The sequence below is a fragment of the Streptomyces chrestomyceticus JCM 4735 genome, from assembly GCF_003865135.1.
Classification (GTDB): Bacteria; Actinomycetota; Actinomycetes; order Streptomycetales; family Streptomycetaceae; genus Streptomyces; species Streptomyces chrestomyceticus.
This window is the reverse complement of the sequence record NZ_BHZC01000001.1, coordinates 7713210-8635955: the sequence shown is the minus strand read 5'-3', so window position 1 is coordinate 8635955 and position 922746 is coordinate 7713210. Positions and strand designations below refer to the sequence as shown.

Annotated in this window: 652 protein-coding genes, 7 tRNA genes, 3 rRNA genes, 44 pseudogenes and 4 riboswitches (2 of these 710 running past the window's edge); of the genes and pseudogenes, 291 read left to right on the top strand and 415 right to left on the bottom strand. The window is 72.1% G+C overall.

Going from position 1 to position 922746, the window contains the following annotated elements:
• On the top strand, window positions 1-258 hold the 3' portion of the coding sequence (locus EJG53_RS37305) for an ATP-binding protein (protein ID WP_125048575.1). Its footprint begins 1470 nt before the window's first position; only the last 258 of its 1728 coding nucleotides appear in the window; its start codon lies beyond the left edge, outside the window; its stop codon occupies window positions 256-258.
• Between the two features lie 24 nt (window positions 259-282).
• Here the strand turns inward: EJG53_RS37305 and EJG53_RS37300 are convergent, their stop codons facing one another.
• Together EJG53_RS37300 and EJG53_RS37295 are read right to left on the bottom strand one after the other, a co-directional pair.
• On the bottom strand, window positions 283-927 hold the full coding sequence (locus tag EJG53_RS37300) for a DedA family protein (RefSeq protein WP_031003146.1): 645 nt from the start codon (window positions 925-927) through the stop codon (window positions 283-285).
• A gap of 307 nt (window positions 928-1234) precedes the next feature.
• Window positions 1235-1699 (bottom strand): DUF4442 domain-containing protein, encoded by a 465-nt coding sequence (locus EJG53_RS37295; RefSeq protein WP_125048574.1) that lies wholly within the window; start codon window positions 1697-1699, stop codon window positions 1235-1237.
• Window positions 1700-1875: 176 nt separating this feature from the next.
• Here EJG53_RS37295 and EJG53_RS37290 point away from each other — a divergent pair, with 176 nt between their 5' ends.
• Entirely contained in the window at window positions 1876-3273 is a 1398-nt protein-coding gene (locus tag EJG53_RS37290; RefSeq protein WP_125049840.1) for an MFS transporter, read from the top strand.
• Window positions 3274-3315: 42 nt separating this feature from the next.
• Here EJG53_RS37290 and EJG53_RS37285 read toward each other — a convergent pair whose 3' ends face one another.
• The 4 genes from EJG53_RS37285 to EJG53_RS37265 form a co-directional block, all read right to left on the bottom strand.
• Window positions 3316-4107 (bottom strand): spermidine synthase, encoded by a 792-nt coding sequence (locus EJG53_RS37285; RefSeq protein WP_167515337.1) that lies wholly within the window; start codon window positions 4105-4107, stop codon window positions 3316-3318.
• Between the two features lie 322 nt (window positions 4108-4429).
• Window positions 4430-5272: a patatin-like phospholipase family protein gene (locus EJG53_RS37275; protein WP_125048573.1), complete on the bottom strand. Its 843-nt coding sequence runs from the start codon at window positions 5270-5272 to the stop codon at window positions 4430-4432.
• A gap of 193 nt (window positions 5273-5465) precedes the next feature.
• Entirely contained in the window at window positions 5466-6641 is a 1176-nt protein-coding gene (tuf, locus tag EJG53_RS37270) for an elongation factor Tu (RefSeq protein WP_125048572.1), read from the bottom strand.
• A gap of 123 nt (window positions 6642-6764) precedes the next feature.
• Window positions 6765-6977, bottom strand: a complete 213-nt coding sequence (locus EJG53_RS37265; RefSeq protein ID WP_125048571.1) for a hypothetical protein — start codon at window positions 6975-6977, stop codon at window positions 6765-6767.
• A gap of 212 nt (window positions 6978-7189) precedes the next feature.
• On the opposite strand from EJG53_RS37265, the pseudogene EJG53_RS37260 reads away from it, so the two are divergent.
• Both EJG53_RS37260 and EJG53_RS37255 read left to right on the top strand, forming a co-directional pair.
• Window positions 7190-7890, top strand: a pseudogene (locus tag EJG53_RS37260) (TVP38/TMEM64 family protein).
• Between the two features lie 183 nt (window positions 7891-8073).
• Window positions 8074-8961, top strand: a complete 888-nt coding sequence (locus EJG53_RS37255; RefSeq protein WP_125048570.1) for an undecaprenyl-diphosphate phosphatase — start codon at window positions 8074-8076, stop codon at window positions 8959-8961.
• 211 nt (window positions 8962-9172) lie between these two features.
• Here EJG53_RS37255 and EJG53_RS37250 read toward each other — a convergent pair whose 3' ends face one another.
• Together EJG53_RS37250 and EJG53_RS37245 are read right to left on the bottom strand one after the other, a co-directional pair.
• The gene (locus tag EJG53_RS37250) at window positions 9173-9391 is read right to left on the bottom strand and encodes a hypothetical protein (protein WP_244955741.1); all 219 of its coding nucleotides are present in this window, start codon (window positions 9389-9391) and stop codon (window positions 9173-9175) included.
• 175 nt (window positions 9392-9566) lie between these two features.
• Window positions 9567-10709, bottom strand: a complete 1143-nt coding sequence (locus tag EJG53_RS37245) for an FAD-dependent monooxygenase (RefSeq protein WP_125048569.1) — start codon at window positions 10707-10709, stop codon at window positions 9567-9569.
• A gap of 167 nt (window positions 10710-10876) precedes the next feature.
• On the opposite strand from EJG53_RS37245, the gene EJG53_RS37240 reads away from it, so the two are divergent.
• Window positions 10877-11212: an ArsR/SmtB family transcription factor gene (locus EJG53_RS37240; protein ID WP_125048568.1), complete on the top strand. Its 336-nt coding sequence runs from the start codon at window positions 10877-10879 to the stop codon at window positions 11210-11212.
• A gap of 323 nt (window positions 11213-11535) precedes the next feature.
• On the opposite strand, the gene EJG53_RS37235 is transcribed toward EJG53_RS37240, so the two are convergent.
• A complete protein-coding gene (locus tag EJG53_RS37235; protein WP_125048567.1) occupies window positions 11536-12255 on the bottom strand; it encodes a TetR/AcrR family transcriptional regulator in 720 nt (239 codons plus the stop codon).
• Window positions 12256-12356: 101 nt separating this feature from the next.
• Between EJG53_RS37235 and EJG53_RS37230 the strand changes: the two genes are divergently transcribed.
• Window positions 12357-13322 (top strand): NAD(P)-dependent alcohol dehydrogenase, encoded by a 966-nt coding sequence (locus EJG53_RS37230; RefSeq protein ID WP_125048566.1) that lies wholly within the window; start codon window positions 12357-12359, stop codon window positions 13320-13322.
• A 20-nt stretch (window positions 13323-13342) separates the two neighbouring features.
• Here the strand turns inward: EJG53_RS37230 and EJG53_RS44320 are convergent.
• From EJG53_RS44320 to EJG53_RS37205, 5 genes and pseudogenes are all read right to left on the bottom strand, one after another.
• Window positions 13343-13600: pseudogene (locus EJG53_RS44320) on the bottom strand (IS5 family transposase); the annotation flags it as partial.
• Window positions 13601-13995: 395 nt separating this feature from the next.
• Window positions 13996-14376 (bottom strand): nuclear transport factor 2 family protein, encoded by a 381-nt coding sequence (locus EJG53_RS37220; RefSeq protein WP_125048565.1) that lies wholly within the window; start codon window positions 14374-14376, stop codon window positions 13996-13998.
• A 39-nt stretch (window positions 14377-14415) separates the two neighbouring features.
• Window positions 14416-15261, bottom strand: coding sequence for a DUF1684 domain-containing protein (locus EJG53_RS37215; RefSeq protein ID WP_167515226.1), 846 nt, complete (start codon window positions 15259-15261; stop codon window positions 14416-14418).
• Between the two features lie 536 nt (window positions 15262-15797).
• A pseudogene (locus EJG53_RS37210) lies at window positions 15798-16900 on the bottom strand (IS701 family transposase); the annotation flags it as partial.
• Window positions 16901-17001: 101 nt separating this feature from the next.
• Window positions 17002-17994, bottom strand: coding sequence for an aldo/keto reductase (locus EJG53_RS37205; RefSeq protein ID WP_125048563.1), 993 nt, complete (start codon window positions 17992-17994; stop codon window positions 17002-17004).
• 304 nt (window positions 17995-18298) lie between these two features.
• On the opposite strand from EJG53_RS37205, the gene EJG53_RS37200 reads away from it, so the two are divergent.
• Window positions 18299-18667 (top strand): hypothetical protein, encoded by a 369-nt coding sequence (locus EJG53_RS37200; RefSeq protein ID WP_125048562.1) that lies wholly within the window; start codon window positions 18299-18301, stop codon window positions 18665-18667.
• Between the two features lie 105 nt (window positions 18668-18772).
• Here the strand turns inward: EJG53_RS37200 and EJG53_RS37195 are convergent, their stop codons facing one another.
• A complete protein-coding gene (locus EJG53_RS37195; RefSeq protein WP_125048561.1) occupies window positions 18773-19495 on the bottom strand; it encodes a TetR/AcrR family transcriptional regulator in 723 nt (240 codons plus the stop codon).
• Between the two features lie 88 nt (window positions 19496-19583).
• On the opposite strand from EJG53_RS37195, the gene EJG53_RS37190 reads away from it, so the two are divergent.
• From EJG53_RS37190 to EJG53_RS37175, 3 genes and pseudogenes are all read left to right on the top strand, one after another.
• Window positions 19584-20444 (top strand): SDR family oxidoreductase, encoded by an 861-nt coding sequence (locus EJG53_RS37190; protein WP_125048560.1) that lies wholly within the window; start codon window positions 19584-19586, stop codon window positions 20442-20444.
• Window positions 20445-20580: 136 nt separating this feature from the next.
• Window positions 20581-20998 (top strand): annotated as a pseudogene (locus EJG53_RS37185) (integrase core domain-containing protein); the annotation flags it as partial.
• 1237 nt (window positions 20999-22235) lie between these two features.
• Window positions 22236-23129: an SDR family oxidoreductase gene (locus tag EJG53_RS37175; RefSeq protein WP_125048558.1), complete on the top strand. Its 894-nt coding sequence runs from the start codon at window positions 22236-22238 to the stop codon at window positions 23127-23129.
• A gap of 113 nt (window positions 23130-23242) precedes the next feature.
• Here the strand turns inward: EJG53_RS37175 and EJG53_RS37170 are convergent, their stop codons facing one another.
• Window positions 23243-23851, bottom strand: a complete 609-nt coding sequence (locus tag EJG53_RS37170; protein WP_003985418.1) for a TetR/AcrR family transcriptional regulator — start codon at window positions 23849-23851, stop codon at window positions 23243-23245.
• Window positions 23852-23964: 113 nt separating this feature from the next.
• On the opposite strand from EJG53_RS37170, the gene EJG53_RS37165 reads away from it, so the two are divergent.
• The 3 genes and pseudogenes from EJG53_RS37165 to EJG53_RS37155 form a co-directional block, all read left to right on the top strand.
• The gene (locus EJG53_RS37165; RefSeq protein WP_125048557.1) at window positions 23965-25476 is read left to right on the top strand and encodes an MFS transporter; all 1512 of its coding nucleotides are present in this window, start codon (window positions 23965-23967) and stop codon (window positions 25474-25476) included.
• A gap of 56 nt (window positions 25477-25532) precedes the next feature.
• Window positions 25533-26510 carry a DUF3500 domain-containing protein gene (locus tag EJG53_RS37160; RefSeq protein ID WP_244955496.1) on the top strand — a complete coding sequence of 326 codons (978 nt, stop codon included), beginning with the start codon at window positions 25533-25535 and terminating at the stop codon, window positions 26508-26510.
• Between the two features lie 102 nt (window positions 26511-26612).
• Window positions 26613-26756: pseudogene (locus EJG53_RS37155) on the top strand (IS481 family transposase); the annotation flags it as partial.
• A gap of 37 nt (window positions 26757-26793) precedes the next feature.
• Here EJG53_RS37155 and EJG53_RS37150 read toward each other — a convergent pair.
• The 6 genes from EJG53_RS37150 to EJG53_RS37125 form a co-directional block, all read right to left on the bottom strand.
• Window positions 26794-27645 carry a class II fructose-bisphosphate aldolase gene (locus EJG53_RS37150; RefSeq protein ID WP_125048556.1) on the bottom strand — a complete coding sequence of 284 codons (852 nt, stop codon included), beginning with the start codon at window positions 27643-27645 and terminating at the stop codon, window positions 26794-26796.
• Window positions 27646-27741: 96 nt separating this feature from the next.
• A complete protein-coding gene (locus EJG53_RS37145; RefSeq protein WP_125048555.1) occupies window positions 27742-28692 on the bottom strand; it encodes a DMT family transporter in 951 nt (316 codons plus the stop codon).
• Entirely contained in the window at window positions 28689-29681 is a 993-nt protein-coding gene (locus tag EJG53_RS37140) for an N-acetylglucosamine kinase (RefSeq protein WP_125048554.1), read from the bottom strand. The genes EJG53_RS37145 and EJG53_RS37140 overlap by 4 nt, the downstream gene beginning before the upstream one ends.
• 49 nt (window positions 29682-29730) lie before the next feature.
• On the bottom strand, window positions 29731-30888 hold the full coding sequence (locus tag EJG53_RS37135; RefSeq protein ID WP_125048553.1) for an SIS domain-containing protein: 1158 nt from the start codon (window positions 30886-30888) through the stop codon (window positions 29731-29733).
• Entirely contained in the window at window positions 30885-32180 is a 1296-nt protein-coding gene (locus EJG53_RS37130; RefSeq protein WP_125048552.1) for a D-tagatose-bisphosphate aldolase, class II, non-catalytic subunit, read from the bottom strand. The genes EJG53_RS37135 and EJG53_RS37130 overlap by 4 nt, the downstream gene beginning before the upstream one ends.
• A gap of 176 nt (window positions 32181-32356) precedes the next feature.
• Window positions 32357-33145 (bottom strand): GntR family transcriptional regulator, encoded by a 789-nt coding sequence (locus EJG53_RS37125; protein ID WP_167515225.1) that lies wholly within the window; start codon window positions 33143-33145, stop codon window positions 32357-32359.
• A gap of 425 nt (window positions 33146-33570) precedes the next feature.
• Here EJG53_RS37125 and EJG53_RS37120 point away from each other — a divergent pair, with 425 nt between their 5' ends.
• From EJG53_RS37120 to EJG53_RS37085, 8 genes and pseudogenes are all read left to right on the top strand, one after another.
• Window positions 33571-35646, top strand: coding sequence for a glycoside hydrolase family 36 protein (locus EJG53_RS37120; protein WP_125048551.1), 2076 nt, complete (start codon window positions 33571-33573; stop codon window positions 35644-35646).
• A 251-nt stretch (window positions 35647-35897) separates the two neighbouring features.
• Window positions 35898-36176 carry a hypothetical protein gene (locus EJG53_RS37115; protein WP_125048550.1) on the top strand — a complete coding sequence of 93 codons (279 nt, stop codon included), beginning with the start codon at window positions 35898-35900 and terminating at the stop codon, window positions 36174-36176.
• Between the two features lie 85 nt (window positions 36177-36261).
• Window positions 36262-36711, top strand: coding sequence for a hypothetical protein (locus EJG53_RS37110; protein ID WP_125048549.1), 450 nt, complete (start codon window positions 36262-36264; stop codon window positions 36709-36711).
• A gap of 541 nt (window positions 36712-37252) precedes the next feature.
• A pseudogene (locus tag EJG53_RS37105) lies at window positions 37253-37387 on the top strand (undecaprenyl-diphosphatase); the annotation flags it as partial.
• Between the two features lie 362 nt (window positions 37388-37749).
• Window positions 37750-37953, top strand: a complete 204-nt coding sequence (locus EJG53_RS37100) for a cold-shock protein (protein WP_003985808.1) — start codon at window positions 37750-37752, stop codon at window positions 37951-37953.
• A 343-nt stretch (window positions 37954-38296) separates the two neighbouring features.
• Window positions 38297-39778: a DEAD/DEAH box helicase gene (locus tag EJG53_RS37095; protein WP_125048548.1), complete on the top strand. Its 1482-nt coding sequence runs from the start codon at window positions 38297-38299 to the stop codon at window positions 39776-39778.
• Window positions 39779-39824: 46 nt separating this feature from the next.
• Window positions 39825-40228, top strand: a pseudogene (locus EJG53_RS37090) (CBS domain-containing protein).
• A 49-nt stretch (window positions 40229-40277) separates the two neighbouring features.
• Window positions 40278-40586 (top strand): SCO5918 family protein, encoded by a 309-nt coding sequence (locus EJG53_RS37085; RefSeq protein WP_125048546.1) that lies wholly within the window; start codon window positions 40278-40280, stop codon window positions 40584-40586.
• A 90-nt stretch (window positions 40587-40676) separates the two neighbouring features.
• Here EJG53_RS37085 and EJG53_RS37080 read toward each other — a convergent pair whose 3' ends face one another.
• Window positions 40677-41042, bottom strand: a complete 366-nt coding sequence (locus tag EJG53_RS37080; protein ID WP_125048545.1) for a MerR family transcriptional regulator — start codon at window positions 41040-41042, stop codon at window positions 40677-40679.
• 796 nt (window positions 41043-41838) lie between these two features.
• Between EJG53_RS37080 and EJG53_RS37075 the strand changes: the two genes are divergently transcribed.
• A complete protein-coding gene (locus tag EJG53_RS37075) occupies window positions 41839-42228 on the top strand; it encodes an ATP-binding protein (RefSeq protein ID WP_125048544.1) in 390 nt (129 codons plus the stop codon).
• Window positions 42229-42388: 160 nt separating this feature from the next.
• Here the strand turns inward: EJG53_RS37075 and EJG53_RS37070 are convergent, their stop codons facing one another.
• Complete coding sequence (locus EJG53_RS37070; RefSeq protein WP_167515224.1) at window positions 42389-43216, bottom strand: helix-turn-helix domain-containing protein; 828 nt, start codon at window positions 43214-43216, stop codon at window positions 42389-42391.
• A gap of 111 nt (window positions 43217-43327) precedes the next feature.
• Here EJG53_RS37070 and EJG53_RS37065 point away from each other — a divergent pair, with 111 nt between their 5' ends.
• Together EJG53_RS37065 and EJG53_RS37060 are read left to right on the top strand one after the other, a co-directional pair.
• On the top strand, window positions 43328-44104 hold the full coding sequence (locus EJG53_RS37065) for an alpha/beta fold hydrolase (protein ID WP_125048542.1): 777 nt from the start codon (window positions 43328-43330) through the stop codon (window positions 44102-44104).
• Window positions 44105-44205: 101 nt separating this feature from the next.
• Entirely contained in the window at window positions 44206-44505 is a 300-nt protein-coding gene (locus tag EJG53_RS37060; RefSeq protein ID WP_125048541.1) for a VOC family protein, read from the top strand.
• A gap of 975 nt (window positions 44506-45480) precedes the next feature.
• Here the strand turns inward: EJG53_RS37060 and EJG53_RS37055 are convergent.
• From EJG53_RS37055 to EJG53_RS37040, 4 genes are all read right to left on the bottom strand, one after another.
• Window positions 45481-45924, bottom strand: coding sequence for a VanZ family protein (locus EJG53_RS37055; protein ID WP_125048540.1), 444 nt, complete (start codon window positions 45922-45924; stop codon window positions 45481-45483).
• A 121-nt stretch (window positions 45925-46045) separates the two neighbouring features.
• On the bottom strand, window positions 46046-46549 hold the full coding sequence (locus tag EJG53_RS37050; protein WP_125048539.1) for a hypothetical protein: 504 nt from the start codon (window positions 46547-46549) through the stop codon (window positions 46046-46048).
• 123 nt (window positions 46550-46672) lie between these two features.
• A complete protein-coding gene (locus tag EJG53_RS37045; protein ID WP_125048538.1) occupies window positions 46673-46924 on the bottom strand; it encodes a hypothetical protein in 252 nt (83 codons plus the stop codon).
• A gap of 186 nt (window positions 46925-47110) precedes the next feature.
• Window positions 47111-47317: a hypothetical protein gene (locus tag EJG53_RS37040; RefSeq protein ID WP_125048537.1), complete on the bottom strand. Its 207-nt coding sequence runs from the start codon at window positions 47315-47317 to the stop codon at window positions 47111-47113.
• Window positions 47318-47828: 511 nt separating this feature from the next.
• Between EJG53_RS37040 and EJG53_RS37035 the strand changes: the two genes are divergently transcribed.
• From EJG53_RS37035 to EJG53_RS37020, 4 genes are all read left to right on the top strand, one after another.
• A complete protein-coding gene (locus EJG53_RS37035; RefSeq protein WP_125048536.1) occupies window positions 47829-48017 on the top strand; it encodes a hypothetical protein in 189 nt (62 codons plus the stop codon).
• A gap of 105 nt (window positions 48018-48122) precedes the next feature.
• Window positions 48123-48593: a hypothetical protein gene (locus EJG53_RS43705; RefSeq protein WP_307721710.1), complete on the top strand. Its 471-nt coding sequence runs from the start codon at window positions 48123-48125 to the stop codon at window positions 48591-48593.
• A complete protein-coding gene (locus EJG53_RS43700) occupies window positions 48590-49099 on the top strand; it encodes a GNAT family N-acetyltransferase (RefSeq protein WP_307721709.1) in 510 nt (169 codons plus the stop codon). The genes EJG53_RS43705 and EJG53_RS43700 overlap by 4 nt, the downstream gene beginning before the upstream one ends.
• Before the next feature lie 106 nt (window positions 49100-49205).
• A complete protein-coding gene (locus EJG53_RS37020; protein WP_125048534.1) occupies window positions 49206-49874 on the top strand; it encodes an alpha-ketoglutarate-dependent dioxygenase AlkB family protein in 669 nt (222 codons plus the stop codon).
• Between the two features lie 33 nt (window positions 49875-49907).
• On the opposite strand, the gene EJG53_RS37015 is transcribed toward EJG53_RS37020, so the two are convergent.
• Complete coding sequence (locus EJG53_RS37015) at window positions 49908-50486, bottom strand: pyridoxamine 5'-phosphate oxidase family protein (protein ID WP_125048533.1); 579 nt, start codon at window positions 50484-50486, stop codon at window positions 49908-49910.
• Window positions 50487-50605: 119 nt separating this feature from the next.
• On the opposite strand from EJG53_RS37015, the gene EJG53_RS37010 reads away from it, so the two are divergent.
• Window positions 50606-50905, top strand: a complete 300-nt coding sequence (locus EJG53_RS37010; RefSeq protein ID WP_244955495.1) for a DUF2277 domain-containing protein — start codon at window positions 50606-50608, stop codon at window positions 50903-50905.
• On the opposite strand, the gene EJG53_RS37005 is transcribed toward EJG53_RS37010, so the two are convergent.
• Together EJG53_RS37005 and EJG53_RS37000 are read right to left on the bottom strand one after the other, a co-directional pair.
• Window positions 50854-51843: an endonuclease/exonuclease/phosphatase family protein gene (locus tag EJG53_RS37005; RefSeq protein WP_125048532.1), complete on the bottom strand. Its 990-nt coding sequence runs from the start codon at window positions 51841-51843 to the stop codon at window positions 50854-50856. The two genes, EJG53_RS37010 and EJG53_RS37005, sit on opposite strands and share 52 nt — an antisense overlap.
• Before the next feature lie 370 nt (window positions 51844-52213).
• The gene (locus EJG53_RS37000) at window positions 52214-52831 is read right to left on the bottom strand and encodes a flavin reductase family protein (protein WP_125048531.1); all 618 of its coding nucleotides are present in this window, start codon (window positions 52829-52831) and stop codon (window positions 52214-52216) included.
• Window positions 52832-53172: 341 nt separating this feature from the next.
• Between EJG53_RS37000 and EJG53_RS36995 the strand changes: the two genes are divergently transcribed.
• The 3 genes from EJG53_RS36995 (at window position 53173) to EJG53_RS36985 (ending at window position 57101) form a co-directional block, all read left to right on the top strand.
• Window positions 53173-54327: a right-handed parallel beta-helix repeat-containing protein gene (locus tag EJG53_RS36995; protein WP_125048530.1), complete on the top strand. Its 1155-nt coding sequence runs from the start codon at window positions 53173-53175 to the stop codon at window positions 54325-54327.
• Window positions 54328-54551: 224 nt separating this feature from the next.
• On the top strand, window positions 54552-55079 hold the full coding sequence (locus EJG53_RS36990; RefSeq protein WP_125048529.1) for a DUF4232 domain-containing protein: 528 nt from the start codon (window positions 54552-54554) through the stop codon (window positions 55077-55079).
• Window positions 55080-55550: 471 nt separating this feature from the next.
• Window positions 55551-57101 carry a M4 family metallopeptidase gene (locus tag EJG53_RS36985; RefSeq protein WP_244955494.1) on the top strand — a complete coding sequence of 517 codons (1551 nt, stop codon included), beginning with the start codon at window positions 55551-55553 and terminating at the stop codon, window positions 57099-57101.
• Window positions 57102-57259: 158 nt separating this feature from the next.
• On the opposite strand, the gene EJG53_RS36980 is transcribed toward EJG53_RS36985, so the two are convergent.
• Window positions 57260-57718 (bottom strand): nuclear transport factor 2 family protein, encoded by a 459-nt coding sequence (locus EJG53_RS36980; protein ID WP_125048527.1) that lies wholly within the window; start codon window positions 57716-57718, stop codon window positions 57260-57262.
• A 100-nt stretch (window positions 57719-57818) separates the two neighbouring features.
• On the opposite strand from EJG53_RS36980, the gene EJG53_RS36975 reads away from it, so the two are divergent.
• From EJG53_RS36975 to EJG53_RS36925, 11 genes are all read left to right on the top strand, one after another.
• Complete coding sequence (locus tag EJG53_RS36975; RefSeq protein ID WP_125048526.1) at window positions 57819-58406, top strand: TetR/AcrR family transcriptional regulator; 588 nt, start codon at window positions 57819-57821, stop codon at window positions 58404-58406.
• A gap of 396 nt (window positions 58407-58802) precedes the next feature.
• A complete protein-coding gene (locus tag EJG53_RS36970; RefSeq protein WP_030021841.1) occupies window positions 58803-59051 on the top strand; it encodes a hypothetical protein in 249 nt (82 codons plus the stop codon).
• Window positions 59052-59053: 2 nt separating this feature from the next.
• The gene (locus EJG53_RS36965; RefSeq protein WP_125048525.1) at window positions 59054-59266 is read left to right on the top strand and encodes a hypothetical protein; all 213 of its coding nucleotides are present in this window, start codon (window positions 59054-59056) and stop codon (window positions 59264-59266) included.
• Between the two features lie 304 nt (window positions 59267-59570).
• Window positions 59571-60932, top strand: a complete 1362-nt coding sequence (locus tag EJG53_RS36960; protein WP_371858770.1) for an ATP-binding protein — start codon at window positions 59571-59573, stop codon at window positions 60930-60932.
• 160 nt (window positions 60933-61092) lie between these two features.
• Window positions 61093-61842 (top strand): GntR family transcriptional regulator, encoded by a 750-nt coding sequence (locus tag EJG53_RS36955; protein WP_244955493.1) that lies wholly within the window; start codon window positions 61093-61095, stop codon window positions 61840-61842.
• A 198-nt stretch (window positions 61843-62040) separates the two neighbouring features.
• Window positions 62041-64374, top strand: coding sequence for a collagenase (locus EJG53_RS36950; RefSeq protein ID WP_125048524.1), 2334 nt, complete (start codon window positions 62041-62043; stop codon window positions 64372-64374).
• Window positions 64375-64687: 313 nt separating this feature from the next.
• Window positions 64688-66328 (top strand): APC family permease, encoded by a 1641-nt coding sequence (locus tag EJG53_RS36945; protein ID WP_371858769.1) that lies wholly within the window; start codon window positions 64688-64690, stop codon window positions 66326-66328.
• A gap of 138 nt (window positions 66329-66466) precedes the next feature.
• Window positions 66467-68092, top strand: a complete 1626-nt coding sequence (locus tag EJG53_RS36940) for an alanine racemase (protein ID WP_244955492.1) — start codon at window positions 66467-66469, stop codon at window positions 68090-68092.
• The gene (locus EJG53_RS36935; protein WP_125048523.1) at window positions 68089-69441 is read left to right on the top strand and encodes a pyridoxal-phosphate dependent enzyme; all 1353 of its coding nucleotides are present in this window, start codon (window positions 68089-68091) and stop codon (window positions 69439-69441) included. Before EJG53_RS36940 ends, EJG53_RS36935 begins: the two co-directional genes overlap by 4 nt.
• A 6-nt stretch (window positions 69442-69447) precedes the next feature.
• Window positions 69448-70659, top strand: a complete 1212-nt coding sequence (locus EJG53_RS36930; RefSeq protein ID WP_125048522.1) for an aminotransferase class V-fold PLP-dependent enzyme — start codon at window positions 69448-69450, stop codon at window positions 70657-70659.
• Between the two features lie 110 nt (window positions 70660-70769).
• Window positions 70770-71528: a class I SAM-dependent methyltransferase gene (locus EJG53_RS36925; protein WP_125048521.1), complete on the top strand. Its 759-nt coding sequence runs from the start codon at window positions 70770-70772 to the stop codon at window positions 71526-71528.
• 69 nt (window positions 71529-71597) lie between these two features.
• Here the strand turns inward: EJG53_RS36925 and EJG53_RS36920 are convergent, their stop codons facing one another.
• Together EJG53_RS36920 and EJG53_RS36915 are read right to left on the bottom strand one after the other, a co-directional pair.
• Complete coding sequence (locus tag EJG53_RS36920) at window positions 71598-72431, bottom strand: VOC family protein (protein ID WP_307721708.1); 834 nt, start codon at window positions 72429-72431, stop codon at window positions 71598-71600.
• 51 nt (window positions 72432-72482) lie between these two features.
• On the bottom strand, window positions 72483-73322 hold the full coding sequence (locus EJG53_RS36915; protein ID WP_167515223.1) for a SigB/SigF/SigG family RNA polymerase sigma factor: 840 nt from the start codon (window positions 73320-73322) through the stop codon (window positions 72483-72485).
• Between the two features lie 350 nt (window positions 73323-73672).
• On the opposite strand from EJG53_RS36915, the gene EJG53_RS36910 reads away from it, so the two are divergent.
• Window positions 73673-75772, top strand: a complete 2100-nt coding sequence (locus tag EJG53_RS36910) for a catalase (protein ID WP_125048520.1) — start codon at window positions 73673-73675, stop codon at window positions 75770-75772.
• 132 nt (window positions 75773-75904) lie between these two features.
• Here EJG53_RS36910 and EJG53_RS43490 read toward each other — a convergent pair whose 3' ends face one another.
• Entirely contained in the window at window positions 75905-76024 is a 120-nt protein-coding gene (locus EJG53_RS43490; RefSeq protein ID WP_280526800.1) for an LPFR motif small protein, read from the bottom strand.
• A 306-nt stretch (window positions 76025-76330) separates the two neighbouring features.
• On the opposite strand from EJG53_RS43490, the gene EJG53_RS36905 reads away from it, so the two are divergent.
• Window positions 76331-76540, top strand: a complete 210-nt coding sequence (locus EJG53_RS36905; protein ID WP_125048519.1) for a hypothetical protein — start codon at window positions 76331-76333, stop codon at window positions 76538-76540.
• On the opposite strand, the gene EJG53_RS36900 is transcribed toward EJG53_RS36905, so the two are convergent.
• From EJG53_RS36900 to abc-f, 6 genes and pseudogenes are all read right to left on the bottom strand, one after another.
• Entirely contained in the window at window positions 76504-77730 is a 1227-nt protein-coding gene (locus EJG53_RS36900; protein ID WP_218041943.1) for an amidohydrolase, read from the bottom strand. The two genes, EJG53_RS36905 and EJG53_RS36900, sit on opposite strands and share 37 nt — an antisense overlap.
• A 491-nt stretch (window positions 77731-78221) precedes the next feature.
• Window positions 78222-79202, bottom strand: a complete 981-nt coding sequence (locus tag EJG53_RS36895) for an ABC transporter permease (RefSeq protein WP_125048518.1) — start codon at window positions 79200-79202, stop codon at window positions 78222-78224.
• Window positions 79199-79624 carry an ATP-binding cassette domain-containing protein gene (locus tag EJG53_RS43060; RefSeq protein WP_244955491.1) on the bottom strand — a complete coding sequence of 142 codons (426 nt, stop codon included), beginning with the start codon at window positions 79622-79624 and terminating at the stop codon, window positions 79199-79201. Before EJG53_RS43060 ends, EJG53_RS36895 begins: the two co-directional genes overlap by 4 nt.
• Window positions 79576-79985: pseudogene (locus tag EJG53_RS44050) on the bottom strand (ATP-binding cassette domain-containing protein). Before EJG53_RS44050 ends, EJG53_RS43060 begins: the two are co-directional and overlap by 49 nt.
• 507 nt (window positions 79986-80492) lie before the next feature.
• Window positions 80493-81635, bottom strand: coding sequence for a baeRF2 domain-containing protein (locus EJG53_RS36885; RefSeq protein ID WP_125048517.1), 1143 nt, complete (start codon window positions 81633-81635; stop codon window positions 80493-80495).
• Between the two features lie 359 nt (window positions 81636-81994).
• The gene (gene abc-f, locus EJG53_RS36880; protein ID WP_125048516.1) at window positions 81995-83653 is read right to left on the bottom strand and encodes a ribosomal protection-like ABC-F family protein; all 1659 of its coding nucleotides are present in this window, start codon (window positions 83651-83653) and stop codon (window positions 81995-81997) included.
• Between the two features lie 556 nt (window positions 83654-84209).
• Between abc-f and EJG53_RS36875 the strand changes: the two genes are divergently transcribed.
• The gene (locus EJG53_RS36875; protein WP_125049830.1) at window positions 84210-85682 is read left to right on the top strand and encodes an amino acid permease; all 1473 of its coding nucleotides are present in this window, start codon (window positions 84210-84212) and stop codon (window positions 85680-85682) included.
• Window positions 85683-85769: 87 nt separating this feature from the next.
• Here the strand turns inward: EJG53_RS36875 and EJG53_RS36870 are convergent, their stop codons facing one another.
• From EJG53_RS36870 to EJG53_RS36830, 10 genes and pseudogenes are all read right to left on the bottom strand, one after another.
• Complete coding sequence (locus EJG53_RS36870; RefSeq protein ID WP_125048515.1) at window positions 85770-86759, bottom strand: alpha/beta fold hydrolase; 990 nt, start codon at window positions 86757-86759, stop codon at window positions 85770-85772.
• A 108-nt stretch (window positions 86760-86867) separates the two neighbouring features.
• A complete protein-coding gene (locus EJG53_RS40830; protein ID WP_154806428.1) occupies window positions 86868-87395 on the bottom strand; it encodes a hypothetical protein in 528 nt (175 codons plus the stop codon).
• Between the two features lie 89 nt (window positions 87396-87484).
• Complete coding sequence (locus EJG53_RS36865) at window positions 87485-88450, bottom strand: hypothetical protein (RefSeq protein WP_125048514.1); 966 nt, start codon at window positions 88448-88450, stop codon at window positions 87485-87487.
• 6 nt (window positions 88451-88456) lie between these two features.
• Window positions 88457-88930, bottom strand: coding sequence for a hypothetical protein (locus EJG53_RS36860; RefSeq protein ID WP_125048513.1), 474 nt, complete (start codon window positions 88928-88930; stop codon window positions 88457-88459).
• A 319-nt stretch (window positions 88931-89249) separates the two neighbouring features.
• Window positions 89250-90230, bottom strand: a pseudogene (locus tag EJG53_RS36855) (RNA polymerase sigma factor); the annotation flags it as partial.
• A 149-nt stretch (window positions 90231-90379) separates the two neighbouring features.
• A complete protein-coding gene (locus tag EJG53_RS36850) occupies window positions 90380-92779 on the bottom strand; it encodes a penicillin acylase family protein (protein WP_125048511.1) in 2400 nt (799 codons plus the stop codon).
• Between the two features lie 127 nt (window positions 92780-92906).
• Window positions 92907-93719, bottom strand: coding sequence for an SDR family NAD(P)-dependent oxidoreductase (locus EJG53_RS36845; protein WP_125048510.1), 813 nt, complete (start codon window positions 93717-93719; stop codon window positions 92907-92909).
• A gap of 116 nt (window positions 93720-93835) precedes the next feature.
• Window positions 93836-95290 (bottom strand): aldehyde dehydrogenase family protein, encoded by a 1455-nt coding sequence (locus EJG53_RS36840; protein WP_244955490.1) that lies wholly within the window; start codon window positions 95288-95290, stop codon window positions 93836-93838.
• Window positions 95291-95376: 86 nt separating this feature from the next.
• Window positions 95377-96789, bottom strand: a complete 1413-nt coding sequence (locus EJG53_RS36835) for a M20 family metallopeptidase (RefSeq protein ID WP_244955489.1) — start codon at window positions 96787-96789, stop codon at window positions 95377-95379.
• A gap of 233 nt (window positions 96790-97022) precedes the next feature.
• A complete protein-coding gene (locus tag EJG53_RS36830) occupies window positions 97023-99440 on the bottom strand; it encodes an ArnT family glycosyltransferase (protein WP_176602272.1) in 2418 nt (805 codons plus the stop codon).
• Window positions 99441-100522: 1082 nt separating this feature from the next.
• On the opposite strand from EJG53_RS36830, the gene EJG53_RS36825 reads away from it, so the two are divergent.
• The 4 genes from EJG53_RS36825 to EJG53_RS36810 all read left to right on the top strand — a co-directional run bounded on the left by EJG53_RS36825 (window position 100523) and on the right by EJG53_RS36810 (window position 103342).
• On the top strand, window positions 100523-100846 hold the full coding sequence (locus EJG53_RS36825; protein WP_125048508.1) for a WXG100 family type VII secretion target: 324 nt from the start codon (window positions 100523-100525) through the stop codon (window positions 100844-100846).
• Window positions 100843-102210 carry an EndoU domain-containing protein gene (locus EJG53_RS36820; RefSeq protein WP_125048507.1) on the top strand — a complete coding sequence of 456 codons (1368 nt, stop codon included), beginning with the start codon at window positions 100843-100845 and terminating at the stop codon, window positions 102208-102210. The genes EJG53_RS36825 and EJG53_RS36820 overlap by 4 nt, the downstream gene beginning before the upstream one ends.
• 16 nt (window positions 102211-102226) lie before the next feature.
• Window positions 102227-102631, top strand: coding sequence for a hypothetical protein (locus tag EJG53_RS36815; protein ID WP_125048506.1), 405 nt, complete (start codon window positions 102227-102229; stop codon window positions 102629-102631).
• A 222-nt stretch (window positions 102632-102853) separates the two neighbouring features.
• Window positions 102854-103342 (top strand): glutathione peroxidase, encoded by a 489-nt coding sequence (locus EJG53_RS36810; protein ID WP_125048505.1) that lies wholly within the window; start codon window positions 102854-102856, stop codon window positions 103340-103342.
• A 7-nt stretch (window positions 103343-103349) separates the two neighbouring features.
• Here the strand turns inward: EJG53_RS36810 and EJG53_RS36805 are convergent, their stop codons facing one another.
• Together EJG53_RS36805 and EJG53_RS36800 are read right to left on the bottom strand one after the other, a co-directional pair.
• Window positions 103350-103811 (bottom strand): STAS domain-containing protein, encoded by a 462-nt coding sequence (locus tag EJG53_RS36805; RefSeq protein ID WP_125048504.1) that lies wholly within the window; start codon window positions 103809-103811, stop codon window positions 103350-103352.
• Window positions 103812-104396: 585 nt separating this feature from the next.
• Window positions 104397-105779, bottom strand: a complete 1383-nt coding sequence (locus EJG53_RS36800; RefSeq protein ID WP_125048503.1) for an SLC13 family permease — start codon at window positions 105777-105779, stop codon at window positions 104397-104399.
• 149 nt (window positions 105780-105928) lie between these two features.
• Between EJG53_RS36800 and EJG53_RS36795 the strand changes: the two genes are divergently transcribed.
• Window positions 105929-106474 (top strand): GNAT family N-acetyltransferase, encoded by a 546-nt coding sequence (locus EJG53_RS36795; protein ID WP_125048502.1) that lies wholly within the window; start codon window positions 105929-105931, stop codon window positions 106472-106474.
• A 180-nt stretch (window positions 106475-106654) separates the two neighbouring features.
• On the top strand, window positions 106655-108010 hold the full coding sequence (locus tag EJG53_RS36790; RefSeq protein WP_125048501.1) for an NAD(P)/FAD-dependent oxidoreductase: 1356 nt from the start codon (window positions 106655-106657) through the stop codon (window positions 108008-108010).
• Between the two features lie 103 nt (window positions 108011-108113).
• Here EJG53_RS36790 and EJG53_RS36785 read toward each other — a convergent pair whose 3' ends face one another.
• The gene (locus EJG53_RS36785; protein ID WP_244955488.1) at window positions 108114-108560 is read right to left on the bottom strand and encodes an ArsR/SmtB family transcription factor; all 447 of its coding nucleotides are present in this window, start codon (window positions 108558-108560) and stop codon (window positions 108114-108116) included.
• 99 nt (window positions 108561-108659) lie between these two features.
• On the opposite strand from EJG53_RS36785, the gene EJG53_RS36780 reads away from it, so the two are divergent.
• From EJG53_RS36780 to lnt, 4 genes are all read left to right on the top strand, one after another.
• Window positions 108660-110828 carry a heavy metal translocating P-type ATPase gene (locus EJG53_RS36780; RefSeq protein ID WP_125048500.1) on the top strand — a complete coding sequence of 723 codons (2169 nt, stop codon included), beginning with the start codon at window positions 108660-108662 and terminating at the stop codon, window positions 110826-110828.
• 336 nt (window positions 110829-111164) lie between these two features.
• Window positions 111165-113081, top strand: a complete 1917-nt coding sequence (locus EJG53_RS36775) for an ABC transporter ATP-binding protein (RefSeq protein ID WP_125048499.1) — start codon at window positions 111165-111167, stop codon at window positions 113079-113081.
• Between the two features lie 102 nt (window positions 113082-113183).
• A complete protein-coding gene (locus EJG53_RS36770; RefSeq protein WP_125048498.1) occupies window positions 113184-113702 on the top strand; it encodes a nuclear transport factor 2 family protein in 519 nt (172 codons plus the stop codon).
• 83 nt (window positions 113703-113785) lie between these two features.
• Window positions 113786-115360, top strand: a complete 1575-nt coding sequence (gene lnt / locus EJG53_RS36765; protein WP_125048497.1) for an apolipoprotein N-acyltransferase — start codon at window positions 113786-113788, stop codon at window positions 115358-115360.
• Here the strand turns inward: lnt and EJG53_RS36760 are convergent.
• Window positions 115351-116100, bottom strand: a complete 750-nt coding sequence (locus tag EJG53_RS36760) for an SDR family NAD(P)-dependent oxidoreductase (RefSeq protein ID WP_125048496.1) — start codon at window positions 116098-116100, stop codon at window positions 115351-115353. The two genes, lnt and EJG53_RS36760, sit on opposite strands and share 10 nt — an antisense overlap.
• A gap of 94 nt (window positions 116101-116194) precedes the next feature.
• On the opposite strand from EJG53_RS36760, the gene EJG53_RS36755 reads away from it, so the two are divergent.
• Entirely contained in the window at window positions 116195-116803 is a 609-nt protein-coding gene (locus tag EJG53_RS36755; protein ID WP_125048495.1) for a TetR/AcrR family transcriptional regulator, read from the top strand.
• 137 nt (window positions 116804-116940) lie between these two features.
• On the opposite strand, the gene EJG53_RS36750 is transcribed toward EJG53_RS36755, so the two are convergent.
• Window positions 116941-117846, bottom strand: a complete 906-nt coding sequence (locus tag EJG53_RS36750) for a Gfo/Idh/MocA family protein (RefSeq protein WP_174856507.1) — start codon at window positions 117844-117846, stop codon at window positions 116941-116943.
• A gap of 331 nt (window positions 117847-118177) precedes the next feature.
• On the opposite strand from EJG53_RS36750, the gene EJG53_RS36745 reads away from it, so the two are divergent.
• Entirely contained in the window at window positions 118178-118672 is a 495-nt protein-coding gene (locus EJG53_RS36745; RefSeq protein WP_125048493.1) for a hypothetical protein, read from the top strand.
• Here EJG53_RS36745 and EJG53_RS36740 read toward each other — a convergent pair.
• The 18 genes from EJG53_RS36740 to EJG53_RS36645 all read right to left on the bottom strand — a co-directional run bounded on the left by EJG53_RS36740 (window position 118660) and on the right by EJG53_RS36645 (window position 137932).
• Window positions 118660-119289: a hypothetical protein gene (locus EJG53_RS36740; protein WP_244955487.1), complete on the bottom strand. Its 630-nt coding sequence runs from the start codon at window positions 119287-119289 to the stop codon at window positions 118660-118662. The two genes, EJG53_RS36745 and EJG53_RS36740, sit on opposite strands and share 13 nt — an antisense overlap.
• Window positions 119290-119398: 109 nt before the next feature.
• Window positions 119399-120076: a uracil-DNA glycosylase gene (locus tag EJG53_RS36735; RefSeq protein ID WP_125048492.1), complete on the bottom strand. Its 678-nt coding sequence runs from the start codon at window positions 120074-120076 to the stop codon at window positions 119399-119401.
• 144 nt (window positions 120077-120220) lie between these two features.
• The gene (locus EJG53_RS36730; protein WP_125048491.1) at window positions 120221-121186 is read right to left on the bottom strand and encodes an aldo/keto reductase; all 966 of its coding nucleotides are present in this window, start codon (window positions 121184-121186) and stop codon (window positions 120221-120223) included.
• A gap of 227 nt (window positions 121187-121413) precedes the next feature.
• Window positions 121414-122184, bottom strand: coding sequence for an SDR family oxidoreductase (locus EJG53_RS36725; RefSeq protein ID WP_031006146.1), 771 nt, complete (start codon window positions 122182-122184; stop codon window positions 121414-121416).
• 17 nt (window positions 122185-122201) lie between these two features.
• On the bottom strand, window positions 122202-122963 hold the full coding sequence (gene fabG / locus EJG53_RS36720) for a 3-oxoacyl-ACP reductase FabG (RefSeq protein WP_125048490.1): 762 nt from the start codon (window positions 122961-122963) through the stop codon (window positions 122202-122204).
• 189 nt (window positions 122964-123152) lie between these two features.
• Window positions 123153-123548: a DUF3037 domain-containing protein gene (locus EJG53_RS36715; protein ID WP_125048489.1), complete on the bottom strand. Its 396-nt coding sequence runs from the start codon at window positions 123546-123548 to the stop codon at window positions 123153-123155.
• Complete coding sequence (locus EJG53_RS36710; protein ID WP_125048488.1) at window positions 123545-124369, bottom strand: HipA family kinase; 825 nt, start codon at window positions 124367-124369, stop codon at window positions 123545-123547. Before EJG53_RS36710 ends, EJG53_RS36715 begins: the two co-directional genes overlap by 4 nt.
• Window positions 124370-124535: 166 nt before the next feature.
• On the bottom strand, window positions 124536-125774 hold the full coding sequence (locus EJG53_RS36705; protein ID WP_174856506.1) for a tyrosine-type recombinase/integrase: 1239 nt from the start codon (window positions 125772-125774) through the stop codon (window positions 124536-124538).
• Window positions 125775-125814: 40 nt separating this feature from the next.
• Window positions 125815-126135, bottom strand: a complete 321-nt coding sequence (locus EJG53_RS43485; protein ID WP_267958746.1) for a helix-turn-helix transcriptional regulator — start codon at window positions 126133-126135, stop codon at window positions 125815-125817.
• Between the two features lie 986 nt (window positions 126136-127121).
• Window positions 127122-128117 carry a hypothetical protein gene (locus EJG53_RS36695; protein WP_154806427.1) on the bottom strand — a complete coding sequence of 332 codons (996 nt, stop codon included), beginning with the start codon at window positions 128115-128117 and terminating at the stop codon, window positions 127122-127124.
• Window positions 128118-128560: 443 nt separating this feature from the next.
• A complete protein-coding gene (locus EJG53_RS36685) occupies window positions 128561-129319 on the bottom strand; it encodes a site-specific integrase (RefSeq protein ID WP_244955486.1) in 759 nt (252 codons plus the stop codon).
• Window positions 129320-129530: 211 nt separating this feature from the next.
• Window positions 129531-129737: a helix-turn-helix domain-containing protein gene (locus tag EJG53_RS36680; protein WP_125048485.1), complete on the bottom strand. Its 207-nt coding sequence runs from the start codon at window positions 129735-129737 to the stop codon at window positions 129531-129533.
• Between the two features lie 235 nt (window positions 129738-129972).
• Window positions 129973-130602 carry a tyrosine-type recombinase/integrase gene (locus EJG53_RS36675; RefSeq protein ID WP_154806426.1) on the bottom strand — a complete coding sequence of 210 codons (630 nt, stop codon included), beginning with the start codon at window positions 130600-130602 and terminating at the stop codon, window positions 129973-129975.
• 1477 nt (window positions 130603-132079) lie between these two features.
• Window positions 132080-134182: an MMPL family transporter gene (locus EJG53_RS36665; RefSeq protein ID WP_125048483.1), complete on the bottom strand. Its 2103-nt coding sequence runs from the start codon at window positions 134180-134182 to the stop codon at window positions 132080-132082.
• A 149-nt stretch (window positions 134183-134331) separates the two neighbouring features.
• Complete coding sequence (locus tag EJG53_RS36660; protein ID WP_218041942.1) at window positions 134332-135438, bottom strand: type III polyketide synthase; 1107 nt, start codon at window positions 135436-135438, stop codon at window positions 134332-134334.
• A 49-nt stretch (window positions 135439-135487) separates the two neighbouring features.
• Window positions 135488-136711 carry a beta-ketoacyl-[acyl-carrier-protein] synthase family protein gene (locus EJG53_RS36655; RefSeq protein WP_125048482.1) on the bottom strand — a complete coding sequence of 408 codons (1224 nt, stop codon included), beginning with the start codon at window positions 136709-136711 and terminating at the stop codon, window positions 135488-135490.
• Window positions 136698-136964, bottom strand: a complete 267-nt coding sequence (locus EJG53_RS36650; RefSeq protein ID WP_234339443.1) for an acyl carrier protein — start codon at window positions 136962-136964, stop codon at window positions 136698-136700. The genes EJG53_RS36655 and EJG53_RS36650 overlap by 14 nt, the downstream gene beginning before the upstream one ends.
• 44 nt (window positions 136965-137008) lie before the next feature.
• Window positions 137009-137932, bottom strand: a complete 924-nt coding sequence (locus EJG53_RS36645) for an acyl-ACP desaturase (protein WP_033033232.1) — start codon at window positions 137930-137932, stop codon at window positions 137009-137011.
• A gap of 351 nt (window positions 137933-138283) precedes the next feature.
• Here EJG53_RS36645 and EJG53_RS36640 point away from each other — a divergent pair.
• A pseudogene (locus tag EJG53_RS36640) lies at window positions 138284-138785 on the top strand (isoprenylcysteine carboxyl methyltransferase family protein).
• Window positions 138786-139197: 412 nt separating this feature from the next.
• Here EJG53_RS36640 and EJG53_RS43045 read toward each other — a convergent pair.
• The 3 genes from EJG53_RS43045 to EJG53_RS36630 all read right to left on the bottom strand — a co-directional run bounded on the left by EJG53_RS43045 (window position 139198) and on the right by EJG53_RS36630 (window position 140173).
• Window positions 139198-139431 carry a hypothetical protein gene (locus EJG53_RS43045; RefSeq protein ID WP_234339447.1) on the bottom strand — a complete coding sequence of 78 codons (234 nt, stop codon included), beginning with the start codon at window positions 139429-139431 and terminating at the stop codon, window positions 139198-139200.
• A gap of 3 nt (window positions 139432-139434) precedes the next feature.
• Window positions 139435-139689: a hypothetical protein gene (locus tag EJG53_RS43040; RefSeq protein ID WP_234339449.1), complete on the bottom strand. Its 255-nt coding sequence runs from the start codon at window positions 139687-139689 to the stop codon at window positions 139435-139437.
• A 205-nt stretch (window positions 139690-139894) separates the two neighbouring features.
• Complete coding sequence (locus EJG53_RS36630; RefSeq protein ID WP_033033233.1) at window positions 139895-140173, bottom strand: DUF6211 family protein; 279 nt, start codon at window positions 140171-140173, stop codon at window positions 139895-139897.
• Window positions 140174-140615: 442 nt separating this feature from the next.
• On the opposite strand from EJG53_RS36630, the gene EJG53_RS36625 reads away from it, so the two are divergent.
• A complete protein-coding gene (locus EJG53_RS36625) occupies window positions 140616-140810 on the top strand; it encodes a hypothetical protein (protein WP_033033237.1) in 195 nt (64 codons plus the stop codon).
• Between the two features lie 87 nt (window positions 140811-140897).
• Here EJG53_RS36625 and EJG53_RS43480 read toward each other — a convergent pair whose 3' ends face one another.
• The 4 genes and pseudogenes from EJG53_RS43480 to EJG53_RS36615 form a co-directional block, all read right to left on the bottom strand.
• Window positions 140898-141026 (bottom strand): hypothetical protein, encoded by a 129-nt coding sequence (locus EJG53_RS43480; RefSeq protein WP_280526799.1) that lies wholly within the window; start codon window positions 141024-141026, stop codon window positions 140898-140900.
• 27 nt (window positions 141027-141053) lie between these two features.
• A complete protein-coding gene (locus EJG53_RS43035; RefSeq protein WP_033033238.1) occupies window positions 141054-141716 on the bottom strand; it encodes a hypothetical protein in 663 nt (220 codons plus the stop codon).
• Window positions 141715-142380, bottom strand: a pseudogene (locus EJG53_RS44045) (transposase); the annotation flags it as partial. The pseudogene EJG53_RS44045 and the gene EJG53_RS43035, both read right to left, overlap by 2 nt.
• A 139-nt stretch (window positions 142381-142519) precedes the next feature.
• Entirely contained in the window at window positions 142520-144673 is a 2154-nt protein-coding gene (locus EJG53_RS36615; protein WP_125048481.1) for an ATP-binding protein, read from the bottom strand.
• 137 nt (window positions 144674-144810) lie between these two features.
• On the opposite strand from EJG53_RS36615, the pseudogene EJG53_RS36605 reads away from it, so the two are divergent.
• Both EJG53_RS36605 and EJG53_RS36595 read left to right on the top strand, forming a co-directional pair.
• Window positions 144811-146135 (top strand): annotated as a pseudogene (locus EJG53_RS36605) (PP2C family protein-serine/threonine phosphatase).
• Between the two features lie 717 nt (window positions 146136-146852).
• Window positions 146853-147119: a MoaD/ThiS family protein gene (locus EJG53_RS36595; protein ID WP_050509122.1), complete on the top strand. Its 267-nt coding sequence runs from the start codon at window positions 146853-146855 to the stop codon at window positions 147117-147119.
• A 22-nt stretch (window positions 147120-147141) separates the two neighbouring features.
• Here the strand turns inward: EJG53_RS36595 and EJG53_RS36590 are convergent, their stop codons facing one another.
• Window positions 147142-147459, bottom strand: a complete 318-nt coding sequence (locus tag EJG53_RS36590; protein WP_033033239.1) for a S8/S53 family peptidase — start codon at window positions 147457-147459, stop codon at window positions 147142-147144.
• Between the two features lie 502 nt (window positions 147460-147961).
• On the opposite strand from EJG53_RS36590, the gene EJG53_RS36580 reads away from it, so the two are divergent.
• From EJG53_RS36580 to EJG53_RS43030, 4 genes are all read left to right on the top strand, one after another.
• On the top strand, window positions 147962-149329 hold the full coding sequence (locus EJG53_RS36580; protein WP_174856505.1) for a hypothetical protein: 1368 nt from the start codon (window positions 147962-147964) through the stop codon (window positions 149327-149329).
• A complete protein-coding gene (locus tag EJG53_RS36575) occupies window positions 149326-150015 on the top strand; it encodes a hypothetical protein (protein ID WP_125048476.1) in 690 nt (229 codons plus the stop codon). Before EJG53_RS36580 ends, EJG53_RS36575 begins: the two co-directional genes overlap by 4 nt.
• Window positions 150016-150173: 158 nt before the next feature.
• Window positions 150174-150497 carry a nuclear transport factor 2 family protein gene (locus EJG53_RS36570; RefSeq protein ID WP_125048475.1) on the top strand — a complete coding sequence of 108 codons (324 nt, stop codon included), beginning with the start codon at window positions 150174-150176 and terminating at the stop codon, window positions 150495-150497.
• Window positions 150498-150631: 134 nt separating this feature from the next.
• Complete coding sequence (locus EJG53_RS43030; protein WP_234339450.1) at window positions 150632-151087, top strand: hypothetical protein; 456 nt, start codon at window positions 150632-150634, stop codon at window positions 151085-151087.
• 155 nt (window positions 151088-151242) lie between these two features.
• Here the strand turns inward: EJG53_RS43030 and EJG53_RS36560 are convergent.
• Both EJG53_RS36560 and EJG53_RS36555 read right to left on the bottom strand, forming a co-directional pair.
• Window positions 151243-152174, bottom strand: a protein-coding gene (locus EJG53_RS36560) for an IS5 family transposase (RefSeq protein WP_371858768.1) whose coding sequence is annotated in 2 segments (ribosomal slippage) — window positions 151243-151782 and window positions 151785-152174 — 930 coding nt in all. Because the reading frame shifts where the segments join, the coding sequence is not laid out codon by codon here.
• Between the two features lie 55 nt (window positions 152175-152229).
• Window positions 152230-153321 (bottom strand): IS630 family transposase, encoded by a 1092-nt coding sequence (locus tag EJG53_RS36555; protein WP_125042755.1) that lies wholly within the window; start codon window positions 153319-153321, stop codon window positions 152230-152232.
• 633 nt (window positions 153322-153954) lie between these two features.
• Between EJG53_RS36555 and EJG53_RS36550 the strand changes: the two genes are divergently transcribed.
• Both EJG53_RS36550 and EJG53_RS36545 read left to right on the top strand, forming a co-directional pair.
• Complete coding sequence (locus EJG53_RS36550) at window positions 153955-154590, top strand: DUF4386 domain-containing protein (RefSeq protein WP_033035386.1); 636 nt, start codon at window positions 153955-153957, stop codon at window positions 154588-154590.
• Between the two features lie 64 nt (window positions 154591-154654).
• Window positions 154655-155362, top strand: coding sequence for a DUF4386 domain-containing protein (locus tag EJG53_RS36545; protein ID WP_033035385.1), 708 nt, complete (start codon window positions 154655-154657; stop codon window positions 155360-155362).
• Between the two features lie 20 nt (window positions 155363-155382).
• On the opposite strand, the gene EJG53_RS44040 is transcribed toward EJG53_RS36545, so the two are convergent.
• A complete protein-coding gene (locus EJG53_RS44040; RefSeq protein WP_324607473.1) occupies window positions 155383-155511 on the bottom strand; it encodes a hypothetical protein in 129 nt (42 codons plus the stop codon).
• A gap of 526 nt (window positions 155512-156037) precedes the next feature.
• Between EJG53_RS44040 and EJG53_RS36535 the strand changes: the two genes are divergently transcribed.
• The 6 genes from EJG53_RS36535 to EJG53_RS36510 all read left to right on the top strand — a co-directional run bounded on the left by EJG53_RS36535 (window position 156038) and on the right by EJG53_RS36510 (window position 159932).
• Window positions 156038-156604, top strand: coding sequence for a DUF5994 family protein (locus tag EJG53_RS36535; protein ID WP_033035384.1), 567 nt, complete (start codon window positions 156038-156040; stop codon window positions 156602-156604).
• A gap of 7 nt (window positions 156605-156611) precedes the next feature.
• Window positions 156612-156890, top strand: coding sequence for a hypothetical protein (locus EJG53_RS36530; RefSeq protein ID WP_033035383.1), 279 nt, complete (start codon window positions 156612-156614; stop codon window positions 156888-156890).
• Between the two features lie 312 nt (window positions 156891-157202).
• Window positions 157203-157583 carry an STAS domain-containing protein gene (locus EJG53_RS36525; protein WP_033035382.1) on the top strand — a complete coding sequence of 127 codons (381 nt, stop codon included), beginning with the start codon at window positions 157203-157205 and terminating at the stop codon, window positions 157581-157583.
• Complete coding sequence (locus EJG53_RS36520) at window positions 157580-158206, top strand: hypothetical protein (RefSeq protein ID WP_234339624.1); 627 nt, start codon at window positions 157580-157582, stop codon at window positions 158204-158206. Before EJG53_RS36525 ends, EJG53_RS36520 begins: the two co-directional genes overlap by 4 nt.
• A gap of 186 nt (window positions 158207-158392) precedes the next feature.
• Window positions 158393-159667, top strand: a complete 1275-nt coding sequence (locus EJG53_RS36515) for a PP2C family protein-serine/threonine phosphatase (protein ID WP_244955485.1) — start codon at window positions 158393-158395, stop codon at window positions 159665-159667.
• A 97-nt stretch (window positions 159668-159764) separates the two neighbouring features.
• On the top strand, window positions 159765-159932 hold the full coding sequence (locus EJG53_RS36510) for a CsbD family protein (RefSeq protein ID WP_234339623.1): 168 nt from the start codon (window positions 159765-159767) through the stop codon (window positions 159930-159932).
• A 272-nt stretch (window positions 159933-160204) separates the two neighbouring features.
• On the opposite strand, the gene EJG53_RS36505 is transcribed toward EJG53_RS36510, so the two are convergent.
• Genes EJG53_RS36505 through EJG53_RS36500 form a run of 3 tightly spaced genes read right to left on the bottom strand, consistent with a single transcriptional unit; the run spans window position 160205 to window position 162795 of the window.
• Window positions 160205-161461, bottom strand: coding sequence for a cytochrome P450 (locus EJG53_RS36505; protein ID WP_033035405.1), 1257 nt, complete (start codon window positions 161459-161461; stop codon window positions 160205-160207).
• Window positions 161462-161521: 60 nt separating this feature from the next.
• On the bottom strand, window positions 161522-161614 hold the full coding sequence (locus EJG53_RS44315) for a hyalucidin A family RiPP precursor (RefSeq protein ID WP_459178538.1): 93 nt from the start codon (window positions 161612-161614) through the stop codon (window positions 161522-161524).
• A gap of 5 nt (window positions 161615-161619) precedes the next feature.
• Complete coding sequence (locus tag EJG53_RS36500; protein ID WP_078659544.1) at window positions 161620-162795, bottom strand: cytochrome P450; 1176 nt, start codon at window positions 162793-162795, stop codon at window positions 161620-161622.
• A 537-nt stretch (window positions 162796-163332) separates the two neighbouring features.
• Here EJG53_RS36500 and EJG53_RS36495 point away from each other — a divergent pair.
• The 12 genes from EJG53_RS36495 to EJG53_RS44030 all read left to right on the top strand — a co-directional run bounded on the left by EJG53_RS36495 (window position 163333) and on the right by EJG53_RS44030 (window position 178023).
• A complete protein-coding gene (locus EJG53_RS36495; protein WP_078659543.1) occupies window positions 163333-164121 on the top strand; it encodes a cupin domain-containing protein in 789 nt (262 codons plus the stop codon).
• Between the two features lie 89 nt (window positions 164122-164210).
• The gene (locus tag EJG53_RS36490; protein ID WP_033035381.1) at window positions 164211-164762 is read left to right on the top strand and encodes a DJ-1/PfpI family protein; all 552 of its coding nucleotides are present in this window, start codon (window positions 164211-164213) and stop codon (window positions 164760-164762) included.
• On the top strand, window positions 164762-165553 hold the full coding sequence (locus tag EJG53_RS36485; protein ID WP_234339622.1) for an HAD family hydrolase: 792 nt from the start codon (window positions 164762-164764) through the stop codon (window positions 165551-165553). Before EJG53_RS36490 ends, EJG53_RS36485 begins: the two co-directional genes overlap by 1 nt.
• Before the next feature lie 258 nt (window positions 165554-165811).
• Entirely contained in the window at window positions 165812-167017 is a 1206-nt protein-coding gene (locus EJG53_RS36480; RefSeq protein ID WP_050509406.1) for an MFS transporter, read from the top strand.
• A gap of 5 nt (window positions 167018-167022) precedes the next feature.
• Window positions 167023-167790, top strand: a complete 768-nt coding sequence (locus tag EJG53_RS36475) for a type 1 glutamine amidotransferase domain-containing protein (protein WP_063749332.1) — start codon at window positions 167023-167025, stop codon at window positions 167788-167790.
• A 114-nt stretch (window positions 167791-167904) separates the two neighbouring features.
• Entirely contained in the window at window positions 167905-168582 is a 678-nt protein-coding gene (locus EJG53_RS36470) for a type 1 glutamine amidotransferase domain-containing protein (protein WP_033035380.1), read from the top strand.
• A gap of 298 nt (window positions 168583-168880) precedes the next feature.
• A complete protein-coding gene (locus EJG53_RS36465) occupies window positions 168881-169786 on the top strand; it encodes a LysR family transcriptional regulator (RefSeq protein WP_033035379.1) in 906 nt (301 codons plus the stop codon).
• Window positions 169787-170573: 787 nt separating this feature from the next.
• A complete protein-coding gene (locus EJG53_RS36460; RefSeq protein ID WP_125048474.1) occupies window positions 170574-172325 on the top strand; it encodes a CocE/NonD family hydrolase in 1752 nt (583 codons plus the stop codon).
• Between the two features lie 728 nt (window positions 172326-173053).
• On the top strand, window positions 173054-173545 hold the full coding sequence (locus EJG53_RS44035) for an STAS domain-containing protein (protein WP_359132354.1): 492 nt from the start codon (window positions 173054-173056) through the stop codon (window positions 173543-173545).
• A gap of 1477 nt (window positions 173546-175022) precedes the next feature.
• Window positions 175023-176174 carry a ferredoxin reductase gene (locus EJG53_RS36450; RefSeq protein ID WP_033035377.1) on the top strand — a complete coding sequence of 384 codons (1152 nt, stop codon included), beginning with the start codon at window positions 175023-175025 and terminating at the stop codon, window positions 176172-176174.
• A 20-nt stretch (window positions 176175-176194) separates the two neighbouring features.
• The gene (locus EJG53_RS36445; protein WP_125048473.1) at window positions 176195-177283 is read left to right on the top strand and encodes a fatty acid desaturase family protein; all 1089 of its coding nucleotides are present in this window, start codon (window positions 176195-176197) and stop codon (window positions 177281-177283) included.
• Between the two features lie 101 nt (window positions 177284-177384).
• Entirely contained in the window at window positions 177385-178023 is a 639-nt protein-coding gene (locus tag EJG53_RS44030) for a DUF5994 family protein (RefSeq protein WP_371858767.1), read from the top strand.
• A gap of 56 nt (window positions 178024-178079) precedes the next feature.
• Here EJG53_RS44030 and EJG53_RS36435 read toward each other — a convergent pair whose 3' ends face one another.
• Window positions 178080-179282 (bottom strand): IS110 family RNA-guided transposase, encoded by a 1203-nt coding sequence (locus tag EJG53_RS36435; protein WP_033035375.1) that lies wholly within the window; start codon window positions 179280-179282, stop codon window positions 178080-178082.
• A 212-nt stretch (window positions 179283-179494) separates the two neighbouring features.
• Between EJG53_RS36435 and EJG53_RS36430 the strand changes: the two genes are divergently transcribed.
• The 3 genes from EJG53_RS36430 to EJG53_RS36420 all read left to right on the top strand — a co-directional run bounded on the left by EJG53_RS36430 (window position 179495) and on the right by EJG53_RS36420 (window position 181451).
• Window positions 179495-179884: a hypothetical protein gene (locus EJG53_RS36430; RefSeq protein ID WP_078659541.1), complete on the top strand. Its 390-nt coding sequence runs from the start codon at window positions 179495-179497 to the stop codon at window positions 179882-179884.
• Window positions 179881-180348 (top strand): DUF5994 family protein, encoded by a 468-nt coding sequence (locus tag EJG53_RS36425; RefSeq protein WP_063749331.1) that lies wholly within the window; start codon window positions 179881-179883, stop codon window positions 180346-180348. The genes EJG53_RS36430 and EJG53_RS36425 overlap by 4 nt, the downstream gene beginning before the upstream one ends.
• A gap of 101 nt (window positions 180349-180449) precedes the next feature.
• Window positions 180450-181451, top strand: coding sequence for an acyl-CoA desaturase (locus EJG53_RS36420; protein WP_033035374.1), 1002 nt, complete (start codon window positions 180450-180452; stop codon window positions 181449-181451).
• 306 nt (window positions 181452-181757) lie between these two features.
• Here EJG53_RS36420 and EJG53_RS36415 read toward each other — a convergent pair whose 3' ends face one another.
• Window positions 181758-182495 (bottom strand): GAF domain-containing protein, encoded by a 738-nt coding sequence (locus EJG53_RS36415; protein ID WP_125048472.1) that lies wholly within the window; start codon window positions 182493-182495, stop codon window positions 181758-181760.
• Between the two features lie 367 nt (window positions 182496-182862).
• Here EJG53_RS36415 and EJG53_RS36410 point away from each other — a divergent pair, with 367 nt between their 5' ends.
• The 3 genes from EJG53_RS36410 to EJG53_RS36400 all read left to right on the top strand — a co-directional run bounded on the left by EJG53_RS36410 (window position 182863) and on the right by EJG53_RS36400 (window position 185134).
• Window positions 182863-183606: an ANTAR domain-containing protein gene (locus EJG53_RS36410; protein WP_158710827.1), complete on the top strand. Its 744-nt coding sequence runs from the start codon at window positions 182863-182865 to the stop codon at window positions 183604-183606.
• The gene (locus EJG53_RS36405) at window positions 183603-184343 is read left to right on the top strand and encodes a GAF and ANTAR domain-containing protein (protein ID WP_125048471.1); all 741 of its coding nucleotides are present in this window, start codon (window positions 183603-183605) and stop codon (window positions 184341-184343) included. The genes EJG53_RS36410 and EJG53_RS36405 overlap by 4 nt, the downstream gene beginning before the upstream one ends.
• Before the next feature lie 101 nt (window positions 184344-184444).
• Window positions 184445-185134 (top strand): GAF and ANTAR domain-containing protein, encoded by a 690-nt coding sequence (locus EJG53_RS36400; protein WP_033035372.1) that lies wholly within the window; start codon window positions 184445-184447, stop codon window positions 185132-185134.
• A gap of 315 nt (window positions 185135-185449) precedes the next feature.
• On the opposite strand, the gene EJG53_RS40825 is transcribed toward EJG53_RS36400, so the two are convergent.
• The 6 genes and pseudogenes from EJG53_RS40825 to EJG53_RS43470 all read right to left on the bottom strand — a co-directional run.
• On the bottom strand, window positions 185450-185611 hold the full coding sequence (locus EJG53_RS40825; RefSeq protein ID WP_154806424.1) for a hypothetical protein: 162 nt from the start codon (window positions 185609-185611) through the stop codon (window positions 185450-185452).
• Window positions 185612-185675: 64 nt separating this feature from the next.
• Window positions 185676-186488, bottom strand: coding sequence for a GAF and ANTAR domain-containing protein (locus tag EJG53_RS36395; RefSeq protein ID WP_125048470.1), 813 nt, complete (start codon window positions 186486-186488; stop codon window positions 185676-185678).
• Window positions 186489-186629: 141 nt separating this feature from the next.
• Window positions 186630-186886: pseudogene (locus EJG53_RS36390) on the bottom strand (IS110 family transposase); the annotation flags it as partial.
• Between the two features lie 21 nt (window positions 186887-186907).
• Entirely contained in the window at window positions 186908-187342 is a 435-nt protein-coding gene (locus EJG53_RS36385) for an STAS domain-containing protein (RefSeq protein WP_078659547.1), read from the bottom strand.
• 424 nt (window positions 187343-187766) lie between these two features.
• Window positions 187767-188129 (bottom strand): hypothetical protein, encoded by a 363-nt coding sequence (locus tag EJG53_RS36380; protein WP_125048469.1) that lies wholly within the window; start codon window positions 188127-188129, stop codon window positions 187767-187769.
• Between the two features lie 869 nt (window positions 188130-188998).
• Window positions 188999-189103: pseudogene (locus EJG53_RS43470) on the bottom strand (HipA family kinase); the annotation flags it as partial.
• A 653-nt stretch (window positions 189104-189756) separates the two neighbouring features.
• Here EJG53_RS43470 and EJG53_RS36375 point away from each other — a divergent pair.
• Entirely contained in the window at window positions 189757-191073 is a 1317-nt protein-coding gene (locus tag EJG53_RS36375; protein ID WP_125048468.1) for an NAD(P)/FAD-dependent oxidoreductase, read from the top strand.
• A gap of 71 nt (window positions 191074-191144) precedes the next feature.
• Here the strand turns inward: EJG53_RS36375 and EJG53_RS36370 are convergent.
• Both EJG53_RS36370 and EJG53_RS36365 read right to left on the bottom strand, forming a co-directional pair.
• Window positions 191145-191566 (bottom strand): annotated as a pseudogene (locus EJG53_RS36370) (DUF1345 domain-containing protein); the annotation flags it as partial.
• A 217-nt stretch (window positions 191567-191783) separates the two neighbouring features.
• Window positions 191784-192404 carry a TetR/AcrR family transcriptional regulator gene (locus EJG53_RS36365; RefSeq protein ID WP_244955484.1) on the bottom strand — a complete coding sequence of 207 codons (621 nt, stop codon included), beginning with the start codon at window positions 192402-192404 and terminating at the stop codon, window positions 191784-191786.
• A gap of 698 nt (window positions 192405-193102) precedes the next feature.
• Here EJG53_RS36365 and EJG53_RS36355 point away from each other — a divergent pair.
• From EJG53_RS36355 to EJG53_RS36345, 3 genes are read left to right on the top strand one after another with little or no spacing between them, the layout of a single operon-like run.
• The gene (locus EJG53_RS36355) at window positions 193103-193648 is read left to right on the top strand and encodes a TetR/AcrR family transcriptional regulator (RefSeq protein ID WP_125048466.1); all 546 of its coding nucleotides are present in this window, start codon (window positions 193103-193105) and stop codon (window positions 193646-193648) included.
• Window positions 193645-194004 (top strand): DMT family transporter, encoded by a 360-nt coding sequence (locus tag EJG53_RS36350; protein ID WP_125048465.1) that lies wholly within the window; start codon window positions 193645-193647, stop codon window positions 194002-194004. Before EJG53_RS36355 ends, EJG53_RS36350 begins: the two co-directional genes overlap by 4 nt.
• Window positions 194001-194324 (top strand): DMT family transporter, encoded by a 324-nt coding sequence (locus EJG53_RS36345; protein ID WP_125048464.1) that lies wholly within the window; start codon window positions 194001-194003, stop codon window positions 194322-194324. Before EJG53_RS36350 ends, EJG53_RS36345 begins: the two co-directional genes overlap by 4 nt.
• A gap of 92 nt (window positions 194325-194416) precedes the next feature.
• Here EJG53_RS36345 and EJG53_RS36340 read toward each other — a convergent pair whose 3' ends face one another.
• The 5 genes from EJG53_RS36340 to EJG53_RS36320 all read right to left on the bottom strand — a co-directional run bounded on the left by EJG53_RS36340 (window position 194417) and on the right by EJG53_RS36320 (window position 201130).
• Entirely contained in the window at window positions 194417-197152 is a 2736-nt protein-coding gene (locus EJG53_RS36340) for an aminotransferase class I/II-fold pyridoxal phosphate-dependent enzyme (RefSeq protein ID WP_125048463.1), read from the bottom strand.
• A 258-nt stretch (window positions 197153-197410) separates the two neighbouring features.
• Window positions 197411-198724 (bottom strand): diacylglycerol/lipid kinase family protein, encoded by a 1314-nt coding sequence (locus EJG53_RS36335; RefSeq protein ID WP_125049825.1) that lies wholly within the window; start codon window positions 198722-198724, stop codon window positions 197411-197413.
• Between the two features lie 146 nt (window positions 198725-198870).
• Complete coding sequence (locus EJG53_RS36330) at window positions 198871-199629, bottom strand: MBL fold metallo-hydrolase (RefSeq protein WP_244955721.1); 759 nt, start codon at window positions 199627-199629, stop codon at window positions 198871-198873.
• Window positions 199630-199851: 222 nt separating this feature from the next.
• Window positions 199852-200256 carry a RidA family protein gene (locus EJG53_RS36325; protein ID WP_125048462.1) on the bottom strand — a complete coding sequence of 135 codons (405 nt, stop codon included), beginning with the start codon at window positions 200254-200256 and terminating at the stop codon, window positions 199852-199854.
• A 34-nt stretch (window positions 200257-200290) separates the two neighbouring features.
• Window positions 200291-201130, bottom strand: a complete 840-nt coding sequence (locus EJG53_RS36320) for a phytanoyl-CoA dioxygenase family protein (protein ID WP_125048461.1) — start codon at window positions 201128-201130, stop codon at window positions 200291-200293.
• Between the two features lie 128 nt (window positions 201131-201258).
• On the opposite strand from EJG53_RS36320, the gene EJG53_RS36315 reads away from it, so the two are divergent.
• Window positions 201259-201912 carry a TetR/AcrR family transcriptional regulator gene (locus EJG53_RS36315; protein WP_125048460.1) on the top strand — a complete coding sequence of 218 codons (654 nt, stop codon included), beginning with the start codon at window positions 201259-201261 and terminating at the stop codon, window positions 201910-201912.
• A gap of 1341 nt (window positions 201913-203253) precedes the next feature.
• A complete protein-coding gene (locus EJG53_RS36310) occupies window positions 203254-203955 on the top strand; it encodes an ABC transporter ATP-binding protein (protein WP_125048459.1) in 702 nt (233 codons plus the stop codon).
• 250 nt (window positions 203956-204205) lie between these two features.
• Here EJG53_RS36310 and EJG53_RS36305 read toward each other — a convergent pair whose 3' ends face one another.
• A complete protein-coding gene (locus EJG53_RS36305) occupies window positions 204206-205015 on the bottom strand; it encodes a transcriptional regulator (protein WP_218041940.1) in 810 nt (269 codons plus the stop codon).
• Between the two features lie 1122 nt (window positions 205016-206137).
• The gene (locus tag EJG53_RS36300) at window positions 206138-206461 is read right to left on the bottom strand and encodes a hypothetical protein (protein ID WP_125048458.1); all 324 of its coding nucleotides are present in this window, start codon (window positions 206459-206461) and stop codon (window positions 206138-206140) included.
• 265 nt (window positions 206462-206726) lie between these two features.
• On the opposite strand from EJG53_RS36300, the gene EJG53_RS36295 reads away from it, so the two are divergent.
• A complete protein-coding gene (locus EJG53_RS36295; protein WP_125048457.1) occupies window positions 206727-207473 on the top strand; it encodes a thioesterase II family protein in 747 nt (248 codons plus the stop codon).
• Window positions 207474-207736: 263 nt separating this feature from the next.
• Here EJG53_RS36295 and EJG53_RS36290 read toward each other — a convergent pair whose 3' ends face one another.
• Complete coding sequence (locus EJG53_RS36290; RefSeq protein ID WP_125048456.1) at window positions 207737-208192, bottom strand: hypothetical protein; 456 nt, start codon at window positions 208190-208192, stop codon at window positions 207737-207739.
• Between the two features lie 318 nt (window positions 208193-208510).
• Here EJG53_RS36290 and EJG53_RS36285 point away from each other — a divergent pair, with 318 nt between their 5' ends.
• Both EJG53_RS36285 and EJG53_RS36280 read left to right on the top strand, forming a co-directional pair.
• The gene (locus tag EJG53_RS36285) at window positions 208511-209836 is read left to right on the top strand and encodes a sensor histidine kinase (protein WP_218041939.1); all 1326 of its coding nucleotides are present in this window, start codon (window positions 208511-208513) and stop codon (window positions 209834-209836) included.
• On the top strand, window positions 209821-210483 hold the full coding sequence (locus EJG53_RS36280) for a response regulator transcription factor (RefSeq protein WP_031011168.1): 663 nt from the start codon (window positions 209821-209823) through the stop codon (window positions 210481-210483). Before EJG53_RS36285 ends, EJG53_RS36280 begins: the two co-directional genes overlap by 16 nt.
• A 60-nt stretch (window positions 210484-210543) precedes the next feature.
• On the opposite strand, the gene EJG53_RS36275 is transcribed toward EJG53_RS36280, so the two are convergent.
• The 19 genes and pseudogenes from EJG53_RS36275 to EJG53_RS36195 form a co-directional block, all read right to left on the bottom strand.
• Window positions 210544-213720 carry a non-ribosomal peptide synthetase gene (locus EJG53_RS36275; protein WP_125048455.1) on the bottom strand — a complete coding sequence of 1059 codons (3177 nt, stop codon included), beginning with the start codon at window positions 213718-213720 and terminating at the stop codon, window positions 210544-210546.
• Entirely contained in the window at window positions 213717-223751 is a 10035-nt protein-coding gene (locus EJG53_RS36270; RefSeq protein WP_371858766.1) for an SDR family NAD(P)-dependent oxidoreductase, read from the bottom strand. Before EJG53_RS36270 ends, EJG53_RS36275 begins: the two co-directional genes overlap by 4 nt.
• Window positions 223682-225634: pseudogene (locus tag EJG53_RS43020) on the bottom strand (type I polyketide synthase); the annotation flags it as partial. The gene EJG53_RS36270 and the pseudogene EJG53_RS43020, both read right to left, overlap by 70 nt.
• A 78-nt stretch (window positions 225635-225712) precedes the next feature.
• Complete coding sequence (locus EJG53_RS36265; protein ID WP_244955482.1) at window positions 225713-239722, bottom strand: type I polyketide synthase; 14010 nt, start codon at window positions 239720-239722, stop codon at window positions 225713-225715.
• Between the two features lie 191 nt (window positions 239723-239913).
• The gene (locus tag EJG53_RS36260) at window positions 239914-241056 is read right to left on the bottom strand and encodes an HAD-IIIC family phosphatase (RefSeq protein WP_125048454.1); all 1143 of its coding nucleotides are present in this window, start codon (window positions 241054-241056) and stop codon (window positions 239914-239916) included.
• Window positions 241057-241150: 94 nt separating this feature from the next.
• Window positions 241151-242272 (bottom strand): acyl-CoA dehydrogenase family protein, encoded by a 1122-nt coding sequence (locus EJG53_RS36255; RefSeq protein WP_125048453.1) that lies wholly within the window; start codon window positions 242270-242272, stop codon window positions 241151-241153.
• A gap of 1 nt (window position 242273) precedes the next feature.
• Window positions 242274-242555, bottom strand: a complete 282-nt coding sequence (locus EJG53_RS36250; RefSeq protein WP_125048452.1) for an acyl carrier protein — start codon at window positions 242553-242555, stop codon at window positions 242274-242276.
• A complete protein-coding gene (locus tag EJG53_RS36245; RefSeq protein ID WP_125048451.1) occupies window positions 242552-243418 on the bottom strand; it encodes a 3-hydroxyacyl-CoA dehydrogenase family protein in 867 nt (288 codons plus the stop codon). Before EJG53_RS36245 ends, EJG53_RS36250 begins: the two co-directional genes overlap by 4 nt.
• 60 nt (window positions 243419-243478) lie before the next feature.
• Window positions 243479-246313: a condensation domain-containing protein gene (locus EJG53_RS36240; protein WP_125048450.1), complete on the bottom strand. Its 2835-nt coding sequence runs from the start codon at window positions 246311-246313 to the stop codon at window positions 243479-243481.
• Between the two features lie 5 nt (window positions 246314-246318).
• Entirely contained in the window at window positions 246319-247158 is an 840-nt protein-coding gene (locus EJG53_RS36235) for a hypothetical protein (RefSeq protein ID WP_125048449.1), read from the bottom strand.
• A gap of 112 nt (window positions 247159-247270) precedes the next feature.
• A pseudogene (locus tag EJG53_RS44310) lies at window positions 247271-248881 on the bottom strand (acyltransferase domain-containing protein); the annotation flags it as partial.
• A gap of 264 nt (window positions 248882-249145) precedes the next feature.
• A pseudogene (locus tag EJG53_RS43015) lies at window positions 249146-262342 on the bottom strand (SDR family NAD(P)-dependent oxidoreductase); the annotation flags it as partial.
• A 67-nt stretch (window positions 262343-262409) separates the two neighbouring features.
• Window positions 262410-271910 (bottom strand): annotated as a pseudogene (locus EJG53_RS43010) (SDR family NAD(P)-dependent oxidoreductase); the annotation flags it as partial.
• Window positions 271911-272224: 314 nt separating this feature from the next.
• Window positions 272225-279208 (bottom strand): annotated as a pseudogene (locus tag EJG53_RS44305) (type I polyketide synthase); the annotation flags it as partial.
• Window positions 279209-279250: 42 nt separating this feature from the next.
• Window positions 279251-303064, bottom strand: coding sequence for a type I polyketide synthase (locus EJG53_RS44300; protein WP_125048445.1), 23814 nt, complete (start codon window positions 303062-303064; stop codon window positions 279251-279253).
• A gap of 104 nt (window positions 303065-303168) precedes the next feature.
• Complete coding sequence (locus tag EJG53_RS43465; protein WP_125048444.1) at window positions 303169-323040, bottom strand: type I polyketide synthase; 19872 nt, start codon at window positions 323038-323040, stop codon at window positions 303169-303171.
• 61 nt (window positions 323041-323101) lie between these two features.
• Window positions 323102-332836, bottom strand: coding sequence for a type I polyketide synthase (locus EJG53_RS36205; RefSeq protein WP_125048443.1), 9735 nt, complete (start codon window positions 332834-332836; stop codon window positions 323102-323104).
• Window positions 332837-332875: 39 nt separating this feature from the next.
• Window positions 332876-347359, bottom strand: coding sequence for a type I polyketide synthase (locus tag EJG53_RS36200; RefSeq protein WP_125048442.1), 14484 nt, complete (start codon window positions 347357-347359; stop codon window positions 332876-332878).
• A gap of 652 nt (window positions 347360-348011) precedes the next feature.
• Complete coding sequence (locus EJG53_RS36195; RefSeq protein WP_125048441.1) at window positions 348012-348680, bottom strand: DUF1707 SHOCT-like domain-containing protein; 669 nt, start codon at window positions 348678-348680, stop codon at window positions 348012-348014.
• A gap of 447 nt (window positions 348681-349127) precedes the next feature.
• On the opposite strand from EJG53_RS36195, the gene EJG53_RS36190 reads away from it, so the two are divergent.
• From EJG53_RS36190 to EJG53_RS36130, 13 genes and pseudogenes are all read left to right on the top strand, one after another.
• Window positions 349128-350171 carry a methyltransferase gene (locus EJG53_RS36190; protein ID WP_125048440.1) on the top strand — a complete coding sequence of 348 codons (1044 nt, stop codon included), beginning with the start codon at window positions 349128-349130 and terminating at the stop codon, window positions 350169-350171.
• 282 nt (window positions 350172-350453) lie between these two features.
• Window positions 350454-352214 (top strand): non-ribosomal peptide synthetase, encoded by a 1761-nt coding sequence (locus EJG53_RS36185; protein WP_244955481.1) that lies wholly within the window; start codon window positions 350454-350456, stop codon window positions 352212-352214.
• Window positions 352215-352380: 166 nt separating this feature from the next.
• Window positions 352381-355533: a non-ribosomal peptide synthetase gene (locus tag EJG53_RS36180; RefSeq protein ID WP_125048438.1), complete on the top strand. Its 3153-nt coding sequence runs from the start codon at window positions 352381-352383 to the stop codon at window positions 355531-355533.
• Window positions 355534-355544: 11 nt separating this feature from the next.
• Window positions 355545-356348 carry a thioesterase II family protein gene (locus EJG53_RS36175; RefSeq protein ID WP_125048437.1) on the top strand — a complete coding sequence of 268 codons (804 nt, stop codon included), beginning with the start codon at window positions 355545-355547 and terminating at the stop codon, window positions 356346-356348.
• A gap of 113 nt (window positions 356349-356461) precedes the next feature.
• Window positions 356462-358363 (top strand): ABC transporter ATP-binding protein, encoded by a 1902-nt coding sequence (locus EJG53_RS36170; RefSeq protein WP_125048436.1) that lies wholly within the window; start codon window positions 356462-356464, stop codon window positions 358361-358363.
• The gene (locus EJG53_RS36165; RefSeq protein WP_125049822.1) at window positions 358296-359909 is read left to right on the top strand and encodes an ATP-binding cassette domain-containing protein; all 1614 of its coding nucleotides are present in this window, start codon (window positions 358296-358298) and stop codon (window positions 359907-359909) included. Before EJG53_RS36170 ends, EJG53_RS36165 begins: the two co-directional genes overlap by 68 nt.
• Before the next feature lie 38 nt (window positions 359910-359947).
• Entirely contained in the window at window positions 359948-360934 is a 987-nt protein-coding gene (gene sbnA / locus EJG53_RS36160; RefSeq protein ID WP_125049821.1) for a 2,3-diaminopropionate biosynthesis protein SbnA, read from the top strand.
• A gap of 40 nt (window positions 360935-360974) precedes the next feature.
• Window positions 360975-361975 (top strand): annotated as a pseudogene (sbnB, locus tag EJG53_RS36155) (2,3-diaminopropionate biosynthesis protein SbnB).
• A 67-nt stretch (window positions 361976-362042) separates the two neighbouring features.
• Window positions 362043-363542, top strand: a complete 1500-nt coding sequence (locus EJG53_RS36150) for a hypothetical protein (RefSeq protein ID WP_125048435.1) — start codon at window positions 362043-362045, stop codon at window positions 363540-363542.
• A 61-nt stretch (window positions 363543-363603) separates the two neighbouring features.
• Complete coding sequence (locus EJG53_RS36145) at window positions 363604-370014, top strand: non-ribosomal peptide synthetase (protein ID WP_125048434.1); 6411 nt, start codon at window positions 363604-363606, stop codon at window positions 370012-370014.
• Window positions 370004-377119 (top strand): non-ribosomal peptide synthetase, encoded by a 7116-nt coding sequence (locus EJG53_RS36140; RefSeq protein WP_125048433.1) that lies wholly within the window; start codon window positions 370004-370006, stop codon window positions 377117-377119. Before EJG53_RS36145 ends, EJG53_RS36140 begins: the two co-directional genes overlap by 11 nt.
• The gene (locus EJG53_RS36135; RefSeq protein WP_218041938.1) at window positions 377116-377874 is read left to right on the top strand and encodes a GNAT family N-acetyltransferase; all 759 of its coding nucleotides are present in this window, start codon (window positions 377116-377118) and stop codon (window positions 377872-377874) included. The genes EJG53_RS36140 and EJG53_RS36135 overlap by 4 nt, the downstream gene beginning before the upstream one ends.
• A 37-nt stretch (window positions 377875-377911) precedes the next feature.
• The gene (locus EJG53_RS36130; protein WP_125048432.1) at window positions 377912-379399 is read left to right on the top strand and encodes a phytoene desaturase family protein; all 1488 of its coding nucleotides are present in this window, start codon (window positions 377912-377914) and stop codon (window positions 379397-379399) included.
• A 4-nt stretch (window positions 379400-379403) separates the two neighbouring features.
• Here EJG53_RS36130 and EJG53_RS36125 read toward each other — a convergent pair whose 3' ends face one another.
• Window positions 379404-380432 carry a helix-turn-helix transcriptional regulator gene (locus EJG53_RS36125; protein WP_125048431.1) on the bottom strand — a complete coding sequence of 343 codons (1029 nt, stop codon included), beginning with the start codon at window positions 380430-380432 and terminating at the stop codon, window positions 379404-379406.
• A 247-nt stretch (window positions 380433-380679) separates the two neighbouring features.
• On the opposite strand from EJG53_RS36125, the gene EJG53_RS36120 reads away from it, so the two are divergent.
• A complete protein-coding gene (locus EJG53_RS36120; RefSeq protein WP_125048430.1) occupies window positions 380680-381837 on the top strand; it encodes a Gfo/Idh/MocA family protein in 1158 nt (385 codons plus the stop codon).
• A gap of 263 nt (window positions 381838-382100) precedes the next feature.
• Here the strand turns inward: EJG53_RS36120 and EJG53_RS36115 are convergent, their stop codons facing one another.
• From EJG53_RS36115 to EJG53_RS36100, 4 genes are read right to left on the bottom strand one after another with little or no spacing between them, the layout of a single operon-like run.
• The gene (locus EJG53_RS36115; RefSeq protein WP_125048429.1) at window positions 382101-382685 is read right to left on the bottom strand and encodes a hypothetical protein; all 585 of its coding nucleotides are present in this window, start codon (window positions 382683-382685) and stop codon (window positions 382101-382103) included.
• Window positions 382686-382743: 58 nt separating this feature from the next.
• Window positions 382744-383352 (bottom strand): D-Ala-D-Ala dipeptidase VanX, encoded by a 609-nt coding sequence (gene vanX / locus EJG53_RS36110; RefSeq protein ID WP_125048428.1) that lies wholly within the window; start codon window positions 383350-383352, stop codon window positions 382744-382746.
• Window positions 383349-384389: a D-alanine--(R)-lactate ligase gene (gene vanA / locus EJG53_RS36105; protein WP_125048427.1), complete on the bottom strand. Its 1041-nt coding sequence runs from the start codon at window positions 384387-384389 to the stop codon at window positions 383349-383351. Before vanA ends, vanX begins: the two co-directional genes overlap by 4 nt.
• Window positions 384386-385417: a D-isomer specific 2-hydroxyacid dehydrogenase family protein gene (locus EJG53_RS36100; RefSeq protein WP_125048426.1), complete on the bottom strand. Its 1032-nt coding sequence runs from the start codon at window positions 385415-385417 to the stop codon at window positions 384386-384388. The genes vanA and EJG53_RS36100 overlap by 4 nt, the downstream gene beginning before the upstream one ends.
• Window positions 385418-385666: 249 nt before the next feature.
• Between EJG53_RS36100 and EJG53_RS36095 the strand changes: the two genes are divergently transcribed.
• Both EJG53_RS36095 and EJG53_RS36090 read left to right on the top strand, forming a co-directional pair.
• The gene (locus tag EJG53_RS36095) at window positions 385667-387049 is read left to right on the top strand and encodes a UDP-N-acetylmuramoyl-tripeptide--D-alanyl-D-alanine ligase (RefSeq protein WP_125048425.1); all 1383 of its coding nucleotides are present in this window, start codon (window positions 385667-385669) and stop codon (window positions 387047-387049) included.
• Window positions 387050-387057: 8 nt separating this feature from the next.
• On the top strand, window positions 387058-388176 hold the full coding sequence (locus EJG53_RS36090; RefSeq protein WP_125048424.1) for a lipid II:glycine glycyltransferase FemX: 1119 nt from the start codon (window positions 387058-387060) through the stop codon (window positions 388174-388176).
• A gap of 48 nt (window positions 388177-388224) precedes the next feature.
• On the opposite strand, the gene EJG53_RS36085 is transcribed toward EJG53_RS36090, so the two are convergent.
• The 4 genes from EJG53_RS36085 to EJG53_RS36070 form a co-directional block, all read right to left on the bottom strand.
• A complete protein-coding gene (locus EJG53_RS36085; RefSeq protein WP_125048423.1) occupies window positions 388225-389334 on the bottom strand; it encodes a sensor histidine kinase in 1110 nt (369 codons plus the stop codon).
• Window positions 389327-390022: a response regulator transcription factor gene (locus tag EJG53_RS36080; protein WP_125048422.1), complete on the bottom strand. Its 696-nt coding sequence runs from the start codon at window positions 390020-390022 to the stop codon at window positions 389327-389329. Before EJG53_RS36080 ends, EJG53_RS36085 begins: the two co-directional genes overlap by 8 nt.
• Before the next feature lie 143 nt (window positions 390023-390165).
• Window positions 390166-390576: a nuclear transport factor 2 family protein gene (locus EJG53_RS36075; protein ID WP_125048421.1), complete on the bottom strand. Its 411-nt coding sequence runs from the start codon at window positions 390574-390576 to the stop codon at window positions 390166-390168.
• A gap of 134 nt (window positions 390577-390710) precedes the next feature.
• Window positions 390711-391514 carry an SDR family oxidoreductase gene (locus EJG53_RS36070; protein ID WP_125048420.1) on the bottom strand — a complete coding sequence of 268 codons (804 nt, stop codon included), beginning with the start codon at window positions 391512-391514 and terminating at the stop codon, window positions 390711-390713.
• 422 nt (window positions 391515-391936) lie between these two features.
• Here EJG53_RS36070 and EJG53_RS40820 point away from each other — a divergent pair, with 422 nt between their 5' ends.
• On the top strand, window positions 391937-392074 hold the full coding sequence (locus EJG53_RS40820) for a hypothetical protein (protein WP_154806423.1): 138 nt from the start codon (window positions 391937-391939) through the stop codon (window positions 392072-392074).
• Window positions 392075-392388: 314 nt separating this feature from the next.
• Here the strand turns inward: EJG53_RS40820 and EJG53_RS36065 are convergent, their stop codons facing one another.
• Complete coding sequence (locus tag EJG53_RS36065) at window positions 392389-392991, bottom strand: FG-GAP repeat domain-containing protein (protein ID WP_167515219.1); 603 nt, start codon at window positions 392989-392991, stop codon at window positions 392389-392391.
• A gap of 163 nt (window positions 392992-393154) precedes the next feature.
• On the opposite strand from EJG53_RS36065, the gene EJG53_RS43460 reads away from it, so the two are divergent.
• A complete protein-coding gene (locus EJG53_RS43460; RefSeq protein WP_280526796.1) occupies window positions 393155-393280 on the top strand; it encodes a hypothetical protein in 126 nt (41 codons plus the stop codon).
• On the top strand, window positions 393277-393744 hold the full coding sequence (locus EJG53_RS42985) for a YbaK/EbsC family protein (RefSeq protein ID WP_371858765.1): 468 nt from the start codon (window positions 393277-393279) through the stop codon (window positions 393742-393744). The genes EJG53_RS43460 and EJG53_RS42985 overlap by 4 nt, the downstream gene beginning before the upstream one ends.
• Before the next feature lie 125 nt (window positions 393745-393869).
• On the opposite strand, the gene EJG53_RS36055 is transcribed toward EJG53_RS42985, so the two are convergent.
• Window positions 393870-394442 (bottom strand): LysE family translocator, encoded by a 573-nt coding sequence (locus EJG53_RS36055; protein WP_244955480.1) that lies wholly within the window; start codon window positions 394440-394442, stop codon window positions 393870-393872.
• A gap of 566 nt (window positions 394443-395008) precedes the next feature.
• On the opposite strand from EJG53_RS36055, the pseudogene EJG53_RS36050 reads away from it, so the two are divergent.
• Window positions 395009-399585: pseudogene (locus EJG53_RS36050) on the top strand (HAMP domain-containing protein).
• A gap of 79 nt (window positions 399586-399664) precedes the next feature.
• Window positions 399665-402082, top strand: coding sequence for a SpoIIE family protein phosphatase (locus EJG53_RS36045; protein ID WP_125048417.1), 2418 nt, complete (start codon window positions 399665-399667; stop codon window positions 402080-402082).
• Between the two features lie 104 nt (window positions 402083-402186).
• Here the strand turns inward: EJG53_RS36045 and EJG53_RS36040 are convergent, their stop codons facing one another.
• The gene (locus EJG53_RS36040) at window positions 402187-403353 is read right to left on the bottom strand and encodes a serine hydrolase domain-containing protein (RefSeq protein ID WP_125048416.1); all 1167 of its coding nucleotides are present in this window, start codon (window positions 403351-403353) and stop codon (window positions 402187-402189) included.
• A 146-nt stretch (window positions 403354-403499) separates the two neighbouring features.
• Window positions 403500-406646 carry a BTAD domain-containing putative transcriptional regulator gene (locus EJG53_RS36035; protein WP_125049819.1) on the bottom strand — a complete coding sequence of 1049 codons (3147 nt, stop codon included), beginning with the start codon at window positions 406644-406646 and terminating at the stop codon, window positions 403500-403502.
• A 263-nt stretch (window positions 406647-406909) separates the two neighbouring features.
• Here EJG53_RS36035 and EJG53_RS36030 point away from each other — a divergent pair, with 263 nt between their 5' ends.
• Together EJG53_RS36030 and EJG53_RS36025 are read left to right on the top strand one after the other, a co-directional pair.
• Complete coding sequence (locus EJG53_RS36030) at window positions 406910-407410, top strand: DUF6232 family protein (protein WP_125048415.1); 501 nt, start codon at window positions 406910-406912, stop codon at window positions 407408-407410.
• Window positions 407407-407853, top strand: a complete 447-nt coding sequence (locus EJG53_RS36025) for a hypothetical protein (RefSeq protein ID WP_125048414.1) — start codon at window positions 407407-407409, stop codon at window positions 407851-407853. The genes EJG53_RS36030 and EJG53_RS36025 overlap by 4 nt, the downstream gene beginning before the upstream one ends.
• 176 nt (window positions 407854-408029) lie before the next feature.
• Here EJG53_RS36025 and EJG53_RS36020 read toward each other — a convergent pair whose 3' ends face one another.
• The 3 genes from EJG53_RS36020 to EJG53_RS36010 form a co-directional block, all read right to left on the bottom strand.
• Window positions 408030-409196 carry a cytochrome P450 gene (locus EJG53_RS36020; protein ID WP_244955479.1) on the bottom strand — a complete coding sequence of 389 codons (1167 nt, stop codon included), beginning with the start codon at window positions 409194-409196 and terminating at the stop codon, window positions 408030-408032.
• A 488-nt stretch (window positions 409197-409684) separates the two neighbouring features.
• Window positions 409685-410617, bottom strand: coding sequence for a bacteriocin fulvocin C-related protein (locus EJG53_RS36015; RefSeq protein ID WP_125048413.1), 933 nt, complete (start codon window positions 410615-410617; stop codon window positions 409685-409687).
• Window positions 410618-410714: 97 nt separating this feature from the next.
• Window positions 410715-412046, bottom strand: a complete 1332-nt coding sequence (locus EJG53_RS36010) for a cytochrome P450 (protein ID WP_125048412.1) — start codon at window positions 412044-412046, stop codon at window positions 410715-410717.
• A 515-nt stretch (window positions 412047-412561) separates the two neighbouring features.
• Window positions 412562-412786: riboswitch (cobalamin riboswitch) on the top strand.
• A gap of 219 nt (window positions 412787-413005) precedes the next feature.
• Here EJG53_RS36010 and EJG53_RS36005 point away from each other — a divergent pair.
• The 8 genes and pseudogenes from EJG53_RS36005 (at window position 413006) to EJG53_RS35970 (ending at window position 421566) form a co-directional block, all read left to right on the top strand.
• Entirely contained in the window at window positions 413006-413914 is a 909-nt protein-coding gene (locus EJG53_RS36005; RefSeq protein WP_125048411.1) for a GHMP family kinase ATP-binding protein, read from the top strand.
• Window positions 413911-414954: a cysteine synthase family protein gene (locus EJG53_RS36000; protein ID WP_244955478.1), complete on the top strand. Its 1044-nt coding sequence runs from the start codon at window positions 413911-413913 to the stop codon at window positions 414952-414954. The genes EJG53_RS36005 and EJG53_RS36000 overlap by 4 nt, the downstream gene beginning before the upstream one ends.
• Window positions 414951-416285 (top strand): ATP-grasp domain-containing protein, encoded by a 1335-nt coding sequence (locus EJG53_RS35995; protein WP_125048410.1) that lies wholly within the window; start codon window positions 414951-414953, stop codon window positions 416283-416285. The genes EJG53_RS36000 and EJG53_RS35995 overlap by 4 nt, the downstream gene beginning before the upstream one ends.
• The gene (locus EJG53_RS35990; protein WP_125048409.1) at window positions 416278-417579 is read left to right on the top strand and encodes an MFS transporter; all 1302 of its coding nucleotides are present in this window, start codon (window positions 416278-416280) and stop codon (window positions 417577-417579) included. The genes EJG53_RS35995 and EJG53_RS35990 overlap by 8 nt, the downstream gene beginning before the upstream one ends.
• Window positions 417548-418297: a class I SAM-dependent methyltransferase gene (locus EJG53_RS35985; RefSeq protein WP_125048408.1), complete on the top strand. Its 750-nt coding sequence runs from the start codon at window positions 417548-417550 to the stop codon at window positions 418295-418297. Before EJG53_RS35990 ends, EJG53_RS35985 begins: the two co-directional genes overlap by 32 nt.
• Before the next feature lie 95 nt (window positions 418298-418392).
• A riboswitch (cobalamin riboswitch) is annotated at window positions 418393-418576 on the top strand.
• Between the two features lie 110 nt (window positions 418577-418686).
• Window positions 418687-419655, top strand: coding sequence for an ABC transporter substrate-binding protein (locus tag EJG53_RS35980; protein ID WP_125048407.1), 969 nt, complete (start codon window positions 418687-418689; stop codon window positions 419653-419655).
• Window positions 419652-420751, top strand: a pseudogene (locus tag EJG53_RS35975) (FecCD family ABC transporter permease). Before EJG53_RS35980 ends, EJG53_RS35975 begins: the two are co-directional and overlap by 4 nt.
• Window positions 420748-421566 carry an ABC transporter ATP-binding protein gene (locus EJG53_RS35970; protein ID WP_125048406.1) on the top strand — a complete coding sequence of 273 codons (819 nt, stop codon included), beginning with the start codon at window positions 420748-420750 and terminating at the stop codon, window positions 421564-421566. Before EJG53_RS35975 ends, EJG53_RS35970 begins: the two are co-directional and overlap by 4 nt.
• An 88-nt stretch (window positions 421567-421654) precedes the next feature.
• Here the strand turns inward: EJG53_RS35970 and EJG53_RS35965 are convergent, their stop codons facing one another.
• From EJG53_RS35965 to EJG53_RS35955, 3 genes are all read right to left on the bottom strand, one after another.
• A complete protein-coding gene (locus EJG53_RS35965) occupies window positions 421655-422647 on the bottom strand; it encodes a ferric reductase-like transmembrane domain-containing protein (RefSeq protein ID WP_125048405.1) in 993 nt (330 codons plus the stop codon).
• A gap of 205 nt (window positions 422648-422852) precedes the next feature.
• Window positions 422853-423269 (bottom strand): VOC family protein, encoded by a 417-nt coding sequence (locus EJG53_RS35960; RefSeq protein ID WP_031005272.1) that lies wholly within the window; start codon window positions 423267-423269, stop codon window positions 422853-422855.
• Window positions 423270-423279: 10 nt separating this feature from the next.
• Window positions 423280-423699: a helix-turn-helix domain-containing protein gene (locus EJG53_RS35955; RefSeq protein WP_125048403.1), complete on the bottom strand. Its 420-nt coding sequence runs from the start codon at window positions 423697-423699 to the stop codon at window positions 423280-423282.
• A gap of 200 nt (window positions 423700-423899) precedes the next feature.
• Between EJG53_RS35955 and EJG53_RS35950 the strand changes: the two genes are divergently transcribed.
• Window positions 423900-426191 (top strand): S9 family peptidase, encoded by a 2292-nt coding sequence (locus EJG53_RS35950; protein ID WP_125048402.1) that lies wholly within the window; start codon window positions 423900-423902, stop codon window positions 426189-426191.
• A gap of 121 nt (window positions 426192-426312) precedes the next feature.
• Complete coding sequence (locus tag EJG53_RS35945; protein ID WP_125048401.1) at window positions 426313-426861, top strand: Rieske (2Fe-2S) protein; 549 nt, start codon at window positions 426313-426315, stop codon at window positions 426859-426861.
• 75 nt (window positions 426862-426936) lie between these two features.
• Here the strand turns inward: EJG53_RS35945 and EJG53_RS35940 are convergent, their stop codons facing one another.
• Window positions 426937-427605 carry a cysteine hydrolase family protein gene (locus EJG53_RS35940; RefSeq protein WP_125048400.1) on the bottom strand — a complete coding sequence of 223 codons (669 nt, stop codon included), beginning with the start codon at window positions 427603-427605 and terminating at the stop codon, window positions 426937-426939.
• A 233-nt stretch (window positions 427606-427838) separates the two neighbouring features.
• Here EJG53_RS35940 and EJG53_RS35935 point away from each other — a divergent pair, with 233 nt between their 5' ends.
• From EJG53_RS35935 to EJG53_RS35920, 4 genes are all read left to right on the top strand, one after another.
• Entirely contained in the window at window positions 427839-428303 is a 465-nt protein-coding gene (locus EJG53_RS35935; protein WP_125048399.1) for a pyridoxamine 5'-phosphate oxidase family protein, read from the top strand.
• Between the two features lie 192 nt (window positions 428304-428495).
• Window positions 428496-429950, top strand: a complete 1455-nt coding sequence (locus EJG53_RS35930) for an acyl-CoA synthetase (RefSeq protein ID WP_125048398.1) — start codon at window positions 428496-428498, stop codon at window positions 429948-429950.
• A 115-nt stretch (window positions 429951-430065) separates the two neighbouring features.
• Window positions 430066-431775, top strand: a complete 1710-nt coding sequence (locus EJG53_RS35925) for a carboxyl transferase domain-containing protein (RefSeq protein WP_371858821.1) — start codon at window positions 430066-430068, stop codon at window positions 431773-431775.
• Between the two features lie 32 nt (window positions 431776-431807).
• Window positions 431808-432344 (top strand): GNAT family N-acetyltransferase, encoded by a 537-nt coding sequence (locus tag EJG53_RS35920; protein ID WP_125048397.1) that lies wholly within the window; start codon window positions 431808-431810, stop codon window positions 432342-432344.
• Window positions 432345-432610: 266 nt separating this feature from the next.
• Here the strand turns inward: EJG53_RS35920 and EJG53_RS35910 are convergent, their stop codons facing one another.
• Window positions 432611-433519, bottom strand: a complete 909-nt coding sequence (locus tag EJG53_RS35910; protein WP_125048396.1) for a LysR family transcriptional regulator — start codon at window positions 433517-433519, stop codon at window positions 432611-432613.
• A 38-nt stretch (window positions 433520-433557) separates the two neighbouring features.
• Here EJG53_RS35910 and EJG53_RS35905 point away from each other — a divergent pair, with 38 nt between their 5' ends.
• Window positions 433558-434613 carry a DMT family transporter gene (locus EJG53_RS35905; RefSeq protein WP_371858762.1) on the top strand — a complete coding sequence of 352 codons (1056 nt, stop codon included), beginning with the start codon at window positions 433558-433560 and terminating at the stop codon, window positions 434611-434613.
• Here the strand turns inward: EJG53_RS35905 and EJG53_RS35900 are convergent.
• Together EJG53_RS35900 and EJG53_RS35895 are read right to left on the bottom strand one after the other, a co-directional pair.
• The gene (locus tag EJG53_RS35900) at window positions 434610-435173 is read right to left on the bottom strand and encodes a GNAT family N-acetyltransferase (RefSeq protein ID WP_125048394.1); all 564 of its coding nucleotides are present in this window, start codon (window positions 435171-435173) and stop codon (window positions 434610-434612) included. The two genes, EJG53_RS35905 and EJG53_RS35900, sit on opposite strands and share 4 nt — an antisense overlap.
• 253 nt (window positions 435174-435426) lie before the next feature.
• Window positions 435427-436758, bottom strand: coding sequence for an aminotransferase class I/II-fold pyridoxal phosphate-dependent enzyme (locus tag EJG53_RS35895; RefSeq protein WP_125048393.1), 1332 nt, complete (start codon window positions 436756-436758; stop codon window positions 435427-435429).
• 35 nt (window positions 436759-436793) lie between these two features.
• Here EJG53_RS35895 and EJG53_RS35890 point away from each other — a divergent pair, with 35 nt between their 5' ends.
• Both EJG53_RS35890 and EJG53_RS35885 read left to right on the top strand, forming a co-directional pair.
• A complete protein-coding gene (locus EJG53_RS35890) occupies window positions 436794-437468 on the top strand; it encodes a pyridoxamine 5'-phosphate oxidase family protein (protein WP_125048392.1) in 675 nt (224 codons plus the stop codon).
• An 11-nt stretch (window positions 437469-437479) separates the two neighbouring features.
• Window positions 437480-438121: an FMN-binding negative transcriptional regulator gene (locus tag EJG53_RS35885; RefSeq protein WP_125049815.1), complete on the top strand. Its 642-nt coding sequence runs from the start codon at window positions 437480-437482 to the stop codon at window positions 438119-438121.
• A gap of 117 nt (window positions 438122-438238) precedes the next feature.
• Here the strand turns inward: EJG53_RS35885 and EJG53_RS35880 are convergent.
• The 4 genes and pseudogenes from EJG53_RS35880 to EJG53_RS35865 all read right to left on the bottom strand — a co-directional run.
• Window positions 438239-439201 (bottom strand): annotated as a pseudogene (locus tag EJG53_RS35880) (DMT family transporter); the annotation flags it as partial.
• Between the two features lie 274 nt (window positions 439202-439475).
• The gene (locus tag EJG53_RS35875) at window positions 439476-440525 is read right to left on the bottom strand and encodes an EamA family transporter (protein WP_174856593.1); all 1050 of its coding nucleotides are present in this window, start codon (window positions 440523-440525) and stop codon (window positions 439476-439478) included.
• Window positions 440526-440793: 268 nt separating this feature from the next.
• Window positions 440794-441324, bottom strand: a complete 531-nt coding sequence (locus tag EJG53_RS35870) for a Clp protease N-terminal domain-containing protein (protein ID WP_125048390.1) — start codon at window positions 441322-441324, stop codon at window positions 440794-440796.
• 284 nt (window positions 441325-441608) lie between these two features.
• On the bottom strand, window positions 441609-442208 hold the full coding sequence (locus tag EJG53_RS35865; protein ID WP_125048389.1) for a PadR family transcriptional regulator: 600 nt from the start codon (window positions 442206-442208) through the stop codon (window positions 441609-441611).
• 220 nt (window positions 442209-442428) lie between these two features.
• On the opposite strand from EJG53_RS35865, the gene EJG53_RS35860 reads away from it, so the two are divergent.
• A complete protein-coding gene (locus EJG53_RS35860) occupies window positions 442429-442950 on the top strand; it encodes a DUF2199 domain-containing protein (RefSeq protein ID WP_125048388.1) in 522 nt (173 codons plus the stop codon).
• 41 nt (window positions 442951-442991) lie between these two features.
• On the opposite strand, the gene EJG53_RS35855 is transcribed toward EJG53_RS35860, so the two are convergent.
• Both EJG53_RS35855 and EJG53_RS35850 read right to left on the bottom strand, forming a co-directional pair.
• Window positions 442992-443183, bottom strand: a complete 192-nt coding sequence (locus EJG53_RS35855) for a hypothetical protein (RefSeq protein WP_125048387.1) — start codon at window positions 443181-443183, stop codon at window positions 442992-442994.
• A 203-nt stretch (window positions 443184-443386) separates the two neighbouring features.
• Window positions 443387-443734: a MerR family transcriptional regulator gene (locus EJG53_RS35850; RefSeq protein WP_125048386.1), complete on the bottom strand. Its 348-nt coding sequence runs from the start codon at window positions 443732-443734 to the stop codon at window positions 443387-443389.
• A 176-nt stretch (window positions 443735-443910) separates the two neighbouring features.
• On the opposite strand from EJG53_RS35850, the pseudogene EJG53_RS35845 reads away from it, so the two are divergent.
• A pseudogene (locus EJG53_RS35845) lies at window positions 443911-444713 on the top strand (aminotransferase class IV family protein).
• 198 nt (window positions 444714-444911) lie between these two features.
• On the top strand, window positions 444912-445736 hold the full coding sequence (locus EJG53_RS35840) for a PhzF family phenazine biosynthesis protein (protein ID WP_125048385.1): 825 nt from the start codon (window positions 444912-444914) through the stop codon (window positions 445734-445736).
• 112 nt (window positions 445737-445848) lie between these two features.
• Here the strand turns inward: EJG53_RS35840 and EJG53_RS35835 are convergent, their stop codons facing one another.
• Both EJG53_RS35835 and EJG53_RS35830 read right to left on the bottom strand, forming a co-directional pair.
• A complete protein-coding gene (locus EJG53_RS35835; protein WP_125049814.1) occupies window positions 445849-446640 on the bottom strand; it encodes a CPBP family intramembrane glutamic endopeptidase in 792 nt (263 codons plus the stop codon).
• Window positions 446641-446999: 359 nt separating this feature from the next.
• The gene (locus tag EJG53_RS35830) at window positions 447000-448529 is read right to left on the bottom strand and encodes a glutamate-cysteine ligase family protein (RefSeq protein WP_125048384.1); all 1530 of its coding nucleotides are present in this window, start codon (window positions 448527-448529) and stop codon (window positions 447000-447002) included.
• Between the two features lie 620 nt (window positions 448530-449149).
• On the opposite strand from EJG53_RS35830, the gene EJG53_RS35825 reads away from it, so the two are divergent.
• Entirely contained in the window at window positions 449150-449737 is a 588-nt protein-coding gene (locus EJG53_RS35825; protein ID WP_031005225.1) for a hypothetical protein, read from the top strand.
• 364 nt (window positions 449738-450101) lie between these two features.
• Window positions 450102-450308 (top strand): DUF5999 family protein, encoded by a 207-nt coding sequence (locus EJG53_RS35820; protein WP_030019934.1) that lies wholly within the window; start codon window positions 450102-450104, stop codon window positions 450306-450308.
• Between the two features lie 160 nt (window positions 450309-450468).
• On the opposite strand, the gene gcvP is transcribed toward EJG53_RS35820, so the two are convergent.
• A complete protein-coding gene (gene gcvP / locus EJG53_RS35815; RefSeq protein ID WP_125048383.1) occupies window positions 450469-453354 on the bottom strand; it encodes an aminomethyl-transferring glycine dehydrogenase in 2886 nt (961 codons plus the stop codon).
• Between the two features lie 188 nt (window positions 453355-453542).
• Window positions 453543-453640, bottom strand: a riboswitch (glycine riboswitch).
• Between the two features lie 114 nt (window positions 453641-453754).
• On the opposite strand from gcvP, the gene EJG53_RS35810 reads away from it, so the two are divergent.
• A complete protein-coding gene (locus tag EJG53_RS35810) occupies window positions 453755-454144 on the top strand; it encodes a PRC-barrel domain-containing protein (RefSeq protein ID WP_031005221.1) in 390 nt (129 codons plus the stop codon).
• Between the two features lie 103 nt (window positions 454145-454247).
• Here the strand turns inward: EJG53_RS35810 and EJG53_RS35805 are convergent.
• The 13 genes and pseudogenes from EJG53_RS35805 to EJG53_RS35745 form a co-directional block, all read right to left on the bottom strand.
• Window positions 454248-455788, bottom strand: a pseudogene (locus EJG53_RS35805) (DNA polymerase IV).
• Between the two features lie 230 nt (window positions 455789-456018).
• Window positions 456019-456621: a MerR family transcriptional regulator gene (locus EJG53_RS35800; protein ID WP_125048382.1), complete on the bottom strand. Its 603-nt coding sequence runs from the start codon at window positions 456619-456621 to the stop codon at window positions 456019-456021.
• Between the two features lie 186 nt (window positions 456622-456807).
• Window positions 456808-457281, bottom strand: a complete 474-nt coding sequence (locus EJG53_RS35795) for a bifunctional nuclease family protein (RefSeq protein ID WP_003984965.1) — start codon at window positions 457279-457281, stop codon at window positions 456808-456810.
• 53 nt (window positions 457282-457334) lie between these two features.
• Complete coding sequence (gene ftsR, locus EJG53_RS35790) at window positions 457335-458081, bottom strand: transcriptional regulator FtsR (protein ID WP_125048381.1); 747 nt, start codon at window positions 458079-458081, stop codon at window positions 457335-457337.
• Window positions 458082-458098: 17 nt separating this feature from the next.
• A complete protein-coding gene (locus tag EJG53_RS43455) occupies window positions 458099-458632 on the bottom strand; it encodes an FHA domain-containing protein (protein WP_031005213.1) in 534 nt (177 codons plus the stop codon).
• Between the two features lie 427 nt (window positions 458633-459059).
• Complete coding sequence (locus EJG53_RS35780) at window positions 459060-460031, bottom strand: DUF881 domain-containing protein (RefSeq protein ID WP_371858761.1); 972 nt, start codon at window positions 460029-460031, stop codon at window positions 459060-459062.
• Between the two features lie 5 nt (window positions 460032-460036).
• Window positions 460037-460369: a small basic family protein gene (locus EJG53_RS35775; protein ID WP_003984969.1), complete on the bottom strand. Its 333-nt coding sequence runs from the start codon at window positions 460367-460369 to the stop codon at window positions 460037-460039.
• Window positions 460366-461280 (bottom strand): DUF881 domain-containing protein, encoded by a 915-nt coding sequence (locus EJG53_RS35770; RefSeq protein ID WP_125048378.1) that lies wholly within the window; start codon window positions 461278-461280, stop codon window positions 460366-460368. The genes EJG53_RS35775 and EJG53_RS35770 overlap by 4 nt, the downstream gene beginning before the upstream one ends.
• Window positions 461281-461395: 115 nt before the next feature.
• On the bottom strand, window positions 461396-463891 hold the full coding sequence (locus EJG53_RS35765) for a mannose-1-phosphate guanyltransferase (RefSeq protein ID WP_031005207.1): 2496 nt from the start codon (window positions 463889-463891) through the stop codon (window positions 461396-461398).
• 115 nt (window positions 463892-464006) lie between these two features.
• Window positions 464007-464615 (bottom strand): CDP-alcohol phosphatidyltransferase family protein, encoded by a 609-nt coding sequence (locus tag EJG53_RS35760; RefSeq protein ID WP_031005205.1) that lies wholly within the window; start codon window positions 464613-464615, stop codon window positions 464007-464009.
• A 228-nt stretch (window positions 464616-464843) separates the two neighbouring features.
• Window positions 464844-464960: ribosomal RNA gene (rrf, locus tag EJG53_RS35755) — 5S ribosomal RNA — on the bottom strand.
• A 74-nt stretch (window positions 464961-465034) separates the two neighbouring features.
• Window positions 465035-468155: ribosomal RNA gene (locus tag EJG53_RS35750) — 23S ribosomal RNA — on the bottom strand.
• A gap of 304 nt (window positions 468156-468459) precedes the next feature.
• Window positions 468460-469988, bottom strand: a 16S ribosomal RNA gene (locus EJG53_RS35745).
• The 16S, 23S and 5S rRNA genes sit together here, the layout of an rRNA operon.
• 595 nt (window positions 469989-470583) lie before the next feature.
• Here EJG53_RS35745 and EJG53_RS35735 point away from each other — a divergent pair.
• Both EJG53_RS35735 and ptsP read left to right on the top strand, forming a co-directional pair.
• The gene (locus EJG53_RS35735; RefSeq protein WP_125048376.1) at window positions 470584-471033 is read left to right on the top strand and encodes a PTS sugar transporter subunit IIA; all 450 of its coding nucleotides are present in this window, start codon (window positions 470584-470586) and stop codon (window positions 471031-471033) included.
• Window positions 471034-471111: 78 nt separating this feature from the next.
• The gene (ptsP, locus tag EJG53_RS35730; RefSeq protein ID WP_125048375.1) at window positions 471112-472782 is read left to right on the top strand and encodes a phosphoenolpyruvate--protein phosphotransferase; all 1671 of its coding nucleotides are present in this window, start codon (window positions 471112-471114) and stop codon (window positions 472780-472782) included.
• Window positions 472783-472949: 167 nt separating this feature from the next.
• On the opposite strand, the gene EJG53_RS35725 is transcribed toward ptsP, so the two are convergent.
• Window positions 472950-473888 (bottom strand): hypothetical protein, encoded by a 939-nt coding sequence (locus EJG53_RS35725; protein ID WP_125048374.1) that lies wholly within the window; start codon window positions 473886-473888, stop codon window positions 472950-472952.
• Between the two features lie 118 nt (window positions 473889-474006).
• Window positions 474007-476028 (bottom strand): acetoacetate--CoA ligase, encoded by a 2022-nt coding sequence (locus EJG53_RS35720; RefSeq protein WP_125048373.1) that lies wholly within the window; start codon window positions 476026-476028, stop codon window positions 474007-474009.
• Between the two features lie 334 nt (window positions 476029-476362).
• Between EJG53_RS35720 and EJG53_RS35715 the strand changes: the two are divergent.
• From EJG53_RS35715 to glpK, 10 genes and pseudogenes are all read left to right on the top strand, one after another.
• Window positions 476363-478914, top strand: a pseudogene (locus EJG53_RS35715) (glycoside hydrolase family 31 protein).
• Between the two features lie 120 nt (window positions 478915-479034).
• A complete protein-coding gene (locus tag EJG53_RS35710; protein ID WP_125048372.1) occupies window positions 479035-480039 on the top strand; it encodes a methyltransferase in 1005 nt (334 codons plus the stop codon).
• A 202-nt stretch (window positions 480040-480241) separates the two neighbouring features.
• Window positions 480242-480415: a hypothetical protein gene (locus EJG53_RS40815; RefSeq protein ID WP_154806422.1), complete on the top strand. Its 174-nt coding sequence runs from the start codon at window positions 480242-480244 to the stop codon at window positions 480413-480415.
• Window positions 480416-480433: 18 nt separating this feature from the next.
• Entirely contained in the window at window positions 480434-481228 is a 795-nt protein-coding gene (locus EJG53_RS35705; protein ID WP_125048371.1) for a bacteriocin fulvocin C-related protein, read from the top strand.
• Between the two features lie 67 nt (window positions 481229-481295).
• A complete protein-coding gene (locus EJG53_RS35700; protein WP_125048370.1) occupies window positions 481296-482147 on the top strand; it encodes a M15 family metallopeptidase in 852 nt (283 codons plus the stop codon).
• A 268-nt stretch (window positions 482148-482415) separates the two neighbouring features.
• Complete coding sequence (locus tag EJG53_RS35695) at window positions 482416-482916, top strand: Zn-ribbon domain-containing OB-fold protein (RefSeq protein ID WP_167515218.1); 501 nt, start codon at window positions 482416-482418, stop codon at window positions 482914-482916.
• Entirely contained in the window at window positions 482906-484096 is a 1191-nt protein-coding gene (locus tag EJG53_RS35690; protein WP_125048369.1) for a lipid-transfer protein, read from the top strand. Before EJG53_RS35695 ends, EJG53_RS35690 begins: the two co-directional genes overlap by 11 nt.
• A gap of 196 nt (window positions 484097-484292) precedes the next feature.
• Window positions 484293-486002 carry a GGDEF domain-containing protein gene (locus EJG53_RS35685; RefSeq protein WP_125048368.1) on the top strand — a complete coding sequence of 570 codons (1710 nt, stop codon included), beginning with the start codon at window positions 484293-484295 and terminating at the stop codon, window positions 486000-486002.
• Window positions 486003-486251: 249 nt separating this feature from the next.
• Window positions 486252-487019, top strand: a complete 768-nt coding sequence (locus EJG53_RS35680) for an MIP/aquaporin family protein (protein WP_125048367.1) — start codon at window positions 486252-486254, stop codon at window positions 487017-487019.
• A 52-nt stretch (window positions 487020-487071) separates the two neighbouring features.
• The gene (gene glpK, locus EJG53_RS35675) at window positions 487072-488601 is read left to right on the top strand and encodes a glycerol kinase GlpK (RefSeq protein ID WP_031002217.1); all 1530 of its coding nucleotides are present in this window, start codon (window positions 487072-487074) and stop codon (window positions 488599-488601) included.
• Window positions 488602-488690: 89 nt separating this feature from the next.
• Here the strand turns inward: glpK and EJG53_RS35670 are convergent, their stop codons facing one another.
• The 6 genes from EJG53_RS35670 to EJG53_RS35645 form a co-directional block, all read right to left on the bottom strand.
• Window positions 488691-489302: a GTP-binding protein gene (locus tag EJG53_RS35670; RefSeq protein ID WP_031002215.1), complete on the bottom strand. Its 612-nt coding sequence runs from the start codon at window positions 489300-489302 to the stop codon at window positions 488691-488693.
• 114 nt (window positions 489303-489416) lie between these two features.
• Window positions 489417-489827, bottom strand: coding sequence for a DUF742 domain-containing protein (locus tag EJG53_RS35665; protein WP_125048366.1), 411 nt, complete (start codon window positions 489825-489827; stop codon window positions 489417-489419).
• Window positions 489828-489853: 26 nt separating this feature from the next.
• The gene (locus tag EJG53_RS35660) at window positions 489854-490294 is read right to left on the bottom strand and encodes a roadblock/LC7 domain-containing protein (protein ID WP_125048365.1); all 441 of its coding nucleotides are present in this window, start codon (window positions 490292-490294) and stop codon (window positions 489854-489856) included.
• Window positions 490291-493032, bottom strand: a complete 2742-nt coding sequence (locus EJG53_RS35655) for a sensor histidine kinase (protein WP_125048364.1) — start codon at window positions 493030-493032, stop codon at window positions 490291-490293. The genes EJG53_RS35660 and EJG53_RS35655 overlap by 4 nt, the downstream gene beginning before the upstream one ends.
• A 585-nt stretch (window positions 493033-493617) precedes the next feature.
• On the bottom strand, window positions 493618-494955 hold the full coding sequence (locus tag EJG53_RS35650) for an NAD(P)/FAD-dependent oxidoreductase (RefSeq protein ID WP_125048363.1): 1338 nt from the start codon (window positions 494953-494955) through the stop codon (window positions 493618-493620).
• Complete coding sequence (locus tag EJG53_RS35645) at window positions 494952-495296, bottom strand: bifunctional 3-phenylpropionate/cinnamic acid dioxygenase ferredoxin subunit (RefSeq protein ID WP_125048362.1); 345 nt, start codon at window positions 495294-495296, stop codon at window positions 494952-494954. Before EJG53_RS35645 ends, EJG53_RS35650 begins: the two co-directional genes overlap by 4 nt.
• A 173-nt stretch (window positions 495297-495469) precedes the next feature.
• Between EJG53_RS35645 and EJG53_RS35640 the strand changes: the two genes are divergently transcribed.
• From EJG53_RS35640 to EJG53_RS35620, 5 genes and pseudogenes are all read left to right on the top strand, one after another.
• Window positions 495470-496276 carry an IclR family transcriptional regulator gene (locus EJG53_RS35640; RefSeq protein WP_125048361.1) on the top strand — a complete coding sequence of 269 codons (807 nt, stop codon included), beginning with the start codon at window positions 495470-495472 and terminating at the stop codon, window positions 496274-496276.
• 271 nt (window positions 496277-496547) lie between these two features.
• Window positions 496548-497633, top strand: coding sequence for an S-(hydroxymethyl)mycothiol dehydrogenase (locus EJG53_RS35635; RefSeq protein WP_125048360.1), 1086 nt, complete (start codon window positions 496548-496550; stop codon window positions 497631-497633).
• Window positions 497634-497674: 41 nt separating this feature from the next.
• A pseudogene (locus EJG53_RS35630) lies at window positions 497675-500094 on the top strand (GcvT family protein).
• Window positions 500095-500174: 80 nt separating this feature from the next.
• On the top strand, window positions 500175-501368 hold the full coding sequence (gene solA, locus EJG53_RS35625; RefSeq protein ID WP_125048359.1) for an N-methyl-L-tryptophan oxidase: 1194 nt from the start codon (window positions 500175-500177) through the stop codon (window positions 501366-501368).
• Window positions 501365-502504, top strand: a pseudogene (locus tag EJG53_RS35620) (aromatic ring-hydroxylating oxygenase subunit alpha); the annotation flags it as partial. The gene solA and the pseudogene EJG53_RS35620, both read left to right, overlap by 4 nt.
• Here the strand turns inward: EJG53_RS35620 and EJG53_RS35615 are convergent.
• From EJG53_RS35615 to EJG53_RS35585, 7 genes are all read right to left on the bottom strand, one after another.
• Window positions 502482-507233: a coiled-coil domain-containing protein gene (locus EJG53_RS35615; protein WP_244955475.1), complete on the bottom strand. Its 4752-nt coding sequence runs from the start codon at window positions 507231-507233 to the stop codon at window positions 502482-502484. The pseudogene EJG53_RS35620 and the gene EJG53_RS35615 overlap by 23 nt on opposite strands.
• A gap of 88 nt (window positions 507234-507321) precedes the next feature.
• Window positions 507322-508212: a hypothetical protein gene (locus EJG53_RS35610; protein WP_125049811.1), complete on the bottom strand. Its 891-nt coding sequence runs from the start codon at window positions 508210-508212 to the stop codon at window positions 507322-507324.
• Between the two features lie 133 nt (window positions 508213-508345).
• Window positions 508346-509887, bottom strand: a complete 1542-nt coding sequence (locus EJG53_RS35605) for a hypothetical protein (RefSeq protein WP_125048357.1) — start codon at window positions 509885-509887, stop codon at window positions 508346-508348.
• Window positions 509888-509943: 56 nt separating this feature from the next.
• Window positions 509944-510597, bottom strand: coding sequence for a pyroglutamyl-peptidase I (gene pcp / locus EJG53_RS35600; RefSeq protein WP_125048356.1), 654 nt, complete (start codon window positions 510595-510597; stop codon window positions 509944-509946).
• An 89-nt stretch (window positions 510598-510686) separates the two neighbouring features.
• Window positions 510687-511655, bottom strand: a complete 969-nt coding sequence (locus EJG53_RS35595; protein WP_125048355.1) for a DUF979 domain-containing protein — start codon at window positions 511653-511655, stop codon at window positions 510687-510689.
• The gene (locus tag EJG53_RS35590) at window positions 511652-512359 is read right to left on the bottom strand and encodes a DUF969 domain-containing protein (RefSeq protein ID WP_125048354.1); all 708 of its coding nucleotides are present in this window, start codon (window positions 512357-512359) and stop codon (window positions 511652-511654) included. The genes EJG53_RS35595 and EJG53_RS35590 overlap by 4 nt, the downstream gene beginning before the upstream one ends.
• Window positions 512360-512472: 113 nt before the next feature.
• Window positions 512473-513195, bottom strand: coding sequence for a GntR family transcriptional regulator (locus EJG53_RS35585; RefSeq protein ID WP_371858760.1), 723 nt, complete (start codon window positions 513193-513195; stop codon window positions 512473-512475).
• Between the two features lie 262 nt (window positions 513196-513457).
• Between EJG53_RS35585 and EJG53_RS35580 the strand changes: the two are divergent.
• The 3 genes and pseudogenes from EJG53_RS35580 (at window position 513458) to EJG53_RS35570 (ending at window position 515797) form a co-directional block, all read left to right on the top strand.
• Window positions 513458-514233, top strand: a pseudogene (locus EJG53_RS35580) (LamB/YcsF family protein).
• Window positions 514230-514916: a 5-oxoprolinase subunit PxpB gene (gene pxpB / locus EJG53_RS35575; protein ID WP_371858759.1), complete on the top strand. Its 687-nt coding sequence runs from the start codon at window positions 514230-514232 to the stop codon at window positions 514914-514916. Before EJG53_RS35580 ends, pxpB begins: the two are co-directional and overlap by 4 nt.
• Complete coding sequence (locus EJG53_RS35570; RefSeq protein WP_125048352.1) at window positions 514916-515797, top strand: 5-oxoprolinase subunit C family protein; 882 nt, start codon at window positions 514916-514918, stop codon at window positions 515795-515797. The genes pxpB and EJG53_RS35570 overlap by 1 nt, the downstream gene beginning before the upstream one ends.
• Here EJG53_RS35570 and EJG53_RS35565 read toward each other — a convergent pair.
• Window positions 515780-519423 (bottom strand): annotated as a pseudogene (locus EJG53_RS35565) (hydantoinase B/oxoprolinase family protein). The gene EJG53_RS35570 and the pseudogene EJG53_RS35565 sit on opposite strands and share 18 nt — an antisense overlap.
• A 333-nt stretch (window positions 519424-519756) precedes the next feature.
• On the opposite strand from EJG53_RS35565, the gene EJG53_RS35560 reads away from it, so the two are divergent.
• Genes EJG53_RS35560 through EJG53_RS35550 form a run of 3 tightly spaced genes read left to right on the top strand, consistent with a single transcriptional unit; the run spans window position 519757 to window position 522121 of the window.
• On the top strand, window positions 519757-520620 hold the full coding sequence (locus tag EJG53_RS35560) for an isocitrate lyase/PEP mutase family protein (protein WP_125048351.1): 864 nt from the start codon (window positions 519757-519759) through the stop codon (window positions 520618-520620).
• Between the two features lie 15 nt (window positions 520621-520635).
• Window positions 520636-521073: a hypothetical protein gene (locus tag EJG53_RS35555; protein ID WP_125048350.1), complete on the top strand. Its 438-nt coding sequence runs from the start codon at window positions 520636-520638 to the stop codon at window positions 521071-521073.
• Window positions 521066-522121, top strand: coding sequence for a bile acid:sodium symporter family protein (locus EJG53_RS35550; RefSeq protein ID WP_125048349.1), 1056 nt, complete (start codon window positions 521066-521068; stop codon window positions 522119-522121). The genes EJG53_RS35555 and EJG53_RS35550 overlap by 8 nt, the downstream gene beginning before the upstream one ends.
• Window positions 522122-522158: 37 nt before the next feature.
• Here EJG53_RS35550 and EJG53_RS35545 read toward each other — a convergent pair whose 3' ends face one another.
• From EJG53_RS35545 to EJG53_RS35535, 3 genes are all read right to left on the bottom strand, one after another.
• Entirely contained in the window at window positions 522159-523349 is a 1191-nt protein-coding gene (locus EJG53_RS35545) for a glycosyltransferase (RefSeq protein WP_125048348.1), read from the bottom strand.
• Complete coding sequence (locus EJG53_RS35540) at window positions 523346-524473, bottom strand: glycosyltransferase family 4 protein (protein WP_125048347.1); 1128 nt, start codon at window positions 524471-524473, stop codon at window positions 523346-523348. Before EJG53_RS35540 ends, EJG53_RS35545 begins: the two co-directional genes overlap by 4 nt.
• 149 nt (window positions 524474-524622) lie before the next feature.
• Window positions 524623-526047 (bottom strand): HEAT repeat domain-containing protein, encoded by a 1425-nt coding sequence (locus EJG53_RS35535; protein WP_125048346.1) that lies wholly within the window; start codon window positions 526045-526047, stop codon window positions 524623-524625.
• A gap of 323 nt (window positions 526048-526370) precedes the next feature.
• Here EJG53_RS35535 and EJG53_RS35530 point away from each other — a divergent pair, with 323 nt between their 5' ends.
• Window positions 526371-527852: a PP2C family protein-serine/threonine phosphatase gene (locus tag EJG53_RS35530; protein ID WP_125048345.1), complete on the top strand. Its 1482-nt coding sequence runs from the start codon at window positions 526371-526373 to the stop codon at window positions 527850-527852.
• Between the two features lie 139 nt (window positions 527853-527991).
• On the opposite strand, the gene EJG53_RS35525 is transcribed toward EJG53_RS35530, so the two are convergent.
• Window positions 527992-529500 (bottom strand): DNA-binding protein NsdB, encoded by a 1509-nt coding sequence (locus tag EJG53_RS35525; protein ID WP_125048344.1) that lies wholly within the window; start codon window positions 529498-529500, stop codon window positions 527992-527994.
• 260 nt (window positions 529501-529760) lie between these two features.
• Here EJG53_RS35525 and EJG53_RS35520 point away from each other — a divergent pair, with 260 nt between their 5' ends.
• Together EJG53_RS35520 and EJG53_RS35515 are read left to right on the top strand one after the other, a co-directional pair.
• Window positions 529761-530894: an aminoglycoside phosphotransferase family protein gene (locus EJG53_RS35520; RefSeq protein ID WP_125048343.1), complete on the top strand. Its 1134-nt coding sequence runs from the start codon at window positions 529761-529763 to the stop codon at window positions 530892-530894.
• Window positions 530895-531137: 243 nt separating this feature from the next.
• Window positions 531138-533138 carry a peptidoglycan recognition protein family protein gene (locus tag EJG53_RS35515; RefSeq protein ID WP_125048342.1) on the top strand — a complete coding sequence of 667 codons (2001 nt, stop codon included), beginning with the start codon at window positions 531138-531140 and terminating at the stop codon, window positions 533136-533138.
• Between the two features lie 85 nt (window positions 533139-533223).
• On the opposite strand, the pseudogene EJG53_RS35510 reads toward EJG53_RS35515, so the two are convergent.
• The 5 genes and pseudogenes from EJG53_RS35510 to EJG53_RS35490 all read right to left on the bottom strand — a co-directional run bounded on the left by EJG53_RS35510 (window position 533224) and on the right by EJG53_RS35490 (window position 541251).
• Window positions 533224-533723, bottom strand: a pseudogene (locus EJG53_RS35510) (hypothetical protein).
• Between the two features lie 42 nt (window positions 533724-533765).
• Complete coding sequence (locus tag EJG53_RS35505) at window positions 533766-536693, bottom strand: ATP-binding protein (protein ID WP_125048341.1); 2928 nt, start codon at window positions 536691-536693, stop codon at window positions 533766-533768.
• Window positions 536694-536958: 265 nt separating this feature from the next.
• Window positions 536959-538335, bottom strand: a complete 1377-nt coding sequence (locus EJG53_RS35500) for a protoporphyrinogen/coproporphyrinogen oxidase (RefSeq protein WP_125048340.1) — start codon at window positions 538333-538335, stop codon at window positions 536959-536961.
• A 169-nt stretch (window positions 538336-538504) separates the two neighbouring features.
• Complete coding sequence (locus tag EJG53_RS35495) at window positions 538505-539674, bottom strand: terpene synthase family protein (protein WP_125048339.1); 1170 nt, start codon at window positions 539672-539674, stop codon at window positions 538505-538507.
• 14 nt (window positions 539675-539688) lie between these two features.
• Entirely contained in the window at window positions 539689-541251 is a 1563-nt protein-coding gene (locus tag EJG53_RS35490) for a cytochrome P450 (protein ID WP_125048338.1), read from the bottom strand.
• A gap of 533 nt (window positions 541252-541784) precedes the next feature.
• On the opposite strand from EJG53_RS35490, the gene EJG53_RS35485 reads away from it, so the two are divergent.
• The 4 genes from EJG53_RS35485 (at window position 541785) to EJG53_RS35470 (ending at window position 545403) form a co-directional block, all read left to right on the top strand.
• Complete coding sequence (locus EJG53_RS35485; RefSeq protein WP_125048337.1) at window positions 541785-542030, top strand: hypothetical protein; 246 nt, start codon at window positions 541785-541787, stop codon at window positions 542028-542030.
• A 65-nt stretch (window positions 542031-542095) separates the two neighbouring features.
• Entirely contained in the window at window positions 542096-542896 is an 801-nt protein-coding gene (locus EJG53_RS35480; RefSeq protein WP_125048336.1) for a DUF2637 domain-containing protein, read from the top strand.
• Between the two features lie 347 nt (window positions 542897-543243).
• Window positions 543244-543933 carry a hypothetical protein gene (locus EJG53_RS35475; RefSeq protein ID WP_125048335.1) on the top strand — a complete coding sequence of 230 codons (690 nt, stop codon included), beginning with the start codon at window positions 543244-543246 and terminating at the stop codon, window positions 543931-543933.
• A gap of 255 nt (window positions 543934-544188) precedes the next feature.
• Window positions 544189-545403 carry an RICIN domain-containing protein gene (locus tag EJG53_RS35470; protein WP_125048334.1) on the top strand — a complete coding sequence of 405 codons (1215 nt, stop codon included), beginning with the start codon at window positions 544189-544191 and terminating at the stop codon, window positions 545401-545403.
• A 66-nt stretch (window positions 545404-545469) separates the two neighbouring features.
• Here the strand turns inward: EJG53_RS35470 and EJG53_RS35465 are convergent, their stop codons facing one another.
• The 5 genes from EJG53_RS35465 to EJG53_RS35445 all read right to left on the bottom strand — a co-directional run bounded on the left by EJG53_RS35465 (window position 545470) and on the right by EJG53_RS35445 (window position 549982).
• Window positions 545470-545694 carry a DUF397 domain-containing protein gene (locus tag EJG53_RS35465; protein ID WP_032926544.1) on the bottom strand — a complete coding sequence of 75 codons (225 nt, stop codon included), beginning with the start codon at window positions 545692-545694 and terminating at the stop codon, window positions 545470-545472.
• A gap of 85 nt (window positions 545695-545779) precedes the next feature.
• Window positions 545780-546946, bottom strand: a complete 1167-nt coding sequence (locus EJG53_RS35460; RefSeq protein ID WP_125049809.1) for a thiolase domain-containing protein — start codon at window positions 546944-546946, stop codon at window positions 545780-545782.
• 41 nt (window positions 546947-546987) lie between these two features.
• Window positions 546988-548064 (bottom strand): thiolase domain-containing protein, encoded by a 1077-nt coding sequence (locus EJG53_RS35455; protein ID WP_125048333.1) that lies wholly within the window; start codon window positions 548062-548064, stop codon window positions 546988-546990.
• Window positions 548064-549056 (bottom strand): Zn-ribbon domain-containing OB-fold protein, encoded by a 993-nt coding sequence (locus tag EJG53_RS35450; RefSeq protein ID WP_125048332.1) that lies wholly within the window; start codon window positions 549054-549056, stop codon window positions 548064-548066. Before EJG53_RS35450 ends, EJG53_RS35455 begins: the two co-directional genes overlap by 1 nt.
• 125 nt (window positions 549057-549181) lie before the next feature.
• Window positions 549182-549982 carry a crotonase/enoyl-CoA hydratase family protein gene (locus tag EJG53_RS35445; protein WP_125048331.1) on the bottom strand — a complete coding sequence of 267 codons (801 nt, stop codon included), beginning with the start codon at window positions 549980-549982 and terminating at the stop codon, window positions 549182-549184.
• 212 nt (window positions 549983-550194) lie between these two features.
• Between EJG53_RS35445 and EJG53_RS35440 the strand changes: the two are divergent.
• A pseudogene (locus EJG53_RS35440) lies at window positions 550195-551828 on the top strand (acyl-CoA synthetase).
• A gap of 372 nt (window positions 551829-552200) precedes the next feature.
• On the top strand, window positions 552201-553502 hold the full coding sequence (locus EJG53_RS35435; RefSeq protein ID WP_125048330.1) for a cytochrome P450 family protein: 1302 nt from the start codon (window positions 552201-552203) through the stop codon (window positions 553500-553502).
• Between the two features lie 11 nt (window positions 553503-553513).
• Here EJG53_RS35435 and EJG53_RS35430 read toward each other — a convergent pair whose 3' ends face one another.
• From EJG53_RS35430 to EJG53_RS35405, 6 genes are all read right to left on the bottom strand, one after another.
• Window positions 553514-554170 (bottom strand): chorismate mutase, encoded by a 657-nt coding sequence (locus EJG53_RS35430; RefSeq protein ID WP_125048329.1) that lies wholly within the window; start codon window positions 554168-554170, stop codon window positions 553514-553516.
• A 124-nt stretch (window positions 554171-554294) separates the two neighbouring features.
• Window positions 554295-555917: an adenosine deaminase family protein gene (locus EJG53_RS35425; RefSeq protein ID WP_125048328.1), complete on the bottom strand. Its 1623-nt coding sequence runs from the start codon at window positions 555915-555917 to the stop codon at window positions 554295-554297.
• Between the two features lie 469 nt (window positions 555918-556386).
• The gene (locus EJG53_RS35420) at window positions 556387-556815 is read right to left on the bottom strand and encodes a hypothetical protein (RefSeq protein WP_125049808.1); all 429 of its coding nucleotides are present in this window, start codon (window positions 556813-556815) and stop codon (window positions 556387-556389) included.
• Window positions 556816-556940: 125 nt separating this feature from the next.
• Complete coding sequence (locus tag EJG53_RS35415) at window positions 556941-558041, bottom strand: RNA polymerase subunit sigma-70 (RefSeq protein WP_125048327.1); 1101 nt, start codon at window positions 558039-558041, stop codon at window positions 556941-556943.
• 194 nt (window positions 558042-558235) lie between these two features.
• Window positions 558236-558463 (bottom strand): hypothetical protein, encoded by a 228-nt coding sequence (locus EJG53_RS35410; protein WP_125048326.1) that lies wholly within the window; start codon window positions 558461-558463, stop codon window positions 558236-558238.
• Between the two features lie 178 nt (window positions 558464-558641).
• The gene (locus EJG53_RS35405) at window positions 558642-559340 is read right to left on the bottom strand and encodes an alpha/beta fold hydrolase (protein ID WP_125048325.1); all 699 of its coding nucleotides are present in this window, start codon (window positions 559338-559340) and stop codon (window positions 558642-558644) included.
• A 149-nt stretch (window positions 559341-559489) separates the two neighbouring features.
• Here EJG53_RS35405 and paaK point away from each other — a divergent pair, with 149 nt between their 5' ends.
• Window positions 559490-560812 carry a phenylacetate--CoA ligase PaaK gene (gene paaK / locus EJG53_RS35400; RefSeq protein WP_244955474.1) on the top strand — a complete coding sequence of 441 codons (1323 nt, stop codon included), beginning with the start codon at window positions 559490-559492 and terminating at the stop codon, window positions 560810-560812.
• Between the two features lie 158 nt (window positions 560813-560970).
• Entirely contained in the window at window positions 560971-561279 is a 309-nt protein-coding gene (locus EJG53_RS35395; RefSeq protein WP_244955473.1) for a DUF4240 domain-containing protein, read from the top strand.
• Between the two features lie 275 nt (window positions 561280-561554).
• Here EJG53_RS35395 and EJG53_RS35390 read toward each other — a convergent pair whose 3' ends face one another.
• The 4 genes from EJG53_RS35390 to EJG53_RS35375 all read right to left on the bottom strand — a co-directional run bounded on the left by EJG53_RS35390 (window position 561555) and on the right by EJG53_RS35375 (window position 566955).
• On the bottom strand, window positions 561555-562349 hold the full coding sequence (locus tag EJG53_RS35390; protein ID WP_125048324.1) for a VOC family protein: 795 nt from the start codon (window positions 562347-562349) through the stop codon (window positions 561555-561557).
• Window positions 562350-562527: 178 nt separating this feature from the next.
• A complete protein-coding gene (locus EJG53_RS35385) occupies window positions 562528-564087 on the bottom strand; it encodes an acyl-CoA synthetase (RefSeq protein WP_125048323.1) in 1560 nt (519 codons plus the stop codon).
• Between the two features lie 78 nt (window positions 564088-564165).
• Entirely contained in the window at window positions 564166-565719 is a 1554-nt protein-coding gene (locus EJG53_RS35380) for an acyl-CoA synthetase (protein ID WP_125049806.1), read from the bottom strand.
• A 51-nt stretch (window positions 565720-565770) separates the two neighbouring features.
• On the bottom strand, window positions 565771-566955 hold the full coding sequence (locus EJG53_RS35375) for an NAD(P)H-dependent flavin oxidoreductase (RefSeq protein WP_244955472.1): 1185 nt from the start codon (window positions 566953-566955) through the stop codon (window positions 565771-565773).
• 253 nt (window positions 566956-567208) lie between these two features.
• Between EJG53_RS35375 and EJG53_RS35370 the strand changes: the two genes are divergently transcribed.
• Both EJG53_RS35370 and EJG53_RS35365 read left to right on the top strand, forming a co-directional pair.
• A complete protein-coding gene (locus EJG53_RS35370) occupies window positions 567209-567661 on the top strand; it encodes a hypothetical protein (protein ID WP_125048322.1) in 453 nt (150 codons plus the stop codon).
• Entirely contained in the window at window positions 567601-567834 is a 234-nt protein-coding gene (locus EJG53_RS35365; RefSeq protein WP_125048321.1) for a hypothetical protein, read from the top strand. Before EJG53_RS35370 ends, EJG53_RS35365 begins: the two co-directional genes overlap by 61 nt.
• 12 nt (window positions 567835-567846) lie before the next feature.
• Here EJG53_RS35365 and EJG53_RS35360 read toward each other — a convergent pair whose 3' ends face one another.
• On the bottom strand, window positions 567847-569403 hold the full coding sequence (locus EJG53_RS35360; protein WP_125048320.1) for a phytoene desaturase family protein: 1557 nt from the start codon (window positions 569401-569403) through the stop codon (window positions 567847-567849).
• A 154-nt stretch (window positions 569404-569557) separates the two neighbouring features.
• Between EJG53_RS35360 and EJG53_RS35355 the strand changes: the two genes are divergently transcribed.
• Window positions 569558-570889 carry a glycoside hydrolase family 27 protein gene (locus EJG53_RS35355; protein ID WP_125048319.1) on the top strand — a complete coding sequence of 444 codons (1332 nt, stop codon included), beginning with the start codon at window positions 569558-569560 and terminating at the stop codon, window positions 570887-570889.
• A gap of 82 nt (window positions 570890-570971) precedes the next feature.
• Here the strand turns inward: EJG53_RS35355 and EJG53_RS35350 are convergent, their stop codons facing one another.
• From EJG53_RS35350 to EJG53_RS35280, 16 genes are all read right to left on the bottom strand, one after another.
• The gene (locus tag EJG53_RS35350; protein ID WP_125048318.1) at window positions 570972-573215 is read right to left on the bottom strand and encodes a serine/threonine-protein kinase; all 2244 of its coding nucleotides are present in this window, start codon (window positions 573213-573215) and stop codon (window positions 570972-570974) included.
• A gap of 141 nt (window positions 573216-573356) precedes the next feature.
• Window positions 573357-574568, bottom strand: coding sequence for an acyl-CoA dehydrogenase family protein (locus EJG53_RS35345; RefSeq protein ID WP_125048317.1), 1212 nt, complete (start codon window positions 574566-574568; stop codon window positions 573357-573359).
• A gap of 260 nt (window positions 574569-574828) precedes the next feature.
• On the bottom strand, window positions 574829-575272 hold the full coding sequence (locus EJG53_RS35340; RefSeq protein ID WP_125048316.1) for a hypothetical protein: 444 nt from the start codon (window positions 575270-575272) through the stop codon (window positions 574829-574831).
• 69 nt (window positions 575273-575341) lie between these two features.
• Window positions 575342-575770, bottom strand: coding sequence for a MarR family winged helix-turn-helix transcriptional regulator (locus tag EJG53_RS35335; RefSeq protein WP_125048315.1), 429 nt, complete (start codon window positions 575768-575770; stop codon window positions 575342-575344).
• A 29-nt stretch (window positions 575771-575799) separates the two neighbouring features.
• Window positions 575800-577644, bottom strand: a complete 1845-nt coding sequence (asnB, locus tag EJG53_RS35330) for an asparagine synthase (glutamine-hydrolyzing) (protein WP_125048314.1) — start codon at window positions 577642-577644, stop codon at window positions 575800-575802.
• A 463-nt stretch (window positions 577645-578107) separates the two neighbouring features.
• Window positions 578108-578503, bottom strand: a complete 396-nt coding sequence (locus tag EJG53_RS35325; protein ID WP_167515216.1) for a lasso peptide biosynthesis B2 protein — start codon at window positions 578501-578503, stop codon at window positions 578108-578110.
• A complete protein-coding gene (locus EJG53_RS35320) occupies window positions 578500-578760 on the bottom strand; it encodes a lasso peptide biosynthesis PqqD family chaperone (RefSeq protein ID WP_125048313.1) in 261 nt (86 codons plus the stop codon). Before EJG53_RS35320 ends, EJG53_RS35325 begins: the two co-directional genes overlap by 4 nt.
• Complete coding sequence (locus tag EJG53_RS35315; protein WP_280526795.1) at window positions 578738-580585, bottom strand: lasso peptide isopeptide bond-forming cyclase; 1848 nt, start codon at window positions 580583-580585, stop codon at window positions 578738-578740. Before EJG53_RS35315 ends, EJG53_RS35320 begins: the two co-directional genes overlap by 23 nt.
• Window positions 580578-580709 (bottom strand): lasso RiPP family leader peptide-containing protein, encoded by a 132-nt coding sequence (locus EJG53_RS41580; RefSeq protein ID WP_174856503.1) that lies wholly within the window; start codon window positions 580707-580709, stop codon window positions 580578-580580. The genes EJG53_RS35315 and EJG53_RS41580 overlap by 8 nt, the downstream gene beginning before the upstream one ends.
• Window positions 580710-580847: 138 nt before the next feature.
• Window positions 580848-581597, bottom strand: a complete 750-nt coding sequence (locus EJG53_RS35310) for a hypothetical protein (RefSeq protein WP_125048311.1) — start codon at window positions 581595-581597, stop codon at window positions 580848-580850.
• Window positions 581598-581845: 248 nt separating this feature from the next.
• Window positions 581846-582358, bottom strand: a complete 513-nt coding sequence (locus tag EJG53_RS35305; RefSeq protein WP_125048310.1) for a DinB family protein — start codon at window positions 582356-582358, stop codon at window positions 581846-581848.
• Window positions 582345-582779: a winged helix-turn-helix domain-containing protein gene (locus EJG53_RS35300; protein ID WP_125048309.1), complete on the bottom strand. Its 435-nt coding sequence runs from the start codon at window positions 582777-582779 to the stop codon at window positions 582345-582347. The genes EJG53_RS35305 and EJG53_RS35300 overlap by 14 nt, the downstream gene beginning before the upstream one ends.
• Window positions 582776-583195 carry a hypothetical protein gene (locus EJG53_RS35295; protein WP_125048308.1) on the bottom strand — a complete coding sequence of 140 codons (420 nt, stop codon included), beginning with the start codon at window positions 583193-583195 and terminating at the stop codon, window positions 582776-582778. The genes EJG53_RS35300 and EJG53_RS35295 overlap by 4 nt, the downstream gene beginning before the upstream one ends.
• A 130-nt stretch (window positions 583196-583325) precedes the next feature.
• Window positions 583326-585767: a SpoIIE family protein phosphatase gene (locus tag EJG53_RS35290; RefSeq protein WP_125048307.1), complete on the bottom strand. Its 2442-nt coding sequence runs from the start codon at window positions 585765-585767 to the stop codon at window positions 583326-583328.
• Between the two features lie 290 nt (window positions 585768-586057).
• Window positions 586058-586360 (bottom strand): DUF5133 domain-containing protein, encoded by a 303-nt coding sequence (locus EJG53_RS35285; protein WP_125048306.1) that lies wholly within the window; start codon window positions 586358-586360, stop codon window positions 586058-586060.
• 128 nt (window positions 586361-586488) lie between these two features.
• The gene (locus EJG53_RS35280) at window positions 586489-587346 is read right to left on the bottom strand and encodes an SMP-30/gluconolactonase/LRE family protein (protein ID WP_125048305.1); all 858 of its coding nucleotides are present in this window, start codon (window positions 587344-587346) and stop codon (window positions 586489-586491) included.
• 280 nt (window positions 587347-587626) lie between these two features.
• Between EJG53_RS35280 and EJG53_RS35275 the strand changes: the two genes are divergently transcribed.
• From EJG53_RS35275 to EJG53_RS35215, 13 genes are all read left to right on the top strand, one after another.
• On the top strand, window positions 587627-588904 hold the full coding sequence (locus EJG53_RS35275) for an NAD(P)/FAD-dependent oxidoreductase (RefSeq protein ID WP_125048304.1): 1278 nt from the start codon (window positions 587627-587629) through the stop codon (window positions 588902-588904).
• Window positions 588905-588943: 39 nt separating this feature from the next.
• Window positions 588944-590203 (top strand): cation:proton antiporter domain-containing protein, encoded by a 1260-nt coding sequence (locus EJG53_RS35270; RefSeq protein WP_125048303.1) that lies wholly within the window; start codon window positions 588944-588946, stop codon window positions 590201-590203.
• A 123-nt stretch (window positions 590204-590326) separates the two neighbouring features.
• Window positions 590327-593143 (top strand): AAA family ATPase, encoded by a 2817-nt coding sequence (locus EJG53_RS35265; RefSeq protein ID WP_125048302.1) that lies wholly within the window; start codon window positions 590327-590329, stop codon window positions 593141-593143.
• A 62-nt stretch (window positions 593144-593205) separates the two neighbouring features.
• Window positions 593206-594867: an NAD(P)/FAD-dependent oxidoreductase gene (locus tag EJG53_RS35260; RefSeq protein WP_125048301.1), complete on the top strand. Its 1662-nt coding sequence runs from the start codon at window positions 593206-593208 to the stop codon at window positions 594865-594867.
• A 188-nt stretch (window positions 594868-595055) separates the two neighbouring features.
• Window positions 595056-601511, top strand: coding sequence for a type I polyketide synthase (locus tag EJG53_RS35255; RefSeq protein WP_174856502.1), 6456 nt, complete (start codon window positions 595056-595058; stop codon window positions 601509-601511).
• 60 nt (window positions 601512-601571) lie between these two features.
• Window positions 601572-610952, top strand: coding sequence for a type I polyketide synthase (locus EJG53_RS35250; RefSeq protein ID WP_125048299.1), 9381 nt, complete (start codon window positions 601572-601574; stop codon window positions 610950-610952).
• Window positions 610897-613362 carry a type I polyketide synthase gene (locus EJG53_RS35245; RefSeq protein WP_125048298.1) on the top strand — a complete coding sequence of 822 codons (2466 nt, stop codon included), beginning with the start codon at window positions 610897-610899 and terminating at the stop codon, window positions 613360-613362. The genes EJG53_RS35250 and EJG53_RS35245 overlap by 56 nt, the downstream gene beginning before the upstream one ends.
• A complete protein-coding gene (locus tag EJG53_RS35240; RefSeq protein WP_125048297.1) occupies window positions 613359-614156 on the top strand; it encodes a thioesterase II family protein in 798 nt (265 codons plus the stop codon). The genes EJG53_RS35245 and EJG53_RS35240 overlap by 4 nt, the downstream gene beginning before the upstream one ends.
• A 1-nt stretch (window position 614157) precedes the next feature.
• Window positions 614158-614829, top strand: coding sequence for a flavin reductase family protein (locus EJG53_RS35235; protein ID WP_125048296.1), 672 nt, complete (start codon window positions 614158-614160; stop codon window positions 614827-614829).
• Window positions 614819-616072 (top strand): AMP-binding protein, encoded by a 1254-nt coding sequence (locus EJG53_RS35230; protein WP_125048295.1) that lies wholly within the window; start codon window positions 614819-614821, stop codon window positions 616070-616072. The genes EJG53_RS35235 and EJG53_RS35230 overlap by 11 nt, the downstream gene beginning before the upstream one ends.
• A gap of 70 nt (window positions 616073-616142) precedes the next feature.
• A complete protein-coding gene (locus EJG53_RS35225; RefSeq protein WP_125048294.1) occupies window positions 616143-617546 on the top strand; it encodes an NAD(P)/FAD-dependent oxidoreductase in 1404 nt (467 codons plus the stop codon).
• 55 nt (window positions 617547-617601) lie between these two features.
• Complete coding sequence (locus tag EJG53_RS35220) at window positions 617602-618552, top strand: alpha/beta fold hydrolase (protein ID WP_125048293.1); 951 nt, start codon at window positions 617602-617604, stop codon at window positions 618550-618552.
• A gap of 71 nt (window positions 618553-618623) precedes the next feature.
• Complete coding sequence (locus EJG53_RS35215; protein WP_125048292.1) at window positions 618624-619823, top strand: cytochrome P450 family protein; 1200 nt, start codon at window positions 618624-618626, stop codon at window positions 619821-619823.
• Between the two features lie 87 nt (window positions 619824-619910).
• Here EJG53_RS35215 and EJG53_RS35210 read toward each other — a convergent pair whose 3' ends face one another.
• From EJG53_RS35210 to EJG53_RS35200, 3 genes are all read right to left on the bottom strand, one after another.
• Window positions 619911-621887: an AfsR/SARP family transcriptional regulator gene (locus tag EJG53_RS35210; RefSeq protein WP_125048291.1), complete on the bottom strand. Its 1977-nt coding sequence runs from the start codon at window positions 621885-621887 to the stop codon at window positions 619911-619913.
• Window positions 621888-621940: 53 nt separating this feature from the next.
• A complete protein-coding gene (locus tag EJG53_RS35205) occupies window positions 621941-623308 on the bottom strand; it encodes a salicylate synthase (RefSeq protein WP_125048290.1) in 1368 nt (455 codons plus the stop codon).
• Between the two features lie 817 nt (window positions 623309-624125).
• Window positions 624126-625655: a DHA2 family efflux MFS transporter permease subunit gene (locus EJG53_RS35200; RefSeq protein WP_125048289.1), complete on the bottom strand. Its 1530-nt coding sequence runs from the start codon at window positions 625653-625655 to the stop codon at window positions 624126-624128.
• Between the two features lie 135 nt (window positions 625656-625790).
• Between EJG53_RS35200 and EJG53_RS35195 the strand changes: the two genes are divergently transcribed.
• On the top strand, window positions 625791-626519 hold the full coding sequence (locus EJG53_RS35195) for a TetR/AcrR family transcriptional regulator (protein WP_125048288.1): 729 nt from the start codon (window positions 625791-625793) through the stop codon (window positions 626517-626519).
• A 183-nt stretch (window positions 626520-626702) separates the two neighbouring features.
• Window positions 626703-627368, top strand: coding sequence for a TetR/AcrR family transcriptional regulator (locus EJG53_RS35190; RefSeq protein WP_031006494.1), 666 nt, complete (start codon window positions 626703-626705; stop codon window positions 627366-627368).
• 74 nt (window positions 627369-627442) lie between these two features.
• Here EJG53_RS35190 and EJG53_RS35185 read toward each other — a convergent pair whose 3' ends face one another.
• The 10 genes and pseudogenes from EJG53_RS35185 to EJG53_RS35145 all read right to left on the bottom strand — a co-directional run bounded on the left by EJG53_RS35185 (window position 627443) and on the right by EJG53_RS35145 (window position 647191).
• Window positions 627443-629038 carry a (2,3-dihydroxybenzoyl)adenylate synthase gene (locus EJG53_RS35185; protein WP_125048287.1) on the bottom strand — a complete coding sequence of 532 codons (1596 nt, stop codon included), beginning with the start codon at window positions 629036-629038 and terminating at the stop codon, window positions 627443-627445.
• A gap of 70 nt (window positions 629039-629108) precedes the next feature.
• Window positions 629109-629912: a thioesterase II family protein gene (locus EJG53_RS35180; protein ID WP_280526794.1), complete on the bottom strand. Its 804-nt coding sequence runs from the start codon at window positions 629910-629912 to the stop codon at window positions 629109-629111.
• Window positions 629909-634462, bottom strand: a complete 4554-nt coding sequence (locus tag EJG53_RS35175) for a non-ribosomal peptide synthetase (RefSeq protein WP_125048286.1) — start codon at window positions 634460-634462, stop codon at window positions 629909-629911. The genes EJG53_RS35180 and EJG53_RS35175 overlap by 4 nt, the downstream gene beginning before the upstream one ends.
• Window positions 634463-634479: 17 nt before the next feature.
• Window positions 634480-636119 (bottom strand): annotated as a pseudogene (locus EJG53_RS35170) (ABC transporter ATP-binding protein).
• A 65-nt stretch (window positions 636120-636184) separates the two neighbouring features.
• Entirely contained in the window at window positions 636185-638059 is a 1875-nt protein-coding gene (locus EJG53_RS35165; RefSeq protein ID WP_125048285.1) for an ABC transporter ATP-binding protein, read from the bottom strand.
• Between the two features lie 194 nt (window positions 638060-638253).
• Window positions 638254-639873, bottom strand: coding sequence for a B12-binding domain-containing radical SAM protein (locus tag EJG53_RS35160; protein WP_125048284.1), 1620 nt, complete (start codon window positions 639871-639873; stop codon window positions 638254-638256).
• Between the two features lie 139 nt (window positions 639874-640012).
• Window positions 640013-640405: a cupin domain-containing protein gene (locus EJG53_RS35155; protein ID WP_125048283.1), complete on the bottom strand. Its 393-nt coding sequence runs from the start codon at window positions 640403-640405 to the stop codon at window positions 640013-640015.
• A 107-nt stretch (window positions 640406-640512) separates the two neighbouring features.
• Complete coding sequence (locus EJG53_RS35150; RefSeq protein WP_125048282.1) at window positions 640513-641631, bottom strand: saccharopine dehydrogenase family protein; 1119 nt, start codon at window positions 641629-641631, stop codon at window positions 640513-640515.
• Window positions 641631-643334 carry a thioesterase domain-containing protein gene (locus tag EJG53_RS41785; protein WP_218041937.1) on the bottom strand — a complete coding sequence of 568 codons (1704 nt, stop codon included), beginning with the start codon at window positions 643332-643334 and terminating at the stop codon, window positions 641631-641633. The genes EJG53_RS35150 and EJG53_RS41785 overlap by 1 nt, the downstream gene beginning before the upstream one ends.
• Window positions 643250-647191, bottom strand: a complete 3942-nt coding sequence (locus EJG53_RS35145) for a non-ribosomal peptide synthetase (RefSeq protein ID WP_218041936.1) — start codon at window positions 647189-647191, stop codon at window positions 643250-643252. Before EJG53_RS35145 ends, EJG53_RS41785 begins: the two co-directional genes overlap by 85 nt.
• A 196-nt stretch (window positions 647192-647387) precedes the next feature.
• On the opposite strand from EJG53_RS35145, the gene EJG53_RS35140 reads away from it, so the two are divergent.
• On the top strand, window positions 647388-648299 hold the full coding sequence (locus EJG53_RS35140) for a hypothetical protein (protein ID WP_125048281.1): 912 nt from the start codon (window positions 647388-647390) through the stop codon (window positions 648297-648299).
• Between the two features lie 869 nt (window positions 648300-649168).
• On the opposite strand, the gene EJG53_RS35135 is transcribed toward EJG53_RS35140, so the two are convergent.
• The gene (locus EJG53_RS35135) at window positions 649169-650611 is read right to left on the bottom strand and encodes a glycosyltransferase (protein ID WP_244955471.1); all 1443 of its coding nucleotides are present in this window, start codon (window positions 650609-650611) and stop codon (window positions 649169-649171) included.
• Between the two features lie 931 nt (window positions 650612-651542).
• Here EJG53_RS35135 and wecB point away from each other — a divergent pair.
• From wecB to dhaM, 8 genes are all read left to right on the top strand, one after another.
• Entirely contained in the window at window positions 651543-652727 is a 1185-nt protein-coding gene (wecB, locus tag EJG53_RS35130) for a non-hydrolyzing UDP-N-acetylglucosamine 2-epimerase (protein WP_167515214.1), read from the top strand.
• The gene (locus EJG53_RS35125; RefSeq protein ID WP_244955470.1) at window positions 652727-654994 is read left to right on the top strand and encodes an NHL repeat-containing protein; all 2268 of its coding nucleotides are present in this window, start codon (window positions 652727-652729) and stop codon (window positions 654992-654994) included. Before wecB ends, EJG53_RS35125 begins: the two co-directional genes overlap by 1 nt.
• A gap of 22 nt (window positions 654995-655016) precedes the next feature.
• Entirely contained in the window at window positions 655017-657323 is a 2307-nt protein-coding gene (locus EJG53_RS35120; protein WP_125048279.1) for an NHL repeat-containing protein, read from the top strand.
• Between the two features lie 17 nt (window positions 657324-657340).
• A complete protein-coding gene (locus tag EJG53_RS35115) occupies window positions 657341-659647 on the top strand; it encodes an NHL repeat-containing protein (RefSeq protein ID WP_125048278.1) in 2307 nt (768 codons plus the stop codon).
• A gap of 111 nt (window positions 659648-659758) precedes the next feature.
• On the top strand, window positions 659759-660385 hold the full coding sequence (locus tag EJG53_RS35110; RefSeq protein ID WP_244955469.1) for a hypothetical protein: 627 nt from the start codon (window positions 659759-659761) through the stop codon (window positions 660383-660385).
• Window positions 660386-660502: 117 nt separating this feature from the next.
• A complete protein-coding gene (dhaK, locus tag EJG53_RS35105; RefSeq protein ID WP_125049802.1) occupies window positions 660503-661489 on the top strand; it encodes a dihydroxyacetone kinase subunit DhaK in 987 nt (328 codons plus the stop codon).
• 184 nt (window positions 661490-661673) lie between these two features.
• Window positions 661674-662258, top strand: coding sequence for a dihydroxyacetone kinase subunit DhaL (gene dhaL / locus EJG53_RS35100; protein ID WP_125049801.1), 585 nt, complete (start codon window positions 661674-661676; stop codon window positions 662256-662258).
• Window positions 662255-662671 (top strand): dihydroxyacetone kinase phosphoryl donor subunit DhaM, encoded by a 417-nt coding sequence (dhaM, locus tag EJG53_RS35095; RefSeq protein WP_125048276.1) that lies wholly within the window; start codon window positions 662255-662257, stop codon window positions 662669-662671. The genes dhaL and dhaM overlap by 4 nt, the downstream gene beginning before the upstream one ends.
• Window positions 662672-662713: 42 nt before the next feature.
• Here dhaM and EJG53_RS35090 read toward each other — a convergent pair whose 3' ends face one another.
• From EJG53_RS35090 to EJG53_RS35060, 7 genes are all read right to left on the bottom strand, one after another.
• Window positions 662714-664585 carry a complex I subunit 5 family protein gene (locus tag EJG53_RS35090; protein ID WP_125049800.1) on the bottom strand — a complete coding sequence of 624 codons (1872 nt, stop codon included), beginning with the start codon at window positions 664583-664585 and terminating at the stop codon, window positions 662714-662716.
• A 29-nt stretch (window positions 664586-664614) separates the two neighbouring features.
• The gene (locus EJG53_RS35085) at window positions 664615-664962 is read right to left on the bottom strand and encodes a sodium:proton antiporter (protein WP_030017529.1); all 348 of its coding nucleotides are present in this window, start codon (window positions 664960-664962) and stop codon (window positions 664615-664617) included.
• On the bottom strand, window positions 664959-665756 hold the full coding sequence (mbhE, locus tag EJG53_RS35080) for a hydrogen gas-evolving membrane-bound hydrogenase subunit E (RefSeq protein WP_174856501.1): 798 nt from the start codon (window positions 665754-665756) through the stop codon (window positions 664959-664961). The genes EJG53_RS35085 and mbhE overlap by 4 nt, the downstream gene beginning before the upstream one ends.
• Window positions 665753-666064 (bottom strand): DUF4040 domain-containing protein, encoded by a 312-nt coding sequence (locus tag EJG53_RS35075; protein ID WP_125048275.1) that lies wholly within the window; start codon window positions 666062-666064, stop codon window positions 665753-665755. The genes mbhE and EJG53_RS35075 overlap by 4 nt, the downstream gene beginning before the upstream one ends.
• Window positions 666057-666578, bottom strand: coding sequence for a monovalent cation/H+ antiporter complex subunit F (locus EJG53_RS35070; RefSeq protein ID WP_125048274.1), 522 nt, complete (start codon window positions 666576-666578; stop codon window positions 666057-666059). Before EJG53_RS35070 ends, EJG53_RS35075 begins: the two co-directional genes overlap by 8 nt.
• Complete coding sequence (locus EJG53_RS35065) at window positions 666575-666805, bottom strand: hypothetical protein (protein WP_125048273.1); 231 nt, start codon at window positions 666803-666805, stop codon at window positions 666575-666577. Before EJG53_RS35065 ends, EJG53_RS35070 begins: the two co-directional genes overlap by 4 nt.
• Window positions 666806-666923: 118 nt before the next feature.
• A complete protein-coding gene (locus EJG53_RS35060) occupies window positions 666924-667283 on the bottom strand; it encodes an ArsR/SmtB family transcription factor (RefSeq protein ID WP_125048272.1) in 360 nt (119 codons plus the stop codon).
• Between the two features lie 164 nt (window positions 667284-667447).
• Between EJG53_RS35060 and EJG53_RS35055 the strand changes: the two genes are divergently transcribed.
• On the top strand, window positions 667448-667834 hold the full coding sequence (locus EJG53_RS35055; protein ID WP_031006447.1) for a nuclear transport factor 2 family protein: 387 nt from the start codon (window positions 667448-667450) through the stop codon (window positions 667832-667834).
• On the opposite strand, the pseudogene EJG53_RS35050 reads toward EJG53_RS35055, so the two are convergent.
• Window positions 667792-669452, bottom strand: a pseudogene (locus tag EJG53_RS35050) (CocE/NonD family hydrolase). The gene EJG53_RS35055 and the pseudogene EJG53_RS35050 sit on opposite strands and share 43 nt — an antisense overlap.
• Window positions 669453-669641: 189 nt before the next feature.
• Between EJG53_RS35050 and EJG53_RS35045 the strand changes: the two are divergent.
• Both EJG53_RS35045 and EJG53_RS35040 read left to right on the top strand, forming a co-directional pair.
• A complete protein-coding gene (locus EJG53_RS35045; RefSeq protein WP_371858758.1) occupies window positions 669642-670370 on the top strand; it encodes a TetR/AcrR family transcriptional regulator in 729 nt (242 codons plus the stop codon).
• Between the two features lie 184 nt (window positions 670371-670554).
• Entirely contained in the window at window positions 670555-671142 is a 588-nt protein-coding gene (locus tag EJG53_RS35040) for an AAA family ATPase (RefSeq protein WP_125048271.1), read from the top strand.
• A 32-nt stretch (window positions 671143-671174) separates the two neighbouring features.
• Here the strand turns inward: EJG53_RS35040 and EJG53_RS35035 are convergent, their stop codons facing one another.
• A complete protein-coding gene (locus EJG53_RS35035) occupies window positions 671175-671615 on the bottom strand; it encodes a lysozyme family protein (protein ID WP_050510595.1) in 441 nt (146 codons plus the stop codon).
• Window positions 671616-671962: 347 nt separating this feature from the next.
• Between EJG53_RS35035 and EJG53_RS35030 the strand changes: the two genes are divergently transcribed.
• From EJG53_RS35030 to EJG53_RS35020, 3 genes are all read left to right on the top strand, one after another.
• Window positions 671963-672469, top strand: a complete 507-nt coding sequence (locus EJG53_RS35030) for a DUF5949 family protein (RefSeq protein ID WP_125048270.1) — start codon at window positions 671963-671965, stop codon at window positions 672467-672469.
• Window positions 672470-672592: 123 nt separating this feature from the next.
• Window positions 672593-672787, top strand: a complete 195-nt coding sequence (locus EJG53_RS35025; RefSeq protein WP_125048269.1) for an antitoxin — start codon at window positions 672593-672595, stop codon at window positions 672785-672787.
• A 229-nt stretch (window positions 672788-673016) separates the two neighbouring features.
• Window positions 673017-673370, top strand: coding sequence for an STAS domain-containing protein (locus EJG53_RS35020; protein ID WP_050510594.1), 354 nt, complete (start codon window positions 673017-673019; stop codon window positions 673368-673370).
• Window positions 673371-673434: 64 nt separating this feature from the next.
• Here the strand turns inward: EJG53_RS35020 and amaB are convergent, their stop codons facing one another.
• The 5 genes from amaB to EJG53_RS34995 form a co-directional block, all read right to left on the bottom strand.
• On the bottom strand, window positions 673435-674970 hold the full coding sequence (gene amaB / locus EJG53_RS35015; protein ID WP_125048267.1) for an L-piperidine-6-carboxylate dehydrogenase: 1536 nt from the start codon (window positions 674968-674970) through the stop codon (window positions 673435-673437).
• Window positions 674971-675054: 84 nt separating this feature from the next.
• The gene (hglS, locus tag EJG53_RS35010; RefSeq protein ID WP_125048266.1) at window positions 675055-676479 is read right to left on the bottom strand and encodes a 2-oxoadipate dioxygenase/decarboxylase; all 1425 of its coding nucleotides are present in this window, start codon (window positions 676477-676479) and stop codon (window positions 675055-675057) included.
• A gap of 27 nt (window positions 676480-676506) precedes the next feature.
• Window positions 676507-677721: an NAD(P)/FAD-dependent oxidoreductase gene (locus EJG53_RS35005; protein ID WP_125049797.1), complete on the bottom strand. Its 1215-nt coding sequence runs from the start codon at window positions 677719-677721 to the stop codon at window positions 676507-676509.
• 282 nt (window positions 677722-678003) lie between these two features.
• Window positions 678004-678720, bottom strand: a complete 717-nt coding sequence (locus EJG53_RS35000; protein WP_125048265.1) for a hypothetical protein — start codon at window positions 678718-678720, stop codon at window positions 678004-678006.
• A 3-nt stretch (window positions 678721-678723) separates the two neighbouring features.
• Complete coding sequence (locus tag EJG53_RS34995; protein WP_125048264.1) at window positions 678724-679305, bottom strand: RNA polymerase sigma factor; 582 nt, start codon at window positions 679303-679305, stop codon at window positions 678724-678726.
• Window positions 679306-679650: 345 nt separating this feature from the next.
• On the opposite strand from EJG53_RS34995, the gene EJG53_RS34985 reads away from it, so the two are divergent.
• Window positions 679651-680475: an SAM-dependent methyltransferase gene (locus EJG53_RS34985; RefSeq protein WP_125048262.1), complete on the top strand. Its 825-nt coding sequence runs from the start codon at window positions 679651-679653 to the stop codon at window positions 680473-680475.
• Window positions 680476-680567: 92 nt separating this feature from the next.
• Here EJG53_RS34985 and EJG53_RS34980 read toward each other — a convergent pair whose 3' ends face one another.
• Complete coding sequence (locus EJG53_RS34980; protein ID WP_125048261.1) at window positions 680568-680768, bottom strand: hypothetical protein; 201 nt, start codon at window positions 680766-680768, stop codon at window positions 680568-680570.
• Window positions 680769-680868: 100 nt separating this feature from the next.
• Window positions 680869-681072 (bottom strand): CsbD family protein, encoded by a 204-nt coding sequence (locus EJG53_RS34975; protein WP_125048260.1) that lies wholly within the window; start codon window positions 681070-681072, stop codon window positions 680869-680871.
• Window positions 681073-681310: 238 nt separating this feature from the next.
• Here EJG53_RS34975 and EJG53_RS34970 point away from each other — a divergent pair, with 238 nt between their 5' ends.
• The gene (locus tag EJG53_RS34970; protein WP_125048259.1) at window positions 681311-682429 is read left to right on the top strand and encodes a hypothetical protein; all 1119 of its coding nucleotides are present in this window, start codon (window positions 681311-681313) and stop codon (window positions 682427-682429) included.
• Window positions 682430-682566: 137 nt separating this feature from the next.
• Window positions 682567-683187, top strand: a complete 621-nt coding sequence (locus EJG53_RS34965; protein ID WP_125048258.1) for a hypothetical protein — start codon at window positions 682567-682569, stop codon at window positions 683185-683187.
• Between the two features lie 326 nt (window positions 683188-683513).
• On the opposite strand, the gene EJG53_RS34960 is transcribed toward EJG53_RS34965, so the two are convergent.
• The 3 genes from EJG53_RS34960 to EJG53_RS34950 all read right to left on the bottom strand — a co-directional run bounded on the left by EJG53_RS34960 (window position 683514) and on the right by EJG53_RS34950 (window position 685554).
• The gene (locus tag EJG53_RS34960; RefSeq protein ID WP_125048257.1) at window positions 683514-683996 is read right to left on the bottom strand and encodes an NUDIX hydrolase; all 483 of its coding nucleotides are present in this window, start codon (window positions 683994-683996) and stop codon (window positions 683514-683516) included.
• Window positions 683997-684079: 83 nt separating this feature from the next.
• Entirely contained in the window at window positions 684080-684694 is a 615-nt protein-coding gene (locus tag EJG53_RS34955; protein WP_031006409.1) for a hypothetical protein, read from the bottom strand.
• Window positions 684695-684753: 59 nt separating this feature from the next.
• On the bottom strand, window positions 684754-685554 hold the full coding sequence (locus tag EJG53_RS34950; protein ID WP_167515212.1) for a glutamate racemase: 801 nt from the start codon (window positions 685552-685554) through the stop codon (window positions 684754-684756).
• Window positions 685555-685674: 120 nt separating this feature from the next.
• Between EJG53_RS34950 and EJG53_RS34945 the strand changes: the two genes are divergently transcribed.
• A complete protein-coding gene (locus EJG53_RS34945) occupies window positions 685675-686838 on the top strand; it encodes a glycosyltransferase (RefSeq protein ID WP_125048256.1) in 1164 nt (387 codons plus the stop codon).
• A 25-nt stretch (window positions 686839-686863) separates the two neighbouring features.
• On the opposite strand, the gene EJG53_RS34940 is transcribed toward EJG53_RS34945, so the two are convergent.
• Window positions 686864-688204 (bottom strand): TerD family protein, encoded by a 1341-nt coding sequence (locus EJG53_RS34940; protein ID WP_125048255.1) that lies wholly within the window; start codon window positions 688202-688204, stop codon window positions 686864-686866.
• A 260-nt stretch (window positions 688205-688464) separates the two neighbouring features.
• On the opposite strand from EJG53_RS34940, the gene EJG53_RS34935 reads away from it, so the two are divergent.
• The 4 genes and pseudogenes from EJG53_RS34935 to EJG53_RS34920 all read left to right on the top strand — a co-directional run.
• The gene (locus tag EJG53_RS34935) at window positions 688465-688929 is read left to right on the top strand and encodes a DUF6643 family protein (protein ID WP_125048254.1); all 465 of its coding nucleotides are present in this window, start codon (window positions 688465-688467) and stop codon (window positions 688927-688929) included.
• A 92-nt stretch (window positions 688930-689021) separates the two neighbouring features.
• The gene (locus tag EJG53_RS34930; protein ID WP_125048253.1) at window positions 689022-689861 is read left to right on the top strand and encodes an MOSC domain-containing protein; all 840 of its coding nucleotides are present in this window, start codon (window positions 689022-689024) and stop codon (window positions 689859-689861) included.
• Window positions 689862-690085: 224 nt separating this feature from the next.
• Window positions 690086-690928: an MEDS domain-containing protein gene (locus tag EJG53_RS34925; protein ID WP_244955468.1), complete on the top strand. Its 843-nt coding sequence runs from the start codon at window positions 690086-690088 to the stop codon at window positions 690926-690928.
• Between the two features lie 38 nt (window positions 690929-690966).
• Window positions 690967-691257 (top strand): annotated as a pseudogene (locus EJG53_RS34920) (ATP-binding protein); the annotation flags it as partial.
• Between the two features lie 201 nt (window positions 691258-691458).
• Here the strand turns inward: EJG53_RS34920 and EJG53_RS34915 are convergent.
• The gene (locus EJG53_RS34915; RefSeq protein ID WP_125048252.1) at window positions 691459-692199 is read right to left on the bottom strand and encodes a CBS domain-containing protein; all 741 of its coding nucleotides are present in this window, start codon (window positions 692197-692199) and stop codon (window positions 691459-691461) included.
• Between the two features lie 252 nt (window positions 692200-692451).
• Between EJG53_RS34915 and EJG53_RS34910 the strand changes: the two genes are divergently transcribed.
• Entirely contained in the window at window positions 692452-693057 is a 606-nt protein-coding gene (locus EJG53_RS34910; RefSeq protein ID WP_244955467.1) for an Rv1733c family protein, read from the top strand.
• Window positions 693058-693314: 257 nt separating this feature from the next.
• Complete coding sequence (locus tag EJG53_RS34905) at window positions 693315-695774, top strand: right-handed parallel beta-helix repeat-containing protein (RefSeq protein ID WP_125048251.1); 2460 nt, start codon at window positions 693315-693317, stop codon at window positions 695772-695774.
• Between the two features lie 7 nt (window positions 695775-695781).
• Here EJG53_RS34905 and EJG53_RS34900 read toward each other — a convergent pair whose 3' ends face one another.
• Window positions 695782-698241, bottom strand: a complete 2460-nt coding sequence (locus EJG53_RS34900) for a hypothetical protein (protein ID WP_174856500.1) — start codon at window positions 698239-698241, stop codon at window positions 695782-695784.
• Window positions 698242-698470: 229 nt separating this feature from the next.
• On the opposite strand from EJG53_RS34900, the gene EJG53_RS34895 reads away from it, so the two are divergent.
• Window positions 698471-699316, top strand: coding sequence for a DeoR/GlpR family DNA-binding transcription regulator (locus EJG53_RS34895; protein ID WP_125048250.1), 846 nt, complete (start codon window positions 698471-698473; stop codon window positions 699314-699316).
• Between the two features lie 24 nt (window positions 699317-699340).
• Here EJG53_RS34895 and EJG53_RS34890 read toward each other — a convergent pair whose 3' ends face one another.
• Complete coding sequence (locus tag EJG53_RS34890; protein ID WP_125049792.1) at window positions 699341-700438, bottom strand: PLP-dependent cysteine synthase family protein; 1098 nt, start codon at window positions 700436-700438, stop codon at window positions 699341-699343.
• Between the two features lie 304 nt (window positions 700439-700742).
• Between EJG53_RS34890 and EJG53_RS34885 the strand changes: the two genes are divergently transcribed.
• Both EJG53_RS34885 and EJG53_RS34880 read left to right on the top strand, forming a co-directional pair.
• Window positions 700743-701033 (top strand): hypothetical protein, encoded by a 291-nt coding sequence (locus tag EJG53_RS34885; RefSeq protein WP_031006382.1) that lies wholly within the window; start codon window positions 700743-700745, stop codon window positions 701031-701033.
• Window positions 701034-701206: 173 nt separating this feature from the next.
• Window positions 701207-701755: an ATP-binding protein gene (locus EJG53_RS34880; protein WP_125048249.1), complete on the top strand. Its 549-nt coding sequence runs from the start codon at window positions 701207-701209 to the stop codon at window positions 701753-701755.
• A 76-nt stretch (window positions 701756-701831) separates the two neighbouring features.
• Here the strand turns inward: EJG53_RS34880 and EJG53_RS34875 are convergent, their stop codons facing one another.
• On the bottom strand, window positions 701832-702146 hold the full coding sequence (locus EJG53_RS34875) for an SHOCT domain-containing protein (protein WP_125048248.1): 315 nt from the start codon (window positions 702144-702146) through the stop codon (window positions 701832-701834).
• Window positions 702147-702385: 239 nt separating this feature from the next.
• On the opposite strand from EJG53_RS34875, the gene EJG53_RS34870 reads away from it, so the two are divergent.
• The 5 genes from EJG53_RS34870 (at window position 702386) to EJG53_RS34850 (ending at window position 705905) form a co-directional block, all read left to right on the top strand.
• Window positions 702386-702967, top strand: a complete 582-nt coding sequence (locus EJG53_RS34870; protein ID WP_244955466.1) for a TetR/AcrR family transcriptional regulator — start codon at window positions 702386-702388, stop codon at window positions 702965-702967.
• A gap of 50 nt (window positions 702968-703017) precedes the next feature.
• The gene (locus EJG53_RS34865; protein ID WP_125048247.1) at window positions 703018-703428 is read left to right on the top strand and encodes a (R)-mandelonitrile lyase; all 411 of its coding nucleotides are present in this window, start codon (window positions 703018-703020) and stop codon (window positions 703426-703428) included.
• 39 nt (window positions 703429-703467) lie between these two features.
• The gene (locus EJG53_RS34860; protein WP_125048246.1) at window positions 703468-704052 is read left to right on the top strand and encodes a DUF4865 family protein; all 585 of its coding nucleotides are present in this window, start codon (window positions 703468-703470) and stop codon (window positions 704050-704052) included.
• A complete protein-coding gene (locus EJG53_RS34855) occupies window positions 704046-705065 on the top strand; it encodes a phosphotriesterase family protein (protein WP_125048245.1) in 1020 nt (339 codons plus the stop codon). Before EJG53_RS34860 ends, EJG53_RS34855 begins: the two co-directional genes overlap by 7 nt.
• Before the next feature lie 99 nt (window positions 705066-705164).
• On the top strand, window positions 705165-705905 hold the full coding sequence (locus EJG53_RS34850; RefSeq protein WP_125048244.1) for an aspartate/glutamate racemase family protein: 741 nt from the start codon (window positions 705165-705167) through the stop codon (window positions 705903-705905).
• Here the strand turns inward: EJG53_RS34850 and EJG53_RS34845 are convergent.
• A pseudogene (locus EJG53_RS34845) lies at window positions 705895-707305 on the bottom strand (lamin tail domain-containing protein). The gene EJG53_RS34850 and the pseudogene EJG53_RS34845 overlap by 11 nt on opposite strands.
• A gap of 1039 nt (window positions 707306-708344) precedes the next feature.
• Window positions 708345-709589: an ROK family protein gene (locus EJG53_RS34840; RefSeq protein WP_125048243.1), complete on the bottom strand. Its 1245-nt coding sequence runs from the start codon at window positions 709587-709589 to the stop codon at window positions 708345-708347.
• Window positions 709590-710004: 415 nt separating this feature from the next.
• Between EJG53_RS34840 and EJG53_RS34835 the strand changes: the two genes are divergently transcribed.
• The 3 genes from EJG53_RS34835 (at window position 710005) to EJG53_RS34825 (ending at window position 711525) form a co-directional block, all read left to right on the top strand.
• On the top strand, window positions 710005-710388 hold the full coding sequence (locus tag EJG53_RS34835) for an SCO4225 family membrane protein (protein WP_125048242.1): 384 nt from the start codon (window positions 710005-710007) through the stop codon (window positions 710386-710388).
• Complete coding sequence (locus EJG53_RS34830) at window positions 710375-711154, top strand: maleylpyruvate isomerase family mycothiol-dependent enzyme (protein WP_125048241.1); 780 nt, start codon at window positions 710375-710377, stop codon at window positions 711152-711154. The genes EJG53_RS34835 and EJG53_RS34830 overlap by 14 nt, the downstream gene beginning before the upstream one ends.
• Before the next feature lie 107 nt (window positions 711155-711261).
• Window positions 711262-711525 (top strand): DUF6332 family protein, encoded by a 264-nt coding sequence (locus tag EJG53_RS34825; RefSeq protein WP_125048240.1) that lies wholly within the window; start codon window positions 711262-711264, stop codon window positions 711523-711525.
• A gap of 115 nt (window positions 711526-711640) precedes the next feature.
• Here the strand turns inward: EJG53_RS34825 and EJG53_RS34820 are convergent, their stop codons facing one another.
• The 3 genes from EJG53_RS34820 to EJG53_RS34810 all read right to left on the bottom strand — a co-directional run bounded on the left by EJG53_RS34820 (window position 711641) and on the right by EJG53_RS34810 (window position 714994).
• Complete coding sequence (locus EJG53_RS34820) at window positions 711641-712306, bottom strand: response regulator transcription factor (RefSeq protein WP_125048239.1); 666 nt, start codon at window positions 712304-712306, stop codon at window positions 711641-711643.
• Window positions 712303-713664, bottom strand: a complete 1362-nt coding sequence (locus EJG53_RS34815; RefSeq protein ID WP_125048238.1) for a sensor histidine kinase — start codon at window positions 713662-713664, stop codon at window positions 712303-712305. The genes EJG53_RS34820 and EJG53_RS34815 overlap by 4 nt, the downstream gene beginning before the upstream one ends.
• Window positions 713665-713791: 127 nt before the next feature.
• Complete coding sequence (locus tag EJG53_RS34810) at window positions 713792-714994, bottom strand: geranylgeranyl reductase family protein (protein WP_167515211.1); 1203 nt, start codon at window positions 714992-714994, stop codon at window positions 713792-713794.
• 191 nt (window positions 714995-715185) lie between these two features.
• Between EJG53_RS34810 and EJG53_RS34805 the strand changes: the two genes are divergently transcribed.
• Window positions 715186-716559, top strand: a complete 1374-nt coding sequence (locus tag EJG53_RS34805) for a dipeptidase (protein ID WP_125048236.1) — start codon at window positions 715186-715188, stop codon at window positions 716557-716559.
• Window positions 716560-716742: 183 nt separating this feature from the next.
• Here the strand turns inward: EJG53_RS34805 and EJG53_RS34800 are convergent, their stop codons facing one another.
• The 5 genes from EJG53_RS34800 to EJG53_RS34780 all read right to left on the bottom strand — a co-directional run bounded on the left by EJG53_RS34800 (window position 716743) and on the right by EJG53_RS34780 (window position 721453).
• Window positions 716743-717777, bottom strand: a complete 1035-nt coding sequence (locus EJG53_RS34800; protein WP_125048235.1) for an NUDIX hydrolase — start codon at window positions 717775-717777, stop codon at window positions 716743-716745.
• A gap of 73 nt (window positions 717778-717850) precedes the next feature.
• Window positions 717851-718144 (bottom strand): hypothetical protein, encoded by a 294-nt coding sequence (locus EJG53_RS34795; RefSeq protein WP_125048234.1) that lies wholly within the window; start codon window positions 718142-718144, stop codon window positions 717851-717853.
• Window positions 718145-718258: 114 nt separating this feature from the next.
• Window positions 718259-719221: a carbohydrate ABC transporter permease gene (locus EJG53_RS34790; protein ID WP_125048233.1), complete on the bottom strand. Its 963-nt coding sequence runs from the start codon at window positions 719219-719221 to the stop codon at window positions 718259-718261.
• Window positions 719218-720132, bottom strand: a complete 915-nt coding sequence (locus EJG53_RS34785) for a carbohydrate ABC transporter permease (RefSeq protein ID WP_125049791.1) — start codon at window positions 720130-720132, stop codon at window positions 719218-719220. Before EJG53_RS34785 ends, EJG53_RS34790 begins: the two co-directional genes overlap by 4 nt.
• Before the next feature lie 61 nt (window positions 720133-720193).
• On the bottom strand, window positions 720194-721453 hold the full coding sequence (locus tag EJG53_RS34780) for an ABC transporter substrate-binding protein (protein ID WP_125048232.1): 1260 nt from the start codon (window positions 721451-721453) through the stop codon (window positions 720194-720196).
• 265 nt (window positions 721454-721718) lie between these two features.
• On the opposite strand from EJG53_RS34780, the gene EJG53_RS34775 reads away from it, so the two are divergent.
• Window positions 721719-723806, top strand: a complete 2088-nt coding sequence (locus EJG53_RS34775; RefSeq protein ID WP_125048231.1) for an NPCBM/NEW2 domain-containing protein — start codon at window positions 721719-721721, stop codon at window positions 723804-723806.
• A gap of 93 nt (window positions 723807-723899) precedes the next feature.
• Here the strand turns inward: EJG53_RS34775 and EJG53_RS34770 are convergent, their stop codons facing one another.
• Entirely contained in the window at window positions 723900-725861 is a 1962-nt protein-coding gene (locus EJG53_RS34770; RefSeq protein WP_244955708.1) for a serine/threonine-protein kinase, read from the bottom strand.
• A 161-nt stretch (window positions 725862-726022) separates the two neighbouring features.
• Complete coding sequence (locus tag EJG53_RS34765; RefSeq protein ID WP_125048229.1) at window positions 726023-726979, bottom strand: ROK family protein; 957 nt, start codon at window positions 726977-726979, stop codon at window positions 726023-726025.
• A 342-nt stretch (window positions 726980-727321) separates the two neighbouring features.
• Here EJG53_RS34765 and EJG53_RS34760 point away from each other — a divergent pair, with 342 nt between their 5' ends.
• The 3 genes from EJG53_RS34760 to EJG53_RS34750 all read left to right on the top strand — a co-directional run bounded on the left by EJG53_RS34760 (window position 727322) and on the right by EJG53_RS34750 (window position 733449).
• A complete protein-coding gene (locus EJG53_RS34760; protein WP_125048228.1) occupies window positions 727322-728365 on the top strand; it encodes a LacI family DNA-binding transcriptional regulator in 1044 nt (347 codons plus the stop codon).
• 864 nt (window positions 728366-729229) lie between these two features.
• A complete protein-coding gene (locus tag EJG53_RS43450) occupies window positions 729230-733099 on the top strand; it encodes a polymorphic toxin-type HINT domain-containing protein (RefSeq protein WP_167515210.1) in 3870 nt (1289 codons plus the stop codon).
• Window positions 733096-733449, top strand: a complete 354-nt coding sequence (locus EJG53_RS34750) for a hypothetical protein (protein WP_125048226.1) — start codon at window positions 733096-733098, stop codon at window positions 733447-733449. Before EJG53_RS43450 ends, EJG53_RS34750 begins: the two co-directional genes overlap by 4 nt.
• An 84-nt stretch (window positions 733450-733533) precedes the next feature.
• Here the strand turns inward: EJG53_RS34750 and helR are convergent, their stop codons facing one another.
• Together helR and EJG53_RS34740 are read right to left on the bottom strand one after the other, a co-directional pair.
• Window positions 733534-735711 (bottom strand): RNA polymerase recycling motor ATPase HelR, encoded by a 2178-nt coding sequence (gene helR, locus EJG53_RS34745; RefSeq protein WP_125048225.1) that lies wholly within the window; start codon window positions 735709-735711, stop codon window positions 733534-733536.
• A gap of 315 nt (window positions 735712-736026) precedes the next feature.
• Complete coding sequence (locus EJG53_RS34740; RefSeq protein ID WP_125048224.1) at window positions 736027-737310, bottom strand: DUF6986 family protein; 1284 nt, start codon at window positions 737308-737310, stop codon at window positions 736027-736029.
• Window positions 737311-737630: 320 nt separating this feature from the next.
• On the opposite strand from EJG53_RS34740, the gene EJG53_RS34735 reads away from it, so the two are divergent.
• Window positions 737631-741491: an nSTAND1 domain-containing NTPase gene (locus EJG53_RS34735; protein WP_125048223.1), complete on the top strand. Its 3861-nt coding sequence runs from the start codon at window positions 737631-737633 to the stop codon at window positions 741489-741491.
• A 102-nt stretch (window positions 741492-741593) separates the two neighbouring features.
• Window positions 741594-742112 carry a DinB family protein gene (locus EJG53_RS34730; protein WP_125048222.1) on the top strand — a complete coding sequence of 173 codons (519 nt, stop codon included), beginning with the start codon at window positions 741594-741596 and terminating at the stop codon, window positions 742110-742112.
• Window positions 742113-742122: 10 nt separating this feature from the next.
• Here the strand turns inward: EJG53_RS34730 and EJG53_RS34725 are convergent, their stop codons facing one another.
• Together EJG53_RS34725 and EJG53_RS43445 are read right to left on the bottom strand one after the other, a co-directional pair.
• The gene (locus tag EJG53_RS34725) at window positions 742123-743118 is read right to left on the bottom strand and encodes a PP2C family protein-serine/threonine phosphatase (RefSeq protein ID WP_125048221.1); all 996 of its coding nucleotides are present in this window, start codon (window positions 743116-743118) and stop codon (window positions 742123-742125) included.
• Entirely contained in the window at window positions 743090-744346 is a 1257-nt protein-coding gene (locus tag EJG53_RS43445) for an FUSC family protein (protein ID WP_125048220.1), read from the bottom strand. Before EJG53_RS43445 ends, EJG53_RS34725 begins: the two co-directional genes overlap by 29 nt.
• A gap of 261 nt (window positions 744347-744607) precedes the next feature.
• Between EJG53_RS43445 and EJG53_RS34715 the strand changes: the two genes are divergently transcribed.
• Window positions 744608-744808 (top strand): DUF5133 domain-containing protein, encoded by a 201-nt coding sequence (locus EJG53_RS34715; protein WP_125048219.1) that lies wholly within the window; start codon window positions 744608-744610, stop codon window positions 744806-744808.
• A gap of 88 nt (window positions 744809-744896) precedes the next feature.
• Here the strand turns inward: EJG53_RS34715 and EJG53_RS34710 are convergent, their stop codons facing one another.
• From EJG53_RS34710 to EJG53_RS34685, 6 genes are all read right to left on the bottom strand, one after another.
• Complete coding sequence (locus EJG53_RS34710) at window positions 744897-745751, bottom strand: RNA polymerase sigma factor SigF (protein WP_125048218.1); 855 nt, start codon at window positions 745749-745751, stop codon at window positions 744897-744899.
• Window positions 745751-746230 (bottom strand): ATP-binding protein, encoded by a 480-nt coding sequence (locus EJG53_RS34705; RefSeq protein ID WP_125048217.1) that lies wholly within the window; start codon window positions 746228-746230, stop codon window positions 745751-745753. Before EJG53_RS34705 ends, EJG53_RS34710 begins: the two co-directional genes overlap by 1 nt.
• 205 nt (window positions 746231-746435) lie before the next feature.
• Entirely contained in the window at window positions 746436-747398 is a 963-nt protein-coding gene (locus EJG53_RS34700; RefSeq protein WP_125048216.1) for an electron transfer flavoprotein subunit alpha/FixB family protein, read from the bottom strand.
• 57 nt (window positions 747399-747455) lie between these two features.
• Window positions 747456-748244, bottom strand: coding sequence for an electron transfer flavoprotein subunit beta/FixA family protein (locus EJG53_RS34695; protein WP_125048215.1), 789 nt, complete (start codon window positions 748242-748244; stop codon window positions 747456-747458).
• A gap of 262 nt (window positions 748245-748506) precedes the next feature.
• Entirely contained in the window at window positions 748507-749031 is a 525-nt protein-coding gene (locus EJG53_RS34690) for a flavin reductase family protein (RefSeq protein ID WP_125048214.1), read from the bottom strand.
• A gap of 210 nt (window positions 749032-749241) precedes the next feature.
• Window positions 749242-749574: a thioredoxin family protein gene (locus tag EJG53_RS34685; RefSeq protein ID WP_030999263.1), complete on the bottom strand. Its 333-nt coding sequence runs from the start codon at window positions 749572-749574 to the stop codon at window positions 749242-749244.
• Between the two features lie 325 nt (window positions 749575-749899).
• Here EJG53_RS34685 and EJG53_RS34680 point away from each other — a divergent pair, with 325 nt between their 5' ends.
• Complete coding sequence (locus EJG53_RS34680) at window positions 749900-750613, top strand: lysophospholipid acyltransferase family protein (RefSeq protein ID WP_125048213.1); 714 nt, start codon at window positions 749900-749902, stop codon at window positions 750611-750613.
• 21 nt (window positions 750614-750634) lie between these two features.
• Here EJG53_RS34680 and EJG53_RS34675 read toward each other — a convergent pair.
• The 4 genes and pseudogenes from EJG53_RS34675 to EJG53_RS34660 all read right to left on the bottom strand — a co-directional run bounded on the left by EJG53_RS34675 (window position 750635) and on the right by EJG53_RS34660 (window position 754544).
• Window positions 750635-751239, bottom strand: a pseudogene (locus tag EJG53_RS34675) (transglutaminase domain-containing protein).
• A gap of 88 nt (window positions 751240-751327) precedes the next feature.
• Window positions 751328-752398 (bottom strand): threonine aldolase family protein, encoded by a 1071-nt coding sequence (locus EJG53_RS34670; protein WP_244955465.1) that lies wholly within the window; start codon window positions 752396-752398, stop codon window positions 751328-751330.
• Window positions 752395-753156 carry an SDR family NAD(P)-dependent oxidoreductase gene (locus tag EJG53_RS34665; RefSeq protein ID WP_030999268.1) on the bottom strand — a complete coding sequence of 254 codons (762 nt, stop codon included), beginning with the start codon at window positions 753154-753156 and terminating at the stop codon, window positions 752395-752397. The genes EJG53_RS34670 and EJG53_RS34665 overlap by 4 nt, the downstream gene beginning before the upstream one ends.
• A gap of 47 nt (window positions 753157-753203) precedes the next feature.
• Window positions 753204-754544: a DUF6421 family protein gene (locus tag EJG53_RS34660; protein ID WP_125048211.1), complete on the bottom strand. Its 1341-nt coding sequence runs from the start codon at window positions 754542-754544 to the stop codon at window positions 753204-753206.
• A 943-nt stretch (window positions 754545-755487) separates the two neighbouring features.
• On the opposite strand from EJG53_RS34660, the gene EJG53_RS34650 reads away from it, so the two are divergent.
• Window positions 755488-756171 (top strand): glycerophosphodiester phosphodiesterase, encoded by a 684-nt coding sequence (locus EJG53_RS34650; protein WP_125048209.1) that lies wholly within the window; start codon window positions 755488-755490, stop codon window positions 756169-756171.
• Between the two features lie 107 nt (window positions 756172-756278).
• Here EJG53_RS34650 and EJG53_RS34645 read toward each other — a convergent pair whose 3' ends face one another.
• Window positions 756279-756812, bottom strand: coding sequence for a GNAT family N-acetyltransferase (locus tag EJG53_RS34645; RefSeq protein WP_125048208.1), 534 nt, complete (start codon window positions 756810-756812; stop codon window positions 756279-756281).
• Between the two features lie 139 nt (window positions 756813-756951).
• On the opposite strand from EJG53_RS34645, the gene EJG53_RS34640 reads away from it, so the two are divergent.
• The 8 genes from EJG53_RS34640 (at window position 756952) to EJG53_RS34605 (ending at window position 763465) form a co-directional block, all read left to right on the top strand.
• The gene (locus EJG53_RS34640) at window positions 756952-757344 is read left to right on the top strand and encodes a VOC family protein (RefSeq protein WP_030999272.1); all 393 of its coding nucleotides are present in this window, start codon (window positions 756952-756954) and stop codon (window positions 757342-757344) included.
• Between the two features lie 195 nt (window positions 757345-757539).
• Window positions 757540-758127: a DUF5134 domain-containing protein gene (locus EJG53_RS34635; protein ID WP_125048207.1), complete on the top strand. Its 588-nt coding sequence runs from the start codon at window positions 757540-757542 to the stop codon at window positions 758125-758127.
• A 101-nt stretch (window positions 758128-758228) separates the two neighbouring features.
• Complete coding sequence (locus EJG53_RS34630; protein WP_030999274.1) at window positions 758229-759167, top strand: M56 family metallopeptidase; 939 nt, start codon at window positions 758229-758231, stop codon at window positions 759165-759167.
• A gap of 151 nt (window positions 759168-759318) precedes the next feature.
• Window positions 759319-760005: a phosphatase PAP2 family protein gene (locus EJG53_RS34625; RefSeq protein ID WP_244955464.1), complete on the top strand. Its 687-nt coding sequence runs from the start codon at window positions 759319-759321 to the stop codon at window positions 760003-760005.
• A 31-nt stretch (window positions 760006-760036) separates the two neighbouring features.
• Entirely contained in the window at window positions 760037-760732 is a 696-nt protein-coding gene (locus EJG53_RS34620; RefSeq protein WP_125048206.1) for an HAD family hydrolase, read from the top strand.
• Between the two features lie 242 nt (window positions 760733-760974).
• Complete coding sequence (locus EJG53_RS34615; RefSeq protein ID WP_125048205.1) at window positions 760975-761298, top strand: WXG100 family type VII secretion target; 324 nt, start codon at window positions 760975-760977, stop codon at window positions 761296-761298.
• Entirely contained in the window at window positions 761295-762629 is a 1335-nt protein-coding gene (locus EJG53_RS34610) for a WXG100 family type VII secretion target (RefSeq protein ID WP_125048204.1), read from the top strand. Before EJG53_RS34615 ends, EJG53_RS34610 begins: the two co-directional genes overlap by 4 nt.
• Window positions 762626-763465, top strand: coding sequence for a hypothetical protein (locus EJG53_RS34605; protein WP_125048203.1), 840 nt, complete (start codon window positions 762626-762628; stop codon window positions 763463-763465). The genes EJG53_RS34610 and EJG53_RS34605 overlap by 4 nt, the downstream gene beginning before the upstream one ends.
• Before the next feature lie 48 nt (window positions 763466-763513).
• Here EJG53_RS34605 and EJG53_RS34600 read toward each other — a convergent pair.
• The 4 genes and pseudogenes from EJG53_RS34600 to EJG53_RS34585 all read right to left on the bottom strand — a co-directional run.
• A pseudogene (locus tag EJG53_RS34600) lies at window positions 763514-763894 on the bottom strand (hypothetical protein); the annotation flags it as partial.
• A gap of 523 nt (window positions 763895-764417) precedes the next feature.
• Window positions 764418-764597, bottom strand: a complete 180-nt coding sequence (locus EJG53_RS34595; protein WP_125048202.1) for a hypothetical protein — start codon at window positions 764595-764597, stop codon at window positions 764418-764420.
• A complete protein-coding gene (locus EJG53_RS34590) occupies window positions 764594-764821 on the bottom strand; it encodes a hypothetical protein (RefSeq protein ID WP_125048201.1) in 228 nt (75 codons plus the stop codon). Before EJG53_RS34590 ends, EJG53_RS34595 begins: the two co-directional genes overlap by 4 nt.
• Window positions 764818-765039, bottom strand: coding sequence for a hypothetical protein (locus EJG53_RS34585; RefSeq protein ID WP_125048200.1), 222 nt, complete (start codon window positions 765037-765039; stop codon window positions 764818-764820). The genes EJG53_RS34590 and EJG53_RS34585 overlap by 4 nt, the downstream gene beginning before the upstream one ends.
• Before the next feature lie 172 nt (window positions 765040-765211).
• On the opposite strand from EJG53_RS34585, the pseudogene EJG53_RS34580 reads away from it, so the two are divergent.
• From EJG53_RS34580 to EJG53_RS43695, 3 genes and pseudogenes are all read left to right on the top strand, one after another.
• A pseudogene (locus EJG53_RS34580) lies at window positions 765212-765960 on the top strand (DUF6879 family protein).
• A 13-nt stretch (window positions 765961-765973) separates the two neighbouring features.
• On the top strand, window positions 765974-766822 hold the full coding sequence (locus tag EJG53_RS34575) for a helix-turn-helix domain-containing protein (RefSeq protein WP_244955463.1): 849 nt from the start codon (window positions 765974-765976) through the stop codon (window positions 766820-766822).
• A 181-nt stretch (window positions 766823-767003) separates the two neighbouring features.
• Window positions 767004-767141 (top strand): hypothetical protein, encoded by a 138-nt coding sequence (locus EJG53_RS43695; RefSeq protein ID WP_307721707.1) that lies wholly within the window; start codon window positions 767004-767006, stop codon window positions 767139-767141.
• Window positions 767142-767316: 175 nt separating this feature from the next.
• Here the strand turns inward: EJG53_RS43695 and EJG53_RS34565 are convergent, their stop codons facing one another.
• Window positions 767317-767685: an SCO4402 family protein gene (locus EJG53_RS34565; RefSeq protein ID WP_125048198.1), complete on the bottom strand. Its 369-nt coding sequence runs from the start codon at window positions 767683-767685 to the stop codon at window positions 767317-767319.
• Window positions 767682-769268 (bottom strand): pre-toxin TG domain-containing protein, encoded by a 1587-nt coding sequence (locus EJG53_RS34560; RefSeq protein WP_125048197.1) that lies wholly within the window; start codon window positions 769266-769268, stop codon window positions 767682-767684. The genes EJG53_RS34565 and EJG53_RS34560 overlap by 4 nt, the downstream gene beginning before the upstream one ends.
• Window positions 769269-769640: 372 nt before the next feature.
• Here EJG53_RS34560 and EJG53_RS34555 point away from each other — a divergent pair, with 372 nt between their 5' ends.
• A complete protein-coding gene (locus tag EJG53_RS34555) occupies window positions 769641-769826 on the top strand; it encodes a hypothetical protein (RefSeq protein ID WP_125048196.1) in 186 nt (61 codons plus the stop codon).
• Between the two features lie 61 nt (window positions 769827-769887).
• Here the strand turns inward: EJG53_RS34555 and EJG53_RS34550 are convergent, their stop codons facing one another.
• The 9 genes and pseudogenes from EJG53_RS34550 to EJG53_RS34515 all read right to left on the bottom strand — a co-directional run bounded on the left by EJG53_RS34550 (window position 769888) and on the right by EJG53_RS34515 (window position 774383).
• Window positions 769888-770247 carry a hypothetical protein gene (locus EJG53_RS34550; RefSeq protein WP_125048195.1) on the bottom strand — a complete coding sequence of 120 codons (360 nt, stop codon included), beginning with the start codon at window positions 770245-770247 and terminating at the stop codon, window positions 769888-769890.
• Window positions 770248-770411: 164 nt separating this feature from the next.
• A pseudogene (locus EJG53_RS44215) lies at window positions 770412-770705 on the bottom strand (N-acetylmuramoyl-L-alanine amidase); the annotation flags it as partial.
• A gap of 8 nt (window positions 770706-770713) precedes the next feature.
• The gene (locus EJG53_RS34540; protein ID WP_125048193.1) at window positions 770714-770962 is read right to left on the bottom strand and encodes a hypothetical protein; all 249 of its coding nucleotides are present in this window, start codon (window positions 770960-770962) and stop codon (window positions 770714-770716) included.
• Window positions 770959-771549 (bottom strand): hypothetical protein, encoded by a 591-nt coding sequence (locus EJG53_RS34535; RefSeq protein WP_125048192.1) that lies wholly within the window; start codon window positions 771547-771549, stop codon window positions 770959-770961. Before EJG53_RS34535 ends, EJG53_RS34540 begins: the two co-directional genes overlap by 4 nt.
• Window positions 771550-771631: 82 nt before the next feature.
• Window positions 771632-771979, bottom strand: coding sequence for a hypothetical protein (locus tag EJG53_RS34530; protein WP_125048191.1), 348 nt, complete (start codon window positions 771977-771979; stop codon window positions 771632-771634).
• Window positions 771980-772239: 260 nt separating this feature from the next.
• Window positions 772240-772827: a DUF6283 family protein gene (locus EJG53_RS44020; RefSeq protein ID WP_359130719.1), complete on the bottom strand. Its 588-nt coding sequence runs from the start codon at window positions 772825-772827 to the stop codon at window positions 772240-772242.
• Window positions 772820-773053 (bottom strand): hypothetical protein, encoded by a 234-nt coding sequence (locus tag EJG53_RS34525; protein WP_125048190.1) that lies wholly within the window; start codon window positions 773051-773053, stop codon window positions 772820-772822. Before EJG53_RS34525 ends, EJG53_RS44020 begins: the two co-directional genes overlap by 8 nt.
• Window positions 773054-773288: 235 nt before the next feature.
• Window positions 773289-773804 (bottom strand): hypothetical protein, encoded by a 516-nt coding sequence (locus EJG53_RS34520; protein WP_125048189.1) that lies wholly within the window; start codon window positions 773802-773804, stop codon window positions 773289-773291.
• 336 nt (window positions 773805-774140) lie between these two features.
• Entirely contained in the window at window positions 774141-774383 is a 243-nt protein-coding gene (locus tag EJG53_RS34515) for a hypothetical protein (protein ID WP_125048188.1), read from the bottom strand.
• Window positions 774384-774528: 145 nt separating this feature from the next.
• Here EJG53_RS34515 and EJG53_RS34510 point away from each other — a divergent pair, with 145 nt between their 5' ends.
• The gene (locus EJG53_RS34510) at window positions 774529-774813 is read left to right on the top strand and encodes a hypothetical protein (RefSeq protein WP_125048187.1); all 285 of its coding nucleotides are present in this window, start codon (window positions 774529-774531) and stop codon (window positions 774811-774813) included.
• Window positions 774814-775246: 433 nt separating this feature from the next.
• On the opposite strand, the gene EJG53_RS34505 is transcribed toward EJG53_RS34510, so the two are convergent.
• On the bottom strand, window positions 775247-776605 hold the full coding sequence (locus EJG53_RS34505; protein ID WP_125048186.1) for a peptidase C39 family protein: 1359 nt from the start codon (window positions 776603-776605) through the stop codon (window positions 775247-775249).
• 259 nt (window positions 776606-776864) lie between these two features.
• Between EJG53_RS34505 and EJG53_RS34500 the strand changes: the two genes are divergently transcribed.
• Together EJG53_RS34500 and EJG53_RS34495 are read left to right on the top strand one after the other, a co-directional pair.
• Window positions 776865-777473, top strand: coding sequence for a uridine kinase family protein (locus tag EJG53_RS34500; RefSeq protein WP_244955462.1), 609 nt, complete (start codon window positions 776865-776867; stop codon window positions 777471-777473).
• A gap of 463 nt (window positions 777474-777936) precedes the next feature.
• Window positions 777937-779831, top strand: a pseudogene (locus EJG53_RS34495) (AAA family ATPase).
• Window positions 779832-780016: 185 nt separating this feature from the next.
• Here EJG53_RS34495 and EJG53_RS34490 read toward each other — a convergent pair.
• The 10 genes from EJG53_RS34490 to ribD form a co-directional block, all read right to left on the bottom strand.
• The gene (locus EJG53_RS34490; RefSeq protein WP_125048185.1) at window positions 780017-781177 is read right to left on the bottom strand and encodes a hemolysin family protein; all 1161 of its coding nucleotides are present in this window, start codon (window positions 781175-781177) and stop codon (window positions 780017-780019) included.
• Window positions 781174-782520, bottom strand: a complete 1347-nt coding sequence (locus EJG53_RS34485; RefSeq protein WP_125048184.1) for a hemolysin family protein — start codon at window positions 782518-782520, stop codon at window positions 781174-781176. The genes EJG53_RS34490 and EJG53_RS34485 overlap by 4 nt, the downstream gene beginning before the upstream one ends.
• Window positions 782521-782712: 192 nt before the next feature.
• A complete protein-coding gene (locus EJG53_RS34480; RefSeq protein WP_030999302.1) occupies window positions 782713-783177 on the bottom strand; it encodes a PH domain-containing protein in 465 nt (154 codons plus the stop codon).
• A 91-nt stretch (window positions 783178-783268) separates the two neighbouring features.
• Window positions 783269-784117, bottom strand: coding sequence for an ATP phosphoribosyltransferase (gene hisG, locus EJG53_RS34475; RefSeq protein ID WP_125048183.1), 849 nt, complete (start codon window positions 784115-784117; stop codon window positions 783269-783271).
• 73 nt (window positions 784118-784190) lie between these two features.
• The gene (locus EJG53_RS34470; RefSeq protein WP_030017415.1) at window positions 784191-784463 is read right to left on the bottom strand and encodes a phosphoribosyl-ATP diphosphatase; all 273 of its coding nucleotides are present in this window, start codon (window positions 784461-784463) and stop codon (window positions 784191-784193) included.
• Window positions 784464-784498: 35 nt separating this feature from the next.
• Window positions 784499-784984 carry a 6,7-dimethyl-8-ribityllumazine synthase gene (gene ribH, locus EJG53_RS34465; protein WP_003986918.1) on the bottom strand — a complete coding sequence of 162 codons (486 nt, stop codon included), beginning with the start codon at window positions 784982-784984 and terminating at the stop codon, window positions 784499-784501.
• 69 nt (window positions 784985-785053) lie between these two features.
• The gene (locus tag EJG53_RS34460) at window positions 785054-786355 is read right to left on the bottom strand and encodes a bifunctional 3,4-dihydroxy-2-butanone-4-phosphate synthase/GTP cyclohydrolase II (RefSeq protein WP_125048182.1); all 1302 of its coding nucleotides are present in this window, start codon (window positions 786353-786355) and stop codon (window positions 785054-785056) included.
• Window positions 786352-787005, bottom strand: coding sequence for a nicotinamide mononucleotide transporter family protein (locus tag EJG53_RS34455; protein ID WP_125048181.1), 654 nt, complete (start codon window positions 787003-787005; stop codon window positions 786352-786354). The genes EJG53_RS34460 and EJG53_RS34455 overlap by 4 nt, the downstream gene beginning before the upstream one ends.
• Window positions 787002-787655, bottom strand: a complete 654-nt coding sequence (locus EJG53_RS34450) for a riboflavin synthase (RefSeq protein WP_125048180.1) — start codon at window positions 787653-787655, stop codon at window positions 787002-787004. The genes EJG53_RS34455 and EJG53_RS34450 overlap by 4 nt, the downstream gene beginning before the upstream one ends.
• 1 nt (window position 787656) lies before the next feature.
• Window positions 787657-788784, bottom strand: coding sequence for a bifunctional diaminohydroxyphosphoribosylaminopyrimidine deaminase/5-amino-6-(5-phosphoribosylamino)uracil reductase RibD (ribD, locus tag EJG53_RS34445; protein WP_244955461.1), 1128 nt, complete (start codon window positions 788782-788784; stop codon window positions 787657-787659).
• A gap of 157 nt (window positions 788785-788941) precedes the next feature.
• Window positions 788942-789072, bottom strand: a riboswitch (FMN riboswitch).
• Window positions 789073-789225: 153 nt separating this feature from the next.
• On the opposite strand from ribD, the gene EJG53_RS34440 reads away from it, so the two are divergent.
• Window positions 789226-790008 carry an SDR family oxidoreductase gene (locus EJG53_RS34440; protein WP_125048179.1) on the top strand — a complete coding sequence of 261 codons (783 nt, stop codon included), beginning with the start codon at window positions 789226-789228 and terminating at the stop codon, window positions 790006-790008.
• A 52-nt stretch (window positions 790009-790060) separates the two neighbouring features.
• Here EJG53_RS34440 and EJG53_RS34435 read toward each other — a convergent pair whose 3' ends face one another.
• Window positions 790061-791335: an ROK family transcriptional regulator gene (locus tag EJG53_RS34435; RefSeq protein ID WP_125048178.1), complete on the bottom strand. Its 1275-nt coding sequence runs from the start codon at window positions 791333-791335 to the stop codon at window positions 790061-790063.
• Between the two features lie 107 nt (window positions 791336-791442).
• Between EJG53_RS34435 and EJG53_RS34430 the strand changes: the two genes are divergently transcribed.
• Complete coding sequence (locus tag EJG53_RS34430) at window positions 791443-792696, top strand: MFS transporter (RefSeq protein ID WP_244955460.1); 1254 nt, start codon at window positions 791443-791445, stop codon at window positions 792694-792696.
• A 48-nt stretch (window positions 792697-792744) separates the two neighbouring features.
• On the opposite strand, the gene EJG53_RS34425 is transcribed toward EJG53_RS34430, so the two are convergent.
• Window positions 792745-793215: an acyl-CoA thioesterase gene (locus EJG53_RS34425; RefSeq protein ID WP_125048177.1), complete on the bottom strand. Its 471-nt coding sequence runs from the start codon at window positions 793213-793215 to the stop codon at window positions 792745-792747.
• Between the two features lie 288 nt (window positions 793216-793503).
• On the opposite strand from EJG53_RS34425, the gene EJG53_RS34420 reads away from it, so the two are divergent.
• Entirely contained in the window at window positions 793504-794934 is a 1431-nt protein-coding gene (locus tag EJG53_RS34420) for a uracil-xanthine permease family protein (RefSeq protein ID WP_125048176.1), read from the top strand.
• A 9-nt stretch (window positions 794935-794943) separates the two neighbouring features.
• Here the strand turns inward: EJG53_RS34420 and EJG53_RS34415 are convergent, their stop codons facing one another.
• Complete coding sequence (locus EJG53_RS34415; protein WP_125048175.1) at window positions 794944-795396, bottom strand: phospholipase; 453 nt, start codon at window positions 795394-795396, stop codon at window positions 794944-794946.
• 215 nt (window positions 795397-795611) lie between these two features.
• Here EJG53_RS34415 and EJG53_RS34410 point away from each other — a divergent pair, with 215 nt between their 5' ends.
• The gene (locus EJG53_RS34410; RefSeq protein ID WP_244955459.1) at window positions 795612-796370 is read left to right on the top strand and encodes a DUF5995 family protein; all 759 of its coding nucleotides are present in this window, start codon (window positions 795612-795614) and stop codon (window positions 796368-796370) included.
• A 51-nt stretch (window positions 796371-796421) separates the two neighbouring features.
• On the opposite strand, the gene EJG53_RS34405 is transcribed toward EJG53_RS34410, so the two are convergent.
• Together EJG53_RS34405 and EJG53_RS34400 are read right to left on the bottom strand one after the other, a co-directional pair.
• On the bottom strand, window positions 796422-798107 hold the full coding sequence (locus EJG53_RS34405; protein ID WP_125048174.1) for a flavin monoamine oxidase family protein: 1686 nt from the start codon (window positions 798105-798107) through the stop codon (window positions 796422-796424).
• A gap of 110 nt (window positions 798108-798217) precedes the next feature.
• Window positions 798218-799015 (bottom strand): carbon-nitrogen hydrolase family protein, encoded by a 798-nt coding sequence (locus EJG53_RS34400; protein ID WP_125048173.1) that lies wholly within the window; start codon window positions 799013-799015, stop codon window positions 798218-798220.
• Between the two features lie 402 nt (window positions 799016-799417).
• Here EJG53_RS34400 and EJG53_RS34395 point away from each other — a divergent pair, with 402 nt between their 5' ends.
• Window positions 799418-800071: a hypothetical protein gene (locus EJG53_RS34395; RefSeq protein WP_244955458.1), complete on the top strand. Its 654-nt coding sequence runs from the start codon at window positions 799418-799420 to the stop codon at window positions 800069-800071.
• Between the two features lie 81 nt (window positions 800072-800152).
• A complete protein-coding gene (locus tag EJG53_RS34390) occupies window positions 800153-801157 on the top strand; it encodes a YdcF family protein (protein ID WP_125048172.1) in 1005 nt (334 codons plus the stop codon).
• Here the strand turns inward: EJG53_RS34390 and EJG53_RS34385 are convergent.
• Entirely contained in the window at window positions 801085-801588 is a 504-nt protein-coding gene (locus EJG53_RS34385; RefSeq protein WP_244955457.1) for a hypothetical protein, read from the bottom strand. The two genes, EJG53_RS34390 and EJG53_RS34385, sit on opposite strands and share 73 nt — an antisense overlap.
• A 99-nt stretch (window positions 801589-801687) precedes the next feature.
• Here EJG53_RS34385 and EJG53_RS34380 point away from each other — a divergent pair, with 99 nt between their 5' ends.
• The gene (locus EJG53_RS34380) at window positions 801688-802263 is read left to right on the top strand and encodes an IS607 family transposase (RefSeq protein ID WP_125048171.1); all 576 of its coding nucleotides are present in this window, start codon (window positions 801688-801690) and stop codon (window positions 802261-802263) included.
• Window positions 802256-803908: an IS200/IS605 family element transposase accessory protein TnpB gene (locus EJG53_RS34375; protein WP_125048170.1), complete on the top strand. Its 1653-nt coding sequence runs from the start codon at window positions 802256-802258 to the stop codon at window positions 803906-803908. Before EJG53_RS34380 ends, EJG53_RS34375 begins: the two co-directional genes overlap by 8 nt.
• On the opposite strand, the gene EJG53_RS34370 is transcribed toward EJG53_RS34375, so the two are convergent.
• From EJG53_RS34370 to EJG53_RS34355, 4 genes are all read right to left on the bottom strand, one after another.
• On the bottom strand, window positions 803896-804447 hold the full coding sequence (locus EJG53_RS34370; RefSeq protein WP_125048169.1) for an SGNH/GDSL hydrolase family protein: 552 nt from the start codon (window positions 804445-804447) through the stop codon (window positions 803896-803898). The genes EJG53_RS34375 and EJG53_RS34370 overlap by 13 nt on opposite strands.
• A gap of 143 nt (window positions 804448-804590) precedes the next feature.
• A complete protein-coding gene (locus tag EJG53_RS34365) occupies window positions 804591-805040 on the bottom strand; it encodes an Lrp/AsnC family transcriptional regulator (protein WP_030017398.1) in 450 nt (149 codons plus the stop codon).
• A 19-nt stretch (window positions 805041-805059) separates the two neighbouring features.
• The gene (locus EJG53_RS34360; RefSeq protein ID WP_125048168.1) at window positions 805060-806535 is read right to left on the bottom strand and encodes an amino acid permease; all 1476 of its coding nucleotides are present in this window, start codon (window positions 806533-806535) and stop codon (window positions 805060-805062) included.
• A 356-nt stretch (window positions 806536-806891) separates the two neighbouring features.
• The gene (locus EJG53_RS34355) at window positions 806892-808331 is read right to left on the bottom strand and encodes a GuaB1 family IMP dehydrogenase-related protein (RefSeq protein WP_125048167.1); all 1440 of its coding nucleotides are present in this window, start codon (window positions 808329-808331) and stop codon (window positions 806892-806894) included.
• Window positions 808332-808816: 485 nt separating this feature from the next.
• On the opposite strand from EJG53_RS34355, the gene EJG53_RS34350 reads away from it, so the two are divergent.
• Window positions 808817-809959 (top strand): PP2C family protein-serine/threonine phosphatase, encoded by a 1143-nt coding sequence (locus tag EJG53_RS34350; protein ID WP_125048166.1) that lies wholly within the window; start codon window positions 808817-808819, stop codon window positions 809957-809959.
• A 146-nt stretch (window positions 809960-810105) separates the two neighbouring features.
• On the opposite strand, the gene EJG53_RS34345 is transcribed toward EJG53_RS34350, so the two are convergent.
• The 10 genes and pseudogenes from EJG53_RS34345 to fmt form a co-directional block, all read right to left on the bottom strand.
• Window positions 810106-811197, bottom strand: coding sequence for a hemolysin family protein (locus EJG53_RS34345; RefSeq protein WP_125048165.1), 1092 nt, complete (start codon window positions 811195-811197; stop codon window positions 810106-810108).
• A pseudogene (locus tag EJG53_RS34340) lies at window positions 811194-812536 on the bottom strand (hemolysin family protein). The gene EJG53_RS34345 and the pseudogene EJG53_RS34340 overlap by 4 nt, the downstream one beginning before the upstream one ends.
• A gap of 148 nt (window positions 812537-812684) precedes the next feature.
• Complete coding sequence (locus tag EJG53_RS34335) at window positions 812685-813068, bottom strand: ribosomal maturation YjgA family protein (protein WP_244955456.1); 384 nt, start codon at window positions 813066-813068, stop codon at window positions 812685-812687.
• Between the two features lie 89 nt (window positions 813069-813157).
• Window positions 813158-813607 carry a barstar family protein gene (locus EJG53_RS34330; RefSeq protein WP_125048164.1) on the bottom strand — a complete coding sequence of 150 codons (450 nt, stop codon included), beginning with the start codon at window positions 813605-813607 and terminating at the stop codon, window positions 813158-813160.
• Window positions 813604-814059: a guanyl-specific ribonuclease gene (locus tag EJG53_RS34325; RefSeq protein WP_125048163.1), complete on the bottom strand. Its 456-nt coding sequence runs from the start codon at window positions 814057-814059 to the stop codon at window positions 813604-813606. Before EJG53_RS34325 ends, EJG53_RS34330 begins: the two co-directional genes overlap by 4 nt.
• 149 nt (window positions 814060-814208) lie before the next feature.
• Window positions 814209-815198, bottom strand: a complete 990-nt coding sequence (locus tag EJG53_RS34320; RefSeq protein WP_030017389.1) for a sugar-binding transcriptional regulator — start codon at window positions 815196-815198, stop codon at window positions 814209-814211.
• Between the two features lie 242 nt (window positions 815199-815440).
• Complete coding sequence (rpe, locus tag EJG53_RS34315) at window positions 815441-816124, bottom strand: ribulose-phosphate 3-epimerase (protein WP_125048162.1); 684 nt, start codon at window positions 816122-816124, stop codon at window positions 815441-815443.
• A gap of 289 nt (window positions 816125-816413) precedes the next feature.
• A complete protein-coding gene (locus EJG53_RS34310; RefSeq protein ID WP_167515208.1) occupies window positions 816414-816863 on the bottom strand; it encodes an RICIN domain-containing protein in 450 nt (149 codons plus the stop codon).
• A 362-nt stretch (window positions 816864-817225) separates the two neighbouring features.
• Entirely contained in the window at window positions 817226-818656 is a 1431-nt protein-coding gene (locus EJG53_RS34305; protein WP_125048160.1) for an RsmB/NOP family class I SAM-dependent RNA methyltransferase, read from the bottom strand.
• 170 nt (window positions 818657-818826) lie between these two features.
• Entirely contained in the window at window positions 818827-819759 is a 933-nt protein-coding gene (fmt, locus tag EJG53_RS34300) for a methionyl-tRNA formyltransferase (RefSeq protein ID WP_125048159.1), read from the bottom strand.
• A 243-nt stretch (window positions 819760-820002) separates the two neighbouring features.
• Here fmt and EJG53_RS34295 point away from each other — a divergent pair, with 243 nt between their 5' ends.
• Window positions 820003-820545 carry a hypothetical protein gene (locus EJG53_RS34295; RefSeq protein WP_125048158.1) on the top strand — a complete coding sequence of 181 codons (543 nt, stop codon included), beginning with the start codon at window positions 820003-820005 and terminating at the stop codon, window positions 820543-820545.
• A gap of 369 nt (window positions 820546-820914) precedes the next feature.
• On the opposite strand, the pseudogene EJG53_RS34290 reads toward EJG53_RS34295, so the two are convergent.
• A pseudogene (locus EJG53_RS34290) lies at window positions 820915-823037 on the bottom strand (primosomal protein N').
• Window positions 823038-823238: 201 nt separating this feature from the next.
• On the opposite strand from EJG53_RS34290, the gene EJG53_RS34285 reads away from it, so the two are divergent.
• From EJG53_RS34285 to EJG53_RS34270, 4 genes are all read left to right on the top strand, one after another.
• A complete protein-coding gene (locus EJG53_RS34285; protein ID WP_125048157.1) occupies window positions 823239-824528 on the top strand; it encodes a helix-turn-helix domain-containing protein in 1290 nt (429 codons plus the stop codon).
• A gap of 76 nt (window positions 824529-824604) precedes the next feature.
• Entirely contained in the window at window positions 824605-825381 is a 777-nt protein-coding gene (locus EJG53_RS34280; RefSeq protein WP_125048156.1) for a toll/interleukin-1 receptor domain-containing protein, read from the top strand.
• Window positions 825378-827336, top strand: a complete 1959-nt coding sequence (locus EJG53_RS34275) for an ABC transporter substrate-binding protein (RefSeq protein ID WP_125048155.1) — start codon at window positions 825378-825380, stop codon at window positions 827334-827336. The genes EJG53_RS34280 and EJG53_RS34275 overlap by 4 nt, the downstream gene beginning before the upstream one ends.
• Before the next feature lie 19 nt (window positions 827337-827355).
• Window positions 827356-828531 carry a hypothetical protein gene (locus EJG53_RS34270; RefSeq protein WP_125048154.1) on the top strand — a complete coding sequence of 392 codons (1176 nt, stop codon included), beginning with the start codon at window positions 827356-827358 and terminating at the stop codon, window positions 828529-828531.
• 111 nt (window positions 828532-828642) lie between these two features.
• Here the strand turns inward: EJG53_RS34270 and metK are convergent, their stop codons facing one another.
• The 13 genes from metK to pyrR form a co-directional block, all read right to left on the bottom strand.
• The gene (gene metK, locus EJG53_RS34265; RefSeq protein WP_125048153.1) at window positions 828643-829851 is read right to left on the bottom strand and encodes a methionine adenosyltransferase; all 1209 of its coding nucleotides are present in this window, start codon (window positions 829849-829851) and stop codon (window positions 828643-828645) included.
• Window positions 829852-830082: 231 nt separating this feature from the next.
• Complete coding sequence (gene coaBC, locus EJG53_RS34260; protein ID WP_244955455.1) at window positions 830083-831366, bottom strand: bifunctional phosphopantothenoylcysteine decarboxylase/phosphopantothenate--cysteine ligase CoaBC; 1284 nt, start codon at window positions 831364-831366, stop codon at window positions 830083-830085.
• 163 nt (window positions 831367-831529) lie between these two features.
• A complete protein-coding gene (rpoZ, locus tag EJG53_RS34255; protein ID WP_003982715.1) occupies window positions 831530-831802 on the bottom strand; it encodes a DNA-directed RNA polymerase subunit omega in 273 nt (90 codons plus the stop codon).
• Between the two features lie 39 nt (window positions 831803-831841).
• A complete protein-coding gene (gene gmk, locus EJG53_RS34250; protein ID WP_125048152.1) occupies window positions 831842-832435 on the bottom strand; it encodes a guanylate kinase in 594 nt (197 codons plus the stop codon).
• A 38-nt stretch (window positions 832436-832473) separates the two neighbouring features.
• Window positions 832474-832797, bottom strand: a complete 324-nt coding sequence (locus tag EJG53_RS34245) for an integration host factor (protein WP_030999380.1) — start codon at window positions 832795-832797, stop codon at window positions 832474-832476.
• A 192-nt stretch (window positions 832798-832989) separates the two neighbouring features.
• Window positions 832990-833868 (bottom strand): orotidine-5'-phosphate decarboxylase, encoded by an 879-nt coding sequence (gene pyrF, locus EJG53_RS34240; protein ID WP_125048151.1) that lies wholly within the window; start codon window positions 833866-833868, stop codon window positions 832990-832992.
• Entirely contained in the window at window positions 833865-834977 is a 1113-nt protein-coding gene (locus tag EJG53_RS34235; protein ID WP_125049782.1) for a quinone-dependent dihydroorotate dehydrogenase, read from the bottom strand. The genes pyrF and EJG53_RS34235 overlap by 4 nt, the downstream gene beginning before the upstream one ends.
• A 91-nt stretch (window positions 834978-835068) precedes the next feature.
• On the bottom strand, window positions 835069-838380 hold the full coding sequence (gene carB, locus EJG53_RS34230) for a carbamoyl-phosphate synthase large subunit (protein ID WP_125048150.1): 3312 nt from the start codon (window positions 838378-838380) through the stop codon (window positions 835069-835071).
• Window positions 838373-839554, bottom strand: a complete 1182-nt coding sequence (gene carA / locus EJG53_RS34225) for a glutamine-hydrolyzing carbamoyl-phosphate synthase small subunit (RefSeq protein WP_125048149.1) — start codon at window positions 839552-839554, stop codon at window positions 838373-838375. The genes carB and carA overlap by 8 nt, the downstream gene beginning before the upstream one ends.
• Window positions 839551-840132 (bottom strand): PH-like domain-containing protein, encoded by a 582-nt coding sequence (locus EJG53_RS34220; protein WP_030999388.1) that lies wholly within the window; start codon window positions 840130-840132, stop codon window positions 839551-839553. Before EJG53_RS34220 ends, carA begins: the two co-directional genes overlap by 4 nt.
• A complete protein-coding gene (locus EJG53_RS34215) occupies window positions 840129-841418 on the bottom strand; it encodes a dihydroorotase (protein WP_125048148.1) in 1290 nt (429 codons plus the stop codon). Before EJG53_RS34215 ends, EJG53_RS34220 begins: the two co-directional genes overlap by 4 nt.
• A gap of 2 nt (window positions 841419-841420) precedes the next feature.
• Window positions 841421-842449 (bottom strand): aspartate carbamoyltransferase catalytic subunit, encoded by a 1029-nt coding sequence (locus EJG53_RS34210; protein ID WP_125048147.1) that lies wholly within the window; start codon window positions 842447-842449, stop codon window positions 841421-841423.
• Between the two features lie 94 nt (window positions 842450-842543).
• Window positions 842544-843119, bottom strand: coding sequence for a bifunctional pyr operon transcriptional regulator/uracil phosphoribosyltransferase PyrR (pyrR, locus tag EJG53_RS34205; RefSeq protein WP_030999392.1), 576 nt, complete (start codon window positions 843117-843119; stop codon window positions 842544-842546).
• A gap of 222 nt (window positions 843120-843341) precedes the next feature.
• Here pyrR and bldD point away from each other — a divergent pair, with 222 nt between their 5' ends.
• On the top strand, window positions 843342-843842 hold the full coding sequence (bldD, locus tag EJG53_RS34200) for a transcriptional regulator BldD (protein ID WP_003982726.1): 501 nt from the start codon (window positions 843342-843344) through the stop codon (window positions 843840-843842).
• Between the two features lie 153 nt (window positions 843843-843995).
• Here the strand turns inward: bldD and nusB are convergent, their stop codons facing one another.
• From nusB to EJG53_RS34125, 14 genes are all read right to left on the bottom strand, one after another.
• The gene (nusB, locus tag EJG53_RS34195; RefSeq protein WP_030999394.1) at window positions 843996-844430 is read right to left on the bottom strand and encodes a transcription antitermination factor NusB; all 435 of its coding nucleotides are present in this window, start codon (window positions 844428-844430) and stop codon (window positions 843996-843998) included.
• Between the two features lie 2 nt (window positions 844431-844432).
• Entirely contained in the window at window positions 844433-844999 is a 567-nt protein-coding gene (gene efp / locus EJG53_RS34190; RefSeq protein WP_030999396.1) for an elongation factor P, read from the bottom strand.
• Window positions 845000-845066: 67 nt separating this feature from the next.
• The gene (locus EJG53_RS34185; protein WP_125048146.1) at window positions 845067-846173 is read right to left on the bottom strand and encodes an aminopeptidase P family protein; all 1107 of its coding nucleotides are present in this window, start codon (window positions 846171-846173) and stop codon (window positions 845067-845069) included.
• Window positions 846174-847073: 900 nt separating this feature from the next.
• A complete protein-coding gene (locus tag EJG53_RS34180; protein ID WP_125048145.1) occupies window positions 847074-847925 on the bottom strand; it encodes an AAA family ATPase in 852 nt (283 codons plus the stop codon).
• 252 nt (window positions 847926-848177) lie between these two features.
• Window positions 848178-848615, bottom strand: a complete 438-nt coding sequence (gene aroQ, locus EJG53_RS34175; protein WP_125048144.1) for a type II 3-dehydroquinate dehydratase — start codon at window positions 848613-848615, stop codon at window positions 848178-848180.
• Complete coding sequence (aroB, locus tag EJG53_RS34170) at window positions 848612-849703, bottom strand: 3-dehydroquinate synthase (RefSeq protein WP_030999404.1); 1092 nt, start codon at window positions 849701-849703, stop codon at window positions 848612-848614. Before aroB ends, aroQ begins: the two co-directional genes overlap by 4 nt.
• Window positions 849700-850281 carry a shikimate kinase gene (locus EJG53_RS34165; protein ID WP_125048143.1) on the bottom strand — a complete coding sequence of 194 codons (582 nt, stop codon included), beginning with the start codon at window positions 850279-850281 and terminating at the stop codon, window positions 849700-849702. Before EJG53_RS34165 ends, aroB begins: the two co-directional genes overlap by 4 nt.
• Window positions 850278-851462, bottom strand: coding sequence for a chorismate synthase (gene aroC / locus EJG53_RS34160; RefSeq protein WP_125048142.1), 1185 nt, complete (start codon window positions 851460-851462; stop codon window positions 850278-850280). Before aroC ends, EJG53_RS34165 begins: the two co-directional genes overlap by 4 nt.
• Before the next feature lie 126 nt (window positions 851463-851588).
• Complete coding sequence (locus EJG53_RS34155; protein WP_125048141.1) at window positions 851589-852428, bottom strand: shikimate dehydrogenase; 840 nt, start codon at window positions 852426-852428, stop codon at window positions 851589-851591.
• 118 nt (window positions 852429-852546) lie between these two features.
• The gene (mltG, locus tag EJG53_RS34150; protein ID WP_125048140.1) at window positions 852547-854472 is read right to left on the bottom strand and encodes an endolytic transglycosylase MltG; all 1926 of its coding nucleotides are present in this window, start codon (window positions 854470-854472) and stop codon (window positions 852547-852549) included.
• Window positions 854473-854597: 125 nt separating this feature from the next.
• On the bottom strand, window positions 854598-855062 hold the full coding sequence (gene ruvX / locus EJG53_RS34140) for a Holliday junction resolvase RuvX (RefSeq protein WP_030023480.1): 465 nt from the start codon (window positions 855060-855062) through the stop codon (window positions 854598-854600).
• Window positions 855063-855075: 13 nt separating this feature from the next.
• Window positions 855076-857745 (bottom strand): alanine--tRNA ligase, encoded by a 2670-nt coding sequence (gene alaS, locus EJG53_RS34135; protein WP_125048139.1) that lies wholly within the window; start codon window positions 857743-857745, stop codon window positions 855076-855078.
• On the bottom strand, window positions 857745-858113 hold the full coding sequence (locus tag EJG53_RS34130; protein WP_125048138.1) for a DUF6167 family protein: 369 nt from the start codon (window positions 858111-858113) through the stop codon (window positions 857745-857747). The genes alaS and EJG53_RS34130 overlap by 1 nt, the downstream gene beginning before the upstream one ends.
• Window positions 858114-858121: 8 nt before the next feature.
• Entirely contained in the window at window positions 858122-858556 is a 435-nt protein-coding gene (locus EJG53_RS34125) for a DUF948 domain-containing protein (protein ID WP_174856498.1), read from the bottom strand.
• A 168-nt stretch (window positions 858557-858724) separates the two neighbouring features.
• Here EJG53_RS34125 and EJG53_RS34120 point away from each other — a divergent pair, with 168 nt between their 5' ends.
• On the top strand, window positions 858725-860998 hold the full coding sequence (locus tag EJG53_RS34120; RefSeq protein WP_125048137.1) for an ATP-binding protein: 2274 nt from the start codon (window positions 858725-858727) through the stop codon (window positions 860996-860998).
• Window positions 860999-861057: 59 nt separating this feature from the next.
• On the opposite strand, the gene rpsD is transcribed toward EJG53_RS34120, so the two are convergent.
• A complete protein-coding gene (rpsD, locus tag EJG53_RS34115) occupies window positions 861058-861669 on the bottom strand; it encodes a 30S ribosomal protein S4 (protein WP_030023487.1) in 612 nt (203 codons plus the stop codon).
• Between the two features lie 185 nt (window positions 861670-861854).
• On the opposite strand from rpsD, the gene EJG53_RS34110 reads away from it, so the two are divergent.
• Window positions 861855-862613, top strand: coding sequence for a DUF2470 domain-containing protein (locus tag EJG53_RS34110; RefSeq protein ID WP_125049780.1), 759 nt, complete (start codon window positions 861855-861857; stop codon window positions 862611-862613).
• A 106-nt stretch (window positions 862614-862719) separates the two neighbouring features.
• Here the strand turns inward: EJG53_RS34110 and EJG53_RS34105 are convergent, their stop codons facing one another.
• The 5 genes from EJG53_RS34105 to EJG53_RS34085 all read right to left on the bottom strand — a co-directional run bounded on the left by EJG53_RS34105 (window position 862720) and on the right by EJG53_RS34085 (window position 867716).
• On the bottom strand, window positions 862720-863235 hold the full coding sequence (locus tag EJG53_RS34105) for a 2,4'-dihydroxyacetophenone dioxygenase family protein (RefSeq protein WP_125048136.1): 516 nt from the start codon (window positions 863233-863235) through the stop codon (window positions 862720-862722).
• A gap of 190 nt (window positions 863236-863425) precedes the next feature.
• Entirely contained in the window at window positions 863426-864781 is a 1356-nt protein-coding gene (locus tag EJG53_RS34100) for a replication-associated recombination protein A (RefSeq protein WP_030023490.1), read from the bottom strand.
• An 88-nt stretch (window positions 864782-864869) separates the two neighbouring features.
• Window positions 864870-865514: a vitamin K epoxide reductase family protein gene (locus tag EJG53_RS34095; protein ID WP_125048135.1), complete on the bottom strand. Its 645-nt coding sequence runs from the start codon at window positions 865512-865514 to the stop codon at window positions 864870-864872.
• A 208-nt stretch (window positions 865515-865722) separates the two neighbouring features.
• Window positions 865723-866985, bottom strand: coding sequence for a histidine--tRNA ligase (gene hisS / locus EJG53_RS34090; protein WP_125048134.1), 1263 nt, complete (start codon window positions 866983-866985; stop codon window positions 865723-865725).
• Between the two features lie 11 nt (window positions 866986-866996).
• Window positions 866997-867716: an MBL fold metallo-hydrolase gene (locus EJG53_RS34085; RefSeq protein WP_125048133.1), complete on the bottom strand. Its 720-nt coding sequence runs from the start codon at window positions 867714-867716 to the stop codon at window positions 866997-866999.
• Window positions 867717-867871: 155 nt separating this feature from the next.
• Between EJG53_RS34085 and EJG53_RS34080 the strand changes: the two genes are divergently transcribed.
• Window positions 867872-868696, top strand: a complete 825-nt coding sequence (locus tag EJG53_RS34080; protein ID WP_125048132.1) for a peptidylprolyl isomerase — start codon at window positions 867872-867874, stop codon at window positions 868694-868696.
• 252 nt (window positions 868697-868948) lie between these two features.
• Window positions 868949-870181 carry a DUF349 domain-containing protein gene (locus tag EJG53_RS34075; protein WP_030999434.1) on the top strand — a complete coding sequence of 411 codons (1233 nt, stop codon included), beginning with the start codon at window positions 868949-868951 and terminating at the stop codon, window positions 870179-870181.
• A 130-nt stretch (window positions 870182-870311) separates the two neighbouring features.
• Here EJG53_RS34075 and EJG53_RS34070 read toward each other — a convergent pair whose 3' ends face one another.
• The 15 genes from EJG53_RS34070 to pgsA all read right to left on the bottom strand — a co-directional run bounded on the left by EJG53_RS34070 (window position 870312) and on the right by pgsA (window position 886928).
• Complete coding sequence (locus EJG53_RS34070) at window positions 870312-872837, bottom strand: RelA/SpoT family protein (protein ID WP_030999435.1); 2526 nt, start codon at window positions 872835-872837, stop codon at window positions 870312-870314.
• A 220-nt stretch (window positions 872838-873057) separates the two neighbouring features.
• On the bottom strand, window positions 873058-873606 hold the full coding sequence (locus EJG53_RS34065; protein WP_125048131.1) for an adenine phosphoribosyltransferase: 549 nt from the start codon (window positions 873604-873606) through the stop codon (window positions 873058-873060).
• On the bottom strand, window positions 873603-874745 hold the full coding sequence (gene secF / locus EJG53_RS34060; protein ID WP_125048130.1) for a protein translocase subunit SecF: 1143 nt from the start codon (window positions 874743-874745) through the stop codon (window positions 873603-873605). The genes EJG53_RS34065 and secF overlap by 4 nt, the downstream gene beginning before the upstream one ends.
• A gap of 1 nt (window position 874746) precedes the next feature.
• Complete coding sequence (gene secD / locus EJG53_RS34055; protein WP_125048129.1) at window positions 874747-876519, bottom strand: protein translocase subunit SecD; 1773 nt, start codon at window positions 876517-876519, stop codon at window positions 874747-874749.
• Window positions 876520-876669: 150 nt separating this feature from the next.
• Window positions 876670-877230, bottom strand: coding sequence for a preprotein translocase subunit YajC (gene yajC / locus EJG53_RS34050; protein ID WP_125048128.1), 561 nt, complete (start codon window positions 877228-877230; stop codon window positions 876670-876672).
• A gap of 162 nt (window positions 877231-877392) precedes the next feature.
• Window positions 877393-878493 carry a Holliday junction branch migration DNA helicase RuvB gene (ruvB, locus tag EJG53_RS34045; RefSeq protein WP_371858820.1) on the bottom strand — a complete coding sequence of 367 codons (1101 nt, stop codon included), beginning with the start codon at window positions 878491-878493 and terminating at the stop codon, window positions 877393-877395.
• A 142-nt stretch (window positions 878494-878635) separates the two neighbouring features.
• A complete protein-coding gene (ruvA, locus tag EJG53_RS34040; RefSeq protein WP_030999445.1) occupies window positions 878636-879256 on the bottom strand; it encodes a Holliday junction branch migration protein RuvA in 621 nt (206 codons plus the stop codon).
• Window positions 879253-879879, bottom strand: coding sequence for a crossover junction endodeoxyribonuclease RuvC (gene ruvC, locus EJG53_RS34035; protein WP_125048127.1), 627 nt, complete (start codon window positions 879877-879879; stop codon window positions 879253-879255). The genes ruvA and ruvC overlap by 4 nt, the downstream gene beginning before the upstream one ends.
• Window positions 879880-880029: 150 nt before the next feature.
• Window positions 880030-880782 (bottom strand): YebC/PmpR family DNA-binding transcriptional regulator, encoded by a 753-nt coding sequence (locus EJG53_RS34030; RefSeq protein ID WP_030999447.1) that lies wholly within the window; start codon window positions 880780-880782, stop codon window positions 880030-880032.
• Window positions 880783-880886: 104 nt separating this feature from the next.
• On the bottom strand, window positions 880887-881477 hold the full coding sequence (pdxT, locus tag EJG53_RS34025; protein WP_125048126.1) for a pyridoxal 5'-phosphate synthase glutaminase subunit PdxT: 591 nt from the start codon (window positions 881475-881477) through the stop codon (window positions 880887-880889).
• Window positions 881478-881532: 55 nt separating this feature from the next.
• Window positions 881533-882462 (bottom strand): pyridoxal 5'-phosphate synthase lyase subunit PdxS, encoded by a 930-nt coding sequence (gene pdxS / locus EJG53_RS34020; protein WP_125048125.1) that lies wholly within the window; start codon window positions 882460-882462, stop codon window positions 881533-881535.
• Between the two features lie 97 nt (window positions 882463-882559).
• Entirely contained in the window at window positions 882560-883105 is a 546-nt protein-coding gene (locus tag EJG53_RS34015; RefSeq protein ID WP_125048124.1) for a LemA family protein, read from the bottom strand.
• 975 nt (window positions 883106-884080) lie between these two features.
• Window positions 884081-885241, bottom strand: coding sequence for a glycosyltransferase family 4 protein (locus tag EJG53_RS34010; RefSeq protein WP_125048123.1), 1161 nt, complete (start codon window positions 885239-885241; stop codon window positions 884081-884083).
• Entirely contained in the window at window positions 885238-886218 is a 981-nt protein-coding gene (locus EJG53_RS34005; RefSeq protein ID WP_125048122.1) for a phosphatidylinositol mannoside acyltransferase, read from the bottom strand. Before EJG53_RS34005 ends, EJG53_RS34010 begins: the two co-directional genes overlap by 4 nt.
• Complete coding sequence (gene pgsA / locus EJG53_RS34000) at window positions 886215-886928, bottom strand: phosphatidylinositol phosphate synthase (RefSeq protein WP_371858757.1); 714 nt, start codon at window positions 886926-886928, stop codon at window positions 886215-886217. Before pgsA ends, EJG53_RS34005 begins: the two co-directional genes overlap by 4 nt.
• 220 nt (window positions 886929-887148) lie before the next feature.
• On the opposite strand from pgsA, the gene EJG53_RS33995 reads away from it, so the two are divergent.
• Together EJG53_RS33995 and EJG53_RS33990 are read left to right on the top strand one after the other, a co-directional pair.
• Window positions 887149-889347, top strand: a complete 2199-nt coding sequence (locus EJG53_RS33995; RefSeq protein WP_125048121.1) for an elongation factor G-like protein EF-G2 — start codon at window positions 887149-887151, stop codon at window positions 889345-889347.
• Between the two features lie 155 nt (window positions 889348-889502).
• Window positions 889503-891173 carry a hypothetical protein gene (locus EJG53_RS33990; RefSeq protein WP_125048120.1) on the top strand — a complete coding sequence of 557 codons (1671 nt, stop codon included), beginning with the start codon at window positions 889503-889505 and terminating at the stop codon, window positions 891171-891173.
• 57 nt (window positions 891174-891230) lie between these two features.
• On the opposite strand, the gene EJG53_RS33985 is transcribed toward EJG53_RS33990, so the two are convergent.
• The 6 genes from EJG53_RS33985 to EJG53_RS33960 all read right to left on the bottom strand — a co-directional run bounded on the left by EJG53_RS33985 (window position 891231) and on the right by EJG53_RS33960 (window position 897897).
• Window positions 891231-892439 carry a YVTN family beta-propeller repeat protein gene (locus EJG53_RS33985; protein WP_125048119.1) on the bottom strand — a complete coding sequence of 403 codons (1209 nt, stop codon included), beginning with the start codon at window positions 892437-892439 and terminating at the stop codon, window positions 891231-891233.
• Window positions 892439-893239 carry a polysaccharide deacetylase family protein gene (locus tag EJG53_RS33980; protein WP_125049778.1) on the bottom strand — a complete coding sequence of 267 codons (801 nt, stop codon included), beginning with the start codon at window positions 893237-893239 and terminating at the stop codon, window positions 892439-892441. Before EJG53_RS33980 ends, EJG53_RS33985 begins: the two co-directional genes overlap by 1 nt.
• A 111-nt stretch (window positions 893240-893350) precedes the next feature.
• The gene (locus tag EJG53_RS33975; RefSeq protein ID WP_030999463.1) at window positions 893351-893908 is read right to left on the bottom strand and encodes an HIT family protein; all 558 of its coding nucleotides are present in this window, start codon (window positions 893906-893908) and stop codon (window positions 893351-893353) included.
• Window positions 893909-893983: 75 nt separating this feature from the next.
• A complete protein-coding gene (gene thrS, locus EJG53_RS33970; RefSeq protein ID WP_125048118.1) occupies window positions 893984-895963 on the bottom strand; it encodes a threonine--tRNA ligase in 1980 nt (659 codons plus the stop codon).
• Between the two features lie 177 nt (window positions 895964-896140).
• Window positions 896141-897331: a hypothetical protein gene (locus EJG53_RS33965; protein ID WP_125048117.1), complete on the bottom strand. Its 1191-nt coding sequence runs from the start codon at window positions 897329-897331 to the stop codon at window positions 896141-896143.
• Window positions 897331-897897: a DUF4365 domain-containing protein gene (locus EJG53_RS33960; RefSeq protein WP_125048116.1), complete on the bottom strand. Its 567-nt coding sequence runs from the start codon at window positions 897895-897897 to the stop codon at window positions 897331-897333. The genes EJG53_RS33965 and EJG53_RS33960 overlap by 1 nt, the downstream gene beginning before the upstream one ends.
• A gap of 187 nt (window positions 897898-898084) precedes the next feature.
• On the opposite strand from EJG53_RS33960, the gene EJG53_RS33955 reads away from it, so the two are divergent.
• Window positions 898085-898810, top strand: coding sequence for an exonuclease domain-containing protein (locus EJG53_RS33955; RefSeq protein WP_125048115.1), 726 nt, complete (start codon window positions 898085-898087; stop codon window positions 898808-898810).
• A gap of 94 nt (window positions 898811-898904) precedes the next feature.
• Here the strand turns inward: EJG53_RS33955 and EJG53_RS33950 are convergent.
• The 4 genes from EJG53_RS33950 to EJG53_RS33935 all read right to left on the bottom strand — a co-directional run bounded on the left by EJG53_RS33950 (window position 898905) and on the right by EJG53_RS33935 (window position 900233).
• A tRNA-Val gene (locus EJG53_RS33950) sits at window positions 898905-898976 on the bottom strand.
• A gap of 67 nt (window positions 898977-899043) precedes the next feature.
• Window positions 899044-899526 carry an SRPBCC family protein gene (locus EJG53_RS33945; protein WP_125048114.1) on the bottom strand — a complete coding sequence of 161 codons (483 nt, stop codon included), beginning with the start codon at window positions 899524-899526 and terminating at the stop codon, window positions 899044-899046.
• A gap of 82 nt (window positions 899527-899608) precedes the next feature.
• Window positions 899609-899680: transfer RNA gene (locus EJG53_RS33940), tRNA-Val, on the bottom strand.
• An 85-nt stretch (window positions 899681-899765) separates the two neighbouring features.
• Window positions 899766-900233 carry a TIGR02611 family protein gene (locus tag EJG53_RS33935; protein ID WP_125048113.1) on the bottom strand — a complete coding sequence of 156 codons (468 nt, stop codon included), beginning with the start codon at window positions 900231-900233 and terminating at the stop codon, window positions 899766-899768.
• A gap of 190 nt (window positions 900234-900423) precedes the next feature.
• On the opposite strand from EJG53_RS33935, the gene EJG53_RS33930 reads away from it, so the two are divergent.
• The gene (locus EJG53_RS33930) at window positions 900424-900837 is read left to right on the top strand and encodes an SsgA family sporulation/cell division regulator (protein ID WP_003987206.1); all 414 of its coding nucleotides are present in this window, start codon (window positions 900424-900426) and stop codon (window positions 900835-900837) included.
• Between the two features lie 237 nt (window positions 900838-901074).
• Window positions 901075-901641: a CGNR zinc finger domain-containing protein gene (locus tag EJG53_RS33925; RefSeq protein WP_030999476.1), complete on the top strand. Its 567-nt coding sequence runs from the start codon at window positions 901075-901077 to the stop codon at window positions 901639-901641.
• A 45-nt stretch (window positions 901642-901686) separates the two neighbouring features.
• On the opposite strand, the gene EJG53_RS41280 is transcribed toward EJG53_RS33925, so the two are convergent.
• Both EJG53_RS41280 and EJG53_RS33920 read right to left on the bottom strand, forming a co-directional pair.
• A complete protein-coding gene (locus EJG53_RS41280) occupies window positions 901687-901860 on the bottom strand; it encodes a hypothetical protein (RefSeq protein WP_167515207.1) in 174 nt (57 codons plus the stop codon).
• 196 nt (window positions 901861-902056) lie between these two features.
• Complete coding sequence (locus EJG53_RS33920; RefSeq protein WP_125048112.1) at window positions 902057-902521, bottom strand: hypothetical protein; 465 nt, start codon at window positions 902519-902521, stop codon at window positions 902057-902059.
• A gap of 240 nt (window positions 902522-902761) precedes the next feature.
• Here EJG53_RS33920 and EJG53_RS33915 point away from each other — a divergent pair, with 240 nt between their 5' ends.
• Complete coding sequence (locus tag EJG53_RS33915; RefSeq protein WP_167515206.1) at window positions 902762-903286, top strand: DsbA family protein; 525 nt, start codon at window positions 902762-902764, stop codon at window positions 903284-903286.
• A 29-nt stretch (window positions 903287-903315) separates the two neighbouring features.
• Here EJG53_RS33915 and EJG53_RS33910 read toward each other — a convergent pair whose 3' ends face one another.
• From EJG53_RS33910 to EJG53_RS33900, 3 genes are read right to left on the bottom strand one after another with little or no spacing between them, the layout of a single operon-like run.
• Entirely contained in the window at window positions 903316-904146 is an 831-nt protein-coding gene (locus tag EJG53_RS33910; protein WP_125048110.1) for a GNAT family N-acetyltransferase, read from the bottom strand.
• 35 nt (window positions 904147-904181) lie between these two features.
• On the bottom strand, window positions 904182-905006 hold the full coding sequence (locus tag EJG53_RS33905) for an aminotransferase class IV (RefSeq protein WP_125048109.1): 825 nt from the start codon (window positions 905004-905006) through the stop codon (window positions 904182-904184).
• Window positions 905003-906076 carry a chorismate-binding protein gene (locus EJG53_RS33900; RefSeq protein WP_167515205.1) on the bottom strand — a complete coding sequence of 358 codons (1074 nt, stop codon included), beginning with the start codon at window positions 906074-906076 and terminating at the stop codon, window positions 905003-905005. The genes EJG53_RS33905 and EJG53_RS33900 overlap by 4 nt, the downstream gene beginning before the upstream one ends.
• A gap of 177 nt (window positions 906077-906253) precedes the next feature.
• Between EJG53_RS33900 and EJG53_RS33895 the strand changes: the two genes are divergently transcribed.
• From EJG53_RS33895 to EJG53_RS33875, 5 genes are all read left to right on the top strand, one after another.
• Window positions 906254-906326: transfer RNA gene (locus tag EJG53_RS33895), tRNA-Gly, on the top strand.
• 34 nt (window positions 906327-906360) lie between these two features.
• Window positions 906361-906434: transfer RNA gene (locus EJG53_RS33890), tRNA-Cys, on the top strand.
• A 1-nt stretch (window position 906435) separates the two neighbouring features.
• Window positions 906436-906507: transfer RNA gene (locus EJG53_RS33885), tRNA-Val, on the top strand.
• Between the two features lie 47 nt (window positions 906508-906554).
• Window positions 906555-906626 (top strand) — tRNA-Val (locus tag EJG53_RS33880).
• Window positions 906627-906660: 34 nt separating this feature from the next.
• Window positions 906661-906732, top strand: a tRNA-Val gene (locus tag EJG53_RS33875).
• 97 nt (window positions 906733-906829) lie between these two features.
• Here the strand turns inward: EJG53_RS33875 and EJG53_RS33870 are convergent.
• From EJG53_RS33870 to EJG53_RS33855, 4 genes are all read right to left on the bottom strand, one after another.
• On the bottom strand, window positions 906830-907117 hold the full coding sequence (locus tag EJG53_RS33870) for a TFIIB-type zinc ribbon-containing protein (protein ID WP_125048107.1): 288 nt from the start codon (window positions 907115-907117) through the stop codon (window positions 906830-906832).
• 64 nt (window positions 907118-907181) lie between these two features.
• Window positions 907182-908198 (bottom strand): phosphotransferase, encoded by a 1017-nt coding sequence (locus tag EJG53_RS33865; RefSeq protein ID WP_125048106.1) that lies wholly within the window; start codon window positions 908196-908198, stop codon window positions 907182-907184.
• Between the two features lie 190 nt (window positions 908199-908388).
• Window positions 908389-908595, bottom strand: a complete 207-nt coding sequence (locus tag EJG53_RS33860) for a hypothetical protein (RefSeq protein WP_125048105.1) — start codon at window positions 908593-908595, stop codon at window positions 908389-908391.
• 201 nt (window positions 908596-908796) lie between these two features.
• Window positions 908797-909057, bottom strand: a complete 261-nt coding sequence (locus EJG53_RS33855; protein ID WP_030017271.1) for a hypothetical protein — start codon at window positions 909055-909057, stop codon at window positions 908797-908799.
• A 203-nt stretch (window positions 909058-909260) separates the two neighbouring features.
• Here EJG53_RS33855 and EJG53_RS33850 point away from each other — a divergent pair, with 203 nt between their 5' ends.
• Window positions 909261-910604 (top strand): serine/threonine-protein kinase, encoded by a 1344-nt coding sequence (locus EJG53_RS33850; RefSeq protein WP_371858819.1) that lies wholly within the window; start codon window positions 909261-909263, stop codon window positions 910602-910604.
• 134 nt (window positions 910605-910738) lie between these two features.
• Here the strand turns inward: EJG53_RS33850 and EJG53_RS33845 are convergent, their stop codons facing one another.
• The 9 genes from EJG53_RS33845 to EJG53_RS33805 form a co-directional block, all read right to left on the bottom strand.
• A complete protein-coding gene (locus EJG53_RS33845; RefSeq protein ID WP_125048104.1) occupies window positions 910739-911581 on the bottom strand; it encodes a TrmH family RNA methyltransferase in 843 nt (280 codons plus the stop codon).
• A 61-nt stretch (window positions 911582-911642) separates the two neighbouring features.
• Window positions 911643-912863, bottom strand: coding sequence for a uroporphyrinogen-III C-methyltransferase (gene cobA / locus EJG53_RS33840; protein WP_125048103.1), 1221 nt, complete (start codon window positions 912861-912863; stop codon window positions 911643-911645).
• A 216-nt stretch (window positions 912864-913079) separates the two neighbouring features.
• Entirely contained in the window at window positions 913080-916952 is a 3873-nt protein-coding gene (cobT, locus tag EJG53_RS33835) for a nicotinate-nucleotide--dimethylbenzimidazole phosphoribosyltransferase (RefSeq protein ID WP_125048102.1), read from the bottom strand.
• A gap of 237 nt (window positions 916953-917189) precedes the next feature.
• Entirely contained in the window at window positions 917190-918404 is a 1215-nt protein-coding gene (cbiE, locus tag EJG53_RS33830) for a precorrin-6y C5,15-methyltransferase (decarboxylating) subunit CbiE (protein ID WP_125048101.1), read from the bottom strand.
• A gap of 275 nt (window positions 918405-918679) precedes the next feature.
• Complete coding sequence (locus EJG53_RS33825; protein ID WP_030017278.1) at window positions 918680-919315, bottom strand: GNAT family N-acetyltransferase; 636 nt, start codon at window positions 919313-919315, stop codon at window positions 918680-918682.
• Window positions 919316-919508: 193 nt separating this feature from the next.
• Window positions 919509-920372: a MetQ/NlpA family ABC transporter substrate-binding protein gene (locus EJG53_RS33820; protein ID WP_125048100.1), complete on the bottom strand. Its 864-nt coding sequence runs from the start codon at window positions 920370-920372 to the stop codon at window positions 919509-919511.
• 105 nt (window positions 920373-920477) lie between these two features.
• A complete protein-coding gene (locus EJG53_RS33815) occupies window positions 920478-921254 on the bottom strand; it encodes a methionine ABC transporter permease (RefSeq protein WP_125048099.1) in 777 nt (258 codons plus the stop codon).
• Window positions 921251-922312 carry a methionine ABC transporter ATP-binding protein gene (locus EJG53_RS33810; RefSeq protein WP_167515203.1) on the bottom strand — a complete coding sequence of 354 codons (1062 nt, stop codon included), beginning with the start codon at window positions 922310-922312 and terminating at the stop codon, window positions 921251-921253. The genes EJG53_RS33815 and EJG53_RS33810 overlap by 4 nt, the downstream gene beginning before the upstream one ends.
• Before the next feature lie 396 nt (window positions 922313-922708).
• On the bottom strand, window positions 922709-922746 hold the 3' end of the coding sequence (locus tag EJG53_RS33805) for an HAD family hydrolase (RefSeq protein WP_125048097.1). It continues 610 nt past the right edge of the window; 38 of the gene's 648 nt are visible here — the last part of the coding sequence; its start codon lies beyond the right edge, outside the window; it ends in the stop codon at window positions 922709-922711.

The following is a 922746-nucleotide window of genomic DNA, read 5'->3' as shown; positions in this document are numbered from 1 at the left end:
GCGGCGGAGCACACGTATCAGGACGCCTGGTACGGGCCCGGGCCGGCCCACAGCCAGGTTCTGCTCGCCGTCACTCTGGCCGCACAGGAGCCGACAAAGGCGTCCGCGCCCGCTCTCCCTCCCACCTTCGACCTGACATCCATTGCCGCGACGGGCGCCACCACCACAGGCCACGGCACCGTAACGCCCTCATCCGCACACGACGAAGCCCGCGGCAGCCCCTTCTCAGGGACCCGCCGCGGGCTCCACCTCAACTGACTCAAGTGACGGAACGTCCGCCCGTCACTCCGCCATCGCATCGGCCGGCCGGTCCGCGGCCACCTCGCGCCGGGCCGCCGCCTTCGCCGCGCGCCGCTTCATCACGAGGAACGAACCGACACCGAACAGCACCGCGGCCACCAGACCCACCCAGGAGAACCGCTTGAGCCAGGACTCGGCGACGACACCGACGTAGTAGATCAGCGCGGTCGTGCCGCCGGCCCAGACGACGCCACCGAGCACGTTGGCGATGAGGAACTTCCAGTACGGCATCTTCAGCACACCCGAGAGCGGGCCGGCGAAGATGCGCAGCAGGGCGATGAAGCGGCCGAAGAAGACCGCCCACATGCCCCACTTGTCGAACTTCTCCTCGGCCATCGCCACCTGGTCGGGCCCGAAGTGCTTCGGGAACTTCCGTCCGGCCCAGTTGACCAGCGGCTGTCCGCCCTTGCGGCCGATCAGATAGCCGATGGAATCCCCGATGATCGCGCCGGCCGAGGCGCAGGCACCCAGCACCAGCGGATCGATGTGGTCCGTCGTCGCGGCCAGCAGCGCCGAGCTCACCAGGACGATCTCACCGGGCAGCGGAATGCCGAGGCTCTCCAGGCCGATGACCAACCCCACCAGGAGGTACACGCTCACGGCCGGTACCGTCTCCAGCCATTCCATCTGCAACGCCGCATCCTCCACTAGGTGTAGGGCCCCCGTGGGCCGCCGCCCGGCGTCCGACGACGCCGTCGATGATCGCGATTCCTCCGCGTCCGCGCGCCACGGCGCGCCCGGGAAGCCTACTCGATCTCTTCGGGCCGCCCCGCTGTCCGGCGTCGCGGCCCCGGCCCGTCGCGGCGGGCGCGACGGGCCGGGGTGAGGCATCGGACGGCGGGCCGGTGACCGGGCCATTTCTCCGTACGAGACGCGCCTCGGGGGCGTGGAGTTGCCTCGGGCCCGGAGGAACTTGCGGCGGGACTCGCGGACCCTACGCGGCGGGAGCGTTCGGACGCAGCGTCCACACGATGGTCATCTCGCCGGTGACCGCGCCGTCCTCCCTGGTGATGGCGACGTTCACCGGGAACTCCGGCCGCTCCCCCGCGTCCAACTGGGCGACGATCTCGGCAACCGGCCGGCCGAGCTCGGCGGTGGCGGTGACCGGGCCCATCGCGAGCTTCTTGTAGCCGATCTCGGCCCGTACGGCGAGCGGCACGGCCCGGGAGAGCTGGTCGCCGAAGGCCGCGAGCACGATCGCGCCGCTGGCGGACTCGGCGAGCGTGAACATCGCGCCGGCGTGCGGGCCGCCGACGTGGTTGTGGTAATCCGCCTGGTCGGGCAGCCGGACCACGGCCCGTTCGGGGCTGGTCTCGGTGAACTCCAGGTTGAGCGTACGGGCCATCGGCACGGTGGCCGCCATCATTTCGCCGATCGACGGCTTGGTCTCGGAGGACATGGCGGCATGTTACCTACGAGTAGCTTGCTGGGGGAAGCCCCGCCCGGCGTTCCGCCCCGCCACCCCGGACGCTTATCGTGGTGGCTCATGTGGCCAGGTCAGCAGCCGCCCGGAGGCGAGCAGAACCCGAATCCCGCGCGGCACGCGGTCCCGTGGCGGACCCAGGGGCGGCCGTGCTGACCCCCCGTACGGACGGCCGCGACGGCTCGCCCCGCCGCTTCCGCCGCCCCGCCTGGGCCGGACGCAACTACACCCTGCTGACCACCGCCGCCGTGGTCGCCAACCTCGGCAGCGCCGGTTCGCTGATCGCGGCGGCGTTCGCGGTGCTCGGCACGGGCGGTTCGGCCACCGACGTCGGCCTGGTGGCCACGGCCCGTACGATTCCGCTCGTCGTCTTCCTGCTGATCGGCGGCGCGGTCGCCGACCGGCTGCCGCGGCACCGCGTCATGGTCGCCGCGAACGCGCTCAACTGCGTCTCGCAGGGCCTCTTCGCCGTCCTCGTCCTGACCGGGGAGGCAAAGCTCTGGCAGATGGCCGTGCTGGCCGCCCTCGGCGGCACCGGCCAGGCGTTCTTCGCGCCGGCCTCCGAGGGCATGGTCCTCTCCACCGTCACCGGCGAGCACGCGAGCCGGGCCTTCGCCTTCTTCCGGATGAGCATGAACGGCGCGAACATCGGCGGCGCCGCACTCGGCGGCGCCCTGGTCGCCGCCGTCGGGCCCGGCTGGGTACTGGCCGTCGACGCCGCCGCCTTCGCCGTCGCGGGGGCACTGCGCGCCTTCCTGGACGTCCACCACATCCCCGGGCGCGCGCCCACCGCCGGACTCCTCAAGGATCTGCGGGACGGCTGGCGCGAGGTGGTCTCCCGGCCCTGGCTGTGGGCCGTCATCGGCCAGTTCGCGGTCGTCAACGCCGTCGTGGTGGCGGCCGAGGCGGTGTACGGCCCGATGGTCGCCGAGGAGCACCTGGGCGGCCCCCGCCCGTGGGGCCTGGCGCTGGCCGCCTTCGGCGCGGGCACGGTCGGCGGCGCGCTGCTCATGATGCGGCTCAAGCCCCGCCGCATCCTGCTCACCGGCATCCTGTGCGTCTTCCCGCTCGCCCTCCCCTCGGCCGCGCTCGCCGTGCCGGTGCCGGTGCCCGTCCTCCTCCTGGTCATGTTCGGCACGGGGATCGCGCTCGAAGTGTTCGGCGTGATGTGGATGGTGGCGCTGCACCAGGAGATACCGGAGGAGAAGTTCTCCCGGGTCTCGTCGTACGACTGGTTCGGCTCGCTGGCGATCACTCCGGTGGCCACCGCGCTGGCCGGGCCCGTGCAGGACCTCATCGGGCGGACCGCCGCACTGTGGGGCTGCTCCGCGCTGATCGCACTGCTGACGGCGGCCGTGCTGTGCGTACCGGACGTCCGGCGGCTCAGGCGCCGCCCTGCCTCGGGCTCCCGGCTGTCCGGGGCGTCGGCCATGGCGCCGGAGGGGGCCGCCGGGTCGGCGGCGTCGGTCGGCGATGCGGATGATGCGGGCCGTGCCGGCGCTGCGGGTACGTCGGCTGCTGGGAGCGGGAGCGCCGTCTCGGCTCCGTAGCGGCACCGTGGACCGGCCGACGCCGACCCCTCTCGTATGGACTCAGCCGATACTGAAGGCGCCGTCCGGCGGGCGGGGCGACGGCACGGCCTGGGCATCGTGTACGGGCGCGGCGTCGCCGATCAGCCGCCGTAGCGCGGCGCCGTGCTCGACCCGCGCGGGGAACACGTCGGCGGCCGCACGCCGGGCCACCTGCGCGAGCGGCAGCTCGACGCGGGAAGCGGCCACCACGATGTTGCCGAAGCGGCGGCCGCGCAGCACGGCCGGTTCCGCGATCACACAGAGGTGGCCGAAGACGGACGCGTAGTTCACCAACTGGGACCGCAGGAAGTCGAAGGGCGCGCTGTCGGCGAGGTTCGCCGCGTAGATCCCGTCCGGACGCAGCACGCGGGCGGCAGCGCGCGCGTACTCGACCGAGGCCAGGTGCGCGGGCACCCGTGAGCCGCCGAAGACGTCCGCCACGATCACGTCCGCGCTGTGCTCAGGCACCGCTTCCAGTGCCGTACGGGCGTCCTCGGCCCGCACCGTGATCCCGCAGTCCGGAGGCAGCGGCAGCTCTTCGGCGACCAGCGCGAGCAGCCCCCGGTCGGCCTCGACGACGTCCTGGCGGGAGCCGGGGCGGGTCGCGGCGAGATAGCGCGGCAGGGTCAGCGCTCCGCCGCCGAGGTGCAGTACGTCGAGCGGCTCGGCCGGGGCAGCAGCCGCGTCCAGTACGGCCGCGAGCCGACGGGCGTACTCGAATTCCAGGTCGGTCGGCGCGTCGAGGTCGACGTACGACTGCGGAGCCCCGTCCACGGTCAGCAGCCAGGCACGCGGCCGGTCCACGTCCGGCATCAGCTTGGCTGTGCCGCAGTCGACGGCGCGGGTGACGGGGATGGGATCGGTACCGGCATCGGTACCGGTATCGGCGTCAGTCTCCACCGTGGACTGGTCACCGGTGCGGGGAGCGACCACCCCAGGAACCGGCCCGACCGGCCCGACCGGTTCAACCGGACCGACCTGTTCGACCGGCTCCACCGCCCCGCCCTCGACCGGCGTCCCCGCTATCTGCTCGGCTGCTTCGTCCACCGTCCCATTGTGCCGGTACGAAGGCGCGCGGCGACCCTCCTCGAACCGGCCGCCCTCCGCCTTCCCCGCCCCTTTCGCCTCCTCCCCCTCACTCCCCCCACACCGCCATCACCTCCTTCAGGTGTGCCGCTGCCTGGCGGCGTCCGGCGTGGGCCGCGGCGGCGCGTTTCGACGGGTCCAGGACGTTGCGGCCGAAGGCGGCGCGGGCCGCGCGGTCGGGCACCAGTACGCACACCCGTGCGCCCCGCCGTGCCAGCGCCGCGCCCTGCGACCGCGCGGTGGCGAGGGGCCCGCCGCCGGCCGCCACGGGTGCCAGGACGACGACCCGCCCGTATCCGGCGGCGAGGTCCGCGTTGGCGCTGGAGTGCACCCCGCCGTCGATCCACCACTTCTCGCCGATCCGCACCGGCGGCCACACCCCGGGCACGGCGCAGCTCGCGCTCACCGCGTCGACCAGGTCCACCCCGCTCGTGTCGTCGAAGGCCGTCCGCCGCCCGGTCGTCGCGTCCACCGCGGTGATCATCAGTCGGCGCGCGGGCCAGTCGTGGCTGACCAGGCGCCGGGCGACGGCGTCGCGACGGCTGGGGCCCGCGGCCGCGCGGGAGCCCAGCGCGAGGCGCCCCATCCGCGCGCCGAAGTCCACGGCGTCGCGCGAGCGCAGCGCCAGGTACGCGAAGCGCGCCAGCTCCCGCGCCCCCATGCGCGCCGCGGTCTCCCCCGTGACCGGGGCCAGTTGCCGCGTGAAGAGCTCGTCCGGTGCCGGCCGACCCGACGTGAGCTGGGCGCCCACGATCGAACCGGCCGAGGTGCCGATGACCGCATCGGCCGTCGCGAGGTCGACGCCGGCCTCGGCGAACCCCGCGAGCATGCCGATCTCCCATCCGATGCCGGTGTAGCCCCCGCCGCCCAGTACCAGCGCCGTGCCCGTCATCGCGGTCCCCTCTCCGGTTGCGTCCGGGTCGCCGCGGTACAGCGGCTTCGTACGGCAGTGTGGCAGCCGTACTGTTCCGGTACCCGGCGCACCGGCGGGCCCGGAGCGGGTACGGGCGCGACCTCCTATCGCACCCGCACCCGCACCCACATCCGCGCCCGCCTACCGCCATGTCCCGGCCAGACGGTTCCGGCTAGACCTCGACGACCGTCCGAACCGTCCCCGCCGCCACCGTCCTGCCGCCCTCACGGACGGCGAAGCCCAGTCCGGGCTCCAGCGGGGTGTCGCGCCCCAGCTCGACGGTCATCGTCACCGTCTCGCCGGGCCGGGCGACGCCGCGCTCACCGAGGTCGATGTCGCCGACCACGTCCGCCGTACGGATGTAGAACTGCGGGCGGTAGCCCGTGGACAGCGGCGTGCGGCGGCCGCCCTCCTCCGTGGACAGGACGTACACCTCGGCGGTGAAGCGCCGTCGTGGCGTCACGCTGCCCGGCGCCGCGACGACGTGGCCCCGGCGCACCTCGTCCCGGTGCAGACCGCGCAGCAGCAGCGCGACGTTGTCACCGGCCTGGGCCGACTCCATCGGTTTGCCGAAGGTCTCCACGCCGGTCACGGTCGTCTCCGTGTCGGCGCCCAGAACCGCCACCCGGTCACCGACGCGCACCGTGCCGCGCTCGACGGCGCCGGTGACGACCGTGCCGCGGCCGGTGATGGTCAGGACGTTCTCCACCGGCAGCAGGAACGGGGCGTCGAGGTACCGCTCCGGCGTCGGCACATACGTGTCCACCGCGTCGAGCAGGGCCTCGATGGCCTGGCTCCAGCGCGGGTCGCCCTCCAGGGCGCGCAGCCCGGAGACGCGTACGACGGGTACGTGGTCCCCGTCGTAACCGTGCGCCGTCAGCAACTCGCGGACCTCCAGCTCCACCAGGTCGGTCAGCTCGGGGTCGCCCGCGTCCGCCTTGTTCAGCGCGACGACGATGTACCGGACGCCGACCTGCTTGGCGAGCAGGACGTGCTCGGCGGTCTGCGGCATGATCCCGTCGAGCGCGGAGACGACGAGGATCGCGCCGTCGAGCTGCGCCGCGCCGGTGACCATGTTCTTGATGAAGTCGGCGTGGCCCGGCATGTCGACGTGGGCGTAGTGCCGGGTGTCCGTCTCGTACTCGACGTGCGAGATGTTGATGGTGATGCCGCGCGCGGCCTCCTCCGGGGCCCGGTCGATCCGGTCGAAGGGCACGAAGGTACCGCTCCCGCGCTCGCTGAGCACCTTGGTGATCGCGGCGGTCAGGGTGGTCTTGCCGTGGTCGACGTGGCCCATGGTGCCGATGTTCAGGTGCGGCTTGGTCCGCACGTATGCCGTCTTGGGCATGGCTGTTCTTCCTCGCGAAGCAATGCGGTGAATACGGCGGTGCCGGCGTGACATGCCGCCGTGGGAACCCCTGAGCCCCACCGACCCTCCCCCTGCGGGGTCCGCCGGTCGATCCGGAGAGGGTCAGCTTCGCGCGCCGCCGGAGGCAGTGGCGGCAGTGTCCGCCGCGGGTGCTGCGGGGACGGTGGCCACTGCCACAGCGGTCGCGGCGTCGGGAGACTGCACCGCGCCGGCCTCGGCCTTGAGCGCGGCGATCAGAGCCGCGAGCGAGTCGACGGCAGCCTTCGGCGCGTCCGCGACTGCGGACGTGAGCGCGAGATACGGCTGCCGGAACATGCGCCAAGGATCTCGTGCGGGGCGCGCCACGTCGAACGATTTATCAGCGCCCCGAAACCGCCTTCATCCCCCGCCCCAGCTCTCCCCCGCCCCAGCTCTCCCCCGCCCCCTACGCCCGTGGCACCCCCTCCCCACCTCCCCCTCCACCCCACTTCACCCCACAGCGATCGCGAATACACCTCCCCGCCACGCTTGTCGGTTACGCTCCCGGGATGCTCGAACCCGCCGCAACGCCCGACGGCCTCGCCGCGCGCTGCACGCGTGTGCTCTTCTCCCCTGGGCCCGCCTCGCCGTACTCCTCGTCCTGCTCGCCGGCGCCGCGGTCGCGATGATCGTCTGGCAGCCGCAGCGGCTGCTGGCGCACGGCTGGCCGCCCGAGTGGGCCGGCGGCGGCGCCGTGGTGATCTTCGGCCTCGCGTACGGGGTGTGCACCACCGCCTTCGTCCCCCGGCCGGTCCTGAACCTCGCGGCCGGCGCCATCTTCGGCAGCCTGTCCGGCTTCCTGTCGGCCCTGGCCGGTACGGTCCTCGGCGCGGGCCTGGCCTTCGCCCTGGGCCGGCTGCTGGGACAGGACGCCCTACGCCCCTTCCTGCGCGCCCGCTGGCTGGCCGCCGCCGACCGGCAGCTCAGCGAACACGGGTTCCGTTCCATGCTGGCGATCCGGCTCTTCCCCGGCCTGCCGTTCTGCGCCACGAACTACTGCGCGGCGGTCTCCCGCATGGGGTGGGGCGCGTTCCTGCTGGCCACCTTGCTCGGCAGCGTGCCGAACACGGCCGCGTACGTCATCGCCGGCGCCCAGGCCTCGACGCCCACCTCGCCCGCCTTCCTGATCTCCACGGCCTTCATCGCGGTGTCCGGTCTGGCCGCGGTGCTCGTGGCGTGGCGCAAGCGCGCGTCACTCCGGGGGCGTTGACCCGCAGGCGTCCGGAAAGGGCCCTTTGAGCACTCGGACACTTTCGGGCGCTACGCTGCCCCTCGACCGGTCACCGATCCCGCCGACCGCACGCACGCATTCCCGTCCCTTCCGTCCTCGTGTCGCCTGACCCGGGTCTCTGCTGGGTAAGCGCTTGATCACCCTCTGGATAGCGTAGCTTCGATGCATTGGTTTGAATCCTTCATCCTCGGCCTGGTCCAAGGGTTGACCGAGTTCCTGCCCATCTCCTCCAGCGCACACCTGCGGCTGACCGCGGCGTTCGCCGGCTGGCACGATCCCGGCGCCGCCTTCACCGCGATCACGCAGATCGGTACCGAGGCCGCCGTACTGATCTACTTCCGCAAGGACATCGCGCGGATCGTCTCGACCTGGGCGCGCTCCCTCGTCAACCGCGGCCTGCGACACGACCACGACGCCCAGATGGGGTGGCTGGTCATCGTCGGCTCCATCCCGATCGGCGTCCTGGGCATCACCCTCAAGGACGCCATCGAGGGCCCCTTCCGCGACCTGCGCCTGATCGCGACGACCCTCATCGTCATGGGCGTCGTCCTGGGCATCGCGGACCGCCTGGCCGCACGCGACGAGTCCGGCGGCCGGCACCGCGCCGTCAAACAGCGCAAGACCCTCACCGACCTGAACGTCAAGGACGGCCTGATCTACGGCGTCTGCCAGGCCATGGCCCTGATCCCCGGCGTCTCCCGCTCCGGCGCCACCATCAGCGGCGGCCTGCTGATGGGCTACACCCGCGAAGCGGCGGCCCGCTACTCCTTCCTCCTCGCCATCCCCGCCGTACTGGCCTCCGGCGTCTACGAACTCAAGGACGCCTTCGGCGACGAAGCCACCGCGAGCCACGTCTCCTGGGGGCCGACCATCTTCGCCACGGTCATCGCGTTCGTGGTCGGTTACGCCGTCATCGCATGGTTCATGAAGTTCATCACGACGAAGAGCTTCATGCCGTTCGTCATCTACCGCATCCTGCTCGGCATCGCCCTCTTCGCCCTGGTCAGCGCGGGCGTCCTGAGCCCCCACGCGGGCGAATCGGCGGGCTGAGGGGGCAGTTCCGGGCCCCTGGAACTACCGGTTCCTGCACGCCCCCACCCGCAGGAACCGGCAGATTCCCGCTGCTCCACGCGGGCGATGTCCATGGTCGACTCCCATTCCGCTCCCAGTCGACCTTGCCCGCCGGCGGCCCGGAACGTCTCCGGACCACTGCTCCGGGGTGACCAGTCTCCCCTGAAAGCGGCTACCCCACCTCAACGGCTCACCTGGGACTCCTGATGCCCGACGCGACGAGGGCGCCGGAAGGAGGCGGCGCATCGTTCTCGTCCAGGCCCAGCGAGTCGATCCGTCCACCGTGCACCGGCCCGGTGCCGTACTCGCTCGCCAGGAACCGCACGCCCAGCATCGTCTGCATGTTCGCCTCGGCGTTACAGCGGAGTTTCCGCGGGAGGCGCCAGCCCTTCAGGGCGGCCATGGTCACCGGCAGCACCCGTGTCGTGGCGAGCGCCGGGAACGGTGGATGAGGCGACAGCAACCGGCCTGCCGCATCGGCGACGGCCTGCCACGCCGGGCTCGTCGGACATGGCGGCACCGACCGGGTTGGGAGCTACGGGGGAGCTGCGCACCGGCCGGTGAGCGGTCGGTGCGGGCTCGGTCTACCGGTTCGCGGGTTCGCGGGAGGCGATCCGGTGCGTGCGGCCGACCGCGCGGCCCACCGTGTTGCGCACCGCGAGGCCCGGCCGGGTGCGGGGCACCATGAGCCTGGAGAGCAGGCCGACGCGTCGCTGCCGCGGGCCTACCTCGCGGCGGAGCCGCGACTCGTAGGCGGCGAAGGCGCGGGCGTGGTCACCGGGATGGGCGGCGAGCTCTTGTGCGAGGGCGTACGCGCCCACCATCGCCATGCTGGAGCCGTCACCCAGCAGGGCTGTCGCCGCCGCCGCGTCCCCGAGCAGTACGACCCGTCCGCGGGACCACGAGGGCACCCGGACGGTGGTCAGCGGGTCGAAGAACGGAGCCGGGTGGTCGAGGAACGCCGCCACGAGTTCCGGCGCCCGCCACCGCACGTCGGCGTAGGCGTCGGCGACGGTCTGCTTGTGCAGGGCGGTGTTCTTGCGGTCGTGGGGCGCCGGCGGTGCGGCCCGGAAGGTGAAGATCGCGAGCGGGGTGGTCCGCGAGGGGTGGAGGACCAGCATCCGGTTCGGCACGGTCAGCATCGTCATCTCGGTGGGGTCCTCGACGGCGTCGGGTTCCAGCGGGACGGTCGCGCCGTACAGGCCCAGGTCGCCCGCGAACTGCCGCTCGGGTCCGAAGACCAGGCGCCGTACGGTGGAGTGCATCCCGTCGGCACCGACCACCAGGTCGAAGCGCCGTGGCGCGGACCGCCGGAAGGTGACGTCGACCCCGCCGGCGTCCTGGTCGAGAGCGGTGACCGTGTCGTCGAACAAGAACTCGGCCTCGGTCTGCGCCGACCGGTGGAGCACCTCGGACAGGTCGGCTCGGGTCACTTCGACCGTCGGCGCCTGGTCCGAGGTGAGCGGGAGGTGCAGGATTCGCCTGCCGTCGGGGTCGAGCAGGGTCAGCGACCGGTTGCGGGTGGCGAGCCCGCGGAGCTGCGGGAGGATGCCCATGCGCTCGGCGACCGGGATCGCGGGCCCCTTGACGACGATCGCACTGCCGCCGGAGCGCAGCTCCCGGGCGTGTTCGACGACGGTTGGCCGGTAGCCGTTGCGGGAGAGCCAGTAGGCGAGTGCGGGCCCTGCGATTCCGGCACCGACTATCAGCACCTCGGGCTTCTTCATGACGATGACCTCTCGGAGTGTCGATGACCAGGCCCCAGGTGAATGCCGGGGACTCAGGGCGCGGCGGCACGGGGCAGCACACCCCGGGGCAAGGTACGAAAGATTTCGTACCTCAGTGGAGCACGCCCTTCAGGTACGATGCAAGTCGTACTTGAAGGAGGTGCGGCGTGGCCGGGAAGAACCTGGTCGGCCCGGAGGCCGATGCGCTCGATCTGGGTGCGGTGTTCCGCGCCCTCGCCGACGAGCACCGTCGTTCGGTGATGACGGAGCTGGCGGCCGACCGCAGCGACAGCGAGCGGGGCTGCAACTCGTTCGATCTTCCGATCTCGAAGCAGACCCAGACCCACCACTTCCGGGTCCTGCGCGAGGCAGGTCTCATCGACGAGATCGACTACGGCAACCGCAAGGGCATCCGACTGCGACGCGCGGACCTCGACAAGAGATTCCCCGGGCTGCTCGCGCTCCTGGGGGCGGAGTCCCCGGGCGGTACTGCTCCTCGCTGAGCACGGCTGAACACACCGGAAGGGGCGTCCGAGCCGGCCCTGAGCCGCGAGCTCGGCCGGATCCAGCTCGCGCCGCTCGCAGGGACCCGAGCACGACACGGGCACGAAGGGGATCGGTGTCGCTTCGACCACCGCCCCGCGCTCGTGATCGACGCCGAACTCTTCCGCACACTCCCGCACGCCCCCACCCACCAAGGTTTCCTCAACCTGCGTGCGGAGCAGGGCCACTGGGGTGAGGGCGGGACCGGGCGTGGAGACGCTCCCGGTACACGGGTGCGTGTCAAGTCCAAGCCGTCCTGCTAGAGCCTGTTGCGAAAGTGGAGTTATCGGACTGGAAGTGCCCTGCGGCAGGTACCGCTTCTTGTCAGGCTCGTGGGGCGCTGCCCCTGGGGGCCGTCAGTTGCCATCGGGAGGCTGCGCAGTGTCAGCGCAGCCGGCGGGGGCAGCGGTTTGTTGGCCGGGCCGGTGCGGAACGACTGGAGCAGATAGGCCACCAGGCGCTGGGACGCTGCACCGTCTTCCGGTAGAGCGGTCATCAGACCGCAGTGTGCCAACAGGACCACGGCGAGGTCGGAAGGGTGAAAATCGGCCCGCAGCGCGCCCGATGCCTGGGCCCTGCGTACCAGGGTCATGAAGTCCCGCTCGGCTTGCTGCCGGGACTGCGCGTGTTCCGACGCGGTTTCCGGGAAGGCCGCGACGAACGCGGCCGGGAACCCGCGTTCCTCCCGTTGCAGAGCGCAGACCGTCTCGACCAGTTGCTGGAAGCCTTGCCACGGGTCAGGGGCGGCCAGAGCCTCGGTGAGTGCCCGCGCGCAGGTCTCCATCTGCTGCGCGAACGCGCCCCTCACCAGGGCGTCCCGGGTCGGGAAATGCCGGTACAGCGTCGCCACGCCGACCCCGGCCCGTCGCGCCACGGTCGCCATCGGGGCCTCGATCCCGTGCTCCGCGAAGACCGCACGGGCGGCGACGAGGAGGCGCTCCCGGTTGCGCCGGGCATCCGCCCGCGCCCCGTCCCGGGCTGTGATCCGAGAGGATTCCGCCATCACTGTCTCTCACTTCCGGTCCAAACGGACGATCGCGTCCACTTAAGAGCCTACGGTCGATGCCAGATCCCTGTACGGCACCCGGTGGCAAAGGCAGAACGATGAACGACCGCATGATGAAGGCCGTGCTCTACGACCGCTACGGCGGCCCCGATGTGCTCTACACGGGCCGCGTGCCACGCCCCGAGCCGGCCCCCGGCGAGGTCCTGGTGAAGGTGCGCGCGTTCAGCGTCAACGGCGGCGAACTGGCAGTCCGTGCCGGCCGTCTCCGCCTGCTGAGCGGCCGGAAATTCCCCAAGCGCGCCGGCTTGGACTTCACCGGCGAGGTCGCCGCACTGGGGGCCGGAGTCACACGGTTCGCGGCCGGCGACCGCGTATGGGGGGTCTTGGGCCGCACCTCCGGGTTCGGCAGCGCCGCCGAATACGTGACCGTGCCCGCCGAGCGGGTCGGCCGGTTCCCCGACGGCCTTGACCTGGTGGACGCCGCCGCGCTGCCGGTGGCCACCACGGCCATCACCGCGCTGCGGGACAAAGCCGGGCTGCGCCCCGGCGAACGACTGCTCGTCCGGGGCGCGGCGGGCGGTGTCGGCAACGCCGCCGTCCAGCTCGGACGGGCGTACGGCGCCGAGGTCACGGCCCTGGCCCGTGCAGCCAACCTCGACTTCGTCCGCGGGCTCGGCGCGCACAAGGCCGTCGACCACCGGACCGTGCGGCCGGCGGAACTGGGCCGCTTCGACGTGGTCCTGGACACCGCGGGGACCGACCTGCGGGCCTTCCGGCGCCTGCTGAATCCCGGCGGGCGCATGGTCACCATCGCCTTCGACCTGGAACGGCCCGCGGCGTCGCTCGGCTACCTCGCGGCCAGCACGGTCCACGGACACGGCCGGGTGCGTTTCTTCAGCGGCAACCCCACGCGGGCGGACTTCGACGACCTCGCCCGCCACGTGGTCGAGGGCAAGCTGAGCCCTGCGGTGGACACGGTCTTCCCCCTGGAGGAGACAGCAGCGGCACACCGGGCACTGGAGGCGGGCGGCGTCCAGGGCAAGTACGTGGTCAGGGTCGCGTAAGACGTCTGTGGAGGTGCGCATCACAGCCACTCGTCGACGGCAGCAATGAGGACGGTCGCCTCGTAGCGGACCGCCAGCCTGTCGTACCGCGTGGCGACGGCGCGGTGCCCCTTGAGGCGGTCGATCCCGCACTTGACCGCATGCCGCCGTTTGTAGCCGTCCTCGTCGAACTTCGGCAGCCGTCCGCCACGCGATCCACGCTTGAGGCGGTTGCGCGCCTGGACGGCTTTGTCGGGGAGGGTGCAGCGGATTCCACGGCGGCGCAGGCAGGCGCGGTTTCAGCGGGCGCACTACCGCAGCAGGCGTATCCGCAAGGATGTCGCTCCCACCCATCTGGGCGGCGTCGGCCTTGACGCCGTAGGCCCCCAGGGCTCTTTGCCAGGGCGGTGTACCCAGACCTTGCCCTGGAGGGCGTAGCGGCAGGAGGTGCTCTTCTCCTCGAATCTCGCCATGTGCGAGCCCTCTTGCCTCGGGCGGTCTGCGGCGGCAGTGACCGTCTTGGTGGAGCCGGCTTCGACGCCGAGGTGGTCCAGGCGGGGGTCCTGAACGGGCTCGTCCTCTTTGAGGGCGACCCGGGGGGGGCGGTTCGGCGACCGGTACTGCATCCGGGACCCCGCCGCGGCCGACCGCTTCGCCGGAGCGGCCGCGATCAGGGCTGGCCGGCCGATCCGGGCTACGGCATGGATTCGCCGATCGGTACGACGTTGAAGTACTCCTCGATGCGGTCGATGAGGCCACCGTCGAACCGGAAGTACATCGCCGCGTGTACCTCACTGCGGGAGCCGTCGGTCATGGTCAGGTGGAGTACCTGCTGCTGGAGTACTTCGTCGCCGTCCTGGAACTGCCGCACGATGTCGTACCGGAGTGTGCCGACGTCTGCTGCGAGTCGCTTGAGCAGTTCCATGTTCTCGTCGATCGGCTGGTCGCCGCTTCCGTCGTTGTGCCACACGGTGGCGGTGCCGGTGCACAGGGATCGCATCGTGGCGTAGTCCCCCGCCTCCCACTGCCGGAGGTAGTGCACCGCTGCTGCGCGAAGGTCCTGGTCGCTTGTCAACGTCTTCTTCCTTTCGGAGTGCGCCGGTTGCGGCGGATGTCAGGCGGCGGGGCCGGCCGCGGTACCGGCGGCCGTTTCTTCGTCGAAGACGGGGGCCCGTTCCCCTGCCTCGACGCGTAGGGAGAGGTGGTTCTCCCGGGGCGGCAGCGGGCAAGGGAAGGCCGCCGAGAACATGTGGTGGGGAACAACGGCCCGGTTGAGGTCGATTCGGACCGTACCCATGCCGTCCTTGGGCCGGGTCAGGATCAGCCAACGGCCCATGCCGGGCGTGTCCGTGCCGCTGGTGCCGTCAGTGAACGTGACCAGCAGGGTGTCGCCGCCCACGCCGAACGCCCGGAGCGTGTGGCGCTCGCCTCGCAGATCGAAGACGAAGTCACCAGGGGCCGGGAGGGTGTCCCGCATCCTCGGGCTGGTCAGCCGGGTCACTTCCTGGTGACGCCCGGCATCCGCCGGACGGTATTGCGCATCGACGATCCAGGCCGGGTCCCACGGCCACGCCTCGATCCCACGCAGGCCGACGAGGGTGGGCGCGGCCGGATCCCACACGACCAGGACATGGGCTCCCCGCAGTTCCTCGATGGTGCCGCGCCGCCCGCCGGGGAGGGCCAGGCGGCTGGCGCCGTTCAGTTCCACCGTGCCGTCCACGTCCTGGCCGTCGACGGAGACACCCTCCGCAGGGGCCGCGGTCAGCGTCAGACTCCCCGCGAAGCCGGTGGACGTCCACCGACCCGGGACCCCGGGGACTTCCTGCCCCGGTTCCGTGATCAGCCGGTAAGCAATGCAGCCCGCCTTCCCGTCGGGGCCCGCCATCTCCTCCCACCGGCTTCGACGCCATCTGCCGTACCCGGCCAACGTGTTGTCGTCAGCGAAGCATTCGCTGGTCACAGCGTTCTCCTCTCCAAGGCGGCGGACACCCGCGACCGCCATCAGGACCCACCCGCCGTCAGGACTCCCCCGGCCGGAAACCCCGACCGGTTCGACGGCCGGTCGACGGCCGCCTCAGCACAGCCACGGACGACCTGCCGCCGTGCGGCGCGCGTCACCACGCCCGCCCGACCGTCACGGACCGACCGTTGGGGCCGGTGCTCTGGATGGTGCACTCAGGCCGACGCATCAGCAATGCTGATTGCCGTTACAGCAAATGCGGAAAGCGGCGACACGCTGGTTGTCGCGCTCCTGGTACTCCAGTGCGGTTTCGTCATCCATCCAGCCGGCTCGCCGGTGGCCCGTCGTCGGTAGTGGCTGCGGCGGGCTGTTGCCTGGTGGTGTCCGCGCCAGGTGGACCAGTGCAGCAACTTGGCCACTGACAGGGCCGGTTGGTGGAAGGCGACGGCAAGCAAGTGGCGGATTTCCGGGACGGTCAGCGCAATGGGGTCCCGGCTGCGGGCGGGATGGTGCGGTTTGGCAGGACGGTCGGCGGCTGCGTCGGCGGCGTGGGCGGTCAGGAAGGCCAGGGCGAGCATGGCGAGGGTGACGTGCCGGTGCCAGGAGGTCCAGTTGCGGACCTGGTAGTGGTCGAGTCCGGCCCCCTGGGCGGCCTGGAAGCATTCCTCCACGCTCCAGCGGATGCCGGCGACGCGAACCAGTTCGGCCGGGGGCACCTGGGCGGGTGACCAGCACAGGTAGAAGGCGAGTTCGCCGGTGGTCCGGTTGCGGCGGATGAGCAGGTGGCGGTGGCTGCCGGCGCCGATGTGGATCCAGGCCCAGTCGTAGTAGCGCGGGCCTTTCGCTCCGTTGCCGGCGCTGTGGCGGTGCCAGGCCGTGGCGGGCAGACGGCCAGCGATGGTGTCCGCGCGGACGGGAGTACGGCCGTGGTTGAGGCGGACCCGAATCGAGCAGGCGATGGCCATGACGTAGCCGATGCCGCGTTTTTCCAGGGTTGTTCGCAGCTACGGGTCCTGGCCGTATGCCTCGTCGCCGGTCACCCAGGAGACGGTGCTACCGCCGTCGAGCGCGGCAGCGATCATCTCACCGGCCAGGCGGGGCTTGGTGGGGAAGGCCACCTCGTCGGGTATCCCGGCGGCCCGGCGGCGCTCGGGATCGGTGCACCAGGAGTGCTCGGGCAGGTAGGGCCGGCGGTCGATCAACGCCCGTCCCCGGCGGGTGGCGTGAGCGAGGAGCACACCGACCTGGCCGTTCTCGATGCGTCCGGCGGTGCCGGTGTACTGCCGTGGCACGCCCGCCGAGGCGGACCCCTTCGTCACGAAGCCGGTCTCGTCCGCGACCAGGACACCGCCGTCGGTGCCAAGGTGTTCGGCGGCGTAGGCTCGCAGGTCGTCGCGGACGGCATCGGCGTCCCAGCGGGCGTAGCGCAGCGGGCGCTGCATCGGCCCGGGCCGGGCGTGACCGGCTTGTTCGGCCAGCTACCAGCAGTTCTTCCGCTCAACGCCCGACAGCAGCCCGAGCAGAGGGGCGCGGGCGGTCCTCCGTGGCGCAACCCGCCCGAACCGGCCCGCGATCCGGACCGTGCCCGGTCGAACCTCGCCCACCAGCGGGCAGGGTCTGCGCTGTGGCTCGCGGCCATCGCACGATCTTCAAGAGTCCACACGACCCCCGATGATCAGGCGGTGGCCGTACCCGTTCCCGGCCGGGTCCGCGACAAGATCGCGAAGTCGGACCGGCGTCCTAACCCCGGGCGACCTCAGCGGTGTGTGCGGGGGTGTAGCGCTCGCCCGTCACCTGATCGCTCAGCGGGCCCAGCGCGGCCAGTGCCTCGGCGTCCAGGGTGAGCTCCAGCGCGGCCGCGTTCTGCTCCAGCCGGGCCGGGCTGCGGGTGCCCGGAATAGTCGCCACCGCCACCCCGAGCCGCTCGGTCTGGGCGTACACCCAGGCCAGCGCCACCTGGGCGGGGGTGGCGCCCAGCCGGTCGGCCACCTCGCGCACGGTCTGCGTGATCTTCTCGTTGGCCTCGCCCGCCTCGCCGGTGAAGCGGGGGTTGGTGCGCCGGAAGTCCTTCTCGCCCAGTGTGGAGCGGTCCAGGGTGCCGGTCAGGAACCCCCGGCCCAGCGGCGAGTACGGCACCAGCCCGACCCCCAGCTCGGCCATCACCGGGGTGATGGCCTCGACGTCGCGGGTCCACAGCGAGTACTCGCTCTGCACCGCGGTGATCGGGTGCACCGCGTGCGCCCGGCGCAGCAGCTCGCCGTCGACCTCGGACAGGCCCAGATGGCGGACCTTGCCCGCCTCGACCAGCTCGGCCATTGCCCCAACGGTCTCCTCGATCTCCACGTCCTGGGGCGGACGGTGGGCGTAGTACAGGTCGATCACCTCGACGCCCAGCCGCAACAGCGAGGCGTCGCAGGAGCGCAGCACGTAGTCCCGGGCACCGCGGATGCGGCGTGCCCGGTCGCCGGCGCTGCGGTCGATGCCGAACTTGGTGGCCAGCTGCACCTGGTCTCGGCGGCCGTGGACGGCCCGGCCCACCAGCACCTCGTTGTGCCCGGTGCCGTAGGAGTCGGAGGTGTCCAGGAAGGTGATGCCCAGCTCCAGGGCCCGGTCGATGGTGGCCATGCCGCCGTCCCAGTCGGAGGCGCCGTAGCTCTCACTCATCCCCATGCACCCCAGGCCCATCGCGCTGACGGGGAGACCGGGTGAGCCGAGCGTGGTTCGGGTGATCATGCGCGGATACTCCTCCTGCCCGGCGGAGCGGGCGGTACCTCGAAGGCTGACGAACGCCTGTGACGCTAGGACTTGGAGCGCCCTCGAAGTCAAGCCGGAGGACCGGCCCCCGCCGGCGGGACAGGCGCGGCGGGAGCGGGTGAGGGTGAAGCAGTCCACCGACAGCAGGTCGCCACAGGGCCCGGACACCGCGTATTTCCCGGCCGTCTTCACCAGCGGGTGCAGCGGCCCAGCGACCGTACCCGTTCCCAGCAGGATCAGCGACAAGATCGCGAAGTCGGACTGGAGTACTCGGCTCCGAAACATGAGCACGTTCGATCAGCACCACCGGGTTCGTATGCCCGCCGCTCCTGAGCAGCCCGCCGTCATCGAGGTCGACGGCCACGATGACGCCTCGTCGGTGGAGGCATATCGGATCACCCAAATCGTGGACGAAGGGCCCGAAGTGACGCTGTACGTGGCCAAGGGCTGGAACGGCGTGCGGTTCGAGGGCCTGGCGGACGCGAGGGTCGAGCCGGCGGATGTACGGCGCGTCGTGGCCGGGTTCCTGGACGCGGTGGACTGGCGCCGGCTCGACGAAGCCGTACTCGCCCGCGGTGATCTCGACGGGGCGCCCGGCGAGCTGACGCGCGGGGTGCCGGCACAGCTTCGGGAGTGGGCGCTGAGTGCGTGATCAGCGCGGTGCGCACGGTTCGCCGAGCGACACCTGCTGCCAGGCCGAGGGCGCGCCAGGTGTATTGACCACGAGCGTTGTCGACGGTGGGCGGCGGAGAGGTGATCAAGGCGCGTCACCGTCCGCCGCCAGGCGGGTGAGCCACTCGCGCAGCAGGCGCTGCTCGGCGTCGCTCAGGACATCGGCGTTGTCGGGGAGGGCGGCGCGCAGGGCGCGGGCCGCTGCGGCGGGACCGGACTCCGCGGCGGGGAGTGTCGGTGCGGCGCGGGTGATGGCCGCGACCATGGATTCACGCAGGACGGTCAACAGTGCCGGATCGCGGCGCTCCGCGGGGGTGGAGTGCCAGGTGGTGACCGCGCCTTGGCCGGTTGCCTGGATGATCTGGGCGGCCAGCTCCTCGTCGCCCCGCAGCCACCCGCCGGCCGCCAGCCGGCGCACCCGCCCACGGAGGATCTCCAGGCCCGCGCGGTGTGCCGCGTCCGATCCCCGGCCGGTGGCCCGGTTCATCACCGCGAACAGCTCGGGGCGGGAGATGCCGAATTCCACCACCGTGTCCCAGCCGCGGCGCAGCTCCTGCACCGGGTCCTGCGGGTCGGGGTCGAGCTGGTCGCGTTTGCTCTGGAGGAACTGGGTGTAGCCGTGCTCGGCGACGGCCTCGAGGAGTCCCTCCTTGTCGCCGAAGAGGCGGTAGATCGCCGGCGGTTGCATGCCGGCCGCGGCGGCGACCGCGCGGGTGCTCACCGCGTCCGGCCCGCCCTTTTCCAGGAGGTCGACAGCCGCTTCGACGATGCGGTCGCGGGGGCTGCCGGTGGTGTCGCGCATAGCCATGAACCAATGGTATCGAAGATTTGATTCCAACGATATTTCCAGTGTTATCGTTACGGTGATTCCACTGGAAACGGCATTGGGAGGCCCCATGATCATCGTGACCGGAGCCACCGGCAGGCTCGGCCGCCGCACCGTCGAGCGCCTGCTGGAGCGCGTCCCCGCCGACCGCGTCGGCGTCAGCGTCCGCGACCCCCGCACGGCGAAGGACCTCGCCGACCGCGGCGTCCGCGTCCGCCAGGGCAGCTTCGACGACCCCGCCTCGCTCGTGCACGCCTTCGAGGGGGCCGGGCAACTGCTCCTCGTCTCGCTCGACCGCACGGGCGAGGAGTGCGTCAGCGGCCACCGCGCGGCCATCGACGCCGCCGTGCAGGCCGGCGCCGGCCGCATCCTCTACACCAGCCAGACGGGCGCCGCCCACGACTCCCGCTTCCCGCCGTGCCGCGACCACGCGGCAACCGAGGACCTGCTGCGCGCCACCGGCCTGCCCTGGACCGCGCTGCGCAACGGCTTCTACGCGGCCAGCGCCCTGCAGTTCCTCGAGTCCGCCCGGCACACCGGCGACATCGCCCTGCCCGCCGACGGCCCGGTCGCCTGGACCGGCCACGACGACCTCGCCGAGGCCGCCGCAGTGATCCTCGCCGACGAGGGCCGCTTCGAGGGGCCCACTCCGCCGCTCACCGGTCCGGCGGCACTCGACTTCGACACCGTCGCCGAACTCGCGTCCCAGGTCACCGGGCGGCCCATCACCCGCACCGTCGTCCCCGGCGACGTCTTCCGTGAGCAGGCTCTGGCGCACGGCGCCCCGGCTCCGGTCGCCGACCTGATGCTGAGCATCTTCGCCGCGGCGCGCAATGGCGAGTTCACCGCTGTCGACCCGACGATGGCCGAGCTGATCGGGCGAGAGCCCGCCGCCTTCGGCTCCCTACTGGAGCGGGCCTGGGCCGAATAGATCCAGTGGGCCCGGAGACGGCCCCGGCCTGGCCCGCCGCCCACGAAGGCTCGTCCTTTGTCGCCCGAGCCGCCTTCCACCAGATCGGCGGCCCCGGGCGCGAACCCAGGCGCCGCATCAGATTCCGCACCGCCCCAGCTCCGTCGACGATCACTCCCGCCGCGCGTACAGCGAGGTTCTGACCGACGAACGCAAAGAGACCGCGGCCTCCTTCCAACAGCGCGCGAATACCTTCTTCGAGCACGGCATCACCGTCGAGCGCGTCCTTACGGACAACGGCTCCTGCTACAGACCCCGCCTGTTCGGCCAGACTCTCAGCGCCGCCGGCATCGTCCATAAGCGCGCGCCCCTCTCGCCCGCAGACGAACGGCAAGGTCGCGTGCTTGAATCGCGCTCTGCTCGACGAATGGGCGTACGTGCGCCCGTACTCCAGCAACGCCGAACGCACCGAAGCCCTGACGGACTTCCTCCACACCCACAACTACCACCGGTGCCACACCGCACTCGACGGCCAACCACCCATCAGCCGCGTCAACAACCCAGCGGGCCAATACACGTGGTGTCCAGCTTCGTCACCTCCGGCGGCACCGCGAAGGTCACCCTGCGCTACGGCGACCTGAAGGCGAACACCACCTACGCCTTCCGCACCTCTGCCTATAACGGCAGCCTGTACGAGACGGACTGGTCGACGTGGGAAAAGTTCACAACCCGCGACCGGGCCGTGGACATCAAACTCCCGCGCCGAACAAGAGCGCCCCGGCGGCGGACCTGGACAAGTATCAGGAGCCGCAGGTCGGAACCCGTAAGCGGCCTGAGGTGGTCACCCGCGTCACGAAGGACGCCGGCAAGGGCAGCGAGCCCTGCACCGACCACGGCCAGAAGATCACCTGCATCGACCGGCGGACGCACACTTCGCCTCGGCCATCGAGATCAAGCTCGACCCGGTGTCCCGGAAGTTCACCCAGCGGCTCGCGGCGGTGCCGACGGCCCCCTTCATCGTGCAGCACGGCACCGTCGGCATGCCGGGACCATTCACCATAAATCCCACGTTCAAGTGCTCCCCGGAGTGCACCATCGCCGCCCCAGTGTGGGATGGCTCCCCCACGTGGCAGCCGAAGGGCGGCATCCACACCGCGTACGCCACCTTCAACCACGAGTGGACCAGCGGCACCGCCACCACCGCGCCGGCCGGACCAGGTGCGCCCGCCCTCGGGCAGCAGCGGGTCGTCGTTGTAGTGCCGACGGACAGATCACGGGTAAAGGTCAGGCGCCAGGCGGGGAGGATCTCCTCACCTGGCCGCGGCGGATGCACGGTCAGGGGCCGCATGTCCCGGGCCCGCTCACGCATGTCCACGTCGTACCACTCGGCTGACGGGCCCCGGGGGGGTAGTTGGGGCTGCAGCCCCACCCCTGCGGAACGCCTCAAGCAACTTCCGCTGACAAGGCTGCCCGGAGGGCGCGGCGCGGTGCGCGAGAGCGAGGTCAAGGGGACCGAGCCCAACTGCCTGACGCCCGCGCAAAGGAGCCGATGACTACGAGCCGGCCGCGTCGGCTGCCTGCTGCCGGAGGCGGCCCCGGGTATCGCGCCCGAGGGGCCGGCGGGCCGAGCGCCCGGGACGGCGAGCTGTAGAGGGGGTGCCGGCCCTCCGGGGAGGGGGGTCGGCCCGACCCCCCTCCCCCCTTTCGAGACACCGTGCACCGTTTTTATGGTACCGTTTCGGTACACGGTGAATCGAAAGTGTCCCGGGGGTCATGCGTTGCGACGTCCCCGGACGGAAATGGATGGTCATCATGCGCGTCTTCGTCACTGGTGCGACGGGCTGGATCGGGTCGGCGGCGGTCGACGAGCTGCTCGCTGCCGGTCACGGCGTCGTCGGTCTGGCCCGGTCGGACGCCTCGGCGGCGACTCTTGAGGCGAAGGGCGCGACGCCGCTGCCCGGCGGCCTCGACGACCTCGACGTGCTGCGCCGCGGCGCAGCCGAGGCGGACGCGGTCGTGCACCTCGCCAACAAGCACGACTGGGGCAACCCCGCAGAGTCCGACCGCGCCGAGCGCGCCGCGGTCGAGACCATGGCCGAGGCCCTGACAGGCACCCACAAGCCCTTCGTGGTCGCCAACGGACTCTCCGGCATCGTGGAGGGGCGCGCCGCCCTGGAGACGGACTCCTCGCCGGACGTCGGCCCCGGCGCGTCGCGCGGAGGCAGTGAGAATCTCGCGCTCGACTACATCCGCCGGGGTGTGAACAGCGTCATCGTGCGCTTCGCGCCCTCGGTGCACGGCGCGGGAGACTGGGGTTTCGTGGCCTTCCTCGCCAAGGCCGCCCGTGACAGAGGTGTGTCCGGCTACATCGGTGACGGCTCGGTGGAGTGGTCGGCGGTGCACCGCTCGGACGCCGCGCGGTTGATCCGGCTGGGCGTCGAGCGCGCCCCGGCGGGGACGCGGATGCACGCGGTGGCCGAGGAGTCGGTCACCACCCGTGCCATCGCGGAGGCGCTGGGCGAGGCGCTCGGTCTTCCCGTGGCTTCCATCGCGCCCGAGGACGCGGGCGAGCACTTCGGCTTCGTCGGCGGCTTCTTCGCCACGCCGATGGCGGCCTCCAGCGCTCGCACACGCGAACTGCTGGGCTGGAAGCCGACCGGGCCGACGCTGGTCGAGGACATCCTCGACGGTGCCTACGGCGGCTGAGGCGCCGGTCGCCGACGACGGGCCGCTGGCGGGTCGCGACAGTCCGCGGCGTCCACGGCCCGTCAGCCGACGCGGCGGGGCAGGCAGTGCCGACACCCCGGACGCCTGTGCCGTCAGTCGGCGCTGCCGCCGCCCCCGGACGTCCCGGACCGCCGCGCGAGCTGCCGGCCGCAGGTCTCGGCGAGGGCGGCCGTGTCCAAAAGTGCCGGATCGCGGCCGGTGAAGTGCCAGAAGAACACCGGCCCGATGAGGGACGCCGTCGCCTGGTCGAGCGTACGGCGGCAGGTGTCCGCGCCCAGGGCGCGGCTGAGGATGACGCGCGCACTGTCGCCGATGACGTCGTGGTCGGCCAGAAGGGCGGCGACGGCCGGGTCGTGCTGCGCCTCGCCGATCAGCGCGCGGTAGGCCGCCCCCGCGTGTGAACGTGTGAGGAAGACCGTCAACGCGTCGAGATAGGCGGCGAGTTCGGCCACGAGATCGCCCGTCGGCTCCACTGCGAGCTCCTGCCGGGCGTCGTCGGCACTGGCCTCCAGGAGGATCTCCGCCTTCGTCGACCACCATCGGTACACGGTCTGCCGGCCCACGCCCGCGCGGTCGGCGATGCCCTTCACGGTCATCGCCGCATAACCGACCTCTACGAGGAGATCGTCGGCGGCGTGGAGAACGGCGGCGCGTGCCCGCTCGCTCCGGGGCCGGCCGAGACGGGCACTCTGCTGCTCCATGCCTCGAAGCGTACCCGCGCAAACACATAGGAGACAAACTGTCTCGTATATGTGGTGTCGCGCCCCCGGAAACCGCGGGAATCCAAGATGCCCAGGAAGCTCAAGGAAGAAGAATGCTGCGCACCGACATCGACGCCTCTCCCGAGGACCGCAGGGCGGCTGCGCGCCGCGCCGTCGTCGTCCTCGCCTGCGTGAGCGCGTGCACCACGCTCGTGATCGGTTTCGTGGCCGCGATCAACCTCGCGGTCCCCCTGCTCGCGGCCGGCGACCTGCACCCCACCTCGTCCGAACTGCTCTGGATCGTGGACGGCTACGTCGTCGTCTTCGCCTGCCTCGTCATCCCCGGCGGCGCGGCCGGGGACCGTTTCGGACGCAAGGGCGCCCTGCTCACGGGGCTGTTCACGGTCGCCGCCGGAGCGGCGCTGTCGGCCCTGGCGCCGACCGTCGCGATCCTGCTCGCCGGCCGGGTGCTCACCGGGATCGGCGCCGCACTCGTACTGCCGAACTGCGTCGGCATCCTCATCCACGCCACACCGGCCGAGCGACGCGGTCGCGCACTCGCGGTGTGGGCGGGTGTGAGCGGCATCGGCGGCCTGGTCGGCAACGTCGGGGGAGGAGCGTTCCTGACCGGCGGGTCGTGGCGGACACTGTTCCTCGCCGTCGTGCTCGTCGCGCTCGCCTGCGCGCTCTGGGCGGCGGCCGCCGTGCCGCGCAGCAGCCGTCACGAGCGTGGGCTCGACCCGGTCGGCGCGCTTCTCTTCGTCGCGGCGGCCGTCGCCCTCCTCCTCGGCATCATCGAGGGCCCCGAACTCGGATGGACGAGCGCATTCGTGGTCACCGCCTTCACACTCTGCGCCGCCCTGACCGCCGTGTGGCTCGCCGTCGAACTGAGGGTGCGCCACCCCATGCTCGACCCGCGGCTCTTCCGCAACCCCCTCCTGGCCACGGCGAGCATCGGCATGGTGGTCGCGTTCTTCGCCAACTTCGGCCTGTTCTACGTCAACGCCTCGCTGCTGCAGTACGGCCGCGGCTTCAGCGTGCTCGGCGCCGGACTCGGCATCCTGCCGATGACGCTGCCCCTGCTGCTCGGCACCCGGTACGTGCGGCACCTCGTGGCCCGCGCCGGGCACGCCGTGACCCTCGCCGCCGCGTTCCTCGCCACCACGGGCGGCCTGTTCGGCCTCTCGACCGCCTCGGAACAGCCCTACGCCGTGTACGCGTGCTGGCTGGTGCTCGTCGGCATCGGCATCACCCTGGCACTGCCCTGCCTCACCCAGGAGATCACGGCGGGACTGCCGCCCCAGCAGGCGGGCGTCGCCGGCGGACTGCAGTCCGCCACCCGCGAACTCGGCAGCGCCCTCGGCGTCGCCGTCGTGGGCACGGCACTCACCGCCGGATTCACACGAAACCTGCCCGCCGCGGTGACCGGCGCGGACAGTGCACCGCGCACGGTCGCCGAGGCACTGGCCCAGGCGCCGGCCCGGCACACGCACATCGTCGCCGCCTACGTCGACGGCGCGGACGCGGCGCTCCGGGTCGCCGCCGTCAGCGCCTTCTGCGCCGGCGTCCTCGTGGTCGCCGGGGCCACTTGGGCCGCCCGCCGCACACGGCAGCACACCGCGTGAACCGTGCCGGCGCAGCCACGCCACCGACACGACTGTTCCAGCGAAAGGAAAGCACCATGACGACAATGCCGGCCTCCGACGACCCGTACCCCGAAGTCCTCGAAGCGGCCAAAAGCTTTCAAGCCTCCCTCGGCCGGACACAACGCGCCGACCTGCTGCACCCGCACACCTTCGCCAACGCGCGCCGCTGGCACACCTACCCGCAGTGGTCGCTCGGCCGCTCCGGACGGCTCGGCGTGAACCTCGCCTCCCTCTCCGGCATCCAGTGGGAGGCCCTGACGCGCCTCCTGGAAGCCGCGCTCGGCACCGGACCCGACCGGGGCGCCGACAGCGTCAGGCAGCACATCATCGCCGACGAGTATCTCCGCTCGACCGGCATGGGCGATGGCTACGGCCGGACCGGTTTCCGTATCGCCTTCCTCGGCGAGCCGACCGCTGAGGGCCGGTGGCAACTGCAGTGCGGAGGCCACCACCTCGCCGTCGCGAACACCTACGAGGGCGGCCGGCTCACCGGAGCCACCCCGTCGTTCCGCGCCGTCGAACCGTGCCGCCCCTTCTCGTACCAGGGACACACGTATGACCCGATGGGCCGCAAGCGCCAGGCCCTGCGCGCCCTGCTGGCCTCGCTCGACCCCGCGCAGCGGCGCGCGGCCGAACTGCCGGACCGCCTCGACGACCTGCTGCTCCGCCCCGGCCGTGACTGGACGTTCCCCACCCGCCAGGAAGGCACCGCCGTCGCGGACTTCTCCGCCGGCCAACGCGCCCTCGCACTCGATGCGATCCGGGCCTGGGTGGAGGACGTGGACGACACGAACGCCGCCCGTATCCTCGCTCGCTACGAAGCGGAGCTCGACGAGACGACGGTCGCCTACGCCGGCTCCGCCCGCCTCACCGGCACAGGCGACTCGGTCCGCATCGACGGACCGTCCGTCTGGATCGAACTGCGCATGGACGAGCCGTACTCCACCACCGAGCCCCACCCGCACTCCGTCTGGCGCGACCGTCATACGGACTACGGCGGCCTGCGGCCCTGAGGCCGACTCTGCCGGGGACCCCGGAGTCTCGTGGTGCGGCAGCATGGTCAACGGGCGTGCTCGGGTGGCTCCGGTGACCGATGCAACTGCCGAGGAGCCCCATACCCCCGCCCGTACTCAGGCAACGCCGAACGCACCGCAGACCTGGTCGACTTCCTGCCCACCCACGATCAACACCGGTGCCACACCGCACTCGACGGCAAGCCGCCCATCAGCCGCGTCAACAACCCTGCGGGTCAATACATCCAGGCGACATCAGATGCGGGGAAACCCTCGGCCCCGCTCAGCCGCTCACCACACCGAGCAGGACCCGGACCGTCTCCGCCATCGCCTCCCGGCCCCGGGCGACGTAGGGGCGGGGGTCGGTCAGGTCGGGGCGCTCCGTCAGCGTCCCGCGGACCGCGCCGGTGAACGCGACGTTGAGAGCGGTACCGATGTTGATCTTCACGATGCCCGCCTGAACGGCTTGTCGCAGATCGTCGTCGCCGACGCCCGACGAACCGTGCAGCACCAGAGGTACGGGCACGGCCTCCCGCAGGCGTGCGATGAGCGCGTGGTCCAGGACCGCGGAGCGTTCGGTCATCGCGTGGCTGCTGCCGACGGCGACGGCCAGGGCATCCACGCCGGTGTCCGCGACATAGCGCGCCGCCTCCTGCGGGTCGGTGCGCACCCCGGCTGCGTGGGCGCTCGCGGGAGCGTCGGGCTTGCCGCCCACATAGCCGAGTTCGGCCTCCAGCCACAGGCCCGCGCCGTGGGCCCACCGGGCCGCGGCGCGGGTGGCGGCGAGGTTCTCGGCGTACGGCTGCGCCCCGGCATCGAACATCGCGGAGGAGAACCCCGCGTCGGCCGCCGTGCGCAGCAGCCGCATGTCCGTCACGTGGTCCATGTGCAGTGCGACGTCGACGTCACAGACCTTGCCGACCTCGGCCGCGGCCCGCGCGATCGGCTCGACCCGGCCGCCGTGGAACCGTACGGCGTTCTCGCTGATCTGCAGGATCACCCCCGGGGTGCCCGCGGCGGCCGCGCCGGCGGTGATCGCCTCGGCGTGCTCCAGCGTGATCACGTTGAACGCCGCGACGGCCCGGCCTGCGGCGGCGGCCTTCGAGACGAGTTCGCGCGTGGGAACCAGGGGCATGGAGGTGTCCCCTCGCTTTCCTGTCGGTTCGGTGGGTACGGGCCGGTGTCAGCCCGTACCGCTACGTGGTTCGGCCGGGTACGGATATGTGGGCGATCAGGACTTCGGCAGGGCCGGACTCAGGTCCGCGCCCTCGTCCGCCGCGCCCGGGGCCACGGAGTTCTCGCCGCTCTTCTCGTCGCTGTAGACCATCAGGGTCGAGCCCGCGAGGGCCAGCACGATACCGAGGGTGCCCCACACGTTCGGGAGCGTCCGGTAGACCGCCAGGGACAGCACGATGGTCAGCACCGGGGCCAGCGCGTTGGTGACGGGGGCGACGACCGTGGCCTTGCCCCGGCTGAACGCCATGACCAGGAACAACGCGCCGACCGCGTTGAGGACCTGCGTCACCGCGGTGAGTGCCGGCGCCTGCCACGGAGCGCCGGACGGGAAATCGCCCATCATCACGAACGCCACCGGAACCAGCAGCAGTCCGCTGATGGTCATCCAGCCGAAGGTCGTCGCGTCGTTGACCCCGACCACCGCGGCCTTGCGCATGCAGAACGCCTGCACGCCCCAGGCGACACAGACCAGGACGGCCATCAGCAGCCACGGGCCGTGCGCGTTCGAGTCGTCCGTACCGCTGGGAATGCTGAGCAGCACGATCGCCGCCAGCGCCGCGACGACACCCACCAGGGCGAGCCGGTTGATCCGTTCCCGCAGCAGCGCCATCGCCAGGACGACGGTGACCACCGGGGAGAGCGACACCAGGGGGAAGATCAGGTACGCCGGGCCGTTGGCGAGCGCGTGGAACAGCAGGAGTTGGCCGCCGGCGCCGGTCAGTCCCGCGATCAGTCCGTACACGGCGGCGATCGGCCGGCGGTCGAAGGTGTTGCCGCGCAGCGCGAAGTACGCGGGTATGAGCATCGTGAAGGCCCAGATGATGTAGATCATCTCGTTGGGGTAGTCGTACCTGCTGTTGGGCTCGCTGGAGAAGGCGCCCCACACACCCCAGAACAGGACCAGCAGCGACGCGTACAGGATCCAGCTCTTCGTGCCTCTGTTCATCGGTCTTCCCCTCTTGAGGCAGAGATCCCGGAGGCCATGCGCAGCGCTTCGAGCGCGGGCTGGTCGAGCGGGGTTCCGGCGATTTTCGCCGCGTACAGGGCGGCACCTACGACGGGCTCGTACAGAGGTTGTCGCAGTTCGTAGTGGGTGGAACGATTCTTCAGTCCGGTGGCGAACGCCTCCAGAACCACGTCGGCGCCGAAGGTGCCGCCCGAGTAGGAGACCGGTACGGTCTCGTCCGGGCCGAACTCCAGCCGCTCGCGGGTGACGTCGACGATCAGGGCGAGTTCCCGGCCGGCCTCGGCGAGGATCGCCGAGGCGGCCTCGTCTCCCAGACCGGCCGCCTCGGCCACCGAGCGGCTGAGCGCGGCGATCCGGCTGCGGTCGCCCTGCCACTGGTTGTGGACCACGTCGATCACGTCGAGGTCGGACGCGAGATCCAGGTGGCGCCGGAACACCTGGGCCAGGGGGCCCTCGGGGAGCCGTCCGTCGCTCATCCGCGAGAAGGCGTTGAGGCCGCGGACCGCGATCCAGTGCGCCGATCCCTCATCGCCGAACATCTCGCTCCAGCCACCGACGCGCACGCCCAGGCCCAGCCGCTCGCCGTAGGTCATGGAGCCGGTGCCGCTGACGACGTTGATGCCGTCGGCCGCGCCCAGTGAACCGGCCCAGCCGCAGACCATGTCGTTGTCGCAGGCGTAGCGGTCGTGTCCGAGCACGGCTCGCGGGGTCGCGTGCAGGACGGGCAGATCGCGGGCCGCCTCTCCGTAACCGGGCAGGCCGAAAAAGGCGTACTCGATGTCGGCGGGGGTCAGCTCGGCCGCCGCACAGACGGCGTCGACGCCTTCCCCCAGCACACGCCCGACGAGTTCGATGCCGTGGGAGAAGTAGTACGAGCTTGCCGCCTGCGCTCGTGCCACGACTTGTCCGCCGCGGTCGACCAGGCAGAAGGCGGTTTTCGTACCGCCACCGTCGACACCTAGGAACATCGTTGTACCTCCGTCCGGCGCCCTGGAGCCGCGCCGTTGATGCCTTTGATCAGTTGTGCAAGGAGTGCAGGGTCACGCCCTGCACTACGCGGTTGACCTCACCCGAGGGGAACGGGTTGTCGGCCCGCAGGCCCCGGGCCTGGGAGGCGCGCAGGGCGATGAGCTGGGCGTACACCACAGCGGACAGCGCCAGGGCAACGTCCTCGACGCCGTCGAGGCCCGGCAGCGGCCAGGCGTCGTTGCCTTCCGCTTCCGCGTCGGGGCCCGCGGAGACCGTGACGACGCTGCCGGCGGGAAGATTTCCGCGCAGCTCCGCGGCGATGTCCTGGTCGTACTTGCGGGTGTAGGGGTCGTTCGACATGTACACCACGACGACCGAACGGTCGTTGAGCACCGCCTTGGGGCCGTGCCGGAATCCCAGCGAGGTCTCCGAGACGGCCATGAGCCTCCCACCGGTGAGTTCGAGCACCTTCAGCGCCGACTCCTCGGCGAGGCCCTTCAGCGGGCCGCTGCCCAGGAAGACGATGCGCTCGGGTGCGCGGGCCACGAGGGCGCCGACGGTACGGTCCACGGCGTCGCTCTCGCAGATCGACTCGACCGCCTCGGCCAGGCGTTCGGCGACCCCGTCGTAGGCGCTGCCGCCGAGAGCGAGCAGTGCCGCGAGCGTCATGCACGTGAAGCTCGACGTCATGGCGAAACCGCGGTCGTTGGACGCGGCCGGCATCAGCAGCACGTGGGACTTCGGCAGCTTCGCGTGCTCGCGGGCCAGGCGGCCCTGCTCGTTGCAGGTGACCACGAGATGGTGCACCTCGGAGAGGACCTGGTCGGCCAGGGCGGTGGCGGCCACGGACTCCGGGCTGTCGCCCGAGCGCGCGAAGGAGACCAGCAGCGTGGGAACGTCCTCGGCGAGACAGCCGCGGGGGTCGGCGACGAGGTCCGTGGTGGGGACCGCGTCGACGCGGCGTCCCAGGCGCCGGGCCAGGGCGGGCTGGAGCACCTGGCCGGCGAACGCGGAGGTCCCGGCACCGGTGAGTACGACGCGCAGGTCACCGCGGGCGACGAGCGGACGCACGAAGGCATCCAGCGACTCCCGCGAGGCCGCGACGATCCGATCGACCTCCCGCCACAGGGCGGGCTGCTGGGTGATCTCGCGGACGGTGTGGGCGGCGCCGTCGTCCAGGGACAGCGGGCCGGAAGGCGTGGTCACACGTGCTCCATCAGGCGGGGGTCGGAGGCGCGGTCGTAGCCACGCAGAACGTCGCGGACGTGGTCCACGACCAGGTCGCGCGGCCGGGCGGCGAGCTCGCCGTGGCGGACACGGGCGTACTGGAGGGGGAGGTGGGCGCTGAGCAGCGGCAGGGGGATGTCCATGGCCGAGAGGTTGTCCATCAGCCGGGCCTGGGCCTTTTCGATCTCAGGGTCGGGCCAGTAGTAGCGCATCCGGTCGCTGTAGCTGTAGCGGCGTGCGAGGCCCTGCTCGGCAGCGCTGCCCGGGTAGTAGCCCTCCCACTTGGCGGGCTCGGCGAGCATCCGCTCCTCGACGACCTCGGGAAGGCGTGACCGCGCGGCGGCCGGGACCAGCTCGTCCTCGATCGCGGCGAGGGCGAACAGCGCCTCGCGCAGGGCGAAGGTCAGCCCGGGGCCCACCTTGAGGACCGCCCAGTGGTCCTCGACCAGCGCGGTGAGCGCCTCGACGGTCTGGTAGTCGGTCGAGTGGGCCTCGTAGACCATGGTGGGCTCGTCGTCGAGGACCTTGCGCAGTTCCTCGGTCAGCTCGCGCCGGTAGTCGACGACCTGCACATGGTCGAACTCGACGGCCGGCTGGACCACGAGGGCCATGACGCGCGGCCAGACCTCGTCGATGCCGTGCTGGGCGAACGCCTTGCGGTGCTGCTCCAGAGTGGTGCGCGCCGCCTCGGGCGTGGTCGGGGCGAGCGCGTGGAGCGTCTCGTGCGCGCCGCCGGGTGTGGGCACCTCGGTACCGATCACGTACCGGATCTGCTCGGCCCGTTCGGGGCCGGCCGTCTCCTCGGCCACCCGGATCAGCCGCGCGGCGCGTTCGGCGACCACGTCGTCGGTCAGCGGTACGGGGTCACCGGCGCAGGCGAAGCTGCAGTCCAGGTGAATCTTGGTGAAGTCCGCCGCCACATAGGCGGCGACCAGGGCGTCGGCCCGCTCCATCGCCTCGTCGGGCGTCAGGGACCGCCACCGGTTCGGTCCGAGGTGGTCGCCGCCGAGAATCACGCGGTCCAGTGGCAGACCACTTTCGGCGGCGATGCCGTACACGAGGTCGCGGAAGTCCGCGGGCCGCATGCCCGTGTAACCGCCGTACTGGTCGACCTGGTTCGAGGTCGCCTCCACCAGTGCCTGACCGCCGGTCTCCCGTGCTTGTACCACGGCTGCTTCGATGACCAGCGGATGAGCCGAACACACCGAGGTGATGCCCTGCGGCTGTCCGGCCTTCTGACGCCGGACCACCTCGCTCAACGGGCTCTGCATTGCCAACCCCTTACTCGACGAGTATCTCAAGCCGATCCGTCGTCATGGCCTGCGGCTCACGCCGGACAGTACTGGTCTTATTTTGGGGTCGTCAATAGTCTTATTCTGGTATGCGACTGGTATTGCACAGCCGACGGCAGACCCGCGGCGATCGTCCAAGTCCGGTTGGTGATCGGTTAAGACTGGTTGGTGATGGAGGCCCGGAACCGGTAGCGGTCCCCCCGGTAGACCTGGACGGTCAGCTCGATCGGGCGTGATTCCTGGTTGGACGTGAGCTGGGTCGCGACGAGCATCGGCATGGTCTCCTCGATCTCGAACAGCTCGATCTCCCGTGGCGTCGGGTGGCGGGCCTCGACCGAATAGTCGGCGACGCGGGGCAGTTGCGGCGGGTCGGCGGCGCGCAGGGTGGCGTAGAGCGAGGCCGTGGTGAAGTCGGTCTCGGCCAGGGCAGGACAGGCCGCCAACGGAAGCCGGTTGTGCTCCAGCACGACGAGCAGACCGTCGAGGAAGCGGAGTCGGTGGAGGTCGAAGAGATCGGCGCCCGGAGCGATCCGGAGCTGCTCTGCCTCGGACACCGTGGCCGGGCGAACGGTGGCGGAGAGCACCTTGCCGGCCGTCGTCAAGCCGTTGGCCTGCGCGTAGTCGGCGAACCCCTGGACCTGCGGGGCCGCCGAGGCGGACGTCGGCGTCGCCTCGGGGAGCAGACCGAGCTCGGCGACGAACCACCCGCGCGACGACGACGGCCGCACGATGCCCCGCGACTCCAATTGCGCGAGGGCCGCTCGCAGCGTCACACGCGACACGGCGTACCGGTCGACCAGAGCCCGCTCGGAGGGCAGCCGGTCACCGGGGCGGGCGGCAGCGGCGCGCAGGTCGTCGAGCAACCGCGCGGCTGTGCGCTCGTACAACGGGAGGACATCGTCACCGAACAGACCTTTGGGCATCGACGTTCGCGCATCTGTCATACCAGAAGCATACCAATTTGCTCGACGACGCGAACCACCGTTCAGAAGGCACCCGTTGACATGACACTCGCATACCGCTTACGTTCCCGAAGCAGGCCACCCGATGCTGAAGAAGTCGCCGGTGAGCGACTTTCCGTTGCGCCGCGCCTCGGGCACCCGCCGGTGATCGAGGCACCGTTGTCGCAGCTCACCGAGGATGTCTGCCTGCTACTGCCGACGACGACCTCGCACTGGGGCACCCGTTCGGACGGTACGCCGTCCCCGACCCAGCCGCCCTACTGCGAAAACCGGTAGCAGACCAGATATCGACCAGCTCTACGGACGGTCGCTTCGTCGCGAACGTGCGGCTCGACGTTGACGATCCCCAACGACGGACACAAGGCGGCTGCCCCAGTCGGGCACGCACGACCGAAAGAGAGTTCGACATGACGGACATGAACCGGCGAAGCGTACTGAAGGTGGCGCTGGGAGGTGCCGGCCTGGCCGCCTTCCCCGCCGTGGTCATGGGCGTCTCACCCGCGGCCGCCGCACCGAAGTCGGAGCCTGACCTCGTCGGAGTCGGCGACACCTCCATCACCCTGGAGTTCGACGACCAACTGCGCAGCCGGGTGGCGCTCAAGGGCGTCGGCCTCACCCGCTTCGACGCCGGCGAGGCCCTGCTGGTGGGCGGTAAGGCCATCGAGGCGTTCACCTACCGAGGGCACCGGACCCGCGCCACCCGGCACCCCCGCCACGGCGCCGGTGTCCGGGTGACGATCGAGGGCACGTCCGAGGAAGGCGTACGGAAGACGGTCGTGCTGACCTCCTTCGAGCGTCTGACCGGCATGATCGTGATGCAGGTGACCTACACCAACAGGTCCTCCACGGCGCTGAAGGTGACCGGGTGGCGCAACGGAGCCCACGAACTCCTGGAGACTCCCGGCGGCTTCTACACCTTCTCCGGCACCACGTACACGGACCGCCGCGACTGGGTGATGCCGGTGAAAGACGGCTATGTCCAGGAGAACTCGTTGGGGATGGACTCCTCCGACTACGGCGGCGGCACCCCGCTGGCGACCGTCTGGCGCCGCGGCGCGGGCCTCTCCGTCGGACATGTCGAGCCCGTGGCGACGGTCCTGCGCATGCCGGTCCGCAAGACCGACGCCGGAGCGAGCATCGCCATCCAGGACGACACCGCCCGCACCCTGAGGCCGGGCCGTCGGCTCAGCACCGACACCACGTTCCTGACCGCCCTCCCGGGCGACCACTTCGTGCCGCTCCAGCGGTACCGCGACTACATGAGCGACATTGGCCGGCGCGCCCCCGAGGTCCCTGCCTCGGCCTTCGAGCCCATCTGGTGTGCCTGGGGCTACGAGCGCAACTTCGCCACCGAGCAGGTCACCAAAACGCTGCCGAAGGCGCACGAGGTCGGTCTGCGCTGGGCCGCGCTCGACGACGGCTGGCAGACCAACGAGGGCGACTGGGACATCGACACGGCGAAGTTCCCGCGCGGCGAAGCGGACATGCGGGCCTTCACCAAAGAGATACGGGACGCCGGCCTGCGGCCGCGCCTGTGGTGGGCCCCGCTGGCGGCGGACCCCGACAGCAACCTGTTCCGGGACCGGCCCGACATGCTGCTGCTGGACCGCGACGGCAACAAGCAGGACGTCACCTGGTGGGACGCCTACACCCTCTGTCCGGCCTACCAGCCGACGGTGGACTACTTCGTCGAGCAGGCGAAGAGGTTCATCGGCGACTGGGGTTACGAGGGGCTCAAGATCGACGGCCAGCACCTCAACAGCGTCGCGCCCTGCTACAACCCGAAGCACCGGCACGCCCGCCCCGAGGAATCCACCGAGGGCGTGGCCCTGTTCTGGAAGGCGATCCACGAAGCCGCGCACGAGGCGAACCCCGACGCCCTCGTCGAGCTCTGCCCCTGCGGCACCGCCTTCGCCTTCCACAACCTGCCCTACGTCGACCAGTACCCCAGCTCGGACCCGGAGTCCTCCTACCAGGTCCGCAGCAAGGGCAAGTCGATGAAGGCGCTGATGGGCGCGGGCAGCAGCTACGCCGGCGACCACGTCGAACTGAGCGACGGCGGGAACGACTTCGCGTCCTCTTACGGGGTCGGAGCCGTCCTGTCGACCAAGTTCACCCTCCCCGGAGCCGGAGCCCCGGACAAGGCGACCGACCTCACCCCGGAGAAGGAGGTCCTCTGGCGCAAGTGGGTGTCCCTGTACGAGAAGAACATGCTGCCCACCGGCGAGTACCGCGGTGAGCTGTACGACATCGGTTTCGACAAGCCCGAGGCGCATGTCGTGGCCAAGAAGCGGACCCTCCACTACGCCTTCTACGCCGACCAGTGGGACGGGACGGTCGAGCTGCGCGGTCTGGGCCGCAGGCGGTACCGCCTGACCGACCCGTTCACCGGCAAGTCACTCGGAACCGCCACTGCTCAGCACAACACCGTCAAGCTGTCCTTCGAGCGGTTCCAGCTCGTCGTGGCCGAGCCCATCGGCTGATCAGGCGGGGGCCCGGGCAGCCGGGGCAACACTCTTGATAGTGCGAGTGACGTGCCAAAGGCTTGCCGGGCCCCCGCTTCTTCACCTGGGACGTGGAGTCCCGCGCGCCCCGCCTGATACCGGACACCACACTCCGCCGCAGCGCGTCCTCGCGGCCACGCACTCGCCTACACCATGGGCTACAGCCTGGCCTCTATCTGACGGCCGGAGTGCTCCACTTCCCCGATGCGGTCCGCCTTCCGGCAGGTCAGGTGGGGCTCGGACTCGTCATGGCCGGTGTGGTCGCGCTGTCCTGGGCGTCACCGTCGGTCATCTGGCGGGCCGGCACGGCGCGCGGCGTCTGCGCGGTGGCGCTCACTGTCCAGGCGCTGGCCACCAGCGGCTTCGTACTGGCGGACGCCTTCTCGCTTTTCGTGGTCGCGGCCTGCGCGGCCGCCGGGCGAGGACGGCCGGGACAGCCGCCCGCTCCCCGCTCATCGCCCTCTTCAAGGCCGTCGACCTGGTCTACCGATGCCTCGGCCAACTGCTGACCGCCGCGTGCGTGGTAATCCTCGTCCGGCGCCGGCGCACGAGCTCGAAGGCCCGCCGTCGTGTCCACTGCCGGTCGGGATCGTCGTGGCCCTGCCCCTGGCCTTTTTCGGCTGGGACGTGCTGTACGCCCTCTTCCCGCGGCAGCCGTCACAGGGGGCCGCGACCCCGATGATGACAGTCACGCTGCTGTCCGACCTGACGGAGATCGCGCTGCTGGGGCTGTGGAACGAGCAGGTCAGCGCCTACCTCTCCCCGGGCGGCGAGTTACTGCGCCTGCCCCCCGGGACCGGGTCCGACACCACCCCCGTGGCCGAACGCAACGGCAAGCCCACCACCGTACTCGTCCACGACGTCGCACTCGACGACGACCGGGAACTGCTCGCCGCCGTGGGTGCCGCGATCCGGCTGTGCCTGGAGAACACCTGGCTGCGCGCGGAGATCACCGAGCAGGTGGCCTCAGCGCGCGCAGTCAACTCGCGCATCATCCAGGCCGCCGACCGGGCGTCCTGCTCACCCACCTCGGCGACACGCTGACCACCTGGGGGCCCACTGTCGCCATCAGCCTGGCCATCAGCGTCCTCCTCCTGTACCTCGGCCGCACGTAGCAGCAGCATCGCACCAACCGGATCCTCGCCCGAGGTGCACAGTTCATCACCGTCCTGCCGCCACCCGACGCGAGCCCAGAGGACGCCTCGGTTCTGTGGGCACACCTGGCCGGCCTGCTCCTGCCCGCCCCGCCACTACCGCCTGTTCCCCGGCCCGCACCTGTCCTGGGAATACCTCCTTGACCGCGACACCGTCCGCATCCGCCTCTGAGTTCCCGGCACCGCCCCGCCCCGGCCGGATACCGTCGCTACACCGCCGGGGGCGAGCTGCGGCCGGCCCGGCACGACGCCCTGCCGCTGCGCACCCCGGCCATGGAACGCGCCATCATGGAGTCACTCCAAGAGCGCTGGATGAGGTTCCTGGCAACGCTTGGGGCGGATTGGACGGCCGCTTCTCCCATCCCCCTCCCATTCGGTCTCGCGGAGTGGATGAATGCGCAGGTCAGGCAGGCGAAGGAGTTGTACTCGTAGCCTTGTTCATGACGTTCATCACGACGAAGAGCTTCATGCCGTTCGTCATCTACCGCATCCTCCTCGGCATCGCCCTCTTCGCCCTGGTCAGCGCGGGCGTCCCTAGCCCGCACGCGGGCGAATCCGCAGGCTGAGGGGGCGGTTCCGGACCCCTGGAACTACCCCCGCCTGCGCCTGAAGTCTTCGCTTTTTCTGGAGGCTGCACTCCGGGTCGACCAATATCTGCGCCCGCGAAGTGAGAGTTTGACGGGCCGCGTAGTGAAAGTTCTTGCCGCAGTGAGCGGAGTGGAATTAATCAAGCGGCAGGGCCCGGCGCGGCGTGCTACTGTCGATCTCAGTTGCAGTTGTGGTTCCCGAACTTCAAGTGCCCCCGCTCGGCTCCGGCCGACGGGAGCGTTTTTGTATTTCCGGTCATTTTCCGGGCGGGGTAATCATTACGGCGACACGGCGTCCGCGCAGTGCGGATGCCGATGTACTGCCCCGAAGGAGATATGGCATGGCTACTGGCACCGTGAAGTGGTTCAACTCGGAAAAGGGCTTCGGCTTCATCGAGCAGGACGGTGGCGGCCCCGACGTGTTCGCCCACTACTCGAACATCGCCGCCCAGGGCTTCCGTGAGCTGCTCGAAGGCCAGAAGGTGAACTTCGACATCGCGCAGGGCCAGAAGGGCCCGACGGCCGAGAACATCGTTCCGGCCTGACACTGACGCACATTGTGAAGCTGGGGCCCGCATCCTTCGGGGTGCGGGCCCCAGTCGCACGTTATTCCCTCAGCGGTATCACCGGCGAGGCGAGGTGACGCGGAGGAATCCGTAACCCTGCCACGCACGAGTCCCCTAGAGAGGTGCAGAGGCACCCTCAGGGACCATACCGAAGTCGGCGCCCGGTTTTTACGCATCCCGGCGCGCCACCTGTTTCAGCATCTGCGCCCGCGCGTCCCTTATCGGCCAGATGTGTTTTTTACTATCGGTCCATACTTGAAATTCCATGGCGCTCATCGCTGCGGGGATTCCTTGATATGCGCCGTATCGAGGAAGGTTCCGCATGAACCGCACACGCACGAACGACCGTTTCGACCGCACCCGCAGTGCCGGTACCGCCGCCGGAAAGGGCGCCGGCCGCTCCGGCTCGACGCCGCGCCGTTCCGGTGGGTCGAACCGTTCCGGCGGTCATGGCCGCCGCCCGGCCGCGGCGCAGGGTGAGTTCGCGCTCCCCAAGACGATCACCGCCGCACTGCCCGCCGTCGACGACTTCGCCGATCTCGGCATGCCCGAGCAGCTCCTGGCCGAACTCGGCAGGCAGGGCGTGAGCACCCCGTTCCCGATCCAGGGCGCGACGCTGCCGAACTCTCTGGCGGGCCGTGACGTCCTGGGCCGCGGGCGCACCGGTTCCGGCAAGACCCTCGCCTTCGGCCTCGCGCTGCTCGCCCGCACCGCCGGCCGGCGTGCCGAGCCCCGACAGCCGCTGGGGCTGATCCTCGTACCGACCCGCGAGCTGGCGCAGCAGGTGACGGACGCGCTCACTCCGTACGCCCGCTCCGTCCGGCTGCGGACGGCCACGGTGGTGGGCGGCATGTCGATCGGCAGGCAGGCCGGCGTGCTGCGGGACGGGGCCGAGATCGTCGTCGCGACCCCGGGCCGGCTCAAGGACCTCATCGACCGTGGCGACTGCCGGCTGGACCAGGTGGGCATCACGGTGCTGGACGAGGCCGACCAGATGGCTGACATGGGGTTCATGCCGCAGGTCACCGCGCTGCTCGACCAGGTGCGTCCGGAGGGGCAGCGGATGCTGTTCTCCGCCACCTTGGACCGTAACGTCGACCTGCTGGTGCGCCGCTATCTCACCGACCCGGTCGTGCATTCGGTCGACCCGTCGGCCGGTGCGGTCACGACGATGGAGCATCACGTCCTGCACGTCCACGGCGCCGACAAGCACGCCACCACCACGGAGATCGCCGCCCGCGACGGCCGCGTGATCATGTTCCTGGACACCAAGCACGCCGTCGACCGGCTCACCCGGGATCTGCTCCGCAGCGGGGTACGGGCCGCCGCGCTGCACGGCGGAAAGTCGCAGCCGCAGCGCACCCGCACGCTGGCGCAGTTCAAGACGGGGCACGTCAGCGTGCTGGTGGCGACCAATGTCGCGGCGCGCGGCATCCACGTCGACAACCTCGACCTCGTCGTCAATGTCGACCCGCCGACCGATCACAAGGACTACCTCCACCGCGGTGGCCGGACCGCCCGCGCCGGTGAGTCCGGCAGTGTCGTCACCCTCGTCACACCGGGCCAGCGCCGCGGCATGGTCCGGCTGATGTCGGACGCCGGGATCCAGCCGCAGACCACCCAGGTCCGCTCGGGTGAGGAGGCGTTGAGCCGGATCACCGGCGCCCAGGCCCCGTCCGGCATCCCGGTCGTCATCACCGCACCGGCGGCCGAACGTCCGCGGCGCGGCGCTTCCTCCCGGGGCCGACGCCGCTCCGACCGGCGTGCGCCCGTACGCAAGTCTGTCGTCCATGCGGCGGCCTAGAACCTTCACGTTCAGGAAGCTGACCCATAACTGCAGGAGGCACCTTTTGACGCTGGTTCAGATGCAGACCCGCCCGGCGGACGCCGACCCCGCGCACAGGACGGCGGCCGAGGCCATGGACGCGGCCGGACCGCAGGTCTGGGACGACATGAGCGTCGAGGTGGCGCTGTCCGTCATGGCCGCAGCCCGCACGGGCCGGCTGGTCGTCTGTGATCAGGACAGCCAGTGCACCGCTCGGGTCACCCATAGGGAACTCACTGCCGTCCGCAACAGCTCCGCCTACACGGACCGCATCCGCCTGCGCGACGTCCTCGGTGCCCACGCGCCGTTCGCCGCACCCTGACCACGATGGCCGAAGCCGAGCACGCGAGGTGCACCCGTCGGCCCGGTGGCCTGCCGGTGGTCGATGAGCAAGACGAAGCTCCGGGCCTCCTCGCCCCCTCCCGCTGAACGGCCTCGCCCCGGCCAGGCCGTTCTTCCCCTCTCCCTGTGAGGTCACATGCGCTGTGTCATCGCCCGCTTCCCCTTCGAGCTCACCAAGAGCGGCGTCCTGGAGTCGATGAAAGGCGTCAAGCCCGAAGCCGGCACCGGTGAATCCGTGACGATCGGCCGCCGCCGCTATCCCGTCAAGCAAGTCGGCCAGATCATCACACGCCAGGACCGCCGTGATTTCACCGCCGGCGAAGTCGTCCGGGCCATGACGCGGCTCGGCTTCACCTGCCACCCCGTCTCCGAGGCCGCACCCGTACCCGTCCTCAGCCCGCTCCAGCACGCTTCCGCGATGCTCGGCACTCCCCTGCCTGCCTGACCGGGGAAAACAGGGGCATGTCAGCCGTGGCTCAAGGCGGCTCCCGGCCCGGGCGAAGGAGCGCCGCCGGCAGCATCAGCGGCGCGGCAATCACGAACCTTCTGAAGATTCACCGGTCCCAGGCGTCGCCGGCGGGTCCGGCCGTTCGGCGGCACGGCGGTATTCGGCGTTGATCCGCTGGGCTTCTTCGAGCTGGTCTTCGAGGATGATGATGCGGCAAGCGGCCTCGATGGGGGTGCCCTGGTCGACGAGCTCGCGGGCACGCGCGGCGATGCGCAACTGGTAACGGGAGTAGCGGCGGTGGCCGCCGGCGGAACGGAGCGGAGTGACCAGGCGCGCCTCGCCGATGGCGCGGAGGAATCCCTGGGTGGTGCCGAGCATTTCGGCGGCCCGCCCTATGGTGTAGGCGGGGTAGTCCTCGTCGTCGATCCGGTCGTACGAGTCGTCTGCTGTCATTGAACCTCTCTCATGGCACGCGTCGAGGGGCCCGGATGCCGTCCTGGCACCCGGGCCCCGAAGGAACTACTACACCATCTGCCGGCCTGGATAATGCGCCGGCCTTCTGTGTCCGCCGACCCGGCCGAAAGGCTGCCGGGGCTGCGGGGATCGCGGTTGCTTGACCGGAGACCACCTCACTATCGATGTCCTGCGGTACCCGGGCCTCTCACGTGCGCCCGGGCGATCCTGATGGCGATCGCTCCTCCGTCCTTCCCTCGTGATCAACTACTCTGCTGCGTACTACTCGTGTTGCGAACTGCTCTGCGGCCTGTGACAGCGCCGCACTCCGGCAGCCGACCCCGTTGCCCGTCCTGCGGCGTGAGGCTCACTGCCGTACGTCCCGGTGCGCGCGCCTGCAGCCGACGCCTTCACCGGAGTCCTGCTCACGGCGGCCCCTGATCACTGCGGGCCACCCGGTGCGGCCGTCAGCCCCGTCGCCATCCTGCAACCGTGGCTTCGGGACTCCACCGCCGCACCGTCCTGCATGCTGCATCTGCGGGTCCTGCTGCCCAGCAGTTCGTCTCTGCCGGGCCCTGCGGTCTCTCTGGGTTACGAAAGAAACCATACCCATGCCACCACCCGATGTCTACTACGGCCGACATAGATTTTTGCGTGTCCGGCGGAAAGGTAATCGGCTTCGAACGGTGCGGGCGAGACACACCGCCCGCACCGCCGGAATACCGGGCCGCAAGCCGGGCACACGCACCACACAGGCAGGACCGGGACATCGTCGATGCAAGGACCAGGTGAGCTGATGGACACGGCGAGCGTCTGCGTCGCCCCCGCTCGCTCCGGGAGCACCGCCGCCGACGCGCGCCGGGACACTCGGGCCTTCCTGGACGGCCTTCTTCCGCCGGTCACGTCCGAGGCCGCCGGCACCGTGCTCCTGGTGGTCTCCGAACTCGTCACCAACGCCCTGCGCCACGCGGGCGGCACCTGGACTCTGGAGCTGACCGCGCACCCGGACGGCATCGAGGTGGCCGTGCACGACCCCAGCCCGCAGGCACCGCGCCTGCGCACCCCCGACCTGAGCGGCGGCACCGGAGGCTTCGGCTGGCCCCTGGTCAACCGCCTCGCCCGCACCACCGCGGTCACCCCCGAACCGTCCGGCGGCAAGAAGGTCAGCGCGCTCCTCCCCCGGTAGCGCCACCGCGGGCGGCCCCGCCGGCCCCTTGAGACCACTGAGCCGAAAGCCTGCATACCGAGGCCGACGTGGGAGACGGCCGGTCCGGTAGTGAAGGGGTGGGGCACATGGGGCTCTGACGCCACGCGCTCATAAATGTGAGTGTTCTCGTGGGCACCCCTCACTCGGCGGCCGCCGTCGCCTGCCACGCGCCCGGACGCTTGCCGGTGGCCTTGCGGAAGAACACCGAGAAGTTGGATGCGTCGGGGAAGCCGAGTACGTCGGCGCAGCGGGCGGCGGTGAGGCGGTCGTGCGCGAGGAGCCGTTTGGCTTCCAGGGTGATCCGTTCGACGATGTACGCCTTCGCGGTGCGGCCGGTGGCCTGTTGCACCGCTCGTGAGAGGGTGCGGGGCGCGTACCCCAGCGTACGGGCGTAGTAGCCGGCGTCGTGGTGTTGGCGGAAGTGTGCTTCGACGCTGGAGCGGAACAGCCGGAACGCCGGGTGGGTGGGACGTGCTTCGGCGTGCGGTGGGTGCAGTCGGGTGATCAGCGCGGAGAGCAGGATGGCGGGCAGATCCGTCCGGGAGTCGCTGGGTGGGGCGGATGCTTCAAGGAGGAGATGGCTGCGCGCCGCGTCGACGAAGGGCCAGTCGGCGTCGGGGATGCTCCAGTGCGCGGCCGGGTCCGGGAAGGCGACGAGTTCGCGGGTGGCGTGGGTGACCGGCGCGGTCGGCACGAACAGCACGAGGTGCCCTGCCACGTCGGCGATGTCGTCCCATCGGTGCACCGCGCCGGGTGGAATCCACACCGCGGACCGGTCCTGGAGCGGGTGGCGGTGGAAGTCCACCGTGACCGAGCCGGGTCCGGCGTCGATGACGGCAAGGACGTGGAAGTCGGCGCGCTGTGTGCCGCCGTCGTTCAGCTCGCGGAGGCGGCCGAACGTCATCGTCTCGACCGAGGCGGCACGGCGTCCCGCGGGCTGGTAGGTCATGTGCCGGATCACGCTCACGTGTCCAGTTTCCACCATCGGGCGACCAGTCGTACCGATGCCCTGACCGGGTGCAGAAGTTTCAATGAATACACAGGGCAACTGCCCAGAGCACCGACCGGAAGGGCCACCATGACCGCCACGCAGCAGACACTTCTGCCCACTTACGACCATCAGCCGGGGACCGGGCCGACCCTGGTGTTCCTGCACTATTGGGGCGGTTCCGCCCGCACCTGGGACCTCGTAGTCAACCGTCTGGCGGGCCGTGACATGCTCACGGTCGACTTCCGCGGATGGAGCCGGTCGAGCACCCTGCCCGGTCCCTATACGCTCGGTCAGCTCGCCGACGACACGCTCGCCGTGCTCGCGGATGCGGGGGTCACCGACTACGTCCTGGTGGGGCATTCGATGGGAGGCAAGGTCGCTCAGTTGGTCGCGGCCACCCGGCCGGCCGGCCTGCGCGGTGTCGTCCTCGTCGGCTCCGGCCCGGCGAAGCCCGCCGCACAGGTCACTCCCCAGTACCAGGAAGCCCTGTCGCACGCCTACGACTCCGCCGAGTCCGTGGCCGGGGCACGGGATCACGTCCTCACCGCTACCGATCTGCCCGCGTCGGTCAAGGCGCAGATCGTGACCGATTCGCGGACCGCCACCGACGCCGCCCGTACCGAGTGGCCGCTACGCGGCATCGCGCAGGACATCACCGAGCACACGCGCAGGGTCGACGTGCCCGCTCTCGTCGTCGCCGGAGAACACGACCAGGTGGAGCCCGTCGGCGTACTCCGCGACAACCTGGTGCCCTACCTCTCCCACGCCGAGTTCGTGGTGCTCCCCCACACCGGTCACCTGATCCCGCTGGAAGCCCCGGCCGGCCTCGTCGAGGCCATCACCGCGTTCGCGCCGGCCACCTGACCGTTCTCGCGGCCCGACGACGGGCTGCGCCCCTGATCATCCGCCCACGGAGCCGGGGCAGGCCGCTTGTGCACCGGCCACACAACGGCTGGCGCCGCATCGTGACCGACCCGAGCCGGCCACCCGGGGTTCCGGGGCAACGCCTGTTCGGACGTCTCCTCGTCCACTCCGCGGTGCGCGAGACCACCGAGCCTTTCGAGCCGGACCTCCTCATCAAGGCGAAGCTCCTGATGTGCGACGACCTCGACGCCACGGTCGCGGGCCTGGAAGCCAAGGGCGTCGAGTTCACCACGGCTATCGCCGAGCAGCGTTGGGGACGAGTCACCACCTTGGCAGTTCCAGGAGCGGGCACGATCGGGCTGTACCAGACGAAGCACGAGACCGCCTACGACCTGGACTGACCCTCTCTTCAGGCGAGAAAGCCAGTGCGTGACTCCGTCGAGGGTCTTGGGGGGCGTTGTTCGGCTCCCGCTGGTCGAGACACGCCTCCTCGGGCAGTGGTGCGGCCGCCGCGCGGTAAGCGACGCTGAGCAGTCGCAGCCGGACCAGCAGGAGGTTGAGCGGGTGGCGGTGGCACCCATTCCGTGTGGCCCTGAATGTGCGGTGCGCTGCTGTTGGTTGCGGGCATGGGCGTTCGCCTCCCGTTGCGTGGGCACGGGGAGAGGTTGGGGAGCCTAAGTTGGCTGGGTGGAATGGGGACGGTGGTCGCTTCAAGGGCGTGCCGAGTCCCGGGGAGGGCCTTGGTGGTCAGGCGCGTGATGCGTCCGGTCGTCGATACGACGATGTCGATACGCATGGGGGCCATGACGCCGTGGTCGTAGTGGCGGTAGCTGAGCAGGCGAGTGTCCGGGGCGTTTCTCGGGTGCTCGAATCTGGCGGCGGCGTCAGCCGTTTCCGTGGGGAACCAGGTGCGGGCGAATCGTTCCGCCGACTTTCGTAGCTCCGCGTCGGGGAGGGGCGCGGTGGGAAGGGGGCGCCTGCTTCGGGCTGGTGGCTGGCTGTGCTGAGTTCCATGAGCTTGCGGTCCGGCCATGTGGCCACGACGGATCCGCGGTCGGTGTCGGCTCGCAGGAGCCACTGTTGCCGGCTGTTCTCCGGTTTGTGGATCGCTGTACTGCCGTTGGCCTGCGCGCCCAGCAGTTGCGTCACGGTGCCGGCGAACCACTGCCGCATCTCGTCGGTGTTGCCGAATGCGGATCTCGAACGGTAGGTCGTCGCCTCGTAGTCCTCGATGGTGAGGGTGGCGGGAAACGCCGTCGCGACGGCGCAGGCGCTTGCGACGACCGTGCCGAGGCCCCACAGCGTGTCTCGCCGGGTGAAGGGGGATCGGCGTCGGCCGTCCCGTGGGAGGAGGTAGCGGCAGAGGCAGCCCAGGGTCAGGCCGATGATGCCGCCCAGGGCATTCGCCTTGACGTCGTCGTAGCTGCACGCGCGGCCCAGGGGCAGATGCCCTGGGCGAGTTCTATCCCGCTGGTCAATAGCACTGTCCCGGCGAGTACGAGTACCGGGCGCCGGAAGAGAAGTACCGCCAGAAAGCACAGCGGGACGAACAGCAGGACGTTCAACTGGGCTGATTCGGAGGCCAGGAAGGCAGTTCCGGGAAGACCACGGTCGCAGGCGCCGGACGCTTCGGCGCCGCGGAACCCCGGCATCAACGTCACGGTGAGTACGCCGGCCAGTGCTGTGGTGAACAGCATCGGCTGAACGACGGAATGGCCACGTGACTTGGTGACGAGTCCGACCGGAACGGCCAGTAAGAGGGTGGTGATGACGAATGCCGGAACGAGGCCGGGCACCGCACCGACCGATGCTTCAATCACCGATGACGTCTTTCGTCGAGACGAGGTGACGCTTCATCACCCCGTGAGCCTGCACCGGAATCGGTGGGAAGGGACGCCGAGTGACGTTACCGGAAGACGCTTTCGGTGGTGCGGCGAGGGATCATCGAGCCAGGAGTTGGTACAAGGCCATGGGGGTCACATAGCCCGACCAGCGGCCGTCGTCGAAGAGCCGGACTCCGGCGTTCTGGTAGCTCTGGTCGACGAGTTGGGAGCAGATCATGTGGCCGGTGGACGCGACGTAGCGCCGAAGTCCAGGGAAGGGCAGGTGCAGCCGGTGCACGGCGATGGCGAGGTAGTCGAGGAAGCTGTACGGGACACCCTCGTAACCGCGGCCCACGGCGCATATCGCGTTGCGCCGGGCGTCGGTGAGCCCTTCCGGGCGCACATAGAGGACATCCACACCGTCGTAGGCCGACAGGGAACGGATGGTCGCGCCGCCGGGTTCGGCTTCGATCAGCATTTCGCCGGGCAGTACGAGGAAGGCGTGCTGGTAATCGCCGAATCCGTTTCCGTTCAGCCACTGGCCGATACGGATCAAGCGTCCCACATCGCCGTTGATTCGGGTGAGACCTATGTCTCCGGGCATGGGCAGGTCATGCTGCATCCGCGGCTCCGAGGCACACAGTGGGGTGGGTTTTCTGTGTGATACCCATTTCGGAGCCGTTGAAAGGAGACGGGGCAGGAGAATACGTGAACCGGCGTCCGCGGAACCGGGGACGGGGTCGGTTCAGCGCAGTTCGTAGTGCCAACTGCCGTCGGAGGGTTCCTGCCGTACGTGTACGCGGGCGACGGCGCGCAGGCGGTCGCGGTCCTGCCGGGTGACGGTCACGGTGCCGCCCGCCTTGTCGAGCACGTACTTCAGCGCGGATTCGAGCTCGTCCCGCCGGTGGGCGAGTTGCGCGAGCTCGGACTGCGCGTGCTGCAGCCGCGCTTGCAGCAGCACGATCTGCTGCTCGGGAGTTTCGGCGTCATTCGCCATGGGGCCGACGTCCTCGGGATCGGACGGGCACGGGTGGGCACGAAGGGTACGGGCGGGCACAACGGCGCGCGGCCGGACACGGATCGGCGGGCGAGGCGGGAGAGGCGCCTCGCCCGGACCTTCCGCGTGCCGGCAGGCACACCCGGTGGGATGCCGGATGTGCCCGCCATCAAGGCGCTGGAGCCATCAGTCCTGGTCCAGGTCCCCGAATCGGGCTGCCGAGTTCCAGTTGCCGCTGCCCCAGTTGTGCGAGGCGAAGCTCGGCGCGTTGGTGTACTTGCTGATGTTGACGTAGTCGTCGTCGTGACCGTGGGCCTGGGCCGCAACGACGCCGGCGGCGGACAGGCCCACCACCGCGAGGCCGACGAAGAGCGGACGCATGACAGAACGCATACCAACATCCTCCTTTGAGGCGTGCTGAGAGTGACTGACGCTTCGATTCAACCCTCGGCGATCGGTCATATGAAAGGAGAAACGCGCCTTTTCTCCCGATTTACCCGGTTGGCCTAACAGAGGAAGGGAGGGGACGGGGCGGGCAGGGAAGAGAGAGGGGAGCGTGCGGAGGGGTGGTTGGGGCGGGGCAGACGGTGGCTGGGGAAAGGGTGCTGGCGGTTGATGGGGCGCCAGGGGCCGGTGGGGGCTTCGGCGGGGACGGAAAGGGACGGGAGCGAGGGGACGTTGGGGTCACCCGTTCGGCTCATGGGTGTGGCGGAACGTGGACGGAGCGTGGGCAGAGGGTGTGGGTCTGGACACATATGGAGAATCCCGCACGCCGGGCATGTAACGGTCATGGCAGGTCAGCCGCCTGCGTACGGTGCACGTGCCGTTGCCGGTGCAGCGATGCGGCGGGCGGGGGGACTTCGGGGAGGGGACGTTGTCAGTGGCCGCCCCTAGCATGTACGGCATGTCCCCAACTCCTCCCCCATGCACGGGCGCGCCCGTAGCTGCGGCCGACGCGAACGAAGCGATCCGGCGGTTCGTGCGTGCCCGCCGCGGCCGGTCGTGGACGGCCGAGGACCGTGCGGAGTATGCGCGGCTGCTGGAGATATGGACGCTGGCGGCCCGCAGAGGTGTCGTCGAGGCTGCCGTCTGAGCCGACCGCAGGCCGCCGACGCGAGGTCGGCGGAAGGGAAAGCCGCGACGGCGCGTGATCGGAAACCATTGGCGGTGCGGGGCGTACCGCTGCTTGGATGCGGGCGTGAACGCTGCCGAGATGGACGAGAACCGCGACGCCGACCTGCTGCTGGAGCAGTTGCTCGGCCGGATCGAGGAGTACTACGACGCCGTTCCGCGCAGCGCCGCCCGCGCCGAGGACTTCGGGACGCTGACCCTCTTCGTACGCGACGGCCGGGGCTGGCCGTACTACGCGCGGCCCGCTCTCGGACGCACGGGGGACGCGGTGACCACCGCCGAGGTGGAGCGGGTCCGGGACCGGCAGCGGGAGCTGGGCGTGCCGGAGAACTTCGAGTGGGTGGCCGAGAACTCGCCGCACCTGCGCGCCGCGGTGGAGGAATCGGGGCTGGTGGTGCATGAGCACCCGCTGCTCGCCCTGGATCTGAGCAGGGGCGGGCAGCGGAAGAGGAGGGGACGGGGGCGGCATCGGGGGCTGCGGGTGCAGTTGGGGCGGGAGCTGCTGGTGGGGCCGGGGAGGCGGTGTGCGTCCGGGTGATCGAGGACGGTGACCCGGCGCTGCCGTACGCCCTCGCCGTACCGTACGTCGCCTTCGCGCAGCCCGACACCCAGGTGGGCGCGGCGGGCACCCGCGAGCTGGCGGAGGCGGCCCGGCAGCTCGCCGAGGACGGGTCGGTGGACGTCGTGGCGGAGCGCATACGGGACGGGTACACCGCCGTGGCGGTGGCGGAGGAGGACGGCGTCGCCCTGTGCGCCGGCCAGCATCAGCCGGTCGGCGCGGTCAGCGAGATCGTCGGCGTGGGGACGCTTCCCAGCGCCCGCCGTCGCGGTCTGGGCCTCGCGGTGACCGCCGCGCTGGTGGCCGACGCCCGTGAGCGGGGGGTCCGTACGGTGTTCCTGGCGGCGAACAACGACGATGTGGCACGGATCTACGAGCGGCTCGGTTTCCGGCGAATCGCCACCGCGCTGATCGCGGAGCCGGTGGAGGCGGCGGGGGCTGGGGAGACCGGAGAGGCTGCAGAGGCTGTGGAGCCCGCGGAGTAGCCGATGGTGCCGGTGAGGGAAAATGGGGCGTGCGGGGCGGGGCCAGGACCAGGACCGAGGTCAGGGTCGGTACCGAGCCAGGACCGGGAGTGAGGTTGTTGTGGACATGCCCTTGCCCGGCTTCGGCGGTCCGGAACGGGTACGGTCCCGGCCCGCGCCGGGCGCGGTGCACGTGCCGGGCTGGCTGTCCCTGGAGCGCCAGCGGGAGCTGGTCGCCGCCTGCCGTGACTGGGCACGGGGGCCGGTTCCGCTCCGGCACACCCGGCTGCCGCGCGGCGGCGTCATGTCCGTACAGACGGTGTGCCTCGGCTGGCACTGGCAGCCGTACACGTACCGGCGCACCGCCGACGACGTCAACGGCGCCCGCGTCGCCGCGTTCCCGGACTGGCTGGTGGAGCTGGGGCGGGCGGCGCTGGCCGACGCGTACGAGGACACGGCCGCCGGGGACGGCTACACGCCGGACACCGCTCTGATCAACTTCTACGACGACCGGGCCACGATGGGGATGCACCAGGACAAGGACGAGCGGTCCGGCGACCCGGTCGTCTCGCTCAGCATCGGCGACACCTGCGTCTTCCGCTTCGGCAACACCGAGTCCCGCGGGCGTCCCTACACCGACATCGAGCTGGCTTCCGGCGATCTGTTCGTGTTCGGCGGACCGTCGCGGTTCGCCTACCACGGGGTGACGAAGGTACGTCCGGGGACCGGCGACCCCGCGACGGGGCTGGCGAGCGGGCGCCTCAACATCACGCTCCGGGTCACCGGGCTGGAGTAGGAGGAGAGCGTCCTCTGCCGGGCCCACCGGCCGCTACTGGGCCGTTCCGGCCAGCAGCCAGCGGTCGACCGGCACCTCGAAGAGCACCCGGCCCGAGCGTCCCGAGGCCGACGGGGGTGTGGCGGTCACGTCCCAGTCGTACTTCGCGAGGAAGGCGGTGACGACGTCGGAGGGTACGGGTACGGGCGCGGCGGGGTCGGACGGCGCGGCGGCTGTGGCGGACGGTGTGGGTGCGGCCTCGGGGGCCGGTTCGGCGTCCGGAGCGGCCGCGGCGCCTGGCGTCACGTGCCATATCCGGGCGCGCCCCTCCGCCACGACCGGGGCCTCGCCGCCCTCCAGGGCCAGCGAGATCCGCGGGTCGTTCTCGATGTTGCGCAGCTTCACCGAGGCGCGGTCCGCGCCGATCCACCACGTGCCGCGTACGAAGACGAACCAGACGGGCGTGACGTGCGGCGAACCGTTCCGGCGCAGTGTGCACAGCCAGACGATCCGCTCGGTGGCCAGGCGGCTGCGGACAGCCGGGTCGAGGTCCTGAAGATTCTGAAGGCCCGGTGAGCGCTCGGAGTCGGAGGAGGGGGCGGAGGGCAGCCGTGCGTGATCCTGATCGTTCATGTCGGCATTCCAGCAGAGGAAGGAAGGGACGAGAACGGCGGGACGCTATTTCGAGCACATGTTTGATTGAGTGGGGTGAAACGCCTGCCCCGGCCGGGCCGGGGAGGCACACTGGAGACATGTGCCGAAGCATCAAGACGCTCAGGCCCCCGGCCACGCCCGACGTCACCGAGGACGACATACGGGCCGCGGCCCTCCAGTACGTACGCAAGGTCTCCGGGTTCCGCGCGCCGGCCGCGCACAACCGGGAGGTGTTCGAGCAGGCCGTGGACGCGGTGACGGCCGCGACGCACGACCTGCTGGCCGGACTTCACATACGGGGCCGCAGCGGCGGCAACGGGAATGGCGGCGGCGGTGACGAGGCCGGTCAGCCCTTGGGGGCCTCGGGCAACTCCAGCAGCGCGCGCACCGGCAAGTGATCGCTGGGGAACTGACCGCCCTCGGAGAACGTGTCGATCACGGCGCGGTGGGTGCGGACCGACGGTGACGTGAGGATCCAGTCGATCCGTTCGCCGTCCCGTACCAGCGGCCGGTAGCCGTGGTAAGTGGCGTACAGGGTGCTGCGCGAATCGGCCGTGTCCCAGGTGTCCACGAGTGAGCCCCGGCCGAGCATCGTGTCGTACACCGGGTTGTTGTGGGCGGGGACGTTGAAGTCGCCGGTGACGATGCGCGGGATCGCCGGGTCCAGCGCGCGCAGCCGGTCGGTGATCAGGGCAGCGGAGCGCTCGCGGGAGTACTGGTTGAGGTGGTCGAGGTGGGTGTTGAGGGCGTAGAACTCACCGCCGGTACGCAGGTCCCGGAACCGCACCCAGGTCGCCATCCGGATGACTGTGTTGCCCCACGTCGCCGAACCGATCAGGTACGGGGTGTCGGAGAGCCAGAAATGGTCGTACTCGACCGGGGTCAGCCGGTGGACGTCGTAGAAGAGGGTGGCGAACTCGTCGCGGCTGCCGCCGCCCCGGCCCGTGCCCAGCCAGGCGTAGTCGTCGCCGAGGTCTTCCGCGATGTCCTGCAACTGGTGGTAGAGGCCCTCCTGCATACCGAGCAGGTGCGGCGCGACCCGGTGCAGCAACTCCCGCATGACCGGGCGGCGTTCGGGCCAGGAGTTGGGGCGCTGGTCCGAGGCGTACCGGAGATTGAACGTCATGGCGCGCAGCCGCCGGTCGCCTCGGGCGGCGTGCGCGGTGCCGCCTCCGTAGGCGAGGGCCGGCGTACCGACCGCGGTCGCCGCGACGGCGCGCAGTGCCGTACGGCGGCTGAAGGGCCCCACGGAGGCGCGAGCGGCGCCCGCGGGCTCCGGTGCCGCGTCCGTCGGGAATTCCGGCACCGCGGCGGGGCAGCCCGTCGATCTGGTCATCGCATCTCCAGTGGCCGGTGGCCCGCCACGTCTGCGGGCCGGGTCACTGAAGAGTCTCGGAGACCAGGGTGATGCGGAAGTGGACAGAAGGGGGAGGGGGTCGAAACGCGCTACTCGCAACGCGCCACTCCCCCGGCGTCTGCTGGATCCGACGGGGGCGCGGAGCCGGGCGCACGAAGCCGGGGGCCTGCACCTGTCGGGTCCGGGCGCTCGGTACTGGGCCCTCCGTGCCCGCTCCCGAGCGCCCGGTTCGAGCGTGCCTCCGGTCGCCGGTCTCCGGCCTCTGACCGCCGGTCTCCGCCCCCTGGCCTCCGGCTCCGGCCCCTGGCCTCCGGCCCCGGCTCCGGCCAGGCTCAGTCTCCCGCTCCCGTCAGGCCCCCGCTGCCGGCCCCTGCCAATCCGCGTACCGGATACGGGAGATCTCCCGTACGTCGCCGATCGTCCCCCACTCGTCCTTGCCGAGCCGGGACAGCGGCCGCATCTTCCGGACCTCCGGGTGACCGTCGGCCATGACCTCTTCCGCCACAGCGGCGTGCACCACCCGGCCGAAGACGACGGTCGAGTCACCAAGACGCAGTGTGCTGTGCAGTTCGCACTCGAAGGCCACCGGCGAGGCGGCGACCCGCGGCGGCTTGACCCGCAGACTCGGTTCGGGAGCCACCCCCACCGCGTCGAACTCGCTCACCCCGTGCGGGAAGTCGGTCGCCGTCTCGTTGATCTGACCGGCGAGTTCCTCCGGCGCGAGGTTCACGACGAACTGGCCGGTCTCCTCGATGTTGCGGAGGGAGTCCTTCCGTCCGACGGCCGAGAACTGCAGGACGGGCGGCGCCACGCAGGCGATGTTGAAGAAGGAGTGCGGGGCCAGATTGGCCACGCCCTCGCCGGAGACGGTGGACACCCAGGCGATGGGCCGCGGCACCACGGTCGCCGTGAGCAGCCGGTAGAAGCCTTGCCGGTCGAACTGTGCGGGGTCGAAGTCGATACGCATGAAGATCAGTATCCATCCCTGCCGATCCGCGGCCCAGCGCCGCCGTGCCGCCGTTCCGCCGCGAGGAAGTCCGGGTACGGGGGCGGACACGGACGCCAGGGACGGGCGACGGACACCGGCCGGCGAAGCTACGGGCCTGCACCGGCTCAATCCCACTGTCTCAAGGTGAGACGACGGCAAGCGCAAGCGCCGCACGCGTCCCATACGCGGCCCCAGCCCCGCACACGCCCCTCCCCCAAACGGCAACCTTTTCCTCCCCGGCGGCGACAAGGACATGCGCGGCCCGGGGCGACGAGCCCGGCCGGCCGCCGCTCCCGTCCCCCACGAGAGGAACAACTGCCGTGCGCAGCAACACCGGTCGCCACCGCAGGACCCGCACCCTGACCGTCGCCACCGCCGTCGCCGTGACCGCCGGTGCGGGAGGCGCCTGGCTCGCGCTCGCCCCCGGTACGGCCGGAGCGGCCCCCCAGGCCGTCGTCGTCTCGACCACCGCGGCCCTCCAGGACGCCGTCGCGCATGCCGCCGCAGGCACCACCATTCAGGTGCGCGGCGGTACGTACTACCCGACGAGCAGCCTCAAGAGCTCCGCCGACGGCACGCCCACGGCCCGTATCACCCTCGCCGCGTACGGCAGCGAGAAGGTGCGGATCGACGGGTCGAAACTGCCCGCCGGGTCCTGGCTGGCCGGGATATCCGGCGACTACTGGACCGTACGGAACCTCACCTTCCAGAAGTCGCCCGCGCACGGCTTCGTCGCCACGTCCTCCACCGGCGGCGTCTTCGAGAACCTGGTGACCGCCGACAACGGCAACTCGGGCTTCACCCTGCGCGGCGAAGGCACCAACGACAATCTCGTACAGAACCTGGACAGTCACGGCAACTACGACCGGGCCACGCACGGCCAGAACGCGGACGGCATCGCCGTGAAGTTCGGTTCGGGCCACGGCAACCGGATCACGGGGGCGCGGCTGTACGAGAACGCCGATGACGGGCTGGACCTGTGGAAGTTCGCCGGTCCGGTCACCATCGAGCACACCTGGGCCTACGGCAACGGCAAGAACCGCTGGCAGGACCCCGCCTTCGAGGGCAACGGCAACGGATTCAAGCTGGGGGGCGGCGGTACGGTCGCCGCGCACACGGTGATCAACAACGCGGCCTGGGACAACACGCTCCACGGCTTCACCGAGAACAGCAACCCCGGCGCCACCACCCTCCAGCGCAACACCGCCTACGCCAACCGGAAGGCGGGCTTCTACTTCGCCACGGGCACGGCGCGGCTGGCGAAGAACCTGGCCGCCGCCAACGGCGACCGGCCCGCCAAGGTGGGCCCCTCCGCCGTGTCGGCCGGGAACAACTGGGACCGCGGCGTGGCGACGCCCGCGTTCCGGTCCACCGACGCACGTACCGCGTACGGACCCCGCCGCGCGGACGGCTCACTCCCGGTGACCACCTTCCTGACCACCGGGAACGCTCCCATCGGGTCGACCATGAACTGATCGGGACGGCACCCGTCCGGCATTGCGAGGCTGCCCCGCGACGTTAGCCGAGTGTTAGCCGTTCATCAGCGGCCGCACGCAAGGTGGAGTGCACGGGGACAAGGAAGGCCGTACCGGCCCGCCACCTTGTCGGGGCACGTGTCGAATTGCGTGTATGGGGCAGGCGGGTGGGTGCATCACGAGCGTTTTCCCCGGAATGCCGGGGAAGAGGGAGATGATCAGACATGCGTGGTCTGCGTACCGCAGCCGCCGTTGCCGCTGCCGCCGCCCTGGCCGCCGGAGCGAGCGCGGGCGTCGCCTCCGCCGCCGGCCCGGAGGCGCCCCGCGCCGAAGCCTGCCAGCCGGGGACGCTGAAGGTCACCACGACGGACGCGGGCGGGAGCCAGGCCGGAATGAACCACGCGGGCACCTACCTGCGGATGGAGAACGTCGGCAAGAGCACCTGCACGATATCCGGCTACCCGGGTCTGGCACTGGAGGGCGCCGGACATACGGCGATCAAGACCACGGCGCGGCACGGTGACACGTACTTCGCCAAGGACCCGGGCGTGCACCCGGTCACGCTGAAGCCGGGCAAGAGCGCCTACGCCGACCTCGTGTGGACGCACACCGGCGCGAACACCGCGCACGCCAAGTACCTGCAGGTCTCGCCGCGAGGCGGAAACGGACACAGTGTGATCCCGTTCGACCAGGAAGTGGACAACGGCACGCTGTCCGTGACCGCTTGGTCGGCGAAGCTGCCCACCTCCTGAGGCAGCGTTCCGTAGCGGTACGGAGGCCCGGCGTCCGATGGCGGCGCCGGGCCTCCGGCATGCGGCAGGGCGGCGACGTACACCACGTCAGGCCGGTCGGCAGCCCCGCGGACTCACGGAGCAGCCAACCGGCAGACCCGCGGACCCGCCACCCGACAGCCCCCGACCTCCACCCCGCACGCCACGAACCGTTCACAAAAGCGGTCCGTAACCGACCAGAAATCGGTGACAAACAACCGCATTTCGGCAAACCCCCTGTGAAATCCTTGTTGAAGACCTGACAAGGACGGTCAGGTGATGGCACTCTCCTCTCGATTCACTCCTGCACCACCGGGCGGCCCGACAGGGCCCGCCCTCCCCCTCATTCGGGCCGCACCCATGCGGCTCGCGCTAGGAGACTGAGTTGAGACGCATGACCTCCACCCCCGCAAGTACACCCTCCGTGCCGCCGCGCTGGTCGCCTCCGCCGCGATGGTCGCGGTCACCGTCCAGACCGGGTCGGCGACCGCGCAGCCCGACGCCGCGACCGGCGCGTCCGCCGTCGCGCTGTCCGCCCAGCAGCGAGTGACCGCGATCAAGAGCGCGCAGGCCGAAGCCGCCGGCACCGCGCAGAAGATCGGCCTCGGCGGTCAGGAGAAGCTCGTCGCCCGCGACGTCATCAAGGACGCGGACGGCACGGTGCACACGCGCTACGAGCGCACGTACGAGGGCCTGCCGGTCCTCGGCGGGGACCTGGTCGTCCACGAGAAGAAGAACGGCACCCGCACGGTCGACAAGGCGACGCAGGCCAAGATAGCCGTGTCCACCACGGACGCCGCCCAGCCGGCCGCCAGCGCCAAGAAGAGCGCGCTGTCCGCTTCCGCCGCCGAGAAGAACACCAAGGCCGAGGCCAAGGACGCGCCGCGCAAGGTGATCTGGGCCGCCTCCGGCAAGCCCGTCCTGGCGTACGAGACCGTGGTGACCGGCGTCCAGAAGGACGGCACGCCCAGCGAGCTGCACGTCATCACCGACGCGAAGACCGGGGCCAAGCTCTTCCAGGACGAGGCGATCGAGACCGGTACGGGTACCAGCTCGTACAGCGGCACCGTTCCGCTCACCACCACCAAGAGCGGCAGCACCTACAACCTCACCGACGGCGCCCGCGGCGGCCACAAGACGTACGACCTCAAGCAGGGCACGTCCGGCACCGGCACACTCTTCACCGACGCCGACGACAAGTGGGGCGGCGGCCGCCAGACCGCGGCCGTGGACGCGCACTACGGCGCGGCGGTCACCTGGGACTTCTACAAGAACGTCCTCGGCCGCAACGGCATCCGCAACGACGGCAAGGGCGCCTACTCCCGCGTCCACTACGGCAACAGCTACGTCAACGCCTTCTGGCAGGACTCCTGCTTCTGCATGACGTACGGCGACGGCCAGAACAACGCCAACCCGCTGACCGCGCTGGACGTGGCCGCGCACGAGATGAGCCACGGCGTCACCGCCGCCACCGCCAAGCTCAACTACAGCGGCGAGTCCGGCGGCCTGAACGAGGCCACGTCCGACATCTTCGGCACGGCGACCGAGTTCTACGCCAACAACGCGGTCGACAAGGGTGACTACCTCATCGGCGAGAAGATCGACATCAACGGTGACGGCACGCCGCTGCGCTACATGGACAAGCCCTCCAAGGACGGCGCGTCCAAGGACTACTGGTCCTCGTCGCTGGGCGGCATCGACGTGCACTACTCCTCGGGTCCGGCCAACCACTTCTTCTACCTGCTGTCCGAGGGCAGCGGCACGAAGACGATCAACGGCGTGACCTACAACAGCCCGACCTACGACAACTCGAAGGTCACCGGCATCGGCCGCGACAAGGCCGAGAAGATCTGGTACCGCGCGCTGACCACGTACTTCACCTCCACCACGAAGTACGCGGGCGCCCGCACCGGCACGCTGAAGGCCGCCGCCGACCTGTACGGCGCCACCAGCACCGAGTACAAGACGGTCGCGGCCGCGTGGACCGCGATCAACGTGAAGTGAGCACGGTGAGCACCGTGTGACGCCGGTCCCGGCGCGCCCGTCGTCGTCAACGGCGCGCCGGACCACCGCACGGCTCCGCCCCGCCGGGACTCCCGGCGGGGCGGAGTGCGTCACGGCGCCAGGACCGCGCGGCTCAAGGTCATCGGCCCGAGGTCAGGTCACCGGACCGGGATGAGGCTCCGGTCCTCCTCGGCCGGCCGCGGGCCGAAGATCCGCCGCTCCGCCTCGCTGATCCGTACGTCGTTGATGCTCGCCTCGCGGCGCCGCATCAGCCCCTCGCCGGTGAACTCCCACAGCTCGTTGCCGTAGCCGCGCCACCACTGGCCGGTGGCGTCGTGGAACTCGTACTGGAACCGCACCGCGATCCGGTCGTCCTGGAAGGACCACAGTTCCTTGCGCAGGGCGTAGTCCAGCTCCCGCGACCACTTCTCGCGGAGGAAGGCCGTGACCTCGGCGCGGCCGGTGAGGAACGTGTCCCGGTTCCGCCAGACCGTGTCCTCGGTGTAGGCGAGGGCCACGTGTTCGGGGTCGCGGGTGTTCCAGGCGTCCTCGGCGGCCCGGACCTTCTTGAGCGCGCTCTCCCGGTCGAACGGCGGGAGCGGGGGGCGTGACGTCATGACGGACTCCTTGCAGGAGGAACCACACGGAGAACGGGCGTTCTCCGCGTCGTCCGCTACTCTAGAGAACGAGCGTTCTCGGCGACAACAGGAGGGCCTTGTGCATCAGGAAGAAGCCCGGGTACGGCTGCTCGACGCCGCCGAGGAACTGTTCTACGCCCGCGGCGTCCAGGCCGTGGGCATGGACGAGATCCGCGCCGCGTCCGGAGTGTCGCTGAAGCGGCTGTACCAGTCCTTCCCCTCCAAGCACGAGCTGGTGGAGTCCTACCTGCGGCACCGCGACGAGCGCTGGCGCGCGGCCCTGGCCGACTACGTGACGGAGCACGCCGCAACGCCCGAGGACGCGCCGGCGGCCGTCTTCGACTGGCTGCACACCTGGTTCACCGCGCCGGGCTTCCGGGGCTGCGCGTTCATCAACGCGTTCGGCGAGCTGGGCGCCGTCTCCGAAGGTGTGGCCCGCGCCGCGCGCGACCACAAGGACGCCGTGCACGCGTACGTCTCCGGCCTCGTACGGGAACTGCCGGCCGACGATCCGGCCGCGCTGGCCGAGCAGTTGGCGCTGCTGATCGACGGCGCCATCACGACGGCCACCATCAGCGGCACCCCGGACGCGGCCCTGCGCGCCCGTGACGCCGCCGTGACGCTGGTGAGGGCGGCGATGCCGGCCGGGACGCGAACGCGCGCCTGAGCCCCCGGGAATCCAGGAATCCGAGAATCCGGGAGCCTGGGACACCGCTTCTCTGGGCAATGCTCTGGGGAAAGCCTTTGCGCGCCGCGCTTATCCGGAATCGGAACACGGCATTTCCCGACGTCCGCCGCACTCCGGCATCCATCACACCCCGTACTGCGTCACGCGCGGCAGCGGCGGATTCCTTCGTCGGGCGTAGCCGGACAGCCCGTCGCATTCGCCGCGTCCACGCGGCTGCGCCAATTCTCCGGTGAAGTGCGCGATGAATTCACCCCTCCTCTTGCCCGGCCGCCGGGCACCCGTGACGCTGGCCGTCCCGCCCCGCCCGCAGGGTTCTTCCCCGTGCGTACGGGCCGGGAAGTCCGAGCACGAGTTCTACGAAACGAGGAGCACGGCATGGCGTGGACCGCCGGAGGTGGCACCATCGCACCGGGTGCCACACAGGAATGGACGTTCGACTGGGGCGGCAACGGGGACGTCGGCCCGCAATTGATTCAGGCTCGCCCGCTCAACCCCAACGGACTCTTGTTCACCACCGAGATCGGTGAAGTACTGGACGGCAACAACCACCTTTCCTACCGGGCCCGGGTCCGTAATGCCGGGCCCCTGACCGTCACCTTCCAATGGCGCGGCGGGAGCGTGTAGCCATGGCCACGATTCAGGTACTGCTCGACGAATCGGGCGCGATTCTGGGCACCACGCAGGGCCCCGACTCCGCATCCGGCGAATCCGCCCCGGCCCAGGTGGGCCTGGTGGCCGGGCCGGGCCAGCAAGTGGTCGAGGTCGAGGTCGCCGACGCGGTGCTGGAAGGCGCTCCGGCGGAGCTGCACACCTACCTCAGGACCAACCTGCTCGGCTGAGACACGGAACACGCGAGCCGAACAGGCGCGGAAAGCAGGACAGGCGCGGCCCCCGGTTCCGACCGGGGGCCGCGTCCCGCTGCTGCCCGCCGACCGGGCCGGTCCGCCCAGGCAGCCGGCCGCCGTCACCACGGGCAGTGACGAAACCGTTCACCCGCTTATGAGCATTCGTTACGCAATCGCCGGATTGCCGCAACGGAGGGGAGCCAACATCATGCGACGTAGGGTTTCCCTCTGGCCCGCGTCCCCGTAACCACCGACTGGAACCACTGTGCCCCTCCCCCGCTCCCCCGCAGGCCGCACGGTGAGCGCCGGTACACCGAGGGCCGGCACACACCGGTGGCGGCGGCTGCCTTCCTGGACGGCGACGCTGCGGTGGAAGGCCGCGCTGTTCATCATGGTGATGTGCTGCTTCCTGGCCGCGGTCCTCGGCGTGCTGGTCCACGTCCTGGTCAGCCGGCAGAGCGAGGAGCAGGCCCGGAACGCGGCCCTGGACCGGCTGGAGTCGGTGGTCGAGACGTACGTCGCCGGGGAGCCGCTCAGCCGTGACGCGGGCCTGGACCCGCCGGGCCTGCCGTCCGCGCTGCGCGACATGGCGCGGCGGGGCGAGCGCGGTACCCAGCTCGGCGAGCGTGACGGCCGCCCGACGATGTGGGCGGTGACCCCCGCCGACGGCCGGGTGCTGGCCGTCGGCCAGGACTACAGCCAGCGGGCGGTGGTCATCAGCGGGCTGGACCAGGCCATCATCGGGTCGTCGGCCGTCGCCATCACCCTGACGCTCATCGTCGGCATCTACGCCACCAGGAGCGTCACCCGGCGGCTGCACCGGACCGCGCAGGTGGCGCGCCGGATCAGCGACGGCGACCTCGACGCGCGGGTGGACGACCCCCGCGCCCAGTGCCCGGGGTACGCGCGGGACGAGACCGCCGCCGTGGCCGCCGCGCTCGACGCGATGGCCGCGAGCCTGCAGAGCAAGCTGCACAGCGAGCAGCGGTTCACCGCCGATGTCGCCCATGAGCTGCGCACCCCGCTCACCGGTCTGCACGCGGCCGCCGAGCTGCTGCCCGCCGGGCGGCCCACCGAGATGGTGCAGGAGCGCGTCCAGGCCATGCGGCGGCTGACCGAGGACCTGCTGGAGATCTCCCGGCTGGACGCGGAGGTGGAGCGCGCCGATCTCGACGTGCACCGACTGGGGCCGCTGGCCGAGCGCGCGGTACGGGCCACCGGGCTCACGGCGGAGGTCCGGGTGGTACGGGACTGCCGGGTGGAGACCGACCAGCGGCGGCTGGAGCGCGTCCTGGGCAATCTCGTCGCCAACGCGCACAAGCACGGCCGTCCGCCGGTGGTCCTGACCGTCGACGGGCCGGTCGTCACGGTACGCGACCACGGCGACGGCTACCCCGACGAGCTGCTCGCCGAGGGCCCGCAGCGCTTCCGTACGCAGCCCGGGAAGGGCCGGAAGGGCGGCGGGCACGGCCTCGGGCTGACGATCGCGGTCGGGCAGGCGCGCGTCCTCGGTACGACCCTGCGCTTCTCCAACGCTCCCGACGGCGGCGCGGTCGCCGAACTCACCGTCCGCCGGGCGGACACGGACCGGCGGTCCGCGACGGAGGGCAGCCCGTCGGAGGAGGCGGAAGCGAAGGAGGAGGGCCCTCGGGAGCCCTGAGGGCGCTGAGGGCGCCGAGGCCGTCGGGCAAACCGAGAGCACTGAGGGCATCCCATCCCAACGCCCCTTGTACAGCTCACCGTTGACGTGAACCCTGTGTACGCTGGCCTCCTGTCCACGCCGGTACGGCGCCCCGTCAGGGGCCCACCCAGGGGGCGATGTGAAGCACCTCGGACCGATCACCGGCCAGGAGCGGTTGCGGGACCGCGCGGCGCACGCCCTGCGCGCCGCGCTGATCGCCGGCGAACTGCGCCCCGGCACCGTGCACTCCGCCCCGGCGCTGGCCGCCGGGTTCGGCATCTCGGCGACGCCCGTACGGGAAGCGATGCTCGACCTGGCGCGCGAGGGGCTGGTGGAGCCGGTGCGCAACAAGGGGTTCCGGGTCACCGAGGTGAGCGAGCGCGATCTGGACCAGTTCGCGGAGATCCGTGCCCTGATCGAGGTGCCGACGGTGGGCCGGGTGGTCCGGCTGGCCACCAGCGAGCAGTTGGCCGCGCTGCGCCCGTTGGCCGAGGAAATCGTCCGTGCCGCGCGCGACCACGACCTCATCGGCTATCTGGAGGCCGACCGCCGCTTCCACCTGGGTTTCCTGGCCCTCTCGGGCAACGCGCGGCTCGTGGAGACCGTCGGTGACCTGCGCAAACGCTCCCGCCTGTACGGGCTGACCGGGCTCGACGAGCGCGGCGAGCTGCTGCCGTCAGCGGAGGAGCACCTGGAACTGCTGGAGCTGGCCCTGGCGGGCGACGCCACGGGGGCGGAGGCGTGCATGGCGCGCCACCTGGGGCACGTGCGGTCGCTGTGGGCACGGTCCGGGGACGAGCCCGCCGGGCGGCGTGCCGTGCGGGGTGGCCGGAGGACGGCCCGTGCGCCCCGGGCCCGTACGGCTTCGGGGTCCCGAAAACAGCCCTGAAAGCGGTGGCGGGGAGCGGCGGACCCGGGGGAAGCAGAACCGAAAGACGCATCCGACGGGTTGTCAGTGCAATGTCACATTACTAGGTTACGGGGCGCACAGCGGCCCCGCGTGGCGCCAACTACCGCCCACAGCACGCCTGTTGAGCGGCCGCACGTGCGCGTACGTGCCGTACACCCCTCTACACAGGAGCAGCCGGTGTTTCCGTTACGCACTGTGCGCAAGGGCCTGCTCAGCGCCGTCCTGTCGGTGGGACTCGCCCTCCCCGCGGCCCAGGCCGCCCAAGGCGCGGCACCCGCCCGGCCACCGGTCGCCCCAGCGACGGCCGTGGCGCCCTCCCCCCACAAGGCGGACGGCAGCGGCACCGAGCGGGCCGACCGGTTCGCCGACGCCCCCGACCCGGCCGCACGGGACCTGCCGCCCGGCAACGGCCGCGTCCCCCGGGGCCGTACCCCCGGCGACCTGGTGCGGGACGCTTCCGACGCGCCCCACCGCCCGGGTACCACGGCCCCCTGCACCCTGGACGCGCTGACCCGCCTCACCCCGGACGCCCTCACGGACTTCCTCACCGACCCGGCCGTCACCGCCGAGGGCTGTCTGCGCGGCCTGATCTGGACCTGGGACGCGCGGCTCGCCCCCGTGATGTCGCGGGCGCACGTACAGGCCGTGTCCCGCCGGATCAGCGCGCTCGCGCCGGGGCACGACGCGACGGACGCCACCCACCTCTACGAGCTGTTCACCTACCTGCACTCCGTCGTCTACCACGACTTCTCGCGCGGCGAGATCGATGTGACGGACGCGCCCACGGTCGGGGCGATGCGGGCGGCCGTCGCCGCGTACGGGACCGCGGCCCGCACCTTCGAGCCCACCCGGCACAACGCCGAGACGCTGCGCGAAGCCCTCACCACGGCCAGCGCGCCAGGGCTGCGCCAGCACCAACTCCCGCTGATAGTCCGGACTCTCGGCACCATGGGGCCCGGCAAGCCGACCGCCACGGACCCGACGTGGGGCGGTGCCGCCCTCGCCGCCCTCACCGTCAACTACCTCGGCGTGTACCCCGGAAACAACGACACCGCCTTCCGGGCGGCCGTCACCGCCGACGCCGCGTACCGCGCCGCCTTCCGCGCCTTCGCCGGGCACACGCACCTGAAGGGGACGGTGAACGCCTGGGCGGTGCGCGACGCCCTGGGCGAGTACGGCCGCTTCGGGCAGATCGATTCCCTCAAGCCCGCCGTCGTCGGCGACCTCGGCGCATTGCTGACCGTCGCGGAGAGCAACTTCGGCCGGCGGAGCGCCCCGTGGGCCGGTGTGGCGGGCTGGCTGAACTACTACGGCGTCTGCGCGCGGTACGGCGTCTGCCTCCCGCAGATCGAGAACGAGATCTTCCCGCACACGTACACCTACGACCGGGGCGCCCTCGAAGTCCGTACGGCACTCGACCGGACCACCGTCGACCAGCTCTACTACGCGAGCAAGAAGGTCCGGGCCCAGTTCTTCCGGGTGCTCGGCGCGGACACGCCGCTGGCCGGTGACACCAACGCCACGCTGCACGTCCACCTGTACGCGTCCCGTGCCGAGTACGAGATCATGCACCCGCTGCTGACCGGTATGGGCACCGACAACGGCGGCGTCTACATCGAGAACGGGGCGACGTTCTACACGTACCAGCGGCGCGTGCCGCAGGACTCCACCCTCACCCTCGAAGAGCTGTTCCGGCACGAGTACACCCACTACCTCAACGGCCGCTGGGCCGTTCCCGGCAGCTTCGGTGACGCGCCCTGGTATACCGGCGACCTCACCACGGCCATGGACGAGGGCACCGCCGAGTTCTTCGCCGGGGGCACCCGCGACGACGGAATCCGGGTACGCAAAGCGCTGGTCGAGGGCGTCATCGCGGACACGGCGGGCGGCGGCCCCCGAATGAGCGTCGACCGGCTGCCGCACGCCACGTACGCCGGTGACGGCTTCCGCTTCTACCACTACGCCGGGACCTTCTTCGAGTTCTTGTGGCAGCAGCGCCCGTCGCTGATCCGGGAGATGTACGGCTACCAGCGCGCCGACGACCCGAAGGGGTTCGACGCCTGGCGGAGCAGGCTGGGGGCGGACGGCGCGCTCCAGCGGGCGTACGACGCGTTCCTCGACGCGCGGATCGCCGAGGTGGGCGACCTGTACGTGCCCCGCACCACCTTCCACCCGGTCGCCTCGCTGCGCTTCGCCGAGGCGTCCGAGGTCCGGGCCGCCTTCGCCGGCGCCACTTCCGTCACCCCCGCCTGCACGGGCAGCGGCGAGACGGGCGGCCGGGCCCGCTTCACCTGCACCGGCCGGATCACCGCCAATCTCTCCGACGCCCGGAACCCCGACCGGGTCTTCACCGACATGTCGGAGACCGTCGACTACTTCCTGCTGGACCGGGCCGGCGCCGCGGCCGACAACCTCGCCGACATGGACTGCTTCTTCGGGGCCGTGGACGTCTGGTCCGACGGCCGGGCCGGGAGCGCGCCCTTCACGTGCGAGGGGCCGCTGCGTAGCTGACCGGCGGGCGACGGGGCGCGGGGCGGTGGTCCGCGCCCCGTCCCGCGCCCCCCGATCGGGGACGTTTCGAACAACAGCACGTAGATTTCACACAGCCGTAATCTCCCTCCCTCCCGGCAGGCGTGCCACCGAGGTTGCCGCCGGAGCCCTGCCCGCCCGACCGGGCATTTCGGACACCCGAGGCCGCGTCGTGCGTGGTGACGTGCGTCCGCACCGCGTCGGAACGGCAGAATCCGCAGGGGCACGCATCCGCCGGCGCACACCGCGTCCGGGCCGCGCGCGCCGTCGGTAGGGACGTCAGGGAGGAAGTTCGGTGTCGGAACGTCAGGTGACGGGTGAGGTCGACGAGGCCGGTGCGCCCGTGGTGGCGCAGGAGCGCCGATTGCGCCGCGACCTGGGGTTCTGGGGGCTCACCGCGATCGGATTCTCGAACATCGTGGGGTCCGGCTGGCTGTTCGCCGCCCTGTACGCGGCCCAGACGGCGGGCCCCGCGTCCCTGCTGTCCTGGATCGGCGCGGGTCTGCTGTGCGGCCTGGTGGCCCTGGTCATGATCGAGCTGGGCGCGTCGCGGCCCGAGGGCGGCGGTACGGTCCGCTGGCCGCTGTTCGCCAGCGGCCGGCTGGTCGGCACCCTGGTGGGCTGGTCGGTGCTGCTCTCGGTGGGCGGCACCGCGGCCGAGATCAGCGCGATCATGCAGTACGCCGCGCACTACGTGCCCGGTCTCTACAGCGGCCACACCCTGACCCTGACCGGGGTGGGCGTCGCCGCCGCGCTGAGCGTGGTCCTGACGGCGCTGAACTGGTACGCGGTACGGATGTTCGCGCGGCTGAACAACCTGGTCTCGGTGTTCAAGATCGCGGTGCCGGTGGTGACCGTGATCGCGCTCATCGCCTCCGGCTGGCACGAGGGGCGGCTGACCGACCACGGCGGGTTCGCGCCGTACGGGTACGCGGCCTGCCTGACCGCGCTGGCCGGCGGTGGCATCGTCTACTCCGTCAACGGCTTCCAGGCGCCGCTGGACTTCTCCGGCGAGGCCCGCAACCCCCGCAAGACCATCCCCGCCGCCGTCCTCACCGGCATCGCGCTGGCCGTCGCCATGTATCTGGCGCTGCAGGTGGCGTTCCTGTTCACGGTTCCCGAGAGTGTGCTCGGCGGCGGCTGGAAGGGCGTCTCCTTCGAGTCCCCGTTCGGGCAGCTCGCGTTGATCCTCAACCTGCACTGGCTGTCCAGCCTGCTGTACGCGGACGCGGTGATCTCCCCCGGCGGCTCGGCGTACGTGGGCGTGGCCATCAACGCCCGGCACACCTACGCGCTCGCCAAGAACCGCACGATCCCGAGGTTCTTCATGAAGGTCAACGAGCGGTTCGGGGTGCCGCGCCGGGCGCTGGCGATCAACCTCGCGGTGATCGTGATCTTCCTGCTGCCGTTCGGCGGCTGGCAGGACATCGTGAGCGTGATGGGCAACATGTACCTGCTGATCTACGGCGCTTCGGCGGTCGCCGCCGCCGTGTTCCTCGCCGATCCGGGGAGCAGCACCACCGGCTGGGTGCCGGGGCTGCGCTGGATCGCGCCCGTCAGCTTCGTGGTGGCCAGCGAGTTCGTCTACTGGTCGGGCTGGCACACCCTGCGCCTGGCGCTGCCGCTGGTCCTCGCCGGGCTGCTGATCTTCCTGGCCATGCGGCGCTCCGGGAACGGCGCGGCGGACGCCGTCGGCGACCGGGACGGTGCCGGGCGGCGCCTGCCGCTGCTCGCCGAACTGCGGACCGGTGCCTGGCTGGTGACGTACCTGGCGGTGCTGACCGTGCTGTCGTGGCTGGGCAGCTTCGGGGGCGCCACGCGGCTGCCGGCCCCCTACGACTCGCTGGTGGTGGCGGTCTTCGCGGTCGCGGTCTTCTTCTGGGCCGTACGGTCCGGCGTCCGGCATCTGACGGAGTCGCGTACCGCCACCGGGTGACCGGTCGGCGGGGAGACGGCGGGCCGGCGACGGAAAGATGGCGGTGAGGCGGCGGGGAGGCGGTGCCCGCGGCCGGTCCGCCCCGGCCGGTTCCGCGGATGAGGTGGCCTGGGGTCCGTACCGGGGGAAGTATTGCGTATGGACGTTCCCTTGTACCTCGAACCGCGGTTGGAGTCCCGGCTGGCGTCCCTGCTGCGCGCAAGGACGTTTCTCCATACGCTCGCGGGCGGGCTCGGGTCGCCGCTGAACGTGGTGCTGCCGGACCGCATAGCCGAGAACCTGGCCGCCTTCCGGGCCGTCTACCGCCGGCACCACCTCAGCGGCGGCATCTTCTTCGCGCACAAGGCGAACCGCTCCAGCGCCCTGGTACGGCGGCTCGCCGCCACGGAAGCCGCCGTGGACGTCGCCTCCCTCGGCGAACTCCAGCACGCCCTGGGCTCCGGGTTCGTACCGGACCGCATCATGGCGACCGGGCCGAAGAACCCGGAGTTCCTGTGGCTGGCGGCCCGCTCCGGCACCACCGTGAACATCGACAGCCCGGCGGAACTGGGCCAACTCGCCGCCCTGGTGCGGGATTACGGTCTCCCCCGCCTCCGCATCCTGCTGCGGCTCTCCGGCTTCTGCGCCCCCGGTGTCCGGCTGCTGACCCGGCAGAGCCGTTTCGGCACGGCGGAGGCGGAGCTGGACGGCCTGCTGAAGTCGGTGGAACGGCACCGCGACGCGGTGGAGCTGACCGGCGTGGGCTACCACCTCGACACGACCAGCCCGGCCGAGAAGGCGGTGGCGCTCGAAGGGTGCGTCAAGGCCCTGGACACGTGCCGGGCCCGGGGCTTCACCCCGCGCGCCGTCGACATCGGCGGCGGCTTCGGCACCGACTACCTCGCCGACGGCGCCCAGTGGCAGCGGTACACGACCGAGCTGACCAACGCCGCGCTGGGCACCCGCCCGCCCATGACCTGGCGCCGCCACACCTACGGGCTGCGCAACGAGAACGGCACACTGCGCGGCGCCCTCGCGCTGTACCCGGCCCACCGGCCGACCGCCGGCGCCCAGTACCTGGACACGCTCCTCTCGCTCCCCGCCCCTTCCCTGGGCCGCCCGCTGGCCACCCTGCTGCTGGAGAACCTGTACGAGCTGCACACGGAACCCGGGCGCGCGCTGGTGGACCAGTGCGGGGTCACGCTGGCGCGGGTGCTGGAGGTGCGCCGTACGGAAGCCACGGACCGTACGGAAGCCACGGACCATACGGAACCCTCGGACCGTAGGGAAGCCACGGACGACCGTCCGGAGCCCTCGGACCGTACGGACAACGCCGACCGGGCGGGCACCGCCGGCCGCACAGGCCCCGGCCACCTCCTCGTGCGCCTGGACGCGAACGCCGACGACATCGGCCTGGAGGAGCACGGCGTCCTGGTCGACCCGGTCCTCGTCCCGCGCACCGCGCCGGGCGGCGCCCCGGACACCGGGCCGGTGACCTGCTACCTCGCGGGCAACCTCTGCCTGGAGGCCGACATGATCACGCGGCGCGCGGTCCACCTGCCGAGCGCACCGCGCCCCGGAGACCTGCTGGCATTCGCCAACACCGCCGGGTACTGCATGGACTTCAGCGCCGACGAGGCGCAGCAGCAGCCCGTCGCCCGCAAGGTCGCCGTATGGCAGGACGGGCCGGCCGACGACACCGGCCGGGAGGACGCCTCCTGGCACTGGTGCCTGGACGAACAGTACTGGCCGCACGTGAACCGCCGGACGAAAGGGTCTGCATGAGGTTCGAGCGCATCACCGACGCCATCGGCAACACCCCGCTCGTACGCATCGATCCGTCCGTGCACGGCCTGCGCACCATCGATCTGTACGCGAAGCTGGAGATGCTCAACCCGTTCGGCTCGGTCAAGGACCGGGCGGCCTGGAACATGGTGCGCCCGGGGCTCTCCGCCGCCGCTGACGAGGACCGCACCGTCATCGAACTGTCCAGCGGCAACACGGCCAAGGCGCTGGCCGTGCTCGCCGGTATGCACGGGGTGCCGTTCAAGACCGTCACGAACCGGATGCGCATACCGGAGATCAAGGATCTGCTCCTGCTGCTGGGCGCGGAGGTCGAGGAGCTGCCAGGGCAGACGGAGTGCCTCGACCCGACCAATACCGACGACCCGCTGACCGCCTTCCACCAGACCCTCACCGAGCCGGGCAGCGCCTACCTCTACACGGACCAGTACTACAACGACCGCAACACCCAGGCCCATGTGGAGGGCACCGGCCCGGAGATCGTCAAGGATCTGGACGGCCGGGCACCGGATTGGTTCATCGCCTGTGTGGGCACGGCCGGCTCGTCCACCGGGGTGGCCCGGGTGCTGCGGGAGCACGACCCCCGGGTGGAGGTGGTCGGGCTGGTCTCGCACAAGGCGGACTTCGTGCCGGGCATCCGCACCATCGACGAGGTGCAGGAGGTCGGCCTGTTCGACCCGGGCACGTACGGCACGATCGCCTCCGTCACCGCCGACGAGGCGATCGACGGGATGCTGACGCTGGCCCGGCGGTGCGGCATCCTGGCCGGGCCGACCAGCGGGGCCGCGTACTTCGGTGCCGTGCGGCATCTGCGGGAGCTGGACGACGGCCCGGCGCCGGGCCCCGACTCCGACCCGGACCGCCCGGCCGGGCGCCGGACCGCCGTGTTCATCGTGTGCGACCGCATCGAGAGCTATCTCGGGTACGTACGGCAGCGGCGGCCCGAGCTGCTGGGCCGGCCGCCGCAGCCGAACTCCGTGGCCACTGTCTCCGACGCCGAGGTGCGCGGGGCGCCGGACATCGGCGTCGAGGACGCCCGCCGGTGGATCGAGCACGACCGGCCGCTCGTCGTGGACCTGCGCAGCCCGTTCGCCTACACCGCGCTGCACATCGCCGGGTCGGTCAACATCGTCGACGAGCTCTTCGGTGAACTGGTGCGCGGCGGGCTGCCGTTCAGCAAGAGCCGGCCCGTGCTGCTGGCCTGTCCGGTCGGCGAGCAGTCCGCGAAGTACGCCGCGCTGCTGGCCCGCATGGGCCACCCCGATGTCCGCAGTCTGCGCGGCGGGATCATCGCCTGGCGCGACGCGGGCGCTCCGCTGGTACGGGAGTGACGGCCGATGACCACGACGAACGTGCCCGCCACCGCGGCGCTGGACGAACTGCACGCCTGGCACACCGGCGTACGCGCCCAGTTCCCCATCATCACGGGCGCCCCGCAGCTCGCCTACCTGGACAACGCCGCCACGACGCAGAAGCCGCAGGCCGTGCTGGACGCCGTGCAGCACTACCTCACCACCGGCAACGCCAACGCCGGGCGGGGCACCTACACCTGGGCCAACCGGACCACGGCACTGGTCGAGGAGACCCGGCAGCGGATCAAGGAATTCCTCGGCGATCCGGACCCGGAGCGGTCCGGGGTCCACTTCGTCAGCGGGGCGACGGCGGGACTGCGTGCCGTCGCCCACGACTGGCTGGCCGGCCACCTGTCCGACGGCGACGAGATCGTGGTCCCGCTCGCCGACCACCAGGCGAACATCGTCCCGTGGCTCGAGGTGCGGGACCTGCTGGCCCGGCAGGGTCTGCGGATACGGGTCCGCCCGATGCCGTACCAGGCGGGGTCCGGCGACTACGACCCGGCGGCCTTGGCCTCGCTGGCCGGTCCGCGGACCCGTTTCGTGGCAGTCACCCATGTCCATCACGTCTACGGCGGGGACATGAACGTGCACCGCATCCGGCAGGCGGTCGGCCCGGACGTGCCGATCTGCCTGGACGCGGCGCAGAGCGTGGGCCATATCCCGGTGTCGCTGGCCGACCTGGACGTGGACTTCGCCGTCTTCTCCGGGCACAAGGCCCTGGCGCTGCCCGGTTCCGGCGCCGTGTGGGCCCGTAACGCGCGGGGCCCGGCCTTCGTGCCCGGTGGGTGGGACGGCAGCCCCAACACCACCGGCATCCGGAGCCTGCTGGCCGCGTTCGACTGGCTGGACTCGGTGGGGACCGGCCGCGTCGAGCGGTGGGCGGCGGCGCTGGCCGCCCGCCTGACCGAGGGGCTGCGTCACCTGCCCGCGTACGAGGTCGTGGGCTGCCGACGCAGTCTGGCGGCGGACGCGGACGTCCAGCGGCGGCAGGGGATCGTGACCTTCCGGCATCGCGGCATCGACTCGGGCGATCTCGGCTTCGCCCTGTTCGACCACGGGTTCATGGTCCGTTCCGACAGTCTGTGCCAGGGCAGCGGGGGCGAGCGGCAGCACTCGGTCCGGGTGAGCCTGCACGCGTACAACTCTCCGGCGGAGATCGACCGGCTGCTGGACGTGCTGGAAGCGTGCGCCTGACCTGGGGAGTGACCCCTTTGGAGTGACAGCACGCCATTGGAAACCGTTTTCACCTGTAGGTTGAGGGCCACCGGCGGACAGGTGCGAGACGGCTGAGGTGGCGCGACCGGATGGGACTGAGCACGGCTACGGCCGCCCTGTGGGTGCGGCGGTGGGAACGACAGCAGCAGCGGTACGCGATCGACCGTGAGGAGCGCTTCACGGTCGTCGCGGACGCCGTCGAGAAGGTCACCGCGCAGCAGGAGCGGTCCCTGGTCCTGGACCTGGGGTGCGGGCCCGGATCGCTGGCCGCGCGACTGGCCCGGCGGCTGCCCGGCGCCGATGTCGTGGCGGTGGACAAGGACCCCGTCCTGCTGGCGCTGGGCCGGGCCCACCACGGCGACGCGGTGCGGTTCGTCGAGGCGCCGGTCGGCGCGGCCGGCTGGACCGGCGCCCTGGGCCTGGACCGGCCGCTGGACGCGGCGGTCTCGTCGACGGCCCTGCACTGCCTGGCGCCGGACGCGCTGCGCCGGGCGTACGAGGACCTCGCCGGCCTCGTCCGGCCCGGCGGTGTGCTCGTCAACAGCGACCGGTTCCGCAGCCCGCGGGGCGACCGGGCGGCGGAGGTGGCGGCACAGGTGGGGCTGCGGCGGGCCGAACGGCAGCGGCCGCCCGGCCGCGAGGACTGGGCGGCCTGGTGGGCCGCTGCCGCCGCCGACCCGGAGCTGGCCGGCCCGTTCACCGCCCGCCGCGCCCGGCACACGGCGCACAGCGTGCACAACGGGCTGCCGCTGTCCCACCACGTACGGCTGCTGCGCCGGGCCGGTTTCCGGCACGCCGCGCCGGTCTGGCAGTTCGGCGAGGACGCGGTGCTGGTGGCGGTGCGGTAGCCCGGGGCGTGGCTTGCTGTGGTTCCGGCGGGCTCGGGGCGCGGCCGTGCCGTGGCCCGGCGGGTCGGCTCAGGTGACGGCGCCGATGATGTGGAAGAGGGTGCCCTCCGGGTCGCGCAATTCGGCGACGGGGCCGTGCGCGGTACGTTCGGCCTGGGACTCCACCTGGCCGCCCAGCTTCTTCGCGGTCTCCACGGCCTCCTCGACGCTCGGCACCTGGAAGTGGACGTTCCAGCGCGGCCGCACCTGCGGGTCGGCCGCCGCCTCGATCGCGCCGCCGTAGAGGCCCACCGCGTCCCGCTCGTCGACGCTGAGCACCACCCGCTCGTCCTCCCAGCGCACGTCGTAGGGGCTGCCGTCCGCCTCGCTGTACCAGCCGAAGAGGTCGCCGTAGAACCGCGCGGCGTCGAACGCGTCCCGGGTGCGCAGCTCCACCCAGACCGGCGCGCCGGTGCCGACCGGCTGCCGGCTGGCCGCGACGGTGCTCTCTCGGCACTCCCACAGGCCGAAGTTGGCCCCGGCCGGGTCGGCGGCCAGCGCCAGCCGTCCCGCGTCGAAGTCCAGCGGGCCGATGGCGACCGTGCCGCCGCGCTCCCGGACCCCGTTCGCCGTCTCGTCCGCGTTGCGCGTACCGAAGTACGTGGTCCACGCGTTGGGCAGTTCGGTGTGGCGGGCGGCCGCGCTCAGCCCCGCCACCGCCGTGTCCCCGGCCATCGCCCGTACGTACGGTCCCCACCGGTCCGGTCCGGCCTCGAACCGCCAGCCGAGCAGCGGTCCGTAGAAACGCGTCGCGACGTCGAGGTCCCCCGTCAGGAGGGTGGCCCACGACGGCACCCCGGGAACGAACGTCATCTGGCACTCGCCCATGTAAAGCCGGCCCTTCTCCACCATTGTGTCCAGCACTGCTACTGCGGTCCTACCAGGAAAGGCGGGACCGCATGTCATTTCACCGGGTCATGCCGCAACCGAACTGGCGGGCGCCTCGGGGCCGGTCCCGTCGGCCTGCTCGCGAATGCGGGCGCAGGTCCGCTTGATGAGACGGCACACATGCATCTGGGACAGCCCCAGTTCCTCGCCGATACGGCTCTGTGTCATATCGCAGAAGAACCGCATGTACAGGATGCGGCGCTCGCGTTCCGGAAGGCCGCGCAGGCCGTCGCGCACCGTTTCCCGGGCAAGCACCAGCTCGTACTGCGACTCGGTGAAGCCGATACTGTCACGGAGGGCGAAATCGTCGTCGGCGCCCGGCCGCTCGGCGTCCAGCGAAAGGGTTTTGTAGCTTTCGATGGCTTCCAGGCCGAGGATGACGTCGTCGGCGGAGAGCCGGGTGCGTTCGGCGATCTCCGAGACGGTCGGGAAACGGCTGTCGGAGGCCGCGGCCAGTTCGCGTACGGCGAGCCGTACGGTGTTGCGGAGTTCCTGGACGCGACGGGGTACGTGCACGCCCCAGGTGCAGTCCCGGAAATGCCGCTTGACCTCGCCGACGATGGTGGGGATCGCGTAACTCTCGAATGCGCTGCCACGCTCCGGCCGGTACCCGCCGATGGCCTTCACCAAGCCCAGCGCGGCCACCTGTTTCAGATCGTCCATGTTTTCGCCGCGGTCCCGGAAACGCAGCGCGAGGCGTACGGCCATGGGCAGCCAGGCGCGAGTCAGTTCATCGCGCAGCCGCCTCTTCTCGGGACCTTCGGGCAGTTCTGCCAGGCGTGTGAAAACGGCATTCGTCTCGGCCGCGTCCGGGGTGTCCGGAAAAGCTCGTCGGCGGCGTGACGGAGCCGTGGCGGCTGTGCTCACGGGACCACTCTCCCAACGGACGCGGGGTCTGGGCGTCGTCTCCGAGACGGCGGAGGCACACCTTCCGGACAGCCTCCGGCTGCCCGCGCACCCGGTCCGACCAGGTGCGCGGTATACGCCCAACGTCTGCACCCCCGAGCATAGGACGATCAGCGGCGGCTCGCCTGCGGAGCGCTCACGCGCCGCTGCACCCCGTCATCCGACCGGTCCGGAATACATGTTTGGGTTCCCGTTCCACCGGATACCCAGCCCGGCGGAGTGCCGTCGCGGCGGACCGCCGGACGCGGCGCGCATTCGTCGTGCGGACGCCCGTACCCAGGTGGACAGGGCAGACAAGGAGCGAGAATCCGATGGCCGACCCGAAGCAAGAACAGCGTGACCGCTTCCGCGCCGAAGACCCGGCCTCCGGGCCCATGACAACCGACCAGGGCGTGCCGGTCGACCACACCGACGATTCCCTCCAGGCCGGTGAGCGCGGGCCCACCTTGATGGAGGACTTCCACTTCCGGGAGAAAATCACCCGCTTCGACCACGAGCGGATTCCGGAGCGGGTGGTGCACGCGCGCGGAGCGGGTGCGTACGGGTATTTCCAGCCGTACCGGTCGTGTGCCGAATTCACCCGGGCCGCCTTCCTCCAGGACCCGTCCGTGAAGACCCCGGTATTCGTACGGTTCTCCACCGTGCAGGGCCCGCGCGGCTCCGCCGACACCGTGCGTGACGTCCGGGGTTTCGCGACGAAGTTCTACACCTCGGAGGGCAATTACGACCTGGTGGGGAACAACTTCCCGGTCTTCTTCATCCAGGACGGCATCAAGTTCCCGGACTTCGTGCACGCGGTGAAACCGGAGCCGCACAACGACATCCCGACGGGTGCCTCCGCGCACGACACCCTGTGGGACTTCGTCTCGCTGCAGCCCGAGACGCTGCACACGATCATGTGGCTGATGTCCGACCGGGCCATCCCGCGCAGCTACCGGATGATGCAGGGCTTCGGCGTGCACACCTTCCGGTTCGTCAACGCGCAGGGTCAAGGCACCTTCGTGAAATTCCACTGGAAGCCGAAGCTGGGCGTGCACTCCCTGGTGTGGGACGAGGCCCAGGAGGCCCAGGGCCGGGACCCCGACTTCAACCGCCGGGACCTGTGGGACACCATCGAGGCCGGCGCCTACCCCGAGTGGGAGCTGGGCGTGCAACTGGTGCCGGAGTCGGACGAGCACGAGTTCGACTTCGACCTGCTGGACGCCACCAAGATCATCCCGGAGGAGCAGGTCCCGGTGGAGCCCATCGGCCGGATGGTGCTCAACCGCAACCCCGACAACTTCTTCGCCGAGACCGAGCAGGTCGCGTTCCACACGGCGAACGTCGTACCGGGCATCGACTTCACCAACGACCCGCTGCTCCAGGCCCGCAACTTCTCCTACCTGGACACCCAGCTCATCCGGCTCGGCGGGCCGAACTTCGCGCAGATCCCGGTGAACCGGCCGGTCGCCCCGGTCCGCAACCACCAGCGCGACGGTTACCACCAGGGCGAGATCCACCGGGGCGCCAACTACCACCCGAACTCGCTCGGCGGCGGCTGCCCCGCGCTGGCCGACCCGGACGACCCGGCCTTCCGGCACTACACCGAGCGCGTGGACGGCCGGAAGATCCGGCGCCGCAGCCCCAGCTTCGAGGACCACTACACGCAGGCGGCCCTGTTCTGGCACAGCATGGCCGGCTGGGAGCAGAAGCACATCGTCGAGGCGTTCCGCTTCGAGCTGGGCAAGGTGGGCGCCAAGGAGGTCCGCGCCCGTACGGTCGAGCAGCTCTCGTACGTGGACCACGCGCTGGCCGTCGCGGTCGCCGAGGGCATCGGCGTCCCGGCGCCGCAGGAGCGCCCGAACACGCCGCAGCCGACCCCCTCCCCCGCGCTGAGCCTGGAGAACAACCGCGGGGACGGCTCGATCAGCACCCGGCAGATCGCCGTGCTGGTCTCCGACGGCGTGGACGCGGCGCAGACCATCGCCGTCCGCGACGCGCTGACCGAACAGGGCGCGATCGTGGAGCTGCTCGCCCCGCAGGACGGCACCGTGCAGGACAAGGACGGCAGCACCCTCGCCGTGGACCGGGCGCTGCCCACCGTGGCCTCGGTGCTCTACGACGCGGTGCTGCTGCCCCCGGGCGGCCTGGACTCCGGCAACGCGGCCGCCGACGACGCCGCCCTGCGGTTCGTCCGCAGCGCCTACCGGCACGGCAAGCCGATCGGTGCCCTGGGGGCGAGCGTGGACAAGCTGGCGGACCAGTTGCCGGGCGAGCTGCGTACGGCGGCCGACGGTGACGCGACCGTCTCCGAGGCGGGCATCGTCACCGACCGGCTCTCGGCCGGGACGACGGCCCAGGACTTCACGGGCGCGTTCGCCGAGGCGGTCGCGGCGCACCGGCACTGGAACCGCCCGGCGCTGCCCGGCTGACCCCTGACCGCGCACACGGAGGCGGACGGCCGCGAAACGGCCGTCCGCCTTCGTCCTGCCTGCCTCCGTGTTCCGCCTCCGTACCGCCCGGCGCCCGCCGTCGGCCCGGCTCCCGCGCCGGTCCGGCGGGGGTCAGCGGGCCGAGCGTGAAGCGCCGCCGAACAGCCGGGCCAGTGCCCGGAACGGCAGGGTGACGACTGCCGCGAGCGTGCTGCCCACAGCTCTCAGTACGTCCGCGATCGCTCGGAACATCCCACGTACCTCCTGGTCCCGGTGGTCGCGGCGGAACCGGGACCGGCCGGACGCCCGTCCCCGGTCCGCCGCGAGCGGCCGCCGCACCGGGTAGCCCCCGTACGGCGCGGGAAACCCGTACGGGCGAACGGGCCGCCGGCTCCCGGCGCATGATCACGGCACGGCAGGGAACCCGCTGGTGCGTGGGGCGTCCGGTACGTACCGGACGCCCCACGACCGCACCGCACCGCGAGGCCCGGGCCGCAGCGCGGGCCGGACACCGGTCCGCCGTACCGCACGGCCGACGGGCCCAGGAAGGACCGCTCCATGGATTCGACGGGAAACGACCGCAAGCACACCGACTCCGCCGCCGACGAGGTGCTCAAGGAGTTCGAGGACGCGGAGCTGGACGTCACGGACGACGAGGACGAGGACGAGCGGGTCGGCAAGGAGGGGGACACCTTCTCCACCAACCTGGAGGAGCAGCAGAACGCGGCGGGTCACCCGAGAGGCGAACCGGCCGACGAGCGCCGCTGACCCGCTTCGGCGCGACGGGCCCGGGCACGGTGCGCCGCCGTGACCCGGGCCCGCTGCTCGGGGTCGGCGGCCAGGTCAGCGGCTGTCAGGGCCATGGCCAGGGCGCCGTCCAGCACCGCGCGGTCGGCGTGCTCCCCGATGGTCGCCTCGGCGAACTCGGCCGTGTGCGGCCGGGCCTGGCAGGACAGGCCGATGGTGGGATGGACGACGGGCAGGGCCTGGCTGATGTTGCCCATGTCGGTGGAGGCCCCGATGAAGACCGCGGGCTCGGGGTCGCGGCCGAGGGCCCGCACGTGCCGTGCGTAGGCGTCGCCGAGCCACCCGTCCTGCCGCAGGTCGGCGTAGGCGGGGGACGGTTCGGTCAGCGTCAGCTCGCAGCCGGTGGCCACCGCGCCCGCCTCGAAGCAGGCCCGTATGCGGGGCCACAGGGTCTCCAGTTCGTCCAGGGTGTCGGCGCGGAGCTGCCACTTCATCCGGGCCCGCGCCGGGATGATGTTGGTGCGGTCGCCGCCGTGCGTGACGATGCCGTGCATCCGTACGCCGTCGGGCAGTTGCTGGCGCAGCAGGGCCAGCGCGGTCTGCGCGACCACGCACGCGTCGGCGGCGTTCAGGCCGTCGTGCGGGGCGATGGCCGCGTGCGCGGCGCGGCCCTCGTACTCCGCCACCACTCCGCGTGAGGCCCGGGAGGAGCCGCCGAAGTCGTCCGCCGGCCCCGGATGGACCATCAGCGCGCACGACACGTCGTCGAAGGCCCCCGCGTCCAGCATGAGGGTCTTGCCGCCGCCGCCCTCCTCCGCGGGCGTGCCCAGCGCCTTCACCCGCAGCCCGAGGTCGCCGGCGGCCGCCGCGAGCGCGATGGCGGCGCCCGCTCCGGCGGCGGCGATCAGGTTGTGCCCGCAGGCGTGGCCGAGGTCCGGCAGCGCGTCGTACTCCAGGCACAGCCCCACGGTCAGGTCGGCGTCGGCCGGTCCCGCGGTGGCGGTGAAGGCGGTGGGCAGCCCGGCCGTACCGCGTTCGACGGCGAAGCCCGCGTCCGCCAGCAGGCGGGTGAGGGCGTCGGCCGCGTGGTGTTCGGCGAACGCCGTCTCGGGGTGCGCGTGGAGGTCGCGGGCGAGCGACAGCAGCAGGTCCCGCACGGTGTCGAGCCGGGCGCGGATCGCGGCATCGGGGGCGGGGGCGGTACGGGCCAAGGTCGGCCTCCTCGTCGGTGCGCGTCCCCGGCGGCCGGTGCGGCCGGGACGCGCCTGGTGGGTGTGCGGATCAGCGGTCCGTGGTCTGGACCGTAACGCGGAGGTCTCCGCCAGGCCCAGAGTGCGGTGAGGCCCGCGCGCCTTGTGGGACGGACGCGCCGTCCGGCCCGGTGTGCGCCCGGATTCCGCGACCGGGCGCGGAACGTGCGCCCTGTCCGGCCGGCGCGCCCGCTCCTAGCCTGCGAGCGTGGGCCACAGGAGGAAGAGCGAAAGGAAGGTCGAGTTGACGGTGACGGTCTTCACCAAGGCCGGAAGCAAGCAGGTCACGGCACCTTCAGCCGGTTCCTACGGCTCCGCCTGACCAGCTCGGCCCTGTCTGCCGGGGCGGCCCTGGACCCGATGGCCGGCCCCGGCGGAAGGAGCCCGCCGCGCGGGCCTGGTCGGCTCGGAGTTTGCGTCATGACCCCGGCCCGGCGCCCGCCCGCAGGCTTTCAGCTCCTGCGGCGGCGCAGCCACCAGGCGCAGAATCCGCCCGTCAGCCCGGCGAGGGCGAGGCAGATCGCGGTCTCGGACCACTGGAAGGCCCAGTAGCGTTCGGCGGGCTGGTAGGCGATCCGCGTGTGCAGGTCTGTCGGGACGGTGCAGCCGGCGGCCTCCGCGCAGGCCAGGCTGCGGCCGGTGTCCCGCCCCGACCGGTCGAGGACCGGGCTCGCCCCGGACACGACCCAGTCACCGGGCCTGGACACCTCCACGTCCACGCGGGCCTCGGCGCCGGAGCCCGACCTGAGGAGCGTGTAGCGGCCCGATGTGCTCTCCGAGAGGTCCAGCGCGACATCGGTGTGCACCGGTTTCTGGAGGTACGGGCGGACCGCGACCGGCAGCAGGACCTGGACGGCGGCGAAGACCGCGAGCGTGACGGCCATGGCGGGTACGGTCCGCCGGATCAGCAGCCCGGCACAGGCGCCGACGGTGAAGGCGAACGCCGCGTAGCCGAGGGGCACGATGCCGCGGGCGCTGAACAGCAGGGGCGAGAACCGGTCCATGGCGACCTGGTCGAGCGGACCCGCCCACCACGTCACCAGGAGGCTGAGCAGGCCGGTGACGGCGACGGCGGCCAGGCCGACGGTGGCGAGCTTGACCGCGAGCCAGCGGGTGCGGGTCACGCTCTGGTTCCAGACCAGCCGGTGGGTGCCCGCCTCCACTTCGCGGGCGATCAGCGGCGCGCCCCAGAAGACCCCGAGGAGGCCGGGCACGGCGATCACGAGGCCCGTGGCGAGATAGGACAGGCCGGCGTACCGGGAGAGGAAGGCCGCCTCGGCCGCGCCGCAGCCGGTCGCGCAGCCGGCGAGGTCGGTGTCGTAGGAGTGCCGCAGTTGCAGGCCGGTGACCAGGAGGAGAAGGGCGGTCGCGGCCAGGGCGGCGAGGGCGACAAGGACGTGGACGCGTAACTGGCGCCAGGTCAGCCAGATCATCTCAGCGTCTCCGGTACGGGGCGGGCGCCGGGGGCGGCTCCGGCCGGGTCCAGGTAGGTGAGCACGAGATCCTCCAGGTCGAGCGGTTCCATGACCCAGGCCGGGTCGTGGACGGCGGACTCGGCACGGACGACGAAGGTGCTCTGCCGGCCGGTGTGGACGGCCCGGACGACCTCCAGGCCGTCCGGCAGGCTGTCGGCGTCGCGGCGTGCCGTGGTGAGGCGGAAGTGGGTGGCGAGCAGTTCCTCGACGTCGCCCGCGAGCCGGACGCGGGAGGCGACGAGGGTGATCAGGTGGTCGCAGACCCGTTCCAGGTCGGAGACGAGGTGCGAGGAGAGGACGACGGTGGCCTCGTGCTCCGCGACGAACTCCATCAGGCCGCGCAGGAACTCGCGTCGCGCCAGCGGGTCGAGGGCGGCCACCGGCTCAGTTCGGGCCGCTTGGCGACCCCGAGGGTCAGGGCGAGCTGGGCGCGCTGCCCGCCGGAGAGCGCACCGGCGCGCTGGGCAAGGTCGATGCCGAGCCGGCGGATGCGGTCGTCCGCGAGCCGGGCGTCCCAGCCCGGGTTGAGGCGGGCGCCCAGACGCAGGTGGTCGGCGACGGTCAGGGTGGCGTAGGTGGGTGCGTCCTGGGCGACGAAGCCGACCTTCGCCAGTTGTTCCGGGCCGGACGCGGGCGGCTCGCCGAGGACCGTGACGGTGCCGGAGGTCGGCGAGATCAGCCCGCAGCCAGTTGCAACAGGGTTGATTTCCCGGCGCCGTTGGGGCCGACCAGCCCGACCACCCGCCCGCCCGGGACGCTCAGGGTGCAGTCGGCGCCTGGTGGCGCTCGTACCGTTCTCGTCCGGCCCGCCAACCCGCACCCTGCCGAGCGAGCACAGCAACTCCCGCCGCATCGGCTCGTATTCGGCGGGCTCGGAGTCGCCGAGGGTGCACGACGCGAAGGTGCCGACGCCCGGCTCGGGCGCGGCGAGGCCCTGGTGTTCGAGCTCCCGGTACGCCTTGAGGACGGTGTTGGGGGTTGACCACCACCTGGGCCACGATGTCCATAGCCGTGGGCAGGCGGGCTCCTCGAAGAACAGGCCCAGGCGCAGGGCCTGGTGTACCCAACCACCGGCTACCGGCTACCGGCTACCGGCTACCGGCCCATGCGAACCGCTGCCGGGGCCGATCCGGCAGTACCCCCGTTTCCTCCCGCGCCGAACGGTTCCGTACCGCTTCCGCGCACGAAAAGACCGGTGCCCGGACAGTGCGCAGACTGCCCGAGCACCGGTCCGGTGCCGACGCGCCCCTACTCGTGCTGGGTCGGCGTGCTCCAGCGGAGGATGGCGCCGAGGCCGCCCGTCGGGGCTTCGGCGGGGTCGCGGACGACCACGGCCTCGGCACCGTTCGCGGCGGCCGAGCGGAGCAGGGCGTCGTCCGCGCGGGCCGCGGACGGGTTGGTCTCGCCCAGGTACTGCAGTTCGGAGTTGCGGATCGCCAGTTGGTCGGCGCCGGGGCCCACCCAGACCTCGCGGCCGGCGTCGGCGCCGCCGGGGGTGATGATCAGGGTGTCGATGCGGTGTTCGCGGGCCGCCTCGACGAGGGCCGGTACGCCGGTCGCGGCGTACGCGGGGTCCGTGCCGCCCACTCCGGCGCCCGCCCGGAAGCGGTCGAGGACGTCGGCCACGTGGTCGCGTTCATGGGCGGCCCGTACGTGGGCGATGTCGCGTGCCAGCGCGGTGCTGTCGGAACCCGCGGCCCGGCCGCCGTGGTCGCTCTCGTAGGTCACCGAGCGCAGTTGCTCGGGGAGCTTCTCGTGGACCGAGCGGCGTTCGCGGGGGTCGCCCGCCAGCAGCATGACCTTGGCGCCGCTGCTGGCGAAGACGCGCTGCGCGGCCTCGGCGATCTCGCCGGCGTTCTGTTCCCAGGTGTTCTCGACCGCGGTCTGGAAGTGCCGTTCGGACCAGTCCGCCGTGGCGGTGCGGTGGATCGGCCAGTCAACGCCGTCGACCTGGCCGGCTTCCGTGCCGCCCCGGTCGTCGTGCAGCTCGAAGTTGGCGCCCATGCGGTCCACGTACACGACGAGGCAGCCCGCGTTGTCCGCCGCGGCCTCGGCCCACGGGGTGATCCTGGGCAGCGGTGACCAGTCCGCGAACGGCTGGGCGGGGCGCCCGGCGAGCGGCGTGTCCAGGACGACCTCGCCGTCCGTGGCGAAGACCGCCCGCCCGGCGGGGGCCGCGGTGTCGCCGTCGGCGCGGAATCCGGCCAGGGCCTCGCGCACGGCGTCGCACGTGGCCCGGTCCGCCCCTTGCTCCGCGAGCTGCCGGGCCGCCGCGTCCGCCGACAGCTCGCGCTGCTTGGCCGCGTCCTCGGTGCTGTGCGGCACCTCGGCGTACACGGAGGCCCAGGGGCCCGGCCGGTCGATGATCGGTTGAAGGAGCGAGAGGTGCATGGCGCTTCCTCCTCAGGTGCGCGGGTCACCGACTGACAGGCGTGACAGCCTTGACGGTGATGTCTTGACGGTGTTCCGGGTGCCCGGATTTTGACGGTTACAACGTGTGCGGACGGTTTCTGTGTGGCGTGTGCGACCGGTGGGTCTCTCGTGCGCCGCACACGTTCCCGTGTGCCGGGCATCGTCCCCTCGGCCGTACGCCGCCGTCCGGCGTGTCCGCACGCGTGCCCGTTCACCGCGCCGTCATGCCCCTCCGCCACCGGACAGGTTGTCGCTCCACCCTTTCCTCGCGGGCTCCTCCTCCACTCTCGGCCCTCGGCACGGCGGGCGCACCCGGAGCGCGCCCGCCGCCCGTCCGCTCAGCGGCTCCCCGCGAGACGCTCCCGCTCGCACACCGCCCGGCCTCCGTCGAGCTCCAGCTCACGCCCGCGGAACCCGCTGCGGAAGCGCCGGTCGTGGGAGACCACGACCACCGCGCCGCGGTAGGCGGACAGCGCCTCCTCCAGCTCCTCGACCAGGGCGAGGGAGACATGGTTGGTCGGCTCGTCCAGGACGAGCAGGTCGGCGGGGCGCGTCACCAGGCGTGCCAGCTCCAGCCGGCGCCGCTGGCCGACGGACAGGGCCGCCACCGGGACCGTCAGGTCCTCCTCCCGGAAGAGACCGAGGGCCAGCAGTCCGGACGCGTGCTCCTCGGGCGGGCCGGGGAGACCGGCTGCGAAGGCAGCCAGCAGGGACTGCCTGGGAGGTACGGCCGTGGACAGTTCCTGCGCCAGGTAACCGGTACGGGCCGGCCGGCGCACGGTGCCCGTGTCGGGGCGCAGGTCACCGGCCAGGACGCGCAGCAGCGTCGTCTTGCCCGCGCCGTTGGGGCCGGTCACGAGCAGGCGGTCGCCCGGCTGCACGGTCAGCTCGGCGATGCGCAGCCGGTCGCCGACCGTGATGCCGGTCAGTCGGGCGAGGGGGCCGCGTGTGGTGGCAGGCGTACCGAGCCCGTCCACCGCCTCAGCCGCTGTCGGGGCAGCCGTGGCCAGTTCGGCCGTGAACCGGAGCGGTACGGGAGGCTCCGGCACGGGATGCCGCCGGAGCCGGTCCAGCCGCTGCCGGGCCGCCCTGACCTGGCCGGACAGTTTCGCCTCGTGCGAGCGGCGGTGCTTGCCGAAGCCCTGGTGCGGGTCCTTGCCGGTCCCGGCCAGCCGTCGGCCGGCCGACTCCGCCAGGTCGGCGGTCCGGGCGACCTCCGCCAGCCACTCCTCGCGGTCCTGCGCCCAGCGGCGGCGGGCCGCGGCCTTCGCCGTCCGGTAGCCCTGCCAGCCGTCGCCGTACCGCGTGACGGTCCGCAGGTCGCGGTCGACCTCAAGGACGGCCGAGGTGACCGCTTCGAGCAGGTCACGGTCGTGAGTGACGACGAGCAGCGTGCCGCGGTGCGCCGCGAGGTGCGCCTCCAGCCAGGCGGTGGCCTGCCGGTCGAGGTGGTTGGTGGGCTCGTCGAGCAGGAGGAGTTCGGGCGCGGCGGCCAGTACGCAGGCGAGCGACAGGCGCGACCGCTCGCCGCCGGAGAGCGAGCCGAGCACCCGGTCGCGGGTGAGGTGGCCCAGGCCGAGGCCGTGCAGGGCGGCGTCCACGCGGGCGTCCGCCTGGTAGCCGCCGCGCTCCTCGTACGTGGTCAACAGCTCGCCGTACGCGTCGAGTTCGTGCGGTGTCGCGGTGGCCAGCGCGGCTTCCGCTGCGCGTATCCGGGCTTCCAGGTCACGGAGTTCGGCGAGGGCCGCGTCGACGGCGTCCTGGACGGTGCCGCACGGGTCGAGTGCGCATGTCTGGCCGAGGTGGCCGGTGCCGCCGGGGAAGGACACGGTGATCTCGCCCGTGTCCGGCGCCTCGGCCCCGGCCAGCAGCCGGAGCAGCGTGGACTTGCCGGAGCCGTTCTCTCCGATGACGCCGGCCTTCTCGCCGGGGCGCACGGTCAGCGACACCTGCTCCAGCACGGTGCGGTCGCCGTAGCCGCGGGAGACGTCTTTCATGGTCAATTGGGCGCGATGGCGCACGGGAATTCCCTGGGTACGTCGTGGCCGCGCCGTGCGCCCTGCGCACGGGGGCCGGATTCCGATGGAGGCCGGGAGGGCAGCGCGCAGCAGAATGCGGAATACGGCTGGCTGCGGCTGCAGAAAGAGGTGACCGCGGAATCGGCGCGGCGGTCCGCAGGCAGATGCTCCTGCGCGGACGGCGGCGCTGCCGGTCGTACGGCGGGGCGGCGAGGAATCAGCCGACCGCGGTCACGCCCGGTCTCAGATGTAGTAGTACCAGGAAGCCATGTCCTCCACTGTAGCCGACGGGCGCGGCGGACGAACGGGAATTCCGGCGCGGCGGCACAGCCGCACCGGTTCGCGCGGGTCCGGCTCTTTCGCGCGGGCGGTCCGCCACGTCCCGGCTCCGGTCCCAGTATTTGAGATGCCGGAGCGTTACGTTGCGAGGACGCGGACGCCTGACGGAGACTCCGACCGGGAACGCGTCCGTCCGTTTCCCGTACCCCTGAGAGAGTTCGGAACACCCACCGTGAGTCTGCTGCGCAAAAAGCCTTTGGAGCGAGCCGTCAAGGAGGCTCGTGGAGAGGGCGAACAACAACTTCGCCGGGATCTTTCCGCGCTCGATCTGACCATCCTCGGGGTCGGTGTCATTCTCGGCACCGGAATCTTCGTGCTGACCGGTACGGTGGCCCGGAACATGGCCGGTCCGGCGGTGGCGCTCTCCTTCGTCGTCGCCGCCGCGGTCTGCGCCTGCGCCGCGCTGTGCTACGCCGAATTCGCGTCCTCGGTCCCGGTGGCGGGCTCCGCGTACTCGTATTCGTACACCTCGCTCGGCGAACTGCCCGCCTGGATCATCGGCTGGGCTCTGAGCCTCGAACTGACCCTGGCCACCGCGGTGGTGGCGGTCGGCTGGTCCGGTTATCTGCAATCGATGCTGAACAGCCTCGGGCTGCATCTGCCCGCCGCGCTGAGCGGGGGCGACGACGCTGTGGTGAATCTTCCCGCGGCGCTTCTCGTGCTCGTGCTGGGCGTGGTGCTCGTCGTCGGCGGAAAGCTGTCCAAGGGCGTCACCAATGTGCTGGTCGGCATCAAGCTGGCGATTGTGCTGCTGGTCATCGTCGCCGGGCTGTTCTTCATCGACACCGCGAATTACAGCCCCTTCGTGCCCGAGGCGCAGCACACCGCCAAGGTGTCCGGACTCCAGGCGCCGCTGTTGCAGCTACTGACGGGCATCACCCCGACGGCTTTCGGTGTCGCGGGAATTCTCAGCGCCGCCGCCATGGTCTTCTTCGCCTACATCGGTTTCGACATGGTGGCGACCTCCGCCGAGGAGACCCGCCGGCCGCAGCGCGATCTGCCCATCGGCATCATCGCCTCGCTGGTCGTCGTCACCGTGCTGTACGTGGCGGTGTGCCTGGTGGTCACCGGAATGCAGCACTATTCGCAGTTGTCGGTCAAGGCTCCGCTGGCCGACGCCTTCACCGCGAAGGGCCATCCCTTCTTCGCCACGGTCATCAGCCTCGGCGCGGTGGTCGGCCTCGCGGCGGTGAGCCTGATCTGCTTCCGGTCGCAGAGCCGCGTCGTCTTCGCGATGGCCCGGGACGGGCTGCTGCCGAAGGCGCTGTGCAAGGTGGACCCGCGGCACGGCACCCCGAAGGCCAATCTGGTCGTGCTCGCCGTGATCATGGCCGCGCTGGCGGCGTTCCTGAAGTTCGACCTGCTCGCCGAAATGGTCAACATCGGCACGCTGTTCGCCTTCGCGGCGGTGTCCGCCAGTGTGCTGATCATGCGGCGCACGGCCCCCGACCTGCCCCGCGCCTTCCGTACGCCGTGGGTGCCGTTCATCCCGCTGGTCTCGCTGCTGTGCTGCCTGTACCTGATGCTCAACCTCCAGTTGATCACCTGGGTCGGCTTCCTGGTGTGGCTCGCGGTCGGCCTCGCGCTGTACTTCGGCTACGGCCGGCGGCACAGCAAGCTCAACGAGCGCGCACGGGACACGGCGGAGGAGGCCGACGCCACGGTGTAGCGGTACAGCGGGCTCACCCCCCACAGCCGTATTCCCGTACAACGGGCCGGCGCACCCGGGAAGAGGGTGCGCCGGCCCGCTCCGTTTTCACTTCGCCGCGGGCAGCTCCGCCAGGAACTCCAGCAGCGCGGCGGTGACCTCGTCCGGCCGCTCCTGCTGTGTCCAGTGGCCGCAGCCGGGCAGGGCCGGGGCCTGCCGCAGGTTCGGCATCGCCCGTTCCAGGGCGGGCAGTAGCTGATCGATGCCCGGGAAGGCCCGGACCAGGTCGCGGTCGCCCGCCATGTACAGCGCCGGTACGTCGATGCCGCGGCCCTGGAACGGCGCGAGCAGTTCCCAGCTACGGTCGATGTTGCGGTACCAGTTCAGACCGCCGGTGAAGGCGCGGTCCCCGTGCCGGGCGAACTCGCCGACGAAGGTCTCGATGTCCTCCTCGGTCAGCCAGCCGGGCAGTTCCGCCGGCTCCTCCATCGTGTCCAGCAGCTTGGCGCCCTCCGGGACGACCCACGGGCGCGGCGGGTCGGTGAACGGGCTGTCGCCGGAGCCGTTGGACAGGATGGCGCGGAAGGTGGCGGTGGGGTTCTGGGCCAGCTCGGCGTCGGCGACGCCCGGCTCCTGGAAGTAGACCTGGTAGAAGCCGTCCCCGAGCAGCTCCCGCAGGCGCACCAGGGGCGGTTCGGGAGAGCGCGGCGCGGGCGGCACGCTCAGCCCGACGACCCCGCGCACCACGTCCGGACGCAACTGCGCCGTAGTCCAGGCCACCGGGGCGCCCCAGTCGTGCCCGACGACGACCGCCTGCTCCTCCCCCAGCGCGTGGATCAGGCCGATCACGTCACCGGTCAGGTGCAGCATGGTGTACGAGGCGATGTCGGCCGGCTGGTCGCTGCGCGCATAGCCGCGCTGGTCCGGCGCCACGACCCGGTACCCGGCCGCCGCCAGCGGCGCGAACTGGTGGCGCCAGGAGTACCAGCACTCCGGGAAGCCGTGCAGGAGCAGGACCAGCGGCCCTTCCCCCTGTTCGGCGATGTGCAGCCGGACGCCGTTCACCTCGACGGAGCTGTGCTCGACTGCGCTGGTCACATGTCCTCCTGCGATCGTCTGCCGGACGCACCGTCCGGTGCGGGTTCTCTCGTGACGCACCGAACGCTACGGGCAACGGCCGCGCCGCGGAACGCCTTCGGCCGGGCTTCACTCCCGCTCGTCCGGCGGCGTCCCGGGCGCGCCCACGACCACCTGGGTGGTGTGGCGGACGGTGGGCGCGTCGGCGCTGGTCACGGTGGTCGTCATGGCCCCGACCGGCCCCGGGGCGGCCCCCTGCCGCGGGGTGAGGGTGAACGGGGTGAAGGTCATGCCCTGTTCCACGTCCCCCAGCACACAGGTCATGATCCGGCCCGCCAGAGCGCACCGGTGCCCCTCGTCGACCCAGGCGACGTCCGCCCGGCCCGCGAGGGCGGACAGGTCGATCCGTACGGTGACGTCCTTGACGACGCGCGGCTCCCTGGCCTGCAAGGTGATCCGGTACGCCGCCGGGCCGTCGTCCCGGCGGATGGAGTACGTGCCCGCCATACCGACGAGCCTCAGCTCCGGCTCCCCGGCGGGCTCTCCGGCGACGGCGGCCACCGGCGCGTTGCCGCCGGCCCTCACCGTCACGGCCAGCGTCACCAGCACCGCGGCCGCGGCGGCCCCCGCCACGCGCTGCGACCGTGTCCCCGTCATCGATCCGTTCATACGAGGCCAGACCGGCTCGCATGCAAGATGGTTGCACGCTGGACCAAAATCCGGTGGCTCGGCGGGGCACTTGCCCCTCACCGCGGGTCCGTCCCGTCCTGGGGCTGGGTGCCCGGCATGAGCTGGACCAGGATCGTGTCGTCGTCCTCGATGACGAAGGCGGGGTCGGTACGGGCGCGCCAGCCGACGGGGAGGACGTAGTAGCGGCGGTCGCGTTCGAGGATCAGGCGCAGCCCCGTGTAGCGGTAGCGGTAGTGCATGCCCGGGAGGGTCTCGGTCACCAGGCCGGGGCCGGTCAGGCTGAGGCGTTCGACGCTCAGCACGACGACGGCGGGGCGGCGCACGAGGTGGGCGGCGGCCGAGCGGGCGTCCTGCGTACCGAGGCGGCCCGCGACCAGGGCGATCATCCATACGAGGAACAGTGCCGCCGCCGCGACGGGGAAACCTCTGCGCCACAGGCCGCGCGGCGGGCGGGCCGGGTTCGCCGCGTCGCTCTGGCCCAGCACGAGGCCGGCGGCCACCAGCAGCGGCGCCGCCCATCCGTACGGCTGGATGTGCTGCCACAGCAGCATCAGCACGACACCGGCGGCCACGAACAGGACGTACTGGCGGGCGACGGCCCGGACCGCGCGGCGCACCCCGAGGGTGACACGGTGCGGGACGTGGAGCGCGACGAGCAGCTCCGGCAGGCGCGGTGTCACGGCCAAGAGGGCGAGGCCGATGAGGACGGGCAGGGTCACCAGGCGCAGGCTCCAGATGATCATCTGTGGGAAGCCGAAGCCGAGGATCGACGCGCGGACGTGGAAGTAGGCGAAGTAGGCGCTGCTGTGCATGACGCCCGCGTAGAACATCAGGCCGCCGACGAGCGATCCGGCGCCCAGGACGGTGTTGGCCCACTCGAACCGCTGACCGGACGGCGGCGGCGTGCCGGAGGCGGGCGGCGGCGGGGCGGTACGGCGGAGCTGTCTGCGCCGCCGGGCACGGGCGCGGGCACGGGCCGCGACGACGGCCGGATCGTCCGGTACCGCAGGTGGGGCGCCCATCGCCGGTCAGGGCACGTCGCCGGCGGCCGGGCTGGGGCCGGGCCGGGTGTTCCCGGTGTCCGACCGCGCGGACTGCCGGCCCTGCTCGGTCGGGCCGCCGCCCCCGTTCCGTTCGGACCGCCCGGTGTCCGTCCGCGAAGGGCCGGGGGAAACCTCGTCCGTCGGCGGAGAGTCCTTCACGCGGCACGAGACCCGCTGCCCCGCGGCGTCGGTGCACGAGGGCGGGGGCGACTCGTGGCCCTGGCTGGGCGTGTCGCCGACGCCGATCGTCTCCGGGTTGCCGGTGTCCTCCGGCGGCTGCGACACCGGTGTGATCGGGTCGCCGCCCTGGCTGTACGCGGCCGAGCCGCCGCCGGCGCCGTGCGAACCGTCACCGGCGCCCCCCGAGCCGTCTCCGGCTCCGGGCCCACCGGCGCTCGGCCCACCCGCGCTCGACCCGTGCGCGCCGGGCCCGCCGCCCTCGGTACCGCTCCCGGACACCGTCGATGCGACACCGCCGGACCCCGCGCCGGGCGGGACGCCGCCGGGACCGGGCCCGCCGGACCGGCCACACGCTGTGGTGGTGGCGAGAAGCACCAGCACCACCGTTGCGGTGGCACGACCGGCTTTCGCTGCTGCGGACCTCATCCCGGACCCCCGTCCCCCGCGAGCCGCTGCTGCGAGGCTAGCAGCGGCCCGGCGACGGGTCACCGGGCTGCGGAGGGCGCATCGCGCGGGGCGCGCGCCCCCCGGCGCCGCTCCCCCGCGAGCCGTCCGGCGCTCCTCCCCCGCAAGCCCTCCGGCTCCCGGGCTTGCGTCCCTAGTCCAGGTAGTCGCGCAGCAACTGGGACCGCGACGGGTGGCGGAGCTTCGACATGGTCTTGTTCTCGATCTGGCGGATCCGCTCGCGCGTCACGCCGTAGACCTTGCCGATCTCGTCGAGCGTCTTGGGCTGTCCGTCCTTGAGGCCGTAGCGCATGGAGACGACGCCGGCCTCGCGGTCGGCCAGGGTCTCCAGGATGGAGCGCAGTTGCTGCTGGAGGAAGGAGAAGCCGACGGCCTCCGCCGGGACGACCGCTTCGGTGTCCTCGATCAGGTCGCCGAACTCGCTGTCGCCCTCCTCGCCCAGCGGGGTGTGCAGGGATATCGGTTCACGGCCGTATTTCTGTACTTCGATGACCTTTTCCGGGGCCATGTCGAGTTCCTTGGCCAGTTCTTCCGGAGTGGGTTCGCGGCCGGTGTCCTGGAGCAGTTGGCGCTGAATCCGCGCCACCTTGTTGATGATCTCCACCATGTGGACGGGAATACGGATCGTCCGGGCCTGGTCGGCCATCGCCCGGGTGATGGCCTGGCGAATCCACCAGGTCGCGTACGTCGAGAATTTGAAGCCCTTGACGTAGTCGAACTTCTCGACCGCGCGGATCAGACCGAGGTTGCCCTCCTGGATCAGGTCCAGGAAGAGCATGCCGCGGCCGGTGTAGCGCTTGGCGAGCGAGACGACAAGCCGGAGGTTGGCCTCGACCAGGTGCTCCTTGGCGCGGGCACCGTCCGCGACCAGGATCTCCAGCTCGCGCCGGAGCTTCCCGGCGGGCTCGCCGGTGTCCAGCTTCTCCTGGGCGAACAGCCCGGCCTCGACGCGCTTGGCCAGCTCCACCTCCTGCTCGGCGTTGAGCAGCGGCACCTTGCCGATCAGCTTCAGATAGTCCTTGACCGGGTCGGCGGAGGCTCCGGCGCCGGCGACCTGCTGCGCCGGCGCGTCCCCCTCGTCACCGTGGGACAGGGTGAATCCGCCGGCCGCCTCGATGGCCGTACCGTCGGACGGTACGGCTTCCGGGGCCGGGGATTCGGTTGTCTCCTGCGGTCGCATGACGGGCGAGGTGAGTGACACGAGGAACCTCTCGATACACATAGGCACGGTGCACGGCGAGCACCTCTTTATTCATCGCGCACTTACCGGTGGTTTGTTACACCCCCTTTCCCGTGATCTGAATCACGGTGGTCCGGCGGGGTGTCCGCGGCCGGCTCGTCCGGCGGCCTCAGCATGATCACTTGGGTGGTGTTCCGTTCGACCGCGGCGCGGCCGTACAGGAGCGGAAAGGCGCCGTCCGCCGCCCAGTCCGCGAACAGGTCACGGTAGTGCGGGCTGCGCGGGTCGCCGGACTGGCCCGGCGCGTTCATGGCCACCGAGGCGTCCCAGTCACCGACGTCGATCACCAGCCGGAAGGTCGCCCCGGCAGTCTGCCGGAAGTCCGGGCCGTACGCGGTGGCATCGACCGTGTCGCCGCTGCCGCCGCGCGGCGCGGGCCCGGCCCGGGTCCAGTCCGGCGCCTGCCCGCCCAGCCACCCGGTGAGCGGATGTCGAGGTTCCGCCTGGTGCAGCGCTCCCCAGGTCCAGCGGGCGCGGTCCGGTCCGAGCAGCCGCCCGAGGTCGGCGAGCGCGGGGGGAAGGGTGTCCAGGACGGCCGTACGCAGGGTGCCGTCCGGGTCGGGGCCGAGCCGGTCGCCCGGTGTGAGCAGCAGGTCCAGGTCCACCCGGGGGTCGGTGGTGGCGGCGTCACCGACGGGCAGGACACGGGCCAGCGCGGCGGCCAGCCGGTCCAGGGGCACCAGGCGGGCCAACGCCCGTTCCCTTACGGCCGGACGCAGGTGCCGCCGGAACCAGACCTCGAAGAGCGCCGCGGGGAGGGAGCCGGGCGCCAGCTCACCGTCCCAGGCGCGGAGCTGCTCCAGCGCCCATGCCACGTCCGGGTCGTCGCTGCTGACGCCGGCCAGCAGCGGCTGGAGGCGGCGTGCGGTCAGGCTGGTGTGGTCGGTCTGCAGGCGCACGCAGTCCGCGACGGTCCAGCCGGTGCGCGCGGCGAGTTCCGCGGCGATCCGGTCGTGACGGACGGGCGCGTGCCAGTCGTAGGTGACGGTCCGGTCGGCGTTCGGGTAGCCGGGCGGGAGGTTCATCTGATTGGCCGTGGCGAACCAGCCCTGCGCGGGGTCGCGTACGGACGGCAGCGAACTTACGGGATGGAAGCCCGCCCACTCGTAGCGGCCGTCGCCGGGCACCGGCAGCGTGCCGTCCCAGTTCGGACGGTCGGGGACCCGGCCGCCCGGCTGCCAGCCGATGGTCCCGTCGGGAGCGGCGTACACCTGGTTCTCACCGGGGGCGCCCCACCGGTCCATCGCGGTGACGAAGGCGTCCGGGCCGTCCGCCGTCAGGTACCCGGTACTGCCCAGGTACGGGGCCATGCCGGGGCCGAGCCAGGCCGCCCGTACCGCGAACGCGGTGCCGCGCTCCGGGTCGTCGTGGATCACCGGGCCGTGCCGGGTGAACCACAGGTCCACGGTGGCCGGCTGCCCGGCGTCGCGCACCGGGACCGTCTCGGTGACGCGGCGCATCGGCTCCCAGCGGCCGTCGTACCAGTACTCCCGCGGGTCGGCGGGGTTGGTGCGGTAGACGTACAGGTCCTCCTGGTCGATCGGGAAGATCGTCAGCCCGAAGGCGATCCGGCCGTTGTGGCCGATGGAGATGCCGGGCAGCGCGGGCTCCCCCGCGCCGACGGCGTCGATGCCGGGGGCCGACAGGTGCGCGAGGTAGCGCAGCGCGGGCAGGGTGACGGCGCGGTGCGGGTCGTTGGCGAGCAGCGGGCGGCCGGTGGCGGTACGGGACGGGGCGATCACCCAGTTGTTGCTGCCGTCCGGCCCCTGGGACGGCCCGCCGTTCTCCCACGGCGGGGTGGTGGCCAGCCGGTAGACGCGCAGCACGTCGTCCGGGATGACGGACAGGTCCAGGCCCTCCGGTACACGGAGGTCGTGCGCCGGCTCCCGTACCCGCCGCAGCTCCTCGGCCTCGGGGCCGTGATCGCGCAGGGTCAGCGCGCGGGCGACCTCCTGCTCCAGGTTGTAGAAGAGGCCGTGGCTGCGGATGCGGGCGATGTCGGCGGGCTCCCAGTAGGCGGGCCGGTGGCCGAGCAGCTCGAACTCGGGCGGGAGGTGCGCGGGATCGGCCCGGCAGAGCGCGACGTACGCGTTGACACCGCGCACGAAGGCGTCGGCGATGCGCTCCGTACCGGGCCCGTAGGCGGACCATTCGGCGGCCATGTCGCCGCGGTACAGGAAGAGCCGGGCCGCCCGGTCGTGTTCGAGGCAGCTCTCCCCGAACACCTCGGAGAGCAGTCCGAGTCCCCGGCGCCGCCACAGGTCGATCTGGAAGAGCCGGTCCCGGGCGGCGTTGAAGCCCTGGGCGAGGAAGAGGTCGTCCTGGGAGGCGGCGTAGAGGTGGGGGACGCCCCAGCGGTCGATGCGGATCTCGACGGGGGCGGTGAGGCCGGGGAGGGGGAAGGTGGTGGGGGGCGGGGGCATGTGTCTCCGTGGTGGGTCCGGGGTCTGATGTCCGAGTTCCGGGTTCCGGTACTTCGGTGTGCCGGTGCGGGTGGGCGGCCGGGCAGGCGCCGGGCGGGCAGGCGAGTGGCCGGCCGGGCTGGCGGGCTCAGAGCGACGGCTCGTACCGGCCGTCGACCGCCGTCCACCCGCCGTCGACCGCCAGGACGCTGCCGGTGACGAACGTGGACGCGTCCGAGACGAGGTAGGCGACGGCGCCCGCGATCTCGTCGGCGCGGGCCCAGCGCCGCAGCGCGGACGCCTGCGCGTAGGCGTCGTACCACTGCGGGTCGGCGGCGATCTGGTCGGTGAGCGGTGTACGGACCACTCCGGGCGCCACCGCGTTGAACCGGACGCCGCGCGGCCCCCACTCCGCCGCGGCCGTCCGCAGGAACTGCACCAGCCCGGCCTTGGACGCCGCGTAGACGCTCTGCCCCGGCTCGACCTGGAAGGCGCGCATGGAGGCCAGGCCGACCACGCTCCCCCGGCCGCGCTCCGCCATACCGGGTGCCACGGCCTGGACGAGGGTGAAGACCGCCCGCAGGTTGAGGGCGACGACCCGGTCGAACTCGGCGGCGGTGTAGTCGGTGATCCGCTTGCGTACGTTGACGCCGACGGTGACGACCAGCCCGTCCAGGGCGCCCCACCGCGCGGCCGCGTCCCGTACCGCGTCGCCGTCCAGCACGTCGAGGGGGAACGCGGTCGCCGTACCGGTCCGGCTGCCGGGGGCCGGGGTCTCGGCAGCGGCCGCCTCCGCCGCCGAGAACGCGCCGGCCGCGTCCACATCGGCGACGATCACCTCGGCACCGTGGGCGGCCAGGGCACGTACCGCCTCCCGCCCGATCCCGCCGGCCCCGCCGACGACCGCGACCCGCCGACCGTCCAGGCGGAACAGCTTCGCGTACTCGGTCACCTGGTCCATGGGGTGCTCCGGGGTTGTGGAGTGCGGGGCGGGGGGGGCTCCAGGGGGGGTACGGGAACGGGCTTCTGAGCCGTGGGGAGTACGGCCCGTACCGTCGCCGTCGCCGTCCCCGGCGCTCACGGGCGGATCACCGCCATCCGCGTCACCGTCAGTTCCTCGATCGCGAACCGCGGGCCCTCGCGGCCCAGCCCCGAGTCCTTGACGCCGCCGTACGGAGCCACGTCGCTGCGGTAGCCCGGCACCTCGTTGATCACCACGCCGCCGACGTCGAGCACGTCCAGCGCCCGGAAGGCGGCGTCCAGGCCGCGGGTGAAGACCGCCGCGTGCAGCCCGTACCGCCCGGCGTTCACCAGGTCGTACGCCGCGTCCAGGTCCGGGACCGTACGCAGGGCGACGACCGGCCCGAAGATCTCCTCGTCCCAGGCGGGCTGGCCGTCCGGCACCTCCGCCAGCAGGGTCGGCGCCACGCACCGGCCGACGCGGGTGCCGCCCGCCACCAGCCGCGCCCCGGCGGCGCGGGCCCGGTCGATCCAGCTCAGCACGCGTTCGGTGGCGGCCTCGTCGATGAGGGCGGCGACCCGGGTGCGCTCCTCGCGCGGGTCGCCGACGACGACGTTGGGCAGCCGTTCGGCGATCCGCCGCTCCAGCTCGCCGGCGATCTCCGCCACGGCGATCACGCGTTGCACGGCGATGCACGCCTGGCCGGAGGCGTAGTAGCCGCCGCGGGCCACCGCGTCCGCGGCGGCGTCCAGGTCGGCGTCGGCGGCGACCACGAGCGCCGCGTTGGAACCGAGTTCGAGCACCACCTTGCGGGGCGCGGCGTCCCGGGCGATGCGGTGGCCGACGGCGGCGGAGCCGGTGAAGGAGACCGCGGCGACCTCCGGGTGGGTGGTCAGGGCGCGGCCGACCTCGGTGTCGCCGGTGACCAGTTGGACGGCGCCGGCGGGCGCGCCGGCCGCGGTGAGGCGTTCCCGTACGAGGTGGACCAGCCACAGGGTGGCCAGCGGGGTGGCCGGGGCGGGTTTGACGATCACCGAGCAGCCGGCCGCGAGCGCTGGGGCGATCTTGTGGGAAGCCAGCATCATCGGGTAGTTGAAGCCCGCGATGCCGACCACGACACCGACCGGGCGCCGGGTCCAGAACCCGAACATGCCGTCCCCCGAGGGCAGCAGGTCCAGCGGCACCGTCTCCCCGTGGATGTGCACCACCTCGTCGGCCGCGGCCTGCCAGGTGGCCACGGCCCGCCGGACTTCGGTACGGCAGTCGATGCGCGGCTTGCCGGTCTCCCGTACGAGCAGATCCTCCATCGGACCGGCCACGTCCGCCAGGTCCGCCGCCACGCCGCCCAGCACCTGACGCCGTACGCGCGAGGCCAGCTTCGCCACCCGGGGGCGGACGGCCACGGCGTGTGCGACGGCGCGGCGGGCGAGGTCCGGGTCCCCCACCGGCGCCGTGGCGAACTCCTCGCCGTCGTACGGGAAGATCACCGGACCGGTACGCGGGGCGGGCACCCAGCCGTCGCCCACGGGGAGGCGGCCAGGGGGTACGGGCGGGGCGGGCGACGCGTCCACGGGCGGAGCGGGAGGCGCGCCTACGGACGGGGCCGGAGGCACGTCCGGGGTGTCGTCGCGGCTGCCGCGAGGGCCGACCGGAGGCGTCATGCCGCGTCGCCGCCTTCCTGAGTCCCGGGATCGGGCGGCCCGGTGCGGCTCTCGCTCCCGTCGAGAAAGTGCCGGGCCGCGACCGCGTACACCCGCGCGTATTCGGCGATCTCCCGCACCTCCACGTACTCGTCCTTCTGGTGGGCGATCCACTTGCCGCCCGGCCCGTAGACGACGGTCGGCAGGCCCGCGTCACGGGTGAGGATCGTCCCGTCGGTCGTGCCGGGGACCGCGCCGAACGGCGGCTCGACGCCGTGCACCTGCCGGTGACCGGCCACCAGGGCCCGGACGAGCGGATGGCCGGCGGCGATCTCCACGGCCGGACGGTCGTCGACGACGGTCAGCTCGACCGTGACCCCCACGTCGGCCGCGGCGGCCACGGCGGACTGCCACAGCCGCTCGACGACCTCGGCGTGGTCCGTACCGGGCACGGTCCGTACGTCGATGCCGAGCACGCCGTGGCCGGGGATGACGTTGAGCTGGTCGGGGTCGCCGGCGCGCAGCACCGTCGGAGTGACGGTCACCGTCCCGGCGTGCGGGTGGGTCCCGTACCGCCCGGCCGCCCACTTCTCGGCCTCCGCGAACGCGGCGACGGTGCGCGCGCCCGCGACCAGGGGATTACGTCCCTCCTGCGGCATCGCGCCGTGCGCCATCACCCCGCGCAGGTCCAGCCGGAGGCGGATGCCGCCGCGGGCCGAGGTGCACACCTCGTACCCCTCCGGCTCGCAGACGACGACGCCGTCCACCTCGGCGGCCATCGGCGAGGCGGCGAACGCCTTGGCGCCGAGCATCAGCCCCTCCTCGTCGCACAGCACGCCGACGACGATCCGGCCGGGGAAGGGCCCGGCCTGCTGGAGCGCCCGCGCCCCGTAGATCATGGCCGCCACCCCGGACTTCATGTCCGCGGCGCCGCGCCCCCACAGCCGCCCGTCGCGGATCTCCGCGCCGTACGGGTCGACGCTCCACGCGGCGGCGTCGCCTTCCGTCACGACGTCCGTGTGCCCCTCGAACATCAGCGTGCGGCCCGGCCCGCCGCCGCCCTCGACGATCGCGACGACGTTGGGCCGTCCGGGGGCGACCTCGACGACGTCGTACGGCCAGCCGAACTCGGTGAAGAGCCGGCAGAGGAGGTCGACGGCAGGCTGCTCGACGGTTTTGGCGCCCGCGGCGTTGACGGTCCGCAGCCGGACCAGATCCTGCGTGAGGGCCACGGCGGCCGCTTCGTCGACGGGCGGCAGGGCGTACGAGGGCAGGGCGTCCGAGGTCAGGGCGTCCGGCGAGGGGGCGTCTGACGGCGCGGCGTTCGACGGCGCAGGCGCGGCGTCCGACGGCAGGGCGTTCGACGGCTCGTCCGCCGCCGGTACGCCGGCGTCCGGGCCGGGCGGCACGACGCTCGGGCTGCTGTGCACGGCACCCTCCAACTCCCCTGACGCGAGGTCAGGAGACCGGTCGGACTGCGGACCAGACGGTTCCCCGTACTGTGCTGGCCCGCTCGCTCACGGGTCAAGAGGGGCACGACGGGCCAAGAGGGTCATAGCCGGCGAGGGGCGGAAGAGGGGACGTGGTGGGGCTCCGCCGCTTCCTCGCCGGGAGGCGTGGTGGGTGCGGGCGTCGTCAGGCGGGTGCGTCGGCGCGTACGGCGTCAGGCGCTCGTGCTCGCGGGGGAGCAGCGGTAGAGGCTCTGGGCGACGCCAGGTCCGGCACCAGCTCCAGCTTGGGCCGTCCCCGCCCCAGCTTTGACTCCGGCCCCGGCTTGCTGCCCGCCCCCGCTGCCGCTCCCATTGCCCTTTTCGCTACCGCTGCCGCTCCCACTCCCACTGCCGGCGCCCGTCTCACCGCCGTACGCCGACGGGTCGACCTTCTCGCACGCCGACCGCACCCACCGGCTGATCCGCGCCGTCTCCGAATTCCCCACGCCGTCCCCCGCGCCGACGAGCGCGAAGCGCAGTTTCCCGGCCGCCACCAGGCGCTGGTACTCGCTGAGGGTGACCGGTTCGGTCCCCGCCGCGAAGCCCCCGAGCGGCAGGACCGCGGAGCCGCCGAGGCGGATGTACGGCTCCGCGGTGAACAGCCCGGCGGAGAAGGCGTAGTCGGCGGAGCCACGGCGCCGCTCGACGTAATCGAGGATCTTGCGCTGGGTGTCCGTCAGCCGGGTGGGCGTGCCGAGCGTGGAGTCCTGCGGGCCCGCGGACGCCGAGTGCGCGGAACCGGTGTAGCGCGGGTCCAGCACGGACAGCGACCAGGTGGCGGGTGCCGCCGTCATCGTGACACAGCCGACGATCAGCCCGGCGATGGCGATGCGCCCCGCGCGGGCGCGCTGACGGGCGCGGGCGTACTGCTGCGCGCGGGCATGCGCCGGAGCGCGAGAGGCGTCCGATCCACTCCGGGCATCCGGTCCACTCGGAACGTCCGGTCCATCCTCGCCGCGCCGGGCGCGAAGGACGCCGTGGGCGAGCAGGCCGACGGCGACGAGCGCCGTCACGACGACGACGGGGATCAGCCATGGCACCCAACCGGAGTGACCGGAGGCAAGATAAACCGCCCAGGCCGCCTGCGCCGCGATGACGGCCGGAAGCAGCCACGTACGCAAGACCGCCCAGACACCGTATCCGGCACGGCTCCCCTTCCCCTGAGGTGCAGTCACCTCCCGCCCCTCGACCTGACGGCGCATCAAAGGCTCACCCTCATGCCTCCGATGAACGCGCCAGAGCGTGACAACCCCGGCGGCGGAGAGCGCGGCGAGGCCGGGCGCGAGGGCGGCCATGTACGTGGCGTGCGGGACGTTGATGGCGCTCATGACCGCCATCGCCGTCAGCAGCCATCCGCCCCACAGCAGGTAGCCGCCGCGCACCGGGTCCGTACGGGGTTGTTTGCGGCGGGTGACGAACCCGAGGACGAGGGCGGACAGCGCCAGCGGGAACAGCCAGCCGATCTGCTGCGCCAGGGGCGCGCGGAAGAGCTTGAGCCAGCCGCTGGTCGGGGCGCCCACCGCCACGTGCGCCCCACCGCCTTGGGCCTGTTGCCCTCCCTGGGCCAGACCGGTGCCGGGCGCGGCTTTCACGCCCGAACCGACCTGCCCGGGAACATGCCGCCCGGAACCCGTCTTGGCAGAAGCCGCGGCCCCGCCACCCGCTCCGGACGCCCCCTTGGCCGTCCCTGCCCCTGCCCTCGGAGTCGTACTGTTTGCGGCATCGATGTTCCACCCGGACTTCAGCCGGTCGAAGCCGTTGTAGCCGAACACCATCGACAGGGCGCTGTTGTCGCGCGACCCGTCCACGTACGGCCGTGCGTCCTTCGGTACGACGGTCATCAGCAGGACCCAGGAGAACGAGACGGCGAACAGCACCGCGCCCGCGGTCAGCAGATGGCCGAGCCGTTTGCGCAGCGCGGCCGGTGACACGACGAAGTACGCGACGGCGAGCGCCGGCACGATGATCCACGCCTGCATCATCGCCGCCTGAAAGGCCAGTCCCACCCAGACCGCCGCCAGCAGCAGGGGGCGCAGGCGCCCGGTGCCCATCGCCTTCGCGCACTGGTCGGCGGCCAGCACCAGGCACATGGTCAGCGGCGCCTCCAGCAGCGCGTGCCCGAACATCGACGCCGCCACCGGCGTGAGGGTCAGCACTCCGGCGGCGAGCAGACCGGCCGCCGGGCCGCGCCAGCGGCGCACCGTGCGGTGGATCACCAGGACGCAGACGACACCCTCGACGCACTGCGGGAGCGTCAGGGCCCAGTTGCTGAACCCGAAGATCCGCGCGGACAGCGCCTGCGGCCACAGAAAGCCGCCGATCTTGTCCAGGGTGACGGTGGACGCCGGGTCGAAGGCCGTGAAGAGGAACGCCTTCCAGCTCTCCGACATGCTGCGGACGGCGGCGGCGTAATACCCCGCGTAGTCGCTGCTGGTGATGTTCCAGGCGTACAGCACCGCGGCGAGCGCGGCGATACCCAGGAGGGCGGGCCGGTCCCAGCGCGGCCGGCCCACCGGGGTGTGCCAGAACTGCCAGCGGCCGTGCGGCCGTTCGGTGAGGACGGGCCGGTCCACGAAGGTGGTGGCGGACATGGTGGTCTCTCCCGGAAGCGGAGGGGTCGGGGCACCGCAGGGCGACGGTGGTGTCTCCGGCGCGGGCACGACCGCGCGGGGCGCCGCCGCGGACGGCGCCTTCGGAGGTCGGCGGCCTTGCGCCGAGGCCGGTTTTCAGGGGAAGTGCATTACCGGCGGCGACGGCACCGGAATAGCGGGATGTCCCGCCACAGGAAAAGGGCACGGCCGTACGTGGGTTCCGGTGCCGCCTCGAACACGCCACCTCACCGTGCCACGTGAACATGAGAGAAACATGAGCCACGGAAGCGGAATGACGAATCCTGCTGCGTCCAGCATGTTTCCGGTCAATCCCCCGGAGCGTCCCCTCCGGTTGCCACCACCAAAAATTCCAACCCCACAGAAACGCTTCCCCTAGCCCGCCAGGCACCCAACACCACCCACCCGACCAGCACTTCCGCCCACCCTTCAGCCACCTACCCGCCGCCACCCTCCTCACTCGATCAACCTTCAACCAGCCACTTTCCGACCCCCTCCCCACACTCCCCTCCATAAACGACGGCACAAAGCATGGCCGATACCACCCCCTCACAGAAAGGGGATAGCCCGCACACAGCAATTACACAGCCGAGTTATTACCGACAACCTGACACTCCACCAAGACCACCCCCACCGCGAAGCCCGCCCCCTACCCGTCCTGCCCGAGACGCGCCCGAAGCCCGCGGGAACGTATCTTCTGCCCATCACCGACGCGAGGGCTTCTCCCCCCGCCCCCCGTGGCGAACCGCACCCCAGACCACCACCTCCGTGTTGACTCCGAACATGCACGACACACAGAACCCCCCACACCCACAACCACACCACCCCCACCAACCAACCCACCACTCACACCAACCGTTCCACCCCCACCAACCCCGGGACGGCAACACCCCGATCTTCGACCAACTACTCAGAGAATGGCACACCGGCGCGCTACGACCACGACCGTCCTGGCCGCTGGAGAGCGACGAGAGGTGAACAGCAGCACGCTTGCGAATGCGGCACTGTCAGTGGCTCGCGATAGGTTGTAGGTACACCCGAAAGCACAGTTCCAGGGGGGACCTATGGCCGGCGGCGGCTTCGACATCGACACGGACCAACTCAAGTCCGCAGCGCCGCGTTTCCATCGGGAAGCGGACGCACTGGCGAAGGCGGCGAGCAAACTCAAAGGCTCGCTGGACGGGCTCGGCTCACCGTGGGGAGACGACGAGCAAGGGCAGAAGTTCCAGCACGTGTATGCCCCGCATCGCGAACAAATCGAAAAGGCTACCCAAGCCTTGGTCAAGGGACTGGAAAGTATCTCCAAGGCCATGAAGGACATGGCGGACAACCACGAGGAAGCAGACCGTTCCTCGTCTTCCGGCTTCGGCAAGGGCGGTGGCCAGTGAGCGCCGCCGACAAGGCGAAGGAGATCGTCCAGGACCTGACCGGCATGTGGTGGCCGGAAGGCGACGAGGACGAGCTGCGGGAGGCTGCCCGCGCGTGGCGGACCTTCGCCGACGACGTGGAGGACGTCACCGCCGCCGCGCACAAGCCCGCCCAGGACGTCATCGACAACAACAAGGGTCCGGGCATCGAGGCGTTCGGCGACTTCTGGCGCAAGTACCACCACGGCGGCAAGGGCTACCTGGACGATGTGGCGTCCGCCGCCCGGGACATGGCCAAGGCCCTGGACAAGTTCGCCGACGAGATCGCCGCGGCCAAGAAGAAGATCGAGCACGAGCTGGAGATCGCGGGGGCCGTGCTGGTGGCCGGTACGGCGCTGGCCCTGTTCACCGGCGGCATCAGCGAGATAGCCGCGGCAGGCGCCACCGAGGCGATCGTCGCCGCGGCGGGCACCGCGGGCGTGGCCGTGTCCGCCACGGTCGCCGAAATCGCCGGAACGGTCCTGGCCACCGCAGCGATCGGCAGCGTCGAAGCCATCACCGTGGACGTGGTCGTGGCCCAGGGCGGCCGCAACCTGCTCGGCGACCAGAAGGGCATCGACCTCGCCGAAATGAAGGACGCCGGCACCTCCGGCCTCCTTCTGGGCGGCGCCTTCGGCGGAGCCGTCCGCGGCGCCCGGGCCATCGGAGAAGCCGGGGGCGTCAAGAACGTCCTCGGCAACATGAAGCTCGACGGCCTGCGCAACATCAATGTCCCACTGCGCAACTTCAGCAAGCGGTGGCACACATTCGACAATCCGCTGCGCAACCTTAACCTGTCGCTGCCTGATCTGGGCGGCCGCCGCTTGGCCATGGCCGGTGGCGGACCTGTCGGTCCCATAGGTCGCCCCCTGCTGCGCAATGCTCAGGGCAACGTCGGCGGGCTTGCCCGCGCCAAGCCGAGCGGCAAGTTCCCCGACTCCGCCCGGCATCACGTGCTCAAGGGAGAAATCAAATACGGCGCGAACGGCCAGGCGCGGGTCACGGGGTACCACGTACGCCCCGGAGGGCGGGACAGGCCGGGCGTGAAGGTGCCGAAGATCACCGACCGCGATCACGCGTCCGGGCTCACACGGGGGCATGTGTGGATGAAGAATCCCCGTGACGGAGAGTGGATCAAGAAGCGTGCACAGAGCACCTTTTTCCCTGAGAGCTGGACTCCCGCACAGTGCGACCGGGCCATCCGCAAAGCGTTTATGAATGCGGAAGTCGTCGACCCCATCAGCAACATGTGGGAGAGCACATACAAGGGAATCCGGATCCAGGGGTACTACGACCCGGTCACCGGTCACGCCCTGACCGGATACCCTGTCTTCCCACCGTCATAAGAGAGGTTTCCTACCAATGGAGCGAGTCACCGAGTACTTCGCCAGCGATGGCGGCTACCCGAGGTATGCGGGTCCCAACGACCTGCGCGTACTGGGGCAATGGGTGACGACGGACATCCAGCTCGCCCCCAACAGCCTGCTGGAAGTTGCCGCCTTGGTCGCAGCGGCCCGACGTAATCCCAAGGCTCAGGTCGAAGAATTCGGCGGCAATGCACACTATGCGGAGATTTCCCCTGACGGCGTACGCATCCAGAACGAGCACGTTGACCATGTGCAGGGCAACTTCACCGTCGACCAGGCCGCCGCTGTCCTGTCGGACTTCTGGAACTACTGCATGGCCGTGATTCCGCAGAGGGCGCAAGAGGCCCGGAACGCGTTCATGGCCGAGCACGGCCACGACCCCGTCCCGGAATTGGCCTGAGCACAGGGCTCGGCCGGTCGACGAGCGTCCTTCAGTCACCCGGTTCGGCATGTGACGCCGCGCCGGGTCATGCACGGCACCGGCCGTTCGGATTCCACCAGGTACACCGCCCCGCCCACTCACCCCAACAGGAGCGGCGGACGGGGAAGAACGCGCGGGCAGGCGCTGTTGTTCCCCACGAAGTCCGTCCGCGACAGCGGTCCCATAGCGAGGAGCCTGAACGTGAGCCTGTACGACATCCCCCTGCGCACCCTGAACGGTGAGCCCGCCTCGCTGGCCGACTACCGGGGCCGCGTCCTGCTGGTGGTCAATGTGGCGTCCAAGTGCGGTCTGACGCCGCAGTACTCGGGGCTGGAGCGGCTCCAGCAGCAGTACGGTGACCGTGGCTTCAGCGTCCTCGGCTTCCCCAGCAACCAGTTCGCCGGTCAGGAGCCGGGCAGCGCCGAGGAGATCGCCACGTTCTGCTCGACCACCTACGGGGTCAGCTTCCCGCTGTTCGAGAAGACGGACGTCAACGGTCCGGACCGGCACCCGTTGTACGCGGAACTCGCCCGCACCGAGGACGGCGCGGGCGAGGCCGGTGACGTGCAGTGGAACTTCGAGAAGTTCCTCATCGACGCGGAAGGGAAGGTCGTGGGGCGGTTCCGGCCCCGGGCCGAGCCCGAGGCGGCGGAGCTGACGGCGGCGATCGAGGCGCACCTGCCGGCCTGACGTCCGCTCAGGCGACGGCCGTGTCCGAGGGAGTGTCCGGGGCGGCCGGGTGGCCTCCGTTCTCGGGGTGTGTACAGGTGCAGCCGTCGTCCGGACGGGGCTCGGCTGTGAGTCCGGGTATGGCGTCGGGGTCCGGGTCGAGGCAGAGGTCGAAGGCGGGGAGCAGGCCGGTCAGGCGCAGCAGCCGCAGGACGCTCGGGCTGTCGGCTACTCCGGCCAGGCGCAGACGGCCCGCCTTGGCCTCGACCCGGCGCCGGGTGCGGCACAGCATCGACATGCCGCAGCAGTCGATGAAGGTCACTTCCCGCACGTCCAGGACCAGATCGGGGCGGCGCGCTCCGGTGATCTCGTCGAGACGCGCGGTCAACGCGGTCGCCGCCAGGATGTCCACTTCTCCACTCAGGACCACCACCGTGGTCGCGCCCACCACGTGTTCCCTGCTCGCGTAGCTCCGCCCCTGCTCCACCATGTTTGTCCCCACCTCCGTGCCTGTGCGTGTGATGCCGCCGCACGCTGGCGGTGGGGACGTACGGAAGATTGGGGACTCGCCCGTTGCGGCCCGGGCGGAGATGACCACCGTCGGCGTTCGGCATCCGCGCGGTGCCAGCCTCCGGCGGGGTCCGGGTCGTCGGCTGCGCCCTACGTGTCTACGGCTTACCCGCTGGCCCCACCGTCAGTCCGGACGGCACATACGTAATGAAGTTGTCTCAAACTCATGCCATGGGCCTGTTCGGTGGACGTTCGCCCACCGGAGGGCGCAAGTGTGACGGCGGTCACGGCGGGCCGTGTCGGTCCGATGGGGCGGTTGCCGGGCGGGATGGGGTGGGGAGGAGCGGCGGCTGGGGCAGGAATGGTGCGATATGCCCGCCTCTCGGTGCCGTGCTTCGGCTGAAGGACCGAGCTGTTTCCGGTCAGCGCTTATCTCTTGCCCACACTTGCCTTACGTGGCGTCTGCGCGCCCTTCTCGCCAATCGGTCACAAGTTCACTCGGTTCACTCAGTCGGGCGAAGCGTCAGCATGTTCGCCGAGCCAGAGCCCTCGGGGGGGCGGGCCGTCATGTGCCGATGAGCTGCAAGGCTCCCCACAGGGCCAGTGTCGACAGGGCCAGGCCCCCGGGGACGGTCAGCAGCCCGAGCCGGGTGAAGGTGCCCAGGTCCGGCGCGTCGCCCCGGTCCTGGAGGATGCGCCGCCACAGGAGCGTGGCCAGCGAGCCCACGTACGTCAGGTTCGGGCCGAGGTTTACGCCGATCAGTACCGCGAGGACGGGCCCGGCGCCGCCGTGTGCCGCGACCGGGAGCAGCGTCAGCACGGCCGGCAGGTTGTTGATGACGTTGGCGAGGAGGGCGGCGAACACGGCTACGCCGAGGAGGGCGGGCAGCGAAGCACCCTCGGGCAGCAGCCGGTCGACGGCACCGCCGAGACCGTTGGCGACGACCGCCTCGACCACGACGCCCAGGGCCAGCACGAAGAGGCAGAAGAAGGGGTTGGCCGCCTTCACGATGCCGGCTGCGGTGCCGGTCAGGGAGCTGGTCGGGGAGTCGGTTGCGGCATCAGCCACGGTGGCGGTGGAGGCAGTGCCGGTCACAGCCGTGTCCCGGCGCGCCATCGCGCGTATTCCGAGGACGAGCACACCGCCCAGTGCCGCCCAGACCGGGGCGACCCCGGCGAAGGAGGTCACGACGAAGCCGGCGAGCGTCAGCGAGAGGACCACGAGCGCGAAGACCGGGAGCGGTGGCGTAGCGGCCCGCTGCTCGCGCGCCTCCCCCGCACCGGGCTCCCCCACGCTGGAGCCCCCCGCGTCCGCGCGCCGTTCGTCCTCCGCCAGTTCCCGGCCGAAGAACCGCCGGAACACCACGTACTCGAAGGCCACCGCGACCACCCACGGGAGCGCCATCAGGGCGGCGAACCGCGTGAAGGACAGCCCGGCCGCGCCGAGAGCCAGCAGGTTGGTGAGGTTGGAGACGGGCAGCAGCAGCGAGGCGGAGTTCGAGAGGTGGGCGCAGGCGTAGAGGTGCGGCCGGGCGCGTGCGCCGGCGTGCGCGGCGGTGGCCACGATCACCGGCGTGAGCAGAACCACCGTCGCGTCCAGGCTGAGCACCGCCGTGACCGCTGCGGCGAGTACGAAGACTCCGGCCAGCAGGAGCCGCGGCCGTCCCGCGCAGCGCCGCGCCAGCGCCGCGCCCGCCGCCTCGAACAGCCCCTCCTGGGCGCACAGGTACGCCAGCACCAGCACGGCGGCCAGAAAGCCGACGACCGGCAGCAGCTTGTGCACCTGCTCCCACGCGGCGTCCGGCGACACCGCGCCGACCAGTACGAGCAGGCCCGCCGCCGGTACGGCCGCCACCGCCTCGGGGGCGCCGCCCGGCCTCCGTACGGCAAAGACCAGGACGCAGACCAGCAGCAGGAGGGAGAGGATCTCGGCGACAGCGGTACTCACCCCCGCAAACTACAGGGGCGGATCCGCGGGGAGATATTGAGCCGATTAGGGTGGATTTGCGGATGCTCTCTGCCTCAGCAGTCCGCCAGCAGTCCGCCGCCGCTCCACAGCCCCACCGTTCCACCGTTCCACCGAAAGGAGCGCCGGTCATGCCGACACCGGACGCGTACGACGAGATCGCCCTGCACCCGCTGCGGCCCGAGCACCTCCCGGCCGTCCTGGAGCTGGGCGAACGGGTCTACGACACCGACGCCATGCCGTACACCGGATGGTCGCTGACCGCCGTCGCCACGCACCTCGACGCCTCCGTGCCCGCCTGCCGGGTCGCAATGGCCGGTGACCGGCTCGCCGGGTTCGTGCTCGGCTCGATGACCTTCGAGCAGCGGGAGGACTGGGGCTATCTGGAGTGGATCGCGGTGGATCCGGACTTTCAGGGGCGCGGGGTGGCCGGGCGGCTGGTGCAGGACTGCTGCGCCGCGCTGACGGAGGCCGGCGCCTCGTCCGTGGTGACCGACGTCGAGGTGAACAACACGGCGTCGGCGGCGCTGATGCGCCGCAACGGCTTCACCGAAGGCGTCACCGTCACCCTCTTCGTCCGGCCCGGCACCGGCGAGGCGGCGCACCGCGGCGGCATCTCCCTGCCGCACTTCGCCCGTACCGGACGCCCCCGGCCCACCCGTCGCGACGGCCGCTGAACCCGCGGCGGCCGGACCGTGACACACACGGCAGCCGACCCGTGACGCACGTGGCAGCCGGGGTACCTGTTTCTCACCCGGTCGCAGGAGGTACCCGGTGGGCGCGGTGGCGAGGGCCGCCGCCCCGTGCCAGCGTGGCCGGGAGCCGACACAGCTGCCGAACAGAGGCGAGGACGCGTCATGGAACGACCCAGAGTCCTGATCGTGGGCGGCGGCTTCGCCGGGGTGGAGTGCGCCCGGGGCCTGGAGCACGGGCTGTCCGCCGAGACGGCCGAGATCGTGCTGGTCACACCCAACAACTACGAGCTGTATCTGCCGCTGCTGCCGCATGTCGCCGCCGGAGTGGTCACCCCGCAGTCGATCGCGCCCTCCTTGCGGCGGATCCTGCGCCGGACGCGCCTGGTGCCCGGCGGGGTGATCGGCATCGACACCGCGGCGAAGGTCTGCGTCGTACGGCTGATCACGGGTGAGACGACCGACATCCGGTACGACCGGCTGGTGCTGACGCCCGGCAGCATCACCCGTACGTTCGACATCCCTGGCCTGACGACGTACGCGCGAGGCATGAAGACGCTGGCCGAAGCCGCGTACATCCGGGATCACGTGATCGCGCAGCTCGACATCGCCGCGGCCTCGACCGACCCGGAAGAGCGCGCGGCGCGGCTCCAGTTCGTCGTCGTCGGCGGCGGCTACGCGGGCACGGAGACGGTCGCCTACCTCCAGCGGCTCACCAACGCGGCCGCCCGGCGCTACCCGCGGCTGGACCCGACCCAGATCAAGTGGCACCTCATCGATATCGCCCCGAAGCTGATGCCCGAGCTGGGCGACCGGCTGGGTCAGAAGGCGCTGGAGCTGATGCGGCAGCGCGGTACGGAAGTGTCGCTCGGCGTCTCGGTCGCCGAAGTGACCGAGGACTGCGTGGAGTTCACGGACGGGCGGGTACTGCCGTGCCGGACGCTGATCTGGACGGCGGGCGTGGCGGCCAGCCCGCTCATCGGCACCCTCGGGGCGGAGACCGTACGGGGCCGGCTCGTCGTCGACGCCGATCTGACCGTGCCGGGCACGCCGGACGTGCTGGCCTGCGGTGATGCCGCGGCCGTACCGGACCTGACGAAGGGCGCCGGTGCGGTCTGCCCGCCCACCGCGCAGCACGCCCAGCGGCAGGGCAAGCACGCCGCGCGCAACATCATCGCCGGGCTGCGCGGGGCGCCGCGGACCCCGTACCGGCACAAGGACCTCGGACTGGTCGTGGACCTCGGCGGCATCGACGCGGTGTCCAAACCGCTGGGGTACGAGCTGACGGGGCTGCCCGCCCAGGTGGCGGCGCGCGGCTACCACCTGCTGGCGCTGCGTACCGGTGTCGCCAGATTCCGTACGGTGGCGAACTGGCTGATCAACGCCACAGCCGGGGACGATTTCGTACGGACCGGTTTCCAGGCCGAGAAGCCCGCGACGCTGCGTGACTTCGAGCGGACCGATGTCTATCTCTCGGCGGAGGACGTACGAGAGCGGCTGGCGGCGCACAGGGCCGGGTGAGCGCGGGAGTGCGCGGGGGGAGCGTGCATGCGAGTGCGCGGGGGTGCACGCCGGGCCGCGGGCGGAGTCGGTGACTTGGTCAGCGGCCGAGTCGGTGGCTCGGTCAGCGGCTGACGCGCTTCCTCGCGGCTCCGGTCCTGGCTTCGGCTTCGGTCCCCACCTCGGCCTCGGGGCTGTCGGTGTCCTCGGCTTCTGCCGTGTCGGGCAGGTCCCGCGCGCCGAGCCGCAGGTGCTCGATGTGGTAGACGGCCTCGTCGAGAAGCTGGGCGACGTGTGTGTCGTACAGGCTGTAGACGATCCGGCGGCCCTGCCGCGACCCGGTGACCAGGCCGAGCGCCCGGAGCAGCCGTAGCTGGTGGGAGACCGCCGACTGCTCCATGCCGACCGCCTCGGCCAGCTCGCCCACCGGGCAGGGGCCCTGGCGGAGGCGGGTGAGGATCATCAGCCGCGAGGGGGTGGCCAGCGCCTGGAGCGTGGCGGCGATGGTCGCGGCCGCATCAGCGTCCAGGTGTGCTGCCGGTGTGGTCCTGCCGTCGACTCCGTGTCCCATATGCCTCATCGTATCTTCGGTAATACTTGAAGACATCTTCATGTGTTCGGTTATGGTGTCCGGGTTCCGTCCCCGCACCCTCCCCGCACCGAGGTACCGATGACGCCCACGTCCCGTCCCGGCCGTACGCAGCAGCCGCCGGCCACCACCGCAACCGCGCCGCCGACCGGCCGACCGTCTCCCGCCTCGCCTCCGGCCGCACCACCTGCCGCGCCCCCGACGGTCCCCACTCCCCCGCCCCGCCCACGCCGCACCCGCCTCTCCGCGCTCCCGGAGGTGCGCTGGGCGGCCCTCTCCGCCCTCGCGTTCCTGCTCGCCTTCCCCCTCGACCTGGCGGGCGCCCCGGCGTGGGCGTGGGGGCCGCTCTACGCGGTGTGTTACGCGGCCGGCGGCTGGGAACCCGGTCTCGCGGGCCTCCAGGCGCTGCGCGAACGCACCCTCGACGTCGATCTGCTGATGGTCGTCGCGGCGGTCGGCGCCGCGGGGATCGGTCAGTTCCTCGACGGCGGCCTGCTGATCGTGATCTTCGCGGTCTCCGGCGCTCTGGAGGCCCTGGCCACCCGGCGCACGGAGGACTCCGTGCGCGGCCTGCTCGACCTCGCGCCCTCCACCGCCGTACGGCTGACGGCCGACGGCCGGGAAGAGACCGTCGAGGCGGCCGCACTGCGGGTGGGTGACACGGTCCTCGTACGCCCCGGAGAGCGGCTGCCCGCCGACGGTACGGTGCTGGTCGGGGCGAGCGAGGTGGACCAGGCCACCATCACCGGCGAGCCGCTGCCGGTGGACAAGGGCCCGGACGACGAGGTGTTCGCGGGGACGCTGAACGGCACCGGCGCGCTGCGGGTACGGGTCGGCAAGGACGCCACCGAGTGGGCGATCGCCCGCATCGTGGCCATGGTCGAGGAAGCCGGCCGGACGAAGGCGCCCACCCAGGTGTTCATCGAGAAGGTGGAACAGCGGTACTCCGCCGCGGTGGTCGCTGTGACCCTCACCCTGTTCGCGGTGCCGCTGTTCTTCGGCGCGGACTTCACCACCACCCTGCTGCGGGCCATGACCTTCATGATCGTGGCGTCGCCGTGCGCGGTCGTGCTGGCCACCATGCCCCCGCTGCTGTCCGCGATCGCCACCGCGGGGCGGCACGGCGTCCTGGTCAAGTCGGCTGCGGCGATGGAGGGCCTGGGGGCGGTGACACGGGTCGCGTTGGACAAGACCGGCACGCTCACCGAGGGCGCGCCGCGCGTCGCCGGGATGCGTCGGCTGGACGGCAGCGGTACGGACGAGGCGCGCGCCCTCACGCTCGCCGCGGCGGCGGAGCAGTCCAGCGAACACCCGATCGCCCGAGCGGTGGTCGGGGCCGCGCGAGAGCGGGGGCTGCGCATGCCCAGCGCGTACGAGTTCTCGTCCACGCCGGGGCGGGGCGTGCGCGCCGTCGTCGAGGGGCGCACCGTACGGGTCGGCAGCCCGACCGCGCTTCTGAGCGCGGGGGTGTCGGGGAGCGAGGAAGGGCTCGCGGAGGAACAGTTGCGCGGGGCGCGCGCCGTCGCGTCGGAGATCGAGGCTGCCGGGCAGACAGCGGTGGCTGTTCTCGTGAACGGCCGGCCCGTCGCCGTACTGGCCCTCACCGACCGGCTGCGCCCCGGCGCCCCCGAAGCCGTGGCCCGGCTCCACCGCCTGACGGGAGCTGAAACGAGCCTCGGACAGGGAGCTGAAGCCGGAACCGGCGTCGAAACCGGAACCGGCGCTGAAGCCGGACCGGCACCCGAAGCCGGCGTCACCCTGCTGACCGGAGACAACGTCCGCGCCGCCCGCCGTACGGCCGAGGAGTGCGGCATCACGGACGTACGGGCCGGACTGCTGCCGCAGGACAAGGTGGCCGCGGTCCGTGCCTGGCAGGACGCCGGGGCGAAGGTGCTCATGATCGGCGACGGGGTGAACGACGCGCCCGCACTGGCCGCCGCGCACAGCGGCGTCGCCATGGGCCGGGTGGGTTCCGACCTGGCGCTGGAGACGGCCGACGCGGTGGTGGTGCGCGACGAGACCGGGGCGGTGCCGACGGTCGTCGCTCTCTCCCGCCGGGCGCGCCGGCTGGTGGTGCAGAACCTCGTCATCGCGTCCGTGTGCATCGGCGCGCTGGTCACCTGGGACCTCGCCGGGCACCTGCCGCTGCCGCTGGGCGTGCTCGGGCACGAGGGATCGACCGTCCTGGTCGGCCTCAACGGGCTACGGCTGCTGCGCGCGGCGGCATGGCGGCGCGCAGCGGACGCCTGAGGCGGGCGGCGAGCGTTGGGCGACGGGCGCCTGAGGCGGGCGGCGGACATGGGGGCCTTAAGGCAGGTGGCAGACACCTGAGGCGGGCGGCAGGCGCAGAAGCCCGCCGCCCGCCGCCCGCCGCCCGAAACCCACACCCCCACCCCACGCCCGCGCACCCCCAGCGCGCACCCCCTCCCGCACGCCGCCCCGCACCCCACCTCCCCCGACTCCCGGCGCGCCGACAAGGGAATCCCTTGACCTCAACATTGGTTGAGGTCATAGCTTCGGGCATGTCGCCGGTCACCACGGCCCGCGATCGACCACGTGCCGACCACGCCGCCCCGGAGGACCGCGATGGACATGGAAGTCACCGCCTGGCACTCACTGCACAGTGCCTCTTACGCGCAGCAGGGCAAGCGGGCCTTCTCCCGCGCCACCCTGCGGCGCGTCGTCGCCTTCGCCCGGCCGCACCGGCGCCCGCTGACCTGGTTCCTGCTGCTGAGCACGGTGACCGCCGTACTGGCGGTGGCCACCCCGCTGCTCGCCGGCCGGGTGGTCGACGCCATCGTCGGCGGCGAGGCGGCCGCCACGGTACTCGGCCTCTCCGGGCTGATCGCCGCCATCGCGCTGGCGGAGGCGGGGCTCGGCCTGCTGACCCGGTGGCTGTCGGCGAGCCTGGGCGAAGGGCTGATCCTCGATCTGCGCACCACCGTCTACGACCACGTGCAGCGGATGCCGGTCGCCTTCTTCACCCGTACGCGGACGGGTGCCCTGGTCAGCCGTCTGAACAACGATGTGATCGGCGCGCAGCGGGCGTTCAGCGACACGCTGTCCAGTGTGGTCGGCAACATCGTGACGCTGCTGCTGACGCTCGCGGTGATGCTGAGCCTGTCGTGGCAGATCACGCTGATCGCGCTGGTGCTGCTGCCGGTGTTCGTGCTGCCCGCGCGCCGCGTCGGCCGCCGACTGGCCGGGCTGCGCCGGGAGGCGTCCGACCACAACGCCGCGATGGGTACGCAGATGACCGAGCGGTTCTCCGCGCCGGGCGCCACCCTCGTCAAGCTGTTCGGCCGCCCGGCCCGGGAGTCCGCCGAGTTCGCCGCGCGGGCCCGGCGGGTGCGGGACATCGGGGTCCGTACCGCGATGGTCCAGACGTACTTCGTCACCGCGCTCACCCTGGTCTCCGCCCTCGCCCTGGCCGTCGTCTACGGCCTCGGCGGCTTCCTGGCGCTGCGCGGCCACCTGGAAACCGGCGCGATCGTCTCGCTGGCCCTGCTGCTGACCCGGCTGTACGCGCCGCTGACGGCCCTGTCCGGCGCGCACACCGAGGTGATGAGCGCGCTGGTCAGCTTCGAGCGGGTCTTCGAGGTGCTCGACCTGAAGCCGCTGATCGAGCAGAAGCCGGACGCCCGCGCGGTGCCGGACGGGCCGGTCTCGGTGGAGTTCGACTCCGTACGCTTCGGCTACCCGGCGGCCGACAAGGTCTCCCTCGCCTCCCTCGAAGAGGTGGCGACCCTCGACACGCGGGGCGGCGCCGAGGTGCTGCACGACATCTCCTTCCGCGCGGAACCGGGCCAGATGGTCGCCCTGGTCGGCTCCTCGGGCGCGGGCAAGTCGACGATCGCGCAGTTGCTGCCGCGGCTGTACGACGTGGACACCGGCGCGGTGCGGCTCGCCGGCGTGGACGTACGCGACCTGACGGCCGACTCGATCCGCGACACCCTCGGCATGGTGACCCAGGACGGGCACCTCTTCCACGACACGATCCGCGAGAACCTGCTGCTGGCCAGGCCCTCGGCGGCCGAGGACGAACTGTGGGACGCGCTGCGCCGGGCCCGCCTGGACGGTCTGATCGCCTCGCTGCCCGACGGCCTGGACACGGTGGTCGGCGAGCGCGGCTACCGGCTCTCCGGCGGAGAACGGCAGCGCCTGACCATCGCCCGTCTGCTGCTGGCCCGGCCGCGTGTGGTGATCCTGGACGAGGCCACCGCCCATCTGGACAACACCTCCGAGGCCGCGGTGCAGGAGGCCCTGGCCGAGGCGCTGGAAGGCCGTACGTCCGTGGTCATCGCGCACCGCCTGTCGACCGTACGGGCCGCCGACCTGATCCTGGTGGTCGAGGACGGCCGGATCGTGCAGCGCGGTACCCACGAGGCGCTGCTCGCGGCGGGCGGGCGCTACGAGGAGCTGTACCGCACCCAGTTCGAGCAGGCGCAGACCTCGGCCGAACGGGCGGCGAACGGAGCGGCGGCACCGGCCTCGGCCCACTGACCGGCAGACCACCCGCCCGCGTGGGCCCCGCCTCCGGGTGGGGCCCACGGCCGTACGCGCCCCGGTCTTGGCGGGGACGCACGCATGCCGAACACTGAGGCGATGACCCAGCGTGCGGAACACACCACTGTCATGGACCGCCTCGCCATCGACGACCTGGTCACCGGCTACGCGATCGCCGTGGACGACGGCGACTGGACCGCCTACCGGGCGCTGTTCGTCCCCGAGGGGCGCGTCGACTACCGCTCGGCGGGCGGCATCGCGGGCAGCGTCACCGATGTCGCGGACTGGCTGGCCGAGATGCTGCGGCGCTTCCCGGTACGCCAGCATCTGATCGTCAACCGGCGGATCGGCATCGAACTGCGCGACGGCGGCGCGCCCGGCGACACGGCCACCGTGCAGGCGGACTACCTCAACCCGATGCATCTCGCGGGCCCGCACGACGCGCCGCCCGGCACGGCCGCCGGCCCGCACGGCGCGCACGCCGGCGCGTCGGCCGCCCCGAACTACACCTGCGCGGGCCGCTACGCCTTCGCCGCCCGCCGTGCCACCGAGGGCTGGCGGCTGAGTGAGGTCGTCGTCCACGAGAAGTGGCGGCAGTTGGTCCCGGCGCGGGGCTGACGGACCGCGCCCGCCTGCTGTCCATGATCGGCCGACGCGCGCACACTGGGTGCTGCGGTCCGACGTCCGACGGAGGGAGCGGTATGCGGGAGGCGGCCGGCTGGTGGGAGAAGGCGCTCGCGTCGCCTTGGGGGCGCGGTGCCGCCGCAGTCGCGGCCGGGGCACTGCCCGCGTTGGCGTTTCCGGCGCCGGCCCTGTGGTGGCTGGCGTACGTCGCCCTCGCCCCATGGCTCCTGCTGGCGCGCTCGGCCCGTACGAACCGCCGGGCGACGCTGGACGGCTGGCTCGGCGGCGCCGGATTCATGCTGGCGGTGCACCACTGGCTGCTGCCGAGTCTGCACGTCTTCATCCTCGTCCTGGCGGCGCTGCTCGGGCTGTTGTGGGCGCCCTGGGGCGTACTCGTACGGCACTTGCTGCACGGCGCGCCGGGCGTGCGCCGGTGTGCGGCAGCCCTCGTTCTCGTACCGTCCGGCTGGCTGATGGTCGAACTGGTCAGGTCCTGGGAGTACTTGGGTGGGCCTTGGGGGCTGCTGGGAGCCAGCCAGTGGCAGGTGCCGCCCGCCCTGCGGCTCGCGTCCATCGGCGGGGTGTGGCTGCTGAGCCTGGTCATCGTGGCCGTCAACACCGCGCTCGCCGTGCTCGTCGCCCTGCCGCGCGCCCGCGTACCGGCCGTGGCGGGCCTCCTCGTCTGCGCGGTCGGCGGCGGCGCGGCATGGCTGTGGGCGCCGGTGCCACGGGGCGCGGGCAGCGTCCGTATCGGCGTCGTCCAGCCGGGCGAAGTCGTGGGCGCCGAAGCGCGGATAGCGCGCGGCGAGGCGCTGACCCGTTCGCTCGCCGGGCGTGGCGTCCAGCTCGTGGTCTGGGGCGAGAGCAGCGTCAACCGCGACCTGACCCGCAGCCCGGCCATGGCGGCCCGGCTCGCCGCGCTCTCCCAGGACGTGGGCGCCGACCTCCTGGTGAACGTCGACGGGCGGCACGCCGGCCAACCCGGCATCTACAAGAGTTCCGTCCTGGTCGGCCCGCACGGCGCGACCGGCCACCGCTACGACAAGATGCGGCTGGTCCCCTTCGGCGAGTACATCCCGCTCCGCTCCGTACTGGGGTGGGCGACGCACGTCGGCAAGGCCGCCGATCAGAACCGTATGCGCGGCACCCGGCAGGTACTGATGCCCGTCGGCTCGGCGGGCGAACTGCGGGTGGGGCCGCTGGTGTGCTTCGAGTCGGCGTTCCCGGACATGAGCCGCCAACTGGTGCGCGACGGCGCAAAGCTGCTGGTCGCACAGTCCTCCACGTCGACCTTCCAGGAGAGCTGGGCGCCCGCGCAGCACGCCTCGCTGGCCGCGCTGCGCGCCGCCGAGACCTGGCGGCCGATGGCGCACGCCACCTTGACCGGCGTCAGCGCGGTGTACGGGCCGCGTGGGGAGCCGGTGGGCGACCGGCTCGGCACCGAGCGCGGCGCGGCAGCCGTGTACGACGTCCCCCTGGCCGAGGGCACCAGCCCGTACGTGCGTCTCGGTGACTGGGCGTTGTACGGAGCGATGGTGGCGCTCGGCGTGTACGCGGTGGCGAAGGGGCCACGCGCGCTCGTTTCACGCCGGGGCGCGCGCCGGGACGGGACAGCCGATGACTGCCGCCGGGAAAAGAAGCGTCAGATCTGATTCTCCCCACCGTCGACATAGAGGTTGGCGCCGAGGACGTAGCTGCTCTGCCCGGAGGCGAGGAAGGCGACCGCCGCGGCGACCTCCTCCGGGCGCCCCATCCGGCCCATCGCGACGCCTGCGGCGAGGTTCGCCCGGACGCCGGGTGCGTGCTCCTCGCCGAACAGGTCCGTGATACCGGTGGTGTCGATCGGGCCCGGCGAGACGGCGTTGACCCGGATGCCGCGGCCCTTCAGTTCGTTGGCCCAGGTGCGGGCGAAGGACCGGACGGCAGCCTTGGAGGCCGCGAACACACCGAACGCCTCCGTGCCGTTGCCGGCCGCGGTGGAGGCGTTCAGGATCACCGAGGCGCCGTCGTTGAGCAGCGGCAGCGCCTTCTGCACGGTGAACAGGGTGCCCCGCACGTTGACCGCGAAGGTCCGCTCGATCTGTTCCTCGGTGACCTGCTCCAGTGTCGCGAGCGAGGCGGTCGCCGCGTTCGCGAAGACCACGTCCAGTCCCTGGCCCCGGGCGCGGACCGCGTCGTAGAGGCGGTCCAGGTCGGCCAGGTTCGTGATGTCACCCGCCACGGCGGTGACCCGTGTCGCGCCGATGGTCTGCACGGCCGCGTCCAGTTCGACCTTGCGCCGGCCGATGATGAACACGTGCGCACCCTCGTCCGCCAGCCGTACGGCGCCGGCCAGGCCGATCCCTGTGTGCCCGCCGGTGATCACGGCGGTCTTACCTTCGAGCTGTCCCATGGGGATGACCTCCACAGAGTTCCGTACCGATCGATACGGAACGGGAAGGTAACACATCTGCACCGCCCGGTACGGAAGAGGTAGGATCGCCTGCATGGAGACGCGACAGAAAGGGCAGATCGGCCGGCCGAGGGGCTTCGACGCCGACGCGGCGCTCGAACAGGCCATGCGGGTCTTCTGGGAACAGGGCTACGAGGGCGCCAGCCTCACCGACCTCACCAACGCCATGGGCATCACCCGTACCAGCATGTACGCGGCCTTCGGCAACAAGGAGGATCTGTTCCACAAGGCGCTGGAGCGCTACTCCGAAGGCCCCGCCTCGTACGGAGCCCGGGCACTGCAAGAGCCGACCGCCCGGCAGGTGGCCACCGCGTTCCTCAACGGCTCCGTCCGGACCACCACCCAGCCCGATTGCCCCTCCGGATGCCTGGGCGTGCAAGCGTCCCTTGCCGCCGGCGCCCCGGGACGCAACGCCCGTGACGCCCTCGTCGCCTGGCGCGAAGAGGGTATTGCCCAGCTCCGCGACCGGTTCCGGCAGGCCGTGGCCGAAGGCGACCTGCCGCCCGACGCCGATCCCGGGCTGCTCGCCCGCTACATCATGACCGTCGCCAACGGCATCGCCGTCCAGGCCGCCGGCGGCGCCACCCGCGACGATCTCCAACAGGTGGCCGACATGGCGCTGCGCGCCTGGCCGCCTGCCTGACGGCGCGGACGGCGCGGACGGCGCGGACGGCGCGGACGGCGCGGACGGCGCGGACGGCGCGGACGGCCTGACAGTACGTGGCGCAATCGGCCACCAACGCCACAAAAGCGCTGGTCACAGCCTCCAGGCGCGCGGCCTCACGCCGCCTGCGCCAGCGCCTCGCGGATCACCCGCTCGCACAGCTCATGCGTACGCAGCGCGTCCTCGGCCGAGACGAACCGGCCCGCCCGCACATCGTCCAGGAACGCGAGCGCGATCTGCTCGATGCCGCGCTGCCGGGCCACCGGCACCCAGTCGCCGCGCCGCCGCACGCTCGGCTGCCCCTTGTGGTCGATGATTTCGGCGAGGTTGACGACCTGGCGCTTGGTGTCCTGGCCCGACACGTCGAGGATCTCCTCGGCGGACCCGCTGAGGCGGTTCATGCTGCCGATGGCGCTGAAGCCGTCGCCGGAGAGGTGCAGCACCACGTGGTGCATCAGCCCGTCCTGGATCTTCGCCCGCACGTCGACGTGATCTATGGTGCCGGGCGCCAGGAACCGCAGCGTGTCGACCACATGGATGAAGTCGTCCAGCACCAGCGACCGCGGGTCCTCCGGCAGGCCGACCCGGTTCTTCTGCATCAGGATCAGGTCACGGGGGTGCTCCAGGCACTGCGCGTAGCCCGGCGCGAAGCGGCGGTTGAAGCCCACCGCCAGGCTGACGCCGCGCTCCTCGGCGAGCCGCACGATGCGCTCGGTCTCGGCCAGCTCGTAGGCGATCGGCTTGTCGACATAGGTCGGCACCCCGGCCTCGACGAGGCGGCCGACGATCTCCGGGTGCGCGGTGGTGGGCGCGTGCACGAACGCCGCGTCCAGACCGGCGGCGAGCAGCCCGTCCAGGTCGGTGTGGCACTGGCCGGCCGGCAGGCGATACGTTCCGGCGACCCGTTCCAGGGTGGCCGGGGTACGGGTCTGGAGGTGCAGCTCGACACCGGGCTGCGCGCCGAGCACCGGCAGATACGCCTTCTGTGCGATGTCGCCGAGTCCGATGCAGCCGACCTTCACGCGTACTCCCTGGGTTGCGCCGCCGCGGGCCGCCTGCGCGGACCGGCGCGCCGGACGTGCCGATGATGCCGCCCGCCCCGATGCCGTACGGTCATCGCGCCGGGCCCGCCGGTGGTGTGCCCGGCGCCCCGGAAGCATACGTGCCGTCCGGCGCACGGCGGCCTCCCCGGTCCCCGCCGTCGGACACCCGGCGCCCGGCGCAGTCCGTACGCATGCCCGGCTGGTGGCCCGCCCGGCCGCTCGCCCGCAGCCGACGCGAGGTCAACACCGTCCGTCACGTTCACCCCTGCGGGGCCTTCCCAACGGCGGCCGGGGTAGGCAGAGTTGGCCGGTGTTCCGTATTCCCGCAGCGGCGCTCCTCATGCTGACGACGGCGGCGACGGCGGCCGTCACCACCGGCTGTGTCACCGTCGCCCACCGGCCGGCCCCCGAGAGTCTCCAGCCGCGCCCCGCGCTGCCCGCCCCTTCCGTCGAGCCCAACGGGCCGGAGGTCAGCCGGCCCCCGGCGCGCGAGCGGCCGAGGACGCCGCCCGGAACCGCCGCGCAGCGCTCCGCGCCCGCCCTGCCTCCCGCGCCAGGAGCCCAGCGGCCGCAACGGTCGGAATCCGCGGCAACGGACAAGAGGAAGAAGAAGGGCGTCGGCCGGGGTGCCCGGGCCAAGCCCAAGGCTCCCGGTTCCCGCCGCTACGGTCCACCGTGGCCGCGCGCCGAGCACCGCCGCCCGGCCGCCCCGGCTCCCGGCCTGTGCAAGCTGGCGCGTGAATTCGGACGCTGGCAGGACGACGACCGGGCCGACACCGTCTGCCGCGACGTCTACGGCGACTGATCTCCCCCACCGCCCGCACCACCCGTCCCCCCTACGCCTCCCGAGCCCTCTGCATCTCCCGTACCGTCCGCCCCCTCACCGCCCGGCCCGTCGGCCTCCCCTCCCCCACCGTCCCCGCCCGAACCGGCGATCCGGTCCCCCAGCCGTTCGATCGCCTGGCGCACGCCGCGGCCGTACTCGTCGTCGGCCAGCGGAGCCGCCGTCCGCCGGGCCCGGTCCAGTTCGGCGCGGGCCTCGCCGGGGCGGTGCAGGGCGGCGTAGTCGGCGGCGAGGCTCAGATGGAGGGAGGGCAGCAGCGCCGCCACCGCCGGAACGGACCGCGACGGCGGCGCCCGCCGCTCCCCGTCCCGGCCCGTCGGCCCTGCCTTCGCCTGCCGCGCCGATTCGAGCGCGGTGAGGTCCCAGTCCAGCTCGTCGGCCGGATCGTCCTGCGTGTCGGCGAGGTAGTGGGCGAGCGTGCAGCGGTGGAACGGGTCGCCGTCCGGACCGATCTCGGCCCAGAGCCGGGCCAGGCGGTTGCGGGCCTCTTCCCGGTCGCCGCCCCGGTGCAGCATGACCGCCTGCCCGATGCGGGTCAGGACGACATCGCCGCCGGCCCTCGCACGCTGATCGTCCACCACCGCACTCTCCCGCCCTCGTCCGCGCCATGTCCGGCCTGCCTGTCCCGACGCTAACCGGCGCCCGGCCGTACCGCGCGGTGTGCGCGGCACGCCGCGGCCGCCCGGCTCAGCCCAGGTCGGGGATCCGCCAGTCGATCGGGGTGTGGCCCTGCGCGGCGACGGCCTCGTTTATCCGGGTGAAGGGCCGGGAGCCGAAGAACTTCTTCGCGGACAGCGGAGAGGGGTGCGCGCCCTCCACCACCGCGTGCCGCGCCGTGTCGATCAGCGGCAGCTTCTTCTTGGCGTAGTTGCCCCAGAGCACGAACACCACCGGGTCGGGTCGGGCGACGACCGCCTTGATCACCGCGTCGGTGAACTTCTCCCAACCCTTGCCCTTGTGGGAGTTGGCCTCGCCCGCCCGGACCGTCAGCACCGCGTTCAGCAGGAGCACACCCTGGCGGGCCCAGGGCATCAAGTACCCGTTGTCCGGGACCGGGTGGCCCAGCTCCTCCTTCATCTCCTTGTAGATGTTGCGCAGCGACGGCGGCGTCTTGACGCCGGGCCGCACGGAGAAGCACAGCCCGTGCCCCTGCCCCTCGCCGTGGTACGGGTCCTGCCCCAGGATCATCACCTTGACCTGGTCGTACGGGGTGGCGTCGAGGGCCGCGAAGACCTCCTCGCGGGGCGGGTAGACCGGCCCCTTCGCCCGCTCCCGCTCGACGAACTCGGTGAGCTCCTTGAAGTAGGGCTTCTCCAACTCCTCGCCGAGGACGCCGCGCCAGGACTCGGGCAGCATGTCGGTCATCACTGAGCAACCTCCGGTGTGCGATCCGTTCTCGGCAATGAACTTACCGGCGACCACTGACAACGCCCGCGCGCCCGCCCTCCGCCCGCCCCGCGCCCGGCTCCCGCCCTGGCCCCGTCCGGCTCCTGCCCGCCCCGCGTCCGCTCACGCCGTGTCGAGCCGCGCCCGCTGCGCCGCGTCCAGTCGCAGATCCAGCGCCGCCAGGCACTCGTCCAACTGTGTCACCGAACTCACACCGAGGACGGGTACGACCGGCACCCGGCCACCCGTCAGCCAGGCCAGCACCACCTGGTTCACGGTGGCCCCGGCCTCCGCCGCGACCTCCTGGGCGACCCGCAGCCGCGCCACCGACCCGGGGTGGTCGTACCGTTCGGGCAGCGGCTTCTCCGGCCGCGCGTACCCGCCGTGCATCAGCGTCGAGTAGCCGAGCAGCGTCAGGTCGTCGTGCGCGGCGGCGTAGTCGAGCAGTTCCTCATCAGTTTCCCGCTGGAGGCCGGACTCTGCCTCATACCGGGGCCGCAGATAGGTGTGCCGCTGCTGTACGGCGCGGAAGCCGGGCAGGTTCCGCGCACCCGCGATGTGGCGGGCCTCGGCGAGCCGCCATGTGGCGTGGTTGCTGGCCCCGAGGACGCCCACGACGCCGTCCCGCACCAGGCCGGCGAGCGCCCCGACGGTCTCCTCCAGGGCTACGGTCCGGTCTTCGACGTGGGCGTAGTACAGGTCCACGCGGTCGGTGCCGAGCCGCCGCAGACTGCCGTCGACGGCGTTCCGTACGGTCTTCTCGCCCAGCCCTTCCCGGTTGGCGGGCCACTCGGGGCCGCGGGACGGGTCGGGGCGGGCACCGGCCTTGGTGGCCAGCACCGTACGGTCCCTGGCGCCCCGGCTGCGCAGCCAGCGCCCGAGCAGCAGCTCGCTCTCGTCGCCGGTCGCGCCAGGCACCCAGCAGGCGTAGTTGTTGGCGGTGTCCAGGAAGGTGCCGCCCGCCTCGGCGAAGCGGTCGAGGATGGCGAACGAGGTGGGTTCGTCCACGGTGGTGCCGAACGGCAGGGTGCCCAGGCACAGGGTGCTGATCGTGGGCCCGGTACTGCCGCCGAGGGTGCGGTAGCGCATGTGGGTCTCCTTCGGGAGGCGCGTCGCGGGTCCGTACACGTACGCCCCGTATGCGTACGCACGGCCCGGAACGGCTGCGATGCCGGTCCCCAACCGGACCGGCACCGCAGACCCTGCCTCTTGGAGTGCACATCAACGCAAGCGCCGTCGGAGCTTCCGCGCGCAGGCGCGCACCCCCGCACGCGCTTGCCGCTCGCGCGCCCCGACCGCCTACCCTTGCGCCGCCCTCACACGCCCGCGTTGAGGAACAGCCCGCCGTCGACCTGGAGCGTCTGCCCCGTGACCCAACCGGCGGCGTCGGACAGCAGGAACGCCGCCGCGCCCCCGATGTCCTCCGGGACGCCGAGGCGCCCCATCGGGTAGCCCGCCGCCGCCTCCTCCTCGCGGTTCTCGTACAGCGCGGCCGCGAACTTGGTCTTGACCACCGCGGGGGCGATGGAGTTGACCCGTACCGCCGGCGCGAACTCGTGCGCGAGCTGGAACGTCAGGTTGATCATCGCGGCCTTGCTCATGCCGTACGCGCCGATGAAGGGCGAGGCGGAGACACCGGCGATGGAGGCGATGTTGACGATCGCGCCGCCGTTGTCCTTCTGCCACGCGTGCCAGGTGCGCTGTGCGAAGCCCAGCGCGGAGACGACGTTGGTCTCGAACACCTTGCGGGCCACGTTCAGGTCGAGGTCCGCGATCGGGCCGAAGACCGGATTCGTACCGGCGTTGTTGACGAGGTAGTCGACGCGGCCGAACGCCTCCATGGCGCGCTCGACGGCGACGCCCTGGTGGGCCTCGTCGTGCGCCTTGCCCGCGACGCCGATGACGCGGTCGGCGCCCAGCGACTCGACGGCCTCCTTGAGGGCGTCCTCGTTGCGGCCGGTGATGCAGACCTTGTCGCCGCGCGCCACGAGCGCCCGCGCGATGCCGTACCCGATGCCCCGGCTGGCGCCGGTGACCAGCGCCGCCTTGCCGGAGAGCGGGGGCAGCGGCTTGTCCTGTGCGGTCATGTCCGTCGCCTCCGGCGTCAGTTGAGCGGTCCGCCGGCGACGTACAGGACCTGGCCGGAGACAAAGCCGGCCGCCTCGCCCGTGAAGAAGGCGATGGCGTTGGCGATGTCCTCGGGCCGGCCGACGCGCTGGACGGGGATCTGGGTGGCGGCCGCGGCCTGGAAGTCCTCGAAGCCCATGCCGACGCGCTCGGCGGTGGCGGCGGTCATGTCGGTGACGATGAATCCAGGGGCGACTGCGTTGGCGGTGACGCCGAACTTGCCCAGTTCGAAGGCGAGGGTCTTGGTGAAGCCCTGCAGGCCGGCCTTGGCGGCCGAGTAGTTGGCCTGGCCGCGGTTGCCGAGCGCCGAGCTGGAGGAGAGGTTGACGATCCGGCCGAACTTGGCGTCGACCATGTACTTCTGGCAGGCGCGCGACATCAGGAACGCGCCCCGCAGATGCACGTTCATGACGGTGTCCCAGTCGCTGTCGCTCATCTTGTACAGCAGGTTGTCACGGAGGACGCCCGCGTTGTTGACCAGCACGGTCGGCGCGCCCAGTTCCGCCGCGACCCGCGCGACCGCCGCCTCCACCTGCTCCGCGTCCGAGACGTCGCAGCCCACGGCGAGCGCCCTGCCACCGGCCGCGGTGATCTTCTCGACGGTGTCCTTGCAGGCCGCCTCGTCCAGGTCGAGGACGGCGACGGCGCGGCCCTCGGCGGCCAGGCGTACGGCGGTGGCCGCGCCGATGCCGCGGGCCGCGCCCGTCACGACGGCTACGCGCTGCTCGGTGGTGGACATGCGGGGTTCTCCTCACCCTCGAAACCTCGACAAGCGGTCCGCCGCACCGCAACCGCAGGTGAGCAACCGCTTAGTAGCTTCAGCAGGGGTGACGCTAGAAGCCCGGCCACCCCCTGTCAACGCCTCCCCGGCGCGCCCGCGCGCTTCAGGGCGGCCGCCGGGCCCCTTACGGGCCGGCGGCCGTCCCGCTCACCTCACCAACAGGTCGAGCAGCCGCTCCGCCTCCCCGGACGGGTCCACGGTCAGCCCGGTGTGCACCGGGCCGGGCTGGACGACGGTGCTGCGCGGTGCGATCAGCCACCGGAAGCGCCGCCCCGCGTCGTCACCCGCAGCCTGCCCGGCCCGCTCGCCGCCCAAGCAGATCCCCTCGACGGCACGCAGCGCCGCTTTGACGCCCTCGACGTCTGCCGTCGCGTCGAGCGCCCGCAGCCGTCCCTCGTCCAGATGCGTACGCGCCTCGACGAAGCGCCAGGCGCGGCAGTACACGACCACCCCCGCATTGATCATTTCGCCGCGCTCGACCCTCGGTACGACCTTGAGCAGGGCGTACTCGAACACGTCGCGTCCGTTGTGCAGGCCGCTCACTTCACTGCCCTCCGCGGCAACTCGGTCGCCAGCCAGCCCGGCACCCGGGAGGGCCCGTCCTTGGTGGGTTCCCCGATGCTGATCCGCTCACCGATCACCGGCGCGCGGCCCAGCAGGGCTCGTACGTACGCGGCGCGCAGCGCGTCGGGCGAGTCGAAACCGGGCTCGCCCGCCAGCCACTCGTCCGGCACCGCGGCCGTCACCTCGGTCAGCAGCTCCTCGGTGACCAGCGGCGCGAACTCGGCCGCCGCGGCCTCGATGTCCGGCCCGAAGCTCGCCAGCACGTGGTCGGAGGCGTCGTACGGCTTGGCCGCCGACTTCTCGGCGGTGGGCCAGTTGTGCTGCCAGATCATCGTGGCGCCGTGGTCGATCAGCCACAGCTCACCGTGCCAGACCAGCAGATTCGGGTTGCGCCACGACCGGTCCACGTTGTTGATCAGCGCGTCGAACCACACCACCCGGCCCGCCTCACGCGCGGACACCTCGAAGGCCAGCGGGTCGAACCCGAGCGCCCCCGGCAGATAGTCCATCCCCAGGTTCAGCCCGCCACTGGCCTTCAGCAGCTCCTGCACCTCCTGGTCGGGCTCGCCCATCCCGATCACCGGATCGAGCTGCATCCGCACCAGCTCCGGCACCCGCAGCCCGAGCCGGCGCCCCAGCTCCCCGCAGACGACCTCGGCGACCAGGGTCTTGCGCCCCTGCCCCGCCCCGGTGAACTTCATGACATACGTACCGAGATCGTCGGCCTCGACGATCCCCGGAAGCGACCCGCCTTCACGCAAGGGCGTGACATAGCGGGTCGCGATGACTTCGGACAACATGCGGATCAGGCTACTTCCTGGGCTTCGTCGCAGGTCAGCGACGTGCGGGTGAGGTCGCACGCCGGTTTCGATGCAATCATATCGGTGCGGGCGCATCGAATCCTCTCCGGTCGCCGCCTTCACCCAAGGAGGCCCGCGAAGGGGCGTGGGGAGAATTTGGGGAGTTTCAATCGTCAACCACAGCTTCCGCCGGGGCACCGAGCAGCCCGTCGATAGCCCTACGCCCCCGCCCGCCGGCCTCCGGCATGAAGTGAGCATAGTGACTCAGCGTGATCACCGAGGACGAGTGGCCCAGCCACCTGGCCAAGGTCACCACCGACTCGCCGGCCTCAAGCACGACCGACGCGTAGGTATGCCTCAGCACATGAAAGCCGTCCCGGTGCGCAGCCTTCCACTGCCACGGCTTCGCACCCGCAGGCCGCGGAGGGATGATCCCGACGCGCGCCAGCGCGGGCTTCCACACGTAGGTGTTGTACGTGTTCACCGCGATGGCATTGCCGAACCTGGTCGTGAGCAGCAGCGAAACCGTCCTCGTCGGCTTACCAGGTTCACCCCATGGCAGCTCCACCTCCACCGCTGGATACTTCCTCGAATGTTCCCTCAGCTCACAGGCGACAGAGGAAGGCATGTCCGCAACACGCGTCTTACCGCCCTTCGGGAGGGCGAAGTAGAGGCGCCCGCAAAACGTCTGAACTTGCCTCCTCACATAGAGGACGCCTTTTTCATAGTCGATGTCATCGGGACTCAGCCCGAACACCTCGCCCTGCCGCAGACCGCACCCTACGCCGAGAACCACCGTTATCCGGTAACGGTCGCTTATGGTGTCCCGCATCTGGCGAGCCGTTTCCATGGGCCATGCTTCGCGTCTCACATCGTCAGCTTTGGGCCAGCGAACCGATTTTGCCCGCATGGGGTTGCGGATCAATCGCTTGTCGTCGATGGCCGTCTCGAAGATGTTGGACAGGGCGCCGAGGATCCCTCGCGCGTACTGCGGCGAACAGGCTTTCTCGAGATCGGCGATGTAGGCGCGAAGCCGAGCAGCGGTCACATCCCTCAGCGGAACTTCACCCAGGTACGGGAGGACATGAAGCAACACCTTCCTGCTCTGGTTCTGCCGGGTCTTGACAGAGCCAGACATGCCGGGGAACCAGAAGCGCTGCACGTAGTCCGCAAGCAGAATCGATCCGTCACGGGGGTCAACGAACTCCCCACGCTCTTGATCGGTGCTGGATCGCCGAAGCCACGCCTTCGCGTCCTCCAGCGTTTCGAACGACCTGTCCCGCACTCCCGGAATCCCCGAGACCCTGTAACGGGAGCCCTTGCCGTAACGGCTGGTGCGCTCCCTCTTCCCGGTGACAGGGTCCTTCTTTTTCTTGATCCAGCGGTCTTCTACGTACCCAGCCAAAAAATTCCTCGATGCAACCAAAGAAGAGGGTGTACATGTGTCATGTTCCGGTTGCGCCGCTGGGACGCGACGCTGGCGGTGCACTCACGGGGCTCAGTGAAGTGTTGGAGCGCGAGTCGGCCAGCTCTTGTTCTCTGACCCAGGCGTCAAGCGCTTCCAATCGATACATCACACGACCACGGGCGCCCATACGAAAGCTCGGCGGCCCTTGCCGACGGTGTCGCCACACATAGAGCGTGTTCGGCGACAGACCGAGGTACTCTGCCGCTTCCTTGAGGTTCAGGAACGCTCTTTGTGCGGCACCTGTCGGACCGAGGACGGAAACGGCAGCGGGCGGGGAAGACAATGAGTTTGCAGTCACAGAGGCTTTCAAGCGCTGGGAGGACGGCGGGCAGCGACGCCGAGGCTTTGGGACTCGACGTTGTTCGCGTCCGTCTGGCTCCACTGCTAAGCGCAGCCAGTTGCGGACTGCTTTGAGTGTCCGGACGATCCCCGGCTTCCCTAACCGGGGATCGTCGGCTATGTTGCATTCCTTCGCCGCCGAGAGGCGCTCTCACCCACCGTCGGCGGCTACACCCAGCAGGTTTCTCAAGTGCCGGATTTCCGCCTTCTCTTCGACCAGCGGACCCGTCTTGCGACGGCATCCGAGGCCCATAGTGTCGTTGCCCCGTCCGGCCAACCCAGTCGTGGTCCTCGCGTCACTTGCCTTCAGAGCGCAGGCAGCTGGGAGAGTCATCCGAACAGGTCGGAGAGTGCCAGGTCGACAGAACAGACTCCTCACTTGTCGCCCGGCGAGCTGTTGTTGAGCCCTGTTCCTCCGGGGGTGTTATACGTTCACATAGCCCTGGAGCAGGTTCCAGTCCTTTGCAGTTCTTTCTCGTCTGCCGTGGGCGAATAGGCTGGCCGATAGCCCGCGCGGTGCGAGCGGAAAGCACAAAGGCGCGGCACCTACGCCCTCACAGACGTGCGGGCGCTGATCAGCACCGCGTTGCGGGCGAGACCAGCACAGCGATGCCTCCTCGGTGGCACACGTGCAGCAGTCCGTCTCACTCAGCTTCCAGTGCTTCGTTCACCGTGCGGTGGTGACCGCGTTTTCCAGGCGCTCGCGAAGGGCGCTGATGTCGCTGCTGCTCGCGTGCGGCTCGGTCTCCTCATGGAGTTCGCTGAGCCGGTCGGCGATGCGGGTGCTGTGCAGGCCCTCGGCGATGGTGAGGGCAGTGGTGGCCTCCTGGCAGGCCCCGGCCAGTTCTCCGACGGCCAGGTGGGTGCGGGCGAGGCCGATGTGGTCGAACGCGCGGGAGCGTACGCGGCCGCCGGGCCGCAGCCGCAGGGCGTTCGTCAGCAGCGTCAGAGACTGCTCGGCGCGGCGGGCGCGCTGGTGACCGGGGGTCTGCTTGGCAGCGATCTGGTGGGCGACGCCGAGCGTGGCCGACAGTTCCGCCTCATCGAAGAACGCGGTGTGCGGCGGCTCGTCACCGGGACGGATGCGGGTGAAGGCGTCTTCGGCTTCCTGGGCCGCCCGCTGGCTCTCCTCCAAGTCGCCGCACTGGCACTGAACCGCGAGTGCAGCGCGGCGAGGACCGCGCGGGTGCCGGGGCTGACGTGCCGGCGTGCCCCGTACTGGGCCAGGGCGATGAGTTCGAGGGCGTCCTCGACATGCCCCAGGTGGGACATCTGCCGGGCCATGCACTGGAGGATGTGCGCGCCGAGCTGCCGGTCTCCGCCTTCGCTGGCGGCGTGCACCGCGGTGACGAACAGGCGCTGTGCGCTGACGTGTGCTCCGGCGTCGAAGCTCATCCAGCTGGCGACGCTGCCCAGGTCGGCGACGGCGCGGAAGAGGCGGCGCCCGGTGGCTTCGGTGTAGGAGGCGGTGGCGAGCAGGTCGTTGATCTCGCTCATCTGGGCCACGACCGCCCGGCGGGAGAGCACGCCGCCGTGCCGGTTGTCCGCGTCCCGGAAGGCGGCGGTCAGTGTCTCGATCGATTCGACCTGTGCGGTGCCCAGCCGGCCGGTGCGCGGCGCGTTCGGCAGGCTGGTGGGTTTGGCGGACGGCCAGCGGCGCAGCGGCTCCAGGAGGGCGTCGGCGGCGCGGATCTGAGCGGCGTCGTCGCTGGTGCGGGTGTGCGGCAGCATCAGGTCACTCCGGGTCAGGTGGGCGATGGCGGCGATGGTGGCGGTGTGCTGCCACGGCAGGTCGGCGCCGCAGCTGGGCGGCTGCAGCGGTCCCGGCAGGCCCACGTCCGCCGGGGTCAGGGGCAGGGCCAGCCGGGCACCGAGCACCGAGCACCGGGCACCGAGCACCGAGCACCGAGCACCGAGCACCGAGCACCGAGCACCGAGCACCGAGCACCTGGGCGATGATCTGCGGCACGGGCTGTCGCGGGCACTCCCCGCCGCGCCAGCGCCGTACCCGGCTCTCGTCCGGATTGATGTCCCGGTGCCCTGCGGCCCGCGCCCCCGCGGTCACCGCCTGGGCGAGCTGGGCGTTGGAGAGCTGGGCCCGTTCCATGAAGTGGCTCAGGAATGCGTTGGGCAACCGTTTCCCGGCCTGTCCCATCCTCGGGCCCTTCCGTCGCATTACCGACCGAACCTTCCGAGCGTACGCAGACCGCCGCCCGGCCGGAACAACGCAAGCCGGTTCGCCGGTGTTTCGCCGGTCGGCACGCCGGGACACGCCGCGGCGTCAGCCTCCGTTCGCCGCGCTTCACCGGCTTCGCCCGGTCAGGTGGCTGTGGTGCCGTGGTGATGACGCCCCGGGGCTGCGGTTCCGGAGCCTGGCGTTCGGATCACAGCGAGAGGCCCCCATGGAACTTCCGTTCATCGTGGTCGATCAGCTCACCCCGCAGCAGGAACGCGACCGGCACTCCTACTTCGGCACCGGCCCGCCGGTTGCCGTCGTCGAAGCGGCGTCCGGCACGGCCCTTGGTGATGGTGGTGAACACCAGCGCGTCCCGGTCGAGGCGGTGGATGAAGCGGGCGAGGACCTCCAGGACATGGGGCGGCAGCGGGACTTCCCGTCGGCTCCTGGAGCTCTTGGGGTACTCCTTGATGCCGCTTTTGGTATTGGCCTCCACCACGAACAGGCGTGAGCGGCGCTGGTCGATGCGGTGGCGGTGCAGCCCGGAGAGTTCGCCCCAGCGCAGGCCGGTGTAGAAGCCGAGCAGGCACATCATTTTCCAGGGGGCAGGAAGTTCGTCGAGGATGCTCTGCGCCTGGTCGAGGGTGAACCACTGGGGCGGCTTGACCGCGATCTGGGGCAGATCGATTCTGCGGCACGGGCTCACTGCTATCGCGTCGTCGTCGACAGCTGCACGCATGATGGACGACATCAGGTTGTAGGCCCGCTGGATCGCGGCCGCCCCCGTGCTGTTCTCGGCCAGGGTACGGATCCAGCTTTGGATGTCCATGCGGGTGATGGCCCGCATCTCCCAGTCGGCCCAGTAGGGCAGAACGTGGTTCTTGATACTGGAGGCGTCACCGCGCAGGGTGTATGGCTCGACGATGCGGGCGTTCCACCAGCGGTCGTGCCATTCGCGGAATGACATTTCACCGACCCGAGGATCTCGAAGAGCCCCGCGGGTGAACTGCGTCTCCATCTCGGTGCCCCAAGCGCGCCTGCGCCTTGAGGGGAAAGGTTTCACTGAACCGGTCCCCGGCCCGGTTGCGTACGGTCGCCTGTCACTTGCCGGACTTCAGCTTTCGGAGATACAGGCTCTACTCCATGTTCGATGTTGACGCAGACGGCGAGGACTGGGGTCAGTGGTGGGCTGCTGGCTTTGCGACGGTGCGGCGGCTGATGAACTCATCGAGGCTGGCTGCTGGGATCCGTACGCGGGACGGGCCTGGTCCGGTACGGAGGTCGATGACAGGCAGGTCGCCGGCCGCGATGAAGCGATAGACGGTGCGGCGGTCGACGTCCAGGGCGGCGGCGACGGCGGGGACGGACAGCAAGCGTGCAGGCATGAAGGAGACCTTGCGGTGAAGTGGATTGGCGCCCAGCGAGTCGGCAGCCGGGTCACCGGCGGGCCAAGGCGGGCAACCAGCCCCGTCAAGGGCAGCGGGACCGCCTCTCCGCGCGACTTCGACCAGGCGGACACTGGTCACATGACGTCGTATCGGAGTGAGAACCACCGACGCGGAAAAGGATGAGCTGAGTGGCGCCTGGGCTCTGGCCGTCAGCCAGAGCCCAGGCCGGGGATCACAAGTGGAGCGAGCCCGGGAGCGCTGTCACCTGCGTCAGGTGCTCCGAGCCGACTTCGGCCTCCTCCGTGCGGAAGCAGTACGGATAACGCAGCGCAAGCCACTTCGGGCTCACGCCACCCCACTCGGCAACCGTGACCGGTGAGGTGCCCATCTTCAGCCACATCACCAGGCGCGACTCGCGAAGAATGGCGATGGGCTCCCCCAGGCGCCACCAGTACCGCTCGTCCCGCGGCAGAGCGGCTTCCTGAGCCTGCTCCCAGATCCGCATGTACACGGAAGCCGTGAGCGGGCGGTCATGCTTGCCCGGAAACAGCAGTTCGTCTTCCTGAAGGCCGCCCTCGTCTATCCACTCGCGCAGGAACCCAACGAACTGCGGCCGAAGGGGAACCTTCCGCTCAGCCCCCTTATGGCGGGCCGTCAAGCTTGTCTCGCCACCCTCCGAGAGAACCACGTCACTCACCCGCAAAGCGCGAGCCTCACTCGGACGCAGAGCCTGCTCGGCGACGGTGCGTATGAAAGGGTACACCGAGTGATGGCCACCCGTTTTTCCACGGATCGCCTTGAGCAACGAACGAATCTGCTCTGCGGAAAGCAGCCATTCTTCGTCCATGACGTCGACAGGCACAGGTATGAACTCCGAACTCCTCGGGGAAGTATCTCAATGAGCCACACGGAGAACCGCGCGACAGATTCAATGATCCGCGGAATCACCGGTTTGGCTAACCGGCGATCGTCGGCTATGTTGCCCCGCCTACCCAACGTATAGGTGCTCGCAGAAACAGCAGGGCATCACCGCGCTTCTCCGGGCTGTTCTAGGTTTGCTTGCTTCGCCGCCCTGTTCCAGTCCGTTGCCGACTCGATGCGTCTGCCGTCGGCGAACCGCCACGGCTGCAGCGTCACAAAGGAGCTCCCTGTCGGCAGGTTCACCCGTTGACACCGAGGAATAGAGCAGGTGCCTTCTAAGCACCTAGCCGTTTCGGCCTAGCCGACGGTAGGGCATTGTCGGTGCAGGCTGACCCAACCCCCGGGATGACACGCTTTCAGCGGATATCACGTCCGCGGATGTCCCGCGTCGCGCATCTCGTCGCCCAGGACGAGGCAGAACGTCTCCTGCTGATCCACAGGCCGGCGAGACATCATGGGACCTTCCCGATCTCTGGCTGAACAGCAGCGATTCCTATACAACTACAACCGCTGCCAGGCGTCTGCTGTACACGACCGCGATGGCGCCCGTGTGCGTCGGGGCGACCGACGGGCGTCGCTGGTCCCCCCGACCTAGCGCCCGTATCGAGCAGCGCTTTCAGCTACCACGAGTACGCGTTGACACACCCAAGAACTGTTCGAACACAGCCCGGGATGTGAACGCGTTGCTCGTGAGAAACAGGCCCATGACCGCCTCTCCTGTCCCACGTGGAGCCCATCGGCTTCCTCGGCACTGGCGGCCTTGATCGCATTTCTTCTCTCTGACGCCGCCGGCAACATCACAGGTGCGGATTACGTCATCGACGGTGGCACGGTGAAGACAGTCTGAATCTGGCGGCAACGCCAGTGCCGCGCCCCAGGCCGACCCACCATCCGCCTGTTTTCGCCGTACCCGGTCACGGGGCCGTACCGCGGCTCTGACCGGTCGTTCGGAAGCTGCCTGCCGCCGCCGCCGGGAACGCGGCGGCGGAGGGCAGCAGTTCACGCAAGCTGACGCAGCTGGTGGGCAAGAGCCCCGACGCGAGCTGAAACGCCGGCCGGTGTACCGGAGCCGCTCCGAGGCCCGGCAGGGCGCCCATCACGAAGCCGATGCTGCCCTGCCGGGCCTCGCTGCGGTTGCTCCTGCAGGCCGCTGAGTGGCGTGGGGCGATCTTCGGTACGCTGCCCGGTGAAGACCCTGGAATCGTCCCCGGTAGCCCGCCAGGCCGGCCACACACCCAGGATTCAGACCTCACAACGAAGGCCGCCCAGAGCCGAAGGTTGAGCAACCAGCCAGACGGTTCTGTGTCGGATACCCGGCACTGCTGCACCAGTACACCGCACGGTGGCAGGCGCTGTAGGACCGCGCCCGGGAATCCGGGACGTCCATGGATACCACAGGCGCGCCGATCGGCTTTCGTTCAGCCCTCGTCCTCGGGTGCCTTTGCGGTGGGCGGCGGCGGGACGGCTCTGCGGCCGGGCAGCCACCAGTTGAGTGGCCCGAGGGCGGCCATGACGGCCGGCACCAGGACTCCGCGCACCAGCACGGCGTCCATGAGGGCGCCGAAGGCGAGTCCGATGCCGATGAGTTTGAGCACGGCGACGTCGGACGTGCCCATGGCGGCGGTGGAGATCGCCACCGCCGTCGCGGCGGCCGTCATCAGCCGGCCGGTACGGCCGATCCCGTCGGTGATCGCCGTGCGGTTGTCACCGTGGCGCAGGTATTCCTCCCGGATCCGGCCCAGCAGGAACACCTCGTAGTCGACCGACAGGCCGAGCGTGATGAAGAGGGCGAACAGCAGCCCGGAGACGTCCAGAGCTCCCGTCGCCGTCATGCCGCCCAGCAGCGCGGCGCCGTGGCCGTCCTGGAAAACGAGGACGATGACGCCGAAGCTCGCCCCCAGGCTGATGGCCGCCACGGCCAGTGCCTTCAGAGGGGCGACCACGGTGCGGGTGTAGAAGCCCAGAAGGAGCATGAGCGCTGCGGCCATGATCAGCAGGCTGGCGGGCAGCGCCTCGGCGACGGCGTTCGTCGTGTCGGTGATCTGCGCCGCCTGCCCGCCTACCGATGCCCGGCCCGGCGCGGGAGTGTCGCGGATTGTCCGCACCAGGTCGTCCGCCGCTTGCGAGTCGGGGGCGGGGGAGGCGGCCACCGTCACGACGGCTGCCTGGTCCCGAGGGTCCGCGCGCACCACGCGGACGCCGGTCACATCGGGGAGGCCGGCGAGCCGGTCGCCGTACGCCCGGGCGCCGTCCGCCGCGCGGGGTCCGGTGACGACGGCGGTGAGGACCCGGTCGGGCGGTACGGCGAACTCGGCGCGCACGCGGGCCGCGATGGCGGCCGCCTGGGCGGAGGCGGGCAGGGCGCGTTCGTCGACCTGGCCGAGCCGGACGTGGACGACCGGCGTCGCCATCAGGACCAGCAGCAGCGTCACCAGCGCGCCGGAGAGTAGGGGCCGTGCGGTCACCGCCTGTGCCATCCCCTGCCAAAAGGGGCTCTTGTCGCCCGTACGGGTGCGCCGCCACCGCGCCAGTGGATCCCAGGCATGGGCGCGGGGGCCGAGCAGCCGCAGGCAGGCGGGTACGACCGTCAAGGCGGCCACCGCGGCCATGACGGGAACGACCATGGCCGCCACGCACAGTCCGCGCAGCAGGGGGACGGGCACCACCATGGCGGCGGCGGCGCAGGCGGTGATGGCGGCGGCCGAGACCGCCACCGAGTGCCCGGCCGAGCGCAGCGCGCCCGACAGCGCCGCCTCGGGAGTGGCGCCCCGCGCCGTCTCCTCCCGCACCCGCGCCAGGAGGAAGAGGCTGTAGTCCACGGCCAGGCCCAGACCGATCGCCGAAGCGGCGCTGACCGCGGTCCGGGACACGTCGATCACCTGGGTGAGCGCGCCCAGCACCGGCAGCGAGCACCCGACGGCCAGGGCGGCCACTACGACCGGGAGCACAGCGGACACCACGGAGCCGTAGGCGAACACCAGGACGGCGAAGATTACGGGTGCCGCCAGCAGTTCGGCGCGGCGCGCGTCCTGCTCGATCGCCTCGTCGATCTCCCGGTTGGCCCACACTTCGCCGCTGGGCTCCACGCGGCTGCTCGGGACGGCGGAGCGGGCGTCGGCCACCACGCGGGGAGCTGTGTCCGAGCGTTCCTTGGCCGTGCCCTTCAGCTGTACGGCCACCAGTAGTGTCCGGCCGTCCTTGGACCGCAGCCAGGGATCGTCGGCCGTCGCCGCGGACCATGCCGTACGCACGTCGGGGCGCCGGGAGAGTTTCTCCACCACCACACGGGCGGCGTCCTGCGCCGGTATCGACGAGTTGTCCGTGGCCCGCGTTGACAGGGCGAGCAGCAGATCAGGGCAGGGCACGCCCAGCCGTTCCGCCTCCCGCCGGGCTGTGTGTGCCTCACTGCCGGTGTACGCCGCACCGCCCGTGCTCAGCGCCTCGAACGCCGCCGGGGCCAGCACACCGGCGCACACCATCGCCACAACGGCGCCGGTGACGACCAGCCAGGCTCTTCGCACCCTGCCCACCTCCTGATCCAGCTCGCTGTCTTCGCGGCGACGGGCCGGTGAGCCGCGTGCGCGGTCCCTCGAACGCCCGCCGATGAGGGAGCGGCGGCGTTGTCGCGATGAGGAGGAAGCGCTTCCGGCGCGCCGCACGCGACGGCGACTCACCAGCGGATGAGAGCCAGCTCGATGGCGAATCCGGGCCCCATCGCCACGACGAGACCGGGCGTACCCCCAGGCGGCGGAGCTTTTGCCGCCGTACACAGCACGTCCAGAACGGACACGGAGGAGAGATTGCCCTTGGCGGACACCGACCGGCGGGTGAGTTCGAGAGCCTGGCGAGGCAGGGCGAAGGCCCGCTCCACGGCAGTGAAGACCTTCGGTCCCGCGCCGTGCACGATCCAGCTCCCCACATCCCGCGTCGCCAGTCCGTGCCGGCTGAGCAACTCCCCCACGGCATAGGGCAGGTGCTTCTCCACGAGGGCCGGGATCTGGGGAGACAGGACGATCCGGAAGCCGTGGGAGCCGATGTCCCAGCCGAGTACCTCCGCGCTGTCCGGAAGGAGCAGGCTGGAGGTGTCGACCAGCTCCGGCCCGGTTGCGGTACCGGACCGGCTTCCTCCCACGGCCACGACGGCGGCTGCGCCGTCCCCGAAGATGCTGCCGGCGACGAGGTCCGCGGCACCGCAACCAGCGCGGTAGTGCAGGGAGCACACCTCCACCGCGAGCAGCACGGCCACCTGGCCGGGACGGGCCAGCAGGCAGTCGTGGAGCCGCGCCAGCCCGGCGGCTCCTCCCGCGCAGCCGTTGCCGAACAGCGGAACGCGCCGCACATCCGGACGCAGCCCCACCCGGTAGGCCAGCCGGGCCTCCAGCGAGGGCACGGCCAGCCCGGTGACGGTGGTGCTGATGATGGTGTCGACCTGGTCCGGCCGTATGCCGGCTGAGTGCAGGGCCTTGGTCAGTGCCTGCTCTGCCAGCTCCAGGGCGGTGGTCAGGTACACGCCGTTGGTCTCGGTGAAGTCCCCGCACCGCAGGAGCTTTTCGAGGTCCGGTAGCGGGAGCGCCACATGCCGTGTGGCGATGCCCGTACTGCTACGGACCTTGCGCAGAATCTGCAGTGCCGCCGGGCGCTGCCCTTGCATGCGCTCCTGGGCGTCCACGAGTTCTTCCTGCGGGTAGCGGTGCGGGGTGAAGGCCACCTCGACCGCCGCCACTCGAGGCGCAGGCCCGCCCGGCTCCCGCATGGGGGGATCGGTCGTCCCTTCCATCGGTCGTCCCTTCCATCGGTCTGTCCCCTCCCTCCTCTCGCCCCGGGCATCAGCCGGCCGTGAACAGCAGCACCGCGTTTTGTCCGCCGAACCCGAAGGAGAAGCTCAGGGCCGTGCCCGCGGATACCGGGCGCGGGTGCCCCGCCACGATGTCGAGCTTGTGGTCACCGTCCTGGTCCCTGAAGTTCGCCACCGGCGGCACGCATCCATGGCGGAGCGCGAGAACGGTATAGGCCGCCTCGATCGCTCCGGCCGCGCCCAGGGCATGCCCGACGACGCCTTTGGGAGCGGTGACCGGTGGGGCATGGTCTCCGAAGATCCGCGAGATGGCAGCCGCCTCCAGGGCGTCGTTCCTTGGGGTGGAGGTGCCGTGCGCGTTGATGTGGCCGATGTCGCCGGGTCGGCATCCGGCGTCCTGGAGCGTGGTGGTGATGGCGTGGAGCACGCCACGGCCCTCGGGGTGCGGGGAGATGGGGTGGTACGCGTCGGTGTTGGCCGCGAAGCCGCGCAGCAGAGCATGAACCGGCACTCCCCGGGCGCGTGCGGCGGACGGACGCTCCAGCACCAGGACGGCGGCTCCTTCCCCGAGGACGAAACCGTCGCGTTCCGCGTCGAACGGCCGGCTGGCGGCGTGCGGCTCATCCCGGCGGCGGGACAGGGCCCGCATCCGTGCGAAGGCCGCGGAGTTCATACGGGTGCGCGCCGACTCGGAACCGCCGGTCAGCACGATGTCGCACGCGCCGGAGTACAGGAGTTCCCGCGCGGTCCCGATCGCGGTCGCACCCGAGGCACAGGCCGTGGAGACGATGAAGTTCGGGCCACGCGCGTCGAGGTCGATCGCGACCTCGCCCGCCGCCATGTTGGGAATGCTGCGCGGCACCGCGAGCGGGGAGACGCGATCCGGCCGGCCCCCGTTGAGGTGACCGTACTCGGTGTCATAGGTGCTCAGGCTGCTGCCCGTGACGCCGAGGACGACACCGACCCGTTCCTTGGGCCAGGTGAGCGGATCGAGGCCCGCATCGGCGACCGCCTTCCTCGCCGCGATGACGGCGAACCGGGCGAAGGGGTCCAGCCGCTTCGCCGACCGGCCGAACTCGGCCGTGGCGTCCAGGCCCACGACCCGGCAGGAGAAGTCGACGGGCAGACCTTCCAGCACCGGGTCGGCAGCGGCCGTCGACCGGCCCCGGCACAGGGTCGCCCAGTTCTCCTGCGCGGTGTGCCCGGCCGGGGTCACCAGGCCCAGCCCGGTGACCGCGATCTCAGCTCGCCGCATCGAACAGCCTCGCCGCTTCTTCGAGGGTGGAGGCAGGAGAGAGGTCCAGAAGATCGTCGGGCAGGGAGAGCCCGTACGTCTCCTCCGCCGCCACCACGAGTTCCATCAGCGCCAGCGAGTCGAAGTCGAGGCTCTCCAGCGTCATCGCGGGAGAGAGCCGTTCAGGTGGTAGCGCCACCTTCAGATGGTCGGTCAGCAAGGTGACGAGTCGCTCGGGCAGTACAAAGTCTTCCACCGGTTCGGTCATGCTCATGGCTCCTATCCCTCTGTGCAGGCAGCCTGGGAGATGAGCGGCGCTCACCTCCCTGCGCGCGTCCTCTCGTAGAGGTCGCGGGCCCGGGCCGCCCGCGACTTCAGCTGCTCCTCGTGCAGGCCGATGCGCTCCTGCGCCTGTCGGCCGACGGGGCCGAGCCCGGTCGCCGCCGGCACCGAGAGGGTGCGCAGCAGTGGCGCGACGACATGCTCGTGGTGGACAGCCGGGTTGTAGATGCCCGCCGCCGCGACGCGGGCGGCCCGCGATCCGAATCCCGGGATGCCCACCCCCGGCATCCGGAAGTCGCCGAGGACGTCTGCCAGGGCCGTCATCGCGTCGTCGGGAAACGCCTGGAACGCGTCGGCCAGCAGCTCTCGGTAGAAGAGCATGTGCAGGTTCTCGTCCGCGGCGATCCTGGTCATCAGCCTCTCGCCCAGCCGGTCACCGCACAGGACACCGGTATTGCGGTGAGCGTGCCGGGTGGCGAGTTCCTGCACGGTGGCGTACGCCAGGGTGTGCAGCGGGGTGAACCAGTTGCGGGAAAACCATCCGCTCGCCATGTTCCGCAGCCGCAGATCCTCCAGGACGACCGGGTCCACCGCCCGCCGGGCGTGGAGGAAGGCACGCAGAACGAAGGAGTGCCGGTCCTCCTCGGCCGTCCACCGGTGGACCCAGGCACCCCAGGCCCCGTCCCGCCCGAGCCGGATCGCGATCTCGAAGTGGTAGCTGGGCAGGTTGTCCTCGGTGAGCACGTTGATGATCAGTGAGTCCTGTACGGCGCGCGGCAGCGCCGACTGCTCCGGCTCCCAGGCGTCACCGCCCCAAGGCCCGTCGAAGTCCCGGGCTTCGCCCCACGGCACGTACTGGTGGGGGAGCCAGTCCTGGGCCACGTTCAGATGCCGGTTCAGCAACCGCTCCACGGACGGCTCCAGTTCGCGCAGCATGCTGTCCGCCGAGGTGGCAGTCATATGGTCCGCCTCTTCCTCTCCCGGGGTTCCGACGAGCCGCCGGCAAAGGCCGATGGATAAACTTATCGGCTTGCGGGTGACATCTTTCGGCTGATCGTACTTACGGTGAGTATGTCGCGGGTGTGACGCCTGTATGCAGGGTGTGGGTAGAAGGATTTACGAGAGATAGCGGAAAGAGGGGGAACAGCCACAAAAAGGCTCGCACGCGCTCGGGGGGACCGCTGAGATATTCGAAGAATTCGTACGATAAGCAGCGTACGGAAACCATCCGCCGGGCCGTCGTCGAGCCACCGTCTCCCCGCACAACGAAGGCGGAACGTGATGTCTTACGTGAACCTGGCGGCCCTCCCCATGGGCCTGCAGCTCCTTTTGCCGGCAGTGGCCTGCGAGCGGCTGCTCGAACTGCGGCTGTCCCGTCGCCACGCCCGGTGGGCGATGGCGCGCGGCGGAGTGGAGTACGGGCGGCGGCACTTCCCCTTCATGGCCGCCGCGCACGTCGGCCTGTTCCTCGGCATTCCGCTGGAAGTGATCCTCCTGCACCGCAGTTTCGTTCCGGTCCTCGGCTGGCCGGTCCTGTGCGTCCAGGTCCTCGTGCACGGCGGCCGCTGGTGGTGCGTGCGCTCCCTGGGGCCGCGCTGGAACACCCGTGTCATCGTGGTTCCCGGCATGCCGCTGGTCGACCGGGGCCCGTACCGCTGGATGCGGCACCCCAACTACCTCATCGTGGCCGTCGAGGGTCTCTCTCTTCCTCTGGTTCACCGCCCTGTCGTTCACCGCCGCCAACGCGGCCGTCCTCAGCGTCCGACTGCGGGTGGAGAACTCCGCCCTGTCCCTGCCAGCACGGACCTCCTGAGCCGCCGCCGGAAGACGGGCGCCAGGCACCAGAACCGGCAAGCGCACCACCATTCCGAAGACGCGAGAGGAAACCTCCCGACGTCTGGGGCCCAGGCAGCCGGCCACCGTCTACAGCCTTCTCGGCGGCGATGACCTTGGCTGTCGCGGTGACCGCTGTATTGCACCAGTGGTGCCGGAAAGCCCTGTACACGTCCAGCGGACGGGGCGCAGGGCTTCTTCATCGAAAGGGTCCTACCGGCTGCTCGGCCACTCTCCAAACGGGATGGACGTTCGTCCCGTGGCCTGGCGTACGGCTTCGTCCTGGCCGCAGGCCGTGCACACCAGGACTTCGCGGTCGACGGCGAGGCGTGAGCGTGCCGGCCGGTCGCCGAGCGACCCGCCGCAGCGGGGACAGCGTGCCTCGGACATGGTCAGTCCTCGGGGTGCTCGCGGGCGGACTTCAGGATCAGGTTCCAGACGGGGCACGAGTATGTCCGCTCCTTCTGCCCCTGGAGCTGTGTGATCAGCTCGGCGTTCGTCACCCCGGGGTTCCCCTTCAGGGCCTGCCGGGCGAGGGTCAGCCGTTCGTCTCCCTGATACGGGTACGTCAGCCCGCGCCGGCCCTTCGGGCGACCGCCGACGTGACCGCGGCCCTTGCGCTCCACGACCTAGCACCACAGCTCCCACCTCTTCCACTTGGGCCGCTGGCGTCCGCTGGGCAGCAGGTCGTAGCTGGACGGCGCCGGCCAGCCTTCGGGCGGGTTCTTCACGTTGTGGGAAACGGTGGAGGTGTCGGCGTAGCCGCAGATGCGGGCGGCCCCGGCCGGGCCAACTTCCTCTTCCGGGTCACCGGCGAGGTCCGGAGTGTTCTTGGTGACGGCGGCGGCGCGCTGCCGCTGGAGCTCCCGGTACCAGGGAGCCACTCGGCGTCGTCCCAGTGCATGACGCCGTCGATGATCTCGGCGTCCGGGTGGCCGTTGTTCTCCCGGTCGGTCCAGAGGTTCTGAAGGGTCGATTCGCTGAGTTGGTAAGCCTCCTGGAGATCGGCGCGCGAGTAGAGCGTGCGGCCGTCATCGCGGTGCAAGGCGTTCTCCTGTCCGTGCTCGGGGTCGTCAGGGGCCTGCGGGGTCATGAGCTGGCCTCGGGGTCGTGGGCCGGCACCCAGATCCGGGTGCCTTCGGGAGTTATCCGGATGAGGGTGGCGACGTCGGCCAGGATGAGGGCTGCGGCCCAGTCGTCTCGGTCCGGATGGCCGCCCGAGCGGTTGAGTACGAGACGTTCCCCGCGGGGCGGTACGTCGTCAACGATGACGAAGAGGTCGTACGGTCCGGTGCCGATGCGGTTACCCACCTTGAGGTGGGCGAGGTCGCCGGGCTGGGGACGAGCGGCGTCGCGGTCGCTTAGCATGGAGGGGTTCTTTCTGGTGAGAGAACACGACGGCCAGCGCCTTGTTGCCCTTGTGCGCTGGCCGTCACTTCTGTCTGGGGTCCATCCGCCAAGCGGGCCGGGGTGCCGGCCGGAGGTTGCCCGCTCCGACCGCGACGAGGAAATAAACCACCTTCTTCCTGGGCTGGCGGGGACCACTGAGTTCCGGGCCGTGGCCGTTCAGAAGAGCGTCTTCTGTTCCGTGGGGGCGGCCGTTGCCTGCTGGGTCTACTGGCTCACGCACAGCTCGTACCGGAGACGCTTGTCCTGAGACGGCGAACCTTGATCGCGTGTCGTCGAGGGCTGACCGCCAGCAGTTCGTGACACCGGCCTCTGAGCGCCGCAGCATGTGTGCCGGTCACAGACCCGCATGCCCAGCGGGTGGCATGGGTGACGATCGTACGATCCGGTCGTTACACAGGCCATGAAGATCACCTCTTGCATCCTCGCCGGGGCCGCCGCGAGCGGCGCCCTACTGGCCGCCACCGCGCCGACGCACGCCACCGACGTTCTCAATCTGGTCAACGCCAAGCGCATCCCGGTCTCCGTCGTCTCGGCTGGCAATACCAGCGCGGACAACGTCCAGATCACCAGCATCAAGCAGAGCGGCGGCGAGTAGCCGCGACGGTGGTCGTGGACTGCGCCCTGGGGCATCGCCGCGTGCGGCGGTGCCCCAGGGCAGTTGTGCCATGGCACGCGTGGCTGCTCAAGCCTTGTTCGCGGCATACCCCGACTCCAGCGACTCATCCGCCGCGAACAGATGCCGGGGCACCGTCGCGACTGCCCTCTCGACCGCCTCGGGCTGGAACAGACCCATTGCGTACAGGTCGCTCACCATCTCGACTTTCGCTGATTCCGTAGGTCATCCGGTGTCGTTGGTGCCGGCTGCGGCCCAGGCGTGTTGGACGGCTCGGATTTCGTCGTCGGTGGGTTGAGCGGGGTCGAGGGCGGAAATCCTGGCGGCGACGATCACGCGGCGGAGCTTGGCGGTCATGTCCGCGAAGGGCGGCTGGGTCTTGGTGACGTACCAGGGTGAACGACGCCGGGACTCGGCGGCGGCGTCGGGGTGGTGGCCGTGCAGGACGTACCAGAGGACGGTGATCGTGTAGGAGTACATCGCGAAGGGTAAGGTCCGCTCGACCGCGTGGCGGACGCGGCCCTGGGCCTGGCCCGCACCGAGGTGTTCGCGTGCTACGGCAAAGGTGACCTCGATGGACCACCGCCACGCGTACCGGGTGACGAGTTGCTCGGCCGGGGTGGTCAAGTCGGTGGTGACCAGGGACAACAGCGGCTTGTTCGTGTCCGGGTCGCTGCCGCGGATGAGCAGGACACGGACGGGCCGGGTGTGGAAGGAGCCGTACCACAGGCAGTGGATCTCGGCGAGAAGGACCTGCTCGCGGCGCTGGTAGCGGTCCGCCCTCGCGGTGCGGAAGACCGCTTGTGCAGCCATGTCGGCCACGCCCCCGAGCCGCTCGCCCTTCAGCCGGGGCCGCCCGGGCGGCCCGTGGGAGGTGGGGCGGGTCATACAGGACGGCGCTCTTGGGCAGCCGGGTGGTGAAAGTGACGCGATCGGGCAGGTCGCGCAGCGAATGACCGTGATACGCGGCATCGGCGACCACGTGTACACGTCGGCGCCAGTGGCAGGCCGCCAGCTTCCGGATCATCGCGGCGGCGAGCTCGACCTTGGTCGTGGTCCCGCCCGGCCGCCACAGCCGGCACATCACCGGCAGGCACACCGGCCGGGCCATCAACGGCAGCGTCACGATCAGTCCGAGGATGACGAAGCACGTCCCGCGGCCGACGGGCTTGGGGCCCTTGGCGGCACCGTCGTGCTGCCAGCCGGTGCCGAACACCTTCTTCCCCGACCGTTTGAACAGCGTGTCGTCCACCGCCGCCACCAGCGGCTCGCCGGGTGCCAACAGGCAGCGGGCGATCAGGTGGGAGCAGGAGATGCCCAGCAGGTCGGGGTCCCGGGCAGCGCGGGAGAAGGACGTGTGCGCCCGGTCATGCGGCCACAGCCGGGACAGCGCCACACCGAGGAGCATCCCGGTGACCGTCCGGCGGCCGGTCTGCGCGATCAACCCGGTGACCAGCGCGGTGAATGTGACGAACGACGGAGCGGTGAAACAGCCCCGCAACTGGGACAGCCCGGCGAGCAGTGAGGCCGGTACGGTCGGATCGGGAAGCATCGACGGCCCCCTCCTTCGGAGGCGGTGTAAGCACCGTCGATGCTTCTCTCATCTCCCCGGCCACGCAGCCGCCTTTGCCGAACACACCCCGCCAACAGCCCTCACCCACGGTCTGCGAAAGCCGCGCCCCCGTACACGCTCACGGAGGAAATCGGCTCGGTGGATCCAGGCTGAGTGCATAGGCGATGCCGGTCTCCGCGTCGTTGTCGTATCCGGCCTGGAAGGCGGTCTTGTAGGCGTCGTCGCCGAGTTGGCGGCGGATATGTTCCTCGCAGGCGGTGCGGGCGGCGATGAGTTCGGGCGAGCCGATCTGGGGGGTGCCGACGGTGTTCCAGATCTGCTGGGCGAGGCCGAGGAGCCGGGCGGCGCGCTCGGCGCGCCCGCAGGCGACGGACGCGGAGGCGAGCAGGTCGACGGTGACGGCGGTGCCGAGGCTGTCGTGGAGGCGGCGTTTGCCGTCGAGGGCGGTGCGGGCGTGGGCCGCGGCTTCCTCCGCCTGCCGCAGCCCGAGGGCGGCGAGGGCGCGTAGGTAGTCGCCGTAGGCGCGGAGCCAGGTCTCGCCCTGCCGGGCGCACGTGGCCCGTACGTCCTCGGCGACCGCGGCGGCGTCGGCGAACTGCCCGAGGCTGAAGTGGGCGAAGGCCCGGGCGCCCCGGGCCAGGAGCCACGCCGCAGGATAACGCCCACCGGTCGGCCGGGTGCCCGGCACCGTGTCAAGCACCTCGGCGGCCCGCGTCTGCCGACCGCTCAGGGTCAGGCTGGTTCCCTCCAGGAAGGCGGCGGCGACAGGGACGGACTCGTCGGTCTCGCCGGCTGCGGCCTCCCGGAGAGCGGCGGCGAGGCGGAGGCCGGTCTTTGTGTCGCCCTGGGCGAAGGCGGCGATGCCGCGGGACCACAGGGCCTTGGCGCGCACCGGTCCGGGGCCGGAGTCGAGGGCCAAGGCCCGGTCCAGATAGTGCTCTCCTTCTTTGGCGAAGCCGCAGGCATACCAGAGGAACCACAGTGCCCCGCCCATCTCCTGCGCGGCCCGTGCGTCCCCGTCGGCGAGGCAGAAGTCCAGCGTGGCACGGATGTTGGCGTGCTCGACCGTCATCCGCTCGTACCAGGAGAGCTGTTCTGGCCCGATCCAGGCGGCGTCCGCGCGCAGCGCGAGGGCCAGGAAGTAGTCCCGGTGCCGGTACCTCAGGGTGCGTTTCTCGCCCAGGCCGCGCAGCCAGTCGGCGCCGAACTCGCGGACGGTGTCCAGGACTCCGTACCGCTCGCCGTCACCCTCGCTGTTGCCGTTGCTGACCCGGCCGCAGGACAGGATCGACTTCTCCGCAAGGCCGCGCAGCAGGCCAGGAAGGGCCTGCTCGGGCAGCCGGTCATCCGCGCAGACCGCCCGGACCGCCGCGGCGTCGAAGCCGCCCGCGAACACCGAGAGGCGGGCCCAGAGCAGCCGTTCGGCCGGAGTGCACAGCTCGTGGCTCCAGCCGATGGCGGTGCGCAGGGCCTGGTGCCAGGGAGGGTCGGCGTCGTACACCGCCTTCTCGGTCTCGCCGAGGACGGAGAAGCGGTCCTCCAGACGGTTGGTCAGCTCGGTCAGGGACAGGTCACGCAGCCGGGCGGCGGCCAGTTCGAGGGCGAGCGGCAGGCCGTCCAGACGGTGGCACAGGCGGACCAGGTCGGACCGGTTGGCGTCGGTGACGGTGAAACCCGGCGCCGCCTCAGCTGCCCGCGCCACCAGCAGGCTGACTGCGTCCCCCGCCCCCGCGGCCCCCGACCGGGCCACCGCGTCCCCAGGGCCGGGAACGGGCAACGGCGCGACGGTCAGCTGCCGTTCGGGAACGATGCTCAGCGGGCGTCGGCTCGTCACCAGGATCCGCAGTCCCGGCGCCGCCCGCAGCAGTACCTCGGCGGTCAGGGCGCACGCATCGACCAGATGCTCACAGGTGTCCCACACCATCAACAGCTCGCGGCCCGCCAGATACTCGGCCAGTACGTCGATCACGGGCCGGGTCGACTGGCCGGCCAGCGGCAGCACCTCGGCGACGGAGAGCGGGAGCAGGGTGCCCCTGCGGAGATCAGACAGGCCCACCCACCACACTCCGTCCGGGTGGACCGGCTGCGCCTCGGAGGCAGCCCGCAGCGCTAGGCGGGTCTTGCCCACCCCGCCGACCCCCGTCAGCGTCACCAGGCGGGACTCTGCGAGCAGCCCCCGGACCTGGGCCAGCTCTGTCTGCCGCCCGACCAACTCGGTCGCCTCCGCGGGCAGATTCCCCTCTTGCCACTGCCGCTGTGTGCGCGTGCCCACAAGTCTCCCCATCCGGGCCGCTGCGGCCCACGTCCCCATGCCCGTACGGCGCCAGCCTGCCAAGGCTCGCCACTCGCCATACCGGTCAGCAAGAAAGTGACCGCCCGCGACAACAGCGGACCGTGACGGTGCGGGAAATGGCCGGACCTCACTCCCTGAATCCGACGCCGTCGCCCCTCGCCTCCCCGTGGACACTTCCACACGGAATCACGCCACTTCCGACCACTTCCCGACCGCCTTCCAGTCACCTGCCACGCTCTGTGACCGATCGGGTGAATGCCGCCCCCGCCCTGGCGAGATCTGGGAACGTTCAGGGCTTGGTGCGGGGCCGGAATTACATGCCGCGGAGGCGCGTGATGCGTTCCGAGTTTGGATGGCTGCTGCGGGCGGCGGTGTTCGAGACCGGCGTCGCGGCGGCGGCCGTCGCCTGCCCCGAGGTGCCGCTCTCCACCCTGCTGGTCGTCGGGCCGTTGCTCGCCGCCCAGCGGCTGCCCACCCGCGCCACCGCGGCGTTCGCCGCCGTGGCGACGCTCCTCGTACTCGCGATCCCGACCGTGTTCCGCGACACAGTCCCGCCGCCCACCGTCCAGGATCACGCGGTGCGCGTCGCACTCATCGCCTTCTGCAGCCTGTGGGCGGTGCTTACGGCGCACGACCGTACGCTCAGCAAGGCCGCCCTGGAGCACATGACCCACCTCGCCGAAGTCTCCCAACAGGCCCTGGCGCGCCCCCTGCCGGCCGAACTCGGCGGCCTGGCCATGGCCGTCCGGTCCCGCTCAGCGAGCGAGGGCGCACTGGTCGGCGGCGACCTCCACGACGCCGTGCTCATGCCGTCCGGGCCCCGCCTGATCATCGGTGACGTCACCGGCCACGGCCTGGGCGCGGTACGCCTCAGCTCGGCCGTCCTGTGCGCCTTCCGGCACACCGCGGCCACCGAACCCGATCTGGTCCGCCTCGCCCACACCCTCGACGACCGCGTACGGACCGAACTGGGTGACGAGGACTTCGTCACCCTGCTGCTCGCGGACTTCGTTCCCGGCGGAGTCCACCTGGTCAACTGCGGCCATCCTCCGCCGCTGCGGGTGGGCGGGCGCCTGGACCTCCTGGAATCGCCGGACCCCTCCCCGCCGTTGGGCCTCTCGCCCACACCGAGGCTGCACACCATCAGGCTCTCCCCGAGCAGCGCATACTCCTGTACACCGACGGCCTCACCGAGGCCCGCAACGCGAAGGGCGCCGCGCTCACCTTCGACCGCGCGGTCCGGGCCGCACTGTCCGCCCCCGCCCTAGACGAGGCCCTCACGACCCTGGTCGATCTCGTCGACCGCCACACGGCCGACAGCAACGCCGACGACCTCACCCTGCTGCTCGTCCAGCCCGACCCCGAGTCCCTGACGGAGCCACGTCCCCACGCACCTAAGCAGCCGATCGCCACCGACACCGACGATGTGGCCGCCAAGTAGCCGCGGCACGCCTCACCAACACCCCTCACCGCCGGTCTGCGAAAACCGCGAAAGTCGAGTCACCATGGCCGCGCGGAGCAAAGACTCAGCGCCATCCGCCTTTTGGACCGTAGTCATGGCAAGCGTCTTTCTGATCGTGATGCGGGACCGGTTGCAACAGTCAAAGGCCGACCCGTGTGGACCTGCGCGGCGGGCAGACCGGGGGCCGTGAAGTCGGTGGCTGGCACGAGTCCCGGGTAGACGCGGTCTTCCAAGGAGGCCGCGCGCCGCCCAGGAACACTGGCCGCTGTGCTGTGCGGTATTCGGCCGATCAAGGCTTCGAGGACCGTGTCGAACTGGAGCGTCGTAGGCGAACAGAGGAATGTCCTGCGAGAGTCGGTCCCGGCGACTGGTACCTGTCGGGGCCGGGGCAGGCTGGTCGATTGCTGGGTTCACAGTCGTTCCAGTCATCCAGCGTAGGGCAGGAACATGGCATCGTAGAACGGCAATTCTGGGGCGTGCCTGATCTGCCCCACTACTGTGTACCCCCCCCCCACCGCAGGTAGGCATCGTGGGCGGGCCGGTTGTCGATTCCCTGTCAAGTCCTTGTGTTCGGCTGTGCAGGCTGCATCTGGTGCGTTGCGCACTGCCCGGCGGCGGCGATGCGTGTGTACCAGCCAAGGGTGACTCGTGGACCGAGGAAGGTTCGAGGAGGTCAAGGTTGGACAGTCCCTTGACATGACATTTGAATTCAACGGAATGCTGCTTCGCGCTGCCGACAACCAGCGGACGGTCAGTGTCCAAGCCGCCAACCTTTCGGATGCTTTGGCGGAGCTGACGGCGAAATACCCTCAGCTGGGGCGCCTCCTGCTCGACAGTTCCGGGCAGCTGCGTCAGACCCATAGGGTGATTCTCAACGGTGAAAGGATCCCCAGCCCTGACCCGGCCATGCCGCTCTCCGACGACGACCGAATCGAGTTCCTCACCGCCATCGCCGGCGGCTGAGGTCGTCGCCTCGTCCATGCCTTCACCGTGCTGACCATGTGATGAGCGACGCCTTCTTCGCGACGCCGTACTTCAGGCTGGCAGCCGTGCCGGCCAGATGGGTTCCCTGCCCGACCGTGTCCCGGTCGTTCCTGTCGCCCGTCACGTTGGCACCCCACCGGGCACGTCCCTGGAACGACACGTGGGCAGTGTTGATGCCGGTGTCCAGGACGTAGATGTCCACCCCCTCGCCGGCCCGACTGTCGAACTTGTACTTGTCGAACGTGCTGGACGTCAGCTTCGGACGCTGGGAGATCCGGGCGAGCCCCCACGGCGCGCCTGTCTGAGTATCGATGGGCACCTGTTCGCTCCTGGGGGGCGCTCGAAACGACGGGCAAGACACTCACAATGTCGTCACAACGGTGACCATTCGCGCGACTGGTCGCTGCCCCCTGCCGCGGTAACCCAAACAGCTCAGGCACGCAACTTGCGGCACTTCGGCCAGCCTTCCCGCCCGCGGGCGGGAAGACCCGGCTGCCGGCCTGGGCGCACGACCCGACGGGCAGTGCCTTCGGCCGACGGGAGCCAGATGCCGCCCCCGTGGCCGGCCAGGCCGCGTAGCGTCCCGGGCCGTCGGCCGCCACAGGCCCAGCGAGGTTCGCTGGCCGGGGTACGGGACGAAGGTGCGCATGCCAGACGTGTTCACCCGCCTGCCGCTTCTGAGCGGCTGGGCGCAAGATGGTGTTTCCGGTCGTTTCTGACGGCTTGGGCGTTTGGGTGGGGCCGGGCGGGGCGGGAACCCTACCGTGTGCCTGTCCGTGACCGGCTGGTTGCGGACAGGTGGCGGTTGTGAGGAGTTCGCGATGGCCGATGAAGTGCAGTCGACGGAGCAGGACCGCCTGGAGCGGCTGCGGCAGCTGCTGTCGGGACAGCGTGCGCAGCAGCGTGCGGGGCGGGCGCTGGCGCTGGCGCTGGGGCAGGGTGCGTACGCCAATGTGCTGCTGGGAGCGATGCTGCACGGCGCGGACCGGATGCGGCAGAACAAGACACTTACCGATCTGGAGCGGATCCTGCTGGAGGCGGTGGGGGCGCAGCTGTCGGCCGCGGAGACCAAGGCGTGGGGTGGTGTGTACCGGGAGGTGGTCACCGCGCAGGGCGGGAAGGTGGCGGTGCTGCCGGAGAGGATCACGCGGCTGCCGGTGACACAGGGCTATGCGATGGCGGACTTGCGCCAGGATTTCGCCAGGCTGCAGGCCGAGGCCCTGGCATGTGCGAACGTGCAGATCGTCTCCCCCGCCGTGGTCGCCGAAGGGGGGCCGGAGGACCCGGCGTTCATCGCAGCGATGCGCGAGACCGGGTTCGCCGTCACCGGCTTCGATGACGGCACCGCCCCCCTCACCTCCGCCGGCTGTATCACGACCGCCGGCGCCGGGCAGGATGAGCAGGCACCCGCCGACAGCGCCCAGAGCCCGGACGGCGCCGAGGCAGCCTCGGCATTCCGGGTCAAGCTGGAACTGGAGAATTTCTACGTCCACCGGGTGGTCGGGGACCAGGGCGGCGGCCGGGACGAGATCTACTGGACCACGGCCACCAGCGTCGGGGACAGCGGCAAGGGCAGCCCCTTCACCTCGGAGGAGTTCGGAGCCGTCCAGAAGAACCAGACCCGGTCCTTCGCCGCCAACAAGAAAATCTTCTTCGACGGGTCTTCCAGCGGTTTCGTCGGGACGACGATCTGCTGCTGGGAAGCCGACCACAGCAACGCAGCATGGTTCAGCGAGCTCCAGAAGGCCCTGCTCCAGGCCATCGCCGTCATGGACCGCACCCTGAACTGCGCCAACTTCACGCCCGCCGTGATCTACATCCCCACGTGGGCGACGATGGCGTGGGAGCTCGGCAAGTTCTTCGTCACCTTCATGGAGTGCTTCCGCAACTACGACGACCTCTCCTGCCAGCGCACCATCGGGATGGACCGCCAGGACCTGGCCGTCCTGTCCCACCGCGGCCATACCGACTGGCACTTCAACGGCGACGGCCACCACGAACTGCGCATCAGGTACACCGGCGACCCGGTGCCCTTCCCCGCCGGAACCCTCGATACGCCGTACGCACCGGCAGCCACTTCGGCTGGAGCGCGCCGATCGCGCTGCCGTGGAAGAGCATCACCCCGCCCGCCCTCGCCGCCTACAACGGCAAGCTCTACGCCGCGTTCGTCCGCGAGGACAAGGCGGTGATGTGGAGCCGCCTGGACAACGGAGTGTGGCGCAGGCCCGAGCGGATCGGCCAGGACCAGAGCATCTACGCCCCCGCCCTGTGCGCGGCCCACGGCAAGCTGTTCTATGCCGTCAGCGGCACCAGCCGCGGCCTGTACTGGCGCACCTACACCGAGTCCGGCGGCTGGAGCAGTGTCGGCGAGTGGGATGACTACGGGCCGGGCTTCGCCCCTTCCATGGCCGCGGTCCCCAGCAGGCTGTGGCTGACACACGTCGGCACCGACGGCCTGCTCTACCACAACACCCACGACGGCAGCGGCTGGAGCCGTGCCTACCAGTCCGACGTCGACTGGCGGGTCAAGGGCGCTGCCGCGATGGTCCCCCACGGAACCGGGCAGGTGTGGCGGCTGGCCTGCGGACTGGACGACAAGGTCCACTTCATGATCTCCGGCTCGGCCACCGGCTGGCGCACCGATGTCTCCAAGGCCAACTGGAGCACCAGGCGCGGGCTCGCCCTCACCGTCCACGAGTCCAAGATCTGGGCCATCCGTCAGGACCTGGACGGCACCCTGCGGGCCGCCACCTACACCGACGCCGTCCCATGGCTCGACGACGGCTACGTCGGCGGAAAGCGCATCACCTCCCTGGACGAGCCGGCCGTGGCCTCCAACGCGGACAAGCTGTATGTGATGTACCGGCGCCGCTGAGCCCACCGCCGCCCGCACGCACCGCACCCGCCGGGACGCCTCGGCATCCGGCGGGTGCCAGCGGTCCACCACGCCGGATCCCCGGCACCGGTCCCTGGCCGGGAAGGCGCGGTGTGTCGGCAGGCAGGCGGGGCCGACGGCGGTGTGACCCTGTACGCATGACGATTCAGCCCGACCAGCTCACTCACCCGGCGGTACGCGCCTTCGTCGCCGCCGTCAACGCCAACGACCAGGCCTCTTTCCGCGACGTGCTCACGCCCGGCGCGACCATGTCCGACGACGGCACGGAATGCGACATCAGCCAATGGAGCCAAAGGGAGATCTTCAGCTCGAACGGCCACATGGACGTCACATCGGAGGCGGACGAGGGACTGTCGCTCGTCGTCGACTACCGCAACGACACCTGGGGGACGATGCGCACCAAGTGGCACTTCACAGTGGACGGCGAGCAGGTAGCGCGGTTCGAGACCGGGCAGGCGTGACCTGACCGGAGGTTAGCCGCCCTGCGCCCGCTGCGGGCCGCAGGGCGTTATGCCGTCTGGGCGCAGGCCGCTCGCGGTAACGCTCTCACAGGTGCTCGCAGCGCCGACGCGACAAGACTTACGAGCTCGGCCCCATGGGCATCGACAAGCCCCAAACGAAGAACACGAGGCCGCAGCAGCGCAACACCGAACGAGGTGGCCAGGCCGGAGGAGATCAAGCCCTCTCTCGTACTGGCGTCGGGTTACGTGACGGCCCCGGCGACAGATCGTTGTGTCCCGCGCTGGATCGGGGTGGTGTTTGTCGGACGGGCGTCACCATGCCCGGGCAAGGTCGTTATCAGCATATGAACACCACCACGCGTGCCCTTACCACCCTCGCCCTCGCCGGGGCTGCACTGGCCGTCACCGGCACGGCCCAGGCTTCCGGCATCCTGGGCCTCGGAAACAATGGAGGGCAAAACCGCGATGAGTCCTTCAATCAAAACCTGGCAGTGTTCGGGGACTCGCTCATGAGCGGCCAAGGCAACGCCTTGGCCCCCAGCGTCAACGTGCACGGCATCGACGGCATCGGCACACCGTACGCTCGGTAGTCAGGGACAGGCGGGCGGATCACTGATGGATCCACAACCGGATTGCAGCGAAGCTGGCCGTGCCGCGACCGACAAACACTCCTCGTTCCTACCGTAATTCCACGGCCCGGAAGCCGTCGAGTGCGTCGATAGCCCCCTAGGCACTGTTTCTCGGATCATGTGCGGAGCCAGATGATGAGGGCTGCGAGGGTGACGGTGCCGAAGTAGATGTAGGCGCGTTTCTCGTAGCGGGTGGCGACACCGCGGAAGCCTTTCAGGCGGTTGACGGCGCGTTCGACGGTGTTGCGTTTCTTGTAGCGCTCTGCGTCGAAGCCGGTGGGCCGGCCGCCTCGGGAGCCTCGGTTGAGGCGGTGTCTGCGCTGTTCGGCCCGTTCGGGGATGGTGTGCCGGATGCCACGTCGCCGCAGGTAGCTCCGGTTTCTTCGAGAGGTGTAGGCCTTGTCGGCCAGGACGTGGTCAGGCCGGGTGCGGGGGTGCCCCACTGTGGTGCGGGGCACGGACACCTGTTCCAGTACCCGCTCGAGCTGGGGGCCGTCACCGTGGTGTCCGGGGGTCAGGACGAGGGCGAGCGGCCGGCATCGTCCGTCGGCGGCGAGGTGGATTTTGGTGGTGAAGCCACCTCGGGAGCGTCCCAGGCACTCGCCGAGCTGACCACCTCCACCAGCCGGACGGCCAGCTTCGACAGGACCGGATCGGCCTGGTTCGTCCCCCGCCCGTCCCCCTTTTGACCATCCACGGCGGGCGGAGCCTTCCTCGCGCCGGCGGCGTGCTGGTGCGCTCGCACCGCGGTGGAGTCCACCGGCACGTCCCAGTCGATCCGGCCGGCCGCGTCCTCGGCGGCCTGGACCTTCGACAGCAGCATCTTCCACGTCCCGTCCGCCGACCAGCGGCGATGACGCTTGTAGACCGTCTCCCACGGCCCGAACCGCTCCGGCAGATCCCGCCACTGCACCCCCGTACGCACCCGGTACAGCACCCCGTTGATCACCCGCCGGTGATCACTCCACCGGCCTCCGCGCGCACCGCCACGAGGCAGGAACGCTTCCAGCCGGTCCCACTCCGCGTTCGTCAGGTCTCCGCGTCCCATGCATACAGCCTGGCCCCAACGCCTCACTCCCGTAAGGAGATCCGAGAAACAGTGCCTAGTGACCTGAGTCAGAGATCCGGTGGCAGTAGGCGGCGACTTTGTCGAGGATCTCGTCGGCGGATTTGGTCCAGAGGAAGGGGCGTGGGTGCTCGTTCCAGTCGGCCAGCCAGGCCCGGATGTCGCGTTCGAGGGCCTGGACGGAGCGGTGGACGCCGCGCTTGAGCTTCTTCTGTGTCAGTTCGGCGAACCAGCGCTCGACCAGGTTGAGCCAGGACGCGCTGGTGGGGGTGAAGTGCAGGTGGAAGCGCGGGTGCGCCAGCAGCCACGTCTTGACCGCGGGCGTCTTGTGCGTCGCGTAGTTGTCGAGGATCAGATGCACGCCGAGGCCGGCCGGGACCTCCTTGTCCAGCCTGGCCAGGAACTTCTTGAACTCCACGGCCCGGTGCCGGCGGTGCAGCGAGCCGAAGACCTTCCCGCTCGCCACCTCCAGGGCGGCGAACAACGTCGTGGTGCCGGCCCGGACATAGTCGTGACTGCGCCGCTCGGGCACCCCGGGCATCATCGGCAGGACCGGCTGGGACCGGTCCAGCGCCTGGATCTGCGACTTCTCGTCCACACACAGCACCAGGGCCTTCTCCGGCGGATCGAGGTAGAGCCCCACTACATCGCGGACCTTGTCGATGAACAACGGATCGGTGGACAGCTTGAACGTCTGCGTGCGGTGCGGGGCCAGGGCGAACGCCCGCCAGATCCGCGAAACGGCCGACTGCGACATGCCCGTGGCCGCCGCCATCGACCTCGTCGACCAGTGGGTGGCGTTCTTCGGCCTCTCCTCCAGCGTCTTGACGATCACCCGCTCGACATCCGCGTCGGTGATTTTGCGCGGGACACCCGGCCGCGGCTCGTCGCACAAGCCGTCCAGCCCGCGCTCCAGAAAACGGCGCCGCCAGGTGCGGACCGTGTCCGGGGCGATCCGCAGCCGGCGCGACACTTCCAGGATCGAGCGCCCCTCGGCACACTCCAGCACGATCCGCGACCGCTGAGCCAGCGCCTGAGCCGTCGTACGCCGACGCACCCAGCCTTCCAGCACAGCCCGCTGGGCATCAGTGACCGACAACGGCGCAATCTTCGGACCCGGACGACTCATACCCAACCAACGACGAATCTCCGACTCAGGTCACTAGTACTGCAACGGTGCTTGCCCGCGTCCGGACCGTCGTGTGCCCAGGAAGCCGTGCGGCATGGCCATCGGCCCAGGAGCGCGCCTGCACGGAGACCGAAAGGGTCCACCGCGATGTCAAGGTTGAGGTCCGGCAGCCGCTGTACGCGCGCGACGCGCTGCTTCTCAAGTGGGTACTGGCCCCCGGAGCACGGGCCCTCCGCGCAGGCGACCGACAGCTCCGGTGCCGGGCCGCCACCAGGCTCCTGCAGGTTCGAAGAAGCAGCCGCAGGAGCCGCCGCTGACGGTGACGCTGGTGGCGTACCGGGGCGCGCGGCCAGGGCAGAGCCGGGGCCGAGGGCAGCCAGTGCTCAGGTGGACGGGTTCCGCTCACGCTACGGCAGCGCAGACCGCGGGATGGTCATCGCATCACCGCTGTCGAGATCGCCGGAAACGCTTTGCAGGGCGCCCATGACGGAGGGGCGCCTACCGTGTTGGTGGGCGCTACCGTGGTCGACGGAGGGCGGGTGCCGGAATCCGCAGTAGCCCGACACGCCCGGCACCGGTTGCCGACAGCCTCCGGCCGAGTTCCCGTGTGCGCAGCGCAGAGGAGAAACAGGTATGCCGCAGAGGAAGACTGCCGTCCTGGTGGGGCTGCTCTTCATCTCCTCGACGGTCACTTTTGCCGCTGGCAGTTCCCTCGTGCAAGCTTACTTCTCCGAGGGGGAGTCAAGCAGCGGGACGCTGTTTGTCGGAGTGTTTTTGCAGTGGTACACGGCCCTAGCGGTCGCCTCGATCGGCATCGCACTGTTCCCCGTTCTTAAGCCACACGGGAAGTACCTGTCTGCGGGCTATCTCCTCCTCAGAGTGGTGGAGGGCATGGCGATCATCGCCATCGGAGCTTACTTCCTGACGAGCCGCAGCCAGTTCGAGAAATACGACCTGCTTGTGTACACCTTGTCCGGCACCGGCGGACTCATCCTGTCCCACCTTTTGCTGCGCTCCGGGTTGGTTGCCAAGTGGCTGTCGCTGCTGGGAGTCGCGGGCTACGCCGCTCTGCTGGCAGGGGTACTGGCCGATGCGCTGGGAGCGATCAATCTCGATTCCGGTGCCGGTGCCGTGTTCCTCGTACCTGGCGGCCTGTTCGAAGTGCTGCTCCCGTTGCTGCTGATCTTCAGGGGTTTCCGCTCCGTCGAACAGTGCGCCCGTCCGCAGGGGAATCGTCCGGGTGTGGCGTCCGACAGCCCTGGCGGGTGACGTCTCTTGCCGAAATGCAGCAGCCAGAGACCGCCCGGTCGAGGCATCCGCATGAGAGGGGATCATGGCGACCGTGGTGCCGGCGAACACAGAGATGCGCAAGGCAGCCCTGACTGCGGGGGTCGGGTTGGTGACGATGTCAGCTCTGGCCGTCTTTGCCAATTTCGCCGTAGTGGAAGGACTCGTCACTGAAGGCGATGCCGAGAAGACAGCACACGACATACATGGTTCTGTGGTGATGTTCCGTTACGGTGTCGCCGCTCTGGCGTTGGTGGCTGTTCTCGATGTCATAGTGGCCTGGGCACTACTGGCCTTCTTCACGCCGGCCCACAAGGGTTTGTCCGCGCTTGCCGCGTGGTTCAGGCTCGCATACGCAGCGGTGCTCATGGTTGCTGTAGGTCAACTGGCAGGAGTTCCTTCGCTCGTCGGCGATGACGTGGGCAGAGGGCTTCACGGCGTGAGTCGCTCGCATGCGGAAGCCCTGGTCAAGATAGACGCTTTTCACGACACCTGGAATTCCGGTCTCATTCTGTTTGCCTTCCACCTGCTGACGCTCGGGTTTCTTGCATACAGGTCAGAGTATGTACCCAAGGTCCTGGGGGCGCTGCTGGTGATCGCTGGGCTCGGCTACCTGGTGGACAGCTTCGGCATACTGTTGTCTGCCGACTATTCGGCCGAGGTCGCGATGTTCGCCTTTATCGGTGAGTTCCTGCTGATGCTCTGGCTTTTGACCAAAGGCAGGAACGTCACTTTGAAAGAGCTCCGGGCCTGACGGGCAGGACTGGGGGCACTTCACGGCGCGCCAGGGTGGTGCGGGTGCGTGTCCCAGGCGCTCGCATCCAGTCCGGGACGTGCGAAGCAACCCAGCCGCTCGGTCAGCACGCGCATCGAGCCGGGCGGCTCGGTCTCGAGATCCCGCAACCTCGGCCACTACGTGCCGTCGAAGGTACCGTCGTGGCGAGGAGTCGTCTCCCTCCTCACTACGGCTACCCCTGGGCCCGCCTGATGGGCTCGGGCACCGTCCGGCAGCATCACGGGCAGCAGAGGATCAACGGTCAAGGCGCACCGTCCGCACCCGAGTGCGGCAGCTGTTGCTGGGACGTCCGGGGCCGGAAGGCCCGTTTGCCGATTACCGGCGGACCGAGTGTGTTCGTGGTCATCACGCGACCTCGCCCGGGGCGGCCCCGGTGTGGTGCTTCGCCGAGAACGGCACGGGCAACGGAGCCCGCGTACGAGGAGCCCTCGAGGTGACCAGCCCACTCTTGGACCACCGCTCCCCTGGTCAGCTCTCTGCCCAGAGCTCCAGCCGTCGACAGTCGTGGTCAGCGCTGCCGACGGAGTACGCTCGATGATACCGAGAGCATTTCCTGACCGGCTTCCTTGCCGGTATCTCTCTCGGTTCCAAGCACCGGGCCGGGCACGCCGGGCCCGGGGACGGGTCGACACCATGACGGTGATCACCGAACGCCCCCCGCCGGCCGCGCCGGCCGTCAGCCCCTCCGGCCACCCGCCGGTCCGCCTCTCCCTCAAGCCCTCGGGCCCGCAGACCGGGCTGCTCGACGGCGCCTGGTGGCCACGCTCGCGTGACCTCGCACATGAGCTTCCCGCCCTCGCCGAACAGCTGGACCCGCTGTGGGGCCGCATCACGCGCATCACGGTCAACCCGACGCACTGGCCGGTCGTGCCACGCACGATCCCCGCCAACGGCCGTGTGATCAAGGTGGGCTGGTTCACCGACGAACAGGACCCGCATCAGCTCCTGTTGCTCTCCTACCGCGTCGGGCGCTGGGACCTGTTGATCGTCCCTCCGGAGACCTGCGCGGCCGCCGCCGCACGGCTCATGGACGCCGCTTCGGATCCGCGCACCGCCCGAACGGGCAGCGAACTCATGGCGGCCGAGTCGGCCCGTCACCCCTCGGCCCCTGCCGAGTCGGCCCCGCCGGGCCGCACCGAGACATGGGAAGCGGAGGGCGGCGCCATGGCCGCGCGCGATTCCACGGCCGACAGGAGGTGACGCGGCCATGGGCAACGGCATCACCGTCACCGTCATACTCGCGATGATCGCTCTGGGAGTATTCGTGATCCATCTTCTGAACGCCCAGCACAACGACCGGATCGCGCTGCACCGGTACAGCCGCCGCCTTCCGGACCGCCGCGGCTCCCACGAGCCCACCCGGTCGCAGCCGGTCACCACCACCCCTCCCGCCGTGCACACGCGCCGGGACCACAGGGACGGAGGCCGCGGGCGCCTGCGCCCGCGGCGCAGGGTCACCGGCTCCTTCAAGGGCCGGAGGTCCTGACAGGAGAACAGCGCAACGCGGCGGGCCTGTGACCGGGCCTGCCGTGCCGTTCGGGCGCGGCCCGGCCGGACCCCCGGCTGGTGCGCTGTCGCGCCCCCGAGCGCCCCGTTACCGCCATACCCGGACTCCTCTCGGCCGTACGGGTTTTGATGCCCCTCGCAGCTCCCGGACCGCTGAGCCCGGGGTTACCCTCACATCAAGACGTCGACGTTCCAGACCCCGACGGCGCGTTGCTGCTGAGCGCACATCCCTGCCGGGATCTCGGCCCGAACCGCCCCCGTCCCGGCCCGGTCGCCCGGAACCGGAGGCGCCATGTCCCTGCCCGATCTGAACGTCTACCGGCACGACAAGCGAAACCGTGCACTGATCACTCTGTCCGGTGAGATCGACCTGTCGACGGCGCCTTTGGTCACCGCGTCCCTGCGGGAGTGCCTGTACGGCGGTATCCGCACCATCGACGTCGACCTGACTGCCGTCACCTTCTGCGACGTGAGCGGGCTCAACGCCTTCCTGCACGCTGCCGCGCAGGCCACGCGGAGAGGCGGAACCCTGCGACTGCATCATCCGCCGCTCGCGCTGCGACGCATTCTCTCGCACAGTGACTTCACCCTGCTGCTGAGCGGCGTTCCTGCGAGTCACCGCGAGAGCACGCCGGCACCGTGGCCCGCTCCCCTTTCGGCAGGTGCACCGTGACGGGCACCGGCCCCGGGCCGGGCCAGGAGCGGTCCGCCCCGGAAGCGGTGCGCATGCGCCGCCTGAGCCGCTGGCAGGCCGAGGCGCTCCGGGAGGACTTGGCGGACCTGTACGTGGAGTCTGCGGAGGCCGCGTTCGGCGAGACCTACCACCGTAGAGAGGATTTCCTTCGCCGCCTCGCGGACTCCGTGCGGCGCCCGGGCTTTTCCCTTCTCGTCGCCGAGACGCCCACCCTGGCAGGCTGCGCCTTCGGCTTCCCCGTCGCACGCGACGGGGCTTGGTGGATCGGCTTCGAGGGCGGCCTTCCCCGGTCCGTCGAGCAGCTGACCTCCTCCGGGCACACCTTCGCCGTGACGGAGACCGTGGTGCACCCGCACGAACACGCCTCCGGCCTCGCCCGGCGGCTGCAGACACGGTTGCTCGCAGACAACCACGCCTCGCTCGGCGCCACTTTGGTGGATCAGGCCGACCACGCCGCCCACAGTGCCTTTCGGGCGTGGGGGTGGCAGGACATCGGGCAGGTCCGCAGGCCGTCCGGCCCCGCGGCGCTGCGGGCACTGGTGCTGCCCCTGGGGGAACGCCACGGCCTCGCGCACGAGGCCCGTACGCAGCGTCCCGAGTGACCCGAAGCGAGGTGGGCGCATGCCGGTCGGCGAACAGGACGGGGGCCCGGAGCCGTCTCCGAGGGCAGCCGGGAACGGGAAGCGCGGCGTATCGCGGCGGTACGCCGTTACGACATCCTGGGGATCCCGCCGGACGGGGCGTTCGACCGGATCGCCGCGCTGGCCGGACGGCTCTTCGACGTCCCGATGGCGACGGTGACGATCGTCGACTCCGACCGGGTCTGGTTCAAGGCTGCCTACGGGCTGGAAGGCGCTGCCCAGACCGGCCGGGAGGCCAGTCTGAGCACCTCGGCGATCCTCTCCGACACTCCCCTGGTCATCCCCGACACCCGTCACGATGCCCTGACCCGCGCACACCCGATGGTGGCCGGCCCTGCCGGTATCCGCTTTTATGCCGCCGCACCGATCACCACTCCCGACGGCCACCGGCTCGGCGCCGTCGACGTCCTGGACACCCGGCCCCACCGGATCGGGCCCGAGCAGTCCGCCGCGCTGACCGACCTGGCCACGCTGGTCATGGACCAACTGGAACTGCGGCTGTCCGCGCTGCGCTTGCTGCGCAGGGAACGCGAACTGCTGGAGGTCGCACGCGCGGCACGCGACCGGGCCGAGCAGGACCGGGCCCGGACCGCCGCATTCGCCGCGGCCCTGCAGAGTTCCCTGCTGCCACCGGTCCTCCCCCATGTGCCGGGCCTCCAGGCAGCCTGCCACTACACGACTGCCTCCCTCCACGACATCGGCGGCGACTTCTACGACATCTTCCCCCTCGGCGCCGACCGGTGGGCCTTCTGCCTCGGTGACGTGAGCGGCAGAGGTGCGACGGCGGCCGCGCTCACCTCCATGATCCGCCACACCCTTCGCTCCACGGCACTCCTGGAGCCCGACCCTCGCACCGTTCTGGAGACGCTCAACACGGCCCTGCTGGCAGACCCGGCCGCCGACGTCCGCCTGTGCACCCTGATCCTCGGCACCTTGGCTCCCCACCCCGCGGGCGGCTTCACCATCACCCTGACCGGAGGCGGCCACCCTCCCGCATACCACCTGCGTCCGGCCCGCCAGGGGCTACGCCCCCGCGCCGAACCGGTGCAGTTGCCCGGCGGCATGCTCCTCGGTGCCCTCGCCGACGCCCCGACCGCCTCCCGCACGTTGCACCTGGCACCGGGCGAGGCGCTTGTGCTGCACAGCGATGGCCTCACCGCCTCACGCACCTCACACGGCGCCCGATTCGACGAGGAAAGCCTGGCCGCACACCTCACCCACCACGCAGCCACGAGCACCGCACCCCGCGCAGCCGCCGTCATCGACGACCTCACCGCCCTGCTGGCGACATTCCCCGTCGGCCCGGCCGACGACGTGGCCCTCCTCGCGCTCAGTGCCACCCTCCTGGAAGCCGACGGCACCCCCGTCGGCGCGTCGGGCACCACCCACACCAGCAGCCCCCGTCCACAACAGCACGCATGATCTCGCCACCGAACGAGGCCGCGGACCACCTTCCGCAACACCCAACCCGCCCCCGAAGCGACAGCCGCCACACCACGAGACGAGGACCACCATGAACATGGGACAAGCCATCAGGAACACAGCACAGACAGCCAAAGGCAGGATCAAGGAAACCCTCGGCCGAACCACCCACAACGGGCAGACTCAGCGCGAAGGCAGGACGGACCGCTCGATGGGTCACCTGAAGCAGGCCGCCGCCAAGGCCAGGAAGGCATTCAAGCGCTGACGGCGCGCACCTGCCGCGGATCCGGCCCGTCCGGCCTCTGACACCGCGACCCCGGTGGCGCGGGACCGGACGGGCCCATGCCACCGGGCCCGACAGGCGCCGTCGGAGACGCTGATGAGAGGTCCGGCCACCGCCTGGCCCGGTGCAACGACCGGCCGCTCACGGGCGGCAGATCTGCATGACGTGGATGCGCTCACGACGCCAACGCCAAGGCCGCCACACACGACATGCCTCGGGACGTGCCCCGGCCGGCCGGTCCGCGCGTTCTGGCGTCACCGGCCCGGGTCTTCCGTACCGCCGGGTTGCGCCAGGGTGAGGCGGCCGTGGAAATGCTGGGGCACGGGGGCGAAGCGGCAGGCCATGGTGACGGTGCTGGCATCCGGCACGGTGAGGCGGTAGCGGGTGCACATCAGGTGGCACAGGGCCATCAGCTGGGTGGTGGCGATGTCGGCGCCGATGCATTTCTTCGGGGCCCAGCCGAACGGCACGTAGTGCGTTCGATCGGCCGGTCCGTGCGGTGCGCCGGGCAGGAAGCGGTCGGGGTCGAAGGTGTCGGGCCGCTGCCAGCAGCGGGGATCACGGTGGATCATGTGCGGGCTGACCAGATAACCGCATCCCGTCTCCAGCCGGGTGGTGGCGAGGTCGAACGTGGCCCGTGCCCGCCGCATGAGCAGCAGGGGCGGGCTCCACATGCGCAGGACTTCTTTGACGAAGCGGTGGGTGAGCGGTGCCGCCTTCGACGGTGCTGCGCAGAATGCAGCCGTATCGACGGTGCGCAGTTCGCCGGCGAGGCGTCGTGCCCAGTGCGGGTTGCGGACGAGTTCGTAGAGCACGCTGGCGGCCGCGGAACCGGGCGGGCCGCCGATGGCGGTGAGCACGGTGGTGACCACGTCCAGGGCGCGGTCCATGCCGAGTTCGGGGAGCAGGTCGACGATGGGGTCGGTGAGGTCCGGCCGGCGGGGGCGGCGTCCTGCGGCGCGTTCACGCAGGACACGCCGTACGACGAGGCCGGCCCGGACCTGGACGGCGGCGAAGTGGGCGTGGTGGCGCAGCCCGCGTTCGGGAGAGCGGTCGATCAGGCGCAGCAGTTTCTGATTGAGGTCCTGGACGATCCGGGCGGTCTCTCGTGGGGTGAGGCCGGTCAGGGCGATGGGCAGCATCGCCTGCACGGCGGTGTCCTGGGCCAGCAGAACGAGGTCGACGTCGTCGCCGAGCCGGGAGTCGATGAGCTGCCGCATCCGCGTGACCATGGCGGTGTGGTGTGCTTCGGTGGCCAGGGTGTGCAGTTGGGTGAGCCAGGCGGTGCGGATGCGCTTCCACGATACCGGCGCGCTGTGGCGCCGCCGGAGGGTGTCCAGGAAGCGGTCGTGCATCATCAGGCCGTCCCAGTTCGCCCGGCTGACCAGCTGGGCCGCGCTCGGCTCGAAGACGGCGAGCGGCCCGTCCTCCAGCCAGAAGACACCGCCTTCGGCCGCGCTGCGCAGCCGCAGGCCGTGCAGGAAGTCGTCGCCATGGTCGGGTGTGGTCACGGGCACGGCCTCTCGCGGTGCGGGTGAAAGCCGTCGGGGCGGCTTTCACCCACGTTCCGGTCAGATGTGGTGGTAGAGGTACCAGAAGTGGTACGTGCTGTAGCCGGAGCGGATGTTCAGGGCCGACTTGGCCGAGCGGAAGAGCTTCCTCATGTCGTTCACCTCCTCCCCGGGGCGACGCGGTCGCGCAGCTCCGCGAGGAAAGGCGGCGGAGCCAGCGCAGGACCCGGACGGGGGCCGTCGCCGCCCGCGGTGACCGACAGGCGCCAGTCGCGGGTGATGATGCCGATCAGGTCTGCCAGGAGTCTCATCGTCACGGCGGCTCCGGTGCAGGCGTGCGGCCCGGCCCCGAACGGCAGGAACGCCGGATCGGGCCCGGCGGCCGCCCAGCGGCGCGGTGCGAACTCGTGCGGGTGCTCCCAGTGGTGCGGGTGGCGGTGCACCAGGTACAGGCACACGTTCACCTCGTCGTGCGGCCCGGTGGGCACGCCGGCCAGGTGGTGCGCGCGGCTGGGCGTGCGGGCGAACAGCCAGGCCACCGGCCACAGCCGCAGCGCCTCCCGGACGATCCACACCGGTTCCTCCTCCCAGACGCGAGGGTGCCGGCCCGCGAGGTAGACCGACCAGCCGAGGGCGAAGCCGACCGAGCCGACCGTGGCGAACAACAACGAGAGGTAGACCTCGGCCACGTCGACGGGGTCCGCCGACCATCCGGCTCCGGCGACGGTCACACCGAGCAGATCGGCCGGCCCGCCCCGGCGGCTGCCCCGGCGTGCTTCGATCTCCTGAACCAGAGCCCCCATGGCCCGACGGCGAAACGCCCGGCGCGAGAAGGCCGGCTGCTGTTCCCGTGCACCGGCCAGCACGGCCCGGGCGATGACGTGCTGGAGGGTTTCGTGCAGTTCGGCGGGTGCGTCCGGGCGCAGCAGGATGTCTCGCAGATGCTCGCGGACCAGCAGGTTGCCCGCGTCGGGCCAGTAACTGGCGGGCACGAGCCGCTCGCCGACCAAACGCGGTAGGTCGGCTCTGCGCTCATCGAGGTGGCCGCGTATCAGGTCGCGTGCCGCATGGCCGATCTGGATCTGCGCGGGCCGGGGCCCGAAGACGCCGGTGCGGGTGTGAAAGAAGTCGGAGGTCTCCACGAACGTGCCGCGCCGGTTGCCCAGCACCTCGCGGGCGGCCGCCGGACCGGCCACGCACACCCGGCCCGCGGTCGAGCGCCACACATCGTGGACGCCATCGAACTCCGCGGCCCAGAACGCCAGGGGATCACGCCGGTAGGAGACCGCGTCACGGCGCCGCCGGACGCCCCCTTCGCGTGCCGACCACGCCATGGCTCCCCCTTGAGGACGGTCGGGTTCTCGGGTGTCTCGGCCCACGCGGACAAGGCGGGTCCGGCTTCCCCCGGGGCTACCCCGGCCGTCACTGCACAGCCTGCTCCGCCGCCGGCGGTCTGTCACCCCCTGCGGGCCCCGGCCGGACGCCGCCTGGGGACACCCGGACAACTGGGAAGAGGAGTTCCGACCGTCGCCGTGACGCACGACGCCGGACCATTGCGAGCCCCCTCGCCGGAGCCGGAGTGAGGCGCTCGAGGAGTCTGACCGTCATTCCGAAAACTGTTGGTCTTCTTTAGTCTGTTCTGCATACGAGGACCGGAGTGACACGGCGCGGACTTTTCGGCCATGAACTCCTGGCGACAGGTTGGCACCGAAAGCTCAAATCCCCATCAACAAGGAAACTTCATACCCCCGCCAGAAGTTTCTATTTGATCCCCGCTGCGATCACTGCTTTGGTTGAGTTGCTGAGACCGCCGTCCGGTCCGTGCACGGACCATCGGCAATCGGCTACATGCAAACGGGGGAAAAGGGAAAATGGCAATCACGCCTACAACGACACAGGAACCGACCACGACCGACGACGGCCCGTCCCATCTCGTCCGTCTGGACACGGGACCGGCGGACATCGCCGAACTCAAGCGGCTGCTGCGACGCGGGGCCCGCGTCGGTAATGAGCAGTTCGACGAGGACTCACACCTCGACGAGGTGATCCCGAAGCCCTGGGGGTACGAGTACCGGGCCTACGTGGACGAGTTCTTCGACTTCTGGGCGCTGCACATCGACGCCCCGCACAGCACATCCGTCCATGTACACCCGCGTAAGCTCACGTACCTGCTCTGCCTGGGCGGTCGAGGCGTGACGGCCGGACTGGACGGCACGTCCGTACCGATCCGGCAGGGCAGCGTCGTGCGGATCGCGCCCGGGGCGTTCCACGGAACGCGGAATGCGGGAGACGAACCGCTGGAACTGATCGAGGTCGAGTCGCCGCGGAACAAGTTCGATCTGATGCGGCTCAAGGATGACTACAACCGGGCAGGGACAGCGTACGAGTCGGGCTCTCTCGATGCCCCGCAGCACCCGATGCGGAAGGTGCCGGCGTTTCCTCACACGCGGATGCGGGCACGGACCCCGGACGGGCGATTCCGGTTCGAACTGCGCACCGGAATGGACGTGTTCTACCGGCGGCGGGCGCAGGATCTGTTCCATGTCCCGCTCTGCGTATCCGGTGCCGTCTACTCGGACCTGGAGATTCTGACCGCCCACCGGCAAGACAGCCGGCGGCCGCACACCGAAATGCAGTATCTGTGCGTCAGCACCGCCTGACGGATCCGAACCGCCTGACGGAGCTGTGCGGTGGATCAGGCGGAGAGTCAGCAAACAGCGTCAACGAAAGATTCACGGGGGAAAAGGTCATGTCTCACAGTGCTGTCATCGTCACCGGCCAGGGGTTCCAGGACCACGACGTCGTCTTCACCTACTACCGCCTCCTCGAAGAGGGATGGCACGTCGACATCGCCACGAAGAACGGCGATGCGACCATCGGCAAGTACGGCGTCCCGCTCCCGATGGACAAGACGGCTCGGCCGCTGATCGCCTACGAGGACCTGGCGGTGGAGATGTACGACGCCGTGATTCTCACCGGCGGTCACGAGGCCCCGGACCGGGTGCGGCAGGTCCGCGGCGTACTGGACTTCGTGGCGGGGATGGCCGAGGCGGGCAAAGTGGTCGCCGGGCTGTGCCACGGGCCGTGGATCATGGTGAGCGCCGGGGTGCTGCGGGGCCGGAAAGCCTGCGCGTACATCGGACTGCGCGACGACGTGGTCAACGCGGGCGCGGAGGTGGTCGAGAGCGACGTCGTCGTGGACGGCAACATCATCACGTGCTCGTACTACGGCTACATGGGGACGTTCATGCGTGCCGTCTTCGAGACCGCGCAGAAGATCGCGGAGAAGGACGGTTCCTGATGGGCCGCCACGCCGGCGCCCGGGCCGACACCCGGGTCCCCGACCGGATCAGCGCCCACAAGGGCATGCTGGCGCTCGACTTCGACGGGGTCATCTGTGACGCCCTCGACGAATGCGCCCTCGTCACCTGGCTCGGGGAGCGTCCGCACGACCGGACGGTCGCCGGCCCCGGGCAGCTGGAGCGGCTGCCCGGGACGTTCACCGAGCGGTTCCGGAAGGTGCGGGACTACGCACGGCTGCTGGATCACTTCCTGGTGGCCCATCTGACCGAGGCCGGCAGCATCACGTCACAGGCGGACTTCGACCGGCTCTTCAGCTCGCTTCCGCGGGAGCGTGTAGCGCGGTTCACGACGGCGGCGTCCGAGGCCCGGGAGTGGTTCCGGGCGGTGGAGCCGGACTTCTGGCTCGGTCTGCACACCCTCTATCCCGGCGTGCCGGAGCTGCTCCGGCACGCCGGGGCGGTGGTGATCGTGACGGCGAAGGACGAATCCTCGGTGCGTTCCATCCTCAGGCGGAACGGCCTGGAATGGACCGTGGCCGAGGTCTACGGAGAGTGCGCCCACAAAGCAGCGGCCGTGCAGGACGCCTGCGCGCGACGGGGTGTGCCGCTGGACGCCGTGACGTTCGTGGACGACAACCTGCCCAACGTACGGAACGTAGCGGCGGTGGGCGTACGGGCCCGGTGGGCGCAGTGGGGCTACCAGACACCCGAACACCGGGCGGAAGCCGCACTGTCCGGGATCGAGGGGCTGGAGCTGGCCGGGCTCGCCGGCCTGTCGGCTGCCTTGTGAGCGTCCGCACCCCGACGGGGCAGTCTCCTCGCGGCCGGTGCGGCACGGGCAAGCGTGCATGCCGGTGCGCCCCGGCCTTCTCACCGGTACCGCACCGGGCCCTTCACATGGCCCTCTTGTCGCGGGTGTGCACGAGACATCTGCCTGGCCTGTGGGGGCGCGGCGGGTACCCCGCCGCGCCCCGTTTCCTCTACGGCTCCCGGCCCCGGCACTTGTGACCTGACCACTCGACAGCCCGGCTCTTCCCGGAGGACGTGCATGCTCACCGTCACCGCCGCTCGCCCCACCCTCACTCACCGGCCACGGCCCGGGTTCTCCGTTCAGCTCACGCTGCTGGTGGCCATGGCCTTCGCCATCCCCGCACAGCTCTACCTCGCGATCCCGATCGCCGGCCGCGTCCAGGCCGCCTACGGTATCGACGCCGCGTCCGCCGCCTGGACCGGCGCCGCGTTCTCCTTCGCCTATGCCATCGGTTTCCTGGTCTTCGGCCCCTTGTCCGACCGGGTCGGGCGGCGCCCCGTACTCGCGAGCGGCGCCCTGGCGACGGCCGTGACCACCGCGCTGACTGCCGCCGCCCCGGACTTCGGCTGGTTCCTGACCTGCCGCGTCCTCCAAGGACTCGCAGCCGCGACCTTCGCGCCCGCCGCGCTCGCCTACGTGACCGAACGGGCGCCAGCCGCCCGACGGCCGGTCGCACTCTCTCTTCTCACGACCGGTTTGCTGGGGGCGGGCATCGCCGGACAGGTATTCGGCCAGCTGGTGGCGGAGTACGCCGACTGGCGAGCTGCGTTCTGGCCCGCGGCGGTCGTGTACGCGATGGCCGCCGTGGCCTTGTGGCGGCTGCTGGCACCAGGTGCGGCCGGCTCGGCGGCTTCGGTCCGCGAGGTCGCCGGGGCGGTGTCGGCGCTCCTGCGCACCAGAGGGCCGGCAGCGGTATTCGGATCCGCTCTGACCGTGTTCGCAAGCTTCGTCGCCTTCTACGCGGTTCTGGGCCGGGAGTTGCGAGAGGTGTCCGGATTCGACGCGAACCAGTTGCTGCTGGTTCAAGCCGTCGGGGCGGCCGGGCTGCTGGCGGGGCCACTGGTGAACCGGCGGTTCGGCGCCGAGGGGCCGCGCACGCTCGCTGTCGCCGGGTATCTGACGGCGGCCGCCGGACTGCTGCTGGCATTGCTGGCGCAAGCCACTGCCATGACAGGGGCGCTGGTCGGCGCCGGCGTGATTTTCGTGGCCGGGACCAGTCTGATCGTGCCAGGGCTCGTCGGGCTGCTGCACGAACTCGCGCCGAGGGCACGCGGGGCGGCGGGCGCGGTCAACACCTTCGCCCTGTTCGTCGGCGCCTCGGCCGGACAGCTCACCGCCGCGCAACTCGGCTACCGGCCCATGCTGGCCGTCCTCGTCATCGCCACGCTCATCGCCGCCCTCGCCGTGGCCGTCTTCACCCGGAGCCCGAAAGGCACACAATGAACGCAGTGAACGTCGCAAAACACGTACTGTTCGTGCTGACCAGCCATGCCGTCCTCGGCCGTACGGGCTCGCCCACCGGTTTCCACCTGGCCGAGACCGCCATTCCCTGGCAACGGCTGCGTGCCGACGGCCATACCGTGGACTTCGCCTCCGTACGGGGCGGCCGGCCGCCGGTCGTCGGCCACGATTCCGCCGACCCCGCACAGCGGGCGTTCCTGGCCGATCCGGACGGCGGCGGACGGCTCTCCCGAACGCTGCGGCCGGAGGAGGTGGAAGCGGGCGATTACGCAGGTGTGTTCTTCGTCGGCGGCCACGGGACGATGTGGGACTTCCGGGGGCACCCGGCACTGCACGCCATCGGCCGGCAGGTGTACGAGTCCGGTGGGGTCCTCGCGGCGATCTGCCACGGCCCGGCAGCATTCGTCGATCTGACCCTCTCGGACGGCAGCCGCCTGGTGAACGGCCGCGAACTGACCGCGTTCTCGCATGCGTCGGAGGCCATGCGCGGGCTGGCCGACGTCGTACCGTTCCCGCTGCAGACCACGTTGGAAGCTGCCGGTGCGAAATTCTCCGCCGCCCCCGACCGGTCGCCGCATGTGGTGGTCAGCGGGCGATTGGTCACCGGGCAGAACCCACAGTCGTCCGCCGGGCTCGGGGAGCGGATGGCCGAGTTGCTCCTGAGGCACCCGAGCGGCGGCCTTGACCAACACACAGACACTCTCGCCACACCCGGAATTTCCCGGGCCGAAAAACACTCATACGAATCCCTATAAGGGATATTGGCCACGCTATTGGCGGCAGGAACGCCCGGCGCCTAGATTCGATGAACACGGGAAAAACTTGCCCGGCAGCTCACCCACAACATCTCGCCAACCGGAGAGAACTCCATGCCGAAGAAAATTCTGTTCGCGCTCACCAGCCAGGGCGACCTCGGTGATACCGGCCGGAAGACCGGTTTCTACGTCCCTGAGGTGGCCCATCCCGCCGCTGTTTTCCGCAAGGCGGGCTACGACCTCGACTTCGTGTCCGTACAGGGCGGCGCCCCGCCGCAGGACGGTTTCGACCCCGAGGACAGGGTGCAGGCCGACTTCCTCGCCGACCCGGAGACCCGCACCGCCCTGTCCAGTACCGCCGCTCCGCGTGATCTGCAGGCTGCCGACTACGACGCCATCTTCTACGCGGGCGGCCACGGCGCCATGTGGGACCTGGCGGAGTCGGCAGAGCTGGCTGCGCTGGCCGCCGGAATCTATGAGCGGGGCGGCGTCGTCGCCGCCGTCTGCCACGGCCCGGCCGGACTGGTCAACGTCAAGCTCGGCGACGGCTCGTACCTGGTGGACGGCAAACAGGTCTCGACCTTCACCAACGAGGAGGAGGCCGCCGCCGGGATGACCGATGTGGTGCCCTACCTGCTGGAGAGCAAGCTCGCCGAACGCGGCGCGAAGGTCACCAAGACCGCGAACTTCGCCGAACACGCAGTCGCCGACCAGCGACTCGTCACCGGCCAGAACCCGGCTTCGGCCGTGCGGGTCGCCGAGCTGGTGATCGAGCAGGTGGAGGCCGCCTGACCTCGCCGCCCGTTGCCCCGCCGTCGTCACCGTGCCCCGTACCGAGGTGACCGCTTCTCGTGCTTCCAGGCACGAGAAGTAGTCCCGTATACGTATTTTCGTCGCCCTACGCACCGTCATCTCGTCCGCCGCCCCCTCGGTCGCTCCCTGTGCCGCACCATTGCCGCAGGACTCCCGACCGCCCCCGAAATGCCCGGCCCGGCGTCTTCACACACCACCCGGCGAAGCCACCCGGTCAGGCGCCGAGTCCGCTCCGGGGAGCGAAGGCAACAGCAGGGCGAGCGCGGGAGCGCTGACTATGGTCGTTCAACTGAGCTGGCTCAGGACGTTCGTGACCGTCTACCGTCTCGGCTCATTGACCAAGGCGGCTCAGCGTCTGGAGCTTTCGCAACCGACCGTCACCCACCAGATCCGCAATCTTGAGCGCACGTTCGGCAAGGAGCTCTTCGAACGCGTTCCGCAGGGTGTCGTCCCCACCTGTGCCGCCGACTCCCTCATCCGCGACGTACAGGGTCCGGTCGACGCCCTCGGCATCGTGGTCGAACGTCACTTCGGCACCGGCCCCGGCGGCCGTCCGCTGTGCGTAGGCGGGCCGGTGGAGCTGATCAGCTCCCGTGTCGTACCAGCGGTCAGCGACCTCGTCGCAGACGGCCTGCGGATCAACTTCAGCTTCGGCCTCGCCGACGACCTCCTGGAGCGCCTGGCGAGCGGCCACTACGACCTCGTCCTGTCGACCGTCCGGCCCCGGCTGCGCGGAATCAGCGCCGTCACGCTGGTCGACGAGGAGTTCGCGATCCTCGCCTCCCCCGAACTGGCCAGCGGCATCCCCACCGGACGGATCATGAAGGAGGGACCGGCGGCCGTCCTCGACAAATACCCGTTGATCGCCTACGCCGAGTCGCTTCCGATCATCCGCCGTTACTGGCTCACCGTCTTCGGGATACGCCCCACGTCGGCCCCCTCCCTCGTCATCCCGGACCTGCGCGGGGTACTGGCAGCAGTCAAGTCCTCCGCCGGAATCTCGGTGCTGCCCACCTACCTCGCAGCCGACGCTCTCCTTCGCGGCGAGGCCGTCAAGCTGCTGGAGCCCGAGATCCCGCCCATCAACACCTTCTACCTCGCCACCCGGGACGGAGGCATGTGCCACCCCGACCTGACCCTGCTCCACAGCCACCTTCTGATGAAGGCCCGGCTGTGGGTGTGACCGCCGGGCTGACACCATCGCGGCTCGTCGAGGAGTGGAACGGCCTCAGCGTGCACGAGTCCACCGAGGCACTGCTGACGAAGCCGAACGCAAGCGTCCCGGTCTCCCAGCCGGCCGGTGCGAGACAGCTGGTGCGCGGGTAGAACCCGACATATAGGCGGCACGTCCGCCCCTGACGGCAGGAGCCCGGGCAGACTTCAGTAGTTTCCTCGCTCCGCTTTGCGCGCCTTGCGGGGAGCGCCCAGCCGTACAGAACACCGGCGTCCCCGCTGCCGCCTGAGAGAGAATCTGCGAGGCCGACCATCGAACCGGCTTCATCGAGCAGCTTCATTCCCGTCCCCGGGCGCACGGGGTCGAGCTTCTGGCGGCGACGCAGGCCCGGCCGACCTGGACCACGATTTTCTGGCCGTGGTCGGTACCGATGGTCACGGCCGAGGTGCCAGGCCGAAGCTGATGCGACTGTTGTTCCGAAAGAGCACTTGACGGGCCCGTGATGTCCTCGGCAGACGGCCCACGGTACGGCTCGACGGGGTGAGAACCGGCCATGTAGTGCCTCATCTTGAGGCCCCATTGACGGCCGAATTCGGAAAGTACATCCTGATGCGACGGGACGACCGCTGCATGAAACGGCAATTCCCGCTCGGTTGGCATACCGCGAACATGTCCGCCGGAATCGCTCCCCGCTGAACACTCGGCCGCTTGCCATTCTTCCACCTGGCAACCAGGTGAATGCGTACTGACGTCCGCATCCTGTCGCACATTCTTCCGGAAAAAGGAGCACTTTGCCATGACCGAGCGCACCATCTGGGCCCGACGGCTCTCAGAAGACCCGGCAGGGCTCCTGGCACTCAACGCCCCGCCCGGGGAGACCGGCCAGGTGCAGCCGACCGGTCAGGCGAGCACCTTGCAGGTCCCGCCCATGGCCGGCCTGTACATCGCACCCGAGGAAACCGATCTCCCCGTCGTCGCCCGCGCCCTGGAGACCGGCGACACCTCCGGTCTGCCTCCGGCCCTCGCCTCCGAGGTGGACGAGGCCCGCAGAGTGACCCGCTTCAGCAAGGTGCGGGTACCCGGAGCCGGAGGGGACGCGCTCGACGCCGTCCAGTGGATCCACGGCGACGGCACGCCGCGGCCGGCCATCATCATGCCCTCTCCGTGGGCGGACATGGGCTGGCTCGCGTACGCGGTCCAGGGCATGCGGTTCGCCACCAAGGGTTACGACGTGCTCGCCTACAGCGCCCGCGGGTTCGGCCAGTCCGAGGGTGAGGTGGAGGTGGCCGGCGAGGCCGACATCCAAGACGGCGTCGAGGCACTGAACTACTTCACCGGCGCCCTGGGGCAGGAGCCCACCAAGGTGGGTTTCCTCGGGGACTCCTACGGTTCCGGCATCAGCCAGATCGTCGCCGCACAGGACTCCCGGGTCGATGCCGTCGTGGCGATGAGCACCTGGGGCGACCTGGCCACAGCGTTCTACGAGAACCGCACCCGGCACCTGGCCTCCGTCGCCGCGCTGCTGGGCGCCGCCAAGAACGCCCGGCTCAGCAAGCGCACCCAGGAGATCTTCGACCTCGTTCTGGCCGGTGCGGACATCGACGACATCCTGCTGTGGGCCGAGGACCGCTCCCCCCTGACGCACATCGACGCCCTCAACGCGCGGCGGGTACCCATCCTGTTCGCGCAGGCATGGCACGAGACGCTCTTCCCGTCCAACCAGACACTGGAGATGTTCAACAGGCTCGAAGGACCCAAACGGCTGCTCTTCTCGGTCGGCGACCATTCAGGGCCGGAGATGTCCGGCATGATCGGCCTGCCCAACCGGATCTGGTCCGCCGCCAACCGGTGGTTCGACCACTTCCTCAGGGAAGAGGACAACGGCACCGGGAACGACAGCGAGGTCGTCAGCCAGATCATGTGGTCCCGTGCCCTGGAGACCCACCCGGACTGGGCAGCGGTCACCCAGGACACCCGGAAGCTGTACCTCTCCAGCCCCGCAGAGGGCGGCGGCGACGGGCAACTGACCGAAGCCGAGTCGGCCGGCTGGGAGCGGGCGTTCCAGGTCGGCACCCACACCCTGGCCGAGGTCGCCGACACCGTCATCTGGACCGGCTTGGCCGAGATGCTGGGCCGTCCCAAGGTCTACGCGACACCGGACATCCCCCGTTCCGACGCGCTTGTCTGGTCAGCACCGGCGACCTCCGAGCGCCTGCGCCTGCACGGCATCCCGAAGCTGCACCTGACCGTGACCAGCAGCACACGCGAGGCCACCTTCATCGCCTACCTGCTGGACGCGGGCGCCGACGGCAACGCGCACATCATCACCCACGCGCCGTTCACCGCGCCGGCCGCTACGATCGGCGGCTCCGGCACCGTCGACCTCGAACTCCAGGCCACCGGCTACGACATCCGCGCAGGGCGCCGCCTGATGCTGGTCATCGACAGCAAGGACGCGTTCTACAGCGACACCAACGAGGCACCCCACACCCTCACCGTCAGCTCCCCCGCCGGCGACGCCTCCTACCTCGAACTCCCCCTGGGCTGAGATCCTCCGCCGGTCCCGCCCGGGAGCGGCTGTACCCGGCGGGTCCGACTCCCCTTGGCGGCAGCGCCGGCGGGCAGCCGTACCGATGTCCGCTCCATGCCGGAGCGGGCATCGGCTGCGTCCCTTGAACGGAGCGACAGGGCCCGGGCGGTCCGGTCAGGACGCCAGGCGTGGGAATGATTGACACCGCGGAAGACGAAGTCGGTGCCGTTCTTCTCGACGAACCGGCCGTCCGGCCGTTTTTCACATGGAAGCCGTTGGCGGCGTGCGCGTGGGGCTGGGTGTCCGCGGCCAGTCCGCGGCCGGGCGGCAGATCGCCTGAGCCGCGTTCCCAGTCATGACCCTCAAACCGACGCCGAGTTCGAAAAGTCGGCCGACCGAGGTGCGGTGTATCGCCGCCGCCTTTGCCCGACGGCGGCGACCGTGCACCACGGTCCGCCGGCCGACGGCGATGAACATGCCTTGACCGCGACGCTCGAAAACATGCGATCGAGGTACCGGGCGGGTAACCCCGCGCTGGGAGCGTAAACGCCGGACACAGGGTCAGTTCGGTTCCGGGAGCACGGGCCGGCCCGCGCCGCTCGATTCCTCCCGCTGCTGGTCCGCGCTTCCCGATGCGGAGATCCGAGCCTCTGGTGGACATTGAGCGTAGAAAATCTCATGGCAAGTGGGCGGGGTGCCGCGGGGGGTGAGGGGGTATGCCAGCGGCACGGTAAGCGCGTCGGGCCGTGGGGCCGCGACACCTCTGGGGCCCGAAGCGTCCGCTCTGCGCGCGGAAGGCCCCGATTTCGTTGTCTCGACCTGCCCAGTATCACCTGCTCCCCTTGCCCGACGGTTCCTGGGAGACGATCAGCTGCCTGGCTTCCGTCATCCGGTGCCGCGCCGCAGTACCTACCGTGATCCTCGATGTGACGGCAGTGGAGCGTCTGACCATCGACGCCCTCGCGGTCCTGGTCCGCAAGGCGATGCGCCTGCACTCGGTCGGCGGCGAACTGCTGCTCGCGGGCCCCTGCCTCGCCGTACGCAAGGTCATCGAGCGCACGGGCACCGTGTCTCTGCTGCCCGTGTTCGCCGACGGTGCCGCCGCGGTGAACGCGCTGGCCGAAGACGGCCGCGCCTGGCGCCGGGCGGAGCTGACAGCCGGGCACAGCACCCTCTTCACCGATCCGCCGCCACCGTCGGATCCACCGCCACCGTCACTCGGACGTCCGCGGCCATGACCACGGCGGGGCGGAATCGCGACGATCCCGACCGGTGGCTGCGGCTTCGCTGTCCCACCAAGCGGCTCCCTCGGCCGGGAGAGAACGCAGAGGGACCGTGGCACGCTGTCGGGGGTACGGGTGTGCGGCCGGAATCGCGGGAGGCGCTGACAGCGGCCTGTCACACCGGCGGCTCTGCTGCACGTCCGGTCCCGTCGTTGTGTACCAGTTGCGGCGGGCCGCGCTCCCACGGCGGCGAGCAGCCCTAGGGTGAGGGAGGAGCCCTCGGTCGTCGGTGCCGGGCCCGGGGGTACGTGCCGCAGATGAGCGAGCCTGCGGTGCACACTCACGAGACGCCGGACCCGCCTCTGCTCTCCCGGCGGCGGATCCGGATCGTCCCTCGGGCGTTCATGAGCCAGATCCTCACGCTACTGGCTGCCGATGAGGGAGTGTCACGTGAGACGGCGGGCGCGGCATACGCCGCACCGCACGGGGCACGCGGCCGTCGCCCGAAACGGCGGTCGCCGCCCGGCGTGCGGCCGAGCGCGCGGCGGCGCCGTACCAGGACCATCACGGAACATGCCTTGCCGAGTCACGGCGATACCGGTGAGCACGGCAGCCTGCGTAGCAGGCCACCGGAGTCGGCCGGCGGCGAGAGGCGAACGGTGTACGCCGGGCCCGGGCGGCATCGACGGCCGGCGTCGGACCGACCGCACACGGGCCGGTCAGGACGGTACGGCAGGCGGTGGTCAGGGCGGCTGCCGGGTCGAGGTCGGCGGCGAAGCTGACGATGAGCCGTGCGACGGCCGGCCGGCCCCGGGGGCGCCGCAGGCTTCCCCCTGGTCTCACCGGCCCTTGTGCCGGACGCCGCGGCGCGTCGCGTCGGCCCGGTGGACCGGTTCACCCTCGCATCAGGACGTCGATGTTCCAGCCCCCGACGGCGCGTCGCTGCTGAGCGCACACTCCTGCCGGGCGCCCGGCCCGCACCGCCGGCTCCCGGCCCGGTGGTCCGCGTCCCTTCGAGCAGCCCCACAGTGACCGGCTCCCGACACGAACCGCAGGGCCATTTACGGACATCTTGTGCCCGGCGGCGGATCGGGCGCCCCGCTTACACAGGGTGCGACGACGTACCTGCCGCGTTGTGCCCGAACCGGCTGCCCGCGTTGCCGACCGGTCGCGCCGCCGGCATCGGGCGCACGAGTACCGGCTGTCGGAACCGGGACCCTGTCGAGCCGTCCCATCCCGACATGCCCGGTGCGCTCCGGTGTCAGGGCCCCCGTACCGGACGCGCGGTCCGTGGAGGTGACCCGTGGACGGCGGACGTCCACCACGGCCGCGAACAGGAGCCGGGGACCCCGTGCCCACTGGCGGGATTCCCTCCACGCGGCCGGGCGCCTGTGCTTGTCTGGCGGTGGTCACCGCCAGACAAGCATGTACGTGTGTGCAACGTTCTGACTGCTCGCGTCACCGCACAGGGCACGAGAAGAGGAACCCGCAGATGTCTTGGTCCGCGCCTTCGCTCTTCACCGGTCGGTTCACCGACCGGATCCTGTCGGCCGCGGCCCTGCTGACCACCCCGCTGGCGCCGGACGACTACCTCGGTCTGATCGATCCGCTGCTGTCGGCGCGCCACCCGGCGGGCCGGGTCGTCGCCGTACGGCCGGAAGGACCCGGCGCCGCCACCCTGGTGATCAGGGCAGGCCGCGGCTGGGCGGGGCACCGGGCCGGACAGTACCTGCCCGTCGGTGTCGAACTGGACGGCGTGCGGCACTGGCGCACCTACTCGCTGACCTCCCCGCCCGGCGGGGCCGGTACGGCGCTGGCCATCACGGTCAAGGCGGACCGGCGGGGCCGGGTCTCCCCCCGTCTGGTCCACCACACCCCGCCCGGCACCGTGCTGCGGCTCGGCCCCGCCCAGGGCGAGTTCGTGCTCCCCGACCCGCCGCCATGCCGGATGCTGATGGTGTCAGCGGGCAGTGGCATCACACCGGTCATGGGAATGCTGCGTACGCTGGCGAAGCGTCGCCCCCGACGGCCCGGCCCCCCGGACGTCGTACTTCTGCACAGCGCTCCCACACAGCGGGAGGTCCTGTTCCGCGCCGAGCTGCGGGACATGGCAGCCCGGTTGCCGTGGTTCCGCTTCCATGAACGGCACACCCGCTCCCAGGCTTCCCACGCCTTTCCGGCGGGAAAGGCCCCGCCACCGGGCCGGCTGACCCCCACGGACATCACCGGCACCTGTCCGGACTGGCGGATTCGCGAGACCTGGGCCTGTGGACCACCCGGCCTGCTGGCCGCGATCGAGGAGCACTGGGCGGCAGCCGGCCTCACCGGACGGCTGCACACCGAGCGCTTCGCCCCCGCCCCGCCGCGCCCACCGGAGCCCGGCGCTCGTGGAGGCAGGGTCAGGTTCGCCAGAAGCGGCGTCGAGACGGAGTCCGCCCCGGCCGTCCCACTGCTGGTGACCGGGGAGCAGGCCGGCGTGCCCATGCCGTACGGCTGCCGGCGCGGCATCTGCTTCGGCTGTCTCGTACCGCTGCTCCACGGCCGGGTGCGCGATCTGCGGACCGGCGAGGTGCACGGCGAGCCGGGGAAGCTGATCCAGAGCTGCGTGAACGCCGCGGCGAATCCGCTCGCCCTCGACATCTAGGCATGTGAAGGAGCCACACCATGGCGACCGCCGTCCCCGGCCTGACTCCCGACCGGATCGAGGCAATCGGACAGGAGCTGGACCGAATCCGCGCCGATGTCGTCACCGGCCGCGGCGCCTCCGACGCCCGCTACATCCACACCGTGGTCGCCGTGCAGCGCGCGCTGGAGGCAGGGGGCCGCGCCGCCCTCGCCGTCTCCCTGCTGCCGCCCGCCTGGTTCGCGGGCACCGGAATGCTGACCACCGCCAAGATCCTGGAGAACATGGAGCTGGGCCACAACATCCTGCATGGGCAGTGGGACTGGATGGGCGACCCGGCCATCCACTCCACGACCTGGGAATGGGACTTTCCCTCCCCCGCCGACGCCTGGAAGCACACCCACAACCACCTCCACCACACCTACACCAACGTGGTCGGACGCGACCGCGACCTCGGATACACCATCCTGCGCATGAGCGCGGATCAGCGCTGGCATCCGGCTCACCTCCTCCAGCCGCTCTACGCCGCCCTCCTCGCGCCGGTCTTCGAGTGGGGCATCGCGCTGTACGACCTGGAGACGGACGCCGTCATCTCCGGTCGCAAGAGCGTCCGCCGGCTCGTCACCGACACCGCGGGGCTGGCCCGCAAGGCCCTGCGGCAATTCACCAAGGACTACCTCCTGTTCCCCTTGCTCGCGGGTCCGTCCGCGGTGCCGTGCCTTCTCGGCAACCTCACCGCCAACACCCTGCGCAACATCTGGGCGCACACCATCATCTTCTGCGGCCACTTCCCCGGCGAAGTGCGCACCTTCACCGAAGAGGAGGTCGAAGGCGAGAGCCGGGGCGAGTGGTACCTCCGGCAGATCCGGGGCTCGGCGAACCTCCAAGGCAGCCCGCTCTTCCACGTCCTCAGCGGCAACCTCGGCCACCAGATCGAGCACCACCTCTTCCCCGACCTGCCCAGCAATCGCTACGCCGAGATCGCCCACCGGGTGCGCAAGACCTGCGAGGCGTACGGGATCCCGTACGTGACCGGCCCGCTGCGCAGGCAGTACGCCTCCACCTGGAGCCGCATCCTCCGTTACGCGCTCCCGGGTACGACAGCGACACGGCGTCCCGACGGCTCCTGACGCCCCGCCCGCGTGCTTTGCGGGCCGTCCTCCGCTCGGGCCGCGCGCCTCCCGGGCGCGGTAGGCTGGCACTACCGGGAGCATTCCGCACACCGGCTCAGATGCCGGTGTCGTTCCCGGAGAGCGACGACCCCAGGCAGCCGACCCCGCCCGTCGTGGTGCCTCTCAGGTGGGAGCGAGCCATGACGGTGCTCGCCGAACCGACGCCCCTCTCTTCCGCCCGGCGAACGGCTGGGCTTTCCCTGGTGCCGGCGAGCCGGTCGGGTGGCCCGCTGGACGGCGACCGGTGGCCCTGTTCCCGCGACTTGGGGCGTGAACTACCTGCTCTCACCGCGACACTGGACGCGCTGTGGGACCGGATCACCCACATCACGGTGAATCCCAGCCACCGGCCGGTGATTCCGCGCAAGACGCCCGTGCACGATCATGTGGTGCGGGTGGGCGCATTCAGGGACGAACAGGACCCGCACGAGCTGTTCCTCGCCTCGTACACCGTCGGGCGCTGGGATCGGCTGATCCTGGCGCCCGAAACCGCCCCCGGCCGTGCCGCCGCGCTGACGCACGCCGCGGCCGATCCGCACGACGTCCGTACCGCCCGCGACTGGGGGAGGCGACCAGGGCACCGACGGTCCCGGTTGCCCAGGGGACGACGGACAGCCTGCACACGCTGCCCGGAAGCCCGGCATCCGCCCGGGGGCCGCACGCTCAGCGCACCGCCACGCCCCCGACGGCGACCGTGACCGACCACCACCCGCGGCCGCCCCCGCGCCGCCCTCAAGGAGTCTCAATGTTGAAGTCAAGCCGCTTGCGTGGCCGGTGGAACGGAGGTGAAGACCCGTCCGTCACGCAGCAGCGCCCACAGCACCCCGGCTCGTCGGCGGGCCAGGGCGATGACGGCCTGAACGTGCTTGCAGCCCTCGCCGCGCTTCTTGAGGTAGAAGTCCCGGTTCGGTCCCTTGCGCATCATGCTGGTCTGCGCGGACATGTAGAACACCCTGCGCAGGCGGCGACTGTAGCGCTTGGGCCGGTGCAGGTTGCCGGTGCGCCGGCCCGAGTCACGCGGGACCGGTACGAGTCCGGCCGCCGAGGCCAGGTGGCCTGCGTCTGCGTAGGCCGACAGGTCGCCGGCCGCGACGGCGAACTCCGCCCCGAGTATCGGTCCCATGCCGGGCAGCGACTCGATGATCTCGGCCTGCGGGTGATCACGGAACGCCTCTCGGATCTGCTTGTCGATCCGCTTCAGACGATCATCCAGGGCCAGGATCTGCGTGGCCAGCTCGGCCACGATCTGCGCGGCGACGTCCTCGCCGGGCAGGGCGGTCTGCTGGGCTTGAGCAGCCTCCAGGGCGGTTGCCGCGACGGCGTCGGCGCCGCGGACGCTCCGGTTGGCCAGCCAGGCAGTCAGTCTTGCCCGGCCGCGGCGGCGGATGGCAGCCGGGGTCTGGTAGCCCGTCAGCAGGATCAACGCGCCTTTGTGCGAGCTGTAGTCGAAGGCACGCTCCAGGGCGGGGAAGACGCCAGTCAGCACATCGCGCAGACGGTTGATCATCCGCACCCGATCGGCCACGAGGTCCGTGCGGTGGGCAGTCAGCAGGGCCAGATCGGCAGCCAGCTGGGCGGGCACGTCGATGGTGGCGAAGTCCCTGCGGTGGCGGGCGGTCTCAGCGATCACGTAGGCGTCACGGGCGTCGGTCTTGGCCTCGCCCCGGTAGGCGCCGGACATGCGGTTGACCGTGCGGCCGGGCACGTAGACAGCCTGTTGGCCGTGCGCTGCGAGCAGGGCCAACAGCAAGGCGGAGGACGTGCCGCAGATGTCCACCGCCCAGGACACCTTGTCCGCCAGGTCCAGGATCTCGCCGAGCGCGGTCAGGATCGCCGACTCGTCGTTGTCGATCTTCTTCGACCACAGGGTCGCGCCGGTCTCGTCGACCACCGCCGCCCAGTGGTGGCTCTTGCCTGCGTCGATACCGGCCCAGACCCGGGCCCGTCGCTCGCTCACTCGCCCCTCCTCGCGTCGCACGGCACGCCGTCGGCCCGAGGAACACCCCGCTGTCATCTCCGTAATCAGCGACCGCACGAAGCGCGCACATCTCAATCAGCAGCCGGGGCGCCCCGGAGGACCGGGCGGCCACTCCTCGGAAGCCACTGATGGCAAGAACGCATAAGCCACACCCGGCCCTCCCGGGCCGCCTAACAACTTACGGAGAACGCATGACACACCGTCGCCCACTGAGCAACCGCCCCGAACGCGCCACCCCTCGCCCGGGGGCCACTACGGCGGCCGAGGAGTCGTCGCCGGCGCCCGGACACGCCGATGTCCGCATCGTGGCGGCGTCGCCCGAAGCGGCCCGGCTGGTCGCCCAGACGCTGCGCGACCGCTATGCCGCCACCGAGCAGCGCAGCTACCCCACCGACGGGCCCGACGGCGGTACCAGGCTCCACTTCACGGTCGACACCGCCCGCACCCCCGGTACCGAAGGAACGTCCCCGCCGTGGCCGGTCACCGGCCCGCCCCACCACGACGAACTCACGAACGCCGCCCCCCGGCGGCCCCTACCTCCCACACCCGGCGAACCATCTGGAGACAGGCGGACACGATGACCAGCACCGACGCGCCAACGGCCGCCGCATACCAGGCCGTTCCCCTCCGCCTGGCGCTGCTCCCGCAGGGGAACGGACCGCACCGGATCGACGGTGCGTGGTGGCCGCACACCCGCGATCTCGCCACCGAACTGCCAGCCCTGCTGGATGCGTTGACGCCGCGCTGGGGCCGTATCACGCGGGTCACCGTGGACGACGCCATGTGGAACGCCGGCCCCCGCCGTCTGGTGCTCGGCCGTCGGGTGATCCGCGTCAGCCGGTCCGGCGGAACGGGCCACCGGCACACCGTGTGCCTGCTCGCCCTCGGCACCGGCCGGTGCGACCTGCTCGTCGTGGCGCCCGGCACCCCACCGGGGCGGGCCGACCGCATGATGACCAGCGCGTCCCGCACGGACGGCGACACGGGGCCGCGGTTGCGTCATGGGCACCACGCCCCGCACGCGGCCCCGTCCCACAGCACCTGACGACCGGCAGGAGCCACGCCGCACCGCTCCGGCATCCCGCCTTTCACCGGCCCGAGCCCCCGGCCGCACCGGACCCCTGCGACCAGGCCGAGGAGCCAGGCATGACCACGACCACCGCACCCCAGGCATCATCCGAACGGCCCGGGAGCCCACCCGCCTATGACGGGACCTCCCCCTTCCCGTGCCCCGGGCATCCCGCTGCCCGTACCGGCGCCCAGCGCCTCCAGTTGGTCCTGGCCGGGACCATCGTGGCGTTTCCCCTGTTGGCCGTGGTCCTGGCCGGGTGGGGGCTGTGGGGGCGCCTGCTCGCCCCGGCCGACATCGTCATCGCCCTCGTCTTCTACGTCGTCACCGGACTGGGCGTGACCGCCGGGTTCCACCGGGGCCTGACCCACCGCAGCTTCACCGCCGCCCGGCCGCTGCGCCTGGCTCTGGGGGTGGCCGGCTCGATGAGCTTCCAGGGGGATGTGATCGGCTGGGTCGCCACCCACCGGCGCCACCACGCCTTCACCGACCGCCCCGGTGACCCCCACTCACCGTTCCGCTACGGCACCAGCCTGCGCGGACAGCTCCGCGGCCTGGCCCACGCCCACGCCGGATGGCTCTTCCACCGCGAAACCAGCCTCCCGGCCCCTGCCGAACGCTACGCTCCCGACCTGCTCGCCGACCGCGGGCTGCGCGCCGTCTCCCGCGCCTTCCCCGCCCTGTGCGCCCTCAGCCTCGCCCTGCCCTTCGCCATCGGCTGGGGCGTCGGCGGCACCCTGCACGACGCGCTGACGGCACTGCTGTGGGCCGGCCTGGTACGCGTCGCCCTGCTCCAGCACGTGACATGGAGCGTGAACTCGCTGTGCCACATGGCCGGCAGGCGCCCCTTCCGCACCCGCCGTCACGACCGCGCCACCAACCTGTGGCCGCTGGCCCTGCTCTCCTTCGGTGAAAGCTGGCACAACCTCCACCACGCCGACCCCACCTGCGCCCGCCACGGCGTCGACCGCGGCCAGCTCGACCCCACCGCCGCCGTCATCCGCCTCTTCGAACTCCTCGGCTGGGCCACCGACATCCGCTGGCCCAGCCCCGCCCGCCTCGACCACTACCGCAAGTGACCCGACCGGAATGCTGAGTGGTCCCGCACCTCGCGTGGGCTGAACGGCACGGTGGCGTGGTATGCGTGGTGGGGGCCCTCGCGGCCCTCGCGTGCAACTTTCAGCTCGGGCAAGTGGCGAAAGCGGCACGGTGCCCTCGCTGGCCTGTGTGTGCTCGTCGAGACGACGCGGGGCCGGTGCCGGGCGGCGAGGGAGCAGGACGTGTCCTCCTCCGCCGCGGCGCCACTCCCGGCAGTTCCTCACCCGGCGGCCCCGGAATGCCGCGGCGCTGCACGGAGCGGATTCGAGGCCGGCCGTCGAGCTTCGTCAGGCCGTGGGTCCGGGTGGTTCGGGGGTGACGGGGAGGGTGTGGTGTTCGTGGACGATTGCGTGGGCGAGGACGACCAGGTCGGTGTCCTGGGTGTGGGCATGCGCGCGCAGCAGGGCCAGGGCCTGGCCGGTGGTGGCGGCGTGGCGGTAGCTGATCATGCCGATGGCCTGGTGGACGACGGCGTCGGTGGGCAGAAGCCAGGCGTGGGCGAGGTCGTCCTCGGCCGGCACCGGGGCAGTCAGGAGCAGGAGCTCGGCGGCATCGGCGTGATCACGGGCAATGTGCAGGTCGGCTGCGGTGAGCGGGCCGGGCCGGTCGCTGTAGAGAGTCAGGACGAGCCCGGCCTCCTGCGCGGGACCGGGGCCGGCCAGAACGGGCAGTGCGAACGCCGCCCGAATGTGGTCTTCCTGTGCGTGCCGGGCGTAGACGGGCCACTGGCGGGTGGCGTCGGAATCCCGGAGGTCGTCGGCGAGGACTGGTGCGCGTTGGCGCAGAGCCTGGACGCAGGGGCCTTCGCCGAGATTGATCTGCAATGCTTCACCCCGCTCGGCCAGGGGGCCGACGGCGCACAGCGAGACCCGCTGGGCCAAGGCGGCGTCGGCCGCGAGGGTCACTCCCACCGAGTAGGCGCCGTGCAGGGCCGTCCAGCAGGCTTCGCCGATCTGCCGGGCCGGGTGGTCCTGGCCTACGTAGCGGGCGGCGAGCGCCACGGCCTGCGGCCGGGGCCCGGTCACGGGGAGCTCGACGCGGCAGAGGGCGTACGTACACCCCAAAAGCGAGTCTCCATGGGAACGCGACCGATCTCCGGCATTCACCGCCGACGCTGCCCCGATCGGAAGCCAATGTCAGGGTTCGTTGGCGGTCAGTATCGCCTGCGGGCAGCCTGCTTCCTCACCCTACGCCTCCATCGGGCCCTGCACAGGGTTCGCGGGAAGAGAGGCGCCGTGGCCCGCTTGTTCGGGGGCCGCGTCCGGGCCTGGGCACCGCTTTTCCGAGTTCCACGGTCAGGTGTCCGCGCGACGTGAAGTTACCTAGACTGGTGGTCGTCGGGCCGTCCCTGTGCCGAAGAGGATTTCCCGAAGATCACGCAGGGAGGTGAAGGTGGGCACTGGCAGTGACTTGGCGGCCGTACTGGGGAGCCTGCGCCCCTCGCGCGGCACCACGGGCCTGATCGGCGCCGACCCGCACCTTTGTGCGCAGGTCCTGCGGGTGGACGGTCTCGCCGCTTCCGCGACGACCGACGGTGGCCTGGCTGAAGTGCTGTGGTCCACCCCGGGCGCCAGCACGCGGCTGGAGGACTGGCAGTACACCCTGGGCCAGGGGCCGGGCCCCGAGACGACCGCCTGCTGCGCGCCGGTGCTCGTGCCGGATCTGTCACGCGTGCCGACCGGCCGGTGGCCCGCCCTGCTGCCCCAGCTCACGGAGCTGGGCATCGGCGCCGTCTTCTGCCTCCCGCTGCACGTCGGCTCCGCCTGCCTGGGCACCCTGACCCTGCAGCGGGCGGCCCCCGGCCCGCTGTCGGACACCGCGATGACCGACGCCTGGATCGTGGCCAACGCCCTGACCGCCATCCTCCTGCAGGGTGGTCCGCAGCGGGACGCCTTCGCCGCCGCGGAGAACGAATCGGACTTCTACCGGGCCGCTGTCCACCAGGCCAGCGGCATGGTCAGCGTGCAGGCCGGAGTCTCACTGGCGCAGGCGCTGCTACGGCTGCGGGCCTACGCCTTCCGCCACGGGCGCACGGTGACCGAAGTCGCCGAGGACGTGGTGGCCAGACGACTGAGCTTCCGAGATGATGAAAACGGGCCGGGCACCGCTGCCGGCGAAGGGACTGAAGGGCCATGACACGTGAAGAGCAGCTGCTGGCGGCCATGGTCGAGGCAGTCGACACCCTTGTCGACGACTTCGACCTGATCGACTTCCTGCACCAGTTGTGCGACCGCTGCAACGAGTTGCTGGACGTGACGGCCGTGGGAGTCATGCTCGCCGACCCGAACGGCAGGCTCCACCTGATCGCCGCCTCCGACGAGCACACCCGGCTGCTGGAATTGTTCGCCCTGCAGACCGACCAGGGCCCCTGCGTGGAATGCCACCGCAGCGGCGTCGCCCGCCTCAACATCGATCTGCGCGTCTCCGCCCAGGTGGCCGCCTTCCCGCTCTTCGCCGAACGCGCCTGCCAGACCGGCTTCACCACCACCCACGCCCTGCCCATGCGGCTGCGGCAGCAGATCGTGGGCGCCATGAACCTCTTCGACGTGCGCGAGCAGAAACTCAGTGATCCTGACGCGCGGGTGGCACAGGCGCTCGCGGACGTGGCGACCATCGCCATCCTGCAGCACCGCACCATCGTGCACGGCAACGTCGAGCGGGCCCAGCTCAAAGCCGCCCTGTCCAGCCGCATCGTCATCGAACAGGCCAAGGGCATCCTGACCGAACGCTGGGACACCGACCTCGACACCGCCTTCAACGCCCTGCGTCAACACGCCCGCAGGCATCAACTTCGACTGACCACCATGTGCCGGCAGCTCATCGACGGCTCCCTGGACACCGGCGCCATACAACGCCCCGGTTGCTCCGCCTGATCGCATCGCCCGGCCCGCACCGATCCCGGCCCGGCACCCGCCCCAGCCCCCGGCGGAAGGACGGTCCTCCCGCCATACCGCCTCCGCCGTGCAGGGATCCCATGGACCATGATCATCGCGCCACAGCCTGGCAGCGCATCAGCGCCGCCGTTCTGAACGGCGGCCTCAGCCTCACCACCGGCTGCCGCGCCTGCGCCGACGACCTCGACGCCGACTTCGCCGGAATCACCTTGGTCGTCGCCGGTGAGCTGCGACTTTTGGCCGCGGCCACCGACGAACGCGCCCGGGCGGTGGAAGACGCGCAGTTGGTCACCGGGGAAGGCCCCTGCACCGACGCCTACACCCACCGCACCCTCATCGAAGCAGCCGACCTGCACCACACCGAACGATGGCCCGCCTATGTCCCCATTGCCTGCGAACAAGGAGCCCGCAGCGTCCTGGCCCTGCCTCTGACCTTCGACGACTTCCCCGTCGGCGCCCTGGACTTCTACCGCCGGGACCCCGTCCGCTTCACCCCCGCGCAGAAAGACCGCGCCGGCGCCTACGCCCGTATCCTTGCCCTCCTCGCCCTGGACGAGCATCCCCACCTGCTCACCGCCCCCGCCCGCCCCGCCCAGCGCGGGCCTCAGGGCTACCCACCCACCGTCCACATGGCCGCCGGCGTCCTCGCCGCCAAATACGGCCTCACCCCCGACGACGCCCTCGCCCGCCTGCGCGCCCACTCCTTCCGCCACAGCCAGCCCCTGCTCCACACCGCCCAACATGTCCTCGACACCCACGAACTCGACTGACACCCATCTGTCGGCCCCGCGGCCGTCACGGTCCTAGGGCGCGGACGAGGGAAGACCGGAGTGGCGCACGGCCGGATGAGCCGTCCGGCGAGGGCGGAGGCCGCGTCGGTGGTACCGCTGTGGGCCGGATACGGAGACAGTCGGGTGATCAGGTCGCGGCCGGTGTCTTCAGCGGCGCGCAACCGGGCACCGGCCTCGGACAGCACCGCGCTTCACTCGGCTCTCGACCGAAGCGTCCTCCGGCATCTGCGAGCGCTTCCTTCGGCGTCCGTGCGAGCCGGAAGGTCGGCAGGCGGCCGGTGATCACGAGTGCTCTCAGGGTGCGCTGATCATCGCGGACCAGGTAGAACCGTCCGACCGTGCCCGTACCTGCTGTCGGGCACGCAGGAGTTCCCGCGCTTCACAGCAGTCGATGAACATCGTCGAGCGCAGGTCGACGGACACAGCGGGTGCGTCACGGGCGATGGCACGCGTCATGCCGAAACGCATACGGGGTGCTGTGCACAAGGGGGCCGGATCGCGCCGACGCTACAGGGGCACGTCACCGCGTTCCCTGCCCAGGTGGTTCGGGGGCCCCGGCGGCAGGGTGAGGCGGGATAACAGTAGTTCCGTTGACGATGTCGCGGGCGAGGTCGACCAGGCGCAGGTGGTGGTGGCGGGCGTGGGCGCGCATGTGGTGGAAGGCGGTGTCGGGGTCGGTTTCGTGGCGGGCGGTCAGGAAGCCTTTGGCCTGTTCGATGATGGTGCGGGTGTCCAGGGCTTTTTCGAGCTGGGCGCGGACGGTGCGGTGCTGGTCGAGGGTGGTCTGCTGGAGCAGGGAGATGGCGGTGGCGTCGGCCAGGGCGCGGGCCAGGTGCCGGTCGGTTTGCAGCAGCGGCCCGGGGACACGGCGGAAGAGGTTGAGCACGCCGATGGTGTCGGCGCGAAGCCGGATGGGAGTGGCGTGCACAGAGGTGTAGCCGGCGGAGTGGGCGCGGGTGCTGAAGCGCGGCCAGCGCGGTGAGGGTGTGGCGTTGAGGGTGTGGTCGACGGAGGTGGCCTGGTGGAAGGCGGTGCAGCAGGGGCCTTCGCTGGCGTCGAGTTCGAAGAGTTCGACCAGGCGTACGCGTTCGGAGGAGGCGGCGACCAGGCGTAGCGGTCCGCCGGGCAGGGCGAGCATGACACCGGCGTCGCCGATGTCGAGCAGGTCCATGCAGTGTTCGGCGACGCGGTAGAGGAATTCGGCGGGGTCGAAGTCATCGACCAGGGTGTCGGCGAGGTCGATCAGCGCGGCGGTGATCCGCGCCTCGCGCGGCAGCCGGGAAGGACCGTTCTTCGCGGACGGATCCGGCGGCGGAATGGGTGAGCTGGACATGGGCGGCCTCCGGTCAGGACGGTGCCAGCAACCGTGGCCGGAAGCACACTACGGGGTCTGGGTGGAATACCACCCGGGCGGGGACTGGCTTATCACTAAACTACTCTTCCCCGGGGGGGGACCTCTACGTCTTTCGTCAAGCGAAGCGAGGTGTTTTCCGGATTCGTGGAAGGTGCCGCCGCCGACGGTGACCAGCAGGACGGCGGCGGTCCTGACCGCGAGCCCCGGCATTGAGGTCAGGACCTGGTGCAGAGGGTGTGCCTCCAACAGTTCGCTGATCTGGGCTTCCAAGGATCGTCGTTGTTCGTGGACGGCCGCCAGGGAGCGGGCCGGCGACGGAATGACGATGTCGGGGGGCCGGTGCCGGGAACGACGACGGTCCGCTCGTCGAGCGCGTCGAGTGAACATCGAGGGTTGCGTCAGGGGCGAGTTCGGCCCTCCAAGTGGAGCAGGGCCGCCGCGATTGCCTGATCGACCGTGGGCCGCGGGCAGAGAACTTCGCTCAGCCCGGCCAGGCACAGGATGCGCAGGTGCCAGGGACGAACGCAAACCAGCCCCAGGTAGCCGCCGTGTGCCACGGCGCGTCGGCGGGCCCGGCACAGCAGGGACAGGGCTGAGCCGTCGAAGAAGTCCACCGGTCGGAGGTCCGCCAGCATCCGGGGGCCGGGGAGAGTGAAGGCGGCCTCCAGCAAAGTACTGGCGTGATCGGAGGTGAACAGGTCGAGGTCGCCGCGCAGCTCGATCACGGTGAACCCCTGCACGGCATAAGGGGGTTTGTGGTCGCCTGGTCCGTAAACATTCCCAGAGCCGGATGAAGCCTGGGATCCGGCTATGCGGCGTGTGGTCTTCGCCATGGCGTAGTCCTGGATCGGCACGCCCCGCGCCCGGATGGTGACGAGATCGTGTGCTGAACAGACAGCACCCGGGGTCCAGGGGCGACGGGTCGAAGATAGCCAGGTGTGCCGGGTGCATCTGCTCAGACCCTCGCCGGTTACCCCGTACGAATGAACGCCGACCAGTTCCGTACTACATCGAGCGGGCTCCTCACCCTCGACCGGCACAGACTGCCCGCTCATAGCGCCTTCCACGGCGGGCAGCGTCTCGATGAAGCGCGGATGACAGGCGTCGGTTCGGAGCCAGTTGAGGCCATGGGCGAGCCGGCGACCGGACGCCTCGTTCTCCGTCCGGGGCACGCGCCGGTTCAGCAGCCGCGCCGGCCGGTCCGGCTGCCGCCTGTCCCGCCCCGCGCCCGAGTTCGCCTGCCCCTGGGAGGTGGCTTCAGGGTGCGGCGAGGGCGGCGCGGACGGTCTTCCCACGGATCATCGACGATCTCCAGGTGCTGGGTGAGGGCGTGCACGATGACCAGACCCCGGCCGCTCTCGGTGTGCACGGTGAGCGGGAATATCCAGGGCCGGCACACAGACTCAGACGGCAACGGCTCTCGGTGTGCCGGATGACATTGGCGACCAGTTCGGTGACGATCAGCGCGGCATCGCCGGAGTCGGCTGACGGCGGGTCGGCGCGGGCCAGGAAAGCGGTGGTCAGCCAGCGGGCCCAGAAGACGGTCTCATGGCGATGCGGCAGGAGGTACTCGGCCCGGGCATGCGGGTGGATTCGTGCGGCGATCGTCGATCCCCCCAAGGAACAGCTCATCGCGGTCCGGGCGGCGGGCCGCCGCCCGGTGACCGGTGCGCCTTTCGTGTACCCCGTCCGGGCAACGCGGACGCGGAATAGCGGCGGCGCCCTTGTCCACGGACGCACGCCGTCGTCTGTACGCCCCGGTGACCACCCTCCGGTATCACCGCGTACTTGCCCCGGCCCGACGATTCACCGTGCGCTGTCTCCTTGTACGCGATGCCCGGGCGTACTCACTCGTTTTGGATCATGCTTCTACGCCATGTGCCATGTGGTACCGCTCAACGCGTCCCGCATTGGTGCCGGGCTGCCCGGAAACGCCTGCGCCGGCCCCGCCCGTTCCGTGCGCGCCATGATGAGTGGAGAGACAGCATTTCCCCGAGTCCCTCTGTTCGGCGACTGCCCGATCAGCACGACGTCACCGGCCTCGTGTCACCACCCCGCCCCTCTCCAGCACCGCACCGAGCGGCCCATCACCAGCTCCGGTGCTGGTACCAAGATCCGGACCATACGCGGACCAACACTCCCCGAGCGCCCGTGGCATGTGCCGACGCAACAGGTCAGCACCACAATGAGTCCTGTACCACCAGCAGACGAAGAAACTGCGGGCCGTTTCGCCGTCCCACACCCAGCCCTCCCGGGTCACGCAGCGTACTCACCAAAAGTCTCCGTAAGGACTGATTGCCCGCGTCCCCGCCCCTCACGGCCAGTCCTCTCTGGGGAGAATCCGGGGAGTATGGAGGCCGCTGGGGAGCGGCTGGGGAGAATCGGCTGCGTAACGCGGCACGACGCCGAAAGACGCCGAAGGATCGTTCTGCGCAGGTCAGAGGCCCGAAGGGCCACATACCCGCAGGTCAGCCCGGTCTGGTAGACGACTTCATGACGTACGTACCGAGATCGTCGGCCTCGACGATCCCCGGAAGCGACCCGCCTTCACGCAAGGGCGTGACGTAGCGGGTCGCGATGACTTCGGACAACATGCGGATCAGGCTACTTCCTGGGCTTCGTCGCAGGTCAGGGGCGTACGGGTGAGACAGCACGATGGTTTCGATGCAATCATATCGGTGCGGGCGCATCGAATACACTCCGGTCGCCGCCCTCATTCGAGGAAGCCCGCGAAGGGACTTGGGGAGAACGCGGGGAGTTTCAATCTTCAACCACGGCTCCCGCTGGATGGCCAGGCCGCCCAAATATGAGCAAGTCAGGCTCATCTGTCCCTATTTGACCGACGATATGGACCGTCGAGCACCTCGGGCCGGCCCGCAACCATCCGCCCAGGAGTGAAGCGTGACACCCAAAGGCTCGTGACCGGATCACGGCTGGTGCGTTCATGCTGATGTTCGCCGAGATCGCGGCGGCGGCGCTCGGAGGCTGAGCAAGTTGCGTGCGTCGCACCGACCAGCCTCGGACATGCGCGCTGCGCACCGCCGGCCGACGATGAGTGGGCGGCGTCGGACCCGTTGCCACCGGCAGGCGGCATCCGGTGCGGGAGGTGCGTCCGCAAGTGACGCACGCGGCGTCCGGCCGACGTGACCGGGAGGGGGCGCCACAGTGTAAACTCGAACCAGATTCGAGATTGACATTTGACGACTTGCTCTCCGCCGCGCACGGAGGGCGGGAGGCGAGGGACACCGTGGCGAAGAACGCGTCCACCGACGGTTTGACCTACTCGGCGTTCACCGGGTGGACCGATCGGCCCACCGATTTCGCGCCGGCGCTGGAAGGCGAGGTCCGGTGCGATGTCGCAGTCGTCGGCGGTGGTCTTGTCGGGATGGCGGCGGCGCTCCGGCTCGCGGAGCGCGGAGTCGATGTGGTTCTGCTCGAGGCCGGGTATTGCGGCTGGGGTGCGAGTTCACGCAACGCGGGCTACTTGTCGAATGCCTTGGCCGGAGACCCCCAACTGTTGCGCCTGCTGTACCGAAGCCGGCTGCGCGACCTCGTCCGGTATGGCGAGAGTGCGGCGAAGTTCACCGAAGGACTGATCGGGCGCCTCGCCATTGACTGCGAGTACGACCCCACGGGCAACGTCATCGCCGCTGTCTCCACCGGACAACTCCGGCACTTGAGGAAGAACATGCAGATCCTCCGCGACGCGGGGGCGGACGTGGAATTCGTCGACGGCCGTGACTTCGGCCTGCCGGGAACGTTCCTGGGCGGCATCTTCGAGCGGGGCGGTGGCCTGCTGAACCCCGGGAAGCTCGCATTCGGACTCAGGGCCGCACTGCTGGCGTCGAGTGCGAAGGTGTTCGAGCGGACGGCCGTGCAAGCCGTCGAGCCGGACAGCACAAGCGTCGTGCTCAGCGTGCCGGGCGGGCGCGTCCACGCCGAGCGGGTCGTGCTCGCGACCAACGCCCACTCCCGCGACCTGGAGATCGCCCCGAGCGGTATCACGCCCGTCTGGACCAGCTTGGTGGAGACCGAGCCGGTCGATCCCGACCGGCTGGCGGCGATCGGCTGGACAAGCCGTACCGGCATCATCACCCCGCACACGATTCTCGAGAACTACCGGCGCACCGCTCGCGGCACGATCATGTTCGGTACCCGTCGGCTCCAGGCGGCGCCGCCGGCGCTGGGTGCCCACGAGCCGGATCGCGCGGTGGTGGCGGATCTCGTCCAGGGCTTCCACGAGCGGTTCCCGTCGCTCGGCTACGTCGCGCCTCGTCGGGCGTGGGGCGGGTGGGTGGCCATGACGTCCTTCCTCCCGGTCGCTGGAGAGGCCGCGAAGAACGTCTTCTACGCCGTCAGCTGCAACGGTCACGGGCTGTCTCAGTCGCCCTACGTCGGCACGCTGCTGGCCGACCGGCTCGCCGGTGACGAGATCCACGACGACCTGCGCGCGATCTGGCGGCCGCGACCGCCGTACATGCCCTCGCTCGCACTCGGCGCGACGGCGCTGAAGGCCGGGTGGGTGGTCGACCGCGTTTCGGACCGCCTGGGTCGCCGGCGCTGAGGAGCCAGGCTCGCCACGGTGACGGTGTCGAAGACGAATGCGACGCAGGAGTCGACCGTCACGGTACGGCGCATCTCTCGGGAGGTGAGCGCGACGTCGGTGATGCCGAACGTCGTCATGACGGAGAAGGCGAAGTAGAGGCAGTCGCTCCAGAACGCGGGTTCTCGGCCCGGAATTCAAGCGCTCCCTCGTCTTCCACGAGACTGTCCGCCTGGAACGCGACCGCGAAGGACACGGCCACGCAGATCCAGGCGTTGGCGACCAGGACGAGCGCCGCTGCCGGGCGGGGCGCCGGTTCGAGCACGGAACCGACGTGGCCCGGCAGCCACACCATCGCTACGACCGGCGCGCCTGTCGCGATGAAGAGCGAGACTCCCGGCCCGGGTGCCGTCCCGTACACGTACCGCTGGAGCGTCGTGCCTCGCGTCTCGCGCCGCGCCCAGGTTCCTAAGCGATCCGGGGACGCGGTCGAGAAGGCGACCGTGGTGAGCATGAGGTAGAGGAAGAGATGTGCGAGCAGGATCAGCCTGCACGGCGCTCGGACAGCCAGTGGTTGTGTCGGCGCTGAGCTGGCGGCCGACGCAAGGGCGTGCCAGCGGCGGGCACTCCTGCGGGTGACGCCGTAGAACGTGTCGTCCTGCAGGCCGGGCCTGCCTCTCACAACTGCCTGCGACGGCGGAAGCGAGGAACGCACTTTCCTGCGAACCCTGTCAGGAGTACGACTCCAGATACGCGGTGATGAGGCGCCGCGCTTCGCCGATCGTTGCGCCGTCGCCCTGTGGTGTGCGGCGGAAAGCCACGTCGAAGAGGCGATTGCCCACCTCGAAGGAGAGCTGTACGGCGAGCCGCGGAGTGTCGGCGGAGGCGAGGCCGCGGTTGACCAGATGGCGCCACAGGCGCTCCGCCTGTACGTCGTCGAAGGACCGCACCAGCTCGACGAGCATCTGGTGGCGGCCCGTGAACCACAGCTCGGTGCAGCTCCGATGCGCACGGTAGTAGTCGCACAGGACGTCGATCATCGCGTCGACCGCCTCGCGCAGCGTCTGAGCCTCGGGCTTCTCCAGCATGGCCGTGATGCGCGTGTCGAGCTCGGTCATGTGCCGCCGAAGGAGCTCGGCCTCGACCTGGTGCCGGTCGGGGAAGTAGTGGTACATCGACGCGGTCGGGATGCCCGCGCGCTCACCGATCGCCTTGAGCGTGGCGGCCTCGTAGCCCTGCTCGGCGAGCAAGGCCTCGGCTGCGTCGAGGATCGCGCGCCGTCGCTCCTGGCCACGGCGCTGGACGCCGGACGTACGCTTCTGCCCCCGGTTTGCCGCGCTGCTCTCGAACACGATTCGACATCGTATCAATCGCTTCCCCAGCCCGCCCGACGCCTCCGAACTGGGGCAGTGCGCCGGTGCCACTCCGCGGCGTGCGGTTCGCAGGCCCAGAAGAGCCGTCATCAGGGCTCCTTACCTCGGGCGACGAGCTCGTCCTCGGTGATTCAGGCTCGCGAGAACCGCCCTCGCCGCGTTCTCGCCCGACGTTGCCGCATCAGCGAGGGAAGGCATGTCGAGCTGGTAGTCGCCGACCAGAGGAATCGCCCCGAGAGGAATCGCAAGGTCGGCGAGGCCTCCCGTTCTCCCGGCGCCCAGAACGGCACCACACGGTGGTGGCGGCGCACGATCTCCTCCCCGAGCCTGTCTTCGAGCTAACAAGTCCGCGCCGTCCCAGGCGGGCGGGGCGTGGTTCTCCCGGGCGGCGTCGATCAGGCCGGGGAACCGGCCCTCCCGGCGGGCCTTGGCCAGCGCGCGGACAGACGGCGGTGCATCGGCGCAGAGCGCGGCAGCGTGCCTTCGGAAACCAGGTGATACGTGACCTGGCGCAGCGTAACGCCGCCCTTGTCGGCCGGGGGCCGTGTGGGGATCTTCGAGCCCTTCCCCCAGGGCTCGTTGGACATATGCCGTTCCGCCGGGGACCGGGGTGCGTGCCGCGGTACCCCGCCGTCAGCCCCGTAAGAACTTTACCTTCCGGATGGTAAAGTTCCGGCATGGTGAGTACCACGAAGGACCGGATTCTGGACGGCGCCCTTGAGCTGCTCCGGGCCGAGGGAGGCACGATCACCCTGGACGCCACTGCCAAGCAGGTGGGGCTGACCAAACCGGGGCTGATGTACCACTTTCCGACCAAGGAAGCCTTGATGCTGGGCGTCGTCGATCACGTCGCCGGGCGCTGGGAGGCGTTGTTGCGAGGCCGTCTCGGACAGTCGCCCGAAGCGGCCTCGCCGCATCAGCGGATCCGCGCCTACGTCGAGGTGGCGCTGAACGGGCGGTTCGATCGCGCGGACTATGCGATCTACACCAACGCCCTGTACCGCCAGGCCCTGACCGCGACCTGGGTCCGGCGTCTGGAGCCCTGGCTCACGCTGCCCGGCTCCCTCCCGGGACCGGTCCGCGCCCGGCTCACCGCCGCGCGGTTGCTGGCCGACGCGTACTGGGCCGCCGCGGCCACCGGCGTCTTCCCCGTCCCGGACCGCGACCGCGCCGAACTGCTGACCGTTGCCGAAACGCTCCTGAAGGACAAGATGCCCCGATGAAGAAATGGCTGTTGCTCGCCGCGGCGATCCTGCTGGAAGTCACCGCCACGCTGTCCTTGCGGGCCGCCATGGACCACCCCGCCTGGTACCCCCTCGTCATCGCCGGATACGTCGGCTCCTTCTCATCCCTTTCCGGTGTCCTGCGGGCAGGCATGGAACTGGGGGTCGCTTACGGGCTCTGGGGCGCCTGCGGCGTCGCCCTGACCGCCCTGCTCGCCGGCGTCGTCTTCGGCGACGCGCTGACCGTGCCGATGGGTGTGGGGATCGTCCTGGTCATCGCCGGTGTGCTGTGCGTGGAGCTCGGGCTCCAAGCCGCCCGGGCCCGCCGGCTCCGCACGGAAGGAGCGACACGATGAGCTGGATCTTCCTCGCCTGCGGGATCCTGTCCGGGCTCTCCGGCACACTGTCGCTGCGGATGGCCTCACACGGCGGCACCAAGAAGTGGTACATCGCCGTCTGCACCGGCTACGTGCTCGCCTTCTCCTTCCTGACGCTGGCCCTCCAGCACGGCATGCCCCTCGGGGCCGCTTACGGCATCTGGGCTGCCAGCGGCATCGCCCTGGCAGCCCTCGCTGCCCGCGTCCTGTTCCGCGAACCCCTCACCAAGGTCATGGGGTTGGGTATCGGCCTGATCGTCGCCGGCGTCCTGTGCATCGAAAACGGCGCCGTCCATTGACCAGCCCGCCCAAGGGGGCGGTGCGGCGCTGCGCCGCCCCTTCCTCGGGTGAGTGCACGGCCGGGCGGCACCAGCCGCCACCGCCGCCGGTCTCAGCCGGCGTCTCCTGCCAGCGCGGATCGAACGAACACCCGGTATCCGCATTCCGGGTCGAACCCATGGATCTCCTTGGTGTCCAAGGCGTCCATGAAGTCGAGGATGTCCTCGCTGAATTCCTGACCCGGTACCAGGATCGGAAAGCCGGGCGGATACGGCGTGACGAAGATCGCCGATACGACCGGCTGCCCGGCGTCTACCCGGCGCCGTGCCTCTTCGGAGGACACAAACTCGCACAGTTCTTCCCGATACGCCATGTAGTACGCCTTGCGCATGTCCCCGTCCGCCGCTTCGCCGGCGGACTCGGCGCGGAACGTATCGTGGAACCGCGAGAAATTCGGCAGCGGCGGATGATCGTGACTGAGCGCATCGATCCGCCGGTCGCGCGCCCGTTTCTTCTCCGGCGCCAACTGCCCGGCCTCGGCCTCCAATTCCTCCGCGATGCCGATGAGCGCTCGGAGCAGGTGTGCGGCGGCAGTTCGGGGCGTACCGATGTTCGTCATCGCCAGTACCGTATTGCGCGTGGTCTTGTTGACCTGGATGCCCCAGCGGTCCATCAGCTCAACGTGTTTGAACGTGTCGCCGTCGATGCCCGTCGCGGAGATCTCAAGGGTCAGCCGGCAGGGGTCGAGGACGAACTCGTCCGTGCTCCAGGCCTTTTCCATGGCCGCCGGCCCGGCATGCAACGGGCACGGTCCGCCCTCTTGGCGGTACTGGTCCGGGATCAGTTCGCCGCTGTCGAGCACCCGGAAGTACTTCGACAGCAGCGGGTGCCCGGCAATCTGGTCGCGCAGCGACATCGCCAGTTCGACCTGGCGCGACACCAGCTCGAACCCCTCCAGCTCGACCTGCCGCCGGCCGACGTCGAGGGACGCCAGCACCTGGTAATTCGGAGAAGTCGAGGTATGCGTCATATAGGCCTCGTGAAATGCCTCCTCGTTCCGCCTGCTGAAGTCGTCGTCATGTACGTGGATCATCGACCCCTGACGCAACGAGGTCAGGGTCTTGTGCGTCGACTGTGTGGCGTACGCGCGGATCCTGGTCTTGTCCGGGTCCGGAAGCAGCCGCTCACGTACCAGCTCGTCGTCGGACATGCCTCGAATGTGCTGGAGATGCCGCCGGTACTCGGCCCGGTATGCAGCCGTGCCGATACGTTCGGCCAGCCGGGCCGCAGCGGCCATCGCGGTCCGCCGCCGGTACACGGGGTGGAAGCGTGCGAAGGCGAACCACGCCTCATCCCACAGGAACACCAGGTCGGGCTTGATCGCGAGGCACTCGGCCATCACCCGTTCCACGTCGTACACGACGCCGTCGAAGGTGCAATTGGTGAGCGAGATCAGTGAGACCTGGTCAAGCCTGCCTTCTCGCCGGTATGTCAGCAGCGTCCGTTTGATGTCGGCCAGCGGAATCGCGCCGTACATGGAGAACGCGTCGATCGAATAGCTGTCGAGGTAGGCGACGTGGGAACCGGCGAGCACCTGCGCGTAGTGATGCGACTTATGGCAGTTGCGATCGACCATCACGACGTCGCCCGGCGCCACCAACGACTGCGTGACGATTTTGTTCGCGGTGGACGTCCCGTTGGTCACGAAGTAGGTCCGTCGCGCGCCGAAGGCTCGGGCGGCCAGATCCTGCGCCTCCTTGATCGCACCATGCGGTTCCAGCAGCGAGTCCAGCCCGCCCGCCGTCGCCGACGTCTCCGCCAGGAAGATGTTCAGCCCGTAGAAGTCGCACATGTCGTGGATCCACTGCGAGCGGACCACCGAGTTCCCACGGGAGACCGGCAGCGCGTGGAACACCCCGCTCGGCTTGCGCGCGTACTCCACCAGGGCCGAATAGAACGGCGTCCGATAGCGCCGGGCGACACCGCGCAGAATCGTCAGATGCAGGTCCAGGGCGTCTTCCTGCTGGAGGAACACCGAGTCGAACTCGCGCCCGATCTGCGTCGCGAGCTGCTCGATCGAGGCCTGCTCGACCAGATAGAGGTCCAGCTCGGGCCGTTCCTCGCGGACCCGGCGTGCGAGCGCGCCGGCCCGGTCCGCCACAGTGAGGCAGTCGAGATCCGGCGGCCCGGCCGGAGGCAGCAGTTCCCGCAACAGCGCCAGATCGAAGTCCGACCGGGTGTGAAAGTCGGGCCGGGCCACGACCGCCTGAATCCATGGGTTGACCAGGATCGCCACCATCGCGTCGACGAAACTCGACACCGCGATCACGTCGTACACGAACGCGTCCGCACGGCGGCGCGACGCGCGCAGCCCGCCGAGGATCTGCTCCTCCTCCGCCTCCGAAAGATCGGCGACCACCAACACGTCGAACCGCGGACGGCGATCGGCATCGGCGCCCGACTCCTGCGAATCCGGCGCCGCGACCGTCGAGACCGCCACATCGGCGATCAGCCCCCGACCGATCCGCGCCGCCGTCCGGCTCAGCTCGGCGTACGACTCCTCCGACGCCAGCGCTCGCAGCGTCTGCGCCACTTCCGGCCCCGGGTAGCTGTAGTAGTGCGTGAGCACATCGACATCCGCCAGAGTCTCGTCGAGGACGCCCACTGCCTCGGCGCGCCCGGCGGAGTCGGGCTCAGCCAGCGACAGCCTGCGTGCGACATCCGAAATCGACCACCAGAGATCGGTCTGCAACTGGGCCACGCTGTTGTAGGCGGACACCCGCCGCCCGGCCCCGGCCCGACCGGTTGTCCGCGCCGCGGATTCACCGGGCTCCGTGGACGGTTCCATGATCGACTCCGCATCCGGGACATTTACCGTCAGGCTAGGACCAAGCCCGTACGCCCGCACCCGGAGCCCGCCGACCACCGTTCACCCGAGCCGCCACGGGCGAGCACCCTGACAGAGCCAGGCGCGCAACTGACTCACTTCGCCCTGCCGGGGGCACTCCGGAAATCACTCCCGGCCAGCGGATACGCGGGGCGGGAGTCTTTGCGTGCGCGCCATGAGGTCCCGGGCCCCGTCGCGGCGGGGCCGGCGATGTTCCGGTCAGGCGCGGTGCCTCCCTCTGGGGGCTCGCGTCGTGCGGTTGAGTGCGAGGTCGATGAGGCGGCGCACGGTTACGGGCGGCACGGGGGCGGTGTCGGTGGGGCGGTCGCGCGGGAGGAGGATTCGCAGGGCGGCCGCGCGCAGGGAGCAGGTCACCGGTGGGGGCAGGCGCAGGGATTCGCCGTCCACGGCTACGGAGATTTCGGGCGCGTCGGAGGTCACCTCGACCTGGTGGGCGGTGGTGACGGTGAGGCCCGTGGACTGGGAGCCGCGTACGGCCAGGTCGGCGGCGTGGGCGGCGTCTTCTACGCGGATTCCGAGTACGCCCAGTTCGCCGGTGTCGAGGCGGGGGCGGCGGTCACCGCCGGTGAGGCCGTCGGGGGAGGCGTACGGGTTGTTGCTGATCAGCAATGCCTGCTGAGGGGCGAGGGGAGTGCCGTCGATGCGGGCCTCGATCCGCCGGGTCTCCTCGCGGGCCAGCAGGCCCGGCATGAGGTCCAGCGCCGTGCCGGCCTTGGCGTCGCGGTACTCGGGCCGTTGGACGATATCGGCGTACACGCCGAATGACACGGTGTTGACGAAGGCCCGGCCGCTGACATCGCCGAGGTCGACCCGGATTTCCTCGCCGCCGGTGAGCGCGTCGAGGCAGCGGGACGGGTCGGAACGGTCCAGGCCGAGGTCCATGGCGAAGTGGTTGCGGGTGCCGGCGCAGACCACGAGGAAGGGCAGGTCGTGTTCGGCGGCCACCGCCGCGACCAGCGCCTGTGTGCCGTCGCCGCCCGCGACGCCGAGCAGGTCGGCGCCTTCGGCCACGGCTTGGCGGGCCAGCTCGGCGGCATCGCTGTGAACGGCGGGGTCGAGCAGGATGACCTGGGCGCCGAGTTCCTCGGCGCGTTCCACGAGCGTGAAGCGGCCGACCTTTCCGCCGCCGGATTTCGGGTTCATGATGAGCACCGGCCGCCGCGGCCGGTGGGCGGGAGCCGCACGCCCCGATGACCGCGGCAGCGAGCGGCGCAACGCCGCCCGACCGCAGGCCAGGGCCGCGCCCCAGCACACCCCCAGTACCAGCGCCGTCCGCCACAGACCGTCCTGGATGTAGAGCAGTACCACTCCGACGGGCGCGGCGACGGCGACGAGCGCCCCGGCCAGCCGCGCCGTGCCGCGGTGGGCCAGGAACCACCAGACGCCCACGGCACAGACGATCACCCCGAGTAGCTCGGCGCCGACGACCAGCAGCCCGCCTTCCGTGATCGCGAGCAGCACCAGGGTGCCGATCGCCGCCAGCAGCGCGCAACGAGCGAGCAGCCGTGCCATCGCGCCGCCCGCGGGCTCCCTCACCGCGTCCCGGCTGTGTCCTTCTTCCACGTCATGCTCGCCCTCTCGGCCCGGCTCGTGGCACCAGCCTGCACGTTCTCGTGGCGAAGGGCGTCCTGGCCGAGCCGTATGAGGGAGCGCGTAGCCTACGTCGCACGAAACCGCCCCTCCTCCACCTCGGCGACCCGGCCCTCGCTCGTCAACCGGTCCAGGTGCTGCGCCGCCGTCCTGCGCTCTACGGGTCTCACCTGCGGACCTTCGATGTGGGAGCGGTAGACCAGCCGGTGCTCGACGATTTCCTCGACGCTGCGCGGCTCGCGGAGGAACGCGAGGAGTTCCGCTTCCCGCTTCTCCACCACGCCGGCGTACGCGTCGATCCGGCGCCGGAACTCCGCGGTGCCCTCGATCACGCCCTTCTGATGAAACGTTCCGTACCAGCGCGCGTCGATCTCGCGGCACCGGCGCATCGACGCCTCGAAGTCGGCGAGACTGCTGCCGACGTCCCCGTAGTACGGGCCGAACGACGTGAGGTCGATGTCCGCGATGAACAGGAACCCGTCCGGTTCGATCAGGAAGCCGCTGTGGCCCGCGGTATGGCCGGGGAGGTGCACGGCGGTCACGGTGCGCCCGCCGAGATCGAACACGGCGCCGTCGTCGAACCCCGTCGCATCCGGACGCCCCCGCACGTGGAAGTGGTCCAGCAGCGCCTGGTCGGCCTCGGCCGCCGCGTCCCGCGGCAGCCCGTACCCGGCGACCATCGCCTCGCGGGAGCGCAGCGCGTCGAGGTCGGCGGTGTGGATATGGACCGGTACGTCGTAGCCGCCGAGGCCGGCGATGTGGTCCTCGTGCGCGTGGCTGACGAGGACCGCGTCGGCCGGCGGCGGCGTCGCTGCTGCGAGCGACAGCGAGGGTCGACGACCAGTGTGGCCTCCGCGCCCCGTACGAGCAGTGAGTTTCCGTACGGGTAGGCGCCGCGTGCCGCGCCGAGGAGCACGCTGACCGCGCCGTATTCGGCTGCCGCGTATCCCGAGGCGGACGTGAGCGGCTCCACCACGTCCCTCGATCCGCTCCCCGCACCCGCGTCGCGTGCGGCACGGGCACGGGGGCGGCGGGGTGCGGAGGCCGGATCAAGCATCACCGCTGCCGGCCATGGCGACGACTCGGATCTCGACCAGCAGTTCAGGGTGGGCCAGTTGGGTGATGCCGACGGCGGTCCAGGCCGGATACCGGTCGGGCAGGTACTCGTCCTTGACCTTGGTGAACTCCCCCATGTCGCCTCGGAGATCGGTGTGGTAAGTCGTCAGCTCGACGATGTCGGCCAGGCCGGCTCCCGCGGCTTCCAGAACGTTCTTCACGCCCTCGAAAGCGAGCCGTGCCTGAGCTTCCATGCCGACGGCGGGCCGCAGGGTGTCCCGGTGGATCCCCACTTGGCCCGATACCCAGATCAGGTCGCCGGCGCGGGCCGCCTGCGAGAAGTGCAGCTGATCGTAGAGCGCCTGCGTGTGCGGCGGGTTGATGAGTTGGCGTTTCATGTCGTGGACCTCTTCGTCGGTGCGGCCGGTGCGGTCACAGGAGTTGGCGGAATACGGGCGAACGGAAGGGAGCCCCTGGGGCCAGCTTCGCCATTTCCTCCACGAAGAGGATGCCGTTGCGGGCGTAGCGCTCGTTCGCGGTCGGCAGGGGACGGAAGGTCGCGTCGTCGCCGAAGAAGCGCAGGACCAGCGTGTGGCGGTCCGGGCATCCGGCGTCGACGCCGGCGCCGCCGTGCAGCGAGCGGGGGTGCAGCACGAGGACGTCGCCGGGGTCGACCGCCCACGAGAGCACGTCATAGGGCACGTCATGGGTGTCGCGTCCGGCCGCGAGTTCGGCGTCGATATCCGGCAGGCGCGGCAGGACGCCGCCGCCGTGCAGCGGCTCGGTCGGGTCGTCGAGGTCGAAGGTGGTCCCGTCGTACTGGACGCCGCGGTGGGAGCCGCGGACGACCTCCAGCGAATTGTGCTTCGGTACGTGCTGGAAACTGATCCACGCGTTGCCCCAGTGCTCGCCCGCCCAGGGCAGATACGCGGTGTCCTGGTGCCAGCAGCTTCGGGCGCCCCGCCCGCCGGACTTGAGGAATATCTCCTCGGCGAAGTACCAGACGTGCTCCGAGCCCCACAGCCCGGCGAACAGTTCACCGAACGGCAGCGACGACACCATCGCGTCCAGCCGTTCCTTGGCGAGCGGGTTGGCGTTGTCCACGTGCGAGCGCCGCTCGGTCCCGTCGAACATCGTTGTCGCGTGCGGGCCGGGGTTCGCCACGGCCCAGTCGAACGCCTGGCGGCACCGCGCCAACTGTCCTTCGTCCAGGCAGTCCTCGATGAGGGCGGTGCCGTCTTCCCTGAACGCTTCCCGAACTGACTCATCCATCGGTGACTCTCCTTCAGGCTTTCAGGCGGGGAGACGCAAGAACGGTAGAAGACGACCGTCTTTTACACAACGGTTGTTACGAAAAAGGTGTGCCAGAATCACGGACAACGGAAGGGGAGGCCCGACGAGTGAGCGGCGACAACGGGACCCAGCAGGTCGTACGGCGCGGACGCCCCACCGGCGACCACGCCGCGAAACGCGCCGCGCTCCTGGAGGCAGCGGCATCGGTCATCGCGCGGGAGGGGTACGCCAACGCCTCACTGCGCAAGGTGGCCCAGCGCGCGGGCTGCACGACCGGAGCGGTGACCTACTACTTCGCAAACAAAGAAGAACTCGTCACCGCGCTGGCCGAGAACCGCTTCGACACGTACGACGCGATGCTCGCCGACGCCCGGGAACGCGCCGACCTCAGAGGACTCCTGGAACGGTGGCTCGAACTGGTCACCAGCGACCCCGACTTCTGGCCCGTCATGTCCCAGTTGCTCGCCCACGCCCGGTACGAACCATCCTTCGCCGCCCTCATCCAGCGGCGCTACGCCCGCTACCGCCAGGCACACGCCGCGGCCCTCGCCGCCGGCCAGGCCCGCGGCACCGTCCGCGACGACATCCCCGCCGACCTGCTCGCCGACCAGCTCAGCGCCATGGGCGACGGCTGGATGATGATGCACCCCTTCGAACCCGAACGGTTCACCGCCGACCGCATCCGGGCCCTCATCGACGCCGCCGTCATCCTGGTCGCTCCGGGGCCGGGCCCGGGGTCCGATCACGCGCGGAACGACTGAGGGAGCAGCACCGTGACCGGCTGCTCGCTGGAGAGCCACCGACACGCACGGACACCCCGTCGTGCCGAATGCGGGCTCCGCACTCGCATGTCTCAGCCCGTCCCGCCGGTCCGCTGACGTACTCCACCCGTACGCTGTCACTCTTCTCCAACACCCACACCGTCCCGTTCTCCGGGCACCAGCGAACCGGCACGACATAGACACGATCCCCGATTCGATGCGGAAGAGGTGCAGCCCCGAGTACCGGAACTTGAAGGCGCTGCCCTTCTGCCGGACGTGGAAGTAACAGCCGCCGCCACCTCGGATCATGAGGTCGTCCTTGCTGAAGACCACCACGGCAGGGTCCTTGGTGCTCATGCTCCGCGCGGTGTCGGCGGCCCGGCCCCGGCCGCCGACGCCGGCGTACATGGCCCAGAACAACAGGAGCATGCTGATCAGAACGGTCAGCGCCCGCAGGCGCTGGTGGTGACGCCGTCGCGACTCGGCGAGTCCGGCGGCACCGCACCCCAGCACCTCGCCGCCAGCTCCCCGTTGTGTTCCTCGCGGTCCTGCAAGAGGGCTGCGAAGAACACAACAGGGAGGGGATATTCATTATTCAACCAAAACTTCCGCCGGATCGCCGAGCGGCCTGTCGACAGCCCCGTTCGCCGCCCCGGAAACGCCCGAAAGTCCGCGGAGTTCTGCGCTTTGCGGGCGGCTCGGCTTCGGCGATTTCCTGCGGACGCCACCAGGCCGGAGCGCGGACCGGCCCGGTTCCCGCCGCCGTACGCGGTGACTTCACGGCCGGGCCAGGTCACGGCGGGGCGAAACCCTCGCATATCTCCCCGCCGGACAAACCTTTGCGCTCGGGAGTTGGACGGTAGGTCACCCCGTGCAGGTCCGTACCAAGAGCGCTGCTTCCCCGCCGGAGCCGGACCTCGTTCCCGGCGCACGGCGTAAATGGGTACGTCGTGCGCTTCCGGTGCGCGGGCCACGCGGTCCGTGCAAGTCGGTCGGCGGCGGCGCACTCCGGACGCAGGCGCACACTCGCCGCGGAAGACTGCATTCGTCCCACGGTGCCGTATTCGGGATCCCTTCCCGCCCGGTGCCGGAAGTACTCGCCGGCTCGCGTAGGATATGAATCCTTTGGCGCGATTCTTTCGGTGCGTGAATATCTGGCCCATGGGACCGGCAATTGAGTGTGGCTGGCCCCACCGGGTACGGGGCATAGTGGGATAGCAGACGCGAGCAGCCGCACCGTACGTTTCCCGTGCCCGGCCGACACCGCCCCACCGCAGGCCGGCGATTGAACGAGCCGCACGAGCCATGCGACATTCCATGAGGGCCGCGAAGGGATACGTCATGTCCGCAGTCATTGAGGTGCAGCATCTCCGCAAGTCCTACGGTGACCTCGTAGCAGTCGACGACGTGTCCTTCAGCGTCGAGGAAGGCGAGGTCTTCGGCATTCTCGGCCCGAGCGGCTCAGGTAAGAGCACGATCGTGGAATGCGTCAAGGGGCTGCGGAGCCGGGACGGCGGCGACATCAACGTGCTCGGCATCGACCCCCACCAGGACCGGGCCGAGGTGACACGGAAGCTGGACGCCCAACTGCGGGCCGGGTGCTCGCCGGAGCAGATGCGCCTCGCCGAGGCGCTGTCGCTCTACAGTTCCTTCTACCGCGATCCGGCGGACTGGGGGCGGTTGCTGGCCGCGCTGGGCCTGGCCCCGGAGGACGGGCCGGACGAGGCGGCCGGCGGGGCGGCGGAGCTCTCCACCGCGCTGCCCCTGATCGGCAACCCGCAGGTGGCCGTCTTCGACGAGCTGACCACCGAACTGGACCCACGGTCCCGGCAGGACACCTGGGAGCTGATCGAGAGCGTACGGGCCAGCGGGCTCACCATCCTGATGGTCACCCGGTTCCTGGAGGAGGCCGTGCGGCTGTGCGACCGGATCGCGGTGATCGACCAGGGCCGTATCCGGGCCTCCGGCACCCCGGCCGGGCTGGCCGATCACCTCAGGGCCGAGCGTTCGGCCGGGCCGGACCTGCGCCTTCTGCCGCGCTGAGCCGGGTGCCGCGAGAAGGCGAGCCGATGATGGTCACTCGCGCCGGCGAGGCGCCCGGGCGGAGTTCGTGTGTCCGTTGCGCCGCGATGGTGCCGAAAATGCCGGGGGGCGGAGCCGGCCGCACGGTGACGATGCGGTCGGCCCCGCCCCCTCCGGCCGGAGTCTGACAGGCCCTCGGGGAGACGGCCCGGTCGGACGCGATCAGTCCCGGAACTGTCGGCCCCGGGCAGCCCGGTTCTGTCGGGCCCGGTCAGTCCGGATTCACGATCCGGGCGCGTCTGTTCAGCTCCTGCGCGAACCCGTCCCAGATCTGCGAGTTGCGCCGGGACAGCTCCACGATCAGCTCGATGCAGTGCGAAGGCACCGAGGCACAGATGTCGTTCATCTCGCTGGCCCCCAGCACGTTTTCCCGGAACATCCGCAACAGCCGTCGGCCCAGCTCGCTCTGACGCAGCGACGGGTCGCGCATGAGTTTGTCGAGCGTGGCGGCGGTGGGCGGGGCGGCGGCGGCCGGTACGGGGGCCGGGTCCACCGGTTCGGGCTTGGCGGGTCCCGCCTCGCCCCTGCTGCGGCTCCGCTGGCTGGGAACGGGCTGGTCGCCGCGTTCCAGCCGGCGGCGTACGTCCAGCGCGGTGGCCGGCGACACCCCTGCCGACCGGGCCACTTGGCGCAGCGAGGCGTCGGGGTTGTCCCGCATCAGTTCCGCCACCCGCAGCCGGCCCTGCGCCCCGTCCAGCGGGCGGACCTTGCCGTCCCGTCCGACGCGGAAGTCCGACTGCGGTACGGAGTCGGACGAACGCCGTAGCTGCGCGACCGTCCGGGCGCCCAGTCCGGTCGACTTGGCGATGGCCCGGTCGGCCATGGTGGGGTGCGACTTGAGTATGCGCAGCGCTGCCGCCGTGCGGTCGGCCTGCGACAGCGGGAGGCCGTGTTCGACGTTTGCCTCGACGCTTTTGAGGAAAGCCTCTTCGCGGCTTCCGTCGAAGAATCTGACATCGATGTCTTTCTGGCCCTTGAGGGAGGCGGCCATCAAACGGTGCAGGCCGTCGATGACGCACATGGTGCGCCGGTCGACCAATATGGGGGCAGCGCGCCCTCTATCGCGGCCAGCCGCAGCACATGCCCTTTGTCCTCACCTGTCAGGCGGGGTGAGTCTCCGGGCAGGACCTGGATGATCGGGACCGAGACAATCTCCGGCTCGCCACCTCCCCGGCCGGCGACTCCGGCCGCTGTTCCGACTGTCTGTGCGAGACTCACCACTGCTCCCCTGACAACTACGTATCATCATCATGTGCAGCCAAACGCCAACAGTGGTCGTGTGTACGGGACTTGAGGCGTACCAAGGTCAGTTGCGGTATGCCCCGAGAGCCGTCCGGACCTCCCCCGAGTTCACGGTTGCTCACGCTGCTTTTTCAGGTCACCTGACACGGGGTTGAACGTTTCGCATGCCATCGAGGAAGCAGAACCGTCATCAACTCGACAACCCTTTCGCCGATTACCACCAGGTACTTGACGACAATGCGCGGTACGCGCGGGCAACGCCGTCGAAATGGCTCGTGACTCCACGATGAACACCGCACGACAGTCATCGCCGCCGTGTGGCGATAACGCCTGCACGTCCAACCGGATGCCGCGATCCTATCCCCTTCCTCCCGCGTAGTGGAGGTCCGGCACAAGCGCGCGGAGCCCGGCGTGACGCGAAGAGCCCTGCCGTCCGCCCTGTTCCGGCCCGGAAGACGGCACCGGCCGCCACTCGGTTCCATGTACGGGGAATCCATCGCGTCACCGCACCACCGGCCGGGCGGACGGACTTTGTGTCCGCGGCCGACGCCGGGGTAACCGGCGCACGGGGCCTAACGCGAATGACCGTACCCGGTGTTCAACTGATCCCACCGTTCAACCGGAACTCGCCGAAACGGACCACGTACGAAGGACGCTCAACCGTGCGGCGGGCATCGGTTGAACAGTCGGCCGAGGTGCGGCGAGCGGCGGGCGCGACCCCGGCGGGCATACGAAAACGCAACGAGGCCGGAACCAGGGCGACACGAGAACTTCGGCCTGGATTCCAGCGCTTCGCTGCGTTCGGGGCAGCCGCCCGGGCGGCTGCGGGCATCCGGGGGCGGAGCTGCGGCCCGTGGGCCGCGCCCGCCCTCATGGGCGCCCTGATCTCTTGAGGAGACCTTTACTTGCCGGCGGTCTCCGCGACCACCTCGCCGACCAGCACGTCCCCGTCCTCGGCGGCGGGGGGCTGCGGAACGGCCGGCACGGTGAGGCCGGGCACGGTGAGGTCAGGGACCTTCTTCACCGTCTCCAGGGCCGTTTCGATCGCCTCGGCCAGCGAGGGCGTAACCGTGTCGTCGAAGTCGACCTTCGTCACGGTGACATCGGCGTCGGTGGGAAGCGTGTCGGTCGCGAAAGTCGCGCCGGAGAAACCCGCTTCCTTCAGAAGTTCCCCCTCCTCGTCCGTGATCTCGCGACTCAGGACCAGGGTGAATTTGTGCCCCATGTACGTCACCTCTCAATGTCGCCACATAATGCGGAACAGTAACCGGGGTCATCGGGACGACACAACAGGCGGCCACGTTCCCTCCTTTATACAAATACCATCGCGGTGCGGCCGCCTTCGCCGTTCAACCGTGCTTTTCCCACAGTTGACCGGGTACCTTCGGTGCCGGGTGCGTGACAGCGATCGGACGCCTTGCAGGTGTTCCGGCAAGTGGTTACGTTTTCCACCCACTTGACGATTCGACATGACTACCTTCAGGAGCGGCATGACCCAGCCTTCGCCCGGAGACGAAGTGTGGTGCAGGCGTTTTCACCCTGCCGACAAGCCGACCGCCCGGCTGGTGTGCCTTCCGCACGCGGGCGGGTCCGCGCCCTTCTTCCTGCCGGTGGCGGCGGAGCTGAGCCCGGACGTCGACGTCGTCGCGATCCAGTACCCCGGCCGGCAGGACCGCCGCGCGGAGGCGCCCGTCGACGACCTGACGGTGCTCGTCGACCGTATCCACCAGGTACTCCGGCGCCAGCCCGACCTCCCGCTCACCCTCTTCGGCCACAGCATGGGCGCCGTCATCGGCTTCGAACTGGCCCGGCGTCTGGAGGCCGACGGCCGGCCTCCGGTGCGGCTGTTCGCCTCCGGGCGGCGCGCGCCCGGCACACACCGGGACGAGACCACCTTCACCAGCGATGCGGCGATCATGGCGGAGGTCCGCCGGCTCAGCGGCACCGCCGCCGCCCTGCTGGACGACGAGGAGATGATGCGGGCCGCGCTGCCCGCGCTGCGCGCCGACTACCGGGCGATCGAGGCGTACCGGTGCGGGCCGGACGCCGTCGTGGACACTCCGATCACCGTGCTGACCGGGGACAACGACCCCAAGACCACGCTGGACGAGGCGAAGGCGTGGGACCGGCACACCCGGGGCGGGTGCGATCTGCGGGTGTTCGCCGGCGGCCACTTCTTCATCAGTGAGCGCAGTGCGGAGGTCATGCAGGTCCTGAAGGAGCACTTCCGGAAGTAAGAAGTAAGAAGTAAGGCGTACACAACGTCGGCTGGCCGGTGCCCCGTGCCCCCGGTGCCGCAGTACGAAGGCCCCGCACCTCCCGTCGAAGCGGGTGGTTGCGGGGCCTTCGTGGTGCGGCGGTCCGCCGCCGTAAGGAAGGGGGCAGGGCCGGATGCACGGGGGACGCATCCGGCCCTGCCTGGTGTGCGGACGCAGTGCCGTCCGCATGCCCGTCCGCTCCTTGTCCCGGGCGGGCCGGGTCCGTCGCGGAGGGCCGGTCGTCAGGCCTTCTTCTTCTTGGCCAGCTTGGGGAAGACGTTGCGCACCTCGGCCTTGCGGGTGAGGACCGCGGCGCCGACCAGGGCCAGGGCGGAGACGCCCTGCATCGCGGCGTACCAGGGCGGGCACAGCCCGGGGATCAGGTCGACGACGATGATGGCGATCGGCAGGATCACGGTCACCGTGGCCAGCCGGTCGTACTGGCGCGCGTCCCCCTGTGCCGAGCGGGTGGCCATCCGGTGGAAGAGCGGCCAGACGAGCAGCAGGATGGATCCCCGGATCCACATGAAGGAGCTGGCCTCGTTCCCGGTGATGGCCATGGCGGCCACCGTGCCGAGCACGATGACGCTGATCACGCCGTACAGCCCGATGAACTTGTGCACCGTCTTGAAGGTGTCCTGGACGCGGGGGTCCTCGTAGGTCTCCGGGGCCGTCGTGGTCGCGGTGGTGTCCGCCATGTCGTTCTCCTCCGTCTCAAGGTGTTCCCCACGCTAGGGAGTTGCCGGAAGAGGCGGTATGGGCCTGAGCGTACGGGTGGGTGGGGCCAGCCCCACCGTCGGGAGGGGCCCAGCCGTACGGCGCTCCGGGACGGGAAGGGCGGCGGCGGTGACGGAGGGGGGTGGTGGCACGGCTGCCGGGTGCGGTGGGGCTAGGCCCACCGGTGGCGGGGCGTAGCGGGATTCCGGCCGCGGTGCGCTCTGCGTACCGTCGGCGGTATCGGTCAGGGGTCCGCTCCTGGCTGAGATTATGATCGCCGTGGTGAAGGGAACGAGACGATGAGGATACCTCCGCGAGGCGGCCCGCTGCGCTGGTGTGCCGAGGTCGGCCTCGGGCTGTACCGGTCCGTGGTGCTGGTCGGGCTCACCTGCGTGGTGCCGCTCGTCGCGGTGCCCGTCGGGATCGGCGGCGCCCGGCTGGCCGGCTCCTGGACCGCCGGTCTGGACGCGCCGCTCGCCGTGCGGATGCTGGCCACCCTCGGGGAGGGACTGGCGGTGGCCTTCTGGATCGCCGCGGCCCTCTTCATCGTCTACCCGCTGACCAGCCGTGCCCTGGCCAGGGCCGCCCGCCGGTGCGCCGCGGAGTGGCTGGAGGTACGGCACGAGGTGCACTACCGCTCGGTGCCGCCGGTGACCCGTATGGCCACCGGGGCCTGGTGGGACGGCGAGGAGTACCACAAGACGGAGCGGGAGGCCCGTCGGCGGGCCGCGGTGCACGCCCGCTTCCATGACCCGCAACTGCACTGGGACGGGCTGTGGGCGGTGGTCGCCTCGGTGACCGTGCTGCCGGTCTCCGCCCTGCCGCTGCTCGCCCTCGGCCTCGGCATCTACCTGGCGGTGACCCCGGCCCTCCTCGGCTACGGCATCGCCCTGATCGTTGCGGGCCTGCTCGCCGCCCCCTTCGCCTGGCGCATCCTGCGGCCGGTGGCGACCCGGCTGTTGGGGCCGGTCCCCCGCACCCGGCTGAGTCGGCGGGTCGAGGAACTGGAGGCCATCCGGGCCGACCTGACGCAGGCGCAGGCCGCGGAGCTGGAGCGGATCGAGCGCGGTCTGCACGACGGGGCGCAGGCCCGGATGGTCGCGATGGGTATGTCGATGGGCGCCGCCGAGCAACTGGTGGACTCCAACCCGGATGCCGCCAAGGCGGTGCTGGCCGAGGCCCGGGCCACCTCCGCCACCGCCCTGGCCGAACTGCGCACCCTGGTCCGCGGGATCAACCCCCCGGTGCTCGCCGAACGCGGTCTGGTGGACGCCGTCCAGGCGCTCGCGCTGGATGCCGCCGTCGTCGTGGACGTGCTCACCCGGGTGCCGTCCCGGCCGGAGCGCCCGGTGGAGTCGGCGGTCTACTTCGCCGTCGCGGAACTGCTGGCGAACGTGGCCAAGCACGCCGAGGCGGAGCGCGTCACGGTGGAACTCAGTTATGCCACGCGGACGCTGACCGCGACCGTGGAGGACGACGGGGTCGGCGGGGCCGATCCCGCCGCCGGCTCCGGGCTGAGCGGCATCGAACGCCGTGTGCACGCGTTCGGCGGCCGTCTGGAGATCGACAGTCCGGCCGGAGGGCCGACCCGTATCACTGTGGCGGTGCCGTGCGAATTGTCGTAGCCGAGGATCTCTTCCTGCTCAGGAACGGGATGGTGCAGCTCGTCGAGGCGTTCGGGCACACCGTGGTCGCCGCCGTCGAGTCCGGGCCCGCCACCTTGGAGGCGCTGCTCGAACACCGGCCGGACGTCGCGATCGTGGACGTCCGGCTGCCGCCGACCTTCTCCGACGAGGGGCTGCAGGCCGCCCTCGCCGCCCGCCGCGCCGTACCCGGGCTGCCGGTGCTGATCCTCTCCCAGCACGTCGAGCAGTTGTACGCGCGGGAGTTGCTGGCCGACGGGCACGGCGGCATCGGCTACCAGCTCAAGGACCGGGTGCTGGACGCGGAGCAGTTCTTGGACGCCCTGACCCGGGTGGCGGGCGGCGGTACCGCGCTGGACCCCACGGTCGTCTCCAAGCTGCTGGCCCGGCCCACCCGGGCCGATCCGCTCGCCGCCCTCACCGAGCGCGAGCGTTCGGTGCTGGAGCTGATGGCCGAGGGGCTGTCCAACGCGGCCATCGCCGGGCGGCTGTTCCTGAGCGAGGGCGCCATCAGCAAGTACACCACCACGATCTTCGCCAAGCTGGGTGTGGTCACCGACGACGACACCAACCGCAGGGTCCGTGCCGTCCTGGCCTACCTGGAGGCGACCGGCCGCAGCGAGCAGTGACCTCGGCGGTGGGCCCGGGTGGGTGGTGCGGCGCCGGCCGCACCACCCACCCGGGCCCTGTCATGACTGCGGCGCCCCCTCGGCTGCCGTGTCCGTCGCGCGGATGCGGGCGGCGAGCTGCCGCGGGGTGGACTGTTCGAAGATCTCGGAGAGGCCCAGCGAGCGGCCGCTGAGGTTCTGGAACTCCTGCATCGCCACGGCGGCCAGCATGGAGTGCCCGCCGGCGGCGAAGAAGTCGGTGTCCGCGTCGGCGTCCTCGCGCCGCAGGACGGTGCGCCACACCTGCACCAGTTGATCCGTGAGGGCGTCCGCTCCGGCCGCCGTTCCCGGTCGGCCGGCGGCGTCCGGAGCGCCGGTGCCGGTGGGGTCCGGTGCCGTGCGGCGGGCGGTGACGATCCGCTCCAGTTCCCGGAGGTCCACCTTGCCGTTGGCGTTGACCGGCAGCGGGTCGACGGTGACGAGGTCGCCGGGGAGCATCGAGCGGGACAGCCGGGCGCGGGCGTGCTCGTGGACGTCGGCGGTGTCCAGTACGTCGCCGGACGGCTCCAGGCAGCCGATGAGCACACCGTCGCCGCTCGGGTCACCCACCATGATCACCGCGGCGGCGGCGACCTGCGGGTGGGCCGTCAGCGTCGCCTCGATCTCGCCCAACTCGATGCGGTTGCCGCGGAGTTTGACCTGCCGGTCGATCCGGCCGAACAGGTCGATCAGGCCGTCCGCCCGCCAGCAGGCCACATCGCCGGTGCGGTAGAAACGGCCGTGCTCGGGGTGGACGCCGAAGCGCTCCGCGTCCAGCTCCGGACGGCCGTGGTAGCCCAGCGCGACGCCGGTTCCGGAGATGCACAGCTCCCCCCGGACACCCACCGGCAGGTCGCGGCCCTGCGCGTCGCTCACGTGGACCCGGGTGTTGCGGATCGGACGGCCCACGTCCAGCCGGGCGCCGGGGTCCTGATCGATCACACGGGAGGTGGACCAGATGGTCGTCTCGGTGGGGCCGTAGGCGTGGTGCAGCTCGCACCCGGCCGCCAGCAGCCGCCGGGCCAGCGGGAGCGGCACCGGCTCCCCGCCGATCAGGACGCTGCGGCCGCGCAGGCAGTCCGCCGCCCGGTCGGCGACCAGCCGCCAGGTCGTCGGGGTCGCCTGGACGAAGCGTACGTCGTGCCGCTCCAGCAGTTCGCGCAGTACCCGGCCGTCGCTCCTGGCCCGGTCCGGGGCCGCCACCAGCCGGCCGCCGGAGACCAGTGGTACGAACAGTTCCACCCCGGACATGTCGAAGGCGAAGGTTGTCGTCCAGAGCATGGTGTCGCCGGGTGCCGCGGCAAGTTGGGCGGCGAAGTGCGCGGCCAGGTTGGCCAGGGCTGCGTGGCCGATCAGCGTCCCCTTCGGGCGCCCGGTCGATCCGGAGGTGTACATCAGGTAGGCGCAGGCGGCGGGGTCCCCGACCGGGGCGTCGGTGGCAGGCACCTGCGGGGCGTGGTCCGCCGGCGGCGCGTGCAGCACCGCCGGGCCGTCGGGGCCGGCCAGGGCGGCGGTGTGCTCGTCGGCCACCAGAACCGTGGCGGCGGAGTCGGAGAGCTGGTAACGGATCCGCTCGCGCGGGTGGGCCGCGTCCACCGGTACGTACGCCGCGCCCGCCAGCCAGGTGCCCAGGACTGCCGCGACCAGTTCGGCGCCGCGCGGCAGGGCGATCGCCACCACGTCCCCCGGCCGTACTCCGGTGTCCTTCAGGCGGGTGGCCATGGCGTGTGCGGCGTTCCACAACTGCTCGTAGTCGACGGTACGTTCACCGTCCACCACGACCACGGCGTCGGGCGCGCGCCGGACCTGCAGGCGGACGGCGTCCAGGACGGTGGCCGGCTCGACGGGGCCCGCGGTGTCGTTGGCCGCGCCGATGATTTCGTGGTCCCGACCGCTCCACCAGGACACGTCGCCGACGGCCCGGTCCGGGTCGGCGGTGAACGCGCGCAGCACCGTCTCGTAGCGGGCCAGCAGGAGTTCGGCCAGCGCGGGGTCGAACAGCTCGGTGCGGTAGCGCAGGCGCAGCGCGGTGGTGCCGTGCGCGTCCTGCGGGGCCGTTGCCGTCAGGTGCAGGTCGAAGCGGGTGGTGCCGCTGGGGACGGGGAAGGTCCGGGCGGCCAGGCCGCCGAAGGTGAAGGTGGCCGGGCAGGTGACCGTACGGTGTTCGAAGGTGTGCCGGAAGGGCAGCGGGGGCCGACCGGGGGTATCCGGGGGCAGCAGGTCAGACAGCTCCGCCTCGGCCGCCGCGGCGTGGGCGGTGGCGGCGGCCAGCCGATCGGCGCTGCGGAGCACCAGGTCGCGGACGCTCTCCTTGTGCTCGGTCCGCAGCCGCAGCGGCACCTCGCCGGTGTGCCGGCCGAGCGCGCGGGCAGCGGGTACGGGGCGGAGGTCGACGGGGAGGCCGACCAGCAGGTCGGGCCCGGCGCCGTGGGTCTCCAGCAGCACGCAGTAGGCGGCCAGCAGGATCGCGGACGGCGGGACGCCGAGGTCGTCGGCGAGCCGGCGGAGGTCGGCCTCGACGGACGCGGGGAGGATGCGGTCGAGCTGTGCGGCGGCCAGGGTCGGCCGGTCCGGGTCAGGGGCGGTGCAGGACAGCTCCTGGGTGCCGGTGCGTGCGCCGGCCAGCTCGGTCCGCCAGAAGGCCAGGCTCGGTGCCTCGGCGGCCGGGCCGGTCTCCGCCGTACCCACCGTTCCGGTGTTCTCCTCGTAGGCGGCGGTCAGGTGGTCGCGCAGCAGCGGGCCGGAGACCTCGTCCAGGACGAGCCGGTGCGCGGTGACGCAGACGACCTCGGTGTCCGGGGAGCGGAACAGCGCCGCCCGTACGGGTGGGGTGCCGTCCAGCGGGAAGGGGGCGGCGGTCACCGGTGCGAGGTCGGCCGGCGTGGGTTCGCCGGGCAGCTCCGTCTCCCCCACCGGCAGCGGGCACTCGCCCGCCGCCAGCACCTGTTTGACCAGCCGGGCGCCTGCGTCGCGGAAGCCGGTGCGCAGCGCCTGGTGACGTTCCGCCACGGCGGCCAGCGCCGCGCGGAGCCGTTCTGCGTCGACGCGCCCGGCGACGGCGAAGGCCACCGAGACGTTATTCACCGAAGTGTCCGGCGCCAGTGACTCCAGCCGCCACAGCGCCTCCTCGGCCGGGGAGACGGCGGTCTCCGCCGTGCCGGGGGCGGGTGCCCCGCCGTCCGCCGCCCCGGGCGTGTGATCCTGCGCAAAATCGTTCACGCCGCTCCTCCGTCGGTGCCCGGCACGATCCCCAGCTCCTTGTCGATGAGGTCGAACATCTCGTCGTCCGTCGCCTCGGTGATGTCCGTGTCGGAGGAGCCCTGGTCCGTCTCGGCGCCGCGGAACTCCTCCATGATGGTCTCGAAACGGCTCATGATCTCCGCCTTGCGGCCGCCCCGCCGGGCGATCCCGGTGAGCAGCGACCTGAGCCGGTCCAGCTCGCCGAGCACCGGCCCGTAGTCGATCTCCTGCTCGGCGATCCGCTCCCGGAGGTACTCCGCCAGCTCCTGCGGCGTGGGGTAGTCGAAGACGACCGCGGCCGGCAGCCGCAGGCCGAGCACGCCGCTGACGCGGTTACGGAACTCGACCGCGGTCAGCGAGTCGAAGCCGAGCTGGCGGAAGTACCGGGCGGGCTCGACGGACTGCGGTCCCGGCCGTCCGAGCACCAGCGCCGCCTGGGTACGCACCAGGTTCAGGACGGCGTGGTGGAACTGCTCGGGCGGCAGCGCCGCCAGCTCGGCGGCCAGCTTCCGGCCGGCGTCCGGCCCCGGTCCTCCCGCGGTGCGCCGGCCGGGCCGGACCAGGCCGGTGACCAGGGCCGGTACGGCGCTCCCGGCGCGGCGCAGCGCGGGCAGGTCCAGCCGGGTCGTGACCAGCAGCGCGTCCGGCCTGCCGAGAGCGGCGTCGAACAGCGCGAGACCGTCGGCCGCGGACAGCGGCCGCAGGCCCTGGCGGGACATCCGCTGCCGTCCGGCGTCGGTGAGCTGTCCGGCCATGCCGTCCTCCCACGGTCCCCACGCCAGCGACACCGCGGGCAGGCCGTGGTGGCGCCGGTGGGCGGCCAGCGCATCCAGGAAGGCATTGCCGGCCGCGTAGTTGGCCTGGCCCGGAGTGCCCAGCACACCGGCCACGGAGGAGAACAGGACGAAGGTGTCCAGGTCGAGATGGCGGGTCAGGTCGTGCAGGTGCCAGGCGGCGTCCACCTTGGGCCGCATCACCTGCTCGACACGCTCCGGGGTGAGCGAGGCGAGCACGCCGTCGTCCAGTACGCCCGCGGTGTGCACCACCCCGGTCAGCGGCGCCGCGGCCGGCACCCCGGCCAGCGCGGCGGAGAGCTGTCGGCGGTCCGCAACATCGCAGGCCAGGACCTGCACCGGGTGTCCGGAGGCGGCCAGTTCGGCAGCCAGGCGCGGCATTCCGGGGGCGCCCGCGCCCCGCCGTGAGGTCAGCAGCAGCCGCTCGGCCCGGCCGGTACGGGCCAGGTGCCGTGCCGTCAGGCCGCCGAGCGCCCCCGAGGCGCCGGTCACCAGCACCGTGCCGGGCCTGTCGACCGGTGCGGGCGGCAGCGTCAGCACCGTCTTGGCCACCGTGGACGCCTCCCGGGCGGGCGTCCGGAAGACCTGCGCGGCCTGCCGTACGTCCCGGCAGGCCACCGGCAGGGGCTGTAGCACCCCCTTCTCGAACAGTCCGGCCAGCTCTGCCAGGTGGGCTTCGAGCTCTTCGGGGTGCTGGTGGTCCGTCCCGGCGGCGGCTGCGGACAGCGAACGGCCGCCGGGGTGGAGCAGGCGTAGTGCTGCGTCTGCCGTTGCTGTGTCTGTCGTTGCTGTGTCTGGGGCCGTCGTCGCTGTGTCCGGGTTCGCGGACGCTGGGAGGAAGGTGAGCACGACGTCCATCCCGTGTCCGTCGGTCGCGGTACGGAAAGCCTCCTCGAAGTGTGCCGTCGTGGACGGCGCCAGGTGCTGTCCGTCCAGGCCGAGCCGGTGCAGCACCGGCGAGGCGGACGGCGGCGCCGTGGCGAACACCTCGGCGCCCAGGTGGCGTGCCAACTGGACGGCGGCCAGGCCCTCGGGGCCGGCGGCGGGGTGGATCAGCACCCGCTCCCCGGGGCGCGGTGCGGCCTGCGCCAGCAGGCGGTACGCGGTCAGGAACGCCACCGGCGCGGCGGCGGCCTGCGCGGCCGACCAGCCGTCCGGCACCGGCACCAGCAGCCGTGCGTCGGCGATGGCGGTAGCCGCGAAGGCGCCCGGGAACAGGCCGGTCACCCGTTCTCCGACGGCCGGCCGGGTGACTCCGGGCCCGGTCTCCAGCACCACCCCGGCGCCCTCCTGCCCGAGCGACCGCTCGGGGGACGCCTCCAGCACGTGCCGTACGTCCTGCCGGTTCACCGCAGCCGCATGCACCGCCAACCGCACCTCACCTGCGGCCAGGGGCCGCTGCCCCACCTCGCAGTCCACCGGCCGCACCGGGGCGGCGGCGTCGGGGCCGCAGGCCGCCAGGCGCCAGTTCCGGCCGCCCGGCACCGGAAGTTCCTCCCCGGCCGCCCGGGCCAGTCGCGGCACCAGCAGCCGGCCGTCGCGCACCGCGAACTGCGGTTCGCCCAGGGCCGCTCCGGCCACCACCAAGGGGCCGGAACCGGCCGGCCGCGCCACGTCAGCCAGCACGATCCGCTCCGGATGCTCGGCAGCCGCCGTCCGCACCAGTCCGGCGACGCCGGCGCCCGCCAGCCGCAGGTCCGTGCCGGCATCCGCGTCCAGCCCGCGCTCGACCACCACGACCAACTGTGATCCGTCCAGCACGCCTGCCGTCAGCAACGCACGGAGGGTCTCCAGGACGTGGACGGTGGCGGTGCGTGCCGTTGCGGGGAGTGTCGCGGAGGTCGGGGCTGTGGCGAGGGCTGGGGCCGTGGTGGGGTCCGGGTCGCTGTCGGATACGCAGCACAACGCCACCGTGTCCGGCACCGGAGCGCCGTCCCGCACCGCGGCGAGCAGCTCGGTGACATCCCGGTACGCTGCCGCGCCGGGCACCTCCAGTCCGCCGTCGTCGCCGAGGACCGCCCACCGGCGGCCCGGCTCACCGGCCTCCGGCACCTCGTCCACCGGGGACCACCGCACCAGGAAGAGCCCGTCCCGGCCCGCCCCGTCGGCCTGTTCCAGCGCGCCGGGGTCCAGTGGCGCCGGGACCACCGCGTCCGCCGAGGCGACCGGACGGCCGACCGGGTCGGCCAGCGTCACCGCCACGCCCTCACCGGACGGGGACGGCACCACCCGTACCCGCGCCGCCGTGGCGCCGGACGCGTACAGCCGCACTCCGCTCCAGGCGAAGGGCAGGAACGGCCCCTCGGCATCCGTCCGGTGATGCTGCTCCGCCTGTTCCAGGCAGGTGAGGTGAAGGGCGGCGTCGAGCAGGGCCGGGTGCACGCCGAACCCGTCCACCGCCACGTCCTGCGGCAGGGCGATCTCAGCGAACAGCTCCTCGCCCCGGCGCCAGGCCGCCTGCACACCTTGGAAGGCCGGACCGTGGCCGAGGCCGGTGGCCGCCAGCCCCTCGTAGAGCCCGGGCACGTCGGCCGGTACGGCGCCGGGCGGCGGCCAGTGCACGCTCCACGCCGCATCCGCGGCGGCCTCGTCGTCCGCTGCGGCCGGGGCGAGCGTGCCGCTGGCGTGCCGCACCCACTCCCCCTCCGGCCGCCGCGCGAACACGGCGACCTCCCGGCGTCCCTCGGCATCGGCCGTGCCGACGGTCACCTGTACCCGGACGCCGCCGCGCTGCGGGAGCACCAGCGGGGCCTCGACAAGCAACTCTTCGATGCGGCCGCTGCCGGCCTCGTCGGCCGCGCGCACCACCATGTCCACCAGCGCCGAGGCGGCGACGACCGGCCGCCCGGCCACCAGCAACTGGCCCAGCCAGGGCTGCGCGGACCGGGTCAACTGTCCGGTCAGCACCACCTCACCGGAGGCCGGCAGCTCGACGGTCGCACCCAACAGGGGGTGCCCCGGTCGTTCCAGGCCGAGGTCCTCGGCGCGGCTCGCGGAGGCCGCGCTCAGCCAGTACCGCTGCCGCTGGAAGGCGTACGTGGGCAGGTCCACGCGCTGGGCGCCGGTGCCGGTGTACAGCGCGTCCCAGGCAACGGGGATTCCGCGGACGAACGCCTTGGCCAGCGCGGTCAGCAGGGCGCGTGGTTCGTCGCGGCCACGGCGCAGCACCGGCAGCCACGCCTCGGAGCCGGTCGTGTCCTGACCCTCGCTGTCGGTGCGGGTCTGCGGGCCCATGCCGGACAGTACGCCGTCCGGGCCGAGTTCGATGAAGGTGCCCACGCCGAGCCCGCGCATCGCTTCTGTGGCGTCTGCGAAGCGGACCGCTTCGCGGACGTGCCGGACCCAGTACGAGGGGTCGGTGACCTCCTCCGTGACGGGACGACCGGTCAGGGCCGAGACCATCGTCACCTGCGGTTTCCGGTACGTGACGTGGGCGATCGTCTCGGCGAACCGGCCCAGCATCGGTTCCATCAGCGGTGAGTGGAAGGCGTGCGAGACCTGAAGGCGACGCGTGCGCGCTCCTGCCTGCGCCAATTCCTCCGCTGCTGCGAGCACGTCGATTTCGGTGCCGGACAGCACGACCGCGCGCGGTCCGTTCACCGCAGCGATACCGACCCCCGGGCGGCCCGCGATGACTTCGCGGACCCGTTCCTCGGCGACCTCCACCGCCACCATCGCCCCGCCCTGCGGCAGCTCCTGCATCAGACGGCCACGGGCCGCCACCACCGCACAGGCATCCTCCAGCGACCACACCCCCGCCACATGCGCCGCAGCCAGCTCACCGATCGAGTGGCCCGCCACCACCTGCGGTGCTACGCCCCACGACGTCAGCAGGCGGAACAGCGCCACCTCCACCGCGAACAGCGCGGGCTGCGCCCACACCGTCTCATCGATACGGCCCCCGCCCGGCCACGACGGATCGCCCTCACCCCGCACCACCGCAGCCAGCGACCCCTCAAGGTGCGCGTCCAGCCCCGCACACACCTCATCGAACGCCCCCGCGAACACCGGGAACGCCTCGTAAAGCTGACGGCCCATCCCGACCCGCTGAGCGCCCTGACCGGTGAAGACAAAACCCACCTTGCCCGCGCCACCCGCGACACCGCTCACCACACCCGGCAGGTCACGGCCCTCAGCAAGCGCCCCCAGCCCAGCAACCAACTCCTCCCGGCCCGAACCCAGCACCACCGCCCGATGCTCCAGCACCGCACGCGACGACACCAACGACCAGCCCACATCCACCGGCCGCACGCCCGCGCCCTGTCCGACGAACGCGGCCAGCCGCCCAGCCTGCCCGGCCAAACCCGCCTCCGAACGACCGGAGACCACCCACGGCAGCAAGGGCAGCTCCGTACCGGCAACCCCGCCCGTAGCCTCGGGAGCCGCGCCCGGAAGAGACGCGCCCTCCACACTCGGGGCCTGCTCGATGATCACGTGAGCATTGGTCCCGGAGAACCCGAACGAAGACACACCAGCCCGGCGCGGACGCTCACCCGTCTCCGGCCACGGCACCGCCTCAGTGGCCAGCCGCACCGCCCCCGCATCCCAGTCCACCTGCGAAGACGGCCGCTCCGCATGCAGAGTTCCAGGGATCTGGCCGTGTTCCAGTGCCAGCACCATCTTGATGATCCCGGCGACACCGGCGGCCGCCTGGGCGTGCCCGATGTTGGACTTCACCGACCCCAGCCACAGCGGCCGGTCCGCCGGACGGTTCCGGCCGTAGGTGGCCAGCAGGGCCTGTGCCTCGATGGGGTCGCCCAACCGTGTCCCGGTGCCGTGGCCTTCGACCACGTCCACCCCATCGGGCGCGATGCCCGCGTTGGCCAACGCCGCCCGGATGACCCGCTGTTGAGACGGGCCGTTCGGTGCGGTGAGACCGTTGGAAGCGCCGTCCTGGTTGATCGCGCTGCCCCGTACCACCGCCAGTACCTTGTGGCCGTTGCGCCGGGCGTCGGAGAGACGTTCCACGACCAGTACGCCGACGCCCTCACTCCAGGCGGTGCCGTCCGCGTCCTCCGCGTACGCCTTGCAGCGGCCGTCCGCGGCCAGCCCGCGCTGTCGGGAGAAGTCGATGAAGGTGACCGGGGTGGCCATCACGTTGACGCCACTGACCAGGGCGAGTGTGCTCTCCCCAGAGCGCAGGGACTGGGCGGCCAGGTGGAGTGCCACCAGCGAGGAGGAGCAGGCGGTATCCACCGTCACCGCCGGGCCCTCCAGGCCCAGCGCGTAAGCCACCCGTCCGGAGGCCACCGACCCGGTGGCGCCGAGGCCGACGTATCCCTCGGCCTCTTCCGGCAGCGCGGTGGCCGAGAGGTAGTCGTGGTGGAACATGCCGGTGAACACGCCGGACGCGCTGGTCCGCAGCTCGGTCGGGTCGATGCCGGCGTTCTCCAGCGCCTCCCAGGAAGTCTCCAGCAACAACCGCTGCTGCGGATCCATCGCCAGCGCCTCGCGCGGGCTGGTGCCGAAGAACTCCGCGTCGAACTCGGCGGCGTCGTAGAGGAAACCGCCCTCGCCGACCAGGCTCTTGCCCACCGCGTCCGGGTCGGAGTCCACCACGTCGGCGGGCCAGCCACGGTTGTCCGGGAAGGGGCCGATCCCGTCCCCGCCCGAGGCCAGCATCTGCCAGAACTCGGCGGGGTTCGTGGCCCCGCCGGGGAAGCGGCACGCCATTCCGACGATTGCCACCGGGTCGTCGTCCGCGTGTCTGTCGTCGGCCGCTGCCGGGGGTGCCGCGTCCGCCGGTACCGCGCCGGAGCCGATCAGCTCGTCCAGGGCGAATTCTGCCAGGGCGACCGGGGTCGGGTAGTCGAAGACCGCCGTGGCCGGCAGCCGCAGGCCGGTCGCCGTGCTGAGCCGGTTGCGCAGTTCGACGGCGGTCAGCGAATCGAAGCCGACGTCCCGGAACGGACGGTTCCCGTCGAGGGCGCCGGGCCCCGCCATGCCCAGCACCAGGGCGGCCTGGCCGATGACGAGGTCCTGCAGCACCTCCCGGCTCTCCGCGGGGCTCAGCCCGGCCAGGCGGGCTGCCAGCGCGTTCCGGTCCTCGGCGGCCGGCTGTCCGGCCGTCCGGCGAGCGGGCTGCGCGTTCCCGCGCGTCGCGGGGACGAGCGCGGACAGCAACGGCGGCACCTCTGAGGAGCGGCGCAGCGCACCGAGGTGCACCTCTGCTGCCACCAGCAGTGGTCGGGCGCGGTCAGCGGCTGCGTCCAGCGCGGCGAGGCCGCGGACGTCGGAGAGCGGGCGCAGTCCCTGGCGGGCCATTCGCAGCAGGTCGGACTCGGCCAGTTCGCCGGCCATGCCGTTTTCCCAGGGGCCCCAAGCCAGCGATACGGCGGGCAAGCCGTGATGGCGCCGGTGGGCGGCCAACGCGTCCAGGAAGGTGTTGCCCGCCGCGTAGTTGGCCTGACCGGCATTACCGATCACCCCCGCGATGGACGAGAACAGCACAAAGGTGTCCAGCTCCAGCCCCAGGTCACGGGTCAGCTCGTGCAGATTCCAGGCCGCGTCCACCTTCGGCCGCAGCACCGACTCCAGCCGCTCCGCAGTCAGCGAGCCGACCACTCCGTCATCCAGCACACCGGCCGCGTGCACCACCCCCGTCAGGGGCACGCCCTCAAGGACACCGGAAAGCTGATCCCGGTCGGCCGCATCACAGGCAGCCACCGTGACCTTGACACCCATCTCCTGAAGATCAACCACGAGACCAGGCATCCCAGGAGCGTCGCCGCCGCGACGGGAGAGCAGCACCAGATGCTCCGCCCGACCCGACCTCGCCAGATGCCGGGCCACCAACCCGCCCAACACCCCCGAAGCACCAGTCACCAACACCGTACCCGGACGGACCCCGGCACTGGTCTCCGTTGTGGCGCGGGTCAGCCTGGGCACCCGGATCTGTCCGGCCCGGACCGCCCACTGCGGCTCACCCAGCTCCACCCCGGACCGCAGCCAGCCAGCCAGATCCACACCGGGTACCGACACCTCGTCCACGTCCGCCAGCAGCAGCCGCCCCGGATTCTCCGACTGCGCCACCCGCACCAGACCCCACACCGAAGCCGCCGCAACCTCCACCGGCACCCCCGCGCCGGCATCGACCGCACGCTCGGTCAACACCAACAACCGCGCACCGGACAACGCATCGGCAGCCAACCACCGCTGCACCAAACCCAGAACGTCCACGGCGGTACGACGGGCCACATCCGCAGTGCCACCGGGCCCGGCCGTCGGCAACACCGGCGCCACCACCGTCTGCGGAACCTCAGCCCCCGCCTCCACCACCGCCACCAACCCCGCAACATCCGGGAAAACCACAGCCCCAGACAGTTCCGGCACGACCGCCGAATCCCCGAGCACAACCCACCGACCCAACGACTCCGGGGCCGAGTCCGCGTGGGATGTGCCGGGCGTGGCGGGCACCCATTCCACCTCGAACAGGGTGTCGTCCGCCGCCTGACCGCCCGCTGCGAGGTCCTGTGGCGACAGGGTACGCAGGTCCAACCTGTCGACGGAGGCGATCAGTTGGCCGGACCCGTCGGACAGCATGACCGTCAGCCCCTCGCCCGAGGCGGCGGGGGCCACCCGGACCCGTGCCGCCACGGCGTCGGAGGCGTGCACCATGACGTTGTTCCAGGCGAACGGCAGCGCCAGGTCGTCGCCTTCGGTGTTCGCGGCCGCCACATGCAGTGCCGCGTCCAGCAGGGCGGGGTGGAGCCCGAACCCGTTGGCCGTTACGTCCTGCGGCAGGGCGATCTCGGCGAACAGTTCCTCGCCCCGGCGCCAGGCCGCCCGTACGCCCTGGAAGGCCGGTCCGTAGCTCAGTCCGCGAGCCGCCAGCTCCGGGTAGAACAGGTCCGGGTCGAGGGTTTGCGCACCGGACGGCGGCCACTGCCGGAAGCCGTCGGCACTGCCCTCGGCCACCGCCTCGGCCGGGGAAAGCGCACCGGTTGCGTGCCGGGTCCACTCCCCCTCCGGCGGGACGTCCTCGTCCTGCGCATAGACACTGACCACGCGGCGCCCGGACCCGTCCGGCTCCTCCACCATGACCTGCACCCGCACCCCACCCCGTGCAGGCAGCACCAGTGGGGCCTCAATCAGCAACTCCTCGACCCGCGAGCACCCCACCTCATCACCCGCACGGACCACCATCTCCACCAACGCCGCGCCAGGCACCACCACCTGGCCCGCCACCACATGATCCGCCAGCCAGGACTGCCCCGACAGCGAAAGCCGCCCCGTCAACACCACACCACCACTGGCCGGCAACCCCACCGCCGCCCCCAACAGCGGATGACCCGACGGCGCCAGCCCCAGGCCCTCGGCCCGACTGTCAACGGCCACCTTCAACCAGTAGCGGTGACGCTGGAAGGCGTACGTGGGCAGGTCCACGCGCTGGGCGCCGGTACCGGTGTACAGCGCGTCCCAGGCAACCGGGACCCCACGGACGAACACCTTCGCCAACGCGGTCAGCACGGCCCGCGATTCGTCACGGCCACGACGCAGCAACGGCAGCCACGCCTCGGAGCCGGTCGTGTCCTGACCCTCGCTGTCAGTGCGGGTCTGCGGGCCCATGCCGGACAGCACGCCGTCCGGACCGAGTTCGATGAAGGTCCCCACCCGGAGCCCGCGCATCGCCTCCGCCGCGTCCGCGAAGCGGACCGCCTCGCGGACGTGCCGGACCCAGTAGGAGGGGTCGGTGACCTCTTCCGAAACGGGGCCGCCGGTCAAAGCAGAAACCATCGTCACCGTGGGGACGTGGTACGTGACCTGGGTGATCGCCTCGGCGAATCGGTCCAGCATCGGCTCCATCAGCGGTGAGTGGAAGGCGTGCGAGACCTGAAGGCGACGCGTGCGCGCTCCTGCCTGTGCCAACTCCTCCGCCACCGCCAGCACATCGTCCTCGACGCCGGACAGCACGACCGCGCGCGGTCCGTTCACCGCAGCGATACCGACCCCCGGGCGGCCCGCGATGACTTCGCGGACCCGTTCCTCGGCAGCCTCCACCGCCACCATCGCCCCACCAGACGGCAACTCCTGCATCAGACGGCCACGGGCCGCCACCACAGCGCAGGCATCGTCCAGAGACCACACTCCCGCCACGTGTGCGGCCGCCAATTCGCCGATCGAGTGGCCCGCCACGACCTGCGGTGCTACGCCCCACGACGCCAACAGACGAAACAGCGCCACCTCCACCGCGAACAACGCGGGCTGCGCCCACACCGTCTCATCGATACGCCCCCACCCGGCCACGACGAATCGCCCTCACCCCGCACCACCGCAGCCAGCGAACCCTCAAGGTGCGCGTCCAGCCCCGCACAGACCTCATCGAAAGCCGCCGCGAACACCGGGAACGCCTCGTAAAGCTGACGGCCCATCCCGACCCGCTGCGCGCCCTGCCCGGTGAAGACAAAACCCACCTTGCCCGCGCCACCCGCGACACCGCTCACCACACCGGGCAGGTCACGGCCCTCAGCAACGGCGCCCAGCCCAGCAACCAGTTCCTCCCGGCCTGAGCCCAGCACCACGGCCCGATGCTCCAGCACCGCACGCGACGACACGAGCGACCAGCCCACATCCACCGGCCGCACGTCCGGCTCCGACGCCCCGACGAACTCCGCCAGCCGCCCCGCCTGCCCGGCCAGCCCCGCCTCCGAACGGCCGGAAACCACCCACGGCAACAGAGACAGCTCCGTACCGGCAACTCCGTCCGCGGCCTCAGGCGCCGCCCCAGGGGCCGGGGACTCCTCATCAGCGGCCGGGGCCTGCTCGATGATCACGTGAGCGTTGGTCCCGGAGAACCCGAACGAGGAGACGCCGGCCCGGCGCGGGCGCTCGCCCGTCTCCGGCCACGGCACCGCCTCAGTGGCCAGCCGCACCGCCCCCGCGTCCCAGTCCACCTGCGAAGACGGCCGCTCCGCATACAACGTCGCCGGAACTATCCCCCGCTCCATCGCGGCCACCATCTTCACGATGCTCGCCACGCCCGCAGCCGCCTGCGCGTGCCCGATGTTGGACTTCACCGACCCCAGCCACAACGGCCGGTCTTCAGGACGATCCTGCCCGTACGTGGCCAGCAGCGCCTGCGCCTCGATCGGATCACCCAGCCGCGTCCCCGTCCCGTGCCCCTCCACCACATCCACATCAACCGGCTTCAGCCCGGCATCCGCCAACGCCGCCCGGATCACCCGCTGCTGCGCCGGTCCACTCGGCGCCGTCAGACCGTTGGACGCACCGTCCTGGTTGATCGCACTGCCCCGCACCACCGCCAGCACCTTGTGACCGTTGCGCCGGGCATCGGACAGGCGTTCCACGACCAGCACGCCGACGCCCTCACCCCAGGCAGTACCGTCCGCGCCCTCCGCATAGGACTTGCAGCGGCCGTTCAGGGCCACGGCCCGCTGACGGGAGAAGTCGACGAACGTGTTAGGGGTGGCCATCACCTTCACCCCGCCTGCGAGTGCCAGGGTGCTTTCACCGGACCGCAGCGACTGGGCTGCCAGGTGCAGCGCCACCAGCGAGGACGAGCAGGCCGTATCCACCGTCACCGCCGGGCCCTCCAGGCCCAGCACGTACGCCACCCGCCCGGAGGCGACCGACGCCGTGGCCCCGACCCCCACGTACCCTTCGATCTCTTCCGGCATGGGATGGGTCGGCAGATAGTCGTGGTAGAAGAGCCCGGTGAATACGCCGGTCGGGCTGCCGCGCAGTGCCGTGGCATCGATACCGGCGTTCTCCAACGCCTCCCAGGAAGTCTCCAGCAACAGCCGCTGCTGCGGATCCATCGCCAGCGCTTCACGCGGGTTGATCCCGAAGAACTCCGCGTCGAACTCAGCGGCGTCGTAGAGGAAACCGCCCTCGCCGGAAACGCTCTTGCCCACCGCGTCCGGATCGGGATCCACCACGTCCTCCGGCCAGCCACGGTCCGACGGGAAAGGACCGATCCCGTCACCCCGCGACTCCACCAGCTCCCACAGCCCCTCCGCCGAGGACACCCCACCAGGGAACCGGCAGGCCATACCAACGATGGCTATCGGCTCCGGCCGACGGTCCTCGATCTCCCGCAGACGCTCCCGGGTCTGAGCGAGGTCGGTGGTGACCCGCTTGAGATAGTCGCGAAGCTTCTCTTCGTTCGCCATCCGATTGACGCCTTCCTCACTACGCACGGTGGTACGGCGACGTACTCAGAGCCCGAGCTGGTTGTCGATGAAGTCGAACATGTCGTCGTCGCTGGCCGACTGGATCCGGTCGGCGACCGAGTCGCCGTCGTCGTCACCGTCGTCGGTTCCGGCGGTCGCGTTCAGCACGCCGAGCATCTGCTTGAGCCGCTCACTGACCTGCATCCGTACGGATTCGTCGGCCATCAGGCCGGCGAGCGAGGCTTCGACCCGGTCAAGTCCGGAGTGGGCCGCGAGCACGTGCGGTTCCTCGGGAGCCGAGCCGAGCAGTTCCTCCGCGAGGAAGCCGCTCAGCGCCGCCGGGCTCGGATGGTCGAAGACCACGGTGGGTGGCAGCCGCAGCCCGGTGGCCTTGTTCAGCCGGTTGCGCAGTTTGACGGCGGTGAGCGAGTCGAAGCCGACATCGCGGAACGAGCGGTCCGCGTCCAGCCTGTCGGGGCCAGACATGCCCAGTACCAGAGCGGACTCCGCCAGGACGAGTTCCCGCAGGGTGTCCAGGGCCTCTCCCCGGCCCAATCGGCCCAGCCGCTCGGCGAGTGTCTGTTGCTCCTCTGTACGGTCCAGGACGCTGCGCCGGCCGCCTGCTGTCGGACGGGCGGGCTTACCGGTGCGCGGACCGGGCACCAGCCCGGAGAGCACGGACGGCACCTCCCCGGAACGGCGCACCGCCGCCAGGTCCAGCTCGGCGGCCACCAGCAGTGGTTCGGGCCGGTCCACGGCGGCGTCCAGCACCGCGAGGCCGCGCGCGTCGGTGAGCGGCAGCAGTCCCTGCTGGGTCAGTCTTTGACGTTCGGCGACGGTGAGCCGGCCGGCCATTCCGTTCTCCCAGGGGCCCCAGGCCAGTGATACGGCGGGCAAGCCGTGATGGCGCCGGTGGGCGGCCAACGCGTCCAGGAAGGTGTTGCCCGCCGCGTAGTTGGCCTGACCGGCATTACCGATCACCCCCGCGATGGACGAGAACAACACGAACGTGTCCAGCTCCAGGCCCAGGTCACAGGTCAGCTCGTGCAGATTCCAGGCCGCGTCCACCTTCGGCCGCAGCACCGCCTCCAACCGCTCCGCAGTCAGCGAGCCGACCACCCCGTCATCCAGCACACCCGCCGCATGCACCACACCCGTCAGCGCCACGCCCTCAAGGACACCGGCAAGCTGATCCCGATCGGCCGCATCACAGGCAGCCACCGTGACCTTGACACCCATCTCCTGAAGATCAACAACGAGTCCAGCCACCCCGGGGGCGTCGCCGCCGCGACGGGAGAGCAGCACCAGATGCTCCGCCCGACCCGACCTCGCCAGATGCCGGGCCACCAACCCACCCAGCACCCCCGAAGCACCGGTCACCAACACCGTGCCTGGGCGGACCCCGGCACTGGTCTCCGTTGTGGCGCGGGTGAGCCTGGGCACCCGGATCTGCCCGCCCCGAACCGACCACTGCGGCTCCCCCAGCTCCACCCCGGCACGCAGCCATCCGGCCAGATCCACACCGGGTACGGACACCTCGTCCACATCCGCCAGCAGCAACCGACCCGGATTCTCCGACTGCGCCACCCGCACCAGACCCCACACCGAAGCCGCCGCAACCTCCACCGGCACCCCCGGGCCAGCATCGACCGCACGCTCGGTCAACACCAACAGCCGTGCACCGGACAGCACGTCAGCAGCCAACCATCGCTGCACCAACTTCAGTACGTCCACCGTGGTACGACGGGCCGTAGCTGCGACATCCGGCGTGGGCCGCTCAGGCGTAACGCGCACCACAACGGTCCGTGGAGCCTCGGCACCGGCCTCGACCGCCGCCACCAGGGCCGGCAGGTCCGGGTAGCTCGCGGCGCCTGGGACGTCCTCGCCGAGCACGGCCCACGGGCCCTCCGCCGCGCCGGAACCGTCCGCCGTCAGCGCGGCCGGCACCCATTCCACCGTGAACAGGTCCTCGGCGGATTGGGCGGCGGCAGCGTCGAACGGCCGCAGGGTCAGGGAACCGACGGAGGCGATCAGCGCGCCGTCGGCATCCGCCAGGCTGAGCGAAACACCCTCGCCATCGGTCTCCGGCACCACCCGGACCCGGGCCACCTGAGCACCAGTGGCATACAACTCCACATCCCGCCAGGCAAACGGCACCTCCAACCCGCCCGCACGCTCCCCCGCGCCCACAATGACGTGCAACGCCGCATCCAACAACGCCGGATGCAACCCGAACCCGTCCACCACTACGTCCTGCGGCAGGGCGACCTCAGCGAACAGTTCCTCACCCAGACGCCAGGCCGCCCGCACACCCTGGAAGACCGGACCATAGCTCAGTCCGTGCTTCGCCAACCCGGAGTAGAAGTCGTCCAATGCAACAGACACCGCACCGGTCGGCGGCCACTGCGTCACCGCGTCGCCGGTAGCGGCTGCCACTCCGGCCGGGGCGAGAACGCCGGTCGCGTGCCGGGTCCACGCCGCCTCCGGGGGGCTCCCCTCGCTCTGGGCGTGGATGCTGACCGCGCGGCGCCCGGACGCGTCCGGCTCCTCCACCGTGACCTGCACCCGCATCCCACCCCGCGCAGGCAGCACCAGCGGAGCCTCGCTCAGCAACTCCTCGACCCGCGAGCACCCCACCTCATCACCCGCACGGACCGCCATCTCGACCAGCACCGCGCCGGGCACCACCGCCTGGCCCGCCACCACGTGATCCGCAAGCCAGGGCTGCCCCGAAAGGGAAAGCCGCCCCGTCAGTGCCACACCGCCGCTGGCCGGTAGTGCGACCGTCGCCGCCAACAATGGGTGCAGGGTGGCGGATTGCCCCAGGCCGGCCGCGTCCAAGTGGGCGGGCGCGGTCGGCAGCCAGTACCGCTGCCGCTGGAAGGCGTACGTGGGCAGGTCCACGCGCTGGGCGCCGGTGCCCGCATAGACCTCTTCCCAGCGCACCGGGACTCCTCGGACGAATACCTTCGCCAGCGCGGTCAGCAGAGCGAGCGGTTCGTCGCGACCACGGCGCAGCACCGGCAGCCAGGCTTCAGAGCCCGACTCACCCTCGCTGTCGGTACGGCTCTGTGCGGCCATGCCGGACAGTACGCCGTCCGGGCCGAGCTCGATGAAGGTGCGTACGCCGGCCTCTCGCATCGCTTCTGTGGCATCTGCGAAACGGACCGCCTCGCGGACGTGCCGGACCCAGTACGAAGGGTCGGTGACCTCCTCCGTGACGGGGCGGCCGGTCAGGGCCGAGACCATCGTTAGCTGCGGCTTTTGGTACGTGATGTGGGCGATCGATTCCGCGAACCGGTCCAGCATCGGTTCCATCAGCGGTGAGTGGAAGGCGTGCGAGACCTGAAGGCGACGCGTGCGCGCTCCTGCCTGTGACAGCTCCTCCGCCACCGCCAACACGTCGTCCTCGACGCCGGATACCACCACCGCACGCGGCCCGTTCACCGCAGCAATCCCGACCCCGGGGCGACCGGCCAGGGCCTCACGTACCTGTTCCTCGGCGGCCTCCACCGCCACCATCGCCCCGCCGTGCGGCAGCTCCTGCATCAGGCGACCCCGGGCCGCCACCACGGCGCAGGCGTCGTCCAGGGACCACACCCCTGCCACGTGTGCCGCCGCCAGCTCGCCGATCGAGTGGCCCGCCACGACCTGCGGTGCTACGCCCCACGAGGTGAGCAGGCGGAACAGTGCCACCTCCACCGCGAACAGCGCGGGTTGGGCCCACACCGTCTCATCGATACGACCCCCACCCGGCCACGACGGGTCACCCTCACCCCGCACCACCGCCGCCAGCGAACCCTCAAGGTGCGCGTCCAGCCCCGCACACACCTCATCGAAAGCCGCCGCGAACACCGGGAACGCCTCGTAAAGCTGGCGGCCCATGCCAACCCGCTGCGCGCCCTGCCCGGTGAAGACGAAACCGAGACGGCCCGCAACACCTGCAACACCGCTGACCACGCCCGGCAGATCACGGCCCTCCGCGAGGGCCCCTAGAGCAGTGACCAGCTCCTCCCGGTCCGATCCCAGCATCACGGCCCGATGCTCCAGCACCGCACGCGACGACGCCAACGACCAGCCCACATCGACCGGCCGCACACCCGCGTCCTGTCCGACAAACGCGGCCAGCCGCCCCGCCTGCCCGGCCAAACCCGCCTCCGAACGACCGGAAACCACCCACGGCAGCAAGGGCAGCTCCGTACCGGCAACCCCGCCCGTAGCCTCGGGCGCCGCCCCCGGAAGAGACGCGCCCTCCACGCTCGGAGCCTGCTCGATGATCACGTGAGCATTGGTCCCGGAGAACCCGAACGAAGACACACCAGCCCGGCGCGGACGCTCACCCGTCTCCGGCCACGGCACCGCCTCAGTAACCAGTCGCACCGCCCTCGCATCCCAGTCCACCTGCGAAGACGGCTGCTCCGCATACAACGTCGCCGGAACCACCCCTCGCTCCATCGCGGCCACCATCTTCACGATGCCGGCCACGCCCGCAGCCGCCTGCGCATGCCCGATGTTGGACTTCACCGACCCCAGCCACAACGGCCGGTCCTGCGGACGGTCCTGCCCGTAGGTAGCCAGCAACGCCTGCGCCTCGATGGGGTCGCCCAACCGTGTCCCGGTGCCGTGGCCCTCCACCACATCCACATCAACCGGCTTCAGCCCCGCGTCGGCCAACGCCGCCCGGATCACCCGACGCTGCGACAGACCATTCGGCGCCGTCAGACCGTTGGACGCACCGTCCTGATTGACCGCACTGCCCCGCACCACCGCCAGCACCCGATGCCCATTACGCCGGGCATCCGAGAACCGCTCCACGACCAGCACGCCGACGCCCTCACCCCAGGCAGTACCGTCCGCGCCCTCCGCATAGGACTTGCAGCGGCCGTCCGCGGCCAGTCCACGCTGACGGGAAAAGTCGATAAAGGTACCGGGGGTGCCCATCACCGTGACTCCGCCTGCGAGTGCCAGGGTGCTTTCACCGGACCGCAGCGACTGGGCTGCCAGGTGCAGCGCCACCAGCGAGGACGAGCAGGCCGTATCCACCGTCACGGCCGGACCCTCCAGGCCCAGCGCATAAGCCACCCGTCCGGAGGCCACCGAGCCCGTGCTACCGGTGCCGAGGTATCCCTCGGCCTCTTCCGGGACCGCATGCCAGGGCAGGTAGTCGTGGTAGAAGAGCCCGGCGAACACGCCGGTCGGGCTGCCGCGCAGGGCCGTGGCATCGATACCGGCGTTCTCCAGCGCCTCCCAGGAAGTCTCCAGCAACAACCGCTGCTGCGGATCCATCGCGACCGCCTCACGCGGGCTGATCCCGAAGAACTCCGCGTCGAACTCAGCAGCGTCATACAGGAAGCCACCCTCACCGGAGACGCTCTTGCCCACCGCGTCAGGGTCGGGATCCACTACATCCTCCGGCCAGCCACGGTCCGACGGGAAGGCACCGATCCCGTCACCACGCGACTCCACCAGCTCCCACAGCCCCTCCGCCGAGGACACTCCACCAGGGAACCGGCAGGCCATACCGACGATGACGACCGGATCGTCGGCCCCACCCGGGACATTGGTCGTCGGGACGGTGGCATCCATCGGGCCGGCCTCGTCCTCGCCCAGCAGTTCGGCCAGCACATGCGCCGCCAGCGTGGCCGGGGTCGGGTGGTCGAAGACGGTGGTGGCGGGCAGCCGCAGGCCCGTCGCCCTGTTCAGTCGGTTGCGCAGCTCGACGGCGGTCAGCGAGTCGAAGCCGGTGTCCCGGAACGAGCGGGCGGATTCGACGGCCTCCGGCCCGGTCATCCCCAGTACCAGCGCGGCCTCCGTCGCGACCAGTTGGAGAGCAGTCTCGGTCCGCTCGCCCGGTGCGAGCCCGACGAGCCGTGCAGCCAGCGGGCTCCGGTTGTCGGCGGCCGGTTCGGCGACCGTGCGGCGGGCGGGCTGCGAGTGGCCGCCGCGCGTGGCCGACAGCAGGCCGGAGAGCAGCGGCGGCACCTCCCCGGAACGGCGCAGCGCGGCCAGGTCCAGTCCGGTGGTGACCAGCGCGGACCGGTCGGTGCGGAGGGCGGTGTCCAGCAGGGCCAGCCCGTCCGGCGCGGACAGCGGGCGCAGTCCCTGTCGGGACATCCGGCGCTGGTCCACCTCGTTCAGGGCACCGGCCATGCCGTTTTCCCAAGGCCCCCAGGCCAGCGATACGGCGGGCAAGCCGTGGTGGCGCCGGTGGGCGGCCAACGCGTCCAGGAACGTGTTGCCCGCCGCGTAGTTGGCCTGACCGGCATTACCGATCACCCCCGCGATGGACGAGAACAACACGAACATGTCGAGCTCCAGGCCCAGGTCACAGGTCAGCTCATGCAGGTTCCAGGCCGCGTCCACCTTCGGCCGCAGCACCGCCTCCAGCCGCTCCGCAGTCAGCGAGCCGACCACCCCGTCATCCAGCACACCTGCCGCATGCACCACACCCGTCAGCGCCACGCCCTCAAGGACACCGGCAAGCTGATCCCGGTCGGCCGCATCACAGGCAGCCACCGTGACCTTGACACCCATCTCCTGGAGATCGACCACGAGTCCAGGCATCCCGGGGGCGCCGCCGCCGCGACGGGAGAGCAGCACCAGATGCTCCGCCCGACCCGACCTCGCCAGATGCCGGGCCACCAACCCACCCAGCACCCCCGAAGCACCAGTCACCAACACCGTGCCCGGACGGGTGTCCTCCATGAGGGGCCGGGACGGCAGACGCACCAGGCGCGGCACCCGGATCTGCCCGCCCCGAACCGACCACTGCGGCTCCCCCAGCTCCACCCCGGCACGCAGCCATCCGGCCAGATCCACACCGGGTACGGACACCTCGTCCACGTCCGCCAGCAGCAACCGACCCGGATTCTCCGACTGCGCCACCCGCACCAGACCCCACACCGAAGCCGCCGCAACCTCCACCGGCACCCCCGCGCCAGCATCCACCGCACGCTCGGTCAACACCAACAACCGCGCACCAGACAACGCATCAGCAGCCAACCACCGCTGCACCAAACCCAGAACGTCCACCGCCGCACGACGGGCCACATCCGCAGTGCCACCAGGCCCGACTGCCGGCAACACCGGCGCCACCACCATCTGCGGGACCTCAGCCCCCGCCTCCACCGCCGCCACCAACCCCGCAACATCCGGGAAAACCACAGCACCAGGCAGATCCGGCACAACCGCCGGATCCCCGAGCACAGCCCACCGGCCCAACGACTCCGGGCCCGAGCCCGGGTCGGATATAGCGGCCGTAACAGGCACCCAGTCGATCCCGCACAGGCCGTCTCCTGCACCGGTAGCGGCAGCGTCGAACGGCCGCAGGGTCAGGGAGCCGATGGAGGCGATCAGCGCGCCGTCAGCATCCGCCAGGCTGAGCGAAACACCCTCGCCATCGGTCTGCGGCACCACACGGACACGGGCCACCTGAGCACCAGTGGCATACAACTCCACATCCCGCCAGGCAAACGGCACCTCCAACCCACCCGCACGCTCCCCCACACCCACAATGACGTGCAACGCCGCATCCAACAACGCCGGATGCAACCCGAACCCGTCCACCACCACACCCTGCGGCAGGGCGACCTCAGCGAACAGTTCCTCACCCAGACGCCAGGCCGCCCGCACACCCTGGAAGACCGGACCGTAGGAGAGACCACGGGCCGACAATGCGGAATAGAAATCGGTCAGCTCGACGGGCTCGGCTCCGGGAGACGGCCACTGCTGGAGGCGACTGTGTGAACGTCCGTCGCCAGCTTCCCTTGCGGTGGAGAGCGTGCCGGTTGCGTGCCGGGTCCACTCCCCCTCCGGCGGGACATCCTCGTCCTGCGCATAGACACTGACTGCGCGGTGCCCGGACGCGTCCGGCTCCTCCACCGTGACCTGCACCCGCACCCCGCCCTGCGCAGGCAGCACCAGCGGAGCCTCGCTCAGCAACTCCTCGACCCGCGAGCACCCCACCTCATCACCGGCACGGACCACCATCTCCACCAACGCCGCACCAGGCACCACCACCTGACCCGCCACCACGTGATCCGCAAGCCAGGGCTGCCCCGAAAGCGAAAGCCGCCCCGTGAGCACCACGCCACCACTGGCCGGCGACTTCACAGCCGCCCCCAACAACGGGTGACGGGTCGTGTACTGGCCCAAATCCGTCGCGTTCAGAAGGGCGGGCGCGGACGGCAGCCAATAGCGTTGACGCTGGAAGGCGTACGTGGGCAGATCCACGCGCTGGGCACCGGTGCCGGTGTACAGCGCGTCCCAGGCAACCGGGACCCCACGGACGAATACCTTGGCCAGTGCGGTCAGCAGGGCACGCGGTTCATCGCGGCCACGGCGCAACACTGGCAGCCATGCCTCGGAGCCGGTCGTGTCCTGGCCCTCGCTGTCGATGCGGGTCTGCGGGCCCATGCCGGACAACACACCGTCCGGACCGAGCTCGATGAAGGTCCCCACACCGAGCCCACGCATCGCCTCCACGGCATCCGCGAAACGGACCGCCTCACGCACATGCCGCACCCAGTACGAGGGGTCGGTGACCTCCTCCGAAACAGGGCCACCGGTGAGCGCGGAGACCATCGTCACCTGCGGTTTCCGGTACGTGACGTGGGCGATCGCCTCCGTGAACCGGTCCAGCATCGGCTCCATCAACGGCGAATGGAAGGCGTGCGAGACCTGCAGACGACGTGTACGCGACCCCGTCTGCGCCAGTTCCTCCGCCACCGCCAGCACGTCGTCCTCGACGCCGGACACCACCACCGCACGCGGCCCGTTCACCGCAGCAATCCCGACCCCCGGGCGGCCGGCAATGACTTCGCGGACCTGTTCCTCGGCGGCCTCCACCGCCACCATCGCCCCACCCTGCGGCAACTCCTGCATCAGACGGCCACGGGCCGCCACCACCGCGCAGGCATCCTCCAGAGACCACACCCCCGCCACATGGGCCGCAGCCAGCTCACCGATCGAGTGGCCCGCCACCACCTGCGGCACCACACCCCACGACGTCAGCAGGCGGAACAGCGCCACCTCCACCGCGAACAGCGCAGGCTGAGCCCACACCGTCTCATCGATATGGCCCTGCCCCGGCCACGACGGGTCACCCTCACCCCGCACCACCGCGGCCAGCGAACCCCCAAGGTGCGCATCCAGCCCCGCACACACCTCATCGAAAGCCGCCGCGAACACGGGGAACGCCTCGTAGAGCTGGCGGCCCATGCCGACCCGCTGGGCGCCCTGCCCGGTGAAGACAAAACCCATCTTGCCCGCCCCACCCGCAGCGCCGCTCACCACACCGGGCAGGTCACGACCCTCAGCAACGGCACCCAGCCCAGCAACCAACTCCTCCCGGCCTGAGCCCAGCACCACCGCCCGATGCTCCAACACCGCACGCGACGACACCAGCGACCAGCCCACATCCACCGGCCGCAGACCAGACCCCGACGCCTGCACAAACTCCGCCAGCCGCCCAGCCTGACCCGCAAGCCCCGCCTCCGAACGACCGGAAACCACCCACGGCAACAGAGACAACTCCGCACCGGCAACACCGTCCGCACCAACGCCTGGAGCCGCCCCCGAAAGGAGCGCACCCTCGGCACTCGGGGCCTGCTCAATGATCACGTGAGCGTTGGTACCGCTGATGCCGAACGAGGAGACGCCGGCCCGACGCGGGCGCTCGCCCCTCTCCGGCCACGGCACCGCCTCAGTAACCAGCCGCACCGCACCCGCATCCCAGTCCACCTGCGAAGACGGCTGGTCGGCGTGCAGGGTCCTCGGCACTTCTCCGTGTTGAAGGGCGAGGACGAGTTTGAGGACGCCTGCCACGCCCGCGGCGGACTGAGCGTGCCCGATGTTGGACTTCACCGACCCCAGCCACAACGGCCGGCCCTCCGGACGGTCCTGACCGTAGGTGGCCAGCAGCGCCTGCGCCTCGATCGGATCACCCAGCCGCGTCCCCGTACCGTGACCCTCCACCACATCCACATCGGCCGGCTCCAGGTCCGCGTCAGCCAACGCCGCCCGGATCACCCGCTGCTGCGACGGGCCATTCGGCGCCGTAAGGCCGTTGGAAGCACCGTCCTGGTTGACCGCACTGCCCCGCACCACCGCCAGCACCTTGTGACCGTTGCGCTGCGCGTCGGACAAGCGTTCCAGCACCAGGAGGCCGGCGCCTTCGCCCATGCCCATTCCGTCGGCCTGGTCGGCGTATGCCTTGCAGCGACCGTCGGGGGCCAGCCCCCGCTGGCGGTCGAACCAGTTCAGCCAGGACGTGGTGGCGTGTACGGTGACGCCGCCCGCGAGGGCCAGCTCGCACTCGCCGGACCGCAGCGACCGGACGGCCAGGTGCAGTGCCACCAGCGAGGAGGAGCAGGCGGTGTCCACCGTCAGGGCGGGGCCTTCGAGTCCGAGCGTGTAGGCCACCCGGCCGGAGATCACGCTGGGAGTGATGCCGGGCTGCAGGTGGCCCGTGAGTTCTTCGGGCGCGTGACTGCCGTATCCGGACGGGGACGCGCCGGCGAAGACGCCGGTCGCCGAACCCCGCAGGCGCCCTGGGTCGATGCCTGCGCGCTCGAAGGCTTCCCAGGAGAGTTCGAGCAGCAGCCGCTGCTGCGGGTCCATGGCCAGCGCTTCGCGCGGGCTGATTCCGAAGAAGGCGGCGTCGAAGTCGCCTGCGCCGGTGAGGAAGCCACCGCCACGGGTGGACAGCCCGGTTGTGGACGCATCGTGGCTCGCGGAGGCTGCGTCCTGGTCAGCCCCGTCGTGCTGCCGGGAGAGGTCCCAGCCGCGGTCGGCGGGGAGTGGGGCCACTGCCTCACCGCCAGCGGCAAGTAGCTCCCACAGGCGCTCGGGGGTGTCAAGGCCGCCTGGCAGGCGGCAGCTCATCGCCACGATGGCAATGGGCTCGTCACCTCCTGCGGGTGCCTGCGTCCTGGTGGAGCCGACGGCCCCGGCCGAAGGGGCGTGGCCCTGCGCTTCGCCGTGCAGGAAGCCGGCGAGCGCGAGCGGTGTGGGGTGGTCGAAGATCAGCGTGCTGGGCAGTTGGAGGGCGGCCGCGGTGCTCAGCCGGTTGCGCAGGTCGACTCCGGTCACCGAGTCGAAGCCCAGTTCCTTGAAGGTACGCGCGGGGTCCAGGGCTGCCGGTGCCGCATGGCCGAGTACGGCTGCGGCCTGCGTGATGACCAGGTCCAGAACGAGCTGGTGCTGTTCGGGCTCCGGCCGGCCGGCGAGCTGTCCGCGCAGCCCCCACCCTGCGGTCGTGTCGGTGGCAGCGGTGAGGTCCGCGGTCTGCGGCTCCTCGGCCGGCTGCGTGGGAGCGTCGGCGTCGAGCCAGTACCGCTCGTGCTGGAACGCGTACGTCGGCAGCTCCACCCGCTTCCCAGCGGGGAGCACTGCCTGCCAGTCCACCGACGCCCCGTTGACGTACGCCTCGGCCAGCGAGGCCAGCAGACGCTCGGCGCCGCCGTTGTCCCGCCGCAGCGTCCCGCAAACAGCGCCCGGTATCGCGCCAGGACCGGCCCCCCGGGCGAGGTCCTGAAGGGTGTCGTGCATGGCACCGACCAGCACCGGATGCGGTGTCACCTCGACGAACACCTGATGCCCACGACCGGCCAGCACCCGCACCGCACGGTCGTAATGCACCGTCGCTCGCAGGCTGCGGAACCAGTAACCGGCATCCAGCTCCTCGCCGGTCAGCGTCTCGCCGGTCATCGCGGACACCATCGGGACCCTGCCCCGGCGCGGGGAGATTCCGGCCAGGACAGAGGTGATCTCCTCCTCCAGCCGGTCCACCTGAGCGGAGTGGGAGGCGTAGTCCACCGCCACCATGCGGGCCCGGGCGCCCTCCGCCTCGAACTCCGCCCTCAGCTCCTCCAGAGCCTCCGGCTCACCGGACACCACCGTCGCCGACGGACCGTTGACCGCCGCCAGGGACAGCCGGTCGCCGAACCGGGCCAGACGCTCCTCGACCTCCGCCGCCGGACGACTGACCGACAGCATGCCACCGGCACCCGCCAGCACCTTCAGCGCACGCGACCGCAACGCCACCACACGCGCGCCATCCTCAAGCGAGAGCATCCCGGCGACCGTGGCAGCGGCAATCTCGCCTTGCGAGTGACCGACCACCGCCTCCGGGGCGACACCGGCCGCCTCCCAGACAGCGGCCAGCGACACCATCACCGCCCACAGCGCGGGCTGGACGACATCGGCAGCCTCCATCGCAGGAACGCCCTCCGTACCCGCCAGGACGTCGCTGAGCGACCAGTCAACGTACGGCTCCAACGCCGCAGCACACTCCGCCAGCCGCCCCGCGAACACCGGCGAAACCCCCGCCAGCTCCCGCCCCATCCCCACCCACTGCGAACCCTGACCAGCAAAAGCAAACACCGGCCGAACACCCGACCGAGCCACACCGGATACCACGGCCCCACCCGGAACACCCGACGCCAGGCTCCTCACACCCCCGAGCAGCTCAGCACGCCCCGTACCCACCACGACACCCCGGTGCTCGAAGACCGAACGCCCGGCAGCCAGCGACCACGCCACATCGGCCGGTTCCAGCTCCGGACGCGCCCCCGTCCACTCCCCCAGCCGCCCAGCCTGCGCCGCCAACGCCCCAGCAGTCCGCCCAGACAGCACCCACGCACCGGCACCAGCCACCACCGGAACCGCAGGCCCCCCGGCCTCCTCGACGGCTTCAACCTCCTGTGCCGGGGATACAGCCGGCCCCTCCTCCAAAAGAAGGTGCACGTTGGTGCCACCGAGGCCGAAGCCGGAGACCCCGGCGCGGCGGGTGCGGGCACCGGCCGGCCACGGTGCCGGAGTGGTCAGCAGCCGTACCCCGCCGGAGGACCAGTCCACCCTGGGGGTGGGCTCGTGTGCGTGCAAGGTCGCGGGGAGTTCGCCGTGGCACAGGGCGAGCACCATCTTGATGACACCCGCGACACCGGCGGCGGCCTGGGTGTGGCCGATGTTGGACTTCACCGAACCCAGCCACAACGGCCGGCCCTCGGGACGCTCCTGACCGTAAGTGGCCAGCAGCGCCCGCGCCTCGATCGGGTCACCCAGCCGCGTCCCCGTGCCGTGCGCCTCCACCGCGTCCACCTGGTCGGCGGTCAGGTGCGCGTCGGCCAGGGCGCGGCGGATGACGGCCTGCTGGGCGCTGCCGTTCGGCGCGGTCAGGCCCTCGCCGGTGCCGTCGGAGTTGATGGCCGAACCGCGCAGCACGGCCAGCACGGGGTGGCCGTTGCGTACGGCGTCGGACAGGCGCTCCAGGACGATCAGGCCGACGCCTTCGGACCACACGGTGCCGTCGGCGGCGGCCGAGAAGGGCCGGCAGACCCCGTCGGCCGACAGGGCCCGCAGGCCGCTGAAGGCGATGAAGTTCCCCGGGGTGGACATCACGGACACACCGCCGGCCAGCGCCAGCGAGCAGTCGCCGGTCCGCAGCGCCTGCGCCGCGAGGTGGATGGCGACCAGGGAGCTGGAGGCGGAGGTGTCCACGGTGAGCGACGGACCGTGCAGTCCCAGCAGGTAGGAGATCCGGCCGGACATCACGCCGGGCGAGGTGCCGGTGAACAGGTGGCCCTTGGCACTGCCTGGTGCGCTGTGCGGCCGGGGGCCGTACTCCCTGGGTTCGGCGCCCACGAACACGCCGGTGCGGGTGCCGCGGAGGTCTGCGGGGAGGAGGGCGGCGTTCTCCAGCGCCTCCCAGGATGCCTCCAGGAGCAGCCGCTGCTGGGGGTCCATGGCCTGGGCCTCGCGCGGCGGAATGCCGAAGAAGGCGGCGTCGAAACCGGCGGCGTCGTCGAGGAATCCGCCTCGGGTGAGGTACGTGGTTCCGGTGCCGTCCGGGTCCTGGCCGTGCAGCGAGCCGAGGTTCCAGCCGCGGTCCTGCGGGAAGTCGGAGAGCCCCTGGCCGCCTTCGGCCAGCAGCTTCCACAGGTCATCGGGTGAACGGACCCCGCCGGGGTAGCGGCAGCTCATACCGACGATCGCCAAAGGCTGTGCGCCGGCTGCGGCGGTGTCCTTCAGGGCCGGCCCATCGGTGTCGTTCACAAGTCCCTCGGCATTCCGGAAGTTGACTGCGGTACCCGCTCGCCGGTCCTTCGGCCGGGAACGGGGCCGATGGGCCGGACGGCTGCCGCGGGCAGGCTCAGCGAAAGGGGTGGGAGAAAGGCGTCGGGTGCGGTGCACGGCGGGCGCCTGGCCCGTTATGCCCGGCGGACGGGCCGCCGGGCGTCGGCGCGTCAGCCGACGGGGGCCTTCTCCCCAGTGTCAGAGATCGTCTTCCCGGTCTCGGGAGCCATCTCCCCGCCGCCCGGCGCCAGTTCAGGTGCGAGCAGACGCATGGTCGACGGCCCCTCGCGCCGTTCGGCGAGCAGGTGCAGCCTCTGAACGCCCTCCCCGGCGGCGGCTCCGAGCGCGGCAAGGCAGGCGCAGGCATCGTCGCCGAAGCCGGCGAACCGATAGGCGATGTCCATCATGCGGTTGCGTTCGGTGCGCCGGAAGTCGGCGGCGAGGTGCGCGCCGGCCTGTGCCGCCTGGTCGATGAGCCAGTTGAGGATCACCGAGCCGGCGCCGAAGCTGACCACCCGGCAGGAGGTCGCCAGCAGCTTGAGGTGCCACAGCCGCGGGTGGCGCTCCAGGAGGAGGACGCCCACCGCGCCGTGCGGGCCGAAGCGGTCGGTGAGGGTGACGGTCAGCACCTCGTGGTCGGGGTCGGCCAGCAGCGCGCGCAGCGTTGCGTCCGAGTAGTGCACACCGGTCGCGTTCATCTGGCTGGTGCGCAGGGTGAGTTCCTCGACGCGGGAGAGGTCTTCCTCGTCGGCCCGCTTGATGGTCATGACCAGGTCGAGGCTGCGCAGGAAGTCCTCGTCGGGGCCGTTGAAGGTTTCCTTCTCGGCGTCCCGGCGGGCGCCTGCCTGGTACATCTCGCGGCGCCGGCGGGAGTCGACGGTGACGGTCGCCGGGCTGAACTCGGGCAGTCCGGTGAGCGAGGTGGCCTGTTCGGCCGGGTAGCAGCGGACGTCCGGGGCACCGTAGGTGACCTCGGCGCGCTCGGCGGGCTGGTCGTCGATGAACGCGATGGTCTTCTCGGCGAAGTTCAGCCGCTCGGCTATCTCGCGGACCGCGTCGGACTTGCGGCCCCAGCCGATCCGGGGGTGCACGAAGTACTCGGCCAGGCCCAGTTCCTCCAGCCGCTTCCAGGCCAGGTCGTGGTCGTTCTTGCTGGAGACGGAGTGCAGGATGCCGCGGGAGTCCAGCTCCACGAGGGTGTCCAGGATGCCGGGGAACGGTTCGACGTTCGCGTCCTCCAGCAGGGTGCCGTCCCAGATGGTGTTGTCCAGGTCCCAGACCAGGCACTTCACGAGGGTTGTCTTGTCGGCCACGAGTTCTCCTACGGGCTTCGCTCGCGTGGCCCGCGGACGACGCGGGCCGGGGGGAGTCAGAGGGACGGGGACGGCGGGGCGGATCTCCGGCGGGTCAGCCGGTCTTCGTGGTGGACAGCACGTGGTCGGCGAGGATCAGGCGGCAGATCTCGTTGCTGCCCTCGATCAGTTCCATGAGCTTGGCGTCACGGAACGCGCGGGCCACCACATGGCCGTCGGCGGAGCCGGTCGAGCCGAGCAACTGGACCGCGGTGGCGGCGCTGCGGGCGGCCTGCTGGGCGCTGACGTGCTTGGCCAGGACGGCCATGGTGCCCAGGTCAGGGGCGGCGGCGTCCCACTGCCGGCTGGCGTGCTCGCAGGCGCGCAGCGCGACCTGTTCGGCGACCATCAGGTCGGCGAGGTGTCCGCGTACCAGTTGGTGCTCGGCCAGGGCCACTTCGCCCTGGTGGCGCTGTTGCGCGTGCCGGCCGGCCGCGTCCAGGCAGGCCCGCAGGATGCCGACGCAGCCCCATCCGATGGACACCCGCCCGTAGGTCAGGGCGGTGGTGAACAGCATGGACAGGGGCTGTCCGCCGCCGCCGAGCACGTGGGAGGCGGGCAGCCGTACCTGGTCCAGCCGGATGTCGGCGTGTCCGGCGGCCCGGCAGCCCATCGGGTGCGGCACCGGCCGGATGTGCACACCGGGCGCGTCGACGGGGACGATCGCGGCGGCGGCGCCGTCCCCGTCGCCGTACCGGCCGATGATCAGCACGAAGTCGGCGTAGCGGGTGCCGGTGACCCACTTCTTCTCACCGTCGATGACGTAGCCGTTTCCGTCGGCCTTGATGCGGGTGGTCATGGCCGCCAGGTCGCTGCCGGCGCCCGGTTCGCTGAAGCCGACGGCGGTGAGTTTGCCGCCGGTCAGCTCCGCGAGCAGCTCGCGCCGCTGGGTGCGGTCGCCGAAGCGCTGGACGGTCCAGGCCACGATGCCCTGTGAGGTCATCACCGAGCGCAGCGAGCTGCACAGGCTGCCGGCGTGGGCGGTGAGTTCGCCGTTGGCGGCGCTGCTCAGGCCGAGGCCGCCATGGTCGGCGGGGACCTGCGCGCACAGCAGGCCGCGGGCGCCCAGGGTCCGCAGCGTCTCTACGGGCAGTTCGCCGGCCACGTCCCAGTCGCCGGCCCGGTCGCCGACGAGCTCGCTGATCAGGGCGCGCCCGTCGGCCAGGGGGTCTGTCATGTCAGTGCGCCTCCGCCGTGCCCCGCAGCCGCATCACCAGGTCGGTCATGGTCTGCACGGTGCGGAAGTTGTCCAGCTTGAGGTCGCCGCCGACGATGGCGATGTCGTACGCCTCCTCCAGGTGGACGACGAGCTGCATGGCGAACATGGAGGAGACCATGCCGGAGGAGAACAGGTCCTGGTCCGGCTCGACGGTGGTCTGGATCCGCTCGGTGAGGAAGTCGAGCAGTTCCTTGTGCACGGTCTCGGCGGTGAGGGCGGCGTTTTCGCCTTCGACGGTCATGATGCGGCCTTTCCGTAGTCGTAGAAGCCCCGGCCGGTCTTCCGGCCCAGGTGGCCGTCCCGCACCTTGGCGAGCAGCAGGTCGCAGGGGCGGCAGCTCTCGTCCCCGCGGCGTTCGTAGAGCACATTGAGGGAGTCGACCAGGTTCTCCAGGCCGATGAGGTCGCCGGTGCGCAGCGGCCCGGTGGCGTGGCCGAGGCAGCCCTGCAGCAGGTTGTCCACCGTCTCGACGGAGGCCACGCCTTCCTGGACGAGCATGGCCGCGGTGTTGATCAGCGGGTGCAGCAGCCGGTTGATCACGAAGCCCGCGGAGTCCTCGATGACGAGGGATTCCCGGCCCAGGACCGTGAGCAGGTCGGTGGCGCGTTCCAGAGTGGCGGGAGAAGTCTGCGGGCCCCGGATGACCTCGACCATCTTGATCATGTAGGCGGGGTTCATGAAGTGCACACCCAGGAGGTCTTCGGGGCGCGCCGTCCAGGCGGCCATCTCCTCGATCGGGATGCAGGAGGTGTTGGAGATCAGGGTGGTGCCGGGCGCGACGAGCTCGGATGCCGCGCCGAGCACCTCCTTCTTGACCTCGGCGACCTCGGTGACGGCCTCGACGACCGTGCCGGCGTCCGCGATGTCGTCCAGCTTCGCGGTGATCGTCAGCGTGCCCTGCGGGCGGTCCGCGGGCAGTACGTTCATCAACTGGGCGTGCCGCAGCTTGTGCCGCACGGTGCCGTCCGCCCGGTCGCGGGCGCCCTCGTCCGTCTCGACCAGGACGACGTCGACGCCGTGGCCGAGGGCCAGTGCCGAGATGTTCGTGCCCATCACGCCGGCGCCGACGACGGCGAGCCGGTGCTCATCGAAAGCAGTACTCATGGTCTCTTCCCTGGGTTCGGTGGGCCGGTGATGGCGCGGCCGGCGTCGGGCGGGTTCGGGTCATCGGCGCACCCTGGCGGCCAGGGCGGCGGGGGTCGGGTGCTCGAAGACGTCGCGCAGTTGGAGGGCGATGCCGGTGACGTCCTCGACCTGCTGCGTCAGCACGGCGGCGAGCAGCGAGTGGCCGCCCGCGTCGAAGAAGTGGGTCTGCGCGGTGACCTCACAGCTCAGCAGTTGCTGCCAGATCGCGACGAACTCGCCGACGAGGGTGTCGTCGGCCGCGGCGTCCGGGGCGGTGGGCCCGACGGTGTCCGTAGCGGGCTGCTCGCGGGGATGCCAGACGAGGGTGCCGTCCGGCTGCCACTCGGCGAGCCGCCCGGTGCGGTGGTGGCGCCCGTATCCGGGATGGTCCGGCAGGGCCGGGCCGTCCGGTGCGTCCAGCGCCGTACCGGTGCCGGCGAGGCAGAGTTCTCCGCGCACACCGACGGGCAGCTCCCGCCCGTCGGGGGCGGCGACGAACGCCCGGGTGTTGCCGATCGGGCGGCCCCGGCGGGTGTCCTCGGGGGTGGTGACCCGGCCGACGAGGGCCCAGCCGGTGGTCTGCGGGGCGCCGTAGCCGCAGTACAGCCGGCAGTCCGCGGCGAGCAGCGCCTTCGCGGCCGGTGCGGACAGCTCGTCACCGGCGACCAGGACGGTCAGTCCGGACAGTTGGCTGCCCAGCTCCTCCACCACCTGGGGCGCGGTGCCCGGCGGTACGGCCAGCACGTCCGCCCCGTGCCGTTCGGCAGCCGCGCGCAGGGCGGCGGCGTCGGTACGGGCCTCCTGGGGAACCGGCACGAGCCGGCCGCCGACGCTCAGCGCCAGGGCGGCGTCGAAGAGCGCCGCGAGGGTGCCGGGCCGGGCCAGGTTCAGCACACCGGTGCCGGGCCCGACGCCGAGCCCCCGGGCGAAGTGGGCGACGGTGTCGGCGATACCGGCGTGGCTCAGCACGACGGCCGACTGCGCCTCGGCCTCCTCGCCTGCGGGCAGTCGGCAGGCGGGCGCGTGCCGTCGGGGTTCGTCGCCGTACGGGGCTGCGGGCGCGCCGGAGCGCTTGGGGCCGGTGCCTGGGCCGGTGCCGGGAAACGCGGGCAGCGGCAGGGCGGGGGGCATGTTCGCCCCGGCGGGCAGGTCCACTCCGGCGGGCACCTGCACTCCCGCTCCGGTGAGTACGGTCTTCGCCTCGGCCTGCGTCAGTCGCCGGGCCTGCAGGAACGATTCCTCGCAGGGGTCGAGCGGGAGGCAGACGGCACCGGCCCGCCAGCAGCCGAGGAGCGCGGCAGCCGTCTCGCCCGGCGCCGCCGCGACCGCGACCACCTCTGCGGGCCGCACCCCGGCGTCCGCCAGCCGCTCGCGGACGACGTCCGCGGCCGCGTCCAGCTCGCCGTAGGTGATGCTCCGGTCGCCGTCCAGCACGGCCACATCGGCGGGACGACTGCGAGCCCAGGAGGTGAATGCCGCCTCTACCGTGGCTGGTTGGCCGTCCAATGCGGTGTCGTTGGCCCGGTCGACCGTCTCGCGGTCTTGCTCGCTCCAGCCCGCCGTCTCGCCGAGCGGCCGGCCCGGGTCCTCGGCGGCCGTGACGAGCAGCGCCTCGAAGCGGGCCAGCAGGGCCGCGGCGTCGGCGGGGGCCAGCGTCCGGGAGTGTCGCAGCATCAGTTCGGCACGGGCCGGGGAGCCGACCAGTTCCAGGTCGAACTTGCTGTGCGGGTTCTCCACCGTCAGCAGCCGGGTCGGCATCCCGTCCACCCGCAGCTCACCGACGGGCGCGTCGGGGAGGAAGTTGAACAGGTGCCGGAAGAGCTGGGTCTGCCAGGACGTGCCGATGCCCGGCAGCTCTCCGGCGAGTTCGTCCACCGAGGTGTGCGCGTGCGCCATCGCGCCGAGGAAGGCGTCCCTGGCCTGGCGGGCGAGCGGGCGGAAGCCCTCGGCGAGGTCCACCCGGATACGGACGGGGACGACGTTGACGTGGTAGCCGATGGCGCCGGCGTCGGCCCCTCGGACGTCCACCGGGGAGCCGATCACCAGATCCGGGCCGGCGCCGTGGGCGGCGAGCAGGGCGGCATAGGCGGCGAGCATCACCGCGCCCATCGGCGCCCGCGCGGCACGCTGCAGCTCGACCGCGGCCTGCTGGGCCCGGGGGCCGAGGGTCCGCACGGCGCTCTCGCCGGCCAGCACCGGCTGCCGCCCGCGCGGGGTGCCGCACCACAGGTCCAGGCCGGTGGGGTCGAAGCCGTCCAGGGTACGGCGCCAGTGGTCGAGGTCGGCGGGGCGCGGCGCGGGCTCGGCGAGGGCCGGAACCGGCGAGACGGCGTGCTCGGGCAGCGGCCGGCCGGCCGCGACGGCGTCGTAGACCGGGACGAGCGCCTGCAGCAGGACGCCGACCGAGACCATGTCGAACACCAGGTGGTGCACGGCCACGCAGAGCACGTCACCGTCGGCGGTGGTGGCGGTGGCGACCCGGATCAAGGGCCGGCCGTCGAGCGGGAAGGGCCGGTCCACGAACGCGGTCAGGTCCTCGGCCAGCGGCCCGCCGGACAGCTCCAGCGGCTCCACCGGGACGGCGAACTCCCCGGCCGGAACGGTCTCCTTGAGCAGCTCCGCGCCGTTCGCACGGAACACGGTGCGCAGCACCTCGAACCGGCCGGCCACCACGGCCAGGGCCGCGCCGAGCACGTCCGGCCGCAGCCGGCCGCTCACCTGGAGCGCCAGCCCCAGGTTGTTCACCCCGGTGTCCGGGACGAGCTGCTCCAGCAGCCAGAGGGCCTTTTCCTTGTTCGTGGTGGCCGTATGCGCGTCCCCCGGCCGGGGTGCGGATTCCGGGGCGCGTGCCGAGAGGTCCGGCTGGTCGTTCATGCCGGTCAGAATTCGGTGTTGGCGAGCAGGGCGCGCACGGTCGACGCATCCCGCAGGAGATCGATGTGGCGGGTCTCGACGGGTATCCGCCGGCCGATCGCCGCGGTGGCGGCGTTCACGACGGTGGTGGCACCGGCCTTCTCCAATTCGCCGTAGTCGGCCGAGGTGAGGCCGATCGCATCGCCCCAGGCACCGGCCGGGTCGATACGGGACGAGGCCGAGAGCCAGGTCATGTACGACTCGAAAAGCAGCACCATCTCTTCGCAGCGGGACTCCGACAGACCGATCCGCCGGAAACCCGAAGCGGCCAGCTCCCGGTACAGCTCGACCATCTGCCCGGCCGCCTCCGCCATGCCGATCGACGGGGTGGCGACGATTTCGACGGCCCGTTTCCGGCCTCCCTCCGCCTCCTGCTCGCTGAGCACCGCGGCGGCCTGCCCGATCATCTTGTGCATCTCCGAGGCCAGCAGCGGCAGATCGGCGAGCTGTGCGTCGAACAGCACCACCTGGGGCATCCTGCCCTGCACCGCCGCCAGCCGCTCGGCGACCCGGCCCGCGTAGACCGCGCCGACGCAGTATCCGAGCACCGCCACGACCTCGTACTTCTCCCAGTCGCCCGACCGCAGCCAGTGGTCGGTGTAGAAGTCGCCGGACGGCCGGTCGGCCAGCCGCACCGGCGGCGGCGAGGTCTGCAGCACCCCGTGCCCGGACCAGGCGGTGCCCATTCCCTTCACCAGGTCGTCGAAGCCCGCCTCGTGACGGCCGGCCGCAGGAAAGTCGACGCCGAGTATCAGGGAATTCGAGGCAGGCTCGGCTATGACGCTCCAGGCGTTCTCGTTCGGCACTTCTCATCCCATCATCGGAGTTGGCTGGCTGGTTTCCCCGCACTGCAGCCTGCGGAACTGAGCAACGAAATCCGGTCGGGCATCGGCGCTTTCCCGGATTTCCGGCGGTCTGCTACCGGTCTTCGGGAGTGCCTTCCCGAAGTGCCACCGTCAGCTCGCCGAGCAGGTACTCCGCGATGGCTTCCGGCATATAGAGGTCATAGACGAAGCCCTCCGGCAGTGTAAGACCAGTCAGCTCGTTCATTCGCAGCCGCAGTTGAACGGCCGACATCGAGGTCATGCCGAGTTCGAAGACGTCGCCGTACTGCGGGACGGAGTCCACGGACCCGTATCCGAGCATCGCCGCGATCTCCTCGCGGACCAGTGCGCTCAACAGCTCCTGCTGCTGCGCCGGGCCGACTTCGGCGAGCCGTTGCCGCCAGTCGGCCCCGGCACCGTGCGCACCTTCCGGTGCGGTGCCCTCGGCCGTGCCCGCGGCATCGGTCTCGGCCGTCCCGTCCGGTGCGGTGCGCTCCCGGCGCCAGGCAGCCACGTACGCCAGTACCTCGCCCAGTGGCATGTCCTCGCGCAACGGCGTGCCGGTGCCCAGCACCTCGCTCAGCGCGCTCATGTCCTGCTCCGCCAACGCGGACCACAACCGCTGCTCGTCCGGGGACAGGGAGCCGGCCGCGGGAGCTTCGGCAGCGGTCCGGGTCGGCGGTTGCGGCCAGTACCGTTCCCGCTGGAAGGCGTAGGTGGGCAGGTCAACCCGGCGTCCGCCGCCCAGCACCGCGGCCCAGTCGACGGTCACGCCCCGCACGTGCAGGGCGGCCAGCGCGGAGGTGAACGCCCGCAGGCCCAACTCCCCACGGCGCAGGGCCGCGGTGACCACGGGCGCACCGTCGCGGTCCGCGCCGCTCCCTTCGGCCTGGAGGGCCTGGGTCAGGGCGGTGGCGAGCACCGGCTCCGGGCCGACCTCGACGTACGCACCGAGCCCGGCTCCGGCCAGGGCCTCGGCCAGCTCCCTTACGGGGACGGGCGGTTCCTGCCCCGGGTACGGCAGCCAGTGCTCGGCCTCCAGCTCCGCGCCGTCCACCCAGTCCATGGACCGGGTGGAGTAGAGCGGCACCGTCCCCGGCCGCGGTTGGACGGCGCCCGGACCGGCCGGTGTCCCGCCGCACAGCACGGCCAGCCGGGCCGCGTCCGCCGTCGTCAGCACACCGGCCACCTGGGCGGCGGCGATCTCGCCCACCCCGTGCCCGGCCACCGCGGCCGGGTGCACACCGGCGGAGCGCCACAGCGCGGCGAGCGCCACCAGCACCGCCCACAGCACCGGGCGGTGGATCTCGGGGGCGGTGAGCACCGGGCTGACCCCGCCGGCCCGCAGCACCTCGGTCACCTTCCAGTCCACGAAGGGCGCCAGGGCCTGCTCGCAGTCGGCGATCCGGTCGGCGAAGACCGGCGACTCCTCCAGCAGCGCGGCCACGGCGTCCAGCCGGACGTCCGCGCCGGGACCTCCGGGTGATGCGGCCGCGCCGGGGAAGACGAAGACCGGTTTGCGGCCCGCCTTAGCGGTTCCGGTCACCACGTCCCGGGTCTGCACCCCCGCGGCGGCCACCGCGAGGCCCGCCAGCAGCCCGTCCCGGTCCGTGCCCTGCACCACCGCCCGGTGGTCGAAGGCGGTACGCGTGGTGGCCAGCGAGAATCCGACGTCCACCAGGTCGAGTTCCGGCCGCTCCAGCAGGAACTGGCGCAGCCGTCCCGCCTGGGCCCGCAGCGCTTCCGGGGTCCGCGCGGACAGCGGCCACGGCACCGCCGACGGTACGGCCGAGCCGGCCGCCGGAGCGGTTGCGGCACCGGGCGGGGGCCCCGCGTGGGTCTCGGGGCCAGCCGGCGGTACGTGGGTCTCGGGGCCAGCCGGCGGTACGTGGCTCTCGGGCCCGGCGGGCGGTACGTGCCTGTCGGACCCGGTGGGCGGTACGTGCCTGTCGGACCCGGCGGGCGGCGCGGGTGCCTCTTCGAGGATGACGTGCGCGTTGGTGCCGCTGATGCCGAAGGAGGAGACGCCGGCCCGGCGGGGCCGGCCGTTCGCCTGCCACGGCACCGGCTCGGTGAGCAGCCGCACCTCGCCACCGGTCCAGTCGATGTGCGGGCTGGGCTCGTCCACGTGCAGGGTGCGCGGCAGCTCTCCGTGTTGGAGGGCCAGCACCATCTTGATGACACCAGCGACACCCGCAGCGGCCTGAGTGTGACCGATGTTGGACTTCACCGAACCGAGCCACAACGGATCGCCCTCGCCGCGATCCTGACCGTAAGTGGCCAGCAGCGCCTGCGCCTCGATGGGGTCGCCGAGTGTGGTGCCGGTGCCGTGCGCCTCCACCACATCCACGTCACCGGGCATCAGACGGGAGTTGGCCAGCGCGGCGCGGATCACCCGCTGCTGCGACGGCCCGTTGGGCGCGGTCAAACCGTTCGACGCACCGTCCTGGTTGGTGGCACTGCCCCGCAGCACCGCCAACACCGGGTGACCGTTGCGCTGCGCGTCCGAAAGCCGCTCGATGACGAGCAGACCGGCCCCCTCGGCGAAGCCGGTGCCGTCGGCCGCGGCGGCGAACGCCTTGCAGCGGCCGTCCGCGGCCAGCCCGCGCTGGCGGGAGAACTCCACGAACGTACCCGGAGTGGCCATGACCGTCACACCGCCCGCCAGCGCCAGCGAGCACTCCCCCGACCGCAGCGACTGCGCGGCCAGGTGCAGCGCCACCAGCGCCGACGAGCAGGCCGTGTCGACCGTCACCGCCGGGCCCTCCAGCCCGAAGGTGTAGGCCAGCCGGCCGGACAGGACGCTGGTGGCGATGCCAGTCATCAGGTGCCCCTGGGACTCGGCGCCGCCCTGCGCCAGCACACTCGTCTCGTAGCCCGAGGTGTAGCCGCCGACGAAGGTGCCGGTCGGGCTGGAGCGCAGGGTGGCCGGGTCGATCCCCGACCGCTCGAACGCCTCCCAGGCAAGCTCCAGCAACAGCCGCTGCTGCGGGTCCATGGCAAGGGCCTCGCGCGGGCTGATCTCGAAGAATCCGGCGTCGAAGGAAGCGGCGTCCTGCACGAACCCGCCGGCCTGTGTACGGGCGGTGCCGCTCCGCGCGGCGTCCGGGTCGTGCAGCCCGTCCAGGTCCCAGCCGCGGTCGGTGGGGAAGGCCGAGATGGCGTCCTCGCCGTCGCGCAGCATCCGCCACAGGTCCTCGGGGTCGGCCGTGCCGCCGGGGAAGCGGCAGCTCATCCCCACGATGGCGATCGGCTCGTCCGGCGCCCCGGCTCCTGACGTCTCCGCTGCCGCCGGGGCGGTGGCGGCCTTCGTGCGCGCCTGCGGCCCGTCGCCGAGCCGTCCGCGCAGGTGGCCGGCGAGCGCGGCCGGGTTGGGGTAGTCGAAGACCAGGGTGGCGGGCAGCCGCAGCCCGGTCGCGGTGTTCAGCCGGTTACGGAGCTGGACGGCGGTGAGCGAGTCGAAGCCCAGGTCTGTGAAGGCCCGGCCCGGCTCGACGGCTTCGGCCGAGGCGTGCCCCAGGACGGCGGCGACGTGGGCCCGTACCAGGTTCAGGAGCATCTCGTCGCGCTCGGCGGCGGGCAGTGCGGCCAGTTGCCGGTGCAGCGAGTCCGCGTTCGCGTCGTCCGTCCCGGCGGCGCTGCGCCGCCCGGTTCCGGCGCTGACCAAGGCCCGCCACAACGGCGGGACCTGCGCACTGCGCGCCGCCTGGGCCCGCAGCCCGGCCAGGTCCAGCCGCGACGGCACGAGCACCGCCTCATCCCGGGCCAGACACAGATCCAACAGCGCCAAGCCCTCGTCGGCACTGAGCGCCAACGCACCACCACGCGACATCCGGGACCGGTCGGAATCGGCCAGTTGCCCGGTCAGCCCGGATACCTCGGCCCACAGCCCCCATCCCAGCGAGACACCCGGAAGGCCCGACGCCCGCCGCTGCGCGGCCAGTGCGTCCAGGAAGGCATTGGCCGCCACGTAATTGCCCTGCCCCGGCACTCCGAACGCCGCCGCCGAGGACGAGAACAGTACGAAGTGGTCCAGGTCCAGTCCCCGGGTCAGCTCGTGGAGGTTCCAGGCACCGTCCGCCTTCGGCCGCAGCACCCCGGCCACCCGCTGCGCGGTCAGGGAACCGACCGTACCGTCGTCCAGCACACCCGCGGTGTGCACCACAGTCCGCAACGGCGCTGGCGCCGGGATTGTTGCTACCACTGCGGTCAGCTTCTGGCGGTCCGCGGCATCACATGCCGTCACCTGCACCGAAGCACCTGCCTGTGCCAACCGCGCGGCCAGCACTGCCGCACCGGCCGCACCGGGCCCCGAACGGCTGGTCAGGACCACGTGCTCGGCCCGCCCCGACACCACCAGGTGCCCGGCCACCAGACCACCCAGCGTGCCCGTACCGCCCGTGATCAGCGCCGAACGGGCACCGGGCGGGTTGGCGGGTCGTTCAACTGCCGCCGTGGAGCCGGATGGACGGGTCAGCCGCCGCCCGTGGACGGCGGTGTCGCGAATGGCCACCTCGGGTTCCCCGGCGGCGAGTGCGGCCGGGAGCGCGTCCGGGAGTACGGCGATCTGGTCGGCGGTGTTGGTGGCCGGGAGGTCGACGAGGAGCAGCCGGTCGGGGTTCTCGGACTGGGCCGAGCGCACCAGGCCGGCCAGGGTTGCTGCCGGCAGATCGGTCACGCCCTCATCGGCCGAGACCGCCACCGCGCCACGCGTGAGGATCACGAGTCGGCTGTCCGCCAACCGTTCCTCGCCCAGCCACTCCTGTGCCAGGAGCAGGGTCTCGCCAGTCATCCGGGCAGCGGCCCGCGCCGGGTCTTCCTCGCTCCGGCCTTCGCCACCGGCGCAGGCCAGGACGAAGGCGGGGTCGATCTTCCGGTCCGCTGTGGCAGCGGCCAGCTCCTTCAGTCCGGGGAAGCACTGCACTGGGATGCCGGTCCGGCCCAGGGTCTCGGCGACAGCGAAGCGGTCGGCGCCGATCAGTGCCCACTCCCCGGCGACGGGGGCTATGGACTCGGTGCCGCTGATGGGCATCCAGGCGACGGTGAACAAGGCATCCGCCACCGGCGACACGGCGCTGCCGAGCTGGCCGGTGTCCACCAGGCGGGTGATCAGCGAGGTTACGGAAATCACCGGCTGACCTGCGGCATCGGCGGCCGTCACCGTCAGCGTGCCTTGCGCATCACGACGCAAGCGGGCGCGCAGCACCGATGCGCCACTGGCGTGCAGCTCCACACCGGTCCAGGCGAACGGCAACCTAACCTCTTCGGTTGCGCTCTCTTCCGCGTCGCCCATCAGGAAGGCAGCCTGCAGTACGGCGTCCAGCAGCGCCGGGTGCAGGCCGAAGGCGGCGGCGTCCTGCGCCACTTCCTCGGGCAGTGCCACCTCGGCGAAGACGTCCTCGCCCCGCCGCCATGCTGCCCGCAGTCCCTGGAACGCCGGACCGTAACCGTAGGGGCCTTCGGCAGCGGACTGGTAGAGGTCGGAGACGTCTACCGTGGTGGCGTTACGGGGCGGCCACACCTCGAAGTCGTCGTCGGCCTCGGCTGCCGGGCCGGCGGGGGCGAGCGTGCCACTGGCGTGCTGCGTCCACCCCTGCGACTGACCAGCGACATCGAGCCGGGAGAAGACCTCGACGCTACGGCGGCCTTCGGCATCCGGCCCGGCCAGCACCACCTGGATCTGGACCGCAGCGCCGTCCTCGGGGAATGCGAGCGGCGCCTGGAGCGTCAGCTCCTCCAGCACACCGCAGCCGGCCTGGTCCCCCGCGCACACGGCCAGCTCCACGAAGCCGGTGCCCGGCAGCAGCACCACACCGCCGACGGCGTGGTCGGCCAGCCAGGGATGCGTACGCACCGACAACCGGCCGGTGCACACCAGACTCTCGCCAGCCGCCAGTTCAACCGCCGCGCCCAACAGCGGATGTCCCACCGCACCCAGGCCCAGCGACACCGGATCACCACCGGAAACCGTGGCTGCCGCCTTCGGCCAGAACCGCTCGTGCTGGAACGCGTACGTCGGCAGCTCCACCCGCTTCCCAGCGGGAAGCACCGCCTGCCAGTCCACCGACGCCCCGTTGACGAACGCCTCGGCGAGCGAGGTGACCAGTTGGGTCGGGCCGCCCTCGTCGCGGCGGAGCGTCCCGCAGACGGCCGCCGGGACGATGCCCGGGCCAGCCTCCTGGGCGACCTCTTCCAAGGTGTCGTTCATCGCCCCCATCAGCACCGGATGCGGCGTCACCTCGACGAACACCTGATGACCACGGCCCGCCAGCACCCGCACCGCACGGTCGTAATGCACCGTCGCCCGCAGGCTGCGGAACCAGTAGCTGGCGTCCAGCTCCTCGCCCGTGAGGGTTTCGCCGGTCATCGCGGAGACCATCGGGACGCGGCCCCGGCGCGGGGACATTCCGGCCAGGACGGTGGTGATCTCCTCTTCCAGCCGGTCCACCTGGGCACAGTGGGAGGCGTAGTCCACCGCGACCATGCGGGCGCGGGCGCCCGCCGCCTCGAACTCGGACTTCAGCTCCTCCAGAGCCGCCGGTTCGCCCGAGATGACGGTGGCCGACGGGCCGTTGACCGCCGCCAGGGACACCCGGTCCCCGAACCGGGCCAGGCGTTCCTCGACCTCAGCCGCCGGACGGCTGACCGACAGCATGCCACCGGCACCCGCAAGAACCTTCAGCGCACGGGACCGCAACGCCACCACGCGGGCGCCGTCCTGAAGCGACAGCATCCCGGCGACCGTGGCAGCGGCGATCTCCCCTTGCGAATGCCCCACCACCGCATCCGGAGCGACACCAGCCGCCTCCCAGACAGCGGCCAGCGAAACCATCACCGCCCACAGTGCGGGCTGGACGACATCGGCCGCCTCCAGCGCCGGAGCGCCCTCCGCGCCCGCCAGGACATCGCTGAGCGACCAGTCAACGTACGGCGCCAACGCCGCAGCACACTCCGCCAGCCGACCCGCGAACACCGGCGAGGTACGCGCCAGCTCCCGGCCCATCCCGACCCACTGCGACCCCTGCCCGGCGAAGGCAAACACCGGGCGGGCGTCCGGGCGGGCCGTGCCCGCGACCAGCGATCCCGAGGGCGTGCCGGATGCCAGGCCCGCGAGCCCCGCCAGCGCCTGATCCCGATCCCAGCCCACAACTACCGCACGGTGCTCGAAGACCGACCGGGTGGCTGCCAGCGACCAGGCCACATCGGCCGATCCCAGCTCCGGGCGAGCCGTCAGCCAGTCCCGCAGCCGGTCCGCCTGCGCGGCCAGACCCGCAGCCGAACGGCCGGACACCAGCCAGGCGCTCACCGTCTCGGCAGCCGCGTCCGCCCCGGCCATGGAGAGCACCGATGCCGAAGTCGCTGTGTCAGCGTCGACGGGGTCCCCGTTACCGTGCGCGGGTTCCTCGGCGGGGGCTTCCTCCAAGAGGACATGGGCGTTGGTGCCGCTGATGCCGAAGGAGGAGATGCCGGCGATGCGCGGCCGGTCGTTCGTCTGCCACGGCACCTGTTCGGTGAGCAGCCGCACCTCTCCCTCGGTCCAGTCGATGTGCGGGGAGGGCTCGTCCGCGTGCAGGGTGCGCGGCAGTTGACCATGCTGGAGGGCGAGCACCATCTTGATGACACCGGCGACACCCGCAGCGGCCTGAGTGTGACCGATGTTGGACTTCACCGAGCCCAGCCACAGCGGCCGTCCCTCGGGGCGCTCCTGACCGTAGGTAGCCAGCAGCGCCTGCGCCTCGATGGGGTCACCCAGCTTCGTACCGGTACCGTGCGCCTCCACCACATCCACGTCGGCCGCCGTCAGATGCGCACCAGCCAGGGCAGCGCGGATCACCCGCTGCTGCGACGGCCCGTTGGGCGCGGTCAGACCGTTCGACGCACCGTCCTGGTTGACCGCACTGCCCCGTACCACCGCCAGCACCGGGTGCCCGTTGCGGCGGGCATCCGAGAGGCGTTCCACGACCAGGACGCCGGTGCCCTCGGCGAAGCCCATGCCGTCCGCGTCGGCCGAGAATGCCTTGCAACGGCCGTCCGCGGCCAGGCCGCGCTGTCGGCTGAAACCGACGATCCCGTCCGGGGTCGAGATGATCGTGGAACCGCCCGCGAGCGCCATCGAGCACTCCCCCGCACGGATCGCCTGGCAAGCCAGGTGCAGCGCGACCAGGGACGAGGAGCACGCCGTGTCCACCGTCACGGCCGGGCCTTCCAGGCCGAGGGCGTAGGACACCCGGCCGGACAGCACGCTGGTGGCAAAGCCGGTGGTCAGATTCCCCTCCGCGCCCTCGTCGCCGGTCGCCACGCCGATACCGTAGGCCGAGGCGAAACCGCCGACGAAGACACCGGTCTGACTGCCGCGCAACGCGGACGGGTCGATGCCGGCCCGCTCCAGCGCCTCCCAGGAAGTCTCCAGGACCTGTCGCTGCTGGGGATCCATGGCCAGCGCCTCACGCGGGCTGATCCCGAAGAAGTCCGCGTCGAACCCGCCGGCGTCGCCGATGAAGCCGCCTTCCCTGGTGTAGGAGGTGCCGACACTGTCGGGGTCCGGGTCGTAGAGCGCCTCCACGTCCCAGCCGCGGTCGTCCGGGAAGCGGGAGACCGCGTCGGTGCCATCGGCGAGCAGCCGCCAGAACCCCTCGGGGTCGTTCACCCCGCCGGGGAACCGGCAGGCCAGGCCGACGATCGCGATCGGCTCCCCGGAGGTCTGCTGCGTCGTACCGGTCGGCAGCGGGCTCACGGCCTGCCCGTCGCCGTCACCGTCGCCGATGATCCGGGCCTTGAGGTGGCCGGCGAGCGCGGCCGGGTTGGGGTAGTCGAAGACCAGGGTGGCGGGCAACCGCAGCCCGGTCGCGGCGCTGAGCCTGTTACGCAGTTCGACGGCGGTGAGCGAGTCGAAGCCCAGGTCGGTGAAGGCCCGGCCCGCCTCGACGGCTTCGGCCGATGCGTGCCCCAGGACAGCCGCCGCATGCGTACGGACCAGATCCGTCAGCAGCCGGGTCCGCTCCTGGCCGGACAGTCCGGACAACCGCTGATGCAGCGAGTCCGCGCCCGCGTCACCGGCCCCGGCAGCGCTGCGCCGCCCGCTACTGGCGCCGACTAGAGCCCGCCACAGCGGCGGGACCTGCGCACTGCGCGCTGCCTGGGCCCGCAGCCCGGCCAGGTCCAGCCGGGACGGCACCAGCAGCGCCTCATCCCGGGCCAGACACAGGTCCAGCAGCGCCAGGCCCTCGTCGGCACTGAGCGCCAACGCACCACCACGCGACATTCGGGACCGGTCGGACTCCGCCAACTGCCCGGTCAGCCCGGACACCTCGGCCCACAGCCCCCATCCCAACGAGACACCCGGAAGCCCCGACGCCCGCCGCTCAGCAGCGAGTGCGTCCAGGAAGGCGTTGGCCGCCACATAATTGCCCTGCCCCGGCACTCCGAACGCCGCCGCCGAGGACGAGAACAGTACAAAGTCCTCCAGCTCCGGAACCAGGTCCCGGGTCAGCTCGTGGAGGTTCCAGGCACCGTCCGCCTTCGGCCGCAGCACCCCGGCCACCCGCTGCGCGGTCAGCGAACCGACCGTACCGTCATCCAGCACACCCGCGGTGTGCACCACGGTCCGCAACGGACACCTGGCCGGGACCGCCGCCACTACAGCAGCCAGCTCCGGGCGGTCCGCGGCATCACATGCCGTCACCTGCACCGAAGTGCCCGCCTGCGCCAACCGCGCGGCCAGCGCCGCGACACCAACCGCACCGGGCCCCGAACGGCTGGTCAGCACCACATGCTGCGCCCGCCCCGACACCACCAGATGCCCGGCCACCAAGCTACCCAGCGTGCCCGTACCACCCGTGATCAACGCCGAACGGGCACCGGACCGGGCCGCTTCCGGCTGCTGCGCTGCGGAGAAATGCGCGGGGATCGTCAGGACAATCTTGCCGGTGTGCCGGGCCTGCTGCATGAACCGGAACGCGTCCCGCGCCCGGCGCACCTCCCAGGCACGCATCGGCAGCCGCTGCAGTTCGCCGGCGGACAGCAGTTCCACGATCCGGCTGAGCATGGTGCCCAACCCCTCAGGGCCTGCCTCGCCGAGGTCGAACGAGCGGTAGGTGACACCGGGGCGGTCCGCAGCCACCGCTTGCGCGTCGCGGACGTCGGTACGGCCCATCTCCACGAACGCCCCGCCTCGCGGCAGCAACCGCAGCGAGGCATCGGTCAGCTCACCCGCCAGGGAGTTCACCACGATGTCCATACCCGCACCATCCGTGGCGGCCAGGAAGTCCCCCTCGAATCCGGCACTACGGGAGGACGAGACGTGCTCCGCATCCAGACCCATCGCCGCCAGCACCGGCCACTTACCCGGACTCGCAGTCGCAAAGACCTCCAGCCCCAGGTAACGGGCGATCTGCACCGCCGCCATACCAACCCCACCGGTAGCGGCATGCACCAACACCCGCTGCCCAGGCTTCGCCCCGGCCAACTCCGCCAACGCGTACCAAGCAGTCATGAACGCCGTCGGCACCGAGGCCGCCTCGGCGAACGACCAGCCGTCCGGAATCCGCACCAACTGCCGGGCGTCGGTGACAACCACCGGGCCGAACCCGCCCTCACCGATTCCGGTCACCCGGTCGCCCGGGACGAGGTGGCCCACCCCTGGCCCGGCTTCGAGCACCGTTCCGGCGATCTCGCTGCCCAGCACACCACCGCCCGGATACATGCCCAGCGCGATCAATACGTCGCGGAAGTTCAGCCCGGCAGCACCGACGGCGATACGGACCTGCCCGACCGCCAGCGGTTCGTCCGCCTCCGGCGCCGGGAGCAACGACAACCCCTCCAGCGAACCGCCCGCGTCCGGCTCCAGCCGCCACCGGCCCTCCGGAACCGACAGCTCCCCAGAGGGACGCACCAGTCGTCGCGCGTGCACCGCGCCATTTCGGAGCGCCAGCTCCGGCGCCCCGGTGGCAACGGCAACCGGCAGCTCGGTGACCTGCTCCGCAGTGCCGGTGGCCGGCAGGTCGATGAGAAGCAGCCGGTCGGGGTTCTCGGACTGGGCCGAGCGCACCAGGCCCGCCAGGGCTGCTGCCGGCAGATCGGCCACCCCCTCACCGGCCGAGACCGCCACCGCACCACGCGTCAGAACCACCAGACGGCTCTCCGCCAGCCGCTCCTCACCCAGCCACTCCTGCACCAGAACCAGGGTCTCGCCAGTCACCCGGGCCGCAGCCCGCGCCGGGTCTTCCCCGCTCCGGCCTTCGCCACCGGCACAGACCAGAACGAAAGCGGGATCGATCTCCCGGCCCGCTGCGGCAGCGGCCAACTCCTCCAGCCCGGGGAAACAGCGCACCGGTGTCCCGGCAGCCGTCAGCCGCCCGGCGACATCGAAGCGGTCAGCGCCGATCAGCGCCCACTCCCCGGCAACCGGGGATACAGACTCGGCGCCGCTGACCGGCATCCAGGCGACGGTGAACAAGGCATCCGCAACCGCCGACCCGGCACTGCCGAGCTGGCCGGTGTCCACCGGACGGGTGATCAGCGAGGCCACGGAAATCACCGGCTGACCTGCGGCATCGGCGGCCGTCACCGTCAGCGTGCCCTGCGCGTCACGGCGCAACCGGGCGCGCAACACCGACGCACCACTGGCGTGCAGCTCCACACCCGTCCAGGCGAACGGCAACCGGATCTCGCCCGGCTCACCCTCACCCTCAGCCTCAAGCAAGGCACTGGCATGCAGTACGGCATCCAGCAACGCCGGATGCAGGCCGAAGGCAGCAGCGTCCTCAGCCACCTCCTCCGGCAGCGCCACCTCAGCGAAGACCTCCTCGCCCCGGCGCCACACCGCCCGCAGCCCCTGGAACGCCGGACCGTAACCGTAGGGGCCTTCGGCAGCGGACTGGTAGAGGCCGGAGACGTTCACCGTGGTGGCGTTACGGGGCGGCCACACCGCGAAGTCATCCTCGGCCGCAGCCGCCGGACCGGCAGGGGCCAACACACCGCTGGCGTGCTGCGTCCATCCTTGCGACTGACCAGCTACATCGGATCGAGAGAAGACCTCCACGGCACGGCGGCCTTCTCCATCCGGCCCCGCCAGCACCACCTGGACCTGGACAGCAGCGCCGTCCTCGGGGAAGACCAGCGGGGCGTGCAGCGTCAGTTCTTCCAGGAGCCCGCAGCCGGCCTGGTCCCCCGCGCGCACCGCCAGCTCCACAAAGCCAGTGCCGGGCAACAACACCACACCGCCCACGGCATGGTCGGCCAGCCAGGGATGCGTACGCACCGACAACCGGCCCGTGCACACCACACCTTCGCCAGCCGCCAGTTCAACCGCCGCGCCCAACAGCGGATGACCCACCGCACCCAGGCCCAGCGACACCGGATCACCACCGGCAGCCATGGCGGTCGCCTTCGGCCAGAACCGCTCGTGCTGGAACGCGTACGTCGGCAGCTCCACCTGCTGCCCAGCGGGAAGCACCGCCTGCCAGTCCACCGACGCCCCATTGACGAACGCCTCCGCCAGCGACGCCACCAGACGATCCGCACCGCCCTCATCGCGGCGAAGCGTTCCGCAGACAGCCGCTGGCATGACTCCCGGGCCCGCTTCCTGAGCGAGGTCCTGAAGGGTGTCGTGCATGGCACCGACCAGCACCGGATGCGGTGTCACCTCGACGAACACCTGATGACCCTGACCGGCCAGCACGCGCACGGCACGGTCGTAATGCACCGTCGCCCGCAGGCTGCGGAACCAGTAACCGGCGTCCAACTCCTCACCCGTCAGCGTCTCGCCAGTCATCGCGGACACCATCGGGACGCGGCCCCGGCGTGGGGAGATCCCGGCCAGGACAGAAGTGATCTCCTCCTCCAACCGGTCCACCTGAGCCGAATGCGAGGCGTAATCCACCGCCACCATACGGGCCCGGGCACCCTCCGCCTCGAACTCCGCCCTCAGCTCCTCCAACGCCTCCGGCTCACCGGACACCACCGTCGCCGACGGCCCGTTGACCGCCGCCAGAGACACCCGCTCCCCGAACCGAACCAGACACTCCTCAACCTCCGACGCCGGACGACTGACCGACAGCATCCCACCCGCACCCGCCAACACCTTCAACGCACGCGACCGCAGCGCAACCACGCACGCGCCGTCTTCAAGCGAGAGCATCCCGGCGACCGTGGCCGCAGCAATCTCCCCCTGCGAGTGACCCACCACCGCCTCCGGGACGACACCCGCCGCCTCCCAGACAGCAGCCAGCGAAACCATCACCGCCCACAACGCAGGCTGGACAACATCCGCCGCCTCCAACGCCGGAGCACCCTCCGCACCCGCCAACACCTCAGTCAGCGACCAGTCAACGTACGGCTCCAACGCCGCAGCACACTCATCGAGTCGCGCCGCGAACACCGGCGAAACCCCCGCCAGCTCCCGCCCCATCCCCACCCACTGCGAACCCTGACCAGCAAAAGCAAACACCGGCCGACCACCCAACCGAGCCACACCGGACACCACCGCCCCACCCGGAACACCCGACGCCAGCCCCCCAAGCCCCGCCAGCACCTGCTCCCGATCCCCGCCAACCACAACCGCACGATGCTCGAAAACCGAACGAGTCGCCGCCAACGACCACGCCACATCAACCGGCCGAAGCGCCGAACGAAGCGAAACCCACTCACCCAGCCGCCCCGCCTGCGCCGCCAACGCCCCAGCAGTCCGCCCAGACAGCACCCACGCACCGGCACCAGCCACCACCGGAAGCACCGGCTCCCCGGACTCCCCAACAGCTTCAACACCCTCCGCCGCAGGAGCCTCCTCCAAGATGACGTGCGCGTTGGTCCCACTGAGGCCGAATGAGGAGACGCCGGCCCGCCGCACCCGGTCCCCGCTGGGCCACGGCACCGGCTCGGTCAGCAGCTTCACCTCGCCGGATGCCCAGTCCACGTGCGGGGAGGGCTCGTCCGCGTGCAGGGTGCGCGGCAGCTCACCGTGCTGGAGCGCCAGCACCATCTTGATCACACCCGCCACACCGGCAGCCTGCTGGGCGTGGCCGATGTTGGACTTCACCGAGCCCAGCCAGAGCGGCCGTCCCTCGGGGCGCTCCTGACCGTAAGTGGCCAGCAGCGCCTGGGCCTCGATCGGGTCACCCAGCTTCGTACCGGTACCGTGTGCCTCCACCACGTCCACCTCGGACGCCGTCAAACGCGCACCGGCCAGAGCAGCGCGGATCACCCGCTGCTGCGACGGCCCGTTGGGCGCGGTCAGACCGTTCGACGCACCGTCCTGGTTGACCGCACTGCCCCGCAGCACCGCCAGCACCTTGTGCCCGTTGCGGCGGGCGTCGGACAGTCGCTCCACCACGACCATGCCGGCGCCCTCGCCCATGCCCATACCGTCCGCGTCGGCGGAAAACGCCTTGCAGCGGCCGTCTGCGGCCAGGCCGTCCTGCCGGGAGAACCCGCGGATCCCGATGGCCGAGGCCATCACCGTGGCCCCGCCGGCCAGCGCCAGCGAGCACTCCCCCGCACGTACGGCCTGCGCCGCCAGGTGGAGCGCCACCAGTGAGGAGGAACAGGCGGTGTCCACCGACACCGCCGGTCCCTGCAGGCCTAGCAGGTAGGAGATGCGCCCGGACATCACGCTGGTTGCGCCACCGGTGATCAGGTGCCACTGCAGGTCGTCGGTGTGCAGGGCGGGGTTGGCGCCGTAGTCGGAGGGACCGACGCCGACGAACACACCGGTCTGTGAGCCGCGGAGGGAGGCGGGTGCCACCCCGGCCCGCTCCAGCGCCTCCCAGGAGGTCTCCAGCAGCAGCCGCTGCTGGGGGTCCATGGCCAGCGCCTCGCGCGGGCTGATCCCGAAGAAGTCCGCGTCGAAGGCGGCCGCGTCCCGCAGGAATCCGCCCTCGGCCGACGAGGAGCTGTCCGGCCGGCCGGGGTCGTGCAGGTCCTCGGTGTCCCAGCCACGGTCCGCGGGGACGCCGGCGATGGCGTCCCCGCCGGTGGAGACCAGCTCCCACAGCTCTTCCGGGGTGGTCACACCCCCCGGGTACCGGCAGCTCATACCGACGATCGCCAGCGGTTCCGAGGCCGCCGAGACGAGCTGCCGGTTCTGCTGCCGCAGCCGCTCGGTCTCCTTCACGGAGGCACGCAGCGCTTCAAGGAGCTTGTCGGCCTGTCCTGTCATCGCTGCCTCCACGCATCGAGCATCACCATCGCCGTTCGCGGCACCGTCAGCACCGTCGTTCCGGGCGTCGTCCGGGGTGTCATTCCGTCTCGCCGCCCAGGGCGAGACGGATCAGGCTGTCGGCGTCCAGTTCGTCGATGTCCTCGCCCTGTTCGCCCTCTTCGGCGAGCAGGGCGTCGTCCTGGACGCCGGCGAGCCGCAGCAGCGCCTCCATCAGCCCGGCCTCCCGGAACCTGGACAGCGGTACGGTCGCGAGTGCCGTCCGGAGTTTCTCCTCCGCAGCGTCCGGCTCGCCATGTTCAACAATCTGAGGCAGCAGCTTTTCCTGCAGGAAAGCGGCCAGTTCGAGGGTGTTGGGGTAGTCGAAGACCAGGGTGGCGGGCAGCCGCAGCCCGGTCGCGGTGCTCAGCCGGTTACGCAGTTCGACGGCGGTGAGGGAGTCGAAGCCCAGGTCGGTGAAGGCCCGGCCCGCCTCGACGGCCTCGGCCGAGGCGTGCCCCAGGACAGCCGCCGCTTGCGAACGGACCAGGTCGGTCAACAACCGGGTCCGCTCCTGGCCGGACAGCCCGGACAACCGCTGATGCAGCGAATCCGCACCCGCGTCACCGGCCCCAGCAGCGCTGCGCCGCCCGCTACCGGCCGAGACCAAGGCCCGGAACAGCGGCGGGACCTCCGTGCTGCCGGCGCTCTGCGCCCGCATCCCGGCAAGGTCGAGCTTGGCCGGCATCAGCAGCGCCTCGTCCCGGGCCAGCGCCAGGTCCAGCAACGCCAGGCCCTCGTCGGCGCTGAGCGCCATGACGCCACCGCGGCTGATGCGAGCCCGTTCGGACTCGCTGAGCTGCCCGGTCAGCGCGCTGGCGTCGGCCCACATGCCCCAGGCCAGCGAGGTGGCAGGCAGTCCGGCCGCCCGCCGCTTCGCGGCCAGTGCGTCCAGGAAGGCGTTGGCCGCCACGTAGTTGCCCTGGCCGGGGCTGGAGAAGGTGGCTGCCGCGGAGGAGAACAGGACGAAGTGGTCCAGGTCCAGTCCCTGGGTCAGCTCGTGGAGGTTCCAGGCACCGTCCGCCTTCGGCCGCAGCACCCCCGCCACCCGCTGCGCGGTCAGCGAACCGACCGTACCGTCGTCCAGGACACCCGCGGTGTGCACCACGGTCCGCAACGGATACCCGGCCGGAACCGCCGCCACTACAGCGGCCAGCTCCGGGCGGTTGGCGGCGTCACACGCAACCACCGTTACCGAAGCACCTGCCTGCGCCAACCGCGCAGCCAGCGCCGCGACACCAGCCGCACCAGGCCCGGAACGGCTGGTCAGCACCACATGCTGCGCCCGCCCCGACACCACCAGATGCCCGGCCACCAAGCTACCCAGCGTGCCCGTACCACCCGTGATCAACGCCGACCCGACGCCGGACGGGCCGGTCGGCCGGGTCTCGGCGAGGTCCGACGGCAGGGTCAGGACGATCTTGCCGGTGTGCCGAGCCTGCTGCATGAACCGGAACGCGTCCCGCGCCTGCCGGACGCCCCAGGCCCGTAGCGGGAGCCGTTGCAGTTCGCCTGCGGACAGCAGCGCGACGACCCGCTCCAGGATCGTGCCCAGTGCTGCCGGCCCCGCCTCACTGAGTTCGAACGGGCGGTAGATGACGCCGGGTTGTTCTGCGGCCACCGCTTGCGCGTCGCGGACGTCGGTACGGCCCATCTCCACGAACGCCCCACCTCGCGGCAGCAACCGCAGCGAAGCATCGGTCAGCTCACCCGCCAGGGAATTGACCACGATGTCCACACCGGCACCATCCGTGGCGGCCAGGAAGTCCGCCTCGAATGCGGCATTACGGGAGGACGAGACGTGCTCCGCATCCAGACCCATCGCCGCCAGCACCGGCCACTTGCCCGGACTCGCGGTCGCAAAGACCTCCAGCCCCAGGTAACGGGCGATCTGCACCGCCGCCATCCCGACACCACCGGTAGCGGCATGCACCAGCACCCGCTGCCCAGGCTTCGCCCCGGCCAACTCCACCAGCGCGTACCAGGCAGTCATGAACGCGCTGGGGACGGAGGCGGCTTCGGCGTAGGACCAGCCGTCCGGTATGCGCACCAATTGCCGGGCGTCGGTGACAACCACCGGGCCGAAGCCGCCTTCGCCGAGCCCCATCACCCGGTCGCCCGGGGCGAAATGGTCCACCTCAGGTCCGGCTTCGAGCACCGTTCCGGCGATCTCACTGCCCAGCACACCACCGCCCGGATACATGCCCAGCGCGATCAGTACGTCGCGGAAGTTCAGGCCGGTCGCCCGGACCGCCACCCGCACCTGTCCGGCCGCGAGGGGCTGGTCCGCCTCCGACGCCGGCAGCAGCGACAGCCCCTCCAGCGAACCGCCCGCGTCCGGCTCCAACCGCCACCGGCCCTCCGGAACCGACAGCTCCCCAGAGGGACGCACCAGCCGTCGCGCATGCACCGCGCCGTTCCGGAGTGCCAGCTCGGGCTCCCCGGTGGCAACGGCAAGGGGGAGAACCTCAGTCTCATCGGCGGTGTCGGTGACCGGCAGGTCGACGAGGAGCAGCCGGTCAGGGTTCTCCGACTGGGCCGAGCGCACCAAGCCCGCCAGGGCTGCTGCCGGCAGATCGGCCACACCCTCACCCGCCGAGACCGCCACCGCACCACGCGTCAGAACCACCAGACGGCTCTCCGCCAGCCGCTCCTCACCCAGCCACTCCTGCACCAGAACCAGGGTCTCGCCAGTCACCCGGGCCGCAGCCCGCGCCGGGTCTTCCCCGTTCCGGCCTTCGCCACCGGCACAGACCAGGACGAAAGCGGGATCGATCTCCCGGCCCGCTGCGGCAGCGGCCAGCTCCTCCAGTCCGGGGAAACAGCGCACCGGTGTCCCGGCAGCCGTCAGTTTCCCGGCGACATCGAAGCGGTCAGCGCCGATCAGCGCCCACTCCCCGGAGGCCGCCTCGGCCGTGGTGACCGCTGCCCATTCCACGCCGAACAGCGCATCGGCCATTCCGGTGTCGGCGGTGCGGAGCTGGCCGGTGTCCACCGGGCGAGTGATCAGCGAGGCCACGGAAATGACCGGCTGACCGGCCGCGTCGGCAGCCGTCACCGTCAACGTGCCCTGCGCATCACGACGCAACCGGGCCCGCAGCATCGACGCGCCACTGGCGTGCAGCTCCACACCCGTCCAGGCAAACGGCAACCGAATCTCGCCCGGCTCACCCTCACCCTCAGCCTCAAGCAAGGCACTGGCATGCAGTACGGCATCCAGCAACGCCGGATGCAGGCCGAAGGCAGCAGCGTCCTCCGCCACCTCCTCCGGCAGCGCCACCTCAGCGAAGACCTCCTCGCCCCGCCGCCACACCGCCCGCAGCCCCTGGAACGCCGGACCGTAACCGTACGAGTTCGCGCCCGCTGCCTGATAGAAGCCAGATACGTCCACCGTCGTGGCGTCACGGGGCGGCCACACCACGAAGTCACCCTCGGCCGCAGCCGCCGGACCGGCAGGGGCCAGCACACCGCTCGCATGCTGCGTCCACCCCTGCGACTGACCAGCCACATCAGACCGGGAGAAGACCTCGACGCTGCGCCGACCCTCCGCATCCGACCCCGCCAGCACCACCTGGATCTGCACCGCAGCGCCGTCCTCGGGGAATGCAAGCGGCGCCTGAAGCGTCAGCTCCTCCAGCACACCACAGCCGACCTGATCCCCCGCGCACACGGCCAGCTCCACGAAGCCGGTACCCGGCAGCAGCACCACACCGCCGACGGCGTGATCGGCCAGCCACGGATGCGTACGCACCGACAACCGACCCGTACACACCAGACCCGCGCCACCCGCCAGCTCAACCGCCGCACCCAACAGCGGATGACCCACCGCACCCAACCCCAGCGACACCGGATCACCACCGAAAGCCGCAGCAGCCACCTTCGGCCAGAACCGCTCATGCTGGAAGGCGTACGTCGGCAGCTCCACCCGACGTCCGGCCGGCAACACCGCCTGCCAGTCCAGCTCGGCTCCGTTGACGAACGCCTCGGCCAACGAAAGCAGCAGGCGCTCGGCACCGCCGTCATCGCGCCGCAGGGTTCCACACACCGCGGCGGGCTCCGCCCCCGGGCCTGCCTCCTGGGCGACCTCTTCCAGGGTGTCGTTCATAGCGCCCATCAGCACCGGATGCGGCGTCACCTCAACGAACACCTGATGCCCACGACCGGCCAGCACCCGCACGGCACGGTCGTAATGCACCGTGGCGCGCAGGCTCCGGTACCAGTAGCCGGCGTCCAGCTCCTCGCCGGTCAGCGTCTCGCCAGTCATCGCGGAGACCATCGGGACGCGGCCCCGGCGCGGGGAGATCCCGGCCAGGACAGAGGTGATCTCCTCCTCCAACCGGTCCACCTGAGCGGAGTGCGAGGCATAGTCGACCGCAACCATGCGGGCCCGGGCACCCTCCGCCTCGAACTCCACCTTCAGCTCTTCAAGGGCCTCCGGCTCACCGGACACCACCGTCGCCGACGGCCCATTGACCGCCGCCAGAGACACCCGCTCCCCGAACCGAACCAGACGCTCCTCGACCTCAGCCGCCGGACGGCTGACCGACAACATCCCGCCCGCACCCGCCAGCACCTTCAGCGCACGCGACCGCAGTGCCACCACACGGGCACCGTCCTGAAGCGACAGCATCCCGGCGACTGTTGCAGCAGCGATCTCACCCTGCGAGTGGCCGACTACGGCCTCCGGGGCGACGCCAGCCGCCTCCCAGACAGCGGCCAGCGACACCATTACCGCCCACAGCGCGGGCTGGACGACATCCGCCGCCTCCAGCGCCGGAGCACCCTCCGCACCCGCCAGAACATCGCTGAGCGACCAGTCCACGTACGGCGCCAATGCCGCCGCACACTCCGCCAACCGTCCCGCGAACACCGGCGAAACCCCCGCCAGCTCCCGCCCCATCCCAACCCACTGCGAACCCTGCCCAGCAAAAGCAAACACCGGCCGAACGTTGGAGCGGGCAACTCCGGACACCACCGACCCAGCCGGAACACCCGACGCCAGGCTCTCCACGCCATCGAGCAGCTCGCCACGGCCCGTACCCACCACGACAGCCCGGTGCTCGAAGACCGAGCGGCCGGCAGCCAGCGACCAGGCCACATCGGCCGGTTCCAGCTCCGGGAGGGCCGTCAGCCAGTCCCGCAGCCGGTCCGCCTGCGCGGTCAGGCCCGCAGCCGAGCGGCCGGACACCAGCCAGGCCGGTGCCACACCGGGAACGAGCACCGTGCCCCCGGTCCCGGGCCCCTCCCCGGAGGTTCCGGCGGGGCTGTCACCGTCCTGTGTGACAGCAGGTGCCGGAGCCTCTTCCAGGATGACGTGCGCGTTGGTGCCGCTGAGGCCGAAGGAGGAGACGCCGGCCCGCCGCACCCGGTCCCCGCTGGGCCACGGCACCGGCTCCGTCAGCACCTCCACCTCGCCTGCGGTCCAGTCCACGTGTGAGGACAGTTCGTCGACGTGCAGGGTGCGCGGTAGTTGCTCGTGCTGGAGTGCCAGCACCATCTTGATGACACCGGCGACACCGGCGGCAGCCTGCGTGTGACCGATGTTGGACTTCACCGACCCCAGCCGCAACGGCCGGCCCTCCGGTCGGTCCTGACCATAAGTGGCCAGCAGCGCCTGGGCCTCGATCGGGTCACCCAGCTTAGTACCAGTACCATGCGCCTCCACCACGTCCACGTCTCCGGGCGCCAGACGGGAGTTGGCCAGTGCAGCCCGGATCACCCGCTGCTGCGACGGCCCGTTGGGCGCGGTCAGACCGTTCGACGTACCGTCCTGGTTGGTGGCACTGCCCCGCAGCACCGCCAACACCGGATGGCCGTTGCGCTGCGCGTCCGTAAGCCGTTCGATGACGAGGACACCGGCGCCCTCGGCCATGCCCATGCCGTCGGCCTGGTCGGAGAACGCCTTGCAGCGGCCGTCCTTGGCGAGGCCGCTCTGCTCGCTGAAGCCGATGAAGCCTTCGGGCGTCACCATCAGGGTGACGCCGCCGGCCAGTGCCATCGAGCACTCTCCGGAACGCAGGGCCTGGGCCGCCATGTGCAGGGCCACCAGCGAGGACGAGCAGGCGGTGTCCACCGTCACGGCCGGGCCTTCCAGGCCGAGGGCGTAGGACACCCGGCCGGAGAGCACACTGGTCGCGGTGCCGGTGATGAGGTGGGCCGCGCCCTCGAAGTCGGCGCCGTAGCCGTAGCCGGACGCGTAGCCGCCGATGAACAGGCCGGTCGCGGTGGAGCGCAGGGAGGTCGGGGCGATGCCGCTGCGTTCCAGTGCCTCCCAGGACGTCTCCAGCAGCAGGCGCTGCTGCGGGTCCATGGCGAGGGCCTCGCGCGGGCTGATGCCGAAGAAGTCGGCGTCGAAGCCGCCGATGTCCTCGATGAAGCCGCCGTGCCGGACGTACGAGGGGCCGTCCAGCGCCTCCAGGTCCCAGCCACGGTCGTCGGGGAACCCGGAGATGCCGTCGCCTCCGGAGGTGAGCAACTGCCACAGGTCGTCGGGGCCGGCCACCCCTCCCGCGTAGCGGCAGGCCATGCCGACGATCGCGATGGGTTCGTCCGCCGCGATGGTGGCCGGCAGCGCGGCCGGTGCCGCGGGTGTCTGCGGCCCGACGCCCAGGAGTTCGGTCTCCAGGTAGCCGGTGAGCGCGGCCGGGGTGGGATGGTCGAACAGCAGGGTCGCGGGGAGCCTGAGTCCCGTTGCGGCGCTGAGGTCGTTACGGAGTTCGACGGAGGTCAGCGAGTCGAAGCCGAGGTCGCTGAAGGCGCTCCGGTCCTCGACCGCGTCGGGCGAGGTGTGGCCGAGCACCCGGGCGGCCCCGGCCCGTACCAGGTCGTTCAGTACCCGGCGCTGTTCGGGGCGGCCCAGTCCGGCCAGTCGTTCCGCCAGGGCCGGCTCGGACGGTGCCTGCGGGGTCTCGGCCAGCAGCGCGGCCAGCCGGTGGACCTCGGGCAGGTCCCGCATCACGGCGGCCTGCAGCAGACCGGCCGAGGACTGCGGCTGGGCGAGGATCGCCGACCAGTCGATGTTCATCACCGTCAGTACGGTGTCGCCGCCGTCCAGCGCCTCGCCCAGGGCCCGTACCGCCAGGTCCGGGTCCATCACCTCTTCCCACTGGTTGCGGGCCAGCCGCTGCCGTGCCGCTGCGGAACCCTGCGCCACGCCGACCGCCCACGGGCCCCAGGCCACGGCGAGTGCGGGCAGGCCGCGACTGCGTCGGTGCTGGGCCAGGGCGTCCAAGTAGGCGTTGGCCGCGCCGTAGTTGGCCTGTCCAGGGGCTCCGGTGGTGGCGACCACGGAGGAGAACAGGACGAAAGCATCCAGGTCCAGGTCGGCGGTCAGCTCGTCCAGATGGGCGGCGCCGGCGGCCTTGGCCGCCAGCGCGGTCTCCAGCCGGGCCGGCGAGAGGGCGTCGACCACACCGTCGTCCAGTACCGCCGCGGTGTGTACGACGGTGGTGAGCCGGGGGCCTTCGGTGCCGATGCGGTTGATCACCGCGGCCAGTTGGGGACGGTCGGCCGTGTCGCAGGCCAGTACGTCCACCTGGGTGCCGCGCGCGGCCAGTGCGACGGCCTGCGCCGCGGCTCCGGCGGCTGCGGGGCCGGAGCGGCTGGTCAGCACCAGCCGCTCGGTGCCGCGTGCGGCCAGCCAGGCGGCCACGTGGCCGCCGAGTGCGCCGGTACCGCCGGTGATCAGCGCGGTTCCCGTCGCTGCCTGCGGGGTCGCGGTCGTCGGGGGCTGCGGGGCGTGGGCGAGTCTGCGGCCCAGCGCCCCGGACGGCCGGAGGGCGACCTGGTTCTCCACGGAGCCGGCCAGTGCGGTCGCCAGTTGCCCGCCGGTACGTTCGTCGAAGACGGCGGGCAGGTCGACCAGCCCGCCCCAGCGATCGGGGTGCTCCAACCCGGCGATCCGGCCGAAGCCCCAGATCTGCGCCTGGAGCGGGCTGGTCAGCGCCTCATCGGGGCCGGTGGCGACGGCGCCGCGGGTAGCCACCCACAGCGGCGCCGCGATGCCGGTGTCGCCGAGCGCCTGCACCAGTGCGAGGGTGGCGGCCAGGCCCGCCGTCACCACCGGGTGGTCCGGCAGCGGCGTCTCGTCCAGCGCCAGCAGCGAGAGCACGCCGGATGCCGGCTCGGCGTCCTGCTGTGTCCGGTCGAGCAGGGCGGCGATCGCGTCCCGCTGAACGGTGCCTGCCGGCACCTGGACCGGCACAGTCGCGGCGCCACGGGCAGTGAGCGCCGTACGGCACTGCCGGGCCGCCTCGCCGTCGGCCTCCTGGGCCGGTACGAGCAGCAGCCAGCGGCCGGTCAGGCGAGCCGGTGCCGGGTCGGCCACCGGTGCCCAGGTGATGCGGTAGCGCCAGCTCTCGGTGGCCGAACGTTCCTGTTCGCGGCGTCGCCAGGACGCCAGCGCGGGCAGCAGGCCGTCGAGTTGGTGCTCGTTCTCGATGGCCAGTGCCTGGGCGAGCCCGGTTCGGTCGCCGTTTTCGACGGCGGCCCAGAACTGCGCCTCGGCGGTCGAGGATCTGTTGGCGGTGGCCGTGGCGGCGGCTGCGGGCTCCAGCCAGTAACGGCGGTGCTGGAAGGCGTAGGTGGGAAGATCCACCACCTCACCGGCCGGCAGAACCTTGCGCCAGTCCACCGGCAGACCGACCACGTGGGCGTGCGCGAAGGCGCGCAGCAGACCGGCCGCGCCCGCGTCGGTCTGCGACAAGGTGCCGATGCTCAGCACGGGGGTGGCGTTCGCGTCCGTGTCCTGGGCGGTTTCGGTCACCGCGGCGGTCAGCACCGGATGCGGCGAGACCTCGATGAACGCTCCGTACCCGGACTCCAGCAGGCTACGGACGGCGTCCTCGAAGCGCACCGTCTGCCGTAGGTTGGCGAACCAGTACGAGGCGTTGACTTCCTCACCGGCCAGCCGCTCCCCCGTAACGGTGGAAACCATCGGGATGCGGCCTGCCTGCGGGGCAATGCCCGACAGTTCGGCTTCGAGCTGGGCGGCAAGCGGCTCCACCGCTGGCGAATGCGCCACAAAATCCGTCGCCGGGATACGCCAGCGCAACACCTTACGCGATGCCAGCTCCCGCTCGAACCCAGCCAGCGCCTCCGCCTCACCAGAGACCACCACCGACGCCGGACCATTGACGGCGGCCACCGACAACCGGCCGTCGAAGTCCGCCACCAGCTCACGTACCGCACCGGCCGGCATCACCACCGACACCATCGCCCCCGCCACATCCAGCGACGACAGGGCACGGGAACGTACCGCCACCACACGGGCGGCATCGTCCAGCGACAGCATCCCGGCCACCGTCGCCGCAGCAATCTCACCCTGCGAGTGGCCCACCACCGCATCCGGCTCGATGCCAGCGGCCTCCCACACCGCAGCGAGGGAGACCATCACCGCCCACAGCGCAGGCTGAACAACCTCAGCCGCCTCCAGCGCAGGGGCATCCCCGGCACCCGTCAGCACCTCAGTCAGCGACCAGTCCACGTACGGCGCCAGGGCCGCCTCACACTCCGCCAGCCGCGCCGCAAACAACGGCGACGAAGCCAACAGCTCCCGGCCCATACCGACCCACTGCGCACCCTGCCCAGCGAACACAAACACCGTACGGCCCGTGGCCCGAGCAACACCCGACACCACACCCGGCGACACCTCACCGGCCGCCAGCCCCCGTACGCCATCCAACAACCCCGCCCGGTCGCCAGCCACGACCACACCACGGTGCTCCAACACCGCCCGCGCAGCCGCCAACGACCACGCCACATCAACCGGCCGCAACGCAGAACGCCCAGCCGCCCACTCCCCAACCGACCCGCCTGCGCAACAAGACCCTCCGCAGACCGACCCGACACCAACCACGCCGTAGGACCATCGTCAGCAAGCAGCGCAGGGGCGGTAGTCACCGGAGCGGGTATCCCGTCGGCGTCCACCTCCTCAGCCGGGGCCTCCTCCAGGATCACGTGCACATTGGTGCCACTCATACCGAACCCGGAGACACCCGCCCGGCGCACCCGCTCACCACCGGGCCACGGCACCGGCTCCGCCAGCAGCCTGACCTCACCCGCCGACCAGTCCACATGCGGCGTCGGCTCATCCACATGCAACGTACGCGGCAACCGCTCATGCTGCAGAGCCAGCACCGTCTTGATGACACCCGCAACACCCGCAGCAGCCTGCGTGTGACCGATGTTGGACTTCACCGACCCCAGCCACAACGGCCGGCCCTCCGGACGGTCCTGACCGTAGGTAGCCAGCAACGCCTGCGCCTCGATCGGATCACCAAGCTTGGTCGCCGAGCCGTGCGCCTCAACTACGTCCACATCACCAGGAGTGAGACGGGCGTTGGCCAGCGCGGCACGGATCACCCGCTGCTGCGCGGGACCATTGGGAGCGGTCAGGCCATTCGACGCACCATCCTGATTGACGGCACTGCCCCGTACGACAGCCAGGACCTTGTGCCCATGGCGCCGCGCGTCGGACAACCGCTCGACCACCAGCAGGCCCACCCCCTCGGCGAAGCCGGAGCCGTCCGCCGAGGCGGCGAAGGACCGGCAGCGGCCGTCCAGCGACACCCCGCCCGCAGTGGCGAAGGTGACGAACACGTCCGGGGTGGCGGTGACCGTGACGCCGCCCGCGAGAGCGAGCGAGCACTCCCCCGCGCGCAGGGCCTGGGCGGCCATGTGCAGCGCCACCAGCGACGAGGAGCACGCGGTGTCGACCGTCACCGCCGGGCCCTCCAGCCCGAAAACGTAGGAGAGCCGGCCGGAGAGCACGCTGGTCGCGTTGCCGGTCGCCAGGTGCGCCTCGGCGACGCCGGTGCCCTCCAGCGACGCGTCGTGGGCGTACCGGGAGGAGTAGCCGCCGATGAAGGCGCCGGTATGGCTGCCGCGCACCGATGCCGGGTCGATGCCCGCGCGCTCGAACGCTTCCCAGGAGGTCTCTAGGAGCAGCCGCTGCTGGGGGTCCATGGCCAGCGCCTCGCGCGGGCTGATCCCGAAGAAGCCGGCGTCGAAGGAGGCGGCGTCCGGTACGAATCCGCCGACCTGCTGGTAGGAGACGCCGGTGCGTTCCGCGTCCGGGTCCTGGAGCCGGTCCAGGTCCCAGCCGCGGTCCCGGGGGAACGGGCCGATCGCGTCCGTACCGGAGTCCAGCAACTGCCAGAGCTGTTCCGGGCCGGCCGCGCCGCCCGGGAAGCGGCAGGCCATGCCGACGATCGCGATGGGCTCGTCGGCGCCCACTGCCATCGTTGCGGTGGGAACGGCGGTGGCGGGCAGGTCCCCGGCCAGTTCGCCGCGGAGGAAGGTGGCGAGCGCGGCAGGGGTGGGGTGGTCGAACACCAGCGTGGCCGGCAGTCGCAGTCCGGTCTGCGCCTTCAGCCGGTTGCGCAGTTCCACCGCGGTCAGCGAGTCGAAGCCGACATCGGTGAAGGCCCGGCCGGCGTCGATCGCGTCCGGGGAGGCGTGCCCCAGCACGGCAGCGGCGTGCGCGAGCACCAGCTCCAGCAGGAGCCGGTCCCGCTCGGTGCCGCCGACCGAGGCCAGCCTGTGGCGCAGTGCCTCGCCGGCCTCCGTACCGGAGCCGGCGGCAGCCCCGGAGGCGGCGGTGCGCCGGGCGGATGTCCCCGCCAGCGCCCGCCACAGCGGCGGCACCTCGCCGCCGGCCACCGTCTGTGCGCGCAGCGCCGCGGTGTCCGGTCTGGCGGGCATCAGCACGGCTTCGTCTCTGGTCAGCGCCGTGTCCAGGACGACCAGTCCCTCGTCGGCGGTCAGCGGTACGAAGCCCCGGTCGATACGGGCGAGGGAGGTGGCGTCCAGGTTGCGGCCGATGCCGGCCTCGTGAGCCCACGGGCCCAGTTGCAGCGACGTGCCTGTCAGGCCGGTGGCCCTGCGGTGCGCGGCCACGGCGTCCAGGAACGCGTTGGCCGCCACGTAGCTGGCCTGGCCGGCCGAGCCGAAGACGGCGGCGGCGGACGAGAACAGTACGAACCGGTCCAGTTGGAGTCCGGCCGTCAGCTCGTGCAGGTGCCAGGCCGCATCGGCCTTCGGCCGCAGCACCGCGGACAGCCGCTCCGGCGTCAGCGACATGATCACACCGTCGTCGACGATGCCCGCGGCGTGCACGACGGAGCCCAGCGGGTTCGCGGCCGGGATCTGCTCCAGCACGGCGGCCAGGGCGTCCCGGTCGGCTGCGTCGCAGGCGACGATGCGGACCCGTACGCCCAGTTGGGCCAGTTCGGCGGCCTGGGCGGCCACACCGGTGGCGGCCGGGCCGGAACGGCTGGTCAGTACCACGCAGCCGGCCCGGCCGGTGGCCGCCAGGTGCCGGGCCACCAGCCCGCCGAGGGTTCCGGTGCCGCCTGTGACCAGCAGCGAGCGGGCGGCCGGGTCGGCCCGGGTGTCGGACGGCCACTGGATCCGCGTCACCTCACCCGTGGGGCGGGCCAGACGCCTGCCGTACCGGATCTGGCCGCGGACCGCCACCTCCGGCTCCCCGCTGCCCAGCGCCGCGGGCAGCAGCGCCGCCTCGTGCGGAATGCCGTCGCGCGCGGGGAGGTCGGCCAGGAGGAACCGGTCCGGGTTCTCCGCCTGCGCCGACCGCAGCAGGCCGCGGACGACCGCCGCGGCCGGGTCGACCACGTCCTCGTCGGTGATCGCGTCCGCTCCCCGGGTGACGACCGTCAACTTGAGGTCTTCCATAGCGGGTTCGGCCAGCCACTGCTGTACGAAGCGGAGCGCGGCGGCACCGGCCCGGTGTGCCGCGCCCGGGAGGTGGCGCGCCGGGTCGGCCGGTTGTGGGGAGCTGGTCGGCGCCTCCTTGCCCGCCGACGTCACCTCGTCCGCCGGGGTCTCGGCGCTCTCGCCGAACACGTCCTCGTCGGACAGGGCATCGGCGCAGACCACAACGGTCCGCGGGGCACCGGTACCGGCCTGCGCCGCGGCGACCAGTTCGGGGAGGCTGAGGAAGGGGCGCAGTTGCACGCCTGCCGCTTCCAGCCCGTCGGCCAGTCCGTAACGGTCGGCGCCGAGCAGCGCCCACTCGTCGGCCGGTGCGTCGCCATCGGGCAGCTCGGCCCATGCCTGGACGAAGAGCGAGTCGGCCAACTCGTCTCGGGCAGCGCGCAGTTGCTCCGCCGACACCGGGCGCCGCACCAGCGATCCCACGGTGACCACCGGGGCTCCGGTGGCGTCGGCGGCCGCCAGCGAGAGTCCGCCCTGTGCGTCCTGGCGCAGCCGCACCCGCAGCACCGAGGCGCCGCCGGCGTGCAGTGCCACGTCGGTCCAGGCGAACGGCATGGTGACCTGCCCGGTCTCCTGCGCGGCGGCCGGCTGGGCCAGGAACGAGGCGTGCAGCGCCGCGTCCAGCAGCGCCGGGTGCAGGCCGAAGGCGCCTGCCTGCTGCGCGGCCTCCTCGGGCAGTGCCACCTCGGCGAAGACGTCCGCGCCGCGCCGCCAGGCCGCACGCAGCCCGTGGAAGGCGGGGCCGTAGACCTCCGCCAGCCGCACCGGGTAGACGTCCGAGACGTCGGCCGGCACCGCGTCCTGCGGGGGCCACACCGCGAAGTCCGGGTCGGCCGGTACGGGCGCGGCGGTGGGGCCGAGCGTGCCGCCGGCGTGCAGCGTCCACGGCTGCCGGTCGGCGGCGTCCTCGGGGCGGGAGAAGACCCGGACTCCGCGACGTCCCTCCGGGTCCGGTGCGGCCACCGCGACCTGGAGCTGTACCCCGCTGCCGTCGGCGGGCAGCACCAGCGGGGCGTGCAGCGTCAGTTCTTCCAGGAGCCCGCAGCCGACCTGGTCGCCGGCGCGTACCGCCAGCTCCACGAAGCCGGTGCCGGGCAACAGCACCACACCACCGACGGCATGGTCGGCCAGCCAGGTGTGGGTACGCAGCGAGAGCCGTCCCAGGCACACCACGCCGTCGCCCCCGGCCAGTTCGACGGCAGCGCCGAACAGTGGGTGGCCGACCGCGCCGAGGCCCAGCGCCAGTGCGTCGCCGCCATCCTGGCGCAGCCCCACCATCGGGCCCTTGGGCCAGTACCGGCGGTGCTGGAAGACGTAGGTGGGCAACTCGACCCGCTCACCGACGGGCAGCACCGACGCCCAGTCCACCGGAGCACCGTTGACGAACGCCTCGGCGAGCGAGGTGACCAGCCGTTCCGCACCGCCGTCGTCCCGGCGGAGCGTCCCGCACAGGGCAGCGGGCACGGCACCCGGACCCGCCTCCAGCGCGGCTTCCTCCAACGAGTCCGTCATCGCGCTCAACAGCACCGGATGCGGCGACACCTCGATGAAGACCCGCTGCCCCTGGCCGGCCAGGGAGCGCACCGCCCGTTCGAAATGTACGGTCGTGCGCAGGCTGCGGTACCAGTAGGCGGCGTCCAGCTCTTCGCCGGTCAGCGTCTCGCCAGTCATCGCGGAGACCATCGGGACCCGGCCCCGGCGCGGGGAGATTCCGGCCAGGACGGTGGTGATCTCCTCCTCCAGCCGGTCCACCTGAGCGGAGTGCGAGGCGTAGTCGACCGCGACCATGCGCGCCCTGGCCCCTTCCGCCTCGAACTCCGCCCTCAGCTCCTCCAGGGCCTCCGGCTCGCCCGAGACGACGGTGGCCGACGGGCCGTTGACCGCCGCCAGGGACAGCCTGTCGCCGAAGCGGACCAGGCGTTCCTCAACCTCCGCCGCCGGACGGCTGACGGACAGCATCCCGCCCGCGCCCGCCAGCACCTTCAGGGCACGCGACCGCAAGGCCACCACACGCGCGCCGTCCTCAAGCGAGAGCATCCCGGCGACCGTGGCCGCCGCGATCTCCCCCTGCGAATGGCCCACCACCGCATCCGGGGCGACACCCGCCGCCTCCCACACCGCAGCCAGCGACACCATCACCGCCCACAACGCGGGCTGGACCACATCCGCCGCCTCCAACGCAGGGGCGTTTCCGGTGCCCGCCAGGACATCGGTCAGCGACCAGTCAACGTACGGCTCCAACGCCGCAGCGCACTCCGCCAGTCGCGCCGCGAATACCGGTGAGGTACGCGCCAGCTCCTGTCCCATCCCCAGCCACTGCGACCCCTGACCAGGGAAGACGAACACCGGCCGGACGCCGGGGCGGGCCGTTCCGGACACCACCGCACCGTTCGGCGTTCCGGCGGCGAGGTTTTCCAGGCTCGTCAGCAGCGCGGCGCGGTCGTCACTGCCGACGATGACGGCACGGTGCTCGAAGGCTGTCCGCACGGTCGCCAGCGACCAGGCGACATCGGCCGGTCGCAGCTCCGGACGGGCCGTCAGCCAGTCGTGCAGCCGGTCCGCCTGCGCCGCCGGCGCTGCCGCCGACCGGCCCGAGACCTGCCAGGCCCGGACCGCACCGGCGCCTTCCCCGGACAGCACCCGGGCAGTCGGCCCGTCCGGTTCCGTCTCCGGTTCCTTGGGCTCCTCGGCGGCTTCGGCGTCCTGCGGTGCGGGGGCTTCCTCCAGGACGAGGTGGGCGTTGGTACCGCTCATCCCGAACGCCGAGACGGCAGCCCGCCGTACCCGGTCCCCGGTAGAGGGCCAGGGCACCGGTTCGGTGAGCAGCCGCACTTCGCCCGCCGACCAGTCCACGTGCGAGGACGGCACCTCGGCGTACAGAGTCTGCGGCAGTTGCTCGTGCTGGAGGGCCAGCACCATCTTGATGACACCCGCCACGCCCGCAGCGGCTTGGGTGTGACCGATGTTGGACTTCACCGACCCCAGCCACAACGGGTCGCCCTCGCCACGATCCCGGCCATAGGTGGCCAGCAGTGCCTGGGCCTCGATGGGGTCACCGAGTGTGGTGCCGGTGCCATGGGCCTCGACCACATCCACGTCCCCCGGCGCCAACCGCGCACTGGCCAGCGCCGCACGGATCACCCGCTGCTGCGAGGGGCCGTTGGGTGCAGTCAGACCGTTCGACGCACCGTCCTGGTTGACCGCACTGCCCCGCAACAGCGCCAGCACCTTGTGGCCATTGCGGCGAGCGTCCGACAGCCGCTCCACCACCACCATCCCGGCGCCCTCGGCCCAGCCCGTACCATCCGCATCCTCCGAGAACGCCCGGCACCGGCCATCCGCCGACAGCCCCTGCTGCCGGGAGAAGTCGATGAACGTACCCGGCGTCGCCATCACCGTCGCCCCACCGGCCAACGCCAGCGAACACTCACCCGACCGCACCGCCTGCGCCGCCAGATGAAGCGCCACCAACGACGACGAACACGCCGTGTCCACCGTCACAGCCGGGCCCTCCAGACCCAGCACATACGACACCCGACCAGACAGGACACTGGTCGCATTGCCGGTAAGCACGTGCCCCTCAGCGCCGGAGTCGTCCTGGCTCATCGATATGCCGAGCCCGTAGCCGGAGGTGAAGCCACCGGCAAACACACCGGTGGCGCTCTCCTTCAGCGACGTCGGGTCGATGCCGGCGCGCTCCAGCGCCTCCCAGGACGTCTCCAGCAGCAGCCGCTGCTGCGGGTCCATGGCGAGGGCTTCGCGCGGGCTGATCCCGAAGAATTCCGCGTCGAACTCGGCCGCTTCCCGCAGGAACGCGCCCTGGGCGACGTACGAGGTGCCTTCGCGCTCACCGTCCGGATCGTAAACACTTTCCAGGTCCCAGCCACGGTCGGTCGGGAAACCTTCCACGCCGTCGCCACCGGAAGCAAGGAACTCCCAGAACTCCTCCGGACTGCCCACTCCACCCGGGAACCGGCACGCCATCCCGACGATCGCCAGCGGCTCCTGCTCGGCGGCCTCCAGCCGGTGCAGACGCTTACGCGTCTCCTGGAGCTGAGCTGCGGTCTTCTTGAGGTAGTCGAAGAGTTTCTCTTGGTTGTCCACCAGGATCCCTTACCAAAATGTTCCGTCAGTGAGCGCGAAGTACTAGTCGGACAGACCAAGTTCCCTGTCGAGAAACTCGAACATCTCGTCGGGTGTGGCCGACTCGATTTCCACCCCGCCGCTGCCGGAATCCGACCGGCCCTGCTTTTCGATCCAGTTGGAGAGAATGCTTTGCAGCCGCCTTGTGATCCGTTCGTTCGTGTCCTGGTCGGGTGCCGCGCTCAACAGACCGGCTTCGAGCCGGTCGAGGTCGTCGAGCACCGGCAGCGCAGTGGGCTCGTCCGGGGCGAGCTCGGTACGCAACCAGGCGGCCACCGCCACCGGGGTGGGGTGATCGAAAATCAATGTAACCGGGACTCGCAGTCCGGTCGCAGTGTTCAACCGGTTACGCAGTTCGACTGCTGTCAGCGAATCGAACCCGAGGTCCTTGAACGCCTGCTGATCCTGCACCGCCCCGGCCGAGGAATGGCCCAGCACCATGGCTGCCTCGGCCCGCACCAGATCGGTGAGGGTCCGCTCCTGCCCGGCCCGGTCCAGCCCGGCCAGCCGGCGTGCCAGCTCGCCCTCTGCGGAGGCGGGCTGCTCGGCGGCCCGGTTGCCGGTCGTAGCCAGTCGGCGCACCGCCGGCAGGTCCCGCACCAGCGGTACCTCCGTCAGGTTCGCCGCGCTCTGCGCCAGTACGGCCCAGTCGACGTCCATCACCGTCACCACGGGGTCCGGGCCGTGCAGCGACTCGCCCAGTGCCCGGACCGCCGACCGCGGGTCCATCGCGGACAGCGGGAGCTTCTTCATCCGCTCCCGGATCGCCTCCTTGGAGTCGGCCATGCCGCCGCCGCCCCACTGACCCCAGGCCACCGACAGGCCCGTCAGACCGCGGGCCCGCCGGTTCTCCGCCAGTGCGTCAAGGTAGGAGTTGGCGGCCGCGTAGTTGCCCTGGCCTGCGGAGCCGAGGGTGGATGCGGCGGAGGAGAACAGTACGAAGGCGTCCAGGTCCAGTCCGGCCGTCAGCTCGTCCAGGTGAGCCGCGCCCGCGGCCTTGGCCGCCAGCACTGTCTGCAGCCGCTCGGCGGAGAGCCGGTCCACCACGCCGTCGTCCAGCACCGCGGCCGTGTGCAGCACGGTGGACAGCGCCGGTCCGCTCGTTCCGATCCATGTCACCAGCCCGGCCAGCGCGGAACGGTCACTCACGTCGCACGCCACCACGTCCACCCGGGTTCCCTGGGCGGCCAGTTCGGCAGCGGTCGCCGCGACACCGTCGGCGGCGGGTCCGCTGCGTCCGGTCAGCACCACGCGGGGCGCGTCGGCCTCGGCCAGCCAACGGGCCACATGCCCGCCGACGGCGCCGGTGCCACCGGTGATCAGCGCACTGCCACGCGGCGTCCAGTGCCCCTCGCCGGGACCGGCTTCGGCGGCGTGGCGCATCCGGCGGCCGAGTATCCCGGTGGCCCGGACAGCCACCTGGTCCTCGCCGCAGCCACCCAGCACCGCGGCCAGCCGTGCGGCCGCCCGCTGGTCCAGCACCTCGGGCAGGTCCACCAGCCCGCCCCAGCGGTCAGGTTGTTCCATGCCGATGACGCGGCCCAGGCCCCAGACCTGCGCCTGCACCGTGCCGGTCGGCACCTCGCCGGGGACGGCCGCCACGGCACCACAGGTGACCGGCCACAGCGGTGCCTGGATGTCGGCGTCGCCAAGAGCCTGTACGAGGGCCAGGGTGGCGGCCAGTCCGGCGGGCACCGCCGAATGGTCCGGCAGCGGCGTCTCGTCCAGCGCCAGCAGCGACAGCACCCCGGAGACGGCCGTCGGGTCCGCGGCCTTGCCCAGCAACGCAGCCAGCTCGGCCCGGTCCATGGTCCCAGCCGGGACCTCGGCCACCGCGACCTCGGCACCGCGGGCGCTCAGCGCCTCGGTGCAGCCCTGCGCCAGCTTCGCAGCAGCCGGCTGCGCGGGGACGACGACCAACCAGGTGCCGGTCAGCACACCCGGGTCGGGCTCGGCGACCGGCTCCCAGACCAGCCGATAGCGCCAACCGGCAGTCGTCGAACGCTCCAGGTCACGCCGCCGCCACTGGGTCAGTGCGGGCAGCACCTGGTGGAAGGGACGGTCACCGTCCACCGCCAGGGTGTCCGCGAGCTGCTCCAGGTCACCGCTCTCGACGGCCGACCAGAACGCCGACTCCGCCGCGCTGCCCGCCCCGTCTCGGCCGGCGGCCGAGGAACCGGCCGACAGCGCCGCGGGAGCCTCCGGCCAGAACCGCTGGTGCCGGAAGGCGTACGTGGGCAGCTCGACCTGCTCACCGGCAGGCAGGACACGCGTCCAGTCCACCGGGACACCGTGGGTGAAGGCGCGGGCCAGACCGGTCAGCAGGCCCGCGGTGCCTTCGTCATCACGCCGCTGGAGCGGGAGGAAGGCGGGCTCGGTGCCCTCCACCTCTGCGACCGCGTCGGGGCCGAGGGAGGAGAGGGAGCCGTCCGGGCCCACCTCCAGGAAGACGGAGATGCCTTCCGCTGCGAGGGTGGCTACTGCGTCGGCGAAGCGGACGGTCTGGCGGGTCTGCGCGGGCCAGTAGCCGGCCTGCGGCTCGGACACCAGCTCACCGGTGAGGGCACCGGCCCACATCACCTCCGGGCGACGGAACTCCAGCGCCTCGGCAACGGTGCGGAGTTCGTCCAGCACCGGGCCCATGGCCGAAGAGTGGAACGCGTGCGAGACCCGCAGGGGCCGCACACGGCGACCCCGGTCCCGCCACAGCTCCACCACCGCGTCAACCGCATCGACCGCACCGGAGACGACCACGGATTCCGGGCCATTGACCGCCGCGACAGCCACCTCACCCGACACCTCGTCGAACGAGGCGATGACATCTGCCTCGGCAGCGTTGATCGCCGCCATCGCCCCACCAGGCGGCAACTCCTGCATCAACCGGGCACGCGCCGCCACCAGCGCACAGGCATCCGGCAGAGACAGCACCCCAGCCACATGGGCAGCCGCCACCTCACCAACCGAATGCCCCACCACCGCATCCGGCACCACACCGGCAGCCTTGAGAACCTCCGCCAGGGCCACCTCGAAGGCAAACAGACCAGCCTGCGCATACAGCGTCTGATCGGCCAGCCCAGCAGCCGCACCGTCGCCGTCTCCGTCGCCGTCCAGGATCACGTCCCGCAGGCGTACCTCGGTCCCCAGTTCCAGCTCCAACAGCCCACACACCCGGTCGAAGACCTCGGCGAACACCGTGCTGCCCGCATACAGGCCACGGCCCATACCCGCCCACTGCGCACCCTGCCCGGCGAAAATCAGACCCACCCGGACATCAGGCCGGGCCACCCCCGACACCACCACAGGCGAGGACGTACCGGCCGCCAGGCTGTGCACACCATCGAGAAGGGCACCACGCTCCGTACCAAGCACCACCGCGCGGTGCTCGAACGCCGATCGCGTCGCCGCCAACGACCAGCCCACATCAGCCGCACCCAGCTCCGAACGGGCCGACACCCACTCGCGCAACCGCCCAGCCTGCGCCGACAGTGCCTCAGCCGTACGACCCGACACCACCCACGCACCCGCACCCTCAAGAGCAACAACCGGCTCCTGACCACCGCTTTCACTCCGCGCCTCGATCGCGGGAGCTTCCTCCAGAATCACGTGGGCGTTGGTACCGCTGATGCCGAACGCCGAGATCCCCGCCCGACGCGGACGCTCCCCCACCGGCCACGGCACCGACTCCGTCAGCAACCGCACCTCACCCGCCGACCAGTCCACGTGCGACGTCGCCTCATCAGCGTGCAACGTCCGCGGCAACTGACCATGCTGAAGTGCCAGCACCATCTTGATCACACCCGCCACACCCGCGGCAGCCTGAGTGTGACCGATGTTGGACTTCACCGAACCCAGCCACAACGGGTCGCCTTCGCCACGATCACGGCCATACGTCGCCAGCAGCGCCTGCGCCTCGATCGGGTCACCAAGCTTCGTACCGGTCCCGTGCGCCTCCACCACATCCACCTCGGACGCCGAAAGACCCGCACTGGCCAACGCCGCCCGAATGACGCGCTGCTGGGAGGGACCATTGGGTGCGGTCAGGCCGTTGGATGCGCCGTCCTGGTTGACCGCACTGCCCCGCAGCACCGCCAGCACCTTGTGCCCGTTGCGCCGCGCGTCCGACAGCCGCTCCACCACGACCATGCCCGCACCCTCGGCCCAGCCCGTACCGTCCGCATCCTCCGAAAACGCCCGGCACCGGCCGTCCGCCGACAGCCCCTGCTGCCGGGAGAAGTCAATGAACGTACCCGGCGTCGCCATCACCGTGACGCCACCGGCCAGCGCCATCGAGCACTCCCCCGAACGCACCGCCTGCGCGGCCAAATTGAGCGCCACCAGCGAGGACGAACACGCCGTGTCCACCGTCACCGCCGGACCCTCCAGACCCAGCACGTACGACACCCGACCGGACAGGACACTGGTCGCGTTGCCGGTCATCAGGTGGCCCTCGACACCGGAGCCGCCCTCACCAGCCGCTGCGGAGACCCCAAGGCCATATCCAGAGGCGAAACCGCCGGCGAACACACCGGTCGAACTACCGCGCAGGGACCACGGGTCGATACCGGCCCGCTCCAGCGCCTCCCAGGACGTCTCCAACATCAACCGCTGCTGCGGGTCCATCGCCAGCGCCTCACGCGGACTGATTCCGAAGAACCCCGCGTCAAACTCGGCCGCACCCCGCAAGAACGCGCCCTGGGCAACGTACGAGGTGTTCTCGCGCTCACCGTCCGGGTCGTAAATGCCCTCCAGGTCCCAGCCACGGTCGGTCGGGAAACCACCCACCGCGTCACCGCCCGAAGCCAGCAGCTCCCAGAATCCCTCGGGTGTGCTCGCGCCACCGGGGAAACGGCAGGCCATACCGACAATCGCCAACGGCTCGTCCGCAGCGGACATCGCGGAGACCGGCGCCGCAGCTATGGCCTCTGGCGCCTGCCCAGTCAGCTCGCCGCGCAGGAAGGCGGCCAGCGCGGTCGGGGTGGGGTGGTCGAAGACCAGGGTCGCAGGCAGCCGCAGCCCGGTCGCCGCATTGAGACGGTTACGCAACTCCACCGAGGTCAGCGAGTCGAAACCCAGATCCTTGAACGCCTGCCGGGCCTGCACCCCGTCCGAAGAGGCATGTCCCAGTACCGCGGCGGCCTCGGCACGGACCACACCGGTCAGCACCCGGTCCTGCTCCGAGCGGGACAGTCCCGCTACCCGAGCAGCCAGTTCGCCCTCCACTGTCTCCAGGGCCGGAGCACGGCCAGAGGCCGCGGACAGCTCCCGGATCTCGGGCAGGTCCCGCACCAACGGCCGGACCCGCATGTCAGCAGCACCCGCACCGGATGCCAGTTGCGCCCAGTCCACCTCCATCACCGTCACCACGGCATCCGAACCGTCCAACGCCTCACCCAACGCCCGCACAGCCAACTTCGGCTCCATCGGCGGCATCGGCATCCGACGCATCCGAGAGCGGATCACCTCGCTGGACTCGCCGAGGCCACCACCGCCCCACAGTCCCCAGGCCACTGCAAGACCGGACAGCCCACGACCACGCCGATTCTCCGCCAGCGCGTCCAGGAAGGCATTGGCCGCCGCATAGTTACCCTGCCCCGGACCACCAACGGTGGAAGCGGCCGAGGAGAACAGTACGAACGCGTCCAGATCCAGGTCCGCGGTCAACTCGTCCAACAAAACCGCGCCATGCGCCTTCACCCCCAGCACGGTCTCCAGACGCGGGGTGGTGAGACGGTCCACCACACCGTCATCCAGCACACCCGCGGTATGCATCACCGAGGACAGCTCCGGACCGCTGCTGCCGATCCAGCCCAGCAGGCTGGCCAGCGGGCCGCGTTCGCTGACGTCACAGGAGATCACGTCTACGCGAACGCCAGCGGTGGCCAGCTCCGCGGCCCGTGCCGCGACATCGGCTGCTGCCGGGCCGGAACGGCCCGCCAACACCAGACGCTCGGCGCCCCGGTCAACGAGCCACCGCGAGACATGCCCGGCAATGGCACCGGTCCCACCGGTGACCAGCACAGTCCCCCTCGGCGACCAGCTCTCCTGCGCACCACGGCCCGATACGTGCGCGAGCCTGCGGCCCAGGACTCCGGCCGCCCGGATGGCGACCTCGTTCTCCTTGCAGCCGGCCAGCACCGCCACCAACCGCCCGCCGGTCCGCTCGTCGAATGTCTCCGGCAGGTCGACCAGACCACCCCAGCGCTCGGGGTGCTCCAGCGCGACGACCCGGCCCAAGCCCCAGACCTGCGCCTGCACCGGACGGGACAGCACCTCGCCGCGGCCGGCCGCGACCGCACCGCGCGTGGCCACCCACAGCGGCGCCTCAATCCCGGCGTCACCAAGAGCCTGCACCAGGCCCAGGGTGACAGCCAGCCCGGCGTTCACAACCGGACGGTCCGCCAGCGGTGTCTCGTCCAGCGCCAGCAGCGACAGCACACCGGAGATGACTGACGGGTCTGCCGCCGCGCCGGTCAGCAATACCGCAAGCTCGGCTCGGTCCACCGACCCGACCGGTACCTCGACCACTACGGCCTCGGCACCACGGGCCGTCAGCGCCGCCACACACTGGTGCCGCAGCTCCTCCGCACAACCGGCCGGCGCAAGCAGCATCCAAGTTCCGGTCAGCACACGAGTGTCAGGCTCGGCAACAGGCGACCAGACGGTCCGGTAGCGCCAGTCGGCCGTAGCCGAACGATCCAGCTCACGCCGCCGCCAAGACGCCAACGCCGGAAGCACCGCACCCAGTTGGCCCGCGTCCTCCAACGCCAGCGTCTCTGCGACCCGCGTCAGGTCACCGTCCTCCACAGCCGCCCAGAACCCGGCCTCCGCCTCGGTACCAGCCCCGGCACCGGCGGTCGCGGAACCGAGCATGGGCAGCACCAGCATGCCCTCCGGCCAGAAGCGGCGACGCCGGAACGCGTAGGTAGGAAGTTCCACCAGCTCGCCAGCGGGCAGCACTGCCTGCCAGTCAACCGGTGCACCACTGACGAACGCCTCCGCCAGGGAGGTCAGCAGGCGCTCGGCGCCGCCGTCGTCCCGGCGGAGCGTTCCGCACACGGCGGCAGGCTCTCCACCCGTCTCCTGGGCAAGGTCGACCAGGGTGTCGTTCATCGCGCCCATCAGCACCGGATGCGGCGTCACCTCAATGAACACCTGATGACCACGACCGGCCAGCACCCGCACGGCACGGTCGTAATGCACCGTCGCCCGCAGGCTGCGGAACCAGTAGCCGGCGTCCAGCTCCTCGCCCGTGAGGGTTTCGCCGGTCATCGCGGAGACCATCGGGACCCTGCCCCGGCGCGGGGAGGTTCCGGCCAGGACGGTGGTGATCTCCTCCTCCAGCCGGTCCACCTGAGCGGAGTGCGAGGCGTAGTCGACCGCGACCATGCGGGCGCGGGCGCCCGCCGCCTCGAACTCCGCCCTCAGCTCCTCCAGCGCGGCCGGCTCGCCCGAGACGACAGTGGCCGACGGACCGTTGACCGCCGCCAAGGACAGCCGGTCCCCGAACCGGGCCAGGCGTTCCTCGACCTCCGCCGCCGGACGGCTGACCGACAGCATGCCACCGGCGCCCGCCAGCACCTTCAGCGCACGGGACCGCAACGCCACCACGCGGGCGCCGTCCTGAAGCGAAAGCATGCCGGCGACTGTTGCTGCAGCGATCTCTCCTTGCGAGTGGCCGACTACGGCCTCCGGGGCGACACCGGCGGCCTCCCAGACAGCGGCCAGCGACACCATCACCGCCCACAGTGCGGGCTGGACGACGTCGGCCGCCTCCAGCGCCGGGGCATCCTCCGCGCCCGCCAGGAGGTCGTTGAGTGACCAGTCCACGTACGGGGCCAACGCCGCAGCACACTCCGCCAACCGCGCCGCGAACACTGGCGAAACCTCCGCCAGCTCCCGACCCATACCGACCCACTGCGAACCCTGACCGGCGAAGGCAAACACCGGACGGGTATTAGAGCGGGCCACACCGGACACCACCGAACCAGCCGGAACACCCGACGCCAGCCCCCCAAGCCCCGCCAGCACCTGCTCACGGTCCCCGCCCACGACCACCGCTCGGTGCTCGAAGACCGAACGAGTCGCGGCCAGCGACCAGGCCAGATCGACCGGTGCCAGCTCCGGACGCGTCGCCGTCCACTCCCGCAGCCGACCCGCCTGAGCCGCCAGCGCATCAGCAGTCCGCCCAGACAGCACCCAAGCACCGACACCGGCCTCCGCGGCCAGCGCTGCCGCCTCCGGCGTTGCCGCATCCTCAAGGCCGTCGATCACCTCGGCGGGCTCCGGTGCGGGGGCCTCCTCCAGGATGAGGTGGGCGTTGGTGCCGCTCATGCCGAACGCCGAGACAGCGGCCCGCCGCACGCGCTCGCCATCGGACGGCCAGGCCATCTGCTCGTTCAGCAGCCGCACCGCACCGGCCTCCCAGTCCACGTGCGAGGACGGCACCTCGGCATGGAGAGTTCGCGGGAGCTGCCCGTACTGCAACGCCAACACCATCTTGATCACGCCAGCAACACCCGCAGCAGCCTGAGTGTGACCGATGTTGGACTTCACCGACCCCAGCCACAGCGGCCGCTCTTCCGCACGGTCCCGGCCGTAGGTCGCCAGTACCGCCTGGGCCTCGATCGGGTCACCGAGTGTGGTGCCGGTACCGTGCGCCTCCACCACGTCGATGTCGGCGGTGGTCAGGCCGGCGTTGGCCAGCGCGGCACGGATCACCCGCTGCTGCGAGGGGCCGTTGGGCGCGGTCAGGCCGTTGGACGCCCCGTCCTGGTTGACCGCACTGCCCCGCAGCACCGCCAGCACCTTGTGCCCGTTGCGGCGGGCGTCCGACAGTCGCTCCACCACGACCATGCCCGCACCCTCGGCCCAGCCCGTACCATCCGCATCCTCGGAAAACGCCCGGCACCGGCCGTCGGCCGACAGGCCCTGCTGCCGGGAGAAGTCGATGAACGTACCCGGCGTCGCCATCACCGTCGCCCCACCGGCCAACGCCAGCGAGCACTCACCCGACCGCACCGCCTGCGCCGCCAGGTGAAGTGCCACCAACGACGACGAACACGCAGTATCCACCGTCACAGCCGGGCCCTCAAGACCCAGCACATACGACACCCGACCGGACAGAACGCTGGTCGCATTGCCGGTCAGCGAATGGCCCTCGGCACCAGAGTCCCCCTGACTGGAGAGTGACAGCCCAAGCCCATACCCCGAGGTGAAACCGCCGGCGAAGACACCGGTGGCACTCTCCCTCAGCGAGGCCGGATCGATGCCGGCACGCTCCAACGCCTCCCAGGACGTCTCCAGCAACAGCCGCTGCTGCGGATCCATGGCGAGGGCCTCGCGCGGACTGATCCCGAAGAACCCCGCGTCGAACTCGGCCGCATCCCGCAAGAACGCACCCTGGGCGACATACGAGGTGCCCTCGCGCTCACCCTCCGGGTCAATGAGGCCGTCCAAATCCCAGCCGCGGTCGGACGGGAAGTCACCGATCGCGTCGCCGCCGGAGGCCAGCAGCTCCCAGAACTCGCGCGGGCTGCCCACCCCGCCGGGGAATCGGCACGCCATTCCGACGATCGCCAGCGGCTCGTCCGCAGGCGCCGCGACCACAGTGACCGCCGGAGCTCCGGCGGTGTCCGGCTCCCCACCGGTCAGCTCGTCGCGCAGGAAAGCGGACAGTGCCAGCGGAGTGGGGTAATCGAAGACCAGAGTAGACGGCAGCCGCAACCCGGTCGCCGCGTTCAGGCGGTTACGCAGCTCGACGGCGGTGAGGGAGTCAAACCCCAGATCCTTGAAGGCCCGACGGTCCTCCACCGCATCGGCCGAGCCATAGCCCAACACGACAGCGGCCTCCGCCCGCACCACCTCCGTCAGCATCCGCTCCTGCTCCGAGCGGTCCAGCCCGGACATCTGACGGGCCAGCTCACCTTCCGCAGGCGCCACAGTGACCGTGTTCCCGGCCGTCGCGAGCAACTGACGGATCTCAGGCAGGTCCCGCATCAACGGCCGCTTCAGCACCTCAACGGCCCCCGGACCGGAGGCCAACTGCGCCCAGTCCACATCCATCACGGTCACCGCGGCTTCAGGTCCCTGCAGCGCTTCGGCCAGCGCACGGACCGCGAGCCGCGGGTCCATCGGCGGCATCGCACCCCGCTCGACCCGCGCCCGCACCGCACCACTCGACGCAGCCATACCACCACCGGCCCACGGCCCCCACGCCACCGACAGACCAGCCAACCCCCGGGCCCGGCGGTTCTCCGCCAGCGCATCCAGGTAGGCATTGGCCGCCGCGTAGTTGCCCTGCCCCGAACCACCCAGAGTGGCAGCCGCAGCCGAGAACAACACGAACGCGTCCAGGTCCAGGTCCGCGGTCAACTCGTCCAACAAGGCCGCGCCATGCGCCTTCACACCCAGCACAGTCTCCAGCCGCCCAGTTTCGAGGCGGTCCACCACACCGTCATCCAGCACACCCGCGGTATGCATCACCGAGGACAGCTCCGCACCGCTGCGGCCGATCCAATCCAACAAGGCGGACAGCGGAGCCCGTTCACTCACATCACACGCCACCACCCCAACCGCGCTGCCCGCCTCCGCGAGCTCCGCGGCCAGCGCGGCCACACCCTCCGCCGCCGGCCCCGAACGGCTCGTCAGCACCAGCCGCTCAGCGCCCTCACCACAGAGCCAGCGCGCCGCATGCCCCGCGATCGCGCCCGTCCCTCCGGTGATCAGCACACTGCCGCGCGGCGACCAGTTCTCACCGGAACCGTGTCGCGTGACACGCGCAAGTCGACGGCCCAGGATTCCGGACGGCCGCAGAGCCACCTCGTTCTCGCCACAGCCGGCCAGAACCGCCACCAGCCGTGCACCGGAGCGCTCGTCAAGCGTCCCCGGCAGATCGACCAGGCCACCCCAACGCTCGGGGTGCTCCAGCGCGACGACCCGGCCCAGGCCCCAGACTTGCGCCTGCACCGGGCGGGCCAGGGCCTCTTCCGCACCGGCCGCCACCGCACCGGACGTGGCCACCCACAGCGGCGCCTCGATCCCGGCGTCACCGAGAGCCTGGACCAAGCCCAGGGTGGCGGCCAGTCCGGCGGGCACCGCCGGGTAGTCCGGCAGCGGCGTCTCGTCCAGCGCCAGCAGCGACAACACCCCGGACACGGCGGAGGCATCCGCCGTGCCAGTCAGCAACGCGGCCAGTTCGGCCCGGTCCACCGTTCCGGCCGGGATCTCAACCACCACGGCCTCAGCACCACGGGCATGCAGCGCCTCGATACATGCCTGCGCCAGGTCCGCCGCAGCCGTCCCCACGGGAACGGTAACCAGCCACGTACCGGACAGCACACGAACGTCAAGCTCGGCAACGGGCGACCAGACGGTCCGGTAGCGCCAGTCGGCGGTAGCCGAACGGTCCAGCTCGCGACGGTGCCAAGACGCCAGTGCGGGCAGCACCTGGTGGAAGGGACGGTCACCGTCCACCGCCAGGGTGTCCGCGAGCTGCTCCAGGTCACCGCTCTCGACGGCCGACCAGAACGCCGACTCCGCCGCGCTGCCCGCCCCGTCTCGGCCGGCGGCCGAGGAACCGGCCGACAGCGCCGCGGGAGCCTCCGGCCAGAACCGTTGGTGCCGGAAGGCGTACGTGGGCAGCTCGACCTGCTCACCGGCAGGCAGCACACGCGTCCAGTCCACCGGGACACCGTGGGTGAAGGCGCGGGCCAGACCGGTCAGCAGGCCCGCGGTGCCTTCGTCATCACGCCGCTGGAGCGGGAGGAAGACAGGCTCGGTGCCCTCCACCTCTACGACCGCATCCGGGCCGAGGGAGGAGAGGGAGCCGTCCGGGCCCACTTCAAGGAAGACCGAAATGCCTTCCGCCGCGAGGGCAGCTACTGCGTCGGCGAACCGCACGGCCTGGCGGGTCTGCGCGGGCCAGTAGTCGGCCTGCGGGTCGGACACCAGGTCACCGGTGAGGGCACCGGCCCACATCACCTCAGGACGACGGAACTCCACCCCGTCCGCGACGGTACGCAGCTCATCCAGGACCGGGTCCATGGCCGGGGAGTGGAAGGCATGTGAGACGCGCAGGCGCCGCACACGGCAACCCCGGTCCCGCCACAGCTCCACCACCGCATCGACTGCCTCGGCCACACCGGAAATGACTACCGACTCGGGACCGTTGACCGCCGCTACAGCGACTTCACCCGACACTTCGTCGAACGAGGCGATGACGGCCGTTTCAGCGGCGTTGATCGCCGCCATCGCCCCACCCGACGGCAACTCCTGCATCAAACGGGCACGCGCCGCCACCAACGCACAGGCATCCGGCAACGACAACACGCCCGCCACATGGGCAGCCGCCACCTCACCGACCGAGTGGCCCACCACCGCGTCCGGCACCACACCAGCCGCCTTCAGCAGCGCGGCCAGAGCCACCTCGAAGGCAAACAGACCCGCCTGCGCATACAGCGTCTGATCGGCCAGCCCAGCAGCCGCACCGTCGCCGTCCAGGATCACGTCCCGCAGGCGTACCTCGGTCCCCAGTTCCAGCTCCAACAGCCCACACACCCGGTCGAACGCCCCGGCGAACACCGTGCTGCCCGCATACAGGCCACGGCCCATGCCCGCCCACTGCGCACCCTGCCCGGCGAAGATCAGACCCACTCGGACGTCGGGCCGGGCCACGCCCGATACCACCTCAGGCGAGGACGTACCGGCGGCCAGCTTGTGCACACCAGACAGCAGCGTGTCGCGCTCCGCACCAAGCACCACCGCCCGGTGCTCAAAGGCCGACCGCGTCGCGGCCAACGACCAGCCCACATCAGCCGCCCCCAGCTCCGGACGCGCCGACACCCACTCCCGCAGCCGCCCAGCCTGAGCCGACAACGCCTCAGCCGTACGACCCGACACCACCCACGCACCAGCACGCGCCACCACTTCGGCCGTTCCGGAACCGGCCTCGGCAGGCTCGCCGGCCTCGCCGGTCTCCACCGACGGGGCCTCTTCGAGGATCACGTGGGCGTTGGTGCCGCTGATGCCGAACGCCGATATCCCCGCCCGGCGCGGGCGGTCCCCCACCGGCCACGGCACCGGCTCCGTCAGGAGCCGCACCTCTCCGGCCTCCCAGTCCACATGCGACGTCGCCACATCAGCATGCAACGTCCGCGGCAACTGACCATGCTGCAACGCCAGCACCATCTTGATCACACCAGCAACACCGGCCGCCGCCTGGGTGTGACCGATGTTGGACTTCACCGACCCCAGCCACAACGCATCCCGATCACCACGATCACGGCCATACGTCGCCAGCAGCGCCTGCGCCTCAATCGGGTCACCGAGCGTGGTACCGGTGCCATGCGCCTCCACCACATCCACCTCGGCCGGAGACAACCCGGCGTTGGCCAGCGCCGCCCGAATCACCCGCTGCTGAGACGGTCCATTCGGCGCCGAAAGACCATTCGACGCACCATCCTGATTCACCGCCGTACCACGGACAACAGCCAGCACCCGATGCCCGTTACGCCGCGCATCCGAAAGCCGTTCCACCACCAGAACACCAGCGCCCTCAGCCCAACCGGTGCCGTCCGCATCCTCCGAAAACGCCCGGCACCGGCCATCCGCCGACAACCCCTGCTGACGAGAGAACTCCACGAAGGAGGACGGCGTAGCCATCACGGTCACACCGCCGGCCAGCGCCATCGAGCACTCGCCGGACCGCACCGACTGCGCGGCCAGATTGAGCGCGACCAGCGAGGACGAACAGGCGGTGTCCACCGTCACCGCCGGACCCTCCAAACCGAGCACATACGACACGCGTCCGGACAGAACACTGGTCGCATTGCCAGTCATCAGGTGGCCCTCGACACCGGAGCCGCCCTCACCGGCCGCTGCAGAGACCCCAAGGCCGTACCCGGTAGTGAAGCCGCCGGCGAAGACGCCGGTCGAACTGCCGCGCAGGGTCCACGGGTCGATGCCGGCCCGCTCCAGCGCCTCCCAGGACGTCTCCAGCATCAGCCGCTGCTGGGGGTCCATGGCGAGGGCTTCGCGCGGGCTGATCCCGAAGAACCCGGCATCGAACTCGGCTGCCCTCTGCAGGAAGGCGCCCTGCGCGACGTACGAGGTGTTCTCGCGTTCGCCGTCCGGGTCGTAGATGCCCTCCAGGTCCCAACCACGGTCGGTCGGGAAACCACCCACCGCATCACTACCCGAAGCCAGCAGCTCCCAGAACTCCTCGGGGCTGCTCGCGCCACCGGGGAAGCGGCAGGCCATGCCGACGATCGCCAACGGTTCGTCCGCAGCGGCGGTCGTGCCGTCCACTGCGGCCTGAGTAACGGCAGTTCCGCTGTCGGCGGCGGTGTCCGGGTGGTCGCCGATCAGTTCACCGCGCAGGAAGGCGGCCAGCGCGGTCGGGGTGGGGTGGTCGAAGACGAGGGTCGCAGGCAGCCGCAGCCCGGTCGCCGCATTGAGACGGTTACGCAACTCCACCGAGGTCAGCGAATCGAAACCCAGGTCCTTGAACGCCTGCCGGGCCTGCACCCCGTCCGCCGAGTCGTGCCCGAGCACAACAGCAGCCTCGGCACGGACCACACCGGTCAGCACCCGGTCCTGCTCCGAACGGGACAACCCAGCGACCCGAGCAGCCAGTTCGCCCTCCACAGGCGCCAGGACCGGAGCACGGCCGGGGGCCGTAGACAGCTCCCGGACCTCGGGCAGGTCCCGCACCAACGGCCGCTTCAGCATCCCCGCGGCGCCGGCGCCGGATGCCAGTTGCGCCCAATCCACCTCCATCACCGTCACCACGGCATCCGGACCATCCAACGCCTCACCCAACGCCCGCACAGCCAACTGCGGGTCCATCGGCGGCATCGGCATACGACGCATCCGAGACCTGATGACCTCACTGGACTCGCCGAGGCCACCACCGCCCCACAGGCCCCAGGCCACCGCAAGACCGGTCAGCCCACGACCGCGCCGGTTCTCCGCGAGCGCGTCCAGGAAGGCATTGGCCGCCGCGTAGTTGCCCTGGCCCGGGCCACCGAGGGTGGAAGCGGCCGAGGAGAACAGTACGAATGCGTCCAGGTCCAGGTCCGTGGTCAACTCGTCCAGCAGGATCGCGCCGTGCGCCTTCACACCCAGCACGGTCTCCAGTCGCGCAGTGTCGAGGCGGTCCACCACACCGTCGTCCAGCACACCCGCGGTATGCATCACCGAAGAGAGCCGGGGGCCGCTCGTATCGATCCGGCCCAGCAGCCCGGCCAGGCCGGCCCGTTCGCTGACATCGCAAGCAACGATCTCTACAGCGGAACCGGCCGCGGCGAGTTCGGCCGCCAGCGCTGCCGCGCCCACAGCCGCCGGGCCCGAGCGGCTGGTCAGCACCAGACGCTCGGCACCCCGGCCAGCCAGCCACCGCGAGACATGACCGGCGATGGCGCCGGTGCCGCCGGTGACCAGTACAGTCCCCTGCGGCGACCAGCTCTCCCGCACGCCACGGCCCGAGACATGCGCAAGCCGCCGGCCCAAGATCCCGGCCGCCCGGATCGCCACCTCGTTCTCATCGCAGCCGGCCAGGACCGCCACCAGCCGCGCACCGGACCGCTCATCGAGCGTCTCCGGCAGATCGACCAGACCACCCCAACGCTCCGGGTGCTCCAGCGCGACCACCCTGCCCAGACCCCACACCTGCGCCTGCACCGGACGGGCCAGCGCCTCACCCCGGCCGGCCGCAACCGCACCACGCGTGGCCACCCACAGCGGCGCCTCGACCCCGGCATCACCAAGAGCCTGCACCAGGCCCAGAGTGGCAGCCAGCCCGGCGTTCACAACCGGACGGTCCGCCAGCGACGTCTCATCCAGCGCCAGCAACGACAGCACACCGGACACGGACGACGCATCCGCCGCGCCAGTCAACAACGCCGCAAGCTCGGCCCGGTCCACCGTTCCAGCCGGAACCTCGACCACCACGGCCTCAGCACCACGGGCACTCAGCGCCCCGACGCAGTACCTCGCCAGCTCCGCCGCGGCCGACTCCGCGGGGACAGCGACCAACCACGTACCGGACAGCAGCCGGACATCCGGCTCGGCGATGACCGACCAGCCAGTGCGGTAACGCCAACCGGCAGTGGTCGAACGATCGCGTTCGCGGCGCCGCCAGGACGCCAGCGCCGGCAGCACCTCATTGAACGGACGCTCGCCCTCCAGGGCCAGCGTGTCACCCAGTCCGGACAGGTCTCCGTCCTCAACGGCCGCCCAGAACGCCGCCTCCGCGTCAGTGCTGGCCCCGGCGGAACCGGCGATTACGGAACCGGGCATCGGCAGGACCAGCATGCCTTCCGGCCAGAAGCGGCGACGCCGGAACGCGTAGGTGGGAAGCTCGACCTGCTCGCCAGCAGGCAGCACTGCCTGCCAGTCCACCGGCGCGCCACTGACGAACGCCTCCGCCAGCGATGTCAGCAGGCGCTCGGCGCCGCCGTCGTCCCGGCGGAGCGTTCCGCACACGGCGGCAGGCTCTCCACCCGTCTCCTGGGCGAGGTCGACCAGGGTGTCGTTCATCGCGCCCATCAGCACCGGGTGCGGCGTCACCTCAACGAATACCTGATGGCCACGGCTGGCCAGCACCCGCACGGCGCGGTCGTAATGCACCGTGGCGCGCAGGCTGCGGTACCAGTAGCCGGCGTCCAGCTCCTCGCCCGTGAGGGTTTCGCCGGTCATCGCGGAGACCATCGGGACCCTGCCCCGGCGCGGGGAGATTCCGGCCAGGACGGTGGTGATCTCCTCCTCCAGCCGGTCCACCTGGGCACAGTGGGAGGCGTAGTCGACCGCGACCATGCGCGCCCTGGCCCCTTCCGCCTCGAACTCCGCCCTCAGCTCCTCCAGGGCCTCCGACTCGCCCGAGACAACGGTGGCCGACGGGCCGTTGACCGCCGCCAGGGACAGCCTGTCGCCGAAGCGGGCCAGACGTTCCTCGACCTCCGCCGCCGGACGGCTGACGGACAACATCCCACCCGCGCCCGCCAGCACCTTCAGCGCACGCGACCGCAACGCCACCACACGCGCGCCGTCCTCAAGCGACAGCATCCCGGCGACCGTCGCCGCAGCGATCTCCCCCTGCGAATGACCCACCACCGCATCCGGAGCGACACCCGCCGCCTCCCAGACAGCGGCCAGCGACACCATCACCGCCCACAACGCAGGCTGGACCACATCCGCCGCCTCCAGCGCAGGGGTGTCCCCGGCGCCCGCCAGGACATCGGTCAGCGACCAGTCAACGTACGGCTCCAACGCCGCAGCACACTCCGCCAACCGCGCCGCGAACACCGGCGAGGTACGCGCCAGCTCCTGCCCCATACCCAGCCACTGCGACCCCTGACCAGCGAAGGCAAACACCGGACGGGCATGGGAGCGGGCCACGCCCGCAACGAGCGAACCCGAGGACTCAGCGGACGCCAGGCCCCCGAGCCCCGCGAGCACCTGCTCCCGGTCTCCGCCAACCACAACCGCCCGGTGCTCGAAAACCGACCGAGTCGCCGCCAACGACCACGCCACATCAACCGGCCGAAGCGCCGGACGAAGCGAAACCCACTCCCGCAACCGGCCCGCCTGAGCCGCCAGCGCATCGCCAGTCCGCCCAGAGAGCACCCAAGCGCTGGCACCGGTGACCACCGGTACCACCGGCTCTCCGGGCTGCTCGACGGCTTCGGCATCCTGCGCTGCGGGGGCCTCTTCCAGGATGAGGTGGGCGTTGGTGCCGCTCATGCCGAACGCCGACACAGCAGCCCGCCGCACCCGCTCGCCATCGGACGGCCAGGCCATCTGCTCGTTCAGCAGCCGCACCGCACCCGCCGACCAGTCCACATGCGAAGACGGCGCTTCGGCATGGAGAGTTCGCGGCAACTGCTCGTGCTGCAACGCCAGCACCATCTTGATGACACCAGCAACACCGGCCGCCGCCTGGGTGTGACCGATGTTGGACTTCACCGAACCCAGCCACAACGCATCCCGATCACCACGGTCCCGGCCATAGGTCGCCAGCAGCGCCTGGGCCTCGATCGGGTCACCGAGTGTGGTGCCGGTGCCATGGGCCTCGACGACATCCACGTCCCCCGGCGCCAACCGGGCGTTGGCCAGCGCCGCACGGATCACCCGCTGCTGCGACGGCCCGTTAGGGGCAGTCAGGCCGTTGGACGCACCGTCCTGATTGACCGCACTGCCCCGCAACAGCGCCAGCACCTTGTGCCCGTTACGGCGAGCGTCCGACAGCCGCTCCACCACAACCATCCCGGCGCCCTCGGCCCAGCCCGTACCGTCAGCATCCTCCGAGAAGGCCCGGCACCGGCCATCCGCCGACAGCCCCTGCTGCCGGGAGAAGTCAATGAACGTACCCGGCGTCGCCATCACCGTCGCCCCACCCGCCAGGGCCAGCGAACACTCACCCGACCGCACCGCCTGCGCCGCAAGGTGAAGCGCCACCAGCGACGACGAACACGCCGTGTCCACCGTCACCGCCGGGCCCTCCAGACCCAGCACATACGACACCCGCCCAGACAGAACACTGGTCGCATTCCCCGTCAGCGAATGACCCTCGGCACCAGAGTCCCCCTGATTGGCAAGCGACAGTCCAAGCCCATACCCCGAGGTAAAACCGCCGGCGAAGACACCGGTGGCACTCTCCTTCAGCGAGGCCGGGTCGAGGCCAGCCCGCTCCAGCGCCTCCCAGGACGTCTCCAGCAACAGACGCTGCTGCGGGTCCATCGCCAGCGCCTCACGCGGGCTGATCCCGAAGAACCCCGCATCAAATTCAGCCGCATCCCGCAAGAACGCACCCTGCGCGACGTACGAGGTGCCCTCACGCTCACCCTCCGGGTCGTACACACTCTCCAAGTCCCAGCCACGGTCGGCCGGGAAGTCACCCACACCGTCACCGCCGGAAGCAAGGAACTCCCAGAACTCCTCCGGACTGCCCACTCCACCCGGGAACCGGCACGCCATTCCAACGATCGCCAGCGGCTCATCCGCAGGCGCCGCCACCACGGTAATCACCGGAGCGGCCGTGCCCTGTTGCTGCCCGGTCAGCTCGTCGCGCAGGAAGGCAGCCAGTGCCAGCGGGGTGGGGTAATCGAAGACCAGGGTCGACGGCAGCCGCAACCCGGTCGCCGCATTGAGACGGTTACGCAGCTCGACGGCGGTGAGTGAATCGAACCCCAGATCCTTGAACGCCCGACGGTCCTCCACCGCATCGGCCGAGCCGTACCCCAGCACCACCGCAGCCTCACCGCGCACCACATCGGTGAGCATCCGCTCCTGCTCCGAGCGGTCCAGCCCAGCCATCTGGCGGGCCAGCTCACCTTCCGCAGGCGCTACGGTGACCGTGTTTCCCGCCGTCGCGAGCAACTGACGGATCTCGGGCAGATCTCGCATCAACGGCCGCTTCAGCATCCCCGTGGCACCGGCATCGGATGCCAGTTGCGGCCAGTCCACGTCCATGACGGCGACGGCTGCATCCGGGCCCTGCAACGCCTCGGCCAGCGCGCGGACCGCGAGCTGCGGGTCCATCGGCGGCATGGGCATCTTCCGCATCCGGGAGCGGACCGCCTCGTTGGACTCGGCCATACCTCCGCCGGCCCACGGGCCCCAGGCCACCGCCAGCGCGTTCAGCCCGCGGGCGCGCCGGTTCTCCGCCAGCGCGTCCAGGAAGGCATTGGCCGCCGCGTAGTTGCCCTGCCCCGGACCGCCCAGGGTGGCAGCCGCAGCGGAGAACAGTACGAAAGCGTCCAGGTCCAGGTCCGCGGTCAGCTCGTCCAGCAGCACCGCACCGTGCACCTTGACCGCCAGCACCGACTGCAGACGGGAGACCGACAGCCGGTCCAGCACACCATCGTCCAGCGCGCCCGCGGTGTGCATCACCGAGGACAGCTCCGGACCGCTGCGGCCGATCCAGCCCAACAGGGCGGCCAGCGGGCTGCGTTCGCTGACGTCGCAGGAGATCACGTCCACGTGAGCGCCAGCGGTGGCCAGCTCCGCGACCTGTGCCGCGACATCGGCTGCTGCCGGGCCGGAACGGCCCGCCAACACCAGGCGCTCGGCTCCCCGGCCTGCCAGCCACTGCGAGACATGTCCAGCAATGGCACCGGTGCCGCCGGTGACCAGTACGGTCCCCCGCGGCGACCAGCTCTCCCGCGAGCCACGGCCCGATACGTGCGCGAGCCGGCGGCCCAGAATTCCGGACGGCCGCAGAGCCACCTCGTTCTCACCGCAGCCGGCCAGGACCGCCACCAGCCGCGCACCAGCCCGCTCATCGAGCGTCTCCGGCAGATCGACCAGACCACCCCAACGCTCCGGGTGCTCCAGCGCAACCACCCGGCCCAGACCCCACACCTGCGCCTGCACCGGACGGGCCAGCGCCTCACCCCGGCCGGCCGCAACCGCACCGGACGTCGCCACCCACAGCGGTACCTCGATCTCGGCATCACCGAGAGCCTGGACCAAGCCCAGAGTGGCAGCCAGTCCGCCGGGCACCGCCGAATGGTCCGGCAGCGGCGCCTCATCCAGCGCCAGCAGCGACAGCACACCGGACACGGCCGACGCGCCCCCCGCGCCAGTCAGCAACGCGGCCAGTTCAGTCCGGTCCACCGTCCCAGCCGGGATCTCAACCACCACGGCCTCAGCACCACGGGCACTCAGCGCCTCGGTGCAGCCCTGCGCCAGCTCCGTAGCAGCCGCCCCCTCGGGGACGGCAACCAGCCACGTACCGGACAGCACACGAGCGTCAGGCTCGGCAACTACTGCCCAGGTGGTGCGGTAGCGCCAGTCGGCAGTCAGGGAGCGCTCCAGGTCGCGCCGCCGCCAGGAGGCCAGTGCCGGCAGCACCTCGCTGAACGGGCGGTCGCCGTCCACGTCCAGCGTCTCGGCGAGCCGGGTGAGGTCCTCTCCCTCGACGGCTGCCCAGAACTCGGCCTCCGCCTCGGTGCCCGCGGTGATCCGGTTCGCGCCGCCGGCCGTCGGGGGCATCAGCGAGACGATCCCCTCGGGCCAGTAGCGCTGGTGCCGGAAGGCGTACGTGGGCAGCTCGACCTGTTCACCGGCAGGCAGCACACGCGTCCAGTCCACCGGGGCACCGTTGACGAAAGCACGGGCCAGACCGGTCACCAGGTCGGTGGCGCCGTCCTCGGTGCGCCGCTGAAGCGCGACGAACGCCGCCTCCGCACCCTCCACGCCGGCCACCGCATCGGGACCCAGCGAGGAGAGCGAACCATCCGGGCCCACCTCAAGGAAGACCGAAACGCCCTCCCGCGCGAGGGTGGCCACCGCATCCGCGAACCGGACGGCCTGGCGGGTCTGCGCGGGCCAGTACCCGGCCTGCGGGTCGGACACCAGCTCACCCGTGAGCGCACCGGCCCACATCACCTCAGGCCAGTGATACACCAGCCCCTGCGCCACACCGTCGAGCTCGTCCAGGACCGGGTTCATGGCCGAAGAGTGGAAGGCGTGCGAGACCCGCAGGGGCCGCACTCGGCAACCCCGGTCCCGCCACAGCTCCACCACCGCGTCAACCGCATCAACCGCACCGGAGATCACCACGGACTCCGGACCGTTGACCGCAGCGACGGCCACCTCACCCGAAACTTCCGCAAACGAGGCGACGACCGCTGCCTCAGCAGCGTTGACAGCCGCCATCGCCCCACCCGACGGCAACTCCTGCATCAACCGGGCACGCGCCGCCACCAACGCACAGGCATCCGACAGCGACAACACCCCGGCCACATGGGCCGCAGCCACCTCACCGACCGAATGCCCCACCACCGCATCCGGCACCACGCCAGCCGCCTTCAGGACAGCCGCCAGCGCCACCTCGAAGGCGAACAGACCAGCCTGCGCATACAGCGTCTGATCCGCCAGCCCCGCGTCCACCCCCTCCGCACCCAAAACCACATCCCGCAGACGCACCCCGGCCCCGAGCTCCAGCTCCAGCAGCCCGCACACCCGGTCAAAGACCTCGGCGAACACCGTGCTGCCCGCGTACAGGCCACGGCCCATACCCACCCACTGCGCACCCTGACCCGCGAACACCAGGCCCACCCGGACATCAGGCCGGGCCACTCCCGACACCACCACAGGCGAGGACGTACCAGCAGCCAGGCTGTGCGCACCATCAAGAAGGGCACCACGCTCCGTACCAAGCACCACCGCTCGGTGCTCGAACGCCGACCGTGTCGCCGCCAACGACCAGCCCACATCAGCCGCACCCAGCTCCGAACGGCCCGACACCCACTCGCGCAACCGCCCGGCCTGCGCCGACAGCGCCTCAGCCGTACGCCCCGACACCACCCACGCACCAGCATTCGCCAGCACCGGCGCCACATCCGCCACCGACCCAGCCGACCCGGCCGTCCCGGAGCCACCACCCCCGGCAGGCTCATCAGCCTCGCCGGACTCCACCGGCGGAGCCTCCTCCAGAATCACGTGGGCGTTGGTCCCGCTGATACCGAACGCCGACACCCCCGCCCGGCGCGGACGCTCCCCCACCGGCCACGGCACCGACTCCGTCAGCAACCGCACCTCACCCGCCGACCAGTCCACATGCGACGACGCCACATCAGCATGCAACGTCCGCGGCAACTGACCGTGCTGAAGTGCCAGCACCATCTTGATGACACCAGCAACACCTGCGGCAGCCTGGGTGTGACCGATGTTGGACTTCACCGACCCCAGCCACAGCGGCCGCCCCTCCGGACGGTCCTGGCCGTAGGTGGCCAGCAGCGCCTGCGCCTCGATCGGGTCACCCAGCGTCGTACCGGTGCCGTGCGCCTCCACCACGTCCACCTCGGACGCCGACAGGCCCGCGCTGGCCAACGCCGCCCGGATGACGCGCTGCTGGGACGGGCCGTTGGGCGCCGAGAGGCCGTTCGACGCGCCGTCCTGGTTGACCGCACTGCCTCGCAGCACCGCCAGCACCTTGTGGCCATTGCGCCGTGCGTCAGACAGCCGCTCGACCACCAGCATGCCGACGCCCTCGGCCCAGCCCGTACCGTCCGCATCCTCGGAGAACGCCCGGCACCGGCCGTCCGCCGACAGACCCTGCTGACGGGAGAACTCCACGAACGTCCCCGGGGAGACCAGCACCGTGACACCACCGGCCAGGGCCAGCGAGCACTCTCCCAGCCGCAGTGCCTGAACGGCCAGGTGGAGTGCCACCAACGACGACGAGCAGGCGGTGTCCACCGTGACCGCCGGGCCCTCCAAGCCCAGGGCGTACGACAGGCGGCCGGAGAGCACGCTGGTCGCGTTGCCAGTCATCAGGTGGCCCTCGACACCGGAGCCGCCCTCACCGGCTGCCCAGGAGAGCCCGATGCCGTATCCGGAGGCGAATCCGCCGGCGAAGACACCGGTGGCGCTCTCCTTCAGGGACGCCGGGTCGATGCCGGCACGCTCCAGCGCTTCCCAGGCCGACTCCAGCAGCAGGCGCTGCTGCGGGTCCATGGCCAGCGCCTCACGCGGGCTGATCCCGAAGAATCCTGCATCGAACTCGGTTGCCCCTTGCAGGAAGGCGCCCTGGGCTACGTACGAAGTGTTCTCGCGCTCACCGTCCGGGTCGTAAATGCCCTCCAGGTCCCAGCCACGGTCGGTGGGGAAGCCGCCCACCGCGTCACCGCCGGAAGCCAGCAGCTTCCAGAAGTCCTCCGGGCTACCCGCCCCACCGGGAAAGCGGCACCCCATGCCCACGATCGCCACCGGCTCCGCCGCCTGCTCCTGCACCTCACGCAGCCGGGCGCGGGCGTCCTGGGCGTCCGCGATGGCTCGCTTGAGGTAACTACGAAGCTTGTTTTCGTCGGACACGGTCGGCTCCTTGCAATGATGTTTCAGCAGAGTCAGGGGTGGTCCGCCCCGGGTGGGTCGGGGCGGGCCGGTTCGGGCCGGGGGCCGTCAGGGCCGGGCGGGTGTCATTCGAGTCCGTCGACGAGGGCGAACAGCTCTTCGTCGGAGGCGGCGTCGATGTCGGCTGTCTGTCGCTTCCTGCCCTGGTCGGCGGCCTGTTCGCCGATGGTGTCCAGCAGTCGGCGCAGTCGGCCGGCGGCCTCCTCCCGCACCGGGTCGTCCATCGGCCCGGAGCGCAGGGCGGCCTCCAGCCTGTCGAGTTCGGCGAGGAGCGGTACTGCTGCCGTCTCTTCAGGGGCGAGCTCGGTGCGCAGCCAGCCGGCGAGGGCGGTCGGGGTGGGATGGTCGAAGACCAGGGTGGCCGGCAGCCGCAGCCCGGTCGCCGCGTTGAGGCGGTTGCGCAGTTCGACGGCGGTGAGGGAGTCGAAGCCCAGGTCCTTGAACGCCTGGCGGGCCTGCACCCCGTCGGCCGAGTCGTGCCCCAGTACGGCGGCGGCCTCGGCGCGGACCACGTCGGTCAGAATCCGGTCCTGCTCCGAACGGCCCGCCCCGGCCAGCCGGGCGGCGAGTTCGCCCCTGCTGTCGCTGCGGGAGACGCTGCCTGCGGCGGCCCGCTCCGCGGCCAGTCGGCGGATCTCCGGGATGTCCCGGACCAGCGGCAGATCCAGCTCGTCCGCCGAACCCGGTGCCGAGCCCAGTTGCTGCCAGTCGAAGTCCATCACCGTCACCGTCGGCTCCGGGCCGTCCAGCGATTCGCCCAGCGCCCGGACGGCGAGCTGGGGGTCCATCGGCGGCATCGGGAGCCGGCGCATCCGGGAGCGGATGGCCTCGTTGGATTCGCCCAGTCCGCCACCGCCCCACAGGCCCCAGGCCACTGCCAGACCGGCCAGGCCGCGAGCCCGGCGGTTCTCCGCCAGCGCATCCAGGTAGGCGTTGGCGGCTGCGTAGTTGCCCTGGCCCGGGCCGCCGAGGGTGGAGGCAGCCGAGGAGAACAGTACGAATGCGTCCAGGTCCAGGTCCGCGGTCAGCTCGTCCAGGAGCGCCGCGCCATGCGCCTTCACACTCAGCACGCTCTCCAGACGCGGGGTGGTGAGACGGTCCAGCACACCGTCGTCCAGCACGCCCGCGGTGTGCATCACCGAGGACAGCTCCGGGCCGCTGCTGCCGATCCAGCCCAGCAGGCTGGCCAGCGGGCCGCGTTCGCTGACGTCACAGGAGATCACGTCCACGTGGACGCCAGCGGTGGCCAGCTCCGCGGCCCGAGTCGCGACATCGGCTGCTGCCGGGCCGGAACGTCCCGCCAACACCAGACGCTTGGCTCCCCGGTCTGCCAGCCACTGCGAGACATGCCCGGCGATGGCACCGGTGCCGCCGGTGACCAGTACGGTTCCCCGCGGCGACCAGGGTGTACGGGGGCTGCGTCGCGGCACCCGCGACATCCGCCGGCCCAGGGTTCCGGCCGTCCGGATGGCAACCTCGTTCTCCTTGCAGCCGGCCAGTACTGCCACCAACCGCCCGCCGGTCCGCTCGTCGAATGTCTCCGGCAGGTCGACCAGACCACCCCAGCGCTCGGGGTGCTCCAGCGCGACGACCCGGCCCAGGCCCCAGACCTGCGCCTGCACCGGACGGGACAGCACCTCGCCGCGGCCGGCCGCGACCGCACCGCGCGTGGCAACCCACAGCGGCGCCTCGATCTCGGCGTCGCCGAGAGCCTGGACCAGGCTCAGGGTGGCAGCCAGCCCGGCGTTCACGACCGGACGGTCCGGCAGCGGTGTCTCGTCCAGCGCCAGCAGCGACAGCACACCGGAGATGGCTGACGGGTCTGCCGCCGCGCCGGTCAGCGATGCCGCCAGCTCGGACCGGTCGACTGTCTCGGCCGGTACCTCGATCACTACGGCCTCGGCACCGCGGGCGCTCAGCGCGGTCGCGCACTGCTGCGCCGCACCGCCGTCCGCCCCGGCCGCAACCACCATCAGCCACGTACCGGACAGCACACGAGCGTCAGGCTCGGCGATGGCCGACCAACCAGTGCGGTAACGCCAACCGGCAGCGGTCGAACGATCCCGTTCGCGGCGCCGCCAGGACGCCAGCGCCGGCAGCACCTCATTGAACGGACGCTCGCCCTCCAGGGCCAGTGCGTCACCCAGCCCGGACAGGTCTCCGTCCTCAACGGCCGCCCAGAAGGCCGCCTCCGCGTCAGTGCTGGCTCCGGCGGACGTGGAACCGGCGGTCGTGGTACCGGGCATGGGCAGCACCAACATGCCTTCCGGCCAGAAGCGGCGACGCCGGAACGCGTAGGTCGGAAGCTCGACCTGCTCACCAGCGGGCAGCACTGCCTGCCAGTCCACCGGTGCGCCACTGACGAACGCTTCGGCCAGGGAGGTCAGCAGGCGCTCGGCGCCGCCGTCGTCCCGGCGGAGGGTCCCGCACACGTCGGCAGGCTCTCCACCCGTCTCCTGGGCGAGGTCGACCAGGGTGTCGTTCATCGCGCCCATCAGCACCGGGTGCGGCGTCACCTCAACGAACACCTGATGGCCACGGCCGGCCAGCACCCGCACGGCACGGTCGTAGTGCACGGTGGCGCGCAGGCTGCGGTACCAGTATCCGGCGTCCAGCTCTTCGCCGGTGAGGGTTTCGCCGGTCATTGCGGAGACCATCGGGACGCGGCCCCGGCGCGGGGAGATTCCGGCCAGGACGGTGGTGATCTCCTCCTCCAGCCGGTCCACCTGAGCGGAGTGCGAGGCGTAGTCGACCGCGACCATGCGGGCGCGGGCGCCCGCCGCCTCGAACTCCGCCTTCAGCTCCTCCAGGGCCTCGGGTTCACCGGACACCACCGTCGCCGAAGGGCCGTTGACCGCCGCCAGCGCGGCACGGTCCCCGAACCGAACCAGACGCTCCTCAACCTCCGCCGCCGGACGGCTGACCGACAGCATCCCGCCCGCTCCTGCCAGCACCTTCAGGGCACGGGACCGCAACGCCACCACACGCGCGCCATCCTCAAGCGAGAGCATCCCGGCGACCGTGGCCGCGGCAATCTCGCCTTGCGAGTGGCCGACTACGGCCTCCGGGGCGACACCGGCCGCCTCCCAGACAGCGGCGAGGGAGACCATCACCGCCCACAGCGCGGGCTGGACGACGTCGGCCGCCTCCAGCGCGGGAGCGTTTCCGGTGCCCGCCAGGACGTCGCTGAGCGACCAGTCAACGTACGGGGCCAACGCCGCAGCACACTCCGCCAACCGCGCCGCGAACACCGGCGAGGTACTCGCCAGCTCCTGTCCCATGCCCAGCCACTGCGATCCCTGACCGGCGAAAGCGAACACCGGACGGGCATTGGAGCGGGCCATGCCGGACACCACCGACCCAGCCGGAACGCCCGTCGCCAGGCTTTCCACGCCACCGAGCAGCTCGGCACGGCCCGTCCCCACCACGACGGCCCGGTGTTCGAAGACCGACCGAGTCGCCGCCAGCGACCAGGCCACATCGGCCGGTGCCAGCTCCAGACGCGTCGCCGTCCACTCCCGCAGCCGACCCGCCTGCGCCGACAGCGCATCAGCAGTCCGCCCAGAGAGCACCCAAGCGCTGGTACCGGTGACCACCGGTACCACCGGCTCTCCGGGTTGCTCGACGGCTTCGGCATCCTGCGCTGCGGGGGCCTCTTCCAGGATGAGGTGGGCGTTGGTGCCGCTCATGCCGAACGCCGACACAGCGGCCCGCCGCACGCGCTCGCCATCGGACGGCCAGGCCATCTGCTCGTTCAGCAGCCGCACCGCACCCGCCGACCAGTCCACATGCGAAGACGGCGCTTCGGCATGGAGAGTTCGCGGCAACTGCTCATGCTGCAACGCCAGCACCATCTTGATGACACCAGCAACACCCGCCGCGGCCTGGGTGTGGCCGATGTTGGACTTCACCGACCCCAGCCACAACGCATCCCGATCACCACGGTCCCGGCCATAGGTCGCCAGCAGCGCCTGCGCCTCGATCGGGTCACCAAGCTTCGTACCGGTCCCGTGCGCCTCCACCACATCCACCTCGGCAGCGGACAGGCGGGCGTTGGCCAGCGCGGCACGGATCACCCGCTGCTGCGACGGCCCGTTAGGGGCAGTCAGGCCGTTGGACGCACCGTCCTGATTGACCGCACTGCCCCGCAACAGCGCCAGCACCTTGTGCCCGTTACGGCGAGCGTCGGACAGCCGCTCCACCACCACCATGCCGGCACCCTCGGCCCAGCCCGTACCGTCCGCATCCTCCGAGAACGCCCGGCACCGGCCATCCGCCGACAGCCCCTGCTGCCGGGAGAAGTCAATGAACGTACCCGGCGTCGCCATCACCGTCGCCCCACCAGCCAACGCCAGCGAGCACTCCCCCGACCGCACCGCCTGCGCCGCCAGGTGAAGCGCCACCAGCGACGACGAGCAGGCAGTGTCCACCGTCACCGCCGGGCCCTCCAGACCCAGCACGTAGGACACCCGACCGGACAGAACGCTGGTCGCATTGCCGGTGAGCACGTGCCCCTCGGCACCAGAGTCGTCCTGGCTCATGGATACGCCGAGCCCGTAGCCGGAGGTGAAACCGCCGGCGAAGACACCGGTGGCACTCTCCCTCAGCGAGGCCGGGTCGATGCCGGCGCGCTCCAGTGCCTCCCAGGACGTCTCCAGCAACAGCCGCTGCTGCGGGTCCATCGCCAGCGCCTCACGCGGACTGATCCCGAAGAACCCCGCATCGAACTCAGCCGCATCCCGCAAGAACGCACCCTGGGCAACGTACGACGTGCCCTCACGCTCGCCCTCCGGGTCGTACACACTCTCCAGGTCCCAGCCACGGTCGCTCGGGAAGTCGCCAACGCCGTCGCCACCGGAAGCAAGGAACTCCCAGAACTCCTCCGGGTTACCGACCCCGCCGGGGAATCGGCACGCCATTCCGACGATCGCCAGCGGCTCATCCGCAGGCGCCGCCACCACAGTGACCGCCGGAGCACCAGCAGTGCCCGCCTCGCCACCGGTCAACTCACCGCGCAGGAAAGCGGCCAGCGCCAGGGGGGTGGGGTAATCGAAGACCAGGGTCGACGGCAGCCGCAACCCGGTCGCCGCATTGAGACGGTTACGCAGCTCGACGGCGGTGAGGGAGTCAAAGCCCAGATCCTTGAACGCCCGACGGTCCTCCACCGCATCGGCCGAGCCGTACCCCAGCACCGCCGCAGCCTCACCGCGCACCACATCAGTGAGCATCCGCTCCTGCTCCGAGCGGCCCAGTCCAGCCAGTTGGCGGGCCAACTCGCCCTCGACGTGTACGGCGGTGGTCGAACCGTCACCGGCCGCGGCCATGTCTCGGATCTCGGGCAGGTCCCGGACCAACGGCCGCTTCACCAGCTCCACGGCCCCGGGGCCGGAAGCCAACTGCTCCCAGTCCACATCCATGACGGCAACGGCGGCATCCGGGCCCTGCAACGCCTCGGCCAGCGCACGAACTGCGAGCTGCGGGTCCATCGGCGGCATCGCACCCCGCTCGACCCGCGCCCGCACCGCACCACTCGACGCAGCCATACCACCACCGGCCCACGGCCCCCACGCCACCGAAAGACCAGCCAACCCCCGGGCCCGGCGGTTCTCCGCCAGCGCATCCAGGTAGGCATTGGCCGCCGCGTAGTTGCCCTGCCCCGAACCACCCAGAGTGGCAGCCGCAGCCGAGAACAACACAAACGCGTCCAGGTCCAGGTCCGCGGTCAGCTCATCCAGCAGCACCGCACCCTGTGCCTTGACCTCCAGCACAGTCTCCAGCCGCCCAGTGTTCAGGCGATCCACCACACCGTCGTCCAGCACACCCGCGGTATGCATCACCGAAGAGAGCCGGGGGCCACTCGCACTGATCCGGTCCAGCAACCCGGCCAGGCCGGCCCGTTCGCTGACATCGCAAGCAACGATCTCTACAGCGGAACCGGCCGCGGCGAGTTCGGCCGCCAGCGCCGCCGCGCCCTCAGCCGCCGGGCCCGAGCGGCTGGTCAGCACCAGACGCTCGGCACCCCGGCCAGCCAGCCACCGCGAAACATGCCCGGCAATCGCACCGGTCCCACCGGTGACCAGTACGGTCCCCCGCGGCGACCAGCTCTCCCGCACACCACGGCCCGAGACATGCGCAAGCCGCCGGCCCAAGATCCCGGACGGCCGCAGAGCCACCTCGTTCTCGCCACAGCCGGCCAGAACCGCCACCAGCCGTGCACCGGAGCGCTCGTCAAGCGTCCCCGGCAGATCGACCAGGCCACCCCAGCGCTCGGGGTACTCCAGCGCGACCACCCGGCCCAGGCCCCAGACCTGCGCCTGCACCGGACGGGCCAGCACCTCGCCTCGCCCGGCCGCCACCGCACCACGCGTGGCCACCCACAGCGGCGCCTCGACCTCGGCGTCGCCGAGAGCCTGGATCAGGCCCAGGGTGGCAGCCAAGCCGCCGGGCACCACCGGGTAATCCGGCAGCGGCGTCTCGTCCAGCGCCAGCAGCGAGAGCACACCGGACACGGCCGACGCATCCGCCGCGCCAGTCAGCAACGCGGCCAGTTCGGCCCGGTCCACCGTCCCAGCCGGTATCTCAACCACGACGGCCTCGGCGCCACGGGCCGTCACTGCCGCCGCAGACTGGTGCCGCAGTTCCTCCGCGCAACCAACCGGCGTAAGCAGCACCCACACTCCGGTCAGCACACGAGCATCAGGCTCGGCAACAGGCGACCAAACGGTCCGGTAACGCCAGTCGGCCGTAGCCGAACGGTCCAGCTCACGGCGCCGCCAGGACGCCAACGCCGGCAGCACGACACCCAGCGGGCCCGCATCCTCCAAAGCCAGCGTCTCCGCGACCCGCGCCAAGTCACCGTCCTCGACAGCCGCCCAGAACCCGGCCTCCGTCTGCGTGCCAGCCCCGGCCGCAGTCGCGACCGCCGATGGCATGAGCGGGAGAACCCCCTCGGGCCAGTAGCGCTGGTGCCTGAAGGCGTACGTGGGCAGCTCGACCTGCTCACCGGCAGACAGCACCGATGCCCAGTTGACCGGAGCACCGTTGACGAAAGCACGGGCCAGGCCGGACAGCAGGCCCGCGGTGCCTTCGTCATCACGCCGCTGGAGCGCGACGAACGCCGCCTCCGCACCGTCCACGCCAGCCACCGCGTCGGGGCCGAGGGAGGAGAGGGAACCGTCCGGGCCCACCTCAAGGAAGACCGAAACGCCCTCCCGCGCAAGAGTGGCCACCGCATCCGCGAAGCGGACCGTCTGACGGGTCTGCGCAGGCCAGTAGCCGGCCTGCGGGTCGGACACCAGGTCACCGGTGAGGGCACCGGCCCACATCACCTCAGGACGACGGAACTCCAACCCCTCCGCGACGGTACGCAGCTCGTCCAGCACCGGGTCCATCGCCGGGGAGTGGAACGCGTGTGAGACGCGCAGGGGCCGCACACGGCGACCCCGGTCCCGCCACAGCTCCACCACCGCGTCAACCGCATCGACCGCACCGGAGACGACCACGGATTCCGGGCCATTGACCGCCGCTACGGCCACCTCACCCGACACCTCGTCGAACGAGGCAATGACATCTGCCTCGGCGGCGTTGATCGCTGCCATCGCCCCACCAGGTGGCAGCTCCTGCATCAGCCGGGCCCGGGCGGCCACCAGCGCACAGGCATCCGGCAGCGACAGCACCCCAGCCACATGGGCAGCCGCCACCTCACCAACCGAGTGGCCCACCACCGCGTCCGGCACCACACCGGCGGCCCTGAGAACCTCCGCCAGGGCCACCTCGAAGGCGAACAGACCCGCCTGCGCATACAGCGTCTGATCGGCCAGCCCAGCAGCCGCACCGTCGCCGTCGCCGTCCAGGATCACGTCCCGCAGGCGTACCTCGGTCCCCAGTTCCAGCTCCAGCAGCCCGCACACCCGGTCGAACGCCCCGGCGAACACCGCACTGCCCGCATACAGGCCACGGCCCATACCCGCCCACTGCGCACCCTGCCCAGCGAAGACCAGGCCCACCCGGGCATCCGGCCGGGCCACCCCCGACACCACCTCGGCCGAGGAGGCTCCGGCGGCCAGCTTGTGCAGACCGGACAGCAGCACATCACGCTCGGTCCCGAGCACCACCGCGCGGTGCTCGAAAGCCGACCGCGTCGCCGCCAACGACCAGGCCACATCAGCCGGTCGCAGTTCCGGACGGGCCGACACCCACTCCCGCAGCCGCCCAGCCTGCGCCGACAGTGCCTCAGCCGTACGACCGGACACCACCCACGCACCCGCACCCTCAAGAGCAACAACCGGCTCCTGACCACCGCTTTCACTCCGCGCCTCGATCGCGGGGGCTTCCTCCAGGATCACGTGGGCGTTGGTACCGCTGATACCGAACGCCGAGATCCCCGCCCGGCGCGGACGCTCCCCCACCGGCCACGGCACCGACTCCGTCAGCAACCGCACCTCACCCGCCGACCAGTCCACGTGCGACGTCGCCTCATCAGCGTGCAACGTCCGCGGCAACTGACCGTGCTGAAGTGCCAGCACCATCTTGATCACACCCGCCACACCCGCGGCAGCCTGAGTGTGGCCGATGTTGGACTTCACCGAACCCAGCCACAGCGGGTCGCCTTCGCCACGATCACGGCCGTACGTCGCCAGCAGCGCCTGCGCCTCGATCGGGTCACCAAGCTTCGTACCGGTCCCGTGCGCCTCCACCGCGTCCACCTCGGACGGAGACAACCCGGCGTTGGCCAATGCGGCCCGAATCACCCGCTGCTGAGACGGCCCGTTCGGCGCCGAAAGACCATTCGACGCGCCATCCTGATTCACCGCCGTACCACGGACAACAGCCAGTACCCGATGCCCGTTACGCCGCGCATCCGAAAGCCGTTCCACCACCAGAACACCGGCACCCTCGGCCCAGCCTGTACCGTCCGCGTCCTCCGAGAACGCCCGGCACCGGCCATCCGCCGACAACCCCTGCTGACGGGAGAACTCCACGAAGGAGAAGGGGGTGGCCATCACGGTCACACCGCCGGCCAAGGCCATCGAGCACTCCCCGGAGCGCAACGCCTGGGCCGCCAGGTTGAGTGCCACCAGCGAGGACGAACAGGCAGTGTCCACCGTCACCGCCGGGCCCTCCAGGCCCAGGGCGTAGGAGACGCGGCCGGAGAGGACGCTGGTGGAGTTGCCGGTCATCAGGTGGCCCTCGACGCCGGAGCCGTCCTGGCCGGTGAGTGCCATGCCGATGGCGTAGCCGGAGCCGAAGCCGCCGGCGAACACGCCGGTCGGGCTGCCGCGCAGGGACGACGGGTCGATACCGGCGCGTTCCAACGCCTCCCAGGAGGTTTCCAGCATCAGCCGCTGCTGCGGGTCCATCGCCAGCGCCTCACGCGGGCTGATCCCGAAGAACCCCGCGTCGAACTCGGCTGCCCCTCGCAGGAAGGCACCGGAGTCGGTGTAGGAGGTTCCGCTGCCGTGCCGGTCCGGGTCGAAGAAGCCGTCCAGGTCCCAACCACGGTCGGTCGGGAAACCACCCACCGCGTCACCACCGGAAGCCAGCAGCTCCCAGAACTCCTCGGGGCTGCTCGCACCACCGGGGAAGCGGCAGGCCATGCCAACGATCGCCAGCGGCTCGTCCGTAGCAGGGGTTGCGGAGACCGGCGCAGCAACTGCGGTCTGTGTCACCTGCCCGGTCAGTTCGCCGTGCAGAAAGGCGGCCAGCGCGACCGGGGTCGGGTGGTCGAAGACCAGGGTCGCCGGCAGCCGCAGTCCGGTTGCCGCATTTAGCTGGTTGCGCAGCTCGACGGAGGTCAGCGAATCGAAGCCGAGGTCCCTGAAAGCCTGGCGGGCCTGCACCTCGTCCGCAGAGTCGTGCCCCAGTACGGCGGCGGCCTCGGCACGGACCACGTCGGTCAGAATCCGGTCCTGCTCCGAGCGGCTCAGCCCGGCCAGTCGGGTGGCGAGTTCGCCGTCGGCGCGGAAGGCCGGGCCGGTGCTGCCGTTGTCGGCGCGGGCGGCGGCGAGCCGCCGGATCTCCGGCATGTCCCGGACCAGCGGCATCTCCAGGACGTGCGCCGTACCTGGCGCCGCGCCCACCTGCTGCGGGTCGAAGTCCATCACCGTCACCGCGGCGTCCGGGCCGTCCATGGCCTCGATCAGGGCCTCCACCGCGAGCTGGGGGTCCATCGGCGGCATCGCGGTCCGGCGCATCCGGGAGCGGATGGCCTCGTTGGACTGCGCCAGGCCGGCGCCGCCCCACAGGCCCCAGGCCACCGTCAGGCCGGGCAGTCCGCGAGCCCGGCGGTTCTCCGCCAGCGCGTCCAAGTAGGAGTTGGCCGCCGCGTAGCTGCCTTGGCCCGGGCCGCCGAGGGTGGAGGCAGCCGAGGAGAACAGTACGAATGCGTCCAGATCCAGGTCCGCGGTCAGCTCGTCCAGGAGCGCCGCGGCGTGGGCCTTCACCGCCAGAACGGGCGCCAACCGGGCCACCGAGAGTCGGTCCACGACACCGTCGTCCAGGACTGCGGCCGTGTGCAGTACGGAGGAAAGCCCGGGGCCGCTTGCGTCAATCCAGCCCAGCAGCCCGGTCAGGCCGGACCGTTCGCTGACATCGCAGGCGACGATCTCCACTGCGGAACCGGCCGCTGCGAGTTCGGCCGCCAGTGCTGCCGCGCCCTCGGCGGCTGGGCCCGAGCGGCTGGTCAGCACCAGACGTTCGGCACCCCGGCCGGCCAGTCGCCGCGCGACGTGTCCGGCGATCGCCCCGGTTCCACCGGTGATCAGTACGGTGCCACGAGGCGTCCAGCCCTTTTCCGGGCCGCTGCTGTGCGGAACGCTCGACAGCCGACGGCCCAGAATCCCGGCCCGCCGGACGGCGACCTCGTTCTCATCGCAGCCGGCCAGGACCGCCACCAGCCGCGCACCGGACCGCTCATCGAGCGTCTCCGGCAGATCGACCAGACCACCCCAACGCTCCGGGTGCTCCAGCGCGACCACCCTGCCCAGACCCCACACCTGCGCCTGCACCGGACGGGCCAGCGCCTCACCCCGGCCGGCCGCCACCGCACCACGCGTGGCCACCCACAGCGGCGCCTCGACCCCGGCATCACCAAGAGCCTGCACCAGGCCCAGAGTGGCAGCCAGCCCGGCGTTCACAACCGGCCGGTCCGGCAGCGGCGTCTCATCCAGCGCCAGCAGCGACAGCACACCGGACACGGCCGACGCATCCGCCGCGCCGGTCAGCAATACCGCAAGCTCGGCCCGGTCCACCGTTCCGGCCGGAACCTCGACCACCACGGCCTCGGCGCCCCGGGCGCTCAGCGCCTCGATACAGCCCTGCGCCAGGTCCGCCGTCGACTCGGCGGGGACGGCGACCAACCACGTACCGGACAGCAGCCGGACATCCGGCTCGGCGATGACCGACCAACCAATGCGATAACGCCAACCGGCAGTGGTCGAACGATCCCGCTCCCGGCGCCGCCACGACGCCAGCGCCGGCAGCACCTCATTGAACGGACGCCCACCCTCCAAAGCCAGCGCGTCACCCAGCCCAGACAGGTCACCCCCCTCGACGGCCGCCCAGAACGCCGCCTCCGCATCGGTGCTCGCGACTTCCCCGGCAGCGGCAAGCGAACCGCCCGTCGGCAGCGCCAGCATGCCCTCCGGCCAGTACCGGCGACGCCGGAACGCGTAAGTGGGAAGCTCGACCCGCTCACCGACGGGCAGCACCGTTGCCCAGTCCACCGACGCCCCGTTGACGAACGCCTCGGCCAGCGAGGCCACCAGACGATCCGCACCGCCGTCGTCACGCCGCAGCGTCCCGCAGACGGCTCCCGGCTCTGCCCCCGGGCCGGCCTCCTGGGCGAGGTCGACAAGGGTGTCGTTCATCGCGCCCATCAACACCGGATGCGGCGTCACCTCGACAAACACCTGATGCCCACGACCCGCCAGCACCCGCACCGCACGGTCGTAATGCACCGTCGCCCGCAGGCTGCGGAACCAGTACCCGGCGTCCAGCTCCTCACCGGACAGCATCTCGCCAGTCATCGCCGAGACCATCGGGACCCGGCCCCGGCGCGGAGAGATTCCGGCCAGGACGGTGGTGATCTCCTCCTCCAGCCGGTCCACCTGTGCCGAATGCGAGGCATAGTCCACCGCAACCATGCGGGCCCGGGCACCCTCCGCCTCGAACTCCGCCCTCAGCTCCTCCAGCGCGGCCGGCTCACCCGAGACGACGGTGGCCGACGGCCCGTTGACCGCCGCCAGGGACAGCCTGTCGCCGAAGCGGGCCAGGCGTTCCTCGACCTCCGCCGCCGGACGGCTGACCGACAGCATCCCGCCCGCACCCGCCAGCACCTTCAGCGCACGCGACCGCAACGCCACCACACGCGCACCGTCCTCAAGCGACAGCATCCCCGCGACCGTGGCCGCCGCGATCTCCCCCTGCGAGTGACCGACCACCGCCTCCGGAGCGACACCCGCCGCCTCCCAGACAGCGGCCAGCGACACCATCACCGCCCACAACGCAGGCTGGACAACATCCGCCGCCTCCATCGCCGGAGCGCCCTCCGCCCCCGCCAACACCTCAGTCAGCGACCAGTCAACGTACGGCTCCAACGCCGCAGCACACTCCGCCAACCGCCCCGCAAACACCGGCGAAACCCCCGCCAGCTCCCGCCCCATCCCCACCCACTGCGAACCCTGACCGGCAAAGGCAAACACCGGCCGAACATCCGACCGGGCCGTACCCGAGACCAACGCACTCGAGGGCGCACCGGACGCCAGCCCCCCAAGCCCCGCCAGCACCTGCTCCCGATCGCCGCCAACCACAACCGCCCGGTGCTCGAAGACCGACCGAGTCGCCGCCAACGACCACGCCACATCAACCGGCCGAAGCGCCGGACGAAGCGAAATCCACTCCCGCAACCGCCCAGCCTGCGCCGCCAACGCCTCAGCAGTCCGCCCAGACAGCACCCACGCACCGGCACCAGCCACCACCGGAGCCACCGGGACCACCGGCTCCCCGGGCTCCCCAGACCCCCCAGACCCCCCAGACCCCTCGACAGCTTCAACGCCCTCCCCCGCAGGCGCCTCCTCCAGAATGACGTGCGCATTGGTCCCGCTGATGCCAAAGGAAGAGACACCTGCACGCCGCACCCGCTCACCACCGGACGGCCAAGGCACCGGCTCAGTGAGCAGCCGCACCTCACCCGCCGACCAGTCCACGTGCGAGGACGGAACCTCGGCGTACAGAGTCTGCGGCAGCCGCTCATGCTGCAGGGCCAGCACCATCTTCATGACACCGGCAACACCGGCAGCCGCCTGTGTGTGACCGATATTGGACTTCACCGACCCCAGCAGCAGCGAGCCGCGGTCGCCGCGGTCCTGGCCGTAGGTGGCCAGCAGCGCCTGGGCCTCGATGGGGTCGCCGAGTGTGGTGCCGGTGCCGTGCGCCTCGACCACGTCGATGTCGGCGGTGGTCAGGCCGGAGTTGGCCAATGCGGCGCGGATGACGCGCTGCTGCGACGGCCCGTTGGGGGCGGTCAGTCCGTTCGACGCACCGTCCTGGTTGATGGCGCTGCCCCGCAGCACCGCCAGTACCGGGTGGCCGTTGCGGCGGGCGTCGCTCAGGCGTTCCACCACGAGCATGCCGGCGCCCTCGGCCATGCCCATGCCGTCGGCCTGGTCGGAGAACGCCTTGGAGCGGCCGTCCGCGGCCAGGCCCCGGGCGTGGGAGAACGCCAGGAAGCCGTCGGGGCTGGCCATGATCGTGACGCCGCCGGCCAGGGCCAGCGAGCATTCCCCGGTGCGCAGGGCCTGGGCGGCCAGGTGGAGCGCGACCAGCGACGACGAGCAGGCGGTGTCCACCGTGACCGCCGGGCCCTCCAGGCCCAGGGTGTAGGAGACCCGGCCGGACAGCACGCTGGCGGCGTTGCCGGTCATCAGGTGGGCGCCGAGGTTCTCCAGTTCTTCCTCGTCGGTGACGCTGACGGCGAGGTAGGAGGAGCCGTAGCCGCCGACGAAGGCGCCGGTGCGGCTGCTGCGCAGGGTCGCCGGGTCGATGCCGGCGCGTTCCAGTGCCTCCCAGGACGTCTCCAGCAACAGCCGCTGCTGCGGGTCCATGGCGAGGGCTTCGCGGGGGCTGATGCCGAAGAAGCCGGCGTCGAAGGCGCCTGCGTCCTGCAGGAATCCGCCCACCTGCGTGTACGAGGTACCGGCGTGCTCGATGTCGGGGTCGTAGAGCGCTTCGAGGTCCCAGCCGCGGTCGGTGGGGAAGGTGGACAGGCCGTCGGTGCCGTCGGCGAGCATCTGCCATAGCTGTTCGGGGCTGGTCACGCCGCCCGGGAAGCGGCAGGCCATGCCGACGATGGCGATCGGCTCGTCCGCGGCGTACGCGAAGGTGGCCTGCGGGGCGGCGGGGGCCGCGCCCTGCGGCAGGTCGTCGGTCAGTTGCTCGTGCAGCAGCCGGGCCAGCGCCGTCGGGTTGGGGTGGTCGAAGACCAGGGTGGACGGCAGCCGCAGCCCGGTCGCCGCGTTGAGGCGGTTACGGAACTCGACGGCGATCAGTGAGTCGAAGCCCAGGTCGGTGAAGGGCCGGCCGGCCTCGATGGCGTCGCCCGAGGGGTGTCCCAGTACGGCGGCCGCGTGACTGCGGACGAGATCGAGCAGGAGCCGGTCGCGCTCCGGGCCCAGTTGCGCGGCCAGGTGTGCGCGCAGTTGGTGGGAAGTGCCGGCGGCGGAGGCGCCGGCGGCCGAGGTGACGGCGGCCCGGCGCGGGGCGAGGTCGTCGGCCAGCTCCGTCCAGAGGGCGGGGATGCCGGTGGCGGCTGCCTGGGCCCGCAGCGCGGCCTTGTTCAGCCGGGCCGGGACGAGGAGCGCCTCGGTCCGTTCGAGGGCCAGGTCCAGCAGGGTCAGGCCCTGGTGCTCGTCGAGGGCGGTGAGGCCGGAGCCGGTCATCCGGCGCAGCATCACCTCGTCGAGGTCGCGGCCGATGCCGGCCTCCGGCATCCACGGGCCCCAGGCCAGTGCGGTACCGGCCAGCCCGGCGGCCCGCCGGTGGCCGGCCAGGGTGTCCAGGAAGGCGTTGGCCGCCGCGTAGTTGCCCTGGCCCGCGCCGCCGAAGGCGGCGGCCACCGAGGAGAACAGGACGAAGTGGTCCAGGTCCAGGTGCCGGGTGAGGTCGTGCAGGTGCCAGGCGGCGTCTGCCTTGGGGCGCAGGACGGCGGCCAACTGCTCGGCGTTCAGGGAGCCGATCAGGCCGTCGTCGATGACACCGGCGGTGTGCACGACGGAGCGCAACGGGCGGTCGGCGGGGATCGTGTCCAGGACACCGGCCAGGGCGTCCCGGTCGGCCGCGTCGCAGGCGATCACCCGGACGTCAGCGCCGTGTGCGGCTATCCGGGCGGCCAGGGCGGCGGCGCCGGGGGCGGCCGGACCGGAACGGCTGAGCAGCAGGGTCTCGCCGGCTCTGCCGGTGGCGGCCAGGTGCCGGGCGACGACTCCGCCCAGGGTTCCGGTGCCGCCGGTCACCAGTACGGTGCGCGGCTGTGCCTCGGCAGATGCGGGGGCCGGTGCGGTGCGGTCGGTGACGGTGGGGCGGACCATGCGCCGGGCGTAGCCGCTCTGCTGCCGTACGGCCACTTCCGGTTCGCCGGTGGCCAGTGCGGCGGGCAGCGCGGCGGTGTCGTCGGCACTGCCGTCCGCGGGGAGGTCGGCCAGTACGAAGCGGTCGGGGTGCTCCATCTGGGCCGAGCGCAGCAGGCCCCAGACAGCGCCCGCAGCCGGGTCCGCCACCTGCTCGCCGGGCTGCACCGGCACGCTGCCCCGGGTCACCAGGACGAGCTTGGCTGCCTCCAGCTCGGGTGCGGCGAGCCAGTCCTGCGCCAAGATCAGGGCTTCGGTGGTGACCTGGCGGGCAGCCTCGGCGATCCCGTAGGCGTCCGTTTCGGCGGGTTCGCTGTGTGTGGTGGTGCCGCTGAGGCAGGCGAGCACGGTGCTCGGTACGGTCTCGCCCGCGCCGACGGCGGCCACGAGTTCGGCAATGCCCTCGTAGCCGCGCACCGGTGTTCCGGCGGCGGTCAGTTGCTCGGCCACGGCGAAGCGGTCGGCGCCGATCAGCGCCCACGGCCCGTCCGGAGCCGGGGCCGGGGCCTGCGAGGAGTTGGGGGAGCCGCTGCGGTGCAGCGGAAGCCATTCCACGGTGAACAGGGCGTCGCGGGTCCACGCGTCGTCGCTCTGGAGCTCGTCGGCGGAGAGCGGCCGGGTCCGCACCGAGTCCACCGAGAGCACCATCGCTCCGGTGGGGTCGGCGGCGGTCAGTGCCAGGGTGTCGTCGGGGTTCCGGCGCAGCCTGACGCGCAGTACGGACGCGCCGGCGGCGTGCAGTTCCACGCCGCTCCAGGCGTGGGGCAGGCGGATACGGTCGGGGCCGTCGTCCGTGTCCCGCCCCTGGGCCTGCCCGGCCACGCGGTCGGCGAGCAGGGCCGCGTCGAGCAGCACCGGGTGCAGGGCGTACGGGTCCGCAGCGCCGGCGTCCGACGGCAGTGCCACCTCGGCGAAGATGTCCGCGCCACGCTGCCAGACAGCTTGCAGGCCCTGCTGGGCGGGGCCGTAGACGTCGGCCATCTGGACGGTGTAGAGGTCGTCGATGTCCAGTGCCCGGGCGTTGCGCGGCGGCCAGGCGGTGAGGTCGGCCGGTGTCCGGACCGCGTCCGGGGCGGGGGTGCGGGCCGGGGCGACGACGGCGGTGGCGTGCCGGACCCAGTTGTGCTCCTCCTCCGAGCGGTCCGGGCGGGCGAAGACATCCACCTGACGGCGGCCGTCCTCGTCACCCTCGCCGACAACCACCTGGATCTGCGTCCCGGGGCCTTCGGCGGGCAGCACCAGCGGCTCGTGCAGGGTGAGTTCGGTCAGCAGCGGGCTGCCTGCCTGGTGGCCGGCGCTGACGACCAGCTCCACGAAGCCGGTGCCTGGCAGCAACGTCACGCCACCGACCATGTGGTCGGCCAGCCAGGTCTGGGTACGCGCGGACAGCCGTCCGGTGCACACCAACTGGTCCTCACCGGCCAGCTCGACAACGGCGCGCAGCATGGGGTGACCCACTGCTTCCAGGCCCAGCTCTGCGGGGTCACCGGCGCCCGGCTTCACCGTGCCGGGCAGCGCCATCATGCCCTTGGGCCAGTACCGCTGGTGCCGGAAAGCGTACGTAGGCAGCTCGACCTGCTCACCGGCGGGCAGCACACGCTTCCAGTCCACCGGGGCACCGTTGACGAAAGCACGGGCCAGGCCGATTTCCAGGTCGGTGGCGCCGTCCTCGGTGCGCCGCTGGAGGGGGACGAAGGCGGGCTCGGCGCCGTCCACCTCTGCGACCGCGTCGGGGCCGAGGGAGGAGAGGGAGCCGTCCGGACCCACTTCGAGGAAGACGGAGATGCCCTCTGTTGCGAGAGTGGCTACTGCGTCGGCGAAGCGAACCGTCTGGCGGGTCTGTGCAGGCCAGTAGCCAGCCTGCGGGTCGGACACCAGGTCCCCGATGAGGGCACCGGCCCACATCACCTCCGGGCGACGGAACTCCAGCCCCTCCGCGACCGTACGGAGCTCGTCCAGGACCGGGTCCATCGCCGGGGAATGGAAGGCGTGCGAGACCCGCAGGCGCCGCACACGGCGACCTCGGTCCCGCCACAGTTCCACCACCGCGTCCACGGCTTCGGCCGCACCGGAAATCACCACCGACTGCGGGCCGTTGACCGCCGCGACAGCCACCCCGCCCGACACCTCGGCGAACGAGGCGATGACATCTGCCTCGGCGGCGTTGATCGCTGCCATCGCCCCACCAGGCGGCAGCTCCTGCATCAACCGAGCACGGGCCGCCACCAGCGCACAGGCATCCGGCAGAGACAGCACCCCAGCCACATGGGCCGCAGCCACCTCACCAACCGAATGACCCACCACCGCGTCCGGCACCACACCAGCCGCCTTCAGAACAGCGGCCAAGGCCACCTCGAAGGCGAACAGACCCGCCTGCGCATACAGCGTCTGATCCGCCAGCCCCGCGTCCACCCCCTCCGCACCCAAAACCACGTCCCGCAGACGCACTGCGGCCCCAAGTTCGCGCTCAAGCAGCTCGCAGACCCGGTCGAACGCCTCGGCGAACACCGCACTGCCCGCATACAGGCCACGGCCCATACCCGCCCACTGCGCACCCTGACCAGCAAAGATCAGACCCACCCGGACATCGGACCGGGCCACGCCCGACACCACCACAGACGACGGGACTCCGGCCGCCAGGTCGGCCACCGCCGCCAGCAGCTCCTCGCGCTCCGCACCAAGCACCACCGCGCGGTGCTCGAACGCCGACCGCGTCGCCGCCAACGACCAGGCCACATCGGCCGCACCCAGTTCCGGACGCGCTGACACCCATTCCCGCAGCCGCCCGGCCTGCGCCGACAGCGCCTCAGCCGTACGGGCCGACACCAGCCAGGCGCCGGAGTCCGGCAGCAGCGGCTCGGCGGTGTGGCTGCCGGTGTCCTGAGGTGCGGTGTCCGTGCCGTCCTCGCCGTCCGTCCCGGCCTGCGCCTCGGCGGGTTCCTCCGCCGGGGCCTCCTCCACGATGACGTGGGCGTTGGTGCCGCTGACGCCGAAGGAGGAGACGCCGCCGCGCCGCACCCGCTCGCCCTGCGGCCAGGGGTGGGCCTGGGTCAGCAGCTCGATGTTTCCGGCCGACCAGTCGATGTGCGGCGAGGGCTGTTCGGCGTGCAGGGTCTGCGGCATCTGCTGGTGCTGCAGCGCCAGCACCAGCTTGATCACGCCCGCGATGCCGGCGCCGGCCTGGGTGTGGCCGATGTTGGACTTCACCGAGCCCAGCCGGACCGGCTGGTCCTCCGCGCGGCCCTGGCCGTAGGTGGCCAGCAGTGCCTGGGCCTCGATGGGGTCACCGAGCGTGGTGCCGGTGCCGTGCGCCTCCACCAGGTCGACATCGGCGGTGGACAGGCGGGCGTTGGCCAGGGCGGCGCGGATGACCCGCTGCTGGGAGGGACCGTTGGGGGCGGCCAGCCCGTTGGAGGCGCCGTCCTGGTTGATGGCCGAGCCGCGGATGACCGCGAGCACCGGGTGCCCGTTGCGGCGGGCGTCGGAGAGCCGCTCCAGTACGACCATGCCGGCGCCCTCGGATATGCCCATGCCGTCGGCGTCGGCGGAGAATGCCTTGCAGCGGCCGTCCCCGGCCAGGCCCAACTGCTTGGAGAACTGGGTGAACATGACCGGGACGGTGGTGACCGTGACGCCGCCGGCCAGCGCCAGCGAGCATTCCCCGGACCGTACCGACTGCGCGGCCAGGTGGAGCGCGACCAGGGAGGAGGAGCAGGCGGTGTCCACGGTGACAGCCGGGCCCTCCAGGCCCAGCGCGTAGGAGACCCGGCCGGAGATGACGCTGGTGGAGGTGCCCGTCATCAGGTGGACGTCCAGGTCCTCGTCCGTGCCGAAGCCGTAGCCGGACAGCGAGGCGCCGGCGAAGACGCCGGTCTGGCTGCCGCGCAGGACGTGCGGGTCGATGCCGGAGCGCTCCAGCGCCTCCCAGGCCACCTCCAGCAGCAGCCGCTGCTGGGGGTCCATCGCCACCGCCTCGCGGGGGCTGGTCCCGAAGAACGCGGCGTCGAACCCGCTGGCGTCCGAGATGAACCCGCCCTCGGGAAGCCGCGTGCTGCCGTCCGGGTCCTGGACCCGCAGTTGCGCGAGGTCCCAGCCGCGGTCGGTGGGGATGTCGGCGATCCCGTCGCGTGCGGTGGCGAGCAGGTTCCAGAAGTCCTCCGGAGTGTCGACGCCGCCGGGGTAGCGGCAGCCGATGCCGACGACCGCAATGGGCTCGTGACTGCGTTCCTCGACCTCACGCAGGCGCTGCCGCGTGTTGTAGAGGTCCGTGGTCACCCACTTGAGGTAGTCGCGGAGGGCCTCTTCATCTGCCATCGGATCTCACCATTCCAGTTCGTGAAACGCGCACGTGCTGTCCGCACCTGAGGGGGGCCGGTTACCGGCCGAGTTCTCGGTGGATGAACTCGAATATCTCGTCGTCCGTTGCGGATCCGATCTTGTCCGCGACTGCTTGACTCTCTTCCGGTGCGCCGCTCTCCTTCCACTGGGCGAGGAGGTGGTGCAGCCGCTCGGTGACCATGTCGTACGTCTTCTCGTCCGGCGCCGCCCCGGTCAGCAGCGACCCGAGCCGGTCGACCTCCTCCACCAGGGACACCGCGCCCGTGCCGTCCTGGAACTGTTCGCTCCACAGGTGGTCGGCCGCCGCTTGCGGGGTGGGGTGGTCGAACAGCAGAGTGGCGGGCAGTTGCAGGCCGGTGGCCCTGCTGAGCCGGTTACGCAGTTCGACCGAGGTCAGCGAGTCGAAGCCGAGGTCGCTGAAGGCGCGGGTGGCCTCGACCTCGCCGGGTGCGGCGTAGTCGAGCACCGCGGCCGCGTGTTCCTGCACCAGCCGGACCAGTGCCCGGTGCTGCTCGGCACTCGGCAGCCCGGCCAGCTCCTCGCGCAGCGAGGCTCCGGCGCCCGGGTCGGTGACCAGGGCGTCCGCCTCTGCCGCCAGGGCCGCGGCGGCCTCGGGCAGGCCGGCGATCAGCGGGCTGGGGCGGCGCAGCGTGAACGGCACGGCGAATCGCGACCAGTCGACGTCGACGATGGTCATCGGCCCCTCCCCGCCGTCCACCAGGTGTGCCAGGGCCTGGACCGCGCGGTCCTTGTCCATCAGCGCCACGCCGCCACGGGCCAGCCGCCCGGCGGTCTCCGCGTCGGTCATACCGCCGCCGCCCCAGGGGCCCCAGGCCACCGAGGTGGCGGGCAGGCCGCGGGCCCGGCGGTGCTCGGCGAGGCCGTCCAGGTAGGTGTTGGCTGCGGCGTAGGCGGGCTGCACGACACTGCCCCAGATCGCGGAGATGGAGGAGAACAGGACGAACGCGTCCAGTTCCAGGCCGAGTTCGCGGGTGAGCTCGTCCAGGTGCCGGGCTCCGGCCGCCTTGGCCGCCAGTACCGCGTCCGTCTCGGCCAGGTCGGCCTCGGCCACCGTCACGGCCTGCCCGATACCGGCAGTATGCAGCACCGAGGTCAGCGAGGGGCCCTGCGCGACGATCCGGCCCAGCGCCCCGGCGACCTGGGCGCGGTCGCTGACGTCGCAGGCCACGATGTCCACCCGGCTGCCCGCGGCGGCCAGTTCGGCGGCCAGGGCGGCCGCTCCGGCAGCGGCGGGCCCGGAGCGACTGGTCAGCACCAGCCGCCGGGCGCCGCGCCCGGCCGCCCAGCGCGCGACGTGTCCGCCGAGGGCACCGGTGCCGCCGGTGACCAGGACGCTGCCGCCGGGAGTCCACGGCTGGTCGGGCAAGACGGGCTGCGGAGCGTGGGTCAGGCGCCGGCCCAGGATGGCGGCCGCGCGGATCGCCACCTGGTCCTCACCACCGCAGCCGGCCAGCACCGCGCACAGACGCGCCGCGATCTGCCCGTCCGGTCCGTCGAAGTCGGTGGGCAGGTCGACCAGCCCGCCCCAGCGCTCGGGGTGCTCCAGGCCGACGACCCGGCCCAGGCCCCAGACCTGTGTCTGCAGCGGGCGGACCGGCGGCTCGCCGGGTGCCGCAGCCACCGCGTGGGACGTGGCCACCCACAGCGGGGCGTCCACGTCGGCGTCGCCGAGGCCCTGCACCAGGGTGAGGGTGGCGGCCAGGCCCACGGTCAGCGACGGGTGGCCCGGCATCGGTGTCTCGTCCAGCGCGAGCAGGGAGAGGATGCCTGCGAACCCGTCCGTCGGCAGTGCCGCGCGGACCTGCTCGGCCACCGTCTCACGCGTGGCGGCCCCGGCCATCTCCAGTACGGCGACGTCCGCTCCACGGGCAGCCAGCGCCGCACGGCACTGGCGCGCCATCGGCCCGTCGGCCTCCGAAGCCGGTACGAGCAGCAGCCAGCGGCCGGTCAGGCGAGCCGGTGCCGCGTCGGCCACCGGTGCCCAGGTGATCCGGTAGCGCCAGCTCTCGGTGGCCGAACGTTCCTGTTCGCGGCGCCGCCAGGACGCCAGCGCGGGCAGTACGCCGCTGAGTTGCTGCTGATCGGTGAGGGCCAGGGTGTCCGCGACGCCCGACAGGTCGCCGCCTTCGACGGCGGCCCAGAACTGCGCCTCGGCGGTCGAGGATCTGTTGGCGGTGGCCGTAGCGGCGGCGGTGGCGGTGGCGGTGGCGGAATTCTCCAGCCAGTAGCGGCGGTGTTGGAAGGCGTACGTGGGGAGATCCACCACCTCGCCAGCCGGTAGGACCTTGCGCCAGTCCACCGGCAGACCGACCACGTGGGCCTGTGCAAAGGCGCGCAGCAGACCGGCCGCGCCCGCGTCGGTCTGCGACAGGGTGCCGATGCTCAGCACCTGAGCGGCACCCGCATCCGTGTCCTCGGCGGTTTCGGTCACCGCAGCCGTCAACACCGGATGCGGCGAGATTTCGACGAACGCTCCGTAACCGGCCTCCAGCAGGCTACGGACGGCGTCGTCGAAGCGCACCGTCTGGCGCAGGTTCGCGAACCAGTAACCGGCGTTGACTTCCTCACCGATCAGCCACTCGCCTGTGACCGTGGAGACCATCGGGATACGGCCTGCCTGCGGGGCAATGCCCGACAGTTCGGCTTCGAGCTGGGCGGCAAGCGGCTCCACCGCTGGCGAATGCGCCACAAAATCTGTCGCCGGGACGCGCCAGCGCAGCACCTTGCGCGCCGCCAGCTCCCGCTCGAACGCCGCCAGCGCCTCCGCCTGACCGGAGACCACCACCGACGCCGGCCCATTGACCGCAGCCACCGACAACCGGCCGTCGAAGCCCGCCACCAGCTCACGCACCGCACCGGCCGGCATCACCACCGACACCATGGCCCCAGCCACATCCAGTGCCGACAGCGCGCGAGACCGCACCGCCACCACCCGCGCGGCGTCCTCCAGCGACAGCATTCCGGCCACCGTCGCCGCAGCAATCTCTCCCTGCGAGTGGCCCACCACCGCATCCGGCACGATGCCAGCGGCCTCCCACAGCGCGGCCAGGGAGACCATCACCGCCCACAGTGCGGGCTGGACAACCTCAGCCGCCTCCAACGCCGGAGCGCCCTCCGCACCCGTCAGGACATCGCTGAGCGACCAGTCCACGTACGGCCCCAGAGCCGCCTCACACTCCGCCAGCCGCGCCGCAAACAACGGCGACGAAGCCAACAGCTCCCGGCCCATACCGACCCACTGCGCACCCTGCCCAGCGAACACAAACACCGTACGGCCCGTGGCCCGAGCAACACCCGACACCACACCCGGCGCCGCCTCACCGGCCGCCAGCCCCCGTACGCCATCCAACAACCCCGCCCGGTCGCCAGCCACGACCACACCACGGTGCTCCAACACCGCCCGCGCAGCCGCCAACGACCACGCCACATCAACCGGCCGCAACGCAGAACGCCCAGCCGCCCACTCCCCCAACCGACCCGCCTGCGCAACAAGACCCTCCGCAGACCGACCCGACACCAACCACGCCGTAGGACCATCGTCAGCAAGCAGCGCAGGCGCGGCCTCAACCGGTTCGGGCGCTTCGCCAGTGTCGGCCGGCTCGGCCGGGGCCTCCTCCAGGATGAGGTGGGCGTTGGTGCCGCTCATGCCGAACGACGAGACGCCGGCGCGACGTACCCGGTCCTTGCCCGGCCACGGGGCCGTTTCGGTCAGCAGTCTGACGTCGCCGGCCGACCAGTCGATGTGCGGGGAGGGTTCGGCTGCGTGCAGGGTGCGCGGCAGCTCGCGGTGCTGGAGGGCCAGGACCATCTTGATGACACCGGCGACGCCGGCCGCGGCCTGCGTGTGACCGATGTTGGACTTCACCGAGCCCAGCCACAGCGGGTCGCCCTCGCCGCGCTCCTGGCCGTAAGTGGCCAGCAGGGCCTGGGCCTCGATCGGGTCACCCAGCGGGGTGCCGGTGCCGTGCGCTTCCACCACGTCCACGTCAGCGGGGGTGAGGCGGGCGTTGGCCAGCGCGGCACGGATCACTCGCTGCTGGGAGGGGCCGTTGGGCGCGGTCAGACCGTTGGACGCGCCGTCCTGGTTGACGGCGCTGCCCCGTACGACGGCCAGAACCTTGTGTCCATGACGCCGCGCGTCGGAGAGCCGCTCGACGACCAGCATGCCGGCGCCCTCGCCCAGTCCCATACCGTCGGCGCCGGCCCCGAACGGCTTGCACCGGCCGTCCGGGGAGAGTCCCATCTGCCGGCTGAACTGGTCGAACAGCAGCGGGTTGGCCGCCACCATGACCCCGCCGGCCAGGGCCAGCGAGCACTCTCCGGAGCGCAGAGCCTGGCAGGCCATGTGCAGCGCGACCAGGGAGGAGGAGCACGCGGTGTCCACGGTGACCGCCGGGCCCTCCAGGCCCAGGACGTAGGAGACGCGGCCGGAGACCACGCTGGTGGAGATGCCGGTCACCAGGTGGCCGTCGAGCTCCTTCTGCACCCCGGAGCTCCAGCCGTAGCCGGAGGCGGAGGCACCGGCGAACACGCCCGTCGGGCTGCCGCGCAGGGACGACGGGTCGATACCGGAGCGTTCCAACGCCTCCCAGGCAACCTCCAGCAGCAACCGCTGCTGCGGATCCATCGACACCGCCTCGCGCGGGCTGATCCCGAAGAAGCCGGCGTCGAAGTGGGTCGCGTCGTAGACGAAGCCGCCGGAGCGGACGGGGCCCTGGGGGTCTCCCTGGCGGTCCTCGATGTCCCAGCCGCGGTCCTCGGGCAGTACGGAGATGGCGTCGGTCCCGGCGGTGACCAGGTTCCACAGCTCCTGCGGGCCGCTCGCGCCGCCCGGGTAGCGGCAGGCCATGCCGACGATCGCCAGCGGTTCGTCCGCGGCTGCCGCCAGGACGGGGGCGGTGCGCGATGCGTCGGCCTGCGTGCCGTCCGGTGTGCCGGTCAGCTCGGCCAGTTCGGCCAGCAGGAATTCGGCGGCGGCGCTGGGCGTGGGGGCGTCGAACAGCAGGGTGGCGGGCAGTTGCAGGCCGGTGGCGCTGCTGAGCCGGTTACGCAGTTCGACCGAGGTCAGCGAGTCGAAACCGAGGTCGCTGAAGGCGCGGGTGGCCTCGACCTCGCCGGGTGCGGCGTAGTCGAGCACCGCGGCTGCCTGGGTCTGGACGAGGGTGAGCAGGGTCCGCTTCTGCTCGGTGCGGGACAGGCCCGCCAGTTGCCGGCGCCAGGAGGCTCCGGCCTGCGGGCCGGCTGCCGTGTCACCGCTGTCCGGGGTGTGCTGCCCGTCGGCGGCCAGCACCTCCTGGACCTCCGGCAGGTTCTCGATCAGCGGGCTGGGGCGGCGCAGCGTGAACGGCGGCGCGAACCGCTGCCAGTCCACGTGGGCGACGGTCAGCTCGGGCTCGTCGCAGTCCAGAACCTGGGCCAGCGCCTGTACGGCGTGGTCCGGGTCCATGACGATCAGGCCGCGCCGGATGCCTTGCGCCGCGCCGGCCTCGTCGGTCATGCCGCCGCCGCCCCAGGAGCCCCAGGCCACCGAGGTGGCGGGCAGGCCGTGGGCGCGGCGGTGCTGGGCGAGGCCGTCCAGGTAGGTGTTGGCGGCGGCGTAGGCGGGCTGCAGGCCGCTGCCCCAGGTGGCCGAGATGGAAGAGAAGAGGACGAACGCGTCCAGGTCGAGACCGAGTTCGCGGGTCAGGTCGTGCAGGTGCTGGGCGCCGGCCGTCTTGGCCGCCAGCACGGCGTCCGTCTCGGCGAGGTCGGTGTCCTGCACCAGGGTGGCCTGGTTGACGCCGGCGGTGTGCAGCACCGTGGTCAGCGAGGGGCCCTGCGCGGCGATCCGGCCGAGCACCGTGGCAACCTGGGCGCGGTCGCTGACGTCACAGGCCACGATGTCCACCCGGCTGCCCGCGGCGGCCAGTTCGGCGGCCAGGGCGGCCGCTCCGGCAGCGGCGGGCCCGGAACGGCTGGTCAGCACCAGCCGGGCGGCGCCGCGGCCGGACAGCCAGCGGGCGACGCGTCCGCCGATGGCGCCGGTGCCGCCGGTGACCAGGGCGCTGCCGCCGGGCGTGTACGCTCCGGCCTCGCCCCGGGGTCGGCCGGCCCTGCTCAGCCGGCGGCCGAAGATTCCAGCCGGTCGGATCGCGGTCTGGTCCTCGCCGCAGCCTGCCAGCACCGCGCACAGGCGCGCCATGATCTGTCCGTCCGCGCCGTCCGGCCCGGCGAAGTCGGCGGGCAGGTCGATCAGTCCGCCCCAGCGGTCAGGGTGTTCCAGGGCGACGACCCGGCCGAAGCCCCAGGTCAGGCTCTGCGCCGGGGTGACGGGCGGCTCCTGGGCGGTGGTGGCGACGGCGCCGCGGGTCAGTACCCACAGCGGGGCGTCCACCCCGATGTCGCCCAGTGCCTGCACCGCGGCCAGTGTGCCTGCCAGGCCGCCCGGTACCGCGGGGTGCCCGGGCACCGGCGTCTCGTCCAGGGCAAGCAGTGAGACGATGCCCGACGGTGCCGTGGGCTCTTGCAGTGCCTGGCCGAGGACGGCCGCCATCGCGGCCCGGTCCACGGTGCCCTCGGGCACCTCCACGATGGTGGTGTCGGCGCCACGGGCGGCAAGTGCCTGGGCGCAGGCTCGGGCCGGGTCTGCGCCCTCGGGGCCGGTGAGCAGCAGCCAGCGGCCGGTGAGGACGGTGGCGGCCGGGTCGGCCACCGGTGCCCAGGTGATGTGGTAGCGCCAGTCGGCGGTGGCCGACCGGTCCTGTTCCTGGCGGCGCCAGGAGGCGAGGGCGGGCAGCACCTCGCCCAGCGCGTGCGCGTCGTCCAGGTTGAGCACCTCGGCCATGTGGGTCAGGTCGCCGCCTTCGACGGCGGCCCAGAACCGTGCCTCGGCGTCCGAGGACCCACCGGCGGCGACCGCGGCGGCGGCTGCGGCGGAGGGCTCCAGCCAGTAGCGGCGGTGCTGGAAGGCGTAGGTGGGCAGATCCACCACCTCACCGGCCGGCAGGACCTTGCGCCAGTCCACCGCCAGCCCCGCCACGTGGGCCTGCGCGAAGGCACGCAGCAGGCCGGCCGCGCCCGCGTCGGTCTGCGACAAGGTGCCAATGCTCAGCACCTGAGCGGCGCCCGCATCCATGTCCTCGGCGGTTTCAGTCACCGCGGCGGTCAGCACCGGATGCGGAGAGACCTCCACGAACGCCCCGTAACCGGATTCCAGCAGCGTGCGCACGGCCTCTTCGAAACGCACCATCTGCCGCAGGTTCGCGAACCAGTACGCGGCGTCCGCATCCTCACCGGACAGCCACTCCCCCGTAACGGTCGAGACCATCGGGATACAGCCTGCCTGCGGGGCAATGCCCGACAGGTCCGCTTCGAGCTGGGCGGCGAGTGGCTCCACCGCTGGCGAATGCGCCACGAAGTCTGTGGCCGGGACGCGCCAGCGCAGCACCTTGCGCGCCGCCAGCTCCCGCTCGAACCCAGCCAGCGCCTCCGCCTGACCGGAGACCACCACCGACGCCGGGCCGTTGACCGCAGCCACCGACAACCGGCCGTCGTAGCCCGCCACCAGCTCACGCACCGCACCGGTCGGCATCACCACCGACACCATCGCCCCAGCCACATCCAGCCCCGACAGCGCGCGCGAACGCACCGCCACCACCCGCGCGGCGTCCTCCAGCGACAGCATCCCAGCCACCGTCGCCGCAGCAATCTCCCCCTGCGAGTGCCCCACCACCGCATCCGGAGTAACCCCGGCCGCCTCCCAGGCAGCGGCCAGGGAGACCATCACCGCCCACAACGCAGGCTGGACGACCTCGGCCGCCTCCAGCGCCGGAGCACCCTCCGCACCCGCCAACACCTCAGTCAGCGACCAGTCCACATACGGCCGCAGCGCCGCTTCGCACTCCGCCAGCCGCGCCGCAAACAACGGCGACGAAGCCAACAGCTCCCGGCCCATACCGACCCACTGCGCACCCTGCCCAGCGAAAACAAACACCGTACGACCCGTGGCCCGAGCAACGCCAACGACCGTACCGCCAGCGTCCGTTGCGGCAGCCAGATCGTCCAGCCCGGACAGAAGTGCGGCGTGCTCGTCGGCCACGACCACACCACGGTGCTCGAAGACCGATCGGGTGGCCGCCAGTGACCAGGCCACGTCGGCCGGACGCAGGGCGGGGCGCTCGGCCGCCCACTCCCGCAGTCGTCCCGCCTGCGCGGCAAGGCCCTCCGCAGACCGGCCCGACACCAGCCAGGCCGTGGGGCCGCCGTCGGCGAGCAGCGCCGGCGCGGGGGCCGACACGGCCTGCTCGTCCGGCCCGTGCTGCGCCGACCCGGCCAGGGCCGCCGCCTCACCCTCGTCCGCGTCCGTGGCCGGCCCGTCCTGTCCGGCCGGGGCCGTGGCCTCTTCGGCCGGGGCCTCCTCCAGGATCACGTGCACATTGGTGCCGCTCATGCCGAAGCCGGAGACACCGGCCCGGCGCACCCGTTCGCCACTGGGCCACGGCACCGGCTCGGTCAGCAGTCTGACCTCGCCCGCCGACCAGTCCACCTCGTCGGTGGGCTTTTCGACGTGGAGGGTGCGCGGGAGGTTCTGGTGCAGGAGGGCCAGGACCATCTTGATGATGCCGGCCATGCCCGCGGCCTGCTGGGCGTGGCCGATGTTGGACTTCACCGAGCCCAGCCACAGCGGGCGGCCCTCGGGGCGCTCCTGGCCGTAGGTGGCCAGCAGGGCCTGGGCCTCGATCGGGTCGCCCAGCGGGGTTCCGGTGCCGTGTGCCTCCACCACGTCCACCTCGGACGCGGTCAGGCGCGCACCGGCCAGGGCGGCGCGGATGACGCGCTGCTGCGCGGGGCCGTTGGGGGCGGTCAGGCCGTTGGAGGCGCCGTCCTGGTTGACGGCGCTGCCCCGTACGACCGCGAGGACGCGGTGGCCGTTGCGCCGGGCGTCGGAGAGCCGTTCGGCGACCACGACGCCGACGCCCTCGGCGACGCCCATGCCGTCGGCGCCGGCGCCGAATGCCTGGCACCGGCCGTCCGGGGAGAGTCCCAGGGAGCGGCTGAAGTCGGTGAACAGTACGGGGGTGGCCGCCACATAGGCACCGCCGACCAGGGCCATGGAGCACTCTCCCGCGCGCAGGGCCTGGCAGGCCAGGTGCAGCGAGACCAGCGCCGAGGAGCAGGCGGTGTCCACGGTGACCGCCGGGCCCTCCAGGCCCAGGGTGTAGGCGAGACGGCCGGAGAGCACGCTCATCGCGTTGCCGGTCATCACGTGCCCGTCCAGGTCGCCCTGGGCGCCGCTGGCCCAGCCGTACCCGGAGGCGGAGGCACCGGCGAACACGCCCGTCGGGCTGCCGCGCAGGGACGACGGGTCGATACCGGAGCGCTCCAGCGCCTCCCAGGCCACCTCCAGCAGCAACCGCTGCTGCGGATCCATCGACACCGCCTCGCGCGGGCTGATCCCGAAGAAGGCGGGGTCGAAGCCGGTGGCGTCGTGCAGGAAGTTGCCCGCCTGGACCTCGGCGGCGTCCTGTCCCGTCCCGTCGTCACCCAGATCCCAGCCACGGTCGCGCGGCAGGGCGGCCACCGACTCGCGGCCCGCGTCCAGCAACTGCCACAGGTCCTGCGGGCTGCGTACCCCGCCGGGGAAGCGGCAGGCCATGCCCACCAGGGCGATGGGCTCGCCGCCGGCCGCCTCCATTTCCTGCAGGCGCTGCCTGGTCTCGTGCAGGTTGGCGGTCACCCGCTTGAGGAAATAGCGAAGCTTCTCCTCGCTCACTTAACTCACCTCGTCGAAGAAGTCGCGGCGCTGGCCGGTTCAGTAGATTCCGAGTTCTTTGCCGATGAAGTCGAAGACTTCGTCGTCGGACGAAGATTCGAGCTTCTCCGCGACTTCGGTCTCGGCGTTCTGGGCCTGGGTCTGCTTCCAGCGGGAGAGGACGATCTCCAGCCGGCTGGTGATCTGGGCGGCGTCGCCGCCGCCGGGCACTCCGGTGAGCATCTCCTCCAGCCGGTCCAGTTCGGCCAGGACGGGTCGGGCGGGGCTGCTCTCCTCGGTGAGGCGGTCCCGCAGGTGGCCGGCGAGTGCGGCCGAGGTCGGGTAGTCGAACAGCAGGGTGCTGGGCAGGCGCAGTCCGGTGGCGCGGCCCAGCCGGTCCCGCAGTTCGACGGCGGTCAGCGAGTCGGCCCCCAGGTCGCTGAAGGCCCGATCGGCCTGTACCGACTCCGGGCTGGGGTGGCCCAGCACGGTGGCGGCCTCGGTCTGCACCAGTGTGATCAGCAGCCGGTCCTGTTCGGCCGGGGACAGGGCGGCGAGCTGTCGGGCCAGCGCGTTGCCTGCGGCCGACACCTCCGGGGCGTCGCCGTCGTCGCCGCGCGCGGCCAGCGCCTGGACCACGTCGGGCAGGCTCTCGATCAGCGGGCTGGGGCGGCGCAGCGTGAACGGCGGCGCGAAGCGTTCCCAGTCCACGTCGGCGACGGTGAGCGTCGGGTCGTCGGCGTCCAGTGCCCGGGCCAGGGCGCCGAGCGCCGCCTGGGGGTCGATCAGGCGGAGGCCGCGCCGTTCCATGTGGCCGGTGGCTTCCTCGTCGGTCATGCCGCCGCCGCCCCACGGGCCCCAGGCCACCGAGGTGGCGGCCAGGCCACGGGCCCGGCGGTCCTCCGCCAGGGCGTCCAGGTAGGCGTTGGCCGCCGCGTAGCCGGCCTGCATCGCGCTGCCCCAGGTGGCGGCGACGGAGGAGAACAGGACGAAGGCGTCCAGTTCCAGGTCGGCGGTGAGCCGGTCCAGGGCGGCCGCGCCGGCGGCCTTGGCCGCGAGGACCGCGGCCAGTTCCGGTACCGATGCCTGGTCCAGCGGGGTCATCTGGCCGAGGCCGGCCGCGTGCAGGACGGCGGTCAGCGGCGGGCCGCCGACGCTGATCCGGTCGAGCACGCCGGCCAACGCGGTCTCCTCTGCGGCGTCGCAGGCCAGGATGTCCACCTGCGTCCCGGCCGCCGCCAGTTCGGCGGCCAGCGCGGCGCCGGCGGCTGCACCGGGGCCGGAGCGGCTGGTGAGCACCAGCCGCTCGATGCCACGGCCGGCCAGCCAACGTGCCACGTGCCCGCCGATGGCGCCCGTACCGCCGGTGATCAGGGCGGTGCCGCGCGGCGCCCACTGCCCGCGTTCGCGCGGCTGCGCGGCGCGGGTCAGCCGGCGTCCGTGGATGCCGGACACTCGGAGGGCGACCTGATCCTCGCCGCAGCCTGCGAGTACGGCGCGCAGGCGCTGTGCGGTGTTCTCGTCCCACTGCTCGGGCAGGTCGATCAGACCACCGCCGTGGTCGGGGTGTTCCAGGACGACAACCCGGCCCAGTCCCCATGCCTGCGCCTGCACCGGGCGGGCCGGCGCCTTCTCGGGCGCCACGGCGACGGCGCCACAGGTGACGCCCCACACCGGGGCGAGCACATGCTCGGCGACCAGAGCCTGCGTCAGGTTCTGGGAACCGGCCAGGCCCTGTGTCAGCGCCGGGTGGCCGGGCAGCGGGGTCTCGTCAAGGGCCAGCAGGGAGACAACGCCGGCGACGCCGTCCGGGGGAAGTACGTCGGCGATCTGTGCTGCCAGCCGCTCGGGGTCGGCTGTCTGTGTGGCTTCCAGGGGCACGACTCGGGCACCCCCGGCGGTCAGTGCCTGCGTGCAGTGTTCGGTCAGCGCCTGCGCTACCGGGCCGGCGGGAGCCACCAGCAGCCAGGTGCCGCTCAGTTCAGCCGGGGCCGGGTCGGTGACCGGCTCCCAGTCCACCCGGTAGAACCAGTCGGCGGTCGCCGACCGGTCCTGTTCGCGGCGCCGCCAGGACGCCAACGCGGGCAGCGCCTGGGCCAGTTGCTGCGCGTCCTCCGCAGGGAGGGTGCCGGCGATGTCGGTGAGGTCGCCGTCCTCGACGGCCGCCCAGAACCGGTCCTGCGCAGTGGCGGACGCGCTGTCGCCCCAGGCGTGCGGGAGGGTCTGTATGCCGTTGGGCCAGTAGCGCTGGTGCCGGAAGGCGTACGTGGGCAGCTCGACCTGCTCCGCGGCGGGCAGCACACGCGTCCAGTCCACCGGGGCACCGTTGACGAAGGCACGGGCCAGACCGGTCAGCAGACCTGCGGTGCCTTCGGTACTGCGCCGCTGGAGGGGGACGAAGGCGGGCTCGGTGCCCTCCATCTCCGCGACCGCGTCGGGGCCGAGGGAGGAGAGGGAGCCGTCCGGACCCACTTCCAGGAAGACGGAGATGCCCTCTGCTGCGAGGGTGGCCACCGCATCCGCGAAGCGGACGGTCTGACGGGTTTGTGCAGGCCAGTAATCGGCCTGCGGGTCGGACACCAGGTCACCGGTGAGGGCCCCGGCCCACATCACCTCGGGGCGACGGAACTCCAGCTTTTCGGCGACGGTGCGGAGCTCGTCCAGAACCGGGTCCATGGCCGGGGAGTGGAACGCGTGCGAGACCCGCAGGGGCCGCACTCGGCGACCCCGGTCCCGCCACAGCTCCACCACCGCGTCCACGGCTTCGGCCGCACCGGAGATCACCACGGATTCCGGGCCGTTGACCGCCGCGACAGCCACCTCACCCGACACCTCCTCGAACGAGGCGATGACATCTGCCTCGGCAGCGTTGATCGCCGCCATCGCCCCACCCGACGGCAGCTCCTGCATCAAACGGGCCCGGGCCGCCACCAGCGCACAGGCATCCGGCAACGACAACACGCCCGCCACATGGGCAGCCGCCACCTCACCCACCGAATGACCCACCACCGCATCCAGCACCACACCAGCCGCCTTCAGCACCGCGGCCAAGGCCACCTCGAAGGCGAACAGACCAGCCTGCGCATACAGCGTCTGATCGGCCAGCTCAGCAGCGTCCCCGTCGCAGTCGCCGTCCAGGATCACGTCCCGCAGACGTACCTCGGTCCCCAGTTCCAGCTCCAGCAGCCCGCACACCCGGTCGAACACCTCGGCGAACACCGTGCTGCCCGCGTACAGGCCACGGCCCATACCAGCCCACTGCGCACCCTGACCAGCGAAGACCAGACCCACCCGGGCATCCGACCGGGCCACGCCCGACACCACCACAGGCGAGGACGTACCGGCCGCCAGGCTGTGCACGCCATCGAGAAGGGCGCCGCGTTCCGTACCGAGCACCACCGCCCGGTGCTCGAACGCCGACCGCGTCGCCGCCAACGACCAGCCCACATCGGCCGGACGCAGCTCCGGACGGGCCGACACCCACTCCCCCAGCCGCCCAGCCTGAGCCGACAACGCCTCAGCCGTACGACCCGACACCACCCACGCACCAGCACCCTCAAGAGCCGCAACCGGCACCTCATCGGCGCTTTCGCTCCGCGCCTCGACCGCAGGAGCCTCCTCCAGAATCACGTGGGCGTTGGTCCCGCTGATCCCGAACGCGGATGTACCGGCCCGCCGCACCCGGTCACCGTCGGAGGGCCACGGCACCGACTCCGTCAGCAACCGCACCTCGCCCGCCGACCAGTCCACATGAGGCGAGGGCTGTTCGGCGTGCAGGGTGCGCGGCAGCTCTTCGTGCCGCAGCGCCAGCAGCATCTTGATCAGGCCCGCCATGCCGGCGGCGGCCTGGGTGTGGCCGATGTTGGACTTCACCGACCCCAGCCACAACGGCCGCCCCTCCGGACGCTCCTGGCCGTAGGTGGCCAGCAGCGCCTGGGCCTCGATCGGGTCGCCCAGCGGAGTGCCGGTGCCGTGTGCCTCCACCGCGTCCACCTCGGCGCAGGTCAGGCCCGCGTTGGCCAGGGCGGCACGGATCACGCGCTGCTGCGAGGGGCCGTTGGGGGCGGTCAGGCCGTTGGAGGCACCGTCCTGGTTGACGGCGGAGCCGCGGATGACGCCCAGGACCCGGTGGCCGTTGCGGCGGGCGTCGGAGAGCCGCTCCAGTACGACCATGCCGGCGCCCTCGCCCATCCCCATGCCGTCGGCGTCGGCGGAGAACGCCTTGGAGCGGCCGTCCGCCGCCAGTCCGCGCTGCCGGGCGAAGCCGACCATCTCCCAGGGAGTGGCCATCACCGCGACCCCGCCGACCAGGGCCAGCGGGCACTCCCCGGAGCGCAGGGCCTGGGCGGCGGTGTGCAGCGCCACCAGGGCCGAGGAGCAGGCGGTGTCCACCGTCAGCGCCGGGCCCTCCAGGCCCAGGACGTAGGAGACGCGGCCGGAGATGATGCTGGTCGCGTTTCCGGTGACCAGGTGGCCCTCCACCTGGGCCGCGCCGTCCTGGCCGCCGAGCTGCATGCTGGCCAGGCTGTAGTGGGAGGAGTAGCCGCCGATGAACACGCCGGTGCGCGAGCCGCGCAGGGTGGCGGGGTCCAGTCCGGCGGACTCCAGTGCCTCCCAGGACAGTTCCAGCATCAGGCGCTGCTGCGGGTCCATGGCCAGCGCCTCGCGCGGGCTGATCCCGAAGAAGCCGGCGTCGAAGTGGGTGGCCTGGTGCAGGAATCCGCCTTCGCGGGTGTACGAGGTGCCGGCGTGCGAGGGGTCGGGGTCGAACAGGGCGTCGGCGTCCCAGCCCCGGTCCTGCGGGTAGCCGGAGATTCCCTCGCCGCCTGCGGCCAGCAGGGCCCAGAGGTCTTCGGGGGTGTTCACGTCGCCGGGGAAGCGGCAGCTCATCGCGACGACGGCGATCGGGTCGCGGTCGGCGTGGCCCGTGGGGTCCGGGGCGGGGGCTGCGGCGGGGCCGGCGTCCGGGGAGCCGAGCAGCGTGGTGCGCAGGTGTGCGGCCAGGACCGTGGGGGTGGGGTGGTCGAACATCAGCGTCGCCGGGAGGCGCAGCGCGGTCCAGGCGGCGATGCGGTTGCGCAGTTCGACCGAGGTCAGCGAGTCGAAGCCCAGCTCGCTGAAGGCACGGCCGGGTTCGACCTCGTCGTAGCCGGCGTGGCCGAGCACGGCGGCGGCCTCGGTGCGGATGCGGTCCACCAGCAGCCGGTCCTGTTCGGCGCGCGACAGGCCGGCCAGTTGCCGGGTCAGTTCGCCTGCGGCCGGCTGGGCGCCGCCGTCGGCGTGCCGGGCCGTCTTGAGCTGCTGGACCTCTGCGAGGTCGCGCAGCAGGGGCGCGTCCAGGGCCTGTTGCTGCCCGGGGGCGGCGGCGAAGGCGGCGAGGTCGAGGTCCATGACGGTCAGTACGGTGTCCGATCCGGCCAGGGCGGTGCCCAGGGCCTGGACGGCCAGCTCGGGGTCCATCAGGACTTCCCAGCGGTTACGGCGCAGCCGCTGCCGGGCCGCCTCGGTTGCCTGGGAGACTCCGTCGCCGGCCCAGGGGCCCCAGGCGATGGACAGGGCCGGCAGGCCGCGGGAGCGCCGGTTGTCGGCCAGGGCGTCCAGGAAGGCGTTGGCCGCCGCGTAGTTGGCCTGCCCGGCACCGCCGAAGGTGGCGGCCGCCGAGGAGAACAGGACGAAGGCGTCCAGGTCGAGGTCGGCGGTCAGGGCGTCCAGGTGGGCGGCGCCGGTGGCCTTGGCGGCCAGGGCGTTGGCCAGCCGGTCGGTGTCCAGCCGGTCCAGCACGCCGTCGTCCAGGACGCCGGCGGTGTGCATGACGGCGGTCAGCGGTGGCCCGTCGGCGGCGATCCGGTCCAGGAGTGCGGCCAGTTGGGTACGGTCCGCGCTGTCGCAGGCACGGATTTCCACGGTGGTACCGGCGGCGGCCACGTGCGCGGCGAGGGCGGCGGCGCCCGGGGCTTCGACGCCGGAGCGGCCGGTCAGCACCAGCCGCTCGGCGCCGCGGCCGGCCAGCCAGCGCGCCACGTGTCCGCCGACGGCACCGGTGCCGCCGGTGATCAGGACCGTACCGCGCGGGGTCCACGGCCGTCCGGTGGTGGGCTGGGGGGCCCGGGCCAGCCTGCGGGCGAGGATGCCGGCGGGCCGGATGGCCACCTCGTCCTCCCCGCAGCCGGCCAGTACCGCGCACAGCCGGGCGGCGGCCCGCTCGTCCAGGGTCGCGGGCAGGTCGATCAGGCCGCCCCAGCGCTCGGGCTGTTCCAGTGCGACGACCCGGCCCAGGCCCCAGGTGGCTGCCTGTACGGGGCGGGTCAGCCGGTCGCCGGGGGCGGTGGCCACCGCGCCGGTGGTCGCCATCCACAGGGGTGCGCTGATGTCGGCGTCGGACAGCGCTTGCACCAGGGTCAATGTGCCGGCCAGGCCGCCAGGCACCGCCGGGTGGTCCGCCAGCGGCATCTCGTCCAGTCCCAGCAACGACAGCACCCCGGCCACCGGCGGAACGGTGGCAGCGTGGCCTGCTTCGGGCGGCGCGATGCCGACGGGGCGCAGGGCCTCGGTCAGGGCATCGGCCAGCGTGGCGCGCTCGGCGCCCGTGGCCACCTGGACCACCTGGGTCCGGGCGCCGCGCGCGGTCAGTGCGTCGGTGCATGCCTGGATGAGGTCCGCGGTGCCGGGGGCCGTTGTGGCAGGGACCGCCACCAGCCAGGTACCGGACGGGCGGGCCGGGGCCGGGTCGTTCAGCGGGCTCCAGCCGACCCGGTAGCGCCAGCCGGCGGTGACGTCACGGTCCCGCTCGCGGCGCCGCCAGGCCGCCAGCGAGGCGAGCACCTCGCCGAAGGGCTGTGCGGTGTCCACGGCCAGCGTGGCGGCGAGGCGGGACGCGTCGCCGTCCTCCACGGCCGCCCAGAAGCGGGACTCGGCCTCGGTGGCCGCACCGGACTGGGCGGGGGCGAGGGCGGCGGGGCCGGCCGGGTGGTCGGCACCGAGCCAGTAACGCTGGTCGGCGAAGGCGTAGGTGGGCAGGTCGATACAGCGGCCGGCGGGCAGCACCCGGCGCCAGTCGACGGCGGTGCCGGCCACGTGCAACTGCGCCAGGGCGGCCAGCAGCCGCTGCGGGCCGCCGTGCTCCCGCTCCAGCGTCGCGACGACCACCGGGGTGCCGGCCGTGGCCAGCTCCTGGAAGGTCTCGTCGATGGCGGCGGTGAGCACCGGCTGCGGGGAGATTTCGACGAAGGTGGCGTGGCCGGCCGCGGCCAGCTCCTGCACTGCCTGCTGGAAGCGCACGGTGTGGCGGAGGTTGGCGAACCAGTAACCGGCGTCCAACTGCGGGCCGTCCGCCCAGCGGCACTCGACGGTGGAGTACATCGGGATGTTGCCGGTCTGCGGCCGGATGCCGGCCAGCCGCTCGGCCAGCGCCCCGGACAACTGGTCCACCGCGGTCGAGTGCGCCACGAAGTCACCGGCCGGGACCGGCCAGCGCATGGCACGCCGGGCAGCCAGGACGGCCCCGAACTCGGCCAGCGCCTCCGGCTGCCCGGAGACCACGGTGGTGGCGGGCCCGTTGACGGCGGCGACGGCCAGCCGGTCGCCCCAGGGCTCCATCAGTTCGCGTACGGCCGCGACGGGCATCACCACCGACAGCATCCCGCCGCTCGTGCCCAGGGCGGACAGCTCCTGGCTGCGTACCGCCACGACGGCGGCCGCGTCCGTGAGGGAGAGGATGCCGGCCACCGTGGCGGCGGCGATCTCCCCCTGGGAGTGGCCGACCACCGCGGCGGGGGTGACACCTGCGGCCTCCCACACCGCGGCCAGCGCCACCATCACCGCCCACAGCAGCGGCTGCGCCACCTCGGCGCGCTCCAGTCCCGGCGCGCCGTCGGCACCGGCCAGCACGTCGGCCGGCGACCAGTGCACGTGCGGGGCCAGCGCCTCGGCGCACTGGGAGAAGCGCTCGGCGAACACCGGGGAGGTGGCCAGCAGTTCGCGGCCCATACCGGCCCACTGGGCGCCCTGCCCGGGGAAGACGAAGACGGGCCCGGCCTCCTCGGCGCCCTCGGCGGCCGCGGTGGTGCCGGCGATCACCTGGGGGCTGCTCAGCCCGGCGGCCAGCGCGTCCAGTCCCTCGGTGAGTTCTGTACGGTCCGCGCCGCTCACCACGGCCCGGTACTCGTGCACCGTACGGGTGGTGGCCAGCGACCAGGCGATGTCCGCCGCCTGCGCCCCGGGGTGGGCCGCCAGGTGCTCCGCCAACTGGGCCGCCTGCCTGCGCAGTCCGTCGGCCGTCCGCCCGGACACCAGCCAGGCGAGGGGGCCGGGTGCCGCCAGCAGCGCGGTGGGTGCCGCGGACTGACCGCCGTCGCCGGGCGCGTCGGCGGGCAGGGCCTGGGCCGCCTCGGGGGTCTGCGGAGTCTCGGGGGTCTGCGGAGTCTCAGGAACCTCAGCGGCCTCAAGGGGCTCGGGAGCCTCTTCGAGAATGAGGTGGGCGTTGGTACCGCTGACACCGAAGGAGGAGATACCGGCCCGGCGCGTCCGTGCGCCGCCCGCCGGCCAGGGCTGCGCCTGGCTCAGCAGCCGTACCGCGCCCGCGGTCCAGTCGACGTGCGGCGAGGGCTGCTCGGCGTGCAGGGTCTTCGGCAACTGCTCGTTCTGGAGTGCCAGCACCATCTTGATCAGGCCGCTGATGCCGGCCGCGCCCTGGGTGTGGCCGATGTTGGACTTCACCGATCCCAGCCACAGCGGGTCGCGTTCGCCGCGGTCCTGGCCGTAGGTGGCCAGCAGTGCCTGGGCCTCGATGGGGTCACCCAGCGGGGTGCCCGAGCCGTGCGCCTCCACCACGTCCACCTCGGCGCAGGTCAGCGAGCAGCCGGCCAGCGCCTCGTGGATGACGCGCTGCTGCGCGGGCCCGTTGGGCGCGGTCAGCCCGTTGGACGCACCGTCCTGGTTGACCGCCGAGCCGCGCACCACCGCGAGCACCGGGTGGCCGTTGCGCCGCGCGTCGGAGAGCCGTTCCAGTACGACCATCCCGGCGCCCTCGGCGATGCCCATGCCGTCCGCGTCGGCGGCGAAGGACTTCGAACGGCCGTCCGGGGCCAGTCCGCGCTGCTTGCTGACCCAGACGAACAGCTCCGGGGTCGAGGCGACGAACACGCCGCCGGCCAGCGCCAGGGTGCACTCCCCCGAGCGCAGCGCCTGCGCGGCCAGGTGGACCGCCACCAGCGCCGAGGAGCAGGCGGTGTCCACGGTCATCGCCGGGCCCTGGAGGCCCAGGGTGTAGGCGAGGCGGCCGGAGAGCACGCTGGTCGTGGTGCCGGTCAGCAGGTGCGCCTCCAGGCCCTGGGCCGCCTCCGGCCGGGCGAGGCCGTAGCCGGAGAAGCTGGCGCCCGCGAACACGCCGGTACGGCTGCCGCGCAGCGAGCCGGGAACGATGCCGCTGCGCTCCAGCGCCTCCCAGGAGGTGCCCAGCAGCAGCCGCTGCTGCGGGTCCATGGCGAGGGCCTCGCGCGGGCTGATCCCGAAGAAGCCGGCGTCGAAGCGGGTGGCGTCGTGGACGAAGCCGCCCTGCCGCACATAGGCGGTGCCCGGCGCGTCCGGGTCCGGGTCGTAGAGGGCGTCCAGGTCCCATCCGCGGTCGGTCGGGAAGGCCCCGATCGCATCGGTGCCGCCGGCCAGCACCTGCCACAGGTCCTCGGGGGTCTTGACCCCGCCGGGGAAACGGCAGCCCATGCCGACGACGACCACCGGGTCGTCCTCATCCGCACCGGTCGGCACCGGGCTCGCCACGACGGCGTCGGCCCCGGCGCCCGGGCTGCCCAGCAGCTCGGCGGCCAGGTAGCCGGCCAGCACCTTGGGGCTGGGGTAGTCGAAGAGCAGCGTGGCGGGCAGCGCCAGGCCGGTGGCGGCGGCCAGCCGGTTGCGCAGCTCCACCGCGGTCAGCGAGTCGAAACCCAGCTCGCTGAAGGCCCGGCCGCTGCCGACGGCCTGGGCGGAGGAGTGTTCCAGTACGGCTGCCGCTTCGCCCCTGACCAGGTCGGTCAGGGTGCGCTGCTGCTCGGCGGCGCTCTGCCCGGCCAGTCGGCGCAGCAGCGAACCGCGCGCCTCGGGGACGGTCTCCGCCTCCTCGGCGGTGCCGGCGGCCAGCGCCGCCGCGACCTCGGGCAGGCCGGCGATCAGCGGGCTGGGACGACGCAGCGTGAACGGCGGTGCAAACTGCGACCAGTTGACGTCCACCACCACCGGTCGGCTCTCGCCGCCGTCCAGGATCTGTGCCAGCGCGCCGGTGGCCGCCCGGGGGGCCAGCAGCCGCAGCCCGCGCCGCTCCAACTGGACGCCGTCGTCGCCGGTGGCGGTGGTACCCGCGTTCCACGGGCCCCAGGCCACCGCGAGCGCGGTCAGGCCCCGGGCGCGCCGGTCCTCGGCCAGCGCCTCCAGATAGGCGTTGGCCGCGCTGAAGCCGGGCTGCCGGCCGCCGCCCCACACGGCGGCGACCGAGGAGAACAGTACGAACGCGTCCAGGTCGCAGTCGGCGGTCAGTTCGTCCAGTACCGCCGCCGAGCCCGCCTTGGCCGCCAGCACCTCGGCCAGTTGCGCCGCGTCCAGGTCGTCCACCGGCACACTGTCGACGATCTCCGCCAGGTGCAGCACCGTGGACAGCTCCGGCCCCCGGGCCCGCATCCACGCCAGTACCCCGGCCGTCTCGGCGCGGTCGCTGACATCGCACGCCACGACGTCCACCCGGCTGCCCGCGGCGGCCAGTCCGGCGGCGAGCGCCGCGACCCCCTCGTGCTCGGGAGCACCGGTCAGCACCAGCCGCTGGGCGCCGCGTTCGGCCGCCCAGCGGGCCACGTGCCCGCCGACCGCCGTGGTGCCGCCGGTGACCAGGACGCTGCCGCCCGGCGTCCACGGCTGGTCGGGCATCACGGGCTGCGGGGCGTGGGTCAGCCGTCGGCCCAGGATGGCGGCCGCGCGGATCGCCACCTGGTCCTCTCCACAGCCGGCCAGCACCGCGCCCAGACGCGCCGCGACCTGCCCGTCCGGTACGTCGAAGTCGGTGGGCAGGTCTACGAGCCCGCCCCAGCGCTCGGGGTGCTCAAGGGCGACGACTCGGCCGAAGCCCCAAATCAGAGCCTGGAGCGGGCTGTTCGGCGCCTCGTCGGATCCGGTGGCGACGGCACCACGGGTGGCTACCCACAGCGGGGCGTCCACCTCGGCGTCACCCAGGCCCTGCACCATGGTGAGGGTGGCGGCCAGACCCACGGTCAGCGACGGGTGGCCCGGCATCGGTGTCTCATCCAGCGCCAGCAAGGACAGGGCACCGGCGAACCCGTCCGACGGCAGCGCCGCGCGGACCTGCTCGGCCACCGCCTCACGCGTGGCGGCCCCGGTTACCTCCAGCACTACGACGTCCGCTCCACGGGCGGACAGCGCCGCACGGCACTGCCGGGCCGCCTCGCCGTCGGCCTCCTGACCCGGTACGAGCAGCAGCCAGCGGCCGGCCAGGCGAGCCGGAGCCGGGTCGGCCACCGGCGCCCAGGTGACCTGGTAGCGCCAGCCCTCGGTGGCCGAACGCTCCCGCTCCCGGCGCCGCCAGGCCGCCAGCACCGGCAGCACCTCAAGAAGCTGCCGACGGTCCTCGACGGCCAACGTGTCCGCGAGATCCGACAGGTCGCCACCTTCGACGGCGGCCCAGAACCGCGCCTCCACCTCGGTGGGTGCCCCGTCCCCACCGCCGACGGCGGTGGAGGTCTCCAGCCAGTAACGGCGGTGCTGGAAGGCGTAGGTGGGCAGTTCCACCACCTCGCCGACCGGCAGGACCTTGCGCCAGTCCACCGGCAGCCCCGCCACGTGGGCGTGCGCGAAGGCGCGCAGCAGACCGGCCGCGCCCGCGTCGGACTGCGACAAGGTGCCGATGCTCAGCACCGGAGCGGCACCCGCATCCGTGTCCTCGGCGGTTTCGGTCACCGCGGCCGTCAGCACCGGATGCGGCGAGATTTCGACGAACGCCCCGTAACCGGCCTCCAGCAGGCCACGGACGGCGTCCTCGAAACGCACCGTCTGCCGCAGGTTGGCGAACCAGTAACCGGCATCCACCTCCTGCCCAGCCAGCCACTCACCCGTGACCGTGGAGACCATCGGAACGCGGCCCACCTGCGGGACTATCTCCGACAGGTCCGCCTGAAGCTGGGCGGCAAGCGGCTCCACCGCCGCGGAATGCGCCACAAAATCCGTCGCCGGAATCCGCCAGCGCAACACCTTACGCGCCGCCAACTCCCGCTCGAACCCAGCCAGCGCCTCCGACTCCCCCGACACCACCACCGACGCCGGACCGTTGACCGCGGCCACCGACAACCGGCCGTCGAAGCCGACCACCAGCTCACGCACCGCACCCGCCGGCATCACCACCGACACCATCGCCCCCGCCACATCCAGCGACGACAACGCGCGAGACCGCACCGCCACCACCCGAGCAGCGTCCTCCAGCGACAGCATCCCGGCCACCGTGGCCGCAGCAATCTCACCCTGAGAGTGGCCCACCACCGCATCCGGGGAGACACCAGCCGCCTCCCACACCGCAGCGAGGGAGACCATCACCGCCCACAACGCAGGCTGAACAACCTCAGCCGCCTCCAACGCCGGAGCGCCCTCCGCACCCGCCAGGACATCGCTGAGCGACCAGTCCACGTACGGCCCCAGAGCCGCCTCACACTCCGCCAGCCGCGCCGCAAACAACGGCGACGAAGCCAACAGCTCCCGGCCCATACCGACCCACTGCGCACCCTGCCCAGCGAACACAAACACCGTACGACCCGTGGCCCGAGCAACACCCGACACCACACCCGGCGACAACTCACCTTCCGTCAGGCCCCGTACGCCGTCCAACAGCTCTTCCCGGCCATCGGCGACAACCACACCACGATGCTCCAACACCGCCCGCGCAGCCGCCAACGACCACGCCACATCAACCGGCCGCAACGCAGAACGCCCAGCCGCCCACTCCCCCAACCGACCCGCCTGCGCAACAAGACCCTCCGCAGACCGACCCGACACCAACCACGCCGTGGGACCACCATCGGCGAGCAGCGCAGGCCCGGGGGCGGTGGTCACCGGGGCCGGGGCGGGGGTCCCGTCGGCGTCCGTCTCCTCGGCCTCCTCGGCCGGGGCTTCCTCGGCCGGGGCCTCCTCCAGGATCACGTGCACATTGGTGCCGCTCATCCCGAACCCGGAGACACCCGCCCGGCGCACCCGCTCACCACCGGGCCACGGCACCGACTCCGCCAGCAGCCTGACCTCACCCGCCGACCAGTCCACATGCGGCGTCGGCTCATCCACATGCAACGTGCGCGGCAACCGCTCATGCTGAAGAGCCAGCACCGTCTTGATGACACCCGCCACACCAGCAGCCGCCTGCGTATGACCGATGTTGGACTTCACCGACCCCAACCACAACGGCCGACCCTCCGGCCGCTCCCGGCCGTAGGTAGCCAGCAACGCCTCAGCCTCGATGGGGTCGCCCAGCTTGGTCGCCGAGCCGTGTGCCTCCACCACGTCCACGTCACCAGGGGTGAGACGGGCGTTGGCCAGCGCGGCACGGATCACCCGCTGCTGCGCGGGACCGTTGGGCGCGGTCAGCCCGTTGGACGCACCATCCTGGTTGACGGCACTGCCCCGCAGCACGGCGAGCACGTGGTGGCCGTTGCGCCGTGCGTCGGAGAGGCGCTCGACCACCAGCAGGCCCACGCCCTCGGCCCAGCCCGAACCGTTCGCGTCCTGGCTGAAGGACTTGCAGCGTCCGTCGTCCGACATGCCCCGCTGCCGGGAGAATCCCACGAACACGGACGGCGCGGAGATCACCGTGGATCCGCCGGCCAGTGCCAGCGAGCACTCCCCCGCGCGCAGGGCCTGGGCGGCCATGTGCAGCGCCACCAGCGAGGACGAGCACGCGGTGTCCACCGTCACCGCCGGGCCCTCCAGGCCGAAGGTGAAGGCCAGGCGGCCCGAGGTGACGCTGGTGGAGACGCCGGTCAGCAGGTGGCCCTCCAGCCCCTGTGTCCGGACCGTGGGGCCGGTGCCGTAGCCCTGGCCGTAGGAGCCGGCGAACACACCGGTGGAGCTGCCGCGCAGCGCGTTCGCGTCGATGCCGGCCTGTTCCAGCGCCTCCCAGGCAACCTCCAGCAGCAGCCGCTGCTGCGGGTCCATGGCCGCCGCCTCGCGCGGGCTGATCCCGAAGAAGTCGGCGTCGAAGTGGGTCGCGTCGTAGACGAATCCGCCGTGCCGCGCGTAGGAGGTGCCCGGGTGGTCCGGGTCGGGGTCGTAGAGGTTTTCCAGGTCCCAGCCTCGGTCGGCCGGGAACGGGCCGATCGCGTCGGTGCCCGAAGCCAGCAGCCGCCACAGGTCCTCGGGGCCGTTCACCCCGCCGGGGAAACGGCAGCCCATACCGACGATCGCGATCGGCTCCTGGCTGCGTTCCTCCACCTCGGTCAGCCGGCGGCGGACCTGGCGCAGATTGGCCGTCACGAGCTTGAGGTAATCGCGGAGCTTGTCTTCGTTGGCCATCAGAAACCCGCCGTCCTGCCTGCCGAGATACGCCGCTCCGATCTCTGTGACCGCGATGCGGACTGCCCAGGAATTACGCCATAGTTCGGTGCGCGGGCAGCACGGGGGAAAACACCCGGGCCCGGCAGTGGAATACCCTCACGCTCTCACTGCGGGAAGGACCCGACGGGCCCCTGCCGCTCAATGCGCCACCTCACGATTACCGTCAATACGTCCGGACGAAGAAACCGGGTGACGCTGAGAATTCCCTGAAGGTCGAGCCCACCGGTGACAGGAACCTATCCAGGCCCCACAGGCGCCGCAACGTGTCAGTTGAACGCCCCGTCAGACGGCGCACCAGCACCGACATCAGCGTCGGCACCAGCACCGGCACGGCACCCGGCCGGGCACGTACAGCCCCTCACATCGCACCGCCACCCCGTCGTAGGGCACCCCACGAAGAGCGCCCCACGAAAGGCACCCCACACAAAAACCCGGCCCGGAACGGCAACGGCAGAACCACGGCCCCGGCCATCACGGGAAAGATCGCCCCACCGAAGGGAACACGACCGGGCGGCAACAGCCACTCCCCCACACAAATACCGGCGCGGGGCGACCCAGCGGCTTTCCGCCGCCCCGCCACCCCGCGCCGGTCTTGCTGCGCGATCCTGCTTCAGCTCTTCTCCGCAGCGCCGTTCTTGGCGTCCTCGCCGCGCAGCCACCGGCCCAGCGTCCGCCTCGGGTGGCGGACCACCACGTCACCGCCCTTGAGGCGCCCGGTGACGTACACCTCGCGTTCGACCGGCGCCTGCGCGTCGGAGGCGGGATTGCGGTACTTGACCTCGCCCACCTTCACGGTCAGGTCGTCGGTGTGCACCACGATGCCCGGCCGGACCACCAGGACCAGATTCCCGCCGACGCTGATCTGTACGTCGAGGTCCAGCCTGGCGTGACTGAACTCGGCCTCGGTGAAGTCGAGTTTCACGTCCCCGCCGTGCATCCGTACCTCCAGGCGGCGCGGGACCTCCCAGGCACCGGAGCGGTGCAGGGTGCCCCACCGCTGGTCGATCTCCACGACATCCTTGCCGCGTCCGGGCTGATCCCGGGATTCGGCCGGCACCGGGGAGACGGGCAGATCACGGGTCAGCCGGGCGAGTTCGCCGACCGTACGGGCGCGCAGCGCGGCCTCCACCCGTTCACCGACTTCCTCCAGGGTCAGCCGTCCGTCCCCGGCGGCGTCCCGCAATATCTCCGCCACCTGCTCCCGGTCCGCGTCCGAAGCCCGCATGGCCGCCTGCTCGTCCTGCGTGCCGTCGTCGGTCGGCACCTTCTCATCGCTCATACCCCCACCCTCTTCCTCCCCCGGCCCAAACTCAAGGCACACCGGCCCGACGCCACTGCCGGCCCGGCCACGACGGCACGCCACCTCGGACGTTCAACTGCCGACCAGGCGCGCGTGAACGCCCCCGGACCAGGCAGGCCGCCCTCGGACCGGGCAGGTCCGTCACAGGTTGAACAGCACGCCCGCAGCGGCGGTCCGTCTAGCGTGTGCCGCACAGACTGCGCCCGCACAGCAGCACCACCGCGCCTGGCCCGTACACCGCCCGGAACATCACCGCCGCCCGCACGGCGGCGCCGCGTGCACCGGCCCCCGCCCCGCCACAGGCCGCCACCGCCCGCCCCGCCCGCCCGCGTGACCGGAACGGCACCGGACGGCCCAGGGGGCGGCCCTTGGCAGGGCGGGGCGGCCGGGACACCGGCCCGGCATCGGCCGCCTGCCGTGACGGCCATGACCGATTGGGGAACCGGAATGTCGTTGATGAACCTGCTCATGGGAGCCATGGCCTCCTCGGCGGTCGGCACCGCCGCCGAACTGGGCATCGCCGACGCCCTGGCCGACGGCCCGGCCACCGCCGCCGAACTGGCCAAGACCGTCGAGGCGGACACCGACTCCCTCGACTCCGTCCTGCAGGCCCTGACCGCACTGGGCGTCTTCACCCGCGAAGCGGACGGCCGTTACGCCAACTCCCCGATGTCCGAACCGCTCAGGAGCGACCACCCCGATTCGGTCCGCCACCTGGCGACCCTGCTGTGCGGCCTGTACGGGCAGGCCGCGACCGGCGGCCTCACCCAGGCCGTACGCGCCGGCACCTCCGTGATGCCCTGCACCTTCGGCGTCGGACTCTACGAGTACCTCGACCGTCACCCGGACACCGCCCGGATCTTCGACCTCGCCATGCAGGACTGGACCCGTCCGATCGCCACCCTGCTGGCCGACAAGCTTCCCCTCGACGACGTGCACACCGTCGTCGATGTGGGCGGTGGCAACGGCACTCTGCTCCAGGCCCTCCTGAGCGCCCACCCGCACCTGAACGGCATCTGCGCCGACCGCCCGGACACCTGTGAGCGCGCCCAGCGCGCCCTGGCCGAATCCCAGCAGGCCGACCTCGCCCGCCGCCTCACCTTCCGGCCCACCGACATCCTCCAGGATGTCCCCACCGGCGGCGACCTCTACGTCATCAAGAACGTCCTGCACGACTGGAACACCACCACCAGCGTGCAGATCCTGCGCAACATCCACACCGCCATGACCGCCACGCCCCGCGCTTCCGCCGGAGCCCCGCCCAAGCTCCTGATCATCGACCCGCTGGCCGAGCACGACTCCGGAGCCGCGTTCCGCAACGTCATCAAGATGGTGGTCGGCGAGCCCCGGACCCGCTCCCGCAGCGAGGCCGACATCCGCCGCGAAGCCACCGAGGCCGGCTTCGAGGTCCTGTCCATCACCCCGTGCCCCGCAGACCTCAGCGTCATCACCTGCGTCCCCGCCTCCTGACCTCCGCTCCAACGCACCAGCCCTGCCGTTCGTCTCACATAGCGAGACGAACGGCAGGGCTGGCTGCTGTCCGCCATGGCCTCTCGCCGTCGCCGGAATGCGTCGACGCGCGTCCGGCGGCTCACTAACTTTGCCGGGGCCGGGTGGTTCACCGGCGCGTTCGTGTGCCGGAGGTTCCCGTGGCTCCCGGTCCCTCCGTCGCCTTCGGCCGCGGCCCGAGCGTCCGTCATCAACGTTGAGCACCGTGCGGCAGCGCCCGTGCGGAGCGTGCGGGAGGAAGCAGTGACAAGCACCCCAGGCGTCGGCACGCTGACCGGGCTCTTCAGCCGCTCGGTGCGGCTCCACCCCGGCCGGATCGCCGTCAGTGACGACCGGCGGTCGCTCACCTACGCGGAGCTGGACCGGGAATCCGACGCCGTCGGCGCACTGCTGCGCAGTCACGGTGTCGGCACCGAGGACCGGGTCGGCCTGTACGTCAACCGGTCCGTCCAGCTTCTTGTCGCGGTGCTCGGGATCCTCAAGGCCGGCGGCGTCTACGTGGCGGTGGACACCCGCTACCCGGAGGCCCGCCGGCACATGATGCTCGGCAAGAGCGGCGCCGAGGTCGTGCTCACCGAGGACGGCTGGGAGGACCGGCTCGACGGGACCGCCGCCAAGATCGTCGCCGTCAGCGACCGGTCGGCGTTCGAGGGCCGGCGCGCCGAAGCCGTCGTCGAGCCGCAGCACGCGGCCAGTGTGCTGTTCACGTCGGGATCGTCCGGGGAACCGAAGGCGATCGTCCTGGAGCACCGCAACCTCGTCTCCTTCGCCGGCAACCCGGGCATGCCCGTGCTCCGGCCGGAGGACCGCACCGGGCAGGTCTCCAGCGTCTCCTTCGACGCCTTCCACTTCGAGATGTGGAGCACCCTGGCGGCCGGCGCGCGGACCGTGATCCTGCCCACGGTGCCGGAGCTGCTCGCCGCCGGCTTCCGGCAGCAGATGGAGCGGTACGGCATCACCGCGATGGTGGTCCCCACCATGGTCGTCAACCACGTCGTGCACGAGGACCAGGACGCCTTCGCGCCCCTGCGGGTCCTGGGCGCGGGCGGTGACGTCCTCCTGCCGTCCGCCTGCCGCTCGCTGCTGAGCGGCAGCTTCACCGGCAGTCTCTACAACTGCTACGGCCCGGCGGAGATCACCACCGGGTGCACCGCGCACCTGGTGACCCGGGAGGACGCCGAGAGCGACGTGGTGCCGATCGGCCGCCCGATCGAGGGTGCGACGGTCCGGGTCCTCGACGCCGGGCTGCGGCCGGTCGCACCGGGCGAGATCGGCGAACTGTTCGTCGGCGGCCCCGGCGTGGCCCGCGGCTACCAGGACCAGGACGACCTCACCCGGGAGCGCTTCCTCGACGTACCCGACGAGGACGGCACCGTCCTGCGGATGTACCGTACCGGCGACCTGGCCCGGCAGCGGGCGGACGGGGTCCTGGTCTTCGTCGGCCGCGCCGACGACCAGGTGAAGATCCGCGGCTACCGGGTGGAGCCCGGCGAGGTCGAACGCGGGTTGCGCCGCTACCCGGAGGTCCTGGAGGCCGTGGTGCTCGCCGACGGCGAGGGCAACGACCGCAGGCTGGTGGCTTTCGTGGTCCTCGACGCCGCGCTGGGCGTCGAGGAGCTGCGCGCCCGCGCCGAACGTGACCTGGCCGACTTCATGGTGCCCAGCCGGTTCGTCGTCCAGGACGAGATCCCGGTGACCGTGAACGGGAAGCGCGACGTGGAAGCGTTGCGCGAGGTGCTCGCCGCGCAGCAGGCGGGCGGGACGGCGTACGCCGAGCCGCGGAGCGAGACCGAGCGGTATCTGACCGGGCTCTGGGCAGAGCTGCTGAATGTCGAGCGGGTCGGCCGGGACGAGGACTTCTTCGGCCTGGGTGGTCACTCCCTGCTGGCGTTCCGCATGCACCACCGCATCAATCGTGAGCTGAACGCGCGGCTGACCTTCCCCACGCTGCTGGACAACACCGTTCTGAAGGATCTGGCGGCGGCTGTCGACGCCACGCGTTAGGCACTGCCGTCACCCTCCCCTCTGCCGTACGGGCCGTCACCGGCCACCGTCCCCCTCCGTCTCCCCTGCCGTACGGGCCCTCACCGGCCACCGTCCCCTCCGCTCCCCCTTCCCGTGGCTCGCTCCGGTCTTCCCGCCCCCACGTCCAGAACACGGTGATCTCCCCATGCCCGCTTCCCCGCCCTCCCGTACAAGTACCGGTCCGAACCCCTATGCGCACGGCGAGCGCATCGAGCAGGTGGTCGCGCACCACGCACGGCTGCGGCCCGCGGACATCGCGGTGCAGCAGGGGGACCGTCTGCTCACCTACGGCGCGTTGGTGCGGCGGGCGGATGCCGTGGCCGCCGCGCTGCACGAGCGGGGCGTCAGGGCCGGCGGGCGGGTCGCCGTGCGGATGAAACGTTCCCCCGAGCTGGTGGTCGCCCTGCTGGGTGTGCTGCGGGCCGGCGCGGCCTATGCCGCCACCGATCCCGAGTGGCCGCGTGCCCGTGTCCTGGACAGCCTGCGGGGCACCGGTCCGGATCTGTTCATCACCGACGATCCCGTTCCCGGGGTGGACGGGGAGATCCCCGTGACGCCCTTCGACGCGCTGCTCACCGGCGATCCGGCCGCGGCGCCCGCGCCGGAGGCCGACGGCACCCGTACCGCCAGCATCTTCTACACCTCGGGCTCCACGGGGAAGCCCAAGGGCGTCCTCTCCCCGCACCGCGGCACGCTGCGCACCCTGGTCGACTGCCCCGCCATACCGCTGGACGGCGGCACGGTCTTCCTCCAGGCGGCGCCGCTTCCCTGGGACGGTATGTCGCTGGAGCTGTGGGCCCCCCTCCTCAACGGCGGCCGCAGTGTCCTGCTGGAAGCGGGGGCGGCGGCGCTGGACGCCGAGCAGTTGGAACACGTCGTGGGCCTCGGGGTCAACAGTCTGTGGCTGACCAGCTCGCTGTTCAGCGTGCTGGCCGAGGAACGGCTGGACCTCTTCGGCGCGTTGCGGCTGCTGCTGGTGGGCGGCGAGCGGGTCTCCGTCGCCAGTGCCCGGCGCGTGCTGCGCCGGTTCCCGGAGCTGCACATGGTCAACGGCTACGGGCCCGCCGAAGCGACCATCTTCGCCACCCATCACGTCATCCGCCCCGCGGACGTGGCCGAGGACAGCACCGAGATCCCCATCGGCACGCCGCTGCCGCGCACCCCGGTCCTGCTGCTGGACCCCGACGGCCGGGCCGTTCCCGACGACGGGCCGGGTGAGGGGGAACTGGCGATCGGCGGTGACGGTGTGGCCCTGGGGTACGCGAACAACCCCGAGGAGACCGAGCGCCGCTTCTTCAGCGCCGACGGCAACCGCTACTACCGCTCCGGCGACATGGTCGTACGCGACGCGGAGGGCCTGCTGCGGTACCGGGGCCGGATCGACCACCAGTTCAAGATCCGCGGGATACGGATCGAAGCGGGCGAGGTCGAGTCCGTACTGGAGACGCACCCGGACCTCACGGCGGCCTGCGTCCTGCCCGTGGAGGCCGTCCCCGGCCGCAGGGAACTGGCCGCGGCGTACGCCACCTCCGACGGGAAGCCACGGGACACGGCGGAGTTACGTGCCTTCGCCGGCCGGCACCTGCTGGACGCCATGGTGCCGACGGTCTTCCACCACGTCGACAGCCTTCCGCTGACGGGCACCGGCAAGACGGACCGTAAGGCGGTGGAGCGTTCGGTGCGGGAGGTGCCCGGCCTGGTTCCGGCATCGGGGCGGGTTCCGCAGGAGAAGGGCGCGCAGGCAGACCCGCTCCTTGGCGAGGTCCGCGACCTGCTCGGCCAGGCCGCCCTCGGCATGGAGGACGATCTCGTGCTCGCCGGGGCGAACTCCCTCGACGTCATCCGGCTGGCGGCCCGGCTCGGCCGCCGTCTGGACGCCAGGCTGACGGCCTCGGACGTCTACCGGCTGCGCACGCTGGAGGACATCCGCGCCCACTGCTCGGCAGCCAGCACCGTGGCCGCCGACGTGCTTCCGCGGCCCACCGGGCAGGAGGTGAGTGACGCGCCGCTCTCGCACGCCCAACTGCGTTTCTGGCTGGGCGAGATGAGCGCGCCGGGCACGGCCGACAACCTGATCGTGCTGGCCTACGCGCTGTCGGGTCCCCTCAAGACGGAGATACTGGCCGAGGCCCTCCAGGACACCGTCCGCCTGCATCCGGCGCTGCGCACCATGTACCCCTGGGTGGACGATGCTCCCGTGCAACGGGTGCTGCCGCCCGACGAGGCGGGCATCACCATGGAGCTGACCGAGCCCCCCGCCGACACGGCCGGGGCCGGGCTCCAGGATTTGGCGGAGGCGGTGACCGCCGACTGGTGGGACCGGCCGTTCTCCCTGGAGGCCGAAGTGCCGCTGCGCGTCCGGCTGTGCCGGCTGGACGCGGACCGGCATCTGCTCTGTGTCCAGGTACACCACATCGCCTTCGACGGCTGGTCGGAATCCGTGCTGGTAGCGGATCTGCGAGCCGCGTACCGGGCCCGGCTGGCCGGACGGTCGGCGGAGCAGCCCGGGGAGCGGCTCCCGTACGGCAGCTACAGCGCCTGGGAGAAGACCCGGATCACCGAGTGGGCCAAGGACGACCTGCCCTTCTGGAAAGGCGAGTTGTGCCCGGCCACACCCCCCTTCCTGCCCGCTCCCACGGGTTCCGGAGAGGCCCGTCGGCTGGAGGCCGTGCTGCCGGTGGACGCCGGGACGGTCGACCGCCTGGTGCGGGTGGCGGCCCGGTACGGCGGCCCGGCCGTCACCGCGCTGGCCGCCGGAGCCGCACAGGCCGTCGCCGTGACCTTCGGGACGGGGTCCTTCACGCTCGGCTCGGTCACGGCGGGCCGCTTCGACCCCGCCCTGGAGACGGTGCTCGGCTACTTCGTCAATCCCTTCGGCATCCGTGTCCGCGACGGAGGGACGGAGGACATCGCCGCGCTGGTGGGCCGGACGGCGGAGGGAATCGTGGCAGCTCTCGCCCACACCCGTACGCCTTTCGACGAGGTGGTGCGCGAGCTGGGCCCGGACCGCACCCGCCACCCATGGTTCCAGGCGTTCGCCGTCCTCCAGGCCGAGCCGCCGAGCGGCCGCCTGGGCGACGAGGTGACGGTGGAACCGGTCCGGGTGCGGCCGCCGCGTACCGCCGTCGAGCTGATCGTGGAAGCCGTTCCGGAACCGGGCGGATCGTGGCGGCTGGTGATCGCGTGGCGCGAGGACGGCGTCGCGGAGAGCAGCGTCCGGCGTCTCGTGGAAGCGCTGCGTACGGCGCTGAACCGGATCGCGGTCCTCGCCGAGCGGCCGTCCCCCACGCGTTCCTGAAAGGTACCCCCATGAGCTCCTCCCCCGCCCCGGCCGCCGTCGAGCGCTGGCTCCGGCGTTTCCACGCCCCGCCCCGCCGCCCGGCCGCCCGCCTCGTCTGCCTGCCCCACGCGGGCGGCTCGGCCGGCTTCTTCTTCCCCTTCTCCCAGGCCCTCGCCGGAGACCTCGACGTGCTGGCCGTGCAGTATCCGGGCCGCCTCGAACGGCACCACGAACCGCCCCTGACCGACATCGCGGAGCTGGCCGGCCAGGTCGTCGCCGCGCTGACGTCACCCACCGCCGGCGGGGACAGCCTCCCGCTGGCCCTGTTCGGACACAGCATGGGCGCCCTGATCGCCTACGAGGTCGCCGCCGAACTCCAGGACCGGGGCACCCCGGTGCAGGCACTGTTCGTCTCCGGGCGGCGCGCGGCCGGCTGCCCCGACGACATCGAGCCGCTGCACACGCTGGACGACGACGCCGTGGTCGCCGAGTTGCGCGCGATGGACGGCACCGAGGACGAGCTGCTCTCCGACCCGGACATGCTGCGGATGATCCTGCCCGCCGTCCGCGCCGACTACCGGGCGGTGGCGAACTACCGCTACCGGCCCCGCCCGCGGCTGACCTCCCCCGTGGTGGCCCTGACCGGGGACAGCGACGCCCGGGTCAGCCTGGAGCAGGCCGCCGCCTGGGCCGACCACACCACGGGCCCGCACGAGCTCCGCATCTTCCCCGGCGGCCACTTCTACCTCGCGTCGCCACCGCAGCAGTCCGCGGTGACGGCTCTGCTGCGGAGCCGTCTGGTCGGCGGACATGCCGACGCGGTACCGCTCTGACCGCCGGCGCCACCCATGCGTCCGGGCCGGACCTGCCCGCGGGGAAACGTCCCCGACACCGCCTGATCCCAGGAGACAGACCATGCCACCCCGTTGGTCAGGAGCACCCTCATATGCCTGAGCCGCGCGCCTCGTCCCTCCGCCTGCTGTGGGGCGAGTCACGGCCCGTCCGCCTGATCGCGGCGGGCGCCCTGTCTGTCCTCATGGTCAGCGTCCTCGCCACCCTGGCCGGCCCCTGGCTGGTCCAGTACTTCGTGAACCAGGCGACCGCGGGCAGCGCCCAGTCCGTGCTGATCACCGCGGCCCTCGGCTACCTGGCTGCCGCGCTCGTCGCCGGCGGGGCCCGGATCTGGGCCAGTTACCTGGCGGTCCAGGCAGGCTGGCGCATCGCCGACGGCCTGCGGGTCCGGCTGCTGCGCCACGCGGCGGTCGAACAGCCCGTGCTGGACGTGGAGAGCCGGCCGGTCGGCGAGATCCTGGAACAGGTCGAGGGCAACGCCAACATCGTCGGCAAGGCCATCGCCGAGTCCGGTTTCCGCATGCTCAGCAACATCGCGCTGGCGGTCGGCACCATCGCCGCGATGTCCGTGGCCGTGCCGGCCGCCGGCCTCGCCATCTCGGTCCTGGTCGTCGCCGTGTGCTTCGTGCTCACCCGGCTGACCCGGCGGTCGATACGCCGCTGGCAGGCCGCGCGGGAGCAGCAGGCGGATCTCTTCGGCTTCGTCGGTGACTCCCTCAGCGCCCGGGACGACCTGCTGCTCGCGCGCGAGTCGGACTGGGCCACCGAGCGGACCCGTACCGATCTCGAAGCGCTGCTGCGCACCGAGGGCCGCGCCTACATCAGCGGCCGCGCCTTCTGGCCGTTGACCCAGTTGTGCTTCGCGGTCGCCTTCGGCCTCGGCTTCGGGTTCGGCCTCCAGCAGTTGCAGGCGGGTGCCATCACCATCGGCACGCTCACCATGATCTACCTCTACGTCGATCTCCTGCAGCGCCCGCTGGAGGAGATGTCCTCCCAGCTCGGCCAGTTGCAGCAGATGATGGCGGTGCTCAAGACATCCGCCCGCCGGCTCGGCCCGGAGGGGCGGGCGAAGTCCACGGCGCCGCCGAGCGGGCAGGTGGCGCTGCCGGAGGGGCCGCTGGAGGTCGCTTTCGAGGGCGTCTGCTTCGGTTACGGCGACACCCAGGTGCTGAGCGACGTGTCCTTCACGGTCGCGCCCGGCAGCAGTCTCGGCATCGTCGGCCCCACGGGCGCGGGCAAGAGCACGGTCGTCAACCTGCTCTGCGCGCTGGCCGAGCCCGGTGCGGGCCGGGTCCTCATCGGCGGTGTCGAGGCCGGGCGCCTCACGCCCGCCCAGTTCGCCGAGCGCGTCACGGTGCTCAGCCAGCGCGCGCACGTCTTCTCCGCCACGGTCCGGGAGAACATCACCCTCTTCGACGATGCGGTGCCTGTCGAGCGTGTCTGGGAGGTGCTGGAGCAGCTCAACGCCGCCGACCGGGTACGTGCCCTGCCCGAGGGTCTGGAGACCCGGGTCGGCGCCGGGGCCCGGGAGCTCTCGGACGGCGAGATGCAGGTTCTGGCGGGCGCCCGCGCGCTGACCCGCCCGTACAGCCTGCTGATCGTGGACGAGGCGGCGTCCCACTTCGACCCGGAGACCGAGAAGGCCTGGGCGGACATGCTGGACACGGTCATGCGGGACCGCACGGTCGTCATGGTCGAGCACCGGACCGGCACCCTGCGCGGCGTGGACCGGATCATGACGATGGAGAGCGGCCGGGTCAAGGAGATCACCGAGGCCGGTGCCACGGTCGGCGGCGCCGGACGCTCCGGCGCGCTCACGCGAGGGGGAACCGGTGACCACCGGACAGGAAGCCCGGTTCGAGACCGTGGCGTTCAGCCGTTTCCTGCACCGCTGCGGGAGCAGGCTGCGGGCGCTGTACTTCACCGCCATGGCGACCTGGAGTGCGATCTACGGCATTCCGCTGCTGATGGGCGCGGTCACCTCGGCCATGCTTGACAGCGCGGCCGGACCGCTGGAGGGCAGCGGCGTGTGGTGGCTGCTGGCCGCCGCCGTCGCGCTGATGGTGCTGCGCGCCGTGGCCTTGTGGGGCGGTCTGCAACTGACGTTCGTGCTGATCTTCCGTACCAGTGCCTGGATCAAGGTGACGGCGCTGGGCCGGCTGCTGCGGCGGCCCGGGTCGCGCGCCGCCGTACGCGGCAACGGCGAGATCCTCAACCGGCTGCGCGACGACAGTGACGAGATCGGCGGTCTGCTGGAGTGGACCACCGACCTGGTCTACCGTTCGGTCCTCCTCGTCGTCGCCGTCGTCGTGCTGGCCGTCACCGACCTCACGATGACGATCCCGCTGCTGTTGCTGCTGCTGGGCCTGTGGGCGTCCGTCGCACTGAAGAACCGCGTCGCCCTGCTCCAGGCGGAGACGCGGGTGCGGCAGGGGGTCATCGGCTCGGAGGTCGCCGACACCCTGACCGGCATCCGCGACCTGCGGCTGTCCGGTGCGATCGAGGGCCGGCTCCAGGGGCTGGAGCGGCGGTTCGCCTGGCGGCGCGGGGTGCAGCTACGTCATCAGGTCTACCTCGACCTGCTGTCGGACCTGTTCCGCAACCTGGTCATGGTGGGCACGGCGGTGGTGCTGCTCACCGTCAGCGTCCGCGTCTCCAACGGCGACTTCTCCGTGGGCAAGCTGGCGCTGTTCGTGACGTACACCGGCTGGCTGGGCCAGCAGATGTACTTCTTCGGCAAGATCCTGGCCCGCTACCAGAGCGGCAAGGTCTCCTACGCACGGCTCGGTGAACTCGCGCCGCCGGACGAGCCGTTGACCACCAGGGACAGCAGCCCCGCCGCGGGACCCCTGCGCGAGCTGACCGTGACCGCGCTGAGCTGCGCCACCCCGGCGGGCGTGACCGCGCCCGAGCCGGTCAGCTTCCGGGTCCGCCCCGGTGAGCTCGTCGCCGTCACGGGCGACATCGGCTCCGGCAAGAGCACGTTCGTCCGCAGCCTGCTGGCGCTCCAGCCCGGGGTGCACGGCCAGGTGTGCTGGAACGGCGTGGACGTGACCGGGAACCAGGACTGGCTGAGCGCGCCCCGCGTGGGACACGCCCGGCAGCAGTCCCTGTTCCTCCGGGGAACGGTCCAGGAGAACCTGCTGCTCGGCGCCACCGGAGTGAGCACCGAGCACCTGGAGCGGGTGATGGCCGCCGTGCATCTGCGGCCCGGCTCGCCCGAACTGCCCGACGGGCTCGGCACCCGGCTCGATTCGGGTGCGGCCAGCCGGCTGTCCGGTGGCCAGCGGCAGCGCCTGGCGCTGGCCCGCATGCTCTGCCGTCCCGCCGAGCTGTACGTCGTCGACGACTGCGACTCGTCCCTGGACGGCGCGACGGCCAGGGCCATCTGGCAGACGCTGCCCAGGCAGTGGCCCGGCGCGTGGGTGGTCGTCTCGCACAACCCGGACCTCCTGAAGGCAGCCGACACCGTGGTGACCCTGCGGGCCGGCACTCATGAGGTCACGTCAGACACCGGAGCAGAGAAGGAGGCCGCGTTGTGAGACCGACGTCCCCCCTGCAGGAACTGTCCGACCCGGACATGTTCATCGACCTGTCCCCCTACCTCGGGCACGCGCTCCAAATGAAGTGCGAGGGCCTGAACCTCGGCGGCTCGATCAAGGTGCGGGCGGCTGCCTCGATGGTCGCCGCAGCCGAGCGCAGCCGCCTCCTCCGCGAGGACTCCGTGCTCATCGAGTCCTCCTCGGGCAATCTGGGCGTCGCGTTGAGTGTGATCGCGGCAGGCAAGGGCCTGCGCTTCACCTGCGTCACCGACGCACGGTGCAACGCGGCCACGGCCGCCACCATGCGGGCCCTCGGCGCCGAGCTGGTGGTGGTCGAAACGCCCGACCCCGAGGGCGGCTACCTCAAGGCCCGGCTGGACCGGGTCCGTGCGCTGTGCGCCGAGGACGACCGGTACTTATGGCTGAACCAGTACACCAACCCCGCCAACTGGGGCGCGCACTACGAGTCCACGGCGCCCGCCATCCTGAAGCACCTGCCCGACGTGGACGTGCTGTTCGTGGGGGTGGGCACCGGCGGGACCGCGATGGGCTGCGCACGCTACTTCCGCGACAGCGGCAGCCACGCCCGGCTGGTGGCCGTGGATGCCGCCGGATCGGTCACCTTCGGACGGGCCCCCGCCCCCCGGCTGATCCCCGGGCTCGGTGCGAGTGTGCCGCCGCCGCTGTTCGCCCCGGAAGTCTTCGACCACCTCGTCCAGGTCAGTGAACTGGACGCCGTACGGCTCTGCCGCACCCTCGCCTCGCACGGCATGCTCTTCGGCGGTTCGACCGGCACGGTGGTCGCGGGCGCGCTCCAGTGGCTGGAGCGGTACGACCCGGACCGGACGCTGAGCTCGGTGTGCATCTCCCCCGACATGGGCGACCGCTACCTCACCACCGTCTACGACGACCGCTGGGTGCTGGACCACTTCGGCCCCGAGGCCCTGCGCCCGCTGCAGCCCCTGCATCCCATCGGCCCGGTGGAACTCGTACGGAGCGAGGTCGGCGCGCCGGACCTCGGCTGAACGACGGGACAACCGACCGCATCAAGGAAGGACACGCATCATGTTCGAATTCACCGTTGTTCCGGGGCCGGCCGTACGCGACGTACTGGACGCGGACCGCCCCGCCGTCATCGACCTGGTACGCCGTACCTACGTGCACCATGAAGCCGGGGACTCGGTCAACCCGGACAGCTATTTCCTGCGGTTCCCCGACAAGCCCGACGCCCGCATCATCGCCCTGCCCGCCTTCCTGGGGCGGACGTCCAGCGCGCCGGCATCAAGTGGATATCCAGCTTCCCGGCCAACACCGTCGCGGGGCGGCCCCGGGCCTCCGCGGTGCTCGTCCTCAACGACTACGAGACCGGCTACCCGACGGCCTGCCTGGAGGCCGCGACCATCAGCTCGGCCCGCACCGCCGCTTCCGCCGCCGTCGCCGCCACGGCGCTGCGCCCCGGCGGGTACGCGGGCAGCACGCTCTCCGTGGTCGGCGCGGGCATCATCGCGCGCAACATCTGCGACTACGTGCATGCCGCCGGTGTGCGCCCCGACACGTACCTGGTGCACGACCTGGACCCGGCGTCCGGGCACGCCCTGGTGAAGCACATCCGGGAGAACCTGGGGGCGTCGGCCGAATTCGTCGCCGGCCTGGATGCCGCACTGGCGGCCGACACCGTGGTGTTCGCCACCACCGTGGCGACCCCGTACGTGCACACGCCCTTCAAGCCGGGCCAGCTCGTGCTCAACATCTCGCTGCGTGACCTCGCCCCCGACGTCATCACCCAGGCGGCCAACCTCTTCGACGACGTCGAGCACTGCATGAAGGCCAACACCTCTCCCCATCTGGCCGAACAGGCCACCGGCGGCCGTGATTTCGTCACCGGCACGCTGGCCGCCGTGCTGAACGGCGAGGTGACGCCGCCCACCGACGTGCCCGTGGTCTTCTCCCCGTTCGGGCTCGGTGTGCTCGACCTCGCGGTCGGTGCCCACGTCCTCGGCCGCGCGCAGGAGGCGGGCACCGCGGTGGAGATCCCCGGCTTCTTCGCGGAGACGCACCGCTGGTGACGGCGCCCCGCGGCCGAGCGGCCGCGCCGACCAACCAGCCGGAACTCTCCCGAGGTGGACCATCAACATGATCACGCACTGGTGGCTCAACGAAATGCCACCGATTCCGGGCGTCCTGAGAGCCGTCTTCTACGCGGGCCTCCTGGTCATCTGTCTCGTCGACCGGCCGTCGCCGCTCGCCACCGCGCAGGTCGTCGGCACGACCCAGCCGGCGTTCTACACGCCGGTCGGCGTGCTGCGGCTGCTCGGCGTCAAGCAGGTCGGTCCCGGGCTGCTCACCTTCGTCACCCGGCTCACGGTGGTGCTGTGGGCCGCCGCCGCGGCCGGACTCCTCCAGCCGGCCACCGGCGCGCTGACGTTCCTGGGCTTCGCCTTCCTCCACGCGGTCAACGCCGGTGCGCTGGGGGCCAATCACTCCACGCACTCGGCGCTCTACGCGCTGCTGTGCATGAGCTTCTCGGTCTCGTACGACTTCTCCCTCGACGGCCTGCTCGCCCAGCACACCGCCTGGCCCCTGCTGGTGCCGGAGGACTCCGTCCTCACTTCCGGCTTCGCCCCGGCGCTGCTGCTGGTCTGCCTCGCGTACACCATGTTCGCCGGCGGCGTGGCCAAGGTCCGCTACGGCTGGTCCGGCTGGCGGGACGGTACCGCGCTCCGCTTCTACCTGGAGCAGTCGGCGCCCGTCGCCCGCTGGCCGTGGCTCTCCCGTCTGATGCTGGACAGCCCGGTCCTGTGCAGGCTCGCCGCCTGGGGCACGCTCGTCATCGAACTGGGCGCCATCGTCGCCGTGTTCAGCAGCGAAGCGCGGATGCCACTGATTCTGAGCTGGGTCTGCCTGCACATCGGAATCCTGTGCATGATGATGCCCGCCTACTGGGTGCAGATGTGGTGTTACCTGCTGCTCCTCGACTGGCCGTGGCTCACGTCCCTCGTCACCGGCGAGGAGCCCGCCCGCCCCGTCTTCCCGGACAGCGGAGCCGGAGCGGTGGTGCTCACCGCCGTCGGCTGCCTCGTCGTCGCGGCCCTGGTGTACGTCCTGCTGTTCGAGTCCGAGCAGTGGCCTTTCACCAGTGTGCCGATGTACTCCAACGGAACGCGGGGCGCCGACCGGATCGTGCTGCCCCGCCGCTCCGAACTGCACGCCCGTGCGCTGCGGGCCGCGCGCGGCCGCCACCGCGCCTGGCAGCGCGCCTGGGTCGACCAGGAGTACATGGAAGACATCTGGGTCCGCCCGGCGGACGACGGGGCCGAGCCCCAGCGCCTGTTCCACCTGATGCACGAACGCGGCGCCGTGCCCCCCGCGCGCTGGTCGCAGTACGCCAAGGTGGTGCGCGAGACCGCCGTCGAGGACATCGTGGCCAAACCGGCCGACCGCCCGGAACACACCGAGGAACAGGAATATCCCGCAGCCCGCTTCCTCCGCGAGGTCGTGCCCCTGGTGCGGAACGCGCTGCCCGGCTGGGAGCAGTACCGGGCCCTGGAACTGATCTGCCGTACCGAGTGCGGAGGCGTGGTCATCGCCCGCGCCGAACTGGCGGACCGGACGGTCGAGGAGCCCGCCCGGTGAAGCCCTCATCCCTCCCCGGACCGCAGCCGACCGTCCCCCGAAGAGTGAGGAAGCCGTGAGCGTGGACAGCAGCCCGAGCCCGCACGAGATCACCCGCGCTCCGACCGCCGACTGGTACCCGCTGTCGTCGGGACAGCTCTCGATCTGGCTGACGACGCAGGCGGGCGGCGCCCACGGCGCCTACACGGTGCCGGCCGTCTACCGGCTGAGCGGCGCTCTCGACGCCGTCGCGCTGCGGCGGGCCTTCGAGGCCCTGCTCGCCCGCCACGAGTCGCTGCGCACGGCGTTCGCGGTGGTGGACGGGATCCCGCGGCAGCGCCCCGTCCCCGACGCCACGCTGGACTGGGCCTACGAGGTCGCCGAAGGTGACGCGGAGCACCGCGTCGAAGCGTTCACCGCCGGGGCGTTCGACCTCGCGGCGGGCCGGCTGATGCGCGTCCTTCTGGTGCGCACGGGCGAGGACGAGCACGTCCTGGCGGTCGCCGCGCACCACATCGCGGTGGACGGCTGGTCGATGACCGTGCTGCTCGAACAGGTCACCTCGGCCTACGACGCGCTCGTCCGCGGCGAGGAACCGGAGGCAGCGACACCCCAGATCCAGTACAAGGACTATGCGAGCTGGCAGCAGGCCCACCTGCACAGCGGGTCGTTCGACGCGTCGCGGACGTACTGGAAGGAGCGGTTCCAGGAAAGCGTCGTCCCGCTGGACCTGCCTGCCGACCGGCCGCGCCCCACCACCCGCACCTACCGGGGAGCCGTCACCGGCCGCGACATCGGGCAGGACACGCTCCAGGCACTCAAGGCACTGTGCCGGCAGGAGCGGGTCACGCTCTTCGCGGGGCTGTCGGCCGCGCTCCGCGTCCAGTTGCTGCGGTACACCGGCCGGCGCGACATCGTGCTGGGCACCCCCGCCGTGACGCGGCCGGTGCCGGAGCTGTACGACCAGATCGGCTGCTACATCAACAGCATCGCGCTGCGCGACACCGTCCAGCCGGGTACCACCTTCCGCGACCTGCTGCGCACCGTCCAGGACACCCTCCAGGGCGCGCTGCGCCACCACGAGTACCCGTTCGACCAGGTCGTACGGGACGCCGGTGGTGTCACCGAAGCCGGCCGCAACCCGCTGTTCGACGTCATGGTCATCTTCGACCACGGCTGGGGACAGCCGGCGGAATCCACGGCCGGGCTGCGCTTCGACGCCCTCAAGGCCGGCAACGGGCACAGCAAGATGGACCTGACGGTCTTCTTCGAGGAGACGTCCACGGGCCTGCGGGTCTCGGCGGAGTACTCCACCGAGCTCTTCGACGCCGATCGCGTCGAGCGGCTGCTGGAGCACTTCGGCGTCCTGCTGGAGGACGCGTCGGCCCGCCCCGACCGGGCCGTGGAAACCGTCAGGCTGATGGGCGAGCAGGAACGTCACCAGGTGGTGCACGGCTTCAACCGCGCCGGGACGCACTACGACCTCGACACTCCCCTCCCACAGCTCTTCGAGCGGCAGGCGGCCCGTACCCCGGACGCCGTCGCGACGGTCGACGCGCACGGGTCACTGACCTTCGCCGAGCTCAACTCCCGTGCCAACCAGCTCGCCTGGACCCTGCGGGAGACGTACGGAGTCGGCGCGGGCACCCTGGTCGCCCTGTACCTGGAACGCTCGGTGGACCTGACCGTCGCCGTGCAGGCCGTACTCAAGGCGGGCGGCGCCTATCTGCCCGTCAACACCGCCGACCCGCTGGACCGGGTGCGGACCGTCCTGGAGGACAGCGGCAGCAGGCTGGTGCTGACCCGCGGCGGCGCCGTGCCCCTGCCCGACGGCCTGCCGGACCTGGACATCACCGGACCGGCCGCCCTGTCACCGCGTACGGACGATCCGCCGCCGCTGGCGGGCCCCGGCGACCTGGCGTACTGCATCTACACCTCCGGCTCGACCGGCCGCCCCAAGGGGGCGCTCATCGAGCACCGCGCGATCGTCAACCGGCTCCGCTGGATGACGGACGACCTCGGGCTGGGCGCGGACGACGTCTTCCTCCAGAAGACCCCCTACTCCTTCGACGTCTCCGTATGGGAACTGCTCCTGCCGGGGCTCCTCGGCGCCACCCAGGTCATGCTGCCGCCGGGCGGTGAGTCCGACCCGCAGCTCATCCGGGCGACCGTCGAGCGGCACGGCGTCACCGTCGTGCACTTCGTTCCCTCGATGCTGAGCCAGTACCTGGCAGCCGTGCCCGACGCCTTCGCCGGTGTGCGTAACTGCGTGTGCAGCGGCGAGGAGCTGGACCGCGACCTCGCCGGCCGCTTCCACTCCGCCACCGGCGGTACGGGTACGCGCCTGTTCAACTACTACGGCCCCACCGAGGCCGCCGTGGACGTCACGACGCTGCACGTCGAGGACGGGGAGCGGCCGGTCACCATCGGCCGCCCCGCTCCCGGCAACCGCCTCTACATCATCGACGACGAGGGGCAGCCCTGCCCCGTCGGCGTCACGGGCGAACTGTGCATCGGCGGCGTACAGCTTGCCCGCGGCTACCTCGGCCGCCCCGAGCTGACCGCCGAGCGGTTCGTCACGGCCGCCTTCCTCCCGGACGAGCGGATCTACCGCACCGGGGACCTGGCGCACTGGCTGCCCGACGGCGAGGTGCGCTACCTGGGACGGCGCGACAACCAGGTGAAGATCCGCGGCCACCGCGTCGAACTGGGCGAGATCGAGCAGGCGCTGCGCGACCAGCCGGCGGTGACACGCGCCGTCGTACTGCCGCGGCGCGACGCCCTCGGCACGGACCTCCTGTACGCGTATGTGGAGGCCGGCCGGGACTGCCCGCCCGCCGACCGGCTGCGGGACGCCCTGGAGCAGCGCCTGCCGCGCTACATGGTGCCCTCGCACTACATCCGCACGGACACCTTCCCCGTCACGCGCAACGGCAAGGTGGACCGCGCGGCGCTCGTCCAGCTTTCCGGCGCGGAAGTCGCGACCACCGAGTACGTCGAGGCGTCCACGCCGACCGAGCGGGCCCTGACCAGTATCTGGCAGTCGTTGCTGTCCGTCGAACGCGTCGGCGTCACGGACGACTTCTTCGTGCTCGGCGGACACTCCCTGAGCGCACTCCAGCTCAACAGCCGGATCAGCGAGCACTTCGGGCTGGACCTGCAAGCGGCGGCGATCTTCACCCACCGGACCGTGGCCGCGCAGGCACGGCTCGTGGACGGTGCGGCCCAGGGCGCGCGGACGGCCCTGGAGCCGGTGGCCCGCGCCGGGCGGCACGTCCTGTCCTACGCCCAGGAGCGCATGTGGTTCCTGTACATGCTCGCCCCGGAGAGCACCGCGTACCACATCCCGACGCTGGCCACGTTCCACGGCCGGCTCGACACCGAGGCGCTCCGGGCGGCGCTGGCCGACCTGTTCGAGCGGCACGAGATCCTGCGCGTCGTCTACGGCTCCGAGGACGGGCAGCCCTTCCAGCGGCCCCACGCCGGCCTGACGCTCCCCTTCTCGGAGACCGATCTGTCCCATCTCGGCCCGCAGGAGGCGGAGGAGGCCGTCGCCCGTGCGGTGCGCGAGGACGGTGCCCGGCCGTTCCGGCTGCGGGAAGAGTCCCCGGTGCGCTTCCAACTGTTCAAGGTGCACGAGACCGAGCACCGGCTGCTGACCACGCTCCACCACATCGCCGGCGACGGCTGGTCGACGCGGCTGATGATGCGGGAGCTGTCGGTCCTCTACACCCGGCGTACGGGCGGAGCCTGCGAACCGCTGCCGGATCTCCGGGTGCAGTACATCGACTACGCCGCGGCCGTACGGGACGAGGGACACCGCCAGGCCGTCGACGCCGATCTCCAGTACTGGACGGAGCGGCTCGCCGGTGCCCCCACCCTGGAGCTCCCGACCGATGTGCCGGGCCCGGAGGCCGCCGAGCGGTCCTGCGGCAGGACCGCGCTGGCCCTCCCCGCCGCCACCGCCGGCAAGCTGCGCGAGCTGGCCGTACGGACCTCGACGACCCCGTTCGAGGTGACCATGGCGGCCGTCAGCCTGCTGCTGTCACGGCTCGGTGACCAGCAGGACGTGAGCGTCGGCTACCCGGTGGCCAACCGGCAGAGCGTCGAGCTGGAAGGGATCATGGGTCTCTTCCTCAACACACTGGTACAGCGCACCGACCTGTCCGGTGAGCCGGTCTTCACCGACCTGCTGAAGCGGGTGAGCAGCGGCGTCCAGGAGGCGTACGCGCATCAGTCGGCGCCCTTCGAGCTGCTGGTCGAGCGGCTCAACCCGGCCCGGCAACTGGACCGCACCCCCGTCTTCGACGTGCTGCTCAACTATCTGGGCAGCCTGCGCGAGGAAGCCCGGATCGAGGGGCTGGAGGTCGAGTTCGACGACCAGCTCTTCGAAGCGGAGGCCAAGTTCCCGCTCACCTTCTACGTGTGGGACGAGGCGGACGACGCGGGCGGCGAGCGCCTGCACATCGAGCTGGTGCACAAGTCCAGCCTGTTCTCCGCGGCCCGCGCCGAGACGATGGTGCACCAGCTCGGCGCCCTGCTGGCGCAGATCGCCGACGCCCCGGAGCGGCCGCTCGCCGCGTACTCGCTGGTCCTGCCCTCGCCCGCCGGTGCGGAAGCGGCCTTGCGCACCGCGATCGAGGAACCCCCGCAGCCGCCGGTCACGGAACTGATCGCGGCGCAGGCCGCGCGCGCCCCCGGCCGCCCGGCGCTCGTCCAGGGAAGCCGCTCCCTGTCCTACGCGGAGCTGGTGCGGCGCTCGGACGACCTGGCCCGGCGTCTGGTCTCCGAAGGCTGCGCGCCCGGCCGGGTGGTGGCGGTGACCGGGCCGCGTGGCCCCGGGTTCTATGTGGCGATGCTGGGCGTGCTGCGCAGTGGCGCCGTCTTCTTCCCGCTGGACCCGGCGTTGCCCGCGGGCCGCCGTGACCATCTGCTGAGCGCCGGCCGGCCCGAGCTCGTGGTACGGGCCACCGACCTGTTCGCCGACGAAGCCGAGGCTGCCGACGGCGCCGACGACAGCGGTCTGCCGGTGGTCCTGGTGGACGCGCACACCGGAACGCTGACGGAGGAGGCCCCGGACGGCGAGCTCCCCGCCGTCGCCCCGGACGCGCCCGCGTATCTCTTCTTCACCTCCGGCACGACCGGCACTCCGCGGGGCGTGCTGGGGCGGCACGCGTCGCTGAGCCACTTCCTGCGGTGGCAGAGCGGCGAGTTCGGCATTGGCGAAGGGGACCGGTGTGCCCAGCTCACCAGCCCCTCCTTCGACGTGATGCTCCGCGACACGCTGCTCGCCCTGGTGTCCGGCGGCACCACCGTCGTGCCCGAGCCCTCGGACCTGCTGGGCGGCAAGGCGGTGTTCGCCTGGCTGGAGCGCGAGCGGATCAGTGTGCTGCACGCCGCGCCCACAGTGCTCCAGTCCTGGCTCCTGGACGTACCGGCCACGACCCGCCTGCCCGGACTGCGGCTGGCCTTCCTCGCGGGTGAACCGCTGAAGGCGGCCCTGGTGGAGCGATTGCGGCAGGTCCTCCCGGAACGCGGGGAGATCGTCAACCTGTACGGCCCCACCGAGACCACGATGGCGAAGTTCGCCCATCGCGTCCCGCCGGGCGGGACGCTGCCGCCGGTCCTGCCGGTCGGTACGCCGCTGCCGCAGTGCCAGGTGTTCGTGATGCGCGGCGACGTCGTCTGCGGCGTCGGCGAACCCGGCGAGATCATCATCCGTACGCCGTACCGGACCCTGGGCTATCTGAACGCCCCCGAATCCGCGGCCTTCTACCCCAACCCGTACCGTGCCGACGCGCAGGACCTCCTGTACCGCACCGGGGACGTGGGGCGGCTGCGTCCCGACGGGCTGCTGGAGATCGTCGGGCGGGCGGACCACCAGATCAAGATCAGTGGTGTCCGTATCCACCCGGCCGAGATCGAAGCGGCGCTGGTGGGCCACCCCCTGGTGTCGGGCTGTGTGGTGACGGCCCACAAGAGCCCGCAGGACGAGTACCACCTGGTGGCCTATGTGGTGCCGGACACCGGTGCCGAGGGCGACGGGCTGGGGGGACGGCTGCGGCAGTACCTCACAGGGCAGCTTCCGCAGGCCATGGTCCCCGGCGAGTTCGTCGTGCTCGACCGCATCCCCACGAACGCGAACGGCAAGCCGGACCGCCGGGCCCTGCCCGCGCCCGCGTTCCTCGACGACTCGCCCGTCGCCGGCAAGGCCCCCCGGACCGCGGCCGAACGGCGCATCCAGGAAGCCTGGCAGTCGGCCCTGGGACGCCGGGTCTCCGGTGTCGACCAGGTCTTCTTCGAGCTCGGCGGCACCTCGCTGAAGCTGCTGAGGCTCCACGCACTGCTGGAGGAGGAGTTTCCCGGCGCCTTCCGGGTCGCGCAGTTGTTCAGCCACCCCACCATCGCCCTCCAGGCGCAGCTCGCCGAACCGGCGGCTGCCCGGGAGGCCCAGGACCCCACGGAAGACGAGGTTTCCGAGCATGACTTCTGATCAGTTCCCGGCGGCCGCCGGTGCCCGGGACATCGCCGTCGTCGGCATGGCCGTACGGCTGCCCGAGGCCGACGACACCCGTCAGTTCCTGGCGAACCTGCGTGACGGGCGGGACAGCGTCCGCGAGATCTCTGCCGAACGCCGCAGCCGCACCTCGATGCCGCTGAACGAGGACTTCCAGCTCAACGGCTACATCGAGGACATCGACTCCTTCGACCACGCCTTCTTCGGTATTTCGCACGGCGAGGCGCAGGTGATGGCCCCGGAGCACCGGCTGCTGCTCCAGACCGCCTACCAGGCGGTGGAGGACGCGGCCCAGCGCCCGGCGGCCCTCAACGGCCGCCGCGTCTCGGTGTACGTGGGTGACACCCGGATCGCGTACCACCAGCTCGTCCGCACCATCGAGGCCCCGATGGTGATGGGCGTGCACGTGGCCGCCACGGCCGGCCGCCTCGCCCGTTTCTTCGGGCTGTCCGGGCCGGCCGCCATGGTCGACTCCTCCTGCTCCTCCGGGCTGCTCGCCGTGCACCACGCGGTCAACGACCTGGTGCTCGGTGACGCCGAGATGGCGCTGGTCGGCGGGGTGAACCTGAACCTGTTCGGCGACCCGGTGCAGGACGACGCCGGTCTGGACCTGGGCATCCGGTCGGCGGACGGCAAGACCCGGGCCTTCTCGGCCGAGGCGGACGGCACCGGGTCCGGCGAGGCCGTGGTCGCCGTCCTGCTCAAGCCGCTGGGCGATGCCCTGCGCGACGGGGACCCCGTGCACGCCGTCATCAAGGGCGTCGCGGCCAACAACGTCGCCGACCGGTCCAGTTCCCTCACCGCTCCGGACAGCGCGGCGCAGGCGGAGGTGATCACGCGGGCCTGGCGGAAGGCCGGCGTCGACCCCGCCACGGTCTCGTACGTCGAGGCCCACGGGACCGCCACCCGGCTCGGCGACCCCATCGAGATCGAAGCCCTCGACCTGGCCTTCGGCCCGACCGCCGCGGCGAAGCACTCCGTCGCGCTCTCCTCGGTGAAGAGCAACATCGGCCACACCTGGAGCGTCTCCGGGCTGGTCGGCCTGGTGAAGGCCGTGCTGGCGCTCCGGTACCGGCAGCTCTTCCCCAGCCTGCACACCGAGGAACTCAGCCCCTTGATCGACTTCTCGGAGTCGGCCGTCTCGGTCACCCGGCAGCTCACGCCCTGGGAGCCCGCGGCCGGGATACGGCGGGCGGGGGTCAGCTCCTTCGGCGTCATGGGCACCAATGTGCACGCGGTCCTGGAAGAGGCACCCGCGCCCACCACGGAGGAGACTCCCGCGGCCACACCGCCCGACGGATACTGGATCCCGCTCTCCGCCAAAACTCCCACCGCGCTGGCCGCCAACATCGCCGCGCTGCGCGCCCGGGTCGAGAGCGATCCGCGGCTGCGGATCGCGGACGTCCAGCGCACCCTGGCGGAGGGACGCGACCACCACCCGTACCGGTACGCGGTGACCGCCGACGACCTCGACGGCCTCTCCCGGGCCCTGGCCGAGCCGCCGACCGGCCCGTCCGCCGTCGGCCCGGTGACCGTCCTGCTGGTCTCCGGGCGCTGCCCCGCCGACCCCGGTCAGGTCTCCGCCTTCCGCGGCGCCCATCCGCGCTTCGACGACCTCTACGCACAGTGCGAGCGGGCCGCGGAAGCCGACGGCACGGAAACCGACGGGCAGTTCGCCTTCCAGTACGCCCTGCACGGGCTGCTGCGCGAGATCGGCTTCGACTTCCGCCACGTGGTGGGAGAGGGTGCGGGCAAGCATGTGATCGACGCCGCGGCCGGCCGGGTGCCGCTGACCGTGGCTCAGCGCCTGGCGCACGCCGAACGCGCCGCGCAACCGGCCGAACCCGCCGATCTGGACGCGCGCGTCGACCGGCTGCTCGGCAAGCTGGTGGGCGCGCAGCCGGTGCTCTTCGTCGAGGCCGGCCCCCTGTCCACCGTCTCCGGCGCACTCGTCGCACGGGGCGGGGCCGGGTACCGGGTCGTGTCCGTGACGGAGGGGCCCGCCGCCCTGCTGCGTGATCTCTACACCGGTGGCGCCGACTGGAACTGGGCGAGCACCGCGGGCGGAGGACGGCGGATCGAGCTGCCCGCCTACCAGTTCGACAAGGTCCGCTGCTGGCTCGACGACGCCGACCTGGCGCCCGCGAGGGGCGCCGCGGTCGCCCCGGCCGAGGAGACCGGAGCATCCGGGCAGCGGTCCGGTCCGCCTCCCGTCGACGTCCTGGAAACAGTGACGGGAGTCTGGCGGGACGTCCTCGGAACGGAGGCCGTCTCCCCCTCGGACTCCTTCTTCGACCTGGGCGGCGACTCCATCAGCGGCCTCCAGGTGGTCAACCGGGTCCAGAAGCTCTTCGGCGTCGAACTCGACGTCCTGACCCTCTTCGACTACGACACGCCCGAGGACCTCACCGGCTATCTCGACACGCTCCTGGCTCCGGAGCCGAACGCCGCACCGGACGCCGCCGAGGACACCGCCGATGAAGCCGCTGGAGCGGCGGCTGGGGAGGCCGCTTCCCCCGCCGCCCCCGGCTTCTTCCCGGCCTCCGCGGCCCAGTTGAACGTCTGGCTGGCGTCCCAGTTCGAGGGCGGCTCGGTCGCCTTCAACCTCACCCGGAGCTTCGAGCTCACCGGCCCGGTGGACACCGCCGCGCTCCAGAAGGCGGTGGACGGCCTGACCGCCCGCCACGACGGCCTGCGCGCCGCGTTCCGGCTGGAGGGCGAGCAGCTCGTCCAGCAGGTCGCACCGGCCGGCCCCGGGACGGTCACTGTCGAGGTGCGCACTGAGTCCGCCGCCTTTCCGGAGGGTTCCGCGGCCGTCGACGTGGTCCGGGAGTTCGCAGCGCGCCCCTTCGACCTGGAGAACGGCCCGTTGCTGCGCGTGCAGCTCGCCGGCTTCCGGGACGAGCGCCACCTGCTCAGCCTCAGCACCCACCACCTCGTGGCCGACGGCTGGTCCCTGGGCCTGCTGGTACGCGATCTGTCCGAGCTGTACGCCGCCGCCGTCGCGGGTACGGAGGCCGCGCTGCCGCCGGTGGGCGCCGACTACCGTGAGCACCACGAGCGGGAGGCGCGGCGCGCGCAGGACCGGCGTGAGCAGGCCGCCGCGTACTGGCTCGACACCTTCGACTCCGTACCCCCGGCGCTCTCCCTGCCCACCCGGGCCGGCTCCGCGGAAGGCCGCGCGTACACGGGCGCGTACCGTGACTACGCTCTGCCCGCCGCCCTGTGGCAGCGGCTCAAGTCCTTCGCCCGGTCCCGGGGCGGCACCCCCTTCACCTCCGTGGTCAGCGCCTTCGCCGCGGTCCTGGCCCGGTACAGCGAACACGGTGACCTGGTGCTGGGCACCTCGGTGGCGGACCGCGGCGAGGAATCCCTGGAACAGCTCGTCGGCATGCTGGTGCGGACCCTGCCGCTCCGGCTGAGCGTCGATGCCGAAGCGGGCTTCGACGCCCTGTACCGGCAGGTGCGCGGCACCTTCACCGACGGTCTGCGCCATCTGTCCCACCCGTACGAGGAGCTGGTCCGCGACCTCCAGGAGCGGGGGCGGACGCATACGCCGGATCTGTTCGACGTCCTGATCGAGTTCGAGCAGTTCGCCGGTGCCGGTACCGGGCCGCTGGAGGCGATGGCCGCCACCGGACTGGGCGTCGAGCAGGTCGACGTGACCCTGGAGACGAGCGTCTTCCCCCTCAACATCATGCTGGCCGAGCAGCAGGGGACGCTGGGGGCGGCCGTCCGCTTCGACACCCGGCTCTTCGACCCGGCCACCGTCGACGGGCTCTGGGAGGCGTTCGAAGCGCTGCTGGACACGGCGCTGGCCGATCCGGACACTCCCCTCGGCCGGCTCCCCCTGCTGGCCGCCCGTGAAGAGCAGCGGGTGCGCACCCTGGGCCACCGGGAGCTGGAGTTCGACCGCGGTTTCCAGATCCACCGGGCCATCGAGCACTTCGCGCGGACGACGCCCGACCGGCTCGCCCTGTCCAGTGCCACCGATCCGGCCGGCCGGCGCACCTTCGCCGAGCTGAACACCCGGGCCAACCGGCTCGCCCGGTACTTCGCCGACGAGCTGGACGTGACCAGTGGCGAGGTCGTCGCGCTGGTGATGGACCGTTCGGTGCTGATGGTGGAGTCCGTCCTCGCCCTGTGGAAGTGCGGTGCGGCGTACCTCCCGGTCGATCCCGGCTATCCGGCCGCCTTCGTCCGCGGGATGCTGGAGTCCTCGGACGTACGGGTCGTGGCCCTGGATCCCCGGCAGGCGCCGGAGGGGCTGGCGGCGCACATCCCCGAGGGATGCCGCCAGGTCGAGCTGACCGAGGAGACCGGCCGGCACGGTGACGGCAGCGATCCGGGGCTGGACGTCGACGAGTCCGGTCTCGCCTACGTGATCTACACCTCGGGTTCGACCGGGAAGCCCAAGGGCGTGATGGTCGAGCACCTCGGCATGCTGAACCACCTGCACGCCAAGATCGCCGACCTGGGGATCACCGAGGACAGCGTCGTCGTCCAGAACGCCTCCAACAGCTTCGACATCTCGTTGTGGCAGATGTTCGCCGCTCCGTTCGCCGGCGGCCGCACCGTCGTCGCGTCGGAGGCGCTCCAGCTCGACCCGGTCCGCTTCGCCGAGCGCGTCGAGGCCGAGGAGGTCACCGTCCTGGAGGTGGTCCCGTCCTATCTCGAAGCGATGCTCGACGCCTGGGACCGCGCCGACCGGCCGGTCACGCTGGAGCACCTGCGGTACCTGATGGTCACGGGTGAGGCGTGCCTGCCCCGTCAGGTGAACCGGTGGCTGCGGGCCTACCCGAGGATTCCGGTGGTCAACGCCTACGGCCCGACCGAGGCGTCCGACGACATCACCCACCACGTGATGGACCGGCCCGTGACGAGCGAGACCGTGCCCCTGGGCCGCCCCGTGCCCAACACCCTGATCTACGTCCTGGACGAGCATCTGCGGGTCGTCCCGCAGGGTGCGCGGGGCGAGATCTACGTCTCCGGCATCTGCGTGAGCCGTGGATATCTGAACGCCCCCGAGCAGACGGCCCGCGCGTTCCTGACCGACCCGTTCGAGCCGGGGCGGCGGATGTACCGGACCGGTGACAACGGCCGCTGGACGGAAGAGGGGAACCTGGAGTACTTCGGCCGGACCGACAGCCAGGTCAAGGTGCGCGGCTTCCGCGTCGACCTCGGGGAGATCGAGCGGCGGGTGGACGGGGCGCCCGGCGTCAAACAGGCGGCGGTGGTCGTCAAGAAGCTCGCGGGGGCGGGGCAGGACAAGCAGCTCCACGCGTACCTCGTCCTGGAGGACGGCGGCACGGTGGACGGCTGCCGCGACCACGTGCGGCGCGAGCTGCCGCACCACATGGTGCCGAGCGAGTTCATCGTGCTGGACCAACTGCCGCTCACCTCGAACGGCAAGGTCGACCGTCCGACGCTGGCCGGTCTGCGCGCCGAGCGGAGCACCGCGGTCGCGGTCGCTCCCCGTACGGACGCCGAGCGGGTGCTGGCCGAGATCTGGGCGGAGGTGCTGGGGCTGGACTCGGTGGGGGTGACGGACCGCTTCTTCGACATCGGCGGCAACTCGCTCCGCGCCATCCAGGTGCTGGCCAGGGTCCGCGGCCGGCTGGGTGCCGACCCCGGGCTGGAGCGGTTCTTCTCCCATCCGACCGTGGCCGGGCTGGCCGCGCTGCTGGACGGGACCACCGGCACCGGCGATCAGGGGACGATCCGGTCCCTCGGCGGCCCCGGCACCTACGCGTCCGCGCCCACCCAGGGCCTGCTGCTGGCCGTCGAGGAGCGCTACACGCACGCCCAGCGGGCCGCGTTCAACCGCAACGACCTCATCGAGTTGCACGGCCCGGTGGACGAGGCCCTGCTGGAACGTTCCTTCGCGGCCTTGGCGGACCGCCACGAGAGCCTGCGGACCACCTTCGGCACGAGCGTCCAGCCACCGGTCCAGATCGTGCACGCGGCGGGTGCGCTCACCCCGGCGTTCCGGGTGCACGACCTGACGGGCCGTCCCGACCCGGACGATGCCGTACGGGAGTTCGTCGCAGCGCGCGTCCACGTGCCGTTCGACATCACCGCGGAGCCCCTGGTGCGGGCCGATCTGCTGCACACCGGCGAGGACCGGTACGTCCTGCTGACGTCGGTGCACCAACTGGTCTCGGACGGGATCTCGGCCGCCGTGCTCCACCAGGAGTGGCAGGAGCTGTACGACGCGCTGGTCACCGGCCGGCCGGCCGCGCTGCCGGAACTTGCCGTCCAGTACAAGGACATCGCGGCCTGGCGTGACGAGCGGCTGACCGCACAGGCGCGGCGCGAGCACCTTGAGTACTGGAAGCGCGAGCTGGACGGCGCCTCGCCCGAGGTGCCGCTGGTCACCGACTTCCCCCGGCCGCCGGTGAGCGCCCTGTCCGGTGTCCGGCTGCGGCGCCCCCTGGACGCCGGGCTGGCCGAGCGGTTCGCCTCCCTGGCGAGCCGGCAGGACGTCACCGAGTTCGTGGTCGCCCGCGCCGCCGTCGGCCTCCTGCTGCTGGGCGAGACCGGGCAGTCGGACATCACCATGGGCACCTACACCAGCGGCCGCGACCGGCTGGACCTGGAAGGCCAGATCGGGTTCCACGTCAACACCGTCCCGCTGCGGTTCCGGCTGCTGCCCGGCGACGACACGGGCAGCGTACTGAGCCGTACCCAGCAGGACATGCTGCGGGCGTTCGAGCACCAGGAGTACCCGTACGGCTGGATCATGCGCGACCTCGGGTGGGAGCGCGGTCGTGACCGCAGCCCGCTGTTCGACGTGATGGTGGCGATGGACCAGTTGGACGGCGAGGAGGAGCCGCGGCGCAAGGGCGGTGTCCTGTTCCGAGCACGGGACCTGCCGCGCCGCTCGAAGGAGGCGGACCTGCAGTTCGTCTTCATCCGCTCCGCCCGTGGACTCGAACTGGCCCTGACCTACAACAGCGAGCTCTTCACCGAGGAGCGCGCGCAGGGCCTGCTGGACAGGCTCTGCTCTATTCTCGACTCCATGATCGACGAACGGCCGATCGCCGGCATGGTGACGTGCGAAGGGAACGCGACCGCGTGAACAGCGAGAACATTCTGGCGGGACTCGACGAGGAGCGCCGGGCGTTAGGGGAGGGTTCCGGACGGGGCGTCGTCCGTGAGCTCGCGACGGACGGCTCCGAGTGCCGGATCGTGTACGCCGGCTGCGCTCCCGAGGAGCTGGACGACGTCATCCGGGAGGAGACCGCACTGGCACGGTCGCGCAACTACACCCTGGAGTGGAAGTTGTACGGCCACGACACCCCGGCGGACCTGGCCGACCGGCTCACCGCCGCCGGGTTCGAGCCGGACGACCAGGAGAGCGTGCTGGTCCTGCCCCTGGACGGCGCGGACCTGGACTCCTTCGACACGGCGGGCCGGGACATCCGGCCCGTGACGGACGAGCAGGGGCTGGCGGACTACGCGCAGATCGCCCGTGCGCTCGGCCGCAAGAACGCCGAGGAGGAGCGGCAGCGGCTCGCCGCCGAACTGCGCGACGACCCGGAGGCGTTGAGCATCCACATCGCCTACGTCGACGGGCAGCCGGCCTCGTGCGGCCGGGCCTACTTCCGGCGCGGCGGCAGCTACGCGGAGCTGGCGGGCGGCCGGACCGTCCCGGAGCACCGGCGGCAGGGGCTGTTCACCGCACTGGTCGGCAGCAGGCTGCGGCAGGCGCGGGAGCGGGGACGTACCCATGTCTTCGTGGACGCGCTGCCGACCTCCGAACCCACCTTGCGCAAGCTGGGTTTCGAGGTCGTGACCTGGACCAGGCCCTTCGTGTACGAACCCGGCTCCTGAGCCGGCCCGGGGAGCGGGAGAGGCGGGGCGGAGACACATGACAGCGGATGTCGTCGTGGTCGGCAGCGGGCCGAACGGCCTGTCGGCAGCGGTCACCATGGCACGGGCCGGCCTGAGCGTCGAGGTGTACGAGGCGGCGCCGGACGCCGGGGGCGGGCTGCGGACCACCTCCCTCTTCCGGGAGGACGTGGTGCACGACATCTGCTCCGCCGTGCATCCGATGGCCGCCGCCTCCCCGTTCTTCCGGGAATTCGACCTGCGGGCGCGGGGCGTGGAACTGCTCCAGCCGGAGATCAGTTACGCGCACCCGCTCGCGGGCGGGCGGGCGGCGCTCGCCCATCACGACCTGGACGCCGCCTGCGCGGGGCTGGGGCGGGACGGGCGGGCCTGGCGGGCGCTGATGGCACCGCTGCTGGCACACAGCGGGCCGGTGGTGGATTTTGTCCTCAACGGGCAGCGCCGCCTCCCGGAGAACCTGCTGGCGCCGTTGCTGCTGGCACGGGGCATGCTCGCGCACGGCACACCGCTGGCCCGGCGGGCCTTCGCCACGGAAGAGGCGGCGGCGCTGCTGGCCGGCGTCGCGGCCCACGTGGTGGGCCGGATGCCCACCCTCGCGTCGGCCGGGACCGCTCTGCTGCTGGGCCACCTCGCGCACGGCACCGGCTGGCCGGTGCCGCGGGGCGGCAGCGCACGGATCGCCGAGGCGCTGATCGCGGATGTGGCGGCGCACGGCGGCACGGTCACGACCGGGCAGCAGATCACCGATCTGCGCGACCTACGGGGGGCTCGGGCCGTGCTGCTCGACCTCGGCCCCAAGGAGTTCCTGGCGGTGGCGGGTCCGCTGCTGCCGCGCGGCTACCGTGCGGGACTGCGGGCCTTCCGCTACGGCCCCGGCGCGGCCAAGGTGGACTACCTCGTGTCGGGCCCGGTCCCGTGGGCCGACCCGATGGTGGGCCGGGCCGGAACCGTCCACCTCGGCGGACGGCAGCAGGACGTCTTCCGCCAGGAGTCGCTGACCGCGCGGGGCCGGCGCGGCGGGGCTCCGTTCGTCCTCGTGGTGGATCCGGCCGCCACCGACCCCGGCCGTATCGGGGCGAACGGGTACCGGCCCGTGTGGGCCTACGCGCATGTGCCCAACGGTGACCCGACCGACCCCGGCGACCTGGTGACGGCACGGATCGAGCAGTACGCGCCGGGCTTCGCCGACACGGTGGTGGAGCGGCGGTCCATGAGCGCCGCCGCTCTGGAGCGCTACAACCCCAATTACGTGGGCGGTGACATCGCCGCGGGGGCCATGACGCTGAAGCAGACGGTGTTGCGCCCGGTGCCGCGCTGGGATCCGTACCGTACTCCGCTGCGCGGGGTGTATCTGTGCTCCGCGTCCACCCCTCCCGGGCCCGGGGTGCACGGCATGGCCGGTTACCTGGCCGCGCGCTCGGCGCTGCGCAGGGAGTTCGGGTTGCGCGCCGCGCCTCCGCTGTCGCCCGCCGGCCCGCACGGAAGCCGTCGGGCGGGAGCTGCCTGACCGGTCAGGCCGCTCCTTCTTGTGCCAGGTCGTCGTCGCCGAGCCAGCCCCGGCGGCTCAGTTCGAGAGCCGCCTGGAACCGGGTCTGTACGCCCAGCCGGTCGAGCAGGGTGGAGATCAGCCGGCTGAGGGTCCGCGGAGAGACACCCACCCGCCGCGCGATGGTCTCGTCCTTCATGCCTTCGGCGAGCATCCGGATCACCGCTTCCTCCACAGCGCTCAGCCGCTGGGACGAAGCGCCCTCCGCCACGTGTGCGCCGGCGGCGGAAGCGGCCATCCAGCAGTGGTCGTACGCGGCGCGCAGGGCGGGTACCAGCTCGGTCCCGTGCACGGCCCAGAAGCCCTGCGTGCTGTTCTCCGGGTCCACCGGGACGAGCGCGAGATCCCAGTCGATGATCAGCATGCGCTGGGGCAGGTGGGAGGCGACGCGCACCTGGGCACCCGCGTGGGCCAGCTCCTTCACATGGCCCGAGACCAGGCGGTCGCCCGCCTGCTGGTGCAGGAACAGGGCCCGGACGGCGACACCCGAACTCAGCATTCCCAGGCATCGCAGGAGCATTTCGTCCAGGAACTCGGCCGAGGGCGTGGGGCCCCCGTGCATCAGCCAGACCTCCTGCCGCGCCACGTCGGCCGCGCGGTCCAGGAAGGACTCCTCGTGCTCGGCGGTGGGAAGCGCTTCGATGGCCAGCGTACGGCCCGGGGACGATCGCACGCCCAGGTAGTCCCGTGCGATGGAGATCATGGCCTCACGGGTGTGCGCCAGTTGCTCCTGGTGCCGGGCGATCTGGTGGCCCTCCTGCGTGAACAGCCGGCTCAGCGCGACCTCCGGCGCCACGACGGCATACCCGCTGGACTTGCGGGGAGCGGGGCGTAACAGCCCGACGCTCTCCAGACTGTCCGCGGCCTCCTCGATCTCCTCCTCCGCGGCGCCCAGCAGGGCGGCGGCCTGACGTGTCGTCCAGCTTCCCTGCTGCAACGCGAGTTCGTAGAGCCGCTGCTGCAGCCCCTTGGGGGTCGGGTTTCCCCTCACCATCCTCGCTCCGTTCCACAATCACGGCCCACCCCGGACAGTGGGGGACGGACTCAGCAAGCGATCATGACCCGAATGAAACCTTTCATGGCACACACATTCAGACAAGGCAGGATCCGGACACGTTCATGTTGAATCGCAAACAACAATACGTAATACGGTGTTTCGCCTCTATGAATTGCCGTTCGCAACTGTTACCCTGCCCAGCCGCTCCGGATGAGACACCCGGCCTGCCTGGCGGTCTGGCGCCATGGCCGATCCCCGTAGCCGAAAGCCCTGCTCACCTCCCCCGGCAGCCAGAACAATGCGGGGACCCGTCGCCACTCACGGCACCACGGGCGGGCCCGCCCCTGCCGTGGCGCCGGAACAGGAAGTCACCTACGGAAGGGCTGTACCTGTGAACCGAGTCGGTGTTGCACTGGTCGGCCCCGGAGGCTTGAATCAGCGGCACGTCGAAGCCATCGCGCACGTGGACGGCGCGGAGTTCCGCGGTGCCCTGCAACAGAGCCCCGGAACCGGACTCTCCGGCCCCGCCGCCGAATACCTCTCCTGGGAACAACTGCTCCGCGACAGCACCGTGCAGCTCGTGTCCTTCTGCGCCCCGGGAAGCACCCAGCGGCGACTCGCCCGGCAGGCCCTCGAAGCCGGCAAGGCGGTGCTGCTGGAGGGCATCGCGACCCACTCGACCGCCGAACTGGACGACCTCGTGGCACTGTCCGAACAGGCCGGTCAGCCGGCCGGGGCCATGCTCCCCCACCGGTACTGTCTCCCGCCGGACGTGTGGCACGGACGGTGGCGGAGCAGCGCCACGGCCACCGTGACGGTCTCGCGCTACCGTCCCCCCGCACCCCGCGGGCAGTGCCCCCAGTGCGGTACGGCCGAGGCCCTGTCCCGGCTCATCACCCGTCCGGGCACGCACTACCTCGACCTCGTCTGCCAGTTGCTCGGCCCGCCGGCCGACGTACACGTCGAGGGCCTGCAAGGACCGGCGGGGAGCACCGGGGGCCGGGTGGCCGGAGTGGTGCGTTTCGCCTCCGGCGGCGTACTGAGCTTCTCCCTCACCTGCGAGTCCCCCACCCGCATCGAGCGGGTCGCCGTCCTCGACGTGGACCAGAGCCTGATCATCGAGGACGGCCGTCTCGTCACCGACGGGGCCGACGGGCCCGTGGACCGGCCGGCCCTGCACCTCCCGGAACTGCGTACCGAGGTGTACCGCGACATGGCCGAGGCCATCCGCACCGGCCGGCCGCCCCACCGGTGCCGGCTCTCCCGCACCCGGGCGGTGACCACGATCCTGGAACGGATGTACCGGCAGTTCGAGAGCGTGTCAGGCGGTTCCGGCCAAAGTGCGGAAGCGATCCCGCCAGAAGACGTTCACCGTCAGTACGTCGACCGGCGGCCTTTGTGATCACTTGCCCGCCCATTCGTCCCTCTTCGACGACGCGCGTTCCGGGCGGACGCCCGGCCGACTCAGTCAGGTTGCGGCGCGATCGTAGATGGCTGAACAGTTGCTGCAGCACATTCGCCGCCGGGACGAGGGCCGCCGCACCGTAGTCGGCGAGGACGGTGAAAGCCGTCCCGGGTGGGGCCTTCCACTGCCACGGCTGGCTGTTCTCGTTGCAGTCGACCTTGCGGATGTGCCAATGGTGCGGGGTGCCGGCTCCCCTGGCCTCACGATGGCGCGCTGACGAGGATGCCTCGTCCCGCATGGAACCGCTCGAATACGCGCATGGGCAGCGATGCGGAGTCCGCGTTGTGGGAGTAGCCCGACGGATCATGGAACCGCACCATCCCGCCACGGGCCGCGTGAACCAGCACAAGATGCCCTCCCCGTCGCGGTTTATGGGTCCTCGGGTCGCGGATCTCAGGAGACACCGAAGCGATCAGGGCTCGCCCGGGGCGCACCGACCGGGCGGACGCGTGAATCGGTGTGTTCTCGACCAGTTGGCAGGTGAATCCGAAGTGCGAGCTGACCCAGGCCATGAACGGCCGGTAGATCAGCCCTTGGACCTTGCCCCGGGGGTCCACCACGTAGCAGCCCCGGTCGAGGGCCGACGCGAGGAGTTCACGCATCGGCAGACGGATGTCCGTCCAGCCGTGCAGCAGGGACTGAAGGCATGCCAAGCCGCAGACTTTGCGGGACCAGAACAGGTATTCCTCGCGCGAGTGGTATCCGTCGGAGGCCCAGTCGTGCAGATGCGACGGATCGGTGCGCCTCAGGAAGACGTCGAGACCCGACGGGGCGGCGCGCCGCATGACGACCTCGTCGTTCCGGTCCAGGCTTCCCCACTGTGAGACGTAAGGGAGGCTTCCGTCATGTGACGGGAAAGTCGAAATAGACATCTGCGTAAGGCTCGCTTTTCAGCGTGTAGTGCCACCATTCGCAGGCATAGGGAGCAAATCCGCAGTTCTCCATGATGGAGCGGAGGCGCTCGCGGTTTCCCGCTTCGGTGGGCGTCAGTCCGCTTGCCCCGTGATGGGAGACCGGGTCCATGAGGTCGTGGCGGCCGCCCATGCTGGCCTTTTCTCCGGTGGCAAGGCTGTAGAGCGTCAAGTCGACGGCACTGCCGCGACTGTGGCCCGACTTGGCGGCCACGTACCCCCTGCCGACCATCTCGGTCCTGTCGATACGGGGATAGTGGCGCTGCTTCGTCCGGCCGTCCTCCGGCTGTTCCGACCAGCGCAGGAAGCAGTCGACGGCGCGTTGCGGACGGTACCCGTCCCAGACGAGCAAGCCGAAACCGAGGGATGCGGCTTCTTCTTGTGCTCGCCGGAGGGCTGCACATAGAGCCCTGGTGCCGACTATCCGGTTGGCCAGGTACCCGTCCACCGGCTTCCCGGTGAAGTTGTCCCGGGTGGCGTACTTGGCGTCCCAACGGATGCCGGGCACCAGCTCGTCCAGGTACCCGAAGTCGTCGTTCATCGCTTTTTCCGGTGCAGTGTCACGGACACGAGCCGGTCGATCACGTCGGAGAGCGGGAGTCCCGCGGCGGCCATCATCCGGGGGTAGCGGCTGTAGGAGGTCAAGCCGGGCAGTGTGTTGACTTCGTTGAGCACCACCTGGCCGTCCTCCTTGAGGAACATGTCCACGCGGGCCAGCCCCTGGCAGTCCAGGGCGCGGTAGACGGTCTTGGCGCTCTCCCGGACGAGGCGACGCGACGCTTCGGAGATGTCGGCGGGAACGATGAACGTCGAGTTCTCCGAGCCGGTCTCGGGTGAGTCCTCCTGATGGATTCTGAAGAATCCGTGGGAAAGGGCCACGCGGTCCACCTCGCCCGCTGTCAGGGTGGAGGGGCCCTCCAGGATTGCGCAGCCGACCTCACTCCCGTCCACGGCCTCTTCGATCAGGACCTTCGAGTCGTACTGTCGGGCTGCGTCCAGTGCACTCGGCAGGCCCTCTGCTCCGGCGACTTTGCTGACACCGAAGGAGGAGCCCGAACGGGCCGGCTTGACGAAGACTGGATAAGGAAGCCGTCCGGCGTCAGCCTTCCCGTTCCCCGTGACCACCCGGAAATCGGGCGTGGCGATTCCCGCGCTCCTGGCGACGGTGTAGGTCAGGGATTTGTCCATGCAGAGGGCGGAGCTCTGGATGTCGCAGCCGGCATAGGGGATGCCGGAGAGCTCCAGCAGGCCCTGGACCGCACCGTCTTCACCGAGTGTGCCGTGCAGAACGGGCAGGATGAGGTCCAGGCGGATCGTTTCGCATCGTCCCTGCTCCAGGACGAGCAGTCCGTGGACGCTTCGGTCGGGTGACAGCACGACCGGACGGGCCCTGCCGTTCTCCCAGTCTGCGCCGGGGAGGTCACAGAGCTTCCAGGCGCCGGACTGCGTAATACCGATCCAGTACGGCTCGTAGATATCGGTGTTGAGGTTCTTCGCGACCTCTTGTGCGGACTTGACGGACACGAAATGTTCTTCGGAAGAACCCCCGAAGATGACGCCGATCTTCAGCCTGTTCACGTTTTCCCGCTTTCGAAGTCGAGGCAGTTGATGATGCTGTTTCTGACGGTGTCCCGCAGCGCGTGGTCGGTGTAATAGGCCGTGTGCGGGCTGATGAACACGTTCGGCAGCTCTTGCAGTCGCAACAGCGAGCGGTTCTCGATGGGTTTGTTCCGGCAGTCGCTGTAGAAGATGCCCTCCTCACCGTCGAGAACGTCCAGCGCCGCGCCGCCCAACCTGCCGCTCTCCAGCGCCGGAAGGAGGGCATCGGTGTCAATGAGCGGCCCGCGTCCGGTATTGACGAGGAACGCGCCGTGCTTCAGCCGCTCGATACGCCGGCGATTCAGGAGATGGCGGGTTTCCGCGGTAAGCGGGGTGTGGAGCGTGACCACGTCGCTGTGCCGGAGCAGCTCATCGAGCCGCACGTGCTCGGCGGAGGTCTTGGTGCGGCTGTCGTAGGCCAGCACGCGGCAGCCGAAGCCCCGCAGCCGGTCGATGACCGCTGTGCCGATACGCCCCGTGCCGACCACTCCGACCGTGAGGTCGCGCAGTTCTTTTCCGCGTATCCCACTCAGCCGGTAGTCATGGGCATCGGCGCGGCGGATCGTGGCCTTCGCGTGGCGCACGGCCATCAGCATCATCATCAGCGTGTAGTCGGCGACGCTGTCGGGAGAATACTCGACGTTTCCCACGGAGATACCGACGCTCTCCGCACAGCTCACGTCGATGTGGTCGCATCCGACGCTTCGTGTGGAGAGGTACTCCACGCCGACGCGGCTCAGTGCGGTGAGCGTGGCACGGGTGACGCGCGTCTTGTGGCCGACGCTGACGCATCGGTTCCCGGCTGCCAGGCCGACATTGGCCTCGGATACCGCTTCCTTCGTGACGGTTGGCGTCACACCGAAGCGAGGGGCTATTTCCCCGAAGAGAAGAGCCTCGTCCTCATCACACCCATAGACCGTGATTCCCGTTGTCGGGACAGCCCGTGAGGACGACGCCGGCGCTCGGGTGCGGCACACCGCCGCTCGTGTGGGTCCACTGGAACTCATGCCGTCCAGTCAAGGGAGCATGGTGTTGCCGACGCGTACGCGTTTTTCGATACGCCGACGATAATCCGCCGACCACTGCACTCGCAGGATCCGTATCCATGCTCTCGCGGGGCATGGGCGGGCAACATATCGTCGGCGTATCAAAAACTGCATACGCACCGGCAACGCCACACCCTTTTGACTGGACGGCATGAATTCCAGCAAACCAACCCCTGCCGTCCCCTGCTCCGGCCTTTGCGCGGTCGAGGCGTGATCCCGCTCAGCCTCGGCGAGATCGCCGCAGTGGTCGGCGGGAGGGTCGAAGGTGACAGCGCCGTGACGGTGACCGCGCCGGCCGTGCTCGACGGCCGGCAGGCCGAGCCGGGCGCCCTCTTCGTCGCCTTCGCCGGTGAGCACGCCGACGGCCACGACTACGCCGTCCAGGCCGGCCGGGCCGGCGCGGTGGCCGTGCTCGGCTCCCGTCCCACCGCGCTGCCGACCGTCGTCGTCGAGGACGCCAAGGCCGCGTTGCAGGCGCTCGCCGCCCACGTCGTGACACGGCTGCGCGAGGGGCTGACCGTCGTCGGGGTGACCGGCTCCCGCGGCAAGACCAGCGCCAAAGACCTGCTGGCGACCGTGCTGTCGAGCGCCGCGCCGACGATCGCCACGACCGGCTCACTCAACAACGAGCTCGGCGTACCGCTCACCATGCTGCGTTCCGACGCGGCCACCCGGTTCCTCGTCCTGGAGATGGGAATTCGCCGCATCGGCGACCTCGCCAAGCTCACCAACTTGGTCGCGCCCGACATCGGTGTCGTCCTCAACGTCGGCCAGGCCCACCTCAGCCATCTGAAGTCCCGTACGGCGATCGCCCGGGCCAAGAGCGAGCTGGTGCAGGGTCTGGCGCCCGGCGGCACCGCGGTCCTGAACGCCGACGATCACCGGGTGGCCGCGATGCGCTCGCTCACCGACGGCCCGGTGCTGACCTTCGGCCGGTCGGAACACGCCGACGTCCGCGTCCTCGACGTGGCGCTGGACCGGCTCGCCCGGCCGTCCTTCACCCTGCGGACCGCCGCCACCCGGGCTCCGCTCACGCTGCCGCTCGTGGGCGCTCACCAGGCGCTCAACGCCTCGGCTGCCGCGGCGGTCGGGCTGGCTGCCGGCATCTCCCTCGACGCGGCCACGACAGCGCTGCCCACGGTCGCGCTGTCGAAGTGGCGCTTGGAGCTGCGTGACCTCGCCTGCGGCGCCACGCTGCTCGACGACTCCTTCAACGCCGACCCCGATTCGACCCGTGCCGCCCTGGACGCGCTGGCGGCGATCGAGGGCAAGCGCCGCATCGCCGTCCTCGGCGAAATGCTCGAACTCGGCGACGGCAGCGAGGCCGCGCACCGCGCCGTCGGGGAGTACGCCGCCGTCCGGGCCGACGTGGTGGTCGCGGTCGGCAGCCGGCCGCTCGCCGACGGCGCCGGAGAGCGGGCGGTGGCTCTGGCCGACAACGCCGCGGCCGTCCAGTGGCTGCGCGGCCGGCTCGCCGCTGGCGACGTGGTGCTCGTCAAGGCATCCCGAGGCGCGCGCCTCGACGAGGTCGCCGCCGCGCTCGCCTCAGGACCCCGCGATGTGCTGGTGGACCGACCCATGGAAGACAGGTAGGAGCGGCTGTGGCTTTTCGGGTACGGACCATCACGGCCGGCGATCACGCCGCGTTCAACGCCTCCCGGCCTGCGGTGAGTTTCCTCCAGACTCCGGCCTGGGCGTCGGTGAAGCGTGAGTGGGGGTCGGAGTCGCTGGGCTGGTTCGACGGCCGAGGTCACCTGGTCGGTGCGGGCTTGGTGCTGTACCGCCGACTGCCCGGGTTCAAGGCGTCGCTGGCGTACCTGCCCGAAGGGCCGGTGATCGACTGGGCCTCGGACGATCTGGCCGGCTGGCTCGCCCCGTTGGCGGGCCACCTGAAACGCTCCGGCGCCTTCGCCATCCGTATCGGGTCGACGGCGGTGGCCCGCACCTGGAGTGCTGCGACGGTCAAGGCCGCGATCGCCGACCCGGGGATCACCAGGCTCGGCGACGTACCGCCGGACACGGTCGGCGACGCCGCCGATCGGGCCCGCAGCCAGCTCCGGCACCTGGGCTGGCGCCCACCGAAAGAAGACGAAGGATTCTCCGCCGGACAGCCGCGCCGGATCTTCCAGCTCCCGCTGGCCGGCAAGAGCGAGGACCAACTTCTCGCGGGGATGAACCAGCTCTGGCGGCGCAACATCAAGAAGGCCGGCAGAGCGGGCGTCGTCGTGGCCCAGGGCGGTGTCGAGGACCTGCCCGACTTCTACCGGGTCTACCTGGAGACCGCGAAACGTGATCACTTCGTCCCGCGGCCGTTCAGCTACTTCCCTGCCATGTTCGAGGCCCTGCTGGCCGAGGACAAGGACCGGATCCGGCTCTACCTCGCCCATCACGAGGGTGACCTCGTGGCCGCCACCATCTGGGTCCGGGTCGGAGAACAGGCCTGGTACAGCTACGGCGCCTCCGCCACGGCCAAGCGGGAGGTACGCGGGTCGAACGCCGTGCAGTGGAAGATGATCACTGACGCGCTGGCTGCCGGATGTACGGTCTACAACCTGCGCGGCATCACCGACACCGTGGACGGGAACGACCCGCACCTGGGCCTGATCCAGTTCAAGGCCGGCACCGGCGGTGAAGCCGTGGAGTATCTCGGCGAATGGGACCTGCCGCTGAACCGCCTGCTCTACAAGGCATTCGACGTCTACATGTCCCGTCGGAGCTGAGGCCGACTGTCGGTGGCGGAACGCGGCGGGCCGGGCGACTCGTTGGCGTCACACCTGGCGCACGTGCGCTGACGCGGCGGGCAGCCGCACCGTGACACGGAGCCCGCCGGCGGGACGGGGTGTAAGGACGAGGGTTCCGTCGTGTGCGTGGGTGATGCTCTTGACGATCGCCAGGCCGAGGCCGACACCTGCGTGGCCGGTGTGCAGGCGTTCGGTACCGCGCCGGAATGGCTCGGTGAGGGTCGGGACGAGCTGCGAGCTGAGCTTCTCGCCGGTGTTCTCGACTGTGAGCACAACCGTGTCGCCACGGACGCTGGTATGCACCCATACGATGCCCCGTTCGGGCAGGTTGTGGCCGATCGCATTGTGCAGAAGGTTCGTGGTCAGTTGCAGCAGGAGCGACGGTGAGCCGATGGTGGTGCTCGTGTCACCGAAGGTTTCGACGGTGACATCATGCTTTTCCGCCAGGGGGAGCAGCGTTTCGGTGGCTTCTTCCGCCAGGAGGGACAGGTCCACGTGTTCCCTGGTGAATGACCGCTGGTTGGCACGGCTGAGCAGGAGCAATGCTTCCGTGAGGTCGATGGCTCGGCTGTTGACCGCGCGAAGGCGCTCGATGAGCTCGCCGGTGTCGCGGTGCGGATCGCTGCGGGCCACGTCGAGGAGCGCCTGCGTGACCGCCAGCGGGGTGCGCAGTTCGTGAGAGGCATTGGCCGCGAACCGCTGCTGTTCCGCGACGTGGGCTTCGAGCTGCGCGAGCATGGTGTCGAAGGAGTCGGCGAGTTCGCGGAACTCGTCGCGGCGGCCCGGCAGGCGGATCCGGTGGGAGAGCGGCCCGTTCGCCACCTTGCGCGTGGCGTCGGTGATGCGAATCAGCGGGGCGAGCATCCGGCCGGCCAGGATCCACCCGCCCACGAGGCCGAACACCAGCAGGAACGCCAGCACCAGGATGCCCGCCGGGACGAAGACGACCGGGCCGAAGTTGCTCGGGTCGAAGACGCGCAGGAAGTCGGACAGGTCGGTGACGATCAGGCTCTGCGACCTTCCGCGCAGAAGGAACACCCACACGGCGGTGAGCAGCAACGCGCCCGCGATCACCAGGAACCCGGCGTAGCTGAGGGTGAGCTTGAGACGGACGCTCAGCCCTTGCCGCCTATCCACGCTCCGCTTCCCGGTCATCGGCGTCCGGTCCGGTGTCGATGCGGTAACCGACCCCGGGCACGGTGGCGATCAGCCAGGGCTCGCCGAGCCGTTTGCGCAGGGCCGAGACCGTGATGCGCACGGCGTTGGTGAACGGGTCCGCGTTCTCGTCCCACGCCCGCTCCAGCAGCTCTTCCGCGCTGACGACACCGCCTTCGGCAGCGGCCAGGACGTCGAGCACCGCGAACTGCTTCCTGGTGAGCGCGATGTAGCGGCCCTCGCGGTAGACCTCGCGGCGGAACGGATCCACCCGCAGGCCCGCGATCTCCCGTACCGGCGGCCTGCTGTGGGCGCGCCTGCGGTCGAGCGCTCTGAGCCTGAGCACGAGTTCCCGCATGTCGAAGGGCTTGGTGAGGTAGTCGTCGGCGCCGAGCTCGAACCCGCTGGCCTTGTCGTCGAGCCGGTCCGCAGCGGTCAGCATGAGGATCGGCATGCCGCCGCCGGAGGCGACGATGTGCCGGGCGATCTCGTCGCCGGTCGGCCCGGGGACGTCCCGGTCCAGGACGGCGATGGCGTAAGTGTTGGTGCTCAGCAGTTCCAGAGCGGTATCACCGTCACCGGCGATGTCGGCCGCGATCGCTTCCAGGCGCAGCCCGTCGCGGATGGCGTCCGCCATGTAGGGCTCGTCCTCGACGACTAACACACGCATGGCCGGATGCTATGAGCCGACGCGTATCGCCGGTATATCAAAAAACGGATCAGGGCCGGCACCATCGTCGCCTTGACTGAAGGCATGAACGGACCACGCAGGGGTCCGCTTCGGCCCCGCGTCCCTTCGTCCCAGGTCAGCGACTACCACCTCTCGTAGCAGTCGTAGTTCCGCTGGGCGCAGATCCTGCCGTCCCGGAACTCAAGGAAGACCGCGATATGGGCTCGCAGTACATGGCCGGCGGGCAGGGTTCCCATCGGGACGGCGAGGGTTCCGGACCATGTCACCTCCACGGCTACCTGGTCACCGGCCGCGACCGCGTTGTGTACGTCGAACCGCTGGTGGCTGAGCAGTGCCCGGCCCCGCTCCGCGCTCTCCAGTACGTCGGACAGGTCGCGTCGGACGCCGTCGGGGAACAGGGCGTTGGGAAACTCCTCCTGCACCACGTGCTCGTCGAAGTAACGGGCGAGTTCCTCGCCCACGGCCCCTTGGGCGACGGCTTCGTGGTAGCGGACCGCTGTGTCGACATGGGGGTGCTGTGGCAGACCCGGCATGCCAGGAAGGGTAGTTGAGCTCGCCCGGCAAGGCACCGGTCTGTTCAGCCGGTCAGACCGGCGTCGCGCGACGGTGTACAGCGCGATCAACGCCGCTCCGGACGCGGCCACCGAGCAGCGGCTGACAGCGACGGCTATGCGAGGCCACCGTTGCTCATCAGCAACTGCCCGTTGATCCACTCGCCCTCCCTGGAGCACAGGAAGTCCACCAGGTGCGCGGTGTCCTGCGGAGTGCCCAACCGACCGAGCGGGGCACTGCGGACACAGTGCTCCCGGATTTCCCCGGACATCCAGCCGGTGTCGACCGGCCCCGGGTTGATCACGTTGGCGGTCACCCCGAGATGGGCGAGTTCGTGAGCGGCGGCCAGGGTGATGCGGTCCAGGGCTCCCTTGCTCGCCCCGTAGGGCAGGTTGCCGACGGTGTGATCACTGGTGAGGCCGATGATCCGGCCGGTTCCCCGTTCCGCGGCGAAGCGGCGCCCGTACTCGCGGATGAGCAGCCAGGTGGCGCGCGCGTTGACGGCGAAGTGCCGGTCGAAACTCTCGACGGTGGTGTCGAGCAGTCCGGAGTCGACGGATTCGCAGTGGCACATCACCAGCGCGGTGACGTTGCCCATCCGCTGCCCGACCTCGTCGAAAACGCGTGCCGGGGTGTCAGGGTCGGCGAGATCCGCTTCGATCGCGAAGGTGGCCGCGCCCTCTTCGGCGAGCGCCCGGCCGATCGCTTCGGTTGCGCCGGGCTCCCTGCCCCAGCTCATACGATCGTCGTAAGGGTCCCAGTAGGTGAAGGCGATGTCCCAGCCGGAAGCGGCCAACCGGCGGGCGATGCCCGCGCCGATACCGACGGTGCGCCCCACGCCGGTGATCAAGGCGAGTGGACGGCCGGCCGGAGGGCCTTGCCGACTGGCGCGTTCGTCATGGTCGGTACGGGTCGTCACGGACCGGAATCGTCCACGAACGTCCCCGGACCGTCAATCGCTTTCCGCGCCCGCGCACCTCCGCACAGCCGCAACTCCACCCGAAGCGAGGCCGAGGGGCGTTGCGACATGCGTTCTACGAGTGTTGTCCACGGCTTCCGGCGACCGCCCTTGGCATCCTGACGTGGTTGTATCGCCCACCCTGGAGCACGCGTATGCGCCATCTCGTCACTGCGTCAGCCTTCGTCGCAGCTTCGGCCCTGTCCACGCCGTTCGCGGTCGCGGCACCGTCGTCACCGATCCAAGGCGACGGGAAAGTCTGCTTCTACGCGGAGCCCCAGTACCGGGGCACGTCCTGGTGCTACCGCCCGTCGGGCTACGCGGAGGTACCGGATCGGCTCCATGGCCGTGTTCGGTCTTTCAAAGCCACTTCCAGTGTGATCGTGTACGCGATCGACCACGGCCCCGGCGGCCGGTGTTCCGCCCGGCGGATCTGGGTCGACTCCCGGTCCGCCGACTGGGCATGGGGCAGCAGAATGGACGGCGTCAGTACGGACGACCAGGGCTGCAAAACCGGCTGAGGCATCGGCTCCGGCAGCGGGGCCGGCTGCCGGCTGCCGACTGCCGGAAACGACGGCGGGAGGCCCGTCATTCGAGGTCCCGCCTTACGGGTCGGCGGGCTGGATAGACGCCTACCACGTCGTGCTGCGACGCTGCCGGAAGGCGGAGGCAACCGCCCTGTTCGTCCGCTCCGACAGCGAGGCCATCGGCCTGGTGGAGCGGGCACGGGACCGCGGTCTCACCGTGCCCGGCGAAATCCCCCGTGCACCGCCTCCAGGTGCGGCCCCACCCTCATGGTCCGCGCTTCCTGTGGCGGCGAGGACCGGACCTCTGCTTAGAAGAGCATCGTGTACGCGTTCCAGCCGCCGCCCACACGCACCGGGGGCGCGAAGGGGGCGTTCGGGTCGCCCGTGCCCGCGTAGAACCACAGGACGCCCTCGCGGTCGCGGGCCACCAGGTCGTTCTTGCCGTCGTGGTTGGCGTCGGTGGCACCCGCGATGCCGACGTACCGGTCCCAGCCGCCCCCGACCTTGACGCGCCGGGCGAAGGGGAAGGAGGGGTTGCCGGTGCCCTGGTAGAAGTACAGCGTCCCGTCCCGGTCGACGGCCGCCAGATCGCCCTTGCCGTCGGCGGTCGTCCCCGCGAGCGAGGTGACCTGCCGGTAGGTCCAGCCCGGTCCGACCTCCACCGGGGTCTTGAACGGCCTGGCCGAGTAGCCGGTGCCCTCGTACTGCCACAGCACACCGGACTGGTCCCGGGGGTACAGGGCGGGCCGTTCGGAGGCGGGCAGCTCGCCCGCCCGCGCCGCGGGTGCGGTGACGGGCGCGCCGGCCGGAGCGGCCGTGGCGGCGGCCACCGGCAAGAAGGTGGCGACGGCTGTGGCGGCCGCGGCCAGCGCCAGACGGGTACGGCGACGCGCGCGCTGCGTTCTGAACACGGGTTCCCCCAAGGTGAATGTTCCCCTCTGAGTGGTATGTCACCAATAGCGAGGCCATCGGGCGTTTTCCGCGGCAATACCGTCAGTTGTTCAGGTAGTTGGCAAAAAGATTGGTACGTACAGCGATGTAGCCAAGTCGGCAGTTGCCGAGGGGGCAGGAACGGTGTCGGACGTCGTCGGCCACGGCGGCAGGGAGGTGCTGGCCGCCGCGTACGACCGGCGGGTAGCGTCCCGTCGGGGCGGCTCGCCGCCGGGAAGCAGACCATCCGTACGCCTGGAGTACCTGTGACATCAGCGGTGGACCACGTCCGTACGACCCTGACCGCGCACGGCCACGTGGGAGGCATCACCGAACTGCCCGCCCCGGCACCCACCGCGGCCGCCGCGGCGGAGCTGCTGGACTGCCCGGTCGGCGCCATCGCCAACAGCCTGGTCTTCGAGGCCGACGGCGCACCGCTGCTCATCGTGGCCAGCGGCGGCCACCGGGTGGACCTGAAAAAGGCGGCGGCCCACGTCGGCGTACGCAAAGTCCGCCGCGCCACCCCGGAATTCGTCCTGGAGGCCACGGGCCAGCAAGTCGGCGGTGTGGCCCCCGTCGGCCATCCCGCGCCGCTGCGGACCCTGGTGGACACCGCGCTGGCCGACCACGACCAGGTGTGGGCGGGCGGCGGGGTACCGCACGCCATGTTCCGCACCACGTTCGCGGAACTGCTCAGCCTGACGGGCGGCGAGGCCGTCGCCGTCGGTGCCTGACCGGTGCCCGTGCTCGCGGGCCGCTCACCGGTTCTCCGTCGCCAGCCAGCCGGCCAGGCCCCACATCGCGACGGCGGTGACCACATCCAGGCGCCGCCGGGTGCCGCTGCCCATCCCCGCTTTCTTCAGCCGGCCCCGAGGGCGGCATATCCCCAGGCGCAGCAGAATTCCACCGCGATATAGGCGAGACCCAAGGCCAGCAGCGGAGTGGTGACCCGGTGGGCGTCGCGGGACAGGAACTGCGGCAGGAATACGGCGAACAGGATCAGCGCTTTGGGATTCGTCATCGCCACGATGAACTCCTGCCGCGCGAGCCGCCATCCCGGTGCCTTCCGGTTCGCGTTCTGATCCCTTTCAGGGGATTCCGGCTCCTCCTTCCCGGGCTCGGATTCCGGGGTGTTCTTCGCGCGCAGTGCCGTCCGCAAGGTCTGCAGTCCCAGCCACAGCAGGTAGGCCACCCCGCACCACTTGATGACCTGGAAAGCCACCGCTGACCTGGTCAGGACGGCGCCCAGCCCGGCGGCCACGGCGATCACCATCAGGGTGAACGCGGTGAAGCGGCCGAGCGAGGCGCCGAGCGCCGGACGTAACCCGTGCCGGACGCCGTTGCGCAGCGCCAGGAGCTGATTGGCTCCGGGCGTCGCTGCCAGCAGCAACGCGGCGGGAAAGAAAGCCGCCCATGACACGTCGGAAAACATGAAGGACGTATACCCGTACCGGCTCGCGTCTCTCACCCGAGTGTTTTCTTGGTCCCGGACGGACGGCCTGCGGGCGGCCACGCCAGTGGGCCCGCCGGGCTTCTCCGCCCGACGTCGGCGCACCCTGACCAGCACACCACCGCAGCACAGGCAAGGGTGATCCTGACGGACCACGTCAGCGGTGCGGGAAAACGGGTTTTCGGACCGCTTTCCGATATCGCCTGCCGATATCGCCGGCCGTGGCCGCATTTCCTGCCACCGAAATATCAACCGTACGCCGCAGCCTGGTTGAGCGTGCCGCCCAGGTCGCCGCGGCCACGCCCGGCGTCGGCAGGAACGCCCCGGCGGGTGCACAGAATCAGGGTACGGGTCCAGAACCGCGCCGGGACAAAAGTGAGCTTGTCATGTCTTCCGGTGTGTCACCGCGCGGTATTCTTCGGGTACTTGCCGTGCGGCAAGGTCACGAGGTGTCGGCGTGAGGCACAGGTGTGCGCGCCTTTGAGGCAGGGACCACAGCGCCGTCGTGCCCTGCGCAGGGGGTCCGGTAAGTGGAACGAGGTCGGGGCATGGCTGCAGACACGGCGGACGACAACGCACGTCCGGTGTCGCGGACGAGGTCGGGGCGTACGGGAGGCAGGGTCGGGGAGCCGGAGCTGCGGCAGTTGCTCGCGGGGCTGACGGCCGTACGCGACGGGAACTTCGGGACGCGGCTCCCGGAGGAGGACGACGGGCTGCTCGGCGAGATCGCGACCGTCTTCAACGGCATGGTCGACCAGCTCTCCCAGTTCACCTCGGAAGTGACCCGGGTGGCGCGCGAGGTCGGCAGCGAAGGCCGGCTCGGCGGGCAGGCCGAGGTGCCGGGTGTCTCCGGCACCTGGGCCGATCTGACCGACTCGGTGAACGTGATGGCCGGCAACCTGACCACCCAGGTGCGCGACATCGCGCAGGTGGCCACCGCGGTGGCCCGGGGCGATCTGTCGCAGAAGATCGACGTCGACGCGCAGGGCGAGATCCTGGAGCTGAAGAACACCGTCAACACGATGGTCGACCAGCTCTCGGCCTTCGCCGACGAGGTCACCCGGGTCGCCCGCGAGGTCGGCAGCGAGGGGCGGCTCGGCGGGCAGGCCGAGGTGCCCGGTGTCGGCGGCACCTGGCGGGACCTGACCGACTCGGTCAACTTCATGGCCGGAAACCTCACCTCCCAGGTACGCAACATCGCCCAGGTGACCACGGCGGTCGCCCGGGGCGACCTGTCGCAGAAGATCACCGTGGACGCCCGCGGCGAGATCCTGGAACTGAAGACGACCATCAACACGATGGTCGACCAGCTCTCCGCCTTCGCCGACGAAGTCACCCGAGTGGCCCGCGAGGTCGGCACCGAAGGACGGCTCGGCGGCCAGGCGCAGGTGCCCGGCGTCGGCGGCACCTGGCGGGACCTGACCGACTCGGTCAACTTCATGGCCGGAAACCTCACCTCACAGGTGCGCTCGATCGCGGCGGTCGCGACCTCGGTGGCCCAGGGCGACCTGTCGCAGAAGATCACCGTGGACGCCCGCGGCGAGATCCTGAAGCTCAAGAACACCATCAACACGATGGTCGACCAGCTCTCCGCCTTCGCCGACGAAGTCACCCGGGTCGCCCGCGAGGTCGGCACGGAGGGACGGCTCGGCGGCCAGGCCGACGTCAAGGGCGTCTCCGGTACGTGGAAGGACCTGACCGAGTCCGTCAACGTGATGGCGGACAACCTCACGGCGCAGGTGCGGTCCATCGCCGAGGTCACCACCGCCGTGGCGCAGGGCGACCTGTCGCAGAAGATCCGCGTGGACGCCCGCGGCGAGATCCTGGAACTGAAGAGCACCATCAACACGATGGTCGACCAGCTCTCCGCCTTCGCCGACGAGGTCACGCGGGTGGCCCGCGAGGTCGGTACGGAGGGCAATCTCGGTGGCCAGGCCACGGTGCGGGGCGTGTCGGGTACGTGGAAGGACCTCACCGACAACGTCAACGTGATGGCCTCCAACCTGACCGGCCAGGTGCGCTCGATCGCCCAGGTGGCCGCCGCGGTCGCCAAGGGCGATCTGTCGCAGAAGATCATGGTGGAGGCGAAGGGCGAGGTCGCCGCGCTGGCCGGCGTGATCAACACGATGGTCGACACGCTGTCGGCGTTCGCCGACGAGGTGACGCGGGTGGCGCGCGAGGTCGGCACCGAAGGGATGCTCGGCGGCCAGGCCCGCGTTCCGAACGTGGCCGGTACGTGGAAGGACCTGACCGACAACGTCAACTCGATGGCCAACAACCTGACCGGCCAGGTGCGCAACATCGCCCAGGTCACCACGGCCGTGGCCAACGGTGACCTGTCGAAGAAGATCGACGTCGATGCCCGGGGCGAGATCCTGGAGCTGAAGACCACCATCAACACGATGGTCGACCAGTTGTCCTCCTTCGCCTCCGAGGTCACCCGCGTCGCCCGCGAGGTCGGCAGCGAGGGGCGGCTCGGCGGACAGGCCGAGGTCGAGGGCGTGTCCGGCACCTGGAAGCGCCTGACCGAGAACGTCAACGAGCTGGCCGGCAACCTCACCCGGCAGGTACGGGCCATCGCCGAGGTGACCAGCGCGGTCGCCGAGGGCGACCTGACCCGCTCCATCACGGTGGACGCCTCGGGCGAGGTCGCGGAGCTGAAGGACAACATCAACTCCATGGTGCGGTCGCTGCGCGAGACCACCCGTGCCAACCAGGAGCAGGACTGGCTCAAGAGCAACCTGGCCCGCATCTCCGGGCTGATGCAGGGCCACCGGGACCTCTCGGTCGTCGCCGAGCTGGTCATGGACGAGCTGACGCCGCTCGTCTCGGCCCAGTACGGCGCCTTCTACCTGGCGGAGGAGAACGGGCAGGGCACCGTGCTCCGGCTCGTCGGCGCGTACGGCCGGCCCGCCGGCGGCACGGGGCACGACCGCTTCGGGCTGGGCGAGTCCCTGGTCGGCCAGGCCGCCCGCAGCCGCCGGACGATCGTCGCCGACGGCGTGCCGGCCGACTACATCAACATCTCCTGCGGCCTGGGCCAGACGGCGCCGGGCAGCCTGATCGTGCTGCCGATCATCGTCGAGGACCAGATCCTCGGCGTCATCGAGCTGGCGTCCTTCACCCTCTTCACCCCGGTGCACCAGGACTTCCTCGAACAGCTCATGGAGATGGTGGGCGTCAACGTCAACACCATCGTCGCCAACGCGCGCACCGACGAGCTGCTGGACGAGTCGCAGCGGCTGGCCGGGGAGCTGCAGGCCCGCTCCGGGGAGCTGACCCGGCAGCAGGAGGAGCTCCAGCGCTCCAACGCGGAGCTGGAGGAGAAGGCTGAGCTGCTCGCCTCGCAGAACCGCGACATCGAGACCAAGAACCTGGAGATCGAGCAGGCCCGGCAGGAGCTGGAGGACCGGGCGCGGCAACTGACGCTGGCGTCGAAGTACAAGTCGGAGTTCCTGGCCAACATGAGCCACGAGCTGCGGACACCGCTCAACAGCCTGCTCATCCTGGCGCAGTTGCTGGCGCAGAACCCGACGCGCAACCTCACGCCCAAGCAGGTCGAGTACGCGGGCATCATCCACTCGGCGGGCTCGGACCTGCTCCAGCTCATCAACGACATCCTCGACCTGTCGAAGGTCGAGGCGGGCAAGATGGACATCACCCCGGAGCGGGTGGCGCTGCGGCAGCTCCTGGACTACGTCGAGGCGACGTTCCGGCCGCTGACCACGCAGAAGGGTCTCGATTTCAGCATCAGTGCCGCGGCCGGGGTGCCGGTGGACCTGCTGACCGACGACGCGCGGCTGCGCCAGGTCCTGCGCAATCTCCTGTCCAACGCGGTCAAGTTCACCGAACAGGGCGGCGTCGAGCTGCGGATCGAGCCCGCCGTCGACCGGGAACTGCCCGACACCGTCCTGCGCGGCGGCCCGGTGGTCGCCTTCCGCGTTCTGGACACCGGTATCGGTATCGCCGAGCAGCAGCTTGACGTGATCTTCGGGGCGTTCCAGCAGGCGGACGGCACCACCAGCCGCAAGTACGGGGGCACCGGCCTCGGGCTGTCCATCAGCCGCGAGATCGCCCACCTCCTGGGCGGCGCCGTGACCGCCGAGAGCACGCCCGGTCAGGGCAGCGCCTTCACCCTCTATCTGCCGGTCGCGCGCGCCGACTTCCAGGAGCAGACCGGCGCCGGTCCGGTCCCGGAGACGGCGGAGCACGCGCGGGACGAGGAGCGCGAGAGTCAGTCGCGTCCCCCCGTCGCGGCCCCGCGCAGCCCCGCCGGCTGCTGGTGATCGAGGAGCGGGCCCGCGGGCTGCTCTCCCATGTGGCCGACAGCGCGGTCGCCGAGTTCACCGGCGGCCAGGACCTGGGCGACCGCCAGGAGAGCATCGAGGTCGTCTCCGCGGTCGGCGCCCAGGAGGCCGCCGGGGCGCTGGCCGCCGGGCCGTTCCACTGCGTGGTGCTCGACCTGGACATGGCCGACGGCGAAGCCCTGCGGTTCCTGGACGCGATGGACGGTGACGCCGCCGTACGGACCGTCGCCGTCCTCGCGCACAACAGCAGGCGCCTGGAGGCGGAGCAGGAACGCATCCTGCAGGCGCGCGCCGGCACCCAGCCGCTGGAGCTGCTCTCCAGCCTGGACGAGCTGCGTGAGCGCATCGCCCTGCACCTGTCCGCCGAGCAGCCCGGTGACGTCCTGCCGCTGGTGCGGCCGGAGGAGCCCGTACAGCAGGCTCCGCAGCCCGTGGACGACAGCCTCAGCGGCCGTACGGTCCTCGTCGTCGACGACGACGCGCGCAACCTGTACGCGCTCAGCAGCATCCTGGAACTGCACGGCCTGAACGTCCGCCACGCGGAGGACGGGCGCAAGGGGATCGAGACGCTGATCGAGCATCCGGACATCGACCTCATCCTGATGGACGTGATGATGCCCGAGATGGACGGCTACACCGCGACCGCGGAGATCCGGCGGATGCCGGCCCACGCCCGTCTGCCCATCATCGCCGTCACGGCCAAGGCCATGCCCGGGGACCGCGAGAAGAGCCTCGCCTCCGGCGCCACCGACTACGTCACCAAGCCGGTGGACACCGACGACCTGATCGCCTGTGTCCGCCGGTGGCTGACCTCCTGAGGGCGGTGCCCGGCCGCCCGGGCACCGCCTCCGGCCTGCTCACGCATCGCACCTCTCGCCTCGAAGAATCGGCAGCATCATGAGCACTTATGAGCACGTCGGCACCCCGTCCGGGGACGGCGCCCCGCCGGGGCCCGGGCCCGCGGCAGGCGCCCGGCCCGGTCGGATATCCGCTGTCGGCCGCCTGGCCGCCACGGTCGAGCGGCTGCGCAGCGAGGTCCAGGCGGCGCATGCGGCAGCCGACGGGCGGGCGCTGATCGAACTCGCCAAGGGCATCATGATCGAGCGGCTGCACTGCGGGCCGGCCCAGGCGACCCGGCAGCTCGCCGAGCTCGCGGAGCAGGCCGCGGTCTCCCAGCTCGAGCTGGCCGTGGACATCATCAACCAGGCGGCCCGCGACCGCGTGACGGACCTCGCCGACGCCTTCCTGCGGCGCACCCGGGCCGGGCACGACGGGACGGACCCGGACGTCGCGGTGCGGCTGCGTACCGCCGAGAGCGCCGCGCTGGCGGCCGACGACACCCAGGCCGTCGCCGACTCCCTGCTGCAGCACGCGCTGGCTCCGCTGGGCGCGACGGCCGTCGCCATCTGGGCCGCGGGCTCGGACACGTCCCTCACCCTGGCCGGGCACGCGGGGTTCCCCGCCGACGAGGCGGTGCGCTGGCGCTACGTACCCCCCGGCGTGGTCACCGTCGCCCGCCAGGCGCTGACCGAACGGGACACCGTCCGGTTCGTCTCCCTGGCCGAGACGGGCATCCCGTCGATCGGCCGTACGCACCATCCGTACGGCGGCCGGGTGGCGTTGCCGGCCGGTACCGGAGGCCGCATCCACGGTGTCCTGGAGATCTGCTGGCAGCAGCCGCTCCCCCCGCAGCCGCCGGTGATCATGCGTCAGATCGAGGCGCTGGCGCAGTTGTGCGCGCACACCCTCGAAGGCACCCCGGAGACGAGGGGGCACGGCCCGTCCGCCGCCCGGCACTCCCCCGCCGTGGCCGAGCTGGTGGACCTGGCGGACGGGCTGCACGACCCGGCGCTCGTGCTCACCCCCCACCTCGCGGCCGACGGTCACCTGAGCGACTTCCGCATCCACCACGTCAACGGGCGCTTCATGGACCCGGCGGGCCGCCCCCGCAGCTTCGTCAACGGCGCGCTGCTGTTGGAGGCGTACCCGATGGCCGCCGACGAGAGCGAACTTTTCGACAAGGTCCAGCGCGTCTACGCCACGGGAGAGCCCTTCCGCGCCCAGCGGATGACCCTGACCGCGCTGGTGGACCAGGTGCCGCTGGCCGCCGTCGCCGACCTCAGCGTCAGCCGGCACGGGGACAGTGTGCTGCTCATCTGGCGCATCGAGGACGAGACCGCCCGGCTGGCCAGCCTCCTCCAGCACGCCCAGCGCCTCGGCCGGATCGGCGGCTTCGAGGAGAACCTGCTGACCGGCGAGATCACCTGGAACGGGCAGCTCTTCGCCCTGTACGGCCGGCCGGCCACCGACGCCCCCGTGTCCCTGCACGAGCTGGCCGCCCACGCGCACCCGGACGACAGCGTCGCCATCGGCCGCTTCCAGCGCGCCGTTCTGCATCACCGGCGCCCGGCCTCGGCCGCCTTCCGCCTCCGGCGTCCCGACGGCGTCACCCGGCACATCCGGGTGATCGCCGAGCCGGTCCTCGACGCCGACGGCGGGCTGCTCTCCGTACGCGGCGCCTACCAGGACATCTCCTCCCAGCACTGGACCGAGGTGGCGCTCGCCGCCACCCGCGACCAGCTCGCGCACACCGAGCAGCAGTCGGCCGAGCGCAACCGCCTCGCGCTCCAGCTCCAGCAGGCCATCATGCCGCCGAGCCGCGGCCCCATGGACGCCCCGGGCCTGCAGATCGCGGTACGTTACCGGCCCGCGGAGACGGAGTCGCTGGTGGGCGGCGACTGGTACGACGCCGTCGTGCTGCCCTCGCAGCGCGTCCTGCTGTGCGTCGGTGACATCGCGGGGCACGGCATCGAGGCGGCCACCGGCATGGTGGTGCTGCGCAACGCGCTGCGCGGCCTCGCCGTCACCGGGGCCGGCCCGGGCCAGTTGCTGTCCTGGCTGAACATCGTGGCCCACCACCTCACCGACCAGGTGTCCGCCACGGCCGTCTGCGGCGTGTACGACCCCGGGACCCGCACCCTGCGCTGGGCGCGGGCCGGGCACCTGCCGCCCGTGCTGGTCCGCGGTCACGAGGCGAGCAGGCTGCCGCTGGTCCGCGGGCTGCTCCTGGGAGCGCTCCCGGAAGCCATGTACGAGGAGGCGGTGCTCCAGCTCAAGGCGGACGACACCCTCCTGATGTACACCGACGGCCTGGTCGAGCGGCGGGACACCGCCATCCACGAGTCGCTGGCCCAGTTGCTCGCCACCGCGCAGGCTCCGGCGGCCTCTCTGGAGCACCGGCTCGACCGCCTGCTGACCCACAGCAAGTCCGACACCGACGACGACACCTGCCTCATCGGCGTCCAAGTGGTGTGAAACGCCGTGTGGTGGTCCGGACGGCAGGCGCCCGAAGGGGCCGTCCGGTGAGGAGACCGGCGCCGCCCCGCCACCGTCGACCGGGGCGGCGCCGGTCCCCGCCGTCACACCCCCGGGACGGCCGGGAGACCGAACTGCGCCTCCAGGGTCCGGAAGAGGACCTGCCAGGTCTTGAACTCGATGTTGGTGTGCAGGGCGATCGTCTGTTCGCCGTCGGGGGTGCCGACGACGGCGAAGTGCGAGCCCTGCATGCTGCCGCCCAGGCCGCGGAGCGTGTGGCCGCCGGTCACCGCCGGGTCCAGTTCGAAGACGCCCAGGCCGTACGAGGCGTGCGGCATCCAGTGGGCACCCTCGGTGGAGACCAGGGACCACATCGCGCGGTGCTGGGCCGCCGGCAGCAGGCTGCCGGAGACGAAGGCGTCGCACACCTTGATCATCTCGCTGGTGGTGGAGATGACGTTGCCGGCCGACCAGGCCCAGGAGCTGTTGTACTCGGTGGTGTCCAGGAGCGGCAGGCCGGGCTCCTCGAACATCGACTCCCAGTTCTCGGCGGTGACGTCGGCGGGGTTGACGCCGTCCTTCAGGAACAGGCTCGAATACGCCCTCGGGTGCGGCTCCGGGTAGCCGGTCTCGTCGGCGGGGCGCACATAGGTGTGGGTCAGGCCGAGGGGCTCGGCGATGGTGCGGGCGACCTCCTCCGCGTAGGTGTTGCCGGTGACCTTCTCGATGATCATGCCGGCGAGGTAGAAGCCGCCGTTGGAGTAGGCGAAGGCCGTGCCCGGTTCGTGGATGGGCGGTTGGGACACGGTCAGCGCCAGCAGTTCGTCCACGGTCCAGGAGTCGAAGCGGTGCTCGGCGAACGTGGCGCGGGTCGCGTAGCGCTCCGACAGCTCGGGCGCGAGTCCGGTGATGAACAGACCACTGGTGTTGCTGAGCAGTTGCCTGATGGTGATCTTGTTGCCGTCGTAGCCGTTCACGTCCAGCGCGCCGGGCAGCCACTTCTCGACCGTGTCCTCGATGCTCAGCCGGCCCTCGGCCTCCAGTTGGAGCACCGTGGCGGCCGTGAACGCCTTGCCTGCGCTGCCGACGTGCAGGTGCTCGCCTTCCTGGCGCGGGCGGCGGGACTCGATGTCCGCGACTCCGGCCGACCCGAACCAGGTGCCGTCCGCGTCCCGCACCTCGGCGACGATGCCGGGCACGTCCACCTCGGCCACCAGCCGGTCGAGCACCTGCTGGAGCTTCTCGCGCCGGATGGTCACGGAGTTCGTCATGTCGGTTCCTTCCCCTCGGGCGCCGCGGTCCCCTCCTGGGGTCCGGCTGTCCGCCCGCTGCTCGGTACGGAGAAGACGGTGCCGCCCGGCGATGACAGGGTTCTGACCGTCCGCTGACAGCGCGGCCGGGCCGCTGTCAGGGGCCGTCAGCCGCTGTCGGCCACCGCCCGCAGCCGGTCCAGCGCCTCCTGCCGCGGTGTGGCGGCGCCCAGGCCGTACGCCGTGTCGTACGCCGCGCGGCCGAGGCGCCGCACGAGTTCGGCGGTGAGTTCGCGCAGCTCGGGGTCGCCCTCGTCGAAGGCGCCGCGGATGGCCCGGCTCGTGCCGAGCGCGGTGGCCGCGCCCGCCGCGTCCCCTTCCACCAGCAGCAGCTTGGCCAGTTGCTGCGCCGCCGGTGCGACGTCCCGGTGCGCGAAGGCGGCTTGTACGGCCCTGGGCAGCAGTTCCCGTGCCCGTACGGCGTCGCAGGCCGCCAGGAGGTTCGCCATCCGGGCCGGCACGGCCCAGTCCGCCACCGCCTCCTCGGCCAGGCAGGCCGCACGGCCGACCGCCACCATCCGGTTCAGCAGCCGGTCGGCCTCGGGCAGTTCCCCGGTGCGGCGGTGCAGGTCGGCCCGGCAGGCCAGGGCCCCGATGCGCAGGAGGTCGTCGCCGCGGTCGCGGGCCGCCTGTTCGGCGGTGTCGATGTCGTGCCGCGCGCCCGTCAGGTCGCCGCCGCGCATCCGTTCGGCGGCGAGCCCGAGCCGGTACTGGATCTCGTCCTGGGGTACGAGGGCGAGTCCGCGCCGGTAGGCGGCGACCGCCTGGTCGTGGTCGCCGCGGACGGAGTGCACCTGCGCCGTGCCGGCCAGCGCCATCGCCGTACACCAAGGGTCGCCCGCCGCCTCGAACTCGCGCAGGGCGGCGGCCGTGGCGCTCGCCCGGCCCGCCCAGTCGCCGCGGTCGTGCCGGGTGAAGGCTTCCACGAGGTACGTGCACCCGATGGCCCACCGGTCCCGGCGTCCGCGCACCTCCCGGATCAGCTTTCCCACCGGTTCGTCTAGGCCGTACAGAAAGCCCGCCGGCAGGATCACCAGGAGCAGCATCGGGTAGCGCTCCAGCGCGCCGGTGCGCGCGCACTCCTCGATCAGCGCACGCACCCGCTCGGCGTCGGGGGTCGGGCCGCCCGTGCCGGTCAGGAGGCGGATCGCGGTGAAGGCGGTACGGGCGTCCTCGGGCAGCGCGTCGCCCAGTTCGCACACCCCGGCCACGAGGGCTTCGGCCCGTGCGTCGTGGCGCAGCGTGTTCCAGTACCAGTACAGCGGGCCGAGGAGCCGGGCCGCGGCGTCCGCGTCCCCCGCGTCGACGGCTGTCCGCAGCGCGAACACCAGGTTGTCGTACTCGGCGGTGAACAGCGCGAAGGAGTCCTGCTGTCGGGCGGAGCGCAGCAGCGGCTCGTGTTCCCCGGCCACGTCGGCGAAGTGCCGTACGAGGCGGTCCCGGACCGCTTCCCGCTCGCCCGCCCGGACGAGCCGCTCCGCCGCGTACGCCCGTACGGTCTCCAGCATCCGGTAGCCGTCCCCGGCCCGTTCCACCAGGGACTTGTCGACCAGCGAGCCGAGGACGTAGGGGACGTCCCCGGCCGTCAGCGGCCCGCCCGCACAGACCGCCTCGACGGCCTCGGCCCCGGTCGGCGCCGGGAAGACCGCCATCCGCCGGGCCAGCGCCTGTTCCTGCCCGGTCAGCAGCTCCCAGCTCCACTCGATCACCGCGTGCAGGGTGCGCTGGCGCGGCTGGGCCGCCCGGTTGCCCGTGGACAGCAGCCGGAACCGGTCGTCCAGCCGCCGGGCGACCTGTTCCGCACTCATCGACCGCAGCCGGGCCGCGGCCAGTTCGAGGGCGAGTGGCAGGCCGTCCAGCCTGCGGACCACCTCGGTCACCGCGTCCAGGGCGGACGTGTCGGGGGTGAAGTCGGGACGTACGGCCGTGGCCCGGTCAAGGAAGAGCCGTACGGCGGCCGACGCGGCGGCCTCGTCCGGATCCGCGCCTCGGGGCGGCAGGGGCAGCGGGCCGAGGCGGCAGAGCGATTCGCCCATGACGTTTAGGGGTTCCCTGCTGGTGGCCAGGACGGTCAGGCGCGGGCGCCGTTCGAGGATGCCCTGCGCGAACGCGGCGACGGCGTCGACGGCCTGCTCGCAGTTGTCCAGGACGAGTACGGCCTCGCCGCCGCCAAGCAGTTCGGCCACCTGGTCGAGCGGTTCCGTACGGCTGTCACCGGACGGCCGTGGCGCGTTCGGGGTGCTGAGCGTCCCCAGCACCGCGTCGGCCACCTCGTCGGCCCCGCGCGCTCCGGCCAGCGGGACGAGCCACAGCCGGCCCTGCCGGTGGGCCCGGTGCCGGGATGCCGCCTCCACGGCCAGCCGGGTCTTGCCCACACCGCCGGGTCCGACGACCGTGACCAGCCGGGACGTCTCCAACAGCCCGTCGAGCAGCGCCGTCTCACGGTCCCGGCCGACGAACGAGGTGAGCCGGGCCGGCAGCCGACCAGGGGCAGGACCGGAGCGTACGGCGGGCGGCTCCGCGCCGCCGCGCAGTACGGCGAGGTGGGTTTCCCGCAGTTCGGGCGAGGGGTCGACGCCCAGCTCGTCGGCGAGCCTGCCGCGGACGTCCTCGAACACGGCCAGCGCGTCGGACTGCCGGCCTGCGGCGTGCAGGGCGCGCATGCGCAGCGCGGCGAGCCGTTCCCGTAGCGGATGGTCCGCCCAAGCCGCCTCCAGGTCGGCCAGGATCTCGGCGTGGCGGCCGAGCCGCAGCTCGGCCTCGCAGCGGTTCTCGAACGCCGTGTTCCGCAGTTCCTCCAGCCGGTCCCCGGCCGGACCGGCGAACGGAGCCTCCCGTACGTCGGCCAGCGCGGGCCCCCGCCACAGCGCAAGCGCTTCGCCGAGCAGCGAGGCCGCCTCCTCGGGTTCGCCCGCGGCGAGTTCGCGTCCGCCGCGGGCCGCCAGCGCTTCGAAGCGGGCGGCGTCCACGTGCTCTTCCGGTACCGCGAGGCGGTAGCCGGCTCCCGACGATTCCAGCAGCTCGCCGTCGGGGAGGGCTTTGCGCAGCCGGTAGACCAGCGCGTGCAGCGAGTTGAGCGCGTCGGCGGGAGGCCGCGTGCCCCACAGGCCGTCGATGAGCGCGGCGGGTGTCACCAGGTCGCCCGCCGCCAGGGCCAGTCGGCTGAGCAGCATGCGTGGTCTGGCGCCCCCGATGCCGACCGGTGTCCCGTCGCCGTCGAAGACCCGTACCGGCCCGAGCACCGCTATCCGCATTCCCACCGGCCCAGTATCCCGGACCGGTGGGTGCGCGGTACGGCGGGGAGCGCCGCCGACGCGGCGGCCGGTGTGCCGTTCCCGGCGTCCGCCGGGCCGGATTTCCGACGCCACGGCCCTTTGGGGAAACGTTCCCGCACAGCTCCCGCTCTCCGGATTCGCGCGTAACCACTGTTCACCCGGCGGCCTTTCGGCAATGCTGGTCCGGCCGTGTCTTTTCCGGCAGCGAGCCGACTCGGGGAAGCGTGTTCTACAAACGCGAAGTGATCAATGTCCAGGTCAGCCGACGGATCTTGTGGGTCGGTGCCGCGGCCTACCCGCTGCACAACATCGCCTGCGTGACCACCACCGAGCTGAAGCCCAGACTCTGGCTTATCCTCAAGCGCGTCGGGCCCTGGGGATTCGCGGTGTGCGCCGTGTTCATGGGAATGGTGCTGTACAGCACCGGCGGGAGCGTCGCCCTCGTCACGCTCGTCGGACCGCCCGTGCTCGCCGGAGTGGCCGTGCTGGTCATCTCCCTTCTCGTACGGCTGACCATGGCAGTGACCCGGAGCACGCTGCACCGGCTCAACATCGAGACGGCGGGCGCGCCGTACGCCGTACTGACGAGTCCCGACAAGAATCTGGTGGCGCAGATATCACACTCCATCATGGACGCGATCGACAATCCGCAGGCGGAGTTCCAATTCCAGGTGGAGAACTTCCACGTCGGCGACAGCATCAAGCAGTTCGGCAACCAGAACACGGGCAAGGTGACCCGATGAGCGAAACATCGCCGCACTTCGGCGACCGGATATTCCAGGTCGGCGACGGCAATGCGGGCAAGGTGCAGGGGCCGGTGACGTACGGCAATGTCGTGGGGTCGCAACTGGCCTGGGGCGACGGCGCGGAGAACACCGCCCGGAAGGACGGCCGGAAGGTCGCCCCGGAATTCGCGGCCCTGGTCGAAGCCGTCGCCGACACCCTGCGCCTGCTGCCTTCGCTGGCCGTCCCGGAAGAGGCTCTGGACGACGCCGCGGCCATCGAGGCGGCCATCCTCGACGAGGCGAGCCGGGACCAGCCGGACCGCGGCGCCGTACGGCGCGCGGTGGCGGCGCTCAAGGGCATCCTGGCGCCGGTCGCCGTCGGCGCGGTCACGGCCGGGGCCGCCGCAGGTGCTGACGAGACGGCGCGAGTGCTGATCGAGCGCCTCGGTGGTGCGTTCTGACCGGAGGACGTCCAGGATCCAGCGCGCGGCGCGGACGACATCACAGCGGTGGCCCGCACGCCATCGGCCATGGCGCGCGGGCCACCGGGACCAGCCGGAACTGTCAGAGCCAGACATCCGGCTCCCAGTAACTGGCGGGCTTGTCCCAGAAGATGCGTCGGATAGCAGCGATCATGTCATTCACCTCCCTTCGTCAGCGCGGGCTGAACGGGGGCCTTGAGGTCGCGGCGCAGGGTGAAGGGGCGGGGCAGGACGGAGCCGGACACCAGGGGCCGGGCATCGCCGCCGCTGACGGTCAGGCGGGCGTCCTGGCCCAGGGCGGCGACCGCCTCGGTGGTCAGGCTGTGGGCGACGGCCGCTCCGGCGCAGGTGAAAGGGCCCGCGCTGAAGGGGAGGTAGGGGCCTTGCCCATCTGGTTCGTCCCAGCGTTCGGGCCGGAAGGCCTCGGGCCGGTCCCAGCGGTGCGGGTCGTGGTGCAGCAGGTAGGGGCTGACCGACAGGATCGTGCCCGCCGCGAAGGGCAGGCCGCCGAATTCGAGGGCGTGGGGGACGGGCCGGCCGACCATCCAGACGAACGGGCGGTGGCGTGCGGCCTCCCGCACCAGCCCTTCGGCGGGCCATGGCCACGGCGGGCCGGGCGGGTGGTGAAGACAGGCCAGCAGCAGCGACCACGCCACCGCGTAGCCGATGTTGCCGACGATCGACTGGAACAGCAGCACGTACAGGTTCGCCACGGTCCGGTCGGTCAGTTCCTCGGGGCCGGCTCCGATCACGGCGTCCAGGACGTCCTGCGGCTCGCCCGCCGCGGGGCCCTGCGCCCGGCGGTCGTGGACATGCTCGATGATCGCGGCCAGCAGCTTGGGGCGGAGCAGTTCCGCCCGCGCCCGTTGACGCATGGACGGCTGGCGGGCGGTGAGGCCGGCCGTCACGGCTTGTTCCAACTGTCGCCGCAGCGCCGACGGGGCGCCGGGATGCAGCAGCACGTCCGCCGTGCACCGGTGGACCAGCAGCGGCCCCGCTCCCGGCCACTGGCTGACCGGGCCCAGCCCGGCCGCCGCCTCGGCCATCCGCTGACGGTAAGCGGGCAGGTGCGCCCGCATCAGGTCCCGGACGGCCCGGCCGAGGGCGATCTGGGCGGTTCGCGAAGGCAGCATATTCCCGAAGAAGGTGGACCTGCCGCTGTGGAAGAGCGGGTCGCGCAGCACGGTGAGCGCCAGCTCGGTGTCCCGCACGCACCAGGCGCCCCAGGGGAGCCGGAACACCGCTGCCGGGGCCCGGCGTGCGCAGTCTTCGATGTATTGCAGCGGATCACGCCGGAACCGGCGCATTTCTCTCACGCTCACCGCACGCCCTTCCGAGGGCCGTCACCGGGGCACCCAAGTCGCCACCGTGCCCAGTGTTTTCCCGGCGACAATCGCCCCCAATGCCACGGGGGCGCCAGTCCACCCGTAAAGGTGAACACACCGGACACCGGTCCTCGCCGCCCGCCGACGCACGTCGGCCCGCACGATCCGGGCGAACTGGCGACGGCGCTCGCGAACTTGCTGTGAGCCAGTCCCCTGTCCCCGACCCGCACTGAACCACCGAGGGCGCCTGATGCCCGCGCAGGGCCAGTTCCCGTACGACTCCCGCCCAGTACGCGGACGAGCCGCTGTCGCCGTGGACCAGCACGAACGTCGGTGAACCGGCGTCTGCGGCATGCCTCCCAGTACGCGGGGCGCCTGCACACGCGGGGCAGGTCGGCCGGCCCCGCTCACCCTACGTTCGCGTGCCCGCACCCGCTTCCGGAGTCCACCTCACGGTGCGGGGCGTCTGCCCGTACGGCAGTTCCTCAGCCGCCGCACACCCCGTCGCAGTTCTGCTGCCACAGCCACCCGCAGCCCGAAGCCTGCGGGGTGCAGGGCACGGAGTTGCCGCAGGAACTGCAGCCACTGGCGCCCTTGTGGCAGTCGCAGTTCATCAGCAGGCGGGGGTTCCCGGAGGCGGCCGGTGCGGGCGACTCGGCCGGGCCGAGCACTCCGAGCGCGGCGAACGACACGTCGGGGCCCAGGACCGCCGCCGACTCCTCCCGCAGCCGGTCGACGTCCGCCGCAGACCAGGCGCCGGTCCCGGCGAAGACGGCCGGTATCGCCGCGGCGACCTTCTCCAGCATCGCCGCCCGCGGCCCGGACAGCTCGGGGTGCGCCGCCCGGTAGCGCTGTACGTGCTCCAGCCACAGGCCGGCCTTCGCGCGGTCCGGGATACGGGCGTACACGGCCCTGCGCTGCGGCATCGGCAGCGCGGTCACCTCGCGGTAGCCGGTGGGGAGCCGTTTCAGCCCAGCGGCCCACTCCTCGGCGGCGGCCGCCGTCATCCGGCGCCCGGGTGAGGCCATGGCCGGAGCGGCCAGCCCGCCGGAGACCAGGAACGCGCCCAGGGCCAGGCCCGGCACGGCCTTGAGCAGTCTGCGCCGGTCGCCGTGCACGAGCACGTCGGTCCGGTTCAGGGCCCGCACCACCCGCAGGGAGCCGGCCGGCCCCAGCAGACGGCACAGCCGTACCGACAGCGCCGGGCCCGTCCACGCCCGTACCCGGCCCCCCTGCACGGCCAGCAGCGTGGGGACGAACGGCGGGTCGTCGCCCAGCGCCTGCCGCCGCAGGCCGCGTACGCGTTCGTCTCCGAGTCCCGCCATCGTCAGCCGGTCGTCCACCACGCTGCCGATCTCCCCGGCCGCCTCACGGCACACGCCACAGCCCGCGTCGAACGCCAATAACCACTCCGTCATGGCCACTCCCCTGCTCGCACCGGCACTGCCGCCCCATGCATACCCGGCTTCCCCGCACACCAGCCCTGGCAGCACGCACCAGGTTCAGGCCCAGGGGTCACGCCCGCGGCGCGGTGTCGCGAGGCGTCAGGAGCATGTGGATGTCGTCGCGCGCCCACAGCACGAAGCGTTCGACCGGTGTCACCCGGTGCCCCGGCGCGGGCCGGAAGCGGAAGCGTTTGAGCAGGACGGCCAGGACCAGTTCGGCCTCGACCATGGCGAGCTGGGCGCCCTCGCAGCTTCGCGGCCCGATGCCGAACGGGATGTAGGCCAGCCTCGGCCGCCCGGCCACCTCCTGCGGGGTGAACCGCTCGGGGACGAACTTCTCGGGCTCGGGCCAGTGGTCGGGGTTCATGTGCACGGCCCAGAACGGGTAGAACACCGTCGTCCCGGCCGGGAGTTCGTAGTCGCCCAGGACGAGCGGCCCGGCCGTCTCCCGCGCGCCGTACGGGCCGGGCGGGTAGAGCCGCATCGCTTCCTTCAGGACCATGTCCAGGTAGCTGAGGTGCCGCAGGTCGGCGTACTCGGGCACGGCACGGTCACCGAGTACGCGGTCCAGTTCGGCGGCGACCCGCTCGGCCGCCTCGGGGTGACGGCCCAGGAGGTACAGGGTCCAGGAGACGGCGACTCCGGTGGTGTGGTGGGCGGCCAGCAGCGTCATCATGACGGTGTCGCGGATGCGCGCGGGCCGCTCACCGGCCTCGACCAGTGCCCCGACGAGATCGCTGCGGTCCGCACGGCCCCCGGAGTGGTGCGCCGCGACCACCCGGTCGACCGTCGCGCGCAGGTAGGCGAGGGCCCGGGCCGCCCGCTCGGCGCGTTCCTCCTTTGTGCCCGGTACCGGCACCTGGTAGAGCCGCCCCAAATACTCGGTGAGCACCTCCTCGAAGGCCGTGACGACGCCCTCCGGGTCCGCGGCCTCGCCCTCCAGCGCGTAAGCACAGATCATCCGGAGCGACAGCTCGGTGAGGCCCTTCTGCAGCGCTACGGGCCCGTGGCCCGCCTGCTCGCCCCAGTGGTCGGCGAGTCCGGCCGCCAGCGCGGTGAACCGCTCGAAGTGCCGCTCGTGGGACGGGCGTCCGGCCAGCACCGACAGCAGGACACGCCGCCAGGGGGTGTGCTCCTCGGCCGGCATCACCTGCAAGTTGCCCGCCTCGCACAGCGGGGCCAGGAACGCGAACAGCCGCTCCGGCCGTTTGTCGATGTGGGCCGTGGCCTCCAGCAGTACGGGGTCGGCGACCGACACGGCCGTCTCCGCGCCCGGCAGTTGGAACCGTACGACGGGCCCGTACTCCGCGTGCAGTCGCAACTGGTAGGTGTGCAGTCCGCCCGCCGCGGCGACCGCCCCCGCCCCGCCGTCCGGCCGGGGCTCGGGTCCAGGGATCCGCATGGCCAACGCCTCCTGACTGACAGCCCGGCCCCGCCGTGCGGAGTGGCCCGCACGGCGGGAGTGAGCTTCCATCATCGTCCGTCACCGGCGGCCGGGGGCCTTCCGGCTCGCCTCGTCCGCGTAGATCTGCTGGTAACTGTCCTGGCCGAAACCGGCGTCGCCCGAGTCCTTGATCTGACGCTCCTCTAGCGTGCCGGGCGGGCCGGCCGATGGTGAGGGGAAGGAGTCCGATCACGGGCCACATCGGCCCCAGGGCTCCCGTGCGGCTCTCCAGCTGAGGGCCCGGAGGCTCAAATCGGCCACCGGGTCCAGCGGGTGGATCTGTTGCGGGACCGTGAGGAGACGTACTGACATGACATGTTTGAGGCGGGGCACGGGCGGTGTGCTGCACCGCAGGATCGCTGGTGACAGGCTCCCGCGGGCCGCGCGCCCGTACTGCACACTTCCCGCGCCTGTCAGCGGCACCAATCGAGACAACCACACAGACCTCTCTGTTGCGGTGGCGGGAACGCCTCTACGCTGATGTGCGCAGTCGGTTCGCGCCACTCTCCGTGGGGCGTCGTAAGAGGGAACCCGGTGGAAATCCGGGACTGTCCCGCAGCGGTGAGTGGGAGCGAAAGCCGCCGATGGAGCACCGGACCCGGTCGAAGGGTGCGGGAAGCGGTGGCCGGTAGCTGTTGCCGGAAGGCCCGGCCGACATGCCCATGAGTCCGGATACCTGCCACTGCGCGCGTACGGGCGAGGACCGGCGTACGCGCTGTCCACGGTGACCTCGAGGGCTGGGTCGGCGGTGCAGGCGGAGCAACGCGCGTCCCGGCGCGGCCGCCCTCTCACTCACCGGCCGAAATCCTCGGGCCGGGTGCGGCGAGAGAGGGCGTGTTCGTGAGCGAGGAATACCGCAGGGAATGTCTCCGGGGCGGCCGACGGCCGGGCCCGGCACGGCCGTTGTACGGTGCCCGATGCTGACCACCCCCGACGGCGCCCCGGCACGGTGGGTCTCCGGCGTCTGCCAGGGGACGCTGGGCGAGCTGTTCCAGGGCCCGCTGCGCCCCGGCGGTGACGCGGACATCGCGATCGTCTCGTTCCCCGTGGACCGGCACTCCTGGGTGTACTTCTCGCCGGACGCCGTCCCCGGCGACGAACCGCACGCCGCAACGCCCGACGCACCGCCCCTCGGCGCGAAGGCGGCCACGGCCGCGCGGCTCTTCCTGGAGCACTTCGGCCGGACGCTGCCGCCGGGCCGCTGGAGTTCCCACTCGGACCTGCACGTCGGGGTGGGCATGGCCAGTTCGACGGCGGACATCGTGGCGACCCTGCGCTGCCTGTTCCGGCTCTTCTCGCTGCCGTACGACACCGGGGCCGTCCTCCGCGTCCTGTCGGCGATAGAGCGCGCCGACAGCGTGTTCCTCGACGAGTTCGCGCTCTACCTGAGCGGACGGCACCGGGTCGTACGGCGGCTGGGCACCGGCATCGGCTTCCACACCGCGTTCGTCATGGAGCCGGGCACGGTGGACACCGCCGCGGTGACACCGGTGCTGCGGCGGCACTACCGGCGCTGCGCCACGGAGTACGAACGGTGCCTGACCGACCTCCTGAAGGGCTTCGCCTCCGGCGACCCGGCAGCCGTGGCCCGGGCCGCGACCTTCAGCAGCGCGCTGTCCCAGGAGGTGCTGCCCAAGCACACCTTCGAGACCGTCCTGGCCCACCGCGAGGAGTTCGGGGCGGACGGCGTCTTCGTCGCCCACACCGGATCGCTCGTCGGTTACCTCTTCAGCGGCCGGCCGGCGCCGTCCCTGAAGGGCGAGCTGTCCGCCTTCTTCCGTTCGCTCGGTCACCAGTGCTCTTTCGCCCAAGGAGGCTACGCGTGACACCTTCCGACACAGTCGGCACCCATCCCCACATAGCCGACGCCCTCAAGAGACCCGACCTCGTCCAACTGACGGACGGCATGGTGCTGCTGCGGTTCGAGTCGATGAAGATCTACTCCGCGCTGGCGGCCGTCCGGCGGCTGCTCGACCGGGGCACCGTCCGTACCGGGCAGACCCTGATAGACAGCTCCAGCGGCATCTACGCCTACGCCCTGGCGCTGGCCTGCCACCGCTACCGCCTGCGCTGCCACATCGTGGCCTCGACCACCGTGGACGCCACCACCCTCGCCCAACTGGAGATCCTCGGCGCGACGGTCGAGCAGGTCAGACCGTCGAAGAACCTCAAGCTCGACCAGGAGCTGCGGGTCCGGCGGGTCCGGGAGATCCTCGCCGAACGGCCCGACGTCCACTGGATGCGGCAGTACCACGACGACATCCACTACCTGGGCTACCAGGAGGTCGCCGACCTGGTGACCAGGGCCCTGCCGGGCCGCACCCCGACGGTCGTCGGCGGCGTCGGGTCGGGAGCCTCGACCGGCGGCCTGGTGCGGCATCTGCGCCGCCGCGATCCCGGTGTCCGGCTGGTCGGGGTGCAGCCGTTCGGCAGCGTCACCTTCGGGAGCCAGGACCACCACGACCCGGAAGCCATCATCGCCGGCATCGGTTCCTCGATCCCCTTCGACAACGTCCGCCACCAGTTGTACGACGCGGTCCACTGGATGGACTTCACCCACGCCATGTCCGGCGCCGTCGCCCTGCTGCGCGAGCACGCCGTCTTCGCCGGGCTGTCCACCGGCGCCGCCTACCTGACCGCCACCTACGAGTCCCGCCGCCACCCCGACCGGCTCCACCTGGTGATCGGTGCCGACACCGGCCACCGCTACGTGGAACGGGTCTACGCCCGCCACCGGGAGGCCGTGGACCTGGCCGCACTGAAGCCGGCCGAGGTCGGCAGCCCCGAGGAGATGTCCATGCCCTGGTCGACGATGGCGTGGAACCGCGCCCCCTGGCCGTCCCGCCGTGCGGAGGCGCGCGCATGACCGTGGTCTGCCTGGAAGCGCTCACCTTCGGGCTGGGCCACCTGACGCGCGCCGCCGCCCAGTTGGGCGAGCCGCTGCGGCTGCTGACCCGCGACCCCGCGTACTACGCGTACGAGCTGGAGCGGCTGCCCGCGGGCGCCCTCGACGTGGTGGAGACCGACACCTTCGACACGGAACTGGTGGCGGAACAACTCGGCCGGATCCCGGACCTGCGGGGGCTGATCAGCTCGACCGACACCTGGATGCTGGTCGGCGCCGAACTCACCGCCCGCTTCGGGCTGCCCGGCCTCGACGCGGCGGTACTGCGGCTGGCCCGGGACAAGGCCGCCGTACGGGACCGGCTGTTCGAGGCCGGGCTGACCCGGGCCCGCGCGGCGGAGGCGGACAGCGGCGACCCGGCGACGGCGGCGCTGCTGGTGAAGGCGGTGGGCCTGCCCGCGATCCTCAAGGACACCGCGGGCACCGGAAGCCAGAACGTCTGGCTGGTACGGGACGAGCGGGAGCTGGACGCGGCGCTGGCCGAGGCCGCCGGACGGCAGCTCAAGGGCCGTCTGTTCGCCGAACCGTACTTCTCCGGACCGGTGTACAGCGCGGAGACCCTCACCTGGGCTGGGCGGACCCGGCTGCTGGGCGTCTCCAGCCGGCTGATGTCGCCCGAGCCGCACTTCCGGGAGGAGATCACCGCGTTCCCCGTCGCCTTCCCGCAGCCGCGCCGGGACGCCCTGGAGCGGTGGCTGGACGACGTGCTGGCCGCCGTCGGCTACACCGACCGGTTCGCCCACGTGGAGTTCGCCCTGACCACCGACGGCCCGGAAGTGGTGGAGATCAACCCGCGGATCGGCGGCGCGCTCGTCGGTGAAGGGCTGTGCCGGGCTCTCGGCGTGAACGTGTACGAGGCGATGGTGGAAGCGGCCCTCGGCAGCCGACCCGGACTCATGGACGCGGAGCTGCCCGGCGGCCCCGCCTCGGCCTTCGTCCTCGGGTACCCGGCGGAACCAGGGGTGTTCACGGGCGTCGACGGACTCGACCGGCTGCCGGACATGCCGGGCTCCCCCACCTGGTACCCGGTCAAGCGGACCGGCGACCCCGTCGAGCACCTGGGCGACAGCCGCGGTTACGCGGGCATCGTCTACGCGGAGGGCGAGACGGCCGAACTGGCCACGCACTGCGCGGTCGCGGCGGCCAATGCCGTACGGGTGCGGACGGAGCCGTTCCGTGCGGCGGGGGCGGCGGACGGGGCAGGCGTGACGGACGCGGCCGCTACAACGGGCGCGACCGGTACGGCGGCTGCGGCGACGGCGAGCCAGGCGGGCCAGGGTTCCGGTGACTGAACGCACGGACGGCGGCCCGAAGTTCCGCACCGCGCTGTCCAGCCTCACCGGGCCGCTGCGCTTCCTGCTGCTCAGCTCCTTCCTCATCCCGCTCGGCAGTTTCATGGTCCTGCCGTTCATGTCGGTCTTCCTTCACGAGCGGCTGGGCATGGGGCTCGGGGCGGTCGGTGTGGTGCTGGCCGCCGCGTCCCTCGTGCAGTTCTCGGGAGGGGTGCTCGGCGGGGCGCTCGCCGACCGGGTGGGGCTGCGGCGCACGATGCTGTGGGCGCTGGTGATCCGTACGGCGGGCTTCGCGGCGTTCCTGGCGGCGCTGCGGTGGCCGCCGGTGGCGGTGGCGGCGCTGATCCTGACCTGCTGCGGCGCCGCGCTGTACCTGCCGGCCAACAAGGCGTACCTGGTGCACGGTGTGGCCGAGGAGCGTCGTCCCGCGTTCCTGTCCGCGGGCAACGCGGCGCTCAACGCGGGGATGGCCGTGGGCCCGCTCGTCGCGGGCCCGTTCGTACTGTCGTCTCCTGCCCCGCTGTTCCTCGTCGTGACGGCGCTGTTCGCCGTGGTGGCCGTGGGGCATGCGCGGCTGCCGGCGGTGGGGCCGGAGAAGGAACGGTCCGGCAGCGCGCCGGCGGCCGGCCAGGGCCTGCTCACCGGTATCGCCGTCCTCCCCTTCGTCGCCAACGGCCTGGCGTTCTACCTCTACTTCCACTTCCAGCACTACCTCGCCGTGTACGCCGTCGAGCGCGCCTCCAGCGAGTTCTACAGCCTGGTGCTGCTGACCTGCTTCCTCCTGGTCATCGTCGTCCAGCCGCTCGCGTCGGGCGCCATCCGGCGGATGCGCTATCCCGTCGCCCTGGCGGTCGGGTTCGCGGGACTGGCCGCCGGGATGGCGGTCCTGGCGGCCGGTACGCGAACCGCCCTGCTGGCGGGCGGTGTCCTCATCACGCTCGGCGACATCGTGCTCTTCCTCAAGAACGACCTGGAGGCCCTGCGCCGCAGCCCCCGCTCGGACGCCGTGGTTTTCGGACAGCAGCGGCTCGCCGCGGGTCTGGGCGCCTGCGCCAGCGGCGTGCTGGGCGGACAGCTCTACGGCTTCGGCGAACGCGCCGGGCACGCCGGCTGGTTCTGGCTGTTCGCCGCGGCCCAGTGCGTCCTGCTGCCGCCGCTCCTGCTCGCCCTGCGGCGCGGGCAGGGCACCGCTCCCGCCGCCCCTGACGACCTCACCCCCGCCACCCCCCTCACGGACCTCATGGAAGGAACACCGGTACCCGATGACGCACACGGGCGGATTCCAGGACGATGACTTCTGGACCGAGTTCTACGACTTCCTCTTCTCCGACAGCCGCTACACCCAGGCCGAGGAGCTGCTCGACACCTCTCCCCTGCTGTCCTTCCCGGCCGGGGCCCGGGTGCTGGACCTGTGCTGCGGTCCAGGGGTGTTCACCGTTCCGCTCGCCCGCCGGGGCTTCGGTGTGACGGGGGTCGACCGCAGCCCGGCGATGCTGGACCGGGCCAGGAAGCGGGCCGCCGACGCCGGAGTCACCGCCCGCTACGTCCAGGCCGACATGCGGGAGTTCTCCGAGCCCGGGGCCTTCGACGTGGTCCTCAACATGTTCACCTCGTTCGGCTATTTCGAGGACCCCGCCGACAACGCCCGGGTGCTGCGCACGATGCACGACTGCCTGGCACCCGGCGGGACCCTGCTGCTGGACATGGCCGGAAAGGAACTGCTGGCCCGTAGGGTCACACCGCCGAAGGTCGTACAGCGCGGCGACGACCTGCTGGTGCAGACCGACACGGTGCTGGACGACTGGGCACGGCTGCGCAGCGACTGGGTGCTCGTACGGGGCGACCGGGTGACGCGGACGAGCCTGGTCTGGTTCGTCTACAGCGCCGTGGAGTTGCGGCGGATGGCCGGGGAGGCGGGCTTCCAGGAGATCGAGGTCTTCGGGGGCTTCGACGGCCGCCCGTACGACCAGGACGCCGAGCGGCTGGTGCTCCGGGCGGTCCGCGCGGCGTGACCGGGGCGCCGGGCCGCACGGCGGGGCCCGGCGCCCGTACACCGCGGACGGCGCGCGGAACCGTACGCGCGCCCTTTGCCCACGGTCCGGCCGACCGTAATATCACCTGGTCATCACCGCGACGGGAGACAGGAAGCCGGTGCGAGTCCGGCGCGGTCCCGCCACTGTGACCGGGGAGTGACCTTTCATCAGGCAGTTCGGGCCACCGCGCGCGGCGCGGGGCGGCCGGGGGAACGTCGATCCGGGAGTCAGAACACTGGCCTGTCGCGGGCCCGTTCCGAGGAGCGCGGACTCCGCAGGAGGCTTTACGTGTACGACGGCACGACCCGTCCCCCTTTTCTCCCCCCGCCGCCCGGCGGCGCCGGTTCCGGCGCGCCGCGGCACCGGCGGTGGCCCTGGCCCTGTCCGCCGTACTGCTGGGCGGCTGCGGCACGGCGCGGGACACCGCGGGTGACGCGGAGCCCGCGGCCACCGCGGCGAAAGGCTTCCCGGTCACCATCGACAACTGCGGCATCCGCACCACCTACCGGAAGCCGCCCTCCCGGGTGCTCACCATCCACCAGCACCCCGCCGAGCTGATGCTGGCGCTGGGCCTCAAGGACCGGATGATCGGCACCGCCTTCCCCGACTCGGCCGTCCTGCCGCACCTGCGCAAGGACTACGAGGCGCTGCCCCAACTGGCGAAGAAGGAACCGTCCTTCGAGACCGTGCTGGAAGCCGGCCCGGACCTCGTCTACGGCGGGTACGCCAGCGCGTTCGCCGAGAACGAGGGCCGCTCGCGCAAGGCGTTCGCCGACGCCGGGATCAACACCTACCTCAACCGCGAGTACTGCGGGAAGAAGCAGGTGTCCATGCAGGACACGTACGACGAGGTCCGCACGGTCGGCAGCATCTTCGGCGTACGGGACCGGGCCGCCGAGCTGGCCGCCGGCCTCAAGGCGCGGGTGGACCGGACCACCGAGGCGGTCAAGGGCGCCCCCGCCGTACCGGTCTTCGTGTACGACAGCGGCGACAAGGCGGCCTTCACCGCCGGCGGCAAGAGTCTCGGCACCGAGATCATCCAGCGCGCGGGCGGCCGGAACGTGTTCGCGGACCTGGACAAGGTCTTCGGAGACGCGTCCTGGGAGCAGGTCGTCGAGCGGAAGCCCGAGGTCATCGCGATCTACGACTACGCGGGGGCCGGGAGCGTCGAGCAGAAGAAGCAGTTCCTGCTGTCGCAGCCCGCGCTCGCCGACGTGCCCGCGGTGAAGAACAAACGGTTCGTCGTACTGCCGCTGACCGCGACCCTGGTGGGGGTGCGGCCGCCGTACGCGGTGGAGGAGCTGGCCCGCGCCCTGCACCCCGAGCGGTTCCGGTGACCGCCGCCGCCGGGACGGCGGCCGTCCCCGAGCACCGGCCCGGGACGCCGCCGCGCCGCCGGTCCTTCGCCGTCACCCTCGTCGTGCTGGGCGTGCTGCTGCTGGTCTCCGCCACGGCGGGGATGGCGATCGGGTCGGTGCACGTGCCGCCCGGTGAGGTGTGGGGCATCGTGACCCACGCGCTGGGCGCCGACCTGCCGGACCCGGGGTGGTCCCGGGCGCGCGAGACCATCGTGCTGGACGTACGGGCGCCGCGGGTGGCGCTCGGCGCGGTGACCGGCGCGGGGCTCGCGGTGATCGGTACGGCCATGCAGGCACTGGTCCGCAACCCGCTGGCGGAGCCGTATCTGCTGGGCGTCTCCTCGGGTGCGTCCCTGGGCGCCGTCCTGGTGATCGTCTTCGGGGTGACCCTGTTCGGTCCGGTGTCGCTGTCGGCCGCCGCCTTCGCCGGCGCGCTGCTGACGCTGCTGCTCGTCTACACGACGGCCCGTACCGGCGGGCGCATCACCTCCGTACGGCTGGTGCTGTCGGGAGTGGCGATGGCGGCGGTCCTCACGGCGGTGATGGACATCCTGCTGCTGACCTCCGACCGGGGCAACGAGGCCCGGGCGGTGCTCGCCTGGACCCTCGGGGGCCTCGGCGGGGTGCAGTGGAGCACGCTGTGGCTGCCGGGCCTGGCGCTGCTGCTGGGCATCGCCGTCCTGCTGGTCCAGGCCCGGTCGCTGAACCTGCTGCTGGCGGGTGAGGAGGCCGCCACGACGATGGGGCTGGACGTGGCCCGGTTCCGGGCCCGGATGTTCGTCCTGCTCTCGCTCGTCACCGGCGTCCTGGTCGCCGCGGCCGGGCCGATCGGCTTCGTGGGCCTGATGCTGCCGCACGTGGTGCGCCTGTTCGTGGGCGGTGACCACCGCCGGGTGCTGCCCGCCGCCGCACTGGCCGGCGCGGTGTTCCTGATCTGGGCCGACATCGCGGCGCGTACCGTCGCCGCGCCCATGGAGATCCCGTCGGGGTGCTGACCGCGCTGTGCGGCGGACCGTTCTTCCTGTGGCTGATGCGCCGGGACGCCCGCCGTACCGTGCACCGAGGAGTGGCATGAGCGCGACCGAACTGACCGTCGACGGTCTCACCCTCACCGCCGGGGCGCACCGCCTGGTGCGCGACGTCTCCCTGACCGCCCGGCCCGGTGAGGTGGTCGGCCTGGTCGGGCCCAACGGCAGCGGCAAGTCCAGCCTGCTGCGCGCCGTCTACCGGGTGCTGCGGCCCGACGCGGGACAGGTCCGGGTGGACGGCACGGACGCCTGGTCGCTGCCGGTACGGCGGCTGGCCCGTACGGTGGCCGCCGTGGTGCAGGAGTCGGCCGCCGACTTCGACCTGACCGTGCGCGAGGTCGTCGCGATGGGGCGCACTCCGCACAAACGGCTGCTCGACGGCGACAGCGCCGAGGACGCCTCGCTGGTGGCGTGGGCCCTGGAGTCGGTGGACGCGGCCGGGCTGGCGGACCGGTCCTTCGACCGGCTCTCCGGCGGCGAGCGCCAGCGGGTACTCATCGCCCGCGCGCTGGCCCAGCGGCCCGCCCTGCTGGTCCTCGACGAGCCGACCAACCACCTGGACGTCAAGCACCAGTTGACGGTGCTCGGCATCCTGCGCAGGCTGCCGACCACAGTTCTGGTGGCGCTGCACGACCTCAACCTCGCCGCGTACTACTGCGACCGCCTGTACGTCCTGTGCAAGGGGCAGGTCACGGCGTCAGGGCCGCCCGCCGAGGTGCTGACCGAGGAGCTGCTGGCCGAGGTGTACGGCGTGACGGCCGAGGTCACCGTCAGCCCGCGTACGGGGGCGCCGCAGGTGTCGTTCCTGCCTGGGGAGCGTGACCGGCCGGCTGTCGCGGTGCCGGGTCAGTCAGGTTTTTGAGGGGCGGGGCGGTGTCGCTCCGGTTGCTGGTGGGGGCCGGGGCGGTCACAGGTCACTCAGGTTCTTGAGGGGCTGGACCAGTCGCAGGTCACTCGGGTTCCTGACCGGCCGGGGCGGTCGCGGGCGGTTCGTCCGGCCGGGGCCGCCCGCCGTCGTGGCCGGAGAGAACCACGGCCAGCAGTCCGACGATCACGGCGGCGGCAGCGGCCCGGCCCGCGGCCCGGGCCGTCCAGCGCAGCGGCGCGGCCTCCCCCTGCCGTCCGGGCGCCCCCAGGCGCTCGGCCCGCCGCGCGGGACGCAGCAGCCGGAGCAGGAGGAGCACCGCGACGGGCAGTTGCAGCAGCCACAGGACGGTACGCGGCCACTCGTCGTACCAGACGTTGGTCCCGTACAGCAGCGTGTGCCAGACACTCAGCACGTACACGACGATGACGAAACGGTGCAGCCGGCGCCAGGCGTTCGCGCCGATACGGTGCCGTACGTAGAAGAGCAGCCCCAGCGGGACGGCGAGATACAGGGCGCCCTGGCCGATGGGGATGGCCAGCTTGCCGGTCCCCGAGTCGTACCAGCCCGGCACGAACGTGTCGGCGAACGCCGACCACAGGCGCGCCAGCCAGGCCGTCCCGCCCGCGTCGCGCACCAGTTCGGCGCCGAACATCAGGGCGTGCGCGAACATCAGCGCCATCGTCGTCAGGCTCGTGGTGCGGTGCCAGCGCTCCAGCACGGCCCGGGAGACCGGCAGCCGGCCGGGCCGGGGGCCGGACAGCAGCAGCCCGAGCATGACCGTCCCCCACGACCAGAGCAGCCCCGACCAGCCGAACGCCTGGCTGAGCAGGTACATCCAGTAGGTGCCGGGGTCGTTCATGAAGGGCATGACCGCGACGGTCGCGGACGCGCCGGACCGCATGCGCAGGTACAGGAAGACGAACACCGCGACGGTGACCACCACCGCGGCACCGGCGTCGGGAAGGGCCGCCTTGAGGTCGGCGCGCAGCGGGACCCGGCCGGCGGGGTGTCTGTCCCGGACCGGCGCCGGCGACGGTGCCGGCGTACTGCCGTGGCCTGTTGTTTCGGAGTGCATCAGGGGCCCTTCGGACAGCGGTCACCAACGCGTTGTACGTACCGTACAAGTGTGGCTGGAGAGGCGGGCGTTGTTGAGGAGCTATCCGGCCAGAGCAGGCGTCATCCGGCCGTCGCTGCCGCCCTTGCCATACGCAGGCCGGGCCGCTTCCCCTGTGGATGGACGGGGAAGCGGCCCGGCTGTCCTCAGGCGTCGTGCGCCGCGCTCACTGCTTGCGGGCCTGGTTGAAGCGCAGCATGTTGCCGGACGGGTCGCGGAAGGCGCAGTCGCGGACGCCGTACGGCTGGTCGACCGGCTCCTGGAGCACCTCGCCGCCCGCGGCGCGGATGCGCTCGAAGGTGGCGTCGCAGTCGTCGGTCGTGAAGATGACGGCCCGCAGCAGGCCCTTGGCCAGGAGTTCCGTCAGGGCCTCGCGGTCGGCGGGCGAGGCGTTCGGGTCCGCGAGGGGCGGTTCGAGAACGATGTTCACGTCGGGCTGCGACGGGGCGCCGACGGTCACCCAGCGCATCCCCTCGAAGCTGACGTCGTTGCGTACTTCCAGGCCGAGCACGTCCCGGTAGAAGGCGAGCGCCTTGTCGTGGTCGTCGACGGCGATGAAGCAGGTGGAAAGGCTGATATCCATGCGGACAACGCTACGGGCGGGGAGCGGGCCGCGCTTCTCCATTCCTGACCGGTCGCGTGTAGATCTTGGCGTAGCAGGCGGGGATGGCGGCGCCCTCGTCGTGGCTGCGGGCCCGGTACGCGCTCGGGCTCTCGCCCACCAGCTCGGTGAACCGCGAGCTGAACGACCCCAGCGAGGTACAGCCGACCTCGAAGCAGACCTCCGTCACCGACAGGTCGCCCCGCCGCAGCAGCGCCTTGGCCCGCTCGATGCGGCGCGTCATCAGGTAGCTGTACGGCGTCTCTCCGAAGGCGGCGCGGAAGCTGCGGGAGAAGTGGCCCGCCGACATGAGCGCGGTGCGGGCCAGCGCGGGGACGTCGAGCGGCTTCGCGTACTCGCGGTCCATCAGGTCACGGGCCCGGCGGAGCCGGACGAGATCCTCCAAGGTCACGGGGCCATCATCCCATGGTGGGGGGTGGGCAGCAGGGCCGATGTCCTCGGGAGCGCCGAGGTAGGCAGAAGAGACATAACACCTGAACACATGTACACTTGTCGAACGAAGCCCCGCGGTTCCCCCGTCCGCGGGGCTTCGTCGCGTTCACAGGTCATATGGCGGTGGAAGCCGGAACCGCCGGGTGCCAGAGTCCCGCCATGACTCCTGCCGATGGCTCCTTCCGTTCCCCCGGCGCCGCCCCCGAGGCCCCCGCAGCCTTTGCCGACCGCAGCTCCGCCGCCTTCCCCGGGCAATACGCCCGGACCCGCCGCTTCTCCCTCGGTGTGCCGCGTCAGTTCGGCGTCTCTCCGGACGGCCGCCGGGTGCTCTTCGTCCGTACGGGCGGGGGCAGCGACCCCGTAGGCCGGCTGTGGGTGTACGAGGGCGGCACGGAGCGGGTGTTGATCGATCCGGTGGCATTGAGAGCCGACCCGGCCGCCGGGACCGCGAAGGCCGCAGAGGGGCGGCTGCCCGAGGCCGAGCGGGTGCGGCGGGAGCGGGCCCGGGAGTATTCCACCGGTGTCGTCGCGTATGCGGCCGACGCGGCGGCGCGCGTGGTGACCTGCGCGCTCTCCGGCGCACTGTGGGTGGTCCGTACGGACGGGGGCGCCCCCGTTCACGTACCGGCCGCCGGGCCGGTCGTCGATCCCCGGCCCTCTCCGGACGGGCGGCTGGTCGCGTACGTGTCCGGTGGATCGCTGCACGTCATCGCCTTGGAGGACGGGAGGGACCGGCCACTGGCGGCTCCCGAAGGACCGGACGTCACCTACGGCCTGCCCGAGTATGTGGCCGCCGAGTCGATGGGCCGCTCGCGCGGCTACTGGTGGGCCCCGGATGGCCGTCATCTCCTGGTGGCCAGGGTGGACACGTCCGGCGTGGAACGGCGCTACCTCAGCGATCCGGCCCACCCCGAGCGGCCGCCGCGCGCGGTCGCCTACCCCTCGGCGGGGACGGCCAACGCGGAGGTGTCGCTGCACATCCTGCCGGTGACCGCCTCCGGGCCGGTGCCTGCTTCCGGACCGGTGGCGCCTTCCGGGCCGGTGGCTGCTTCCGGGGAGCGCCGCGTCGACGTGGCGTGGGACCGGGCCACGTACACCTACCTCGTCAGCGCCGGGTGGGACAACCACGGGCCGCTCATCGGCGTACAGACCCGCGACCAGCGGACGCTGCGCACCCTGGCGGTCGATCCCGGCACCGGCGCGACCCGTACGCTGCACGAACGCACCGACCCCGCCTGGACCGAGATCGTGCCCGGCACCCCGGCCCGTACGGCATCGGGAGCCCTGGTCCTGCCCGAGGACACGCCCGGCACCCGCCACCTGAACGTGGGCGGCACCACCGTGACACCGCCCGGACTACAGGTGCGGGAGGTCGTCGCCGTCGAAGGCGAGCAGGTGTGGTTCACCGCCGGCGAGGAGCCGACGGCGGTGCACGTGTGGCGGTGGGCCCCGGCGGACGGTCTGGCCCGGCTGAGCGAAGGGCCGGGACTCTTCACGGCTGCCGCCGGGGGCGGCACGGTGGTCCTCAGCGGGCTCACACCGGAGGGGCCGGTTGCCGAGGTGCGCTCCTCCGGGCCGGACCGGCCGGTTGCCTGCGTACGCGGTTCCGGACCGGACACAGCCGACGTCACCATCGGAACCGCCCGAACGATCGCCTCGCTCGGCGAGAATCCGGTCGTCACCCCACGCCCGGAACACCTCCTCCTGGGACGGCGGGAATTGCGCGCCGCGCTGTATCTGCCCTCCTGGTACGAACCCGGTAGGGGCACGCTGCCGGTGCTCCTCTCCCCGTACGGAGGCCCGGGCATCCAGCTCGCCGTACGGGCCCGCACCTGGTTCGCGTGTGTGGCGCAGTGGTTCGCCGAGGAGGGCTTCGCCGTACTGGTCGCGGACGGCCGCGGAACCCCCGGCCGGGGCCCGGCCTGGGAGAAGGCCGTCCACGGCGATCAGCTCACGCCCGCCCTGGAGGACCAGACCGACGCGCTGCACGCTGCCGCCGCGCGCTTCGCGTACCTGGATCTGTCCCGGGTGGCGATCCGCGGCTGGTCGTTCGGCGGCTTCCTGGCCGCCGCGGCCGTCCTGCACCGTCCCGACGTCTTCCACGCGGCGGCCGCCGGCGCCGCGCCCACAGACCAGCGGCTGTACGACACCCACTGGAAGGAACGTTACCTCGGCCACCCCCGGGAGACACCGGACCACTACGCCCGTTCCTCCCTGGTGGGCCACGGACATCTGCTGCGCCGTCCGCTGCTGCTCGTCCAAGGGCTGGCGGACGACAACGTGGCCCCTGCCCACACCCTCCGCTTCTCCGCCGAACTGCTGGCCGCCGGTCGGCCGCACAGCGTGCTGCCGCTGCCTGGAGCGGGACACGCCCCCGCCGACCCGGCGGTCAACGAGAACCTGCTGCGCTTCGAACGTGATTTCCTGCGCTCGGCACTCGACAAGAACTGAACACGCGCGCCCGCCCGCCCGTATGGAACTTCCACAACGCCCAGGGGACGCACGCGCCACGTGACACGCACCGCTCACGGCACCCGGCGGCCCCTGGCGCACCGACAGTTGGAGGCACCCCATGACGCAGCAGGCATCGACAGGGCGGCGGACGAGCACACGGACGGGCGCGCGGACGACACGCCGTGCGGTCGTCGCGGCGGCCGGCGCGGCGGGACTGGCCGCCGCGCTCGCGGCCTGCGGGAACGGCTCGGACGGGTACGGCGACAGCGCCTCGTCCGCGCCGCCCGACGCGACGGGGAGCGCCGGGGGCGACGGATCGAAGAACGGCGACACGGAGCCCGGCAGCAAGGACCCCGGGAGCGCGGGCGCCGGTGCCGCCGGGAGCGTGTTGGCCCGGACCACGGACATCCCCGAAGGTGGCGGCAAGGTCTTCAAGGACCGCAAGGTCGTGGTGACCCAGCCCGCCAAGGGCGAGTTCAAGGCGTTCTCGGCGGTCTGCCGGCATCAGGGGTGCCTGGTGAACGAGGTGGCGGACGGCACGATCAACTGTCCTTGCCACGGCAGCCGCTACGCCGTCGCCGACGGCAGCGTACGCAACGGGCCCGCCACTCAGGGGCTCGTCGCGGCGAAGGTGAGCGTGGAGGGCGGCTCGATCAAGCTGGGGTGACCGGGTGGCCCAGGGACGCCGGCCGGGTTCGGTGGGAGGCTGGTGGCGGGCCAGGTGGCCGCGTCCGCCGGCCGGTCACTCGGCCGCGGTCCGGGGGCCGGGCGTCCGGCTCCGCGTCCCGCGCCAGCAGGCGAGCAGGTCGGCGGTGGTGGTGACGGTGGCGACGAGGGCGAGGGTGTGCCGGACCATCGCCGCCGTGTAGTCGGCCGGCACGCCGGCGATGGCGTCGGCGGGCACCACCGCCGTGTACCCGAGGTTGACCGCGTCGAAGACGGCGTTCGGGATCGCCACGTTCGCCGACACCCCGACGATGACGAGGGTGCGGCACCCGAGGTTGCGCAGCAGCGGGTCCACGTCCGTACCGGCGAGCGGCGACAGCCCGTGCAGCCTGCGGACGATCAGGTCGTCCTCGGAGACGGGCACCGGGTCGGCGACCCGTACCGCGGTCGTCCCGACGGTCTGCTGTACGGGCAGCCGCTCGGCGGCGGCGAACAGGCGCGCGTTGCGGTTGGCGCCCCGGCCGTCCGGACGGCGCTCGGCGACGGCGTGCAGCACCTGCACCCCCGCGTCGTGAGCGGCCCCGACCAGCCGCGCCACCCGGGCGAGCGCCCCGGACGCGCGGACCGCCGCGGCCAGTTCCGGCAGCGCGCCGTCCGGCCCGACGACGCCGCGCTGGCACTCGACGGTGAGCAGGGCCGTCGTCGCCGGATCGGTCTGTTCCAGGAGGCGGGCGCCGGATGCCATCGTCTCGTCCCTTCCCGGGGTAGGTGGTCGCGAAGCCGGTTGTCGCACATTGACACCGTGCCGCCGTACCGAGCCGCAGCCGTGCCGCCGTACCAAGGCGTCGCGGTGCCGGCACAGTGCCTGGCCGAGCCGCGCGAGCGTAGCCGCCATTGCGCCGGCACGGAAGAGACCGGATGATGCCTGGCACCTGTTCCTGACTTTCAGTCAGGCCGTACGGCGGAGGTGGACGACGGATGACCGGCACACAGCGGCGCGGGCGCCGCATCATGATGACGCCGCACGAACGGGACGCCTTCCTGACGGAGCAGCGCACCTGCCGGGTGGCCACCGTGGGCACGGACGGCACGCCGCACGTCGGCGCCCTCTGGTTCGCCTGGGACGGCGCCGCCCTCTGGCTGTACTCGATCACCCGCAGCAAGCGCTGGGCCCAGTTGCGCAAGAATCCGCGGATCGCGGTGGTCGTCGACGACGGGCACGACTACGGGCAACTGCGCGGGGTCGAGCTGACCGGCAGCGCGGACTTCGTCGGCGAAGTACCTCGAACAGGTGATGTCTGCGCGGAATTGGACGTGCCCGAGCGGCTGTTCGCCACCAAGTACTTCGGCCTGGAACAGATGCCGCACGACGGCCGACACGCCTGGCTGCGGTTGGTCCCGGAAGCCGCCGTGTCCTGGGACTTCCGCAAGATGCCGGGCTGAGCGGACCGCGCCGGACGCCTGCCGCGTCCCGGTGCGGTCCGGTGCGACGGCCGGGTGCGACGGGCCGGTCGCACTCCCGCGCGGTGCCGCCCGACCGCGTTGTCGGTGGTCTCTGACACAGTGGTGGGGTCGGCCCGTTCCAGCAGGTCCGGGGCGGCACCGACGTGCGACGAACAGAACGAGGGAGACCTGGTGAACGTGCTCTTTCCGGCGCTGAGCGACGCGTCGCCGCAGCCCGCGCTGCGCTTCGGCGAGCGGGCGCTCAGTTACCGCCAGTTGGCCGCGGTGGCGGGCCGGCTCGCCGAGCGGCTCGACGGCGAGATCCGGGTGGCGGTCTGGGCCACGCCCACCCTGGAGACCGCGGTCGCCGTGGTGGCCGCGCTGCTCGCCGGAGTGCCCGCGGTGCCCGTCAACCCGAAGATCGGCGAGAGCGAGCTGGCGCACATCGTGTCGGACAGCGGGCCGACGCTCGTCCTGGCCGAGCCGGACGCCGAGCTGCCCGGCGCGCTGGCGGCCCTGCCCCGCCTCGACGTCGATCCCGCCGCCGCCGACGAGGAGGTGCCGCCCCTCCCGTACGAGCCGGGTCCCGAGACCGCCGCCCTCGTCGTCTACACCTCCGGCACGACGGGCCCGCCCAAGGGCGTCGTGCTCCCCCGCCGGGCGCTCGCGCACACACTGGACGCGCTGGCGGAGGCGTGGCAGTGGACCGCCGACGATGTCCTCGTGCACGGTCTGCCGCTGTTCCACGTGCACGGCCTCGTGCTGGGCGTCCTCGGGCCGCTGCGGCGCGGCGGCAGCGTGCACCACCTGGGCCGGTTCAGCACCGAGGGCGTCGTCCGGGAGCTGACCGCGGACGGCACGATGCTGTTCGGCGTACCGACGATGTACCACCGCCTGGCCGTCGAAGCGGGCGAGAACCCCGCGCTCGCCAAGGCCCTGGGCCGGGCCCGCCTTCTGGTGTCCGGCTCGGCCGCACTGCCGCGCACGGACCACGAGCGGCTCGCCGCGGCCGCCGGATGCCGCGTCATCGAGCGGTACGGCATGACCGAGACGCTGATGAACACGAGCGTGCGGGTGGACGGCGAGCCCGCGCCGGGCAGCGTCGGCGTACCGCTGCCCGGTGTGTACGTCCGACTCGTCGACGAGTCCGGCCAGGCCGTCGAGACGAGCGACGGCGAAACGGTCGGCGAGATCCAGGTCCGCGGCCCCAACCTGTTCGTCGAGTACCTCAACCGCCCGGACGCCACCGCCGCGGCCTTCGACGGCGGCTGGTTCCGTACCGGCGACATGGCCACCCGCGACGCCGCGGGCAACTACCGCATCGTGGGCCGCAAGGCCACCGATCTCATCAAGAGCGGCGGCTACAAGATCGGCGCGGGCGAGATCGAGAACGCCCTGCTGGAGCACCCGGGCGTCGGTGAGGCCGCCGTGACGGGCGAACCGGACGAGGACCTGGGCGAGCGGATCGTCGCCTGGATCGTGCCGGCGCCGGCGGCCGAGGGCGCCGCCGTACCGTCCGACACCGAGCTGATCGACCACGTGGCCCGGCAGTTGGCGCCCCACAAGCGCCCGCGCGTGGTCCATTTCCTCGAAGCCCTTCCCCGCAACGACATGGGCAAGGTGCTGAAACGGGACCTCCGTGCGTAGCGAGGGCCCGGGGAGCGGGCCCGGTGAGGTGGGCGGCGCCGATGCCGGCAGCGGGGACGCGGGCAGGCGGCCCGTCCCCGCCGCGCCGTCGCCGCGCTGGTCCGCGCGCGAGGCGATCGCCGTGGTGACGGACGACTTCGCGGAGTTTCCCGCGCCGGAGGCGGAGCGGGCAGAGCGGGGCGCGGCGTCGGGGCCGGGGTCGGGAGGCGAGTCGGCGGCCATGGTGCCGTACGACGACGGACCGCTCGGCTGGGACGGCTACGGCTCCGCGCGGCAGCGGGCGCGGGAACGGACCGGTGAGAGCGAGTCCGTGGTCTGCGGCACCGCCCGTGTCGCCGGGGTGGAGACCGTTCTGATCTCCTTCGAGTTCGGCTTTCTCGGTGGCTCCCTCGGGGAGCGCACGGGTGATCGGCTGGTGGCCGCCTGGGACCGCGCCCGGGAGCTGCGCCTGCCGGTCGTGACGCTGATCGCCACCGGCGGCAGCCGGATGCAGGAGGGTATGCGGGCCCTGACCCAGCTCCAGCGGGTGGCCGGCCGTTCCGCGCTGAACCGGGCCGCGGGGCTCCCTCAGATCGCCGTACTCCGCGATCCGACGACCGGCGGCGGCTGGGCGACGCTCGGCGCGGGCGCGGATGTCGTGCTCGCCCTGCCGGGCGCACAGGTCGGCTTCGCAGGCTCACGCGTACGACCGGCGGACGCCGACCCGTATGCGTACAGCGCCGAGGGCCAGGTGACGGCCGGACAGGCCGACGCCGTCGTCCCGCTGGACGAGGTGCGCACGGTGCTGGGCCGGTGGCTGCGATTGCTGTCGCCGGGGGGCGATGGGGTAGCGGCGGGGGGCGTGTCGCCGCACGAGGTAGCGGCGGCGGACGTGTCGCCGTACACGGCGCCGGGCGCGACGCCGGGCGCGACAGCAGACCGGGACGTGACTGCCGGAGCGGTCCCTGCCGGAGCGGTACCCGCCGCGACAGAGCCGGCCGGAGCGACCCCGGGCGCAGCGGACCCGAGCGGGGCAGACCCGGCCGCAGCAGTCCCCGCCGCGACAGACCCACCCGGAGTCGCCCCCGCCACGACAGACCTGGCCGGAGTCGTCCCCACCGCGACAAACCCGGCCGGAGCGACCCCGGCCGGGCTCGCCCCCGACGCAGCGCTTCCCGTCACACCGGCCGCCCCGCCTCCCTACGCGCTCGGCGCCGCCGAACTCCCGGCGTCCGGATGGGAGGCCGTGCGTTCGGCTCGCGACGTGCGGCGCCCGCGCGCCGCGGCGTATCTGGACGCGTACTTCGACTGGCGCGAGGAGATCAGCGGCGACCGCTGCGGCGGCACCGACCCGGGCATACGCTGCGGATTCGGCCGGCATGAGGGGCGCACGGTCGCGTTCGCCGCCCAGTGCGGCACGGCCGTGCGCCCCGCGGGATTCCGTACGGCCGCCCGGCTGATCCGGATGGCGGACCGGCTCGGCATACCGGTACTCACCCTCATCGACACCCCGGGCGCGGCCAACGACGCGGCTGCGGAACGCGCCGGCGCGGGCGCCGCCATCGCGGACGTCTTCGCCGCGCTGGCCTCGGTCCGTACGCCCGTCACCTCACTGCTGATCGGAGAGGGTGGTTCCGGCGGGGCGCTGGCGCTGGCCGCGCCGGGCCGGCTGTGGGCGACGCCGGACAGCTACTTCTCCGTCATCGCCCCGGAAGCCGCCGCCGCCATCCTCAAGCGCGACGCGGACGCGGTACGCGACACGGCCGACCAACTCCGGATACGCCCCCAGGACTTGCTGGACCTGGGACTCATCCAGGGCATCGTCCCGCCTCCCGCATCCCGGTGACACGACGGCGGCCCTTGGACCACCATGCCCCCATGGGCACCCACCTCACGAACACCCTCCACATCCGCTCCGCCCGCCCGGACGATCTTGAGGCCGTCGCCGCACTCCGATGGCAGTGGGTGCGGGAGGCCGGCGAGGCGCCGCCCGTCACCACGCGCGATGCGTTCGTGCGCCATTTCGTGGCGTGGTCGCGGGAGAACGCGTCCTCGCACCACTGTCTGGTCATGGTCCGTGGCGACGCCGTCATCGGCATGGCGTGGCTGGCGGTCACCCGGCGTGTACCGAGCCCGCGCGCGCTGGAGCGGGCGTCGGGTGATGTGCAGTGTGTGTACGTCGTACCGCGCGAGCGGGACGGAGGTCTGGGCGGGCGGCTCATCGACGCGGTGCTGGAACTGGCTCACCAGCAGGGACTTGAACGCGTGACAGTGCACTCCAGCGTCCGGGCGGTCCGGGCTTACGCACGGCACGGTTTCGGCACATCACCCCTCCTGTTACAGGCCGATGTGCCACCGCCAACCGATCTGCCGACCGCCGCCCCGCCCCTGCTCCCGGAAGAAGACCTCCGCTAGTCCCCAAGCGACCCCACCACGGTGACCCGGTTCCCGGCCGGGTCAGTCAGCCCGGCCAACCCAACCAGCCCGGCCAACCCAACCAGCCCGGCCAACCCAACCAGGCCAGCCGACCCGCCCAGCCCGTCCACCTCCTTGGTCAGCTCGCCCAGCCCAGCCAACTCCTCGGTCAGTCAAGCCAGCCCAGCCAACTCAGCCAGGCACCCCGATTCCCGAAATTCTCAGAGAGAACTCCGGGTCGGCCGCCCCGAACCCTTCAACCCCCTTCAACGCCCTTCCACCTCCTCGCCCGCCGCGCGCAACGCGGTGACCGCGGCACGGATGGACGGCCTCCGGTCGGCGTCGGCGCGCCAGATCGCGTAGACGTGCCGCTGCATCGTGTGGCGTACGGGCACCACGCGCACCCCCGCCGGCACCGGCCCGCGCCCCAGCCGGGGCGCCACCGCGACCCCCAGTCCGGCTCCGATCAGTGCCAGTTGGGTGTGGTGCTCCTCCACCATGTGCGCGATGCGCGGCTCGATCCCCTGGCTGCGCAGGGTGAACATCAGCCAGTCGTGGCAGAACTCGCCCTGCGGCCAGGAGACCCACTCGTCGTCGGCCAGCTCCGCCAGTTCGACCGAGTCGCGGTGCGCCAGCGGATGATCGGCCGGCATGGCGACGTCGGCCGGGTCGTTCAGGATCGGCACCTTCGCCAGCCCTTCGGGCAGTGACAGCGGCCGATTGTGCCAGTCCAGCACGACACCCAGGTCGATGTCGCCGCGCACCACGCACCGCACCGAGGCTTCGGGCTCCATCTCCCGCAGCAGCGGGCGGAGTTGGGGATGCTCGGCGCGGAGCCCGGCCAGCGCGGCGGGGAACAGTCCGCGCGCCGCGGTGGGGAAGGCACCGAGCCGCAGCTCACCGACGGCCTGACCGCGGTGGGCCTCCAGCTCCGCCTGAGCCAGCTCGACCTGCGAGAGAATCCGTACGGCATGGTCGGCCAGCAGCCGGCCGGCGTCGGTCAGCCGCACACCACGCCCGTTCTTGGCCAGGAGCTGCTGGCCTGTCTCCCGCTCCAGCTTGGCGAGCTGCTGCGAGACGGCGGAGGTCGTCACATGCAGCCCGTCCGCCGCCGCACTCACCGAGCCGTGCCGGGCCACCGCGCTCAGCGTCCGCAAGCGATCAAGGTTCAACATCTAAGCAATGCTAAGCGATATCTCCTACGAAAACTCGCTTGTGCTACGAAATCAGGGAGCCGCATCGTAGTCCTATGAGCACCGCCGCCCCTTCCGAAACATCTGCAACTCCCCCACCGTCACCCCCAACCCGCTCCCGAACCACCCCCGGCACCACCCCGGCCCACCCCATGGATCTGCCCCGAACCGACGCGCACCGGGGCAGCACACGCCGCGCCCTCGACTGGCGCCTGCGGTTCGGCATCCTGAGCCTGGTCTGGGGCTTCAGCTTCCTCTTCATCAAGGTCGGCACACAGGGGTACGCGCCCCTGCACGTCACCTTCGGCCGCCTGGCGTTCGGCTCGGCGGTGCTCGTCGCCGTACTGGTCGCCAAGCGGGAGCGGCTGCCCCGCTCCGCGCGGACCTGGGGTCATCTGGCGGTCGCCGCGTTCTTCCTCAACGCCCTCCCCTTCTCCCTCTTGGCCTACGCCGAGCTGACCATCCCCTCCACCCTGGCCGGCATCTGCAACGCCAGCTCCCCACTGTGGGGCATGGCCCTCTCCCTGGTCGCCCTCTCCGAGGACCGGCCCACCCGCCGCCGCGTCGCGGGCCTGGGCCTCGGCTTCCTGGGCGTACTGACCGTGCTCGGCGCCTGGCAGGGATTCTCCGGAACGGATCCGACGGGCACCGCGATGGCCCTGGGCGCATCACTGAGCTACCCCATCGGCTGGATCTACGTCCGGCGCACCCTGGCCGGCGCCAAGGTCTCCAACGTCGCCCTCTCCGGTACCCAGATGCTCCTCGCCACGGCCCAGGTCGGCCTGGTGACCGCGCTCTTCACCTCCGCCCCGGCCGCCTACCCTGTCGTCCCCCTCCTCGCCGTCGTCGCGCTCGGCGCCCTGGGCACCGGGTTCGCCTTCCTGTTGCAGTACGGGCTGGTGGCCGAGGTGGGCCCCACCACCGCCCAGATGGTCACCTATTTCGTCCCCGTGATCGCCACCACGGCCGGTGTCGCCCTGCTCGGCGAGCAACTCCGCTGGAACACTCCCGTCGGCGCGCTGATCGTCCTGGCAGGAGCCGCACTGACCCAGAGCCGCCCCCGTCGTACCAGCTAGCGAGGGACCGACCCAGCGGCCTGCTCGGTCATCTCGGCAGTCACCGCCCACCGTTCGTGGTCGCGCCACGCGCCGTCCACATACTGGAAGCGCGGGGAGTAGCCCTCCAGCCGGAACCCCAGTCGCTCGACGAGCCGGACGGAGGAGACGTTGCCGGGCTGGATGTTGGCTTCCAGCCGGTGCAGCCCCAGCTCGGTGAAGGCGTACCGGACGACGAGGCGGAGCCCTTCGGTCATATAGCCGTGCCCGGTGGTGGACGCGTAGGCGACGTAGCCGAGGGCTCCGCTCTGGATGCCGCCCCGCACGATGTTGTTGATGTTGACCCCGCCGACGATCGCACCGCTCCCCCGGAGACACACCACGAAGCCCTCATGGGTGGGCTGGTCGAACTTGGCGACGTACGCGCGGAACGCCTCTTCCGTGGTGTCCCGCGCGGGGATCCACGGGTGGTGCAGTGCGGCGCTCTCGCGGGTGAGGGTCGCGATCTCCTCCCGGTCCCGGAAGGAGATCCGCCGGACAGCCACCCGCGGACCACGGACAAGAAAGCTCTGATCAAGCATCGTGCGATCGTAACCAGCACCGTTCCCCCTCATTCAGCCAGTCGGTCGATCAGCCGGTCCGGCAGTCGACCGATCGGCGAAGCAATCAGTCGGCCAGTCCGGCAGTCGGCCGATCGGCGGATCAATCCGTCGGTCAGTGAGTCGGTCCGTGAGCGCCTGCCAGGTTGCGGCGCCCCGTCAGCCGACGCCACGGTCCACCCTGCGGCTGCGGCACCCCGCTCCCGCCTCTCCCCGCTCCCGCGATCAACTCAGTTCAGTCGTAACGGCGCGCCTCCTTCGGTTCGACGGCGGAGGCGACGGCATCCGCCAGTGCCGGCAGTTCCTCCTCCGCGAGGCCCGCGATGGTGATGCGTATGCCGGGCGGCGAGCCCATACGGAAGCGCGCTCCGGGCGCGACGGCCCAGCCCGCGTGCAACAGCCGGGCGACCGCGCCGGTTTCGTCGGGCACCGGAATCCATACGTTCATCCCGCTGCGTCCCCGCGCCCGGACGCCGCGGGCCGCCAAGGCGTCGATCAGCACGTTCCGGCGTCTGCCGTAGGCGTCCGCGACGGCCTTCGGGTCGACCGCTCCCGTACGCCACAGGTGCACCACCGCGTCCTGCAGGAGATGGCTCACCCAGCCGGGTCCGAGCCGCTGGCGCCCACGCACCCGGTCCACCGTCACGGCGTCCCCGGTCAGCACGGCGAGCCGCAGGTCGGGGCCGTACGCCTTGGCCGTGGAACGGACCAGCGCCCAGTGGTCCGTGGCGCCCGCGAGCGGATGCAGCGGGAGGTCGACGATGTCGTGGCCGTGATCGTCCTCCACCAGCAGCAGGTCCCGATGGCCCGCCAGCACCTCGCGCAGCTCCCGGGACCGGGCGGCGCCGAGCACGGCACCCGTCGGGTTCTGTGCCCGGTCCGTGACGACCAGGGCGCGGGCGCCGTCGCGCACCGCCCGGCCGACCTGGTCGGGCAGCGGCCCCTCGTCGTCCACCGCGACCGGAACGGCCCGCAGCCCGAGGCCGGGAATCAGGTCCAGCAGGCTCCCCCAGCCCGGGTCCTCGACCGCGACCGTGTCACCGGGCCGCAGATGCACGTCGAGCACCCGCTCTATCGCGTCCAGCGCCCCGGAGGTGACGGCGATCGAGCCGCTCGGCACCCCGTCGGCCTCGAAGGCGGCGCGGGCCATCCGCTCCAGCTCCGTGGTGACGGCAGGGGCCCCGTACAGCGTCGGGCGCTCCGCGCTGCGGGCGGCGGCCGCGGCCAGCGCCCGCCCGAGGGCGGGCAGCAGCGCGGGGTCCGGATTTCCTGCGGCCGCGTCGCGCACGCCGGGCGGCAGGGGCCCCAGCACCGCCTCGCGGACCGTACTGGCCGGCCGCGGGCGCACCCGGCTGCCGCGGCGGCCCGCGGTCTCGATCACCCCCCGGTCCCGCAGCGTCCGGTACGCGGACGCCACCGTATTGGGATTGACCTCCAGATAGACGGCCAACTCCCGCATTGGTGGCAGGACTTCGCCCGGTTGGAGCTCGCCCGCACCGACGGCTCGCTCGACACTGGCGGCAATTTCCGATGCGCGCCGCCCTTCGATCCGATACTCTCCTAGCACAAAACCAATTATGCACTAGTGCAATGGAGTACGCAATGCCCCAGGCGCCCAAGGAGCTGTCCTTCACCCGGACGGAGCGCACCGTGCCGACCCGCGCCCGCGAGCGCGCCGCCTACGACCACGAGACCGTGCACGCCATCCTCGACGCCGGCTACCTGTGCCACCTCGGTTTCGTCCGCGACGGCGCCCCCGTCGTCCTGCCCACGCTCTACGGCCGGGTCGGCCACCGCCTCTACTTGCACGGATCGACCGGTTCGCGCCCGCTGCGCATGGCCGGTGAGACGGCCGACCCCGGCCTGCCCGTGTGCGTCACCGTCACCCACGTCGACGGCCTGGTCCTGGCCAAGTCGGCCTTCCACCACTCGATCAACTACCGCAGCGTCGTCGTCCACGGCACCGCCTACCAGGTCACCGACCACGACGAGAAGACGGCCGCGCTCGACACGCTGGTCGACCAGGTCGTGCCGGGCCGGGCCGCCGACTCCCGGCCGGCGAACGCCAAGGAGCTGGCCGCCACCGCCGTCATCCGCCTCGACCTGGACGAGGTCTCCGCCAAGATCCGCACCGGCGGCCCGAACGACGAGCCCGCGGACCTCGCGCTCCCCCACTGGAGCGGCGTCCTGCCGGTCGCCCCCCGGTACGGAGCTCCCGTCCCGGCCGACGACCTCGCCCCGGACATCGTCGAACCCGCCTACCTCTCGGCCCGCTGAAGGAGGCGCGCATGCTGATCCACCCCTGGGACGCGCCCACCGACGACACCGAGTGGCAGGACTGGCTGGCCGGCCACGACTTCGGCCAGCTCGCCGTCAACGGACCGCCCGGCTCCCCGCCCCTCGTCCAGCCCCTGCACTTCGCCTACGACCCGGCCCGCCGCGAGGCCGTCACCCACCTCGCCCGCCCCAACCCGATATGGCGCGCGCTGGAGACCGCCCCGGCCGTCCTGCTCAGCGTCGTGGACGACTACGTGTTCATACCGGGGCCGTGGCAGGCCGCCGAGGAGGAACCGCCCGAGCACGGCGTCCCCACCAGCTTCTACGCCGCCGTCCAGCTCACCTGCACGGCCCACGTCGTGGACGACCCGCAGGAGAAGGCCGCGCTGCTGGCGCGGCAGGTCGGGCACTTCCAGCCCGAGGGCGGGTCGGCGCCGGTCACCGCGGACGGCCCGCCCTACGGGCGCCAGCTTCCCGGCATCCGGGGGCTGCGGCTGGAAGTCACGGACGTGCGGGCCAAGTTCAAGTACGCGGGCAAGCGGAGCGAGACCGTACAGCGGCGCATCTCGGAGCGCCTGGCCGAACGGGCGGCACCCCGTGACGCCCAGGCCCGCACCCATCAACTGCGGCGGCTGGCGGCCGATCGCGGCTGACGGTCCGGCGGAGGGGCGGGCCGGGTCGGAGGCCGGGGACGGATCGCCCCTCCGCGAGCCGCCCCCGGCCCGGCCCAGCCTGAGCCGATCAGCGCACCATCGCCGCCCCGACCGGCCCGTACGGGCTGCCACCGCTCCCCGTGCCTCGGCCACGGCCAGTCCCGCGACGGCCGTGAGCAGCACACACGTACCGAGGGCCGTGCCGGCCGTCAGTTCCTCGCCCAGGAGGAGCACCGCGATCGCCGCCGCGGACACCGGTTCGACCAGCGAGATCACCGAGGCCGTGGCCGCGCGTACGGCGGTCAGGCCCGCGAAGTACAGGCCGTAGCCGAGGGCCGTCGGTACGGCGGCGATGTAGCCCATGAGCCAGAGGCTGCGGCCCAGTTCGTGCGCCTGCGGCCACAGCCCTTCGGCCGCGGCGAACGGCAGCAGGCATGCGGCTCCGACGGCGAACGCGCTGATCGTCGAGCCGTACGGATCGGCGGCGTCACCAGCCTGCCCCAAACGGCGGGTCGTCAGCGTCATCACCGCGCAGCCCGCGGCGGACAGCATCGCCAGAGCGACCCCGGAGGGCCGTACCGTACCGGAATCACCGCCTCCGAGGACCAGCACGGCCAGCCCGGACAGCGCGCCCAGGACGGCCAGAACTCCTCCGGCGCCGAGTCGTTCGCCCATGGTCAGCCGCGCGCCCAGCGCGATGAGGACGGGCCCGGCCCCCATGGTCACGACGGTGCCCACAGCCAGCCCGGTGCTCTCCACGGCCGCGAAGTACGCGGCCTGGAAGACCGCCAGCGCGATCCCGGTGGCGGCCATCCGTACGACGCGGCGCCGCAGCGGTTTTTGCGGACGTACGACGGAATCCGGGACACGCACCATCCGGCGGCGCAGTACCGCCCGTACGGCCGACAGCAGCAGAAGGCCGCCGACGGTGCGCCAGAAGGTGAGGGCGAGAGGGCCGAGGCCGCTGCTGCCGTAGAGGAGGGAGGCAGCCGCGCCCGCTGTGCCCCAGGCAGTCGCGGCGACGGTCACGTACAACAGGCCCCTGCCCACGGGCAGGGCATGGGAAGAGACACCATGCATGGCTGTGCTTCTCCGGGAGATCCGGGACGGCGCCGGGCGCCGTGGAATGGTCGCGTGGTCCCGTGTGCGGGCAGCAACGACCGGCCCGGGGCGGGGCGCGTCCTGCGGATCACGCCGGGCCCGGGGCGGGTTCTCGCTCGGTGACCGCCGCCCGCGCTAGGCGGCGGGAGGGGGCAGCACAGTCAAACGCATGATCGGCACCTTAGGAGGCGCATCGGTCGGCCGACAAGTCCCGGCCGTCTTCGAGGCCGTGAGTGCCCGCCCTCGGGGGGGGTCAGCCGTGTCGGTCACGCGATGCGGCATTGCCCGATGCGGCGCTGCCTGATGCGGACTCGCAGGACGCGGACTTGTCAGATGCGGTCCCGTCCGATGCGGTCCCACTCATCGGGGGTCCGCCCGCTCGTACAGGCGCCGCGTCTCCCCCGCCCCCACCCCCGCTCCCCTCGTCCGCCCGCCCCGACCTCGGAGTCGCCGACTGCGCGACGAACGCCCCGGCCAGGACCACCAGTCCCCCCACGACCTGCGGCGCGGTGAGGTGCTCGCCGAGCAGCACCCACGCCAGTACGGTCGCGATCACCGCCTCCAGACACGCCACCACCCCCGCCACCTGCGGGGACAGCCGACGCACCGACAGGACACCGGTGACGTACGCCAGCACGGTGGCGACCAGCACGACCCACACCAGCAGCACTCCGGCGGGCACCCGGGTCCCATCCAGGTAGGCGCTGCCACCGAGCACCGGCCAGTCCATCTCCCAGGGGCGCGCGACCACGGTCAGCACGGCCGCGCCGATCAGCAGCCCGTACGCGATCACGCCCAGCGGGTCCGCCGCGTCCGCACCGTCGCTCCCGTGGTCGGCGAGGACGAAGTATCCGACCTGGCAGCAGGCGGCGCCGAGAGCCAGCGCGAGTCCGACCGGGTCGAGACGGAGACCGGACCACACCTCCACCACACATGCCAGCCCGCCGACCGCCAGGACGACACCGACCGCCGCGGCCCGCGTGACCGGCTTCCGCTGGACGAACCACACCCAGCCGAGCACCAGCGCGGGCGCGAGGTATTCGATGAGCAGCGCGACCCCCACGGGGATGCGCGAGAGCGCCGCGAAGTAGCACGCCTGGACGCCGGCGACGGCGAGCAGACCGAAGCCCGCGAGGAGGGCGGGGCGCCGCAGCGGCAGCCGCCGGTGGCGCCAGGCGACAGGCAGCATGACGAGGGCGGCGCCCGCGGCCCGCAGCCAGGTGACGTGCAGGGGTTCGAGGCCGGCTGTGATCAGGGGTTTGGCGGCCACACCCGAACCGCCGAAGGCGAACGCGGAGATCAGCGCCAGGGTGAGCCCGACGCTCCGGCTCCGGCCGGTCGGACCGCCGTTCGCCGGACGGTCCGCGCCCCGGGACTCCCTCGGGCCGCCCGGAGCCCGCGAAGTCTGCGAGCTCTGCGAGGCTCGCGAAACCCTCAAGCCCCGCGAAACCCCCGTCTGCCCCGGCTCCCCCGGGCTCCCACCGGCCCCCAGGCCCGCTGCACTCCCCGTAGACGCGCGCATCGGCACAGCATGGCAGGAGCCGTCAGCAGCGTCACCCCCATTGTGCCTGTCAGTCCTGGCCGGAGCGGTCCCCGTCCAGCCGGGCCGCCAGTTGTTCCGTGTCGACCGCGGCCCGGCGCAGCACCTCGACCGCGCGCGACTCGGGGTCGTCCACGAGGGCCGCGAGCAGGTCGAGGCAGGCGGCATGGGTCGCGTACCGGGCGTGCGCGCGGTCGAGTGCGCCGTCCAGGGCGGCGGCCGCGGCGGGCGACCAGCCCGGTACGACCTCTTCGGTCACCATCGGGACCGCGCCGGAATCCTCGACGGTGCCGTGCCACTGGAGGCCGTACCCGATGCTGCGCTGGACGAGATAGCCGAGCAGCCGGGCGACCTGCGCCCCACCGTCGAACGCCGCCCGCACCGACGGGTCCGACTCCAGAAGTCCGTGCAGCAGGTGGGCCGTGTCCACCTGCCGGTCACCGTCCCGCGTGGCACGCCTGCGGGCAGTGGAGACCACCGAAGCGAGTTCCACGGTGAGCCGCGTTTCGAGGTCCTCGCGGGGCGAGCCCCCTCCGCTGTTGTACGCAGTACGGTTTTGCACAGTCCCCACCCCACCAGCAGCCGACGCCCGGAACATCCCCGGCGGGAAGCATTTGCGCATCCGCCCGTGGTTGGGCACGTCTTGCCGGAATCTCATCCTTGCGAAGGAGAGACGACGCGCCGCCCCCGAGACCGAGTGGGACACATACCACCACCTCAAACCTCCGGAGCGAGCACCGGCCCGTCCGGACGCGAGAGGGCCGTGACCCGGTTTCCCGGTCACGGCCCTGCCGAACTCACCCGTCATCGTCGCGCCTCAACTCCGCGCGTGCGACGGCGAACGGCTCACTCGTCCTCGGCGAGGATCAGGTACAGCTCCTTGCGGGCCTTGTTGACCACCGAGATGGCCTTCTCCCGCTGCTCCGGCGTACCGGTGGCCCACACCTGCCGGAACGCCTCGACGAGGCCGCCACCCGCCTTGCGGATCTCGTTCATGGCCTCCCAGTCGACGCCTCGGCCGGCTTCCTCCCAGGGCGCGTCGGCGACGCTCTCCGCCTCCGTACGTCCGGCCTCGGTCAGCGAGAAGAGCTTCTTGCCGCCCTCGCTCGCACTGCTGATCAGCCCCTCGTCCTCCAGGAGCTGGAGGGTGGGGTACACCGAGCCGGGGCTCGGCTTCCAGGCTCCGCCACTGCGCTCGGCGATCTCCTGGATCATCTCGTAACCGTGCATCGGCCGGTCCTTCAGCAGGGCCAGGATCGAGGCGCGTACGTCGCCCCGCCGCGCCCGGCCACGCGGCCCGCCGCGGCCCCGGCCGCCGAACGGCGGCCCACCGAAAGGCGGCCCGAACGGCCCGAACGCGGCGCGCCGCTCCTCGAACCGCCCTTCGTAATCTCCGCGGCCGCCGCGGCGGCCGTGTCCGTGGTGCTCGTGTCCGTGGGAACGCATAAGGCGCTCCTTCCTTCTCGTGGTGGCATCTTTGATCACTCGCGACATCACTTTGATCGTTCGCGATGCTTCAACGATATATCGGAACTGTTCGGATGGCAACGCCCGAGGGCAGCGAGTCTCCGACCTGTGTCGATGAATCCGCACCGCGCGATGGCGCGTCTGAGCGGATCTGGGCGCTGACATCCGGGCGCTTGAGCCGATCATTAGGCTCTCGTTCATGACCAGCGCCCTCGGATTCACCTGCTCCTGCTGCGGCCAGTTCCACGCAGAGCTGCCGACGCACTACGCGGCCGCGGCCCCCTACTACTGGGACCCGAGCTTCGCCGACGCCGACGGCAGCCTGCTCTCCGCCGACCAGTGCGTCATCAAGGCTGAGCACTACTTCGTCAAGGGGCTGGTCGAGATACCGGTCATCGGCAGCGACGACGTGTTCTCGTGGGCCGTCTGGACGTCCCTGAGCAGGGACAACTTCGCCCGCTCAGCGGACCTGCGGGACGCCCCCGGACGCGAGGCCGAGGGTCCGTACTTCGGGTGGCTGGCCACTGAGCTTTCCCCGTACTCGCCCAGCACCGTCAACCTGAAGACCCACGTTCACACGCGTCCCGTCGGTCAGCGCCCCTTCATCGAGCTGGAGCCCACCGACCATCCCCTCGCCGTTGAACAGCGCAACGGCATCACACTGGACCGCGTGCGCGACATCGCGGAGGCTGTTCTCCACCCCACCGGCGAGAGCGCCTGAGCCGGACCGTCCCAGAAACAAAGCCGGACCTCAGGCCGGCATCAGCCCTCCCGTGACGCGCGCGCCCTGCTGTCCTTGCGCAGCATCCGATGAGCCAGGAGGAACAGGAGAGGGAAATAGACCGCGCCGATGCCTGTCCACGTCAGGGTCGAGGTGCTCGGCTCTTCCTCTGTCAGGGTCAGCGCGAACAGAGTCGTTTCGAGCAGGAAGCCGACGGCGGAGAGCAGGCGCACCGGCCGGAGTACCCGCACCGTCCGCTCGGGAAGGGGGTATTGCGTACGCCACTGCGTCCGTCTCCGCGTCCGCATCCGTACGACCTCCCGGATTGCCGCAGTTGCCGCGGTTATCGCAGTTGTCGCAGCACCGTGACCGGCCCCGGGCACCCCCGATTTCCAGCAGGCCCCAGGAAACGCCACCCCGCTGGCGCCCCCACGGTTCAGCCCTTCGCCCCCAAGTACCCCACGAGAGCGCTACGGCTGCGCTGAAGGTCGCCGATGCGTTCGTCGGTGTCCGCGAGTACCCGGTTCAGGATGGCCCGAACGTCCGCGCACATCTCGATCTCCGGCTGCTCGCCCCGGGCGCACGGCAGCACGGCGCGGATCACCTCGGTGGTCAGCCCCGCGTCCAGGAGGGCGCGGACCTGGCGCACGGTGACCACTGTGTCGTCGTCGTAGCAGCGGTACCCGTTCGTGCCGCGCTCGGCGTTCAGCAGGCCCTGCGCCTCGTAGTACCGCAGCAGCCGTGTACTGACTCCGGTCCGCCGGGACAACTCCCCGATCAGCATGTGCCCCGCCCCACTGCCCGCCCCATTCGCGATTGACCTTCTCACCGGTGTGAAGCCTTAACGTCCCTCACGGGGCCGGTATTCCGCGCCCGCTGTCCATGATCCGGACGACGGGCCGCTGCCGCCAACCCCTGTTCCCGTACGAGCGCTTCCCCCGCACGAGCTGGAGTGATGTCATGACCTCTTTCATTGTCCAACGTGACGGCCGGGCGGCGACGGCCGGGGACCTGGCGCCACTCGCCTTCGCGGGCTACGCCCACTTCACCGCCATGCAGGTGCGCGGGGCCGGGTCCGGGGCCTCGACCTCCACCTGGAGCGGCTGCGGGTCGCCTCGGAGAAGATGTTCGGCCGGGCGGTGGCCGAGAACCGGATACGGGGCTACCTGAGGACGGCGCTGGAGGCGGGGCCGGCCGACCTTTCGCTGACGGCCACCGTGTACTCGCCGGCGGGCGAATTCACCGTGGCGGGGGCCGAGGTGGAGCCCGAGGTGCTGGTCCGTACGGGCCCGGCCGCTTCCGGGCCGCAAGGGCCGTTGTCGCTCGCGACGGTCGAGCACGAGAGGACCCTCCCGGCCGTGAAGCACGTGGGCGAGGTGGGCAAGACGTACTTCCTCCGGGAGGCCGTGCGGCAGGGTTTCGACGACGCCGCCTTCGTCGACCGCTGCGGCCGACTCAGCGAGGCGACCATCTGGAACCTCGCCTTCTGGGACGGCACTTCCGTGGTGTGGCCCGAGGCCGAGATGCTGGGCGGCACCACGATGGGCATCGTCCGGCGGCAGTTGGACGGCCTCGGCGTCCCCCAGCGCGTCCAGGAGGTCACGCTCGCCGACCTGCCCACGCTGGCCGGCGGGGTGGTCATGAACTCCTGGACGCCGGGCGTGGCCGTACACCGGATCGGCCCGGCGCCCTTGCCGGACGCACCCGACTTCCTGGCGCTGCTGCACCGCGCGTACGAGGCCGAGCCGCTCGTCGCGCCCTGAGCCGGAGAGGGCGCGGGGGAACGGGGACTGGGCCGGCGGGGACGGAGGTATCTTTCGACTGGCTCCTCTCGCTTCCTCCTGCGAGGTGGCCACTTCTTTCGCCATGGACCCGACATGGACCGCAGCGGCGCGAAAATCAGTCCACCCACCTACGATTGGCCTTGGTCGTGCGCGAGGTGGACTTCTAAGCTCCAGGCCATGAGGATTCGTATCGTTGACGCCTTCACCGACCGCCCCTTCGGCGGCAACCCCGCCGGTGTCGTCCTGCTCGACGCAGGCGGCTTTCCCGACGACACCTGGCTCCAGCGGGTCGCCGCCGAGGTCAACCTCTCCGAGACCGCCTTCGCCCACCCGCTGCCCGCGGGTGGCGACGCCGACTGGGCGCTGCGCTGGCTCACCCCGGCCGCCGAGGTGAACATGTGCGGCCACGCCACCCTGGCCACCGCGCACGTCCTGCACACCACCGGGACCGCCACCGGCACGGTCCGCTTCACCACCCGCAGCGGCGTGCTGACCACGACGGCCGACGACAGCGGCGCGATCACCATGGACTTCCCGACGGCCCCGTTGACGGCGGTCGAGGCGCCGCCGTCCGTCACCGCGTCGCTGGGCGTGGAGATCCTCGGTGCGTACGACACCGGCGAGAACCTCGGCGACCTCCTCGTCGAACTGGCCGACGAGAAGGCCGTACGGGCCCTGGACCCGGACCTGCGGACCCTCGCCTCGCCCGGCGGCCGCGGGGTGATCGCCACCGCGGCGGCCGACACCTCCGACAGCGGTTACGACTTCGTCAGCCGCTGCTTCTTCCCGGCCGTGGGCATCGACGAGGACCCGGTGACGGGCAGCGCGCACACCGCGCTGGCGCCGTTCTGGTCGGCCAGGCTGGGCCGCGACGAACTCACCGGCCTCCAGGGCCCCGCCCGCCGCACCGGTCTCGTACGGACCGCGCTGCGTGACGACCGTACGCTGCTCACCGGCTCGGCCGTCACCGTCATCGACGGCGAACTGCTCACCGCGCCCTGAGGCGGGTCAGGGGCGGGTTCGCCCGGCCGCTGCACGGGCCCGACCGGCCGCGGCCCAGGGCGAGCCCGGCCCCCGCCCCGCCCTCACCGCCACTTCCGCCCGGCCCCACCCGTCACACCGTAGGCAGCCACCCCACCTTCCCCGCCAACAGCGCGTACCCGAGGAACGCCACGATGTCGATCAGCGCGTGCGCGGCGACCAGCGGGCCGACGCGCCCCCAGCGCCGGTACAGCAGGACGAAGATCACGCCCATCACCATGTTCCCGACGAACCCGCCGATGCCCTGGTAGAGGTGGTACGAGCCACGCAGCACCGCACTCGCCGCCAGCGCGGCCACCGGGGTCCACCGCAGTTGCCCCAGCCGCCGCAGCAGATAGCCGACGACGATGACCTCCTCGACAACGGCGTTCTGCACCGCCGAGGCGATCAGCACCGGGAACTTCCACCAGACGTCGGGCAGCCCCTCCGGCACCACCGTCAGGTTGAAGCCGGCCGCCCGCGCGCCGAGGTAGAGCAACAGACCGCTGCCGCCGATGACCGCCGCCACGCCGACGCCGCGGCTCATGTCGAATCCGGGCCGACGTCCGTCGAAACCCACCGCCCGGAGGCCGCCGACCCGCTCCCGGATCAGCAGATGCGCCACCAGCGCGACGGGGACGAGCGCGGTGGCGATGCCGAACAACTGCCAGGCGAGGTCGAGCCAGGGGCGGCCCGGCGCGTGCGAGGAGTTCAGCATCGCGGCCTGGTCCTTGAGGCCGCCGGGTTTGGTCAGCGACCCGATGAAGCTGATGAGCGCGGAGACGCCGCTGGCGCCGAGCGAGAGCGCCAGGACCAGCACCGTCTCGCCGCGCAGGATCGGTAGCGGGAGCCCGCCGGCCGGGCCCCCTTCCGGGCCGCCGTCCACGCCGTCGTCCCGCCCGCCGCCCGGGCCCCGCCGCTTCCGGCCAGGGGATTCCGCACCGGTCACGGGACTCGCGTCCGACTGCACAACTGCCTCCAGTTCCGTACCGGGTAAGGCGTCACGACGAAAACGTCACGGCCAGGACGTCATAGCTTGCCCGACGCCGCCCCCGCAGGGCCGTCCGGCCCGCCTGAAGCACGTCGACGGCGGCTCGGCGTGTCCACGGAACGCGCACGGCGCCGAGCCCGCCGGAAGGCGATCGGCCGTCGCGGACCGCGGCACCGTCCCGGACCAGCCCGACGCCATGATGACCGTCGCTGGTTACCGCCCCGACGACGTCGAGGCAGAACGCCCCCGTTCCTTCAGCCCTGCCCCCGCACCCCCGCCACCGGAGCGGCGGTCCACTCGACGGGCCAGGCGTGGACCGGCTCCCCCGAGTGCATCAGTTCGCTGTAGCGCTGGGTCATCGCCGCCAGCGCCGCGCCCCGGTCCAGCCCGCGGCCGAGCGCGTGGTGGTACGCGGCGGCCTGCCAGGACGCTCCGTTGACGCGGCGGCGGCAGCGCGCCTCGATCACGCCGAGGTAGTGGTCGCGGTCGACCGGTTCGACGCCCCAGGCGTCCAGGCCGGCCGCGGCCATGGGCAGCAGTTCCTGGCGTACCAGGCGTACGGCGGCGACCTCGCCGAGGCCGCCGGAGCGGCCGCGGGGCCACTTCAGTACGGCGTCGATGCCGCGGCGGCATGCGGTATCGAAGTTCTCGGCGGCCGCGGCGAACGGCATACGGGCCCACACCGGCCGCGGTTCCTCGGCCAGCGTCCGCACCAGCCCGTAGTAGAAGGCCGTATTGGCGATGACGTCGGTGACGGTGGGGCCCGCGGGCAGGACCCGGTTCTCGACCCTGAGGTGCGGGACGCCGTCCGCGACGCCGTACACCGGGCGGTTCCAGCGGTAGACGGTGCCGTTGTGCAGCACCAGTTCCGCCAGGCTCGGGATGCCGCCGTCGTCCAGGACGGCGAGGGGGTCCTCGTCCGCGTGGATGGGCAGCAGGGGCGGGAAGAACCGCAGGTTCTCTTCGAACAGGTCGTACGGGGCGTCGATCCAGCGTTCCCCGAACCAGGTGCGCGGACGTACGCCCTGGGCCCGCAGCTCAGGCGGACGGACGTCGGTGGCCTGCTGGAAGACCGGCGGGCGCGATTCGCGCCACAGTTCGCGGCCGAAGACGAACGGTGAGTTGGCGCCGACCGCGATCTGGACGGCGGCGATGGCCTGGGCCGCGTTCCAGACGGCGGGGAAACGGTTCGGGGTGACCTGGAGGTGCAGTTGCACCGAGGTGCACGCGGCCTCGGGGGCGATGGAGGCCGAGGAGGAGACCAGCCGCTCGACGCCCTCCAGGTCGATCTGGAAGTCCTCGCCCCGCGCGGCCCGCATCTGGTCGTTGAGCAGGACGTAACGGTCGATCTCCGAGAGGTTGGAGGCGACCAGGTCCTCGGCGGCCAGGGTCGGCAGAATGCCGATCATCACGATACGGGCGGCCACTTCGGCGGCCTTGCGGTCGGCATAGGCCAGACCGGTGCGCAGTTCTTCGGCGAGCTGGTCGAGGACGCGCCCGGAGAGCCGGTGCGGAAGGATATTGACTTCCAGGTTGCACTGGGCCAGTTCGGTCTGGAAATCGCGGCTCGCGATGCGCTCCAGAACCTGTGAGTTCATCATGCGTGGCATACCGTCGGGACCGGCGAGATTCAATTCGATCTCCAGCCCCATCAGGTTCTTGGGGCGGTCGAACCGCTTCTCGTTCAGGAGCCTCTGCAATCCCGTCAGACACTCGTGCAGCTTTCTTCGATAGTGTTGCCGGTCGGTGAGACCGGTGCCGCCCGCCGCAACCTTCTCCCCCATCGGAGCGTCCCTCCTCGTGTCGACGGCCCGGCCCGGCAGGCCGTCCGGGGCCTGCCGGCAACGCCCGGTCGGCCGGGCTCCCCGGCGGGCCCGACGATCGCGCTACGGTCGATGATGCCCGGCAATCCGATCGATAACGCCTCGGACGTGCGCCGGAACCGGTAGGCTCCGGGAGACGGACGGGCTGGCACATTCCGAGGGCATACCGTCGGGACCGGAGGCCGTCTCATGGTGTCGTGGGAAATGCAGTCGAGATCCGCTAAATGACCGTCCGGATCCGGCCTACCGTGTTCACGACGGAATACCAGGCCGTGGCGCCGGGCACCGCACAAAGGCACCGAAAAGGCCGTCCGGAGGGGTCTGGATTCCGCCTTGTCGGCAATCCGCGGAACGGCTAGCCGAAACACCTGGTGAACACACGTCGTATAAACTTCGCTGACGAGGCAGAGAGTTGGCGCCCAGCGTTGCGGTGTTCCACCGGGGCTGCGGCACAGCGGCTGACCCCCGCCGGGCCGGCATCCCCGGTCGGCCAAGTACTGGCGCTCTGACCCCGCACGCTGACGACGTCGTCCGCACCATGCCCAGCACCACCGTGTCTCCCAAGTGAGAGGCGACCCACCATGCCGCTGCATGTCCCCCCTGCCCCCGCGCCTGCCCTCCGCAGCGTCCTCGCCGCCCTCGGTTCCCCCACCGCCGTGCGCGAGGCCCGCACCCCCGCCCTCCGTGCCCACCAGGGCCCGCTGAGTGCCGAACTCCCCCTTCCCGTATACGTGTTGGACGATGTCAGCCACCCCGCCGGGCCGCCCCGTACCCGGCTCACCGGCTGGCGGTTCCTGATCCGCAGCGGCGAGCGGTCGGTGGCGACCGCGGAAGCCATGCTCACGGCCGACGGCTGGACCTTCTCGCATTTCTGCGAGGGCCCCTACGTCACGTCGACCGAACGGGCACTGCGTCAGGCGGAGTCCGTACCGACCCCGTACCAGCCGCGGCTGCTGTCCGTGCCGGAGCTGTACATGCTCACTTTGTGGCTGCACCACGACGTCTCGGCGGACGGCTCCGAGGGGGTGCCCGCCCCGGGTGACGTCCTCGTCCCGCTGGCGCCGGCCCCGCCGGGCATCGCCGCCCACCGGCCGCACCGGGTGGCGGACCTGCTGCCCCGGCTGACCCTGCGCCTCGCGCCGGTGCCCCTGCTGGGGTCGCCGGCCTGAGACCCGGCAGGGGGTCCTCCACGGCGACCGGCCGACGTCGTACGACGCAACCGCGCACCGGAGCACACCGCCTCACAGGAACGCGCCCCGCGCCCTTCCCGGACGCGGGGCGCTCCGCTGCGCTCACCCGCGCGGAGTACGCGGCCGCCCGGCTCCCAACGCCCCGTACCGGGGACGCACTTGAAATGAACCGACCGCACGGGTGATGCGTCATTATCTAGTGAGTGCCGCTGCAGCCAAATCCCTGCGGAATCCGGCCCGTGGGGCAACACTGGTATCGACCTACTGAAACGGGGGAGCGGCCATGAGCATCTCGTCGAGCCGCAGGACGAATCAGACCACATCGCAGCGAAAGACATCATCCATGTGCCAGCACCAACCGCCGTGCCCGACCGCAGACTCCGCCGACCGGGAGGCCGCCCATCTCGTGGCGCACCACCCGGAGCAGGGCTGGAGCCTGCTGTGCAACGGTGTCCTCCTGTTCGAGGACACCGGTGAACTGCTGCCGGACGGCCAGGTCATCGCGCCGCACCGGGTTCTGGGCACGCCGCACGTGGCCACCGCCGCCTGATCACCTCAGCGCACGGAACCACGCGGAACCGCACAGCACGGCACGGCACCGACCGACCGCCGGCTGACAAGAGAGCACAACGGACAACAGGGCCCCCGGCGTCGACGCCGAGGGCCCTTCGCATGCCGCGCGACCGCGAGCGGTGCGCGCCGACGGCGGATCAGCCGTCGTACTCCTCCATGGGCGGGCAGGAGCACACAAGGTTGCGGTCACCGAACGCACCGTCGATCCGGCGCACCGGCGGCCAGTACTTCTCCGCCGCCTCGCCGCCGGCCGGGAAGACCGCCTCCTCGCGGGTGTACGGGTGCGTCCACTCGCCGCCGAGCGCCGCCGCGGTGTGCGGGGCGTTGCGCAGCGGGTTGTCGTCCTTGTCCCACTCCCCCGAACCGACCTTGTCGATCTCCGCGCGGATCGCGATCATCGCGTCGCAGAAACGGTCCAGTTCGTCCAGGTTCTCGCTCTCGGTCGGCTCGATCATCAGCGTGCCGGCCACCGGGAAGGACATCGTCGGCGCGTGGAAGCCGTAGTCGATCAGCCGCTTGGCGACGTCGTCGATGCTCACCCCGGTCGCCTTGGTCAGCGGCCGGACGTCGATGATGCACTCGTGCGCGACCAGGCCGCCGGGGCCGGTGTAGAGCACGGGGTAGTGCGGCTCCAGGCGCTTGGCGATGTAGTTGGCGCCGAGCACCGCGACCTGGGTGGCACGCGTGAGGCCCGCGCCGCCCATCAGCCGGACGTACGCCCAGGAGATGGGCAGGATGCCCGCGGAGCCCCACGGCGCCGCGGAGATGGGGCCCACGCCCGTCTCCGGGCCCGCGGTGGGCTGCAGCGGGTGGTTGGGCAGGTACGGCGCCAGGTGGGCGCGCACGCCGACCGGGCCGACGCCGGGACCGCCGCCGCCGTGCGGGATGCAGAAGGTCTTGTGCAGGTTCAGGTGCGAGACGTCGCCGCCGAACTTGCCGGGCTCGGCGAGGCCGACCAGCGCGTTGAGGTTGGCGCCGTCCACGTACACCTGGCCGCCCGCGTCGTGCACGGCCGCGCAGATCTGCGTGATGTGCTCCTCGAACACGCCGTGCGTGGACGGGTAGGTCACCATCAGCACCGCGAGCTGGTCCCGGTACTGCTCGATCTTGGCGTGCAGGTCGTCGGCGTCCACCTCGCCGTCCTCGCCGGTCTTGACGACGACGACCTTCATGCCGGCCATCACGGCACTGGCGGCGTTGGTGCCGTGCGCCGAGGAGGGGATCAGGCAGACGGTGCGCTGCTCGTCGCCGTTGGCGCGGTGGTACGCCCGTACGGCCAGCAGACCGGCCAGTTCACCCTGCGAACCGGCGTTCGGCTGGATGGAGACCTTGTCGTAGCCGGTGACCGTGGCCAGCCGCTCCTCCAGCTCCGCGATGAGCGTGAGGTAGCCCTGTGCCTGCTCGACCGGCGCGAACGGGTGCAACTGCCCGAACTCGGGCCAGGTGACCGGCTCCATCTCGGTCGTCGCGTTCAGCTTCATGGTGCACGAGCCGAGCGGGATCATGCCGCGGTCCAGCGCGTAGTCCTTGTCCGCCAGGCGGCGCAGGTAGCGCAGCATCGCGGTCTCGGAGCGGTGCTGGTGGAAGACCGGGTGCGTCAGGTAGGCGTCGCCGCGCAGCAGCCCCTCGGGCAGCGCGTCGACCACGGTCGCGTCGAGCTGCTCGATGTCGGCCCGGACACCGAAGGCGCCCCACACCGCGTGCACCTGCGCGCGTCCGGTGGTCTCGTCGCAGGCGACGCCCACCAGGTCGGCGTCGACCAGCCGCAGGTTGACGCCGGCCTCGCGGGCCGCGGCGACGACCTCGGCGGCCCGGCCCGGCACCCGTACGGTCAGCGTGTCGAAGTAGTCGCCGTGCACGACCTCCACCCCGCCGGCCCGCAGGCCCGCCGCGAGTATGGACGCGTAGCGGTGGGTACGGCGCGCGATGGCCGCGAGGCCGTCCGGGCCGTGGTAGACGGCGTACATGCCCGCCATCACCGCGAGCAGCACCTGCGCGGTGCAGATGTTGCTGGTGGCCTTCTCCCGGCGGATGTGCTGCTCACGCGTCTGGAGGGCGAGCCGGTACGCCTTGTTGCCGTCGGCGTCCACCGACACACCCACCAGCCGGCCGGGCAGGCTGCGGGCGAACTTCTCCCGTACGGCCATAAATCCGGCGTGCGGGCCGCCGAAGCCCATCGGGACGCCGAAACGCTGCGTGGTGCCGACGGCGATGTCGGCGCCCAGCTCGCCCGGCGAGGTCAGCAGCGTCAGCGCCAGCAGGTCGGCGGCGACCGTCACGATCGCGCCCAGCTCGTGCGCCTGCTCGATGACGGCCCGCGGGTCCCGTACGGCGCCGGAGGCACCGGGGTACTGGAGCAGCACGCCGAAGACGCCGCGCTCCGCCACCTCCGCCGGGATGCCCTCGGACAGGTCGGCCACCACGACCTCGACGCCGGTCGGCTCGGCGCGCGTCTCGATCACGGCGACGGTCTGCGGCAGGCAGTCGGCGTCGACCAGGAAGACACCCTGCTTGACCTTGCCCACGCGCCGCGAGAGGGCCATCGCCTCGGCCGCGGCCGTGCCCTCGTCCAGCAGCGAGGCACCGGAGGTCGGCAGTCCGGTCAGGTCGGCGACCATGGTCTGGAAATTGAGCAGCGCTTCGAGCCGGCCCTGGGAGATCTCCGGCTGGTACGGGGTGTAGGCCGTGTACCAGGCGGGGTTCTCCATCACGTTGCGCAGGATCACCGGCGGGGTGAACGTGCCGTGGTAACCGAGCCCGATCATCGGGGCGAGCACCTGGTTGCGGTCCGCGAGCGCCCGCAGCTCGGCGAGGACCTCGGCCTCCGTACGGCCCTGGGGCAGGCCCAGCGCCTCCGCGCTCTTGATCACGTCCGGTACGGCGGCCGCGGTCAGTTCGTCCAGCGATCCGAACCCGACCTGCGCCAGCATCTTGGCCTGGTCCTCCGGGCCGGGGCCGATGTGCCGCTGCTCGAACGGGGTGCCTCGTTCCAGCTCGGTCAGGGAGCTGCGGGTGGTGGTCATCTGCGGGGGCCTCCTGGTCGTTTCGACCTGCGCGGGGCACCACGGCGCTGGTGCCCGGACGGCCTCCCCCTCTGTCATCTCAACCTGAGAGCTTCACCGGTCCCGCACGCGGTACCGGCTTTCACCGTCGGTGAGGAAGGGTTCCGGCGCTGTGCCCGCCCGTGGCCCGCCCTGCTTTCCAGAGTGACCTCGTCCATGCGGTACGTGAGCCTGAGAGATTCCGGGGAGGAGTTGCTCCTTCGGCGCCTCCGCCAAGATCGACGAAGGACTCTCCCGCATGGGGTCGACAGCCGCTCGCCAGCCTACCAGCGCGCCGAACGGACGTTCCTTCGAGTGGCCGGGGCATGAATTGTGCCGTTTGGTAGTTGTCACAAGGCAGTTGCGACCACTTGGAGGGACCGTGCAGACCGATATCGATCCCCGCAGCTTGATCGGCCGCAAGGCGTTCGACAAGAACGGAACCAAGATCGGCACCGTCGACGAGGTGTACCTGGACGACGCGACCGGCGAACCGGAATGGGCGGCCGTACGCACCGGGATCTTCAGCCGGGACGCGTTCGTGCCCCTGGAGCCCAGCGATCTGGTCGACGAGGCGCTGCACGTCCCCTACGACCGCAAGCTGATCAGGGACGCGCCGGACTTCGGAGTGGGCCGCCACCTCTCGCCGGAGCAGGAACTACAGCTCTATCACCACTACCGTCTGGACATCCCGGCCTCCGATCCCGTGCCCGGCTCGGACGCCGCGCCGGCCGACACGGAGTTCGGGCGGGTGGCCGGCGCGGAGGACTGAACACCGGGCGGAGGAGCTTCGGGGCCGACGGGCTCCTCCGTCGTGCCGTCGCCGGGATCGCCGGTCTCCTCCGTCATGCCGTCGCCGGGCCCGTCGGGCTCCTTCAGCGCGCCTCCGGGCCCGCTGTCCTTTCCGGACCCGCCGGGTTCGTCGGCCTCCGTGGCCCCGCCGGCCTCCCCCGATCCGCCAGGCCCCTCCGTCTCCCCGGCCCGTGCTCACCACCGCCGGAGCCACCCGCCCCGCCGGGCAGACCGCCGGGCAGACCGCCCGGCAGCCCGTCGCGCCACCCGTCCGGCGGACCGCCCACCAGCGGCAGCGGCTCGCCGGGCCGCAGCGCGGGGTCCTCGACCGGGAACGTGCGCACCCGCCCGGGCCCGGACCACGGCTGCTCGAACCGTACGGTCACCCGGCCCACGCCGCTGCCCTGGACCCAGCCCGCCCGTGCTCGTCATGGATCACGTCGAGCCCAGGGAGCCAGCGCCGGGGCCGCTCGGGCTCGTCGGCGGCCAGCCGCGCGGCCTCGTCGGCCGCCCGGCGCGCCCGCTCGGCCTCCTCCTCGGCCGCCTTCTCCGTCGCCACCTGCGCGAACAGGTCCTCCTGCGTGAAATCCGCGAGGCCGGTCACCCCCACGCCCAGCAGCCGCACGCCGCCCGTCGTGTCGACCAGGTCCAGCAGCCGGGCCGCGGCCTCCCGCACCACGCCCTGGTCGTCCGTGGGCCCACGCAGCGTCTCCGACCTGGTCAGCGTGGAGAAGTCGTAGTTACGCACCTTGATCACGACGGTCCGGCCGGACCGTCCGGCCGCCCGCAGCCGTTGCACGCACCGGTCCGCCAGCCGCATCACCTCGGCCCGCACCCGCGTCCGGTCCGTCAGGTCCACGTCGAAGGTGTCCTCGACCGATATCGACTTCGCGTCCCGCTCGGCCACCACGGGCCGGTCGTCGCGGCCCAGCGCCATCGCGTACAGCCCCGCGCCGTGCGCCCTGCCCAGCAGGCGTACGAGCTCCGCCTCGCCCGCCTCCGCCGTCTCGGCGACCGTGTGGATGCCCGCCCGGCGCAACGTCTCCGCCGTGGCCGGGCCGACGCCGGGCAGCGTCCGCACCGTCATCGGGCCGAGCAGCTCCCGCTCCGTGCCGGGCTCGATGACCACGAGGCCGTCCGGCTTGGCCTGCTCCGAGGCGATCTTGGCCAGCATCTTGGCGCCGGCCAGTCCCACCGACCCGGTCAGCCCCGTCCGGCGCCGGATGTCCCGTCGCAGCCGCTCCCCCACCTCCCGCACCGCCTCGGTGTCCGCCGCGACGCCGCCCGCCTCCAGGTCGACGAACGCCTCGTCCAGGCTGAGCGGCTCCACCAGCGGCGACAGCTCGTGCAGCAGCTCCATCACCACGTCGCTGACCTGGCGGTACAGGGTGAAGCGCGGAGTCAGGTACGCCGCGTTCGGACAGCGGCGGCGGGCTTGCGCGGTGGGCATGGCGGAGTGCACCCCGAAGACCCGGGCCTCGTACGAGGCCGTGGAGACCACACCACGCGGGCCGATCCCGCCGACCACCACGGGTTTTCCGCGCAGGCTCGGTTTGGCCGCCTGCTCGGCGGACGCATAGAACGCATCCATGTCCAGATGCAGGATCGTCGGCGCACGTCTCACATGACCGATGCTGCCCCACACCACTGACAATCGCGCCGACCGGCCTCGCCGGACGGCCTGAAAGCCGCTGTGCGAGGCTGACGGCCCGCTCCGCGTTCTGTGAGACCTCGGGCGCGTCCTGATGCGACAGAGGCGCAGGAGACCGCCGTGACGGGCGCGCGCAGCGGCCGGGCGCCGTCTCCGTACGCCCTGCCGCTGCCGTCGTGCGCCTCCCGCGCCGTACGCCCGGCTCAGCCCGCCCGGTTGCGCCGCCGCGCCAGCTCGTCGTGCGGGTTGTGCCGGACCAGCGTCTCGCCGGTGTCCACCCGCTCGCCGTGGAGCTGCGACAACGCGCCCTCCACATCGCGCCACACCACGCCCACCGCGATGCCGAAGACGCCCTGCCCGCCCTGGAGCAGGTCGACGACCTCGTCGGGCGAGGTGCATTCGTAGACCGTGGCGCCGTCGCTCATCAGGGTCATCCTCGCCAGGTCGGACAGCCCGCGGGAGCGCAGGTGCCGGACGGCGGTGCGGATGTTCTGCAGGGACACGCCGGTGTCCAGCAGCCGCTTGACGATCTTCAGGACGACGACGTCCCGGAAGTTGTAGAGCCGCTGGGTGCCCGACCCGTAGGCGGGCCGTACGCTCGGCTCGACGAGCCCCGTACGGGCCCAGTAGTCGAGCTGGCGGTAGGTGATCCCCGCGGCCGCGCACGCCGTCGGGCCGCGGTAGCCGATGGTTTCCGCCCCGCGGTCCCCCGGTGCCTCGGCGGCCTGTGCCGGGGTGCGGTCAACAGCCCCGGGGTGGAGCGGCAACGCCCCTTCCGCCGCCGTACCGTCGCCGGTGATTGCCACGCCGACCTCCGTCCTCCACGTCCCGGACGGGACCTGCCCTATCGACGGTATGCAGTCACTCGGGGTGCGTCAACGATCGCCGCGCTCGCCACGCCGAGTGATAATCACCCTGCGAGTGGTTTCTCGTGCCCCAGGACGGGGAAAGGCTACTCGAATGCGCGGAAGGCGACCCTCCGCGCACCCGGCTCACTGACTGTTGGTGCCGAAGTCCTCGGGCGAGATCTGGTCGAGGAACTCGCGGAACTTCTCCACCTCGTCCTCCTGCTCGTCCGGGATGGCGATGCCCGCGTCGTCGAGGACCCCGTCGGTCCCGTAGATCGGCGTACCGGTGCGCAGCGCCAGCGCTATGGCGTCGGACGGACGGGCGCTGACCTCGACACCACTGGCGAAGACCAGTTCGGCATAGAAGACCCCCTCGCGCAGGTCCGTGATGCGGACCTGGGTCAGTTCCTGGCCCACCGCTTCCAGCACGTCCTTGAAGAGGTCGTGCGTCAGCGGCCTGGCAGGGGCCATCCCCTGCTGGGCGAAGGCGATGGCGGTGGCCTCCCCCGGCCCGATCCAAATGGGCAGGTAACGGTCGCCTCCTACCTCCCGTAGGAGCACGATCGGTTGGTTGGAAGGCATTTCCACCCGGACACCCACGACATCGAGCTCGTTCACACAGCAACCCTAGGACGTGCCCGGGCGGTTTGGGTAGTCGGGCCACCCATTGCTCACGTCGGCCGGACCCGCAGGGCGGACTGGACCAGCGCCGCGTGCAGCCGTACGGACAGCGTGGCCAGCTCTCTGGCCGTGGCCTCGGCATGCTGCCTGGTCTGCGGATTGCGGTGCCGGCGCAGCGGCGCGACGACCTGCTCGACGAGGTTGGCCTCCCGTTCGGCGGCCGCCTTGACCGCCCGCAGATGGCGGGGTTCCAGGCCGAATCGCCCCAGTTCGGCGACGAGCCTGGCGACCGTCACGGCCTCGATGTCGTACCCGCCGTCGGCGTCCGGGACGATGAGTCCGTACGCCTCCCAGTCGGCCAGCTCGGCCTCCTCGACCTCCGCGGTGGCCAGCAGCTCCGCCCGGCCGATGCGGGCGGCCGTGGGCTGCTCACCGGCCGACTCGCCGAGCCCCTCGAACAGCTCCCCCGCGGGCGCGGCGGGAGCCGGCAGCGGCACCTGTTCGCCGCGCGCGAGCGCGTCGAGGTGCTCGCGGATCACTTTCAGCGGAAGATAGTGGTCACGCTGCATCCGCAGGACGGCCGCCAGCCGGGCGACGTCGTCCGCGCTGAACTTGCGGTATCCGGACGGGGTGCGCCGCGGCTCGACGAGCCCCTCGGCCTCCAAGAAACGGATCTTGGAGATGGTGACCTCGGGGAACTCGTCGCGCAGCGCGTTGAGCACCGTACCGATGCTCATCAGCTTGCCGTCCGAGGTGGTGCCGGCGGACCCGGCACCACCCGGCGCAGTGCGGTGCATATACCTTCCTTGGCCGGTCAGAAGCCGACGCCCCGCTGGCTCGCGTAGAAGACCAGCCGGAACTTGCCGATCTGGACCTCGTCACCGTTGGCGAGCGGCACCGAGTCGATCCGCTCACGGTTGACGTACGTGCCGTTCAGGCTGCCGACGTCGGCGACGGTGAAACCGTCCTGGCCGCGGCGGAACTCCACGTGCCGGCGCGAGACCGTCACGTCGTCCAGGAAGATGTCGCTCTGCGGGTGCCGCCCGGCCGTCGTCAGGTCGCCGTCCAGCAGGAAGCGGCTGCCCGAGTTCGGGCCTCGGCGCACGACCAGCAGGGCCGAGCCCATCGGCAGCGCCTCGACGGCCGCCTGCGCCTCGGGGGACAGCGACGGCACCGCCGTCTGCCCCGTCGTCTCCGCGTCGTACGCCTCCAGCCCCGAGATGGAGATGGTGGAGGTCGTCTCGGACGCGCGCTCGGCCTGCGCCCCGGGGCGCAGCGGGGCTCCGCAGTTGGAGCAGAACCGGCTCGCCTCGGCGTTGCGGTGACCGCACCTCGTACAGACCGGCAAGGCAACCCCTCCACCCGTGTTCGCGGCCGACGATCCCTGGGAACCTATGCGGCCGGGCACGGAGGGGTCAACAGAATGAGCACCCGGCGCTCCGGGGCCACCGACCTGGTCACGGAAGAGCGGACGCTCTCCGCCGGCGCCGCCCTCCTCGGGCTGGCGCGGGGCACGGTGCTTGGCCGAGCCGCTGCCACCCTCCTGGCGTGCGCTCTTGCCGAACAGCTTTGCAAACAACTTCACGGGCGATTCCCCTTGAACGAAACAGACCCGCCCGTGGGGCAGGACGAACCCTCGATGCAGACACCGGCCGATCCGGACATCTTGTTAACGTCCGTGGCCTTCACACAGTTTCCACCACGCACCACCCGTACGGTGCGCCGACCCCCCGCTGCCTCATGCCCGACCCGAAGCGTCCGCATTCGTCGCCGGCTCACCGCGATGACGACCGAGCGTAGTCAGGCCGCTTCGCCTCCCGCAAGGCGTCCACGATGATCTTCTCGTCACGGCTCACCGACACAGTGGCCTGCTCCTTCTCCAAAGTCTGCACCACACCGCCAGGGATGTTCAGCGCCGGTTCCAGGTCCTCGGGCTTGCCGATCACCTTGAAACGGTACGGCTGGGTGACGCGCTTGCCGTCGACCTCCACGCCGCCACGGACGTCCGACAGGTACGAATCGGCCACGATCCTTACCTCGTTGATCTGAATGGCCTCGGCGCCGGCCGCCCGCAGCTCCTGAACGGTGTCCAGGAGTTTGTCCGCCTCGACGGAGTGCGTCGGATCGTTGATGGTGAGGTTGATGCCCGGCCCCTGGGCCGCCACCGTCCCCGCCAGCACGCCGAGCTGCTGCTCCTTCTCCACGGTCTGCTTCCGGGCCTCCTCGGCCTGGTCCGAGCTGTTCTCCAGCTCGGTCTTCTGGCCCTCCAGCCTGCGCTGTTCATCCGTCAGGCGTTGCGAACGGTTGTCCAATTCATCCAGGATGCGCACCAGGTCCTCCTGCCGCGCGCCCCGTAGTGCGCTGTTGTCACTCGTGGAACGTACCTGAATTGCCAGGCCGAGACCGAGAATGAACAGCAGCAGGGCCACGATCAGTTGGGCACGGGTCAGCCGCGGCGGCCACAGACCGGCCACCAGACGCTGCCGTCCGGTCACCTGCGGCTCCGCGGCACCGGGCCCGGCCGTCTGGTCCGTACCAGCCGCCGGCGCCTCGTCAGCGGCGCTCCCAGCGCCGTCCTGCCGCTCCTGGGACCGGCTCTCCGGAGGCATCGGCCGCCGGTCGGCCGGCCGGTCCGCCCCACCGGGGCCGCGGTCCGCACCGCCGGTCCCGCCGGGCGGCTCCCTCCGCGGCTCCCCGCCCGGCTCCGGCGGCGTGCCGTCCTGCCCGGGGGTGTCGTCCGTAGCCATCGGCATCAGGCCCTGAAGACGTGCCGGCGGATGGCCGCGGCGTTGGAGAAGATGCGGATGCCCAGTACGACGACCACACCGGTGGACAGTTGGGCGCCGACGCCGAGCTTGTCGCCGAGGAAGACGATGAGCGCGGCGACCACCACGTTGGACAGGAACGAGACGACGAAGACCTTGTCGTCGAAGATGCCGTCCAGCATCGCGCGCAGACCGCCGAAGACGGCGTCCAGCGCCGCGACGACAGCGATCGGCAGATAGGGCTCGACCACCGTCGGCACCACGGGTCGGACCACAAGCCCGACCACGACTCCCACGATGAGGCCCAGTACGGCGATCACGATGTGCCCTTCCCTGTGTCGGCGCCGCCCGCGGCACCGGCCTTCGGCTGTGCTGTACGTACGATCAAACTGGGCGCGGGCGGCAGCCTGACCTCGTTCTCGGCGGAAATCTTCGTACGAATCCCGTAGTTCTTGCGCAGCACGTCCAAGTACTGGCCGTCCGCACTGTCCTGGAACGCGGTCGCGAGCTTGCGCCCGTCCCCCACCGCCAGCACCGTGTACGGCGGCACCAGCGGTTTGTTGTCGACCAGTATGGCGTCTCCCGCGGCCCGGATCGCCGAGAGGGACGTGAGCCGCTGCTCGTTGACGGCGACCGCCTCGGCACCGGACGCCCAGAGACCGTTGACGACCCGCTGCAGATCGCGGTCGCGCAGCCGCCCGGTGTCCGAGAACCCGGTGCTCTCCCGCGGCCCGCCGCCACTCGACTTGGCCGACTTGGCGTCGTCGACGACGAGTTTCACCCCGGGGCCGGTCACCTGCGTCGAGCCGGCCAGCAGGGCCAGCAGCTCGGCCCGGTCGCCGCCGTGCTTCTTCAGCGCCTCGCGCTGCATCGCCCCCACGTCGTCGCGGAGCGCGTCGACCCGCTTCTGCACCGCGTCGGCGTCGGCCGTACCGTGCTCGATACGGTTGATCAGCTCTTCGCGTTCCTTCGCCAGGGTGGGAGCCGATATCCGCGCCTGGGCGGCACCGACCGTCACCACCACCGCGGCCAGCACCAGGCCCGCCGCCAGCCCCAACTTGGCCCGCAGGGTACGGGGCAGACCCCGCGTCCCCGCCGCCGCCTTCCGCTCCGCCGCTTCCGCGTACCCGTCGTCCAGCGCGTGGTCCATGACGTTGGTCAGCAGCGACATCGAGGCGTCGGGGCGCGATGCCTGGTGAGGGGTGCTCCGATCGGGGCGCTGCTGCGACATGCCGCACATCGTCGCACGTCGGCGCCGCAGTCACCCAATGGCCCCACCGGCGTGCCGAATCACGGCGCGCCGGTGGGGCCATGGAACGGTACGGACGTCCGTACCCCGACGGAGATCAGCGGCCCGCGCTGTCCACCACCGCCGACCACTCGTCCAGCAGTTGCTGGGCCGAGGCGTCGTCCGGGCCTTCGGCCCACAGATGGGTGACGGCCTCCGCCGGGTCCGGCAGCACCAGCACCCAGCGCCCGTCGGCCTCCACCACCCGAACGCCGTCGGTGGTGTCCACCGACCGGTCGCCCGCGGCTTCCACCACATGGCGCATGACCAGGCCCTTGACCGCCCACGGCGTCGCCAGGTCCCGCTTGAGCACATGCGCCCGCGGGATCCGCGCGTCGATCTGGCTGAGCGTGAGCTGCGTACGGGCGACCAGCCCGATCAGCCGTACGAACGCCGCCGCGCCGTCGAAGACGCTGCTGAACTCCGGAACGATGAAGCCGCCGCGGCCGTCACCACCGAAGATCGTGTCGTCCCCGCGGCCCACCCGGGTCAGGTCGTCGGGCGAGGTGGTCGTCCACTCCACCTGCGTGCCGTGGTACGCGGCCACCTGCTCGGCGATACGGGTCGTGGTCACCGGCAGAGCCACCCGGCCGCTGCGCCGCTCGGCGGCCACCAGGTCCAGCATGACCAGCAGCGCCCGGTCGTCCTCGATGATCCGGCCGCGCTCGTCCACCAGCGACAGCCGCTCACCGACGGGGTCGAACCGCACCCCGAAGGCCGCCCGCGCGGAGGCCACGATCTCCCCGAGCCGGACCAGCCCGGCACGCCGGGCGTCGGCGGTCTCCGTCGGCCGGGACTCGTCCAGACCGGGGTTGATGGTCAGCGAGTCGACGCCGAGCCGCCCCAGGAGGCTGGGCAGCACCAGACCGGCGCTGCCGTTGGAGGCGTCGACGACGACCTTCAGACCGGACTCGCCGATGCCCTCGGTGTCCAGCGACCGGAGCAGCGACCCGGTGTACGAGTCGTAGACGCTGGAGGGGAAGTGCAGGTCGCCGATCTCGCCGGGGAAGGCCCTGCGGTACTCCTGGCGCGCGTAGACCCGGTCCAGCTTGCGCTGGCCCGCCAGCGAGAGGTCGGCACCGCGCTCGTCCAGGAACATGATGTCGACGGAATCCGGCACGCCCGGCGTCGTACGGACCATGATGCCGCCGGCACTGCCCCGGGCCGTCTGCTGCCGGGCCACCGGCAGCGGCACGTTCTCCACGTCCCGTACGTCGATGGCGCTGGCCTGGAGCGCGGAGATCATCGCGCGCTTCAGCGCCCGCGCGCCCCGGGAGTGGTCCCGGGCGATGGTGACGGTGGACCCCTTCTTCAGGGTCGTGGCGTACGCGCCGGCGAGCCGTACCGCGACCTCGGGGGTGATCTCGACGTTCAGGATGCCGGAGACGCCGCGGGCGCCGAACAGGTGCGCCTGGCCGCGGGACTCCCAGATCACCGAGGTGTTGACGAAGGCACCGGCCTCGATGGTCTTGAACGGATAGACCCGGACGTTGCCCTGAACAATCGATTCCTCACCGACGAGACACTCGTCGCCGATGACGGCTCCGTCCTCGATCCGGGCCGCCCGCATGATGTCGGTGTTCTTGCCGATCACACAGCCGCGCAGATTGCTCTGCTGCCCGATGTACACGTTGTCGTGCACCACGGCCTTGTGCAGGAAGGCGCCGCTCTTGACGACGACGTTCGACCCGACGATGGTGTGCTCGCGCAGCTCCGCGCCGGCTTCGACCTTGGCGTAGTCGCCGATGTACAGCGGGCCGCGCAGTACGGCGTCCGGGTGCACCTCGGCGCCCTCGGCGACCCAGACGCCCGGCGAGATCTCGAAGCCGTCGATGTCGACGTCGACCTTGCCCTCAAGGACGTCCGCCTGGGCCTTCACATAGCTCTCGTGGGTGCCGACGTCCTCCCAGTAGCCCTCGGCGACATAGCCGTAAACCGGCTTGCCTTCCTTCATGAGCTGGGGGAAGACGTCACCCGACCAGTCCACCGGGACGTCGGGTTCCACGTAGTCGAAAACTTCGGGCTCCATGACGTAGATGCCCGTGTTCACCGTGTCGGAGAAGACCTGGCCCCAGGTCGGCTTCTCCAGGAAGCGCTCGACCTTGCCTTCCTCGTCGACGATCGTGATACCGAATTCCAGAGGATTGGGGACCCTCGTGAGGCAGACGGTGACGAGCGCGCCCTTCTCCTTGTGGAAACGGATCAGGTCGGTGAGATCGAAGTCGGTGAGCGCATCTCCGGAGATCACGAGGAAGGCGTCGTCGCGGAGCGCCTCCTCGGCGTTCTTCACGCTGCCGGCCGTCCCGAGCGGCTTTTCCTCGTTGGCGTAGGTGAGCTCCATGCCGAGCTCTTCCCCGTCACCGAAGTAGTTCCGGACGAGCGACGCCAGGAATTGCACGGTCACTACGGTCTCGCTGAGCCCATGCCGCTTCAACAGCCGCAGCACATGCTCCATGATCGGCCTGTTGGCCACGGGCAGCAGCGGCTTGGGCATACTCGACGTCATGGGGCGAAGGCGAGTGCCTTCACCACCGGCCATCACAACGGCCTTCATGTCGGAAGCGTCCTCCTCGAAACAGACGACGGTCCTGCCGACTTCGCCCGTCCGGGAGAGTTGCTGTTCTCCGTCTTCGCACCCGGTGGGCCGGGTGCGAAGTCTTTCGGCGAGTTCAGTCGGCCTTGGTGTCCACCTTGATGATCCGGCGGACCTGGACCACATAGAGAATCCCTGCCCACCAATACAGTGCTGTACCCCATCCGGCGAACGCCCATCCGAAAATTTCAGCGAGCGTGTGGAGCCAGCCTTCTCCGTCGCTGAGCAGCAGCAACGGGAAGGCATACATCAAGTTGAATGTAGCCGCCTTGCCCAGGAAGTTCACCTGGGGAGGGCCGTACTTGTGGCGGGCGAGGGCCGCGACCGCGATCAGCAGCATCAGTTCGCGCGCCAGGAGGGCCGCGGTGACCCACAGCGGAAGGATTCCGCGCCAGGTCAGGCCCACCAGGGTGGAGAGGATGTACAGCCGGTCGGCGGCCGGGTCGAGGATCCGGCCGAGGCTGCTGATCTGGTTCCAGCGGCGGGCCAGCTTGCCGTCGAGGTAGTCGCTGATGCCGCTCAGTGCCAGGACCAGCAGCGCCCAGTACTTGGTGTCCGGGCCGCCGAACTCCTTCCACAGGATCAACCACAGGAACACCGGCACGCCGACGAGGCGAGCCATGCTCAGAATGTTCGGGATGGTGAGGACACGATCCGTCTGGACGCGCGTCTCCTGGACCTCCACCCGGGGGCCTCCTGTGGGAACGTACCGACGATGCCCCCTGACCTTACCTGGCCGCTCCGGCCCGGCACACCGCGGGTCCCTGTCCGGATACCGCATGACAACACCGCACATAACCGGTGGGCGGTCCGCCGGTGCTGCCGGACGCCTTCCGGGCTCCGGCCGGCGCCGGGGGTACAAACGCAGAAAGCCCCGCACCATACGGTGCGGGGCTTCCCACTATCAAAAATTGTTCGGCGGCGTCCTACTCTCCCACAGGGTCCCCCCTGCAGTACCATCGGCGCTGAAAGGCTTAGCTTCCGGGTTCGAAATGTAACCGGGCGTTTCCCTAACGCTATGACCACCGAAACACTATGAAGATGAACTCCAGCCGACAAGGCGAGTTCGTTACTTCAGAACTAACACAGTGGACGCGAGCAACTGAGGACAAGCCCTCGGCCTATTAGTACCAGTCAACTCCACCCGTTACCAGGCTTCCATATCTGGCCTATCAACCCAGTCGTCTACTGGGAGCCTTACCCTCTCAAGGAGGAGGGAGCCCTCATCTCGAAGCAGGCTTCCCGCTTAGATGCTTTCAGCGGTTATCCTTTCCGAACGTAGCCAACCAGCCATGCCCTTGGCAGGACAACTGGCACACCAGAGGTTCGTCCGTCCCGGTCCTCTCGTACTAGGGACAGCCCTTCTCAAGACTCCTACGCGCACAGCGGATAGGGACCGAACTGTCTCACGACGTTCTAAACCCAGCTCGCGTACCGCTTTAATGGGCGAACAGCCCAACCCTTGGGACCGACTCCAGCCCCAGGATGCGACGAGCCGACATCGAGGTGCCAAACCATCCCGTCGATATGGACTCTTGGGGAAGATCAGCCTGTTATCCCCGGGGTACCTTTTATCCGTTGAGCGACGGCGCTTCCACAAGCCACCGCCGGATCACTAGTCCCTACTTTCGTACCTGCTCGACCCGTCAGTCTCACAGTCAAGCTCCCTTGTGCACTTACACTCAACACCTGATTGCCAACCAGGCTGAGGGAACCTTTGGGCGCCTCCGTTACTCTTTAGGAGGCAACCGCCCCAGTTAAACTACCCACCAGACACTGTCCCTGATCCGGATCACGGACCCAGGTTAGACATCCAGCACGACCAGAGTGGTATTTCAACAACGACTCCCCCGCCACTGGCGTGACGAGTTCACAGTCTCCCACCTATCCTACACAAGCCGAACCGAACACCAATATCAAGCTATAGTAAAGGTCCCGGGGTCTTTCCGTCCTGCTGCGCGAAACGAGCATCTTTACTCGTAGTGCAATTTCACCGGGCCTATGGTTGAGACAGTCGAGAAGTCGTTACGCCATTCGTGCAGGTCGGAACTTACCCGACAAGGAATTTCGCTACCTTAGGATGGTTATAGTTACCACCGCCGTTTACTGGCGCTTAAGTTCTCAGCTTCGCCCCACCGAAATGGAGCTAACCGGTCCCCTTAACGTTCCAGCACCGGGCAGGCGTCAGTCCGTATACATCGCCTTACGGCTTCGCACGGACCTGTGTTTTTAGTAAACAGTCGCTTCTCGCTGGTCTCTGCGGCCACCACCAGCTCAGAGTGCAAGACTCATCACCAGCAATGGCCCCCCTTCTCCCGAAGTTACGGGGGCATTTTGCCGAGTTCCTTAACCATAGTTCACCCGAACGCCTCGGTATTCTCTACCTGACCACCTGAGTCGGTTTAGGGTACGGGCCGCCATGAAACTCGCTAGAGGCTTTTCTCGACAGCATAGGATCATCCACTTCACCACAATCGGCTCGGCATCAGGTCTCACCCTCCATGTCATCCGGATTTGCCTAGATGACGGGCTACACCCTTACCCCGGGACAACCACCGCCCGGGCTGGACTACCTTCCTGCGTCACCCCATCACTCACCTACTACAAGTCTGGATCATCGGCTCCACCACTCCCCTACGCTCCGAAGAGCTCAGGGCGGCTTCACGGACTTAGCATCGCCTGATTCGATGTTTGGCGCTTCAAAGCGGGTACCGGAATATCAACCGGTTGTCCATCGACTACGCCTGTCGGCCTCGCCTTAGGTCCCGACTTACCCTGGGCAGATCAGCTTGACCCAGGAACCCTTAGTCAATCGGCGCACACGTTTCCCACGTGTGTATCGCTACTCATGCCTGCATTCTCACTCGTGAACCGTCCACAACTACCTTCCGGTGCTGCTTCACCCGGCACACGACGCTCCCCTACCCATCACAGCAACCGTTAGGTCTCATGCTGCAATGACACGACTTCGGCGGTGTGCTTGAGCCCCGCTACATTGTCGGCGCGGAATCACTTGACCAGTGAGCTATTACGCACTCTTTCAAGGATGGCTGCTTCTAAGCCAACCTCCTGGTTGTCTCTGCGACTCCACATCCTTTCCCACTTAGCACACGCTTAGGGGCCTTAGTCGATGCTCTGGGCTGTTTCCCTCTCGACCATGGAGCTTATCCCCCACAGTCTCACTGCCGCGCTCTCACTTACCGGCATTCGGAGTTTGGCTAAGGTCAGTAACCCGGTAGGGCCCATCGCCTATCCAGTGCTCTACCTCCGGCAAGAAACACACGACGCTGCACCTAAATGCATTTCGGGGAGAACCAGCTATCACGGAGTTTGATTGGCCTTTCACCCCTAACCACAGGTCATCCCCCAGGTTTTCAACCCTGGTGGGTTCGGTCCTCCACGAAGTCTTACCTCCGCTTCAACCTGCCCATGGCTAGATCACTCCGCTTCGGGTCTTGGGCACGCTACTCAACGCCCTCTTCGGACTCGCTTTCGCTACGGCTTCCCCACACGGGTTAACCTCGCAACATACCGCAAACTCGCAGGCTCATTCTTCAAAAGGCACGCAGTCACGACGCAAGAACAAGTTCTTGCGCGACGCTCCCACGGCTTGTAGGCACACGGTTTCAGGTACTATTTCACTCCGCTCCCGCGGTACTTTTCACCATTCCCTCACGGTACTATCCGCTATCGGTCACCAGGGAATATTTAGGCTTAGCGGGTGGTCCCGCCAGATTCACACGGGATTTCACGGGCCCCGTGCTACTTGGGTGTCTCTTAAACGAGCCGCTGATGTTTCAGCTACGGGGGTCTTACCCTCTACGCCGGACCTTTCGCATGTCCTTCGCCTACATCAACGGTTTCTGACTCGTCCCACAGCCGGCAGACTGCAGAAAAGAGATCCCACAACCCCGCACTGGCAACCCCTGCCGGGTATCACACCAATACGGTTTGGCCTCATCCAGTTTCGCTCGCCACTACTCCCGGAATCACGGTTGTTTTCTCTTCCTGCGGGTACTGAGATGTTTCACTTCCCCGCGTTCCCTCCACATACCCTATGTGTTCAGGTATGGGTGACAGCCCATGACGACTGCCGGGTTTCCCCATTCGGACACCCCCGGATCAAAGCTCGGTTGACAGCTCCCCGGGGCCTATCGTGGCCTCCCACGTCCTTCATCGGTTCCTGGTGCCAAGGCATCCACCGTGCGCCCTTAAAAACTTGGCCACAGATGCTCGCGTCCACTGTGCAGTTCTCAAGCAACGACCAGCCACCCACCACCCAGTCCTGACGGACCGGTTCACTGGGGCCGGCGTTTGAAGGTACAGACTCTCAGTCCGTGCCCTCAGACACCCAACAGCGTGCCCGACACCCTCGCCCCCCTGACACGTTCCACGCCGAAGCAGTACTAGTAACCAGTGAGTCAAGTGTGCCGAGTAGTCAACGTTCCACCCATGAGCAACCAGCACCGGACATTCGCCGATGTTCTGGCCTCTGACCAGCCCGAAGGCCGGTAAGAAGTGCTCCTTAGAAAGGAGGTGATCCAGCCGCACCTTCCGGTACGGCTACCTTGTTACGACTTCGTCCCAATCGCCAGTCCCACCTTCGACGATTCCCTCCCACAAGGGGTTGGGCCACCGGCTTCGGGTGTTACCGACTTTCGTGACGTGACGGGCGGTGTGTACAAGGCCCGGGAACGTATTCACCGCAGCAATGCTGATCTGCGATTACTAGCGACTCCGACTTCATGGGGTCGAGTTGCAGACCCCAATCCGAACTGAGACCGGCTTTTTGAGATTCGCTCCACCTCGCGGTATCGCAGCTCATTGTACCGGCCATTGTAGCACGTGTGCAGCCCAAGACATAAGGGGCATGATGACTTGACGTCGTCCCCACCTTCCTCCGAGTTGACCCCGGCAGTCTCCTGTGAGTCCCCATCACCCCGAAGGGCATGCTGGCAACACAGAACAAGGGTTGCGCTCGTTGCGGGACTTAACCCAACATCTCACGACACGAGCTGACGACAGCCATGCACCACCTGTACACCGACCACAAGGGGGACCCTGTCTCCAGGGTTTTCCGGTGTATGTCAAGCCTTGGTAAGGTTCTTCGCGTTGCGTCGAATTAAGCCACATGCTCCGCCGCTTGTGCGGGCCCCCGTCAATTCCTTTGAGTTTTAGCCTTGCGGCCGTACTCCCCAGGCGGGGAACTTAATGCGTTAGCTGCGGCACGGACGACGTGGAATGTCGCCCACACCTAGTTCCCAACGTTTACGGCGTGGACTACCAGGGTATCTAATCCTGTTCGCTCCCCACGCTTTCGCTCCTCAGCGTCAGTATCGGCCCAGAGATCCGCCTTCGCCACCGGTGTTCCTCCTGATATCTGCGCATTTCACCGCTACACCAGGAATTCCGATCTCCCCTACCGAACTCTAGCCTGCCCGTATCGAATGCAGACCCGGGGTTAAGCCCCGGGCTTTCACATCCGACGTGACAAGCCGCCTACGAGCTCTTTACGCCCAATAATTCCGGACAACGCTTGCGCCCTACGTATTACCGCGGCTGCTGGCACGTAGTTAGCCGGCGCTTCTTCTGCAGGTACCGTCACTTGCGCTTCTTCCCTGCTGAAAGAGGTTTACAACCCGAAGGCCGTCATCCCTCACGCGGCGTCGCTGCATCAGGCTTGCGCCCATTGTGCAATATTCCCCACTGCTGCCTCCCGTAGGAGTCTGGGCCGTGTCTCAGTCCCAGTGTGGCCGGTCGCCCTCTCAGGCCGGCTACCCGTCGTCGCCTTGGTAGGCCATTACCCCACCAACAAGCTGATAGGCCGCGGGCTCATCCTGCACCGCCGGAGCTTTCCACACGGAGATCATGCGATCCCGTGTCGTATCCGGTATTAGACCCCGTTTCCAGGGCTTGTCCCAGAGTGCAGGGCAGATTGCCCACGTGTTACTCACCCGTTCGCCACTAATCCCCTCCCGAAGGAGGTTCATCGTTCGACTTGCATGTGTTAAGCACGCCGCCAGCGTTCGTCCTGAGCCAGGATCAAACTCTCCGTGAATGTTTACCCGTAATCGGGTCAACACACACGAGAGCGGAACAGGAAGCGGAATAGGCTTCCTGTTCACAGCGTCCTCGCTGTGTGTGCCACCCGCACCGCGTGGATGCTGGTGGGCTTTTCAAAGGAACCTCATCCTCCGGCTGCTGCCGGTGGACGGGGTATCAACATATCTGGCGTTGACTTTTGGCACGCTGTTGAGTTCTCAAGGAACGGACGCTTCCTTTGTGCCTGTTTCACCAGGCTCTCCGGGCGCTTCCCTTCGGTGTTCCACCACTCTATCAGGCCGTTTCGGGCTTCCGGACCACCGTGTTTTCCGCAGACATGCAGAAACGAGGTCGAAAATCTCGATCAGTTCTGAAGGAGTGCCGCCCGCCGTCCGTTCCGCGAAGTGATCGCGTTCTGTCGGACCGGGGCAGGTGTCAGACAGTACAGGGCCGCGTCGGGCGGGGCAAATCGATTCCCCGGGGGCGCCGCTCCGGGGGTGGTGTCGCGCGTGCGGAACCCTCACTTCTTATGACTTACGCTCTGATCGGTGCGCCGTCCAGGACAGGTAGTGACGGCGGCCTGAAAGATCTCCACCCCTGGGAGGACTCCCATGACCACCGTGACGTCCCCGCTCGCTGGACGCGCCATCGGACTCGCGGCCGTGCCCGACCCGGTGTTCTCCGGCGCGATGGTGGGTCCCGGCACCGCCATCGACCCGGTGCGTGAGCCGTCCGAGGCCGTTTCGCCCGTCGACGGTGTCGTCGTCTCGCTGCACCCGCACGCGTTCGTCGTCGTCGACAGCGAGGGCCACGGCGTGCTGACGCACCTCGGTATCGACACCGTGCAGCTCAACGGCGAGGGCTTCGAGCTGCTCGTGAACAAGGGCGACACCGTCACCCGTAACCAGGCCGTCGTGCGCTGGAACCCGGCCGCCGTCGAAGAGGCCGGCAAGTCGCCGGTCTGCCCGGTCGTCGCGCTGGAGGCGACCGCCGACTCCCTCGGCGAGGTCGTCGAGGACGGCGGCGTCAAGGCCGGCGAGCCGCTCTTCAGCTGGCAGTAGCCCCTGCTGCCGTTCCGACGGCACGTACGACAACCACCGCGGCGGCAGTGACCGCCGCATCGACCGGAGACGGGTGAGATGGAGACAACGCTGCGAGGCGTCGGCGTGAGCCACGGTGTGGCGATCGGCGAGGTGCGGCACATGGGTACGGCGGTCCTCGAACCGCCGGCCAAGCAGATTCCCGCCGAGGAAGCGGAGCGCGAACAGGGGCGTGCCCGCAAGGCCGTGGAAGCTGTGGCCGCCGACCTCATCGCGCGGGGCAACCTGGCGGGCGGCGAGGCCCAGGCAGTGCTGGAAGCCCAGGCCATGATGGCCCAGGACCCGGAGCTGATGGCCGACGTCGAGCGGCGCATCACCGTGGGCAGCACCGCCGAGCGCGGTGTCTACGACGCCTTCGCCGCCTACCGGGCGCTGTTGGCAGGCGCCGGCGAGTACCTGGCCGGGCGTGTCGCGGACCTCGACGACGTGCGGAACCGTATCGTCGCGCGGCTGCTCGGCGTGCCGATGCCGGGTGTGCCGGACAGCGACGAGCCGTACGTACTGATCGCGCGCGATCTGGCGCCGGCCGACACGGCGCTGCTGGACCCGACGCTGGTGCTCGGCTTCGTGACCGAGGAGGGCGGGCCGACCAGCCACAGCGCGATCCTCGCGCGGGCGCTGGGGGTGCCGGCCGTGGTCGCGCTGCCGGGCGCGGGCGAGCTGGTCGAGGGCACCGTGGTCGCCGTCGACGGCAGCACGGGCGAGATCTTCGTGGACCCGAGCGCCGAGAAGCGCGCGGAGCTGGAGCAGGCCGCCGCGGCCCGCAAGGCCGCGCTGGCGGCTTCGACCGGCCCGGGTGCCACGTCGGACGGGCACAAGGTGCCGCTGCTGGCGAACGTCGGCGGTCCTTCGGACGTGCCGGCGGCCGTGGAGGCGGGCGCCGAGGGTGTCGGGCTGTTCCGTACCGAGTTCCTCTTCCTGGACGACAGCAAGCAGGCGCCGTCGCAGGAGAAGCAGGCCGAGGCGTACCGCAAGGTGCTGGAGGCCTTCCCCGAGGGCCGGGTCGTGGTGCGCGTGCTGGACGCGGGCGCGGACAAGCCGCTGGACTTCCTGACGCCGGGTGACGAGCCGAACCCGGCGCTGGGCGTGCGGGGTCTGCGGACGCTGCTGGACCACCCCGAGGTGCTCCGTACGCAGCTGGCCGCGCTGGCCCAGGCCGCCGAGGGGCTGCCGGTCTACCTTGAGGTCATGGCGCCGATGGTGGCCGACCGGACCGACGCCAAGGCGTTCGCGGACGCGTGCCGCGAGGCCGGGCTGCAGGCCAAGTTCGGCGCGATGGTGGAGATTCCGTCCGCGGCGCTGCGCGCCCGGTCGATCCTCCAGGAGGTCGAGTTCCTCTCGCTGGGCACCAACGACCTGGCGCAGTACACCTTCGCCGCCGACCGTCAGGTCGGTGCGGTCTCGCGGCTGCAGGACCCGTGGCAGCCGGCGCTGCTCGACCTGGTGGCGCTGTCGGCCGAGTCGGCGAAGGCCGAGGGCAAGAGCTGCGGTGTCTGTGGTGAGGCGGCCTCCGATCCGCTGCTGGCGTGTGTGCTGACGGGTCTGGGCGTGACGAGCCTGTCCATGGGCGCGGCGTCGATCCCCTACGTGCGCGCGACGCTGGCGAAGCACACGCTGGCCCAGTGCGAGCGTGCCGCCGCCGCGGCGCGGGCCGCGGACACCGCCGAGGACGCGCGCGCCGCCGCGCAGGCGGTGCTCTCCGGGGAGTGATCCCCGGCGGGGCCCGGACCGGGAGTGACCGGCCGGACCTCGCCGAGGAAGCGGTACAACGCTGGTACGGACGGCCGTCCCGCCCTTGTGGCGGGGCGGCCGTCCGGCGTTTTCGGCCGCGCGGCCGCCCGGCGTTCGTGGCGGGGCGCGGCGCGGCGGCCGCTGTGTCAGTGGTGGCTGTGGTCGTGTCCGTCCGTAGGTGGTGGGTCGGGAAGGGCGAGGCCCGCGTGGTAGTCGACGCCGGGCTCGGGCGGGACGGGTTCGCCGGTGTCGGCGTCCGTGCAGTAGGCCGTGAAGACCTCGGCGGCGCTGAGCGGGTGCAGCCAGGCGTCGCGGAGGACCCAGCCGCGGACCGTGTCGCGCCCGGCGGTCTCGGCCGTACGGGACACGATGCCGCCGGGGCTGCGCAGGGCGACGCCGGCGGCGAGGACCGTGCAGAAGACGAGCGTCGCGGCTTCGGACAGCTCCAGCCGGCCGTCGTCGCGGGAGTCGGCGTGCAGCACGGCGAGGAGCGGGGTGCCGCTCGCGGGGACGCTGCACACCAGGTGGTGGGTGCCGTCGCCGAGGGCGTCCAGCAGGCCGGTGACGGCGCGGGAGGCGCGGGCGAAGGCGGCCCGCGCCAGGTCCTCGCCGCAGTCCGCGCAGGCTCCCGTGCGGGCGAGGAGTGCGGTGGCGCGGTCCCACATCGCCTGGCGTTCCGCTTCGTCGATGAGGACGGGCAGCAGCCGGGACAGGGATTCGCCGGTGTACGGCAGGGTGGCGCCGGTGCAGGCCACTTCGGCCGTGTAGCGGGAGCGGCTGTCGGGGCGGTCGGGGTCCAGGTCCGTGTCCGTGCAGTAGGTCTCGTACGCGACGGGGTCGAAGAGGGCGACGGTGGTGTGGATGCCCTGGGCGGTCAGTGAGCGCAGCAGGGCCTCCATCTGCTGGAGGTAGGCGGTGTGGTCGTCGAACGGGAAGGTGCGGTAGCGGCGCATGGCCGCGAAATCCTGGGCGTCCGCCAGGACGGCGGCGGTGCTCGGGATCTCGCGGCGCAGCATGCGGCGGGCGGCGGGGCCGCTCGAAGCAGTGGGTGCGGTGCGTGCGGTGCGTCGGGATGGTGTGGTCATGACTCCCCCTCGGTCGGTGTGTGCTGCTCGCTCGGCGAGCCTCACTTGTGACTGAGAGTAATCGGAGGGTCTGACAACGGCCGCCCGCGACGGCCCGCCCGCTACCGTCCGCGCCCGGTCACGCGCCCTCGGCGGCCGCGCGCTCGGCGGCGATCCGCTCGTAGAACCGCAGGAGTTCGAGGTTGTCGACCGATCCAGGGTTCACGGCCTGCTCCAGCGGGGTGCCCTGGAGGAGGCGCTTGACGGGGACCTCGATCCGCTTGCCCGTGAGGGTGTGCGGTACGCCGGGGGCCTCGATGATCTCGTCGGGAACGTGGCGCGGGGAGCACTGCGCCCGGATGGTGCGCTTGATCCGGTCGCGCAGGGCGTCGTCGAGCGTGGCGCCGGGCGCGAGGTGGACGAAGAGCGGCATCCAGTAGCCGCCGTCGGGGAGTTCGAGACCGATGACGAGGGATTCGCGGATCTCGGGGAGGCGTTCGACGGCCTCGTAGATGTCCGCCGAGCCCATCCGTACGCCCTGGCGGTTGAGGGTGGAGTCGGAGCGGCCGTGGATGACGACGGTGCCGCGCGCGGTACGGGTGATCCAGTCGCCGTGCCGCCAGACGCCGGGGTAGGTGTCGAAGTAGCTCTCGTGGTACCGGGTGCCCTCGGGGTCGTTCCAGAAGTGGATGGGCATGGACGGCATCGGGTTGGTGACGACCAGCTCGCCGACCTCGTCGGTCAGCGCCTTGCCGTGCGGGTCCCAGGCCTGGAGGTCGGTGCCGAGGCAGGGGGCCTGGAGTTCGCCGATGTGGACGGGCAGGGTGGGCGCGGCGCCCGCGAAGCAGCTGCAGACGTCCGTGCCGCCGCTGACGGAGGCGATCCACAGGTCGGCGGCGACCTCGTCGTGCAGCCAGCGGAAGCCGTCGGGCGGCAGCGGGGAGCCGGTGGTCGCGACGCACTTGACGGTGGTCAGGTCGAAGTCGCGCCCGGGGTGCACGCCGGCTTTGCGGCAGGCCATCACGTACGCGGCGGAGGTGCCGAAGAGGGTGGTGCCGGTGCGTTCGGCGATCCGCCACTGGGCGGCGGTGTCGGGGTGCCCCGGGCTGCCGTCGTAAAGCACGATCGTGGAGCCCGCGAGGAGGCCGGCGACGAGGAAGTTCCACATCATCCAGCCGGTGGAGGTGTACCAGAAGAAACGGTCGTCCGGTCCGAGGTCGCAGTGCAGGCCGGTCTGCTTGAGGTGTTCGAGGAGGATGCCGCCCTGGGACTGCACGATGGCCTTGGGCAGGCCGGTCGTGCCGGAGGAGTACAGGACCCACAGGGGGTGGTCGAAGGGGACCTGCTCGAAGACCGGTTCGGTGGCGACGGAGGTCAGGTCGGACCACTCCAGGGCGCCTTCGGGGGCGGGGGTTCCCAGGAGGGGGATGTGGACGACGGCGCGGAGGGTGGGCAGTTCGCGGCGGAGTTCGGCGACGGTCTCGCGCCGGTCGTGTTCCTTGCCGCCGTAGCGGTAGCCGTCGACCGTGAACAGCACGACGGGCTCGACCTGCTGGAAGCGGTCCAGGACGCTACGGGCGCCGAAGTCGGGGGCGCAGGAGGTCCAGACGGCGCCGACGGCGGCGGTGGCCAGGAGGGCGACGACGGCCTGCGGGACGTTAGGGACGTAGCCGCTGACCCGGTCGCCGGGGCGTACGCCGAGGCGGCGCAGCTCGGCGGCCAGGGCGCCGACCTGGGCGCGCAGCTCGGCCCAGGTGACGGGGGCGGGGTCGTGGGTCTCGTCCACGTGCAGCAGGGCGGGCGCGTCGGCGCGGGCCGGGTCCTCGGCGGCGCGCAGCGCGTGCTCCGCGTAGTTGAGGGTGGCGCCGGGGAACCAGCGGGCGCCGGGCATCGCGGGGTCGGCCAGGACGGTCTCGTACGGCGTGCTGAAGCGGACGTCGTACCAGGCGGCGACGGCCTGCCAGAAGCGGGACAGTTCGGTCACGGACCAGTGGTGCAGCGCGGCGTAGTCCGCCACCGGGTCGCCGGCGGTGCGGGCGGGGGCGCCGTGGTGGGCCGCCGCCCAGTCGTGGAACCGGGTGAGCTGGGCGCCGGCGATGCGGTCCGGGCCGGGCTGCCACAGGGGTTCCGGCTGCGGGTCGGACTGCGGTGCGGTGGTCATGATCGGCTCCCGGCTGTACGCGGCGTTGCGTGGACGCGGTGTGGGCGTGCGGTACGCGGTGTGCGTGGCCCCCGTACGGCCGAGGGGGTCGCCCCGGCGCAGCGCGGGGGCGCGTGCGTGTGACACGGCTGGGCAGGACGATGCCACGTGATCGACTTCTGCGCCAGGGTCGGCCGCACATTCGGGACGTGGGGGCGCGCAGGAAGCGGCCCGGTGGCCGGAACCGGCTGCGTGGCCGTCACCGGTGTGCCGCGAGTGAGGTCCTGGTTCACCCCAGGTGAACGGGGGCTGAACGACGCACCTGTCACGGGCCGTCGATGGCAGGCTGAGCAGCATGGACGGGCGTGATCAAGAGCGGTCGGCGCGGTGGCCGCGGTGGGACGGGACGGCCGGTGCGGTCCGGGCCGTCAGGGCACTGGGATCGGTACGGGGGCTGCGGACGTGGCGGTCGGCGTGGCGGCGGCGCCGTGCGGACGCGCTGGGGCTGCCGCGGGGCGGCCGGGAGCGGGCGCGGGTGCCGGGGACGGCGGTGGGTGCGGAGCCGCAGCCGGGCGGCGGAGTGGTGCATTTCGCGCGTTCGTCGCTGCGGGTGCGGGTGGCGGCGGGCGGCGCGGTCTTCTGCGGCTGGGACGACGCGGCGCCGGAGCCGTCGTACGCGCTGGCCGGGGCGTGCCCGGAGCCGGACGCGCGGGCGGTGCTGGAGCCCGGTACGGAGGGCGGCTGGCGGGTCGTGTCGGAGCGGGTGACGGTGACGGTGTCGCGGCTCGGTGCGGTGGAGGTGCGGACGCCGGGCGGTGTGGTGCTGCGGCGGGAGCTGCCGCCGCGCTGGTGGGACCGGGTGCCCGGGGACGGGAGCGGAGGGACCGGAAGTGAGGAGACCGGAAGCGAAGGGTCCGGAAGTGCGGGGACCGGAAGCGAAGGGTCCGGAAGTGCGGGGACCGGAAGCGAAGGGACCGCCGGGGCCTCCGGGGGCGGCAGCGGCGCGCCCGGCGAGCGGCCCGGCGACTCCCGGTGGGTGCAGCGGTCCGAGGTGGCCGCGGACGCCCGGTTCTTCGGGCTGGGCGGCCGGTCGGCGGGGCCGCGGCTGCGGGCGGGCACGTACCGGCTGTGGAACACCGACCCGGGCGGCGCGTTCGTGCCGGGCGACGATCCGCTGTCCGTGACGATGCCGGTGCAGCTCGTGGTGGCGGACGCCGGTACGCACCTGGTCTTCCACGACAACTCGTGGGACGGCACGGTGACGCTGCGCGAAGGGGCGGAGGGGCGGGCTCCGGACACGACCGGCCGGGCTGCTCGGAACTGCGGATGGACGGCGGCCCGTTGCGGTACTGGGTGCTGGCCGGTACGCCCGCCCGTGTCCTGCTCGGCTGGACGGCGCTGACCGGGGCGCCCGCGCTGCCGCCCCGCTGGGCGCTGGGTCCGCAGCACGCCCGGTGGGGTTTCGGCAGCCAGGCGGAGGTGCGGCGGGTCGTCTCCGGTTACCGGGAGCGCGGGCTGCCGCTGTCCGCCGTACATCTGGACATCGACCACTACGACGGCCATCGCGTCTTCACCGTCGACCGTACGGCCTTTCCCGACCTGCCCGGTCTCGCACGGGAGTTGCGCGAGGAGGGGGTGCGGCTGGTGTCGATCGTCGATCCCGGGGTGAAGGCCGAGCCGGGCAACGCGGTGTACGAGGGCGGGGCCGCGGCGGACGCGTACGTACGGGACGCGCGGGGCCGGGAGGTGCGCGGCGTGGTGTGGCCGGGCGAGGCGGTGTTCCCGGACTTCACGGACGCGCGGGTGCGCAAGTGGTGGGGCGGACTGTACGCGGAGCGGCTGGCCCAGGGGTTCTCCGGGGTGTGGCACGACATGAACGAGCCGGTGTCGTTCGCGGCGTTCGGCGACCCGTCGCTGCCGCGTTCGGCGCGGCACGCGCTGGAGGGCCGGGGCGGCGACCACCGGGAGGCGCACAACGTGTACGGGCTGGCGATGGCGCGCGCCGGGTACGACGGGCTGCTGGAGCTGCGTCCCGAGGAGCGCCCCTTCCTGTTCTCGCGCTCCGGGTGGGCGGGGATGCAGCGGTACGGGGGGACGTGGTCGGGGGATGTGGCCACCGGGTGGCCGGGGCTGCGGGCCTCGTTGTCGCTGGTGCTGGGGATGGGGCTGTGCGGGGTGCCGTACAGCGGGCCGGATGTCGGCGGGTTCTCGGGGGTGCCGTCACCGGAGCTGTATCTGCGGTGGTTCCAGACGGCCGCGTACCTGCCGCTGTTCCGTACCCACTCGGCGATGACCGCGGGGCGGCGGGAGCCGTGGGAGTACGGGCCCGAAGTGCTGGAGCACGCGCGGGCGGCGCTGCTGGAGCGGATGCGGCTGCTGCCGTACTTCGTGACGCTCGCGCAGCTCGCGCGCCTCTCCGGAGCGCCGTACGTACGTCCCGTCTGGTGGAACACCCCCCGCGACCGGAAGCTGCGCGACTGCGAGGACGCCTTCCTGCTGGGGGACGCGTTGCTGGTGGCGCCCGTGCTGGGGCCCGGGGTGACGCAACGGGCGGTGCGGCTGCCGCGCGGGCGCTGGTACGACACGGCGGACGGGCGGGCGTACGAGGGACCCGGGCAGGTGCTGGTGGACGCGCCGCTGTCCCGGATTCCGGTGCTGGCGCGGGCCGGTGCGGTGCTGCCGGTGGCGGACGCGGACGGTGCGACGGAGCTGGAGGTGTGGGCCCCGGAGGAGGGCCGCGAAGGCGGCGGCCTGGTCGTGCCGGACGCCGGTGACGGCTGGCAGCGGCCGGCGGTCGAGCGTTTCGCCACGCGGCTGGAGGACGGGGAGGTGGTCGTCGAGCGCCAAGGCGGTGGCGAGGTCGGTTACCGGGTGCGGGTGCGCGGGTCGGCGGGCGGCCACGGGTAGGCGGCAGGCGGCGGATTGCCTAGGTTGGTCCGTTCGTACAGCGGCAGTGACAGCGCCGGCGAGGGCGACGGCGGCCGTGACCGCGGCGGCCGGGCACGACGCGCAGAGGGGACTCGGGAAGTGACGGATGGGAACGGGCGGGGCATCTGGGACATCGCGGACCTGGTGACGCCGATGGCGGTACGGACCGTGGCGACGCTGCGGGTGGCCGACCATCTGGCGGACGGAGCGCGGACCGCGCGGGAGCTGGCCGCGATCACGGAGGCCGACGCCGGGGTGCTGGACCGGGTGCTGCGGCACCTGGTGACGGTCGAGGTGTTCAGCCGCGACGAGGAGGGCCGCTACGGGCTGCTGCCGCGCGGCGAGGAGTTGCGCGACGACCACCCGTCCGGCGCGCGGCGGATGCTGGACGTGGAGAGTGCCATCGGCCGGGCGGACCTGGCGTTCGTGGCACTTCCCCACTCCGTGCGGACGGGTGAGGCGGCGTTTCCGCGGCAGTTCGGGCGTTCCTTCTGGGACGACCTGAAGACGGACCCGGCGCGGGCCGCCGGTTACGACGCGCAGATGGGCGTCGATGTCACCCGGTGGGCCGAGACCGTCGTACCCGCCTACGACTGGGGTGCGCTGGGGCGGATCGTGGACGTCGGGGGCGGCAACGGCACGTTCCTCGCGGCGGTGCTCGCCGCGCATCCCGGATTGCGGGGCACTGTGTTCGACCAGCCGGAGACCGTACGGGCGGCGCGCGGGACGCTGGCGGCGGCCGGGCTGGACGGACGCGCGGACGCGGTGGCGGGTGACTTCTTCGAGGCGCTGCCCGCCGGGGCGGGCGGCTATGTCCTCTCCGCGGTCCTGCACGACTGGGACGACGACGCGGCGCGGGCGATCCTGCGCCGGTGTGCCGAGGCGGCGGGGACGCGGGGGCGGGTCCTGGTCGTGGAACGGTTCGGCGTGGACGGCGAGTCGGTGCACACGGGTATGGACCTGCGGGTGTGCGTGTACTTCGGGGCGCGGGAGCGTGGGGTGACGGAGTTGACGGCGCTCGCGGAAGAGGCCGGGCTGCGGGTGGCGGGGGTGCATCCGGCGGGCGATCTGGCGGTGGTGGAGATGGTGGCTGCCGGAGAGTGACGGCTGCCGGGGAGCTACCCGCCGCCGGAGTGTGACGGCGCACGGCGGTGTCCCGGGTATTCCGGGTGTCCCGGTCCAGGGCGCCCGGGACACCGTCGGCGGAAGAGTGTGACGGCCTTCTATTCCTGTTCTATTGCCGCCCATTTTCCCGGTACGTTACTTTTACCGGAGAATCCTTCCGTAAAAGCGGACGAGGGGCGACATGAGCGATCCGGCAACGCGGTGGGTGTTGGCCTTCGACGCCTCGTGCGAGCAGTGCAGGAAAGTCTCCGAAGCGGTCGAGCGCGCCTGCGGAGGGAAAGTCGAACTGTTGTCGCTCATGCATCAGGACGTACGCCGCTGGCGCGCGGAGAGTTTCGGCGAACCGGCGCCCTGAAAACCGACGCTGCTACGGGTGGAGCAGGACCGGGTACGCGCCTGGGCCGGTCCGGGAATGGCCGTGGCACTCGTCCGGAGGCTGGGGCTGCGCGCGACCGTCCGTACCGTCGGCGCCCTCAACGACCTGCGCCGGCCGCCCCGTACGGACGGCGGTCACGGGCGCCAGCAGTTCCTCCGGCTCGCCGGTGGCGCCGCGGTCACCGCGGGACTGCTCCTCGGCGCGGGGCGGACGAAGGCGCACGCGGCGCACGCCGCCGCCGGGCACGACGAGGCCGAGCAGTGGGTCGAGGACCACCGCGACAGCCTCCCGCAGGACTACGACGCGCTGACCGCCCATCCCCTGCCCTACCGCCAGGCCATCTGGGCCGCACTGCCGCCCCCGGCCCGCAGCCGGCTCTGGGTGGAACAACTCGCGCGCTACCGCCGGGCCCACCCCGGCCTTTCCCCGGAACAGAGCGACGTACTCGAAAAAGTGCACCGCATCGCCGCGCAGGAGAGCAGTTTCGCTTTCGACCGGGTGGCTGACCCGGGGCCTGCCGAGCGGGCCCTCCGGGAGTCCGCCGACCGGCATTTCGGGCGCGCGGCGGCGAACCTGCTGTTCGCGACACTCGGCCCCGCCGAGACCTCCGGGAAGCGCGGCGCAAAGGCTCTGAACTGCAATTGCAGCGTCGAATCCAACTACTGTTCCAGCAGTGCCTGCCACGACAACCAGTGCATGAAAGGCCGGTGCAACTGCCGCGTGTACCAGCGGTCCTGCGGATATCTCTGGCGCTATCCCTGTGACGGCTTCTGCGCCTGCAGCGCCTGCTGAGCTTCTTCTCCGACAGGCGGTGCCGATCGTCTTCCGTGTGGCGCGGTGCCGGTGGTAGACGGGTGCCATGCCGAGACTCGCTGCCGCGCTGCGCGGCCTCGCCGTGGCCGCCACGGCCCTCGCTCTGACCTCTGCGGCCGTGCCACCAGGAGGGGCCGCCGCCGAGCCGAGCCCTTCGGGCGGCGCCGCACCCTCCACAGCCACGGCCGCGCCCGCGCCCAGGGAATTCGTCGCGCTGCGCGACGTGGACCCGACGATCCGCCAGGAGATGCGGTACTTCACGCCGCACAACTTCATGGGCGTACCGGTCACCGGCTACCGGCAGCCCCTGTGCATCCTGACCCGGGACGCGGCGCGGGCGCTGCACCGGGCCCAGCGCTCCTTCCTGCGGCAGGGCTACACGCTCAAGGTGTACGACTGCTACCGGCCGCAGCGCGCCGTGAACCACTTCGTGGACTGGGCCGAGGATCTGGGCAACCAGCGGATGAAGGGCGAGTTCTATCCACGGATCGACAAGTCGACGCTCTTCCGTGACGGCTACATCGCCGAGAAGTCGGGGCACAGCCGCGGCAGCACCGTCGACCTGACGCTGGTCCGGCTGCCCGGCCTGCCCACCCGGCCGTACATCCCCGGCGAGCCGCTGACGCAGTGCTACGCGCCCAAGAAGGAACGCTTCCCCGACAACTCGCTCGACATGGGGACCGGATTCGACTGCTTCGACACACTCGCGCACACCCTCGACCCTCGGGTGCAGGGACAGCAGCGCGCGAACCGGCTGCTGCTGAAGCAGGGGCTGGAGCGCGCCGGGTTCCGCAACTACGACAAGGAGTGGTGGCACTACACCTTCACGCCGGAGACGTTCCCGGACACGTATTTCGACTTCCCGGTCTCGCGGCGGTCGCTGAGCGGACGTCGCTGAACGGCCATCGCTGAACGGCCGTAACCGAGTACGAGTCGGCCGGGGCGCGGAACCACCCCCGTGGATCCCGCGCCCCGGCCCTGCCTTGGTGGACGCCGTGCGGGGGTATCCGGTTCAGCCGGTTTCGGGAAGAACAGCATGATCCTTTCGTGCGCCGGGGGCGGTGGCGCGGCAGCGGGGTTCCGTCGGCCGTCCGTCACGTGCCAGACTCCTGACGGCCCGTCAGTTTACCCGTCGGGGCGAGCCGTTGCCGGTGTCGGGAGGTTTCGTGGCGCGCTTACGCAAGCCGGTGGTGCCGGGGTGGTTCACCGAGGTGGACACCGGTGCGGGCTTCCGGCTCCTGGGGACCCGGTGCGGTACCTGCGGTGCCGTGTTCTTCCCGCGTGAGGACTTCTTCTGCCGTGCCCCCAGTTGCGACGGGACCGACCTGACCGAGGTGCCGCTGTCGCCGCGCGGCACGGTCTGGTCGTACACGGACGGCCGCTACCGGCCGCCGCCGCCCTACGTCTCGGACCCCGAGGTGCCGTGGCAGCCGCGCACGCTGATCGCGGTGGAGCTGGCGGCGGAGCGGACGGTGGTGCTGGGGCAGGCCGCGCCGGGGGTGTCCGTGGCCGCTCTGCGGGTGGGCATGGAGGCCGAGCTGGTGCCCGGGGTGCTCGGCGAGGACGCGGAGACCGTGTGGACGACGTGGTGGTGGCGGCCGGTGGGGACAGACGGGGCCGACGGGGCGTACGGAGCTGTCGGGGCGGGAGGTCGCCGTGACCGGTGACATCGCCGTCCTCGGGGCGGGCCTGCACCCCTGGGGCAAGTGGGGCCGCGGCTTCGTCGAGTACGGAACGGTGGCGGCGCGGGCGGCGCTGGCCGACGCGGGGCTGGAGTGGGCCGATGTGCAGTCGGTGGTCGGTGCGGACACCGTGCGCGGCGGCTATCCGGGGTACGTGGCGGGCGCGACGTTCGCGCGGGCGCTGGGCTGGCAGGGCGCGCGGGTGACGAGTGTCTACGCGGCGTGTGCCTCCGGGGCGCAGGCGGTCGCCGCCGCGCGGGCGCAGCTTCTCGCGGGGCTGGCGGACGTGGTGCTGGTGGTGGGCGCGGACGCGGCTCCGAAAGGTTTCTTCGCCCCGGCGGGCGGCGACCGGCCCGACGATCCGGACTGGCTGCGCTTCCGGCTGCTGGGCGCGACCAATCCCGCCTACTTCGGGCTGTACGCCCGGCGCCGGATGGCCCTGTACGGGGACACGGCCGACGACTTCGCGCGGGTGAAGGTGAAGAACGCGGCGGCGGGCGCGCTCAACCCGTACGCGCGGTACCGCAAGCCGGTGACGGCGGCGGAGGTCGCCGCGTCGCCCGTGGTCGCCGACCCGCTGCGACTGCTGGACATCTGCGCCACGTCGGACGGTGCGGCGGCGCTGGTCCTGTGCCGCCTGGACTACGCACGGCGGCGGGGTGTGCCGGACCCCGTCCGTATCCGGGCCGTCGCCACGGCGACGCCGCGCTATCCCCGTACGGAGCTGGACCTGCCGGACATCGCGACCGACTCGGCGGCGTCCGTACCGGAACCGCCGGCGGCTTTCCGGCCGTCCCTCGTCGAAGCCGCCTACGAGGAGGCGGGGCTGGGGCCGGACGACCTGTCGCTGGCGGAGGTGTACGACCTGTCCACCGCGCTGGAGCTCCAGTGGTACGAGGATCTCGGCCTGTGTGCCGAGGGCGGGGGCGCGAAGCTGCTGCGCGAGGGGGCGACGGCGCTCGGCGGACGGCTGCCGGTGAATCCCAGTGGCGGTCTGGCGTCGTTCGGGGAGGCGGTGCCCGCGCAGGCGATCGCGCAGGTCTGCGAGCTGACCTGGCAGTTGCGCGGGCGGGCCGGGGCACGGCAGGTGCCGGGCGCGCGGGCCGGGATCACGGCGAACCAGGGGCTGTTCGGGCACGGTTCGGCGGTGGTCGTGGTGCGGTGAGGCGCGCCCGGGGCGCGGGCCACCGGGCCCCGGGCGGCTGGGGCCCGTGCGGCCGCGCGAACCCGTGCGGCAGGGACCCGAGCGGCCACGCGGGCCCGCGAGCCCCCCGAAGACACCCGTTCGAGTGCGCCGGAAGGGTGCGTGAACAGTGCGTGAACCACGCACCGTGCGCGTTCCCGGTGGGCATTCTGCTGCCGTGCCTGCCTGGACGGACCAGCTCCGATTCGCCTTCCAGCCCGTCGTGAACCTGTCGACCGGTTCGGTCGCCGCCCTGGAGATACTCGCCCGCCCCGAGCGCGGCGACGTGCTGACGGCGGCGCGGCGCTCCGCCGACCTGGACGCCGAGCTGGCCGGGCTCGCCGTACGGTCCGCCGCGCGCCAGGAAACCCTGCTGCCGCTGCACGTCAACGTGTTCGCGGCGACCCTCGCCGAGTTGCCGGGGCTGACCGCGCTGCGCAAGGCGGTGCACGACGTGGGCCGCCGCCCGTGGGAGATCACCATCGACGTCGGCGGGCCGTTCACGCACGTACCGCGGCGGGCGCTGCTGGAGGCGGTGGCGGGGCTGCGGCAGGACGGGTACCGCGTCGGCGCCGACGGGGTGGGCGACGGGGACCTGCCGCTGCGGCTGCTCGGCGATCTCGCCCCCGACCTGGTGAAGCTGGACGCGTCGCTCTGCGCTGAGCTGGACGGCGACCGGGGCGGGCGGGCCGCCGTGGCCGCGATGCGGCAGCTCTGCGAAGTGCTGGGCAGTGTGCTGGCGGTGGAGGGGGTGGAGACGGAGCGGCAGTACGCGGCGGTGCGTGCGGCGGGCGCCCAGCTCGCGCAGGGGTTCCTGTTCGCGCCGCCCGCCCGGCGTCCGGCGGCCGACGTGTATGTGCCGGAGCCGCGCGACGGGTACGGGCCGGTGGCGACCGGGTACGCCGGGGGCGTCGCATCCGGCGCGGCCCAGCCGCCGGCCGGGCCGCCGGTGACGCAGTTCCTCCAGCCCGCCGCACTGCTGCCGATGTCCGCCTCGGCGGGCGCGGTGCGCAGTCATCTGACGGGTTTCCCGGGGGTCTCGGGCGTGCTGCTGGTGGACCCGGACGGCGTACCCGTACGGGCCATCGACCGGGACCGCTTCCTGCTGTCGCTGTCCGGGCGCTACGGGCACGCGCTGTACGCCGACCGCCCGGCGCTGCGGCTGGCCGACCGGCCGCGGACGGTCGGCGCCGACGCCACCGCCTGGGAGGTGCTGGACGTGGCGGCGGACGGCGACCGGGACCGGGCCGGTGACGACGTGGCGGTGGTGGACGACCAGGGCCGCTGCATGGGCGTGGTGCATCTGGCCGACATCCTGCGGGCGCTGGCGGAGAGCCGGGTGGAGGAGGCGGCGCGGCTCAATCCGCTGACCCGGCTGCCCGGTTCGGACGCGGTGAACGCGGAGGTGGACCGGCGGATCGCGGACGGCCGGGCGTTCGCGCTGAGCTGGCTGGACGTGGACCGGTTCAAGCAGGTCAACGACGGGGCCGGGTTCGCGGCGGGGGACGCGCTGATCCGGGCCGTGGGGCAGGTGCTGGCCCGTACGGCGGCGGAGCTGCCCTCGGCCCGGGTGGGGCACATCGGCGGGGACGACTTCCTGGTGCTGGCCGCGCCGGACGATCTGGAGCCGTTCGCGGCGGCCGTGCTGGACGTGCCGTGGTCGGCGGGCGGGCTGCCGGTGACGCTGTCGCTGGCGACGGTGGTGTGCCCGCCGGGCAGCGTGACCGGTCACGCGCAGTCCGCGGCGGCGCTGGCGCCGCTGAAGAAGGCCGCGAAGTCCCTCACGGGGGTCGGCAGTTGGGTGCTGGGGCGGCCCGGTGCGCCGGGGCACGAGGTGCGCCGGGGCCGGCGGCGCGGGGACGGGACGCCGCCCCACCCGGTCCCTTGACGCCCCGTCACCTGCGGTGAACACTGCCGGGTGTCCGTCGGCACCGCCACCGCCGGGTGATCCGGCCGCGTGGCAGCGGTGAGCGCTGCCCGACTCCCCAGGGGCGGTTCCGGCGCACCGGCACGCTCGACGCGGACGCCGCGCGGGGCGCGGCGGCCGAGCGCCCGCCGTCCTCCCCGTGGCCCGGGAAGTACGCACCCTGCACGGAGGACCGGGGCCACGGCCCCGGGCCAGGGACTAGGAGCCGCCATGTATGCCAACGGGGACATTTTCATCGGTGAGGTCATCGGTACCGCCCTTCTGATCCTCTTCGGTGCCGGCGTGTGCGCCGCCGTCACCCTGCACCATTCCAAGGCGAAGGCCGCGGGCTGGGTCGTCATCGCGTTCGGCTGGGGTCTCGGCGTGCTCGCCGGGGCCTACAGCGCGGCGCCGCTGTCCGGCGGGCACCTGAATCCGGCGGTGACGCTGGGGTCGGCGGTCGCGGGCGGTACGCCCTGGTCGAAGGTGCCGCTGTACGTCGCCGCCCAGATGGTGGGGGCGCTGCTCGGCGCCGTACTGGCCTGGGCGCTGTACTACGCGCAGTTCGCGGCCAACCGGGAGGCGGACAAGGCCCAGCCGACGCTGGGGATCTTCGCCACCGCCCCCGAGGTCCGCAGTCCGGCCGCCAACCTCGTCACCGAGATCATCGCGACCGTGGCGCTGGTGCTGCCCCTGCTGTTCTTCGGCAAGAACGAGGGCATCGGCATCGGGCGGGTGCCCGGCGCGGACGCCGGTGTCTACGGGTCCGGGATCAACGTCCTGCTCGTCGCCCTGCTGGTGGTGGGCATCGGCCTCTCCCTCGGCGGGCCCACCGGCTACGCCATCAACCCGGCCCGTGACCTGGGGCCGCGGATCGCCCACGCACTGCTTCCCATCCCCAACAAGGGCACCTCGGACTGGTCCTACGCCTGGATTCCGGTGGCCGGTCCGCTGATCGGCGCGGTGCTCTCCGGCCTGGTGTTCACCGCGGTCTTCTGACCGTCCGCGCACGGCGCCCGGCCCGACCCGCTACGAGGAATCAGGAGACGTCATGACGGACGGCAGCACGGACAGGTACGTCGCCGCGATCGACCAGGGCACCACCTCCAGCCGCTGCATCATCTTCAACCAGGACGGCGCGACCGTCGCCGTGGACCAGCGCGAGCACCGGCAAATCTTCCCCAAGCCCGGCTGGGTGGAGCACGACGCCGAGGAGATCTGGGCCAAGGTGCAGGCGGTGGTGGCGGGCGCGCTCGCCAAGGCGGGGCTGCGCGCCGACCAGCTCGCCGCGCTGGGCATCACCAACCAGCGCGAGACCACGGTGCTGTGGGACCGCTCCACGGGCAAGCCGGTGCACAACGCGGTGGTGTGGCAGGACACCCGTACCGCGCAGCTCTGTCACGAGCTGGGCGGCACGGACGGCCAGGACCGCTTCCGCGAGGCCACCGGGCTGCCGCTGGCCAGTTACTTCTCCGGGCCCAAGGTGGCCTGGCTGCTGGACAACGTGCCGGGGCTGCGGGCGCGGGCCGAGGCCGGGGAGATCGCCTTCGGGACCGTCGACTCCTGGCTGATCTGGAAGCTGACGGGCGGTACGGACGGCGGGGTGCACGTCACGGACGTCACCAATGCCGGGCGCACGATGCTGATGAATCTGCACACGCTCCAGTGGGACACCGCGATCCTGTCCGCGATGCGGGTGCCGGAGGCGGTGCTGCCGGAGATCCGGTCGTCGGCGGAGGTGTACGGGACGGCGGTGGGCCAGTTGCGGGGTGTGCCGGTGGCGGCGGCGCTGGGCGACCAGCAGGCAGCGGTGTTCGGGCAGACCTGTTACCGGGTCGGCGAGGCCAAGAACACGTACGGCACGGGCTCGTTCCTGCTGCTGAACACCGGGCAGCGGCCGGTGCCGTCCAAGAGCGGGCTGCTGACGACGCTGGGGTACCAGCTCGGCGGTGAGGCACCGGTCTACTGCCTGGAGGGTTCGATCGCGATCACCGGTGCGCTGGTGCAGTGGTTCCGGGACCAACTGGGGATCATCGACTCGGCCGACGAGATCGAGGATCTGGCGGCGCGGGTGCCGGACAACGGCGGGGCGTACATCGTCCCGGCGTTCTCCGGGCTGTTCGCGCCGTACTGGCGGTCGGACGCGCGCGGTGTGATCACCGGGCTGACGGGTTACGTCACCAAGGCGCATCTGGCGCGTGCGGTGCTGGAGGCCACGAGCTGGCAGACGCGCGAGGTGGTGGACGCCATGTACCAGGACTCCGGCGTGCAGATCACCGCGCTGAAGGTGGACGGCGGCATGACCGTCAACAACCTGCTGATGCAGCACCAGGCGGACGTGCTGGGCGTACCGGTGATCCGGCCGGTGGTCGCGGAGACGACGTGCCTGGGCGCGGCGTACGCGGCCGGGCTGGCGACGGGGGTGTGGGCGGACCTGGACGAGCTGACGGCGCACTGGAAGCGGGACACCGAGTGGACACCGCGGATGGACGGGCCGACGCGGGAGCGTGAGTACGGCAACTGGCGCCGGGCGGTGGAGCGGAGCTTCGGGTGGCACGAGGCGGGCGGCACCGGTTCGTAGCCGTCCCGGCAGGCGTACGGCCCGCACCCCGGACGGCGGGGTGCGGGCCGTGCTTGCGGCGCCTTACGGGCGCGCGGGCCCGGCGTGCCTCAGGGCAGTGCGGGCTCCCGCCGCCGGGCGCTGATGTGCATCGCGTGTTCCACGACCGCGATCAGTACGTCCTTGGCGGAGTCCTTCTCGCGGGCGTCGCAGAGCATCACCGGTACCTCGGGGTCCAGGTCCAGTGCGTCGCGCACCGTTTCCGCGGGATAGCGTTCCGCGCCGTCGAAGCAGTTGACGGCCACCATGAACGGGATGCCGCGGCGCTCGAAGTAGTCGATGGCGGCGAAGGAGTCCTCCAGGCGCCGGGTGTCGGCCAGCACGACCGAGCCGAGCGCGCCGCGGGCCAGCTCGTCCCACAGGAACCAGAAGCGGTCCTGGCCGGGCGTGCCGAAGAGGTAGAGCACCAGGTCCTCGCGGAGCGTGATGCGCCCGAAGTCCATGGCGACGGTGGTGGTCCGCTTGCCCTCCACCCCGGCGAGGTCGTCGACCGGCCGGCCCGCCTCGGTCAGCCGCTCCTCGGTACGCAGCGGCTTGATCTCGCTGACCGCGCCCACCAGGGTCGTCTTGCCCACCCCGAAGCCGCCCGCCACCAGGATCTTGAGGGTGACGGGGTCGGGGGCGTCCTGCTTGCGGCGTCGTTCAGAGCGCCCGAAGACCATGGCCGTCTTCTCCCGGTTCGCCGCTGGTGCTGTTCTCTCGCATTCCTCGGTCCTCGCAGTTCGTGGGGGTGCCGGCCGCGGACGGCACCGCCGTGCGGCGGCGCGCCCGCGCGGTCACAGCGCCCGGAGCCCGTCGATCACCTCGCGGAGGATCTGCTCGTCGGGCAGTTCCGCCGGGGGCACGGGCCGGCTCACATGGACCAGCTCCGCGTCCAGCAGGTCACCGATCAGGACCCGTACGACGCCGAGCGGCAGGTCCAGTTCGGCGGCCAGTTCCGCGACGGACAGCGGGGCGTCGCGGCACAGGCCGACGATGTCCACGTGCTCCGGCGACAGGGTCTGGTCGTCGAACGGTTCGCCCTGCCGGTCCTCGGCGATCACCAGGGCGATCAGGTCGAGCCGCGGTTCGGCCTCGGTGCTGGTCCGGCCGCGGGTCATCGCGTAGGGGCGCACCACGGGGCCCGCCTCGTCGTCGTACCAACTGGCGTCCCCCCGCCCGGGCCTGGCCGTGCCGTCTGTGGTCATGGCGTCACCGTGCCGTCATCCTCCGGTCAGCCGCCGGCGGGCTGCCCGGCCCTGGGCGCGGTGCCCAGGTGGGCGCCCACCCGCTTGACGAGCAGCGTCATCTCGTACGCGACCAGTCCCACGTCGGAGTCGGCGTCGGCGAGGACGGCGAGGCAGCTTCCGTCGCCCGCGGCGCTGACGAAGAGGAAAGCTTCCTCCAGCTCGACCAGGGTCTGCCGGACCCGGCCCGCCTCGAAGTGCCGGCCGACGCCCTTGGCGAGGCTGTGGAAGCCGGAGGCGACCGCCGCGAGGTGCTCGCTGTCCTCCCGTGTGAGGCCGGCGGACGAGCCGATGGCGAGTCCGTCGCTGGAGAGGATGAGCGCCTTGCGGATGCTGCCCACCCGGTCGACCAGCTCGTCGAGGAGCCAGCTCAGCTCGCCCGACCCCTTCGACTCGGCACTGGCCGCTGCTGCCTTCGGTGCGGTCATCGACCGTCCCCTCCCGATGTGGTTCCTGGTGCTGTGTCCGGGCTGCCGTCCCGCCCGGCGTCCTCGCCGTTGTCCCGGCGGCCGCGCTGCCAGCCGCGCTGGAGCGAGGCCATCCGGGCGCGGACCTCCTCGGCGTCGCGGTCGTCCGCCGCGCCGTCGGGCGCGCCGCCCGGCTCGTCCTGTGCGGCGGGCTCCGCCTTGAGCTGAGGGGCGAGGCTGGCCTGCCGTACGCGGCGGGGCAGCCCTCCTGCCGTCGTGGCGGGCCGGCCGGACGGGGCAGGGCCCGTGTCCGTCGTCGTACCGGTGTCCATGTCCGCATCCGTGTCGCCGTCGGTTTCCGCGTCGGAGCGTACGTCGGCGCGGGCCGCCGCGTCGACCGGCCGGCCGTGGTCGGAGACCAGGACGGGCGGCCGGTGACGGCGCGGCAGCGGTGCGGGTCCGTCGCCGGACGGTGCCTGGTCGCGGGTCTGCCGGTGCTGCTCGGAGGTGCCGGCGGGCGGTACGGGGGCGACCGGCGGGGTGCCGTCGCGGCGGGTCCGCGCGCGGTGCAGGGTGCCCGGCTCGCGCTCGGTGCCGCGTGCGGTGTCGCGGGGGGCGCGGTGGGCGGTCCGGCCGCGGAAGAGGCTTCCCTCGTCGTCCGTTTCCGCCCGTTGGGCGAGTTCGGCGCGGGTCAGCGGGGGTTCCAGTTCGACCGGCCCGTCGATGACGTCCGGGGTACGGTCCGGCTGTTCGGGCAGCGGTACGGGGACCTGGGCCAGGGCGGCCAGTTTGCCGCCGGGCGCCGTCCGCTCCCCGGTCCGCGGGCCCTCGATCCGCCGGCTGCCGGTGTCGTCGTCGCGGCCGGTGTCCTCGGTGAGGAGCGCGGCGGGCAGGAAGACGACGGCGGTGGTGCCGCCGTACGGGGACGGCTGGAGCGAGACCCGTACGCCCTGGCGCTGGGCGAGGCGGCTGACCACGAACAGGCCGAGCCGGTCGGTGTCGGACAGCTCGAACTCGGGGGTCTCGGCGAGCCGCAGGTTGGCGTCGAGGAGGACGTCGGGGGCCATGCCCAGGCCCCGGTCGTGGATCTCCAGGGTGAAGCCGTTGGAGACCCGCTCGCCGACCACCTGCACCGCGGTGTGCGGGGGCGAGAAGACGGTGGCGTTCTCCAGGAGTTCGGCGATCAGGTGGGTGAGGTCGGAGACCGCGGGGCCCTGGACGGCCAGCCGCGGCAGGCGGCGTACCTCGATGCGTTCGTAGTCCTCGACCTCGGCGACCGCGGCGCGCACCACGTCCATGAGCTGGATGGGCTTGCGCCACTGCCGGGAGGGGGCGGCGCCGGAGAGGATCACCAGGCCCTCGGCGTGCCGGCGCATGCGGGTGGTGAGGTGGTCCAGGCGGAAGAGGTCGGCGAGTTCGTCGGCGTTCTCCGTGCGCCGTTCCATCGCGTCCAGGAGGGTGAGCTGGCGGTGCAGCAGGACCTGGCTGCGGCGGGCGAGGTTGACGAAGACCTCGGAGACGCCGCGGCGCATGTCGGCCTGTTTGACGGCGGCTTCGACGGCGGCCCGCTGGAGGGTGTTGAGCGCCTGCCCGACCTGCTCGGTCTCGCTCTGGCCGAACTCCAGGCGCGGGGCCTCGGTCTCCACGTCGACCTGTTCGCCCGCGGCCAGGCGCCGCATGACGCTGGGCAGCCGGACGCCGGAGACCTCGTGGGCGTCCTTGCGCAGCCGGATCAGGTCCCGGACGTGCTTGCTGCCGATGCGGACGGAGACGATGACCGAGACCAGCAGCGCGACGAAGCCGAGGACGCCCGCGACGCCGGCCTTGAGGAGGACGGCCATGGCGACCGGCTCGACGCGTTCCTTGTAGCGGTCGCCGGCTTCCCGGCCCATCCGCTGGAGGTCGCCGAGGACCTTGCCGGCGGTGGCGTTCCAGCGTTCGGCGTTGACCGCGCGGGGGGCCGCCGTGGGGCCGCCGTCGATGACGCGGTCCTCGAAGGCGGTCAGTTCGCGGGCGGGTGCGGAGCGCCAGTAGTCGGTGAAGACGGCGCGGTCGTCGCCCGGCAGTACGGGCAGGCTGGTCGCGTACAGGACACGGCGTTCGGCGACGCGGTCGGCGAAGGCGCGCAGGTCGCGCTTGGTCATGGTGCCGGAGACGATCGCCGCGGACATCAGCGCGTCCTCGCGGGAGACGGCTTCGCGGGCGCGGGTGACGTTGACCAGGGCGCGGCCCTGCTTGTCCATCTCGACGTTCTCCAGCGCGTGCAGCGCCGCGAGGAACTCGTAGTTCGGGTCGACGAGGTCGTTGTACGCCTCGAAGGCCGCGTCGCGGGAGATGGTGTTGTCCTCGACCTGGGTGCGCAGCGAGGTCAGCCGCCCGAGGCCCTTGAGGACGTCGTCCATGCGTTCGCCGGCGACGCCGTTGAGGTCGTCGCGGACGGCGGGGTCGGCGGCGTTGTCGCGCAGCTTGTTGACGATTTTGTCCGTCTCGCGGGTGCGGTCGCGCAGCTCGCCCAGCGAGTCGGCGCCGCGCCGGTCGGCCAGGAAGAGCAGACTCTGCCGCCGTTCCTGCTGGAGCGCCTGGACGGCGTCCTCGGCGGGGTAGCCGAGTTTGGCGACGACGTTGCCGACGCCGAGCAACTGGTTGGCCTCGCGCCCGGTGAGGTACGTGGCGAACGCCCACATGGCCGTGAGGGACACCAGTGGCACCAGCAGCAGCGCTGCGATCTTCCGAGTGATCGTCTTCCCTCGAAAGCGCATGGCCTCCCCTACGTCGTCCCCGGCGCACGGGGAGGGTGTTCCGTCAACAAACGGCGCGAGCCTACTACTGACGAGGGACTTGGCCGAAGCCCCGTCCGAACGCTCGATCCGCAGGTCAGGGGCGGATCGTCCGCAGTTGTCGGCTGATTGCCGGACAACCCGCCCACCCATGTGGCCTCGAACACCCCTTCCGCTCCCGCCCGTGCGCCGGAGCGGCTGGCCGAAAATCACGGTGGCCGGGAACCCGTCGGCGGTCCCGTTCGTGACCATGGTGGGCGGTGGTGTGTCCGGGCCGGGACATGCGACGGGGTGAAGCCGGGCAGGGACCCGGGTGGCGGGGCAGGCGGGTACGTGCGGGTACGGGGAGAGTGATGCCGGAGATGGTTCACGACGACGGTGGCATCGGTCCGAGCGGTGACAGGCGCGCCCTGTGGCAGGAGGAGCCGGCGGCCAGGCGGCGGATGGCCGATCCGGTGCGGACGGCCGCGGTGCGCGCGGTCATCATCGCGGCGCTGACGCTCGTTCAGGCCATGGTGGCGTTCTTCTGCACGATGGCGGGCGCCTGGTTCGCCTTCCCCGCGGTGCTCAGTACGGTCGCCAGCACGGTGGTCGCGACGTGGGCGGTGCTGGACGTCTGGGTGACGCGCCAGGTGTGGGTGCAGCGCAACGGGGTCCGCTCGCAGCCGAGCAGTACGGCCAGGCGCCTTCGCCGGGAGCGGCGGCAGGCGCGGCGGGAGGCCCGCAAGGCGCGGCGGCGTCCGCCACGAGTCGGCGGCGCAGCCGCATGAACGGCCGGGGCCGGTCGACGGCGAGCGCCGCGGTGATGCGCCCTTCGCGTTCGTAGACGGCCAGGAAGCCGCGGTCGCCGGGGTCGCCCTCGACGATGCGTACGGTGTCCTGCGGCCCGCGCCGGCCGGCCAACTGGATGCGTGTCCCGTACTGGTCCGACCAGAAGTAGGGCGGCGCGGTGTGCCGTGCGACGGTGGTGCCGGCGAGCAGGTTGCGCACGGCCGTGCCGGGCTGTTCGGTGGCGCTGGTCCAGTGTTCGGTGCGCACGCCCGCGCAGCGGGCCACGTCGCCCGCGGCGACGACCTGCGGCACGGACGTCACGCCGCCCGCGTCGCACACCACTCCGTCGTCCAGGCGCAGTCCGGAGCCGGTCAGCCAGCCGGTGGCGGGGCGCACCCCGATCCCGACGATCACGAGGTCGGCGTCCAGCAGCCGCCCGTCGGCGAGTTCCACCGCCCGTACCCGGCCCGTACCGTCGTCGCGCAGCCCCTTCACGCCCGTGCCGCACAGCAGCCGCACCCCGTGATCCGCGTGCAGTTCCGCGCAGATCCGCGCCAGGTCAGGGCCGAGCTGGGGCACCAGCGGCAGCGGCGCGGCTTCCACGACCGTCACCGGAAGTCCCAGTGCGGCACAGGACGAGGCGGCTTCGGCACCGATGAAGCCGCCGCCGATGACCACCACGCGGGGTGTTCCGTCATGAAGGGCGGCCCGCAGCGCGCAGGCGTCGTCGTAGGTGCGCAGGACGTGCACTCCGGCGAGCGGCGGGCCCGGCAGGGTGCGCGGGGCGGCTCCGGTGGCGATGACGAGGCCGTCGGTGCGCAGGTGGCGGGTGGTACGGCCGTCGTCGAGGGCCACCGTGCGTCCTGCGGTGTCCAGCGCGGTGGCCCGGGTGCCGAGGTGCCACTCGGCGGCCAGTCCGTCCTCCTCTTCCCGGTCGGACAGCCGGAGTTCCGCCAACTCCACGGCGTCCGGGGCGCGTCGGGTGAGGAACGTCTTGGACAACGGCGGCCGGTCGTACGGGCGGTGGGGTTCGGCGCCGACGATCACCAGCCGCCCGTCGAACCCTTCCGCGCGCAGGGCCCGCGCCGCGTACAGTCCTGCCAGTGAGGCGCCGACGACGGTGACGGTCCTCATGCGTAGGCGTCTTCCCGCGCGGCCGGCTCCCGGGCGGCGGGCCGGACATGGATCATGCCGTACGCCTCGGTGACCTCGTGCGTACGGACGGGACGGCGGGCCGGGAGGCAGCTCGGCATCCCGGTGCGCAGGTCGAACAGCGCGGCGTGCAGCGGGCATTCGACCTGGCAGCCCTCCACCCAGCCTTCGGAGAGCGAGGCGTCCTGGTGGCTGCACCGGTCGTCGAGGGCGTAGAGCGCGCCCTCGCTGCGGAAGACGGCGATGGCGGGTGTGGCGGCGTCGATCTCGATCCGTACGGCCCCGCCTTCGGGCAGGTCCTCGGTGCGGCAGACGGGAATCATCTGGCCCCCTCAGCGCTGATCGGTATCATGGCGTTCTGAATAACGCATCGCGTAGCGCATTGCGCAACAGAATCCAGTCCGGTGGGTGTGCCGTCAAGGGGCTGCCGACGCTTCTTCGCCGGGCCCCTTTCGACGTGCCCCGCCGGGGCCGACGGGTGGTGACGTCAGACCCCATGGCGAAGACGACCGATGCGGCCGGTGACCGGTCCGAGGAGAAGCGCGGCGCGGCCGGTTCCGTCCAGTCCGTGGACCGCGCGGTGAGCGTGCTGGAGATCCTGGCCCGGCTCGGCGAGGCCGGGGTCACCGAGATCGCCGAGGAGCTGGGGGTGCACAAGTCCACCGCCTTCCGCATCCTGGGCGTGCTGGAGCACCGCGGCCTCGTGGAGCAGGAGCACGAGCGCGGCAAGTACTACCTGGGCGCGGGGGTGCTGCGGCTGGCCGGGGCCGCCGCCATCCGGCTGGACATCTCGCAGGAGGGCCAGCCGGTGTGCCGGGCGCTCGCCGACGAGACCGGGGAGACCGCCAACATCGCCGTGCTGGACGGGGACGCGGCGGTCAACATCATGCAGGCGCGCGGGGCCGCGGCGGTCACCGCGTACAACTGGCTGGGCCGGCGCACGCCCCTGCACGCGACCGCGAGCGGCAAGGTGCTGCTCGCGCACCTGCCCCGGGAGCGGCGCGAGCGCCTGCTGGAACGCAAACTGGCCCGGTTCACCGCCAACACCCTGACAACGGCAGGCGAGTTGCGGCGACAACTGACCGTTGCGGCAGCCGAGGGATACGCCTGTTCCTGCGAGGAGCTGGAGGTCGGGCTGAACGCGGTGGCGGCGCCGGTGCGGGCCCACGACGGTGCCGTGATCGGCGCGATCGGCGTCTCGGGACCGGCGTACCGGATGGCGGAGCCGCTGCTCGCGGAGCTGGCCGGGCAGGCGGCGCAGGCGGCCGCCGTCCTGTCCCGGCGGATGGGTTTCGCGGGCTGACGGACGGCCACCCGGTCACCCCTTGACGGATCGCTCACGGACTTCCAGCATGTCTCTCATGGCGCAACACTGCGCGCCATGGGCAACACAAGGGATTCCACCGGGCGTTGCTCCGTCTCCACGGTTCCCTGCGCCTCCTCCGGTTCCCCCGATATCCGTGCGGTCGCCCGTGCCCCGTGGGCCCCGTACGCCCCAGCAACCCCCATAACGGCATCCGTGCCAGCTCCACGCACCCGCCCCTGCCCGCGCAGGCGCTGTTTAGGAGTGAGTCATGCCGCACGAAGCCCGCGCCGTCGTCGCCGTCAAGAAGGGCGCCCCCGTCGAGGTGCTGCCGATCCTCGTCCCCGACCCCGGGCCGGGCGAAGTCCTCGTCGGCGTGCAGGCGTGCGGGGTGTGCCACACCGATCTGCACTACCGCGACGGCGCGGTCGGCGACGCCTTCCCCTACCTGCTCGGCCACGAGGCCGCCGGGGTCGTCGAGGCCACCGGCCCGGACGTCACCGGCCTGGCGCCGGGCGACTACGTGGTGCTCGCCTGGCGCGCCCCCTGCGGGCGGTGCCGCTCCTGCCGCCGCGGCCGTCCCTGGTACTGCTTCGACTCGCGTAACGCCGGCCGGCCGATGACCCTGCTGGACGGTACCCCGCTGACCCCGGCCCTGGGCATCGGCGCCTTCACCGAGAAGACGCTGGTCGCCGCCGGACAGGCGGTGCGCGCCGACCCGGCGGCCCGCCCCGAGGCGGCGGGGCTGATCGGCTGCGGGGTGATGGCCGGGTACGGGGCCGCGGTGCACACCGGGGGCGTGGGCAGCGGTGACACGGTGGCGGTGATCGGCTGCGGCGGGGTCGGCAACGCCGCCATCGCCGGGGCCTCCCGGGCCGGTGCGCGCCGGGTCATCGCCGTGGACATCGACGACGGCAAGCTGGACGCCGCCGAGCACTTCGGCGCCACCGACACCGTCAACTCGCGCGGCACCGACCCCGTCGAGGCGGTGCGGGCCCTGACCGGCGGGCACGGCGCCGATGTCGTGATCGACGCGGTGGGCCGTCCGGAAACGTTCCGGCAGGGCTTCTACATGCGGGGCCTGGCGGGCACGCTGGTGCAGGTCGGCGTCCCGGAGCCGGACATGCGCATCGAGCTGCCGCTGCTGGACGTGTTCGCGCGCGGCGGCTCCCTGAAGTCCTCCTGGTACGGCGACTGTCTGCCCAGCCGGGACTTCCCGGTCCTGATCGACCTGCATCTGAGCGGCAAGCTGGACCTGGAGGCGTTCGTCTCGGAGACGGTGGGCCTCGCGGACGTGGAGGCGGCCTTCGCACGGATGCGGCGCGGTGAGGTGCTGCGTTCGGTGGTGGTCCTGTGAACACCCGGCCCGCTGCGGGCGGCGGTCCGGCTCCCGCCCGCATCGTGATCATCGGCGCGGGCATCGTGGGCTGCTCCCTCGCCGACGAGCTGACCGCACGCGGTGCGCATGACGTCACCGTGCTGGAGCAGGGGCCCCTCCACGCGCCCGGCGGCTCCACCTCGCACGCCCCGGGACTCGTCTTCCGTACCAACGTCTCCAAGACGCTGAGCGACTTCGCCAAGTACACCGTCGAGAAGTTCTCCGCCCTGACCGAGGAGGGGCGGCCGTGCTTCGACGCCGTCGGCGGACTGGAGATCGCCACCACCGAGGAGCAGTGGGCCGAGCTGCACCGCAAGGCCGGGCTCGCGGCGTCCTGGGGCATCGAGGGCGAGGTCGTCGATGCCCGGCGGTGCGCCCGGCTCTGGCCGATGCTGGACGCCGCCAAGGTGCTGGGCGGTTTCCACACGCCCGGCGACGGGCTGGCCAGGGCGCTGCCCGCCGCCCGCGCGCAGACCGCACGGGCGCGGGCCCGGGGCGCCCGCTTCCTCGGCCGGCACACCGTCACGGGCATCGAGCGGGACGCGGGCCGGGTCACGGCCGTCGTCACCGACCGGGGTTCCTTCCTCGCGGACGCCGTGGTGTCGGCGGCGGGCTTCTGGGGGCCGGTGATCGGGGCCATGGCGGGCGTGTCCGTACCGCTGCTGCCGCTGGCGCACCAGTACGTGAAGACATCGGCGCTCACCGGGCCGGACGGCCGACGGCCGGTCCTGCGCTTCCAGGAACGGGACCTGTACTTCCGCGAGCACGTCGAAGAGGGCTCCGGTACGGGCCGGATCGGCATCGGCTCGTACGCCCACCGCCCGATGCCCGTCGACCCGGCCGCCGTGCCCGCCTTCGACGACGCCCCCGTGATGCCCTCCTCGCTCCCCTTCACCGACGACGACTTCGCCCCCAGTTGGGACGACAGCCGCTGGCTGCTGCCCGCCCTGGACGGCGCCCGGGTCGAGGAAGGCTTCAACGGCGTCTTCTCCTTCACCCCCGACGGCATGCCGCTGCTCGGCGAGACGCCCGGACTGCGCGGCTTCTGGCTGGCCGAGGCGGTGTGGGTGACCCATGCGGCGGGCGTCGCCAAGGCGGTCGCCGAATGGCTCACCGAGGGCCGCCCCGCCACCGATGTGCACGAGTGCGAGATCTCCCGCTTCGAGGAGGCCCAGCTCTCCCCCGCCTACGTCGCCGAGCGCGGCCGTCAGCAGTTCGCCGAGGTGTACGACGTCATCCACCCGCTCCAGCCGCTGCGCCGCCCGCGCCCGCTGCGCGTCAGCCCCTTCTACGAGCGGCAGCGGGAACTCGGCGCGTACTTCCTCGAAGGCACCGGCTGGGAGCGCCCGCACTGGTACGAGGCCAACGCCCCGCTGGCCGACGGCATCCCGCTGCCGGAGCGGGACACCTGGTCCGCCCGCCACTGGTCGCCGGTCGCCGCGGCCGAGGCGCGCGCCACCCGGGAGCGGGTCGCGCTGTACGACATGACACCGCTCAGGCGCCTGGAGGTCAGCGGGCCGGACGCGTTGAACTTCCTCCAGTACCTGACCACCAACCAGCTCGCCAAGAAGCCGGGCTCGGTGACGTACACGCTGCTGCTGGACGACGCGGGCGGCATCCGCAGCGACCTGACCGTGGCCCGCCTGGCGGCCGACCGCTTCCAGGTCGGCGTCAACAGCGGCATGGACCTCGACCACCTGACCCGGCACGCGCCCGTCGGCGTGCAGGTCCGCGACATCACGCCCGGCACCTGCTGCGTAGGTGTCTGGGGCCCGCGCGCCCGGGACCTCGTACAGCCGCTGACCCGCACCGACTTCGGGCACCGCGCGTTCGGCTACTTCAAGGCGAAGCATGCGTACCTCGGCGAGGTGCCGGTGACCGCGCTGCGGCTGTCGTACGTCGGCGAGCTGGGCTGGGAGCTGTACACCAGCGCCGACCTGGGGCTGCGCCTGTGGGACACGCTCTGGGCGGCGGGACAGCCGTACGGCGTGATCGCGGCCGGGCGCAGCGCGTTCACCAGCCTCCGACTGGAGAAGGGGTACCGCGCCTGGGGCAGGACATGACCACCGAGCACGACCCGTACGAGACGGGCCTGGGCTGGGCGGTCCGGATGGACAAGGGTGACTTCGTGGGGCGCGCGGCCCTGGAGGGGCGGTCGGCCGACAGCGCGCGGCGCAGGCTGGTGTGCCTGACGCTCGACGATCCGGCGGCGGTCGTCCTGGGCAAGGAGCCGGTGTACGTGGACGGCGCGCCCGCGGGCTATGTGACCAGCGCGGCGTACGGATACTCCGTCGGGCGGACGGTCGCGTACGCGTGGCTGCCGTCGCGTGCCGCGGTGCCCGGGACCGCCGTGCACATCGAGTACTTCGGGGAGAAGGCCGCGGCGACGGTCGCGGCCGAGCCGCTGTTCGACCCCGCGATGGAACGTATCCGCAGATAGTCCGCGCAGGCCCGGAGCCCCGGGCCCGTACCTGGCAGCCCGCAGCCCGTCGGGTGTCCCCGCCGAACCGGGAGGTCCGCTTGTCCCCCACCCATGACGTGATCGTGATCGGCCTCGGCGGCATGGGCAGTGCCGCGGCCCACCACCTGGCGGCGCGCGGCGCCCGTGTGCTGGGGCTGGAGAAGTTCGGCCCGGTGCACCGACACGGCTCCAGCCACGGCGGTTCGCGCGTCACCCGCCAGTCGTACTTCGAGGACCCGGCGTACGTACCGCTGCTGCTGCGCGCCTACGAGCTGTACGCGGAGCTGGAACGTTCCACCGGGCGGCGGATCGCCACGCTGTGCGGCGGGGTGATGCTCGGCCGGCCGGAGAGCCGTACCGTCGCCGGGTCGCTGCGCTCGGCCCGTACCTGGGACCTGCCCCACGAGATGCTCGACGCGCGGGAGGTCCGCCGCCGCTTCCCGACGCTCACCCCGGCCCCTGACGAGGTCGCCCTGTACGAGGCCAGGGCCGGGTTCCTGCGCCCGGAGAACACCGTCGCCGCGCAGCTCCAGCTCGCCACCCAGGGCGGCGCCGACCTGCACTTCCAGGAGCCGGTCACCCGGTGGGAAGCGCTGCCCGGCGGCCGCGGTGTGCGGGTCCACACGCCCGAGGACGCCTATACCGCCGGGCAACTGGTGATCTGCCCCGGAGCGTGGGCACCCGCGCTGCTGTCCGACCTGGGGGTGGCGTTCACCGTGGAGCGCCAGATCATGCACTGGTTCGAGCCCACCGGCGGCACCGGCCCGTACGTCCCGGAGCGGCACCCCGTCTACATCTGGGAGGACACCGGCGGCGTCCAGATCTACGGCTTCCCCGCCATCGACGGGCCGGGCGGCGGCGCGAAGGTGGCGTTCTTCCGCCGGGGCACCGTGTGCACGCCGGAGACCGTCGACCGGACCGTGCACGAGGACGAGGTACGGGCCATGGCCGGGCAGGCGGCCCGGCTGCTGCCGTCCCTCCCCGGCCGCCATCTGACGTCCGTCACCTGCATGTACACCAACACCCCCGACGAGCACTTCGTCCTCGCGCGGCATCCGGCGCACCCCGACTCCGTGACCGTGGCCTGCGGGTTCTCCGGGCACGGCTTCAAGTTCGTACCCGTGGTGGGCGAAATCCTCGCCGACCTGGCGCTGACCGGCCGGACCGGGCACCCCGTCGAGCTGTTCGCCCCCGGGCGGCTGCGCACAACCGCTACCTCCCCTGTCCCTTCCGCCCCAGGAGGCGTCCGATGACCCTCGCTCCCGAGACCGCCGGGACCACCACGGGCGGCAGCCTCACCAGCACCCTCCCGGGCGCCCTCTACACCGACCCCGCCGTCTTCCGCCAGGAACAGCGGCACATCTTCGAGTCCCTGTGGTGCTGCGCGGTGCGCGCCGCCGACCTGCCACGGCCGGGCGCCTTCCGTACGGTGCAGATCGGCCGGGAGAGCGTGCTGATCGTCCGCAACCGGCGCGGCGGCTTCGGCGCCTACCTCAACGTGTGCCGCCACCGGGGCGCCCGGCTGTGCACCGACGAGTCCGGCGAGGTGCGGCGCAACCTCCAGTGCCCGTACCACGCCTGGACGTACGACCTGGACGGGCGGCTGGTGGCCGCGCCCAACCTCCAGCGGATGCCGGACGTGGACCGCTCCGAACGCGGGCTGCTGCCCGTCCGGCTGCGCGAGTGGCTGGGCTACGTGTGGGTGTGCCTGGCCGACGAGCCGCCGTCGTTCGAGGAGACGGTGACCGGCACGGTCGCCGAACGGCTGGGCGGCACGGAGGCGATCGAGCGGTACGGGATGGATGGGCTGGACCTCGGGAGGCGCATCACCTACGACGTCCGCGCCAACTGGAAGCTGATCGTCGAGAACTTCATGGAGTGCTACCACTGCGCCACCATCCACCCCGAACTGACCGAGATGCTCCCGGAGTTCGCGGACGGGTACGCCGCGCAGTACTACGTCGGGCACGGCGCGGAGTTCGCGGCGGAGGCCGAGGGGTTCACCGTCGACGGCAGCGGCGGCTTCGCGCGGATCGCGGGCATCGAGGAGAGCCAGGACCGCCGCTACTACGCCATCACCGTCCGCCCGCAGGTCTTCCTCAACCTCGTGCCCGACCACGTCATCGCGCACCGGATGTTCCCGCTGGCCGCGGACCGCACCGTGGTGGAGTGCGACTGGCTGTACGCCCCCGAGGTGGTGGCCTCGGGGGCGGACCTGTCACGGTCGGTGGAGCTGTTCCACCGGGTCAACGCGCAGGACTTCGCCGCCTGCGAGCGGACCCAGCCCGCGATGGACTCGCGGGCCTACCGGGCCGGCGGGGTGCTCGTCCCCAGCGAGCACCACATCGCCGACTTCCACCGGTGGGTCACTCGGCTGCTGCCGGGGAGTCCTGGGGCTCCTGGCCCTGACGCTCACGAGCCCGAGGTTCCTGCGGCTGGGACACCTCAGGCTCCGGCCGCGGCTGCTCGTCCTCCGGACGGCGGTACATCCGCGTCGCCGTGATCTGCCCGTGCACCGGCTCCGACCCGGGGTCCTGCTGCGGCAGACCGGGCCGCAGATGCTCCTCGACGCTGATGTACTTCAGCCCGGCCCGCAGGTCCGCGTCGTTGCGCAGGCGGATGACCAGCGGGAACTCGGCGAGCGCCGTGGTGTCGAAGAGACCGGTGGTGTACAGGAGCTGCACGCCCAGCGCGTCGGCGACGGCGCGCTGGAGCTCCAGCAGGTACGTCGCGTTGGCGCGGCCGATGGGGTTGTCCAGGAACAGCGTGCCCGCGTGCCGCTGCTTGTCGCGGCCCCGGTCGTTGCTGCGCAGCGCGGCCATCGTGCAGTACAGGGCGATGGCCGCGGTGAGCAACTGGCCGCCGGAGAACACATCGCCCATCTGCCCGACCGGGACGCGCTCGGCGCGCAGCACCGCGTCCGGCTTGAGGATCTCCACGGCCACGCCGCGCGGCTGGAGTGCGGCGCTGACGCCGCGCAGCAGCAGGGACATGCCGTCCCGTCGCAGGTCGCTGTTCTTCTTGACCGCCGAGCGCGTCGCCTCGTCGATCACCTCGCCCAGCCGCTCGGTGAGCGTGGCCTGGTCCGGGTCGTCGAAGCGGATGCGCAGGAACTCCTGGCCGGACCACTCCCCCAGGCCCTCCGGGAGCCGGGACAGCCGCTGGGCGGAGCGCAGCGTGGTCAGTGACGAGTCGACCAGGCCGCGCAGCCGGTCCACGATGCTGTCGCGGTTGCGTTCGAGCTGGGCCAGTTCGTCGGTGAGCACCCGCAGCCGGGGCGCGAAGGCGTCGGCCCACTTGGCGGCGTGGTCGGGCAGCGCCGCCGCGGGCAGTTCGCGGATCTGCTGCCGGGCGGGCGTACGGACCTGCTCGTACTTGGTGGAGTTGGCGTGCCGTACGAGGACGTCGCTGGCCTCGCGGACCGCGGACTCGGCCGCCGACAGGTCGCTCGCGCAGCCGCGCAGCGAACGGCGGGACTCGGCGGCGGCCTGCCGTGCGTCCTCCAGGCGGCCCGCGTACGCCTCGGGGCACTCGCCCTCGTCCTCCTGGGTGTCGCGCAGCAGGTCGCGCAGCATGGCGGCGAGCTCGTCGAAGCCCGCCGCGGCGTCCTCGGCGGCGCGGTGGGCGCGCAGCAGCTCGGTGTGGGTGGCGCGGGCCGTCTCCAGCGCGTCGTCGGCGGTGGTCAGTTCGGCGTTGGCGGTGCGCAGCAGCTCCTTCGCGCGCTCCGCGTCGGCGGGGACCATGTCTTCGGGCAGCTCGGTGTGCGCCTCGCCGTCGGCCGGGGCGAGCCGTTCGGCCTCGCCGCGCAGCCGGCCGAGCTGCTCGCTGGCGGCGGAGGCACGCGCCTCAAGCCGGGCGACCAGCGCCTCGGCACGGGCGGACGCGGCCTGCCGGGACGGACCGTCGGCGGCGTCGGGGCTGTCCAGGAGCTGTTCGGCGCGGGTGCGGACCTTGTTGGTGAGGCGGTTCAGCTCGGCGAGCGCGGCGCTCTCGTCGCCTTCGGCGCGGGCCTGTTCGGCGCGCAGGTCGGCGCCGACGCCCACCTTCTCGTAGAGCTGGGAGGCGGCCCGGTACGCCTCGCGCAGGGAGGGCAGCGAGCCGGGTGCGGGCTCGTCGCCGTCCTCGCCCATGTCGTCCGGCACACCGGCGATCTCGGCGCGCTCGGCGCGCAGCGCGTGAGCGGTACGGCGGGCGTCGTCGGCGGCGCGCTGGGCGGTACGGCGGTCCTCGTCGGCGGCGCGCGCACGGTCCACGCACTCCTCGGCGCGGGCCTCCAACTCGGCCACCTCGTCGGCCAGTTCACGCAGCCGGGCCTGCCAGGAGGCGCGCTCGCGCAGCCGGTGGGCGAGCCCGGCGAGGGCGTCGGCGACCCGGCGGGCGCGCTGCGCGGCCTCCTGCCGTTCGTCGCGCACCCGGGCGGTCTCGGCGGCCTCCTCCTCGGCCTCGGCCCGTGCCGTACGGACCTCGGCCAGTTCCCCGGCGGCGGTGTCGGCGGCCGTACGGGCTTCCTCGGCGGCGGTGGCCAGTTCGGCGAGGCGGCCGGCCGGGCAGCCCGTACGCCAGGAGGAGAGACGGGCGGCCAGCGCGCGGTCACCGGCCAGCCGGGCCGCCAGCACGCGGATCTCGTCGTCCCGCTCTATGGCGCGGGCCCGCAGCGCCTGGCGCTCCTCGTCGGCGGCGGACTCGTCGTGCATGGCCGGGTTCGGCGGGACGAGGAAGACGCCGCTGTCCTGGGCATCCGGGGCAGGCGTGGGCGCGAGCAGGGCGGCGGCAGTGCCGACGGCGACGGTGGAGCGCGGCAGCAGCGCGGCCTGGGCGAGCACGTCGCGGGCGCGGGCGTGGGTCTCCGGGTCGGTGATGATGACGCCGTCGACCAGCTCAGGACGGGCGGCCAGGACGCGGGTGTGGTCGGCGGGGTCGACGGACTGGGCGAGGTAGCGCCAGCCGGGCAGCGCGGGCACGCCGTGCTCGCCCAGGTACTCGACGGCGGCGAGCACGTCGGGGCCCGGCGGCAGCAGGCCGCCGTCGCCCAGCGCGCCGAGGATGCGGGCGTCGTCGGCGGCGGCGGTGCGCAGGTCGAAGAGCTGGCGTTCGGCGGAGGCGACGCTCTCGTCGAGGAGTTCCTGGAGGTCGTCCGCGTTGCGGTCGAGTTCTTCGGCGGTCAGGGGGCCTTCGGAGGCAGGGCGCGGGACGCGGCGGGGGCCGTCGCCCTCGCCCGCTCCGTCCCCGGCGCGCTGTCCGGGCACGCCCGCCTTGGGTGCGGCCTGCGGCAGTCCGAGCAGGTCGGCGAGCCGCTGTTCGGCGCCGATCGACTCGGCGGCCTGCCGCTCGGCGTCGTACGCGCGCTCCGCCGCCTGGGCGGCGTCCTCGGCACGGGCCGCGGCCAGCTCGGCGGCGGCCAGCCGGGTGGCGGCCTCGCGGGCGCGGTCGGCGGAGCGGGTGGCGGCCTCGCGGGCCGCGTCCCAGCCCTCGACCGTGGACTTCTCGGCGTCCGAGGCGGCGAGCGCGGCGCGGGCCGGGTCGGCGTTCGGCGCGGAGTCGTCGAGCCAACCGGCCCGTACGGCCTCGGCGGTCTCCTGCTCGACCTCGGCCAGGCGCTGCTTGAGGTGTTCGGCCTCGCTGCGGGCGCGCTGGGCGTGGGTGGCGGCGGCGGTGGCGTCGCGGTGCGCGGTGTCGCTGGTGTCCTGGAGGGCTGCGGAACGCTCCTCCTGCTCGTTGGCGATGCCCTCGCTGACGTCGGCGGCGCCCTGGAGGGCGCGCACCAGCTCGGTGGCGGCCTTGGTACGGGCGGCGAGCGCGGGCGCGGCGTCCCGCTCGGCCTCGCGGATCGCGGCGGCGACCCGGGTGGCCCGGTCGGCGGCGGCGCGGTGGCGCAGCACGATCTCGGCGGCCTGCCAGGCGGAGTGCAGCGTACGGGCGTCGTTCAGCTCGCGGCGCTGGGCGGCGGCGCCCTTCTCGGCGGCGGCGAGCGCCAGCGACGCGTGCCGGTAGGCGATCTCGGCGGAGATCAGCGCGCGGCGCTCGCGGACCCGCTCGGCGTCGGTGACCGCGTGCGCGGCGGTGGCGACCTGCTCGGCGAACTCGGCGGCGCGGCCGCGCTCCTCGGTGCCTCGGGCGTGCAGCCGCCGGGCGAGGGTACGGGTGCGGCGTTCGGCGCCGGCGTGCACGTCACGGGCGGTCTCGCGGTGTTCGGCGGCGTCCGCGATACGTGACAGGAGGTCCAGCGAACCGGCGGTGAAGTCGCGCTCGGCGGTCAGTTCGGCGCGGCGGCCGAGCTTGTGGGCGAAGCCGTGCACGAGGTCGGCGAGGCCGTCGGTGTCGCGGGTGTCGGTGACGGCGCGCAGCAGCAGGTCGGTGAAGTCGGAGTCGTTCTTCACCGCGAAGAGGCCGGCCGCCTCGCCCTCGTCGGCGTTCATCTCCCGCTGGTAGCGGAAGAGTTCGGGGTCCAGGCCCAGTTCGCCGAGGTGCTCGTTCCACCGCTCGTGGATCTCGACCCAGGAGACGTCCAGGTTGGGGTAGTTCTTGCCGGCCTCCACCAGGGCGTCGCGGAATCCCTTCATCGTACGGCGGCGGCCCTTGGCCCCGGAGAAGCCCTCGGCCGTCTCGCCGCGCGGCCGGACGACGGTGGCCTCGGCGACCGGCAGCGAGTCCAGGCTCATGCCGGGCCCGGGGCGGAAGCTGTACCAGGCTTCGGCGAACTTGCGGGGGTCGTTGGAGACCTGCCGGCCGCGCCATTCGCTGACCTTGCCGACGACGATGGACTCGCCGGTGAGGGTGTGCTGCCACTCCAGGGCGACGTGGCCGCAGTCGTCGGCCAGCAGGAACTTGCGCAGCACGCCGGAGCTGGCGCCGCCCAGGGTGTTGCGGTGGCCGGGCAGCATCACCGAGAAGATCAGCTTGAGCAGGACGGACTTGCCGCCGCCGTTCTCCAGGAAGAGGACGCCGGCGGGGGCGGGGCGGCGCGGCGGGCCGACCGGTTCGTCCTCGAAGAAGTCCGCCTGCGCCGGCGCCGGGTCGGGCACGGGCGCGCCGACTCCGCGCAGGTCCAGCACGGTGTCGGCGTAGCGCGCACCGGCGGGCCCGATGGAGTAGAGGCGGACCCGGGACAGCTCGTACATGGCGGCGGACTCTCGTTGTGTGGGCGGACGGTGGTCGGTGGACCGGCGGTCGGTGGGTCCGGGGCCGGGTGGTGCCCGGCCCCGGGCGTCAGGAGGAGTGGAAGGGCAGTCCCGCGTCGGACACCAGGTCGAGGTCCTCGGTGTCCTCGGCGGGCAGCAGGCTGGCGCTGCCGTCGCCGACCGGGACGACGCCCAGCTCCAGCAGTTCGGCCATGGCGGCGGTGCCCGCCATGTCGCGCACCTGGAGCTGGTAGCGGGCGGTGGTGCGGTAGGAGCCGCCGGAGTCGTCGCCGGTGCGCTGGAGGAAACCGGAGTCGACGAGGAAGGCGACGGCCTTGGCGATGATGCCGGTGGTCGAACCGGCGAGCCGCCGCGCGTCCTTGGTGGCGCCGGTGGCGCTGCGCCGCGCGTAGGTCCGCCAGGCGGCTTCGAGGCCGGGGGCGTCGGTGGCGGGGTCGGTGTTCTCGCCCTGTTCCTCGGCGCGCTCCTCCAGGCGGCGGCACGCCTGCCGGACGAACGCGTCGACACCGTTGACGGTGATCCGGCCGATGTAGCCGTCGTCGGCGAGGTCCTCGGGGCGCGGGAAGGCCATGGCGGCGACGGCGAGGTGGGCGAGGCCGTGCAGGAAGCGGTCGGCGGAGTCGGCGGAGGCGCGGCGGGCGTAGTCGCCCATCCGTACGGCGAAGACGGAGTCCTCGTCGGCGGTGACGGCCATGCCGGCGCGCGGCGAGACCTCCAGGACGACCAGGCCGAGGCCGGTGGCGACGGCGTCGGCCAGGCGCGCGAAGGCGGGCTCGTCACGGTAGCGGCGGAGCAGTTCGCCGTACTCGGCGTCGCGGGCGGGCAGCAGCTTGGGCTGGAGCCCGAAGGAGACGAGGCGCGCGGCGTCCGCGGCGTCGGCGGGCGTCACGGGCGCCGGGCCCGAAGGCGCGGCGGGGCCGGGCGTGGACCATCCCGGCTGCTCCACGGTGGCGGTCAGGTCCCCCTGCGCCGGTTCCTCGGCGCCGTCCTCGACGGCGGTTCCGTACTCACTCACGCCCGTACCTCCATGCGAACTTCCTGGTGCCGCCGTGCTGTCGGCGTCCTGCGCGCGTCCTGTCCGGCCGCCGGCATCACGCCACCTCCGAGCGGTCGGCCGCCATGCCCGCCGCGTCCAGCAGGGCCTTGCCGACGATGAGGTCGGCGCCGCCGAACTCCTCGTCCTCCAGCACGGTGCCGTCGTCGACGGCGAACAGGAGCTGCTGTTCGCCCTGGCGGTAGGCCGTGCCGACCGGCGGGCTGGCCGCGTGCACCGCCAGCAGGGCGACGAGATACGGCAGGTCGGGGTCGCTGCGGCGGGCCTCGGCGAGCAGTCCGGACAGCCGGCGGGGCGCGTCGGCGGGCAGGTCGAGCAGGGCCTGGGCGGCTTCGAGCTGCTCCTCGGAGAAGCGGCTGTCGTCCGGGGTGGCGATCAGGTCCGGCTCGGGCATCTCGGCGCCCAGGTGCTCGCGCTCGACGGGCGGCTGGAACAGCAGGCCGACCAGGTCGCCGAGCCGTACGGACGTGCCCGTACGGAAGCCCGTGCCGCGCGCGAAGAAGGCGTCGGTGACCCGGATCGCCTGCTCCACGGGCAGCGGCAGGACCGGGGCGACCAGTTGGCCGTACAGGTCGAGGCCGGAGCGACCGGCGGGCGGCGCGAACGCCTGGCGGTCCTGCTCGGCGCGGAAGAGGGGGCCCGCCTCCAGCAGCCGGGACTGGAGCTGGGTGTGGCGGCGGATGCAGTCCTTGACGATGTCGACCAGCTCGGCGGCGCGCCGCTTGTGCTCCTGGTCCTCGGTCTCGTCGCGGGCCTTGCGGATGTTGGTGAGGATCGCGTTCTCGTGGCGGTAGCGCTCGGCGACGTGGTCGAGGGCTTCGGCGATCATGTCGGGGACGGCGCGCAGCCAGTCCACCGCGCGGACGTTGCGGCGGGTGGCGTCCAGGGTGCGGCGCAGCGTCTCGGCGTACTGCACGGTGCGGTAGCGGGCCTGCTCGGCGGCGAGCTGGGCGTCCGCCAGCCGGCCGCGGCTGATGAGCACCTCCAGCTTGACCTCGGCGGCGATCTGGGCGCTCGTCACGTCCGTGTCGAGGGCGCCGACCAGGACGTTGACGGCTTCGTCGGTCGTGCGGAGGTAGATGCCGCCGCCCGGGCCCGGGACCTCCTCGATGAGCTTGAAGTCGTAGTCCCGGCGGACGTACTCGCCCTCGGGGCCGAAGGTGCCGTACACGGCGCGGAAGCCGCGGTCGACGCTGCCGACGTTGATCAGGTTCTCCAGCACCCAGCGGGCGACGCGCTCGTGCTCGGCGGCGGGGCGGCGCGGGGTCTGCGCGGCGATCCTCGGGAGCAGCCTGGCCACTATCTCCTCGTGGTCGGCGCCGGTGTCGAAGTCCATGTGGAGGGTGACCAGGTCGATGGCGGCGAGCGCCACCTCCGCCATCGCGTACACCCCGTACTCACCGGCGAGGTTGGCCTTGCGCGCGTCGAGGTCGTGCAGCGGCGCGGTGCACGCGAGGGCGCGCAGCCGGCGGGCCAGGCCCTCGTCGGCGGCCGGGCCCGGCGCGGGCCGGGCCGGGCCTTCGGGCCGGGCCACGCCGTTGAGCTGGGACGTCGCGGTCCCCGGGGCAGGAAAAGTCACGTCGCACAGCGTAGGCGGTCGCACTGACAACGGACGAAACGGCACGGGCCCCGAGGTCAGTGTGTGGCGCCTCCGACGGCCTTGATGTCCGTATTTGTACGGGCGGCGGTGGCGGCGATCACACGCAGTCCCTCGGCGACGGCGCTCACCGCGAGTGAGGGCAGCGACCGGCCGGCGACCTGTCCGGGAGCGTACGGCACGTGCACGAAGCCGCCGCGCAGCGCGGGCCGCTCGGTCGCGATCAGGTGCATCAGGTCGTAGAAGACGTGGTTGCAGACGAAGGTGCCCGCGGTGTTGGAGACGGAGGCCGGCACCCCCGCCTCCCGTACGGCGGCCACGCACGCCTTGACCGGCAGCGCGGCGAAGTACGCGGCGGGGCCGCCGGGGACGATCGGCTCGTCGATGGGCTGGGCGCCGGAGACGTCGGGGATGCGGGCGTCGTCGATGTTGACGGCGACCCGCTCCACCGTCAGGTCGGGCCGGCCGCCCGCCTGGCCGACGCAGAGCACGACGTCGGGGTCGTGTGCCGCGACGGCCTCGCGGAGCGCGGTGCGCGAGCGCCCGTAGACGCAGGGCAGTTCCACGGCGGTCATCTCCAGCCCGGCGGGCGGCTCGGCGGCCGCGGCCCGTACCGCCTCCCAGGAGGGGTTGGAGCTCTCGCCGTCGAAGGGCTCGAAGCCGGTGAGCAGGATGCGGGTCGTCCGCGTCATGGCGTTCCCTGTGGTTCGTGAGCCGCGCGGTGCCCCCGGTCCGGGTGCGGTTCGTGTCGTGCGGTGGTGAAGGGGACAATCGGGTGCGGTCAGAAGGCGAACAGGGCCATGACCACGATGTTGCAGCCGAGCAGCACGCCGGCCGTGGGCAGTTGGGCCTTGATCGGCCCGTACTGGTCCTTCAGTTCCAGCAGCGCCGACGGGACGATGTTGAAGTTGGCCGCCATCGGGGTCACCAGCGTCCCGCAGAACCCGGCGAGCATGCCGATGGCCAGGACGGCGGGCGCGTCGCCGTGGAAGTGCTCGATGAGCACCGGCCAGCCGACCGCCGCGGTCATCACGGGGAAGGCGGCGAACGCGTTGCCCATGATCACGGTGAAGAGCGCCATGCCGATGCAGTAGACGACGACGGCGACGTACAGGGAGTCCTCCGGCAGGACCGAGGTGGCGAGCTTGCCGACCTGGGTGCCGACGCCGGAGAGCTGGAAGATGGTGCCCAGGGTGGCGAGGAGCTGCGGCAGCAGCATCGCCCAGCCCATCGACTCCAGCATGGAGCGCCCGGCCTGCACGGGGACCGATATCCGCTTCTCGCGCAGCATGATCATGCCGACGACGAGGGCGACGACGGCGCCGATGCCGAGCCCGAGGATGGTCTCGCTGCCCTCCTGGAGGATCGGTTCGCCACCGATCGAGAGCTTCTTGACGAGGACCGCGCACAGCAGCGCGACGACCGGGATGGCCAGCGCGGGCACGAACAGCTTGTTGCCCAGCTTCAGGGCGCTGGCCTCGCGCTGTTCGGGCGTGGTGGTGCGCGGCGTACCGCGTCCGGTGAAGCCGAAGCCGGCCAGCAGGACCATGACCAGGACGGCCGCGCCCAGCGGTTCGGCCGGGGCCTTCTTCTCGACGACCCAACTGCTGTAGATGAAGCCGGCGCCGAGCAGGCCCCAGAAGGCGGTGGTGCCGAAGCGCTTGGGGTTGCTGCGGTCGGTGAGCATCTGGGAGGCCATCACCAGGAAGCTCAGGCCGACGAGCCAGTAGAACCACTCTGCTTTGATCACTTGGCTGCTCCCTCGGCGACGGGCTCGATGTTGGCGGCGACCAGTTCGCGTTCCAGGTACCGGTCCAGGCGCAGCAGCCGCCAGCCGTGCACGGCGAAGGCGCACAGCGCGGAGGGGATCGCCCACAGCGCCAGGTGCAGCGGCTCCAGGTGGGTGTTGTACGTGGTGTTGACGAAGCTGGTGATGAGCAGGATCGAGCCGACCGCGAGGAAGACGTCCTCACCGAAGAACAGCCCCACGTTGTCGGCGCTCGCGGAGAACGAGCGGACCTTCTCCCGGCCCTTGTCGGTCAGCCGCCCGTGCTTGCGCTCGGCGGCGCCCTCGGCCATCGGCACGGCCAGCGGGCGCACGGTCTGCGCGTGCCCGAAGACGTGCGTGAGCCCGACGGCCGCGCCGATCTGCCGCATGCCCAGGTAGAGGGCGAGGAAGCGGCCGGTGGTCAGTTTGGCGAAGCGGGCGATCAGCCGGCGGGCCTGCTCCTGGAGGCCGTAGCGCTCCAGCAGGCCGATCACCGGGAGGGTGATCGCGAAGATCGTCACCGCCCGGCTGCTCGCGAAGCCGGTGCCGAAGGCCGCCAGGACCTCCTGCGGCGACAGACCGCCGAGCAGGCCGGTGACGATGCCCGCAACGCCCACGACCAGCAGGGCATTGCGTTTGGTGGCGAAGCCGACCACGACCACGAGCACGCCGAGAAGCACGATCATGGGTCCGCCTTCCGCATACGGGACCCCACGCGGACCGTGAGGAGGATGCGAGGAGGTTAGGCGATTGTTCAACGATCCGACAAGGGGTTGACAGGAGTGAAACTCCAGCGCCTCTACACGCCCTCCCGCGCCGCTATGCGCTGGGCGTACGCCCCGGAAAGCTGCACCCTGGAGTCCTCCAGATAGGACTCCAGCAGCAGCTCGGCGGCGGCTCCGTCACCGGCCTGGAGCTCCTCCAGGATCTGCCGGTTGCGGGTCAGGTACGGCGCGTGGAACCGGCGTGGATCGTCCATCACGTGAAAGACCAGCCGCAGCTCCGCGAGCACCCCGCGCATCAGCTCGTCGGTGCGCGGACTGCCCGCCAGCCCCGCCACCGCCTGATGGAACCGGAGGTTCGCGGTACCCAGGTCCCGCCAGGCACGCTCCTCGAAGGCCGTCTCACCGGCCACCACGGCCGCCTCCATCGCCCCCACCGGGTGCGGCGGCTCGCCCAGACTGCGAACCGCCGCGCACTCCACGAGCGTACGGACCCGGTAGATGTCGTCCAGGTCCGCCACCGTCACGATGCGCACGAAAACCCCGCGGTTGAGCTGGTGCACCAGCAGGCGCTCGTGCGTGAGCAGGCGGAACGCCTCCCGCAGGGTGTTCCGCGAGACCCCCAGGGCCCCGCCGATGCTCTCCTCGGACAGCCGCGCGCCGGGTGGGAAGTAGCCCTCGGTGATGCGGTCCCGGAGAATGTCGGCGACCCGCTCCGCGGTGCTGGAGCGCCCCAGCAGCACCCGGTCGCCCGCCAGCTCCGAGACCTCGGCGAGCCTGTGCCGGTCGCCCCGTGTCATCCCGCCCGTCATCGTCGTCCCCGCTTTCGCCCCGTACCTGCACCCCTTGTGCTGTGAGCGGCAGTCAATCCCAGATGGCAGAACGAGACAACACACCTCTTGTCGGATCGTTGAACGATCGCTTACGTTGGCCTGACCACCGGCCGGCCCGAGTGCCCCCAGGGGGAGAGCCACTACGGATACGGGCCGGCCGGTCCCCCAACCTCTGCGGCCTGTGCGCCCGCCCGTGTGGCGGCCACCTCCGGAACGGACTTGCGACTTCATGAGCGACCCGGTGACCACCCCCCTCGTCGACCTCAACGCCGACCTCGGGGAAGGCTTCGGACGCTGGGAGCTCACCGACGACGAGGCCCTGCTCTCCGTCGTCACCAGCGCCAACGTGGCCTGCGGTTTCCACGCCGGGGACCCCAGCACCATGCGCCGGGTCTGCGAGCTGGCCGCCGAGCGCGGCGTGGTGGTCGGCGCCCAGGTCTCCTACCGCGACCTCGCGGGCTTCGGGCGCCGGGCCATGGACGTACCGCCGCGCGAGCTGGCCGACGAGATCGCGTACCAGATCGGCGCGTTGGAGGTCTTCGCCCGCGCCGCCGGCACCCGGGTCGGCTACGTCAAGCCGCACGGCGCGCTCTACAACCGCTGTGTCCACGACGAGGCCCAGTCCGCCGCCGTCCTGGAGGGCGTACGGACCGCCGGCACCCCGCTGCCCATCCTCGGCCTGCCCGGCTCCCAGCTCCACGAGGCGGCCCGCCGCGTCGGCCTGCCCGTCGTCGGCGAGGCGTTCGCCGACCGTGCCTACACCCCGAAGGCACCCTGGTCTCCCGCCGCGAGCCGGGCGCCGTCGTCCACGACCCGGACGAGGTCGTCAGGCGCGCGCTGGGCATGGCGACGGAAGGCATCGTCACCGCCGTCGACGGCAGCACCGTGAAGATCGAAGCGCGCTCACTCTGCCTGCACGGCGACACCCCCGGCGCCGCGGACCTGGCACGCCGGGTGCGCGACGAGCTGACCGCGGCCGGCGTGCGGATCGGCAGCTTCGCGTGAGCACCCGTACCCCCGGCGGCCGCGCCCCGGCCGGCCGCTCACCGCTGCCCCTGCGCCCGCTGCCGGTCGGCGACCACGGACTGCTGGTCGAGCTGGAGGACGCCGCGGCCGTCGAGGCGTTCCACGCCGAGCTGCTGCGCCGCGCCGCCGCCGGCACCCTGCCCGCGGTCCGCGAGATCGTCCCGGCCGCCCGTACGGTCCTGCTGGACGGGCTGGCCGACCCGGGACGGCTGGCCGCCGAGCTGCCCGGCTGGGACATTCCCCCGGCCACCGCCGGCGACCGGCCCGCCGTCGAGATCCCGGTGCGCTACGACGGACCCGACCTCGCCGACGTGGCCGCCCTGTGGGACACCACGCCCGAGGACGTGGTCCGTATCCACTCCGGCACCGAATTCCACGTCGCGTTCTGCGGCTTCGCGCCCGGCTTCGGCTACCTGACGGGCCTGCCGGAACGCCACCACGTACCGCGCCGGGCCACACCGCGCACCAAGGTCCCGGTCGGCTCGGTCGCCCTGGCGGGCCCGTACACCGGCGTCTATCCGCGCTCGTCGCCCGGCGGCTGGCAGCTCATCGGTACCAGCGACGTCGACCTGTGGGACCCGGACCGCGACCCGGCGGCCCTGTTCTCCCCCGGCACCCGCGTCCGCTTCATCCCGGTTTCTACGGAATCCCAGGAGGCATGATGACCGACCGCGCCTTCTGTGTCGTCCGCGCCGGAGCCCTGACCACCGTCCAGGACCTCGGCCGCGCGGGCCACGCCCACCTCGGCGTGCCGCGCGCGGGCGCCCTGGACGAGCCCGCCCACCGGCTCGCCAACCGCCTCGTGGGCAATCCGGAGACGTCCGCCACCCTGGAGACGACCCTCACCGGCTGCGCCGTACGGGTCCGCGCGGACACCGTGGCCGCGGTGACCGGCGCGCCCTGCCCGGTCACGGTGGACGGCCGCCCCGCCCCTTGGGGAGCGCCGGTACGCGTCCCGGCGGGCGCGGTGCTGGACGCCGGACCGGCCACCGCCGGGCTCCGCTCGTACCTCGCCTTCGCCGGCGGCGTCGACGCGGAGCCGGTGCTCGGCAGCCGCGCCGCCGACCTGCTCTCCGGCCTCGGGCCCGCGCCGCTGTCCGACGGCGGCGTGCTGCCGCTCGGCACTCCGTACGGCCCGCCCGCCTCCGTGGACGCCGTCCCGCGCTCGGGGCTGCCGGTCGCGGAACTGGTGCTGCCCTGCGTACTGGGGCCGCGCGACGACTGGTTCACCGAAGCGGGCCTGCGCACGCTCGCCACCGGCCGCTTCCGCGTCTCCTCGGCGAGCAACCGCATCGGCCTGCGTACCGAGGGACCGGCCCTGGAACGCCGCAAGGACGGCGAGCTGCCCAGCGAGGGCATGCCGCTGGGAGCGCTCCAGGTCCCCCCGAACGGCCTGCCCGTGCTCTTCCTCAACGACCATCCGACGACGGGCGGCTACCCGGTCGTCGGCGTCGTGCCGGAGCGGTTCCTCGCCGCGGCGGCCCAGGCCGCACCGGGCACACCCGTCCGTTTCGTCCCCCGGCGCTCACGCGCCTCCGGCTGACCCGTCCGGTTTCCCGTAGCCGCCGCCCCCCGGCGTACGGATCACCAGCACGTCTCCCGCGCCGATCTCGGCCACGTCGCAGCCCTCCAGGGCTTCCTCCGTGCCGTCCGCGCGGCGGACCAGGTTGGCGCCGGTCGCGCCGGGGCCGCCGCCCGCCATCCCGTAGGGCGGCACCCGGCGGTGCCCGGTGAGCAGCGCCACCGTCACCGGCTCCAGGAAGCGCAGCCGGCGTTCGGCGCCCCGGCCGCCCCGCCACCGGCCGTCGCCGCCGCTGCCCTCCCGTACGGCGAAGCTCTCCACCCGTACGGGGTAGCGCCACTCCAGGACCTCGGGGTCGGTCAGCCGGGAGTTGGTCATGTGGGTCTGTACGGCGTCCGCGCCGTCGAAGCCGTCGCCCGCGCCCGAGCCGCTGGCGACCGTCTCGTAGTACTGCACCCGGTCGTTGCCGAAGGTGAGGTTGTTCATCGTGCCCGAGCCCTCGGCCTGGACGCCGAGCGCGGCGTAGAGCGCGCCGGTGACGGCCTGCGAGGTCTCCACGTTGCCCGCGACCGTGGCGGCGGGGAACTCGGGCGCCAGCATCGAACCGGGCGGGATACGGACCTCCACCGGCTTGAGGCAGCCGCTGTTGAGGGGGATGTCCTCGGCGACGAGCGTGCGGAAGACGTAGAGCACCGCCGCCATCACCACCGAGCTGGGCGCGTTGGCGTTGCCGGGCAGTTGCCCCGAGGTACCGGCGAAGTCCAGTACGGCGCTGCGGGCCGCGCGGTCCACGGTCAGCGCGACCTGGATCACCGCGCCGCCGTCGGTCTCGTAGCGGTACGAGCCGTCCGCCAGGTCCGCGATGATCCGGCGTACCGATTCCTCGGCGTTGTCCTGGACGTGTCCCATGTAGGCGCGCACCACGTCCAGCCCGAACTGCTCGATCATCTTGCGCAGTTCGCGGATGCCCTTCTCGTTGGCGGCGATCTGTGCCCGCAGGTCCGCGATGTTGGCGTCCGGCGCCCGGGACGGGTACGGCCCGGCGGCGAGCAGGTCGCGTGTCTCGTCCTCGCGCAGCCGGCCGTCCCGTACCAGCAGCCAGTTGTCGAAGAGGACGCCCTCCTCCTGGATGGTGCGGCTGAAGGCGGGCATCGAGCCCGGGGTGATGCCGCCGATCTCGGCGTGGTGGCCGCGCGAGGCCACCAGGAACAGCAGCTCCTCGCCGGCGTCGTCGAAGACGGGGGTGACGACGGTGACGTCCGGCAGGTGCGTACCGCCGTGGTACGGGTCGTTGACCGCGTACACATCGCCCGGCCGCAGCTCCCCGTCCGTGCCGCGCCGCCGCCGGAGCACCTCCTTGATGGACTCCCCATCGACCCGAGATGCACGGGAATGTGCGGGGCGTTGGCGATGAGGCTGCCTTCGTGATCGAAGAGGGCACAGGAAAAGTCCAGCCGCTCCTTGATGTTGACCGAGTGGGCGGTGCTCTCCAGACGGACGCCCATCTGCTCGGCGATCGCCATGAAGAGGCTGTTGAACACCTCCAGCATCACCGGATCGGCGTCCGTGCCGACCGCGGGACCGCCCGAGCGGGGCCGCGCCCGGGTCAGCAGCAGATGGCCGCGCTCCCCCGCGCGGGCCTGCCAGCCCGGGTCCAGGACCGTCGTCGCGTCGTCCTCGGCGACGATCGCGGGGCCGGTGAGGATGTCACCGGGACGCAGGTCGTCCCGGGAGAACAAGTCCGTGTCCTGCCAGCGCCCCTGCGCGAACATCCGTACCGTCGCGACCGGCAGCAGCTTCCCCGCCCGCTCCCCCGTCGGCACCTCGTGCCCGGCCGAGCCGCCCGCCGCGCCCACCGCCTCCACCGACACGGCCTCGGCGATCAGCGGCTTGTCCATCGTGAACCCGTACCGCGCGCGGTGCGCCCGGACGAACGCGGCGGCCATCTCCCGCGGCGTCTCCAGCGCCACCCCGATCGCGGAGTCCGTCCCGGCGTAGCGCAGCATCACCCGCCCCCGGGTGGTGACGCTCCCCTCCGGGACGCCCTCGTCGAGCAGTTCGCGACGGGTACGGGCGGCCAGCCGGTCGCAGACACCGTGCACCCCTTCGAGGTCCGTCGCGTCCGACTCCGGGTCGATCTCCACCTCGACGGCCTGCTCCCGCATCGCCGTCGCGTCGGCGACCCCGATGCCGTACGCGGACAGCACACCGGCCAGCGGCGGTACGACGACCGTGCCGATGCCCAGCGCGTCGGCGACCGCGCAGGCGTGCTGGCCACCCGCGCCGCCGAAGCTGGTGAGCGCGTAGCGCGTGACGTCGTAACCGCGCTGGACGGAGATCTTCTTGACCGCGTTGGCCATGTTCAGCACGGCGATGTCCAGGAACCCGGCCGCGACCTCCTCGGGGCCGCGCCGGTCGCCGGTCGCCTCGGCCGTCTCCTCGGCCAGTCGGACGAAACGCTCCCGTACCGTCGCGTCGTCCAGCGGCTGGTCGCCGTCCGGTCCGAACACCGCGGGGAAGTGCGCCGGCTGGACGCGCCCGAGCATCACGTTGGCGTCCGTGACGGTCAGCGGGCCGCCGCGCCGGTAGCAGGCCGGGCCGGGGACGGCGCCGGCCGAGTCCGGGCCGACGCGGTAGCGCCGCCCGTCGAAGTGCAGCACCGAGCCGCCGCCCGCCGCCACGGTGTGGATGTTCATCATGGGCGCCCGCATCCGTACGCCCGCGACCTCGTTGCCGAAGATCCGCTCGAAGGAGCCCGCGTAGTGCGACACGTCGGTGGAGGTGCCGCCCATGTCGAAGCCGATCACCCGGTCGTAGCCGTCGCCCGCCTCGGCCGAGGAGCGGGCCATCCCGACGACGCCGCCCGCCGGCCCGGAGAGCACCGCGTCCTTGCCGCGGAAGTGCGCGGCCTCCCGCAGCCCGCCGTTGGACTGCATGAACATCAGCCGTACGCCGGGGAGTTGACGGGCCACCTCGGCCACGTACCGGTTGAGGATCGGCGACAGGTAGGCGTCCACGACGGTGGTGTCGCCGCGCGGCACCAGCTTCATCAGCGGGCTGACCTCGTACGAGCAGCTCACCTGCGGGAACCCGGCCTCCTTCGCCAGGGCGGCGACGGCCTTCTCGTGTTCCGCGTAGCGGTAGCCGTGCAGCAGGACGACCGCCGCGCTGCGCAGCCCGTCCTCGTACGCCCGCGCCAGCTCCGCCCGTACCGCGTCCGTCTCCGGCGGCCGCACGACCGTCCCGCGCGCGTCCACCCGTTCCGGGACCTCGATCACCCGCTCGTACAGCGCCTCGGGCAGCACGATCCGCCGGTCGAAGATCCGCGGCCGGTTCTGGTAGGCGATGCGCAGCGCGTCCCGGAAACCCTCGGTGGTGACCAGGACGGTCGGCTCGCCCGTGCGCTCCAGCAGGGCGTTGGTGGCCACGGTCGTGCCCATCTTGACGACGGCGATCCGCTCGGCGGGCACCGGTGCGCCGGGGGCGATCCCCAGCATCGCCCGGATACCGGCGACGGCGGCGTCCTCGGTGCTCCCGGGGCGGTGCGAGAGCAGTTTGCCGGTGACCAGCCGACCGTCCGGCCGCCGTCCCACCACGTCCGTGAACGTGCCGCCGCGGTCGATCCAGAACTCCCAGCGTCCCGTCATGCCGCCATTGTGGCAGCGGGTCCGGCGGTACCGGTGTTTCCGGCCGCCGGTCCGCGCGGACCGGCGGCGCGGGCCGTCCGAAAACGCCCGGGCGGACTCCGGCGCATTTCAGCTCATCGCCTCTGCGCCCCCGCACTCCCCCCGCGGAAACGTCACTTCCGCGATACGTCCATCAGTCCATACTAATTTCTGAACAGCCCCCGTGGCCTGCGGCGTTTCCTCATTCGGGTGTTGCTTCCCGGAATCCTTTTACTAGCTCTTGGTTTCCTGGGACCGTCGGGTCAAGAACAACCCAAGGACCCGCGGCCGGCGGGTCCGGGAGGCAGGAGAAACATGCAGTACGGCAGCGCCCTGCGCGAGGCGGTCCGGTCGCCCCGCACCACACCGCTCATCGGTATCTACGACATGTATTCGGCTTCCATCGCGGCCCAGCACTACGACGGCATGTTCGTCTCCGGATTCGGTTTCGCGGCATCCTATTACGGCCTGCCCGACATCGGTTTCATCGCCTGGCCGGACATGGTGCAGTTCACCGAACGGCTGCGGCTGGCCTTTCCGTCCCACCACCTGCTGGTGGACATCGACGACGGCTACGTGGACCCGGAGGTCGCCTGTCACGTCGTCCAGAGCCTGGAGCGCGCCGGGGCCTCCGGCGTGATCCTGGAGGACCAGAAGAGGCCCCGCCGGTGCGGACACGCGGACGGCAAGCTGATCCTTCCGCTGGAGGAGTACCTGGACAAGCTCAACCTGGTGCTGAGCAGCCGCACGGACCTGGTCGTGGTGGCCCGTACGGACGCCACGGAGGAGGCGGAGATCGTCCGGCGGGCGGCGGCGCTCGCCGAGACGGACGCGGACGTCGTGCTCGTGGACGGGGTGCGCAGTGTGGAGTGGATCGAACGCATCCGGTCCGTCGTGGGCAGCAAACCTCTGCTGTTCAACCAGATCGCGGGCGGCAAATCGCCCCGCCTGTCACTGACCGAACTCACCGACCTCGGTGTGGACGTGGCGATCTACAGCACACCCTGCCTGTTCGCCGCGCACGGCGCCATCGACGGGGCGCTGGCCGATCTGAAGAACGCCGACGGCCGGCTGCCCGTCACGGGCCAGACCGGCAGCGTCGAACTTCGGTGCGCCACCGAGCTGTTGGAGAAGAACATCAGCAGGCACCACGCGCACCGCGCACCGGCCCCCGTCTGAGAAGAGGCTGACCGTATGGCACCGAACCCCTTCCGGGGCGGCGCCGGACGGCTCCGGGACCGCGGCCCGCGGTCCCGGGCCGTGCGCCCGTCCACGCTGTCCCTCGCCGTCGCGACGGTGCTGAGCGTGCTGTGGGGCGGCGGTGCCGCCCAGGCCGCGACACCGACGCCACCGGCCCCGCCGTGCGACGCCCAGGACGACGAGGACGAGACCCCGCCGCCGCCCCGCGCGGGAACCGCCGTCGGCCTGCTGGTCGTCGACAACTCCTCGGCCGACTCCTGGCTGGAGGTCGACCGGACGCTCAACACCCTGCTCGCCGGCAAGGGGACGGCGGGCAGCGACCACGACGGAGGCGGCGGCGCGATCGACGTACGGACCCGGGACGCCAACGGCCCCGGCGCCGACCCGTCGCGCGTCGGCCACCCGCCCTGGCAGACCGGCGACGATGAGTGACCCGGCACCGGCCGTCCGCACGGCGCGCCGGCTGGCCCGGGCGGTCGACCCCTATGTGGCGGCCCTGCTCGGCACCGTCCTGTTCGCCACCCTGCTGCCCGCGACCGGAGCGGGCGCCGTGGCCGCGGACACCGCCGCCGATCTCGCCATCGGCCTGCTCTTCTTCCTCTACGGAGCGCGGCTGTCCACCCGCGAGGCGCTGCACGGGCTACGGCAGTGGAAGCTCCACCTGCTGACCGGGGGCGGCACCTTCGTCCTGTTCCCGCTCCTGGGCCTGGCGGCCGGCGGTCTCGTCCCGTTCCTGCTCTCCGACCGGCTGTACACGGGACTGCTGTTCCTGTGCGTCGTCCCCTCGACCGTCCAGTCCTCGATCGCCCTGACCTCCACGGCCCGCGGCAACGTCCCGGCCGCCATCTGCGCCGGCACGTACTCCAGCCTGTTCGGCATGGCCGCCACCCCGCTCCTCGCGGCCTGGCTGATCGGCTCCGCCCTCAGCTTCTCGGCGGCGGGCCTGCTCTCCATCGCCACCCACCTGCTGCTGCCCTTCCTCGCCGGGCAGGTGCTGCGCCGCTGGCTCGGCGGTTTCCTCGCCCGGCACCGCGGACACCTCGGCCTCCTGGACCGCTGCTCGATCCTGCTCGTCGTCTACACCGCATTCAGCAAGGGCATGGAGCAGGGGATCTGGCACCAGATCACCCCCGCCCGGCTGCTGGCCCTGCTGCTCCTGGCCGCGGGCCTGCTGGCCACCGCCCTGGTCACGATGTCGCTGGCCGCCCGGCGGCTGGGCTTCTGCCGGGCGGACCGCGTCACGATCGTGTTCTGCGGTTCGAACAAGAGCCTCGCCACCGGGCTGCCGATGGCGGCGGTGCTCTTCGGCGGCGCGGCCGGCCTGGTCATCCTGCCGCTGATGCTCTACCACCAGCTCCAGTTGATGGTCTGCGCGGTCGTCGCCGCCCGCTGGGCCCGTCGGCCGGAGGACACCCCGGCCACGCCGGAGCCGTCGCTGCGGGTGGGACCCAGGACGGTCGAGGGGGAACCGTCGGCCTGACCTCTGCCGGTACGGCCGTACAGGCGGCACGGCGGCGTCACAGCGGCGGGACGGCAGCGTCGTGGGCCGCCAGGAACGCCGCCACGGCGGACTGCCAGCCGTAGCCCTCCGCGCGCTGCCGGGCCGCCGCACGGCGCTGCGCCTCGGGGCGCCCGAGGACCCGCAGGACCGCGTCCGCGAAGGAGGGACCGTCGTCGAGGGCGGTGTCTCCGCCGGGGCCGACCAGCCCGGCGAGGGCCGACGCGGCGCTCGCCACGACCGGCGTACCGCAGGCCAGCGCCTCCAGGGCCGCCAGCCCGAACGTCTCCGCCGGGCCCGGCGCCAGGGCCACGTCCGCACCGGCCTGGAGGGCGGCCAGCTCGCCCGGATCGGCGACATGCCCGAGGAATGCCACGGGCAGCCGCTCGGTACGGGCGCGAGCCGTCAGCCGGGACCGCAGCGGCCCCTCCCCCGCGACCACCAGGGCCGCGTCGACACCGCGCCACCGCAGCTCCGCCAGCGCGTCCAGCGCGCGCCCCGGCCGCTTCTCCACCGACAGCCGCGAGCACAGCAGCAGGAGCACGTCGGCGCCGCCCGCGCACCGGCGCCGCAGCGCCGGGCTGTGCAGGGCGGGGTGCCGGGCTGTCAGGTCGACGCCCAGCGGCGCCCGTACGACGTTGCGCGCGCCGACCCGGGTGAACTCCGCCGCCGCCCATTCCGTCGTGCACACCACCCGGCTGTAGGCGTGCGCGGTCCGGGCGTTGATCCGGTCGGCGGCGGCGCGCGCCGGTCCGCGCGGCACGCCCCAGGTACGGAGCACGCCGTCCACACTCTCGTGCGACACCGCCACCGCCGGGACGCGGGCCCGCCGCGCCCATTCGCCGGTCCACCGCAGGGTCGTACGGTCGGAGACCTCCAGGCGGTCGGGGGCCAGCTCGTCCAGAACGCGCCGGACCCGGCGCCGGTCGGCCAGGACCCGGTAGCCGCCGGTGCCGGGCAGGACCGGGCCGGGCAAGGTGATCACCCGCCCCTGGCCGGTGTCCTCGTCGCCCGCGGCCGGTCCGGGCACGATCAGGACCGGGTCGTGCCCGGCGGCGCGGTATCCGGCGCCCAGGGCCTCCAGAGCGGTACGCAGCCCGCCCGACTCCGGTGTCACGAAGTTCGCGAGCCGTACGATGCGCAGCCCGGCTCCGAGGTACCGGGTCTCGTCGAGGACGAACCGCGCGGCCGTGCCCGTCCGCGCCGTCATGCGGCCACCGCCGTCCGGTCGGCGAGCACGTCCTCGTAATGGCCCAGCAGTTCGTCGCCGACCACCTCCCAGGTGCGGTGCTCGACCGCCGCGCGGCCCGCGGCGCCCAGTTTTGCGCGCGCGGCCGGGTCGCCGGCCAGCAGCCGGACCGCGTCACGCAGCGCTTCCCCGTCGCCCGGCGGCACCAGCAGCCCCGTACGGCCGTGCTCCACGAGGTCCAGCGGGCCGCCGGCGGCGGGCGCCACCACGGGGACGCCGCCCGCCATCGCCTCCTGGACGGTCTGGCAGAAGGTGTCGTAGCGGCCGGTGTGCACGAATACGTCCAGGGAGGCGACGAGCCGCGCCAGTTCGTCGCCCGTACGGCAGCCCAGGAAGCGCACCTCGGGCAGCGCGGCGCGCAGCCCGGAGGCGCTCGGCCCGTCCCCGATCACCACGGTCCGTACGCCGGGCAGCCGCGAGACCCGGGCCAGCAGCCGTACCTCCTTCTCGGGCGCGAGCCGCCCGACGTACCCGACCAGCAGATCCCGGCCAGCGGCGAGCGAGCAGCGCAGCACCTTGTCGCGGCGGGCGGGGTGGAACCGCGTGGGGTCCACGCCGCGCGGCCACAGTCGCAGCCGGGGCACGCCGTGCGTGGCCAGGTCGTCCAGGGCGGAGGTGGACGGCGCGAGCGTCCGGTCGGCCGCCGTGTGCACCGCTCGCAGGCGCCGCCAGGCCGCGGCACTCCCGGTCCGGAGATAGGCACGGGCATAACGGCCCATATCGGTCTGATAGACCGCGACGGCGGGCACGCGCCGCCGCGCGGCCACGGCCATCGCGCGGGCACCCAGGACGAAAGGGCCGGCCAGGTGCACCACGTCCGGCTGATGCCCGTCCAGCGCGGCGGCCAGCCGGCGGCCGGGCAGCGCCAGCCGGACCTGCGGGTAGCCCGGGAGCGGCACCGAGGGCACCCGGACGACGGGGCAGGGGGCGCCCGGTCCGCCGTCCGGTGTCCCGTCGGCGCCCGTCGGGGCGACGACGAGCACGTCGTGCCCGCGCCGGACCAGGTGCCGGGCGGTTTCGAGGGCGCAGTGGGCGACGCCGTTGACGTCGGGCGGGAAGGACTCGGTGACGATGACAACACGCATACGGCTGTTGTCGGCCCACCGGGCGTGGCCCCGGCCACGTGGATCTTTCCAGCCGGGGAACGTCCCATGAGCGTTGACGCCCGCGCCGCGGCACGGGCGCCCGGCGCGGACGGCCCGCGCGCCCCGCGGCCCCCGCGCTCCCCCGTGACTCAGAGCGCCGGCGCGTCCGGCCCGAACCGGCTGCGTACCGCCGTCTGCACCTCGGCCTCCTCGGCCGGATCGGCGGCCAGCCTGCGCAACTGCTCCACGACCCGGTCGTCACCGGTCGCCGCGTGCCGGGCGGCCAGCTCGCGGGTGCTCTCCTCGCAGTCCCACAGGCACTCGACGGCGAAGCCCGCCGGGAACCCGGGGTCGGTGACGGCCAGCGCGCCCGCGGCACGGCCTCTGAGGTGGGAGGAGGAGGTCTCGCGGTAGATGTGGCGCAGCACCGGCGCCGCACAGGCCACGCCCAGGCGGCCCACCCCGTCGACCAGCTCCCACAGCCCGCCCGCGTCCGGCCCCTCGGTCCGTACCGTACGGCGCAGGGCCGCCAGCACCAGATCGGCGTCGCCGCGGCTGCCCCGGCGGGCCAGCATCGTGGCACCGGCCGTGCCGAGCGCGTCGGGGCGCGGGGCCCACCGGCGGGCCCGTTCGACGGCGGCCACGGCGCGCATCCGCTCGAAGGCGGCGAGCGCGGCCTCGGCCAGCGGACGGCTGGAGAAGGGGTCGGCGGCCGCGGCCTCGATGAGGTCGAGGGCCTCGGGGTCGCCGCGCTCGGCGAGGTGGCGCAGTGCGGCGGCGCGGGCGGCGTCCGGACCGGTGCGGGCGGCGCGCAGCAGCTCGGGGCGGTCCTCGGGGCCCGCGACGGCCGCCAGGCAGCGCGCGGCCGGAACCTGGCGCCACTCCTCGGGGTGCAGCTCCAGGCCCTGCTGGGCCCAGTCCAGTACTTCGGTGACGCTCCACCCGGGGCGGGGGCCGGTGGGCCGCAGTTGGCGCTGCCAGCGGTCGAAACAGCCCTGTTCCTGGGCGACGCGGATGCGTTCGCCGTAGCGGGGGTCCTCGGCCCACAGCCGCCACGGGCGGGGTTCGAAGGCGTCGCGGACGGCGGCGGCCAGCTCGGCGTCGCCCTCGGCGGTGTGCGGGAAGCGGGCGAGGACCGCGGGGGCGAGGGTCGCCAGTCCCGCGTCGTCGTCCCGCAGCGCGAGCTCGTCCAGGGCCCAGCGCCAGTTCGTGCCGGCGGCGGCGTAGCTGCGGAGCAGGAGGAGGGCGGCGTCCCGGCCGTACGCGGCGAGGTGGCCGAGCACGGCGAGGGCGAGGCCGGTGCGCTCCTCGCCGGGGTCGGTGAGGTCGTCGGGGTGGAAAAGATGCCGTTCGATCTCTTCGAGTCCGCCGTCGAGCTGCATGTAGAGGCGCGCGTAGTACAGGGAGCGGTTCTCTACCTGCCAGTCGCGGCGGGGGTCGCGCAGCACGCTGTCGTTCAGTGCCGCGAGCGCCTCGGCCCGCGGCGCCGCGAGGGCGTGCAGGGTCCCGTCGCCGCGGCCTCGCTGCAGGAGGCCGAGCAGGGTGCCACTGGGCGCTATGTCTGGATCGAACATGAGGTCAGCATCCGGTGCGGGGGGCAGGCTGGCAACGGGATTTCCGCTGACCGGCATTCTTGCCGGTGACCACGGGTCGTATGCGTCGTTCCCACCATGGATCGGTGGGACCGCGCGCGCTACGGCGGCCGAAGCCTAGCCTGGAACGCTCCGTTCCGCTGATTCCGCCGGAGGATGCCCCAGGGAGGCCAGGGGCATATGCCAAATGCACCACCGTATCGGGTAATGCCAAATCCCTTACGGGCGGTCGCAGCCTGTGCAACAGTCGTTACCGGCCCTTCCGTCAGACCAGGCCCCGGCGCCGCCTGATATCGGAGAACGTCATGCCGTCCCATCTGTTCGCGGACCGACCAGCCGCCCAGCCGCCCGAGCGCGACGTGGTCGAGGCCCTGATCACCCAGGCACGCCGGTTGCGGGGCGGCCTGGACGCCGTACGCCGGGAGACCTCGGCGGCCGGTGACGAGCCCGACGACCCCCAGTCGCGCTGGCAGCGGGCGCTGTGCGACCTCGCCGTCCACCACCTCGACGATCTCGGCGGACACCTGGACCAGCTCCGGGAGGGCCTGCCCGCCGACCCCGGGACGGCCCCGGACACGGCGGACGCGGCGGACGGTGACCGGCTGCCGGTGGCGCCGCCCGAGCCCGCGGGGCATCCGCGCGGCTCACTGCTCAGCCGGGTCGGCAGCGCCGAGTGGAACCTCCTCACCGACGAGGTGAGCTGGTCCGAGGAACTGTTCGGGATCTTCGGCCGGGACCCGGCCGAAGGGCCCCTGACCCTGGACGAGCTGCCGTCCCTGGTCTTCTGCGAGGACCAGCAGCTACTGACCACGATGGTCACCGACTGCCTGGTGGACGGCCGCCCGATCGACGACGAGTTCCGCATCGTACGCGGCGACCAGAGCGTCCGTACGGTGCACATGGTGGGCGAGCCGGTGCTCGAAGCCGACGGCAGTACGGCGTGCATGTGGGCCGTGCTGCGCGACGTCAGCGAGCTGCGTCGCAGCCAACGGGCGGTGCGCGAGACCCGTGACTCGCTGCAGCGTCAACGGCACATGGCGCGGACCGAGCACCGGCTTGCGGTCGAACTGCAGGAAGCCGTGCTGCCGCCGTGGCGCGGCTCCCTGCGGTTCCCGCAGGGCGGGCCCGTCGCACTCGACCTCGCCGCCCGCTACCTCCCTTCCGGCACCAGCGCCCTCATCGGCGGCGACTGGTACGACGCGCTCCAGTTGCCGGACGGCCGGACCCTGCTGAGCGTCGGCGACCTGACCGGCCACGGCGCCACCGCCACGTCCGGCATGGCCATGGTGCTCGGCGCGCTGCGCGGCATGGCGGTGTCCGGTCAGGAACCCGGCCCGCTGATGGGCTATCTGAACCAGTTGCTGGACACCTCCGCACAGCCCGCCCTCGGCAGCGCGGTCTGCTGCCGCTTCGACCCCGCCTCCCGTCAGCTCGTCTGGGCCCAGGCCGGCCACCCCGCCCCACTGCTGTTCCGCGACGGCACGGGCAGCCCGCTGAGCCCCCCGGAGGGCGTCCTGCTCGGCGCCACCACCGGAGCCGCCTACACGCAGCGGTGCGAGCAACTGGAGCCCGGCGACCTTCTGGTGCTGCACACGGACGGCTTGGTGCCGCGCCGGGCGCACGGCGCGCTCGCGCCCCACGAGGGTGCCGCGCGCCTCCTGTCGCTGGCACCGCGGTTCGCCGCGGCGCGCAACGCGCAGGACTGTGTCCGCGTCATCGCCGAGGAGTTCGGCAGTGCCGAGCGCGAGGACGACGCGTGTGTGCTGATCGCCAGGGTGAGCGGGTAGCGGAAACCCCTGGCGCGGTGTCCACGTGGCGCGGTGCCCGTACGGCACGGTGACCGCATGACGCGGTGTCCGTACGGCCAGGACCGGGGTCACGGGTCTTGGCGCGCCTCGTTCCGGCCCGGTTCGGCTCGCGCCGGCGTCAGATCCGCAGGTTGCTGCCCACCGGGCCGATCCCCGGCCCCAGCCCCTTGTTCTTGGCCTTCGGCATCACCCGCTGGATCTCCTCCCGCAGGTCCTGGATCGTGGTGTAGTTCGCGTACCGGCCGGTGAGCCGGTACATCTCGCGCAGCCGGTCCCAGGTGCGGTGGGAGGAGTTCTCCTTGATGGACACCAGGGCCAGCCGGGCGTAGCGGTCGGCCTGTTCGGGGTCGTTGCCGATGAAGCAGGCGGAGGCCAGCGAGAGGTAGTCGAAGATCTGCGACCGCTGCCGTCCGTTGTCGCGCAGCCGCAGCGCCTGCTTGGCGTGCGCCTGGGCGATCTTCGCCGCCCGCGGGTCGTGCTCGGCCAGCGTACGGAAGGCCAGCGCCTGCATCCCGTGCAGGTCCGCCTCGTCGAACATCTGCATCCAGCTCGGCGGCGGCACGTCGCCCCGGTCGGCGATGAACAGTTCCTCCGCCTCGCCCAGGGTGCGCCGCATGGCCTGGCCCTGTCCCTTGCTCGCCTGGGCCCACGCCTCGATGGTGCAGAGCATCGCGCGGGTCCGCGGCAGGGTCTCGGCGCCGGAGCCGGACTTGGCCAGCTTCATCAGGTCCAGGGCGTCGTCGGGGCGGCCCAGGTGCACCATCTGGCGGGCCGCCCGGGAGAGCGCCTCGCCGGCCCGCGGCCGGTCGCCGCCCTCGCGCGCCGCGTGGGCGGCGATGACGAAGTACTTCTGGGCGGTGGGCTCCAGCCCCACGTCGTGGGACATCCAGCCCGCCAGGACGGCGAGGTTGGCCGCCACCCCCCACAGCCTGCGCTGCAGATGCTCGGGGTGGTGGTAGGCGAGCATTCCGCCCACCTCGTTGAGCTGGCCCACCACGGCTTTCCGCTGGAGCCCGCCGCCGCGGGCCGCGTCCCAGGCGCGGAAGACCTCGACCGAGCGCTCCAGGGCGTCGATCTCCTGCGACCCCACGGGGGCCGCTTCGTAACGGTCGTAGCCGATCTGGTCGATGGAGTGGTAGTCGAACGGGTCGTCGAATCGGGGGGCGTCGGCTGCCAGCGCCGGGTCGGTGTGCAGCCAGTCGTGCATGGCGCTGCTGAGTGCGGAGCCCGCGGCGAGCGCCGCGCCCGCGCCCACCAAGCCGCGTCGGTTGAGCATGAGGTCCATTCCCGTGAATTCCGTGAGGACCGCCGCCGTTCGCTCGGGCGGCCACGGGAGACCGTCCGTGGCCTGTTTCCTCCCCGCGCGCCCGGAACGACCGAACCCGAGGTCCTCGATGGTTACGACACGGCCGAGACGCTCGGTGAACAGGGCGGCGAGCACCTTGGGCACCGGGTCGCGCGGGGTCTCCCCCGTGTCGATCCAGCGCCGTACCCGCGAGGTGTCGGTCGCCAGTTGCGGATGCCCCATGGCGGCCGCCTGCCGGTTGACCAGTCTCGCCAGTTCGCCCTTGGACCAGCCGGCCAGGCCGAAAAGGTCCGCGAGACGGGTGTTCGGCTCCCTGTCCACGTCAAGCCCCCAGGTTCCTCGACTGACTTGACAGTAACGGCCCGCCGAGGACGCCCGCGAGCATTCGCCAGGGTTCGCCAGGGTCCGCCAGATGGTCTGCCACCCGCGCCCGCGTGTTCTGTAGAAGTGCAGCCCCCGGCCCGGTGTCGGTACCGCATTCCCCAGGGTGCGGACACCGGATCCGGGGCCTTCGGGCCCCGGGTCGCCGGGCCGGGAGCCGCACTGCAACTCGTCGGCGCACGAAGGGATCTGTCTCACCCATGTACGCAGCATCGTCCGCCGTGAGCGCCCCGAACCGGCCGTACCGTCCGCAGCCTCCGGGAAGCGGGCCGTATCTCGACCCCTCCCAGTCTCAGGGGGCGGTTTCCGGCCTCACCGGCGGCCGCAACCGGCGGGTGCAAGGGGGAGGCACCCAACCGCTCAGCGGGAGACTCGACTTGTCCGGCCCCCAGGGTGCTCAACTGCGCGCCGCGGTCGCCTCCGTGCACCGCATCTGTCCCGAGTTCCATCCGGTCCAGGTGCTGCGCCGGAGCGGCAGGTCCGTCCTCCTGGTGGGCACCACCGGCCGTACGACCGCGGTCGCCAAGTGTTTACTGGATCACTCCCCCGCGTGGACCGAGCGGTTCCGGCACGAAATAGCTGCTTATAGGTCCTTCGTACGCCACCGTCCGCCGGTGCGCGTACCGAGGCTGGTCGCCGCGGATCCTGACAACTGCACCCTGGTCGTCGAGCGGATGCCCGGCCGGGTCGCCTCCCTCCAACGGCATCCGACCGAAGCACCGCCGCGCGCCGACGTACGGGCCGCGCTCGGCGCGATCTGCCGGGTCAACCTCTGGCGGCCGCCGGCCGGGATGTTCGACGCGCCGCTGGACTACGCGGGCCGCATCGGGCGCTTCCACGACCTCGGCCTGCTGACCGACCGTGACCTGGGTGACCTGCAGAAGCTGCTGCACGGCCTGGCCCACACCCAGGGCCAGTTCTGCCACGGCGACGCGCTGCTGAACAACGTCCTGCTCTCCCCCGCCGGTCCGGTGCTGCTCGACTGGGACCACGCCGGCTGGTACCTGCCGGGCTACGACCTCGCGACCCTGTGGTCGGTGCTCGGTGACGCCCCTGTGGCGCGCCGCCAGATCAGCCAGCTCGCGCAGGCCGCGGGACCGGCCGCGCGGGACGCCTTCCTGGTCAATCTGATGCTGGTGCTCACCCGCGAAATACGGCGTTACGAAACCGCCGTGCAGCGCACCATGCGCGAGCCCACGCCGACGGGCACGCCGGGGCCGGGACACCCCGGTGCGCTTGCGGCGGGCGAGGAGCAGCGGCTGCTGCTGCGCCGGCTGCACGACGACTGCCAGATGGCGCGCCGTGCGGTACGGGCGGCGGTCGGCACCCGCTGATCCGCCACGGGGGCATGTGAGCGGCACGCCGTAGGGGCGTGCCGCTCACCCGTGCGCCGGGGGCTGCAGCCGTTCTCGTACGGGATTCCGGGTTGCGTGCTGACATCCGAAACCCTTGGGGCGCACGGTGATTGACGGATCGTCGGCCAGGCGATAGCTGTAAGGATCCCGTTCCGCGCACGGCCGTATGCACACCATCCGCCAGACGCCCCGGCTCGTCCCGGTCGGCCACAGGAGGCTGCATTGCGAGGATCCGACGAGAAGAGAACCCCCCGCTCCAGAGCGCACAGGGCCGCCACCGCCGTCGCGGCGGCGGCCTTGCTGCTGCCGCTGGTCTCCGCCGCGCCGTCCGGCGCGGACGGGCAGCCCCGCGCCGCGGCGGCACAGCCCGCCGCGGGCTCCCTCCAGCAGGCGTTCGCGGACGCCGCCACGCGCTACGGCGTCCCCCGGGACGTGCTGCTGGCCGTGGCGTACATGGAGTCGCGCTGGGACGGGCACGGCGGCGCGCCCAGCGTGTCCGGCGGCTACGGCCCGATGCACCTGACCGACGCCCGTACGGCGCTGGCCGAGCGACCGCACCACAGCGACGGTGACGAGGACCCGCGCGGCGACGACTCCCGCGCCCGTAAGCGGGCCCCCGCGCGGCTCCCGGCCGTCACGGAGCTGCCCGCCCGGCTGCGCACCCTGGAGCGGGCGGCGCGGCTGACCGGGCTGCCCGCCGAGCGGCTGCGCCGGGACCCGGCCGCCAACATCCGCGGCGGTGCGGCGCTGCTGGCCGAGGAGCAGCGCCGCCTGGGGCTGCGCTCCGCCGACCCGGCCCGCTGGTACGGGGCCGTCGCCCGGTATCCGGGCGCGGACGACGCCCGGACGGCGGCGGGCTTCGCCGACGACGTGTACGACGTCCTGCGGCAGGGCCAGTCCCGTACGACCGACTCCGGCCAGCGGGTGACACTGCCCGCCGCGCCGGGGCTGACGCCGGACCGCACACAGCTCGCACGCCTGGGACTGCGGGCCGCCCCCGCGCCGTCGGGCGGTTCCCGCCTCGAATGCCCGCACACGGTCTCCTGTGTGTCCGTGCCCGCGCCGTACGAGGAGTTCGGCGACGGGGACTACGGCAACCACGACAAGGCCGACCGGCCCGAGGACCAGAGCGTCGACGCCATCGTCGTGCACGACACCGAGGGGTCGTGGGAGACGACGCTGAAGCTCATCAAGGACCCGACGTATGTGTCCTGGCACTACACGATCCGGTCGGCGGACGGGCTGATCGCCCAGCACGTGCCGACGAAGGACGTCGCCTGGCACGCGGGGAACTGGTACGTGAACGCGCACTCCGTAGGGATCGAGCACGAAGGTTTCCTCGCGGCTCCGGACGCCTGGTACACCGAGGCGATGTACCGGGCCTCGGCGCGGCTGGTGCGCTATCTGGCGCACAAGTACGACCTGCCGCTGGACCGGCAGCACATCATCGGCCACGACAACGTGCCCGGCACGACACCGGCCACGATCAAGGGCATGCACACCGACCCCGGCCCGTACTGGGACTGGGCGCATTACTTCCGGCTGCTGGGCGCGCCGTTCGTGCGCACGGCGGGCCCCGGAGGCGGTCTGGTCACCATCCGCCCCGACTACGACCGCCACCGCCCCGTCTACACGGACTGCGTCAAGCCCGGCCAGCCGTGCGCACCGCACGGGTCGGCCGCGGTACGCCTGCACACCGAGCCGAGTGAGAGCGCGCCGCTGGTCCAGGACATCGGGCTGCGGCCGGACGGCAGCCCCTCCACGACCGGGGTGAACGACACCGGCGCCCGCGCCACCACCGGCCAGCGCTACGCGGTCGCGGAGCGCCGGGGCGAGTGGACGGCCATCTGGTACCTGGGCCAGAAGGCGTGGTTCCACAACCCGCCGAAGCAGCCCACCGCGGTCGACGCGAAGGGCCTGGTGATCACGCCGAAGGCGGGCCGGGCGGACATCCCGGTCTACGGGCGGGCGTACCCGGAGGCGGCGGCCTATCCGGCGGGCGTGCCGGTACAGGCCGTCACCCCGCTCCCGTACAAGCTGCTGTCCGGCCAGCGCTACGCCGTCGGCAACCGGGTGCACGGCGAGTACTTCTACGCACCGACGTACGACCTGTCCCGGCACGCGGTCGTGCGCGGCGAGGACGTCTACTACGAGATCCAGGTGGGGCACCGGGTCGGCTACGTACGGGCGGCCGATGTGGACGTGCGGTCTTCGCAGCGGTAGCCCACGGGATACGGCGCCGTGCCGGGCTCTCGGCGGCCTGGCACGGCGTTCGGCCGCCGTCGCCCGTGACCGGGTGTCCCCGGGATCACCCCTGCTGGAACATCTCCGCCGGCAGCGGCTTCAGGAGGGCGTACAGGTCGTCGGTGATTGGGCGGTCCCAGCTCGCGATGGTGACCAGGACGCCGTCGCTGCGGTCGAACTGGGCGCAGGAGATCCGGCCCTCGGAGCACTTGATGCGCTTGACGATCAGCAGGTTGTCGTCGTGCATGACCGGGGTGTCCTCGGTCTCGACGACGGTGACCGGCTCGTCGTTCTCCAGCGCCGCGAGGAGCTGGGCCACCTCGAACGGCACCTGGCCGTCCGCCAGGTCGCGCGCCGGGGAGCCCTCCGGCAGGTTGCCGATGATCATCGCGGGGCCGCGGCCGCCGAACAGGTCGTAGCGGAGGAAGACCCCCTGGCAACTGCCGTCGGGGCGGGCAGCAGTCCCGCGCCGAGATTGCCGGGCCAGTCCCCGGGGTCCATGGCGAGGACGTCGAAGTCAGGCCCGGCGGGCGTGGCTGCGCTGCGGCGGCGGAGGAAGGACATACCGCCATCGTACGTGGCCGCCGGCGGCCGGCGGGCCGGGCGTCAACCCAGCGGCGGCCGGACCGGCGCGACGCCCTGGGCGGCCGTCTCCAGCAGCCTCGGCAGACCGGCGTAGTCCGTGCCCATCTTGCGGCAGACGCTGGACAGCAGGCGGGTGACGACCGTCTCCGGGGTGGCCAGCTCCTCGGCGATGCGGCTGGTGGGCCAGCCCAGGGCGAGCCGTTCGGCGGCCGCCCGCTCCTGGGCGGTGAGGGTCTCGGTGCCGGTGCTGTGCAACTGGAGCGGGCGCAGACCGGCCGCGGACAGCTCGTCGCGGGCGCGTTCCGCCAGGCCGTCGGCTCCGCAGTGGACCGCGCCCTCCAGCCCGCGGTAGAGGCGCTCCGCCGCGTCCTGGGGCAGGCCGGCCCGGCGCAGCGCCGCTCCGTGGTCGACCAGGGCTTCGGCCAGCGCGTAGCCGGCGGGTGAGTGCTCCAGTTCCCGTACGGCCTCGGCGAGCAGTTTGAGGGCCCGGCCGCCGCCGACCACGGTGGCGGCGCAGTGCAGGGCCTCGCCGACGGCCGTCGCGGTGCCGAACCTGCGGGCCCGCCGTACGCCTTCCTCGGCCAGCTCGACGGCGCGCGGGCTGTCGGTGAGCGCCGTGGCGCGGGCGAGGTGAAGCTGCCAGGGGCACCAGGCGGGGTTGCGCATGCCGCGGGCCTCCAGCCGCCTGCCGACCGCCTTGAGCTGGTGTTCGGCGTGCCGGTGCAGGCCGCGGGCGAGCAGCAGTTCGCTGTAGACGGTGCGGGAGTCCGGGTAGACGACGGCGTTGGGCACGACGTCGCCGTAGCTGAAGTGGTCGGCGAGTTCCTGGGCGTCGTCGACACGGCCGCGGGCGAGCAGGATCTCGATGAGGATGCCGATGGCGTACCACTGGGCCGGTACGGCGCCGCCGACCCGTTCGGCGATCCGCAGCCCTTCGCGTACCAGGGTCTCGGCCTCGACCAGCGCGCCGCGGCGGTAGCGGATGTAGCCGAGCAGGGCGTGGCCGAAGGCCAGGTGGGCGCCGCGCCAGCCCTTGCGCTCGCACTCGGCCATGCCGCGGGTGAACAGTTCCTCGGCGCGGCCGGGCTGGTCGCAGTACATGAACGTCATGGCGACGGCGACCGGCACCTCGAAGCCGCGGTTGTCCTCGGTCCAGCTCAGTCCGCCGACCAGGGCCGCCTCGGCGTAGCGCAGGGCGGTGGTGGCGGGCTCGCCGTGCACCACGCAGTCCCAGGCGCGCAGGCCGAGGATGTAGCGCTCGGCGAGGCCGTTGCCGGTGAGGTGGTCGGCGAGCCGGGTCAGCCTGCGGGAGCGGGCCGCGGAGTCCGGTTCGTCGGCGCGGAAGGCGCTCCAGACGAAGTTCTCGGCCTGCATCCGCAGCCGGGTGCCGGGGAGGCTGGTGCGGCGGGCCTCGTCGGCGGCGAGCGCCGCGGCCTCGGCGAGCTGGTCGGTGTGGGCGAGTGCCTGGGCGAGCCGGTAGGTGACGGCTTCGCGCAGCTCGGGGTCGATGTCCGGTTCCTCCAGGGCCTCGCGCAGGTAGTTGACGGTGACCTCGTGGGCGGAGAGGAAGGTGGCGGAGCCCAGTTCGAACAGGACGGCGGCGCGGTTCTCGGGCGAGGGCGGCTCGCGCAGGGCGCGGGCCAGGAAGCGGCGCGCGGCGTCGGGCGCGCCGGCCCGTACGTACTCCCGTGCGGCCTGGCGCAACCGGTGGACGACCCAGTCGTCGCCCTGGCAGGGCACCTCCAGCAGGTGCCGGGCGGCGACCGTCGGGCCCAGTCCGGCTTCCACCACCGCTTCGGCGGCCACGTTGTGCATGCCGACGCGCAGCGCGTCGGGGATCGCCCGGTGGACGGCGGTGGCGATCAGCGGGTGGGCAAACTGCAGGACGCCGTCGGGGGCCTCGGCCCGGGCCAGGATGCGTGCCTCGCGGAGCTGGGCGACGGCCTCGACCGCCGACTCGGAGCCGAGCGCGGCGACACCGGCGGTGATGTCGGGGGTGGCCGAGGTGCCCAGGACGGCGATCGCCCAGGCGAGGCGGACGGCGGCGCCGCCGAGCTTGTCCAGCCGGTCGATCAGTCCCTTGCCCTTGACGGCGGAGGCGATGTCGCGCAGGGCTGGCAGGTCGTCCCGGCTGCCCTTGAGGCCGCGCTCGCGGAGTCCGGCGGCGAGTTCCACGGCTTCGAAGGGGCTGCCGTCGGTGACCGCCCAGCATTCGGTGCAGAACTTGTCCTCGGCCGCCGCGCCGATCGCCTCGCGGACGATGCTGGCGACCGCGTCGCAGGTGAACGGGGTGAGGGAGGGGCGGATGGCGTGGCGTTCGGCGAGCTTGCGGAAGGGGGCGGCGTCGCGGGGCAGTTCCTCGGGCCGGTAGGCGACCACCACGAGCATCGGAAGATCCTCGGCCCGGGGCGCGAATGCGGTGAGCCAGCTCAGGGACTCCTGGTCGGCCCAGTGCGCGTCGTCCAGGACCAGCACGGTGGGGGCCTGCTGCACGGCGACGCGGGTCACCAGCCAGTCCAGGCCGTCGCGTACCCCGGTCGGGTCGGGCACGCTGCCGCCCGCGTCCGCCACCAGGCCGAGGGCCGGGGCGACGATGTCGTACCAGCCGCCCAGGACGGTGCGCGAGGCGGCCTCGTTGTACGCGGCCAGGACGGGCTGCACGAGCTGGCGTACGACGTGGAACGCCATGCCGTGCTCCTGCTCGCCGCCGCGTGCGGAGAGCACGGTGCAGCCGTGCGCGGCGGCGCGGGCGCGGACCTCGCCGAGCAGTGCGGTCTTGCCCATGCCGGCGGGTGCGGCGAAGGAGAGCAGACCGCCGCGCCGGGCGGTGGCGGGGCCGCCGCCCGGGCCGCAGAGCCGGTCCAAGGCCGTCTCCAGGGCTTCGAGTTCGGCGTTCCGTTCGAGCAGGACACGCCGTGCGTTGCGCACCTGCTCCCATCCGTTGGCCATGACTGAATCCGTTCGCCGCGTGGGTGCTCCCGCCCGCCGCGAGTGCGGGCCCGTCCGGCCGCACTCTGCCTGCGATAGCGCAGAGCGTACGCCCATACGGACCCCCGGTAACCAGGATGAGTGACATGCTGCACGCCGAGGGCCGGACCGTGCTATAAGCGCCCGCGTGTAGCACGGTCCGGCCCGATCGATACACCCATAAGCAGCCACTCTTACGGGTGAATCGGTTGTGCGCCGGGGGCAGTTGGGCCGCCCGGTGCGCGGGTCAGCGGCGTTCCGGCGTGAGCGTCCCCTCGGTGCGCAGCCGGGCCACCAGGTTGCGGGCGGCCCGCTCGCCGGACGCCACGCTGCTGTTGGTGGTGGAGTGGCCCAGGATGTCACCGCCGGCCAACTGGACCCGGCCGCGCGGGTCGCATCCGGCCGCGAAGCGGGCGATGGCGCGGTAGTCCCCGGGGCGCCGGCCGATCAGGCACGGCGAGACGCGCCAGATGTGCGTCATCGTGGTGTGGCGCTCCAGTTCGGGCAGGATGCCCATCCGCCGGACGCCCGCCAGGACGTGGTCCACCACCTTGTCGTCCCCCAGGTCCCAGTTGCGGTCCGACCACGCGCCGCGCAGGTGGGTCATGACCAGCCCGGCCCCTTCCGGTACGCGCTGCGGGGAGAGGTTGTGCTCCAGCACGAAGGCGCAGAGGTCCGGGTGTTCGACACGGGACGCCTGCACCAGCATGGCCCGTTCCGCCGTCGGGCGGTCCAGCCCGAAGGCGACGTGGATGCTGCGGGCGTACGGGGCGTCGTCCAGGAACTCGCGCTGGTCGGCCGTGAGTTGTCCGTACAAATGCGGCACCTGCGGCGGCGGAACGGCCAGCACGCAGGCGGCAGCGGTCTCCAGGTGCTCCGCCTCCCCCGGCCGGTGCCAGGTGACCGCCACCTCCTCGCCGCGCTCCTCGACCGAGGTGACCTGGGCGTGGTGTTCGACGGTGAGCTGCCGGGCCAGCCCCTTGGGCAGGAAGCCGACGCCGTCCTTGGAGGTGAAGAAGCCGCCGCCGAACAGGATGACGTCGAGGAAGACGAACGGCATCGCGGCCGACACCTCTTCCGGCTCGCCCAGGCACAGTCCGGAGACGAGCGGGTCGAGCAGGTACTCCAGGGTCTCGGGCCGCAGGCCGCGGCGGGTGGCGTACTGATGGACGGACTCGAAGTCGGCCGCGGCCATCGGGGACATGTCGTGCGGCGTCAGCAGCGGGCGTACGCGGCGGTAGTCGCGCAGCAGCTTGGCGATGTCGCCGAGGGGGAAGCTGGTCAGCAGCCCGCCGGTGGCGAGCTGCCGGCGGGAGCCGAGGCGGACGCGGTCCACCCGGCCGCCGCGGACCAGGCCGAACAGGTCGCCTCCGGGGACGACCTCGCCGGCCAGGCCGGCCGCGGCGATGAGGCGGATCAGTTCACGGTAGCTGTGGATGAGGATGGTCGCCGCCCGGTTGACGGCGAATCCCGAGACGTTGACGGTGGCCATCCGGCCGCCGGTCATCTCCGGTCCGGCGCTCTCCAGGACGACGGTCTCGCAGCCGGCCTGCTGGAGCCGGAAGGCGGCGGACAGGCCGGCGATCCCGCCGCCGACCACGACGACACGGGGTTGTGCGCTCACAACGGTTCACCCTTCCTGCCGGTGCCCGGCCGCGCCCGCCGGGGGCGCGGCCGGGCACCGGGACGTTGCGACAGGGGCGAAAGGTCCGAGGGGGCCGCCGGGAACAGGACGGCCCCGTGGACCGCGGAGCCGGGGGACGGTGCCGTCCCCTGAGCTCACATCGCGGGACTCAACTGGTCCCACCACCACGCGACCGGGCGCAGCGGCAGCGGTTCGAGACTCCCATCACTGGGCGAGTCCGCCCAGACACCGAACGCGGGTGCCGGATCGGGGCGGCACCCGGGTCGGACCGGTAGCGCGGGGTCACGGCGCTGTAGTCCAGGTTGCCCCGGATGAAGTGGTCCAGTTGGCCGAGGTAGCAGCGCACCTCGGGAGTGGCCCGTACGGCGGTCTGGTCCCGCAGGGTGACGTACAGGCACATCAGGCGGTCGTGCAGCGCGGCCGCCCGGGTCATGGCTTCCTGGGGCGGTACGCGCAGCGCGTGCTCCAGGACGCCGACGAGGTTGGACTCCAGGGACTGTTCCTTGACCTCGCGGTGGTACGAGTAGACGTCGTTGGCGAAGGTCACCAGCGCCGAGGCGATCTGGGTCAGGGCTCGTATTCGGGGTGTCTCGGCCGCCTCGTTGGGCAGTGAGGTGCCCTCCGCCATCTCGATGACGGCGATGGACGCCTTGGTGCCGCGGTCCCGGGGGCCGATGACGAGGTACTCCTCCAGGCTCGGTACGGTTCCCGAGGCCCGCTGGCCCATGCCGACGCACGCGGCGAGAAACCATTCGGCAACGCCGTCGACCCAGCGCCGGACGACCGTGCCGGTGGCGTGCCGCCGGTAGCGGTGCGAGACCTCGCCGAAGGCCGCGGTGTAGGGGTCGGCCGTCGGGCCGTCGGTGGTCTCGGGGTGGTCGGCTCCGTGGATGACCTGGACGGCCATCGGGAGGAAACGTTCCGGGTTCCGGCTGAAGAGCCCGCCGTCCAGGTACACGTCGTCCAGCAGCAGGCCCAGGCAGGACCAGTCGGCCCCGATCTGCAGCGGGTCGGTGGCACCGTCGGGCGCGATCCGGCACGCCCACTCGGCGGTGCGGTTGGCCAGTACCTGTGCGTGGTGGAAGTCGTCGTCGCAGAACCCGAACCGCGCCATCCAGTCCACCACGCGCGCTTCGATGCCGGCGGTCTCGTGGTGCGGCGCCGCCGGGATGGGGCAGAAGAGCTGAGGGACGACGACGGCGGCGTGCAGCGCCGCCGCGTCCGGGTCGTGCTCCGGACCGGCCCCCGGTAACGGGACCGCGGCCGGACGTGCGGCGGGAATCTCGTGTTCCGGGGCGCCGTAGCCTGTTGCCTGCATGGTTCTCTCCATGTTCACGGTGCTTGAGACGGCACTGCCTGCGCTGCGCCGCCGTCCGGCCTGCCGCGGAGCTGGCAGACCATGGGCAGCGGGCCCGGGCTCAGCACGGCCGCCGGGACCGGTCGTACGGTCCTGGCGGACGGCGGGCGCAGGCGCCAGCGCGCGGCGATGGCGGCAAGGGCGAGCACGGCTTCGGTCATCGCGAAGTGGTCGCCGATGCACTTGCGGTTGCCGGCGGCGAACGGGAGCATCGCACCGCTCGGAACGCTCCCCGCGCGTTCCGGCAACCATCGGTCGGGGTCGAAACGTCGGGGATCGGGGAAGGCCACCGGGTCCTGGTGCAGCACGTACGCGCTGTACAGGACGGTGCTTCCCGGTGCCAGCCGGTGACCGGCCAGCGTGGTCTCGGTGGTGGTGACGCGGGTCAGCGCCCAGCCGGGCGGATACATGCGCAGGGCTTCGGTGACCACGCGCCGGGCGTGGGCGAGCCGGGGCAGGTCCGCGGGGGCGGGCGGGCGGCCGGCGAGCACGGTGTCGACTTCGTCGTGCAGCCGGCGTTCCTCCTCGGGGTGGGCCGCCAGGAGGTGGAAGGTCCAGGCGAGGGCCAGCGCGGTGGTCTCGATCCCGGCCACCAGGAAGGTCATCAGTTGGTCGTGGGCCTCTTGGTCGGTGAGCGGTTCCTTGGCGTGGGGTGCCTCCCGGGGGGTGGGCGGAGGGGTGGGGCGGCCGGATGCCGGGCAGGGTTCCGGTGCGGAAGTGCTGTCCGGCCCTGAAGTGCCGTACGGGGCCGGGTCGTTGCCGGTGGCGGTGCCGCCGTCGTCCGTGGCTTCGAGGAGTGTGGCCAGCAGGTCGTCGTGCCGGGCGGGACCGGCGCGGCGTTCGGCGATGATCTGGTCGATGATGTGGTGCAGCCGGGCCAGGGCCCGGTCGAAGCGGCGGTTGCCGGGGGTCGGGAGCTTGTAGAGGGGCCCGAGCGGGACGACCGCGCGCAGCAGCACGCCGCGCATGGCGGTCGCCAGGCAGGCGCGTACCTCGGCCGCGAGGCCCGGGTCGAGGGAGGTGGACATCAGCACGCCGGTGGTCACCCGGGCGGAGAGGTCCATCATCGCGTCGGTGACGTCCAGTTCGCGGCCCGGACGCCACTCCTCGACTGCGGCGCCGATCTCGGCGCTCATCACCTCGGCGTAGTCGGCGATCCGGGAGGGCCGGAAGCAGGGCTGGGCCAGCCGGCGCTGCCGGCGGTGCACGTTCTGCGGGCAGGTGACCAGGCCGTTGCCGAGCACCATGCGCATGGTGTCGTACAGCGGCCCGCCTTTGTCGTACGTGCGCGGGTCCATGAGGATCTGCTGCACCAGGTCCGGGTCGCAGGCCAGCCAGACGCGCTGCGGGCCGAGGCGGATGGCGACCAGGTCGCCGTGGGCGGGCATCGAGGCGAGGAATTCGAGCGGGCGCCGCCACAGCCGGAGCGCGTGCCCGAGCAGCGGGACGCCGCCGGGCGCGGTCGAGACGACCCAGGTACCGGGGGCGGCCGCGGGGCCGCGCGGTGCGCGGACGCCCGCCTCTCCACGTATTCCCATCGGGGACCACCTCGTTGTTCGGCCGGTGTCCCGGGCGGCCGTCGAGCGGGCCCGGGAGCGGAAGGGCAGGTAGATGTGACGCACCATTACCTACCCGGGGCGCCTGGCCGGTCCCCTGGTCACACTTTCTCCGGGGGGCGCGTCGGAGTGGGGGTCAGCTCACCGGAGCGGCATACGCTGAAACGGTACGGCGCGCGCCGGAGCCGCTCCTACGTCGGCAAAAACGTTTTACTTCCGAGGTGGGCGCTCTTGGGCGCACAACCGTTCGTCCGGGCGCGGCGGCGCGCCGGGCCCGTCCGCCCGAACACGCCGTTCCAGGCTGTGGTGACGCGCGGCGGGGATCGGTGGTATAGGAGCCCGCGCCGGCGGCCGGTGACCGGTCCGGCGGGCCGCGCGCCGGCGGCGCTCCGGAAGCGAATCATCCACCTTTCAGATCACCTCCTCTTCGTACCCTCCACGTCTGCTTGAGTTCACTTGGGCCGCTCCGGACCGGATACCCGTCCCTTTGTGTCGGCCCTTTTCGTTCCGCATGTATGCCTGACACTCCTGTGGATCAGCCGGCCCGACGTCTCGGCCGGCGCTTCTTCAAGCCCGTTGGCATCTCCGACTCCCCCGCAACCGACCGGCCGCCGGCCGAAGCGGAATGCGAAAGGGAATACTTCCGGCCGGAACTCTCCGCCGATCTGCTGGACCGCCTCGGCGCGGAACTCGACCGGATCAAGGCGATGTGGTCGCAGCCCGCCGAGGCCGAGTACGGCGCCGGGCCCCGGCGGTGCTGAGGGCGGCCAGCGCCGCCTGACAGCCCGGGCCCCGACGCCGCCGCCCAGCCCGCAGGGAAGTTGCCGTGTACGATCCCCCCACCCTCCACCTGCTGATGCCGTCCACCGCCGACGGGTACCGGATCCCCGCCCAAGTCACCTCCGAGCCCGATCTGACGGCCGCCTTCGGTCTCGCCGACGGCCCTCTCTTCCGTGACCAGCCGGCCCACGAGAGCCTGGCCGACGCCTACGACGCGCACGTGTACGACGCGGAGCCGATGGTCGTCCCCGACGACCTCGACGCCGAACTGGCGCAGTTGCTGGACACCGCCGAACAGCCGCCGGTCACGGCCGGCCCGCCGGCGTCCGAGCGGCACAGCCACCGCAAGCCGTCCTTCCTGCGCGCCGCCCGCGGCGCCCGGGAGGGCGGCACGCTGTCGTGGCGGCGCGTCCTGAGCCTGGTCACCGTCACCCTGACGTCCGTGATCGTGATGGCGGTCGCCCTGCTCGCCGCGGTGGCGTCCTACCCGCCGCTGCGGGCCCTGGCGGGCGAGGCCACGACACCGCGCATCGCCCAGTTGTGGCCGCTGCTGGTCTACGGGCCGTGGGTGGCCGCCATCCTGTCCATCCTGCGGGCCCGTACCCACCGGCGCCGCACCGCGCACTCCTGGTGCGTCGTGATCTTCTTCGCGGCCGTGGCCACCGTGCTGTGCATCGCCAAGGCCCCCACCACCCCGGCGGGGATCACCGTGGCGGGGCTCCCGCCGGTGACCGTGCTGCTCTGCTTCCACCAGTTGATCCGTCAGCTCGACCCCGACGCCCCGGCGGCGTCCACCCGGCACGCGTACTCCAACCGCGGCGCCCACCGGCACCGTTCCGCACGCTGAGACCCGGCGGCCGTCCGCGTTCCGGCGCCCTCCGTGCGGAGGGGCGCCGGGGCGCGGACGGCCGCCCTTTTCCGGTTATTGTTTTTCCGGTCATTCTTCTTTTTCTTTTTCCGGGCTGCCGCGTTTCCGGGTGGCGGCCGGAACACCGCCGGTCCGTCGCACGCGGCCGGCCGCGTCCGGGTGCCCCGGAACAACTCCGGTCCCACGCCCCTCGCGCGCCCGGCTGTCCGGAGGAAACTCCGCAGCAGAAACGTTGTTTGACCCGGCCGAGCGTATCCGGGAATTCCGTGATTCGTTGGTCGGGGCGTGAAGCCGTGCGCCAATGCCCGACGAAGGAGTGTGCAGCGATGGCAGTGAGTTGGGCGAAGAGAATCGCTGTCACGGAACCCGCCCCGAAGCCGGTCCGCTACGCCCGCTATCTGGCCCCGCACTGGCAGGGACTGCTCCGGGTGGACAGCGAGAACGGCATCGGCATCGTTCCGGCCGTCGCGTTCTTCGGCGTGCTCGCCTCGGTCCTCTTCGGCGCGGGCGGCGCGGGGGTGGCGCTGCTGGTGGGCATGGCCGTGGACCGCGGCCACATGGCGCGCGTCTGGGTGACGTTCGACCTCCTGGTGGTCGTGGCGCTGTCCCTCTCGTACTGGCTCGTCGGCCGGTACGGCCTGCGGTTCTACGACACCGACCCGGGCACCAACGACCTGTGGCGGCTGATCACCGTCGCCAACACCGCCTGGCGTTCGCTGCCCCGGGCGCACCGTACGGCCCAGAAGCCGCGGCTGCGGGCCGTGAACACCGCCGCCCGCATCCTGCTGGCCGATCCGGAGGACACCCGTACGCACCAGATGCTGCACGCGCACGCCGACGTGCTGCGGCACCTGGCCACCACGGTCCTGGCGGACACCCAGCAGGCCCAGCCGCCGGAGCCGCCCACCGCGTACGCGTCCCGCGCGGCCGACCCGGCTCAGCGCGGCGAGCCCGGCCCGGCCCCCGCCGCCGCGAACTCGCTGGAGCGGGCCCGTTCCATCCCCAACCAGCCCTGACCGGCGGCCCGCTGCCGGGCCGCGCGGACCGCGGTCCGTATTCCTGCGTGCTGTTCCGGTCGTTGCTGGTGTGCCCGCCGGAGCGGCGGAGCGCAGCCGCCGGGAATCGGGCCTTGTGGGCGGTGCGTACCCGGCCGGGGGCCGGGACCTGACCTTGGCCGGGTCTGGTGGCCGTACCGTCGCGTCCCGGGGAGCGGGCTCCTAGGGTGGGACGCCGGAACCGGAACTCTTTCCGTCCGCTCCCAGGAGGTTCCCGTGAGCGTCAGCGCCAAGGGCACGTACCTGATCAAGAACGTGAGCAGCGGCCTGTACCTGACCGTCAAGGGCCACACCAAACAGTCCCCCGCGGACATCGTCCAGGAGCGGCTGTACGACTGGCCGCAGCGGGCCGCCCAGGCGTGGCGGCTGGAGTCCGCGCCGGGCGGCGAGCGCACCTTCCGGCTGCAGAACCAGCACAGCGGCGGCTACCTCCAGGTCCGCAGGTGCGGCAAGGACAAGGGCACGCCCCTGGTCCAGGAGCACCTGGAGGAGAACACCCCGGCGTACCGCAGCCAGTCGTGGCAGCTCGTCGACGAGGACCCGTACCGGGTCGCCAACCTGCACAGCGGGCTGTGGATGAACGTGCGCGACAACGCGGCCGCGGTGGGCGCGGTCGTCGAGCAGTCGACGGAGAACACCGGCGCCTACCGCACCGCCGAGCAGTGGATCTTCGAGCCGGTCCAGGCACGCGGCGGCGACCCGGTCTTCGACGCGCTGTCCGGGCTGCTGGTGGAGCCGGGCGGCGGCATCATCTCCACCGTCACCCATGTCTTCAAGGCGTCGCTGGAGGCCGCCGGGGGCGTCTTCGGGACCGTCGCCAAGTATGTGCCGGGCGACACCACGCCGTACGTACGGTTCGAGGGCTTCCGCGGTGACGAGGTCATCCGGTTCTCCTCGCGCAACCGCGTCGAGGAGGAGCCGCGGAAGATCAGTGCGCGGTTCCCGCACCTGCCCAAGGAGTTCCACGGCGGCTTCGACTTCGTCACCCGGGCGCCGCGGCGCAGCGGCCGGACCCACCTCGGGGTCAAGGGGGACCTGACGGTCGCCTTCTCCGACAAGGACAACGACGGCATCGACCGGACCGAGGAGTACTTCCCGTCCCGGGAGCTGGAGCCGTACGGCCGGGTCCTGGAGGCGACGCCCGCCCGGCCCGACGACTCGCAGTACCTGCTGTTCTGCGAGCAGCAGACCGTGCTGATCGACGGCCGGTTCCGGGCGCCGGACCTGCGCGAGGTGCAGCCGGTGCCGCTGGGCCAACTGCCCAAGGGCTGGACGGCGCCGGACGCGGTGGCCTCCGCGACCGTGGGCGAGGAGGTGCACTTCTTCGCCACCAAGGGCACCGAGTACATCGTCTTCACCCTGCGCGACCTCGTCCAGGGGCCCGCGCCGGTCCTGCACGCGTACCCGTTCCTGCTGGGGCTGTGGGCGTAGCCGCCCGGCCGCGCGCGGCCGGATGACCGGCGGCGGTCTCCGTCCGGTCATCCGGTCCGCGTCAGGTCAGGTGAGGTCGAACTCGCCGTCCCGGGCGCCGAGGACGAAGCCGCGCCACTCGGCCGGTGTGAAGACCAGCGCGGGTACGTCCGGAGTGCGCCGGTTGCGCATCGCGATCCAGCCTTCGACGAAGGCGACCTGCACATCGCCCATCCCCTGGCTGCTGGACTGCCAGGCGGCGCCGGTCAGGTCGAGTTCCGGCCTGGTCCCGTCCGCGAGCCGCTGTTCCATGATGCCCTCGGCCACGTCGCTGCTCCTCCCGGTTCGGCGTCGCCGTCAGCCTAGTCACCGCGCCCGGCGCGGGACAGGGCGCGCTTCAGGTGGCGGGCGGCTCGGCGCCCACGAGCCACATCGAGAAGAACTGCGAGCCGCCCCCGTAGGCGTGGCCCAGGGCCCGGCGCGCGCCGGGGACCTGGTGTTCCCCCGCCTGGCCGCGCACCTGGAGGGCCGCCTCGGCGAAGCGGATCATGCCGGAGGCGCCGATGGGATTGGCGGAGAGCACCCCTCCGGAGGGATTGACGGGCAGGTCCCCGTCGAGTTCCGTCACCCCGGACTCGGTGAGCTTCCAGCCCTCGCCGGGCGCGGCGAAGCCCAGGTTCTCCAGCCACATCGGCTCGTACCAACTGAAGGGTACGTACATCTCCACCGCGTCGATCTCCCGGCGCGGGTCCGTGATCCCGGCCTGCCGGTACACGGCCGCGGCGCAGTCCTTGCCCGCCTGCGGGGAGACGAAGTCCTTGCCCGCGAAGAGGGTCGGTTCGCTGCGCATCGCCCCGCCGTGCATCCAGGCGGCGGGCTTGGGCGCCCGCCGCGCGCCCGCGCGGTCGGTCAGGACCATCGCGCAGGCGCCGTCGGAGGACGGGCAGGTCTCGGAGTAGCGGACCGGGTCCCAGAGCATCGGGGACGCCTGGACCTTCTCCAGCGTGATGTCGTGCTCGTGGAGGTGGGCGTACGGGTTCTTCAGCGCGTTGCGGCGGTCCTTGTACGCGACCAGGGAGCCGACGGTGGCGGGGGCGCCCGTACGCCGCATGTAGGCGCGGACGTGCGGGGCGAAGAAGCCGCCCGCGCCGGCCAGCAGCGGCTGCTGGAAGGGGACCGGGAGCGACAGCCCCCACATGGCGTTGGACTCGGACTGCTTCTCGAAGGCGAGGGTCAGGACGGTGCGGTGCACGCGGGCGGCGACGAGGTCGGCCGCGACCAGGGCGGTGGAACCGCCGACCGAACCGGCGGTGTGCACCCGCAGCATCGGTTTGCCGGCCGCGCCGAGCGCGTCGGCGAGGTACAGCTCGGGCATCATGACGCCCTCGAAGAAGTCGGGGGCCTTGCCGATGACCACGGCGTCGATGGCGTGCCAGGTCAGTTCGGCGTCGTCGAGGGCGCGTCGGGCCGCCTCGCGGACGAGCCCGGCCAGCGAGACGTCGCGGCGCGCGGCGACGTGTCGGGTCTGGCCGATGCCGACGACGGCGACCGGCTCCTTGGACACGGCGGGCTTGGACACTGTGGGCTCGGTCGCTGCGGCCTCGCTCATCGCGGGTCCCCTTCCAGTACGGCGACCAGGTTCTGCTGGAGGCAGGGCCCCGACGTGGCGTGGGCCAGCGCCCGCCGGGACGCGCCACGCCGGACGGCCTCGGCGGCCTCACCGATCCGAATCAGTCCGGTGGCCATCATGGGGTTGGCGGCGAGGGCGCCGCCCGACGGGTTGATCCGTACCCGGTCGTCCAGCCGCAGCGCCTTGCGGAGGACGACCTCCTGCGCGGTGAAGGGGGCGTGCAGTTCGGCGGTGTCCACCGGCTGTCCGAAGGCTCCGGCGCGCTCGGCGGCCAGCCGGGTGGACGGCGAGTCGGTGAGGTCCCGTACGCCGAGTGCGTGGGCCTCGATGCGGTGGTCCATGCCGCGTATCCAGGCGGGCCGGTCGCACAGCCGCCGCGCGGTGTCGCCGGCCGCGAGGACCACGGCGGCGGCGCCGTCGGTGACGGGCGGGCAGTCGGCGGTGCGCAGGGGCCGCACTACGTAGTCGCCGGGCGGCACCGGTCCGCTGTGCCGGGCGTGCGGGTTTTCCGCCGCGTCGGTGCGGGCGCGTGCCGCGATGCCGGCGAGTGCCGCCTCGTCCGTGTCGCCCGCGTCGATGAGGGCCTGTGCCTGGAGGGCGGCGAGGGAGACGGAGTCGGGCCACAGGGGCGCGAGGTAGTACGGGTCGAGCTGGCGGGTGAGCACGTCGCGGACCGCGCCGGACGAGGACTTGCCGTACGCGTAGACGAGCGCGGTCTCGGCGGCCCCGGTCAGCAGCTTGACCCACGCCTCGTACAGTGCCCAGGCGCCGTCCGTCTCGACGTGCGACTCGGCGATGGGCGGCCAGGCGCCGACGCTGTCCAGGGCCATGGTGAAGGAGAAGGCCCGCCCGGCCAGGTAGTCCGAGGATCCCGAGCAGGTGAAGTCGATCTCCCCGGCCCGCAGACCGGCCTGGCCGAGGGCGTCCTGGAGCACCGGCAGCAGCAGTTCGGCCTCGGAGACCTCGGCGGTGTCGCGGGCGTGGTCGCTCTGCGCGAAGGCGACGACCGCGACCTCGCGTCGCTCCGTGGCCGGGCCGGGGGTCGCGGACATCAGACCAGTTCCTTGTAGCTGTCGTAGTCGGCGTCGGGTTCGCCGGTGGGCCGGTAGTGGTCCGGGTAGCGGCCGTCGCCGCGCCACACCGGCTCCACCCGCAGCCCCATGCGCACCTCGTCGTACGGGATGCCACCGATACGGGCGTGCAGGGCGAGGTCGGCGCCGTCCAGGGCGATGTGCGCGTAGACGTACGGCACGTCGATGTCGAGGTTCTTGGCCTTGATGTTCACGATGCAGAAGGTGGTGACGGTGCCCTTGGGACCGACCTCGACCTGGTCCCGGGTGGCCACGCCGCAGGTGGGGCAGGCGCCACGGGGCGGTACGTACACCTTGCGGCAGGACGGGCAGCGCTCCCCGACGGTGCGGTGGCCGGCGAGGGCGGCGAGGTAGCGGGACTGGGCGCGGCCGGGAGAGTAGGTGTAGTCGAGGCGGGCGGGAACGGTGATGCCGGTGACGGGGTCGGTGAACTCGCCGCTGTGCGGGGCGGCTTCCTGCGTCGCACCGTCCTCGTACGGTTCGTACGGTTCGAAGCACGCGATGTCGGTGATGGCGCCGGTGCGTTCCGCCGCCCACCGCACGCGGACCCGCATCCCGGTGCGTACGGCGTCGGGGCCGGGTGCGTCCAGGGCGTGCAGCAGGGCCGTGTCGGCGCCGTCGAGGCGGACGAGCACCCAGGCGAACGGCGTGTCCAGGGGCTGGTGGGGGCGCGGGGCCGGGTTCCAGGCCCAGGTGGTGACGGTCCCCGCGCTGCCGACCTCGACGAGGTCACGTATCTCCTCGGCGGTGGCCGGGTCGTACTCGACGGGCGGCACCAGCACCCGCCCGTCGCCGGTCCGGACGCCCAGGACGACCCGTTCGCGCAGCCCGGTGAGGAAGGCGCTCTGCACGGGCCCGAGGGACCGGGTGAAGGGGAACTCCACGACGAGCGGGGCCGACAGCACTTCCGGGGCGTCGGTACGGGCGTCGGGGGTGCGGGAGGTCGGGGGCATACGGGCTCCTCGCTTCCGTACGGGGGCGGGTGCGCCGGGGGCCGGGTCCGGCAGACGCGGGCGCGGCGGGTGCCGGGCCGGGCGGTCGGCGGGTGTCGGGCACGGCGGTCGCGGGGCACGGCGGTTCAGGCGCGCCGGAAGACGGGCGGGCGTTTCTCGGCGAAGGCCCGGGCGCCCTCCTTCGCGTCGGCCGTGTCGAAGACCGGCCAGCCGCGTGCGAGTTCGGACTTCAGCCCGTCCTCCTCGGTCATCGCGGCGGTCTCGTAGACGGACGCCTTGACCGCCTCGACGGCGAGCGGGCCGCAGTCGTTGATCCGCGCGGCGATCTCCAGGGCCTTGCCGAGCGCGTCGCCGTCCGGTACGACGTGGCCGATGAGCCCGATGCGCGCGGCTTCCTCCGCCGTGTAGGGGCGCCCGGTGAGCAGCATCTCCAGGGCGTGGGTGCGCGGGATCTGGCGGGCGAGGCGGACGGTGGAACCGCCGATGGGGAACAGGCCGCGCCGTACCTCGAAGAGCCCGAACGTGGCGCTCTGCCCGGCCACCCGGATGTCGGTGCCCTGGAGGATCTCCGTGCCGCCGGCGACGCAGGCCCCTTCGACGGCGGCGACGACCGGCTTGCGCGGGCGGTGGTGGCGCAGCATCGCCTTCCAGTGCAGGTCGGGGTCGGCCTGCAGGCGCTCGCGGTACTGCTCGCCGTCCATGCCCCGGCCGGCCAGCGCCTTGAGGTCCATGCCGGCGCAGAAGGCGCCGCCCGCGCCGGTGAGCACCACCGAGCGCACGGAGTCGTCCTCGTCGGCGGCGGTCCAGCCGTCGTGCAGGCCCACCAGCATCGGCAGCGACAGCGCGTTCTTCGCCTCCGGCCGGTCGAGGGTGAGCACCAGGGTCGCGCCCTCGCGCGTCACCGTCAGATGTTCGGTCCCGCCCATGCGTCCTCCTGTCCGTGCGGCCGCGGGCCGTGCCCGCCGCCGCCGAGAGCCGCCCGTCCGCCCCGGAACGTAGAACAGGTTGCAGGAGCCGGGGGCCGACTTCAAGAGTTTTCTGACAGATAGTCAGGTTCTGACGCCGTGCCCCTTCCCCCGTACGGCGTGCGGCGCTCTAATGACCGCGAGCCGACGCCGCCGCCCGTTCTGGAGGAGACGTGGAATACAACCTCGCCGATCTGTTCGAGTCGGTCGTGGACACGGTTCCCGGACGTGAGGCGCTGGTGTTCCTCGACCACCCGGGCACCGGCGCGGAGCGCCGTCTCACGTACGGGCAACTGGACCGCGCCGCCAACCGCCTCGCCCACCACCTGCGCGACCACGGCGTCACCCCCGGCTCGCACGTCGGCCTGCACCTCTACAACGGCGTCGAGTACCTCCAGACCCTCTACGCCTGCCTGAAGATCCGTGCCGTACCGGTCAACGTCAACTACCGCTACGTCGAGGACGAATTGGCCTACCTCTACCAGGACGCCGACCTCGTCGCCCTGGTCTTCGACGCGGAGTTCACCGGCCGGGTCGCGGCGGCCCTGCCGCGCGCTGACCGGCTGCGCCACCTCGTACGGGTGGGCACCCCGCCCGCCGACGCCCCGGAGCCCGCCGTCGCGCCGGTGCCGTTCAGGGACGCCGAGGCGTCCGGCTCGCCCGACCGCGACTTCGCCCCGCGCTCCGGCGGTGACCGGCTCGTCATCTACACCGGCGGCACCACCGGCATGCCCAAGGGCGTGCTGTGGCGGCACGAGGACATCTTCTTCTCCGGCATGGGCGGCGGCGCGCCGACCGGCGAACCGGTGCGGCGCCCCGAGGAGCTGGCCGAACGCGTCGCCGCGGGCGGGGAAGGGCTCGTCTTCTTCCCCACTCCCCCGCTGATGCACGGCACCTCCACCCTCACCGCGTTCATCGCCTTCCACTTCGGCCAGAAGGTGGTGCTGCACCGCAAGTTCGTCCCGGAGGAGGTGCTGCGCAGCGTCGAACGGGAGAAGGTGACCAGCATCTCGCTGGTCGGTGACGCAATGCTGCGCCCGCTCGCGGACGCGCTGGCCGGTCCGCTGAAGGGCACGGACTGTTCCTCGCTGTTCAGCGTCAGCAGCTCCGGGGCGATCCTCTCCGAGACCGTACGGGAGCAGTTCGCCGCGCTGGTGCCGGGCGCGCTGCTGCTCAACAACTTCGGCTCCTCCGAGTCCGGCTTCAACGGCACCGCCACCGAGGACTCGGGCACCGGCCGGGGCTTCCGGCTGCACGTCAACGCGCACACGGCGGTGGTCGACCCGGCCTCCCCGCGCACGCCCGGGTGGCGGCCGGCGAGGTGGGGCGGCTCGCGCTGCGCGGACACGTACCGCTGGGCTACTACAACGACCCGCGCAAGACCGCCGAGACGTTCTTCGAGGCGGACGGCGAGCGGTGGGTCCTGCTCGGCGACATGGCGACCGTCGACGAGGCGGGCATCGTCACCGTCCTCGGCCGGGGCTCGCAGTGCATCAACTCCGGCGGCGAGAAGGTGTACCCGGAGGAGGTCGAGCAGGCGCTGAAGGCGCATCCGGACGTCTACGACACGCTGGTGGCGGGAGTGCCGGACGAGCGGTGGGGCAGCCGGGTGGCCGCGGTGGTGCAGCTCCGCGAGGGTGCGGCGCCGCTGGGCCTGGCCGCGGTGCAGGACCACTGCCGTACGCGGCTGGCCGGTTACAAGATTCCGCGGTCGGTGGTCTTCACCGACCGCATCCAGCGCTCCCCCAGCGGCAAGGCGGACTACCGGTGGGCGAAGGCGGTGGCTTCCGGGGCGGACGCTCCGTAGGGCGCGGCTCCCGCGCCCCACCGGCCGGGCTCCGGCCGCCGCCCCGACGGCGGCCGGAGCCCCTGACCGGCTGGTTCAGACGGTACGGCGGTGGTGGCGGCGCGGCCCACACGACCGGGAACCGGTGTGCGCCGCGCCGGGCCGGGGTATGACGGCGAGAATCTTCGACATGAGGGGGTTCTCCTGAGTGGAAAGAAGGGGACACCCGCACGGTTGCCCGCACCCCGCGCCGGGTCGACAACCGGTCCCCACCCTTCACCCGCTTGGCACACGCCGTGCCCCCGGATGCAGCAGCCCCTGCCCCGCGAATGCAGCAAGCCATGGCCCACACCGAGGGTGGGAAGGGACCCGCGGGCGGTTCTAACCTGAAGCATGGACTTCGACGGCGTGGAACCCGGAGACGCCCTCTCCGGCACGTACGGCATTCCGGTACGGCTCGACCCCGCTGAGCACGATCCCCGCTCCGGCACGGCCTCGCTGTGCGCGGCGGGGCCGGTGGTGCCCGTCCTGCTGCCCGGCGGAGTGTCCGCCTGGCTGGTGACCCACCATCAGGCCGGGCGGGCGGTGCTGGCCGACAGCCGCTTCGTCAAGGACATCGGCGCCTGGCGCGCCTGGCGCAGCGGCGAGGTCCCGCGCTCCTGGCCGCTGGCGCCGCTGCTGACGGTCGCCAACATGACCACCGCGACGGCGGGCGACCACACCCGGCTCCGCGCGCCGCTGGCCCGCGCGTTCACCGTGCGCCGCGTGGAGCGGCTCAGGCCGCGTGTCGAGGAACTGGCCGGAGAGCTGCTGGACGGCCTCACCGACGGCCGGCCCGGGGAACCGGTCGAACTGCGGGCCCGCTACGCCCACCCGCTGCCGATACGGGTCATCTGCGAACTGTTCGGCGTACCCGACGACCGCCGCGATCGGCTCCGGACCCTGTGCGGGGCACTGTTCGACCCCCGCTCGGACCTGTCCGGCGCGCCGGCGGTCCACCGCGAGCTGCGCACCGCGCTCGCCGCTCTCCTGGACGAGAAGCGAGAGCACCCCGGGGACGACCTGACGAGTGCGCTGGTAACTCCCGACCCTCAGCCGCTCAGTGGCGCCGAACTCGTCGACACGCTCCTGCTGATGATCGTGGCCGGGCATGAAACCACCGTGAACCTGCTGGTCAACGCCGTACACGCGCTGCTGACCCACCCCGGGCAGCTCGCCCTCGCGTGCAGCGGGCAGGTGCCCTGGAGCGCCGTGGCCGAGGAGACGCTGCGCTGGGACGCGCCGGTCGCCCACTTCCCGTTCCGCTACGCGCTGTGCGACGTGGACGTGGCCGGCCGGACCGTCCGCGCGGGTGATCCGGTGATGCTCTCGTACACCGCGTTCGGCCGCGACCCACGGCAGCACGGGCCCGAGGCCGGGTGCTTCGACATCACCCGGGCGACCACCCGTCATCTCACCTTCGGGCACGGCATCCACCACTGCCTCGGCGCACCGCTCGCCCGGCTGGAGGCGGCCGTCGCTTTGCCTGCGCTCTTCGCCCGCTTCCCTGACCTGCGTCTGCACGACCCGGAACGGCCGCCCGCCCGTCGTCCGTCGATGGTGTTCAACGGGTTCGCGGAGCTGCCGGTGCTCCTGGCGCCCCGGGGCGGCCGGGCCGGACCGGCACGGCCGCGGCGGCAGCGGGACGATGTGTGACGGCCCCGCCGTCAGGACGCCTGAGCCGGCCATGACACCGGCCCACCGCACACGGACCGTACGGAACGGACCAGCGCCACCGTGTGCAGGGTGTCCAGACGCTTTTCACGGCGTACGTCCGCGGCAGCGCCCACCAGCGACGGAACGCAGCGCGGCGACGTGCGCGCCGCGCCGGACGCGGCGATCGCCCGTACCAGCGCGTCGTTGACGCGGTTGATCTCCTTGCGCACCTCACCGAGGTCCGGCCGCTCGCCCGGCACCTGCGCGGGGTCGGCGGCCCACCGGCGGTGCAGGCCGCGCTGCACGGTCTTGTTCGCCTCGATCTGGTCCCGGAAGATCCGCGCGGTCCACCGGGGATCGGCCCCGAGTTCCGTCGCCTGCCGCGCCACCGCGTCCAGCACCTGCTGCTCGCGCGCCGGGTCGTCGACCGGGCTGCCGGTGCCCCACTTGGCCGCGGCCACCAGGTCGGCGGTGGCGAGGCGCCGGGCGGACAGGGCTGCGAGGGGGCGCAGTGTGTCCGCTTCCCTGGGTGTCGCAGCGGGCAGGGTGACGGCCGGTGCGGGCGCGGCGCTCGCCGACGCCGGAGCCGGTACGGCTGCGAGGAGGGCGGTTGCGGCGGCGCCCGTGATCAGCAGGCGGCGCAGGGACGTTCGCGCGTGGGGTACCACCGTCAGCCCTCCCGGACATGAGCACAGTCATGAGCATGCCCTGACGATCTTACTGACGGCAGCACGGGAGCGAGGAGAAACCCTCGCTCCCGCCGTTCGCCGTTCCGCCCCGTCGATCCCCCGCTCAGCGCCGCGCGTGCAGAACGCGGTGCTCGAAGCGGGCGAAGGCGACCTCCTGCCGCCATTCGAGGGCCGCCTTCAGGTTCTTGGCGAGGAACCGTGTGCAGGCCACGCGGGGCCGGTGACCGCCCGGGCGCTCCATGCGGCACGGGCGCGCCAGTTCGTAAGCGCGCTTCCCGTCGCCCCACAGGCTGCGGCCCGGGAGGAAGGCGTGCTCCATGGAGGCGCGCGCCAGATCCTTCAGTTCGCGGTACCGCAGGCCGTACGTGCCGGACGCGTACCGGTACTCGGCGCTGATGTCGCTGCGCGAGATCCCGGGGTCGTCGGTGGCGAGCACGACCGGCACGCCGTAGCGCCGGTACAGCGGGAACGGGTGGTCGGCACCGGAGACCCCGAGGATCTGCCGGTTGCTGGTGAACGGCACTTCCACCGCGATGCCACGCCGCGCCATGGTGCGCAGGAGGGCGGGCGCGCCGTCCTCGTGCGCCACGTCGACGCCGTGGCCGATGCGCTCCGCGTGGCCGGTGCGGACCGCCTCGTTGATGTGGAAGCGCAGCTCTTCGGGCTTGACCAGGCCGGGGACGAGTTCACCGGCGTGCAGGGTGATGTGGGCGCGCGGGTAGACGCCGTGCAGGTAGTCCAGCATCCGCATGTGGAGCCGGTAGTTGCGCAGCGCGTTCCGCTCGTCCTCCGGCTGTACGAGGTTCACCGCGACGTACCGGTGGTCGCGTTCGGCGAGGCGCATGGCGAGCGCCATTTGGGTGAAGACCCGCTCGGGCGAACTGCCGCGCGACACCTGCGAGATGAAGCGTACGGTCATCCGGCAGCCGGGGGCCGGCCTGGCGGTGTCGCAGCGCGCTGCCTTGCGGAAGTCAGCGGTGCCCTTGTCGACCTCCCGGCCCGCGTCGCGTACGAGCTTGTCCAGCTTGCCGCCCGCCGTCAGCAGTTGGTGCATCCGCCACAGGTCCGCGTGGTAGCCGACCTGTTCGGCCAGCTTCTTGCTGCCGCCGGAGGCGGGCGTCAGCATCGTCTCCAGGTAGAACTGGTTCTGCCGGGCCGCGGTGTTGGCGACGTCGGCCAGCAGTTCGCCGCCGTGGCGCCAGCTCACCTCGCCGAACTTCCCGAAGGCCGCGAAGAAGTGGTCGTGCCCGGACTCGCCGGACGCCGACGAGAAGTCCTGCATCGACCAGGCCCGCAGGATCTGCCGGTGGAAGGAACGGTCCTTCCTGGCCTGCACCGCCGGCCGCGTACCCGGGCCGCACGGGGCCGGTCTGGCGGTCATCGTCTTCGTCTCGATGCACAGGCCGTCGTCCCCGGCCAGCTTGATCAGCAGCTCGGTCGAGGCCGCGCCGGACAGGTGGTTGTGCAGGTCGGCGCCCTTGGGCAGGTCGCGGAAGAAGGCGCGCAGCGCCGCGGGCCGCTTGCGGATTCCGTCGAGGTAGGCGGAGACCCGGCGTTCGGCGCCGGTGGGGGCGGTGGATGCGCCCGGGGCGGCGGCCGCCTCCGGGGCCGGTGGCGCGGCGAGCGCGGAGGACGGCAGCAACGACAGCACGGCCAGGACGCCCGTACCCAGGACGAGCGGGGCGGACCGGCGGCGCCGTCCGCGATGACGAGGGAAAGTGATCACACGCTCATACTGGCGAGTTCGGCCCGCCGGACCGCGACGGCAGGCTGGTGTGCGTCCCCTTGGGTGAACAAGATCCCGCCACCAGGGCCTGTCGTCACCTTCCCGTTGTCCGCCCGAAGGGCGGGCCGCGCGGCGTCTGGTGCACTCCGCTGGGCTCCGCCTCGGCTCTTCGGGCCTTGGGGGGCTACGCGGGCGTTTCGGCGACACAGCGTGGGGTTCCTCCCAGCGGTAGCTGGGGAAGTCGCGCGGCAGACGGGAACTTGACGACAGGCCCTGGGTGCGGATCGGCGGGTCGGATGCGCGACCTGCGACACGGCGGGACCGGGGGGCGGGGGCGGGGGTTCAGGAGTAGCCGGGCCGGGGCCGCGCCGGCGCGGAGGCCGGTACGCCGCCAGGGTCAGGGCAGAGTCGGCCCGGGGACCATGGCCGGGGCCGGGAAGAGGACGAGTCCCCCGGCCCCAGCATCTGCTCAGCCGATCCGGGTCATCGTGGACTCGTAGCCCCCGCCGCCCGGGTAGACCCAAGCGCCCGCGAGGACGTTGCCGTCCGCGGTGAAGGTGCCCCGGAAGTACGCGGGTGAGCCCTTCTCGCCGCCCCAGATGGTCAGGGTGTCGCCCGCCATCTCGTACACGTAGTCGAAGGTGTGCCCTTCGTTGTCGTAGAAGCGCGACACGATGTCCTCCCCCGGTGCCGCGGCGCCGAAGGGCTTCTCCCTGCCGATCACTTCCATGCCGGTGATCCGCCGGCCGTACTGCTCCAGCTCCACCTCCTGCACCAGGAAGAACCCGCCGTCGAGGCGGCGGTAGGTGACCGTACCGGTCGCCCCGCCCTCGACCCGCCAACGGCCCAGGAGCCGCTCCAGTTCCCCGATCCCGTCGTCCGTCCCCGTCCCCGCCACCGCACCGCTGCCGGCCTGCTGCTCCGTCACAACACTTCCCCTTCTCGGCGTCACTGCTCGTACTCGTACTCGTACGACCGGCGGGCCCCCGGAAAGGAATCGGCGGGCGGGAGTGACCTGGGTCACTACCGGGCCGGGGCGTTCTCCACCTCGGCCGGCGTCAGGACGGAGGCGAGGCCGAGGGCGGGCAGCAGGTCCGGCGCGAAGGTGGTGATCTCGGCGATCAGGCCGTCCGCCACGCGCAGCACGTCGATGTTGACCGCGGTGTACGTGGGAGCCCCGGAGCGCCGTACGTAGTTCGCGACGGCGGGCTGCCGGTTCACGGCGAGCGGTACGGCGAACCAGTCGCCCCACGCCTGCTCCCCCTCCAGGGCCGCGCGCCACATGCCGATGACGGCCGCGCGGCCGTCGAACACCAGGTGGGCGGGGGGCATGGTCTGCCGGACGTCCGCACGCAACAGCGCGGCCAGCGCCGTGACATCGGCGGCCCGTGAGGCGTCGACGAACCGCTGGAGAAGTGCGCGCTCGGCCTCGGTGGGGCCGGTGACGCCCCGCCCCCAGTCGGTGCGCCGCTCGGGCAACTGCTCGCGCAACGTGGCGCGGGCGCGTTGCAGCGCGCTCTTGACCGCGGCGACGCTCACTTCGAGCATGCCGGCCGCCTCGGCGGCGGGCAGCCCCACGACGTCGCGCAGGATCAGTACGGCCCGCTGCTGTGGCGGCAGGTGCTGGATCGCCGCCAGGAAGGCCAGTTCGATGGTTTCCCTGGCGATCGCCACGGCTTCCGGGCCACTGCCCTCCGGCGCGGCGAGGTCCAGCAGGGCGTCGGGGTAGGGCTGGAGCCAGGTCACCTCGGCCGGCGCGGAACGTTTCGGCACGCCCGCGCCGTCGACCGCCACCGCGATCTCCCTGTTGCGGGCCGGGCCGGCCAGCGCGTCCAGACAGGCGCGCGTCGCGATCCGGTACAGCCAGGCCCGGAACGTCCCCCGCCCCTCGAAGCCCGCCCTGTTGCGCCAGGCCCGCAGCAGGGCTTCCTGTACGAGATCCTCCGCGTCGGCGAACGACCCGAGCATCCGGTAGCAGTGCACACGCAGTTCGTGCCGGTAGCGCCCGGCGAGATGCGCGAACGCCGCCTCGTCCCCCGCCAGGACCGCGGCCTCCGCCCGCTCGTCCGCCGCCCGCTCGTCCTCCCCGCGCTCTCCCCGGCCCGCACGCCCTTCCGCGCCCATACCCGCCCCCTCCGCGTACCGGGCCACCGCCTGCCCGCCCGGGCGATCATCGTACGACCGGGCGGGCAGGCGGCGTCGGCGCGGAGACCGGCGGCCGGGTCCGCCCTGACCTGACCGGTCCCGGCCAGACCCGACCGTCCCTCGTCAGACCCGACCGGTTCCAGTCAGCCCCGGTCAGCTCCGATCAGCCCCGGTCAGTCACCGTCCGACACGCTGGTGACGCCCACATTGGCGTTCTGGGCGAGGCCGTCGACCGGGAACAGGAACCCGCTCTTCGACGGTGACCCGGAATCTCCGCGACTGCCGACGGCGGGGACGGTGGTGCCCGCCCCGTCGTCCGAGTCGGCGTGCGCCGCGGCGGACAGCACCGCGCCGGACAGGGCCACGACGGCCAGCAGACCGACCGCCGCACGGATGGTCATACGAAGTGATGTACGCATGATGTTCCTTTCGAGGGTTGCGCGGTCAGCGCACCACGGGAGAGGGACACCGTTGCGGCATTGGGCCGACCGTGGGCGCGCCCCCGTCCGCCGTACGACAGTCCGGCGGGTGCGTACGGCGGTCCGACGGGTGCGTACGGCAGTCCGCGCCCGGGAATCCTCAGGGGTTGGGCACCAGAAAGGTCCGGACCGCGTCGAGGTATTCCAACGGGCGCTCCTCGTGCACGAGATGGCCCGCCCCCTCGACCGTCACCAGCCGGCTGTCAGGGATACGTTCGGCCATGTCCCTGAGCTGCTGCTGCGGGATGTGGCTGGTGGAGCCGCCGGCGATCACCAGGGTGGGCGCGATGATCTTCGCCAGGCCGTCCCACCACACCGGGTCCGGCGCGTTGCGCTGGGCCACCACGGCCACCTTGGCCTGCCAGTCGAACGCCGGCGGGCCCGGTGGCGGGTCCGGGATCTCCTGCGGCGGTGACGCCGGGAGGGGCGGGGCGGCTTCCTCCAGCACCAGCCGCTCCACCAGCTCCGGGTGGTCGGCGGCCAGCAGCAGCGCGACGACCGCGCCTACGGAGTGACCGATGAGCGCCACGGGCCCCAGCCGCAGCTCCCGGAGGAACCCGGCCACGTCGTCGCGCCACCGCTCGAAGCCGTACTCCCCCGGCCAGTCACTGTGCCCGTGCCCCCGGAGGTCCAGCGCGTACACCCGGTGGGTGGTCGCGAGCTGGCCGACCACACCGCGCCAGTCCTCACCGTCCTCGCCGAGGCAGTGCAGCAGCACCGCCGGGGGCGCGTCCGCGTCGCCCCAGCACCGGTACGCCAGCCGAACGTCACCGACCTGCACTTTCCGAACGTCACTCATGCGCTCGAAGCTACCCGCGCAGGAGTTCGTCACGCCCCTTGACGGGTTCCGCCGTCCGCTGATTACTTGGAGCGCACTCAGCCACCGACTGATCGGTCGGGACACGGAACGGTGACACACATGCCGGATGCGCGAAGATCGAGTACGGAATGAGTGACGGCACGGGCGCGTTCGGCCCGTATGCGGACGCGGGCGCGGTCGACGCCGTACGGCGGCTGTCCGCCGACGAGCTGCGGGCCCGGCAACTGGAACGGCTGCGCGCCTCGTTGCGGCACGCGTACGAGAACGTCCCCTTCTACCGGCAGTCCTTCGACCGGGCCGGGGTGCGCCCCGAGGACTGCCGGTCGCTCGCGGACCTCTCCCGTTTCCCGTTCACCGTCAAGGACGACCTGCGAGCCAACTACCCCTTCGGCATGTTCGCCGTGCCGCAGGACGAGATCCGCCGTATCCACGCCTCGAGCGGGACGACGGGCCGTCCGACGGTCGTCGGCTACACGGAACAGGACCTGGCCGTCTGGGCCGACGTCGTGGCCCGCTCGATCCACGCGGCGGGCGGCCGGCCCGGCCACACGGTGCACATCGCGTACGGGTACGGCCTGTTCACCGGCGGCCTCGGCGCGCACTACGGCGCCGAACGGCTCGGCTGTACGGTCGTCCCGGCCTCCGGAGGCATGACCGCCCGGCAGGTGCAGATCATCCAGGACTTCCGTCCCGAGATCATCATGGTGACGCCGTCCTACCTGCTCACGCTCCTCGACGAGTTCGAACGGCAGGGCGTCGATCCGCGGACCACCTCCCTCAGGACGGGGCTGTTCGGCGCGGAGCCGTGGACGGAGGAGATGCGCCGCGAGATCGAGGAGCGCTTCGCGATCGACGCGGTCGACATCTACGGCCTCTCGGAGGTGATGGGTCCAGGCGTCGCGCAGGAGTCCGTGGAGACCAAGGACGGGCTGCACATCTGGGAGGACCACTTCTATCCGGAGGTGGTGGATCCGGTCACCGGCGCCCCGCTGCCGGAGGGCGAGCACGGCGAGCTGGTGTTCACCTCGCTGACCAAGGAGGCCCTGCCGGTGGTCCGCTACCGCACCCGTGACCTGACCCGGCTGCTGCCCGGCACCGCCTGGCCCGCCTTCCGCCGGATGGAACGGATCACCGGCCGCTGCGACGACATGGTCATCCTGCGCGGTGTGAACCTCTTCCCCGCCCAGATCGAGGAAATCGTGCTGCGCACGCCGGGCGTCGCGCCGCACTTCCAACTGCGGCTGACCCGGGAAGGCCGGATGGACCACCTGACCGTACGGGCGGAAGCCCGGCCGGACGCGACCCCGGAGGAGCGCACGGCCGCCGTCGGCCGGATCGTCCGCGGCGTCAAGGACGGCATCGGCGTCTCGGTCGCCGTGGAGATCGTCGACCCGGAAACCCTGGAACGCTCCGTCGGCAAACTGAAACGCATCGTGGACGCCCGCGACTGAGGGCAAGGGGCCGTCCCGCTCATTCCGCTGCCCGGCGGCCAGAAGCTACTGCCACACGCCGAGCGGCGCATCGCCCGCGCCGCGGAGCCCAGCCCTGCCGGGGCCGCGGCTGTGGCCGTAGCCGCTCAATGTCAGACCCTTGCGTCACGCTGGCGGCCATGAACGAAGACACCTTTTGGCAGCTCATCGACGCCTGCACACCCACAGGACCGGACCCTGACTCCGAACGCCTGGCAGCCGCACTGACCGAGCACCTAGCCCGGTCCCCGGTGTACATGGTCACCGGCTTCGCCGAGCAGCTTTCCTGGGCCCTCTACCGCCTGGACCGCAAGGAACTCGGCCAGGGCCTCTCCGGTGACTCCTTCCTCTCCACACGCTGCGCGGTCGTCGCCGCCGGCCGCGAGGTGTTCGACGGCGTACTCCGGAACCCGAGCGCCTTCGCCCCGTTCGCCACCGACCTCGTCTGAGCGGAGAGCCTGCTCTACGCACCGGACCACGCCTACGAACGCATCACCGGCGAAGAATGGAACCGCGCCACTCGCTACTCCTACGAGTCGTACGCGAACACCAAGGGCTGGGCCGCCTGACGCGCCCGGTACGGGACCGACCCGGTGACCCACGGCGCCACTGACCGACAGCGCCACTGACCAACGGTGCCACCGGTCGACACCTACGCGGTCGAGGACCCGAGCGACGGGCCCTCGACCGGCCTTCCTGTCGGTCTCCGCCCCTCCGGCCTCCCCTACCTCGGACTCGGCGTGAGCAGCGCGTACGGAGCGCCGAACGGATCCAGCAGCATGGCGAGCCTGCCTATGCCTTCGGCGTCCTCCGGCGGGATGACGACCGTCGCGCCGCGTTCCGTGGACGCGGCGACCGTCGCGTCGCAGTCCTCCACCGCGAAGTACGGGTGCCACTCCGACGTGGCGCCTGCCGCGACGTTCTCGGCCGGCAACTGCATGATGCCGGCGTGGCCCGCTTCACCGTTCGGGTCGGTGCCGGTGGGCGAGGCGACCGTGTAGACCAGGTGCTCGTCCATCACGTTGTCGACCGTCTCCCACCCGAAGACCGTGCGGTAGAAGTCCTTCGCGGCGGCCGCGTCGGTCGTGTGGAGCTCGGTCCAGCAGACCGCGTTCGAGGCGCCGACCAGCTCCAGCCCCTGGACGTCGCCGGGCTGCCAGACCGCGAACTCGGCGCCGGCCGGGTCGGTGAACCCGGCCAGCCGGCCGGCGGTGAAGACGTCGCACGGGCCGAAGCGGACCGTGCCGCCGGCCTGCTCCACGGTCTTGGCCAGGGCGTCCACGTCGGAGCTGTGGAAGTGCACGGTCCAGGCCGGGCTCGCGCCCTCCTCGGTCAGCGGTCCGGCCCCGGCGACGGTCTTCCCGTCGAGCTGGAAGAAGCCGTACCCGCCGACGTCGGGGCCCGCCGAGCTGAAGGTCCAGCCGAAGACGCCGCCGTAGAACGCGACGGCCGCGTCGAGGTCGGGAGCCCCGAGGTCGAGCCAGTTCGGCGCACCTGGGACGTACTGGGTCGTGAGCATGTTGATCTCCTCCGGCATCCGATCGTCACGGCGCGCGACGCGGGCGGCGAGCGAGCACATACGCCCTCGTCACCGGGGAACACGCGGTGTCGTTCGGTGCCTTTCCCCCGGCACTTCTCAGCATGGCAGGGGGGTCTGACAATCGCCCTCGGCGGACGCCCGGACCATGATCGGCCGCTCACGCTCCGCCGGAGCGGAACCGGTCCCGTAGCTCCCGCTTGAGGATCTTGCCACTGGCATTGCGCGGCAGCGCCTCGACGAACAGCACCCGTTTGGGCACCTGGAACCCGGCCAGCCGCTCCCGCGCGACCGCGATCAGCTCCGCCTCCCGCGGCGCCCCGGTCTCCGCCCGCGGTACGACCACGGCGGTCACCGCCTCGATCCAGCGCTCGTCCGGCAGCCCGATCACCGCCACCTCGGCGACCGCGGGATGCGCGTACAGCGCGTCCTCGACCTGCCGCGAGGCGACCAGGACACCGCCCGAGTTGATGACGTCCTTGACCCGGTCGACCACGGTGAAGCAGCCCGCCGCGTCACGCGTCGCCAAGTCCCCCGAGCGGAACCAGCCGTCCCGGAACGCCGCCGCGGTCTCCTCCGGCTTGTCCCAGTAGCCCGAGCACAACTGGGGCGAGCGGTAGACGATCTCCCCGGGGGTGCCGTCCGGCACTTCGGTGCCGTGCTCGTCCACCACCCGGGCCTCCACGAACAGCACCGGACGGCCGCACGAGTCCATCCGGCCCTCATGCTCGTCCGGCCCCAGGACGGTGGCCAGCGGGCCGATCTCGCTCTGTCCGAAGCAGTTGTAGAAGGCGAGATCGGGCAGCCGGGCGCGCAGCCGTTCCAACACGGGCACCGGCATGACGGAGGCGCCGTAGTACGCCTTGCGCAGACCGCTGAGGTCCCGCGTGCCGAAGCCGGGGTGCTGGGAGAGGCCGATCCAGACGGTGGGCGGCGCGAAGAGGCTGTCGGCCCGGCCCGCCTCCACCAGGTCGAAGATCCGCTGCGGGTCCGGGGCGTCGAGGATGACGTTCTCCGCGCCCACGGCCAGGTACGGCATCAGGAAGACGTGCAACTGCGCCGAATGGTAGAGCGGCAGGCAGTGCACGGGCCGGTCGGCGGCCTTGAGGTCCAGGGCGGCGACGGCGGACGCGTACGCGTGCACCAGCGCGCCGTGCGTCATCATCGCGCCCTTGGGCAGCCCGGTCGTGCCGGAGGTGTAGAGGAGCTGGGCCAGGTCGTCGGAGCCTGAGGCGTACGGATCACGCGAATCGCACGGGCCCTGCGCACCACGCGGAACGGGCGGCCCGTACGGCAGCGCCTCCCGCGCGCGCTCCAGCAGCGACCCGGCCGCGTCGCGCAGCGGCATGGTGCGTACTCCGGACGGCAGCCGGTGCTCCAGCGCGGGGTCGGTGAGGACGAGGGCGCTGCCCGACTGTTCGAGGATGTAGCGCAGTTCGTCGCCGGTGAGGTGGTGGTTGACGGGTACGTGCACCAGGCCCGCGCGGGCGCAGCCCAGGAATCCGATCACGTACGCGTCGGAGTTGTGCCCGTACGCGGCGACCCGGTCGCCGGGCCGGAGCCCGGTGTCCAGCAGGGCGTACGCGGCGGCCGTCACCGCGTCGTCCAGTTCGCGGTAGGTCCAGGACCGGTCGCCGTGGATCACCGCCGTACGCTCGGGCGTCCGGCGCGCGCTGCGCCGCAGGACTCCGTCGACCGTGTTCGTCCGTACTCCCGTCATGGCGCGATCCTGTGCCCCGGCCCGCGACGGGTCAAGGACACCCCGCGACGGGGCGATCACGGACACCGGTGCTCCCGGCTACACGGCGCGCTCCCGTCCCGCCCAATACGGATCGCGGAGCCGCCGCTTGTACAGCTTGCCGTTCGGGTCGCGGGGCAGGGCCGCGACGAAATCAAGCGACCTGGGGCACTTGTACCCCGCGAGCCGCTCCGCGCAGTGGGCCAGGATCGCGTCGGCGAGCGCCGGCTCGGGCGCGTACCCGTCGGCGGGCTCGACAACGGCCTTGACCTGCTCGCCCCAGTCGTCGTGCGGGATGCCGAAGGCGGCCGCGTCGGCGACGGCGGGGTGGGCGAGCAGGGTGGCCTCGATCTCGGCGGGGTAGATGTTGACGCCGCCCGAGATGATCATGTCGATCTTGCGGTCGCGGAGGAAGAGGTAGCCGTCCTCGTCCAGGTACCCGAGGTCGCCGACGGTGAAGAAGTCGCCGATGCGGTTCTCGCGGGTCTTGCCCGCGTCCTTGTGGTAGCTGAAGCCGCCGGTGGTCATCTTCATGTAGACGGTGCCCAGTTCGCCTGGTGGCAGGCGCTCGCCGTCGTCGTTGAAGACCGCCAGTTCGCTGATGGGCCAAGCCCTGCCGACCGTACCGGGCTTCTTGAGCCAGTCCTCGGCCGTGGCGAACGCTCCGCCGCCCTCGCTCGCCGCGTAGTACTCCTCCACACAGCTCCCCCACCAGTCGATCATCGCCCGCTTGACGTGCTCGGGGCAGGGCGCTGCGCCGTGGATCGCGTGCCGCATCGAGGTCACGTCGTAGCGCGCCCGGACCTCCTCCGGGAGGGCGAGCAGGCGGTGGAACTGGGTCGGCACCATGTGCGTGTGGGTGCAGCGGTACGTGTCGATCAGGCGCAGCATCTCCTCCGGCGTCCACTTGTCCATCAGGACGACCTGGTGCCCGATGTGCAGGGAGGCGCCCGCGAATTGGAGTACGGCCGTGTGGTAGAGCGGTGAGCACACCAGGTGCACATTGCCGCCGAAAGGGCGGATGCCGAAGATGCCGAGGAAGCCGCCGAGCGGGGACTCCTCGGGCAGCCTCCCGGGGAGCGGGCGGCGGATGCCGCGGGGGCGGCCGGTGGTGCCGGAGGTGTAGTTCATGACCCAGCCGAGGGTGCGGTCCTCGGGCGGGGTCTCCGGCTGTCCGTCGAGGAGCGCGGAGTACGGGCGGAATCCGGGCACCTCGCCCACGGAGTAGCGGTGTCGCGGCGGCAGTCCGATCTCGTCGGCGGCGGCGCGGGCCGCGTCGGCGAACCGTTCGTGCGCGATCAGCGCCTTGGCTTCCGCGTCACCGGCGATCCAGGCGATCTCCGGGCCGACCGCGTGGTGGTTGACCGGTACGAGGTAGAAGCCCCCCTGGGTGGCGGCGAGATAGGCGGTGAACAGCTCCACACCGTTGGGCAGCACCACCGCGAACGCGTCGCCCCGCTCCAGGCCCGCGGCGCGCAGGCCGTGCACCAGGCGGTTGCAGGCGGCGTGCAGCCGGGCGGCGGTCCACTCCTCGCCGTCCGGGGCGATCAGCACCGTACGCCCCGGGTCGGCGGCGGCCTGCGCCCAGAAGCCGTTCGGGGTGGGTGACGCCATGGATGCCGGCATACGTGTCCTCCTCGGCTCGGTGCCGGTGTCTGGGGCCTTCTAGAGCCCGGCCGCGCGCCCGTCGGTGGGCCCGCCCGCGCGCCCGGCCGTGTGCCCGTCGGTGCGCTGATCCGCGCGCCCGGCCGTGCGCCCGGCGATCCGGTCCATGCGGTCGACGGCCCGCTCGAAGCCGCGGGTCAGCTCGTCGAAGACCGCCTGCACACTGCGTTCGGAGTTCATCTGCCCGACGATCTGGCCGACCGGCGTGCCGAGCAGCGGCTCGACCTCGTACTTCTGTATACGGGAGACGGCCTCGGCGACCAGCAGTCCTTGCAGGGGCATGGGCAGCGGCGCGGGGCTGGACGGGTCGTCCCAGGCGTCCGTCCACGCCGTACGGAGCTGCCGTGCGGGCTTGCCGGTCAGCGCGCGCGAGCGGACGGTGTCGCCGGAGCCCGCCGCGAGCAGTTTCTCGGTGAGCCGCCGGGAGTGCAGCCCGGCCTCCTCGGTGGTCAGCCAGACGGAGCCGAGCCAGACGCCCTGGGCGCCGAGGGCCAGCCCGGCGGCGACCTGTTCACCCGTACCGATGCCACCGGCCGCGAGCACGGGCAGCGGGTCGACGGCGCGGACGACTTCGGGGGTGAGCACCATGGTGGCGATCTCACCGGTATGACCGCCGGCCTCGTAGCCCTGGGCGACGACGATGTCGATACCGGCATCCCGGTGGTGCCGAGCGTGCCGGGGGCTGCCCGCGAGGGCGGCGACGAGGACGCCGTGCGCGTGGGCGCGTTCGACGACGTCGGCGGGTGGTGAGCCGAGCGCGTTGGCCAGCAGTTTGATCGGGTACTCGAAGGCCACGTCGAGCTGGGAGCGGGCCACCTGCTCCAGCCAGCCGGTGATGCGCCAGCCGGACGCCTCGCCCGGGGGCAGTTCGGGCACCTGGTGTGCGGCCAGGGTCCGCGCGACGAAGCGGCGGTGCTCGGGCGGGATCATCGCCTCGATGTCCGCCTCCGTGACGCCCTCGACCTTCTTCGCGGGCATCACGACGTCGAGGCCGTACGGTTTGCCGTCGGTGTGCCGCTCGATCCAGTCCAGGTCGCGGGCCAGTTCGTCGGCGGCCGCGTAGCGGACCGCGCCGAGCACGCCGAAGCCCCCGGCACGGGTGATCGCGGCGGCCACCGCCGGGAACGGGGTGAACCCGAAGACGGCGTGCTCGACTCCCAGCCGGTTGCTCAGCTCCGTCTGCATGGCCGCAGGATGCCGCAGGGACGCGTTCGAGGGAAGAGGATTCCTGATGGCTCGTCAGGAAAGGACGGGCGCGGGCCCCGTGAGGGCGGGACAGCTCCCGTAAGGGCGAAGCGGCTCCCGTAAGGCGGGCGCGGCCCCCGTATGGGCGAGGCGGCTCCCGTAAGGCCGGCGCGCCCCCCATGTCACATCCACCAGGGCGCAACCCGTCCATAGGGACGGTGAACACCTGCACACCAGCCCCAGGAGGCACATCATGCGGACGGACATCACCGTCATCGGGGCGGCGTTCGTGTGGGGGCTGATCCGCCGGGTGTTCGCGCCCGGTGTGCCGACCGTGAGGTGGGTGGCCGGAGGCCGGCAGGCGGTCGTGGACCGGATGACGGGCCGCACCCGGCAGCTCGGCGTACGCGTGGAGCTGGGCTCCCGGATCACCGTGCTCCCGGACCACCCCGCCATCGTCACCACGAAACCTCGCCTTCGATCTCGACGCGGTTACTCGATGCAGGACCCGGCCACCGCGCCGCCCGGCACGTCACTGTTCCAACTGGACATGCCGGTACGCGACGGGGAGCGGCCGGCCGACGCGCGACAGCGGCTGGAACGTTTCGCCGAGCTGACCGTGCCCGGGTGGCAGGACCGCGCGGTATGGCGCCGCCAGGGCACCGCGCGCGCGGCCGCACCGGCGCCCTGGACCTGCCGGGACTGACTTGGCGGGACCGTCCGGCGATCGACCGCGGGGACGGGGTCTTCCTGGCCGGGGACATGGTCACGGCGCCCGGGATGCGCGGCGAGATCGCGATCAACAGCGCCGTACGGGCCGCCGCGCGGGCGGTACGGGCGGCCGGGGTCACCGGCCACGGGACGGCGGGCGCCGCCTGAGCGCCCCGGCCGTCACTCCTGCTCCAGAACGGCCATGGCGGCGTTGTGCCCCGGAATGCCGCTCACCCCGCCGCCCCGGACCGCACCCGCGCCGCACAGCAGCACGTTGGCGTGCGCGGTACGCACACCCCACCGGGCGGCCGCGCTCTCCGCACCGTCCTCCGTGCCGTACGGAAAGGCCAGCTCGCGATGGAAGATGTTGCCGCCCGGCAGGCACAGGTCGCGTTCCAGATCGAGCGGGCTGCGGGCCTCGATGCACGGGCGGCCGTCCGCGTCGGTGGCCAGACAGTCGGCGAGCGGTTCGGCCAGTACGGCGTCGAGCTGGGCGAGGGTCACCGCGAGCAGGCGCTCCCGGGTGGCGTCGTGGTCATCGGTGAAGAGGCGGGCAGGGGTGTGCAGGCCGAAGAGGGTCAGCGTCTGGTAGCCCTGGCGTACCAGGTCGGAGCCGAGGATGGAGGGGTCCGTCAGGGAATGGCAGTAGATCTCCGAGGGCGGCGCGGCGGGGAGTTCGCCGGCGGCCGCCTGCCGGTAGGCGGTCTCCAACTGCCGGTAGCCCTCGGCGACATGGAAGGTCCCGGAGAAGGCCAGCCGCGGGTCGACGCCGGTGTCCCGCAGCCGGGGCAGCCGGGTGAGCAGCATGTTGACCTTGAGCTGGGCGCCCTCGGCGGGTTCCGGGGACGGTTCGCCGAGGAGCCCGGCGAGGACCTGCGGGGCGGCGTTGACCAGGACGTGCCGCGCGCCGACCGTGCCGTGCGCGCCGGTCACCTCGGCCGTGCCGCCGTCGGTGGCGATGCCGGTCACCGGGCAGTTGGTGACGATCTCCGCGCCGGCCCTGCGGGCGGCGTCGGCGAGCGCGTCGGTCAGGGCGCCCATGCCGCCGATCGGCACGTCCCAGTCGCCGGTGCCGCCGCCGATGACGTGGTAGAGGAAGCAGCGGTTCTGCGCCAGCGTCGGGTCATGGGCGTGCGCGAACGTACCGATCAGCCCGTCCGTGAGCACCACACCCCGCACCAGGTCGTCGTCGAACACCGACTCGACCGTCTCGCCGAGCGGTCGCTCGAACAGCGCCTCCCAGGCCGCGTCGTCGCCGATCCGGGCGCGCAGCGCGGCGCGGGCCGGCAGCGGTTCGGTGAGGGTGGGGAAGACCCGTTCCGCGACCCGCCGGGTCATGCCGTAGAACCGCCGCCAGGCCGCGTACTCCCGGTCCGAGCCGGTGATCCGGGCGAACGAGGCGCGGGTCGCGGCCTCGTCGGTGCTCACGTACAGGCCGGTGGGGCGGCCGCCGCGGACCGCGGGGGTGTAGGAGGAGACCGAGCGCCGGCGGACCGCGAAGCGCAGGCCGAGGTCGGCCACGATCTTCGGCGGCAGCAGGCTGACGAGGTAGGAGTAGCGGGACAGCCGCGCGTCCACGCCGCGGAAGGCACGCTCGGAGACCGCGGCGCCGCCGGTGTGGCCGAGCCGCTCCAGGACCAGCACCCGGCGCCCGGCGCGGGCGAGGTAGGCGGCGGCGACCAGGCCGTTGTGCCCGCCGCCGACGATGACCACGTCGTACGAAGTCCGTTCCGGCATGTCTCTTGGTAGCACGCGGTGATCGGTGCCGCCAGGTACGGACGGCTGAATTCCGGGAGCCCCGCAGCGCGGCGCCTTGCCCGCCCTCCTCCTACGTTCCTAACGTCCGACGATGCGTTGTATCGGCCTGCTCCGTCCCCCTGTGAGGCGACCTGTGCACATTTCGTCGGCAACGCGTCCCCCGAGGCGCACCCTGACCCGCCTGAGCGCCGCCGCCCTGAGCGCGGCGGGTGTCCTGTCCGCAGCCGCCGCCTTCCCGGCGGCGGCCACCCCCACCGCTCCCGGCCCGGCCGGGCCCGCGTCCGGCGCGCGGGCCGCGGCGGTCTACCCGAACCTCACCCCCAGACCCCCGATGGGCTGGAACAACTGGTCGTACTACATGTGCGACATCGACGAGAAGGTGATCCTCGGCAACGCGCGGGCCCTGGTGAAGTCCGGCCTCACGGCCAAGGGCTACGACACGGTCACCGTCGACGACTGCTGGATGCTCAAGCAGCGCGACGCCCGGGGCAACCTCGTCCCGGACCCGGCCCGGTTCCCGCGCGGCATGGCGTACGTGGGGCGCGAACTGCACCGGATGGGCCTGAAGTTCGGCATCTACGAGGACGTCGGCACGCTGACCTGCGAGAAGTACCCGGGCAGCTTCGGCCACTACCAGCAGGACGCCGACCTCTTCGCGAAGTGGAAGGTCGACTACCTGAAGATGGACGGGTGCAACCTGCCCACCGCCCGCGGCAAGACGAAGGAGCGGACCTACCAGGACGCCTACCGGGCGGTCAGCCAGGCCCTGCGGAAGACCGGCCGCGACATCGTCTTCTCGGTGTCGGCGCCCGCCTACTTCCAGTACGACGGCGACCGGGTCTGGCACCAGGTCATCCGCTGGTCGTCGCAGGTCGGCAACTTGTGGCGGGAGGGCCGCGACATCGCGGTGGAGAAGCACAACGGCGCCAGGAAGTGGTCGTCGATCAAGTACAACTACGCGTACAACGCCAAGCTGGCGCCCTTTCAGCGCCCGGGCCGCTGGAACGACCCCGACTTCCTGCTGGCCGGTGACTCCGGCCTGTCCACCCGGCAGATCCAGAGCCAGATGGCACTGTGGGCCATGATGGCCGCACCGCTGATCTCCAGCACGGACCTGACGAAGATCTCACCGGCCGCGCTGCGGGTCCTCGGCAACCGGGACGTCATCGCCGTGGACCAGGACCCGAAGGGCGTGCAGGGGCGCGTGGTCCAGCAGGGGCCCGGGTACGACGTGCTGTCCAAGCCGCTGCAGAACGGTGACCGGGCCGTCGCGCTCTTCAACTCGGGTGACACGCCGCGGACCCTGTCCACCACGGCGAAGACGGCCGGTCTGCCGAGGGCGGGGACGGGCCGGTACGAGCTGCGCGACCTGGTCACCCGGCGCACCTCCCGCACCGACGGGAAGATCTCCGTACGGGTACCGGCGCACGCGACGGTGCTCTACCGGGTGCGTCCGGTGCGCTGAGCGGCTGCCGGGGCGCACCTCAGGGCGGTGCCTCAGGGCACCGAGCGGACCGCCGGGCCGGGACCGAAGGCGCAGCCCTCCTTCACCCCCGGCCCGGCGCGCGCCGCTGCCGCAGCGCGGCGACCCGGCGGTACAGCGCCACCGCCTCGGCGGAGCGCCCCAACTGCTCCAGGCACTGCGCCTCGTCGCCGCGGCTCGCCAGGGCGTCGGGGTGGTCGGCGCCCAATACCCGTTCGCGGGCCGCCGCGACCTGCCGGTAGACGGCCAGCGCGTCGGGCCAGCGGCCCAGCCACCCCAGGGCGACGGCGATCTCCCGGCGGCTGACGAGGGTGTCGGGATGGTCGGCGCCCAGCACCTGTTCGCGGAGCGCGGCCACCGAACGGGCCTCGACCAGCGCCTCCTCCCAGCGTCCGAGGCGGCCGAGGTTGACGCCGAGGCCGTGCCGGGCGCGCAGCGTCTCGGGGTCGGCGGGCCCCTGCGCGGTCGTACGGGCGTCGACGAGGTCCCGGTACAGCTCCAGCGCCTCGGCGCTGCGCCCCAGACGTCCCAGACTTATGCCGACCTCGTAACGGGCGGCGAGGGTGTCCGGATGACCGGGCCCCAGCGCCTGCGCCCGGTCGGCGGCCACCTCACGATAGGTCTGCAATGCCTCCGTCCAACGCCCCAACTGTCCGAGCAGGTAAGCCACTTCGTACCGCGTCACCAGCGTGTCCGGATGCTGCGCCCCCAGCACCCGGGCCCGGCCCGACGCCACGTCGCGCGCCATCCGGTACGCGTCCTCCAGCCGGCCCAGACGGCTGAGGTTGAAGGCGAGGTTGTGGCGGCAGCGCAGCGCGTCCGGGTGCCCGGGGCCCATCGTGCGCTCCCGGGCCGCGAGGACGGACACGTACACCTGGTGCGCCTCGAAGTGCCGCCCGAGCCGGCCCAGCGCGTACGCCGTCTCCTGGCGGGCGGCCAGCGTGTCCACGTGATCGGCGCCGAGGCTCCGCTCGCGCCCGGCGGCCACCCGCTCGTACTCGCGCAGCGCGTCGGCGGGCCGGCCGGACCGGGCGAGGGTGAAGGCCACCTCGAACCGGCTGGCGAGGGTGTCCGGGTGGTCGGGCCCGAGCGCGTGCTCCCGTTCGGCGGCGACCGCGCGGTGCACCTCCCCCGCCTCCGCCCACCGGCCGAGCCGCCCGAGGCTGAGCCCGGCGTTGTGGCGGGCGGCCAGCGCGGCGAGGTGTTCGGGCGAGGGCGCGGGGCGCTCGGCGGCGTACGGTGCGGGGGTGTCGCGGCTGAGCGGCGGCAGACCGCTCGTCCACGAGCCGGTCAGCCCGGCGGCACCCTCGGCACCGGACGCCCGCGGCACCCGGGGGCCGGCCTGGGACCCGCCGCGCATCCCCTGCGTCCAGGACGGCAGGCGGTACGCGGCGCGCGTCGGTGTACGCCCGTCCGGCCGCGCCGGGAGCGTCGCCTCCACCGTGGGGTACTCCGGCGGCCTGCGGGCCGAGACGAGTCGTTTCACCAGCTCCGCAGCGTCCCGGGGCCGGTCCTCCGGATCCTTCGCCAGCAGGTCCAGCACGATCCGCTCGTACGCCTCCGGAAGGTCGGGGCGGTGCCCGCGCGGCGGCTCCGGCGGCGTGTCACGGTGCCCGACGAGCACCGCCCAGGCGTCGTCGAGGTCGAACGGCGGCACCCCCGTAGCCAGCTCGTACAGCACACACCCCAGCGAGTACAGGTCGCTGCGGTGATCGACCGTCCCGGCGCCGATCTGCTCCGGCGACATGTAGTGCGGCGTGCCCATCGCTATGCCGGTACCGGTCAGCCGGGCGGTGAACCCGATGTCGTGCCCCAGCCGGGCGATGCCGAAATCGCAGATCTTCACCGTCCCGTCGGCGATCCGCACGATGTTCGCGGGCTTGAGGTCACGGTGCACGATGGACTGCTCGTGGGTGTACGCGAGGGCCGCCGCGACCTGCTCGGCGATGTCGGCGAAGTCCGGCACGGGCAGCGGGTAGTGCCGGTTGTCCTCCAGCAACTGGCTCAGGTTCCGCCCGTCGAGCAGCTCCATCACGAGGAACAGGATCCCGTCGTCCTCACCGAAGTCGTGGACGACCGTGATCCCGCGGTGCTGAAGGGCCGCCGCCACCCGCGCCTCCCGCCGGAAGCGCTCCCGGAGCACCCGCATGAACGACGGATCGTGCTGCGGCCCGAGCGGCTTGAGGCACTTGACCGCGACCTGCCGCCCCAGCGACTCGTCGCGCGCCCGCCACACCTCCCCCATCCCGCCGCGCCCGATCAGGTCGAGCAACCGGTAACGCCCCTGGACCAGCCTGCTCTCCACCATCGCCGCCCGCGCCCCCGTCCCACCGCGTCCGCCGCGATCCCCCTCGGTGCCCCTGGGTGCCCCGCCCGTTCAGTATGGCGGCGCGGGGGCGCGGGGTGTAGGGCGCTGGGGAGGCACCGCGGGGGCGGGCCGGACCGCGCGTCAACGCCGTACCCGAGGCATCCCCAGCCCGATCCACGCGATGATCTCGCGCTGGATCTCGTTGTTGCCGCCGCCGAAGGTGAAGATGACCGCGGAGCGGTAGCCGCGTTCCAGTTCGCCGTGGAGGACGGCGCCGGCCGAGCCGTCCTTCAGGGGGCCTGCGGCGCCGACGACCTCCATCAGCCAGGCGTAGGCGTCGCGACGGGCCTCCGAGCCGTAGACCTTGACGGCGGAGGCGTCCTGTGGGGTGAGGGTGCCTTGCTGGAGGGCGTCGACCATCTGCCAGTTCAGCAGCTTCATGGCGTCCAGCCTGGTGTGGGTACGGGCCAGGCGGCCGCGTACCCAGCCCAGGTCGATGACGCGCCGTCCGTCGGCCAGCTTGGTCTCGCCGGCCCAGCGCTGTACGTCGCGCAGGGCGCGGACGGCCATCGTGCCGTGGGCGGCGAGGGTGACGCGTTCGTGGTTGAGCTGGTTGGTGATGATGCGCCAGCCCTGGTTCTCCTCGCCGACGCGGCGGGTCAGGGGGACGCGGATGTTCTCGTAGTAGCTGGCGGTGGTGTCGTGCGAGGCGAGGGTGTTGATGCGGGTGCAGGAGTAGCCGGGGTCGGAGGTGGGCACGAGGAGCAGGCTGATGCCTTTGTGGGGCGGTACGCCGTCCTCGACGGGAGCGGTGCGGACGGCGAGCCAGACCCAGTCGGCGGTGTCGCCGTTGGTGGTCCAGATCTTCTGCCCGTTGACGAGGTAGCCGTCGCCGTCGCGTACGGCCCGGGTCTTCAGTGACGCCAGGTCCGTACCGGCTTCCGGTTCGCTGTAGCCGATCGCGAAGTCGATCTCCCCGGCCAGGATCTTGGGCAGGAAGTACGCCTTCTGCTCGGCGGTGCCGTACCGCATGATCGTCGGGCCGACGGTGTTCAGCGCCATCAGGGGCAGCGGCACGCCTGCCTGTGCGGCCTCGTCGAAGAAGATGAACTGCTCCATCGGGGTCAGGCCCCGGCCGCCGTACTCCTCGGGCCAGCCGACCCCGAGCCAGCCGTCCGTGCCGAGCTGCCGGACCGTCTCGCGGTAGAACCGTTTCTGCGGGCTGGGGCCCGTGGCGTCCCGCGCACCGGTGCCCTGGAACCGTGCGTACGCGTTGTCGGGGGTCAAGGCGGCGAAGTACTCCCGCAGTTCGGACCGCAGCCGCTGCTGTGCCGGGGTGTATTCGAGGTGCACGGCCCCTCCTGGTCTGACCGGCCCGGATGGTGGTACGGAGACACGTACGCGCTCCGGCGCACGGCGGGCGCGGTACGGCGTGGCACGGCGCGGCGCGGGAGCTGTTTTCTGACGGGCCGTCGGGTTCTGGGTCGTGGGCACAGTAGAACGTGTTCCATTGATGGGGAAGGGGGCGGACGGGACGGAGGGCCGGGGCAGGGGCCGGGCCACGGGTCCGTCCCGGGCGGCTCGGCGGTGGCCGGCCGCGCCTTCGGCAGTGACTACCTGAACAGCTTGAGGAAGTCCGTCTGGCCGGCACCGGGGTATCTGGTGTCGGACGGAGGCTGATTCGCCGCGTATTCGAGCCCGGGGTCGTCGTCCGGCGCTTCGTTGCCCTGCTTGTTGCCGGGCAGGTCGGCGCCGCCGCAGTGGTTGAGCGGGCTGCCGAAAGGAATCTGCCCGAGCAGGCCGGCCGCGTTCCCGGTACCGTGCGTGGCGGCTCCGCGCGCGACCGTGCCCACTCCGTTCCTGCAGGTGTTGTCGTGGGACGGGGACCCGATGACGATGAGGCCGCCGGCCGACGCGGGGGCCGCGCCGACGAGCGACACCGCTGCCGCCGCGGCCGTGACCGCGAGGGTGGTCGTGGCGAGGGAGGCGACTGTGCGACTTGTGACTGTCCTATGACTGGCCATGGCCTGAGAACGACGGTCCGCATCGTAGGTCATCGTCCCTACTCCGACCGGCCCTGCGGGCGCCACCAGGGGCGATGCCCGTCGGCCGGGTCCGTCACCCGGTCAGTCCGACGCCTCGGCCAAGCGTCGCAGCAGCGGTTCGATCTCGGCGAGCCGGCGGACCTCGTCGGGCCGCAGCGAGGCGAGGCGCTTGGCCAGCACCTCGGCCTCGCCGCGGGCGACCTCGGCGAGCGCGGCCGTGCCGCGGTCGGTGGCCAGGACGCGGCTGGCCCGGCCGTCCGTGGGGTCCGGTTCGCGGCGGATCAGGCCGGCGGTCTCCAGTCCCAGCACGGCCGCGGTGGCGGTCGGCTGGGAGCAGGGGACCCAGGTCGCGATCTCACCGATCCGGGAGGGGCCGCGCTGGGTCAGCATCGCGAGGACGGCGAGCTGTGTCGGCTGGATGCCGCCCGCGGCGGCGGCCCTGCGCAGGCTGCGGGTCAGCCGGTTCAGGGAGACCACCAACTGGAGTGCCGCATCGTCACCGATTGTCATCGTTCAGCCCATCGCGCGCCCTGTCCGGGTCAGGAAAGGGTAAGCCGGGGCCGGTAGATGTCCAACCACTGAGCCAGGTCGAGCGTCTTTTCGAGGCCCTTCCGGGACGCCTGGGTGATCTGCGGGGCGGCGTGCTCGGCGGCGCGCTTGAGCCAGTTGCGGTCGACGATCTCGAAGACCGGGTGCGAGGAGCGGGCCAGCAGGTCCTTGGCGTGCTGCTGGAGGGCGACCGCGTACTTGGGGTCCTGCGTCGACGGGTAGGGGCTCTTGACCCGGTCGTACACCGACTTCGGCAGGACATCGGCGGTGGCCTCGCGCAGCAGGCTCTTCTCGCGTCCGTCGAAGGACTTCAGCGCCCACGGCGTGTTGTAGACGTACTCGACCAGCCGGTGGTCGCAGAACGGCACCCGTACCTCCAGGCCCACGGCCATGCTCGCGCGGTCCTTGCGGTCGAGCAGGATGCGGACGAACCGGGTCAGGTGCAGATAGCTCATCTTGCGCATCCGGTACTCGAAGTCGCTCTCGCCGTCGAGCCGCCGGATGTCCTTGACCGCGGTCCGGTAGCCGTCGCGTACGTACGAGGGCAGGTCGAGGGAGTCGGCGAGCGCGGGGACGAGGATGTCGCCGTCGTCGCCGAAGTGCTCGGCGACGCGGACGAGCCAGGGGAAGGTGTCGGCCTGGCGGGCCTCCTCGTCGAAGAACTGCTTGTAGCCGCCGAACACCTCGTCGGCGGACTCCCCGGAGAGGGCGACGGTCGAGTGCTGCCGGATCGCCTTGAAGAGGAGGTAGAGCGAGGAGTCCATGTCGCCGAAACCCACGGGTATGTCGCGCGCCCGTATGACCTTCGCGCGCACCTCGGGGTCGGCCAGCGCGTCCGAGTCCAGGACGATGTCCTGGTGGTCGGTGCCGGAGAGGCGGGCCACGTCGTGGACGTACGGCGTGTCCGGGGTGGCGCGGAGGTCGTCGGCGACGAAGTGTTCGGTCTGGCCGACGAAGTCGACGGCGAAGCTGCGTACGGTCTCCCCCGTCTCCTTCAGTTGCCGGGCCGCCAGCGCGGTCATGGCGGAGGAGTCGAGGCCGCCGGAGAGCAGGGTGCAGCGGGGGACGTCGGAGACGAGCTGACGGCGGACGATGTCGTCGAGCAGGGTACGGACGTGGGCCACGGAGGTGTCGCGGTCGTCCTCGTGGGCGCGGGTCTCCAGCGACCAGTACACGTGGCGGCGCAGGCCGCCGCGGTCGGCGGTGACGACCGTGCCGGGCTCGACCTCGTACATGCCGTCCCACACGGCGTGGCCGGGGGTCTTGACGAAGGCGAACATCTCGCGGACGCCGTCGAGGCCGACGCGGGGCTCGGCGAGCGGGTTGGCGAGGATCGCCTTGGGCTCGGAGCCGAACAGCACGCCGTCGGGGGTCTCGTAGTAGTAGAACGGCTTGATGCCCATGCGGTCGCGCACCATGACGAGCCGCCGGCGCCGCTCGTCCCAGACGGCGAACGCGTACATGCCGTTGAGCCGCTCGGCGACCGCCTCGCCCCATTCGAGGTAGCCGCGCAGCACGACCTCGGTGTCGGACTCGGTGGTGAACCGGTGTCCCCTGCCGACGAGTTCTTCGCGCAGCTCGCGGTAGTTGTACGCCTCGCCCGAGTAGACGATGGCCACCGGGCTGCCGTCCGCCTGCTGCACGGTCATCGGCTGGCGGCCGCCCGGCAGGTCGATGATCGCGAGGCGGCGGTGCCCGAGGGCGGCCGGGCCCTGCACCCACGTTCCGCGGTCGTCGGGCCCGCGGCAGGACATCGTCTCCGTCATCGCGTCGACGGTCTCCTGCTCGGAGCGCAGGTCACGATCGAAGGAAATCCAGCCGGTGATGCCACACATGCCATGTCCTCCTGTGTCCGGTCCGGGGAGGCGGGCCGTCCGGCGGCGGTCCGGCGACGGGCGGTACGCGGGCGCCGTGTGCGGGCAGGGCGCAGCCCGGCGGCCCGGCGCTCCCACGGATCAGTTGTATCGAGCACCTATGTAACGAGGGTGTTCCTCGCGGTGGCGCTCCGTCAACCTGGCCGTAACACGGGGAGAGCCGCCCAACGACCTGCTCTGCGGGCGGGTTTGAGGAGCAGACGATGGGCTTGAGCTGCGGATTCGGCGGGTGGTGGCAGGAGAGGGAGGGTTGGCGGATGGGCCGCCGCTTACGACAATGTGGGCAAGGCTTTACCTGAGGCCGGCCGATGTCACGGCTGCCGGTCCGGTGTCTCCCCGCCCGCCGTATCCGCTTCGCCCGCCGTTGCCACCTCGTTCGCCGAGGGTGTTGCCACCTCATTCGCCGAGGGTGGCGGGCCGATGGTCAGCAGCGGCCGGTAGTGGCCTGCGGGGTACGGCTCCCGATGAGCTGCCCGTCGGCTTCGACCCAGGCGTGGGCGGAGAAGGGGTGGGTGCGCACGCCGGTACGCCAGGTGGGCCAGGTGCCGCGGGCGCGGCAGAGCAGGGCGGTGGCGATGGAACGTTGCAGGCAGCCTTGCCCGGCGCAGCGCAGGGAGACGGCCACCACCTGCTGCCGGGCGGCCCGTGCCTGTGCGGCGGTGGCCGGCGCCGAGCCGCGGCGGGCGAACTCCAGGAACCGGCGCAGGCGGGCCGGGGTGGTCGCGGCCAGCGGGCGGGCGACGGCGACCGCCAGCAACGGCAGGAACCGGCGGTGTACGGGCAGGGCGCGGCGTTCGGCCAGGGCGACGGGCACGCTCACGAGGTGATCACCAGCTTCGCGGCGCGCAGTTGACCGACGACGGCGTGCACGTCGCGGGCGGCGCGGTCCGCTTCGATGCCGTGCCGGGCGGCGAGCGCGGCGGCGACGCGGTCGGGTTCGTCGCCGTCGAGCAGGTGGCGGAGCACGGCGGCGCCGGTGGCGTTGAGCTGCCAGTACCGTCCGGTGCCCAGGTGCAGCAGGACGGTGCCGTCGTCGGTGTCGGCGGAGGTCACGTCAGGGTGCAGGCGTAGCGGCATCGGGCCTCCCGGGGGCAGCGGCGCTGCGTTCGGCGCGCAGCCAGGTCTCGCACCCCAGCAGGGACTCCACGGCGAACACGGTGGTCTCGTCGGCCTGCGGGGCGAGCAGACGGGTGCGCAGGATGTCGGTGTCGATCAGCCCGTGGGCGGCGAGGGCCGAGTCGGCGAAGGTGTCCAGGATGGCGGGCAGGTTGTGGCGGAAGCCGATGCGCAGGTCTTCGCCGTACTCGCCCTTCGTGGACCGGCCCAGCACCTGGTCCGGCACGGTGCCGCGCATGGCGTCGGCCAGCAGCGGCTTGTACCGCCAGGGCGTGGACCGCTCGTGCAGCCGGACGCCGAGCACCGCTTCGACCACGCTGTCGTCGAAGTACGGCAGGTCCAGTTCGACGCCGGCGCCGGCGAGCATCCGGGCCAGCGGCCGGTAGAGGGACGTACTGGAGCGCAGGACGAGCAGGGCCTGGTGCTGGCCGGGGTCGTCCGCCCAGGTCTCGGCCTGGTCGGCGGTGCGCCGCAGGGCCTCCCGGGTCAGCTCGACACCGGCGTCGGTGACCCACGGCGTCACCCGCATCGGCCACAGGCCCCAGCCCAGTACGGGCCGTCGCCGCGGCGGCGGTGGTGCGGTGAGGTGCTCGGCCTGTGCACGCCACCACCCCGCGACGTCCCCGGGGCGGAGCAACCCGGCGAACGTGGCGCTCAACGGCCAGCGCCTGAGCGCCGCATAACCGCGCGTGTGACGGATCGCGGTGACCGGGTGACGCCACAGCAATTGATGCAGATAACCGGGAAGCGCGCTGAACAGTTCGTCACCGCCGTGACCCGCCAGATGCCGCCGGGAACCCGACCGGGCGAGCAGATTTCCCAGGTGCCGGAATCTGGCAGCCGTGCGCGTGAACGGAAAAGGCTGCTCGGTGTCCGCGAGCATCTGCGGATCGTCGAAAATCCTCGGCAATTGCCGCTGCGGTACGAGGAGATGCTCGGCGCGGTCGAGGAGGCGCGTGGCGTGGGCGGCGAAGGCGGGGTCGTCGTTGCCCGCCTCGGCCTCGGCCCAGCGCACGGTGGTCAGGTCGGGGGTGTGGCGGGCGGCGAGGAAGCACAGCGAGGTCGAGTCCATGCCGCCCGACAGGTCGCTGCTCAGCCCCTCTCCGGGGGCGGGCTGTCGGCTCGTCGCGGCCTCCAGCGCGGTACGTACGGCTCGCGCACCGGTCTCCAGCGGCTCTCGCGGTTCCGGTGGACGCCACCATCGCGCCTGCCGGGCTCGGTCCCGGTCCCAGACCAGGCAGTCTCCCGGGGGCAGCGCGACGACCCCGCTCCACATGGTCTGTTCGCTCAGCGGCGACGGCAGGACGCCCCTGCACGACGCCCGTACCGCCAAGGCGTGTTCGTCCACCGAGGCCCTGGTCATCGCCGCGAGCAGGTCGGCCCGGTCGGCGGCCACCGTGGTGCCGTGCAGCCGGGCGTGGACGACCCTGCGCAGGCCGGTGGCGGTGCCTTGCAGACGCATCTGTCCGCCGAAGGAAACCACCAGGTGGCAGGCGCCCGGCAGGTCCGCGGCCAGGCGGTCCACATCGGCCTGCGAGCGCACCTGGGCTGCCAGGCGGGACAGCCGCGCGGCGGTCACCGGACGTACCCCGATGACCGCCACCCGTACCGGCCCGGCCGCGGCCGTGACGCACTGGTCACGGCCCCACCTGCCGACCAGCCAGGGGCGCCCGGACGCGTGTGCCACCACCTGTGGTGCGGCGATCGGGACAGCCGGTCGCGCGGCCGCTCCGGCAGGTGTGTCCGGCAGCACCGCGAATCCCGGCCCCCGCACGGATTCAGACAACGATGTAACCGCCGGCGCCGTCCGAGAAGAAATGACCGATTCCCAGCGTGTCCTCACTGAATTCACCGAGCTCGGCCAGCATCGGCGGTTGGTAGACGGTGTCCGGAGCTTCCTGTTCTTCCATGACGACCTCCCGAAGGCGGAGTGCATCCGATATCACTGCAATCCTTTATCCCCGCGGACTGCTGGACGCGTCAATCAAACCGTCATGATTCACAGGTTGCGCACACCTGTCGCCAAAGGTTCCGGGCGAACAGGGTTTCTAGCGGCGGAAGATGTGCAGCGAGCGGCCCAGCGCGCCGACCATCCGGCGGACGAGGCCGCGCCGGGGCGGGGTGACGGCGCCGGCGGTCCGCCAGTCGGCCGCCTGGGCCACCATCGCGGTCAGGCTCCGGTAGAAGGCCGAGGAGCGGTCGGCCCCGTCCAGGTCGGCCCACGTCAGGAGGTGCGAGAGGACGCCGTCGTACTCGTGGTACGGGCGGGCCCGCATGTGGTCGGTGAGCTTGGTGCGGATCGCCCGCTGCCGCTCGGGCGACAGCCGGGACGAGGGCAGTTCGTCCAGCAGCCGCTGCACATGGCCGACGACCAGGTCCACGAAGGCGTCCCGGCGCCGTGCGTCCACCCGCCCCAGGCGGGCGTTCTGGTGGTCCTCCTCCCGGTCGGGTGTCTCGTTCCGCACCCGGTCCTCCTCGGCCGCGGAGAGCCGGGGTGCCGGGAAGTTCAGCATCCGGGAGTCGTACGCCTGGTTGACCGCGACATGGGTCAGCTCGTGGACCAGCACAGCGAGGTGGTCGGCGCGCGGCATGCCCGGCGTGTAGGCGTAGGAGACGGTGTACCGCCCCTGGCCGAGGTCACGGGTGTTGCCGCCGCCCGCGCCCGCCGTCCGTTCGAACTCCGCCCGGTTGACGTGGCCGAGCAGTTCACCGAGCAGCCGCTGGGCGTACGGGTCGCGGGTCTCCCGGGAGTAGTCGTGCAGCAGTTGCCGGTCCTGTGCCGTCGAGTCGTCCGCCACGATGCCCTCCGCTCGGTGTGACCTGGGGTGCGGTGGGCGGCCGCGCGCCGGCGTGCGGTACCGCTGCCGTCGCACCGCATCGGTGGCGCGGTGTCCCGTGCTCGCGCGCCAGTCTGCTGAGTCCCGGCCGCTGGGCGGTATACGTAATCCCGCCTCACCGCCCGCCCCCGCCCTCACCCTTGGCCCCGAAGCCCCAGCGTCCCGGCGCCCCGGCGTCCCTATCCCCGCCGCCCGGTGCCCCGCGGCGGTCAGACCCCCGTGCTCCCGTCGATGCGCTCCCGTATGAGGTCCGCGTGGCCGCAGTGGCGGGCGTACTCGGCGATCATGTGGGAGTAGATCCAGCGCAGGCTGACCTGGTTGTCCCGCCACAGCCCGGTGTCTTCCAGCGCGTGGGCGGCGCAGTTTTTGCGGGCGTGCTCCACCTCGGTCTGCCAGAGGAGGCGGGACTTCGCGTAGGTGGCGTCCGCCTCCAGGCCGAACCCTCGGTCGGCGGGCCGGACATCGGCGTCGGCACTGCTGACCGTCGGGGCGTCCTCCCCCGTCAGCACCCTGCGGAACCAGGTCCGCTCGACCTCCGTCAGGTGCTGGACGAGACCGAGCAGGGTGAGCGAGGAGGGCTCCGCCGACGCCGTACGGAGCTGCTCCTCCGTCAGGCCGTCGCACTTCTGGGCGAGGGTGGCGCGGTAGAAGTCGAGCCAGGCTTCCAAGGTGGTCCGCTCGTCGGCGGTCATGGGCGGGAAGGTGCGTTCAGGTGTGTTCATGTCCGTCATCGTGACACGAGGGACTGACAACGCCGTTGAGCACGGCGTCTCCGTCCGGTACGGCTCCGCCCGGCTCCGGAACGTGCCGCACTCCGCCGCCCCCGGCGATCGCCCGCAGCGCCGCCAGGTGCCGCTGATACACGGCGCGCCCCTCGGCGGTCAGCGCCAGCCAGGTCAGCGGACGGCGCCCGGCCCGGCCCTTGGACACGGCCAGCCAGCCTGCCGCCTCCAGCGCCGCGACCTGCTTGGAGAGGGCGGAGTCGGTGACCTCGACCAGATCGCGCACCACGGCGAACCCGGCCCGGTCGACCGGCGACAGCGCCGCCACCACGGACAGCCGGACGGGCGAGTTGAGCAGCGGGACGAGGGCGTGGCGGGGGTGGCTGCCGCCCGTACCGGCCCGGGCGCTCCCCTCCGTCACGACGACCGTCGCCTTTCGAGGACGGCACCCACGACGAGCGGCAGGGCACACGCCGACGCCGCCACGGCCGCGAACGGAGGACTGTCCACGAACACCAGTTGCCCGAACAGGATCGAAGCGGAGTAGACCGCGGCCCACAGACCGATCAGCACACCGTGCCGGACCCCGAACCCGCGGCGCACGATCCGCTGCCGGGCGGCGTACAGCGAAATCCCGGACACCAGGGCGGTCATGGTCAGCGTGAAGGTCAGCGCGGCGGCGAACCCGTGCCACAGCAGCGCCATCGGGACGATCACCGACTGTCCCGCAGCGAAGACCCACAGGTAGCGCGCGTACCACCCGCTTCGGGCCCGCGCGGCTCTCTCCATCGCAGTCGCCCGCTCCAAGGCGCCCATGTGGTCACTGGCTCCGTACATGCTTCCCCCTCCGTCGCGCACCGCGTCAGCCGGGCCTGGCGCCCGTACTTGCCATGCCGACAAACACTTTCCATCTCGGCAAGTACAGGGACGACACTGCGCCCCGCCCGCTCGGAAGTACAGACGCTTTTCAGCCGTCCGCAGGCGACGGCAACGGCAGCTCCGTCCACACGGTCTTCCCCTCGCGGGTGTGGCGGGCGCCCCAGCGGTCCGTGAGTTGGGCGACCAGGAGGAGGCCGCGGCCGCCCTCGTCCGTGCTATGGGCGCGTCGCAGGTGCGGGGCGGTGCTGCTGGGGTCGGAGACCTCGCAGATCAGTGAGCGGTCGCGGATGAGCCGCAGGGTGATGGGGGTGCCGCCGTAGCGGTAGGCGTTGGTGACCAGTTCGCTCACCACCAGCTCGGCGGTGAACGCCAGTTCCTCCAGGCCCCACTCGGTCAGCTTGGCGGCCGTCACTTCGCGTGCCTCCGCCGCGGCGGTCGGCTCGGCGGGCAGGTCCCACGAGGCGACGCTCTCCGGGGGCAGCGCACGCGTACGGGCGACGAGCAGTGCGACGTCGTCCCGGGGGTGGTCGGGCAGCAGCGCGTCGACCGCCGCCTTGCAGCAGTCCTCCAGGCCGCGTGCGGGCCGCTCCAGCGCTTCGCGGAGCAGTTCCAGCCCTGCGTCGAGGTCCCGGCCGCGTACTTCCAGCAGCCCGTCGGTGTAGAGGGCCAGCAGGCTGCCCTCGGCGATGTCGATCTCGGCGGACTCGAACGGCAGGCCGCCCAGCCCGAGGGGCGGACCCGCGGGCAGGTCGGGCAGGGTCATCCGGCCGTCGGGGCCGACGACGGCGGGCGGCAGGTGGCCCGCGCGGGCGATGCTGCAGCGGCGGGAGACCGGGTCGTACACCGCGTACAGGCAGGTCGCGCCGATGATCTGCGGGCTCTGCGGGCCGCCGTCGGCCGACTCCTGCTCCTCGGCCAGCCGGTTGACGAGGTCGTCCAGGTGGGAGAGGACTTCGTCGGGCGCGAGGTCGAGGTTGGCCAGGGTGTGCACCGCCGTACGCAGCCGGCCCATCGTGGCCGCGGCGTGCAGCCCGTGCCCGACGACGTCGCCGACGACCAGGGCGACCCGGGCGCTGGAGACCGGGATGACGTCGAACCAGTCGCCGCCGACGCCCGCCGCGGGGTCGGCGGGCAGGTAGCGGTGGGCGACCTCGACGGCCAGTTGTTCGGGCAGTTCGCGCGGCAGCAGGCTGCGTTGCAGGGTCAGTGCCCCGTAGTGCTCCTGGGTGTAGCGGCGGGCGTTGTCGATGCAGATGGCGGCGCGGGAGACGAACTCCTGGGCCAGTACGAGGTCGTCCTGCTCGAACGCCTGCGGCCGTTCCACCCGCCACAGGCTCACCAGGCCCAGCACCAGGCCGCGGGCGGCCAGCGGCACCACGATCAGCGAGTGGGCGCCCAGGCGCAGCGCCCGCTCCGAGCGTTCGGGGTCCTGGATGTACCAGCCGGGGCTGTCGGCCAGTTCCGGTTCGAGGATCGGCTGCCGTGCGGTCAGGCACCGGGCCTGCGGCGTCCCCGGGGCGAAGCGGAACGCCTCGCCCACCGGGTACATCACGTCCAGCCCCGCCGGTACGACGGACCGTACGGCCGTACGGTGCACCGGCACGTACGTCCCCCGGGTGGGGTCCTGGCCGCGGGTGACCGGTTCCAGCAGGTCGACGGAGACCGCGTCGGCGAGGTCGGGGACCGCGACCTCGGCGAGTTCCCGGGCGGTCTGGGACACGTCCAGCGTGGTGCCGATGCGGGCGCTCGCCCGGTTGAGCACGGCGAGCCGGTGCTGGGCCCGGTGCCGGTCGGTGACGTCTTCCACCATCTGGGTGACGCCGAGCACCGCGCCGGAGGTGTCCCGCATCCGGAACGCGGACACCGACACCACCCGTTCCTGACCGGGGTCGGCGCGCAGCCGGCAGGACTGCTCGGTGAAGATCAGCGGCTCGCCCGTCTCCAGCACCCTGCGCAGCCGTTCCTCGATCGTGGCCGCGTCCGGGCCGATCAGGAAGTCCTCCATGCGCAGGCCCCGGTGCGCCGCGGCCGGCCGCCGGCTGATGCCCGCGATGGCCCGGTTGATGCGGAGGATGCTCAGGTCAGGGGCGTGCACGGCCAGGCCGATCGGGGAGCGCCGGAACAGGCCGTCCAGGACCGAGCGGTCGATCTCCCACTGGACGACCTCCGCGGCGGGCGCGGCGACGACGTACCACTCGTGCCGGGAGCCGCCCCGCTCGACGGGGCGGACCCGCAGGCCCAGCTCGACGCGCTGCCCGTCGCGGTGCCGGACGGGCAGGAGGCCGGACCAGCCCGCGTCGCGCCGGGCCGCCGCGGCGGCTTCCGCGCCGGCGGCCCGGCCGTCCGGAGCGAGCAGGAACGTCTCCGCCCGCTGCCCGAGCACCTCGCGCGCCGGATGGCCGAGCAGGGCCTCGGCGCGTCCGCTCCAGCCCACGACGGTGCCCTCGTCGTCGAGCACCGCCGAAGCGGCCCGGCGCAGCGCGAACGGGTCCTCCGGCCGCTCGGTGAACTCCGGCACCGGTGCGTCCATCGCTTCGCCCCTTCGACTCGCCGACCGGGCCCTGCGCCGTCATCATCCCTACGGCGACTCCCCAGGGTGACCCCGAGATCATGGATTGAGCAGCTCTGCCCAGTATCGTTTCGGGCCGCCCGCGCCGCGCCCCGGGCGGGCGGCCGGGCGCCGGTCGGCTGGGCCGAGTGGGTGGCGCGGCGCCGTCAACGTGCCGGGACCCCGCCGTTCGACGGCGGGGCCCCGGTATGCGGCGGGTGGTGGCTCGCAGGGCGGGCGCTCCGGCCCGGCGCTGCGCGCCCGTAGGGCGGTCACGCGGCGGGCAGCGCTTCCTCGCCGCCGGCCTCGGCGGCCCCGATGGGTGCCACCGCGTCCCCCGGGGCCGGTGCCTCGGAGAGCACGGAGTCGTCCTCGACCCGGGCTCCCGGCAGCCGGTGCCGGGCCGCGATCAGGGCCGTGTCGACGTCGCGGGTGCCGGTGGAGACGCACAGGGTGTAGGCGACGTCGTCCATCCGCTGCCGGACTTCCGGGCTCCCGTCCGCCGCGTTCAGAACACGCAGCGTCTCGTACTGCTCGACCAGGTCACGCAGTACAGCAGGGTGAGCCAGCAACATCAGGGGCCTCCTCGTTCGCCACCGTCCAGGAACAACTGCGCTCCGTGTACCCGGCCGCCCCACCCGTACGCCCCTGACTTTTCCGCACGCGCACAGCCGGTCGCACAGCCGCCCCCGGAGCACCCGTGTCACCCCGTGAACTCGGGCTGGGCCAGCCCCCGCCCGGCGTCCGGCACCACCAGCAACGAGCCACCGAGCGGCGACCTGCCCGGTCCGCCGCGCGCCGTGGTGACGTACAGGTCGGTGAGCGCCGTGCCGCCGAACGCGCAGGCCGTGGGGCGGCCGGCCGGCATCGGCAGGACCCGTTGCAGTACGCCGTCGGCGCTGTAATGCCGCACCTGCGCGCCCTTGAACATCGCCACCCACACGCCGCCGTCGGCGTCCACCGTCAGCCCGTCCGGGTAGCCCGCCGTGTCCGCCGGGTCCTCGATCCGGACGAAGGGACGGCGGCCGGTCACCAGCCCGTCGTCCGTGACGTCGAAGACGTCGACCCGCCGGGTGGGCGTGTCGACGTAGTACATCCGCCGGCCGTCCGGGCTCCAGCCGGTGCCGTTGCTCACCGTGACGTCCGACAGGACGCGGGTGGCCCGGCCGTCCGGCGCGATCCGGGTCAGCGTGCCGCGGCCCGGTGCCTGGTCGTACGCCATCGTGCCCGCCCACAGCGCCCCGTCGGGCGCCACGGCCGCGTCGTTGCCCCGGCATCCCGGCACGGGTTCGCGGTGCAGCCACGTGAAGGCGCCCGCCGCGTCGTACGCGCCCACGCCGTCCCGCAGGTTGACGACCAGGCCGCCTCCGGTACGGGGCTTGGCGGCGCCGACGTGCTGCTCGGTGGCCAGCACGGTACGGCGGCCGGTGGCCGGGTCGAAGGTGTGGACGCGGGCGGAGAGGATGTCCACCCAGATCAGCCGCCCGGCACGGGCGTCCCAGGTGGGCCCTTCACCGAGCCGGGCGGGCGCGGCGACGGCCACGTCCCAGGCTCTGGTCACGGCTGCTCCATGCGCTGACGCCCTTCGTTTCTCCGGGCCCCCCGTCCCGCCGGGAGTTCGGCCCGCCGGTCCTTTACGGATATCACGGGCCGGGCCCGGGCGGCAGCCGCAGTTCCGGCAACGGGCGGCACCTGTCGCTCCCCCGCCCCAGAAAGGCTCCAGACAACATGTAGACCCCTTGCAGAACGGCTCCTGCACACTGGCTGCGCGTTCCGGCCGGATACGGCGGTTCCTTTTCCGGCTTCTGGACGCGACCACAAAGCCACTTGGGAGGTCCAGAATGCCGTCCGCTCTTTTCGGGGTTCCTGACGAGTACGACGTGATCGTCATCGGCGGTGGGCCGGCCGGGGCGACCACCGCCGGGCTTCTCGCGCAGCGCGGCCGGCGGGTGCTCGTGCTGGACCGGGAGCGCTTTCCCCGTTATCACGTCGGGGAATCGCTCATCCCGGCCTTCATGCGGCCCATGCAGGAGATGGGCATCACCGAGCGCATGGACGCCCGGGGATTCGAGCGGAAATACGGCGGCACGCTGGTCTGGGGAAACAAACAGGTGCCGTGGAATTTCTCGTTCATCGAGGGTGGCGGGCACGCGTACGCCTTCCACACCCGCCGGGCCGACCTGGACTCGCTGATCCTGGACCGGGCCAGGGAGCTGGGCGCGGTCGTCATCGAGGACGCCACCGTCAAGGAGCCCGTCATGGTCGACGGCCGGGTCAGCGGGGTGCGCTTCGCGCTGCGCGGGCTGGACGGGCTGCACGAGGTGCGGGCGCGGCTGGTCGTGGACGCCTCGGGGCAGGCGCGGGTGCTCGGGCGCCGGCTCACCGAGGTGGAGTGGCACGACGAGCTGCGCAACGTCGCGGTGTGGACGTACTTCGACAACTGCGAGCGGCTGCCCGGCGACGAGTACACCAACATCCTCATCGAGGGGCTGGACGGCGGCTGGTTCTGGGCCATCCCCATCGACAAGGGCACGATCAGCGTCGGCTACGTGACGCGCTCGGCCACCGCCGGTGAGAACGGCCAGTCGCTGGAGGACCTGTTCCACGCCGAGCGGCAGCGCACCACCAAGCTCGCGAAGATGCTGGCCGGCGCCCAGCAGTCGGCCGGGTTCCGTACGGCGCGCGACTGGTCGTACCACAGCAACCGCTTCTACGGCGACGGCTGGGTGCTGGTCGGGGACTCGGCGGCCTTCGTGGACCCGCTGTTCTCCACCGGGGTCGCGCTCGCCACGCTCGCCGGCAGCACCCTGGCCAAGATCGTGGACCGGATCGTGGAGCACCCGCAGATCGAGGAGAAGGCGCTGGACCGGTACGCCACCGCGTACTCCGGGTTCTTCGACGAGATCCGGACCTTCGTGGAGCGCTTCTACGACCAGTCGAAGTACAAGGAGTTCTACTACAGCCTCGCCCAGGAGATGGTCGACCCCGAGCGCAAGAACGAGCCGTCGGCGGACTTCGTGACCCTGATCTCCGGGCTCAGCGGCCGGCACCCGCTGTTCCAGATCACCCTGGACGACCTGATAGCCGACGCCACGGCGCCCGGCGCCGCCGGCGTCTGAGCAGCGGCCGCGGGCGACGGTGAGTGGGGGAAACCGAAGGTGACCAGCCAACAGGTGCAACTGCTGTTCGTGGATCTCGCCCTGATCCTGTTACTGGCCCGCGGCCTGGGCTGGCTGCTCGCCCGGGTGGGCCAGCCACCGGTCGTCGGCGAGATCCTCGCGGGCATCCTGCTCGGACCCACGCTGTTCGACGGGGCGATCGCCGGAGCCCTGTTCCCCGCCGACGTCCGCGCTCCGCTGACCGGCCTGGCCGACGTGGGGGTCGCCCTCTTCATGTTCATCGTGGGGCTGGAGATCGACACCACGTCCCTGCGGGGCCGGGGACGGGTTACGGCGGTGTCGGCTTTCGGGTCGACGGCCGTGCCGTTCCTGCTGGGCACGGTGCTGGCCCTGTGGCTGCTGCACGAGCATCCGAACGAGGCGCCGATGGCCTTCATCGTGTTCGTCGGGCTGTCGCTGTCGGTGACCGCGTTCCCCGTGCTCGCCCGCATCCTGGCGGACCGGGGGCTGACCACCACGGAGCTGGGCGGGATCGCGCTGGCCACGGCCGCCGTCGTGGACGTGGTGGCCTGGGCCGCGCTGGCCGCGGTGCAGGCCACCGTCGGAGGCGGCGGGAACCACTGGCTGGTGGCGCTGGTCCTGCCGTACGCGGTGCTGATGTTCACGGTGGTGCGGCCCCTGCTGAGCCGGGCGTTGCTGCGCGGCGGGACGGCCGCCCGGCTGACCGCTCCGGCCGCCGCGGTCGTACTGGTCGGGGCGCTGCTGTCGGCGACGGCGACCGAGGCGATGGGGATGCACTTCATCTTCGGCGCCTTCGTGTTCGGCCTGCTGATCCCCCGGCACGGCGCGGCCGAGCTGCGGGCCGACCTGCTCGACCACACGGGGCGGATCACGTCCCTGCTGCTGCCCGTCTACTTCGTGGTGGCCGGGTTGCAGGTCGACCTGGGGCGGCTGCGCGGAGCGGAGCTGTTGCAGCTCGGCGCGATCCTGCTGGTGGCCGTGGCGGGGAAGTTCGGCGGCACCTTCGTGGCCGCCCGTACCCAGGGCCTGCCGGCGCGGCCCGCCACGGCACTCGGCGCGCTGATGAACACCCGCGGCCTGACGGAGCTGGTGATCCTCGGCATCGGGCTGGAGCTGGGGCTGCTGGACGGCACGCTGTACTCCCTCATGGTCGTGATGGCCGTCCTCACCACCGCCATGACGGGCCCACTGCTGTCCCGTGTGTACGCCAGGCCCGTGGACCTGGGGCGGCCTGCGGGCCACCGCGAGCGGGACCCCGTGAAGGCGTCCTCCGTCTGAGGGCCCGTCATCGGGCCGGCCGCGGCGCGCACCGTCGCCCGGGTCCGGCCCCGGTCCCGCGGCCACCGCCGGCGGGAGAAGCGCAGGACGCGCGCATCGCGCAGGAAGTGAGCCGAGAGGGACATGCGGTTGGTGGAGCGGGCGACGGAGCTCGCTCAGATGCTGGAGCTGCTCGGGGAGTGCGCGCCGGACCGCGGCGGGGCCGCCGTGATCAGCGGGGGCATCGGCTGCGGCAAGACCGAGCTGCTGTCGGCCGTACGGGACGTGGCGGCGCGGGAAGGGTTCCTGGTGCTGAGCGCGATCGGCTCGTGGGCCGAGCGTGAGTCGCCCGGCAGCGTCATGTTCCAGTTGCTGCGCGGCGCCGAGGGGCCGCTGGGCGCCTGCGCGGAACTCGCGGTGCTGCTGGACCGCGTCACCCGCAGACACGAGCGGCCCGACACCGTGGACGGCCACGGGGCGTCGGGGTTCGCCCAGCCGACCCTGGACGCGGACACCACGGGTGCGCTGCACCGGCTGTGTCTGGCGGTCATCGGCGCGGCCGAGCGCACGCCGGTGCTGCTGTGCATCGACGACGTACAGTTCACCGACTCCCTTTCGCTGTACTGGCTGCTGCGGCTGCTGCGCCGGGCGCCGTCCGCGCCGATCGTCGTCGTGGTGGCGGAGTGCACGCTGTCCAAGCCCGCGCATCCGCAGTTGCACGCCGCGCTGCTCGCCCGGCCCGGGTACCGCCGCGTCCCGCTGGCCCGGCTGACGGTGGCGGGCGTCGCCGAACTGATCACCGACCACCTGGGGGCCCACGCCGCACGGATGCCGGCCGCCGCCTGCCACGCGGTCAGCGGCGGCAACCCGCTGCTCGTACGGGCCCTGGTGGAGGACTGCCGGCAGGCGGGCGAGCCGACCGCGGGCGCCGTACCGCAGCTCGTCGTCGGTGACGCCTACGCCGAGACCGTGCTGAGCTGCATCCACCGAGGCCGCCCCGTACTGATGCGGCTGGCCCAGGCGCTGGCCGTGCTCGACGCGGACTCCGAGTCCTCCCGGCTGGCCCGGTTGCTGGAGGAGGACGAGGCCACCATGAGCCGGGGCGCCTGTGCCCTGGAGGCCGCCGGGCTGCTGGACTCCGGACGGCTGCACCCGGTCGCGCGTACGGCCGTACTGGAGAGCCTGGCGCCGCAGCAGCGGTCCGCGCTGCACGCGCGGGCCGCCGTACTGCTGTACCAGGAGGGCGCACCGGCGACGACGGTGGCCCGGCTGCTGATCGCCTCGGAGGACCGGGGGCAGCCGTGGGCGATGGACGTGCTGTGCGAGGCGGCCGAACGGCATCTGGCGGGCAACCGCGTGTCGGACGCGCACGCCTGTCTGGAGGCCGCGCTGCGGGTGTGCCAGGACGACGAGGCCCGGGTGGGCATCAAGGCGCTGTACGCCGGTACGGCCTGGATGCTCAACCCGTCCATCAGCGCCCGCCACCTGGGCGAGCTGGCCACCGCGCTGCACGACGGACGGCTGCCGGACCGGCACGCGCTCACGCTGGCCAAGTTCCTGCTGTGGCACGGCCGTTTCGACGAGGCGCTGGAGGCCGTGGACCGTATCGGCGAGGGGCAGCCGGGGTGTGATCCGGCGGCCGCGGCGGAGATCCGGGCGACGCGGGAGCTGCTGGCGACGACCTATCCGGGCTCGGTGCGCCGGCCGCCCGGCGCGCCCGGCGGCCGGCCGTGGGCTGCCGGGCGGGCGCAGGACGACCCCCGGGTGCTGGGTGCGGCGGCCCTGGCGCACGTCCTGGCGCACGGGCCGGACGACGAGGCGGTCGCCGACGCGGAGGCCGCGATGCGGGCGATGCGGCTGAGCAAGAGCACCCAGGAGTGGATCGTGTGCGCCACCTCGGTGCTGGAGTTCGCCGACCGGCTGGAGGCGGTCGCCAACTGGTGCGACCACTGGCTGGAGCAGGCCCGTACCCGGCGGGTGCCGCTGTGGGAGGCGGAGTTCGCGTCCCTGCGCGCGCGGGTGGCGCTGCGGCAGGGCGATCCTTTGCAGGCCCGGCGGCTGGCGCAGGCCGCGCTGGCGCAGGTGCCGGCCGAGAGCTGGGGTGTGTGCATCGGAGGGCCGCTGTCCAATCTGGTGCAGGCGGCCACCCGGACCGGGGACTACGACGCCGCGTCCGAGTACCTGGAGGTCCCGGTGCCCGCGGGGCTGTTCCGCAGCCGATTCGGCCTGTACTTCCTGCACGCGCGGGGCCGCTACCACCTGGAGACCGGGCGCCCGTACGCGGCGCTGGACGACTTCGCCACCTGCGGGGCCCTGATGCATGCCTGGCGGTTCGACCAGCCGACGCTGGTGCCCTGGCGCTCGGAGGCGGCCCGCGCGCACCTGGCCGTGGGTGACCGGGAGCGCGCGTACGAGCTGGCGCGGCAGGAGCTGGCCCTGGCCGGGGAACGGCCGTCGCGGGCGCGCGGGATCGCGCTGCGGACGGTGGCCGCCTGCGGGCCGGACGACGAGCGCCTGGAGCCGCTCACCGAGGCGGTCGCGCTGCTGCGCGGCTGCGGTGACCGGCTCGAACTGGCCGGTGCCCTCGGGGAACTGGCGCACGCGCGCACGGCTGCGGGGAACACCGGGCAGGCCCGGCAGGAACTGCGCAGCGCGCTGCGGCTGGCCGAGGCGGCCGGGGCGGTGCCTCTGGCGCGGTCGCTGGCCGCCCAGGCCGAAGGGGTGCCGCGCGGCGGTTCCGGGGGCCGCGCGCACCCGGCGGACCTGTACCTGCTCAGCGGGGCCGAACGCCGGGTCGCGGTGCTCGCCGCGCTGGGGCAGACCAACCGGGAGATCGCCCGCCGGCTGGCCGTGACCCCCAGCACGGTCGAGCAGCACCTGACGCGCGTGTTCCGCAAGCTCGGGGTGCGGACCCGGCAGGAGCTGCCGACCCACGGCATCCCGCTGGACGGGGCGGACTGACCCCGCCGCCCCTCCGCTCATTTGATCGGCTCACTCATCGGCACAGCAGAAAGGCGAGGGCCATGCAGAACAGTCGCGGCGCGCGAGGACGCGCGGACACCTACGACGTGGCGATACTCGGCGCCGGCATGGCCGGCGGCATGTTGGGCGCGGTGCTCGCCCGCAACGGTGTCCGCGTGCTGCTGCTGGACGCCGGCACCCACCCCCGGTTCGCGGTCGGCGAGTCGACCATCCCGTACACCTCGGGGATGACCCGGCTCATCGCGGACCGCTACCGGGTCCCCGAACTCAAGCCGCTCTCCAGCCACAAGGGCATCAGCCGGCAGGTGTCGCGCTACTGCGGCCAGAAGCAGAACTTCGGCTTCGTCTACCACCGCGAGGGCAGCGCGCAGCACCCGCAGGAGATCAACCAACTGGTGGTCCCCCAGGCCATCCGCACCGAGACCCACCTCTTCCGGCAGGACGTCGACGCGTACCTGTTCCACACGGCGGTCAAGTACGGTGCCGAGCCGCTGCTGAACACCCGGGTCACGGACGTGGACATCGACCCGGAGTCGGGGGCGGTGCTGCGCACCGAGGGCGGCCGGGAGTTCCGGGCGAGCTACATCGTGGACGGCAGCGGGTTCCGGTCGCCGCTGGCGGAGAAGTTCGCGCTGCGGGAGACGCCGACCCGGGCCCGTACGCACTCCCGGTCCCTGTTCACCCACATGATCGGGGTACGGCCCTTCGACCGGGCGCCGGCCGCGGCCCGCCACGACCAGCCCAACCCCTGGCACCACGGCACCCTGCACCATGTCTTCGACGGCGGCTGGCTGTGGGTCATCCCGTTCGACAACCACGCCGATTCCCTCAACCCGCTGTGCAGCGTGGGACTCACCCTGGACCCGCGGGCCTTCCCGAAGGACGACACGCCCCCGCAGGCCGAGTTCGACGCGTTCCTGGGCCGGTTCCCGGAGATCGCCTGGCAGTTCCAGGACGCCCGTACGGTACGGCCCTGGGTGTCCACCGGGCGGCTGCAGTACTCGGCCAAGCAGGTGGTCGGCGACCGGTTCTGCCTCACCTCGCACGCCGCCGGGTTCATCGACGCGCTGTACTCCCGCGGCCTGACCAACACCATGGAGATCGTCAACGCGCTGGCCTGGCGCCTGATCGCGGCCGCCCGCGACGGCGACTGGTCGACCGAGCGCTTCGCGTACCTGGAGACCCTCCAGCAGGGCTTGTTCGACTTCCACGACGACCTCGTCTTCAGCTCGTTCGTGGGCTTCCGCGACTACGAGCTGTGGAACGCGGTGAACCGCACCTGGATGCTCGGCACGATGCTGGGCAACGTCATGCTGGAGGACGCCTACTACCGCTTCACGCGCAGCGGTGACCGGAGCGTCTTCCGGGACCTGGAGGACTCCGCGCACCCGGGGTCCCCGCTCCCGGTGAGTCCGGGATTCAACGCGATGAGCGCGCTCACCCGGGATCTGTGCGTCCAGGTCGACGAGGGCTCGCTCGCCCCCAGGGAAGCGGCCCGGCGCATTCTGGAGTGCGTCCGGCAGGCGGACTTCATCGCCCCGTCGTTCCGGCTCGGGCTGCGCGACACCCGGTGTTTCAACATGTCCCCCGGGAAAATGGCGAAGAACGCGGTGTGGTGCCGCAGGGACGCCCCGGAGGAAATCGGCGGGCGGATGATAAACGCGAGCAAGGGACTGGTCCGGATGCGGCTCATGGGCGGGTAGCAAAACCCTGTCAGGGGGGTGTTCGCAGCGCCTCGGCCGTACTTCGGCCGGCACCCCCCTACTGCGCCCCTAGGGGTTTGTGACACGGCCCGGAGAAGAAAAAAAGGGGGCTGTGGCGGGTGGTCGGGTTCGCCTAGGTTTCCGACGGTGCGGCAGGTAGTTCCGGACTGCAGGAAGTGACTCGGACAATGACTGCGAATATCTCTCGGAATCCCTCTGACTCTCAGGATCCCGCTCATTCCCGGGGCCTCTCCGACTCCCGGGATTCCTTCGGCTCCCAGGACCCCTCCGATCTCGTAGCGGTCGTCGGAATGGCCGGGCGTTTCCCCGGTGCCCCGGACACGGCGGGTCTGTGGGAGCTGCTCCGGTCCGGCGGCCAGGCGATCGGCCCGGTCCCGGCGGACCGCTGGGACGCCGGCGAGCAGCTCGACCCGGAGCGGCGCATCCAGGGGGTCGGCGGGTTCCTGGACGGGGTGGACCGGTTCGACGCCGCGTTCTTCGGCATCTCGCCGCGCGAGGCGGCCGCCATCGACCCGCAGCAGCGCCTGCTGCTGGAGGTCGGCTGGCGGGCCCTGGAGGACGCCGGGCAGCGCGCCTCGCTGCTGGCCGGCTCCCGCACCGGCGTGTACGTCGGCGCCTCCTGGCACGACTACGAGCTGCTGCGCGCGGACCGGGGCGCCCGCCCCACCCCTCACAGCCTGGTGGGCAACGCCCTCGACGTCATCGCCGCCCGCTTCTCCTACGTCTTCGGCCTGCGCGGGCCCAGCATGGCGGTGGAGACCGGTTGCTCGTCCTCGCTGGTCGCGCTGCACCTGGCCGCGCAGGCCCTGCGGCAGGGCGAGATCGACGCCGCCGTGGTCGGGGCGACCAACCTCATGCTGGACCCGCACGTGACGGTGGGGCTGACCCACTTCGGCGCCCTGTCCCCGGACGGCCGCTGCAAGACGTTCTCCGCGTCGGCCGACGGCTTCGTGCGCGGGGAGACGGTCGCCGCGCTGTACGTGAAGACGCTGCGGCGGGCGCTGGCCGACGGCGACCGCATCCACGGTGTCGTGCTCCGCACGGTCGTCAACAACGACGGGGGCGGCGACAGCCTCGTGACGCCCAGCCCCGAGGGCCAGGAGGACCTGCTGCGCCAGGCGTACGGCGGCGGGCTGCTGCCGCCGGGGGCGCCGACGTACGTCGAGGCGCACGGCACCGGCACCGGGCGCGGCGACCCGATCGAGGTGGGCGCGCTCGGTCGGGTCCTGGGCCGCGACCGGGGCGACCAGCCGCTGCTGGTGGGGTCCGTCAAGACCAACATCGGTCACCTGGAGGCGGGTGCCGGCATGGCCGGCCTGTTCAAGCTGCTGCTGGCGCTGCGCCACCGCACCCTGCCGCCGAGCCTGCACGCCGAACAGCTCAACCCGGACATTCCCTTCGAGGAGCTGGGGGTGCGGGTGGTGCGCGAGCCGGTGGCGCTGCCCGCCTCCGGACCGCTGTACATGGGTGTCAACTCCTTCGGCTGGGGCGGCACCAACGCGCATGTCGTGGTGGCGAGCCCGCCCGAGGAGCGGCCGGTGGGCGCGGTGGCCGCGCCTCGGGGGAGCCGTGCCCCGCAGGTCCTGGAACAGGGAGAACCCAGCTATACAGGCGGGAAGTTGGGCGACGACGCGGAACTCCCGGTGTTCGTACCGCTCTCGGCCAAGGACCGCACGGCGTTGGCCGAACGGGCCCGGCAACTGACCGACTGCGTCCCGGAGACCTCCGGCGAAGTCGGGGGCCTGGCCGGGACGCTCGCCTGGCGCCGCGACCACTTCCCGCTGCGCGCCGCGTTCACGGTCACCGAGCCGGAGCGGCTGCGCACCGCCCTGGAAGCCGTCGCGACGGCGGCCGACAGCGGTGAACTCACCGACAAGCAGGACGGGATACCGGACGCCGTCCTAGGACAGGCCCGCCCGCACGGCCGTACCGCCTTCGTCTTCCCCGGACAGGGCTCACAGTGGAAGGGCATGGGCCGCGAACTCTTCCGCGACGTCCCGCTGTTCGCGGACGTGATCCGCCGCTGCGCCAAGGCCCTGTCCCCGCACGTCGACTGGGACCTCACCGCCGTCTTCGAGGACGGCACCGACGACACCTGGACCACCCGCATCGACATGCTCCAGCCCACGCTGTGGGCGATGTCCCTGGGGCTGGCCGAGCTGTGGCGGGCCGCCGGCGTCGAGCCCGACGTCGTCCTCGGCCACAGCCAGGGCGAGATCACCGCCGCCACCCTCGCCGGGATCCTGTCGTACGAGGACGCCGCGCTCGTGATGGCCCGACGCAGCGCGATCGCGCGACGTACCTCGGGCCGGGGCCGGATGCTCGCGGTCGACCTGGACCGGGAAGCCGCGCTGGCGGCGCTGGAGGGCTTCGAGGACAGTGTGGCCCTCGCCGTGCACAACGGCCCCCGGGCCTGTGTGCTCTCCGGGGACGAGGAATCGGTGCTCATGCTCAAGGAGCTGCTGGAGGCCGAGGGCACATACTGCCGCCTCGTCAACGTCGACTACGCCTCGCACAGCCCGCAGATGGACGAGCTGCGCACCGACCTGCTGGCGGCCCTGGAACCCGCCCGGCCGCGCGCCGGGACCGTCGCCCTGATGTCGACGGTGCGCGGCCGGCTGCTCGACGGCCCCGAGCTGGACGCCGCGTACTGGGTCGAGAACCTGCGCCGCCCGGTCCTGTTCGCCGACGCCATGAGCGCCCTGCTCGACGACGGCGTCACCCACGTCGTGGAGATCAGCCCGCACCCGGTGCTGGCCCCGGCCGTCGAACAGCTCGCCGCGTCGCGCCCCGAGCCCCCGGCCGTCCTGACCACGATCCGCCGCGACCAGGGCGACCGGGCGGCCGTCGCGTCGGCCCTCGCCCTCGGTTACGTCGCAGGTCTGGAGCCGTTCGGCGCGCTGCCCCGGCACGCGGACGTTCCCGTGCCGGGCTACCCGCTGCGGCCGGAGATCCACTGGGTGCCGCGCCGCCCGCGCAGCTCCGGCGCCACCCGCGGCTTCGCCGCGCACCTGTCCCCGGCGCCGGGCGCGGCGGGCACCTGGCACGGGCCGCTGGAGCTGTCGCTGACGGACCAGGCGTGGCTGGGCGACCACCGGGTGCACGGCACGGCGGTGCTGCCGGGCACGGCGATGCTGGCCATTGCCGTCAACACGGCGCGCGCCCGCTGCGGTGCGGGGCCGCTGCGGCTGACGGGCATCGCCTTCGTGAAGGAGGTCGCGCTGTCCGAGCAGCCCGCCCGGCTCACCGCCGAGTGGCATGCGGACCTCGCCGACGGCGGACGCTTCCGGCTGCTGGCGCTGCCCGAGGGCGGCGGTCCGTGGCAGGTCACCGCCGAGGCGCGGGCGTACGGGTGGGACGACGCGGCCGATGCGCCCCTGTTCCCCGAGTGGGGGCCGGAGGAGTTGCAAAGGGCAGAGGGGCCGGAGGGCGGGGCCACGGGCGGCGCCGAGGAGTTCTACCGCCGGTGGAGCGCGCGCGGCCTCGATTACGGCCCGGCCTTCCAGGGCGTACGACAACTGTGCCCCGGCCCTGAGGGTGAGGTGCTGGGCGAGGTCGTCCTGGCCGACGCGCTGCGGGAGACCGGCCGGCCGGGCGAACTGCACCCGGCGCTGTGGGACGGTGCGTTGCAGGTGGCTCTCACCCTGTGCGAGGACTTGGGCGGGACGGGCGCGCTGGTGCCCACGGCCGTGCGTCGCGTGCGCCTGCTGCGGGAGCCGGACGTGCCGGTGGCGGCGCTGTGGTCGCACGCGGTGCGCCGTGCGGACGGCAGCGTGGACGTACTTCTCTTCGACGCCGCCCGGACGCCGTTGATGGTGCTCGACGGGCTGCGTCTCGAACCGCTGCCGGGCGCCGACGCCACGGACGCGTCGGCCGGGCGGCTGCATCACCTCGCGTGGCTGGATCTGGCCGGGGACGCCGACGGCTCCGATGCCGGACAGACTGGTGACCAGGGCCCGGTGGCGACCCGGTGGCTCGTGTGCGGTGCCGACGCGGAGGCGCGGGAACTGGGCGACGCGCTGTCCGCGGCGGGGGCTGAGGCCACTGTGGGTGGCGAGGCCGGGGCCTTCGACGGTGCCCAAGTTCCCGACGGGATCGTCTTCCTGGCCCCGCGCGCCGAGGCCGGCCCGCAGGAACAGGAACACGCCCTGGGCCGGCTCGCCGATGTCGTACGGGCCTGCGCCGAGCTGGGCGAACCGCCCCGGCTGGCCGTCGTGACCGCTGGCGCCCAGGCGGTGTCCGACGGCGACCTGCCCGACCCCGGAGGCGCCCTCTTCTGGGGCTGGTCCCGGGTCCTGCGGCGCGAGCACGGCGAACTGACGCCCCGCGTGGTCGATGTCGCCGCCGACGGCACCGCCTGGGCGGAGCGGTGCGCCGCGGAACTGCTCACCGACGACGGCGAGGACCAGGTGGCCCTGCGCCACGGGCGGCGCTTCGGCGCACGGCTGGCGCGCGGCGCGGCGTCGGAGGAACGTCTCGCCGCCCTGCCCGCACAGCACACCCGGCCGCAGCCGTTCCGGCACGGCGGCGTCGGGGCGGACGGCCGCGCCCGGTACGTACCGTTGACGCGGCGCGCTCCAGGAGTCGGCGAGGTGGAGGTCGAGGTGACCGCCGCCTCCGTGGAGCCCGGTGAGGCCACGGCTGTCGCCCAAGGCCGCGGGACCGGCGTCCCCCTGCTCGGCCACGCGTGCGCGGGCCGGGTGGTGGCCGTCGGCCCGGATGTCGCGAGTCCCGTACCGGGAGACCGCGTGGTCGCCGTGGGGACCGGAACAGTGGCGACCCACGTCACCGTACGGGCCGACCACACCCGGCCCATACCGGCCGATTGGACGGACACGGACGCCGCGGCTCTGCCCATGGCCCTGGTCACCGCCTGGTACGGCCTGTCCCACCTGGCGCGCCTCGACGCTGCGGAGACGGTTCTGATCCGGGGCGCGGGCGGCATGTTCGGGCCGGTGGCCGCACAGGTGGCCGGTGCGCTCGGCGCCCGGGTCCTGGCCACCGCACGGGACGCGGACGAGCGGGCGGCCCTGCGCGAACGGGGCGCCGACGCCGTGTACGACGCGCGGGACCTGTCATGGTTCGACGCCGTGCGGGCGGCCACCAGGGGCCGGGGCGTGGATGTCGTCCTGGGCCCGGCGGACGGGCCCGGACTGGAACACGGGCTCGCGGCGCTGGCGGAGGACGGACGGCTGATCGCGGCGGAGATGTCGGCGAACGGCGGGCACACCCCGAGCGACGGCGGGCGGCTCGACGCGGCCGCCCTCGCCCGGGGCGTCACCGTCGCCGGGGTGGACACGGCGGGGCTGCTCGACCGTGCGCCCGACCGCGTGGCCCGGGCCCTGCGAGCGGCCTGGAGCCTGCTGGACACCGGCGGGGTGCGGCCCGTCCCGTACCGTACCGCCGAGTTCGCCGGAGCCGGGGAAGCGCTACAGGAAACGACCACGGACCGCGCTCCGCAGACCTGCGTCCTGACCCGTCCCGAGAGCGTCGAGCGCGTGGAGCCGCTGGTCCTCCCGGACGGCGCCCTGCGGCGTGACGGCACCTACCTGATCAGCGGCGGTCTCGGCGCGCTCGGACTGTCACTGGCGGAGTTCCTCGCCGCGCACGGAGCCGGCGCGCTCGTCCTGCTGGGCCGATCCGCGCCGGGTCCGGAGGCCGTGGAGCGGCTGACCGTACTGCGCGCCGGTGGCACCGTCGTGGAGACCGCCCGCTGCGACGTGGCCGACCTGACCGCGCTGCGCGCCGCCCTGACCGCGCTCCCCGCCCACCTGCCTCCGGTCCGCGGTGTCTTCCACGCGGCCGGTGTGCTCGATGACGCCACGATCCGCACCGTGACACCGGAACAGATCGCGGCCGTCGTACGGCCCAAGGCGGCCGGCGCCCGCAACCTGGAGGCCGTCACCGCGGACCAACCGCTGGACTGTTTCGTACTGTTCTCCTCGGCCGCCGCCCTGTTCGGCAACGCCGGACAGGCGGCGTACGCGGCGGCCAACGCCGCCCTCGACGCCTTCGCCGAGTCCCGGCGGCTGCGCGGCCTGCCCGCACTGAGCGTGCAGTGGGGGCCGTTCACCGACACCGGGCTCGCCGCCGAGGACGCCCGGCGCGGCGCGCGGCTGGCGGAGCGCGGCATGGGCGGCTTCACCACGGCGGAGGCCTGGCCCGCGCTGCTGCGGATGCTTCAGCGGGGCGACGTGGTGACCGGGTACGTACCGCTCGACCTCCGGCAGTGGTTCGACGCGTACCCCGAGACGGCCGCGTGCGGCAGTTGGCAGTGGCTGCGGGAAGCGGCGCGGAAGGGCGACGGGCCGGGCGCGCACGCCGCGGAGTTCCGTGACCTGCTGGAACGCGTACCAGCGGCGGAACGGCCCGGACTTGTCGAGAACCGTGTCCGCGAACTGGCGGGCCGGGTGCTGCGCCTGGAACCGGACGCCATCGGCCACGAGACCCCGTTCAAGACCCTCGGACTGGACTCCCTGATGAGCCTCGAACTCCGCAACCGACTGGAGGGCACGTTCGGCCTCCGGCTCTCCCCCACCCTGCTGTGGGCCTACGGCACGCCCAAGGCGCTGGCCGCGGCCCTGGTCGAGCACCTGTCCACGACCGCCGGGGAGGCGGCCTGAGCCGGGCTGAGCAGCCCCCGACCCCACTCCATCGGCATCCGATCGCAAGGAAACCGGTTCATGGCTCAGAACACCAGCACCAGCACATCCGGCGGGCCGGCGGAGTCCGGCAGCGGAAAGCAGACGCCCCTCACCCGCGCCCTGGGCACCATCAGGACGCTGCGCAGGCGGCTGGCGGAGCAGGAGGGCACCCAGCCGGTCGCCGTGGTCGGCATCGGGCTGCGGCTGCCCGGCGGCATCGGCACCCTCGACAGCTACTGGGAGGCGCTGGCAGCCGGGCGTGACCTCGTCGGCCCGCTGCCCGAGGAGCGCAAGGGCCCGTTCGCCGACGCCTGGAAGGGCCTGCCGCAGCGCGGCGGCTTCCTCGACGGCGACGTACTCGACTTCGACGCCGAGTTCTTCGGCATCAGTCCGCGCGAGGCCCGCCACCTCGACCCCCAGCACCGGCTGCTGCTGGAGGTGACCTGGGAGGCCCTGGAGAACGCGGGCATCCCCGCGACCTCGCTCGGCGGCACCTCGGCCGGGGTGTACCTCGGCATCATGTGGCAGGACTACCGGGAATGGCTGGAGGCGGCCCCCGACGCGTACGCCACCACGGGCAACGGCCACAACTTCGCGGCCGGCCGCATCGCCTACGCCCTCGGCCTCCAGGGCCCCGCCGTCGCGGTGGACACGGCCTGCTCCTCCTCACTGGTCGCGGTGCACCTCGCGGCACAGGCGCTGCGTCGCGGCGAGTGCGAGATCGCCTTCGCCGCGGGCGCCAACCTCATCATGTCCGCGCGGTCGATGCGCCTGGTGCACGAGACCCGTTCGCTCTCCCCCGACGGCCTGTGCAGGACCTTCGACGCCCGCGCCAACGGGTTCGTCCGCGGCGAGGGGTGCGGTGCCCTCGTCCTCAAGCGCCTGGACCACGCGCTGCGGGACGGTGACCGGGTGCACGCCGTCCTGCACGGCACGGCCGTCAACCAGGACGGCCGCTCCGGCGGGTTCACCGCCCCCAACGTGCTCTCGCAGGTCTCGCTGATCGAGACGGCACTCGAACGGTCCGGGCTGGAGCCGCGGGACATCGGGTACGTGGAGGCGCACGGCACCGGCACCTCGCTGGGCGACCCGATCGAGATGGAGGCGCTGGCCACCGCGCTGGGCCGCCGGAACGGCGGTGCTCCGCTGCCGGTGGGCGCGGTCAAGACCACCTTCGGTCACCTGGAGAGCGCCGCCGGGGTGGCGGGCCTGGTGAAGGCCGTCCTGTGCCTGCGCCACCGCCAGGTGCCGCCGCTGGTCCACTTCCGTACCCTCAATCCGCGCATCGACCTGTCGGGGACCGGGATCACGGTGCCCGAGCGGCTGCTGGACTGGCCGGAGCGGGCCGGCCGGTACGCGGCCGTCAGCTCGTTCGGGATGAGCGGCACCAACGCCCAGGTGGTACTGGGCCCGGCGCCGGAGCCGGTGGTGGCGGCGGACGCCGCCCCGGTCACCGGCTTCGGCGTCTCGGCCCGGAACACCACCGCGCTGCGCGAGCTGGCCGCCCGGTACGTCGACCACCTCGCGTCCGACGGCCGGTCCACCGGGCCGGACGCGTACGCGGCGTTCGCCCGGACGGCGACGTACGGACGGGCCGAACTGCCGGTGCGGGCCCGGATCACGGCGGCGGACGCGGATGCCGCGCGGGCCGCCTTGCGGGCGCTTGCCGCCGGGGAGCCGCATCCGGGTGTGGAAGTCGGTGAGGCCGGTGCCAGTCCCGTTGAGGCCGTTGTGCCATCCAGCGAGTGCGGTACGCCGGACGACACCGATACGGCCGTCCCCGCTCCCTCCCGCCAGGTGGTGGACCTGCCGACGTACCCCTGGCAGCGCGAGCGGTACGCGCCGGAGCAGGTGCCCGTGGTGGCTGCTGACGCCCCGGCCGCCGACGGCCGGGAGGAGTCCGGGCTGCCCGTGCGGCACGAGGTCGTCTGGGAGACGGCCGGGCCGGTGGATGCCGTGGATTCACGCCACGGTGCCGGGGTCGTGGTGGCGGGCGACGACGAAGAGCTGCGGAGCCTGCTGGTGGCCGAGGCCGCCGTACGCGGCATGCGGGGTATGGTCCTCGCTCCGGCGCCGGTGGCCGTTCCGGAGGGCTGGACCTGGGCGCGGCTGCCCGACGATGCCGAGGGGTGGGACGGGTTCTGGGCCACGGCGGAGGTGGGCCCGGCGCCCCTCTCCCTGCTCCTGGCGCCGGCCGCTCCCGCCGTGCCGAGGACCCTTGCCGAGGCCACCGACGCTCCCGATCCCGTCGCCGCCACGGCGCGCCTGTGCGCAGGGGTGACCGGTGCGGTCGCCGCGCTCGCGCGGGCGGGCGGAGGGCACCGCGCCTACGTCCTGACCCGAGGCGCGCTGCGTGTCGAAGAGGCGGACCGGACGGCGCTGACCGGCCACGGCCCGCTGCACGGCCTCGCACCGGTCCTCGGGCTGGAGCTGGGCACCGCGTGGGGCGGTGTCGTAGATCTCCCCGCCGGTCCCGCGCCGCAGGACGCCCGGGCGGTACTGGACTTCGCCGTGGCGCAGACCCGTTCGGCCGCGCTCGGCGGTGCTGTCGCCGAGGACACGGCGGCGGTACGCGCGGGTACGGTGCGCGTGGCCCGACTGCGCACCGTTTCCGGCCCGCGGACCCAGCTTCCGGTCCGCGGCGACGCCACCTATCTCGTCACCGGTGGACTCGGTGCCGTAGGGCGGGAGTTGACCACCGAGCTGGCCGACCGCGGCGCACGTCACCTACTGCTCGTCGGCAGGCGGGCGGAGGCCGAACTCCCGGCGGACGCTGTCTCGTTGCTTGCCACGTTGCGCGGCGACGGTGTCGAGGTCGTCTACCGGGGCGGCGGCTGCGACACGCCCGAGGCGCTGGCCGCGATCGATGCGGCCCTCACCGTACTGCCGCCGCTGGCGGGCATCGTCCACGCCGCCGGAACGCTCCACAAGAGCCCGGCCGCTGGACTGACGGCCGAGGACTTCGCCGCCGCGCTGAGCGCGAAGGCCGGAGCCGCCTGGTGGCTGCATCTCGCCTTCGCAGGGCGGCCGTTGGACTTCTTCGTCCTGGTCTCGTCGGTGTCCGCGCTGTGGGGCACCGAGCACTGCGCCGCATACTCCGCGGCCAACGGCGCCCTCGACGCTCTCGCGGCCCACCGCGCCGGGCTCGGCCTGCCCGCGGTGAGTCTGGCGTACGGCCCCTGGGCGCTGGCCGGGGCGGGAATGGCCGACACCGCCTCGCTGGAACGATTCGCCCGCATGGGCGTCGGAGCACTCACGTCCGCGGCCGGCCGTGCCGCGCTGACCGGTGCGGCGACGGGCTCGCCCGCCGCACACGTCGTGGCGTGCCCGCTCGACCTGCCCCGGCTGGCCGGCGTGCTGTCGGGGCTGCGGCCGCGCGGGCTGTTCGCCGGGGCGTCGTCGGCGACGGGCGACACGGCTCAGGGGGCCGAGGGCGACTCGGCACGGGAGGCCGCTCCCGAGAGCGAGCCCTCCGTCGTGGCCGAGCTGGCGGCGCTGCCGCCCAAGGCCCTGCCGGACGCCGTACGCTCCCACGTGCTGCGCCTGCTCGCCGCCCAGTTGGGCCACGCCGACCCCGGCGCGCTCCGCCTCGACGTCGGCTTCCTGGACCTGGGGCTGGACTCGATCATGGCCGTGGACCTGGCCGTCCGGCTCTCCGCCGCCTTCGGCACCCAGGTGCTGGCGGCGGACGTCTTCGACCACCCGACGGCGGCCGAACTCTCCGCACTCCTCCTGGAACGTATCCGGGGGGAACGGCCCGCCGGTCCGGAGATCCCGCATCCCGTACCTTCGGGCACGAGACCGGCCCTCACCACCCCGACCCCGGCCACGGTCCCCGCCATCCCGACCCCGACCACCCCTGACACCACCCCCCACCCCATCGCCATCGTCGGCATGGCGGGCCGCTTCCCGCAGGCCGACTCGGTGGAGGAGCTGTGGGACCTGCTGCGTGAGGGCCGCGACGGCGTCGGTACGGTCCCCGAGGGCCGCTGGGACCGTACCGTCTTCCATACGGACACAGGTGACGAGGCCGATGCGGTCGGCAGCGCCCGGATCACCACGGATCAAGGCGGCTTCCTGCGGGACGTCGACCGGTTCGACGCCTCCTTCTTCGACATCCCGGCCCGCGAGGCGGAACACCTCGACCCCCAGCAGCGGCTGCTGCTGGAGTCGGTCTGGCACGCGCTGGAGGACGCCCGGATCGATCCCCGGGGCCTCAAGGGCTCCCGAACCGGCGTCTTCGTCGGCATCAGTTACGCCGACTACGCCCGTCTGCTGGCGCGCGGCGGGCCCGAGCGGGTCGACGCGTACTACAGCACGGGCACCGCGCTGAACGCGGCCGCCGGGCGCATCGCGTTCACGCTGGGGCTGCGCGGCCCGGCGATGGCGGTGGACACCGCCTGCTCGTCCTCCCTGGTGGCGCTGCACCTGGCGGTCCGCTCGCTGCGCGCGGGCGAGTCCGACGCCGTGCTCGCCGGAGGCGTCAACCTCCTGCTCGACCCGGTCTCGTCGGTGGCGGTCAGCCGCGCCCACATGCTGTCGCCGGACGGCCGCTGCCGCACCTTCGCCGCGGGCGCGAACGGGTTCGTCCGCTCGGAGGGCTGCGGGATGCTGGTCCTGAAACGGCTGGCAGACGCCCGCCGGGACGGGGACCGCGTCCTGGCGCTGATCCGGGGCACCGCCGTCAACCAGGACGGCATGTCCTCGGGGCTGACCGCGCCCAACGGCCGCGCCCAGGAGGAGATGCTCACCGCCGCCCTGGCCGACGCGGGTGTCGCCGGAGCGCACGTGTCCTACCTGGAGGCGCACGGCACCGGCACCGCGTTGGGCGACCCCATCGAACTGCGCGCCGCCTGGCGGGTCCTGGGGCCGGGGCGCCGCCCCGGAGAGCCGCTGCACGTGGGGTCGGTCAAGTCCAACGTCGGACACTGCGAGTCGGCGGCGGGCGTCGTCGGGGTCGTCAAGACGGTGCAGGCGCTGCGGCACGGCGTGCTGCCGGCCAACCTCCACTTCGACACGCCGAACCCGCAGGTGCCGTGGGCCGACATGAACGTACGGGTGGTGGACGCCCCGCTGGCCTGGCGGGCCGGCGACGGGCCCCGGATCGCCGGGATCTCCGGCTTCGGCTTCACCGGGACCAACGCCCACGTCATCCTGTCCGAGGCGCCCGTGGACGACCGGCCCACCCGGGACGTACCCGAGGACGGCCGTCCCGAGCCGCTGCTGGTGCCGCTGTCCGCGCCGGACGCGGCCGGGCTGGAACGCCTCGCCGACTCCTGGGAACGGTGGCTCACCCAGGCACCGCAGCAGGGCGATCCAGCTACCGCGGCGGCCACCGCAGGCGTCGGCCGCGCCCACTTCCCGTACCGCCGGGCGCTGTTCGGACGCGACCGCGAGCAGTTGCTGACCGCGCTGCGCGGCGAACGTCCCCCGGCACGGCCGGTGCGCGCGCCCCGGATCGCCTTCCTCTTCTCCGGCCAGGGCAGCCAGTACTACGGCATGGGCCGTGAGCTGTACGAGACGGAGCCGGTCTTCCGGGACGTCTTCGACGCCTGCGACCGGGACCTGGCCCCGGTGCTCGGCGCCTCGCTGGCGGACCTGACGCTGTACGGCGCGGACCGTGCGGCGATCGGCGAGACCCGGGTGACCCAGCCCGCCCTGGTGACCCTCGGGCTCGCGCTCACCGCCCTGTGGGAGTCCTGGGGCGTGACACCGGCGGTGGTCATGGGCCACAGCGTCGGCGAGATCACCGCGGCCGTGTGCGCCGGGGTGATGGACCGGGCGACCGGGCTGGAACTGATCGCCCACCGCGCCGGGCTGATGCAGGACACCGAGCGTGGCGCCATGCTCGCCGTGGCCGCGCCCGAGGAGCGGGTACGGGAGTGGACCGAGGGCCGGGACCTGGACGTCGCCGCGGTCAACGGCCCGGAGGCGGCCGTGGTGTCGGGTCCGCCCGAGCCGGTCTCGGCGCTCGCCGCCGAGCTGAAGGCGCAGGGGGTGCGGGTACGCGCGCTGACGGTGTCGCACGCGTTCCATTCCCGGCTGCTGGACCCGGCGCTCCCCGTGCTCGAAGAGCGGGTGCGCGCGCTGCGGTTCGGCCCGGCGCAGTTGCCGATCGTGTCGAACGTGACGGGCCGGCTCGCCGAGGCGGACACGTACGGCGCGGAGTACTGGTGCCGGCACGCCCGCAGCGCGGTGCGCTTCCACGACGGCGTACGGGAGGTGGCCCGGCTCGGCGTGGACCTCTGCCTGGAGATCGGGCCGGACCGTACCCTGGTCAACCTGGTCCGGGCGGGCGGTCTGCTGCCGGACGACCGGCTCACGTCGTCGCTGCGGCGCGGCGCGGCCGACCGCGCGTCCCTCCTGACCGCCGCCAAGGTCCTGTACGAGCACGGCCAGGATCTGGCCTGGGACCGGGTGTACCCGCGCGCCACCCGGCCGCGTGGTGACGCGCCCCGCTACCCCTTCGCCCGGGCCCGCCACTGGACACCGCTCGCTGCAGCCCCGGCGGGGCCCGCACAGGCGCCCGCGTCCGTACCGGCGCCAGGGGCCCCCGCCTGGGGCACCGAGCTGCGCTCCCCCGCCCTGCGGGGCCGGGTGTTCAGCACCGAGCGCAGCACGGTGTACCCGCCGCATCTGACCGATCACCGCCTCTTCGGCACGGTCTCGGTGCCCGGCGCTTCCCAGACGGCCACTGTCCTGTCCGCGCTGGGCGCCGGAGGTGTCCCTGTCGCGCTGGAGGATCTGCACTTCCCGCGCGCGCTGGTGCTGCACGACGGTGAGCGCTACGAGCTTCAGATCATCGAGGCCCAGGAGTCGCACGGGACGCGCACGGTGAGCGTCCAGAGCCTGGTCGACCCCGAACAGGGGCGCTGGCAGGAGCATCTGGCGGCGAGGGTCGTACCGGGAATTCAGGGCGGGCGACGGCCGGCACCCGACCGCGACACGTTCACCGCAGCCGCCGAACGGCGGCTGACCGGCGCCGAGTTCTACTCTCACCTGCGCTCCCTCGGCTACCACCTGGGCCCGTCCTTCCGCTGGATCGCGGAAGCCTGGCTGCGCGGCGACGAGGCCCTGGTCCGGTTCGCCGAACCGGCGGAGATGAACGAGGACCCCGCCGGTTACGAGATCCACCCCGGGCTGCTGGACTCCTGCCTGCAGAGCACGGTGGTCTTCGCCGTCGGCGGGGACGCGGCGGAGGCCGCGGAGCTGTCCATCCCGTTCGCCGCCGCCCGGCTGGAATTCCCCGGACGGCCCGGGAGGGCGGCGGAGTTGTGGGGGCACGTACGCGCGGTACGGCGGCGGCGTACCGGTGACTTCCAGCAGGTGGAGTCCGCCGACCTGCACCTGTTCGACGCGGCCGGCTCGACCGTACTGGCCGTGGACGGATTCCGCTTCCGCTCCGCGCCGCGCGCCCTGCTGGAGCGCTCCCTGCGTCAGGGGGTGCGACACGCGTACGAACTCACCTGGGCGGCGGAGGAAGCCGTTCCGGAGGAGGCCGCGGCCGGGCTCACGGTGGGGGTGCTCGGCGCCGAGGAGGACGCCGGGAGCGCACTGTGCGCCGCGCTCACCGGACTGGGGCACCACGTGGTGGCGGTGACCGGGCAGGAACCCGCCGGGCCCGACACCGACCTCCTGGTCGACGCCCGCTTCTGCGCCCCGCCGGACCCGGACGGCGGCTCCGGCGGGTCGCTCGCGGACGCGGCCCTGGCGGCGTCCTGGCGGCTGGCCGCGTCGCTGCGGTCCGCGCCCACCCAGGTCCCGTACGTCGTGCTCGGCACGGAAACGCCGGACGGCACACCGGACGTGGACGCCGCTCCGATGCGCGACGCGCTGTTCGGGCTGGTCGCCTCGCTCGCGGCCGAGCAGCCCGGCCGTCCGCTGCTGCGGATCACCCTCGCCGACGGCTGGACCGGCCCGGAACTGGCCCGCGTCCTCACCCGTGCGACGGTCTCCGGAACGTCCGGCGCCGTACTGCGGGTCGGCGCGGGCACCGTGCACCTCGCCCGGCTCACGCCCTGCCACGCCGACGACGGTGCCACCGGGCCCGAGGGCACGGCGGACGGCGCGGCGCTGATCACCGGCGGGCTCGGCGCGCTCGGCCTGAGCTGCGCCGTCTTCCTGGCCCGTCGCGGGGTGCGGGTGATCACGCTGATGGGCCGGTCAGCGCCGGACACCGCAGCACAGGCCGTCATCGACGAGCTGACCGCCGGCGGCACCCTCGTCGAGGTGGTCAGCGGCGATGTCACCGACCCCGGCGCCTGCCGCGCGGCGGTGGCGGCCGCGTCCCGGCACCTCCCCCTGCGTACCGTGCTGCACCTCGCGGGAACCAACGACGACCATGCCTTCGAACGGCAGACCCCCGCTTCCTTCGAGGCGGTGTTCGCGGCGAAGGCGCGGGGCGCGGTGACGCTGGCCCGGGCGCTGCGCGACCACCGACTGGACGCCTTCCTGCTCGGCTCGTCGGCGTCGGCCGTGCTGGGCTCGGCAGGTCAGGCCAACTACGCGGCGGCCAACGGTTTTCTCGCCGGACTGGCCGAGTGGTTGCGCGCCCGGGGAGTGCCCGCGACGAGCGTCGACTGGGGCCCGTGGGCACCGCGCGCCAAGGGCGGTCTCGCCGCCACCGAAGCGACCGCTCGGGCCATCGACCGGCTGGGTATTCGCCCGCTGTCCGAGGCGGAGGCCGGGGAACTGCTCGGTCTGGCCCTCGGCGGGCGGCGCTCGCGGCTCGTCGCGGTCGCGGTCGCCCCGGACGCCGGTGCCGCCGCGCCTGCGGGCCACCCCATGGCGGCCCTGCTCGCCGCACCGGCCCGACAGCGTACGGCGGCGGAGGAGAAGCAGGGCGGCCGGCGGCGGGGGTGGCTGCGGGAAGCACTCGACGGCCTGGCCGCCGGGGAACGGGAGACGCATCTGCTGCGCACGCTGCGGTCGATGACCGGTGAGGTGCTCGGTGACGCCACTCAGGTGGACGACGACTCCGGCTTCGGCGACATGGGGGTCGACTCGATCATGGCCATCGACCTCAGGGGGCGGCTGGCGGCGGCCCTGGACCACGAGCTGCCCGCCACGGTCGCCTTCGACCATCCCAGCATCGCCCGGCTCGCCGCCCACGTCCTGGGTGTGCTCCACCCGGAGCCCGCGAACACCCCGGCCCCGGCCCCGGCCCCGGCCCCGGCCCCGCGACCGCAGACGCAGCCACACCCGCAGCCCGCTCCCCCGAGCCCGCCGACGCACTGGAGGAGCTGTCGTTCGACGAGCTCCTGGCCGCGGTCCAGGCGGACGTCGCGGACGTGGACGAGGACATCACCGGCATCCGGACGGACCTGCCGGCAGACGCAGCAGCAGAGAAATGAGGCCGGACGCCATGGACCCCGCACAGATCCGCGCACTGATGGCGGACCAGCTCACACTCTCCCGTAAGCTGCGCGCCCGCATCAGCGAGCTGGAGGAGGAGCGGCACGCGCCCGTCGCCGTGGTCGGCATGGGCCTACGGCTGCCTTCCGGCAGGGCCGACGGTGACCTCGACTCGCCCTCGGCGTACTGGGACTTCCTGAACTCCGAGGGCACGGCCCTGTCCGGGCTGCCCGAGGAACGCCCGGGGCTGCGCGCCGTGTACGACCCGACGCCGGGCAGGCCGGGCCGCTCGTACGTCGACCGGGCCGGATTCCTGTCGGACATCGCCGGCTTCGACGCCGAGTTCTTCGGCATCTCCACCCGCGAGGCGCGGCTGCTGGACCCGCAGCAGCGCCTGCTGCTGGAGACGTCCTGGGAGGCGCTGGAGCGCGCGGGCATCGCGGTGCGCCGCTCCGACCGTCTGAACGTCGGCGTGTACCTCGGCATGATGGCGTCCGAGTACACCGAGCGCATGGAGGACCGCGCGGACACCACGCGCATCGATCCCTACTACACGACGGGTGGCGGACTGTGCTTCGGCGCCGGCCGGATCGCGTTCGTGATGGGCTTCTCCGGGCCCGTCGTCAGCATGGACACCGCCTGTTCCTCCTCCCTGTCCGCCCTGCACCTGGCGGTGCGCGGGCTGCGCGCCGGTGAGTGCAGGTACGCCCTGGCGTGCGGCTCCAACCTGCTGCTGTCGGCCAACTTGATGGTGTCGCTGTGCCAGACGCGGGCCCTGTCCCCCGAAGGCCGCTCCAAGTCGTTCCTCGCCTCGGCCGACGGTTACGGGCGCGGCGAGGGCGTGGGCGCGATCGCCCTCATGCGGCTGGACGACGCGCTGCGCGAGCGGCGGCCGGTGCTGGCGGTGATCCGCGGTACGGCCGTCAACCACGACGGTGCCGCGTCCGCGCTGACGGCGCCCAACGGCAGCGCGCAGCAGGAGGTGATCCGGGCCGCGCTGGACGACGCGAGGATCGACCCGGGGGAACTGGGCTGGGTCGAGGCGCACGGCACCGGCACCGTGCTGGGCGATCCGATTGAGATCGGGGCGCTGACCGGTGTCCTGGGCGAGGCGGTGCGCGCACGGGGGGTCCCGCTCGGGCTGGGCAGCGTCAAGTCCCGGCTGGGCCACCTGGAGGCCGCCTCGGGGATCGCCGCGGTCATCAAGACCGTCCTCATGCTGCACCACGGGGAGATCCCGGCCGCGCGCGACGCGTCCGACGGCGAGCTGAACCCCCACATCCCGTGGCAGGAGCTGCCGTCGCGGGTTCCGTCACGAAAAGCTCCGTGGCCTGCGGAGCTGCCCCGCAGGGTGGCGGGGGTCAACTCGTTCGGCATGAGCGGCACCAACGTGCACGTGGTGATCGAGGCGCACGACCACCGGGCGGCCGACGGGTCCGGTCCCGCCGTACCGCCGGTCGGCGGGGCCGAGCTGTTGACCGTGTCGGCCCGGGACGAGCAGGCCCTGGCCGTACTCGCCGAGCGCGTACGGGACCGCCTGCGGCACACACCGGAGGCGGAACTGCCCTCGCTGTGCCACACGCTGCGCAGTGGACGCGTCGCCTTCGCCCGGCGCCTGGCGGTGGTCGGCACGAGCGCGGCCGAACTCGCCGAGGCGCTCGAACGGGCGGAGCGCGCCGTCCCGGAGCCGGGCGGGGCGGGCGACGCGGTCCGCTCGGTCACGGTACGGGTCGCGGACGACGCCAAGGGCCTGGACCAGGCGCTCGCCGCGCTCACCGCCGCCTTCCCACAACTGGCCGACGGCGCGGAGCAGGCGCCGGAAGACCCCGCGGCCCTGCTGTGCGGGCTGCTCGCCCGGCTCGGGCTGCGCGGTTCCCCGGCGGCCGGCGCGCCTGCGGCGGGAGCCCTGGCCTCGGTGCACTGGGGCGACGACGTGTCGTACCCGCTGCTCGTCTCCGGCGCGGCCGAGGTGCCCGCCCGGTTCCTCCAGGCACTGGCCGCCCTCTTCACCGCAGGCGCCGACCTGCGCTTCGACGCCCTGTGCGGGCCGTCGGCACGGCTGCTCGGCGATCTCCCCACCTATCCCTTCCAGCACCGGCGGTACTGGGTGGACGAACCGCTGACGGGCGTGCGCGGCGAGGCCGCGGCGGGCGGCTCCGCCGTCCCCCGCGACGACCTGCCGGAACCGCACGACCGGGCGGCCGTCCACGCCTACCTCCAGACGCTGCTCACCGACGTCCTCCAGTCCCCGGACCCCTCGGACGCCGGGACGTCCTTCCTGGACGCGGGCGGGGACTCCTTCACGGCCACGGTGTTCATCACCCAGGTCGAGGAGAACTACCGGGTGAGCCTGTCGCCCGCCGACCTGCCGCTCGACCTGCCGCTCGACGAACTGTGCGCCCGGCTCGCCGACGACATCGCCGCGTCCGCCGACGCCACCGCCACGGCCGGGCCGGTGGAGGTGGTCGGCGCATGACCCCCTTCGTGCGGCCCCGGCGGCCGGCCGACCCCGCCGTACGGCTGGCGGTGTTCCACCACGCCGGGGGTTCGGCCGCCGCGTACCACCCGCTCGGCCGGAAACTCCCGGTGGACTGGGACGTCCTGCTCGCCGACCTCCCGGAGCGGGCGACCGGCGAGGCCGCGCCCCTGCCGTGGGATCTGCCCGGCGCCGTCAAGGAACTGGCGGAAGACCTGCTGCCGTGGGCCGACGGCACACCGCTCGCGCTGTTCGGCCACAGCCTGGGCGCGGTGGTGGCCTTCGAGACCGCCCACGCCCTGCGGGAGCGGGGCGTCCCGGTCGCCTGGCTCGGTGTCTCGGGACGCGTCGCGCCGGGCGGCCGGGTGCCGGTGCCCTGGCTCGACCCGCGCGGCACGGACGAGGAACTGAGCCGCGCCCTGGCCCGGGTGGGCGGCCTGCCGGCGCGGCTGGACGCGTATCCCGCCGTCCGCCGCCGGTTCCTGCGGCTCATCCGCAACGACCTGTGGGCACTGGACGGCTACCGCGCCGACGCCTCCCGGGGGCCGCTGACCGCGCCCCTGACCGCCTTCGGCGGGGCGGCCGATCCGCTCGCTCCCCCGGCGGCCCTCGCCGCCTGGGCGCGGCAGACCACCGGCCGGTCCGGACAGCGCACGCTGACCGGCGGTCACTTCGGACTGTTCGCGGACGGGTTCGAGGAGTTCGCCGCCCTGCTGGTCGACGAGGTGCGCACGCACGTACCGGCACCGCCGTCCGCCGTCCCGGCAACCGCCGTCACTTACGAGAGGGCATGACATGACGACCGAACCGGCCGGCCTCACGGGCGACGACGGCCCGCCCGCCGACCTGCGCACCCTCATGGCGGCCTTCCCCACCGGGGTCTCCATCATCACCACGTCGGCCCGCGACGGCGCCCACTGGGGCATGACCTGCACCTCGCTGTGCAGCGTCTCGCTCGACCCGCCGGTGCTGCTGGTCTGCCTGCGCTGCGGCAGCCCCACGCTGGAGGCGGTGAGCGACAGCGGCCAGTTCGCCGTGAACCTGCTGCACGCGCAGGCCCGGCCGACGGCCGAACTGTTCGCCTCCGGCGCCCCGGACCGGTTCGAACGGGTGGTCTGGCGCGCCCCGGCCGGCGCGGCCGGGCCCCATCTGACGTACGCGTCGCACACCATCGCCGACTGCTCCGTGCTCAGCACCCAGGTGGTCGGCGACCACACCGTGGTGCTCGGCAAGGTCGACGTGGTCACCCCGATCCGGCTCCAGCGGCCGCTGCTGTACGGGCTGCGCGCCTACGCCTCCTGGCCGGAGCCCGCCCCGGTGCCGTCCCCGGTGCCGTCCCGGACGGCGTCCCCGGTGGCGTCCCGGACGGCGTCCCCGGTGGCGTCCTCGGTGCCGTCAAGAATTTCGCCAGAGCGTCCGGCGAAGCTGAGCTCGGCCCCGACCCCGAGGAAGCACAGTGACCGCTGATCAGATGGTGGCCGAACGCGGCCTTGCGACAACCGTCCGGCCGTTGCCGGGCACCACGGTGCCCCGGACCGCCGGCCGGACGACCCTGGACGGCGCTTTCGCCGTGACCGCGCTGCGCCGGCCCGGCGCGGTCGCCGTGCAGGACGCGCACGGCCCGCTCACCTACGGCCGGGCCGACGCACAGGCGGGCCTGCTCGGCTCCCTGCTGGTGCGCGGCGGCGTACAGCTCGGCGACCCGGTGATCGTGCACTGCGACGACCACCGGCAGTCCCTGGTGGCGCAGCTCGCGGTGCTCAAGGCGGGCGGCGTGTGCGTGCCCGTGCCGCCCGGCACGGACGAGCACCGGCTCACGGCGGTGGCCGCGCTCACCGGCGCGTCGGCCGTCGTGTGCAGCGCCGCCACCCGGGACCGGTGGCGTTACCGGCCGGTCCTGGTCCTCGACGACCCGCGGACCCTGCGGCTGACGGCGGCCCGCCGTCTGGAGCGGGCCCTGCCCCGCTCCGCGCCCCACGAGGCCGCCCATCTCCTGGTGTCCGGCACCGGCCGTTCCGTCACCGGCCAACTGGCGGACCACGTCGCCTGGCAACTGGCCCTCACCGGGCGGAGCCGCGCGGCCGGGGTGCCGGTGCGCCAGGTGTCCGTGAGCGGGCCGCCGGGCACACCGCACGCGCTGTCCGCCCTGTGGTGGGCGGTCGCCTGCGGCGGCACGCTGTACGCGCTGCCCGCTCCCGGGGCTACGGTGCCCGTCTCCGCCCGGACGAGCGTCGTGGTGTCGAGCCCCGAGGAGTACGCCGAGCTGACGGCGGGTCTGCCCATACGGCCCCGGCTCGTGCAACTCCTCGGCGGCGCCGTGCCCAGTGGGCTGGCCGCCCGGCACTTCGCGGCGCTGCCCGCGACGCCGTTGCGGGCGGAGTTCGCCCCGGGCGGCGGGGCCTTCCCCTGGACCGTACGGGACATCACGTCCTCGGAAGACGCCCTGGACGAGCGGGTGATCGGACGTCCGGCGCCGGACGTCCGCATCCGGGTGCTGGACGGGAACCACCGCGCACTGCCCGCCCGGCGCGCGGGTGAACTGTGCGCCAAGGGACCGGCGCTGCCCTTCGACACGATCCACCGGCCCGGCCGGGCGGCATCACCCACGGGCCACCCGGGGCTGCCGGGCCATCCGGCGCTGCTGCGGTCCGGGACACCGGTCCTGCGGCGCGCGGACGGCCGGCTGGAGCTGGCCGGTCCGGCCCGCTGACCCGCGCCACCCAGACCCTTCGCGCACCACGAACCGCAAGCCACGCACCACCCCCAGAGAGGAGACCGGTATGCCGACACGGCCCGGCCGGGGTTCAGACACAGTCGGTCAGCACGGCCTCGTCCTCGGCGGCGGGTTCGCCGGCATGCTGACGGCGCAGGTGCTGGCCCAGTACATGGACTCCGTGACCGTCGTGGAGCGCGACGTCCCGCCCGACGGTCCCGAACCCCGCAAGGGGCTGCCCCAGGCGCGCCAGTCGCACCTGCTGATGGGTGCCGGTGCCCGTACGGTCGAAGAGCTGCTGCCGGGCACTCTGGCGGCCTGGGCCGAGGCGGGTGCCCATCTGCTGAGCGCGCCCGGCGACGTGGCCTTCCTGACCAAGTTCGGCTGGCTGCCCCGGGTGTGGCACGAGGAGTTCGTGGTGTCCTGCGGGCGCGACCTGCTCGACTGGGTGGTACGCCGCGAGGTCCTGCGGAACCCGCGGGTCCGCCTGCTGCCGCACACCGAGGTGGAGGGCCTGCTCGGCGACGCGGAGCGGGTGACGGGCGCCCGGGTGCGCGAGCGCGGTACGGGCCGGTCCACGTCGGTCGGGGCGAGCCTCGTGGTGGCGGCCACCGGCCGCTCCTCGCACGTCGAGACCTGGCTGGCGGGCATCGGACTGCCGGCGGTCCCCGACGAGGTGATCGACGCGGGCACCGCCTACGCCACCCGGCTGTTCCGCCCGTCGCCCGAGCGGCATCGCCGTACGCCGGGCATCGTCATGATCGCCAACGTCACCGGGGACGCCACCGGCGGCGTGCTGCTGCCCCTGGAGGACGGCCGGTGGTCGGCGACGGTGATCGGCATGCGCGGCTCCGAACCCCCGGCGGACGACGACGCGTTCCTCGACTTCACCAAGCGGCTGCCCCACCCGGCCCTGGCCGAGCTGCTGGCCGACGCGGCTCCGCTGGGACCTAGCCGGGGCTTCCGCCGCCTGGTCAACCGGCGGCTGCGCTTCGACCGCCTCCCCCGGCACCCGGAAGGGTTCGTGGCGCTGGGCGACGCCGCCTGCGTCCTGAACCCCTCGCACGCGCACGGCATGACGGTGGCGGCGTTCGGCGTGGCGGCGCTGCGGGACCTGCTGCGCCAGTACGGCAACATCCCCGGCGTCGCCGGGCGCGTCCAGCGCGCGGTCACCCGGGCCGCCGAGACGGCCTGGCAGCTCTCCGTCGGCGACGACCTGCGCCACCCCTCCGTGATCGGCCCCCGCCTCTCGGCGGCGGCCCGGGCACAGAACGCGTACGCCGACCGCGTGACGCGCGCCGCCACCACCGACCCGGCCGTGGCGCGCTCGCTGGTCGACGTCATCGCCCTGGCCCGGCCGGCGACATCGCTGGCCGCACCCCGGGTGCTGGTCCCGGCGCTGCTCGGGCGGAGCCGCCGGACCACGGGGCACCCCGGCCCCGCCGACCCGCTGGCCCCTCGGGACGCCTGAACGCCCGCCTACGGACACGCCCCGACGCCACACCCCACCCCTGGAAGGGAGCGACATGCCCCAGCACCGCACGGTCGAAGTCAACGGTCTCCGGCTGCATCTGGCCGAGGAGGGAGAAGGCCCCCTCGTCCTGCTGCTGCACGGCTTTCCGGAGTTCTGGTACGCCTGGCGCCACCAACTGAGCCCCCTGGCCGAGGCCGGGTTCCGGGTCGTCGCGCCCGACCAGCGCGGTTACGGCGACAGTGACCGCCCGGCCGCTCCGGAGGCGTACTCCATCCTGCACCTGGCCGGCGATGTGGTCGGGCTGGTCAAGGCGCTGGGCGAGGAACGGGCGGTCGTGGTCGGGCACGACTGGGGAGCCCTGGTCGCCTGGCAGAGCGCGCTGCTGCGGCCGGACGTGGTACGCGCGGTGGCCGGGCTGAGCATCCTGCCGATGCCCCGCGGCCCGGTGCCCCCGCTGCTCAGTACGCGGGAGAAGACCGGCGGCCGGTTCTACTGGAACTACTTCGAGGAACCCGGCGTCGCGGAGGCCGAGTTCGGCAAGGACCTGGACCGCACGTTCCGGCGCCTGCTCTACGGTGCCTCCGGCGACCGCCCGCAGCCCCCGGCGCCGCCCCTGGTACCGCCGGGCGGCGGTTTCCTGGACCTCGCGGCCGACCCCGACCCGCTGCCCGGCTGGCTGACCGAGGAGGACATCGCCGCGTACGTGACCGCGTTCGGCCGCTCCGGCTTCACCGGGGGCCTCAACTGGTACCGCAACCTCGACCGCAACTGGGAACTCACCGCCGCGTGGGAGGGCGCCCGTATCGAGGTACCGGCCCTGTACGTGGTGGGCGACCGCGACCGGGCCTTCCCCGGCGACGACGGGATCGTGCCCGCGCTGTCCGGCACGGCCCCGCACCACCGCGACCCGGTGGTCGTCCGGGGCGCGGGCCACTGGCTCCAGCAGGAGCGTCCCGACGCCGTCAACGCCGCGCTGCTCGACTTCCTCCGCTCCCTCGCCTGACCGCGGACGTCCCTGCCGCCTGAACCTCAGGCCCCCGCCGCCCGGCCTCCGGCCCCTACCGAGGAGACACCTTGGCCACCGAAGCCCCTCTCGACCTCGCCGCGCTCGGCGACGACTTCGCCCGGGACCCCTACCCGACCTACGAACGGCTGCGGGCCCAGGGCCCGGTGCACCGGGTGTGGATGCCCGAGGGCGCCGAGGTGTGGCTCGTCGTGGGCCACGCCGAGGCCCGTGCCGCGCTCACCGACCCCCGGCTGTCCAAGCAGTGGAAGAACGCCGCGGCGGACTTCCCGATCAGCAGTCCCTCGGGCAGCCACATGATGAACTCCGACCCGCCGCAGCACACCCGGCTGCGCAAGCTGGTGGCGCGGGAGTTCACCCCGCGGCGCATCGAGGCGCTGCGCCCCCGCGTGCAGGAGATCACGGACGAGCTGCTGGACAAGATGCTCGCCGCGCCGGACGGCCGGGCCGACCTGGTGGACGCGTTCTCGTTCCCGCTGCCCATCTCGGTGATCTGCGAACTGATGGGCGTGCCGTTCCTGGACCAGGCGGAGGTACGCCGCTGGGCCGACGCGGCGATCTCCGCACCGGACCCGGCGGTACGGCGCGCGGCGGCCGCCGACGCCGCGAAGTTCATCGCCGCCCTGGTCGCGGAGAAGCGCAGCCGTCCCGGCGAGGACCTGCTGAGCGCCCTCATCCGCACCGTCGACGAGGAGGGCGACCGCCTCTCGCTGGACGAGCTGATGGGTACCGTCTTCCTGGTGATCGTGGCGGGGCACGAGACCACCACCAACCTCATCGGCAACGGGGTCTGCGCCCTGCTGGAGCACCCGGACCAACTGGCGGACCTGCGCGCCGACTTCTCGCTGCTGGACGGCGCGGTGGAGGAGATGCTGCGCTACGACGGGGCGGTCGAGAGCGCGACGTTCCGGTTCGCCGTCGAGCCCATGGAGATGGGCGGCCGCCGCATCGAACGCGGCGAGGCGGTGATGGTGGACCTCAACGCCGCCAACCGGGACGGGGCGCGCTTCACCGACCCGGACCGCTTCGACATCCGCCGCCCCACCGCCGGCCACGTCGCCTTCGGCCACGGTGTCCACCACTGCCTGGGCGCGCCGCTGGCCCGGATGGAGGCCCGGATCGCGATCCGCAGCCTCCTGGAGCGCTGTCCGCGGCTGGCGCTGGACGCGGACCCGCACCAGGTGCCGTGGCGGCACGGCATCCTGGTCCGGGGGCCGCACCACCTGCCGGTCCGCTTCGGCGCCGCCTGACGCGCCGGCGGCCCGGACCGGTCGCGGCCCGGACCGGGCACGGCCGGTGCCGCGGGGAGGGCTCCCCGCGGCACCGCCGGCCCCCGGTCACGCGGGCGCGGCGCCGGCCCAGGCGGTGTCACGGCCGGCGGCCGGCTCCGTCAGCGGCCCGGACACCCACTGCTCCGCCTCCAGCACCCGGGTCAGGGCCGCCTCGCGCAACGGCTGCGACTCCCGCTCGGCGCACTCCGCCGCGAAGATCCGGATCAGGTCGTGGAACCGGTACGTCTGCCGGTGCACCTCCTCCAGCAAGTGGCTGTCGACCAGCAGGTCGAGCAGCCGGCGGGCGGTGTCCCGGCCGGTGCCGGCGAGCGCCGCGGCGCAGCCGACCGTGATCGTGCCGCCCCGGTAGAGGCCCAGGTAGCGGAACATCCGCGCCGCCTCGGCGGGCAGCGCCAGGTACGACGTCTCGAAGACGGTGCGCACGCTGGCTGCGGCGTCGTCCTCCACGGCGAGTCGGTCGAGCCGGCCGCGCTCGGCGCCGTACTGCTCGGCCAGCGAGGCCGGTGACACGTCCGGGCTCGCGGCCAGTTGTTCGGCGGCGATGCGCAGGGCCAGCGGTAACCCGCCGCACAGCCGTACGAGCCGCCGGGCGACCGGGTCGTGGCCGTGCAGCCGGCCGCCGCTGAGGTCGGCCAGCAGCCGTACCGAATCCGCTTCGTCCAGTGCCCGGAGCCGGACCAGGTGCGCGCCGTCGCGTACCGCCAGGCCGGTCAGCCGTTGCCGGCTCGTCGCCAGCAGGCAGGACGGGCCGCGGGGGATGAGCGGGCGCAACTGGTCGGCGTTGAGGACGTCGTCGAGCACCACCAGCATGCGCCGGCCGTGCAGCAGGCTGCGGTACAGGGAGGCCCGCCCGGCCAGGTCGGCGGGGAGGTGGCTGCTGTCGACGCCGAGGCCGTGCAGCAACTGCCCCAGGGCGTCCGCGGCGCTCAGCGGCCGGGCGCGGAGGCTGGTGCCGCACAGGTCGACGTAGAGCTGGCCGTCGGGGAAACGGTCCAGCAGCCGGTGGGCCAGGCGCAGCACGAACGCCGTCTTGCCGACACCGGCCGCCCCGTCCGCGACGACGACGGGGGTGGTGGCGCCCTGCTGGTCGCACGTCTCGTCCAGCAGGTGCTCCATCCGGGCCAGTTCCGTGGTGCGGCCGACGAACCCCCGGGCCAGCGCGGGCAACTGGTTGGGCCGGGGAGGCGCCGTCACGGCCGTCTCGGCGTCGGCGGACGGCGCTTCGGGGGCCGGACGGCCCTCGGCGGGTGCCGTCCGCCCGGTGAGGATCTGCTGGTGCAGGCTGCGCAGCTCGGGGCTGGGCTCGATGCCCAGCTCCCGGTTGAGCAGCCGCCGGGTCTCGGTGTACACCGACAGCGCGTGGGCCTGCCGGTCGCTGCGGTAGAGGGCGAGCATCAGCAGCCAGCGCAGCCGTTCGCGCAGCGGTTCCTCGGCCACGGCGGCGGACAGCTCGGCGACCGCCTCCGCGTACCGTCCGCCGGCCAGCATGCCCGCGGCCCACTCCTCGACGGCCGTGAGCCGGAGGTCGTGCAGCCGGGTGCGTTCCATGGCGGCGAACGGTCCGGGGACTCCGGAGTAGGCGGCGCCGCGCCACCGTGCCAGGGCGTCCGCGTACAGCGTCAGGGCCTTCGCCGTGTCGCCTTCGGCGGCCGCCCGGCGGGCGGCGGTGTGACACCGGGTGAAGAGGGTGGCGTCCACGTCCTCGGCGGCCACACTCAGGCAGTAGCCGCCGGCGGCCGAGGTCAGGACCGAGCTGGTGCCCCGCCTGCCCCGTCCCGGGTCGAGGACGCGGCGCAGACCGGCCACGTAGGTGTGCACGCCGTTGGCGGCGCTCTGCGGGGTGTCGGTCCCCCAGACGGCGTCGATGATGTGCTCCACACACACGACTTCGCCCGCGCGGCTGGCCAGCAGGCCCAGCACGGCGCGTTGCTTGGGCGGTCCGGTGTGCAGCTCCCTGCCGTGCCGCCAGGCCCTTATAGGCCCCAGGAGCTGGATGCGCAGGGTCTCCCCCGTACTGGACATGGGTCAGTCGCCTCCTGAAGTTGCGTCTTGCCTGTCTCTGCCGCCAAGGCCGTTCAGCAGTGCGACCGACCGTCCGCCGCGGCGGCCAGCCGCAGCGGCTCCGCGGGGCTCTCCGCGCGCGCCACGAGCGTGTGGGCCACGCACCGCAGCTTCTCCCTGGTCTCCTCCAGTTCGCGCTCCGGCCGGGAGTGTTCGACGACCCCCGCGCCGGCCCGCAGCCAGGTCCGGCCGCCTTGTGCGTAGACGCTGCGCAGGACCAGGGCGGCGTCCATGCCGCCGTCCTGTGTCACCCTCATGACGGTGCCCGCGTACGGCCCGCGCGGCTCCGGCTCGTACTGCCGGATGGCCTCGTACGCGGGGCGCTTGGGCACTCCGGAGGCGGTGACGGCGGGGAAGACGGCGGCGAACGCGTCCCAGGGGCCGGCCCCCTCGGGCATCCGCCCCACCACCCGGGACGCCAGGTGCTGGACCGAGCCGCGTTCCTTGACCGTCATGTACTCCTCGACCACCACGGTGTCGGGCTTGCAGGGGCCGGCGAGTTCGTCCACCGCCACCTTCACCGAGATGGCGTGCTCGTGCAGTTCCTTGGGGTCGGCGAGCAGGTCCTCGCGCAGCCGGCGGTCGGTGTCGGCGTCCCCGGTCAGCGCGCGGGTGCCGGCCAGCGGCTGGCTGGAGACCCGGCCCGTGGCGTCCACCTCCACCACCGTCTCCGGGCTGAAGCCGAAGCACTGCAGGTCCCCCATGCGCAGCAGGAAGGACCGGGCCGGGGTGTTGGCCCTGCGGCCGGCCGCGTAGCTCGCGGGGAAGTCGAGTTCGGCGTCGACGGGGACGACGCGGGAGAGCACCGCCTTGTGCAGGGCGCCCGCGCGGATGTCGCTCACGACGGACGTCACGGCGCCGCGGTAGGCGCCGGCGTTCGCGTCGAGATCGACTTCGACGGTCCGCCGGGCCGGGCGGGCCGGGGCCTCGGCGCGGGCGATGACGTTCTCGACGGCGGACAGCGTGCCGCTGTGGATGCTGCGCAGCAGGGCACGGCCGCCGTCCAGCACGACTTCGGTCTCGGGCACCACCAGGTGCAGCAGGACACCACCGGCCAGGGGCATGCCCGTGACGGCGTAGGCGAGTTCGAAGGCACACCAGCCGTACGCGGCCCAGCCGGCGACCGGGAGCGCGTCCAGGAACTGCTGCACCTTGGCCAGCGGGTCGCCGTACCAGGGCTCCTCGGTCGTGCTGCCCTGCCAGGTACATCGGACGCTGTCGGCGGTGACGACGACCTCCGCGACGATGCCGCCGGCGACGCACCACCCGCCGGCGTTCTCGAAGACCACGTAGGTGCCGAACAGTCCGGACTCCGCGAGAGCCACCGCGGTGTCCAGCGGTTCGTGGCCGGTTTCCGTCACGGCGGTTCGGTAATGGATCATTTTTCTCATCCCTCTGAGGCAGGGGCGACCGCACGGGACGGCAACCCATGAGTTTCGGCCGATTTCGCTTGATCGAAAAAGCGGATGCGGGCCGAGGAGGAACGCTGCCGAGAATGCCGCGGACGGCAGCACCGAACCGCGGCCAGCAGGCGTAGAACTGCGTGATCCCACCTGCAAAAAGCGCGCACAGTAAAGGAATGACGCAGCGGCCACCTACAGGCAAATGCGCGGCACAAAGAGGGCGACGCAGGGAGACGACTCCCTGCGGTAAAGCAGCCGGAGGCTGCTGGCAATAGGCATCAGTAATCCGGAATACGCAATTCCGGTAAAGCCCTTGAGATACGGGCCATCACACGGACACCTGCCACGACCGACCGTCTGACCTGGGGTCGGGCATCCCTCGTGGTGCACGCACTGGCAACATCGCAAACCTCGGATTTGAAGATGCGCGTATCGGCCTGAATTGTCAGGCCGAGTGACCGAGGCTCAATCTACCCAGTGAATGTGACGGCAGCAATAAGTACAGGAGAAGGCTTCGAAAGAATGGCCGAGCGTAAAGCTCTCCTCACTCTCCGTTCCGGCGGATGCGCCCCGTGAAGATGTTTAGCGTTAATCAATCTGCCGAGAAACCCGGCGGCTGTTCTTGCGTACCGCCGGCATCTTCTTGCAAAGTCTTCCGGCCAACTCGACAGGCGCCCGAAAACTCATGGCGTTCCGGATGAACACGCGGTGGCGGAGGCCGCACGGGGGATTCGAACCCCCGCCACCGCGTCCATCGGCTCCGGCGCGCGGGGCGCTTGCCGGAGCCGACACCCGCTCACCCCTTCGGGGTGATCCCGCCGGCCGCGACGTCCGGGGCCGGGGCACCGGCGTCACCGGCGTCGGCCGGAGTCCCGGCACCGGGCTGCGGTGCCGCCGCGGCCGGCGCGGCAGCCGGCCGGGGGCGGCGCGGGAGCACGAAGACCGCCACCAGGACCGCCAGCACCAGGAACCCGCCCGCCAGTACGAAGCCGAGGGAGTACCCGTCGACCGCCGCCTGGTCCGGGGAGACACCGGCGGCCAGGCGGCTGTCGGTGCGCGTGGTCGCCGCGGTCACCAGCACCGCGAGGCCGAGCGCACTGCCGACCTGCCGCGAGGCGTTCAGCAGGGCCGAGGCCGTACCGGCCTCCTGCGGCGGCAGCCCGACGGTGGCGGCGGCCGTCAGCGGGACGAAGGCGATACCCACTCCGAGACCCGCCAGCAGGGACGGCACGAGCACGTCACCCAGGTAGCTGCCCGAGGCGTCGGCCATGCCGCTCCAGGCGAACCCGGCGGCGGCGATCAGACCGGCCGGGATCAACAGGGTCTTGATTCCGGCCAGTTGCCGACGCAGGACCCGGGTGGTGACCTGGATCGCGACCATCGCGGTCAGGCACAGGGGCAGGAAGGCGGCGCCCGCCTCGGCCGGGCCCAGCTTCAGGACGCGCTGGAGATACAGCGACAGGAAGTAGAACACCGCGAGCTGACCGGCCGCCAGCAGGGCCATGTACAGGTTGGCACCGGCGACGTTGCGCTTGGCCAGCAGCCCGAGCCGGATCAGCGGGTCGGTCATCGGGCCGTACTTCTCCCACAGCACGAAGGCGACGAGCAGGACGACGGCCGCCGCCAGCGTGACGATGGTGGTGGGCGACGTCCACGACAGCTCCTCGGTGCGCACCATGCCGAGGATCAGCAGGCCCACACCGCCGGTGGCGAGGATCGCGCCGAGCACGTCGAGCTTGCCCCGGCGGTTGCCGAAGGTGCCGGCCGGGACGCTGCGCAGGGCCAGCAGGACGACCGCGAGCGCCATCGGCAGGTTCACCAGCATCACCCAGCGCCAGCCGGCGTACTCGGTGAGCAGACCGCCGACCAGCACGCCGGCGCCGCCGCCGACCGCCGCGACGGCCGCGTACACGCCGAGCGCCTTGGTGCGCTCCTCGCCCTCGCGCTGGGTGAGGGTGAGGACGGCCAGCGCGGACGGCGCCATCACCGCGGCGCCCACGCCCTGGACCGCGCGGGCGGCGATCATGTGCCACGGCTCCTGGGCCAGCCCGCCCGCGAGCGAGGCGATGGCGAAGGACCAGGTTCCCCACAGCAGCACCCGCCGCTGACCGAACAGGTCCGCCGCCCGGCCCCCCAGGAGCAGGAAGCCGCCGAAGAAGAGGGCGTAGATGTTGACCACCCAGGGGAGCTGGGCGGGGTCGAACCCCAGACCGGCTCCCATGTCGGGTAACGCCACGTTCACGACCGTCATGTCGAGGGTCACCATGAACTGGGCGAGGGCGACGGCCACCAACGCCTGTCCCCTGTTCAAGGCCGTTTCGGACATCCGCCCCTCCAGAGTTTTCTTACTTGTATTCAATACGCGTAAGATAACTCTAGCCGGGACCCGCTGGGTTGTCACCCGGTACCGGCCGGAGGCGCCGTGCCCCGGCCGCGGGACACCCACGGAAGGCGGGTACTGATGCGGTCGGACGAATCGGTCGGCACGGCCCGGAAGCCGGTCACCCCGGCCCGGAAGAAGGTCGGCCGCCCCTCCCGGCTGTCCCAGCCGGCGATCGTCGAGGCGGCCCAGCGGATCGTGGACACCGAAGGCGACGGCAGCCTCTCCATGCGGCGGCTGGCGCGGGAGCTGTCCATCACGCCGATGGCGCTCTACCACCACGTACGCGACCGCGACCAGTTGCTGCGGCTGCTGCTGGAGACCAAGGCCCGGCACCAGCCACGGCCCACGCTGCCCGACGACCCCCGCGAACGGCTGACGGCCGCGGCCCAGTTGCTCTACGACGTCCTGGCCGAATGCCCGTTCCTCGGCGAGATCCTGACCTCCGAGGAGCTGATGAACGCCTCCAGCCGGTGGGTCACCGAAGCGGTGCTGGAGGCGGCGCTCGGCTGCGGCTTCAGCCTTGAGGAGGCCGCCGCCCTCTACCGCGCCGTCGCCCACTACACCGGCGGCGAACTGCTGATCCGCCTCACCAGGGAGCGGCGCCTCGCCCACCTCGACCACCCGCCCTACCGGTCGCACGCCATGGCCGCGCTCCAGCCGCAGACCCACCCCCGGCTGACCGCCCTCGCCGACCGCTGGCCCGCGCTCACCGCGCGCGACACGCACGAGGCCGGTCTCGAAGCGCTGCTCGACGGGTTCTTCCGCACCCTGGACCGGAGCGGGCCACCGTCCCCGGCGCCCTCCTGACCGGGCCCGCCGACGCCCCCGTACCGGCCAGGAAGGCGTCCAGAAACCGCCCAGACGGGTACGGGACAGTGAACGGGCCGGGCGGGACGACCGCGCGGCCGGTGCGCCGGGCGCCGTGGTGTCCCCGCGTACGCGCTGCGGAGCCCCGTTCGCGCGGACCGGGACGTGACGGAAGATGGACGGATGCAGCACCGAACCCGACGTGCCGGCAGGACCGGCCGCCCGCCCCGGCTGGCGCGCGAAGCGATCCTGTCCGCCGCCCAGCGCATTCTGGACGAGGAGGGCGCGGAGAACCTCTCCATGCGCCGTCTCGCCAAGGAGATGTCCAGCACGCCCATGGCCCTGTACCACTACGTACGGGACAAGGACGAGCTGCTGCTGCTCCTGTTGGAGGAGCACGCCGCGAAGTTCCCCCGGCCCGAGCTGCCGGCCGAGCCCCGCGCCCGGCTCCTCGCCGCCGCCCAGGTTCTGCACGACATCCTGGTGGACTGCCCGTGGATCGTCGAAGTCCTCGCCTCCGACGACCTCTTCGCCGTCTCGGCGATGTGGATCGTCGAGAGCATCCTGGACGCCGCCATCGAGAGCGGGATGACCCCCGAGGACGCCGTCTACGCCTACCGCGTCATCTGGTACTACACCGCCGGTGAACTGACCGTCCGCTTCAACCGCGAGCGCCGCCTGGCGCACCTGGACCGGCCGCCGCACCGCGACCAGATCACCGGCCTGGACCCCGGGGAGTTCCCCCTCATCACCTCGCTGGGCCCGCGATGGAACGAACTGACCGTCCGGGACACCCACCGCCGGGGCCTGGAAGCGGTCGTCGAGGGGCTGCTGGCCCAGGCCACCTGACCCGTCCCACCGCCGTACGCGCACACGGAAAGGGCCCGGAGCGGATGCCCCGGGCCCTTCGTGCCGTACGGCCCTCAGTCCGCCAGGCTCTCCCGCAGCGCCCGCTTGTCGATCTTGCCGACGCCGGTGAGCGGCATCCCCGGCAGCGCGACGAGGCGGTCCGGCAGCTTGTACGCGGCGACTCCGCGCTCCCGCAGGACGGCCTGTACCTGACGCAGCGTCAGTTCAGCTTCGCCGTCACGGAACACCACACAGGCACAGGTCTGCTCCCCCATCAGCGGGTGCGGCAGCGCCACGACCGCGGCGGAGACGATCCGCGGGTCCGCCAGCAGATGCTCCTCCACCTCCTGGCAGGGCACCTTCTCCCCGCCTCGGTTGACCACGTCGTTCGTCCGGCCCACCACCTCGAAATTGCCCGCGGCCGTACGGCGCACGAGGTCACCGCTGCGGTAGTAGCCCTCCTCGGTGAACCGCAGCCGGTTCAGCGCGTCGGCCCGGTAGTAGCCGCGCAGCGTGTACGGGCCCCGGGTGTACAGCTCCCCCGCCTCGCCGGGGGCGGCGTCCGTGCCGTCCTCCCGGACCACCCGCACCTCGTCCGCGGGCGACAGCGGGCGCCCCTGGGTGTGCAGCACCTCCTCCTCCGGGTCGCCGGGCCGGGTGAAGTTGAGCAGGCCCTCGGCCATGCCGTACACCTGCTGGAGGGCGCACCCGAGCCCGTCCGCCACCCGCTCGGCGGTGGCCGGGTCGAGCCGCGAGCCGCCGACCTGGAGGAGGGCGAGGGAGGACAGGTCGCTGTCGGTCCACTCGGCGGCGTCCAGCCACAGCGGCACCAGCGGCGGCACGAGCGAGGTGACGGTCACCCCGGCGCGCTCGATGAGCGGGAAGCACTCCTCCGGGGTGGGCGCCGGGGCGAGCACCGCCGTGCCGCCGGCCCGCAGCGTGCCGAGTACGCCGGGGCAGGCCAGGGCGAAGTTGTGGCCCATGGGCAGCGCGCACAGGTAGCGGCTGTGCGGGCCGACACCGCACAGGGCCGCGCTGGCCCGCAACTGGTAGGTGTAGTCGGCGTGGGTGCGCGGGATCAGCTTGGGCGGCCCCGAGGTGCCCCCGGAGAGCAGGAACAGTGCCACGTCCTCCGGGTCGGGCAGCGGCAGCCGTACCGGGTCCGCGTCGGCGTCCGCCAGCGCGGTGTACGGGCCGGGGTCCCCGGCCACCAGGACGTGCTTGAGGGAGCCGGTACGGGCCAGGACCTGCCGGGCCAGCTCCCGGTGGTCGCAGTCCAGGTCGCGGTCCGCGCAGACGTAGGCCACCGCCTCGGAGGACTCCACGAGATGGGCGATCTCCGCGACACGATGTGCGGGCAGCGCGAAGACGGGCAGCGCGCCGAGCCGGAACAGGGCCAGGCACACCACGACCAGGTCGGCGCCGTTGGGCAACTGGACGACGATCCGGTCGCGAGGGGCGATGCCCAGGGCACCGAGCCCCGCGGCGAGCCGGTCGGCAGCCAGGTCGAGCCGGCCGTACGTCAGGGTGCGGTCCGGGGTGACGACCGCGGTCCGGGCGGCCAGGCCGGGGTCGCCGGACCGGCGGCCCAGCAGTTCGCCGGTCCAGTACCCCTCGGCCCGGTACCGCGCGGCCAGGGTTTCGGGCCAGGGCGTACAGCCGTCGAGCATGGGAGGGCCCCCGTTTCTGTGCGGTTCTCTGAAGCGGACGGTGGGACGGGCTGTGCAGTGGGCGGCAGGGTCAGGGCAGTGACGGCCAGGCCGCGCCCGCGGCGGGCAGTGCCGCGCGGACGCGGGCCACGACGCGGGCGAGGACGGCCTCCCGGTGCTGTTCCAGGTAGAAGTGACCGCCGGTGAACACACCGATGTCGCAGGGACCGTCGGTGACCTCGCGCCATGCCGCCGCCTCGGCGGCGTCGACCTCGGGGTCGTCGTCGGCGTACAGCACGGTCACCGGCGCGCCGAGGCGGCGGCCGGGGCGCGGGCGGTAGGTCTCGATGAGCCGGTAGTCGCTCCGGATCGTCGGCAGCAGCGCCCGCAGCAGGGCGTCGTGGCCCAGCACACCGGCCGACGTGCCGCCCAGCCTCCGTACATCCGCCAGCAGTTCGGCGTCGTCCGCGCGGTGCAGGGCGCCGCCGCGCGTGCGGTGCGGGGCGGGCTGGCCCGAGACGACGAGGGCGGCCGGCGGGTGCCCGGCCGCGGTCAGCCGACGGGCCGTCTCGTACGCCACCGAGGCCCCCATGCTGTGGCCGAACAGGACGGTGGCGCGTTCGGGGCGGGCCGCCGCCTCGCGGAGCAGGTCGGTCCCGATCGCGTCGGCCAGCTCGCTCATGCCGGACACCGGCGGCTCCGCGTACCGGTCCTCGCGGCCCGGGTACTGCACCGCGGCGACCTCGACGTCCCAGGGAGCGTCGAAGCCCCACAGCCGGTAGGCGCCGGCCCCGCCGCCCGCGTGCGGGAAGCACACCAGCCGGGCGCGGGACTGCGCCCGTACGGCGAAGGTCCGCAGGCTGGACCGGGCGGCGGTGGGGTGCACAGCGCTCACAGCGCACCTTCCTCGTACTCCTCGGCGCCCGGTGCCCCGGCGGCCGGGTGCAGTCGCTCGATCAGGGCGCCCATGGCGGCCACCGTCGGCGCCCGCAGCACCTGACGCATCGGCAGTTCCACACCGAGCCGACGGCGGATGCCGGTGACCAGACGCGTCGCCAGGACGCTGTCCCCGCCCTGGACGAAGAAGTTGGCGTCGCGGCCGGCGGCGGGCGCGCCCAGCACCTCGGCCCAGAGCTCCGCCACGGCCTCCTCCACGGCACCGCGCGGCGGGTCGCAGCTCGCGTCGGGCCGCTGGGCGCCGGACGTGAGCAGTTCCTGCGCCCGGCGCCGGTCCACCTTGCCGTTGGCGTTCAGCGGCAGCTCGGGCAGGGCCACCAGCGTGCCGGGGATCATGTGGGCGGGAAGCCGCTCGGCGAGCTGTTCCCGCAGCGTGGCGGCGTCCAGGCGAGGGGCGTCCGGGGAGCGCCGGGCGGTGAGCAGCACGGCGCCGTCCGGTTCGGTGTGCGCCCGGCGGACGTCGGTGAGGTCCTCGCGGGTCAGCAGGTCGGCCCACTGCGCGGCGTCGAGGCGGTCGCCGGTACGGCCCGCAGGCAGACCCAACGGGGAGACGGCGGCGCGGGCGACCAGGAACAGGTGACCGCCCGGGGCCAGCAGCAGCGGTAGGGCGGCCGCGACCGCGTACGGGTCGGGCAGGCCGTGCAGCGCGTCGTTGACGGCCACCGCGTCGAACCGGTTCAGGCGCGCCTCGGGTACCCCCGGCGTGGTCTGGAGCGCCGTGCGTGCCGAGTGGCCCGCCGCGGACAGCCGCGTGTCGGCAGCCGTACGCCGGGCGTCCGACTCCGCCAGCAGGAGGTAGTCGACCGTACCGGGCTTGAGGGCGTCGAGCAGGCGCACGGCGGTGCGGCCGCTGCCGGTGCCCCATTCGGCCACGGCGAGCGGTGCGGGCCGCTCCTCGGCGAGTCCTTGCAGCGCCTGCGCGGTCCGCTCCAGGCAGAGGCGGGCTCCGGGCAGGGCGTCGGCCAGGGATTCGGGGGACAGCTCCGGGTCGTCGAGCAGTACGGTGGCGGACGTTTCGCCGCGCAGTACGGAGAGCAGCACCGGCATGGCCCGGGCCCAGGCGTCGACCACGTTCTCCAGCCGGCCACCGCTGATGTTCGCGCGCAGCCCGGCCGCGCGATCCCCGTCGCGGACCTCGGCCCAGCGCCGGCCGACGGTGAAGGTGCCCGCCGTGCGCGCCAGGACGTCTCGCTCGACCAGTTCGCCGGTCATCTCCTCCAGCAGCCGCCGGTTCGCCTCGGGCAGGCCCGACGCGTCCCGGGTGCCGGGGAGGCCGGGCTGCCCTGCGGTGCCGTCGGACAGGCCCGGGTCCAGGGCGGCGAGGAGCGCGGCGAGCATGGTTTCGGTGAGGGCGCGTTCCAGCTCCACCTCGGCCGGTACGTGAGTTGCCTGGTGGCCGCTCCCCGCGGCGTCCGGCTCCTCCCCGGCCGCCGGCCGCGCCGGTACGACGGCGACGGCGAGTTCCTTGCGCGGCTCGCCCACCACCGCGGCGACCGCGTGGGCCACGGCGGGGAGGCTCTGCAACGCCGCCTCGACCTCGCCCAGCTCCACCCGGAAGCCGTTGATCTTCACCTGCTGGTCGGCGCGCCCGAGGAACTCCAGCGTGCCGTCGGGCCAGTAGCGGCCGAGGTCACCGGTGCGGTACCAGCGTTCGCCCGCCACCGTGGGGAAGCGTTCCGCCGTCAGCGCGGGATCGCCCCGGTAGCCGAGCGCCACCCCCGTACCGCCGATCCACAGCTCGCCGGGCACCCAGTCCGGGCAGTCCCGGCCCTGCGGGTCGACGGCCCGGAACTTCTGGTTGCCCAGCGGGGTGCCGTACGGGATGGACCGCCAGTGCGGCGGCAGCTCGCCGACCTCGTGGACGTTGGACCAGATCGCGGCCTCCGTGGCGCCGCCGAGCGCGACGAACCGGCACCGGCCGGCACCGGCCCGGGCCAGCCGCCCCGGCAGGTCCAGGCCGATCCAGTCACCCGAGAGCAGCGCGAGACGCAGGGACTCCGGAAGCGGCTCGGGCTCGGCCGCGGTCAGCAGCATGTCGAGGAGGGCGGGTACCGAGTTCCACACCGTCACGGCGTGCCGGCGGCACAGGTCGAGCCAGCGCTGGGCGTCGCGCCGGTCCTCCTCGGCCACCAGCACGAGCGCGCCGCCCGCGCCGAGCAGCCCGAAGATGTCCCACACGGACAGGTCGAAGTCCAGGGCGGAGACGGCCAGTACGCGGTCCGCCGGGCCGATGCCGAAGCGCTCGTCGATGTCCTCGACGGTGTTGACCGCGGCCCGGTGGCTGATCTCGACGCCCTTCGGGACGCCGGTGGATCCCGAGGTGAAGATCGTGTACGCGGGGTCGTCCGGGCTCACGGACACCGGCGCGGCCAGCGGGTGGAACCGTAACGCCTCGGCCAGCGGCAGCACTTCGGCCGGGGATTCGGCCGGAGCGGGCGTCCCGGTGCCGTCCAGGACGAGCCGCGCCCCGCTGACCGCGAGAATCCGCGCGCGCCGCTCGGCGGGCTGGTCGACGCCGACGGGTACGTAACTCCCGCCCGCCGCCAGCACGCCCAGGACGGCGGCGATCTGGTCGGGGCCCTTGGGCGCCGTGACGAGCACGGGGGCGCGGTCACGGATGCCCCGGTCGGCGAGGGCACCGGCGATGCGCAGCGCCCGCTCCGCCAACTCACCGTGGGTGAGAATTCCGTCCGCGCTCCACAGCACCGCCGGAGCGTCCGCCCGCGACCCGGCACGGGTGAAGAACTCTTCGTGCAGCGACCGGCCACTCTCCGGACGGTGCGTGGCGTTCACCTCGTGCCGCCGCCGCAGTTGCTCAGCGGGCAGCGGAAGGTCCGGTACCTCGGTCCAGTCGGCCGTGACGAGGTGGTCCAGCAGGGCGGCGCAGGCGGCGGTCAACGCGTCCATCAGCCCGGCCGGGAACAGGTCCTCCACCGCGTCCCAGGCGAGCAGCAGGCCGCCGTCCCGGGTGCGGTAGATCTGGTGGTCCAGCCAGACCTGCGGTGTCTGGGACACCATCCAGGACAGCTCGCCGAAGCGGTCGGCGAAGGCGTCGGGGACCAGCGGGGCGTCGATGTTGCAGGCGAAGACCACCGGCGCGGTGCGCGGGTGGTCGGCGTCGGCCCGTGCCATGTCGCGCAGCACGTCGACGCCGGTGTAGGCGGCGTGGCCCACGTCGTCGTGCAGGCGCTGCTGCACGGCCCGGGCGCGCCCGGCGAAGCCCGTACCCCGGCCGAGGTCGATCTCCAGCAGGACGAGGCTGGTGAAGTCGGCGACGATCCGGTCCAGGTCGGGGTGGGCGTCGTGCTCGCGGTCGAACAGCGGTACGTTGAGCAGGAAGTGCCGTTCGCCGCTGAACCGGGCCAGCACCTCGGCGAAGACGGTGGCGAGCAGCACCGAGGGCGTGACGCCGTGCTCGCCCGCTCGCGCGCACAGCCGCTCCCAGGTGTGCGGGGCCAGCGTGTGCGTACGGCGTACGAAGCGCGGCCGGACGACGTCCTCGGCGTCGGTGGCCAGCGGCAGTCGCGGACCGCCGGGCAGACCGGCCAGGCGGTCGGTCCAGTACTCCTTGGCCCGCTCCCGCTCGTCCGCGCGTGCCGTGGCCCGTGCGGCGAGGTGGCTCGGGAAGTCGTAGGCCAGCTCCCCCAGCGCGTCGGGGTCGTCGTACAGCTCCGCGAGGTCGGCGAGGAGCAGCCGGATGCTGTGCACGTCGGCGACGAGCAGGTCGACGCCGAGGTGGATGCGGTCGACGGGGCGGGAGTCCGCGCCGCCCGGCAGGCGGCTCAACCGGACGTCGAAGACCTCGCCCTCGTCCACCCGCAGCCTGCGGTGGGACAGGCGCTCGCGCAGCTCCGCGACCGCCGCGTCGGCCTCGGTCCGTGTCCCGGCCGTGTGGTCGTGGACGGTCAGGCCCGGCCAGGGCGAGGAGTCCAGGACGCGCTGGCTGCCGTCGTCGTCGCAGCGGGCCCGCAGCATCGGGTGCCGCCGGGTCAGGGCCCGTACGGCTTGTTCGAGGCGGCCGGGGTGCACGTCCACCGCGTCGATCTCCAGGTAGGCATGGCAGCCGACGCCGCCCAGCGACCGGTCGTCACCCCGGCCGATCCAGTACGCCTGCTGGACCGGGGTGAGCGGGAACGGCTCCCGCCCCGCGGCGGCGGACGGCGCCGCGGCGGGCGGGCGCGCCGGTCCGGGCCGCGCGCCGGCCGTCCCCGTACGGCTGCTCAGCAGCCGGTACCAGGAGCCGACCCGTGGGTCCCTGGCCAGTTCCGTGAACCCGGCCCGTCCGCCCGCGCGGTTGACCCGGTTGGTGAACTGCATCAACTGGAGCGACTGCAACCCCAGGGCGAACAGGTCGCCGTCGTCGTCCACCTCGGCCGGCTCGGCGCCGAGCAGCGCGGCGACCTCGGCGCGGAGCGCTTCCAGGGTCCATGCGGGAGCGGCCGTACCGGTACAGCCGGACGGGTCCGTCGACGTGCCCTTGCGTGCCATCCCTACCTCGGTTCCTCTCAGGCCGGCTGGTGCGTGGCGATCTTCCAGAACGCGGCGTACTTCCCGTCGCGTTCGAGGAGTTCCTGGTGGGTGCCGGACTCGACGATGCGGCCGTCCTCCAGGAAGGCGATGGTGTCGGCGTCCCGGACGGTGTGCAGCCGGTGCGCGACCATGACGACGGTGCGGCCGCGCATCAGCCGGTCCAGTCCTTCCTGGACGGCCTGCTCGCTCTCCGGGTCCAGCGCGGAGGTGGCCTCGTCGAGCAGCAGTACGGGGGCGTCCTTCAGCAGGGCGCGGGCGATCGACACCCGCTGGCGCTCACCGCCGGACAGGGCCGCGCCGCCCTCGCCGACCTCGGTGTCCCAGCCCTGCGGCAGCCTGGCGACCACCTCGTCCAGGCGGGCGGCGGTGGCCGCCCGGCGCACTTCCTCCTTGGTGGCGTCGGGGCGGCCGAGCCGTACGTTGTCCTCGATGGTGCCCTCGAACAGGTAGACGTCCTGGAAGACGATGGACAGCCGGGACATCAGCTCGTCGCCGTCGATGTCGCGCACGTCGACCCCCCGAGCCGTACCGCGCCCGCGTCCACGTCGTGGAACCGCGCGGCGAGCTGCAGCAGCGTGGTCTTGCCGGCCCCGGAGGAGCCGACCAGCGCCAGCCGCCGGCCGTCCTCCGCCTTCAGGGTCAGCCCGTCCAGTACGGTGCGCCCGCCGCGGCGGAAGGTGGCGCCCTCCAGTTCGATGCTGTTGTCGGCGGGCTTTTTCGGCCGCTCCGGCAGCGGCAGCGGCTTCTCCCGCAGCACCGCGTCGATGCGTTCCAGCTCGCCGCGCGAGGCCCGCATGACGCCGCCCAGGTCCGCCAGCGACAGCAGCGGGTCGACGCAGCGCGCGCTCAGCACGAGCAGGGCGAGTACGGACGCCGCGTCGGCGGAGCCGTCGAGGACGAGGTAAGCGCCTAATGCGAGGACCAGGGTGAACACGGTCTGCACCGTGAGACTCAGACCGAGGACGCCGGGCAGCCCCTTAACGGCGGCGCGCCGCTCGCTGCGCCACTGCGCGTGCAGCGCCTCGTCCAGTTGCTGGAAGCGCTCGCCGGTACGGCCTCCGGCCCGCAGCACCGGCTGGGCGCGGACGTACTCCACCACCCGGGCGGAGGCGTCGTCACTGCGCCGCGCGCGCTCGGCGTCCTCGCGTGCGGTGGCCCGCGCGGTGGCACGCTGCACCGCGGCGATCAAGGGCGCCGCGAGCAGGGCCGCCAGCGCCAGCCTCCAGTCGAAGAAGAACATGACCATGACGATCGTCAGGGGGACGAAGGTGGCGTCGACGAGCGGGCCGAGCCGGTGCGCGGGCACCGACATCACTTCCATCACGCTGCGGCTGGTCAGGCCGGAGACGTCCCCGATGCGCGAGGACGTGAACCAGCCCAGGGGCAGCCCGGCGAGCTGGTCGCCGAGGCGGTGGTGCAGTCCGCGGGACAGCTCACCGCCCGTACGGAATCCCGTCAGGACGCTGCGGTAGCCGAGGACGGCGCACAGCAGGAACGCGGCGGCGAAGGCGCCGAGCCACGGCCAGGCGTCGGCGGGCCGCGGCCCCAGCAGGGCGCGCAGCAGCGGCACGAGCAGCGCGTAGGACAGGCCCTCCACGACGGTCCGTGCCGCCATCAGGACGAGCGTGCGGCGTACGGGGCGGCCGTGTGTCTCGCCCATGACCCGCAGGAGCAGTCGGATCATCGGCCGGTCCCTTCGTGCGTGCCGTTCGCGTGGCGGTGCTGGGCCCGCCACATCTGGGCGAGCTTGCCGCCGGCGCCCATGAGTTCCTGGTACGTTCCGCTCTCCACGATGCGGCCGTCCTCCATGACGACGATGCGGTCGGCGCGGGTGACGGTCTCCAGCCGGTGCGCGATGACGAGCTGGGTGCGTCCCGCGCACAGCACGTCCAGGGCTTGCCGGAGCTCCGCCTGGGTCTTGGCGTCGGCGAAGGACATGGCCTCGTCGAGGACGAGCACGGGGGCGTCGATGAGCAGCGCGCGGGCGATGCCGAGCCGCTGTGCCTCGCCGCCGGACAGGCCGATGTCCTCGCCGAGCACGGAGTCGTACCCGTGCGGCAGGGCCGCGACACGCTCGTGCAGGCCCGCCGCGCGGGCGGCGGCGACGACCGCGGCGCGATCGGCGTCCGGCACCGCCAGCGCGATGTTCTCGGCGACCGTGGCGCGCAGCACCCGGACGTCCTGGAAGATGAACGCGACCCGCTGGTAGAGCTGTTCGTCGCCGATGTCGCGGACGTCGACCCCGCCGAGCAGGACCGCGCCGCGCGTCGGGTCGAAGAAGCGGGGCAGCATCTGGGCGAGGGTGGACTTGCCCGCGCCGGAGGGGCCGACGAGGGCGGTGGTGGTGCCGGGTTCCAGGACGAGGTCGATGTCGTGCAGCACCGGGTGGCCGTCGTCGTAGGCGAAGCCGACGCCGCGGTACTCCACGCGGTCCCCGTTCGGGAGGGCCGGCCGGGCCGGGACCGGCAGCGGCCGGGCGCTGAGCATCGCGTGGATGCGGTCGGCGGACCGTTCGGCGGCGTGGATGTTGTCCATGCCGTGGCCCAGCGCCGCGACCGGCGCCGTCAGCGCCACGGACAGCAGCAGGAACGGCAGCAGTTCGGCGGGCGGCATGGCGCCCTGGGTGATCAGCAGGGTGCCGCCGGTCAGGATGAGCAGCAGGACGAACGGCGGTGCCAGGACGAGGGCGGACAGCGACGCCAGGCCCGCGCTCCCGGCGACGTAGCCGAGGAAGAAGTCGGCGAAGTCGTCGGCGGCCCGCCGGTAGCGCTGGTGGACCCGGCCCGCGCCGCCGAAGGTCTTCACGACGGAGATGCCCTGGACGAACTCCACGGACGAGGCGCCGATACGGCCCATGGCCTGGCCCACGGCCATGCCCTGGCGGCGCCGTTCCTCGCTCGACAGCAGGCGGTGCACCGCCACGCCGAACAGGACCGGGATCAGCGCGACGAGTGTCAGCCGCCAGTCCACCCAGGCCAGGTAGGCCAGCGAGGCGACGGGGACGACGACGGCGGAGGTGAACTCGCCGGGCGTGTGGGCGATCAGGTGGTGCAGCGTGTCGACGTCGCCCTGCACCACGCCGTTCACCTCGCCCGAGCTGCGGCGCGAGAACCAGCCCAGGGGCACCCGCCCGAGGCGCTGGGCCAGTGACTTGCGCAGCGACAGGTGCAGGTCCCCGTCGACGAGGTGGCCGCACCCGCCGGCGGCCGCGGTGAACAGGACCCGTACCAGCAGGCCCGCGGCGCCTAAGACGACGGCGGTCCACACGGCGGTGCGGTCGGCCGGTCCGGGGGCGAGCAGTTCCCGGCCGATCTCGGCCAGGGCGAGCAGCGGGGCGAGGCCGGCCAGGGCGCCCACCGCCTGCAGCACCAGGACGGCGACGAGCCGTCCCCGGTACGGGCGCAGCAGCCTGACCAGCATCCGGCGGCCCTGCGCCGCCTGTTCCTCCGGGCCGCCGTGTGCCGCGCCGGGCGGCTCACCCGCCGCGGTGGGGTCGTCGGCCGTGCGGCCGCCGGTTCCGTCGGTGAGCGTGCTCACCTGTTCTGTCGTGGCCATAGAAAAGTCCCGCCCTCCAAGGCCGGGTCGGCGGCTCGCGCGGCGTCCGGCCGCGTCGACAACCGCTCATGACTGGGCTCCACCCAGAAACTATACGCGTATAAGAACTGGGGTGGCAACCCGCCCCGGGGCCACCGGCGGCACCTCGGCCCCGGCGCCCGGCCGCCGCCGGGGACCGGGCCCGAGAGCGCCCGTCACAACGGATCGAGGCACAGCTCCCGGCCCTCGGGAGCCGGCTCGATCCCGACCGCACGCAGGTGGTCCAACTGGGTCCGCATGGCGTGCGCCCCCTCGTCCGGATCGGTGAAGTCACGCGGCGTCATGGCCAGCAGCTCCAGGCTCTTCTCGACCGCGAGATTGGTCTTGCGGTCGTGCTGCGGCAGCAGCCAGTGCTGGTAGTTGTGCTGCCAGAACTTCAGCACCGCGCGGTCGTTGGTCCGCCGCACCTTGTCCAGGGTCTCGGTCAGCAACTGGCCCGCCCGGTCGCTGTCCATCCCGATGTGCGACCACGGCGACCCGGGGTCGTTGGGGTCCTCCGCCTCGATCCGGAACTTCTCCCGGTCCTGCCACATCGGCATGTTCTCGTCCGTGATGGTGAAACGCGCCATGGAGAAGTGCCCGATGTACTCCTCCATCAGGAAATCCTGGGTGTCCTGGAACGTCTCGGGGCTCTCCCCCGGATATCCGACGATGAACAGGCCGTAGGTGTTGATCTCACTGCGGCTGAGCAGCTCGTGGGCCGTGAGATTCTGCTTCACCGACACCCGCTTGCTCATGTTCTTCAGCGTCTGGTCGTTCATGGACTCGAAGCCCACATGGATCTGGAAACAGTGCGCCGCTTCCAGTCCCGCCACCACCGCCTCGGAGTTCAGCGTGTTGGCCCGGCTGAACCCCTCCCAGACCGGTATGCCGGAACCCGGCAGGATCTCCAGCAGCTTACGGAAACGGACCGGCGGAATGGTGAACGTGGAGTCCATCGCGTACATCATCTCGGTGCCGTTGTCCGCGGCGTACCCGGCCCAGTCGTCCCGGATCTTCTCCGCCGACTTGTAGCGCCATTTCGGCGAAGCCGCGGGAAAGGAACAGAACTTGCAGTCGAAGGGACAGCCCCGCATCGACTCGTACGGCACCACCGCGGCCCGCCCGGAGACACTGGGCGAGGGGAACCCGTCGAGGTCCACGTACTCCACCGGATTGATCCGGACCCGGCCCCCGTCGCGCCAGACGACGTTGGGCACCGACTCCAGGCTCTTGCCGGCGGCGAGGGTGTCCAGCGTCATGGGCAGCGAGACCTCCCCGTCGCCGCGCACGACCGCGACGATCTCCGGGTGGTCGCGCAGGGCCATCATGAACTTGAGGTTGGTGAACTGCCCGCCGGCCACGATGCCAGTGCCGGGCAGGTTCTCCCGTATCCAGGCGACCGCCTGCCGGAGGATCGGCTCGTTCCAGATGTACGTCGTCGACAGCAGCACCAGATCGAAGTCCCCGGACGGCACCTGCGCCGCACCGGTCCACACATCGGCCAGGTCCACCCGGGCGAAATCGTAGTCGCCGGTCTCCAGGATCGAGTGCAGCGTGACCGTGGTCAGGTGCGGCCCCGCCGCCGCACGCGGGCGCAGCAGGGCGTAAGGGCGACCCGCCGACGCGAAACTCAGCCGGTCGAGCCGCAGTTCCTCGTGTCCGGCGCGGCGCAGCATCTCCCGGCCGAGTTCGCTCGGGTTGTCCCCGAAGAGCGTTCCGGCCATGTACGGGGAGTTGAAATGCGTCGGGCCGAGTTCTCCGGGGCCGAGCCCGCTCAAAAGTAGGAAACGCATGAGATCCCATTCCTGTGACGACACCGGAAGCGAGGACGAGGGGCCGGCCGCACCGTGATCCCCCGCCGGAAAAGAGCGTGGCAGGCTCCTCTGCACGAAATCTGGCCGCCGTCTTCCGCGGCGGGCCGACGCCTTCCGCTCAGTGGCCGTGCCGCTGTTCGATCAACGTCCCCTCGGCCCGCAGCACCACCAGCATCTCGGTGGGCGCCTCCAGTTCCACCCGGTGCCAGGCGTCCGACGGCACGACGAACGCCTCCCCCGCACCGACGCGGACCCGCAGTTCGCCGTCGGTGTCCTCGGGGCCGCCCGTGCGGTAGTAGATCCGCATCGCGCCCGACAGGACGCACATCACCTCGTCGCCGTCCGGGTGCCGCATCCAGTTGGCCGCCGACTTCAGGTCCGCCGTCGTCTCGGCGCGCATGGTCACCGCCGTCCAGCCGTCCAGGTCGGGCCGCATGGTGAACTCCTCGGCGTGGACGGTGCCGTCGTGACGCAGCCGGAACATCGAGGAGAAGAGGTCTACGGCGGACATGGCGAATCCTCTCGGGGCAGTGCGCGGCGGCCGGGCCGCCCGGGCTCACCGGATGATGGCAGGGCCGACTGGACGGAATCTGGAGCCGCCGCACGGCGCCCGCCGCGTCACAGAGCGCCCTCTTCCTCCGCCTCGTCCACCAGGTCCGCACCGGATGCCGCGTCCGCGTCCCGCTCGGCCACCACGAGACCGCCGACGACCGCGCGCAGCCGGTCCACCACACGCCGGGGCGAGAGCACCTCGGCCGCCCGGTGCACCCCGGCGGGCACCCTCCCGTCACCCACCTCGGACACCGCGAACGCGCCGACCTCACCGGTCAGTTCGGCTCCGTCCGCTCCTCGGACCAGTACGGTCCGGCGCACCTCGGCACCCTCGTGCCCGACGCCGTCCAGGCTGCCCCACAGGGCGTGGTACGGCGTCCGCCCGGCCGCGTCCAGAGCGCCCGCCCGCACCAGTTCGGCCGCGCGGGCGTCGAGGCCCGGGCCGTCGCCGATCCGCACGCGGTTCAGCGCGTCGTACAAGAAGCTGCCGTCGAAGGCGTTGTACCAGCGCGCCTCCTCGAGCCCAAGCGCCTCAGCACGCTCCACCACCTCGGCAGTGAGGAAAGGAACCGCCGTAACCGGCCGGGGCAGGCCCGGCACCCGGACACCCTCGTCGGTACGCAACGCCCCGGGTACCGTACGGCCACGCCAAAGCCCCATCGGGACACCGAACCCACGGTCCAGACTCAGCAGGTAGTCGACGGCGCCCGTGTGGGTGAGGGCGCCCAGCCCGGCGTAGCCGCCGGTGAACCGCAGCGGGCGGGCCATCGTCGCGGCGAGCAGGCCGGGCAGCAGCCCGGACAGACCGGGTACGAGGCCCGCCGACAGCACGGCGGTACGGGGCCCGCCCGGCGCGGAGGCCGTGCCGTCGTCCATCACGTCCACGTAGTCGGCACCGGCGGTGAACGCCGCCTGCCGGACCCGGTCCAGCAGCAAGTAGGCCGGGCCTGCACAGTTGAGCACCACCCGACACCCCTCGGCGAACGCCGCCAGGCTCTGCCCGTCCCGGGCATCCACCGCCTGCGCCTCCGCCGACGGCCCCAGCTCGGCCGCGAGCCGCCGGGCGGGCTCCAGGGCACGGCCGCCCAGTCGAAGCCGGCAGCGGCCCTCGGCGGCCAGCCGACGGGCCGCGACCGACCCCACCGCGCCGTACGCACCGAGAATGCCGACCAACGGCGCCGCCATCAGCCCAGGCCCCGCTCACTCCGGGCCGGCTGCGACTCTCCACCGAGCAAGGCCGCCACCGCCTGAGCATGCGGCGGACGCACACACGTGAAGTGGTCCCCCGGCACGTCCACGATCCGCAGGTCACCGGTGCACACCTGCTGCCAGTAGTCGCCCATGTCCCGGTGCATGCCGGGGAAGACCTCGGCCTCACCGACCTGCCGTACCAGCGTGGCGCGCCCCTTGTACGGCGTCGCCTCGTGCAGGGCCACCGTCACCAGGCTGTGCCGGACGGTGCGGTAGAGGCGGGTGAGCCGTTCCAGTGAGCTGAACTCCGCCTCGTCCTGGGACATGTGCGACCCGATGGCCCGCAGCCGTTCTTGCTGCGGCTGCTCGGCCAGCGTCCGCAGGGCGCTGAGAGCCGCCGCCGCGTCCGGCCCCAGCCCGTCGCCGGAGTGTCCCGTCAGGCTGCCGTGCGGCACCCGCCCACCGTGCTCGGCGGTGACCGCCTCGACGAGGGCGCGGGTCGTCGTCTCGTCCTCCGGGTAGCCGAGCCGTACGGTGTCGGCGCGCATCATGCGGGCGAAGACGTACTCGGCCAGCAGGTCGTCCTCCACCAGGTAGGGCACCCGGTAACTGCTGATGATCGTCACGTCGGTCACCTCGGTGCCCGCCCCGGCGAGCCGGTCGGCCAGCTCGGTGACCAGCAGACCCCCCATGCAGTAGCCGACGAGATGAACCTTGGCGTACCCCTCCTCCAGCAGCACTCGCGCGTATCGGTCGGCCAGGTCGCCGACCAGCGTGCCGGGCTCGGCAGCCAGATAAGAGTCCAGGTCGTCCACGACGAGCCCCGCCACCGGCAGCCGCCCGGCCAGTTCCTGAACCAGGGCGCGGTACGGCGCCACCGTCCCGGTGCCGTCGTGGACCAGGACGACCACCGGCGCGTCGGCCGCGTCCGCGGGCCGCGGGGCGAGTTCCACCAGGGGCGAGTCCTCGGCGCCTCCGGGGGCCCGGGTGGCGCGCAGCCGGTCGGCGAGCGCCGCCACGCTGGGCCGGTTCAACACCATCCGCAGCAGATCGTCCCAGGTCACCGCAGCCGCCTGCGGCAGCTCCCGGCGCATCCGGCCGACGAGCTGGGCCACCAGCAGCGAGTCGCCGCCCAGGGCGAAGAAGTCGGCGTCCCGGCCGACGGAGGGCACATGCAGCACCTCGGCCCACAGCCCGGCCAGGGCACGCTCCAGCTCGTCCCGCGGTGCCGCCCCGCCGTCGGCGGCGGCGCCGGGCGCGGCCGGTCCGGCCAGGGCGGCCAGCCGGTTGCGGTCCACCTTGCCGTTGCCCGTCAGCGGGATCGCGTCGACCACCTGGAGGTCCGACGGGATCATGTAGGCGGGCAGGCGTTCGGCGAGCCGGGCGTGCAGTTCGGCCGGGGTGACGGCGGCGCGGTCGGCCTTGAAGCGGGCCGCGAGGACCTGCTGGCCGATCTCGGCCAGCGCGCTGTCCGGCGCCGGCAGGCACAGCACATCGGTGGCGCCGGCCGCGTCCAGCAGGTCCAGCCACTGCTCACGGGTGAAGAAGGTGGCACCTGTACGGGCGCGTTCGTCGGTGAAACCGGTCAGCCCGTCGTTGAACTCCATGGACGTCATGCCGCGGCAGGTGTCCCGGGTCGCGTCGATGAACACCAGCCAGCCGCCCGGCGCCACCAGCTCGCGCAGCCGGTCGAACATCTCCCCGCGTGGACGGCGTTGTGCAGCACGTTCGCGGCGACGACAATGTCCGCGCAGTTCGGCCGGAGCCCCTGGGCGTACGGATCCGCGTTGAGGTCGAACAGCCCGTAACGCACCCACGGATACGCGGCGAAGGCTTCCTGCGCCGCGTTGAGGAAGAAGTGCGACACGTCCGTGAAGTGGTAGTCGACGGGCAGGTCCGCCAAGGCGGGGATCAGCTCGGCACTGGTCCCGCCGACCCCGGCCCCGATCTCCAGTACGCGTACGGGCCCCGGGCCGTCGTGCCCGGCCACGACCGCGCGGACCGCGGCGACAGCGGCTGCGTTGTTGTACCGGCTGATCAGATTGTCCCGGTAAGCAGCCGCCGCCGTCTCCAGACCGCCCTCCGGAAAGAGCAGTTCGCGCAGCGGCAGTTCTCCGCTGAGCAGCTCACCCAGCCGCCGCTCGCAGTCCCGATGGAAGCGGACGAGGGCGGCGCCCCAGCCGGTCAGCGGCTCCAGCGCGTCGATGCGCTCATGTACGGCCCGGACGCGCTCCTCGTCGGCCGGTGCCAACCCGTGCCAACGGTCCCCCGACGGGTCGTGCGTCAGGCGCCCGTCGGCGGCCAACGCGGCGAGCCAACGCCGTACGAGGTAGTGGTGGGCCGGGGAGGCACCGGAAGCAGCCACGATCTCGTCCGTGGAGTGCCCGTCGTCCGGAGCGCCGAACAGCCCACGGGCGCGCAGCAGCCGGGCCATGGACAGCAGCGCGGACTCGTCCAAGGCGGCGCACATCGCCCGTACGTCAGCGTCCCGGACGCCCTCCGCGACGCGCGCGGCCTGTTCGCTCACCTTGTCCGGCCAGCCGTCAGGCAACGGACCCGGTTCCGTACGGGCGGTCTCCGTAAAGGCCACCAGCCGACGGCTGCCGCCCTCGTCATGAACAACGGCCGCGGCCAGGTGCACGGCGGGATGCCCCTGGAGCGCCGCCTCCACCTCGGCCAGTTCGACGCGGTGCCCGTTCAGCTTCACCTGGCCGTCCACCCGGCCCAGGAACTCGATCTCACCGTCGGCCAGGCGGCGGCCCATGTCACCGGTGCGGTACAGCCGTTCCCCGTCGTGCGGATGCTTGACGAACCGCTCGGCGGTGCGCTGCTCGTCGCCGAGGTAACCCAGCGCCAGCCCCGCTCCCCCGATGTACAGCTCGCCCGTGACGTGCTCCGGACAGTCCCGCATCAGCGGATCCAGCACCCGGAAGGTCTGGTTGGCCAACGGCCGCCCGTACGGAATGCTGCCCAAGCTGGGATCAACCGCACCCACCGGATGATGGATGGACCAGATCGCAGCCTCGGTCGCCCCACCCAGGCTGACCACCCTCAGCCCCGGCACCCGGGCCCGTACGGCGTCCGGCAGCGTCACCGGGATCCAGTCGCCGGACAGCATCGCGAGCCGCAGCCGGCCCGTATCAGCGGCGGGCTCGGCACGCAGGTACTCATGGAACATCACCAGTTGCGCAGGCACGGAGTTCCACACACTGACCCCGTGCTCGCGCACCAACTCCGCCCAGTGCACGGGATCACCACGGCGCGCGGCATCGGGCAGCACGAGGGCGCCGCCCACCGCCAGGGGGCCGAAGATGTCGTACACCGACAGGTCGAAGCCCAACTGCGCCAGGCCCAGCACCCGGTCGTCCGCGTCCACGCCGAAGCGGGAGTTGATGTCGTCCACGGTGTTGCGCGCGGCACCGTGGCTGATCATCACGCCCTTCGGGGTGCCGGTGGAGCCGGAGGTGTAGATCACGTAAGCGAGGTCGTCCGGATCCGCCGCCACCTCGGCGTCCGCCGGTGCGTCTTCCGAGGCGCCCGGCTCCATCACGTCCACCACGAGGGCCGTCATGCCCGCCGGCAGACCGAGACCAGGCTCCAGCCAGGATTGGGTGAGCACCCGCCGCACCCCGGCGTCGGCCAGCAGGGTGTCGCGGCGCAGCGGCGGCTGGGTGGTGTCGACGGGCAGGTAGGCACCCTGGGCGAGGAGCACGCCGAGGACGGCGACGACCTGCTCCCAGCCCTTGTCCATGACGACCGCCACCCGTTCCCCGCGAACGCTGCCGGAGGCGGTCAGCGCCGCCGCGACGGCTCGGGCCCGGGCGGCCAGTTCCGCGTAGTCCAGGGTGCGTCCGGGCGTGACGACGGCCGGGCGGCCCGGAGCGCGCCGCGCCTGGGCCATGACTTCGGCGTGCAGCGGGTCGGCGGAGCGGGGCGCCTCGGTGGCGTTGATCCGCGCCAGCCGCTCGCGCTGGTGGGCGGGCAGCTCCACCGGGGCGGTCCGCTGCCAGTCACCGTCCCCGTCGGCCAGCCCGGCGACCAGTCCGGCAAAGGCGCCGAACATGTCCTCGACCACCCCGTCCGGGAACAGCCCCTCCCGAACGTCCCAGTGCACCAGGAGGCCGCCCGTGTCCTCCATGATCTGGCAGTCGATCCACACCTGGGGGGTCTGGGTGATCCCGTGCACCAGTTCCGCACCGGGCAGCAGCGCGGCCGGTTCGGAAGCACCGGCCCCGGCGGCTGTCGCTGGCGCTGCCGCAGCCGCGCTACGGGCCCCACTGACCGTACTGGTGAAGGTCACCGGCATCATGGCTTCGGCCCGCCCCCGGCGCCGAGCCAGTTCCCGCAGTACCTCGACCCCGGAACACAGCTTGTGATCCATGTCGTCCCAGAGCCGCGCCTGGGACGCGCGCACCCGGTCCAGCAGCGTGTCACCCTCGGTGAGGTCCACCGCGAGCAGGCTGGTGGAGCTGAAGTCACCGATCACCCGGTCGATCCCCGGGTGCAGCGGCAGCCGGTTCTGCAGCGTCAGACTCAGCGAGAAGCGCGGCTTACGACTCCACCGCCCCACAGTCTCCGCGAACGCCTGAAGCAGCACCACGGAGGCCGTCACGCCCGCATGGGCCGCACGCCGGTCCAGGGCCCGCCACTGCTCGGCCGTCAGCCGGGTACCGTGCCGCCGGAACCTGGGCGGCGCCTCCAGGGAGTCGGTACGCAGGGGCAGTTCGGGCGCCGACGGCAACTCATCGATCCGACTCCACCAGTAATCACGATCCCGCTGATAACGGGTGCCCTCACGCGCGGCCCGCGCGGCCAGCACATAATCCCGAAACGTCGGCGCCTCTCCGCCAACCCCGTCGAAATCCGCGCTCATGGAACCGGACCCGACCCACAACTCCCGCAACTCACCGAGCAACATCCGAATACTGCCGTAGTCGCAAATCAGCAGATCGACCGCGACGTGCAGAAGCAGTCCGTCGGCGGTACGGGTGGTACGCAGCTCGAACAGCGGCCACTGATCGGTCGCCCGCACCTGATGGGACATCTCCCTACGGATCTCGTCAACGACCAGCCGCGCCCGCTCCCCGTCCGCCTGCCGCGTATCCGTACGACGTATCGCATAGCGCGGCACCTCGGCCAGCACCCGCTGGTACCCGTCGGCCGAAACCACCGCCCGCAACATGTCGTGCCGCCGGACCAGGAGGTTCCAAGCATCCTCCAGCCGCCCCTCATCCCCGTCCGGCAACGCCAGTTCCAGATACCCGTGACAGGCCACGCCCCCATAGTCGAACGCCTCGCTGCGCCCGAGCAGGTACGCCGACTGGACATCGGTCAGCGGAAACGGCTCATACCGGGCCGCCGTGTCCACCACCAGCCCCGGCCCGAACTCCCGGGCCCGCAGATACGCCAGTACGGCGTCCTTGCGGTCCTTCAGCTCCCGCAGCCGCTCCTCGGTGAGGATTCCCTTCGGGGCCCGGTACCGCAGCTTGCCGTCCTCCTCGTAGAGCGTGACACCCAGTGCGGTGAGCCCGTCCACGTACTCGCCGGCATTCATACCGCTGCCCCTCCTGCGCCCTTCGTGCCGGGTCCCGGCACCGATGTACGGAGAACGCCCAGCGTGGCAGCACCGGCTGGCGAGAATCTGGATGCCGGGCCGGGCTCGGACGGTGGGCTCGGATTGTCAGTGGCAGGTGGTTTCCTCGGTGACAGGCACCAAGCGATCCAGCACCTGCCGACGCGAGGAGACCTCCATGACATCTGAGCCCGTAACCCCCGGGGCTCGCCCTGCCCTCTGGCGCCCGTTGGCCGGAGCGGCCGGCACCGCAACCGTCCTCGCCCTGACGGCGATAGCCCTCGACACCACCTCCCTACCGCTGTTCCGCGGACTGGCCGCCCTCTCGGCTCTCCTGCTGTTCGGTTCGTACTGGATCGCGGCGCCGTGGTTCGTCGCTCGCTCGGAGACCTGGCACCGAGTGATCACATTCGTACCGATGACGGCGTACGTGACGGCCGTCGGCCTGGTCGTGGCAGCAGCACTCAGCTTCCTGCCGGACGACCCCATGACGGCCGGCTCGGCCTTGCTGATGATCTGGATCTTCCACATAGGCGGCGGGATACGGGAACCCACGTCATTCGCCTACGAGCGTCTACGGGGACGTCTCACGTGGGCAGCGGCCCTCCAGGTGGCCGCGATGTGCTGCGGCACGGTGGGGGCCGTGTGCTTGATACGCACGCTGCCCGTACCCGGGCGTTACGCGCCCGCGGTCTTCGCGGCGTGCCTCAGCGTGGTGATCGGACTCGTAGTCTCGTCAAAGAAGGTATTCGAACGCGTAAGAAAGCTGGCCACACAACTGGACGGCCGCGCCGAGAACTTGGAACGGTGCCTGACCCGCCTGTCCCGCGGCGCGGCAGCAGACCACGACCAGCTCCGAAACGCCGCCGAGGACGCCTGGGACGACCTCCACCGCACCCTCCGCAACAAGGTGGAGACCGGCTTCCACCTGTACGGGACGTTCGTCCTCCCGCCCGCGAGGCTCCGAACGTTGGAGGCGTTGGTGACGGAGGCGATCGCCAACCCCGGCGCGCCGGCGTACCGGGAGGCAATCGCGCGGTTGACCGTGATACGCGCGGCGTGCGCATCCAAGATCGACACTGTGGCATGAGGGATCGGCGAAGCGGCGGAGCTGTCGCCGGGGGTGAGCGCCACCAGCTCACGAAGAGGACGCTCGCACGCCTTGAGCGTGCTGTCGATTCTGCGTTCTGGGGGGAGCGAGACGGGTCAATGCGTGTGCTTTCGCCATTGCCTTGTTGATGCGCCTTAGCCTGTCCCCTGAGATCCCTGACAGTCGCAACTCAAAACCTGCGCGAGCGGAGCAGCCAGTCAACACTGGAAGGAATGCCAGGTATGCCGGATCCCACAGAAGTAAGTAAAAACCACCACCTCCGCTGAAAGATGCGCAGGTCACGGCCTGTGGTCCCCGCGCGTGCGGGGGTGGTCCCGTGCCGTCGGCGAGGATTTCGGCTGCCAGGTCGTGGTCCCCGCGCGTGCGGGGGTGGTCCCGCCACCATCAACGCAGCGGCGGCTGCGGGCCTGTGGTCCCCGCGCGTGCGGGGGTGGTCCCGCGCCGCTCGGCTCGTGGCAGATCGGGGACGAGTGGTCCCCGCGCGTGCGGGGGTGGTCCCGATCCTCTCTGCGCTGCAGGAGGTCATGGGCAGTGGTCCCCGCGCGTGCGGAGGTCCCCTCCCCCGAAAACCGGGGGACCCCGGGGGGAGGTGGTCCCCGCGCGTGCGGGGGTGGTCCCCTCGCTCTGCACCTGGACGACCGGCCCGGCGCGTGGCCCCCGCGCGTGCGGGGTTGGCCCCGCGCCACAGGCGCCCTCCGCCGCACCTCGCGTGGTCCCGCGCGTGCAGGGCTGGTCCCGCGTACATCGTGCGCGCCGCGCGCTGCCAGGCTTGGTCCCCGTGCGTGCGAGGCGCACCCTGGCTGATCAACCCCAGCTCCGCGCCCAGCCATACCTCCGCCCGTACCCCCTCAGGCTGATGAAGGCACGCCTCTAGCGACCGCCTCCACCCCCACCCCCTCCACCTCCCGGCTCGTCTTCGTCCAGCCCGTTTGGCCGCGCAGCATGCGGAAGAGGGCTTTCCAGGCGCAGAGGAAGGACATGTAGTTCATGACTACGAAGGAGTGGCCCAGGAGTAGGGCGCGGGGTAGGCCGACGGTTTTGTCGCGGCGTAGGTAGGTGCAGGAGGTCAGGAGGGCGGGGGCGAAGGCCAGTAGGTACCAGGCCAGGAGGTTGAGAGGGAGGCGTAGGCAGGTTTCGTTTATGGCGGTGGCTGGTTTGCCTCGTAGGACCAGGACGTCTGGGCTGCGGAGGAAGAAGTACAGGCAGTACTGGAAGAGGAGGGACCAGGGCAGGTCCAGCGCCCATGGAACCAGCAGGTAGGCGAACATCTCCAGGGCCGCCAGGTGTCCCATGCGCGGGGCGTGCCAGATCTCGCCCATGCGGCCGATTGCGGTCATATGGCCCTGGTACCAGCGGGTGCGTTGGCGGACCAGGCGGCGCAGGTCGCTGACGCCCTGCTGGTCCACGGAGGCGTGGGCGGTGGTGCGCAGGCGCCAGCCGCGTACGGCGAGGCTGATGGCCAGGTCGAGGTCTTCGGTGAGGGACTGGGACCAGGGGCGTTCGCCCAGGGCGTCGAGGGCGGAGAGGCGGGTGAACTGGCCGTTGCCGCCGAGGCTGACGGTTCTGGTGAGGTTGCGGCCGAACTGGGTGACGGCGGCCATCGCCCAGAACTGGTAGTCCTGGAACCAGGTCAGGAAATTGGCGCGGCGGTTGCGGATGCGGACGCCGAGCTGGACCCCGCCGACCCGTGGGTCGTCGAAGAGCGGCATGACGTGGGACAGCGCCCGGTCGGAGAGGCGTCCGTCGGCGTCCATGACGCACACCACGGTGTGTGAAGGGTCTTGGCCGCGTGCAGTGACGCGTTCGCGCACGACGCGGATGGCGTGGTTGAGGGCTTCGCCCTTGCCCTGCCGGGCGTTGGGCATCTCGCGACGCAGTACGGTCACTTCGCCTTGTTCGCCGGCCGCGCGGGCCGCCGACCCCGCCTGCTCGGCGACTGCCCCTGTGGCGTCGTCCGAGCCGTCGTCGACGACCACGACGGTGGTACGCGGACCGAGGAGGCCGCTGACCGTGGTGCCGATCACCGACTCCTCGTTGAGGCAGGGGACGAGGACGTAGAGGTGGTGGTGGTCGCGGCGGCCGAGGTGCGGTCGGCCGTAGGAGGTGTCGCCCTGGACCCGTAACGCGGCTCTTTGACGGCGTAGTTCGAGGAGGCCCGCGCCCATGGCCAGGGCCAGGTAGCCGGCGGAGAGCCCGATGACGGTGCTGCCGACGGCGTCGACGGTCCTGAGCAGGGCGTGCTTGATCTGGGCATGCTTAATCGCGGCGTGCTTGATCTGGGCATGTTTCATGCGGGCGGGCTTCATGCGGGCGTGTGTCATCTGGGCGCCTCCCCTTGTGGCCCCTTGTAGCGACGGGGCATGGCGGCTCCGGCGAGCGTGGGGAGAGCCGGCCGGGGGCGGATGGGTGTGGTCGGGCGGCCGGGCCGGGACGGCTGCACGGGCGACACACGCCTCGGTTCGGGTACGGGCACAGGTGCGGGCACGGGCACGGGCACGGGTACGGGCCGGGCGCCGCGGCCCAGTCTGCGCTGGAGTTCCCGTCCCAGGACGAAACCCAGCGGTACCACGGCCGCGCCGATGGCGGCGGTGAGGACTCCCCGTCCACCGGACGCTCCGGCGCGTGCCGCTGCCACGCCGCCGGCCAACGGCCAGGTGGGTCCCAGGTACATGGAAGGGCGGCACCTCCGGGCGGCAGGGCAGGACCAGGGCAGGACGGGGCATGACGGGGTGGGCGCGGGCCGGCGGGTGCGCGGGCCGGGCACCAGGGCGAGCGGTGGGGCGGACGGCGGGGGCAGGCAGTGACCACTGTGAATGATCAGGCGGGCGATGGCCAGACCCCTCCGTAGCGTTCCGACGATGCCCGGAGACGGGCAGAGACGGTTTTGCGTCGATGGCAAGGAAGTGAGAAACCACGGGCGGCCTGGGACACCTGGGTTTTTACATTCCCTCAACAGACACATTGTGCCGATCCGGCCAATCACATGACTCCGGAACCATTGCCCACGACATGTTCCTACGCCTAGCGTCAGCGGACGCGAACGATTGCCGGATCACCCCTGCATTCCCTCGCGCCATCACCTGCAACAGGTGTAACACGTCGCTTGTTCAACGTCTGAGGACCGCCTCGCCCTTACGTGAACCTGTCGTATACCGACGCGATGAACGGTGTCTCCATGCGCCTGATCCTTTTTCCTGCCCCTGCCACGGAAACAACCCGGCATTGAGCGGCCGCCAGCGCATCGCCATTGTCGTGGGCACCCGCCCCGAAGCCGTCAAACTCGCCCCGGTCGTCCGGGAATTGCAGCGCACGCGGTGGGCCGAGCCGACCGTGCTCACCACCGGCCAGCACGGCACGGTCGTACGGAACACCCTTGCTTGCTTCGGGCTGCGCCCCGAGGCGGAACTCGCCCCGCCCGCGAATGCGCGCGGCCCGGCCCCGGTCGCCGAGCTGACCGCCGGCCTGCTCAGCAGCCTCGGGAGCCGGCTGCGCGCGACCGACGTGCACGCGGTGCTCGTCCAGGGAGACACCTCGTCCGCCCTGGCCGGGGCGATGGCCGCCTTCTTCGCCAGAATCCCTGTCGTGCACGTGGAAGCGGGGCTGCGCTCCGGCGACGCGCGCAGCCCGTTCCCGGAGGAGGCGCACCGCCGGATGATCGCCGAGCTGAGCGATCTCCACCTGGCGCCCACCCGGGCCGCCCGCCGGAACCTGCGCGCCCAGGGGGTGGCGGCCGACCGGATTGTGGTGACGGGGAACACCGTCATCGACGCCGTCGTCGCCGCGAGCCGGAATCCGTGCCACCGCACCGTACCCGAACTCCGGGAAATCGAACAGGATTCCGCTCCGCTGGTCGTCGTGACCGCGCACCGGCGGGAGAACTGGGGCGAGCCGATCCGGCGGGTGGGCCGGGCGGTGGCAGCACTGAGCCGGCAATATCCCGACGTGACGTTCGTCGTCGCCGCGCACATGAATCCCTCGGTCCGTACCGCGATCGAGGAATCCCTGCGGGACCGGCCCAATGTCCGGCTGCCGGGCCCCATTCCGTACGACGCCTTCGCCCGTCTCCTGTCCCGTTCCGTTCTGGCCATCACCGACTCCGGCGGAATTCAGGAGGAGGCAGCGGCCTTTGGGCTGCCGGTTCTGGTGACGCGGGACAACACCGAGCGAACCGAAGGGGTCGATTCCGGGCTGGCCCGGCTCGTCGGTACGGACGAGACGGAGATCGTGGCGGCGGCGGAAAAGGAATTCGCCCGCGAGGGGGTGCTGGACGTCAGGAAGCCGGATCTGTCTTTCCCCCGGCCCAATCCGTACGGCGACGGACGGGCCGCCCGGCGTTGCGCCGCCGCCTGCGGCTGGCTGCTGGGCCTGGCCCCCAGGCCGTCCGACCTCACTGATCAGGAGACGTGATGACCCCTTCCGCCCACGTGCCCGTCGGCACGATCGTCACGGTCGCCGGCACCGGTGCGGCCGGCTTCGCGGGGGACGGCGGCCCCGCTGTCCGGGCCGAACTCAACGGCCCGCGGATCGCCCTGGACCGGGCCGGGAACCTCTATGTCTCAGAGGTCGACAACCACCGCGTCCGCAAGGTCGGCACCGACGGCGTCATCATCACGCTCGCCGGAACCGGCACGTCCGGATTCAGCGGGGACGGCGGGCCCGCCACCGCCGCCCAGCTCGCCCAGCCCCTGGGCATCGAGGTGGACGACGCCGGCAACGTGTACGTGGCGGAGTGGAGCAACTGCCGGGTGCGCAAGGTGACGCCGCAGGGAGTCATCACCACCGTGGCGGGCGGCGGGTCGGGCGGGGACGGCGGGCGCGCCGTGGACGCCTCGCTCAGCTATCCCTTCGCCGTGGCCGTGGACACGGCCGGGAATGTGTACGTCACCGAGCGGTTCGGCCAGCGGGTCCGGAAGATCACGGCGGACGGCATCATCCACACGGTCGCGGGCTCCGGGACGGCCGGGTTCAGCGGGGACGGCGGGCCGGCCACCGCCGCCCGGCTCAACAGCCCCAAGGGACTGGGCGTGGACAGCGCCGGCAACCTCTACATCGGCGACCAGGACAACCAGCGGCTGCGCAAGGTCGACACACAAGGCGTCATCACCACCATCGCGGGCAACGGGTCACCCGGCTACGTCCGGGACGGCGGCCCGGCCACCGATACGCGGGTGAACGGCGCCGAGGGCTCGGTGGTGGACGGCGACGGCAACCTCTACTTCGCCGACGGCGGCAACCACCGCATCCGCAAGATCCGTACCGACGGCACCATCGTCACCCTCGCGGGCACCGGCACGGGCGGCTACGAGGGGGACGGGGTGCCCGCCGACACCACCACGCTCTACTTCCCCACCACGCTGGCCCTGGACGACGCCGGTGACCTGTACGTGGCCGACGGCGGCAACCAGCGCATCCGCAAGATCGTCGGAGCAACCCGGTACGACCCCGCCGCGCCCGCGGTCGCCGACCTCTTCGGCGAGGTCGTCAGCCCGCACACCGTGCAGCGCGGCCAGCAGTTCGACCTCGGCGCCCGGATCAAGAACCGGGGCCCGTCCACCGTCGACGGGCAGCAGGTCACGGTCGTCCTCACCCTGGCCGACGGGCTGGTGGGCGGCCCCGGCACCACCGGACCGCGCCTGACCCGCACCTTCCCCGGCGCCCGGCTGATCCCGCAGTACGCCTCGCTGGACGGGGTGTTCCGGGTCACCGCGCCCGAGACCACGCCTCCCGGCTCGTACACCTCCACCCTGGAGATCCAGTACGCCGGGGAACTCAACCTCAAGGACAACACCTTCACCCTGCCCGTCGTGGTCGTCGCGCCGGCTCCCGTGACGGACGAGACCGCGCTGGAGATCCGCCAGGAGAGCGTCCCTCGGGCGGCGGCGGGCCAGGCGGCCAAGTTCAACGTCGTCCTCGACTCGCCCATCGGCGAGCCGGTCAACCCCGGGGTCATCGTCCAGCGGTTCTCCGCGCCCACCGGCTTCGTCTTCACCGGCCAGCCGTCGTACGGCTACTACAACACCATCCACGGTGTGATCGCCGGAAACCTGCCGTACGAGATCGAGGACGCCGGCCGAACCCTGCTCATCACGGCCAACCCGCACGTCAACACCACGTCCAGCGACACCGGACCGCTCGTCTACACGCTCGGGGTACGGGCCCTCGCCGACGCCCGGCCCGGTGTCCACCACGACGGCAGCGCCGGCGTCGGCAAGCACGCGCCCGTCCAGCTCTCGGCCGAGGTCACCGGCGACTCCCAGGACGAGCTGGCGCTGCGCCTGGTCCAGGAGAGCGTGCCCGAGGCGAAACCGGGCGACCCCGTCTCGTTCAACGTCGAGATCCGCTCGCTGGACGACCAGCCGGTCAACCCCGGCACCATCGAACAGCGCTTCACCGCCCCCACCGGCTTCGCGTTCACCGGCGGCACCTCGTACGGCTACTACTACGTCCGGCCCGCCGTCACGGGGAATCTCCAGACGCAGCTCGAAGACGGCGGCCGGACGCTGGTCATCACGTCCAACCCGCACGTCAACACCGGCGCCACCGACCGGACCGCGTTGCTCTACACGATCGGCATCCGCGCCCTGCCCGACGCGACACCCGGCGCACGGCCCGCCGACGGCAGCGCCGTCATCGGGCGCCTGGCACCCGTACCGCTGTCCGCCCACGTCCTCTGACCCACCGACAGGAGCAGCGATCATGACCACCGCATCCAGCACCGGTACCGGCCCGCAGCCCGCGGGCCTGCTCGACGGCTCGATAGCCACCGTCGCGGGCAACGGCGTGGCCGGATTCATCTCCGACGGAGGGCACGGCGCGCTGACCCGGCTCCACTACCCCCACGGGGTGATCGTCGACAAGAACGGCAACCTCTTCATCGCCGACCGGTACAACCACCGCATCCGCAAGGTCACCCCGAACGGGACCATCACCACGGTCGCCGGGGACGGCACCGCCGGATACATCTCCGACGGCGGCCCCGCCCTCGCCACCCGGCTCCACTATCCCTCGGACGTGGCGGTGGACGACGCGGGCAACCTCTTCATCGCGGACACCAACAACCACCGGGTCCGCAAGGTCACCCCGAACGGCATCATCACCACCGTCGCGGGCAACGGCGAGGCCGGATACATCTCCGACGGCGGACCGGCCCTGGGCACCCGGCTCTACTATCCCCACGCGCTGACCGTCGACCGCTCGGGCAACCTCTTCATCGCTGACTACGGCAACCACCGGGTCCGCAAGGTCACTCCCAACGGCATCATCACCACCGTCGCGGGCAACGGCGAGGCCGGATACATCTCCGACGGCGGACCGGCGATCTCGACCCGGCTCCACTACCCCATGGGGCTGGTGGTGGACGGCGAGGGAAGCCTGTACATCGCCGACCGGCACAACCACCGCATCCGCAAGGTCACCCCGAACGGCATCATCACGACCGTCGCGGGCAACGGCACCGCCGGGTACGTCTCCGACGGCGGACCCGCCCTCGGCACCCGCCTCCACTACCCGTGGGGCCTGGCGCTGGACGAGGCCGGCAGCCTGTACATCGGCGACGGGCACAACCACCGCGTCCGCAAGGTCACCTCGGACGGCATCATCACCACCGTCGCGGGCAACGGCACCGCCGGGTACGTGGACGACGGCGGACCCGCCGCCGGCACCCGGCTGTTCCACCCCTACGGCATCGCCCTGGACCGGAGCGGCAACCTGTACATCGCGGACAGCCACAACCACCGCGTGCGCGGCGTGACGGCCGTGGCACAGATGACGCCGCCGCCCCCGCCGGCCGCCGACCTGTACGGCGAGGTCGTCAGCCCCTACCGCGTGCAGCGCGACCAGGAGTTCGACCTCGGCGCGCGGATCCGTAACCGCGGCCCCAACCCGGCCGACGGACAGTACGTCACGGTCGTACTGAACCTGGCCGACGGACTCGTCGGCGGCCCCGGCACCAGCGGCCGACGGCTCACCCGCACCTTCTCCGGGCAGCAGTTGCCGCCCCAACAGGGTACGTTCGACGGCGTGTTCCGGGTCAGCGCACCGGCCACCACCCCGCCCGGCACGTACCTCTCCACGCTGGAGATCCAGTACGGCGGCGACCTCAACCTCAAGGACAACGCGTACACCCTGCCGGTCACGGTCGTGGTACCCGACCCCGTGGCGGACGAGACCGCACTGACGATCTTCCAGGACACCGTGCCGCAGGTCGCGCCGGGCCAGCGCAGCGCCTTCAACCTGCGGTACACCGCGCCCGCCGGTCAGCCGGTCAACCCCGGCACGATCGTCCAGCGCTTCACCGCACCGACCGGGTTCGTCTTCACCGGCCAGCCCACGTACGCGTACTACGAGACCATTCACGGCGTCATCTCGGGGAACCTGAGCCACCGCATCCTGGACGAGGGGCGGACGCTGCTCATCACCGCCAACCCGCACGTCAACACCACCACCAGCGACACCGGTTCGGTGATCTACACCATCCCGGTGCAAGCCCGCGCCGACGCCCAGCCCGGACGGTACGACAACGGCTCGGCGAGCGTCGGCCGGCACACCCCGGTCCAGCTCTCCGGCGTCATCGCGGGGACCGCTCAGGACGAGACGGCGCTGCGGGTGGTGCAGGAGTCGGTGCCCGCGGCCGCGCCGGGCCGGCACACCACGTTCAACCTGGAACTGCGGTCGCTGGGCAACCAGCCGGTCAACCCCGGCACCGTCGAGCAGCGCTTCAGCGCCCCCAGCGGCTTCGCGTTCACCGGCAGTGCCTCGTACGGCTACTACTTCGTGACGCCGTACGTGACCGGCAACTTGGACGGCCAGTTGGAGGACGGCGGCAAGACCCTCGTCATCTCCTCCAACCCGCACCTGAACACCGGGACGACCGACAAGACGGCGCTGATCTACACCATCGGCATCCGCGCCCTACCCAACGCGACACCCGGCACCCAGTCCGACGACGGCCAGGCCGTCATCGGCCGCCTCGCGCCCGTACCGCTGTCCGGCCGCGTGCTCTGACCAGGGAAGGAGTTCCCATGACAACCACGAGCAGTCCGGGACGCGGGCCGCAGCCCGCGGGCATCGCGCAAGGCTGCATCGCCACGGTGGCGGGCAACGGCACCGCCGGGTACCTCTCCGACGGCGGGCCCGCGACACTGACCCAGCTCAACTGGCCGCACGGCGTGGCCCTGGACAAGAACGGCAACCTCTACATCGCCGAGCGGGGCAACCACCGGGTCCGCAGGGTGACTCCGCAAGGCATCATCACCACCGTCGCAGGCAACGGCCAGGCCGGATACGTCTCCGACGGCGGACCCGCCACCGCCACCAAGCTCTACAGCCCCGCAGCCGTGGCGGTCGACGGCGCGGGCAACCTGTACATCGCGGATCTCGACAACCACCGCATCCGCAAGGTGGACACGGCCGGCGTCATCACCACCGTCGCGGGCAACGGCACCGCCGGATATATCTCCGACGGCGGGCCCGCCACCGCCACCCCGATCAACACCCCGACCGGAGTGGCGGTCGACCTCCAGGGGAACCTGTACTTCGCCGAGTGGAACAACCACCGGGTCCGCAAGGTGGACACCCGCGGCATCATCACCACCGTCGCCGGGAGCGGCCAGGCCGGATACGTCTCGGACGGCGGGCCCGCCACCGCGACCAAGCTCTACCATCCCGCGGGGCTGAGGGCGGACGCCAACGGAAACCTCTACATTGCGGACAACAGTAACCACCGGGTCCGCAAGGTGGACACCCGCGGCATCATCACCACCGTCGCGGGCAACGGCACCGCGGGTTACGTCTCCGACGGCGGGCCCGCCACCGCCACATCGATCAGCGGCCCCTTGGACGTATGCCTGGACGACGCGGGCCACCTCTATATCGCGGAAAGCGACAACCACCGCATCCGCACGGTCGCTTCGGACGGCACCATCGCCACCGTGGCGGGCAACGGCACCGCCGGATACGTCGACGACGGCGGACCGGCCGCCTCCACCCGTTTGTACTACCCCCGGTCGGTCGCGCTGGACCGTGCCGGGAACCTCTACATCGCCGACGGCAGCAACCACCGGGTCCGCGGCGTCACCTCCGTCGCCACCATGACCCCGCCGCCCCCACCCACCGCCGACCTGTACGGCGAGGTCGTCAGCTCCCCCTCCGTCCAGACCGGCCAGGAGTTCGACCTCGGCGCCCGGATCAAGAACCGCGGCCCCAACCCGGCCGACGGCCAGTACGTCACCGTCGTCCTCAACCTCGCGGACGGGCTGCGCGGCCCCGTGGGCACCACCGGGCAGCGCCTGACCCGCACCTTCCCCGGGCAGGTGCTCCAGCCCCAGCAGGGCTCGCTCGACGGCGTGTTCCGCATCACCGTCCCCGGCGACACGCCCCCCGGCCAGTACACCTCCACCCTGGAGATCCAGTACGGCGGTGACCTCAACCTCAAGGACAACACCTACACGCTGCCGGTGATCGTCGTCGTGCCGCAGCCGCCCACCGACGAGCGGGCGCTGACCATCACCCAGGACACCGTCCCCCAGGCGGCTCCTGGTCAACGCACCGCATTCAATGTGAAGTTCGACGCGGCCGGCAGCCGGCCCGTCAACCCCGGCGACATCGTCCAGCGCTACACCGCGCCGAGCGGCTTCACCTTCCCCGGCCAGCCCACCTACGCCTACTACAACACCGCCCAGGGCGTGGTCTCGGGCAACCTCGACTACCGCATCGAGGACGGCGGCCGGACGCTGATCGTCACCGCGAACCCGCACGTCAACACCACCAGCAGCGACACCGGGCCGCTGTACTACACCATCCCGATCCAGGCCCGGCCGGACGCCGCGGCCGGCACCTTCCAGAACGGCTCGGCCAGCATCGGCAGGCACACGCCCGTCCAGCTCACCGGCACCGTCACCGGCTCCGCGCAGAACGAGACCGCGCTGCGTGCCCACCAGGAGAGCGTGCCGCAGGCCGCCCCCGGCCAGTCCACCACCTTCAACCTGGAGATCCGCTCGCTCAACGACCAGCCGGTCAACCCCGGCACCATCGAGCAGCGTTTCACCGCCCCCACGGGCTTCGCATTCACCGGCGGCGCCTCGTACGGCTACTACTACGTCCAGCCCGCCGTCACCGGGAACCTCGACACCCGCCTGGAGGACGGCGGCCGGACGCTGGTCATCTCCTCCAACCCGCACGTCAACACCGGAAGCACGGACAAGACCGCGCTGATCTACACCATCGGCATCCGCGCGCTGGCCGATGCCGAGCCGGGCACCGAGTCCGACGACGGCTCGGCCGCCATCGGCCGCCTGACGCCCGTGCCGCTGAGCGCCCGCGTCGGCTGACCACGCCCGCACCGCAGGCCAGGGCCCCGACCGCAGCGCGGTCGGGGCCTTCGGGCTGAACCGTCGCCTCGTGTAGAACGGACCGGTCGAGGTACCGAGGAGAGGGTGAGCGTGAACGCGTCGGTGGACCGTGACAATGACCGTGAGCTGAGCGATGAACAGCTCGCAGCACGCCAGGCGGAGCTGCAGGCCGAGGCCGACGCGGTGAGTGCCGACCTGGGGCTGGCGCGGCTGCTGTCGGAGCAGGGCGAGGCCGTCCGGGTGGGGAGCGCGGCACTGGGGCTGATGGTGGTGCCGGATCTCGACATCACGGTGATCTGCCCGGAGCTGACGGACCGCACCAAGCGGGCGGTGGCCGAGGCCGGGGCCCGGTTGGCCGTGCACGACCGGGTGCGGCAGGTGTGCTTCCGCGACGACACCGGGCACTGGAACACCGACCCCGGCTATCCGGACGGGCTGTACCTCAAGGTCGACTACCGCTCCGCCGCCGGGCGGGAGTGGACCCTGGACATCTGGTTCGTGGACGAGCCCGACCGCCAGCCCGACCTGGCACATGTCCGTACGCTGCCACCGAGGCTGACCGACGCCCACCGGGCGCGCATCCTGCGGATCAAACAGGCACTGGCCCTGCGGCCCGACGGCGGCGGGCGGGTGCCCAGTTACGAGGTCTACCGCGCCGTGCTGGACGGCGGGGCCTCGACGGTCGAGGAGTTCGACCGGTGGTACGCCCGCACGTAGGCTGCGGGCGGAGACCGCCGGGGACCGTCCGCGTCAACCGGCCTTCCCGCCACCTCTGACCTGCACCGTCTCAGATCACCGTCGATTCCTTCGAGCAGCCGAGGAGCCCCCGTGAAGATGCTCATGAACGTCCCCGAAACCGTCGTCGCCGACGCGCTGCGCGGGATGGCCGCGGCCCATCCCGAGTTGGTGGTGGACGTCGACAACCGGGTGGTGGTGCGGCGGGACGCGCCGGTGGCCGGGAAGGTGGCGCTGGTGTCGGGCGGGGGCAGTGGGCACGAGCCGCTGCACGGGGGGTATGTCGGGCCGGGGATGCTGGACGCCGCCTGTCCCGGTGAGGTGTTCACCTCGCCCGTGCCCGATCAGATGGTGCGGGCCGCCGCTGCGGTGGACAGTGGCGAGGGCGTGCTGTTCGTCGTGAAGAACTACACCGGTGACGTGCTGAACTTCCAGATGGCCGCCGAGCTGGCGGAGGACGAGGGAGTACGGGTCGCCAGCGTGGTCGTCAACGACGACGTGGCGGTGACGGACTCGCTGCACACGGCCGGGCGCCGGGGCACCGGGGCCACCCTGTTCGTGGAGAAGATCGCGGGGGCGGCGGCCGAGGAGGGCGCGCCGCTGGACCGGGTGGCGGATCTGGCGAACCGGGTCGTCGAGTCGTCGCGCAGCTTCGGCGTCGCGCTCAGCGCGTGTGCGACGCCCGCCAAGGGCGGCCCGATGTTCGACCTGCCCGCCGGTGAGCTGGAGCTGGGCGTGGGGATTCACGGGGAGCCGGGGCGGGAGCGGCGGCCGATGATGACCGCGCGCGAGATCGCGGACTACGCGGTGGACGCGGTGCTGGCCGACCTGAACCCCCGGCAGCCGGTGCTGGCGCTGGTCAACGGGATGGGCGGGACACCGCTGCTGGAGCTGTACGGGTTCGGCGCCGAGGTGCACCGGGTGCTGGGCGAGCGGGGTGTGCCGGTCGCCCGTACGCTGCTCGGCAACTACGTCACCTCGCTGGACATGGCCGGCTGCTCGGTGACGCTGTGCCAGGCCGACGCGGAGATGCTGCGGCTGTGGGACGCGCCGGTGCAGACCGCGGCGCTGCGGTGGGGGCGCTGAGGGCGCGCGGGCGATGCCGATGCGGGGAGACGCTGGTACGGCGGAGAGACTGGTGGGCGTACACACTGGTGGAGACGTTCACCCGCGCAGGTGAGCCTGTGCCGGGACGTCGCACGCGCACGTACGACCAGAGGAGCAGTTCGTGTCCGAAACGGCACTGGATGCCGGGTTCTTCCTGCGCTGGATGACGGCGGCCGCCGCCTCCGTCGACCGGGAAGCGGCCCGCCTCACCGACCTGGATTCCGCCATCGGCGACGCCGACCACGGCAGCAACCTCCAGCGCGGCTTCGCGGCCGTCGTCAAGACCCTCGAAACCGAGCCGCCGCAGACGCCCGGCGCCGTGCTGACGACGGCCGGACGGCAGTTGATCTCCACCGTGGGCGGTGCGTCGGGACCGCTGTACGGGACGCTGCTGCGGCGTACGGGCAAGGCGCTCGGCGAGGCCGGCAGCGTCACCGCCGACGAGCTGCGGACGGCGCTGCGCGCCGGGGTGGACGCCGTCGCCCAGTTGGGCGGGGCCGCGCCCGGTGACGCGACGATGCTCGACGCGCTGAACCCCGCCGTGGAGGCGCTGGCCACGTCCTTCGCGGCGGCCGCCGAGGCGGCCGTACAAGGGGCCGAGGCCACCGTGCCGCTCCAGGCCCGCAAGGGCCGGGCGAGCTATCTCGGGGAGCGCAGCATCGGCCACCAGGACCCGGGGGCGACCTCGTCGGCCCTGCTGTTCACGGCGCTCGCGCAGACCGCGGACGACGGGGAGGGAGCGAAGTGAGCGGCCCGGACACTTCTTACGTGGGCATCGTGCTGGTGTCGCACAGCGGGCCGGTGGCCGAGTCGGTGGCGCGGCTGGCGACCGGGCTGGCGGGCGGTGACGTCAAGGCGCCCGTCGCGGCGGCGGGCGGCACCCCGGACGGCGGCCTCGGGACCAGCGCGGAGCTGATCGCCGAGGCGGCCCGGGAGGTGGACCGGGGCGCGGGCGTCGCGGTCCTGGTGGACCTCGGGAGCGCCGTCCTGACCGTCAAGGCGCTGCTGGCCGAGGGGGACGAGCTGCCCGAAGGCACCCGGCTGGTGGACGCGCCGTTCGTCGAGGGCGCGGTGGCCGCCGTGGTGACCGCGTCGACGGGGGCGGACGTGGACGCGGTCGCGGCGGCTGCCGGGGAGGCGTACGCGTACCGGAAGGATTGAGGGGCGAGTGCTGCTGAGGCTCCGGCAGTCGCTGCCGGAGCCTCAGTGGAGTGACGGCAGCAGGAGGGCCGCCACGAGGGTGATGCCTGCCAGGACGAAGGCGACGTAGTCACCGATGTGGCCGGAGTGCAGGCGGCGCACGGGGGCGGCCCAGCGGGCGGGGTGGGCCGGGCCCGTGCGGCGTACGGCCCACCTGGCGAGGAGGCAGGCCAGGGCGGCGGACAGCAGGCCGAGGCCCACGCCCGCCACGGACCAGTGCGGTCCGGGTGACGGTACGGACGCGGCCGGGGGCGTGTGCAGGACGGCGGCCGCGTAGCCCGCCCGGTCGAGGAAGGCGTCCGTGGCCCGGCCGACCGCCGCGTGCAGCCCCGGCACGACACCGACGGCCAGGGCGGCCGCCAGCAGCACGACCGGGACCGCCAGCATGGTGTCCGGAATGCGGCTCAGCGGGCCGGCGGTCTCGGGCTCCTCGTCCGTGCCGCTGGTCTCGTCCGCGCGGGCCTCCGCCTGACCGGCGGCTTCGGGCCGTACTCCCATTCCCAGGAAGATCCGGGCGACGGCGCGCAGCACCGCTCCCCCGGTGACCGCCGACACCACCACGAACAGGGCCGCCTGCCAGCCGCCCGCCGCTTCCTCGGTAACGGCCTTGCCCAGTCCCGTACCGAAGGGCGGCAGCCCGGCCAGGGCCAGTCCGCCGGCCGCGCAGACCACGCCGACCAGGGGCAGTTCCCGGCCGCGGCCGTGGAGTTCGAGTTCGTCGACGCTGCGGTAGCGGTCGAGGAGGATGCCCATGGCGGCGAACAGCGCGGCCTTCACGCCCGCGTGCGCGAGGACGTAGAGCGCCGTACCGCCCGTGCCCTCCGGGGTCATGACGGCGAGCCCGACCAGGAACAGGCCGGTGTGCGCGACGGTGGAGAACGCCAGCATCCGCTTGAGGTGGCGCTGCTGCCAGCACATGAACGCGCCGACGACGGCGGTGAGCGTGCCGAGGGTGAGCAGCATCCGGTGCGCGTCGGCCGTGGGGATGCCGCCGGGGCCCGCGAAGACCGTCCAGTAGACGCGTGCCGTGCCGTAGACGCCCAGTTCGACCATGACCCCGGACAGCAGCATGCACACCGGGGTGGGGGCCACCGCGTGGGCGTCCGGGAGCCAGAAGTGGAAGGGGACCGCCGCGGCCTTGACGAGCAGGCCGGTCAGGACGAGGACGAAGGCAGTGAGGACGAGGAGGTCGGGGCCGCCGGAGGCGCCGCCGTCGGACCCACCCGGGCGGTCGGCCAGCCGGGCGCCGATCTGGGCGAAGCCGAGTTCGCCGGTCCGTCCGTACAGCAGGCCGACGCCGAGCAGCGTCGCGTAGCCGCCGAGGGAGTTGACGACGCCGAAGGTGAGGGCGCCCTGGACGGCACGTTTCTCCTCGACGCGGTAGCCGGTGAGGGCGTACGCGACGACGCCCATCAGCTCGAAGAAGACGAACGCGTTGAAGAGGTCGCCGGTGAGCGCGAAGCCGCACATGCCCGCCTGGAAGATCAGGACGAGGGCGGGGAAGGTGCCTGCCTGCCGGTTCGGCGGCTCGTCGAAGTAGCGCCAGGAGTAGGCGAGGACGGCGACGACGAGCAGCGAGGTGACGGCGGCCAGGCCGACGCCGGTCCGGTCGCCGACCAGGACGATGCCGACGCCCGCGCCGCCGTGCGGGTGCCAGCCGCCCAGCCATGCGACGGCGCGTGCGCCCGGCGCGTCCGGGGCGGTGCCGCGCAGCAGGACGGAGAGGGCGAGGACGGCGGTGGCCGCGGCGAAGACGGTGCCCGCGGTCTCGGCGGCCCGGCGCGGCATCCGGCGGCCGGCGGCCACCAGGAAGGCGGCGCCGAGCAGCGGGGTGGCCACGATCAGCGGAAGGGTGGCGGCGGGCGTGAGGGTCATGGCGGCGGGGACGAGCGGGCCGGCCGGGGTCACCCGCGCAGCTCCGAGAGTTCGTCCGGGTTCACGGTGCCGTGGCGTTTGCCCACCTGGACGACGAGGGCCAGCAGCAGCGCGGTGACCGTCGCGCCCACCACCACGTCGGTGAGGGTCAGGGCCTGGACGACGGGATCGACGACCGGACGGGCGCCGGGCCGCAGGTCGGAGAAGACCGGCGCGGTACCGCCGTCCCGGTAGCCGACGGCGAGCAGCAGGACGTACGTGGACGCCTGGCAGACGGCGAGGCAGCCGACGGCGTGGATGAGGTTGCGGCTGGTGGCCAGCCCGTAACAGCCGATCAGGAAGATCCAGCCGGCGACGAGATACGGCAGCACGCTCATGTCGGCTTCTCCTCGGACGGGGACGGAGGGGCGGGGTGACGGGTCTCTCCGGGGCCGGTGCGCTCCGCCGCGTCCTCGATCTCCACCGCCTGGTCGAGGAAGGAGGCCAGCAGCACCACGACCCCGCCGGCGACCTCCACCCCGACGGCCGCGTTGAGCAGTGGGACCATGCCGCCGGAGGCGAGCGTGCCGAAGGTGCCGTACGGGAGGAAGTTGGTCAGGTAGGCGGTTCCGGCGACCAGGCCGGCGGCGCCCAGCAGCAGATAGGCGGCCTCCCCGGCCGCGTCCGCCGTCGCGTACAGGCCGACCGGTCTGATCCGCTCCAGCGCGCGGTAGTCCACGGCGATGTAGAGCAGGTGCAGGGCGGTGGCGACGACCACCCCGCCCTGGAAGCCGCCGCCGGGGCTGAGCTGGCCGTGGGCGACGACGTACAGGCCGATGAGCAGGGTGACGGGGAGCGCGACGAGCGCGTACCGGCGTACGGGCGGGGCGACGCGTGCCGGTTCGGGGCGTACCCGGTGCTCGTCGCGGGTCTGGCGGAGCAGGACGACGGTGCCGAGCGCCGCACAGAAGAGGATCGATTCCTCGCCGAGGGTGTCGAACGCCCGCTGGTCGAAGTTGACCGCCGAGACGACGTTGGCGGTGTGCCGGGCGAGGGCGGCCTCGACGGCCCGCGCGCCGTACGGGTGCCGGTCGCCGCCGAACTCCGGCAGGTCCAGGCTCGCGGCGAACAGCAGGGCCGCCACGCCCAGGCCGCCGAGGACCAGCACCCACATCCGGACCCGCCTGCTCACCGCCGTTCCCCCTCCCCCGCGCTTCCGGTCTGCCCCGCGCTTCCGGTGTCCCGCTCACGGCCGTCCGCCCGGCCCTTGCGCCGCACCTTCCGCACCGAGAGCAGCACCATCAGCGGGGTGAGGACGGAGCCGACCGCGAGTTGGGAGAGCGCGACGTCCGGCGCCTGGAGGACGGCGAAGAGGAGCGCGAGGGCGAGGCCGAGCAAGGCCAGTACGGTGGACTGCCGCACCGGGTCGCGGGCCAGTACGGCGGCGGTCGCGGCCGCCGCCACCAGCGACAGGGCCAGCACGATCAGGACGTCATTCATCGGCCGCACCGGCCTTGTGCCCGGGATGCCGGCCGGGTTGCTGCCCGGCTTTCTCCCCGGCCCACCGCCCCGACAGCGCGCGCGAGGACACGACATTCCCGCCGACCAGCAGCACCCCGATGACCAACAGCTTCACCATCGCCCGGCCGGGCCCGGCCGCGACACACAGCGGCAGCACCACCAGGGGTACGGAGAGGGCCGCGAGCGGCGTCATGGCGCGGTCGAGGGCGCGGGCGACCCGGTCGCGCACCGGCTGCCCGGCCAGTTCGTCGGCGAGCAGCCGGGCGTAGACGAGCGTTCCGGCGGGACCGAGGACGGCGAGGACGAGGCCGAGGTCGACGTACGACGGACGTGCGTAGCCCTGGGCGAGCAGCAGCACGGCGAGGCAGGCGACGAGCGTCGCGAGGTTCTGCGCCATGACCCGCCGCCGTACGGGCCCGCTCGCCGCGCCCCACACGGTGGGGGCGAAGCCGACGAGGAGCAGCAGCGCGGCGGCGAGCAGCCAGCCGTTCACCGCTGTCGGCCTTCCGCCGGGCCGGTGTGCGCGGAGCCTTGGGTGGCGGCCCTGCGAGCCGCGCGGGCGGCGCACGCGCCGAGCAGGGCGGCCGCCGCGCCGACCAGGCACTCCAGCAGATCGAGGCTGCTGACCAGCACCAGCCACAGCGCGGCCAGGACGGCCCACCAGACGGCCAGTTCGACGGCCGCAGCCGTCACCCCGGACGGTTTCGCCGCACCGGACATGCGCTCACCTCCGGCCTCGCCGGTACCCGGCCGTCAGGCTCTCATGCGGCGCGCCCCCTACGGACAAACCGCGCCGAACGGACCATCCGGACGAGATGCCGACAACACGGAGCACCCGTCAGGAGCCCAGCGCCCCGGCGGCCTTCTCGCGCTCCCCCATGACCACCTCGGGATCGTCCCCGGCAGCCGCCAGCACCACGTCCAGCAACCCGGGGAAGCGCGCCTCCAAGTCCTCGCGCCGCAGGTGCATCACCAGGCGACGGCCTTCCCGCCGCTGGTGGAGCACGCCGCTCTCGCGCAGCACACGCCAGTGGTGACTGGCGGTGGATTTGGACACTTCGGGCAGCAGCTCGCCGCAGGAGCGCTCGGCACCGTGGGCGAGCCGGTGCACGATGCGCAGCCGGATCGGGTGCGCGAACGCCTCCAGGACGTCCGCGATGCGTAGTTCGGCACGGTCGGGGTGACTCAGTACGGCCATGCCCCGAGCGTACGCGGACGGACCGACACGCGGCCCGCCTGCCTACCCTCCCCGTCACACCTTTCCCTCTCCCACTTTGCTACTGTTCTAGAACATACGAACTGACGGGCAGGCCGACCCACCCGGACCGGCCTGCCCGCACCCTCCCGCGTGAAGGAGCCCTCATGACCGTCTACGAGGACAACTACTCCCTCGGCAAGCAGTTCCACGCCGCGCTCGTCACCGCCGACTGGGACACCATCCGCTCCCTGCTGCACGAGGACGCGACCTGGGAGCTGCCCGGCGACAACACGATCTCCGGGACGGCGCACGGCGCGGACGGCGTCGTCGAACGTGCCCGCAAGATCGCCGGGTACGGCCTGAACTTCACCCTGCTGCACATCCTCGTCAGCCCCCGCAACATGGCGCTGTCCCTGCACAACACCGCGCAGCGCGGCGACCTGGTCCTGGACGAGCACCTGTCCACGGTGTGCACCGTGCGCGACGGGAAGATCGCGGCCATCGAGACCTACCTGTCCGACGTGGACGGCATGAACGCCTTCTTCGTCTGAGAGCGCGCCCGCTCCGTACCGGGATCAGCCTGCGGCAGCACCAGCGCCGACGGGTGGTGCAGCGAGATGACGACAGGCACCAGCCGGGTGGCCGCCGGCAGGGGCTCACCCGTCCCGGTGTTGCGGGCGAAGCGCGGGTGGGCGCCGCCACTGATCTGGAGGCGGACGCGGTGTCCGGCGGCGAAGGAGTGGGCGGTGGGGCTCATCGCCACCGTCACCTCCGCCGGGCCGGACGCGTCTGCGGCCGTGGCGGGCTCCAGGCGCCGTATCCCGTCGCAGACGTTGACCGACCGCCCCCGCTCGTCCACGTCGCAGAGCCGGGCGAAGACATCGGCGTGCCCGGTGTCCGTCGTGACCCGCAGTGCCACGGCGACCGCACCGAGGACGTCGAGCGGCTCGGTGAGCGGCGGGGTGGTGAAGGTCAGGACGTCGTCGCGGGCCTCCAAGGCGGTGTTGTCCCGGGGGCCGACGGCCCGGCTCAACAGGGGGCCGCCTACCGAGGGCGTCGGGTCGGCCGGGTCGTAGCGGAAGGAGAGCGGTGGCGCGCCCTTGGGGGCGCTGGCGGTCAGTGCGCCATCGTCATGCCCGTCGAGATACCAGCGCCGCTCCGTCGCCGCCGGGGGCCAGTCGGACAGGTCCCGCCACTCCTGACGCCCTCCCACATGGACGCGCACCCGGGTGCCGCGTAGGCCGGACGCGTCGTCGCACAGGTGGGCCCGGAGCCAGGCGAGGGTTTCGGCGAAGACTTCCGGCCAGCCCTGCTCCATCGCGGAGTTGTGCGTCCAGGGGCCGATGAGCAGAGAGGTCTCGCACCCGGCGCGGCGCAGCCGGTCGTACTGCTGGAGCGTCTGGCCGAGGCACAGGTCGTGCCAGCCCGTGATCAGGCTGGTCGGTACGGCCACCCGCGCGCCCGCCGCACCGGCGTCCGCACCTTCCCAGCGGGCGTCCTCCGGATCGGGCCGGGCCATCGCCTCGTCCAGGAACGGCACCCGGCCGCCGAAGCCGGGCACATACGCCTCACCGAGCGGCAGCGTCCGGGCGATTCTCCGGAGGTGGCGTTGCAGGCGCAGCCCGGCCCGCACCATGGCCAGGGCACCCCGGCCGTAGTGCAGCCGGCCGACCGCCGAGACGAGGGAGCTCTCCAAGGCGAACGGACCCGGGTGGCCCGAGGGATAGAAGAAGCCGCGCCAATCGTGCACGCCGACCTGGACCACCATCGCCTTCAGCTCCGGCGGCGGGTCGGTGGCGAGCGCCCACTGCGTGTATCCCATGGCGCTGGGCCCCAGCGTGCCGAGGACGCCGGTGAACCAGGGCTGCCGGCGCAGCCACGCGACGGCCGCCCGGCCGTCGGCGGCCTCGTGCTGCCACAGGGCGGGGGTGCCGCCGGACCCTCCGGTGCCGCGGCTGCTCTGCAGGACGACGTGGAAGCCCTGTTCGGCGAAGAGGATGCCGAACATCGGCGCCCACGGGATGCCGCGGCCGTACGGCGAGCGGACCAGCAGGGTGGGGAAGTCACCGGCCGCGCGGGGAAGTAGTGGTCGGTCAGCAGTGGGCTGCCGTCGGCGGCGGGCACCACGAGTCCGGCTTCGAAGGCGACGTCATGGCGCCGGTCGGGCATGCCGCGCAGGGTGCGCCGCAGCGCCCGGGCCGACAGGGGCGGCTTCTTCGCGGTGAGGTGGTGCGTCGTTGTCGTCACGGTGCCTCGATTCCTGGTGCGGACTGCTCGTCCCGGCGCGGATCCATTTCCCGTACTACGTACGAGAATAGCGGATGATTGGATGGCGGCGGACAGCAGAGAGAGGTTGCCGTGACCCGTACAGGCACATCCGGCCGTACCGCCGGAGTGGACCCGGAGGCGCTCTGGGCACCGGCCGAACGCCCCCGGCGCGGCCGTCCCCCGGCGCACAGCCGGGCCGAGATCACCGCCGCGGCCGTCGCCCTCGCCGACGCCGAAGGGCTCGGCGCGGTCACCATGCGCGCGGTCGCGGCCCGGATCGGGGCCGGCACCATGTCGCTCTACAGCTACGTCCCCGACAAGGAGACGCTGCTGGAGCTGATGATCGACCAGGTCGCCGGGGAACACCGGCTGCCGTCCGGACCGTCCGGCGACTGGCGCGCGGACCTGCGGCACTTCTTCCGCGAGCAGCGCGCGCTGATGCGGCGCCACCCGTGGCTGCCCACGGCGCTGCCCGCACAGCGGACGTTCGGCCCGAACACCCTCGCCGCCCTGGAGCACGCCCTCGCCGTCCTCACCCCCACGGGACTCGGCGCCCCGGCGGCACTCGAAATCTTCAGCCTGCTCTCCGGCTTCGTGGCGAGCCATGTCACCCACGAGCACGCCCAGGAAGCGGCGGCCGGCGCCACCGACCGCGCCTTCCACGACGCGCAGGCCCGCTATCTGCGCTCCGCCGCCGTCACGGACGCCTGCCCGAAGGCCGCCGAGGCCCTGACGGCGCCGGGCGGCACGTCCTCCCCCGACGCGACCTTCGACCGGCTCCTCAACCGCATGATCGACGGGCTGACGGCTACGGACTGACCGCGACGACGGACCGACCGTGACGGACGGCGGCGGACGGACCGATACGGGCGGACAGCGCGGGACGGACAGCGGACCCGGCAGGCGTCCGACACGATCGGCACGGGCGTTACGATGCCCCGGCGGGGCGCCCCCGGCGGCCCCGCGACCGGCCGGAACCCCGCGCGGAAAGGCAGCCGACCCCATGACGGCACACTCCACCGACAGCGCGCCCGCCGCGCCCCAGGGACCGTGGCTCGGCCCTGGGGTCGTGGTCCTGACGGGTATTCAGGCCGCCGGGAAGTCGACCGTGGCGCAGGCGCTCGCCGAGCGGCTGGCGCGGTCGGTGCACCTGCGCGGTGACACGTTCCGGCGCATGGTCGTCCGGGGGCGGGAGGAGATGACGCCCGACGCCGGCGCGTCGGCCCTCGCACAGTTGCGGCTGCGGCACCGGCTGACCGCCGTCTGCGCCGACCAGTACGCCCAGGCCGGATTCACCGTGATCGCGCAGGACATCCTGCTCGGCGAGCATCTGACCGAGATGGCCGAGCACATCAGGACCCGCCCGCTGGCGGTGGTGGTGCTGACCCCGGACCCGTCGGTGGTCGAGGAGCGGGAGGCGGCCCGGGCCAAGACGGCGTACGGGCCCGGCTGGAGCGTGCGTGACCTCGACACGGCGCTGCGCGAGCACACCCCGCCGATCGGGCTGTGGCTGGACACCACGCACCAGACCGTCGAGCAGACCGTGGACGAGATCCTCACCCGCGCCTGGACGGAAGGCGCCATCGCCTGAGCCGCCCGCTCCCCACAGCCGCGGGCACCGCTTCAGTACCCCTTCGGCGGCCGGGTCGGGTCGGCCTGCTGCACCCGGTCCGCGAAGTTCGAACCGGACTCGTCGACGCCGTACCGGTCGCGGACGTACCCGATGGTCGCGGTCATGCAGGCCACCACGTCGTACGGCGTACGGGCGGTGCCGCACCGGTGGTACGCGGCGAAGGTCGGCGGAACGCACTGGGTGGCGCCGCGGGAGCAGTTGCGCGGATGCCCGTCGGACATGACCGGGCCCCAGGCGTTGCCGTCGGTGGTGTTCACCCGCCAGCGCGGGTGGTTGTACGAGGACTCCCGCCGCGCGATCGTGACCAGCGCCGGTATGCCGTATCGGGGGTCCATACCGGTCAGTTCGCAGGCCAGCCGGGCGTAGTCGGCCATCGCCGCCGCGCCCGACGCGTCGTCGGGGTCGTGGTACTCCACCTCGGAAAGGTCCATCGGGCCCCACTCCCCTCCGGCTCCGGGTGCCGGCACCGGGCCCCGGCACCAAATTCCGGCACCGGGCCCGCCGGGAGCACCGTGTCCCGTGCCGCTGCCGGGCCTGCCGTCATGGTGCCCGCGCCCGGGACGCGCGAACCGGCCGCCGTCGCCCCCGGGCCGCCCTCCCGGCCGTACGGGCGCCGCTCCCCCGGCCGATGCCACGACGCGCACGTGGCGTACGGACCCCTCGGGGTCGCCGGTACGGGTGACCGTCCGGACCTCGTTCGGCTGGGATGCCGGCGAGGCTCCGCCAACCGGGTGAAGCGCGCGGACGACGGCCTGCGAAGGTCACTAAGGTGCCCGCCATGACCACATCCCAGGCCACCACCGGCAACCCTCCGTACAGCCAGTTGGGCACCCTCATGATGATCGGCTGGAGCGGCGCCCACCCCGAGGACGGTCACGACGTACCCTTCCTGCTCACCTACTCCCTCGGCGACGGCAAGGACGGCCCGGAGACCGGGACCGAGGTCATGGGCACCATGCTCAGCCAGGCCGGGCTGCTGGTCGGCGGCGAGCTCCAGGACGCCTCCCGCACCCCCTCCCTCCCGCTGACGCTGATCGTCGAGGCCGGGCGGGCGGTGCTGACGATGCCGATCTTCAGCGCGCAGTGCCCGGTGCCGCCGGAGTGGCTGGCGGCGGCGGACCACCGGGGGCAGGTGTACGGCATGTTCGCCACCCGGCCGTGGCCGGAGGCGAAGCCGGGCGGGCCGGTCAGCGAGGACACGCTGCGGGCCTTCGCGGGCGACGAGGGTGTGATCAAGAGTTCCGCGCACTGTCTGATCCCCGTGCGCACGCTCCAGGGCCGCTAGTCCCGGCGGCGCTCCCGGCACCTGGGGCCCGCCACACACGGGCGCGCGGCACCCCGGATGCGGATCCGGCCCGACCCGGTGACCCTGGAGAGGTGGGGGCGTCAGTGGCGAGGAGGACGACTCATGTCCGTGTTGGACAAGCTCAAGCAGATGCTGAAGGGCCACGAGGACCAGGCCGGCAAGGGCGTCGACAAGGCCGGCGACTTCGTCGACGACAAGACTCAGGGCAAGTACAGCGGCCAGGTCGACACGGCCCAGGACAAGCTCAAAGGCCAGTTCGACCAGGATCAGGGCCAGGACCAGCCGCCGCAGTCCTGATCACGTGCCGCCCCGGGCCGGGCGCCCCTGTCGAGGCGTCCGGCCCGGGGCGCATGGCCGTCCCGGAGCATCTGTCAAGAGCTAACGCAAGGCTTCACCCGTTCGAGGGATGCAACCTTGCCTGATCGATTCTCCCCATACGCGCCCCGCTACGGTTTTTCTGCACCCCGGCCCCCGGTGCCAACAGCCAGCTGCCGCTCTGCGGCCTGCGCAACCGGTGGGGGGCGCCATGACCGAACGCACCGCCGACGCGGCACTGCTCACGTACGCGGTCGGGGACCAGTTCGTGCTCGCGCTCAAGGGAGAACTCGATCTCGCCTTGGCGCTGACCTTGCAACCCGTCCTCGGTGAGGCGTTGCCGCCCCGGCCCGGCACCGTCGTCGTGAACCTCGGCCAGGTCACGTTCATGGACTGCAGCGGCCTGGCCCTGCTGTGCCGGCTCCGGGAACGGGTGGTCGACCGAGGTGGCCGTCTGGTGCTGCTCGGACCGCGCCCCGTGGTCCGCCGGCTGCTGCGGCTCGCACCGCTCGACGAGCGTTTCGTCGTCATCGAACGGCTGCTGCCCGCCCGGACCCTCAACTGAGGGCCGGACGGGCGCCGCGCCCGGAGGGCCGGACGGACACCCGGCCCACGGGCCCGCGGCGGCTCTAGAGGAAGCTCACGCCCTGCGCCAGCGGCAGGGCGTCCGAGTAGTTGACGGTGGTGGTGACCCGGCGCATGTACGCCCGCCAGGCGTCCGAGCCGGACTCCCGGCCGCCGCCGGTCTCCTTCTCCCCACCGAAGGCGCCGCCGATCTCCGCGCCCGACGTACCGATGTTGACGTTGACGATGCCGCAGTCGGAGCCGTCGGCGGCCAGGAAACGCTCGGCCTCCCGCTGGTCCCGGGTGAAGACGCTGGACGACAGGCCCTGCGGCACGCCGTTGTGCAGGGCGACGGCCTCCTCGAAGGTGCGATAGGTCAGCACGTACAGGACGGGCGCGAAGGTCTCGGTGCGGACGACCTCGGTCTGCGCCGGCATCCGTACGACCGCCGGGCTCACGTAGGCGGCGTCCGGTGCCTGGTCGGTGAGGTGCGGTTCACCGCCGGTGAGGACGGTGCCGCCGTCGTCCCGCGCCGTGTCCAGCGCCTTGGCCATGGCCGCGTGGGCGGCGGGGCTGATCAGCGGTCCGACGAGGGTGCCGGCGTCGAAGGGGTTGCCGACCGGCAGTTGTCCGTAGGCGTGCACGATCTTCTCGGTCAGGCGGTCCGCGACGTCCTCGTGCACGATCAGCCGGCGCAGGGTCGTACAGCGCTGGCCCGCGGTGCCCGCGGCGGAGAAGACGATGCCGCGTACCGCGAGGTCCAGGTCGGCGGACGGGGTGACCACGGCGGCGTTGTTGCCGCCGAGTTCCAGCAGGCAGCGGCCGAAGCGGGCGGCCACCCGCGGCGCCACCGCACGTCCCATCCGCACCGAGCCGGTCGCGCTGAGCAGCGCGACGCGCGGGTCGTCGGCGAGCAGCGCACCGGTCTCCCGGTCGCCGAGGAGCAGCCGGTGCAGCGCGGCCGGCGCGCCCGTGTCGGCGATGGCGCGGGCCAGCAGGGCGTCGCAGGCCAGCGCGGTCAGCGGGGTCAGCTCGGAGGGCTTCCACACGACCGGGTCGCCGCAGACCAGGGCGACGGCGGTGTTCCAGGACCAGACGGCGACCGGGAAGTTGAAGGCGGACAGGACAGCGGTCACGCCGAGCGGGTGCCAGGTCTCCGCGAGGCGGTGGCCGGGGCGTTCGCTGGCCATCGTGCGTCCGTAGAGCTGCCGGGACAGCCCCACCGCGAAGTCGCAGACGTCGGTCATCTCCCGTACCTCGCCGAGCGCTTCGGACCGGATCTTGCCGGCTTCGACGGTGACGAGGTCGGCGAGTGCGTCCTGGTGCTCGGTGAGCAGTTCGCCGAACCGTTTGACCAGGGCGCCCCGCTGCGGAGCGGGGACGGTGCGCCACTCCTGGAACGCCGCTTCGGCGGCGGCGACGGCCGCGTCGGTCTGTTCCGCGGTGGCGGCGGGCAGCCGGTAGAGGACGCCGCCGGTGAGCGGCGTACGGGCGGTGATCCGGGTGCCCTCCGGGACGGTGGCGACGCCGCAACGGCGCAGCCGGTCGGCGGCCAGGTCACGGAGTTCTGCGGTGCTGGGGAGCTGGGTGCGGGTGCTCACGGCGGGTGGCTCCTTCGGCGCGGGGGAGGTGACGGGGCGGGGCGGCTCGGCGGGGCCGGTGCGGGTAGGGAGTCGGCACAGCCGTCAGGTGGGACTCAGCTTGCGGAGGGCGTCGTCCGCGCCCAGCGCCTCCAGTGCCCGCCGCAGGGACGCGTCCTGCTGTGCGGCGTAGATCTGGAAGGGGTCGTGCACGGGACGGCCGAGGGCTTCGGCGAGCCGGTGTTCGTCGTAGGGCGTTCCGGTGCGGGCGGTGTCCCGGGTGCCCTGTCCGGTCAGGTTGGAGGTGAAGATCCCGGCGGCCGAGCGGGGCAGGAAGTCCTCGTAGACGATCGGGCGGGCGGTGAGCCAGCCGTGTTCCAGCAGTCCGGCCAGGTCGGCGGGCGGGTGCTGCCCGTCGCGCGGGCGGCCGGCTGTTGGAGCGTACGTGAAGTAGCCCAGCCCTTCGGCGGCGAGCCGCTGTTCCGAGCGCGGGAAACCGGCCTCCCAGAGAGGGCGGGCCACGTCCTGCCGGGTGGTGGGTCCGCCGCCGTCGCCTTCGTCCGCCGCTGCGGCGAGCCGCCGGTCCGTCTCCGTGACGAGCGCGTCGTAGCGGGCGCGGCCGGTACGGCTCAGGGCGATGCCGCGCGCCTCGACCTCGCCGAACCGCACCCGCAGGGCGCCGGTGGTCACGCTGCCGTCCGGCTCGCGGAAGGCGCGGGGTTCGTCCAGCGCGCGGAAGGAGGTCTGCCGCAGCAGGACGTCGGGGCCGTCCCAGCGGGGCGGCCCCTGGATCTCGTCGATCATGGTGATGCCGCGGTCCGCCATCCGCCGGTAGAGCGCGTCGATGTCCAGGACGCGTGGGGTGAGGTGGTTGACGTGGGTGCTGGTGACGCCGCCGATGTCGGCGGCGACGGCGGAGATCCGGGCCAGTTCGCGGTACCAGGCGCGGTCCACCGGCTCGGGGGACAGTTCGAAGGCGGCGACCGCCAGCGTGAGGAAGCGTTCCGCCGGTTCCGGCGCGAGGCCGTGCTCGCGTTCGGCGCGCTCGGCGAGGGTGAGCAGTTCGGGCGGGAAGAGGGTGCGGCGGTCCAGGAAGGTCTCCAGCCGGGCCTGGAGTCCGGCGTCGAAGAACCGGCGGTCGGCGGTGGTGAGCATCGAGGTGAAGACGCGGAAGGGGTTGCGGTCCAGCTCTTCGGGCTCGACGGGGCGGAAGGCGGTGGAGACCACCGGGACCGCGCTCGTGGTGGCGTCCCGCAGGTCGTAGAAACCCACCGGGCGCATCCCCAGGGCGGCGAACACCTGGGCCGCCTGGCGCAGTTCGCGGGGCGTGCCGACGCGGATGGCGCCGTGCCGCTCCGCGGTGACCCGCTCGATGCCGCCCAGCCGCCCGGCGTCCGGGTCGCGGCGCGCGACCTCGTCGTTCACCTCGCCCGTCACCTCCAGGAGGGTGGTGTACGCGGGGACTTCGGCGCCGTACATGGCGGAGAGCCGGCGGGCGAAGGCGGCGCGCAGCCGCCAGGTGGGGATCATACGGTCCTCCTGAGCGTGTGCCGGGCGTCAGATGATGTGGGCTTCCGGGCGGGCGCCGCCGTGCCGTACGTCCCCCTCCTCCCCCGTACCGGCGGGCCGGGCGTCGAACCGCGTGGCGGCGAGCGGACCGACGTCCAGGAACGGTTCCCTGCCCAGGTAGAGATCGCGGACCAGCTCCCCCACGGCGGGCGCCTGGAGGAAGCCGTGGCCGGAGAACCCGGTGGCGTACAGGAAGCGGGGCACGTCGGCGGCCTCGCCGATGAGGGCGTTGTTGTCGGGGGTGGTCTCGTAGAGCCCCGCCCAGCCGTGGCTGACCGGCATCGCGGCCAGGGCGGGCGCCCGGCGGCCGACGGCCTCACGGAAGGGCGCCAGCCACTCCCGGCTGAACTCCCGTCCGAAGCCCGGCTCCTGGCGCGGGTCCGACATGCCGAGCAGCAGCCCGCCCGCGCCGTCGTTGTGGAAGTAGGCGGTGGAGCCGAAGTCGAGGGTGAACGGGATACGGGGCGGTGGGGCGTCCAGCGGTCCGGTGAAGGCGATCTGGCGGCGCACCGGGGTCACCGGCAGCCGCACCCCGGCCATCGCGCCGACCTCGGCGGACCAGGCGCCCGCACAGCAGATGACCGTGGTGGTGCGGACGGTGCCGCGCGGCGTCCGTACGGCTTCGAGGGCGCCGCCGCGCGTCTCGATCGCGGTGACGGGGCAGTGCGTACGGATCTCCGCGCCGTGCCGGACGGCCGCGCGCAGATAGCCGGTCACCGCCTCCCTCGGCAGCGCGTACCCGTCGGTCGGGCAGTACGCGGCGGCGACGATGCCGTCCGGGTCGAGGTACGGGCACAGCGCGGCGGCCTCGGCCGGGCCGATGATCCGGCTGGGCACCCCGAGCGCGTTCTGTGCCGCCACCCCCTCCTCGAACAGGGCGCGTTCGGTGGCGTCGCCGAGGAGGAAGAGGTAGCCCACGCTCTCGAACCCGATGTCGGCGCCGGGCCGCTCGCCGAACGCCCGCCACGCCTCCAGGCTGCGCCGGCCGATGCGGATGTTGAGCGGGTCGGAGAACTGGGCGCGTACGCCGCCGATGGGCTTGCCCGAGGACCCGGCGGCGGGCCGGTCGCGCTCCAGCAGCAGGACGCCGCCGGCCCCGGCCTCCGCCAGGTGGAACGCGATGCTCGCCCCGAGCACGCCGCCGCCGACGATCACGACGTCGGCGCGTTCGGGGACGGGGCCGGAGGAGGCGCCCGTACTCATGTCGGCGCTGAGGCCCGTGTCGGCGCTGCGGTCCTGGGCCGTACGTCGCTCCATGCGGACGCCTTTCCGTCGGCTCGCTCGGTGCGCTGCGGGGTGCCGCCCTCCGGCGGCGGGCGGACTGCCGGTTCCGGTACGTGTGATGCCGCTGGTACCGATGGTGACGGCCATGGCCCGCCGCGTCCATGCGGCGTCCGCCCGGCCGGTCCTTTCCGGTCGCCGGTGACCGCCGTTCCGGTCCGGTGACCGGACGCTGCCGTGCCTTTCCGGTGATCCGGCGCCCGGTCACTGCCGCAGGTCGTCCACCAGCGTCGGCGACGGGCAGGGGATCTCGCCGAAGTCCTCGTCGTCCGCCGCGACGTCGAGGCGGTCGATGACGCGCTCCAGGGCCGCGGGCAGGGTGGGCGCGAGTCCGCTGTGCCACTGGACGAGCAGGGCGTGCCGGGCGGCGTCCGGCAGCAGCCGCCCGGCGTCGAAGGCGACCGGCGCTGGCAGCTCCTCGTCCGGTTCGTGGGCGGCCTGCGTCCGCCAGTAGGCCGCGTCGCGGAACTCGCCGTACCGGCGGTGGGAGAGGTACAGGCAGTAGGCGGCCGTCCGGCTGCCGCCTCCGGCGCCGAACCGCCACCAGAAGTCGGCGGCCTCCGCGCGTCCGGTGATGTGCAGCAGACAGGCGAAGACCAGGGCGCCTTCGGGGTCGATGCGGTGGTCGTCGACCAGCCGGGCCAGGCTGTCCGCGGCCGCCGCGGCGTTCACCACCAGGGCGCAGGCCAGGTCGAGTTCGTGGGCGGCCTCGTCGTGGGCGCTGGGGTAGGCGGTGGGCGCCGGGGCGTCCGGGCGGGGCCCGGCCGGGTACGCGGCCCCGGTGTCCTCGTAGATGTCGCCGGTGAGCCGGTCACGGGCCGCCACGGTGTCGTAGGCGCCGTAGGAGTCGGCGAGGACGTCGGCGGCCGCCGCCAGCAGCGACTCGATGGTGTCCCGGCCGGCCCGGTGGGTGTGCGGCATGGGTCACTTACCCTTCGTGGGGCCCGGTGCGATGCCCAGCGCGGCGGCGATCCGGCGCTTGCCCCGGCTCGCGTGCGAGCGGACGGTGGCCTCGTCGACGCCGAGCAGGGCGGCGATCTGGGTGTCGGAGTACCCGATGACATGGCGCAGTACGATCACGTCGCACTGCCGCTCGGGCAGCCGCGCGATCGCCTCGTACAGGCCCAACTGGCTCTCCAGCAGCGCGAACTGCTGCTGGCACTCGCGCAGCAGGGCGCGGGTGACGACGGCGAAGGCGGCGCTCTGGGTCAGGGCCGTGGCGCGCCGGTGCCGGCAGAGCCAGTCGACCACGGACTCCTTGAGGACGGCCCAGGCGTAGGAGTCCACCGAGGACTGTTTGAGCGCGTACGGCCAGCACAGCCGTAATCGCTGGTACGCGGAGCCGGTCACCTCCAGGGCGGCGTCCTCGCTGCCGGTGTGCAGGTAGGCGTAGGCCAGCCATTTGCGGTAGTGCGTCTCGTGGAACGCCTCGAAGGCGATGGCCAGCCGCCGGCCGGCCTGGCGCAGCGGGTCGTCGGCCGGGCACCGCGGCCGGTCGCGGGTCACGGCCGCTCCCGCCGGCCGTGGCACCCAGCGCCGGGCCCTGGTGCGGGGGCGCACGGCGGCAGGGGGCTGTCCCGGTACGTGCTCACGTGCGGTCCTCGTTCCGTTCGCCGCGGTCCGGGAGGCCGGCAGGCCCCGGCATCAGCGGGAGGGTGGCGGCCCTCCCTTCCAATGAACCGGAAAACGGGCCCGGTTGTGGCACCGCCCGGAAGAAATCTCCCCGGAAATGATGATGTGATGATTCGGAGCGGGGGCGCCCGGCCCCCGGCGCGCGCCGGTGCAGGAGCGTGGCAGCCGGGGTAGGGCTCCGGCGTCGGCCCGGCAGCCGTACAGGGAGGCGGTCCTCTGATGAGCGAGCAGCACGGTGAACCGGTGGTGGACCTGCAACTCGACCGCGCCCACTCGGCGCGCATCTACGACTACTTCCTCGGCGGCCGGACCAACTTCCTCGCCGACCGCACGGCCGCCGCGAGCGTCCTCTCGGTCTTCCCGTCGGCGGCGGTCGCCGCGCGGGTCAACCGGGAGTTCATGCACCGCGCGACCCGTGCCCTGGCAGGGGCGGGGCTGCGCCAGTTCCTGGACATCGGCACCGGCATCCCCACCTCGCCCAACCTGCACGAGATCGCCCAGGGCGTCGCGCCGGACGCCCGGGTGGTCTACACGGACAACGACCCGATCGTGCTGGCGCACGCCGCCGCCCTGCTGCGCAGCACACCGCAGGGGCGCACCGCCTACCTCCAGGCGGACGTCACCGAGCCGGCTGGCATCCTCACGGCGCCGCAGGTCAGGGAGACCCTCGACCTCGGCCGCCCGGTCGCGCTGAGCCTGATCGCCCTGATGCACTTCGTGCCGGACGGCGGGCAGGACCGGGCGCACCGGGTCGTCGAGCACCTCAAGGCGGCCCTGCCCAGCGGCAGCACACTGGCCATGACCCACGCCACCGCCGACTTCGCCCCGGAGGCGATGGCCCGGATCTCGGACATCTACGCGGCGGCGGGCACATCCGTGACCTACCGTACGGAGGCCGAATTCGCCCGGTTCTTCGACGGCTGGGAGCTGCTGGAGCCCGGCATCACGCTGGCGCACCACTGGCGCCCGGACGACCCGGGCGAGGCGACGCAGGTCACGGACGCGGTGGCCGCCTCCTACGCCGCCGTGGCGCGCCGGCCCTGAGGCGACGGCACCGGCACAGCGTCGCCGGTACGGCGGACCCGACGCGACGGGCCGGAGCGGCCGCGGGGTCCGGCCGCGGTGCGGGGCACCGGCTACCTGCCGCCGCCCTTCTGGGCGGTGAACGCGGGCGGCGGCTGAACGTCGTGGATGCTCGGGACCTGCGAGATCAGTTGCGTCGTCAGGGCGGCTGTCGCGCCGAGGGCCTGGGGCACTTCCACGGCCTGCGCGGTGGTCTGGGCGGTGGCGGTGACCGAGCCCGCCAGCAGGGCGGCGGCGGCAATCTTCTTGATCATGTCGTGCACAACGAGCACCCCGGCGCACGGGTCACCCCGCCGCCCGTACCGGTGTACGGACGGCGGGGTGCGGGCGGGGCCGGTCGGGCCGCCGCCCCGGTCAGGTGCTGCGGTCGCCCTTGTTCTTGAGGGAGTCCCGCACGCCCTGGGCCTGGCCCTTGGCGCCGTCCAGCGCGTCCTTGGCCTTGCCCTTGGCCTGGTCGGCGCGGCCCTCGCCCTTCTTCCGGTCGTCACCGGTGGCCTTGCCCATCATCTCCTTGGCCTTGCCCTTGGCCTTGTCCACGGCGCTGTTGTCGTCGCCCATGCCTGCTCCTCGGTCCGGTTGGTGGGACAGCACCACGCTGCCGCAGCCGGGCACCGGCCGCATCCGGAGGCGGCTACCGGTAGCACGGGCCCGTACCGGCAGGGTTCCCGCCGGCGCCGCCCGTACGGGGAGGCGTCCCGTACCGGCCCTCCCGCGCCGCCTCCATTGACCTCTCCGGCCGCCGGGGCCAAGGTGTCCCCCGCAGTCCCGGACCCGCTTCGACTCCAAGGACGCTCCCATGCGAAGACGCAGCTTCGTCAGCGGCCTCGCGGGCACCGCCGCGGGCCTCGGCCTGGCCGGCGCCGCGGCCCCCGCGACCGCGCTGGCGGCCGCCGCCACAGCCCCCGCGACCGGCTGGTCCGCCTCCCCCGGCTGGTCCGCCGTCCCGGTGCCCGACGCGCGGCCGGGTGCCCGGCTGTACGGCGTGGCCGCCGCCGGGCCCCGTCTCGCCTGGGCCGTCGGCGTGGAGGGCCTGAGCAACGTCGGTGAGGGGACGGCGGTCGCACTCCGCTGGGACGGCGCCGCCTGGTCACGTACGGACCTGGGGCCGCTCGCCTCGTCCGGCCCCCTGACCTCGGTGACGTGCGCCGACTCCCGTACCGCGTGGGCGGTCGGCGCCGGCGGTCTGCTGCTGGCCTGGGACGGCACGACCTGGCGGAAGACGCCGTACCCGGGCCAGGGAGAGAGCGGCACTACGGTCACCGACGTCGCGGCCACCGCCGACGGCCGGGCATGGGCCAGCGGCCGGCACGACGGGCGCGCCAGGGTGCTGCACTGGGACGGCCGCCGGTGGCGCTGGTGCGCCCCGCTGCCGGACGCGGCGGCCCCCACTCCGGGGCACGTCCATGTGACGCCCGGCGGCGAGGTCTGGGTGTACGGCGAGGTCATCGCGCGCTGGGACGGCGCATGGACCGTGATTCCCCGTACCACCGGCATCCGCGCGACCGTCTCCGGGTTGCTCCCGGTCGCCCATGACGACATCTGGCTGACCGGATACGGCTACGGCATCGGCGGCCCGCCCGGAAAGCCGCCCGGCGTCCACTTCGAGCACTGGGACGGTACCCAGTGGTCGCCGGTGAAGGGGCCGTACAGCGTCGGCCTGCTCAGTTCCGTCAGCGGGGACCCGCAGGGCCGCCCCGACCGGATCACCGGCTGGGACTTCTGGGACCAGAAGCGCTCGCACTACCTGCGGTGGGACGGCACCTCCTGGGTGAGCGAGCGCGGCCCCGAGATGCCCGAGACGGCCCTCATGACGGACCTGACGCGCATCCCCGGCACCTTCGCCTACTGGTCGGTCGGCACCACGTCCTTCTACGCGGGCACCACCGCGCGGATGCACATCGAACGCCTCGGGTGAGGGCGACGCGGACGGGCGGGCGGCGGATCCGGCGTTCACCCGTTCGCCCGTTCCGGATCGCAGCCCGCGCGGCAGGCTCCTAGCGTCCGTACGGCGGAGCTTCCCGCCTGCGCCTCCCGCGGCCGAAGGAGTTCGACATGCGCCGGCTCATCGCCGTACCGACCGCCCTGCTGGCCCTCACCGTCGCCGCGTGCGGCGGCAGCGGACCGGACGACACCGCGGCGTCCCCCGCCGCCTCCGGCTCGGGCCCGGGCGCGAGTCCCACGAACAGTCTGAAGGGCGGCCCGGACGGCGGCGGCAGCGCTCACCCGTCGGAGCCGGGCGGCTCCGCCTCCGGCGTGCCCGGCCAGCCACTGGACTGCGGCGCGCTGCCGGACGCCATGGGCGAGGGCCTGACCGCGCGGCTCTTCTCCGGCCCCGGCGCCGGGCCGACCGCGGGCTGCGCCGAGGCCCGGAGCGTGATGGCGGAGTTCTTCCACAAGGCGGACGCGGACCAGCCGTCGCTGACGGTACGGGGCTGGGAGTGCCAGTACGAGGCCGGGCCCACCGGCACCTGGCTGAGCAGTTGCCGCAAGGACGGCGGCCGGCAGCAGATGCACACCGAGGAGGCGGGCCGCTCCTCGTCGCCGGACGTCCCCGGGGAGTCGCCGGGCGATCCGGGACAGTCCGAGGCGCCGGGAGGCCCCGAGGGGCCCGGCCTGCCCGGCGGGGGTGAGGAGTCGCAGACCTCGATCCGCCTGCCCCGGATGCACGTCTGACGGCGGCCGCCGGGCTTCCGGCCCGCTCAGGTCGCGCTTTCCCGGTCCGCCCGCATCGGTGCCGGTGCCGGAACCGGTTCCGGCGGCCGTCCACGTCGATCCGGTGGTGGTGCGTCGTTCCGGGCTCGGCTCGTCGATTCGGTGGCGTTACGTCGCTCCGGGACCGGTGCGTCGATCCGGTTGCGGTACGTCGATCCGGGGCCGGTACGTCGCTCCACCACCGGTACGTCGAGCCGGAGCCGTACCGTCGAGCCAGGGCCGTACCGACGCGTCAGGACCGTACCGACGAGCCGAGGCCGTACCGACGAGCCAGGACCGTACCGTCGCTACCCCTCCTGCCCGATGCCCGCGAACCAGGCGGGCCCGTCGTCCATGGCCATCTTGATCCGCGTCACCGAGAACTCCTCCAACTGCGGCAGGGCGTCCAGTGCGAACCAGCCCACCTCCAGCGACTCGTCGTCGTTGACGGCGGCCGCACCGCCGACGGCGCGGCAGCGCAGCGAGATGTCCATGAACTGGCACGCGTCGCCGTTCGGGTAGCGGACCCGCTGGAGCGCCTCGACGAGGATCACCCGTTCGGGGACCACGTGCACCGCGGTCTCCTCGAACACCTCGCGCACCGCCGTCTCGGCCGGCTGCTCCCCCGGCTCCGGGATGCCGCCGATGATCGACCACATGCCGTTGTCCGCTCTGCGGCCGAGCAGGACCCGGCCGCGGTCGTCGTAGACCACGGCGCTCACGCCGGGGAGCCACAGGAGCTGGTGGCCGATGCCGGCCCGGAGGTCACGGATGAAGTCGGGTGTCGCCATACCGCGCACCCTAACGAGAGCCGGGCGACCGGTGCATCGTCCACGCAATCGGGCGGGCGCTCGTACGGTCCCCGGCGCGGCCCTCAGGCGCCGGTGCCCCGGCCCTTGTCGATCCCGCACCTGCCGCGGATGCAGCGCACCGCGTTCTCCGCGTCGTCCACCGTGATCGTGAAGCTTCGGCCGTCGCCGAGCCGGAGCACCACCGCCTCACCGCGCCGTACGACCACGGCCGTGCCCTGCTCGGGGCGCCAGCGGTAGCCCCAGCCGCCCCAGTGGCGCGGGGTGACGCGGGGCGCGAAGTCGGCGCCGACGACGGTGTCGAGGGGGATGCGGCGGCGGGGCAGCCCCATGTGGCCGCACCGTACCTCCAGGCAGTCCTTGTCGACCCGTACGGCCACATGGACGAAGGCGAGGGTGCCGAAGAGCACCAGCAGTCCGGCCAGGACACAGCCGACCACCGACATCACCAGCGGCGCCAGACCGGTCGTCCAGGCGCTGTCGACGGCCAGCTCGATGCCCAGGGCCAGGCAGGCCGCGCCGATGCCGGCCAGGAGCCACTGCACCCGGTTGGTGGCGCGTCCGTGCCATTCCTCGGGGACGTCCGCGGGGTCTCGGTGGCTGCCGGAGGCACCTTCGTCGCCGAGCGGGCCGCCGTGCTCGCCGGGGGCTGCTGCCCCCTCGTGGGAGTGGTCCCTCATGAGTCGCAGCGTACGCGTGTTTGCCCGCCCTGGCAGCGTGTCGCGCGCCCTGCGGGGACTCAGTGACGGACGGGTTCCCCGCCCTGCGGCGCGCCGGCCAGGAGTCGTCCCTCGTCATAGGCGAGAGCGGCCTCGGGAAGGTGTCCGGGGCGGCCGCTGAGGAGGACGGTGACGGTGCCGGTGGGGGCGGCCGAGGGGGCCGGGTCCGCGCCGATGCGGCGCAGTGCCTGGGCGGCGACCGCCTCGGCGGAGCCGAGCAGGACGAGCGCGGGGGCGCCGGGCTGCTGGAGGGCGGCGCGGATGCGCTCGGCGACCAGTTCGTAGTGGGTGCAGCCGAGGACGACGGTCCGTACGTCGCTGGGCGTGTTCGCGGCGGCGGCCGCCACGGCGGCGTCGATCGCGGCCTCGTCGGCGGTCTCGACGGCGTCGGCGAGCCCGGGGCAGGGCACGCCGGTGACCTCGACGCCGGAGGCGAACTGTGCGATCAGGTCACGCTGGTACGGGCTGCCGGTGGTGGCCGGGGTGGCCCAGATGGCGACCGGGCCGCCGGTGGCCGCGGCGGGTTTGATGGCCGGGACGGTGCCGATGACGGGCAGTCCGGGCTCCAGCTCGGCCCGCAGGGCGGGCAGGGCGTGCACGGAGGCGGTGTTGCAGGCGACGATCAGGGCGTCCGGGCGGTGCGCGGCGGCGGCGCGGGCGACGGCGAGCGCGTGCGCCGCGATGTCGTGCGGCGGGCGTGGCCCCCAGGGCATGCCGTCCGGGTCGGAGGAGATGACCAGGTCGGCGTCGGGCCGCAGCCGCCGTACCGCGGCGGCCGCCGCGAGCAGGCCGGTACCGGAGTCCATGAGCGCGATCTTCACCCAGACACTTTACGCCGGGCCGCCCGGTACTTGTCATACCGGTGGGCCGCGTCCGCCGCGCCCGTAGGGCCGCCCGCCGGGTTCCGGCCACGGCGGGTGCGGGTGCGGCAGACTGCGGGCGTGGGAGCGACGGAGTGGATCGGTGCCGGGTCGCTGGCGGCCTGGGTGTGGCTGGCGCTGGGGCAGGGCTTCTTCTGGCGGACGGACGTACGGCTGCCCGCGCGCGACGATCCGGAGCGGTGGCCGCCGGTCGCCGTCGTGGTCCCGGCCCGGGACGAGGCCGCGGTGCTGCCGGTGAGCCTGCCGTCCCTGCTGGCGCAGAAGTATCCGGGGCGGGCCGAGGTGGTGCTCGTCGACGACGGCAGTACGGACGGGACGGGCGAGCTGGCCCGGGAGCTGGCCGGGCGGGACGGGCTGCCGCTGACCGTCACCGAGCCGGGCGAGCCGGAACCGGGCTGGACGGGCAAGCTGTGGGCGGTCCGGCACGGCATGGCGCTGGTACGGGAGCGCGGCGACGCGGAGTACGTGCTGCTGACGGACGCGGACATCGCGCACGCCCCGGACAGCCTGCGCGAGCTGGTGGCCGCGGCGCGCTCGGCGGAGCTGGACCTGGTGTCGCAGATGGCCCGGCTGCGGGTGGTCTCCTTCTGGGAGCGGCTGATCGTCCCGGCCTTCGTGTACTTCTTCGCGCAGTTGTATCCCTTCCGGTGGGTCAACCGTCCGGGGGCGCGGACCGCCGCGGCGGCGGGCGGCTGTGTGCTGCTGCGGCGTGCGGTGGCCGAGCGGGCCGGGGTGCCCGACAGCATCCGGCATGCGGTGATCGACGATGTGACGCTGGCCAGGGCCGTACGGCGGGCCGGTGGCCGGATCTGGCTGGGGCTGGGCGACCGGGTGGAGAGCGTGCGCCCGTACGCGGGGCTGGGCACGCTGTGGCGGATGGTCTCGCGCAGTGCTTACGCGCAACTGCGGCACAACCCATTGCTGCTGGCAGGGACGGTGGCCGGGCTCGCGCTCGTCTACCTGGCACCGCCCGCCGCGCTGGCCGCCGGTCTCACGGCCGGGAGCGCGACGACCGCGGCGCTGGGCGGCGTGGCGTGGGCCGTGATGGCCGGGACGTACCTGCCGATGCTGCGCTACTACGGGCAGCCGCTCTGGCTCGCGCCGCTGCTACCAGGTACCGCGCTGCTCTACCTCCTGATGACGGTGGACTCCGCCGTCCAGCACTACCGGGGGCGCGGGGCCGCCTGGAAGGGCCGGACGTACGGGGCGCCGGGCGCGTCCTGACCGCGGCTCATCTTTCGGCGGGCCCTCACTTGCTGGCCGGGGACCAGTTCAGCCCCCAGCCGTACGCCTCGTCGACGGTGCGCTGCGGACTGACGCCCGGCGCGGGCACCAGGTAGCGGGCCTCGCGCTGGACGACCAGTTCGCTGCCGGTGTTGGTGATGAGGGCGAGGGCGCAGACGTTCGACGGAACGGTGCACTCGTCGAGCGAGAAGTCCACGGGCGCGCCGTACTGCGGCTGGAGGGTGACCGTGGCGTGCAGTCCGGCGAAGCTGGTGGCGCCCGCGTAGACGGTCACGAAGATGAGGATGCGCCTGATGCGGTCCTGGTGGTCGAGGTTGACCGTCAGGTTCTCGCCGGACGCGACGGCGCCGGTGCGGTCGTCCTGGTCGAGCTGGATGTACGGCGGGGCGTGCAGGCTGCCGAAGTTGCCGCCGATGGGGTGGACCACGCCCGCGCTGCCGTCGGTGAGTTCGTACAGCGCGCACAGGTCGAGGTCCAGGTCGCCGGAGCGCGGCAGCAGCGCGCCTCGGGCGCCCAGTGCCTCCATGGTCTTGCGGCCCAGCTTCTTGCCCAGGCGGGCGGCGGGTTTGCCGGCCTGCTGCCAGTTCAGGTTGACCCGCATCGCGCCCGAGGTGCCGCCCTGCTTCGTCAAGGAGACGGCGGGCGCCTCCTTCGTGAGGGTGACCTTCGACAGGCTCACGGGCGGGGCGGGGGCGGGCACCGGCGGCACGCCGTACGGCTGGGCGGGCGGGGCCGGGGGCGGCGGGTACGCGCCGTACTGCTGGGCGGGCGGGGCGGTGGGGGCCGCCGGGGGTACGGCGGCGGGCGGGGCCGGGGGCTCCTCCTCCACGCTGATGCCGAAGTCCGTGGCCAGCCCCGCCAGCCCGGTGGCGTACCCCTGCCCGACCGCCCGGAACTTCCAGGCGCCCTGCCGCCGGTACAGCTCCCCGAGCACGAAGGCGGTCTCGGCGGTGGCGTCCTGACTGTCGAAGCGGGCCAGCTCGGCGCCGCTGCCCGCGTCGAGCACCCGGATGTGCAGTCCGGCGACCTGGCCGAAGGCGCCCCCGTCGGCCGAGGCGGCGAGCACCACCCGCTCCACGGCGGGCTCCAGCCGGGCCAGGTCGACGGACAGGCTGTCGGCCGCGGTGTCCCCGGCGGACCGTTTGCCCTCGTGGCGGACGGCGCCCGAGGCGTGCGCGGGCTGGTTGTAGAAGACGAAGTCGGCGTCGTCGCGGACCTTTCCCGCGGCGGTCAGCAGCAGCGCGGACGCGTCCACGTCCGGGGTGCCGGGGCCGGTGCGCCACCCCAGTTCCAGCCGTACCGACGTGGCCGGTACCGCGACGTTGCTCCCCTTGGGCATCGGCATCGTGGCACCCTTCCTCTCGCTTCGCTCGCCGGGCCGCTGTGCGGCGCCCCCTTCTGCACGGTGGCAGGTTCCAACCTACTTGCCGAAAAATGTCCGCCGTTCATCTGATGTGAACACGGCCTTTACACGATCCCTACGGGCGTTCGCGACCGATTTTGCCAAGTTCGCTCACATTGTGGATCGCAGGCTTCACACGACACGTGAAACAACCCTCTTTTCAGGCTCCCCAACCGGCACATCGTGGGCTTAACTTAAGAGGTATGACCTCCCCCCGCTCTACCTACGGCAGCGGCTACTACGCTTCGCCGTCCTTCCCGGACACCCCGATCTACGACTCCCTCGTCGCCGAGCGCGGCACCCCGCAGATTGCCCCGATCCGTGTCGAGTTGCCCTACGACTCGGGCTCGTCGTACATGCCGGCCCTGCCGTCGGCGCTGCCCGCGCTCCCCGCCGCGCCCTCCTCCCAGCCGTATTCCGGCCAGGGTTACCAGGGCGCCGCGGCCCAGCCGGTCGCCCCGCTGCAGAGCACCCCGGCGCCGTACATCCCGCAGCAGACGGGCCCCCGCGGCTATCCCGCCCAGCAGCAACAGCCCCAGCGCCCGGCCGGCAACGGCGGCACGGGCTACGACGCGATGCGCCCGGCCGGCCCGGTCGCCCCGCGTCCCGCGCCGTCCCCGTACGACGATCCGTACGGCGGCCGTCAGCAGTATCCGCGCGGGTACTGACCGGAGGGGCCGTACGCGGGCGGAGGGCCGGTCCCGCACGACCGGGCGGCACCGGTGCCGGGGCCGCCGCGGGGGCCTGGCAGGATGAGGGCATGCCGAACCCTTTCCTCCAGGCCATCCACCGGTATCCGGTCAAGTCCGTGGCGGGGTCAGGCCCCGGCGAGGCGGTCGTGGAACCGTGGGGACTCGCCGGGGACCGTCGCTGGATGCTCGTCGACCCCGAGCACCGGTTCGTCACCCAGCGCGCCCGGCCCCGGCTGGCCGCGGCCACCGCGACGGAACTCCCGGACGGCGGCGTGCGCCTGACGGCGCCGGACATGCCGCCGCTGACCGTCGAGGTACCGGAGCCCGGGACGACGGTCACCGTCGAGGTGTGGGGGGACAAGGTCGAGGCGGTGCCCGCGTCCGGCGCCGCCGCCGAGTGGTTCAGCACCTACCTGGACGTACCCGTGCGACTGGTGCACATGGACGAGCCGGGCCGGCGGCGCCCCACCGACCCGGCCTACTCGCGGCCGGGTGACACCGTCAGCTTCGCCGACGGCTTCCCCCTGCTCCTCACCACCACCGCCTCGCTCGACGCCCTCAACGCGCTCGTCGCCGAGGGTGGCCACGCCCACGAGGGCCCCCTGCCGATGAACCGTTTCCGCCCGAACGTCGTGGTGGACGGCACCGCGCCCTGGGACGAGGACGCCTGGCAGCGGATACGTATCGGCGAGATCGTCTTCCGCGTGGTCAAGCCCTGCGGCCGGTGTGTGATGACCACCACCGACCAGCGGACCGGGCAGCGCGGCAAGGAGCCGCTGCGCACCCTGGCCCGCCACCGCCGCGTCGGTGACCAGCTCCTCTTCGGCCAGAACCTGATCCCGGAGAGCACCGGCACCCTCCGCGTCGGCGACCCCTTCGAGGTACTCGACCGGCGTCCGGAAGCCTGACCTCCGCCCCGCCGCACGCCCCCGGGCGCCGTACGGCGGGCACCTGACGCCACGTCGGCCCGCGCGCACGCCCCGGCCATGGAGCGCACGGCCGCATTGCGGGCGCGTGTCCGGCTGCCTACAGTGAGCGCACGGCGATGCCGACAGCGGGAGCCGTGGGGAGTGTCTAGGTGCCGATGCCGACCTGGGAACCGCCCGGAGACCATCTCATTCCGGTGCAGCACATGCGTCCCGGGGACCACGCCTTTGTGAGCTACGACGACGACGAGGTGCGCTGGGAGGTCATGACCGCCTTCGTACGGCTCGGACTCGCCCGCGGCGAGAAGGTCGTGCTCTTCCCGGACCCGTGGCTCCCGGAGGCCGAGGTGCTGGCCCGGCTCGACTTCACCGGCCGCAGCACCGTGACGGCCCGCGAACGGGGGCAGTTGGTGCTGAGCAGCATGCGCGGGCTGATCCGCCCGGACCTCCGGTTCACGCCCGAGCGGCAGCTCGGGCGGCTGCGCTCGGAGACGGCGCGGGCGGCCGCCGAGGGGTTCACCGGCCTGCGGGCCTTCATCGACATGCGGTGGGTGCCCGATTTGAATGCCGACGTGCGGGTGATGATGCACCGGGAGACGCACGCGGACGCGCTGTTCGACGGCCGTCCGTACAGCGAGATCTGCGCCTACGACCGCCGCTGGTTCAGCCGCGAGGTGCTGCACGCGATGGACCGGGCCCATCCGCGCAGCCTCCTGGAACGGCTCGGCAGCCTGCGGTCGGTGCGCGGCGGGGACGGCAGTGTGCACTTCATCGGCGACGCGGACACCACCGCCCGTCGGCCCTTCAGCACCGCGCTGGAGCTGGCGCTGTCCGGCAGCGCCGGCGCCCGCCGGCTCACCGTCGACCTGACCCGGCTGCACCTGCTGTCGGTGGGCTGCGCCACCGCCCTGCTCACGCTGGCCGGCCGGGCCACCGGTCACGACCGGGTCGAGGTCCGCTGCGACCGCGTACAGGCCCGCACGCTGCACCGGCTCGGCGCGGGCTCGGTGCCCCGGCTGGCCATGACGGAGGTGATACGGCCGTGCTGACCCCGGACCCGGCCACGTCCGAGGACGGGCCGGTCGACATGAGGACCGCCACCTGTCTGCTGCGGCGCCGCTTCACCGCGCGGCTGCTGCCGCAGTTGCGGCTGCTGGTGGAGGAGTGTGCCCTGCGGGAGGGCCTGGCGGAGCCGCGGCGCGGGGAGTTCGTGCTGGCCGTGGACGAGATCGCGGGCAACGCCGTGGAACACGCGGGCGGCTCGGGCCGGCTGGTGCTGCGGCGCATCGGTGACGAACTGGAGTGCCGTATCAGCGACTCGGGCCCCGGCTTCAGCGAAACCGTGATTCCGGAGCTGCTGCCGGGGCTCGACGGAGCGCACCACGGGCGCGGGCTGTGGCTCGCGCGCCTGGTGGCGGACCGGTTCGCGGTCCGGCCCGGCGACATGGAGGCGTCCGGTGCGCGGGGGCCGAGGTCACCCTGGCGGTACGGGTGCGGTGAGGCGCGCGGGCGGGCCGGCGAGCAGACCCAGCCGGCCCCGCCCGTACCCCGGTCCCGCCCTTCCTCCCGCCCCGCCGCCTCAGCGCGCCCCTTCCTCCGGGGCCCGCAGCCACTCCTGCGCCCGGTCGCGCACGATCTGCTCACCGTGCTGTTCGGCGGCGTCGTCGTGCTCGTACTCCAGCTCGTCCACCACCGCGACCACCCCGTCGATCCGCCCCGCCAGCCGCAGCGCCACCGGCACCTCGCTGCTGCGCCCCAGCCGCCCCGACAGCGTGACCACACCCGCCCGTACGGTCACCCCGAGCGCACCGGGCTTGAGGCCGAGGGTGCGCACCAGCACCTCGGTGATCAGTTCCTCGCGGATCTCCTCGTCCGGGCGCAGGAAGACCTTCAGCAGGTCGCTGCGGGTCACCAGCCCGCACAGCCGGCCCTCCGCGTCGACGACCGGCAGCCGGTCCAGCTTCCCGGTCACCATCAGCCGGGCGGCCTCGGCGACAGTCTGGTGCGGGCCGATCGTGACCGGCGGCGAGGTCATCAGCTCGCCCGCCCGCAGGCCGCGCTTCCTGGCCCGGGCCGCGCGGGCGCGGCCGGTCAGCCGGCGCCGGTTGTACCAGCGGTTCTGCAGGATGTCCTGGGCGGCCTGGCGGTACATCAGGTCCGTCTCGGAGATGACGCCCACGACCTTGTCGTCGGCGTCGACGACGGGCAGCCCCGTCTTGCGGTGCCGGCTCAGCAGATTGACGACTTCCCGGAACGACGTGGTGCGCCGGGCCCTGACGACCTCGGTGTTCATGAGCCGGCCGACCTGTCGGTGATCCATCGCGGGGCCTCCCTCACGCAGGGATACAGTGTCGGCCGCCGCCGGGTACGGCTGAAGGCCGCGCACGCGGCGATACGGTGCGCGCCCCGCAGGTGAGGGAGCCCCCTGCGGGCCCGGTGCCGTACCCGCTTCGGCGCCCCGTCCGCGCCCGCCCCCGGCACCCGGCCGCCGGTGATTGCGCTCTCCGTTCGCCCCGTCCGTGCATGACGCGCGCCGGACGAGGTACCTGCGGGCAGGGAGAGGGGGCACGACGTGGTACGAGTCATCGCGGGGCTGTGGCGCTGGCGGCGCAACCCGCTGCGCCGGACGACCGACCTCCTGGAGGCGTGGGTGGCGCTGGCCGCCTTCCTGGTCATCGTGCTGGGCGGCGGCTTCGTGGGTCTCACCGCGGACAGCGCCGCCCACGACGCGTTGCAGCGGTCCGTGCGGGCCCAGGCGCAGCAGCGGCACCAGGTCTGGGCGACGCCGAGCCGGGCCGCTTCGCGCGCTTCCGCGGCCGCCGACCCCGAGGCCGTCGCGGGCCGGGAGATGCACCGCCGGGTGGAGGCCCGCTGGACCGCGCCGGACGGCAGCGAGCACAGCGGCCCGGTCGCCGCGCCGGGTGCCGTACGGGCGGGCGAGCGGTTCCGTATCTGGACCGACCCGCGGGGCCGGGTGGTGACGCGGCCGATGGACGCGAGCACGGCGCGGGCCCATGCGGTGCTGGCGGGGCTCGGCGCGGCGGCCTGCACGGGAGCCGTGGCCGCGGGCGGCCGGGGGCTGGTGACACGCCGGATGCTGAACGGCCGTTACCGGCGCTGGGACCGGGAGTGGGAGCGCGCGGGCCAGGACTGGGGACGGGCCGGAGCGGGAAGCTGACCAGGGGCCGCAGGCCGCGGAAGGGGCCGCGGACCGGTGCCGGAAAAGGCTGCCGGATGCCCGTACGGTGGGGTCGCGGGCCCCGTCGGCGAACTCCCGCACATACAGGCTGACCATGTCATCCGGCGCCCGCCGGGCGCGCTACGGTGGAGCGGCCAGCCTCCCGGCTGGGGTCCCGGGCACACGTACGCGGACATACGCGGACGTACAACTGCCGGGCCGGTAACAGCCGCACGAGGTGGGGGCACGACAGCGCCATGGCACAGGGCTCGGTCCAGGTGACGCACACGGGCACATCGCGGTGGCGGCGCCGCACGGGTGAATACAGCTCGCTGGCCGCGGCCCTGGAAGCCGCGGGGGACGGCGACGTACTGACCGTGGGTGCCGGCACGTACCGCGAGAACCTCGTGCTGCTGCGCGCGGTGACGCTGCGCGGTCCCGAGGGCGCGCGCGGGTCGGTGCGGATCGCGCCCGCCGACGGTGTCGCGCTGACCGTACGGGCCTCGGCGACGGTCCAGGACCTCCAGGTGGAGGGGCAGGACTCGACGGCGCCCGCGATCCTGGTGGAGGACGGCGCGCCGGAGCTGGACGGGCTGCGGGTGGTGACGCGGTCGGCGTCCGGCATCGAGGTGCGCGGCGGTGCGCGTCCGACAGTACGCCGCTGCACGGTCGACAATCCGGGCGGTGTGGGCATCAGCGTGCTGGACGGGGCCGGCGGGATCTTCGAGGAGTGCGAGGTGGTGGCCGCCGGGCAGTCCGGGATCACGGTGCGCGGCGGCGCGCATCCGCGGCTGGAGAACTGCCGGGTGCGGAACGCCTCCGGCGCGGGCCTGTCGGTGGACGGCGAGGGCAGCGGCGTGGAGGCGTTCGGCTGCGAGCTGTACGAGATCAAGGGTGCGGGTGTGCAGGTGGCCTCGCGGGCGAGCGGCCAGTTGACCGACTGCTCGGTGCACCGGACCTCGGCCGACGGCATCACCCTGGACACCGACGCGGTGCTCACGCTCGCCGACTGCGACATCCACGACATCCCGGAGAACGCCGTGGACCTGCGGTCCCGGTCGGTGCTGACGCTGACCCGCAGCATGGTGCGGCGCTTCGGCCGCAACGGGCTGTCCGTGTGGGACCCGGGCACCCGGGTGGACGCCAATCAGTGCGAGATCCACGACAGTACGGGCGACTACCCGGCGGTGTGGGTCAGCGACGGCGCCACCGCCGTCCTGGACTCGACGCGGGTGCACGACGTGCCGGACGCGCTGTTCGTCCTGGACCGGGGCTCGCGCGCGGACGTGGTGGACTCCGACCTGGCCCAGGTGCGCAACACGGCGGTGTCGGTGAGCGACGGCGCGACCGTGCAGCTCGACGACTGCCGCATCCGGGAGGCGGCGACCGGCGCGTGGTTCCGCGACCACGGCAGCGGCGGCACCCTCGCCAACTGCACCATCGACGCGGCGCAGACCGGCGTGATCGTGACCAAGGGCGCCGACCCCACCGTCGAGCGCTGTGTGGTCAGCTCCCCGGCCGAGGCGGGTTTCTACGTGTCGGCGGAGGGCCGCGGTACGTTCAACGGCTGCCGGGTGACCGGAAGTTCCGGGTACGGGTTCCACATCATCGACGGCTGCCGTACGACGCTGACGCACTGCCGCACCGAGCGGTGCGCGCGCGGCGGGTACGAGTTCGCGGACAGCGCCGCCGCGCAGGGCGAGGGGTACACGGGCGGGCCGTCCGTACAGGACTGCACCAGCGACGAGAGCCGGGCGGCCGGGGAAACGGCGGTCCCGGCCCCGGCGTTGCGGGCGCCCGCGGGCGCGCCGGTGACGCGGACGGCCGGGCTGCTCGGCGCCGTACCGGCGCAGACCGTCCTGCCGGCGCCGCCCGCGCCGGAGCCCGCCGGGGCTTCCCCGGGCAGCCGGCCCTCCGAGGAGGTGCTCGGCGAACTGGACAAGCTGGTCGGCCTGGAGAGCGTCAAGCGCGAGGTGCGCAGCCTGATCAACATGATCGAGGTGGGGCGCCGGCGGCAGGAGGCCGGCCTCAAGGCCGCCTCCGTCCGCCGCCATCTGGTCTTCACCGGCTCCCCCGGCACCGGCAAGACCACGGTGGCGCGGCTCTACGGCGAGATCCTGGCCTCGCTGGACGTGCTGGAGCGCGGGCACCTGGTGGAGGTGTCCCGGGTGGACCTGGTCGGCGAGCACATCGGGTCCACGGCGATCCGTACGCAGGAGGCGTTCGACCGGGCGCGCGGCGGGGTGCTCTTCATCGACGAGGCGTACGCGCTCTCGCCGGAGGACTCCGGGCGGGACTTCGGGCGCGAGGCGATCGACACGCTGGTGAAGCTGATGGAGGACCACCGGGAGGCGGTGGTGGTGATCGTGGCCGGGTACACGGCCGAGATGGAGCGCTTCCTCGCCGTCAACCCGGGCGTGGCGTCCCGTTTCTCACGGACCATCACCTTCGGCGACTACGCGCCGGAGGATCTGCTGCGGATCGTCGAGCAGCAGGGCGAGGAGCATGAGTACCGGCTGGCCGAGGGGGCGGGCGAGGCACTGCTGAAGTACTTCACCGCGCTCCCCAAGGGCCCTTCGTTCGGCAACGGGCGGACCGCCCGGCAGACGTTCGAGTCGATGGTCGAGCGGCATGCGGGCCGGGTCGCCCTGCTGACCGACCCGGACACCGACGACCTCACGCTGCTGTACGCGGAGGATCTGCCCGACCTGCCCTGACGGGCCGTCAGCAGCCGCCGCCCGTCCCGTTGGTCTCGCGCTGACGCGGTACCCCCGCTCCGAGTCGGGCGATCAGTACGGCGCGGGTCTCCTCGAACACCGGGTCGGACTGGTAGTCGCCGTGCCCCAGGATCTGCGCGGGCAGCGGATGCTGGAGGGTCCGCCCGAAGGCGAGGGGATCGCGCAGCGGGCCGAGGTCGATGTCCGGGCCGTCCTCGCAGGTGAGCCGCACCGGACCGCCGATGGGGTCGGTCAGCCGCCACAGGTTGCGCCAGTCGTCCATCTCCCGGTGCAGCCCGGTCAGCGCCTCCGGCCCGAAGCAGGCGGGGAACCACCGCCCGTACAGGCGCTCCAGCGGCGACCCGTACGTCAGCAGCGCGACCCGGCTGCGGGTGACCAGGTCGAGCTGCCAGACGGCCGCGGCCGCCAGCACACTGCCCTGGGAGTGGCCGGAGATGACCAGGCGGCCGTCGTTGTTCTCGGTCCAGGTGGCCATCCGCCACGTCAGGTCGGGGACGGCGCGCTCGGCGTAGCAGGGCGGCGCGAAGGGGTGCGCCGCGCGCGGCCAGAACGTGCCGACGTCCCACAGGATGCCGACCGTACGGCGGGTGGAGCGGTCGCGGTAGGCCCGCCAGCCCATGACGGCGAGCAGCAGGACACCGGCGCCCATCAGCCAGGAGCCGAGCGACTCCGCCGTCGCCGCGGCGGTGTGCACCAGCAGTGGCGCCTGCTCCGTGGCGCGTCCCGGCGCCCGGTCGGTGAGCCAGGCGCCGGCCACCGCGCCCGCGCCCAGCACCAGCGTGACCAGGCAGACCGCGCCGAGCAGGACCGGGGCGGAGTCGGTGAGTCCGGCCCGCGCGATGGTTCCCGCGATCCGGCGCACCCGCTGCTCGTCGGGCCGCTCCTGCTTGTCGTACAGGCCCGGGATGTCCGGTTCCACCTTGCGGCGCACCACGAACATCTGGACCCCGGCCAGGACGGCGAAGGCCGCGACGACCACCAGGAGCACCGGCAGCACCGACGCCTGCCAGGACAGGACGACGGCCGGCCCGGCGATCGGGGCGCCCGGCTGCCCGGGGGTCGCGCCGCCGTCCATCCAGTCCGCCAGCCGCTGGGCCGCTCCCCCGGTCAGCACGCCGCCCAGAGCGCAGCCCAGCAGGGCGACGGCCGCGCCGTGGAATCCTTTCAGCGCGGCGCGTCCGTCGCCGTGTCCGTGGCGCCGTGCGGCGTTCTGCAGGAAGCCCGCGGTGACGAGGAGGCCGAGGACCAGCAGGCCCTGGAGGACGGCGATGCCGCCGAAGGCGCCGCTGCCGGGCAGCCGGTCGCCGCTGACCCAGCCGGGCCGGGACCAGGCCGTGTGGACGGCGGACAGGACGAGGGCGACGAGCGCGGCGAACGGCAGCACCTTGACCACGAAGCGGTCGTGGTGCTCGTCCGGTTCGGCCTCGCAGCGCGCGGTGCGGCAGACGATCCAGACGGTGAGCGCCACCAGCAGCAGGACCAGCGCGAGCAGCACCCGGCCGAGGGCGGAGAGCGTCCCGCCGTGCCCCGTACGCCGGTCGAAGTCCAGCCCGGTCACGAGCAGCGCGACGGCGATGGTCAGCAGTCCGGCCGCGGTGTGCGCGGCGCGCAGCCGGGCCACCACCCGGCGGCCGTACCAGAAGCCGCGGCGGGTCAGCGCGGGGCGCTGGGCGGGCGGGACGTCACGGGAGGTGCCGGGGCGGCGCGGCGGCGGCGAGGCGGACTCGTACGCGCTCCACGTACGGCGGGAGAGCCACCACAGGAAGCCGACGAGCAGCAGTGGCATCAGGGCGGCGATCACGACGCGGCGGCCGGGGCCGCTCCAGGTGCCGCCCTGCTCGGGGCTCATGAAGCCCATCCAGGACTTGCCGGCCGCGCAGGCGGCGCTGCCCGCGCACTGCCAGGCCGTCAGGTCCAGGGCCACCTCGCAGGCCGCGGCGACCAGCAGGACGGTGAGGCTGAGGGCGAGGAGGCGGACGAGGATGTCGTACACGCGGTGGCCCCGGTGGTGCGCGGGGGCGGCGGGGCGCATCCAGTGGGCGAGGTTGGCGACCATGAAGGGGAGCAGGATCAGCCACAGGGCGCGGGCTCCGTTGCCGGAGGTGAGGTTGCACCAGCAGTACGCCTCGCGGATCGGTTCGGCGCGGTAGTCGTCAGGGCGCTGTTCGGCGTCGGCGTCGACGGCCCTGCGGTACACGGCGGCCGTGTCGTCGCCGGTGATCAGGACGGTGCGCGGGTCGCCGAGCATCCGCTCCGGGGTCGTGCCGCCGACGCCGTGCACCAGCAGCTCCAGGGCGAGTTGCCGGTCGCCGGGTGGGGCGGTGCCCGGTGTGTGACCGTCCGGGGCCGTGTCCGGACCGTCCCCGTCCGGGCCGGTGCCCGGTCCTTCCGGTGCGGCGTCCGGACGGTCCGGAGCCGTTCGGTGCGTGCTGCTCGCGCTGTCCACTGGTCTGTCCCCCGATGCCGTACGTGCCGGTCGGCGCCGCACGGTACCCGGCGGCGCCTTCCACTGTCATGTCATGCTCAACGAGCGCCCGCGGCTCCGGACACCTGCCTCGCGCCTGCCTTCTTCCCGGTTCCGCGGACGCACACCCCACCCCGGCGGGGCGGATGCCCCAGGTGCCGCGTGCGAGGATGTGTGCGCAACGGCAGCCGGGCGGAAGGGACAGGCCGGGGTGAGCGACAATCAGAACCTGCTCGCGGAGCAGCGGCGCGCTCTGATCCTCGACGAGGTCAGACGGCGCGGCGGCGTCCGCGTGAACGAGCTGACCCGCAGGCTCAACGTGTCGGACATGACGGTCCGGCGCGACCTGGACGCCCTCGCCCGGCAGGGCATGGTGGAGAAGGTGCACGGCGGCGCGGTCCCGGTCAGCGAGCCGAGCAGCCACGAGCCGGGCTTCGAGGCGAAGTCGGGGCTGGAGCTGAGCGCCAAGGAGGACATCGCCAAGGCGGCGGCCCGGATGGCGGCGCCGGGCGGCGCCGTCGCCCTGGCGGGCGGCACCACCGCGTTCGCGCTGGCCCAGCAACTGCTGGAGGTGCCGGACCTGACGGTCGTCACCAACTCGGTACGGGTCGCCGACGTGTTCTACAACGCGCAGCGGGCGGCGGCCGGCGGCAGCCAGTCACCCCGCGCGGGCGCGGCGACCGTGGTGCTGACCGGCGGCGTCCGTACCCCCTCGGACACCCTGGTGGGCCCGGTGGCGGACGCCGCGATCCGCTCCCTCCACTTCGACGTGCTCTTCCTCGGGGTGCACGGCATATCGGTGGAGGCCGGACTGTCCACGCCCAACCTGGCCGAGGCGGAGACCAACCGCCACTTCGTCCGCTCCGCCCGCCGGGTCGTGGTGGTGGCCGACCACACCAAGTGGGGCACGGTGGGCCTCAGTTCCTTCGCCGCGCTGGAGGACGTGGACGTCCTGGTGACCGACCGCGGTCTGTCGGCGCAGGCCCGTACGGAGATCGCGGAACTGCCGCCGGAACTGGTCGTCGCGGGCGAACCGGGCGACGGCACGGACCTCTGAGGGGCCGGGGGCCGGGGCGGTGGCTCAGGCCGGCCAGCTTCCGGTCTCCAGGAAGTTCTCGATCGTCGCCGCGTACGGCGCGATGTCCAGGCCCTGCTCCTCCAGCCAACTGTCCGAGTAGTACTTGTCCAGGTAGCGATCGCCCGGGTCACAGAGCAGGGTGACGACCGAGCCCGTACGCCCCGCGGCGACCATCTCCGCGACGATCTTCAGCGCGCTCCACAGGCCGGTGCCCGTCGAGCCGCCCGCCTTGCGGCCGATGGCCCGCTCCAGGGCCCGTACGGCCGCCACGCTCGCCGCGTCCGGGACCTTCATCATCCGGTCGATGGCGCCGGGCACGAAGCTGGGCTCCATGCGCGGCCGCCCGATGCCCTCGATGCGGGAGGCGGTGGCGCAGTCCGTCTCCGCGTCGCCGGTGCGCCAGCCGTCGAAGAAGCAGGAGTTCTCCGGGTCGGGCACGCAGATGCGGGTGTCGTACTGCATGTAGTGCACGTAGCGGGCGATGGTCGCCGAGGTGCCGCCGGTACCGGCCGTGGCGACGATCCAGGCGGGTTCCGGGTACCGCTCCAGGCGCAACTGCTGGTAGATCGACTCGGCGATGTTGTTGTTGCCCCGCCAGTCCGTCGCCCGTTCGGCGTAGGTGAACTGATCCATGTAGTGGCCGCCGGACTCGGCGGCGAGTTCGGCGGAGACCGCGTAGACGGTCCGCGGGTCGTCCACGAGGTGGCAGGTGCCGCCGTGGAACTCGATCAGCCGGGTCTTCTCCCGGCTGGTGGTGGCGGGCATCACCGCGATGAAAGGCACCCCGATCAGGCTCGCGAAGTACGCCTCGGAGACCGCGGTGGAGCCGCTGGAGGACTCGATGACGGGCTTGCCGGGCCGGATCCAGCCGTTGCAGAGCCCGTAGAGGAACAGCGAACGGGCCAGCCGGTGCTTGAGGCTGCCGGTGGGGTGGGTCGACTCGTCCTTCAGGTACAGGTCGATGCCCCACTGCTCCGGCAGCGGGAAGCGCAGCACATGGGTGTCGGCCGTCCGGTTGGCGTCCGCCTGCACCTTGCGGACGGCCTCCTTGAGCCAGCTCCGGTAGTCCGGATCGCTGCGGTCGACGTCCACGGTCGGCATCGGACAGCCGCCTCCGGGCACCCGGCCGACGGGGTGGTGTGGTGACTGTGCGGTGCTCATGGCGCGCTCCCCGACGTCGTACGGAGCCCGCGCGGAACGCCGGGCCGGTTCCGACTATAACCACCTGCCACACGCTTCTCACCTGCATAAACAACCCTTTGAGCAACCCCAAGCACCACCTGGGACCGGACTGCGGGCGAGCTTTGGCCAAGGGGTACTGGTGCACACGGCACGACGCAGGCAGACTGCGCACCGAGGGGGCGGGTGGAGAGCGCACGCCCGTCGTGCTGAGGAGGTGATCGCCATGGCGGAGCCCGAGTTCAACGCGACCGGGGTACGCATAGAGAAATGGCTGCTCCGGTCGCTCACCCGGGCGGGCCAGGTCGTGATCAAGGACGGCAGGCTGGCCCTGCTGACGAGTTACGGCACCGAGATAGACAGCGCGCCGGTGCAGGCCGTGCAGGCACACAAACCCCTGTTCGCGGCCCGTGACCGGGCACTGGCGACGCTGAACGGACACCGTTACTCGCTGACGCTGGGCACCCCGGACCGCTTCCTGGAGGCCGTACGCGCGGCACGCTCCGCTCGCGCTTGACAGGGTCTCTCGGGGGACGGTGCGGTTGCGGGAGCGCACTGGTGGGACGACCCTGGACTCGTATCACTGAGGGTTCACCAGCGGTGACACTGTGGTGGAAGTGCGGACATCGCTGGATCCGATCTTCGCCCCCGTCGTACGAGGGCGCCCGACCTCATCAGGGAGTCGCGGTCGTGATCAGGCAGCCCAGCAGACACTGCACGGTGGAGCTCCAGGCCCTTCCGGCCCGGATCGGCCAGGTGCGCAGGATCGTATCGGCACAGCTCCGGTACTGGCGTCTCGACGCCTTGATAGACCCGGCGGCGCTCGGCGTGACCGAACTGCTGGCCAATGTGCACCAGCACGCCGTGCCCAGCAAACAGTGCACCGTCGAACTGCTCGTCCTCCTGGACCAGCTCACGGTGTCGGTACGCGATCTGGACCCGCGACTGCCCCGGGTGCGGACGGCCGGGACCCTCGACACCGAGGGCCGCGGACTGTCGCTGATCGACGCGCTGAGCGAGAGCTGGGGAGTGCGCCCGGAGGGCGGCGGCAAGGTCGTCTGGTTCACGCTCCCCGCGCTCTCGCTCGCACCGGAGGAAGCGGTACGCCGTACGTCGGTGGGGCGCTCGTCGTGCGCCCGGGGCACGGCAGCGCGCGAACCGGCGCTCACTCCGGCCGAACCGCCCCTGCGCACCGCGATGGACACCCGCCCACGGGTGCGGGGCGCCGGAGTCGGTTGAAGGGCCGGGCGGGCCGACGGCGTGCACGCCTACGGGCGCGCGGCGTGGAGCGCCGACGGCGCCTGCCCACGGGCGCTCACGCCGCCCCGCCCTTCGGGCCGGTGCCGAACCGCTCGTCCAGGACGGAGAGCCGGCGCCAGTACTCGTCCTCGTCGATCTCCCCGGTCGCGAAGCGCCGGGCGAGCAGGTCGACGGGCGACGGGTCGGTACGGCCTGCCGACGCGGGACCGGCACCGCCCCGGAGGCCGCCGAACGGCTGCCGCCTGCCGCGCCACACGGTGCGCCGCAGCAGGGTGACCACCCCGAACACGACGGCCGCCCAGAACAGCGGGAAGAGCAGGAACCAAGGGCCGGGGCCGCCGCCGGTCCACGGGTGCGCCAGCTCGTACATGACAGATCAGCTCCTTGTCGTCGGGCGCCGCCCCGGCGCGTCTGCGTGCGCCTGCGCGGGCCTGTGGGGTTCGCCCTTCCGAGCCTGGCCCGCCGGGGGCCGCCGGTCGTCGTACGGCTGACGGCACCGTGCGTACGGCTCGGGAAGTACGTGATGCGGAATCAGGTGCTCCGACCGGGAACAACCGCGCCGCACGCCCGGAGTTGATCTCTGTAACTACTGGTATGTACAGTCGCGCCATGACCACTTCCGAACGGCTCGTCGAGAGCACCAGGGAGCTCCTCTGGGAGCGCGGCTTCACCGGCACCAGCCCGAAGGCGATCCTGCGGCGCGCCGGTGTCGGGCAGGGCAGCATGTACCACCACTTCGCGGGCAAGTCCGACCTCGCGCTCGCCGCCATCCGGCGCACCGCCGAGGTCATGCGGGCCACCGCCGACACCGCCCTCTCCGGAGAGGGCAGCGCCTGCGACCGGGTGCGGGCCTACCTGCTGCGCGAGCGCGACGTGCTGCGCGGCTGCCCGGTGGGCCGGCTGACCATGGACCCGGACGTCATCGCCGACCCGGCGCTGCGGCAGCCCGTCTTCGAGACGCTCGACTGGCTGCGCGGCCGGATCGCCGGGATCCTCCGCGAGGGGTGCGAGCGCGGCGAGTTCGACGCGGAGCTGGACCCGGAAGAGACCGCGGCCGCCGTCGTCGCCACCGTGCAGGGCGGCTACGTGCTGGCCCGCGCCGCCGAGTCGCCCGCCCCCTTCGACACCGCCGTGCGCGGCGTACTGTCCCTGCTCACGGCCCGCACCACCGGCGCGGCGCCCACCGCCTGAGACGCCGTCACCGCAGCACCGCGCATCCGTACCGGAAAGGCGTCACCGCCATGGAGATCACCCGCACCCGTCCCGGCAGCCAGGCCGGGCCCGCCGAACATTTCACCGGCACCGTCTGGCTCGACGAACTCGCGGCACCGCCCGCGCCGTCCCGGCTCCGCCTGTTCAGCGTCCACTTCGCACCGGGCGCCCGCACCGCCTGGCACCGCCATCCGCACGGTCAGGTTCTGCACGTCACCGAGGGCGTCGGCCTGGTGCAGCGCAGGGGCGGCCCGGTCGAGGAGATCAGGGCCGGGGACACGGTGTGGACCGCTCCGGGCGAGTGGCACTGGCACGGCGCCACGCCCGGCACGTTCATGACCCATCTCGCCCTGGTCGAGGCGGCGGAGGACGGCACGACCGCCGACTGGGGCTGCCTGACCGACGACCGTACGACCGACGACGCCGAACGGGCCGTGTGAGCCCGCACCCCACCCTTTCACCCACCACTCGGAGCACCCGTGCACGCCATGCAGTACACCGTCACCCTCCCCGCCGACTACGACATGGGAATCGTCCGCGACCGGGTACGGACCCGGGGGCACCTCCTCGACACCTGCGCCGGACTCGGGATCAAGGCGTATGGCATCCGCGAGCGCGGCGTCGACGGTTCGCCCGTCAATCAATATGCGCCGTTCTATCTCTGGGCCGACCCCCTGGCGATGAACCGTTTCCTGCTCGGTGACGGCTTCCGCGGCGTGATCCGCGACTTCGGCCGCCCCGAGGTGCGGCACTGGACGGGCGTCCACCACGAGCGGGGACCGTCCGCCGGAGCGGCGCCGGGCTCCTTCGTCCGCCGCGTCCAGACGCTCACCGAGGCGACGGATCCGGCCACCGCCGTGGCGGAGGCGGTGGCCGGTCAGCGGCGGCTGGCCCGTACCGACGGGGTGCACACCACCGCGCTCGCGCTCGACCCCCGGAACTGGGAACTGGTGCACTTCACCCTCTGGGAAGGCACCGCGCCCGCGTCGGACGGGGAGCACTTCGAGGTGCTGCACCTGTCCGCGCCGGGGGCCGGGCAACTGCCGGCCGGGGCGCACTGGTGAGCGCGCGTCCGGAACCCGCAGTCCGTACGGTGTCGGGAGACGTCTCCCCCGCCTCACTGGGCCTCTGCGACGCCCACGACCACCTGTTCCTGCGTAGCCCGCAGTTGCCCGGCCAGGAACTCGACGACCCCGGCGCGGCGGCGGCCGAGCTGCGGGCCTTCCGGGAGGCGGGCGGCGGCACGGTGATCCAGTGGACGCCGTACGGGATGGGGCGGCGCGCCGGTGAACTTCCGCGGCTCGCCGAGGAGTCGGGAGTGCGGATCGTCGCGGCGACGGGTCTGCACCAGGCGGTGCACTACGCGCCCGAGGTGCTGGAACGGGTAGGGGCGAAGGGTGGTGCGAACGGCTCCGGCGGGGGCTCGGCCGACCTGGCGGCCCTGTTCGTGGCGGAGCTGACGACGGGGATCGGGAGCTGGTCCGGAGGTCGCGGTGACGGCCGTACGGACGCGGCCGGCGCGCACCCCCGGGCCGGGATGATCAAAGTCGCCGGCGGGTTCCACGGCCTGGACGCGCACGCCCGGTACACCATGGCCGCGGCGGCCGAGGCCCACCACGCCACCGGCGCCCCCATCGGCGTCCACCTGGAGCTGGGCACCGGGGCCCAGGACGTCCTCGACCTGCTGTGCGGGACGCTGGCGGTACCGCCGCGGCGGGTCGTCCTGGGCCACCTCAACCGCTCCCCCGACCTGGTGACCCACCGGTCGGCCGCCGCTGCCGGGGCCTATCTGGCGTTCGACGGGCCGTCCCGCGCCCACCACGCCACGGACTGGCGGCTGCCCGACGCGCTGGCCGCGCTCGCCGACGCCGGGTACGGGGACCGGCTGCTCCTCGGCGGCGACACGACGACGGCGGCGGCCCGGTCGGTCAGCGGCGGGCCCGGCATGCCCCATCTGCTGCGCCGCCTGCGGCCGCGGCTCGAACTCGCCCTGGGGGCCGAACTGGTGCGGCACCTCTTCACGACGAATCCGGCCCGCGCGTTCGCGGTGGCGTGGGAGCGGGCGGGAGGCGCCTGAAGCCGGGAGGCGGGCGCCTGGGACCTGCCGACGGACGGCCGTTGTCAGTGGGGCGGGTGACAATGGCGGCAGCGTGAACCGACGGCCACTGGAGGGACCGTGGAACACCTGGGCATCCTCGCGCACAGCGCCGAAGGGGCGGCGCTGTGCTTCCGGGCCTTCTGCCAGGAGGCGTCCGCCGAGCTGGGGCCGTACGACCATCCGGACGTGACGCTGGACTGCATCAGCATGGCGCGGTCCATGCCCGCCTGGGAGTCCGGTGATCACCATTCGATACGGGCGACGCTCGCCGAGAGCGTCGCCCGCCTCGCCCGCGCCGGAGCGGACTGCTTCGTCTGCCCGGACAACACCGCCCACCTGGCCCTCGAACTGCCCGGCGAGGAACTGCCGCTGCCCGGCCTGCACATAGCCGAGGTGGTCGCCGAACGCGCCGCCCGTGACGGGTACCGGCGCGTCGGCGTCCTGGGCACCGCGTACACGATGGACAGCCCGCTCTACGGGCGCGCGCTGGGCTCCCGGGGCATCGCTGCCGACGTACCGGACGCGGACGACCGCCGTACCGTCCACCGGATCATCTTCGACGAGCTGGTGAACGGCGTCTTCTCCGAGACCTCCCGCCAGGAGTATCTACGGATCATCGAGCGGCTGGCCGCCCGCGGCTGCGACGCGGTCGCCCTCGTGTGCACGGAGATTCCGCTCCTGGTGACACCGGAGGTCTCGCCGCTGCCGATGCTGGACTCGACGCGGCTGCTGGCCCACGCGGCCTTCGAGACCGCCGTGGGCCGACGGGCCGCACCGAGGTGGCGGGGAGGAGCGGTGGGGACGGACGTCAGCAGGTGATGCTGCCCTTGCGCAGTGCGTGGCCGTCGTCGTTGCTGTCGTCGGACCAGTAGACGGGCTTCGATCCGGCGACGCACTCGTCGGCGCCTGCCAAGGCGAAGCCCTCGTTGTTGTAGTCGGGCATGCCTGAGGGGCGGTTGTAGACGGCTTTGGGGGTGAAGGTGCCGGTGGATGCGACCTGAAAGGTGCGGTGCTGTCCCTTGCAGGTGTCGTCGCAGACGGCCCACAGGCGGGCGGCTCCGGGCTCCCACTGCAGTTCCATGACGCCGCTCATGCCACTGCTGAAGGACGCGACGCGGGTGAAGGCTCCGGAGTCCTCCAGGACGTAGCCGTAGATCATGCCGGTGCCCTCGACGCCGGTGAAGAACACGCCGCCGCTGTGGGCGCCGTACCGTGTCGGGGCGTAGGCGGCGCCGGTGGAGGCGTCCTTGAAGGCGGCTCCCGTCAGGTAGGCGTCGGGTACCCAGGTGATGCCTTCGAAGCCGAGGTTGGAGCCGACGGGCGGCAGGTCGGAGGTGAGGTTCCACTCCTTGGTGGCGGCCAGGGGGGGAGCCGGTGCCGGAGACGTCGTACTTCAGGACGGACAGCCGGCTGGTGCCGGAGGCGTCGCCGTCACGCTCACTGGCGACGAACACACCGGCGGCGGCTCCGCCGCCGGTCGCGGTCACGCCCTCGCTGTCGGGGCGTCCCGAACCGCCGGGAAAGCGCAGGGCCTTGCCGGAGCCCCAGCCTCGGCCGGTGTCGGGTGTCCAGCCGCCGGAGGCGTTGCGGACCAGGCGCCACAGCTTGCCGCTGTTCTGGGCGGCCCACAGGACGTTGCCGTCCTGGTGGAGGCCGCTGAGGTCCTCGCCGAAGACGCCGGCGGCGTCGGCGTTCGTCACGGCGCCGCTGCCGGGCCACGCCGCCGGCGTGCTGCCGCTGCCACCACAGTTGTTGGCGGCGCCGAGGGTCACCCCGGCCGCCTTGAAGGCGCCGGTGCCGTCGGGGCAGCGTGACCAGGACGGAGCGGAATGTTTGCTCCAGGAGAAGCTGTCCACCAGGGTTCTGCCGTCCGGCAGATACAGGCGGGCCTTGTCGTCCGAGCCCAGCCCGAAGCTGTCGTGGACGTCGAAAGCACGGAAGGCGCCCGGGGCCAGCTCGGTCCCGGCGGCGATCGTGTACGTCGAACCGTCCTTGTCGTCCTTGAGGACCCAGCCCGAGATGTCGACCGTCGCGGTGCCCTTGTTGTACAGCTCGACCGAGTCCTCGACGCTCCCGGTGGTCACCACTTCGTTGATCCGGATGTCACCGGCCGGGGCCGCGTGAGCAGGGGCGACGACGGCCGTACCGGCCAGGACCGTCGCGGTGACGAGGAAAAGGGGGAAGGCACGGCGCCGACGGCGCGTACGTATTGCGGTCACGGAGTCCGTCCAGAGGTCGCGGAGGAAGGGGCGGCACGACGGTCCGACGCGGACCGGACGGGACGCCTCCCGCCAGGCGGACGGCACATGAACGGAAGCTGAAGGGTGGGCGGAAGGCGCGGGCGTTGGGGCGGTACTGACTGCCCGTCAGGCAGGGACGAGGGATGCGAGCCGCCGTGAACGCGGAGACGAACTTTGCAACAGCAATGACCGTTGTGACGGCACTCATCGCCTGCGCGCACCACCGCCCGCACCCATGTGATGTACACAACGGCTAGATCGGGAACTGACACTCGGTGCTACCGCAAAGTAAGTGAAACTCCGCAGGTCCAGGGCCCGGAGGGCGCCTGGGCGATCGACGGCGAGGCGCCGTACGACCCGCAGTGCCCCGCCGAACCACGGCGTCACGGCACTACTGGTGCCCGAGTGGGCCACGAGGACGGTCACACCGAGCTAATCTGATGCCTCACCTCCGGCCCTGCCGGACCGGCTCGCGGCTCACGCGGGGTCGCGACGACCTCGGCCCCGGACCGGAGGTGATACCCGATGGACTCGTGTCCGAAGGGGTGCTGCTGTACTCGCTGTTCGTGGGAGGGCTTTTTTCGGAAGGCGCGCTGGTTCAGCCCGCTGTACGCGGTGGTGAAGTTCCTGCGTGAAACCTTTCAGCACTTCCACTGAGCAGCAGTAAGGCCCCGGCTGAACGCCGGGGCCCCTGCAGCCGGGTCCTGCCTCCGCCTGGTTGACCGCCGTGGGGGCAGGGCCCTTCATGCCTGCGCGCCGCCCGGAGCCGCGGACCGTGGACTTCCCGGCCCCCACCGCCGGACAGGCGGTTGATGCACCTATCTTGCCTTGCCCGGCGGGCCATTTCGAGCGGCGGGCACGCCCCAACTTGCGTGAGCAGCGGCCAACCGAGTGTCATACACACTGTTCAAGCAGCACCATCGGAACCCTTGTGGCTCACATCACGTCCCTCCGGGGTGGCACAGACCACAAGAGGTTTCGAGGAAAACCGTCGAACGCACGCCCGGGCCCAGGCCGTTCAGGCCGGGTCTGCTTCCTGGCCCTCCCCCTCCACGACCACCAGCGGATCGTCCAGCACCGGCTGCCACGCCAGCTCCGCCGCGCCGACCAGGCTGTTGTGGTCGAGCGTGCACGGCAGGATCGGTACGCCGCCGCTGCGCCCCCACAGGCTGCGCTCGGCGACCACGGCCCGCAGCCGTTCCGGGTCGGCGCCCAGCAGTTCGCGGTGCAGGCCGCCGAGGATGATGCGGTCGGGATTGAGGATGTTGACGAGTCCGGCGATGCCGAGGCCCAGCCGGTCGATCAGCAGGTCGGCGGCGGCCCGTACGGACGGGTCCTGATGCTCCTCGCGGAGCAGATCGGTGGCCTGCCGGAGCAGCGAGCCCTCGGGGCCGGGCGTGCGGCCCGCGGCGCCGAGGAAGGCGAGCGGGTCCGCCTCGACGTCCAGGCAGCCGCGGCTGCCGCAGTGGCAGGGCGCGCCCTCCGGGTTGACGGTCAGGTGGCCGACCTCCAGGGCGAGGCCCGAACTGCCGCTGTGCAACCGGCCGTCCAGGACCAGCGCGCCGCCGACGCCCCGGTGCCCGGAGGCGATGCACAGCAGGTCGCGGGCGCCGCGTCCGGCGCCGTGCCGGTGTTCGGCCAGTGCGGCGAGGTTGACATCGTTGCCGGTGAAGCCGACCGCGGCGGTGACCCCGGGAATGCCGGCCTCGGCGAGGGCGCGCCGGAAGAGCCGGCGTACGGGGGCGCCCGAAGGCCAGGCCAGGTGGAGGGGGTTGAGCGCCTCGCCGTCGGGTTCGGCGACGGCCGACGGGATGGCGAGCGCGGCGCCGAGGCAGCGCCGCCCGGTCCGTTCGAGCAGTCCGGAGCCCGCCGCCACCGCTTCGGCCAGTACGTGCGCCGGGTCGGCGGGGATCGTGCCGCAGCCGCTCACGGTGGCCACGATCCGTCCGCCGAGGCCGACCAGCGCGACGCGGTAACCGTCGGCATGGATCTGCCCGGCGAGGACGACGGGGCCGTTCTCGTTCAGGAACAGCCGGTGGGACGGACGGCCTTGGGACCCCGCCGAGGAGGTCGGGCGGGAGTCGACGACGATCAGTCCGAGCGCTTCCAGCTCCGCGGCCACCGCGCCCGCGGTCGCCCGGGTCACGCCGAGTTCCGAGGTCAGGACGGCACGGGTGGGTGCGCGCCCGGTGTGTACGAGCTCCAGTGCGGGCCCGAGGGCGCTGCGGCCCCGCTCCAGCCTGGTTGTCCGAGTGTGGGTCACGTGCCCATTCTTGCTTTGTACCGGCAGTAAACAAAATACGGGCCACCCTTCCGCGTGGGAAGCGGCGGGCCGCCCTCCGGAAGCGCTGCCCGCGTCCCGTCCGGCGGGCGCGGCGCGCGTCCCGTCCGGCGGGCGCGGCGCGCGTCCCGTCCGGCGGGCGCGGCGCGCGTCCCGTCCGGCGGGCTCCGTCCCGTACGGCAGGCCGTGTCCCGTGCGGCTACCGCACGGCGCGTACGGGCACGTACGCGGGAGTCGATACGCGGATGACGGGTACCCGACCTGTCGGAAGGGACCGTATGCGGACCATAATTGACTGCTTGGTCACGGATTCGGCCAGGGCATCCGGCCGGAGGACACCGCTGCGCGGGGGCGCGCACCGGAGCCGCCCGGCCACCCCGACACCTGGGGGGTCTGCATGAACGTCACACCTCGGCTGCGCGGAGCCGCGCGGCTGATGTTCGGCAATCCGGTCTCGCTCGTCTACCTCGCGCTGGTGCTCGCGGCGGCGCTCTTCGCCGTGGTGGACCTGGCCTTCGTGCAGCATGCGGACGCCTCCTTCTCCGGCGTCTGGGTGGCGCTGCTCACCGCTCCCACGGTCTTCCCGCTGTGGCTCGCCGGCGACACGCTGTGGGGCGAAGCCGGCTCGCCGCAGTGGTACCTGGTCCTGACACTGGCCGTCGCCGCGCTGGTCAACGCGTTGCTGCTCGGACTGGTCCACCGGGCGCTGCGCGGGCGGCCGGGCACGCGCGGGGCCGTTGTCAGTGGCGGCTGGCACACTCAGCGGCATGGAGAACACTGACTTCACCGAGTCCCTGGAGCGGGACGGGCAACTCCTCGCGGACGCCGCCGAGAAGGCCGGGGCCGACGCGCCGGTCCCCACCTGCCCGGAGTGGCGCGTGCGCGATCTGCTCTCCCACATGGGCCAGGTGCACCGCTGGGCGACGGGCTTCGTGGCGCAGGGCCTTCAGCAGCCGGTCCCGTTCCCCGAGGCCCCGGGGCTGCCCGACGACCAGCTCGCCGACTGGCTGCGCGACGGCTGCCGGACCCTGGTGCGGGCGCTGCGCTCGGCCCCGGCGGACCTGTCCTGCTGGACCTTCCTGCCCGCGCCGTCCCCGCTGGCCTTCTGGACGCGCCGCCAGGCACACGAGACAGCGGTGCACCGCGCCGACGCCGAGGTGGCGCTCGGCGCGGGCGTCACCGCCGCCACCCCCGCCTTCGCCGTCGACGGCATCGACGAACTGCTCGTCGGCATGCAGGCGCGGGAGCGCAGCACCATGCGCACGGAGTTGCCGAAGACGCTGCTGATACGGGCCGCCGGAGCGGCCGGCACCCCCGCTGCGGCCTGGGCGGTCCGACTGTCGGACGCACCGCCGCGCGCCGAACGCATACCGGGCGCGGCAGCGGGAGACGCCGCGCTGTCCGACGCCGCCACGGCGGACTGCGTGATCGAGGGATCGGCCCCCGACCTGTACCTCGCCCTGTGGAACCGCCGTTCACTGGACGGCATCACCGTCACGGGCGACGCCGGGCTGGCCCGGTTGTGGCAGGAGCGCTCGGGCCTCTGACGGTTGCCGTACGACGGAGCGAGGCGGGGCGGCCGGACGATCGACAAGGAACGGCGCTCTCCTCGCGCAACCCCGAAACGCGGGGCACCACATGACAGACTGTCACCATGTCACCGACCCGCTCCCAGGCCGACCGTGACGCGATGACCGTCGAGATCGGTTTCGCGCTGCTGACCGGCGTGTTCGTGGCCGCCCTCACATTCGGCGTGGCCGTGAGCCCGCTGCTCTTCCTCCAACTGAGCCGGAACGCGACGGGGGCGCTCCTGGCGGGGGCCGCGAGCGTGGCGGGGATCGCGTTCGTCTGGCGAGTGGTGCGCGTCCTGCGCCGTTTCGGCGACCGGCGCTCCGGACCAGGGGCCCTGGCAGAGTGATCTCCGGTCAGGGACCGAGGGCGTACGGATCCGTACTCGGCCGTACTGGCTCCCCCCCGGGCCTCCCCCGGCGCACGGCTACCCGCGCTACCTGTGACGTACCGATCCGGGACAGCTACCCGAGCCACCCAGGCCGCACCAACCCCGACTCATAAGCCAGCACCACGAGTTGGGCCCGGTCGCGGGCGCCCAGTTTGACCATGGTGCGGCTGACGTGGGTCTTGGCGGTCAGTGGGCTGACGACCAGGCGGCGGGCGATCTCCTCGTTCGACATGCCCAGGCCGACCAGCGCCATCACCTCCCGTTCCCGCGCGGTGAGCGGGGCCAGGGTGCCGTTCGCGGCCGGTTCCTTGGAGCGGGCGGCGAATTCGGCGATCAGCCGGCGGGTGACACCCGGTGAGAGCAGCGCGTCGCCCTCGACGACGGCACGCACCGCCCGTACGAGTTCCTCCGGTTCGGTGTCCTTGACCAGGAAGCCGGAGGCGCCGCAGCGGATCGCCTCGAAGACGTACTCGTCCAGCTCGAAGGTGGTGAGCATGACGACCTTCACGGCGGACAGTCGGGGGTCCTCGGTGATCTGGCGGGTGGCGGCCAGCCCGTCCAGCACCGGCATCCGGATGTCCATCAGGACGGCGTCGGGGCACAGGTCGCGCAGGGCGAGCAGCGCCTCCTCGCCGTCCGCCGCCTCTCCGACGACCTCGATGTCGGGCTGGGCGTCCAGCAGCGCCCGGAAGCCGGCGCGGACCAGCAACTGGTCGTCGGCGAGCAGTACCCGGATCACGACTCCTCCTCGGTGGCCTGGCCCCTCACCGTATCCGCAGCGTGCGCGGCGCCGGGTCGCTGCGGCTCCGGCGGTCCGGCGGGTGTCGCGGGTCGGAGCGGAATGCGGGCGTGCACCCGGAAGCCGCCGTCCGGGCGCGGTCCCGCCTCGACGGTGCCGCCGAGCGCGGCGGCGCGTTCGCGCATGCCGACCAGGCCGTTGCCGCCTCCGGTGACGTCTCCGGCGCGCCCGGCGGCGGTCGCCGGGCCGTCGTCGTCCACCGTGATCTCCAGCGCGCCGGGGAGGTGGCCGAGGCGGACGCGGGCCGTGCGGGAACCTGAGTGCCGTACGACGTTGGTGAGTGCCTCCTGGACGATGCGGAAAGCGGCGAGGTCGGTGCCAGGGGCAAGACCGGCGGGCGATCCGTCCACGGTGACCTCGACCGCCAGGCCGGCGCCCTCGGCCTGCTCGCACAGTTCGGGCAGCCGGTCAAGGCCGGGCGCCGGGGCGCGCGGCGCAGCACCCGGTGCTCGCAGGGTGTCCAGGACCTGTCGGACCTCGCCCAGCGCTTCCTTGCTGGCGGCCTTGATGGTGGTCAGGGCGGTACGGGCCTGTTCAGGGTCGTGGTCCAGCAGCGCGAGGCCGACGCCCGCCTGGACGTTGATGACGGAGATGCTGTGGGCCAGTACGTCGTGCAGTTCCCGGGCGATCCGCAGCCGTTCCTCGTCGGTCCGCCGCCGCTCGGCCGCCCGCCGCTCGGCACGTACCCGCGCGAACTGCTCACGGCGTACGCGCGCCAGCTCGGAAACCGCCACCACCGCCACCACCAGGACCGTGACGAACAGTTGCTCCCCCCAGGGCGCGGGCCCGTCACCGCGCGGCGGCAGCCAGCGGTAGAGCCAGTGGCCGACCAGGAGATGGCTCGCCCAGACCAGGCCGACGGCGGCCCAGGCGACCGTACGGTGCCCGGCGACGACGGCCGTGAAGCAGCCGAAGGCGCAGAGGAACAGGACCGGGCCGTACGGGTATCCGGCGGCAAGGTAGACGGCGGTCGTGAGCGCGGTGCCGAGGGCGACGGTGCGCGGGTGGCGGTGCCGCAGGAGCAGCAGGGCCGCGCCCGCGATCACCAGCAGGTACGCCGGCAGGCCGAGGTCGGCGCGGCCCGGCTGGCCCTTCGCGGCGAACCGGGTGCCGACGCACACGAACACGGTGAACCAGGCCGTGGAGACCCAGGGCAGCCTCGCGCCGGGCCCGCCTGTCGGATCACCGTCGTCAGCCGCCTGCCACGGGCCCGCGGGTCCGCCACCTCTCACCGGCCGCCACCGGCCCGGACGCGGCCCCCGGCAGTGCCGCGCCCACCGCGACCGTACGTCGTCCATGCCGTCACGCTAGACCGGCACACCGTACGGGGGCGTCAGCCCGGCGCGGTGATCAGACGTACTCCCCGGGGAGTAGCCGCCGAGCAGCGGCCCTCGCCCCGGCTCCCGGCCCCCCGCTCCCGGCCCCCTACTTGTCCAACGCCCCCATCGCCCGCCGCGCGACCGGATGCGTACGGACGATCTCGGCCAGCGTGGTCGTCCCCCGGACGATCTTCGCGAAAGCCTGCCAGGCCGGGCGGAAGCCGGTCAGGGCCGCGTGGATCAGGCCGGGGCGGCGGGAGAAGAGGGTGAGCATCCGGCGGCCGACGCCCATCTCCACGCCGAGCCCGGCCTTGATCGCGAAGGCGTAGTTCAGGGCCTGGCGGCGGGCGTCCACCGCGTCGTGCGCCTCCGCGACCCGCGCGGCCCACTCCCCCGCGAGCCGCCCGGAGCGCAGCGCGAAGGAGATGCCCTCGCGGGTCCACGGCTCCAGCAGCCCGGCGGCGTCGCCGCACACCAGGACGCGGCCTCGGGAGAGCGGCGAGTCCTCGGCGCGGCAGCGGGTCAGATGGCCGGAGGAGATGCTCGGCTCGAAGCCCGCGAGGCCGAGCCGGCCGATGAAGTCGTCCAGGTAGCGCTTGGTCGCGGCGCCCTCGCCGCGGGCCGAGATCACGCCGACGGTGAGGGTGTCGCCCTTGGGGAAGACCCAGCCGTAGCTGCCGGGGATCGGGCCCCAGTCGACGAGCACCCGCCCGGCCCAGTCCTCGGCGACCGTCGGCGGTACCGGGATCTCGGCCTCCAGGCCCAGGTCCACCTGGTCCATCTTCACGCCGACGTGGGCGCCTATCCGGCTGGCGCTGCCGTCCGCGCCGACCACCGCGCGGGCCAGCACCACCTCGCCGTCCCCCAGCACCACGGCGACGGTCCGCCGGTCCGGCACCGCCGAGCCGTGCTGTTCGACGCGGGAGACGGTGGCGCCGGTGCGCAGCTCGGCGCCGGCGTCCTGGGCGGTCTTGACGAGCTGGGCGTCGAAGTCGGGACGGTTGATGAGCCCGAACAGCATGTTCTTCGAGCGGCGGGTGCGGGTCAGCTTTCCGTTGAGGGAGAACGTCACCGCGTGCACCCGGTCGCGCAGCGGCAGGTCGAAACCGGGCGGCAGCGCGTCGCGGGACGGTCCGATGATGCCGCCGCCGCAGGTCTTGTAACGGGGGAGTTCGGCCTTCTCCAGGAGCAGCACCCGGCGTCCCGTACACGCCGCTGCGTAGGCTGCCGAGGCTCCGGCGGGCCCCGCGCCCACCACCACGACGTCCCACACCTGCTGGTTCCCCTCGGCTGCGCTGTCGCTGCTCACCTGTGCTTCTGCTCCCGTTCGATGCCTTGCTGCGCGTACCGCCCGCATCCTACGGCGCGCCGTCGGACGCCCTTCCTGTGGGAAGATCGGCCCCACCATCGACCGTACGTACGGTTGGTCCGGTGCGGTAGAACCGGACGGACCGGCACGTGACCCCACGTGTACAACGCCGCGCCCACAAGGAGCGTTCCATGCCTGACAGCCCGCTCGCGCACACCGTCGCCGCGCTGCAGCCCCGGGCCAGGACCGAGCTGGCCGAGCTGGTGGCCTTCAAGTCGGTCGCCGACCCGGCGCAGTTCCCCCGCAGCGAGTGCGAGGCCGCCGCCGAGTGGGTGGCGGGCGCGCTGCGGTCCGAGGGCTTCACCGACGTGGCCCTGCTGGACACCCCGGACGGCACCCAGTCCGTGTACGGCTTCCTGCCGGGCCCGGCCGGCGCGCCGACCGTGCTGCTGTACGCGCACTACGACGTGCAGCCGCCGCTGGACGAGGCCGCCTGGATATCGCCGCCGTTCGAGCTGACCGAGCGGGACGGCCGCTGGTACGGGCGCGGGGCCGCGGACTGCAAGGGCGGCCTGATCATGCACCTGACGGCGCTGCGGGCGCTCAAGGAGCACGGCGGCGTCCCGGTCAACGTCAAGGTGATCGTGGAGGGCTCCGAGGAGCAGGGCACCGGCGGGCTGGAGCAGTACGCGGAGGCCCACCCCGAGCTGCTGACCGCCGACACCATCGTGATCGGTGACACCGGCAACTTCCGGGTCGGCCTGCCGACGGTGACCGCGACGCTGCGCGGCATGACGCTGGTCCGGGTCCAGGTGGACACCCTGGAGGGCAACCTCCACTCCGGCCAGTTCGGCGGCGCGGCGCCGGACGCGCTGGCGGCGCTGATCCGCATCCTGGACTCGCTGCGCGCGGAGGACGGCTCGACGGTCGTCGACGGCCTGGAGGCCGACGCGTGCTGGGACGGCCTGCAGTACGCGGAGGAGGAGTTCCGCAAGGACGCCAAGGTGCTGGACGGTGTCGGGCTGACCGGCAGCGGCACGGTCGCCGACCGGATCTGGGCCCGCCCCGCCGTCACCGTCCTCGGCATCGACTGCCCGCCGGTGGTCGGCGCCACGCCGTCCGTGCAGGCGGGCGCGCGGGCGCTGGTGAGCCTGCGGATCCCGCCGGGCACGGACGCCGTGAAGGCGTCCGAGCTGCTCACCGCGCACCTGGAGAAGGCCGCCCCGTGGGGCGCGCGGGTCACCGTCGAGCAGATCGGGCAGGGTCAGGCGTTCCGCGCGGACACCGACAGCCCGGCGTACGCGTCGATGGCGGAGGCGATGCGGGAGGCGTACGACGGCACCGAGATGCAGACGTCCGGCATGGGCGGTTCGATCCCGCTGTGCAACACCCTCGCCGCGCTCTACCCGCAGGCCGAGATCCTGCTCATCGGCCTCAGCGAGCCGGAGGCGCAGATCCACGCGGTCAACGAGAGCGTCTCGCCGGAGGAGCTGGAGCGCCTCTCGCTGGCCGAGGCGCTGTTCCTCCAGCGGTACGCGCGGCAGTACGAGGCCGCCGGTAGCTGAGCGGCCCGTACCTCAGGCCCGGAGCCGAGCCCGTAGGCCGGGAGCCGAGCCGCCCGCCCCGTAGGGCGGCGGCTGGGCCCCGGCCCGTAGGACGGCAGGTCGGCCGCCCGGCCCGTAGGACACCCGTGACGACCGGTCCGGGGGCTCTCCCGCCGCCCCCGGACGGCCGCCCCCGGGCTGCCCTCACCCCACAGGGACGCCCGCCTCAAGATTGAGCGGGCGTCCTTGTTCGCGTGCGCGCAGGGCCCAGCGCAGCCGGTTCCAGCGCACCGGGGGCAGCATGTCCGCCGCCTCGGCCTCGGTGGCGAACCGCCAGTCCCGCAGCTCGGGCCCCGGCAGCAGCAGGTCCCGGATCTGCTCGCCCGCCAGCCGACCGCCGTCGAAGAGCATCCGCAGTCCGCCGAAGCCGGGCGGCTTCGGCGGTTCCCAGTCCAGCACCAGCAGCCGTGGCGCGTTGTCCAGCCGGATGCCCAGTTCCTCGGTGACCTCGCGCAGTCCCGCGCGGGCCGGCGGCTCACCCGGTTCCACGACGCCGCCGGGGAACTCCCAGCCCGGCTTGTACGTCGGGTCCACCAGCAGGACCCGGTCGGCGTCGTCGAAGAGCAGCACACCGGCCGCGAGGGTCTCCGCCGTGGGCTCCGGTGTCTGCACGATGTCGCAGGCCCCGGCACCGGCGTGGACGGCGTCCGCGATCCGTTCGGCGGTCTCCCGCGGTGTCAGCCGGGCCGTGTCGATGACGTGCGCGTCCTGTTTGAGCCAGCCGAGCGCGTCCTCGTACGCCTCCAGGTGCGCCCGGCACCGGCCCTGCGCCGCCGCGTCGGCCGGCGCGCCCCCGGCACGGCCCGCGCGCCGGTCCGCACGCTCGCGGAGGATCGTTTCCTCCGCGTGCAGCAGAACATGGCGTACGGGCACCCGGCGCGAGGCGAGGCCGCCGAATATCTCGTCCCGGTACTCCTGGCGCAGCAGCGGCATCGGGGTGACGAGCGGCCCCGGCACCTCGTTGAGCAGCGCGGCGGCCGTGTCCACGACGAGCCGGCGCCAGGACGGCAGATCCTGGTAGTCGCCGACCTGCTCCAGCCGGGCGGCGGGCAGCATCAGCCGCAGCTCGCTGCCGACCAGCTCGGGGTCGTAGAGCGTGCTGCCGGGAAGCAGGTCCAGCAGGTGCCGGGCCGCGGTGGACTTTCCCGCACCGGACGCGCCGTTCAGCCAGACGATCACATTGCCCCCTTGTCCCTAGACCCCTGTGAGTTGCCCGTAACACCCTGCCACGGAAACTTTTGCGGGGACGGGGCTATCGGCGCGCTGCCACGGACGTGGCCTTTTCCACCTTCGGCGCAATACCGGAAGGTTTGAAGACCCCCTTGTACGCGCTGATCGCGGCCACCGCGGCGACGAGGATGCTGGTCACCACGTCCTTTCCGGCGAAATCCCCGGCGAAGAGCGCACTCCCCAGTCCCACCAGCACCGAGACCACCACCTGCACCAGAGTTCTGGCGGCGGGCGACCACTGCGGCTGATTGATGACGGAGATGAGCACGGGTGACGCGAAACCCACGATCAACGCCCACATCTGTGCGTTCGTCATGACGCTCCCCTTTCACTCGGGCGGTAGCCGGAGCGTCGCCGCCCCGGCCCGCCCCGGCAAGGGTCCGCGCGCCGGAATCCCCCGCGCGGGCGTACGGGAGCGTCACCCGGCCCGTCACCCCTTGTTCGCGCCCAGGGTCAGGCCCGCGATGAAGTGCCGTTGCAGGAGCAGGAAGACCACGATCGTGGGGAGGGCGACGATGACCGAGCCCGCCGCCAGCAGGTTGTAGTCCGTGAAGAACTGACCGCGCAGATTGTTCAGGGCCGAAGTGACCGGGAGTTTGTCGCCGTCGGAGAGGAAGACCAGGCCCCACAGGAAGTCGTTGTACATCCAGGTGAATTGCAGCGTGCCCAGCGCGGCGAGGGCGGGCCGGCACAGCGGCAGCGTCACGTGCCGGTAGCGCGTCCACACCCCGGCGCCGTCGACCACCGCGGCCTCCAGGATTTCCCGTGGCAGGGTCCGCATGAAATTCGCCAGCACGAAGACGCAGAAGCCGAGTTGGAAGGCGATCTGCACCAAGAGCACGGCCCACAGGGAGTCGTAGAGCGTGAGCGAGTCGGACAGCCAGTAGGGCAGCGGCACCTTGGTGAAGAGCACGTAGAGCGGCGTGACGATGACCTGTTGCGGCAGCAGGTTCCCGGCCGTGAAGAACATCAGCAGGAGCAGTGAGCCGCGCAGCCGCAGCCGGGCCACGGCGAAGGCGGTGAAGGACGCGAGGAAGAGCGTGATCAGGACGCCCGGCACCGCGATCAGGAGGGTGTTCAGGAAATACCGGCCCATGCCGGAATCGGTGAACGCCTGCCGGTAATAGTCGAAGGAGAGCCGGCTCGGCAGGGAGAAGTACCCGTCCCTGGCGGTCTCCTCGTACGGGCGCAGCGACGCGTACACGGCCAGCAGCAGCGGCGCGAGGAAGGCGAGCGAGACGGCGAGCAGAAAGGCGTGCACACCCCAGCGGCCGCCCCGGCGGCCGTCTCTGCCGTCTCTGCCGCCCCGGCCACCCCGGCGGCGGCCGGGTGCGCCACCGGACGGCCCGGCGGGGCGTACCGGGTGCGCGGCCCGTACGGCGGGCACGGTCATCGGCGCTCCTCCCCCCTCAGTTCCTGGACGAGATAGGTGACGATGAACCCGAGGGAGACCAGCAGCAGGACGACGGCGATGGCCGACCCGAAGCCGATGCGGCTCGCCTCGCCGACGATGTTGTCGGTCACCAGGACGGACAGCAGTTCCAGGCCGTTCCGGCCCTTGTTGACGGCGTAGACGATGTCGAAGGCGCGCAGTGCCTCGACGACGGTGATGACGCCGACGATGACGTTGACCGGGCGCAGCGCCGGCAGCACGACCCGGAAGAACGTCTGCCGCTCGGTGGCCCCGTCGATGGCCGCGGCCTCCTTGAGCGTCGGGTCCACCGACTTCAGCCCGGCGAGGTACAGGATCATGACGTACCCGGTGTGCCGCCAGCAGGCGGCCAGCAGGATCATCCAGATGTTCAGGTCCGGGTCGCCGAGCCAGTCGACCGGGTCCTTCCCCCCGCCCAGCAGGGCGTTCAGGGCGCCCTGGTCCCGGGAGAGGATGAGCTGGGCGATGAAGCCGACGACGGCGAGCGAGAGCACCACCGGCATGTAGAGGGTGGACTGGTAGAAACGGCTGAACCGCACGCCGCGGTCGATGAGCGCGGCGAGCAGCAGACCGAACGGTGTGGCCAGCAGGCCGAGGGCGGCGAGCCACAGCAGGTTGTTGCGGACCGCCGGCCAGAATTGCGGGTAATCGGTGAAGAGGTGGGCGTAATTGCCGAGGCCGGCCCAGGTGATGTCGCCGACGCCGTCCCAGTCGGTGAAGGACAGGCCGACGGAGGCCATGGTCGGGCCCCACACCAGGACGAGGTCGAGCAGGATCGGCAGGCCCAGCAGGACGCACAGGACGGCGCGGTCGCGGCGGGTGTGGCGCCGCGGGCCCCGGCGCCGGGCGCGGCGCGGCGCGGTCTTCGGCATGGTCCCCGGTCCCCCGTGGTGCGTACGGTCATGGGTCGTACGGTCGGTGGTGGTCACGGCGTCAGTCCGCGGCGAATATCTGTTTCTTCTGCCGTTCGATGCTGTTGACCAGGCCGTCGATGTCGTCCGGGTCGCCGATGAACTGCTGGAGCGCCTGGATCAGTACGGTCGAGGCGAAATCGGGGCGGGTGTCGCGGTCCATGAACTGCGAGATCTGCCGGGCGCCGGCCACCAGCCGGACGGCTTTCTTCTGCAGGGCGTCGTACGACTGCGTGCCGGCCCCGCCGTTGGCCGCGACATTGTTCGGGTCCCGCTTCAGGTAGGCCAGTTCGGCCTGGGGTGTGGCGAGGAAGGCGAGCAGGTCACGGGCGGCTTCCCGGTGTCGCGCCTTCTTCGCCATCAGGAAGCCGTCCATCGGCGCCTCGACCGCCTCTTTCCCGAAGGCCGGGTCGATCTCGGGGAACGGGAAGAGGTCCAGGTCCGCGCGGTTCTCCGAGGTGAACGGCTGGCCGGGGTGCTGCAGTCCGAGGACCGCCATACCGGCTTTCTTCCCCTGGAGGGACTGCGCCGCCTCCTGCCAGGTCCGGCCGTTGGCACCTTTCTGGTGGTACGGCAGCAGGCTCCGCCAGAGGTCGAAGACCTGCCGTACCTGCGGGCTGGTCCAGGATTTCTCGCCGCGCATCAGGGCGATGTGGAAGTCGTACCCGTTGGCCCGCATGTCGAGGTAGTCGAAGGTGCCCATGGCGGGCCAGCCTTCCTTGTCGCCGAAGGCGAACGGGGTGAGGCCGTCCTTCTGCATCTGCCGGGCGAGCGCGCGGTATTGATCGAAGTTCTCCGGGATCTCGTAACCCCGCGTCCGGAAAACGCTCTTCCTGTGGAAGACCGCCCACGGGTAGTAGTAGTACGGCACGAAGTACTGCTTGCCGTCCTCGCCCGTGGACTGTTTCCGCACCGCGTCGGAGAACCCTTCGAACTTCCTCCAGAGATCACTGATGTCGGCGAGCAGGCCCTTTCGCGCGAAGTACTGCATCCGGTATCCGGCGAACCACGTGAAGACGTCATCGGGCGTGCCCTGGAGGTAACGGTTGATGTTCTCCTGGAAGTTCTCGTGGTTGACCGTGTTGACCTTCACCGGCTTCTTCGACTTCTTCTCGTACGCCGCGAAGGCGTCGGCGTACGCGCGTTTGGGCACCGTGTCGGAGGCGTTGGACCCCAGGGTGACGCCGTCGCCTGGACCGTCGCCGCAGGCGGCGAGCAGCGACGGCAGCGCGACCGCCCCCGCACCGGCCGCCATGCCCCGCAGCAGGGACCGCCGGGGCACCCCGGGTACCGCCCGGCGCGTACCCCCGCCGTCCCCCCTTGACCGGACCATGTCTTCTCCCCCTCCTCGGCGATGGAACCGAACAGAACCGAACGCGAGTGCTGGGATCTCACTCCCAACCGGTTCCTCAGTCAAGGCTTTCGGCGGTCCCTTCCCGCATTTTCCCCTTTCGCCCTCCAACACAGTCCAACAAGCCTTACCGTAAACACTCGCAATTGACTGGTACATGACTTACTGCTCTCTCCGCGAACGGAGGACGCGAATCATGCGCCCGCACACCCCCCTCACCACCCGCCGCGCCCGGCGAAGAGTCGTCGCGGCGCTGTCCGCGGCGCTGCTGTGCTCGGCCGGCGTGACGGCCCTGCCCGCCACGGCCCGCCCGGCCGGCGCCGCCGACCGCCCGGCCGACTCCACATCCACCGCTGCCGCCTCCGCCGGAACAGCCGCGTCCGCCGCCCCGCGACTGCCCGACGGCCTGGCCAGGACGCCTCCCATGGGCTTCAACAACTGGAACTCCACCCACTGCGGAGCCGACTTCAACGAGGCGATGATCAAGGGAATCGCCGACATCTTCGTCGCGAAGGGGCTGAAGGCCGCCGGTTACGAGTACGTGAACCTGGACGACTGCTGGGCCAAGAAGGACCGGGACGCGAACGGAAAACTGGTCCCGGACACCACCCGCTTCCCCAACGGCATCAAGGCCGTGGCCGACTACGTCCACTCCAAGGGCCTGAAGTTCGGCATCTACACCAGCGCCGGCACCACGACGTGTGCGCAGGCGATGCCCGGCGCGCTGGGCCATGAGTACTCCGACGCCCAGCAGTTCGCCGACTGGGGAGTGGACTACCTGAAATACGACAACTGCAACAACCAGGGGGTGGACGCGAAGAAGCGCTACATCACCATGCGCGACGCCCTGAAGGCGACGGGCCGCCCCATCGTCTACAGCATTTGCGAGTGGGGCGAGAACAAGCCGTGGGAGTGGGCGGCGGACGTCGGGCACCTGTGGCGCACCACCGGTGACATCAGTGACGTGTGGGACAGCATGGTCTCGATCTTCAAGGCGAACGCGCCGCTGGCGCCGTACGCCGGTCCCGGCCACTGGAACGACCCCGACATGCTGGAGGTCGGCAACGGCGGGATGACGGACACCGAGTACCGCAGCCACTTCTCGCTGTGGTCGATGATGGCCGCGCCGCTGCTGATCGGCGCCGACCTGCGCACGGCGTCGCAGGCGACCTTCGACATCCTCGACAACCGCGAGGTCGTCGCGCTCGACCAGGACCCGCTGGGCAAGCAGGCCCAGGTGCTGAAGTCCGAGGGCGGCCGCTGGGTCCTGAGCAAGCCGCTGGCCAACGGTGACCGGGCGGTGGCCCTGTTCAACGAGACCGACCGGCCGCAGCACATCACCACCACGGCCCAGGAGGCGGGCCTGCCGCAGGCGAGCGGCTACCGGCTGCGCGACCTGTGGAAGGACGAGAACACCCACACCGCCGGTGAGATCGCCGGGACCGTACCGGCGCACGGCACGCTGCTGTACCGCGTCGCCGCCGACCGGCACTGGGCGCAGTACCCGCCGGCCCTCGACACCGCGGCGGACGGCGTCGCGCCGATCGAGGTCGGCAAGGAGGTCCGGACCGCCACCCTCACCCGCAACCTGGGCCGCACCCCCGCGCTGGACGTCAAGGTCGACTTCAAGGGCCCGCAGGGCTGGCGCGTCGAGCCGGTCACGTCCACCAGCGCCCAGGTCCTGCCCCCGGGCAAGGAGCTGGCCACCGCCTGGAAGATCTCGCCCCTCGCGGGGACCAAGCCCGGACCGTACGAGCTGACGCTGACCACCGACTACCACTCGACGCGCGGGCAACGGGTGACCCTGACCCTGCCGTTCGCGGTCACCGCCGTCCAGGCGCCGCCCGCCGGCACCTCGTACGCCAGCGACCTGACCTGGCTCTCCGCCACCAACGGCTACGGGCCGGTGGAGAAGGACATGAGCGTGGGCGGGCAGCGGCCCGGTGACGGGACGCCGATCACCATCGGCGGCGTGCCGTACGCCAAGGGCCTGGGCACCCACGCGCCCAGCCAGATCACGTACTACACCGGCGGGAAGTGCTCGGCGTTCAGCGCGCAGGTCGGCGTGGACGACGAGACCGGCGACCAGGGGACGGTCACCTTCGAGGTGTGGGCCGACGGGCAGAAGGTCGCCGAGAGCGGCAAGCTGGCCGGCACCGACCCGGCGAAGGCGATCAGCGCCGCGGTCACCGGGGCGGGCACCGTACGGCTGGTCGTGCAGGACGCCGGTGACGGCTTCTTCTACGACCACGGTGACTGGGCCGACGCGAAGTTCACCTGCTGACACGGGCGTCGGGCACGCACCGCACACCGGCCGGGCGGGCCGCACGGTCCGCCCGGCTCCCGGTGTCCGGGCCCGCCCCGTTCCCCTTCCGGGTCAGCAGGTCGGCAGGCCGGGGACCGGCGCGTCGTTCCGGCCGCCCTTGAGGTAGACGGCGCTGACGTACACACCGCTGTTGCCGCTGTCGTCGTCCGTCTTCGCCCACCAGGTGTTGGTCCACCGGCCGTACGACTCCCGGCGGCCCAGGTTCGCCTGGCAGTAGAAGTAGTTGGTGCCCGCGTTCAACGTGCCGACCTGCTGGAAGGAGCCGGTGTACGAAGCGGCCGTGCGCCACACCAGGCAGTTGACCTTGCCGCCGCCGATCGGCGCGCACGAGCTGGGCTCCGGTGCGCCACCGGTCCCGCCGGTGGCGCCGCCGCCCGAGGCGGCAGCACCGCCGCCGGACGCGGACCCGCCGCCCGCGCCCGCCCCGCCGTCGCCCCCGCCGCCCGTACCGCCGGGCGCCGCTCCCCCGTCGCCGCCCTTGCCGTCGCCGGGGTCACCGCCGCCACCGGGCTTCGGCTTCCCGGACGCGGCGCTCTTCGACGGCTCGCCCGAGATGGCGGGCGCCGCGCTCCGCCCGCTCCCGCCCTTCCCCGTCGCCTTGCCACCCGGCTCCACGGCCCCGGTCTCCTCCGGCGTGCCCGACGCGCCCGCCCGCGCGGCCTGCTCCTGCGGAGGCGCACCGGGCCGCCGCTCCGCGACCGTACCGCCGGAGTCCCGGGCCATCAGCCCGTACGTCACTCCCCCGCCCGCCACCAGGACGGCGGCCACGGCGGCGGCGAGCATGCAGGTACGGCGTCCGCGCCCGGAGGCAGGCGAGGCGGTGCCGGTGGCCGCCACGGCGCTGGTCTCCCGCTCTCCCAGGTTCGCGGCGGGGGCCGGGGCCGGTCCGGTGGGTGCTCGGCCGCTGACCGGTCCGGTGGGCGACTGGCCACTGACCGGCCCGGTGGGGGCCTGACTGCCCGACGGCGACGGTGACGGCGAGGGCGCCGATGCCGCCCGGACGTCCGCCGCGGTCGGCGTCCACGACGTACCCGGGCCGGTACCCGGTTCTGTACCCGTACCTGTACCCGGCTCGGTACCCGCACCCGTATCCGTATCCGTACCGGTTCCCGCACCCACCTCCGTCCCCAACCCCAACCGCACCGTGTCACGCCCGTCGGCCACCGCCGTCAGCAGGGCCCGCGCCTCGGCCGCGCTCGGCCGGGCGGCCGGGTCCTTGGCCATCAGCGCGTGCAGTACGGGCGTCAGCGGCCCGGCCCGGCGCGGCTCGGGCAGCGGTTCGGAGACGATCGCCGTCAGGGTCGACCAGACCGACGTCCGGCGGAACGGCGCGCCGCTGCCCTCCACCGCCGCGTACAGCGTCATGCCCAGCGACCAGATGTCCGAGGCGGGCGACGGCGGCTGCCCCTGGGCGCGCTCGGGCGGCAGGTAGTCGAGCGAGCCGACGAGTTCGCCGCTGCGGGTGAGGTGGGTGCTCGCCCCGTCGTCGGGCGCCTCGATGCTGGCGATGCCGAAGTCGGTGAGCACCACGCGGCCCACCCCGGTGTCCGGGCGGCCCGCGCTCCGCGGCCGGCGCTCCAGCAGGACGTTGCCGGGCTTGACGTCCCGGTGCAGGACGCCCACCTGGTGGGCGGCGTCCAGCGCGTCCATCACCTTGGCGCCGATGGCGGCGATCTCGCGCGGGTCCATGGGGCCGCCCCGGTCGAGCGCGTCGTCCAGCGACGGGCCGTCGACCAGTTCCATGACGATGACGGGACGCCCGCCCTCGTCGATCACGTCGTGCACGGTGACCACGCCGGGGTGCCGGACCCGGGCCGCGGCCCGGGCCTCGCGCTGCATCCGGGTCCGCAGGTCGGCCAGTTCCGGCGCGGACGCGTCGGTGTAGGCGCGCAGCACCTTCACGGCGACCTCCCGGCCCAGCACCTCGTCCACCGCCCGGCAGACGACGCCCATGCCGCCGCGCCCGATCTGCCCGGTGACCCGGTACCGCCCGCCGAGCAGCCGCCCGGTCAACTCCCCGGCGCCCCCACGTCCTTCAGGTGTGCTGTCGCCGCCGACGCGGCCCTCGTCCCCCGGCCCGTTCACGCCATCCACGCCATTCGCCCCGTTCGCCCCACTCATCCCCTGTCATGGTCGGCACCAGCCTAGAGGGCCGTGGGGTGCCGCACGCCCCCTCAGACGGTCGGGGCGAAGGCATCGAGACGGGACTGTTGTGCGGCGGCGGACGCGGCGCCCACCACACCGGCGTCCGTCCCCATCTGCGCCGGTACGACCGTGAGGCCGCGGACGAAGGAGAGCGTGGCGTAGTCGCGCAGGGCGCGGCGCAGGGGGACGAAGAGGAGGTCCCCGGCGCCCGCGACGCCGCCGCCGACGACCACGATCTCGATCTCGACGAGCGCGGCGGTGGCCGCGACCCCGGCGGCCAGGGCCTGGGCGGCCCGCTCGAACGAGTGACGGGCCACCGGGTCACCCGCGCGGGCGGCGGCGGCCACGGCGGCGGCGCTGGTGTCGCCGTCGGGGCCCGGCCGCCAGCCGCGTTCGAGGGCGCGGCGGGCGATGTTGGGGCCGCTGGCGATGCGCTCGACGCAGCCGCGGGCGCCGCACGGGCAGGGGTCTCCGTCGAGGTCCACACTGATGTGGCCGATGTGGCCGGCGTTTCCGGTGGGGCCCGGGTGCAGCCGGCCATTCAGGACCAGGCCGCCGCCGACCCCCGTGGACACCACCATGCACAGGGCGTTCGCGTAACCGCGGGCGGCGCCCTGCCAGTGTTCGGCGGCGGTCATGGCCACGCCGTCGCCCACCAGGACGACGGGGCGCGCGCCGACCAGGTCCCGTACTTCGGCGACGACCGGGAAGTCCCGCCAGCCGGGGATGTTGACCGGGCTGACCGTGCCGCGCCGGGCGTCCACCGGGCCCGCGCTGCCGATGCCGACGGCGGCCACCCTGGCCCACTCGGGGTGTGTGGTCAGCTCGCCCACCACCTCGGCCAGCGCGCGCAGGACGGTGGCGCCGTCCCGGTCGGCGGGCGTGGGCCGGGTGGTGCGGACGAGCAGCCTGCCGTGCTCGTCCACCAGCGCGCCGGCGATCTTGGTGCCGCCGATGTCCAGCGCTGCGCTCAGGTCCGTCTGCATCGGTGTCGAATCTCCTGGTGGGGCGCCTGGGCCGGGGTGCGTGACCCGGCACGGGAACGCCAGTCTCGTGCTGATTGACAACGTTGTCCAGAGGTTATGCTCGACGCCGTGCCGCACGTCGTCGTGCGGTGCCGCCGGGCGGTCCCGCCGGTCGGCCGCACGCACCGGCCCTCCGGACACCGCCACAGCCATCATCGGCGTACCGGAGGGGGAACCGCCACACCCGTCCCGCCCGTCTCTCCAGCAACGGCCGGAGCGAGCCGCGCAGCCGCGGCCCTCCCGGCCACCGCTTCCTCCCACCACCTTCTCCCACCCACCGCCGACAGAATCAGGACCGCGCACGTGACCGACACCGCCCGGGGCACCTCCCGCCGCTACGGCAGCCGGCCCACGATGAAGGACGTCGCGGCCCGGGCCGGCGTCGGCCTGAAGACGGTCTCCCGGGTGGTCAACGGCGAGCCCGGCGTCACCCCCGAGACCGAGCGCCGCGTCCAGGACGCCATCACCGCCCTCGGCTTCCGCCGCAACGACTCCGCCCGCATCCTGCGCAAGGGCCGCACCGCCAGCATCGGCCTGGTCCTGGAGGACCTCGCCGACCCGTTCTACGGGCCGCTCAGCCGCGCCGTCGAGGAGGTCGCCCGGGACCACGGCGCGCTGCTGATCAACGGGTCCAGCGCCGAGGACCCGGCCCGCGAGCAGGAGCTGGTCCTGGCCCTGTGCGCGCGCCGGGTGGACGGCCTGGTGATCATCCCGGCCGCCGACGACCACCGTTACCTGGAGCCGGAGATCGCGGCGGGCGTGGCCACCGTCTTCGTGGACCGCCCGGCGGGCCGGATCGAGGCGGACACGGTGCTCTCCGACAGCTTCGGCGGCGCCCGCGACGCGGTCGCCCACCTGATCGCGCACGGCCACCGCCGGATCGGCTTCATCGGCGACCAGCCGCGCATCCACACCGCCGCGGAGCGGCTGCGCGGCTACCGTACGGCGATGGCCGAGGCCGGGCTGACCGCCGACGAGTCGTGGGTCTCCCTCGGGTCGACCGCGCCCGACCGGGTACGGTTCGCGGCCACCGCCATGCTGGACGGGCCGCGCCCGGTCACCGCGCTGTTCGCGGGCAACAACCGGGTCACGGTCACGGCGGTACGGGTGCTCGCCGAACGCCCGCGCCCGGTCGCCCTGGTGGGCTTCGACGACTTCGAGCTGGCCGACCTGGTGTCCCCCGCGATCACGGTCGTGGCACAGGACGCCGCGCGCCTCGGGCGTACCGCCGCCACGATGCTGTTCCGCCGACTGGAGGGCACCGATCTCCCGCCCCAGCGCCAGGAGATCCCCACCCGCCTCGTCCCACGCGGCTCGGGCGAACTGCCCCCGCCCGCCGACGACTGAGCGCCCGCCCCCGGCTGGAGCGCCCGCCGCGTTCGCCCGCCGTGCAGATGCGCACATAGCCGTACGCCCCGGGCGCTCCGACCGGACCGGCGCCCGGCGGACGCGCGCGCTGAACGTCGCGGCACACCCGTTGTCACTCAACTCCCCCAGCCGCAGGGCACGGTCGGCCGTCGGCGTGCCGTCCGGATCCACGTCGGCCTGGTCCCCGGCGCCTCGGAAGTGATCAATTCCGTCCACCCGGTGCCCGGAAGACGACGTACCGGCCACCCGCACCGATCAAGGGGATGTACGACGGCCCGTCCAGTTCACCGTCGTCCGCCGCCGTACCCACTCGGACGGTGCGAAGCGTCCGCGGCCGACGTGCCGGCGGGGGCGCAGTTGGCGAAGTAGCTGACTGTGCAGCGGACCGCGCTGCCGTCGCCCCGCCTTCCGCCACCCACCGGGAGAACATGCCGACGAGGGCGCTGACCAGTGCTTTTGAGGTGCGGGGCGGCGTGCGCAGACGCCTCTGGGAATGCGCTTGGCGACAGATCGCCCACGTACGCCGAAGTCCAGCATAGGTAGCCTTTGCGGCCTCAACTCGGCAGAGTTCGCACGAAGCTCGCACGGCACGTGAACCACTCCTGTCGCGCACCCACCGACCGCCGGATACGCGACCGTTCCCGCTCTCCTCACCAGCGCTACGGCCAGGCTGCCCGGAAGGCGAGAGCCGTGTACCCGGCGCACCTGACGCTGATGAAACATCAAGAAAGGGCTGACCGGGTGAAACGGAGACCGTTTCCGACCAGGACCGCACAACGCCTCAAAGGCAGACCCCGACCCGGGAAGGAGGCGTTCCGGCGGCGTGGCACCTGCGCCACGCTCGTGTCCGCCTCCCTGGTGGCAGGGCTCCTGGGGGCCGGACCAGCCATTGCGGCCGAAGCCGCAGATCCCGGCGACGCGGTCCGCAAACGCGGCATGGTCCTTGACTACTGGATAGCCGGTGGAGCCGGCGTCAAGGCGGCGGCCGAGCTGGCGCTGACGGGCTCGGACGAGGACGTCGACAGGTTCTTCGCCGAGAAGGGCAGCCTGGCGTACGACGACAACTACGTCGTGGCCAGCCGGATGATCGGTGCCGGGGGTCCTGCGGTCCGTGAAGCGGCCAAGACGGCGCTCAAGGCCAGTACGCGGGATGCGCCGGAGCCGCTGAGTACCTTCCTGCAGGACGGTTGGCAGGCGCCGCTGCGGCAGGACAACGAGGTCGAGGTCTCCCGGGTCGTCAACTTCGGCGGCAACGGGGTCAAGGAGGCCGGCAAGGCCGCGCTGAAGGCCGGCCCCGAGGCCGTCAGTGCGTTCCTGGACAAGGGGCAGTACGCGGCGCGCCGTCAGGACAACGAGGTCGAGGTCTCGGCGCTGATCAACTCCGGTGGCCCGGCCGTCAAGGCCGCCGGCAAGGTCGCCTTGCGCGGCACGGCGGAGGACATCGCCGAGTTCCTGGAGATCGGGCAGTTCACCGCGCGGGCCCGCGACCAGGAGCACGCCACCATCGCCGAGCTGGCCGAACAGGCCACCTTGGCCGGCAAACGGGCCGCGAACGAAACGGACAAGGCCAAGGACGCCGCCGACCGCGCCATCAAGGCATCCGAGGCCGCCAAGGAAGCCGCCGCCGAAGCAGCCAAGCAGACCGAGCTGGCCAAGAACGACTCCCAGCGCGCGGCGATCAAGGCCAAGCAGGCCGCCGACGCGGCCCGGGGAGCGGCCGCGGCCGCCCAGCACGCCATCGGCGCGGCCAACGCCGCCAACCGCGCGGCCCGCATCGCCGCCATGGCCGCAGCCCAGACCGCGGCGGCCGCCACCAACGCGGCCAACGCCGCCAACGACGCCCTCAACGCCTCCATCGCCGCCGCCTCCGACGCGGGCAAGGCCGAGCATGCCCGGGACATGGCCGCAAAGGCGCACCAGGCGTCCAAGCTCGCCCGCGACTCGGTCAAGGCCGCCGAGAAGGCCAGTGCGGCCTCCCGGGCCTCCGGCGATGCCGCCAAGGCGGCGCTGAGCGCCAGCGACAACGCCGACTCCGCGGCCGACTCCGCCGAGCGCGCCAACCGCTTCGCCGACGAAGCCGGGGTCCACTCCGGCGAGGCCCGCAACGCCGCGATCGAGGCCCGCCGGCACGCCAACGAGTCTCGGCGGGCGGCCAACGCCGCCCAGGCGCTGGCCTACCGCTCGGCGGATGCCGCCGACCAGGCCCGGGCCGCCGCCAATTCCGCCGCCGACCACGCCGAGAAGGCCGCACTGGCGGCCGACGAGGCCGCCAAGCACGCCGGTGAGGCCGCCGATGCCGCCGCACAGGCCACCAAGCACGCCAAGGCCGCCGAGGAAGCGGCGAAAGCGTCCGACGCCGCCGCCGCGGCTGCCCAGAAGGTCTTCGACATCGCCCGCGCCACCGAGGCCGAAGACCTGGCGACCCGCACCGCCGCCGCCATCGAAGAAGCCCGGACCGACAAGGCACAGGTCGGCGAGCTGACCTCCGCCTCGGCCGCCGCCGCGGTGGATGCCAAGTCGCTGGATTCGACGGCCGCCGAGCTGGCCGCCGAGGCCGCCAAGCCCGACGCCGACACCAAGGCCCTCGCGGCCAAGGGCCGAACGCTGGCAATGAGAGCGCTGAAGGTGCGCGGCCCCTGGAGCCAGGAGGCGGCCAAGCAGGCGCTGGCCGGTTCCGACGAGGACGTACTCGCGTACCTGCGCAGCGGGTGGCAGAAGGCCGGCCTGGACGAGATGCGGGAGAAAGTCTTCCAGCTCAGTACCCAGAGCGAGTACGAGGTGGTGCGCACCGCTGCCGCCGCGGCGCTCAAGGGTTCCGACCAGCAGATTCGGGACTTTTACACCACCGGTCAGTACGAGGTGGCCGTCACCGACCTGACGGTGCGCGTCTCGCAGATCAACAACGCCGGAGGCCCCGGGGTCAAGGAGGCGTCCAAGGCGGCGCTGAAGGACGGGCGCGGCAAGACGCTGGCCGCCTTCATCGCCACCGGCCAGTACACCGCCCAGCACTCCGACGAAGAAGTCACCGCCTCCAAGCTCGTCAACACCGGCGGCCCGGAGGTCAAGGCGGCCGCGAAGGTCGCGCTGGCGGGTGCGGCCGAGGACGTGCACGACTTCGTCCAGCTCGGCCAGTACATGGCCGACCGCAAGGACCAGCTCGCCGCCACCCACATCGCCCAGGTCCAGCACCTGGTCGCCGAAGCGTCCATCGTCGCCGCCGAAGCCCAGCGCAACCGCTGGATCGCCGCCGGCGCCGCCGCCAAGGCCAACAACGCCTCCGACCAGGCCGCCAAGGCCGCCGACGAGGCCAAGAAGAACGCGAAGCTCGCCGACGGGTACCGCATCGACGCCGGCAAGGCCGCCGACAGCGCCGAAGCCAGCGCCGCCCAGGCCGCCCAATCCGCCAAGACCGCCCGCAACGCCGCCGACAACGCCCAACGCGACGCCGCCGACGCCGAGAACTCAGCAGCACAGGCCCGGTTCTCCTTCGAATACGCCCGCGCCTCGGCAAAGATCGCTGACGACGCGGCCGGCGAGGCCCGCGCTTCCGCGCTCAAGGCCGGGAAGAGCAGGGACGAAGCCACTGCCCTTGCCTCCCAGGCGTGGGGCGAAGTGAAGAAGAAGCGCGAGGCCGAGGAGGCCGAGGCGCGCCGCAAGGCCGAAGAGGAGCGCAAGGAGAAGGAACAGTCCGAGCAGAAAATCTGCTACGAACACCCCACCCACGAACTCGCCGTCCTGCCCTGCCTGGCCGCCGGCGGCAAGCTCAAGCAGGTCGAGCCCAACCCCATCGTCTCCGCCATCGCGTGGGAGGTCGCCGACGCCGACACGGCCCTGAAGTGCGTCAAGGATCCCAATCTCCTCGACTGCGGCTCCTTCATCATCGGCCTCACCCCCTGGGGCAAGGGCTTCAAGATCGCCGGTAAGTTCGCCGGCAAGGTCGGCGGCAAGGTCGTCGAGAAGATCGCCAAAACCGTGAAGAAGAGGAAGGCGATCAAGTGCGCCACGTGCTTCCCGGCCGGCACCAAGGTGCTCATGGGCAACGCGGCGACGAAGAACATCGAGTCCGTAAAGGTCGGCGATGAGGTAACCGCCACCGACCCGGTCGGCGGCACGAGCGGAAAACGGACGGTGACCGCCCTCATCGTCACCGAGCACGACAAGCAGTTCAACGAACTGACCGTCGCCACCCGCCGGGGCAGCGAAAGGATCACCGCCACCCACGAGCACCCGTTCTGGTCCCCGTCGCAGAAGTCGTGGGTCAAGGCCGCCGGCCTCCGCCGGGGCATGACGCTCAGGGCCGCCGACGGTACCGACGTGCCGGTGCGGGGAAACCGCCCGTTCACCGAGAACACCCGGACCTATAACCTGACGGTCGGTGGCCTGCACACGTACTATGTACTGGCAGGCCGGACTCCGGTTCTGGTGCACAACGCCAATCCGTGCGATCCTCCGCTGATCCTGCTGCACTCCGATTCTCTCGACAAGAGCTCGCTGGACTTCTGGCACAAGCAGAAGACCGAGGACATCATCGCCTCCTTGCAGCCGAAAGCGAGAGAACCGCTGATCGTGAAGCCGGACGGAACCATCATGAACGGGAACACCAGAATCACGGTTCTCAAGTCGCGCGGATACGACATCGACTCACTGCCGCGAGAATCCTACGGAAAACGCCAACCGACGACGGACGACGAATTCTGGGCCATGGAGCAATGAACATTCAAGACCGGGTCCTGGGGATCCTGAACTCGGACGCCAGAGAGACTTTCCTGCTGGCCCTGGGGCACCGTATGGGGATCTTCACACGTGAAGCTCTCGACGAAGACGCCGCGCACGGGACTCAGCAGGCCCGAGCCTGCAACGAGATGACCATCGCCATCTGGTCACAGGTGTGGGCGACCAGGGATGCCAAGGTGGAAGGCTACCCGGATTCCGAATTTCTCCCGGTACTGCTCGAAAAGGCCGATCGGGGCAACGCGCGGCGCTACCTCCGCCATTCCCTCGAAAGCAGCATGCTCATGCTGGAGACCGATGGCGCGATCGAGCCGGACGCAACAAGTCCGTAGAGCTGGGCGCGCAAGAAGAACCTGAGGTGATGGGGCCCTGTCGGAAGGTGATTCCGACAGGGCCCCTGGCCGTTCAATGGAACGCTAAGCAGCCGAACTCCTCAGAATGACCAGCCGCTGCGTAGCCCGCGACATCGCCACATACCGGTCCACCGCTCCCCGTACCCCTTCGCCGAACTTCTCCGGATCGACCAGGACCACCAGGTCGAACTCCAACCCCTTCGACAGTTCCGGGGTCAGTGACCGGACGCGCGGTGTGGCCGTGAAAGTGGGGTCGCCGATGACGCAGGCGATGCCGTCGTCGTGGGTGGTGAGCCAGGCGTCGAGGATCGCGTCCCGGTCCGTCACGGAGGCGTGGGTGACGGGGATGCCGGTGCTGCGGACGGAAGTGGGGACGTTGGCGTCCGGAAGGGCGGCGCGGATGACGGGTGCGGCCTCCGTCATCACCTCTTCCGGGGTGCGGTAGTTGATGTTCAGGGAGGCCACCTCGATCCGGTCCAGTCCGATGCGGGCGAGGCGGTCGTGCCACGACTCGGTGAAGCCGTGCCGGGCCTGGGCGCGGTCGCCGACGACGGTGAAGCTCCGGGACGGGCAGCGGAGCAGCAGCATCTGCCATTCCGCGTCGGTCAGTTCCTGGGCCTCGTCCACGACGACGTGGGCGAACGGGCCGGCGAGCAGGTCCGGTTCGGCGGTGGGGAGTGCGGTCTCGTCGACCAGGCTGACCTGGGCGTCCTGGCCGCGGAGCATCACCACCAGCCCTTCGCCGTCGTCACCGTCGGCACCGGAGTCGGCCGCGGCCCCGATCAGGTTGTCGACGACCTGGGTCATGCACTCGCGCTGGGCGGCGAGGGCGGCGGCGTGCCGGCGCTTGCGCAGCGACGCTTCCGGGTCGCCGAGCCGCTGCCGTGCCGCGTCCAGGAGGGGCAGGTCGGAGACCGTCCACGCCTGGCCGTCCGCGCGTTGCAGGGTGCGGATCTCGTCGCGGCCGAGCCAGGGAGCGCACCGTCGCAGGTAGGCGGGGACCGTCCACAGGTCCGAGACGAGGTCGGCCGCTTCGAGCAGCGGCCATGCGCGGTAGAGGGCCCTGAGCAGCTCCTTGTCGTGTTGCAGCACCGTGCGGAGCTGGTCGGGCGGGGCCTCGTCGCCGTGCTTGTCCGTCAGGATCGCCAGCAGGGCCTCCCATATCTGCTCGCGTGCTTCGTTGTGCGGGGTGCCCGGTTCCGGTGCTTCGAACGCCTCGGCCCAGTCGTCGGCGGTCAGCCGGACGTCGGCCCAGGGCGTCGAGACCGTCATGCCCTCGGCGGGCGGCTCCTCGTAGAACCTGACGGCCGTCTCGATCGCCTGCACCATCCGGGCGGACGCCTTCAGGGCGGCCGCCTCCGGGTCGGTCTCGGCTGTCGCTGTGGCCCCTTCGGCGACGAGGTCGCGCAGCGTGCAGGTCTGTACGCCTTCCTCGCCGAGGCTGGGGAGGACGTCGGCGACGTAGGACAGGTACGGCTGGTGCGGGCCGACGAACAGGACGCCGCCGCGGCGGTGCCCGAGGCGGGGGTCGGAGTAGAGGAGGTAGGCGGAGCGGTGCAGGGCGACGACGGTCTTGCCGGTGCCCGGGCCGCCGTCGACGACGAGGGCGCCGCGGGAGCTCGCCCGGATGATGGCGTCCTGGTCGGCCTGGATGGTGCCGAGCACGTCGCGCATCCGTGCCGAGCGGTTGCCGCCCAGGCTGGCGATGAAGGCGGAGTGGTCGTCGAGCGCGGCGTGTCCTTCGAGGCCGTCGGCGGTGAAGACCTCGTCCCAGTAGTCGCTGATCCGGCCGCCGGTCCAGCGGTAGCGGCGGCGGCTCGTCAGGCCCATCGGGTCGGCGTGGGTGGCTCCGAAGAACGGTTCGGCCGCCGGGGAGCGCCAGTCGACCAGCAGCCGGCGGCCCGCGCTGTCGGTGAGGCCGAGCCGCCCGACGTACACGGGCTCGGGGCTGTTCTCGCCGACCATGCGGCCGAGGCACAGGTCGAGGCCGAAGCGGCGCAGGGTACGCAGGCGTGCGGTCAGCCGGTGCACCTCCGCGTCGCGCTCCATCGCCTGCCGGCCGGTGCCGCCGGGCGCCTTCAGTTCGGCGTCGAGGCGGTCGGACAGTTCGCGGACGGTCTGTTCCAGGCTCTCCGCGACGGCCGCGAAGTGCCGCTCGTCGGCCGCCGTCAGCCGCGGGTCGGCCTTGGCGGCGAGGCGGGCGGGGAGGGCGAACACGCTGGTGGTGGTCAGGGAATTCATGGTGGTGTCAGCTCCGATCCTGGGCCGCACCCGCGGAGGTCTGCCGGGCGGAGGCTGCGTCTCGCACACCCCGTACACCGGCAAGAACACACGCACTTCGCGTATCCCCCGGATCCGCAGGTTCTGGCCTAGGCCAGAGATTCTGCGGTACGGACGGGGCCTTGCCGCAAGCCCCCCTGTGCGCTATAAGTTGAGAGTGGCAAGGAGTGGCAGACTCCTTGCCTTTGCTGTTTTCGGCCGCGGGCGATCGGGGCCCGGACACGGCTGAGCGGCGTACGACAGGTTCGTACGCCGCTGGTGGGCCCCCGAAAGCCGTCAGGCGTGGGGTACCGCCCGGCCCGCGAGGCCGTCGAGGTCGGCGCGGGTGAGGCCGGTCAGGCGGGCGACCTCGGCGATGTCGACGGCGCCGCAGTCCAGACCGCGCAGCAGGTAGCCGCTGAGCGCCTTGGCGGTCGCGGGCTCGTCCATCACGTCACCGCCCGCCTTGGCCACGTACGCGGCCAGCCGGGCCGCGGCCTGCTCCAGGCCCTCGCGGTAGAAGGTGTAGACGGCGGCGTAACGGGTGGGCAGGTGGGCGGGGTGCATGTCCCAGCCCTGGTAGTACGCGCGGGCCAGCGAGCGGCGCACCAGTCCGTGGTGCAGCCGCCAGGCGTCGTGGACCTGTGTGGTCGCGCCCACAGGGAGGACGTTGGTGGAGCCGTCGGAGAGGCGGACGCCGGTGCCCGCGGCGGCGACCTGCATCACGGCCTTGGCGTGGTCGGCGACCGGATGGTCCAGCGCCTGGTGGGCGGCGCTGACGCCGCAGGAGGCGCTGTAGTCGAAGGTGCCGTAGTGCAGGGAGGTGGCGCGGCCCTCGGCGGCCTCGATCAGGCGGGCGACGGTGGCGCGGCCGTCGGCGCCGAGGATGGACTGGGTGGTCTCGATCTGGATCTCGAAGCCGAGCCGCCCGGCCGGCAGGCCGTGGGTCTTCTCGAACGCCGCCAGCAGCCGCGCCATCGCGGTGACCTGCTCGGGGTAGGTGACCTTGGGCAGGGTCAGCACTAGGCCGTCCGGGAGGCCGCCGGCCGCCATCAGACCGGTGAGGAAGATGTCCAGGGTGCGGATGCCGCGGTCGCGGACGGCGGCCTCCATGCACTTCATGCGGATGCCCGTGCAGGGCGCGGCGGTGCCGTCCCGGTAGGCGGCCGCGACGAGGGCGGCGGCGCGGGTGGCGGCCGCGTCCTCCTCGGCGTCCGGGCGGAGGCCGTAGCCGTCCTCGAAGTCGATGCGCAGGTCCTCGACGGGTTCGCGTTCCAGCTTGGCCCGCACCCGCTCGTACACCGGCTCCGCGAGGCCGTCGGGTATGCCCAGGACGCCGGCGAACGCCGCCGCGTCCGGGGCGTGCTCGTCGAGCGCGGCGAGGGCGGCGTCGCCCCACTCGCGGACGGTGCCCTCGGTGAACACGTCGCCGGGGACGTAGACCGTGTGGACCGGCTGCCGGGTGCCGGGGTCGCCCGGGTAGCGCCGCGCGAGGTCCGCGTCGACGTCCGTGAGGGCGGCTCCGATCTCCTCGCGTACGGTGTCCGCGAGACTTGTCGCCACCGTCTCGTGCTGCCCCATCCGGCACCCTCCCTGTGCTCGCGCCCACCGCGCAGGCGTCACTTCGCTTTTCCGCTGTACGGAATCAACAATCCGTAGAGCGAAGCTATCCGGGCCGAGTTCGCAGGTCAACACCCTCCGGCGACGGGATCGGAGGGGCGCTCCATGGGGAGCGTTCCCCATCGCGTGCGCCGTGCGCCCGCGCGCGAGGCACCCCGTTTCATCCCTTTCGGTGCTTCTTCCGGCTTCCCCGGCCCGGACGGAACGCCCGTGCGTAACATCACCGGCGCGGTGCGGGCGGCCCGGGCGCCCGGCCGCCCGCACGAGGCGTGGGGGCCTGTATGCCGGAGGAGTTCGGGGACGCGCTGCGGCGGCTGCGGCGGGAACGGGAGGTCTCCCTCCGGACCCTGGCGCAGTTGGTGCACTACAGCAAGGGCTATCTCAGCAAGATCGAGAACGGTGAGAAGCCGCCGACCGGCGACGTCGCCCGCCGCTGCGACGCGGCGCTGGCCGCGGACGGCACGCTCGCCCGGCTGCTGTCCGCCCGCACGCCCGGCGACCGCTGCCCGTATCCGGGGCTGGCCGCCTACACCGCCGAGGACGCCCCCTGGTTCTTCGGCCGGGAACGCGCCACCGCCGCCCTGGTCGGCCGTCTCGCCGAACGCCTGGAGGCCGCGGGCCCGCTCGTCGTGGCGGCCCCGTCCGGCGCCGGCAAGTCCTCCCTGCTCCGGGCCGGTCTGCTGCCCGCCCTGCGCGCCGGCGCCCTGCCCGGCTCCCGGCACTGGGCGGTACGTGTCCTGACGCCGGGCGCGCATCCGCTCAGCGGGCTGGCGGCGGCGTTGGCCGGGACGGGGGCCGCGGGCCCGGAAACGGATCCGGATACGGGTGCGGGCACAGGTACGGGTACGGCCGCCGCCACGACGGCCGCCGCCACCGCCGAAGCCCTCGCCGACGCCCCCGACCAGTGCCCCGCCGCCGTCCGCGCCGCCCTCGGCGCCCGCCCGCGCCTGGTCCTCGTCGTCGACCAGTTCGAGGAGGTCTTCACCGCCTGCGAGGACCCCCGTGAGCGGCGGGCGTTCGTCGCGGCGCTCTGCGCGGCCGCGCGGGACGCCCCGTGCGCGGTGGTCCTCTGCGTACGCGCCGACTTCTACGGCCAGTGCCTGGACCACCCCCCGCTCGCCCCGGCCCTGTCCGCCGGGATCTTCGCGCTGCGGCCCATGTCCGTGGCGGAGGTGCGCGCGGCGATCGTCCGGCCCGCCCGGGAGGCCGCGCTGGAGCTGGAACCGGGCCTCGAAGAGCTGCTCCTGGCCGACCTGGGCATCCACGAGGACGACGGCCCGGTGATCGGCGGGGCACTGCCCCTGCTGGCGCACGCCCTGCTCGGCACCTGGCAGCAGCGCACCGGCCGCACCCTCACCGTCGCCGGATACCGCCTGACCGGCGGCCTGCACGGCGCCGTCGCCACCACCGCCGAGCGGGTGCACGCCTCGCTGGACCCGGCCGAGCGGCGGGCGGCGCGGCAGGTGCTGCTGCGGCTGGTACAGGTCGGCGAGATCGCGGGCGAGACCCGCCGCCGGGTGCCGCGCGAGCGCCTGCTGGAGCATCTGCCGGACCCGGAGAAGACCGCCGCCGTGATCGATGTCTTCGTACGCGCCCGGCTGCTGACCCTGGACGCGGACACCGTGGAGATCACCCACGAGGCGCTGCTGCGGGCCTGGCCGCGGCTGCGCGGCTGGATCCGGGCCGACCGGGCCGGGCTCGTCGTCCACCAGCGGCTCTCGGAGGCGGCCGGAGCATGGAAGCGGGAGGGGCGGGAGGCGGCGGGGCTCTACCGGGGCACCCGGCTGGCGGTGGCCCGCGAATGGGCCGGGCAGCAGGGGGAGGACGCCGGACTCAGCCCGCTGGAGGAGGAGTTCCTGGAGGCGTCGCAGGCGCGCGAGGCGGCCGCGGCGCGGGCCGCGCGCCGCCGGGTGCGCCGCCGCCGCAGGCTCGCGGGCACCCTGGCCGTGCTGCTCGTCCTCGCCGTGTGCGCGGGGGTGCTGGCGGTCCAGCAGTGGCGTACGGCGGAGACCGGCCGTCTCGACGCGTACGCCGGTGAACTGGCCGCCCGCTCGGGCCAGGTGGCCGCCGGGCAGCCCGAGGCGGCCATACTGCTGGCCGCCGAGGCGTACCGGCTGCGCCCGTCCCCCGCCTCCCGCAGCGCGCTGCTCAGCACGCAGGCGCGGCCGTTCGCGGGCCGACTGACGGGGCATCAGGGGCCGGTCAACGCCGTCGCGTTCAGCCCGGACGGGGGCCTGCTGGCGGGCGGTGCCTCGGACGGCACGGTACGGCTCTGGGACCCCCGCACCCGCCGCCCGCTGGGCACCGCGATCCGGGCGGGGGCGACGCGGGTCCGCGGTGTGGCCTTCAGCCCGGACGGCGCGCTGCTCGCGGCGGGCGCCGCGGACGGCTCGGTACGGGTACGGGACCCCGGCCGCCGGGGCCCGGTCACCACCGTGCCCGGCACGGGCGCGAGCGGGGGCGCGGCCGGGGAGGTGGCCTTCGCGCCGGCCGGTCCCGGCGCACGGGCCGGGGCGACCGGCGCGACCGGCGCGCCCCGTACACAGGTCCTCGCCGTCACCGGCGCCGGCGGCAGCGTGACCCTGTGGAACGCGCCCGGCATGCGGCGGACGGCCCGCCTGCCCGGCCTGGGCGGCGGCGCGGGCGGCAAGGTGACGTTCAGCCCGGACGGGCGCCTGCTGGCCCGCGGCGACGCCAACGGCCGGGTCCGGGTGTGGCGGCTGCCGCGCTCCCTGACCGCCTCCGCGCCCGGCAGCGCCCTGTCCGACGCCGCCCGCCCCGCCTCCCCCACCGTCCTGGCCGACCGCACCGGGCACGGCAGCGGCGTCGTCGCCGTGGCCTTCAGCCCGGACAGCGCGACGCTCGCCGTCGGCGGCACGGACCGCACGGTGACGCTGTACGACACCCGCGACATGACCGTCACGGGACGGCTCACCGGCCACAACGACGACATCAACGCCCTCGCGTTCAGCCCCGACGGCGACGCCCTCGCGTCCGCCTCCGGTGACGGCTCCGCGCGCCTGTGGGAGGTCGCCACCCGCCGTACCGTCGCCGCCTTCACCGGGCACAGCGACTACGTGCTCGCCGTCGCCTTCGCCCCGGACGGCCGCACCCTGGCCACCGGCAGCTTCGACCGGACCCTCGCCCTGTGGAACCCGTCCGGCGCGGCGCTGACCGCCCGGCCGGTGTCCGGGCGGTCCGCCGTCGCCTTCGCGCCCGGCGGGCGGCAACTGGCCGCCGCGGGCACCGACGGCTCGGTCCAGCGGTGGGACGTACGGTCCCGTACGCAACTGGGGCCGCCGCTGGGCGGCCACCACGGCCCGGTGCGGGGGCTGGCCTACAGCCGGGACGGCCGCACGTTCGCGACCGCCGGGGCCGACGGGACCGTACGGCTGTGGGACGCGGCGAGCGGCAGCCGCAAGGGCGTCCTGACCGGGGCGCGCGGGGCGGTGTTCGCGGTCGCGTTCTCCTTCGACGGGCGGCAACTGGCGGGGGCGAGCGAGGACGGCACGGTCCGGCTGTGGGACCTCGCGCGGGGCGGCTCGGCCGTCCTGACCCAGCACGACGACTTCGTCAACGGCGTGGCGTTCAGCCCGGACGGGCGGCTGCTGGCCAGCGCGAGCGACGACCGTACGGTACGGCTGTGGGACGCCGTCACGCACCGCCCGGTCGCCGTCCTGCGCGGGCACACGGGCGCGGTGTGGGCGGTGGCCTTCAGCGCGGACGGGCGCACGCTCGCCTCGGCGGGCAACGACCGCACGGTGCGCCTGTGGGACCTGCGCCGGTACCGCGCCGCAGGAGTGCTGCGCGGCCACACGGGCTCGGTGCGCGACATCGCGTTCGCGCCGCGCGGGCGGCAGTTGGCCACGGTCGGGTTCGACGGCACCGTACGCGTCTGGGACACCGCCGCCCGTACCCCGACCGCGACGCTCACCGGGCACACCGACGTGGTGTGGTCGGTGGCCTACGCGCCGGACGGCAGGACCCTGGCCAGCACCGGCGCGGACGGCTCCGTACGGCTGTGGGACCTCGACGCGCGCCGGGTGGCCGGGCGCATCTGTCCGCTGGTCGGCAGGACCGGGCCCGCGCGCTGGCGGGAGTTGCTGCCCGATGTCCCGTACGACTCGCTGTGCGACCACTGACGGTATGGTCGCCCGCCCCGGCGCGGCACGGTCGCGAAGTCCCGGGCCCGGCGCGGATTTAACCCATGGCGTTTTCGATCAAGCCGGGCGACACTCTCCCGCATGACATGGATCGCACCGAAGGTTGACCGCCGTACCGAGCCGTACGTGGCGGACGAACGCAGCATGCTCCAGGGCTGGCTGGACCGGCACCGTGACACCCTGCTGGCCAAGTGCGCCGGGCTCACCCCGGAACAGCTCGTCCAGGTGAGCGCCGAGCCGTCGAACCTGACGCTGCTCGGCCTGGTCCGGCACATGACCGAGGTGGAGCGCGCCTGGTTCCGGCAGCGCGTCGCCGGCCAGAAGATCGGGCATCTGTACTTCACCGACGAGCAGCCGGACGGCGACTTCGAGAACCTCGATCCCGCCGGTGCCGAGGAGGCGCTCGCGGCGCTGCGCGCCGAGTGCGACGCCGCCGACCGAGCCGTGGCGCACCGCGGCCTGGACGACACGTTCACGATGGCGGACGGCCGGATCATCAGCCTCCGGTGGGTGTACGTCCACATGATCGAGGAGTACGCGCGGCACAACGGGCACGCGGACCTGCTGAGGGAGCGGATCGACGGGGCGACGGGCGAGTAGGCCGGACCGGTCACCCGGGTACGCGCTCGACGACGAGCAGCGCGGCGTCGTCCCGCAGCTCCCCGCCCGCGTGCCGGACCAGGTCCGCGCGGAGCCCGTCCACCAGGTCGTCCAGCGGCGCGGCGGCCCGCTCGGTGAACGGGTGGAAGCGCCCCGCAGCGTCCCGGGCCTCGGTGAACCCGTCGGTGAGCAGCACCAGCCGCTCCCCCGCCCGGAACGGCAGCGTCTGGACCGCGTGCCCGGCCCCCACCAGATCGGCCATGCCGACGGGGGCGCCGGGCCGCTCCGGCGGGCAGGGGCTGACCCGGCCGCCGGAGACGAGCAGGGGTGCGGGGTGCCCGCAGTGGACCACCCGGGCCACCGGCCCGTCGGGGATCTCCACCAGCAGGGCGGTGGCGAACCGTTCGGGCGTCTCGGCGCCCGGCAGGCGCGCGATGTGCCGCTGTGCGTCGTGCTCCAGCCGCCGGGCCACCTCCGTCAACTGCTCTTCCTCGTACGCCGCTTCGCGGAAGGAGCGCAGCAGCAGCGCCGACGCCTCCACCGCGAGCATCCCCTTGGCCCGCACGTCGCCGATGAGCAGGCGGGTGCCGTAGGGGCTGTGCACCGCGTCGTAGAGGTCGCCGCCGCTGCGGGGCGCGGTCCGGGCCGGAACGTACGTACCGCGCAGGCGCAGGTCTCCGATCCGTCCGGGCAGTGGCCGCAGCAGGACCTGCTGTGCGGTCGCGGCCGAAGTGTCGGCCTGGTCCAGCGCGCGCTGTCGCCGCCGCCGTACCGCGCTGCTGGAGAGGGCCACCAGCGCGGCGGCCAGTGCCGTGCACGTCGCCGCTTCGGACAGTGGACCGGCCGTGAGCCGACGGGGCTCCGGCACGCCGGTCGACACGGTCACGACGGTCAGTACGAACAGCGCGAAGGCGAGGCCGAACAGCGCGCGCGGCAACAGAGCCGTGAACCGGTTCCGCGCGCACCCGGCAGAGCGCTCAGCGGTGCTCGGCGGCTGCTTGCGCATGGGCTTCTTCCCTGGTGGTGATGGGGGTTCCAGCGGTGGCGGGGGCGGGACGTACCGTGCGGCGGCCGCCCGCCACGTCGTGCAGGGCCCGGTCGAGGAGCATCAGGAGGCGGTACTCGGCCACCCGGACGTCCAGGCTGTCGCGCCGGTCGCCGCAGCGCTCGGCCAGCTCCCGCCACACCCGGCGGGTCGCGGGCAGCACGGGGTGCGGGCTGCCGCCCCGGCAGCCGCGTACGCACAGCGCCAGGCAGGTCAGCAGCCGGGCGCAGCCGGCCCGGAACTCCCGGTCCCACACGTCCGCCCGCGCCGTCACGGCCGGTCCGGCCTCCGGCGCGCCCGGTCCGGACACCGCTGCACTCGGCCCCGCCGCCACGGCCGGGCGCTGCGCCGCGAGACCGCCGAACGCGCCGACGCACGCCTCCGCGTCGTGTGCCACCCGCTCCAGGCTTTCCAGGACCTTGCGGTCCAGGTGCCAGACGGCGTTCCGGTTCCGTGCGCGCACGTTCCAGCGCAGGCTCTCGTGCGCCTGGCCGAGGGCGCTGCGGGCCCTGGCGGTGGTCTCCGCGACACGGGCGGGCCACTGTGTGCCGAGGACGTCGTCGGGATGCCGTGCTTCCCGTACGGCGGTCGCCATGCCGTCCAGTACGCCGGCCAGTTCGTCCCGCAGACGGTCGAGGGCGGACTCCGCGGCCCGCAGCCGCAGCGGCGGCGGCAGCAGGGCGTTGAAGAGCACCGCGACGGCGATACCCACCCCGATCTCCAGCAGGTGCGGCAGGATCTGCCCCGCGTGGCTCGGCCCGAGCAGGAGGACGAACACCGCGGTGATCGGTACGTGCAGTCCGTGCGCGCCGAGGCGTTCGTGCCCGGCGGCCAGCAGGGACAGCAGCAGGACGGCGGTCATGCTCAGCCACGTCGGCCCGGCGAGGACCGCGGCGGGCAGGGCGATCAGGGCGCCGAGCGTGCACCCGGCCGCGTACTGGAGCCCCGCCGTGCACGAGCGGAACACCGTCGGGTGGACGACCAGCAGCGCGGCGACGACCGCCGGGCCGGGCTGCGGCGCCTCCCACAGACTGCGGCACAGTTGCCAGGCCAGCGCCGCCGCCACGGCGGCCCGGACGGCGACCAGCCACCGCACCGCCCAGGGCCCGTCACGGATGCGCGCCAGCCCGGCCACCGCGTGCGCGGTGCCCGCCCGGCGCCCGGACTGCGCCGCATTCTCCTCCCGCATGTGCGCCCCTTCCGTCCGCGCATCGAATCGGCAGAAACCAGCCGTCGGCGACGGTTGCCGAAACCATGTCTTGTCCGGTGCGGCCGCCGGTTATGCAGCCCTTGGCGAAGAATTGCGGCCGCGGCGGGAAAAGGTGCCGTCCGGCTGCACCGTACGGGAAAAGGGCCCGTACACCCGGGGACGAAGGTCCCGCCGCTCCCCTTCTCCCCGGGGCACCGGAAAAGCAGCTACCGAACCCCACCGCGCAGATAGGGACGCGCCATGCGACTGATCAATTACCACGTGCTGCGGGACCTCGTCCACGAACACCAGCACCTCACCGAAAACGGCTCCCCCGCCCACGGGAGAAGGGAATCCCGGCTGGCGGACGTCGCCTACACCCTCGGTGTCTACACCGGTCACCGGGACCCCGCCGCCGCCCTCCGCGAGGCCCGCCGCCTGCTGCGCGCGCACGACGCCTAGTACCGTCGGGCGGCCTGAAGAAACGGATCGGCCCGCCTCCTGCTCCCGGCAGGAGGCGGGCCGCCGAACGACCACCGGCCACTGTCGCTCAGTTTTCTTCCAGCATCTTCTCGCGCAGACCCGCGAGAATCCGGGTCAGCAGCCGCGACACCTGCATCTGGGAGATCCCGAGCGCCTTGCCGATCTCCGTCTGGGTGAGTTCGGCGCCGAACCGCAGATACAGAATCCGCCGCTCCCGCTCTTCGAGCCCGTCCAGCAGCGGTTTGAGCGCCTGCACGTTCTCCGCCTTCTCCAGGGCGGGGTCCTCGGCACCCAGGAATGCGGCGAGCGTCCCGCCCGCGGAATGCGCGTCACCGTCCTCCGGCGGGGCGTCCAGGGAATCGGCGGAATACCCGTTCCCGGCGTAGAGTCCCTCGATGACGTCGTCCTGATCGATGTCCAGGTGCCGGGCCAGTTCCGCGGTGGTGGGCGCCCGGTTCAGGTCGTGCGCGAGTTTCTCCCGCGCCCTGGCCAGGTCGATCCGGAGTTCCTGGAGCCGGCGCGGTACGTGCACCGCCCAACTGGTGTCCCGGAAGTACCGTTTGATCTCCCCGACGATGTACGGCACGGCGAAGGCGCTGAACGGCGTCCCGCGCGAGAGGTCGAACCGGTCGATCGCCTTGGTCAGCCCGATGGTCCCCACCTGGACCATGTCCTCGGTCTCCTCGGCACGGCTGCGGAACCTGCGGACCGCGTAGTGCACCAGGGACAGGTTCATCTCGACCAGGCAGTCACGTGCGTACCGGTGGGCGGGGGCATCCTCGGGGAGGTCCGCCAGCCGCTCGAAGAAGAGCTGGGAGACCTCGCGGGCGTCCTGCGGGGTGACGGCTCCGGCGTCGTCCAGCCGGGGCAGCCCGGCCGGTCCGGTCGCGGGTCTGTCCCGTATGGGTGCGAGGTCGCTCATCACGCGCTCACCGGCCCGCCGGACATGGCCGAGCGCGGGTGGCGCACGCGGAACCACACCCACTTCCCGGAGCGCGTCCGGTCGAAGCCCCAGCCGTCCGCGAGGGCGCCCAGGAGTTCCAGGCCCCGGCCGTCCTCGGCCAGCGGCTCGTCCTGGGTGCCGGTGGCCATCGGCACCGTACGGGCGGTGTCCCGGACCGCCGCGAAGAGGCTGCCGTCCGGCTCGCCGATCAGCATCAGCGGGATCTCGGGCGCGGTGGAGTGACGTACGGCGTTGGCGACCACCTCGGACAGGCAGACCTGGCCGTCGCCGAGCGCGTAGCGATCGGGGTCCAGGACGGCGCTGACCGACTCCCGGGCCAGGCGGGGAGCCTGCGGGCCCGTCGGCAGCCGCATCCGCAGGGCGCGGACGCAGGGGTCGGCCGGGGCGCCGGTCGGAGCGCCGCCAGGGGCGTCGGTCGGGGCGTGGGGCAGGGGCATCGTGCGGGTCTTCCCTTCGGTGCCGCGGTCGGGATCCGGCACCCTCGGTGTGCCCGCCCGGCGGCCCGGAACCCGGGCCTAACGTCCCCGCGTGCGGGACGTAGGCCCCGGCACCGCGAAAGGCCCAGGGCCCGTACGCGGAGGCGCGTACGGGCCCTGGGCTCGTCACGGGTGGCACGGCACGGACCCGCCGTGCCCCGCGGGGTCAGCCCTTGCGGGCCTTGACCTCGTCGGTGAGGGCCGGGACGACCTCGAACAGGTCGCCGACCACGCCGTAGTCGACCAGGTCGAAGATCGGCGCCTCGGCGTCCTTGTTGATGGCGACGATGGTCTTCGAGGTCTGCATGCCGGCGCGGTGCTGGATCGCGCCGGAGATGCCCGCCGCGATGTAAAGCTGCGGCGAGACCGACTTGCCGGTCTGGCCGACCTGGTTGGTGTGCGGGTACCAGCCCGCGTCCACCGCGGCGCGCGAGGCGCCGACGGCCGCGCCGAGCGAGTCGGCGAGGGCCTCGATGACCGGGAAGTTCTCGGCGCCGTTGACGCCGCGGCCACCGGAGACCACGATCGCGGCCTCGGTCAGGTCCGGGCGGCCGGTGGACTCGCGCGGGGTGCGCGAGACGACCTTGGTGCCCTTGGAGGCGTCGGCGACGGTCACCGTGAGCTGCTCGACCGTACCGGCGGCCGGCGCGGCCTCCGGGGCGGCGGAGTTGGGCTTGACGGTGATGACCGGGGTGCCCTTGGTGATGCGGGACTTGGTGGTGTACGAGGCCGCGAAGACGGACTGGGTGGCTACCGGGCCCTCGTCGCCGGCCTCCAGGTCGACGGCGTCGGTGATGATGCCGGAGCCGATGCGGACCGCGAGGCGGGCGCCGATCTCCTTGCCCTCGGTGGAGGACGGCAGCAGCACGGCGGCCGGGGAGACGGCCTCGTACGCGGCCTGCAGGGCGTCGACCTTCGGCGCGACCAGGTAGTCGGCGAACTCGGGGGCGTCGGCGGTCAGGACCTTGACCGCGCCGTGCTCGGCGAGCGTCGCGGCGGCGGTGTCGGCGCCGGGGCCGAGGTGCACGGCGACCGGCTCGCCGATGCGGCGGGCGAGGGTGAGCAGTTCGAGGGTGGGCTTGCGGACGGCGCCGTCCACGTGGTCGACGTAGACAAGGACTTCAGCCATGGGATTGCACTCCTGCGGGAAAAGTGAGGGCGGTGGTGCGGACGGGTTTCCGGGGGCTCAGATGAACTTCTGGCCCGCGAGGAACTCGGCGAGCTGCTTGCCGCCCTCGCCCTCGTCCTTGACGATCGTGCCCGCGGTACGGGCGGGACGCTCGGCCGCTTCCTCGACCTTGGTCCAGGCGCCCTCCAGGCCGACCTCGTCCGCCTCGATGTCCAGGTCGTCCAGGTCCAGCGACTCCACCGGCTTCTTCTTGGCGGCCATGATGCCCTTGAAGGAGGGGTAACGGGCCTCGCCGGACTGGTCGGTGACCGACACGACGGCCGGCAGCGACGCCTCCAGGTGCTCGGTGGCGGTGTCACCGTCCCGGCGGCCCTTGACGACGCCGCCGTCCACGGAGACCTCGGAGAGCTGGGTCACCTGCGGCACGCCCAGGCGCTCGGCGAGCAGCGCGGGCAGCACGCCCATGGTGCCGTCGGTGGAGGCCATGCCGCAGACGACCAGGTCGTAGCCGGTCTTCTCGACGGCCTTGGCAAGTACGAGGGAGGTGCCGAGCGCGTCGGTGCCGTGCAGGTCGTCGTCCTCGACGTGCACACCCTTGTCGGCGCCCATCGACAGGGCCTTGCGCAGCGCGTCGTTGGCGTCCTCGGGGCCGACGGTCAGGACCGTGATCTCCGCGTCGCCGTCGGCGGCTTCCTTGATCTGCAGGGCCTGCTCGACCGCGTACTCGTCGAGCTCCGAGAGCAGGCCGTCCACGTCGTCGCGGTCGACGGTCAGGTCCTCGGCGAAGTGCCGGTCGCCGGTGGCGTCGGGCACGTACTTCACACAGACAACGATCCTCAGGCTCACGCCGGCTCTCCTACCTGCTTCGACTCTTCCGAACTGCCTTGTGCTGGCAGCATAGGCGCCTGTTGGGGCGGCTTCCGGTCGGACGGGTCTCCCGCGCCCACCGAAATATTACTCGCCAGTACATCCACCCCATTCCCCGGAAGCAAGGCCGTTGAACTGTGACGTTGCCAACGGACACCGATGGGGTGGAAGAGGCGCGCAGCCGGAACCGGCGGGGTGCGCGGAGCGTTGAGACGGCCGCCCGGCGCACCCCCGCGGCGGGTCAGTCGCGCAGGGCGTTGAAGCGGCCCTCGTGGTAGAGCAGCGGGCGGCTGCGGCCGGCCGTGCCGGCGTACCCCTCCGGGTCGCCCTCGACGACCTGGCCGAGCACGATGCGGTGATCACCGGCGGGCACCCGGGCCACCACCTCGCAGACCAGCCAGGCCAGCACGCCGTCCAGCAGCGGCACGCCGTACGGGCCGGGGCGCCAGGAGGTCGGCGCGGCGAAGCGGTCGGCGCCGCTCCGCGCGAAGGTGGCGGCCAGCTCCCGCTGGTGCTCGCCCAGTATGTGCACGCCGACGTACCCGGCCTCGGAGACCGTGGCCCAACTGGAGGAGCCGGTGCTGATGCCGAAGGACAGCAGCGGCGGGTCGGCGGCCACCGAGGTCAGGGAGGTGGCGGTGAAGCCGACCGGGCGGGCGCCCGGCGCGGTGATCACGGCGACGCCCGCCGCGTGCTGCCGGAAGACGGAGCGCAGCAGGTCGGGAGTGGCGGAACGGGGCGTACCGAGGGCGGCTGGTGCCGTCATGGAGGTGTCCTTCTGCCGTGGTGTACGGGCCGGAGCGGCGCCGTCGCCGGCGCGGCCGAAGTCGTCGCTGCTCACGCGCCGGGACAGCGCGCCCGAACGGTGCGCCGGAGGTCCGCGTACGCGCGTGCGCGAAGGAGGGTGCCTGACCGCATGACGTCACCCTGACGATGCGTGTGCCGGGCAGTCAAGTGACGCCGGGCATCTGGGAGATCAATCACGGACCGCGGCCCCCAGGGCGGCGATGACATCGGCCTTGCGGGGCTGTCCGGCGGCCCGGCGCACCACCGCGCCGTCCCCGTCGAGCACCAGCACCGTGGGCGTGCGCTCGATCCGCAGCGTCCGCACCAGGTCCAGGTGCGCCTCCGCGTCGATCTCGACGTGCGCCACGCCGTCCACCATGCCGGCCACCTCGGCCAGGGTGCGCCGAGTGGCCCGGCAGGGCTGGCAGAAGGCGCTGGAGAACTGCACGAGCGTGGCCCGCTCCCCCAGTCCGGCGCCGACCTCGGCGGCGCCCAGCCGCGTCCCCACGTCCTGCCCTCGCACGCGTCACCCTCTCTCGCGCCGGTGCGCGGCGCGCCGGGGAAGCCCGCTGCCGCGGGGCGGCGCCGCACACCATCGGTCCTGTCGTCGACGGGTGCAGCGTCCGCGGGGCCGCGTTCATTCCCGCCGGGCGCGAGGTGTACCTCCACCCGCACCGGGCAACTGGACGGTGTGACCGCCACGTGACGAGAATCTCCCGGCAGCGGGGTCCCGTACGGTAGCCCCTGGGCCGCCGATCGGGCACGATCTCCCGAAAGCCGCATACTTACGGCTGCGTAACTTCTTCGCCGGGAGAACCCTCCCCAGGCACAGAAAAGGGGTCCCCGACATGGCAGAGCTCGTCTACCCGCCCGTCATCGGCGCCGCTCGCGCGGCGTTCAAGGCGCTCGACCTGAAGTTCGACATCGCGGGGGCCGACAACATCCCCCGGCGCGGCGGCGCGGTCCTGGTGAGCAACCACATCGGATACCTGGATTTCATCTTCTGCGGACTGGCCGCCCGCCCCGCCAAGCGCCTGGTGCGCTTCATGGCCAAGGAGTCGGTCTTCCGGCACAAGGTGTCGGGTCCGCTGATGCGCGCGATGAAGCACATCCCGGTGGACCGCACGCAGGGTGTGCACGCCTACAAGCACGCGCTGAGCGCGCTGAGCGGCGGCGAGATCATCGGGGTCTTCCCGGAAGCGACGATCTCGGAGTCCTTCACCCTGAAGACCTTCAAGTCGGGCGCGGCCCGGCTGGCGCAGGAGGCGGGGGTGCCGCTCCTGCCGATGGCGCTGTGGGGCACCCAGCGGCTGTGGACCAAGGGGCACAAGCGGGACCTGGGCCGTAACCACTTCCCGATCACCATCCGGGTCGGCGAGCCGGTCGAGGCGTCGCCGGACGAGCAGACGGAGAAGATCACCGACCGGCTGCGGTCCCGTGTACAGGACCTCCTGGAAGCGGCACAGCGCGCGTACCCGGTCCGTCCCAAGGGCCCGGAGGACACCTGGTGGGTCCCGGCCCACCTCGGCGGCACGGCTCCCGTACCGGGCGCGACCGCCTGAGACACGGCTGACGCGCCGCGGTCATGCCTGCCGGCACGCCTCGGGCATCTCCAGGGCGGTCGGCAGCAGCTCCCACAGATGAGGGCGGTCGACGGCCTCCTGGAGGCAGCGCAGCACGGCGGGGTGCGGCTCGGCGAAGAGCCACGGACAGTCCGCCTCCCCCAGCTCCGGCCGGACGGGCCAGGCGAGCTGCTCCCGGTCGAGGCGGAACTGCGCGTCGACCCCGGGCTTGTTCCCCGAGGGTCCTGCCGCGCCCAGCGCCGCTCCCCCGGCAGCTTGAGCGCGATCAGCCCGTGCGCGGTGTCCAGCTTCTGGTAGCACAGCGCGGCCGGGATGCCTTCGGCGCGCAGCAGGGCCGCCAGGGCGTGCGCCTTGGCGAAGCAGATGCCGGTGCGCTGCTCCAGGACGTCGGAGGCGCGCCAGGTGACCCGCGGGTCCCCGGAGTCGGCGCTGTGCGGGATCGTGTCGCGGACATACGTGAACGCCGCCTCGGCGTATGAGTATGCGTCGGACGTCGCGGAGCGCAGCCGCCGGGCGATGCCGCGTACGACGGCGTGCTCGTGGTCGACCACCTCGTCAGCGACGAGGTAGGCAGACATCTCGGGCTCGTACTGGATCAGCTCCATGCGCCGTCACCCTAACGATGCGCCCGACCGGAAGCAATTGATTTTCCGGTCGGGCGCATAATCATTCAGTTGACGGCCCCGGGCCGGGTCAGCGGCCCATCTCCTCGCGCAGCGCGGCCAGCATGCCGTCCACGTCCTCCTCCGTCGTGTCGAAGGAGCACATCCAGCGGACGTCGCCCGCGGCCTCGTCCCAGAAGTAGAAGCGGTAGCGCTTCTGCAGCCGCTCGGTGACGTCGTGCGGCAGGCGCGCGAAGACGGCGTTGGCCTGGACGGGATAGAGGATCTCCACGCCGTCCACCTCGCGGACGCCGGCGGCGAGCCGCTGGGCCATGCTGTTGGCGTGCCGGGCGTTGCGCAGCCAGAGGTCGCGCGTGAGCAGCGCCTCCAACTGCACGGATATGAAACGCATCTTGGAGGCGAGCTGCATGGACATCTTGCGTACGTGCTTCATCGCCCGCACCGCGTCCGGGTTGATCACGACCACGGCCTCGCCGAACAGCGCCCCGTTCTTCGTGCCGCCCAGCGAGAGCACGTCCACGCCGACCGCGTTCGTGAACGCCCGCATCGGTACGTCCAGCGACGCCGCCGCGTTGGCGATCCGCGACCCGTCCAGGTGCACCAGCATGTTGCGCTCGTGGGCGTGCTCGCAGATGGCCCGCACCTCGTCGGGGGTGTAGACCGTGCCCAGCTCGGTGTTCTGGGCGATCGAGACGACCTGCGGCATCGCGCGGTGCTCGTCGTCCCAGCCGTACGCCTCGCGGTCGATCAGCTCCGGGGTGAGCTTGCCGTCCTCGGTCGGTACGGTCAGCAGCTTCAGGCCGCCGACCCGCTCGGGGGCGCCGCACTCGTCCACGTGGATGTGCGCGGTGTCGGCGCAGATCACCGCGCCCCAGCGGTCGGTCATCGCCTGGAGGGCGACGACGTTGGCGCCGGTGCCGTTGAAGACCGGGAACGCCTCGGCGGTCTGCCCGAAGTGGCTGCGAACGGTCCGCTGGAGCGCTTCGGTGTACTCGTCCTCGCCGTAGGCGACCTGGTGGCCGCCGTTGGCGAGGGCGAGGGCCGCCAGCACCTCGGGGTGGGCGCCGGCGTAGTTGTCGCTGGCGAAGCCGCGTACCGCCGGGTCGTGGCGCCGCCGGGCGTCGGTCTGCCGTTCGGTCACGCTTCGGGGGTCAGCCACAGACGCTGTCCATTCACTTCCTGGGCGGGCCGCTCCCAGACGCCGCTGACGGCCTGGGCCAGGTCCTTGACGTCCGTGAAGCCCGCGAACTTGGCATTCGGGCGCTCGGCGCGCATCTGGTCGTTGACGAGCGCCTTGACCACCAGGATGGCAGCCGCCGCCTTCGGACCGTCCTCGCCCCCGGCCTTGCGGAAGGCGTCGCCGAGGGCCAGCGTCCACGCCTCGGCGGCCGCCTTGGACGCGGCGTACGCGGCGTTCCCGGCGGTCGGCTTGCTCGCGCCCGCCGCGCTGACCAGCAGGTACCGGCCGTTCCCGGACCGCTCCAGCGGGCCCTGGAAGGCGAGCGAGGTGTGCTGGACCGTACGGATGAGCAGCTTCTCCAGCAGGTCCCAGTCCGCGAGGTCGGTCTCCGCGAAGGAGGCGGAGCCGCGCCAGCCGCCGACCAGGTGCACCAGGCCGTCGATCCGGCCGAACTCCTTCTCCGTACGGTCGGCCCAGCCGCGGGTCGCGTCCAGATCCAGCAGGTCCACGGTGTCGCCGGTGACGGTGGCGCCGCCGTGCGCGTACCGCGCGGCGTCCACGGCCTCCGCCAGCCGCGCGGCGTCCGCGTCGGCGGCGACCACGGTCGCCCCCGCCTCGGCGAGCCGCAGCAGCGTCGCCCGCCCCGCGGGGCCGGCCGCCCCGGCCACCGCGATGACCGCGCCTTCCAGAAGTCCCTGGCCGTTGGTCGCAGTACTCATCTTCCTCGTCTCCTCGTGCTCCGGCGTGCCTTCGGTACCGCCGGCGCTCACACCGCCGCCAGTACGTCGCTTCCGGCCGTGATGCCCTTGGTGGAGGCAATCACGCCGCGCAGTTTCTTGGCGAGAGCCTCGTAGAACATGCTCAGCGGGAACTCGTCCGGCAGGACGTCGTCGACCAGCTTGCGCGGCGGCTTGTCGAGGTCGAGCGCGTCGGGGCCCTTGGCCCAGACGGAGCCGGGGTGCGGGGGGAGGTAGGTGGAGACGAGGTCGTAGGCGGCGAACCAGTGGACCAGCTTGGGGCGGTCGATGCCGTCCCGGTAGAGCTTCTCGATCTCGCCGCACAACTGGTTGGTGACCTGCGGGGCGCGCTCCCAGTCGATGTGGAGGGTGTTGTCCGTCCAGCGTACGACGTCGTGCTGGTGCAGGTACGCGAAGAGGAGCTGACCGCCGAGGCCGTCGTAGTTGCGCACCCGGTCGCCGGTGACCGGGAAGCGGAACATCCGGTCGAAGATCACCGCGTACTGGACGTCGCGGGCCTGGCGGAAGCCCTCGGCCTCCAGCTTGACGGCCTCCCTGAAGGCGGTCAGGTCGCAGCGCAGCTCCTCCAGGCCGTACATCCAGAACGGCTGCCGCTGCTTGATCATGAAGGGGTCGAACGGCAGGTCGCCGTGGCTGTGGGTGCGGTCGTGGACCATGTCCCAGAGCACGAACGCCTGCTGGCAGCGGTCCTGGTCGGCGAGCATCTCGCGAATGTCGGCGGGCAGTTCGACGCCCAGCGTCTCGACGGCGGCCTCGCTGACCCGGCGGAAGCGGGCGGCCTCCCGGTCGCAGAAGATGCCGCCCCAGGTGAAGCGCTCGGGCGCCTCGCGCACGGCGATGGTCTCCGGGAAGAGGACGGCCGAGTTGGTGTCGTACCCGGCGGTGAAGTCCTCGAAGGTGATGCCGCAGAACAGCGGGTTGTCATAACGGGTGCGCTCCAGCTCCGCCAGCCACTCGGGCCACACCATGCGCAGCACGACCGCCTCGAAGTTGCGGTCCGGGTTGCCGTTCTGCGTGTACATGGGGAAGACGACCAGGTGCTGGAGGCCGTCGACGCGCTCCCGCGCGGGCTGGAAGGCGAGCAGCGAGTCGAGGAAGTCGGGCACGGCGAAGCCGCCGTCGGCCCAGCGGCGCAGGTCCGCCACGAGCGCCCGGTGGTAGGCGGCGTCGTGCGGGAGGAGCGGCGCCAGCTCCTCGATGGCCGATATGGCGCGCTCCACCTCGCGCCGGACGTCGGCGGCGGCGGGCGCGCCCTCGGCGTCGAGGTCGATCGAGCCGTCCTTGGACTGCCAGGGGCGGATGGTCTCGATGGCGTCCTTGAGCACCGGCCACGCGGGATGCGCGACCACACGCTCTGCGGTCCCGATGCCCCCGGGGCACCCACAGGCGAAAGAATTTCCGTCATGACTACCCTCCGGCAGGAGATCCTGTTGTGCGGACACGGTATCCAGGGGTCCTCCGCGACCTCAAGAGCCACCGGGAAAAATCTTTCGCTAAACCCCCATGGTCACGAATCTTTTTCCTGTATGGCGAAGAGGGTGCGGGATTTTCTGTCTGCCCGGCCCACCCCTGCCGCGCATCCTCCAGCACGTTCCAACACGTACCGACATCTACCCCGCCATGGTCGCCCCATCCGGTACCGGGCGCCCGCCGGACACCCGGCACGACGGCCGGCCACGAGGACCGGCCTTGGGCGAGCGGGTGGTTCCGGCCGATTCCCGTCCGCCCGTCGAGCCGCTCCCGTACGGCACCGTCCCGTACGGAGCACCGGACGCACGCGGCGGCCGGGCCCGCCAACTGGGACTCGGCGGCGCGCGGCCCCCGTGCGGCGCCTGCGCCACTCCTGGACGCCCACACCGCAGCCTTGACCGGTTCCCGCCATTACCCAACAGTTCCCCTTCCCCCCTCCTCCCCCTGACGTGCCGCCGTGGCCCGTCGCGTCAGCGCGCGGAGGACTCGCCCACGCACGAGTGAGCCGCATTCCGGGCGGAAGCCCCCAGACGGAGGCGCGCGACGCCCCGGCGCACGCCCCCGGCCGCGGCGCCGGCCGCCGCGAGCCCCGACGCCACCCCGGATTTCCCGGCCCCGGCGGGCGCGGCCGCAGACCTGACAAGTCCCCGTTCCGGCCACGTCGGAGCGCTGTCCGACATCGGTTCCGGCGTTCCGGGCGCCCGTTAGGCTGTGCGCCGTTTCGCAAGTGCAGCCGGTGGGCCCGCGCTCGGGACAGGTCCGGCAGCCGTGGCCCGCGGCCGGTACCGGTCTGCCGGCACCCCCGACAGAAACGAGGCAGCCTTGTCCTTTCTCACCATCGGACACCGCGGGATGATGGGCGTCGAGCCGGAGAACACCCTGCGCTCGTTCGCCCGCGCCGAACGCGAAGGTCTCGACGTCATCGAGCTGGACCTGCACCTGAGCAAGGACGGCGCGCTCGTGGTCATGCACGACGCGGACGTGGACCGCACGACCGACGGGACGGGGCCGATCGCCGACCGCACCCTGGCCGAGCTGCGCGAACTGGACGCCGGTGACGGCGAGCGGGTGCCGGTGTTCGAGGAGATCGTGGACGCGGTACGGACCCCGCTGCAGGCGGAGATCAAGGACGCGGCCGCCGCCCGGGCGCTCGCCGACGTCCTGCGCGCCCGCGACCTGACCGCCCGGGTCGAGGTGATCTCCTTCCACGACGAGGCGCTGGCCACCGTCTCCCGGCTGCTGCCCGGCGTACGGACCGCGCTGGTCGCCGAGGACTACGGCATCGACGTGGTGGACCGCGCCCGGGCCGTGGGCGCCTCGGCGCTCTCCCTCGACATCCGCCGGCTCACCCTGGAGCTGGTGGAACGGGCCCACACCGCGGGGCTGCGGGTGCTCGGCTGGACCGTCAACACCCACGACCAGCTCCGGCTCAGCCGCGGCCTGGGGCTGGACGGCGTGGTGACCGACTTCCCCGAGATCCGGCGGGCGGTGCGGTTCACGGCCTGAGGCCGGGCGCGGCGGGCAGTACGGGCGGGCCGCCGCACGACGGACGGTACGGGGGCCCGCCCGGCGCCTCGGTCCGGGTGTCCCCGCGGCCGGACGTCCCGGCCGCCTCAGCCGAGATTCTTGACCAGCAGCTCGAACTCCAGGTCGGCGCGCTGCGGGATGCCGAACCGCTCGTCGCCGTACGGGAACGGGAACATCGTGCCCGTACGCCGGAAACCGCGCCGCTCGTACCAGGCGATCAGCTCGTCCCGCTGCCGGATGACGGTCATCCGCATCTCGGCCGCGTCCCACTCGGCGCGGGCGGTGCGCTCCGCCTCGGCCATGATGACCTTGCCGAAGCCGCCGCCCTGGAGCGTGGGCCGGACCGCGAACATCCCGAAGTACACATGGTCGCCCCGGTGTTCGAGCTGACAGCAGGCGACGATCTCCCCCGCGTTCTCGGCGAGCAGCAGCCGGCTGTCCGCGTCGCGCACGACGGCCGTGACCCCCTCGGGGTCGGTGCGCTGGCCCTCCAGCAGGTCCGCCTCGGTGGTCCAGCCGGCCCGGCTCGCGTCGCCGCGGTAGGCGGACTCGATCAGCTCGACGACCGCCGGCACGTCGGCTTCGGTGGCGGTTCTGTAGGTCAGCTCGACGGTCGGCATCGGCGGTGTCCTCTCGGGGTGGCGTGCGGCGCGGCGTACGGGCGCCGGCGCCGGGGCACCGCGCGGTACGGCCGTACCGGAGGCTAACAAGAGCCACCGCGCCACCGCCCGGCCCGCCCGAAGGCGTAGGGTCCGCAGCATGGTGCATGTACTGAGCAGCAGGGTGCTGGTGCGGCCGTCCGACCCCGAGCGGTCGCGGGAGTTCTACGGCAGCGCGCTGGGCCTGGAGGTCTACCGCGAATTCGGTACCGGCCCGGAACGCGGCACGGTCTTCTTCCTCGGCGGCGGCTTCCTTGAGGTCTCCGGCCGCTCCCCCGAGCCCCCTACGGCCACGCTCCAACTCTGGCTCCAGGTCGCCGACGCCGCCGCGGCACACGAGGAACTGGCGGCCCGCGGGGTGGAGATCCTGCGTCCCCCGGTGAAGGAGCCGTGGGGCCTGATCGAGATGTGGATCGCGGACCCCGACGGCCATCGCATCGTGCTGACCGAGGTCCCGGCGGACCACCCCCTGAGGTACCGGCCCGGCATCTGACCTCTGAGGCTCCCCCCTGCCCGGCCGAACCGCCGCACATGCTCCCCACCGTGCGCCCGTGCGCTCCCGATGCCGGGTTTCCGGCGGGCGTCCGCGGCCCGTCAGCGGGGCACGATGCCGCTGTACCGGGCCGCACGACGCCGCGCCGCGCGCGCCCCGCGTGCGACCGCCGTACGGGCTCTCGGGGAGGACGCCGTGCACGGACCGCCATGGGTCGGCTGGCTGCTGGTGCTGCTGTGTGCCGGAGCGGGCGCGTACTGCCTGTCGAGCGTACGGCGCGGTACGGCCGCGCAGCGGCGGGAAGCGCGCGGCGAGGCGCTGATGGGGCTGGGCATGGCGGCGATGGCCGTACCCGCCACGACCGTGGCGCAGCCGCCCTGGACGCCCTGGGCGTTCGCGGCCGTCTTCGGCGCCGCGGGCCTGTGGGCGCTGCTCCGCAGGCATCCGCACCACGCGGTGGGTGCGGCGGCGATGGTCTACATGTCCCTGGCGATGGTGTCCGTCCCCGGCGGCGGGCCGGGAGGCGGCCACGCGACGCCCACGGGGTCCATGGCGCACGTGGAGTCGACGGGGCCTGGCGGCCTACCGATGTTCACGGTGCTGCTCCTGGCCTACTACGCCGTGTACATCGTCGCCGCGGGCGTACGACTGGCACCGGCAGCCACTCCCGGCGCGGGGGACCGCGCCGCGCAGGCCCCGGCGCGGGCCTCCTGGCCGGAGGTCGTGGGAGCGTGCCGGGTGGCGATGGGCATCGGCATGTTCGCAATGCTGCTGACACTCTGAGCGGAGGTGACCGCCCGCACACGCGCTCCGGAAGCCGTGGTATACGTCACTTCCGACGCGGATCGTACCTCGCGGTAGCCACGCGCTCATAGGCTGCAGCCATGATGGTCCCCCTCGCGCTGATGATGCTCGGCGCGCTGGTCGCGGCGACGGCGCCGCGTCTGATGGCCCGCGCCGAATGGCCCGACCGCGAACCGGTGCTCGCCCTGTGGGTGTGGCAGTGCGTGGTCGCCACCGTACTGCTGTGCTGCGCCCTCGCGATGTCCCTCTTCGGCGCCGCCGCGTGGGAAGCCGTACGCAGTCACCTCTTCGGCCATGCGCCGCGCGTCGTCGTCGAGGCGTACGCCCTCAAGGAGTACGGCCCGTGGTCCGGCGTACTGGCCGCGGTACTGGCGGGCGGCGGCGCGTGGACGGCCGTCATGCTCACCCGCGAGGTGCGCGACGCCCGCGCCCGGCGCCGGAAGCGGCGCGCCGACCTGCTGCGGCGCTCCCCGCTGCTGCCCGGCGAGGAGCCTTCCGGTGACCGGCTCGTGGTCCTCGAAGGCGACCGCCCCGAAGCGTGGTGGCTGCACGGCGCCACCCCTCAACTGGTGGTCACCACCTCCGCGTTGCGCCGCCTGAAAGGCCGTCAGCTCGACGCGCTGATCGCCCACGAGCAGGGCCACGCACGGGCCCGCCACGACGTACTGCTGTACTGCGCCTCGGCACTCGCGGCCGGATTCCCGCAGGTCCCGGTCTTCGCCGCGTTCCGCGACCAGGTGCACCGACTGGTCGAACTGGCCGCCGACGACGTGGCCTCCCGCCGCTTCGGCCGGCTGACGATCGCCCTGGCCCTGGTCGAACTCAACGAGGACCGCGGCGTCTTCGGCCCCTGCCCCGCCCAGTGCGCCCAACTCCCCCACCGCGTACACCGCCTGCTCGCCCCGGCCCCGCGCTTCACCCCCGGCCGCCGCCTGCGCATGACGGCCGTCGCGGCGCTGGTCCCGGCGATCCCGCTGCTGGTGACGTTCATACCGGGGCTGAGCGCGCTGACGTACTGAAGGCCGAGGGGATACGGCCGCCGGGGCGCACTAAGGCGATACGGACGCACACGGCCGGGCACACGCCGACGTACGAGCACGTCCCGCACGAACACACTCCCGTACGGAGACTCCCTGGCCCCACCCGGCGCGCCTCCGCAAGGATTCCCCCATGCCCACGCCCATGCCCCCCACCAGGCCATCCCCCTCCCCCTCCTCCTCCCCCCATCACGCCACCCTCCTTTCCCTCCTCCTGCTCCTCCCCTTCATCGCCCTCCTCGTCCTGGTGGCCGCCCGCTGGAGCCCGTTGCTCGCCTTGGACCAGGGCATCGCCACGTCCCTGCACCGCACGGCCGTCACGGATCCCGGCCTGACCTCCGTCAGCAAGGTTTTCTCGGACTGGGTGTGGGACCCGTGGACCCTGCGGGCCCTCCTGGTTGTCGCGGCCGTCGTACTGCTGCGCCGCAGCCGCTATGTGCTCGGCTGCTGGGTGGTGCTCACGGCGGCCGTGGGGACGGCGTTGCAGCAGGCTCTGAAGGCTCTCGTCGGCCGCCAGCGTCCGGAGTGGCCGGACCCCGTCGACTCCGCGCACTACGCGGCCTTCCCCTCCGGCCACGCCATGACGGCGGCGGTGGCGGGCGGCCTGGCGCTGTGGCTGTTGCGGCTGTCCGGGGCCCGTCGGCGGTGGCTGTGGGCAGCCGCGGTGCTGGTCGGCGTGTCCGTGGCGGGTGTCGGGCTCACCCGCGTCTACCTGGGGGTCCACTGGGCCACGGACGTGCTCGGCGGCTGGCTGCTGGGCGGGGCCCTGGTGGCGGCCGCGGCGGCCGGGTACGCCCACCGGTACGGGCCGCGGCGGTGACGGCGGGCCGCCGACGCGACAGGATGGCGCTATGACGATCAAGGGTGTGCTCTTCGACTTCTCCGGGACGCTGCTGCGCATCGAATCGCCGGAGAGCTGGCTGCGGGCGGTACTGGACGAGACCGGGACGGACCTCGCGGAGGAGGAGGTGGTCCGCCTCGCGGCAGAGCTGGGCCGGGCCGGCGCGCTGCCCGGCGGTTCGTCACCGGAGCACATGCCGCCCGGGCTGGCCGCACTCTGGGAGGTACGCGACCGCAGCGCCGACCGGCACCGCGAGCTGTACACCGGGCTGGCCCGACAAGTACCGCTGCCCGACGAAGCGTTGTACGACGCACTGTACGAACGCCACATGACGCCCTCCGCGTGGTCCCCGTACCCGGACGCCGCCGAGGTCCTGTCCGCGCTGCGCCGGCGCGGCATCCGCACCGGCGTCGTCAGCAACATCGGCTGGGACCTGCGGCCGGTCCTCCGCACACACGGCCTCGACCGCTTCGTCGACAGCTACGTCCTGTCGTACGAACACGGCATCCAGAAGCCCGACCCGCGACTGTTCGAGATCGCCTGCGAGGAACTGGGCCTGGCCCCCACGGACGTCCTGATGGTCGGCGACGACCGCACAGCGGACGGCGGAGCCACAGCCCTCGGCTGCACCTACCTCCCCGTCGACCACATCCCGCCAACCGAACGCCCCGACGGCCTCCGCCCTGTCCTGGCCCTGGTCGGCTGATGCCGCGGACCTGAGCGACAGACATGGGCAGCTCCAAGCAATCCCGCTTTCCCACTTTCCCGCTTCCCCGCTGTGGCATAGACGGCCCACACCACGCCGAAAGGCTCCAGCCGCCCGCCCGGCCTGCACACCGCCAGTTATTTGGTTATTGAACAGCTACGGCCGGGAAATCGACTGAAGCGCTGTCAGTGGCTCGCGATAGGTTGTGAGGACATGCGAAAGCACAGTTCCTGGGGGGACCTATGGCCGGTGACGGCTTCGACATCGACACGGACCAGCTCAAGTCCGCCGCCCCGCGTTTCCATCGGGAAGCGGACGCGCTGGCGAAGGCGACGAGCAAACTCAAAGGCTCGCTGGACGGCCTCGGTTCGCCGTGGGGGAACGACGAACAAGGCCAGAAGTTCCAGCACATGTACGCCCCGCACCGCGAGCAGATAGAAAAAGCAGCCCAAGCCTTGGTCAAGGGACTGGAAAGCATTTCCAAGGCCATGAAGGACATGGCCGACAACCACGAGGAAGCAGACCGTTCCTCCTCTTCCGGCTTCGGCAAGGGCGGTGGCCAGTGAGCGCCGCCGACAAGGCGAAGGAGATCGTCCAGGACCTGACCGGCATGTGGTGGCCGGAAGGCGACGAGGACGAGCTGCGGGAGGCCGCCCGCGCGTGGCGGACCTTCGCCGACGACGTGGAGGACGTCACCGCCGCCGCGCACAAGCCCGCCCAGGACGTCATCGACAACAACAAGGGTCCGGGCATCGAGGCGTTCGGCGACTTCTGGCGCAAGTACCACGGCGGCGGCAAGGGCTACCTGGACGATGTGGCGTCCGCCGCCCGGGACATGGCCAAGGCCCTGGACAAGTTCGCCGACCAGATCGCCGAGGCCAAGAAGCAGATCGAGCACGCGCTGGAGATCGCGGGAGCCGTGCTGGTCGCCGGTACGGCGCTGGCACTGTTCACCGGTGGCATCAGCGAGATAGCCGCGGCAGGCGCCACCGAGGCGATCGTCGCCGCGGCGGGCACCGCGGGCGTGGCCGTGTCCGCCACGGTCGCCGAAATCGCCGGAACGGTCCTGGCCACCGCAGCGATCGGCAGCGTCGAAGCCATCACCGTGGACGTGGTCGTGGCCCAGGGCGGCCGCAACCTGCTCGGCGACCAGAAGGGCATCAACCTCGCCGAAATGAAGGACGCCGGCACCTCCGGCCTCCTTCTGGGCGGCGCCTTCGGCGGAGCCGCCCGCGGCGCCCGGGCCATCGGAGAAGCCGGGGGCGTCAAGAACGCCCTCGGCAACATGAAGCTCGACGGCCTGCGCAACCTCAAGAACCCACTGCGCGACTTCGAGATGACGCTGCCCCACGTGGGCGGCCCGCGTCCGGCAATGGCCGGCATCGGTCCTGTCGGGCCGACTGGACGCCCTCTGATGCGCAATGCCGCCGGATCGGGCGGTTCCGGAGGCCGGCCCACCTGGGAGGCCGGCCAGGGCATCGCGGGAGCCGCCAGGGGCAAGACGCTCAAGGCTCCCCACCCCCGGCACACCTGGAGCGGAATCAAACGAGGTCCGGCCAAGGAAGAGAACACGGTCATCCTGCCGGGGTACAACCAGGCGGTGAAAGACGAGATATCGGAGATAGCAGCCGGAAAAGCCGCTTGGAACGCGGAACGTCAGGTCTACGAAATCAACGGACGCTCCTACGCAGTGGAACCCTCCGGCACCGTCTTCCCCGTCTCAGGTCCCGGACTCACCAATCTGAGCCGCGCCGAATACGGCGCCCTGGGCGCCATCATGCGTGCCAACGGCGACTTGGCTCAGTGTGAGAAGTTCTTCGCCAATGCCAAGCAGTTCCAGAACGAGCCCGACGCCGTTCAGACGGCAATCGACCTGTATAGGATGTACCAGCTATGATGTGCACCCTGCTGACGACCGGAGACGGAGTTCCCGGACGCATCGCCCCGACTCTGGCGGAGATCTTCGGCGTCCCCGTCCCCGAGGTTGACGTCTGTGATGCATGGGACCTCGAAAACCGGAACTGGGAAGCCTCCGTCACCTGTGAATACATGGCACTGGACGGAGACCTGAGCTGGTCGCTGGCCATCACCGCCGGTGATACACCGCATATTTCCGAAGAGGAACTTGCGCTGGCTGTAGCGCGCTCTCTCGGTGTCGATGTCATTTTTCCGTCCGACTACCCTGACATCTCGTGGATCGACCGCGTTGCGACGCCTGCAGGCGAGGTGGGCTACGTCAATACGGTCGAAGAAGAGGGCGAGCCCCCCCGGTGGACCGTTGCCGTCTCCGAGGTCTCCGTCCCCGCGTTCCCCCATGCGGAAGTCCGGCGCATTCCCGAGATCATCAGACCTCTGCAACTGCCGACGCCTCTCACCGACGCCTGTGTCCCCGGTGGGAGCAGGTGGCGAGACACCGTCTGGCCGCTGCTGAACTGGGAACGCCTCACCGCTCGCATGGAAGCGGACTGGCCCCCTTCCGGGTGGTATCCGGTCGGCATGTACATCGAGGACCTGGAACTGCGCGATCAGGTACCTGGGGTGATCGCCCAGTTGCCTGCCGAGCTGCAGCAGCCCGTGCAGGCCGCACTGGAGCAGGTCGACCGGACCTATCACCGACTGACCACCGAAGACGGCGGAGCAAGTCTCGCGGAGGCCGCGGAGTCGTCCTTCGCGGGCCGGGCCTGGTACTGGCACCGGCGCCCGTCCAACCCGCCGTGGGACAAGGCGAACTAGGACGGCCTCCGCCCTGCCCCTGGCCGACCGCCCCCACCCCGGCCACCCCTACGGCCGCAGCACCTCCGTATGAATGGCCAGCTTGAACTGGGCGTGGGTGATTTCGGCGGGGACCTTGGTGTCGCTGGGGCCGCGGGCGGAGATTTTCAGGCCGACGGGTGTGCCCGGGTGGACGAACATCTGCCACAGGTAGGTTTTGTACTGGCCGCCTCCGGTCTTCCACGTGTCCGTGGTGGCCGTCGAGTCGTAGCCGGGGCCGAGTGAGTCGCGGACGAAGCGGGCCCGGTATTCGTTCGGGCGGTCGTCCGCCGCCCAGAAGACCATCGCGGAGAGCAGGGCCCAGCCCTCGTGGCTGGGCCAGATCAGGCCCGAGCGGGCGTCGGGGAAAGCCGACGGGGTGCTGCCTCCGTTGGCCGGGTCATCGATGCGGCCGCGCAGTGCGCCGACCGGGAGGGGCTGACCGGAGCCGACCGGGATGCGATGATCGCCGCTTCGGCGCTCGCCGGTGCGCTGCGCGCCCGGGAGACCCGGCGGCCTCCCGAGCAGACGGCTGTGGTGCCCGGCATGGACGTCACCCCGGCCGGTGACCGATACACGGCCGGAGCGGGAGCTGCAAGGACAGCAGTGGGCGGCGGGGGCGCGTGCCCCGCTGCCGTCCGGCTCTAGGTCCGGCGCGCCCGGCGCACCATGGCGGCTCTCATGGTCGCCGCCGTGAACCGTAGGCGTCCGTCGCTGCCTCCGGGGTGGTGGGCGAAGGGGATGATGCCGTACCGGCGCACGCACGTCCGGCAGGCGTAGACCGTCCGCCCGCCAGCGGTTGCCACGTGCTCGATCCCGACGTCGACATGTCCGTCGGTCGACCTGCCGCACCAGCGGCAGGTCTCGCTCACCCGGACCACTCCGCCAGATGGGCCGACGGCAGCCGCTGCCCGCGCCGGACGGCAGCCTCCCCTCACGACGGAGCACACGCCCACAGCTCCACCTCGACCTCCTGGCCGCAGGAGATGATCCGGTGCACGCCCAACGAGCGGTCCGCGTACAGCCGGGCGCCGCACAGTGCGCAGGCCCAGCCCTCCTGCTGAGGGCCCGTCACCCGGAGGGGGGTGGCCTGCTCGGACACCGGCGCGCTCACCGCAGCAGGCCGTTCTCGGACGCGTGATTGGCCACGGCCACACGGGCGCTGAGCGCCTCGCAGGGCGTCAGGGGACGCAGGCTGTCGGGATCAGCCTCCCACTCCCGGCCTCCTCCCGGCGGCCGGAGCTGCACGAATGCCCCGAGGTGGTCCACAACTTGGCCGAGCCGCAGCTGGACGGTGTCGTACACCAGGCTCCCGGTGCCGGGCACGCTGCCCTTCATGTGTCCGTCCCCCGGCGCACGGCGGCGGCAAGCCGCATGGCGGTATCGGCGCGTACGCGGCCCAGATTGACCAGGGCAAGGTTCGGGGAGCCCAGGTCGGGTGACAGCGACGGCAGGACGATTCCAGCCAGCGTCAGGGCTTCACACAGTGCGTCGACCGCCGCACCCGATTCGGCGCTCTCAGGGGAACCGGGCTCCGGCTCGTGGTTCTTCGCCATGAACCGGACGCTAGGCAGGGCGTCTCCGGGGCGCCATGCATTATGCGCAGATATGCGATCCGGTTGGCTCAATATGCAGCTATATCTTCATGCGGCCTGCGCCCATGCTGTACCGCAGGGCTTCAGGGCCGTGGATGCTGGGGTGATCAGTCCCGGACGAGAGGTCACAGTCATGAGGCGACTGCGGTTCAACGGCACGGGCAGCGGCATCAACGGCTGCCCCGCCGTCCACGAAGACCTGGACACAGGCGAGATCATCGTTCACGGCCCCCGCTGGCCGACCCCGGCGACCTCGCCCAGCTCCGGCATCTCGGAGCCGGTGAGACAGCTGTCGTCGTCCCGCGCGAGCTGCTCGTGGACCGGGGCCCGAAGGAGGTGGTGCGCGTGCCGCACGTCATCGGTCTGGACGCATTCGACCGGCTGTTCACACAGTTCGAGCACACGGCGTGGCGGCTGGAGACCCGGCGCCGGTACGCGAGCGACGAAGCCACCGAAACGTACCGGCAGTTCCTGCGGGGCGAACCGGTGGACTGGGAAGGCGCTGACACCCAGTGGTGCGCGGAGCGTCGCGAACAGGCGGCGCTGGGCAAGCGGTTCGAACGCGTACGCGTGATCGACAACCCGCCGACCCAGGGGCAGCTCTACCTGCTCGACAACGCGCGGCGCAACAGCTCCGTAGGTGAGAGCATCTTCAGCCTGCGGCGATCCCAGGCGGATCTGCTCGGCCTGCCCGGCGAAGATTTCTGGATCTTTGACTCCCGGCTCGTCGCGCTGCTCGTCTTCGACAGCGAGGACAGCCTGGTGAGCGTCGAGCTGATCACCGAACCGGCCGGCGTCAGCCGCTCTGTCCAGATGCGTGATGCGGCACAGCATCACGCTGTCCCGTACGAAACGATCGCGGCGGAGGTCGCCGCAGAGTAGCGAGTGTGAACCGGTGTCCGACTTCCAGCAGGCACGGGCAGCCCTCGGCGCGAGGCTCCGGGAGCTACGGGAAGCGTGCCCTGGAGGTCGGCTCACCGGCACGCAGCTGGCGGCCCGCCTCGGCTGGGCGCAGTCGAAGATCAGCCGCTTGGAGAACGGCAAGCAGACGGCCACGGTCACCGATCTCCAGGACTGGGCGAAAGCCACCGAACAGCCCGGAGCGTCCGATGATCTGCTGGCACGCCTGAGGGGGCTGGAGTCCCATGTGCGGTCCTGGCGGCGGCAGCTGGCGTCGGGGCACCAGGCCGTCCAGGATGCGGTCAGTGCGGAGTTCGCCCGGTCGAAAACCTTCCGTGCATGGGAGAGCGCCATGATCGTCGGCGCTCTCCAGACCGGTGACTACGCCAGGGCGATCTTTACGCGGTACGCCGAACTCCAGCGTTCCCCCCAGGACACCGACGCCGCCGTCCGCGCCCGGCTGAAGTGGCAGGAAAACCTGTACAGGGCAGGCGCCAAGTACCACATCCTCATGTGGGAGGGAGCGCTGCGCGCCATGGTCTGCCCGCCCCAGGTTCTGGCCGCGCAGTTGGACCGGCTGGCCGGAGTGATCGGTCTGGACACTCTCACCCTGGGGATCGTCCCTTTCGGCGCATCGCTCAAGATTCCGCCCGCCAACGGGTTTTGGATCTTTGACGAGCGTCTGGTCATCGCTGAGGACTGGCACGCGGAGCTGTGGATCGACGAGTCCGTGAGTATCAGCACCTACCTCCGGACCTGGGACACCCTGCGGGAATCCGCCGTGTACGGCGCCGATGCTCACAGCGTGATCAGCCGCGCCAGGCGGGCACACGGCGCACCGTGAGGTGACGGAGCATCCAGCACCTCGGGGTGTCAGAATTCTGTCGCGTGCCCCGGGATCCGGTCCGCGCTCCCCCGCATGATCCTGGCCTCATGGCAGCGCGCGTGGTGATGCACCCGCCCTCACCGACCGGGGGGGGCGGCGCGTCCATGCCGACTCCGCAATCCTGGGAGTAGCGTACGGCGTGGCCGACCTGCTGGAGTTCCTGCGCCGTGGGGGCCTGGACCCGGACGATGTCGACCTGGACGACCCCTCGCTGATCGAGTGGCGCGGGGGCGGGCCCGGCGTATGGACGCCCGGCGACGCGGCGCCCGCCGGCTGATCCGGCGTGACGCGTGTCGGCGACCGGTCCGGAACCAGCGGCTCGGGCAAGGCAGGTACGCAACGGGACAGCCGACCATGATGACGGCATCGGCATGCTGCCCGCACGACCGGCAGAACAGGAACGCCCTTGGCCGGTCGCGAGCGAGTCAGCCAAGGGCATTCCGACGCCATCGTTACTGTGTCAGGAGTGCGAGGGCGTTGCGGGCCGCCTCTACGACACCTGGCCAGAAGGACGACGCGAGGAAGTCGCTGTCCGGGCTCTCGCTGCCGACGCCCTCTAGGGCCTCTTCGAGGCGCGCGATGAGAGATTCCATGGCTTCGGCTTCAGCAACGGAGACGAGGGTATAACCGATGGTTTCCCGGGGGGAGTCCCAGACACCGGCATCTCCGAGGATATTAACATTCAGAGTGAAGTCGTCGAAGAATTCGGGTTGCGGGTAGACCCGTTCGATCCAGACGCGCTGCTGATACTCAGGATCAGAAAGTGCGCGGACTGCGGAGATGACTTCGCCTCTCCTCTCCGGAAACTCTACACTTTTCACGGCTTGTTCCACTCCTTCCACTTCAACCATTCCGACAGCGGGATATGTGCTTGCTCAGGATTGGTCTTGATGGAGCCGTCGAGGGGCTTCCCGTTCCGACCTATTACCTTGCCACCGGAATTGATGACAACGTGATCTTCCTGCTGGATCACCTGCGAATTATTCGGATTACCCTTGTCAATACGGACACCGTCCCCCTTTCCGTTATTCCATCGGTAACCTACACCTTTGTTGGTGGCTTTTTCGAAAGGTTTGAGATGGGAAGGAACCTTGTCCCATGCCTGCCTGCTGAGCCAGCCGTCAATCTTACCGGCTGTCTTTTCCGCCCTGATGGTCTTGATCAGGTCCTCGGCCGCGATGACGTCCTTCCCTGCCCTGATCCAGCGCGTAAAGATCACCGCACCGAGGATGCGTTCCGCAGGGGACAGCCTCTCGCCGGTGATGACATCGGTTCCCGTAATGGCCTCGGTTACCCCCTTTGCGTCGCCTTCTACGGGGATGAGGTCCGCAACCGCTGAAGTTACAGCCCGCTTGACCCGCTCTTCCCCCGACGCACGGCCCCGGAGGTAGTCGACAGCGCCGTCGATATCAACGTCCCTGAAAGGGTGGTCGCCGAACAGGGCGAGGGGCTTCTTGAGGGAGTCATTGATATGATCGATGGCCTTGTTCATGCCCGTGACGCCACGGTTGGCCTGGTCCATGCCGCGGTTGGCTTCGGCGATACCCTGGTTCATCTGCCGGAGGCCACGGTTGGCCTGATCGATACCCGCGATCATTCCATTGATACCGTGGTTCACCTCATCAGCGCCCTCGTTCATCACCTTGAGGCCGCGGTCCATCTCGTCGAATGCGACGATCAATTCGTTCACGGTCCCGACCATGCGGTTAACGGTGCCGATCAGGCCGCCCGTGGCGCCGTTCATGCCACCCATGGCGCCGTTCATGCCACCCATGGAATCGTTCGCATCGCCGACGGCGGAATTCAAGCCATACAGCGCCTCATCCATCTCCTTGAAGCCTGCATTCATCATGTCAAACGCGGTGTGGATTTCCGGATCCGACAAGATGTTCGCAGCCTCGTTGATCACCGGTGCCAGTTCAACAGTAAGATCACCGGCGAGCTTCGCGACCTGAGCCGAGCGTTGGGCTATGTCCCGAATATTTCCGAGCACCCGCTTCTGCGAGTCGACGGTAGCGGTCAGGTTCTTGAGTATCTCCGCCGCTTCCGGATCCTTCTTCTCCTTGGCGGCGATGTACTCCTTCATCGTGGCTTCGATGAGCGGAGCTGCCCCCTTGACGCCTGCTATCTTCTCGCGCAGCCCGGGGAACTGGGTGTCGGCCTGTTCTTTCCAGTCGTACGAGGCGCCGAGGTAGAGGACGATGCCCAGCAGAGCGAACGCCTCGGTCCGGGCGTTCTTCTTGATGCACTCCAGCTTCTTCCCGAAGGGCTCGGCAAGGCACTTCTTCAGGGCTGAAGGTGTTTCCTTCTGGTCGGCCGCGAGAGCTTGGCTCATGCCTCCGGTGACGAAGATAGCGAGCGTCAGCACCAACGCCGCAATTCTGCTCAGTATGCGATTTTTCATGGGTTCCAAACGTGCGAAGAATGACAGAACGACGCTAGTCCTGGAATTCCGCCTCGCTCTCGGCCCACGGCCCAGAACAGAGCGGATGTACGCGGCCCCCTTGCCATGTACGCCTTATAACAGCGGAAATCCCCCGAAGCGCCAGGCTGAAGATCATACGTTCGGCATGTACCGATGCACCCCATCCGAAGACACTTTGTCACTTTGCCAGCCGCAGGCAGCAGCCCCCCGGCGGCGAAACCCGAAGGCAGCGCCTACCGGGCGTCCCTCGCCCGCACGGCAAAATCACGCCCTACCCTCTAGCCATCCCTACGTGTTGGGCTGTAGATGAGTTCAGCAGCGGGCGACCAGCAGCCCGGGAGGAGAACCGCCTTGACGATCCAGAGCTACAGCATCGACGGCCACCGCTGCTGGGACGACTGCGGGCACAGCACCTGGCCCCCCTGCTCCGACGCTGCCGGAGACGGCGGACCGCACGGCTGGATGAGCAGCGACGGCCGCGGTGGCGGCGAATTCTTCGCTGACGCACCCTGGATCGACGTCGCCCCCGACGACTGAGGAGAAACCCAGCACCACGACAAAAACGCCCCCTCCACCCGCAAGGGCGAAGGGGGCTGCGTCATGATCCGGTGTCGTTGTACTCCTGGACCAGGCGGTGCGGCGCAGGCGGGTCGCCCACCGGATTGCGTGCCCAGCGGTAGAGGCCGTCCACCGTCCAGGAGCAAGCCCTGACCAGCGACTCCATGCGGGACATGCGCGTCCGCAGCGCGGCATTCTCCTGATCGACCCTGGCGACGGTAGCTGTCAGGACCGCGAGGTCGGCGGAGCGGCTGGCCGGCGCCGCAGCCGTACGCCCCGCCGCTTCGTTCGCCGTCGCAGCAGCCGCGCCCGCGCGGATCGTGGCACGCGCGGCCAGCAGTCCGCACACGATCATGCCGACAGCTCCGCCGCCCGCAACCAGCCACGCCTGTACGTCCATCACCTTTGGGGAATCTTCAGTACCTGGCCCACGCGAAGCACATCGGCATCGGCCAGGCCGTTGAGCCGTGCGATCTCCGGCCAGCGCGAGAGGCTGCCCAACAACTCGGCGGCGATGGAGGACAGCGAGTCCCCCGGGCGCACCCGGTACGTGCGCGGCGGCGCCAGGCGCTCCGCGATCCGGGCACGCATCGAGTCCATGGTGAAGCCGAGCGGGTCGACCTTCCCCGGCTGCCACTCGCGGTGCCCGATCACGCTGCGCTCACTCCAGCGGTGGAAGCGGCAGACGGCAGCCGCCGCCGCTTCGGCTGCTTCAAGCTGGACAGCCAGCCAGGGAACCCGGCCGTCGCCGCGGTTCTCGCACTCGAATCCGTAGAAGTGCACGTTGCCGGCGGCGTTTTGCGAGGAACGATGATTCGCCGAGTAGGTTTTTTCGCAGAAGGCAACGAGGACGGCGATCCTGCCGTCTACAGTGCGTCACTGACCTTGGCCATGGAGGGGCCCCAGCGCCTGATGTAGCTCGGATCCTCTCCTACCTCGAAGGTGGCGAAGAGATCTTCAGCACCATGGGCGCTGAACGTGACGCCATTTCCAGAGACGAGTGGATCGGCGGCGCCGGATCGCTGATGACGGACGGCGAATGGGTCTGGTCTGTCGACCTCGTTTACTACCTCTCGCGCTACCACATTGCTCTTCCAGCCGATTTCCTCGATCATGTGCGTAAATCCGGATACCAGGCTCCCCGGGTACCGGACGACCGCTCACGGGAGATCATGGCAGAACTCTTCCCTCGGCGGCCTACCCCCTGGTCATAGGCCCGGCAAGCCGCCCGGCCCGCGCTGCGCTCAGTCGAGGAAGTACTCGATGCTGTTGAAGCTGATCCATGTCGGTGCGAAAGCGGTGTTCTCGTAACCGTGCGTACTCCGCCGTCCGTGGACGTACTCCCCGTGCCAGCGGAGCCCGTCTGCCCGGTCCCGGCCGCTACCGTGTCGTCCATCTCGTGTGTGTGGCTCTGGTTCTGGTCGCCGGTCGTGCCGCCCGAGTAGCTGTGCGTATGGGACTGCGACGTGCCGCCGGTCGTGCCGATGTTCTGCTGGTGGCTGGTGAACACCTGATGGATGTGACTCGGTCCGCTGGGGCTGTGCGCCGGCCCCGCGTGCGTGTGCCCGTTGATCGTGGCATCGGTGATGGACGGCACCAGCGTCCCGCCGACCACGTTGACGGTGCCGCTCGAAATGAAGTCAAGCTTCACCGAGTTGGTCCCGATCGCGTCACGGGCCGTGTCGACGGAGAACAGGTCCACGGGCCGGTATCCAGCGTCCAGCGGGGTGGAAATAAACGCCGTTGACGCCCCCGTGCTCGCCGCACCCCCGCGCCACTACAGCTTAAAGGAGCCGTTGTCCCAATCCCTGCGGTAGCGCACGCTGCCGTTGCTGTTGCCGCTGTGGGAGAAGCCCGGCCCCGAGCGTCGCTGTCGTCCAGGTGCTGTCGCTGAACTGCCCGGCGATCTCGCCCAGAGCGACCAGGTCTGTGCCCTGCTTGATGACCAGGACCGTGTCACCCACCACAGGCGCGTAGCTGGCGATGTAGCGGATGCCGGGGATTTCCGTGGTGTCTCCGGAGATCCGGAGGCCCGGCGTCGGCGACACGGCCGTGTCCGCGATGCTCGCTACGGTGCCCTTGCGGATCGTCGCCGGGTGGAAGTCGAGCAGTGTCTGCTTCGCGATCTCCATAGCAAGATCGCGGATGGCCTGGGTCTGGGCAGCCTGCGCCGCCTGCTGTGCTTCCTGCGCTGCCGCCTCGGCCGGGACGACGGGCGGCTCCGCGGGCGTCGACGCGCCGGGGTGCTCATCAGCCGGCCTTCCGCTTCTGCCTCAGCGTCAGGGACTGGGGGCTCTTGGCGTCCAGCGGGATATTGAACGCGTCCTCCGTTTGCGGTCTGCCGTTCCCGCCATCTCCGTCCTCAGCCCTATTCGTTGGGCTGGCGAGACCCCTACGCGTAGGGTGCGTTGATTCTTTGCGGCACCCAGGAAGCAGACGCCCTGCCCGGAAAGGGACCACGGGCAGGGCGGCTGCGGGGCCCACCCCGGAACGCGGGGCCGTGGGGAGGGATTGCACTCCGGGGCAGGGGCCAGGGGTCAGTGCGCACATCCCCGCGCGTGCGGAAAACCTTGACAATCAGACATCTGGCCAGCACACGGGGGCGGTCAATGTCAGCTACTCCGTGACTGGCCGCTTCACTGCCCGAGGCGAACAGCGGGAGAGGCGAGCGACAGGAGACAACGTCCTGATAAGCCGTCAGGTCTATGTGCCCCACGGTCAAGACCAGCCGCACAGACAGCAGGTGCTCCGCCTCGTGGCAACCTGCCCAGCCACTGCAGATGCGACGCGCCTCGCTGTCGCGGTCGGCCTGGTGACACTGGAATACGCGCGTCGACTGGAAGGGAGTCTCGGCGTCGTACGCACGCAGCTTGTCGTACTCCTCCTGACCCCAGCCCCCCGAAGGCACGTCGCGCCGGTACGGGCAATTGACACAGGGGCGCGGTGCAGGTGGGCCGATCGGCCGCTGCCCCTCAATCATCGAAGCCGGGCCATGCCGCCACCGGCACGCCCAGCGTGGTCAGGTCGGCTTCTCCGAAGTAGGCGGACGGGGCGTTCTCCGCATGATCCGCGTCGAACCACGGGGCAGGGCCACCGGGAAAGCGCGGGGCCCACACGACGTCGCGGTCGTCACGGGTACGGCGGATCTTCATCTGGCGGCGGATACCGTCGTCGTCCGTATACGTCCACGCGTAGAAACTGGGCACGGCTGTCTCCTTCCGCCTCAGAGGTCCGTGGCGACTTCGAGCCGCCACACCGGGTCGTCGTCCGCGTGGCTGACGCGGGCGGTCTCGCCGCAGACGCGCCGCGCCACCCGTCCGTCCGTCTCCTCCAGGTCCAGGACAAACCGCTCGCCGGCCAGTTCCAGCGCGCTCAGTGCGTCGCACAGGTTCTGCCACAGCCGGCCGCGGTCCCGCTGCCACCGCTCGGCAGCTTCGGCGGTCAGCGGCTCCGGGACCCCGGCTTCCTCCCCCGTGACGGCCAGGATGCGCCGCGCCGTCCTGAGGCAGCGGCCCCTCCGAGGGCGCCGCGCTCATGCGCGGTGCGCAGCATGTCCGCCATCGCCTGCGGACCCTGTCCTTCCGGCGGGACGGCACGGCCGGACTCCAGTGCCGTCGCGGCCCGCTCGATCCGGCGCCCTTCGGCGCACCCGGTGCCGTTCATCTGCTCCGTGCCCAGGTCCGCCGCCGGCGGAAGGCCGGAGCAGTACAGCATGGGGTTCTCCTGGGTGCCGGGGTCTCCCGTCACACGACCGGACAGGGCCGCGGAAAGTTCCCGCAGATCGCCCATCGTCAGACCGGTACGGGCACCGGGGCGGTACATGCCGGACGTCGCCTGGATCATCAGGTGCCCGTCCGGCGCATCCGCGAACAGTTCCAGCACGTGGGCCAGCGCCTCGGCAGCGGTGGTCGGTTCGGGGTGCTGATCGATGAACGCGTACCTGTCGCGGTCCTTCATGACGTTGCCTCTTTGACAACCTCGTAGACCGAATACCAGCGGCACGGGCAGGTGCGGCAGTGGAAGGTCAAGCCGACGTGGGCGGTCATGTCGATCGCATTGACGGGCTTGACCGTGACCGCCTCGCTGCACTGCGGGTTGGGCAGGTCTCTTCGGGTCAGTCCCCTTGGAACGGCGTGCAGGGCGGGTCGCAGACGTACATGACGCCCCCTTCGTCGGGCTGCGGGCGAAGAGCGGGACCGACTTCCGGGCCGCAGCCCTCGCGGCCGGTCCCGGCTCAGTGCCCCGTGCGGGATCCGGCCCCGCGGCCTCGCGCCGTGTTCCGGGGCGGGCGGATCAGCCCTGGCAGCAGGCGAAGTCGAAGGTGACACCGGCGCCGCCCCTGTCGGTGACCTGGATGTTCCAGGCGGCTCCACGGCCGGCGCACCGGGAGAGCACAGCCCCCATCAGCTCGATGCCACGCGGCGGAAGGGTCCGTACGGGCTGCCCCCTGTCCGTCTTGTAGCCGAGGATGAAGGTCTTCACGAACCGGCCGGTCGCCGGGTCCCGCTTCACCGTGCCGGAGCTGCGCGCTATCACTCTCTCCTCCAACGACCTGCCGCATAGCGGACCTTGCCGACATGACCATCATTCATCCCTACATGTAGGGCTATCAATACCCCTACACGTTTGGCTGAGCGATTCTTCTCTTGATCCCGATGGGTAGGGCTGTACCATCAGCGGCATGGCTGACGACTGGACTCCCGATGAGGCGACCGCAGCGCGGTACGCGAAGTACCGCCGCGCGCTGAAGACCGCGCGCGAGATGAAAGAGGAGATCCGTCAGCTGGCACTCGAGGACCTGCGGGCCGGCGCGTCCACCGAGGAACTGGCCGCACTGACCGGCGAGACCGCTGAGGTCTACCGGCGCCTGGCGCGGGCGCACGACATCGAGCCGCCCGCGGCGTACAAGAGCCGCGCAGAGCTGTTCCGCCAGTGTGCCGGGCGGGAGGACGGGGAAAGCGACTGATCCGCCACGCCGGGGGCAGCTCCAGCGCCACGACGAACAGGATGACCGCTTGCGGGCAGATACGGACGGCGTGCGCGATGCAGCTCAACGGGTCTCCGTGACCCGGGGCTTCCGGCATACAAAGGTCACGGTCGTGTGCCGCGAGGTGATAAAGCCGTGAACTTCCACGGGTCGTAGGACTCGTCCCCCGCTCCGTACGGGAAGCGCACCAGGTGGTAGCCGTCGCTGTCGTACGAGATCTTCTGTGTCCCGGGCCCGTGTTTCTCCGCGTCCCAGAGCAGTGAGCACACCACGACGGACATAAGGTGTCCCTCCCCCAACTTTCCGTGGCAGGAGCCCCGTCGGCCCCGCCCGTCCATTGCGCCACAGGTGTCGCCCGCGCGGTAGACGGCGGGCGGCACCGGGCTCACGGGAGGAAAGCGGAGTGGGAGGGTCAGGTGATGCCGACGGTGGCGAGGGCGTGGCGTTGGGCGGCGGTGGCCTCGGTGGGGAAGTAGACGTAGCAGATGCCGCCGGTGCCGCTGACGACCTTGCCCTCGGCGTTCTTACGTTTGGTGCGGAGCCAGATGTTCTCGAACTCGCGGCGTTTGTAGACGCGGCGGACCGCGGCGTTGGTCGGTGAGTTGGGGTCGTTGGCGACGACGTCGCCGGTGCGGGTGAAGCCGATGACGGTCATCAGGTGGCCGGCCGTGCCGTAGCCGGCGCCGGTCAGTTCGGCGGCCAGGAAGGACTGTGAGGTGATCACGGGGATGCCCGCGTGGATCAGGGTCTCGGCGTCGGAGAGGGTCCGCAGCCGGGTGACGGCGGCCTCCATGTCCCGGTAGGTGGCCGCGTAGGCGGTGTTGAACGGCCAGTTGCCGCAGCCCTGGTACTGGTAGTCGTAGGTGTAGCGGGCGGCGTGGCAGACCTGGGGGTCGGCGTAGGCGGGGTTGACCCAGGCGAGGTCCGCCGCGGTGGGCCTGCGGCCCCAGTACTCGATGATCATCTGGGAGGAGGTGGGGCTGCACCATGCCTCGCCCCCGTTGTCGTACTCCGGGTACTGCCCCTTGTGGATCTCCTGCGAGTACCGCGGCACGACCAGCTCGCAGCCGGTCGCGACGCCCGGTTCGGTGGCCGGCACGTCGAAGCGGTCGGGGATGTCGGAGCCCATCAGGCCCAGGCGCCACACCGTGGGGGTCACGGTGGTGCCGGGCTTCCGGTAGAGCGTGACGCGCAGTTCGTACGAGGCCAGCCGTACCCCGCTCGCCGGGTTGTCGATGGCGAAGGTGTCGGTGGAGATGCTGCTCCGGCCGTCCTTCTGGCCGTCGACGGAGGTACGGCGGATGTCGCCGTCCCCGGCGGCCCAGCGGCCCATGACGTACCACGGGGTCCGTACGCCGTCGCCGTACGTGCCGCGCAGTTCGACGGCGATCCAGGTGCCGGCGGGCGTCTGGGCGTTCCAGGAGACGACGGCTTCGGTGGACGGGACCTTGAGCGTGCGGGACGGGGACGTCCAGACGGCGTACTCCCAGGCCGCGGTCGTACCGGTGTGCGGATCACGGTAGTCGGCGGTGCCGGCCGGACGGTCGATCAGCACGCCGGGGCGGCGCCCGTCGGTCACCCGGGTGCCGTTCGCGACACCTTGGTTCCAGTCGGCTGCGGTGTGCCAGGCTCGGTAGTCCACGAGACGCTTCGCCTTCGGTGCGGCGGACGGTTCGGAAGGGGAGGCGGCGTGCGCCAGCGGGGTGGCCGCGCCGGCGGCGACGGCGAGGGCGGCGGCCAGAACGGTACGCCGGGGTGTGGGTCTGCTCATGGTGGAGTCCCCCAGTCGGATGCGAAGGATTGAGCCAGGAGAACAGTGGAGCTCAACTATTCCGTCGCATACACCCTTCGGCCAGCCGTTCGTCGCGCGTCGCGGCAGGGATCAGCAATTTGCGGCAGTGAGGGGCGTGGAGGAGGGCGCGCAGGGGCGCGGACAGCCCGCTGCCGGGGCGGCCGAAGATCATCGGTCCGGTGTCGGGCGTACCGGTAATCTTGTCGCGTCTCACCCGTCACAGCAGACAGGCAGCAGCGTGCGTCAAGAGCCGATCCGGCCGATCCCGCCCGGCCTCGCCGGCCGGCTGCGCGCGCTGCCCCCGTCCTGCGGCCCCGTCCGGCTGATCGCGGTGGACGGGCACGCCGGGTCCGGCAAGAGCACCTTCGCGCGGCATCTGGCCACGGCGCTCGGCGGGGCCCCGGTCGTCCGGCTGGACGACATCGCGACGCACGACGAGCTGTTCGCCTGGACGGAGCGGTTCCGTACCGAGGTTCTGGAACCGCTGTCCCGGGGGGAGCACGCGCGCTACGGGGTGTACGACTGGGAGCGCAGGGAGTTCACCACGCGCCGGGAGCTGGCACCGGCGCACGCCGTCGTTGTGGAGGGCGTCGGCGCGGGCCGCCGCGCGCTGCGCCCGTACCTGGCGTGCCTGCTGTGGATGGAACTGACGGCATGTCATGCGTGGGAACGCGGACGGTGGCGGGACGGGCCGGCCCAGGCCGCGTTCTGGGATGACTGGATTCCGGCGGAGCGCGCCCATTTCGCGGCGGACCCCTCACGTCCGCACGCCGGCCTGCTGGTACGGGGGCGCACCGAGGGTTACGAGGTGCTGCCGGGGCCCGGTGAGGCGTGTGGTACCCCTTGAATCATCACCCAACGTGACGGACCACGGGCGGTACGCAGATCGTCGCCCTGTGCGTACCGCCGACTGCCTCAACTCGGCTTGACCTGGGGGGCGTACAGGACTTACGTTCTCAATGTGCGGTTCTGACGGACCGCCCGCAGACGCGAAGCCCCCGGTTGTTCCCCCGTGATCGGGGGCTTCGTTCTGTGCCCGGGCGCTCTGCGCGCGCCGCGTGCCGTCCGCCCCCTCACCCTATGTCACCGCTCCCTTCGCGCCGCGGAGCCCCGCCTTCCCCCGCACCGCCCTCTTCGGCCTGCACCGATACCGCAGGTACGATGCGAGTCCGTGCCACCGAAGGACGCAGTCGAAGAGCAGCCGGGGGCGACCTGCAACTGCCGCCCCGAGCACGCCGGTTCGTTCGAACACGCTGTGGCCTGGCACTCGCCCGGCGGCACACCACGGGGGACGTTTTGTGGGGGACGTGATGGATTTCGGCACCCAGGGCACACACGCCCCGGCCGAACTCGCCTGGCTGCGCGCGGTGGACGCCTACACGGTAGGCGCGTACCCGCAGGCCGAGGAGGAGTTCCGGGCCGCGGTGCGGATGGACCCGACGATGGCCGACGGCTGGCTCGGCCTGCACGCACTGCGTGCGGACACCTCGACCGCGCTGCTGCACATGCACCGGCACCGCGACCGGTTCGGGGAACAGCGGGCCCGGCACCGACGCACACTCAATTCCTGGTACTGGCTGGGCTGGTGGGTCCAGCCGGTGCTGGAGACCGGCCGCGACCTGCTGCTGGCGTACGCCTCGCACTGGCTCGACGGCCGCCATGTCGGCGAGCTGGACCAGGCATTGGCGGGCTGCCCACCGGTCGACACCGACCCGCAGGTGCGCTTCCTGCACGCCTGCCGCGCCTATCTCGTCAAGGACTGGGACCAGCTCGTACGGCACACCGAACCGCTGCTCGACGATCCGCTGCTCGGCATCGAGGCCGGACTCTTCGGCGGCATGGCGCGGGTGCGCCAGGAGATGTTCGGGCAGGCCGAGCCGCTGCTGTCGGCCGCCCTGATGCGCTGCCGCAGCGAGCAGCCGCAGCGCAAGGAGCTGCGGTACTGGCTCGCCCGCGCCCACGAGGGCACCGGCCGCAGCGCTGCCGCGCTGCCGCTGTACCGCTCGGTGCACCGGGTCGACCCGGCGTTCATGGACACCGCGGCGCGGCTCGCGGCCATCGCCGAGGGGACGGCCTGGAGGAGGGCACCGACCTCGCGGCCGTGACCGCCGTCTTCGGCCAGGAGGCGGGCGGCGACCTCGACCCGCTCTCCCCGCTCGACCCGGTGGACGGGCGGGAGCTGCTGGCCGCGACCGAGCCGGAGGGCCCGGACGGCGATCTGGCGGGCGGTTCGCCGGGGGACGCGGGGCCGGCCGTACGGGAAAAGGCGACGCTCGGCGGTCCGCGCCGCTCGGACCGGCTGCCGGCCGGCCCGTCCGACCCGGTGCTGCTGGAGAAGGCGCTCGCCGAACTGGAGCGGATGGTCGGCCTGGAGCCGGTGAAGCGTCAGGTCAGGGCGGTGTCCGCGCAGTTGCGGATGGCGCGGCTGCGGGCGGGCCAGGGCCTTCCGGTGCAGCCGCCGAAACGACACTTCGTCTTCTCCGGCCCGTCCGGCACCGGCAAGACCACCGTGGCCCGGATACTCGGCCGGGTGTTCTACGCCCTCGGCCTGCTCGGCGGCGACCATCTCGTCGAGGCGCAACGGGCCGACCTGGTGGGCGAGTTCCTGGGGCAGACCGCCGTGAAGGCCAACGAGCTGATCGACTCGGCGCTGGGCGGGGTGCTGTTCGTGGACGAGGCGTACAGCCTCTCGAACTCCGCGTACAGCAAGGGCGACGCGTACGGCGACGAGGCCCTGCAGGTGCTGCTCAAGCGGGCCGAGGACAACCGTGACCGGCTCGTCGTCATCCTGGCCGGCTATCCGGAGGGCATGGACCGGCTGCTGGCCGCCAACCCCGGGCTGTCCTCGCGCTTCACCTCGCGTGTCGACTTCCCGAGCTACCGGCCGTCGGAGCTGACCGCCATCGGCGAGGTGCTGGCCGCCGAGAACGGCGACCACTGGGACGAGGAGTCGCTGGAGGAGCTGCGCAGCATCAGCGCGCACGTCGTCGGCCAGGGCTGGATCGACGAACTCGGCAACGGCCGGTTCCTGCGCACGCTGTACGAGAAGAGCTGCGCCTACCGCGACCTGCGGCTGTCCACCTGGTCCGGCGCGCCGTCCCGCGACGACCTGGCCACCCTGCGGCTGCCGGACCTGATGCAGGCGTACGGCGAGGTGCTCTCCGGCCGCGGACCGGTGCCGGGACCGGAGGCGCCGCCGCTCTGACGGCGCCACCCCTCTGGCAGCGCCGTCCCGAAGCGGCAGGCGTCCAACTGCGCAACCTACGCCGTTGAACCGGACATGCCCTGCTCGTGCACGCGCGCTGCCACCGCCTCCGGCAGCGCGGGCCGCCCGCGGAAACGACGTGAGCCCGCGGACCACCGCGGGCTCACACCTCCGTCACGGCCGGGTCACCCCGCCAGCGCCCGGTCCTCCCGGGTGGCCGGCCCCGATGCCGTACGCGGGCCGGAGAGCCGCTCGCCGGGCACTTCGGGTACGCGGGCGTCCGGCGCGCCGCTGAAGGGCGGTACGGTCGGCAGCTCCTGCCGGTGCGCCGGGTCGCGTACCTCCCCCACCAGCTTCTCCAGGACGTCCTCCAGCGCGACCAGCCCCAGTACCCGCCCGGTCGCGTCCGCGACGGCGGCCAGGTGGGAGGCGGAGCGGCGCATGGCGGTCAGGGCGTCGTCCAGGGGGAGTTCGGCGCGCAGCGTCGTCATCGGGTGCCAGATGTGCTGCGGCACCGCGCGGTCGCCCTCCTCCAGGTCCAGTACGTCCTTGACGTGCAGATAGCCCATGTAGGCCCCGCCCGGCGCGGACACCGGGAAGCGGGAGTAGCCGGTCTTGACGGTCAGCTCCTCGACCTGGCGCGGGGTGACGGCCGGATCGACCGTGACCAGCCCGGCCGGGTCCAGGAGGACGTCGGTGACGGGCCGGCTGCCCAGTTCCAGCGCGTCGGAGAGGCGTTCCTGCTCGGCGGGGGCCAGCAGGCCGGCCTGCTTGGAGTCCTCGACGAGGTCGGTGAGCTGCTGGCTCGTGAAGACCGCCTCCACCTCGTCCTTCGGCTCGACGCGGAACAGCCGCAGGACGCCGCGGGCGCAGGCCCCGAGCAGCGCGGTGACCGGGCGGCACAGCCGGGCGAAGGCGACCAGGCCGGGGCTGAACCACAGCGCGGTCTTCTCCGGCGCGGCCATCGCCAAATTCTTCGGGACCATCTCGCCGATGACGAGGTGGAGGAAGACCACCGCGGCCAGGGCTATGACGTAGCCGAGGGGGTGGATCAGCGGCTCGGGCAGCCGGGCCGCGTGGAACAGGGGCTCCAGGAGGCGGGCGACGGTCGGTTCGGCGACCGCGCCGAGCGTCAGGGAGCAGACGGTGATGCCGAACTGGGCCGCCGCCATCATCTGCGGCAGGTTCTCCAGGCCGTGCAGCACCTTGCGGGCCCGTTTGGAGCCCTCGGTGGCCAGCGGTTCGATCTGGCTGCGGCGCACCGAGACGAGCGCGAACTCGGCGCCCACGAAGAACCCGTTGACCAGGACCAGGAAGGCGGCGAAGAGGAGTTGCAGAAAACTCACCGGGCCACCTCCGCCGGCGTCGGCGCGGGTGCCGCGGCCCCCGCGGTCCGTATGATCCGGACCCGCTCGGCGCGGTGGTGGGACACCAGCCGCACCCGCAGCCGCCAGCCGTCCAGCTCGGCGGTGTCGCCGGGGGCGGGCACCCGCCCGAGTATCTGGGCCACCAGGCCCGCCACGGTCTCGTACGGGCCGTCCGGCGTGTCCAGACCGATCCGCCGCAGCGTGTCGACCCGGCAGCCGCCGTCGGCGTCCCAGGCGGGGCGGCCGTCCTCGGGCGGCGCCTGGGCCAGCTCGGGCAGGTCGATCCGGTCGTGCTCGTCGCGGACCTCGCCGACCAGTTCCTCGACGATGTCCTCCAGGGTGACCACGCCCGCCGTGCCGCCGTACTCGTCGACCACGACGGCTATCGGCTGCTCGCTGCGCAGCCGCTCCAGCAGCGGCTGCACCGGCAGCGTCGCCGGGACCAGGAGCGGCGGTACGGCGATCCGGGCCGCCGGGGTGCGCAGCCGGTCGTGCTCGGGCACCGCGAGGGCGTCCTTGAGGTGCACCATGCCCACCACCTCGTCGAGCCGGGTGCGGTAGACGGGGAAGCGGGACAGGCCGGTGGCGCGGGTGAGGTTGAGGATGTCCTCGGCGGTAGCGGACGCCTGGAGGGCGCTGACCCGGACCCGAGGGGTCATCACGTTCTCGGCGGTCAGCCCGCCGAGCGAGAGGGTGCGCACGAACAGGTCGGCGGTGTCCTGCTCGATCACCCCGGCGCGGGCCGAGTGGTGGGCGAGCGAGACCAGTTCGCCGGGGGTGCGGGCGGAGGCCAGCTCCTCGGTCGGCTCCACGCCAAGGGCCCGGACGAGCCGGTTGGCGACGGTGTTCAGCAGGGAGATCACCGGGCGGAAGAACCGCGAGAAGGCGCCCTGCGGGCCCGCGACGAACCGGGCGACCTGGAGCGGCTTGGAGACCGCCCAGTTCTTGGGCACCAGTTCACCGAGGACCATCTGCACGGCGGAGGCCAGCAGCATCCCGATGACGACGGCGATGCCGGGTACGGCACCGGCCGGCAGCCCGGTGGCGGTCAGCGGCCCGGACAGCAGCCGGGCCAGGGCGGGCTCGGCGAGCATGCCGACCACCAGGGAGGTGATGGTGATGCCGAGCTGGGTGCCGGAGAGCTGGAAGGAGAGTTCGCGCAGCGCGCCGACGACGGTGCGGGCGCGCCGGTCCCCTTCGGCGGCGGCCCGTTCGGCCTCCGCCTTCTCCACGGTGACCAGGCCGAACTCGGCGGCCACGAAGAAGCCGTTGGCGAGGATCAGGACGAGGGCGGCCGCGAGCAGCAGCAGTGTGGCGGTCATGCCGCCGCCTCCGTGGAGGGGAACTCCCGTGGGTGCGGGGGTTCCGGTGGAGGGGCGGCGCAGGTACTACCGGACGATCCGTCCATTGCTGGAGGGAGTCACTCCTCAGGTGGCAGGGGCCCGCTGGCGGGGCGGGGCGCGGGAAGCGCCCTGGGCACCAGGGTAATCAGCAGGGCCGGGGTGCGGGCAGGGTCACCGGGCCGGCTGGTCCCCGGTGCCGTGGTTCTCGGCGAGCGCCCGCAGCGTACGGGCGTCGCGAATGGCCTGGTCGCGCGCGATGCCGGGCTGGATGCCCATGGCGGGCAGGCTGGTGCCGTCGGCCAGGTCGAGGTGGACCCAGGGGTCGCCCTGGCGCAGGTTGACCCGCAGCACCTGGGCCCAGGCCAGCTCGCGCTTGGTGGTCAGGTTGACGACCGTGACGCCGTCCTGCCGGGCGACGACCTTGGGCCGCGCGAGCAGCAGCAGTACGCCGAGGATGACCAGCCCGGTGAAGACGAAGCTGATCCGCTCGCCGCCGCCCAGGTTCGGCAGCAGGACGGCGATCACCGTGAGCACGGCGAGCTGGGCGATGCCGACGCCGTACAGGACGGCACGGGTGCGGCCCGGCCGGAAGGTCACCGGGAGGTCGGGCAGGGGCGCGGATGCGGGCGCGGACACGTCGCTGGGCTCTTTCGTACGGGCCGCCGGCGCGGGCCGGCGGCGGGTGTGGCCGCCGCCCGTCGGCGGCGGCCGGGCCGGCCGGCCCGGGTCAGAGGCGGCAGGCGTGGATGCCGGTGGTCAGGATGGCGCGGGCGCCGAGCTCGTACAGCTCGTCCATGATGCGCTGGGCGTCCTTGGAGGGGACCATCGAGCGGACCGCGACCCAGCCCTCGTGGTGCAGCGGGGAGACGGTCGGCGACTCCAGGCCCGGGGTGAGGGCGACGGCCTTCTCGACGTGCTCCACGCGGATGTCGTAGTCCATCATCACGTAGCGCCGGGCGACCAGGACGCCCTGCATCCGGCGGAGGAACTGCCGGACCTTCGGGTCGTCCTCGGGCGCGCCCTTGCCGCGGATGACGACCGCCTCGGACTTCAGGATCGGCTCGCCGATGATCTCCAGCCCGGCGTTGCGCAGGGTGGTGCCGGTCTCCACGACATCGGCGATGATCTCGGCGACGCCGAGCTGGATGGCGGTCTCCACGGCGCCGTCCAGGTGGACGACGGAGGCGTTCACGCCGTGGTCGGCGAGGTGCTGGGTGACCAGTCCGGAGAAGGACGTGGCGACCGTCATGCCGCCGAAGTCGGTGACCTCCTTGGCCGTACCCGGGCGGGTGGCGTAGCGGAAGGTCGAGCCGGCGAAGCCGAGCTGCATGATCTCCTCGGCCTGCGCGCCGGAGTCGAGCAGCAGGTCGCGGCCGGTGATGCCGATGTCCAGCTTGCCGGAGCCGACGTACACCGCGATGTCGCGCGGGCGCAGGAAGAAGAACTCGACCTCGTTCTCCGCGTCGACCAGGACCAGCTCCCTGCGGTCCTTGCGCTGGCGGTAGCCGGCCTCATGGAGCATCGCCGACGCAGGCTCGGACAGTGAACCCTTGTTCGGGACGGCGATGCGCAGCATGAGAACGACTTCCTTCGTGCGGGAGGAGGGGGGAGAAGAAGAAAAGGGGGTGGTGCGGGGGCCGGGCGACGGCTCAGAGATGGGCGTACACGTCGTCGAGGGAGATGCCCTTGGCGACCATCATCACCTGAAGGTGGTACAGGAGCTGGGAGATCTCCTCGGCGGCGGCCTCGTCGGACTCGTACTCCGCGGCCATCCAGACCTCGGCGGCCTCCTCGACGACCTTCTTGCCGATCGCATGGACGCCGGAGCTGACCAGCTCGGCGGTGCGGGAGGTGGCGGGGTCGCCGGTGGCGGCCTTCTGCTGGAGCTCGGCGAAGAGCTCCTCGAACGTCTTCTTGGACATGATGTGACCCACCCTACGCGGTCGCCCGGCCGCGCTCAGCGCCAGGGCTCGGCGACGGTGCGCAGCGTCGCGGCGGTGGCGACGGCGGCGGTCACCGCCTCGTGGCCCTTGTCCTCGGTGGAGCCGAAGATTCCGGCCCGGTCCAGGGCCTGCTCCTCGGTGTCGCAGGTCAGCACGCCGAACCCGATGGGTACGCCGGTGTCGACGCTGACCTGCGTCAGGCCCTGGGTGACGCCCTGGCACACGTAGTCGAAGTGCGGGGTGCCGCCCCGGATGACGACGCCGAGCGCCACGATCGCGTCGTAGCCGCGGCCGGCCAGGACCTTGGCGACCACCGGCAGCTCGAAGCTGCCGGGCACGCGCAGCAGCGTCGGCTCGTCGATGCCCAGCTCGGACAGGGCGCGCAGGGCGCCGTCCACCAGGCCGTCCATCACCTTCTCGTGCCACTGGGCGGCGATGACGGCCACCCGCAGGTCGCCACAGTTCTTCACGGACAGTTCGGGTGCGCCCTTGCCGCTCACGTCTCTCCTCGTGGTCCGGTGCTCATGTACGTACGGGGGTGGGGCGGCCGGGTTTCCGGCCGCGCGGTCCTACTGGTTGCCGCAGGCCGACGCGCGGTCCGCGTCGAGCCAGGGCAGGTCGTGCCCCATCCGGTCCCGCTTGGTGCGCAGGTACCGCAGGTTGTGCTCGCCCGCCTGTACGGGCATCGGTTCCCGGCCGAGGACCTTGAGTCCGTGCCGGACCAGGGCCTCGGTCTTCTCCGGGTTGTTGGTCATCAGGCGCAGCGAGCGCACGCCGAGGTCGGCGAGCACCTGGGCCCCGGCGCCGTAGTCCCGGGCGTCGGCGGGCAGCCCCAGCTCCAGGTTGGCGTCGAGGGTGTCGCGGCCGCGCTCCTGGAGCTCGTACGCGCGCAGCTTGGACAGCAGCCCGATGCCGCGTCCCTCGTGGCCGCGCAGGTAGATCACCACGCCGCGGCCCGCCTCCTGGACGCGCCGCAGCGACTCCTCCAGTTGGGGGCCGCAGTCGCAGCGCAGCGAGTGGAAGATGTCGCCGGTCAGGCACTCGGAGTGGACCCGTACCAGGACGTCCTCGCCGTCGCCGATCTCGCCGGCGACCAGCGCGATGTGCTCGACGCCGTCGACGGTGGAGCGGTAGCCGTACGCGGTGAACTCGCCGTAGCGGGTGGGCAGCCGGGTCTCGGCCTCACGCCGGACGGTGGGCTCCGAGCTGCGGCGGTAGGCGATGAGGTCCTCGATGGAGATGATCGACAGGCCGTGCTTGCGGGCGAACGGCACCAGCTCGGGCAGCCGCAGCATCGTGCCGTCCTCGCCGGCGATCTCCACGATGGCGGCGGCGGGCCGCAGCCCGGCCAGCCGCGCCAGGTCCACGCCCGCCTCGGTGTGGCCGTTGCGGGCCAGCACGCCGCCCTCGCGGGCGCGCAGCGGGAAGATGTGGCCGGGGCGTACGAAGTCGGCGGGCGCGGCCTCGCCGGAGGCCAGCAGGCGCAGGGTGGTGGCGCGGTCGGCGGCGGAGATGCCGGTGCTGACGCCGTGCGCCGGGGTGGCGTCGACGGAGACGGTGAACGCGGTGCGCATCGACTCGGTGTTGTGCTCGACCATCTGCGGCAGCGCGAGGCGGTCCAGTTCGGCGCCCTCCATGGGGGCGCAGATCAGGCCGCGGCACTCGCTCATCATGAAGGCGAGGATCTCGGGGGTGGCCCGTTCGGCGGCGACGATCAGGTCGCCCTCGTTCTCGCGGTTCTCGTCGTCCACGACCACCACCGGGCGGCCGGCGGCGATGTCGGCGACGGCCTGCTCGACGGGGTCCAGGGCGAGGACGGCGTCCCGCTCGACGGCTCCCTCGGGGTCGTACCAGCTCTGCAGTGCGGTCATGCCGCCGCTCCTTCCAGGACGGGCTGCGGATTCGTGCGGGAGCGCAGCCACCAGTCGCGCATACCCCACAGGACGAGGCCGAGGTAGACGACGTAGACCAGGCCGGAGAAGGCCAGGCCGCTGCTGAAGGCGAGGGGGACGCCCACGATGTCGACGAGCAGCCAGGCGAACCAGAACTCGACCAGGCCGCGGGCCTGGGCGACCATCGCCGCGAGGGTGCCGACGAAGATGTACGCGTCGGGCCAGGGGTTCCAGGAGAGCTGCGGGACGAGGGCGAACAGCGAGCCGACGGCGGCGGTGCCCACCGCCGTGCCGGCCAGCAGGAGCCCGCGTTCGCGCCAGGTGGCGAAGCGTACGGCGATGGAGCCGTCCTGGGCCTGCTGCCGGCCGCGCTGCCACTGCCGCCAGCCCCACAGCGCCACGCCGATGACCAGGAGCTGCTTGCCGACGCCGCCGCTGAGGTGGGCGTAGGCGTACGCGGAGACCAGGATCAGGCCGGACAGGAACTGGGCGGGCCAGGTCCATATGGAGCGCCGCCAGCCGAAGGCGAGGGCGGCCAGGCCGACGCTGTTGCCGATCATGTCGGACCAGATGACCTGCTGGCCGAAGGCGGTGAAGGCCGGGCCGTTCAGCCAGCCGAGGGCGTTCACCGCAGGCTCTCTTCCACGGCCGCGAGGGCCGTCGTGGTGTCCGGACCCTGGCTCCGGCCCGCGCCCCGGCCCAGCAGCCGTTCGACGTACTTGGCGAGGACGTCGACCTCCAGGTTGACCGGGTCGCCGGGCTGCTTGATGCCGAGGGTGGTCAGGGCGAGAGTGGTGGGGATGAGGCTGATGGTGAAGAAGTCGTCGCCCGCGTCGACGACGGTGAGGCTCACGCCGTCGACGGTGACGGACCCTTTCTCCACGACGTAACGGGCGAGTCCGGCGGGCAGCGCGACCTTGACGAGCTCCCAGTGCTCCCCGGGCGTCCGCGAGACGATGGTGCCGGTGCCGTCCACATGGCCCTGGACGAGGTGGCCGCCGAGGCGGCCGCCCAGCGCCATCGGGCGTTCGAGGTTGACCCGCGAGCCGGGGACGAGCGCGCCCAGGCTGGAGCGGCCGAGGGTCTCGGCCATCACGTCGGCGGTGAAGGTGCCCGCGCCGGCCTCCACGACGGTCAGGCAGACGCCGTTGACGGCGATCGAGTCGCCGTGCTTGGCGTCCTCGGTGACGAGCGGGCCGCGCAGGGTGAACCGGGAGCTGTCACCGAGGTTCTCGACGGCGGCGACCTCACCCAGTTCTTCGACGATTCCGGTGAACACGTCAGTTCTCCTCGTTCAGGGTGTGGCGGGCTGGGGTGGCGGTGATGCGCAGGTCGGGGCCGAGCCGGGCGGTGTCGGTCACCTCCAGGCGCAACGCCTGGCCGATCGTGGCGATTCCGGCGTCGCCGAGGGCGGCGGGGCCGGCGCCGAGCAGGACGGGGGCGAGATAGCCGACGACCTTGTCGACGGCGTGCGCCGCGAGGAAGGCTCCGGCCAGGGTCGGGCCGCCCTCCAGGAGCACCGACCGGACGTCGCGCTCGTACAGGGCGTCGAGCAGGGCGGGCAGGTGGACTCCGGTGCCGCCCGCGGAGCGCGGCAGCCGGACGATGGGGGCGAGTCCGTCGAGGTGGCCGGTGTCGGCGTCCTCGGCGACCGCGATCAGGGTGGGCGCGGTGCCGTCCAGGACGCGGGCCCCGGGTTTGACGACGGCGGCGCCGGTGTCGATCACGACCCGCAGCGGCTGGCTGACCTCGGTGTCGGCCAGGCCCGCGACGCGCGCGGCGAGGTGCGGGTCGTCGGCGCGGGCGGTGCCGGACCCGACGATCACCGCGTCGGCCTGGGCGCGCAGCCGGTGGACGTCGGCGCGGGACTCGGCCGAGGTGATCCAGCGGCTGGTGCCGTCGGCGGCGGCGATCCGGCCGTCGAGGGTGGCGGCGTACTTCCACAGCACGAAGGGGCGGCGGCGCAGTACGGCGGTCAGCCACGCCTCGTTGCCGGCCGCGGCCTCGTCGGCGAGCAGGCCGCCCTCGACCTCGATCCCGGCCTCGGCGAGGGTGGTGGAGCCGCCGGTGGCGGCTGGGTTCGGGTCCGGGACGGCGTAGTGCACCCGGGCGACGCCCGCCTCGATGAGGGCCTGGGCGCAGGGGCCGGTGCGGCCGGTGTGGTTGCAGGGTTCCAGCGTGACGAAGGCGGTGCCGCCGCGGGCCCGCTCGCCCGCCTCGCGCAGCGCGTTGACCTCGGCGTGCGGACCGCCGGCCCGCTCGTGCCAGCCCTCGCCCGCGACGTTTCCGGCGGCGTCCAGGACGACACAGCCGACGACGGGATTGGGGCTGGTGTGCCCGAGGCCGCGGGCGGCAAGCTGGATGGCTCGGCGCATCGCCGCGGTCTGCGCGGGGGCTGGGGTGGCCACCGGGTCCTCCTGCCACTCAGGGCACGGACTCCGGGGCTGTCACGAAGGACAGGAAAAACGGGAACGGGACAACGGGGACACCGAGGCCGAAAAGGGGGCCGCCACTCGTGGACACGAGGACGACCGCCAACGACGGCGGTGTACCGCTGCTCGCCCGCCGCGCACTGCCTCCCATCCGGACTTTAACCGTCGGTGCAGGAATTCCACCTGCTCAACCGGCCGCTGGAGGCGGCCGGGTCGCGGACTGTTACCGCCGGTTCGGACTTTCACCGACCCCGGAGTGCGCTGCGTATGTCAATTCAGTACGGCTTCAGTCTGCCACGTCTGATCGTCGGCCATGCGGGCGGCGACCTGTGGAGTGGCTCACAGGGAGCGGCGCGGACACCGCACTCCGCCCCCCCCGCGCCGCCGCCCCCTCCCCCACTCCGAGGACTGATCGCGATGACGACGATTCTGGTGACCGGCGGCACGGGCACGCTCGGCCGGGCCGTGGTCGGCCGGCTGCTCGCCGCCGGTCACGACGTACGCAGCCTCAGCCGCCACCCGCACACCGGCACCGAACGGCCCCGGCTGCACCCGTACGCGGTCGACCTGCGCGACGGCTCGGGCCTGGCCCCGGCGCTGGCGGGCGTGGAGACCGTGGTGCACTGCGCCTCGTCGCCGCGCGGTGACACCGAGGCGGCCGGACGGCTCGTCCAGGCGGCGCTGGCCGCCGGGGTACGGCATCTGGTCTACATCTCCGTCGTCGGCGTGGACCGCGTCCCGCTGGGCTACTACCGCACGAAGCTCGACGTGGAGCGGCTGATCGAGGACTCGGGGCTCGGCTGGACCGTCCTGCGCACCACGCAGTTCCACGACCTGGTGCTGAGCATGGTCAAGGCCGGTGCACGGCTGCCGGTGCTGCCGGTGCCGGCCGGGGTGCGGCTCCAGCCGGTGGACGTGCGCGAGGTCGCCGCCCGGCTGGTCGAGCTGGCGTCCGGGGCGCCGGCGGGCCGGGTGGCCGACCTGGGCGGCCCCGAGGCGCGCAGCGCCCGCGAACTCGTACGGGACACCCTGCGCGCCGGCGGGCGGCGGCGTGTGCTCGTACCGCTGTGGGTGCCGGGCAGGCTGTTCGGGGCGCTGCGGCGGGGCGAGAATCTGGCGCTGGGGCACGCGGACGGCACGGTGGGGTACGGGGACTTCCTGGCGGAGCGGAGCGGTGGGGCGGTGGAGGCTGGGCGGTAGGAGGCGGGCGACGGGCAAGCGAGCGGCCGCCAGCGCTCTCTGACCGTCTGTTTCAGGCCGCGGGCCCGAACAGATCGTCCTGGGCCGCGTCCATCGCCGCGAGCACCGCGCCGCGCAGCACGGCCCGGCCGCCGACCGTGCCCGCGCGTACCTCGGTACGCAGCGGGGACATCCGCGCGAGGTGCTCGGCGACCCGCCCGGCCAGCGCGTCGCCGCCCGCGCGGCCGGTCTCGCCGCCGAGTACGACGCAGCCGGGGTCCAGTACGGCGCAGACGGCGGCGGCCCCGATGGCGACCCGGGCGGCCAGCGCGTCGAGGAAGGCGGCGCCGGTGTCGCCCGCCTCGACGGCGGCGCGTACCAGCGCCTCGGCGGCCGGGGCGCCGGTCGCTTCCGTGCCTCCGGGGCCGGGCCCGCCCTCCCCCGGCCCCGCCTCGATGCCGTGCTCGGCGGCCAGCCGGCACACCGCCGCCGAACCCGCCAGCGAGTGGAAGCCGCCGTCGCAGCCCGCGGCCGTGGGCAGCGCGCCGGTGCCCGGTACGGGCAGGAAGCCGATCTCGCCGGTGCCACCGGAGGCGCCGCGCCGCAGCCGGCCGTCCAGGACGACGGCGGCGCCGGTGCCGTGGCCCAGCCAGAGCAGGACGAAGGTGTCCCGGTCGCACGCGGCGCCGTCCCGTTGTTCGGCGACGGCGGCGAGGTTGACCTCGTTCTCCAGCAGGACCGGCGCGGCGGGCCGGTCGCCGAACGCCGTGACGAGCGCGGCGTGCCAGGCGGGCACCCACTCCGTACCGCCGAACCGCCCGGTGGCGGGGTCGACCAGGCCGGGCGCGCCGACCGCGACGACGTGCGGCCGTCCGGCGCCGGCCTCGCCGAGCAGCTTCTCCAGGGTGGCCACGCCGTTCGCCGCCGCCTGGCCGGGGTCCGCGTCCGGGCCGACCGGGACGGTCGCCTCGGCCAGCACCCGGCCGAGCAGGTCGGAGACCGCGAGGGTGGCGCCGTGCGTGCGCAGGTCGACGGCGGCGAGGTGGGCGCGGCCGGCGACGATGCCGTACAACCGCGCGTTGGGCCCGCGGCGCCGGGCGCCCGACTCGCCGACCACCGTGATCAGTCCGGCGGCCTGGAGGCGTTCGACGAGGTCGGCGACGGTCGGCCGGGACAGTCCGGTGCGCGCCTTCAGCTCCCCGGCGGTCAGCGGGCCCTCGCTCTGGAGGAGCTGGAGGGCCAGGCGGTCGTTGATGGCCCGCGCGGTGCTCGGTGAGGCGGTGCGCGGGGTGGTGCGTACGGCGGCCGAGGCGGTACGGGCGGGGGCGGGTCCGCGCGTCTCATCCATGCCCGGATCCTTCCAGACCCCCTGGTGCGGGGGTCGCTGCGGTGGCGGCGGTACCGGCCGGTGAATTCTCCTTATTATCAGGCAGGCTTCCTGATAGTTTCCCGCTCATGGACGAGACGCGCGGGCCCGCCCCCGCCGCACCCCCCGAAAAGCCGCCGGAGCAGCCCTTCTCCCCCGCCCGGCTGCGCCGCGCCCGTTGGTCCGTCGCGGCGGTCTTCCTCGTGCACGGCTCGGTGACCGGCAGCTTCGCCACCCGCGTCCCCTGGATCCAGGACCACGCCCAGATCAGCGCGGGCCAGCTCGGCCTCGCCCTCGCCTTCCCCGCGATCGGCGCGTCCCTCGCCATGCCGCTGGCCGGCCGGATCAGCCACCACCTCGGCGCCCGCACCGCACTGCGGGCGCTGCTCGCCCTGTGGACGCTCTCGCTCGCGCTGCCCGCCCTCTCCCCCAACCTGTACGGGCTGTGCGGCGCGCTGCTGGTGTACGGCGCGACCTCGGGCATGGCGGACGTGGCGATGAACGCGCTGGGCGTGGAGACCGAGGACCGGCTCGGCAGACCGATCATGTCGGGGCTGCACGGCATGTGGAGCGTGGGTGCCCTGCTCGGCTCGGCGGCCGGGACCGTCGCGGCGCACGCCGCCACCGACGCCCGGCTGCACCTCGCCGTCGCCGCCGCCGTGACGACCGTCCTGGGCGCCGTCGCCTGCCGGGGTGTGCTGGACCTGCGCAGCACCCCCGACGAGCACCCGCCGCCGCGCTTCGCGCTGCCCCCGAGGTCCGCGCTGATCATCGGCGCGATCGGGTTCTGCGCGGTCTTCGCGGAGGGTGCCAGCCTGGACTGGTCGGCGGTCTACCTGCGGGACGTCCTGGGCACCGACGCGGGCCTGGCGGCCGCTTCGACCACGGCGTTCTCGTGCACCATGGCCGTCGCCCGGCTGGCGGGCGACCGGGTGGTGGCCCGCTTCGGGCCGGTGCGCACCGTACGGGCCAGCGGCGTGCTGGCGACGGCGGGCGGCGTCCTGATCGTGCTGGCCCGGCACCCGGCGATGGCCGTGGCGGGCTTCGCGCTGGTCGGCCTGGGCATCGCCGTCGTGGTGCCGCTGGCGTTCGCGGCGGCGGGCCGCAGCGGCCCGGCGCCCAGCCAGGCCATCGCGGGCGTCGCCACCATCACGTACACCTCCGGGCTGATCGCCCCGTCGGCCATCGGCTCGATCGCCCAGGCGACCTCGCTGACCGGCTCGTTTCTGCTGGTCACGGCGTTGGCCTGCGGGCTGATCGCGGGCGCGGGGGTGCTGCGGGTACGGGGCCGGGGCTCCACCGGGCGCGACGCCGTGCCGACGGAGGACCTGGAGCGCTCCTGAGCAGCGGGCTGGTCACCCCTCTGCCGAGGAGGGGTGACCACGCCGCGCTCAGACGGTCTGCGCCTCCGGGTGCAGCAGCTCGGCGGCTATCCCGCGGGCGTGGTCCGACCAAGGGGTGGGCCGCAGCGCCTGCGGGTCGACGCGTACCAGGACGCGGTGGCCGCGCGCGTAGGTCACCTCGCCGTCGGCGGAGCAGAGCCGGAAGCCGTACGTCAGGCCGGTGCGGCCCAGGCGCTCGACCCACAGGTGGGCGGCGTAGTACCCGGGCCGGGTGACCGGCTGCTCGTACGAGACCTTCATCTCTTTGATGACGTTGCACATGTCACCGGCCGCCGCCCAGTCCCCGTCGAAGCCGAAGCCGCGGGCGTGCCAGAACTCGGCCCAGGCGCGCTCGACGAGCAGCGGGTAGCGCGAGTTGTGGAGCATGCCGAGCGCGTCGAGGTCGTCGAAGTGCACGGTGACGGGGACCAACTGGCCGTACGGGACGGCGGGGGCTGCCTCAAGGGCTTCGACGCTCACGGGTGGTGCTCCTGGTTCTGCGGCGGGCCGGGCCGCCGGCGTACGCGGGGCGGCGGCCCGGCCGTACGGAGGTACGGCGGACCCCGTCCGATGCTGTTGACTGTTCAAGAAGTGAACCCGGCCATCGTAAGTGCCTGCTTAAAATGCTCCGGCCGCCGGGGCGGGCAGCGCCGCGCGGCGGGCCCGCCGGTCCGGTCGCCCCAGGTCCGCTCGGTGCCGCCGTAGCATGACCCGGCCGGTGTCTCGCCCGGCCACCCCCCGCGACGTATGTGAAGAAGTGGAGCACTCATGGGCCTCGGTGTGCGCTGGACCGTGCACGGCGACGGGCGCACCCCCGCCCCCGGAGCCGTCGTCCGGCCGGACGAACGGCTGTCCTGGCCGCGGACCGCGGGCCTCGGCGCGCAGCACGTGGTGGCCATGTTCGGCGCCAGTTTCGTCGCCCCGGTCCTGATGGGCCTGGACCCGAACCTCGCCATCATGATGTCGGGCGTCTCGACCGTCATCTTCCTGCTGGCGACCCGCGGCCGGGTGCCGTCCTACCTCGGCTGCTCGCTCTCCTTCGTCGGTGTCGCCGCCGTGATCCGCGCGCAGGGCGGCACCAGTGCCACCGTGACCGGCGCGGTCCTCGTGGTCGGCGTCGCGCTCTTCCTGGTCGGCGTGGCGGTGCAGCGGTTCGGCGCGCGGATCATCCACGCGGCGATGCCGCCGGTGGTCACGGGCGCCGTCGTGATGCTGATCGGCTTCAACCTGGCGCCGGTGACGGCGAGCACGTACTGGCCGCAGGACCAGTGGGTGGCGCTGCTGACCATGCTCTTCACCGGGCTGGCCGTGGTCTGTCTGCGCGGTTTCTGGTCCCGGATCGCGATCTTCCTCGGGCTGGTCTTCGGGTACGGCATCTCCTGGGTCCTGGACCTGGTCTTCGGGAAGATCCACTCGGCGAACGGCGCCGGGCAGATCACCGACCACTGGCGTTTGGACCTGTCGGGGGTCGGCAAGGCCGAGTGGATCGGCCTGCCGTCCTTCCACGCGCCGTCCTTCCAGTGGTCCGCCATCCTGGTCGCGCTGCCGGTGGTGATCGCGCTGGTCGCCGAGAACGCCGGGCACGTCAAGGCGGTCGGCGAGATGACCGGCGACCCGCTCGACGACAAGCTGGGCACCGCGATCTCCGCCGACGGCGTCGGCTCGGTGCTCTCCACCGCGCTCGGCGGCCCGCCCAACACCACGTACTCCGAGAACATCGGCGTGATGGCGGCGACCCGGGTCTACTCCACCGCGGCCTACTGGGCGGCGGCCGGTTTCGCGCTGCTCTTCGGCCTGTGCCCGAAGTTCGGCGCCGTGGTCGCCGCGATCCCCGGCGGTGTGCTGGGCGGCATCACCGTCATCCTGTACGGCATGATCGGCCTGCTCGGCGCGCAGATCTGGGTGCACAACAAGGTGGACCTGCGCAATCCGCTGAACCTGGTGCCGGTCGCCGCGGGCGTCATCATCGGCATCGGCGGCGTCAGCCTGAAGATCAGCGAGAACTTCGAGCTGGGCGGCATCGCCCTCGGCACGATCGTGGTGCTCTCCGGCTACCACGTGCTGCGCGCCCTGGCCCCCGCCCATCTGAAGCAGCAGGAGCCGCTGCTCGACGAGGGCACCAGCGCGTACGACGAGGAGGACGCGCCCCGCGAGCCGTCGGCCCCGGACCGGCCGGAGAAGCCGAGGCCGACGGAGTGAGGCCGCGGTTCAGCCGAGGTTCTTGACGGCCTCGTAGTACGTCCAGGCGAGCGCGTTGCACGAGGTCTTCTTCGCGCCGCTGTACTTGGCGCAGACCCGCTTGAGGTCCGCGTACAGCGCGCTGTCCAGGCGCGGCTTGTTCGCGGCGAAGGTGCCGGCCTTCTTGTAGTTGCGGTAGCCGAAGTCGTGGCGCGCGCAGGACGTTTCGAACGGGAAGCCGAAGGGGTTGTCGGGCGACTTGGAGCAGTAGTCGGTGCTCCAGTCGAACGCGTACGCCGCCCACTTCCCCTGGTTGCCGCGGGCCGCGAGCCAGCCGCCGTAGCTGCCGGCGTCGGTCTGCGTCCAGCCCGACAGCACCTTCGACTTGTCGGCGGGGGCGGCCTGCGCCGGCACCGCGGCCGCCACCAGTGCGGTCACGGTCATGGCCGAGGCGGACAGGGCTGCGGCGAATCTTCGGGACATCGTCAACCTCCGAGGGGGAGCGGTCCCTTGACAGGACGGACCGCTGTGTCGGAGGCCGAAAATAATCACTCCGGCCGAGCGCCGGTGGGGTTTTGGTTGAACAGTGATCGGCAAATCGGCGCCGTACGGGCAAGAGGGCGCCGCGTATTACCCCGATCCGGGCATCCTCCCCCGGGCCGCCACCCCGGTACCCGCCCGGCTGCCACGCTGTGCGCATGACGACGACTCAGCAGGTCCCGGGCGGCCCGCGGACCGGAACGGCCGCCCGCCCGGCCCGGCCGGGCACGGTACCCCCGCAGGCCCCCGCGCCCCCGGCCTCCGTGGCCGCGGTCCTGGCGCGGCTGCGGGCGCTGGAGGCCACCCTCCCGCCCGCCGACGGCATCGCGGTCTTCAACCGGGTCTACCTGTCCGTCACCGAGGAGATCGCCCGGCGGCTCGGCACGGGCGGCTTCCAGGACCCGTCGGCGGCGGGCGAACTGGACGCGGTCTTCGCCCGCCGCTACCTCGCCGCGGTGGACGCGGCCGGCGCCGGCCTGACCGTACCGGCCTGCTGGCGCCCGGTGTTCCAGTTGCGCCGCCACCCCGGCGTACGGCCGCTGCAGTTCGCGCTGGCGGGCATCAACGCGCACATCGGCCACGACCTGGCGCTGGCCGTCGTGGACACCTGCCGCGCTCTGGAGTGCGAACCGGCCGCCCTCGCGTCGGACTTCGACCGGGTCGGCGACCTGCTGACGGGCATGGAGGAACGCATCCGGGAGAGCCTGATGCCCGGACCCGACCTGCTGGACGTCGCCGATCCGCTCACCCACCTCGCCGGTTCCTGGAGCCTGGAGATGGCCCGGGACGGCGCGTGGGCGGCGGCACGGGTGCTGTGGAGCCTGCGCGGCATGCCCGAGACGGCGCGGGAGTTCACCGAGCGGCTCGGGTCGGGCGTGGGCCTGGTGGGCCGCTGCCTGCTGACGCCGCTGGGCTGACGAGGGCCGCGTACGGCATGCCGTACGCGGCCGCGCGGCGAAGGTCCGCGCTCAGTCCTCCGGCAGCTCGACCGGCGCGATCTCGTCGTACACGTCGCCCGGACCGGGGTTGGCCGGGTCCGTGCTGCCGCCGAACTGCGTCATCACGCCCCAGACCGCGTTCAGCGCGGTCTGCACGGCGCCCTCGGCCCAGCCCGCCGTCCAGGAGATGTCGTCCCCCGCGAGGAAGAGACCGCGCTTGTCCTCGGGCAGCCGGTCCTGCATGAAGTGGGTGAACAGGCGCCGCTGGTAGCGGTAGTGGCCCGGCAGGTTGGCCTTGAACGCGCCCATGAAGTACGGCTCGTTCTCCCAGGAGACGGTCACCGGGTTGCCGATGATGTGCTTCCTGATGTCGACCTTCGGGTAGATCTCCGAGAGCGACTTGAGCATGACCTCCATACGGTCGTTGGCGTTCAGCGGCAGCCACTTCAGGCTGTCGTCGCACCAGGTGTAGGAGAGGCAGATGACGGCCGGCTTGTCGGGGCCGTCGTCCAGCAGGTACGTGCCCCGGGTCATCCGGTCGGTGAGCGTCATGCTCATCACGTCCCGGCCGGTCTCCTCGTCCTTGTCCAGCCAGAACGGCCGGTCGACCGGCACGAACAGCTTGGAGGACTCCATGTAGTGGGTGCGCTCCATCGCCGTCCAGTGGTCGATGGGGAACAGCGCGTCGTCGCAGGCGATCTTCGACAGCAGCATCCAGGACTGCGCGGTGAAGACGGCCGCCTCGTACGTACGGATGTCGCCGCTCGCGTCGGTGACGGTGATGCGGTTGCCCGCCGTGCGGTGCAGCCGGGTGACCGCCGGGCGCGGCGTGCCGTCGTGCAGGGAGGACAGCGAGGTACCCGGCGCCCAGTGGACGAGCTTCTCCGGCTCGCGCTCCCACAGGCGCAGCGGCAACTGCTGGCTGCCGCCGACGATGCCGCGGTGGTGGTCGTCGGCCTCGGTGTAGACGACGCGCAGGATCTCCAGGATGGAGTTGGGGAAGTCGGTGTCCCAGCCGCCGGTGCCGAAGCCGACCTGGCCGAAGATCTCGCGGTGCCGGAAGGACTTGAAGGCGCTGGAGTCGCAGAGGTAGCCGTAGAAGGTCTGGTTGTCGAGCTTCTCGACCAGCCGTGACCAGATCTCCCGGATGCGCGGCACGTCGCGCTCGCGGATGGCGCGGTTCATGTCGGAGAAGTCCGCGCCCTCCTCCAGGCAGGCGTTCCAGGCGTCCATGACCTGGGTGTAGACCTCGGGCAGGTCCTCGACGGTGCGCGCGTAGTGCGACTCGCCCTTGAGGTCGACGACGGTCGAGGGGGTGTCGGGCGCGAGCGGGTTGGGGAACGGCTTGGTCTCCAGGCCCACCAGGTCGATGTAGTACTGGAGGGCGGTGGAGGACGGCGGGAAGCGCATGGCGCCCATCTCCGCGGTCAGCCCCGGGTCGCAGCCCTCGAAGCCGACGGTGCGCAGCCGGCCGCCTATCTGGTCCGCCTCGTAGACGACGGGCCTGAGGCCCATCTTCATCAGCTCGTAGGCCGTGATGATGCCGGACAGGCCACCGCCGATGACGGCGACCTCCTTGCCGTGCTCGGTCGCGGGCACCTGGCCGAGGCCCGCCGGGTGGGCGAGGAAGTCGTCGTACGCGTAGGGGAAGTCCGGGCCGAACATGGTGATGGGCGGCTGGGCGTCCGCGTGGTGGGCGGCGGTGGGCACGGTCATCGGTTCGGGCTCCTTGCAGGCAGGTACATGAGGGGGGTGCGGGTGCGCGCGGGCAGGCGTGCGAGCGGCGCGGTGGCGCCGCTGCGGGGTCCGTCAGGCCGGTTCCGGGGTCAGGTGAGCGAGCCGTAGAGGCCGGGGCGCCGGTCGGCGAGGTACGGGTTGTCCTCCCGCGACCGCTTGAGGAGACCGGCGTCGACGTCGGCGAACACCATCTCCTCACCGCGTCCGGCCCGGGCGCGTACGGTCCCGTCCGGGCCGGCCAGACAGCTCAGGCCGACGAACTCGAAATCGCCCTCCGGGCCGACCCGGTTGACGTAGGCGATGTAGAGCTGGCTCTCGAAGGCCCGTACCGGTACGAGCGACTCGGCCACGAACTGGAAGGGGTGGAGCTGGGCGGTGGGCACCAGCAGCAGGTCGGTGCCGGCCAGCGCGTGGGCGCGGACGTTCTCCGGGAACTCCACGTCGTAGCAGATCATCAGGCCGATACGGAGACCGTCCAGCTCCGCCTGGACGACCGGGACGTCCCCCGGGGTGAACCAGTCGCGCTCGAAGCAGCCGAAGAGGTGGGTCTTGCGGTAGTTCGCCAGCGGCTGCCCCTCGGGGCCGATCAACTGGGCCGTGTTGTACACGGCCGCGCCGTCCCGCTCGGGGTAGCCGTAGAGCACCGCGATGCCGTGCTCGTCGGCGATCCGGGCGACCGTCCGGGCGGCCGGGCCGTCGGCGGGCTCGGCGAGCCGGTGCAGGTCCTCGCCGATGGCGTAGCCGGTCAGGAACAGCTCCGGGCAGACCAGCAGCCCGGCACCGCCCGCCGCCGCCTCGCGCGCCGCGTCCTCGACGGCCTTCAGGTTGTACGCGACATCGCCGGGCCGTCCCGAACTCTGGAGCAGGGCGGTGCGCAGCGACGACATGGGACCCCTCGGAGGACACGACTGGACGGACCGGCCGGCCGGCCCGGGCCCTTCGGCTCCGCGGCGGCCCGGCGATCGGCGGGACGCCTAGACGGTACGGTTCGCCGAACCGCCCGTACAAGGCGTCACCATTGCGTGCAGCCGGGTGTTTCGTTGCGTGTTGTCCGGCCGCCACGGCGATTCGTTGCGCCGTGCGGTGCGGCAGGTGCTGCGGGGCCTCGTGGGGTCACGGTGGTACGGCGCCCCGGCCCGGGTACGCCTCCGGTCGCAGCCCGCTCCCCCGCGCGGTGGAACGCGGCTCGCTCCAGGGCCCGATGTGGCGCGCGCGGCCGGACGGCATCGTTCGAAGGGCCCGGAAAGGCCGGGCGAACGAGCGCGACTCCGGTTGGGGAGATGACCGTTATGATGCGTTCCGTCCGCATCGTCCGTACCGACAGCACCCGCAGCGCCGCCCGCAGACGTCTTCGCGTCCTGGCCACCTCGGCCGCCGTCCTGCTCGCCACCGGGGCGGCCGGTCCGGCGCTCGCCCTGCCCCCTATCGACGTGTCCCCTCCGGCGGCGGGCCGTTCCGCCACCGCGCAGAGCACCGCCTGGAACCCGGACGACCCACGGCTGACCGGGTCGGCGAAGCTCCGCCGCTCCGACGGCGACGACGTCCGCTTCTCCTTCGACGCGCGTTTCCGCCGGGACGAGACCCCCGACAAGGCACGCGGCACCTTCGCGTTCCGGCACATCGGCAAGACGGCGAGCGGCTGGGCCACGGGCCGTATCGACTGCCTGGTGACCGGTGGCAAGGTCGCGGTGACCAGCGGGATCGTGACCGCGACCGACATTCCGGGGCTCAAGGGCAAGCGGGTCGGCTTCTCCGTCCACGACGTCGGCAAGGCCGGCAGCGCCCATTCCCCGGGCCGCGCCGACCGGCTGGGCTACAGTTGGGCCGCCACCCCGGGCCCGGCCTCCACCAAGGACCTCCCCCGGTGCGTCAGTTCGGCACCGTTCGAGACGGTGGAGCGCGGCGACTTCACGGTCGTCCCGTGGGACGAGCCCGTGCGCTGATCGCCCCCGCAGCCGCCGTCACGGCCCGGACCATGCCGCAATCGGCCCCGAACACATGATCGCCCTGTCTACGATGTGCTCATGCTCGCGTACGCCCTACCGGCCCTGTTCTTCGTCCTGTTCGCGATCGGTGTGCTGCGCGACCGGCGCCGCTTCAGCAACGCCGTCTATCTGGGTCTCACCGTCGTCTTCCTGGTGCCGGCCCTGCTCATGCAAGTGCCCCGGATGCCCACACCGGCGGCCGTGGCGGTCACCGTGCTCATCCTGCTGCTGCCGTCGCTCGGCGTCCTCGTCCTCGGGGTCTTCCTGATCCTCAACGGGGTGAAGATGATCCGCAAGGAGGGCCGGAGCCTGGCGAACCTGCTGTCGCTGCTGGCCGGGGTCGGCATCTTCGGGGTCATCGCACTGCTGATCACGGCCGTCGCCACCGGGTCACGCACCCTGGTGGCGCTGGCCGGCACCACGCTGCTGATCGTCGGCTACGTGTCCTTCCTCTTCCTGTGCTTCGTCGGCTACGCGTTCCTCTACGGGCGGCTGCGGGTGCGCCGCGACGCCGACTTCGTGGTGGTCCTGGGCTCCGGGCTGATCGGCGGTACGCGCGTACCGCCGCTGCTGGCGAACCGGCTGGAGCGGGGCCGTGCGGTGTACGAGCGCCAGGCGCGGCGCGGCAATCCGCCGATGCTGCTCACCTCGGGCGGCCAGGGCCCCGACGAACAGCTCCCGGAGGCCCGGGCGATGGCGGACTACCTGATCGAGCGCGGCTTCCCCGCGGACCGCATCGTGTGCGAGGAGCAGTCCAGGACCACGGAGGAGAACCTGGCGTTCAGCAAGAAGATCATGGAGCAGACGGTGCCGGACCACCGGTGCGTGATCGTCACGAACAACTACCACGTGCTGCGCGCCGCCATCCTGGCCCGCCGCGCCGGGGTCAACGGCCAGGTCGTCGGGGCCCCCACCGCCGCGTACTTCTGGCCGAGCGCCACCATCCGGGAGTTCGCCGCGGTCTTCCTCTCCTACAAGCTCGTCAACCTCGGCATCTGCGGACTGCTCGTCCTGGGCGGCGCGCTCGCCCTGCTGAGCGCCTGAGCGGGGACGGGCCGGAGGCGCATGGCGCCGGGGCCGGACCCGGCGCTGTTGACGCAGGAGTGGTTCTCCCGGCCCCGGTCGAGCTGGAGACCCAGGCAGGTGCCGAGGGCGAGCTGGCCGTAGTAGTTGGGGTGCATGGACTCCTGGCGCTGCCCCTGCCCGGCGCCGCTGGTCACGAAGCGGGCCCATTCGCTGGTGCTGCCCGAGGGCTGCTGACCGGGGCCGGCCTGGACGGTGCTGTCGGAGCAGACCTCCCGGCCTTCGAAGGCACGGGACAGGTCGAGGAACTCCGCACCTCCCGTGCGGGCGGCGGCAGCGAGGGTGGTGCTGATCTGCGGGACGAGTGCGTCATGGGCCCAGGTGAGGTCCTCGTCGAAGAAGGGGCAGCCGCCCTGCGTCAGGCGGTCGTACTTCTCTCCCGGGTAGCGCACCCGCGCACCGCCGGGGAGGGGCGAGGGGTAATCAACTGCCTATCTCTAAGGTTGCGGGAGTGAGCGTAACCATGCCTGAGTGAGTGTCGTTGTCCGGGTGTGAATCTGACGGAGTGGGCGAAGTCGCAGAGCGTGCATCCGCAGACCGCGTATCGCTGGTTCCGTGAGGGGACGTTGCCGGTACCGGCTCAGCGGGTCGGGCCGCGCACGATCTTGGTGAATGTGAAGGCCAACGCCGCGCCGGAAGCGGTGGGCGGCCTGGGCCTGTATGCCCGTGTCTCCTGCCACGACCAGAAGGACGACCTTGAGCGTCAGGTCGCCCGGCTGACCCGTTGGGCTGCGGCCACCGGCCGTCCCGTGGTGCGGGTGGAACCGGAGATCGCCTCCGGCATGAACGGCGCCCGGCCGAAGGCGCAGCGGCTGCTGGCCGATCCGGCGGTGACCACGGTCGTGGTCGAGCACAAGGACCGCCTCGGGCGGATGAACGTCGAGCTTGTCGAGGCCGCGCTGGCCGCGCACGGGCGTCGCCTCGTCGTCCTGGACGACGGTGAGGTGGAAGAGGACCTGGTGCGCGATGTGGTGGAGGTGCTGACGTCGTTCTGTGCCCGCTTGTATGGGCGGCGGTCGGCGAAGAACCGGGCCCGCAAGGCGCTCCAGGCCGCCGGGCATGGCTGAGCAGAAGCGCAAGCCGCTGCGGCAGATCGCCCGTCCGTTCGTCGCCGACGGGCCGCCCGGCGTCAGCATCCGCGACCGCCTCAAGGGCCTCACGCCCCAGGACGAGCAGATGCTGCGCCTGGTCGGCGAGCACATGGGACGCCTCGCCTCCGCCGATCTGGCCCGCAGGTGCCGTGACGGCCTGGACCACTGCACCGACACCTGGGCCGGGCGAAAGCGGGACCTGACCGCCCTGTCGACGTCCCGGTGGGCCGGGTCGGTCACTGCCGGCACCCACGACCAGTGGGGCCTGTCCCGCCGCGCCCAGCACCAGCACCTGATGTCCCTGGACGCCGGTATCCGCATGATCCGGCACCGGCTGTCCCTGCCAGTCGGGGAGAAGGGCAGCCGGGGCAGGCCCGGCGGCTACCGGTCGAAGCACGAATGGTTCGCCAAGACGCGCCGCTTGACGATCCTCGAAGACCGCTACGAACGGGTACGCGCCGAGCAGGAGGCCGGACAGGTCTGCGTGGTGCGCGGTGGCCGCCGTCTGCTCAACCAGCGCCACCACCTCACCGCCGCCAAGAAGACGCCCGAGCAGTGGCGGTCCGAGTGGGAGGCGGCCCGCTGGTTCCTGACCGCGGACGGCGAGTCCGGCAAGCGGCACGGCAACGAGACCATCCGCGTCACCTCCGACGGCGAGGTCAGCATCAAGCTCCCCGCCCCGCTCGCCGAACACGCGAACGCCCGGCATGGCCGGTACGTCCTCGCCGCCCGCGTCGCCTTCCCCCACCGCGGCACAGAGTGGCGCGACCGCCTCACCCGCAACCGGGCTGTGGCCTACCGCATCCACCTGGACGTGCCCCGGGGACGCTGGTACCTCGACGCATCATGGACGCGTAAAGACCTGCCCGTGGTCCCGCTCGATGCGCTGCGAGCCTCGGGCGTGACCGGCGTGGACACCAACGCCGACCACCTGGCCGCCTGGCTGCTGGACGAGCACGGCAACCCAACCGGTGCGCCCCACCGCTTCGACTACGACCTGACCGGCACCGCCACCCACCGTGACGCCCAGCTCCGTCACGCCCTCACCCGCCTCCTGCACTGGGCCACGACGTGCGGGACGCAGGCCATCGCGATCGAAGACCTCGACTTCACCGACACCACCACCAGGGAGAAGCACGGCCGGAAGAAGAAGTTCCGGCAGCTCGTCTCCGGCATCCCCACCGGCAGACTCCGCGCCCGGCTCCTGTCGATGTGCGCCGAGACCGGTATCAGCGTGATCGCCGTCGATCCCGCCTACACCTCCATGTGGGGCGCGGAGCACTGGCAGAAGCCGCTGACCGGCAAGAACAGGAAGACTTCCCGACACGCCGCCGCCTCGGTGGCGATCGGCAGGCGCGCCCTCGGGCATGCGATCCGGCGACGGACGGCACCGCCCCACCACGACCGGAGTGATCGTCGTGGGCATCGGACCGCCCAGGCCGGACCGCATGACCAGGGGCGTGAGGAAACCCGCCCCCGCGTACCCGGACCACGCACCCGAGGCGTGCAGCCGGACGCGGCAGGAACGCGGGCAACCAGTGCATCCAACACCGTTCGGGATGCGCCAGTTGAGCCGGTATGGGTCCAAGACTCACTCCTGCTCACTGATCAGGAACGGTAGGACTGCAGGACGAGACGGTGGCTGCCCTTCGCGTGGCCTGCCCGGTTCATGGCGGTGGTGACGTCGGCCAGCGTCTTGACGGCCGCGGTGCGCATCGCGGGCAGCCGCTTCCTGACCTCCGGCCCCCAGTCCGGAGCGCAGGGGGCGGCTCTGATCGGCTTCACGAAGTTCTTGGCGCAGGAGGTGATGACGTCCTCGAAGCCGAGGTCGTTGCCGCCGATGGAGGCGACGACCGCGCGGACGGGACGGCCGGTCACGGCGTTCTGGAGCTGCTGGGCCTGGGACGGTTCGCCTTGGAAAGGGCTCGCGCCGTGCTCGGGCAGCAGGATCGCGGTGGAGGTGGCGCCTGAACAGGCGAGGTTGAGCCGCTGGGCCCGCAAGCGCGCGGAGTTGAGCTCGGCGCTGTCCGAGCGGTTGCGGCCGTCGTCGTAGCTGCCCGCACGTGCGGCATTGGTCGGCGTGCTGCCTGCCAGACACAGGGCAGCCCCTGCCGCAACGGTGACGGCCGTCAGGCCCCGTCGACGCCAAGAAGGATTCATACTCTGTTGAATCCGCAGCGGAGTCGGGCGACACACGTCTCCGCCTCCGAACCCCTTCCAACGAGTGAGGTGCCACTCACTCGTTGACGGCAGGCGCGGGGAGCCCGCCGGCCGGCATCCGGCCCGGGCGGTCCGGCCGTCCCTCAGCCCGGTGACCCCGAGCTGAAGCGGCGCAGCAACGGGGAGAGGACCAGGACCGACTTGGTGCGTTCCACGAACGGTTCGCCCGCGATGCGTTCCAGCACCCGTTCGAAGTGCCGCATGTCGGAGGCGAAGACCTGGACGATGGCGTCCGCCTCACCGGTGACGGTGGAGGCGGACGCCACTTCCGGATAGCGCGACAGACCCCGGTGGATGGAGTCCGGTGAGGTGTTGCGGCGGCAGAACAGCTCGATGAACCCCTCGGTCTCCCAGCCCAGCGCGGCCGGGTCGACCCGTACCGTGAACCCGGTGATGGCGCCTTCGGCGCGCAGCCGGTCCACCCGGCGTTTGACCGCCGGGGCGGAGAGCCCGACCTCCGCCCCGATGTCGGCGTAGGAGCGGCGGGCGTCCTCCGCCAGGGCATGGACGATGCGCTGGTCGAGTTCGTTCATCTGTCGCACTGCGGGTGGATCACTTCTCTGCGGTGGCCAATCGGGAGCGGCGGATGCCGTAGACGAAGTAGACCACGAGCCCGACGACCATCCAGACACCGAAGACCACCCAGGTGACCGGGCCGAGGCTGCCCATCATGTACAGGCACAGCAGGAAGCCGATCGCGGGGAAGACCGGCGCCAGCGGCGTACGGAAGGTACGCGGCATGTCCGGCTTGGTGAAGCGCAGCACGATCACCGCGACGTTGACCAGCGCGAAGGCGAAGAGGGTGCCGATGCTGGTGGCGTCGGCGAGCTGGCCGAGCGGAATGGCCGCGGCCAGGATGCCGCAGAACAGCGAGACGATCACGGTGTTGGCGCGCGGGGCGCCGGTCTTCGGGTGAACCTTGGAGAACACCTTCGGCACCAGGCCGTCGCGGGACATCGCGAACAGGATGCGGGTCTGGCCGTACAGCACCGTCAGGACGACGCTGGCGATGGCGATGACGGCACCGGCGGCCAGCAGCACGGACCAGAAGCTCTGCCCGGTGACCTCCTTCATGATCCCGGCGAGCGCGGCCTCCGAGCCCTCGAAGCCCTTCCAGGACTTGGCGCCCACGGCGACCGCCGCGACCAGGCAGTACAGCGCGGTGACGATGATCAGCGACAGCATGATCGCGCGCGGCAGGTCGCGCTGCGGGTTCTTGGCCTCCTCGCCCGCGGTGGAGGCGGCGTCGAAGCCGATGTAGGAGAAGAACAGGGTGGCGCCGGCGCCGCTGACGCCGGCGATGCCCAGCGGCATGAAGTTGGCGTAGTTGCCGGAGGAGATGCCCTGGACGGCGACGCCGCAGAACAGCAGCAGCGCGATGATCTTGATGGTCACCATGATCGTGTTGGCGCGGGCGCTCTCCTTGGCGCCGCCCAGCAGGAAGACCATGGCGAGCATGACGACGATCAGCGCCGGCAGGTTGAAGATCCCGCCGTCGCCCGGCGGCGCGGACAGCGCGGCGGGGATGGTGACGCCGATCGTGCCGGACAGCAGCTCGTTGAGGTACTCGCCCCAGCCGACGGCGACCGCCGCGACGGAGACGCCGTACTCCAGGATCAGGCACCAGCCGCAGACCCAGGCGACCAGCTCGCCGAGGGTGGCGTAGGCGTAGGAGTACGACGATCCGGAGACCGGGATGGAGCCCGCCAGCTCCGCGTAGGACAGCGCGGAGAACAGCGCGGTGACGCCCGCGATGACGAACGAGATGATGACGGCCGGACCGGCCTTGGGCACCGCTTCGCCGAGCACCACGAAGATGCCGGTGCCCAGCGTCGCACCGATGCTGATCATGGTGAGCTGCCACATGCCCAGCGAACGGCGCAGGGTGCCGCCCTCGCCCTGGCCGCCCTCGGCCACCAGCCGCTCGACGGGCTTGCGCCGCATCAGCCGGGTGCCGAGCCCTCCGGAAGGAGAGGGGGGCCGGGAATCGCTGCCCGCCGAGGGCGGGGCTGCGCCGTGCTCCAACACTGGGGTGGCTCCTTATCGCTGCGGTCATGGTGGCGGACGACCGACAGCGGTTCCCGGGTGCGGGTACGCCGAAACGACCCGTGCCAGAAAGGGGGGAACCGCCGAGCAGGCGGTCCCCGCCACTCCACGTACAGCGCATGACTGTACGGGGCGCGTGTGAGCTGCCGTAATGCAGGTTCCTTGCGCAACAGTGAACTTTCGTTGCGCACCTTGTCGCGGAACGGTCGTTCGTTGCGCACAAACGACAAATCTCACCGGCCGGACGTTCCCGGCCGGTCCATCCCGTAAACGCGTCCGGCCCCGCACCGAGTGGCTCGGTGCGGGGCCGGACGGCCGGTGCCCTGGCGGGCGGCGGATCAGCTCCAGCTCGCGTGCAGCGGCTTGCCCTCCGCGTAGCCCGCGGCGCTCTGCACGCCGACGACGGCCTTCTCGGCGAACTCCTCCAGGGAGGCCGCGCCCGCGTACGTGCAGGAGCTGCGGACGCCCGCGATGATCGAGTCGATCAGGTCCTCGACGCCGGGGCGGGCCGGGTCGACGAACATCCGCGAGGTGGAAATGCCCTCCTCGAACAGGCCCTTGCGCGCCCGGTCGTACGCCGACTCCTCACTCGTACGGTTGCGGACCGCACGCGCCGAGGCCATGCCGAAGCTCTCCTTGTACGGGCGGCCGTCGGCGGTGTGCTGGAGGTCGCCGGGCGACTCGTACGTACCGGCGAACCAGGAGCCGATCATGACGTTGGACGCGCCCGCGGCCAGCGCCATCGCCACGTCGCGCGGGTGGCGCACGCCGCCGTCCGCCCAGACGTGCTTGCCGAACTTCTTGGCCTCGGCGGCGCACTCCAGGACGGCGGAGAACTGCGGGCGGCCCACGCCGGTCATCATGCGGGTGGTGCACATGGCGCCCGGGCCCACACCGACCTTGATGATGTCCGCGCCGGCCTCGATCAGGTCGCGCACGCCCGAGGCGGCGACGATGTTGCCGGCCACGATCGGCACCTGCGGGTCCAGCGCCCGGACCGCCTTGACCGCGCTGATCATCGACTCCTGGTGGCCGTGCGCGGTGTCCACCACGAGGGTGTCCACACCGGCCGCCAGCAGCGCCTTGGCCTTGCCGGCCACGTCGCCGTTGATGCCCACGGCGGCGGCGATGCGCAGCTTGCCGTCGGCGTCCGTGGCGGGCGTGTAGAGGGTCGCGCGGAGGGCGCCCTTACGGGTCAGGATGCCCGCCAGCATGCCGTCCGCGTCGACCGCCGGGGCCAGCTTGCGGTTGGCGGCGTCGAGCCGGTTGAACGCCTCGCGGGGGTCGATGTCCGCGTCCAGGACCAGCAGGTCCTTGGACATGACCTCGGAGACCTGGGTGAAGCGGTCCACGCCGGCCAGGTCGTGCTCGGTGACGATGCCGACGGGGCGGCCGCCCTCGACGACGATGCCCGCGCCGTGCGCCCGCTTGGGCAGCAGCGACAGGGCGTCGGCGACGGTGGAGACCGGGGACAGCACGATCGGCGTGTCCAGGACCAGGTGGCGGCGCTTGACCCAGCCGACGACGTCGGTGACGACCTCGATCGGGATGTCCTGCGGGATGACGACCAGGCCGCCGCGGCGGGCCACGGTCTCGGCCATCCGGCGGCCGGCGATGGCGGTCATGTTGGCGACCACCAGCGGGATGGTCGTGCCGGTGCCGTCCGGCGAGGACAGGTCCACGCCCTGACGGGAGCCCACCGCGGAGCGGCCGGGCACCATGAACACGTCGTCGTACGTCAGGTCGTACGGCGGCTTGGCATCGTTCAGAAACTTCATACTGGCTCTCTCACCTGCGGGTTCACTGCTCGGGCGGGTGGGGAGTCAGCTTCCGAACCGGCACCGGTCAGGATGCGGCTCCTAGGACATCATCCCTGATGAACCGGCCCGGGGGCGAACCGGTGTTCCCGTACCCCCCGCCGCGCGCCCCTCCCGGGACGGCGCCGGACACCGCGCGGCGCCCTCTCACGGAACGCCATTTCGTGACTCGCTGTAATCAAAATGGCTGGTCTTCGACGGTACGGACGGCCGGTCACCTGCGGTTCGAGGTTGATGTGACCATATGACGGGCCGGGAGGTTCTTGCTGGCCAGCAGGTGGGTAGAACCGTGTACAGGCCGCTTCGGGTGTCGATCCGGCGCGGACTCCGGGCCGCCGAGCGCCTGGGCGATCACTTCGCCAATGGATACGTACAGTAACCGCGACGCGCGGTGGATCCCGGCCGGGCCGGGCGCAGCCGCACCGGCCGTGGGGGAAGGGGAGGACATGCGCGAAGTCCGACAGGGCGCCCTGCTGCTGCTCACGGCCGTTGCGGGGGCCGCCGTCGCCGCCTGCGACCTGGCACTGGGCCCCGACGTCAGCCTGGCCGGGCTGCTGCTGGTGGGCCCACTGGTGGCGGGGACGAGACTCGAAGGCGCGTGCACGGCCGTGGTCTCGTTCACCGCCCTGATCCTGGGCGTGGCCATCGCCGGACGCGAGCACACCCTGGCCCGCACCGACCAACTGCTGTCCCTGACCGTGCTCGCCGCCGCCGCTGCCTACGCGACCTGGGCCTCCGACCGGCAGGCCGCCCTGGACAGCCAGCTCGCCGGAGTGGCGGCCGCGGCCCAGCGCGCCATCCTGCGGCCGACCTCGTTCCGGGTCAGCGGCGCCTCGGTCTGTGCCCGCTACCGCTCCGCCGCGCCCCGCGCCGTCATCGGCGGCGACCTGTACGCCTTCGCCGACACCCCCAGCGGACTGCGGGTGCTGATCGGCGACGTACGCGGCAAGGGCCTGGAGGCCGTCCGCCTGTCCGCCGCGGCCATAGGGCACTTCCGCGACTGCGCCTACACCCGCAGCAACCTCGCCGAGGTCGCCGAGGAGGTCGACCGGCGGCTGATCGACGACCTCGGGCCCGAGGACTTCATCACCGCCGTCATCGCCGAGATATCCCCCGGCCGGCTCCGGCTCGTCAACTGCGGCCACCATCCGCCCCTGCACCTGCCCGCCGCCGGCCCGCCCGTCTTACTCACCCCGTCCGAGCCGACCACCCCCATCGGGCTGCTGCCGCTGCCGCGCGTGCAGGAGGTGGAGCTGGCCCCCGGCGACCGGCTGCTGCTCTACACCGACGGCCTCGCCGAGGCCCGCGACCCCGACGGCACCATGCTCGACCTGGCCGGTCTGCTGCCGGCCTGCTCACTGCCCGATCTCAACGACGCGATCGAGGCGGTGCTGTCGACGATGTGCCGGCACACCCACGGCGCCCAGGACGACGACGTCGCGCTCGTCCTGGTCGAGCTGGAGCCGAGCATGCCCCGGCAGCACCACGTCCGCACCCCGCCCGCCGTCACCCGTACGAGCGCCGAGCCCCCTGGCGGGCCGCGGAAACCGGCCGGCCGTCCTTCGCCTTCCGCGGCGGTGTCCGACTGAGCGCCGCGGTGTGCGGGCCTCTGCGCAGGCGCGCCTGCCCCGTCACGGCTCCCGGTCCCGCCGCGCTTCCCGGCTCTGTCGCGGCTCCCGGTCCGCGCGCCCGTCACTGCTCCCGGCTCTGTCGCGGCTCCCGGTCCACGCGCCCGTCACTGCTCCCGGCCCGCGCGCCCGTCACGGTCACGCTGCCCGGCCCGTCGGCCGGCGCCGGCCCCGTTCCGGCGGGCCCGTTCCGGCGCGCCCACCAGCTCGTCCAGCACATCCGTCATGGTGACGAAGCCCAGCACCACGCCCTGCTCGCCACTGACGGCGGCGAGCTGGGTGCCGGCCGTCCGCATCGCGGTCAGGGTGTCGTCGAGCGGGGTCCCGCAGCCGACCCGCGGCATCGGCCGCAGCGCGTCGCGGGGGAACGGCCGGTCCCTGTCGGTGACGCCGAGGGTGTCCTTGATGTGCAGATAGCCGAGGACGGTACCGGCCGGTCCGATGACCGGCAGCCGGGAGAAACCGGCGCGGGCCGCGACGCGTTCCAGCTCGTCCGGGGTGACGTCCCGGTCGACGGTGACCATCTCCGTCAGCGGGACCAGCAGCTTGCCGACCGGCCGCCGCCCGAGGGCCAGCGCGTCCCGCAGCCGCTCGCCGCCGGTGTCGGAGAGCAGCCCGGCATGGCGTGACTCCTGGACGATACGGGCGAGTTCCTCGTCGGTGAACGCGGCGGCGACCTCGTTCCTGGGCTCGGTCCTGAAGAGCCGCAGCAGGCCGTTGGCAAGGGCGTTGATGCTGACGACGACGGGACGCAGCGCGCGGGTGAGAGCCACCAGCGGCGGCCCCAGCAGCAGCGCGGCGCGTTCCGGCTCAGCCAGGGCGACGTTCTTGGGGACCATCTCGCCGACGAGCATGTGCAGATACGTGGCCAGGCTCAGCGCCAGGACGAACGCGACCGGGTGGACCAGTCCGTGCGGGACGTGCAGCGCCTCGAAGACGGGCTCGGCGAGGTGGGCGATGGCCGGTTCCGCCATCGCGCCGAGGACCAGCGAGGAGGCGGTGACGCCCAGTTGGGCGGTGGCGAGCATCTCGGAGAGGTGTTCCAGGCCCCACAGCACCCGGGCGGCCCGCCGGTCACCGGCCTTGGCACGCGGTTCGACCTGGCTGCGCCGTACGGAGATCATCGCGAATTCGCCGCCGACGAAGAAGGCGTTGCTGAACAACGTCAGGACGGCGACGGCCAGTTGTACGGCGGTCACGGCCGCTCCCCTCCCCCGTCGGCGGCCCGGGCGCCCGGCGAGGACGAGCCGGCGGGCGCCGTCACCCGTACCCGCTCCGCCCGGTGCCGGCGCGCCGCCAGGACCGTCAGCCGCCAGCCGTCCGCCACCTCCACCTCGTCGCCGTCCGCCGGAATCCGGCCCAGCCGGGTGGCCAGCAGACCCGCCAGCGTCTCGTACGGCCCGTCGGGCGCCTCCAGGCCGATCCCGGCCAGCCCGTCCAGGCGTACCCCGCCGTCCGCCTCCCAGGTGCGCGCCCCGGTCCGCAGCAGGTCCGGACCCGCCGCCGGGTCGTGCTCGTCCCGTACGTCGCCGACGATCTCCTCGACGATGTCCTCCAGGGTGACGATCCCGGCCGTACCGCCGTACTCGTCGATCACCACCGCCATGGTGCGGACCGTACGCAGCCGGTCCAGCAGTTGGTCGACGGGCAGCGACTCCGGTACCAGCAAGGGCTCGGTGGCCAGCTCCGTGACGGGGGTGGCGGCCCGCCGCTCCGGGGTGAGGGCGAGGACGTCGCGGATGTGCACGGTGCCCGCGATGTCGTCCAGGCCGCCGCGGTACACGGGGAACCGGGACAGCCCGGTGGCCAGGGTCAGCGTGGCCGCGTCGGCCGCCGTGGCCTGCGCCTCCAGGGCCCGTACGTCCACCCGCGGCGTCATGACGTTCTGCGCGGTCAGCTCGCCCAGGTGCAGGGTCCGGACGAACAGCTCGGCCGAGTCGGCCGGCAGCGCGCCCTCCTGCGCCGAGTAGCGGGCCAGGGAGACCAGTTCGGCCGGGCCCCGGGAGGACTCCAGCTCCTCGGCGGGCTCCAGGCCGAAGCGGCGTACGAGCCGGTTGGCGGACTGGTTCAGATGGCGGATGAACGGGGCGAACAGCGCGCTGAAGGCACGCAGCGGCCCGGCCACGATCCGGGCCACGGCCAGCGGCCGGGAGATCGCCCAGTTTTTGGGCACCAGCTCGCCGACGCCCATCAGCACCACCGTGGACACACCGACACCGAGCGCGGACGCGACGCCCGGGGCCACCGTGCCGGGCAGCCCGGCAGCGGTGAGCGGGCCGCGCAGCAGCGCCGCCAAGGACGGTTCCGCGAGCATGCCGATGACCAGGGAGGTCACGGTGATGCCTAGCTGGGCGCCGGACAACTGGAACGCGAGCGCGCGGACCGCGCTCAGCACCCCTTCCGCGCCCCGCTCCCCTCCTCGACCGCGCGCTCCACCGCGCTGCGCTCGACCGTCGTCAGCGAGAACTCCGCCGCGACGAACACGGCACAGGCCAGCGTGAGCGCCAACGCCGCCAATAGGAGCAACACCTCGGCCACCGCACCACCTCCCGCCGCACCTCGGTGCCCGGCGGTGGGCGGGTGAAACCTCGCGGGCGCGGGAACGGGCGCGGGAGCAGGTGCGGAACGAGCGCGGGAGCGGACGCGTGTCCGTGTTCGTGGTGGCGGGGCGGCTGCCGCTTCCGGCTCAGTACGCCCCGGTACGGCGCCGGGCCCGCAGCCACCCGTGGACCGCCCACGCGGCCGCCGCACCCACCGCGTACCAGAGCAGGTCCGGCGCGTTGAAGGTCGAGCCGAGCACCAGGCGGGCCACCACGCTGCGCCGGGAAAGTTCCGCCGGTACTTCGCTGAGCTGCGCGAACTCCACCGCCCAACTGAAGGCCAGCGCCACCGCGGCCGCAACCGGCGGCCGGATGCGTGGCGCGGCCAGCACCACCAGCGCCTGGACGAGCACGGTGTACAGCGCGTCGCCCGCGTACTTGGCCACCTCGGGCCCCAGTCCGACGCGGGCCGCGCCCGCCCGGACACCGAGCCCGGCGGCGACCGTCAGCAGCGCGACCACCCCCGCCACCAGCCGCGTCCTCGCCCCGCCGCCGAAACCCGCCCCCCGCTGTTCCCCACCGCCGGGCTTCCCGCCCCGCGGCTCCCCGCCCCCGTACGTCACGCCGTCCGCGCCCCCGGCTCCCGGCCCCGCGCCATCACGACGACCAGTCCGGTGTCCGTGTCCCGCCAGAAGCCCACCGCGTCCGCGATGACCTCCTCCGCGACGCTCCAGTCGTCGGGCGCGGCGGACGCGTACTGCTGCCAGCCGCACACCACCAGCACCCGGCCGCGGTCGGCAGGGCACCACGACAGGTCGGTGAGGCAGTCCGCGAGCGCGTCCCAGTTGCGGCCGAACCAGTCCGGCAGCCGCAGGGCCTTCGCGCAGCGGTCCATGAACTCCGCCTTGTCGGTGACCCCTTCCAGGTCGAGCAGCGCACCGTGCCAGCCGACCGCGCGCGCCGCGTCCAGCGCTTCGTACGCGGGCCGGTCGTGCGGCCAGGGCACGACCCCGGGGGGCGTACTGCCGTCGAGCACCGCCGCGAGCGGCCGGGGCGCGGGAGCCGTCATCGGAGCACCGCCTTGAAGGTCCGGTAGTGGTCGTCGGTGTAGTACGTCTCGTGGCTGTCGCCGGTGACGATCCGGCGCGCGCCGCGGTCCTTCGATCCCGGGGTGCGGACCGTGTACTCGTGGTAGTAGCCGCGCTTCTGCTTAGGGAGTTGCCGCTCGTGATTGCCGAAGACCGTGCCGTCCTTGGGGTACGGGAACGGGCCGCGCGCGTCGATCAACCGCAGGGTGTCGCGGGCCTGCTCGGGCAGCTTCCCGGCCGGTACGGTCGCCATGCCCTTGGCCCAGTCCGGCGCGGCGGCGCTCGTCGAGGGCGCCCCGTGCGTGGACTTCGCGCTCCCCCGTCCACCCCCCTGGCCGCCGCCTCCGGAGCAGCCGGACACCAACAGCAGCAGGCAGGCCAGCAGCGCGGCGAGTACGCCGGCGGCTGTGCGGGAAGCGGAGCGGATCACCATGCGCCGATGCTGTCACAGCCCGGCGCGGGGTGCGCGCCCGCACCCCGTACAAGATCACTTGGCTGGCCGGTGCCGGGCGGACAGCCGTCCGCCCCGGGGCTCAGGCCCTACGCCGGTCGCCTCGCTCAGACCCGTCCGGGCCCGCCCCCTCAGACCCCGTCCGGATCCGCCCGTTCCAGCGCCGGACGCGGGCCGGGCCCGGTCTCCAGCAGCAGATGATCGGCGGCGGCCGTGTCCGTCACCAGGCTGGTCACCAGCCCGGACCGCAGCACCGCGCCGATCGCCGCCGCCTTCTGCCGGCCGCCCGCGATGGCCACGACTTCGGGGATGCGCCGCAGCCGGTCCGCCTCGACCGTGATGCACCGCTCGCCCAGGTCCCGCCCGATGCGGCGGCCGTCGGCGTCGAAGAGGTGCGCGGACATCTCGGCGGCGGCGCCCAGCGAGGCGTAGTGCTCCCGCTCCTGCTCCGAGAGCATGTCGTAGACGGTGGAGATGCCCGGCGCCCAGGAGCCGATGGAGACACAGGCGACGGTGACCTTGTCGAAGTACTCGAACGCGCGGGCGATGCCGGTCTGGCCGCGCAGCGCGGCGGCCGTCGCCGAGTCGGGCAGCAGCATCGGCGCGTAGATCGGGTGCGCCTCGCCGCCGGAGACGTCGGCCGCCCGGCGTACCGCCTCGACCGAGCCGCGGTCCGCGGTCCCCGCGTCGTACACACCGGTGAGCTGCACGACCGTGCACGGCGGGAGCCGGTGCAGCGCGGCCGCCATGTGGATGGTGGAGCGGCCCCAGGCGAGACCGAGCACGTCCCCCTCGGTCACCAGCTCTCCCAGCAGGTCGGCCGCGACCTCGCCGAGGTTCTCCGGGTCCGGGGCGTCGTCGGTGGCGTCGGCGGGCGACTCCACCACGACCGCGTGCCGCAGGCCGTAGCGGGCCCGCAGCGCGTCCGAACGCTCGGCGTCCAGCTCCGCCGGGACACGGATCTCGATCCGTACGAGGTCACGCTCCAGCGCCGTCTCCAGCACCCGGGCGACCTTGAAGCGGCTGACGCCGAACTCCTCGGCGATCTGGATCTTGGACTTGCCCTCCAGATAGAAGCGGCGGGCCATAGCCGCGGCCTGCACCAGCTCGGCGGGGCCCATTGCGGACTGCGGGCGGCTGGCAACCACGAGATTCTCCCCTTGTGCGCACCTGATCGAGTCTTTGCTCATCCTTGCAGAAACCCGAGGTGGTCGGGGACCATCACCGCCCCGGCCGTCGTGAACACCCGGTAGCGGCAACACCAAGAAACACCGGCGTACGGGGATCGGTGCGCGCTCCCCGCACACCACGTGCGGCGCCGGCGCCCGCGGCGGTCACCCGGGCGCCCCTTTCACGGTGCGCGTCAGTGGGCGCAGCCCCAGCCGGCCGCTGCCGTCGCGGACTCGGCCTGTGCGCGCAGTTCGCGCACCGCCTTCGCCGGGTCGTCCGCGCCGTAGACCGCCGAACCCGCCACGAACACGTCCGCGCCGGCCTCCGCGCACCGCTCGATCGTGGACGCCGACACCCCGCCGTCCACCTGGAGCCACATCTCCAGACCGTGCTTGGAGATCAGCTCCCGGGTCCGGCGGATCTTCGGCAGCATGATGTCCAGGAACGCCTGACCGCCGAAACCGGGCTCCACGGTCATGATCAGCAGCATGTCCAGCTCGGGCAGCAGGTCCTCGTACGGCTCGATCGGCGTGGCCGGCTTGAGCGCCATCGAGGCCCGCGCACCCTTGGCCCGGATCTCCCGCGCCAGGCGTACGGGCGCGGCCGCCGCCTCCGCGTGGAAGGTGACCGAACCGGCGCCCGCCTCGATGTACTGCGGCGCCCAGCGGTCCGGGTCCTCGATCATCAGATGCAGGTCGAGCGGGGTGTCCGTCGCCTTGCTCAGCGCCTCGACGACCGGAGCGCCCAGCGTCAGGTTCGGCACGAAGTGGTTGTCCATCACATCGACATGCAGCCAGTCGGCGCCCTCGACGGCCTTCGCCTCCTCGGCGAGCCGGGCGAAGTCTGCGGACAGGATGCTGGGGTTGATCAAGGCCATACCTCCAGTATGTCCTGCCGCCCCGCACGCGCCTAAGCGGGTGGGCCGGGCCGCTGGTCAGGGGCGGTGCCGGGGGCGCCGGGACGCCCGTCGTCCCTGTCCGAACGGCGAAACACCGAGCCGCCGGTCCCCGTCCACCCTGAGGCGGACGGGGACCGGCGGCCGACGCTCGATGACTCGTCACCACACCGGGAACCAGTCACGTCCCCGCCGGGGACCAGTCATGTCCCCGCCGGGCACCGGCCCGAACGCCCGGCTCACGACGCCCAGCGCCCGGCACCTTCGGGACTCAGCTCCAGCGCTGGTGCTTGATGCCGCCGTCGAAACCCGCGTACACGGGCGAGCCGGCGCTGGTCTTCGACCCGAGGGTGAGCCCGGTGGCCTTGTTCTGCAGACGCCAGCCGAGGGAGTCCTTGATCTCGCGCCACTTCTGGTTCTTGCCACCGTTGCAGACGTTGGCGCGGACGGTGCCGTCCTTCTTGCTGTCGAGGCAGAAACCGTGGTCCGCGGACTTCAGGACGAAGGTTCCGTCGGACTGCTTGGTCTCCTTCCACTTCGCGGCGGGACCGCAGTCCCCCACGCCGACCCAGAAGCCGCTGGCCACCAGGCACTTGCCGTTGCCCTTGTTCTTCCAGGTGACCGTCTTGGTGGCGGCGAACGCCTGCCCTGAGGCGCTGAACATCAGAGCCGGCGCGAGAACCGCGGTGGCCGCGACCGTACCGATCAGACGCTTCTTCATACTGTTTTCCCCGTTCCGAGGGTCGAATGACGACCCCGACAGCATTGGCTGCCCCTCTGACAGACATCTGACAGAGAGCTGACAGCCGGTACCTGAACCCCGTGACGGCGTACGGGGACAAGGGCGGTCGACGCCTTGTCCGTACACATGGTGGCGTGGGGCCCGACAAGCCTCAGGAACGCTTACCGGCGTCCCGTGTCCGGCCTGTTCGCCGTCTCCCCACTCACGTCCCCGCGAGGTCCGTTTCCCGTGCCTGTCCGACACCTCTGCGGCCGTGATCCCCGTTGTCACCGGCAGCCTATCCCTGCATGATCACGTCAGGCAAAGTACGCCCTGAGCAGCGGCGGAACGCTTTCCGGGCGCTACGCCGTCCGCCGCAGCAGCGCCAGGTACATCGCGTCCGTACCGTGCAGATGCGGCCAAAGCTGCACGTCCGGGCCGTCGCCCAGTGCGGGCGCGCCCGGGATCAGCGGGCGGGCGTCGATCCACTCCGCGGTGACGTCCGCTCCGGCCCGCCCCTTGAGGACGTCCTCCACCACGGCGCGCGTCTCGGCCGGGTGCGGTGAGCAGGTCGCGTAGCCGACGACGCCGCCGACCCGCACCGACAGCAGCGCCTGGCGCAGCAGTTCCCGCTGCAGCGGCGCGAAGCCGTCCAGGTCCTCCGGGCGGCGGCGCCAGCGCGCTTCGGGGCGGCGGCGCAGCGCGCCGAGGCCGGTGCACGGGACGTCCATCAGGACGCGGTCGAAGGAGCCGGGGCGCCACGGCGGGCGGGTGCCGTCGGCCGCGATGACCTCGTACGGGCCGGGGTTGCCGGCCAGCGAGCGTGCCACCAGGCGCGCGCGGTGCGGCTGCTTCTCGGAAGCGAGGAGCCGGGCACCGCGCTGCGCGGCGAGTGCGCCCAGGAGGGCCGCCTTGCCGCCCGGGCCCGCGCAGCCGTCCAGCCAGAAGCGGTCGGTGCCTTCGACGGGCGCGTTGGCCAGCGCCGCCGCGACGAGCTGGCTGCCCTCGTCCTGCACACCGGCCCGGCCCTCGCGCACCGCGTCCAGGGCGCCGGGCTCGCCGCCCTCGGCGAGCCGTACCGCGTACGGGGACCAGCGGCCCGGCAGGGCGCTCTCCTGTCCCACGGCCTCGATGAGTTCCTCGGTGGTGGACCGTCCCGGCCGGGCCACCAGCGTGACCTCGGGCCGCTCGTTGTCGGCCTCCAGCAGGTCCTCCATGCCGGCCCGGCCGCCGCCGAGCGCGTCCCAGAGCGCCGAGACGACCCAGCGCGGGTGCGCGTGGACGATCCCCAGGTGCTCCTCGGGGTCGTCGTCGTACTCGGGCGCGACCCGCTCCAGCCAGCCGTCCATGTCGTCCGCGGCGATCTTGCGCAGCACCGCGTTGACGAACTTGGCCCGTCCGTCCCCCAGCACCACACGCGCCAGTTCGACGGTCGCGCTCACCGCGGCGTGCGTGGGAATGCGCGTACCGAGCAGTTGGTGGGCGCCGAGCGACAGGACGTCCAGGACCGGCGGGTCCACCTCCCGCAGCGGCCGGTCCACGCAGCGCGCGATGATCGCGTCGTAGGTGCCCTGCCGCCGCAGCGTGCCGTACACCAGCTCGGTCGCCAGCGCCGCGTCCCGCCCGTCGAAGTCCTCGTTCTCCCGTGCCTTGCGGAGCATCGGGGGCAGCACCAGGTTGGCGTACGCGTCCCGCTCGTCGACGGCCCGCAGCGCCTCGAAGGCGAGTATCCGGACCGGGTCCTTCTTGGGCCGGCGGTAGGGCTTGCTGGGACGACGCGACTGACCACTCACGAGAAATGTGCTCCGCTGATACGAGACGAGGTTCGCCCCCAGCCTACGTGGCGCGGCGGGGCGCGCCACGGGGCGGTACGAGGCCGGACGGCCCACAGCTCACCCGGGCCCTCACGGCCGCCCCGCTCCGTCCCCGCTCAGCTCCTCCCCCACGCCCCCTCGCGCTCCCCTCACTCCCCCAGCCGCTCCCCCTCACCGATCCGCACCCCGCGCGCCCAGTCCGCGCCGCGCATCGGCTTCTTGCCCTGCGGCTGCACCCACTGGAGTTCCACCGCGTGGCTGCCCGTACCGGCGTACACCGCCTTCTTGGTGACGGCGAGTTCGCCGGGGGCCAGGTCCGTGCGGTCGGTCACCGGTCCGACCGTCATCAGCTTCAGCCGCTCGCCCCGGAAGACGGTCCACGCGCCGGGCGCGGGCGCACACCCGCGCACGACCCGGTCCACGCGCAGCGCGGGCGCCGTCCAGTCCACCTTCGCGTCCTCGACCTCAAGTTTCGGCGCGAGGGTGATGCCGTCGGCCGGCTGCGGCACCGGGGTGAGCGTACCGTCCTCGATGCCGTCCATGGTGGCGGCGAGCAGCCCGGCTCCGGCGAGGGCCAGCCGGGTCAGCAGGTCGCCGCTGGTGTCGGTGGCCCGTACCTCCTCCGTCACCACCCCGAACACCGGCCCGGAGTCCAGCCCTTCCTCGATGAGGAAGGTGGAGGCGCCGGTCACCTCGTCGCCCGCCAGGACCGCGTGCTGCACCGGGGCGGCGCCGCGCCACGCGGGGAGCAGCGAGAAGTGCAGGTTGACCCAGCCGTGCGCGGGAATGTCCAGGGCCACCTTGGGGAGCAGCGCCCCGTAGGCCACCACCGGGCAGCAGTCCGGCGCGATCTCCCGCAGCCGGGCGAGGAAGTCCTCGTCGCGCGGCTTGGCGGGCTTGAGCACCTCGATACCGGCCTCCGCCGCGCGCTCGGCGACCGGGCTGGCGACCAGGCGCCGACCGCGGCCGGCGGGGGCATCGGGCCGGGTGACGACGGCGACGACCTCGTGCCGGTCCGAGGCGATCAGGGCATCCAGGGCGGGTACGGCGACCTCGGGGGTGCCGGCGAAGACGAGCCTCATGGGTGGCGTACTACCTCTCACACGCTGCGGAACGGCGCACCAGTCTATGGGCCACACCTTCGGGGGCGTGCGAACAGACGCGCGCCCCTCATTGGAACCCGTACGCCCCCATACCGTGACCGAAGCCGCGTCTGTCGCGTTGGTCAAGCAGCATTGACCGACCGGGCCGCCCTCGCGGCCCGCTCGTTTTCACCTTTTGTCACGTTCCTCTGCACATTCAACGCCGGTTCGAGAGGCTTGTTCATGGCCGACCACGCAACCCACGACGCCCAGGCACGCGCCAGCCTGCACCTTCTGGTACGGGACATCGAGCGGGTCCGCCGGCAGGTGGACGCCCTGCGCACCCTGACAGCTCAGCTCGGCAACGTCTACCGGCCGCGGCGCACCGGCCCGTCCGCCGGCTTCGTCGTCTACGGGCGCGCCCCCGCCCCGACCGTACGTCTCGCCCAGGAACTGCGCGACAGCGTCGAGACCCTGGTCACGGCGGCGGTGGACTTCGACCGTTCGCTGGGCTTCTCCTGGGACGCGGTGGGTTCCGCTTTGGGCGTCACCAAACAGGCAGTGCACCGCCGTTACGGCGCCCGCCGCTCCACTTCCCAGCCCGGCCCGGAGAACAGCGAGGCGGTCCGTACGCCCGAGCCGTCCGCGGCCCGCAGCCTGACCGTCTCCCCCGGTCTGCCCGGCGCCCCGGCCGTCCCCGCCGCCCGCACTCTGCCGGGGCAGTCCCCCGTCCCCGCACGGGAAGAAGCACGCCCCGGCGTCTTCCCCGGCCCCCGCAACGGCTGACCACGCCCACCGCCCCGGCCCGCCCCCGGGGCGGCCTCCTTGTCCCCCACCCCAGCCGCGTCCGCACCACCAGCATCACGGGAGCCGGTCGGTCCGGCAGCACCCCGGAAATCGGGCAATCCGTCGGCACCACGGAAGCCGGTCGATCCGTCGGCACCCCGGCAGCCCTGCCCGGCAGCACCCAGGCGGCTCTGCTCGGCAGCACCACGGAGGCCGGCCCGCTCGGCAGCATCACGGAAACCGTTCCGCCCGGCAGATTCACGAGCTTCACGGAGGGCGGCCCGCCCTGCAGCCCCCGGAAGCCGACCCACCCGACAGCCCCGCGAACCCGCGAAACCATCGCCCGACCGCACCACGACCCCCTCCCGACTATCCGAGATCGGGCGGATCGATCCGCACCCGCACCGCCTCCCCCTCCCGTTTGACCAGCCGCGCCGCCTGCGCCGTCTTCAACGCCGCCGCCAGCGCGGCACCCTGGCCGGGGCGTACCCGTACCAGCGCCCGTTCCCATTCCTCCCCGGGCGGCGGGTCCCCCGGCCGGCGCGGCCGCCCCGCCTCGGGAGCCGGCACCGGTACGGGGCCCAGCACCTCGGCGCCCTCCGGCAGCTCGGCCGCCGCGAGCATCTCCGCCACGTCCTCGGGGCGGCCCGTCACCGACGCCATCCGAGACACCGGCGGGAAACCCAGCTCGGCCCGCTCCGCCAGCTCGCGCACCGCGTGCCCGGCCGGATCCCAGCGCACCAGCGCCTGTACGGGGCGCAGCGTCGCCTCCGCGATGACCGCGACCGTGCCGCCCTCGGCATGGCCCCGGACCAGCGCCGCGGCCTGGAGCCAGCGCCGTAGCGCCTCCTCGCCCGCCCGCAGGTCGGGACGGCTCAGCAGTGCCCAGCCGTCCAGCAGCAACGCGGCGGCGTAACCGCCCTCGGCGACCGGCTCCGCCCCCGGCGTGCTCACCACCAGGGACGGGACGCCGGGCACCGTGTCCAGCACATGGTCACGCCCCGACGTACGCACCGGCACGGCCGGAAACGCCCGCCCCAGCTCCTCCGCCGTTCTCCGGGCCCCCACGATCTGCGCCCGCAGCCGTACGCCCCCGCATTCCCCGCAACGCCAGTCCCCCTCCTCACGCCCGCACCAGCCGCACCGCAGCTCGCCCGCGTCCCGCGCCTCCAGCGGTCCCGCGCAGGCCCGGCAGCGCGCGGGCTCCCGGCACCGCTCGCACGCCAGCCGCGGTACGTACCCCCGCCGCGGCACCTGCACCAGCACCGGCCCGTGCTTGAGCCCCTCGCGCACCACCTGCCACGCCAGCGTCGGCAGCCGCGCGGCCCGCGCCGCCGCGTCCCGCGCCTCGTCGGCGTCACCGACCGTACGGACCAGCGGCGCCGCGGCCCGCACCTGCTCACGCTCGGCCGTCAGCGGCCGCGCCCAGCCCGTCTCCACCAACTGCGCCGCCTCGACGGTGCAGCTCAGCCCGCCCAGCAGGAACCCCGCCCGCTCCGTCACCGCCCGCTGCAACAACACTTCCCGCGCATGCGGCTGCGGCGCATGCGGATCACTGTGACTACCGTCCCCATCGTCCCAAATAGCAACCAACCCGACATCCCGCACCGGCGCGAACATAGCCGCCCGCGTCCCGATCACCGCCCGCACCGCACCCCGGCTGACCGCCAGCCACCGCCGGTACCGCTCCTCGGGTCCGGCATCGGCGCTCAGCACCACATGCCGCCCCTCCCCGATCAGCTCCCCCAGCGCCGCGTCCACCCGTGCAGCGGCCCGCCCGTCCGGCAGCAAGGCCAGCGCCCCACGCCCGGAGGCCAGCGTCGCGGCCATCGCCCGCGCCAGCTCCTCCGGCCACTGCGGCCCCGGCAACGCCGTCCACACGGCACGCGGCACGTCTCCCCGCCCCAGCGCCGCCAAGAACCCCGGCCCCGCCGGATACCTCTCCCAACTCCCCGCTTCCGGCATCGCGTTGGGCGGCAGCGGCGCCCCGCTCTCCCGTCCCTCCGCCTTCGCCCGCCGCGGCGGCACCGCAAGCTGCACCACGTCCGCGAGCGTGCCCGCGTACCGGTCGGCGACGGCCCGGCACAGCCCCAGCAACTCCGGCGTCAGCACCGGCTCGGGCGACAGCACCTGCGCGATCGGCGCGAGCACCCCCCGGAACTCGCTCTCCGCCACCCGCTCCACCACGAACCCGCTGACCAGCTTCCCCCCTTCCCGCCGCCCCCCTTCTCCCCGGCCCCGAACCGCACCCGCACCCGCACCCCGGGCTGCGCCTCCGCGTCCATCGCCGCCGGCACCGCGTAGTCGAAATACCGGTCGAGATGCACCAGCCCCTTGTCCACCAGCACCCGCGCCACCGGCAACCGCTCCGCCAGCTCGGCCCCCCGCCACGTCCGCGGCTTCGCCCGCGCCGCCTTCGTCCCCCGCACCGCCTCCCGAATCAACGCAAGCTGCTCCGGCTCCGCACCCGGCCCGTCGTCTTCCCTGCTCACAGCATCAGTCTTAGCAGACGGGACTGACAGCGGCGGTGGGGCCGGGGAGCGGGCCGGGGGCTCGACAGCAGTCCCTCCATCCGATTCGCTCCGAGGTGGAAACGGGAAACGGTCCTGTTCGCCTTGTTCCGCCGTGCCGCCTGCCGCACGCTGACACGCAACGCTCGCCGGCTGCCCGGACGGACAGTTACGGAGGATGGAATGCGCCCGCAGCCGCCCCACGCGTTCGGACCGGAACTCCGCAGACGCCGCCTGGCAGCGGACCTCTCGCTGGACCAGCTGGGCCGACGGGTCCACTACAGCAAAGGGCAGCTGAGCAAGGTGGAACGGGGCCTGAAGCCCCCGACTCCGCAGCTCGCCCGGCTCTGCGACGAAGAACTCGGTGCACGAGGGGCACTGGCCGGCCTGGTGCTGGCGCCCGCACCGGCACAGGGCATTACACCCACGAGTCACGAAGGTGAGGTATGGCTGATGCACTTGGACAAGGACGGATCGGGATCGTTCCAGCCGGTGGGCCGCCGGCGCGTGATCAGCGCTGGAGCGGCCTCGGTCCTGGGGATCGGGGTGGGCGGCATGAACGTCACCACCGGTACCGGGGCCACGACGCTGGTCGACGCTTCACGGGCACTGTTCGGCCAGTACCGGCGGCTCGGGCAGGTGTCGGGACCCGGCGCGTTATTACCGCAGCTGATCTCCCAGACCCACAGCCTGCAACAACTGGCCGCCCGCAGCGGCACCCGCACCCGTCAGGCACTTCTGGTACTCGCGTCCCGGTTCGCCGAGTACACGGGCTGGATGGCCCAGGAATCGGGGAACGACGATGCCGCACTGTGGTGGACCGACCGCGCCGTGGAACTCGCGGGGGCGGGCAACGACGACAGCCTGGCCGCGTACGCGCTGGCCCGTCGTTCGTTGATCAGCCTCTTCCGGGGAGACACGGACAGCGCCGTCGACCTGGCCACACACGCGCTCGACAGCCATGCCCCACCACGGATCAAGGGCCTGGCCGCACAGAAACTGGCCCAGTGCCAAGCCGTCAAGGGCGACTACGACGCCTGCATGCGCAGTCTCGACCGGTCCCGGAACCTCCTCGCACTCGAACGCCGCGACCCGCACGAACCCGTCATCGGCGCCTCCCACCTGCCGGACGTGGTGGCGATGTTCACCGGCTGGTGCCTCTACGAACTGGGACGGCCGCGGCAGGCCGCGGAAATCCTCGGCAAGGAGACCGCGCGGCTGCCCAGTCACGCACTGCGCACCCGCTCCCGCTACGAACTCCGGCGCGCCCTCGCGCACGCCGCCGCGGGCGAGATGGAACTCGCCTGTGAAATGACCCGAGGTCTGCTCCCCACCATCAGCCTCGTCCAGTCCGCGACGATCACCGCCGACCTGCGACGGCTGGCTCGCACATTGGGGCGCCACCCCCGCAACGCATCCGTACGGGAACTCAGCCCGGAGCTCTCCACGACGCTGGCCTCGGCCTCCCGGTAGGAACCGCCCGCCACCCCGCGGCCTGCCACACGTCACCCCAGCTCATCCACCTGCAACTCAGGAAGGTCACTCAGCCATGCCCGAAATCTTCATCAACTACCGCACCGGCGACGGCAAGGACACCGCGCAACGGCTCAAGGAGGCGCTGTCCGACCGCTTCGGGAAGGACAGCACCTTCCTCGCCGGGGCGTCGATCCCTCTCGGCGCGCGCTACGAACGTGACATCGTTAACGCCGTCCGGCGCAGCTGCGTCCTCCTCGCTCTCATAGGCGAACGCTGGCTGGACGCCCCCGACCGGCAACATCCGGACCGGCGGGCGCTGGACAACGAGGACGACTGGGTACGCCGTGAGATCGAGGAGGCACTCACCTGCGGGGTCCTGGTCGTTCCGCTGCTGCTGGGCCGGCGTGTGGAACAACTCGCCCCCAAGTCACTGCCGCCCTCTCTCGCCGAGCTCGCGGAGTGCCAGTACGAGCGGCTGTGGCTGCGGGACGGCGGTGAGAGGGAGATCTCGCGGCTCGGTGACCGGCTCGTCGCGCAGGTGCCCGAGCTGGCGCCACTGGACACGGCAGCGCCTTCCACGGACCGCGCTTGCCAGGAATCGCCCCACGAGCCCGTCCCATCGGTGCGCAACGAGGGACAGCGTGGCGGCATCGGAAACCTGCGGGGCACCGTCGGCACCTTCGTCAACGAGTCCAACGCGCCGATGCACACGGGGTCCGGCGACCAGCTCGGGACCGGCGGAACAAAGATCAACGGCGATGGGACGACGCAGGTTTCCGGCGACTACGCCCATGTACCGATCAGCCACCGGTTCGGTTCGTCTCCCCGCCGCCGGGACGGCGAGCGATGACCGAGCGCGTCGCAGGCCATTTCGGCTCCTATGTCCACCAGGCACACGCCCCGCTGAACTCCGGGGACGGCCCCCAGTACAACTTCTACGTTCACGAAGCCGTTTCACGCCTGGCCACAAGGGTGCGGACGTCCCTCGCCATCGCGGAGGACGACCGCCGCTGGCTCTACCAACGATTCGTCTATCCGTCTGGTTTCCGCCGGGCGCGGAGCCTGTTGCACGACCACGGCACCGTCCTGATAGCCGGGCAGCCCGGCAGCGGCCGGCGGGCCGCCGCGCTGATACTGCTGCACGAACTCTCCGACGGTGCGGGCAACTTCCACGAGCTTCCCGACACCCAGGACGACACCACGGACCGGGCTCTCGACACCGCGCTGATCGGCGAGCACGACCGGATGCTGCTGGATCTGTCGAGCAGCGACGCCGAGCGTTACAACACCGTACAGGCCGAGCTCTCCGACTTCCGGTCCGTGGTCGCGACCCGCTCGGCACGGCTCGTCGTTGTCCTGCCCCAGCAATCCGACCACCTGCAACGCCAGGACCTGCACTGGCTCACGACCGAGATCGAACGCCCGGACGGCGGCAGGCTGCTGATGCGGTACCTCCGCCAGGACGGCATCCGCCCGGACCCCGCCGACCTCGCCACCCCGCAGCTGACCCAGTACACGGCAGATGCCACGATGGAGGACCTCGCCAAACTCGCCGGTCAGATCCGCCGCGCCCGGGACGCGGATGGCGCGGCCGGCGATTTCCGCCGCTGGTGCGACCGGGCGATGGCCGAGCGGGCCGACAGCCGCAAGCCCCGGGTCGCCGACTTCATGGCCCAACTCACCGGCCGCCAACGCGCCCTCGCCCTGTCCCTGGCGATGTTCCACGGTCGCGACCCCGCCATCGTGCTGCGGGCGGCCAACACCCTGCAGGACATCCTCGGCCATCCCGGTGACGACCGCCCCCGCCTCGACCACACCGACCTCGCGGCCGAGTTCAAGGCCGTCGAAGCCGGTACGGGCAAGGACGGCGGTGTCCGGTTCCGCGTCCTGGGATACGACGCGGCGATCCGCGCCCACTTCTGGACGTACTTCTCGGACCTTCGCCAGCAGTTCCGCGACTGGGTACGTGACTGTGTCACCTGGCACGATCTGCCCCAGGAGACCCGAAAGGAGCTGATCGGCTGGTTCGCGGAACAGTGTCTGGCCAGTGGGCGTCCCCAGGATCTGTGGTGGCTGGCCGAGCAGTGGGCCGGGCGCCACGCCGGACGGCTGCTCGCCGACATCTCCCAAGCGCTGACGGAGGGCCTGAATCACGACGGCTTCGGCCGCGCGTTCCGCCAGCGGATCTACGAGTGGTCTCTCGTGGCGGGCCTGCCCAGGGACCTGCGCCAAGCGCTCGTCGTGGTCTGTTCCCAGGTCATGGCCGTGCGGCACCCGGACCAGGCGTTGGTACGGCTGCATCACCTGGCGCGGGCGTCCGGCTCCGGCGACGACCAGGCGTTCGAAGCGCTGCTCGGCCTCGCGCGCAAGGGCGGCCGGCTCTTCCGGATGCTGCTCGGCCGGCTGCAGCCGGAAAGGTGGCCGACCGACGCGGCGCTCCTGCTGGCCATGGCTGCGGTGGCTGTCCGCACCCGCGGTCTGTTCCGCAGTACGGCGGTCCGGGAGCGGTTGACTGCCGGCTGGGCCGCCGTGCTGCGCCATCGTCCGTACGAGGAGTGGCGCGAGCCTCTGGCGGACTGGCTGACGGCGGCGCTGGCCACCGGGCCGCACCTGGAATCACTGCTCGATGTCGTGGTGGACGCCGCCGCCCGGGCTCCGGGCGTCCTCGCCCGCCTGCACACCGTCGCCCGCGACTGGGTTCCGGCCGTGCCCGCCGAGGCGGTGGAGCGCCGGACGCTGTTCGCGGCGCTTGAGTGCCGGATCGACGCCGCGCACGGTATCGAGCCGCCTGTTCCCATCCTGTGACCCGCTCCCGGAGATCGTCATGAGTTCTGGCCAGAAAACCGCCACGGTATTCATCACCGTTATCTGTGCTTTGCTCCTGGTCATCGCCGGTCTGAGCCTGCAGTGGCCCGTCTGGGCCTGGCCGACGGCGGCAGCCGTGCTGATCTTCAGCTCGGCTTTGGCCTTCTGGCTCGATTCCCGGCGTCCGGCACCCGGTACGTGGGAGTACCCCGCCCACCCGGACCTACCGGTCCCGCCGGTCGAACGCTGGGAACGCACGGTGGCGGGGGTGGCGCTCCCCAGCTCCGTGCCGGACTACGACTTCCTGTTCTCCGCCACGATCCGCTGGCGCCCGCTGAACGCCACGGTGGACGCCCCTCGCGTGAACGCGGGCGGGCTGGCGGTCGACGCCGTCCTCGCCCGGGCGCGGGCCGTCACCGCGCGGCAGAATCCGCACCACAGCACGTTGGCCCAACACCAGCTCGACGGGGCGCTGGGCACCATGGAGCCCGACGTGACGGACCGGGTCGAGGCCATGGCCGAGAACGTCACGCTCCAGCTGTCCGACGCGGACCGCGAACGTCTCACCAAGCTCTCGACGGTCCGTAAGGACGAGGACGTCTGGGAGCACGAACGCAACTACGAACGCAGCAAGCGCACGTATCTGGGCAACGAGGTGCTGAAAGACACCGGCAGTGCCGTGGTCTGGTGGATGGCCAAGCACGACGACCGGATCGAGAAGACCGTGGACCTCATAGGTCCGTTGGCGCAGCTGTCCTCTGCCGCCAACAACCAGGAGGTGCCGGAGCTGTTCCGGCACCTGGTCGCGCGCCCCGACGCGCCCGGAGAGCCGGTGAACGGAGAGTCGGTGAACGGCAGCACCGCACCGCACGGCGCGTACTTCTCGTCGTTCACCGCCCCGGACAGGCAGCCGTTCCGGGACGGTGAGCGGGGACCGGAGGAGCCGGACGTCCCCACGGTGCTGGGGTCGTTCATGGATGACGCAGGGCTGGCCCGTGACGAGTACGTAAGGGCTCTGTTCGCCCGTCGGATCGCGGACTGCCTGGCCGCCGAGGGGTGCGAGGAAGCGGCGTCGGCCATCCGCCGGCGGTTCGACTCCCCCGGGACCGCAGGAGACGAATGCGCCGAAGACTCCGTCGAGGAGGCGCCGGGCGAAGCAGGCGGAGCCGGTTACGGGACGTCCGAGGACGGGTGACGCCCCCGGAGTGGAGGTGAGGTGGACGCGCTCGCGCGTCGTGCACGCGAAGGCCCCGGCCCCGGCCCGCCGAAGCGGGCCGGGGCCGGGGCCTTCAAGCGCAACGCAGGACTACAGCCCCGCAGCCTTCTTGAGCGCCTCCACCCGGTCCGTCCGCTCCCAGGTGAACTCGTCCAGTTCGCGGCCGAAGTGGCCGTAGGCGGCGGTCTGGGCGTAGATGGGCCGGAGGAGGTCGAGGTCGCGGATGATGGCGGCCGGGCGGAGGTCGAAGACCTCGGCGATGGCGTTCTCGATCTTGTCGACGTCGACGGTGGCGGTGCCGAAGGTCTCGACGAACAGGCCCACCGGCTCGGCCTTGCCGATGGCGTAGGCGACCTGGACCTCGCAGCGGGCGGCCAGCCCGGCCGCTACGACGTTCTTGGCGACCCAGCGCATGGCGTAGGCGGCGGAGCGGTCGACCTTGGACGGGTCCTTGCCGGAGAAGGCGCCGCCGCCGTGGCGGGACATGCCGCCGTACGTGTCGATGATGATCTTGCGGCCGGTGAGGCCGGCGTCGCCCATCGGGCCGCCGATCTCGAAGCGGCCGGTGGGGTTGACCAGCAGGCGGTAGCCGTCGGTGTCCAGCTTGATGCCGTCCTCGACGAGCTGGTTGAGGACGTGCTCGACGACGAACTCGCGGATGTCGGGGGCGAGCAGCGAGTCGAGGTCGATGTCCGAGGCGTGCTGGGAGGAGACGACGACCGTGTCGAGGCGGACGGCCTTGTGGCCGTCGTACTCGATGGTGACCTGGGTCTTGCCGTCGGGGCGCAGGTACGGGATGGTCCCGTTCTTGCGGACCTCGGACAGGCGCCGGGAGAGGCGGTGCGCGAGGTTGATCGGGAGCGGCATCAGCTCCGGGGTCTCGTCGCAGGCGTAGCCGAACATCAGGCCCTGGTCGCCCGCGCCCTGCTTGTCCAGCTCGTCCTCGTCACCCTCGACACGCTTCTCGTAAGCGGTGTCGACACCCTGGGCGATGTCGGGGGACTGTGCGCCGATCGAGACGGAGACGCCGCAGGAGGCGCCGTCGAAGCCCTTCTTCGACGAGTCGTAGCCGATCTCCAGAACCTTGTTGCGCACGAGGTTGGGGATGTCGGCGTACGCCTTCGTCGTCACCTCGCCGGCCACGTGGACCAGGCCGGTGGTGATCAACGTCTCGACGGCGACCCGGGAGGTCGGGTCCTCCTTCAGGAGGGCGTCGAGAATGGTGTCGCTGATCTGGTCAGCGATCTTGTCGGGGTGACCCTCGGTGACGGACTCCGAGGTGAACAGGCGGCGGGACACATCGCTCCCTGGGGTTGCAGCGGCTGCTGGCTGATCATTGGCGGAAAGGCCGAGAGCTGCGCTCGGCGCGATCCGGGGCCAGTTTATCGGTCATGAGCCGCGTTCGGGCACGTAGTCTCGATTTCTGGACCCACCGTGACCTGGGACACCTTGCCGGAGAGGGGAAGATCTCGTTCCGGCAAAGGGCCCGGGGTCGGCTTCCGATCATGTGGTGAGCGGGGTGGGAGGGGGCTACGGGGCGGTCAGGCGGGGGACCACGAGGTCCCAGATCCGGTCCGAGAGGGCTTCCTTCGGGCCGTACGGTACGGGGGTCTCGGCGCCGTCGGCGGCCAGGATCACCGCCTCGTTCGCGGCCGACCCGAACGCCTTGTGGTCGCCGACCTCGTTGACGACCAGCAGGTCGCACCCCTTTCGGGTGAGTTTGGCGCGGCCGTTGGCGAGGACGTCGTCGGTCTCGGCGGCGAACCCGACGATCACCTGGCCGGGGCGGGGGCGGTCCGCGGAGATCTCGGCGAGGATGTCCGGATTACGGACCAGGGCCACCGGCTCGGGCTCCTGGCCGTCCTTCTTCTTGATCTTGCCGGTGGCGTACGCGGCGGGACGGAAGTCGGCCACGGCTGCCGCCATGACCACCGCGTCGGCGTCCGCGGCGGCCTTCAGCACGGCCTCGCGCAACTGGACGGCCGTACCGATGTGCACGACGTCGACCCCGGCCGGGTCGGGCAGCTCGCTGTTGCCGGCGACGAGGGTGACGCGGGCGCCGCGGGCCACGGCGGTGCGGGCGAGCGCGTACCCCTGCTTGCCGGAGGAACGGTTGCCCAGGAAGCGGACCGGGTCCAAGGGCTCGCGGGTGCCGCCCGCGCTGATCACGACGTGCCGGCCGGCGAGGTCGCGCCCCAGCCCCTGCGGGCCGCGGGCCAGCACCCGGCGGCAGGTCTCGAAGATCTCGGCGGGGTCGGGGAAGCGGCCCTTTCCGGTGTCGACGCCGGTCAGGCGGCCGACGGCGGGTTCGATGACGACGGCGCCGCGGCGGCGCAGCGTGGCGACGTTCTCCTGGGTGGCCGGGTGCTCCCACATCTCGGTGTGCATCGCCGGGACGAAGATCACCGGACAGCGCGCGGTGAGGAGGGTGTTGGTGAGCAGGTCGTCCGCCAGGCCGTGGGCGGCCTTGGCCAGCATGTCGGCCGTACACGGGGCCACCACGACCAGGTCGGCGGACTGGCCGATGCGGACGTGCGGGACCTCGTGGACCGACTCCCAGACCTCGGTGGAGGCCGGGTTGCCGGAGAGGGCGGCCCAGGTGGCCTCGCCGACGAAGTGCAGCGACGCCGCCGTCGGCACGACCCGGACGTCGTGCCCGGACTCGGTGAGCCGCCGCAGCAGCTCGCACGCCTTGTACGCGGCGATGCCGCCGCTGACTCCGAGGACGACCTTCGGGCGGCGGTCCGGGCCGCTCCCGCCCGCCGCGCCGGTTCCCCGCAAAGGCTCGGTGGCCGGCTGTGTCGGCTTGTCCATCGCACTCTCTCCCCATGCCGTGGGTTCCGTCCCCGCGGGGTGCGGACCCGGTTGGTCATCTGTCCCATGACACACCAAGGGCCCGGCAGCGGCGCTGCCGGGCCCTTGGTGAAGGCATCGGGGCGGAATCCTCAGGACGCCGTACCGCTCGACGCCGCACTGCTCACTGAGCCGGGCCCTCGACGGCCTCGGAGGTCAGCAGGCCCGCGTTGATCTCACGGAGGGCGATGGACAGGGGCTTCTCGTGCACGTGGGTGTCGACCAGCGGGCCGACGTACTCCAGCAGACCCTCACCGAGCTGCGAGTAGTACGCGTTGATCTGACGCGCGCGCTTGGCGGCGTAGATCACGAGGCTGTACTTCGAGTCGGTGGCCTCAAGCAGCTCATCAATCGGCGGGTTGATGATGCCCTCGGGCGCGGTGATGGAAGAGGACACTCTCTGCCTTCCGAAGGGGGGTGTGAATCGGTGTAAAGATCAAAGAACCTTCATCAAGGCTAGCAGCTCACGGCTGACGTCCTCGACGGAGGTGTTGACCAGGGTGACGTCGAACTCGGTCTCGGCGGCGAGCTCGACCTTGGCGGCCGTCAGGCGGCGCTCGATGACCTCGGGCGCCTCCGTACCCCGGCCGGTGAGCCGGCGGACCAGTTCCTCCCAGCTCGGCGGGGCCAGGAAGACGAGCTGGGCCTCCGTCATGGACTCGCGGACCTGCCGCGCGCCCTGGAGGTCGATCTCCAGCAGGACGGGCTCGCCGGCCTCCAGACGGTCCTGGACGGCCTTGCGCGGCGTGCCGTAGCGGTTGCCCGCGAATTCGGCCCACTCCAGCAGTTCGCCGTTGGCGACGAGCTTGTCGAATTCCTCGTCGTCCACGAAGAAGTACTGGACGCCGTGCCGCTCCCCGGGGCGCGGCTTGCGGGTGGTGGCCGACACCGAGAGCCAGACCTCGGGGTGGACCTTGCGCATATGGGCGACGACCGTGCTCTTCCCGACCCCGGAGGGGCCGGAGAGCACGGTCAGCCGCGGACGGGAGTCCGGGGATGCGGGGGATGAGCCCCGGGGTGTTGCAGCCATGCGGCGATTATTCCAGTTCCCCGGCGGTGCCAGAAAACTCAGCCGGCCTTGCTGCCGAACTCTCGCTCCAGGGCAGCGATCTGGTTGGTGCCCAGACCGCGGACCCGGCGGCTCTCGGAAATGCCGAGCCGCTCCATGATCTGCTTGGCGCGGACCTTGCCCACGCCGGGCATGGACTCCAGGAGGGCGGAGACCTTCATCTTGCCGATGACGTCGTTCTCCTGGCCCTGCTTGATGACGTCATGAAGGGAAGCGCCGGAGTTTTTGAGCCGATTCTTGACCTCGGCGCGCTCCCGGCGAGCCGCGGCGGCCTTCTCGAGCGCGGCTGCGCGCTGTTCAGGGGTAAGGGGCGGAAGAGCCACGCCTACGTCACCTCGGATGTCGAACTGTCGGATAAGGACCGGTGTGGAACCTAGTCGCCCCGCATCTGCGGAGCAACGAGCAACGCGCTTACGTGCACTGCTCTCGTCGGAGACTAGCGGCCAAGGCGCTCGGAGTCAGCGAGAACAGACGAAAAGTCCTGGTCAGACTCTGCTGACCGGGACATATCGGGACTAAAGTCCCTGTCGTTCGACCGGTGTACGCACCTCGTCGACCGCGGCACGCACCTCGTCGGCGCATCCGAGGGCGGCCGCGCGGAGTGCCGCGACGTCCGGACCGTGCCGCAGCACCCCCCGGCTGACGCTCGGCACGACGTTGCGGACCGCGTCCCCGAAGACCCGCGGAAGGTCAGCGGGGGTCGCACCCTGCGCACCGATGCCGGGCGCGAGCAGCGGCCCGCCGGTCGCCAGGTCGTACGAGGACAGGTCGCCGAGCGTGGCGCCGACGACGGCTCCGTACGAGCCCAGCTCCCCGCGGGCGGCCTCGTCCGCGTTCGCCGCCTTCAAGTGGCCCAGCACGGTCGCGGCGACGGTGCGTCCGTCGGCCCGTACGGCGTGCTGGACCTCCTGGCCCTCGGGGTTCGAGGTCAGGGCGAGGGCGAACAGGCCGCAGCCGTTCTCCCGGGCCAGGTCGACGGCCGGGGCGAGCGACCCGAAGCCCAGGTACGGGCTGACCGTGACCGCGTCGGAGAACAGCGGGGAGGCCGGATCCAGGTAGGTGGCGGCATACGCGGCCATGGTGGAACCGATGTCGCCGCGCTTGGCGTCCATCAGCACGAGGGCACCGGCCTGCCGGGCCGCCGCGACGGTCTCCTCCAGGACGGCGATGCCGCGCGAGCCGAACCGCTCGAAGAAGGCGGACTGCGGCTTGAGGACGGCGACACGGTCGGCCAGCGCCTCGACGACGGTCCGCGAGAAGGCCTCCAGGCCCGCCACGTCGTCGCTCAGGCCCCAGTCGGCCAGCAGCGAGGCGTGCGGGTCGATGCCGACGCACAGCGGGCCACGGGCGTCCATGGCGGCCCACAGGCGGGCGCCGAAGGGTACGGGGCTCACAGAGAGGTCACCTTCCTGTGCTCGGCGCCGACGGCGTCGGCGAGGGTGGCGTACGGGCTGTTGCGCAGGCGGGCGGCCAGGCCCTTGTGGATCGCGCGGGCGTAGAACGGGCCCTCGTAGATGAAGGCGCTGTAGCCCTGTACGAGGGTGGCGCCGGCCAGGATGCGCTGCCAGGCGTCCTCGGCGTTCTCGATGCCGCCGACGCCGACCAGGGTGACGCGGTCGCCGACGCGGGCGTACAGGCGGCGCAGCACCTCCAGGGAGCGTGCCTTGACCGGGGCGCCGGACAGCCCGCCGGTCTCCTGGACCAGGGCCGGGTCGGAGGCCAGGCCGAGGCTCTCGCGGGCGATGGTGGTGTTGGTGGCGATGATGCCGTCCAGGCCCAGTTCCACGGCGAGGTCGGCGACCGCGTCCACGTCCTCGTCGGCGAGGTCCGGCGCGATCTTGACCAGCAGCGGGACGCGCCGCCCGGTGACGGTACGGTCGGCCGCCTCGCGGACCGCGCTGAGCAGCGGACGCAGGTGGTCGACGGCTTGGAGGTTGCGCAGGCCGGGGGTGTTCGGCGAGGAGACGTTGACGACCAGGTAGTCGGCGTGTCCGGCGAGCCGCTCCGTGGAGGTCACGTAGTCGGCGATCGCCTCCTCCTCGGGGACGACCTTGGTCTTGCCGATGTTGACGCCCAGCGTCGTACGGAAGACCGGGTTGCGGGCCGCCAGACGGGCCGCCACGGCCGCCGAACCGTCGTTGTTGAAGCCCATGCGGTTGATGAGCGCGCGGTCCGGCACGAGGCGGAACAGGCGCTTCTTGGGGTTACCGGGCTGCGGCTCGGCGGTGACCGTGCCGATCTCGACATGGTCGAAGCCCAGCATGGCCATGCCGTCGACGGCCACGGCGTTCTTGTCGAAGCCGGCGGCCAGCCCGAAGGGGCCGTGCATCCGGCGGCCCAGGGCCTCGACGCGCAGCTCCTTGTAGCGGGGGGCCAGGACGGCCGCGGCGAAGGTGCGCAGCACCGGGACGCGCGCGGCCAGCCGGATCCAGCGGAAGGCCAGGTGGTGGGCCTTCTCGGGGTCCATGCGCTGGAAGATCAGTTTGAAGAAGAGGGAGTACACGAGCGGGCGGGGCCTTCCGCGGGTCGAGGGGACGAAGGAGACGGGGCTCATGAAGAGGGGGACACCGCGGTGGTGTCCCCCTCCGGTGGCCCTACTCCTCGCGGGCCGCGGTGAGCTGCCGCGCGTGTTCCTGGAGGGAGCGCACGCCCACGTCGCCGCGGGACATCGCCTCGATGCCCTGGACGGCGGCGGCCAGCGCCTGGACCGTGGTCAGGCACGGGACGGCGCGGGCGACGGCCGCGGTGCGGATGTCGTAGCCGTCCAGGCGGCCGCCGGTGCCGTACGGCGTGTTGACGATCAGATCGACCTCGCCGTCGTGGATGAGCTGGACGATGGTCTTCTCGCCGTTGGGGCCCTCGCCCTCGCTCTTCTTGCGCACGACGGTGGCGTTGATGCCGTTGCGGCGCAGCACCTCGGCGGTGCCGGAGGTGGCGAGCAGCTCGAAGCCGTGCGCGACCAGCTCCCGCGCCGGGAAGATCATCGCGCGCTTGTCGCGGTTGGCGACGGAGACGAAAGCGCGGCCCTTGGTGGGCAGCGCGCCGTACGCACCGGACTGCGACTTGGCGTACGCCGTGCCGAAGACCGAGTCGATGCCCATGACCTCGCCGGTGGAGCGCATCTCCGGACCCAGCACGGTGTCCACGCCCTGCCCCGTGACGTCGCGGAACCGCGACCAGGGCATCACGGCCTCCTTGACGGAGATCGGCGAGTCCAGCGGCAGGGTGCCGCCGTCGCCGCTCTTCGGCAGCATGCCCTCGGCGCGCAGCTCGGCGACGGTGGCGCCCAGCGAGATCCGGGCGGCGGCCTTGGCCAGCGGTACCGCGGTCGCCTTCGAGGTGAAGGGGACCGTACGGGAGGCACGCGGGTTGGCCTCCAGCACGTACAGGATGTCGCCCGCCATCGCGAACTGGATGTTGATCAGGCCGCGGACGCCGACGCCCTTGGCGATGGCCTCGGTAGAGGCCCGCAGCCGCTTGATGTCGTAGCCGCCGAGGGTGATGGGCGGCAGGGCGCAGGCGGAGTCGCCGGAGTGGATGCCGGCTTCCTCGATGTGCTCCATGACGCCGCCGAGGTAGAGCTCGTGGCCGTCGTAGAGGGCGTCCACGTCGATCTCGATGGCGTCGTCCAGGAAGCGGTCGATGAGGACCGGGTGCTGGTCGATGAGGCCGGCGTGCCGCTCCAGGTACTCGCCCAGCGACGGCTCGTCGTAGACGATCTCCATGCCCCGGCCGCCGAGGACGTAGGACGGCCGGACCATGACCGGGTAGCCGATCTCGGCGGCGATGCCCTTGGCCTCGGCGAAGGAGTAAGCGGTGCCGTACTTGGGGGCGGGCAGGCCCGCGTCGGTCAGCACCTGGCCGAACGCGCCGCGCTCCTCGGCCAGGTCGATGGCCTCCGGCGAGGTGCCGACGATCGGTACGCCGTTGTCCTTGAGCGCCTGCGCCAGGCCCAGCGGGGTCTGGCCGCCGAGCTGGACGACGACGCCGGCGACCGGACCCGCCTGCTGCTCGGCGTGCACGATCTCCAGGACGTCCTCCAGGGTGAGCGGCTCGAAGTAGAGCCGGTCGGAGGTGTCGTAGTCGGTGGAGACGGTCTCCGGGTTGCAGTTGACCATGACGGTCTCGTAGCCCGCGTCGCTCAGCGCGAAGGAGGCGTGCACACAGGAGTAGTCGAACTCGATGCCCTGGCCGATGCGGTTCGGGCCGGAGCCCAGGATGATCACGGCGGGCTTCTCGCGGGGCGCGACCTCGCTCTCCTCGTCGTAGGACGAGTAGAAGTACGGGGTCTTCGCGGCGAACTCGGCGGCGCAGGTGTCCACCGTCTTGTAGACGGGGCGGACGCCGAGCGCGTGCCGGACCTCGCGGACGACGTCCTCGGTCAGACCGCGGATCGCGGCGATCTGGGCGTCGGAGAAGCCGTGCCGCTTGGCGTACGCCAGGACCTCGGGGCCGAGCTGGTCGGCGGCCGCGATCTCGTCGGCGGTCTCCTTGATCAGGAAGAGCTGGTCGACGAACCACGGGTCGATCTTCGTGGCGTCGAAGATCTCCTCGGGGGTGGCGCCGGCCCGGATCGCCTGCATGACGGTGTTGATCCGGCCGTCCGTGGGGATCTCGGCCTTCACCAGCAGCTCGGCCTTGTCGCCCGGGTCGCCGGTGAACTCGAACTGGCTGCCCTTCTTCTCCAGCGAGCGCAGCGCCTTGTTCAGCGCCTCGGTGAAGTTGCGGCCGATGGCCATCGCCTCGCCGACCGACTTCATGGTGGTGGTCAGCCGGGCGTCCGCCGCCGGGAACTTCTCGAAGGCGAAGCGCGGAACCTTGACGACGACGTAGTCGAGGGTGGGCTCGAAGGACGCCGGGGTCTGCTCGGTGATGTCGTTGGGGATCTCGTCGAGCGTGTAGCCGACGGCCAGCCGGGCGGCGATCTTCGCGATCGGGAAGCCGGTGGCCTTGGAGGCGAGCGCCGAGGAGCGCGAGACGCGCGGGTTCATCTCGATGACGATGACCCGGCCGTCGACGGGGTTGACGGCGAACTGGATGTTGCAGCCGCCGGTGTCCACACCGACCTCGCGGATCACGGCGATGCCGACGTCCCGCAGGGTCTGGTACTCGCGGTCGGTGAGCGTCATCGCCGGGGCGACGGTGATGGAGTCACCGGTGTGCACGCCCATCGGGTCGAAGTTCTCGATGGAGCAGACGACCACGACGTTGTCGTTCTTGTCGCGCATCAGCTCCAGCTCGTACTCCTTCCAGCCGAGGATGGACTCCTCCAGGAGCACCTCGGTGGTCGGCGACAGGGCCAGGCCCTGGCCGGCGATGCGGCGCAGCTCCTCCTCGTCGTGGGCGAAGCCGGAGCCGGCGCCGCCCATGGTGAAGGAGGGGCGGACGACGACCGGGTAGCCGCCCAGCTCCTCGACGCCCTTCAGGACGTCGTCCATGGTGTGGCAGATGTAGGAGCGCGCGGACTCGCCGTGGCCGATCTTGCGGCGGACGGCCTCCACGACCTCCTTGAACAGGTCGCGGTCCTCGCCCTTGTTGATCGCCTCGACGTTGGCGCCGATCAGCTCGACGCCGTACTGCTCCAGGGTGCCGGACTCGTGCAGCGAGATCGCGGTGTTCAGCGCGGTCTGGCCGCCCAGGGTGGGCAGCAGGGCGTCCGGGCGCTCCTTGGCGATGATCTTCTCGACGAATTCCGGGGTGATCGGCTCGACGTAGGTGGCGTCGGCGATCTCCGGGTCGGTCATGATCGTGGCCGGGTTGGAGTTGACCAGGATGACCCGCAGGCCCTCGGCCTTCAGGACCCGGCACGCCTGGGTGCCGGAGTAGTCGAACTCGGCTGCCTGGCCGATGACGATCGGGCCGGAGCCGATGACCAGGACGGACTGGATATCGGTGCGCTTAGGCACGCTGGCCCTCCATGAGCTGGACGAAGCGGTCGAACAGGTAGGCCGCGTCGTGCGGGCCCGCGGCGGCCTCGGGGTGGTACTGGACGCTGAAGGCCGGCCGGTCGAGGAGCTGGAGCCCCTCCACCACGTTGTCGTTCAGGCAGACGTGGGAGACCTCGGCGCGCCCGTAGGGGGTCTCGGAGACCTTGTCGAGCGGCGCGTCGACGGCGAAGCCGTGGTTGTGCGCGGTGACCTCGACCTTGCCGGTCGTACGGTCCTGCACCGGCTGGTTGATGCCGCGGTGCCCGTACTTCAGCTTGTACGTGCCGAAGCCCAGCGCGCGCCCGAGGATCTGGTTGCCGAAGCAGATGCCGAACAGCGGCGTGCCGCGCTCCAGGACCGCCTGCATGACGGAGACCGGGTGGTCGGCGGTGGCCGGGTCGCCCGGGCCGTTGGAGAAGAACACACCGTCGGGGTTGACGGCGTACACGTCCTCGGCGCTCGCCGTGGCGGGCAGCACGTGCACCTCGATGCCGCGCTCGGCCATGCGGTACGGGGTCATGCCCTTGATGCCCAGGTCGACCGCGGCGACGGTGAAGCGCTTGGTGCCCTGCGCGGGCACGACGTACGCCTCCTTGGTGGCCACCTCGGCGGACAGGTCGGCGCCCTTCATCTGCGGGGCCGACTGCACCTTGGCCAGCAGCGCCGCCTCGTCGGCGAGGCCGGAGCCGGCCGGGCCGTCGAGCGCCGGGCCCGAGAAGATGCCGACCCGCATCGCGCCGCGTTCGCGCAGGTGGCGGGTGAGGGCGCGGGTGTCGATGCCGCTGATGCCGACGACGCCCTGGGCGGCCAGCTCGTCGTCGAGGGTGCGGGCCGAGCGCCAGTTGGACGGGGTGCGGGCGGGGTCGCGTACGACGAAGCCGGACACCCAGATGCGGGCGGACTCCGGGTCCTCGTCGTTGACGCCCGTGTTGCCGATGTGCGGGGCGGTCATGACGACGACCTGGCGGTGGTACGAGGGGTCGGTCAGGGTCTCCTGGTAGCCGGTCATGCCGGTGGAGAACACCGCCTCGCCGAAGGTCTCCCCCACGGCCCCGTAGGCGCGGCCGCGGAAGCTGCGGCCGTCCTCCAGGACGAGTATGGCGGGAGACGCCGCCCTCCTCTGCGAGGCGTTCCCCTGGTTGGAGGTCGTCATCGTGCGCCTTCCGTTTCGGTGGTCTTGCTGTTCTTGCCGGTCAGCTCGGTCAGAGCGGTGACCCATGCGGTGTGCTCGGCGGCCCGGTCGGACCGGAAGCCGGAGTCGAGTTCCTTGTCGCCGTGCGCCCAGGTGATCACCAGCAGGCCGCCCTCGGGCAGGACCTTGCCGGCGATGCCCTTGTCCAGGCGGGCGCCGCGCAGCGCGGCGGCCGGGACGAAGAAGTCCTGCGCACCGGGCCGTACGACGTCCAGGCCGGCGTCCGTCAGGGTCAGCTCGGCGCGGCTGCGGGTGCCCAGGCCGCGTGCGACGACGCGGTCCAGCCACTGTCCGGCGGTCGTCGACCCGTGGTAGCGGCCGGTCATCGTCAGCAGCGGCTCCCCGGCGTCCTCGGGCGCCGTGGGCAGCTCGGGCAGGTCGCCCTGGAGGGTGCCGCGCCACTTCCAACCCTCGCGCATCAGCCAGTACAGGAGCGCGACGAACAGGAGCAGTCCGACGACCCAGCCGATCCGGGCCGCCCAGTCGGTGACCTCGGCGGACTTCTGCTCGGCTGCCAGTTGGATGATTGAAGATGTCACGCCAGTTTCCCGTCCACGACCGTTGCCCGGCCCCGCAGGAAGGTGTGGGTCACGCGACCCGGCAGCTCACGGCCCTCGTAGGGCGTGTTGCGGCTGCGGGAGGCGAAGCCCGCGGGGTCCACGGGTCCACGGTATGCCGGATCGAGCAGCGTGAGGTTGGCGGGCTCGCCAGGCGAGACGGGGCGGCCGTGGCCCTTGAGACGGCCGATCTCGGCGGGGCGGCTGGACATCCGGTCGGCGACGCCGGCCCAGTCGAGCAGGCCGGTGTCGACCATCGTGTGCTGGACGACGGAGAGTGCCGTCTCCAGGCCGACCATGCCCATGGCGGCCGCGCCCCACTCGCAGTCCTTGTCCTCGTGCGGGTGCGGGGCGTGGTCGGTGGCGACGCAGTCGATGGTGCCGTCGGCCAGCGCCTCGCGCAGCGCGAGCACGTCGGCCTCGGTACGCAGCGGCGGGTTCACCTTGTAGACGGGGTTGTAGGAGCGGACCAGCTCGTCGGTCAGCAGCAGGTGGTGCGGGGTGACCTCGGCGGTGACGTTCCAGCCCTTGGACTTGGCCCAGCGGACGATCTCGACGGACCCGGCGGTGGACAGGTGGCAGATGTGCACCCGCGAACCGACGTGCGCGGCGAGCAGCACGTCCCGCGCGATGATCGACTCCTCGGCCACCGCGGGCCAGCCGGCCAGGCCCAGCTCGGCGGAGACGATGCCCTCGTTCATCTGGGCGCCCTCGGTCAGCCGGGGCTCCTGGGCGTGCTGGGCGATCACGCCGTCGAACGCCTTCACGTACTCCAGCGCGCGGCGCATGATCACCGCGTCGTCCACGCACTTGCCGTCGTCGGAGAAGACCCGCACGCCCGCGGCGGAGTCGTGCATGGCACCCAGCTCGGCGAGCTTCTTGCCCTCCAGGCCCACGGTCACCGCGCCGACCGGCTGCACGTCGCAGTAGCCGGACTCCTTGCCCAGGCGCCAGACCTGCTCGACGACGCCCGCGGTGTCGGCGACGGGGAAGGTGTTGGCCATGGCGTGCACGGCGGTGAACCCGCCGACGGCTGCGGCCTTGGTGCCGGTCAGGACCGTCTCGGAGTCCTCACGGCCCGGCTCGCGCAGGTGGGTGTGCAGGTCCACCAGGCCGGGCAGCAGGATCTGGCCCGCGGCCTCGACGACGGTGGCGTCCTCGGTACCGGCCAGTTCGTTGCCGACGGCGGCGATCACGCCATCGGTGATCAGGACGTCCTGCGGCTCGCCACCCAGGATCTTCGCCCCGCGGATCAGGGTCTTGCTCATGATTACTTGCTCTCCTCGGTGCGGGTGGAGGGGCGGCGCGCAGCGCCTCCGTCCGGGGTGGTGGCGGGCGACGGGTGGGCGGTGGTGGTGACGGCGGGCTCGTTGCCGCCCAGCAGCAGGTACAGGACGGCCATCCGGATGCTGACACCGTTGGCCACCTGCTCGACGGCGGTGCAGCGCGGCGAGTCGGCGACCTCGGCGGTGATCTCCATGCCGCGGTTCATCGGGCCGGGGTGCATCACGATCGCGTGGCCGGGCATCCGGCCCATCCGGTCGCCGTCCAGGCCGTAGCGCCGGGCGTACTCCCGCTCGGTGGGGAAGAAGGCGGCGTTCATCCGCTCGCGCTGGACGCGCAGCATCATCACCGCGTCCGACTTGGTCAGCACCGCGTCCAGGTCGTAGCTGACCTCGCACGGCCACCGCTCGACACCGACCGGCACCAGCGTGGGCGGCGCGACCAGCGTCACCTCGGCGCCCAGGGTGGTCAGCAGGTGGACGTTGGAGCGGGCGACCCGGCTGTGCAGGATGTCGCCGACGATGGTGATGTGGCGGCCGGACAGGTCCTGGCCCGCGCCGTCGGTCAGGTGCCGGCGCATGGTGAAGGCGTCCAGCAGCGCCTGGGTGGGGTGCTCGTGCGTACCGTCGCCGGCGTTGACCACCGAGCCGCCGATCCAGCCGGAGGTGGCCAGGCGGTGCGGGGCGCCGGAGTCGCCGTGCCGGATGACGACGGCGTCCGCGCCCATCGCCTCCAGGGTCAGCGCGGTGTCCTTCAGCGACTCGCCCTTGGAGACGGACGAGCCCTTCGCGGAGAAGTTGATGACGTCCGCCGACAGCCGCTTGGCGGCCGCCTCGAACGAGATGCGGGTGCGCGTGGAGTCCTCGAAGAAGAGGTTGACGACGGTGCGTCCGCGCAGGGTGGGGAGCTTCTTGATCGGCCGGTCCGCCACCCGGGCCATCTCCTCGGCGGTGTCGAGGATCAGGACGGCGTCGTCGCGGGTGAGGTCGGCGGCCGAGATGAGATGACGCTTCATCCGGTTTTCTCCGTGAGTGAGGGAGGTGTACGGGTATGTCCGTCGAGCAGGCATGACTGGCGGCCCGGCCGTACCGGGTCCGTCCAGAAGGGCGCTACTGCTCGCCGGCCGGGGCGGTCTGCTTCACGCCGAGCAGCACGGCGTCGCGGCCGTCCTCCTCGGTGAGCTGGACCTTGACCGTCTCCCGCAGCGACGTGGGGAGGTTCTTGCCCACGTAGTCGGCACGGATCGGCAGTTCGCGGTGGCCGCGGTCGACCAGGACGGCGAGCTGCACGGCGCGCGGCCGGCCGATGTCGTTGAGGGCGTCGAGGGCGGCGCGGATGGTCCGGCCGGAGAAGAGCACGTCGTCGACGAGGAGGACCACACGGCCCTCGATGCCGTCACCGGGGATGTCGGTGCGCGCGAGGGCGCGCGCCGGGCCCAGGCGCAGGTCGTCGCGGTACATCGTGATGTCGAGCGAGCCGACCGGTACCGCGCGGCCGGTGATCTCTTCGAGCTTGGCGGCCAGCCGGCGGGCGAGGAAGACCCCGCGGGTGGGAATGCCGAGGAGCACCACGTCGTCGGCGCCCTTGGCGCGTTCGACGATCTCGTGGGCGATGCGGGTGAGCATGCGCGTGATATCCGGCCCTTCGAGGACCGGGCGCGCAGCGTTGGAGCTGGGGGCGTCCATGACGAACGGACCTCCTTCTCCGCCTCACAGGACGGACTTTAAAGGACGTCGGGGTTACGCCGTTCACGGTACCAGGAGCCACGGCGGAGTCCGAGCGCACCCCTTCGGGGCCACCGTGTGACTCATTCGGCTTGACGAAGCCAAATTACGCTGCGTAACCTCACAGTGAGTTACCAGCCGCGCGGCCCGCGCCGCACGTCTACACAGCGTCCGGGGAGCTTTATGTCCAGCGAATACGCCAAACAGCTCGGGGCCAAGCTCCGCGCCATCCGCACCCAGCAGGGCCTCTCTCTCCACGGTGTCGAGGAGAAGTCCCAGGGCCGCTGGAAGGCCGTCGTGGTGGGTTCGTACGAGCGCGGCGACCGTGCCGTGACCGTGCAGCGCCTGGCCGAGCTGGCCGACTTCTACGGTGTCCCGGTGCAGGAACTCCTGCCGGGCACGACCCCGGGCGGAGCGGCCGAGCCGCCGCCGAAGCTGGTCCTGGACCTGGAGCGGCTGGCCCACGTCCCCGCCGAGAAGGCCGGCCCGCTGCAGCGCTACGCCGCCACGATCCAGAGCCAGCGCGGTGACTACAACGGCAAGGTCCTCTCGATCCGCCAGGACGACCTGCGCACCCTCGCGGTGATCTACGACCAGTCGCCCTCCGTGCTGACCGAGCAGCTCATCAGTTGGGGCGTGCTGGACGCCGACGCGCGCCGCGCGGTGCAGCACGAGGACATCTGACCCCGTACGGGCGTCACCTGCAGAAACGTACCGCCGCTTCCGACTCCGTCGGGGCGGCGGTTTTCTGTGTACCGGCGCTCCCCCTCCCCCGCACATGCGAAGGGCCCGGAGCGTCGATACGCTCCGGGCCCTTTCACGGGATCCACCGCCGCCTCAGCGCGCCTCGCGCCGCAGGCTGGGCTTCAGTTCCTTCAGGCGGGCCAGCAGGCCGTTGACGAAGGCCGGGGATTCGTCCGTGGAGAACTCCTTGGCCAACTGCACCGCCTCGTCGATCGCCACGGCGTCCGGCGTCTCGTCCACCCAGATCAGCTCGTACGCGCCGAGCCGCAGGACATTGCGGTCGACCGTCGGCATCCGGTCCAGCGACCAGCCGACGGAGTAGGTGTCGAGCAGTTCGTCGATGCGCTCGACGTGCTCCGCGTACCCCTCGACCAGTTGCAGGGTGTACTCGTTGACCGGCGGCTGCCGCGGATCGGTCCGGGCGTGCCGCATCCAGTCCGCCAGCACGGACTGCACGTCGGCACCGCGCTGGTCGGCCTCGAAGAGGATCTGGAAGGCGCGCTTACGGGCCTTGTTACGGGCGGCCACGGTTAGCTGTTCACCCGGCCGAGGTACTCGCCGGAGCGGGTGTCGACCTTGATCTTCTCACCGGTCGTGATGAAGAGCGGCACCTGGATCTGGTAGCCGGTCTCCAGCGTGGCGGGCTTGGTGCCGCCGGTGGAGCGGTCGCCCTGGACGCCGGGCTCGGTCTCCTGGATGGTCAGCTCGACCGCGGCCGGCAGCTCGACGTAGAGCACCGAGCCGTCGTGCTGGGCGACGACGGCCTCGAAGCCTTCGAGCAGGTAGTTGGCGGCGTCACCGACGGTCTTGCGGTCGATGTGAAGCTGGTCGTAGGTGTCCATGTCCATGAAGACGAAGTACTCGCCGTCCATGTACGAGAACTGCATCCCACGCTTGTCGACGTTGGCCGTCTCGACCTTCACACCGGCGTTGAAGGTCTTGTCCACCACCTTGCCGGACAGCACGTTCTTGAGCTTGGTGCGGACGAAGGCGGGGCCCTTGCCGGGCTTGACGTGCTGGAACTCGACGACGGACCAGAGCTGGCCGCCTTCGAGCTTGAGCACCAGGCCGTTCTTGAGGTCGTTCGTGGAAGCCACGGTTGCGGAATCTCCTGGACTGCGGGTGGTGGGACCCCGGGCAGCCGCGCGTCGAACCGGGTCCGGCTCAGAGCGCGAGCAGCTCCTTGGTCGTGATCGTGAGTAGCTCGGGCCCGCCGTCCGCCTCGGGGCGGACGACGAGTGTGTCGTCGATCCGGACGCCGCCGCGGCCCGGGATGTGAACCCCCGGATCGACGGTGACCGGCACGCAAGCGTCCAGTTTACCCATGGCCGCAGGTGACAGCCGAGGGTCCTCGTCGATTTCGAGTCCCACACCGTGTCCGGTACCCGGCCCCAGGCGCTCGCCGTGGCCCGCGCCGACCAGCACCTGACGCGCCGCCCGGTCCACCTCGCGGCATTCCACACCCGGCGCCAGGGTCTCCCGACCGGCCCGCTGGGCTGCGAAAACAAGGTCGTACAGCTCGATCTGCCAGTCCGCCGGCGTGGTGCCGATGACGAAGGTACGGCCGATCTCGCAGCGGTAACCACGGTAGTTCGCACCCAGGTTGACGGTCAGGAAGTCACCTTCCTCGACCCGCCGGTCGGTCGGCAGATGTCCGGGACGCCCCGAATGCGGCCCCGCGCCGACCGAGGTGGCGAAGGCCGGGCCGTCCGCGCCGTGGTCCACCAGACGGCGCTCCAGTTCCAGGGCGAGGTGCCGTTCCGTACGGCCCACCAGGATCGACTCCAGCAACTCCCCGAGGGCCTGGTCGGTGATCTCCGCGGCGATCCGCAGGCAGGAGATCTCCTCGTCGTCCTTGACGACCCGCTGCGCCTCGACGGCGCGGGCGAGGTCGGCGAGCCGCAGCCGGGGCGCCACCTGGGCCAGCGCGCGGTGCCGGGCGACCGTGAGGTGATGCTCCTCGACGGCCAGCGTGCCCGCCCCGGCCCGCGCGGCCTGGTCGGCGGCGGCCACCACCGGGTCGCCGTCCCGGGTGGGCAGCTCGGAGACCCGCAGCTCCTCGGCGGGCCGCCCCTCCGAGGGATCGCCGCTGAGCGGCCCCTCGGTCAGCAGCAGGTCGTCGTCGGGCCCGAGCAGCAGGGCCGCGCCGGGTGGCGCGCAGCCGGCGAGGTAGCGGACATTGGCGGGACGCGAGATCAGCGCCGCGGCGCTGCCGGCGGCGGCGCAGCGGTCGCGCAGCCGCGTACGCCGGGCCGAGTAGAGCTCGGACATGCACCGAGCGTACGGTCCCCACTCCGGCCCGGCCGGTCGGGCGGGTCCGGGCGGGGGATTGGGGGGGACGGCCCGGGGGCACGTGGGAGGGGGCTCGGCTGGGGGCGGCGAGCTTGGCCGGGTAGGCACGGCGGGTTGGGCAGGGCGTACGACCGACGGGGCCGGCGGGCGGGTGGACGGCGCCGGGCGCGCGGGCGTGGCCGGGACGGGTTCGCCCGATGGGCGCCCGAGGACCGATCGAGCGCGCGGGCCGGGTGGCCGGGCGGAATCGGGTGGACAGGAGAGACGGACAGGCCAGGCGCTCGGGGCCGGGCATCTACGCGGAATCGGGCGCCCAGGTAGAACCAGGCGCTCGGGCGGGGTCAGGCACTCGGGCGATGTCGGGCAGGCACGTACCCACCCCGGGCGGATGCGGCCGGTGTCGCCGGGCGGGCAGGGCGGGCCGAGCGGCGCCGGACCTGCGGGTCCGGCCCGGCGGATCCGGCCCGGCGGCCCTACGGGGCAACTCGAACGCGATCATCCCCCCGGCAGGGGGATACCCCGAGGGGGCCAGGCGGAACCTGACGCTCGGGCGGGGTCAGGCGGGCAGGTACCCGACCCGGGCGGGTCCCACCGGTCTCACCGGGCGGGCAGAGCTGGCCAGGCGAGGGCAGCGGGCGGAGCGGCGCCGACCCGGCGGACCCGGCCCGGCGGCCCTACGGAGCAAATCGAACGCGATCATCCCCCCGGCGGGGGAATACCCGGAGGGGGCGGCGGGAACCCCCGGGAGCCGCGGGAAACCGGCGCCGTTCGTTGCCCCGGGGCTTCGTGCGCCCGGCGCCTGTCGTGCATCCGGGGCTGCATGAGCCCGGAGTTCCGTATGAGCCCGGAGTTCCGTGCGTACGAAACCCCGCCCCGCCCCTACCAACTCGGCGGGCTCGCGATGCTGCGGGCGACCACGTCGTCCAGGAGGCGGGCCGTGGTGGGGACGTCGTGTGCGGAGTTGTCGATGATGGGCAGGCCGGAGCCGTACCAGCCCGCCATCCGGCCGTGGATGCGGGCGACCTCCTCGTCGGAGAGGCGCCGGTTGCCCGTGCGGCGGGCGTTGCGCTCCAGGACGATCTCCAGGCCCGGCAGCAGCACGATCGGCAGCAGACCGGGGCCCACGTGGCGCTTCCAGCCGCCGAGGCCGATGACCGGGCGGTCCGGGAAGACGGCGTCGTCGAGGATGCAGGAGATGCCGTTGGCGAGGAAGTTGCGGGCCGCGAAGCCGCAGGTGCGGCGGGCCAGGCGGTACTGCGCCTCGGAGTGGTCGTTCCAGCCGGACTGGGGGTCGGCGAAGCCGGACCGTACCCATTCGCGGACGTCGTCGAGGCTGATGTGCGCGGTGGGCACCCGGCGGGTGTCGGCCCAGTGCCGGGCGACGCTGGTCTTGCCGGCGCCGGCCGGGCCGATGAGCAGCACGGCCACGGCGGCGTGCGCGGCGTCCGGCGCGGCGGCGCCGGCGGGCGGGCTGGGCAGCGCCACGGGGGCGCCGGGCGGGAGCTGGATGTGCCCGGTGGCCTCGGCGGGCGGCGGCGCGGTCGGTGCGCCGTGCGGCGGGGCGGCGGGCGGCGGGGGCCAGCCGGGCGCGGGCGGCGCGGCCTGCGGCTGGTGCTGATGCTGGTGCGGCGGTATCGGGTGGCCGGCACCGGGATGCGGGGTCATCGCGGCCCCGTGGCCCGGCACCGGCCCGTGAGGCGGTGGCAGCGGAGTCCCCCCTGCGTGCTGCATCCGGTGGCTCTCCGTCTCGTGCGGTCGAATGCTCGTGGCCGCCCGGGGCATGCGCGGTGCTTGCGGTACGGGCGGGAGTTCCGTCCGTACGGTGCTCGTGTCCGGCGCGCCGGGCGTCCGGCCCGGGTGGGCCGAGGTGGTTGTCCGGCGAACGGTACCCGCAGAACATGGCCGCAGTCCTCCCCCGGCAGGGGCAGCCGGTGTCCCCCGGCCGTCGGCTCTGCGACGGCCGGGGGGTGGCGCTGACCGGGCTCAGGCGGTGAGTTCGGCGGCCAGGGCGCGCAGCGCGAGTTCGTAGGAGCCGATGCCGAAGCCCGCGATCGTACCGCTGGCCACCGCCGCGATCACCGAGTTGTGGCGGAACTCCTCGCGGGCGTACGGGTTGGAGATGTGCACCTCGACGAGGGGGGCGGTGCGCTGGGCGGCGGCGTCCCGCATGGCGTACGAGTAGTGCGTGAACGCGCCGGGGTTGATGACCACCGGGATCGATCCGTCCGCCGCCTCGTGCAGCCAGCGGATCAGCTCGCCCTCGTCGTTGGTCTCCCGGACCTCCGCCTCGAACCCCAGCTCCTTGCCGAGCGCGGTGCAGCGTTCGACCAGTCCGGCGTAGGACGTGGATCCGTAGACGTCGGGCTCGCGGGAGCCCAGCCGGCCGAGGTTGGGCCCGTTGAGGACCAGCACGCGCCTCACGCGGCGATCTCCGCGTGCGCGGCGAGCAGCATGGCCGGGTCGGGGCCCTCCAGGACGGTGGGCTTGGCCAGGCCGTCCAGGACGATGAAGCGCAGCCGGTCGCCGCGCGTCTTCTTGTCGACCTTCATCGTCTCCAGCAGCTTGGGCCACTGGTCGCCGCGGTAGGTCAGCGGCAGGCCGACCGCGCCCAGTACGGCGCGGTGCCGGTCGGCGGTCGCGTCGTCCAGCCGGCCGGCGATCCGGCCCAGCTCGGCGGCGAAGACCATGCCGACGGAGACGGCGGCGCCGTGCCGCCAGTTGTAGCGCTCGTTCTTCTCGATGGCGTGCGCCAGGGTGTGCCCGTAGTTGAGGATCTCGCGCAGGCCGGACTCCTTGAGGTCCGCGGAGACGACCTCGGCCTTGACCCGGATTGCGCGCTCTATCAGCTCGGCGGTGTGCGGCCCGTCGGGGCGCTTGGCGCCCTCGGGGTCGGACTCGATCAGCTCCAGGATCGCCGGGTCGGCGATGAAGCCGGCCTTGATGACCTCGGCGAGCCCGGACACATAGTCGTGGACCGGGAGGGAGTCCAGCGCGGCCAGGTCGCACAGCACACCGGCCGGCGGGTGGAAGGCGCCGACCAGGTTCTTGCCCTCGGCGGTGTTGATGCCGGTCTTGCCGCCGACCGCGGCGTCCACCATGCCGAGCACGGTGGTCGGTACGGCGATCCAGCGCACCCCGCGCAGCCACGTCGCGGCCACGAAGCCCGCGACGTCGGTGGTGGCGCCGCCGCCGACGCCCACGATCACGTCGGTGCGGGTGAAGCCGGTCTGGCCGAGCGCCTTCCAGCAGTACGCGGCGACCTCGGCGGTCTTGGCCTCCTCGGCGTTGGGCAGTTGGACGGCAATGGCCTCGTAGCCCTGGCCGGCCAGATCCTCGCGCAGTGCCTCGCCGGTGGCGGCCAGCGCCTCCGGGTGCAGCACGGCGACGCGCTGGGCCTTCTTGCCGATCAGGCCCGCCAGCTCGCCCAGCAACTGCCGGCCGACCAGGACCTCGTACGGGTCGGTGCCCGCGGTGCCGCCGACCTGGATGCGGGTGGCCTGCTCCGTCACGGGTGTTCCTTCCTCCCGGGTGTGCCGGGGGCCGCGGCGTCCGCCGCCGGGGTCCCGGCCTCCGGTGATGTGTGTAGCTGCAATGCGTCCAGTACGGCCGCGGCGACCTCTTCGGGAGTCCGGCTGTCCGTGGCGACCACGGCGCGCGCGACCTCCGTGTACAGCGGGCGGCGCGCCTCCATCAGCTCGCGCCACCGCTGCCGCGGGTTGACGGCGAGCAGCGGGCGCGGCGCGTCCAGCCCTACGCGCCGTACGGCGTCGGCCAGTTGGACGTCCAGGAAGACGACCGGCAGGCCGGCCAGCAGGGCGCGGGTGCCCCCGTCCATGATCGCGCCGCCGCCGAGCGAGAGCACTCCGGGGTGGCTCTCGACCGCGGCCCGTACGGCCTGCCGCTCCAGTTCACGGAAGTGCGGCTCGCCGTGGTCGATGAAGATCTCCGGGATGGGCTTGCCCGCGCCCGCCTCGATGTCCGCGTCGGTGTCGCGGTACCCGGCGCCGAGCCGCTCGGCCAGCAGGGCCCCCACGGTGGACTTCCCCGCGCCCGGGGGGCCCACCAGCACCACGAGCGGCGGCGTCACTTGATCGCCAGGCCGTCGAGGAAGGACCGCACGTTGCGGCGGGTCTCCGGCACGCTGTCGCCGCCGAACTTCTCCGCCACCGCGTCCGCCAGCACCAGCGCGACCATCGCCTCGGCGACGATGCCGGCCGCGGGGACCGCGCACACGTCGGAGCGCTGGTGGTGCGCCTGCGTGGCCTCGCCGGTGGCGACGTCGACGGTGGCCAGGGCGCGCGGGACGGTCGCGATGGGCTTCATCGCGGCCCGTACGCGCAGCAGCTCACCGGTGGACAGGCCGCCCTCGGTGCCGCCGGAGCGGCCGGTGGTGCGGCGGATCCCCTCGTCGGTGGAGACGATCTCGTCGTGCGCCTTGGAGCCGGGGACCCGGGCCAGGTCGAAGCCGTCGCCGACCTCGACGCCCTTAATGGCCTGGATACCCATGAGGGCAGCGGCCAGCCGCGCGTCCAGCCGCCGGTCCCAGTGGACGTGCGAGCCGAGGCCCACGGGCACGCCGTACGCCAGCACCTCGACGACGCCGCCGAGGGTGTCACCGTCCTTGTGGGCCTGGTCGATCTCGGCGACCATCGCCGCGCTCGCCTCGGGGTCGAGGCAGCGCACCGGGTCGGCGTCCAGCCGCTCCACGTCCGAGGGCTTGGGGACCACGCCGTAGGGGGCCTTGGCAGCGGCCAGCTCGACCACGTGCGAGACGATCTCGATGCCGGCCGTCTCCTTGAGGAAGGAGCGGGCGACCGTGCCGAGCGCGACGCGGGCCGCGGTCTCGCGGGCGGAGGCGCGCTCCAGGATCGGGCGGGCCTCGTCGAAACCGTACTTCTGCATGCCGGCCAGGTCGGCGTGGCCGGGGCGGGGCCGGGTCAGCGGGGCGTTACGGGCCAGTTCGGCCAGCTCCGCCTCGTCGACCGGGTCGGCCGCCATGACCTTCTCCCACTTGGGCCACTCGGTGTTCCCGACCATGATCGCGACGGGCGAGCCGAGGGTGCGCCCGTGCCGGACACCGCCCAGGAAGGTGACCTCGTCGCGCTCGAACTTCATGCGGGCACCGCGGCCATAGCCGAGCCGGCGACGGGCCAGGGCGTCCGCCACCATGTCCGTGGTGATCGGGACGCCGGCCGGGAGGCCCTCCAGCGTCGCCACGAGTGCGGGGCCGTGCGACTCCCCCGCCGTCAGCCAGCGCAACCTGCTCAACGATGCTCCTCATGTCCTGCTACTGCGCGAACAGTCTTCCCCTGATCCTCCCACGTCCGCGCCGGTGCACCGCTGCCCGTCCAGGAACCGGACCACCGGCCGGACGGGCCGGACGGGCCGGACGGGTCACCGCCCCGCGAGCGCCGCCTCCCCCGCCGCGCGCATCGCCTCCAGGGGCGCCGGGGACCGCCCCGTCATCTGCTCCACCTGCAGTACGGCCTGGTGGACGAGGAGGTCCAGGCCGCCCACGACCGCCCCGCCGCGCGCGCCCCACGCGGTGGCGAGGGTGGTCGGCCAGGGCTCGTACAGGACGTCGAAGAGGGTGCCGGGCTGTTCGGGTACCGAGGCGGCCAGCGCGTCGGTGGTCCCGGCCGGGGTCGTGGCGATCACCAGCGGCGCCTCGAAGGCCGCGGCGGCCTGCGACCAGTCGGCCGTACGGACGTCGACGCCCAGCCGCTCGCCCCAGCCGCGCATCTCCGCGGCGCGCGCCTCGCTGCGTACGTAGGCGGTCACCTCGCCAGCGCAGATACGGGACAGGGCCGCGAGCGCGGAGGAGGCGGTGGCGCCGGCGCCCAGGACGGCGGCCCGTTCGACCTGCTGGACACCGCGCTCACGCAGGGCGGCCAGCATGCCCGGGATGTCGGTGTTGTCGCCCATGCGCCGCCCGTCCTCGGTGAAGACGACGGTGTTCACGGCCTCCACGGAGGCGGCGGTGTCGCTGATCCCGTCCAGCAGCGGGATCACCGCGCGCTTGAGCGGCATGGTCAGGGAGAGACCCGCCCAGCCGCCGTCCAGCCCGGCCATGAAGCCCGGCAGCGCGGCCTCGTCGATCTCGTGCCGGCCGTACTCCCAGCCGGTCAGGCCCAGTTCGGTGTAGGCGGCCCGGTGCAGGACCGGGGAGAGGGAGTGGGCGATCGGCGACCCGAGGACCGCCGCACGGTGACGGCCCTGGACTTCACTGGACATGGTGCTCCTCAGCTCGGACCCGCGAAACGATAGACGAACCGCGCGCGGGGGCCGAGGCGGCCCCGGACCCGACCGCCGCCGTCGGGCAGCGGACGGGCCGGCCACCGGTCCGTGTCCCCTACCGCTTGCGCTTGTTGAACTCCGCGACCAGCTTCTCGTGGTCCTTGAGGTTGGTCGTGAAGTCCGTCTTCTTGCCGTCGATCGAGATGAAGAACAGCCACTTGGCGCTCTGGTCCGGGTCGATCGACGCCTTCAGCGCGTCCTCGCCGGGGTTGCCGATCGGGCCGGGCGGCAGGCCCTTGTAGAAGTACGTGTTGTACGGGTCGTCGTAGTTGCGGATCTCGCGCGTACTGATGTCGATCTTGCTCTGGTTCTTCAGGTAGTTGTACGTGGAGTCGAATTCGAGCTTCTGGTTGGTGATCGTGTTGCTCGGCGCCAGCCGGTTGTAGACGACCGCGGCCATCTTGCGGAAGTCGTCGTGGGTGATGCCCTCGGCCTGGGTGAGGCTGGCGACCGTGATCAGGTCCAGCGGCGACTTCAGCTCCAGCTTCCTGGCGTTCTCCTCCAGGTCGTACTTGGCGTACTCCCGGTTGGCCCGCGCCACCATCTCCTTGAGGACGTCCTCGGGCTTCGCCTTGCCGCTGACGCTGTAGGTGGACGGGTAGAGGAACCCTTCCAGCGGGTCCTTGATCTTCGGGTTGCTGTTCGCCCAGGAGGGCAGCCCGAGGTTCTTGAGCTGCGCGGCGGCGACGTCCTTGGTCGTACCGGACGTCAGGTGCAGCTTCTTGTCGATCAGGTCGTAGACGGCACCGTTGCGCAGGCCCTCGCGCACGGTCAGGCCGTTGCGGCTCTTGGGGTCGAGCATGAGCTGGACCGCGGACGCCGCGGACATCTGCTTGCGCAGTGAGTAGGCGCCGGCCTGGAGCTGCTTGTCGCTCGCCGCCTCCGTGAAGGCGTCCGCGCTCTTGACGACGCCCGCCTCCTTGAGGATCAGGCCCATCTTCAGGAGGGAGGCGCCGGACGGGATCTGGACCTGGACGTCCCCGCTGCCCTCGCCCTCGAAGTCGGGGGCCGAGCCGAAGTGGCTCTGCCAGAAGTCGTAGCCGAAGTAGGCGACACCGCCACCGCCGACGACGAAGACACCGGCGACGATCAGGCAGGCCATCCGGCTGCGCTGTTTGCTCTTGCGGCCGCGGCGCTCGCGGCCGGCGCGGCGTTCCTCGCGCGGGTCGGTGTCGTCGTCGTAGCCGTCGTCGCCGTCCCGGTCGTCCTTGAAGAAGGAGTGCGCCGGGTCGCGTACCTGCTCGTCCTGCTCGGGACCGGGAGCGGCCCGGAAGTCGTCGCCGGGCGGGGACGGGTGCGGCGGCTGGTTCAAGTGCTCCGGCCGTACCGCCTCGAACTGGGCGGTCTGGGCGATCTGGTCTCCCTGCTCGCCCTGTCCCTGCGGACCGTGCGGTCCCTGCGGAACGGACTGGCCGTGCGGCCCGGACTGCTCGTGCGGACCGGGCTGCCCCTGGGGCCCCGACTGTCCGGCCTGGCCGTGCGGCCCCGGCTGCCCTGCCTGCTGCTGCCGGAGGTGCTGGGGCTGCGGCGGCGGGTAGGCGTCCTGCGTCCCGTAGTAGTCGGGGCTCTGGCCGCTGTACGGGTCGACCGGCGGGTGTTGCCCGTACGGGTCGTACGGGGCGCCGCCCTGGGAGGCGTCCCAGCCGCCGCCGTACTGCTGCTGGGCCGGAGGGTACGGGCCGGACAGCTCGTCCCACTGCCGGCCCTGCGGCTGCTGCCCGTAGGGCTGCTGCTGACCGCCATGGCCGTCATGCTGCTGACCGCCGTGACCACCGTGCTGCTGACCGCCATGGCCGCCATGCTGCTGCCCGCCCTGCTGCTGACCGCCGTAAGCGTTCTGCTGCTGCGGGCCGTCGTACTGCTCCCCGTAGGGACCTTGCTGAGGTTGTCGCGGCTGGCCCCCGTAACGACCCTGGTCTCCGTAGAGAGGGTCGTCGGGATGCCACGGTTCGGAGCCGTAGCCCCGGCCATACTCAGTCATCGATCCCCTAGAGCCGCGAGGCGGTGCGCTCCTGGGTGGCAGCGCCTGCGGTACCGACCGCCTCTTTCTGCACGTGCGGTTGTTCGATCCGCCGCTACGTCGCGCGGAACGTTACCGTACCGCGATCAGATGACCACTTCGACGCTCTCTCCGGGTGGCTGTCCAGACACCCGTTCGGTCTCCAGTGCGCTCTGCAGAATCACCACGGCAGCGGCCTGATCCACCACCGAACGTCCCTTTTTGCTCCGCACCCCCGACGCCCGCAACCCTTGCGTGGCTGTGACCGTTGTCATGCGCTCATCCACGAGACGTACCGCCACCGGAGCGATCCCGCGCGCCATCTCCTGCGCGAAGGCCCGCACCTTGGCCGCGGCCGGCCCCTCTCCCCCGTTCAGGGAGCGGGGCAGGCCGACGACGACCTCGATGGGCTCGTACTCCTCGACGATGGCCTTGAGCCGCCGGTGCGCCGCCGGGACGTCCCGGCCCGGCACCGTCTCCACGGGGGTCGCGAGGACCCCGTCGGGGTCGCACGAGGCGACCCCGATCCGGGCGTCACCGACGTCGATGGCGAGGCGCCTGCCGCGCCGCATCCCACTCACGCGCTCAGGCCGCCTCGGCCACGAGACGCTCGACGGCCTCGATCGCCTCGGGCACCGCGGCGGCGTTCTGGCCGCCGCCCTGGGCGACGTCCGGCTTGCCGCCGCCACCGCCGCCGAGCGTCTTGGCAGCCGTACGGACCAGGTCACCGGCCTTGATGCCGCGCTCGCGGGCGGCCTCGTTGGTGGCGATGACGGTCAGCGGGCGGCCGTTGGCCACGGTGAACAGGGCGACCACGGCCGGGCGGTCGCCCGGGATGCGGCCGCGCACGTCCAGCACCAGCTTGCGCAGGTCGTCGGCGGAGGTGCCCTCGGCGACCTGCGCGGCGGCCAGCGCGACGCCCCGTACGTCCTTGGCGCCCTGGGCCAGCCCGGCGGCGGCCTGGAGGACCTTCTCCGCGCGGTAGCGCTCGATCTCCTTCTCGGCCTCGCGCAGCTTGGCCAGCATCCCGGAGACCTTCTCGGGCAGCTCCTCGGGACGGCCCTTGACCAGCTCGGTCAGTTGCGAGACGACGGTGTGCTCACGGGCCAGGAAGTGGTACGCGTCGGCGCCGACCAGGGCCTCCACACGGCGCACGCCGGACCCGATGGAGGACTCGCCGAGCAGCTTGACCAGGCCGAGCTGGGCGGTGTTGGCGACGTGCGTGCCGCCGCACAGCTCCTTGGAGAAGTCACCGATGGTCACCACGCGCACCTGGTCGCCGTACTTCTCGCCGAACTCGGCGATGGCGCCCTGCTTCTTGGCGTCCTCCATGCTCATGACCTCGGCCTGGACGTCCAGCTCGCGGGAGAGCACCTCGTTGATCCGCTGCTCGACGTCGGTCAGGACCGTGCCGGGCACGGCGGTCGGCGAGCCGAAGTCGAAGCGGAAGCGGCCCGGGGAGTTCTCCGAACCGGCCTGGGCGGCGGTCGGGCCGAGCGCGTCGCGCAGCGCCTGGTGGGTGAGGTGGGTGGCGCTGTGGGCGCGGGCGATGGCCCGGCGGCGCTTGACGTCGATGGTGGCGTACGCGGCCGAGCCGACCACGACCTCGCCGACCTGGACGACGCCCTTGTGGACCGTGACGCCGGGGACCGGCCGCTGCACGTCGCGGACCTCGACGACGGCGCCCGACTCCAGCCGGATGCGGCCGGTGTCGGCGAGCTGGCCGCCGCCCTCGGCGTAGAAGGGGGTCCGGTCCAGGACGATCTCGACCTCGTCGCCCTCGTGGGCGGCGGGGGCGGCGGTGCCGTTGGCCAGCAGGCCCACGACGGTGGACTCGCCCTCGGTGTGCGCGTAGCCGGTGAAGACGGTGGCGCCGGCGCGGTCGGCGACCTCGCGGTAGGCGGACAGGTCGGCGTGGCCGTGCTTCTTGGCCTGGGCGTCGGCCTTGGCGCGCTCCCGCTGCTCCTTCATCAGCCGGCGGAAGCCGTTCTCGTCCACCGAAAGGCCCTGTTCGGCGGCCATTTCGAGGGTGAGGTCGATGGGGAAGCCCCAGGTGTCGTGGAGCAGGAACGCCTTGTCGCCGGAGAGCACCGTGCCGCCGCCGGCCTTGGTCTCGGAGACGGCGGTGTCCAGGATGGCGGTGCCGGCCTTGAGCGTCTTGAGGAAGGCGGCCTCCTCGGCGAGGGCGACCGTCTCGATGCGCTTGCGGTCCTCCAGCAGCTCCGGGTACTGCTGGCCCATCGTCTTGATGACGACGTCCAGCAGGTCGGCGACGACCGGGCCGGTGGCGCCGAGCAGGCGCATGTTGCGGATGGCGCGGCGCATGATGCGGCGCAGCACGTAGCCGCGGCCCTCGTTGCCGGGGGTGACGCCGTCGCCGATGAGCATGGTGGACGTACGCATGTGGTCGGCGACCACGCGCAGCGACACGTCGGTGTCCGCGCCGGCGCCGTAGCGCACACCGGTCAGCTCGCCGGCCTTGTCGATGACGACCCGCAGGGTGTCGGTCTCGTACATGTTGTGGACGCCCTGGAGGATCATCGCCAGGCGTTCCAGGCCGAGGCCGGTGTCGATGTTCTTGCTCGGCAGTTCACCGAGGATCTCGAAGTCCTCCTTGCCGGTGCCCTCGCCGCGCTCGTACTGCATGAAGACCAGGTTCCAGATCTCCACGTACCGCTCGTCGTTGACGGCCGGGCCGCCCTCGACGCCGAACTCGGGGCCGCGGTCGTAGTTGATCTCGGAGCAGGGGCCGCACGGGCCCGGGACGCCCATGGACCAGTAGTTCTCCGACTTGCCCAGGCGCTGGATGCGCTCCTTGGGCACGCCGACGACCTCGTGCCAGATGCGCTCGGCCTCGTCGTCGTCCAGGTAGACCGTGACCCACAGGCGCTCCGGGTCCAGGCCGTAGCCGCCGTCCGCCTGCGAGCTGGTCAGCAGCTCCCAGGCGTACTTGATGGCGCCTTCCTTGAAGTAGTCGCCGAAGGAGAAGTTGCCGCACATCTGGAAGAACGTGCCGTGCCGGGTGGTCTTGCCGACCTCTTCGATGTCCGGCGTACGCACGCACTTCTGGACGCTGGTGGCGCGGTCGAAGGGCGGCTTGACCTCGCCGAGGAAGTACGGCTTGAAGGGCACCATGCCCGCGGGGACCAGCAGCAGGGTCGGGTCGTCCGCGATGAGCGACGCCGACGGCACTACGGTGTGCCCGCGCTCCTCGAAGAAGCGCAGCCAGCGGCGGCGGATTTCAGCCGACTCCATCAGTGGTCCTCATTTCCGGTCGGTCCGGTCGGGCCGGGTGTTCTTGTTCGGTGCTGCGTGAGCTGGTGCTGTGTGATGCGGTACTGCGTCGTTTCGAGTGCGCCGCGGGAGCGCGCCGGCGGCAGCTCGCGGGCGTCGCCCTGGTCCGTCAGGCCCAGCGCTTCCTGGAGCTGCCCTTCACGGTCCGCCATTCCCGTCCGGACGTCCGACGCGAATTGGCGCAGCCGCTGTCCGGTCTCGACGGCCTTGTCGGCGGCCTGGGCCGCGAGGCTGTCGGGCTGGAGCTTGCGCAGCTTGCGGTTGACCTTGGTGGTGGCCCAGACTCCGGCGGCGGCGCCGGTGGTGAACCAGAATGCGCGGCGGAACATCGCGGCGATCAGTCCTTGGAGCGACGGTTGCGGCGCCCGCCTCGGCGGGCTGCGGGCAGGGTACGGCCGACGACGGTGCGCTTCGGCTCGGGCGGCGCGCCCTTCTTGCCGATCGCGCGGCGCACGCCGTAGCCGAACGCCGCGACCTTGACCAGCGGTCCGCCGAACGCGGAGGAGACGGTCGAGGAGAGCGCGGAGGCGTTGGCGGTGACCTCCTGGACGTCGGAGGCGATCGCGTCGACGCGGGCGAGCTGGGTGTGCGCGGAGCGGACGGTCGCGGACGCGTCGGCCAGCAGCGGTACGGCCTGTTCGGACACCTCGGCGACCATCTTGGTCGTCGCCTTGAGCGTCTGCGCGAGCCTCACCAGCGCCAGGGCCAGGAAGGACACGAGGATCGCCCAGAAGACGGCCACGAGGATCCCGGCCACCTCTCCACCGGACACGTTGGCACCACTCTCCGACTGACTTGTTCTGGTTTCGTCCCGCTCGAACGGCAGAGCCCGAGCCTATCGCGCCGCGGCCGCCGGCCCGTACCGCGTTCCCCGTGCGGCGCGGGCCCCGCCGACGGGCGATTGTACGGTGCGCACACCTGCGAGTACGCTCCGTGTTCCATGCGACGCCCGATGCGCCCCGATCCCCTCTCCCGGGTTCCCCGCCCCTTCGCCGCGCGCCTGCGGGTGCCCGGGAACCTGCCCGCGGAGCTGACCCGGTTCGTCGGCCGCGGCGGTGAACTCGCCGCGCTCGCCGGTCACCTGGAGTCCGCCCGGCTGGTGACGGTCACCGGTGTCGGCGGGGCCGGGAAGACCCGGCTCGCCACCCAGGCCGCAGCGATCTTGCAGGATCGCTTCTGCGACGGGGTGTGGCTGGTCGAGCTGGCCGCCCTGCGCCACGGCGGCCTGCTGGACCACGCCGTCGCCGAAGCGCTGGGCCTCGCCGACCACACGGGCCGGCCGCCGCGCGCCGCGCTCCGCGACCACCTCGCCGGACGTGAGCTGCTGCTCGTCCTGGACGGGTACGAGCACCTGGTCGACGACTGCGCCGCGCTCGCCGCCGACCTGCTGCGACGGGCGCCCGGCCTGCGGGTCCTGGCGGCGGGCCGGCGCCCGCTCGGGCTGCCCGGCGAGCAGAACCTGCCGCTGCCGCCGATGGACGGCCCGGACGCGGCCGCCCTCTTCCACGACCGCGCCGCCGCCGTCGTCCCCGGCTTCCGCACCGACGCGGACGGCGAGGCCGCCGTCGCCGAGCTGTGCCGGCGGCTCGACGGCATCCCGCTCGCCCTGGAACTGGCCGCCGGGCGGCTGCGGGCCCTGTCGGTGGAACAACTGCTGCACCGGATCGACGACCGCTTCCGGCTGCTGACCGGGGGCACCCGCACCGCTCCCCCGGCCTTCCCTGAGCAGTGCGCCCCTCCGGCACGCCACCAGACCCTGCGGACGACGATCGGCTGGAGTCACGAGCTGTGCACCCCCGCGGAGCGCCTGCTGTGGGCACGGCTCTCCGTCTTCGCCGGGCAGTTCGACCTGGACGCCGCCGAGTACATCTGTTCCGGCCCCGACCTGCCCGCGGACGAACTGCTCGACGTCCTCGGTGAACTGGTGGCCCAGTCCGTGGCCGTACGGGAGGAGACCCCGGCGGGCCTGCGCTACCGGATGCTGGACACCGTACGGGAGTACGGCGTCGGCTGGCTGGAAGCGCTGGGCGACGTCGAGCGGCTGCGCCGCAGGCACCGCGACTGGTACGTGGGCCTGGCCACCTGGTGCGAGCTGGACTGGTTCAGTCCTCGGCAGGCCGAGGTCGCCGCCCGTATCGAGTGCGAGCTGCCCAACCTGCGGATCGCCCTGGAATACAGCCTCGACAGCCCTGGAGACGCGCACCTGGGCCAGTACCTGGCGGGCACCTTGTGGTTCTACTGGGTCGGCTGCGGCCGGCTCTCGGAAGGGCGGCACTGGCTCGACCGCTCCCTGGAGCTGGACAGCGAGCACGACGACGCACGCCTCAAAGCGCTGTGGGTGGCCGGGTACGTGGCGGTGCTCCAGGGCGACGCGGTCGGCGCGCTGGGCGCGCTGCGGGAGTGCGGCGAGGAGGCGGAGCGCGCGGGCAACGCCACCGCGGCCGCGTACGCAGTGCACCGCACCGGCTGCCTCGCGCTGGTCCGCGACGACATGCCGCGCGCCGAGCGGCTGCTGCGCGACGCGCTCTCCCGCTACCGGGACATCGGCGAGCTCAACAGCAACGTACTGATGGCACAGGTCGAACTGGCGATGGCGGTGGCCTTCCAGGGCGACATCGCGGAGGCGGTGCGGCTGTGCGAGGACGTACGGCAGGTCTGCGACGACCACGGGGAGCGGTGGGCCCTGGCGTACGCGCTGTTCGTACTGGCCTACGCGGCCTGGAACCGCGGCGAGGCGGCGCGGGCGCGCGCGCTGCTGGAGGAGTGTCTCGCCATCGACCACGCCTTCCACGACCTGCTGGGCGCGGTGCTGGCCGTCGAGCTGCTGGCGCTGGTCACCCTCGGCGAAGGCGATCCGGCGGAGGCGGCGCTGCTCCAGGGGGCCGCCGGGCGGATCTGGCCCTCGGTAGGGCTGCCGCTGTTCGGCTCCCGCTACTACAACCAGCCGCACCAGCTCTGCGAGGAGCAGGCGCGGGAGCTGCTGGGGGCGGAGCGGTACGAGCGCTGCGTGCGGGCCGGCGCCCGGCTCGACCTGGACGCGACGGTCGCCCGGATTCTGAGCGGCAGCGACAGCAGTGGCGGCGGGAGTGGGAACGGGGGCGCGCGGCCGGACGGCGCCGTACCGGGCCCGCGGGCCACGGCGCCGGGGCCGCGCCCGGAAAACAGCGAACCCGCCACCTCCCCCACCGCGAGCGGCGGGGAGACGACGGGCTGAGCACGCGGCTGTCCGCGCGCGGGGCGCGCGGACCGATCCGTGCGGTGCCTACGCCTGGATCAACGGGCGTAGTACTCGACGACGAGCTGCTCGTCGCAGATCACCGGGATCTCCTTGCGCTGCGGGTCACGGTCCAGGCGGAACGCCAGGGCCTTCAGGTTGACCTGCAGGTAGCGGGGGGTCTCGCCGTCGGGGGCGTAGCCACCCTCACGCGCGACCTGGAAGGGGTGCTTCTCGCGGCTGCGCTCGCGGACCATCACGACGTCGTCGGGACGGACGCGGAAGGACGGCTTGTCGACCTTGCGGTCGTTCACCGAGATGTGGCCGTGGACGACCATCTGACGGGCCTGGTAGATCGTCCGGGCGATGCCCGAACGCAGGACGAGCGCGTCCAGACGGCGCTCAAGCTCGATGATCAGCGCTTCGCCGGTCTTGCCTTCGACCTTCCGAGCGCGGTCGTAGGCACGCGCCATCTGGCGCTCGCTGATGTCGTACTGCGCACGCAGACGCTGCTTCTCCAGCAGACGGACCTTGTAGTCACTGTTCTGCTTGCGGCCACGGCCGTGCTCGCCGGGCGGGTAGGGACGGGCCTCGAAGTACTTGACGGCCTTCGGCGTCAGGGCGATGCCGAGAGCGCGCGACTTCTTGACCTTGGGACGCGACTGGTTCACGTGGAACGGACCTCCGTGTAGGTTAGGTTAGGCTTACCTTACTTCGAGGAGAACGCATGTTTCGACCTGGGATCCCCCTGCCCGGTGCTGGTCAGAGCACCGGGACGGGTCAGCCGCGTCCCGTGGAAGACGCCCAGCAGCCAGCCGCCGCCGAGCGCGTACGCACCCTCGTCGAGTCCAATGGTATGGCCTCGCTGAGCATCCCCGGAATCGAGGACCCCGACGACGCCGGACTCTCGTCCCCAGTATGCCGTACGGTCACCAGTGCTGGTGACGTGCTCCTCCTGGTCCCCGGGGACTCCGCGGCCGCCAGGGCCGCCGCCCACGCCCAGGACGACGACCTGACCGCCGTGATGGAGATCACCGACGTGGCACCCGTCTCGGTGCCGCACCGCATCCGCGGCCGGGCCTGGGTCGCGGGCTGGCTCACTCCCGTACGCAACGAGGACCGCGCCCGCGCCGCCATGCTGCTCGCCGAACGGCACCCGGTCGGCGAGCTGCTCGGCATCGGCGAGGCCCTGCAGCCGGACCCGCCGCCGGGCATGTTCGGACGGCCCGCGTGGATGATGCTGCGCATGGAGGTCGGCGAGGCGGCCGTGGACGACCTGTGGGGCGCCCAGGCCATCGAGCCGGACGAGTTCGCCCGGGCCGAACCCGACCCGCTGGCGGACCACGAGGCGGAGCTGCTCCAGCACCTCCACTCGGCCCACAGCGACCAGGTCCGCGGTCTGTGCACGCTGCTCGGGGACCGCTCGCAGCGCGCGTGCGACTTCCGCGACCGGGCCGTACCGGTGGCCCTGGACCGCTTCGGCCTGCGGGTGCGCTTCACCGACGACGCGCACCGCTCGTTCGACGCCCGCTTCGACTTCCCGGAACCCGTCCGCGACGTCGTCGAACTCCGCCGCGCCATGCACACCCTCTTCGACGCGGCCGCGTCCGGATGACCACGGGAGCCGCTCCCCGCCGGACGGGCCGGCACCCGGCCCGTCCGGCGATCGGGAAGCCGTGCGGTAGCCCTGCTGCCGGATCCTGACGTCACAGATCCCGATGTCACAGATAGAGCGCCCGGTTGACCGGAATGCCCTGCTCCGCGCAGCCCCGCTCGTAGTGGTCGATGAACCAGAAGACGTCGATCACCTCCGTCACCCGGTCCCGCTCGTCGAGGAACTCCACCGGCCCGTTCAGCCAGAAGACGGTCTTCATGCCCTCGTCGGAGACCAGGGTGTGGGTACGGCCCGGACTCTCCCGGACGAAGTCGCCGGGGCGGCCGACCCAGTCGTACTCCAGGTAGCGCCAGCTACCGTCGAGCACATAGCCCGAGACCGGGCCGCGATGGCGGTGCCGGCCCAGCACGCCGCCCGCCTGCACCCACAGGACGTTCGCGGCCGAGCTGCTGCGGATGTCGAACGTCAGATGCTTGATCATCACCTGCGGGGCGAACGGGATCCAGGGCGAGTCCGCCGCCGCGATGTGCCCTTCGGGCAGCGCGTACTGGTCCCGGCGCCGGTCGAGCCGCGCTTCGGTCTCGGCCAAGCTGTCCGCTCCCGGATCCGAGCTGATCGTCATGGCGGAACCCTTCCCGTCGGCGCAGACCCCTGAGCGAACGCCCAGGCACAGCCATGGTCGGCTCCCCCGCCCCGGCGCAACAGTCGCCTTCCGGTCGGCAAGCATCAGCCCGTCCGGCGCTTGAGGACGGCCCTCAGCCACGAGCAACCCGCACCCGACACTCAACCGCCCCGCCCACGCACCCGCGTTTTTACGGTTCCTCGCCGCGCAAGCGGCCCCGTACCCGGTCCGTCACATCCGCGTACCGCGCCTCCGCGCCGTACCGCGTAGGCGCGTAATACCGCTTGCCGTGGACCTCGTCCGGCGCGTACTGCTGGGCCGCGATCCCGCCGGGCAGGTCGTGCGGGTACTGATAGCCCTTGCCGTGGCCCAGTTTCTCGGCGCCCTTGTAGTGGCTGTCGCGCAGATGCGACGGCACGGGGCCCGCCAGTCCGGCCCGTACGTCCGCGAGGGCCGCGTCGATCGCCAGGTAGGCCGCGTTGGACTTGGGGGCCAGCGCCAGCGCGATCGTGGCCTGGCTGAGCGTGATCCGGGCCTCCGGGAAGCCGATCAGCGCGACGGCCTGGGCCGCGGCCACCGCGGTCTGCAGGGCGGACGGGTCGGCGAGCCCGATGTCCTCGCTCGCCGAGATCATCAGCCGGCGGGCGATGAACCGCGGGTCCTCGCCCGCCTCGATCATCCGCGCGAGGTAGTGCAGCGCCGCGTCCACGTCGGAGCCGCGGATCGATTTGATCAGCGCGCTGGCGACGTCGTAGTGCTGGTCACCGGCCCGGTCGTACTTGACCGCGGCCCGGTCGACGGACTCCTCCAGCGTCTGGAGGGTGATCTCCTTCTCCCCCTTGGAGATGGCCGACCCGGCCCCCGCCTCCAGGGCCGTGAGCGCCCGGCGCGCGTCGCCGCCCGCGATGCGCAGCAGGTGCGCCTCGGTGTCCTCGGGCAGGGTGACCGCGCCGGCCAGGCCCCGCGCGTCCGTCAGCGCGCGCTTGAGCAGGCCGCGCAGGTCGTCGTCGGTGAGCGGTTCGAGCGTCAGCAGGAGGGAGCGGGAGAGCAGCGGGGAGATCACCGAGAAGTACGGGTTCTCGGTGGTGGCGGCGATCAGCGTCACCCAGCGGTTCTCGACGGCGGGCAGCAGGGAGTCCTGCTGTGCCTTGCTGAAGCGGTGGATCTCGTCGAGGAAGAGGACGGTCTCCTTGCCGTAGCCACCCGAGGCACGGCGCGCGCCGTCGATGACGGCCCGGACCTCCTTGACGCCCGCGGTGATCGCGGAGAGCTCCACGAAGCGCTTGTTCGTCGCCTGGCTGACCACGTACGCGAGGGTGGTCTTGCCGATGCCGGGCGGCCCCCACAGGAAGACGGAGGACGGGCCGGCGGGCCCGCCGTTGCCCTCGCCGACCAGGCGGCGCAGCGGCGATCCTGGCTTGAGCAGATGCTGCTGGCCGACCACCTCGTCGAGGGTGCGCGGACGCATCCGTACGGCGAGGGGTGACCCGGTGGGGTCTTTCTCCTGGCGGTCTTCGGCAGCGGCGGTGAACAGGTCGGGCTCCACGCTGAGAGCCTAATTCACCGCACTGACAATGCCGCCGGGGAGCCGGTTTCCCGGCCGCCCGGCGGCATCGTCGAGGCCCGGACCGGCCTCAGATCAGCGAGCTCCAGTACGACCACCACTTGGTGAGGATCAGCAGCGCGATCACGCCGTACCAGAGCACCGGCACGACCCAGTGGAACTCCAGCACGGCCTTCCGCAGGCCGGCCGGCGCGGGGATGATGCCGTGCTTGAGGTTGTGCACGGTGGTGTACCAGAACATCAGGATGGTGACGCACCAGGTCAGCGTGCACCACAGGCACAGCGAGTTGATGACGTACAGCGACTGCGACATCAGCCACATGCAGAAGACGGCGCCGGCGAGGGTGCCGATGTTCAGGCCGATCCAGTACCAGGCGCGGTAGCGGGCCCCGGCGAGCAGCCCGACGCCGATCCCCATGACCACGCCGAAGGCGATCAGGCCGGCGACCGGGTTGGGGAAGCCGAAGACCTCGGCCTGCGGGCTCTGCATCACGCTGCCGCAGGAGACGATCGGGCTCAGGCTGCAGGCCGGCTTGAAGTTGGGGTCCTTCAGCAGCTCGATCTTGTCCATGGTGATCACCCAGGCCGCGAGCAGCCCCAGGGCGCTGGTGATGACCAGCAGCCAGGCCAGGCCCCGTCCCGAGCCGGTCGGGCCGCCGCCGCGGCCCGGGTGATCGTCGCCGGTGGACACGTCGTCAAGCGCTGTCGTCGTCATATCGCCGTTCCGTCGGTGCCGTGGGGAGTGAGCGGGCGGCGCGTTCCAACTGGCGCGCGCCGGGCCCTCATTCTGCCCCAACCGGACACCCGGCCACTGTTCGATGCGCATAAAGACCCCCTTCCGAGCCACCGCGCGGACAGCGCGGCGGACGGCCGGAAGGGGGTCTCTACACGACGACGGCGGCCCCGTACAGAGGCGGCCGGGATCAGCCGAGCCTGCGGCGGACCTCTTCGGCCACCGAGTCCAGCGCGACCGGGGTCTGCTCGCCGCTCTCCAGGTCCTTGAGCTGTACGACACCTTCGGCCAGATCCCGCTCACCGGCGACGACCGCGAGGCGGGCGCCCGAGCGGTTCGCCGACTTCATCGCGTTCTTCAGGCCCTTGCCGCCGTACGCGAAGTCGGTGGCGATCCCGGCCCGGCGCAGCTCGGTGACGGTGGCGAACAGCGTCCGCCGGGCCTCCTCGCCGAGCGGCACGGCGAAGACGGCCGTGCTCGCGGGCAGCTCCAGCTCGACGCCCTCGGCCTCCAGGGCCAGCACCGTGCGGTCCACGCCGAGCGCCCAGCCCACCGAGGGCAGCGCGGGGCCGCCGATCATCTCGGACAGGCCGTCGTAGCGTCCGCCGCCACCGACCGCGGACTGCGAGCCGAGGCCGTCGTGGACGAACTCGAACGTCGTACGGGTGTAGTAGTCCAGGCCGCGTACCAGCTTCGGGTCGTCCTCGTAGGCGACGCCCGCCGCGGTCAGCAGCTCGCGCACCTGCTCGTGGTACGCCTTGCACGCCTCGCACAGGTGGTCGCGCAGCAGCGGCGCGCCCACCAGTTGCTTCTGCACGTCGGGGCGCTTGTCGTCGAGCACCCGCAGCGGGTTGATCTCGGCGCGGCGGCGGGTGTCCTCGTCCAGGTCGAGCCCGTACAGGAACTCCTGGAGGGCCGCCCGGTAGACGGGACGGCACTCCTTGTCGCCGAGCGAGTTGAGCAGGATGCGGAAGTTCTGCAGGCCCAGCGAGCGGTAGGCGTCGTTGGCCAGGATGATCAGCTCGGCGTCCAGCGCCGGGTCCTCGGCACCGATGGCCTCGGCGCCGACCTGGGAGAAGTGGCGGTAGCGGCCCTTCTGCGGGCGCTCGTAGCGGTAGTACGAGCCGGAGTACCAGAGCTTGACGGGAAGGTTGCCCGCCTTGTGGAGGTTGGCCTCCAGGGCGGCGCGCAGCACCGAGGCGGTGCCCTCGGGGCGCAGCGCGAGCTTGTCGCCGCCCTTGGTCTCGAAGGCGTACATCTCCTTGGTCACGATGTCGGTGGACTCGCCGACGCCGCGTGCGAACAGCTCGACGTTCTCGAATCCGGGCGTCTCGACGTAGCCGTAACCGGAGCGCTTGAGGGGTCCGGAGATCGCGTCGCGGACCGCCAGGTAGGTGGCGGACTGCGGCGGGATCAGGTCGTAGGTGCCCTTGGGGGCCTTGAAGGTGCTCACGGAAGTTCTCGTCACATTCCTCGTCGCGGAGCCGGGCTGTGCGGTGCGCCGTCTCCGAGGCCGGCGGCCACCTCCCGCAGGAACGGGTTGGTGGCGCGCTCGCGGCCGATGGTGGTCTGGGGGCCGTGGCCGGACAGTACGACGGTCTCGTCCTGGAGGGGCAGGCACACCCGCTCCAGCGACCGCAGTATCTCGGCGTGGTCGCCGCCCGGCAGGTCGGTACGTCCGATGGAGCCGGCGAACAGCAGGTCGCCCGAGAAGAAGACCGGCGGAATGTCCGCCTGCCCGGGCATCCGGAAGGTCACCGACCCCTTGGTATGGCCCGGGGCGTGCGCGACCGAGAACTCCATCCCGGCCAGCTCCAGCTTCGCGCCGTCGCCCAGCTCCTTGACGTCGTCCGGCTCCCCCACGGTCAGCTCGCCCATGAGCTGCTGCCCGATGGAGCGGCCGAGGGCCTTCTCCGGGTCGCTCATCATGTAGCGGTCGGCGGGGTGGATCCAGGCGGGCACGTCGTGCGCGCCGCACACCGGGACGACCGAGGCGACGTGGTCGATGTGCCCGTGGGTGAGGACGACGGCGACGGGCTTGAGCCGATGCTTCTTGAGTGCTTCCTCGACGCCCTGGGCGGCCTGGTGGCCCGGGTCGATGATCACGCACTCCTCACCCGCGGCCGGGGCGACCAGGTAACAGTTGGTCCCCCAGGCCCCGGCGGGGAACCCGGCAATGAGCACGTTCGTCCTCAACATTCGACAGCGGCGGACGGATCACCGGCGGCGATCCGGAAGATTTCGGCTGTTGAAGAGCCTACCGGCGGGACTCCCACCCGGGCGAACCCGTATACGGTACGGCCCACGGCAGACCTCAGCGCACACCTAGGAGACGACCGGTGGTCAGCAGCGATCAGCGGCGGCGGCAGCTCGCCCGCGAGAAGTACGAGCGCCAGCAGCAGCGGCGTGCCGCGGCCCGGCGCAAGACCAAGCGCCGCAACGTGATCGTCGCGGCGGCCGTGGCGGTCGCGCTGGCCGCCGGCGCGGCCGCGTACGCCTCGGTCGGGCTGACGGGCGGTGACGACACGGTCGACGCGGCGGCGCCCAGCCCGAGCAAGGCCGCCGACCCGTGCGGCAAGCCGGCCCCGGGCTCGCCGTCCAAGAAGACCTGGAAGAAGGAACCGGAGATGTCCGTCGACACCTCCGCCGCGTACGCGATGAAGCTGCAGACGACCTGCGGCGACATCGGCATCAAACTGGACGCCGCCAAGGCGCCGCACACCGTCAACTCCTTCGCGTTCCTGGCGGGCGAGAAGTTCTTCGACCACAGCAAGTGCCACCGGCTGGTCGACCAGGGCATCTACGTCCTCCAGTGCGGCGACCCGACCGGCACCGGCGCGGGCACCCCCGGCTACACCGTCCCGGACGAGAACCTGAAGGACCCGAAGCTCAAGGGCGACATCTACCCGGCGGGCACGGTCGCGATGGCCAACCGCTACGACGGCAAGAGCGACAAGACCCGTAACAGCGGCGGCAGCCAGTTCTTCCTCGTCTACCAGGACAGCAAGCTGCCCCCGAACTACACGCCCTTCGGCACCGTCACCGAGGGCATGGACGTCCTGAAGAAGATCGCCGGGGCGGGCTCGACGCCCGATCCGTCGACGGGCAACACCGCACCCAACGCGACGGTGGTGATCGACCGGGCGACCGTCACCAAAACCTGACCCGGGTGCGCCCCCGGGCACGCCGGAGGCGCCGCCGCGGTGGGCGAACCGCAAATTTCGGTCGTGCTGGATGCGGACAGCCGGCCCGCCGGTCGCCTAGATTGGCGTTGTGTAGGGTGCCTGCTCCGACGGCTGCCACCCGCACCCGCAAGACACCCGTCGGACCGGCCGGGGCGCTGCCCCGCCGGACAGAAACTGTGGACGATGCCGGGGGGCGACGCGCTCTCGTCGGCATCATGTGGAGGAGGCGCTGTGAGCAGCGACCCATGGGGCCGCGTCGACGAGACGGGGACCGTGTACGTGCGTACCGCCGACGGCGAGCAGGTCGTCGGATCGTGGCAGGCGGGAACTCCCGAAGAGGCCCTCGCCTACTTCGAGCGCAAGTATGAGGGCCTGGTCGTCGAGATCGGCCTCCTCGAACGGCGGGTCAGGACCACCGACCTGTCGGCCAAGGACGCGACGGCCGCGATCGACCACCTGCGGCAGCAGGTGGACGAACACCACGCGGTGGGTGACCTGGACGCGCTGCGCAAGCGGCTGGACCAGCTCGTCACCGATGTCGAGGCGCGCCGCGAGGAGCGCAAGGCGCAGAAGGCGCGGCAGAGCGACGAGGCCCGGCAGGCCAAGGAGAAGCTGGTCGCCGAGGCCGAGGAGCTGGCGGCCAGCGAGCAGTGGCGGGCGGCCGGCGAGCGGCTGCGGGCCCTGGTGGACACCTGGAAGGGGCTGCCGCGGCTGGACCGCAAGGCGGACGACGAGCTGTGGCACCGCTTCTCGCACGCCCGCTCGGCGTTCTCCAAGCGGCGCAAGGCGCACTTCGCGTCGCTGGACGCGCAGCGCGAGGAGGCCCGCAAGACCAAGGAGCGGCTGGTCTCGGAGGCCGAGGCGCTGTCCGGTTCGACGGACTGGGGGCCCACCGCGGCCCGTTACCGCGAGCTGATGGCCGACTGGAAGGCCGCGGGCCGCGCCCAGCGCGAGCACGAGGACGACCTGTGGAACCGCTTCCGCGGCGCCCAGGACGTCTTCTTCCAGGCGCGCAGCGAGGTGTTCGCCGAGCGCGACGCCGAGCAGCGGGAGAACCTCACGCGCAAGGAGGAGCTGGTCGCCGAGGCGGAGAAGCTGCTCCCGGTCTCGGACCTGAAGGCGGCGCGGGCCGCGTTCCGTTCGATCAACGAGCGGTGGGAGGCCATCGGCCATGTGCCGCGGGACGCCCGCCCGAAGATCGAGGGCCGGATGCACGCGGTCGAGCGCGCCATCCAGGAGTCCGAGGAGGCCGAGTGGCGCCGGACGAACCCGGAGGCGCGGGCGCGCGCCGCGGGTCTGACCGGGCAGCTCCAGGACGCGGTCGACAAGCTGCAGAAGCAGATCGACGCGGCCCGCGCGGCCGGCAACGACGCCAAGGCCGACAAGCTCGGCCGCGAGCTGGAGGGCCGCCAGGCGCTGCTGGACCAGGCGCTGAAGGGGCTTGAGGAGTTCGGCGGTAAGTAGGCCGTAGTACGAGGGCCCCGGTACAGCGCTTGTACCGGGGCTTTCTCGTGCCTCGAAGAGCGACCATCGATTGAGGAACCCCTACGGCGAGAAACCACCTCCGCGAGAGCGGCGGCGGTTTAGCCGCAGATCAGGGCCTGCGTGCCGACGTCACGCGGTACACGTCGTACACGCCCTCCACGCTCCGGACCGCCTTCAGGACGTGCCCAAGATGTTTCGGGTCGCCCATCTCGAAGGTGAAGCGGGAGGTCGCCACCCGGTCGCGGGACGTCTGGACGGCCGCGGACAGGATGTTGACGTGCTGGTCGGACAGGATGCGGGTGACGTCCGACAGCAGCCGGGACCGGTCCAGCGCCTCGACCTGGATGGCGACCAGGAAGACCGAGGACTGGGTGGGCGCCCACTCGACGTCCAGGATGCGCTCCGGCTGCTTGGACAGCGAGTCGACGTTGACGCAGTCGGCGCGGTGCACCGAGACGCCGTTGCCGCGGGTCACGAAGCCGATGATCGGGTCGCCCGGCACCGGCGTACAACAGCGCGCCAGCTTCACCCACACGTCGTCGACGCCCTTCACCACCACGCCCGGGTCGGCGCTGGAGCGCCGCTTGGAGCGCGGCCGGATCGGGGTGGACTCGGCGATGTCCTCGGTCGCCTCGTCCTGCCCGCCGAGCGCCTGGACCAGCTTCTGCACGACGCTCTGCGCCGTGACGTGGCCCTCGCCGATGGCGGCGTACAGGGACGAGATGTCCGGGTAGCGCATCTCGTGCGCGAGCGTGACCAGCGAGTCCCCGGTGAGGATGCGCTGGATCGGCAGGTTCTGCTTGCGCATCGCGCGGGCGATGGCGTCCTTGCCCTGCTCGATGGCCTCGTCGCGGCGCTCCTTGGAGAACCACGCGCGGATCTTGTTGCGGGCGCGCGGCGACTTCACGAAGCCGAGCCAGTCCCGGGAGGGGCCGGCGCCGGGCGCCTTGGAGGTGAAGACCTCCACGAGGTCGCCGTTGTCGAGGGTCGATTCGAGCGGGACGAGCCGCCCGTTGACGCGGGCGCCTATGGTCCGGTGGCCGACCTCGGTGTGCACCGCGTAGGCGAAGTCCACGGGGGTGGCGCCGGCGGGCAGCGCTATGACGTCACCCTTCGGCGTGAAGACGAAGACCTCGTTGCGGGACAGGTCGAAGCGCAGCGACTCCAGGAACTCGCCCGGGTCCTCGGTCTCCTTCTGCCAGTCCAGCAGTTGGCGCAGCCACGCCATGTCGTTGACCGTGTCTTGACCGTCGGCCTTGTTCTTCGGTACGTCGGTCCGCACCTTGGACGCGCCGGCCACGGCTTCCTGCTTGTACTTCCAGTGCGCGGCGATGCCGTACTCCGCGCGCCGGTGCATGTCGAACGTACGGATCTGCAGCTCGACCGGCTTGCCGCTGGGACCGATCACGGTCGTGTGCAGCGACTGGTACATGTTGAACTTGGGCATCGCGATGTAGTCCTTGAACCGCCCCGGGACCGGGTTCCACCGGGCGTGGACGGTGCCGAGCGCCGCGTAGCAGTCGCGGACGGTGTCGACGAGGACGCGGATGCCCACCAGGTCGTAGATCTCGGCGAAGTCGCGGCCTCGCACGATCATCTTCTGGTAGACGCTGTAGTAGTGCTTCGGCCGGCCGGTGACGGTGGCCTTGATGCGCGCCGCGCGCAGGTCGGCCTGGACCTCGTCGGTCACTATGGCCAGGTACTCGTCCCGCTTGGGGGCGCGCTCGGCGACGAGCCGCACGATCTCGTCGTACATCTTGGGGTAGAGGATCGCGAAGGCGAGGTCCTCCAGCTCCCACTTGATGGTGTTCATGCCCAGGCGGTGCGCCAGCGGAGCGTAGATCTCCAGCGTCTCGCGGGCCTTCTTCTCCTGCTTCTCGCGCTTGAGGTAGCGCATGGTGCGCATGTTGTGCAGCCGGTCGGCCAGCTTGATCACCAGGACCCGGGGGTCCTTGGCCATCGCCACGACCATCTTGCGCACGGTCTCGGCCTGCGCGGCCTCGCCGAACTTGACCTTGTCCAGCTTGGTGACGCCGTCCACCAGCAGGGCGACCTGGTCGCCGAAGTCGCGGCGCAGGGTGTCCAGGCCGTACTCGGTGTCCTCGACGGTGTCGTGCAGCAGGCCCGCCATGAGGGTGGCCGGGTCCATGCCCAGCTCGGCGAGGATCGTGGTCACCGCGAGCGGGTGGGTGATGTACGGGTCGCCGCTCTTGCGCTTCTGGCCGCGGTGCCAGCGCTCGGCGACCTGGTAGGCGCGTTCCACCTGCCGCAGGGTGGCGGTCTCGATCTTCGGGTCGTTGCTGCGCACGATCCGCAGCAGCGGTTCCAGGACCGGGTTGTACGGGCTCTGCCGCTGCACGCCCAGGCGCGCGAGGCGGGCCCGTACCCGGTTGGAGGAGCCGGTACGGCCGGTGTAGACGGGCGGCGTGGGCTTGGCGGCCGGTACGGGGGACGCGGCGGGCCGGACGGCGGGCGGCTGCGACCTGGGCACGCCGTTGCCCTCGCTGTTCTTCTGCGCACCCGAGCTCTGCGCACCCGAGGCAGCCGCGTCCGCGGGGCCGGGCTGGTCCGGATGGGCGGACGGCGACGCCCCCGGGCGGAGTCCGGGAGAAAGCGGCTGGGCCTCGTCTGGCAAGAGCACTCCTCAAAGGGGGTCCGGACCACAAGACCACGAACGGGTCGGGCTGCCATGGTATCGAGCTCGGCGCTCCGGCTCTTCCGCGGCCGCCGGGGTCCGTACATGACAGCAAAAGGGCATCCGGGTTTGTTCCGGATGCCCTTTTGCTCGCTCTTTGCGGAATTCCGCGCGTACGGAGACGGCTCGGCCACCGCCGTCCGCACGGCCCGCAGGCCCGTCAGACCGTGATCAGCGCCTCCAGCGGAGCGCCCTTCAGGCCCGGCTCCAGCCGCTGCCGCCCGGCCAGGAAACCCAGCTCCATCAGCACCGCCACACCGGCGACCTCGGCCCCGGCCCGCCGGACCAGCTCCAGCGACGCCTCGGCCGTACCGCCGGTGGCCAGCACGTCGTCGATCACCAGCACCCGGTCGCCGACCGCGACCGCGTCCGCGTGTATCTCGATCTCGGCCGTGCCGTACTCCAGGTCGTACGCCTGGCGGAGCGTCGCGCCGGGCAGTTTGCCCGCCTTGCGTACGGGGACGAAGCCGATGCCGGCCCGTACGGCCACCGGAGCGGCCAGGATGAACCCGCGCGCCTCCAGGCCCACGACCTTGTCGGCCTCGTACCGCTCGCACAGCGACACGAACGCGTCGGTCAGCGCGCCGAAGGCGGCCGGGTCCGCCAGCAGCGGCGTGATGTCCTTGAACACCACGCCCGGCTTCGGATAGTCCGGCACGTCCGCGATCCGGTTGAGCAGCAGCTCCCGCAGGCCGTCGGGGGCGCTCATCGGCGCTTGCCCGACGGACGGCCGCGGCCGCGGCTGCGGGAGGCGGGCTGGTTGCGCTGGCCGACCATGCTGCCTGCGGCGTCCTCGTCGCCCTCCGCGTCCTGCGGGACATCCTCGTCAGCGACGTTCTGCGCGGACTCCTGCTGCTCCGGCGCGTCGGCCTTGGCGGCGGCCGCGGCGCGCTTCGCACGCACCCGCTTGGCCAGCGCCTTCATCGCCGGGTCGCGCTCCTTGAAGTCGGCGACCAGCGGGGTCGCGATGAAGATCGAGGAGTACGCACCGGCCGCGAGGCCGACGAACAGGGCGAGCGAGATGTCGTTGAGCATCCCGGCGCCGAGCACACCGCCACCGACGAAGAGCAGTCCGGCGACCGGCAGCAGCGCCACGACCGTGGTGTTGATGGAACGCACCAGGGTCGAGTTGATGCTGCGGTTGGCCAGCTCGCTGTAGGTGAAGCGGGTCTGCTTCCCGATGTCCTTCGACGCTTCCTTGAGGCTGTCGAAGACCACGACGGTGTCGTAGAGGGAGTAACCGAGGATCGTCAGCAGACCGATGACGGTGCCCGGGGTGACCTCGAAGCCGACCAGCGCGTACACGCCGACCGTGATCGTGAGGTCGTGGATCAGCGCGATCAGGGCCGCCAGCGCCATCCGCCACTCGAAGGCGATGGCGAGGTAGATCACCACCAGGATCATGAAGATCCCCAGGCCCAGCCAGGCCTTGTTGGCGATCTCCTCACCCCAGCTCGGGCCGACGAGCTGGGTGTTGATGTCCTTGACCGGGACGTCCAGGTCCTTGGCCAGGGCCTCCTGCACCGGCAGCGACTGCTGGGTGTCCAGCTCGCTGATCTGAATGCGCAGGCCGCCGTTGCCGAGCTTCTGGACGGTGGCCTGGTGGCCCTCCGCCGCGGCCTCGGCCTTGTGCTCCGCCTCCGACGCGGAGACGGACGTCTTCGGGGTGGTGAAGACCGCGCCGCCGGAGAACTCGATGCCCATGTTCAGGCCGCGCACCGCCAGGCCGACGATGGCCGTGATGGTGATCAGGATCGAGATGCCGTACCAGATCTTCCGCTTGCCGATGAAGTCGTAACCGACCTCACCGCGGTAGAGCCGGGCGCCGATGTTGCCGAGCTTCGACATCTCACGCCTCCTTCGTCTCGGTGGGAGCGGTGGTACGACGGCGGCGCAGCGGCGGATTGGCGCCCAGGCGCTTGGGGTCCAGACCGGACCACGGGTGGCCGTTGGCGAAGAACTTCCGCCGGGCGAGCAGTGTCATCAGCGGCTTGGTGAAGAAGAAGACCACCACGACGTCGAGGAGGGTGGTCAGGCCCAGCGTGAACGCGAAGCCCTTCACCTTGCCGACGGTGACGATGAACAGCACGAACGCGGCCAGGAACGACACGAAGTCGGAGACCAGGATCGTGCGCCGGGCGCGCGGCCAGCCGCGTTCGACGGCCGGGCGCAGGGTGCGGCCCTCGCGGATCTCGTCCCGGATGCGCTCGAAGTAGACGATGAAGGAGTCGGCCGTGATGCCGATGGCGACGATGGCGCCGCAGACGGCCGGCAGGTTCAGCGCGAAGCCGATGGCCGGGCCCAGCAACGTCATGATCGCGTAGGTGAGGACCGCGGAGACCGCGAGGCTCGCCAGCGCGACCAGCGCCAGACCGCGGTAGTAGGCGACCAGGTAGACGATGACCAGCGCGAGGCCGATGGCGCCCGCGATCAGGCCCGCCTGGAGCTGCTCGCCGCCGAGCGCCGCGGTGACCGTGGTCTCGTCGGCGATCTTGAAGGAGAGCGGCAGGGCGCCGTAGGACAGCATGTTCGCCAGGTCCTCGGCGGTCTGCTGGGTGAAGCCGCCGGAGATGGTGGCGCTGCCGCCGTTGAGCCGCTGGCTGACCCGCGGGTCGGAGACGACCGCGCCGTCCAGCACGATGGCGAACTGGTTCTGCGGCTGGGTCTTGGCGGCCAGCTTGCCGGTGATGTCGGCGAACTTCTTGCCGCCGGCGCCGGTGAAGTCCATCTGGACGATCCAGCCCTGGCCCTGCTGGCTGTCGAAGACCGCGGAGGCGTCCTTGACGTCGGTGCCCTCGACACCGACCGGGCCCAGCACGTACTTCTGCGAGCCGTCGTCCTTGCAGGCCACGACCGGGTCGCTCGGCTTCACGCCGGCGGCCTTCTCACCGGCCGCCGCGCGCGACTGCTTGGTGGTGCAGTCCAGGTCGGCGAGCTGCTTCTGCAGCGCGGCCGGGATCTCGTCGGCGCCGGTGGACGGCTGCGGGGTGCCGCTCGGCGCGGGCGTGCTGCTGCCGGACGCCTTCGGCGGGTCGGACGGACCCTTCTTCAGCGCGTCGGTGACGGCGCGGCCCTGGGTCGTGGAGGTGGGCGTCGGCTTCGTGCCGGGCTTGTCGCCCTGCTTGCCGTCGTCCTTCCCGTCCTTCTTGCCGTCGTCGCCCTTGCCGCTCGCGGAGGGGGTGGGGCTCGGGCTGGTCGACGGTGTCTTCGCACCGGCGGTGGTGGTCAGCACCGGCCGGAAGCCGAGCTGAGCGGTGGTACCGACCTGCTGGCGGGCCTGTTTCGCGTCCGTCCCCTTGGGGATGTTGACGACGATGTGGTTGGTGCCCTGGGTCTGGACCTCGGCCTCGGACACACCGAGCCCGTTGACACGCCGCTCCATGATGCCCGCGGCGGTGTTCATGTTGGTCTCGTTGATCGCGTTGGGCTTGCCGGGCTGGTTACGGGCTTCCAGCGTGAAGCTCGTACCGCCGGCGAGGTCGATGCCCAGCCGGGGCGTCGAGCTGCCGGAGAGGAACATCCCGCCGACCAGCGCCACCATGGCGATCAAGATCAGGACCAGGGTGCGCCCCGGCCTTCCCTGGCCCCCAGGAGACCTGCGGCCCTTTTTCGGTGCTGCCACCTTCTCGTATCTCCCTGTCCAACCGCCCGGCTCGGTGCCTGCCGAGCGGCCACGAAGTGTAGTGGGGACGTTGCCCCCGCCGGAGCCTAAACCGTCCCGGAACCGCGGTGCACCGCTCGAAGGGTGCTCCGCGGTTCCGTCGGGGCGGGGCTACTTCGCGTCGGCGCCGCCGTCCTTCTTCTCGGCCTGGTCGGCCTTGTCGGCCTGCGCACCGCTCTTGGCGCCCTCGGCGGCCTCGGCACCGGCCGCGTCCCCGGCCTTCGCGGCGTCCTTCGCGTCGGCGGCGGGCTCGCCCTTCGCCAGGTCGGCCTTCGGCGACTTGTCCAGGTTCGCGGGCTTGTCGCCGGCGTCGGCCTGGTCAGCGGCCGGGGTGCCCTCGGTCAGCGAGGAGGCGTCGTCCGGCACGATCGCGCCGTCCTTGCCGCCCTCGGCGCCGTCGAGAATGCGGTTGTACTCCTCGTCCGGGAGGACCGCGCCGACCGCGTTCTTGGCGTAGAGGGCGTGCACGCCGGGGGCCACCTCCAGGAGGACGGTGTCGTCGTGGATCTCCTTGACGGTGGCGTACATGCCCCCAATCGTCCGGACGCCGGTGCCGGGCTGCATCTCGTCGCGCATCTGCGCGGCCGCCTGCTGCTTCTTCTTGGCGGACCGGGTCATCAGGAACATGGCCCCGATGAGGACGATGAAGGGGAGGAGAGTCACGATACTCACGGGACGGAAATCCTTCGCACGACCGCAAGTCCGCGGTCTGGTATACGGGGGTGGGAATGCCGGACCATACGGTCGGCATCGGCGGAGTCTAAGCGAGTCCGCACCGGTGGAACAACGCCCAGCATGGCACCGCAGTTCCTGACCCGGCGAGTCCCCGCGCCGTCACGCCCCGAACAGGCCCTGCTGTCCGGCTCCGCCCGCCTGCTGCTGGGGCGGTGTCAGCCCCATGTGGGTCCATGCGGCGGGGGTGGCGATCCGGCCCCGGGGGGTACGGGCGAGCAGGCCCTCGCGTACGAGGAACGGCTCGGCGACCTCCTCGACGGTCTCACGCTCCTCCCCCACCGCCACCGCCAGGGTGGACAGCCCCACCGGTCCGCCGCCGAACAGCTTGAGCAGCGCGGTAAGCACCGCGCGGTCCAGGCGGTCCAGGCCGCGGGCGTCGACCTCGTAGACGTCCAGGGCCTGCGCCGCGGTCTCCCGGGTGATCACGCCGTCGGCCTTGACCTGCGCGTAGTCGCGGACGCGGCGCAGCAGGCGGTTGGCGATGCGCGGGGTGCCGCGGGAGCGTCCGGCGATCTCCGCGGCGCCCTCGGCCTCTATGTGCACGTCGAGCAGTCCGGCGGAGCGGTGGATGACGCGTTCCAGTTCGCCGGGGGCGTAGAACTCCATGTGGCCGGTGAAGCCGAAGCGGTCGCGCAGCGGCGGGGGCAGCAGACCGGCCCGGGTGGTGGCGCCGACCAGGGTGAAGGGCGGCAGTTCCAGGGGGATGGCGGTGGCGCCGGGGCCCTTGCCGACGATGACGTCGACGCGGAAGTCCTCCATGGCCATGTAGAGCATCTCCTCGGCGGGCCGGGACATCCGGTGGATCTCGTCGAGGAAGAGCACCTCGCCCTCCTGGAGGGAGGACAGGATCGCGGCCAGGTCGCCGGCGTGCTGGATGGCGGGGCCCGAGGTGATGCGGATCGGGGCGCCCATCTCGGCGGCGATGATCATGGAGAGGGTGGTCTTGCCCAGGCCGGGGGCGCCGGAGAGCAGGACGTGGTCGGCGGTGGCACCCCGGGCGCGGGCCGCGCGCAGCACCAGGTCGAGCTGCTCGCGCACCCGCTCCTGGCCCACGAACTCGTCCAGGTCCTTGGGGCGCAGCGCGGCCTCGACCGCGGTGTCCTCGCCGTCCGCGTCGGACCCCACCAGCCGGTCGGGCCACTCGGCCGTGCCGCCCGGGGGCGGTCCGGCCGCGGTCTCGGTGGGCTCGTCCCAGTTCACTGCGTCCTGCCTCACGTGGTCGTACCGGCCGGGTCGGCCGGCTTCGCGTCGCGGTTCTTACGGGGGTGGCCGGGCGTACGGCCGGGGGCCGCCGGGTCCCGCCCGGCCCGGCGGCCTGCGCTCACCGTGCGGTGCACCGGGCTCACCGCGCCCGGTTCAGCGACTGGAGGGCCGCCTTGAGCAGTTGCGACACCTGCGGCGTGCCGCCCTCGGCGACCGCCGCCTCGGCCTGCGGCGCGACCGCGGACACCGCCTCGTCGGCCTCCCGGGTCGCGTACCCCAGGCCGATCAGCGCGGCGTGCAACTGGTCGCCCCACCCGGCCGTCACGGCACTGCCGACGCCCGCGCCGCCCGTGCCGACGGGCGCCCCGAGCCGGTCCTTCAGCTCCAGCAGGAGCTTCTGGGCGCCCTTCTTGCCGATGCCGGGCACGGCCGTGAGCGTCTTCTCGTCACCGTTGGCGACGGCGAGGCGCAGCGTGTCCGGGGAGTGCACCGCGAGCATGGCCTGCGCCAGCCGCGGGCCCACGCCGCTAGCGGTCTGCAGCAGTTCGAACGTCTGCCGCTCGTCGTCATCGGCAAAGCCGTACAGGGTGAGCGAGTCCTCCCGTACGACCAGGGAGGTGGCCAGCTTGGCCTGCTGGCCGACGCGCAGCCCGGACAGGGTGCCGGGCGTGCACTGCACGGCCATGCCGATGCCGCCCACCTCCACGACGGCGGTGTCCGGAGCCAGGGCCGCGACCGGGCCGGAGACGAAGGCGATCATCGGGTGGTGCCCTTCTGGGGTGTCCCGGGCCGCGGCCCGGGTGCGCGTGCGGGAGTACGTCGGACGGGAGCGGGCGCCGGGCGCGCGCGGGCGGCCGCCTGTGCCTGCTGGAGCCGGTTGGCGGCGTGCGCCTGCTGGAGGCGGTTGACGGCGGGCGCGCGCCAGATGTGGCAGATGGCCAGCGCCAGCGCGTCCGCCGCGTCGGCCGGCTTGGGCGGAGCGTCCAGCCGCAGCAGCCGGGTGACCATCGCGCCGACCTGCGCCTTGTCGGCGCGGCCCGACCCGGTCACGGCGGCCTTGACCTCACTGGGAGTGTGCAGCGCGACGGGCAGTCCGCGGCGCGCGGCGCACAGCATGGCGACCGCGCTGGCCTGGGCCGTGCCCATGACCGTACGGACGTTGTGCTGGCTGAAGACCCGCTCGACGGCTACGCAGTCGGGCCGCTGCTCGTCGAGCCACTCCTCGATACCGCGCTCGATGAGCACCAGGCGGTGCGCGATGTCCGCGTCGGCGGGCGTCCGCACGACGCCGACGCCGGCCATCGTCAGCGGGCGGCCCGCGACGCCGTCGACCACGCCGACACCGCAGCGTGTCAGCCCCGGGTCCACGCCCAGCACCTTCATCGCCGCTCCCCCCCACTTCTCCCCTGGGTCCAACCGTTCTCCGCGGGCCTCGACCCGCTGATCAGCACAGTATCCGCTGCCACTGACAACGCAGGACGGGCCGACGGGGTGTGTCCCCGCCGGCCCGTCACCGCCGCAGTTGACCGCCTGTCAGGCGTCGACCTTCGCCATGACCTCGTCGGACACGTCGAAGTTGGCGAAGACGTTCTGCACGTCGTCGCTGTCCTCCAGCGCGTCGACCAGCTTGAAGATCTTGCGGGCGCCCTCTTCGTCCAGCTCGACCTGCATGGTCGGCACGAAGTTGGTGTCCGCCGAGTCGTAGTCGATGCCCTCCTTCTGGAGAGCGGTGCGCACCGCGACCAGGTCGGTGGCCTCGCTGAGCACCTCGAAGGACTCACCGAGGTCGTTGACCTCCTCGGCACCCGCGTCCAGGACCGCGCCGAGCACGTCGTCCTCGGACAGCTCGCCCTTGGGGACGATCACCACGCCCTTGCGGTTGAACAGGTACGACACCGAGCCGGGGTCGGCCATCGAGCCGCCGTTACGGGTCATCGCGACCCGCACGTCCGAGGCGGCGCGGTTGCGGTTGTCGGTGAGGCACTCGATGAGCACCGCGACACCGTTGGGGCCGTACCCCTCGTACATGATCGTCTCGTAGTCGGCGCCGCCGGCCTCCAGGCCCGCGCCGCGCTTGACCGCGGAGTCGATGTTCTTGTTCGGCACCGAGCTCTTCTTCGCCTTCTGGATGGCGTCGAAGAGGGTCGGGTTGCCATCGACGTCGGCGCCGCCGGTGCGCGCCGCGACCTCGATGTTCTTGATCAGCTTCGCGAAGAGCTTGCCGCGCTTGGCGTCGATCACGGCCTTCTTGTGCTTCGTCGTAGCCCATTTAGAGTGGCCGGACATCCGCCTGTCTCCTTCGCGTAACCAGGTTGAGAAACGAACGCCACAGATCCTACCGGGACGGGATCGGGCCGCCGCACACACGGCGCCCGACCCGCGGCGGACCACTACGCGCCGGTGCGCACCATGTCCACGAAGTACGCGTGCACCCGATGGTCGCCCGTGAGCTCCGGATGGAAGGACGTGGCAAGGACGTTACCCTGCCGGACCGCCACCGTGTGCCCGTCGTACGACGCCAGCACCTCGACGGCGGCCCCCGTCGACTCCACCCAGGGCGCCCGGATGAAGACGCCCTGCACCGCTCCGCCGCCGATGCCGGCCATCTCGACCGCCGCCTCGAACGACTCGTTCTGCCGCCCGAAGGCGTTACGGCGCACGATCATGTCGATGCCGCCCAGCGTCTCCTGGTCGGCGCGCCCGTCCAGCAGCTTGTCGGCCAGCATGATCATGCCCGCACACGTCCCGTAGACCGGCTTGCCGGAGCGCACGAACTCCCGCAGCGGCTCCAGCATCCCGAAGACCACCGCCAGCTTGGACATGGTCGTGGACTCACCGCCCGGTATGACCAGGCCGTCCAGACCGTCCAGTTCCTCGGGCCGGCGCACCGGCCGGGCCAGGGCGTCCGCCGTCGCCAGCGCCGTCAGATGCTCACGCACGTCGCCCTGGAGGGCCAGCACGCCGATGGTAGGGGTACTCATCCGTCCGTCGTTCTCCCGCTCGCCGTCTTCGCGCCCTCGGCGCCCGTCCGCCCGCTCACCAGCCGCGGTTGGCGTAACGCTCCGCCTCGGGCAGCGTGTCGCAGTTGATGCCGACCATGGCCTCGCCCAGGTTGCGCGAGACGTCCGCGACGACCTTCGGGTCGTCGTAGAACGTGGTCGCCTTCACGATGGCCGCGGCGCGCTTGGCCGGGTCACCGGACTTGAAGATGCCCGACCCCACGAAGACACCCTCGGCACCGAGCTGGCGCATCAGCGCGGCGTCGGCGGGCGTGGCCACACCACCGGCGGAGAACAGCACGACCGGCAGCTTGCCCAGCTCGGCGACCTCCTTGACCAGCTCGTACGGGGCCCGCAGCTCCTTGGCCGCGGCGAACAGCTCGTTGTTGTCACAGCCCCGCAGCTTGGCGATCTCACCCTTGATCTGACGCAGGTGACGCACCGCCTCGACGACGTTGCCGGTGCCGGCCTCGCCCTTCGAACGGATCATGGCCGCGCCCTCGGCGATCCGCCGCAGCGCCTCACCCAGGTTGGTGGCGCCGCACACGAACGGGGTGGTGAACGCCCACTTGTCGGAGTGGTTGACCTCGTCGGCCGGGGTCAGCACCTCGGACTCGTCGATGTAGTCGACACCGAGGGACTGCAGCACCTGCGCCTCGACGAAGTGACCGATCCGCGACTTGGCCATGACCGGGATGGAGACCGCCTCGATGATCCCGTCGATCATGTCCGGGTCGGACATCCGGGCCACCCCGCCGTCCTTGCGGATGTCCGCGGGCACCCGCTCCAGGGCCATGACCGCGACCGCACCGGCGTCCTCGGCGATCTTCGCCTCCTCCGGCGTGACGACATCCATGATCACGCCGCCCTTGAGCTGCTCGGCCATGCCGCGCTTGACGCGGGCGGTACCGGTCTCGGGGCTCCCGGCGGGAACGGTGGCAGACGTGGCGTTCGGCGTGCTGGACACGGTATGACCTCACTAAGTGCGGGCGGATGGACTCCGCCGCCCACACAACCGTTTGCGCCCGGCCACTGAAAAGGGCCAATCGGAAGGCAGTGGCTCGTCAGCGGCCGACAGCACGGTCGCCGAGCACCACCGGCGGCTCGTCATCCATCTCGAAGGCCATCGGAAACGGCGCATGCCCCGCCAGCCGGAACCAACGCACCACCCGGTGACGGCGCACCGCCCGCGCGGCCCGCACGGCGTCGTTGTGGAACCGCCGCGCCATCGGCACCCGGCGCACCGCCGCCGTCAGCTCGGCCACCGTCTGCTCACCGCCGGGCGCCGCCCGCACCGCTTCGAGCTGCCCCTCGTCGTCGAAGACCGCACGCAACGCCTGGCTCAACCCGCTCTCGGCGACCTCCCGCTGCTCCTCGGCCGCCTGCCGCGCCTCGTGCGCCACCTCGTAGAGCACGATCGACGCCGCCGGATCGAGAATCCCCGACGTCCCCAGCTCCTGAGCCACCGAGGCCCGCCGCAACAACTGCGCGTCCAGCGCGGCACGCGCCGCGTCGATACGCGCGTGCAGACGGTCCAGCCGCCCCGCGGTCCAGCTCAGGTAGACGCCGATGACGACGAGAACGGCCGCGATCCAGATCAAAGTGGTCACGCCGGGTCACAGTACCGGCCGCCATGGAGCCGTCGGCGTCCGGCTGAGCGGAGTTCGTGCGCGTGGTGGGAGTGCGCGTCTTGCGCGATGGGTCCGGTGGGTGGGGGCTCGGGGTCCCTCCGGGGTCACTCCTCGGCACCGTGGACCTCAACGTACTTTCATTAGGCGACGCAGAGGCCCGGCTGCCTGCGGGGAGACCCCTGCGGGACCCCGAGCCCAGGCCGTCCGGCGACTTTCGGAGCGATCGGGCTGGGGCTTTTTACAAGCCCAAGCGAAAGCCGGTCCGGTGGGGGCGCGCGTCGTGCGCGGAGGGTTCGGTGGGTGGGGGCTCGGGGCCACTCCGGGGTCACTCTCCCCCAGCCTCCGGCCGGGGGTGCCCCCACGGCACCGTGGACCTCAACGTACCTTCGTTAGGCAACGCAGAGGCCCGGCTGCCTGCGGGGAGACCCCTGCGTGACCCCGAGCCCGGCCGTCGAGCGGCTGTCGGTGCGATCGGGCTGGGGCTTTCACAAGCCCCGACGCTCCCGGTTCAAGCCGAGTGCACCAGCGGCGCGGGTGCCCGGGCGCTCCGCCCCCTCCGGCGCGTCAGCGCCCGGGGGCGCGGCGGAGCCGCGTCGGGGTGGGCCAGCCCGGCGTGCGCGTTTCATCGCCGGGGAGGGGCCTGCCGTACCGCCCCCTCCCCGTGAGCCTCACCCCCACGTAAGGCGCCCTCCTGCGTCATCGAAAACTTCCACCCACCGACCTCGGCTCGCCAATCCGGCCGGAGGGGGCGTGTAGGGGGCCATCCCCGCAGGCAGCCGGGTGTCTGCGTTGCCGAATGAAAGTACGTCGCGGTGCACGGTGCCGAGGAGTTGGCCCCCTGCGCGCCCCCGCCCCCACCACGCAAGCAATGCGAGCCCCACGTCAACCCAAAACCACGCGCGCGAAGCGCGCAGCGCACGAGGGAACCCGGGCCTTCGGCGGCCAAAGGCCGCCTCAGTCCCGCGCCAACCCCCACCGCGCCCGCAACCCCGTCCGCTCATCCGTAGCCACCATCGCCGCCCCCGCGGTAACCGTCTCGTACACGGCGAGGATGTCGGCCCCGACGGTCGACCAGTCGAAGCGCCGCACATGCCGACTCCCCCGCTCCCGCAGCTCCGCGAGCCGATCGGGGTCACCCAGGAGCCGTACTGCCGCAGCGGCGAGCGCCTCCGCGTCCTCGTTGGCGAAGAGTTCGCCGGCCTCCCCCTGGTCCAGCACCTGGGCGAACGCGTCCAGGTCGCTGGCCAGCACCGGCGCCCCCGCCGACATCGCCTCGACGAGGATGATGCCGAACGACTCGCCGCCGGTGTTGGGCGCGACGTACAGGTCCACGCTGCGCAGCAGCCGCGCCTTGTCCTCGTCGCTGACCATGCCGAGGAACTCCACCTGGGAGCGCAGGTCGGCGGGGAGTTCCGCGACGGCTTCCTCCTCGTCGCCGCGGCCCGCGACCAGGAGCCGGGCGTCGGGTACGGCGGCGAGGATCTGCGGCAGGGCCCGCATGAGGACGGGCAGGCCCTTGCGGGGTTCGTCGATGCGGCCGATGAAGCCGATGGTGCGGCCCTGCCACTCCTCCTTCGGCGCGGCGTCGGCGAAGAAGTCGACGTCGACGCCGTTGGGGATGACGACCGCGTCGCCGCCGAGGTGTTCGACCAGGGTGCGCCGGGCGTATTCGCTGACCGCGATGCGGGCGCTGATCTTCTCCAGCGCGGGCTGCAGGATCGGGTACGCCGCGATCATGACGCGGGAGCGCGGGTTGGAGGTGTGGAAGGTGGCCACGATGGGGCCCTGCGCCGCCCAGCAGGCGAGCAGGCCCACGGACGGGGTGCCGGGTTCGTGGATGTGGATGACGTCGAAGGCACCGTCGTGCAGCCAGCGGCGGACGCGGGCCGCCGACAGGAAGCCGAAGTTGAGCCGGGCAACCGAACCGTTGTACGGCACGGGGACGGCACGTCCGGCGGAGACGACGTACGCCGGCAGGGGGGTATCGTCGTCCGCCGGAGCGAGTACGGACACCTCGTGGCCCAGCCGGATCAGGTGCTCGGCGAGGTCACGGATGTGGAACTGGACGCCGCCCGGGACGTCCCACGAATACGGGCAGACGATCCCGATCCTCAAGACCGCTCCGTCCGCCGGGCGTCGGTACCCGCCCCGTCGCCACCCACCGCCTCCGCGCGCCCCGCGGGGTCCCGCGGTTCCAGGTCACCGAGCCACAGACGTTGCAGCATGTGCCAGTCCTCCGGGTGGTCGGCGATGCCGGAGGCGAAGGCGTCGGCCATCTCCTGCGTCATCGTGGCGGCCTTCTCGGCGCGGGTGCCGGTCTGCGGCACCTCGATCTCCGGGTGCACCCGTCCGCGCATGACGGGGCTCCCGTCGTACCACAGGGTGACCGGCAGGAGCATCGCCCCGGTCTGCACCGCGAGCATCGCGGGCCCGGCCGGCATCTTGGCCGCCTCGCCGAAGAATTTCACCTCGATGCCGGAGGCGGACAGGTCCCGGTCGGCGACGAGGCAGACCAGCCCGCCGGCCCGCAGCCGCCGGGCGAGGATGCCGAACGCGGCGCCGCCGGTGTGCGGCAGCACCTCCATACCCAGGCCCTCGCGGTAGGCGACGAACCGGTCGTAGAGCGTCTCGGGCTTGAGGCGTTCGGCGACGGTGGTGAAGGGCACGCCCAGTTTGGTGGTGACCCAGGCGCCCGCGAGGTCGTAGTTGCCCATGTGCGGCAGGGCGAGGATCACGCCGCGGCCGCTCTTCAGACCGTCCACCAGGTGGTGCACGTCGGCCGGCGCGAAACCACCCCGTATCCGGTCCTTGCTCCAGGCGGGCAGCCGGAAGGATTCCATCCAGTAGCGCAGATAGGAGCGCATCCCGGCCCGGGACAACTGGGCGAGGCGCTGCGGCGTGGCGTCCGGGACGACGCGCGCGAGGTTGGCCTCCAGGCGCAGGATGCCCTTGCCGCGCCGTCTCCAGACCATGTCGGCGATCCGGCGCCCGAGCGCCTTCGCGACCGGTTCGGGCAGTTTCTTGACCGCGCTCCAGCCCAGGGCGTACGCCCCGTCGGTGAGCTTCTCGCGGTCGATGGTCGGGCGCTTCACGCGCTGTTCCCCCCTTGTGCGACGGCGTCGGCCTCGGCGGACTCCCTGCGTACGGTCACCACGCGCTGGGCGAGGGTGACCGCGCTGCCGACGGCGACCACCCACAGGGCGACCGGCAGCAGGTACTGGACGCCGGGGACGCCGAAGGCGTGCAGTCCGGCGAGGCCGGCGGCGACGAGTGTGATGACGAGCCGCTCGGCTCGTTCCACCAGTCCGTTGACGTTCACCGGCAGCCCGATGCTCTCGCCCCTGGCCTTGGTGTACGAGACGACCTGGCCGCTGGCCAGGCAGAAGATCGCCACCGCGCAGAGCCAGAGGCTGTCACCGGCCCCGGCGTACCAGAGCGCCAGCCCGCCGAAGATCGCCGAGTCGGCGACCCGGTCGAGCGTGGAGTCGAGGAAGGCTCCCCAGCGGCTGGAGCGGCCCAGTTGCCGGGCCATGTTGCCGTCCACCAGGTCCGAGAACACGAACAGCGTGATGACGATCGTGCCCCAGAAGAACTCGCCGAGCGGGAAGAAGACCAGGGCACCCGCCACCACACCCCCCGTGCCGACGAGGGTGACCGCGTCCGGGCTGACCCCGAGACGGATGAGCAGGGCGGCGAATGGCGTGAGGACACGCGTGAAGAAAGCACGCGCGTACGTGTTCAGCATGGCCTTCCCGGAGGTCGATACGGGCCGCGCGGTCAATGGGGCCACCGGCTGGCCCATCGTAGCCAGGCGGCACCCGCGTACCGCGAACGCACCACGGCCCGGGGCACGACCTGTGACCGGCCAAGACGTGGACGCAGCAGCGGTCACACCGGTGCGGGCCCGCGTGCGCGGGGCGTACCGCAAGATCCCTGATCGTCCCTTGTGCGATGTATGGACGTGCCATGACCAGGGTGGAAAGCTCGAACCACCGCAAAGTGTCGACCGGGAGGCGAGACACATGGGCGAGAAGACGAGGACACATCCAGGAGCCGCCGGCAGGGCGACATCGGCCGGCCGGCCCACGTCCCTGAGGAATGTGGTGCTGGTCGGCCACAGTGGTGCGGGGAAGACGACGCTGGTGGAGGCGCTGGCCCTGGCGACCGGGGCGGTCAACCGGGCGGGCCGGGTCGAGGACGGCAGTTGCCTGTCGGACTACGACGAGATCGAGCACCGGCAGCAGCGGTCGGTGCAGCTCTCCCTGGTGCCCGTGGACTACGGCGGAATCAAGATCAACGTATTGGACACACCCGGGTACGCCGACTTCGTCGGGGAGCTGAGGGCCGGTCTGCGGGCAGCGGACGCGGCCCTCTTCGTCGTTTCGGCGGCGGACGGCGTGGACGGCGCGACGCGCATGGTCTGGGACGAGTGCGCGGCGGTAGGGATGCCGCGCGCGCTGGTCATCACGCACCTGGAGGCCGCGCGCGCCGACTTCGACCAGATGACCCGGCTGTGCGGCGCCACGCTGGGCGGCGACGACCCGGACGCCGTCCTCCCCCTGTACCTGCCGCTGTACGGCACGGCGGGCGCCGACGGCCACGCGCCGGTGCACGGTCTGATCGGCCTGCTCACCCAGCGGGTCTTCGACTACTCCTCCGGCGAACGCGTCGAGCGCGCACCGGAGGCCGACGAGCTGCCGCTGATCGAGGAGGCCCGCAACCGGCTCATCGAGGGCATCATCGCCGAGAGCGAGGACGAGTCCCTCATGGACCGCTACCTCGCGGGCGAGGACATCGACGTGAAGACGCTCATCGGTGACCTGGAGACGGCGGTGGCCCGCGGCACCTTCCACCCCGTGCTGGCCGCCGCTCCGGCCCCGGAGGGTGCCCGGCAGGGTCTCGGCACCATCGAGCTGCTCGACCTGATCGCCCGTGGCTTCCCCACCCCGGCCGAACGCGAGGCCCCCGCCGTCACCACTCCCGACGGCAAGCCCCGCCCGGCGCTGACCTGCGACCCGGCGGGCCCGCTGGTGGCCGAGGTGGTCAAGACCTCCTCCGACCCGTACGTGGGCCGGCTCTCGCTGGTCCGGGTCTTCTCCGGCACCCTGCGCCCGGACGAGACGGTGCACGTGTCCGGGCACGGTCTGGAGGACCGCGGCCACGAGGACCACGACGTGGACGAGCGGATCGGCGCCCTGTCCGCCCCGTTCGGCAAGGCCCAGCGCCCCCTGTCGGAGGCGATCGCCGGGGATCTGGCCTGTGTGGCGAAACTGACCCGCGCCGAGACCGGTGACACGCTCTCCGACAAGGACGCGCCGCTCCTGATGGAGCCGTGGTCGATGCCGGACCCGCTGCTGCCGGTCGCCATCCAGGCGCACAGCAAGGCGGACGAGGACAAGCTCTCCCAGGGTCTGTCCCGGCTCGTCGCCGAGGACCCGACGATGCGTCTGGAGCACAACCAGGGCACCCACCAGGTGGTGCTGTGGTGCCTGGGCGAGGCGCATGTCGACGTGGCCCTGGAGCGGCTGCGGTCCCGGTACGGCGTGCAGGTCGACACCGTGCCGTACAAGGTCTCGCTGCGGGAGACCTTCGGCGGCAAGGCGGCGGGCCGCGGGCGGCATGTGAAGCAGTCCGGCGGGCACGGCCAGTACGCGATCTGCGAGATCGAGGTGGAGCCGCTGCCGGGCGGCAGCGGTATCGAGTTCGTGGACAAGGTCGTGGGCGGCGCGGTGCCCCGGCAGTTCATCCCGTCCGTGGAGAAGGGCGTACGGGCGCAGGCGGCACGCGGTGTCGCGGCCGGGTATCCGCTGGTCGACGTCCGGGTCACGCTGCTGGACGGCAAGGCGCACTCGGTCGACTCCTCCGACGCCGCGTTCCAGACGGCGGGTTCGCTGGCGCTGCGCGAGGCCGCCGCCGACGCCCGTATCCATCTGCTGGAGCCGGTGGCCGAGGTGACCGTACTGGTTCCGGACGATTTCGTCGGGGCGGTGATGAGCGATCTGTCCGGGCGGCGCGGCCGGGTGGTGGGGACCGATCAGGCCGGGCACGGGCGCACGCTCGTACGGGCCGAGGTGCCGGAGATCGAGATCAGCCGGTACGCCGTGGACCTGCGCTCCCTCTCGCACGGCACCGGCCGCTTCCACCGGTCCTACACGCGGCACGAGCCGATGCCGCCGCAGCTCGCCGCGAAGCTCCGCGAACAGGAGGAGAACGGCTCGTGAGAGCCCGCGCACCGGCTCCGCCGCACGTCACGTCGCCGGCCGTCCGCCTCGGCACCACCGGGGTGGACGGCGGCGGTACGCTGTGATCGCAGCTCAGAAGGTGTGCGACCGACGGTAGTTGGGCAGAAGGCCGCAGCAGCGGATGCGTGCGGGTGATGGGGGCGGCAGTGGCAGCAGACGGCTTCGACTTCAGTCCCGGGGCACAGGTCCCGCTGTCCGGCGGTGCCGGACAGACCGCGGCCACCCAGGCGTTGGCCTCGGCGGCGTACCGGGACAATCCGCTCTCCGACATCTCCAAGGCCGACTCGGCCACCGCGAAGTCGACGATCAAACCGCCCAAACTCTCCCTGTTCGAGCCGAATCTGGGCGAGGCGTTCTCCCGCGCGCTGCAACTGCGGATGCTCGGCGGTGCCCGGGGCGCGCTCATCCAGTCCTTCGGCATCGAGCCGCAGACGGTCGTCGAGCACTGTCTGGCCGCCATCCGCATCCGCAAGATCCGCGATGTGAAGCTGACCATCCTGATGGTGGGCTTCGGGCTGCTCTTCCTGCCCGGCGTGCTCCTGTGGCTGGGCGCGTTCCAGCTCAAGAAGCTGCTGTCGAAGGCGCAGGGCACCGGCACCTCGGCGCTCGGGGTGGCGCTGATGCTCGCGGTCGGCGCCATCGCGGTGCTGTTCCTGGTCAAGCTGCCGTTCACCGGTTTCTGGTCGGTGTATCTGCGCGCCATGGTGGTGGTGCCGGTGATCGGCTGGTGGTGGGCGAAGCGGATCAGTGAGGCCACCGCGAAGGACCTGCGGGACGCGTGGAAGGGGCTGCTCGAAGGCGGCGGCGTGGGCGCCAAGATCCCCGAGGCGGTCCCCAAGGACCCGAACGAGACCGCCGCCGAACAGATGCGTCAGAGCCTGGCGAAGCTCACCGCCGAGCAGCACAGCAACGTCGCCTTCTACGCGGGCCCCAACGGCATACTCGGCATGGGCACCCGCTGGGGAAGCTGGCAGATGGCCGAGGAGCTGCGCCCCGCCGTGGAGGGCGGCGAGATCAACCCGTTCCGCAGCTACGACGTGATCCGCGTCATCCACGACCGGCTGCGGCTGCTGGAGCGCAGCCCCCTGCACACCGGCGGCTTCAAGGACGCCCCCTCCGTACGCCACTGGATCGTGGTGCCGGTGGGCGAGAAGGCCGGTTCCGTCTCCCGGCCCGAGGGCACCGAGGTGGAGGCGTTCCAGGTGCGCGGGCACGAGATAGAGCGGATCTGCAACGAGCAGCAGTTCGGCAGCGGCAGCCGGCACTACCTCGGCGTGCAGTTCGTGCTCTGGGACGGCCAGTTGGTGATAACCCTGCTGATCACGGTCACCGTGCTGCACGAGACGCTGCGGGTGGAGGTCACCGGCCACGCCCTCGGCCCGGTGAATCCGCTGTTCACCTCCAAGCCCGCGCCGAAGAGCAAGAGCGTCTCCAAGACGGTGAAGTTCTGGGAGACCAAGTCCGTGAGCCTGCCGCTGGTCGACGCGAGCGAGGTGGTGCGGCTCGCCGCCCGCGCCCCGCTGACGTGGTTCCCCGGCTTCCTGGAGTTCCTGGGCGGGAAGCTGATCCTGCCGGAGCCGTTCGGCCTGCGGCACGCCTGGGCCGACAAGCCCTGGCGGCACCGCTTCATGGCCGACGACGCGCTGCGGGCGGCGACCCCGGTGCTGCGCGTGGTGCACTCCGCCGCCCTGAGCGTGCTGAAGGAGAACGGTGTGGACATCGCGCGCTTCGACAGCCGCTCGCTGGTGCTGAGCGGCCAGGTGCAGGCCGCTGAGCCCAAGAAGGCCGACGAATACAACGCGTAGCCGCTGGTCGCGGCGGGCGGGCCCGCGGTCTTGCCGGGCCCGCCCGCCGCCGCACCGCTACCGGAAGATCCCCGTATGCCCCAGTGAGTACCGCCCCGGCTGCGGATAGACCGCCAGGCCGTGCGGGCCCTCGCCCACCGGGATCTTGGCGAGGGTCTTTCCGGTCCGGGTGTCCATCGCGTAGACCTCGGAGTTGTAGCGGCCGGACAGCCACAGCACGTTGCCGTCGGCGGACACCCCGCCCATGTCGGGGCTGCCGCCGCCGGGGATGTGCCACTTGTCCACGAGGTTGCCGCTCTTGAAGTCGAGCAGGGAGACGGAGCCCTCGCCGCGGTTGGAGATGTACATCTTCTTGGAGTCACGGCTGACGTAGAGGCCGTGGGTGCCCTTGCCGGTCGGCATCAGCTTCGGCTGTTCGAACGAGTCGCCGTCCAGCACCCACAGGCCGTCGGCCATCATGTCCGCGACGTACCAGGTCCGGCCGTCCGGCGACATCTTCACGTCCTGCGGCATGGCGCCCCGGAACGGCAGTTTCTGCTGTCCGACGACCTTCATCCGCTCCGTGTCGACCTTCAGCAGTTCGCCCGAGAACTCGCAGGAGACGATGAAGTACTTCCCGTCCGCCGAGAAGTCCGCGTGGTTGACGCCCGCGCAGCTCACCGGGACGGTCTTGCGCACCTCCATCGACTTCGGGTCGCGGAAGACCAGTTCCTTGTCCATGGAGGCCATCACGACGGCGTACTTGCCGTTCGGCGTGAAGTAGAGGTTGTACGGGTCGTGCACGTCCACCGCCTGGCCGGACCTGCCGGTCGCCGGGTCGATCGGCGTCAGGTCGTGGCCGCGGTTGTTGTTCACCCACAGCGTCTTCATGTCCCAGGACGGGACGACGTGCTGCGGCTGCACCCCGACCGGGATGGTCTCGATGACCTTGTACGTCTTGGGGTCGATGACGCTGACCGTGTCGGAGCCGGTGTTGGGCACGTACACGCGCGAGGGAAAGTTCCTGACCTGCGGCGCGAGCCGGTTCGGGCGGTCGGCCGCGTACACGTCGTGCTCGTCCAGCGGGGGCGGCATGCCCGGCAGCAGCGCCTTGGCGGCCTGCGCGGGCGAGGCCGGGGTGGAGGCCCCGGGGCTGCCGCCGGCGGCCTCCGGCCCGCTGCCGCCGCCGCACCCCGCCGCCGTCAGTGCGCAGGCGACGGCCAGCAGCGCGGCCCGCCGGCCGGTACGGGCACGTTTCCGATCGTGGGTGGAGGTCCGGTCAGCCATCAGGTCACAAGCTCCGTTGTCGTCACCGCGCGCAGTCCGCGCCGGTGCAGGCCGTCGAGGATCGGGGGCAGCGCGGCAACCGTGCCGGGGTGCCCGAGGTGGAGGCTCACGATGGATCCCGCGCGGGCCCGGTCCAGCACGGTGCGCTGGACGGCGGGGGCGCCGGGGTCGTCCGCGTCGAGGGAGTCGACGTCGTAGGAGAGGACGTGCGGATAGCCGGCCTTACGGGCCAGCCGGGTCACCAGTGCGGTGGCGTACTGCGTACGGGAGGGGCGGAACCAGCTCCCGATCGTGCCGGTCAGCTTCCGCAGCCGGTCGGCGCACCCGGTGATCTCGGCGTACGCCTCGGCCGCCGGGAGGGCGCAGAGGTCGAGGTGGCGCTGGGTGTGATTGCCCAGTTCGTGGCCGCCGTCGAGGATGCGGCGGGCCATCAGCGGCTGCTCGTCGAGCCACCTGCCGACGGCTAGCACGGTCACCCGGGCACCGGCCCGCTCGGCCTCGCCGAGCAGCGCGGCGGCCGTCTTCGGGTCGCCCTGGCCGTGGAAGGTGAGGGCGACCGCGTCGCCGCGCTGCGGGCCGTGCTGGATCTGTACGGGCAGGCCGGGCGCGCGGGTCGGCGGGCGGGCCCGCCGGGCGGCGCCCGAGGCGGCCGTTCCCGAGGGGCGCGCCCCGGGGCCCGGCGGGCCGGTCCCGCCCGGTGGCGGGGAGCCGGAGGCCCGTACGGACGCGGTGTCCGTACGGGCTGTCGCGCACCCCGGGGCGAGCGCCCCGGCGGCCACGGCCGTGGCGGTGCGCAGCACGGAGCGACGAGGCAGGGAAGTCACCCCACTATTAGAGGGCAACGTGTCCGCATTTGTCGCTTTGTCGGATTTATCGCAGGGCGTGTCTCGGCCGCCGCTGCGACGTCCGGGCTACTGCGGCCAGGCGTCGGCCAGCATCTTGCGGGTGTCGGCCAGCAACTGCGGCAGTACCTTCGTCTGGCCCACCACCGGCATGAAGTTGGTGTCGCCGCCCCAGCGCGGCACGACGTGCTGGTGCAGGTGGGCGGCGATACCGGCACCGGCCACGGCGCCCTGGTTGAGGCCGATGTTGAAGCCGTGCGCGCCGGAGGCGGCCCGCAGCGCGGTCATCGCCCGCTTGGTGAACTCGGCCAGCTCCAGGGTCTCGGCCCGGTCCAGCTCGGTGTAGTCGGCCACGTGGCGGTACGGGACCGACATCAGGTGGCCGCCGTTGTACGGGTAGAGGTTGAGCACCGCGTACACGTGCTCGCCGCGGGCGATCACCAGCCCGTCCTCGTCCGACTTGGCCGGAATCGTGCAGAAGGGGCAGCCGTCCTCGGCGCCCGGTCCGGACGGTTTGTTCTCCCCCTGGATGTACGCCATCCGGTGGGGCGTCCACAGTCGCTGGAAGGCGTCCTGTGTCCCGACTCCGATCTGCTGCTCCGGCTCACTCGTCATGCGGGCCAGCATATTCCCCGGTCGCGCGGGCATGCGGCGAGGGGCGGTCCCGGGCTCCGGGGCCGCCCCTCGCTCAGAGCTGTGGCCTCACACCTGGACCCGGCGCTCCACCGCGTCCAGGATCTCGGCGATCGCCTGCGCCTTCGGGATGCCGTTCTTCTGCGACCCGTCGCGGTAGCGGAAGGACACCGCGCCGTTGGCGACGTCCTCGTCACCCGCGATGATCATGTACGGCACCTTGCTGCGCTGCGCGTTCCTGATCTTCTTCTGCATCCGGTCCGAGGAGGCGTCCACCTCGACCCGCAGGCCCTGCTTCTTGGCCTCGGCGGCGAACTCCTGGAGGTACGGGACGTGGTCGTCGCCGATCGGGATGCCGGTGGCCTGCACGGGGGCCAGCCACACCGGGAACGCGCCCGCGTAGTGCTCCAGCAGCACCGCGAAGAACCGCTCGATGGAGCCGAACAGGGCGCGGTGGATCATCACCGGGCGCTGCTTGGAGCCGTCCGGCGCGGTGTACTCCAGGTCGAAGCGCTCCGGCAGGTTGAAGTCCAGTTGCACGGTCGACATCTGCCAGGTACGGCCGATGGCGTCCTTGGTCTGCACCGAGATCTTCGGGCCGTAGAACGCGGCGCCGCCCGGGTCCGGGACCAGCGGCAGGCCCTGCTTCTCGGCGACCTTGCGCAGCGTCTCGGTGGCCTCTTCCCAGACCTCGTCCGAGCCGACGAACTTCTCCGGGTCCTTGGTGGACAGTTCCAGGTAGAAGTCGGTCAGGCCGTAGTCGCGCAGCAGGTCCAGGACGAAGGTGAGCGTGGCGTCCAGCTCGTCCGCCATCTGCTCCTTGGTGCAGTAGATGTGCGCGTCGTCCTGGGTGAAGCCGCGGGCGCGGGTCAGGCCGTGCACCACGCCGGACTTCTCGTACCGGTACACGGTCCCGAACTCGAACAGACGCAGCGGCAGTTCGCGGTACGAGCGGCCGCGCGCGTCGAAGATCAGGTTGTGCATCGGGCAGTTCATGGGCTTGAGGTAGTAGTCCACGCCCTCGTCGAGCTGCATGGGCGGGTACATGCCGTCGGCGTACCAGTCCAGGTGGCCCGACTTCTCGAACAGCTTCCCCTTGGTGGCGTGCGGGGTGTAGACGAACTCGTAGTCCGCCTCCTCGTGGCGCCGCCGCGAGTAGTCCTCCATGACCCGGCGGATGATGCCGCCCTTGGGGTGGAAGACCGCCAGGCCGGAGCCGATGTCCTCCGGGATGGAGAACAGGTCCAGCTCGGCGCCCAGCTTGCGGTGGTCGCGCTTCTCCGCCTCGGCGAGGAACTCCAGGTACGCCTTCAGCTCGTCCTTGGTCGGCCAGGCGGTGCCGTAGATGCGCTGGAGCTGCTTGTTCTTCTCGCTGCCGCGCCAGTACGCGGCGGCCGAGCGCATCAGCTTGAAGGCCGGGATGACCCGGGTGCTCGGCAGGTGCGGGCCGCGGCACAGGTCCTTCCAGCACAGCTCGCCGCTCTTGGCGTCGAGGTTGTCGTAGATGGTCAGCTCACCGGCGCCGACCTCGGCGGACGCGCCCTCGGCCGCCTCCGCGGCGGAACCCTTGAGGCCGATCAGCTCCAGCTTGTACGGCTCGCCGGCCAGCTCGGCGCGGGCGTCGTCGTCGCTCACCGCGCGCCGGGCGAACTTCTGCCCGCGCTTCTGGATCTCCTGCATCTTCTTCTCGATGCGCTTGAGATCGTCGGGGGTGAACGGGGTCTCGACGTCGAAGTCGTAGTAGAAGCCGTCCTTGATGGGCGGGCCGATGCCCAGCTTCGCCTCCGGGAACAGCTCCTGCACGGCCTGCGCCATCACGTGCGCGGTGGAGTGGCGCAGGATGTTCAGGCCGTCCTCGCTGCCGATGTCGACGGGCTCGACCTCGTCGCCCTCGGCCAGCTCGTACGCCAGGTCCCTGAGCTGCCCGGCGACGCGGGCGGCGACGACGGAGCGCTCGCCCTGGAAGAGGTCGGCGGCCGTAGTGCCCGTGGTCACCACGCGTTCTTCCCGCTCGGAATCGCGTTGGATGGTCACACGGACGTCTGACACCGGTCTCTCCTGACTTCTCGGGCGCGACAGCGTTTGCTGCGCAGGCGAATCGTACCGAGCGACCGGTCTTCCTCGCGAAACGGTTATGCCGGCCCCGTGCCACAGCCGCGCCACGGCCCCGTACGGAAGCGGCGGGCGCGCGGCGAGCCCCGGGCCCCGCCGTACGCCCGCCACCCGTCAGTCGCCCGGCAGCGGCCCTCCGCACGCCTCCTCGAAGAAGTCGAGATTCTCCTGGAGCGACTTCAGCAGCCGGTCCCGCTCCGCCTCGTCCACCTGGACGGGTGTGACGTCCGACGCGCCGGTGATCCGGCGGAATCCGCCCCGGCTCTCCAGCCGCCCGCTGACCCGGATCGGCAGGCCGACCAGATGGGCGTGTCCGGCGATGCGGTAGTCCTCCTCGTCGAGCGCGACCCGTACCTGGAGCACATCGGCCCCGGACAGCACCCGCAGCCGCACCACGCCGGGGCCGCCGGGGCGCTCGCGCCGCAGCCGTACCACCGCGCCGGTGACCCGTACCGGCAGCGACGGCTCGTCGCGGACGTAGCGCTGGGCGGCCGCCTGGAGCGCGGGCAGGTCGCCGGGCGAGAACTCGACCGGTTCGGGACGGGCGGCGAACCCCGGGGGCGGCCCCGCCCCCGGCGACCATTCCACCGAGATCCGCACCCCCTCCGCGTCCCGCACCAGCGAGATCAGCGCTTCCGCCAGCTCATGGCACACCCCCAGTTCCACGGCGGCGTCGAACGCCTCCATGCCGCCGGTCGCCCGCTGGTAGTCCGTGGCGTCCCGGGTCGCGTGCAGCGCGCGCTGGAGCCCGGCGACGGCCGCGCGGCCCGCCGCCACCGGCACGTACGCGGTCAGCCGCCGCCCGGCCGGCGCGGGCCCGACCAGCACGTCCGCCATGAAGGACTCGGCCTTGCGCTTGTGCCGGGCGCCGTAGAAGCCCGCCCTGCCGTACGTGCCGAGCGCACCGGCCATCAGCATCGAGCGGGCCGCCGTACGCAACTGCTCCTGCGCGACCCACGGGGTGCCGCCGATACCGTCCTCCGGGACCTCGCGCTCCCAGCGCACCTCGTCGCTGGGCACCGCGAGCGCCGCCAGGACCTCACGCGCGGACGGCGCGGCGCTGTGCGCGAGGGCGGCCAGCGCCTCCGCGATCAGGTCGGTGCTGTCCGGGAACGTCCGGGTCTGCGGTACGAGCAGACTGGTGCCCCCGGCGGCTCCGCCGGGCGGCGTCCAGCGGGCGTAGTGGCCGGCGGCGCCTCCCCGCCGCCGCCAGCCGTGCCGCGCCAGCAGGGCGCCGAGCACCGCCGGATCCAGTTGTGCCGGGTCCGGAAGCCGGAACGCGTACTCGTCGGTCGGCCGGTGCATCAGGGTCTCCCTCCCGCCCCGACCCGCGTCATGATCTCGCAGAGCGCGCGGTCGTCGAAGATCCGCGTGGTCGGGATCCGCACGTTGGTCCTGCGCCGTCCGGTCACCTCATGGCCGGCCAGGTTGATCCAGTAGCAGCTGTGCCGCAGTTCGAGCCGGTCGTGGTCCGCCCGCAGCCAGTCCTCCTGGGTCCGCGGCACCAGCATCACGACCAGGATCTTGTGCACCGCCACGGGCGTCCGGGCGAGCTTCACCAGATGGGCGTTGTCCAGGGTGAAGGCGAAGCTCGCGCCGGGCGGCCGGGGGCCGACCTGGTACGTGCACTTCAACTGCACCTTGATGGTCACTTCGTCGTCGACGGCATGGCCGGGCGCGCCATGGCTGACGTGCCAGTCGATGCCGTTGTCCGGGAAGGGCTGGGCCAGCGAGCAGCCCGACGCGGCGGCCACCGCGTGAAGATAGCCCACCTGGAGCGTCTCCATACAGGCCGTGGTGGCGAGCGCGCCGCGCAGCGAAGCCGTGCGCGCGGGCACCAGTCCCCCGGGATCGGGCTGCGCGAGCGTCATCGCTCAAGTGCCTTCCGGGCCGGGTCGTTCGAAGGGGCCGTCGTCGTGGCGGCGGCCCGTTGTGGTGTTCTTGTCCGTCCCAAGTGGTCAACAAACCAGGACGGTTCGACAACCGGAACCCTCGGGTATCACCAGGTCGGGTGGCCGCGTCGGCTCACCCGCCGCATGAGCGCGAGGAGTTGTGAAGATGCCGTGCTGGTACGACGGACCGCTCGCTTCCTTCGACACCGAGACCACCGGGATCGACGTGGAGCGAGATCGCATCGTATCCGCCGCCCTGGTCGTCCAGGAAACCCCGCGCAGCGTCCCCCGCATCACCCGGTGGCTGGTCAATCCCGGTGTGCCGGTCCCCGAAGCGGCCACCGCCGTGCACGGCCTGACGGACGGGCACCTCGCCCTGTACGGCCGCTGGCCGGCGCCCGTCATGGAGGAGATAGCCCGCGCGCTGACCGACCAGTCGCTCGCCGGACGGCCGCTCATCGTCATGAACGCGCCGTTCGACCTGACCCTTCTGGACCGTGAACTGCGGCGGCACCGCGCCGCCTCGCTCCCCCACTACCTGGGCGCCCACCCGCTGTCCGTGCTGGACCCGAGGGTGCTGGACAAGCACCTGGACCGCTACCGCAAGGGCCGCCGCACCCTCACGGACCTGTGCGCGGAGTACGGGGTCGAGCTGACCGGCGCGCACGAGGCCGCCGCGGACGCCCTCGCCGCGCTCCAGGTCGTACGGGCGCTGGGGCAGCGGTACGCGGAGCGGCTGGAGTCGCTGAGCCCGGCGCAGCTCCACACCCGGCAGGCCGTGTGGCACGCCGCACAGGCGCGCGGCCTGGAGGCGTGGTTCGCGCGCAACGGCACGGAAGAGGCGGTGGACCCGCACTGGCCGATGCGCCCGGACCTCCCGGCCGCGGCCTGAACGACGCCGTACGGCCCCGCACGACGACCTACGGCACCGGTGCGCCAACGCCGAGGGCCGGACTGCCTGTTGGCAGCCCGGCCCTCGGTCCCGGTGGGCGATACTGGGTTCGAACCAGTGACCTCTTCGGTGTGAACGAAGCGCTCTCCCACTGAGCTAATCGCCCGGGTTTTTCCGCTCCCGGGGTTTCCCCCGCGAACGACCTGAACAATACAGGCCGTCGGGCCCATTCATCAAATTCCCCGCCCGCGCATTCCGGCTCCCCTCAGTCTGGAGGCCAGGCCCCGGTGTCCGGCGCGCATCATCAGCGTGTGGTTGGCGACGAAGAACGGCCGGCCCGGCAGCGCGAGCCGGCGTAACGACGGCTTGCGCACCTCGACCTCCTGCTCGAAGACGGCGCACGTTCCGCCGCCGGCCGCGCCCACCGTCCAGCGCGCGAAGCCTTCCAGGTCGCCGCGCATCGCTATCTCCAGGACGCCGGTGTCCGGGTCGTGGCACGTCTCGGTCGCGGTGACGGTCAGCACGTACGGGAGCAGGGACCGGAAGTGCGCGGTGCCGCTGCGGTCGTCGACGCGGGTCACCCGGCGCACCTGGGGCCACCACTGCGGATACGCCTCGGCGTCCTCCAGGACGGCGTAGACCGCCGGGGGCGGCGCGGGCAGCCGCCATTCGCTGCGGAAGCGGTACCGGTGCAGGACGTGCTGCCAGTCGGCCATGCCCCTCAGTCTGCCGCCCGGCAGGCACCGGGAGAACGACGACGGCCCGGAGGTCTGGAAACCTCCGGGCCGTTGTCCGGTGTGGGCGATACTGGGTTCGAACCAGTGACCTCTTCGGTGTGAACGAAGCGCTCTCCCGCTGAGCTAATCGCCCGGGCGCAGCGCCAACATTACCGCACGTCGGAGGGGTCTTGTGACCACCCGTGGGGACGGGCGGCAGTCACCTGGCCGCGCGCCGGTCACTCACCCGTGTTCCACGGCAGCACCAGGCCGAACTTCCACAGGTACACGGCCAGCCCGGCCGCGATGATCACGGCGCCGACGCTGGTCAGGATGATGTTGCGGCGGCGCACCTTCGGGTCCAGGGCCTTCTGCGCGGCCTCGGTGACCTTGCGCTTGGTCCAGCGCAGCACCAACTGGGCCCAGACGAACTCGGTCGCCCAGATCGCCATCCCCGCGAAGATCACCAGCCAGCCCGGTCCGGGCAGCGGCAGCATGATGATGCCGCCGACGACCACCGCCAGGCCGACGATGAATATGCCGACCTGCCAGCTCAGATGCAGGGGCCGGGAACGCTTGATGAAATGCGGCGCCCGCGAGCCGAGCCGCTGTTCCACGTTCGCAGTCTCACCCGCGGCACCCTCTTGTGCAGCCGGGGCCGCCGCCGCGGCGGTGATCCCGACTCCCCCGTCACTCTCCGTATTCATGCGGCCCAACCTACCCGACGGACAACGGTCACCGGAATGGCCGCCCAGGAGGATTGGCAACTCCGCCGTAAGAGGTACCGGAAGTCACCCAAAACCCTCAGAGGGGTTTACAACGGCACCGTAGGTGGCATGTCGATTTCGCCGACGTGCGAATCCCCGAGCGCACACTGAGCGAAAGGCCCTGGCGCTTATGAACACCACGGTCAGCTGCGAGCTGCACCTGCGCCTCGTTGTGTCGAGCGAGTCGTCACTGCCTGTACCCGCGGGCCTGCGGTATGACACGGCCGATCCCTATGCCGTGCACGCGACCTTCCACACCGGAGCCGAGGAAACCGTCGAGTGGGTCTTCGCCCGCGACCTCCTCGCCGAGGGCCTGCACCGGCCCACGGGCACCGGAGACGTCCGCGTATGGCCGTCCCGGAGCCACGGACAGGGCGTTGTCTGCATCGCCCTGAGCTCCCCGGAAGGCGAGGCCCTCCTGGAAGCCCCGGCGCGGGCCCTGGAGTCGTTCCTGAAGAGGACCGACGCGGCGGTTCCACCCGGTACGGAGCACCGGCACTTCGATCTCGACACGGAGCTCTCCCACATCCTCGCGGAGAACTGAAAGGCGGCGCAGCAGCCCATCGCAGCCATCCACCGCACCGAACCGCTCACACCTGCACCGTCCGACTCGGGGCGACGGCACAGGACCGACAAGTTCATACGGCACGAGCCGGCGCCGTCGCCGCGGACCCACCGCGGAGACGGCGCCGAGGCTTGTTGGACGCGCTAGAGTCGGCGACCATTCGGCAAGGACACCGGGGCGGCGCCGTCCGACCCCACCCGGCCAGGGAGCGAAACCGTGATGATCACCCACGACACCCGGTGCGCGCTCGACGCGGTCGTCGACCTGTTGAACACCGCCCCGGAGGGCGACGCCCCCGGAGCCACCGACAGCCTGACCGACCTCGCGGCGCTGCAGGCGTTCGTCACGCGTAACGCGATCAGCGACGTGGGCACCCTCGGCGACCGTGACCTGGCCTCCGTACGGGCCGTACGGACCCGCTTCGCCGACGTCTTCGCGGCGCCGGACGACCGTACGGCCGCCGAGCGGCTCAACGACCTGGTCGCGGCGGCCGGCACCACACCGCGGCTGACCGACCACGACGGCTACGACTGGCATGTGCACTACTTCGCGCCCGGCGCCTCGGTCGCCGAGCACCTGGCGGCGGACGGGGGCATGGCGCTGGCGTTCCTGGTGGTCGCCGGGGAACGGGAGCGGCTGCGGCACTGCGAGGCGCCGGACTGCCGGTTCGCCTTCGTGGACCTGTCCCGCAACCGTTCGCGCCGCTACTGCGACAGCCGTACGTGCGGCAACCGGCTGCACGTCGCGGCCTACCGGGCACGCCGCCGCGAAGCCACCCGCTGACGGTACGGCCGGGGCCCGCCCGGATCGCCGCCCCCTCGCCCGGCCTCACAGGACGAGGAGGTCGTGCAGGGCGCCGATGAGGAGCAGGACGGCGATGAAGGTGAGGAAGAGCATCAGCGGCGGCTGGGACAACGCGAAAAGACAGCCACGCGGTTCGGGGGCCGGAGGGTCCGCCGCTGTGACGGCGGGGTCCCGGGGAAGGGCGCACTCGTCGTTCATCTCGCGCCGATGATGGCGCAGATGATCAGGCGGGAAGGCCCGGATCACCCGTCAGGGCAGGGAGTTCACCAGATCCCGTGCACTTCCGTGATCGCTACGGTGTCCGAGAGGTCACCCGCAGGGAGCGTGCGGCATCCGCTGTACAACGGCTCCGGCGGCCCGGCCGCCGGGCGGCTCCGGACGGCCCCGCGCTCGTTCAGATGCCGTGCTTCTTCAGGATGGCCTCGATGTCGGAGAAGTCCTCCTCCGGCGCGCCGCCCTTGCCCCGGCCCTTGGCCTGGGGCGCGGGCTCCGGGGACCGCGCGCCCGCGCCGAGCGACGGGGCGGACGCCTTCGGTGCCACCGCGGCCGGGCCCTGCTGCCGGGCCGCGGCGCGCCGCTCCTTGCGGCTGCCGCCGGCCTTGAGCGAGTGCCGCTCGGCCATCCTCGCGATCATGAACAGCACGACGGAGAGGGCCAGCGCCCCGAAGCCCGCCCAGACCACGGGCTTGAAGACCACACCGGTCAGCCAGTCGATGACACCGGTCATCGCCAGGCCCACGGGGACCAGCGAGAAGGCCGCGACACGGGTCGCGGCCAGGAACCGCTTGCGGTAGGCGGTCAGCGCGGCGATGCCCAGGCCGGCCACCGACACCACGGTACAGATGGTCGAGCTCAGCATCCCCGGTCCTCCTGCCGATCGGTTCTCGTCCTCCGCCGCGCCCGCCCCGCTCTCCCGCGCGGCGGCAGCGCGACGCCCCTCTTGTACTGCTCTGCCTCCATCCTGCCTCCTCCCGGGCGCCCGGTGCCACGTTCCGGGGCAGGCTCAGGGACATCTAAGGGTCCGGCTCCTCCGCAGGTGCCGGTCCGGCTCCGCGGGTGCCGGTTCGGCCGGGGTGCCGGGGGCTGGGAGACTGGGCGCATGAACGACGCCACGACCTCCGGTTCCGCCCGCCCCGTCGTCCTCGACGTGTGGTGCGAGCTGCAGTGCCCGGACTGCACCGCCGCGCTCGACGACCTGCGGGCCCTGCGCGAGCACTACGGGGACCGGCTGGACATCCGGCTGCGGCACTTCCCGCTGGCCAAGCACCAGCATGCCTACGCCGCCGCCCAGGCCGCCGAGGAAGCCATGGAGCAGGGCAAGGGCTGGCCGTTCGTGGAGGCCGTCCTGGCCCGTACGGAGGAACTGGGCACCAAGGGCGAGCAGTTGCTGCTCACCGTGGCCGGTGAACTGGGCCTGGACGCGGAGGAGATGGACACCGCGCTCATCGACGGCCGGCACCTGCTGGCCGTGGACGCCGATCAGGCGGAGGGCAAGGCGATCGGCGTGACCGGCACGCCCACGTACGAGATCGGCGGGGAACTGCTGGACGGCGGCAAGAGCCAGGACGGCCTGCGCGAGCGCATCACGGAGATCGCCGACCGGCTGCTGGCCGAGCAGGGCTGACCCGGCCACGCCCCGGGCGGCCCACGCGCTCAGAGCAGGAGCTTGTGCAGGGAGTATATGGTCGGCCGGTAGCCCAGGGTCTCGTACAGACCGCGGGCCCGCGGATTGTCCACGTAGACGTTGAGCCCCAGGACGGTGCGGCCCGCATCCAGCGTCTCCCGCTCGGCGACGAGCATGAGCGTCCGGCCGTGCCCGCGGCCGCGGTGCTCCGGCTCCACCCGGACGTCCATGACATAGCCGCCGGGCCGGGCCGGGTGGTACGTCGTGGTCCAGACCGTCCCGACGTCCGTGCCCTCGTGGGCCAGCACGCGCAGCGACTGGTGCGCGGTGGCCGGCCCGTCCGGGAGCAGCGTCGCGTGGTCCTCCGCCGCGTTGCGCTCCGCACGCTCGCGCGGCATCCCGTTGCCCACCTTCGCTTCGACGTAGGTGGTGACCGCCGCGGTCAGCCAGGCCGGGTACTCCTCCGCGCCGAGCGGCCGCACGGCGCTGCCCGCGGGAAGCCCGGGCGGCGCGGTGAGCTCCTTGAGCATCCGGCGGCTGTGCTCCGTGTAGCCGAGGGCGGCGGCCAGCCGCAGGGCCGGCTCCGCGTCGGCCGGCACGTCCACCGAGATCCGCCGGCAGCCCCAGCCGCGCAGCACCTCCTCGGCGGCGAGGGCCGCGACGGTGCCGCGGCCCCGGTGCCGGTCGCGTTCGTCGATGTGCAGGTCCGCGATGCGCCCGGCGGACAGGCCCAGCCGGGCGTCGGTGGCCAGAGTTATCCGGCCCACCGGGCGGCTGTTGACACAGACTTCGTACGTACGGGCCCGGCCGCCGTCATCGCGTCGATCTTCGGGGCCGGCGGGGCGCAGCGTCGTGGTCACGCTGGCTTTCTACCCGGTTTTCCGGGCGTACGTCATCAGCGCGGGTCGAAGTCCGCGGCGGCGCGCTCCGTGAAGACCCGCATCGCCTCGGCGGTCAACGGTCCGGGCATGTCACCCAGTTGGCGTCCGTCGACCCGGGTGACGGCCTGCACGTCGCGGAGCGTGGAGGTCAGGAAGACCTCGTCGGCGCGCTCCAGGACGTCCAGCGGCAGGTCGGTCTCCTTGGCGCCGGTCCACTCGACGGCCAGGGCGCGGGTGATGCCCGCCAGGCAGCCGGAGGACAGCGGCGGGGTGTGCAGCACACCGTCCAGGGCGACGAAGACGTTGGAGCCGGTGCCCTCGCAGAGCTGCCCGACGGTGTTGCCGAAGAGCGCCTCGGAGGCGCCCTCCGCACGGGCGCGGGCGAGCGCGACGACGTTCTCCCCGTACGAGGTGCTCTTCAGGCCCGCCAGCGCGCCACGCTCGTTACGGGTCCAGGGGACGGTGACGACCGCGGTGGTGTCGGGGCGGCGCGGCACCTCGCCGACCGCGACGACCAGCGTGGGGGCCGCTTCGCCCCGGTCCGAGCCGAGGGGCGAGAGGCCGCCGGTATAGGTGATGCGCAGCCGGCCGAGCGGTACGGGATTGGCCTCCAGGACGGCCGCGCAGGCCCGCCGTACCTCGTCGAGGTCGGGGTCGGGGAGGCCCAGGCCGCGGGCGGAGGCGGTGAGCCGGTCCAGGTGGCGGGTGAGGGCGAAGGCCCGCCCGTCGACGGTACGGAGCGTCTCGAAGACGCCGTCGCCGACCGTCAGGCCGTGGTCGAGGACCGAGACCCGGGCGCCCTCGGCGTCGCACAGCTCTCCGTCGAGCCAGATCTTCATGGTCGTGTCCCTCCGCCGCTCGGCTCGTGCAGGCCCGACGCTACCGCCAGCAGTCTGCGGGCCTTCAGCTCGGTCTCGTCCCACTCCCCCTCGGGGTCCGAACCCCAGGTGATGCCCGCCCCGGCGCCGAAGCGCAGAACCGGCCCCTCGGGGGCCGCGCGGTCGATCCAGAACGTACGGATGCCCACCGCCAGCTCGCCGGTGCCGCGGTCGGCGTCCACCCAGCCGATGCCGCCGCAGTACGGGCCGCGGGGCGCGGTCTCCAGCTCCTCGATGACGCGCTGCGACGCGAGCTTCGGGGCACCGGTGATGGAGCCCGCCGGGAAGGTGGCGTCGAAGAGGTCCGCCCAGCCGGTCTTCTCGTGCTCCTCCGCCAGCTCCCCGCGCACGGTGGAGACCAGGTGGACCAAGCCGGGGTGCGCCTCGATCGCGCAGAGTGCCGGGACGGTGACGGAGCCGGTGCGGCAGACCTGGCCGAGGTCGTTGCGGACCAGGTCGACGATCATCACGTTCTCCGCCCGGTCCTTGTCCCGCAGGTCCTCGGGCACCCGGCCGGTGCCCTTGATGGGGCCGGACTCGACGGTGCGCCCGGAGCGGCGCAGGAACAGCTCGGGGGAAGCGGTGGCGACCTCGGTGCCGTGCGCGGGGAGGCGGACGGTGCCCGCGTACGGGGCCGGGTTGCCGCGGGCCAGGACGGCGGACAGCGCGTCGACGTCGGCGCGCGCGGGGTCCGGCAGCGGCGCGCTGAGAATCCGGCAGAGGTTCACCTGATAGACCTCGCCGGCGGCTATGTGGGCGCGTATGCGCCGTACGCCCTCGATGTAGGCGGCGCGGTCCAGTGAACTGCGCCAGTCCCCGGGGGCCGGGCCCCGCCAGCGGGCGGGGTCGGGCGGGGGCACCGCCCCGTCCTCCCGTACGTCCCCGAAGCGCGCGCAGAGCAGACCGCCCTCGTAGTCGGCGACGACGGCCCACCACCCCGCCGAGTCCAGGGCCTCCGGATCACGGGTGACATCGCGCAGGTCAGTGGCTGTACGGCCGCCGAAACGGGCCAGCGGAGGGAGGTCGTTCACGCCATCGAGTCTATGGCTGGGGCCGGGCGCCCGCCCCGATCGGGCGAGCAGCGCAGCACGCTGCACAAACGCGTTTTTGTACTGGCCCGGGAATCCGCTAGAGTTCAACACGTCGCCGGGACGCGGAAGCGAAACGGAGACGGGGTTCCTCCCCGGACTTGGTCCGGAAAGGCACCTGCGGACGTAGCTCAGTTGGTAGAGCACCACCTTGCCAAGGTGGATGTCGCGAGTTCGAGTCTCGTCGTCCGCTCGAAGTGGGGGATCTTCCCGACCCCCGCACTCCTGGTGGAGTGGCCGAGAGGCGAGGCAACGGCCTGCAAAGCCGTCTACACGGGTTCAAATCCCGTCTCCACCTCCAAGGACGATTAGCTCAGCGGGAGAGCGCTTCCCTGACACGGAAGAGGTCACTGGTTCAATCCCAGTATCGTCCACTGGTCCGCAAGGACCGATCCCCCGGCCTTCGGGCAGGGCGGAACCCGCGCGATTAGCTCAGCGGGAGAGCGCTTCCCTGACACGGAAGAGGTCACTGGTTCAATCCCAGTATCGCGCACGCAGCACCCCGCGGCCCCCGGCCGCGGTCCCGAGGACGATTAGCTCAGCGGGAGAGCGCTTCCCTGACACGGAAGAGGTCACTGGTTCAATCCCAGTATCGTCCACACCGTAAGGCCGAGGGCCGGAGCTTCTTGCTCCGGCCCTCGGTCGTTGTGGCGTCCCGGGGCGGTCGCGGTCCCGGCTCTCAGGGGATCCCGGATCTCAGGAGGAGAAGAGCATCCGGCCGAAGCCGCGCTGTCCGTGACCGCCGTGGTGTCCGTGGTGGCCGTAGTGCCCCTGGTGCGGTGCGCCCCACGCGGGGGCGGACGGGTACGCCTGGGGGCCGGGCGGAGGCGGCGGGGCCTGCTGGGCCCACTGCGTCTCCAGGCGGGACAGCGCCTCCAGCTCCCCGTAGTCCAGGAAGATTCCCCGGCAGCCGGCGCACTGCTCGATCTGCACGCCGTTGCGGTTGTACGTCTGCATCGGTGCATGGCACTTGGGACAGTGCATGGCGCTCATCTCCTGTCAGGAGGGCGGCTCCCCGGACCGTCCGTCCGGTGGTGACGGTGTCACCCTACGGCTCCGGCCGGTCCGCCAACTCGGGTCCGGCGCAAGCCATCCGGCCGCAGGCGTCCACGACGGCCTCCTCGTCCTCGTCCAGCGCCCGGCCCGCCGCGACGGCCTTGGCGACGGCGAGTGCGGCGGTCTGGACCGTCAGGGCGCGGGCCGGGGTGTCGAGTTCCGGCCAGGGATCACCGCAAGGGCGTACGGCGGGTCCGCCGGCTGCCCGGTAGGCGCCGAGGAAGCGGGACCAGACGGCGGGGGCCAGCAGGCCGGTGGCGAACCAGGCGGCGGGGCGGGCCAGGTCCCATGCCGGGTCGCCGAGTCCCAGGTCGTCGATGTCTATGAGGAGCCAGGGGCCGTCCGGCACGGGGTGCCTGACGAGCTGTCCGAGGTGGAGGTCGCCGTGGCAGAGGACGGTCGCGCGGGGCGGCGGGGACTCGTCGCGGGCCCACGGGGGCAACTGCGTCCAGGCGCGTTCGACGGTGGTGGCGGCGCGCCGGAGGTCGGGGGCAGCTCCGGGAGCGGCCGCGGCCCGCATACGGGCCAGGGCGCGGGCTGCCTTCGCCGGGCCGCGCATCGGCGGGACCGGGCCGGGTAGCCGCGACGGCCCGACGGTGTGCAGCCGGGCGAGCAGCCGGGCCGTCTCCTCCCAGGGGGCGGCGTCGGGTACGTCCGGGGAGACCGGCCGGCCGTACGGCCAGCGCGTCGCGGGGCGGCCGTCGGGGAGCAGGGTGAGGAGGCCGCCGGGGCCGGTGACGGGCAGGGGCGGCAGCAGGATGCCGTGCAGCGCGGGGTGTGCGGCGATACGGAGCCGGACGGCCAGCCGCGCCGGGTCGCAGTCGGGAGCGTGCGCCTTGGCCACGACACGCCCGTGGCGGACGAGGGTGGCGTCGGGGCGGTCGGCGAGGAGGGTGGGGTGGCGAGCGGGATCGGGGTCGGGGCCGGAATCGGCCTCGGGATCGGGACCGGGGTCGGCCTCGGCCGCCAGGGCGGCCAGGCGGGCGATGCGGGACGCGGTCGCGGACATCGTTCCCCCCGGGCGGAGTGGTTCGCCGAGGATCGTACGCCGCCGGGCGGGGCCGGGTCCCGGACAGACCGATGGCCGGGCATCTCCCCAGATGCCCGGCCACTCGTGCCGTCCGCCGCACCCCCGTCCCCACGGGGTTGTAGGCCGGAAGATCCCCCGTCCCGGGCCGCTCTCCCAGGACCGGGGCGCCTCAGCGCCCCAGCATTCCGGCCACGGACGACGCCTGTGTCATGACGGCCTCCCAGCCGCCGAACACCACGGCGAGCAGGACCGCCAGCGGCAGCACCATGGCCACCGCGACCAGCGGATGGCGGGTACCTGAACGCCGCCCGCCGAACGCCGAGGCGGCCCTGCGCCCTTGCGTGCGGACGGCCGTGCGCCCGAAGCTGTCTGCCATCGTCCCGCTCCCCGTCGAATTGGGGCGGCGGGCGTCTGACCTCGGGGGACGAGTGCGTTCGCCCGCCGCTTGCACCCCACATTAGGGAACCGGCGGGCCCCGGGCGTCATGCCGTCGTACCGCTTGGACGGCCTACGGGAGGATGACGGTGCGCCGCGCCGCGTACTCCCCTGGGTGGAGACATCGCCCCGGAACCCCGGGTCATCCCGGAGGGGACGCCCGCCCGGCGGCCGTCTCGGACTCCTCGGCCCGCGGAACGGGATGCTCGACCAGGGCCAGCACCCGGCTGGCCATGAACCGGGCCGTCCGCACCACCGAGCCGCTGCGGGTGACTTCGCTCACTTCCACCACTCCCCTGCGCACCGCCGTCTCCACCCTGCGGCCCGCTCTGCTCGCCACCACTTCGTACGTCCGGGTCGTGTCCCCGGCGTCCACGACGATCTCGACTCGGTCACCCTTCACCGCGCCAATCCCCCTTCCGCAACGGATCATTGGGAGCACGCGCAGGCGGCCGGGCCGCGCCGCGCCCGGATTCCTGCCGCTCTTTCAGAATCCCACCCGGCACTGACAATCCGGCCGCCGACTCATGCGCGGCCTATCAGCACAGCGAGCCGTCAATCCGTAAGCTGTGCCACGTCAGACGGGACCGGGCAGCGGGGATGGACATGGCGATGATGCGGCTCCGGCGCGAGGACCCGCGTGTCGTCGGTTCGTACCGGCTGCACCGGCGGCTCGGCGCGGGCGGGATGGGTGTGGTTTATCTCGGCTCCGACAAGCGCGGACAGCGGGTGGCCCTGAAGGTCATCCGGCCGGACCTGGCCGAGGACCAGGAATTCCGGTCCCGGTTCGCCCGTGAGGTGTCGGCCGCGCGGCGGATCCGCGGCGGCTGTACGGCGCGGCTGGTGGCCGCCGACCTCGACGCGGACCGGCCGTGGTTCGCCACGCAGTACGTCCCCGGGCCCTCGCTGCACGACAAGGTCAACGACGAGGGGCCGCTGTACCCGGCGCAGGTCGCCTCGATCGGCGCCGCGCTCTCCGAGGGCCTGCTGGCGGTGCACGACGCGGGCGTGGTCCACCGCGACCTGAAGCCGTCCAACATCCTGCTGTCCCCCAAGGGCCCGCGCATCATCGACTTCGGCATCGCGTGGGCCACCGGCGCGAGCACGCTCACCCACGTCGGTACGGCGGTCGGCTCGCCCGGCTTCCTCGCGCCGGAGCAGGTGCGGGGCGCCGCGGTGACCCCGGCGACGGACATCTTCGCGCTCGGCGCCACACTCGCGTACGCCTGCACGGCGGACTCTCCCTTCGGCCAGGGCAGTTCGGAGGTCATGCTCTACCGCGTCGTCCACGAGGAGGCGCACCTGGGCGGAGTGCCGGACGCGCTGGCGCCGCTGCTGGCGGCCTGTCTGGCCAAGGACCCTGCGGACCGGCCCTCCACGCTGTCGCTGTCGCTGCGGCTGAAGGAGATCGCCGCGCGGGAGGCGCAGGGGCTGTCGTCGCCGGGCGGGCCCGGCGGCGAGGCGCTGCCCGGCGGGGCCGGGCGCGGTCGGGCCGGCCGCGGGCCGTCGTCCGAGCGTGGTGCGTCCCCGGACCGGGGGGCCGCGTCCGAGCGGAGCACTCCGGCCAGGTCCAGGCCCGTACGGCCGCAGGCGGACCGGCCGACGGGGAAGCGCGCGGAGGAGTACGCGCGGCAGCGGACGGAGCGGCGGCCGGCCGGCACGCCCACGCCGCGTCCGCAGGCGCCGCGCGGCGGTGTGCCGGGGCGCGGGAGCGCGCCCGGCCGCCCTCAGTCGGCCCCGGGGCCGCTCCGGCGGGGCCTCCGGGAGATGCCGCGCCGAAGTCCCGTGGCGGCAGGCGGCCGTCCGTACCGGGTGCACGTACCTCTGGACGTAACGGTTCTCGTCCGGCGCGGGCGCCCCGCACGGGGGCGCGGACCTCGCCCGGCGGACGCAGGCCAGGGCCCGACCGGCGGTTGCTGCGGCAGCGGATCATCGTGTTCATCACGGTGACGTTGCTGGTCGCGTTGGGGATCGCGGCGGCCCAGGGGTGTCAGGGCCCGGCCCGGGGCATGGGCGCCGAGCGGTCCGTGGTCACGTCCTCGGCCGTGGAGCCGTCGGCGGAGCCCTGGCGGGGTTGACCTCGCCTAACGGGTGGGCGAGCCGCCCGTTTCCCCTCGCCCCGCCGTCACCGCGTAGAACGCCACCGCTGCCGCCGCCCCCACATTGAGGGAGTCGACGTCGTGGGCCATCGGGATGCGGACCCAGGTGTCGGCGGCCCGCAGGGCCTGCGGAGTGAGGCCGTCGCCTTCGGCGCCGAGCAGCAGGGCCGCGCGGTCCAGGCGGTGGGGCGCCACCTCGTCCAGGGGGACGGCCGTGGCGTCCGGGGTGAGGGCCAGGAGGGGGAAGCCTGCCGCGCGGACCGTTTCGAGGTCGCGGGGCCAGTTCTCCAGGCGGGCGTACGGGACGGCGAAGACCGCGCCCATGGAGACCTTCACCGAGCGCCGGTAGAGCGGGTCGGCGCAGTCCGGGGAGAGCAGGACGGCGTCCATGCCGAGGGCGGCGGCGCTGCGGAAGATCGCGCCGATATTGGTGTGGTCGTTCACGGCTTCCATGACCGCGATCCGGCGGGTGCCGGGACGGGCCAGGAGTTCGGCGGCCGTGGGCAGGGGCTTGCGGGCCATGGACGCCAGGGCGCCGCGGTGGACGTGGTAGCCCGTCACGCGTTCGGCGAGGGCCGGGCTGACCACGTACACGGGGGCCTGGACCTCGTCGATGACGTCGCGCATGACGTCGACCCACTTGGCGGACAGCAGCATCGAGCGCATCGCGTAACCGGCGTGCTCGGCGCGCCGGATGACCTTCTCGCCCTCCGCGATGAACAGGCCCTCGGCCGGTTCGCGGCGGCGGCGCAGTTCGACGTCGGTCAGACCGGTGTAGTCGCTGAGCCTCGGGTCGTCCGGGTCGTCGACGGTGATGATGTCAGCCACGGGGTGGGTGCCTTGTCGGTGGTGGGCCGGAAGAGGCCGGCCAGGGGGAGCTGGAGACGGGTCAGGCGGGGTTCACGGCGACGACGTCGCCGATGACGATGACGGCCGGCGGGCGGACGCCTTCGGCCCGTACCGTCTCGCCGAGGGTGCCGAGGGTGGCGTCCACCCGGCGCTGGGCCGCGGTGGTGCCTTCCTGGACGACGGCGACGGGGGTGTCGGCGCCGCGTCCGTGGGCGATGAGCGTGGCGGCGATGGCGCCGCTGTTCTCGACGCCCATGAGGACGACGACGGTGCCGCGCAGGCGGGCCAAGGCGGACCAGTCGACGGTGGAGCGCTCGTCGTCGGGCGCGACATGGCCGCTGACGACGGTGAACTCCTGGGCGACACCGCGGTGGGTGACGGGGATGCCGGCGGCGGAGGGCACGCTGATGGAGCTGGAGATGCCGGGGACGACGGTGCAGGGGATGCCGGCCTCGGCGAGGGCCTGGAGCTCCTCCATGCCGCGGCCGAAGACGTACGGGTCGCCGCCCTTGAGGCGGACCACGGCCTTCCCGGCGCGGGCGTGCTCTATCAGGGCGTTGTTGATGGCCTCCTGGGCCATGAACCGGCCGTACGGGATCTTCGCGGCGTCGATGACCTCGACGTGCGGCGGGAGTTCGGCGAGCAGGTCGCGCGGGCCGAGCCGGTCGGCGATGACCACGTCGGCCTCGGCGAGCAGCCGGCGGCCGCGCACGGTGATCAGGTCGGGGTCGCCGGGGCCGCCGCCGACCAGGGCGACACCGGTGGCGCGGGCACGGTGGTGCGGGGCGGCGAGGGTGCCGTCGCGCAGGCCCTCGACGATGGCGTCCCGTACGGCGGCGGAGCGGCGCGGGTCGCGGCCGGTGAGGACGGCGACGGTGACGCCCTCGCTGCGGCCGGTGGCCGGGGTCCAGGCGGTGGCGGCCTCGGCGTCGTCGGAGCGGACGCACCACACCCGGCGGTCCTCGGCCTCCTGGGAGGCGGCCTCGTTGGCCTCGGGGTCGTCGGTGGAGATCAGCGCGTACCAGGCGTCCGCGAGGTCCCCGGACTCGTACCGGCGGCGCTCCCAGCGGATCTCGCCGGTGTCGGCCATCGCCTCGACGGACGGCTTGGCGGACGGCGAGATCAACAGGACGTCGGCGCCCGCGGCGACCAGGGAGGGCAGCCGGCGCTGGGCGACCTGGCCGCCGCCGAGGACGACCACGCGGCGGCCGGACAGGCGCAGTCCGACGGGGTAGGCGGCGTGTTCGGCGTGCTCGGCCATGGCGGTAGGGCTCCTTGTGCGGTGGCGCGGGGCGCTGTGGTACGGGCAGCGCTCGCGGGCGGGGGAACGGGGACGCGTTCGCCGCTACGGCGCTGGAGCGGCTGGCGGGCGGGGCGGCTCGGCCCCGGGGTTCCGTACCTGGTGAGAGGGTACGGGCCCGGCCCACAGCCTATGTGGCTGCGGGCCGGGGGTCATGCTCAGGGCCGATGGCCGGGGTCAGGTCTTCTCCGTGACTCCGGCGGAGTCGAAGGTGGCGACCTCGTGCATGGCGCGGGCGGCGCTCTGCACGACGGGCAGCGCCAGCAGGGCGCCGGTGCCCTCACCGAGCCGCAGGTCGAGGTCGACCAGCGGGCGCAGTCCGAGCTTGTTGAGCGCGGCGACATGGCCGGGCTCGGCGCTGCGGTGACCGGCGATGCAGGCGGCCAGCGCCTCGGGGGCGATGGCGCGGGCCACCAGGGCGGCGGCTCCGGCGCTGACGCCGTCCAGGATCACCGGCGTACGCAGCGAGGCGCCGCCGAGGATCAAGCCGGCCATCGCCGCGTGCTCCAGGCCGCCGACCGCGGCGAGGACGCCGATGGGGTCGGCGGGGTCGGGGCGGTGCAGCTCCAGGCCGCGGCGGACCACGTCGACCTTGCGGGCGTGCGTCTCGTCGTTGATGCCGGTGCCGCGGCCGGTGACCTCGGCGGGGTCGGTCTCGGTGTAGACGGAGATCAGGGCGGCCGAGGTGGTGGTGTTGGCGATGCCCATCTCGCCGGTGATCAGCGCCTTGTTCCCGGCGGCCACCAGGTCGCGGGCGGTCTCGATGCCCACTTCGAGGGCGCGCAGCACCTCTTCGTGGCTCATCGCGGGGCCGACGGTGAAGTCGGCGGTGCCCGGCCGGATCTTGCGCGGCAGCAGACCCGGGGTGGTCGGCAGGTCGGCGGCCACGCCCACGTCCACGACGCAGACCTCGGCGCCCACCTGGTTGGCGAAGGCGTTGCAGACCGCGCCGCCGCCCAGGAAGTTGGCGACCATCTGCGCGGTCACCTCCTGGGGCCAGGGGGTGACGCCCTGGGCGTGCACGCCGTGGTCGCCCGCGAAGACGGCGACGGCGGCCGGCTCCGGGATCGGCGGCGGGCACTTGCGGGACAGGCCGCACAACTGCGCGGAGATGATCTCCAGCATGCCGAGGGCGCCCGCGGGCTTGGTCATCCGCTTCTGGCGCTCCCACGCCTCACCGAGCGCCTTGGCGTCCAGCGGGCGGATGCCCTGGAGGGTCTCCTGGAGGAGGTCGGCGGGCGCCTCGCCGGGCAGGGCGCGGCGGCCGTACGTCTCCTCGTGGACGACCCAGGACAGCGGGCGGCGCTTGGCCCAGCCGGCCTGCATCAGCTCGGGCTCGTCGGGGAACTCGTCGACGAATCCGACGCAGAGGTACGCGACGACCTCCAGGTGGTCGGGCAGGCCCAGCTCGCGGACCATCTCGCGCTCGTCGAAGAAGCTGACCCAGCCGACGCCCAGGCCCTCGGCGCGGGCCGCCAGCCACAGGTTCTCCACCGCGAGGGCGGAGCTGTACGGGGCCATCTGGGGCTGGGTGTGGCGGCCGAGGGTGTGCCGGCCGCCGCGGGTCGAGTCGGCGGTCACCACGATGTTGACCGGCGTTTCGAGGATGGCCTCGATCTTCAGCTCGCGGAACTGCTTGGCGCGGGCCTTCGGCAGCGACTTCGCGTACGCCTCGCGCTGCGCGGCGGCGAGCTGGTGCATCCGTTCCCGGGTCTCCTGGGAGCGGATGACGACGAAGTCCCAGGGCTGGGAGTGGCCGACGCTGGGGGCGGTGTGGGCCGCCTCCAGGACGCGCAGCAGCACCTCGTTGGGGATGGGGTCGGGGCGGAAGCCGTTGCGGATGTCGCGGCGTTCGCGCATGACGCGGTGCACGGCGGCCCGCTCGGAGTCGTCGTAGCCGGTGGCGGGAGGAGTGGTGGGCACGGCCGGGGCGGCGGCGGGGCCGGGCTCCGCGTCTGCTCCCGTGCCGGCTTCCGCGGCGGGGGCCTCGGTGGGCTGCGCCTGCTCCTGGGGGGCGTCCATCGGGGCGGCCGTGGCCTCGGGATCCGGTGCCGTGTCCGTACCGTCCTGGTCGTCGCCGAGCTGGACGAGTTCGGAGGCGTCCTGCTCCGGGGCCGGCCGGTCGGCGGCGTCCTCCGGCACTTCGGCCTCGGCGGCCTGGACGGCCTCGGCCGCAGGGGCTTCCTCCGCCACCGGGGTGGCCTGAGCCTGCTCGGGGGCCGGGGCCGCCTCCGCAGGGGCCTCGGGGGCCTGCTGCTCCGGGGATACCGGGGCGGCGGCCTGCCCGTCGTCCGTGGGCACGGCCTCGGCGGCCGGGGCCTGCGCGTCGGCGGCCGGAGCGGCCTCGGGCACGTCGGCCTGCTGCTGCTCGGCGACCGCCACCGGTGCGTCGGCTGCCTGCGGCTGCGGCTCTCCGGCCGGGGCCGCGGCCTCCTGTGGTACGTCGGTCACGGGCACAGCGGCCTGCTCCTGCTCAGGTACGGCCTGTACTTGCTCCGCCACGGCCTGCTCCTGCTCAGGTACGGCCGGGACGGCTTCGGCCTCCACGGGGGCCGCGGGCGGCTCCGTACCGGCCGCGGTTTCCCGAGCCTCGGCCGCGCTCTCCACCGGCTCGGCGGCCGGGGCGGCGGGTGCCTCTTCGGCGACCTGTATGGGCTGCGGCACCTGGGCCGGTTCCGCGGGCTGCGCGCCGTCGGCCGAACCCGTGGCGTGCGTCGTCACCCCCGCGTCGGTCACGTCCTGGACCGGCTCCCCCGGCTGCGTACCCGCGGCTTCCGGGACCGGCTGTCCGGCCGGTACGGGCTGCTCCGCCACCACGGGCTCGGCCGTCACGGCCTCCGCCACCACGGGCTCCGCCGCCTGCTCGCCGCCGACGGCGTCCGTCTGCGGCGCGGCTTCCTCCGGTGCGGCTTCCGGAGCGGCCTCCGGCATACCCTCGGCGCCTTCCGGAGCGACCTCCGGCTGCGCCACCGGAGCGACGGCTGCGGCCGCCTCGACCTGCGCCTCGCCCGACTCCGCCGTCACATCCGCAACCGCAGCCTCCTCAGCACCGCGATCGACCGATTCTGCAACCGGAGCGGCGTCCGGAACCGGAGCCTCGACCACATCCGCAGCCTCGGCCACGTCCGCAGCCTCGGCCACATCGGCAGCCGGTGCCTCCCCGGCAACCGCGGCCGCGTCCGGAACAGCCTGAACCGCCGCAGCGGCCTGCGCGGCGACCGGTGCCACCGGGGCCGCCTGCGCCGGAGCGCTGTCCCAGGACGGAACCTGCGCGGGCATCTGCGCGGGCACCTGCGCCGGCATCTGCACGGGAATCTCGCCGAGCTGCGGCCCGGGCAGCGATGACGTGCCGGAGGCCGCGTAGACCTCGGCGGCGGACGCCTGCCGTGCGGCGGGGGCGGCAGCGGGGGCTTCCGGCTGCTGTGCTCCCTCCTCGACGTCCAGGTACTCGGGGCCGGTCGTCGGCGGACCGGGGTTGCCGCGCACCGGGGTGCTCGGCGGCGTGCCGGCCGGGCCGCGGTCGGCGAGCGAGCGGACCACTCCGCCGGTCGCGTCGGGCACCGGCGGGCCCATGTGCAGGGGGCGGCGCGGCGGCGCGGGGGCCTGCTGCGGCGCGGCGGGCGGCGGTACGCGTACGCCGCCCAGGTCGACGGAGGCGGAGTCGCGGCCGCCGCTCTCGTGGTCGCCGGCCTCCGGCGGCACCGGCTCGTACGCCATGGCGCCGAGCGGCGCGGAGTCGTACGGCCCGGCCTGCTCGGGCACGGTCTGCTGGGGCGCCGGCTGGGCCTGCTGCGGATACTGCGGCTGGTGGTGCTGCTGCTCGCTGCCCCAGGCGCCCTGGGCGCCCGGCATCAGCAGCAGGTCGTCGTCCTCGGTGCCCGCGTCGGCGGGGTCCAGGAAGGTGTACGCGTCGGGCGCCTGGGGCGTCCCCGGCGGCTGCGTCGGGCCGGCATCGGCAGGCGGGGGAACGGCCGCCGGCTGCGGCTGTCCGGGCTGTGCGCCTGCGTTCTCCGGCAGTCCCTCGCCCGGGACCTGGCCGGTGTCGGTCATGCGTACCCCTCGCCCATTGGTAGTGCTCCTTCCAACCGCTCGTGCGACGCGCTCCACCGCGGCGCGCCGACCGCCCCTGTAGCTAGAACGAGCGAGCGCGCCTCGCGGCACGTCCGCCCTTGAGTGCTTCATTTACGGCCAAAACCACAGCATGTTCCGGATATTGGCGTACGAAACCGAACGTGGGGCGGCGGCGCAACGATCCGCCAGCCTACCCCGCGCCGGTTGCGGGCCGGGTCACGGGTGAGCAACCCGGTAGCCACTGAGCAGGAAGACGACGGCGCGTTCCCGCTCGACCCAGGCGGAGGTGTCCAGTTCGACGGACTGGAGCAGCGCGCACTCGGTCTCGTAGCCGCCGTCGGCCAGCGCGCGGCCGATCGCCTCGGCCTCGTCGCGGGTCGACGCGTGCGTCACGATGCGCTCGGGCCGGCGGGCCGCGCAGGCGGTGACCACCGCCGCTCCCCCGCCGCCGACCCGCACGACGTCCGGTTCCGGCAGGTCCTCCAGCACCTGGGGCGCCTGCCCCTGGACGACCTGGAGCTGGACGCCGTACCGGCGGGCGACCGCCGCGGTGCGTTCGCAGGCGTCCGGGTCGGCGTCGACGGCGATGATGGCGGCGCCGAAGCGCGCCGCTTCGACGGCGGCGGCGCCGCTGCCCGCGCCGATGTCCCAGACGAGGTCTCCGGGCCGGGGCCCGAGGCGGGCGAGCTGGGCGCTGCGCAACTGGACGGATTCCCCCTCGTCCAGGACGCCGCCGTACGCCTGTGCGGGCAGCCCCCAGCCGCGCGGCGGCGACGGGTAGGCGACGTCGCGCCCCGCGAGCCAGCCGCTGCCCTGGGTGGCGGCGTTGGCGCCGCCGACGACGATGACGACGTTGGGGTCGCGCCATACGTGGTCGGCAACCTTGTCGGAGGTGAGGACCGTCACCCGCTCGCGCGCGGTGCCCAGTTCCTCGCAGATGACGAAGGTGCGGTGGACGCCGTCCAGCAGCAGGGCGAGTTCGGCGGGACCGGCGCCTGGCGCGGTGAGTACCGCGACCTTGGTGTGTGCGCGGCAGACGTTGACCGCCCGTCGCAGGTCGCGGCTGTGGGCGACGACGATCTGGGCGTCGTCCCAGGGCATCCCGGCGCGGGCGAAGGCGGCCGCGACGGACGAGACGGCGGGCACCACCTCGACTTCCAGGCCGTGCTCGGGTGCTCGCAGGGTCCGTACGACACCGAAGAAGCCGGGGTCGCCGTCGGCGAGCACCACGGCGGTGCCGCGGTGCTGGGCGATGCGGCGGGCGGCCAGGCCCACGCTGCCGAGCCGGATGTGTTCGGCGTGCGGGGGCACTTCGGGCAGGGCGAGGTGGTGGGCGGCGCCGGCCACCAGGGTCGCCGCGCCGAGGGCGGAGCGGGCGGCGGCGGTCAACGGCGAACCGTCCCACCCGATCACCGTGACCCGGTCGGCCATCGTCGTCAGTCTCCTGAACTTCGCTTGCTACGGAACAGGGCAGGGCAATACGGGACAGAACTGCGGAACGCTGCACTCTCGCGGACACGCCGGGCGTCTCGCGCGGCGGCGGTCAGCCGCTCACGGCGTCCGGCGGGCAGGCCGAGACTACCCCGAGAGGTCCGGACCACAGCGAGGCGGGCCGGGGCAGCAGTGGCCGGAACCGCCCGGTCACGCGGGCCGCCGGGCCGTGTCCGCCGCGCGGGCCCCGGCGGGCCGGGTCACGGCACCGGCTCTCAGTTCCACTCGGGATAGGCGAAGCCGTTGGCGTCGGCCATCCGGCCCGGTACGCCGTCGAGGTCCTCGGGCAGCAGGCTCCACACGATCAGGTCCGTACGGATGTCCGCCCAGCCGCCGTCCTCGGTGCGCGAGCGGGCTATCCAGGCGTTGCGCAGCACGCCCTCGCTGATGCAGCCGACCTTCTGGGCGACCTGCTGGGCGGCGGTGTTGTCGGCGGCGGTGCGCAGCTCGACCCGTTCGAACTTCTGGTCCCTGAAGAGCCACTGCGCGACGGCCAGGACGGATTCGGAGGCGTAGCCCTCGCCGCGCGCCCAGGGGGCGGTGACGTAGGCGATCTCGGTACTCAGGATGCGCCAGTCGGTGCGGTCGAGTTCGACCGTGCCGACCAGGCGCTGGGTGAGGAACTCGGTGACGGCGAAGGCGATGCCGCGGCCTTCGGTGCGGACCGCGGCGGACCGGCGGGTGGCCCAGTCACGGGCGGTGTCGGTGGTGTACGGCTGCGGCCGCGCGGTCCAGGCGGCGGTCAGCTCGTCGTTCATCATCTCGGTGAGCGCGGGCACGTCGGCCTCTTCGAAAGGGCGAAGCACCAACCGATCCGTGCTGATGGAGATGTCCGGAAAGGTGGATGTCATGCCGCTGCTCCAACGCCGTTGACCGTGCTGCTCCGAAGTTCGGGCCCTGTTGACCGTCTTGAGTGCACCAGGATGCAGCATCCGACCGGGGATGTGCCACGCACGCGGGCCCCGGTGGCGCACGGAGCGCTCCCGGGGCCCGTCGACTGCCCGGCTCAGCCGTCCTTACGGGGCTGACCTGCGGTGACGGCGATCAGCTCTGCGGAGCGCCGAACGCCGGGATCACCGAGCCGTCCGTGTACTTGTCCTCGATGAACTTCTTGACCTCGGGCGAGTTCAGCAACTTCGCCAGCTTCTTGACCCGCGGGTCGTCCTCGTTGCCCTTCTTGACGGCCAGGAAGTTGGCGTACGGGTTGCCCTCGGCCTTCTCCAGGGCGAGCGCGTCGGTGGAGGGCTTGAGCTGGGCGCCGATGGCGAAGTTGCCGTTGATGACGGCGGCGTCCACGTCGGCGAGGCGCGGCGCGACCTGCCCGGCCTCCAGCTCGGTGATCTTGATGCCCTTGGCGTCCTCGACGTCGGTCAGCTTCGCGTCCGAGCCGACGCCCTTCTTGAGGGTGATGACGCCGTTGTCGGCGAGCAGCTTGAGCGCGCGGCCCTCGTTGGACGGGTCGTTGGGCACCGAGACGGTGTTGCCGGCCTGCAGCTCGGAGAGCTTCTTGACCTTCTTGGAGTAGACGCCGAGCGGCTCGATGGCCACGTTGACGACCGGCACGACGTGGGTGCCGTTCTTCTTGTTGTAGGTGTCCAGGAACGGCTTGTGCTGGAAGAAGTTCGCGTCGACCTGGCCGTCCTCGGTGACCTTGTTCGGCAGGTTGTAGTCGTTGAACTCCTTCACCTCCAGCTTGAGCCCTTCCTTCGCGGCGAGCTTGTCGCGGACGAAGTTGAGGATCGCCCCGTGCGGGGTGGGGCTGGCGGCGACGGTCAGCGGCGCGCTGCTGTCGGCCTTCTTGCCCCCTCCGGAGGAGGAGACGTCGGAGGGCGCGCTGCAGGCGCTCGCGCCGAGGGCGACGGCTGCCGCGGCGGCGACGGCCACGGTGATGTTGCGGGTGGTACGCACGAAGAGTGCCCCTATCTCGGTTTCTCGGTCGCGCGGGGCCGGCGGCTCCGCGCGGGGTGCGCCCGGCAAAGGGTCCGGGCTCAAGAGGGTCCGCTGGACCCGGTCTCAGGCGCCGACCCGCTCCTTGGGGGTGTCGGCGGATGCGGCCCCGTCGGTCTGTCCGGCGGCGGTGGCCGGGGCGGGTGCCTTGCGCAGTCCGACGCGTACGGAGGAGGAGCCGCGGCTGCCGCGGCGGGCCAGCCTGCGCACGATCAGGTCGCCGAGCAACTGGACGGCGACGACCAGGACGATCAGCAGCACGATGGTGATGACCATGAGGTTGGTCTCGTACTGGAGGTAGCCGTAGGTGTAGGCCAGGTTGCCCAGGCCGCCGCCGCCCACCGCGCCGGCGATGGCGGAGTAGCCGATCAGCGTGATGACGGTGGTGGTGACGGCCGCGACCAGCGCGGGCAGCGCCTGCGGCAGCAGCACCTTGAAGACGATGGTCCAGGTGCCGCCGCCCATCGACTGGGCGGCCTCGATCAGCCCGTGGTCGACCTCGCGCAGCGCGGCCTCGACGAGCCGGGCGAAGAACGGGATGGCGGCGATCACCAGGGGGACGACCGCGCCGGTGGGGCCGATGGAGACGCCGACGATCAGACGCGTGAAGGGGATCAGCGCGACCATCAGGATCAGGAAGGGGAAGGACCGGCCGATGTTCACCACCGCGCCGATGATCTTGTTGACCACGACGTTCTGCAGGACGCCGCCGCGGTCGGTCAGGATCAGCAGGACGCCGAGCGGGATGCCGAACAGGACGGCGTAGAACGTCGACCACCACACCATGAAGAGCGTGTCGAGCGTGTTGTTGTACAGCAGCGGCTGCATCTGCGACCAGGTCACTTGGCACCTTCCTTCACCAGCGCGCCGGCGGGCGCCGTCGTCGCGGGCTCGGCCGGATCGCCGGCCACGTCCACCTGGAGGCCCTGCTCGCGCAGGAAGCCGATGGGCACGACGTTGTCCTCGAAGCGGCCGGGCAGCTCGATGCGCATCCGGCCGATCTGCCTGCCGCCGACGGTGTCCATGGCGGCGCCCAGGATGGAGATGTCCACGTTGTACGTACGGGACAGCTCGGAGATCACCGGGCGGGTGGCGGCCTCGCCGTGGAAGGTGACGTCCACGACGGTGCGGTCCGGTCCGGAGGGCTCGCCGCCGACCGGGAACAGCTCGCGGGCCAGCTCGGAGCCGGGGGTGGCGAGCAGCTCGGAGACGGTGCCCTGCTCGACGACGCGGCCGTTCTTCATCAGCGCGGCCGAGTCGCAGATCGTCTTGACGACGTCCATCTCGTGCGTGATCAGCAGCACGGTCAGGCCGAGCTGGCGGTTGAGGTCGCGCAGGAGCTGGAGGATGGAGCGGGTGGTCTCCGGGTCCAGGGCGCTGGTGGCCTCGTCGGAGAGCAGCACCTTGGGGTCGCCGGCCAGGGCGCGGGCGATGCCGACGCGCTGCTTCTGGCCGCCGGAGAGCTGGGCGGGGTACGCCTTGGCCTTGTCGGCGAGACCGACCAGGTCGAGCAGTTCCAGGGCCTTGCGGGAGCGCTCGCGGCGGTCGACCTTGAGGATCTCCAGCGGCAGCTCGATGTTGTCCTGGACGGTGCGCGAGGACAGCAGGTTGAAGTGCTGGAAGACCATGCCGATGTGGCTGCGCGCGGCACGCAGCGCGGCGTTGGCGCGCTGTCCGTTGCCGGCCAGCGAGGTCAGCTCCTGCCCGGCGACGGTGACCGTGCCGGAGGTGGGGCGCTCCAGGAGGTTGACGCAGCGGATGAGGGTGGACTTGCCGGCGCCGCTCTGGCCGATGACGCCGTACACCTCGCCCTCGCGGACGTGCAGATCGACGCCGTCCAGGGCGGTGACTTCGCGGTCTCCTGAGCGGTAGACCTTGGTCAGGCCCGTTGTGGTGATCACTGGGAATTCCGTCACTGTCGTGTGCCGGGCGGCTCGCCCGCCGGGCACGGGGCATTCATTGCGGAGTGCGGCACGGAGGACCGAGAGGGGGCGCTGTGGGCGCGGTGGCCCGGCTTCGGGTTCCGGTGACGCGGGGCGGCCGGGTCCGTGGGGTACGGCGGTGTACGTCTCGCACGGCGCAAGGCGGCGGGTCTCGCTTCGGGGCGCGAGGCTCGGCGGGGGCCCTCAGCGGTCACACATTCGACACATACGACGAGCACCGGGCGTCAGGAGCGCCTCGGTCGCAGGGGTGCGGTTGCTCGTCGTGGTCATGTCCGCCAGTAAACCAGACAGGCGTACGGACCGATCAAGCCTGTCCGTATGGCGGACAGGCTTGACCGAGGGGTGGACGGCGGGTCAGTCCGCCGTGGTGATCTCCAGACCGTCCGCCGTGG

Excerpts from the sequence above, each read along its gene's own strand:
- EJG53_RS34415 (WP_125048175.1), bottom strand. The coding sequence starts at position 795,396 with ATGTCCCGAAGATTCGCCGCAGCCCTGTCCGCCTCGGCCATGACCGTG.
- EJG53_RS36340 (WP_125048463.1), bottom strand. The coding sequence starts at position 197,152 with ATGGAACCGTCCACGGAGCCCGGTGAATCCGCGGCGCGGACAACCGGT.
- EJG53_RS44315 (WP_459178538.1), bottom strand. The coding sequence starts at position 161,614 with ATGAGGAAGCTCTTCCGCTCGGCCAAGTCGGCCCTGAACATCCGCTCC.
- EJG53_RS35490 (WP_125048338.1), bottom strand. The coding sequence starts at position 541,251 with ATGGGAATACGTGGAGAGGCGGGCGTCCGCGCACCGCGCGGCCCCGCG.
- EJG53_RS35770 (WP_125048378.1), bottom strand. The coding sequence starts at position 461,280 with ATGTCGCAGCAGCGCCCCGATCGGAGCACCCCTCACCAGGCATCGCGC.
- EJG53_RS34560 (WP_125048197.1), bottom strand. The coding sequence starts at position 769,268 with ATGAAAAATCGCATACTGAGCAGAATTGCGGCGTTGGTGCTGACGCTC.
- alaS (WP_125048139.1), bottom strand. The coding sequence starts at position 857,745 with ATGGAGTCGGCTGAAATCCGCCGCCGCTGGCTGCGCTTCTTCGAGGAG.
- paaK (WP_244955474.1), top strand. The coding sequence starts at position 559,490 with ATGAGTGACGGCACGGGCGCGTTCGGCCCGTATGCGGACGCGGGCGCG.
- EJG53_RS36980 (WP_125048527.1), bottom strand. The coding sequence starts at position 57,718 with ATGACGTCACGCCCCCCGCTCCCGCCGTTCGACCGGGAGAGCGCGCTC.
- EJG53_RS35225 (WP_125048294.1), top strand. The coding sequence starts at position 616,143 with ATGCCGACACGGCCCGGCCGGGGTTCAGACACAGTCGGTCAGCACGGC.
- EJG53_RS36780 (WP_125048500.1), top strand. The coding sequence starts at position 108,660 with ATGACGCCCACGTCCCGTCCCGGCCGTACGCAGCAGCCGCCGGCCACC.
- EJG53_RS34400 (WP_125048173.1), bottom strand. The coding sequence starts at position 799,015 with ATGTCGTCGCTGCGCACCGCCCTGCTCCAGAGTTCGGGACGGCCCGGC.
- EJG53_RS35970 (WP_125048406.1), top strand. The coding sequence starts at position 420,748 with ATGAGCGCGACCGAACTGACCGTCGACGGTCTCACCCTCACCGCCGGG.
- EJG53_RS35365 (WP_125048321.1), top strand. The coding sequence starts at position 567,601 with ATGGCGCCGCCAGGGCACCGCGCGCGCGGCCGCACCGGCGCCCTGGAC.
- EJG53_RS35340 (WP_125048316.1), bottom strand. The coding sequence starts at position 575,272 with ATGACCTACGATGCGGACCGTCGTTCTCAGGCCATGGCCAGTCATAGG.
- EJG53_RS34540 (WP_125048193.1), bottom strand. The coding sequence starts at position 770,962 with ATGATCGAGGAAATCGGCTGGAAGAGCAATGTGGTAGCGCGAGAGGTA.
- pcp (WP_125048356.1), bottom strand. The coding sequence starts at position 510,597 with ATGACGCGGACGACCCGCATCCTGCTCACCGGCTTCGAGCCCTTCGAC.
- EJG53_RS34395 (WP_244955458.1), top strand. The coding sequence starts at position 799,418 with ATGATGCGTTCCGTCCGCATCGTCCGTACCGACAGCACCCGCAGCGCC.
- EJG53_RS35725 (WP_125048374.1), bottom strand. The coding sequence starts at position 473,888 with ATGACCACACCATCCCGACGCACCGCACGCACCGCACCCACTGCTTCG.
- EJG53_RS36405 (WP_125048471.1), top strand. The coding sequence starts at position 183,603 with ATGACACGTGAAGAGCAGCTGCTGGCGGCCATGGTCGAGGCAGTCGAC.
- EJG53_RS36075 (WP_125048421.1), bottom strand. The coding sequence starts at position 390,576 with ATGCCGGGTCTGCCACAGCACCCCCATGTCGACACAGCGGTCCGCTAC.
- EJG53_RS35830 (WP_125048384.1), bottom strand. The coding sequence starts at position 448,529 with ATGGGGGAGAAGGTTGCGGCGGGCGGCACCGGTCTCACCGACCGGCAA.
- EJG53_RS36525 (WP_033035382.1), top strand. The coding sequence starts at position 157,203 with ATGTCCCTGCCCGATCTGAACGTCTACCGGCACGACAAGCGAAACCGT.
- EJG53_RS36015 (WP_125048413.1), bottom strand. The coding sequence starts at position 410,617 with ATGACGGAGTGGTTATTGGCGTTCGACGCGGGCTGTGGCGTGTGCCGT.
- EJG53_RS34110 (WP_125049780.1), top strand. The coding sequence starts at position 861,855 with ATGGCCTCGCTGAGCATCCCCGGAATCGAGGACCCCGACGACGCCGGA.
- sbnA (WP_125049821.1), top strand. The coding sequence starts at position 359,948 with ATGTTCATCGACCTGTCCCCCTACCTCGGGCACGCGCTCCAAATGAAG.
- EJG53_RS37000 (WP_125048531.1), bottom strand. The coding sequence starts at position 52,831 with ATGCGTATCGACTTCGACCCCGCACAGTTCGACCGGCAAGGCTTCTAC.
- EJG53_RS34280 (WP_125048156.1), top strand. The coding sequence starts at position 824,605 with ATGCCCGAAATCTTCATCAACTACCGCACCGGCGACGGCAAGGACACC.
- EJG53_RS36570 (WP_125048475.1), top strand. The coding sequence starts at position 150,174 with ATGACGATTCAGCCCGACCAGCTCACTCACCCGGCGGTACGCGCCTTC.
- EJG53_RS36460 (WP_125048474.1), top strand. The coding sequence starts at position 170,574 with ATGACCGAGCGCACCATCTGGGCCCGACGGCTCTCAGAAGACCCGGCA.
- EJG53_RS34815 (WP_125048238.1), bottom strand. The coding sequence starts at position 713,664 with ATGGACGACGTACGGTCGCGGTGGGCGCGGCACTGCCGGGGGCCGCGT.
- EJG53_RS36345 (WP_125048464.1), top strand. The coding sequence starts at position 194,001 with ATGAGCTGGATCTTCCTCGCCTGCGGGATCCTGTCCGGGCTCTCCGGC.
- coaBC (WP_244955455.1), bottom strand. The coding sequence starts at position 831,366 with ATGGACAAGCCGACACAGCCGGCCACCGAGCCTTTGCGGGGAACCGGC.
- EJG53_RS34645 (WP_125048208.1), bottom strand. The coding sequence starts at position 756,812 with ATGCCGACCGTCGAGCTGACCTACAGAACCGCCACCGAAGCCGACGTG.
- EJG53_RS36140 (WP_125048433.1), top strand. The coding sequence starts at position 370,004 with ATGACTTCTGATCAGTTCCCGGCGGCCGCCGGTGCCCGGGACATCGCC.
- EJG53_RS35055 (WP_031006447.1), top strand. The coding sequence starts at position 667,448 with ATGACCGTCTACGAGGACAACTACTCCCTCGGCAAGCAGTTCCACGCC.
- EJG53_RS37275 (WP_125048573.1), bottom strand. The coding sequence starts at position 5,272 with ATGACGGGCACGGCGCTGGTACTGGGCGGCGGGGGCTACACCGGCATC.
- EJG53_RS41580 (WP_174856503.1), bottom strand. The coding sequence starts at position 580,709 with ATGGAAGAACAGGAAGCTCCGGACACCGTCTACCAACCGCCGATGCTG.
- EJG53_RS34390 (WP_125048172.1), top strand. The coding sequence starts at position 800,153 with ATGCTCGCGTACGCCCTACCGGCCCTGTTCTTCGTCCTGTTCGCGATC.
- EJG53_RS35385 (WP_125048323.1), bottom strand. The coding sequence starts at position 564,087 with ATGACGGGAGTACGGACGAACACGGTCGACGGAGTCCTGCGGCGCAGC.
- EJG53_RS34285 (WP_125048157.1), top strand. The coding sequence starts at position 823,239 with ATGCGCCCGCAGCCGCCCCACGCGTTCGGACCGGAACTCCGCAGACGC.
- EJG53_RS34210 (WP_125048147.1), bottom strand. The coding sequence starts at position 842,449 with ATGAAGCGTCATCTCATCTCGGCCGCCGACCTCACCCGCGACGACGCC.
- EJG53_RS37140 (WP_125048554.1), bottom strand. The coding sequence starts at position 29,681 with ATGTTCCTAGGTGTCGACGGTGGCGGTACGAAAACCGCCTTCTGCCTG.
- EJG53_RS37200 (WP_125048562.1), top strand. The coding sequence starts at position 18,299 with ATGAGCACGTTCGATCAGCACCACCGGGTTCGTATGCCCGCCGCTCCT.
- EJG53_RS35540 (WP_125048347.1), bottom strand. The coding sequence starts at position 524,473 with ATGCGTGTTGTCATCGTCACCGAGTCCTTCCCGCCCGACGTCAACGGC.
- EJG53_RS35040 (WP_125048271.1), top strand. The coding sequence starts at position 670,555 with ATGACGGCACACTCCACCGACAGCGCGCCCGCCGCGCCCCAGGGACCG.
- EJG53_RS37035 (WP_125048536.1), top strand. The coding sequence starts at position 47,829 with ATGTCCCCAACTCCTCCCCCATGCACGGGCGCGCCCGTAGCTGCGGCC.
- EJG53_RS36420 (WP_033035374.1), top strand. The coding sequence starts at position 180,450 with ATGACCACGACCACCGCACCCCAGGCATCATCCGAACGGCCCGGGAGC.
- EJG53_RS34975 (WP_125048260.1), bottom strand. The coding sequence starts at position 681,072 with ATGGGCGACGACAACAGCGCCGTGGACAAGGCCAAGGGCAAGGCCAAG.
- EJG53_RS35255 (WP_174856502.1), top strand. The coding sequence starts at position 595,056 with ATGACTGCGAATATCTCTCGGAATCCCTCTGACTCTCAGGATCCCGCT.
- EJG53_RS35550 (WP_125048349.1), top strand. The coding sequence starts at position 521,066 with ATGAGTGACCCGGCACCGGCCGTCCGCACGGCGCGCCGGCTGGCCCGG.
- EJG53_RS34970 (WP_125048259.1), top strand. The coding sequence starts at position 681,311 with ATGCGAAGACGCAGCTTCGTCAGCGGCCTCGCGGGCACCGCCGCGGGC.
- EJG53_RS35030 (WP_125048270.1), top strand. The coding sequence starts at position 671,963 with ATGACCACATCCCAGGCCACCACCGGCAACCCTCCGTACAGCCAGTTG.
- EJG53_RS35850 (WP_125048386.1), bottom strand. The coding sequence starts at position 443,734 with ATGCTGATCGGGGAGTTGTCCCGGCGGACCGGAGTCAGTACACGGCTG.
- EJG53_RS33995 (WP_125048121.1), top strand. The coding sequence starts at position 887,149 with ATGGGCGAGAAGACGAGGACACATCCAGGAGCCGCCGGCAGGGCGACA.
- EJG53_RS35590 (WP_125048354.1), bottom strand. The coding sequence starts at position 512,359 with ATGATCGTGCTTCTCGGCGTGCTCGTGGTCGTGGTCGGCTTCGCCACC.
- EJG53_RS34530 (WP_125048191.1), bottom strand. The coding sequence starts at position 771,979 with ATGGAGATCGCGAAGCAGACACTGCTCGACTTCCACCCGGCGACGATC.
- EJG53_RS34885 (WP_031006382.1), top strand. The coding sequence starts at position 700,743 with ATGGCGGAGCCCGAGTTCAACGCGACCGGGGTACGCATAGAGAAATGG.
- EJG53_RS37125 (WP_167515225.1), bottom strand. The coding sequence starts at position 33,145 with ATGACAGATGCGCGAACGTCGATGCCCAAAGGTCTGTTCGGTGACGAT.
- EJG53_RS36150 (WP_125048435.1), top strand. The coding sequence starts at position 362,043 with ATGATCACGCACTGGTGGCTCAACGAAATGCCACCGATTCCGGGCGTC.
- EJG53_RS36965 (WP_125048525.1), top strand. The coding sequence starts at position 59,054 with ATGGCCACGATTCAGGTACTGCTCGACGAATCGGGCGCGATTCTGGGC.
- EJG53_RS33960 (WP_125048116.1), bottom strand. The coding sequence starts at position 897,897 with ATGACGCTCGCGCAGCCCGATCCCGGGGGACTGGTGCCCGCGCGCACG.
- EJG53_RS34625 (WP_244955464.1), top strand. The coding sequence starts at position 759,319 with ATGCCCACGCCCATGCCCCCCACCAGGCCATCCCCCTCCCCCTCCTCC.
- EJG53_RS33905 (WP_125048109.1), bottom strand. The coding sequence starts at position 905,006 with ATGAAGATCTGGCTCGACGGAGAGCTGTGCGACGCCGAGGGCGCCCGG.
- EJG53_RS35455 (WP_125048333.1), bottom strand. The coding sequence starts at position 548,064 with ATGTCCGCGACCCCCGGCCCGGCCACGGAGCGACGCGAGGTCGCGGTC.
- EJG53_RS35390 (WP_125048324.1), bottom strand. The coding sequence starts at position 562,349 with ATGCTCACGACCCAGTACGTCCCAGGTGCGCCGAACTGGCTCGACCTC.
- EJG53_RS36245 (WP_125048451.1), bottom strand. The coding sequence starts at position 243,418 with ATGAGTACTGCTTTCGATGAGCACCGGCTCGCCGTCGTCGGCGCCGGC.
- EJG53_RS36310 (WP_125048459.1), top strand. The coding sequence starts at position 203,254 with ATGTCCGCAGTCATTGAGGTGCAGCATCTCCGCAAGTCCTACGGTGAC.
- EJG53_RS36685 (WP_244955486.1), bottom strand. The coding sequence starts at position 129,319 with ATGTCATTCCGCGAATGGCACGACCGCTGGTGGAACGCCCGCATCGTC.
- EJG53_RS37195 (WP_125048561.1), bottom strand. The coding sequence starts at position 19,495 with ATGGCTATGCGCGACACCACCGGCAGCCCCCGCGACCGCATCGTCGAA.
- EJG53_RS37100 (WP_003985808.1), top strand. The coding sequence starts at position 37,750 with ATGGCTACTGGCACCGTGAAGTGGTTCAACTCGGAAAAGGGCTTCGGC.
- EJG53_RS36580 (WP_174856505.1), top strand. The coding sequence starts at position 147,962 with ATGGCCGATGAAGTGCAGTCGACGGAGCAGGACCGCCTGGAGCGGCTG.
- EJG53_RS35560 (WP_125048351.1), top strand. The coding sequence starts at position 519,757 with ATGCAGTACGGCAGCGCCCTGCGCGAGGCGGTCCGGTCGCCCCGCACC.
- EJG53_RS35150 (WP_125048282.1), bottom strand. The coding sequence starts at position 641,631 with ATGGCGGCGCCGTTGGTCGGCATTCTCGGTGCGTACGGCGCGGTGGGG.
- EJG53_RS35205 (WP_125048290.1), bottom strand. The coding sequence starts at position 623,308 with ATGATCCATTACCGAACCGCCGTGACGGAAACCGGCCACGAACCGCTG.
- EJG53_RS37005 (WP_125048532.1), bottom strand. The coding sequence starts at position 51,843 with ATGACCAGATCGACGGGCTGCCCCGCCGCGGTGCCGGAATTCCCGACG.
- EJG53_RS35495 (WP_125048339.1), bottom strand. The coding sequence starts at position 539,674 with ATGCAGGCAACAGGCTACGGCGCCCCGGAACACGAGATTCCCGCCGCA.
- EJG53_RS36910 (WP_125048520.1), top strand. The coding sequence starts at position 73,673 with ATGGCCGACCCGAAGCAAGAACAGCGTGACCGCTTCCGCGCCGAAGAC.
- EJG53_RS36495 (WP_078659543.1), top strand. The coding sequence starts at position 163,333 with ATGGCAATCACGCCTACAACGACACAGGAACCGACCACGACCGACGAC.
- EJG53_RS35765 (WP_031005207.1), bottom strand. The coding sequence starts at position 463,891 with ATGAAGGCCGTTGTGATGGCCGGTGGTGAAGGCACTCGCCTTCGCCCC.
- EJG53_RS36895 (WP_125048518.1), bottom strand. The coding sequence starts at position 79,202 with ATGATCTGGCTGACCTGGCGCCAGTTACGCGTCCACGTCCTTGTCGCC.
- EJG53_RS36925 (WP_125048521.1), top strand. The coding sequence starts at position 70,770 with ATGGGACTGAGCACGGCTACGGCCGCCCTGTGGGTGCGGCGGTGGGAA.
- EJG53_RS34510 (WP_125048187.1), top strand. The coding sequence starts at position 774,529 with ATGGCTGACGACTGGACTCCCGATGAGGCGACCGCAGCGCGGTACGCG.
- EJG53_RS34355 (WP_125048167.1), bottom strand. The coding sequence starts at position 808,331 with ATGAAGTTTCTGAACGATGCCAAGCCGCCGTACGACCTGACGTACGAC.
- EJG53_RS37150 (WP_125048556.1), bottom strand. The coding sequence starts at position 27,645 with ATGCCCCTGGTTCCCACGCGCGAACTCGTCTCGAAGGCCGCCGCCGCA.
- EJG53_RS43030 (WP_234339450.1), top strand. The coding sequence starts at position 150,632 with ATGGGCATCGACAAGCCCCAAACGAAGAACACGAGGCCGCAGCAGCGC.
- EJG53_RS36055 (WP_244955480.1), bottom strand. The coding sequence starts at position 394,442 with ATGTTTTCCGACGTGTCATGGGCGGCTTTCTTTCCCGCCGCGTTGCTG.
- EJG53_RS34640 (WP_030999272.1), top strand. The coding sequence starts at position 756,952 with ATGGTGCATGTACTGAGCAGCAGGGTGCTGGTGCGGCCGTCCGACCCC.
- EJG53_RS36120 (WP_125048430.1), top strand. The coding sequence starts at position 380,680 with ATGGCCGATCCCCGTAGCCGAAAGCCCTGCTCACCTCCCCCGGCAGCC.
- EJG53_RS33975 (WP_030999463.1), bottom strand. The coding sequence starts at position 893,908 with ATGCTGGCCCGCATGACGAGTGAGCCGGAGCAGCAGATCGGAGTCGGG.
- EJG53_RS35545 (WP_125048348.1), bottom strand. The coding sequence starts at position 523,349 with ATGACGGCGCGGACGGGCACGGCCGCGCGGTTCGTCCTCGACGAGACC.
- EJG53_RS36970 (WP_030021841.1), top strand. The coding sequence starts at position 58,803 with ATGGCGTGGACCGCCGGAGGTGGCACCATCGCACCGGGTGCCACACAG.
- EJG53_RS34915 (WP_125048252.1), bottom strand. The coding sequence starts at position 692,199 with ATGGATCACCGACAGGTCGGCCGGCTCATGAACACCGAGGTCGTCAGG.
- fmt (WP_125048159.1), bottom strand. The coding sequence starts at position 819,759 with ATGAGGCTCGTCTTCGCCGGCACCCCCGAGGTCGCCGTACCCGCCCTG.
- EJG53_RS34365 (WP_030017398.1), bottom strand. The coding sequence starts at position 805,040 with ATGAACGAACTCGACCAGCGCATCGTCCATGCCCTGGCGGAGGACGCC.
- EJG53_RS36195 (WP_125048441.1), bottom strand. The coding sequence starts at position 348,680 with ATGAGCGATGAGAAGGTGCCGACCGACGACGGCACGCAGGACGAGCAG.
- bldD (WP_003982726.1), top strand. The coding sequence starts at position 843,342 with ATGTCCAGCGAATACGCCAAACAGCTCGGGGCCAAGCTCCGCGCCATC.
- lnt (WP_125048497.1), top strand. The coding sequence starts at position 113,786 with ATGCGGGAGGCGGCCGGCTGGTGGGAGAAGGCGCTCGCGTCGCCTTGG.
- EJG53_RS34705 (WP_125048217.1), bottom strand. The coding sequence starts at position 746,230 with ATGCCCCTGCCCCACGCCCCGACCGACGCCCCTGGCGGCGCTCCGACC.
- EJG53_RS34430 (WP_244955460.1), top strand. The coding sequence starts at position 791,443 with ATGGACGAGACGCGCGGGCCCGCCCCCGCCGCACCCCCCGAAAAGCCG.
- EJG53_RS36545 (WP_033035385.1), top strand. The coding sequence starts at position 154,655 with ATGGCGACCGTGGTGCCGGCGAACACAGAGATGCGCAAGGCAGCCCTG.
- EJG53_RS35985 (WP_125048408.1), top strand. The coding sequence starts at position 417,548 with ATGACGCACACGGGCGGATTCCAGGACGATGACTTCTGGACCGAGTTC.
- EJG53_RS35035 (WP_050510595.1), bottom strand. The coding sequence starts at position 671,615 with ATGGACCTTTCCGAGGTGGAGTACCACGACCCCGACGACGCGTCGGGC.
- EJG53_RS36200 (WP_125048442.1), bottom strand. The coding sequence starts at position 347,359 with ATGGCCAACGAAGACAAGCTCCGCGATTACCTCAAGCTCGTGACGGCC.
- EJG53_RS33945 (WP_125048114.1), bottom strand. The coding sequence starts at position 899,526 with ATGGCCGACTGGCAGCACGTCCTGCACCGGTACCGCTTCCGCAGCGAA.
- gmk (WP_125048152.1), bottom strand. The coding sequence starts at position 832,435 with ATGGCTGCAACACCCCGGGGCTCATCCCCCGCATCCCCGGACTCCCGT.
- EJG53_RS34410 (WP_244955459.1), top strand. The coding sequence starts at position 795,612 with ATGACGACGACTCAGCAGGTCCCGGGCGGCCCGCGGACCGGAACGGCC.
- EJG53_RS36500 (WP_078659544.1), bottom strand. The coding sequence starts at position 162,795 with ATGGCGTGGTCGGCACGCGAAGGGGGCGTCCGGCGGCGCCGTGACGCG.
- EJG53_RS34375 (WP_125048170.1), top strand. The coding sequence starts at position 802,256 with ATGGCTGAGCAGAAGCGCAAGCCGCTGCGGCAGATCGCCCGTCCGTTC.
- EJG53_RS36760 (WP_125048496.1), bottom strand. The coding sequence starts at position 116,100 with ATGGGACAGCTCGAAGGTAAGACCGCCGTGATCACCGGCGGGCACACA.
- EJG53_RS36805 (WP_125048504.1), bottom strand. The coding sequence starts at position 103,811 with ATGGTGGAGCAGGGGCGGAGCTACGCGAGCAGGGAACACGTGGTGGGC.
- EJG53_RS36680 (WP_125048485.1), bottom strand. The coding sequence starts at position 129,737 with ATGCCTGCACGCTTGCTGTCCGTCCCCGCCGTCGCCGCCGCCCTGGAC.
- EJG53_RS35860 (WP_125048388.1), top strand. The coding sequence starts at position 442,429 with ATGACCAGCGCCCTCGGATTCACCTGCTCCTGCTGCGGCCAGTTCCAC.
- EJG53_RS43465 (WP_125048444.1), bottom strand. The coding sequence starts at position 323,040 with ATGGCAGATGAAGAGGCCCTCCGCGACTACCTCAAGTGGGTGACCACG.
- EJG53_RS35005 (WP_125049797.1), bottom strand. The coding sequence starts at position 677,721 with ATGAGTACGGGCGCCTCCTCCGGCCCCGTCCCCGAACGCGCCGACGTC.
- EJG53_RS36815 (WP_125048506.1), top strand. The coding sequence starts at position 102,227 with ATGGAGCGAGTCACCGAGTACTTCGCCAGCGATGGCGGCTACCCGAGG.
- EJG53_RS36290 (WP_125048456.1), bottom strand. The coding sequence starts at position 208,192 with ATGGCGGACACCACCGCGACCACGACGGCCCCGGAGACCTACGAGGAC.
- EJG53_RS34955 (WP_031006409.1), bottom strand. The coding sequence starts at position 684,694 with ATGAGGGACCACTCCCACGAGGGGGCAGCAGCCCCCGGCGAGCACGGC.
- EJG53_RS35890 (WP_125048392.1), top strand. The coding sequence starts at position 436,794 with ATGCCCCAGGCGCCCAAGGAGCTGTCCTTCACCCGGACGGAGCGCACC.
- pdxT (WP_125048126.1), bottom strand. The coding sequence starts at position 881,477 with ATGAGTACCCCTACCATCGGCGTGCTGGCCCTCCAGGGCGACGTGCGT.
- EJG53_RS37130 (WP_125048552.1), bottom strand. The coding sequence starts at position 32,180 with ATGCAGAGCCCGTTGAGCGAGGTGGTCCGGCGTCAGAAGGCCGGACAG.
- EJG53_RS35305 (WP_125048310.1), bottom strand. The coding sequence starts at position 582,358 with ATGAACACACCTGAACGCACCTTCCCGCCCATGACCGCCGACGAGCGG.
- EJG53_RS35245 (WP_125048298.1), top strand. The coding sequence starts at position 610,897 with ATGGACCCCGCACAGATCCGCGCACTGATGGCGGACCAGCTCACACTC.
- EJG53_RS35060 (WP_125048272.1), bottom strand. The coding sequence starts at position 667,283 with ATGGCCGTACTGAGTCACCCCGACCGTGCCGAACTACGCATCGCGGAC.
- hglS (WP_125048266.1), bottom strand. The coding sequence starts at position 676,479 with ATGATCCCCACCTGGCGGCTGCGCGCCGCCTTCGCCCGCCGGCTCTCC.
- EJG53_RS36450 (WP_033035377.1), top strand. The coding sequence starts at position 175,023 with ATGTCTTGGTCCGCGCCTTCGCTCTTCACCGGTCGGTTCACCGACCGG.
- EJG53_RS35720 (WP_125048373.1), bottom strand. The coding sequence starts at position 476,028 with ATGACCACCGCACCGCAGTCCGACCCGCAGCCGGAACCCCTGTGGCAG.
- EJG53_RS35735 (WP_125048376.1), top strand. The coding sequence starts at position 470,584 with ATGACCACCGTGACGTCCCCGCTCGCTGGACGCGCCATCGGACTCGCG.
- EJG53_RS35235 (WP_125048296.1), top strand. The coding sequence starts at position 614,158 with ATGACGACCGAACCGGCCGGCCTCACGGGCGACGACGGCCCGCCCGCC.
- EJG53_RS36285 (WP_218041939.1), top strand. The coding sequence starts at position 208,511 with ATGAGGATACCTCCGCGAGGCGGCCCGCTGCGCTGGTGTGCCGAGGTC.
- abc-f (WP_125048516.1), bottom strand. The coding sequence starts at position 83,653 with ATGAAAGACGTCTCCCGCGGCTACGGCGACCGCACCGTGCTGGAGCAG.
- EJG53_RS33930 (WP_003987206.1), top strand. The coding sequence starts at position 900,424 with ATGAACACCACGGTCAGCTGCGAGCTGCACCTGCGCCTCGTTGTGTCG.
- pgsA (WP_371858757.1), bottom strand. The coding sequence starts at position 886,928 with ATGGGCCAGCCGGTGGCCCCATTGACCGCGCGGCCCGTATCGACCTCC.
- EJG53_RS35160 (WP_125048284.1), bottom strand. The coding sequence starts at position 639,873 with ATGCGTTTCCTACTTTTGAGCGGGCTCGGCCCCGGAGAACTCGGCCCG.
- EJG53_RS36355 (WP_125048466.1), top strand. The coding sequence starts at position 193,103 with ATGGTGAGTACCACGAAGGACCGGATTCTGGACGGCGCCCTTGAGCTG.
- EJG53_RS36320 (WP_125048461.1), bottom strand. The coding sequence starts at position 201,130 with ATGGATGAGTCAGTTCGGGAAGCGTTCAGGGAAGACGGCACCGCCCTC.
- EJG53_RS36400 (WP_033035372.1), top strand. The coding sequence starts at position 184,445 with ATGGACCATGATCATCGCGCCACAGCCTGGCAGCGCATCAGCGCCGCC.
- EJG53_RS33860 (WP_125048105.1), bottom strand. The coding sequence starts at position 908,595 with ATGGCAGACAGCTTCGGGCGCACGGCCGTCCGCACGCAAGGGCGCAGG.
- EJG53_RS35920 (WP_125048397.1), top strand. The coding sequence starts at position 431,808 with ATGGGCACCCACCTCACGAACACCCTCCACATCCGCTCCGCCCGCCCG.
- EJG53_RS34615 (WP_125048205.1), top strand. The coding sequence starts at position 760,975 with ATGGCCGGTGACGGCTTCGACATCGACACGGACCAGCTCAAGTCCGCC.
- EJG53_RS34870 (WP_244955466.1), top strand. The coding sequence starts at position 702,386 with ATGACCACTTCCGAACGGCTCGTCGAGAGCACCAGGGAGCTCCTCTGG.
- EJG53_RS36465 (WP_033035379.1), top strand. The coding sequence starts at position 168,881 with ATGGTCGTTCAACTGAGCTGGCTCAGGACGTTCGTGACCGTCTACCGT.
- EJG53_RS36010 (WP_125048412.1), bottom strand. The coding sequence starts at position 412,046 with ATGCGGATCCCTGGACCCGAGCCCCGGCCGGACGGCGGGGCGGGGGCG.
- EJG53_RS36250 (WP_125048452.1), bottom strand. The coding sequence starts at position 242,555 with ATGACCGTCGAAGGCGAAAACGCCGCCCTCACCGCCGAGACCGTGCAC.
- EJG53_RS35075 (WP_125048275.1), bottom strand. The coding sequence starts at position 666,064 with ATGAATGACGTCCTGATCGTGCTGGCCCTGTCGCTGGTGGCGGCGGCC.
- EJG53_RS43035 (WP_033033238.1), bottom strand. The coding sequence starts at position 141,716 with ATGACCCGCCCCACCTCCCACGGGCCGCCCGGGCGGCCCCGGCTGAAG.
- EJG53_RS36125 (WP_125048431.1), bottom strand. The coding sequence starts at position 380,432 with ATGGTGAGGGGAAACCCGACCCCCAAGGGGCTGCAGCAGCGGCTCTAC.
- EJG53_RS36625 (WP_033033237.1), top strand. The coding sequence starts at position 140,616 with ATGAAGATCACCTCTTGCATCCTCGCCGGGGCCGCCGCGAGCGGCGCC.
- EJG53_RS35520 (WP_125048343.1), top strand. The coding sequence starts at position 529,761 with ATGTACGCAGCATCGTCCGCCGTGAGCGCCCCGAACCGGCCGTACCGT.
- EJG53_RS35640 (WP_125048361.1), top strand. The coding sequence starts at position 495,470 with ATGGCGAAGACGACCGATGCGGCCGGTGACCGGTCCGAGGAGAAGCGC.
- EJG53_RS33985 (WP_125048119.1), bottom strand. The coding sequence starts at position 892,439 with ATGGCTGACCGGACCTCCACCCACGATCGGAAACGTGCCCGTACCGGC.
- EJG53_RS33915 (WP_167515206.1), top strand. The coding sequence starts at position 902,762 with ATGAACGACGCCACGACCTCCGGTTCCGCCCGCCCCGTCGTCCTCGAC.
- EJG53_RS35680 (WP_125048367.1), top strand. The coding sequence starts at position 486,252 with ATGTATGCCAACGGGGACATTTTCATCGGTGAGGTCATCGGTACCGCC.
- tuf (WP_125048572.1), bottom strand. The coding sequence starts at position 6,641 with ATGCCCAAGACGGCATACGTGCGGACCAAGCCGCACCTGAACATCGGC.
- vanX (WP_125048428.1), bottom strand. The coding sequence starts at position 383,352 with ATGAACGACGACTTCGGGTACCTGGACGAGCTGGTGCCCGGCATCCGT.
- EJG53_RS35350 (WP_125048318.1), bottom strand. The coding sequence starts at position 573,215 with ATGGTGGAGAGCAGGCTGGTCCAGGGGCGTTACCGGTTGCTCGACCTG.
- glpK (WP_031002217.1), top strand. The coding sequence starts at position 487,072 with ATGACGGACGGCAGCACGGACAGGTACGTCGCCGCGATCGACCAGGGC.
- EJG53_RS35145 (WP_218041936.1), bottom strand. The coding sequence starts at position 647,191 with ATGAATGCCGGCGAGTACGTGGACGGGCTCACCGCACTGGGTGTCACG.
- EJG53_RS36470 (WP_033035380.1), top strand. The coding sequence starts at position 167,905 with ATGCCGAAGAAAATTCTGTTCGCGCTCACCAGCCAGGGCGACCTCGGT.
- EJG53_RS36395 (WP_125048470.1), bottom strand. The coding sequence starts at position 186,488 with ATGTCCAGCTCACCCATTCCGCCGCCGGATCCGTCCGCGAAGAACGGT.
- EJG53_RS36555 (WP_125042755.1), bottom strand. The coding sequence starts at position 153,321 with ATGAGTCGTCCGGGTCCGAAGATTGCGCCGTTGTCGGTCACTGATGCC.
- EJG53_RS37175 (WP_125048558.1), top strand. The coding sequence starts at position 22,236 with ATGCGCGTCTTCGTCACTGGTGCGACGGGCTGGATCGGGTCGGCGGCG.
- EJG53_RS35435 (WP_125048330.1), top strand. The coding sequence starts at position 552,201 with ATGGACTTCGACGGCGTGGAACCCGGAGACGCCCTCTCCGGCACGTAC.
- EJG53_RS36985 (WP_244955494.1), top strand. The coding sequence starts at position 55,551 with ATGGTCGCGGTCACCGTCCAGACCGGGTCGGCGACCGCGCAGCCCGAC.
- EJG53_RS35825 (WP_031005225.1), top strand. The coding sequence starts at position 449,150 with ATGCCGCTGCATGTCCCCCCTGCCCCCGCGCCTGCCCTCCGCAGCGTC.
- EJG53_RS36850 (WP_125048511.1), bottom strand. The coding sequence starts at position 92,779 with ATGCCCCCGCCCCCCACCACCTTCCCCCTCCCCGGCCTCACCGCCCCC.
- EJG53_RS35530 (WP_125048345.1), top strand. The coding sequence starts at position 526,371 with ATGCCGTCCCATCTGTTCGCGGACCGACCAGCCGCCCAGCCGCCCGAG.
- EJG53_RS36130 (WP_125048432.1), top strand. The coding sequence starts at position 377,912 with ATGACAGCGGATGTCGTCGTGGTCGGCAGCGGGCCGAACGGCCTGTCG.
- EJG53_RS35655 (WP_125048364.1), bottom strand. The coding sequence starts at position 493,032 with ATGCGCTTTCGAGGGAAGACGATCACTCGGAAGATCGCAGCGCTGCTG.
- EJG53_RS37205 (WP_125048563.1), bottom strand. The coding sequence starts at position 17,994 with ATGATCACCCGAACCACGCTCGGCTCACCCGGTCTCCCCGTCAGCGCG.
- EJG53_RS37010 (WP_244955495.1), top strand. The coding sequence starts at position 50,606 with ATGTGCCGAAGCATCAAGACGCTCAGGCCCCCGGCCACGCCCGACGTC.
- EJG53_RS37285 (WP_167515337.1), bottom strand. The coding sequence starts at position 4,107 with ATGCCGGACGTGGACCGGCCGCGTGCCTGGCTGCTGACCGTGGACGGG.
- EJG53_RS35295 (WP_125048308.1), bottom strand. The coding sequence starts at position 583,195 with ATGTACGGAGCCAGTGACCACATGGGCGCCTTGGAGCGGGCGACTGCG.
- EJG53_RS35065 (WP_125048273.1), bottom strand. The coding sequence starts at position 666,805 with ATGTCCGGTGCGGCGAAACCGTCCGGGGTGACGGCTGCGGCCGTCGAA.
- ftsR (WP_125048381.1), bottom strand. The coding sequence starts at position 458,081 with ATGCACCGCACTGCGCCGGGTGGTGCCGGGTCCGCCGGCACCACCTCG.
- EJG53_RS36595 (WP_050509122.1), top strand. The coding sequence starts at position 146,853 with ATGACATTTGAATTCAACGGAATGCTGCTTCGCGCTGCCGACAACCAG.
- EJG53_RS36175 (WP_125048437.1), top strand. The coding sequence starts at position 355,545 with ATGAGCTCCTCCCCCGCCCCGGCCGCCGTCGAGCGCTGGCTCCGGCGT.
- EJG53_RS36490 (WP_033035381.1), top strand. The coding sequence starts at position 164,211 with ATGTCTCACAGTGCTGTCATCGTCACCGGCCAGGGGTTCCAGGACCAC.
- EJG53_RS36305 (WP_218041940.1), bottom strand. The coding sequence starts at position 205,015 with ATGTGCGTCATCGACGGCCTGCACCGTTTGATGGCCGCCTCCCTCAAG.
- EJG53_RS33865 (WP_125048106.1), bottom strand. The coding sequence starts at position 908,198 with ATGTCCGCGACCGCGTCCCGCATCGCCCGCCTGGCCGCCCTGGCGGCC.
- EJG53_RS34275 (WP_125048155.1), top strand. The coding sequence starts at position 825,378 with ATGACCGAGCGCGTCGCAGGCCATTTCGGCTCCTATGTCCACCAGGCA.
- EJG53_RS34925 (WP_244955468.1), top strand. The coding sequence starts at position 690,086 with ATGCGTCCCGGGGACCACGCCTTTGTGAGCTACGACGACGACGAGGTG.
- EJG53_RS36550 (WP_033035386.1), top strand. The coding sequence starts at position 153,955 with ATGCCGCAGAGGAAGACTGCCGTCCTGGTGGGGCTGCTCTTCATCTCC.
- EJG53_RS36005 (WP_125048411.1), top strand. The coding sequence starts at position 413,006 with ATGCTGACCACCCCCGACGGCGCCCCGGCACGGTGGGTCTCCGGCGTC.
- EJG53_RS35380 (WP_125049806.1), bottom strand. The coding sequence starts at position 565,719 with ATGGCGTCACCCACCCCGAACGGCTTCTGGGCGCAGGCCGCCGCCGAC.
- EJG53_RS35000 (WP_125048265.1), bottom strand. The coding sequence starts at position 678,720 with ATGCCGCACACCCACCGGGCCGGCCGGGACACCATCGAGTCGCTGCTG.
- EJG53_RS34715 (WP_125048219.1), top strand. The coding sequence starts at position 744,608 with ATGCGACTGATCAATTACCACGTGCTGCGGGACCTCGTCCACGAACAC.
- EJG53_RS33935 (WP_125048113.1), bottom strand. The coding sequence starts at position 900,233 with ATGAATACGGAGAGTGACGGGGGAGTCGGGATCACCGCCGCGGCGGCG.
- EJG53_RS36630 (WP_033033233.1), bottom strand. The coding sequence starts at position 140,173 with ATGCTAAGCGACCGCGACGCCGCTCGTCCCCAGCCCGGCGACCTCGCC.
- EJG53_RS37045 (WP_125048538.1), bottom strand. The coding sequence starts at position 46,924 with ATGGCGAATGACGCCGAAACTCCCGAGCAGCAGATCGTGCTGCTGCAA.
- EJG53_RS37065 (WP_125048542.1), top strand. The coding sequence starts at position 43,328 with ATGACCGCCACGCAGCAGACACTTCTGCCCACTTACGACCATCAGCCG.
- EJG53_RS36775 (WP_125048499.1), top strand. The coding sequence starts at position 111,165 with ATGGACATGGAAGTCACCGCCTGGCACTCACTGCACAGTGCCTCTTAC.
- EJG53_RS37190 (WP_125048560.1), top strand. The coding sequence starts at position 19,584 with ATGATCATCGTGACCGGAGCCACCGGCAGGCTCGGCCGCCGCACCGTC.
- EJG53_RS36650 (WP_234339443.1), bottom strand. The coding sequence starts at position 136,964 with ATGAGCATGACCGAACCGGTGGAAGACTTTGTACTGCCCGAGCGACTC.
- EJG53_RS35125 (WP_244955470.1), top strand. The coding sequence starts at position 652,727 with ATGACCCCTTCCGCCCACGTGCCCGTCGGCACGATCGTCACGGTCGCC.
- EJG53_RS34460 (WP_125048182.1), bottom strand. The coding sequence starts at position 786,355 with ATGACCGCACTGCAGAGCTGGTACGACCCCGAGGGAGCCGTCGAGCGG.
- EJG53_RS34405 (WP_125048174.1), bottom strand. The coding sequence starts at position 798,107 with ATGACCGTGCCCACCGCCGCCCACCACGCGGACGCCCAGCCGCCCATC.
- EJG53_RS34730 (WP_125048222.1), top strand. The coding sequence starts at position 741,594 with ATGACATGGATCGCACCGAAGGTTGACCGCCGTACCGAGCCGTACGTG.
- EJG53_RS33990 (WP_125048120.1), top strand. The coding sequence starts at position 889,503 with ATGGGGGCGGCAGTGGCAGCAGACGGCTTCGACTTCAGTCCCGGGGCA.
- EJG53_RS36040 (WP_125048416.1), bottom strand. The coding sequence starts at position 403,353 with ATGACGAACTCCGTGACCATCCGGCGCGAGAAGCTCCAGCAGGTGCTC.
- EJG53_RS36180 (WP_125048438.1), top strand. The coding sequence starts at position 352,381 with ATGCCCGCTTCCCCGCCCTCCCGTACAAGTACCGGTCCGAACCCCTAT.
- EJG53_RS34790 (WP_125048233.1), bottom strand. The coding sequence starts at position 719,221 with ATGACCGTGCCCGCCGTACGGGCCGCGCACCCGGTACGCCCCGCCGGG.
- EJG53_RS35085 (WP_030017529.1), bottom strand. The coding sequence starts at position 664,962 with ATGAGCGTGCTGCCGTATCTCGTCGCCGGCTGGATCTTCCTGATCGGC.
- EJG53_RS34700 (WP_125048216.1), bottom strand. The coding sequence starts at position 747,398 with ATGGCTGAAGTCCTTGTCTACGTCGACCACGTGGACGGCGCCGTCCGC.
- EJG53_RS34185 (WP_125048146.1), bottom strand. The coding sequence starts at position 846,173 with ATGTCCGAGCTCTACTCGGCCCGGCGTACGCGGCTGCGCGACCGCTGC.
- EJG53_RS40825 (WP_154806424.1), bottom strand. The coding sequence starts at position 185,611 with ATGACGCGTGCCATCGCCCGTGACGCACCCGCTGTGTCCGTCGACCTG.
- EJG53_RS35415 (WP_125048327.1), bottom strand. The coding sequence starts at position 558,041 with ATGGGCGCGGAAGGGCGTGCGGGCCGGGGAGAGCGCGGGGAGGACGAG.
- EJG53_RS35140 (WP_125048281.1), top strand. The coding sequence starts at position 647,388 with ATGACATCTGAGCCCGTAACCCCCGGGGCTCGCCCTGCCCTCTGGCGC.
- carA (WP_125048149.1), bottom strand. The coding sequence starts at position 839,554 with ATGACGACCTCCAACCAGGGGAACGCCTCGCAGAGGAGGGCGGCGTCT.
- EJG53_RS36350 (WP_125048465.1), top strand. The coding sequence starts at position 193,645 with ATGAAGAAATGGCTGTTGCTCGCCGCGGCGATCCTGCTGGAAGTCACC.
- EJG53_RS35115 (WP_125048278.1), top strand. The coding sequence starts at position 657,341 with ATGACAACCACGAGCAGTCCGGGACGCGGGCCGCAGCCCGCGGGCATC.
- EJG53_RS34470 (WP_030017415.1), bottom strand. The coding sequence starts at position 784,463 with ATGTCCAAGAAGACGTTCGAGGAGCTCTTCGCCGAGCTCCAGCAGAAG.
- EJG53_RS35670 (WP_031002215.1), bottom strand. The coding sequence starts at position 489,302 with ATGGTCTTCGGGCGCTCTGAACGACGCCGCAAGCAGGACGCCCCCGAC.
- EJG53_RS35820 (WP_030019934.1), top strand. The coding sequence starts at position 450,102 with ATGTGCCAGCACCAACCGCCGTGCCCGACCGCAGACTCCGCCGACCGG.
- EJG53_RS35335 (WP_125048315.1), bottom strand. The coding sequence starts at position 575,770 with ATGACAATCGGTGACGATGCGGCACTCCAGTTGGTGGTCTCCCTGAAC.
- EJG53_RS35840 (WP_125048385.1), top strand. The coding sequence starts at position 444,912 with ATGAGGATTCGTATCGTTGACGCCTTCACCGACCGCCCCTTCGGCGGC.
- EJG53_RS36510 (WP_234339623.1), top strand. The coding sequence starts at position 159,765 with ATGGGACAAGCCATCAGGAACACAGCACAGACAGCCAAAGGCAGGATC.
- EJG53_RS36100 (WP_125048426.1), bottom strand. The coding sequence starts at position 385,417 with ATGAGTTCCAGTGGACCCACACGAGCGGCGGTGTGCCGCACCCGAGCG.
- EJG53_RS33870 (WP_125048107.1), bottom strand. The coding sequence starts at position 907,117 with ATGCACTGTCCCAAGTGCCATGCACCGATGCAGACGTACAACCGCAAC.
- EJG53_RS35865 (WP_125048389.1), bottom strand. The coding sequence starts at position 442,208 with ATGCGTTCCCACGGACACGAGCACCACGGACACGGCCGCCGCGGCGGC.
- EJG53_RS37120 (WP_125048551.1), top strand. The coding sequence starts at position 33,571 with ATGACGGACATGAACCGGCGAAGCGTACTGAAGGTGGCGCTGGGAGGT.
- EJG53_RS37235 (WP_125048567.1), bottom strand. The coding sequence starts at position 12,255 with ATGGCGGAATCCTCTCGGATCACAGCCCGGGACGGGGCGCGGGCGGAT.
- EJG53_RS35250 (WP_125048299.1), top strand. The coding sequence starts at position 601,572 with ATGGCTCAGAACACCAGCACCAGCACATCCGGCGGGCCGGCGGAGTCC.
- EJG53_RS34155 (WP_125048141.1), bottom strand. The coding sequence starts at position 852,428 with ATGTCCAGTGAAGTCCAGGGCCGTCACCGTGCGGCGGTCCTCGGGTCG.
- EJG53_RS34725 (WP_125048221.1), bottom strand. The coding sequence starts at position 743,118 with ATGCGCAAGCAGCCGCCGAGCACCGCTGAGCGCTCTGCCGGGTGCGCG.
- EJG53_RS35465 (WP_032926544.1), bottom strand. The coding sequence starts at position 545,694 with ATGGAACAGCGGCTCGCGGACGGGACCAGGCCGGAACTCGACCTGACC.
- EJG53_RS34095 (WP_125048135.1), bottom strand. The coding sequence starts at position 865,514 with ATGACGACGACAGCGCTTGACGACGTGTCCACCGGCGACGATCACCCG.
- EJG53_RS34620 (WP_125048206.1), top strand. The coding sequence starts at position 760,037 with ATGACGATCAAGGGTGTGCTCTTCGACTTCTCCGGGACGCTGCTGCGC.
- EJG53_RS34865 (WP_125048247.1), top strand. The coding sequence starts at position 703,018 with ATGGAGATCACCCGCACCCGTCCCGGCAGCCAGGCCGGGCCCGCCGAA.
- EJG53_RS34180 (WP_125048145.1), bottom strand. The coding sequence starts at position 847,925 with ATGCAGCACGCAGGGGGGACTCCGCTGCCACCGCCTCACGGGCCGGTG.
- cobA (WP_125048103.1), bottom strand. The coding sequence starts at position 912,863 with ATGGCCGAGCACGCCGAACACGCCGCCTACCCCGTCGGACTGCGCCTG.
- EJG53_RS34985 (WP_125048262.1), top strand. The coding sequence starts at position 679,651 with ATGAGCGAGCAGCACGGTGAACCGGTGGTGGACCTGCAACTCGACCGC.
- EJG53_RS37255 (WP_125048570.1), top strand. The coding sequence starts at position 8,074 with ATGCATTGGTTTGAATCCTTCATCCTCGGCCTGGTCCAAGGGTTGACC.
- EJG53_RS36935 (WP_125048523.1), top strand. The coding sequence starts at position 68,089 with ATGAGGTTCGAGCGCATCACCGACGCCATCGGCAACACCCCGCTCGTA.
- EJG53_RS36885 (WP_125048517.1), bottom strand. The coding sequence starts at position 81,635 with ATGCACCTCTCGCTCCTTCAACCGATCATCGACCGGCCGGGCCCCTGG.
- EJG53_RS34320 (WP_030017389.1), bottom strand. The coding sequence starts at position 815,198 with ATGGGCCCCGCCGAGCTGGTGCAGGCCGCGGCTATGGCCCGCCGCTTC.
- EJG53_RS34665 (WP_030999268.1), bottom strand. The coding sequence starts at position 753,156 with ATGAGTACTGCGACCAACGGCCAGGGACTTCTGGAAGGCGCGGTCATC.
- EJG53_RS35090 (WP_125049800.1), bottom strand. The coding sequence starts at position 664,585 with ATGACCCTCACGCCCGCCGCCACCCTTCCGCTGATCGTGGCCACCCCG.
- EJG53_RS33825 (WP_030017278.1), bottom strand. The coding sequence starts at position 919,315 with ATGACATCCACCTTTCCGGACATCTCCATCAGCACGGATCGGTTGGTG.
- EJG53_RS36865 (WP_125048514.1), bottom strand. The coding sequence starts at position 88,450 with ATGGGCGCCCCACCTGCGGTACCGGACGATCCGGCCGTCGTCGCGGCC.
- EJG53_RS35260 (WP_125048301.1), top strand. The coding sequence starts at position 593,206 with ATGCAGAACAGTCGCGGCGCGCGAGGACGCGCGGACACCTACGACGTG.
- EJG53_RS35200 (WP_125048289.1), bottom strand. The coding sequence starts at position 625,655 with ATGTCCGAAACGGCCTTGAACAGGGGACAGGCGTTGGTGGCCGTCGCC.
- EJG53_RS37160 (WP_244955496.1), top strand. The coding sequence starts at position 25,533 with ATGACGACAATGCCGGCCTCCGACGACCCGTACCCCGAAGTCCTCGAA.
- EJG53_RS35155 (WP_125048283.1), bottom strand. The coding sequence starts at position 640,405 with ATGTCCGCCGTAGACCTCTTCTCCTCGATGTTCCGGCTGCGTCACGAC.
- EJG53_RS35700 (WP_125048370.1), top strand. The coding sequence starts at position 481,296 with ATGCCGAGACTCGCTGCCGCGCTGCGCGGCCTCGCCGTGGCCGCCACG.
- EJG53_RS34435 (WP_125048178.1), bottom strand. The coding sequence starts at position 791,335 with ATGGATGAGACGCGCGGACCCGCCCCCGCCCGTACCGCCTCGGCCGCC.
- EJG53_RS35320 (WP_125048313.1), bottom strand. The coding sequence starts at position 578,760 with ATGCCGCTACGCCTGCACCCTGACGTGACCTCCGCCGACACCGACGAC.
- EJG53_RS35635 (WP_125048360.1), top strand. The coding sequence starts at position 496,548 with ATGCCGCACGAAGCCCGCGCCGTCGTCGCCGTCAAGAAGGGCGCCCCC.
- EJG53_RS34585 (WP_125048200.1), bottom strand. The coding sequence starts at position 765,039 with ATGGCGAAGAACCACGAGCCGGAGCCCGGTTCCCCTGAGAGCGCCGAA.
- EJG53_RS35405 (WP_125048325.1), bottom strand. The coding sequence starts at position 559,340 with ATGAGTGACGTTCGGAAAGTGCAGGTCGGTGACGTTCGGCTGGCGTAC.
- EJG53_RS37165 (WP_125048557.1), top strand. The coding sequence starts at position 23,965 with ATGCTGCGCACCGACATCGACGCCTCTCCCGAGGACCGCAGGGCGGCT.
- EJG53_RS35375 (WP_244955472.1), bottom strand. The coding sequence starts at position 566,955 with ATGCAGACGGAGCTGAGCAACCGGCTGGGAGTCGAGCACGCCGTCTTC.
- mltG (WP_125048140.1), bottom strand. The coding sequence starts at position 854,472 with ATGACTGAGTATGGCCGGGGCTACGGCTCCGAACCGTGGCATCCCGAC.
- EJG53_RS33965 (WP_125048117.1), bottom strand. The coding sequence starts at position 897,331 with ATGCACCGGCCGACCGACGAGTACGCGTTCCGGCTTCCGGACCCGGCA.
- EJG53_RS37295 (WP_125048574.1), bottom strand. The coding sequence starts at position 1,699 with ATGTCCTCCGAGACCAAGCCGTCGATCGGCGAAATGATGGCGGCCACC.
- gcvP (WP_125048383.1), bottom strand. The coding sequence starts at position 453,354 with ATGACCACCACCCGCAGCTCCCTGACCGAGCTGGAACGAGGCACCCCG.
- EJG53_RS36930 (WP_125048522.1), top strand. The coding sequence starts at position 69,448 with ATGACCACGACGAACGTGCCCGCCACCGCGGCGCTGGACGAACTGCAC.
- EJG53_RS34750 (WP_125048226.1), top strand. The coding sequence starts at position 733,096 with ATGAACATTCAAGACCGGGTCCTGGGGATCCTGAACTCGGACGCCAGA.
- EJG53_RS35910 (WP_125048396.1), bottom strand. The coding sequence starts at position 433,519 with ATGTTGAACCTTGATCGCTTGCGGACGCTGAGCGCGGTGGCCCGGCAC.
- EJG53_RS37015 (WP_125048533.1), bottom strand. The coding sequence starts at position 50,486 with ATGAACGATCAGGATCACGCACGGCTGCCCTCCGCCCCCTCCTCCGAC.
- EJG53_RS36845 (WP_125048510.1), bottom strand. The coding sequence starts at position 93,719 with ATGGACCAGGTGACCGAGTACGCGAAGCTGTTCCGCCTGGACGGTCGG.
- EJG53_RS34590 (WP_125048201.1), bottom strand. The coding sequence starts at position 764,821 with ATGAAGGGCAGCGTGCCCGGCACCGGGAGCCTGGTGTACGACACCGTC.
- EJG53_RS37095 (WP_125048548.1), top strand. The coding sequence starts at position 38,297 with ATGAACCGCACACGCACGAACGACCGTTTCGACCGCACCCGCAGTGCC.
- EJG53_RS34215 (WP_125048148.1), bottom strand. The coding sequence starts at position 841,418 with ATGAGCAAGACCCTGATCCGCGGGGCGAAGATCCTGGGTGGCGAGCCG.
- EJG53_RS36905 (WP_125048519.1), top strand. The coding sequence starts at position 76,331 with ATGGATTCGACGGGAAACGACCGCAAGCACACCGACTCCGCCGCCGAC.
- EJG53_RS35275 (WP_125048304.1), top strand. The coding sequence starts at position 587,627 with ATGCCGTCCGCTCTTTTCGGGGTTCCTGACGAGTACGACGTGATCGTC.
- EJG53_RS34690 (WP_125048214.1), bottom strand. The coding sequence starts at position 749,031 with ATGACGGCACCAGCCGCCCTCGGTACGCCCCGTTCCGCCACTCCCGAC.
- EJG53_RS35025 (WP_125048269.1), top strand. The coding sequence starts at position 672,593 with ATGTCCGTGTTGGACAAGCTCAAGCAGATGCTGAAGGGCCACGAGGAC.
- EJG53_RS34520 (WP_125048189.1), bottom strand. The coding sequence starts at position 773,804 with ATGAAGGACCGCGACAGGTACGCGTTCATCGATCAGCACCCCGAACCG.
- EJG53_RS35555 (WP_125048350.1), top strand. The coding sequence starts at position 520,636 with ATGGCACCGAACCCCTTCCGGGGCGGCGCCGGACGGCTCCGGGACCGC.
- EJG53_RS36515 (WP_244955485.1), top strand. The coding sequence starts at position 158,393 with ATGGCGACGGTGACGATCGTCGACTCCGACCGGGTCTGGTTCAAGGCT.
- EJG53_RS34890 (WP_125049792.1), bottom strand. The coding sequence starts at position 700,438 with ATGCCGACCGTGGACGTCGACCGCAGCGATCCGGACTACCGGAGCTGG.
- ruvA (WP_030999445.1), bottom strand. The coding sequence starts at position 879,256 with ATGATCGCCTTCGTCTCCGGCCCGGTCGCGGCCCTGGCTCCGGACACC.
- EJG53_RS37245 (WP_125048569.1), bottom strand. The coding sequence starts at position 10,709 with ATGAAGAAGCCCGAGGTGCTGATAGTCGGTGCCGGAATCGCAGGGCCC.
- EJG53_RS34505 (WP_125048186.1), bottom strand. The coding sequence starts at position 776,605 with ATGAGCAGACCCACACCCCGGCGTACCGTTCTGGCCGCCGCCCTCGCC.
- EJG53_RS35940 (WP_125048400.1), bottom strand. The coding sequence starts at position 427,605 with ATGGCATCCGGCGCCCGCCTCCTGGAACAGACCGATCCGGCGACGACG.
- EJG53_RS33850 (WP_371858819.1), top strand. The coding sequence starts at position 909,261 with ATGGCGATGATGCGGCTCCGGCGCGAGGACCCGCGTGTCGTCGGTTCG.
- EJG53_RS34310 (WP_167515208.1), bottom strand. The coding sequence starts at position 816,863 with ATGAAGAAGCGTCTGATCGGTACGGTCGCGGCCACCGCGGTTCTCGCG.
- EJG53_RS35395 (WP_244955473.1), top strand. The coding sequence starts at position 560,971 with ATGAACGAAGACACCTTTTGGCAGCTCATCGACGCCTGCACACCCACA.
- EJG53_RS34940 (WP_125048255.1), bottom strand. The coding sequence starts at position 688,204 with ATGCCGATGCCCAAGGGGAGCAACGTCGCGGTACCGGCCACGTCGGTA.
- EJG53_RS35615 (WP_244955475.1), bottom strand. The coding sequence starts at position 507,233 with ATGTACGAGCTGTCCCGGGTCCGCCTCTACTCCATCGGGCCCGCCGGT.
- EJG53_RS34930 (WP_125048253.1), top strand. The coding sequence starts at position 689,022 with ATGCCGAACCCTTTCCTCCAGGCCATCCACCGGTATCCGGTCAAGTCC.
- EJG53_RS34795 (WP_125048234.1), bottom strand. The coding sequence starts at position 718,144 with ATGACGAACGCACAGATGTGGGCGTTGATCGTGGGTTTCGCGTCACCC.
- EJG53_RS36170 (WP_125048436.1), top strand. The coding sequence starts at position 356,462 with ATGCCTGAGCCGCGCGCCTCGTCCCTCCGCCTGCTGTGGGGCGAGTCA.
- EJG53_RS35945 (WP_125048401.1), top strand. The coding sequence starts at position 426,313 with ATGACGCAGCAGGCATCGACAGGGCGGCGGACGAGCACACGGACGGGC.
- EJG53_RS35190 (WP_031006494.1), top strand. The coding sequence starts at position 626,703 with ATGCAGCACCGAACCCGACGTGCCGGCAGGACCGGCCGCCCGCCCCGG.
- EJG53_RS34030 (WP_030999447.1), bottom strand. The coding sequence starts at position 880,782 with ATGTCCGGCCACTCTAAATGGGCTACGACGAAGCACAAGAAGGCCGTG.
- fabG (WP_125048490.1), bottom strand. The coding sequence starts at position 122,963 with ATGTCCACCACCGAGCAGCGCGTAGCCGTCGTGACGGGCGCGGCCCGC.
- EJG53_RS36325 (WP_125048462.1), bottom strand. The coding sequence starts at position 200,256 with ATGAAACGCCAACTCATCAACCCGCCGCACACGCAGGCGCTCTACGAT.
- EJG53_RS34710 (WP_125048218.1), bottom strand. The coding sequence starts at position 745,751 with ATGAGCGACCTCGCACCCATACGGGACAGACCCGCGACCGGACCGGCC.
- EJG53_RS36940 (WP_244955492.1), top strand. The coding sequence starts at position 66,467 with ATGGACGTTCCCTTGTACCTCGAACCGCGGTTGGAGTCCCGGCTGGCG.
- EJG53_RS34420 (WP_125048176.1), top strand. The coding sequence starts at position 793,504 with ATGGGCCTCGGTGTGCGCTGGACCGTGCACGGCGACGGGCGCACCCCC.
- EJG53_RS36735 (WP_125048492.1), bottom strand. The coding sequence starts at position 120,076 with ATGACCGACATGCTGCCCGAGTCCTGGCGCGGCGTCCTCGGCGAGGAG.
- cobT (WP_125048102.1), bottom strand. The coding sequence starts at position 916,952 with ATGACCGACACCGGCCAGGTCCCGGGCGAGGGACTGCCGGAGAACGCA.
- EJG53_RS36300 (WP_125048458.1), bottom strand. The coding sequence starts at position 206,461 with ATGGGGCACAAATTCACCCTGGTCCTGAGTCGCGAGATCACGGACGAG.
- pyrR (WP_030999392.1), bottom strand. The coding sequence starts at position 843,119 with ATGGACGCCCCCAGCTCCAACGCTGCGCGCCCGGTCCTCGAAGGGCCG.
- EJG53_RS34325 (WP_125048163.1), bottom strand. The coding sequence starts at position 814,059 with ATGGTGATCCGCTCCGCTTCCCGCACAGCCGCCGGCGTACTCGCCGCG.
- dhaL (WP_125049801.1), top strand. The coding sequence starts at position 661,674 with ATGACGGCGGCCGCCGCCTCCGTCGACCGGGAAGCGGCCCGCCTCACC.
- EJG53_RS35195 (WP_125048288.1), top strand. The coding sequence starts at position 625,791 with ATGCGGTCGGACGAATCGGTCGGCACGGCCCGGAAGCCGGTCACCCCG.
- asnB (WP_125048314.1), bottom strand. The coding sequence starts at position 577,644 with ATGTGTGGCATCACCGGCTGGATTTCCTTCGATCGTGACCTGCGCTCC.
- EJG53_RS36790 (WP_125048501.1), top strand. The coding sequence starts at position 106,655 with ATGGAACGACCCAGAGTCCTGATCGTGGGCGGCGGCTTCGCCGGGGTG.
- EJG53_RS36730 (WP_125048491.1), bottom strand. The coding sequence starts at position 121,186 with ATGCGCTACCGCACCCTCGGCGGCAGTACCGGGCCCACGATCAGCACC.
- EJG53_RS36240 (WP_125048450.1), bottom strand. The coding sequence starts at position 246,313 with ATGAACGACCAGCCGGACCTCTCGGCACGCGCCCCGGAATCCGCACCC.
- EJG53_RS37265 (WP_125048571.1), bottom strand. The coding sequence starts at position 6,977 with ATGTTCCGGCAGCCGTATCTCGCGCTCACGTCCGCAGTCGCGGACGCG.
- EJG53_RS36710 (WP_125048488.1), bottom strand. The coding sequence starts at position 124,369 with ATGTTGTCCGAAGTCATCGCGACCCGCTATGTCACGCCCTTGCGTGAA.
- EJG53_RS37040 (WP_125048537.1), bottom strand. The coding sequence starts at position 47,317 with ATGCGTTCTGTCATGCGTCCGCTCTTCGTCGGCCTCGCGGTGGTGGGC.
- EJG53_RS36770 (WP_125048498.1), top strand. The coding sequence starts at position 113,184 with ATGACCCAGCGTGCGGAACACACCACTGTCATGGACCGCCTCGCCATC.
- EJG53_RS34550 (WP_125048195.1), bottom strand. The coding sequence starts at position 770,247 with ATGGACGTACAGGCGTGGCTGGTTGCGGGCGGCGGAGCTGTCGGCATG.
- EJG53_RS33955 (WP_125048115.1), top strand. The coding sequence starts at position 898,085 with ATGCCGTGCTGGTACGACGGACCGCTCGCTTCCTTCGACACCGAGACC.
- EJG53_RS35485 (WP_125048337.1), top strand. The coding sequence starts at position 541,785 with ATGCCTGACACTCCTGTGGATCAGCCGGCCCGACGTCTCGGCCGGCGC.
- EJG53_RS35665 (WP_125048366.1), bottom strand. The coding sequence starts at position 489,827 with ATGACCACAGACGGCACGGCCAGGCCCGGGCGGGGGGACGCCAGTTGG.
- EJG53_RS35265 (WP_125048302.1), top strand. The coding sequence starts at position 590,327 with ATGCGGTTGGTGGAGCGGGCGACGGAGCTCGCTCAGATGCTGGAGCTG.
- EJG53_RS36080 (WP_125048422.1), bottom strand. The coding sequence starts at position 390,022 with ATGCGTGTGTTAGTCGTCGAGGACGAGCCCTACATGGCGGACGCCATC.
- EJG53_RS34105 (WP_125048136.1), bottom strand. The coding sequence starts at position 863,235 with ATGACGATCAGCTCGGATCCGGGAGCGGACAGCTTGGCCGAGACCGAA.
- EJG53_RS36045 (WP_125048417.1), top strand. The coding sequence starts at position 399,665 with ATGAGCACTTATGAGCACGTCGGCACCCCGTCCGGGGACGGCGCCCCG.
- EJG53_RS35950 (WP_125048402.1), top strand. The coding sequence starts at position 423,900 with ATGACTCCTGCCGATGGCTCCTTCCGTTCCCCCGGCGCCGCCCCCGAG.
- EJG53_RS36115 (WP_125048429.1), bottom strand. The coding sequence starts at position 382,685 with ATGCGGCGCGCCGCCCCGTCGGGTCTCGACGTCTTCCTGAGGCGCACC.
- EJG53_RS35220 (WP_125048293.1), top strand. The coding sequence starts at position 617,602 with ATGCCCCAGCACCGCACGGTCGAAGTCAACGGTCTCCGGCTGCATCTG.
- secF (WP_125048130.1), bottom strand. The coding sequence starts at position 874,745 with ATGTCGAAGCTCGGCAACATCGGCGCCCGGCTCTACCGCGGTGAGGTC.
- EJG53_RS36165 (WP_125049822.1), top strand. The coding sequence starts at position 358,296 with ATGGCGACCTGGAGTGCGATCTACGGCATTCCGCTGCTGATGGGCGCG.
- EJG53_RS35650 (WP_125048363.1), bottom strand. The coding sequence starts at position 494,955 with ATGAGGACCGTCACCGTCGTCGGCGCCTCACTGGCAGGACTGTACGCG.
- EJG53_RS35020 (WP_050510594.1), top strand. The coding sequence starts at position 673,017 with ATGACCGAACGCACCGCCGACGCGGCACTGCTCACGTACGCGGTCGGG.
- EJG53_RS34825 (WP_125048240.1), top strand. The coding sequence starts at position 711,262 with ATGTCACCGACCCGCTCCCAGGCCGACCGTGACGCGATGACCGTCGAG.
- EJG53_RS35585 (WP_371858760.1), bottom strand. The coding sequence starts at position 513,195 with ATGACACGGGGCGACCGGCACAGGCTCGCCGAGGTCTCGGAGCTGGCG.
- EJG53_RS34830 (WP_125048241.1), top strand. The coding sequence starts at position 710,375 with ATGGAGAACACTGACTTCACCGAGTCCCTGGAGCGGGACGGGCAACTC.
- EJG53_RS36335 (WP_125049825.1), bottom strand. The coding sequence starts at position 198,724 with ATGGCACGGCTGCTCGCTCGTTGCGCGCTGCTGGCGGCGATCGGCACC.
- EJG53_RS44020 (WP_359130719.1), bottom strand. The coding sequence starts at position 772,827 with ATGATTGAGGGGCAGCGGCCGATCGGCCCACCTGCACCGCGCCCCTGT.
- EJG53_RS36645 (WP_033033232.1), bottom strand. The coding sequence starts at position 137,932 with ATGACTGCCACCTCGGCGGACAGCATGCTGCGCGAACTGGAGCCGTCC.
- EJG53_RS36825 (WP_125048508.1), top strand. The coding sequence starts at position 100,523 with ATGGCCGGCGGCGGCTTCGACATCGACACGGACCAACTCAAGTCCGCA.
- EJG53_RS34680 (WP_125048213.1), top strand. The coding sequence starts at position 749,900 with ATGGCAGAGCTCGTCTACCCGCCCGTCATCGGCGCCGCTCGCGCGGCG.
- EJG53_RS37050 (WP_125048539.1), bottom strand. The coding sequence starts at position 46,549 with ATGCAGCATGACCTGCCCATGCCCGGAGACATAGGTCTCACCCGAATC.
- EJG53_RS36655 (WP_125048482.1), bottom strand. The coding sequence starts at position 136,711 with ATGCGGCGAGCTGAGATCGCGGTCACCGGGCTGGGCCTGGTGACCCCG.
- EJG53_RS35475 (WP_125048335.1), top strand. The coding sequence starts at position 543,244 with ATGGCAGTGAGTTGGGCGAAGAGAATCGCTGTCACGGAACCCGCCCCG.
- EJG53_RS36785 (WP_244955488.1), bottom strand. The coding sequence starts at position 108,560 with ATGGGACACGGAGTCGACGGCAGGACCACACCGGCAGCACACCTGGAC.
- EJG53_RS35445 (WP_125048331.1), bottom strand. The coding sequence starts at position 549,982 with ATGGGCGGGACCGAACATCTGACGGTGACGCGCGAGGGCGCGACCCTG.
- EJG53_RS35360 (WP_125048320.1), bottom strand. The coding sequence starts at position 569,403 with ATGCCGGAACGGACTTCGTACGACGTGGTCATCGTCGGCGGCGGGCAC.
- EJG53_RS36485 (WP_234339622.1), top strand. The coding sequence starts at position 164,762 with ATGGGCCGCCACGCCGGCGCCCGGGCCGACACCCGGGTCCCCGACCGG.
- EJG53_RS35120 (WP_125048279.1), top strand. The coding sequence starts at position 655,017 with ATGACCACCGCATCCAGCACCGGTACCGGCCCGCAGCCCGCGGGCCTG.
- EJG53_RS36035 (WP_125049819.1), bottom strand. The coding sequence starts at position 406,646 with ATGCGGATAGCGGTGCTCGGGCCGGTACGGGTCTTCGACGGCGACGGG.
- EJG53_RS40830 (WP_154806428.1), bottom strand. The coding sequence starts at position 87,395 with ATGACGGGGACACGGTCGCAGCGCGTGGCGGGGGCCGCCGCGGCCGCG.
- EJG53_RS34065 (WP_125048131.1), bottom strand. The coding sequence starts at position 873,606 with ATGAGCGCCCCCGACGGCCTGCGGGAGCTGCTGCTCAACCGGATCGCG.
- EJG53_RS34775 (WP_125048231.1), top strand. The coding sequence starts at position 721,719 with ATGCGCCCGCACACCCCCCTCACCACCCGCCGCGCCCGGCGAAGAGTC.
- EJG53_RS43490 (WP_280526800.1), bottom strand. The coding sequence starts at position 76,024 with ATGTTCCGAGCGATCGCGGACGTACTGAGAGCTGTGGGCAGCACGCTC.
- EJG53_RS35290 (WP_125048307.1), bottom strand. The coding sequence starts at position 585,767 with ATGGACGCACCGGTGCCGGAGTTCACCGAGCGGCCGGAGGACCCGTTC.
- EJG53_RS41785 (WP_218041937.1), bottom strand. The coding sequence starts at position 643,334 with ATGTTCGACCGGCTGCGCGAGCTGGTGGCGCCGGGCGGCTGGCTGGTG.
- EJG53_RS35570 (WP_125048352.1), top strand. The coding sequence starts at position 514,916 with ATGACCGACCGCGCCTTCTGTGTCGTCCGCGCCGGAGCCCTGACCACC.
- EJG53_RS34805 (WP_125048236.1), top strand. The coding sequence starts at position 715,186 with ATGCCTGACAGCCCGCTCGCGCACACCGTCGCCGCGCTGCAGCCCCGG.
- EJG53_RS36425 (WP_063749331.1), top strand. The coding sequence starts at position 179,881 with ATGACCAGCACCGACGCGCCAACGGCCGCCGCATACCAGGCCGTTCCC.
- EJG53_RS33920 (WP_125048112.1), bottom strand. The coding sequence starts at position 902,521 with ATGCTGAGCTCGACCATCTGTACCGTGGTGTCGGTGGCCGGCCTGGGC.
- EJG53_RS35410 (WP_125048326.1), bottom strand. The coding sequence starts at position 558,463 with ATGACCATCCGTGCGGCGGTCGGTCTGCTGGCCGTCGTGGCCCTGTCC.
- EJG53_RS34765 (WP_125048229.1), bottom strand. The coding sequence starts at position 726,979 with ATGCAGACGGACCTGAGCGCAGCGCTGGACATCGGCGGCACCAAGATC.
- EJG53_RS36530 (WP_033035383.1), top strand. The coding sequence starts at position 156,612 with ATGGGCAACGGCATCACCGTCACCGTCATACTCGCGATGATCGCTCTG.
- EJG53_RS34605 (WP_125048203.1), top strand. The coding sequence starts at position 762,626 with ATGATGTGCACCCTGCTGACGACCGGAGACGGAGTTCCCGGACGCATC.
- EJG53_RS35900 (WP_125048394.1), bottom strand. The coding sequence starts at position 435,173 with ATGCTTGATCAGAGCTTTCTTGTCCGTGGTCCGCGGGTGGCTGTCCGG.
- EJG53_RS34295 (WP_125048158.1), top strand. The coding sequence starts at position 820,003 with ATGGCCGACCACGCAACCCACGACGCCCAGGCACGCGCCAGCCTGCAC.
- EJG53_RS34270 (WP_125048154.1), top strand. The coding sequence starts at position 827,356 with ATGAGTTCTGGCCAGAAAACCGCCACGGTATTCATCACCGTTATCTGT.
- EJG53_RS35935 (WP_125048399.1), top strand. The coding sequence starts at position 427,839 with ATGACCGGCACACAGCGGCGCGGGCGCCGCATCATGATGACGCCGCAC.
- EJG53_RS37300 (WP_031003146.1), bottom strand. The coding sequence starts at position 927 with ATGGAATGGCTGGAGACGGTACCGGCCGTGAGCGTGTACCTCCTGGTG.
- EJG53_RS34980 (WP_125048261.1), bottom strand. The coding sequence starts at position 680,768 with ATGATCAAGAAGATTGCCGCCGCCGCCCTGCTGGCGGGCTCGGTCACC.
- EJG53_RS34960 (WP_125048257.1), bottom strand. The coding sequence starts at position 683,996 with ATGGCGACACCCGACTTCATCCGTGACCTCCGGGCCGGCATCGGCCAC.
- ruvC (WP_125048127.1), bottom strand. The coding sequence starts at position 879,879 with ATGAAGGTGCTGGGCGTGGACCCGGGGCTGACACGCTGCGGTGTCGGC.
- EJG53_RS36830 (WP_176602272.1), bottom strand. The coding sequence starts at position 99,440 with ATGTCCGCCACCACCTTCGTGGACCGGCCCGTCCTCACCGAACGGCCG.
- EJG53_RS35995 (WP_125048410.1), top strand. The coding sequence starts at position 414,951 with ATGACCGTGGTCTGCCTGGAAGCGCTCACCTTCGGGCTGGGCCACCTG.
- rpe (WP_125048162.1), bottom strand. The coding sequence starts at position 816,124 with ATGGCCTTGATCAACCCCAGCATCCTGTCCGCAGACTTCGCCCGGCTC.
- EJG53_RS35185 (WP_125048287.1), bottom strand. The coding sequence starts at position 629,038 with ATGCTCGACGGCTGTACGCCCTGGCCCGAAACCCTGGCCGCGCGGTAC.
- EJG53_RS35660 (WP_125048365.1), bottom strand. The coding sequence starts at position 490,294 with ATGACCGCACCGAAGGCAGCAGCGGCCAGTGCCGAGTCGAAGGGGTCG.
- EJG53_RS43445 (WP_125048220.1), bottom strand. The coding sequence starts at position 744,346 with ATGCGGGAGGAGAATGCGGCGCAGTCCGGGCGCCGGGCGGGCACCGCG.
- EJG53_RS36445 (WP_125048473.1), top strand. The coding sequence starts at position 176,195 with ATGGCGACCGCCGTCCCCGGCCTGACTCCCGACCGGATCGAGGCAATC.
- EJG53_RS36385 (WP_078659547.1), bottom strand. The coding sequence starts at position 187,342 with ATGGCGAAGACCACACGCCGCATAGCCGGATCCCAGGCTTCATCCGGC.
- EJG53_RS34735 (WP_125048223.1), top strand. The coding sequence starts at position 737,631 with ATGCCGGAGGAGTTCGGGGACGCGCTGCGGCGGCTGCGGCGGGAACGG.
- EJG53_RS37080 (WP_125048545.1), bottom strand. The coding sequence starts at position 41,042 with ATGACAGCAGACGACTCGTACGACCGGATCGACGACGAGGACTACCCC.
- EJG53_RS36795 (WP_125048502.1), top strand. The coding sequence starts at position 105,929 with ATGCCGACACCGGACGCGTACGACGAGATCGCCCTGCACCCGCTGCGG.
- EJG53_RS37020 (WP_125048534.1), top strand. The coding sequence starts at position 49,206 with ATGCCCTTGCCCGGCTTCGGCGGTCCGGAACGGGTACGGTCCCGGCCC.
- EJG53_RS36725 (WP_031006146.1), bottom strand. The coding sequence starts at position 122,184 with ATGACCGCACAGGACAAGCCGCTGCCCCCGCTCTCCGGCAAGGCGGCG.
- EJG53_RS35370 (WP_125048322.1), top strand. The coding sequence starts at position 567,209 with ATGCGGACGGACATCACCGTCATCGGGGCGGCGTTCGTGTGGGGGCTG.
- EJG53_RS40815 (WP_154806422.1), top strand. The coding sequence starts at position 480,242 with ATGAGCGATCCGGCAACGCGGTGGGTGTTGGCCTTCGACGCCTCGTGC.
- hisG (WP_125048183.1), bottom strand. The coding sequence starts at position 784,117 with ATGCTGCGCATCGCCGTCCCGAACAAGGGTTCACTGTCCGAGCCTGCG.
- EJG53_RS35285 (WP_125048306.1), bottom strand. The coding sequence starts at position 586,360 with ATGTTGCTGGCTCACCCTGCTGTACTGCGTGACCTGGTCGAGCAGTAC.
- EJG53_RS36990 (WP_125048529.1), top strand. The coding sequence starts at position 54,552 with ATGCGTGGTCTGCGTACCGCAGCCGCCGTTGCCGCTGCCGCCGCCCTG.
- EJG53_RS34835 (WP_125048242.1), top strand. The coding sequence starts at position 710,005 with ATGAACGTCACACCTCGGCTGCGCGGAGCCGCGCGGCTGATGTTCGGC.
- EJG53_RS34785 (WP_125049791.1), bottom strand. The coding sequence starts at position 720,132 with ATGCCGAAGACCGCGCCGCGCCGCGCCCGGCGCCGGGGCCCGCGGCGC.
- dhaK (WP_125049802.1), top strand. The coding sequence starts at position 660,503 with ATGCTCATGAACGTCCCCGAAACCGTCGTCGCCGACGCGCTGCGCGGG.
- EJG53_RS34740 (WP_125048224.1), bottom strand. The coding sequence starts at position 737,310 with ATGGGGCAGCACGAGACGGTGGCGACAAGTCTCGCGGACACCGTACGC.
- EJG53_RS35175 (WP_125048286.1), bottom strand. The coding sequence starts at position 634,462 with ATGGCACGCAAGGGCACGTCGACGGACCCGTCCGGCTGTACCGGTACG.
- EJG53_RS35535 (WP_125048346.1), bottom strand. The coding sequence starts at position 526,047 with ATGTTCGATCCAGACATAGCGCCCAGTGGCACCCTGCTCGGCCTCCTG.
- EJG53_RS37075 (WP_125048544.1), top strand. The coding sequence starts at position 41,839 with ATGGACACGGCGAGCGTCTGCGTCGCCCCCGCTCGCTCCGGGAGCACC.
- helR (WP_125048225.1), bottom strand. The coding sequence starts at position 735,711 with ATGAATTCCCTGACCACCACCAGCGTGTTCGCCCTCCCCGCCCGCCTC.
- EJG53_RS34630 (WP_030999274.1), top strand. The coding sequence starts at position 758,229 with ATGATGGTCCCCCTCGCGCTGATGATGCTCGGCGCGCTGGTCGCGGCG.
- EJG53_RS37085 (WP_125048546.1), top strand. The coding sequence starts at position 40,278 with ATGCGCTGTGTCATCGCCCGCTTCCCCTTCGAGCTCACCAAGAGCGGC.
- EJG53_RS36755 (WP_125048495.1), top strand. The coding sequence starts at position 116,195 with ATGGAGACGCGACAGAAAGGGCAGATCGGCCGGCCGAGGGGCTTCGAC.
- ruvX (WP_030023480.1), bottom strand. The coding sequence starts at position 855,062 with ATGCGGCGCGGCAGGCGCCTCGCCATCGACGTCGGTGACGCCCGGATC.
- EJG53_RS35165 (WP_125048285.1), bottom strand. The coding sequence starts at position 638,059 with ATGGCCACGACAGAACAGGTGAGCACGCTCACCGACGGAACCGGCGGC.
- EJG53_RS37145 (WP_125048555.1), bottom strand. The coding sequence starts at position 28,692 with ATGAACAGAGGCACGAAGAGCTGGATCCTGTACGCGTCGCTGCTGGTC.
- EJG53_RS35965 (WP_125048405.1), bottom strand. The coding sequence starts at position 422,647 with ATGCACTCCGAAACAACAGGCCACGGCAGTACGCCGGCACCGTCGCCG.
- cbiE (WP_125048101.1), bottom strand. The coding sequence starts at position 918,404 with ATGGCCGACCGGGTCACGGTGATCGGGTGGGACGGTTCGCCGTTGACC.
- EJG53_RS41280 (WP_167515207.1), bottom strand. The coding sequence starts at position 901,860 with ATGAACGACGAGTGCGCCCTTCCCCGGGACCCCGCCGTCACAGCGGCG.
- EJG53_RS34905 (WP_125048251.1), top strand. The coding sequence starts at position 693,315 with ATGGCACAGGGCTCGGTCCAGGTGACGCACACGGGCACATCGCGGTGG.
- EJG53_RS35505 (WP_125048341.1), bottom strand. The coding sequence starts at position 536,693 with ATGGCCAACGGATGGGAGCAGGTGCGCAACGCACGGCGTGTCCTGCTC.
- EJG53_RS34935 (WP_125048254.1), top strand. The coding sequence starts at position 688,465 with ATGACCTCCCCCCGCTCTACCTACGGCAGCGGCTACTACGCTTCGCCG.
- ptsP (WP_125048375.1), top strand. The coding sequence starts at position 471,112 with ATGGAGACAACGCTGCGAGGCGTCGGCGTGAGCCACGGTGTGGCGATC.
- EJG53_RS34965 (WP_125048258.1), top strand. The coding sequence starts at position 682,567 with ATGCGCCGGCTCATCGCCGTACCGACCGCCCTGCTGGCCCTCACCGTC.
- EJG53_RS34350 (WP_125048166.1), top strand. The coding sequence starts at position 808,817 with ATGCGCGAAGTCCGACAGGGCGCCCTGCTGCTGCTCACGGCCGTTGCG.
- EJG53_RS36190 (WP_125048440.1), top strand. The coding sequence starts at position 349,128 with ATGACCGATTGGGGAACCGGAATGTCGTTGATGAACCTGCTCATGGGA.
- EJG53_RS37230 (WP_125048566.1), top strand. The coding sequence starts at position 12,357 with ATGAACGACCGCATGATGAAGGCCGTGCTCTACGACCGCTACGGCGGC.
- EJG53_RS36480 (WP_050509406.1), top strand. The coding sequence starts at position 165,812 with ATGCTCACCGTCACCGCCGCTCGCCCCACCCTCACTCACCGGCCACGG.
- EJG53_RS34440 (WP_125048179.1), top strand. The coding sequence starts at position 789,226 with ATGACGACGATTCTGGTGACCGGCGGCACGGGCACGCTCGGCCGGGCC.
- EJG53_RS35645 (WP_125048362.1), bottom strand. The coding sequence starts at position 495,296 with ATGATTCCCGTCTGCCGCACCGAGGACCTGCCCGAAGGCGGGGCCGTA.
- EJG53_RS34370 (WP_125048169.1), bottom strand. The coding sequence starts at position 804,447 with ATGAATCCTTCTTGGCGTCGACGGGGCCTGACGGCCGTCACCGTTGCG.
- EJG53_RS35780 (WP_371858761.1), bottom strand. The coding sequence starts at position 460,031 with ATGGCTACGGACGACACCCCCGGGCAGGACGGCACGCCGCCGGAGCCG.
- EJG53_RS36295 (WP_125048457.1), top strand. The coding sequence starts at position 206,727 with ATGACCCAGCCTTCGCCCGGAGACGAAGTGTGGTGCAGGCGTTTTCAC.
- EJG53_RS34120 (WP_125048137.1), top strand. The coding sequence starts at position 858,725 with ATGCGACGCCCGATGCGCCCCGATCCCCTCTCCCGGGTTCCCCGCCCC.
- EJG53_RS44030 (WP_371858767.1), top strand. The coding sequence starts at position 177,385 with ATGCCGGTGTCGTTCCCGGAGAGCGACGACCCCAGGCAGCCGACCCCG.
- EJG53_RS35885 (WP_125049815.1), top strand. The coding sequence starts at position 437,480 with ATGCTGATCCACCCCTGGGACGCGCCCACCGACGACACCGAGTGGCAG.
- EJG53_RS35960 (WP_031005272.1), bottom strand. The coding sequence starts at position 423,269 with ATGGATATCAGCCTTTCCACCTGCTTCATCGCCGTCGACGACCACGAC.
- EJG53_RS35450 (WP_125048332.1), bottom strand. The coding sequence starts at position 549,056 with ATGCCCCCGACCTCCCGCACCCCCGACGCCCGTACCGACGCCCCGGAA.
- EJG53_RS34875 (WP_125048248.1), bottom strand. The coding sequence starts at position 702,146 with ATGTACGAGCTGGCGCACCCGTGGACCGGCGGCGGCCCCGGCCCTTGG.
- EJG53_RS36535 (WP_033035384.1), top strand. The coding sequence starts at position 156,038 with ATGACGGTGATCACCGAACGCCCCCCGCCGGCCGCGCCGGCCGTCAGC.
- EJG53_RS35135 (WP_244955471.1), bottom strand. The coding sequence starts at position 650,611 with ATGAAACATGCCCAGATCAAGCACGCCGCGATTAAGCATGCCCAGATC.
- EJG53_RS35210 (WP_125048291.1), bottom strand. The coding sequence starts at position 621,887 with ATGTCCAGTACGGGGGAGACCCTGCGCATCCAGCTCCTGGGGCCTATA.
- EJG53_RS35240 (WP_125048297.1), top strand. The coding sequence starts at position 613,359 with ATGACCCCCTTCGTGCGGCCCCGGCGGCCGGCCGACCCCGCCGTACGG.
- EJG53_RS34130 (WP_125048138.1), bottom strand. The coding sequence starts at position 858,113 with ATGTTCCGCCGCGCATTCTGGTTCACCACCGGCGCCGCCGCCGGAGTC.
- EJG53_RS36255 (WP_125048453.1), bottom strand. The coding sequence starts at position 242,272 with ATGACAGACCCCCTGGCCGACGGGCGCGCCCTGATCAGCGAGCTCGTC.
- EJG53_RS34330 (WP_125048164.1), bottom strand. The coding sequence starts at position 813,607 with ATGACGGCTCCCGCGCCCCGGCCGCTCGCGGCGGTGCTCGACGGCAGT.
- EJG53_RS37170 (WP_003985418.1), bottom strand. The coding sequence starts at position 23,851 with ATGGAGCAGCAGAGTGCCCGTCTCGGCCGGCCCCGGAGCGAGCGGGCA.
- EJG53_RS36430 (WP_078659541.1), top strand. The coding sequence starts at position 179,495 with ATGACACACCGTCGCCCACTGAGCAACCGCCCCGAACGCGCCACCCCT.
- EJG53_RS36660 (WP_218041942.1), bottom strand. The coding sequence starts at position 135,438 with ATGGAAGGGACGACCGATCCCCCCATGCGGGAGCCGGGCGGGCCTGCG.
- EJG53_RS36025 (WP_125048414.1), top strand. The coding sequence starts at position 407,407 with ATGAGCGAAACATCGCCGCACTTCGGCGACCGGATATTCCAGGTCGGC.
- EJG53_RS34485 (WP_125048184.1), bottom strand. The coding sequence starts at position 782,520 with ATGACCGCCACACTGCTGCTGCTCGCGGCCGCCCTCGTCCTGATCCTC.